This window comes from Sporosarcina sp. FSL W7-1283 (genome assembly GCF_038003105.1).
Lineage (GTDB): Bacteria > Bacillota > Bacilli > Bacillales_A > Planococcaceae > Sporosarcina > Sporosarcina newyorkensis.
The window spans coordinates 1,441,786-2,364,531 of the sequence record NZ_JBBOOL010000001.1; the positions used below are offsets into that span (position 1 = coordinate 1,441,786).

General features: G+C 41.4%; 999 protein-coding genes, 2 tRNA genes, 2 other RNA genes, 11 pseudogenes, 1 CRISPR repeat array, 5 riboswitches and 6 other annotated features (2 of these 1026 cut by a window edge). Of the genes and pseudogenes, 441 read left to right on the top strand and 573 right to left on the bottom strand.

Features of this window, described 5'->3' with window-relative positions:
- The 3 genes in view from xerD to MKY93_RS06795 are tightly spaced (at most 23 nt apart) and all read left to right on the top strand, a layout consistent with a single transcriptional unit that may run on beyond the window.
- Positions 1-99: the final stretch of a site-specific tyrosine recombinase XerD gene (gene xerD / locus MKY93_RS06785; protein WP_221836751.1), read on the top strand. 801 nt of this gene lie to the left of the window's left edge; the window shows 99 of its 900 coding nt (coding positions 802-900); its start codon lies beyond the left edge, outside the window; it ends in the stop codon at positions 97-99.
- A gap of 23 nt (positions 100-122) precedes the next feature.
- Positions 123-1,316 (top strand): phosphopentomutase, encoded by a 1,194-nt coding sequence (gene deoB / locus MKY93_RS06790; RefSeq protein ID WP_078816435.1) that lies wholly within the window; start codon positions 123-125, stop codon positions 1,314-1,316.
- A gap of 8 nt (positions 1,317-1,324) precedes the next feature.
- Entirely contained in the window at positions 1,325-2,620 is a 1,296-nt protein-coding gene (locus MKY93_RS06795; RefSeq protein WP_078816990.1) for a pyrimidine-nucleoside phosphorylase, read from the top strand.
- Between the two features lie 289 nt (positions 2,621-2,909).
- On the opposite strand, the gene MKY93_RS06800 is transcribed toward MKY93_RS06795, so the two are convergent.
- Positions 2,910-3,068 carry a hypothetical protein gene (locus MKY93_RS06800; RefSeq protein ID WP_340758607.1) on the bottom strand — a complete coding sequence of 53 codons (159 nt, stop codon included), beginning with the start codon at positions 3,066-3,068 and terminating at the stop codon, positions 2,910-2,912.
- 427 nt (positions 3,069-3,495) lie between these two features.
- Here MKY93_RS06800 and MKY93_RS06805 point away from each other — a divergent pair, with 427 nt between their 5' ends.
- The 6 genes from MKY93_RS06805 (at position 3,496) to MKY93_RS06830 (ending at position 8,510) form a co-directional block, all read left to right on the top strand.
- Positions 3,496-3,849 carry an STAS domain-containing protein gene (locus MKY93_RS06805; protein ID WP_040758189.1) on the top strand — a complete coding sequence of 118 codons (354 nt, stop codon included), beginning with the start codon at positions 3,496-3,498 and terminating at the stop codon, positions 3,847-3,849.
- Positions 3,839-4,285: an anti-sigma F factor gene (gene spoIIAB / locus MKY93_RS06810; protein WP_009497185.1), complete on the top strand. Its 447-nt coding sequence runs from the start codon at positions 3,839-3,841 to the stop codon at positions 4,283-4,285. Before MKY93_RS06805 ends, spoIIAB begins: the two co-directional genes overlap by 11 nt.
- Before the next feature lie 3 nt (positions 4,286-4,288).
- Positions 4,289-5,077: a SigF/SigG family RNA polymerase sporulation sigma factor gene (locus MKY93_RS06815; protein WP_009497184.1), complete on the top strand. Its 789-nt coding sequence runs from the start codon at positions 4,289-4,291 to the stop codon at positions 5,075-5,077.
- A 1-nt stretch (position 5,078) separates the two neighbouring features.
- Complete coding sequence (locus MKY93_RS06820; RefSeq protein WP_221836753.1) at positions 5,079-6,539, top strand: spore germination protein; 1,461 nt, start codon at positions 5,079-5,081, stop codon at positions 6,537-6,539.
- Positions 6,540-6,628: 89 nt separating this feature from the next.
- A complete protein-coding gene (gene lysA / locus MKY93_RS06825; protein ID WP_009497182.1) occupies positions 6,629-7,957 on the top strand; it encodes a diaminopimelate decarboxylase in 1,329 nt (442 codons plus the stop codon).
- Positions 7,958-8,135: 178 nt separating this feature from the next.
- A complete protein-coding gene (locus MKY93_RS06830) occupies positions 8,136-8,510 on the top strand; it encodes a GNAT family N-acetyltransferase (protein ID WP_009497181.1) in 375 nt (124 codons plus the stop codon).
- Here the strand turns inward: MKY93_RS06830 and MKY93_RS06835 are convergent.
- On the bottom strand, positions 8,507-9,016 hold the full coding sequence (locus MKY93_RS06835; protein WP_340758608.1) for a DUF309 domain-containing protein: 510 nt from the start codon (positions 9,014-9,016) through the stop codon (positions 8,507-8,509). The genes MKY93_RS06830 and MKY93_RS06835 overlap by 4 nt on opposite strands.
- A 37-nt stretch (positions 9,017-9,053) precedes the next feature.
- Between MKY93_RS06835 and MKY93_RS06840 the strand changes: the two genes are divergently transcribed.
- From MKY93_RS06840 to MKY93_RS06905, 14 genes are all read left to right on the top strand, one after another.
- Positions 9,054-9,800, top strand: a complete 747-nt coding sequence (locus tag MKY93_RS06840; protein ID WP_340758609.1) for a segregation/condensation protein A — start codon at positions 9,054-9,056, stop codon at positions 9,798-9,800.
- On the top strand, positions 9,793-10,410 hold the full coding sequence (gene scpB, locus MKY93_RS06845; RefSeq protein ID WP_078816438.1) for an SMC-Scp complex subunit ScpB: 618 nt from the start codon (positions 9,793-9,795) through the stop codon (positions 10,408-10,410). The genes MKY93_RS06840 and scpB overlap by 8 nt, the downstream gene beginning before the upstream one ends.
- A complete protein-coding gene (locus tag MKY93_RS06850; RefSeq protein WP_078816439.1) occupies positions 10,407-11,417 on the top strand; it encodes a D-alanyl-D-alanine carboxypeptidase family protein in 1,011 nt (336 codons plus the stop codon). Before scpB ends, MKY93_RS06850 begins: the two co-directional genes overlap by 4 nt.
- Positions 11,418-11,615: 198 nt before the next feature.
- Entirely contained in the window at positions 11,616-12,347 is a 732-nt protein-coding gene (locus MKY93_RS06855) for a pseudouridine synthase (protein WP_078816440.1), read from the top strand.
- Between the two features lie 104 nt (positions 12,348-12,451).
- Positions 12,452-12,985: a thiol-disulfide oxidoreductase ResA gene (gene resA, locus MKY93_RS06860; protein ID WP_078816441.1), complete on the top strand. Its 534-nt coding sequence runs from the start codon at positions 12,452-12,454 to the stop codon at positions 12,983-12,985.
- A 15-nt stretch (positions 12,986-13,000) separates the two neighbouring features.
- Entirely contained in the window at positions 13,001-14,650 is a 1,650-nt protein-coding gene (gene resB / locus MKY93_RS06865) for a cytochrome c biogenesis protein ResB (RefSeq protein WP_340758610.1), read from the top strand.
- Complete coding sequence (gene ccsB / locus MKY93_RS06870; RefSeq protein ID WP_340758612.1) at positions 14,650-15,834, top strand: c-type cytochrome biogenesis protein CcsB; 1,185 nt, start codon at positions 14,650-14,652, stop codon at positions 15,832-15,834. The genes resB and ccsB overlap by 1 nt, the downstream gene beginning before the upstream one ends.
- A gap of 290 nt (positions 15,835-16,124) precedes the next feature.
- Complete coding sequence (locus MKY93_RS06875) at positions 16,125-16,844, top strand: response regulator transcription factor (protein WP_078816444.1); 720 nt, start codon at positions 16,125-16,127, stop codon at positions 16,842-16,844.
- On the top strand, positions 16,841-18,631 hold the full coding sequence (locus tag MKY93_RS06880) for an ATP-binding protein (RefSeq protein ID WP_078816445.1): 1,791 nt from the start codon (positions 16,841-16,843) through the stop codon (positions 18,629-18,631). The genes MKY93_RS06875 and MKY93_RS06880 overlap by 4 nt, the downstream gene beginning before the upstream one ends.
- A gap of 48 nt (positions 18,632-18,679) precedes the next feature.
- Positions 18,680-19,216 carry a sigma-70 family RNA polymerase sigma factor gene (locus tag MKY93_RS06885; protein ID WP_221836756.1) on the top strand — a complete coding sequence of 179 codons (537 nt, stop codon included), beginning with the start codon at positions 18,680-18,682 and terminating at the stop codon, positions 19,214-19,216.
- Entirely contained in the window at positions 19,209-20,414 is a 1,206-nt protein-coding gene (locus MKY93_RS06890; RefSeq protein WP_340758613.1) for a GerMN domain-containing protein, read from the top strand. Before MKY93_RS06885 ends, MKY93_RS06890 begins: the two co-directional genes overlap by 8 nt.
- Positions 20,415-20,486: 72 nt before the next feature.
- Positions 20,487-20,621, top strand: a riboswitch (FMN riboswitch).
- A 188-nt stretch (positions 20,622-20,809) separates the two neighbouring features.
- The gene (locus MKY93_RS06895) at positions 20,810-21,391 is read left to right on the top strand and encodes an ECF transporter S component (protein WP_340758614.1); all 582 of its coding nucleotides are present in this window, start codon (positions 20,810-20,812) and stop codon (positions 21,389-21,391) included.
- A 252-nt stretch (positions 21,392-21,643) separates the two neighbouring features.
- Positions 21,644-22,849 (top strand): MFS transporter, encoded by a 1,206-nt coding sequence (locus MKY93_RS06900; RefSeq protein WP_340760916.1) that lies wholly within the window; start codon positions 21,644-21,646, stop codon positions 22,847-22,849.
- A 172-nt stretch (positions 22,850-23,021) separates the two neighbouring features.
- Positions 23,022-23,558: a DUF1572 domain-containing protein gene (locus MKY93_RS06905; RefSeq protein ID WP_040758184.1), complete on the top strand. Its 537-nt coding sequence runs from the start codon at positions 23,022-23,024 to the stop codon at positions 23,556-23,558.
- 126 nt (positions 23,559-23,684) lie between these two features.
- Here MKY93_RS06905 and MKY93_RS06910 read toward each other — a convergent pair whose 3' ends face one another.
- A complete protein-coding gene (locus MKY93_RS06910; protein WP_078816451.1) occupies positions 23,685-23,942 on the bottom strand; it encodes a ferredoxin in 258 nt (85 codons plus the stop codon).
- Positions 23,943-24,053: 111 nt separating this feature from the next.
- Between MKY93_RS06910 and MKY93_RS06915 the strand changes: the two genes are divergently transcribed.
- From MKY93_RS06915 to MKY93_RS07105, 39 genes are all read left to right on the top strand, one after another.
- Positions 24,054-25,088 carry a helix-turn-helix domain-containing protein gene (locus MKY93_RS06915; RefSeq protein ID WP_078816452.1) on the top strand — a complete coding sequence of 345 codons (1,035 nt, stop codon included), beginning with the start codon at positions 24,054-24,056 and terminating at the stop codon, positions 25,086-25,088.
- On the top strand, positions 25,088-26,521 hold the full coding sequence (locus MKY93_RS06920; RefSeq protein ID WP_340758615.1) for a RecQ family ATP-dependent DNA helicase: 1,434 nt from the start codon (positions 25,088-25,090) through the stop codon (positions 26,519-26,521). Before MKY93_RS06915 ends, MKY93_RS06920 begins: the two co-directional genes overlap by 1 nt.
- Positions 26,522-26,671: 150 nt before the next feature.
- Positions 26,672-27,373, top strand: coding sequence for a LysM peptidoglycan-binding domain-containing protein (locus MKY93_RS06925; RefSeq protein ID WP_340758616.1), 702 nt, complete (start codon positions 26,672-26,674; stop codon positions 27,371-27,373).
- A gap of 123 nt (positions 27,374-27,496) precedes the next feature.
- Positions 27,497-28,261 (top strand): metallophosphoesterase, encoded by a 765-nt coding sequence (locus tag MKY93_RS06930; protein ID WP_078816455.1) that lies wholly within the window; start codon positions 27,497-27,499, stop codon positions 28,259-28,261.
- A 27-nt stretch (positions 28,262-28,288) separates the two neighbouring features.
- Complete coding sequence (locus MKY93_RS06935; protein ID WP_078816456.1) at positions 28,289-29,254, top strand: YpdA family putative bacillithiol disulfide reductase; 966 nt, start codon at positions 28,289-28,291, stop codon at positions 29,252-29,254.
- Positions 29,255-29,362: 108 nt separating this feature from the next.
- The gene (prsW, locus tag MKY93_RS06940) at positions 29,363-30,058 is read left to right on the top strand and encodes a glutamic-type intramembrane protease PrsW (RefSeq protein ID WP_078816457.1); all 696 of its coding nucleotides are present in this window, start codon (positions 29,363-29,365) and stop codon (positions 30,056-30,058) included.
- 82 nt (positions 30,059-30,140) lie between these two features.
- Positions 30,141-30,926 carry a spore cortex-lytic enzyme gene (gene sleB, locus MKY93_RS06945; RefSeq protein WP_139365914.1) on the top strand — a complete coding sequence of 262 codons (786 nt, stop codon included), beginning with the start codon at positions 30,141-30,143 and terminating at the stop codon, positions 30,924-30,926.
- A 24-nt stretch (positions 30,927-30,950) separates the two neighbouring features.
- Complete coding sequence (locus MKY93_RS06950) at positions 30,951-32,234, top strand: PepSY1/2 domain-containing protein (RefSeq protein WP_340758617.1); 1,284 nt, start codon at positions 30,951-30,953, stop codon at positions 32,232-32,234.
- 69 nt (positions 32,235-32,303) lie between these two features.
- Positions 32,304-32,948 carry a flagellar brake protein gene (locus MKY93_RS06955; RefSeq protein WP_221836772.1) on the top strand — a complete coding sequence of 215 codons (645 nt, stop codon included), beginning with the start codon at positions 32,304-32,306 and terminating at the stop codon, positions 32,946-32,948.
- A gap of 75 nt (positions 32,949-33,023) precedes the next feature.
- Complete coding sequence (gene cmk / locus MKY93_RS06960) at positions 33,024-33,701, top strand: (d)CMP kinase (RefSeq protein WP_078816460.1); 678 nt, start codon at positions 33,024-33,026, stop codon at positions 33,699-33,701.
- A complete protein-coding gene (locus MKY93_RS06965) occupies positions 33,698-34,282 on the top strand; it encodes a lysophospholipid acyltransferase family protein (protein ID WP_078816461.1) in 585 nt (194 codons plus the stop codon). Before cmk ends, MKY93_RS06965 begins: the two co-directional genes overlap by 4 nt.
- An 80-nt stretch (positions 34,283-34,362) precedes the next feature.
- Positions 34,363-35,511 carry a 30S ribosomal protein S1 gene (rpsA, locus tag MKY93_RS06970; RefSeq protein ID WP_078816462.1) on the top strand — a complete coding sequence of 383 codons (1,149 nt, stop codon included), beginning with the start codon at positions 34,363-34,365 and terminating at the stop codon, positions 35,509-35,511.
- 142 nt (positions 35,512-35,653) lie between these two features.
- The gene (der, locus tag MKY93_RS06975) at positions 35,654-36,964 is read left to right on the top strand and encodes a ribosome biogenesis GTPase Der (RefSeq protein WP_340758620.1); all 1,311 of its coding nucleotides are present in this window, start codon (positions 35,654-35,656) and stop codon (positions 36,962-36,964) included.
- A 26-nt stretch (positions 36,965-36,990) separates the two neighbouring features.
- Complete coding sequence (locus MKY93_RS06980; protein WP_340758621.1) at positions 36,991-38,013, top strand: NAD(P)H-dependent glycerol-3-phosphate dehydrogenase; 1,023 nt, start codon at positions 36,991-36,993, stop codon at positions 38,011-38,013.
- 11 nt (positions 38,014-38,024) lie between these two features.
- Positions 38,025-38,237: a DUF2768 domain-containing protein gene (locus MKY93_RS06985; protein ID WP_425441317.1), complete on the top strand. Its 213-nt coding sequence runs from the start codon at positions 38,025-38,027 to the stop codon at positions 38,235-38,237.
- A gap of 3 nt (positions 38,238-38,240) precedes the next feature.
- On the top strand, positions 38,241-38,954 hold the full coding sequence (locus tag MKY93_RS06990; protein WP_078816463.1) for a hypothetical protein: 714 nt from the start codon (positions 38,241-38,243) through the stop codon (positions 38,952-38,954).
- Between the two features lie 385 nt (positions 38,955-39,339).
- Positions 39,340-40,818, top strand: coding sequence for a stage IV sporulation protein A (gene spoIVA / locus MKY93_RS06995; RefSeq protein WP_009497147.1), 1,479 nt, complete (start codon positions 39,340-39,342; stop codon positions 40,816-40,818).
- 433 nt (positions 40,819-41,251) lie between these two features.
- Positions 41,252-41,524: an HU family DNA-binding protein gene (locus tag MKY93_RS07000; protein ID WP_009497146.1), complete on the top strand. Its 273-nt coding sequence runs from the start codon at positions 41,252-41,254 to the stop codon at positions 41,522-41,524.
- A gap of 269 nt (positions 41,525-41,793) precedes the next feature.
- Entirely contained in the window at positions 41,794-42,363 is a 570-nt protein-coding gene (gene folE, locus MKY93_RS07005; RefSeq protein ID WP_221836834.1) for a GTP cyclohydrolase I FolE, read from the top strand.
- Positions 42,364-42,428: 65 nt separating this feature from the next.
- Positions 42,429-42,650 (top strand): trp RNA-binding attenuation protein MtrB, encoded by a 222-nt coding sequence (mtrB, locus tag MKY93_RS07010; RefSeq protein ID WP_009497144.1) that lies wholly within the window; start codon positions 42,429-42,431, stop codon positions 42,648-42,650.
- A gap of 36 nt (positions 42,651-42,686) precedes the next feature.
- Positions 42,687-43,418 carry a heptaprenyl diphosphate synthase component 1 gene (locus MKY93_RS07015; protein ID WP_078816464.1) on the top strand — a complete coding sequence of 244 codons (732 nt, stop codon included), beginning with the start codon at positions 42,687-42,689 and terminating at the stop codon, positions 43,416-43,418.
- 16 nt (positions 43,419-43,434) lie between these two features.
- Positions 43,435-44,130: a demethylmenaquinone methyltransferase gene (locus MKY93_RS07020; protein ID WP_009497142.1), complete on the top strand. Its 696-nt coding sequence runs from the start codon at positions 43,435-43,437 to the stop codon at positions 44,128-44,130.
- A 26-nt stretch (positions 44,131-44,156) separates the two neighbouring features.
- On the top strand, positions 44,157-45,131 hold the full coding sequence (locus MKY93_RS07025; protein WP_445683507.1) for a polyprenyl synthetase family protein: 975 nt from the start codon (positions 44,157-44,159) through the stop codon (positions 45,129-45,131).
- Positions 45,132-45,223: 92 nt separating this feature from the next.
- Entirely contained in the window at positions 45,224-45,670 is a 447-nt protein-coding gene (gene ndk / locus MKY93_RS07030) for a nucleoside-diphosphate kinase (RefSeq protein WP_009497140.1), read from the top strand.
- A 114-nt stretch (positions 45,671-45,784) separates the two neighbouring features.
- Positions 45,785-46,555 carry a CheR family methyltransferase gene (locus tag MKY93_RS07035; protein WP_340758626.1) on the top strand — a complete coding sequence of 257 codons (771 nt, stop codon included), beginning with the start codon at positions 45,785-45,787 and terminating at the stop codon, positions 46,553-46,555.
- 26 nt (positions 46,556-46,581) lie between these two features.
- Positions 46,582-47,763 carry a chorismate synthase gene (aroC, locus tag MKY93_RS07040; protein WP_009497138.1) on the top strand — a complete coding sequence of 394 codons (1,182 nt, stop codon included), beginning with the start codon at positions 46,582-46,584 and terminating at the stop codon, positions 47,761-47,763.
- Between the two features lies 1 nt (position 47,764).
- On the top strand, positions 47,765-48,871 hold the full coding sequence (gene aroB, locus MKY93_RS07045; protein WP_009497137.1) for a 3-dehydroquinate synthase: 1,107 nt from the start codon (positions 47,765-47,767) through the stop codon (positions 48,869-48,871).
- Complete coding sequence (gene aroH / locus MKY93_RS07050) at positions 48,868-49,233, top strand: chorismate mutase (RefSeq protein WP_009497136.1); 366 nt, start codon at positions 48,868-48,870, stop codon at positions 49,231-49,233. The genes aroB and aroH overlap by 4 nt, the downstream gene beginning before the upstream one ends.
- A 25-nt stretch (positions 49,234-49,258) precedes the next feature.
- Positions 49,259-50,350, top strand: a complete 1,092-nt coding sequence (gene hisC / locus MKY93_RS07055; protein ID WP_340758627.1) for a histidinol-phosphate transaminase — start codon at positions 49,259-49,261, stop codon at positions 50,348-50,350.
- Between the two features lie 12 nt (positions 50,351-50,362).
- On the top strand, positions 50,363-51,475 hold the full coding sequence (locus MKY93_RS07060) for a prephenate dehydrogenase (protein WP_078816468.1): 1,113 nt from the start codon (positions 50,363-50,365) through the stop codon (positions 51,473-51,475).
- Positions 51,476-51,508: 33 nt separating this feature from the next.
- Complete coding sequence (gene aroA / locus MKY93_RS07065; RefSeq protein ID WP_078816469.1) at positions 51,509-52,804, top strand: 3-phosphoshikimate 1-carboxyvinyltransferase; 1,296 nt, start codon at positions 51,509-51,511, stop codon at positions 52,802-52,804.
- 27 nt (positions 52,805-52,831) lie between these two features.
- The gene (locus MKY93_RS07070; protein ID WP_340758628.1) at positions 52,832-54,097 is read left to right on the top strand and encodes a tetratricopeptide repeat protein; all 1,266 of its coding nucleotides are present in this window, start codon (positions 52,832-52,834) and stop codon (positions 54,095-54,097) included.
- A gap of 1 nt (position 54,098) precedes the next feature.
- Positions 54,099-54,653, top strand: a complete 555-nt coding sequence (locus MKY93_RS07075) for a ReoY family proteolytic degradation factor (RefSeq protein ID WP_009497131.1) — start codon at positions 54,099-54,101, stop codon at positions 54,651-54,653.
- A gap of 86 nt (positions 54,654-54,739) precedes the next feature.
- A complete protein-coding gene (locus tag MKY93_RS07080) occupies positions 54,740-55,189 on the top strand; it encodes a DUF2487 family protein (RefSeq protein WP_078816995.1) in 450 nt (149 codons plus the stop codon).
- Positions 55,190-55,613: 424 nt separating this feature from the next.
- Positions 55,614-56,117, top strand: coding sequence for a QcrA and Rieske domain-containing protein (locus MKY93_RS07085; protein WP_040758175.1), 504 nt, complete (start codon positions 55,614-55,616; stop codon positions 56,115-56,117).
- Between the two features lie 22 nt (positions 56,118-56,139).
- The gene (gene qcrB / locus MKY93_RS07090) at positions 56,140-56,814 is read left to right on the top strand and encodes a menaquinol-cytochrome c reductase cytochrome b subunit (RefSeq protein ID WP_009497128.1); all 675 of its coding nucleotides are present in this window, start codon (positions 56,140-56,142) and stop codon (positions 56,812-56,814) included.
- Positions 56,815-56,865: 51 nt separating this feature from the next.
- A complete protein-coding gene (locus tag MKY93_RS07095; RefSeq protein WP_009497127.1) occupies positions 56,866-57,633 on the top strand; it encodes a menaquinol-cytochrome c reductase cytochrome b/c subunit in 768 nt (255 codons plus the stop codon).
- Between the two features lie 100 nt (positions 57,634-57,733).
- Positions 57,734-58,345 carry a DUF1405 domain-containing protein gene (locus MKY93_RS07100; RefSeq protein ID WP_009497126.1) on the top strand — a complete coding sequence of 204 codons (612 nt, stop codon included), beginning with the start codon at positions 57,734-57,736 and terminating at the stop codon, positions 58,343-58,345.
- A gap of 44 nt (positions 58,346-58,389) precedes the next feature.
- On the top strand, positions 58,390-59,079 hold the full coding sequence (locus MKY93_RS07105; protein ID WP_427726471.1) for a zinc metallopeptidase: 690 nt from the start codon (positions 58,390-58,392) through the stop codon (positions 59,077-59,079).
- Between the two features lie 63 nt (positions 59,080-59,142).
- On the opposite strand, the gene MKY93_RS07110 is transcribed toward MKY93_RS07105, so the two are convergent.
- Positions 59,143-60,015 carry a YitT family protein gene (locus MKY93_RS07110; RefSeq protein ID WP_078816471.1) on the bottom strand — a complete coding sequence of 291 codons (873 nt, stop codon included), beginning with the start codon at positions 60,013-60,015 and terminating at the stop codon, positions 59,143-59,145.
- A 159-nt stretch (positions 60,016-60,174) separates the two neighbouring features.
- Between MKY93_RS07110 and MKY93_RS07115 the strand changes: the two genes are divergently transcribed.
- The 14 genes from MKY93_RS07115 (at position 60,175) to MKY93_RS07180 (ending at position 74,033) form a co-directional block, all read left to right on the top strand.
- Positions 60,175-60,513 (top strand): nucleotide pyrophosphohydrolase, encoded by a 339-nt coding sequence (locus MKY93_RS07115; protein WP_040758173.1) that lies wholly within the window; start codon positions 60,175-60,177, stop codon positions 60,511-60,513.
- Entirely contained in the window at positions 60,510-61,310 is an 801-nt protein-coding gene (gene dapB, locus MKY93_RS07120; protein WP_221836798.1) for a 4-hydroxy-tetrahydrodipicolinate reductase, read from the top strand. Before MKY93_RS07115 ends, dapB begins: the two co-directional genes overlap by 4 nt.
- A 26-nt stretch (positions 61,311-61,336) precedes the next feature.
- Positions 61,337-62,479: an N-acetyl-alpha-D-glucosaminyl L-malate synthase BshA gene (gene bshA, locus MKY93_RS07125; RefSeq protein ID WP_009497121.1), complete on the top strand. Its 1,143-nt coding sequence runs from the start codon at positions 61,337-61,339 to the stop codon at positions 62,477-62,479.
- On the top strand, positions 62,476-63,666 hold the full coding sequence (locus tag MKY93_RS07130; protein WP_009497120.1) for a CCA tRNA nucleotidyltransferase: 1,191 nt from the start codon (positions 62,476-62,478) through the stop codon (positions 63,664-63,666). The genes bshA and MKY93_RS07130 overlap by 4 nt, the downstream gene beginning before the upstream one ends.
- Positions 63,644-64,627: a biotin--[acetyl-CoA-carboxylase] ligase gene (locus MKY93_RS07135; protein ID WP_340758629.1), complete on the top strand. Its 984-nt coding sequence runs from the start codon at positions 63,644-63,646 to the stop codon at positions 64,625-64,627. Before MKY93_RS07130 ends, MKY93_RS07135 begins: the two co-directional genes overlap by 23 nt.
- A 244-nt stretch (positions 64,628-64,871) precedes the next feature.
- The gene (gene panB, locus MKY93_RS07140; RefSeq protein ID WP_340758630.1) at positions 64,872-65,711 is read left to right on the top strand and encodes a 3-methyl-2-oxobutanoate hydroxymethyltransferase; all 840 of its coding nucleotides are present in this window, start codon (positions 64,872-64,874) and stop codon (positions 65,709-65,711) included.
- Positions 65,708-66,589, top strand: coding sequence for a pantoate--beta-alanine ligase (panC, locus tag MKY93_RS07145; RefSeq protein ID WP_009497117.1), 882 nt, complete (start codon positions 65,708-65,710; stop codon positions 66,587-66,589). The genes panB and panC overlap by 4 nt, the downstream gene beginning before the upstream one ends.
- Complete coding sequence (gene panD / locus MKY93_RS07150) at positions 66,582-66,965, top strand: aspartate 1-decarboxylase (protein ID WP_040758169.1); 384 nt, start codon at positions 66,582-66,584, stop codon at positions 66,963-66,965. Before panC ends, panD begins: the two co-directional genes overlap by 8 nt.
- 133 nt (positions 66,966-67,098) lie before the next feature.
- Positions 67,099-69,873, top strand: coding sequence for an ATP-dependent DNA helicase DinG (dinG, locus tag MKY93_RS07155; RefSeq protein WP_340758631.1), 2,775 nt, complete (start codon positions 67,099-67,101; stop codon positions 69,871-69,873).
- A gap of 685 nt (positions 69,874-70,558) precedes the next feature.
- Positions 70,559-71,038: a cell wall elongation regulator TseB-like domain-containing protein gene (locus MKY93_RS07160; RefSeq protein WP_009497114.1), complete on the top strand. Its 480-nt coding sequence runs from the start codon at positions 70,559-70,561 to the stop codon at positions 71,036-71,038.
- A gap of 37 nt (positions 71,039-71,075) precedes the next feature.
- Positions 71,076-72,269, top strand: a complete 1,194-nt coding sequence (locus tag MKY93_RS07165) for a pyridoxal phosphate-dependent aminotransferase (protein WP_078816473.1) — start codon at positions 71,076-71,078, stop codon at positions 72,267-72,269.
- A 62-nt stretch (positions 72,270-72,331) separates the two neighbouring features.
- Positions 72,332-73,045 (top strand): DnaD domain-containing protein, encoded by a 714-nt coding sequence (locus tag MKY93_RS07170; RefSeq protein ID WP_340758632.1) that lies wholly within the window; start codon positions 72,332-72,334, stop codon positions 73,043-73,045.
- An 8-nt stretch (positions 73,046-73,053) separates the two neighbouring features.
- On the top strand, positions 73,054-73,701 hold the full coding sequence (nth, locus tag MKY93_RS07175) for an endonuclease III (RefSeq protein ID WP_340758633.1): 648 nt from the start codon (positions 73,054-73,056) through the stop codon (positions 73,699-73,701).
- Positions 73,698-74,033 (top strand): YpoC family protein, encoded by a 336-nt coding sequence (locus tag MKY93_RS07180; RefSeq protein WP_340758634.1) that lies wholly within the window; start codon positions 73,698-73,700, stop codon positions 74,031-74,033. The genes nth and MKY93_RS07180 overlap by 4 nt, the downstream gene beginning before the upstream one ends.
- A gap of 221 nt (positions 74,034-74,254) precedes the next feature.
- Here MKY93_RS07180 and MKY93_RS07185 read toward each other — a convergent pair whose 3' ends face one another.
- Together MKY93_RS07185 and recU are read right to left on the bottom strand one after the other, a co-directional pair.
- A complete protein-coding gene (locus MKY93_RS07185) occupies positions 74,255-76,954 on the bottom strand; it encodes a transglycosylase domain-containing protein (protein WP_340758635.1) in 2,700 nt (899 codons plus the stop codon).
- Positions 76,951-77,592: a Holliday junction resolvase RecU gene (recU, locus tag MKY93_RS07190; RefSeq protein ID WP_340758636.1), complete on the bottom strand. Its 642-nt coding sequence runs from the start codon at positions 77,590-77,592 to the stop codon at positions 76,951-76,953. The genes MKY93_RS07185 and recU overlap by 4 nt, the downstream gene beginning before the upstream one ends.
- Positions 77,593-77,777: 185 nt before the next feature.
- Between recU and MKY93_RS07195 the strand changes: the two genes are divergently transcribed.
- Both MKY93_RS07195 and MKY93_RS07200 read left to right on the top strand, forming a co-directional pair.
- Positions 77,778-78,155, top strand: coding sequence for a YppE family protein (locus tag MKY93_RS07195; protein ID WP_221836823.1), 378 nt, complete (start codon positions 77,778-77,780; stop codon positions 78,153-78,155).
- A complete protein-coding gene (locus MKY93_RS07200) occupies positions 78,148-80,415 on the top strand; it encodes a DEAD/DEAH box helicase (RefSeq protein WP_340758637.1) in 2,268 nt (755 codons plus the stop codon). The genes MKY93_RS07195 and MKY93_RS07200 overlap by 8 nt, the downstream gene beginning before the upstream one ends.
- A gap of 18 nt (positions 80,416-80,433) precedes the next feature.
- Here the strand turns inward: MKY93_RS07200 and MKY93_RS07205 are convergent, their stop codons facing one another.
- From MKY93_RS07205 to MKY93_RS07230, 6 genes are all read right to left on the bottom strand, one after another.
- Positions 80,434-82,293 carry a recombinase family protein gene (locus MKY93_RS07205; RefSeq protein ID WP_340758638.1) on the bottom strand — a complete coding sequence of 620 codons (1,860 nt, stop codon included), beginning with the start codon at positions 82,291-82,293 and terminating at the stop codon, positions 80,434-80,436.
- Between the two features lie 71 nt (positions 82,294-82,364).
- Entirely contained in the window at positions 82,365-82,946 is a 582-nt protein-coding gene (locus tag MKY93_RS07210; RefSeq protein WP_340758639.1) for a hypothetical protein, read from the bottom strand.
- A gap of 15 nt (positions 82,947-82,961) precedes the next feature.
- Entirely contained in the window at positions 82,962-83,474 is a 513-nt protein-coding gene (locus MKY93_RS07215; protein ID WP_340758640.1) for a hypothetical protein, read from the bottom strand.
- On the bottom strand, positions 83,431-84,738 hold the full coding sequence (locus MKY93_RS07220; RefSeq protein WP_340758641.1) for a hypothetical protein: 1,308 nt from the start codon (positions 84,736-84,738) through the stop codon (positions 83,431-83,433). The genes MKY93_RS07215 and MKY93_RS07220 overlap by 44 nt, the downstream gene beginning before the upstream one ends.
- A gap of 142 nt (positions 84,739-84,880) precedes the next feature.
- Entirely contained in the window at positions 84,881-85,345 is a 465-nt protein-coding gene (locus MKY93_RS07225; protein ID WP_340758642.1) for an ImmA/IrrE family metallo-endopeptidase, read from the bottom strand.
- 15 nt (positions 85,346-85,360) lie between these two features.
- A complete protein-coding gene (locus tag MKY93_RS07230; RefSeq protein ID WP_340758643.1) occupies positions 85,361-85,771 on the bottom strand; it encodes a helix-turn-helix domain-containing protein in 411 nt (136 codons plus the stop codon).
- A 125-nt stretch (positions 85,772-85,896) separates the two neighbouring features.
- Between MKY93_RS07230 and MKY93_RS07235 the strand changes: the two genes are divergently transcribed.
- Positions 85,897-86,133, top strand: a complete 237-nt coding sequence (locus MKY93_RS07235) for a helix-turn-helix transcriptional regulator (RefSeq protein ID WP_340758644.1) — start codon at positions 85,897-85,899, stop codon at positions 86,131-86,133.
- A gap of 13 nt (positions 86,134-86,146) precedes the next feature.
- Positions 86,147-86,377 (top strand): hypothetical protein, encoded by a 231-nt coding sequence (locus MKY93_RS07240; protein ID WP_340758645.1) that lies wholly within the window; start codon positions 86,147-86,149, stop codon positions 86,375-86,377.
- On the opposite strand, the gene MKY93_RS07245 is transcribed toward MKY93_RS07240, so the two are convergent.
- Positions 86,371-86,610, bottom strand: coding sequence for a DUF1883 domain-containing protein (locus MKY93_RS07245; protein ID WP_340758646.1), 240 nt, complete (start codon positions 86,608-86,610; stop codon positions 86,371-86,373). The two genes, MKY93_RS07240 and MKY93_RS07245, sit on opposite strands and share 7 nt — an antisense overlap.
- Before the next feature lie 102 nt (positions 86,611-86,712).
- On the opposite strand from MKY93_RS07245, the gene MKY93_RS07250 reads away from it, so the two are divergent.
- From MKY93_RS07250 to MKY93_RS07315, 14 genes are all read left to right on the top strand, one after another.
- On the top strand, positions 86,713-86,892 hold the full coding sequence (locus MKY93_RS07250) for a helix-turn-helix domain-containing protein (RefSeq protein ID WP_340760917.1): 180 nt from the start codon (positions 86,713-86,715) through the stop codon (positions 86,890-86,892).
- 528 nt (positions 86,893-87,420) lie between these two features.
- A complete protein-coding gene (locus MKY93_RS07255) occupies positions 87,421-87,711 on the top strand; it encodes a helix-turn-helix domain-containing protein (RefSeq protein WP_340758647.1) in 291 nt (96 codons plus the stop codon).
- A gap of 9 nt (positions 87,712-87,720) precedes the next feature.
- Positions 87,721-87,864, top strand: a complete 144-nt coding sequence (locus MKY93_RS07260; protein ID WP_340758648.1) for a hypothetical protein — start codon at positions 87,721-87,723, stop codon at positions 87,862-87,864.
- Positions 87,865-88,021: 157 nt separating this feature from the next.
- The gene (locus MKY93_RS07265; RefSeq protein ID WP_340758649.1) at positions 88,022-88,444 is read left to right on the top strand and encodes a hypothetical protein; all 423 of its coding nucleotides are present in this window, start codon (positions 88,022-88,024) and stop codon (positions 88,442-88,444) included.
- 65 nt (positions 88,445-88,509) lie between these two features.
- Positions 88,510-89,181, top strand: coding sequence for an ORF6N domain-containing protein (locus MKY93_RS07270; protein ID WP_340758650.1), 672 nt, complete (start codon positions 88,510-88,512; stop codon positions 89,179-89,181).
- Position 89,182: 1 nt separating this feature from the next.
- Positions 89,183-89,989 carry a DnaD domain-containing protein gene (locus MKY93_RS07275; RefSeq protein WP_340758651.1) on the top strand — a complete coding sequence of 269 codons (807 nt, stop codon included), beginning with the start codon at positions 89,183-89,185 and terminating at the stop codon, positions 89,987-89,989.
- Entirely contained in the window at positions 89,919-90,761 is an 843-nt protein-coding gene (locus MKY93_RS07280; protein ID WP_340758652.1) for an ATP-binding protein, read from the top strand. The genes MKY93_RS07275 and MKY93_RS07280 overlap by 71 nt, the downstream gene beginning before the upstream one ends.
- Before the next feature lie 11 nt (positions 90,762-90,772).
- Positions 90,773-90,964, top strand: a complete 192-nt coding sequence (locus tag MKY93_RS07285; RefSeq protein ID WP_340758653.1) for a hypothetical protein — start codon at positions 90,773-90,775, stop codon at positions 90,962-90,964.
- 18 nt (positions 90,965-90,982) lie between these two features.
- A complete protein-coding gene (locus tag MKY93_RS07290) occupies positions 90,983-91,327 on the top strand; it encodes a hypothetical protein (protein ID WP_340758654.1) in 345 nt (114 codons plus the stop codon).
- Positions 91,328-91,380: 53 nt separating this feature from the next.
- Positions 91,381-91,773, top strand: a complete 393-nt coding sequence (locus MKY93_RS07295; protein WP_340758655.1) for a hypothetical protein — start codon at positions 91,381-91,383, stop codon at positions 91,771-91,773.
- A gap of 1 nt (position 91,774) precedes the next feature.
- On the top strand, positions 91,775-91,999 hold the full coding sequence (locus tag MKY93_RS07300) for a hypothetical protein (RefSeq protein ID WP_340758656.1): 225 nt from the start codon (positions 91,775-91,777) through the stop codon (positions 91,997-91,999).
- A gap of 32 nt (positions 92,000-92,031) precedes the next feature.
- Positions 92,032-92,238: a hypothetical protein gene (locus MKY93_RS07305; RefSeq protein WP_340758657.1), complete on the top strand. Its 207-nt coding sequence runs from the start codon at positions 92,032-92,034 to the stop codon at positions 92,236-92,238.
- Between the two features lie 118 nt (positions 92,239-92,356).
- Complete coding sequence (locus MKY93_RS07310; protein ID WP_340758658.1) at positions 92,357-92,599, top strand: hypothetical protein; 243 nt, start codon at positions 92,357-92,359, stop codon at positions 92,597-92,599.
- 19 nt (positions 92,600-92,618) lie between these two features.
- Positions 92,619-92,804: a hypothetical protein gene (locus MKY93_RS07315; protein WP_340758659.1), complete on the top strand. Its 186-nt coding sequence runs from the start codon at positions 92,619-92,621 to the stop codon at positions 92,802-92,804.
- A 210-nt stretch (positions 92,805-93,014) separates the two neighbouring features.
- On the opposite strand, the gene MKY93_RS07320 is transcribed toward MKY93_RS07315, so the two are convergent.
- The gene (locus tag MKY93_RS07320) at positions 93,015-93,545 is read right to left on the bottom strand and encodes a GNAT family N-acetyltransferase (RefSeq protein ID WP_340758660.1); all 531 of its coding nucleotides are present in this window, start codon (positions 93,543-93,545) and stop codon (positions 93,015-93,017) included.
- 391 nt (positions 93,546-93,936) lie between these two features.
- Here MKY93_RS07320 and MKY93_RS07325 point away from each other — a divergent pair, with 391 nt between their 5' ends.
- From MKY93_RS07325 to MKY93_RS07375, 11 genes are all read left to right on the top strand, one after another.
- The gene (locus MKY93_RS07325) at positions 93,937-94,095 is read left to right on the top strand and encodes a hypothetical protein (RefSeq protein WP_340758661.1); all 159 of its coding nucleotides are present in this window, start codon (positions 93,937-93,939) and stop codon (positions 94,093-94,095) included.
- Between the two features lie 38 nt (positions 94,096-94,133).
- Positions 94,134-94,268: a hypothetical protein gene (locus MKY93_RS07330; protein WP_340758662.1), complete on the top strand. Its 135-nt coding sequence runs from the start codon at positions 94,134-94,136 to the stop codon at positions 94,266-94,268.
- A 254-nt stretch (positions 94,269-94,522) separates the two neighbouring features.
- Positions 94,523-95,251: a DUF2786 domain-containing protein gene (locus MKY93_RS07335; protein WP_340758663.1), complete on the top strand. Its 729-nt coding sequence runs from the start codon at positions 94,523-94,525 to the stop codon at positions 95,249-95,251.
- An 89-nt stretch (positions 95,252-95,340) separates the two neighbouring features.
- Complete coding sequence (locus MKY93_RS07340) at positions 95,341-95,508, top strand: hypothetical protein (protein WP_340758664.1); 168 nt, start codon at positions 95,341-95,343, stop codon at positions 95,506-95,508.
- Between the two features lie 95 nt (positions 95,509-95,603).
- The gene (locus MKY93_RS07345) at positions 95,604-95,900 is read left to right on the top strand and encodes a hypothetical protein (protein ID WP_340758665.1); all 297 of its coding nucleotides are present in this window, start codon (positions 95,604-95,606) and stop codon (positions 95,898-95,900) included.
- Positions 95,901-95,912: 12 nt separating this feature from the next.
- Entirely contained in the window at positions 95,913-96,101 is a 189-nt protein-coding gene (locus MKY93_RS07350) for a hypothetical protein (RefSeq protein WP_340758666.1), read from the top strand.
- Between the two features lie 14 nt (positions 96,102-96,115).
- Complete coding sequence (locus MKY93_RS07355; protein ID WP_340758667.1) at positions 96,116-96,580, top strand: ArpU family phage packaging/lysis transcriptional regulator; 465 nt, start codon at positions 96,116-96,118, stop codon at positions 96,578-96,580.
- Positions 96,555-97,109 carry a site-specific integrase gene (locus MKY93_RS07360; protein ID WP_340758668.1) on the top strand — a complete coding sequence of 185 codons (555 nt, stop codon included), beginning with the start codon at positions 96,555-96,557 and terminating at the stop codon, positions 97,107-97,109. The genes MKY93_RS07355 and MKY93_RS07360 overlap by 26 nt, the downstream gene beginning before the upstream one ends.
- 148 nt (positions 97,110-97,257) lie before the next feature.
- Positions 97,258-97,584, top strand: a complete 327-nt coding sequence (locus MKY93_RS07365) for a hypothetical protein (protein WP_340758669.1) — start codon at positions 97,258-97,260, stop codon at positions 97,582-97,584.
- Positions 97,585-97,596: 12 nt separating this feature from the next.
- Positions 97,597-97,719: a hypothetical protein gene (locus MKY93_RS07370; protein ID WP_340758670.1), complete on the top strand. Its 123-nt coding sequence runs from the start codon at positions 97,597-97,599 to the stop codon at positions 97,717-97,719.
- Positions 97,720-97,777: 58 nt separating this feature from the next.
- Positions 97,778-98,518, top strand: a complete 741-nt coding sequence (locus MKY93_RS07375; protein ID WP_340758671.1) for a hypothetical protein — start codon at positions 97,778-97,780, stop codon at positions 98,516-98,518.
- Here the strand turns inward: MKY93_RS07375 and MKY93_RS07380 are convergent.
- Entirely contained in the window at positions 98,508-98,633 is a 126-nt protein-coding gene (locus MKY93_RS07380; RefSeq protein ID WP_340758672.1) for a hypothetical protein, read from the bottom strand. The two genes, MKY93_RS07375 and MKY93_RS07380, sit on opposite strands and share 11 nt — an antisense overlap.
- 174 nt (positions 98,634-98,807) lie before the next feature.
- On the opposite strand from MKY93_RS07380, the gene MKY93_RS07385 reads away from it, so the two are divergent.
- The 24 genes and pseudogenes from MKY93_RS07385 to MKY93_RS07500 all read left to right on the top strand — a co-directional run bounded on the left by MKY93_RS07385 (position 98,808) and on the right by MKY93_RS07500 (position 120,039).
- Entirely contained in the window at positions 98,808-99,452 is a 645-nt protein-coding gene (locus MKY93_RS07385; protein ID WP_340758673.1) for an Ltp family lipoprotein, read from the top strand.
- Between the two features lie 199 nt (positions 99,453-99,651).
- Positions 99,652-100,233, top strand: a complete 582-nt coding sequence (locus MKY93_RS07390; protein ID WP_340758674.1) for an HNH endonuclease — start codon at positions 99,652-99,654, stop codon at positions 100,231-100,233.
- Between the two features lie 205 nt (positions 100,234-100,438).
- The gene (locus MKY93_RS07395) at positions 100,439-101,131 is read left to right on the top strand and encodes a hypothetical protein (RefSeq protein ID WP_340758675.1); all 693 of its coding nucleotides are present in this window, start codon (positions 100,439-100,441) and stop codon (positions 101,129-101,131) included.
- Between the two features lie 587 nt (positions 101,132-101,718).
- Positions 101,719-102,237 (top strand): phage terminase small subunit P27 family, encoded by a 519-nt coding sequence (locus tag MKY93_RS07400; protein ID WP_340758676.1) that lies wholly within the window; start codon positions 101,719-101,721, stop codon positions 102,235-102,237.
- A pseudogene (locus tag MKY93_RS07405) lies at positions 102,234-103,934 on the top strand (terminase large subunit). Before MKY93_RS07400 ends, MKY93_RS07405 begins: the two are co-directional and overlap by 4 nt.
- Positions 103,935-104,186: 252 nt before the next feature.
- On the top strand, positions 104,187-105,392 hold the full coding sequence (locus tag MKY93_RS07410) for a phage portal protein (protein WP_340760918.1): 1,206 nt from the start codon (positions 104,187-104,189) through the stop codon (positions 105,390-105,392).
- Positions 105,367-106,134 (top strand): head maturation protease, ClpP-related, encoded by a 768-nt coding sequence (locus MKY93_RS07415; RefSeq protein WP_340758677.1) that lies wholly within the window; start codon positions 105,367-105,369, stop codon positions 106,132-106,134. Before MKY93_RS07410 ends, MKY93_RS07415 begins: the two co-directional genes overlap by 26 nt.
- A gap of 17 nt (positions 106,135-106,151) precedes the next feature.
- Positions 106,152-107,333 (top strand): phage major capsid protein, encoded by a 1,182-nt coding sequence (locus MKY93_RS07420; RefSeq protein ID WP_445683508.1) that lies wholly within the window; start codon positions 106,152-106,154, stop codon positions 107,331-107,333.
- A 76-nt stretch (positions 107,334-107,409) separates the two neighbouring features.
- Positions 107,410-107,655 (top strand): hypothetical protein, encoded by a 246-nt coding sequence (locus tag MKY93_RS07425; protein ID WP_340758678.1) that lies wholly within the window; start codon positions 107,410-107,412, stop codon positions 107,653-107,655.
- 5 nt (positions 107,656-107,660) lie between these two features.
- Positions 107,661-107,975 (top strand): head-tail connector protein, encoded by a 315-nt coding sequence (locus MKY93_RS07430; protein ID WP_340758679.1) that lies wholly within the window; start codon positions 107,661-107,663, stop codon positions 107,973-107,975.
- The gene (locus MKY93_RS07435) at positions 107,972-108,169 is read left to right on the top strand and encodes a phage head completion protein (protein WP_340758680.1); all 198 of its coding nucleotides are present in this window, start codon (positions 107,972-107,974) and stop codon (positions 108,167-108,169) included. Before MKY93_RS07430 ends, MKY93_RS07435 begins: the two co-directional genes overlap by 4 nt.
- Positions 108,170-108,345: 176 nt before the next feature.
- Positions 108,346-108,681: a phage tail assembly chaperone G gene (gene gpG, locus MKY93_RS07440; RefSeq protein WP_340758681.1), complete on the top strand. Its 336-nt coding sequence runs from the start codon at positions 108,346-108,348 to the stop codon at positions 108,679-108,681.
- A 189-nt stretch (positions 108,682-108,870) separates the two neighbouring features.
- The gene (locus tag MKY93_RS07445) at positions 108,871-109,050 is read left to right on the top strand and encodes a hypothetical protein (protein ID WP_340758682.1); all 180 of its coding nucleotides are present in this window, start codon (positions 108,871-108,873) and stop codon (positions 109,048-109,050) included.
- Positions 109,051-109,073: 23 nt separating this feature from the next.
- A complete protein-coding gene (locus tag MKY93_RS07450) occupies positions 109,074-113,612 on the top strand; it encodes a phage tail tape measure protein (protein ID WP_340758683.1) in 4,539 nt (1,512 codons plus the stop codon).
- Positions 113,613-113,624: 12 nt separating this feature from the next.
- Positions 113,625-114,500, top strand: a complete 876-nt coding sequence (locus tag MKY93_RS07455; protein ID WP_340758684.1) for a phage tail domain-containing protein — start codon at positions 113,625-113,627, stop codon at positions 114,498-114,500.
- Positions 114,501-114,502: 2 nt separating this feature from the next.
- Entirely contained in the window at positions 114,503-115,600 is a 1,098-nt protein-coding gene (locus MKY93_RS07460; protein ID WP_340758685.1) for a siphovirus ReqiPepy6 Gp37-like family protein, read from the top strand.
- Position 115,601: 1 nt separating this feature from the next.
- Positions 115,602-116,456 (top strand): hypothetical protein, encoded by an 855-nt coding sequence (locus MKY93_RS07465; protein WP_340758686.1) that lies wholly within the window; start codon positions 115,602-115,604, stop codon positions 116,454-116,456.
- The gene (locus tag MKY93_RS07470) at positions 116,456-117,046 is read left to right on the top strand and encodes a hypothetical protein (RefSeq protein ID WP_340758687.1); all 591 of its coding nucleotides are present in this window, start codon (positions 116,456-116,458) and stop codon (positions 117,044-117,046) included. The genes MKY93_RS07465 and MKY93_RS07470 overlap by 1 nt, the downstream gene beginning before the upstream one ends.
- A 13-nt stretch (positions 117,047-117,059) precedes the next feature.
- Positions 117,060-117,197, top strand: coding sequence for a hypothetical protein (locus tag MKY93_RS07475; RefSeq protein ID WP_340758688.1), 138 nt, complete (start codon positions 117,060-117,062; stop codon positions 117,195-117,197).
- 286 nt (positions 117,198-117,483) lie between these two features.
- A complete protein-coding gene (locus MKY93_RS07480; protein WP_340758689.1) occupies positions 117,484-117,933 on the top strand; it encodes an AraC family transcriptional regulator in 450 nt (149 codons plus the stop codon).
- A gap of 271 nt (positions 117,934-118,204) precedes the next feature.
- Entirely contained in the window at positions 118,205-118,381 is a 177-nt protein-coding gene (locus tag MKY93_RS07485) for a hypothetical protein (RefSeq protein WP_340758690.1), read from the top strand.
- 98 nt (positions 118,382-118,479) lie between these two features.
- A complete protein-coding gene (locus tag MKY93_RS07490) occupies positions 118,480-118,866 on the top strand; it encodes a hypothetical protein (protein ID WP_340758691.1) in 387 nt (128 codons plus the stop codon).
- Between the two features lie 14 nt (positions 118,867-118,880).
- Positions 118,881-119,147, top strand: a complete 267-nt coding sequence (locus MKY93_RS07495; protein WP_340758692.1) for a phage holin — start codon at positions 118,881-118,883, stop codon at positions 119,145-119,147.
- Positions 119,148-119,265: 118 nt separating this feature from the next.
- Positions 119,266-120,039 carry an N-acetylmuramoyl-L-alanine amidase family protein gene (locus tag MKY93_RS07500; RefSeq protein WP_340758693.1) on the top strand — a complete coding sequence of 258 codons (774 nt, stop codon included), beginning with the start codon at positions 119,266-119,268 and terminating at the stop codon, positions 120,037-120,039.
- A gap of 162 nt (positions 120,040-120,201) precedes the next feature.
- On the opposite strand, the gene MKY93_RS07505 is transcribed toward MKY93_RS07500, so the two are convergent.
- On the bottom strand, positions 120,202-120,930 hold the full coding sequence (locus MKY93_RS07505; RefSeq protein WP_340758694.1) for a hypothetical protein: 729 nt from the start codon (positions 120,928-120,930) through the stop codon (positions 120,202-120,204).
- 97 nt (positions 120,931-121,027) lie between these two features.
- On the opposite strand from MKY93_RS07505, the gene MKY93_RS07510 reads away from it, so the two are divergent.
- Positions 121,028-121,354 carry a DUF3139 domain-containing protein gene (locus MKY93_RS07510; protein ID WP_340758695.1) on the top strand — a complete coding sequence of 109 codons (327 nt, stop codon included), beginning with the start codon at positions 121,028-121,030 and terminating at the stop codon, positions 121,352-121,354.
- Positions 121,355-121,397: 43 nt separating this feature from the next.
- Here the strand turns inward: MKY93_RS07510 and MKY93_RS07515 are convergent, their stop codons facing one another.
- From MKY93_RS07515 to MKY93_RS07530, 4 genes are all read right to left on the bottom strand, one after another.
- Positions 121,398-121,637 carry a DNA-binding protein gene (locus tag MKY93_RS07515; RefSeq protein WP_340758696.1) on the bottom strand — a complete coding sequence of 80 codons (240 nt, stop codon included), beginning with the start codon at positions 121,635-121,637 and terminating at the stop codon, positions 121,398-121,400.
- 255 nt (positions 121,638-121,892) lie between these two features.
- Complete coding sequence (locus tag MKY93_RS07520; protein WP_340758697.1) at positions 121,893-122,039, bottom strand: hypothetical protein; 147 nt, start codon at positions 122,037-122,039, stop codon at positions 121,893-121,895.
- A 131-nt stretch (positions 122,040-122,170) separates the two neighbouring features.
- Positions 122,171-122,506, bottom strand: coding sequence for a YolD-like family protein (locus MKY93_RS07525; protein ID WP_340758698.1), 336 nt, complete (start codon positions 122,504-122,506; stop codon positions 122,171-122,173).
- Positions 122,506-122,727, bottom strand: a complete 222-nt coding sequence (locus MKY93_RS07530) for a transcriptional regulator (RefSeq protein WP_340758699.1) — start codon at positions 122,725-122,727, stop codon at positions 122,506-122,508. The genes MKY93_RS07525 and MKY93_RS07530 overlap by 1 nt, the downstream gene beginning before the upstream one ends.
- 159 nt (positions 122,728-122,886) lie before the next feature.
- Between MKY93_RS07530 and MKY93_RS07535 the strand changes: the two genes are divergently transcribed.
- From MKY93_RS07535 to cas2, 10 genes and pseudogenes are all read left to right on the top strand, one after another.
- Positions 122,887-123,195, top strand: a complete 309-nt coding sequence (locus tag MKY93_RS07535) for a hypothetical protein (RefSeq protein WP_340758700.1) — start codon at positions 122,887-122,889, stop codon at positions 123,193-123,195.
- 18 nt (positions 123,196-123,213) lie between these two features.
- Positions 123,214-123,675 (top strand): annotated as a pseudogene (locus tag MKY93_RS07540) (Zn-binding domain-containing protein); the annotation flags it as partial.
- A gap of 134 nt (positions 123,676-123,809) precedes the next feature.
- Positions 123,810-123,956, top strand: coding sequence for a hypothetical protein (locus tag MKY93_RS07545; RefSeq protein ID WP_340758701.1), 147 nt, complete (start codon positions 123,810-123,812; stop codon positions 123,954-123,956).
- Positions 123,957-124,941: 985 nt separating this feature from the next.
- A complete protein-coding gene (gene cas3 / locus MKY93_RS07550) occupies positions 124,942-127,329 on the top strand; it encodes a CRISPR-associated helicase Cas3' (RefSeq protein ID WP_340758702.1) in 2,388 nt (795 codons plus the stop codon).
- A gap of 13 nt (positions 127,330-127,342) precedes the next feature.
- On the top strand, positions 127,343-128,068 hold the full coding sequence (gene cas5c / locus MKY93_RS07555) for a type I-C CRISPR-associated protein Cas5c (protein WP_340758703.1): 726 nt from the start codon (positions 127,343-127,345) through the stop codon (positions 128,066-128,068).
- Positions 128,065-129,999 carry a type I-C CRISPR-associated protein Cas8c/Csd1 gene (gene cas8c / locus MKY93_RS07560; protein ID WP_340758704.1) on the top strand — a complete coding sequence of 645 codons (1,935 nt, stop codon included), beginning with the start codon at positions 128,065-128,067 and terminating at the stop codon, positions 129,997-129,999. Before cas5c ends, cas8c begins: the two co-directional genes overlap by 4 nt.
- Positions 129,980-130,855, top strand: a complete 876-nt coding sequence (gene cas7c / locus MKY93_RS07565) for a type I-C CRISPR-associated protein Cas7/Csd2 (protein WP_340758705.1) — start codon at positions 129,980-129,982, stop codon at positions 130,853-130,855. Before cas8c ends, cas7c begins: the two co-directional genes overlap by 20 nt.
- Entirely contained in the window at positions 130,842-131,501 is a 660-nt protein-coding gene (gene cas4, locus MKY93_RS07570; RefSeq protein WP_340758706.1) for a CRISPR-associated protein Cas4, read from the top strand. The genes cas7c and cas4 overlap by 14 nt, the downstream gene beginning before the upstream one ends.
- Positions 131,498-132,529 (top strand): type I-C CRISPR-associated endonuclease Cas1c, encoded by a 1,032-nt coding sequence (gene cas1c / locus MKY93_RS07575; RefSeq protein WP_340758707.1) that lies wholly within the window; start codon positions 131,498-131,500, stop codon positions 132,527-132,529. The genes cas4 and cas1c overlap by 4 nt, the downstream gene beginning before the upstream one ends.
- A gap of 10 nt (positions 132,530-132,539) precedes the next feature.
- Positions 132,540-132,830 carry a CRISPR-associated endonuclease Cas2 gene (cas2, locus tag MKY93_RS07580; RefSeq protein WP_340758708.1) on the top strand — a complete coding sequence of 97 codons (291 nt, stop codon included), beginning with the start codon at positions 132,540-132,542 and terminating at the stop codon, positions 132,828-132,830.
- A gap of 168 nt (positions 132,831-132,998) precedes the next feature.
- Positions 132,999-133,438: direct repeats of the CRISPR family, unit length 33 nt; unit sequence GTCGCTCTCTTTATAGAGAGCGTGGATTGAAAT.
- 119 nt (positions 133,439-133,557) lie between these two features.
- Here cas2 and MKY93_RS07585 read toward each other — a convergent pair.
- Positions 133,558-135,231, bottom strand: a complete 1,674-nt coding sequence (locus tag MKY93_RS07585) for a ribonuclease J (RefSeq protein ID WP_340758709.1) — start codon at positions 135,229-135,231, stop codon at positions 133,558-133,560.
- A 209-nt stretch (positions 135,232-135,440) separates the two neighbouring features.
- Between MKY93_RS07585 and tnpB the strand changes: the two genes are divergently transcribed.
- Positions 135,441-136,598: an IS200/IS605 family element RNA-guided endonuclease TnpB gene (gene tnpB, locus MKY93_RS07590; RefSeq protein WP_340758710.1), complete on the top strand. Its 1,158-nt coding sequence runs from the start codon at positions 135,441-135,443 to the stop codon at positions 136,596-136,598.
- 273 nt (positions 136,599-136,871) lie between these two features.
- On the opposite strand, the gene MKY93_RS07595 is transcribed toward tnpB, so the two are convergent.
- Positions 136,872-137,141, bottom strand: coding sequence for a zinc ribbon domain-containing protein (locus tag MKY93_RS07595; RefSeq protein WP_078816488.1), 270 nt, complete (start codon positions 137,139-137,141; stop codon positions 136,872-136,874).
- 11 nt (positions 137,142-137,152) lie between these two features.
- On the bottom strand, positions 137,153-138,334 hold the full coding sequence (gene fmdA, locus MKY93_RS07600; protein WP_340758711.1) for a formamidase: 1,182 nt from the start codon (positions 138,332-138,334) through the stop codon (positions 137,153-137,155).
- A 385-nt stretch (positions 138,335-138,719) separates the two neighbouring features.
- Here fmdA and MKY93_RS07605 point away from each other — a divergent pair, with 385 nt between their 5' ends.
- From MKY93_RS07605 to MKY93_RS07630, 6 genes are all read left to right on the top strand, one after another.
- On the top strand, positions 138,720-139,970 hold the full coding sequence (locus tag MKY93_RS07605; protein ID WP_340758712.1) for a ribonuclease H-like domain-containing protein: 1,251 nt from the start codon (positions 138,720-138,722) through the stop codon (positions 139,968-139,970).
- A gap of 80 nt (positions 139,971-140,050) precedes the next feature.
- Complete coding sequence (gene gpsB / locus MKY93_RS07610; RefSeq protein ID WP_340758713.1) at positions 140,051-140,344, top strand: cell division regulator GpsB; 294 nt, start codon at positions 140,051-140,053, stop codon at positions 140,342-140,344.
- Between the two features lie 85 nt (positions 140,345-140,429).
- An RNA gene (gene rnpB, locus MKY93_RS07615) (RNase P RNA component class B) lies at positions 140,430-140,804 on the top strand.
- 143 nt (positions 140,805-140,947) lie between these two features.
- Complete coding sequence (locus MKY93_RS07620; protein WP_340758714.1) at positions 140,948-142,609, top strand: diguanylate cyclase domain-containing protein; 1,662 nt, start codon at positions 140,948-140,950, stop codon at positions 142,607-142,609.
- Positions 142,610-142,629: 20 nt separating this feature from the next.
- The gene (locus MKY93_RS07625) at positions 142,630-143,757 is read left to right on the top strand and encodes a THUMP domain-containing class I SAM-dependent RNA methyltransferase (RefSeq protein ID WP_340758715.1); all 1,128 of its coding nucleotides are present in this window, start codon (positions 142,630-142,632) and stop codon (positions 143,755-143,757) included.
- A gap of 69 nt (positions 143,758-143,826) precedes the next feature.
- The gene (locus MKY93_RS07630; RefSeq protein WP_340758716.1) at positions 143,827-145,728 is read left to right on the top strand and encodes an ATP-dependent DNA helicase; all 1,902 of its coding nucleotides are present in this window, start codon (positions 143,827-143,829) and stop codon (positions 145,726-145,728) included.
- A gap of 68 nt (positions 145,729-145,796) precedes the next feature.
- On the opposite strand, the gene MKY93_RS07635 is transcribed toward MKY93_RS07630, so the two are convergent.
- Positions 145,797-146,255, bottom strand: a complete 459-nt coding sequence (locus MKY93_RS07635) for a chemotaxis protein CheX (protein ID WP_078816494.1) — start codon at positions 146,253-146,255, stop codon at positions 145,797-145,799.
- Between the two features lie 159 nt (positions 146,256-146,414).
- On the opposite strand from MKY93_RS07635, the gene MKY93_RS07640 reads away from it, so the two are divergent.
- The 3 genes from MKY93_RS07640 to MKY93_RS07650 are packed head-to-tail and all read left to right on the top strand — an operon-like array spanning position 146,415 to position 151,444.
- Positions 146,415-150,008: a dynamin family protein gene (locus tag MKY93_RS07640; RefSeq protein ID WP_340758717.1), complete on the top strand. Its 3,594-nt coding sequence runs from the start codon at positions 146,415-146,417 to the stop codon at positions 150,006-150,008.
- Positions 150,008-150,826, top strand: coding sequence for a sulfurtransferase (locus tag MKY93_RS07645; RefSeq protein ID WP_340758718.1), 819 nt, complete (start codon positions 150,008-150,010; stop codon positions 150,824-150,826). The genes MKY93_RS07640 and MKY93_RS07645 overlap by 1 nt, the downstream gene beginning before the upstream one ends.
- A gap of 9 nt (positions 150,827-150,835) precedes the next feature.
- Positions 150,836-151,444, top strand: a complete 609-nt coding sequence (locus MKY93_RS07650; protein ID WP_340758719.1) for a metallophosphoesterase family protein — start codon at positions 150,836-150,838, stop codon at positions 151,442-151,444.
- 533 nt (positions 151,445-151,977) lie between these two features.
- On the opposite strand, the gene MKY93_RS07655 is transcribed toward MKY93_RS07650, so the two are convergent.
- On the bottom strand, positions 151,978-152,379 hold the full coding sequence (locus tag MKY93_RS07655; RefSeq protein ID WP_340760920.1) for a reverse transcriptase-like protein: 402 nt from the start codon (positions 152,377-152,379) through the stop codon (positions 151,978-151,980).
- Between the two features lie 109 nt (positions 152,380-152,488).
- Between MKY93_RS07655 and MKY93_RS07660 the strand changes: the two genes are divergently transcribed.
- Positions 152,489-152,686: a zinc-finger domain-containing protein gene (locus MKY93_RS07660; protein ID WP_221835064.1), complete on the top strand. Its 198-nt coding sequence runs from the start codon at positions 152,489-152,491 to the stop codon at positions 152,684-152,686.
- A gap of 108 nt (positions 152,687-152,794) precedes the next feature.
- Here MKY93_RS07660 and MKY93_RS07665 read toward each other — a convergent pair whose 3' ends face one another.
- The gene (locus MKY93_RS07665; RefSeq protein WP_078816500.1) at positions 152,795-153,007 is read right to left on the bottom strand and encodes a cold-shock protein; all 213 of its coding nucleotides are present in this window, start codon (positions 153,005-153,007) and stop codon (positions 152,795-152,797) included.
- Between the two features lie 248 nt (positions 153,008-153,255).
- Here MKY93_RS07665 and MKY93_RS07670 point away from each other — a divergent pair, with 248 nt between their 5' ends.
- Positions 153,256-153,633 carry a CidA/LrgA family holin-like protein gene (locus MKY93_RS07670; RefSeq protein ID WP_340758720.1) on the top strand — a complete coding sequence of 126 codons (378 nt, stop codon included), beginning with the start codon at positions 153,256-153,258 and terminating at the stop codon, positions 153,631-153,633.
- Positions 153,630-154,322 (top strand): LrgB family protein, encoded by a 693-nt coding sequence (locus MKY93_RS07675; protein ID WP_340758721.1) that lies wholly within the window; start codon positions 153,630-153,632, stop codon positions 154,320-154,322. The genes MKY93_RS07670 and MKY93_RS07675 overlap by 4 nt, the downstream gene beginning before the upstream one ends.
- Before the next feature lie 12 nt (positions 154,323-154,334).
- Here MKY93_RS07675 and MKY93_RS07680 read toward each other — a convergent pair whose 3' ends face one another.
- Positions 154,335-154,874, bottom strand: coding sequence for a transcription repressor NadR (locus MKY93_RS07680; RefSeq protein WP_078816503.1), 540 nt, complete (start codon positions 154,872-154,874; stop codon positions 154,335-154,337).
- Between the two features lie 15 nt (positions 154,875-154,889).
- Entirely contained in the window at positions 154,890-156,029 is a 1,140-nt protein-coding gene (locus MKY93_RS07685) for an IscS subfamily cysteine desulfurase (protein ID WP_340758722.1), read from the bottom strand.
- Between the two features lie 109 nt (positions 156,030-156,138).
- On the opposite strand from MKY93_RS07685, the gene nadC reads away from it, so the two are divergent.
- The 7 genes from nadC (at position 156,139) to MKY93_RS07720 (ending at position 162,848) form a co-directional block, all read left to right on the top strand.
- Positions 156,139-157,011: a carboxylating nicotinate-nucleotide diphosphorylase gene (gene nadC / locus MKY93_RS07690; RefSeq protein WP_340758723.1), complete on the top strand. Its 873-nt coding sequence runs from the start codon at positions 156,139-156,141 to the stop codon at positions 157,009-157,011.
- On the top strand, positions 156,993-158,111 hold the full coding sequence (gene nadA / locus MKY93_RS07695; RefSeq protein ID WP_340758724.1) for a quinolinate synthase NadA: 1,119 nt from the start codon (positions 156,993-156,995) through the stop codon (positions 158,109-158,111). The genes nadC and nadA overlap by 19 nt, the downstream gene beginning before the upstream one ends.
- Positions 158,112-158,154: 43 nt before the next feature.
- Positions 158,155-158,331: a hypothetical protein gene (locus MKY93_RS07700; protein ID WP_176132460.1), complete on the top strand. Its 177-nt coding sequence runs from the start codon at positions 158,155-158,157 to the stop codon at positions 158,329-158,331.
- Between the two features lie 155 nt (positions 158,332-158,486).
- Entirely contained in the window at positions 158,487-159,584 is a 1,098-nt protein-coding gene (gene proB, locus MKY93_RS07705) for a glutamate 5-kinase (protein WP_340758725.1), read from the top strand.
- Between the two features lie 15 nt (positions 159,585-159,599).
- Entirely contained in the window at positions 159,600-160,844 is a 1,245-nt protein-coding gene (locus MKY93_RS07710) for a glutamate-5-semialdehyde dehydrogenase (protein ID WP_340758726.1), read from the top strand.
- 20 nt (positions 160,845-160,864) lie between these two features.
- Positions 160,865-161,941, top strand: coding sequence for a branched-chain amino acid aminotransferase (locus MKY93_RS07715; RefSeq protein ID WP_340758727.1), 1,077 nt, complete (start codon positions 160,865-160,867; stop codon positions 161,939-161,941).
- A 115-nt stretch (positions 161,942-162,056) separates the two neighbouring features.
- A complete protein-coding gene (locus tag MKY93_RS07720) occupies positions 162,057-162,848 on the top strand; it encodes a DUF6612 family protein (protein ID WP_340758728.1) in 792 nt (263 codons plus the stop codon).
- A gap of 307 nt (positions 162,849-163,155) precedes the next feature.
- Here MKY93_RS07720 and MKY93_RS07725 read toward each other — a convergent pair whose 3' ends face one another.
- Positions 163,156-164,451 (bottom strand): replication-associated recombination protein A, encoded by a 1,296-nt coding sequence (locus tag MKY93_RS07725; RefSeq protein WP_340758729.1) that lies wholly within the window; start codon positions 164,449-164,451, stop codon positions 163,156-163,158.
- Positions 164,452-164,578: 127 nt separating this feature from the next.
- On the opposite strand from MKY93_RS07725, the gene cymR reads away from it, so the two are divergent.
- The 15 genes from cymR to mtnN all read left to right on the top strand — a co-directional run bounded on the left by cymR (position 164,579) and on the right by mtnN (position 179,574).
- A complete protein-coding gene (gene cymR, locus MKY93_RS07730; protein ID WP_009496971.1) occupies positions 164,579-164,998 on the top strand; it encodes a cysteine metabolism transcriptional regulator CymR in 420 nt (139 codons plus the stop codon).
- 13 nt (positions 164,999-165,011) lie between these two features.
- The gene (locus MKY93_RS07735) at positions 165,012-166,160 is read left to right on the top strand and encodes a cysteine desulfurase family protein (protein ID WP_340758730.1); all 1,149 of its coding nucleotides are present in this window, start codon (positions 165,012-165,014) and stop codon (positions 166,158-166,160) included.
- Between the two features lie 22 nt (positions 166,161-166,182).
- Complete coding sequence (gene mnmA / locus MKY93_RS07740; protein WP_340758731.1) at positions 166,183-167,301, top strand: tRNA 2-thiouridine(34) synthase MnmA; 1,119 nt, start codon at positions 166,183-166,185, stop codon at positions 167,299-167,301.
- A 12-nt stretch (positions 167,302-167,313) separates the two neighbouring features.
- Positions 167,314-167,982: a tetratricopeptide repeat protein gene (locus MKY93_RS07745; RefSeq protein ID WP_340758732.1), complete on the top strand. Its 669-nt coding sequence runs from the start codon at positions 167,314-167,316 to the stop codon at positions 167,980-167,982.
- A gap of 24 nt (positions 167,983-168,006) precedes the next feature.
- A complete protein-coding gene (gene recD2, locus MKY93_RS07750) occupies positions 168,007-170,430 on the top strand; it encodes an SF1B family DNA helicase RecD2 (protein WP_340758733.1) in 2,424 nt (807 codons plus the stop codon).
- A gap of 283 nt (positions 170,431-170,713) precedes the next feature.
- A complete protein-coding gene (gene alaS, locus MKY93_RS07755) occupies positions 170,714-173,347 on the top strand; it encodes an alanine--tRNA ligase (RefSeq protein WP_340758734.1) in 2,634 nt (877 codons plus the stop codon).
- Between the two features lie 261 nt (positions 173,348-173,608).
- Positions 173,609-173,881: an IreB family regulatory phosphoprotein gene (locus MKY93_RS07760; RefSeq protein WP_040758807.1), complete on the top strand. Its 273-nt coding sequence runs from the start codon at positions 173,609-173,611 to the stop codon at positions 173,879-173,881.
- Positions 173,878-174,297 (top strand): Holliday junction resolvase RuvX, encoded by a 420-nt coding sequence (ruvX, locus tag MKY93_RS07765; RefSeq protein WP_009496964.1) that lies wholly within the window; start codon positions 173,878-173,880, stop codon positions 174,295-174,297. The genes MKY93_RS07760 and ruvX overlap by 4 nt, the downstream gene beginning before the upstream one ends.
- Before the next feature lie 11 nt (positions 174,298-174,308).
- On the top strand, positions 174,309-174,599 hold the full coding sequence (locus tag MKY93_RS07770) for a DUF1292 domain-containing protein (protein ID WP_009496963.1): 291 nt from the start codon (positions 174,309-174,311) through the stop codon (positions 174,597-174,599).
- A gap of 88 nt (positions 174,600-174,687) precedes the next feature.
- Complete coding sequence (gene mltG, locus MKY93_RS07775; protein WP_340758735.1) at positions 174,688-175,824, top strand: endolytic transglycosylase MltG; 1,137 nt, start codon at positions 174,688-174,690, stop codon at positions 175,822-175,824.
- A 32-nt stretch (positions 175,825-175,856) separates the two neighbouring features.
- Positions 175,857-176,525 (top strand): O-methyltransferase, encoded by a 669-nt coding sequence (locus MKY93_RS07780; RefSeq protein WP_340758736.1) that lies wholly within the window; start codon positions 175,857-175,859, stop codon positions 176,523-176,525.
- Entirely contained in the window at positions 176,522-177,157 is a 636-nt protein-coding gene (gene udk / locus MKY93_RS07785; protein ID WP_009496960.1) for a uridine kinase, read from the top strand. Before MKY93_RS07780 ends, udk begins: the two co-directional genes overlap by 4 nt.
- A gap of 208 nt (positions 177,158-177,365) precedes the next feature.
- Positions 177,366-177,842 carry a transcription elongation factor GreA gene (gene greA / locus MKY93_RS07790; protein ID WP_078816518.1) on the top strand — a complete coding sequence of 159 codons (477 nt, stop codon included), beginning with the start codon at positions 177,366-177,368 and terminating at the stop codon, positions 177,840-177,842.
- Positions 177,843-177,957: 115 nt separating this feature from the next.
- A complete protein-coding gene (locus MKY93_RS07795) occupies positions 177,958-178,620 on the top strand; it encodes a DUF1510 family protein (RefSeq protein WP_340758737.1) in 663 nt (220 codons plus the stop codon).
- Positions 178,621-178,881: 261 nt separating this feature from the next.
- Positions 178,882-179,574, top strand: coding sequence for a 5'-methylthioadenosine/S-adenosylhomocysteine nucleosidase (gene mtnN, locus MKY93_RS07800; protein WP_009496957.1), 693 nt, complete (start codon positions 178,882-178,884; stop codon positions 179,572-179,574).
- A 467-nt stretch (positions 179,575-180,041) separates the two neighbouring features.
- Here the strand turns inward: mtnN and sigK are convergent, their stop codons facing one another.
- Entirely contained in the window at positions 180,042-180,740 is a 699-nt protein-coding gene (gene sigK / locus MKY93_RS07805; protein ID WP_040758142.1) for an RNA polymerase sporulation sigma factor SigK, read from the bottom strand.
- A 135-nt stretch (positions 180,741-180,875) separates the two neighbouring features.
- On the opposite strand from sigK, the gene MKY93_RS07810 reads away from it, so the two are divergent.
- The 11 genes from MKY93_RS07810 to MKY93_RS07860 all read left to right on the top strand — a co-directional run bounded on the left by MKY93_RS07810 (position 180,876) and on the right by MKY93_RS07860 (position 189,487).
- On the top strand, positions 180,876-181,412 hold the full coding sequence (locus MKY93_RS07810; protein ID WP_009496955.1) for a YqeG family HAD IIIA-type phosphatase: 537 nt from the start codon (positions 180,876-180,878) through the stop codon (positions 181,410-181,412).
- Between the two features lie 2 nt (positions 181,413-181,414).
- Positions 181,415-182,515: a ribosome biogenesis GTPase YqeH gene (gene yqeH, locus MKY93_RS07815; protein WP_040758141.1), complete on the top strand. Its 1,101-nt coding sequence runs from the start codon at positions 181,415-181,417 to the stop codon at positions 182,513-182,515.
- Between the two features lie 37 nt (positions 182,516-182,552).
- Complete coding sequence (gene aroE, locus MKY93_RS07820; protein WP_340758738.1) at positions 182,553-183,380, top strand: shikimate dehydrogenase; 828 nt, start codon at positions 182,553-182,555, stop codon at positions 183,378-183,380.
- 2 nt (positions 183,381-183,382) lie between these two features.
- On the top strand, positions 183,383-183,673 hold the full coding sequence (gene yhbY, locus MKY93_RS07825) for a ribosome assembly RNA-binding protein YhbY (RefSeq protein ID WP_009496952.1): 291 nt from the start codon (positions 183,383-183,385) through the stop codon (positions 183,671-183,673).
- 10 nt (positions 183,674-183,683) lie between these two features.
- Entirely contained in the window at positions 183,684-184,268 is a 585-nt protein-coding gene (locus MKY93_RS07830) for a nicotinate-nucleotide adenylyltransferase (RefSeq protein WP_009496951.1), read from the top strand.
- A complete protein-coding gene (gene yqeK, locus MKY93_RS07835) occupies positions 184,243-184,815 on the top strand; it encodes a bis(5'-nucleosyl)-tetraphosphatase (symmetrical) YqeK (protein ID WP_009496950.1) in 573 nt (190 codons plus the stop codon). The genes MKY93_RS07830 and yqeK overlap by 26 nt, the downstream gene beginning before the upstream one ends.
- Positions 184,816-184,818: 3 nt before the next feature.
- The gene (rsfS, locus tag MKY93_RS07840; RefSeq protein WP_009496949.1) at positions 184,819-185,163 is read left to right on the top strand and encodes a ribosome silencing factor; all 345 of its coding nucleotides are present in this window, start codon (positions 184,819-184,821) and stop codon (positions 185,161-185,163) included.
- Positions 185,160-185,900 carry a class I SAM-dependent DNA methyltransferase gene (locus MKY93_RS07845; protein ID WP_340758739.1) on the top strand — a complete coding sequence of 247 codons (741 nt, stop codon included), beginning with the start codon at positions 185,160-185,162 and terminating at the stop codon, positions 185,898-185,900. The genes rsfS and MKY93_RS07845 overlap by 4 nt, the downstream gene beginning before the upstream one ends.
- 107 nt (positions 185,901-186,007) lie before the next feature.
- A complete protein-coding gene (locus MKY93_RS07850) occupies positions 186,008-186,628 on the top strand; it encodes a helix-hairpin-helix domain-containing protein (RefSeq protein WP_009496947.1) in 621 nt (206 codons plus the stop codon).
- 13 nt (positions 186,629-186,641) lie between these two features.
- Entirely contained in the window at positions 186,642-187,205 is a 564-nt protein-coding gene (locus MKY93_RS07855) for a ComE operon protein 2 (protein ID WP_009496946.1), read from the top strand.
- Positions 187,206-187,222: 17 nt separating this feature from the next.
- On the top strand, positions 187,223-189,487 hold the full coding sequence (locus tag MKY93_RS07860) for a DNA internalization-related competence protein ComEC/Rec2 (protein ID WP_340758740.1): 2,265 nt from the start codon (positions 187,223-187,225) through the stop codon (positions 189,485-189,487).
- 65 nt (positions 189,488-189,552) lie between these two features.
- Here the strand turns inward: MKY93_RS07860 and MKY93_RS07865 are convergent, their stop codons facing one another.
- Together MKY93_RS07865 and MKY93_RS07870 are read right to left on the bottom strand one after the other, a co-directional pair.
- The gene (locus MKY93_RS07865; RefSeq protein ID WP_040758137.1) at positions 189,553-189,687 is read right to left on the bottom strand and encodes a YqzM family protein; all 135 of its coding nucleotides are present in this window, start codon (positions 189,685-189,687) and stop codon (positions 189,553-189,555) included.
- Between the two features lie 120 nt (positions 189,688-189,807).
- Entirely contained in the window at positions 189,808-189,975 is a 168-nt protein-coding gene (locus MKY93_RS07870; RefSeq protein ID WP_009496943.1) for a hypothetical protein, read from the bottom strand.
- 124 nt (positions 189,976-190,099) lie between these two features.
- Here MKY93_RS07870 and holA point away from each other — a divergent pair, with 124 nt between their 5' ends.
- A complete protein-coding gene (gene holA / locus MKY93_RS07875) occupies positions 190,100-191,107 on the top strand; it encodes a DNA polymerase III subunit delta (RefSeq protein ID WP_009496942.1) in 1,008 nt (335 codons plus the stop codon).
- 45 nt (positions 191,108-191,152) lie between these two features.
- Here the strand turns inward: holA and rpsT are convergent, their stop codons facing one another.
- Positions 191,153-191,404 (bottom strand): 30S ribosomal protein S20, encoded by a 252-nt coding sequence (gene rpsT, locus MKY93_RS07880; protein WP_009496941.1) that lies wholly within the window; start codon positions 191,402-191,404, stop codon positions 191,153-191,155.
- A 196-nt stretch (positions 191,405-191,600) separates the two neighbouring features.
- Between rpsT and gpr the strand changes: the two genes are divergently transcribed.
- From gpr to lepA, 3 genes are all read left to right on the top strand, one after another.
- A complete protein-coding gene (gene gpr, locus MKY93_RS07885) occupies positions 191,601-192,638 on the top strand; it encodes a GPR endopeptidase (RefSeq protein WP_009496940.1) in 1,038 nt (345 codons plus the stop codon).
- A 53-nt stretch (positions 192,639-192,691) separates the two neighbouring features.
- Positions 192,692-193,492 (top strand): stage II sporulation protein P, encoded by an 801-nt coding sequence (gene spoIIP, locus MKY93_RS07890; protein ID WP_050804626.1) that lies wholly within the window; start codon positions 192,692-192,694, stop codon positions 193,490-193,492.
- Positions 193,493-193,575: 83 nt separating this feature from the next.
- Positions 193,576-195,399 carry a translation elongation factor 4 gene (gene lepA, locus MKY93_RS07895; RefSeq protein WP_009496938.1) on the top strand — a complete coding sequence of 608 codons (1,824 nt, stop codon included), beginning with the start codon at positions 193,576-193,578 and terminating at the stop codon, positions 195,397-195,399.
- A gap of 114 nt (positions 195,400-195,513) precedes the next feature.
- Here lepA and MKY93_RS07900 read toward each other — a convergent pair whose 3' ends face one another.
- Together MKY93_RS07900 and MKY93_RS07905 are read right to left on the bottom strand one after the other, a co-directional pair.
- Positions 195,514-195,729 carry a tyrosine-type recombinase/integrase gene (locus tag MKY93_RS07900; RefSeq protein ID WP_340758741.1) on the bottom strand — a complete coding sequence of 72 codons (216 nt, stop codon included), beginning with the start codon at positions 195,727-195,729 and terminating at the stop codon, positions 195,514-195,516.
- 435 nt (positions 195,730-196,164) lie between these two features.
- Positions 196,165-196,542, bottom strand: a complete 378-nt coding sequence (locus MKY93_RS07905; RefSeq protein ID WP_340758742.1) for a hypothetical protein — start codon at positions 196,540-196,542, stop codon at positions 196,165-196,167.
- A 407-nt stretch (positions 196,543-196,949) separates the two neighbouring features.
- On the opposite strand from MKY93_RS07905, the gene MKY93_RS07910 reads away from it, so the two are divergent.
- From MKY93_RS07910 to MKY93_RS07925, 4 genes are all read left to right on the top strand, one after another.
- Positions 196,950-197,141 carry a DUF6877 family protein gene (locus tag MKY93_RS07910; RefSeq protein WP_340758743.1) on the top strand — a complete coding sequence of 64 codons (192 nt, stop codon included), beginning with the start codon at positions 196,950-196,952 and terminating at the stop codon, positions 197,139-197,141.
- A 25-nt stretch (positions 197,142-197,166) separates the two neighbouring features.
- Entirely contained in the window at positions 197,167-197,427 is a 261-nt protein-coding gene (locus tag MKY93_RS07915; RefSeq protein ID WP_340758744.1) for a hypothetical protein, read from the top strand.
- A gap of 303 nt (positions 197,428-197,730) precedes the next feature.
- A complete protein-coding gene (locus MKY93_RS07920) occupies positions 197,731-198,114 on the top strand; it encodes a hypothetical protein (protein WP_340758745.1) in 384 nt (127 codons plus the stop codon).
- Positions 198,083-198,310: a hypothetical protein gene (locus MKY93_RS07925; protein WP_009496931.1), complete on the top strand. Its 228-nt coding sequence runs from the start codon at positions 198,083-198,085 to the stop codon at positions 198,308-198,310. Before MKY93_RS07920 ends, MKY93_RS07925 begins: the two co-directional genes overlap by 32 nt.
- Here the strand turns inward: MKY93_RS07925 and MKY93_RS07930 are convergent.
- The 3 genes and pseudogenes from MKY93_RS07930 to MKY93_RS07940 all read right to left on the bottom strand — a co-directional run bounded on the left by MKY93_RS07930 (position 198,307) and on the right by MKY93_RS07940 (position 200,269).
- Positions 198,307-199,168: pseudogene (locus tag MKY93_RS07930) on the bottom strand (manganese catalase family protein). The gene MKY93_RS07925 and the pseudogene MKY93_RS07930 overlap by 4 nt on opposite strands.
- Positions 199,169-199,178: 10 nt before the next feature.
- On the bottom strand, positions 199,179-199,598 hold the full coding sequence (locus tag MKY93_RS07935) for a helix-turn-helix domain-containing protein (RefSeq protein WP_340758746.1): 420 nt from the start codon (positions 199,596-199,598) through the stop codon (positions 199,179-199,181).
- 170 nt (positions 199,599-199,768) lie between these two features.
- Positions 199,769-200,269: a YhcN/YlaJ family sporulation lipoprotein gene (locus tag MKY93_RS07940; RefSeq protein ID WP_009496925.1), complete on the bottom strand. Its 501-nt coding sequence runs from the start codon at positions 200,267-200,269 to the stop codon at positions 199,769-199,771.
- A gap of 411 nt (positions 200,270-200,680) precedes the next feature.
- On the opposite strand from MKY93_RS07940, the gene hemW reads away from it, so the two are divergent.
- The 22 genes from hemW to recO all read left to right on the top strand — a co-directional run bounded on the left by hemW (position 200,681) and on the right by recO (position 222,155).
- A complete protein-coding gene (gene hemW / locus MKY93_RS07945) occupies positions 200,681-201,820 on the top strand; it encodes a radical SAM family heme chaperone HemW (protein ID WP_340758747.1) in 1,140 nt (379 codons plus the stop codon).
- Positions 201,821-201,910: 90 nt separating this feature from the next.
- Entirely contained in the window at positions 201,911-202,966 is a 1,056-nt protein-coding gene (gene hrcA / locus MKY93_RS07950; RefSeq protein WP_050804625.1) for a heat-inducible transcriptional repressor HrcA, read from the top strand.
- Positions 202,963-203,541: a nucleotide exchange factor GrpE gene (gene grpE / locus MKY93_RS07955; protein ID WP_009496919.1), complete on the top strand. Its 579-nt coding sequence runs from the start codon at positions 202,963-202,965 to the stop codon at positions 203,539-203,541. Before hrcA ends, grpE begins: the two co-directional genes overlap by 4 nt.
- 45 nt (positions 203,542-203,586) lie before the next feature.
- Complete coding sequence (gene dnaK / locus MKY93_RS07960) at positions 203,587-205,419, top strand: molecular chaperone DnaK (RefSeq protein WP_009496917.1); 1,833 nt, start codon at positions 203,587-203,589, stop codon at positions 205,417-205,419.
- Positions 205,420-205,555: 136 nt separating this feature from the next.
- Positions 205,556-206,677: a molecular chaperone DnaJ gene (dnaJ, locus tag MKY93_RS07965; protein ID WP_009496915.1), complete on the top strand. Its 1,122-nt coding sequence runs from the start codon at positions 205,556-205,558 to the stop codon at positions 206,675-206,677.
- Positions 206,678-206,692: 15 nt separating this feature from the next.
- Complete coding sequence (prmA, locus tag MKY93_RS07970; RefSeq protein ID WP_009496913.1) at positions 206,693-207,637, top strand: 50S ribosomal protein L11 methyltransferase; 945 nt, start codon at positions 206,693-206,695, stop codon at positions 207,635-207,637.
- Positions 207,638-207,639: 2 nt separating this feature from the next.
- Positions 207,640-208,380 (top strand): 16S rRNA (uracil(1498)-N(3))-methyltransferase, encoded by a 741-nt coding sequence (locus MKY93_RS07975; RefSeq protein ID WP_340758748.1) that lies wholly within the window; start codon positions 207,640-207,642, stop codon positions 208,378-208,380.
- Positions 208,381-208,396: 16 nt separating this feature from the next.
- Complete coding sequence (gene mtaB / locus MKY93_RS07980) at positions 208,397-209,737, top strand: tRNA (N(6)-L-threonylcarbamoyladenosine(37)-C(2))-methylthiotransferase MtaB (protein ID WP_340758749.1); 1,341 nt, start codon at positions 208,397-208,399, stop codon at positions 209,735-209,737.
- Positions 209,738-209,829: 92 nt separating this feature from the next.
- Positions 209,830-210,501 (top strand): deoxyribose-phosphate aldolase, encoded by a 672-nt coding sequence (gene deoC, locus MKY93_RS07985; protein WP_221835033.1) that lies wholly within the window; start codon positions 209,830-209,832, stop codon positions 210,499-210,501.
- 186 nt (positions 210,502-210,687) lie between these two features.
- Positions 210,688-210,861 carry a 30S ribosomal protein S21 gene (rpsU, locus tag MKY93_RS07990; RefSeq protein ID WP_009496905.1) on the top strand — a complete coding sequence of 58 codons (174 nt, stop codon included), beginning with the start codon at positions 210,688-210,690 and terminating at the stop codon, positions 210,859-210,861.
- Between the two features lie 489 nt (positions 210,862-211,350).
- Positions 211,351-212,688 carry an NfeD family protein gene (locus MKY93_RS07995; RefSeq protein WP_340758750.1) on the top strand — a complete coding sequence of 446 codons (1,338 nt, stop codon included), beginning with the start codon at positions 211,351-211,353 and terminating at the stop codon, positions 212,686-212,688.
- A complete protein-coding gene (floA, locus tag MKY93_RS08000; RefSeq protein WP_040758796.1) occupies positions 212,688-213,686 on the top strand; it encodes a flotillin-like protein FloA in 999 nt (332 codons plus the stop codon). Before MKY93_RS07995 ends, floA begins: the two co-directional genes overlap by 1 nt.
- 35 nt (positions 213,687-213,721) lie before the next feature.
- The gene (locus MKY93_RS08005) at positions 213,722-214,258 is read left to right on the top strand and encodes a hypothetical protein (RefSeq protein ID WP_340758751.1); all 537 of its coding nucleotides are present in this window, start codon (positions 213,722-213,724) and stop codon (positions 214,256-214,258) included.
- Between the two features lie 47 nt (positions 214,259-214,305).
- Positions 214,306-214,563 (top strand): YabP/YqfC family sporulation protein, encoded by a 258-nt coding sequence (locus tag MKY93_RS08010; RefSeq protein WP_040758131.1) that lies wholly within the window; start codon positions 214,306-214,308, stop codon positions 214,561-214,563.
- Positions 214,553-215,644: a sporulation protein YqfD gene (locus tag MKY93_RS08015; RefSeq protein ID WP_340758752.1), complete on the top strand. Its 1,092-nt coding sequence runs from the start codon at positions 214,553-214,555 to the stop codon at positions 215,642-215,644. Before MKY93_RS08010 ends, MKY93_RS08015 begins: the two co-directional genes overlap by 11 nt.
- A gap of 5 nt (positions 215,645-215,649) precedes the next feature.
- Positions 215,650-216,612 (top strand): PhoH family protein, encoded by a 963-nt coding sequence (locus tag MKY93_RS08020; RefSeq protein WP_009496893.1) that lies wholly within the window; start codon positions 215,650-215,652, stop codon positions 216,610-216,612.
- A gap of 457 nt (positions 216,613-217,069) precedes the next feature.
- Complete coding sequence (locus MKY93_RS08025; RefSeq protein WP_340760921.1) at positions 217,070-219,154, top strand: HD family phosphohydrolase; 2,085 nt, start codon at positions 217,070-217,072, stop codon at positions 219,152-219,154.
- 16 nt (positions 219,155-219,170) lie between these two features.
- A complete protein-coding gene (gene ybeY, locus MKY93_RS08030) occupies positions 219,171-219,644 on the top strand; it encodes an rRNA maturation RNase YbeY (RefSeq protein ID WP_425441319.1) in 474 nt (157 codons plus the stop codon).
- A 4-nt stretch (positions 219,645-219,648) separates the two neighbouring features.
- Complete coding sequence (locus tag MKY93_RS08035; RefSeq protein WP_340758753.1) at positions 219,649-219,999, top strand: diacylglycerol kinase family protein; 351 nt, start codon at positions 219,649-219,651, stop codon at positions 219,997-219,999.
- Positions 220,000-220,023: 24 nt separating this feature from the next.
- Positions 220,024-220,434 (top strand): cytidine deaminase, encoded by a 411-nt coding sequence (locus MKY93_RS08040; RefSeq protein WP_340758754.1) that lies wholly within the window; start codon positions 220,024-220,026, stop codon positions 220,432-220,434.
- Positions 220,418-221,332 carry a GTPase Era gene (gene era / locus MKY93_RS08045; RefSeq protein WP_340758755.1) on the top strand — a complete coding sequence of 305 codons (915 nt, stop codon included), beginning with the start codon at positions 220,418-220,420 and terminating at the stop codon, positions 221,330-221,332. Before MKY93_RS08040 ends, era begins: the two co-directional genes overlap by 17 nt.
- A gap of 40 nt (positions 221,333-221,372) precedes the next feature.
- Positions 221,373-222,155, top strand: a complete 783-nt coding sequence (gene recO / locus MKY93_RS08050; protein WP_340758756.1) for a DNA repair protein RecO — start codon at positions 221,373-221,375, stop codon at positions 222,153-222,155.
- A gap of 23 nt (positions 222,156-222,178) precedes the next feature.
- Here the strand turns inward: recO and MKY93_RS08055 are convergent, their stop codons facing one another.
- Positions 222,179-223,558, bottom strand: a complete 1,380-nt coding sequence (locus MKY93_RS08055) for a glycine--tRNA ligase (RefSeq protein WP_340758757.1) — start codon at positions 223,556-223,558, stop codon at positions 222,179-222,181.
- A gap of 312 nt (positions 223,559-223,870) precedes the next feature.
- Here MKY93_RS08055 and MKY93_RS08060 point away from each other — a divergent pair, with 312 nt between their 5' ends.
- From MKY93_RS08060 to MKY93_RS08100, 9 genes are all read left to right on the top strand, one after another.
- Positions 223,871-224,509, top strand: a complete 639-nt coding sequence (locus MKY93_RS08060; protein ID WP_040758128.1) for a helix-turn-helix transcriptional regulator — start codon at positions 223,871-223,873, stop codon at positions 224,507-224,509.
- Positions 224,510-224,520: 11 nt separating this feature from the next.
- Positions 224,521-225,339: a pyruvate, water dikinase regulatory protein gene (locus MKY93_RS08065; RefSeq protein WP_340758758.1), complete on the top strand. Its 819-nt coding sequence runs from the start codon at positions 224,521-224,523 to the stop codon at positions 225,337-225,339.
- 272 nt (positions 225,340-225,611) lie between these two features.
- Entirely contained in the window at positions 225,612-227,423 is a 1,812-nt protein-coding gene (dnaG, locus tag MKY93_RS08070) for a DNA primase (RefSeq protein WP_340758759.1), read from the top strand.
- Between the two features lie 15 nt (positions 227,424-227,438).
- Positions 227,439-228,608 (top strand): RNA polymerase sigma factor RpoD, encoded by a 1,170-nt coding sequence (rpoD, locus tag MKY93_RS08075; protein ID WP_078816534.1) that lies wholly within the window; start codon positions 227,439-227,441, stop codon positions 228,606-228,608.
- A 91-nt stretch (positions 228,609-228,699) separates the two neighbouring features.
- On the top strand, positions 228,700-229,266 hold the full coding sequence (locus MKY93_RS08080) for a hypothetical protein (protein WP_340758760.1): 567 nt from the start codon (positions 228,700-228,702) through the stop codon (positions 229,264-229,266).
- A 309-nt stretch (positions 229,267-229,575) separates the two neighbouring features.
- The gene (locus tag MKY93_RS08085) at positions 229,576-230,715 is read left to right on the top strand and encodes an acyl-CoA dehydrogenase family protein (protein WP_340758761.1); all 1,140 of its coding nucleotides are present in this window, start codon (positions 229,576-229,578) and stop codon (positions 230,713-230,715) included.
- Between the two features lie 138 nt (positions 230,716-230,853).
- Entirely contained in the window at positions 230,854-231,225 is a 372-nt protein-coding gene (cccA, locus tag MKY93_RS08090) for a cytochrome c550 (protein ID WP_340758762.1), read from the top strand.
- Between the two features lie 126 nt (positions 231,226-231,351).
- The gene (locus MKY93_RS08095; RefSeq protein ID WP_340758763.1) at positions 231,352-232,050 is read left to right on the top strand and encodes a tRNA (adenine(22)-N(1))-methyltransferase; all 699 of its coding nucleotides are present in this window, start codon (positions 231,352-231,354) and stop codon (positions 232,048-232,050) included.
- Positions 232,047-233,168 (top strand): Nif3-like dinuclear metal center hexameric protein, encoded by a 1,122-nt coding sequence (locus MKY93_RS08100; protein ID WP_340758764.1) that lies wholly within the window; start codon positions 232,047-232,049, stop codon positions 233,166-233,168. Before MKY93_RS08095 ends, MKY93_RS08100 begins: the two co-directional genes overlap by 4 nt.
- Positions 233,169-233,217: 49 nt before the next feature.
- On the opposite strand, the gene MKY93_RS08105 is transcribed toward MKY93_RS08100, so the two are convergent.
- On the bottom strand, positions 233,218-234,183 hold the full coding sequence (locus MKY93_RS08105; protein WP_340758765.1) for a 4-hydroxy-3-methylbut-2-enyl diphosphate reductase: 966 nt from the start codon (positions 234,181-234,183) through the stop codon (positions 233,218-233,220).
- 69 nt (positions 234,184-234,252) lie between these two features.
- Entirely contained in the window at positions 234,253-234,702 is a 450-nt protein-coding gene (gene vrrA, locus MKY93_RS08110; protein ID WP_050804624.1) for a VrrA/YqfQ family protein, read from the bottom strand.
- Positions 234,703-234,814: 112 nt separating this feature from the next.
- Here vrrA and MKY93_RS08115 point away from each other — a divergent pair, with 112 nt between their 5' ends.
- Together MKY93_RS08115 and MKY93_RS08120 are read left to right on the top strand one after the other, a co-directional pair.
- Positions 234,815-236,107, top strand: a complete 1,293-nt coding sequence (locus tag MKY93_RS08115) for a DEAD/DEAH box helicase (protein WP_009496858.1) — start codon at positions 234,815-234,817, stop codon at positions 236,105-236,107.
- Positions 236,107-237,009 (top strand): deoxyribonuclease IV, encoded by a 903-nt coding sequence (locus tag MKY93_RS08120; RefSeq protein WP_340758766.1) that lies wholly within the window; start codon positions 236,107-236,109, stop codon positions 237,007-237,009. The genes MKY93_RS08115 and MKY93_RS08120 overlap by 1 nt, the downstream gene beginning before the upstream one ends.
- A 37-nt stretch (positions 237,010-237,046) precedes the next feature.
- Here the strand turns inward: MKY93_RS08120 and MKY93_RS08125 are convergent, their stop codons facing one another.
- Positions 237,047-237,289 carry a hypothetical protein gene (locus MKY93_RS08125; protein ID WP_009496854.1) on the bottom strand — a complete coding sequence of 81 codons (243 nt, stop codon included), beginning with the start codon at positions 237,287-237,289 and terminating at the stop codon, positions 237,047-237,049.
- A 99-nt stretch (positions 237,290-237,388) separates the two neighbouring features.
- Here MKY93_RS08125 and MKY93_RS08130 point away from each other — a divergent pair, with 99 nt between their 5' ends.
- The 3 genes from MKY93_RS08130 to MKY93_RS08140 are packed head-to-tail and all read left to right on the top strand — an operon-like array spanning position 237,389 to position 239,425.
- Entirely contained in the window at positions 237,389-238,159 is a 771-nt protein-coding gene (locus MKY93_RS08130) for a metal ABC transporter ATP-binding protein (RefSeq protein ID WP_040758124.1), read from the top strand.
- Complete coding sequence (locus MKY93_RS08135) at positions 238,156-238,986, top strand: metal ABC transporter permease (RefSeq protein WP_009496850.1); 831 nt, start codon at positions 238,156-238,158, stop codon at positions 238,984-238,986. The genes MKY93_RS08130 and MKY93_RS08135 overlap by 4 nt, the downstream gene beginning before the upstream one ends.
- 25 nt (positions 238,987-239,011) lie before the next feature.
- On the top strand, positions 239,012-239,425 hold the full coding sequence (locus tag MKY93_RS08140; RefSeq protein ID WP_009496848.1) for a Fur family transcriptional regulator: 414 nt from the start codon (positions 239,012-239,014) through the stop codon (positions 239,423-239,425).
- Between the two features lie 62 nt (positions 239,426-239,487).
- Here MKY93_RS08140 and MKY93_RS08145 read toward each other — a convergent pair whose 3' ends face one another.
- Genes MKY93_RS08145 through MKY93_RS08160 form a run of 4 tightly spaced genes read right to left on the bottom strand, consistent with a single transcriptional unit; the run spans position 239,488 to position 242,124 of the window.
- Positions 239,488-240,054, bottom strand: coding sequence for a 5' nucleotidase, NT5C type (locus tag MKY93_RS08145; RefSeq protein WP_078816539.1), 567 nt, complete (start codon positions 240,052-240,054; stop codon positions 239,488-239,490).
- Positions 240,051-241,175 carry a flavodoxin-dependent (E)-4-hydroxy-3-methylbut-2-enyl-diphosphate synthase gene (gene ispG, locus MKY93_RS08150; RefSeq protein ID WP_340760922.1) on the bottom strand — a complete coding sequence of 375 codons (1,125 nt, stop codon included), beginning with the start codon at positions 241,173-241,175 and terminating at the stop codon, positions 240,051-240,053. The genes MKY93_RS08145 and ispG overlap by 4 nt, the downstream gene beginning before the upstream one ends.
- Positions 241,176-241,226: 51 nt before the next feature.
- Positions 241,227-241,571: a hypothetical protein gene (locus MKY93_RS08155; protein ID WP_009496840.1), complete on the bottom strand. Its 345-nt coding sequence runs from the start codon at positions 241,569-241,571 to the stop codon at positions 241,227-241,229.
- Positions 241,572-241,617: 46 nt separating this feature from the next.
- The gene (locus MKY93_RS08160) at positions 241,618-242,124 is read right to left on the bottom strand and encodes a DUF1189 family protein (RefSeq protein ID WP_040758121.1); all 507 of its coding nucleotides are present in this window, start codon (positions 242,122-242,124) and stop codon (positions 241,618-241,620) included.
- Positions 242,125-242,364: 240 nt separating this feature from the next.
- Between MKY93_RS08160 and MKY93_RS08165 the strand changes: the two genes are divergently transcribed.
- The 4 genes from MKY93_RS08165 (at position 242,365) to MKY93_RS08180 (ending at position 247,460) form a co-directional block, all read left to right on the top strand.
- A complete protein-coding gene (locus tag MKY93_RS08165) occupies positions 242,365-243,996 on the top strand; it encodes a Na/Pi cotransporter family protein (RefSeq protein ID WP_340758767.1) in 1,632 nt (543 codons plus the stop codon).
- 20 nt (positions 243,997-244,016) lie between these two features.
- Positions 244,017-244,499 carry a DUF456 domain-containing protein gene (locus MKY93_RS08170; protein WP_009496834.1) on the top strand — a complete coding sequence of 161 codons (483 nt, stop codon included), beginning with the start codon at positions 244,017-244,019 and terminating at the stop codon, positions 244,497-244,499.
- Between the two features lie 86 nt (positions 244,500-244,585).
- On the top strand, positions 244,586-245,194 hold the full coding sequence (locus tag MKY93_RS08175; protein WP_340758768.1) for a superoxide dismutase: 609 nt from the start codon (positions 244,586-244,588) through the stop codon (positions 245,192-245,194).
- A 100-nt stretch (positions 245,195-245,294) separates the two neighbouring features.
- Complete coding sequence (locus tag MKY93_RS08180; protein ID WP_009496830.1) at positions 245,295-247,460, top strand: peptidoglycan D,D-transpeptidase FtsI family protein; 2,166 nt, start codon at positions 245,295-245,297, stop codon at positions 247,458-247,460.
- A gap of 32 nt (positions 247,461-247,492) precedes the next feature.
- Here MKY93_RS08180 and MKY93_RS08185 read toward each other — a convergent pair whose 3' ends face one another.
- Both MKY93_RS08185 and MKY93_RS08190 read right to left on the bottom strand, forming a co-directional pair.
- The gene (locus MKY93_RS08185) at positions 247,493-247,960 is read right to left on the bottom strand and encodes a hypothetical protein (protein WP_340758769.1); all 468 of its coding nucleotides are present in this window, start codon (positions 247,958-247,960) and stop codon (positions 247,493-247,495) included.
- Positions 247,957-248,313: a hypothetical protein gene (locus tag MKY93_RS08190; RefSeq protein ID WP_040758120.1), complete on the bottom strand. Its 357-nt coding sequence runs from the start codon at positions 248,311-248,313 to the stop codon at positions 247,957-247,959. Before MKY93_RS08190 ends, MKY93_RS08185 begins: the two co-directional genes overlap by 4 nt.
- Before the next feature lie 174 nt (positions 248,314-248,487).
- Between MKY93_RS08190 and rpmG the strand changes: the two genes are divergently transcribed.
- The 5 genes from rpmG to MKY93_RS08215 all read left to right on the top strand — a co-directional run bounded on the left by rpmG (position 248,488) and on the right by MKY93_RS08215 (position 252,831).
- Positions 248,488-248,637: a 50S ribosomal protein L33 gene (rpmG, locus tag MKY93_RS08195; protein ID WP_009496827.1), complete on the top strand. Its 150-nt coding sequence runs from the start codon at positions 248,488-248,490 to the stop codon at positions 248,635-248,637.
- 55 nt (positions 248,638-248,692) lie between these two features.
- Entirely contained in the window at positions 248,693-249,277 is a 585-nt protein-coding gene (locus MKY93_RS08200; RefSeq protein ID WP_009496826.1) for a 5-formyltetrahydrofolate cyclo-ligase, read from the top strand.
- Positions 249,270-249,476 carry a YqgQ family protein gene (locus tag MKY93_RS08205; protein ID WP_009496825.1) on the top strand — a complete coding sequence of 69 codons (207 nt, stop codon included), beginning with the start codon at positions 249,270-249,272 and terminating at the stop codon, positions 249,474-249,476. Before MKY93_RS08200 ends, MKY93_RS08205 begins: the two co-directional genes overlap by 8 nt.
- A gap of 306 nt (positions 249,477-249,782) precedes the next feature.
- Positions 249,783-251,675, top strand: coding sequence for an LTA synthase family protein (locus MKY93_RS08210; RefSeq protein WP_221835023.1), 1,893 nt, complete (start codon positions 249,783-249,785; stop codon positions 251,673-251,675).
- 97 nt (positions 251,676-251,772) lie between these two features.
- A complete protein-coding gene (locus tag MKY93_RS08215; RefSeq protein ID WP_340758770.1) occupies positions 251,773-252,831 on the top strand; it encodes a YqgU-like beta propeller domain-containing protein in 1,059 nt (352 codons plus the stop codon).
- Positions 252,832-252,881: 50 nt separating this feature from the next.
- Here MKY93_RS08215 and MKY93_RS08220 read toward each other — a convergent pair whose 3' ends face one another.
- On the bottom strand, positions 252,882-253,064 hold the full coding sequence (locus tag MKY93_RS08220; RefSeq protein ID WP_009496822.1) for a DUF2759 domain-containing protein: 183 nt from the start codon (positions 253,062-253,064) through the stop codon (positions 252,882-252,884).
- Between the two features lie 158 nt (positions 253,065-253,222).
- On the opposite strand from MKY93_RS08220, the gene MKY93_RS08225 reads away from it, so the two are divergent.
- Positions 253,223-253,858, top strand: coding sequence for an MBL fold metallo-hydrolase (locus tag MKY93_RS08225; RefSeq protein ID WP_078816546.1), 636 nt, complete (start codon positions 253,223-253,225; stop codon positions 253,856-253,858).
- Positions 253,859-253,909: 51 nt separating this feature from the next.
- Here MKY93_RS08225 and MKY93_RS08230 read toward each other — a convergent pair whose 3' ends face one another.
- The gene (locus tag MKY93_RS08230) at positions 253,910-254,152 is read right to left on the bottom strand and encodes a DUF2626 domain-containing protein (protein WP_009496820.1); all 243 of its coding nucleotides are present in this window, start codon (positions 254,150-254,152) and stop codon (positions 253,910-253,912) included.
- A gap of 344 nt (positions 254,153-254,496) precedes the next feature.
- Between MKY93_RS08230 and comGA the strand changes: the two genes are divergently transcribed.
- The 11 genes from comGA (at position 254,497) to gcvPB (ending at position 263,030) form a co-directional block, all read left to right on the top strand.
- Complete coding sequence (gene comGA / locus MKY93_RS08235; protein ID WP_340758771.1) at positions 254,497-255,501, top strand: competence type IV pilus ATPase ComGA; 1,005 nt, start codon at positions 254,497-254,499, stop codon at positions 255,499-255,501.
- Complete coding sequence (gene comGB / locus MKY93_RS08240; RefSeq protein ID WP_340758772.1) at positions 255,491-256,543, top strand: competence type IV pilus assembly protein ComGB; 1,053 nt, start codon at positions 255,491-255,493, stop codon at positions 256,541-256,543. The genes comGA and comGB overlap by 11 nt, the downstream gene beginning before the upstream one ends.
- A gap of 17 nt (positions 256,544-256,560) precedes the next feature.
- Positions 256,561-256,884 carry a competence type IV pilus major pilin ComGC gene (gene comGC / locus MKY93_RS08245; RefSeq protein WP_009496817.1) on the top strand — a complete coding sequence of 108 codons (324 nt, stop codon included), beginning with the start codon at positions 256,561-256,563 and terminating at the stop codon, positions 256,882-256,884.
- 7 nt (positions 256,885-256,891) lie between these two features.
- Positions 256,892-257,326 (top strand): competence type IV pilus minor pilin ComGD, encoded by a 435-nt coding sequence (gene comGD / locus MKY93_RS08250; protein WP_340758773.1) that lies wholly within the window; start codon positions 256,892-256,894, stop codon positions 257,324-257,326.
- Positions 257,319-257,618 carry a hypothetical protein gene (locus tag MKY93_RS08255; protein WP_009496815.1) on the top strand — a complete coding sequence of 100 codons (300 nt, stop codon included), beginning with the start codon at positions 257,319-257,321 and terminating at the stop codon, positions 257,616-257,618. The genes comGD and MKY93_RS08255 overlap by 8 nt, the downstream gene beginning before the upstream one ends.
- Entirely contained in the window at positions 257,615-258,049 is a 435-nt protein-coding gene (gene comGF, locus MKY93_RS08260) for a competence type IV pilus minor pilin ComGF (protein ID WP_221835020.1), read from the top strand. Before MKY93_RS08255 ends, comGF begins: the two co-directional genes overlap by 4 nt.
- Entirely contained in the window at positions 258,030-258,209 is a 180-nt protein-coding gene (locus MKY93_RS08265; protein WP_009496813.1) for a hypothetical protein, read from the top strand. Before comGF ends, MKY93_RS08265 begins: the two co-directional genes overlap by 20 nt.
- A 2-nt stretch (positions 258,210-258,211) precedes the next feature.
- A complete protein-coding gene (locus MKY93_RS08270; protein WP_340758774.1) occupies positions 258,212-258,718 on the top strand; it encodes a shikimate kinase in 507 nt (168 codons plus the stop codon).
- A 137-nt stretch (positions 258,719-258,855) separates the two neighbouring features.
- Positions 258,856-258,948, top strand: a riboswitch (glycine riboswitch).
- A 148-nt stretch (positions 258,949-259,096) separates the two neighbouring features.
- Positions 259,097-260,197: a glycine cleavage system aminomethyltransferase GcvT gene (gene gcvT, locus MKY93_RS08275; protein ID WP_078816551.1), complete on the top strand. Its 1,101-nt coding sequence runs from the start codon at positions 259,097-259,099 to the stop codon at positions 260,195-260,197.
- Between the two features lie 21 nt (positions 260,198-260,218).
- The gene (gene gcvPA / locus MKY93_RS08280) at positions 260,219-261,565 is read left to right on the top strand and encodes an aminomethyl-transferring glycine dehydrogenase subunit GcvPA (RefSeq protein WP_340758775.1); all 1,347 of its coding nucleotides are present in this window, start codon (positions 260,219-260,221) and stop codon (positions 261,563-261,565) included.
- A complete protein-coding gene (gene gcvPB, locus MKY93_RS08285; protein ID WP_009496809.1) occupies positions 261,558-263,030 on the top strand; it encodes an aminomethyl-transferring glycine dehydrogenase subunit GcvPB in 1,473 nt (490 codons plus the stop codon). Before gcvPA ends, gcvPB begins: the two co-directional genes overlap by 8 nt.
- A gap of 46 nt (positions 263,031-263,076) precedes the next feature.
- Here the strand turns inward: gcvPB and MKY93_RS08290 are convergent, their stop codons facing one another.
- Positions 263,077-264,342: an ATP-binding protein gene (locus MKY93_RS08290; protein WP_340758776.1), complete on the bottom strand. Its 1,266-nt coding sequence runs from the start codon at positions 264,340-264,342 to the stop codon at positions 263,077-263,079.
- 61 nt (positions 264,343-264,403) lie between these two features.
- Entirely contained in the window at positions 264,404-264,757 is a 354-nt protein-coding gene (locus tag MKY93_RS08295) for a rhodanese-like domain-containing protein (RefSeq protein ID WP_425516826.1), read from the bottom strand.
- 171 nt (positions 264,758-264,928) lie between these two features.
- On the opposite strand from MKY93_RS08295, the gene MKY93_RS08300 reads away from it, so the two are divergent.
- Both MKY93_RS08300 and MKY93_RS08305 read left to right on the top strand, forming a co-directional pair.
- Positions 264,929-265,762 carry a lipoate--protein ligase family protein gene (locus tag MKY93_RS08300; RefSeq protein WP_040758114.1) on the top strand — a complete coding sequence of 278 codons (834 nt, stop codon included), beginning with the start codon at positions 264,929-264,931 and terminating at the stop codon, positions 265,760-265,762.
- Between the two features lie 162 nt (positions 265,763-265,924).
- Entirely contained in the window at positions 265,925-268,486 is a 2,562-nt protein-coding gene (locus tag MKY93_RS08305) for a vitamin B12-dependent ribonucleotide reductase (RefSeq protein WP_009496805.1), read from the top strand.
- Positions 268,487-268,612: 126 nt separating this feature from the next.
- On the opposite strand, the gene MKY93_RS08310 is transcribed toward MKY93_RS08305, so the two are convergent.
- The 3 genes from MKY93_RS08310 to MKY93_RS08320 all read right to left on the bottom strand — a co-directional run bounded on the left by MKY93_RS08310 (position 268,613) and on the right by MKY93_RS08320 (position 270,293).
- A complete protein-coding gene (locus MKY93_RS08310) occupies positions 268,613-269,005 on the bottom strand; it encodes a hypothetical protein (protein WP_340758777.1) in 393 nt (130 codons plus the stop codon).
- 4 nt (positions 269,006-269,009) lie between these two features.
- Complete coding sequence (locus MKY93_RS08315) at positions 269,010-269,156, bottom strand: hypothetical protein (RefSeq protein WP_340758778.1); 147 nt, start codon at positions 269,154-269,156, stop codon at positions 269,010-269,012.
- A 141-nt stretch (positions 269,157-269,297) separates the two neighbouring features.
- Positions 269,298-270,293 carry a DUF1385 domain-containing protein gene (locus MKY93_RS08320; protein WP_009496803.1) on the bottom strand — a complete coding sequence of 332 codons (996 nt, stop codon included), beginning with the start codon at positions 270,291-270,293 and terminating at the stop codon, positions 269,298-269,300.
- Between the two features lie 122 nt (positions 270,294-270,415).
- On the opposite strand from MKY93_RS08320, the gene MKY93_RS08325 reads away from it, so the two are divergent.
- The 26 genes from MKY93_RS08325 to MKY93_RS08450 all read left to right on the top strand — a co-directional run bounded on the left by MKY93_RS08325 (position 270,416) and on the right by MKY93_RS08450 (position 292,968).
- Entirely contained in the window at positions 270,416-270,838 is a 423-nt protein-coding gene (locus MKY93_RS08325; RefSeq protein WP_340758780.1) for a hypothetical protein, read from the top strand.
- Positions 270,839-270,913: 75 nt separating this feature from the next.
- Positions 270,914-271,360 (top strand): type II 3-dehydroquinate dehydratase, encoded by a 447-nt coding sequence (gene aroQ, locus MKY93_RS08330; protein ID WP_340758781.1) that lies wholly within the window; start codon positions 270,914-270,916, stop codon positions 271,358-271,360.
- Positions 271,357-272,415, top strand: coding sequence for a M24 family metallopeptidase (locus tag MKY93_RS08335; protein WP_340758782.1), 1,059 nt, complete (start codon positions 271,357-271,359; stop codon positions 272,413-272,415). The genes aroQ and MKY93_RS08335 overlap by 4 nt, the downstream gene beginning before the upstream one ends.
- Before the next feature lie 22 nt (positions 272,416-272,437).
- Positions 272,438-272,995 carry an elongation factor P gene (efp, locus tag MKY93_RS08340; RefSeq protein ID WP_009496799.1) on the top strand — a complete coding sequence of 186 codons (558 nt, stop codon included), beginning with the start codon at positions 272,438-272,440 and terminating at the stop codon, positions 272,993-272,995.
- Between the two features lie 112 nt (positions 272,996-273,107).
- Positions 273,108-273,317: a hypothetical protein gene (locus MKY93_RS08345; protein WP_009496798.1), complete on the top strand. Its 210-nt coding sequence runs from the start codon at positions 273,108-273,110 to the stop codon at positions 273,315-273,317.
- Complete coding sequence (locus tag MKY93_RS08350; RefSeq protein WP_009496797.1) at positions 273,317-273,694, top strand: SpoIIIAC/SpoIIIAD family protein; 378 nt, start codon at positions 273,317-273,319, stop codon at positions 273,692-273,694. Before MKY93_RS08345 ends, MKY93_RS08350 begins: the two co-directional genes overlap by 1 nt.
- Positions 273,695-273,733: 39 nt before the next feature.
- A complete protein-coding gene (locus tag MKY93_RS08355; protein WP_176132467.1) occupies positions 273,734-274,633 on the top strand; it encodes a stage III sporulation protein AE in 900 nt (299 codons plus the stop codon).
- 15 nt (positions 274,634-274,648) lie between these two features.
- Positions 274,649-274,816, top strand: coding sequence for a hypothetical protein (locus tag MKY93_RS08360; protein ID WP_009496795.1), 168 nt, complete (start codon positions 274,649-274,651; stop codon positions 274,814-274,816).
- Between the two features lie 73 nt (positions 274,817-274,889).
- Positions 274,890-275,315: a stage III sporulation protein AG gene (locus tag MKY93_RS08365; protein ID WP_009496794.1), complete on the top strand. Its 426-nt coding sequence runs from the start codon at positions 274,890-274,892 to the stop codon at positions 275,313-275,315.
- A complete protein-coding gene (locus tag MKY93_RS08370; RefSeq protein WP_009496793.1) occupies positions 275,302-275,853 on the top strand; it encodes a SpoIIIAH-like family protein in 552 nt (183 codons plus the stop codon). The genes MKY93_RS08365 and MKY93_RS08370 overlap by 14 nt, the downstream gene beginning before the upstream one ends.
- A gap of 302 nt (positions 275,854-276,155) precedes the next feature.
- On the top strand, positions 276,156-276,665 hold the full coding sequence (accB, locus tag MKY93_RS08375; RefSeq protein WP_009496792.1) for an acetyl-CoA carboxylase biotin carboxyl carrier protein: 510 nt from the start codon (positions 276,156-276,158) through the stop codon (positions 276,663-276,665).
- A gap of 13 nt (positions 276,666-276,678) precedes the next feature.
- The gene (accC, locus tag MKY93_RS08380) at positions 276,679-278,025 is read left to right on the top strand and encodes an acetyl-CoA carboxylase biotin carboxylase subunit (protein ID WP_221835004.1); all 1,347 of its coding nucleotides are present in this window, start codon (positions 276,679-276,681) and stop codon (positions 278,023-278,025) included.
- 16 nt (positions 278,026-278,041) lie between these two features.
- Positions 278,042-278,428 carry an Asp23/Gls24 family envelope stress response protein gene (locus tag MKY93_RS08385; RefSeq protein ID WP_009496790.1) on the top strand — a complete coding sequence of 129 codons (387 nt, stop codon included), beginning with the start codon at positions 278,042-278,044 and terminating at the stop codon, positions 278,426-278,428.
- Between the two features lie 340 nt (positions 278,429-278,768).
- Positions 278,769-279,143 carry a transcription antitermination factor NusB gene (nusB, locus tag MKY93_RS08390; RefSeq protein ID WP_009496789.1) on the top strand — a complete coding sequence of 125 codons (375 nt, stop codon included), beginning with the start codon at positions 278,769-278,771 and terminating at the stop codon, positions 279,141-279,143.
- A 90-nt stretch (positions 279,144-279,233) separates the two neighbouring features.
- Positions 279,234-280,100, top strand: a complete 867-nt coding sequence (gene folD, locus MKY93_RS08395; protein ID WP_040758111.1) for a bifunctional methylenetetrahydrofolate dehydrogenase/methenyltetrahydrofolate cyclohydrolase FolD — start codon at positions 279,234-279,236, stop codon at positions 280,098-280,100.
- A gap of 137 nt (positions 280,101-280,237) precedes the next feature.
- On the top strand, positions 280,238-281,587 hold the full coding sequence (xseA, locus tag MKY93_RS08400; protein WP_078816561.1) for an exodeoxyribonuclease VII large subunit: 1,350 nt from the start codon (positions 280,238-280,240) through the stop codon (positions 281,585-281,587).
- Positions 281,588-281,589: 2 nt separating this feature from the next.
- Positions 281,590-281,832: an exodeoxyribonuclease VII small subunit gene (locus MKY93_RS08405; protein WP_009496786.1), complete on the top strand. Its 243-nt coding sequence runs from the start codon at positions 281,590-281,592 to the stop codon at positions 281,830-281,832.
- Positions 281,825-282,709, top strand: a complete 885-nt coding sequence (locus MKY93_RS08410; RefSeq protein ID WP_009496785.1) for a polyprenyl synthetase family protein — start codon at positions 281,825-281,827, stop codon at positions 282,707-282,709. The genes MKY93_RS08405 and MKY93_RS08410 overlap by 8 nt, the downstream gene beginning before the upstream one ends.
- Before the next feature lie 186 nt (positions 282,710-282,895).
- Complete coding sequence (dxs, locus tag MKY93_RS08415; protein ID WP_221835002.1) at positions 282,896-284,794, top strand: 1-deoxy-D-xylulose-5-phosphate synthase; 1,899 nt, start codon at positions 282,896-282,898, stop codon at positions 284,792-284,794.
- Positions 284,791-285,612: a TlyA family RNA methyltransferase gene (locus MKY93_RS08420; RefSeq protein WP_340758783.1), complete on the top strand. Its 822-nt coding sequence runs from the start codon at positions 284,791-284,793 to the stop codon at positions 285,610-285,612. Before dxs ends, MKY93_RS08420 begins: the two co-directional genes overlap by 4 nt.
- 477 nt (positions 285,613-286,089) lie before the next feature.
- Positions 286,090-286,539 carry a transcriptional regulator AhrC/ArgR gene (gene ahrC, locus MKY93_RS08425; protein ID WP_009496782.1) on the top strand — a complete coding sequence of 150 codons (450 nt, stop codon included), beginning with the start codon at positions 286,090-286,092 and terminating at the stop codon, positions 286,537-286,539.
- A gap of 17 nt (positions 286,540-286,556) precedes the next feature.
- Entirely contained in the window at positions 286,557-288,263 is a 1,707-nt protein-coding gene (recN, locus tag MKY93_RS08430; RefSeq protein ID WP_040758110.1) for a DNA repair protein RecN, read from the top strand.
- Between the two features lie 109 nt (positions 288,264-288,372).
- Positions 288,373-289,329 carry a SpoIVB peptidase S55 domain-containing protein gene (locus tag MKY93_RS08435; protein WP_221834998.1) on the top strand — a complete coding sequence of 319 codons (957 nt, stop codon included), beginning with the start codon at positions 288,373-288,375 and terminating at the stop codon, positions 289,327-289,329.
- 231 nt (positions 289,330-289,560) lie between these two features.
- The gene (gene spo0A / locus MKY93_RS08440) at positions 289,561-290,355 is read left to right on the top strand and encodes a sporulation transcription factor Spo0A (RefSeq protein WP_221834996.1); all 795 of its coding nucleotides are present in this window, start codon (positions 289,561-289,563) and stop codon (positions 290,353-290,355) included.
- Between the two features lie 338 nt (positions 290,356-290,693).
- Positions 290,694-292,256 (top strand): DUF342 domain-containing protein, encoded by a 1,563-nt coding sequence (locus MKY93_RS08445; protein WP_009496778.1) that lies wholly within the window; start codon positions 290,694-290,696, stop codon positions 292,254-292,256.
- Positions 292,249-292,968 carry a glycerophosphodiester phosphodiesterase family protein gene (locus MKY93_RS08450; RefSeq protein ID WP_340758784.1) on the top strand — a complete coding sequence of 240 codons (720 nt, stop codon included), beginning with the start codon at positions 292,249-292,251 and terminating at the stop codon, positions 292,966-292,968. The genes MKY93_RS08445 and MKY93_RS08450 overlap by 8 nt, the downstream gene beginning before the upstream one ends.
- Before the next feature lie 19 nt (positions 292,969-292,987).
- On the opposite strand, the gene MKY93_RS08455 is transcribed toward MKY93_RS08450, so the two are convergent.
- A complete protein-coding gene (locus MKY93_RS08455) occupies positions 292,988-293,230 on the bottom strand; it encodes a DUF2627 domain-containing protein (RefSeq protein ID WP_078816586.1) in 243 nt (80 codons plus the stop codon).
- Between the two features lie 204 nt (positions 293,231-293,434).
- Between MKY93_RS08455 and MKY93_RS08460 the strand changes: the two genes are divergently transcribed.
- The 9 genes from MKY93_RS08460 to MKY93_RS08500 all read left to right on the top strand — a co-directional run bounded on the left by MKY93_RS08460 (position 293,435) and on the right by MKY93_RS08500 (position 305,028).
- Entirely contained in the window at positions 293,435-294,532 is a 1,098-nt protein-coding gene (locus MKY93_RS08460) for a Leu/Phe/Val dehydrogenase (protein ID WP_445683484.1), read from the top strand.
- A gap of 115 nt (positions 294,533-294,647) precedes the next feature.
- Positions 294,648-296,075, top strand: a complete 1,428-nt coding sequence (gene lpdA, locus MKY93_RS08465) for a dihydrolipoyl dehydrogenase (protein ID WP_340758785.1) — start codon at positions 294,648-294,650, stop codon at positions 296,073-296,075.
- Positions 296,076-296,088: 13 nt separating this feature from the next.
- Complete coding sequence (locus tag MKY93_RS08470; protein ID WP_009496773.1) at positions 296,089-297,093, top strand: thiamine pyrophosphate-dependent dehydrogenase E1 component subunit alpha; 1,005 nt, start codon at positions 296,089-296,091, stop codon at positions 297,091-297,093.
- The gene (locus MKY93_RS08475) at positions 297,093-298,076 is read left to right on the top strand and encodes an alpha-ketoacid dehydrogenase subunit beta (protein ID WP_009496772.1); all 984 of its coding nucleotides are present in this window, start codon (positions 297,093-297,095) and stop codon (positions 298,074-298,076) included. Before MKY93_RS08470 ends, MKY93_RS08475 begins: the two co-directional genes overlap by 1 nt.
- A gap of 18 nt (positions 298,077-298,094) precedes the next feature.
- Positions 298,095-299,420: a dihydrolipoamide acetyltransferase family protein gene (locus MKY93_RS08480; protein WP_009496771.1), complete on the top strand. Its 1,326-nt coding sequence runs from the start codon at positions 298,095-298,097 to the stop codon at positions 299,418-299,420.
- A 167-nt stretch (positions 299,421-299,587) separates the two neighbouring features.
- The gene (locus MKY93_RS08485) at positions 299,588-301,246 is read left to right on the top strand and encodes a methylmalonyl-CoA mutase family protein (RefSeq protein ID WP_340758786.1); all 1,659 of its coding nucleotides are present in this window, start codon (positions 299,588-299,590) and stop codon (positions 301,244-301,246) included.
- The gene (scpA, locus tag MKY93_RS08490; RefSeq protein ID WP_340758787.1) at positions 301,239-303,395 is read left to right on the top strand and encodes a methylmalonyl-CoA mutase; all 2,157 of its coding nucleotides are present in this window, start codon (positions 301,239-301,241) and stop codon (positions 303,393-303,395) included. Before MKY93_RS08485 ends, scpA begins: the two co-directional genes overlap by 8 nt.
- Before the next feature lie 32 nt (positions 303,396-303,427).
- Positions 303,428-304,477: a methylmalonyl Co-A mutase-associated GTPase MeaB gene (gene meaB, locus MKY93_RS08495; protein ID WP_009496768.1), complete on the top strand. Its 1,050-nt coding sequence runs from the start codon at positions 303,428-303,430 to the stop codon at positions 304,475-304,477.
- A 110-nt stretch (positions 304,478-304,587) separates the two neighbouring features.
- Positions 304,588-305,028, top strand: coding sequence for a BrxA/BrxB family bacilliredoxin (locus tag MKY93_RS08500; RefSeq protein WP_009496767.1), 441 nt, complete (start codon positions 304,588-304,590; stop codon positions 305,026-305,028).
- A gap of 102 nt (positions 305,029-305,130) precedes the next feature.
- Here the strand turns inward: MKY93_RS08500 and prli42 are convergent, their stop codons facing one another.
- Positions 305,131-305,226, bottom strand: a complete 96-nt coding sequence (gene prli42, locus MKY93_RS08505) for a stressosome-associated protein Prli42 (RefSeq protein ID WP_150103610.1) — start codon at positions 305,224-305,226, stop codon at positions 305,131-305,133.
- A gap of 126 nt (positions 305,227-305,352) precedes the next feature.
- Here prli42 and mce point away from each other — a divergent pair, with 126 nt between their 5' ends.
- From mce to rnz, 6 genes are all read left to right on the top strand, one after another.
- Entirely contained in the window at positions 305,353-305,760 is a 408-nt protein-coding gene (gene mce, locus MKY93_RS08510) for a methylmalonyl-CoA epimerase (RefSeq protein ID WP_078816591.1), read from the top strand.
- Positions 305,761-305,763: 3 nt separating this feature from the next.
- Positions 305,764-307,311, top strand: coding sequence for an acyl-CoA carboxylase subunit beta (locus tag MKY93_RS08515; RefSeq protein WP_009496765.1), 1,548 nt, complete (start codon positions 305,764-305,766; stop codon positions 307,309-307,311).
- Positions 307,312-307,499: 188 nt separating this feature from the next.
- Positions 307,500-308,627: a M20/M25/M40 family metallo-hydrolase gene (locus MKY93_RS08520; RefSeq protein ID WP_340758788.1), complete on the top strand. Its 1,128-nt coding sequence runs from the start codon at positions 307,500-307,502 to the stop codon at positions 308,625-308,627.
- 47 nt (positions 308,628-308,674) lie between these two features.
- The gene (locus MKY93_RS08525) at positions 308,675-309,148 is read left to right on the top strand and encodes a chemotaxis protein CheW (RefSeq protein ID WP_245799411.1); all 474 of its coding nucleotides are present in this window, start codon (positions 308,675-308,677) and stop codon (positions 309,146-309,148) included.
- 131 nt (positions 309,149-309,279) lie between these two features.
- Positions 309,280-310,470, top strand: a complete 1,191-nt coding sequence (locus MKY93_RS08530) for a DNA polymerase IV (RefSeq protein ID WP_078816593.1) — start codon at positions 309,280-309,282, stop codon at positions 310,468-310,470.
- Between the two features lie 16 nt (positions 310,471-310,486).
- Positions 310,487-311,434, top strand: coding sequence for a ribonuclease Z (gene rnz / locus MKY93_RS08535; protein ID WP_078816594.1), 948 nt, complete (start codon positions 310,487-310,489; stop codon positions 311,432-311,434).
- 41 nt (positions 311,435-311,475) lie between these two features.
- Here rnz and proC read toward each other — a convergent pair whose 3' ends face one another.
- The 3 genes from proC to MKY93_RS08550 form a co-directional block, all read right to left on the bottom strand.
- Entirely contained in the window at positions 311,476-312,285 is an 810-nt protein-coding gene (proC, locus tag MKY93_RS08540; protein ID WP_078816595.1) for a pyrroline-5-carboxylate reductase, read from the bottom strand.
- Positions 312,286-312,375: 90 nt separating this feature from the next.
- Positions 312,376-313,488 (bottom strand): TFIIB-type zinc ribbon-containing protein, encoded by a 1,113-nt coding sequence (locus tag MKY93_RS08545; RefSeq protein ID WP_340758789.1) that lies wholly within the window; start codon positions 313,486-313,488, stop codon positions 312,376-312,378.
- A gap of 7 nt (positions 313,489-313,495) precedes the next feature.
- The gene (locus tag MKY93_RS08550) at positions 313,496-314,638 is read right to left on the bottom strand and encodes an SPFH domain-containing protein (protein WP_009496750.1); all 1,143 of its coding nucleotides are present in this window, start codon (positions 314,636-314,638) and stop codon (positions 313,496-313,498) included.
- A gap of 190 nt (positions 314,639-314,828) precedes the next feature.
- On the opposite strand from MKY93_RS08550, the gene MKY93_RS08555 reads away from it, so the two are divergent.
- The 13 genes from MKY93_RS08555 to MKY93_RS08615 all read left to right on the top strand — a co-directional run bounded on the left by MKY93_RS08555 (position 314,829) and on the right by MKY93_RS08615 (position 326,032).
- On the top strand, positions 314,829-315,773 hold the full coding sequence (locus tag MKY93_RS08555; protein WP_078816598.1) for an MBL fold metallo-hydrolase: 945 nt from the start codon (positions 314,829-314,831) through the stop codon (positions 315,771-315,773).
- Positions 315,760-316,518 (top strand): SDR family NAD(P)-dependent oxidoreductase, encoded by a 759-nt coding sequence (locus tag MKY93_RS08560; protein ID WP_340758790.1) that lies wholly within the window; start codon positions 315,760-315,762, stop codon positions 316,516-316,518. Before MKY93_RS08555 ends, MKY93_RS08560 begins: the two co-directional genes overlap by 14 nt.
- A 281-nt stretch (positions 316,519-316,799) precedes the next feature.
- The gene (locus MKY93_RS08565) at positions 316,800-317,636 is read left to right on the top strand and encodes a squalene/phytoene synthase family protein (RefSeq protein WP_139365923.1); all 837 of its coding nucleotides are present in this window, start codon (positions 316,800-316,802) and stop codon (positions 317,634-317,636) included.
- A gap of 152 nt (positions 317,637-317,788) precedes the next feature.
- Positions 317,789-318,490 carry a LytR/AlgR family response regulator transcription factor gene (locus tag MKY93_RS08570; RefSeq protein WP_009496742.1) on the top strand — a complete coding sequence of 234 codons (702 nt, stop codon included), beginning with the start codon at positions 317,789-317,791 and terminating at the stop codon, positions 318,488-318,490.
- An 11-nt stretch (positions 318,491-318,501) separates the two neighbouring features.
- Entirely contained in the window at positions 318,502-319,761 is a 1,260-nt protein-coding gene (locus tag MKY93_RS08575; RefSeq protein WP_340758791.1) for a sensor histidine kinase, read from the top strand.
- Between the two features lie 117 nt (positions 319,762-319,878).
- A complete protein-coding gene (locus tag MKY93_RS08580) occupies positions 319,879-320,676 on the top strand; it encodes a hypothetical protein (protein ID WP_078816601.1) in 798 nt (265 codons plus the stop codon).
- Positions 320,677-320,684: 8 nt separating this feature from the next.
- Complete coding sequence (locus MKY93_RS08585) at positions 320,685-322,157, top strand: hypothetical protein (protein WP_340758792.1); 1,473 nt, start codon at positions 320,685-320,687, stop codon at positions 322,155-322,157.
- On the top strand, positions 322,154-322,834 hold the full coding sequence (locus MKY93_RS08590) for an ABC transporter ATP-binding protein (protein WP_009496735.1): 681 nt from the start codon (positions 322,154-322,156) through the stop codon (positions 322,832-322,834). Before MKY93_RS08585 ends, MKY93_RS08590 begins: the two co-directional genes overlap by 4 nt.
- A 336-nt stretch (positions 322,835-323,170) precedes the next feature.
- Positions 323,171-323,476 carry a YfzA family protein gene (locus MKY93_RS08595; RefSeq protein ID WP_340758793.1) on the top strand — a complete coding sequence of 102 codons (306 nt, stop codon included), beginning with the start codon at positions 323,171-323,173 and terminating at the stop codon, positions 323,474-323,476.
- A 15-nt stretch (positions 323,477-323,491) separates the two neighbouring features.
- Entirely contained in the window at positions 323,492-323,863 is a 372-nt protein-coding gene (locus tag MKY93_RS08600; RefSeq protein WP_340758794.1) for a GntR family transcriptional regulator, read from the top strand.
- A gap of 5 nt (positions 323,864-323,868) precedes the next feature.
- A complete protein-coding gene (locus tag MKY93_RS08605; protein ID WP_009496723.1) occupies positions 323,869-324,735 on the top strand; it encodes an ABC transporter ATP-binding protein in 867 nt (288 codons plus the stop codon).
- Positions 324,728-325,333 (top strand): ABC-2 transporter permease, encoded by a 606-nt coding sequence (locus MKY93_RS08610; protein ID WP_340758795.1) that lies wholly within the window; start codon positions 324,728-324,730, stop codon positions 325,331-325,333. Before MKY93_RS08605 ends, MKY93_RS08610 begins: the two co-directional genes overlap by 8 nt.
- Positions 325,334-325,573: 240 nt before the next feature.
- Complete coding sequence (locus MKY93_RS08615) at positions 325,574-326,032, top strand: helix-turn-helix transcriptional regulator (RefSeq protein ID WP_340758796.1); 459 nt, start codon at positions 325,574-325,576, stop codon at positions 326,030-326,032.
- A gap of 80 nt (positions 326,033-326,112) precedes the next feature.
- Here the strand turns inward: MKY93_RS08615 and MKY93_RS08620 are convergent, their stop codons facing one another.
- Positions 326,113-326,892 carry an NRDE family protein gene (locus MKY93_RS08620; RefSeq protein WP_340758797.1) on the bottom strand — a complete coding sequence of 260 codons (780 nt, stop codon included), beginning with the start codon at positions 326,890-326,892 and terminating at the stop codon, positions 326,113-326,115.
- A gap of 242 nt (positions 326,893-327,134) precedes the next feature.
- Between MKY93_RS08620 and MKY93_RS08625 the strand changes: the two genes are divergently transcribed.
- From MKY93_RS08625 to MKY93_RS08655, 7 genes are all read left to right on the top strand, one after another.
- Positions 327,135-327,890, top strand: coding sequence for a DUF2087 domain-containing protein (locus tag MKY93_RS08625; protein WP_221834979.1), 756 nt, complete (start codon positions 327,135-327,137; stop codon positions 327,888-327,890).
- Positions 327,891-327,910: 20 nt separating this feature from the next.
- Complete coding sequence (locus MKY93_RS08630) at positions 327,911-328,267, top strand: GIY-YIG nuclease family protein (protein WP_040758765.1); 357 nt, start codon at positions 327,911-327,913, stop codon at positions 328,265-328,267.
- Between the two features lie 110 nt (positions 328,268-328,377).
- Positions 328,378-328,791, top strand: coding sequence for a pyridoxamine 5'-phosphate oxidase family protein (locus MKY93_RS08635; RefSeq protein ID WP_009496716.1), 414 nt, complete (start codon positions 328,378-328,380; stop codon positions 328,789-328,791).
- Positions 328,792-328,949: 158 nt separating this feature from the next.
- The gene (locus MKY93_RS08640) at positions 328,950-330,203 is read left to right on the top strand and encodes a Y-family DNA polymerase (RefSeq protein ID WP_040758104.1); all 1,254 of its coding nucleotides are present in this window, start codon (positions 328,950-328,952) and stop codon (positions 330,201-330,203) included.
- Between the two features lie 262 nt (positions 330,204-330,465).
- Positions 330,466-331,176, top strand: a complete 711-nt coding sequence (locus MKY93_RS08645; protein ID WP_009496714.1) for a cytochrome c biogenesis protein CcdA — start codon at positions 330,466-330,468, stop codon at positions 331,174-331,176.
- A gap of 32 nt (positions 331,177-331,208) precedes the next feature.
- A complete protein-coding gene (locus MKY93_RS08650) occupies positions 331,209-331,541 on the top strand; it encodes a thioredoxin family protein (protein ID WP_340758798.1) in 333 nt (110 codons plus the stop codon).
- Positions 331,534-332,049 carry a CcdC family protein gene (locus MKY93_RS08655; RefSeq protein WP_340758799.1) on the top strand — a complete coding sequence of 172 codons (516 nt, stop codon included), beginning with the start codon at positions 331,534-331,536 and terminating at the stop codon, positions 332,047-332,049. Before MKY93_RS08650 ends, MKY93_RS08655 begins: the two co-directional genes overlap by 8 nt.
- 59 nt (positions 332,050-332,108) lie before the next feature.
- Here MKY93_RS08655 and MKY93_RS08660 read toward each other — a convergent pair whose 3' ends face one another.
- Positions 332,109-332,519, bottom strand: coding sequence for a DUF2621 domain-containing protein (locus MKY93_RS08660; RefSeq protein WP_040758759.1), 411 nt, complete (start codon positions 332,517-332,519; stop codon positions 332,109-332,111).
- 132 nt (positions 332,520-332,651) lie between these two features.
- Between MKY93_RS08660 and MKY93_RS08665 the strand changes: the two genes are divergently transcribed.
- From MKY93_RS08665 to MKY93_RS08685, 5 genes are all read left to right on the top strand, one after another.
- Complete coding sequence (locus MKY93_RS08665; RefSeq protein WP_340758800.1) at positions 332,652-332,876, top strand: DUF1659 domain-containing protein; 225 nt, start codon at positions 332,652-332,654, stop codon at positions 332,874-332,876.
- 23 nt (positions 332,877-332,899) lie between these two features.
- Positions 332,900-333,118 (top strand): DUF2922 domain-containing protein, encoded by a 219-nt coding sequence (locus tag MKY93_RS08670; protein WP_009496707.1) that lies wholly within the window; start codon positions 332,900-332,902, stop codon positions 333,116-333,118.
- A gap of 76 nt (positions 333,119-333,194) precedes the next feature.
- Complete coding sequence (locus tag MKY93_RS08675; protein ID WP_078816612.1) at positions 333,195-333,323, top strand: YvrJ family protein; 129 nt, start codon at positions 333,195-333,197, stop codon at positions 333,321-333,323.
- 120 nt (positions 333,324-333,443) lie between these two features.
- Positions 333,444-334,034, top strand: coding sequence for an SCO family protein (locus MKY93_RS08680; protein ID WP_009496695.1), 591 nt, complete (start codon positions 333,444-333,446; stop codon positions 334,032-334,034).
- A 20-nt stretch (positions 334,035-334,054) separates the two neighbouring features.
- Entirely contained in the window at positions 334,055-334,735 is a 681-nt protein-coding gene (locus MKY93_RS08685) for a lytic transglycosylase domain-containing protein (RefSeq protein WP_009496693.1), read from the top strand.
- 48 nt (positions 334,736-334,783) lie between these two features.
- Here the strand turns inward: MKY93_RS08685 and MKY93_RS08690 are convergent, their stop codons facing one another.
- Positions 334,784-335,038, bottom strand: a complete 255-nt coding sequence (locus MKY93_RS08690) for a GlsB/YeaQ/YmgE family stress response membrane protein (protein ID WP_009496691.1) — start codon at positions 335,036-335,038, stop codon at positions 334,784-334,786.
- A 145-nt stretch (positions 335,039-335,183) separates the two neighbouring features.
- Positions 335,184-335,741, bottom strand: coding sequence for a cysteine hydrolase family protein (locus MKY93_RS08695; protein ID WP_340758801.1), 558 nt, complete (start codon positions 335,739-335,741; stop codon positions 335,184-335,186).
- Positions 335,742-336,252: 511 nt separating this feature from the next.
- On the opposite strand from MKY93_RS08695, the gene acnA reads away from it, so the two are divergent.
- From acnA to MKY93_RS08710, 3 genes are all read left to right on the top strand, one after another.
- A complete protein-coding gene (gene acnA, locus MKY93_RS08700) occupies positions 336,253-338,967 on the top strand; it encodes an aconitate hydratase AcnA (RefSeq protein WP_040758102.1) in 2,715 nt (904 codons plus the stop codon).
- 120 nt (positions 338,968-339,087) lie between these two features.
- A complete protein-coding gene (locus MKY93_RS08705; protein WP_340758802.1) occupies positions 339,088-339,513 on the top strand; it encodes an acyl-CoA thioesterase in 426 nt (141 codons plus the stop codon).
- Positions 339,513-339,827 carry a hypothetical protein gene (locus tag MKY93_RS08710; RefSeq protein ID WP_009496683.1) on the top strand — a complete coding sequence of 105 codons (315 nt, stop codon included), beginning with the start codon at positions 339,513-339,515 and terminating at the stop codon, positions 339,825-339,827. The genes MKY93_RS08705 and MKY93_RS08710 overlap by 1 nt, the downstream gene beginning before the upstream one ends.
- Positions 339,828-339,855: 28 nt before the next feature.
- Here the strand turns inward: MKY93_RS08710 and MKY93_RS08715 are convergent, their stop codons facing one another.
- Together MKY93_RS08715 and plsY are read right to left on the bottom strand one after the other, a co-directional pair.
- A complete protein-coding gene (locus MKY93_RS08715; protein ID WP_040758101.1) occupies positions 339,856-340,152 on the bottom strand; it encodes a HesB/YadR/YfhF family protein in 297 nt (98 codons plus the stop codon).
- Between the two features lie 27 nt (positions 340,153-340,179).
- A complete protein-coding gene (gene plsY / locus MKY93_RS08720) occupies positions 340,180-340,782 on the bottom strand; it encodes a glycerol-3-phosphate 1-O-acyltransferase PlsY (RefSeq protein ID WP_078816614.1) in 603 nt (200 codons plus the stop codon).
- Positions 340,783-341,008: 226 nt separating this feature from the next.
- Between plsY and parE the strand changes: the two genes are divergently transcribed.
- The 4 genes from parE to MKY93_RS08740 all read left to right on the top strand — a co-directional run bounded on the left by parE (position 341,009) and on the right by MKY93_RS08740 (position 346,864).
- Positions 341,009-343,024, top strand: coding sequence for a DNA topoisomerase IV subunit B (gene parE, locus MKY93_RS08725; protein WP_009496677.1), 2,016 nt, complete (start codon positions 341,009-341,011; stop codon positions 343,022-343,024).
- Positions 343,021-345,447, top strand: a complete 2,427-nt coding sequence (gene parC / locus MKY93_RS08730) for a DNA topoisomerase IV subunit A (protein WP_340758803.1) — start codon at positions 343,021-343,023, stop codon at positions 345,445-345,447. Before parE ends, parC begins: the two co-directional genes overlap by 4 nt.
- Before the next feature lie 324 nt (positions 345,448-345,771).
- A complete protein-coding gene (locus tag MKY93_RS08735; protein WP_009496672.1) occupies positions 345,772-346,350 on the top strand; it encodes a cupin domain-containing protein in 579 nt (192 codons plus the stop codon).
- A gap of 133 nt (positions 346,351-346,483) precedes the next feature.
- Positions 346,484-346,864, top strand: a complete 381-nt coding sequence (locus MKY93_RS08740) for a VOC family protein (protein ID WP_009496670.1) — start codon at positions 346,484-346,486, stop codon at positions 346,862-346,864.
- Between the two features lie 100 nt (positions 346,865-346,964).
- Here the strand turns inward: MKY93_RS08740 and MKY93_RS08745 are convergent, their stop codons facing one another.
- On the bottom strand, positions 346,965-347,840 hold the full coding sequence (locus MKY93_RS08745) for a LysR family transcriptional regulator (protein ID WP_009496668.1): 876 nt from the start codon (positions 347,838-347,840) through the stop codon (positions 346,965-346,967).
- 115 nt (positions 347,841-347,955) lie between these two features.
- On the opposite strand from MKY93_RS08745, the gene MKY93_RS08750 reads away from it, so the two are divergent.
- The 15 genes from MKY93_RS08750 to MKY93_RS08820 all read left to right on the top strand — a co-directional run bounded on the left by MKY93_RS08750 (position 347,956) and on the right by MKY93_RS08820 (position 365,177).
- Positions 347,956-348,930, top strand: coding sequence for a cupin domain-containing protein (locus MKY93_RS08750; protein WP_340758804.1), 975 nt, complete (start codon positions 347,956-347,958; stop codon positions 348,928-348,930).
- Positions 348,930-349,193 (top strand): DUF1450 domain-containing protein, encoded by a 264-nt coding sequence (locus MKY93_RS08755; protein ID WP_340758805.1) that lies wholly within the window; start codon positions 348,930-348,932, stop codon positions 349,191-349,193. The genes MKY93_RS08750 and MKY93_RS08755 overlap by 1 nt, the downstream gene beginning before the upstream one ends.
- 388 nt (positions 349,194-349,581) lie before the next feature.
- On the top strand, positions 349,582-350,625 hold the full coding sequence (locus MKY93_RS08760) for a serine hydrolase domain-containing protein (RefSeq protein WP_340758806.1): 1,044 nt from the start codon (positions 349,582-349,584) through the stop codon (positions 350,623-350,625).
- A 312-nt stretch (positions 350,626-350,937) separates the two neighbouring features.
- Positions 350,938-353,169: an acetate--CoA ligase family protein gene (locus MKY93_RS08765; protein WP_340758807.1), complete on the top strand. Its 2,232-nt coding sequence runs from the start codon at positions 350,938-350,940 to the stop codon at positions 353,167-353,169.
- Positions 353,170-353,183: 14 nt separating this feature from the next.
- Entirely contained in the window at positions 353,184-353,627 is a 444-nt protein-coding gene (locus MKY93_RS08770) for an FAS1-like dehydratase domain-containing protein (protein WP_340758808.1), read from the top strand.
- A gap of 15 nt (positions 353,628-353,642) precedes the next feature.
- Positions 353,643-354,068 (top strand): MaoC/PaaZ C-terminal domain-containing protein, encoded by a 426-nt coding sequence (locus tag MKY93_RS08775; protein WP_340758809.1) that lies wholly within the window; start codon positions 353,643-353,645, stop codon positions 354,066-354,068.
- Between the two features lie 28 nt (positions 354,069-354,096).
- The gene (locus MKY93_RS08780) at positions 354,097-355,257 is read left to right on the top strand and encodes a thiolase C-terminal domain-containing protein (protein WP_340758810.1); all 1,161 of its coding nucleotides are present in this window, start codon (positions 354,097-354,099) and stop codon (positions 355,255-355,257) included.
- A gap of 11 nt (positions 355,258-355,268) precedes the next feature.
- The gene (locus MKY93_RS08785) at positions 355,269-355,706 is read left to right on the top strand and encodes a Zn-ribbon domain-containing OB-fold protein (RefSeq protein WP_340758811.1); all 438 of its coding nucleotides are present in this window, start codon (positions 355,269-355,271) and stop codon (positions 355,704-355,706) included.
- 31 nt (positions 355,707-355,737) lie between these two features.
- A complete protein-coding gene (locus tag MKY93_RS08790) occupies positions 355,738-356,934 on the top strand; it encodes an acyl-CoA dehydrogenase family protein (RefSeq protein WP_340758812.1) in 1,197 nt (398 codons plus the stop codon).
- Between the two features lie 20 nt (positions 356,935-356,954).
- Positions 356,955-358,088, top strand: coding sequence for an acyl-CoA dehydrogenase family protein (locus MKY93_RS08795; protein ID WP_340758813.1), 1,134 nt, complete (start codon positions 356,955-356,957; stop codon positions 358,086-358,088).
- A gap of 18 nt (positions 358,089-358,106) precedes the next feature.
- The gene (locus tag MKY93_RS08800; protein ID WP_340758814.1) at positions 358,107-359,594 is read left to right on the top strand and encodes an aldehyde dehydrogenase family protein; all 1,488 of its coding nucleotides are present in this window, start codon (positions 358,107-358,109) and stop codon (positions 359,592-359,594) included.
- Positions 359,595-359,753: 159 nt separating this feature from the next.
- On the top strand, positions 359,754-361,196 hold the full coding sequence (locus MKY93_RS08805; protein WP_340758815.1) for an MFS transporter: 1,443 nt from the start codon (positions 359,754-359,756) through the stop codon (positions 361,194-361,196).
- Positions 361,197-361,230: 34 nt separating this feature from the next.
- Positions 361,231-362,004, top strand: a complete 774-nt coding sequence (locus MKY93_RS08810; RefSeq protein ID WP_340758816.1) for an electron transfer flavoprotein subunit beta/FixA family protein — start codon at positions 361,231-361,233, stop codon at positions 362,002-362,004.
- A gap of 29 nt (positions 362,005-362,033) precedes the next feature.
- The gene (locus tag MKY93_RS08815; RefSeq protein WP_340758817.1) at positions 362,034-363,020 is read left to right on the top strand and encodes an electron transfer flavoprotein subunit alpha/FixB family protein; all 987 of its coding nucleotides are present in this window, start codon (positions 362,034-362,036) and stop codon (positions 363,018-363,020) included.
- Positions 363,021-363,185: 165 nt separating this feature from the next.
- Complete coding sequence (locus MKY93_RS08820; RefSeq protein WP_340758818.1) at positions 363,186-365,177, top strand: helix-turn-helix domain-containing protein; 1,992 nt, start codon at positions 363,186-363,188, stop codon at positions 365,175-365,177.
- Between the two features lie 303 nt (positions 365,178-365,480).
- Here MKY93_RS08820 and MKY93_RS08825 read toward each other — a convergent pair whose 3' ends face one another.
- The 5 genes from MKY93_RS08825 to modA form a co-directional block, all read right to left on the bottom strand.
- Positions 365,481-365,855 (bottom strand): hypothetical protein, encoded by a 375-nt coding sequence (locus MKY93_RS08825; RefSeq protein WP_009496648.1) that lies wholly within the window; start codon positions 365,853-365,855, stop codon positions 365,481-365,483.
- A 45-nt stretch (positions 365,856-365,900) separates the two neighbouring features.
- A complete protein-coding gene (gene fni / locus MKY93_RS08830) occupies positions 365,901-366,932 on the bottom strand; it encodes a type 2 isopentenyl-diphosphate Delta-isomerase (RefSeq protein ID WP_340758819.1) in 1,032 nt (343 codons plus the stop codon).
- Positions 366,933-367,072: 140 nt separating this feature from the next.
- On the bottom strand, positions 367,073-367,741 hold the full coding sequence (locus MKY93_RS08835) for an ATP-binding cassette domain-containing protein (protein WP_340758820.1): 669 nt from the start codon (positions 367,739-367,741) through the stop codon (positions 367,073-367,075).
- A gap of 21 nt (positions 367,742-367,762) precedes the next feature.
- Entirely contained in the window at positions 367,763-368,437 is a 675-nt protein-coding gene (modB, locus tag MKY93_RS08840) for a molybdate ABC transporter permease subunit (RefSeq protein ID WP_425441327.1), read from the bottom strand.
- 28 nt (positions 368,438-368,465) lie between these two features.
- The gene (modA, locus tag MKY93_RS08845) at positions 368,466-369,290 is read right to left on the bottom strand and encodes a molybdate ABC transporter substrate-binding protein (RefSeq protein ID WP_340758821.1); all 825 of its coding nucleotides are present in this window, start codon (positions 369,288-369,290) and stop codon (positions 368,466-368,468) included.
- A gap of 156 nt (positions 369,291-369,446) precedes the next feature.
- On the opposite strand from modA, the gene MKY93_RS08850 reads away from it, so the two are divergent.
- Positions 369,447-370,403: a substrate-binding domain-containing protein gene (locus MKY93_RS08850; protein WP_340758822.1), complete on the top strand. Its 957-nt coding sequence runs from the start codon at positions 369,447-369,449 to the stop codon at positions 370,401-370,403.
- A 24-nt stretch (positions 370,404-370,427) separates the two neighbouring features.
- Here MKY93_RS08850 and MKY93_RS08855 read toward each other — a convergent pair whose 3' ends face one another.
- A complete protein-coding gene (locus MKY93_RS08855) occupies positions 370,428-371,657 on the bottom strand; it encodes an AI-2E family transporter (protein WP_009496642.1) in 1,230 nt (409 codons plus the stop codon).
- A gap of 28 nt (positions 371,658-371,685) precedes the next feature.
- A complete protein-coding gene (locus tag MKY93_RS08860) occupies positions 371,686-372,642 on the bottom strand; it encodes an LCP family protein (protein ID WP_340758823.1) in 957 nt (318 codons plus the stop codon).
- 536 nt (positions 372,643-373,178) lie between these two features.
- Here MKY93_RS08860 and MKY93_RS08865 point away from each other — a divergent pair.
- Both MKY93_RS08865 and MKY93_RS08870 read left to right on the top strand, forming a co-directional pair.
- Positions 373,179-374,777, top strand: a complete 1,599-nt coding sequence (locus MKY93_RS08865) for an ABC-F family ATP-binding cassette domain-containing protein (RefSeq protein ID WP_009496639.1) — start codon at positions 373,179-373,181, stop codon at positions 374,775-374,777.
- A 101-nt stretch (positions 374,778-374,878) separates the two neighbouring features.
- A complete protein-coding gene (locus tag MKY93_RS08870) occupies positions 374,879-375,562 on the top strand; it encodes a hypothetical protein (RefSeq protein WP_009496638.1) in 684 nt (227 codons plus the stop codon).
- A 49-nt stretch (positions 375,563-375,611) separates the two neighbouring features.
- Here the strand turns inward: MKY93_RS08870 and MKY93_RS08875 are convergent, their stop codons facing one another.
- Both MKY93_RS08875 and MKY93_RS08880 read right to left on the bottom strand, forming a co-directional pair.
- Positions 375,612-375,812: a cold-shock protein gene (locus tag MKY93_RS08875; RefSeq protein ID WP_009496637.1), complete on the bottom strand. Its 201-nt coding sequence runs from the start codon at positions 375,810-375,812 to the stop codon at positions 375,612-375,614.
- Between the two features lie 210 nt (positions 375,813-376,022).
- Positions 376,023-376,316: a DUF1033 family protein gene (locus MKY93_RS08880; RefSeq protein ID WP_009496636.1), complete on the bottom strand. Its 294-nt coding sequence runs from the start codon at positions 376,314-376,316 to the stop codon at positions 376,023-376,025.
- Positions 376,317-376,547: 231 nt separating this feature from the next.
- Here MKY93_RS08880 and MKY93_RS08885 point away from each other — a divergent pair, with 231 nt between their 5' ends.
- Positions 376,548-377,207, top strand: a complete 660-nt coding sequence (locus MKY93_RS08885) for a 5-bromo-4-chloroindolyl phosphate hydrolysis family protein (RefSeq protein WP_009496634.1) — start codon at positions 376,548-376,550, stop codon at positions 377,205-377,207.
- The gene (locus MKY93_RS08890) at positions 377,197-378,387 is read left to right on the top strand and encodes a toxic anion resistance protein (protein WP_078816636.1); all 1,191 of its coding nucleotides are present in this window, start codon (positions 377,197-377,199) and stop codon (positions 378,385-378,387) included. The genes MKY93_RS08885 and MKY93_RS08890 overlap by 11 nt, the downstream gene beginning before the upstream one ends.
- 445 nt (positions 378,388-378,832) lie before the next feature.
- Here MKY93_RS08890 and MKY93_RS08895 read toward each other — a convergent pair whose 3' ends face one another.
- Positions 378,833-379,117 (bottom strand): hypothetical protein, encoded by a 285-nt coding sequence (locus tag MKY93_RS08895; protein ID WP_340758825.1) that lies wholly within the window; start codon positions 379,115-379,117, stop codon positions 378,833-378,835.
- A gap of 386 nt (positions 379,118-379,503) precedes the next feature.
- Between MKY93_RS08895 and MKY93_RS08900 the strand changes: the two genes are divergently transcribed.
- Positions 379,504-379,710, top strand: a complete 207-nt coding sequence (locus tag MKY93_RS08900) for a hypothetical protein (protein WP_340758826.1) — start codon at positions 379,504-379,506, stop codon at positions 379,708-379,710.
- A 149-nt stretch (positions 379,711-379,859) separates the two neighbouring features.
- Here the strand turns inward: MKY93_RS08900 and MKY93_RS08905 are convergent, their stop codons facing one another.
- The 4 genes from MKY93_RS08905 to MKY93_RS08920 all read right to left on the bottom strand — a co-directional run bounded on the left by MKY93_RS08905 (position 379,860) and on the right by MKY93_RS08920 (position 385,540).
- Positions 379,860-380,069, bottom strand: a complete 210-nt coding sequence (locus tag MKY93_RS08905) for a DUF6501 family protein (protein WP_078816639.1) — start codon at positions 380,067-380,069, stop codon at positions 379,860-379,862.
- Between the two features lie 82 nt (positions 380,070-380,151).
- The gene (odhB, locus tag MKY93_RS08910) at positions 380,152-381,369 is read right to left on the bottom strand and encodes a 2-oxoglutarate dehydrogenase complex dihydrolipoyllysine-residue succinyltransferase (RefSeq protein WP_221837998.1); all 1,218 of its coding nucleotides are present in this window, start codon (positions 381,367-381,369) and stop codon (positions 380,152-380,154) included.
- 96 nt (positions 381,370-381,465) lie between these two features.
- The gene (locus MKY93_RS08915) at positions 381,466-384,276 is read right to left on the bottom strand and encodes a 2-oxoglutarate dehydrogenase E1 component (RefSeq protein ID WP_340758827.1); all 2,811 of its coding nucleotides are present in this window, start codon (positions 384,274-384,276) and stop codon (positions 381,466-381,468) included.
- Positions 384,277-384,463: 187 nt separating this feature from the next.
- On the bottom strand, positions 384,464-385,540 hold the full coding sequence (locus tag MKY93_RS08920; RefSeq protein WP_340758828.1) for an undecaprenyldiphospho-muramoylpentapeptide beta-N-acetylglucosaminyltransferase: 1,077 nt from the start codon (positions 385,538-385,540) through the stop codon (positions 384,464-384,466).
- A 100-nt stretch (positions 385,541-385,640) separates the two neighbouring features.
- On the opposite strand from MKY93_RS08920, the gene MKY93_RS08925 reads away from it, so the two are divergent.
- Positions 385,641-386,993 (top strand): MATE family efflux transporter, encoded by a 1,353-nt coding sequence (locus tag MKY93_RS08925; RefSeq protein WP_340758829.1) that lies wholly within the window; start codon positions 385,641-385,643, stop codon positions 386,991-386,993.
- 16 nt (positions 386,994-387,009) lie between these two features.
- On the opposite strand, the gene MKY93_RS08930 is transcribed toward MKY93_RS08925, so the two are convergent.
- From MKY93_RS08930 to MKY93_RS08990, 13 genes are all read right to left on the bottom strand, one after another.
- Positions 387,010-388,074, bottom strand: coding sequence for a Ger(x)C family spore germination protein (locus MKY93_RS08930; protein WP_340758830.1), 1,065 nt, complete (start codon positions 388,072-388,074; stop codon positions 387,010-387,012).
- A complete protein-coding gene (locus tag MKY93_RS08935) occupies positions 388,050-389,093 on the bottom strand; it encodes a GerAB/ArcD/ProY family transporter (RefSeq protein ID WP_340758831.1) in 1,044 nt (347 codons plus the stop codon). The genes MKY93_RS08930 and MKY93_RS08935 overlap by 25 nt, the downstream gene beginning before the upstream one ends.
- Positions 389,090-390,508 (bottom strand): spore germination protein, encoded by a 1,419-nt coding sequence (locus MKY93_RS08940; RefSeq protein ID WP_340758832.1) that lies wholly within the window; start codon positions 390,506-390,508, stop codon positions 389,090-389,092. Before MKY93_RS08940 ends, MKY93_RS08935 begins: the two co-directional genes overlap by 4 nt.
- A gap of 88 nt (positions 390,509-390,596) precedes the next feature.
- Complete coding sequence (locus MKY93_RS08945; protein ID WP_340758833.1) at positions 390,597-391,454, bottom strand: CAP domain-containing protein; 858 nt, start codon at positions 391,452-391,454, stop codon at positions 390,597-390,599.
- A gap of 179 nt (positions 391,455-391,633) precedes the next feature.
- Positions 391,634-392,536, bottom strand: coding sequence for a CobW family GTP-binding protein (locus MKY93_RS08950; RefSeq protein ID WP_340758834.1), 903 nt, complete (start codon positions 392,534-392,536; stop codon positions 391,634-391,636).
- A 74-nt stretch (positions 392,537-392,610) separates the two neighbouring features.
- A complete protein-coding gene (locus tag MKY93_RS08955; protein WP_340758835.1) occupies positions 392,611-394,110 on the bottom strand; it encodes a lmo1851 family serine protease in 1,500 nt (499 codons plus the stop codon).
- A 106-nt stretch (positions 394,111-394,216) separates the two neighbouring features.
- Entirely contained in the window at positions 394,217-394,921 is a 705-nt protein-coding gene (deoD, locus tag MKY93_RS08960; RefSeq protein ID WP_009496621.1) for a purine-nucleoside phosphorylase, read from the bottom strand.
- Between the two features lie 78 nt (positions 394,922-394,999).
- On the bottom strand, positions 395,000-395,224 hold the full coding sequence (locus tag MKY93_RS08965) for a YozE family protein (protein ID WP_078816650.1): 225 nt from the start codon (positions 395,222-395,224) through the stop codon (positions 395,000-395,002).
- Complete coding sequence (msrB, locus tag MKY93_RS08970) at positions 395,224-395,649, bottom strand: peptide-methionine (R)-S-oxide reductase MsrB (RefSeq protein ID WP_009499536.1); 426 nt, start codon at positions 395,647-395,649, stop codon at positions 395,224-395,226. Before msrB ends, MKY93_RS08965 begins: the two co-directional genes overlap by 1 nt.
- Positions 395,646-396,176, bottom strand: a complete 531-nt coding sequence (gene msrA, locus MKY93_RS08975; RefSeq protein ID WP_340758836.1) for a peptide-methionine (S)-S-oxide reductase MsrA — start codon at positions 396,174-396,176, stop codon at positions 395,646-395,648. The genes msrB and msrA overlap by 4 nt, the downstream gene beginning before the upstream one ends.
- Before the next feature lie 13 nt (positions 396,177-396,189).
- Positions 396,190-396,762 (bottom strand): YpmS family protein, encoded by a 573-nt coding sequence (locus tag MKY93_RS08980; RefSeq protein WP_340758837.1) that lies wholly within the window; start codon positions 396,760-396,762, stop codon positions 396,190-396,192.
- Between the two features lie 7 nt (positions 396,763-396,769).
- Positions 396,770-397,573 carry an SGNH/GDSL hydrolase family protein gene (locus MKY93_RS08985; RefSeq protein ID WP_040758095.1) on the bottom strand — a complete coding sequence of 268 codons (804 nt, stop codon included), beginning with the start codon at positions 397,571-397,573 and terminating at the stop codon, positions 396,770-396,772.
- A 31-nt stretch (positions 397,574-397,604) separates the two neighbouring features.
- Positions 397,605-398,441 (bottom strand): DegV family protein, encoded by an 837-nt coding sequence (locus tag MKY93_RS08990; protein WP_009496616.1) that lies wholly within the window; start codon positions 398,439-398,441, stop codon positions 397,605-397,607.
- 82 nt (positions 398,442-398,523) lie between these two features.
- On the opposite strand from MKY93_RS08990, the gene trhA reads away from it, so the two are divergent.
- A complete protein-coding gene (gene trhA / locus MKY93_RS08995; RefSeq protein ID WP_009496615.1) occupies positions 398,524-399,159 on the top strand; it encodes a PAQR family membrane homeostasis protein TrhA in 636 nt (211 codons plus the stop codon).
- An 8-nt stretch (positions 399,160-399,167) separates the two neighbouring features.
- On the opposite strand, the gene MKY93_RS09000 is transcribed toward trhA, so the two are convergent.
- The 6 genes from MKY93_RS09000 to MKY93_RS09025 all read right to left on the bottom strand — a co-directional run bounded on the left by MKY93_RS09000 (position 399,168) and on the right by MKY93_RS09025 (position 403,589).
- Positions 399,168-399,650: a dihydrofolate reductase gene (locus MKY93_RS09000; protein WP_340758838.1), complete on the bottom strand. Its 483-nt coding sequence runs from the start codon at positions 399,648-399,650 to the stop codon at positions 399,168-399,170.
- Positions 399,651-399,664: 14 nt separating this feature from the next.
- Complete coding sequence (locus MKY93_RS09005) at positions 399,665-400,606, bottom strand: thymidylate synthase (RefSeq protein ID WP_340758839.1); 942 nt, start codon at positions 400,604-400,606, stop codon at positions 399,665-399,667.
- Positions 400,607-400,870: 264 nt separating this feature from the next.
- Complete coding sequence (locus MKY93_RS09010; protein WP_009496612.1) at positions 400,871-401,008, bottom strand: hypothetical protein; 138 nt, start codon at positions 401,006-401,008, stop codon at positions 400,871-400,873.
- A 135-nt stretch (positions 401,009-401,143) separates the two neighbouring features.
- Positions 401,144-401,740 carry a YpjP family protein gene (locus MKY93_RS09015; RefSeq protein ID WP_078816655.1) on the bottom strand — a complete coding sequence of 199 codons (597 nt, stop codon included), beginning with the start codon at positions 401,738-401,740 and terminating at the stop codon, positions 401,144-401,146.
- Between the two features lie 641 nt (positions 401,741-402,381).
- Positions 402,382-403,161 (bottom strand): class I SAM-dependent methyltransferase, encoded by a 780-nt coding sequence (locus tag MKY93_RS09020; RefSeq protein WP_340758840.1) that lies wholly within the window; start codon positions 403,159-403,161, stop codon positions 402,382-402,384.
- On the bottom strand, positions 403,158-403,589 hold the full coding sequence (locus MKY93_RS09025) for a BrxA/BrxB family bacilliredoxin (protein WP_009496609.1): 432 nt from the start codon (positions 403,587-403,589) through the stop codon (positions 403,158-403,160). Before MKY93_RS09025 ends, MKY93_RS09020 begins: the two co-directional genes overlap by 4 nt.
- Before the next feature lie 245 nt (positions 403,590-403,834).
- Here MKY93_RS09025 and MKY93_RS09030 point away from each other — a divergent pair, with 245 nt between their 5' ends.
- Together MKY93_RS09030 and MKY93_RS09035 are read left to right on the top strand one after the other, a co-directional pair.
- Complete coding sequence (locus MKY93_RS09030) at positions 403,835-403,945, top strand: putative holin-like toxin (RefSeq protein ID WP_245799415.1); 111 nt, start codon at positions 403,835-403,837, stop codon at positions 403,943-403,945.
- A 327-nt stretch (positions 403,946-404,272) separates the two neighbouring features.
- On the top strand, positions 404,273-404,383 hold the full coding sequence (locus MKY93_RS09035; RefSeq protein ID WP_245799416.1) for a putative holin-like toxin: 111 nt from the start codon (positions 404,273-404,275) through the stop codon (positions 404,381-404,383).
- A 252-nt stretch (positions 404,384-404,635) separates the two neighbouring features.
- Here MKY93_RS09035 and MKY93_RS09040 read toward each other — a convergent pair whose 3' ends face one another.
- The 4 genes from MKY93_RS09040 to MKY93_RS09055 form a co-directional block, all read right to left on the bottom strand.
- On the bottom strand, positions 404,636-404,809 hold the full coding sequence (locus MKY93_RS09040; protein WP_340758841.1) for a pilus assembly protein PilO: 174 nt from the start codon (positions 404,807-404,809) through the stop codon (positions 404,636-404,638).
- Positions 404,810-404,820: 11 nt separating this feature from the next.
- A complete protein-coding gene (locus MKY93_RS09045; protein WP_340758842.1) occupies positions 404,821-405,675 on the bottom strand; it encodes an ATP-binding protein in 855 nt (284 codons plus the stop codon).
- Positions 405,676-405,686: 11 nt separating this feature from the next.
- Entirely contained in the window at positions 405,687-406,511 is an 825-nt protein-coding gene (locus MKY93_RS09050; RefSeq protein ID WP_340758843.1) for a DnaD domain-containing protein, read from the bottom strand.
- A 177-nt stretch (positions 406,512-406,688) separates the two neighbouring features.
- Positions 406,689-406,952: a hypothetical protein gene (locus MKY93_RS09055; protein ID WP_009496602.1), complete on the bottom strand. Its 264-nt coding sequence runs from the start codon at positions 406,950-406,952 to the stop codon at positions 406,689-406,691.
- Positions 406,953-407,052: 100 nt separating this feature from the next.
- On the opposite strand from MKY93_RS09055, the gene MKY93_RS09060 reads away from it, so the two are divergent.
- Positions 407,053-408,066 (top strand): DUF1646 family protein, encoded by a 1,014-nt coding sequence (locus MKY93_RS09060; RefSeq protein ID WP_340758844.1) that lies wholly within the window; start codon positions 407,053-407,055, stop codon positions 408,064-408,066.
- A gap of 151 nt (positions 408,067-408,217) precedes the next feature.
- Here MKY93_RS09060 and MKY93_RS09065 read toward each other — a convergent pair whose 3' ends face one another.
- The gene (locus MKY93_RS09065; RefSeq protein ID WP_340758845.1) at positions 408,218-408,661 is read right to left on the bottom strand and encodes a GNAT family N-acetyltransferase; all 444 of its coding nucleotides are present in this window, start codon (positions 408,659-408,661) and stop codon (positions 408,218-408,220) included.
- Positions 408,662-408,824: 163 nt separating this feature from the next.
- Between MKY93_RS09065 and MKY93_RS09070 the strand changes: the two genes are divergently transcribed.
- Complete coding sequence (locus MKY93_RS09070) at positions 408,825-409,286, top strand: Lrp/AsnC family transcriptional regulator (RefSeq protein ID WP_340758846.1); 462 nt, start codon at positions 408,825-408,827, stop codon at positions 409,284-409,286.
- Positions 409,287-409,490: 204 nt separating this feature from the next.
- On the opposite strand, the gene MKY93_RS09075 is transcribed toward MKY93_RS09070, so the two are convergent.
- The 3 genes from MKY93_RS09075 to MKY93_RS09085 form a co-directional block, all read right to left on the bottom strand.
- Positions 409,491-410,177 carry a M23 family metallopeptidase gene (locus tag MKY93_RS09075; protein WP_340758847.1) on the bottom strand — a complete coding sequence of 229 codons (687 nt, stop codon included), beginning with the start codon at positions 410,175-410,177 and terminating at the stop codon, positions 409,491-409,493.
- A 142-nt stretch (positions 410,178-410,319) separates the two neighbouring features.
- Positions 410,320-411,660, bottom strand: a complete 1,341-nt coding sequence (locus tag MKY93_RS09080) for a GMC family oxidoreductase (RefSeq protein WP_340758848.1) — start codon at positions 411,658-411,660, stop codon at positions 410,320-410,322.
- The gene (locus tag MKY93_RS09085; RefSeq protein ID WP_340758849.1) at positions 411,614-411,922 is read right to left on the bottom strand and encodes a hypothetical protein; all 309 of its coding nucleotides are present in this window, start codon (positions 411,920-411,922) and stop codon (positions 411,614-411,616) included. Before MKY93_RS09085 ends, MKY93_RS09080 begins: the two co-directional genes overlap by 47 nt.
- 211 nt (positions 411,923-412,133) lie before the next feature.
- Here MKY93_RS09085 and MKY93_RS09090 point away from each other — a divergent pair, with 211 nt between their 5' ends.
- Positions 412,134-412,229, top strand: coding sequence for a hypothetical protein (locus MKY93_RS09090; RefSeq protein ID WP_340758850.1), 96 nt, complete (start codon positions 412,134-412,136; stop codon positions 412,227-412,229).
- A 151-nt stretch (positions 412,230-412,380) separates the two neighbouring features.
- Here the strand turns inward: MKY93_RS09090 and MKY93_RS09095 are convergent, their stop codons facing one another.
- From MKY93_RS09095 to MKY93_RS09235, 30 genes are all read right to left on the bottom strand, one after another.
- Positions 412,381-413,346 carry a hypothetical protein gene (locus MKY93_RS09095; protein ID WP_340758851.1) on the bottom strand — a complete coding sequence of 322 codons (966 nt, stop codon included), beginning with the start codon at positions 413,344-413,346 and terminating at the stop codon, positions 412,381-412,383.
- Positions 413,347-413,389: 43 nt separating this feature from the next.
- On the bottom strand, positions 413,390-413,785 hold the full coding sequence (locus MKY93_RS09100) for a hypothetical protein (protein ID WP_340758852.1): 396 nt from the start codon (positions 413,783-413,785) through the stop codon (positions 413,390-413,392).
- Positions 413,786-414,201: 416 nt separating this feature from the next.
- Positions 414,202-415,155, bottom strand: coding sequence for a calcium/sodium antiporter (locus MKY93_RS09105; RefSeq protein ID WP_221837955.1), 954 nt, complete (start codon positions 415,153-415,155; stop codon positions 414,202-414,204).
- A 122-nt stretch (positions 415,156-415,277) separates the two neighbouring features.
- A complete protein-coding gene (locus tag MKY93_RS09110) occupies positions 415,278-415,718 on the bottom strand; it encodes an NUDIX domain-containing protein (protein ID WP_340758853.1) in 441 nt (146 codons plus the stop codon).
- A 226-nt stretch (positions 415,719-415,944) separates the two neighbouring features.
- A complete protein-coding gene (locus MKY93_RS09115) occupies positions 415,945-416,208 on the bottom strand; it encodes a hypothetical protein (RefSeq protein WP_340758854.1) in 264 nt (87 codons plus the stop codon).
- 363 nt (positions 416,209-416,571) lie between these two features.
- Positions 416,572-416,907: an SRPBCC family protein gene (locus tag MKY93_RS09120; protein ID WP_445683485.1), complete on the bottom strand. Its 336-nt coding sequence runs from the start codon at positions 416,905-416,907 to the stop codon at positions 416,572-416,574.
- A gap of 101 nt (positions 416,908-417,008) precedes the next feature.
- The gene (locus MKY93_RS09125; protein ID WP_340758856.1) at positions 417,009-417,308 is read right to left on the bottom strand and encodes an ArsR/SmtB family transcription factor; all 300 of its coding nucleotides are present in this window, start codon (positions 417,306-417,308) and stop codon (positions 417,009-417,011) included.
- 427 nt (positions 417,309-417,735) lie between these two features.
- The gene (locus MKY93_RS09130; RefSeq protein WP_340758857.1) at positions 417,736-419,559 is read right to left on the bottom strand and encodes a serine hydrolase domain-containing protein; all 1,824 of its coding nucleotides are present in this window, start codon (positions 419,557-419,559) and stop codon (positions 417,736-417,738) included.
- 204 nt (positions 419,560-419,763) lie between these two features.
- Entirely contained in the window at positions 419,764-420,192 is a 429-nt protein-coding gene (locus MKY93_RS09135; RefSeq protein ID WP_078816669.1) for an RND transporter, read from the bottom strand.
- A gap of 693 nt (positions 420,193-420,885) precedes the next feature.
- On the bottom strand, positions 420,886-421,248 hold the full coding sequence (locus MKY93_RS09140; protein WP_078816670.1) for a VOC family protein: 363 nt from the start codon (positions 421,246-421,248) through the stop codon (positions 420,886-420,888).
- A 75-nt stretch (positions 421,249-421,323) separates the two neighbouring features.
- Positions 421,324-421,743 (bottom strand): DUF4181 domain-containing protein, encoded by a 420-nt coding sequence (locus MKY93_RS09145; protein WP_340758858.1) that lies wholly within the window; start codon positions 421,741-421,743, stop codon positions 421,324-421,326.
- Between the two features lie 121 nt (positions 421,744-421,864).
- The gene (locus MKY93_RS09150) at positions 421,865-422,776 is read right to left on the bottom strand and encodes a DMT family transporter (protein WP_340758859.1); all 912 of its coding nucleotides are present in this window, start codon (positions 422,774-422,776) and stop codon (positions 421,865-421,867) included.
- Positions 422,777-422,812: 36 nt separating this feature from the next.
- Complete coding sequence (locus tag MKY93_RS09155) at positions 422,813-423,418, bottom strand: stage II sporulation protein M (RefSeq protein ID WP_340758860.1); 606 nt, start codon at positions 423,416-423,418, stop codon at positions 422,813-422,815.
- 121 nt (positions 423,419-423,539) lie between these two features.
- The gene (locus MKY93_RS09160) at positions 423,540-423,776 is read right to left on the bottom strand and encodes an ATP-dependent Lon protease (RefSeq protein WP_221837939.1); all 237 of its coding nucleotides are present in this window, start codon (positions 423,774-423,776) and stop codon (positions 423,540-423,542) included.
- A 605-nt stretch (positions 423,777-424,381) separates the two neighbouring features.
- On the bottom strand, positions 424,382-425,032 hold the full coding sequence (locus MKY93_RS09165; RefSeq protein ID WP_340758861.1) for a DUF3885 domain-containing protein: 651 nt from the start codon (positions 425,030-425,032) through the stop codon (positions 424,382-424,384).
- A 143-nt stretch (positions 425,033-425,175) separates the two neighbouring features.
- Positions 425,176-425,745, bottom strand: a complete 570-nt coding sequence (locus MKY93_RS09170; protein ID WP_340758862.1) for a dihydrofolate reductase family protein — start codon at positions 425,743-425,745, stop codon at positions 425,176-425,178.
- Positions 425,745-426,014, bottom strand: coding sequence for a hypothetical protein (locus MKY93_RS09175; RefSeq protein WP_340758863.1), 270 nt, complete (start codon positions 426,012-426,014; stop codon positions 425,745-425,747). Before MKY93_RS09175 ends, MKY93_RS09170 begins: the two co-directional genes overlap by 1 nt.
- A 128-nt stretch (positions 426,015-426,142) precedes the next feature.
- A complete protein-coding gene (locus tag MKY93_RS09180; RefSeq protein ID WP_340758864.1) occupies positions 426,143-426,754 on the bottom strand; it encodes a hypothetical protein in 612 nt (203 codons plus the stop codon).
- A gap of 65 nt (positions 426,755-426,819) precedes the next feature.
- On the bottom strand, positions 426,820-427,254 hold the full coding sequence (locus tag MKY93_RS09185; protein WP_340758865.1) for a hypothetical protein: 435 nt from the start codon (positions 427,252-427,254) through the stop codon (positions 426,820-426,822).
- Between the two features lie 38 nt (positions 427,255-427,292).
- Positions 427,293-427,364: a hypothetical protein gene (locus MKY93_RS20420; RefSeq protein ID WP_354000718.1), complete on the bottom strand. Its 72-nt coding sequence runs from the start codon at positions 427,362-427,364 to the stop codon at positions 427,293-427,295.
- A gap of 11 nt (positions 427,365-427,375) precedes the next feature.
- Positions 427,376-427,774 (bottom strand): disulfide bond formation protein DsbD, encoded by a 399-nt coding sequence (locus MKY93_RS09190; RefSeq protein WP_340758866.1) that lies wholly within the window; start codon positions 427,772-427,774, stop codon positions 427,376-427,378.
- A gap of 140 nt (positions 427,775-427,914) precedes the next feature.
- Positions 427,915-428,088: a hypothetical protein gene (locus MKY93_RS09195; protein WP_176132474.1), complete on the bottom strand. Its 174-nt coding sequence runs from the start codon at positions 428,086-428,088 to the stop codon at positions 427,915-427,917.
- Positions 428,089-428,100: 12 nt separating this feature from the next.
- Complete coding sequence (locus tag MKY93_RS09200; RefSeq protein ID WP_340758867.1) at positions 428,101-428,667, bottom strand: hypothetical protein; 567 nt, start codon at positions 428,665-428,667, stop codon at positions 428,101-428,103.
- A gap of 96 nt (positions 428,668-428,763) precedes the next feature.
- Positions 428,764-429,231 carry a hypothetical protein gene (locus tag MKY93_RS09205; RefSeq protein ID WP_340758868.1) on the bottom strand — a complete coding sequence of 156 codons (468 nt, stop codon included), beginning with the start codon at positions 429,229-429,231 and terminating at the stop codon, positions 428,764-428,766.
- Positions 429,232-430,201: 970 nt separating this feature from the next.
- Complete coding sequence (locus MKY93_RS09210) at positions 430,202-430,552, bottom strand: hypothetical protein (RefSeq protein ID WP_340758869.1); 351 nt, start codon at positions 430,550-430,552, stop codon at positions 430,202-430,204.
- Between the two features lie 186 nt (positions 430,553-430,738).
- Complete coding sequence (locus MKY93_RS09215; RefSeq protein WP_340758870.1) at positions 430,739-431,125, bottom strand: hypothetical protein; 387 nt, start codon at positions 431,123-431,125, stop codon at positions 430,739-430,741.
- 108 nt (positions 431,126-431,233) lie between these two features.
- On the bottom strand, positions 431,234-431,872 hold the full coding sequence (locus MKY93_RS09220; RefSeq protein WP_340758871.1) for a M23 family metallopeptidase: 639 nt from the start codon (positions 431,870-431,872) through the stop codon (positions 431,234-431,236).
- Positions 431,818-432,222: a hypothetical protein gene (locus tag MKY93_RS09225; protein ID WP_340758872.1), complete on the bottom strand. Its 405-nt coding sequence runs from the start codon at positions 432,220-432,222 to the stop codon at positions 431,818-431,820. The genes MKY93_RS09220 and MKY93_RS09225 overlap by 55 nt, the downstream gene beginning before the upstream one ends.
- A gap of 619 nt (positions 432,223-432,841) precedes the next feature.
- A complete protein-coding gene (locus MKY93_RS09230) occupies positions 432,842-434,137 on the bottom strand; it encodes an NCS2 family permease (RefSeq protein ID WP_078816687.1) in 1,296 nt (431 codons plus the stop codon).
- A gap of 150 nt (positions 434,138-434,287) precedes the next feature.
- Positions 434,288-434,387, bottom strand: a riboswitch (purine riboswitch).
- A gap of 290 nt (positions 434,388-434,677) precedes the next feature.
- Positions 434,678-435,064, bottom strand: a complete 387-nt coding sequence (locus MKY93_RS09235) for a hypothetical protein (RefSeq protein WP_340758873.1) — start codon at positions 435,062-435,064, stop codon at positions 434,678-434,680.
- A 356-nt stretch (positions 435,065-435,420) separates the two neighbouring features.
- Here MKY93_RS09235 and murJ point away from each other — a divergent pair, with 356 nt between their 5' ends.
- The gene (murJ, locus tag MKY93_RS09240) at positions 435,421-436,704 is read left to right on the top strand and encodes a murein biosynthesis integral membrane protein MurJ (RefSeq protein WP_340758874.1); all 1,284 of its coding nucleotides are present in this window, start codon (positions 435,421-435,423) and stop codon (positions 436,702-436,704) included.
- A 285-nt stretch (positions 436,705-436,989) separates the two neighbouring features.
- Here the strand turns inward: murJ and MKY93_RS09245 are convergent, their stop codons facing one another.
- Complete coding sequence (locus tag MKY93_RS09245) at positions 436,990-437,391, bottom strand: MutS-related protein (RefSeq protein WP_340760924.1); 402 nt, start codon at positions 437,389-437,391, stop codon at positions 436,990-436,992.
- A 114-nt stretch (positions 437,392-437,505) separates the two neighbouring features.
- On the opposite strand from MKY93_RS09245, the gene MKY93_RS09250 reads away from it, so the two are divergent.
- On the top strand, positions 437,506-437,769 hold the full coding sequence (locus MKY93_RS09250) for a hypothetical protein (protein WP_040758089.1): 264 nt from the start codon (positions 437,506-437,508) through the stop codon (positions 437,767-437,769).
- A 319-nt stretch (positions 437,770-438,088) separates the two neighbouring features.
- Here MKY93_RS09250 and MKY93_RS09255 read toward each other — a convergent pair whose 3' ends face one another.
- From MKY93_RS09255 to MKY93_RS09270, 4 genes are all read right to left on the bottom strand, one after another.
- Positions 438,089-438,883 (bottom strand): MerR family transcriptional regulator, encoded by a 795-nt coding sequence (locus MKY93_RS09255; protein ID WP_078816692.1) that lies wholly within the window; start codon positions 438,881-438,883, stop codon positions 438,089-438,091.
- A gap of 244 nt (positions 438,884-439,127) precedes the next feature.
- The gene (locus MKY93_RS09260) at positions 439,128-439,523 is read right to left on the bottom strand and encodes a VOC family protein (RefSeq protein WP_009496559.1); all 396 of its coding nucleotides are present in this window, start codon (positions 439,521-439,523) and stop codon (positions 439,128-439,130) included.
- 226 nt (positions 439,524-439,749) lie between these two features.
- Entirely contained in the window at positions 439,750-439,965 is a 216-nt protein-coding gene (locus MKY93_RS09265; protein WP_078816694.1) for a hypothetical protein, read from the bottom strand.
- 107 nt (positions 439,966-440,072) lie between these two features.
- Complete coding sequence (locus MKY93_RS09270) at positions 440,073-441,233, bottom strand: VanZ family protein (RefSeq protein WP_340758875.1); 1,161 nt, start codon at positions 441,231-441,233, stop codon at positions 440,073-440,075.
- 743 nt (positions 441,234-441,976) lie between these two features.
- Between MKY93_RS09270 and MKY93_RS09275 the strand changes: the two genes are divergently transcribed.
- On the top strand, positions 441,977-443,878 hold the full coding sequence (locus MKY93_RS09275; protein WP_340758876.1) for an endonuclease MutS2: 1,902 nt from the start codon (positions 441,977-441,979) through the stop codon (positions 443,876-443,878).
- 222 nt (positions 443,879-444,100) lie between these two features.
- Here MKY93_RS09275 and MKY93_RS09280 read toward each other — a convergent pair whose 3' ends face one another.
- The 10 genes and pseudogenes from MKY93_RS09280 to MKY93_RS09325 form a co-directional block, all read right to left on the bottom strand.
- On the bottom strand, positions 444,101-445,096 hold the full coding sequence (locus tag MKY93_RS09280) for a zinc-dependent alcohol dehydrogenase family protein (protein ID WP_340760925.1): 996 nt from the start codon (positions 445,094-445,096) through the stop codon (positions 444,101-444,103).
- 329 nt (positions 445,097-445,425) lie between these two features.
- Positions 445,426-446,475: an alpha/beta fold hydrolase gene (locus MKY93_RS09285; protein ID WP_445683486.1), complete on the bottom strand. Its 1,050-nt coding sequence runs from the start codon at positions 446,473-446,475 to the stop codon at positions 445,426-445,428.
- A 93-nt stretch (positions 446,476-446,568) separates the two neighbouring features.
- Positions 446,569-447,150, bottom strand: coding sequence for a uridine kinase (locus tag MKY93_RS09290; RefSeq protein ID WP_340758878.1), 582 nt, complete (start codon positions 447,148-447,150; stop codon positions 446,569-446,571).
- Positions 447,151-447,641: 491 nt separating this feature from the next.
- Positions 447,642-448,442 (bottom strand): alpha/beta fold hydrolase, encoded by an 801-nt coding sequence (locus MKY93_RS09295; protein WP_340758879.1) that lies wholly within the window; start codon positions 448,440-448,442, stop codon positions 447,642-447,644.
- Positions 448,435-448,575, bottom strand: a complete 141-nt coding sequence (locus MKY93_RS09300) for a hypothetical protein (protein ID WP_340758880.1) — start codon at positions 448,573-448,575, stop codon at positions 448,435-448,437. The genes MKY93_RS09295 and MKY93_RS09300 overlap by 8 nt, the downstream gene beginning before the upstream one ends.
- A gap of 163 nt (positions 448,576-448,738) precedes the next feature.
- The gene (locus tag MKY93_RS09305) at positions 448,739-449,152 is read right to left on the bottom strand and encodes a carboxymuconolactone decarboxylase family protein (protein WP_340758881.1); all 414 of its coding nucleotides are present in this window, start codon (positions 449,150-449,152) and stop codon (positions 448,739-448,741) included.
- Positions 449,153-449,390: 238 nt separating this feature from the next.
- Positions 449,391-449,828 (bottom strand): annotated as a pseudogene (locus tag MKY93_RS09310) (VOC family protein).
- Between the two features lie 480 nt (positions 449,829-450,308).
- A complete protein-coding gene (locus MKY93_RS09315) occupies positions 450,309-452,573 on the bottom strand; it encodes an S-layer homology domain-containing protein (protein ID WP_340758882.1) in 2,265 nt (754 codons plus the stop codon).
- A gap of 378 nt (positions 452,574-452,951) precedes the next feature.
- Positions 452,952-453,926 carry a proline dehydrogenase family protein gene (locus MKY93_RS09320; RefSeq protein WP_340758883.1) on the bottom strand — a complete coding sequence of 325 codons (975 nt, stop codon included), beginning with the start codon at positions 453,924-453,926 and terminating at the stop codon, positions 452,952-452,954.
- An 88-nt stretch (positions 453,927-454,014) separates the two neighbouring features.
- Positions 454,015-454,665 (bottom strand): DUF3298 and DUF4163 domain-containing protein, encoded by a 651-nt coding sequence (locus tag MKY93_RS09325; RefSeq protein WP_340758884.1) that lies wholly within the window; start codon positions 454,663-454,665, stop codon positions 454,015-454,017.
- Between the two features lie 87 nt (positions 454,666-454,752).
- On the opposite strand from MKY93_RS09325, the gene MKY93_RS09330 reads away from it, so the two are divergent.
- Positions 454,753-455,130 (top strand): nucleotide excision repair endonuclease, encoded by a 378-nt coding sequence (locus tag MKY93_RS09330; RefSeq protein WP_340758885.1) that lies wholly within the window; start codon positions 454,753-454,755, stop codon positions 455,128-455,130.
- Between the two features lie 34 nt (positions 455,131-455,164).
- Here the strand turns inward: MKY93_RS09330 and MKY93_RS09335 are convergent, their stop codons facing one another.
- The 5 genes from MKY93_RS09335 to MKY93_RS09355 all read right to left on the bottom strand — a co-directional run bounded on the left by MKY93_RS09335 (position 455,165) and on the right by MKY93_RS09355 (position 459,717).
- A complete protein-coding gene (locus tag MKY93_RS09335; RefSeq protein ID WP_078816711.1) occupies positions 455,165-455,515 on the bottom strand; it encodes a YolD-like family protein in 351 nt (116 codons plus the stop codon).
- A gap of 181 nt (positions 455,516-455,696) precedes the next feature.
- Positions 455,697-455,981, bottom strand: a complete 285-nt coding sequence (locus MKY93_RS09340) for a hypothetical protein (protein WP_340758886.1) — start codon at positions 455,979-455,981, stop codon at positions 455,697-455,699.
- 300 nt (positions 455,982-456,281) lie between these two features.
- On the bottom strand, positions 456,282-457,295 hold the full coding sequence (locus MKY93_RS09345; protein ID WP_340758887.1) for an LCP family protein: 1,014 nt from the start codon (positions 457,293-457,295) through the stop codon (positions 456,282-456,284).
- Complete coding sequence (locus MKY93_RS09350) at positions 457,285-457,812, bottom strand: sigma-70 family RNA polymerase sigma factor (RefSeq protein ID WP_040758077.1); 528 nt, start codon at positions 457,810-457,812, stop codon at positions 457,285-457,287. Before MKY93_RS09350 ends, MKY93_RS09345 begins: the two co-directional genes overlap by 11 nt.
- Positions 457,813-457,998: 186 nt before the next feature.
- Positions 457,999-459,717: a methyl-accepting chemotaxis protein gene (locus MKY93_RS09355; protein ID WP_009496518.1), complete on the bottom strand. Its 1,719-nt coding sequence runs from the start codon at positions 459,715-459,717 to the stop codon at positions 457,999-458,001.
- Between the two features lie 389 nt (positions 459,718-460,106).
- On the opposite strand from MKY93_RS09355, the gene MKY93_RS09360 reads away from it, so the two are divergent.
- Positions 460,107-460,532, top strand: coding sequence for a MarR family winged helix-turn-helix transcriptional regulator (locus MKY93_RS09360; RefSeq protein ID WP_009496516.1), 426 nt, complete (start codon positions 460,107-460,109; stop codon positions 460,530-460,532).
- A 69-nt stretch (positions 460,533-460,601) separates the two neighbouring features.
- On the opposite strand, the gene MKY93_RS09365 is transcribed toward MKY93_RS09360, so the two are convergent.
- A complete protein-coding gene (locus MKY93_RS09365; protein ID WP_078816715.1) occupies positions 460,602-461,354 on the bottom strand; it encodes an SDR family NAD(P)-dependent oxidoreductase in 753 nt (250 codons plus the stop codon).
- Between the two features lie 321 nt (positions 461,355-461,675).
- Here MKY93_RS09365 and MKY93_RS09370 point away from each other — a divergent pair, with 321 nt between their 5' ends.
- A complete protein-coding gene (locus MKY93_RS09370) occupies positions 461,676-462,089 on the top strand; it encodes a DUF948 domain-containing protein (RefSeq protein WP_245799445.1) in 414 nt (137 codons plus the stop codon).
- Positions 462,090-462,094: 5 nt separating this feature from the next.
- Entirely contained in the window at positions 462,095-462,535 is a 441-nt protein-coding gene (locus tag MKY93_RS09375; protein WP_009496513.1) for a DUF948 domain-containing protein, read from the top strand.
- Between the two features lie 105 nt (positions 462,536-462,640).
- On the opposite strand, the gene MKY93_RS09380 is transcribed toward MKY93_RS09375, so the two are convergent.
- The 8 genes from MKY93_RS09380 to yhfH form a co-directional block, all read right to left on the bottom strand.
- The gene (locus MKY93_RS09380) at positions 462,641-463,147 is read right to left on the bottom strand and encodes a GNAT family N-acetyltransferase (RefSeq protein ID WP_078816716.1); all 507 of its coding nucleotides are present in this window, start codon (positions 463,145-463,147) and stop codon (positions 462,641-462,643) included.
- Between the two features lie 155 nt (positions 463,148-463,302).
- The gene (locus MKY93_RS09385; RefSeq protein ID WP_078816717.1) at positions 463,303-463,800 is read right to left on the bottom strand and encodes an AAA family ATPase; all 498 of its coding nucleotides are present in this window, start codon (positions 463,798-463,800) and stop codon (positions 463,303-463,305) included.
- Positions 463,801-463,917: 117 nt separating this feature from the next.
- A complete protein-coding gene (locus tag MKY93_RS09390) occupies positions 463,918-464,349 on the bottom strand; it encodes a WapI family immunity protein (protein WP_340758888.1) in 432 nt (143 codons plus the stop codon).
- A gap of 327 nt (positions 464,350-464,676) precedes the next feature.
- Entirely contained in the window at positions 464,677-465,075 is a 399-nt protein-coding gene (locus MKY93_RS09395) for a hypothetical protein (RefSeq protein ID WP_078816719.1), read from the bottom strand.
- Between the two features lie 29 nt (positions 465,076-465,104).
- Entirely contained in the window at positions 465,105-465,260 is a 156-nt protein-coding gene (locus MKY93_RS09400; protein WP_246602762.1) for a helix-turn-helix transcriptional regulator, read from the bottom strand.
- Positions 465,261-465,623: 363 nt separating this feature from the next.
- Positions 465,624-466,079, bottom strand: coding sequence for a DUF948 domain-containing protein (locus MKY93_RS09405; protein ID WP_340758889.1), 456 nt, complete (start codon positions 466,077-466,079; stop codon positions 465,624-465,626).
- A 15-nt stretch (positions 466,080-466,094) separates the two neighbouring features.
- Positions 466,095-466,520, bottom strand: coding sequence for a DUF948 domain-containing protein (locus tag MKY93_RS09410; RefSeq protein WP_040758073.1), 426 nt, complete (start codon positions 466,518-466,520; stop codon positions 466,095-466,097).
- A gap of 116 nt (positions 466,521-466,636) precedes the next feature.
- Positions 466,637-466,765, bottom strand: coding sequence for a protein YhfH (yhfH, locus tag MKY93_RS09415; protein ID WP_143759236.1), 129 nt, complete (start codon positions 466,763-466,765; stop codon positions 466,637-466,639).
- A 626-nt stretch (positions 466,766-467,391) separates the two neighbouring features.
- Between yhfH and ilvA the strand changes: the two genes are divergently transcribed.
- Together ilvA and MKY93_RS09425 are read left to right on the top strand one after the other, a co-directional pair.
- On the top strand, positions 467,392-468,660 hold the full coding sequence (ilvA, locus tag MKY93_RS09420) for a threonine ammonia-lyase IlvA (protein ID WP_009496504.1): 1,269 nt from the start codon (positions 467,392-467,394) through the stop codon (positions 468,658-468,660).
- A 187-nt stretch (positions 468,661-468,847) separates the two neighbouring features.
- Complete coding sequence (locus MKY93_RS09425; RefSeq protein WP_078816722.1) at positions 468,848-469,390, top strand: GDYXXLXY domain-containing protein; 543 nt, start codon at positions 468,848-468,850, stop codon at positions 469,388-469,390.
- 414 nt (positions 469,391-469,804) lie between these two features.
- On the opposite strand, the gene MKY93_RS09430 is transcribed toward MKY93_RS09425, so the two are convergent.
- From MKY93_RS09430 to MKY93_RS09455, 6 genes are all read right to left on the bottom strand, one after another.
- A complete protein-coding gene (locus MKY93_RS09430; RefSeq protein ID WP_040758071.1) occupies positions 469,805-470,446 on the bottom strand; it encodes an HD domain-containing protein in 642 nt (213 codons plus the stop codon).
- Positions 470,447-470,970: 524 nt separating this feature from the next.
- Positions 470,971-471,195 (bottom strand): hypothetical protein, encoded by a 225-nt coding sequence (locus MKY93_RS09435; RefSeq protein WP_050804617.1) that lies wholly within the window; start codon positions 471,193-471,195, stop codon positions 470,971-470,973.
- Positions 471,196-471,587: 392 nt separating this feature from the next.
- Positions 471,588-471,722: a hypothetical protein gene (locus MKY93_RS09440; protein ID WP_340758890.1), complete on the bottom strand. Its 135-nt coding sequence runs from the start codon at positions 471,720-471,722 to the stop codon at positions 471,588-471,590.
- Between the two features lie 344 nt (positions 471,723-472,066).
- A complete protein-coding gene (locus tag MKY93_RS09445) occupies positions 472,067-472,360 on the bottom strand; it encodes a 3-isopropylmalate dehydrogenase (protein WP_340758891.1) in 294 nt (97 codons plus the stop codon).
- Positions 472,361-472,559: 199 nt separating this feature from the next.
- Entirely contained in the window at positions 472,560-472,760 is a 201-nt protein-coding gene (locus MKY93_RS09450; protein WP_009499533.1) for a hypothetical protein, read from the bottom strand.
- Between the two features lie 81 nt (positions 472,761-472,841).
- Entirely contained in the window at positions 472,842-473,249 is a 408-nt protein-coding gene (locus MKY93_RS09455; protein ID WP_221836647.1) for a hypothetical protein, read from the bottom strand.
- Positions 473,250-474,311: 1,062 nt separating this feature from the next.
- On the opposite strand from MKY93_RS09455, the gene MKY93_RS09460 reads away from it, so the two are divergent.
- Genes MKY93_RS09460 through MKY93_RS09470 form a run of 3 tightly spaced genes read left to right on the top strand, consistent with a single transcriptional unit; the run spans position 474,312 to position 476,135 of the window.
- Positions 474,312-474,827 carry an RNA polymerase sigma factor gene (locus MKY93_RS09460; RefSeq protein WP_340758892.1) on the top strand — a complete coding sequence of 172 codons (516 nt, stop codon included), beginning with the start codon at positions 474,312-474,314 and terminating at the stop codon, positions 474,825-474,827.
- A complete protein-coding gene (locus MKY93_RS09465) occupies positions 474,811-475,755 on the top strand; it encodes an anti sigma factor C-terminal domain-containing protein (RefSeq protein ID WP_340758893.1) in 945 nt (314 codons plus the stop codon). Before MKY93_RS09460 ends, MKY93_RS09465 begins: the two co-directional genes overlap by 17 nt.
- Positions 475,756-475,769: 14 nt before the next feature.
- The gene (locus MKY93_RS09470; RefSeq protein WP_340758894.1) at positions 475,770-476,135 is read left to right on the top strand and encodes a hypothetical protein; all 366 of its coding nucleotides are present in this window, start codon (positions 475,770-475,772) and stop codon (positions 476,133-476,135) included.
- An 851-nt stretch (positions 476,136-476,986) separates the two neighbouring features.
- Here MKY93_RS09470 and MKY93_RS09475 read toward each other — a convergent pair.
- The 9 genes from MKY93_RS09475 to hisS all read right to left on the bottom strand — a co-directional run bounded on the left by MKY93_RS09475 (position 476,987) and on the right by hisS (position 485,864).
- Entirely contained in the window at positions 476,987-477,547 is a 561-nt protein-coding gene (locus MKY93_RS09475; protein WP_340758895.1) for a GNAT family N-acetyltransferase, read from the bottom strand.
- A 502-nt stretch (positions 477,548-478,049) separates the two neighbouring features.
- The gene (locus MKY93_RS09480; RefSeq protein WP_340758896.1) at positions 478,050-478,286 is read right to left on the bottom strand and encodes a hypothetical protein; all 237 of its coding nucleotides are present in this window, start codon (positions 478,284-478,286) and stop codon (positions 478,050-478,052) included.
- A gap of 83 nt (positions 478,287-478,369) precedes the next feature.
- Positions 478,370-478,756 (bottom strand): hypothetical protein, encoded by a 387-nt coding sequence (locus MKY93_RS09485; protein WP_340758897.1) that lies wholly within the window; start codon positions 478,754-478,756, stop codon positions 478,370-478,372.
- A gap of 56 nt (positions 478,757-478,812) precedes the next feature.
- A complete protein-coding gene (locus MKY93_RS09490) occupies positions 478,813-479,040 on the bottom strand; it encodes a hypothetical protein (RefSeq protein WP_340758898.1) in 228 nt (75 codons plus the stop codon).
- A gap of 943 nt (positions 479,041-479,983) precedes the next feature.
- Complete coding sequence (locus tag MKY93_RS09495; RefSeq protein ID WP_340758899.1) at positions 479,984-481,402, bottom strand: NAD-dependent succinate-semialdehyde dehydrogenase; 1,419 nt, start codon at positions 481,400-481,402, stop codon at positions 479,984-479,986.
- Between the two features lie 14 nt (positions 481,403-481,416).
- On the bottom strand, positions 481,417-482,184 hold the full coding sequence (locus MKY93_RS09500) for a tRNA threonylcarbamoyladenosine dehydratase (protein WP_221836635.1): 768 nt from the start codon (positions 482,182-482,184) through the stop codon (positions 481,417-481,419).
- A gap of 131 nt (positions 482,185-482,315) precedes the next feature.
- Positions 482,316-482,496: non-coding RNA, 6S RNA (gene ssrS, locus MKY93_RS09505), on the bottom strand.
- Positions 482,497-482,572: 76 nt separating this feature from the next.
- On the bottom strand, positions 482,573-484,342 hold the full coding sequence (aspS, locus tag MKY93_RS09510) for an aspartate--tRNA ligase (protein ID WP_340760926.1): 1,770 nt from the start codon (positions 484,340-484,342) through the stop codon (positions 482,573-482,575).
- 259 nt (positions 484,343-484,601) lie between these two features.
- Positions 484,602-485,864: a histidine--tRNA ligase gene (gene hisS, locus MKY93_RS09515; protein WP_221836634.1), complete on the bottom strand. Its 1,263-nt coding sequence runs from the start codon at positions 485,862-485,864 to the stop codon at positions 484,602-484,604.
- Between the two features lie 78 nt (positions 485,865-485,942).
- Positions 485,943-486,162 (bottom strand) — a binding site (T-box leader).
- A gap of 116 nt (positions 486,163-486,278) precedes the next feature.
- Between hisS and MKY93_RS09520 the strand changes: the two genes are divergently transcribed.
- A complete protein-coding gene (locus MKY93_RS09520; RefSeq protein WP_340758900.1) occupies positions 486,279-487,823 on the top strand; it encodes an SH3 domain-containing protein in 1,545 nt (514 codons plus the stop codon).
- A 229-nt stretch (positions 487,824-488,052) separates the two neighbouring features.
- On the opposite strand, the gene MKY93_RS09525 is transcribed toward MKY93_RS09520, so the two are convergent.
- The 17 genes and pseudogenes from MKY93_RS09525 to MKY93_RS09605 all read right to left on the bottom strand — a co-directional run bounded on the left by MKY93_RS09525 (position 488,053) and on the right by MKY93_RS09605 (position 505,476).
- Positions 488,053-488,274 (bottom strand): helix-turn-helix domain-containing protein, encoded by a 222-nt coding sequence (locus MKY93_RS09525; protein WP_340758901.1) that lies wholly within the window; start codon positions 488,272-488,274, stop codon positions 488,053-488,055.
- Positions 488,275-488,284: 10 nt separating this feature from the next.
- On the bottom strand, positions 488,285-488,776 hold the full coding sequence (locus MKY93_RS09530; RefSeq protein ID WP_040759186.1) for a DUF2975 domain-containing protein: 492 nt from the start codon (positions 488,774-488,776) through the stop codon (positions 488,285-488,287).
- A gap of 244 nt (positions 488,777-489,020) precedes the next feature.
- Entirely contained in the window at positions 489,021-489,632 is a 612-nt protein-coding gene (gene wrbA / locus MKY93_RS09535; RefSeq protein WP_040759591.1) for an NAD(P)H:quinone oxidoreductase, read from the bottom strand.
- Positions 489,633-489,893: 261 nt separating this feature from the next.
- The gene (locus MKY93_RS09540; RefSeq protein WP_340760927.1) at positions 489,894-490,871 is read right to left on the bottom strand and encodes a ring-cleaving dioxygenase; all 978 of its coding nucleotides are present in this window, start codon (positions 490,869-490,871) and stop codon (positions 489,894-489,896) included.
- Between the two features lie 408 nt (positions 490,872-491,279).
- A complete protein-coding gene (locus MKY93_RS09545) occupies positions 491,280-491,846 on the bottom strand; it encodes an NADPH-dependent FMN reductase (RefSeq protein WP_078816744.1) in 567 nt (188 codons plus the stop codon).
- Between the two features lie 14 nt (positions 491,847-491,860).
- Positions 491,861-492,913, bottom strand: a complete 1,053-nt coding sequence (locus tag MKY93_RS09550; protein ID WP_340758902.1) for an LLM class flavin-dependent oxidoreductase — start codon at positions 492,911-492,913, stop codon at positions 491,861-491,863.
- 2 nt (positions 492,914-492,915) lie between these two features.
- Positions 492,916-493,860, bottom strand: a complete 945-nt coding sequence (locus MKY93_RS09555; protein WP_340758903.1) for a ring-cleaving dioxygenase — start codon at positions 493,858-493,860, stop codon at positions 492,916-492,918.
- Positions 493,861-493,911: 51 nt separating this feature from the next.
- Positions 493,912-494,355 (bottom strand): MarR family winged helix-turn-helix transcriptional regulator, encoded by a 444-nt coding sequence (locus MKY93_RS09560; RefSeq protein ID WP_340758904.1) that lies wholly within the window; start codon positions 494,353-494,355, stop codon positions 493,912-493,914.
- Between the two features lie 564 nt (positions 494,356-494,919).
- Positions 494,920-495,735 (bottom strand): lipid II flippase Amj family protein, encoded by an 816-nt coding sequence (locus MKY93_RS09565; RefSeq protein ID WP_078817013.1) that lies wholly within the window; start codon positions 495,733-495,735, stop codon positions 494,920-494,922.
- A 44-nt stretch (positions 495,736-495,779) separates the two neighbouring features.
- Positions 495,780-496,049, bottom strand: a pseudogene (locus tag MKY93_RS09570) (DUF4260 domain-containing protein); the annotation flags it as partial.
- Positions 496,050-496,554: 505 nt separating this feature from the next.
- Positions 496,555-497,001, bottom strand: a complete 447-nt coding sequence (gene dtd / locus MKY93_RS09575) for a D-aminoacyl-tRNA deacylase (RefSeq protein ID WP_340758905.1) — start codon at positions 496,999-497,001, stop codon at positions 496,555-496,557.
- Between the two features lie 17 nt (positions 497,002-497,018).
- Positions 497,019-499,217, bottom strand: a complete 2,199-nt coding sequence (locus MKY93_RS09580; RefSeq protein WP_221836618.1) for a RelA/SpoT family protein — start codon at positions 499,215-499,217, stop codon at positions 497,019-497,021.
- A gap of 137 nt (positions 499,218-499,354) precedes the next feature.
- A complete protein-coding gene (locus MKY93_RS09585; RefSeq protein ID WP_009497457.1) occupies positions 499,355-499,867 on the bottom strand; it encodes an adenine phosphoribosyltransferase in 513 nt (170 codons plus the stop codon).
- A complete protein-coding gene (gene recJ / locus MKY93_RS09590) occupies positions 499,858-502,203 on the bottom strand; it encodes a single-stranded-DNA-specific exonuclease RecJ (protein WP_078816750.1) in 2,346 nt (781 codons plus the stop codon). The genes MKY93_RS09585 and recJ overlap by 10 nt, the downstream gene beginning before the upstream one ends.
- A 107-nt stretch (positions 502,204-502,310) precedes the next feature.
- Positions 502,311-502,688: a LapA family protein gene (locus tag MKY93_RS09595; protein ID WP_340758907.1), complete on the bottom strand. Its 378-nt coding sequence runs from the start codon at positions 502,686-502,688 to the stop codon at positions 502,311-502,313.
- A gap of 71 nt (positions 502,689-502,759) precedes the next feature.
- On the bottom strand, positions 502,760-505,027 hold the full coding sequence (gene secDF, locus MKY93_RS09600; protein WP_340758908.1) for a protein translocase subunit SecDF: 2,268 nt from the start codon (positions 505,025-505,027) through the stop codon (positions 502,760-502,762).
- 137 nt (positions 505,028-505,164) lie between these two features.
- Positions 505,165-505,476: a post-transcriptional regulator gene (locus tag MKY93_RS09605; RefSeq protein WP_078816753.1), complete on the bottom strand. Its 312-nt coding sequence runs from the start codon at positions 505,474-505,476 to the stop codon at positions 505,165-505,167.
- A gap of 430 nt (positions 505,477-505,906) precedes the next feature.
- Between MKY93_RS09605 and MKY93_RS09610 the strand changes: the two genes are divergently transcribed.
- Positions 505,907-507,424: a putative polysaccharide biosynthesis protein gene (locus MKY93_RS09610; RefSeq protein ID WP_040759189.1), complete on the top strand. Its 1,518-nt coding sequence runs from the start codon at positions 505,907-505,909 to the stop codon at positions 507,422-507,424.
- Positions 507,425-507,524: 100 nt separating this feature from the next.
- Here the strand turns inward: MKY93_RS09610 and MKY93_RS09615 are convergent, their stop codons facing one another.
- The 7 genes from MKY93_RS09615 to MKY93_RS09645 all read right to left on the bottom strand — a co-directional run bounded on the left by MKY93_RS09615 (position 507,525) and on the right by MKY93_RS09645 (position 513,118).
- The gene (locus MKY93_RS09615; protein WP_009497464.1) at positions 507,525-508,160 is read right to left on the bottom strand and encodes a DUF421 domain-containing protein; all 636 of its coding nucleotides are present in this window, start codon (positions 508,158-508,160) and stop codon (positions 507,525-507,527) included.
- Between the two features lie 109 nt (positions 508,161-508,269).
- Positions 508,270-508,539, bottom strand: a complete 270-nt coding sequence (gene yajC, locus MKY93_RS09620; protein ID WP_009497465.1) for a preprotein translocase subunit YajC — start codon at positions 508,537-508,539, stop codon at positions 508,270-508,272.
- 46 nt (positions 508,540-508,585) lie between these two features.
- Positions 508,586-509,725 (bottom strand): tRNA guanosine(34) transglycosylase Tgt, encoded by a 1,140-nt coding sequence (gene tgt, locus MKY93_RS09625; protein ID WP_009497466.1) that lies wholly within the window; start codon positions 509,723-509,725, stop codon positions 508,586-508,588.
- Positions 509,726-510,778, bottom strand: coding sequence for a tRNA preQ1(34) S-adenosylmethionine ribosyltransferase-isomerase QueA (queA, locus tag MKY93_RS09630; RefSeq protein WP_040759190.1), 1,053 nt, complete (start codon positions 510,776-510,778; stop codon positions 509,726-509,728).
- An 18-nt stretch (positions 510,779-510,796) separates the two neighbouring features.
- Complete coding sequence (ruvB, locus tag MKY93_RS09635) at positions 510,797-511,795, bottom strand: Holliday junction branch migration DNA helicase RuvB (protein WP_009497469.1); 999 nt, start codon at positions 511,793-511,795, stop codon at positions 510,797-510,799.
- 19 nt (positions 511,796-511,814) lie between these two features.
- The gene (gene ruvA, locus MKY93_RS09640) at positions 511,815-512,420 is read right to left on the bottom strand and encodes a Holliday junction branch migration protein RuvA (RefSeq protein ID WP_009497470.1); all 606 of its coding nucleotides are present in this window, start codon (positions 512,418-512,420) and stop codon (positions 511,815-511,817) included.
- Positions 512,421-512,551: 131 nt separating this feature from the next.
- A complete protein-coding gene (locus MKY93_RS09645) occupies positions 512,552-513,118 on the bottom strand; it encodes an NADPH-dependent FMN reductase (RefSeq protein ID WP_078816754.1) in 567 nt (188 codons plus the stop codon).
- 153 nt (positions 513,119-513,271) lie between these two features.
- On the opposite strand from MKY93_RS09645, the gene MKY93_RS09650 reads away from it, so the two are divergent.
- Positions 513,272-513,889, top strand: coding sequence for a hypothetical protein (locus MKY93_RS09650; RefSeq protein ID WP_009497472.1), 618 nt, complete (start codon positions 513,272-513,274; stop codon positions 513,887-513,889).
- 45 nt (positions 513,890-513,934) lie between these two features.
- On the opposite strand, the gene MKY93_RS09655 is transcribed toward MKY93_RS09650, so the two are convergent.
- The 18 genes and pseudogenes from MKY93_RS09655 to MKY93_RS09740 form a co-directional block, all read right to left on the bottom strand.
- A complete protein-coding gene (locus MKY93_RS09655) occupies positions 513,935-514,657 on the bottom strand; it encodes a YebC/PmpR family DNA-binding transcriptional regulator (RefSeq protein WP_078816755.1) in 723 nt (240 codons plus the stop codon).
- A gap of 12 nt (positions 514,658-514,669) precedes the next feature.
- Positions 514,670-515,539, bottom strand: coding sequence for a phosphotransferase (locus MKY93_RS09660; RefSeq protein WP_078816756.1), 870 nt, complete (start codon positions 515,537-515,539; stop codon positions 514,670-514,672).
- A 6-nt stretch (positions 515,540-515,545) separates the two neighbouring features.
- The gene (locus MKY93_RS09665; protein WP_340758909.1) at positions 515,546-516,730 is read right to left on the bottom strand and encodes a LysM peptidoglycan-binding domain-containing protein; all 1,185 of its coding nucleotides are present in this window, start codon (positions 516,728-516,730) and stop codon (positions 515,546-515,548) included.
- Between the two features lie 725 nt (positions 516,731-517,455).
- The gene (gene pheA, locus MKY93_RS09670) at positions 517,456-518,340 is read right to left on the bottom strand and encodes a prephenate dehydratase (RefSeq protein WP_078816758.1); all 885 of its coding nucleotides are present in this window, start codon (positions 518,338-518,340) and stop codon (positions 517,456-517,458) included.
- Positions 518,341-518,378: 38 nt separating this feature from the next.
- Complete coding sequence (locus tag MKY93_RS09675; RefSeq protein ID WP_009497478.1) at positions 518,379-518,834, bottom strand: ACT domain-containing protein; 456 nt, start codon at positions 518,832-518,834, stop codon at positions 518,379-518,381.
- Positions 518,835-518,871: 37 nt separating this feature from the next.
- Positions 518,872-520,161: a GTPase ObgE gene (gene obgE / locus MKY93_RS09680; protein WP_009497479.1), complete on the bottom strand. Its 1,290-nt coding sequence runs from the start codon at positions 520,159-520,161 to the stop codon at positions 518,872-518,874.
- 3 nt (positions 520,162-520,164) lie between these two features.
- Positions 520,165-520,698: a Spo0B domain-containing protein gene (locus tag MKY93_RS09685; RefSeq protein WP_221836599.1), complete on the bottom strand. Its 534-nt coding sequence runs from the start codon at positions 520,696-520,698 to the stop codon at positions 520,165-520,167.
- Positions 520,699-520,832: 134 nt separating this feature from the next.
- The gene (gene rpmA / locus MKY93_RS09690; protein ID WP_009497481.1) at positions 520,833-521,123 is read right to left on the bottom strand and encodes a 50S ribosomal protein L27; all 291 of its coding nucleotides are present in this window, start codon (positions 521,121-521,123) and stop codon (positions 520,833-520,835) included.
- 12 nt (positions 521,124-521,135) lie between these two features.
- Positions 521,136-521,462, bottom strand: a complete 327-nt coding sequence (locus tag MKY93_RS09695) for a ribosomal-processing cysteine protease Prp (protein WP_078816760.1) — start codon at positions 521,460-521,462, stop codon at positions 521,136-521,138.
- A gap of 6 nt (positions 521,463-521,468) precedes the next feature.
- Positions 521,469-521,777 (bottom strand): 50S ribosomal protein L21, encoded by a 309-nt coding sequence (gene rplU, locus MKY93_RS09700; RefSeq protein WP_009497483.1) that lies wholly within the window; start codon positions 521,775-521,777, stop codon positions 521,469-521,471.
- 13 nt (positions 521,778-521,790) lie between these two features.
- Positions 521,791-521,866 (bottom strand) — a sequence feature (ribosomal protein L21 leader region).
- Between the two features lie 706 nt (positions 521,867-522,572).
- Complete coding sequence (locus tag MKY93_RS09705; protein WP_078816761.1) at positions 522,573-523,187, bottom strand: M50 family metallopeptidase; 615 nt, start codon at positions 523,185-523,187, stop codon at positions 522,573-522,575.
- Positions 523,184-523,726 (bottom strand): peptidoglycan DD-metalloendopeptidase family protein, encoded by a 543-nt coding sequence (locus MKY93_RS09710; RefSeq protein ID WP_078816762.1) that lies wholly within the window; start codon positions 523,724-523,726, stop codon positions 523,184-523,186. The genes MKY93_RS09705 and MKY93_RS09710 overlap by 4 nt, the downstream gene beginning before the upstream one ends.
- A 108-nt stretch (positions 523,727-523,834) precedes the next feature.
- Positions 523,835-524,635, bottom strand: a complete 801-nt coding sequence (gene minD, locus MKY93_RS09715; RefSeq protein WP_340758910.1) for a septum site-determining protein MinD — start codon at positions 524,633-524,635, stop codon at positions 523,835-523,837.
- A gap of 1 nt (position 524,636) precedes the next feature.
- Positions 524,637-525,314 (bottom strand): septum site-determining protein MinC, encoded by a 678-nt coding sequence (minC, locus tag MKY93_RS09720; RefSeq protein ID WP_078816763.1) that lies wholly within the window; start codon positions 525,312-525,314, stop codon positions 524,637-524,639.
- Between the two features lie 13 nt (positions 525,315-525,327).
- Positions 525,328-525,849, bottom strand: a complete 522-nt coding sequence (mreD, locus tag MKY93_RS09725) for a rod shape-determining protein MreD (protein WP_078816764.1) — start codon at positions 525,847-525,849, stop codon at positions 525,328-525,330.
- Entirely contained in the window at positions 525,846-526,739 is an 894-nt protein-coding gene (gene mreC, locus MKY93_RS09730; protein WP_221836575.1) for a rod shape-determining protein MreC, read from the bottom strand. The genes mreD and mreC overlap by 4 nt, the downstream gene beginning before the upstream one ends.
- An 18-nt stretch (positions 526,740-526,757) precedes the next feature.
- On the bottom strand, positions 526,758-527,774 hold the full coding sequence (locus MKY93_RS09735; RefSeq protein WP_040759197.1) for a rod shape-determining protein: 1,017 nt from the start codon (positions 527,772-527,774) through the stop codon (positions 526,758-526,760).
- Positions 527,775-527,945: 171 nt separating this feature from the next.
- Positions 527,946-528,086: pseudogene (locus MKY93_RS09740) on the bottom strand (JAB domain-containing protein); the annotation flags it as partial.
- A gap of 476 nt (positions 528,087-528,562) precedes the next feature.
- Between MKY93_RS09740 and MKY93_RS09745 the strand changes: the two are divergent.
- From MKY93_RS09745 to pckA, 3 genes are all read left to right on the top strand, one after another.
- Positions 528,563-528,907, top strand: coding sequence for an ArsR/SmtB family transcription factor (locus tag MKY93_RS09745; RefSeq protein ID WP_340758911.1), 345 nt, complete (start codon positions 528,563-528,565; stop codon positions 528,905-528,907).
- A gap of 105 nt (positions 528,908-529,012) precedes the next feature.
- A complete protein-coding gene (locus tag MKY93_RS09750) occupies positions 529,013-530,767 on the top strand; it encodes a SulP family inorganic anion transporter (RefSeq protein WP_340758912.1) in 1,755 nt (584 codons plus the stop codon).
- A 34-nt stretch (positions 530,768-530,801) separates the two neighbouring features.
- Positions 530,802-532,310, top strand: coding sequence for a phosphoenolpyruvate carboxykinase (ATP) (gene pckA, locus MKY93_RS09755; protein WP_340758913.1), 1,509 nt, complete (start codon positions 530,802-530,804; stop codon positions 532,308-532,310).
- A 217-nt stretch (positions 532,311-532,527) separates the two neighbouring features.
- Here pckA and MKY93_RS09760 read toward each other — a convergent pair whose 3' ends face one another.
- The 25 genes and pseudogenes from MKY93_RS09760 to MKY93_RS09880 form a co-directional block, all read right to left on the bottom strand.
- Positions 532,528-532,893 (bottom strand): DUF6262 family protein, encoded by a 366-nt coding sequence (locus MKY93_RS09760; RefSeq protein ID WP_340758914.1) that lies wholly within the window; start codon positions 532,891-532,893, stop codon positions 532,528-532,530.
- Between the two features lies 1 nt (position 532,894).
- Positions 532,895-534,808, bottom strand: a complete 1,914-nt coding sequence (locus tag MKY93_RS09765; protein ID WP_340758915.1) for a tyrosine-type recombinase/integrase — start codon at positions 534,806-534,808, stop codon at positions 532,895-532,897.
- Positions 534,809-534,811: 3 nt separating this feature from the next.
- Entirely contained in the window at positions 534,812-535,897 is a 1,086-nt protein-coding gene (locus tag MKY93_RS09770) for a tyrosine-type recombinase/integrase (RefSeq protein ID WP_340758916.1), read from the bottom strand.
- Positions 535,898-536,031: 134 nt separating this feature from the next.
- Positions 536,032-536,592: pseudogene (gene radC / locus MKY93_RS09775) on the bottom strand (RadC family protein); the annotation flags it as partial.
- Between the two features lies 1 nt (position 536,593).
- Complete coding sequence (locus tag MKY93_RS09780) at positions 536,594-537,196, bottom strand: Maf family protein (RefSeq protein ID WP_176132477.1); 603 nt, start codon at positions 537,194-537,196, stop codon at positions 536,594-536,596.
- Positions 537,197-537,280: 84 nt separating this feature from the next.
- Positions 537,281-537,913 (bottom strand): hypothetical protein, encoded by a 633-nt coding sequence (locus MKY93_RS09785; protein ID WP_340758917.1) that lies wholly within the window; start codon positions 537,911-537,913, stop codon positions 537,281-537,283.
- 92 nt (positions 537,914-538,005) lie between these two features.
- Positions 538,006-538,761, bottom strand: coding sequence for a prepilin peptidase (locus tag MKY93_RS09790; RefSeq protein ID WP_340758918.1), 756 nt, complete (start codon positions 538,759-538,761; stop codon positions 538,006-538,008).
- Between the two features lie 10 nt (positions 538,762-538,771).
- Positions 538,772-539,458: a hypothetical protein gene (locus tag MKY93_RS09795; protein ID WP_078816769.1), complete on the bottom strand. Its 687-nt coding sequence runs from the start codon at positions 539,456-539,458 to the stop codon at positions 538,772-538,774.
- Entirely contained in the window at positions 539,451-540,131 is a 681-nt protein-coding gene (locus MKY93_RS09800) for a PilN domain-containing protein (RefSeq protein WP_340758919.1), read from the bottom strand. Before MKY93_RS09800 ends, MKY93_RS09795 begins: the two co-directional genes overlap by 8 nt.
- 7 nt (positions 540,132-540,138) lie before the next feature.
- The gene (gene pilM / locus MKY93_RS09805; RefSeq protein ID WP_340758920.1) at positions 540,139-541,119 is read right to left on the bottom strand and encodes a type IV pilus biogenesis protein PilM; all 981 of its coding nucleotides are present in this window, start codon (positions 541,117-541,119) and stop codon (positions 540,139-540,141) included.
- Between the two features lie 427 nt (positions 541,120-541,546).
- A complete protein-coding gene (gene mdh, locus MKY93_RS09810) occupies positions 541,547-542,482 on the bottom strand; it encodes a malate dehydrogenase (RefSeq protein WP_340758921.1) in 936 nt (311 codons plus the stop codon).
- A gap of 25 nt (positions 542,483-542,507) precedes the next feature.
- Positions 542,508-542,912: a BMC domain-containing protein gene (locus MKY93_RS09815; protein ID WP_340758922.1), complete on the bottom strand. Its 405-nt coding sequence runs from the start codon at positions 542,910-542,912 to the stop codon at positions 542,508-542,510.
- Positions 542,913-542,938: 26 nt separating this feature from the next.
- Complete coding sequence (locus MKY93_RS09820; RefSeq protein ID WP_340758923.1) at positions 542,939-543,544, bottom strand: hypothetical protein; 606 nt, start codon at positions 543,542-543,544, stop codon at positions 542,939-542,941.
- Positions 543,538-544,188 carry a phosphate propanoyltransferase gene (locus tag MKY93_RS09825; RefSeq protein WP_340758924.1) on the bottom strand — a complete coding sequence of 217 codons (651 nt, stop codon included), beginning with the start codon at positions 544,186-544,188 and terminating at the stop codon, positions 543,538-543,540. Before MKY93_RS09825 ends, MKY93_RS09820 begins: the two co-directional genes overlap by 7 nt.
- Positions 544,189-544,248: 60 nt before the next feature.
- Complete coding sequence (locus tag MKY93_RS09830) at positions 544,249-544,404, bottom strand: hypothetical protein (RefSeq protein WP_340758925.1); 156 nt, start codon at positions 544,402-544,404, stop codon at positions 544,249-544,251.
- Positions 544,401-544,685, bottom strand: a complete 285-nt coding sequence (locus MKY93_RS09835) for a BMC domain-containing protein (RefSeq protein WP_340758926.1) — start codon at positions 544,683-544,685, stop codon at positions 544,401-544,403. The genes MKY93_RS09830 and MKY93_RS09835 overlap by 4 nt, the downstream gene beginning before the upstream one ends.
- The gene (locus MKY93_RS09840; RefSeq protein WP_340758928.1) at positions 544,682-544,963 is read right to left on the bottom strand and encodes a EutN/CcmL family microcompartment protein; all 282 of its coding nucleotides are present in this window, start codon (positions 544,961-544,963) and stop codon (positions 544,682-544,684) included. Before MKY93_RS09840 ends, MKY93_RS09835 begins: the two co-directional genes overlap by 4 nt.
- Before the next feature lie 31 nt (positions 544,964-544,994).
- Positions 544,995-545,282: a BMC domain-containing protein gene (locus MKY93_RS09845; protein ID WP_340758929.1), complete on the bottom strand. Its 288-nt coding sequence runs from the start codon at positions 545,280-545,282 to the stop codon at positions 544,995-544,997.
- A gap of 12 nt (positions 545,283-545,294) precedes the next feature.
- Positions 545,295-546,803: an aldehyde dehydrogenase family protein gene (locus MKY93_RS09850; protein WP_340758930.1), complete on the bottom strand. Its 1,509-nt coding sequence runs from the start codon at positions 546,801-546,803 to the stop codon at positions 545,295-545,297.
- Between the two features lie 53 nt (positions 546,804-546,856).
- Complete coding sequence (locus tag MKY93_RS09855; RefSeq protein ID WP_340758931.1) at positions 546,857-547,147, bottom strand: hypothetical protein; 291 nt, start codon at positions 547,145-547,147, stop codon at positions 546,857-546,859.
- Between the two features lie 12 nt (positions 547,148-547,159).
- Positions 547,160-547,894, bottom strand: a complete 735-nt coding sequence (locus MKY93_RS09860) for an HAD family hydrolase (RefSeq protein WP_340758932.1) — start codon at positions 547,892-547,894, stop codon at positions 547,160-547,162.
- On the bottom strand, positions 547,891-549,291 hold the full coding sequence (eat, locus tag MKY93_RS09865) for an ethanolamine permease (protein ID WP_340758933.1): 1,401 nt from the start codon (positions 549,289-549,291) through the stop codon (positions 547,891-547,893). Before eat ends, MKY93_RS09860 begins: the two co-directional genes overlap by 4 nt.
- A 98-nt stretch (positions 549,292-549,389) precedes the next feature.
- On the bottom strand, positions 549,390-550,412 hold the full coding sequence (locus tag MKY93_RS09870; protein ID WP_340758934.1) for a phosphotransferase enzyme family protein: 1,023 nt from the start codon (positions 550,410-550,412) through the stop codon (positions 549,390-549,392).
- Between the two features lie 41 nt (positions 550,413-550,453).
- Positions 550,454-551,704: a class-III pyridoxal-phosphate-dependent aminotransferase gene (locus tag MKY93_RS09875; protein WP_340758935.1), complete on the bottom strand. Its 1,251-nt coding sequence runs from the start codon at positions 551,702-551,704 to the stop codon at positions 550,454-550,456.
- A 97-nt stretch (positions 551,705-551,801) separates the two neighbouring features.
- On the bottom strand, positions 551,802-552,608 hold the full coding sequence (locus tag MKY93_RS09880) for a DeoR/GlpR family DNA-binding transcription regulator (protein WP_340758936.1): 807 nt from the start codon (positions 552,606-552,608) through the stop codon (positions 551,802-551,804).
- A 475-nt stretch (positions 552,609-553,083) separates the two neighbouring features.
- Between MKY93_RS09880 and fabG the strand changes: the two genes are divergently transcribed.
- Complete coding sequence (gene fabG, locus MKY93_RS09885; protein WP_340758937.1) at positions 553,084-553,845, top strand: 3-oxoacyl-ACP reductase FabG; 762 nt, start codon at positions 553,084-553,086, stop codon at positions 553,843-553,845.
- Positions 553,846-554,441: 596 nt separating this feature from the next.
- On the opposite strand, the gene MKY93_RS09890 is transcribed toward fabG, so the two are convergent.
- The 10 genes from MKY93_RS09890 to MKY93_RS09935 form a co-directional block, all read right to left on the bottom strand.
- On the bottom strand, positions 554,442-554,900 hold the full coding sequence (locus MKY93_RS09890; RefSeq protein WP_340758938.1) for a type II secretion system protein: 459 nt from the start codon (positions 554,898-554,900) through the stop codon (positions 554,442-554,444).
- A gap of 120 nt (positions 554,901-555,020) precedes the next feature.
- Positions 555,021-555,473: a type II secretion system protein gene (locus MKY93_RS09895; RefSeq protein ID WP_340758939.1), complete on the bottom strand. Its 453-nt coding sequence runs from the start codon at positions 555,471-555,473 to the stop codon at positions 555,021-555,023.
- Between the two features lie 117 nt (positions 555,474-555,590).
- Positions 555,591-556,802 (bottom strand): type II secretion system F family protein, encoded by a 1,212-nt coding sequence (locus MKY93_RS09900; protein ID WP_340758940.1) that lies wholly within the window; start codon positions 556,800-556,802, stop codon positions 555,591-555,593.
- Positions 556,803-556,804: 2 nt separating this feature from the next.
- Positions 556,805-557,842 carry a type IV pilus twitching motility protein PilT gene (locus MKY93_RS09905; RefSeq protein ID WP_340758941.1) on the bottom strand — a complete coding sequence of 346 codons (1,038 nt, stop codon included), beginning with the start codon at positions 557,840-557,842 and terminating at the stop codon, positions 556,805-556,807.
- Positions 557,843-557,853: 11 nt separating this feature from the next.
- On the bottom strand, positions 557,854-559,518 hold the full coding sequence (locus MKY93_RS09910; RefSeq protein WP_340758942.1) for a GspE/PulE family protein: 1,665 nt from the start codon (positions 559,516-559,518) through the stop codon (positions 557,854-557,856).
- Between the two features lie 15 nt (positions 559,519-559,533).
- Complete coding sequence (locus MKY93_RS09915) at positions 559,534-560,949, bottom strand: VanW family protein (protein ID WP_340758943.1); 1,416 nt, start codon at positions 560,947-560,949, stop codon at positions 559,534-559,536.
- 32 nt (positions 560,950-560,981) lie between these two features.
- Positions 560,982-562,244 carry a hypothetical protein gene (locus MKY93_RS09920; RefSeq protein WP_340758944.1) on the bottom strand — a complete coding sequence of 421 codons (1,263 nt, stop codon included), beginning with the start codon at positions 562,242-562,244 and terminating at the stop codon, positions 560,982-560,984.
- 70 nt (positions 562,245-562,314) lie between these two features.
- Positions 562,315-562,821, bottom strand: coding sequence for a PilW family protein (locus MKY93_RS09925; protein ID WP_340758945.1), 507 nt, complete (start codon positions 562,819-562,821; stop codon positions 562,315-562,317).
- Positions 562,818-563,276: a type IV pilus modification PilV family protein gene (locus MKY93_RS09930; protein ID WP_340758946.1), complete on the bottom strand. Its 459-nt coding sequence runs from the start codon at positions 563,274-563,276 to the stop codon at positions 562,818-562,820. Before MKY93_RS09930 ends, MKY93_RS09925 begins: the two co-directional genes overlap by 4 nt.
- A gap of 107 nt (positions 563,277-563,383) precedes the next feature.
- Positions 563,384-564,595 (bottom strand): bifunctional folylpolyglutamate synthase/dihydrofolate synthase, encoded by a 1,212-nt coding sequence (locus MKY93_RS09935; protein WP_340758947.1) that lies wholly within the window; start codon positions 564,593-564,595, stop codon positions 563,384-563,386.
- Between the two features lie 61 nt (positions 564,596-564,656).
- Between MKY93_RS09935 and MKY93_RS09940 the strand changes: the two genes are divergently transcribed.
- From MKY93_RS09940 to MKY93_RS09950, 3 genes are read left to right on the top strand one after another with little or no spacing between them, the layout of a single operon-like run.
- Positions 564,657-565,523 carry an ATP-grasp domain-containing protein gene (locus MKY93_RS09940; protein ID WP_340758948.1) on the top strand — a complete coding sequence of 289 codons (867 nt, stop codon included), beginning with the start codon at positions 564,657-564,659 and terminating at the stop codon, positions 565,521-565,523.
- Positions 565,520-566,305: an ATP-grasp domain-containing protein gene (locus tag MKY93_RS09945; protein ID WP_340758949.1), complete on the top strand. Its 786-nt coding sequence runs from the start codon at positions 565,520-565,522 to the stop codon at positions 566,303-566,305. Before MKY93_RS09940 ends, MKY93_RS09945 begins: the two co-directional genes overlap by 4 nt.
- Positions 566,306-566,530: a hypothetical protein gene (locus MKY93_RS09950; RefSeq protein WP_340758950.1), complete on the top strand. Its 225-nt coding sequence runs from the start codon at positions 566,306-566,308 to the stop codon at positions 566,528-566,530.
- Here MKY93_RS09950 and MKY93_RS09955 read toward each other — a convergent pair.
- The 27 genes from MKY93_RS09955 to MKY93_RS10085 form a co-directional block, all read right to left on the bottom strand.
- On the bottom strand, positions 566,527-569,172 hold the full coding sequence (locus MKY93_RS09955) for a valine--tRNA ligase (protein WP_340758951.1): 2,646 nt from the start codon (positions 569,170-569,172) through the stop codon (positions 566,527-566,529). The genes MKY93_RS09950 and MKY93_RS09955 overlap by 4 nt on opposite strands.
- Positions 569,173-569,226: 54 nt before the next feature.
- Positions 569,227-569,445 (bottom strand) — a binding site (T-box leader).
- Between the two features lie 220 nt (positions 569,446-569,665).
- Complete coding sequence (locus MKY93_RS09960) at positions 569,666-570,307, bottom strand: hypothetical protein (RefSeq protein ID WP_340758952.1); 642 nt, start codon at positions 570,305-570,307, stop codon at positions 569,666-569,668.
- Between the two features lie 284 nt (positions 570,308-570,591).
- Complete coding sequence (hemL, locus tag MKY93_RS09965) at positions 570,592-571,884, bottom strand: glutamate-1-semialdehyde 2,1-aminomutase (RefSeq protein WP_340758953.1); 1,293 nt, start codon at positions 571,882-571,884, stop codon at positions 570,592-570,594.
- Positions 571,885-572,865, bottom strand: coding sequence for a porphobilinogen synthase (gene hemB, locus MKY93_RS09970; RefSeq protein WP_009497514.1), 981 nt, complete (start codon positions 572,863-572,865; stop codon positions 571,885-571,887).
- Complete coding sequence (locus MKY93_RS09975) at positions 572,862-573,626, bottom strand: uroporphyrinogen-III synthase (protein WP_009497515.1); 765 nt, start codon at positions 573,624-573,626, stop codon at positions 572,862-572,864. The genes hemB and MKY93_RS09975 overlap by 4 nt, the downstream gene beginning before the upstream one ends.
- A complete protein-coding gene (gene hemC / locus MKY93_RS09980) occupies positions 573,619-574,548 on the bottom strand; it encodes a hydroxymethylbilane synthase (protein WP_078816789.1) in 930 nt (309 codons plus the stop codon). Before hemC ends, MKY93_RS09975 begins: the two co-directional genes overlap by 8 nt.
- Positions 574,549-574,563: 15 nt before the next feature.
- Positions 574,564-575,394, bottom strand: coding sequence for a cytochrome c biogenesis protein (locus MKY93_RS09985; RefSeq protein ID WP_009497517.1), 831 nt, complete (start codon positions 575,392-575,394; stop codon positions 574,564-574,566).
- 410 nt (positions 575,395-575,804) lie between these two features.
- Positions 575,805-577,181 (bottom strand): glutamyl-tRNA reductase, encoded by a 1,377-nt coding sequence (gene hemA / locus MKY93_RS09990; RefSeq protein ID WP_340758954.1) that lies wholly within the window; start codon positions 577,179-577,181, stop codon positions 575,805-575,807.
- Between the two features lie 129 nt (positions 577,182-577,310).
- The gene (gene yihA, locus MKY93_RS09995; protein ID WP_009497519.1) at positions 577,311-577,892 is read right to left on the bottom strand and encodes a ribosome biogenesis GTP-binding protein YihA/YsxC; all 582 of its coding nucleotides are present in this window, start codon (positions 577,890-577,892) and stop codon (positions 577,311-577,313) included.
- The gene (lon, locus tag MKY93_RS10000; RefSeq protein ID WP_009497520.1) at positions 577,889-580,210 is read right to left on the bottom strand and encodes an endopeptidase La; all 2,322 of its coding nucleotides are present in this window, start codon (positions 580,208-580,210) and stop codon (positions 577,889-577,891) included. The genes yihA and lon overlap by 4 nt, the downstream gene beginning before the upstream one ends.
- A gap of 125 nt (positions 580,211-580,335) precedes the next feature.
- Entirely contained in the window at positions 580,336-581,604 is a 1,269-nt protein-coding gene (clpX, locus tag MKY93_RS10005; protein ID WP_078816792.1) for an ATP-dependent protease ATP-binding subunit ClpX, read from the bottom strand.
- A gap of 192 nt (positions 581,605-581,796) precedes the next feature.
- The gene (gene tig, locus MKY93_RS10010; protein ID WP_340758955.1) at positions 581,797-583,083 is read right to left on the bottom strand and encodes a trigger factor; all 1,287 of its coding nucleotides are present in this window, start codon (positions 583,081-583,083) and stop codon (positions 581,797-581,799) included.
- A gap of 257 nt (positions 583,084-583,340) precedes the next feature.
- On the bottom strand, positions 583,341-584,309 hold the full coding sequence (locus MKY93_RS10015; RefSeq protein ID WP_340758956.1) for a hypothetical protein: 969 nt from the start codon (positions 584,307-584,309) through the stop codon (positions 583,341-583,343).
- Between the two features lie 159 nt (positions 584,310-584,468).
- Complete coding sequence (locus tag MKY93_RS10020; RefSeq protein WP_340758957.1) at positions 584,469-585,305, bottom strand: SDR family oxidoreductase; 837 nt, start codon at positions 585,303-585,305, stop codon at positions 584,469-584,471.
- Positions 585,306-585,307: 2 nt separating this feature from the next.
- Entirely contained in the window at positions 585,308-586,378 is a 1,071-nt protein-coding gene (gene uxuA / locus MKY93_RS10025; RefSeq protein WP_078817014.1) for a mannonate dehydratase, read from the bottom strand.
- On the bottom strand, positions 586,378-587,010 hold the full coding sequence (locus MKY93_RS10030; RefSeq protein WP_340758958.1) for a bifunctional 2-keto-4-hydroxyglutarate aldolase/2-keto-3-deoxy-6-phosphogluconate aldolase: 633 nt from the start codon (positions 587,008-587,010) through the stop codon (positions 586,378-586,380). Before MKY93_RS10030 ends, uxuA begins: the two co-directional genes overlap by 1 nt.
- Positions 587,011-587,022: 12 nt before the next feature.
- Positions 587,023-588,042 carry a zinc-binding alcohol dehydrogenase family protein gene (locus tag MKY93_RS10035; RefSeq protein WP_340760928.1) on the bottom strand — a complete coding sequence of 340 codons (1,020 nt, stop codon included), beginning with the start codon at positions 588,040-588,042 and terminating at the stop codon, positions 587,023-587,025.
- 15 nt (positions 588,043-588,057) lie between these two features.
- Entirely contained in the window at positions 588,058-589,332 is a 1,275-nt protein-coding gene (locus tag MKY93_RS10040) for a TRAP transporter large permease (protein WP_078816797.1), read from the bottom strand.
- A complete protein-coding gene (locus MKY93_RS10045) occupies positions 589,329-589,811 on the bottom strand; it encodes a TRAP transporter small permease (RefSeq protein WP_078816798.1) in 483 nt (160 codons plus the stop codon). The genes MKY93_RS10040 and MKY93_RS10045 overlap by 4 nt, the downstream gene beginning before the upstream one ends.
- A gap of 72 nt (positions 589,812-589,883) precedes the next feature.
- Complete coding sequence (locus MKY93_RS10050) at positions 589,884-590,888, bottom strand: TRAP transporter substrate-binding protein (RefSeq protein ID WP_340758960.1); 1,005 nt, start codon at positions 590,886-590,888, stop codon at positions 589,884-589,886.
- 78 nt (positions 590,889-590,966) lie between these two features.
- Entirely contained in the window at positions 590,967-591,923 is a 957-nt protein-coding gene (locus MKY93_RS10055) for a sugar kinase (RefSeq protein ID WP_340758961.1), read from the bottom strand.
- 18 nt (positions 591,924-591,941) lie between these two features.
- Positions 591,942-592,943: a LacI family DNA-binding transcriptional regulator gene (locus tag MKY93_RS10060; protein ID WP_340758962.1), complete on the bottom strand. Its 1,002-nt coding sequence runs from the start codon at positions 592,941-592,943 to the stop codon at positions 591,942-591,944.
- A 238-nt stretch (positions 592,944-593,181) separates the two neighbouring features.
- The gene (locus MKY93_RS10065) at positions 593,182-593,823 is read right to left on the bottom strand and encodes an SIMPL domain-containing protein (RefSeq protein ID WP_340758963.1); all 642 of its coding nucleotides are present in this window, start codon (positions 593,821-593,823) and stop codon (positions 593,182-593,184) included.
- Between the two features lie 135 nt (positions 593,824-593,958).
- The gene (locus MKY93_RS10070; RefSeq protein WP_340758964.1) at positions 593,959-595,956 is read right to left on the bottom strand and encodes an acetoacetate--CoA ligase; all 1,998 of its coding nucleotides are present in this window, start codon (positions 595,954-595,956) and stop codon (positions 593,959-593,961) included.
- Between the two features lie 161 nt (positions 595,957-596,117).
- Positions 596,118-596,963: an MBL fold metallo-hydrolase gene (locus MKY93_RS10075; protein WP_340758965.1), complete on the bottom strand. Its 846-nt coding sequence runs from the start codon at positions 596,961-596,963 to the stop codon at positions 596,118-596,120.
- Between the two features lie 19 nt (positions 596,964-596,982).
- On the bottom strand, positions 596,983-597,159 hold the full coding sequence (locus MKY93_RS10080; RefSeq protein ID WP_009497528.1) for a hypothetical protein: 177 nt from the start codon (positions 597,157-597,159) through the stop codon (positions 596,983-596,985).
- A gap of 21 nt (positions 597,160-597,180) precedes the next feature.
- Entirely contained in the window at positions 597,181-599,139 is a 1,959-nt protein-coding gene (locus MKY93_RS10085; RefSeq protein ID WP_340758966.1) for an aconitate hydratase, read from the bottom strand.
- Positions 599,140-599,353: 214 nt separating this feature from the next.
- Between MKY93_RS10085 and MKY93_RS10090 the strand changes: the two genes are divergently transcribed.
- Positions 599,354-599,593: a hypothetical protein gene (locus MKY93_RS10090; RefSeq protein WP_009497530.1), complete on the top strand. Its 240-nt coding sequence runs from the start codon at positions 599,354-599,356 to the stop codon at positions 599,591-599,593.
- Between the two features lie 102 nt (positions 599,594-599,695).
- Here the strand turns inward: MKY93_RS10090 and MKY93_RS10095 are convergent, their stop codons facing one another.
- Positions 599,696-600,424, bottom strand: a complete 729-nt coding sequence (locus MKY93_RS10095; protein ID WP_340758967.1) for an MOSC domain-containing protein — start codon at positions 600,422-600,424, stop codon at positions 599,696-599,698.
- A gap of 316 nt (positions 600,425-600,740) precedes the next feature.
- The gene (locus MKY93_RS10100; protein WP_009497532.1) at positions 600,741-601,376 is read right to left on the bottom strand and encodes an HD domain-containing protein; all 636 of its coding nucleotides are present in this window, start codon (positions 601,374-601,376) and stop codon (positions 600,741-600,743) included.
- 239 nt (positions 601,377-601,615) lie between these two features.
- On the opposite strand from MKY93_RS10100, the gene MKY93_RS10105 reads away from it, so the two are divergent.
- From MKY93_RS10105 to MKY93_RS10115, 3 genes are read left to right on the top strand one after another with little or no spacing between them, the layout of a single operon-like run.
- On the top strand, positions 601,616-602,248 hold the full coding sequence (locus tag MKY93_RS10105; RefSeq protein ID WP_078816807.1) for a DUF1232 domain-containing protein: 633 nt from the start codon (positions 601,616-601,618) through the stop codon (positions 602,246-602,248).
- 24 nt (positions 602,249-602,272) lie between these two features.
- Entirely contained in the window at positions 602,273-603,274 is a 1,002-nt protein-coding gene (locus MKY93_RS10110) for an LCP family protein (RefSeq protein WP_340758968.1), read from the top strand.
- Positions 603,275-603,309: 35 nt separating this feature from the next.
- Complete coding sequence (locus MKY93_RS10115; RefSeq protein WP_078816809.1) at positions 603,310-603,885, top strand: phosphatase PAP2 family protein; 576 nt, start codon at positions 603,310-603,312, stop codon at positions 603,883-603,885.
- Between the two features lie 341 nt (positions 603,886-604,226).
- Here MKY93_RS10115 and MKY93_RS10120 read toward each other — a convergent pair whose 3' ends face one another.
- The 14 genes from MKY93_RS10120 to MKY93_RS10185 form a co-directional block, all read right to left on the bottom strand.
- Positions 604,227-604,376 (bottom strand): hypothetical protein, encoded by a 150-nt coding sequence (locus MKY93_RS10120; protein WP_176132480.1) that lies wholly within the window; start codon positions 604,374-604,376, stop codon positions 604,227-604,229.
- A 72-nt stretch (positions 604,377-604,448) separates the two neighbouring features.
- A tRNA-Arg gene (locus tag MKY93_RS10125) sits at positions 604,449-604,522 on the bottom strand.
- 56 nt (positions 604,523-604,578) lie between these two features.
- Positions 604,579-604,977 carry an SET domain-containing protein gene (locus tag MKY93_RS10130; protein ID WP_040759608.1) on the bottom strand — a complete coding sequence of 133 codons (399 nt, stop codon included), beginning with the start codon at positions 604,975-604,977 and terminating at the stop codon, positions 604,579-604,581.
- 229 nt (positions 604,978-605,206) lie between these two features.
- Positions 605,207-606,742: a class I adenylate-forming enzyme family protein gene (locus MKY93_RS10135; protein WP_340758969.1), complete on the bottom strand. Its 1,536-nt coding sequence runs from the start codon at positions 606,740-606,742 to the stop codon at positions 605,207-605,209.
- Positions 606,743-606,771: 29 nt separating this feature from the next.
- On the bottom strand, positions 606,772-607,917 hold the full coding sequence (locus MKY93_RS10140) for a CaiB/BaiF CoA transferase family protein (protein WP_340758970.1): 1,146 nt from the start codon (positions 607,915-607,917) through the stop codon (positions 606,772-606,774).
- A 92-nt stretch (positions 607,918-608,009) separates the two neighbouring features.
- Positions 608,010-609,161, bottom strand: a complete 1,152-nt coding sequence (locus MKY93_RS10145; RefSeq protein ID WP_340758971.1) for a thiolase family protein — start codon at positions 609,159-609,161, stop codon at positions 608,010-608,012.
- Between the two features lie 174 nt (positions 609,162-609,335).
- Positions 609,336-610,481 carry an acyl-CoA dehydrogenase family protein gene (locus MKY93_RS10150; RefSeq protein WP_340758972.1) on the bottom strand — a complete coding sequence of 382 codons (1,146 nt, stop codon included), beginning with the start codon at positions 610,479-610,481 and terminating at the stop codon, positions 609,336-609,338.
- Positions 610,482-610,522: 41 nt separating this feature from the next.
- A complete protein-coding gene (locus tag MKY93_RS10155) occupies positions 610,523-611,290 on the bottom strand; it encodes a 3-hydroxyacyl-CoA dehydrogenase (RefSeq protein WP_340758973.1) in 768 nt (255 codons plus the stop codon).
- Positions 611,291-611,316: 26 nt separating this feature from the next.
- Complete coding sequence (locus MKY93_RS10160; protein ID WP_340758974.1) at positions 611,317-611,907, bottom strand: TetR/AcrR family transcriptional regulator; 591 nt, start codon at positions 611,905-611,907, stop codon at positions 611,317-611,319.
- 447 nt (positions 611,908-612,354) lie between these two features.
- A complete protein-coding gene (locus tag MKY93_RS10165) occupies positions 612,355-614,388 on the bottom strand; it encodes a catalase (protein WP_340758975.1) in 2,034 nt (677 codons plus the stop codon).
- Between the two features lie 197 nt (positions 614,389-614,585).
- A complete protein-coding gene (locus MKY93_RS10170) occupies positions 614,586-615,155 on the bottom strand; it encodes a DUF4256 domain-containing protein (protein WP_340758976.1) in 570 nt (189 codons plus the stop codon).
- Between the two features lie 195 nt (positions 615,156-615,350).
- Positions 615,351-616,142 carry a putative hydro-lyase gene (locus tag MKY93_RS10175; RefSeq protein WP_340758977.1) on the bottom strand — a complete coding sequence of 264 codons (792 nt, stop codon included), beginning with the start codon at positions 616,140-616,142 and terminating at the stop codon, positions 615,351-615,353.
- A 36-nt stretch (positions 616,143-616,178) separates the two neighbouring features.
- A complete protein-coding gene (locus MKY93_RS10180; RefSeq protein ID WP_340758978.1) occupies positions 616,179-617,396 on the bottom strand; it encodes an NRAMP family divalent metal transporter in 1,218 nt (405 codons plus the stop codon).
- Between the two features lie 16 nt (positions 617,397-617,412).
- Entirely contained in the window at positions 617,413-618,171 is a 759-nt protein-coding gene (locus MKY93_RS10185; protein ID WP_040759226.1) for a LamB/YcsF family protein, read from the bottom strand.
- A gap of 275 nt (positions 618,172-618,446) precedes the next feature.
- Between MKY93_RS10185 and pxpB the strand changes: the two genes are divergently transcribed.
- Both pxpB and MKY93_RS10195 read left to right on the top strand, forming a co-directional pair.
- Positions 618,447-619,181, top strand: a complete 735-nt coding sequence (gene pxpB / locus MKY93_RS10190; protein ID WP_340758979.1) for a 5-oxoprolinase subunit PxpB — start codon at positions 618,447-618,449, stop codon at positions 619,179-619,181.
- Complete coding sequence (locus MKY93_RS10195) at positions 619,178-620,164, top strand: 5-oxoprolinase subunit C family protein (RefSeq protein ID WP_340758980.1); 987 nt, start codon at positions 619,178-619,180, stop codon at positions 620,162-620,164. The genes pxpB and MKY93_RS10195 overlap by 4 nt, the downstream gene beginning before the upstream one ends.
- Before the next feature lie 113 nt (positions 620,165-620,277).
- On the opposite strand, the gene MKY93_RS10200 is transcribed toward MKY93_RS10195, so the two are convergent.
- The 18 genes from MKY93_RS10200 to MKY93_RS10285 all read right to left on the bottom strand — a co-directional run bounded on the left by MKY93_RS10200 (position 620,278) and on the right by MKY93_RS10285 (position 638,667).
- Entirely contained in the window at positions 620,278-621,033 is a 756-nt protein-coding gene (locus tag MKY93_RS10200; RefSeq protein WP_340758981.1) for an IclR family transcriptional regulator, read from the bottom strand.
- Between the two features lie 272 nt (positions 621,034-621,305).
- Complete coding sequence (gene cdaS, locus MKY93_RS10205; protein ID WP_340758982.1) at positions 621,306-621,926, bottom strand: sporulation-specific diadenylate cyclase CdaS; 621 nt, start codon at positions 621,924-621,926, stop codon at positions 621,306-621,308.
- Between the two features lie 390 nt (positions 621,927-622,316).
- Positions 622,317-622,721 (bottom strand): RidA family protein, encoded by a 405-nt coding sequence (locus MKY93_RS10210; RefSeq protein ID WP_340758983.1) that lies wholly within the window; start codon positions 622,719-622,721, stop codon positions 622,317-622,319.
- A gap of 97 nt (positions 622,722-622,818) precedes the next feature.
- Positions 622,819-624,309 carry an aldehyde dehydrogenase family protein gene (locus MKY93_RS10215; RefSeq protein WP_340758984.1) on the bottom strand — a complete coding sequence of 497 codons (1,491 nt, stop codon included), beginning with the start codon at positions 624,307-624,309 and terminating at the stop codon, positions 622,819-622,821.
- Between the two features lie 82 nt (positions 624,310-624,391).
- On the bottom strand, positions 624,392-625,201 hold the full coding sequence (locus tag MKY93_RS10220; RefSeq protein ID WP_340758985.1) for a cyclase family protein: 810 nt from the start codon (positions 625,199-625,201) through the stop codon (positions 624,392-624,394).
- A 186-nt stretch (positions 625,202-625,387) separates the two neighbouring features.
- Positions 625,388-625,903 (bottom strand): flavin reductase family protein, encoded by a 516-nt coding sequence (locus tag MKY93_RS10225; RefSeq protein ID WP_340758986.1) that lies wholly within the window; start codon positions 625,901-625,903, stop codon positions 625,388-625,390.
- A 114-nt stretch (positions 625,904-626,017) separates the two neighbouring features.
- On the bottom strand, positions 626,018-627,583 hold the full coding sequence (locus MKY93_RS10230; RefSeq protein ID WP_340758987.1) for a phytoene desaturase family protein: 1,566 nt from the start codon (positions 627,581-627,583) through the stop codon (positions 626,018-626,020).
- A 50-nt stretch (positions 627,584-627,633) separates the two neighbouring features.
- Complete coding sequence (locus MKY93_RS10235; RefSeq protein ID WP_340758988.1) at positions 627,634-628,218, bottom strand: UbiX family flavin prenyltransferase; 585 nt, start codon at positions 628,216-628,218, stop codon at positions 627,634-627,636.
- A 42-nt stretch (positions 628,219-628,260) separates the two neighbouring features.
- Positions 628,261-629,697: a UbiD family decarboxylase gene (locus MKY93_RS10240; protein WP_340758989.1), complete on the bottom strand. Its 1,437-nt coding sequence runs from the start codon at positions 629,695-629,697 to the stop codon at positions 628,261-628,263.
- A gap of 89 nt (positions 629,698-629,786) precedes the next feature.
- Complete coding sequence (locus tag MKY93_RS10245; protein ID WP_340758990.1) at positions 629,787-631,076, bottom strand: TRAP transporter large permease; 1,290 nt, start codon at positions 631,074-631,076, stop codon at positions 629,787-629,789.
- Positions 631,073-631,600: a TRAP transporter small permease gene (locus MKY93_RS10250; protein ID WP_340758991.1), complete on the bottom strand. Its 528-nt coding sequence runs from the start codon at positions 631,598-631,600 to the stop codon at positions 631,073-631,075. The genes MKY93_RS10245 and MKY93_RS10250 overlap by 4 nt, the downstream gene beginning before the upstream one ends.
- An 89-nt stretch (positions 631,601-631,689) precedes the next feature.
- Complete coding sequence (locus tag MKY93_RS10255; RefSeq protein ID WP_340758992.1) at positions 631,690-632,742, bottom strand: TRAP transporter substrate-binding protein; 1,053 nt, start codon at positions 632,740-632,742, stop codon at positions 631,690-631,692.
- A 72-nt stretch (positions 632,743-632,814) separates the two neighbouring features.
- Positions 632,815-633,117 carry a hypothetical protein gene (locus MKY93_RS10260; RefSeq protein ID WP_340758993.1) on the bottom strand — a complete coding sequence of 101 codons (303 nt, stop codon included), beginning with the start codon at positions 633,115-633,117 and terminating at the stop codon, positions 632,815-632,817.
- 84 nt (positions 633,118-633,201) lie between these two features.
- The gene (locus MKY93_RS10265; protein WP_340758994.1) at positions 633,202-633,993 is read right to left on the bottom strand and encodes an SDR family NAD(P)-dependent oxidoreductase; all 792 of its coding nucleotides are present in this window, start codon (positions 633,991-633,993) and stop codon (positions 633,202-633,204) included.
- 90 nt (positions 633,994-634,083) lie between these two features.
- Positions 634,084-634,374: a hypothetical protein gene (locus MKY93_RS10270; RefSeq protein ID WP_340758995.1), complete on the bottom strand. Its 291-nt coding sequence runs from the start codon at positions 634,372-634,374 to the stop codon at positions 634,084-634,086.
- Between the two features lie 220 nt (positions 634,375-634,594).
- Positions 634,595-635,839 (bottom strand): acyl-CoA dehydrogenase family protein, encoded by a 1,245-nt coding sequence (locus MKY93_RS10275; RefSeq protein ID WP_340758996.1) that lies wholly within the window; start codon positions 635,837-635,839, stop codon positions 634,595-634,597.
- Between the two features lie 299 nt (positions 635,840-636,138).
- Positions 636,139-637,911 carry a thiamine pyrophosphate-requiring protein gene (locus MKY93_RS10280; protein WP_340758997.1) on the bottom strand — a complete coding sequence of 591 codons (1,773 nt, stop codon included), beginning with the start codon at positions 637,909-637,911 and terminating at the stop codon, positions 636,139-636,141.
- Between the two features lie 153 nt (positions 637,912-638,064).
- The gene (locus MKY93_RS10285) at positions 638,065-638,667 is read right to left on the bottom strand and encodes a Crp/Fnr family transcriptional regulator (protein ID WP_340758998.1); all 603 of its coding nucleotides are present in this window, start codon (positions 638,665-638,667) and stop codon (positions 638,065-638,067) included.
- Positions 638,668-638,919: 252 nt separating this feature from the next.
- Between MKY93_RS10285 and MKY93_RS10290 the strand changes: the two genes are divergently transcribed.
- Complete coding sequence (locus tag MKY93_RS10290; RefSeq protein ID WP_340758999.1) at positions 638,920-639,564, top strand: Crp/Fnr family transcriptional regulator; 645 nt, start codon at positions 638,920-638,922, stop codon at positions 639,562-639,564.
- 209 nt (positions 639,565-639,773) lie between these two features.
- Here MKY93_RS10290 and MKY93_RS10295 read toward each other — a convergent pair whose 3' ends face one another.
- From MKY93_RS10295 to MKY93_RS10355, 13 genes are all read right to left on the bottom strand, one after another.
- Positions 639,774-640,778: an MBL fold metallo-hydrolase gene (locus MKY93_RS10295; protein ID WP_340759000.1), complete on the bottom strand. Its 1,005-nt coding sequence runs from the start codon at positions 640,776-640,778 to the stop codon at positions 639,774-639,776.
- A 261-nt stretch (positions 640,779-641,039) separates the two neighbouring features.
- Complete coding sequence (locus MKY93_RS10300; RefSeq protein WP_340759001.1) at positions 641,040-641,780, bottom strand: SDR family NAD(P)-dependent oxidoreductase; 741 nt, start codon at positions 641,778-641,780, stop codon at positions 641,040-641,042.
- Between the two features lie 377 nt (positions 641,781-642,157).
- Positions 642,158-642,231 (bottom strand) — tRNA-Arg (locus MKY93_RS10305).
- Between the two features lie 68 nt (positions 642,232-642,299).
- Complete coding sequence (locus MKY93_RS10310) at positions 642,300-642,791, bottom strand: metallophosphoesterase (protein ID WP_340759002.1); 492 nt, start codon at positions 642,789-642,791, stop codon at positions 642,300-642,302.
- Positions 642,788-643,402, bottom strand: coding sequence for an XTP/dITP diphosphatase (locus tag MKY93_RS10315; RefSeq protein ID WP_340759003.1), 615 nt, complete (start codon positions 643,400-643,402; stop codon positions 642,788-642,790). The genes MKY93_RS10310 and MKY93_RS10315 overlap by 4 nt, the downstream gene beginning before the upstream one ends.
- Positions 643,399-644,157: a ribonuclease PH gene (gene rph / locus MKY93_RS10320; protein WP_340759004.1), complete on the bottom strand. Its 759-nt coding sequence runs from the start codon at positions 644,155-644,157 to the stop codon at positions 643,399-643,401. The genes MKY93_RS10315 and rph overlap by 4 nt, the downstream gene beginning before the upstream one ends.
- Before the next feature lie 126 nt (positions 644,158-644,283).
- A complete protein-coding gene (gene racE / locus MKY93_RS10325) occupies positions 644,284-645,072 on the bottom strand; it encodes a glutamate racemase (RefSeq protein WP_221836490.1) in 789 nt (262 codons plus the stop codon).
- Between the two features lie 9 nt (positions 645,073-645,081).
- Entirely contained in the window at positions 645,082-645,567 is a 486-nt protein-coding gene (locus MKY93_RS10330) for a MarR family winged helix-turn-helix transcriptional regulator (protein ID WP_445683487.1), read from the bottom strand.
- 115 nt (positions 645,568-645,682) lie between these two features.
- Positions 645,683-645,895: a helix-turn-helix domain-containing protein gene (locus MKY93_RS10335; RefSeq protein WP_040759620.1), complete on the bottom strand. Its 213-nt coding sequence runs from the start codon at positions 645,893-645,895 to the stop codon at positions 645,683-645,685.
- A 75-nt stretch (positions 645,896-645,970) separates the two neighbouring features.
- The gene (locus MKY93_RS10340; RefSeq protein WP_340759005.1) at positions 645,971-646,420 is read right to left on the bottom strand and encodes an acyl-CoA thioesterase; all 450 of its coding nucleotides are present in this window, start codon (positions 646,418-646,420) and stop codon (positions 645,971-645,973) included.
- Between the two features lie 174 nt (positions 646,421-646,594).
- Entirely contained in the window at positions 646,595-647,389 is a 795-nt protein-coding gene (gene sdhB / locus MKY93_RS10345; RefSeq protein ID WP_009497573.1) for a succinate dehydrogenase iron-sulfur subunit, read from the bottom strand.
- Entirely contained in the window at positions 647,386-649,140 is a 1,755-nt protein-coding gene (gene sdhA / locus MKY93_RS10350) for a succinate dehydrogenase flavoprotein subunit (RefSeq protein WP_009497574.1), read from the bottom strand. Before sdhA ends, sdhB begins: the two co-directional genes overlap by 4 nt.
- Before the next feature lie 45 nt (positions 649,141-649,185).
- Positions 649,186-649,794 carry a succinate dehydrogenase cytochrome b558 subunit gene (locus MKY93_RS10355; RefSeq protein ID WP_009497575.1) on the bottom strand — a complete coding sequence of 203 codons (609 nt, stop codon included), beginning with the start codon at positions 649,792-649,794 and terminating at the stop codon, positions 649,186-649,188.
- A gap of 228 nt (positions 649,795-650,022) precedes the next feature.
- Here MKY93_RS10355 and MKY93_RS10360 point away from each other — a divergent pair, with 228 nt between their 5' ends.
- A complete protein-coding gene (locus MKY93_RS10360) occupies positions 650,023-650,430 on the top strand; it encodes a YslB family protein (protein ID WP_009497576.1) in 408 nt (135 codons plus the stop codon).
- A gap of 38 nt (positions 650,431-650,468) precedes the next feature.
- Here the strand turns inward: MKY93_RS10360 and uvrC are convergent, their stop codons facing one another.
- From uvrC to zapA, 12 genes are all read right to left on the bottom strand, one after another.
- A complete protein-coding gene (gene uvrC / locus MKY93_RS10365) occupies positions 650,469-652,244 on the bottom strand; it encodes an excinuclease ABC subunit UvrC (RefSeq protein ID WP_009497577.1) in 1,776 nt (591 codons plus the stop codon).
- Positions 652,245-652,298: 54 nt separating this feature from the next.
- Positions 652,299-652,613, bottom strand: coding sequence for a thioredoxin (gene trxA, locus MKY93_RS10370; protein ID WP_009497578.1), 315 nt, complete (start codon positions 652,611-652,613; stop codon positions 652,299-652,301).
- A gap of 90 nt (positions 652,614-652,703) precedes the next feature.
- Positions 652,704-653,678, bottom strand: coding sequence for an electron transfer flavoprotein subunit alpha/FixB family protein (locus MKY93_RS10375; RefSeq protein ID WP_340759006.1), 975 nt, complete (start codon positions 653,676-653,678; stop codon positions 652,704-652,706).
- Between the two features lie 33 nt (positions 653,679-653,711).
- On the bottom strand, positions 653,712-654,485 hold the full coding sequence (locus tag MKY93_RS10380) for an electron transfer flavoprotein subunit beta/FixA family protein (protein ID WP_009497580.1): 774 nt from the start codon (positions 654,483-654,485) through the stop codon (positions 653,712-653,714).
- A gap of 23 nt (positions 654,486-654,508) precedes the next feature.
- Complete coding sequence (locus MKY93_RS10385) at positions 654,509-655,282, bottom strand: enoyl-CoA hydratase (protein WP_340759007.1); 774 nt, start codon at positions 655,280-655,282, stop codon at positions 654,509-654,511.
- Positions 655,283-655,311: 29 nt separating this feature from the next.
- Complete coding sequence (locus MKY93_RS10390; protein ID WP_040759231.1) at positions 655,312-655,896, bottom strand: TetR/AcrR family transcriptional regulator; 585 nt, start codon at positions 655,894-655,896, stop codon at positions 655,312-655,314.
- A gap of 89 nt (positions 655,897-655,985) precedes the next feature.
- On the bottom strand, positions 655,986-657,689 hold the full coding sequence (locus MKY93_RS10395) for a long-chain-fatty-acid--CoA ligase (protein ID WP_340759008.1): 1,704 nt from the start codon (positions 657,687-657,689) through the stop codon (positions 655,986-655,988).
- An 878-nt stretch (positions 657,690-658,567) separates the two neighbouring features.
- Entirely contained in the window at positions 658,568-658,981 is a 414-nt protein-coding gene (locus tag MKY93_RS10400; RefSeq protein WP_009497584.1) for a DUF350 domain-containing protein, read from the bottom strand.
- A gap of 65 nt (positions 658,982-659,046) precedes the next feature.
- Entirely contained in the window at positions 659,047-661,404 is a 2,358-nt protein-coding gene (locus MKY93_RS10405; protein WP_340759009.1) for an endonuclease MutS2, read from the bottom strand.
- Between the two features lie 16 nt (positions 661,405-661,420).
- The gene (gene polX / locus MKY93_RS10410; RefSeq protein WP_340759010.1) at positions 661,421-663,127 is read right to left on the bottom strand and encodes a DNA polymerase/3'-5' exonuclease PolX; all 1,707 of its coding nucleotides are present in this window, start codon (positions 663,125-663,127) and stop codon (positions 661,421-661,423) included.
- Positions 663,128-663,212: 85 nt separating this feature from the next.
- Positions 663,213-663,752 (bottom strand): CvpA family protein, encoded by a 540-nt coding sequence (locus tag MKY93_RS10415; protein ID WP_340759011.1) that lies wholly within the window; start codon positions 663,750-663,752, stop codon positions 663,213-663,215.
- Between the two features lie 10 nt (positions 663,753-663,762).
- Entirely contained in the window at positions 663,763-664,023 is a 261-nt protein-coding gene (gene zapA, locus MKY93_RS10420) for a cell division protein ZapA (RefSeq protein ID WP_009497588.1), read from the bottom strand.
- Positions 664,024-664,203: 180 nt separating this feature from the next.
- On the opposite strand from zapA, the gene rnhC reads away from it, so the two are divergent.
- Entirely contained in the window at positions 664,204-665,142 is a 939-nt protein-coding gene (gene rnhC, locus MKY93_RS10425; protein WP_340759012.1) for a ribonuclease HIII, read from the top strand.
- A 47-nt stretch (positions 665,143-665,189) separates the two neighbouring features.
- Here rnhC and pheT read toward each other — a convergent pair whose 3' ends face one another.
- The 3 genes from pheT to MKY93_RS10440 form a co-directional block, all read right to left on the bottom strand.
- The gene (gene pheT / locus MKY93_RS10430; protein ID WP_340759013.1) at positions 665,190-667,601 is read right to left on the bottom strand and encodes a phenylalanine--tRNA ligase subunit beta; all 2,412 of its coding nucleotides are present in this window, start codon (positions 667,599-667,601) and stop codon (positions 665,190-665,192) included.
- A gap of 12 nt (positions 667,602-667,613) precedes the next feature.
- On the bottom strand, positions 667,614-668,651 hold the full coding sequence (gene pheS, locus MKY93_RS10435) for a phenylalanine--tRNA ligase subunit alpha (protein ID WP_340759014.1): 1,038 nt from the start codon (positions 668,649-668,651) through the stop codon (positions 667,614-667,616).
- Positions 668,652-668,940: 289 nt separating this feature from the next.
- Positions 668,941-669,178 (bottom strand) — a binding site (T-box leader).
- A gap of 52 nt (positions 669,179-669,230) precedes the next feature.
- Complete coding sequence (locus MKY93_RS10440) at positions 669,231-670,001, bottom strand: TrmH family RNA methyltransferase (protein ID WP_340759015.1); 771 nt, start codon at positions 669,999-670,001, stop codon at positions 669,231-669,233.
- A 79-nt stretch (positions 670,002-670,080) separates the two neighbouring features.
- On the opposite strand from MKY93_RS10440, the gene sspI reads away from it, so the two are divergent.
- On the top strand, positions 670,081-670,296 hold the full coding sequence (gene sspI / locus MKY93_RS10445; protein WP_009497593.1) for a small acid-soluble spore protein SspI: 216 nt from the start codon (positions 670,081-670,083) through the stop codon (positions 670,294-670,296).
- A gap of 61 nt (positions 670,297-670,357) precedes the next feature.
- Here sspI and MKY93_RS10450 read toward each other — a convergent pair whose 3' ends face one another.
- From MKY93_RS10450 to MKY93_RS10470, 5 genes are all read right to left on the bottom strand, one after another.
- Positions 670,358-671,980 (bottom strand): long-chain fatty acid--CoA ligase, encoded by a 1,623-nt coding sequence (locus MKY93_RS10450; RefSeq protein WP_340759016.1) that lies wholly within the window; start codon positions 671,978-671,980, stop codon positions 670,358-670,360.
- 243 nt (positions 671,981-672,223) lie between these two features.
- Positions 672,224-672,682 (bottom strand): small multi-drug export protein, encoded by a 459-nt coding sequence (locus MKY93_RS10455; RefSeq protein WP_340759017.1) that lies wholly within the window; start codon positions 672,680-672,682, stop codon positions 672,224-672,226.
- Positions 672,683-672,802: 120 nt separating this feature from the next.
- The gene (gene argF / locus MKY93_RS10460; RefSeq protein WP_340759018.1) at positions 672,803-673,768 is read right to left on the bottom strand and encodes an ornithine carbamoyltransferase; all 966 of its coding nucleotides are present in this window, start codon (positions 673,766-673,768) and stop codon (positions 672,803-672,805) included.
- Positions 673,769-673,896: 128 nt separating this feature from the next.
- A complete protein-coding gene (locus tag MKY93_RS10465) occupies positions 673,897-674,982 on the bottom strand; it encodes a M42 family metallopeptidase (protein ID WP_340759019.1) in 1,086 nt (361 codons plus the stop codon).
- A gap of 54 nt (positions 674,983-675,036) precedes the next feature.
- Positions 675,037-676,023, bottom strand: a complete 987-nt coding sequence (locus MKY93_RS10470; protein ID WP_009497599.1) for a diaminopimelate dehydrogenase — start codon at positions 676,021-676,023, stop codon at positions 675,037-675,039.
- A 258-nt stretch (positions 676,024-676,281) separates the two neighbouring features.
- Here MKY93_RS10470 and MKY93_RS10475 point away from each other — a divergent pair, with 258 nt between their 5' ends.
- The 3 genes from MKY93_RS10475 to MKY93_RS10485 all read left to right on the top strand — a co-directional run bounded on the left by MKY93_RS10475 (position 676,282) and on the right by MKY93_RS10485 (position 678,815).
- Entirely contained in the window at positions 676,282-677,451 is a 1,170-nt protein-coding gene (locus MKY93_RS10475) for an MFS transporter (protein WP_340759020.1), read from the top strand.
- Between the two features lie 26 nt (positions 677,452-677,477).
- Positions 677,478-677,521: riboswitch (PreQ1 riboswitch) on the top strand.
- A 123-nt stretch (positions 677,522-677,644) separates the two neighbouring features.
- Positions 677,645-678,142, top strand: a complete 498-nt coding sequence (queF, locus tag MKY93_RS10480; RefSeq protein WP_340759021.1) for a preQ(1) synthase — start codon at positions 677,645-677,647, stop codon at positions 678,140-678,142.
- Positions 678,143-678,149: 7 nt separating this feature from the next.
- Positions 678,150-678,815, top strand: a complete 666-nt coding sequence (locus tag MKY93_RS10485; RefSeq protein ID WP_340759022.1) for a queuosine precursor transporter — start codon at positions 678,150-678,152, stop codon at positions 678,813-678,815.
- 227 nt (positions 678,816-679,042) lie between these two features.
- On the opposite strand, the gene recQ is transcribed toward MKY93_RS10485, so the two are convergent.
- From recQ to pssA, 5 genes and pseudogenes are all read right to left on the bottom strand, one after another.
- Positions 679,043-680,815 (bottom strand): DNA helicase RecQ, encoded by a 1,773-nt coding sequence (gene recQ, locus MKY93_RS10490; protein WP_176132493.1) that lies wholly within the window; start codon positions 680,813-680,815, stop codon positions 679,043-679,045.
- Between the two features lie 31 nt (positions 680,816-680,846).
- Positions 680,847-681,263 (bottom strand): hemerythrin domain-containing protein, encoded by a 417-nt coding sequence (locus MKY93_RS10495; protein WP_340759023.1) that lies wholly within the window; start codon positions 681,261-681,263, stop codon positions 680,847-680,849.
- A gap of 181 nt (positions 681,264-681,444) precedes the next feature.
- A pseudogene (locus MKY93_RS10500) lies at positions 681,445-682,013 on the bottom strand (RNA-guided endonuclease InsQ/TnpB family protein); the annotation flags it as partial.
- Positions 681,926-682,248: pseudogene (tnpA, locus tag MKY93_RS10505) on the bottom strand (IS200/IS605 family transposase); the annotation flags it as partial. The pseudogenes MKY93_RS10500 and tnpA, both read right to left, overlap by 88 nt.
- Before the next feature lie 200 nt (positions 682,249-682,448).
- A complete protein-coding gene (gene pssA / locus MKY93_RS10510; RefSeq protein ID WP_009497608.1) occupies positions 682,449-682,982 on the bottom strand; it encodes a CDP-diacylglycerol--serine O-phosphatidyltransferase in 534 nt (177 codons plus the stop codon).
- 56 nt (positions 682,983-683,038) lie between these two features.
- Between pssA and asd the strand changes: the two genes are divergently transcribed.
- Positions 683,039-683,818, top strand: coding sequence for an archaetidylserine decarboxylase (gene asd, locus MKY93_RS10515; RefSeq protein ID WP_009497609.1), 780 nt, complete (start codon positions 683,039-683,041; stop codon positions 683,816-683,818).
- A 17-nt stretch (positions 683,819-683,835) separates the two neighbouring features.
- A complete protein-coding gene (locus MKY93_RS10520; protein WP_009497610.1) occupies positions 683,836-684,324 on the top strand; it encodes a DedA family protein in 489 nt (162 codons plus the stop codon).
- 69 nt (positions 684,325-684,393) lie between these two features.
- Here the strand turns inward: MKY93_RS10520 and MKY93_RS10525 are convergent, their stop codons facing one another.
- The 6 genes from MKY93_RS10525 to MKY93_RS10550 all read right to left on the bottom strand — a co-directional run bounded on the left by MKY93_RS10525 (position 684,394) and on the right by MKY93_RS10550 (position 693,443).
- Positions 684,394-686,382, bottom strand: a complete 1,989-nt coding sequence (locus MKY93_RS10525; RefSeq protein ID WP_340759025.1) for a methyl-accepting chemotaxis protein — start codon at positions 686,380-686,382, stop codon at positions 684,394-684,396.
- A 232-nt stretch (positions 686,383-686,614) separates the two neighbouring features.
- On the bottom strand, positions 686,615-688,342 hold the full coding sequence (gene cydC, locus MKY93_RS10530; RefSeq protein ID WP_340759026.1) for a thiol reductant ABC exporter subunit CydC: 1,728 nt from the start codon (positions 688,340-688,342) through the stop codon (positions 686,615-686,617).
- Positions 688,339-690,060, bottom strand: coding sequence for a thiol reductant ABC exporter subunit CydD (gene cydD / locus MKY93_RS10535; RefSeq protein WP_340759027.1), 1,722 nt, complete (start codon positions 690,058-690,060; stop codon positions 688,339-688,341). Before cydD ends, cydC begins: the two co-directional genes overlap by 4 nt.
- Positions 690,060-691,076, bottom strand: a complete 1,017-nt coding sequence (gene cydB / locus MKY93_RS10540) for a cytochrome d ubiquinol oxidase subunit II (protein WP_340759028.1) — start codon at positions 691,074-691,076, stop codon at positions 690,060-690,062. The genes cydD and cydB overlap by 1 nt, the downstream gene beginning before the upstream one ends.
- The gene (locus MKY93_RS10545; RefSeq protein WP_340759029.1) at positions 691,063-692,466 is read right to left on the bottom strand and encodes a cytochrome ubiquinol oxidase subunit I; all 1,404 of its coding nucleotides are present in this window, start codon (positions 692,464-692,466) and stop codon (positions 691,063-691,065) included. Before MKY93_RS10545 ends, cydB begins: the two co-directional genes overlap by 14 nt.
- A gap of 500 nt (positions 692,467-692,966) precedes the next feature.
- The gene (locus tag MKY93_RS10550) at positions 692,967-693,443 is read right to left on the bottom strand and encodes a hypothetical protein (RefSeq protein ID WP_340759030.1); all 477 of its coding nucleotides are present in this window, start codon (positions 693,441-693,443) and stop codon (positions 692,967-692,969) included.
- A 253-nt stretch (positions 693,444-693,696) separates the two neighbouring features.
- Here MKY93_RS10550 and MKY93_RS10555 point away from each other — a divergent pair, with 253 nt between their 5' ends.
- Positions 693,697-695,196, top strand: a complete 1,500-nt coding sequence (locus MKY93_RS10555; RefSeq protein ID WP_171805924.1) for a catalase — start codon at positions 693,697-693,699, stop codon at positions 695,194-695,196.
- Between the two features lie 56 nt (positions 695,197-695,252).
- On the opposite strand, the gene MKY93_RS10560 is transcribed toward MKY93_RS10555, so the two are convergent.
- Together MKY93_RS10560 and MKY93_RS10565 are read right to left on the bottom strand one after the other, a co-directional pair.
- Entirely contained in the window at positions 695,253-696,065 is an 813-nt protein-coding gene (locus tag MKY93_RS10560) for a DUF368 domain-containing protein (RefSeq protein WP_040759238.1), read from the bottom strand.
- A 193-nt stretch (positions 696,066-696,258) separates the two neighbouring features.
- A complete protein-coding gene (locus tag MKY93_RS10565) occupies positions 696,259-697,629 on the bottom strand; it encodes a polysaccharide deacetylase family protein (RefSeq protein ID WP_340759031.1) in 1,371 nt (456 codons plus the stop codon).
- Between the two features lie 378 nt (positions 697,630-698,007).
- Here MKY93_RS10565 and trhO point away from each other — a divergent pair, with 378 nt between their 5' ends.
- Positions 698,008-698,982, top strand: a complete 975-nt coding sequence (gene trhO, locus MKY93_RS10570; RefSeq protein WP_340759032.1) for an oxygen-dependent tRNA uridine(34) hydroxylase TrhO — start codon at positions 698,008-698,010, stop codon at positions 698,980-698,982.
- A 104-nt stretch (positions 698,983-699,086) separates the two neighbouring features.
- On the opposite strand, the gene MKY93_RS10575 is transcribed toward trhO, so the two are convergent.
- The 7 genes from MKY93_RS10575 to MKY93_RS10605 form a co-directional block, all read right to left on the bottom strand.
- A complete protein-coding gene (locus tag MKY93_RS10575) occupies positions 699,087-699,878 on the bottom strand; it encodes an ABC transporter ATP-binding protein (RefSeq protein WP_340760929.1) in 792 nt (263 codons plus the stop codon).
- Between the two features lie 10 nt (positions 699,879-699,888).
- Positions 699,889-700,647 (bottom strand): alpha/beta hydrolase, encoded by a 759-nt coding sequence (locus tag MKY93_RS10580; RefSeq protein ID WP_340759033.1) that lies wholly within the window; start codon positions 700,645-700,647, stop codon positions 699,889-699,891.
- Positions 700,648-700,671: 24 nt separating this feature from the next.
- Positions 700,672-701,703 carry a FecCD family ABC transporter permease gene (locus MKY93_RS10585; protein WP_340759034.1) on the bottom strand — a complete coding sequence of 344 codons (1,032 nt, stop codon included), beginning with the start codon at positions 701,701-701,703 and terminating at the stop codon, positions 700,672-700,674.
- On the bottom strand, positions 701,696-702,703 hold the full coding sequence (locus MKY93_RS10590) for a FecCD family ABC transporter permease (protein WP_340759035.1): 1,008 nt from the start codon (positions 702,701-702,703) through the stop codon (positions 701,696-701,698). The genes MKY93_RS10585 and MKY93_RS10590 overlap by 8 nt, the downstream gene beginning before the upstream one ends.
- Before the next feature lie 26 nt (positions 702,704-702,729).
- The gene (locus MKY93_RS10595; protein ID WP_340759036.1) at positions 702,730-703,707 is read right to left on the bottom strand and encodes an ABC transporter substrate-binding protein; all 978 of its coding nucleotides are present in this window, start codon (positions 703,705-703,707) and stop codon (positions 702,730-702,732) included.
- A gap of 73 nt (positions 703,708-703,780) precedes the next feature.
- Positions 703,781-704,089, bottom strand: a complete 309-nt coding sequence (locus MKY93_RS10600; RefSeq protein ID WP_340759037.1) for an AraC family transcriptional regulator — start codon at positions 704,087-704,089, stop codon at positions 703,781-703,783.
- On the bottom strand, positions 704,086-704,592 hold the full coding sequence (locus tag MKY93_RS10605; protein ID WP_340759038.1) for a hypothetical protein: 507 nt from the start codon (positions 704,590-704,592) through the stop codon (positions 704,086-704,088). Before MKY93_RS10605 ends, MKY93_RS10600 begins: the two co-directional genes overlap by 4 nt.
- Before the next feature lie 633 nt (positions 704,593-705,225).
- Between MKY93_RS10605 and MKY93_RS10610 the strand changes: the two genes are divergently transcribed.
- Complete coding sequence (locus MKY93_RS10610) at positions 705,226-706,254, top strand: NADP-dependent oxidoreductase (RefSeq protein WP_340759039.1); 1,029 nt, start codon at positions 705,226-705,228, stop codon at positions 706,252-706,254.
- Between the two features lie 74 nt (positions 706,255-706,328).
- On the opposite strand, the gene MKY93_RS10615 is transcribed toward MKY93_RS10610, so the two are convergent.
- The 4 genes from MKY93_RS10615 to MKY93_RS10630 form a co-directional block, all read right to left on the bottom strand.
- Positions 706,329-706,700 (bottom strand): DUF488 domain-containing protein, encoded by a 372-nt coding sequence (locus MKY93_RS10615; protein ID WP_340759040.1) that lies wholly within the window; start codon positions 706,698-706,700, stop codon positions 706,329-706,331.
- Positions 706,701-706,774: 74 nt separating this feature from the next.
- The gene (locus MKY93_RS10620) at positions 706,775-707,269 is read right to left on the bottom strand and encodes an LURP-one-related/scramblase family protein (protein WP_340759041.1); all 495 of its coding nucleotides are present in this window, start codon (positions 707,267-707,269) and stop codon (positions 706,775-706,777) included.
- A gap of 143 nt (positions 707,270-707,412) precedes the next feature.
- On the bottom strand, positions 707,413-708,396 hold the full coding sequence (locus tag MKY93_RS10625) for an NAD(P)/FAD-dependent oxidoreductase (RefSeq protein ID WP_340759042.1): 984 nt from the start codon (positions 708,394-708,396) through the stop codon (positions 707,413-707,415).
- Between the two features lie 107 nt (positions 708,397-708,503).
- Entirely contained in the window at positions 708,504-708,791 is a 288-nt protein-coding gene (locus MKY93_RS10630) for a DUF6509 family protein (protein ID WP_009497635.1), read from the bottom strand.
- Between the two features lie 209 nt (positions 708,792-709,000).
- Here MKY93_RS10630 and MKY93_RS10635 point away from each other — a divergent pair, with 209 nt between their 5' ends.
- Complete coding sequence (locus MKY93_RS10635; RefSeq protein ID WP_340759043.1) at positions 709,001-710,692, top strand: M3 family oligoendopeptidase; 1,692 nt, start codon at positions 709,001-709,003, stop codon at positions 710,690-710,692.
- A 44-nt stretch (positions 710,693-710,736) separates the two neighbouring features.
- Here MKY93_RS10635 and MKY93_RS10640 read toward each other — a convergent pair whose 3' ends face one another.
- The 5 genes from MKY93_RS10640 to MKY93_RS10660 all read right to left on the bottom strand — a co-directional run bounded on the left by MKY93_RS10640 (position 710,737) and on the right by MKY93_RS10660 (position 716,328).
- Positions 710,737-712,215, bottom strand: a complete 1,479-nt coding sequence (locus MKY93_RS10640; protein ID WP_176132483.1) for a GGDEF domain-containing protein — start codon at positions 712,213-712,215, stop codon at positions 710,737-710,739.
- A gap of 173 nt (positions 712,216-712,388) precedes the next feature.
- Complete coding sequence (locus tag MKY93_RS10645) at positions 712,389-714,077, bottom strand: formate--tetrahydrofolate ligase (protein WP_445683488.1); 1,689 nt, start codon at positions 714,075-714,077, stop codon at positions 712,389-712,391.
- A gap of 24 nt (positions 714,078-714,101) precedes the next feature.
- Positions 714,102-715,085: a zinc-binding dehydrogenase gene (locus MKY93_RS10650; RefSeq protein WP_340759044.1), complete on the bottom strand. Its 984-nt coding sequence runs from the start codon at positions 715,083-715,085 to the stop codon at positions 714,102-714,104.
- A 124-nt stretch (positions 715,086-715,209) separates the two neighbouring features.
- Positions 715,210-715,728: a helix-turn-helix domain-containing protein gene (locus MKY93_RS10655; protein ID WP_009497640.1), complete on the bottom strand. Its 519-nt coding sequence runs from the start codon at positions 715,726-715,728 to the stop codon at positions 715,210-715,212.
- 114 nt (positions 715,729-715,842) lie between these two features.
- Complete coding sequence (locus MKY93_RS10660) at positions 715,843-716,328, bottom strand: dUTP diphosphatase (RefSeq protein WP_040759253.1); 486 nt, start codon at positions 716,326-716,328, stop codon at positions 715,843-715,845.
- Between the two features lie 94 nt (positions 716,329-716,422).
- On the opposite strand from MKY93_RS10660, the gene MKY93_RS10665 reads away from it, so the two are divergent.
- A complete protein-coding gene (locus tag MKY93_RS10665; protein WP_340759045.1) occupies positions 716,423-716,803 on the top strand; it encodes a sigma-w pathway protein ysdB in 381 nt (126 codons plus the stop codon).
- Positions 716,804-716,840: 37 nt separating this feature from the next.
- Here MKY93_RS10665 and MKY93_RS10670 read toward each other — a convergent pair whose 3' ends face one another.
- The 20 genes from MKY93_RS10670 to citZ all read right to left on the bottom strand — a co-directional run bounded on the left by MKY93_RS10670 (position 716,841) and on the right by citZ (position 738,942).
- Positions 716,841-717,131: a DUF1294 domain-containing protein gene (locus MKY93_RS10670; protein ID WP_246602670.1), complete on the bottom strand. Its 291-nt coding sequence runs from the start codon at positions 717,129-717,131 to the stop codon at positions 716,841-716,843.
- Between the two features lie 76 nt (positions 717,132-717,207).
- Positions 717,208-717,567, bottom strand: a complete 360-nt coding sequence (rplT, locus tag MKY93_RS10675; RefSeq protein WP_009497644.1) for a 50S ribosomal protein L20 — start codon at positions 717,565-717,567, stop codon at positions 717,208-717,210.
- A 68-nt stretch (positions 717,568-717,635) separates the two neighbouring features.
- Entirely contained in the window at positions 717,636-717,836 is a 201-nt protein-coding gene (gene rpmI / locus MKY93_RS10680) for a 50S ribosomal protein L35 (protein WP_009497645.1), read from the bottom strand.
- Positions 717,837-717,862: 26 nt separating this feature from the next.
- Positions 717,863-718,369 (bottom strand): translation initiation factor IF-3, encoded by a 507-nt coding sequence (infC, locus tag MKY93_RS10685; protein WP_040759255.1) that lies wholly within the window; start codon positions 718,367-718,369, stop codon positions 717,863-717,865.
- Positions 718,370-719,589: 1,220 nt separating this feature from the next.
- Complete coding sequence (gene thrS, locus MKY93_RS10690; protein WP_009497647.1) at positions 719,590-721,524, bottom strand: threonine--tRNA ligase; 1,935 nt, start codon at positions 721,522-721,524, stop codon at positions 719,590-719,592.
- 47 nt (positions 721,525-721,571) lie between these two features.
- Positions 721,572-721,798 (bottom strand) — a binding site (T-box leader).
- Positions 721,799-721,985: 187 nt separating this feature from the next.
- The gene (gene dnaI, locus MKY93_RS10695; RefSeq protein ID WP_340759046.1) at positions 721,986-722,927 is read right to left on the bottom strand and encodes a primosomal protein DnaI; all 942 of its coding nucleotides are present in this window, start codon (positions 722,925-722,927) and stop codon (positions 721,986-721,988) included.
- Entirely contained in the window at positions 722,928-724,289 is a 1,362-nt protein-coding gene (locus tag MKY93_RS10700; protein ID WP_340759047.1) for a replication initiation and membrane attachment family protein, read from the bottom strand.
- Between the two features lie 33 nt (positions 724,290-724,322).
- A complete protein-coding gene (nrdR, locus tag MKY93_RS10705; RefSeq protein WP_009497650.1) occupies positions 724,323-724,790 on the bottom strand; it encodes a transcriptional regulator NrdR in 468 nt (155 codons plus the stop codon).
- Positions 724,791-724,907: 117 nt separating this feature from the next.
- The gene (locus tag MKY93_RS10710; protein ID WP_340759048.1) at positions 724,908-725,930 is read right to left on the bottom strand and encodes a glyceraldehyde-3-phosphate dehydrogenase; all 1,023 of its coding nucleotides are present in this window, start codon (positions 725,928-725,930) and stop codon (positions 724,908-724,910) included.
- A gap of 188 nt (positions 725,931-726,118) precedes the next feature.
- Complete coding sequence (coaE, locus tag MKY93_RS10715) at positions 726,119-726,718, bottom strand: dephospho-CoA kinase (protein WP_340759049.1); 600 nt, start codon at positions 726,716-726,718, stop codon at positions 726,119-726,121.
- A 12-nt stretch (positions 726,719-726,730) separates the two neighbouring features.
- Positions 726,731-727,603, bottom strand: a complete 873-nt coding sequence (gene mutM / locus MKY93_RS10720) for a bifunctional DNA-formamidopyrimidine glycosylase/DNA-(apurinic or apyrimidinic site) lyase (protein ID WP_340759050.1) — start codon at positions 727,601-727,603, stop codon at positions 726,731-726,733.
- Positions 727,604-727,613: 10 nt separating this feature from the next.
- Entirely contained in the window at positions 727,614-730,238 is a 2,625-nt protein-coding gene (gene polA / locus MKY93_RS10725; RefSeq protein WP_221836444.1) for a DNA polymerase I, read from the bottom strand.
- 224 nt (positions 730,239-730,462) lie between these two features.
- Complete coding sequence (gene hflC, locus MKY93_RS10730; protein WP_340759051.1) at positions 730,463-731,485, bottom strand: protease modulator HflC; 1,023 nt, start codon at positions 731,483-731,485, stop codon at positions 730,463-730,465.
- Positions 731,482-732,459, bottom strand: coding sequence for an FtsH protease activity modulator HflK (hflK, locus tag MKY93_RS10735; protein WP_078816873.1), 978 nt, complete (start codon positions 732,457-732,459; stop codon positions 731,482-731,484). Before hflK ends, hflC begins: the two co-directional genes overlap by 4 nt.
- A gap of 80 nt (positions 732,460-732,539) precedes the next feature.
- Entirely contained in the window at positions 732,540-733,958 is a 1,419-nt protein-coding gene (gene pnpS / locus MKY93_RS10740) for a two-component system histidine kinase PnpS (RefSeq protein WP_078816874.1), read from the bottom strand.
- On the bottom strand, positions 733,959-734,666 hold the full coding sequence (locus tag MKY93_RS10745) for a response regulator transcription factor (protein WP_340759052.1): 708 nt from the start codon (positions 734,664-734,666) through the stop codon (positions 733,959-733,961).
- A complete protein-coding gene (locus tag MKY93_RS10750) occupies positions 734,656-735,141 on the bottom strand; it encodes a MaoC/PaaZ C-terminal domain-containing protein (protein ID WP_009497659.1) in 486 nt (161 codons plus the stop codon). The genes MKY93_RS10745 and MKY93_RS10750 overlap by 11 nt, the downstream gene beginning before the upstream one ends.
- Before the next feature lie 149 nt (positions 735,142-735,290).
- A complete protein-coding gene (gene mdh / locus MKY93_RS10755) occupies positions 735,291-736,229 on the bottom strand; it encodes a malate dehydrogenase (protein ID WP_009497660.1) in 939 nt (312 codons plus the stop codon).
- A 256-nt stretch (positions 736,230-736,485) separates the two neighbouring features.
- Entirely contained in the window at positions 736,486-737,754 is a 1,269-nt protein-coding gene (gene icd / locus MKY93_RS10760; RefSeq protein WP_009497661.1) for an NADP-dependent isocitrate dehydrogenase, read from the bottom strand.
- Positions 737,755-737,826: 72 nt separating this feature from the next.
- Positions 737,827-738,942: a citrate synthase gene (gene citZ, locus MKY93_RS10765; protein WP_040759263.1), complete on the bottom strand. Its 1,116-nt coding sequence runs from the start codon at positions 738,940-738,942 to the stop codon at positions 737,827-737,829.
- A gap of 182 nt (positions 738,943-739,124) precedes the next feature.
- Between citZ and MKY93_RS10770 the strand changes: the two genes are divergently transcribed.
- Positions 739,125-740,090, top strand: coding sequence for an AI-2E family transporter (locus MKY93_RS10770; protein WP_009497663.1), 966 nt, complete (start codon positions 739,125-739,127; stop codon positions 740,088-740,090).
- On the opposite strand, the gene MKY93_RS10775 is transcribed toward MKY93_RS10770, so the two are convergent.
- The 8 genes from MKY93_RS10775 to MKY93_RS10810 form a co-directional block, all read right to left on the bottom strand.
- Positions 740,083-740,466 (bottom strand): FxsA family protein, encoded by a 384-nt coding sequence (locus tag MKY93_RS10775; protein WP_340759053.1) that lies wholly within the window; start codon positions 740,464-740,466, stop codon positions 740,083-740,085. The two genes, MKY93_RS10770 and MKY93_RS10775, sit on opposite strands and share 8 nt — an antisense overlap.
- Before the next feature lie 55 nt (positions 740,467-740,521).
- On the bottom strand, positions 740,522-742,282 hold the full coding sequence (pyk, locus tag MKY93_RS10780) for a pyruvate kinase (RefSeq protein ID WP_009497665.1): 1,761 nt from the start codon (positions 742,280-742,282) through the stop codon (positions 740,522-740,524).
- 43 nt (positions 742,283-742,325) lie between these two features.
- A complete protein-coding gene (gene pfkA, locus MKY93_RS10785; protein WP_340759054.1) occupies positions 742,326-743,285 on the bottom strand; it encodes a 6-phosphofructokinase in 960 nt (319 codons plus the stop codon).
- Positions 743,286-743,350: 65 nt separating this feature from the next.
- The gene (gene accA, locus MKY93_RS10790) at positions 743,351-744,304 is read right to left on the bottom strand and encodes an acetyl-CoA carboxylase carboxyl transferase subunit alpha (RefSeq protein ID WP_009497667.1); all 954 of its coding nucleotides are present in this window, start codon (positions 744,302-744,304) and stop codon (positions 743,351-743,353) included.
- Complete coding sequence (accD, locus tag MKY93_RS10795) at positions 744,301-745,173, bottom strand: acetyl-CoA carboxylase, carboxyltransferase subunit beta (protein ID WP_221836428.1); 873 nt, start codon at positions 745,171-745,173, stop codon at positions 744,301-744,303. The genes accA and accD overlap by 4 nt, the downstream gene beginning before the upstream one ends.
- Positions 745,170-745,832, bottom strand: a complete 663-nt coding sequence (locus tag MKY93_RS10800) for a FadR/GntR family transcriptional regulator (RefSeq protein WP_040759265.1) — start codon at positions 745,830-745,832, stop codon at positions 745,170-745,172. Before MKY93_RS10800 ends, accD begins: the two co-directional genes overlap by 4 nt.
- Positions 745,833-746,054: 222 nt before the next feature.
- Positions 746,055-749,126: a DNA polymerase III subunit alpha gene (locus MKY93_RS10805; RefSeq protein ID WP_340759055.1), complete on the bottom strand. Its 3,072-nt coding sequence runs from the start codon at positions 749,124-749,126 to the stop codon at positions 746,055-746,057.
- 19 nt (positions 749,127-749,145) lie between these two features.
- A complete protein-coding gene (locus tag MKY93_RS10810; RefSeq protein ID WP_040759267.1) occupies positions 749,146-750,087 on the bottom strand; it encodes a DHH family phosphoesterase in 942 nt (313 codons plus the stop codon).
- 117 nt (positions 750,088-750,204) lie between these two features.
- Here MKY93_RS10810 and MKY93_RS10815 point away from each other — a divergent pair, with 117 nt between their 5' ends.
- Positions 750,205-750,525: a YtpI family protein gene (locus tag MKY93_RS10815; protein ID WP_009497672.1), complete on the top strand. Its 321-nt coding sequence runs from the start codon at positions 750,205-750,207 to the stop codon at positions 750,523-750,525.
- A 53-nt stretch (positions 750,526-750,578) separates the two neighbouring features.
- Here the strand turns inward: MKY93_RS10815 and MKY93_RS10820 are convergent, their stop codons facing one another.
- Together MKY93_RS10820 and MKY93_RS10825 are read right to left on the bottom strand one after the other, a co-directional pair.
- Positions 750,579-751,886, bottom strand: a complete 1,308-nt coding sequence (locus tag MKY93_RS10820; RefSeq protein ID WP_340759056.1) for a DRTGG domain-containing protein — start codon at positions 751,884-751,886, stop codon at positions 750,579-750,581.
- Positions 751,887-752,015: 129 nt separating this feature from the next.
- Positions 752,016-752,693 carry a metal-dependent hydrolase gene (locus tag MKY93_RS10825; RefSeq protein ID WP_009497675.1) on the bottom strand — a complete coding sequence of 226 codons (678 nt, stop codon included), beginning with the start codon at positions 752,691-752,693 and terminating at the stop codon, positions 752,016-752,018.
- Positions 752,694-752,800: 107 nt separating this feature from the next.
- On the opposite strand from MKY93_RS10825, the gene MKY93_RS10830 reads away from it, so the two are divergent.
- On the top strand, positions 752,801-753,892 hold the full coding sequence (locus MKY93_RS10830) for a M24 family metallopeptidase (protein ID WP_340759057.1): 1,092 nt from the start codon (positions 752,801-752,803) through the stop codon (positions 753,890-753,892).
- Positions 753,893-753,945: 53 nt separating this feature from the next.
- On the opposite strand, the gene ald is transcribed toward MKY93_RS10830, so the two are convergent.
- Positions 753,946-755,067, bottom strand: coding sequence for an alanine dehydrogenase (gene ald / locus MKY93_RS10835; RefSeq protein WP_078816884.1), 1,122 nt, complete (start codon positions 755,065-755,067; stop codon positions 753,946-753,948).
- Between the two features lie 238 nt (positions 755,068-755,305).
- Between ald and MKY93_RS10840 the strand changes: the two genes are divergently transcribed.
- On the top strand, positions 755,306-755,758 hold the full coding sequence (locus tag MKY93_RS10840; protein ID WP_009497678.1) for a universal stress protein: 453 nt from the start codon (positions 755,306-755,308) through the stop codon (positions 755,756-755,758).
- A gap of 46 nt (positions 755,759-755,804) precedes the next feature.
- Here the strand turns inward: MKY93_RS10840 and MKY93_RS10845 are convergent, their stop codons facing one another.
- From MKY93_RS10845 to sppA, 5 genes are all read right to left on the bottom strand, one after another.
- Positions 755,805-757,022 (bottom strand): acetate kinase, encoded by a 1,218-nt coding sequence (locus tag MKY93_RS10845; RefSeq protein WP_340759058.1) that lies wholly within the window; start codon positions 757,020-757,022, stop codon positions 755,805-755,807.
- A 151-nt stretch (positions 757,023-757,173) separates the two neighbouring features.
- Complete coding sequence (locus tag MKY93_RS10850) at positions 757,174-758,094, bottom strand: class I SAM-dependent methyltransferase (RefSeq protein WP_340759059.1); 921 nt, start codon at positions 758,092-758,094, stop codon at positions 757,174-757,176.
- A gap of 48 nt (positions 758,095-758,142) precedes the next feature.
- Positions 758,143-758,646: a thiol peroxidase gene (tpx, locus tag MKY93_RS10855; RefSeq protein ID WP_340759060.1), complete on the bottom strand. Its 504-nt coding sequence runs from the start codon at positions 758,644-758,646 to the stop codon at positions 758,143-758,145.
- A 27-nt stretch (positions 758,647-758,673) separates the two neighbouring features.
- Positions 758,674-759,222, bottom strand: coding sequence for an RDD family protein (locus tag MKY93_RS10860; RefSeq protein WP_340759061.1), 549 nt, complete (start codon positions 759,220-759,222; stop codon positions 758,674-758,676).
- A 17-nt stretch (positions 759,223-759,239) separates the two neighbouring features.
- Entirely contained in the window at positions 759,240-760,244 is a 1,005-nt protein-coding gene (gene sppA / locus MKY93_RS10865) for a signal peptide peptidase SppA (protein ID WP_340759062.1), read from the bottom strand.
- Between the two features lie 105 nt (positions 760,245-760,349).
- On the opposite strand from sppA, the gene MKY93_RS10870 reads away from it, so the two are divergent.
- On the top strand, positions 760,350-761,150 hold the full coding sequence (locus tag MKY93_RS10870; RefSeq protein ID WP_078816889.1) for an NAD kinase: 801 nt from the start codon (positions 760,350-760,352) through the stop codon (positions 761,148-761,150).
- Positions 761,151-761,210: 60 nt separating this feature from the next.
- Here MKY93_RS10870 and mbcS read toward each other — a convergent pair whose 3' ends face one another.
- The 6 genes from mbcS to MKY93_RS10900 all read right to left on the bottom strand — a co-directional run bounded on the left by mbcS (position 761,211) and on the right by MKY93_RS10900 (position 769,521).
- Entirely contained in the window at positions 761,211-762,791 is a 1,581-nt protein-coding gene (gene mbcS / locus MKY93_RS10875; RefSeq protein ID WP_221836417.1) for an acyl-CoA synthetase MbcS, read from the bottom strand.
- 195 nt (positions 762,792-762,986) lie between these two features.
- On the bottom strand, positions 762,987-763,199 hold the full coding sequence (locus MKY93_RS10880; protein WP_078816891.1) for an alpha/beta-type small acid-soluble spore protein: 213 nt from the start codon (positions 763,197-763,199) through the stop codon (positions 762,987-762,989).
- A 79-nt stretch (positions 763,200-763,278) separates the two neighbouring features.
- Entirely contained in the window at positions 763,279-764,481 is a 1,203-nt protein-coding gene (gene thiI / locus MKY93_RS10885; RefSeq protein ID WP_340759063.1) for a tRNA uracil 4-sulfurtransferase ThiI, read from the bottom strand.
- A complete protein-coding gene (locus MKY93_RS10890) occupies positions 764,478-765,611 on the bottom strand; it encodes a cysteine desulfurase family protein (protein ID WP_340759064.1) in 1,134 nt (377 codons plus the stop codon). The genes thiI and MKY93_RS10890 overlap by 4 nt, the downstream gene beginning before the upstream one ends.
- A 76-nt stretch (positions 765,612-765,687) precedes the next feature.
- On the bottom strand, positions 765,688-767,379 hold the full coding sequence (gene ezrA, locus MKY93_RS10895; protein WP_340759065.1) for a septation ring formation regulator EzrA: 1,692 nt from the start codon (positions 767,377-767,379) through the stop codon (positions 765,688-765,690).
- A 204-nt stretch (positions 767,380-767,583) separates the two neighbouring features.
- The gene (locus MKY93_RS10900) at positions 767,584-769,521 is read right to left on the bottom strand and encodes a DUF342 domain-containing protein (protein WP_340759066.1); all 1,938 of its coding nucleotides are present in this window, start codon (positions 769,519-769,521) and stop codon (positions 767,584-767,586) included.
- Between the two features lie 220 nt (positions 769,522-769,741).
- Between MKY93_RS10900 and MKY93_RS10905 the strand changes: the two genes are divergently transcribed.
- Positions 769,742-770,539, top strand: coding sequence for a S1C family serine protease (locus MKY93_RS10905; protein ID WP_340759067.1), 798 nt, complete (start codon positions 769,742-769,744; stop codon positions 770,537-770,539).
- Positions 770,540-770,589: 50 nt separating this feature from the next.
- Here MKY93_RS10905 and MKY93_RS10910 read toward each other — a convergent pair whose 3' ends face one another.
- Positions 770,590-770,907, bottom strand: coding sequence for a general stress protein (locus MKY93_RS10910; protein ID WP_245799438.1), 318 nt, complete (start codon positions 770,905-770,907; stop codon positions 770,590-770,592).
- A gap of 236 nt (positions 770,908-771,143) precedes the next feature.
- Between MKY93_RS10910 and MKY93_RS10915 the strand changes: the two genes are divergently transcribed.
- Positions 771,144-771,521: a carboxymuconolactone decarboxylase family protein gene (locus MKY93_RS10915; protein WP_078816898.1), complete on the top strand. Its 378-nt coding sequence runs from the start codon at positions 771,144-771,146 to the stop codon at positions 771,519-771,521.
- 45 nt (positions 771,522-771,566) lie between these two features.
- Here the strand turns inward: MKY93_RS10915 and MKY93_RS10920 are convergent, their stop codons facing one another.
- On the bottom strand, positions 771,567-772,715 hold the full coding sequence (locus MKY93_RS10920; RefSeq protein ID WP_221836408.1) for a baeRF3 domain-containing protein: 1,149 nt from the start codon (positions 772,713-772,715) through the stop codon (positions 771,567-771,569).
- A gap of 551 nt (positions 772,716-773,266) precedes the next feature.
- Positions 773,267-774,457: a methionine gamma-lyase gene (gene megL / locus MKY93_RS10925; protein ID WP_340759068.1), complete on the bottom strand. Its 1,191-nt coding sequence runs from the start codon at positions 774,455-774,457 to the stop codon at positions 773,267-773,269.
- Positions 774,458-774,806: 349 nt separating this feature from the next.
- On the opposite strand from megL, the gene rpsD reads away from it, so the two are divergent.
- Positions 774,807-775,409 (top strand): 30S ribosomal protein S4, encoded by a 603-nt coding sequence (rpsD, locus tag MKY93_RS10930; protein WP_078816901.1) that lies wholly within the window; start codon positions 774,807-774,809, stop codon positions 775,407-775,409.
- Between the two features lie 117 nt (positions 775,410-775,526).
- Here the strand turns inward: rpsD and MKY93_RS10935 are convergent, their stop codons facing one another.
- Positions 775,527-775,670: a hypothetical protein gene (locus MKY93_RS10935; RefSeq protein WP_176132486.1), complete on the bottom strand. Its 144-nt coding sequence runs from the start codon at positions 775,668-775,670 to the stop codon at positions 775,527-775,529.
- A 455-nt stretch (positions 775,671-776,125) separates the two neighbouring features.
- Between MKY93_RS10935 and MKY93_RS10940 the strand changes: the two genes are divergently transcribed.
- A complete protein-coding gene (locus MKY93_RS10940) occupies positions 776,126-777,229 on the top strand; it encodes a nitric oxide synthase oxygenase (RefSeq protein WP_340759069.1) in 1,104 nt (367 codons plus the stop codon).
- A gap of 433 nt (positions 777,230-777,662) precedes the next feature.
- Complete coding sequence (locus MKY93_RS10945; protein WP_078816915.1) at positions 777,663-777,827, top strand: aspartyl-phosphate phosphatase Spo0E family protein; 165 nt, start codon at positions 777,663-777,665, stop codon at positions 777,825-777,827.
- 208 nt (positions 777,828-778,035) lie between these two features.
- Here MKY93_RS10945 and MKY93_RS10950 read toward each other — a convergent pair whose 3' ends face one another.
- Positions 778,036-778,278 carry a hypothetical protein gene (locus tag MKY93_RS10950; protein WP_221836384.1) on the bottom strand — a complete coding sequence of 81 codons (243 nt, stop codon included), beginning with the start codon at positions 778,276-778,278 and terminating at the stop codon, positions 778,036-778,038.
- A gap of 553 nt (positions 778,279-778,831) precedes the next feature.
- Between MKY93_RS10950 and MKY93_RS10955 the strand changes: the two genes are divergently transcribed.
- Positions 778,832-779,536, top strand: a complete 705-nt coding sequence (locus MKY93_RS10955; RefSeq protein WP_340759070.1) for an excalibur calcium-binding domain-containing protein — start codon at positions 778,832-778,834, stop codon at positions 779,534-779,536.
- Positions 779,537-779,645: 109 nt separating this feature from the next.
- Here the strand turns inward: MKY93_RS10955 and tyrS are convergent, their stop codons facing one another.
- The gene (tyrS, locus tag MKY93_RS10960; RefSeq protein ID WP_340759071.1) at positions 779,646-780,911 is read right to left on the bottom strand and encodes a tyrosine--tRNA ligase; all 1,266 of its coding nucleotides are present in this window, start codon (positions 780,909-780,911) and stop codon (positions 779,646-779,648) included.
- Between the two features lie 372 nt (positions 780,912-781,283).
- On the opposite strand from tyrS, the gene MKY93_RS10965 reads away from it, so the two are divergent.
- The 4 genes from MKY93_RS10965 to MKY93_RS10980 all read left to right on the top strand — a co-directional run bounded on the left by MKY93_RS10965 (position 781,284) and on the right by MKY93_RS10980 (position 786,864).
- Positions 781,284-784,217, top strand: coding sequence for a transglycosylase domain-containing protein (locus tag MKY93_RS10965; RefSeq protein ID WP_340759072.1), 2,934 nt, complete (start codon positions 781,284-781,286; stop codon positions 784,215-784,217).
- A 200-nt stretch (positions 784,218-784,417) separates the two neighbouring features.
- Positions 784,418-785,050: a GNAT family N-acetyltransferase gene (locus tag MKY93_RS10970; protein ID WP_221836379.1), complete on the top strand. Its 633-nt coding sequence runs from the start codon at positions 784,418-784,420 to the stop codon at positions 785,048-785,050.
- Between the two features lie 15 nt (positions 785,051-785,065).
- Positions 785,066-785,710 carry an acetoin utilization AcuB family protein gene (locus tag MKY93_RS10975; protein WP_078816919.1) on the top strand — a complete coding sequence of 215 codons (645 nt, stop codon included), beginning with the start codon at positions 785,066-785,068 and terminating at the stop codon, positions 785,708-785,710.
- The gene (locus tag MKY93_RS10980; RefSeq protein WP_340759073.1) at positions 785,707-786,864 is read left to right on the top strand and encodes an acetoin utilization protein AcuC; all 1,158 of its coding nucleotides are present in this window, start codon (positions 785,707-785,709) and stop codon (positions 786,862-786,864) included. Before MKY93_RS10975 ends, MKY93_RS10980 begins: the two co-directional genes overlap by 4 nt.
- Before the next feature lie 480 nt (positions 786,865-787,344).
- On the opposite strand, the gene ccpA is transcribed toward MKY93_RS10980, so the two are convergent.
- Entirely contained in the window at positions 787,345-788,343 is a 999-nt protein-coding gene (gene ccpA, locus MKY93_RS10985) for a catabolite control protein A (protein WP_078816921.1), read from the bottom strand.
- 253 nt (positions 788,344-788,596) lie between these two features.
- Entirely contained in the window at positions 788,597-789,679 is a 1,083-nt protein-coding gene (locus MKY93_RS10990; protein WP_040759645.1) for a bifunctional 3-deoxy-7-phosphoheptulonate synthase/chorismate mutase, read from the bottom strand.
- Between the two features lie 165 nt (positions 789,680-789,844).
- Between MKY93_RS10990 and MKY93_RS10995 the strand changes: the two genes are divergently transcribed.
- Positions 789,845-791,995: a cell division protein FtsA gene (locus MKY93_RS10995; protein WP_340759074.1), complete on the top strand. Its 2,151-nt coding sequence runs from the start codon at positions 789,845-789,847 to the stop codon at positions 791,993-791,995.
- Positions 791,996-792,053: 58 nt separating this feature from the next.
- On the opposite strand, the gene MKY93_RS11000 is transcribed toward MKY93_RS10995, so the two are convergent.
- The 9 genes from MKY93_RS11000 to MKY93_RS11040 all read right to left on the bottom strand — a co-directional run bounded on the left by MKY93_RS11000 (position 792,054) and on the right by MKY93_RS11040 (position 801,594).
- Positions 792,054-792,713, bottom strand: a complete 660-nt coding sequence (locus MKY93_RS11000; RefSeq protein ID WP_078816922.1) for a YtxH domain-containing protein — start codon at positions 792,711-792,713, stop codon at positions 792,054-792,056.
- Positions 792,714-792,768: 55 nt separating this feature from the next.
- A complete protein-coding gene (locus MKY93_RS11005) occupies positions 792,769-793,221 on the bottom strand; it encodes a DUF948 domain-containing protein (RefSeq protein WP_221836371.1) in 453 nt (150 codons plus the stop codon).
- 356 nt (positions 793,222-793,577) lie between these two features.
- Positions 793,578-794,891 carry a UDP-N-acetylmuramate--L-alanine ligase gene (gene murC, locus MKY93_RS11010; RefSeq protein ID WP_340759075.1) on the bottom strand — a complete coding sequence of 438 codons (1,314 nt, stop codon included), beginning with the start codon at positions 794,889-794,891 and terminating at the stop codon, positions 793,578-793,580.
- Positions 794,892-795,023: 132 nt separating this feature from the next.
- Positions 795,024-797,666, bottom strand: coding sequence for a DNA translocase FtsK (locus tag MKY93_RS11015; RefSeq protein WP_340759076.1), 2,643 nt, complete (start codon positions 797,664-797,666; stop codon positions 795,024-795,026).
- A 246-nt stretch (positions 797,667-797,912) separates the two neighbouring features.
- Positions 797,913-798,518 carry a YtpR family tRNA-binding protein gene (ytpR, locus tag MKY93_RS11020; RefSeq protein WP_340759077.1) on the bottom strand — a complete coding sequence of 202 codons (606 nt, stop codon included), beginning with the start codon at positions 798,516-798,518 and terminating at the stop codon, positions 797,913-797,915.
- Entirely contained in the window at positions 798,515-799,330 is an 816-nt protein-coding gene (locus tag MKY93_RS11025; RefSeq protein WP_009497711.1) for a DUF1444 domain-containing protein, read from the bottom strand. The genes ytpR and MKY93_RS11025 overlap by 4 nt, the downstream gene beginning before the upstream one ends.
- 41 nt (positions 799,331-799,371) lie before the next feature.
- Positions 799,372-799,890 carry a hypothetical protein gene (locus MKY93_RS11030; protein WP_340759078.1) on the bottom strand — a complete coding sequence of 173 codons (519 nt, stop codon included), beginning with the start codon at positions 799,888-799,890 and terminating at the stop codon, positions 799,372-799,374.
- Between the two features lie 77 nt (positions 799,891-799,967).
- Positions 799,968-800,489 (bottom strand): DUF84 family protein, encoded by a 522-nt coding sequence (locus tag MKY93_RS11035; RefSeq protein WP_340759079.1) that lies wholly within the window; start codon positions 800,487-800,489, stop codon positions 799,968-799,970.
- A 31-nt stretch (positions 800,490-800,520) separates the two neighbouring features.
- Positions 800,521-801,594, bottom strand: a complete 1,074-nt coding sequence (locus MKY93_RS11040) for a M42 family metallopeptidase (protein ID WP_009497714.1) — start codon at positions 801,592-801,594, stop codon at positions 800,521-800,523.
- Positions 801,595-801,797: 203 nt separating this feature from the next.
- Between MKY93_RS11040 and MKY93_RS11045 the strand changes: the two genes are divergently transcribed.
- On the top strand, positions 801,798-802,112 hold the full coding sequence (locus MKY93_RS11045; protein ID WP_340759080.1) for a PepSY domain-containing protein: 315 nt from the start codon (positions 801,798-801,800) through the stop codon (positions 802,110-802,112).
- 202 nt (positions 802,113-802,314) lie between these two features.
- On the opposite strand, the gene MKY93_RS11050 is transcribed toward MKY93_RS11045, so the two are convergent.
- From MKY93_RS11050 to dat, 4 genes are all read right to left on the bottom strand, one after another.
- Entirely contained in the window at positions 802,315-803,160 is an 846-nt protein-coding gene (locus MKY93_RS11050; RefSeq protein WP_221836365.1) for a YtnP family quorum-quenching lactonase, read from the bottom strand.
- Between the two features lie 77 nt (positions 803,161-803,237).
- A complete protein-coding gene (gene trmB / locus MKY93_RS11055; protein WP_340759081.1) occupies positions 803,238-803,894 on the bottom strand; it encodes a tRNA (guanosine(46)-N7)-methyltransferase TrmB in 657 nt (218 codons plus the stop codon).
- A 34-nt stretch (positions 803,895-803,928) separates the two neighbouring features.
- Positions 803,929-804,894 carry an NERD domain-containing protein gene (locus MKY93_RS11060; RefSeq protein ID WP_340759082.1) on the bottom strand — a complete coding sequence of 322 codons (966 nt, stop codon included), beginning with the start codon at positions 804,892-804,894 and terminating at the stop codon, positions 803,929-803,931.
- Entirely contained in the window at positions 804,878-805,765 is an 888-nt protein-coding gene (dat, locus tag MKY93_RS11065) for a D-amino-acid transaminase (protein ID WP_340759083.1), read from the bottom strand. Before dat ends, MKY93_RS11060 begins: the two co-directional genes overlap by 17 nt.
- A gap of 314 nt (positions 805,766-806,079) precedes the next feature.
- Between dat and MKY93_RS11070 the strand changes: the two genes are divergently transcribed.
- Positions 806,080-806,301, top strand: coding sequence for a DeoR family transcriptional regulator (locus tag MKY93_RS11070; RefSeq protein ID WP_009497720.1), 222 nt, complete (start codon positions 806,080-806,082; stop codon positions 806,299-806,301).
- A gap of 56 nt (positions 806,302-806,357) precedes the next feature.
- Here the strand turns inward: MKY93_RS11070 and MKY93_RS11075 are convergent, their stop codons facing one another.
- Positions 806,358-807,089 (bottom strand): pseudouridine synthase, encoded by a 732-nt coding sequence (locus tag MKY93_RS11075; RefSeq protein WP_340759084.1) that lies wholly within the window; start codon positions 807,087-807,089, stop codon positions 806,358-806,360.
- A 3-nt stretch (positions 807,090-807,092) separates the two neighbouring features.
- Positions 807,093-808,709 carry a putative polysaccharide biosynthesis protein gene (locus MKY93_RS11080; protein WP_009497722.1) on the bottom strand — a complete coding sequence of 539 codons (1,617 nt, stop codon included), beginning with the start codon at positions 808,707-808,709 and terminating at the stop codon, positions 807,093-807,095.
- Positions 808,710-808,836: 127 nt separating this feature from the next.
- Here MKY93_RS11080 and MKY93_RS11085 point away from each other — a divergent pair, with 127 nt between their 5' ends.
- Positions 808,837-810,090 (top strand): BaiN/RdsA family NAD(P)/FAD-dependent oxidoreductase, encoded by a 1,254-nt coding sequence (locus MKY93_RS11085; protein ID WP_340759085.1) that lies wholly within the window; start codon positions 808,837-808,839, stop codon positions 810,088-810,090.
- A 215-nt stretch (positions 810,091-810,305) separates the two neighbouring features.
- On the opposite strand, the gene leuS is transcribed toward MKY93_RS11085, so the two are convergent.
- Positions 810,306-812,720 carry a leucine--tRNA ligase gene (gene leuS / locus MKY93_RS11090; protein WP_340759086.1) on the bottom strand — a complete coding sequence of 805 codons (2,415 nt, stop codon included), beginning with the start codon at positions 812,718-812,720 and terminating at the stop codon, positions 810,306-810,308.
- Between the two features lie 45 nt (positions 812,721-812,765).
- Positions 812,766-812,983: a binding site (T-box leader), on the bottom strand.
- 136 nt (positions 812,984-813,119) lie between these two features.
- On the opposite strand from leuS, the gene MKY93_RS11095 reads away from it, so the two are divergent.
- Positions 813,120-814,079 (top strand): TIGR01212 family radical SAM protein, encoded by a 960-nt coding sequence (locus MKY93_RS11095; protein WP_078816940.1) that lies wholly within the window; start codon positions 813,120-813,122, stop codon positions 814,077-814,079.
- On the top strand, positions 814,076-814,678 hold the full coding sequence (locus MKY93_RS11100; protein WP_340759087.1) for a tRNA (mnm(5)s(2)U34)-methyltransferase: 603 nt from the start codon (positions 814,076-814,078) through the stop codon (positions 814,676-814,678). The genes MKY93_RS11095 and MKY93_RS11100 overlap by 4 nt, the downstream gene beginning before the upstream one ends.
- Before the next feature lie 57 nt (positions 814,679-814,735).
- Here MKY93_RS11100 and MKY93_RS11105 read toward each other — a convergent pair whose 3' ends face one another.
- From MKY93_RS11105 to MKY93_RS11125, 5 genes are all read right to left on the bottom strand, one after another.
- The gene (locus MKY93_RS11105) at positions 814,736-815,461 is read right to left on the bottom strand and encodes an SDR family NAD(P)-dependent oxidoreductase (protein WP_340759088.1); all 726 of its coding nucleotides are present in this window, start codon (positions 815,459-815,461) and stop codon (positions 814,736-814,738) included.
- 282 nt (positions 815,462-815,743) lie between these two features.
- Positions 815,744-816,409: a 3'-5' exonuclease gene (locus tag MKY93_RS11110; RefSeq protein WP_340759089.1), complete on the bottom strand. Its 666-nt coding sequence runs from the start codon at positions 816,407-816,409 to the stop codon at positions 815,744-815,746.
- 70 nt (positions 816,410-816,479) lie between these two features.
- The gene (locus MKY93_RS11115) at positions 816,480-818,408 is read right to left on the bottom strand and encodes a DUF294 nucleotidyltransferase-like domain-containing protein (RefSeq protein WP_340759090.1); all 1,929 of its coding nucleotides are present in this window, start codon (positions 818,406-818,408) and stop codon (positions 816,480-816,482) included.
- A 136-nt stretch (positions 818,409-818,544) separates the two neighbouring features.
- Entirely contained in the window at positions 818,545-820,092 is a 1,548-nt protein-coding gene (locus MKY93_RS11120) for a solute symporter family protein (protein WP_340760931.1), read from the bottom strand.
- A gap of 19 nt (positions 820,093-820,111) precedes the next feature.
- Positions 820,112-820,429 carry a DUF485 domain-containing protein gene (locus tag MKY93_RS11125; RefSeq protein ID WP_009497736.1) on the bottom strand — a complete coding sequence of 106 codons (318 nt, stop codon included), beginning with the start codon at positions 820,427-820,429 and terminating at the stop codon, positions 820,112-820,114.
- A 462-nt stretch (positions 820,430-820,891) separates the two neighbouring features.
- On the opposite strand from MKY93_RS11125, the gene MKY93_RS11130 reads away from it, so the two are divergent.
- Positions 820,892-821,560, top strand: coding sequence for a GntR family transcriptional regulator (locus MKY93_RS11130; protein ID WP_340759091.1), 669 nt, complete (start codon positions 820,892-820,894; stop codon positions 821,558-821,560).
- A gap of 82 nt (positions 821,561-821,642) precedes the next feature.
- Here MKY93_RS11130 and brnQ read toward each other — a convergent pair whose 3' ends face one another.
- From brnQ to MKY93_RS11180, 10 genes are all read right to left on the bottom strand, one after another.
- Positions 821,643-822,986: a branched-chain amino acid transport system II carrier protein gene (gene brnQ, locus MKY93_RS11135; RefSeq protein ID WP_340759092.1), complete on the bottom strand. Its 1,344-nt coding sequence runs from the start codon at positions 822,984-822,986 to the stop codon at positions 821,643-821,645.
- A gap of 236 nt (positions 822,987-823,222) precedes the next feature.
- The gene (locus MKY93_RS11140) at positions 823,223-826,297 is read right to left on the bottom strand and encodes an SMC family ATPase (RefSeq protein ID WP_340759093.1); all 3,075 of its coding nucleotides are present in this window, start codon (positions 826,295-826,297) and stop codon (positions 823,223-823,225) included.
- Positions 826,294-827,448 (bottom strand): exonuclease SbcCD subunit D, encoded by a 1,155-nt coding sequence (locus MKY93_RS11145; RefSeq protein ID WP_078816948.1) that lies wholly within the window; start codon positions 827,446-827,448, stop codon positions 826,294-826,296. Before MKY93_RS11145 ends, MKY93_RS11140 begins: the two co-directional genes overlap by 4 nt.
- A gap of 43 nt (positions 827,449-827,491) precedes the next feature.
- Positions 827,492-828,208, bottom strand: a complete 717-nt coding sequence (locus MKY93_RS11150; RefSeq protein ID WP_078816949.1) for an NAD-dependent deacylase — start codon at positions 828,206-828,208, stop codon at positions 827,492-827,494.
- A 132-nt stretch (positions 828,209-828,340) separates the two neighbouring features.
- Positions 828,341-829,345, bottom strand: a complete 1,005-nt coding sequence (locus MKY93_RS11155) for an aliphatic sulfonate ABC transporter substrate-binding protein (protein ID WP_078816950.1) — start codon at positions 829,343-829,345, stop codon at positions 828,341-828,343.
- A 29-nt stretch (positions 829,346-829,374) separates the two neighbouring features.
- The gene (locus MKY93_RS11160; protein ID WP_078816951.1) at positions 829,375-830,130 is read right to left on the bottom strand and encodes an ABC transporter permease; all 756 of its coding nucleotides are present in this window, start codon (positions 830,128-830,130) and stop codon (positions 829,375-829,377) included.
- Complete coding sequence (locus MKY93_RS11165) at positions 830,063-830,905, bottom strand: ABC transporter ATP-binding protein (RefSeq protein ID WP_078816952.1); 843 nt, start codon at positions 830,903-830,905, stop codon at positions 830,063-830,065. Before MKY93_RS11165 ends, MKY93_RS11160 begins: the two co-directional genes overlap by 68 nt.
- A 239-nt stretch (positions 830,906-831,144) precedes the next feature.
- Positions 831,145-832,071 carry a cysteine synthase A gene (gene cysK / locus MKY93_RS11170; protein WP_078816953.1) on the bottom strand — a complete coding sequence of 309 codons (927 nt, stop codon included), beginning with the start codon at positions 832,069-832,071 and terminating at the stop codon, positions 831,145-831,147.
- A gap of 89 nt (positions 832,072-832,160) precedes the next feature.
- Positions 832,161-833,375, bottom strand: a complete 1,215-nt coding sequence (locus MKY93_RS11175) for an MFS transporter (protein ID WP_078816954.1) — start codon at positions 833,373-833,375, stop codon at positions 832,161-832,163.
- A 30-nt stretch (positions 833,376-833,405) separates the two neighbouring features.
- Entirely contained in the window at positions 833,406-833,885 is a 480-nt protein-coding gene (locus tag MKY93_RS11180; protein WP_078816955.1) for a PaaI family thioesterase, read from the bottom strand.
- A 167-nt stretch (positions 833,886-834,052) separates the two neighbouring features.
- Here MKY93_RS11180 and MKY93_RS11185 point away from each other — a divergent pair, with 167 nt between their 5' ends.
- The gene (locus MKY93_RS11185) at positions 834,053-834,499 is read left to right on the top strand and encodes a hypothetical protein (protein WP_078816956.1); all 447 of its coding nucleotides are present in this window, start codon (positions 834,053-834,055) and stop codon (positions 834,497-834,499) included.
- An 82-nt stretch (positions 834,500-834,581) separates the two neighbouring features.
- Positions 834,582-836,390: an oligoendopeptidase F gene (pepF, locus tag MKY93_RS11190; protein ID WP_340759094.1), complete on the top strand. Its 1,809-nt coding sequence runs from the start codon at positions 834,582-834,584 to the stop codon at positions 836,388-836,390.
- 62 nt (positions 836,391-836,452) lie between these two features.
- On the opposite strand, the gene MKY93_RS11195 is transcribed toward pepF, so the two are convergent.
- From MKY93_RS11195 to MKY93_RS11215, 5 genes are all read right to left on the bottom strand, one after another.
- Positions 836,453-837,469 (bottom strand): LLM class flavin-dependent oxidoreductase, encoded by a 1,017-nt coding sequence (locus tag MKY93_RS11195; RefSeq protein ID WP_221836312.1) that lies wholly within the window; start codon positions 837,467-837,469, stop codon positions 836,453-836,455.
- Between the two features lie 5 nt (positions 837,470-837,474).
- Complete coding sequence (locus MKY93_RS11200; protein WP_340759095.1) at positions 837,475-837,831, bottom strand: winged helix-turn-helix transcriptional regulator; 357 nt, start codon at positions 837,829-837,831, stop codon at positions 837,475-837,477.
- A 186-nt stretch (positions 837,832-838,017) separates the two neighbouring features.
- Positions 838,018-838,848, bottom strand: a complete 831-nt coding sequence (gene thiD / locus MKY93_RS11205; protein ID WP_078816960.1) for a bifunctional hydroxymethylpyrimidine kinase/phosphomethylpyrimidine kinase — start codon at positions 838,846-838,848, stop codon at positions 838,018-838,020.
- Between the two features lie 178 nt (positions 838,849-839,026).
- The gene (locus MKY93_RS11210; RefSeq protein ID WP_340759096.1) at positions 839,027-840,721 is read right to left on the bottom strand and encodes a methyl-accepting chemotaxis protein; all 1,695 of its coding nucleotides are present in this window, start codon (positions 840,719-840,721) and stop codon (positions 839,027-839,029) included.
- 234 nt (positions 840,722-840,955) lie between these two features.
- Positions 840,956-842,302, bottom strand: a complete 1,347-nt coding sequence (locus MKY93_RS11215; RefSeq protein WP_340759097.1) for a dihydrolipoyl dehydrogenase family protein — start codon at positions 842,300-842,302, stop codon at positions 840,956-840,958.
- A 210-nt stretch (positions 842,303-842,512) separates the two neighbouring features.
- Between MKY93_RS11215 and MKY93_RS11220 the strand changes: the two genes are divergently transcribed.
- Together MKY93_RS11220 and MKY93_RS11225 are read left to right on the top strand one after the other, a co-directional pair.
- A complete protein-coding gene (locus tag MKY93_RS11220) occupies positions 842,513-843,499 on the top strand; it encodes a polysaccharide deacetylase family protein (protein ID WP_340759098.1) in 987 nt (328 codons plus the stop codon).
- A 79-nt stretch (positions 843,500-843,578) separates the two neighbouring features.
- Complete coding sequence (locus MKY93_RS11225) at positions 843,579-844,100, top strand: cupin domain-containing protein (protein ID WP_340759099.1); 522 nt, start codon at positions 843,579-843,581, stop codon at positions 844,098-844,100.
- Between the two features lie 45 nt (positions 844,101-844,145).
- On the opposite strand, the gene MKY93_RS11230 is transcribed toward MKY93_RS11225, so the two are convergent.
- The 10 genes from MKY93_RS11230 to qoxA all read right to left on the bottom strand — a co-directional run bounded on the left by MKY93_RS11230 (position 844,146) and on the right by qoxA (position 853,457).
- Positions 844,146-845,711, bottom strand: a complete 1,566-nt coding sequence (locus tag MKY93_RS11230; RefSeq protein ID WP_340759100.1) for a YndJ family protein — start codon at positions 845,709-845,711, stop codon at positions 844,146-844,148.
- Complete coding sequence (locus tag MKY93_RS11235) at positions 845,704-846,312, bottom strand: DUF4166 domain-containing protein (protein ID WP_340759101.1); 609 nt, start codon at positions 846,310-846,312, stop codon at positions 845,704-845,706. Before MKY93_RS11235 ends, MKY93_RS11230 begins: the two co-directional genes overlap by 8 nt.
- Positions 846,313-846,322: 10 nt before the next feature.
- The gene (locus tag MKY93_RS11240) at positions 846,323-847,222 is read right to left on the bottom strand and encodes a DoxX-like family protein (protein WP_340759102.1); all 900 of its coding nucleotides are present in this window, start codon (positions 847,220-847,222) and stop codon (positions 846,323-846,325) included.
- A gap of 142 nt (positions 847,223-847,364) precedes the next feature.
- Entirely contained in the window at positions 847,365-848,075 is a 711-nt protein-coding gene (locus MKY93_RS11245; RefSeq protein WP_078816967.1) for a hypothetical protein, read from the bottom strand.
- A 235-nt stretch (positions 848,076-848,310) separates the two neighbouring features.
- The gene (locus tag MKY93_RS11250; RefSeq protein ID WP_078816968.1) at positions 848,311-848,679 is read right to left on the bottom strand and encodes a hypothetical protein; all 369 of its coding nucleotides are present in this window, start codon (positions 848,677-848,679) and stop codon (positions 848,311-848,313) included.
- An 80-nt stretch (positions 848,680-848,759) separates the two neighbouring features.
- On the bottom strand, positions 848,760-849,575 hold the full coding sequence (locus tag MKY93_RS11255) for a hypothetical protein (protein WP_078816969.1): 816 nt from the start codon (positions 849,573-849,575) through the stop codon (positions 848,760-848,762).
- 99 nt (positions 849,576-849,674) lie between these two features.
- Complete coding sequence (gene qoxD / locus MKY93_RS11260; RefSeq protein WP_009497765.1) at positions 849,675-849,965, bottom strand: cytochrome aa3 quinol oxidase subunit IV; 291 nt, start codon at positions 849,963-849,965, stop codon at positions 849,675-849,677.
- Position 849,966: 1 nt separating this feature from the next.
- Complete coding sequence (gene qoxC, locus MKY93_RS11265; protein WP_078816970.1) at positions 849,967-850,563, bottom strand: cytochrome aa3 quinol oxidase subunit III; 597 nt, start codon at positions 850,561-850,563, stop codon at positions 849,967-849,969.
- Complete coding sequence (gene qoxB / locus MKY93_RS11270) at positions 850,560-852,506, bottom strand: cytochrome aa3 quinol oxidase subunit I (RefSeq protein ID WP_009497767.1); 1,947 nt, start codon at positions 852,504-852,506, stop codon at positions 850,560-850,562. Before qoxB ends, qoxC begins: the two co-directional genes overlap by 4 nt.
- Before the next feature lie 33 nt (positions 852,507-852,539).
- Positions 852,540-853,457, bottom strand: a complete 918-nt coding sequence (gene qoxA, locus MKY93_RS11275; RefSeq protein WP_078816971.1) for a cytochrome aa3 quinol oxidase subunit II — start codon at positions 853,455-853,457, stop codon at positions 852,540-852,542.
- A 544-nt stretch (positions 853,458-854,001) separates the two neighbouring features.
- On the opposite strand from qoxA, the gene MKY93_RS11280 reads away from it, so the two are divergent.
- Positions 854,002-854,391, top strand: a complete 390-nt coding sequence (locus tag MKY93_RS11280; protein WP_078816972.1) for a hypothetical protein — start codon at positions 854,002-854,004, stop codon at positions 854,389-854,391.
- Between the two features lie 47 nt (positions 854,392-854,438).
- Here MKY93_RS11280 and MKY93_RS11285 read toward each other — a convergent pair whose 3' ends face one another.
- A complete protein-coding gene (locus MKY93_RS11285; protein ID WP_078816973.1) occupies positions 854,439-854,660 on the bottom strand; it encodes a small, acid-soluble spore protein tlp in 222 nt (73 codons plus the stop codon).
- Between the two features lie 148 nt (positions 854,661-854,808).
- Positions 854,809-855,726 carry an SDR family oxidoreductase gene (locus tag MKY93_RS11290; RefSeq protein WP_009497772.1) on the bottom strand — a complete coding sequence of 306 codons (918 nt, stop codon included), beginning with the start codon at positions 855,724-855,726 and terminating at the stop codon, positions 854,809-854,811.
- 126 nt (positions 855,727-855,852) lie between these two features.
- On the opposite strand from MKY93_RS11290, the gene MKY93_RS11295 reads away from it, so the two are divergent.
- On the top strand, positions 855,853-856,023 hold the full coding sequence (locus tag MKY93_RS11295; RefSeq protein WP_340759103.1) for a hypothetical protein: 171 nt from the start codon (positions 855,853-855,855) through the stop codon (positions 856,021-856,023).
- 277 nt (positions 856,024-856,300) lie between these two features.
- On the opposite strand, the gene MKY93_RS11300 is transcribed toward MKY93_RS11295, so the two are convergent.
- The 3 genes from MKY93_RS11300 to MKY93_RS11310 all read right to left on the bottom strand — a co-directional run bounded on the left by MKY93_RS11300 (position 856,301) and on the right by MKY93_RS11310 (position 858,439).
- The gene (locus tag MKY93_RS11300) at positions 856,301-857,182 is read right to left on the bottom strand and encodes a helix-turn-helix transcriptional regulator (protein ID WP_009497775.1); all 882 of its coding nucleotides are present in this window, start codon (positions 857,180-857,182) and stop codon (positions 856,301-856,303) included.
- 133 nt (positions 857,183-857,315) lie between these two features.
- Positions 857,316-857,642 carry a bacillithiol system redox-active protein YtxJ gene (gene ytxJ, locus MKY93_RS11305; protein WP_078816975.1) on the bottom strand — a complete coding sequence of 109 codons (327 nt, stop codon included), beginning with the start codon at positions 857,640-857,642 and terminating at the stop codon, positions 857,316-857,318.
- A 266-nt stretch (positions 857,643-857,908) separates the two neighbouring features.
- The gene (locus MKY93_RS11310; RefSeq protein WP_340759104.1) at positions 857,909-858,439 is read right to left on the bottom strand and encodes a D-glycero-alpha-D-manno-heptose-1,7-bisphosphate 7-phosphatase; all 531 of its coding nucleotides are present in this window, start codon (positions 858,437-858,439) and stop codon (positions 857,909-857,911) included.
- A 190-nt stretch (positions 858,440-858,629) separates the two neighbouring features.
- On the opposite strand from MKY93_RS11310, the gene MKY93_RS11315 reads away from it, so the two are divergent.
- On the top strand, positions 858,630-859,514 hold the full coding sequence (locus MKY93_RS11315) for a fructose bisphosphate aldolase (protein WP_078816977.1): 885 nt from the start codon (positions 858,630-858,632) through the stop codon (positions 859,512-859,514).
- A gap of 227 nt (positions 859,515-859,741) precedes the next feature.
- Positions 859,742-861,148 (top strand): MDR family MFS transporter, encoded by a 1,407-nt coding sequence (locus MKY93_RS11320; protein ID WP_340759105.1) that lies wholly within the window; start codon positions 859,742-859,744, stop codon positions 861,146-861,148.
- 57 nt (positions 861,149-861,205) lie between these two features.
- Here the strand turns inward: MKY93_RS11320 and MKY93_RS11325 are convergent, their stop codons facing one another.
- Positions 861,206-861,652 (bottom strand): GNAT family N-acetyltransferase, encoded by a 447-nt coding sequence (locus tag MKY93_RS11325; RefSeq protein ID WP_340759106.1) that lies wholly within the window; start codon positions 861,650-861,652, stop codon positions 861,206-861,208.
- 173 nt (positions 861,653-861,825) lie between these two features.
- Here MKY93_RS11325 and MKY93_RS11330 point away from each other — a divergent pair, with 173 nt between their 5' ends.
- From MKY93_RS11330 to MKY93_RS11340, 3 genes are read left to right on the top strand one after another with little or no spacing between them, the layout of a single operon-like run.
- Positions 861,826-862,029: a helix-turn-helix transcriptional regulator gene (locus MKY93_RS11330; RefSeq protein WP_445683489.1), complete on the top strand. Its 204-nt coding sequence runs from the start codon at positions 861,826-861,828 to the stop codon at positions 862,027-862,029.
- Positions 862,026-862,511, top strand: coding sequence for a hypothetical protein (locus tag MKY93_RS11335; protein ID WP_221837131.1), 486 nt, complete (start codon positions 862,026-862,028; stop codon positions 862,509-862,511). Before MKY93_RS11330 ends, MKY93_RS11335 begins: the two co-directional genes overlap by 4 nt.
- A 16-nt stretch (positions 862,512-862,527) precedes the next feature.
- Positions 862,528-863,361, top strand: coding sequence for a hypothetical protein (locus tag MKY93_RS11340; protein WP_340759107.1), 834 nt, complete (start codon positions 862,528-862,530; stop codon positions 863,359-863,361).
- Positions 863,362-863,407: 46 nt separating this feature from the next.
- Here the strand turns inward: MKY93_RS11340 and MKY93_RS11345 are convergent, their stop codons facing one another.
- From MKY93_RS11345 to MKY93_RS20425, 12 genes and pseudogenes are all read right to left on the bottom strand, one after another.
- Complete coding sequence (locus tag MKY93_RS11345) at positions 863,408-863,965, bottom strand: GNAT family N-acetyltransferase (protein WP_340759108.1); 558 nt, start codon at positions 863,963-863,965, stop codon at positions 863,408-863,410.
- A gap of 150 nt (positions 863,966-864,115) precedes the next feature.
- Positions 864,116-864,964, bottom strand: coding sequence for a tetratricopeptide repeat protein (locus MKY93_RS11350; protein WP_340759109.1), 849 nt, complete (start codon positions 864,962-864,964; stop codon positions 864,116-864,118).
- A gap of 327 nt (positions 864,965-865,291) precedes the next feature.
- Positions 865,292-866,479, bottom strand: a complete 1,188-nt coding sequence (locus MKY93_RS11355; protein ID WP_340759110.1) for an amidohydrolase — start codon at positions 866,477-866,479, stop codon at positions 865,292-865,294.
- 15 nt (positions 866,480-866,494) lie between these two features.
- A complete protein-coding gene (locus MKY93_RS11360; RefSeq protein ID WP_221838074.1) occupies positions 866,495-867,136 on the bottom strand; it encodes an ABC transporter permease in 642 nt (213 codons plus the stop codon).
- A gap of 11 nt (positions 867,137-867,147) precedes the next feature.
- Positions 867,148-868,065 carry an ABC transporter substrate-binding protein gene (locus MKY93_RS11365; protein WP_340759111.1) on the bottom strand — a complete coding sequence of 306 codons (918 nt, stop codon included), beginning with the start codon at positions 868,063-868,065 and terminating at the stop codon, positions 867,148-867,150.
- Positions 868,065-868,721, bottom strand: a complete 657-nt coding sequence (locus MKY93_RS11370; protein WP_221838070.1) for an ABC transporter permease — start codon at positions 868,719-868,721, stop codon at positions 868,065-868,067. The genes MKY93_RS11365 and MKY93_RS11370 overlap by 1 nt, the downstream gene beginning before the upstream one ends.
- Positions 868,722-869,843: an ABC transporter ATP-binding protein gene (locus MKY93_RS11375; RefSeq protein ID WP_445683490.1), complete on the bottom strand. Its 1,122-nt coding sequence runs from the start codon at positions 869,841-869,843 to the stop codon at positions 868,722-868,724. It abuts the gene before it with no gap.
- A gap of 273 nt (positions 869,844-870,116) precedes the next feature.
- Positions 870,117-870,626 carry a QueT transporter family protein gene (locus MKY93_RS11380; RefSeq protein ID WP_221838067.1) on the bottom strand — a complete coding sequence of 170 codons (510 nt, stop codon included), beginning with the start codon at positions 870,624-870,626 and terminating at the stop codon, positions 870,117-870,119.
- Positions 870,627-870,778: 152 nt separating this feature from the next.
- Entirely contained in the window at positions 870,779-871,534 is a 756-nt protein-coding gene (locus MKY93_RS11385) for a 3-oxoacyl-ACP reductase (protein WP_340759113.1), read from the bottom strand.
- A gap of 55 nt (positions 871,535-871,589) precedes the next feature.
- Positions 871,590-871,811 (bottom strand): DUF2829 domain-containing protein, encoded by a 222-nt coding sequence (locus MKY93_RS11390; RefSeq protein WP_221838065.1) that lies wholly within the window; start codon positions 871,809-871,811, stop codon positions 871,590-871,592.
- Positions 871,812-872,163: 352 nt separating this feature from the next.
- Positions 872,164-873,006 carry an NERD domain-containing protein gene (locus tag MKY93_RS11395; protein WP_340759114.1) on the bottom strand — a complete coding sequence of 281 codons (843 nt, stop codon included), beginning with the start codon at positions 873,004-873,006 and terminating at the stop codon, positions 872,164-872,166.
- Between the two features lie 27 nt (positions 873,007-873,033).
- Positions 873,034-873,192, bottom strand: a pseudogene (locus tag MKY93_RS20425) (Rpn family recombination-promoting nuclease/putative transposase); the annotation flags it as partial.
- Between the two features lie 131 nt (positions 873,193-873,323).
- Positions 873,324-873,424: riboswitch (purine riboswitch) on the top strand.
- 53 nt (positions 873,425-873,477) lie between these two features.
- On the opposite strand from MKY93_RS20425, the gene MKY93_RS11400 reads away from it, so the two are divergent.
- On the top strand, positions 873,478-874,656 hold the full coding sequence (locus tag MKY93_RS11400) for an MFS transporter (protein ID WP_340759115.1): 1,179 nt from the start codon (positions 873,478-873,480) through the stop codon (positions 874,654-874,656).
- A 444-nt stretch (positions 874,657-875,100) separates the two neighbouring features.
- Here MKY93_RS11400 and MKY93_RS11405 read toward each other — a convergent pair whose 3' ends face one another.
- The 3 genes from MKY93_RS11405 to MKY93_RS11415 all read right to left on the bottom strand — a co-directional run bounded on the left by MKY93_RS11405 (position 875,101) and on the right by MKY93_RS11415 (position 878,538).
- Positions 875,101-876,111: a DMT family transporter gene (locus tag MKY93_RS11405; protein ID WP_340759116.1), complete on the bottom strand. Its 1,011-nt coding sequence runs from the start codon at positions 876,109-876,111 to the stop codon at positions 875,101-875,103.
- A 329-nt stretch (positions 876,112-876,440) separates the two neighbouring features.
- Positions 876,441-877,574, bottom strand: a complete 1,134-nt coding sequence (locus tag MKY93_RS11410; RefSeq protein WP_340759117.1) for an FAD-dependent oxidoreductase — start codon at positions 877,572-877,574, stop codon at positions 876,441-876,443.
- A 124-nt stretch (positions 877,575-877,698) separates the two neighbouring features.
- Positions 877,699-878,538, bottom strand: a complete 840-nt coding sequence (locus MKY93_RS11415) for an alpha/beta fold hydrolase (protein WP_221838060.1) — start codon at positions 878,536-878,538, stop codon at positions 877,699-877,701.
- Between the two features lie 328 nt (positions 878,539-878,866).
- Here MKY93_RS11415 and MKY93_RS11420 point away from each other — a divergent pair, with 328 nt between their 5' ends.
- Entirely contained in the window at positions 878,867-879,499 is a 633-nt protein-coding gene (locus MKY93_RS11420) for a Crp/Fnr family transcriptional regulator (protein ID WP_221838059.1), read from the top strand.
- A gap of 20 nt (positions 879,500-879,519) precedes the next feature.
- On the top strand, positions 879,520-880,200 hold the full coding sequence (locus MKY93_RS11425) for a Crp/Fnr family transcriptional regulator (RefSeq protein WP_340759118.1): 681 nt from the start codon (positions 879,520-879,522) through the stop codon (positions 880,198-880,200).
- Between the two features lie 21 nt (positions 880,201-880,221).
- Here the strand turns inward: MKY93_RS11425 and MKY93_RS11430 are convergent, their stop codons facing one another.
- Positions 880,222-881,055, bottom strand: coding sequence for an alpha/beta hydrolase family protein (locus MKY93_RS11430; protein ID WP_340759119.1), 834 nt, complete (start codon positions 881,053-881,055; stop codon positions 880,222-880,224).
- 1,311 nt (positions 881,056-882,366) lie between these two features.
- Between MKY93_RS11430 and MKY93_RS11435 the strand changes: the two genes are divergently transcribed.
- Genes MKY93_RS11435 through MKY93_RS11450 form a run of 4 tightly spaced genes read left to right on the top strand, consistent with a single transcriptional unit; the run spans position 882,367 to position 884,240 of the window.
- Positions 882,367-883,008 carry a CPBP family intramembrane glutamic endopeptidase gene (locus MKY93_RS11435; RefSeq protein WP_340759120.1) on the top strand — a complete coding sequence of 214 codons (642 nt, stop codon included), beginning with the start codon at positions 882,367-882,369 and terminating at the stop codon, positions 883,006-883,008.
- Between the two features lie 56 nt (positions 883,009-883,064).
- A complete protein-coding gene (locus MKY93_RS11440) occupies positions 883,065-883,382 on the top strand; it encodes a DUF3784 domain-containing protein (RefSeq protein WP_340759121.1) in 318 nt (105 codons plus the stop codon).
- Between the two features lie 13 nt (positions 883,383-883,395).
- On the top strand, positions 883,396-883,641 hold the full coding sequence (locus MKY93_RS11445) for a hypothetical protein (protein WP_340759122.1): 246 nt from the start codon (positions 883,396-883,398) through the stop codon (positions 883,639-883,641).
- On the top strand, positions 883,641-884,240 hold the full coding sequence (locus tag MKY93_RS11450; protein WP_340759123.1) for a hypothetical protein: 600 nt from the start codon (positions 883,641-883,643) through the stop codon (positions 884,238-884,240). The genes MKY93_RS11445 and MKY93_RS11450 overlap by 1 nt, the downstream gene beginning before the upstream one ends.
- A gap of 207 nt (positions 884,241-884,447) precedes the next feature.
- Here the strand turns inward: MKY93_RS11450 and MKY93_RS11455 are convergent, their stop codons facing one another.
- Entirely contained in the window at positions 884,448-884,963 is a 516-nt protein-coding gene (locus MKY93_RS11455) for a hypothetical protein (RefSeq protein WP_245799512.1), read from the bottom strand.
- An 84-nt stretch (positions 884,964-885,047) separates the two neighbouring features.
- On the opposite strand from MKY93_RS11455, the gene MKY93_RS11460 reads away from it, so the two are divergent.
- The gene (locus tag MKY93_RS11460; protein WP_281250670.1) at positions 885,048-885,173 is read left to right on the top strand and encodes a hypothetical protein; all 126 of its coding nucleotides are present in this window, start codon (positions 885,048-885,050) and stop codon (positions 885,171-885,173) included.
- 127 nt (positions 885,174-885,300) lie between these two features.
- Complete coding sequence (locus MKY93_RS11465; RefSeq protein ID WP_078818086.1) at positions 885,301-885,993, top strand: CPBP family intramembrane glutamic endopeptidase; 693 nt, start codon at positions 885,301-885,303, stop codon at positions 885,991-885,993.
- Positions 885,994-886,002: 9 nt separating this feature from the next.
- Here the strand turns inward: MKY93_RS11465 and MKY93_RS11470 are convergent, their stop codons facing one another.
- Positions 886,003-886,722 (bottom strand): MerR family transcriptional regulator, encoded by a 720-nt coding sequence (locus tag MKY93_RS11470; RefSeq protein ID WP_340759124.1) that lies wholly within the window; start codon positions 886,720-886,722, stop codon positions 886,003-886,005.
- A gap of 174 nt (positions 886,723-886,896) precedes the next feature.
- On the opposite strand from MKY93_RS11470, the gene MKY93_RS11475 reads away from it, so the two are divergent.
- Together MKY93_RS11475 and yfkAB are read left to right on the top strand one after the other, a co-directional pair.
- Positions 886,897-887,856, top strand: a complete 960-nt coding sequence (locus tag MKY93_RS11475; protein ID WP_340759125.1) for an SEC-C metal-binding domain-containing protein — start codon at positions 886,897-886,899, stop codon at positions 887,854-887,856.
- 19 nt (positions 887,857-887,875) lie between these two features.
- A pseudogene (gene yfkAB, locus MKY93_RS11480) lies at positions 887,876-888,526 on the top strand (radical SAM/CxCxxxxC motif protein YfkAB); the annotation flags it as partial.
- A gap of 44 nt (positions 888,527-888,570) precedes the next feature.
- On the opposite strand, the gene MKY93_RS11485 reads toward yfkAB, so the two are convergent.
- The 43 genes from MKY93_RS11485 to MKY93_RS11695 all read right to left on the bottom strand — a co-directional run bounded on the left by MKY93_RS11485 (position 888,571) and on the right by MKY93_RS11695 (position 910,600).
- Entirely contained in the window at positions 888,571-888,744 is a 174-nt protein-coding gene (locus MKY93_RS11485; RefSeq protein WP_340759126.1) for a hypothetical protein, read from the bottom strand.
- Positions 888,731-889,294 carry a dihydrofolate reductase gene (locus tag MKY93_RS11490; RefSeq protein ID WP_340759127.1) on the bottom strand — a complete coding sequence of 188 codons (564 nt, stop codon included), beginning with the start codon at positions 889,292-889,294 and terminating at the stop codon, positions 888,731-888,733. Before MKY93_RS11490 ends, MKY93_RS11485 begins: the two co-directional genes overlap by 14 nt.
- Before the next feature lie 4 nt (positions 889,295-889,298).
- Positions 889,299-889,874: a metallophosphoesterase gene (locus tag MKY93_RS11495; RefSeq protein ID WP_340759128.1), complete on the bottom strand. Its 576-nt coding sequence runs from the start codon at positions 889,872-889,874 to the stop codon at positions 889,299-889,301.
- Between the two features lie 6 nt (positions 889,875-889,880).
- Positions 889,881-890,393 carry a hypothetical protein gene (locus MKY93_RS11500; RefSeq protein WP_340759129.1) on the bottom strand — a complete coding sequence of 171 codons (513 nt, stop codon included), beginning with the start codon at positions 890,391-890,393 and terminating at the stop codon, positions 889,881-889,883.
- Positions 890,394-890,487: 94 nt separating this feature from the next.
- Positions 890,488-890,640 carry a hypothetical protein gene (locus MKY93_RS11505; protein WP_340759130.1) on the bottom strand — a complete coding sequence of 51 codons (153 nt, stop codon included), beginning with the start codon at positions 890,638-890,640 and terminating at the stop codon, positions 890,488-890,490.
- Between the two features lie 42 nt (positions 890,641-890,682).
- On the bottom strand, positions 890,683-890,925 hold the full coding sequence (locus tag MKY93_RS11510) for a hypothetical protein (protein WP_340759131.1): 243 nt from the start codon (positions 890,923-890,925) through the stop codon (positions 890,683-890,685).
- Positions 890,926-890,963: 38 nt separating this feature from the next.
- Positions 890,964-891,125, bottom strand: coding sequence for a hypothetical protein (locus tag MKY93_RS11515; protein ID WP_340759132.1), 162 nt, complete (start codon positions 891,123-891,125; stop codon positions 890,964-890,966).
- Positions 891,122-891,346: a hypothetical protein gene (locus MKY93_RS11520; RefSeq protein ID WP_340759133.1), complete on the bottom strand. Its 225-nt coding sequence runs from the start codon at positions 891,344-891,346 to the stop codon at positions 891,122-891,124. Before MKY93_RS11520 ends, MKY93_RS11515 begins: the two co-directional genes overlap by 4 nt.
- A gap of 28 nt (positions 891,347-891,374) precedes the next feature.
- Entirely contained in the window at positions 891,375-891,941 is a 567-nt protein-coding gene (locus MKY93_RS11525; protein WP_340759134.1) for a hypothetical protein, read from the bottom strand.
- Between the two features lie 42 nt (positions 891,942-891,983).
- Positions 891,984-892,394, bottom strand: coding sequence for a hypothetical protein (locus tag MKY93_RS11530; RefSeq protein ID WP_340759135.1), 411 nt, complete (start codon positions 892,392-892,394; stop codon positions 891,984-891,986).
- A gap of 50 nt (positions 892,395-892,444) precedes the next feature.
- Positions 892,445-893,662 (bottom strand): hypothetical protein, encoded by a 1,218-nt coding sequence (locus MKY93_RS11535; protein ID WP_340759136.1) that lies wholly within the window; start codon positions 893,660-893,662, stop codon positions 892,445-892,447.
- A 52-nt stretch (positions 893,663-893,714) separates the two neighbouring features.
- Positions 893,715-894,143 carry a hypothetical protein gene (locus MKY93_RS11540; RefSeq protein ID WP_340759137.1) on the bottom strand — a complete coding sequence of 143 codons (429 nt, stop codon included), beginning with the start codon at positions 894,141-894,143 and terminating at the stop codon, positions 893,715-893,717.
- 277 nt (positions 894,144-894,420) lie between these two features.
- Positions 894,421-895,272, bottom strand: a complete 852-nt coding sequence (locus tag MKY93_RS11545; protein WP_340759138.1) for a thymidylate synthase — start codon at positions 895,270-895,272, stop codon at positions 894,421-894,423.
- Positions 895,273-895,334: 62 nt separating this feature from the next.
- Complete coding sequence (locus MKY93_RS11550; RefSeq protein ID WP_340759139.1) at positions 895,335-895,928, bottom strand: sigma-70 family RNA polymerase sigma factor; 594 nt, start codon at positions 895,926-895,928, stop codon at positions 895,335-895,337.
- A gap of 67 nt (positions 895,929-895,995) precedes the next feature.
- Positions 895,996-896,598, bottom strand: coding sequence for a hypothetical protein (locus MKY93_RS11555; protein ID WP_340759140.1), 603 nt, complete (start codon positions 896,596-896,598; stop codon positions 895,996-895,998).
- 62 nt (positions 896,599-896,660) lie between these two features.
- A complete protein-coding gene (locus tag MKY93_RS11560) occupies positions 896,661-898,349 on the bottom strand; it encodes a ribonucleoside-diphosphate reductase subunit alpha (protein WP_340759141.1) in 1,689 nt (562 codons plus the stop codon).
- A gap of 44 nt (positions 898,350-898,393) precedes the next feature.
- Entirely contained in the window at positions 898,394-899,665 is a 1,272-nt protein-coding gene (locus tag MKY93_RS11565) for a ribonucleotide-diphosphate reductase subunit beta (RefSeq protein WP_340759142.1), read from the bottom strand.
- Between the two features lie 60 nt (positions 899,666-899,725).
- A complete protein-coding gene (locus MKY93_RS11570) occupies positions 899,726-899,983 on the bottom strand; it encodes a glutaredoxin family protein (protein ID WP_340759143.1) in 258 nt (85 codons plus the stop codon).
- Between the two features lie 63 nt (positions 899,984-900,046).
- Positions 900,047-900,196, bottom strand: a complete 150-nt coding sequence (locus tag MKY93_RS11575) for a hypothetical protein (RefSeq protein WP_340759144.1) — start codon at positions 900,194-900,196, stop codon at positions 900,047-900,049.
- 254 nt (positions 900,197-900,450) lie between these two features.
- Entirely contained in the window at positions 900,451-901,011 is a 561-nt protein-coding gene (locus MKY93_RS11580; protein ID WP_340759145.1) for a deoxynucleotide monophosphate kinase family protein, read from the bottom strand.
- Complete coding sequence (locus MKY93_RS11585; RefSeq protein WP_340759146.1) at positions 901,008-901,430, bottom strand: hypothetical protein; 423 nt, start codon at positions 901,428-901,430, stop codon at positions 901,008-901,010. The genes MKY93_RS11580 and MKY93_RS11585 overlap by 4 nt, the downstream gene beginning before the upstream one ends.
- A 69-nt stretch (positions 901,431-901,499) precedes the next feature.
- Positions 901,500-901,922 carry a hypothetical protein gene (locus MKY93_RS11590; protein WP_340759147.1) on the bottom strand — a complete coding sequence of 141 codons (423 nt, stop codon included), beginning with the start codon at positions 901,920-901,922 and terminating at the stop codon, positions 901,500-901,502.
- Between the two features lie 66 nt (positions 901,923-901,988).
- Entirely contained in the window at positions 901,989-902,123 is a 135-nt protein-coding gene (locus tag MKY93_RS11595; RefSeq protein ID WP_340759148.1) for a hypothetical protein, read from the bottom strand.
- A gap of 5 nt (positions 902,124-902,128) precedes the next feature.
- On the bottom strand, positions 902,129-902,257 hold the full coding sequence (locus MKY93_RS11600; protein WP_340759149.1) for a hypothetical protein: 129 nt from the start codon (positions 902,255-902,257) through the stop codon (positions 902,129-902,131).
- 94 nt (positions 902,258-902,351) lie between these two features.
- Positions 902,352-902,783 (bottom strand): hypothetical protein, encoded by a 432-nt coding sequence (locus MKY93_RS11605; protein ID WP_340759150.1) that lies wholly within the window; start codon positions 902,781-902,783, stop codon positions 902,352-902,354.
- 54 nt (positions 902,784-902,837) lie between these two features.
- Complete coding sequence (locus MKY93_RS11610; protein ID WP_340759151.1) at positions 902,838-902,963, bottom strand: hypothetical protein; 126 nt, start codon at positions 902,961-902,963, stop codon at positions 902,838-902,840.
- A 58-nt stretch (positions 902,964-903,021) separates the two neighbouring features.
- Positions 903,022-904,287, bottom strand: coding sequence for a hypothetical protein (locus MKY93_RS11615; protein WP_340759152.1), 1,266 nt, complete (start codon positions 904,285-904,287; stop codon positions 903,022-903,024).
- Between the two features lie 4 nt (positions 904,288-904,291).
- Positions 904,292-904,474, bottom strand: coding sequence for a hypothetical protein (locus tag MKY93_RS11620; RefSeq protein WP_340759153.1), 183 nt, complete (start codon positions 904,472-904,474; stop codon positions 904,292-904,294).
- Entirely contained in the window at positions 904,471-904,683 is a 213-nt protein-coding gene (locus MKY93_RS11625; RefSeq protein WP_340759154.1) for a hypothetical protein, read from the bottom strand. Before MKY93_RS11625 ends, MKY93_RS11620 begins: the two co-directional genes overlap by 4 nt.
- A gap of 32 nt (positions 904,684-904,715) precedes the next feature.
- On the bottom strand, positions 904,716-905,507 hold the full coding sequence (locus tag MKY93_RS11630) for a 3D domain-containing protein (protein WP_340759155.1): 792 nt from the start codon (positions 905,505-905,507) through the stop codon (positions 904,716-904,718).
- 222 nt (positions 905,508-905,729) lie between these two features.
- Positions 905,730-905,960 (bottom strand): hypothetical protein, encoded by a 231-nt coding sequence (locus MKY93_RS11635; RefSeq protein ID WP_340759156.1) that lies wholly within the window; start codon positions 905,958-905,960, stop codon positions 905,730-905,732.
- A gap of 41 nt (positions 905,961-906,001) precedes the next feature.
- Positions 906,002-906,202, bottom strand: a complete 201-nt coding sequence (locus MKY93_RS11640; protein WP_340759157.1) for a hypothetical protein — start codon at positions 906,200-906,202, stop codon at positions 906,002-906,004.
- 93 nt (positions 906,203-906,295) lie between these two features.
- Complete coding sequence (locus MKY93_RS11645; RefSeq protein ID WP_340759158.1) at positions 906,296-906,931, bottom strand: hypothetical protein; 636 nt, start codon at positions 906,929-906,931, stop codon at positions 906,296-906,298.
- 44 nt (positions 906,932-906,975) lie between these two features.
- Entirely contained in the window at positions 906,976-907,335 is a 360-nt protein-coding gene (locus MKY93_RS11650) for a hypothetical protein (RefSeq protein ID WP_340759159.1), read from the bottom strand.
- A gap of 68 nt (positions 907,336-907,403) precedes the next feature.
- Positions 907,404-907,769 (bottom strand): hypothetical protein, encoded by a 366-nt coding sequence (locus MKY93_RS11655; protein WP_340759160.1) that lies wholly within the window; start codon positions 907,767-907,769, stop codon positions 907,404-907,406.
- A 54-nt stretch (positions 907,770-907,823) separates the two neighbouring features.
- The gene (locus MKY93_RS11660) at positions 907,824-907,982 is read right to left on the bottom strand and encodes a hypothetical protein (protein ID WP_340759161.1); all 159 of its coding nucleotides are present in this window, start codon (positions 907,980-907,982) and stop codon (positions 907,824-907,826) included.
- A gap of 27 nt (positions 907,983-908,009) precedes the next feature.
- Positions 908,010-908,408 (bottom strand): hypothetical protein, encoded by a 399-nt coding sequence (locus MKY93_RS11665; RefSeq protein ID WP_340759162.1) that lies wholly within the window; start codon positions 908,406-908,408, stop codon positions 908,010-908,012.
- A gap of 49 nt (positions 908,409-908,457) precedes the next feature.
- Complete coding sequence (locus tag MKY93_RS11670; RefSeq protein ID WP_340759163.1) at positions 908,458-908,928, bottom strand: hypothetical protein; 471 nt, start codon at positions 908,926-908,928, stop codon at positions 908,458-908,460.
- A gap of 57 nt (positions 908,929-908,985) precedes the next feature.
- Complete coding sequence (locus MKY93_RS11675) at positions 908,986-909,306, bottom strand: hypothetical protein (RefSeq protein ID WP_340759164.1); 321 nt, start codon at positions 909,304-909,306, stop codon at positions 908,986-908,988.
- Complete coding sequence (locus tag MKY93_RS11680; protein WP_340759165.1) at positions 909,307-909,570, bottom strand: hypothetical protein; 264 nt, start codon at positions 909,568-909,570, stop codon at positions 909,307-909,309. It abuts the gene before it with no gap.
- Between the two features lie 12 nt (positions 909,571-909,582).
- Positions 909,583-909,756, bottom strand: a complete 174-nt coding sequence (locus tag MKY93_RS11685) for a hypothetical protein (RefSeq protein WP_340759166.1) — start codon at positions 909,754-909,756, stop codon at positions 909,583-909,585.
- Between the two features lie 32 nt (positions 909,757-909,788).
- A complete protein-coding gene (locus tag MKY93_RS11690) occupies positions 909,789-910,145 on the bottom strand; it encodes a hypothetical protein (protein WP_340759167.1) in 357 nt (118 codons plus the stop codon).
- Positions 910,142-910,600, bottom strand: coding sequence for a hypothetical protein (locus MKY93_RS11695; RefSeq protein WP_340759168.1), 459 nt, complete (start codon positions 910,598-910,600; stop codon positions 910,142-910,144). The genes MKY93_RS11690 and MKY93_RS11695 overlap by 4 nt, the downstream gene beginning before the upstream one ends.
- A 103-nt stretch (positions 910,601-910,703) precedes the next feature.
- Between MKY93_RS11695 and MKY93_RS11700 the strand changes: the two genes are divergently transcribed.
- Complete coding sequence (locus tag MKY93_RS11700) at positions 910,704-910,922, top strand: hypothetical protein (RefSeq protein ID WP_340759169.1); 219 nt, start codon at positions 910,704-910,706, stop codon at positions 910,920-910,922.
- 127 nt (positions 910,923-911,049) lie between these two features.
- Here the strand turns inward: MKY93_RS11700 and MKY93_RS11705 are convergent, their stop codons facing one another.
- The 28 genes from MKY93_RS11705 to dnaE all read right to left on the bottom strand — a co-directional run.
- The gene (locus MKY93_RS11705; protein ID WP_340759170.1) at positions 911,050-911,268 is read right to left on the bottom strand and encodes a hypothetical protein; all 219 of its coding nucleotides are present in this window, start codon (positions 911,266-911,268) and stop codon (positions 911,050-911,052) included.
- Positions 911,269-911,305: 37 nt separating this feature from the next.
- Positions 911,306-911,467: a hypothetical protein gene (locus MKY93_RS11710; RefSeq protein WP_340759171.1), complete on the bottom strand. Its 162-nt coding sequence runs from the start codon at positions 911,465-911,467 to the stop codon at positions 911,306-911,308.
- 36 nt (positions 911,468-911,503) lie between these two features.
- On the bottom strand, positions 911,504-911,740 hold the full coding sequence (locus MKY93_RS11715; protein ID WP_340759172.1) for a hypothetical protein: 237 nt from the start codon (positions 911,738-911,740) through the stop codon (positions 911,504-911,506).
- Positions 911,741-911,771: 31 nt separating this feature from the next.
- Positions 911,772-912,113, bottom strand: a complete 342-nt coding sequence (locus MKY93_RS11720) for a hypothetical protein (protein WP_340759173.1) — start codon at positions 912,111-912,113, stop codon at positions 911,772-911,774.
- A 71-nt stretch (positions 912,114-912,184) separates the two neighbouring features.
- Complete coding sequence (locus MKY93_RS11725) at positions 912,185-912,373, bottom strand: hypothetical protein (protein WP_340759174.1); 189 nt, start codon at positions 912,371-912,373, stop codon at positions 912,185-912,187.
- Between the two features lie 12 nt (positions 912,374-912,385).
- Entirely contained in the window at positions 912,386-913,918 is a 1,533-nt protein-coding gene (locus MKY93_RS11730; RefSeq protein ID WP_340759175.1) for a DHH family phosphoesterase, read from the bottom strand.
- A gap of 224 nt (positions 913,919-914,142) precedes the next feature.
- On the bottom strand, positions 914,143-914,967 hold the full coding sequence (locus tag MKY93_RS11735) for a prohibitin family protein (protein WP_340759176.1): 825 nt from the start codon (positions 914,965-914,967) through the stop codon (positions 914,143-914,145).
- A gap of 266 nt (positions 914,968-915,233) precedes the next feature.
- A complete protein-coding gene (locus tag MKY93_RS11740) occupies positions 915,234-915,404 on the bottom strand; it encodes a hypothetical protein (RefSeq protein ID WP_340759177.1) in 171 nt (56 codons plus the stop codon).
- Positions 915,405-915,438: 34 nt separating this feature from the next.
- The gene (locus MKY93_RS11745; RefSeq protein WP_340759178.1) at positions 915,439-915,978 is read right to left on the bottom strand and encodes a phage tail tape measure protein; all 540 of its coding nucleotides are present in this window, start codon (positions 915,976-915,978) and stop codon (positions 915,439-915,441) included.
- 74 nt (positions 915,979-916,052) lie between these two features.
- Complete coding sequence (locus MKY93_RS11750; RefSeq protein WP_340759179.1) at positions 916,053-916,217, bottom strand: hypothetical protein; 165 nt, start codon at positions 916,215-916,217, stop codon at positions 916,053-916,055.
- A gap of 21 nt (positions 916,218-916,238) precedes the next feature.
- A complete protein-coding gene (locus tag MKY93_RS11755) occupies positions 916,239-916,502 on the bottom strand; it encodes a hypothetical protein (RefSeq protein WP_340759180.1) in 264 nt (87 codons plus the stop codon).
- Positions 916,492-917,403 carry a hypothetical protein gene (locus tag MKY93_RS11760; RefSeq protein ID WP_340759181.1) on the bottom strand — a complete coding sequence of 304 codons (912 nt, stop codon included), beginning with the start codon at positions 917,401-917,403 and terminating at the stop codon, positions 916,492-916,494. Before MKY93_RS11760 ends, MKY93_RS11755 begins: the two co-directional genes overlap by 11 nt.
- Positions 917,404-917,407: 4 nt before the next feature.
- Positions 917,408-917,692: a hypothetical protein gene (locus tag MKY93_RS11765; protein ID WP_340759182.1), complete on the bottom strand. Its 285-nt coding sequence runs from the start codon at positions 917,690-917,692 to the stop codon at positions 917,408-917,410.
- Entirely contained in the window at positions 917,667-917,915 is a 249-nt protein-coding gene (locus MKY93_RS11770) for a hypothetical protein (protein ID WP_340759183.1), read from the bottom strand. Before MKY93_RS11770 ends, MKY93_RS11765 begins: the two co-directional genes overlap by 26 nt.
- Positions 917,916-917,957: 42 nt before the next feature.
- Positions 917,958-918,155: a hypothetical protein gene (locus MKY93_RS11775; protein WP_340759184.1), complete on the bottom strand. Its 198-nt coding sequence runs from the start codon at positions 918,153-918,155 to the stop codon at positions 917,958-917,960.
- A gap of 33 nt (positions 918,156-918,188) precedes the next feature.
- Complete coding sequence (locus tag MKY93_RS11780) at positions 918,189-918,665, bottom strand: hypothetical protein (protein ID WP_340759185.1); 477 nt, start codon at positions 918,663-918,665, stop codon at positions 918,189-918,191.
- A 33-nt stretch (positions 918,666-918,698) separates the two neighbouring features.
- The gene (locus MKY93_RS11785; protein ID WP_340759187.1) at positions 918,699-918,947 is read right to left on the bottom strand and encodes a hypothetical protein; all 249 of its coding nucleotides are present in this window, start codon (positions 918,945-918,947) and stop codon (positions 918,699-918,701) included.
- Positions 918,948-918,983: 36 nt separating this feature from the next.
- Positions 918,984-919,187, bottom strand: coding sequence for a hypothetical protein (locus tag MKY93_RS11790; protein WP_340759188.1), 204 nt, complete (start codon positions 919,185-919,187; stop codon positions 918,984-918,986).
- Positions 919,188-919,467: 280 nt separating this feature from the next.
- Positions 919,468-919,755: a hypothetical protein gene (locus MKY93_RS11795; RefSeq protein ID WP_340759189.1), complete on the bottom strand. Its 288-nt coding sequence runs from the start codon at positions 919,753-919,755 to the stop codon at positions 919,468-919,470.
- Between the two features lie 73 nt (positions 919,756-919,828).
- Positions 919,829-919,999: a hypothetical protein gene (locus MKY93_RS11800; RefSeq protein ID WP_340759190.1), complete on the bottom strand. Its 171-nt coding sequence runs from the start codon at positions 919,997-919,999 to the stop codon at positions 919,829-919,831.
- A gap of 28 nt (positions 920,000-920,027) precedes the next feature.
- Entirely contained in the window at positions 920,028-920,186 is a 159-nt protein-coding gene (locus tag MKY93_RS11805) for a hypothetical protein (RefSeq protein ID WP_340759191.1), read from the bottom strand.
- Between the two features lie 52 nt (positions 920,187-920,238).
- Positions 920,239-920,409, bottom strand: coding sequence for a hypothetical protein (locus MKY93_RS11810; protein ID WP_340759192.1), 171 nt, complete (start codon positions 920,407-920,409; stop codon positions 920,239-920,241).
- A gap of 31 nt (positions 920,410-920,440) precedes the next feature.
- Positions 920,441-920,779, bottom strand: a complete 339-nt coding sequence (locus tag MKY93_RS11815) for a hypothetical protein (RefSeq protein ID WP_340759193.1) — start codon at positions 920,777-920,779, stop codon at positions 920,441-920,443.
- 143 nt (positions 920,780-920,922) lie between these two features.
- Positions 920,923-921,087 (bottom strand): hypothetical protein, encoded by a 165-nt coding sequence (locus MKY93_RS11820; protein WP_340759194.1) that lies wholly within the window; start codon positions 921,085-921,087, stop codon positions 920,923-920,925.
- Positions 921,088-921,134: 47 nt separating this feature from the next.
- On the bottom strand, positions 921,135-921,506 hold the full coding sequence (locus MKY93_RS11825; RefSeq protein WP_340759195.1) for a ClpP family protease: 372 nt from the start codon (positions 921,504-921,506) through the stop codon (positions 921,135-921,137).
- Positions 921,493-921,714, bottom strand: a complete 222-nt coding sequence (locus MKY93_RS11830) for a hypothetical protein (RefSeq protein ID WP_340759196.1) — start codon at positions 921,712-921,714, stop codon at positions 921,493-921,495. The genes MKY93_RS11825 and MKY93_RS11830 overlap by 14 nt, the downstream gene beginning before the upstream one ends.
- A 17-nt stretch (positions 921,715-921,731) precedes the next feature.
- Positions 921,732-921,971 (bottom strand): hypothetical protein, encoded by a 240-nt coding sequence (locus MKY93_RS11835; RefSeq protein WP_340759197.1) that lies wholly within the window; start codon positions 921,969-921,971, stop codon positions 921,732-921,734.
- A 161-nt stretch (positions 921,972-922,132) separates the two neighbouring features.
- Positions 922,133-922,746: the 3' portion of a DNA polymerase III subunit alpha gene (dnaE, locus tag MKY93_RS11840; RefSeq protein WP_340759198.1), read on the bottom strand. The gene runs 2,569 nt beyond the window's last position; only the last 614 of its 3,183 coding nucleotides appear in the window; the start codon falls outside the window, past its right edge; its stop codon occupies positions 922,133-922,135.

The following is a 922,746-nucleotide window of genomic DNA, read 5'->3' on the forward strand; positions in this document are numbered from 1 at the left end:
ATGCTTGGTCATGCTGATATTTCTACGACACAGCTTTATACGCATGTCAGCAAAAAGCGTTTGAAGGATGTATACAGCATGTATCATCCAAGAGCGTAACCCACTATATTGGAGGTTTTTTTATGAAAAAATTACGTTATAACCGAGTTCATTTAATCGTACTAGATTCAGTAGGCATTGGGGAAGCACCCGATGCCGAGGCTTTCGGGGATGTTGGAGCCAATACTCTTGGACATATCGGGGAAGAAATGGATGGTTTAAAGATGCCGAATCTGGAGCGGCTGGGACTAGCCAATATTGCGCCTGTCAAAGGATTGGTACCTCAAAAAGATGCATTGGGATATTATACAAAGATGGAAGAGGCATCAGTCGGTAAAGATACGATGACAGGGCATTGGGAAATCATGGGCTTACGCATAGATAAGCCGTTCAAAGTGTATCCGAATGGTTTTCCGCCAGAATTGATCGAGGAGCTGGAATTGAAAACGGGCCGTAAAGTGATCGGTAACAAGCCGGCAAGCGGAACGGAAATCATTGAAGAACTCGGTCAAGAACATATGGAAACGGGTGCAATCATTGTTTACACTTCTGCGGATCCCGTTCTTCAAATTGCTGCCCACGAGGAAATCATTCCAATCGAAGAACAATATCGTATTTGTGAAATTGCCAGAGAATTGACGTTGCGTCCGGAGTATCTGGTTGGACGTATTATTGCGCGTCCATTCGTTGGTGAACCGGGTAATTTTAAACGGACGACGAATCGTCATGATTACGCGCTGAAGCCGTTCGGTAAAACAGTTATGAACGAGTTAAAAGATAAAGGATATGACGTTATCGCAATCGGTAAGATTGCAGATATTTATAATGGAGAAGGCGTGACAGAAGCCATTCGTACAAGCGGGAATATGGATGGAGTGGATAAACTGGTCGATGTGATGCAAAAAGAATTCGAAGGAATCAGCTTTATCAATCTAGTCGATTTCGATGCACTTTATGGCCATCGTCGTGATCCGATCGGTTACGGCAAGGCATTGGAGGAATTCGATGCGCGTATGCCGGAAATTATGGCAGCCCTTCAGCCGGACGATTTATTGATCATTACAGCAGATCACGGTAATGATCCAGTTCATGAAGGTACAGACCATACGAGAGAATATGTACCGTTGCTCGTCTATTCACCTGGCAATAAAGGGGCTGGGGAATTGCCGATACGTAAAACATTCTCTGACGTCGGCGCAACCATAGCTGAGAATTTCCAGGTAGACAAACCTGAATACGGAGAGAGCTTTTTATCTTTATTGAATAGGGAGGACTAATCGGCATGCTGCGCATAGTGGATATCATTGAGAAGAAACGAGACGGGGAAGTACTGACAAAAGAAGAAATCGAATTTTTTGTCACTGGCTATACAAATGGATCAATACCGGATTATCAGGCAAGTGCGTTTTTGATGGCTGTCTTTTTTCAGAAGATGACAACGGAAGAGCAAGGCCATTTAACAATGGCTATGGCAGAGTCAGGCGATCAGATAGATTTGTCAGCCATTGAGGGAGTGAAAGTGGATAAGCATTCCACTGGAGGCGTGGGGGATACGACTACGTTGATTTTAGCTCCGTTAGTCGCCGCTTGTGGTGTGCCGGTTGCCAAAATGAGTGGTCGAGGACTTGGCCACACAGGCGGTACGCTTGATAAGCTCGAAGCAATTGAAGGATTCCATGTGGAAATTTCGACGGAGCAGTTCATTCAGCAAGTGAATGAACTAAAAATCGCCGTGATCGGACAAAGCGGAAACTTGACACCTGCCGATAAGAAGTTATACGCGCTGAGAGACGTCACGGCGACAGTGGACAGTATCCCGCTTATCGCAAGCTCCATTATGAGTAAGAAACTTGCGGCGGGTGCAGATGCGATTGTCTTGGATGTCAAGACGGGCGCCGGCGCGTTCATGAAGACATTGGAAGACTCTCGTCAGTTAGCGGACGCGATGGTGGCAATCGGCAATGAAGTAGGACGTAACACGAGTGCCGTCATCTCGGATATGAGTCAACCGTTAGGGCTCGCTATAGGTAACGCGTTAGAAGTAAAAGAAGCGATTGAGACACTGCAAGGTAAAGGACCAGCCGATTTGACGGAACTTTGCTTAGTTCTTGGCAGTAAAATGTTGCTGGCTGCCGGCAAAGCAGCATCCGATGTAGATGCACGGGCTCAGTTGCAAAGCGTCATTAAAAATGGTGAAGCGTTACGCCTATTCGGCGAATTAATCAAAGCACAAGGCGGTAACGCGGAAGTTATAGCAAATCCTGATCTCCTTCCGCACGCACAGTATCAAATCGAAGTACCTGCTAAACAAAGCGGCTATGTAAGCGAGATCGATGCAGACGAGGTAGGAGTAGCAGCAATGCTGTTAGGAGCCGGTCGCGCCACAAAAGAAGATGTCATCGATTTGTCAGTTGGAATTGTCTTATGCAGAAAAATCGGAGACTACGTCAAAGAAGGCGAACCACTCGCCATTCTTCATTCGAATAAGCAGCAAGTGGACGATTCTATCAAGCTGCTGCAGGACCATATATACATCTCCGCCGAAAAAGCAGAAGCACCATCCTTAATTCATTCTTTATAAATAATAAAGCCATATGTCCAGGTGATTCCGCGAAGAAGGAATCTGCCGGGACATATGGCTTTTTTTGTTGTTTATGTGTAAAACAGTTTTTCAATGTACATACTCTTATTTAGCTTGAGATAGTTTAACCAATTGTAAAGCTAAGTGAACTCCAGTGAACTCTTGGCGGGAGGCAATCCCTCAGCGGCGCAGCGGTATCAATGTGCATCCCAGTGTCCCTTATCTTGGACACATTAAAAGTCGAGCGACGAGACAACAAAAGAGTAATGTCGTTGAATACACTTCGGCGCTAGCGGATGGCTCCCGCGATAAGCCAGTCAGGAAGACCGCCTGTCTGTCTCATCACTCCGCCTACCGCTTGTAAGGCGCCTACGTTCAGTAAGAGGAAGAGATAAGGTAACTTCTCCTTGCAAACTGAATTCAGACTACTAAGCAGACACTGAAGCATTGAAAATTTTAAACGCTACGCACCTTATTTTCACCATACCAGCGCAGCCGCAACTGCGGGGTCAGCCGTAGCCATGAGACAGCTAGCATGCTTTTGCTAGTTGGCTCTTGGCGGGAGGCAATCCCCCAGCCGCGCAGCGGTGTCAATGTGCATCCCAGTGTCCCTTATCTCGGACACATTAAAAAGTCGAGGGACGAGACAACAAAAGAGTAACGTTGTTGAACTTACTTCGGCACAAGCGGTAGGCGCCAACGTTCAGTAAAAAGAAAAAGCAGACGCATGATTTTTGCCGTACCAGCGGCGCCGAGACTACTTTTCAATGTCGTAAGTTAAGAAGTTTTAACGTCTCATGACTAGTTTTGTCAAAAGTAAAGGATTCGGGTTCTAAATGTGGAATGATAGCTTCATGAAGGAGGCGTTTGAACACATGGCAACTATTACCCAACTGGAAAATGGCATTGTTTTGATCACGCTGGCAGGTGAACTCGACAACCATGAAGCCAATCAAATTAGAACTGAAGTATCAACCGCAATATTCACAGGAAAAACACGCGCAATCATTTGGGACCTATACAAGCTAGGCTTTATGGACAGCGCAGGCATTGGCCTCATACTTGGCAGAATGCGTGATCTTGCACCCGTCAACGGAGAAACCTTGATACTTAATCCGTCACCAACAATGGAGAAAATCTTTCAATTTTCAGGCCTGAGCGCTGTGATTAGAAAATGTACAGTCGAAGAAGCAATCGACGAAATCGGAGGGGTTGTACATGAAAAATGAGTTGACCTTATCGTTTCTGGCGATCGAAGAAAATGAAGCACTTGCACGCATGGCGATGACTTGCTTCATCACACCGTTAGATCCGACTTTAGAAGAAATTTCCGAATTTAAGACCATCGTATCTGAAGCTGTCACGAATGCGATTATTCATGGCTATGAATGCGATGGAAAAAGTTTGGTAACCATTCATGCGACGATAGAAGACCGCCTCATCAAAATGACTGTAAAGGATGAAGGAATGGGGATTTTTGACGTAGAGCAGGCGATGGAGCCGATGTTTACGACAAAGCCGCAAATGGAGCGTTCAGGCATGGGCTTTACTATTATGGAAAGTTTCGCTGATTGTATCCGTGTAGATTCTACCCTCGGAGCCGGGACTATCGTGACATTCGAAAAGAACTTTTCGCCGGTCACAGAAGTAAGTAGAATGAGGTGACATATGGAAGCATCTGTTGAGAAGCAACACGCTCTACTGTCCCAAGAGAAGATGAGAGAACTCATCAAAGAATCACAAACGGGTGACAAAGAAGCTAGAAGAATGATGGTAGAAGGCAACACGAGACTTGTGTGGTCTATCGTTCAGCGATTCGCTTCGCGTGGTGCGGATTTAGAAGATTTGTTTCAAATTGGCTGTATTGGCTTGATGAAATCAATAGATAAATTCGATCTTTCGTATGAGGTGAAGTTTTCAACGTATGCAGTTCCGATGATCGTAGGAGAAATTCAACGCTATTTGCGTGATGACGGTATGGTGAAAGTAGGCCGGACTATCCGTGAGCTGAGCTATAAGATTCGACATGCGACGGATGATTTCATTAAGAAAAATGGTCGCTCCCCTTCCATCTCGGAAGTAGCGGAATTACTCGAAGTAACGGTGGAAGATGTTATATTAGCGTCTGATGCGTTGCGTGACCCGGCTTCGTTACATGAGCAGTTATATGAAAGTGATGGAGATAGTCTGACCTTAATGGATCAGCTACGTGACGACCGTTCAGAGCGGGTTTTCGATCATATTCCATTGCGAGACATCATTACTCGTTTGAATAAACGGGACCAAACAATTATTTATATGCGCTACTACTTAGATTACACCCAAAGTGACATCGCTGAACGGATCGGTATCTCACAAGTACAAGTTTCCAGATTGGAAAAGAAAATCTTGGCCCAGATGAAAACTTGGATGGGAGCGAATGCCGAAGAGGCACTCGAGAAGGTGAGGAGAAAATAATTTGACCAAGAATCTATTTAAGTCTATAAGAGAAGGGGAAAGGTGGTTCATCAACCAGTTTGGCGAAGACGAAACATATGACGCTACACGTCGGTTGATTCACCTGTGGGATAAAGAGATACTTCTTCTGTATATGAATGGACTAGTAGATGGCGAGGTCTTAACTACCTTACTGACAGAAATGCAATACCGCAATGAATTATTTAAAGATGCTTCTTCCGACGAAGGAACAGATCGTGCGATGATCGATTATTTTCCATATCATGCGCTTGAGGTAGTCGAGGATGAAGATACGCTGGCAAAGGTTATATTAAGCGGATTAGCCGTTTTCGTCATGAGTGATGGATTCACATTCACTTTAGATGTTCGAAATTATCCAGGAAGACAACCAGAAGAGCCGGACACCGAAAAAGTTATTCGCGGTTCAAGGGACGGTTTCACGGAAAATATTTTGACCAACACGTCGTTAATTCGCAGAAGATTGCGTGCTACAGAGCTTCGTTTTGAAATGCATGAAACATCTGTAAAAGGAAAAACGGATATTGCCATTGCTTTTTTGAAGGGCGCAGCGAATGAAGAGCATTTGGATTTCGTGCGAAAACGGCTGGATGATCTAAAAACTGATGGCCTCACGATGACGGACAAATCATTGGAAGAATTCTTATTCAAACAAGGATTCCATCCAATGCCGTTCGTTCGTTATACCGAGCGGGCAGATATTTGCGCGGCTCATTTACTGGAAGGTCATATCGCGATTATTGTAGATACATCACCTTCCGTCATTCTGGTGCCTGTCACACTTGTTCATCATCTGCAGCACGCGGAAGAGTACAGGCAAGCACCCTTGATCGGAACATTTATTCGCGGAGTGCGTTTTATCGGCACATTTTTCAGCTTAGTGATGCTGCCGTTTTGGTATTTACTCTCTACCAAAAGTGAATTCGTTCCGGAAGCCATTAAATATATAGGACCGAATGAATGGGGTGAAGTGCCGTTATTTGTGCAGCTGATCTTGGCGGATGTAGGGATAGAGATTTTACGGATGGCGGCCATCCATACACCGACCCCGCTATCTACTGCGATGGGGTTGGTGGCTGCTATTGTCATCGGACAAGTTGCAATAGACGTGGGACTTTTTTCTTCTGAGGTCGTATTGTATGTCGCTGTCAGTGCAATTTTGACATTCGCGATTCCTTCTTTTGAATTAAGTATAACGACGAAAGTTTTTCGGGTTTTCTTGTTAGTTTCCGTAGCTTTGCTTGGAGCACCTGGATTTTTCCTTGCGTTTGCTTTTATTTATTACTATTTATGTTCTTTGAAACCGATGAATGTGCCGTATTTGTGGCCGTTCACCCCATTCTTCCCGAAAGCCTTGCTTCGTGTATTGATTCGATTCCCGATGACAATCGATGATCCGCGGCCGTTTGTTACAAAATCCCCTAATCGTGACAGGATGTCTTGAATGCTTAGGACCTGTTTGGATCGAACATTGCCTCTTTCCGTATTCTTATGATAAAGTTTATCTAAGAGAATTCGGGAGGGGTATGTAAGATGCATCTTTATGGGACACAAACGGTGGATGAAAAAGGCCATTTAACAATCGGAGGAGTGGAAGTCACCGAGATTGTTTCACAATACGGAACGCCTGTCATGGTATATGACACGGAGTTGTTCAAGGAACGCGCGTCAGGTTTCAAAGAGACATTTGAGAAAAAAGGCATGAAGGCGCAAGTGGCGTATGCGAGTAAAGCTTTTTCTTCCATTGCGATCTATCAATTGGCAGAGCAGCAAGGGCTGTCTCTTGACGTCGTATCGGGTGGAGAATTATATACTGCTGTTGCAGCAGGCTTTCCTCGCGAGCGCATCCACTTCCATGGAAACAATAAAAGCAGAGAAGAGATTACTTATGCATTTGAAGAACAAATCGGCTGTATCGTAATCGATAATTTTTTGGAAATCGACATCATTAAGGAAATCGCTTCTGAGCGCAAGCAGAAAATGAATGTCTTGATTCGCGTTACACCAGGAGTAGAAGCTCATACCCATGATTATATTACGACTGGACAAGAGGATTCGAAGTTTGGTTTTGATTTGAAAAATGGACAAACTGATCAAGCCTTTAACGCGTTGCTCGATCATGAATTCGTTAATTTTCTAGGGATGCATTGCCATATCGGATCACAAATATTCGAAACGGATGCATTTAAATTTGCGGCAGAAGTATTGATGGAGAAAATGATGGAGTGGCGAACAGTTCATCAGTTTATTTGTCCGGTATTGAATTTAGGCGGCGGATTCGGCATTCGTTATACTGAGGAAGACCATCCACTTGAGCCGGCAGTGTATGTGGAAGAAATGGCTGAAGTTGTGAAGTCGATGGCAGGGGAATACGAATATCCGGTTCCTGAAATTTGGATTGAACCTGGCCGGTCTCTTGTCGGCGATGCCGGCACGACGATTTATTCTGCTGGCAGCACGAAAGAAGTGCCTGGTATCCGGACATATGTAGCAGTTGATGGCGGGATGTCTGACAATATTCGCCCGGCATTGTATGATGCGCACTATTCAAGTGCCATCGCCAACCGGATGAATGAGCCGCACGATCAACAGTGGACTGTCGCTGGGAAATGCTGCGAGTCAGGGGACAAATTGATTGAAGAAGCCTTTTTGCCTAGAGTGGAGACTGGTGATCTCCTAGCTGTTTTTTGTACGGGTGCGTATACGTATTCCATGGCCAGCAACTACAATCGTTTGCCTAGGCCAGCTGTTGTATTCGCGGAAAAGGGTCAGCACCAACTAGTGGTGAGACGGGAAACCTATGAAGACATTATTAAATTGGATCTTCCGCTACATCAGCAAGCGAAGGAGATTTCTCAATGAGGAAGAAGAATCTGATCCTTTTCCTAGCGATTCTCGTCATTGGTTTAATTTGGGGAGCTGCCTATTGGTATTTTGTTGTGCCAGTGATTGATCCCCGGTAACTGTAAAGTGATGAGTTGAATATAATGGAATGTTCATGTAAACTGTACAAAGGATTTCTGAAAAGAAGGGGTTACTATTGAAACTTATACGTTTTAAAAAGGCGCATGAGAAAATTGCTATGGGTTTTTTATCGTATATCCCTAGCGAAAAAATGTTGCGTAAACTACAAGAAACCATCCAACTATATCTTTGTGATGAGGATTGGCAGCTATTTCTTTATAAAGAGTCAGAGGATTATATCGGATTGATTGGTGTAGAGGTACATGAACACGATAAAACCTACACCATTCAGCATATTTCGGTCAATCCATCTTTTCGTAGCGAAGGAATTGGCTATGATATGGTAAAAGAACTGGCGCTAATCTATCCCGGCTATCAATGTCAAAGTACTGATTTCACTGAGCAGTTTATAGAAAGATGTAAACGAAAAGAAGAAGGCGCAGATATTTAACTGCTGCCCTTCTTCTTTTCTTCGCGTTGAATGAGAATATCAGACCGATCTCTTTGCATATGTTTATGAATGACAGATGCGCTGTTCTTCGGAAGAAGTGAAATCGTCGGCTTGGCTTTTTCAGACAGTTCCAGAAGTGCTGGTGAAATCGGCAGAATGAATGGAGTAAAGATTGCATCGCCTTCAAGACGGTCCAAGCTGTCTTTCAAGTGGTTGATCAGTTGATTCACTGCTACCTCTTCTTTGTAGACGCTGTATTCAATCGGCATTTGTTGAAAACGATGAAGTGCTTTTGTCAATGTGCGAGCCGCACCTGTTAAGTTGCCTCTGCGCCAATGGTATAATCCAGTAGCCATAAGAATATAGCCGGTCAAGGGATGTTCTTTCGAAAAATCCTCTTGCATTTTCCAATATTCTTCTAGCACTTCGTGGCATTCGAAATAATCTTGATTGTCGTTGAAATACACAATAAAATGTAGAAATAGAGGATGAGAGTAAGGATGCATCCTAAATCATTCCTTTCTGTTAAGGTAGGTAGTTAAAATGGGTTATAGTGTGAAATTAGAAGTTTTTGAAGGGCCGCTAGATTTATTATTGCATTTGATCAATCGATTGGAGATCGACATTTACGATATCCCCATGGCGGAATTGACACACCAGTACATAGAGCATCTATATGCGATGCGCGTTCTCCAATTAGACGAACTAAGTGAGTATCTTGTATTGGCGGCCACTCTCCTGGAAATTAAAAGTAAAATGTTGTTGCCGGTCAATGAAGAGGAAGCATTTGACGATGATTTCGACTATGAGGAAGAGGACCCTCGTGAAGAGCTCATTGCCAGATTGATTGAGTACCGGAAATACAAAGAAGCGGCGAATGTATTGCGAGAATCTGCTGCGGATCGCGATGAGCATTTCACGAAAAAGCCTGAAGATCTATCGGGCTATGGAGAACCGCCAGTTCAGGAATCAGAAGATCCGTTAAACGTCTTTGATTTAATCGGTGCTTTCCAAAAGATGCTTCATAGAAAAAAACTTCGCTTGCCCCTAACAGCGAGTATAACAAAGACAGAGCAATCTGTCGGGGATAAGATGTCTGTCATTATGAGTAAGCTGGAGACTTGTGGCGGTGAATGCGAGTTTCATGCGCTTTTTGAGACCGAAACTACAGCAGAATTGGTGTTGACATTCCTATCACTGCTCGAACTGATGAAACTTCAGGAAGTTACAGTTCGACAAAGCAATAATTTCGAAGAGTTGCTAATCTCATTGATTCAAGGAGATGTATAAATTGGAAATAGAATCACAGCTCTTGAGCATGACGGAGAGTTTTTTATTTGTAGCAGGTGAGGAAGGACTGACTCTTACTCATTTGGCTGCTTTATTGGAACGTAATGAAGATGAGACGCTAAAAATACTAACTGCTTTGCATGAGGACTATGATCAGGACTCGAAGCGAGGCATCACCTTGAAAAGTTATGGCGGCAGCTACCGATTGGTGACGAAAAGTGAATTGGCAGATGAGATCAAGAAGATGTTGGAGAATCCGAAGCCTTCAACATTTACTCAAGCAGCATTGGAAGTTCTTGCGATCATCGCATATAAACAGCCGGTTACAAGGGTTGAAGTAGATGATTTGCGGGGTGTGAAATCTGAACGGGCCCTGCATTCATTGACAGGTAAAGGTTTTGTGGCGGAAGTTGGGCGAATGGAAGGACCGGGAAGACCGATTTTATACGGTACGACGGATTTTTTCCTCGATCGTTTTGGTCTTGCGTCTTTAAAAGAATTGCCGCCACTTTCTTTGGAAGAAGAAAAGGAGCAGGAAGATCCAGACTTATTTATGACAAAGTTTCAGGAAGCATTCTCAATTCAAGACGAAGGAGGAATTGACGCTTGAGAAAGTCTTCAGTCATTGTTTTGTTGTTGTTGGGATTCGTGCTATTCGCTTCACCCCAAGCTGCAAGTGCGGCAGGATCAGCTTGGGCAGTGATCGACGCTGAAAACGGCAGACTGCTAAAAGGAGAGAATGAACATCAACCCTTGCCTATTGCGAGTCTAACGAAGATGTGGACGGCCTATACATTTTTGGAGTCGCAATCGGAAAGTCAGGAAACAATCATTTCAAAAGAAGCGGCGTCTGCAGAAGGTTCATCAATCTACTTGGAATATGGCAGCGCTATGCAAACGGACGATTTACTCTATGGACTGATGCTTCGTTCAGGGAACGATGCTGCTCAAGCACTAGCTGAACATGCGGGCGGGTCTGTAGAAGGCTTCGTTCACTTGATGAATGAAAAAGCGCAAAGCCATGGATTAGAACAAACCTATTTTACAAACCCATCCGGCCTACATGATGATCGACATTTATCTTCAGCGTACGATACGGCTAAAATGCTTTATTATGCGATGGAAAACCCGAAATTCCGGAAGATTGCTACTACGACGAATTATCCATTTGAGACGGAACACGGCAAAAACAGCTGGCAGAATAAGCACCGTTTGCTGCTATCCGAACCTACAGCAATTGCTGGCAAAACGGGCTTTACAAAGGTGGCCGGTCGAACATTAGCTACGTATTTCGAAAAAGATGGTAAGTCCGTTATTGTTGTAACGTTAAATAACGGAGACGACTGGAAAGTACACAAACATTTATCGCAACAAGCGTTTTCCGAATACCAAAACCATACCATCGCAAAAAAAGGACGCTATCAAATCTTCCCTCATATGACCGCAAAACTAGATACTCCCATTAAATTACTCGTATCAAAAGAAGAGAAAAAACACCTATCCAACGTTTTACAAATACCCCAAACCGAAGAAACTCAAAAAAAAGGTTTCTGGTCGATTTACTTGGACACAGAACCGATCAAGACAGTAGCGGTCGATATCGAAACGGAAAAGTGAATTGAATACACACAATTTCGAAGATTGTCCTGTCTAGGTCAGTCTTCTTTTCATTTACCGCAAAGTGTGACATAATTTTTTCAGTATCAATTAAAGTAGAATAAGTTAGGTATGTCGTTTTTTACCGACCTTCATACAGAAGTAACAACGCATCATCTACACGCAGAGTTCTATTTAGGTAACATCAAGGAGGAAACCATGGAAAGATTACAAAAAGTATTGGCGCAGGCCGGCATCGCATCTAGAAGAAAGGCAGAAAAACTCATAGTTGACGGCTTGGTCAAAGTAAATGGCAAAGTCGTGACGGAACTTGGAACAAAAGTTAGCAGAATGGACACAATTGCAGTAGAAGGTGTTCAACTGACAAAAGAATCGCCTGTCTACTACTTACTCTATAAACCACGTGGCTATATTTCCACTGTACAAGATGACAAAGGACGCAAAACAGTAATTGACTTAGTACCGGAAGTTAGCGAACGGATTTTCCCTGTCGGCAGACTGGACTATGACACGTCGGGCGTGTTGTTGCTGACAAATGACGGAGATTTCTCTTATTTGATGACACATCCGAAATTTGAGATTCAAAAAAGGTATGTCGCAAAAGTTAAAGGAATCCCTACGCGAGAAAATCTTAAAAAACTAGAGACAGGCATTGAGCTGGAGGATGGTAAAACAGCGCCTGCTCAGGTGAAAATGACAACTGTCGATAAAAAAACCAACTCTGCGATTGTAGAGATCACCATTCATGAAGGACGCAACAGACAAGTCCGCCGAATGTTCGATGCGATTGGCTGCCCTGTGCAGAAGCTAAAGCGTGAGCAGTTCGCCAATTTGACGACACGCGGGCTGAATGCAGGAGAAGCGCGAGAATTGACGACCCATGAAATTAAACAACTGCGTGTTCTTGCGGAAACCGGGAAGATCGGCTAAGAAAGCCTCAAAAGTTCACAAACCTATCACTAGTGCGACGTCAACTGAATTTGCGTTTTGGTATAATAGCGATTGGAACGTATTTACGACGGGAGGTATTATGATTGGCCAAGAAAAATAAAAAACAGATCAGGCTAATTAGCAGGACAGTCCTTCTATTAATTATGGCAGCCATCATTGTATATGCGATTACTTCAAAAGACAGAGTGAAGGTCTTAGCAGAAGGGGACAAGGCTCCTGACTTCGAGCTTGTAGATCTGGAAGGAAATGCACATCGTCTATCGGATTATAAAGGTGAAGGTGTGTTTTTGAATTTCTGGGGAACTTGGTGTCCGCCATGTAAGAAAGAAATGCCTCATATGGAGGATATGTACAAAGATTTTGAAGCAAAAGGTGTACATATACTGACAGTCAACGTAGGAGAGCCGAAAGTAAAGGTAGAACTCTTCCGAGATGACTTGAACCTCTCATTCCCGATGTTATGGGATAAGAATAAAACAGTAATGGATCTTTACAACATCAAACCGCTGCCTACCACCTTCTTGATTAATCCCGAAGGCAAGATTACGAAGATTATTAAGCAAGGGATGAGTGAACAGCAAATAAGGGAATATTTAGAAAGTATTCAACCAAAGTAAGGAGTTTGTTACTCAATGAGCAATATTAAATGCCAATGCGGTCATGAAAACCCTTATGGTACGGAACTTTGTGAGAAGTGTGGGCGTCCTTTGTCTGAAAAGGCAAAGAAAAGTGACATAGTGGATATGCGATACGAAGGATCTTCCAGAAGATCCCAGACGTATAAAAGTTCGATTGTCGATAAAATATGGAACTTTTTCTCCAGTGTGAAGATTGGTGTCAGTATAATTGTAGCTGTACTGGCTGCTTCAGCGATCGGAACCATTTTTCCGCAGAAATTCTACGTCCCCGCTACAACGGATGCCGAGTATGCGGAATACTACGAACGTCTATATGGTGTGGTAGGAAAGATTTATTATCAGCTCGGCTTTTATGATATGTACAATAGTTGGTGGTTTAAAGTACTGATTGTCATGCTGGCAACTTCAATTATCATTGCGAGTATTGACCGTGTGGTACCTTTATATAAATCACTGAAAAAGCAACGTACACGTCGCCACCCATCCTTCATGAAGCGCCAGCGTATTTATGGAGAAGGGGATGTAGAAAACACGGAAGAGACTCTTGCCAAGGCAGAAGAGAAGTTGAAAGAACTGCGCTATAACGTGAAAACAGAAAATGGTGCTATTTTAGCAGAAAAACATCGTTTCTCACGTTGGGGCCCTTATGTAAATCATACTGGTTTGATCATTTTCTTTGCGGGAGTTCTATTGAGAGGGATTCCTGGCTTCTACGTCGATGAAGCGATGTGGCTGCGTGAAGGGGAAACGCGTAATATTGTAGGAGCGCCTGGCTATGTACTCGAAAACCGAGGATTCATTTTAGAGAATTATACGAAGGACGAAGCTGAAGAAGTTTTCGGTGAGGCTCTAGATAAAGTGGGCTCGATTGTAAAGACGTATCAGACAGATGTCACCCTTTACAAAGAAAAAGAAGGCGCATTACCGGGGAGTGACGACCTCGAAAAAATGCAGGATTATTCTATTGTAGTCAACAAGCCGTTGAAATTTAATGGCTATAATGTTTTCCAGATGGACTATAAGCTGAATGAATTGAGTACCATGACTTTTCATTTGGTGAACAAATCAACGGAAAAATCATTAGGCGAGTTCACAGTTGATTTGAGTAAGCCTGAAAAAGAGTATGATCTTGGGAATGGTTCGTCCGTTAAGATGATTGGATTCTATCCGGATTATGACGGAGTGAAGGACGGTGAACCATACTCTAAATCGCCAGTTCCGAATAATCCAGCGTTCATTTTCCAAATGAAGACACCGGATAAGCCGGAAGGTGAAAGAAGTTTCGTTGCGATTCGCCAAACGCTGGAAGTGGAAGAGAACGATTATGCCGTTAAATTTGCTTCTGCTGAAACACGTAACATATCAGGTTTAACGATCCGAAAAGACAAAACGCTCTATATTTTGCTATTGGGTGGTCTGATCTTCATGATTGGTGTCATCCAAGGATCTTATTGGCAACACCGCCGGATTTGGGTCCAAAAAGATGCGGAAGGTCATATATTGGTTGCGGCCCATACGAATAAAAACTGGTTCTCTTTACGAAAAGATCTGGATAAAGTTCGAGAGTCTGCCGTCTTGCCTGCTTATATAGATCGTCAAGATCCTGAATTGGACAAGCAAGAACAGGAAGGGGACGAAGAGTAATGGATTTAGTTGCTGTCAGTAGTAACTTGTTGTTTGTATCATTTGTTTCTTATTTAGTGGCGACATTATTTTTTGGCGGAGCCATCAAAAAATCGAAAACTGAAAAGGCCTACCATAACAGTAAGTGGGGAACGATTGGATTAGTCATTACAATTATTGGATTCCTTGCTCACTTAGGCTATTTCTTTACGAGATGGGCCGCATCAGGCCACGCACCTCTCAGTAATATGTTTGAGTTCACGACTGCATTCGGGATGATGCTCGTAGGGGCATTTATTCTGTTATATATTATATACCGGACACCTTCGCTTGGGTTATTTGCTTTGCCGATTGCGATTATCATTATTTCATACGCAACGATGTTCCCGAGAGAAGTTACTCCGCTAATCCCTGCATTGCAGAGTAAATGGTTGTTCATCCATGTAATTACAACGGTTATTGGTGAATCAATACTAGCAATCAGTGCTATAGCAGGCCTTGTGTTTTTAGTGAAAAATATAGATATGACAAAGAAATCTAAACAACGTTTTTGGATTGAAGCTGTTATGTATACATTAATACTTGTACTTGGTTTTGTCGTAACATCCACGACATTCAAGGTAATGAATTATGAAGCAGAATTTACGTATATTGATAAAAATCAGGCACCTGCTGAAATTACGTATCATGTTCCTCCGTTATTCGGAATGAATGAATACGAAGCGATGACGCCGGATACTATGACTCCTTGGATTGAGATGCCGCCAATTGTAAACGCACAAAAGTTATCCTCTCTTGTCTGGGCCGTTGCGGTAGGTTCTGTGCTTTATCTGTTATTACGTTTAATTGCACGCAAACCAATCGCCGCAGTATTCCAACCGCTTGCAAAGAAAGCGAACTCTCAGCTGATGGACGAGATCGGCTATCGTTCAGTCTTAATCGGTTTCCCTGTCTTCACGCTCGGTGCATTGATTTTCGCAATGATTTGGGCGCATGAAGCATGGTCACGGTTCTGGGGCTGGGATCCGAAAGAAGTTTGGGCGCTCATCACTTGGTTATTCTACGCTGCATTCCTTCACCTGCGTTTGTCTCGCGGTTGGGAAGGAGAAAAATCAGCATGGCTGGCAGTGATCGGTTTCGTGATCATTATGTTCAACTTGATTGCAGTTAACTTGATTATTGCAGGCTTGCATTCATACGCGTAAGCTTAGACTGCATGGCAAAACTTGTCATGCAGTCTTTTTATCTGAATTCAGATGAAAACTCTCACCTCTATTGTATGTAAGATGTATGTGAATTTATTACTGAGCGGTAGGTATTCAGACGCCTGCTGAGCTCAGTTATAGCTTCCGGCAGATGTCATGGATTTTTAATGGATCATTATGAGTGCGCTCGAAAGAATCCGGACGCAATTACGCCGAGGCGTAATTGATTTCTTTTAAACACTAGAAATTGTACAATGGACATAGAAGATTGTCGAAAGGGGTAATGATTTGTGGAAGAAACAGTGAAATTATTAGTAGTGGATGATGAGGATCGGATTCGCCGACTGCTGAATATGTATCTATCTCGCGAAGGTTATGAAATCGACGAAGCGGTGGATGGAGCAGAAGCTTTGGAGAAAGCGTTTGCTGAACAGTATGATTGCATATTGCTTGATGTCATGATGCCTGAAAAAGATGGGTTGGAAGTGTTGGCAGAACTGCGTGAACATAAGCAAATGACACCTGTCATTCTTTTGACTGCAAAAGGTGAAGAATCCGACCGTGTAGGCGGATTTGAAAGCGGTGCGGATGATTATATCGTCAAGCCATTCAGTCCGAGAGAAGTGGTACTGCGTGTTAAAGCGATGCTTAGAAGGTCGGTTTCTTTCCCGAATGTTTCATCGTCTACCACATCGAAAGATTTAGTCGTATTCCCTCAATTAACAATCGATCACGATGCACACCGTGTAACGGCGGAGGGTAAAGAAGTGAATTTGACGCCGAAAGAATATGAATTGCTCTATTTCTTGGCGAAATCTCCGGATAAAGTGTTCGATCGCGAGCAGTTATTGAAGGAAGTTTGGCACTATGAGTTTTTTGGAGATTTGAGAACGGTAGATACGCACGTCAAACGCCTTCGAGAAAAGTTAAGTCGTGTATCTGAACGGGCAGCCAAAATGATCGTCACCGTCTGGGGCGTCGGTTATAAGTTCGAGGTTCCGAACGAATGATTAGAATATGGAATTCAATTGTCGGGAAGCTATGGGCCACCATATTGCTTCTCGTTTCATTTGTCCTGTTTATCGTGACATTGCTTCTGCTGGAGTTTCTGGATAATTTTCATACGAAACAAGCAGAAGAATCCTTGCAGAGGGAAGCTGCCACCATCAGCAAAATTGTCAATGATCATGAAGGACAAACTACGAGTTCCATGCATTTGATCATAGAAGACATACTGGACACCGAGACCAATGCGATAATAGTGGGTCAAGAAGGGCAAATTCTTTATTCGTTCCATACGGCTGCAAGTAAAGAAGAAATTGAAAAAAAATTGTTATCTGAACGAAGTCTTTTTGAATCACCGGAAGTTGGCGATCAGATTGTAAAGGAAATGATCCTTCCATCTTTAGACGAAGACGAAGTAATGGGGCAATATTTGATTCTTTCTTATCCTTATGAACAATTTTCAGGAGAAAAAGCAAGTGTCCTCATGTACCAAAGTTTGGACGCAGTACACCGCACGACGAAAAGTACAACTAATATTGTATTCTTATCAGCATTCATTGCATTCATACTAACTACATTTTTTGCCTTTTTCTTATCGACACGGATTACGCTGCCGTTACGGAAAATGAAACAAGCTGCATTCGAATTGTCCAAAGGGAATTTTGATACTCATTTGCCAGTTGCACAAAACGATGAAATTGGTCAACTCGCAACAGCATTTAATCAAATGGGACGTCAATTAAAATACAATATGGAGTTAATCAAACAGGAGAAAGAACAATTATCCAGTATTCTAACTTCCATGACAGATGCAGTTGTTACGTTTAATCAGGATTATTCGATATTGCTGAAGAATCCACAAGCCGAGCTGTTATTAAAAAAATGGTATGGCTACAATGAGAAAAAGCATCATCCTCTGCCAAAGGAAGTCTTCCATATGTTGGAGCATGCGATCTCATTTTCGGAGGAAGTGGAAGATGAGCTTGAATTAGGTGGACAGTTCTATGTCATTTCCATCAGTCCTCTCTATAGCGAAAATAATATTCGAGGTGCGGTCGCTGTATTTCGGGATATGACGGAACAGCATAAATTGGATAAATTGCGTTCAGACTTTATTGCCAATGTCTCCCACGAATTACGGACTCCTATTTCAATGTTGCAGGGGTACAGTGAAGCGATTATTGACGATGTGGTCAGCAGTGAGGAAGAACGCATGGAAATGGTTCGAATTATTCATGATGAATCCAAGCGAATGAGTCGCTTGGTGACAGACTTGCTGGACTTGGCAAGAATGGAATCGGGTCATATCCAGTTGCATGAGAACCCATTGCCGATCTTCGAATTTATGAATCGTATGGTAACAAAATTTTCTCAAGTAGCAAAAGACGCGCAAGTGAATCTCACCTTAAATACAGAAGAATCATCAAATCTAGTTATACTTGCCGATGAGGATCGCCTTGAACAAGTATTTACCAATTTGATTGATAATGCGATTCGTCATACACCTAATGGAGGTGAAGTGACACTAGGAATCCATCGATCGAATGGGATGCTTGATCTGTCGGTTTCTGATACAGGCGTAGGGATTCCTGAAAAAGACTTACCATTTGTCTTTGAACGTTTTTATAAAGCAGACAAAGCGAGGACGCGAGGTAAAGGTGGGACAGGTTTAGGTTTGGCTATCGCAAAAAACATCATGGATGCACATCACGGATCAATTTTGGCGAAACATGGAGATGAGAAAGGAACCGTCTTCATTTGCTCACTTCCATTTGATTCTCCAAAGAATTGAAACCTTTCCTCAAATGAATCGACTACTATAATAGAGCGAGGGGATTAAATGGATGATTCCGTTTTCCTGCGATTGTACGAAGAATATAACCGAGATGTATTTAATTTTTTGATCTATTTGACTCGTAATCGAGACATAGCCGAAGATTTAATGCATGAAGTATATGTTCGCGTACTGAAATCATACAGCAACTTCGAAGGAAAAAGTTCAGAGAAAACATGGCTGTTTGCAATTGCGAAAAATGTCTCGATTGATTATTTCCGTAAACAAGCAACCATGAAGAAGCATACAGATCTTCATTTCGATTGGGAAACACAGGAATTGGTTGCACACGATCTCCTGCCTGAGCAACTTATCGAATCGGATGAAGAGAAACGACTAGTTTTGGAAGAATTGCATAACTGTACAGGCGATCAGAAAATGGTCATTTTCATGCGGTTCTTCCAAGACCTCACGATTGCTGAAACTGCAGAAGTTTTGGAATGGACAGAGGGTAAAGTAAAAACTACCCAGCATCGTGCAGTAAAGGCTTTGAAGGAAAAGGTAGAAGCACGTTCGGTGAGAAAGGGGCGATCAAATGAGTAATGATAAGTGGAATGAAGAAAAAATTGAAACTACATTACGCGAAATGCCTACGATTTCAGATCACCGCTCTAAAGAAGATGTACTAGCAAGACTTAAGAAAGATCCGAGAGTAAAAGAAGAACTCCAGCCAAAGAAGAAGCGAATGAAAGCAAAATGGCAGCCGGTTCTTGTGGCCGTTGCAGCGATTTTATTGCTCAGTATTTTAGTGCCGACGTTTCTCAATCCATCGAATCAAGTATCGATGGATAAAGCAGAACCGGTGGATAATGCGGACCCTGCTCCGGCATCACTGGAAGAAAATTCAGAATCAACCGAGTCAAGTCAAGATATGGCGACATTCTCTAGAGCTTTACCGACGGCCCCGCATTATGCCGTCTATCCGTCTGACGTAGCTAAACAGAAGGCTTTTCATATAGGTCTGGCGACGAATCAGGCAACGGTTGTACCTGTGACCTTCCTTATACCGAATGAGTTGGTAGAAAGTGATTTAGGAACGATACAGCCGGATGCTGTTGCACTTTACAATATGTATGCCGGAAAACTAGATGAGGAATCACTCGGCTTCACTGAGTATCACCCGTTTAACGCGGTGATTTCATCGAATGAAAAACAAGTATGGATGAAATTTGCTGCAGATCATTCGTACGACATGGCGAGCGCTACGCTAGAGATGTTGAATCAAGCCGTTCAAGATACGTTTTACGGATTTGATGAAGTCAAATTTCTTCGAGAAGACGGATCGCCTATTGTATTTGATCAGATCGGTGAAGCGAGCAAACCTATTGTGCTGAAAGGCTCTAAATCGCAACAAGCCTATTATCGATTCACTCAAGAAAATGGGGAAGAGTTGCTTTCTTCGAATTTCGGTAAATCCTTTAAATCGCCACAAGAAGCTTTGTTGAGCATGAAGAAAAAGCCGAATGACATTTATTCTAGTGTCGTTCCAGAAGGCGTAGATTTTAAAGTCTCGGAAGACAAGGAAGTGCTCCATGTGGAATTTAGTGATGTATTAGATTTGGATAATATGCAAGTGGAAGAGGCTATGCAATTAATCGAAGGTATTTTATTGACTGCTGCAAGCTTTGATCGACAAGTACAGTTCGATCAAATAATACAAGAGCAATGGCAGGATTTTGATTTTACACAGCCGCTGCCGAAACCAATTGGAGCGAATCCGAAATTCCTTATTCTCAAATAATTCTGTTTTGTAGACTCAAGTAGTTTACAAAACAGTTTTTTTTAGTTACAATAGGAATATAACATAATATTGATTCATCTTCGGGGCAGGGTGTAATTCCCGACCGGCGGAAATAAAATAGTCTTCTATTTTTAGCCCGCGAGCTTAACAGCTGATTCTGGTGAGATTCCGGAGCCGACAGTATAGTCTGGATGGGAGAAGGTGAAGGTGCAGCCATCTTTTTGTGTACGCAAAATGATGCTTGTTTAAACTCGGATAAATCCTTGAAAATTTATCTGTTATTAACAGTGCATTTAACTCTCCCTAAAGCGATTTGCTTTAGGGATTTTTAGCGAAGCAGCAGATGAGCAAGCCTTTCCTCTTTTGAAGTGAATCGCAAAAGGAGAGAGGAACAAATGAAAAACATGAAGTTACGCAAGTTAATTTTGATTGCTGTTTTAGGAAGTATATCCACCGTTTTAATGCAGTTTAACTTTCCATTGCCTGCATTGCCTGGATTTCTGAAGTTTGATTTCAGTGAAGTTCCGGCTGTCGTCGCAATCATGACAATGGGACCAGTTGCTGGGATCGGTGTGGAATTATTGAAGAATATCATGTATTGGTTTTTATCCGGTAGTCCAACGGGTGTTCCTGTAGGTGAAATTGCAAACTTTGCAACAGGTGTCATGTTCATCATGCCGATTTATTGGATCTACATGAAATATCGAACGACAAAAGGGCTGGCGGCAGGTTTGATCGCAGGTACAACAGCAATGGCGATTGGTATGAGTGTATTGAATTACTTTGTGTTTTTCCCGATGTACACTTATTTCCTTGGTATGCCAGCTGTAACAGGTGATGCACTTTATAAAATGGTCATTTTAGGGATCTTGCCATTCAACCTCATTAAAGGTGTCATATTATTGGCGATTTCGTTGATGTTATATAGAAGTATGGAGAAGTGGATTCTCCAGCAACAGAAGAAGTTATTAGTTTAATTAAACAAACGGCAGTTTCTTTTTAAAAAGGGGCTGCTGTTTTATTTTTTGATTTGGTGCTCGTAACATGGTAAACAATGTTGGATTACAAAGTTTAGTTGTTATACCAATAGGTTTTAAATTGTCTAACCAAAAAACGATAAACCTTAATCCCCCGAGGTTTATCTCTAAAGGTAAAGGAGCCAAGGGTATATGAACAGTCCAATTTAAGAATCCCCAGCTTTCTAAGTTAATTAATTTTAATTGGGGGATATACAATTGAATAAAAACTTCATTTTACTCATAACAGGGCAGTCACTTGCAAGTATTGGTGATGTTCTGTATATGGTTGGCATTATAAGCACGATTTTTGCGTTAACAGGATCTGCAACGGCTGCGTCCTTTGTGCCTTTTACAATTACGTCCTCGATGTTTTTATCGAGTCTTTTGACACCTCTAGTAATAGGTAAAGTTAATTTGAAGTGGTTACTGACTGGATCACAATTGGGAAAAACAGGCCTGATCGTAGTACTAGGACTATTTTTAAGTGGGATATCAGGAGCAAATTATTATTTGGTGTTTCTCGTCATCTCTGGCATTGCGTTCCTTGACGGATGTGCTAATCCGATAAAACTAACCATGATACCGCAGTACGTAAAGCCAGAAAGATTAGTTCGAGCGAACGGTGTAGCTGAAACGATATCCCAATTCATTCAAACGGTGATGTGGTTTGTAGGCAGTTTATTTTTGATTTTCATGGATGCACAGCAGTTAATTTGGGTTGTTAGTCTCATGTTTGCACTATCAAGTATCATGATGTATTTATTGGATAATGTAGAACGTCGGAGAGCGAAACAGGAAAGAAAGCTCGATCGGATTAAAGTTGGTTGGAAAACCTTGTTTGATGTCCCTGTATTACGGAAAATAGCATATATGGAAGTCTTGGAAACCGTGGCTGCTACAGTTTGGATTGCCGCTATTTTGTATGTGTTTGTCAGTGATGCACTGCACGTAGACGAAAAATGGTGGGGCTTCATCAACGGCACCTTCTTTTTAGGGCTAATAATCGGAAGCATCTATTGCATAAAATACTCTTCTCTAGTCGAAAGAAAGCTTGCCAAAATAATTTTCATTGGCTCTTTATCTAGCTTTTTTATAACTATATTATTTAGTGCAACCAGCAATCCGATGATTGCTTTATTGTTGGCAGTTGGAATTGGTTTATTCGGGCAGTTAAAGAGCATTCCTCAACAAACAGTAATTCAAACCAGCGTAGCGAAGGAAAAGTTGTCTACTGTATATACATCTTTGGGGGCGATTTCAACAGGGATATTCGGAATATCCTCTCTTGGTATGGGTATTCTGGCAGATTTATTTGGGGTCAGGAGTGTTTTTCTTGTTTCGGGACTAATGCTTGCTATCGTCACGTTGATTGTATATAAGAATAAGCATTTGTTTGTTCGGAACATAATGGAATAGTATTTTAACATGTGGGTTTGTTGTTTTACGAACCCACATTCTCACTTAGTTAATTAATTTAATATCTTCTGCAAAGAGTGCTATAGCTAAATGAAAATTGTGCCATCAGATCATTTATCAACTTACAGATGATAAATTAGTAAGTCACATTATTTTACTAGGAGGAGCTCCCATGAATCTTGGAACTGAATATTTGAAAGTTGTGCAGGAAAGGTTTAGAAGTGTTAAAGATCTTGGAGATAAGACGATAAATCAATTGACAGAAGACGACATTCATTGGAAGTTAAACGAAGCTTCCAATAGTGTTGCGGTTATAGCCAAGCATTTAAGCGGAAATATGATATCTCGATGGTCGGACTTTTTAACTTCGGATGGAGAAAAAACCTATAGGAATCGTGATCAGGAATTTGTGGATCATGTTTTATCGAAACAAGAATTAATAATAGTTTGGGAAAATGGTTGGAATACTCTATTCGGCACATTACAAGATTTAGATGATAAAGATTTAGTAAAGAAGGTAACAATTCGTGGTGAAAGTCATACGGTGCTAGAAGCGATTGAAAGGCAAATGGCTCACTATGCTTATCATATAGGGCAGATAGTTTATATTGGTAAGCAGTTAAAAGGGGACATTTGGGAAAGCCTTAGTATCCCCAAGGGAGCGTCTGAAGAATACTTACAGGAAAAGCTGAAAAGGCAAGAGTCATAAAGTTCTTGATACTTCACGTCATATCCCGGCCACAATCCAATGTACTTTAATTGTTTAGAAACATATTCTTTTTATAACAATCAAAAAACAACACATCCTGCGTTCGGAAGTGTTGTTGTTCATGAATCAATCTTCATATTTTAATGGATCGCCTTCAAAAGGAGCATCCGCAATTTTAATTGAATCAGTTGGACAGCCATCGAACGCATCTTCGAGATCTTCCATCAGTTCTTCTGGAACTTCAGTGTTTCCCATGTTATCATCTAAAATAACAAACGCGATTCCCTCGTCGTCATAATCATAGATATCCGGTGCAGCAGCCCCGCATGCACCGCAAGCTATACATGTATCCTGATCGACAATTGTGTACTTTTTGCTAGACATTGTCTTTCTCCCTTCTTCCATTCACTCAACCTATTTTGCATCTACTCTATTCTAAAGCTGTTTTCATCACTTTTCAACAATAAAACTCTATTTCTTCGGGAGGAAGCGTAATTGGTTTTTATTTCAATCTTATTAACGATGTTTCAGCGCCTTCATGGCGAACGATCTGCACAAGGAGTGTATCATATTCTTCGCGGCAAAAGATCCGGGCAAACATTGCAGGATGTCGAAAACTATCAATTGAAACCATTTTATTCGTTATTTCCAAACCTATCAACCGATGGTTATCGTCGACAAATTGAACGTTTGATAGCAGAAGGTTTAATACGTATTGAAAATCAAGTCGTTTACGTTACAGATAAAGGCCGCAAGAATATGCTGCATGCGCCATGGCGTTTCAATGGGTGGGAATACCGTGGCGGAGAAAGGGAATTCGTTAAGCGGCTGGCACTTACTGTACAAACATTATCGTATATTCGGACCGGGCAGACAATGTTTGCGCCGATACAAAAGGAGTTGCATATACAGCAATTCGTCAAAGAATTCCTTCGCAGACAGACGGTATCGGTGGATGAACTTGCAAAAAGAGTACATAAAGAATTGGTACAGATTCTATCTGAAGCGAATCTGACCGATCTGCAACGAACGATTCTTTCATATAGGTTGACTGGTGTGCAATTGACGGCTTATACATGGGAGCAAATAGCGGAAGCGCTGAATTCGCCTGTCACAAGTGTTCAAATCTATTTCCTGGAAAGCTTACATATCGTACTAGATTTCATTGAAGAACATGAGGACATGCCTTTAGTGAAAAGCTTGGCTGTAGGGTGCAGAGTGGAGAACTATTTGACGCAATCTGCAGAACGATCGCGTAAATTGGTTCAACAAGGGTATTCTATAGAGCAGATTGCTTCGCTGCGCAATCTGAAACTCAGTACAATAGAGGATCATATGGTGGAAATGGCTGCAAATGTAAAAACTTTTCCGTATGAAGAATTTGTCACCGCTGAACAGATCCAGAAAGTTTGGCAGCAAATTGACCGGTTGCAGACAAAACGATTGCGTGTATTAAAAGAGCGGTGTGCGGAACTATCATATTTTCAGCTTCGGTTAATTATCATCCATGGAAAGCGGGTGGACAGTTGATGGACATACAAGACGTTTTACAGCAAAGGTTTGGCTATGTTGCATTTCGGCCCGGACAGGAAGAAGTGATCCGTCATATTGTAGCTGGCAGGGATGCGGTCGCGATTTTTCCCACCGGGATGGGCAAGTCACTTTGTTATCAACTTCCTGCCTACGTAATGGATGGCGCAGTAGTCGTAATCTCCCCACTGGTTGCATTAATGGAAGATCAAGTCGCTAATTTACGTAATCATAAAGAAAAAAGAATTGTTGCGATAAATTCATTTTTATCGAGACAAGAGAAAGAATTGGCTCTGAATACATTGCATCAGTATAAATTCATTTTTCTGTCACCTGAAATGCTTATGCAAACAGCGGTTCAACAATTGATCGAGCAATTGAACGTGGCGTTTTATGTAGTGGATGAAGCACACTGTATATCGGAGTGGGGATTCGATTTTCGTCCGGATTATTTGCGGATGAAAGAAATTTTCGCAGGATCGAAAAGGGCACCTGTTTTAGCTTTAACCGCGACGGCAAGTGAAAAGGTAATAGAAGATATCACGTCTTATCTGCAGCTCAATCAACCGCATATCGAACGTCAGCCGATCGATCGGCCTTCTATATCTTATCGTGTATTGCATTTAGAAAATCAATTGGCGAAAACAGACTGGATCATTGAAAGATTGTACGTTACGATCGGTCCAGGCATTATCTATGTCGCTTCTAGAAAGCGAGCGGATGAATTGGCGGCGGTCCTGCAAGAAAAAGGGATCCGGGTGGCGAGTTATCATGGAGGCAAGGAACAAGATGAACGTTCCATCATTCAAGAACAGTTTGTACAAGGTGACCTAGAGTGGATTTGTGCAACCAATGCGTTTGGGATGGGAATCCATAAAGACGATATCCGTCAAATTATCCACGAGCATTTACCGGCTACTCCATCCGCTTATGTACAAGAGGTAGGCAGGGCGGGACGCGATGGAGAAAAAGCAGCAGCAACACTTCTTTACAGTGAAAGAGATATACAAAAATTGAAATTCATCGTTTTTGAAGACTTGCCTGACGAACAACAAATCCGTTATTATCATTCATTGATGCAGACGGGGGTAAGTGGATCGCTTGCGATTGAACAATCCGGACTGACAGAAGTGGCGGCCCGACTGCTGGATTATTATTTCGAGCAGTTTGACGAGGAAAATGTCATTCGTCAAATTCGTCAAATCTTTCAAGTGAAAGAACGACAAATCGCGGACATGGAGAGATTTGTGAGAAGTGAAGATTGTTTAAGAGAAAAGCTTCTCAGTTATTTCGGTGAAAAATCTGCTACAACTTTCGATTGTTGTTCACAATGTCAGAATATCGCCGATGAATGGCTGGTTAGGACGACAGTTGAACAAAAACGTTCGACTAAATTGGATTGGAAAGAAAGACTGCATCAATTACTAGGCTAAGCCTTCTGTCCTTATTTACTTTTCCGACAAAATTCGGCATAATGGAAGTATGAATACGTTCGGATGATGTCTATTTCTTGATAGTTTTGAGAAATGAATTACATCACATAATTGGAACTGACATTATGAGATGTGAAGGAGAAGTTGCATATGAAAAAAGATGACTATGAACTGGATTTTGAGCAAAATCGTAAAGAGATTACTATAGAAAAAGAGTCTGATAAACTACCTTCTCGTTCAGAAATTCATAGAAAGAAAAAGAAGGAGAATCAGAATCGGACGAAGTTAATTAATATTCTTCTTGCTATATTTACGTTAATACCGATTGTGATTTTAGTATACGTTTTATCCGATTTATATTCGCCTGCCGTCCCGAACCAAGTGCCGGTCGAAAAATCGAAGGTTTCAGTCAGCAATAATTCCGTTGCAGATGGCAATTTGACCGGAGTTGCTAAGGGAAATGAAGAGCAACCGGCAGAAACAAAAAAACCAAATGCGGATGCTGCTAAAAAGCCTGCAGTCGAAGTAAAGCCTGAAAAGCCGGTGGAGAAACATAAGCAGCCAGCCAAGCAACCGGAGCCGAAACCAGAAGCAAAACCAAAACCAAAACCTGAAGCAAAGCCAAAACCAGTGGAAAAGCCAGCACCCAAGCCGGTGGAGAAGCCTGTGGAAAAACCGGCGCAAAATAAACCTGCTACGGGTGTTAGACATCATGTCGTCAAACCGAACGAGACGCTGTACCGTATTTCTGTCAATTATTATGGAAGTGGCGCTCATGTTCAGAAGATTCAACAGGCGAACGGCTTATCGTCCAATAATATAAGTGTGGGGCAGACACTTGTGTTGCCTTAGGTTACGTACAATTGAGCAACATTTTATGACTTTTATCTAAAAATTGATATGATAATGATGGTTTTTTTACTAATATTTTAAAAGCAAAGTGGATGCTTTGCTTTTTTCTATGGGAGCTGTGTGATGAAAAGGTATCAAACGACTTTGTTATCCGTCTTAATGTCTGGCGCTGGCCTGCTGGCATATATGTTTTCACTCGCACATCGGAACAGAGTGTTGACGCACACAGTTGCTTTAGAAGGCGCAACTGCCAAGAAGTTGACGGTTTTTTTTATTTCTGATATTCATAGGCGCCGGCTTTCAAACGGGCTGATAAATAAACTTCGTACTTTTCCTGTTGACGCAGTCATTGTAGGAGGAGATGTGGCTGAAAAAGGAGTGCCGCTTTCTCGTGTAAAACGAAATTTTCAACTGTTGGCCACGGTTGGTCCTCTTTATTATATTTTCGGAAACAATGACCAAGAGGTGGGAACAGAGGAGCTCTTGAAAATCATTGAAGAGTCAGGCGGAGTGACGCTTGTCGATCAAACGATACGTATTCCAGGGCATCCGACATGGGGACTATGCGGATTGGAAGACCCTTCAAATGGTACAGTTGATGTCGATCAGGCAGTTGCCTCGACAATTGGTTTTAAACATCTCATTTTAGCAGCCCACAATCCTTCTCTATTTCGTAAGATTGAAGGGCGTATGAAGCCGGATCTCATGTTGGCTGGCCATACGCATGGGGGACAAATCCGTTTAGGTAAATGGGGATTGCAAGATTTAGGTGTTTTTCAAAAAACAACAAATGGTGCCAAGTTGATTAGTAATGGTTTTGGCACTACGATGGTGCCATTACGGCTTGGTGCCAAACCTGAATGTCATGTAGTGGAAATACATTACTGAGCAGATGGGGTAAGGAGAGTAGATTTCATGTATTCTGTTGACGCAGTAATTGTCGGCGGCGGTCCGTGTGGCTTATCCGCAGCAATCGAATTACAAAAAATAGGGTTGTCCGTAATTGTCATTGAAAAAGGAAATATCGTTCATTCCATTTACAATTATCCGACCCACCAAACATTCTTTAGTTCCAGCAGCAAATTATCGATCGGCGATATTCCATTCATTACGGCGATTGATAAACCAAAGCGAAATGATGCATTGGTGTACTATCGCACGGTGGCTCAACTTAAGAATTTGCGAATCAATAGCCACGAACGAGTAGAAAACGTTCAAAAGCAAGGGAACGGATTCATTGTCCAGACTGATAAAGCGACATATGAAGCTTCCTATGTAGTGGTGGCAACGGGTTATTACGATCAACCGAACAGTCTGAACGTCAAAGGTGAAGAGTTGCCGAACGTTTATCATTACTTTAAGGAGGCCCATCCTTATTTTAATAAAAATGTTGTTGTGATCGGCGGCAAGAATTCAGCCGTTGACGCGGCTTTGGAGTTGCAGCGAGCAGGGGCGCATGTTTCGGTTATTTATAGAAAAGACAGCTATTCAGCGAGTGTAAAACCATGGATTTTACCAGGGTTTGATAGTTTGGTGCGAAATGGACAAATTCAAATGTATTTTAATGCGTGTGTCACGGAGATTACGGAGACGGCTGTAACCGTCACTCAGCAAGGAAAGACGTTTGATTTGGCAAGTGATTACGTCTTTGCGATGATCGGTTATCATCCGGACCATCCTTTTTTACGCAGAATAGGTATACAAGTGGACGAAGCGTCAGGACGTCCGATTTTTAATGAAGAGACGATGGAAACGAATGTGGAAAACCTTTTTATCGCAGGTGTGATAGCTGCGGGCAATAATGCCAATGAAATATTTATCGAGAATGGCCGCTTTCACGGCGGGATGATTGCAGCAGCGATCAAACAACAGAACGAATGAGAAAGCCGCCGGACTGAAAAACGTCCGGCGGTTCTTTAGTAGGAGAACTATAATACTAGAGTGCTGCAAGTAGGTTTTGTGATACACTAGCGTCATGGGGAGGCGCCTATGTTTATTCTACTTACTGTCGCGATTGCGCCAGGGCTAGCACTTTTCAGTTACTTATATCTCCGAAAGCAAATCGCAAAAGAGCCATCGCGAACATTGTTTCATGCGTTTATGTATGGAGCTATTATGACTTTTCCGATTTTGTTCATTCAGCACGTTTTTGAAGAGGAACATGTATTTTCTAATGAATTTTTACGTAACGTTTTATTTACTAGTAGTTTAGAAGAGTTTTTCAAATGGATCATCATTTTTATCCTTGTATACAAAATCATTGATTTTGAGGATGCGTACGACGGAATTTTGTATGGCGCTAGTGTTTCGCTAGGTTTTGCCACCGTTGAAAATATTTTATATCTTCTTTCATTCGGACTGGACACAGCATTTATCCGTGCGTTGCTGCCCGTATCGAGTCATGCTTTATTTGGCGTTGTGATGGGCTATTATTTTGGTAAAGCCAAGTTTTCGACAGAATCCGAAAAAGGCAGATGGGTTTGGATTGCCTTTTTAGCTCCGTTCACGCTCCACGCATTCTATAATGCAATCTTGTTCTTATATGACTATTGGCTATATTTAATGATTCCTTTTATGCTGTTCCTTTGGTGGTTTGGTTTGACTCGTGTGAAATATGCCCATACATTTGCGATGCAACAATTTAGAAAGAAAATAAATGCAAAACCAGAAAATCCGTCTACTTAGGCGGATTTTTTATTTTTTATCATAAAATTTAAAGCATTGGACAAACTAGAACAAAGCAGAAAAATTTGGAGGTGGATGTTACATGAAGCGAGTTGCTGTACGCTTCCTATTTTTACTCATCGCCGGTGTAATGGTTCTTTCATTATTTGTCATTCAAACGGAAGCATTCAGTGCGCGTGACTTGGCAAAAGGTGCTAAAGGCGATGATGTTATTGAATTGCAAGCAAGGCTGCAGTACATCGGATTTTATCATGGTGAAATTGATGGCAACTTTGGTTATGGAACATACTGGGCATTACGGAACTTTCAAGAACAATATGGCATGCCGGTAGACGGTATTGTTGGTAAAAACGTCAAGAAGAAGTTGCAGGGAATCTCCGATTACGATGAGAAGTATGTCAAAGGGCAAATTGCAAAAGGGAATCAATTTACGTATTATGGCGGCCAGCCTTTAGAGGCGCAAGTCAAGAAAGGCAGCAAACCGCAGAAACAAATGCAGACACCTGCGAAATATTCGGATCAGGATATAAAGTTATTGGCCAATGCGGTTTATGGGGAAGCACGGGGGGAGCCTTATGAAGGGCAAGTTGCGGTGGCAGCTGTAATTTTGAATCGGATTGAACATGCTGATTTCCCAGATACCGTCGGGGGAGTTATTTTCCAACCAGGAGCCTTTACCGCTGTATCAGATGGACAAATTTGGCTGACCCCGAATGAAAGGGCAAAAGAAGCTGTCATCGATGCGATCAATGGCTGGGACCCATCTGAAAATGCGATTTATTATTTCAATCCAATTACAGCAACGAGTAAGTGGATCTGGTCACGACCGCAAATTAAGAAAATCGGACTGCACATATTTTGTAATTAAAGGAAAGGAGGGCGAGGCGACGATATGAAAAGAATGCTCTTTATTATGACCTATTCATTCATAGTACTCGGGATTTATGCCTTTGGTAAAACTCAAGAGACCGAGCAATTATCGGTGGCTTTAAATACACAGTATTCAAAAAGTATTTCGGACGCTTCACAAAAGCTAGGCGAACTTGAAGAATCGGTTAAAAAATCATTGCTGTTTGAAGACGAAAAAAGCTCAGCTAAAGAGCGAGAAGATGTTTGGCGACTGTCGTCGGATATCAAAGCTTCAATAGGTGCTCTTCCTGTGAATGAGAGCTTTTCAACTTCTTGGATGAACTATTTAGGCCGTCTCGGGAATTATGCGAAAGAATCTACGGAGCAGGGCAATAAAGATGATTATTATGCTGTCATGAAACGGGCTTCGGATAACTTGGATGAACTCTCAAGTGAGTGGCAAGTGGCTACTTCTGATTTATTATCAGGCGATATGACCATGCAGCATTGGGAGAATAAACTTGGCAGTAACGTCGAGGATGAAGGTAATTGGGGTAAAATGGGGGCATCCATCAAACAATACGGAGAAGCTGTATTTCCTTTGACGGCAAGTGAGTCGGATGCGCAAAAGAAAAAAGAATTACGTAATATTAAAGACCATAAAATTACAGAAGATGAGGCAATCGAACGATTTAAAAAGCTTTTACCTGAAGTCTCGAATGATGTAATTGCTGCAGAGAAAAGCAGAAAAGGAGCACCCTATCCTTTTTATCACATTCGTTTTTCCGAAAATTCATCAATCGGATATATTGACATCACCCAAAAAGGCGGACATATCTTATCGTATTTGGTAGAACGTCGAATGGGAAAACCAACAAAGTCATTTGAGGAATTAAAGAAAATGGCTTCGGAGTTCCTAGATAAGGCGGATTACAAAGACGTTGTATTGGAGGAGTCCAGGGAAAATGATGTGGCATGGCATTTTGTTTTCGTCAGGGTAAATCCAGATAACAATGCAAAAGTATTTTCCGATCCGATCCATATTAAAATGGCGAAGGATAATGGGGAAGTATTAGGTATGGATACATCTGAATATATTCGTAAAGAAACACTAAAGCCGCAACCCATCCGGGACGTGAATTGGAAAGAGTTTTTCCGAACGGGCGTAAAGGTAATGGAAGAAGAGCTTGCATATGTTGAAAATCAGCAATTAGAGCAACGTTTGACTCATTATCTTACAGTCGTTTCCAATGATAAAAAACCAGAGACCTATAAAATTGTAGTGGATACGGACACATTAGAAGTAATTAAAACCGAAAAACAATAAGAAATAGATTGGAAAACTCTTCACCGCGTGACATAATAGTATCAAAAGTAACTATTGGCAGGTGGAGAGATGAAGTTAACAATTGGTACGGTGTTGACGATTGAGAAGGATTACACAGAGGAATCCGAGAAGTTTAAATCCCGTGTTGTAGATATCGAAGAAGATCACACTCATTTTATGATGGACTATCCAATTAGTATGGAGACAGGGAAAACGGCTTTCTTTATTGATGGCACCCAGTTATTGATCACATTTGTTGATGACCTCAAAATGTCCTATGCATTTCGTACCGAAATTCACAGCAGGATGAATCGAACAATTCCGATGTTAAAACTGAAATATCCTGGAGATAAAGAACTGATCAAGATTCAGAGGCGTGAATTTGTCCGGGTCGAGACATCATTGGATGTAGCCTTACAAGCTGATTCAGAATCGTTGCAATTGGTTTCATCCGACTTGAGTGCAGGCGGGTTGGCAGTCAATATGAAAAATCATGAGTATTTCCCCCAACAAACAGAGTTGGATTTGATGATTGTACTTCATTTTTCCAAAAATGAAATCAAATATATTTCCTGCAAGGCGAAGGTCGTAAGAAATTGGGAGCAGGACACTCGCCGGCTAAGCTCTTTAAAGTTTGAAGAAATTGATGAAAAAGATCGCCAGCATATCATTCGGTATTGTTTTGAACGTCAATTAGAGTTGCGTAATTCTTAAGGAAAAGTCTATCTTCAAAAGACTTTTCCTTTTTGCATATGGTACAATAAAGGCGAAAATGGAGGGGTTTTTAGCATGACTGGTGGAATGAGAATTGCAATCGACGGACCTGCGGCAGCCGGTAAAAGTACAATTGCTAAATTAGTGGCGAGAAAATTAGGATACACTTATATCGATACAGGAGCGATGTATCGGGCCATCACGTATAAAGTACTTCAAAATGCCGTGGATCCACATGATGAAGAAGCCATCGCTCAACTTGTGGGACAAGCAGAAATTGAGTTGCAACAAGGTGAGCAAGCGCAAAAGGTAATTTTGGACGGTCGCGATGTGACGGAGGTCATTCGTTCACATGAAGTGACTTCCCAAGTTTCCGCAATTGCGGCACTTACGTCAGTTCGTCAACTTTTAATGAAAAAACAACAGAACTTAGCAAAAGATTCATCTGTCGTAATGGACGGCAGGGATATCGGCACGTCTGTGCTGCCAGATGCGGAATTGAAGATCTTCATGACGGCATCCGTGGAAGAAAGAGCAGAGAGACGTTTATTAGAAGAAAAGCAACGGGGCAATACAGTGGATTATGAAACATTGAAAGGAGAAATATCAGCGCGAGACAAGGCAGATAGCGAACGCGAAATTTCTCCATTAAAAAAAGCGGAAGATGCGATTATAATTGACACAACGGGGAAAACAATAGAAGAAGTGACAAATAGTATCGTTGAATATGCCGAAAAGAGGTTAGCTCGATGAACTTATATCCTTTAGGCAAATTTTTGATCAGTACGATTTGTTATCCACTTTATCGAATTAAAGTAATTGGCAAAGAAAAATTCCCTAAAGAAGGCGGGGTGCTTTTATGCACCAATCATATAGATAATCTTGATCCGCCTGTAGTCGGAATCACTTGCCCGAGAACGGTTCATTTCATGGCGAAAGAAGAACTGTTCAAAAAGCCGATTCTCAAGTCCGTTCTGCCGCAAGTACAAGCGTATCCAGTGAAAAGAGGCATGAGCGACCGTGACGCCTTCCGGACGACGATCAAATTACTTCGTGATGGGAAAGTTGTCGGCCTATTTCCTGAAGGTACAAGAAGCAAGACAGGGGAGCTCGGTAAGGGGTTAGCGGGAGCAGGTTTCTTTGCCTTAAAAGGAGGCGAAGCAAAAGTAGTACCTTGTGCAATCATCGGACCGTATAAAGCTTTTTCACAACTGAAAGTCGTTTATGGCGATGCAATTGATATGACGCCTTTTCGCGAAAGAAAAGCTTCTGCTGAAGAAGTGACAGAAGCGATTATGGCAGAGATCTCCAAGTTGATAGCGCAACACAAATAAAAGAATAAGTGCAATTTTTTGTTTTTAAGTGTAGATTCGAATACTATAGAGATAAGATTCATTATGGAGGAGGACTACATATGACTGAAGAGATGAATATGGATGAAGTAAAAGAATACCGTGAAGGTGATCATGTAACAGGTGTAGTTACAAAGGTTGAAGAAAAATCGGTAACTGTTGAAATCGCAGGCGCTCCATTTGATGGCGTCATTCCGATCAGTGAACTCTCAAGCTTGCATATTGAAAAAGCAGCCGATGCAGTCGAGGTCGGTGATGAATTGAAGTTAGCGATTACAAAAGTTGAGGACGATGCATATGTTTTATCGAAGCGCCAAGTAGACGCGGAAAACGCATGGGATTCATTAAAAGAACAATTTGAGAACGGTGAAATCATCGAAACAGAAGTAAAAGACGTAGTGAAAGGCGGACTTGTCGTAGACTTGGGAGTTCGTGGATTTATCCCGGCTTCACTAGTTGAAGATCATTTCGTTGAATCATTCGAAGATTATAAAGGACGTACGATGACATTTAAAATTGTGGAGATGGATCAAGAAAAAAATCGATTGATTCTATCACATCGCGCGGTCGTCCAAGAACAAAACGATAAGAAAAAAGAAGAAGCACTTTCGTCGATCCAAGAAGGCGATGTTTTAGACGGTACTGTACAACGGATCGCTTCATTCGGAGCTTTTGTTGATATTGGCGGCGTAGATGGCCTTGTCCATATTTCACAAATTTCCCATGGACATATCGAAAGTGTCTCCGATGTCTTGAAAGAAGGAGACGAAATTAAGGTAAGGGTCTTGTCTGTAGATCGCGATGCTGAACGTGTATCTCTATCCATCAAGGACACGCTGCCTGGACCTTGGGAAAATGTCGCTGAAAAAGCACCGATCGGTTCTGTATTAGAAGGAACAGTAAAGCGTCTAGTGGCATATGGTGCATTCGTGGAAATCTTCCCGGGTGTCGAAGGACTTGTCCACATTTCAAGGATTGCACATACGCATATTGGTACACCTCACGAAGTGCTTGAAGAGGGGCAGACGGTTCAGGTGAAAGTACTCGATGTCAATCCAGAAGAGAAACGAATTTCATTAAGCATCAAAGATCTTTTGGAAAAAGAGGACGATCCTCGCGAAGAGAACTTCAGCTATGAAATGCCTGAAGAAACAACCGGCTTTTCATTCGGAGATGTCATCGGCGATCAGCTAAAGAAATTCAAAGAATAATATTATCAGTGATGAGTCGATTGTGATCAACTAACAACAACTTAATTACTATGTATGATGAGAATGATGATGCTTTCATATGCATCATCATTCTTTTTGTGTATAATATTCAAAGATAGGTCGGAAGGGTGTAATGAAACAAATGAAAAAACCAACAGTAGCAATCGTAGGGAGACCGAACGTCGGGAAGTCGACAATTTTCAATCGCATCGTAGGCGAACGGATCTCCATAGTGGAAGATGTGTCCGGCGTGACACGTGATCGCATATACAGCCCGGCGGATTGGCTGAATTATGAATTCAATTTAATCGATACGGGCGGAATTGACATCGGTGACGAACCATTGCTGGAACAGATCCGTGCTCAAGCTGAAATCGCCATCGATGAAGCGGACGTCATCATCTTTTTGACGAACGGGAGAGACGGCGTAACCGATGCGGATGAACAAGTAGCCAGAATGCTTTATAAAACAAAAAAGCCGATTGTCTTGGCAGTTAATAAAGTGGATAATCCGGAAATGAAAGAAATGATTTATGATTTCTACTCACTTGGTTTTGGAGAACCGTATCCGATATCCGGTTCGCACGGGCTAGGTCTGGGTGATTTATTGGACGCGGTCGCTGAAAGCTTTAAGGAAATGGATCTTGAAGAGGAAGATGAAGACACAATCCGTTTTTGCTTGATAGGACGGCCGAATGTCGGAAAATCGTCACTAGTTAACGCGCTTCTCGGCGAAGACCGCGTAATAGTCAGTGATATTGCTGGTACAACAACTGATGCGATCGACTCTGTTAAAGAAGTGGATGGACAACTCTTCAAGATAATCGATACTGCCGGTATGCGTAAAAAAGGTAAAGTGTATGAAAACATGGAGAAATACAGTGTGCTCCGCGCATTGAAGGCTATTGATCGATCTGATGTCGTCTTAATCGTCCTTAACGCGGAAGAAGGAATTCGTGAGCAGGATAAGCGGGTTGCAGGATACGCTGAAGAGGCCGGCAAAGGTGTCTTGTTCGTTGTGAACAAATGGGACACATTGGAGAAAGACGATAAGACGATGAATAATTTTATCGACGATATCAGGGATCAGTTCCGTTTCTTGGATTATGCACCGATTCTTTTTGTGTCAGCTAAAACAAAGCAAAGAGTGCATACATTATTCTCCAATATTCAAATGATTAGTGAAAATCATGCATTGCGCATCCAGTCGAGTGTCTTAAATGAAGTAATCGAAGATGCTGTAGCGAGAAACCCTGCGCCTGCTGATAAAGGGAAACGTTTGCGGATCTATTACGCGACACAAGTTGCCGTCAAGCCGCCGACTTTTGTTGTATTCGTCAACGAACCATCGCTTATGCACTTTTCTTATGAACGTTTCTTGCAAAATAGATTGCGGGAAGCTTTTGGCTTTGAAGGTACGCCGATTCGCTTGATCACGAGAGCAAGAAGCTAAGTACTAGATAAGAAAGGGTTGGGGTAATGGAAAACGTCTCTATAATAGGAGCAGGAAGCTGGGGAACAGCTCTTGGATTCGTACTCGCTGAAAATGGGCATGACAGCTTGATTTGGACAAGACGTGCTGAGCAAGCGGATGAAATCAACCAACAGCATTCGAACAGTCAATATCTGCCTGATGTGAAGCTGCCCGAAAATCTTACATCCACTAGTGAACTGGACAAGGCGGTGCAGCATGCGAATATAATCGTCCTTGCTGTTCCGACAGTTGCCATGCGTCAAACGTGCAAAAAAATTCAAGCTGTACTTAAAACTCCTACAATTTTTGTTCACGTCTCAAAAGGTATTGAACCAGATTCCTTAAAACGGATTTCGGAAATTATTGAAGAAGAAGTGGATGAATCGCTTCGCTCTGCAATTGTCGTATTATCAGGTCCGAGCCATGCGGAGGAAGTAGTGCTCCGTCATCCAACGACTGTGACAGCCGCTTCATCCAATATGGAGGCGGCAGAGCGTGTACAGGATTTATTCATGAACAATTATTTCCGAGTCTATACCAATGCTGACGTAGTGGGTGTTGAGCTTGGCGGTGCGTTGAAGAACGTCATTGCGTTGGCTGCAGGAATATCGGATGGTCTGGGTTATGGCGACAATGCCAAAGCCGCACTTATTACACGAGGCTTGGCTGAAATTACGAGATTGGGTGTTAAGATGGGAGCGGAACAACAAACGTTCTCAGGTTTGACAGGTCTCGGTGATCTTGTCGTAACGTGCACGAGTGTCCACTCACGAAATTGGAAGGCGGGCAATCGCCTTGGCAAGGGACAGTCACTGGAGAAGGTGACGGATGAAATGGGAATGGTGATAGAAGGCGTGCGCACAACAAAAGCTGCCTATCAGCTGGCAGACCATTTCGACACGACCATGCCGTTGACGGAAGCTTTGTACTCGATTTTATTTGGAGGCATTCCACCGAAGCAAGCAGTCGACCAATTGATGAGCCGCGGGAAGAAACAAGAAATCGATATGTTCTTTGGCGGTATATAAATAGTAGGAAGGTGACAATTTTGTCCTCGTTAGATAAAATGTGGCTATCTTTTTACGCGATGGGTTTTATGGCGATTTCAATGGGCTTGATCTATACAAGTCGTTATAAATTGAAAAATCGCGTACTTAAAATCTTGTTTGCCATTATAGCCTATGTATTATTAATTACTTCGTTCTTTGCGATGGTCTATTTAGTATTCAATGGACCTACTGGAGGAGCATAAAATATGAATAGAAAAGTAATCGTATTAACTGTCATGTTGTGTGTTGGATTGCTGTTGTCGGGCTGTATATCACGTACACCTGAAGAAAAACAAGTAAGTGAAACGCCATATCCTGACCAGTTGGAAACAGTTCAAAAAGCAGTGGATAGTTACCAAGAACAAGCAGGTGGTCTATTGCCGATCAAAACGCGAGACATGGAAACCGATCAATATATCAAATATCCAATAGAGTTTTCAAAAATCGTACCGGATTTCACTGAAAAAATTCCATCCAATGCTTTCGAAAACGGTGGAATCTTTCAGTATGTCCTTACAGACGTTGAAGAAAACCCGACTGTGAAACTTGTAGACCTCCGAATAGCAGAGAAATTACGTGATTTGAATTTGCGGAAATTCATCAATGGCGAACTGCCATTTTTAGACCCGGTAGGCGAGTTTGTCTATGAAGTGGACTTTAAGAAAATGGGTTTCAAAGAACCTTTAACTGTAGAAAGCCCATACTCTAACGCTCACCTGCCAATTGTCGTAGCAGGAGACGGCCATTTCTACGTGGACTACTCTATAGATTTGAATAAGATTCTTACGGAAGAAAAACCTGAAGTCGAGCAAGGAACGGACATCCGCTACCTGCTTTCCGAAACCTCAGCCATTCTACCAGCCTACTCATTGCCATATACTGTGAACGAAGACAATGAGCCGGTATTTATGAAGAAATAATTTTTTTGTTTTGCTGGAAGTTGTTCAACTGATCGCAGTGAAAGTTTTGTTTTTGTATCAATTTGCAGAACGGACTATCTAGTTGATTGGAGTGGAGGGCGGCGACTCCTGCGGGATTAGCGTGACAGGTGAGACCCTGGACTGTGCGAAAGCCGTAGCGAAGGACGGCTTTTGCGGGTAAAAGCGAAGCGTTAGGAGCACACGCTCTTAGAAGGAAGCGGCTCACCGCACGTCCCGCGGAAAGCGTCCGCCCTCAACGGAAATCAATGGTGCCCCCACACTCAGTCATAAATAGCTAGATATTGAAAAACGTTTCATGCTTTATTATGCATGAAACGTTTTTCTGTTTCATAAACTACTATGCGGAGAAAAAGGAGGGCGAAAGATGAAAGAAGAATTATATGAAAATCTTGCTAGAAGAACAGACGGTGATATTTATATAGGTGTGGTAGGCCCTGTGCGTGTAGGTAAATCCACCTTTGTCAAACGAGTCATGGAAGAAGTCGTTATTCCGAATATGACCGATGCAAACGACCGTATACGCGCGCAAGACGAGTTGCCTCAGAGTTCCCCTGGCCCGGTGATCATGACGGCAGAACCGAAGTTTGTGCCCGCTCAAGGCACAAACGTATCAATTGGAGAAGGAGAACTGGCATTTCAGATTCGACTAGCGGATTGCGTAGGCTATGTAATCGACGGCGTCAAAGGCTATGAAGACGAGGAAGGACCGAAATATGTTCATACCCCTTGGCACAATGAACCGATCCCGTTCGAAGAGGCGGCAAGGATCGGCACAGACAAAGTCATCCGGGATCATTCAACGATCGGAATATTGCTGACAACGGATGGTACCGTTAATAATATTTCTCGCTCTGCTGCGGAAGTCGCGGAGAATGAAATCGTCTCTAAGCTGCAGGAAATTGGTAAACCGTTCGTCATTGTATTGAACTCAAAAATGCCTGCGCATGAGCGTGCACTGGATTTAAAACAGCAACTGCATGAAAAATATGGCGTTCCTGTCATTGCGATCAGTGCTGATCAATTGAACGCTGCGGAAATTCAGCTGATCTTAAAAGAAGCACTGTATGAGTTTCCGATCACTGATATTGAACTGCAACGTCCGGACTGGATGGAAGAGCTGGGGGATGATCACAAACTGAATGCTCGAATCGACCATGTCATCAATGATGGTTTCCTGGGTGTTTCAAAAATACGTAAAGTACAGGAGATTGCTGAATTATTGCAAGAAGAGGAGTTTGTACGGCAGGCTGACGTCGTAGAAGTCGATGCAGGTAAAGGAAAAGCGATCGTTAATATAGATATGGATGAACGTGCTTATATTGCCGTATGTGAAGAGTTTATGGGTAAAGAGATGCGATCCAAAAAAGATTGGCTCGTCTTCATAAAAGAAGCCGTGAAAGCCAAGAAGTCCTATGATATGTATGCGGAAGCGATTGATACAGCAAAGCAGTCGGGCTATGGTGTTGCCCTCCCTACGATCGCAGACTTCCAGCCGACACCGCCAGAGCTGATCAAACAAGATACATTCTATGGTGTCCGAATGAAAGCGAAGGCGCCTTCGCTGCATATAATACGAATCGATATGGAAGCTGAATTTTCTCCGTTGATCGGTTCGGAATTCCATAGTCATCACTTACTTAAAGAATTGAAAAATGCTTATTTACATGATCGGGATGCTCTATGGGAAACACAGTTGTTTGGAACCCCGCTGCATGAAGTGATGAAAGAAAGTATTCGTTTCAAGACCGCAGCGGTCCCGGACAAAGCTAGAAAACGACTGAGAGAAACAATTGAACAAATGGTGAATGACGGCAATAAAGGCATGATCACATTTATCGTCTAATGAATCAATTACGCCTCAGTGAGGAAGTGTCCAGATTTCGAATCGAACCTGTTCGTATAACTCTTTTCGAAATCTGTGACGTTCAATTCCAAGCGCCCGTCTCTCGGGTCACTTCGGGAAAGTCTCCAGTGCCTGTCAAGACTAATCAGGGCTTTCCACTTTTGACGACATTTGCTGAACAAGGAACTACTCCGAATTCATCCCATCTCCTATTAGAGAAAGAAATAATCTGCTGAATAAAGATAATGTAGAGAAAGATCCGACAAAAGCGGGTCTTTTTTCTATTGTTTTTCCTTTAAAAAGGGAGAAAAGCACAGAAAAACTGTTTATCGCGATAAAGCGCAATAATATTGTTGCACCGCCGTTTTTCTTATGTTACTCTTTTTACAGTGTTAACAGCAATAGCATCCCCTTTTGAGAGGAGGTGAACGGTGTGAATAAAACAGAATTAATTAACTCTGTAGCAGAAGCGGCAGGTCTGACGAAAAAAGACGCGACTAAAGCTGTTGAAGCTGTATTCGATACAATTCAAGCGACTCTTGCGAAGGGTGAGAAAGTTCAATTGATTGGTTTCGGAAACTTTGAAGTTCGTGAACGCGCTGCCCGTAAAGGACGTAATCCACAATCGGGTGAAGAGATCGAAATCGCTGCAAGTAAAGTTCCAGCTTTTAAAGCAGGTAAAGCACTAAAAGACGCAGTAAAATAATTCGAGATTTTACATAGGAGTCCGTCCAGCGAATCTGTCAAACAGATGGCAATGGATGGACTCCTTTACGTTTGTACATAATCAATTACACTCGGTGTAGTGGCGTCCCGGTTTTGAAGTAAGTGTGCTCGGTTCACTCCTTTCAAAAACTGTGAAATCCGCCGGCGTGTCTGTTGGATAAAGAAAAGTACCCTAACTGTACGGAATGTGTAGAATATGCTACTATTTTGGTGAAATAGGTTTTGTTCCTATAAGGAGGACATACTGTGATGAATGAGCAAGATTTAAATAAAATAGAACAAGCAGTCACGATGATCTTGGAAGCCATCGGCGAAGATCCAAGCCGTGAAGGCTTACTTGATACGCCCAAGCGTGTCGCCAAAATGTATCATGAAGTATTTGAAGGATTGAATAAAGATCCAAAAGAATATTTTGAAGTAGTCTTTCATGAAAACCATGATGAAGTCGTACTAGTAAAAGATATTCCATTTTACTCTATGTGCGAACATCATTTGGTCCCGTTCTTCGGAGTTGCCCACGTTGCGTATATTCCGCGTGATGGAGTGGTGGCTGGATTAAGTAAATTAGCTAGAGCCGTGGAGACGACTGCAAAACGCCCGCAGCTGCAGGAACGCATTACATCGACAGTCGCAGATGCGATGATGGAAATGCTGAATCCGATCGGTGTCTATGTCATCATTGAAGCTGAGCATATGTGCATGACGATGAGAGGTATTAAAAAACCTGGTTCTAAGACGATCACAACAGTAGCTAGAGGAATTTATGAACATGACGACGTAAAACGTGCTGAAATTCTATCTCTGCTCAAAACGAACTGAGGCCTTTGCGGAACGCTCGATTTATATGCTATCATTAAGACCATATAGAGACTGGAGATGCAAAGATGACACAACCTGACTATTTAGTTATTAAAGCGAAAAAAGACGGAGTAAATGTCATTGGGTTGACGAGAGGCAACGACACAAAGTTTCACCATACTGAGAAGTTGGATCGAGGAGAGGTCATGATTGCTCAGTTTACAGAGCATACATCTGCCATTAAAATTCGGGGTGAAGCTGAAATCCATACAGCTCATGGAATCGTTTCGAGCGAAGAAAAAGAATGACCGGCAATTTAAGGCTGATGGGAATGGAGTTTACTGATGGATACAAAAGGATTCACTGACCAAGTCGACAATTATATACAAAACTTGCGAAGCGCTATTTATCAACCGATTGTCGAGCGAGATGCGGGACATGCACCAATCGATAGACAAAAGGCATTTTTGCTTTTACTGCCTATGTTGAATGGAGAGTCATGGACGGATGAAATGCATCAAGCGTCTTTAGCAATTGGCGCAATTCACACGGCGTTTGATATTCATGATCAAATCGATAGTACAGATGCTTCATCCAAGGAACAGCAGCTGATGGTGCTTGCTGGTGATCATTTCAGTGGCATTCATTATAAGCTATTGGCATCCATTCCAAACTTCCATCTCATCCGTTCTTTATCTGTTGCGATCGGCAGGATCAATGAATGCAAGACAACTTTGCTGCAAGAACCTCCAAATTCCATTGAGGATCGGTTACAATTGATTGGTGAAGTGGAAAGTGCTTGCATAATAGAGTTTTATCATACGTTCGGTTTTACCCGATATATTTCTATTGTTGAAGTGCTGTTTCCTTTAATTTGGCTGATAGAAAGCGGTCAACAGGACTTGAATCGAATGAAATTTCCGCATTTAGCTCCGAATGCAAGAGATACGGAAAAATGGATTCAGCAATTGCAGGAAAACTTAGATGATAGATTACACAATAACTTTTATTTACATAAACCTTTAGTCGATCAAGTACTGAAGATGGCAAAGCAAGGGGCAAGCAAACTGATTTAGAAAGTAGGGGCAAATCGTGGCGGTCTCAAAAGAAGAAAAAGTTCATAACGTCTTTGAAAAGATTTCAACAGACTATGATAAAATGAATTCCGTAATCAGTTTCAATCAGCATATAAAATGGCGGAACGATATTATGGTTCGGATGAATGTGCAGCCGGGCTCAAAGGCATTGGACGTCTGTTGTGGCACAGCGGATTGGACGGTAGCGTTAGCTAAAGCGGCAGGTCCTGCTGGCGAAGTGACAGGACTTGATTTCAGCGCAAATATGCTGGAATCAGGCAGAGAAAAAGTGGCTCCCTATCCGAATATTGAGTTAGTTCAGGGGAATGCCATGTCACTACCTTTTCCAGATAATTCATTTGATTACGTAACGATCGGATTCGGCTTGCGGAATGTGCCGGATTATCTAACTGTTCTGAAAGAAATGCATCGCGTACTAAAACCAGGTGGAATGGCTGTGTGCCTGGAAACCTCTCAGACTAAAATACCTGTTTATCGTCAGGCTTTTCGATTTTATTTTAAATACATCATGCCGTTATTTGGGAAGCTCTTCGCAAAAAGTTATAAAGAATATTCCTGGCTGCAAGAATCGGCGAATGATTTTCCGGGGATGAAAGAGCTGGCACAGCTTTTTGTCGAAGCGGGCTATCAAGAAGTTTCGTATAAGTCTTACAGTGGCGGGGCTGCGGCGGGACATATCGCATACAAATAATGAGTAAATGGGAGAAGGTAATGGGTTTGGAAAAAATTAAGTTGATGTCACTTTACACGGATTTCCGGAAAGATGTGGCCTGTATTGAAAAAGAGCTTGAACGTTCCGTGCAATCTTCTTCTCCCATTGTTCGTCAAGCTTCTTTACATTTATTAAAAGCTGGCGGGAAAAGAATTCGTCCCATTTTCGTTATTTTGGCTGCACAATTCGGCAACTACTCCCTCGAAAAAGCAGCAAAGGTAGCTGTGTCGCTTGAATTAATTCATATGGCATCTCTTGTACATGATGATGTCATTGATGATTCCGACATGCGACGCGGTTTGGAGACGGTTAAGGCGAAGTGGAATAACCGTGTAGCCATGTATGCCGGTGATTTCATCTTTTCACGTGCGCTGACTTCTATTGGCAGCATTGAAAAAGAAGCGGTACACCGAATTTTGGCGGAGACGATGTTGGAAATATGCAAAGGTGAAATCATTCAAATTGATTTTCAGAGACAAACCGACCAAGGCATGCGGGATTATCTGCAACGTATTAAGCGGAAAACGGCACTATTGCTAGCTTCCAGCTGTGAACTGGGTGCATTGAGTGCGGATGCGGATGCGGAAACTGTAAGGAAACTCAGAAGATATGGCTATTTCACAGGAATGGCTTTTCAGATAGTGGACGATATCCTCGACATCACGTCAACAGACGCGGAGCTTGGTAAGCCAGCGGGCAGTGACTTATTGAATGGTCATATTACGTTACCTATTTTATACATAAAAGACGATGCTGAATTCAGACCGTATATGGAACGTGCATTCGCTGGAAATATGCTGGAGTCCGATCGGCAAAATATGCTACGCTACATCCGGCAGAGCGACGCAATAGACAAAGCACAGCATGTCAGCGATCTTTATTTAGAAAAGGCGCTAAAAGAACTTGATGGTCTCCCGAATGGCAAGTCGAAAAAAGCATTAATCCAAATTGCAGACTTCATCGGGCAACGAAAATATTGACGAATCTTGTTTATAGTTGAAAGAAAAAGACGTCAGTGGTACGATTTAAAAGGGTTATTCCCCGATAGACAGATGAAGGAGTGTTTTGACAGATGGAAAGAACATTTTTAATGGTAAAACCAGACGGCGTACAACGTAACCTGATCGGTGAAATTGTCAGCCGCTTTGAAGACAAAGGGTATCAAATGGTAGGCGGGAAATTAATGAACATTTCCGAAGAGCTTGCACAACAACATTATGGTGAACATAAAGAACGCCCATTCTTTGGTGAACTTGTAGACTTTATCACTTCTGGACCAGTATTCGCAATGGTTTGGGAAGGTGAGAATGTCATCTCAACTGCACGTTTGATGATGGGTGCTACGAATCCAAAAGAATCTGCTCCTGGAACTATCCGTGGAGACTTCGCTGTAACGGTAAGCAAAAATATTATTCATGGTTCAGATTCACCTGAGTCAGCAAGCCGCGAAATCAACTTGTTCTTCAAAGAAGAAGAGCTTGTGACTTATGACAAATCAGTGAACAGCTGGATTAACTAATCGCCAAAAACAGCCGAGCGAATTTCGCGTGGCTGTTTTTCTTATACATACGGCATGCTTTTTCCGTTATAATAGGAACATACATAGAAAGATAGGGCAGTAGGAGGGCTTTGCATGTCTGATTATTCGATATTAATTCAAGGGATTAAAAGGAAGACCGGCATTGATTTATCGTTATATAAAGAAGCCCAGATGAAACGTCGATTGACTTCCTTATATGAGAAGAAGGGCTTCCGGGACTTCAGAGAATATTTTGAAGCGATTCAATCTGACAAAGAGATGTTGGATGAATTCTTGGACCGCATGACGATTAATGTTTCTGAATTTTACCGCAATGCAATCCGGTGGAATGTGCTGGAGAACAAGATACTACCGCAATTATTGGAGAAGAATAAGAGATTGAAAGTGTGGAGTGCTGCTTGTTCCACTGGCGAGGAGCCGTATTCATTGGCAATGGTGATGGCAACGCACATTCCATTGCCAGATATTTCAATTTTGGCTACTGATTTGGACGCTGGCGTCATTAACCGTGCCAAAGTAGGGTTATATGGCGAACGTTCGTTAAAAGAAGTGCCAAAATCAATCGTCAGTAAATACTTCGTCAAAGAAGGGCAATCGTATCAAGTGGTAGAGGAGATCAAGAAAACCGTAACATTCAAACAGCATAATTTGCTGGAAGATCGTTACGATTCGAATTATGATCTCATCGTTTGCCGTAATGTCATGATTTATTTCACAGAAGAAGCAAAAGACCAGATTTATACGAATTTTTCTAAGGCATTAAAGCCAGGGGGCGTTTTATTTGTCGGCAGTACAGAGCAGATATTCAACCCTGAAAAATACAACTTTGAATCAGTGGATACATTCTTTTATAGAAAAAAATAATACGAACATTCAAGGGGGAACTGAACATGCGTTTTATTACAGCTGGAGAATCACATGGTCCACAATTGACAGCTATCATTGAGGGCTTACCTGCACAAATGGAATTGACGGCAGACATGATCAACAAGGAATTAAAGAGAAGACAAGGCGGTCATGGAAGAGGTCGAAGAATGCAGATTGAGAAAGACCGTGTAGAAATTTCTTCAGGTGTACGGCACGGTAAGACAATCGGTTCTCCTGTCACACTAACAGTCGTAAACGATGACTGGAAGCACTGGACGGGGATTATGGGTATCGAACCTTTGGCAGAAGATATGAATCCTGAGGACGTCAAACGTCAAATTACGAGACCGCGCCCAGGCCATGCAGATCTAGTCGGCGGCATGAAATATGGACATCGCGATTTACGGAATGTGTTGGAACGTTCTTCTGCACGTGAAACGACAATGCGGGTTGCAATCGGCGCAGTTGCCAAGCAATTCTTGCGTCAGCTAGGCATAGAAACAGTTGCTCATGTGACAGAAATCGGAGGAATCGAGACGGATCCTTCTACATATGCAAACCTTACGATTGAAGACTTGCGTCAGACTGTCGAGGAAGACCCAGTGTATTGTGCAGACAAAGAAGCTTCGGCCAAAATGACAGAGGCAATTGATGATATTAAAAAGCGGGGCGACACGCTTGGTGGAGTCGTCGAAGTGATTATTGAAGGGTGTCCTCCTGGGATTGGCAGCTATGTACAATTTGATCGGAAAATGGACGGCAAATTGGCTGGCGCGATGATGAGCATCAATGCGTTCAAAGGTGTTGAAATTGGATTAGGCTTTGAGATGGCAAGGATGCCGGGCAGTGAAGTGCACGACGAAATTAGTTGGGATTCAGAGCGGGGGTACTACCGTAAGTCCAATCGCTTAGGCGGACTGGAAGGCGGTATGACGACTGGAATGCCTATCGTTGTACGAGGTGTAATGAAGCCGATTCCAACATTGTACAAGCCGCTTGAGAGTGTTGATATAGATACGAAGGAGCCGTTTACAGCAACAATCGAGCGATCGGACCCTTGTGCAGTGCCTGCAGCGTCTGTCGTGGCAGAGCATGTCATTGCGACAGAAATGGCTAAAGCGATCATGAATGAGTTCCGTTCTGATACAATGGACGGTCTGCAAAAGGACATTGAACAATATAGACAGTATGTAAAGGAGTTTTAAGATGGAAAAGTTAACGGTTTCCGTCAAAGAGCATCAGTACAATGTTTATGTGGGTTCAAAAACGTATGAATTATTTGCTTCAGAATACGCGGACCTGATTAACAGCACGGATAAAATCGGCATTATTGCAGATTCACATGTAGCTGAACTGCATCTTCCGTTATTGAAAAATGCGCTTGCACGCACAGGACGCGAGATTTCGGTCAAAATCGTGCCGGGTGGCGAAAGCTGTAAAAGTTCCGACGTGTATGTTGATTGCCAGTCGTTTCTGCTGACGGAAGGATTCACACGTAATTCGCTTCTCATTGCTTTTGGCGGCGGCGCCTGCGGAGATTTGACTGGTTTTGTTGCAGCAACTTTCATGCGAGGCATTCGCTTTATTCAATGTCCAACAACAGTGCTCGCTCATGACAGCGCGGTTGGAGGAAAAACGGCGATTAATATGCCGGAAGGAAAGAATATGGTAGGAGCTTTTCATCAGCCGGCTGCAGTGTTGTTTGATACAGATGTCTTCAAGACGCTTCCGGCTTCTGAAATGCGTTCAGGGATGGCTGAATTGATTAAGCACGCGTTTATTTCCGATGCGGTCTGGACTGAGCAGCTTCTCGTAGAAGAACAATTTTCCACGCCATCGATCGAGTGGTTAGAAAGTGAATTAATGCAAGGGATACATGTGAAAGCGCAGATTGTCGGAGAAGATGAATTTGAGCATTCCACGCGTAAGTTTTTGAACTTCGGCCATACGTTCGGCCATGCGGTGGAAGCGGCATCGGGATACGGCAAATTGAGCCATGGGGAATGTGTCATGATTGGGATGGGTTATGCGTTTCTTCTTAGTGAAAAACATGGGGATATTTCGGCTGATTTCACGAATCAATACTTACAATTTGCGAAGCAAAACGGCTATACATTTGAACCGGTATTTTCATATAGCTTCGATGAGTTGTTGTCGTATATGCAGAAAGATAAGAAGGCTTCATTCGGAAAGATGAATTTTGTCTTGTTAAAAGAAATCGGACAGCCATTTGTCAAGGAAATTACTACTGAGCAATGCAGGGAAGTGTTTGAAGAGTTTAAGCAGAAACTAGAGAGCGGGGGGATTGTGTGAGTGTCAGAGGTATTCGAGGCGCGACGACTGTAGAAAAAGACGAAGCACAGGAAATATTGAAGGCAACTGAAGAACTTGTGTTGGAAATGGCGAAAGTGAACCGGTTTGATCCAGAAGATATCGCTTCGGTCATCGTGTCTACGACGGTGGATGTCAAAGCGGCATTTCCCGCTAAAGCCATTCGTTCGATAGAAGGTTGGACGTATGTTCCTGTCATGTGTACACATGAAATCGATGTTCCAGGTTCCATGCGTAAATGCATCCGGGTCATGATGAACGTCAATATCGAAACGAAGCAAAGTGATATCCAACACATCTACCAAAATCATGCAGTTCAATTACGACCGGACCTACAAAAATAACTCATTTCTAAAAGGGGGCCCCAAAATGAATTGGAAGCCGATTTTATCAACTATGAAACCATATACTCCAGGCCGTTCAATTGCTGAAGTAAAACGTACATACGGACTGCAGGAAGTAAACAAGCTCGCATCAAATGAAAATCCGTATGGTTCTTCTCCCGCAGTCGCAGAGTATCTACGCTCTAAAGCGGATCAATTTGAAATGTATCCAGATGCGTTCACTGCTGGCTTGCGCACGAAGCTGGCAGAATTTCATCAGGTCGATCCGATGGAAATTTTATTCGGTAACGGTTCCGATGAAATGGTAACGATGATCTCAAGAGCGCTTTTGCAGCCAGGTACAAACACCGTAATGGCTTCCGTTACATTTCCTCAATATGCACATAATGCGAAAATTGAAGGTGCTGAAATCCGTCAAGTGCCTATGCTCGATAATGGGGATCATGATTTAGAAGGGTTTTTGAAGGCAGCGGATGATCATACAGCCATTATTTGGGTATGTAATCCGAATAACCCAACAGGTAACTTGCTATCGAGCAAAAAGATCAAAGATTTCTTAGATCAGGCACCTAAAACGGCTCTTGTGGTTCTTGATGAAGCGTACTTTGAATATGTCACGGATCCTGGACAGGAAGATGCGATGAATTGGATCCATGATTACGACAATTTAATTGTGTTGCGGACGTTCTCCAAGGCGTACGGGCTGGCTAGTTTCCGTCTTGGCTATGGCGTTACGAACAAAGCCAATATGGCAGAATTAAATAAAGTACGCAATCCATTCAATAATAACTCTCTGGCTCTTGCAGCGGCAGAAGTGGCGCTTGGAGACCAGCAGTTTCTTCAAGACTGTGTGAAGAAAAATCACACAGAACGTAAACGGTATGTCGACTATGCAGAGAAAAATTCTATAGCCATCTATCCTTCCGAAACAAACTTTGTATTGATAGAAGTACCGATGGATTCCGATGAAGCTTGTGAAAAACTGTTACAGCATGGGTTTATCGTACGCAGCGGGAATTTGCTCGGTACTCCGGGGTATGTCCGTGTGACGGTAGGGACTGAACAGCAAAATACCGATTTCTTCAAAGCATTTGATCAATTATTAATTACTGAATAAGGATAGATGACGATGAAAACGACTGTAAGTATTATAGGACTGGGATTGATCGGAGGATCACTCGGTCTCGCATTGAAACGAAATCCAGATGTTCACCTAGTTGGTTTCGACCGCTCGTATGCGACTGCTGACGAAGCGTTCCGACGAGGCATCATTGACACAATTGCACCTTCAGCAAAATCAGCCTGTGAGCAGGCTGACTTTGTCATTTTCGCAACGCCTGTCAATACGACAGTGGCGATTTTCGAAGAGGCACTGGAGTGGACATTCAAAGAACATGCGATTGTCACAGATACCGGCAGCACGAAGAAACCAATCATGGATGCAGCTGTCGCCCTACAAGAAAAAGGCATTACTTTCATTGGCGGCCATCCAATGGCGGGTTCCCATAAAAGTGGTGTTTCCGCAGCAATGGAACATCTTTTTGAGAATGCCTATTATATTTTGACTCCAAGTAAAACAACGACTGAACATCAAATTACGCTTCTTGAAACGTTGCTTGAAACAACGAAAGCGAAACTCATCGTGCTGCAGGCTGAAGAGCATGATCGGATGACGGCCATTATCAGTCACTTTCCGCATCTTGTTGCCTCTTCATTGGTCGGCCGGTTGGCTGCACAAGAAGAGCAACAGCCCTTTGTCAAAAGGCTGGCGGCAGGCGGTTTCCGTGACTTAACTCGCATTGCATCTGCAGATCCTGTTATGTGGCGGGACATCACAATCCAAAATAGAGATGAACTGCTCACCCAAGTGGATGGCTGGCTGGACCAAATGAATACTATTCGGTCGATGCTTGTAGAAAATAACCCGGATCAAATTTTCGATTTCTTTTCTCAGGCTAAAACGTATCGGGATAAACTGCCTTCAACGTATGAGGGAGCGGTTCAAGGTGCATTGTATATGACATTTGATTTGCATATTGATATACCTGACCACCCAGGAATCATTTCTGAAATTACAAAAATCCTGGCTGACGCGGATATCAGTTTGACGAATATCCGGATTGTGGAAACACGCACGGACGTCTATGGGATTTTGGTGATCAGCTTCCAATCGGCAGCTGAGCGCAAGCGAGCCCGGCAAGTGCTGGCGCAAGCAACGGATTATTCCATGCATGTTCTTTGATTTATGCATGTATTTTTAAAGGAGGAGAGCGGTATGTCAGAACAAAAGACGGTTTCATTTGAACGACCTGTCCTCCGTGGAACATTGCAAGTGCCAGGAGATAAGTCGATTTCTCATCGTGCAGTCATGCTCGGTTCCATCGCTACAGGAAAGACGACAATCTCAGGTTTTTTGGATGGAGAAGATTGTCTGAGTACAATCGATATGTTTCGAAAACTCGGCGTATCGATTACCCGTGAAGGAACGGATGTTGTAGTGGATAGTCCTGGTATTTCCGCATGGCAAACTCCGACCGAAACATTGGATGCAGGTAATTCAGGAACGACTGCACGTCTTATGCTCGGTATTTTATCCGGATCTCCTGTTACTTCAACGATGTGCGGAGATCAGTATTTATCCAAACGTCCAATGAAACGCGTGACTGGACCACTCGGGTTAATGGGAGCTAACATTACAAGTGATGAACACGATGACTACTTGCCGTTGACAGTACACGGCACAAAGCTTGCGGCAATTGACTACCAAATGCCTGTTGCCAGTGCACAGGTGAAATCCGCTGTGTTGCTGGCAGGTCTTCAGGCAGAAGGTGAAACATCTGTCACTGAAATGGTTGTTTCACGAGATCATACAGAGCGTATGTTAAATCAGTTTGGTGCTGAGCTTACACAAGAAGGAAAGACAATTCGCATTCAGGGCGGGCAGCAATTATCCGGGACGGATGTGGTCGTGCCTGGGGATATTTCATCCGCAGCTTTTTTCATGGTAGCGGCCGCTATGGTAGAAGATAGCGAAGTATCATTCGAAAAGGTTGGATTGAATCCGACGCGTACAGGTATACTTGATGTATTGAAGGCTATGGGCGTGCGTTTGGAGCAGTCACAGGAGCAAGGTTTTTCTGGCGAACGCTACGGTACCGTGAAAATTATGTATTCGAAGTTAAACGCTATGGAAATTGGCGGTGAGCTGATTCCGAGATTGATCGACGAACTTCCTGTGTTGGCTTTATTGGCCACGCAAGCAAAAGGCAGAACAATTATTACGGATGCCGAAGAATTACGTGTCAAAGAAACCGATCGGATAGAAGCTGTCGCAACAGAACTGCGCAAACTTGGTGCGGACATTGAAACAACTCCCGATGGTATGATCATCAACGGACCGACGCCGTTAACTGGTGCTACCCTTCAATCGTATGGCGATCATCGGTTGGGAATGATGGCGGCGATTGCCGGTTTGATCACTTCTGGTCCGGTTCATATTGAAAATCCTTCATGCATCGCAATATCTTATCCGCAATTCTTCGAGGATCTTTCAAATCTCGCGAATGGATGAAGTTCAACAGAAAGTTCAGGTGAAAAAATGAATACATTGCAAGATATGGAGCAGCTCTTATTGGATGGGGACTTGAATGCCCTGAACGATGGAATAGAAAAGCTTCAAGCTACAACGGAATACGATCTTCTGTATGACGTCGCAAATCTTTTGATCGAGTATGGATTTATCGGGCAAGCAGATGGGATTTTCTCTCACTTGCTGCTCGTTTTTCCCGATGAAGCACAGTTGAAAATCGATCGTGCCGCTGCATTGCTTGAATTGGGTGAAGAAGATGAAGCATTGCTCTTATTGACGGAAATTGGACCGGATGAAGAAGAGTATGTGCAGGCACTCCTTGCGCAGGCGGACTATTATCAAATGGTTGGTCTGGCGGAAACAGCGCTTGCCAAGGTCCGTGAAGCGAGTGAGTTGGCTCCGCATGAACCAGTCATCCAGTTGGCCCAGGCAGAGTTGCTGTTGGATTCCGGTCGGTACAGTGAAGCGGTACGGCTCTATAAAAAGCTTCTCGAAACGGCTGAAGAATTGGCAGGCGTCAAATTGACATCTCGCCTTGCGGAAGCCTACAGTGCGGGTGCAGCATACGAAGAAGCGATTCCGTACTATGAAGAGTTGCTCAATCAGGAAACGAATCCTGAAGAGCTGTTTGGACTAGGATTGGCCTATTATCAGACCGAACGTTATGCTGATGCAATTAGTCGATTAAAACGGTTGATTGAAATGGATCCTGATTATTTTTCCGCTTATATGCTTGCGGGTCAAAGTCATGCTCAGTTGAACGAAGATGACAAAGCCTTGGAATTTTATAAAATGGGGATCGAGCGGGATACATTTGATAAGGAGCTACAGCTTGCTGCTGGAAAGTCTGCTTTGAAACTTCAGTTGCCGGAAGAGGCTGAACGCTATCTGAAAGAGGCACTCGTTCTTGATCCGGAATATATCGATGCGCTGGTGACTCTGGCTTCCTTGTATAACCAAAGGGAAGAAGATGAGCTGTTAATCGAATTACTGACATACTCAGAAGCCGATCAGTTGGAGATCCCTCTCCTCCATGCATTCCTTGCGTATGCTTATGAACGGACAGAAGTATATAAAGAGGCATATGAAATGTACCGGAAAGCATATGATGGGATGAATGAAGATGCTGGCTTTTTAGACAGTTATGCGAAATTCTTACTGGAGGAAGGCAAACACGCAGAAGCGCAGCGAGTGATTCGACAACTCGTCAAGATCGCTCCCGATGCAGAAGAGTGGACAGCATACTTAGAAGCGCAATCTGAAGAGGAGGTGTGAAATGAAAGCCATGGTTCCTGTAACCGCTAAAAAAGATTTTTTGAGGTGGTTTTTAAAACGCTACAGATTGAAGCGGCGGGAATGTGTATGGATTTTAAATTATCTTCTTAGCAATGAGCATTTGTTGACCAATGTTCACTTTACAGACGAGGCTCATCACTGTCCGCGGGCAATGATTATCTCCACCACAGAAGTAGACAGTATCCCATTTCGATTTTACAAAGGAAATTTAATGACTGCAGATGCCGAGAAATCATTTCACGATTTGCGGTTGCATCCTGATGAAAAAATGTTCATTCAATTGAACTTCAGGGATAGCAATAAATGTCCGGAGTATGCGAGTGTTGCAGAAGAAAATCCATATCTGCCTGAAGACATTCTGACCAAAAAGAGAGACCAGGAAATAGCCGAACGCCTGCTTGAAGAAAGCGTGACGCTCATGACCAATGAAATGTTATTAAAGAGGATTGATGAAGCGCTTGATAATGGGGACCGGGAGCTCTTTATCAGCTTGACTGCTCTGTTGAACGAAATGAAAAAAGACAAAAACCAATGACTTCACCGAACGCGGTGGAGTCATTGGTTTGCCTTGCTGGAAATTTTGAGCTAAACTCTTATGAAGCAATGACGGGAGGGAAGAAAATGAACTGGGTACCAAAAGATGTGGATACATATATCAGTCAAAAAGATTATATCGATACACTCGTAGTGCCATTGATCTCAATTGATACAAGGCCGGAAACAATGAAAAACAGCGCATCTTCCTCAGAGTTTTTAATGAATCTATCGATGTTCATCGAGAAGCAATTCAAAGGCAGAATGATGTTCCTGCCTCCTGTCTCGTACACGCAGTCAACAGATCTCCAACAACTCGCAGATACGCTGTCGGAAGATCTCAAGCAATCGCCTTTCACACACATCTTCTACTTGACAACCGATTCGAAATGGACGTCTGTGACGTTAGAAGAAAAAGTGATCTGGCTGCCATCCATTCCGTTAGAAACAATGGACAACCATTTGCGTCAAACGATCATGGAAGACCAACTGAGACAAGTCCTTACGCACTTTATGGAAGAGTGGAATGTGCAGTGAGTCAGCTTTAGAACATTAAAAGCTAACGAAGTGAGCGGTCCGGGATTTGCGCTCCAGACGGTACGCTTTCCGGGGGGGCTCACCGCGCGCCCCGCGGAAAGCGTCCACCCAGAGTGAAAGCTGTAACGAAGAACGGCTTTTGCGAGCACATCTTTGGTCTAAATCCCCGGACCGCTAGCTAAAATTTTACTTATACTAGCCCAGTCCAGTTAAGAAAGAATTTCATCCAAACCACCTATTTGAGAAAAATTAAAGAACCTTTCTCGTTTGTCACCAAATCTTAATATTTGTTCACAAACTTAAAGGCCATCTAAAAGCATTATTGAATTTACTTTCATCTTGATATATCATAGATATGTCCTAGTATTACAATTAGCAAAAGAATGTCCGTGGGACTGACTTTGGAGTAAGAGGAGGGAAATTACTGATGAGCAATAAAGTGTCTAGACGCACGTTCCTTAGCTATACACTAATGGGAACTGGTGGGTTCATGGCTTCTGCGATGCTGATGCCGATGATTCGCTTCGCAATTGATCCTGTATTGGCGAGTGCTGGCGGTTCGGATTTTATCCCGACACCACAAAAAGCCGACGAGTTAACTGAAACTCCGGTTCGCGTAGACTATACAATCAAAGATCGACAAGACGCATGGTATACTTCTGACGTATCGAACACGGCTTGGGTCTACAAAGAAGGCGACAAGGTCATAGCACTTTCTCCAGTTTGTAAGCACCTTGGGTGTACAGTGAACTGGGAAGGCGATGAGCATAAAAATGAGTTTTTCTGCCCATGTCACGCAGGACGTTACAAAAAAAATGGTGATAACATTCCAGGAACACCGCCGCTTGGACCGCTTGATGAGTATGAAGTTGAAGTCATCGACGGGTTTGTCAATCTTGGTGGAGTAATACCGAACACATTAGTCTAAAGGGTAAGGGGGTACGACCGTAGTGTTAAATAAAATTTATGATTGGGTGGATGAACGGTTAGATATCACTCCAATTTGGCGAGATATCGCTGACCATGAAGTACCTGAGCACGTAAACCCTGCACATCATTTTTCTGCATTCATCTATTGTTTCGGAGGTTTGACGTTTTTCGTAACGGTGATCCAAATCTTGTCTGGTATGTTCCTGACAATGTATTATACACCGGATATCGAGAACGCATGGAAATCAGTTTTCTACCTTCAAAATGATGTTGCATTCGGTGAACTTGTGCGTGGGATGCACCACTGGGGAGCTTCGTTAGTTATCGTCATGATGTTCCTACATACTTTACGTGTATTCTTTACAGGGTCTTATAAAAAACCTCGTGAATTGAACTGGATCGTCGGCGTTATGATTTTCGGCGTCATGATGGGTCTAGGGTTCACAGGATATCTATTGCCTTGGGATATGAAGGCTCTATTCGCAACAAAAGTTGGGATTGAGATTGCCGCGTCAGTACCTTTCATCGGAGAACAGATTAAAATTCTTCTCGCGGGTGATTCCACGATATTAGGTGCACAGACGTTAACAAGATTCTTCGCGATTCATGTATTTTTCCTACCGGCTGCTTTGCTTGGGTTGCTTGCAGCACACTTTATCATGATCAGAAGACAAGGTATTTCCGGACCACTATAAGAACCAATTTATTGGTTAGGGTCATCTGAAATTTAAGAAGGAGGGAATAACATGCACCGCGGAAAAGGGATGAAATTTGTTGGAGATTCGCGCATCAAAGCTACAAATAAAATGCCGAACACTCCAAAAGATTACTCAGAATATCCGGGTAAAACCGAAGCATTCTGGCCAAACTTTCTATTGAAAGAGTGGATGATCGGAGCGATCTTCTTGATCGGTTACCTAATCGTCACACTTGCACACCCGTCACCGCTTGAGCGTCAAGCGGACCCGACGGATACAATGTATATACCGGTTCCAGACTGGTATTTCCTATTCATGTATCAATTATTGAAATATGAATTCGCATCCGGTCCTTATAACGTGATCGGTGCGATCATCATTCCTGGTTTGGCATTTATGGCATTAATGCTGGTTCCTTTCACGGATACGACGAAAGAGCGACGTCCGTTTAAGCGTCCATTGCCAACAGGCTTCATGATTCTTTCATTCTTGGCGATGTTCTACTTGACTTGGGAGTCCGTTGTGAACCACGACTGGGAAGCAGCAAAAGTTCAAGGTGCGATCGTTGATGAAGTAGAATTTGATGAAACAGCCGAGGGCTATGAGATTTATCAAGGTTCTTCCTGTATTGGCTGTCACGGGGACTCATTCCAGGGTGGTTTGGGATTACCGTTGACGAACACAGGCATGACTGCAGATGAAATTATTGAAATTGCTCATGATGGCCGTGGATCTATGCCTCCTGGTACATGGGAAGGTTCGGATGAAGATCTTCAAGTACTTGCTGAGTTCATTGAAGGTTTGAATACGGATTGATGAAAAAAGAGTCAGGAAACTGACTCTTTTTTTCTATATATCCAGTTTGAATGATGCATAATCATAATACATACAGAATCAGCAATAAAAACGAGGGGGTATGTTTTTGCGCATCCTATTTACGCAACTGTGGTTCATCCTGTCCCATAAATCATTTTTATGGATACTTCTATTCATCAATATATTCGGTACGGTATACGGATATGACTGGTATATGTGGCAGCTGGAAATAACGGAACCAAAATTTTGGATATTTGTTCCCGACAGTCCGACAGCTACTTTGTTTTTCTGTTTGGCGATCATTGGTTGGTTAGTGAAACGAAACTTCAAGTTAATGGAAGCGCTCGCATTGATTACGCTCGTTAAGTATGGCGTCTGGGCAGTCGTAATGAACTTTCTTACATTAGCGGAAACAGGTTCGATCGGTTGGGTAGGCTGGATGCTCATTGGTTCTCATTTTGCGATGGCTGTTCAAGGTGTCCTCTATATACCGAATTATCGATTCACTGGGCGGCACATTGCAATTGCCGCCATCTGGACATTGCATAATGATGTCATCGATTATGTCTTTGGTCAAATGCCGATTTATCACGATTTGATGAAGTTTAGTCCACAAATCGGATACTTCACGTTTTGGTTGTCCATCGCATGTATTGGAATTGCCATGTGGAGCTTCAAAACAAGATTGGACCCGCTGCAAACTAATCGGTAGTTAAAAGTTGCAGTAAGCCGACAAAGATTATAAAATTGAAGAAGATAGAAAGGGGAGAGATTGACGTGTTCTGGCTCTATTTTGGTATGATCATATTGCTGCCTATCTATGCGCAATTTAAAGTGAAAAGCACATATAATAAATACTCAAAAGTACGTTCCACGTCAGGGATGACTGGAGCACAAGTAGCTCGTCTCATTTTGGACCAAAATGGTTTACATGATGTGAAAGTAGTGGAAAGTAAAGGTTTCTTAAGTGACCACTATAACCCGATGACAAAGATTGTTGCATTATCTTCAAGTAACTATCATGAAGCATCGGTTGCAGGTACCGCGGTAGCTGCACACGAAGTGGGCCATGCGATTCAAGATAAGGAAGACTATTCATTCCTGCGTTTCCGTCACAGATTAGCACCAGTTGCGAATCTTACTTCGAATGCATCCTGGGTCTTCATCATGATCGGTTTAATTTTCTCAAGTATGAATTCATTGCTTGGGATCGGAATTTTGCTGATGGCTGTTGGGGTCGTATTCCAAGTTGTTACATTGCCTGTGGAATTTAACGCATCGTCTCGTGCGATGGATCAAATCGTGGAATTAGGGGTTATTCGTAATGACGAAGAACCGTATGCAAAGAAAGTATTGAGCGCAGCTGCGATGACGTATGTTGCTGCTACTGCAGTTGCTGTTCTCGAGCTACTGCGTTTAGTACTGATTTTTGTAAATCGCGACTGATCACTTAAATGAACATGTACGATGAAAATCCGTCCGCTGACATAGTGTCAGCGGACGGATTTTTTAATCTTGAATCGGACGTTTTTGTTCGTCCAATGTAAAGCCTTCTCCCATCACGTCATGAACTTCCATTAACGATACAAAGGCTTCAGGATCGACAGAGTTGATGATGTTTTTCAGTCGGATCATTTCGTTTTTCCCAACTACACAGTAAAGGATTTCACGGTCTTCCTTTGAAAAATGTCCATATCCTTTAAATACCGTCACGCCTCTGCCCATGACAGTGCCAATCATTTCCGCCATTTCATCTGGATAATTCGTGACGATAAATGCCCCTCTCGCCGAGTAAGCACCTTCCTGCACGAAGTCAATGACCCGGGCGCCGACAAATAAAGCGACCAACGTATACATCATGGAACGATAATCCAAATAAACCGCCCAGCTCAGTAAAATAACAACTGCATCAAATGCAAACATCGTTTTTCCCATTGTGATGCCGAACTTCTTATGAGCGAGCCGTGCAATGATGTCCGAGCCGCCAGTCGTACCGCCGCTTCTAAAGATAATACCGAGGCCGACACCGATAAAAACACCGGCGAATAAAGAAACAAGAAACAAATCGCCCTCCATATGAATCTGCATTTGATACTTCATGAAAATTTTGATGAATACCGAAACAGCAACCGTTCCAATTACCGTATATATGAAAGATCTTCTACCCAGCATCTTCCACCCAAGAAAAAACATCGGAATATTTAGCACCAAGTTCATTAGAGCAGGATCCCATTGAAACGCAAATAGCAAAATCAGTGTAATCCCAGTGAATCCACCTTCCGCCAATTCATGCTGAATCGTGAAGTTGACGAGCCCAAAACTAAAAATGGCTGCACCAAGTAAGATTAACAATATATTGCGAATACGGATGCCAGAAAACAACGACAACACTCCTTATGCAGGACCTAAGCACAAATCACGCGCCTGCTCAAATAGTAATCTTTCCCCGCGATTTGACCAATATAGACAGTATGTGCTAAATATTTTATTTTGACAATAGTGAGTAGAATGCATACGATAGAAAGGGGAGTTGATATAGTAATGGAACCATCCAAATCAATGGTACAATTACAACAAGATGTTGATGCATACATAACAAGTTTTAAAGAAGGCTATTTTCCTCCAATGGAACTAATGGCAAGATTGACGGAAGAGCTAGGCGAATTATCTCGTGAAGTTCAAGATCGCTATGGTATGAAGAAGAAAAAATCTTCGGAAGCCGTACGGACACTTGAAGAAGAAACAGGCGACCTATTGTTTGTCCTGATTTGCTTCGCTAACTCGCAAAACATAGATTTAACGGAAGCACTTGAAAATGTACTGACGAAATTCAACACTCGAGATGCGAATCGATGGACGAAAAAGGAGGAAATGGAATGACGATTAAATTAGCGATAGCTGGCGCACGCGGACGAATGGGTGGCACAGCAGTTCTGGCCGCGAATGAAGCAGCTGATATAGAAGTGGTGGCAGCACTCGATTACAAATATGATGGCCAATTTTTACATAATGAAACGGTAACAGAAATGGAAGATGGGATACCGATTTATACATCACTAACTGCATTAAAAGCAGCACATAATCCCGATATCTTGCTCGACGTCACGGATCCAGATGCTGTTTTCGTAAACGCAAGTGAGGCATTAACACTCGGCATGCATGTCGTCATCGGGACGTCTGGCCTGACAGCGGAAATGTTAACGGATTTAGAGAGACTTTCGAAGGAACGGCAGAAAAGCTGTATCATTGCGCCGAACTTTTCGATCGGTGCTGTATTGATGATGAAATTTGCCCAGCAGGCAGCCCGCTATTTAGGCGACATCGAAATACTCGAAATGCATCACGACCGTAAACTGGATTCTCCGTCCGGCACAGCAGTCAAAACAGCCGAGATGATTCGGGAGGTGCGTGCAGCGCATATTCAAGGGCATCCTGAAGAGCAGGAAACGATTCCGGGAGCTAGAGGCGCAGATATAGAAGGAATGAAAATCCATAGTATCCGACTTCCCGGGCTGCTTGCGCATCAAGAAGTATTACTTGGAGGAGAAGGCGAACTGCTGAAGATACGTCATGATTCATTCGATCGGAAATCATTCATGCCAGGGATTTTGCTGGCTATTCGTGAAGCGGTCTCGACAACACAGTTCGTTTACGGACTAGAAAAGATTATCGACTAAACTTCGGCAGTGAGGCGGTTGAACGTATGCAACAACAAAGAAGATTAAAAGTAGGCGTGATTTGTTATCCCTCATTAGGTGGTTCGGGAGTGGTGGCAACAGAACTTGGGAAGAAAATGGCAGATAAAGGTCATGAAATGCACTATATAACATCCAGCAAGCCTTTCCGTTTTCTGGATGCCCATCCGAATATCCAATTTCATGAAGTGAAAATTGAAGGGTATGCTGTGTTTAAGTATCCACCCTATGATATCGCGCTCGCTAACCGCATTGCGCAGGTTATTCAAACTGAAGGGCTTGACTTACTGCACGTTCATTATGCTGTACCACATGCGATTTCCGCAGTTTTGGCTAAAGATATGGCAGACTCGGCGATCGGAATCATCACGACACTTCATGGGACGGATGTCACCATTTTAGGTTATGACCCCGCGCTGAAAAACACATTATCATATGGAATCAATAAATCAGATCGAGTCACAGCAGTTTCAGATTCACTAAAAAACGAAACGATTGAACTGCTGCATCCGACGACAGAAATCGAAACGATCTATAATTTTATCGACGAAGAAAAATATTTTCCGCATGAAACGGTATACCTGCGCGAAGAGCTTGGGATTGCGCCGGATGAAAAAATATTGATTCATATTTCGAACTTCAGGAAAGTGAAGTGTATTCCCGACATCATTGAAAGCTTTGAATTAATCCGCCGGAAGCATAACGTCAAATTGCTGTTAGTTGGCGAGGGACCAGAAAAATTTGAGTTGGAGCAGGATGTGCAGAAGGCTGGACTTCAGGAAGACATTTTATTCTTAGGTAAACGGGACGACCTGCCAGAGCTGCTGTCGGAGAGCGATGTCATGTTGCTGCTATCAGAAAAGGAAGCGTTCGGGCTTGTCTTACTCGAAGCTTTCGCGTGCAGAGTCCCTGCCGTTGCAACGGCAATCGGCGGCATACCGGAAGTGGTGGAAGACGGTTATAATGGTTTTCTTGTCGAATTGGGTGATGTACAAGCGGTTGCGGAGAAAGTTTCTCAGCTTTTAACGGACGATCAGCTGTATAAGCAAATGCAGGAAAACGCGGAACTGACTGTGCAACAACATTTTAGTTCAGAATACATCGTTTCACAATACGAAGCATTATATTATGAAGTGGCGGAGATGAAATGACAACTTCTTTTGGTTCACTTGCGAGTCGTGAAGTGGTTCAGCAATTACAATCGGCGGGCTACGAAGCTGTATTTGTCGGAGGAGCAGTGCGAGATTTTGCGTTAGGCAAGGAGCCTACCGATATCGATATCGCAACGTCTGCTACGCCTGAACAAGTCAAAGAGGTATTTGACCATACAATCGATATAGGCATCGCACATGGAACGGTGTTAGTTCTCATGATGGATGAACCGATTGAAGTCACTACCTTTCGGACGGAAGGTACTTATAGCGACCATCGGAGACCCGACGAAGTCTTTTATGTCACTTCACTGAAAGAAGACTTACAACGTCGTGATTTTACGATTAATGCGCTGGCAATGACGCTGGAAGGTGAAATGGTCGATTTATTCGGAGGGCTTGACGACCTGGAGAAGCGCTTGATCCGCTCTGTAGGTTGTCCGGCTGAACGATTTAGCGAGGATGCATTGAGAATTTTTCGGGCATTACGCTTTTCGTCTGTTTTGGATTTCCGAATCGAGGAAAAGACTTTGGAAGCGATGAAAAAGCTGGCACATGAATTGAGTCATATCGCCATGGAGCGCATCAAAGTAGAAATGGATAAATTATTGCAAGGGAAAAACTCTTCGATCGCTTTCCAATACAGCAGGGAAATCGGATTGCCGACGCTTTTCCCAAAATTATTTTCTTCTTTTGCTCAGCTGGATTCGTTCACACCTTTTTTGAATGCACGTCATGGCTGGGCTGCGATGCTCTTGCTCAGTAATGTTTCGTCGGCAGAGTTCGCGAGGAAATTTAAACTTTCGAACGAAGAGAAACGTTTTCTAAAGCAAATAGAGGAAGCATCTGCCATCCGGGTCGATCATTCGTTCCAAGATCTCGAACTTTATCGATATCCTTTGGAAGTGCTTGACATTGGTGAAAGAATCCATAATGCTCAATTTCCAGATGAAACGACACGGACTCTCGAACAATTAGCCGAACGGAAAAACAATTTACCGATCAAGCAGCGTTCAGAGCTTGCGTTCACCGGCAATGACCTGCTCGTTTGGTTGGGGCGGCGTGGCGGGAAGTGGACGAGCGAATGGATTGGAAAGATTGAGGAAGCAGTTGTGGAAAGAAGAGTTGAAAACGACGCAAAGGCGATAAAGGAATGGTTTTTATATGAAATTTTCCGTGAAGAATGAACTGTTGAAGAGACTGTTTGCTGCGCAGGGAAAACCGGTGTCCGGACAAGATATTGCCGATGAATTCGGTCTTTCTCGCACCGCAATTTGGAAATACATTAAAGAATTAGAAGAAGAGGGCTATGAAATTGGCTCGTTGCGTAAAAAAGGCTATTATTTAATTGAAATTCCTGACATTGTCAATCAGGCCAATATTCACGAGCATTTAGAAACGAAAACATACGGTCAGACGATCCATTATTTTAAAACCTGTCCAACGACCCAGAAAATTGCCCACGAAGAAGCACAAAACGGTGTAGAGGACGGGACGTTGATCATTTCGGAAGAACAGACAGCGGGGAAAGGCCGACTTGCTAGACCTTGGACGTCAAATGCAGGACGAGGCATTTGGATGAGTCTGATCATCCGACCGAATCTTGCGCCTCAACAAGCTCCGCAGCTTACTCTTGTGGCTGCTGTCGCGATTGTGCGTGCGATTGAAGACATAACCGATATCCATCCGGTCATTAAGTGGCCAAATGATATTCTGATCAACAATAAAAAAGTGACGGGCATTTTGACGGAGCTGCAAGCTGACCCAGACCGTATAAAAGCTGTTATTCTTGGCATGGGCATTAACGTTAACCAAGAGCTGACGGATTTCCCGGAAGAGTTGCAATCGATTGCTACTTCATTGAAAATTGAAAAAGGCGAAGAAGTTGATCGGGCAAAACTGGTGGCCAAAATCTTGGAGTACTTGGAGCAATACACATCACTTTATGTGGAGAAAGGTTTTGCTCCTATAAAACTATTGTGGGAAAGCTATGCCTCGATAACAGGCAAGCGTGTCCGGGCCAATATGGTGAACGAAACTGTTGAAGGCGTGGCACTTGGTATTTCGGCAGAAGGAATGTTGGAGCTACAACTGGCTGACGGATCGGTCCGGGGAATTTACTCTGCCGATATTGAAGTGAAAAATTAAAACTATACAGAATCTTACTGTTTTGATATAGTATACATCGAAGGGCGGTATCATTGAAGAGCTGCACCTGTTTTGAAAATGAAATAGTGATGAGATCTGCCTTGATCTGCAAAGACAGGGACGGAGGACGCAATTTATGTACGCTTACGCAACCCTTCTGTCCAAATTTGGATCAGCAGGGTTTTATTTTTGTTTTAAAGATAAATAGCCCCCGCTGAAATTCGTTAAAAGGAGAAGATGAACAGTGAAATCAACAACGGATTTTTCAAAGATGAAAGTCGCTGGTGAAAAGATCAGCATGCTGACGGCTTATGATTTTCCAACAGCACAAATCGCAGAACAAGCGGGGGTCGATGTACTTCTCGTCGGCGATTCTCTTGGGATGGTCGTATTGGGCTATGATTCTACAGCACTTGTGACGTTAGAAGAAATGATTCATCACGGAAAAGCGGTTAGACGAGGCGCTAAAGAAACATTTGTTATTGTCGATATGCCGTTCGGTACGTATCACGGATCGGAGGATACTACACTACAGCATGCACTGCGCTTATTCCAAGAAACAGCTGCGAACGCGCTAAAGGTAGAAGGCAGCGGTGCAGTAGTTGATAAAATCAATTTACTGACGTCTGCTGGAATTCCGGTCTGTGGGCACTTGGGGCTCCTTCCTCAGTCGGCAGGTGTTACTGGCGGATATAGAGTACAGGGCAAGACAGCTGCAGCAGCGAAACAATTGATCGAGGATGCAAAAGCATGTGAAGCGGCTGGTGCGTTCATGATTGTCTTGGAATGCATTCCTTTCCAACTGGCAAAAGAAGTGGCGCAGGCCGTTTCGATTCCGATCATCGGTATCGGGGCCGGTGCAGATACCGATGGACAAGTACTTGTGTTCCATGACATGGTTCGCTATGGTAATCACAAATTGCCGAAGTTTGTAGAAAGCTATGCCGATGTAGGTAAAGATATCGAAGGAGCAATAAAGCTCTATAATATGGCCGTGAAAGAGGGGTCATTCCCTTCCGAAAGCCATCGCTTCACGATGAAAGAAGAAGAACTCGATGCTTTATACGGAGGTAAAAAGTTATGAATGCGGCTGGTACGATGCGAATCGTCCGCACGGTGAATGAGCTGCAAGCTATAGTGAACCCAAAACAGCGCAATGGCCGTACAGTTGGTTTTGTGCCAACGATGGGTTTTCTTCATGAAGGTCATCTGACGCTGGTGGAACATGCGAGAAGAGATCATGATATCGTTGTCATGAGCATTTTCGTCAACCCGGCGCAATTTGGTCCTGGTGAAGATTATGAAGCATATCCACGTAACGAGCAACGTGATGCGGACCTTGCATCTGCAGCGGGCGTCGATTATTTATTTATCCCATCTGTAGAAGAGATGTATCCTAATAAGAGCACGATTCGTATCCTTCCTGGAGAGCAAGCGACGCGTCTATGCGGTGCATCCAGACCCGGCCATTTCGATGGCGTGTTGAAAGTGTTGTTGAAACTATTTAATATCATTGATCCGGATGAATCATATTTCGGAATGAAAGATGCGCAGCAGTTGGCGATCATTGAAACGTTCGTGCGTGATTTTAATTTACGGACGGTGATCTCCCGTGTTCCCACGGTACGGGAAACAGACGGGCTTGCGAAAAGCTCCCGAAATGTTCGTTTGACAGAACAGGAGCGGAGTGAAGCAAGCGCGATTTATAAAGCATTAAGTCTTGGAAAGAAAAGTTACTATGACGGAGTACCATTGCAAGAAGTAGAAAAGATCATTCGGACGGCTATTGAAAAAGACACGTCAGGAACGATCGACTATGTGACCGCGCTAGCTTATCCTTCATTGGATGAAAATTTCAGTGAAGCGGAGGAAGTTATTATCGCGGCAGCTGTGAAATTCACTTCAACACGATTAATAGATAATATTATTATGTCAACCATAAAGGATGAGAAAAATGATTAGAACGATGATGAATGGAAAAATCCACCGCGCAACTGTTACGGAAGCCAATCTGAATTATGTGGGCAGCATTACCATCGATGCAGCATTACTCGAAGCCGCCGGCATGTTGCCGAATGAAAAAGTGCAGATCGTCAATAATAATAATGGTGCACGCTTTGAAACGTATATTATCGAAGGGGAACGAGACAGTGGCGTGATCTGTGTCAACGGAGCGGCAGCGCGTCTCGTGCAGCCGGGAGATATTGTCATCATCTTGAATTATGTCTATTTATCTGATGAAGAAGCACGCGTACATCAGCCGAATGTCCTAATCATGGATGAAAATAATCGCATAAAAGAGCTGATTACCGAGAAGCCTGGCGTCGCTCTTCTCTAGGAATGCAAAAAGGGAACTTATTTGAGAAACTTCAAATGGGTTCTCTTCTTTTTGGGTAGAGGGAAGACGTGAGTAGCTGATCCAAGTATGATACAATTTGCTAGAGAAACCAATACAGGAAGTTGATGATGGTATGTCTACAAGCAAATATGCAGTTGTTGATCTGGAAACAACGGGTCACTCACCTTCAAAAGGCGACCGGATCATTCAAATTGCTATAGTCTTTATTGAAAACAATCAAATTATCGATACATATATGCGTTATGTTCATCCGCAACGCACCATTCCACCATTCATCCATCAACTGACTTCAATCGGTGATGAAGATGTAGCGGACGCGCCTCCTTTTGAAGAGATTGCCGAGGAGGTGGCGTATATGCTTGCGGGGTGTGTGTTTGTTGCACATAATACCGACTTTGATGTTTCCTTCTTACAAAAAGAACTCGTGCGCTGCGGGGTATCGAAGTGGCAGGGTAAGAAAATCGATACGGTGGAGCTTGCGAAGATTTTATATCCGACATTGCCGGGATATCGATTGCAGGATATTGCGGAAGCTCTGAACATACCACTGCACCAAGCACATCGAGCAGACGATGATGCAAAAGCTACTGCAGAATTCTTTTTAAAAGCATTGGCTAAGATCCATGATTTGCCGAAAGAAACGCTCGGTCGGCTGCATGAACGTTCATTTGCAATGAAATCGGATCTGTCGACATTGTTTTATGAAGGACTGCGCTCTGTACAAAGCAAAGAAACTGCTAAAGAGTATTCATTGTTTCGTGGGATTCCTTATCGGAAAGAACAGGAGATGGCACCATGTCCTACTGAGCTGCCGACATTTCCTTCGAGTGACGAAACAAAAGAACAATTTTTACAGAAGATCAATGCCAAGTATCATGTGAGAAGAGGTCAAGCCGAATTAATGGATTTGACATGGCAGGCTTTTGTAGAGAAGAAACAAGTAGCTGTCGAGATTCCGACAGGTGTTGGAAAAACAATGGGCTATTTGATCCCTTCAATTATTCAGGCGTCTGCTACGAAAAAACCGATCGTCATAAGCACCTACACAAACCATTTGGTCGACATGTTAGCGGAGGAAGTGCAGAATCTTGGTAAAGCGTTGCAAATGAACATTCCGACTACTGTTGTCAAAGGAATGGCGAATTACATTTCATTCGGAAAGTTTGAAGAGTTATTACGTTTCAATGATGAGGTCTATGATGACTCCATAACGATCATGCAAGTGCTGGTCTGGCTGACGGAGACGACAACAGGTGATTTGGATGAAGTGAATGTTTCAGGGGGCGGTCAGCTGTTTATAGACCGAATTCGCAAGCGTTCCATGAAGTTGAAACGGGATGAGCGAGTGGTCGATTTTTATTCGCGGACTTTGGAGCGTTGCCGAAATTCGATGCTATTGTTGACGAATCACGCGATGCTGATGAACGACAAAGAGCGACACACGCCCCTGTTCCAGTCGGTGGGAGGACTTGTGATCGATGAGGCACATCAATTGTATCAAGCGGCCATTCGAACGCAGGAGCAAGTTTTCTCCTTTACAAATTGGAAGTACGTGATGAGCCAATTGAATTCATTCAGCAATGGGCAATTGCTTTTTGATATACAAGAGATCCTGACGCGTTTTCATTTCAACCATAGGCATTCCACTGAAAAACTGCAGAGTGCGTATGACGCGTTCATGCTTGCTTTTGATGAGTCAATGCTGATCTTGGCGAACACGAAAATGGAGCAGGAGAACCGTCGGACGACACGTTCAGTGAAAACCCTGAAGAAGCGTTTGCTGCAACATGAAAGCTTCCGTGTGGTGCTGCGGAAATTGAATGAGTTTTTGCATGCCGCAGAAAACTATATCAGACCTGTACAGCAGCACGCGAGTGAACTGACACTTGACGAACAAGCCGCGCTGAATGAATGGCTGTATTGGTTGGATGAAATGAAAATAAAAGCAGGGGATTGGGTAGAGCTTTTTTTGGAGGATACCGAGTCTCATATGACAATTTGGATGGAAAGAGACAGCAGAAGCTTGCCTGGGAGTTTGCAGATTAAAAAGAGCCCGATTCATGCAGCTTCCGTTGTCCGTTCATTCATTGATCAATTTGAAGGGCAGGCGGGGATCGTCTGGACGTCCGGTACGTTAACAGCAGGTCAGGACGAACGATTTGTGTTGGATCAAATGGGTGTGCCTGAAACGGTTCCGATTCATGTATTTGATGCGCCAAGCGATTTTTATGCAGGGGCGAATACGTTTATTGTTGAGGATATGCCGGATATACAGCAAGTTTCAGACGACGAATACATTGCGGCCGTTGCTGATGCCTTGATTCAGACGGCCGTCGCGATTGATGGACGTGTGTTTGCTCTGTTCCTATCCCACGATATGCTGAAGAAAACATACGAAGAAATCGTGGATAGCGAATCGTTACAGGATGAATATACATTAATAGCGCAAGGCGTAAGTTCAGGCAGTCGGCACAAGCTTCTTAAGACATTCAAACAATCAGAGAAAGCGATTCTGTTTGGAACGACAAGTTTCTGGGAAGGCGTTGATGTTCCGAGTGATGAGCTGTCAGCTGTTGTCGTCGTGAGATTGCCGTTCACCTCTCCTGAAGAACCTCTCTTTAAAGCGCGTTCTGCTGCATTGCAGGCAGAGCAAAAAAATGCATTCACACACCTCGGCTTGCCGGAAGCAATCCTTAGATTCCGACAAGGATTCGGCCGACTGATCCGCTCTTCAGATGAACAAGGATTTTTCATCATCCTAGATCGGCGAATCGATACAAAATCATACGGCAAATCATTCTTGAATGCATTACCACAGTCTCATGTAAAAAAAGTATCGCTAGAGAGTCTGGTGAATGAGATAGAAAATTGTTATACTGATTTATGAAAGTGTAAAGCACCGTCTAGCCTCGACAGGCGTTGGAGGGCTTAAAAATAAAGGTGCTTCTTACCTTTATTTTAAGTCCGAAACGACCCGAGAGGCTGGCGCTTGAATTGGATGATGCAAAAGTGTAAAGCGCCGTCTAGCCTCGACAGGCGTTGGAGGGCTTAAAAATAAAGGTGCTTCTTACCTTTATTTTAAGTCCGAAACGACCCGAGAGGCTGGCGCTTGAAACTGGATGATGCAAAAGTGTAAAGCGCCGTCTAGCCTCGACAGGCGTTGGAGGGCTTAAAAATAAAGGTGCTTCTTACCTTTATTTTAAGTCCGAAACGACCCGAGAGGCTGGCGCTTGAAACTGGATGATGCAAAAGTGTAAAGCGCCGTCTAGCCTGGACAGGCGTTGGAGGGCTTGAAAATAAAGGTGTTTTTTACCTTTAATTTAAGTCCGAAACGACCCGAGAGGCTGGCGCTTGAAACTGGATGATGCAAAAGTGTAAAGCGCCGTCTAGCCTGGACAGGCGTTGGAGGGCTTGAAAATAAAGGTGTTTTTTACCTTTAATTTAAGTCCGAAACGACCCGAGAGGCTGGCGCTTAAAGCTAGATGTCTCAAAATTGGTTGTACCAAAATCGAAAGTAGGTTAGAAAATGAATCGAAAAAAATTGGCGGTTCATTCGACAGGAAGGGTTGCTTATGCTCAATTGGATTAAGTTTTTATCCATCTTTTTATTCACCCTTTTTGTAACGATTACGATCATAGTTTTTTATCAAGCTGAAAAGCCATTTGCTTCTACAAGAGATGCAGCGATGGATCTCGTGCTCAGTGAAGGAGCGCTTACGACAGTGGACCGGGCAGATATTTATCATGGCACCGCCGCATTGGTCTCTGTTTATGGTACAGATGAAAAAGGCAAGAACAAAGTAATTTTAGTGGATGAAAAAGCAGGAAAAGTCGTCCGTACGATTACGCCCTCTACAGGCATTACAAAGCAACAAGCCGCAGACATCGTTAAAAAAGAAGATAAGGTCCAAAAGATCCTACACACTTCACTCGGAATGGAAAAAGAAAACCTTTTTTGGGAAGTGACATATCTTGGGGAAGATGACAGTTTGAATTATGTCTATCTTAATTTTAAAGATGGCAAGTGGCAAAAGCGAATTATGCATTTATAGATTACTGTTGAATTAGGATTAAAGGAGAGCGGTCAATTTGAGAAAACAATTAGCATCGAGAGTAAGTACTTTAACACCATCTACAACACTAGCGATTACTGCGAAAGCAAAAGAAATGAAGGCATCCGGCATTGATATCGTCGGACTCGGGGCGGGCGAACCGGACTATAATACGCCTGAAAACATTTTGGAAGCAGCTTATCAATCGATGAAAGATGGCAAGACGAAATATACTCCAGCCGGCGGTCTTCCGGAATTGAAAGATGCGATAATTGGCAAATTGAAAACAGATCAAGGGTTGACGTATGAACGCAATGAAATACTGGTTGGCGTTGGTGCGAAGCATGTACTATTTACCTTGTTTCAAGTATTGCTGGATAAAGGCGATGAAATTATCATCCCATCACCTTATTGGGTGAGCTATCCAGAACAAGTAAAGTTGGCAGAAGGCGTGCCGGTATTTATCGAGGGGACGGCAGCTGAACAATTCAAAGTGACGGCAGCACAAATTAGCGAAGCGATAACGGAGAAAACCAAAGCCGTCATCATCAATTCGCCGGGAAATCCGACAGGCATGATCTACACGAAAGAAGAATTGCAGGCGATCGCGGATGTATGCCGTGAAAAAGACATTTGGATCATTTCGGATGAAATCTATGAAAAACTTGTTTATGATGGCAAGCAGCACGTGTCCATTGCACAATTGACGGAAGACGCAAAAGCGCGTACATTCATCATTAATGGCGTATCGAAGTCCCATTCGATGACGGGCTGGCGCATTGGCTATATCGCGGGTGACGCTAGCGTTGTGGGCGCAATGACGAATTTGGCGAGCCACTCGACTTCAAACCCTGTAACAACATCACAATATGCGGCGATTGAAGCATATAACGGTCCGCAAGATGCAGTCGAAGTCATGCGTACTGCTTTTGAATCCCGTATGAATCAGATTTATCCGAAGCTCTCCGCTATTCCTGGTTTCCATGTATTGAAACCACAAGGCGCATTCTATTTCTTGCCTGACGTAAAGGAAGCACTGGAGCATACCGGCTTTGCGTCCGTCGACGAATTCGCAAAAGCACTGTTGACAGAAGCAAATGTAGCGGTAATTCCTGGGTCCGGTTTTGGATCAGACACGACGATTCGGTTATCCTATGCTACATCGATCGATCAGCTTGAAAAAGGCTTGGAACGTATTGAAAAGTTTGTAAAAGATCACTGGAAGGCTTAACCTTCACCCTTTGGAAAGTACGGAAGCAAATTTTCATTTGCTGATGAGAGGAAGTTTCATACATGCAACAAGATGAGCGGCTGAAAATTTGGATTGAGCAGGGAAATGTCTCTATTTCCCAGCTCTTTTTTCAACATTATAAACAACTGCTGATTTCAGATAGTGACGCCATGGTGATTTTGCATATTATCGCATTTCAAGGAGAAGGAAAACATTTTCCTACTCCGACCGATATTGCGAACCGTATGCAGCAGCAAGAGAAGGATATAACGGACTCTTTACAACGTTTGATGCAAAAAGGAATTTTTTCGATTGTACAAAGTACGGACGAACATCAAGTTTTGCACGAGCGCTTTTCTTTACTGCCTCTATGGGAACGACTACTAGAAATTATCGCGAAAAATCAGGCGCAGATAACAGAGCAACAGCAACAAAATGATGAAGGGGAAATCTTCTCTTTATTCGAGCAAGAATTCGGACGTTTTCTTTCTCCTATGGAGTGTGAAACAATCGGGATGTGGATCGATAAGGATGGCCACTCGGCTGAAATTATCCGCGCCGCATTGAGGGAAGCCGTACTGGCCCAAAAGATGAGCTTACGCTACATCGACCGCATTTTATTTGAATGGAAAAAGAAAAATGTACGAACGATGAAAGATGTTGAAAGGCAAGTTCAATCGTTCCGTCCTGTCGCGGCTGCTACGGTAACACAGCAGACGACAAAAAAATCTATAAAACGTGTACCTTTCTATAATTGGTTGGAAGAACGAGAATAGGGGATACTATGTTAACAAAAACACAATGGCAAGTCTGCCTGCAAGCGTTCGAAGAGATGTTTCCGGATGCTCATTGTGAGCTCGTGCATAAAAATCCGTTCGAGTTACTTATCGCAACGTTATTATCCGCCCAATGCACTGACGTATTGGTGAATCGCGTAACTGCTGATCTATTTCAAAAGTATACGGTCCCGGAAGATTATCTCGGAGTTTCCATTGAGGAATTACAGCAAGACATTCGTTCGATCGGTCTCTACCGCAATAAATCAAAAAATATCCAAGCGCTTAGTGAGATATTGATTGAAGAACATGGCGGGGAAGTGCCGGCGAGTCGCGATGTCATGATGACACTGCCCGGCGTTGGCCGGAAAACTGCAAATGTCGTAGTATCCAACGCGTTCGGCGTCCCAGCCTTAGCGGTGGACACGCATGTGGAACGCGTTGCAAAACGGCTCGGCATGAATCGTTGGAAAGACCGTCCCATCGATGTGGAAGAGAAAATTATGCGTTGGACGCCGATGGAAAAGTGGACGCAGGCGCATCATCAAATCATTTTCTTCGGACGCTATCATTGTAAAGCACAAAATCCAAACTGTCCGGAATGCCCGCTATTGCATTTGTGCAGGGAAGGTCAGAAAAGGATGAAAGCGAAATGAATCATGAAGAACTTAAAGAGTCGGTAAGACAAACACTCGAGTTGTGGAACGAACAGAAGCCGAATCTTGAGAAAGCCTACGCAGTGCGGGATGAAAGCCGCATGCTTTTACTGCAGCCGGCGATTGAACAATTGGAACGGCTAATCGAGCAGAGCGGAACGGAAGAACATCCACATACAAACAGAATTCAGTATGTGTTGGAGCCGAATAATTACACGGAACGCATAGAGTTTATCAAACTTCAAAACACAAGTCATTATGCATTGGTTCAATTGAACATGCTCTACGATGAAGTAAAGAAGAAAGCAGCCCGACTGCGTGTGCGGCGGTAATATATAGGTTCAAAACAAGGAGAAGCTGTCACTGAGGGTCAAAATGACTTTCAGAGACAGCTTTTTTCATTGAATGTAGATACGCACTAAAGTGCCGTTAACGAAACCAACCCGATTTCGTGCCTATATTTCAACACCTTGAAACTGATAAACAGCTTTTCCGACACAAAAAAGAGCCGCCCGAAAAGTCAGGTGAAAATGACTTCTCGGGCGGCTTTTATTTAGTTATTGTTAGATTGTGAAGAATTCGGGGTGGATATAGAAGGGTTGGAATCTTGGCCTTGATTCCCTTGCCCTTGGTTGCCCTGATTCCCCTCGTTCCCTTGATTTCCTTGATTCCCTTGATTCCCTTGGTTGCCTTGATCGTTCGGATTTCCTTGGCCATCTTGATTGCCTTGGTTACCCTGGTTTCCTTGGTTATTTGAGTTGTCTTGGTCGGGATTACCTGGGTTATTTTGATCGGGTTGGCCATCGTTGTCAGAATCACCCTGATCAATGTTTGGATCTTCAAATTCATTGTCTGGATCCTCATCCGGCTCCTCTTCGACGTCCGGCTCATCTGCTCCTTCTAGCAGCAGTTGGGTGGAAGTCGCGCCGCTTGTATAGCCACCCATGCTGGCAGTCACGCTGAATGTATAGGTCTTGCCTAATTCTGCTCCCTGGAAGACTGCTTGGTGATCGGCAGTAGTTGTGATACTTTGCGCTGCGCCTCCGTCAATCGATACGCTAACGTTGAACTCAGGATCTCCAAGATCTTCAAATTCATCTGGAACGTCATAATTCCACTGCAATTCAATGGAATTTGAATCGGCATCAAATTGTGCGGTCAAGTCAGTTGGACTCGGCAATTCAATCTGTTCTGGCACTTCTTGTATGGTAGGAAGTGTTCCCCTGACGAATAATTCCGTCCGCACTAAATTGCTCGGAGTGAACGAACTAGCCAAGGCGAGTGGATTACTGCCTTTGACAATTTTTGCTTCTTCCACTGAGTTTGGCTGTGTGAATCGGTCAGGATTGTTTGCAATGCTGCTCATGACCGTTTTGAATAATTTTTGCGGTACGTGTCGGCCTTTATCATATGTTGTAATTGGCGTTACATAATCCGCATAGCCACCCCATGTGGAGATCGTATACTCCGTCGTGTAGCCTGTGAACCAAGTATCGGGTACGTCTGTGTTTTTCATATTATGCTTTTTCATCGTATCGGCAGAGTAGTTGGTCGTCCCGGTTTTACCTGCGATGTCCATTCCGCTAATTGCAGCGTTTATAGCTGTTCCTTCAGAAGTTAAGACGTCACGCAACATATCTGTAATCATATACGCTGTAGAATCTTTCATCGCCGTCACGGGATCTGGACGAAGATTTTTCTCTGTTTTCCCATCACGTAGCGTGATTTTCGTCACGGCATGTGGTTTCGTGTAAATCCCGCCATTGCCGAATGCAGCATAGGCACCGGCCATTTGCACAGTGGAGAATCCGCCGCCACCGCCCAATGCGTCGCTGGAATTGATCGTGTCATAAGGTAAGCCAAGTGTCTCAGCAAACGCTTTGGCATTTTTTGCTCCGACTTCCTCGAACGTTTTAACGGCAGGAATATTTCTGGAATAGTATAATGCCTCCCGCATTGTCAATGACCCAAGGAATCGTCCGTCTGCATTATTGATGGATTTGTTCGTGCCTTTATATTTATATGGTTCATCTACAACTGTTTGACCTGTAGACCAGCTGAAGTTCTCAATTGCCGGGGCATAAGAGAGAATAGGTTTAATGACTGAACCAGGTTGACGTTTTTGCTCCGCGAAGTTCAAGTTCCGTCCCGCGTACTCACGTCCTCCGCCAACAGCGACAATGGCACCGGTTTTTGTATCCAGCACGGTCATGCCCGCCTGCATTTTTTCCGATTCATAATAACTCGGATCATCGAGGGCGGCTTCTACTGTTTCCTGTACTTTAGGATCGAGTGAGGTTTGTACCGTGATGCCTTCTGCCAATAAATCGGATAGACCAGCTTCCTCTAGCTCATCCAATACGGCGTCTACGTAGGCAGGGTACTTACCATTCGCTTGACGTTCTTCTTCAGGTAATAAAGTGGCTGTGACAGGTATTTTCTTAGCTGCTTCCATCTCTTCTTTTGTGATCTTTTCGTGTCGGTACATAAGTGTCAACACGATGTTTCGGCGCTTCTCCGCACGTTCTGGATGTTTGAACGGATTATAGCCATTCGGATATTGAGGCAATCCTGCAAGCATTGCAGTCTCTTGCAAATCCAATTCATTGAGCTTCTTGCCATAGAAATAGTTTGCTCCTGTACCGAAACCATATCGGTTACCGGACATTAATATTTTATTGAAATACATTTCGAAAATTTCTTCTTTTGAATACTCTCTTTCCAATTTAAACGCAAGCCAAGCTTCTTGAGCTTTTCTTTTTAATGTCTTTTCATCCGTTAAAAATGAGTTTTTGATTACTTGCTGCGTGAGTGTAGAAGCACCTTGGGAACCAAAACCGCTTCGTAAGTTTCCGAGTACTGCTCCGCCTAGACGATAGAAATCCAACCCGTGATGTTTGAAGAAACGGATGTCTTCAGTTGCTAAAATAGCATTTTTCATTTGTTCGGGTATTTCATCATACGGTACATAATCTCGTTTCTCCGCACCAAATTTCAAGAATATATCTCCATCTTTTGTTAGAAAGTTGGACGTGAGCGGATCTTTTAGAAGCTCTTCATCTAAATCAGGTGCTGTACTCGCATAATAGGCGAACAATGAAGCGCCTCCGACTAAGACGGCGAGACCTAGTATGACAACCGCCATTATGATTTTCTTGAACCATCCTTTAGGCGCTTTTTTACGAGGCTTTTTTCTTTGCTTCGCTTCCTCTTGCTTCCTTCTAGCGGTTCTTGAGTTTATATTGTCACTCATGCTTTTTCCTGCCTTTCAATGTCTTGATCTATTCGTTCGCGTTGAAGCCATTGTTCAACGGCTTGTAAGTAATCTAGCCTGGGTTGGTAACCTGTTGTAATCTCAATGGATCGCTCTTCCATTTCCTCCAATGTGATCGACTTTCTTCCGCCGTCTTCCATACGTTTCCATAGAGGGTGAAATTGTTCGAACGGCAATAAGAAGTATCTGTCAAGTGAACTGAAATGAATAATAAAAAAAGCAAGGCCCAATTGATCTATTACGTGCTTCATATGAAGCACTTGATGCGAATGAATATTTTGCAAAGGAAAAGATGTTTTATTCTTTGTCTCTTTCGCTTCGAAATCCACATAGCGGCCTTTAAAGACCCCGTTATAGTCTGTAGTGGAAGGTGTGCGGAAATACGCTTCCGTAATGACTGCCGCGCTTCTAGCTGGATATCGGACATTGACTATTTGAATGGGGACCGGCTTTTTATGGATTACCGCCTTTTCATTAGCCAAATAATATTCATTCGTGTCGTTTAGTTCGTCTTCCAATGATTTACCACGGTTACTGAAGGAGTGGGCAAAGGTTTTCTTTTTTGCTGCTGGTACGGACGGATTATACTTTTTTCCGTTAGGATAACGAATCGCCAATGTGACCACCTCGCGCTCTTAATCATACCATACCCACTACTAGACGAGTTACCAAAAAGAAAGTTTCACAGCAATGTAAAGCTTTGAAAAATAACTTGCGGAATACTTGTTCGTAATAAGTGGAGTAGGGGCTGGCTTTCTGATAAAATATAGATAAGCATAGAGTGATGAAGGAGTTTTATATGATGAGTTTAGTTGAAGAGACAAAGAGCTTGCTTGCCATTTGTGACGAATGTGAGCAGCGTTTTTATACAATGAGAGAAACCGATCATTCACCGGAGTTTTTTGAAGAAGTGAAGCCTTATGCGGACCGCAGCCATCGTGCGATCGCGGATTGGTCTGCGGATATGAAGGTTTGGATCAAGGTTGCTAAACCACGATATGTTCATGAAGTGCAGATCGATTCATTAAAAGATTCGATGACGCAATTTGTCGTCCAATCTTTTTATAAAGAGACCGGGAAGAAGCGTTTTATCTTATCTATCAATGCTGCGCGCTATACATTGCAGACTGTTTTGAATGCAATGGGCAATGAAACCGGAGAGGGCCGTCCGAATGAATAAACAAAATATACCTGAAACCATTCAACGATTATTTGCTGATCCACGTTTTGGGCCGAATATTTCCTATATCGAAACGTTGAAGGAGCAAGAAGCAAAACTTGCTGAATTTCCGCCTGCTTTGCATCCTTCCATTCGACAAGCGTTGGCGGGAAAAGGTATTTCCCAGCTTTATAGCCATCAAAGGCAAGCGTTCGACGCAGTCAGTAAGGGCAACTCGATTACGGCGATCACTCCGACAGCGTCAGGGAAGTCGCTTTGTTATCATCTGCCCGTGCTGCAATCCATCTTGGATAATCCTTCTTCGCGCGCATTGTATTTATTTCCGACCAAAGCATTGGCGCAAGACCAATTGGCGGATTTGCATGAATTGATCGAAGATAGCGGGGAGACGATTTTAAGCCATACGTATGATGGGGATACGGCACCAGGATTACGGGCAAAAGTTCGAAAATCCGGGCATATTATTTTGACCAATCCCGATATGCTGCATTCGGCGATCCTGCCTCACCACACGAAATGGATCTCATTGTTTGAGAACTTGAAATATATTGTGGTGGATGAACTTCACACATATAAAGGAGTGTTCGGCAGTCATGTCGCGCATGTGTTGAGGAGATTGCAGCGCATTTGCCGGTTTTATGGCAGTGATCCAATTTTCATTTGTACCTCTGCTACGATTTCAAACGCGAAAGAATTAGCCGAGAACTTAACGAATCGGGAAATGGTGCTCATCGATCAAAACGGCGCACCACGCGGAAAAAAACACTTCGTTTTCTACAATCCGCCGATTGTCCATGATGTCTTTGGCATACGAAGAAGTGCGGTCCTTGAAGTGCGGGATTTAGGCGCATTTCTTTATCAGCAGCATATTCAGACGATTATCTTCGCACGCAGCCGGGTCCGCGTAGAAATGCTCGTTACGTATATGAAAGAACTGACGAAAAAGAAGTTATTTGATGAGACGGTGATGGGGTACCGCGGAGGCTATCTTCCGACGGAGCGCAGAAAAATTGAAAGCGGACTGAAAAACGGTGATATACGCACGGTCGTCAGCACGAACGCTTTAGAGCTTGGAATCGACATCGGTCAGCTGCAAGCCTGTATCATGACGGGATATCCGGGAAATATAGCAAGTGCCCTGCAGCAGGCAGGACGAGCGGGGAGACGGCAGGAAGATGCGTTGATTATTTATGTAGCGCAGTCTATGCCGCTCGATCAATACATTATTAAACATCCGTCGTATTTGCTGGGTCAACAGCCTGAAGAAATTCATATTCATCCGGATAATATGTTGATTTTAATGGATCACTTGAAATGTGCTTCATTTGAATTGCCGTTTTCTTCAACAGAAACATACGGTGAGTTCGAAGTGCAGGAACTGCTGGCATTTTTGCAGAGCGAAGGCGTGCTAATGCAAACATCGGATAAATGGCACTGGATGACGGATCGTTTTCCAGCAGGAGAAATCAGCTTGCGATCTGCTTCACAGGAAAATGTGGTTATCATCGATCAGTCATTTCCGAAAGAAACCCGGGTCATTGGAGAAATGGATCGTTTCAGCGCGATGACACTTTTGCATGAGGAAGCGATTTATTTGCATCAAGGTACGCAGTATCAAGTGGAGAAATTGGACTGGACAGAGAAAAAGGCATATGTCACGGTCGTAGACGTCGACTATTTCACAGATGCGAATTTAGCGGTGGAATTGAAAGTGATTAGTGAAGATAAGAGGCAGGACGCGGGAGAACGGACGTATGCGTTTGGTGATTTGGCGGTGCTTGCGATCCCGACGATTTTTAAGAAGATTAAGTTTGGAAATAACCACGACAATATCGGTTCGGGTCCAATATCGCTTCCAGCAGAGGAATTGCATACGAATGGTACTTGGCTTGCATTCGATGTACCGGAAGGGTGGGGAAAATCCAATCTGACGGACGCCATGGGTGCGGCAGCCTATGCCATCCAGTCGCTTATACCTTTATTCGTTAAGTGTGATCGAAGCGATATACACGTCGTCCCGCAGGTGAAGGCCACACATACACAAAAGCCGACTTTCTACATTTATGATAGTTACCCAGGGGGCATCGGACTGAGTGAGAATATTTTTAACCGCTGGGATGAGCTGCTAAGCATGACGGCAGAACATATTAATGATTGCCGCTGTGAAATTGGATGTCCGATCTGTATTGGAGCACAGGAAGCTGGGCAGACACAGAATAAGTTGAATGCCGAACAGTTGTTAAGAGATTTGGTCAAATGAAAAGGGGAGTCGAGGCGGTCAACGCTTCGACTCCTCTTCTTCCATTAGTTTATAAATCATCTTCCGGTTAATCCCTGTGCACTTCTCTAGTTGCCGTCCGCTCTGTTCCGGATTTTTTCTCAATTCTTTTTGTAACATGATCACTCGCTGCCTTTTCAAGTCAGGGCATTGTTTGTTAGGTGCTAAATGTTTGAACGGACCGAAACGTTCCTGATCCAACTTCAACGTCGACGACTGGCTGCCAACCATTTTACCTAACGCCTCAAGCGACAATCCCCGATGTTCAGTAAGTATCTTCTGCGCCTTGGCATATCGCTCACGGGCATTCTCCAATACTTCACGCTCCATCGCTTCCTCCATTGATTCAATCCTTATCTTTACATCTACATTCACTTCTTGCGGCAGAAGGGCATGCAGAATCAACAGATTATCCTGTAACGTAGCAGAAGGGAACAGGCTACCGATCAATTTCTGCTGATCAACTGGATCGAGCAGTTCTTCAAAACGGCTGGCCACACCGAAAAACTCTGCAACTGTATCAAAGTTTAACTTATCTTTCTGAATCAAATACTGCTTTCTTTTTCGCTCTTTCAAGTCATTCTGAATTTGCTGTGCCTGTTTCTCCAACAACTTATGACGTTCGTCTAATTTTGCTTTTGACCATTTATCATCTAGATAGAGATCCAGCAGCTTGTCCATCTTGGAATGCACATCAGACTTCATTTTCTCCAATCGCTTTACATCGGCATCCAGACGTACCAGCTCAGCCTCATCGAAATCAGAGTCGATATACTCAGCAATCTTACTAGTATCGGTCAGGATGTCCTTAACGGCTTTCGTGATGCGGTGCTTGATGCGTTTATCATTAATAGTTGGTTTTACCTGACATGCATGATATGTCTCTTGGTTAGTATGGGTCAGTACATATAAGCCGTATCTCTGTGACTTATCTTTATTGTAAGTATATTGTTTCTTCACGCTGATTTCTTTCTGGCAAGAGTCACAAACAATTTTCACATCTCGAAGAAAATGGGGGTCTGCCGGTTTGCGACGGTATCGCCTACTGAGTTCATTCTGGATACGGGCATACATAAGTTCAGTACGAAGTGGGGGATAGACGTTAGGTACAGTAATGGTTTCCCCATTGCTGAAAGACTTCTGCAGCACGCCATGATATGCAGGGTTCTTCAGCTTGCTGAGTACTTGCTGGCTTGTCCATCGCTTGCAATCAGCTGTCTTGCTAATCTTGTTCAGCTCTTTCGCAATGGCAGTAGCGCCAAGCCGTTTCTCAATGTACAGATCATCGATGTAGGGGATCAGCCAAGAACGTTCCTCATTCACCGTGATTTCCTCGGTATCCTTGTTGTAATGGTACTCTTCCGGCTGCTTACCCCATACCTTACCTTCCCGAGTCTTCTGACGTTTTCCACGCATCATCTTACGAAGTAAATCCCGTCTTGACCTTTGAGCGAGAAGGTTTTTCAAATCGGAAATGAATTCATCATCTTCATTCGCTAAATCCACAATGTTTCCTGGCTCTGCAATCTTGACACGGTTCTCACGAAGCACACCTTTTAGGTATTCCCATTTGATTGTATCCAAACGGGAGAGTCGGTCCTGCTCTATGCAGAGGACGACATCGATCTTACCGTCTTCCACCTGATCCAGCATTGCTTCCAGGCCGTCTTTGTCCAGCTTGGTTCCACTGTCTACGTCTTTAAAAATATCGACTATGTGCAGTTTTGTGATTGGGCGTATCGGATTAGCTCGGTTGTCTGAGCGTTTAGGCTGTATCGATCTTCTTGGAGTTTGGTTGATACGCGGATATAGATGGCTGCTCTCAGAGAAATCACCCCTATGATTATTATCGTAAATCAAATTAGAATGTACGTTCTTTTTTATTCTTAAAGAAAACTCACCGGCAGGTGAGTGGTTATAAACAAATTTATTTATATAGACATAATTTTTATATCTTTATCGATTAATTGTATTGTAGAATCTATTGATGAAATTAGATCATTTGTATGCTGTTCTGGAATTGCATTTAATGTCTTTTTATAAGCTTCTAACTTGGTAATGCAACGATGGCAACTGTTAATAGTATCATCTGAAACTTCTATACCTAACTTATCAGAACATCTTATCCAATTATCTAGTGAGATAGATTCTAATGCTGATAGATTATTTCCAATTTCTACATCGCCCTTAAATGTTTCTAATATTTTTTTATTGCTTACAAGTTCTGTTTTAATTAATCGCAGTAAAGAAAAGCTAGAAGAAATAGTTCTCTTTCCATCTAATTCAATATTTTTATTCACTTGGTATGTCGCTACCAAATATGCTACAATACCTCCCATAATTCCTCCTATCACGTTGCCTAAACTACCTATAATAGGAGGTATAACTTCATAATTATTCCGAGAATAATTAAATAAAAATATAATAGACAGAGTTACAGATATGGTTAGTATAGAAATTGCGATAGAAAGTAATATTAAGGAAGACATAGAAAGCTCAAACTTTCTTTTCAAATGTGACACCTCATCTTAATTTAAGCATGAAAATAATTTTCCAATAACTTCGTTGCCGTTGATCTTCTCAATTATTTGGGCTCCTTGTAGGGTTTGTACGTTATCCTTCCCCACACCTACAGGTGGAGAGGTATGAGCTAAAGGGCGTTCTGGGAATTTAAGTAATGAAAAGTAAACATCAAGATGATCAACGACTATATCTTCTGCTAAATTGCTTCCACATTCATAACATTGCTTTGGTATTTTGGACTTGTTTAAGACGTTATTATGTTTTAATAGAACTGTTTGACAAACTGGGCACCTTGCAACGTATCTTACTGAAAACAAGCTAATTGATTCTTCATAAGTGCAATACGAAAATAATTCAAGTGAATAACTACTGTCGATATTGCAGTCAATGCTAAATTGCAAAGGGTTTAAATAATGTCGGGTGTTAGGTTTTCTAGTAGCTAGCCACCAATCAAATATATCAATGTCATGATCGCTAACTTGTCTTTTCTTCAAATTCTTTAATGATGGAAAGTACATAATCCTGAACCTCCTTACTTATCCAGTATTTTTTCAGGAAATTAATAACTACATAGTCTTTATTAACTTCTAATCTTGTAATAATAGTATTGGACTCTTCATCTTCCAATAGGGTAGATTGTTCAGGCTCTTCTTCACTTTCCTCAAGCTCCTCAACTTCAAATAGTTCTAGCTGTTGTTGTACCTGTAAAGCAGAAGATGAAATTATTTGACCTGAGAACCATTTTATCCATACTTTATCCAGCTTTTTAATTTCGTCAATCGTTTCTCTAATATCAAAGTAGATATTGGCAACATCCAACCCGTCACTATCTCCTGATAACACATTTGCAGAGGCACCTGATAAATCTGTCAAAGAAATTCTATCAATTACACCTGCTCTATCAATATGGTATCGTAAATAATTATGTATGTCATTAATGATGAGATTTCTTTCTATCAAACGCATGTACCTATTGGTTATATCATTAATATCTGAGTCACTTGATATTCCAACTGAAGGTAAAAAAGTATCTTGAAATCTAAATATTTCTTCTCTCTTCTGATTAACTATTTGCCTGAAAGGTTCTTCAGCAGCCTCAGTAAACTCTTTAAACATTTTATAAAATACTTCTTTAAAATAAATCATATTTGAGCGTTTTAAGGAAAAAATAGTTTTCAGTCTTTCCAGTATATATTCATAGGTTTTTTTAGAAGTATGGTAATTAGAGACATATTGTTGTGTATGAGGTTTTACTTTAACTATTACGTATTGTTCATTGGTATTAATTTCTACCCAAATGTAATCGGTGAATTTATCTTTATCACCGGTATAATCCTCGGTAGGTTCGACCTCTTTATAAAAACACAGCTCTATTTTTTCTGTTTTACTAGGTTCTTCACTGTTACTCAATATATTTAAGTAAATTAAACTACCATCCTCTAAATCATCCCTAAGTAGGTCATTGAAGTTGTCTGAAGGAAGCTCATTAGCTCTTAGGTTGTTCTTGACTGTGGTTACATCCTTTAATATAGCTAAGCCAGAAATTTCAAAACGAGAGAAAAATATTTGTCTGTTCTTCCCATTACTAATTTCTAATTTAACGAATTCTAGAAAGCTATTATAAAATATATCATCATTAAACATATTTTCAATTCTCTCAACTAATTGTTGCTTATTACCTGAATATCTGTAGCCGTGTGCTTTTAAGTGATTGGAGTATCTATACTTAAAAATGTAATCATCAATACCTTCTGGTATTTGCTCATGCTTTATGTTTCGCAATATATCAACCCCTCTGTAGTTATGAGAAATGTAACAAGGTTTCTTTCTAACTAAAACTCTTAAATAAGACATCGATTTGAGTCAAGCTTATAATTAATAATCAATTTGTCTCGCAACCTTGTGATAGTGAGATATCCCCATATCAACGGTAAAAATTAACACGTTCATTTAAACCGTGTGGATCTATTTTCTTTAGATGTACAATTTCCTCTGGAACGCCGTAGACGGAAGCTAATTCTTGTACGGTCATAGTTCTACTCGTATGTTCATACAAAGATTCGTCAGGCATCAATAACTCAACTGCAAATCGGTTGGCTTCCACTTCGACCTGTTCCACCGCAAAGAAAGTATTCCTCTTCATGAAAGAGGTACTGGCCTTCGGATGAAGGATAGCATGTCCCAGCTCATGAGCGCAGACAAATGTCTGCAGTCTTTCTTCGATCGCATTGTTAATATGTATGAACTGGATCCGTTTATAACTGTTGTAAAAACCCAGGGCGCTTCCCAGCGACTCATACAGCACGGTGATGCCGCGCTGCTCTGCAATCTCGAACGGATTATTCGTTTGGTATTTAGCCATCAACTTGGCAGCCGTTTGTTTCGGCATGGGCATCACTCCCTCTTATCTATATTTTTTCGGGGTGAATTTCTGCATTGCCATGCGTTTCGCTAAACGCAATGAATTTTCCAATGAAGCCTTCAGTAGTTCCCGATCCTCTTCGTCCATGTCCTGCATATCGCGACCATCGAACGCTGCGTACCCATCCTTTGAATCCAAAGCATTCAGCATATTTTCTAAGTCCTTTGCGATATCGCGTTCTTCTTTTGCTGTTAGCTCAGGCAGATTATTGTCTGCTTTACTTGTCTCTACTCGACCTAAAAGATAATCAGTTGAAACATCAAAGAAATCTGGCTGGCGACTACCTTGTTCATAATTAGCAAGCTTCCCTCTTGAAACTCCGAGCCTTTCAGCCATTTCGTATTGACTTAAGCCCTTTTTCTTTCTAAGTTCAGCCAGTTTTTGCCCTAACAAAATTGGTCACCTTCTTCCAGTGTTATAACTACATTATAGGAAACAATAAGTTTCTATTCTACAAATGAAACAAAACGTTTCTGTGTAGTGTTAATTAATTAGAAACAAAACGTTTCTTTAAGGAGGTGAACAGAATGCGGGAGAAGTTAATTGCCATGCGTGGCGAAGATTCACGGCCTTCTGTTGCAGAAGATTTAGGAATTACCCCACAAATGCTTGGAGCAATAGAGAGGGGAGATCGAACACCTTCGCTCCCGTTAGCAAAAAAAATCGCTGATTATTACCAAACTTCTATTGAAGAGATTTTTTTTAAGGGAAATGGAAACGAATCGTGTCTAAAAATAAAAAAAGTAGTTGGATAGAGGGGTGAGGTAAGTGAGCAAAATTGAAAGAAAGGCAGCCACCACGGCAATGATGGCTGATATAAATAATTCAGTCGAAATGGTAGATGTTTTAGAAAGTTTTATCGTCGAAAGGGTTCAATCATTTAATCATAAGACAAGTCCAGAAGAGATTAGCGCTCTTGCTGAACTTGTCCATGCGACAGCCATATGTCCAAGAACTATGCAAGCTGCCGAAGGTTTAGTCTTGCAAAGAGGTCAATAAAACCTATAGCTATATCTGCCACCGCCTTGGACGATCAAGTAGTATCGCCCGATGCCGCTAACAGAAATCCGGACTGGTGATTGAGTGTAGTGGCCGCCGAAGTATCTAAATCTCTGTCCTGTCTGGTATTTTCTATAGTTCGTTTCATCCACCAGGAATACATCTGAAGCATACTGAAGTTCTACTTCTACACTCAATTGCCCATTACTCTGTGCATAAGGAATTCTTGACATATAATCACTCCTTTCGAAAGATACCTACTCTATCTATCAAAATACCACAATATATAGTGGTATTCAACAGGGAGGGAGCACAATATATTGGATTTTAAAGAATTGAGGGTTTCTAAAGGACTTTCGAGATATAGACTCGCAAAGCTAACAGGATTAAGAGAATCGACACTACAGAATATTGAGAAAAGTGAATCCCCAAATCCTACATTTCGAGTCACGTGCGCAATTGCGGATGCGCTGGAAATGTCACTCGATGAATTGAGGAAATATATGAATACGTGAAAAGGAGAGAAAAAAATGATCGCAAAAGAGCTTCTTGAAATGAATGCTTATATGCCGGTGAAGCTTGCAGAGCTGGCTAAGTCTGAGCCTGAGACAGCATTGGAGTTACTTCAGGCGTAGGAAGACGGGACAAAGACGCTCCGGACGTTATGGAAAGAAGTGACCGATGCCCTGGCACCGTATGAAGTGAAATTCAGTTCGTGAATAGGAGGTATGTGACGTGCATGAGGAAAAGCAGCGACTGATCAAGCGGATCAATGAGGGAAATGAAGGCGATCACCAACAGCCCGTCCAGTGAGGTCATGAGGTTCCGTCTTAGGCTGCTGGCGAAGTTCGCCGAGGAGTTGAAAACGGTGAATGATAGAATACGCTGGCATACCTGCCGGGAATTGCGGGGAGCATAACGTGGAGTCGTTGAGGTCTGTACTCTTTGCTACTATTAACAATTTTACCAGCTTCATAGAAAAAAGCTGTTCATTGTTTGAACATGTTCAGATTTTGAACATTTAGGGTTGAGGGGGTGAGTAGATGAACGTTGGACAACTCTTGCGCTCCACACGAAAAAGAGCGGGTTTAACACAAGAGGACATGTCCCCGTTAGTCAATATTTCAAGAAGCACCATATCTAAAGTCGAACGCAACGAAATGACACTGGCAACGGAGGATTTTATCCGATGGCTGCAGACGATCCAAGCGAAACTGGCAGCTAATACAACAACATTAGAGACGAGTTTATATGTGTTCAATGGAGTGGATATCAATCTATTGGTAGACATGCTAACGAAAGTAGTGGGTGGATTTATGAGTTTCTTATTTTAGGAGGCAATCATGAAAACAGAAAGACAATCAGACAAACTCAGAAAAGAACTAGCGCTGTTTGTAGAGAAAATGCAACTAGCCGGTATCGATATTGTGGCAATAAAAAAGCCGATCGACGTTGGAGCGTCAATCAGCTATGTGAAGAATATTTGATTAATTACATTATAACACAAAGACGGAGCTTTGGCTCCTGTCGAGTAGTCCGGGATCATGCCGAAATTTTGCCCCCAAAATTAATGGTAAATACCACTCTGTTCCTGGGCTACTCGATGGGATTCAACCATCAAGAATGAAAAGGGAGAGATTAGATATGGAACATCTACAAGAACTGATTGAATTAGCTCGGCAACTAGATGCAGTTATGGATGATAACAAGGAAGTTTATGGGCTTGATATTAGCGCGTCGGGAGGAGTTAAATTCTTCACTGATCCGAAATACATCATTAAAACATTTAGTAGCTTCGACGTGAAAGAGACTTTTAAGGATGATTATCCGTTCAGGTTATCTACAGAAGTAGAAGGCGTAGTATTCGTGTCACGTACGCATCTTGACGAAGTCCATTTATTAAGAGGGTTCATTCCAGATGAAATAGTAGACAAGTATTCTACGACGGAAAAACCGAAGAAGGTTTTCAAAATTAGAACCGAACGTCAAAATGACGCAAGCCTTTCAACCAATGAAAAAGCCCAATCGCACTGGCATGCGAATGAGCAGGATGTAAACCACTTATAAAACAAACGTTCTCCTATGATTATCGCTGATCATGGAAGAACTGTCAAGAGGAAGGGGAGAGTACGATGCAGCAACCGCAGATAATTGAGCATGAGAAACAGCGCGTGCTCACGACTAGCCAACTGGCTGATTCATTTGCGACCAACAGCAAAGTCATTGCGAGGAACTTCCAACGCAATCAGGAACAGTATGCGGTCGGCACGCATTATTTTGTACTGGCAGGTGAAGACTTGAAAGCATTCAAAGCCTCACGTCAAGGTGACGCGAGCCTGAAATATACGTCAGTCCTATATCTTTGGACGGAGCAAGGCGCTTTTTTACATGCCAAGTCGCTGAATAAACAGGAAGCGTGGCAGGCCTACCATTTGCTGAACGATCAGTATTATCAGCTGTCCAGACGTATCGGTAAAGGTGACGTCAGCATGACGTCAGCCTTGCCGCCTGTTGTTGCTCAGGCCATCGCTCAGGCCATCGCACTTTTGGAAGGTAGGTTGATAGAGTTGGAAACGCATATGAAACAGGTCACGTTACATTCCGGTGAACAGCGGCGTTTGCGTCTAGCTGTTGGTGAGCGGATTTACCAATTATCCAAGCAGGATGCCGGTGCTCGTCCGGTAATGTTTCGGTCGATTTACTCGGAGATCCGGGAGCGTTATCAGGTGGATTCATACCGGGATATTAAGCAAAGTCAATTGCAGGATGCCTTACATTTTGTTTCCGAATGGGGAGTGAATTGACATGAGCACGTACCAAGAAGTCCGGCATATTCTGTCGCAGGTGAGCGGGCATGACCGTATTGTGACGATACCAAAGCTGTATATCGAGCTGACGGGCAGCCTGCCGGAAGCAATCCTGCTGAATCAAATCGTATTTTATTCAGACAAGTCTAGTCGCAAAGACGGATTCTTCTACAAAAAATACGAAGAGTGGGCGGAAGAAATTTGCCTGACTGAACGACAGGTTAGACATGCAACGAAGAAACTGAAAGAGAAGCAACTGATCGAAACGAAACTGCTAAAAGCCAATGGGGCACCAACTGTTCATTACAAATTGCTATTTGACAATCTTGTCAAATGGATTCTGACAAAAGGTAAGAATGGAATCTTACAAAATGTCAGAATGGATTCCGACAAAACGTCAGAAACATTAACAGAGATTACTACAGAGATTACTACAGTTAATAACAACAACAACGACAACGACAACGCGCATAAACCTGTCGAATCGGCATTCAAATTTTTCGAGCAGAATGGATTTGGCATACTTACTCCACATGTCGCTGACAAGATGGGGGCATGGATAGATGACACAAATGAAGGACTAGTAATATACGCTTTGCAAATAGCTGTAGAAAATTCCGCACTTCGTTGGAATTATGCAGAAAGTATTTTACGAGATTGGAGCAATAAGAAATATACCAACGTTGATCAGGTGATGGCAGCCGAATCAAAACGAACAACAGGGAGAGAACGGAATGGCAGAAATGAAAGGTCTGGAAAGCCTACTCAACATCCAAACGGGGATTACGATGGAATTGACTTCTGAAGTTTGTGACAACCATCCACTTCGTGGAGACAAGCCCATTCACTTGATGGTGATTGACGGAGAGAAAGTTTGCCCAGTATGCGAAGGGGAGAAAAGAACTGAAGAGCTTGCTAAAAAGCAAGAGAACCTTCTCAAAGTCGCTGACAGAAAAACTTCGTACAATGTCTTTCAGAAAAAAAGCGTTTTGACAGATATAGGATTGCTAGAGACATCGTTTAAAAACTATGAAGCTGTTGAATCTGAAGAGATTGCAAATAAGGACAAAGCGGTTGAAGTTTTCAGGCGTTATAAAGGCGGGGAAGTTTTCAATACATGGTTTGTTGGCAAGCCTGGGGTCGGGAAGAGTCACTTGTCCATGAGTATCCTTCGAAACCTGAACGAGTGGGGCAATCAAGATCAAAGTTGCTTGTTCGTCAGTGTGGATGAAATGCTTTTACGCATTCGTAATAGTTTCAATGACAAAGAGAGCAAGTATACGGAGTTTTATTTCGTCGATCTTCTTTCCCAAGTAGATTATTTGGTTCTAGATGACTTAGGAGCAGAGACAGGTGGCACAGGAACGGCGAAGCGAGCAACCGACTTTACTATGCGTGTCCTTTACGCCATAGCAAATGGACGTCAGAACAAGCCTTCAATCATCACGAGCAACTTGTCATTGGTTGACCTGGAAAGCATGTATGATGCCAAGCTGGTCTCCAGATTAATGCGTGACACCTGTTTGATAAGATTTCAAAACACCGTAGACAAGAGGATTAGGAATATTAATTTCTAGGAGGATGCGAAGTGATAAAGCATATCACCAATCAATTGATATTGACAGCAGGGGCATGGAATGAGTCAGGTCAAAAGGATAAAGTTCTGGAATGGCAATTCGAGCGTCAATTGTTCGACCTGCAACTGGCTACTGGAACTAACCATGAAGGTGCAATGGAAATACTGTTGGCTACGATTGAAGAAAAGGAACTAGCCGCTTAAACAGAAGGAGGTAACGTCATGGATCAAGTGTTGCTAGACAATGCGGACATCGATTGGAATATTCGTCCGTCTGAGCCAGAGATGTTTAGAGAACTGTGGGAAGAAGGATTCCATATCGATTATATTGCGAAAACATTGAAAAGAACCCAGTTGGAAGTGGCGATTTTTGTTATAGATCAATCTATCGCCGGCTTAATAACGGTGCGAAATAATGGGATATTTGGGGGGGAACATATGCGGGAGGAAGAACGCGGTGTGCTGATCACAGCCATATATCTAAAAAAGAACTACTCATTGGATTATCTAGAAGGCTTGGATAATGAAGAGCTGCAAAAGCTGTATGATCATTTATTTGCAGTTTGAAAAAGCAATTGATTCATCCCTTCACATTAAATTATTTGAGGGGGGTGCAATACATGAACAAAAAAGAACGTATTGCAGTCGTAGAACGCATAGGGGATTTGCTTGATCACTATTGCAAAGTTTGTCCCTATCAGGGCGGAATGATACGCAGCACAGTTTGCTCAACTTGTCCTATTGCGGTGGAACTTGAAAAACAAGGCAACTTACTTTACAAGCGAAAAGTTGTAACAGTGACACCTAAAGAGCTAGGAAAGCCAGACGCAAAAAGATGGACAAAAACAGAAGAAAAAAGATTGAAGGAGCTTCACGGAATCCGTACCATTTCAGAAATCGCATTTGAATTTGAACGGTCTTATTCTTCTGTGTGTAATCGTATTTCTGTATTAAAACAAAGAGGTGAAATAGAAGATGCTTCACATGCAGGAGCAACTAACCATATTTTCTGATTTGGGAGAGGAATCTTCCATTATACGAATTTTCGATAAAGTGATGGTCCGTCCAGCCATTCCTTCAGATGATGTAGAAACGTTTTATTATCTGCAGGACTACGCCGACCGAACGGGTGAGGTTATAAAAAGAACCAGCAAGAGGTTAAATCAGTTCGAGGTTCAATTTCAGGGAATAGAACGTAACGGAATATTTAATGCAGACGAATTGTTGGTGAGCAGTTGACGGATAAAAAAACTATCAAGGAAGTGAATATTATGGATCCAATGTTTTCTGCACAGAAGCTGCTGGAGTATGGAGAGCGAATAAAAAGTTTGTGGGCGATGCTTCCTACTTTCATAGATGAATACGAAATTCACGCCCGTCTAAAACGTGAAAAATTCAACGCTTTAACAAAAGAAGGTTTTACTGAAAGTCAGGCGATGGAGATCATTGTTGCGGGTCAAACTGATATGAGTCTCTAATGAACAGTAGACGGAAAATGCGACGTAGGAAAGGAAGAAAATAACGGGGGCATACTTTGAAACTAAACATGATACTTTTAAACTTACTTTTAAAGAACACGAAGTATTTGAGGGGAAAATGGTAATAGTCGATGAATCAGATACTCCCTTTCTGTGGATTGATAAAGAAACAGGCAAGGTCAGTTTTGGAGGGAAGTACTTTCTCCAGTATAAAGAACAGCGATTGCTAGAAACGTTACTGGAGTTCGTTTATACCACACAATCATTAATGAATAATGTTGATATTGATGAAGTCAAAGAAGAATTTATAAAAAACCTTATTAAATTTGAAGAAATTCAACGTGATTTTGCAATAAAGTAACCGTTCGAGGGGTGAAATTATGTATCCATTTTTCGTGGATGGAGAGAGGATATTTTCATTCTCTTACAAGCCAAGTAAGGGCGTCGTAAAAGACGATGATACCGGCAAATGGTACGAAATAACAAAAGCGCCAGAAGGGCGTAACAGAAAAGTATACGGTAAAAGAACTATCAATTTGGACGGTACTTATTGGCAAACGATGTAACGTCACATTCCGAAGAAAAGAAGGTGAAATAATGGAGTGCAAATATTGCGATATGGGTTTCCCGACAAATTATGAAGGTGATGTCGTTTGTGGTGGTTGCGGCGCTGAATGGGCTGATTGTGCAATTCCTGTAGAAGAAGATTGACGGATACTGTGCAACTACTTATTAAATAAAAAGCCTCTACTTCAGGTGAAATAGAGGCGGAAAAATCAATCTGTTTTTAGTTTAGAGAAAATTTTTATGTCAACAAATTTTCCTTTAGATTTTTCACTTTGTCTTAATGTCCCTTCGAAAGTGAAATTTAACTTTTCAAGGACTTTTATAGAACTTATGTTTTCAGGTTCTACTTTGGCTTCAACTCGATTGAGATTTAGAGAATCAAATGCGTAATTCAATAAAGTAGATACAGCTTCTGTTGCAAAACCATTGCCCCAATACTTTTTTGCTATATCGTATCCAATTTCGGCTTTAGCATTCTCAAAATCTAATGAATTGTATCCGCATGAACCAATCACTTCATTAGTATTTAACTCAACTATGGAGAATCGATTCGCTTTATTATCATTAGCCAGCTTATTAATGTGATTAATCATTTCTTTAGCTTGTTCTTCATCCGTAAAATAATCGACGTTCATGAATCTAACAACATCGGGATCAGACCATATTTTGAATAAGCTAGCTGAATCAGCGGTTGTAATTTTTCTTAAATGTATTCGTTCTGTAAATAAATCTTTAATCAATACTTTTACCTCCCAATTAGTGATTTATGGTGGATTAAAAATACTGACATCTATCTGCGCATAGTTCAGTCCTTTCCATGTTTAGGAACAACCTGATTATAAAATATACTCATAATAATGTAAATGTAAAATAAACGTCTCAGTACGAAGATGATAAGTACAAGACAGATTAGGCGTTATAAAGAAAGGGTGATGAATCTTGAAGTATTAGGAGTTACAGATAATCAAACATGCTTTGCAACGATATATCCTAAGACCAATTGCATCGGAAAAAGATATAGCAGAGGAAAGTCGACTATTAGATAAAATTACGAATGAAATCGGAGAAATGAAAGAAAAATACGGAATCCGTTAATGAACATTTCGAAGATAAAGCGAAGGGGTGATAGGCATGTGGATTGTAGTAAGAGATTGGGGTTACGAAACGTCTGTTGATGTGTTTCGTAACAAAAAAGAAGCATTAGATTATTTTGATGAGTGGGCAGAAATATCTGATGCACAAATTTATTTAGCGAAGGTGGATAAAACATTTAATCTGCCCTCTACTTAATGCACAGCCCGAAGATAATGCGAAGGAGGTTGATATACATGACTGAAGATTTTGGGCTTGGTGATATTGCAGAGTGTCCTCATTGCGGGAAAGAGTTCGAAATGAATAATCTTGATGAGGACGAAATCAATGATTTTGACTTATATTTTGAGCACATTACAACCTGTGGATGATAAGCATTCCGAAGATGAGGAACACCAGACAAAAACACGGTTGAGGAGGGTAAGTCCGGAAATGTTACTTTTAATTATAAAATTATTTATGTCTTTGATGTTTACAGTTATTACTGGGTTAGCGATATGGCATGGGTATACATTGACCATAGGAGTGAGAGTTTCATTCGAGCAATACCCTCTAAAAAGGTTCTTTGTTAAAAAACCATAATCAACAGTACGAAGGTTATGACTAACAGAAAGGGAGGGTTCCGATGGGTGATAGGAATGAGAATATCATCAAAAAAATAAAAGGACTACTCGCTATAGCCAACGATAATAAAAATGATGAAGAGTCACAGACAGCATTCATCATGGCTCAAAAACTTATGGTTAAGTACGATATTTCTTCCGGCGAAGTAGAAGAACGGCAGGAGAGCGATTCCATTCTTGAAGGAAAAGTCACAGTCCATAAAACTTTGTACTGGTGGGAAAGAAAACTTGCACAGATTATTACGAAAAACTTTAAAGTTACATTTTTTTATAACAGCAAAATATTAAAAGGTGAAAGTAAGAAAAAAAGAGCGATTATTTTTCTTGGATTTGAAAATGATGTTGCATTAGCGAAAGAAATGTATTTCCTTGCTTACGATGTATTAACATTTTACGCTAACGATTTTGTGAAAAACCATTATGCAGAAACCGAAGAATGTCGTTCTAGAGGGTACACGATGGATTTGAAAAATTCTTATATGCGCGGATTTTTGGATGGTATAAATGAAAAGTTCGAAATACAAGTAAAAGAAATGAAACAAGAATACGGCTTAATGGTGTTAGTTCCAACTGAAGTGCAACAGGCCTACGATGATATGTTTGAAGGCAAAAAGAGATTAAGTTTTAAAGTGCCTAGAATTGAAGAACTGGCCGCTTATCATCAAGGTCATGAGGACGGTGTTTCAGTAGATTACACAAAATCAACACTAGATGAAGGAGCAATCTTTTAGCGTACAACTTGAACTTTTGGTTAAATAAAAAAAGACAGGATCTCTCCCGTCATCGCTGACATTATTGTAACACACAAGGAGGGGTCTTGGTGGAGAAAACAGTGGTAGTAAGCTTAGAAGAAAACGCAACGTATTTTGTCAAAGAGGGCAAATTGGTTAAGGTGGCAGATCTGCCGAAGGGTTATGGCACACAGACGATTGTCTGGAAAGACGGAAAACCAAAGTGTGTAGATATACAGTTTACGGAAACAGTTTAATAAATTAGTTGCCAAGCGGAAGAACCGGGGCACTGAATGACAGCTTATTTGCTGTTGTTTGGTGTCCTTTTTATATTAAAAAAGGAGTGAGTGGTATGACGGAAAAGCAGAACACATTGCAAGAAGCGCAGAAGAATTTAGCGGAACAGGCACGGAAGTTTGTCGATGCGGCGAAGGTGTGGATCAGGAAATTTGTCGATGTTGTGTCTAGTTGGTTCAAGGTGCAAGTTAAGACATTCATAAGCTTTATGAAGAAGTATGAGCGAGACGTAGCACGTCATAAGCACAATCAGTACACGCGATCTACATGGCATATCAATTGGGATACACGTAAGGGCAATCAATGGATGAATCACAAGCCTGTATTCACGGTGAGAAAGATACTGCGATAAGGGGTGAGGAAAATGAGAACATTGCAAGAACAGCTAACTGAAAAAGGGCTTGCGCAGCCTATCAAACAAGTGGAAGCAAAAAAAGATACTAGCGTTAGGAAGAAAAGAGAAGAGCGATTGACAGACCGAGAGTGGCGCGAACTAATGGGGATGAATCGTGATACTTACCAGCGAGTCGGTGGAGCGTTTAGACGAAGATAACGGAGGGGATATTGATGCAATTACAGTTCAACTTACCAGAAATTGATCGAGACAGAACAAAGGAAGCAGTCGAGCAGGCGTTGGAAAAATACCGTTTATATTCCTTACAAGTGAGTTTGGACCGCCTACCATCTATTACAGCCAGTTATTCATTTACACCACCATCTGCCAAATTGCCATCCTCTTCTACAGAACAGGCCGCAATTGCTAATATTGATTATGAACAAGCTAGACTTAAATACATCAACTGGATAGCGAATGCTGTAAATCGTCTGACCAAAACAGAACGCATGATTATTCATAAGCGTTACCTTCAGGACACGGAGCTGTTTGACTATCAGATTTATACAGAGTTTAATATGTCCGAACGAAATTATTATCGAATGAAAGCACGCATGTTTTATAAGCTGGCCTTTGCATTGAAAATAGAGGTTTTCAAGGAGGGTGAAAAAAATGAAGGTTGTACAGCCGATTCGTGATTTCGAAAAAGTAGAAGAAATCATGAGGATATTAAAGGGACGAAGTGAGCGCAATTATATCTTGCTGATGGTAGGGTTATATACAGCTCTTCGTATTTCTGATATTTTAAGAATACGAGTAGAGGACATCCAGAAAGATTATCTCAATATCCGTGAAAAGAAGACATCGAAGTTTAGGCGCGTTTATTTAAACCCAGATCTACGAAAAGCATTAAGGAGCTATACAGCGGACAAGCAACCGCATGAGTTCCTTATAAAAAGCCGCGAGGGAGGGAATAAGCCAATTTCGCGTGCGATGGCTTATCAGGTTCTTAAAAACGTAGCCGAGGAAGTAGGATTAGACTCTATTGGTACGCACTCATTGAGAAAGACATTTGGCTACTGGGTGTACAAAGATACAAAAGACGTGGCTGCTTTACAAAAGCTATTCAATCACAGTAATCCAGAAGAAACATTGCGCTATATAGGTATTGAACAAGACAGCGTTGACTCCTTAATTCGTAACGTCTACAAGAATGCGAGGAGTTAACTCCTTCTTTTTTAGTTATTAATTAGCTTCAAACGGATGGTGTCAAACTCACTTGTGAGAAGTACTGCTAACCCTTGATAATACAGGGCTTGGGCGTATTGCATGAGTTTGACAAACCCACTTTTGAAGTAAACCGGAGGGGAAGAACTTGAAGATTGATAAAGCCAGGGAACGAATCAAGGATCTGCAGGATTATGTGGATGCTTATGAAGGGTACGAGCCGGGGAATGTGAAGCAGCATGCGGTGAAGTTGTATGCGGAGACGACCAATGTACAGACAGTCGCTACTTCATTGAATGAGCTTGGTTATCGCAGAGAAGGGAAATTGGTTGCTGGTAAGCAGGCGCAGGTGAAGATCATCAGCAATGACGTCACGGAGATGCTGAATGGAAAAGCAGAAGAGGGCGATCAGCTCCATCTATTTGTCCAGAAGATCCTGAACCAGAACCGGAAGCGGAAAGGGATTGTTATTTAGGATGGCAGAAACGTGGCAGACAATTGGCAGGAACACGGCAGAGCATTTGGTGAGAACCGTGTAATAATTGTATTGTTGGTAAATGTACAGGTTGCCACTGTATATCTCTCCTTTCCTTTGCCATCCACTTTGTAGGTGGGTGGTTTTCTTTAAATGAAACTTGGTATAATACAAAGTAAAGGTGGGAGTTAGTATGCAAGAGATTATTACATTGATTATTTTCACTGTTCCAGGATTATTAACATATTTTTGGATAAACCTTTTTGGCATAACTCCAACTACTAAAAGAAATAATAGCGAAGTAACAGCCATTAGTATTTTAATGTGGGTTCCAATAATGTGCATTGTTCTACTAATTTATAACCTACTTGCATTACTATCACGCTTAAATATCCCGAATTTTAGTTATGACATTCCAATTCTGAAAAAAGAATGGAGATATGTTGATAATCTTGGAGATTTGATAACGCTATCAGGTAATGTATGGTTCATTCTTTTTTACACATTGTTAACTGTAGTCGTTAGTTTTTGTTTAGCTCAATTAATCTCAAAGTATGTATATCGAAAAATGATAGAGCAAGTGAATAAAGCCAGAGAAAAGAATCATATTGCTCCTTTAGGGACACATTCAACAGTATGGGATTCAACCTTCCTGAATAATGAGTCGCAAATAGTCGGGTATAAAAGAAATGGAGAGGCGGAGTCAGTAAAGGGATGCTTAATAAGAGTACCTCGAGCTCACGAAGCTGGCAAAGCGATCGTACTCGAGGCTGTAGAACATTGGACTAATGTAATGGAGTATTACGATGTTGAAATTGAACAAACCTATGTAGACATAGACAATGGGATTGTTATTAATGTCTACAATTTAAACAGAGCTCGTGAGGCTGAAGCTTTGTTTAATGAAAGGTTCCCTGATGGAATTATTTCTTAGGTGTTACTGGTCTTGATGGCTTGCTAGTAGAAGATGGCTTATCAGCAGAGTTGGTTCTATCCGGTTGCAATCTGCTAGGTTTTGAAATAGGTTTGCTATCAGGTCTTTTCTCCATTTCGTCACCTCCCTAAGACCTATTTTATTAGAATGGCGCTATTATTACAATTATTCGGTTGTTTCAGAGTACTATGTATAAAAGTCACGTCCATTGCGGGTGTGGCTTTTTACTTATTCAATGGTTTTCTTTTCCTTCCAAATCAATTACAATACTGGTAAGGAGGGGATTAATTTGGATAATTTATTTCTCATATTGTTTTTGGTCAGCTTTGTGCTAACTGCAGTATTCGGAGTTCGTTCGATTTTGGCTGCTGTAAAAAAAGATAAGGTCAAACAAAAAAGCCAGTTAAAATTGACAGGCATTATGGTAGCTGTAATGATTGTTTCTGTCGTTGGGTTTGGTATGACCGTAGACGCGCCGGAAGAGGCGGAAGAAGCTGTAATAGATGAGCCTGATAAGGAAGTTGAGGTAGTGGATGAACCTGATAAAGCAGAGCCTGTGAAAGAAGAGCCGGCAGAGAAAAAGCCAGTGGAAGTTCCGGTAAAAGCTCCTGCAGAAAAGAAAAAGGATGTTCCTCGCGAGCATAAGAACGCTTTGAAAGCTGCAGAGAATTACATAATGATCATGCCGTTCTCAGAAAAAGGATTGTATAATCAGTTGACCTCTAACGCGGGTGATGGATATCCTGCAGACGCTGCACAGTACGCAATCGATAACATTAAAGTGGACTATAACGAGCAGGCACTTAGATCTGCGAAGAGCTATCAGGAAATTATGCCGATGTCCGACCAGGAATTGATGAACCAATTAACGTCAAGTGCTGGAGAACAGTTCACGCAAGAACGGGCAAAGTATGCAATTGATAACTTAGATTAATAAACTACGAGGCATCCGTTTAACGGGTGTCTTTTTCTTTTACATAAATGATTTCGAAATGAAAGGAGACGATCCACATGACGACCGAACCACACACTACTCACTGTAACGAAGGATGCGGCAAGTCGTTCACACTCAACAGGTTCCGCACACGTAAGGTGAAGCACAGCAACGAGAAGTTGTACTTCCTCTGTCCGCATTGCAAACAGGAGTATGTCGCCTATTATGCCAGCAAGGAAACCAAGCGCCTGCAGAAACAGATGCGACAGCTCCATGTGTCTATGCGCGGTGCCAGTCTATCCGACATGGTACAGCTGACACGGCAGGAGATGGAACTGAAGGCGATGATCAAGCAGAGTATGGACGAAGCGCGTGCACAGTCGGAAGGGTAGGTGATGAGGTGAACCAGAAGCCATTGCGGCCATGCAATCAGTACGGTTGCTCTAACTTAACACGCAAAAGATTTTGCGATTCACATTCAGATTCTCAAACTCAGCAGACGAGAGACTATGACCGGTATGGCCGTGATTCGAAAACCAAGGCATTCTACAATTCGACTGCATGGCGTAAGTTACGAGCAATGATTAAGATTCGAGATAACGGATTGTGTCAGATGTGTCTGGTTGATAAACGGATAGTGATCGGTACCATCGTGGACCATATCATTCCCATCAAAGTAGATTGGCAATTACGATTGACAGAAAATAATTTGCAGTTACTTTGTCATAGTTGCCATAACAAGAAGACAGCGGAGGATGAGAAGAGAGTGAAACGGGTATAGCCCCCCTCCCTTACGAACGCATGAGCGAATGCCTCTACACCGACTGCTCGTTTTCATCGCAGAAAAACCCGTTTTTGAAATTATTTTCTTTATACTCTTTACGAAGGAGATGAATATATTTTGAAAAAACATTTTATTTAAATTCCTCGAATTTCCATTTTAATTATGTTAGTCTGTGAGTAATCTTAAAAAAAGGAGAATAAAAATGATTAAAAAAACTATTGCAGCGTTTTGTTGTCTCACATTATTAATTAGTGGATTAACCATGTCTAACACATCTGCTCAATCGGTTACCCCACAAAATGAAGAGGATCTTACATATTTTAACGAGTTAGGAATTGACAAAGATAGTGTATTTTATGATGTATTAATTGCGATTGAAGAATTACCTGAAAATGTGGAAAGCGCGGAAGAAATCGCACAATTACTGTCAATTAAAACAGGTTTGCCAATCACTGCTGAAGGAGAGTATCTAGACTTTGGATTCTTATCTGGGAAAGAATCCAGTGAACCTATTATTTCAACTTATGATTTTACAGTTCCTGGAGCTTTAGCATGTATAGGAGCTTTAGGCGGGCTTGTGCCTGCTACAAAAATACTTAAGATCAATAAAGTCTTAAAAGCTGCCGGTGGCGCTGTAAATGTAATGAAATATGTTCATATGAATTATAAATATTATCGTGTTGAAAAAAAATACTCTAAAAAGAAAGCATTAAACCAAGCTCTCGAAGACTTTTCTGTTAAAGAGAAATTAAGTTCTGGATCGAAAGCTTTATTAAAAGATTTCTTTAACATAAGTGCAATTGGAGGAGCTTGCGCACCTTTATTCACGTACAATGAAAACCTCAAAAATGAAGTTTATTTTCTCAATGAAGATAATGCCAAAATGCTCGCCTAAAGGAGATTTTAAAAATGCGAAGCTATTTAATTTACGTTTTATTACTAATCATAATTCTTGTAGCCTTAATAGACAGCATGGGAAATATAAATAAAACTATCATGTATGGAATTGCAATTGTAAGCATTATCAGTTTAATTATTATGAAATCAAAAGAAAGAAACAAAAAATAAGACAAAAGAGATGGCAGGATCGCCATCTCTTTTTGTCTTGATGAAATAAAAAAGGGGGCATGAAGAATTTTATCACAGCTGGCCGAACACAAAGATGAGGGAAGTTGAAAAGTATTTTTTTAACAATGGTACTCTGCTCGATACTCGGCAAATGACATATGCCTTTTCGACCGTTGGAGACACAATGGGTATAGAGCCTACATGTGGATGACGTGATTATAAGCGAACGCGGTGAAGAGGTTTATGTGATTGTTGAAACCGACAGAATTATAAGCGAAGTATATGCAGGCTGGATGAAGAGATGAAGAAAACCGGTAAACAAATTTGGCTCGAAGAAAATGAAGTTTATCTCAAGCTTAAAGATGTGAATTGGATTAAGTAAATAATCTTTCCTGAGAAAGTGTGGTGATAGAGATGGCAGGCAGAAAAAAACAGCCGCTTGCTGTGATTCAAGGAAAGGGAAAATCTAAACATTTGACCAAAGAAGAAATAGAGTTGCGACAGAATCATGAAGAAAAAATGCGCGGTTCGATTGATAAAGTTGCGGCGCCTTCTTATTTGACAGCCAAGCAGAAAAGGGAATTTGAAGATTTGGCGGATGAATTAATGTCGCTTGGAATTTTCAGTAACTTGGACGTGGATGCCTTGGCCAGATACTTGGATTCGAAATATCAGTACATCCAATTCGTGCGCGATATGAAGAAAATTAAGCCGACAGAAACAATCCAGATGGATGATGGCCGAAAAATCACAGTGGCGAATGACGATTATCCGAAATTATTGCGAGCCAAAAATACGCTGTTCAATGAATGCCGGGCGGCTGCCTCTGATCTCGGTCTGACTATCTCTTCACGTTTGAAACTGGTAATTCCTCAGCCGGATAATAGTCAGCCAAAAAGTGAAGCGGAGCGGCGTTTCCGTGATAGGTTATGATTGCTACAGAAAACAGCGTGATGGATCGTGTTTTTGCTTATTGTGATGATATATTATCCGGCAAAATAAAGGCTTGTAAAAAACATAAATGGGCGGTCAAACGCTTCCTGAAAGATTATTAGGATTGTCAAAATGATGACAGTCCTTTTTATTTTGACGAAGTGGAAGGAGAGGACTTTTACTGGTGGGCAAGGGAATTTCATCACGTGGAGGGTGTGCTTGCTGGTGAACCTGTTGAACTAACTGATTTTCAGTTGTTTATCTCTGTAAATGTCTTTTGCTTCAAGAAGAAACGTAACGGTGCACGACGCTTTAGAAAAGTGTATATTCAGCTTGCTCGTAAAAATGCGAAGTCTCAATTCTTGGCCATTATCGGTTCTTATATTGCATTTCTTGGTGACGAGAAACAGCGTATGTACATTGCAGGATGGCAGAAGGACCAATCGGATGAAGTTTACATTGCAGTTAAGGACGGCATCGGTTCCAGTGAGTTGCTAGACGGGAAATGGAAAGAAGCATACGGAAAGATTGAAATTCACAACAATGGATCGGTTATAGTCCCTCTTTCTCGTGAAACGCGGAAGACAGGGGATGGGAAAAACCCTTCAGTCGGCATTGTGGACGAGTACCACATTCATGAAACATCGGAAATCTATGATGTGCTGCAGTCTGGTATGGTCGCACGGAAAGAACCGTTAATGTTCATTATCACTACTGCTGGATTTGATTTGAGCCGACCTTGTTTTACGGAATATGAATATGTCAGTCGCATATTAGACCCCGACGATCCGATTGAGAATGATGATTACTTTGCCATCATCTGCGAGTTGGAAGAGGGTGACGATATTAAAGATGAATCAAATTGGATCAAAGCCAATCCGATTGTGGCTACATACGAGGAAGGACTGGAATCGATCCGATCCGATTTACGAACAGCTCTCGATGTTCCTGAAAAAATGCGGTCTTTCATGACAAAAACCATGAATATATGGGTGGACATGAAAGAAGGAGGCTATATGCCGTCATCGAAATGGAAAGCATGTACAAATTCTTCCGTCAGTGTGGATGAGCTTGACGTATATATTGGTGTGGACTTGTCGAAAAAGATTGACCTTACCTCTGTTGGTTTCGTCTTCCCGACTGATTACGGCTTCCACGCTAAACAACACTCATTCATGCCAGAAGAAGCACTGAAAGAACGGGAATCGACAGATAAGGTGCCGTATCGTTTGTGGATTGAACAGGGTTATCTTTCTGTCACGCCGGGCGCAGTCGTGGATTATGATTTTGTACAGAATTGGATTATCAACGAAGTGGCGGAAAACGGATGGAGACCTTTGGAGTTATGTTATGACCCTTATGGTGCTACTCAATTTGCGCAAAACATGGAGCGAAAGGGTTTTGTTCCTGTTGAAATTAGGCAAGGTTATCCTACTCTTTCTGAACCGACAAAAGGGTTTAGGGAAGATGTGTATTCGGAGAAGATTACACATGACGGAGATCCGTTGCTTGCCTGGGCGGTAGGGAATGCGATTGCCGACATGGACGACAAGGAAAATATCAAACTATCTAAAAAGAAATCACGAGAACGGATTGACCCGATTGCTGCAGTTATTAATGCGTATGTCCGTGCGCGTTTTGCGCAACCGTCAGATGGCGGTGGCAACATTCGATTTGTGTCTATTCATGATTTGTAGCCAGGAGGAGATTTATTTTGCAATTATTAAAGCGACTCTTTTATGGATTTCTAATTGACCGACACTTGAAATGAAAGATAAAATTAATCCGTCTCACAGATTTTTGCTTACCTATCATTATGAAAAAGCTTGTTACTATTATAAAAAAAGCTTACGGTAATGAGTTTTCGGAATGAATGTGATCGACATCTATTTTAATTGAAAGGCGGTGAGAAATTGAAATGGCATCAACGAATTAGGCTGTCCGCACGGATGGCAGTAAAAGGGGCGGCAGCTGGATGGAAAGGCGCAGGCTTCAACTTCGTCAACTGGATGGGACGAACATTTTGGGGAATTGATAATTCTACATTAGTGACGAATGAAACTATATTTTCTGTGGTCAGTCGTTTGGCAAATAGTGTTTCATCTCTGCCAATTAAGTTGCATCAGAAATTTGACACGGTGACGAACCAGGCGGCCGACGTGTTAATTAACGTACCCAATCAAAATATGAGTGGCTTTGAATTAATGAATCAATTGGAAGTATCTCGTAACGAGGACGGCAACGGCTATGCAATTATCCAGCGTGACATCCGAATGCAACCAGAAAGTATCATTCCGATTAATGCCGCATACGTGACGCCATTCATGAATTCAGATGATGGTGATTTGTGGTATGAAGTACGTGGCGTTAATAACACCGTTTATATTCACAATTTGAATATGATTCATGTTAAACATATTTCGGGAGTATCACGTTTGAAAGGCATACGACCACTTGATGTGCTTTGTAATACGATCAAGTATGACAAGGCGGTTCAAGAATTTTCCCTCTCTGAAATGGAGAAAAAGGACAGTTTCGTGCTTGAATATGGGGCTCATGTCGATAAGGAAACCAGAGATGCTATTGTGGAGGACTTCCGAAGATTTTACCGTGAGAATGGTGGCGTCCTTTTCCAAGAACCTGGTGTTCGTGTTCAAGAGTTAGAAAGAAAATATAATGCGACTGATACGTTGGCATCCGAACGAGTAACGCGTTCACGGGTGGCCAACGTTTTTAATGTCCCTGTATCTTTCCTGAATGACACGGAAAGCCAAAGCTACGGATCCAATGAGCAAATGATGATCCAGTTCGTGCAAATGACGCTTACACCGATTGTTCGGCAATATGAACATGAATTTAATCGAAAACTACTGACAGCTGCAGACCGCAAAAATGGTCTGTATTTTAAATTCAACCTTGGTGGTCTATTACGTGGTGACACGGCTGCACGTACACAGTTTTATCAGACTATGCTTCGATCTGGTGGGATGAAGCCGAATGAAGTCCGGATGCTTGAAGACTTGCCGCCGGAAGAAGGTAAAGCGAATGAGCTTTGGATTTCTGGAGACTTGTATCCAATCGAAATGGACCCGACTGCACGAAAATCTACGAAGGGAGGTGATGGAGAAAATGGGGAAAAAGAAAAAGCCGAATAAGTTTTGGGATATGAAAATGTCGGCTACTGACAATAAATCTGCTGATATTTTTATTTATGGAGAAATCACAAAATACGCCTGGGAAGAGTACGGCGAAGTTTCGTCAATAAGCTTCAAAAATGAGTTGGATGAGCTGGGCGATGTTGCACAGATCAACTTATACATTAATAGTCCAGGGGGCAGCGTTTTTGAAACAATGGCGATTATTGCTATGTTAGAACGCCATCCGGCAGATATTATTTCACACATAGATGGGCTTGCAGCATCTTGTGCTTCTGTCCTGCCGATGATATCGAAACAAGTTATTATGCCTGCAAATGCATTGATGATGATTCACCATGCCTGGACCTATGCGAGCGGAAATGCTGCTGTTCTTAGAAAAATAGCAGATGAAATTGAACGTATCAGTCAGTCCATGTGTCAGTATTATTTGGAGCGTGCAGGAGACAAGTTATCTGCGGATCAACTGAACGAAATGCTCAAAGAAGACACTTGGCTAACGGCCCAACAATGTCTGGAATATGGGTTGGTGGACGTTGTCTCTGAATCCAATCAGGCAGTTGCCTATGCATTTGATGATGAGTGGGCTAAACGGTATGACAATATACCAAAACAGCTGCAACAATCCCAACCGTCACCTACTATGTCAGCGGATGAAATGGTGTTACGCCAAAAAATCAGAGAAGAAGCGGAAGCAAATATTGCTTACCATGACTCAATCTTAGGAGGAATTTTATATTGAAAAAACAACAATTCTTAATGTCTTTAGGAAAGGGCAATTTTCAATTCTTCGGGGGTAGCAAAACTCTGTATGAATTGAAGCAAAATATGGCCACTATTGGTCAACAACTGCAGAAAACAGAAGGGGAACTTTCACAGAAGGCGATTGACCCGACTGCCTCAATGGAAGATATTCAAGCAGCTCAAAAATCACGCGACGATTTGAAGATGCGTTTTGATTTGATTAAAGAACAGCATGATCAAATGGAAGCAGAGCAGAAAGCGAAGTTTGCCGCGAAAGACAACATTCAAAATATCGCTGATCCGAATGAGCAAGTCATGAAGGCAAAAGCAGAGTTGATCAAAGCAACAATTCGCCAGCAGCCGATCCCAGCTGATGTAAAGCAAATCCTTGGTGATCGAAACAATACAGGTGGGGAAAAGCTACTTCCAACTACAATGTCCGATCAATTATTAATGGAGCCACTTGTAAAAAATCCATTGCGTGATATCTCCACATTTACAAATCTCATGAATTTGGAAGTGCCGAAAATTGCATTCCAATTGGACGATGATGACTTTATTGCTGATACAGAAACCGCAAAGGAAATGGAAGTCACTGGCGATGTTGTGAAGTTCGGCCGGAACAAATTTAAAGTGTTCGCTCCTGTTTCTGAAACGGTGTTGCGCGGAACAAATGTAAATCTTGTTCAATCGGTAGAACGTGCGCTTGAATCTGGTTTGGCAGCAAAAGAAAAGAAAGTGGCATTTACGAAATCACCTAAGTCCGACGAAGAACACATGTCTTTCTATCAAACTGGATCCACTGCAATCAAGGTTGTGGAAGGTGCGAACATTTACGAAGCGATTGTCAATGCGCTTGCCGATCTTCATGAAGACTATCGTGAAAATGCTCGGATTGTTATGAACTATGCGGATTACACGAAAGTGGTTTCTTTCTTAAACAATGGCAATTCTACTTATTTCGCTGCACCACCTGAAACAGTTTGGGGAAAAACGGTGAAATTTATTGATGCTGCAACAGATCCAATTGTCGGAGATTTCTCTTACTCTCATTTCAACTACGATTTGGACGTGCTTTTCGAGCGCGACAAAAACGTTCGTACAGGTATTGAGGATTTCGTCTTGACTGCTTATGTGGACCACCAAATCAAATTGAAATCTGCATTCCGTATTGCGAAAGTGATTGATACGCCCTAATGAGCCCCGACCAAAGCCAATCGGGGAAGCCGAAATAGGCAAGAGTTTCATTATTGGATAAGGAGATGATTAAATCATGACAAAAACGAAAGACGAATTGAAAGAAATGTTTAGCACTGGAAAGAAGCCTACTGGTGATGACTTCGCCCAACTGATTGAAGGTGTTGAAGGTCCACAAGGCCCTAAAGGGGATAAAGGGACTGCTGGGAATAAAGGAGATAAAGGTGACAAGGGAGATAAGGGTGCTGATGGATTTGGTACCGAAGCACAATACAACGATATCATCGCGCGTCTTGAAGCTTTAGAAAACCCTGAGGGGTGAATTAAATGAAAATGATGGATGAACTAAAAGAATATTTAAGGATAGACGGCGATGATGAAAATCAGACGCTGTCCCTTTTTTTACAGGCTGCCGAAAACTCTATTTCTATTGCAGGTGTTCCAGTGCCGTCAGATCCGTTTTTAAAGGTGGGCGAGAAAGACATTTACGCAAGTTATCGGTTGGCTGTATTAATGCTTGCTACCCATTATTACGAACAGCGCACAGTTATTACACCATCTATAATTCGTGGCGAATCGGTGCCGTTGCCCTACGGTCTGCAGACTATCATTCTGCAACTGAAGCATGGTGTTAGATTATGAATTATCGCTACGGAAATAATCCAGCTGAAATAAAGCATCGTGTTACCTTCTTGAATCCACCAGGGCAAATTGTTGGCGGCTGGCCGTCTCAGGAATGGACAGAACATGTCACAGTATGGGCAGCCATCGAAACACAAAAAGGCTATCGTATTTTTAATTCTGATGCTACTCAATGGCAGGATAAGATGGTGTAACTGTGACAGCGGATGAATATTTCAAAACCGTCAACGTACCGACTAAGGCTGTTCCTACGCCCTAATGACCCCCAACCAGTGGGGGAAGCCGTATTAGGCAAAAACTTTATTATTGGTTAACGAAAGAGGGGCATAACGCCTCTCTTTTTATTTTTCAAAAAATCGGAGGGAACTACATGGAAAACTCAATTAAAATCACTTTGCGTATTAAAGGAGAAAATAAAACGTTCATCAATGACTTTGTAAGCGCACGGGTATTTAAAAATGCCTTGTCATTAAATAAACACTTTTCGGAAGGAAGAGACCTAGGTGATGTTACAACCTTTGAAAAGATGGTGGAGTTCATATGCATGGCGTTTGACCATAAATTCACAGTGGAAGACGTATGGGATGGTTTATCCGCTGCTCAAATTCAAACAGAACCAGTTCGGATATTTAACGAAGCATTAAGTTTAGGTGGATTGGCTGTTAAAACGCCACCCGAAGAAGGGGGAAACGAGCCAGGGGAGTAATCGATCCATATTTATGGATTAAAGATTTTTACCGAGCACGGTTGAAAGAAAGATACAAGCTACATGAAATCGATGCTATGGACATTAAGTTTTGGATTGAATTAACACAAATAGAAGTAGAACACATCACAGCCGACGATTTGGATTGGCTGTGATTTTTTATGTCTTTGACTGAAAGAAGGTGAGAATATGGCAGAAATCGGATCGTTAGAGGTCAAGTTGTCCCTGAATGCCGATAACTTTAACAATACAGTCTCTCAAGCAAATCGTCACATCAAATCGATGGGTTCTGAATTGCAAGCGGTCAAAGGTAAGGGTGTTGAGTACGAAAAATCAATCAGTGGTCTGACCCAAAAAAAGGCATCCTAACTCGTGCGGTAGAAGCGTCTTCTTTGAAGTTGCAAGAAGAACGCAGGCGCTATGATGAATTGACCGCAAGCGGTAAGGCAACAGAGGCTCAGATTAAGCGGCAAGCGAACGCCGTCAATAAAGCACAAGCCGAATATAATCGGTTATCTACCCAATTATCATCGGTTGATAAAGAGTTAAAAATCCAATCATCTTCATGGACACAACTTGGTGCAAAGATGAAGTCAATCGGTAAAGGTATGACGGATGTAGGGAAAAAGATATCTATGTCGGTCACTGCTCCACTTCTGGCAATGGGCGCAGGTGCGTTTAAAGCGGCAGTAGATTATGAAAGTGCGTTCGCCGGAGTTCGTAAAACAACCGATGCGACAGAAGCAGAATTCGCGGTCTTGTCACAAGGCATCCGTGATATGTCGAAGGAGCTTCCAGCAAGCGCTACGAGTATTGCTGGTGTCGCGGAAGCAGCTGGGCAGCTAGGTATTAAGAAAGAGGACATTCTAGGTTTTACTCGTACCATGGTCGATCTTGGCGAATCTACCAATATGACATCTGAGCAAGCAGCTACCCAATTGGCCCGTTTTGCGAACATCACTGGAATGTCGATGGACAAGATTTCAAACCTTGGTTCCATAATTGTTGATCTAGGAAACAATAGCGCCACTACAGAGGGTGAAATTGTTTCTCTTGGTATGCGTATTGCCGCAGCTGGAACTCAAGCCGGATTGACCGAAGCCGAAATTATGGCTATATCAGCTGCTGCTAGTTCGCTTGGTGTGGAAGCAGAAGCAGGTGGTACTGCTCTATCCATGGCGTTCACTAAGATTACAAACTCTGTGGATGGTGGAGGAAAGAAGCTAGATGCATTTGCAAAAGCGTCTGGTATGTCTGCAAAAGACTTTGCTAAGGCATGGAAAGAAGAACCTACCGTTGCGTTTACCGCGTTACTCAAAGGCTTAAATGAATCATCTGAAGCCGGAGTGAATATGACCGATATATTAGATGATTTAGGCATTAAAGGTATTCGAGAGATCGATGTTATCAAACGTATGTCTGGTGCTCATGAGTTAGTCGTTGAATCTATAGGAATATCAAATAATGCATGGGATGAGAATACTGCCCTCTCTAATGAAGCTGCAGAACGTTATAAGACAACTGAATCTCAAATGAAGATGATGGTTAACCAAATCAAGGACATCGGTATTACTATTGGTGGTATTTTGATACCAATGGCGCGCGATGCGATGAGTGCGGTTCAACCGCTAATTGACAAGTTTGCGGATATGGATGAGAAAACACAGAAGAACATTGTCGCATTTGGTGCATTAGCCGCCGCTGCAGGTCCTGTGTTAGTAGTAGGCGGCATGCTCATGTCTGGCATAGGTGGATTAGTTACCACAGTTGCTACTCTTTCTACAGCTATAGGAACGGCAGGTGGAGCGGCGACAGTGTTTGGTAGCGCATTGACTGTTATCACAGGTCCAATCGTTATTACTGTTGCGGCTGTATCCGCTATGACTGCAGCTGGGGTATTACTTTATAAAAACTGGGATGACCTAGTTGGTAGTTCAAAATTATTGCATGGCGCCATTATGGTACTTGGCGGTCCAATCGGCATGATTGTGGGCGGCATTAAAGCGTACAAGGAAGCAACGTCTGCAGCAATCCCAGAAGTTGAACGGTTTAGTAAGGAAATCGATGGACTTTCAGAACCTACCAGAAAGGCAATGGAAGGCTTTTTTGAGTTATCTGATGGTCTGGCTGTTTCATTGATGGGCGCAAGTGTAGTGACAGAAGAATTTAAAACCGACATGATTGGAAAGTATTCCGAAATGAATACTCAAATTATTGAGGGTATGAATAAACGTCATGATGAAGAAATGACGACATTAAAATCATTATTCATGAACTCATCTGTATTAACTGATGAACATGAAACGGCCATTGTACAACGAGCACAAAAATCTCATGATGAACGTATAGAAGCTCAAAGATTAGCAGAATCCCGCATGAGTGAAATCATTGAAGTCGCTGTCTCTGAAAACCGTAGTCTTCGTGAAAGTGAAAAAGCAGAACTTGATCATATTAGAGAACAGATGAATAAAAATGCTGTTAAATATTTATCTGAAAGCGAAAACGAGCAAAAAGTTATTATGGAACGATTGAAACAGGAAGCTAGTGCAATTACAGCGCACCAAGCGGCTGAAGTCGTTAAAAATTCTATTGAGCAGAAAGAAAAAGTGGTTGCTGAGGCCGAAGCACTCTATAACGAGACAGTCGCGGCTATCATTCGCATGCGAGATGAGACTGGGCATATTACTACCGAAGAAGCGAATAAAATGATCGCTGAAGCAGGGAGAGCAAAAGACGAAACGGTAAAGCATGCTGAAGATATGCATCAGAATGTTGTCAAAGAAGCAAAAGCCCAAGCCGATGAACATGTCAACCATGTGAATTGGGAAACTGGTGAAGTTCTAAAAAAGTGGGAAGTCTTCAAAAATGAAACAAAGTCCAAATTCGAAGAAATTAAGAATGATATAAAACAGAAATGGGAAGAAGCCGGACAAGCAACAATCACAAAGACTGCTGAACTCACTGTAAGTGCTAAGAAGAAGTTTGATGAACTAAAATCTGATACTATCCAAAAGATGTCACAAACCGCTAAGTCGATCAGCGATGGTTGGGAAAATGGAAAGAAGTACACCATTTCCAAAGCTGCTGAAATTGTGATTGTTGCCAAGAATAAATTTGAAGAAAAGCGTGCAGCGATTGATAGGAAAATGACTGAAGTTAAAACAACTATCAGCAATCGATGGAATGAAGCAAAGTCATTCCTAACCAATATCAATTTAATGAGTGTCGGCAGTGATATTATTCAAGGGCTAGTAAATGGAATAAAGTCCAAAATGTCTGCAGTCACCAATGCAATGTCAGATATCGCTACTAATATTAAAAATAAAATAAATTCCGTAATGGATATTCATTCCCCTTCTCGCGTCATGATGGAGATAGGCGGACATATTGGTGAAGGTTTAGCAATCGGAATCTCATCCACACAGGCAACCAATGAAAAGGCAATCGCCGGTGTCGCAAAAGTTATCACGGCAGCTACTAAACAAAATGCCAGTGAAGTGACAAAGATTGCAGATCAACAGGAATATGCGAAGAAACGTATTGAACTAGAACATAAGACATCTCAATCTGTTCAGTCAGCAACCAAAACTTCTAAGAACAAAAAAGGACAGATTGTAAAAACAGGCGCTCAAAAAGTCCACAATATCCGTGCAGACGCTGCAGCTAAACTTCGAAAATTGGAAGAAGACGAGCAAAAGAAACTGGCCAAGATCAATGACAAGGCTTGGACGGATATGCAGAAAGCCGAAGAAAAAGTAAGCAAAGAACGACTTGAAGCCATTAAGTTATATGTAAAGGACAAGCAGAGTGCAGAGGAGCTTTCTTTGTATGCTGAATCTGAAATCTGGCGCAAGTCATTGTCAGTATTTAAAGAGGGTACAAAAGAGCGTGTGGAGGTCCAGACGGCTTATAAAAAAGCTACGGATGCAATTAATAAAGAAGTAGAATCTATCAATAAAGACTACCTTTCAAAAGTCGAGAACCTGAATAAAGAATTCTTAGATGGCGAAAAGAAGTTGAATGATGAATACCAAAAGGCACTCGATGATCGTGCAAGATCCCTTTACACATTTGCTGGCATCTTTGATGAAATTACTTCAAGGGAAGTATTAGGCAGTGCTCTTCTTCAAAATTTGAAAGACCAGGTATCGGCATTTGAAGATTGGCAGAAGAATATTACGGCATTGGCTGCTAAAGGTATTGACGATGGTTTGTTAGCAGAGCTACGTGAGATGGGACCTAAAGCAGGCGCGGAAATAGCTGCACTTAATACATTGACCGATCAGCAGTTACAAGAATATGTAGCTGTATGGCAAGTGAAGAATAAACAGGCTCGTGAACAAGCTGCATCTGAACTTACTGAGCAGAGACAGAACACTGAGAAGCAAATCAATGAATTGCGAATCAAGACAGCTGAACAGTTGCGGATCTATCAAAATGAATGGCGTACAAGCATGATTGCCACGAAAGGTACCGTGAAAAATGAAATGGCTGAAATGCCGAATATTGGTGTATATGCTGTCAGTGGTTTGATTAGCGGTATGCTATCCAAGAAAAGCGAGTTGGAGAATGCAGCGCAATCTTTAGCCGATATCGTGACAAGTACTTTCCAATCTGCATTGGATATTCATTCGCCAAGTCGTGTATTTAAGGATTTTGGTATCAATATCAACGAAGGATTGATAGAAGGAATTAAACAGTCTTATGCGAAAGTCCAGCGCACCATGTTATCTGTCTATGGCAACATGGCAAGAATGGATGGTTTGTCTGCTGCATTATCTGGACCAAGTGGTTCGTCTGTTTCGAGTTCCACTTCTACTCATACAGAAAACCATTATCATATGACGTTCCATTCACCAAAGGCTCTTGATCCGTATGAATCAGCTAGATTAGGCAAAAACGCCATGAAAGAATTATCGTTGCAATTATAAGGTGGTGAGCAAGTGATTTCATTCGGCAGGAAAGAAAAATTAATCTTCCACAATTCAAAAGGGCAGTCACTGGAAATATCGGTGACGAGTCCTTTTTTTCTTGAATCCGCAGAGGGAATTGATTCTTTGGAAAACGATTTTTACAATGTGAAAAATTATAACGAAGATGGAACGAATGTAAAAGGGTCCAGTGTCCGCGAGCGCAATATTGTAGTCGGTGGAAAGATGAAACGGAATGACAAGGAAATTAATCGTCAAAGGTTAATTCGTTTCTTCAATCCGAAAGACCGTTTTACGTTGCAATATACGAATGGCGATATCAGTCGCTTTATCGATTGTCGTGTGGAAAAATCCCCATTGATTTCAAAAGATACTTGGCCGGAGTTTCTGATTTCATTTCTCTGCCCAAATCCGTGGTGGTATACGGAAGAAAAGAAGTATGAAATTGCATTGTGGGTAGGATCGTTTGAATTCGAATTAGAAATTGATGATGCCGGAGATGGGATTGAAATGGGGTACAGGGAGCCGAATAACGTGGTCAATGTATTTAACGATAGTGATACTGCTTCCCCTTTGCGAGTGCAATTCAAAGCGTTAGGAAGTGTTGTTCGTCCACAGATTGAGGTAGTGGATACGGGTTATATTATTATGATTGATGCTACTTTACGAGGTGGCGATATTGTCACAGTCAATACCAAACGCGGTGATGAGTATGTGATATTGGAACGTAATGGACAACAGATCAATTACTTTAACTATCTGTCGCTGGATTCGGACATTCATCTGTCTGTGGATGTCGGTGACAATCTTGTTCGGTATGAAGCGGAAGAATTCGTTTCGAACCTTGAAGTGTCCATTTACTTTACGCCGCAATTTGTGGGGATGTAGTCGTGCTTTATGTATGCAATGAAAACTTTGAACGCCTTGGCATGATCGGGAAGTTCTCGTATCTGTTGTGGAGGAAAAAGTATGGTCCAGGAAGTGAAGCAGAACTGCATGTGGATGTGACACCGAAAAATATTCAGCTTCTGCAGAAAGGAAATATCCTGTATCGCCAAGATGATAACGAAGTCATGTACATTTACTACCGTGGTTTCGATGACAGTAGCGGTGTAGATCAATTGGTCATTAAATGTTTCTCGCTATCTCGCTGGATGGATCGCCGAATCTTATGGGGTCAATATAATTTCTATACAACGTCGGAACAAATTATCCGTAGAGCAATAAATGAAACAATGATTAATCCTTCAGTGAGCGCTCGAAAAATACGACAGGTGCAGATGGCTACCCAGAAGAACATAGGGGCTATAATTGAACAGCAAATTTCCTATAAAGACGTGTATGAAGTGACGGAAAATCTATGCAATACGCATGATATAGGCTTCCGCTGCTTGTTTGATGGCAGACAGTTGTTTTACGACATTTACGAGGGGGCTGATCGGACCATTAATCAGTTTGACAACCCACGTATCATCTTGTCAAAGAGTCGTGCTAATGTGCTAACCCGTGCATATGAGGATGCGAATAATGATCTGAAAAATACAGCGCTGATCGGTGGTGCTGGTGAAGGTCCACTACGGAAATTAGCCAGTATAGGAACAGCGAATAGTGGATTGATTCGAAGAGAAATTTTCATCGATGCCCGCGAGATTGCAGATACAAAAGAGGTTGGGGAGCAACAAGTGGAAATACCTCCTGCAGAATACCAGCAACTGCTTATTGCGAAAGGCTCGGAAAAAATAAAAGAGTATACGGATATTATTGGTTTTGATTGCGAACTGGACGTGACTAAAGAAAACACCAAGTATAATGAAGATTTCTTTTTGGGTGATCTAATCACAATTAAAGATGATGAATTAGGAATTTTAATGAATAGCCGTGTCATGCAAGCAGATGAAGTATTTAAAGAGGACGGCAAATCAATCTTTTGTACGGTTGGCAAGTCGGTTCCTACTCTTCCACAAGCATTAAAAAGGATGGTGAAATAACATGATGAGATTTGGAATGTTTAACTCGGTCAATGGAGATCGGCGGTATAAAGCGGAGGACTTCGCACAATACTTTGCCACATTTATCGGCAATGGTATTTTTGTTCGTCCGTCAGATTGTCTGCAAATACTGGCAAACGGCGATTCGATGAGCGTCATTGTCCGACCAGGCAAAGCTTGGATCAACGGCTACTACTTAATCAATGATGAAGATTATACGCTCTCTCTTGATAAAGGCGATACCACGCTGAACCGGATTGATCGGATTGTAATTCGACTAGATTACACGGAGCGGAAAATGAGTGTACAGGTCAAGAGAGGAACATTGTCTGCTTCGCCAGTTGCACCAATATTGAAGCGTGATGCGGATGCTTATGAGTTGGCACTTGCAGATGTATACGTAGCAAAAGGATCGTTGAATATTTCACAGGCAATCATTACCGATACCCGCCTAAATAATAATTTATGCGGATTGATGCATGCTGTGGTCAATCAAGTAGATACCACAACCATCTTTAATCAGTATCAAGCTTGGTTTGACCATTATTCCAATCTAAAGGCAGATGAATTTAATGCTTGGACGGAGGATCAAAAAACTTCATTCTTATTGTGGAGGGATTTAGAAGAGATTGCTTTCCAAACTTGGAGTGCAGATCAGAGGGCAGCGTTTGATACGTGGTTTGAAACCATCAGAAATATTTTGGACACTAATGCGGCAGGGAACTTACAGTTACAAATCGATCAGCACAAAGAAGATCCTTTACCTCACAAATTTGTCGACGCAGGTGTTGAATATAAGTATGGCTGGAGGGTTGAAGGTGGGAATTTAAAGTTTATTTATGAGGAGGTTGAATAATGCCTGAGATTATATTGCCTACTAAGGCGCAAGTAGATGAGATACTAGATAGTCTTGGTAAGGTTAATGATGCAGCAAATTTAAACGGTTCTGCACACGCTAAACTGCGGTACATTGCGAATACAGTTAACACGGTCAATACTAATGTAAATACGATCAACTCTAATGTCGGCAGTAACGCAAACACTGCATCTGCAACGGGGAGTGTGCACGCCAAGTTAAAAGATATAAAAAACAATTTAAGTGGTAGTGGGACATATAATTATATGGGAAAACATCAAGTATATGTAAAAGGGGTTTCTACAACAACAATATTAAATATTAATGGTGGTGGGAGATTTTCATTATATAATATAAAAGATTATACCGGAACCAATACTGTAACTGTAGTTGTAGATGGTATTATTATATGTCATGGTCATTTCAGCTACAACAGAGGATTGTCAAGGTGGGGAAATATCTACGAACTGTCAAGTGGACGAGATAATTTAGAGTTGATTGAATTCGGGGCGTCTTTATCAATATTAGCTAAAACAAACTCGCCAGGTTGGGAATTTTATTTGGATTATAACTATTGGCTTGAGAAGTGAGGTGAACTACACCATGAATTTAATTAGCGAGGAATTTAATAACGATGTATTGATTAGGGAGTATGAAAGAGAAAATGGAGCAATCACAAGAGTAGAGCAGTTGATTACTCCTGAAATCGATGAAAGGGAAGAAAAGGATTTAACAGAGTAAAAGCAGTTCAAGCAAGCGTTATTTTTTATGCTAAAAGTGGAGATCAGCATGAACACTGTGAAATTAACTGATGACGAGATTTCTTTAATCGCGACTTCATTAGTAACTACCATTGCCAGTATTGAAAAATATATCGAGCGCAACGGCAAGGGCAGTTTAGTTGAATAGTGTTGTTCAACAATCGGGCCAGATTGTGAAGGAACGTCTACGGAATATCCTCTTTTAAAAAAGTGCTTGAATAATATTTTAAATCGTATTACCTTATCCAAAAGGGGAGATTTAAAACATGAAAATCACTATTGAAGAAATACCTGAATCATGGATTGCTTATTTCCGTAACGTTGGAGAGTATGGCGAAAAGCAAAACAAGGAACTAATGGAGTCCTTTAAAAAGTGGGCACAGATGAACGGTGTATTTGATAATTCCACGATTTTAGGAATACCGCAGGATAACCCCCAGGTTACCCCTAAAGAAGAATGTCGTTATGATGTTTGTGTTGTTGTAAATAAGGATTTTAATGTGGCAAGACCAGCTAGAGTTAGTAAATTTACTGGTGGAAAATATGCTGTTTTCGTCCTTGACCATACAAAAGAGGCAGTCGGTGAATTTTGGGACAATATTTTTTCTGAAATAGAAAAAAACAATCTATCAATAAGGGAACAGCCGATTGTAGAAAGATATACCTCACAAATGATTGATAACCATTTATGTGAAATATTAGTCCCAATACAGTAACAAGAGTAAGGTATTTACTCAACAAACGGGCACGATTGTTATATAGCGTCGCTGTTCTTATTAAACTAAACGGGTGCTTTAGTTTAAAAAGTTAAATCAACACTTAGTTGTTTTTTTGTTGCACATCCGGACCCTAATGTGCAACAAGGAGTGTTGGAGTTTAGTTTGCCGAGGTTCGGAATGACATTGTTAGGTAAAAAGTTTTAGGTAAATAGAAGGGTAAAACTCCCTCTCTGTCGTATATTGGTACTACAGAGGGGGAGACGGGGTAATGAAAACAAAACTGACACTGATTGACGGGGAAGAATGCATCGTGGAAGGTCGACCACGGGATTTTATGCAATTGATATATGGGATGGGCATAAGCAAGAACTCTGCATTACAATCCATTACAGGCAAAAAAATCACCATGGCCGACATTTTCATGCTGGAGCAAGTAAAAGAATAGTTCAGGAACGTCCTCATGGGGCGTTCTTTTTTATATCCATTTATAAATAGAAAAGTGTGGTGGGGTGAGATATGGCTCGAACAGAGGAGGAGCTTGAAATGCTTGAAAGACATGACGAATTGATACACCATAATATCTTGCCGCGTCTGGAAGAAGTGGAAAAATCACAGCTTAACGTAAGCGCGCAAGTACAGGAAATTACAAGTCAGGTGAAAGAAATAAAATCTTCGCAAACTAATCTCGAACTAACGATTATGAAGGATGGTCAGGAAACAAGGGGTATTCAAAGTAGATTCATGGAACACTACTTCGAAGTTGATATGCAGAAAATGAAGATGAAATCTGATGTCATCCACAAGGATGAGCGGATCACGCTAAAACGCTTTTCCACGCGTGAGAAAATTGTGTTAGGCATAGTAGGAGCTTTTGCGGGAACAGGTGGAATACTAGCAGGCATAGCGGGCTTGCTTCAAATATTAAAATAATGGAGGTCTATAAGATGAAAATTAACTGGAAAGTACGAGCAAAGAATAAATTGTTTTGGCTGGCCTTGGTGCCGGCTTTTTTATTGGTTGCACAGATTGTAGCGAGTTGGTTTGGGTATGTATTAGCTGCAGACCCAATTGGAGAAGAAGCGGCCAATTTTATTAACGCCTTATTTGCTTTGCTAGTCATTATCGGTGTGGTGGTTGATCCAACTACTGATGGCGTGGATGACAGTAAGCAGGTTATGCGATACAAGAAGCCAAGAAAGGATGATAAGTAATGAGTAATACAATCGAATGCGTTGTGTGTGAAAAAGAGATCCGGCTTTTGGAAAATTACAACGGAGAGCCGATGTGCGAGGAATGCTATGCGGATTCGGAGAATGAGGTGTTTGACTGATGGTAAAAATCTTGATCGATCCAGGACACGGCGGACACGATAGTGGGGCAGGAGGAGCAAGGTCCTACGAAAAAAATAACGTCTTGAAAGTTGCTTTGAGAATGAAAACGCTGCTCCAGCAACATGGTCATACGGTCAATTTAACGCGAGAAACTGATGTCTATTTGACGCTATCGCAAAGAGCAGCTGCGGCGAATAAATGGGGGGCAGACATATTTGTTAGCTTGCATGACAACAGCGCAACCAACAAAACGGCAACCGGCTTTGAGACGTTTATTTTTGATAAGACTTCAAACGCAAAAACAATTAAACTTCAAGGAGCCATTCATAACGCTCTTATCAAAGAGATTGGTTTGCGCGATCGCGGTATGAAGCGTGCAAACTTTGCTGTATTACGTGAGACGAACATGCCGGCCTGTCTGGTGGAGTATGCGTTTATTAGTAACAATAACGATGAGTCGCTACTAATCACTGAAGTGGACAAGCTGGCACGTTTAACTGCAAAGGGCATCAATGACTATTTTGGCATTAAGACAGTAGTAGCAACGCCAAGCAGTTCAAAGGAGGATGACGAATTGAGATTTTCCAGTCCAGCATTAAAAGCTGAAACTGAGCTAACGTTAGGTAGTAAAGCCAGACGCAAGATTATTGTAAATGCAGCTGTAAAAGCTTGCGCTCACGAATCGTGGCAAAAGAAATTAGAAGATGGCCAGATCATAGATGTTGATTTGTTAGGACTAGCAGCTAAGTATATTATCGATACGAATAAATAAATTCTGACGTCCATCCATAAATGGGTTTTACGTTGCTTAATTTGTAGTGGCTCGTCAGCTCTCCAAAATATACTATTTTTAATAGCAAGATAAAAAATATGTATTTAGTTGCAAAATAAAAAAATCTAAACGCTGGAAGAGTTGTGTCCTCCAGCGTTTAGATTAAAAATTAAATTGGTAACTTATATTTGCTGTACTTTTAAAGTACGTCGGTAAACCATAAGGCGTTGCAAGTGGTCCTCCAGGTGCGTTCACTAATGATGTAGAAGGTCCATAATGATATGCTTGCCAAACAATTTTCGAACAATATGTTGGATTAAAAGTATATAACCCGGTCGTTAGACTATAACTAGCTCCCAAATTTTCATATTTTGCAACAGCCCAGTCGGCCGCAGCATTCCTGTGTGTCCAATTACTAATTCGATAAACTTCAGTATTAACTATACCGCCTCTTGGCTTTCCATATTTATTGGTCCACGTACTAAACTTAATAATATTTGTTTTATATCCAGGCCCAGCTATGTGTAGTATTCGATCATTCCCCACTACAATCCCAGCATGCCCAGTTAAACCATAGGAGCTTGATCCATTAGATATTAAAATATCGCCTCTCACTAATGAAGAGGTTGATCCACTCAAAGTTGTAGGAAGAGAAGATAATTCAGCTTCTTCTTTTATAGAATTGCTTCTTTCTTCAGAATTTAATTGAACCCAAACGTCATAAGTAATAGTTTCATCTAAAATACCTGAATCAATTAATTCTAAATAAACTTCATAAGTCAACTCAGGGTTCCCAACTGTATCTTTAGATAAGGTAGTATCTGCTTTCGTAGAAATAGGTGAGATAGTAATTAGTAACGATAAAAATAATAAACTTAGAATTTTCTTCATTTTTGTCTCCCTTAGAAATTTTTTACATTGCAATGTTAATATGATATTATCATAGATGAATAATAAAACAAACTATTTTCCAAATTTGGAGGTTTTTATGAAAAAAGTATTAGTAATTTTATTTATTGTTCTTTTGGTAATTGGTTCGATCTTTTTAACAGTTAAATATTTTGAAAAAAGAACAGTAGAACGCCATTTTGATTCTTATTTAGAGGAACACAGCTATCAAAATGATATATTATCAAGAGAAACCAAGTATGACTTTAAAATAGGTAAATTTTATACGCGCGTATATTTTAAGAAATACCCGGAAAGAACATACGAATACCATTATTTTTCAAAAGAACGTTTCTTCGGTGCCGCTTATGAAAAGGGTGCAGAAATAGAAACGACGGAATATCTGAAAAATGCAAAATACCCATAACATAAGCGACTCTATCCATTGCGGACAGAGTCGCTTTTTTAATTTACTCATCATACGGTCTATATTTTTTACGAAGTGATTCGAGTTCATCTTTTTTCTCCAATACCATACTTTTCAAAAACATTTTCGGTTGTTCTTTGACGGCAATTAATTTGTCATCCTTCACTAATTTTCCGAGCCTTACTTTTGATATATCTAACACCTCGGCTGCTTCTGCTGCAGAAAGTAATTCCTCACTCAGAAATTCCAGAAGTTCCTCTGTAGTTGCAAATTTATATTCCATGATATCACCTTTCCTTTTGAAACATAAACAGTATTAACCTCGCAAGGTGTATTAAAACTGTGACTCCGTATAGCGTTAATAATACATAATCAAATATTTTAGGATTTTGAAAATCAACATATGTCAGTATTATTGCTATACCAACGATCAATAAAGCGATGTTTGTGTAACCAAATTGTTTAAGCATTTTTTTCATACATATAAGTGGATGTGATATAATTGGATTGAGAAGGAGGCGTTAACCTCCTTCTGGTATCACTTGCGACGTTTTCCTTTGCGAGAGGGGCGTCGCTTTTTCTTTTTGCCTTGTGTCATGTCGTAAATGTCTTTCAAGCCTGATGTGAAAGCTTTGAATGCTGTTGCGACAAGTGCGACCGCAGCAAGGACTTTTTTCGAAATCATCCACTCTTGTTCACCTCCTTTCTATAAATTAATTATACCATACCTATTAAATAAATTGAATAGGTTTATGTGAAATAAACGGTAAATTATCAAAAAAATACGACCTTCCGATTACGGAAAGGTCGCCTCTTTTAATTTACACATTGCACGTTGGTAATATCGCTAAATACTATACGCTCAATGCAAAACGGATCTTCCAACATGACACTTTTCGATTGGGCGTTGATTTCTAAGATTTTCCCGCGATAGGGATTAATTTTACCATCCTTCCACGTCTGGATTTGCGTTATGCACTGACGCTTATTAGCAGCTTCCAATGTCTGCTGAATGTTATCCCAATCAAACTGGTCCAGCTCAGGTTTCTCCACGTAATCATCCTCTGCATACCATTCACGTATGAGTTCCAAGTGTTCAGGGATGAATAAGGAAGTCCACTTGATAGCACCACGATCACGATTACCTTCCATTATATAACCACTCTTTCTTTATATCTGACAGGAACAGCTGCTAAAACATTTTCAATAAGAAAAGTTCGTTTAGATCTTCTTAGAAAACAATATGCACGAAATGAAGCATCTCCAACCCACAGCACTTTGATTTTCCTTTTGCTGATTGATCCATCTTTCGCTAAATACATCATTTCCAATACCTCTCCGTAATTTACCGATCTTTCCAATGTTTTTAGCACATGCGTTCCCCTCCTTGTTTTCAGTATATAGAATAAATGTTCGTATGTGAAGTGTAAAAAAGACCCATCCGATTATGGAAGGCCGTTTATTATTTTTTCGATAATTAAAGGAAAATCCAGAACGTTGTCGAATGAAGTCAGGCAAAAGGGGTGCTACATATGAGAGAAATGACTGTTACATATTCAGATGGCCACCAGCAGATTAAAGAACGTAAAGCTTGGCAGATCAATCCTAAATTAATTATGTTGTTGGAGCCAGGGAAATTATTTTTCATGGAGTTTAATCGAAAAGTTACGACGAGCAGAGAAATTACGGATGAGGTTAAGCGGACATATTTCATAGACGCGAATCCATCGGCAATTCAAGCGTTAATTACATTGGAACCGTCGCGTCGACTTGAAATGAAGAACTTTAAGGATATTGAAAAATTTATAACGAATTATATAAGGCAGCATATTAATTTTTAACAAGCGTTGTAATTATGCTTCATTAAGATTAAGTTTGATACACATGACAATATCGGATCAGGACCGATTTCATTGCCATCTGAGGAAATGCACACATCCGGCACTTGGTTGACATTCGATGTGCCGAGTGATTGGGAGAAATCAGATTTGACAGATGCGATGACTTCGGCGGCATACGCGATTCAGTCGTTGATCCCGCTTTTTATCAAGTGTGATCGTAGTGACATCCACGTTGTACCACAAGTGAAAGCTATTCATATGAAACGTCCGACATTTTTCATTTATGATAGCTATCCAGGTGGAATCGGATTGAGCGAGAATATTTATAGCCGATGGAGTGAATTGTTGACGCTGGCGGCCGAACATGTGATGGAGTGTCGGTGTGAGTATGGGTGTCCGGTTTGCATTGGTGCGCAGGAAGCGGGGCAGACGGAGAATAAGAGCCGGGCGGAGAGTCTTTTGAGGGAATTGGTGGGATGAAGCTGTAAGGTGATTTGGCTTAGATTCCTATTTTGATTTAGCTATACTGGTGGGAGCCCCAGAAATATTAAATATTGAATATAAGTTTCTTCGGGTTATTTCCGAGTTATGAAAATAAGGAGGAATGATTCATAATGAATGAAGAAGTGACCAAACTATCAGATCTGTTACTGCAAAGTCTTTATAGTTATCATTTTGCTACTAACGGCGATAGCTACATTCCGCCTAAAGCAATGCGGGGTGCCGATGTATACAGCAATACCGAAGCAGTAAACCTTTAACAGAGAGCGTCCATTTTGGGCGTTCTTTTTTTATGCTGGAGTCCTAGATTCGGTGATGATGTATGAATAGGTTTTGAGTGGTAGAAGCAACTAGACAATCTTTGGGAAGGATAGCATGTGGATGGCTATAGTCTGTTTGGGTTAAGTAATTATTATATTTCAATCCACGCTCTCAATAAAGAGAGCGACCTTGATCATATAATCTCTCATGTAAATTTGGTATTATTTCAATCCACGCTCTCAATAAAGAGAGCGACTAGGTCTCCCGAATTCGCTCTAGGTTTCTTGTATTGATTTCAATCCACGCTCTCAATAAAGAGAGCGACTCATTTTTTTGTGCTGTACTTCATATTCACAAAGTATTTCAATCCACGCTCTCAATAAAGAGAGCGACCGCAAAATATAGGCATTATCATCAACATGACACTATACCTTGTGTTTATTATTCTTTAAATTAATTTTACACTTCTTCTTTATGCCTGTTTGAATAAAAAGAGACATAAAAACATACAAAATATGCGCGAACCTCCCTGAGTTTTCATGTTCACTTAACGTTCGCACATTACAGAATATATTCAATGTATCACAATAATTGGATGGAAACAAAAATTCTAAGTTTTTATTTGCGCATTTATTCTCCAACTACTTCCACTTGAGTTTAGCTGGATCGTTCAAATTCTATCCTTAATTTATTCACTATATAAACGTTTTCATCAACCGATAAACAAGTTAATCTTGAAATACTCTCTACTTAAACGATAGACAGAAGTCAGGAAAAATTACTGAAGGGACCTTCATCTAAATTAATTACACGTAGTTCTAGTGATCGACCGACGTGCTTTCAACTACTTTTTCTAAGAATGATACATAGCCTGACGCCTTTAGTTTATTGGACTTTCCAAAATAAATTTAAATAGTCTTCAATATTTGGATAATTTATGATACATTGGTAATGTTTAATTACGTGAAATAAGTCGTATAGACTATGAGTGGGGTGGATGTATTGTTAATCGCACATATTCGACAGAGTGATTTCGCTGAACAATCTGTTCAAGAGCATTTAGAAGAGGTGGCTGAGCTGGCTCGTCGTTTTGGAGACCTGGTAAATCTCGGGGCTCATGCCGAACTTTCAGGATTCTTGCATGATATGGGGAAGTTTACGGAGCACTTTACTACTTATCTGAAAAATGCAGTGCTTAAAAATAAAATTGTCGGCGAAAAAATCGATCACTCGACAGCAGGTGCAAAGTATTTGTACGAACGATACTATGGCATAGATCCTTTACAAGATTATGTAGTGGAGACAGTAGGAATGGCTGTCTTATCTCACCATTCGGGAATGCAAAATTTTTTGCAACCAGATTTAAAACCTTCCGATTATGTAAGACGTGTGACGAATGAGCAACTCCCTTATTATGACGAAGTAGTATTGAATTTTGAAAGTATAACTGGAAATATAGAAAGAGTTCAGCAACTCATAGACAAAGCAAAACTAGAAATGCAAAAATTTATTCAGCTTGTGAAACCACTTGGAAATGCAAATGTATATTTAACACTAATGCAAAAGTTAGTCTTTAGCTGTCTTATTGATGCGGATCGTACGAATACAAGATGTTTCGAAGAGAATAGCAATACTTCAGAAATGTATGCCGGAGACGTTTTTGAAATAGGATACCAGCATTTGATGGAGAAGGTTACGGAATTTAAACAGAACAACCAAGGTATCAACGCATTGCGCAATGAGATGTCGGAAAGTTGCGATATATTTGCTGGTTATCCATCAGGCATTTATACACTTACCGTTCCTACCGGTGGCGGAAAGACCTTTGCGAGCCTGCGTTATGCTTTAAAACATGCCCTAAAGTACAAAAAATCTCGAATTATATACGTTGTTCCTTATACGACGATTCTTGAACAAAACGCACAAGCTGTCAGGGAGATGATTCAGCAACCAGAAGCTGTACTCGAACATCATGCAAATGTAGTAGATGATGAAGGGATAGATAATGAAACGGATTATTATAATCAGCCTTATCACAAAAATATGCAGCTTGGCAGAGATAATTGGGATTATCCTATTATCTTTACTACCATGGTCCAATTCTTAGATGCTTTTTATCAAAAAGGGACGAGAAAGAGCCGGCGCCTACATAATTTGACAGACGCCATAATTGTTTTCGATGAAGTGCAATCCGTACCTTATCAACATAGGGAACTATTTCATTCGGCTGTCAATTTTCTTCAGGCAATCGGCAATAGCAGCATAATTCTTTGTACAGCCACGCAGCCTGCCAATAACGCGTCGATAAAGCAGATAAAGGTTCCATTGCTTTTAAAAAAGGAATCGGAAATGATTCCGCGATTGGATGAAGTGGTAGATGCGTTCAAGAGGGTCTCCATTTCCTCAGAAGTAGATCCGGACGGCTGGGATGCTGCACAGATTGCAAACTTTACAAAAAAGCTTTTGGAAGATCGTGATTCTGTCTTGGTTATTCTTAATACAAAAACTGCTGTGAAAAAATTGTATCAAGAACTGGTAGTACTACAAGATGTGTATGTTGCCCATTTAAGCACTTCGATGTGCGCGATGCATCGCAAAGAAATACTAGAACGAATCAAAGAAAAGCTAGGGAAAGAGAAAGTGGTCTGTGTCAGTACGCAATTAATCGAAGCAGGTGTAGACATCAGTTTTGAATCGGTTATTCGATCTCTCGCGGGACTGGACTCGATTGCGCAGGCAGCGGGCAGATGTAATCGTAATGGGGAAAGGGATCTAGGGGAGGTGTTTATCATTCGCTCCAAAGATGAAAATTTATCCAAGCTTCCTGAAATTCGGATAGGTGCAGAAGTAACGAGTGATTATATATTAACGAATCCTGCATATATAGATCGCTTACTTCATCCGAAAACCATCGAAACGTATTTTAGTCACTTCCTGGCGCAGGCTGAACGAGAAATTCGGATTGCGCCTCCAGAACTGGACTGTGATTTGTTTACTCTGTTGAACGGTACATCTGCTGCAAAACAGTCGAAGCAAACGAGATCTTCGGGGATGTTCAAAACGATAGAAAAGCACTTTGAAGCGATTCATTCTCCAACTACAGCCGTTTTGGTGCCATTTGGAGAAGGAGAAGAAATTATCGCTAGCTTGAATGAAGATATACGTGATTTTAAGCTATTCAATCAGCTGATCAAAAAAGCACAGCAATATAGCGTAAATCTTTACACACATGAACTAAGGATATTAGATAATGAAGGGTTGATCGAATCCCTTTACGAGGATTCTATCTATTGTTTAACAAAGAAAGCCTATGATCTTGAATATGGCGTGACGTTAAAAGGACAAGCAGGATTGCAATTGGAACTTTATTAGGGAGGTGAATGAAGTGAGAAATCAAATTGAATTTATTGTGCACGGCAAGTATGGACTTTTCACAGATCCAGTAACTCGAATTGGTGGGGAAAAATTTACGTATCAAATACCAACCTATCAGGCATTGAAAGGCATTACAGAATCGATCTACTGGAAACCTACGATCACTTGGTTCATCGATGAAGTACGCGTGATGAACCCGATTCAGACAGAAGTAAAAGCGATTCGTCCGATTAAGTATCAAAGTGACGAGAATGATTTGATGTACTACACCTATTTACGTAACCCGGCTTATCAAGTTCGAGCACATTTTGAATTTAACGAAAATAGACCCGATCTTGCCTATGACCGAAACGAAAACAAGCATCATAATATTGCGAAGCGTTCTGTCGAGAGGGGTGGGAGACGGGATATTTATCTTGGGACAAGAGAAGGTCAAGGGTACGTCGAAGCGTGTACATTTGGTGAAGGAAAAGGCTTCTACGATCAGTACGGCGAGATCGGTTTCGGACAAATGTTTCATGGTTTTACGTATCCGGATGAAGGAGATAAAAAATCGTTTCAAGCGCGCTTATGTGTACCGGTCATGAAAGACGGGATCATTCAATTTAATCGTCCGGAGGAATGCGAAATTATTCGAACGATCCACGAGGAGCCGATGAAATCATTTGAGAAAGGCATAAACTTTACTTCGGTAGATGAAGAATACGGAATGATTTTTGAGGAGGTGGACAAATGAGTTGGATGAAACAGCTGACAGAAGTGTATGATCACAACGTTCATCAAGTGGGAGAGTTCGAAGAAAGAAGAAAGCAACGAATGACACTATTGCCGGTATCGCATGTGATGCAGAGTGCACAGATTGCGGTGTTACTGACACGAGACGGTGAATTTCATAGCGCGAAAGTGATTGAGAAGGAAAATGCTCGCACAATAGTCCCAGCGACTCCTAATTCAGCAAATAGAGCTAACGCAAGTGCACCACATTTTCTCCATGATAAATTGGCTTATGTAGCAGGGGATTACGTGCAGTTTGGTGGAAATCCAAAATATGTAGAGCATCATCAGAATTACAGGAAGCAAATGAAAGAATGGGCAGAATCAAAAGGAGCCCCTTATAAAGTGCAATGTATCTATCACTATATTGCCAAAGGTCATATGATTAAAGATTTGGTCGAAGCTAAAATTCTTTATCTTAATGCCGAGGCTAAGATGTTGGATAAATGGCCGGCTACTGCCGAAGAAGAGAAGCCTGATATTTATAAAGTTATCCCAGCTGAAGCATCATCTGCCTTTGTCCGTTTTGATGTTATGCATGAGAAAGCAAGCGATCCGGTCGTATGGGAAGATAAAAAGATATTTGATAATTTCATTGAGTTCCTAGCTAGTGTTAATAAAATGGAAAGCGGAATATGCTACATCACGGGAGAAGCAACCGCCTTAACGAATCAGCATGGATCGCGTATTCGAAATGCAGGCGATATGTCCAAATTGATTTCTGCTAATGATAGTTCAGGTTTTACATATCGGGGACGTTTCGCAAAACCGACGGAAGCGGTGCAAATTGGCTACGAGACATCTCAAAAAGCGCATCATGCATTAAGGTGGCTGATTCAAAGGCAAAGTACGTACGTAGATTCCCGATATTTTATAACATTTGGGAAAGAACAGCCGGACGTGCCGAATCAGTTTGATGGCACCTTGGATCTATGTAAGAGTAGCATAGAAAGTTTTGAGGATATTTTTGCAGATGAAACCGCAGAATTCTGCCGGAAACTTGCCCATACTGAAGAGTTGGTAGCTGCAGAATTGAACAAAGCTATACATGGTATGCGCCATACGCTCAATCAAGATCATCTGGAAAATATTATTGTGATGGCACTGGACGCAGCCACCAAAGGCCGACTTGCAATTGTCTACTATCAAGAACTAAGTGTCGATTTGTTTCTAGATTCGATTGAGCAATGGCATAGCACTTGCAGATGGCTACAAACACATAAGAATTCCAATACGAATAAGATACAAACTTTCATCGGCACACCTTCTACTTATAGATTGGCCGAAGCTGTTTACGGGAGTAAAGCCGATAGCAGGATTAAAAAAGATTTTTATACAAGGATGCTTCCTTGTATCGTGGAACAGAAGCCCCTGCCAAAAGATATTGTGTCATTGATTTTCAATCGCGTGAAGAATCCATTCAGTTTTAAAGGTACAACAGAGTCATGGGATGCAACGCTGAATATTGCATGTGCATTAATCAGTAAACAGTATGAAAGCGAGGGATATAGCGTGGCTATTCAAGAAGAGAATAATTCTCGAGACTATTTATTTGGGCGTTTGCTTGGAATTGCTGAAGTCATGGAAAGAAGTATTCTGAAAGAGCGTGATGAAAACAGAGCGACAAATGCCACTCGGTACTTCAATGCGTTTTCCCAACATCCTGCCCGTACATGGATGGTGATTCGTAAACAGCTGTCACCTTACTTCGAAAGATCTGGAAGTAATTCAGGGTATTATGCGATGAGATTGCAAAAAGTTGAAGACCGATTAACAGTGGAACAAATGACAGACGCTCCGCTCGGTCCGGTGTTCTTGCTCGGCTATAGCAGTCAAATTCAAGAGATGTATACGAAAAAGGGGGAGAAAGAAAATGTCAGTATTGAAGAATAAAATTGATTTTGCGGTAGCATTTACGGTGAATAAGGCTAACCCGAATGGTGACCCACTAAACGGCAACCGACCACGTCAGGATTTTTTTGGTCACGGTGAGGTATCAGATGTTGCGATCAAACGCAAATTGAGAAATCGGCTTCAAGATGAAGGTGAATCTATTTTGGTTCAATCAGATGAGAGAAGATCCCACGAATACAGAAGCATAAAAGATCGAGTGGAATCGATTGATGAGTTAAAGAAACTATTATCAAAAGCAAAAGCAACAGGAACAGATGAGCAGACTGCAGAAATGCTCGCATGTGGGAATTGGTTTGATGTGCGTGCTTTTGGACAAGTATTCGCTTTTAAAGGCGCGAAGATGTCGATTGGAGTTCGCGGTCCAGTATCTATCCATACAGCAACAAGTATCGAACCTGTCGATGTTACAAGTATGCAAATCACAAAAAGTGTGAACTCAACAACCAATGAAAAGGATCCGAGCCAAAAAACATCGGATACGATGGGTATGAAGCATCGAGTAGACTTTGGCGTTTATGTTTTCTATGGCAGTATCAACCCGCAACTTGCTGAACGTACTGGCTTTACTTGTGAAGATGCAGAAAAATTAAAAGAAGCATTAAAAACGTTATTTGCGAATGACGCTTCATCTGCCAGACCTGATGGCAGCATGGAAGTCAATAAGGTATTTTGGTGGGAACATAATTCAAAACTAGGTCAATATTCCTCGGCTGCAGTGCATCGAACTGTGAAAATAGAAAAAGTGGGCGATGCTATGAAGTCGTCTATTGAAAATTATCAAATTTCTGCGACACTTTTGGAAGGGCTTTCTGTCGAAGAATATGTTGGGATATAACGAGGAAGAGTACCTATTGCTTTCGGGTATCCAGCATTTTGCATTCTGTCGAAGACAGTGGGCGCTCATACATGTAGAACAGGAGTGGGAAGAGAATGTACTGACGATAGAAGGAAATTATTTGCATGAGAAAGTAGATAATCCCTTTACGAGAGAGAAAAGAGGTGACACTCTTTACGTCAGGGCATTACCGATCCATTCACAATATTTGGGCATTAGTGGCATATGCGATATGGTTGAATTTATTCAAGACAGTGGTGGTGTCCAGCTCGATAAAGAAAAAGGTTTGTATCGAGTAAAACCTATTGAATATAAGCGAGGTAAACCTAAGACGCATGATGCCGATATTCTTCAGCTTACAGCTCAAACGATTTGTCTAGAAGAAATGCTTGGAACTCACATTGAGGAAGCGGCGCTCTTTTACCATGAAGTAAAGCGCCGGGAGCCGGTAACAATAACGGAAGAAATGAAGATGCGAGTGAAAGAAATAACAAAGGAAATGCACCATTATTATAAGCGGCGCCATACGCCGCGTGTCAAGACAGGGAAACATTGTTTACACTGTTCCCTTCGTCATCGATGTCTTCCTGAACTACTCGAACGTGAGAAGGTATCAATTTATATGGATAGGATGTTGGCGGAATGAAACAATTGCTAAATACCGTATATGTTTCTGATCCAGAAGTATATCTTGCCCTAAAGGGAAAAAACCTAAATCTATTGAAAGCGGATGAATCTTTAGCGCGTATTCCATTGCATAATATTGAAGCAATCTGTACGTTTGGACATCAAGGAGCTAGTCCGGCTTTAATGAGTGAATGTATGAAGCAGAACATCAACTTAACATTCTTTACAAGCAGCGGTCGGTTTCGGGGACGTGTCACTGGTGAACTGAATGGCAATGTGACTCTCCGAAAAAAACAGTATCGAGTTTCAGAAAATGAAGAGGAGTGTGTCTGTATTGCCAAAAACATGATCATTGGCAAGATTTTCAATAGTGAACAACTTCTGAAACGTACAATAAGAGACCATGCATTAAGGGTAAACGGTGACCGAATCAAAGAGATCATTGTGAGACTACGAGATGCGAGAAAAGTAGCAAGTAAATGTAATGATTTAGATGCACTGCGAGGAATCGAGGGTAACGCGGCAAGTGCATACTTTAGTGTTTTTGAAGAATGTATTTTGCAACAGAAAGATATCTTCTTTTTTAAGGGCCGGAATCGGAGACCACCTTTGGATCCTGTGAATGCTTTACTTTCTTTCACCTATTCACTACTTGCAGCAGAAACAGCGGCAGCGCTTGAAGGAGTTGGATTGGATTCGTACGTAGGATTTCTGCATAGAGATCGGCCTGGGCGTACTTCGCTTGCACTTGATTTGATGGAAGAATTGAGGCCTCTAATCGCTGATCGATTTGTTCTTAAATTAATTAACCGTCAGCAAATAAGCAGTGATGATTTTATTGTGAAGGAAAACAAAGCGGTGATTTTGACGGATGAAGCTCGACGATCGTTTTTACAATTATGGCAAAAGGAAAAACAACAAATGATCACTCATCCATTTTTAAAGGAAAAAGTTTCTTGGGGGCTAATTCCGCATATACAAGCATTATTATTGGCTCGTTTCTTACGCGGTGATCTTGATGCCTATCCTCCTATTCTAATAAGGTAGGTGTTGTAAAATGTTAGTACTTGTTACATACGACGTTCAGACTTACACAAGCAGCGGCAAAAAGCGCTTAAGAAAAATTGCAAAGAAATGTGAAGAATACGGTGTACGTGTGCAAAATTCAGTTTTTGAGTGTATTGTAGACAGCACTCAATTACGTCAATTAGAGATTGCATTAGAAGAAATCATTGACCCCGATGTTGACAGCTTACGTTATTACCGTTTAGGAAATAATCATGATAAAAAAGTAAGACATGTTGGTGCAAAGCCATCAATTAAGGTAGAAGATCCGCTTGTGTTCTAATGTGCGAACCTATAGTGAACATGAAAACCCGGGGAGGTTCGCGCATAATTTGCATGATAATCTATACTTTTTTGTTTTAATAGGTATAAAATGGATAGGGATATTTGAATTATATATGTATAAACACAAGATATAGAGCTAGAGTGTTTCTTGTGTCTATATCTTGCGGTCGCTCTCTTTATAGAGAGCGTGGATTGAAATAGTTATCCGAAAATACTTTTGGCAGAGAGGAAACTGGTCGCTCTCTTTATAGAGAGCGTGGATTGAAATATCCTTAACACTTGTTTGTTTTTTTATAGCGGTGTCGCTCTCTTTATAGAGAGCGTGGATTGAAATAAATGAGCATGAATCTCGTACTTGATCCTAAATGTCGCTCTCTTTATAGAGAGCGTGGATTGAAATCCCATGGAGATATCAGTTCGACCATTCTGACGCCGTCGTCGCTCTCTTTATAGAGAGCGTGGATTGAAATAAAGAATTTTAAGTATTTAAGATATCGGAAGGAGGGTCGCTCTCTTTATAGAGAGCGTGGATTGAAATCGGTTGTGAAATACTCGCTATTTAGGTATGAAAGAGTCGCTCCCTTTATAGGGGGCGAGGATTAAAAAGAGAATAAGAATGTTCAAAGAGCCGGATGAGTAAATGAAAAGGATTAGAAGCCGTTCAAAAGATAGTCCCCTTAATTATGCAGTTTACAAAGTATCGTTTTATAAAAATCCTTTCAAAATCAAATCTCAATCAAAAACGAAAGAATCATCGGTCTTCTTTTCGTTCGCTCAAATAATAAACTCTCCACCGACTTCTTTACACTCTGTCTGATAGCCGTTCGTTTACTGCCGTGTATCGAGCTCAAATTAGTGACCGTGGTTTTAACAATTTCATTGACTTCTTTAATGAGTTCCTTCGCATCGGGTTCATAAACAAAGCCTCGCGAGATGGTATCTGGTTCAGAAATAAGTTGACCATCCGTTTTACTAACCGTAATCACAATGATGAGCATCCCTTCTTCTGACAGGACTCTTCGGTCACGCAGCACAATATTACGCACATCTCCTACACCTAATCCGTCAACAAACACACGGCCAGCATGAACTCTTCGGGTTTGATATGCCTTAGTATGATCGACATCCACGACATCTCCGTTGTTGATTATAAAAATATTTTCTCGGTCCACGCCTACAGATTCGGCCAGTTGTTGATGCTTATAGAGCATTCTATATTCTCCGTGAATGGGAATGAAATACTTCGGTTTCATCAGCGTGAGCATGAGCTTCAGTTCTTCCTGGTTTGCATGGCCGGAAACATGCATACCGGTTGAACCGCCTGAGCCATAAATTACATTCGCTTTCAGAAGATATAAATTATCGATAATCCGTGAAACATTCTTTTCGTTACCCGGGATAGGGGACGAAGCTAAAATAACGGTATCGTCTGGAAGTATTTCTACATGCCTGAAATTGGAACTCGACAACCGCGACAAGGCTGCCATCGGTTCACCTTGACTGCCGGTGCATAAAACGGCGACTTTTTCAGGGTCCATTTTACTTATCTCGTATGGTTCGATCAACATATCGTCAGGGATTCTCAAATGCCCAAGTTCCGTGGCGACGCTTACCACATTTATCATGCTTCTTCCTAGCAGAGCAAGTTTTCTACCCGTTTTTTGTGCTGCATCGACGACTTGCTGAACACGGTGTACATTGGATGCGAACGTAGAGATAAAAACTTTTTTCTGTGCCTTTCTGAATTCTTCTTCAATATGACCTCCGACCGTTATTTCTGAAGGGTTAAACCCAGGACGCTCTGCATTGGTGCTTTCGGAAAGCAATACCAACACACCATTTTTTCCGATTTCCGCCATCTTGTGAATGTCTGGCGCGTCATTATTCACAGGGGTTAAATCAAACTTAAAATCCCCAGTATGAACAACCGCTCCAATAGGTGTATGGAAAACGATTCCTACACAATCGGGAATACTATGATTTGTCCTAAAAAACGAAATGCCCACGTTTCTGAATGATAATTTAGATGCTGCGTGGAAGATTGTTAATTCCGTACGACGAAGCAAACCATGTTCCTTTAATTTAAGGTTTATTAAACCAGCCGTTAATTCCGTTGCATACACGGGTATATTCAGCTGCTTTAAGAAATAGGGGATGCCTCCAATATGATCTTCATGTCCGTGTGTAATGATAAGAGCTCTGACTTTGTCTTTATTTTGTTGTAAGTACGTAATATCTTGGATAATTAAATCAATTCCCAGAAGACTTTCGTCAGGAAACTTTGAGCCGCAATCAATGACAAAGATATCATCTTCATATTGCACTACATACATATTTTTCCCGATTTCATTAATCCCGCCTAAAGCAAAAATCGACAAAGTATTTTCGAGATTGGTCATTAGTAGTCTCTCCCTATATTTCATGAATACCTTAAGTATGTCCGTTCATAGGGAATTTATTACTTTCCGACAGAAGACGCCCACTTCAAGGAATGTGCAGGGCTCAGCCCAATGAGTAAGTGGGTGATGAATGTCGGTTGGCGCTAGCCAAAGAGTATGTCAGTCGGTTATAATGAGAACATACATTCTTTTTGGTGGAGGTGAATTTCATGCTGATCCACAAAGCTTATCGGTTTCAAATTCATCCGAACAAAGAACAACGTATTTTAATCGCAAAAACCATTGGCTGTAGCCGCTTTGTTTTTAACCACTTTTTGGCTAAATGGGACAGCACGTATAAAGAAACAGGGAAAGGACTCTCGTACACTACCTGTTCCGCTGAACTAACTCAGTTAAAAAAGCAAGAAAGTACCATTTGGTTAAACGAAGTGGATAGCATTTCCCTTCAATCTTCCTTAAAAAACTTGGCTGATGCTTATACAAGACTTTTCAAAAAACAAAACAAAGCACCCCGCTTTAAATCAAAAAATCATGATGTTCAATCGTACACAACAAAACAAACAAATGGCAATATCGCAATCGTTGGCAACAAAATTAAACTCCCAAAGTTGGGCATGATAAAATTTTCGCGAAGTCGTGAAGTGAAGGGTCGAATTATGAATGCAACGATTCGACATACTTCTTCGGACAACTATTTCGTTTCGATTCTTGTGGAAACAGAAGTACAAGAAGTACCTAAAACGAATTCCTCCGTGGGTGTTGATGTGGGTTTGAAAGAGTTCGCAGTCTTATCAGATGGCACAGTGTATAACAATCCCAAGTACTTTCGTTCATTAGAGAAGAAGTTAGCGAAAGCGCAACGGATTCTCTCAAGACGGAGAGAACTAGCTATCAAAAGAAAATGTAAGCTAAGTGAAGCGAGAAATTATCAAAAACAACGTGTCAAAGTTGCGCGTATCCAGGAAAGCATTGCGAATAAGCGAAAGGATTACTTGCATAAACTCTCAACCGATATCATCAAAAACCACGATGTAATCGGAATAGAAGACTTGCAAATCACTACTATGCTTAAAAATCAAAAATTGGCTAAATCAATTAGCGAAGTTAGCTGGTCACAATTTCGTACAATGCTTGAATATAAAGCGAAGTGGTACGGCAAACAGATTGTAGTCGTAGGAAAAACATTCCCATCGAGTCAACTTTGTTCGAAGTGTGGAGATCGAAACAAAGACGTTAAGAATCTGGCTTTGCGTGAATGGAGCTGTCTGAAATGTGGAAGTCATTACGACCGAGATCTTAACGCAAGTATAATTCTTGAAAAGGAAGCGAACAGACTTCTAACCGCAGGGGCTGCGGGGATAGCCTAATCAATAACTGGCGGTTACGCCGGTGATCTTAGGAATCTCTCACTTCTAAACGTAGTGAAAGTGGTAGTAGTTCAATAATGGAACAAGTAACATATTCCTCTTAGGCGAATTTGATTCACTGATGAGAGTAGTACCTTTTGTTGCATTTTTGCCTGCAATAGTTTGAGTAATCCCATTTATTCAGTGAAGTCTAATCACATAAAAAAGAGGCTGGTTATGTCCAAGCCTCTTATCTTGTATGCTATTATATTGATTCAAGATTCATGGAGGAGTCTACCCGACTTGCCAAGGACGATTTGCTTTTACCTTTGTTTGCTTCTGTTTTGCACCTAGTTCATCCCGAGTCATTCGTTGCGGTTCCATCCCTTTCTCGATCTTCGAGCTGAGCTTACGAGAAAGGGTGAAGAGGTGAGGCGCAAAATAAACTCTGGCAGCTTCTGATTTACAAGTAGGACATTCTGTATTCTCCCTGTTGCCGGACATGGAATTGAAGAACAGCGTGAATTCTCCACAACCTGGACAACGAAATGTGTAGTTTGGCAAGATTTACCCTCCTATTTTTTCGGCATAATGTCTTGATCAAAGATTTGTGTTGGGATCGCAATCGTGCAACAGGCATTTGGAATATCCACGATGCCGTTAATTCGACCTTCCACAGGTGCTGAGCTTAAAAGCATAAAGGCTTGTTCACCTGTATAGCCGAGCGTTTTTAAATACTCAATGGCATTTAAGCAGGCCTTTTTATAAGCGAGATTAGCATCCAGATAATGTTGTTTTCCTGTACGATCGTCTACGGAAATGCCTTGGAATACTAAGAAATCATTATAATTCGGTTCAACAGGTCCAGGTTGGAATACGGGATTTTCCTTGATCTTATATTTCTCCATACCCCCTTTAATCACATCCACTTTTAATTCGATCCAGCCTGACATTTCGATGCCGCCGCAAAACGTAATCTCTCCATCGCCTTGAGAGAAATGCAGATCGCCGACGGACAGCTTGGCACCGTCCACAAATACAGGGAAGAAGATTCTAGAACCTTTGGAGAGATTCTTAATATCGCAGTTTCCTCCATTTTCACGAGGCGGGACTGTACGCGCGCCTTCTTTTGCGATCCGGTCAAACTCCGCGCCTTCCAAATGCCCTAACACTACACTTTCTTCGGAGGGGGGATTTGCAAGTGCGGGAACTCGATTAGGATCCGTATCAATTAAAGCTTGTTCGCGTTCGTTCCATTTTTGCAAAAGCTCCATTGAGGGAGCGACTCCAATTAAACCTGGATGAATGAGACCTGCAAATTTGACACCAGGCACATGGCGGGACGTCGTATAAATGCCTTCGAAATCCCAAATTGATTTGGCGGCCTCTGGATATTCATCTGTTAAGAAGCTGCCTCCGTTTTCTTTCGCAAAAATCCCATTGAACCCCCATTCTGATTCTTGATGGGCTCCGACATCCAAAATATCAACGACGAGCAAATCACCAGGCTCCACGCCATTGACGTAGACAGGACCGCTTAATACGTGGACACGAGTAAGATTAACGGTGCGAAGGTCTTCTGCACTGTCATTATTATGGATCTGTCCATCGGTCCATTCTTTACAATCCATTCGAAATGCGGTTCCCGGTTCTACTGAAAAAACAGCAGGAATATCAGGGTGCCAACGATTGTGTCCGGGTTGCTCTTGTTGTTCCATAGGTTTGCTTAAATCGAGTCTGTACTTATACTGTGCCATTATCAAATTCCTCCTAATTAAATAAATTGCGCAAGCATTACCATGTCAACATATGTGAAGTTGTCCCACGTTTATGACTGCAATAGTGAGAATGACTGTGGTGGAGGAAATATGCGGCATGCGGTTACTTCGTTTCAATACTTTTCATTCTCATCTGCTATTTATTCCCCAAGAAATACTGGCCTGTATGTTTACGAGTGTGTTTCTATTAATAAGTCCTTCAAGTATAGTATAATTCAATACAAATCATGTAATTGCTTCGAGGGGTGAGGTGTATCGATGTTCTTAAAGATAAATAAGCAATACTATATCCGGGCTGCGGAGCATACGATGGAAAGCCCGCATACAGAAGAGTTGATTTGCCGTGTCTTATGAGAAAAAACTTATGGCCATGAAATCGCTAGTGAAAAAAACGACAGTCGTGCAAGAGTCGGTTGAAACGTTTACGAAACCGCCGGCGCCATCATATGAAAAGAGATGGCTGACGACGGGACTGGAAAAAATCGAAAATGACTTAGGTATCGTTTATAAGCGTGTCATTCATTATCCGCTTACCTATATGCATGGCGATATTTGCTTAGGGGACATACAAGAGAAGTTGACCAATTGGATGGAGACTGGATATGCTCATCCGCTTGCTCCTTCTTCTGATCAGCTGCTCTTTTTCGATACCGAGACAACTGGACTTAAAGGGGCGGGAGCGATAATTTTTTTGATTGGGTTATTGGAACTGAAATCGGATGAATTCGTCATGACACAGTACGTGCTGCCGAATCCAGATCACGAAGCAGCGTTTCTCTATGCATCAAAACTTTGGCAGGAAGGGCTGACGCTTGTCACTTATAATGGAAAGAGTTTTGACTTTCCGCAATTGCAGACACGTTGGTCGCTGCATAGAAAACAGCTCCCTAAGTTGCCGGTTCCAAAGCAAATTGATCTGTTGCATGGTTCGCGGCGTATTTGGAAAGGCGAAATGGACTCTTTCAAACTTACGGAAATCGAGCGCAAACAGCTAGGCTTTCATCGGAAAGATGATATTCCAGGGCATATGGCGCCGATCATCTATCAGGATGCCGTGAAGAATGGGCGGGCTGAAATCTTGATGAAGGTTATGTGGCACAATGAATGGGATATTCTTTCCCTCGTCACGCTGTTCAGTCTTTCTTCTGACATGATTTTGCAGGAGGAGAGTAAACCAACTGCTCAAGTCGCAACGAATATCGCCAAATGGTTCAAGGATCTTGGTTTGACTGAGCGTAGTTTTGCCGAGCTGGAAAGAATCGCAGAAGTGTACGGATCGAGTTATCCGCTGACACATTTTCATTTAGGGTTTCTATTGAAGCGATATAGAGAGTACGATCGTGCGGTCCAATCATTTGAAATCGTAGCTTCGAGTGGAGAAGGCCGGGAACAAATACTTGCCTATGAAGAATTGGCAAAATTATATGAACATAAGCTGAAAGATTTCCCGCTGGCGGTTGATCGAATTAACAAGGGGAAATCTTTGCTCGAACAACAAAATAAACTATCCAAACGCTTTATTGATAGCATGCAGAGCGCCTTTTCCAAGCGGGAAATACGCGTGAAGAAGAAACTATTTCCCGGGCAAGCGCAGAAACCGACAAGAGAGTCTTAAGGACCTTCTCAATTAAGACAAAGAATGACATGATATGCTATAATGACCGTATGGGATCACAGACGGAGGGACGTTTTGTCATGGAAATAAAGTTAGATTCAAAGAAGATTTTAGAGAAAGAATTTAAAACAGCAATGCGCGGATATAAACAAGAAGAAGTGGATTTATTTTTGGACGATGTAATCCAAGATTATGAGACTTTTAAAAAAGAAATCGCGCAACTTACAGAAGAAAACGAACGGTTGAAAGCGTCAGCAAGTACTTCGCAGCATAGAACGTCTGCGCCGACTCCTCAACCAACGAATTTTGATATCTTGCAGCGCCTATCCAACTTGGAAAGACAAGTTTTCGGCAGCAAGCTGTCTGATAACTGATTTTCTTTAAATTGGAAATGACCAGTTTGAACGAAATCATTGATAGCCGGGATGAATTGATGTATACTAAAGAGTACCATAGAGTCTATTCAGGTAATCGCTGCAATTTTATTGTAGAGGAAAGTCCATGCTCACACGGTTCTGAGATGACCGTAGTGTTCGTGCTCGGTGAAAAAATAAGCCGGGGCAATGCTTTTGCATTGATGGCGAGAATAAATCCTAAGTCTTCGGATATGGATGAGATTCTCTGAAAGTGCCACAGTGACGTAGTTGGCATGGAAACATGTCAAGTGGAACGGGTAAACCCCACGAGTGAGAAACCCAAATTATGGTAGGGGCGCTCTTCCGAAAGAATTCAATGGAGGAAGGGACAGGCAATTGTCTGTAGATAGATGATTACCGCTTCAAGTACGAGGTGCAAACCGTTTGAGTACTGAAGAACAAAACATGGCTTACAGAATATTCTATGGTTTACATCACAATTAGCTCTCCTATAGTATTGGGAGAGTTTTTCTTTTGTACAGAAGGTTTGCTAATCGCATTTATTTGACATAATACTGAGAAGAGACCGATTGAAAAGGCGATACATAAGGAGGGAAGGTAATGGTAAATGAGTCTGATTTCTTTCAAATAAACCCTGCCTTCCCGCCAACAATTTATAATACAATTATTGAGGAAATGAAACAAGGCGTTTTCGTTACAGATGAAAGTAAAAACCTGCTTTTTGCTAACTCTGTTTTCTTTACACTGACCCAATACAATAATGAAGATCCGTCCATGCTTCAGCTTTTTCCGGCAACATGGCAACATGATATTTGGGAAGAAGCTGAAAAGACAGGGTATTGGGAAGGCGGTCTGCCGTTTGGTGAAAATGGAGAAGATGGAGACGTCAAATTGTTCTTCCATTTGGATACCACTAATGACCAGGCATATTATTATGGAATTTGCCGACCCGCTTCCATGATAAACCAGCCGACATCAAAAGGCGATGGCTGTACAGATCCTTTGACGAAAATTGGAAATCGTAACTATTTGACGAGTCAAATGGACAAGCTATTCTGTGGTGATCCCGAAAGAAAGAAAATGCACGCTGTGTTATTTTTAGATTTGGATCGTTTCAAACAAGTCAATGACACGATGGGACATTTCGTCGGAGATGAATTATTGAAAGAGTTCACACGAAGAGTGAAGAAAATTCTTAGGAAAAATGATTTGTTTGCCCGGTTAGGCGGCGATGAGTTCGTTATCGTTCAAACAGACATTAAGCATGAAGGGGAAGCAGTGCTCTTAGCGGATCGGATCTTTGAAGCGATTGAGCAGCCCTATCACAGTGCCTCCTATGAAGTCGGGATGTCGACTAGTATCGGAATTAGCTTATATCCGAAAAATGGTACCGACAGAGAGAGCTTAATGAGAAAATCAGATGTCGCCATGTATGAATCCAAGCGAAAAGGCCGTAATCGACAGACGCTGTTTGAGCAAGATTTGGAGGAGCGCATTGCCAAGCTTCAAGAGCTGGAACAAGATTTGATTGGCATGGTCGAAAATAAGGACTTTCAGTTACTGTATGAGCCGAAACTTCATCTTGGGACAGGTGTGTTCCGCGGTGCGGAGATTTCGTTGCGATGTGGCGGATGTAAACAATCGGTTACTACACTGAGGGATTCCTACGAGGAACTGGTAGAGATGGGTCTTGATATTCCGATTACCAACTTGGCCATTGAGAGGATTTGCGAGGACCTTTCCCGTATGCCGGAAGCTGTACGTTTGCGCACAGTGATTGCCGTCGATATTTCGAGCATGTACTTCACGCATCCTCAGTTCATCCAAAATGTTTGTGGAATTCTCGGACAATTTGATGTTAAGCCTGAAAATTTTGAATTAGAATTGGATGAAAAGGTTATTATGCTAGATGAAGAGCAATCCATCCATAAGTTAAGGACCTTGAAAAAGTTGGGGTTTCATCTGCTGATCGATCATTTCGGTTACGGTTATTCATCAATTCCTTTGCTGTCAGATAGCTCTATCGGGCATTTGAAACTAGATCGTAATCTAGTGAAACGGCTATCGACTGAAGAAGATCAATGGAAGATTGCTCAGGCGATTAAAGCGATGGCTGGGGCTTTAGAGATTGACTTGTCTTTTGAGGGTGTAGATGACGTTGGCCAATCTGAGCGGTTGCGCGCGTTAGGCTGCAGCTATGCACAAGGAACATATATAAGTAAACCTCTGGAGTTTGATGAATTTCTTCATCTGATCCAGTAACGGAGAATGGAGTTTTTATTGTGAGTGAATATAAATTGATTGCTACAGCCGCAATGGGGCTGGAGTCGATTGTAGCATCTGAGATAAAAGATCTTGGGTATGATTGCCAGACCGAAAACGGAAAAGTCTTCTTCAATGGAGATGCAGAAACGATTGCCAGAGCCAATATGTGGCTTCGTGTGGGAGATCGGGTTCGCGTGGTGGCTGGTGAATTTAAAGCTTATACATTCGATGAGTTATTTGAGCGGACGAAAGCGATTCCTTGGGAACAGTTCCTGCCGGTTGATGCCGCTTTTCCGGTTTCAGGAAAGTCGGTCAAATCGAAGCTGTTCAGTGTGCCGGACTGCCAAGCGATTGTGAAGAAAGCAATTGTGGAGCGGTTGAAGATCGCGTATAAGCGTATTGGCTTCTTGGATGAATCAGGTCCTCTTTTTAAATTGGAAGTATCAATTTTGAAGGATAAGGTAACAATTACGATCGATACGAGCGGTTCCGGATTGCATAAACGCGGCTATCGATTAGGACAAGGAGATGCGCCTCTTAAAGAGACGATGGCTGCAGCACTTGTGAAATTATCGAAGTGGAGTCCGAGTCGCCCGTTCGTGGATCCGTTTTGCGGTTCGGGAACGATTCCAATTGAAGCGGCGATGATTGGACAGAATCTTGCGCCTGGCTATAATCGTTCATTTTTAAGTGAAGAATGGCCTTGGATGAAAGCGCAAGTATGGGATCGCGTCAGAGAAGAAGTGGAAGACGTAGCGAAGTACGACCAAGAGCTTGACATCCGTGGTTACGACGTCGATGGAAAAATGATTTCAATAGCTCAGCAAAATGCGGTGGAAGCCGGTTTTGCAGATTTGATTTCATGGCAGCAGCAAGACGTCCGGGATTTGCACATTGAAGGACAAAATGGTGTCCTCATTGCCAATCCGCCATATGGAGAGCGACTTGGCGAAACAGAGGAAGCGGAAGATATAGCAGAAATCCTTGGGTCAATTATGGAGCATCACCCATCCTGGTCCGTCTATATTTTATCTTCACTCGAAAACTATGAGACGATGTATGGGAAAAGAGCGACGAAAAAACGTAAACTATTTAACGGCTTCATCCGCACTGATTATTATCAGTTTTGGGGACAGCGCGTATAACCATATCGAAATCGATGGGAAGAGGAAAGCACTCCTCTTCCTTTCGCTTGCATTCAGGGAGGAGTCAGTATGAGTACAAAAATTCCATTTCAATTAGTGAAAGACCAAACGTTCTTTGAATCACTGAATGATTGGTTGGGCGATACATTATATGATGATTTGACGGAAAAAGGGTTCGAATGCCGGGATGAGCAGATTTATATGGCTTTTCAAATCGAACAAGCACTTAAGGACAAAAATGTGTTACTGGCGGAAGCGGGTGTGGGTACAGGGAAGACGATTGCCTATTTGCTTCCAGCCCTTGCATATGCACGCTATACAGGAAAGCCTGCTGTGATTTCTTGTGCAGATGAGACGTTGATCGATCAGTTGATCAAAGAAGAAGGCGACATTCAGAAATTGAGTCAGGCACTCGATTTATCGATCGATGTACGATTGGCCAAAGCGCGAAATCAGTATATTTGCCTAAAGCGTCTAGAAGAGACAAGTAATCGAACAGACGAAGAGTTTGTTGATTTAGTTGAAGATGAGCTGCCTGATTTTATCTATGCCGATCGTTCGTTGCAGTCTGTTTTTCCATATGGAGTGCGTTCCGACTATCCATATTTGAAAGATGAAGAGTGGGAAATGATCAATTACCATCCGATTCAGCAATGTGCGGCGTGTGATATCCGTAATCGTTGCGGACAGACGATTCATCGTAATCACTATAGAGAAGCAGTGGATTTAATCATTTGCTCGCATGATTTTTATATGGAACATCTGTGGACGAAAGAATCGAGAGTGCGTCAAGGACAGTTGCCCTTGCTGCCAGAAGTATCGATGGTGGTCTTTGATGAAGGACACCTGCTTGAGTATTCGGCGCAGCGGGCATTGACTTATGAAGTGCAGGAGCAGACGATTGTCCAATTGCTTGAGCGCATCATGGTCGATGGCATTCGGGAGAAGTCTCTGCAGTTGATGGAGCAATTATTGGATATCCATGAATTGTTCTTTAAGCAATTACGAGAGCGTGCGACGCAAAATGATAATGAGCGTTTGACGATTAACAAGAACGATGAAATGATGAGACTAGCTAAGAAAGCCGTCTCTTTATCGAACGAACTTCTAGAGGAATTCGTCTTTGAGGGTGAATTGTACGTCATTCCGGAATACGATCTGAAAATAGTGGAGGAGTATTTGGAGCAGTATATATATTCGATGGAATTATTTGCTGATCAGAATGACGCTGTAGATTGGTTGGAAAATCGACGTGATGAAAGCACTTTGCTGATCATGCCGCGACTCGTGACGTCTATTTTGAAAGAAAAGTTATTCACTGGCGAAATGCCGATCGTTTTCTCTTCCGCTACGTTATCTGTTGAGAAATCGTTTGATTACTTGGCATACAGTCTCGGAATTGAGTCGTATCAGTCGTTTTCCATTGAATCGCCTTTTGATTATGAGAATGTGATGAAGATCCATTTAGAACAAGGTGTACACGAAGACAACATCGAGCGCTTGTCAAAGCTTCTTTCAGAGGAAGAGCAAACTTTAGTATTGTTTAACTCTAAGCAATCGATGATGGAAGCCTATGAAAAACTGCCGTTAGAGCTTCAAGTACTAGTTGCTTATGAAGGAGAGCGTTCGCTGTCTTCATTGGTGAAAGACTTCCAGCAGCGCAAGGTCCAAGTCTTTTTCTCCTATCATTTATGGGAAGGTTTAGATCTTCCGAATGAATCCCTGACGCGTGTCATCATCTTTGATCTGCCGTTCCCGCCGAAAGACCCGTTGTTTGAAGCGAGAAGACAATACGCGGAAGATGCATTTGATGAAGTGGATCTCCCATTCATGCTGTTGCGGCTTCGTCAAGGAATCGGCCGGCTGATCCGGACGAGTGAGGATGCGGGTTCTATTCATTTATTCGTTGAACCGGAGAGAAGTGAGTTACTGCCTGTGATAGAAAGAGTTTTACCTGTACCATTTTCATGAAGAATAGCAAAAGGCACAGACGTTGAATAATCAATGTCTGTGCCTTTTTTATTTAATTTACGACGCAGTCAGCTCTCGTCATCTATCGTCAGTAAAAGATTCAATACCTCGCCATCTTCAAATTTCACGGGAATTTTAAAGGCTTGTTGGAAGCCATAAAACTTCGTATGCCCGGTTAAAACAGTGGGCGGTGAAATGTCGAGTGTCAATTCATCGTTTTCCAGTATTGTACAGAGATTGCCGGCAATCATATTCCCGAGTTCACCGGTAAAAGACTCGGCCATTTCTCCTTCAATATTCATACCAAACATCGCTAGGCCAATTTTATCAATAATGCCATGGGTAGGTTCTACAATAAGACGCCCTTTCATATCTCCGATCAAACCAATGAGCACGCTGATTTCGCGCTGTTCATAGGGTTGCTTGATCAACGAAGGAGAGAGGACATCGAATTTTATCGGAACGACAGTAGTCAGTGAAGAAATAGTAGCGTTTAAGACTTTTTGCACGTTATTTGCAGTGCTCACGAATAAAGACACCCTTTCAGAAAATAGTAGTAGTTCAATCATATCATTAAAGGGTCGAAAAGCCTACTTAAAAGTTGTAGACTCAAATAAAAGTAAGCTTCTATTTTTTCAATCATTAATGGTATGATAGGGTGAGTTATAAGTGAAAGGACGACGATTATGTCTACAAACCATGTATTTTTACAACAGTCTGCCACCTATGGACAGATTTTCTCTACCAATGAAGATGATGAACGAAAAGGAAAAATCACATTACTCGCAAATAAAATAATTGAGAAAGAATATACAATTGCGTTCGCAGGTCACTTTTCGGCAGGTAAATCATCTACAATCAATGCGTTGACTGGCGATGATCTATTGCCTTCAAGCCCGATCCCTACAAGTGCGAATATTGTAAAGGTACATAAGGCGGATGAAGACTTCGCGATCATCCATCGTGTAGATGGGAGTGCTGTGAAATTCAGCGGGCACGGTTTCTCGGAAGCCGTCAAAGAATTCAGTAAAGATGGAGCGGCTGTTTCACTGGTAGAAATCGGCCATACCGAATCCAAATTGCCGGAAGGAATCACAGTAATGGATACGCCCGGGGTGGATTCTACAGATGATGCACACCGACTATCCACGGAATCTTCTTTGCACTTGGCGGATCTAGTGTTCTATACGATGGACTACAACCACGTACAATCCGAAATGAATTTCCGTTTCACGAAAGAATTGATGCGCTATAACAGCAACGTCTACTTGATCATCAATCAAATCGATAAGCATCGGGAAAGTGAATTGTCTTTTGATGCATTCAAGAAATCAGTAGAGGATTCGTTCAAGCTGTGGGGCGTGGAGCCGAAAGGGATTTTCTATACGTCATTGAAAGAGCTTGATCATCCGCATAATGATTTTGAAAAAGTAAAAGCGATCGTGGATGGCTCAATTGAACACCGCGAGGAGAATTTTGAACAAAATATCGATCAATCCCTTCGTAAGCTGAAAGACGAGCATATGAGTTTCTTGCAGCAACAGCTGGATGACGTTAAAGAAAACAATCGCGATATCGTTATGGACAATGAATGGAATCAATTCGAGGAGCTTAATCGAGAGTTGAAGGAAGCAAAAAAACGGATGGAGCTTCTGTCTGGAGATGAATTCTACGTCAATTTTGAGAAAGAGCGCAATGAATTATTATTAAGCGCCGGACTTGGGCCATTTGAAACAAGAGAATTGCTGAAGGATTACTTGGAATCAAAATCTCCAAAGTTTAAGGTAGGACTTTTATTCGGCGCGAAGAAAACTGCCGAGGAGCGCGAAAAACGCCGTCAAAAATTGAAGGAAAATATCACGGGACTGGCCCATACACAAATTGAAATCTATATGAAGACGTTGATGAAAGACTCTTTGAAGCAAGCGGGAATCTTGACGGATGAACGGTCAATGGAAATCGATTCCATGGATCTGTCATTGCCTTTTGATGAGGTAGATGAGCAGCTTCATGTGGCGGAAGTCATTACAGGAGAGACCATCCTGAATTATACGGAACAAATGAAGCGTGCAATCCATTTAGTTTATAAACGTAAGACCGACGCATGGAAGGAAGAAATGTCCGTCATTGCGAAATCAGCTGGAGGCGAACAGTCTGCACCGCTTGCTCTTGCAATCCGGTCACTTCAGGAAAAAGTCGATGCGATCAACGAAATGAACAAGTGGCAAGAGCGTATGCAGTGGGTGGATAAAGAGATCGGGAATCCGTCTGCACCTACACGCATTGGTAGAGACAAATTGCTGGAAGAATGGGAAAAGCCAAAACAGATTGAGACCATTGACTATGTGGCGGGTTCGGAAAAAGAAGAATCCGTATCGACTGAAGTAGTCGAACAAGAAGAAGAGGAACGCAAATTTGTCGATTCCGAAAAAGCGATCACCTATGCCCAACATATTGCACAATCCGTTCAGACGATTCCAGGCTTTGCGGAAACGGCTCTATACTTGCAGACGAAAGCCGCCCGATTGAAAGGGCAGGAGTTCACCGTTGCGTTATTCGGGGCATTCAGTGCAGGGAAATCTTCATTTTCCAATGCGTTGATCGGGGAAAAAGTATTGCCGGTGTCACCGAATCCAACAACAGCGGCAATCAACCGAATCCGTCCTGTCAGTGAAACGCATCTGCATAATACAGCAGACGTTCATTTGAAAAATGCTGCAACGATGACGGAAGACGTAGCATTGTCATTCGAAGCGTTGGGTATTCATATTTCGACTCTTGAAGAAGCGTTCGCGAAGACGGATGAAGCGTTGAAACAGCCGCTCGAAAATGAAAATTTGCATATCCATAAGTCATTCATCCAAGCGTTCAAGAAAGGCTATCCAGTGTACACATCCGCACTTGGCACGACGTTGACTGTGGAGCGTGAGGAGTTTACGAAGTTTGTAGCACAGGAAGAACGCAGTTGTTTCGTAGAATCGATCGATTTCTTCTACGATTGTCCGCTGACACGCCACGGCATCACACTCGTTGACACACCTGGAGCGGATTCAATCAACGCCCGCCACACCGACGTAGCGTTCGAATATATTCGTAATGCCGACGCGATTTTATTTGTGACGTACTATAATCACGCGTTCGCTCGCGCAGACCGTGAGTTTCTGATCCAGCTCGGACGTGTGAAAGACGCGTTCGAACTCGATAAGATGTTCTTCATCGTCAATGCGATCGACCTGGCGTCGAACGAAGAAGAATCCGAAGAAGTAAAAAGCTTTGTGGCCAATGAACTGCAGAAGTTCGGTATTCGTAACCCGCGTGTTCATGGGATTTCAAGCCTTGAAGCGCTTGAAGGTAAATTGAATAAACAGCCGAATCCTTTAATGCAGCATTTTGAAGAGAAGTTCTATGCATTCCTTGAGCATGATTTGCGTGCGCAAGTCGTTCAGGCACTGGAAGAGGAAACGACGAAGACGATTGACCGTCTCGCCTCATTGATCGACCGGACAATTCAGAACCGTTCACGTAAGGCAGAACGATTGGAAGAGTTGGCAATTGCTGAACAAGCGATCAAGCAACGCTTTGAGAAGAGCGCCAGCGAAGTGTTAGTGAAAGCGACACAGGATGAATTGAGCGAACTCGTCTACTATATTTTACAGCGTGTGTTCTTGCGTTTCGGGGATTTCTTTAAGGAAGGGTACAGCCCATCGACATTCGCTAAGAATTCTTCCGACCGCGCGTTGAAAATCGCGTTGGCGGAAACAGTCGACATGGTTGGGTTTGACTTGACTCAAGAATTGAAAGTGACGAATTTGCGGATTTTGCAATATATGAAGAAGCAATTGCTGGAACGTCAACGTATGGAAGTTCGTTCATTAGCGGACATGGATCAGTCCATCGTACCTTCTCCATATGAGCCGAACGACAAAGAAATGCTATCGTTTGAAACGCCTTATGAGAACCCGACAGTATACAGCGCGGCCAATAAATCATTCAAGAATCAAAAAGCGTTTTTTGAGCGCGGGGACCGGGATATACTGAAAAACAAGCTGGAAGAGGCATTGAAGAACGATGCGTCGAAGTATTTAGGTGAACAGAAAGAACGTATAGAAAAATGGGCGGATCTATGGATTGAAGATGAAGCGGAAGCATTACGTCTTCATCTGTTGCAGGAAAGTCTTGTGCAAATTGAATCGGAACGCACGTTGCTCGACGGTTCGGAGCAACTGGAACACTGGCAAAGTATTTATGAAAAAATACGTTTGGAGGAGCTGGCTCAATAATGCATGTATTCGTATCGGCTAAAGATGTTGACGTGGAGCAAGTGAAATGGATCGATGCACGGTTTTCCCTTCAAAATCCAGACTACGGAATTGATGAATATAATAAAGAGCATATCCAAAATGCCGTTCATTGGGATTTAGCAGAGAAGCTCTCCGCTGAATCTGTCTCCGGCGGTCGGCATCCGTTGCCGGCAAAAGACAAATTGACAGAGCTGTATCGTGCAAGCGGCCTACAGTTAGAAGATACGATTCTGATCTACGATGATGGGGGTAGTCCATTTGCCGCACGTGCTTGGTGGATCTTACAATACGGAGGATTTAAAAATGCCCGTATTTTGCTTGAAGGCTATGACCAGCTGAAGGAGATAGGTTGCGCGGTCGATCGGGAGACGTTTGTATCGCCTGCACAGTCATCTGTTCAGCCGGAATGGCAAGATCATCTATATGCGAGCAGAAGCGATGTAAAACAAGTGGTTGCTAGAGAACAGGACGCAGTGCTGCTGGATGCACGTGCTCCTGAACGGTACCGCGGTGAAAAGGAACCGATTGATCATAAGGCAGGGCATATTCCGACGGCCAGCAATTTTAATTGGGAAGATTTAAAAGAAGATGGCCGTTATGACGTGCAAGCTGCAGAAAAACAGCTCCAGCAAGTGGCAGCGCCTGACGATAAAGTGATTGTCTATTGCGGCAGCGGCGTGACGGCGTCTCCTTTATTCGCTGCACTTACAGAGCTCGGTTATTCGGACGTCCGATTGTACGTAGGCAGTTTCAGTGACTGGATCTCAGAAGATGACGCCCCGATCGAAACGTCGTGAAGATGGGAGTTGACAAAATTGCAGTATGCATTACTAGGTGATATCCATTCATCGATCGAAGACCTGAAAGCCGTGTTAGGACATATTTCAATTGAGGCACCGCATGCTGAGGTCATTGGCTTGGGTGATTTATATGAATGTACAGTTAGCAAGAAAGATCTGCGCGGGCAGATTTATCCGTCTGTAAATGAAGTGATCAAACATCCGGAAGGCTTCGAAAAGTTATTAACTTTCCCGTCTGTCTACGGGAATCAAGAAGAGCGGATTTTGTTGCTTACGGAACATGCGGAGCCGCTGCGTGATTATCTCCATGACCTGTCCGAGACTCTTTCGGCAGGGGAAGCCGTCATCATACACGGGCATCAATGGAACTCAGACGAGAGAAATGCCTGGCTGAACGCGCAAATACCAGACAAAACAATCGTCTTCCACGGGCATACACACCGCGCCGGCTACACGCGAGATCAGCAAGAAATGTTGATTTCAGGACGCGGCAAAATTTCGCTGTCTGGAAAGCGAAATATTGTCAATGTTGGCGCTGTTGTCGGGTCAAGGGAATGGGTACTGTTTAATGCGGAAGAACGTACGGTGCGGTTTATGAGAGCACAAAGAGGATAAGGGGATTAGGCAGTGGAAAAGAATTGGGGGAGTGGTAAAGGCGCCGTTGATCTACGTTCCAGGCGGACGCTTTCCGCGGGGCTTGCGGTGAGCCTCCTCGTCGCTTCGCTCCTGCGGGGTCCCACCTGTCGAGCTAATCCCGCAGGAGTCGCCGCCTTCTACTACGTTCAACTTGCGTATTTTCCTAATGTTAGTGGGTTGCAAGTCCATTTAGAGAGAGGTATAAGGGCAAGAAGTAATATCTCAAAAAGAATGCAAACTTCTTTGTCTATGGTTACAGATACACATACTTTATACAGCGAGCTTTACTATGTGCTAGAACGTACTGTTTTGGGATTTGTACGGAAGACGGGGCGACTTCGAGAGGATCAGCGTGAGTCTTGAGACCCTGGACTGAGCGAAGCGAAGGAAGCGGCTCAAGCCACGCCCTCCGGAAAGCGTCCCCGTCTGGAGCGCAAATCCCAGGACCGCAAGCCCATGTTTCTCCCATGCTAAATCATTCTGATGCTTGTCTTTAAGCTAGGCTAAGGACCTTAACCCTTAGCCTTTTTTTGTTGGAGAATCGCCTGCCGAGCGAGGACATCTGCTGTTTTGTTTGTGTGATCGGGGATCCACTTGATGAAAAAGAAATCAAACTGCTCCGTGAGTTTTATTGCCTTTTTTAAATAAGGAGCGTACTCCTCGTTCTTGATAAACTCCTTTTCCATCGCCTGAACAACGACATTGGAATCCGACCTGACAGACACCATGCCGCTCGTCAGCTTCACTGCTTCTTCCAAACCTCTTAAAAGCGCTTGGAATTCTGCATTGTGATTGTTCGTTGGTTCGATCGGTTCACTGATTTTCACATCGTGTCCTTCGCCTTTAATGTAAACGCCAATTCCGCTCAATCCTGGATTTCCTGCGCTAGCGCCATCTATGTATATTTCTAACACGGTCTTCATCGCTCCTCTCTGGAAATGAATGGGGAAGACTCAGTAAATGGTTGCAACATTCCATAAGCCCACCTAAAATAGAAGAAAGAAAGGTGGGAGTTCTTTTCTAATGAATAAAGTAATGGTCATGAAAGATATCAATCAATTGCTCGATATATATTGTGAAGGATGCTATGTCAAAAGACAACTGATAAAGGAACGTGGAAAGACAGGAGCTCACCAATTTTGCATATCCGAATGTACAATCGGCGACCAACTGAAGTTTTTAGGATCAGAAATCAATAAACTTGGCACATCTTCCAAATGATTAAATAGAAAAAGCATCCCGCATTTTACGCGTGGATGCTTTATTTATCTTCATTCAGCTGAAATTCCATAATGATTGAGTGGAATTGCTCTGCCTGCCGAGCTGTCTTTAAACTTCTTCTTCGAGTGTAGATACATTTGCCGCCTGAGGACCTCGGTTCCCTTCAATTACTTCGAAAGAAACAGTTTGACCTTCAGCAAGTGTCTTAAATCCATCTGTTGCAATTCCTGTGAAATGGACAAACACGTCTTCACCATCATCTGCTTCGATAAATCCATAACCTTTGTCACTGCTGAACCACTTCACTTTACCTTGGTGCATGTAAATTCCTCCTCGGCAATTCAGAAATTCATAGCGGCCATATAAAAGTATTGGAAAGCAAAATAGCCCCAACATACCTATATAGCTCCCTACACTATACATGAACAGTTACATCAGGTCAACGATGTAAAGATAAATTCCGAAGAATTTTCAATCGATTTGTACTATTTGGAACAAGGTATTGGTTTTTAGGCTTTTCAACACTATAATGAATAAGTGTTCATTGACAAGGGAAGGAGAGCAATCAAATGAAAATAGTCAAAACGCTTATTCAAGTGGTCTTTCTATATCTATTTTTCATGCTAGGAAATTTTTTACGTCAGTGGCTGTCGATTCCCCTTCCTGGAAGCATAATTGGATTATTGATTTTATGGGGATTGCTATCATTCCGAATCATTCCGCTTAATTGGGTGGAAAAAGGTGCATACGTTTTTTTATCCACATTGCCGCTCTATTTGATACCTGCAACGGTCGGTGTGATGAATTACGGTCATGTCTTTAAAGGGAAAGGCCTGCTACTTGTTGTCATCACAATCGTCAGCACGTTTATCACAATGGCTGTGGCTAGCCTGGTGAGTCAATCGATGGCGAAACGTAATGAGAAAGATGAGGTGGAGCTGTCATGAATTCATTTTTATTGGCACTCGCGATGATCCTCTTGACGGTGATAATGTATTTCATAATGAATGCATTGTATGTAAGGCTACGATCACCTTTTTTGGTGCCGATCCTAACAACTACCATCGCAGTGATAGTCACTTTAACGATTTTCGATGCTTCCTATAATACATATATGGTTGGAGGAAAGTGGATCGATGCACTTCTCGGACCAGCAATTGTTTCTCTTTGTATTCCATTATTTAAACAGCGTGATTTGATTAAGAAAAATTTATTGCCGATCGCAAGTGGAGTGGTCGTTGGGGGAGTCGTCGGAATGGTGACAGGCGTTTTAGCAGCGCGGCTTGTCGGGTTTTCAAATGAACTTCTCGCTACAATTTTGCCTAAGTCGATCACTTCGCCAATCGCGATGCAAATTGCCGAAGGACTCGGTGGCGTTCCTTCGCTCGCTACGGTTTTTGTCATTATTGCCGGCTTGGCTGGAATCCTAATAGGCCCGCAATTGAATCGACTGTTGAAGATCGATACAGCGCTCGGACAAGGCATCGGTCTTGGTGTGGCAGCGCATGCCATCGGTACTTCTAAAGCTCTCGAATACGGCGAACAGGAAGCTTCTATGAGCTCGGTTGCCATGACGTTATCGGCGATCATCGGTGCGTTGGTGGGTCCGTTGTTTGGTTTCATACTGTTCCCATAAAAAGCGGAATTCCTATTCGACTAGGAATCCCGCTTTTTTCAATGCTTGCTCTGCTTCGATGAGTTGCTCTTCTCGGGGAGCTGAGATAGTATGCAAATGAATGCCACTTTCATCCAAATTCAGTAAATAGGGTGCATTCGCTTGTTGAATCTGCTGGATGAACGCCTTCACTTCCTGGCGATTGGAGACCATGATGGAGGCACGGACATCGCCATATACGAGATGCTCCACACGAACATCTTTCACTGTTACTCCGTGATCTACGAGAATATTCAATTCCTCTTCCGTTGCTTCAGGTTCATGACGGCAGACGATGATCTTTTCATACTCTTCTGCTGTTTCAGGCAGGGCAGTGTAGAGATATCCTTGATTCGTCGCGATGATCGGCTGTTTTTTCGCCTTCAGTAAGTTAACGTCGCTGACAATGACCTGCCGGCTGACATTCGTCAGTTCTCCTAACTCGCGTCCTGTAATAGGACGTCCTGCTTCTTGTAACGTGCGCAAAATGAGTTTTCGACGCTCTTTTCCCAATACTTTTTCTTTATTTTGCAATTAAATCACCTGCTGTCAGTGTTTTTTGTTTTGTTCTTTCGCAATTTCCACCAAGCAATCTGCCAATTGTTGAACAGTTTTTCCGGTGGAAGACTGTCCAAATGAAATACGGACCAATCCTTTCGATAGATGAACTGGAATCTGCATAGCATTCATCGTGGTCGAAGACTGTTGTTTGCCGACCTGGCAAGCACTTCCTGTCGATACCGCAAATCCGCGTCTATTCAATTCTAACATAATCAGCTGGCCTTCCGAATGATTGACACGCAATCCGATAATATGCGGCAACTGTTCTGCAGCTTGATCCGAACCGAAAAAAGTAAAAAATTCTTTATGCGGCAACAACGCATTGAAAAATATAGTCCGGAGTTTTTGGTAATGGGCGAGGTTTCCCGTTTCTTCTGCCAATTGTGCTGCTATCAGGAATGCTGCAATACCGGGAACATTGACCGTCCCCCCTCTGAAGCCTTTTTCTTGGACAGTCCCTGGGAATAGCGGCACAGCACGCAAGCGCGGATTGATATACAGTGCACCAACGCCTTTTGGACCATAGATTTTATGACTGGAAACAGAAAGACTGTCAACATATGGTGTGATGTCCTGCACATTCAACTTGCCGAATGATTGAACGCAGTCACTATGTAAGAGAATCCCTTTTGGCTGCAATGTCTCATAGATGGAGCGGATCGGCTGAATGGTTCCGATCTCCGGGTTGCAATGCTGTACAGAAACGACGATCGTCCGCCCGTTGATGGCGTTTTCCAATGCTTGCAAGTCTATGAAGCCGTCAGCGGTAAAAGGAATGGTCGTAATGTGGAACCCTTGATCTGCAAGATACGCTGCTGCGGAATGAAGAGAAGGATGCTCTGCGGCAGTCAAAATAATATGATTGCCTTTATGCATATTAGCCTGTGCGAGGGAAAGCAGAGCAAGTGAATTACTTTCGGTCCCTCCAGACGTGAAGTACAAACCTTCCGAATGAACACCTAAAATAGCGGCCAGTTGTTTCCGGCACCGTTCCAGTACGTTTTGAGCCATGCCGCCCGCGTCATGGAGACTCGTCGTATTGCCGAACTGATGCTGTGCTGTAGATAAATAAACTGCGGCAGCTTCCTTGTGAAGGGGAGTCGTAGCTGCGTAATCGAAATACTTCAATGTACATACCTCCTAGTTTAATTGTTTTATTCATCTTGTCATAGTTCTGTAAATGTGTAAAGATAGATGTAAAGACACATAAAATTGAAGGTTAGTAGGGAGAATGCGTATGAATAGAATCAAACTGAGATCAATGCTTGAGCAATTTTTCATTGAGGATATAGGGGATGGCGATTTGTCTGTCGAGACGTTGTTTCCTGATACTGCTGTCGGAGAATTGCAGATCATTGCCAAAGAGTCAGGAGTCTTTTGCGGAACCGACATCATAAGAGAAGGATTTTTAGTCATGGATCCTTCCATTGAAGTGATTTGCTTTATTGAGGATGGAGAGAAGATGGAAGAACAGCAGGTTTTGGCTGTTGCTATAGGCTCTGTGAAGAATTTACTGTCAGCAGAGCGTGTTATCTTGAACTGTATACAAAGGATGAGTGCAATATCCACCAAGACTTCCCAACTGACTGCATTTCTGAAGGGTACGAAAGCAAGGGTTTGTGATACGCGGAAAACAGCGCCTGGTTTGCGGATGCTGGATAAATATGCAGTCCGTACTGGTGGCGGATTTAATCACCGCAATGGACTCTACGACACGGTGATGTTGAAGGATAACCACCTTGCCTATGCCGGATCAATTACTGAAGCCGTTAAGCAGCTGCGAAGTCGGCTTGGGCATACTGTGAAAATAGAAGTCGAGATCGAAACGCTTGCGCAACTCAAAGAAGCAGTAAACGCAGCACCGGATATTATCATGTTCGATAATTGTTCGCCCGAGCAAATCAAAGAGTGGCTTCCCGTTGTGCCGAAACAAATCGTGACTGAGGCATCCGGCATGATTTCGGAGGAAACGATCGCTGCGTATGGATCGACAGGCATTCAGTACATATCGGTTGGTGCGCTGACACATTCAGTGAGAGCTGCAGACATCAGCGCAACTATACAAATTAAAAAAGCAGGGGGAATCAGACAATGCCCATACTTGATTTAACGAAAGAGCATGTAGATGTAATGTTGCCTGAAAAATATAAAACACTTTCTGTCAGTGAAATGGAAGACAGAATTCGGAAAATAAAAGAATCTCTCGGGGACAAGTTATTTATTCCAGGCCACCATTATCAAAAAAATGAAGTCATTCAGTTTGCAGATGCAACAGGAGATTCACTGCAATTGGCTCAGATCTGCGCTTCCAATGAACAAGCAGAGCATATTGTGTTTTGTGGAGTGCATTTCATGGCAGAAACCGCTGATATTCTGACCACACCTAACCAAACAGTATATTTGCCGGATATGCGTGCCGGATGTTCGATGGCAGATATGGCAGATGTTTTTCAGACTGAAAGAGCGTGGGAACACTTACAGGAACGTTTTGGCGATACGATACTGCCTTTGACATACGTCAATTCGACTGCCGCGATTAAGGCATTCGTCGGCCGAAATGGCGGAGCTACCGTCACTTCATCGAATGCGAAGGAAATCGTGGAATGGGCATTCGCGCAGAAGAAACGGATCCTTTTCCTGCCGGATCAGCATTTAGGACGCAACACGGCATATGATCTAGGGGTTTCGTTAGATCATATGGCAGTCTGGAATCCGATTGCGGACGTTTTGGAATACTCTGGACCCGATGACGACTGCGAAGCGATTCTTTGGAAAGGCCACTGTTCCGTACATGAAAACTTCACGGTCGAAAATATCCGCCATATCCGTGAAAATGAACCGGAACGACAAATTATCGTTCATCCTGAATGTCCTCATGAAGTCGTGATGCAATCGGATGATAATGGATCGACGAAATATATTATCGACCGAATCACCGCCGCAGCGCCCGGCACAAAATGGGCAATCGGAACGGAAATGAATTTGGTGAATCGATTGAAAGAAGAACATAAAGAGCAAGATATTATTTCTTTGAACCCGCTTATGTGCCCTTGCTTGACGATGAACCGCATCGACTTGCCACACTTGCTTTGGTGTTTGGAAAGTATTGCAGAAGGAGCTGCGCGCAATATCATCGCCGTAGATAGTTCGACTTCTGCGGAAGCAAACATGGCACTCGATCGCATGCTTCATTCTCCTCACAAACATTGAACGCTTGACAATCACCGCCAATATTGTATGATGGGTGAAATGAATGTTGAACGTTGATGAAGGAATAGTAGACAAACAGCGTGTGCAAGAGAGCGGGGTTCATCGGCTGAAAAATCCCGTCACATGGCAGTTGTTGAACCTGCCTTTGGAGTCCTATGAAAACATAGGCGCGTACCTCGGCGTTATGGGGAGAGCGGGATTCATGAACTGGATCCAATGATGGTGGCACCGCGGAAGCAAAGTCCTTTCGTCCTGATAACTTCGGGACGACTGGGCTTTTTTGTATCTAAAGCGGAAAACGCCGTACAGCCTCGACAGGAACTAAATTCACAAAAGATTTAATTATGAATTACAGAAATGGCAGGCGAAATTAAAATGAAGAGACAGCGAATTGTTGTGAAAATAGGCAGTAGCTCTTTAACAAACGACAGCGGGGAAATCGACCAGCTGAAATTGAATGACCATGTCGATGCGTTGGCAATGTTAAAAAATGCCGGTCATGAAGTCATCGTCGTATCGTCTGGAGCCGTAGCTGCAGGATTTGCGCGGCTTGGATACCCATCGCGCCCTGTAACCATCAAAGGAAGACAGGCAGCAGCAGCTGTTGGTCAAAGTCTTTTGATTCAATCGTACATTGAGCGATTCGGTGAGCATGGCGTCGTGCCGGCTCAAATCCTTCTAACCCGTCAAGATTTTTCGAACCGGGATCGTTACCGTAACGCGTTTGCGGCGATGTCGGAATTATTGGAACGAGGCATCGTGCCGATCATCAATGAAAACGACACTGTCTCCATAGATGAATTAACATTTGGCGATAATGATATGTTATCTGCGTTAGTAAGTGGATTTTTACATGCAGATCAATTGATCATTTTGACGGATGTCAATGGAATTTATACAAGCAATCCGAGAAAAGATCCTGACGCTGTTCGTTTGACGGAGCTCGATGAAATTACGGATGAGTTGCTTGGCGGTACAGACGAACTCGGTTCGAAAGTCGGTACAGGCGGCATGCGCTCGAAGTTACTGGCTGCAAAAACTGCACACACTTTGGCAGTACCCGTCTTTATTGGAACAGGCAGCGGCTCTTATAAACTTTTAGAGATTCTGCAAGGGAATGGAGACGGTACATATATTTCAAGTCCGCTCGGCAGTGTCATCAATACGAAGCGCCAATGGATCGCGCTGCATTCAGAATCAACCGGCCGTTTGTATGTCGACAAAGGTGCAGAAGAGGCAATCTTACACAATGGCCGCAGTCTTTTACCGGCTGGTGTTTTTAGAGTAAAAGGAAGTTTTGAAGCAGGGGAAGTCGTGGAAGTGTATGGTATGGATGGTTTGATCGGTAGAGGAGAAGTGACGTATTCATCGGAGCAATTAGAAAAAGTCCTGACCGAAAGAGACAAGAATGACGAAGTGTTAGCACCGATGATCGAAGTGATTCACAGAGATCGTTGGGTACAATTAACTTAAAGGGGAGATTGGGCAATGAGTGAGATCAGACGTAAAGGGAAAGCGGCTAAAGAAGCGAGTTATGCGTTGAACACGGCAACGACGGAAGAGAAGAACGAAGCACTTCGTTTGATTGCGGATCAATTGTTGGAGGAGCAAGAACATCTTCTTGAGGAAAATAAGAAAGATATCGAAGAAGGCCATGCAAACGGTATCGAGGCAGCTGTGCTCGATCGAATCCTATTGACGCCGGACCGTATCGAAGCAATGGCAGAAGGCGTTCGTTTACTGATTGACTTGAAAGATCCAATCGGGGAAACCTTGGAAGAAATCGAAAAGGAAAATGGCTTGCACATCGTTAGAAAGCGTGTGCCTATCGGAGTTGTTGCGATGATTTATGAAGCGCGGCCGAATGTTACAATTGATGCAGCATCTCTCGCTTTGAAGACGGGTAATGCAGTCGTATTACGTGGTAGTTCGTCAGCCAAATATTCAAATCTCGCTCTATGGCATGTCATTCAGCGAGGACTGGAAAAGAGTGCCTTGCCAGTCGATTCCGTGCAGTTGATTGAAGATACGAGCCGCGAAATTGCAAAGGAATTGTTTACGTTAAATGACTATTTGGATGTGTTGATCCCACGTGGCGGCGCAAAATTGATTCAGACAGTTATCCGTGAATCTACTGTTCCGGTTATTGAAACGGGAGCTGGAAACTGTCATTTATACATTGATGAATCAGCGGATTCGCAAATGGCGATCGACCTCGTTGTGAATGCAAAAACTCACCGTCCTTCAGTTTGTAACGCAATTGAGACGGTGATCATTGATCAGAATTGGTTACAGCAACACGGTGAAAAGCTGATCGATAGTTTGCGTGAAAAAGATGTCCAGTTAGTGGGAGACGAGACAATCCATCAATTTGATCCTTCGATTGCTGAAGTGGAACAAGATGACTGGTCGAGCGAATTTTTGGATTTGAAATTGCGGATGAAAAATGTACAGAACTTCCAACAAGCGCTTGATCATATTAGGCAATACAGCACAAAACACTCAGACGGTATCGTTACGCAAAGTGATGAGCATGCGGAACAGTTCTTGAATAGCGTGGATGCGGCGGCTGTCTATGTCAATGCATCGACCCGATTCACAGATGGCTTCGAGTTCGGTTACGGTGCGGAAATTGGGATCAGTACGCAGAAGCTACATGCACGGGGGCCAATGGGATTAGAAGCGTTGACTTCATCCAAATTTGTCATCCGCGGCACTGGCCAAATCAGATAAATATTCAGGAGGGTATAGATATGACAGCGAAGAACAAGATAACAGTCAAAAAAAACGCACAACCGAAAGAAAAGCCGGCAACCGATCAACTGGCTTTTGGCACAGAATTTACGGATCATATGTTTGTAATGGATTATACGGAAGGAACAGGCTGGCATGATGCACGCATTGTACCGTACGAGCCGTTCATGCTTGACCCGGCAGCAATTGTTTTGCATTACGGTCAAACTGTTTTTGAAGGATTAAAAGCCTATGTAACGGACGATAAAGAAGTCGTGCTGTTCCGACCGGATGAAAACATGAAACGCCTGAACCGTTCCAATGAAAGATTATGCATGCCGAACTTTGATGAAGAATTGGTGCTTGATGCATTAAAGGAATTGGTCTCTTTAGATAAAGAATGGATTCCTGATCGGGAAGGCACTTCACTGTATATCCGTCCATTCATTTTTGCGACACAGCCTTATTTAGGTGTTGCGCCTTCGAAGACGTATCGATTGATGATCATTTTATCTCCGGTAGGTGCCTATTACAAAGAAGGTATGAACCCTGTGAAAATTGCGGTAGAATCAGAGTTCGTCCGTGCTGCGGTAGGCGGGACAGGAAGTGCGAAGACCGCAGGGAACTATGCAGGTGCGATGAAAGCGCAAGAAGTAGCAGAAGCTGCGGGTTATTCGCAAGTGCTTTGGTTGGATGCAAAAGAGCATAAATACATTGAAGAAGTCGGCGCGATGAATGTGTTCTTCAAAATCAATGGAGAAGTTATTACGCCAAGTCTGAACGGCAGCATTTTAGAAGGGATCACACGTAAATCCGTCATCGAATTGCTGCAATCATGGGGATTTCCAGTAACGGAACGTAAAGTATCCATCCAAGAAATATTCGATGCCAATGCGGCTGGAACTCTGGAAGAAGCGTTCGGCACAGGAACTGCTGCAGTAATCTCGCCGATGGGTGAATTATCTTGGGGCGGCGAAAAATGTGAAATCAATGGTAATCAAATCGGAGAATTGTCTCTGAAATTATATGAAACAATTACAGGAATTCAGACAGGTAGAGTGGAAGATCCGTTCAATTGGGTTGTCAAAGTAGATTGATCGATCTTCCTCTTATAGGAAGATGGAACGGATATCGAATCATTCGTGACAAGTGCGCTCCCGTGCAGTACACTGTAAATAGTTTTGATTGATTTGATTGAAAGGAAGTTTCTTGATGAACAAACGATATTTCGTTCTTTTCCTGACATTCGTAATATTTACGATGGCAGGATGCGGAAAAACATCTTCGGCACCATCTAGCCCTGAAGATGTGCTGAAGAAAGCAGATGCAGCGATGAAGGAGCTGAAATCTGTACATACGAGCATTGTCTTTGATGAGAGCAGCGTCACTTCTGATCCGGTTGAGCGCGACAGTAAAAAGCTGCATATCCAATCGAATGTCGAACTGGATCCTGTGAAAGTTTCAGAAGAAGTAGTTTTACAGATTCCGAAACAACAGCCAAAAAACCTTCATATTTTCCGACAGGATGATCAATTGGCAGTACAGGAAGAAAAGGGCGACTGGCAAGCGATGACAGAGGAAGAACGCAAAGAATTACTGGATGTATGGGTGCCATTCACTGCTCCTGCTATGGACCTCTCTCTACTGGAGCCTTTCATAGAGAGCGCAGAGTTGGAAAAAATCGATTATGGTTATGCTCTTCAGTTTTCATTAACGCCGGCCGAGTACCGACGATTCATGAAAGAAGTGGCGGTGAACAGTCCGATGCCTGAACAGTTCATACATACCCATACTGGTTTTCCAGTCGTTGAGAAAATGGATCTGGAATTGACGGTGAATGAAAAAACATTTTTCGTTACAGGTATGAAGCTGTCCGCAAATATTACAAGCTATTTCGGTCGCGACTATATTCGCTATAAACAAAAACTAGATGCCAACTACAGTTATTTCAACGACATCGATCCAATTCAAACGCCTGCGGGCTTTGCAGAATTGCTGAACTGAGATAAAAAAATCCACGAAGCCAATAGCTTTCGTGGATTTTCTCATATAGACGAATCCCAAACTAATACAGTTGGGAAGTCAAAGTGTTAAATATAGCAAAAGAAAATAGGTTTGTGGTTCGGGGATTTGCGCTACAGACGGGACACTTTCCATTGAGCACGAATAAGCCGCTTCCTTTACTTCGCTCAGTCCAGAGTCTCATCATTCTCGTTAAACCCAACAGAAAGCGTCCGCCTGGAACGTAGATCAACGGTGCCTTCTCCAATAGCAACTTTTTTCTGCAATTTAAATCCACGAAGCCCTTAAGCTATCGTGGATTTTTTTTGCCTTTAAACGAGAGCAGTCGTTTATAGATGGCGGCCATTCTCGTTTCATCACCTGCTTCAACTGGGGAATAAAACTCTGTGCCTGCTAAGCTGTCGGGCAAGTATTGCTGATCCGTCCAGCCGCCGAATGAGCCGACTGGCGTATCGTGCGGGTAGACATATCCTCCGTGGCCGAGCTGTGCTGCTCCGCCATAATGAGTATCGCGAAGGTGCATTGGGATTTCGCCGGTTGGTTGCTCGTGAAGAACTTTGGTCGCTTGATCGATTGCCCGATAAGCCGAGTTCGATTTCGAAGCCAAACACATCTCCACCGTAACGACCGACAAAGGAATGCGGGCTTCCGGCATACCTAAGCGCAAAGCGGCATCCGTAGCGGCGACGACATGCGCACCGACATCGGGAGCAGCTAAGCCGATATCTTCATAACTCATGACGAGCAATCGTCTCGTGACCGCCGTCAAATCCCCGATTTCGAGAAGTTGTGCCAAGTAGTAAAGCGCCGCATTGACATCGCTGCCTCGCACGCTTTTTTGCAGTGCGGATAACAAATTATAATGATGGGAGCCTTTTTTGTCGCCTAGTAAACTGATTCTTGTGAGCAATTGTTGCAGCAAATCATCTTCAACGATGATCTGTCCGTTTTCTTCATCGCTCGCAGCGAGCAACGACTCGAGGAACGTTAGCGCTTTACGCGCATCTCCATTGACCCCTTTAGCGATTTTCTGAAGCTGTTCAGTCGTTATGACGATGTCTTCCTGTCCAAGGCCTTTCTTTTTGTCTTCTAATGTGCGTTTCAATAAATTTAGCAAATCTTCCGGCTGCAGTCGTTTTAACTGCACGATTTCACCGCATCGAGAGCGTATCGCCGGATTGACGTCATGAAAAGGATTTTCTGTCGTCGCTCCGATCAAAATGATCGATCCGCTTTCTACGTGGGGCAGAAGCGTATCTTGCTGCAATTTATTGAAGCGGTGTATTTCATCTAAAAATAACAATACTTTTCCTGTCATTCTTGCTTCTTTGACGACATCTTCTACATCTTTTTTCCCTGCCACTGTCGCATTCAGCGCAATGAATGGCAATTTGGAAGTTCCTGCGATGGCATAGGCAAGGGAAGTCTTACCTATGCCAGGTTCACCATATAATAAAAGAGATGGGACATGCCCATTTTTGATCATTCGATAAAGGGGGGTCGTCTCCCCGATGACGTGGTCTTGTCCGATGACTTCATCTATCGTTTCAGGCCGCATGCGGAAGGCCAAAGGTTCGTTATGCATGTATATCAATCCTCCGTACATCTGTTCTTTCATTATATCGTAAAATCTGAATGAAGTCATTTCGAAGAACGAACGCTAGAATTATGCTATACTAACGACAGCAATTTTAGTAAAGGACGATGCCAAAATGAAAATTTCCACCAAAGGTCGATACGGCCTCACGGTTATTGTAGAATTAGGACGAAAATTTGGGGAAGGCCCTGTGCCGCTGCGGAAAATTGCAGAAGAGCAAAATCTTTCCGAAGCGTATTTGGAGCAATTAATCCCCCCTTTACGCAACAGTGGACTCGTTAAAAGTGTTCGCGGAGCATACGGAGGTTACAAACTAGCTAAAGATCCCTCACAAATTACAGCGGGGGAGATCATTCGTCTGCTTGAAGGACCGATCCAGCTCGTGGAAGGACTTGAGGATGATGAAATTCCACAGCGCGAATTATGGAAACGAATTGGTGACGCAATCCGCGGAGTACTCGACCATACGACAATTAAAGATCTGATCGAGTATGAAGACACGCCAACACAAGATGAATACATGTTCTATATTTAAAGGAGTTTACCAGATGAAACAAGCCATTTATTTAGATTACGCTGCTACGACTCCTATGCATCCAACAGTCTTGGAACGTTTTACTTCCGCGTTGTCAGATACGTACGGCAATCCGTCGAGCACGCATCAATTCGGCAGGAACGCGAAAAAACTGCTGGAGGAAGCGCGTAAAACGTTAGCTCTCTCAGTCGGTGCTCTGCCGAATGAAATCATCTTCACTTCAGGAGGCACCGAAGCGGATAATTTAGCGATTTTCGGCTCTGTGCAAATAATGCAGCCACAGGGACGTCATATCATCACGACAGAAATCGAACATCACGCGGTGTTAAATCCGTGTAAACGACTGGAGTCACAAGGCTATGAAGTGACGTATTTGCAACCTGACCGAAACGGCCTTATTTCTGTGGAACAAGTTCGGCATGCATTGACAGACGAAACCATTCTTGTCTCGATCATGTATGGAAACAATGAAGTAGGCACGATACAGCCAATTGCCGAAATTGGCAATCTTCTGGAGTCGCATCAAGCGATCTTCCATACAGATGCAGTTCAAGCGTATGGAACTTCCTTGCTCGATGTAAATGAACTACAAGTGGATCTATTGTCGGTCTCTGCACATAAACTGAATGGTCCAAAAGGAATCGGTTTCCTCTATCAGAGAAGCGGAAAATTACTGGATGCTCAATTGCATGGCGGTGAACAAGAGAAAAAACGGCGTGCTGGTACGGAAAATGTTCCGGCGACAGCAGCGTTTGCGCAAGCTGTGTCCATCGCGGAACAAACAAAGGATGAGACCGCCGAAACCTATCAGTCATACAAGCGGACGATGAGTGAAATTTTCAAACGAAATGAAATAGAATTTTTGCCGACAGTACATGAATCAATTCCGGTACTGCCGCATATTTACCATGTTTCGTTCCCGGGGACAGACGTGGAAACATTTTTGATGAGTTTGGATTTAGAAGGAATTGCGGTTTCTAGCGGTTCCGCTTGCACAGCGGGCTCGTTTGAACCGTCGCATGTCGTGACGGCTATGTTCGGTGACGACTCCGATAACGCTCGAAACTCGATACGCATCAGCTTTGGATACGGTCTGGAGCAATCCATGATTGAAGAAGCCGCAGAGAGAATCTCCGCTGTAGTGAAAAGACTAGTGAAATGAATCAGCAAAGGATGAAGTGGAAATGAGAACGAGAAAAGCCCCAGCAGATACACGGGTAGTCATTGGAATGTCTGGCGGAGTGGACTCTTCGGTTGCGGCATTACTTTTGAAAGAACAAGGTTATGAAGTGATTGGAATCTTCATGAAAAACTGGGATGACACAGACGAATCTGGACATTGCACAGCGACAGAAGATTTTGAAGACGTAAGAAGTGTCTGCGATCAAATCGGCATTCCCTACTATTCCGTTAATTTTGAGAAGCAATATTGGGATAAAGTATTCACGTACTTCTTGGATGAATACAAAGCAGGACGCACCCCGAACCCAGACGTAATGTGCAATAAAGAAATAAAATTCAATGCATTTCTAGAGCATGCTAAAAGCTTGGGAGCAGACTTCTTGGCGACAGGTCATTATGCACAAGTCGTAGAACGTGAAGATGGCGTCGCGATGCTTCGTGGAGTTGACAACAATAAAGATCAAACGTATTTCTTGAATCAATTGACACAGGAGCAGCTGCAGCAAGTTATGTTCCCGCTGGGTCACTTGGAAAAATCAAGCGTTCGAGAAATCGCGGAAAAAGCAGGACTGGCGACAGCGAAGAAAAAAGATTCTACAGGCATTTGTTTCATTGGCGAACGGAACTTCAAAGAATTCCTGAGTGAATATTTGCCTGCGATTCCAGGGGAAATGCAAACAATGGACGGTAAAGTCATGGGGAAACATGATGGGTTGATGTATCATACGATCGGCCAGCGCCATGGACTTGGGATCGGTGGTTCAGGGGAGCCTTGGTTCGCGGTTGGTAAGGATCTGGAGCGCAATGTCTTACTGGTGGAGCAAGGGTTTCATCATGATGCCTTGTATTCGACCAGCTTAAAAGCGACAGATATGAATATTTGTACAACAAAAGAATTGCCGAAGACATTTTCTTGTACGGCAAAATTCCGTTACCGTCAGCCGGACACACAAGTGACTGTGGAGTTTTCAGGTGAAGAGGCCATCGTTACATTCGCGGAGCCGGTACGTGCGGTTACCCCGGGGCAAGCGGTCGTCCTGTATGACGGCGAGGAATGCTTGGGCGGCGGAACGATCGATGAAGTGTTTAAAAATGGCAAGAAGCTGACATACGTTGGGTAAGGAGGGTATATGATGTCGTTACAGAATGAAGCAATTCAAGAAATGCAAGAAGGCAATTATGAAAAAGCAGTCGAGTTGTTCATGCAATCCATTGAGGAAAATCCTGAGGATGCAACCGGCTATATTAATATTGGAAATATTTTTGCTTCGCTCGGAGACACAGAGCGTGCGGAACCGTTTTTCCAAAAAGCATTGACTCTTGACGAGAAGGCAGGCACAGCGTTTTATGGCCTCGCCAATTTGTATTACAATCAAGAGCGTTTTGAAGAGGCGGCCAAACTTTATGAGAGAGCCATCCAGACGGGACTGGAAACGGCAGACGTCTATTTTATGTTGGGGAAAAGTATGGAACAGGCAGGCAATGACCGTCTGGCATTGCCTTACTTGCAGCGGGCTGTTGAATTGAACGAAGACGATCAGGAAGTCTTATTGTCTTACGGCATTTTATTGGCAAAACTGGAACTGTTTCAAGAGGCGCAGCCGGTTTTTGAGACCATTTTAGAAAAGGAACCGGCACATGCGGACGCCCATTATAATCTAGGCGTGTTGTTTGCAGTCTCCACGGAGGATAAAAAGCGCGCATTGTCTCACTTGGAACAAGCCTTCACGTCCGAACCGGAGCACACGCAAGCGCGTTATATTTACGATATGATCCAGCTCGGCGACGAACAAAGCGAATAGCAGAGAAAAGGAGGTGAGGGCCTGATGAATGAATCTGAGCAGTATATAATCGGCAGACCGATTGTAACGATCTTTCATAACGCAACGAACTTATTTTCCATAGTGAAAATGAAAGTCACATCGACCAATACAGATTATCGGGATAAAGAGATCGTCATCAAAGGCTCCTTTCCTCCATTGATTGCTGAAGAGGATTATAAGTTTACCGGTCGTATGGTGAACCATCCTGTCCATGGTCAGCAATTTGACGTCCAAACGTTTTCAAAAGAGCTTCCGGCAACCGAAGCCGGGCTCATTCATTATTTATCAGGTGATTTATTTCCTGGCATTGGGAAGAAGACGGCAGGAGAAATCGTAAAGATTTTAGGCAATAACGTCATACAGAAGATTTTGGAAGATCGGTCCGTCCTCGATCAGGTCCCGCGTTTGTCAGAGGAACGAAAAGATACGCTTGTAGCAGTTTTACAAGAAAACTTAGGTCTTGAACGAACCATGGTGCAACTTAATGAATGGGGCTTCGGACCTCAAATCGCCATGAGGATTTATCAGACTTATCAAGACGATGCAATCGACATCTTGACGGAAAATCCTTATCGGCTCATAAAGGAAATCGAGGGGATCGGTTTTCAGCGCGCAGATGATTTGGCGAAACAATTGGGATTAGTAGGCGATCATCCCGCGCGAATAAAAGCTGCTGTTTATTACAGTGTACATAGTGAAGTGCAGTCTTCAGGTCATGTTTATTTGGAATCTGAAGAGATCTTACCGCAAGCGAAGCAATTGCTCGAAGCAAGTCAGCCTCATGACATATCGTATGAATCCATCTCGGAAGCGGTTATCGAATTGGTTGAGGAAGGGACGTTGTCTGCCGAAAAGCAAAGGCTTTATTTACCTTCCCTTTATTATTCGGAAATCGGAATCGCTGCAAAAGTACAACGCATTCTGGACAATGAAGTGGATGAACAGTTCCCTGCTTCTGAGATCAGAAAAGCGATTGGCGAAATTGAAGAACGTTTGGAAGTGGAGTATGCGGAAACGCAAGTGGAAGCAATTGAGCGGGCGCTGCATTCTTCTTTGCTCGTTTTGACGGGAGGACCGGGGACGGGGAAAACAACCGTTATCCGAGGTCTCGTTGAAGTATATGCAGAATTACATGGACTCTCATTGGATCTTGAAGAATACGCACGTAAGAAAGAACCGTTTCCAATTATATTGGCGGCACCTACCGGACGGGCAGCAAAACGTATGTCAGAAGCCACAGGATTGCCCGCTATGACGATTCACCGCCTTCTCGGCTTTACCGGTCAGGAATCGGAAGAAGAGACTGAGCGGGAAGTAGAGGGCAATTTAATCATCATCGATGAAACGTCGATGGTCGATACGTGGCTGATGCATCAATTATTGAAAGCGGTCCGAAATGATGCACAGCTTTTATTCGTCGGTGACCAAGATCAGCTGCCGTCTGTCGGACCAGGCCAAGTACTGCATGATTTTATGCAGTCAGGCAAGATTCCGGTTGTTGAATTGACCGATATTTTCCGTCAAAGTGAAGGCTCTACTATTATCGAAATGGCGCATATGATTAAGCAGAGGACATGGTCGATGGATGTGACGAAGAAGACGTCTGACCGATCATTCATACGGGCTTCCAGTGAGCAAATCCTCCCTGCGGTCAAACAAATCATTCAAAGTGCGACTTCTAAAGGGCATTCGATCAAAGATATCCAAGTGCTAGCACCGATGTATAAAGGTCCGGCTGGCATTGACGGTCTGAATAAAATGATCCAGGAAATCACCAATCCGCCCGCTGCAGGCAGAAAAGAAATGACCTTCGGTGAAACGACATATCGGGTCGGGGATAAGGTGCTGCAACTTGTCAATCAGCCGGAAAGCAATGTTTTTAATGGCGATATGGGAGAAGTTGTAGCCATCATGCTGGCCAAAGAGACGACTGATAAAAAAGCGATGTTGGTCGTTTCGTATGACGGCAATGAAGTGAACTATGAACGCGGCGATCTGAATCAAATCACGCTAGCCTATTGCTGTTCGATCCATAAGTCTCAGGGCAGTGAGTTTCCGATCGTTGTCATGCCGATTGTACGAAGTCAACGTAAAATGCTGAGACGCAATCTCCTCTATACAGGTATCACGAGAGCCAAAAACTTCTTGATACTATGCGGTGAGGCGGAAGAGTTTAAGGCCGGCATCGAACGAACGGATGAAACCGAGCGTCAAACGACATTGAAAGAGCGGATTGCTGGTTTTATTGATATAGAAGAAGCGGAAGAAACAGTTCAGTCGAATGGTTCTGAAAAGGCGGAACAGCCAATCGAGCAGGCTGTGGAAACAACACCCGCAAAGTTGACGATGGACAATTTCAGTATGATTGATCCGATGATTGGAATGTCAGATGTGTCGCCATTCGACTTTCTGGAAGCGGCCGATTGACAAAGCAGTAGAACTTTCCTATAATTCGTTTAGAAATATTGAAAAACGTCGAAGGAACGAGTACTCATGTATTCTGTGTTTAGAAAAGAGCTTCCAGGCTGAAAAAGCTCTCGCAGGACTTGAGGAACGCTATTCCGAAGTTGCAGCTAATCCCTGCCGTCTTTGCTGCGTTAAAGCAACTCGAGATACCGCAACTTGCGGTAATTAGGGTGGTACCGCGATTCTTTAACCTTCGCCCCTTTATACAGGGGTGGAGTTTTTTTAATTTTAGGAGGAGTAAACGATGAAAAAACTAACGGCATCTGAAATTCGCCAACTTTTTTTAGACTATTTTAAAGAGCATGGGCATAAAGTAGAACCATCGGCCGCTTTAGTGCCTGTCGATGACCCATCGCTTCTATGGATCAATAGTGGCGTTGCAACGTTGAAGAAGTATTTTGATGGACGAGTCATACCGGAGAATCCGAGGATTGCCAATGCACAAAAATCGATCCGTACGAATGATATCGAAAATGTTGGCTATACAGCGCGTCATCATACGTTCTTTGAAATGCTCGGAAACTTCTCGATCGGTGATTATTTTAAAGAAGAAGCAATTATTCGTGCGTGGGATTTTCTGACGAACGATAAATGGATCGGCTTTGATCCGGAATTGTTGTCGATCACCGTTCATCCGGAAGACGAAGAAGCATACTCCATTTGGAAAGACAAGATTGGAATCCCTACAGAGCGGATCATTCGTTTGGAAGGGAACTTCTGGGATATCGGAGAAGGCCCAAGCGGACCAAACTCAGAAATTTTCTATGACCGCGGTCCTGCTTATGGAGACGACTTCTCCGATCCTGAATTATATCCGGGAGGAGAAAATGATCGCTACTTGGAAATTTGGAACTTGGTATTCTCTGAGTTCAATCATAATCCGGATCATACGTACACTCCTCTTCCTAAGAAAAATATTGATACAGGGATGGGCCTCGAACGGATGGCTTCAGTCATCCAAGATGTCCCGACGAACTTCGATACAGATCTGTTTTTGCCCATCATCGAAGCAGTAGAAGACGTTTCAGGCAAGAAGTATGGGGAAACAACGGTAGCAGATACTGCATTTAAAGTAATCGCGGACCATATTCGTACTGTTGCCTTCGCGATAGGGGACGGAGCGCTACCTTCCAATGAAGGCCGTGGCTATGTCTTGCGCCGACTACTAAGAAGAGCGGTCCGTTTCGCTAAGCAATTAGGAATTGATAAGCCGTTCATGTACATGCTCGTTCCGATTGTAGGAGATATTATGAAAGACTTTTATCCTGAAGTGCATGAGAAACAAGCGTTTATCATGAAGGTTGTAAAAAATGAAGAAGACCGTTTCCACGAAACATTGCATGACGGAATGGCGATTCTTTCAACAATCATCGAGAAAGCTAAAGCTTCTGAAGTGCCTGTGGTTTCAGGAAGCGACGCATTCAAGTTGTATGACACATACGGCTTCCCGTTCGAATTAACCGAAGAATTCGCACTGGAAGAGAATGTTGCAGTCGACCGTATCGGCTTTGATGAAGAGATGGCAGCACAAAGAAATCGCGCACGCGCTGCGAGAGCGGACGTAGATTCCATGCACATCCAATCCGGTGTGCTGGGTGAAATCCATGTTCCAAGTGAATTTATCGGCTATCAGCAGTTGCAAACGGATGCTTCGGTTACCGTACTTTTAAAAGATGGCCAGCGCATCTCACATGCAGCTGAAGGTGAAACCGTGCAAGTGATCTTAGATCAGACCCCTTTCTACGCAGAAAGTGGCGGACAGATTGCGGATAAAGGGAAATTGACCAATGAGGCATTCATTGCAGAAGTCCAGGATGTCCAAAAAGCACCGAATGGCCAAAACTTGCACACCGTTTTCATCAGTTCCGGAGAAATGAATGGGGGCGCTGCAGTTACTGCCGTGGTCGACGAGCATTCACGTCAGCTGACGGTCAAGAACCATACAGCTACTCACTTGCTGCACCGTGCATTGAAAGATGTCCTTGGAGAGCATGTCAATCAAGCAGGTTCTTATGTAGGACCCGATCGACTGCGATTTGACTTCTCGCATTTCGGCCAAGTGACGAAAGAGGAACTCGAACGTATTGAATATCAAGTGAATGAACAAATTTGGGCAGGAACTCCTGTCAATACATCACTTGCTCCAATTGCAGAAGCTAAAGAAATGGGTGCAATGGCCCTGTTTGGTGAAAAATATGGAGACATCGTCCGAGTGGTGCAAGTAGGCGACTACTCTATCGAACTATGCGGCGGCTGTCACGTAAACAATACATCTGACATCAATGTCTTCAAAATTGTTTCGGAGAGCGGAATCGGAGCAGGAACACGCCGAATCGAAGCTTTGACAGGCGGACAAGCATTCCATTCATTTAAAGAAGACCAAGCCGTCATCGATCAAGTAGCGACGGCGACGAAAGCAACACCGAAAACGGTCGTAACGAAAGTCGAATCTATCTTGGCGGACTATAAAGACTTGCAGCGTGAAAACGAATCATTAGCTGCAAAAATGGGCAACAGCCAATTGACGGACGTCATGGAAACAGCTCGACAAATCGAAGACATCACAGTTATCTCAGCCAATGTAGAGGTAAAAGACAACAATGGCCTTCGCCAGCTGATCGATGAACTGAAACAAAAAACTTCCAAAGGCGTCATTGTATTAGGAACCGTCACAGACGGCAAAGTAATGCTCGCGGCTGGCATCACGAACGATTTAAAAGGCAGCGAGTATCACGCAGGGAAAATCGTCAACCACGTCGCATCCCTATGCGGCGGAAAAGGCGGCGGTCGTCCCGACATGGCAATGGCCGGAGCAAAAGACGCGTCTAAACTTGATGACGCGCTCCAATCCGTGTATGATTATGTAAAATCTGTTTAACCAATTTCAGCAATCGTTCTACTGATATACACTATTGAAATAGGCTTATTATTTCACATCTCTAGTTGATTGGAGCGTAGGGCGGCGACTCCTAGGGGATCAGCGTGTGTCTTGAGACACCGCAGGAGCGAAGCGACGAGGAGGCTCAAGGCACGCCCCCCTGGAAAGCGTCCGTCCGAAGCGGAAATCAACGGTGTCTAGGAAGCGAAAGAACGATTGGTTGGTATACACATAATGGAATCGGAAAGCGGGGTGTCGAGTATGAATTCATCTGATGAAACGATGAAATTCAACTTTCCAGAGGAATCAATGGAGGAAGAAGTCAAAGCAGTCATGCTCCATGTCTACAAAGCATTGGAAGAAAAAGGCTATAATCCGATCAATCAAATCGTCGGCTATTTACTATCCGGGGATCCGGCCTATATTCCGCGCCACGAAGACGCTCGCAGTCTAATACGAAAGTTAGAACGAGATGAAATTCTCGAAGAATTAGTGAAGTTCTACATTCGAGAGAATAGAGGAAAAGCAGAATGAGAATAATGGGATTGGATGTCGGCACGAAAACAGTCGGCATCGCAATTAGTGATGGTCTCGGATGGACTGCTCAAGGCATCGAGACGATCAAAATCAACGAAGAAGAAGGTCTTTTCGGTTTGGAGCGGATCGAAGAACTAACTAAAGAATACGAAGTACATGAATTTGTCGTCGGCTATCCTAAAAATATGAACAATACAATCGGCCCGAGGGGACAAGCCTCTGAACAATACGCCGAAAGTTTACGCGAGAAATTTGGTTTTCCAGTTGTTCTTTGGGATGAGCGGCTGACGACGATGGCTGCCGAACGTGTCTTAATCGAAGCGGATGTAAGCCGTAAAAAGCGGAAATCGGTGATTGATAAAATGGCAGCTGTCATGATACTTCAAGGGTATTTGGATTCAAAAAAAATTTAGAGGTGATTAGAATGGAACACGGACAAGAAACAATGACAATAGTTGACGAGAACGGTGAAGAGCATGTTTGTGAAGTGATCTTGACATTTGATTCGAAAGAATATGAAAGATCGTATGTACTTTACCACATTTTAGACGGTGAAGAAGTGGACGATGACGAAGATGTCGAAATCCACGCATCTGCTTTCATTCCTACGGAGGAAGGCGAAGAAGGCGGAGAATTACTCGAAATCGAATCCGATGAAGAATGGGATATGATTGAAGAAGTATTGAATACTTTCCTTGAAGAAGAAGGCGACTGAGAGTTCTATTCATGTGACGGACGGAATGGTGCGGACCGTTCCGTCTTTTTTAACTTAATTCAGCAGTAGTGAAAAAGAGGTGAGGGTTATGGAAAAAGAGCCCCAAAGAAAAAAGGAAGTTATGTTTCAACGGATGCTTGAACAAAAGGAAGAAGTGAGGACAGTTCGAAAAATCGTGTTTTGGATCGTATCCGTCATTCTCGTGATTGGGATAATTGGCGGTTTCTCTATCTATACATACATAAAAGGTGCATTAAAGCCAGTTGATCCGGACTCTGAAAAAGTCGTAGAAGTGGTCGTACCGATTGGTTCGGGGTTGGATACTATTTCTGAGATTCTGGAAAAAAAGGGCGTTATCAAAAGTGCTCGAGTGTTTAAATACTATGCAAAAGTAAACAATGAAGCAGATTTCCAAGCTGGAACATATGGTCTTACTAAATCTATGACGCCTGATGAATTACTGCAGAGTTTGAAAACAGGTGTGGTGTATCGAACGCCTGCCTTCACGCTGACGATACCGGAAGGCTTGACGCTAGATCAGATCGCAGAAAGGACAAGCGCAAAGGCAGCGTTCACAAAAGAGGAATTTATGGATTTTGTAACGAGTGAAGACGCCGTTTTGCGATATATGACGAAGTATCCCGATATTATTACCGAAGAAATACAAAAAGAAAACATTCGCTATGCTCTAGAAGGCTATTTATTCCCGGCCACGTATCCATTTTATGATGAGTCGCCGTCAGTGGAAGAAGTAGTGGATACGATGGTGGATGCAACGGTGCAAAATATCATTCCGTTCCAAGGCTTTTTAGAAGAGAAAGAAAAGTCCGCGCATTGGCTATTAACGTTTGCTTCCCTGCTTGAAAAAGAAGCAACGAGCAAAGCAGATCGTGAAACCATCGCTAGTGTGTTCATTAACCGAATGGATGAAGGTATGCCTTTGCAAACAGACCCTACTGTTTTGTATGCTTTAGGAGAGCATAAAGACCGTGTATTACTCGAGGATCTAAAAGTGGAAAATGCATACAACACCTATCAAAATAAAGGATTGCCACCGGGTCCTATCGCCAATGCGGGAGCCGCGTCCTTACAAGCAGCTGTCGAACCTTCCAAAACAAAGTATTTATTTTTCTTGGCAGATAAAGATGGTGTGAATCATTTCGCGAAGACTTATGAAGAGCATTTGAAAAACAAAGCTGAGTATATTGATAGTCAGCATAAATAAGAAATAAGAAGGTTCTATAAAGGAGAAATTATATGGCGGATTACAGTGCCTATATTAACGGTTTTGCCAAAGAGAAAAAGCCGCTCATTCTTGAAATGGAGCGCTATGCGGCAGAACACCGCGTACCGATCATGGATGATACAGGTTTGAATACGTTGATTGGACTGCTTCAAATACAGAAGCCAAAAAGAATTCTAGAAATCGGCAGCGCAATTGGCTACTCGGCAATCCGAATAGCTCTAGCGTTTCCTGAGGCGATGATTTATACAATTGAAAGAGACGCGGAACGTTATGCGAAAGCTGTCGAGCATATTGAGCGAAGCGGTTTACAAGAACGTATTCAAATCATCCAGGATGATGCTTTGGAATTTGACGAAAAGAACTTGCCAAAGCAACCATTTGATACCTTGTTCATTGATGCGGCAAAAGGACAATATCAAAAGTTCTTTGAAAAATATAGTCCATTGATCAGCGCAAAAGGTGTAATTTATTGTGATAATATGTTCATGCATGGTATGGTGCTGTTGAAAGATGCAGAAGTACCGAAACGAAATCGCACGATGATTCGCAATCTGCAAAAATTCACTGATTGGGCAATGAACCATGAACGTTATGAGACGTCTCTTCTGCCCATTGGAGATGGAATTTTGATTGCGGTCAGGAAAAACGAATTAGAAAGCAGCAAAGGGGAATCGCTGTGAAGAAAAAGCCTGTTGTGATCGGCATTGCCGGAGGTTCCGGCTCCGGTAAAACGAGTGTCACCAAAAAGATTCATGAAGTGTTTCAAGGTCATTCCGTTGTAGTCATCGAGCAAGATGACTATTACAAAGACCAATCACATTTAGCATTTGAAGAACGGCTGCAAACGAATTATGATCATCCGCTGGCATTCGACACTGATTTATTAATTGAACATATCAACCGGTTATTGGAAAGACAATCGATCCAAGTACCGACATATGATTATACATTGCACACTAGGTCTGCGGAGACGAATTGTGTGGAGTCACAGGACGTGATCATTTTAGAGGGGATTCTCGTGCTCGAGGATGAACGTCTGCGTGATTTAATGGACATTAAATTATTTGTCGATACGGATGCAGATATTCGGATCATCAGAAGATTATTACGCGATATCAATGACCGAGGTCGAAATGTGGATTCGGTCATCGAACAGTACTTATCCGTAGTTAGGCCAATGCATAATCAATTCATTGAACCAACAAAAAAGTATGCCAATATAATCATTCCTGAAGGCGGAGAGAATGCGGTTGCTATCGATTTGATGGTGACTAAAATAAAAACAATTCTTGCTTCTGCAGACGAAGTATAATATGATGATGACATAATTTTAAATTAATTCAACGTAGACCTTGTCGCTATAAGCTATTGGAAGGATGCACGGTCTACTGAAATTCAGTTAGCCTAAACTGAATTGGAGTAAGGTAAACGTAAACAATAATAGTTCCACTATGTCACATACCTGAAGTTGGTGTGGCATAGTATTTTTTATGAACAGAAATTTGAGGAGTGTTGTTTAAATGGTTTCAGAAAAAAAATTCCCTATGACGGTATCGGGTAAACAAAAGTTAGAAGAAGAGCTAGAATATCTTAAGACGGTAAAGCGTAAAGAAGTCGTTGAACGTATCAAAATAGCACGTAGTTATGGCGACCTATCGGAGAATTCCGAGTACGATTCAGCGAAAGAAGACCAAGCATTTGTTGAAGGAAAGATTTCTTCATTGGAATCTATGATTCGCAATGCAGTGATCATCACAGAAGATGAGTTGAACAACGATGAAGTGCAATTAGGCAAAACGGTGACGTTCAAAGAAATTCCAGATGGAGAAGAAGAGACGTACACGATTGTCGGTTCCGCGGAAGCGAATCCTTTGGAAGGACTCATTTCGAATGATTCTCCTATCGCTAAGGGATTGATTGGACGAAAGAAAGATGACAAAGTAAAGATTTTAACTCCCGGCGGCGAAATGTCAGTTGAAATACTCGAGATAAAATGACAAATGTACCGTCTTCTCACTGGCAGAAGACGGTATTGCTTTTTTTGAAACCAATTGGTCGGCTAAAACGTCTGATTGGACAAGAGTATATGCTGTGTTTAAGGAGATGTGATAAATGGCAGATCGAGAACCTAATTTTTCCAGAATGTCACGTAAAAAAGGGAATAAGGCAAATAAGATATTAAACATTTTAATCGGCATCGTTGTATTGCTCATTTTAATTGTCGGCGTCACATTTATTATTGGCGATGACAAGGAAGAAGCAAGCAAAGATCAGAAACAGGAGCCGCAACAGACTAAAGAGGCACCGGATGATAATGTGCTCGTGGAAGAGCAGCCGGATGAAGACGACACAGAAGAAACAAATCCGGATGAAGATACCAATGTGGAGGACGAAGAGGAGGAAGGCGGCAAGATCGTTGACGAATCCGAATCCCTTACCGTCACTCCATCTAATGACAGTGCTGTTAAAGAGACGATAGTGAATTCAAATTGGAAACCAATCGGAACAAAACAAACAGGTGAGCACGTTTCTAAATATGACGGGGAATCTGATGATTGGCACGAGAAAAAAGCAGCGATTTCATACGCCACAGGCCTTCCTGAAGACCAACTGATCTACTGGCGCATCCAAAACGGTGGAAGCCCCCAAAAATCAGAAGGCATCGTCTCAAGTCTGGACAAATCAGAGAAATACAAAGTCTACATAGAATGGGTAGACGGCGAAGGCTGGACACCAGTAAAAATGGATGTTCTGAATACATTGGAGACGAAATAGACCTACACTATTTATTATGAGTGGCTATGGTTTGTTTTTATTTCAATACCAAAAAGCGTTACTAGTTGATTGGAGCGGAGGGCGACTCCAGGGGGATTAACGTGAGCCTTGAGACCCCGCAGGAGTGTAGCGACGAGAGGCTCAAGCCACGCCCCCCGGAAAGCGTCCCGCCCGCAGCGCAAATCAACGATGCCCTGAACATACACAATGTTTTAGGTTTTATTATTTTAATGGAAACAAACTTTCGAAGGAGAGAGAACAATGAAAATAGCTATCGTTGGAGCCATGGAAGAAGAAGTAGAAATACTGCGCCGTGAAATCGGCATTGGGAAAATTACTACTATCGCCAACTGCGAATTCATCGAAGGAAAAGTTGGCAAACATGAAGTCATCGTTACAAAAAGTGGTATTGGTAAAGTAAACGCTGCTATGGCTACGACCATTCTTTTGCAAAACTACAAGCCGGACATCGTACTAAATACAGGTTCAGCAGGCGGTACACATCCCGACCTCGAAGTAGGGACAATTGTAATTTCCGATTACGTCCTTCACCATGACGTAGACGTCACGGCATTTGGCTATGAACTCGGCCAAGTACCTCAACTTCCTGCTACGTTCCCTTCAGATAAGGAATTGATCAATCTGGCAAAGGAAACAGTTACAGAGTTGGATACATACAAGCACGCGGTAGGAACGATTGCGTCTGCTGACGTATTTATGTCTGATGCTGATCGAGTGTTGTCAGTAAAAGAGAAATTTCCGCGAGTCATCGCTGTCGAAATGGAAGCAGCAGCCGTTGCTCAAGTGTGTTATCAATTCAACACAAAATTCGTAGTCATTCGTGCGCTCTCCGATATCGCAGGGAAAGAGTCGTCTATCAGTTTTGATGAATTTTTACCCCTTGCAGCAAAACATTCGTCACAGATTGTTTTACGCGTCATCTCGAAACTTTGATTCGGTTATGGTAAAATTAATTAGTAGACAAAGCATATGATAGTTTCGTCGAAAGGAGGGACAACCGATGGGATTCCTTATGGGTGGTGCATTTGTAGTAACAGCAATTTTGGCGGCAGTAATTTTACGTGAGGTCAAGGCGGACTGACAGCTACCGAAGGCTATATCTTTGTTCAGTGCGTATTTGTACACATGCTGAACAGGATATAAAACCTTATACCTCTCTCTATTTACAGGGCGAGAGGTTCTGCTGAATAAAGATAAACAAAGCGTTTCCGATGTGCAGGGACCCCCGGAACCCCGGGACCCTGGCCAGTGGAAACGCTTTTTAAATTCAAAAGCTGCAAACGCCGTGTAAGAGACGACAGGCATAAGGCTAAACAGCGAAGTGGCGACCTTTGGAACACCCTAGCTGTTTTGACTTATGATCCTAGCCTCTGGCGTTTGCAGCTAGCCGAATCAGAAACTCATTGATACTCATGCTTAAAAGATTGATATAATTTCACAATGGCTCTTTTCTCAATACGAGAAACATAACTACGGGAAATATTCAATTGTTTGGCAATCTCTTTTTGGGTCATTGGTTTGTCGTCGAGCAAGCCATAGCGTCGTTGGATAATCTCCAACTCTCGGGCATCGAGCTTACCCAAATGCTTATACAAGCGCTCTTTTTGCTCGTTCTGTTCAACTGTGGTTTGTGGAGGAATATCATCTGTTTGGAGAAGATCCGCGATTTCTAAGGATTGGCCGTCTTTATCGAGGCCGATGGGTTCATAAAGGGAGACATCTTTCTGGACTTTCTTCTGTGTTCGCAAATACATAAGAATTTCATTTTCGATACAGCGAGCGGCATACGTTGCGAGTTTCGTCTTTCGGTCAGGTGTGAAACTGTTGATTGCTTTCATCAAGCCGATGACGCCTATGGAAATATAATCGTCCAACAACTCATGTTTCGGCTGAAACTTCTTCACGATATGAGCTACTAACCGCATATTGTGTTCAATCAACTCATCGCGCGCACTTTCATCGCCTTCAGCTAATCGTCTCAGGCACTCTGCTTCTTCCTTTTTTGAGAGTGGGCGAAGGAATGCTTGCCCTCTGATATAGCCGAGTAATGCGGGGATCTCTAACCACAATTGCACGACGGCCATGAAAAACCCGCTCATGTGACCACCTCCGATTCTTAATACTTCAACATATGCGAAGATGTAAGGGACTATCACCCGACAAGAAAACCGGGGAATTTAGACATAGGAGTGCGTGTGGAATACGCAACTATGTTATAATCAGACAAGAATTTGATGCAGGGCGGAGAGGATAACGTGTTAAAACATTTTTTACCGAGTGAATATGTCAAATCGGTGTTGCATATCAAGCCGGAAAAGCTTGTGAAACAAGGCATTAAGGGCATCATTACCGATCTGGATAATACACTTGTTGAATGGGACCGTGCAGATGCTACGCAGGATATTATGGCGTGGTTCAAGTCGATGCACGATGCAGGTTTACAAATTACGATTGTTTCCAATAATCATATAGAACGCGTGAGTCATTTTTGTGATCCATTAGGCATTCCGTTTATTTGTGAAGCACGGAAACCACTGAAAAAAGCATTTCATCAAGCAATCGCGACATTAGGATTGCCAAAAGATGAAATTGTGATGATTGGTGACCAGCTGTTGACAGATGTCTTAGGTGCGAACCGGGTCGGTCTGCAGACGATATTGGTCGTTCCTGTAGCAAGCTCTGATGCGCCTATTACGAAATTCAACAGAGCGATTGAACGAAGGATTATGGCAAGGTTTAAAAGAAAAGGATTGATCACGTGGGAGGAGTAAATTTGGAATCGATCAAATGTATTGGATGCGGGATTGCGATCCAGACGACAGATAAAACAGCAGAAGGCTTTGCACCGCCTTCCTCTTTAGAGAAGGAAGATGTCATTTGTCAGCGCTGTTTCAAATTACGAAACTATAATGAATTGCAGCCGGTGTCCTTATCGGGAGATGATTTTTTAGCGATCTTGAACGGTATTGGTGAAAAAGACGGACTGATTGTCAAAGTGGTCGACATCTTCGATTTTAACGGCAGCTGGATCAATGGGCTGCATCGTTTCGTCGGCAAGAAAGACATTTTATTGATTGGCAATAAATCCGATATACTGCCGAAGTCGATCAATCCGAAACGTGTGACCAACTGGATGAAAGCCGAAGCGGCAAAATTAGGATTGAAACCGATCGATGTCCTGCTTGTATCTGCAGTGAAAGGTACAGGGATGTCGGAAGCGCTCGACGCCATCGAGACCTACCGTAAAGGCAAGGACGTCTACGTCGTGGGCTGTACGAATGTCGGGAAGTCCACATTCATCAACCGCATTATAAAAGATGCGACAGGCGTACAGGATGTCATAACAACGTCCTACTTCCCGGGTACAACACTTGATGTTGTGGAGATTCCGTTGGATGACGGCAAGTCCTTAATGGATACACCAGGCATTATTAACGATCATCAAATAGCACATGACCTGGACGCCAAAGACTTGAAACTCATCACACCTAAAAAAGAGTTGAAGCCTAAAGTTTATCAGTTAAATGCTGAGCAAACTTTATTCATTGGTGGTTTGGCTCGCTTTGATTTTATCGCAGGAGATCGTTCGTCATTCAATATCTACGTAGCGAACGGTCTGCCGCTGCATCGGACAAAATTAGAAAATGCGGATGAGCTCTATCTCAATCATTTGGGGGACATGCTGTCTCCGCCGAGTGCGGCTTCACTTGAGAAACTGCCGCCACTCGTTCGTCATGAATTTTCAATTAAAGAAGCGAAGACGGATGTCGTTATTTCAGGTCTTGGCTGGATTACGATTCAGCATGCGGATGTACAGGTAGCTGTGCATGCACCTAAAGGCGTGAATGTGATTATACGACCTTCATTGATTTGAGGTCCGCAAATAGCTTATGAGACGGAAGGGGATAGCAATGAAGAAATGGTATGCTGTTTTAGGCGACCCGATCGCACAATCGATGTCACCGACGATGCATGATCAGTGGTTTGGACAGAGCAATCTGAATGCAACCTATGTGCCGATCCATGTAGAGCCGCAAAATCTTGAGCAGGCGATTCAAAGCTTACGTACGCTCGGCTGCAGTGGATGGAATGTCACGGTGCCGCATAAGCAGGCGATCCTTCCGTTCCTAGATGAAGTGGACGATTCAGCAAAACTCATGGACGCAGTCAACACGGTCTATCAAACAAATGACGGGAAACTGATTGGTACCAACACGGACGGTGCAGGCTTTGTGAGATCGTTGGAAGAGTTTGCGGGAGACGACGGTGTAGATGCACCTGTGCTGATCATAGGAGCTGGAGGTGCGGCGAGAGGAATCGCATTTGCACTGCAATCTGCTGGCTACGGTCCTCTCTATTTTGCAAATCGGACAGCTTCCAAGGCGGCAGAACTGGCTGCACAAATGCGGAATGCGTACGTTTTCTCGATAGAGGAAGCGGAACAACGGCTAGGCAAATTTGGTCTCGTCGTCCAGACGACTTCTGTCGGGATGAATTTTGCGCAGGAAGGTATGCCGTTAAATCCTAAAAACATAGCAAGAGATGCAATAGTGGCGGATATTATTTACAATCCGCTGGAAACAGAATTTCTACAGGCGGCAGAACAAGCAGGCGCGCGTATTATGAACGGTGTCGGGATGTTTGTACACCAAGGTGCCCTCGCTTTTGAAAAATGGACAGGCGTCTATCCCGATACGAAAAAAATGATTGAAACGATTACAATGAAAGTTGGCGGGTAAACATGTTAACAGGTAAACAAAAAAGATTTTTGCGCAGTGAAGCACATCATTTGCAACCATTATTCCAAATTGGGAAAAGTGGTTTGACAGAAGCGATACTGGCGCAAATTGATGAAGCGCTGGAAGCACGTGAACTATTGAAAGTCAGCGTCCTTCAAAATTGTGAGGAGGACAAGAACGAAATAGCAGAACGAATTGGCGCGTTCAAAGGAATCGAAGTAGTGCAAGTCATTGGTAATATCATCGTCTTGTACAGAGAATCGAAAGAGAAGAAACGCATACTACTACCATAAGGAGAGTCGGATGAAACGAATCGGCATTTTAGGTGGAACATTCAACCCGCCTCATACAGGGCATTTGTTGATTGCAAACGAAGTACGGTATGCAGGTGATCTAGACGAAGTGTGGCTGATGCCGACTGCGGTTCCTCCCCATAAAACTGCGGCTGGAGACGCTACAGCGGAGCAACGTTTGCACATGGTAAAATTGGCAGTTGATGAGATAGAAGGATTGCGTGCTTCGTCTTTTGAGATTGAGCGCGGCGGTGTATCTTACACATACGATACGATGTCGCAATTGATCCAAGATGAACCGCAACATGAATTTTATTTCATCATCGGTGGCGATATGATCGATCAGTTGCCGACGTGGTACAAAATTGACGAGCTGCTGCAAATCATCAAGTTTATCGGCGTGAAGCGTCCTGGCGCCGTGAGTGCATCTGATTTTCCGGTCCAAATGGTGGAGACGCCACAGCTTGATTTATCTTCTACTTTGATCCGCCAACGCTTTTTAGAGGGAGGAACAGTTCAATTGCTGCTCCCTCCTGCTGTCGAGGCATACATTCGAGAGGAGAGATTATATGGATCTTCAACAAGTTCGAAATGATCTGAAGCAGCGTTTACCGCAAGAACGCTATGAACATGTCCTGCGTGTAACTGCGACTGCTGTGGAGTTAGCCAAAGAGGTAGGCGTGTCGGTAGAAAAAGCAGAAATCGCCGGACTATTCCATGATTACGCTAAGTTCATGGATAAAGAGGAATTACATGATTTATTGAAACAAGATCAAGAGTATGATTTGTATTCACAATATCATGCCGAGTTATGGCATGCGCCAGTAGGAGCATTGCTTGCAAAAGAGCGATATGGAGTAGAAGATGAGGACGTTCTTCAAGCGATTCGTTTTCATACGACAGGTCGGGCAGGAATGTCACCTTTAGAGAAAGTCATCTATATTGCAGATTTAATCGAACCGGGCAGGAAGTTTCCTGGGATCGAAGACTTACGGAAACGCATCAACGGTCAATCATTAGAAGATCAAATGACGGAGTGTATTCAACATACACTTAAATTTTTAGTTCATCAGTACGCAGTCATTTTCCCTTATTCATTTGATTGCTATAATGAACATGTACGCAGAAGAAAGGAACAGTGAAATATGCCAACTTTATTGGAATTAGCTTATCAAGCAGTAGATAGTAAAAAAGCAGAGGATATTGTCGTGTTGAATATGGAGGGCATTTCATTAATAGCCGACCAATTCATCATTTGCCACGCAAACTCTGAGCGACAAGTACAAGCGATCGCGCGCGAAGTCGTAGATCAGGCAGCAAAAGAAGGTTTTACTGTCAAGCGGATGGAAGGATTTGATTCTGGACGCTGGATATTGGTCGACTTATTGGATGTAGTTGTACACGTATTCCACAAAGAAGAACGCGGCTTCTATAATCTTGAAAAACTTTGGGGAGACGCGCCGTTATTAAACGTGGCAAATGAACAATGAGTTCTTCCTATCAAGAGTTCGCTCATATTTATGACGAATTAATGAATGATATCCCATATGACGCCTACATCGATTTGCTCGATTTGGCGTCTACTGGCGTTGTGGGGAAAAAAGTTTTGGATATTGGCTGCGGTACGGGTTTGTTGTCCGCGATGCTATCAAAAAAGGGTGCGAGTGTCACTGGTGTCGATCTATCCGCAGATATGTTGGAAGTTGCTTCGAACCGTGCCAGGTCGCTTGGGCTCGATATTGAATTCATTCAGCAGCCAATGCAACAACTGGAAGTGGAAGATACATACGATATTGCGGTCATTTCGATTGATTCGTTAAATTATGTCATCTCTCAAACTGATGTAAGAGAAACATTCCGCCGAATTTATAAAGCGCTTGGCAAGGATGGCGTCTTGCTGTTTGACGTTCATTCGATTTTCAAAATGGATGAAATCTTCTTGGAAGGGCCGTTTGTTTTTGATGATCAGCGCATCACATATATGTGGCAAACTGCTCCTGGTGACGAAGAGCATTCTATTTATTCGCAGCTTGCATTTTTTGTCAGACAGGAAAATGGATTGTTCAAACGATTTGACGAAGTACATATGCAGCGCACGTTCTCGGTTACCAAGTATGTTGGGATGCTCAATGATGCCGGCTTCCAGATCGAAAGGATTTTTGCAGATTGGGAAGATGAACCGCCGACGGATGAAAGTGAAAGAGTATTCTTTCAAGTGCGTAAATAACTCTTCCAAAGTTTGAGAAAATCGTTTATAGTTAAGGGGACTCCATACGGTGCTGAAAGAAAGGATGCTGAACTATCCGTTCATTCATTACCGAAAAATGGCGTAAATTGATCATTCCTATTGCAGCACTCGCTGTACTTTCCTTCGTTCTGTTCTTTCCCCGAGAACAAATGGATTCAGTATCCGTAGAACAAGGACAATCCCTTTTTGAAACGTTAGAAGTTGTTGAACCAATTGAAGAAGTCGTACCACCTGTTGAATTAGTGGCAGAAGCAGTGTCTGTTGCGATTTTGGTTGATGTTAAAGGTGCTGTGAAACATCCAGGTCTCTATTCTTTGCAAGAAGGAGATCGTTTGCTTGATGCTGTGCAAAAAGCAGGCGGTTATACGGAGGAAGCAGATACTCGTTTATTGAACCATGCACAGAAATTGTTGGACGAGTCAGTGGTCTATGTACCCGTTGCGGGAGAAGAACCGCCCGCCTATTCGCAGCCCGCGGCAACTGCGGTTTCCGCTACTGGCGGCACACAGACAGCACAGGTGAATATCAATACAGCCAATGAAACGGAATTTCAAACGCTGCCTGGCGTAGGTCCGTCAAAAGCGGCAGCAATCGTCCAATACAGAGAAGAGCATGGTGCTTTTAAGCAATTGGACGATTTGAAAAATGTCTCAGGAATTGGCGATAAAACATTTGAGAAATTAGAATCATCTATAACACTTAATTGATGGAGGCGACCGTATGGAGCGAATTACTTGGGACCAGTTCTTCATGGCGCAAAGTCATTTGCTGGCGATGCGCAGCACATGTACCAGGCTTTCAGTCGGGTCCATCTTGGTGCGCGATCAACGAATTATTGCAGGGGGTTACAACGGATCAATATCTGGTGGTGACCACTGTATTGAGCATGGATGCTATGTGGTAGATAATCATTGTGTGCGGACGATCCACTCTGAGATGAATGCCTTGCTGCAATGTGCGAAATATGGCATACCAGTTGCGGGAGCATCGATCTATGTGACACATTTTCCTTGTTTGCAGTGCAGTAAGGCATTGATTCAAGCGGGGATTCAGCGTGTCAACTATGCAACGGATTATCGCAACAGCGAATATGCCTTGGAGCTATTTGAGCAAGCTGGAGTAGAAATTGAAAAAGTTCCGTTTGATGAACGTTCGATCGACTTCGCGAGTGAAGATAAGTTTGCTTTGTTCAGTGAAATGTTGACAAAAATGCAAGCGCTTGGCGCCGACGATGAAGAATTGGATGCCCTTTCGCAAAGGGTGAATCATTTATTTGGCAACTGATCCGATCGATACGATGGATGTATATAGCGATCCTTATAGCGATTTCTGCATTTGCAGCTGAGCTCTCAGGGTCGCTTTTATTACTGAATTTATTATTCCTCATTCCATTCCTCTTTTTGCGCAGAGATTTTCTGCATCTCATTCTTTGCACTGCCACTGTATTTCTTTCATTTTATTATTTCTCCCATAAGACATCATCTCTTCCAGACCACTCTTCAACTGTTATTTTTCAATGGAAAGATCAAGCGAAAATAGATGGCGGCAAAGTAAAAGGTTTCGCACGTTTGGTAGATGGCACGGTTGTGTATCTGATGTATCCATTTGAGTCAGAACATGAGAAGGAACGTTTCCAGTCGATAAATTTGGCAGCTTACCAATTTACTGCCGCGGTGCAGCAAAAAGATTCGGAACCAGCGGCGCATCCGTATGCGTTTGATATGCAGCGCTATTTACGAATGAATGGGGCTGCAGGTATTCTAGAAGTGACAGAACTTCAATCAGGAGAACGTTTGTCCACTGTCCGCTCAAGATTATCCTATTATCGACATGATATAAAAAAGCATATTGAGATGAATTTTCCACAGTCACTCGTTACAGAAGCGGAAGCTTTGCTGATAGGCGATCGTTCAGGTATGACGGAAGCGGTGCAAAAAGAATATCGGACACTCGGGATCACACATTTATTTGCCATTTCAGGGCTGCATGTAGGATTGCTGACTTTTTTCATCCGGGAAATTTTGCTGCGTCTTGGTTTTCGCAAGGAATGGGTGACGTATTGTCTGTTGATCTTTCTTCCTATCTATGCGTGTATTGCGGGTGGGGCTCCTTCGGTATGGCGTGCAGTGACAGTGACAATGATTCTCTTGCTCGCTGCATCGGGGAGGCTGAAGCTGCGCCTCGATGATGCGCTTGCATTGAGTGCGATGGGTTTTATTTGGTTGCAGCCGTTTATTGTCTTTCAGCCAGGTTTCCAACTTTCTTATTTAGCCGCATTTTCGCTGCTCTATTCATCTAAGATTCTCATAAATGCAAAAAACAGCTTGCATATCTCGTTTTTAGTGACGGTCATCACGCAAGTGGCATTGTATCCTGTGCTCTTATACCATTTTTTCGAACTGTCGATTTCTTCGTTTGTGGCCAATTTACTTTATGTACCGCTGTATTCTGTCGTCATTCTGCCTGCAAATCTCGTTCTGCTTGCTTGCAGCTACTTGTTACCTCCTTTGTCAAACACACTCTTCATTGTGTATGAACCATTTCGCCAATGGATTGGAAGTATGACGTCTTGGTTCGCTTCATTGCCTTGTCAGGTCTGGACTCCCGGACAACCGGACGGAATCGGTGCAGCTTTGGCCGTGGTAGGTATTTTACTGTTTTTGGTCTGTCTTGAAAGGAAGAAATCGATTGTTTTTGGCGTGATTTGCTTGCTCATGCCAGCGGTTTATTTAGAATTCAAGCCGATATTGCATACAGATGTTATTGTTTCGTACGTAGATGTCGGGCAAGGGGACAGCACGATCATTGAAATGCCTTTTCGGAAAGCAGTTTATGTAATCGACACAGGGGGAGTGATTCATTTTGGCGAGAAGAATTGGAAGACGCCTGAACAGTCATTCGAAGTCGGCAGGAACATTGTCGTTGCGTATCTGAAGGCGAAAGGCATCACGACGATCGATAAGTTGATCATTACACATGCAGACCTCGATCATATGGAAGGAGCGGATGAAGTTTTAGAGGAACTACGGGTACGGAAAATTCATATTCCACCCGGGAGCGAGCGAGAGAAAACGATGGATGAAGTGCTGCGATTGGCGAAGCAGAAAAATGTCCCGGTTCAGTTGGTTGGTGAAGGGGCGCATTGGAAACTCGGGACTTATCATTTTCAATACCTTGCACCTGAAGAAAGAGAATATGATGGGAATGATAGCTCGTTAGTGATGATGATGGTAACAGAAGACTTGTCATTTATCTTTCCTGGAGATTTAGAGTCGGATGGAGAGCAGCGATTTTTGCGCAGATATCCAACAACGGATTTTGGTCGAGTAGTTTTAAAAGCCGGGCATCACGGCAGCAAAACATCGAGTACTGAGCCGTTCATTCGTTTCTTAGAACCGGAATTCGTCGTAATTTCTGCAGGTAGAAATAGCCGTTACGGACATCCGCATGCCGAAGTAGTTGAGCGGTTTGATGAACATGGAATTCCATATTGGTCAACAGCGGAGAGAGGTACAATCGAAATTCGAGTGAAAGGTCAGTCATACAGTGTTTCTTCCAGTCGATAGAATCCTTAAAATGCAAATAGACACAGCCGCCAAGAGACGGTTGTGTCTATTTTATCCAATATTGATTAGCGGGCGACGATATCGATGATCGTAGCAACAACAAAAATTGCAGAAAAACCGATAAACGATACTATAAAGCCGATGCCTGAATCAATCGCGTCATTCCGTTTTGATTGGACATCATGTTCAAATTCATTCATTGCTACACCTCCTAATTCCATACTAAGTATAGAGGAAAGTGAAAGAAAAATCCATAAAAATTGCAGTTTAATGGCGGTTCATTGACGGATGACACAATTTGTTCAAAGACTGTATGGCTTTTATCCGTAGTATTTATCCTTTTCAGCAGTTTCTCGATGGTTCGGTGTCATCGGTTCATGTTTTGGCTGTAAGTGACCCAGTTCAGTCAGCTCGTTTGAAATTTCTTCTCTTTCATTCGTTTTAGCTGGTGCACGATGGTCTGTTTTCTTTCGTTTGTTTTCTGTCATCAATAAAACCTCCTTTTGAAGTTAGTATGGAGAACGTATTGATTTTAATGTATAGTGGACAAAGGTTTTTGCGTAAAGCTTTTTACGTTATACTAAAAGATAGTTGTCAATCGAGGTGAAGAACATGGTCACAAAAATATGGAATGAGATTGAAAAAGGTAAGATCCAGTCCGTTTATCTGTTAACCGGGACGGAACAGCATTTGATTGATGAAACAGTGAAAAGGTTAATCCGTGCGGTGCCGGGAATGACTTCTTCTGAAGTGAATCGTTTTGACCTGGAAGAGCTTCCGATTCAGGCGGTGCTCGAAGTAGCGGATGAACTGCCTTTTTTAGTCGAACATAAATTAATTGTTGCGAAGAACTGTTCATTTTTGAAAGCTACCGATAACTCGAAAGAGAAACAACCGCATCAACTGGAATTATTGGAAAAGTGGTTGGAGAATCCATCTCCTACTGCGACGGTCGTCTTTGTGGCGCCTTATGAAAAGCTCGATGCGCGCAAAAAAATCACTAAGAAGATTAAGAAGCATGCCGTTGTAGTGGAAGCGGAGACGCTGCAAGGTCAGGATCTGACCACTTGGATTATGCAGCAAGGAACAGACAAAGGAATTAAAATTGATAAAAAAGAAGCTGCTTTTCTACTTGAAATGGCGGGTACAGATTTGCTGACGTTATCGACGGAAGTGGAGAAATTGGCCGCATACTTGTCTTTTGATGGGATAGTGACGATTGAAATGATCGAACAACTGGTGGCGCGGACTCCTGAAATGGATGTATTTCGTCTGACTGATTCGTTTGTAAATGGCAGAAAATCGGAATCACTATCGGTTTATCACGACTTGCTTCGTAACGGAGAAGAGCCTATTATGCTGGCGTCATTGATTGCAAGCCAAGTCCGTCTAATGATTCATATAGTGAATTTGCGTAAAAAAGGCTATCAGCAACAGCAAATTGCTACTACGCTTCACGTTCATCCGTATCGGGTCAAACTGATGATGCAGAGAAATCTGCCTACTTTGCAGATCCTTTTAAAGGCATTGGATGATTTAGCGACAATCGATCTTCAATTGAAGACGACAAGCGGCAATCGGCAGAGAAGATTGGAATTGTTTTTACTGAACGGATTATAATAAAGAAAAAAAGACTGCCCACATAGGCAGTCTTTTAACAGTTCATTATTGAGCTTTTTTAGTTAAGCGTGATTTTTGACGAGCAGCAGTGTTTTTATGGATAAGACCTTTACGGGCAGCAGTATCCACTTTTTTCACAGCGTCTTTCAAAAGCGCCTGTGCGTTCTCTTCGTTATTAATTAGAGCAGCGTCCGCTTTACGGATTGCTGTACGCATAGCAGCTTTGACATGAGAGTTTTGCTCATTAGCAGCGCTACTTTGTTTCACGCGTTTAATTGCACCTTTAATGTTTGGCATTTCATTCACCTCCAGCTTTCAGGTAAGGCAAGAGTGTTTCCACAATCATCCGGACATCTCTTTACAACAAGCATAATTTTAACAAAGCTTCTGTTAGATTGCAAGAAAAAAAGGTAAAGCTTATTGGCTTTACAGCAATTACTTTTAGAATAAACGTCCGGATTTTGCACAAGCTTCAAGTAAAGAGGTGAAGACAATGGACAAGATCAATTACTATCGGACCGATTTGATCGATGAGAGTGATGAATTTGTCAAGCATCAATCGGATCGTGAAGAAAATAAACTAAAGAAAATGTCAGGCATTAAAGTAGAAGAACAAGTGATCGGAAGGATAAAATCCACCACCGTAAAAGTTACTGCTGAAGGGCAAGAAGAGATTGGGAAAGCAAAAGGAACATACGTTACGCTGACCATTCCAACGCTCGCTGTCCATGAAACGGATGAATTACAAAAGCTCTGCAAACTGGTTGTAGAAAAAATGGACGCTTTGATCAAGGAAAAAGTGCAAGGAAAAGTCGGGAAGCTGTTATTTGTCGGACTAGGCAATCCGGATATCACCCCTGACGCAGTAGGACCAATCACGATGGATTCTGTGAAGGAAATCATTCCGGACTATTATGAAGCGGATGATAGTGGTGTAATGGTTTATGCACCGGGTGTTACGATTCAGACGGGACTCGAAACAGCTTCTTTTGTCAAAGCGATTGTGGACGAAGGGAAACCTGATGTCTTAATTGTCGTGGATGCGCTGGCTGCTAGGAGCAGTTCACGTCTATGCCGTACGATTCAGTTGACAGATACCGGCATCCATCCGGGCTCTGGAGTAGGAAATAGCAGGAAAGAGCTTTCGGAACAAAGTCTTGGGATCCCTGTCATTGCGATCGGTGTCCCGACTGTTGTGGATGGTCCGGTGCTCGTAGCGGACGCAATTGATACAATGTTCGGTTATATTGCTGCGAAAATCGAGGAGGAAGGCATGCCGTCGTCTAAGCTTGCGACTGGTCGTTTTCCACAGCGGTCGACGAAAGATGCAGACCGTACTTCATTGGCACCTATATTTGGAGATTGGTCTTCTTGGACGCATGATGAGCGTATTCAATTATTTGAAGAAGTACTTACGAGTCAAGAACTGTCTACATTTATTTCGCCAAAAGAAATTGACTCGTGGGTAGCGCAATATGCCTCTGCCCTGTCGTCTTCTTTGATGGACTGGGTCCATAAAGTAAAAGCCTAGTCCAGTCATGGTCCTTTTTTCTTCTGCATAGAGTGGAAGATGGAGGGATCATAATGAAAAAAACTTTAAAAATCTGGATGAGCATCATTTTTCTATTGTTCATCTTCCCTGTAGTTCTGCAGTTCCTACCCAAACAGTCCAATATTCCATCCACCCTCTCTTTGAAGGAGCCCAGCATGATTGTCTACGCATCCAATGTGCTAGAGGAAGACATTCAGCCGAAAGCAGAAGGCAATGTCCTCATTTATTCTACCCATTCTCATGAAGCGTACGAACCTATTACTAAAGCGGTCGATGGAAAAGTGGCAGCCTCTCATCATTCAGAAAATATTGTAAAAGTAGGCGGCAAACTGAAAGATAACTTACTTGTTAATGGAGTGACGGCCGAACAGCTGGATATCGATATTGTGAAAATTATGCAACAAAAGAAAATTCCCTATCACCGCTCTTATGCGGCCATCCGTCCCTATGTTGAGGAAAAAGTGAAGAGTAAATCATACGACTTGGTTATTGATCTGCATCGAGATTCTTTAGGACCTTCAAGGACGACAATTACACATAACAACCAACGATATGCAAAGGTCGCGTTTGTTGTCGGAAGGGATCATCCGTTTTTCGAAAAAAACTTAACTAAGGCAAAACAATTAAAAAGTGAAATGGATAAGCGAGTACCCGGAATTACAAGGGAGATTATTGTTAAAGGCGGCCGTGGAGTAGATGGCAAATACAATCAGGATTTGGACACGAGCATGATCTTGGTCGAGCTTGGCGGTGTGGGAAATAACGAAGCAGAGCTAAATCAGACAGTTTCGATTATTGGAGAATCCGTATCTGCTTTACTGACTGTGCAATAATCTTTCAAATATTGAAGTCTGCACGGTTCACTGCTATAATTCAATTAGTCTAAATAGGTTCGTAAACGTAGGAGTGAACAGGGATGAATCAAGAACAAAGATTGGCACGTCAAAAGAATATACGAAATTTTTCTATTATCGCCCATATCGACCACGGGAAATCGACGCTGGCTGATCGGATTTTGGAGAAAACAGAAACAGTAAGCTCACGAAAAATGAAATCACAAACATTGGATTCCATGGACTTGGAACGTGAGCGCGGCATCACGATTAAATTGAATGCCGTCCAATTGACATACAACGCTAAAGATGGAGAAGAATATACCTTTCATCTAATTGACACACCAGGACACGTCGACTTTACCTATGAGGTATCGAGAAGTTTGGCTGCCTGTGAAGGTGCAATCCTAGTAGTGGACTCCGCTCAAGGAATCGAAGCTCAGACATTGGCAAACGTCTATCTGGCACTCGACAATGACTTGGAAATTTTACCCGTTATTAATAAAATCGATCTTCCGGCTGCTGATCCAGAGCGTGTCAAACAAGAGATTGAAGATGTTATCGGACTCGATGCGTCTGAAGCAGTTCTTGCATCAGCAAAAGCTGGTATCGGTATCGAAGAGATCCTTGAGCAAATCGTCGAAAAAGTACCTGCACCACAAGGAGATCCTGATGCTCCATTGAAAGCGCTAATCTTTGACTCTCACTATGATCAATATAAAGGCGTCATCGTCAATATCCGGATTGTTGAAGGAAGAGTAAAGCCTGGCGATAAAATTCGGATGATGGCGACAGGGAAAGAATTTGAAGTCATTGAGACGGGTGTCTTTACGCCCACTATTTCCCCACGAGAAGAATTAACAGTTGGAGACGTCGGGTTTTTATCGGCGTCCATTAAAAATGTAGGGGATACACGCGTAGGGGACACGGTCACAATTGTTGACAATCCTGCAAGTGAGCCGTTGCCAGGTTATCGTCGGATGAATCCGATGGTTTTCTGCGGTCTTTATCCAATTGACACATCAAAATACAATGATTTACGTGAGGCTCTTGAAAAGCTGGAGCTTAATGACTCTGCCCTCGAATATGAAGCGGAGACTTCACAAGCACTTGGATTCGGTTACCGCTGTGGTTTCCTAGGTTTACTGCATATGGAAATCATCCAGGAACGGATCGAGCGCGAATTTAAAATCGACTTGATCACGACGGCACCAAGTGTTATCTATAAAGTCAATTTGACAGATGGTTCTTCCATTAATGTAGATAACCCATCCATGATGCCGAGCGCACAAAAAGTCGACTTCGTAGAAGAGCCATACGTCAAAGCTTCCATTATGGTACCGAATGATTATGTAGGAGCTGTAATGGAATTATGCCAGCACAAGCGCGGCGACTTCATTACGATGGATTATATGGACAGCACTCGCGTCAATGTGATTTATGAGCTTCCATTGGCTGAGATTGTTTATGACTTTTTTGATCAATTAAAATCGAGCACGAAAGGTTATGCATCTCTTGACTACGAGCTAATCGGCTATAAACGTTCGAAACTCGTGAAAATGGATATCCTGTTGAACGGCGAACAAGTCGATGCTTTGAGTTTTATCGTCCATAATGATTTCAGTTATGAACGCGGCAAAGCAATCGTAGAAAAGTTGAAGTCCTTAATTCCAAGACAGCAATTTGAAGTGCCGGTACAGGCAGCGATTGGTCAAAAGATCGTTGCACGTTCGACAATCAAATCAATGGGTAAGAACGTTTTAGCCAAGTGTTACGGTGGAGATATTTCACGTAAACGTAAACTTCTTGAGAAACAAAAAGAAGGTAAGAAGAAGATGAAGCAAGTGGGCTCTGTAGAAGTTCCGCAAGAAGCATTCATGGCGGTACTGAAGATGGATGAGGATTAACTAGCGTAGGTATGCGATTTGTATATTGTGTGGGTTGTTAATATAAATGATTTGCCACCGTGTTGCCATCATATTAAAAATACGGTGGCAGTGCAAAATAGTGAAAACTGTGTTTCATTTTAAAGCTTGCATGAATTGTTCAAAGATATCAATCGTTTCAGTTTGCATCTTTTGCGTTAAGTGTGAATAGGTGCCGATGGTAATGGCTGATCTACTATGACCGAGTCTTGCTTGGATAACTTTCACCTTTGCACTATTTTCCATGAGTATTGTTACATGGGTATGAAGCAGTGTATGGAAGTTGAAATCAATACTTGGAGTATCTTGCATCTCCCGGGTATTATATTTAATGACACTAGCGTGATAATGCTACCACATTTTTTCACTCAGACATGTTTGATTTTGTATAATGGGCACCGTACTTAAGCTGATTTTTCTGAATCCAAGTGCGGTGTTTTTTTAATGTCTGGACGATTATAGTGCTCAATGAAATCTGACGTTCAGATGATATCGTCTTAGTTGTGTCGAATACCCACTGACTGTTTTCGTTGATCATAGCTTGCTCTACATGTAATGACCTCTCGCTAACTCGATATGTCCCCGCAAGCCCACACTTCACTCACCTGCAAACCTGTATGCAGTCCAAGATGGAAAGGAAAGTATAGCGGATGATCTTCTTTCAACTGCTCGCTAATCTTCTTTAAGTCCTCTATCGGTAAAATCTTTAATTCCTTCTCAGAACGCTTTCTTTCGTCATAAGATGGATTAATCTTTGTTTAAGCCCCATGGATGCACAGCGCGTCGTAGTGCGTGGTTAACGACATTTCCAAAGATACTCAATGACTTTTTGGCATAACTTTCTCTATATAAATCATTCGCAAATTGTTGCAAGATAGCGTGAGTCAAAGACCGCAACCGAAACCGGAACTTTCCAATTGCCGACTTAATTTGAAAACGAATAGCCTTTTCAAAGTTCAGCTGCGTATTATCCTTAAGATTCACTTCTGTGTATCCTTTGAACCGGTAATCCATAAAGTCTGCAACGGTCAATGTAGTTGGCTCGAAATACATACCCGTGTTTTCATATTCTGTTATTGCTTGTCTCGATGCTCGCTCTGTTTCTTTCTTGTCAGGCACTACCACGCGTTCTATCCTTTACCGTTTGCCATCCGCCATGCCCAAGTCAAAATAATAGAAACAGTTTTTACCTCTATTACATAGTCATCCATGCATGATTTCCGCTTCCTTAAAATTATTCAAATAAACAAATGATTAAAATTTCTTCCCCGCTTTCAATATTTGTAGGAACAGCAATACATAGTGTTGGACGGGCGTGTCGGCTCACTGGAAGACACCATGCGGATTGATGGTGTTCACCAGGACAAAAGATTAACCATAAAGGGAAACGAAAGGTCATGGAATGTTTACGCTAAAATCTCATGACAAACAGACCGCAAAGCGCGGTCTACACTCACCATTTGGTGTAATTACAGTCTCAGCAAGTAAGGCTATTAATAAACATAGTAAATTTTGGATAACAGGAGAAGAGCATGAGCAAAAATTCGATTTATGAAATCAACAACATGCGGGAGCAGTTGCCGTTAGAGGTGTTTCAAGACATACACATACACATACACATAGATGATTGGCGTGCTAGCGGCGGCAATCATGATGATCAGTATGTTTGGCAACAGTTGAGATATGCGGAAAATATAGTGGGGAGGAATCAGGATGAACAGTGAAGAGTTTTATATGAGGAGGACATACATGAATGTACACCCAAGTCTCTTAAAAAACGTCGTAGTTGTGCACGAGGAAACTACATCGAAACGTCAAGAGTTAGAGTTTCCTTCAAATAGTGAAACGATCATAACCGATAGGGACATGTTGTTGGTACAGATTGACCATGCGTTGGATTTGTGGGGACGCAGATCGTTTTATGCAGCTGACCAATGCGTTAAAAGGAACGAAGGTTTTGGTATGACAACTGAAACGAATGCGGCACGGTTGCAGGAGGTAGTGCGTTAGGTCGAATCGATGAAACTATCGTTAAATGACTTGAGATGGCTCATCCAGCAAGCAGAACGAGCGCAGGATGTGGAAATGCTAAATGAATCCCTGTGGAAGAATCAAGAGGAAACTGTCAAGCGGCTTTAAATTATAAACGGGAAAACGCCTGTCTGCGGGAATTGGTAAAGATATTGAAACTACTTGCTACACATTGCGACACTGATGGAAGAACGATACAACCTTACGAAATCATTGATGTAATAAATGAGTTTATGGCAGGTGAAATAAGTGGTCAGCGTTAGGTATGAGCCATTCTACGTATTGTTAGAGGATGCGACAGTCAAGTGGAAGTGGAAAGTGAGCGAGCTGTTCCGTTTCCGGCAGATGTGGAATGCTGGCGCTGATAACAGTGAGCCGCCGAAGGAATTTAAGACGAATAAGCGCAACATTGCGCTCGTTGTGATGGATCAGGCAGAGCGGGGCAAATTGAGCAGCGGCGGTTTGGGTTGTTTGGAAACTAAAAATCGGGGAGTGATCGGAATGGAAAATGTAAATGTGTATCAATTAGAAGTGCAAGCCGTTTATTGCATTATCGATGGAGTATTAAGACATAAAAAAGACAGGATTTCTCCCATCATGGCTGACATTAGTATAACACATAAGGAGGGGTCCTTTGGGTGTTATTCAAGAAGATGTATACGTTAAGAGAGCAGGCAAGTTTGTAAAAGTGAAAAACGCGGTTTATCGAGTGATGGATAAGTTCATAGATGAGTCGGACAAGCCGGGAGAGGGATTCGGGAAGCAAATCTTCAACTGGCAGGATGATAAGCCGTTGTTTTATGAAGTTAGTTATACAAAAAGATTAAAATCAGTCCCTCGAATAGGGACTGACCTCACTTAATTATTCATGTCTTGTATACCAGGGCTGTGCTCATTAGGCATGTCAGGCATAAGTGGGACCGGGAAGCCAGCTGGTGGAGGGGTTACGTTAAGTTCTTCCTTATTTCTACTAGGAGACTGGCCTTGGAAAACTTCACCGATTCTAGTCGGGTCTAATCTGAAATTGAATTGTGCATTATGATAACCTAATTCAACATATTTTCTACATTCAGGATATTTATTAATATCGTAATTCGGGACTGGGAAAAGCTTGCCCCATTCAACGCCTAGAGTTTCCAACGCTTTAGCGAATGCATTTTGATGTGCATTATCTCTGACAATAAGAAACGCTAAAGTTTCACGGAAAGTTTTATTGGAGCTCATTTCATAAATTCGAGTTTTTTGTAAGACGCCAGTTGATTCCAATACTAGGTTATCAAGCAAATCACCAATCAAATTGCCGTGGCTATAAACCCAAGAACCGTTCCAAGGATTTCCTGCGGCGTCAACGGGAAGAGAAGCTTGAGCGCCCATGATGAAATGATGAGGATTTGCGTGTCTTACCGCATCTTCTAGTGGTGCATGATCTCTTCCGCTATTACCTGGTAAATCGGTATCACCAGAGCCATTTAGTAATTGATTGATTGTATTTTGCACAAGCTCAACATGAGCGATTTCTTCCAATAAATACACCGCGGAGTAAATCTCGATATTGTGTGTCTTTTCCGCGGAAATTAGAACTTTGAAAGAAGTACTGCATCATGGTTCTCATTTCTCCATAATGACCTCCTAGAATTTCCTGCAGTACCTTCGCAGCTGCAGGGTCTGGTTGATCGGGAGGAGTGATAGGGTTAATCAATTCTTCTTTGTAGTAATACAAATTTAGCACCTCATTTATTGTTTGTAATACTCAGTATCAGACAAAATGAAAAAAATATTCTTATTTTATAAAAGTCTACTGGAAAAACCGGGGACAACATTTGATTGCAGCATGGCGCTGCGTCATTTGTTGTCCTCTTTTTTATTTCGCAAAAAGGGAGTGAGGTCATATGAAGTGCTGTTTCATTTAAAGAAATACCTGTCCTTTTCATAAAGCTATGTACATCAAGCTTGAATTGAAAAGAGTAAACTTCCTTACTTTTCTTTCTAAATACTCCTTTAACACCATACTTCTCGTAAGACTTCCCCCAATTTCTAATTTGTATATCAACCTTCACGCCATATTTTTTGGCTAATGTCTTATATCTAGAATTACCATCAAGATATTCATGAATAATTATCCTCTTATAATCATTTCTATACTTAGCCATAATAAAACACCCCAAAAGTTAGGTTTTGAAACTCTAACTTTCGGGGTGTACATCATATCCTTAATTGGACTGACCGCTTTTTTCCAATAATAGAGGCATCTTTATTGTTTAAAGCCGTCTTTATAAAAAGGAATAAAAGTAGTTAATTACTTTTTAATTATGTTGAGATGTTAATGTGCATCAGGGAATACTCGTTTCATTGCTTCTGAAAACTCATCAAAGAATCCTTCTACTGGCTCTCCCGCTCTAACTTTTTCCCTATAATCGGTCATTCTTTCGACGAAATCTGGATTAAGGGAAACGTAGACATTCTCGATAGCAGAATTAGAAGATCGGACTTTTTCTGCAACTTTATCCTCCAGCTCTTTTGTCGCTTCTTCCACTGCCTTATCCTTTAAGACAACAGCAACATAAGCGTTATGATCAGTAACCAGTACAGTGGCATTATCCACCTCTGTCAGTTCAGTGATTTTGTCTGCAGCTTCATCAGCAGTCTCTACCTTGGTCTCGTTAGTACTAGGGGAAGTAGCATCTTCGTCAACGGTATCATTTGATGTTTCATTCGTAGTAGTATTTTTTTCAACGGGAGTTGTGTTATCCTTTTTTGTTCCGCAACCCATCACGACCAGTGCAACCAAAAGAACAATCATTAAAAAACTTGTTTTTTTCATTTACTTTCCTCCTTATAGCGTATTCACATCTAGTGTGTCCATATAGAAGATTTTTAATGTGTCTAATACCAATAAAAAATCGTGAACCTTTAATAAGAGTCATGAAATCACTGCATGGATGCTTGAATAGATTTTTCCTCCTATTGCCATCCAGCCAAGCGAACAGCGAAAATTTCACTAAGCGATCCTAAGTAACTTTGTGTTAAAACAAACCTTGACAAACACGCATGGCTAAAACGTTTGTATAGTATCTCGCGATGCTGTATGATACAGTTTGTTAAGTCTAATCAGCAAGTAGCATTCATGGCGGTTCTGAAGATGGATGAAGATTAACTACGACTTTAAAGAGAGGGCAGAAGCGCCCTCTTTTTGACGTTTACATATTGAATTAAGATAGAAGGAAGTGACCGCATGCGGGGTGTGTATATCCATATACCGTTTTGCCAGCAAATTTGCCATTACTGTGATTTCAATAAAGTTTTCTTAAAGAATCAGCCTGTCGATCAATATATTGAATCGATCGGAAAAGAGTTTCAATTGATGAAGGAGGCAGGTCATTCATTTGAACAAGTGGAAACGGTCTTTTTAGGCGGGGGAACACCGACTGCCCTTTCTGTTCTGCAACTCGATCGATTGTTGACAATAGTCGGGCAGTACATTGATGTCCCGTCGTTGCGCGAATTTACGACAGAAGCAAATCCGGATGATCTATCCGAAGCACAACTCTTTATTTTAAAGGAGAAAGGGGTCAATCGTTTATCGATTGGCGTCCAGTCGTTTAATGAACGCTTATTAAAGCAAATCGGTCGAACGCATTCTGTTGAGGATGTGGAACGCGTGATTACTACTGCCCGATCCATTGGTTTCGAAAACATCAGCTTAGATTTAATGTATGGCTTGCCGAACCAAACAGTTTCAGAGTGGCAAGAAACGCTTGACCGGGCCCTAGCTCTCGACTTACCGCATTACTCTGCTTATTCCTTAATCGTCGAACCGAAAACTGTATTCTACAACCGAATGATCAAAGGAAAGTTGCCGTTGCCTGGAGTAGATACCGAAACAGAAATGTTTGAAATGGTCATTGACCTGATGAATGCAGCAAATAGACAACAGTACGAGATCAGTAATTTTGCCATTCCGGGCTATCCTTCGTTTCATAACTTGATTTATTGGGAAAACTCTCACTATGCAGGTATTGGTGCAGGCGCACATGGCTATTTAGGGACGAAACGTTATGCCAACGTAGGTCCGCTAAAACATTATATCGACCATTTGGAAGAGGGGATATTACCTCTTAAAGAAGTACATGAAGTTACAGCAGGCGAATCGATGGAAGAAGAAATGTTTTTAGGTCTGCGAAAAATCGAAGGTGTTTCCATGGAGCATTTCGCACGGAAATACGGGCGACCGATTCAAGAAGTATTCGGACAATCCATTGAAAAGTTGCAGCAGCAAGGCTTACTGCAAATGAAAGAAGATCGTCTCTGTCTGACGAAAAAAGGTGTCTTTCAAGGAAATACGGTATTTGAACAATTTTTACTTGAAGAGTGAGCTTGATTCATTGACAGGTAAAATATAATTTGATAAATTATGAGTAGTATTAGCACTCGAAGTTAATGAGTGCTAACAGGAGTGATGATCATGTTGACAAACAGACAATTGCTCATACTACAATTGACGGTGAAAGATTTCATCGAGTCTGCTCAACCCGTAGGCTCTAGGCAACTGTCAAAGAAACCGGAGGCGCCGTTTAGTTCGGCCACTATCCGGAACGACATGGCGGACCTCGAGGATTTGGGGTTTCTTGAAAAGACTCACACTTCATCCGGAAGAGTGCCTTCTGAAAAAGGGTATCGATTCTTTGTGGATCATTTATTGCAGCCGCAAACTCTAGGCTTGGAAGACAGTCTGCAGCTGCGAACACTGTTTCAGGAAAAAGTAGGGGAATCTGAAGAGCTAATACGTAAGTCTGCAACGATTTTATCGGAGCTGACGAATTACACTTCGATTCTGCTGGGACCTGATACTTCGACGCACGCCGTCAAAAAGTTTTCAATTGTTCCTTTGGATCAAAAGAAGGCAGTCGCCATTATCGTTACAGATAATGGTCATGTGGAAAATCGGATCTTTGATGTTCCAGAAGGATTGACTGCTTCAGAAATTGAAAAGACGGTCAATATTTTAAATGAACGCCTAATAGGCACCTCGCTTGTACAGCTGCAGCAAAAGCTGTTACAGGAAGCAAAGCATGTTTTTGAACAACATATTCATCATGCCGAGAAACTCTTCAGCTCGCTGCAGCAAGCGGTTGCGGTAGAACCCGAAGAACGTCTTTATTTCGGTGGAAAAATGAATATGTGGAAGCAACCGGAATTCCATGACTTTCAAAAAATGAAGTCCTTCTTTGAGCTGATTGAAAAAGGCAATCCTGCCATGGCTATTTTTCAGAAGAACGAACAAGGTATTCAAGTTCGAATCGGTTCTGAGAACAAAGTGATCGACATGGAAGATTACAGTGTTATCACATCCACATACTCTGCAGGTGAGAATATGGAAGGTTCCATTGCAATTATCGGTCCGAAACGAATGGATTATGGAAGAGTGATCACGCTGCTCGATATTTTAAGCAGTGATTTATCTTCTGCACTTCATAGATTGACGATCGGACAAGACGCAGATAGGAGGCAAGACACGTGACTGAAAAAGAAGAACTCAATGAAAATGAACAACTTGAGAATGGTTCTGAAGAAGAACAAGATGCAGAACATACGACAGATCAGCCAGAAGAACAAGCTGAAGAAGTCACTGAAGAAGACGAACTAAAGAAAAAAATAGATGAATTGACAAAAGCCCTTGAGGAAGAAGAGGGTAAGAAATTGCGTGTATTGGCAGATATGGAAAACGTAAAAAGACGAGCTTCCCTCGACTATCAAGCGTTGCAGACCTATCGTGCACAAAATGTGATGGTCAATATTTTGCCTGTATTGGATAATTTCGAACGCGCTCTATCTGTTGAGGCAACAGAAACAGAAAGTCAGTCGATTTTGACGGGCATGGATATGGTCTACCGCTCATTGGTCGAAGCATTGAAATCCGAAGGTCTGGAAGAAATCGAAGCAATTGATCAGGAGTTTGATCCGAATTTCCATCAAGCAGTTATGACAGGAAATGATGAAGAGAAAGCTTCCGGCATTGTTTTGGAAGAACTTCAAAAAGGGTATAAGCTGAAAGAACGTGTGCTGCGTCCATCCATGGTCAAAGTAAACGAATAAAAACAGACAAAACTAACTTGCGAATAATTAGGAGGCAAATTGAACATGAGTAAAATTATTGGTATTGACTTAGGTACAACAAACTCAGTAGTAGCGGTATATGAAGGCGGAGAAGCGAAAGTTATCCCAAATCCTGAAGGTAACCGTACAACTCCTTCAGTTGTAGCATTCAAAAATGGAGAGCGCCAAGTAGGGGAAGTTGCAAAGCGCCAATCCATCACGAATCCGAATACGATTATGTCCGTGAAAAGACATATGGGAACGGACTTCAAAGTAAAAGTAGAAGACAATGAATATACACCTCAAGAAGTTTCAGCTATGATCCTTCAATATATGAAAGGTTATGCGGAAGACTATCTAGGTGAAAAAGTAACGAAAGCGGTAATTACCGTACCGGCTTACTTTAACGATGCACAGCGTCAAGCTACGAAAGATGCAGGCACAATCGCTGGTCTTGAAGTAGAACGTATCATCAACGAGCCGACAGCAGCGGCACTTGCATACGGTATGGATCAGACGGATGAAGACCAAACGATCCTTGTGTACGACTTAGGTGGCGGTACATTTGACGTTTCTATCCTAGAACTTGGTGACGGTGTATTCCAAGTACGTTCTACAGCGGGTGACAATAAGCTCGGCGGTGACGACTTCGACGACATCATCATCGATTATCTTGTACAAGAATTCCGTAAAGAAAATGCAATCGATCTATCAAAAGATAAAATGGCAATGCAGCGCTTGAAAGATGCAGCTGAGAAAGCGAAGAAAGATTTGTCGGGTGTAACTTCCACTCAGATTTCCTTGCCGTTCATCACTGCTGGAGAGGCTGGTCCACTTCACTTAGAAATCACGTTAACACGTGCTAAGTTCGATGAGTTGACAGCAGATTTAGTAGAGCGTTCCATGGTGCCGACTCGTCAGGCGCTTAAAGATGCTGAACTGTCTCCGTCTGAAATCGATCGTGTTATCCTAGTTGGTGGTTCTACTCGAATTCCAGCTGTACAAGAAGCGATCAAAAAAGCGACTGGGAAAGAGCCGTTTAAAGGCGTTAACCCGGATGAAGTCGTTGCAATGGGTGCAGCAGTTCAAGGTTCGATCTTGACAGGAGACGTAAAAGATGTTGTATTGCTTGACGTTACACCTCTTTCTCTAGGTATCGAAACAATGGGCTCGGTCTTCACGAAATTGATTGAGCGTAACACTACGATCCCGACTAGTAAGTCACAAGTGTTCTCCACTGCAGCGGATAATCAGCCAGCAGTAGACATTCATGTATTGCAAGGTGAGCGTCCAATGGCAACTGACAATAAAACGTTAGGTCGTTTCCAATTGACGGATATTCCACCGGCACCACGCGGTGTACCGCAAATCGAAGTAACATTCGACATCGATAAAAACGGTATCGTTAACGTAAAAGCGAAAGATCTAGGAACACAGAAAGAACAAAACATTACGATCCAATCCTCTTCAGGTCTCTCTGATGAAGAAATCGATCAAATGGTAAAAGACGCAGAAGCACACGCTGAAGATGATAAGAAGCGTAAAGAAGAAGCAGATTTGCGCAACGAAGCAGATCAGCTAGTCTTCATGGCTGAAAAGACACTAAAAGATCTTGAAGGCAAAGTAGATGAAGCTGAAGTGAAAAGCGCAGAAGAAGCATTAGAAGAGTTGAAAACTGCAAATGAATCTGGAGATCTTGATCAGATCCGCGAGAAGAAAGAAAAACTCGACGAACTGGTACAAGCGCTTTCCGTCAAGCTTTATGAACAAGCTGCAGCAGAAGCTCAAGCTGCTCAAGGTGATGGGCAACCAGGTGAAGCAGACGATAATGTAGTCGATGCAGATTTTGAAGAAGTAGACGACAAAGACACGAAATAATTGAATTGAAATAGATGTTGACGGAAAAGTCAAAGTCCGAAATTCCGGCTTTGACTTTTTCGTCTGTTATCATAACAAAAATCATTTCAACATGTTACAATGGACCACAGGTAAAATGCGATGAGGGGTGCAGTGAATGAGTAAACGAGATTATTACGACGTGTTGGGGGTCTCTAAGTCCGCCACAAAGGAAGAGATCCGCAAAGCGTATCGGAAGCTTTCCAAACAATACCATCCAGATTTGAACAAAGAAGCGGATGCTGAAGTGAAATTTAAGGAAGTAACGGAAGCATTTGAAGTGCTAAGCGATGAAAACAAACGTGCCAGCTATGACCAATATGGTCATGAAGGTCCGAGCCAAGGATTTGGCGGTTTTGGCGGCGGCGGTGCTGAAGGCTTCGGTTTCGAAGATATTTTCAGTACATTTTTTGGCGGCAGTGCGAGAAGAAGAGATCCAAACGCTCCTCAAAAAGGAAATGACCTTCAATATACGATGACAGTGGATTTCATGGATGCCATCTTCGGCAAAAAGACTGAAATCGAAATTCCACGTGAAGAAGTGTGTGACACATGCGACGGAACAGGTGCCAAAAAAGGTACAAGTGTCAAAACATGTACAGAATGTAATGGTTCCGGCGAAATTTCAGTGGCGCAAAATACTCCGTTTGGCCAAGTAGTGAACCGCAGAACATGCTCCACTTGTCAAGGAACAGGAAAGATCATTCCTGAAAAATGTGAAACATGTCACGGTAAAGGCCGAGTCACTAAAAAGAAGATTATTGAAGTTTCAATTCCGGCAGGAGTGGACCAAGGCCAGCGTTTACGCGTAGGAGGTCAAGGTGAGGCAGGAATTAACGGAGGACCTCCAGGAGATTTATATATCGTCTTTAACGTCCGTCCACACAAACGTTTTATCCGTGAGGAAGACGATATTATCCTAGAATTGTCCTTAACATTCCCGCAAGCTTCACTCGGCGATGAACTCGAAGTTCCAACCGTACATGGGAAAGTAAAGTTGAAAATCCCGGCTGGTACTCAAAACGGCACGACTTTCCGTTTGCGCGGTAAAGGGGTACCGAACGTACACGGACATGGAGTAGGGGATCAGCACGTCATCGTCAAAGTAATTACTCCGAAAAAGATGACAGAAAAACAAAAAGAGTTGCTGAGAGAATTTGCCTCAATTGAAGGCGAAACACCTGATGAATACTCCAGCTCATTCTTCGACAAAATCAAACGTACTTTCAAAGGCGAATGAAAGGATTGAAAAACTGTGAAATGGTCAGAAGTCTCCGTCCATACCACGCATGAAGCAACCGAAGCCGTGGCCAATATACTGCATGAAGCGGGAGCTAGTGGTGTCATCATAGAAGATTCCACAGAGCCGGATAAAGAACGGATAAACCAATACGGTGAACTCTATGCGCTGGATAAACAAGATTTTCCGGGTGAAGGTGTCATCATCAAAGCCTATTTGCCGGTTAATAGTTTCATCAATGAAACGGTTCAGGAATTAGAATTAGAAATCGAGGGGCTCCGTCAATTTTCTCTCGATCCAGGGCGCTTCACAATTGGAATTACAGAGGTCGACGAAGAAGATTGGGCAAACTCTTGGAAACAGTATTATCATCCGGTAAAAATCTCCAAGCGTTTTACAATTGTGCCTACTTGGGAAGACTATACACCGGTGGAAACGGATGAATTAATCATTGAACTTGATCCGGGGATGGCGTTTGGTACAGGAACTCATCCGACAACAGTTCTTTGCCTGCAGGCACTCGAGAAGTATTTGCTGCCTGATCAAAGTATTGTAGATGTCGGAACAGGCTCGGGCGTTCTGGCGATTGGTGCCGCTCTTCTCGGTGCGAAACATATTACTGCGCTGGATTTAGACGAAGTTGCTGTCCGGGCGGCGCAGGAAAATGTTTCATACAACCATGTGGATGATCGGATTACAGTTTTGGAAGCGAATTTGCTGGATGCGATAGAAGAGCCGCCTGACTTGATTATCGCGAATATACTTGCGGATGTCATCATGTCCTTTTCGAAAGATGCATTTAAGCTGATTAAGCCGGGCGGGCTATTCATCACATCCGGGATCATCCTTCAGAAACGTGATGAAGTACGTGAAGATTTGATCGCGCAAGGTTTTGAAATTGTCGAGACGGTGCTCATGGAAGATTGGGTAGCAATTATTGCGCGCAAAGGGCGTGGATAATTTTGCAACGTTATTTTCTTGAAAAGCCTTTCGATGGAGAACAGCGGGTAGCGATCAGCGGAGACGATCATAAGCATATCGTTAAGGTTATGCGAATGACATCCGGTGAACAGTTACTGACAGTATATAACGGAGTCGTCTCATTGGCGTCTATTGAAGAGATTCTTGATGATGAAGTCATCGTATCTCAGCAAGAGGAACTCGATCAAAACAATGAGATGCCTATACATGTCACGATCGCCTGCGGTCTTCCAAAAGGCGATAAACTGGACTTGATCACGCAAAAAGGGACGGAGCTTGGTATGAAGCGTTTAATTCCTTTGGCGGCTAGTCGATCAGTCGTTAAATGGGACCTTAAAAAAAGCGATAAGCGAGTGGAACGTCTCCAAAAGATTGCAAAAGAAGCGGCGGAGCAATGCCACCGTAATCACATACCCGAGATTCTCCCAGTCCAATCTATTAAGCAACTTGCAGAATATGCGGCTTCCTTTGACGTCAAACTTTTCGCTGATGAAGAGGATGCAAAGAGCGAAGTGCCGCATAAGATTGCAGATCGGCTGAAAAACGTGTATCATAAACAATCGATATTGGTCGTTTTTGGACCCGAAGGCGGCTTAGCCAGGGAAGAAGCGCATTTTTTGAAAGATGCGGGATTCCTTCCGATGGCACTCGGGCCTCGAATCTTACGGACGGAAACGGCCCCTTTATATTTATTGTCCGCTATGTCTTATGAATTTGAATGAAAGAGGTGAGCGACTGATGTCTTCGGTTGCTTTTCATACGTTAGGCTGCAAAGTGAATCATTACGAAACAGAAGCGATTTGGCAGCTGTTTCAGGAGGCAGGCTATGGTCGGGTTGAATTTGAAAAAAACTCAGACGTCTATGTGATCAACACATGTACGGTAACGAATACAGGAGATAAAAAAAGTCGCCAAGTCATACGTCGTGCGATCCGTCAAAATCCGGACGCAGTAATTTGTGTGACAGGCTGTTATGCACAAACTTCTCCTGCTGAAATTATGGCGATAGCTGGCGTGGACATCGTGGTAGGCACGCAAGACCGCACGAAGCTTTTGGGGCTGATTGAACAATTCCGTGAAGAACGGCAGCCGATAAATGCTGTGCGGAATATTATGAAGAACCGTGTCTACGAAGAACTGGATGTACCTTCATTCACGGACCGTACACGCGCTTCATTGAAAATCCAAGAAGGCTGCAACAACTTCTGTACGTTCTGTATCATCCCTTGGGCAAGAGGCTTGATGCGCTCACGTGACCCGCAAGAAGTCATACACCAAGCGCAGCAGCTTGTTGATGCAGGCTACTTGGAGATCGTCTTGACGGGGATTCATACAGGCGGCTATGGTGAAGATTTGAAAGACTATAATCTTGCACGCCTATTGCGGGATCTTGAGAAGAACGTTAAAGGACTCAAACGTCTTCGAATCAGTTCAATCGAAGCGAGCCAATTGACTGACGAAGTAATTGATGTATTGAGAGAATCCAAAATTATCGTCCGTCACTTGCATATTCCAATCCAGTCAGGTTCCAATACAGTCCTGAAACGAATGCGCCGTAAGTATACGATGGAGTTCTTTTCTGAACGTCTCGTCCGCTTGAACGAAGCATTACCGCAGCTTGCGATTACATCAGATGTCATCGTCGGTTTCCCGGGCGAAACGGAAGAGGAATTTATGGAGACATATAATTTCATCCGTGATCATAAATTCTCTGAACTGCATGTGTTCCCTTATTCTAAGCGAACAGGTACACCGGCAGCTCGTATGGAAGATCAAATTGATGAAGGCGTTAAAAACGAGCGTGTACATCGTTTGATTACATTGAACGATCAACTGGCAAAAGACTATGCGGCTCGATTTGAAGGCGAAGTGCTGGAAGTCATCCCGGAAGAGCGCTATAAACTAGACCCTGAAAAAAACTTGTTTGAAGGCTATACAGACAACTATTTGAAAGTGGTCTTGCCGGCAGATGAAACGATGGTCGGCCAAATTGTCCGAGTGAAATTAACGAAAGCCGGGTATCCTTACAATGAAGGCCAGCCGGTACGAATTATTGAAGATCAAGAAATCTTGATCTGATGAAGGCCACCTGTATGGGTGGTCTTTTTCGTGCAAGCAAAATGAAGCTTTGCTATACTAAAAGAAAAGATGTTAAAAAAGGAGCGCTTTCAGTGACGAAAAATTATGCCGCGTATATTGATCATACGCTATTGAAGGCAGATGCTACAAAGCAACAAGTAATTGAGTTATGTGAAGAAGCGAAAAAGTACGAATTCGCTTCTGTTTGTATCAACCCGACATGGGTTAAGACAGCTGCGGAAGCATTAGAGAATACAAATGTCAAAGTTTGTACCGTGATCGGCTTTCCTTTAGGTGCCAGTACGACGGAAACAAAAATCTTCGAAACGAAAGATGCCATCGCAAACGGAGCAGGAGAAATTGATATGGTATTGAACGTCGGTGCTCTTCACAGCGGGTTAATTGAATATGTTCAAAAGGATATAGAAGGTGTTGTTGAAGCGGCAAAAGGAAAAGCGATTGTAAAAGTAATCTTGGAAACGTCATTGCTGGACGCTATGCAAAAACGTACGGCCTGCGAACTGTCAGTACTTGCAGGTGCAGACTTCGTAAAAACTTCCACAGGTTTCTCAACAGGAGGCGCTACTTCTGAAGATGTCAAGCTGATGCGCTCCGTAGTAGGACCGAAAATCGGTGTTAAAGCATCTGGCGGTGTCCGCAGCATCGAAGACGTCAACAAAATGATCGAAGCGGGAGCCACTCGCATCGGAGCAAGTTCAGGCGTCGCAATAATGGAAGGTCTCGAATCTACATCGGACTATTGATCTCAAGAGTGCAAAGCGCAGTCTAGTCTCGACAGGCACTTGTTTGAAATTGGCAGCCAGCGGTAGAAATTCTTATTAATATTCTAATAGTTTTTTATTGACCGATCGGAAATTTTACGTTATAATTTTCTAGTACATGGCAAACAGCTATGTTTCGAAGTGTGCTCGGAGGGAGGGACAAGAGATATGACTAAGACAGTCGTTCGCAAAAATGAATCACTTGAAGACGCTCTTCGCCGCTTCAAACGTACTGTATCCAAAAGTGGTACAATACAAGAGGTAAGAAAGCGCGAGTTCTATGAAAAGCCAAGTGTGAAACGTAAAAAGAAATCAGAAGCTGCTCGTAAGCGTAAATTCTAATTTCTGCCTACATTGAATTTTGAGATTAACTATTAATGTAATTTCGTATAAACCGAAAATCCATCAAAGGATTTTCGGTTTATTTTATTTTTACTCAGCGGGTGCCTTCCGCTCTATAAGCGGCGAGATGAGTGTGGCTTTTTCTTTGTTCAACGGGTGTTTGAAAACTCGCTGAACAATAGAAGTACGCAGGCTAGGATCGCCACAACTTGTGGCAACACCTGCATGACCTACTTCCTGTAGTCCTAAGCCTCCGGCGGATGTCACAAATTTTGAGATGATCTTTAAAAGATGAAGTTAGACAAAAGTCGCCGCTTCCTGCGGCAAAGGGTAACTGACCTGCGTCATGCCGGCCTAAGCTCGATACAAAATCTGGACACAATTACGCCTAGGCGTAATTGATATATTTTTTTTCGATAAAATGAAACCAAAAACGTTTTCAAACGTAAATAGTTAGTATAATAGGCAGTAGAGAGAGGTGAGAAAACAATGACTAAAATGATTAGGTCTATTTTTCTGCTCATTTTATTCATCGGAACAATCGCTTTGCCTTTTATACACACGGCGGATGCAGCTGAAAAGAAAGTATATCGGGTGCCGCTCCATCAAGAGGTAGAGAAGGGACTGCATGCATTCCTGCAACGTTCATTTAAAGAAGCGGCTGACGAAGGTGCAGAGACGATTGTATTGGATATAGATACTCCCGGCGGATTTGTGGATGCTGCGGATCAAATCGCGAAGCTGATGACATCGACTGACGCCAAAATCGTCGCATTCATTAATGATCGGGCATTATCAGCAGGTGCGTTCTTGGCACTCTATGCGGATGAAATCTACATGACGCCAAATGGTTCCATAGGTGCTGCTCAAGTCATCGATGGATCCGGTAATGCAGCAGAAACGAAAGCCAACAGTTACTGGCTTGCACAAATGAAAAATGCTGCACAGCATTCGAAACGTGATAAGGATTATGCACTGGCGATGGCCAATCCGGAAATTGACATGCCGGAGCTTCGTGCCCCTAAAGGTGAACTGTTGACACTCACTGCAGACGAAGCCGAGAAAGTAGGTTATAGTGAGGGGACGGTTGCAACATTTGATGAATTGTTGCAGAAGCTGGACTTGGAAGAGGCAACAGTCATTTCTACGACAGAAACATTTTCGGAAAAAGCGGCTCGGTTCATTACGAATCCGATAGTTGTCCCGATTTTACTTTCTGTTGCGAGTCTTGGACTGATTGTGGAATTGTACTCACCAGGCTTTGGTGTACCGGGAAGTATGGGGCTGACTGCCTTATTCTTATTTTTCTACGGTCATACAGTGGCTGGTCTGGCGGGTTATGAGACCTTGATCTTGTTCCTTTTGGGTGTAGGACTCATCATCGCCGAATTTTTTATTGCAGGTGGGATAGCGGGAATCTTCGGAGTCTTGGCTATCATAGGAAGTATTTTGCTGGCAGGCACAAACTTGGCATTCATGGCGGTTTCAGTGCTGATTGCGATGGCCGTGGCGAGTATAGGAGCGGTGGTTATTATGAAATTCTTCGGAAAAAAACTTCATCTGTTGAATAAAATCATTCTAATGGATACGATGGATACGGAAAACGGTTATGTATCCAACGAGAACCGTACGGATCTATTGCAAAAAGTTGCGACAACGCTTACACCTCTTCGTCCATCCGGTGTCGCTGATTTAGACGGCGAGCGGATTGATGTTGTATCAGAAGGGCGCTATATTGATCGTAATAAAGAAGTAGTGATCGTGGCGGTGGAAGGCTTCAGAATCGTTGTTAGAGAAAAGAAGAATGAGGAGGAACAAGGCTTATGATGGGACTAGGAACAATAGGACTGGTAGCAGCAGTCTTTATCATCATTATCGTATTAGCGATATTCTTTACGTTTGTTCCTGTGACGCTATGGATTTCCGCCATGGCGGCAGGAGTACGAGTAAGTATTTTCACATTAATTGGGATGCGTTTGCGTCGAGTAATCCCGAGCAGAGTCGTTAACCCGCTGATCAAAGCACATAAAGCGGGGTTGACTGTAACGATTAATCAACTGGAAAGCCATTACTTGGCGGGTGGTAACGTAGACCGTGTCGTGAATGCATTAATCGCAGCACAACGAGCGAATATCGCGCTGACATTTGAAAGAGCACAAGCGATTGACTTGGCAGGACGAGATGTGTTGGAAGCAGTCCAAATGTCCGTTAACCCAAAAGTTATTGAAACACCATTCATTGCAGGTGTTGCGATGAACGGTATTGAAGTGAAGGCGAAAGCACGGATTACGGTTCGTGCCAATATTGATCGACTCGTCGGGGGCGCCGGTGAAGAAACGGTTGTTGCCCGTGTCGGCGAAGGGATTGTCAGTACGATTGGTTCTTCCGTCAACCATGCCAAAGTGCTGGAAAATCCAGACATGATTTCTCAGACGGTCCTTACGAAAGGGTTGGATTCCGGAACTGCTTTCGAAATCTTATCCATTGATATTGCGGACGTAGATATCGGTAAAAATATCGGTGCCGAACTTCAAACGGAACAAGCAATGGCAGATAAAAATATCGCCCAAGCGAAAGCTGAAGAACGTCGTGCGATGGCTGTTGCCAATGAGCAAGAGATGAAGGCGAAAACCCAGGAGATGCGCGCGAAAGTGGTGGGTGCGGAATCCGAAGTGCCTTTGGCAATGGCGGAAGCACTGCGTTCAGGAAACATTGGTATTATGGATTATATGAACTACAAGAACATCCAAGCCGATACAGGCATGCGTGACTCCATCAGCAAAGTTGGCGGAGACCAGCAGCCACCGCAACAGAAGAAAGACTAAAGTAAAACAATGAATTCCCGGGAAGGGGATGCATAATGGAACAGCTCATTATTTTGGTAATCATGGCGGCGTTAGGCTCCCTGTTCAGTAAAAAGAAAGAAAAGCCTGAACCGAAGCAAAAGCCTAGCGAGCAAAAACCTGTTCATACGCAGACAGTATATGAGCCGGCGAGAAAGGAACCGCAGCGCGCGAATGCGGAACCGACGAATAAGCCGCGCACATTGAAAGATCTATCAAAAGGTCTTTTCGAAGATATCCAGAAAGAGTTCAAAGAGTTGCAGCAAGAAACTCAGCAACCAGAAGCTCCACAGAAGACTCAGGCGCCGCAAACGGAAATCTTCTACCCGGAGCCTAAGGTTGAAAACAAACGTCCTGAACGAGCTGCAAAGCCGGTTTCTGCACCGAGATCTGAACGTCAATCCGGAAGAGGAAGACTCCAGACGGAACGGCAATCGGTCATTCAGGAAGACCAACGTATCTTACAAGAAGATTTAATTCCGACAACTCCGCAACAGGTTCTGCAGGGAATTGTGTATTCGGAAATTTTAGGACCACCGAAAGCAAAACGGTAATCATGCGACCCCCATCTCCGTCATATGTTGAGATAGGGGGTTTTTTCGTGAAAAAATTATTCGCACTTCATCCATCTATTATTTTAGATGAATTCAATTCATTACGGATTACGGGCTTCTACCAATTGAAGGCGTTAAGCGAACAATCCGTGTCCTTTCAAACCGACGACTTTTTTTTAACGATCCAAGGTGAAGAAGTGACTGTACTTGCATTAACTGAACAAAATGCCCATATTTCCATCATAGAGCTGAAAGATTTATCAATTCGATATAAACCCAATGAGGGGCCGATGTATGAGTCCTAAACGTTTTAAGGTTCAATTGACTGCAGTTGGTGGAACATCTTCATTCCTTGGAAAATTGCAAGTAGAGCAAGTCAAAATAAAAAATTTGTATGTGGCAGGACGTTCCGTGTATTTTGAAACAGACAGTAAAGGGATTCAAACGATTCGTCGTTTCAGAAAAAAGTATCATGTGAAAGTGAAAGTTTCACATATAGGAAACGACACCGTCAATTATCGGCTTTTCTCATCTTTTCTATTTATCATCGGGTGTATGCTACCCCTCTGTGCTTCCTTGTTTTTGTGGAACATTGAAGTCGAGAGTGAGGTTCCTGAATTAGCTGAACGCATGGAGCTGAAAATGGAAAAAGCGAATATTAGGGTTCCATCTCTTCTCTCCAAGTTACCTGAAGAGGATGAGATTCGCCGACTGCTCATGCAAGACGAGTCTTCCTTGTCGTGGATACGCTTTAAGAAAATGGGGACTTCTTTAATTGTTTCACCTATGTTGGCTCCGTTATCTGCTGAAGTGAAAGAAGATAAAAAAGAAAAACCATCTCATTTAGTAGCTAAAACAGGAGGGGTGATCACTCACTTTGCGTTGACGAGAGGTGAGCGTGCGAGTATTGTTCACCAAACTGTAAAAAAGGGAGATATGCTCGCTACAGGTATTCTGGAACAAGGAGAAAAGACGACTGTTGTAGGGGCGGATGGAGAAGTTTTTGCGGATTATTGGTTAGAATATCATTTTGAATTACCGCGAACCGTCAAGTATTCAACGCAAGGCGAAGAACAAGTCAATATTAATTGGAGAACTCCATGGCTTGAAAGTAAAGAAGGGGTTTTTCGTTTCAGAAACCCAATACTTTTCAAAGAGTCACGAGAGGATCCGATTCATACTGTCCGTTTAGAAAAAGGAATGGAGGAGACCGTTATTCTTCCGCTTTTGAAGCACGATCTATTATCAAAGAAGACGAATGAACTTGTAATTAAAGAGGAAAACATTTTACATGTATCGTTCACTAATGATAAAGTTAGTGGGACTCTTTTATTTTTGATTAATGAAAACATTGCTGAAAAACGACCGATAACTCAAGGAGACTGAATATATTGAGCGAACAAATCATTCAACTGCATATTGAAGAACCGAATGAAGCGATTATGCTTCTTGGAATTTCCGATCAAAATATGAATTTAATTGAAGAAGAATTGAATATCTCCATTAGAACAAGAGGAGAAACAATATCGATCAGCGGGGAAATCGAGCAAAGTGAAGCAGCGAAAGCACTGCTGGAACAGTTATTGAAAGTGATTCGTAAAGGCATCAACATCAATTTGCGTGATGTTGCCACTGCGATTGAAATGGCGAAAAACGGTACAATTGAATATTTCTCATCTTTATATGATGAGGAAATCGCACGCAATACTAAAGGTAAAGTGATTCGTGCGAAAACAATTGGCCAACGGGAGTATGTGCAATCGATCCGCTCAAGAGACCTGGTTTTCTGTATTGGCCCGGCTGGAACGGGGAAGACCTATCTTGCAGTCGTCATGGCAGTGCAGGCAATGAAAACAGGCTCAGTGAAACGTATTATTCTGACTCGTCCTGCCGTAGAAGCAGGAGAAAGCCTAGGTTTCCTACCAGGAGATTTAAAAGAAAAAGTGGACCCATACTTACGGCCACTGTACGATGCACTCCACGATATACTGGGGGCAGAGCATACAGAGCGTCTAATTGAGCGAGGCGTGATTGAGATCGCTCCGCTGGCTTATATGCGAGGCAGGACACTCGATGACGCATTCGTTATTTTGGATGAAGCTCAAAATACCACAAAAGCGCAAATGAAAATGTTTTTGACTCGTCTCGGTTTTGGTTCGAAGATGGTGATTACCGGAGATAAAACACAGATTGACCTGCCGCGCGGCGTGGACTCTGGCTTAAATGTAGCGGAACACATATTGAAGAAAGTACAAGACATCGAATTCATTTACTTGGAACAAGGGGATGTTGTACGGCATCCGATTGTAGCAAAAATCATTGATGCATATGACAAAGAACAGAAATCGAACTGATGACTGCTGAATAGCCCTCAAGCCTTTATACTAAAGGCTTGAGGGTTTTCGGTTTATAGTACGGATTGTTTAAGCGACTGCTAAAAAGTAAAGAAAAGTTCATTTGAATTTCTATTCACAGGCTCTCGTAAAGACCAGGATAGCTTGAAATACTTCTAAATTGAGATTTGAATAATGAATAAAGCTAAGCAACCAATAGTTAATCTCATCCTCAGATTTTCAGTGTCAGGAAAATAAATGCAGTTTGACCCTCTAATAAGGTATAATGGCTAACATAGCTGTATTTACTAGTAAAACGTATGATTTTCATTATCGGTCTCCATTCATTAAGCGATCTAAGTCATCCAGTAAATGACTGCTTTTTTATGAATTAAATATATATATACATAAGGCAAGGCGGCAAAAATTGTCGAGGGGGGCAAGAAATTTGGCGGACTTAAAGGGGTTATTTTCACAAATGAGGAAGGTGAAGTTTACATTCCTATTGCTCGTTGTCATTAGTCTTTCCAGTATCCTTTTATTCGTATTGATGTATGGCAACAGTACAAATGAAACCTATGAAATCTCAGCATATGAGATCTCTCCAAAAACGATACGATCGCCTAAGACGATTGAAGATACTGAGAAAACCGAACTTGAACGTGTTCGAGCGGAGCAAGCGGTCCCGGCGTCCTATCGTTTTTCAGAAGATATCATGAAAAATAGACAAGCTATCATCAGCTCGATATTCACAGCTGTCAGTGAAGTGAAAATGGAAGAAAACAAAGAGACTGATATGACGGCCGGTAAGAAACTGAAACTACTCAGGGGAAAGTTGGAAGGATTGGAGAAAGAACAATCTTTTTTACGCTTATCAGATGACCAATTGAAACAATTATTGGCATCCGATCAGACTGAAATAGACAATCTGCATGAACAACTGCTAACGATTATTGGTGAAGAGCTGTCCAAACCTTTCAAGTCTGATCAATTATCCACTCATCGATATGAAGTGGAAAGACAGATTCGTCAATCCAGTACATTACCAAGTGGATTACTGGACGTGGCGTTATCCTTAGGTCGAACGGCTGTCGTAGAAACAGAAGTGATAGATGAAGAACTGACTGAAAAAAATAAAGCCGATGCGCGTGAGTCGATTGAGCCGATTCGTATTCTTCAAGGACAAGTCATTGTACGCGAAGGGCAGCTGATTGATCGTGATATTTATCAACAATTGAAATTATCAGGTGTCCTGACGAATCAGTCATCCATTAAACCAATCTTAGGGATTGGGTTATTCGTACTCTTTATCTCTAGTCTGATAGGGATTCATTTCTCTACATGGTCAGAAAATAATCAGTTCAAAAAGAAAGCTGTATTGATGTTTTACGTCATAATTTTCGCAGTTGTTGTCCTCATGAAGATCATCAGTTATATTGATCATGAATTTGACGTGCAAATTGCGTTTTTATTTCCGACTGCGCTGGCGCCTATGTTGATCAAGCTGCTGATTAATGAGCGAACGGCCATACTATCTGTAATTATTACCGCAGCAACCGCAGGCATTATGCTGCAGGAAGGCATTGCCGCCATCTTGCAGATGGAAGTCGCTTTGTATATTTTATTTGGTGGGATCGTCAGCATATATGTTCTCAGCGCACACGGCAGGCGCTCAACGATTTTACAATCGAGTCTTGCAGTCGCGGCTTCTAACACGATCTTCATCATATTTTATCTGTTAATGACACAAACTAGTTATACATTACCGGAGCTGACTTTTTATGCAGTTGCAGCGATTTCATCAGGAGTACTGTCAGGTGCGTTGACGATCGGACTATTGCCGTTTTTCGAATCTGGCTTTCAATTGCTTTCCAACATGCGGTTGGTCGAGTTGTCGAATCCAAACCATCCGTTACTGAAGAAAATTTTAGTGGAGACGCCAGGAACATATCACCATAGTGTGATGGTCGCGAATTTGGCAGACGCTGCGTGTGAGTCGATAGGAGCGAATGGCTTGCTTGCACGCGTAGGGAGTTATTATCATGATATCGGGAAAACGGTTCACCCTGGTTTCTTTATTGAAAATCAGCATGCCGGACAGAATTTACATGATTCCCTGCCACCTGAGAAAAGTCGTGATATGATTATAGCTCACGCTGAAGATGGTGCGAAAATATTGGAGAAGCATCATATGCCTGCAGAGTTAATAGCGATTGCCAGGCAGCACCACGGAACAAGCTTACTGAAGTTTTTCTATGTAAAAGCGAAAGAACAAGGTTCAGATGTGGCGGAGGATCAATTCAGATATCCGGGTCCAAAGCCGCAAACGAAGGAAATCGCTGTTATTATGATTGCGGATAGTGTAGAAGCAGCGGTACGTTCCATGAAAGAGCCGACACCCGATAAGATTGCGGTACTCGTCGAAGCGATCGTTCGGTCAAAAGTTGAAGATGATCAATTTGAAGAATGCGATTTATCGATGAAAGAAATCAAACAGGTGAAAAAAGTGATATGTGAGACTTTGAATGGAATTTTCCATAATCGAATCGAATATCCGGATTAAAAAAGGAGTATGGGCAATGATAGACTTTTATTTTCAAGATGATACAGATGCAGTTGACGAAACGTCGGAAGTGTTAATTACCGATCTATTGAATCACGCAGCGAAAATGGAAGATTTGGAAGGTTTATACGAGCTTTCAATCACTTTTATGGATGATGATGCGATCCAAGCAGTAAATGCAGAATTTCGAGGCAAGGATAAACCGACCGATGTCATTTCATTTGCCTTAGAAGAACTGTCTGAAGGGGAAGTGGCGATCGTACATGAAGGAGATATGCCAGTTGTGCTTGGTGATATCATCATCTCTATTGAAACGGCGCAACGCCAAGCGGTTGAATACAATCATACCTTTCAACGAGAATTAGGGTTTTTGGCGTTACATGGATTTCTTCATTTACTCGGATATGATCACATTGAAGAGGATGATGAAAAAGAGATGTTCGGAAGACAAACAGAAATCTTAACTTCTTTTGGCTTGGAGCGACAGTGATCAGATGAAAAGATTTTTCAAATCTTTTGTCTATGCGTGGGAAGGGATGAGAGACGGTTTCGTCAATGGACGCAACATGAAATCTCATGCCCTGTCAGCCATCATCGTCATCCTTGCTGGCTGGTTCACTGTTCTTTCTATGACCGAATGGCTGATTGTTCTTTTATTGATCAGCGGAATGCTGGCATTGGAATTGATGAATACTGCTGTTGAGTACGTCGTAGATCTCGTAACAAAGGAATACCATCCACTAGCAAAAAAGGCCAAAGATATCGCGGCTGGGTCGGTACTGATTTTCGCTATCGCCAGTGCAGTCATTGGCTGTTTGATCTTTTTTCCGAAATGGTTTGGCTGAATCAAATGAACTGGAGTGAACTAGATGAAATTTGAACAACTGAAAAACGAAGCAGAATCAGCAATGAAAACTGCATATGTCCCGTACTCTAAGTTTCCGGTGGGTGCTGCCTTAGAAACAGAAGACGGTACGATTTTCCGAGGATGTAATATCGAAAACTCTGCTTACGGACTTACGAATTGTGCAGAGCGGACAGCGATTTTTAAAGCAATCTCTGAAGGCGTTAAATCTTTCAAGTCGCTTACTGTTATCGGGGATACAGAAGGACCGATTGCACCGTGTGGCTCATGCCGTCAAGTGATCGCGGAGTTTTGCGCACCGGGCATGCCGGTCTATCTAACGAATCTTAAAGGGGACGTTCAAGAGATGACCGTTGCAGAACTATTGCCAGGCGCTTTTTCTAAGGAGGATTTAGACTATGCAGAAGAACGATAAACCATTCAAATCAGGCTTTGTTTCAATAATTGGTCGTCCGAATGTCGGGAAATCAACATTCATCAATCGGATGGTCGGTCAAAAAATCGCCATCATGAGTGATAAGCCGCAAACAACGCGAAATAAAGTACAGGGCATTGTGACAAGTGACACATCCCAAATGATTTTCATCGATACGCCAGGCGTCCACAAACCAAAGCACCGTCTAGGCGATTTCATGCTGAAAGTGACGCGCAGTACATTGAGTGAAGTAGATGTCATCATGTTCATGGTGAATGCAGATGAAAAGATCGGTACAGGGGACCGCTTTATTATGGAATGGCTTGAAAAGTCCGAGACTCCTGTATTCCTGGTCATTAATAAAATCGACCTTGTGCATCCCGATCAATTACTCGAGATCATCACGACGTACACAGATGAACTGAAGTTTGCTGAAGTCGTTCCGATTTCAGCTTTAAACGGCAATAATATTGAACGTTTAGTGGAAACGCTGGAAAGTTATTTGCCGGAAGGTCCTCAATATTATGCTGCCGACCAAGTTACCGACCATCCTGAGCGCTTTATCATTTCAGAAATGATTCGGGAAAAGGTGCTGCATACGACACGTGAAGAAATTCCTCACTCCATTGCGGTGGCCATTGAAAGCATTGAACAGGATGCATCTACTGGAAAGACGCATATCCGAGCTACGATTATAGTGGAAAGAGATTCACAAAAAGGGATTGTCATTGGCAAAGGCGGTAAATTGCTAAAAGAAATTGGAACGAAAGCACGAAAAGATATTGAGATGCTGCTTGGAGAAAAAGTATTTCTTGAATTATGGGTAAAAGTTCAGAAAGACTGGCGCAATCGTCCAAGCCGCCTAAAAGAATTTGGATTCAATGAGGAAGATTATTAATTCTTCATCTGTCCAGTATGTTTGATTGGGGGAGAGCACTTTGTTAAACAAAGTGGAAGGATTTATTATAAAGAGCATCCCTTACGGTGAAACAAATAAAATCGTAACGATTTATTCAAAAGAGGCAGGTAAAATCACCGCGATGGCAAGAGGTGCGAAAAAGCCGGCGAGTCGACTAGCTGCCATTACGCAAACGTTCACACATGGTTTTTTTATGATACGGGCAAGCAGGGGAATGGGATCTCTTGAACAAGGTGAGTTGATCAGCAGTGTACGGCATATTCGCGCTGACCTGGAGACAACTGCATATGCGGGACTGGTCGTTGAGTTGATCGATCGCTTAACCGAATCGGAGCAACCGAATGCTGGGATTTTTCGACTGTTGGAAGAGGCGTTCCATGCCATGGAAGAGGGTTATGATGCAGAGGCAATTTCGTTATTTGTTCAATGGAAGATGCTGCCCGTCGCTGGTATTCACCCCATCCTTCATGAATGCGCCAATTGCGGGGCGACGGAAGGGGAGTTTGCTTTTTCATTTCAGCAAATCGGCTTTCTTTGTCATCGTTGTTTTGGAGTGGATCCATACATTATTCGCTTGTCTCCGACTCAGATCAAGTTGATTCGGATGTTTTATAATGTGCCATTGGATCAGATCGGTAAGCTGGAATTAAAGAAACCGACGAAAACCTTTATGCAGAAACTGGTCTCGACGATTTATCATGAACAAGTCGGGATTTACTTGAAATCCAGAAAATTTATCGAGCAGTTGGAACGGACACCAGAATTACAAAAACCAAAAGAAAACCCGGAGAATGAAGGCTAATGCCGATTCTCCGGGTTTTAAAATTAAAATTGTAGATGTTTTTCGATATATGCTTTAACGTCTGCAATCGGCATACGCTCTTGTTCCATAGAATCGCGGTGACGGACAGTCACTTGCTGATCTTCTAATGAATCAAAATCGTATGTGATACAGAAAGGAGTTCCAATTTCATCTTGGCGACGGTAGCGACGGCCGATTGATTGGGAATCGTCATACTGTACTGGGAAATGCTTCGCCAGTTCCGTATACACTTTATCTGCATCGTCTGCAAGCTTTTTAGATAATGGCAAGATCGCAGCTTTAATAGGAGCAAGTGCCGGGTGGAAACGCAACACTGTACGTGTATCGCCGTCTTCCAACTCTTCTTGGTCAAATGCGTCACATAAGAAAGCTAGTGTAACACGATCTGCACCTACAGAAGGCTCGATGCAGTAAGGAACGTATTTTTCATTCGTTACAGGATCTTGATAGTGGAAGTCTTCGCCTGAATATTCCATATGGCGCTTCAAATCGAAGTCCGTACGGTTAGCAATACCCCAAAGCTCTCCCCAGCCAAACGGGAATTTATATTCGATATCTACAGTTCCTTTAGAGTAGTGGGAAAGTTCGTCTTCATTATGCTCGCGAAGACGGATATTCTCTTCTTTCAATCCAAGGTTCAACAATAGGTTCTTGGATTGGTCGCGCCAGTATCCATACCAATGCTCATCTTCACCAGGCTTACAGAAGAATTCCAGTTCCATTTGTTCAAATTCACGCGTACGGAACGTGAAGTTACCCGGCGTGATTTCATTACGGAAACTTTTACCGACTTGCGCAATTCCAAACGGTACTTTCTTTCTCATCGAACGTTGAACGTTTTTAAAGTTGACGAAGATTCCTTGTGCTGTTTCAGGACGAAGGAAAATTTGGTTTGCGGATGAATCCGTCACTCCTTGACTCGTCTTGAACATTAAGTTAAATTGACGGATTTCTGTATAGTCCATCGCACCGCAAGTCGGGCACACGATGTCGTGTTCTTGGATTAGTTCGAACATCTTTTCAAATGGCAAGCCGTCAACTACGAGTTCAATCCCTTTGGCATCTAATGCTTCTTCGATTAATTTATCCGCACGGTGACGCGTCTTACATTTTTTACAGTCGATCATTGGATCATTGAAGTTCCCGATATGACCAGATGCTTCCCAAACTTTCGGGTTCATCAAGATGGCTGAATCCAGCCCTACGTTATAAGGCGATTCCTGAATAAATTTTTGCCACCAAGCACGTTTGATGTTGTTCTTCAACTCAACGCCGAGCGGACCGTAATCCCATGTGTTCGCCAAACCGCCATAGATTTCAGAGCCTGGGAACACAAAACCCCGTTGCTTTGAAAGATTCACTACTTGTTCCATAGATAACATTATAAATCCCTCCAATTAAAATAAGCACTCGTCTCCGGACATAGACATGTCCGGGGACGAGTGCATGATGACCCGCGGTTCCACCCCGATTGGTTTTTCAACCCACTTTCATAATGAATGGTTCAACTCCCGGCTGCCGTCTTCGTGTAGTACAGGCTCTCACTGTCCCTGTTCGCTCATCTTTACACTACTTATTGACCGTTCTTCGCTTACTTCATTCAAAATTAGTTTAGCATGATTCTCCTTTCTTCGCAATAGTGAGCGTCTTGTTATATAATTGGTTAGTAAATACTACTTTGAAGTGTGAAGGCGGTGACATGTTTGGAATTAAATACACGTCAAAATGAAATCCTTGACATCGTCAAAGAAAACGGACCGATTACAGGAGAGCAAATAGCTGAGCGTCTACACTTAGCGCGTGCAACTATCCGACCTGACTTAGCAATTTTGACGATGGCGGGTTATTTGGATGCACGACCGCGTGTGGGTTACTTCTATTCTGGCAAAAAACCTATTCAATCGGTAGCGGACGGTATGGTAGATATGACAGCGGCGGATTTTCAATCAAGACCGGTCGTGATCACGGAGAATCTATCAGTTTATGATGCGATCTGCCAATTGTTTCTGGAGGATGTCGGAACCCTTTTCGTAGTGGATCAGCAATCTTTATTGACAGGTGTACTTTCCAGAAAAGATTTGTTGCGGACAAGTATCGGAAGAACGGAATTAGATAAAATTCCTGTGCATGTCATCATGACAAGAATGCCGAATATTATGTATTGCAGGAAGCAGGATACCCTCATTTCAGTAGCAAAAAAAATGATGGACAGTCAAATTGATTCATTGCCAATCATCAATGAGAAAGAGGGCGGATTGGAAGTGATCGGTCGGATTACAAAGACCAATATAACAGCCGCATTTCTTTCATTAGCGGAAGATCATGACTTATGAGGAGTGACGGTATGCCGAATTTTACATTATTTATCGTCTCTGATTCTGTCGGGGAAACAGCTGGCCTTGTTACGAAGGCGGCTGCTAGTCAATTCCGGCATGATTTGGAGAGCGTTTCCATAAAGAGATTCTCCTATATTGAGGAGAATTCACAGTTAGAGGAAATTGTGTTTTTAGCTAAACAACAGCAAGCTTTGATTGTCTTTACTTTAGTCAAAGAGGCAATGCGCGATCATTTGCGTATTCTTTGTGAAGAATTGGACGTAAAGTCCGTAGATCTGTTAGGACCGCTTATCGACGAAATTGGAAATCAGTTAGGCCTAGAACCCTTTGAGGAACCAGGCTTGGTCAGGCAGTTGGATGCTCATTATTTCAAAAAAATCGAGGCTATTGAGTTTGCAGTAAAATACGACGACGGAAGAGATATGCGCGGTGTATTGGAAGCAGATATTGTACTGCTCGGTGTATCGAGGACATCCAAAACACCGCTGTCACAATTTCTGGCGAATAAAGGATATAAAGTGGCTAATGTGCCGCTTGTTCCTGAAGTCGATCCGCCAGCAGAGATATTCTCAATCGATCCAACTAAATGTTTCGGACTTTATATATCAGTAAATCAATTAAACTCTATTCGAAAAGCGCGTTTGGAAACGTTGGGCTTGAAAGATGACGCAAACTATGCGAAAATAGCACGTATTCAACAAGAAATAGACTATTTTAATGAGATTACGACAAAAGTCGGCTGCGAAGTCATTGATGTGACCAATCGCGCAGTTGAAGAAACAGCCAATACGATTCTCAAAACATTTACAGCAAGGAAGGCCAACTAACGGATGGTTAGGTCTTCTTTTTTCTGTGTCTAGTTGGATAGTAGGCCGAAATGTAGCAACAGAGTATATGAATTGATTATTATTAGCAAACTATAGGGGGAATTGGAAGCAGCTGTTTGGAACAGCGGTCAACTGTGTTGGGAAGTACATGTTTCCTACTTGAATACTCAATTCATGCGAAGTTAAAAGTTTTCGAGGCGAATGATGTCGATAAAAAAGGGTTTTTGAGAAAGTCCTCGAATTTATGTATATAGAGTGGAAATGGTGATAGAATGACAAGAATATCTGACGACACGATTGAGGAAATCCGCTCAGGAACAGACATTGTCGATTTGATCAGTGAATATGTCCAATTGTCAAAAAGGGGAAAGAATTGGTTTGGACTGTGTCCGTTCCATGAAGAAAACAGCCCATCCTTCTCTGTTTCCGAAGACAAGCAACTATTTCACTGCTTCGGATGCGGAGCAAGCGGGAATGCCATCACCTTTATGATGGATATGGAAAACCGTTCGTTCATCGATTCCATTCTGAAACTCGGAAGTCGTATTGGAATGGAGCTAGAAGCTTCAACAAACGATGCGCAAACGACGAAAACCTCTTCTAACCAACAAATGCTTAAAGCGTATACGCTTGCCGCCAATTTTTATAGCCATCTGCTCTTAAACACCATAGAAGGCGAAAAAGCATTAGAATATCTAGAAAATAGAGGGTTTACGCGTGATCAAATCGAACAGTATGAAATAGGATGGTCTCCTGTTCAATCAGATGCTTTGTCTTCATTATTAACTAGGCAGGGCTTTGATCTGAAAGAAATGGAAACCGCAGGACTTTGTTTTCAAAAAGAGGATGGATCGGGATATTTCGACCGCTTCAGGGGAAGAATCATGTTTCCAATTCAGGATGATAATGGCATGACCATTGCCTTCTCTGGAAGAAGATTGGAGGATTCGTCTTCAGACGCTAAATATATCAATAGTCCAGAGACTCCGATATTCGAAAAGAGCAAGGTTTTGTTTAATTTTCATCGGGCACGTCTTAATGTTCGGAAATCGGGTAAAGTAATACTATTCGAAGGTTTTATGGATACGATTGCTGCAGACCGCGGTGGAATCGGGAATACGGTCGCAGTCATGGGTACTGCTTTATCATCACATCATATCGTAAAACTGAAGCGAATGGCAAAGAAAGTGGTCATTTGCTGTGACGGAGATTCTGCTGGCTGGGGGGCCGCCAAACGATTTGCCGACAGTTTGATTGATAGTGGAATGGATGTGCTCGTGGCCACTCTGCCAGATAGAATGGATCCCGATGATTTCATCGCCCAACAGGGAGTCGACGCATTTACAGAGAAAATCTTAGATCAGCCACTTTCGTATATTTCTTTTGTCGCTGCCTATTATAGAAGAGACAAAAACTTATCGATTGATCATGATATTAAGCAGTATGTTCATGAAGTTTTCAATGAACTTGCTCACCGTTGTTCTCCTATTGAAAAGGATTTATTGATTCAACAACTCCATAGTGAAACACATGCTTCCAAAGAGTCACTCGGACAGGAGTTTACAAAGTCTATAGCACGAAAGGCGAAACAGACACGTGTTGCAGATCCAGTGGAAGAAAGCCGATCGGTAAGCTTAACCAGTGCTACAGCGAACAGAACGGAGACAGATCGAGCGGAACAGCTGCTCCTTGCTCACCTATTGATGGACGCCGACTTGTTTGAAGAAAAGCGTGCAGAACTTCAAGATTTATTTGTCAGAGATGACGTCATCAAAATATTTTTCAAGTTGGCCGCGTTTTATGAACAATATGACTTGCCCAACTATCAACGATTTGCTGAAATGTTGGAAGACCGGCAATTGAAGAAAATCGTCATGGAAGCTATTTTGACAGAACGTTCACAAGAGCATACAGGGCAAGAAGTAGAAGATTGTATCCGTCACTTAAAACGCAATCAACTAAAACGTTTGATTGAACAAAAACAACATGAATCAAAAGAAGCAGAAAAAAAGAACGACCTACTAAAAGCAATGGAGTTGGCCACAGAGGTAATCCAACTTGTGAGATCGTTAAAGGTTCTGTAAGGAGGTATAGTCGCTATGACAAAAGAAGAACAAACGGGAGAAGTAGAATTGACTATTGAAGAAGCAAAGGCAGCTATTATAGAGGCTGGTAAAAAAACAGGCGAACTAACACTAGAGGATGTAACAGAAAAACTGGCATCTTTTGAAATGGAACCTGAACAATTTGAAGAGTTTCTCGATCAGATAGAAGCACAAGGTATCGAAATGGATAGAAAAGAAGAAGCAGATGCCAAGAGTGATGCGGAAGAACAATTCGACTTAAATGATTTGAGTGTGCCGCCAGGAGTCCGGATCAACGACCCCGTTCGTATGTATTTGAAAGAAATCGGGCGTGTCGACTTATTGACAGGTAAAGAAGAAGTTGATTTGGCGATTCGGATTCAAGAAGGTATTGAAGCGGAAGCAGAGTTGGCAGAAACAAACGAAATGACACCTAAAATAGATGCAGCTATTATTCGTGGAGAAAATGCCAAAAAGAAATTGGCGGAGGCGAATTTGCGATTGGTTGTCAGTATCGCTAAACGCTATGTCGGCCGTGGTATGTTATTCCTTGACTTGATTCAGGAAGGGAATATGGGTCTGATTAAAGCTGTCGAGAAGTTCGACCATACAAAAGGCTTTAAATTCAGTACGTATGCTACGTGGTGGATCCGCCAAGCAATTACACGTGCGATTGCAGACCAAGCCCGTACAATTCGTATTCCTGTGCATATGGTTGAAACGATCAATAAATTGATTCGCGTACAACGTCAACTCCTGCAAGACTTAGGACGAGAGCCTTCTCCAGAAGAAATCGGAGAGGAAATGGACTTAACTCCTGAAAAAGTACGTGAGATCCTGAAAATCGCACAAGAACCTGTCTCTTTGGAAACACCGATTGGAGAAGAAGATGATTCTCATTTAGGTGACTTCATCGAAGATTCAGAAGCACAATCTCCTTCAGATCATGCGGCGTATGAATTATTAAAAGAGCAGCTCGAAGATGTCTTGGACACATTGACAGACCGGGAAGAAAATGTCTTGCGTCTGCGTTTCGGTCTGGATGATGGCCGTACACGTACGCTGGAAGAAGTAGGTAAAGTCTTCGGCGTAACACGTGAGCGGATTCGCCAGATTGAAGCCAAGGCACTTAGAAAATTGCGTCATCCATCACGCAGCAAACGCTTAAAAGACTTTTTAGAGTAATAGATGCATCGGCTTCAAATTAGCCGATGCTTTTTCTTCTGGATCCATACAAAGAACAATTTTATTGATTGGTATTAATGGGGGAGAAAGGATGACAAAAGAAAAGAAGCAAATAATCATTTCAGAAATCCGCTATTGGAAACAGAATAAACTTCTTCCTGAACACTACTGTGATTTTTTGATTACACTGTACGCGCAAGGAGAAGATCCTGACGAGATGGTCATAAAGGAATCTTCCGCTCTGCACAAAGAGAAAAAACAGTTGCGAACAAAGCAATTGATGATTCTGCTCATCAGTTTGTTGCTGGCAGGCTTGGTATCCGTCGCCATGTTTTTACTGAAAGAATATCCGATAGCCACGTTACTTGCAGCCACGGTCCTTTCGCTGCTTTTTCTCGTGATTTCCTCAGGAAAATTGTTCATCAAGAAAGGTTTTGCTCCTTTCCTATACATATCGATGGCCTTTCTGTTGCTGATGATGTCCTTGAAAATCTGGACAGCATTTTTTAATGGTGAGACTACATTATTAATTGGATTACTTGTTTTGAATTGCAGTCTGTGGCTATTTACAGGCAGACTAATGAACTTACTATACTTTACGATTTCCGGTTCTTTAGGCTTGTTGACGATCGTCGGCTTTTTAATTTTATCATTTTGATTTAAATCAATTACACCGCGGTGTAATTGCTTCCAGATTTTGATTTGTGCTTAGGGGATGTGTGCCGCAGGTCAGTTAGCCTTTGCCGCAGGTTGTGGGGCGATCTTAGCCTGTGTACTTCTATTGTTCAGCGGGCGTTTAAACATCCGCTGAACAGATTAATAAACCGCATTCATCTCACGACCTATAGAGATGGGAGTTGTCTGTTGAATAAAGATAAATAGGATGAAGGATAATATATTCATTGTTATATTTCATCCAATCTCTATATAATGTTATGTAAGGGCTTTCATAGAGAGGATGATCAAAATGAACTTTGATTTAACTCAAGAACAGCAGATGGTTAAGAAGTTAATGAAGGATTTTGCGAATGAAGAAGTCGCTCCTGGCGCGGTTGAACGAGACAGAACGGGTACATTCCCTATCGAAATTTTTAAGAAGCTGTCTCAAATGGGCATGATGGGCTTGCCGTTCCCTGAGAAATACGGAGGGGGAGGTGCAGATACGATCAGTTTCGCCATTGTGACGGAAGAATTGAGCCGTGCGTGTGCATCTACAGGGATAACGTATTCAGCCCACATCTCGCTTGGAGGTGCCCCGTTGCATCTGTTCGGTACAGAACAGCAAAAACAAGCGTATTTGACACCTATTTGCACAGGGGAATCATTTGGAGCATTCGGGCTGACGGAGCCGAATGCCGGGTCAGATGCTGGAGGGACAGAAACGACAGCACGATTAGAAGGCGGAAAGTTCACGATCAATGGTTCCAAGGTTTATATTACAAATGCCAGCTATGCGAAGCACTTAGCTATAACAGCCGTCACAGGTCGCGCGGACGGTCAAAAAGAAATAAGTGCAATTATGGTGCCGACAAATTCAGAAGGCTTTACGGTCATGGATAACTATGAAAAAATGGGTCTTCATGCGTCCAATACGACAGAGTTGGTACTCGATCAGGTTGTCGTTCCGGAAGAGAACTTGCTTGGTGCAAGAGGGAAAGGGTTTCAACAATTTTTAGTGACATTGGACGGTGGACGTATCGGGATCGGCGCAATGGCGGTTGGGATTGCGCAGGCAGCCTATGACCGAGCGTTGCGTTATTCAAAAGAACGTAAGCAATTCGGTAAGACCCTATCTTCATTTCAGATCACCCAATTTAAGCTTGCAGATATGGCTATGAAAATCGAATTGGCGCGGAATATGGTTTATAAGGCAGCTTGGTTGAAAGACCAAGGCAGGAAATTCACGACAGAAGCATCGATGTGTAAATTATACGCATCTGAAATCGCCATGGAAATTGCCAACGAAGCAATTCAGATACACGGCGGTTATGGTTATATGCGTGAATATGAAGTCGAACGATATTTGCGGGATGCGAAGCTGCTCGAGATAGGGGAAGGGACTTCAGAAGTACAGCGTATGGTGATTGCTCGACAAATTGGTTGCTGAATGTTGAATTATGTCCAATCTGTCACAAAAGGTGAAAAGTCGTTCAATAACACTTTCAGTTTTCTCATAGATACAGTACAATGTTAATTGTGTACTGTATCTTTTACAGAATAGATTCTGATGAAGGAGGGTAATCCAATGAATAAAAATCCTGTTGTACCTTATCTTTTGATTTTTGCGCTAGGAATTGGACTGATTTTCTTCATGTCACTTTATGGTTTAGATCAAAAGAAAGAAATTGCTGGACCAGATGAAGAAGAAGCCGCTACTGAAGAAAATGCAAATACCGGCGAATTTGACGCAGAAGCTGTCGCACAACAAAAGTGCGTAAGTTGTCACGGAGATAACTTATCAGGCGGAATGGGACCTGCTCTAAACGGACAAGCATTCCCTGCGGGAGAAATGCATGACGCAATCAAAGATGGCGTTCCAGGAACTGCTATGCCAGCTGGACTTGTTCCGGACGAGAACATAGATGAAATGGTTGAATACATTTTATCGTTAGACTGAGTATCTACTTACTAATAGAGCCATTAAACCTAGAAGGGGACTACTCTTCCTTGGTTTGATGGCTCTTTTGCATTGCATGTACGGTTTGTCAAATATACAATAGAATGGAATGAAAGGCGGGGACTTATGAACACCAACCAATTATCCAAACGCCTTGCAATGGTCGCAAGGTTCGTTCCAAAAAACACTGTGCTCGCTGATATCGGCAGCGATCACGCCTATTTGCCATGCTATTTGATGAATAAAGGCGTTATTCAACGAGCGATTGCAGGGGAAGTCGTGAAAGGTCCATTCGAATCAGCAAAACGCAATGTACAAGCGAATGGTTTTGCCGATCGTATTGAAGTGCGTCTAGCGAATGGTTTGCTGGCCATTGAAAATGCAGATGAAGTAGAAACCGTAACCATCGCGGGCATGGGCGGAACGTTGATCACATCGATTTTAAAGGCAGGAAAAGAACGTCTGCTTCATGTTAAACGAATTATTGCTCAACCGAATTTGCATGCGATTGCCATTCGACAATGGGCGATAGAAAATGGATTTCATCTTGTGGATGAAGAGATTTTAGAAGAAGACGGTAAAATTTATGAAATTCTAGTATTGGAAAGGGGATCAGCAGAGTATTCGCCAACAGACCTTCTGCTGGGACCCATCTTGCGACAAAAATCTTCACCCGTTTTCCGTGCGAAATGGGAGAGGGAAACACGGGAATGGGTACGTGTATTAGAAGCTTTGGATAAAGCAGAACAAACAAACGAAATTCGACTGAAAAAGCAATCAATCCAAACCAATTACGATTTAGTCAGGAAGGTGTTAGCTGAATGAAAAAAGTAAATGGATATCAGATTATTGAGGTTTTTGAAAAGTGGTCACCTAAGAAGCTCGCATTTGAAGGAGACCCGATTGGTCTGCATATTGGTCAACTAAATCGACAAGTGAATAAAGTGCTTGTGACGCTTGATGTTAACGAACAAGTAATTGACGAAGCGATTGAACAAGAAGCTAATCTCATCATCGCGCATCATCCGCCCATTTTCCGGCCTTTGAAAACGATATGGACAGATACACCGCAAGGAAAAATGATAGAAAAGTGCATCAAGCATGATATAGCCGTTTATGCGGCACACACCAATTTAGATATCGCAAAAGGCGGTGTCAATGATATGCTGGCAGACCGTCTCGGCATTACGAATACAGAACCAATCGAGGAAACGAGTTCTGAGTACTTAGTAAAACTGGCTGTATTTTGTCCGCAGACAGATGCAGATCAGCTCCGTAAAGAGTTAGCGGCAGCAGGTGCCGGGGCTATTGGAGACTATGTCGGATGCAGTTTCAGCTCGCATGGAATCGGACGTTTCACCCCGGTTGACGGAGCGAATCCAACAATTGGAGAAGTGGGAGAGCCTACTTCAGTGGATGAAGAACGAATCGAAGTCGTTTTTCCGGAAAGTCTTCAGCCGAAAGTCATTAAAGCCTTGTTTGCAGCGCATCCATATGAAGAGCCGGCATTTGATTTGTTCAAAATGCAACAAAAAATAAATGTGCATGGCATCGGAAGAGTCGGTTGCATGTCCGAAGAGATGACACTAAAACAATTTGCAGAGCATGTCAAAAACGCTTTTAAGGTGCCAGCTTTACGCTTTGTCGGGGACCCAGAAACATCTATTCGCAAAGTAGCGGTGTTAGGCGGCGACGGCAACAAATACATCACAGCAGCTAAGCGTAAGGGCGCGGACGTGCTGGTGACCGGTGATTTATATTACCATGTCGCACAAGATGCACAAAGCTTAGGACTGGCTGTAGTCGACCCTGGACATAACATAGAGAAGATTATGATTGAGGGAGTCGCCCGAAACCTATCCAAACTCTGCAACGAAAAGAAATACGATATAGAATTCATCGAATCAAAAGTGAATACGGAGCCTTTTCAATTTTTATTCTAAAAAACCGGCGAGAGATTTATTCTCTAGCCGGTTTATTCGTACGTTGCGTTTAAGGTTCAATCCGAATGACGGGACTCGGGTTTTTGATTTTCGGTAAGATTTTCTCCAACTTAAATTGCCGTTCTGGTTGATGTGTCGAAGGATCTGCTGCATCAAACTTGTTCAAGTAGGCAATAACTTCTCTAACGATTACAGTAGGCGTCGAAGCACCTGCCGTTACCGCAACTGTCTCGATATCCATCAACCATGCGGGATCGATTTCTGAAACATCGGAGATACGGTAAGATGGCGTATTGGCAATCTCCACAGATACTTGCGTCAGGCGGTTCGAGTTATTACTCTTCGGGTCTCCTACAACGATTAATAAATCCGCTTCTCCAGCCTGTTCCGCGACTGCTTCCTGTCTCACTTGAGTCGCCAAACAAATTTCCTGATGCACTTCAATATGAGGAAACTTGCGCTGCAGTTCTTCCATTAAATGTGCGACATCCCATTGACTCATCGTCGTCTGATTCGTCACCAACAGACGATCATTCTCGACTTCCAAGTTTTCGATATCTTCCAGCTTTTCGATTAAATAAACCGACTCTGGCGCCACACCGATTGCCCCTTCAGGCTCGGGATGGTGTTTTTTTCCGATGTAAAGTATGTCATAGCCTTCTGCCACTTTTTCCTCAATCAAATGATGAGTGACGGAGACATCCGGACACGTAGCGTCAATCGCGACGAGACCTTTTTCTTTTGCCAGTTTACGCACTTCAGGAGAAACGCCGTGTGCTGTATAAATAACGGTACCTTTGTCGACTTTACGCAAAATATCTAAGCGGTTTTCCCCATCCAAGGTGATGATCCCATCTTCTTCAAATGCATCTGTAACGTGTTTATTATGGACGATCATGCCTAATATATAAATGGGTCTCGGCAGGGATGTATCGAGAGCTGCGTTTCTCGCAATGACCATCGCATCAACCACACCATAACAATAACCTCTTGGTGAAATCTTGAGTACTTTCATTTATTCCACTCCACTCCTCTACTAACTTCTCTTTCATTATAGCGGAGATTGGCGGGTGATTCAAAGAGTTCAGAAGGGAGGCTGGAAAATACGCGGTGCGGAAGGCTGGCTGACAGGTGCAGCGCTTGCTCGGGCACTAGGCGCGGGTGAACTACCTGGTTGTGCAGTAGGTGTTGCTGCAGGTGCATTTGGCATAGACTGGAATCCTTTATATAATCTCCACATGGCGGGTAAATTTTGGAGCATAGGTGCAAACTGTTGTACAAGCGGCGCAAATTGCTGAGCGGTATTCAAAAATCGATTGGCAGTCTGCATGTATTGATCTGCTCGTGAAGGCCCGCCAGCCCCACCAGCGCCGGCTTGCTGTCCGCTTGCGCCTGCTTGCGGGAACCCTGAAGTCGGCGGCATGCCGGAAGAAAATGGCTGCCGCATCCCGCCGCCAGTAAATTGCGGGGGAGGAGGACTGGGCCTCATGGCTGACTGTTGATTACTGAACGGATAAAATGATTGATATCTCATCACGAACTCCTTTCTAAACGTTTTGAGTACTTCTCATAGTATCCTATGCGAAAAAAACTACTGATGGCACCGAATCATGGTACAATAAGAAATACGCTAGAGGAGGAACGATATGTCGAAATATACAGATTATCAATTCAAACCATTTTTGAGGGAAGCGATTCAAAAATTGGGTTTTGAAGAACCGACACCCATTCAAAAAGAAATGATCCCGCTTATAATGAAGAACACAAGTGCTATAGGACAAGCACATACAGGTACAGGGAAATCACATAGTTTCCTGATCCCGCTCGTCGAAAAGATCGATACAGCACAAGATGAATTGCAAGTAGTCATCACGGCACCGACCCGTGAATTGGCGACTCAGCTCCATACAGAATTAAAGAAACTAATCGAAGAGACAGATATTAAAAGTGCCATCTTGATTGGTGGGACGGATAAGAAAAGATCAGCAGAGCGCTTGAGAAGTACTCCTCATATTATCGTGGGCACGCCAGGCCGTATTCGAGATATGGCGGAAGTAGGAGCGCTGCCGATTCATACAGCTACTCAGCTTGTAATCGATGAAGCGGATCTCGCTTTTGATATGGGGTTCATTGAGGATATCGATCAATTTGCCTCAAGAATGCCTGATAAGCTTAGCATGTATGTATTTTCAGCGACCATTCCGGAGAAATTGAAACCGTTTTTAGCTAAATATATGAATTCTCCTGTTCATGTGCAGATGGATGATAAAAAACCACTGACGGAGAATATGCATTATTCATTAGTACCAGTCAGAAGTATGGACAAAAAGAAAAAGTTGCTTCACGTTATGGATGCCATTCAACCGTATTTGGCGATCATCTTTACGAATACCAAACAAAATGCAGATGAACTTGCAGATTATTTAGCCGAGCACGGTTATAAGCCGGGCCGGATTCATGGGGATTTGACGCCGCGTGAACGGACAAGAATGATGAAACAAGTGCGTGACCTTGAGTATCAATATATTGTGGCGACAGATCTTGCTGCGAGAGGGATCGATATTCCGGGTGTAAGCCATGTAATCAACTTCGAATTACCGGAGGACCTAGAGTTCTTCATCCACCGTGTAGGGCGGACGGCACGTGCGGGTCTCGGCGGTATGGCCATCACGCTATATGCTCCATCAGACGAAGATCAAATCAACCGTATTGAAAAACTAGGCATTCCATTTGTCCATGAAGACGTGAAAAATGGTGAGTGGATCGAAGTGAAAGAACGACAAGCCCGGAAGAAACGTATAAGAGAAGTCGACGAAATTGATAAGAAGGCTGCATCTATAATCCGTAAGCCGGATAAAGTCAAGCCGGGCTATAAGAAAAAATTAGCTGAAGAACAAGAAAAATTCAAAAAGAGACAAAGGAGAATGAAAAAGAAATAATGACAGCAAATGACATCCTTTTGGGCTCCCACGTATCGATGAGCGGCAAGAAAATGCTTCTCGGCTCAAGTGAAGAAGCATTAGGATATGGAGCGAACACCTTCATGATCTATACTGGAGCACCTCAAAATACGAGACGTAAACCAATCGAAGAATTGAATATAGAAAAAGGAACGGCGCATATGGAAGCTAAAGGCCAATCCAAAATCGTCGTCCATGCACCGTACATCATTAATATTGCGAATACGACGAAGCCTGAAACGTTTCGTCTAGGCGTGGATTTTCTGCAGCAGGAGATAAAGCGGACAGAAGCACTCGGAGCTAATCAAATCGTACTGCATCCAGGAGCACACGTCGGCGCTGGAACGGACACGGGTATAGCAAAAATCATAGAAGGTCTGAATGAAGTGCTCTCTAAAGACGCCAATGTCCGGATTGCCCTGGAAACGATGGCTGGAAAAGGTACAGAATGCGGCAGAAGCTTTGATGAAATTGCGAAAATTATCGACGGTGTGACACACAATGAACGTCTGTCGGTCTGCTTCGACACGTGCCACGTCCATGATGCAGGCTACGACATTGTCAATGACTTCGCAGGTGTACTCGACGAATTCGATAAAATCGTCGGCCTGGATCGAATTTCCGTTATTCACGTCAACGACAGCAAAAATGTCTGCGGCGCCGGAAAAGACCGTCACGAAAACATTGGTTTCGGCCACATCGGTTTCGACCCGCTTGCATACATCGTCCACCACCCAACTTTCAAAGACATTCCAAAAATTTTGGAAACACCTTTCATCGGGACGGACAAAGCAAACAAAAAAGCACCTTATGCAGTTGAAATCGAAATGCTGAAAAATAAAAAATTCACACCTGAGTTACTGCAAGAGTTGAATAACTAACATACCTAATTAGCGCTGCTAGTTTGCAGCGCTTTTTCTATTGCAACTTGTATTGATCTAAATAAAGCATCGTTTGTTCGTATCCGATGACAGAAGATACTTTCTCTAGAAAAACAGATGGAATACCAGTGAACAGCCATGACAACGACACCTCATCCAATAAAGGGCGCAACTGCTGAATTTGCTTCACTGACAACTGCACACCATGACTTGCCGCATACTGTTGCGCCTCATTATCGGACAACTGTTTGATCTCCTGAATCAACTGTAGTAAATCCATTCTCCTCAAATCCTTTCAATTGGTTGTATCCTTTAACATATTCCGCTATAATTTATTAAGTAATCGTAATGATTACGAATTACAGGAAGGGATATGTATATGACAAATTCCATTATCAAATTAGATCATATTACACATAAGTATCACCACTCCGTTGCACTTTCTGATGTCAGTCTAGAAGTGAAACAGGGGGAGTTTTGGGCGTTAATTGGCCCGAATGGTTCCGGTAAATCCACGTTGCTCAGAATCATTCTAGGCTTGCTGAAACCGACGGAAGGTACAATTCAATTATTTGGAGGACCGATAGATTCGTTCAAGCAACAACAGAGAATCGGTTATGTTTCGCAAAAGTCCAATGCCTTTACGACAAGGTTCCCTGCTACGGTCTTGGAAGTCGTGAGAAGCGGCTTGACGAGTAAAAAAGGTCTCTTCAAACGATTTACTAAAGAAGACGAACAACGGGCATTAGATGCGTTACAGGTCGTCAAAATGGCGGACTATCATGGAAAAAGTATTGGTGATCTGTCGGGCGGCCAACAACAGCGTGTGTTTATCGCGAGAGCATTGGTGAGCAAGCCGGATCTTCTTATCATGGATGAGCCGACAGTTGGAATTGACCGTCAAAACGTCGAATCCTTTTATTCTATGCTTAGTGAATTAAATCGTGATTATGGTATTGCGATTTTATTGGTAACACATGAAATTGATCTGGTGACACAGCTTGCGACGCATATAGCTTGTTTAAATCGCACCATTCATTTCCATGGCGTGCATGCAGATTATGAGAAGATGAGTGAGTCGGAGTTGTCCGGCTGGTATGGACATCCAGTTCGCCGGCTTCATCAAAAAGAAACGGAGCGTGCCAGATGATTGAAGCGATTTTCACTTATGAATTTTTACAAAACGCAGTCCTGTCCGGGCTGATCATCGGATTGATCGCGCCCATGCTTGGATTGTTTATCGTCGTTCGGCGCATGGCGATGATATCAGATGCGTTAAGCCATGTTGCTTTGGCTGGGATAGCAGGTAGTTTGTATTTAAGTCAGCAAGTATTGTTCTTTGCAGCATTGAATCCTGTATATTTAGGGATGGGAGCGGCTGTCGTTGGTTCATTGTTGATTGAACGATTGCGCAGAGTATACCGCAGCTTTGAAGAATTGGCGATTCCGATTATCCTGTCTGCCGGTATCGGTTTTGGAGCGATTTTTATTTCGTTGGCAAAAGGCTTCGGTACGGATTTAGTCGGCTATTTGTTTGGCTCAGTCTCAGCTGTTAGTCGCCAGGATTTATATATTGTGCTATTGATTGCAATCATCGTTATAGCGTTCTTATATTTTCTTTACAAAGAGTTGTTTTCATTGGCGTTTGATCCTGAGTATGCGAGAGTATCTGGCATTAATGAGCGGATCATTCAAGCGGCATTCATGGTTATTACAGCGCTTGTCATCGGAGCCTCGATGCGGATCGTCGGGATCTTGCTCGTGTCTTCGCTGATGACACTTCCCGTTGCTGCAGCCATCCAACTTGCAAAAAGTTATAAGGGAGCGCTTGTTTATTCAGTAATCTTCGGTGAAATTGCCGTGATTATCGGACTTATTTCTGCTTATTATTTAGATATCGCACCGGGCGGAACAATAGTAGTGACTTCAGTTTTCATTTTACTGATCGTACTATTTTGGAAAAAGGTTCGCGCGTAAAGAGTGAGAAAGGAGGCGGTTCAGGATGACAATGGACGAAGCGTGGAAAATTCTTTTGAAGCATGATTATAAACGTACGAAAAACCGTGACATCCTGTTGCGTTTTTTTGATCAAGTTGATCGTTATGTTACAGCAATGGAGGTTCGAAATGCAGTTGAACAGGACAATCCAGGTATAAGCTTCGATACGATTTATCGTAATCTGGCGGTCTTCTCTAGATTGGGAATATTGGATGAGACAGAACTGAATGGGGAACGTCTTTTCCGCATGCAGTGTGCTTCAGATAGTCACCATCATCATTTTATTTGCACAACCTGCGGAAATACGAAATCCATTCCTAGTTGTCCGATGGATCAGGTGACAGTAAATTTATCGGATTATGAAATAGAGGGCCATAAGTTTGAAATTTATGGGAGATGTCCGAGGTGTATTGAATAAAAACAGGCAGTCCCAAAAGTCGGGAAAATCGACTTTTGGGACTGCTTTTTTGTGTCGAGGAGTTAAGCAAACAATCGTTGAACTTGCTGATTTGCCTCCTGCCAATCCTTGACTCGGATTACGCCTTTAGGGATCGGATTCCGGTTATAAGGGGTATCAAACAAGAATACCGGTATGTCCAGCTCTTCGTGGATTCCTACCGCATTGTCATGCTTGTCTTCAAAAAAAGCATCAACAGAAAATTTTTTCGCTGTTTCGATTTTATGATGTGTTCCGATCAATTCTACGTGATCAAAAGGAATTTGATGCTCACGGAACCAAGCGGTCGTACATTCCAACACATTTTGCCCGCGGGCAGAAATATAGAACAGCTCATAATTCTTTTGCCAATTCGTTAATATTTCTTTCGCGTACTGCTGTGCAGGAGACGTTTGGTATATCAGTTCCTCTGCTTCCTTATACCAATTTCCGAACTGCACAGGATCTACGTCAAATGCTTTTGTCAGATCGTATTCTTTAATATCGTCAAGCGTCAGGTTTGAGCCAAAGCGCTTATTGATATGGGGCAATAGAGAAGTAGGGCATGTTACAGTTCCATCAATATCGATGCCGAAACGAAGTTGCTTCATTCGGCTGCGCCACCTTGGGCAAGTGCTTTCTCTTGTCGTTTTTTTTCAAAATATTCTTCTGCTAAAATATCGATTTCTTTCTTCAGCTCGTCGACCATTGTTTCTTCCGGAACCTTCCGAACCGTTTTACCGTGCATGAAGAGCAACCCTTCGCCACGAGCTCCTGCAATCCCGATATCTGCTTCTCTAGCTTCTCCGGGACCGTTTACCGCGCATCCCAGTACTGCGACTTTAAGAGGAGCCTTAATAGTGGAGATATATTCTTCCACTTCATTGGCAATTGAAATTAAATCAATTTCGATCCGACCGCATGTCGGGCAAGAAATAAGTGTTGCAGCATTCGAAGAAAGACCGAATACTTTCAGAAGTTCTCTCGCCACTTTAATTTCCTGAACAGGGTCCGCGCTTAATGATACGCGCATCGTGTTGCCGATACCTGCTGATAGCAGCGTACCGAGTCCAGCTGCACTCTTGATGGAGCCTGCAAATAGCGTACCGGATTCCGTGATACCTAAATGCAACGGATAATCAAATGCAGCTGCAGCCAGCTTATACGCTTCGATCGCCAAGTTGACGTCAGATGCTTTCAGCGACACGATAATATCATGGAAATCCAAGTCTTCTAGGATCTTAATATGATGCAAGGCACTTTCTACCATGCCTTCAGCTGTTGGATAACCATACTTTTCAAGGATCTTCTTCTCAAGTGAGCCAGCGTTAACGCCGATTCGGATTGGAATGCCTTTCGCTTTGGCGGCATTGACGACCGCTTCTACTTTGGATTGGCGTCCAATATTTCCGGGATTGATACGGATTTTATCTGCACCTTGTTCGATTGCGATCAAGGCTAGTTTATAGTCAAAATGAATATCTACGACGAGTGGAATATTGATGCGTTTTTTTATTTCGCCAATCGAATACGCTGCACGCTCATCTGGGCATGCTACACGTACAATTTGACATCCTGCTTCTTCCAAACGATTGATTTCAGCGACAGTTGCCTCCACATCGTGAGTTTTCGTAGTCGTCATGCTTTGAATAAATAGTTCATTGCTTCCCCCGATCGTCAAATTACCGACTTTAACGGGACGGGTGTTCGCACGATGAATCATTTCGGTCATTGCTTTTCTCTCCTTCAAATAGATAAATACCATCATAGATGGAATGGTAAATTAACGTTCGTTGCTTTCCTCGCATTCCGTATCCGGCTGTTCGCCAAGCGGCAGTTTGATTTCTTCGCCGGCCAGAAACTGCTGTCGTTCCAGATGAGGATTCAAGGAATAAAATTTCTCCAGCCTCTCTAGAAAATTAAGCGTGGGATCTGGATATAATGCAAATAACGATTCTATTGTATCACCTTCAACGGCCCGAATGACAATTGAATGATTAGCGGTTTCCTCTATACAGGACGATTCTTCGTCGAAAAAGGCTGCAAGAGGGATTGTCCCATCTGTTAAATCCACACGCACAAAATGAACAATGCAAAATACAGCGAGTGCCAACAAAAATATTCTCATAGATCATCCCTCCTGCATCACACTATGCAGGCAAGGACAAGACTATTCATTTTGTGGGCTTTTTTGGATAATAGGTTGCAGCGCGCCAAACATAGAGTAAATGGACAAGTGACGCAACCAAGAGGCCGTAAGATTGCAAGTCCGGCATGAATTCAAAAACCATTGTCAATAAAATAGGCAGCGTGGCAGCAATTGCCGCAGTGCGCCACATAAATCGAAACTCGCCGCGACGGTGCAATAGTTTCAGCAGCAATACTCCTATAATACCAAAAATACTGACCCGAATAAATAAATACGACGTGATAATCACAAGTTGCAAAACGAATGCAAAAGGATATATTAAGATACCGATTGTTTTTCCGATTTCTGCTACTTCAGGTGTCGATTGAAAAAGGGAATGATCACCAAATAAAAAACGGGTAAACGATACAGCAGTGTAAAGAAAGACAAAAATAAATATGTATTGAATGACTTTTCCGATCGGTAGCAAGCGAAATGCAGCCAATTTTTTCGGTTCATGCAAAGAAGCTTTGAATATTTGATGGAATTTCACGAAATAGGCCTCCCTTTCTACTGTATAGTCTATCATTTATGTGAAACCTGCAGGATACGTGAAATTTCGACATTCTTATGACAAATTATTGCGGCTTTGTAAAGGTGATGTAAAGATTTGTGTTCAGTACTTTACAATTGGTGTATGGTCCGAACATAATAGGGTGAAACTTCACATGAATCCATGCGGAGGGGCAACTGTAAGACTATACATAATCGTTTGATGGAGGTTGACAATTAAATGGAAGTGAACTGGCAGGAAGTGCTGTTCCAATTTCTTGGAGGCTTAGGTATTTTCCTATTCGCAATTAAGTATATGGGGGATGGATTGCAAAAAGCTGCAGGGGACAGACTCCGTGCAATCTTAGACCGTTTTACAACTAACCCATTTATGGGCGTTCTTGTCGGTATTATTGTAACTGTTTTAATCCAATCCAGTTCGGGTACTACAGTTATTACTGTAGGACTGGTAAGCGCAGGATTCATGACGCTCCGTCAGGCAATCGGTGTCATTATGGGTGCCAATATCGGTACGACGGTGACTGCGTTTATTATCGGTTTAGATGTTGGAGCTTATGCACTGCCTATCATGGCGATCGGTGCGTTTCTTATTTTCTTCATTAATAAAGCTAAAGTCAAAAACTTGGGAGAAGTTATTTTTGGTTTTGGTGGCTTGTTTTTAGGTTTGGAGTTAATGAGTAACGGAATGAAACCTCTGCGTTCGTTGGAAGCTTTCTCAGACTTCACGCTGGCAATGAGTGAACATTCGTTGTTAGGTGTAGTAGCCGGAACAATCTTCACGTTAATCGTCCAAAGTTCCAGTGCGACTGTCGGGATTTTACAAGGTCTATACGCAGAAGATTTAGTTACAATGAAAGCAGCGTTGCCGATTCTTTTCGGTGATAACATCGGGACAACGATCACGGCTGTTCTCGCTTCAATCGGTGCATCCGTTGCAGCTAGACGTGCGGCTGCTACGCATGTGTTATTCAATATTGTCGGCACAGTTATTTTCATGTTGCTGCTCATTCCGTTTACAGCCTATGTAGAATGGGTGTCTGGCGCATTGAATTTAGAAAGTAAAATGCAAATTGCGTTTGCTCACGGCTCATTTAACATTGCGAACACAGTACTGCAATTTCCTTTCATTGGCGCCTGGGCGTATCTCGTCACCCGTTTGATTCCTGGGGAAGACGTGACGATCGAATACAAACCGAAGCATCTTGACCGGCATTTCATTACCCAGTCGCCGGCAGTTGCGATTGGACAGGCAAAAGAAGAAATTATCCGAATGGGAGATTTCAGTGTGCAAGGACTGCAGCAATCATTCGAGTATTTGAAAACAGGACAGAAAAAACACGCGGAAATGGCTTATCAGATAGAAGATGCCATTAATAATCTCGATCGGAAAATCACAGATTACTTAGTCGAGATTTCAGCTGTAACCGTATCGCCAGCGGAATCCGGCCGTCATGTTATGTTGATGGACAGCGTACGTGATATCGAACGGATCGGTGATCACTTCGAAAACATTATTGAATTAATTGATTTGCGTGAGACGAATAAATTAAAACTAACAGATGGTGCGATCGATGATTTGACAGAGATGTTTACGTTAACGATCGAAACGGTCCAAAAAGCTATTGAATCTTTGGATAAAAATGATACGGGATTAGCACGTACAGTTTCCGAAAAGGAAGATTTGATTGATAATATGGAACGTCGTTTCCGAAAAAATCATATTGTCCGTCTGAATGAAGGGCATTGTAGTGCACAAGCAGGGATGGTATTCGTAGATATCGTTTCGAATTTGGAGCGGATCGGGGACCATGCAGTGAATATTGCGGAAGCGATCTTAGGAAAGCACGCATAATGAAGAAGGAGTGACAGTTTATGATATGGATCGGTTGGATCGTAGCTATTTTGATGTTTTGTATAGCATTCGCCGGACTTATCTATCCGGTCATTCCTTCTGTTGTTTTTATACTGGCCGGTTTCTTGTTGTATGGTGTCATTGTTTCATTCGAAGAGCTTACGTGGCTGTTCTGGGTAATAGAGGGGTTGTTTGTGATCTTGCTGTTCGGAGCAGATACGGTTGCGAATCTCGTAGGCGTCAAACGCTTTGGGGGCAGTAAGGCAGGGATGTGGGGAAGTACGATTGGCTTGCTGATCGGTCCATTTGTCATTCCGGTCGCCGGTATTTTAGCTGGCCCATTTCTTGGGGCGATCGTAGCGGAATTACTCGTTACACGCTCGGGTATCAAACAAGCGTTCAAGACGGGAGTAGGCTCTGTTGTCGGTTTTCTGACATCGGTGGTAGTAAAAGGGACCGTGATGGGAATCATGATTGCTATTTTTCTGTTTTTTCTCCGTTAATAGTCCATTTTCTTTGAATGCTGACTCATATTTTGATAATGTGAATAGGTAGGGCAAAACAGATATAACTAGAGGAGGAATGGAAAATGGCTTACAAATTACCAGAACTACCATACGCTTATGACGCGTTGGAGCCACACATCGACAAAGAAACGATGAACATCCATCACACAAAACATCACAACACGTATGTAACAAACGTGAACAATGCACTAGAAGGTCACGACGAACTTCTTAGCATGTCGGTTGATGAATTGGTTGCAAACTTGGACAAAGTTCCAGAGGACAAGCGTACAGCAGTCCGCAATAATGGCGGTGGGCATTCCAACCACTCATTCTTCTGGCAAATCCTATCTCCAAATGGCGGTGGAAATCCAAAAGGTCAGGTTGCTGAAGCAATCGACAAGAAGTTTGGTAGCTTTGACGCGTTTAAAGAAGAATTCGCAAAAGCTGCAACAACACGCTTCGGTTCAGGTTGGGCTTGGCTCGTTCTGAACAACGGTGAGCTTGAAGTAACTTCTACGCCAAATCAGGATTCTCCTTACATGGAAGGCAAAACACCTTTACTAGGTTTGGATGTTTGGGAGCATGCGTACTACTTAAACTACCAAAACCGTCGTCCTGATTATATTTCAGCATTCTGGAACGTAATCAATTGGGATGAAGTTGAAAAGCGTTACCAAGACAATAAATAATTGAAACCTGACACACATCTGATTCGTCAAGATGTGTGTTCTTTTATGGGTTCATGATATACTGAGGCATACATAAAAAAATATAGAAAGGAGATTCCCGTTGAAAAAGACAACAAGAAAAGCAGATCAGGCGAAAGCCCGGCAACGTAAACATATTGCTTTTCGAATGAACTTTCTTTTCGTGGCAATTTTCGTCCTTTTCTCCTTGCTCATATTCCGGCTAGGTTATCTGCAAATTGTAAAAGGGGAAGATTATACACGGATGCTTGAGCGAACGGAAGAAATTGCCGTCAATACGAGTACGCCGCGAGGAAGAGTTTACGATCGAAATGGTCAAGTACTTGTAGACAATGAACCGAAAAATGCAATTACCTATACGAAAACTTCATCTACTTCTACTGCAGATATGTTGGAGCTCGCAAGGAAGTTATCGAAGTTAATCGATCAAGATACAAAGCGAGTGACAATGGGAGATAAGCGTGATTTCTGGATCTTGCTCAACCCTGAGAAAGCTGCTGAGAAAGTATCAAAAAAAGAACAAAGCAGTATTGGTAAGGACGATAAAAAATCTAAAAAAGATATCCAGAGGGAAATCAACCAATTGACGAGAGATCGGATCACAGACGAAGAAATCAATTCGTTATCGGATGAAGACATCAAGGTCCTGGCAATTTATCGAGAAATGATGGCAGGATATGCCTATTCGCCTCAAATTATTAAGAGTGATGGAGTGACCGATAAAGAATTTGCGGTCGTTTCGGAACGGCTGAATGAATTGCCCGGCGTCAATACGACGACGGATTGGGACCGTGTCAAGAAATCGGATAGCGCAATTCTCGGTTCTACAACGAGTCCAGTAGAAGGGATTCCACGTTCCCATTTAGATTATTTCCTAGCCAGAGGTTACTCTCGTAACGACCGGGTCGGCAGAAGTTATTTGGAAGCTTACTATGAAGATCTATTAAAAGGGCAAAAGACCATCGTAAAAAACATTAAGGACCGCACGGGTAAAGTGATTGAAACTAAAACGGTGAAAGAAGGAGAGCCTGGAAAAGATCTCATCTTGACAACGGATAGTGAACTGCAAAAGGCACTGGAAGAAGTCGTGTCCAATAAATTATTGAAATTGAAGCGGAATGCAAGTGCAGGTGCACTGGAGTCTGCTTTTCTTGTCATGATGGATCCGAATAATGGTGAAATCTTATCGTTGGTGGGCAAGAAAGTCGTAAGAGACGAATCGACTGGCCAATGGGCAATTCAAGATTATACTTTTGGCACGTTCACTTCTGCTTATGAAGCGGGCTCAACTGTAAAATTGGCTACCATGCTAACAGGCTACAGTGAAGGGGCTATCCGAATCGGAGATGTCAAAATTGACGAACCGATCCGAATCGGCCGCACGGTAAAACGATCCCTATTTAATCAGAACGGCCGGGTCGCACTAAATGATATTCAAGCTATTGGGCGTTCGTCTAACGTCTATATGTTCCGGATTTCTTTTGCATTGGGTGGTGCAAGTTATCGACCAGGTCAGGCGCTGCCGATTGACAAAAAAGCGTTTGACACATTCCGTCAAAATTTCGCTTCATTCGGCTTAGGCGTTAAGACGGGTATCGATTTGCCGGGAGAATACACAGGTGTGACGGGTACTGAAACAATCACAGGTAAACTGATGGACTTTGCGATCGGTCAGTTTGACACCTATACGCCGCTGCAACTGGCGCAATATGTTGCCACAATTGCAGCAGACGGTAATCGAATCGCCCCGAAAATTTTAAAAGAAATTCGCGAGCCTTCACCAGACGGAGAGTTTTTTGGAAATTTGGTAGAAGAAACTCCTGTAAAGGTTCTCAATCATATTAACAATACACAAGCTGAAATCGATCAAGTGAAAAAAGGAATGCATTATGTATATTATGGTTCGAATGGAACAGCTTCAGGATTATTAAAAGGGGCTTCCTATGATGGGGCGGGGAAGACGGGAACGGCACAGTCGTTTTATTATACTGGTAATAAATCAAATCCAGTCATTCCGACAATCAATTTATCCCATGTTGGCTATGCACCTGCCGAGAATCCACAAGTTGCTTACTCTGTAATGATTCCATATATTTCAACGAATACAAGACGCTATCCTTCTGCGACTGCCAGTGAAATCGTCCGAGAAGCACTCGATATATATTTTGACCTGGAAAAAGAGAGAAACTCAAAAATCCCCAATTCTTCTCCGGATATCAAAATCAAGAAAGCTCCAGAAGACGAATAAAAAACAACCTCCTGTACTCACAGGAGGTTGTTTCATTTTGTCAATACATCGGCCATCTCTTTAAAACTCATGTCAGAGTTCAATTCAAATGTGCCGATCTGGATTTTTCCGGCATAACCGTTTTCTTTCATATACGTATCGAATTTCGATGCATCTTCTATTAAATGGGCACGTTCGAGCGTCCCGGATAAATCTGCTGAACTGGATCCAGCTTGCACAGCAATTTTCTTTTTGATAACGGTTGTTTCAACTTCTTTCTCGGGCTCTTGCTGTTCAATTGGTTTAGTTTCCGAAGCAGTTTCTTTTTTTGGTTCACCTTCAGACGTCAAGGTTTGGGATATGGCCAATTCTTTCTTAATAACTTCTAATTCTTTTTGAGTTGCCGTCAATTCTTTTTGTAAGGATGCTTCTGATGTTGCCGGCAAATTGTCGACGGTATATAAAATACCGCCTGCCAGCAAACAACCGATACCTACCGAGCGAAATACTTCTTTGATCATGTGCGCACTCCTTTTGAACGGAGTACAGCAGCCACTTCATCTTCCTGCATGGAAGCTCTTTGTGCAATCTCAGACATTGTATAGCCTTGACTGTGCAAAGAAGTGATCTGATTGACGATAATTGCGTGAACAGGTTTTTTCGGGGAAGCCGTGTAACTTTCTGTCATAGGCGGGGCAACCATCAACTCATCTTCGAGCACCCGCACCCTTTTCTTTAGATTACTTGTTTCCTGATGAAGACTGACGGAAACCTTTTCTAATTCATCTTCATATGTACGAGTGGGGTTCCCTACAAAGAAAGAAGCCAAGACAGCCAGCAGCCCGATAATGAGTAAAATTAAGGCGATATCCATTTCGTTTCCCTCCAAAATAACTAGAGTTTCCTTCATAATACCATAGCGACCCGGCGAATGAAATTTCAATCTTTCTGCTGTACAATGAAAGAAAATATGCTATAATTTATAAGTCGTATAAATCATGCTCATATTTAATCTTATATCTATCGCTAATGAGTGGGAGGGACAGTAATGCGCGTAAATATTACACTCGCTTGCACGGAATGTGGAGAGCGCAATTATATTTCAAAGAAAAACAAGCGTAACAATCCAGAGCGTCTTGAAATGAAAAAATATTGCTCACGTGATCAAAAACAAACTTTGCACCGTGAAACGAAATAATTAGTGAAACCAAAACCTGCTTCGGTTTTGGTTTTTTCTTACGGGAGGTAAAGCAGTGGAAAAGCAAAAACTTCGCGAACAGGTTTTAAAGCAATTACATCAATTAAGTCCATCTGATCACGAACAGAAATCTGCTCTGATACAGAAACGCGTTCTTGCTTCGGATGAATTTAAGTATGCCAAGACGATCGGGATCACGCTTTCTAGATTTCCGGAAGTGGCGACGCATCATTTGATTGAATTCGCTTGGCAGTGCGGGAAACGAATTGCTATCCCGAAGTGCATCTCTTCGACGAGGGAAATGGACTTTCGCTTAATCGACTCCTTTGACCAGACTGAAGTCGTCTATATGGATTTAAAAGAACCGTGCGTCGATCTGACGGAATCTGTCCCTCCTGAAGAGATTGACTTGCAAATCGTACCGGGTGTTGTCTATTCACCGGAAGGTTACCGTATTGGTTTCGGTGGCGGCTATTACGATCGGTATTTGGCAGGATATCCATTTCAAACGATATCACTAGCATTTGAACGTCAAATACTGGATAATGTAATTAGGGAGCCGCATGATTTTCCTGTATCATATCTTTATACAGAAGATCGTATCATAGACTGTCAGAAAGCTCGTGAGATGAATGAATAGTTTCTACGATGTCCTCCAATTGTTAAAAAGATTCGGAGTCATTATCTATACAGGCAATAAGAAGCAAGACAGCATACTAATGGAGTCTGAAATAAAAGAGTTATTTGATCATCAATTTATTGATCAGCAAACATATATGCAAGCTGTTTTAGTATTGCGAAAAGAACAAAAAAATGATAGTTTCCCTAACAAATTATAGGAGGATGGACTCATTCCCGGTGGTATTTGAAACTTTTCTTTCAGTCAACCGTCTATCTGTTAGGCAACTATCAATTATGCTTTTGCATAAATGGGACCGGATTATATTCGAGCTTGCCTGAAAAGCTCCTGTAAAAAATCCGTAATGTGCGCCAAAGGCTTTATCTGAGTTCAGCAAGCGTTTGAGCATCCACTGAACAGTAACAAAATTGCATTCACTTCATTACCTATAGAGGTGGGAGTTTTCTGCTGAATTTAGATAAATAACACTACAACTCTTTATTTAGATATGAAAGGAAGAGAAGGAATGAGAAAATTCGAATGGCCAAAGCATTCCGTACTCATTATCGCCGTGATTGCAACTTGGTTGACTACTTATATCGGGTATCTCACCAGTTTTAATATGAAGATCGATAATGCGATGCAACAGTTTATATTATTTATTAATCCACTAACATTCCTGTTGTTTGTGTACGGAATCGCCTTGTTTATCAAAAAAACTAAGACAAGAAATCGATATATAGTAACAGTTAGTTTGCTGACATCGATTATTATGTTCAGTAACGCTGTGTTCTATCGCTTTTTCACAGACTTTATTACACTGCCATTGCTATTCCAAACGAATAACTTTGCAGATTTGACTTCATCAATTACAGAGAACATGAGATTTCTAGATGTGTTCTTCTTCACAGATGTCATCATTGTCTTGCTGGCAATTCGCTTCATACCACAAGAGCCGGTTCAAGTAACAGGGCGAAAAGTGGGGCGTAAAGTCTATTTCGCGGCGGCAGCTACATTGCTGATGTTCAACTTGGCGATGGCAGAAGCACAGCGCCCACAACTTCTGACTCGAAGCTTTGACCGTGAGTTGCTTGTGAAAAACATCGGGACGTATAACTATCATCTCTATGATTTATTTGTCCAATCGAAATCACACGCACAGCGAGCTTTCGCAGATGGAACTGAGTTGACGGAAATAGAGAACTATGTAAAAGCCAATCACGCGCAGCCGGATCCTGAAATGTTCGGCGTGGCAAAGGACCGGAATGTTATCATCGTTTCACTGGAGTCCTTGCAGAACTTTGTGATCAACAATGAAATGGACGGCCACGTGATTACGCCGTTCTTAAACGAATTAACAAAAGACAAAGACACATTTTACTTTAATAACTTCTACCACCAAACAGGGCTTGGTAAAACATCTGACTCTGAGTTTATCGTAGAGAATTCACTATATGGTCGTAACGGAAGTGCAGTATTCTTCACACACAGCGGCAATACGTACGATTCCCTATCCAATCGCTTGGGTGAAAATGGTTATTCCACAAGTGTTATGCACGCGAACAGCAAAAGCTTCTGGAACCGCGATATCATGTACAAAGCAATGGATATTCAAAAGTTCTATGACGTGGAGAGCTACTCAATCGAAGAAGGTCAAGCTGTTAACTGGGGTATGAAAGATATTCCGTTCTTTGATCAATCTGTAGAGTTGATGAAAGATATGAAGAAGCCATTTGCTACACGAATGATTACGTTGACGAACCACCACCCGTTTGACTTGGATGAAGAAGATAAGTTGATTCCTGAATACACTTCGAATTCCAATACATTGAATAAGTACTTCCAAACTGTTCGTTATATGGACGAAGCAGTGAAAGGGTTTTTTGAGGACTTAAAAGAAAATGGCTTGTATGATAATTCCATTATTATCATGTACGGAGACCACTACGGAATCTCCGAAAACCATAACAAAGCGATGGGTATGTACATGGATAAAGAAATTACACCTTTCGATAATGCGGAGCTGCAAAAAGTTCCTATGTTCGTTCACATTCCAGGTTACGGAAAAGGGAAAGTAATGGATGAACTTTCAGGGCAGCTCGACTTGCGTCCTACAATTCTTCACTTATTAGGTATCGACACGAAAGCAGATATGCAATTTGGATCTGACGTGTTTTCACCAGATCACGAACCGTTTGTCATATTCCGTGATGGCCGATTTGTGACAGATAAAAACATCTACACTCAGGAAGTCTGCTATGATATCGAAACAGGAGAGCCGACAGATGAAGCGCAATGTGAGCCGTATGTAGAGCGTGCCACAACTGAGTTAAATTACTCAGATACGGTCATCAATGGCGACTTGCTTCGTTTCAAAGATCAGAAAGATGGCAGTCCGGAGATGAAAGAGAGAGAATAAGTTGATGGAGCTGCGCGGTCGCCTATGCCGCGCAGCTTTTTTCATTTTCATTTAATACATCTTGAAAAGGGGAAACGTTTTGAAGCAGACAATCATAATGATCTTACTAGCTCTTTTTCTGGTGGGCTGTGAGCAAAATGAAATAGAGAAAACGGAAGAAAAGAACCCGCTTGTGGTTGATGAAGAAGTATTGTCTGTTAAAACATTGAAAACATCCGAGGAGAACTTGCGGTTTGTGGCGGGCTGGCTTGACGATATGAATATAGCTTATGTAGATCATCATGATGCAGAAGACCGTCTTCAGGTATTCAACTTAAAGACGGGAGGAATACATACGATCTATACGGATGCTTCGATAATTTCTGAAGTACTGATACATCGATCAAAAAAACAACTGCTTGTCAAAACATCAGATACTTCTACAGAGGCGAATATGACTGTGATAGATACAGAAGGCCAAGTGCTGGATGAATTAACTGTCGATTCGTCGGAACTTGAGATTCAGTGGAACGATGCAGAAGCGTCCAAACTGTTGATTTCTGCTTTTCGAGAAGACTGGAGTTATCAGGTTTTCCTATATGACATGAGTGAAAAATCTTTAGAACCTATCGAATTGACTGATCCATTTCCACAATGGATGGGAGAAGATCAGCTCGTTTACCTAGAAGACACTACTATAGTAAAGGAATCGCTTCAAACGAGTGAGAGAAGTGAGCTAGTCACCGAGGTTAATCGCTTTCATGCTTCATCAGAACAACTAGTTGTGGAGATACCTGACGAAGAACAAACACGCTTTACAGTTCTCGATGCAAATGGGGAAGAGAAGCATTCATGGCAGGCTGAACATCCATCGGAAACAATGGAGGATGTTGAATTCACAGATGACGATAATATTATTATGTCAACTAATCTTTCGTCCGATGATCAAGATGGTATGTCTACAATGGTTCAAGTCATAGATGGGGAAGCGATAAAGCGATATGATCCTGAGGTGGAAGGCGGTCTGCTGAATTGTTCACCAGACGGCGGAACGTGTCTTGTAGGCTACCGTATGGATACACTGATTGATCTAGAGACGGGAGGAACCACACAGTGGTTGCAACTCAATGAAGAGGAACCGGTGATTGAAACAGCAGAAGCAATAACGGAAGAATAAAAAATAAGGACATCCTCCAGTATAGAGGTGTCCTTATTTTTTGGAACTGATTATTTGTGTAGCTGTGGCGGGTATCCTGAATATATAACGGTAGCAATTGTAAAGCCTCCGATAACGACAACAGTTACCACATTGAAAATTATACTTAATACATTCCGCTCTTTAAAAGCTTGGACCGTTCCAAAGACTGCTAAGATTGCAATCAATCCAAAAATGACGACCAATAAGTTCATTGAGTAGACACTCCTTTCAACATTGAAAAAATGAATGCCGTATAGCGATATTCCTCCTCTATTGTACTGTTAAACAAACGTTTTGTCGAGATTAAATAATGACGATTGTTTGAAATATGAGCAAGGTTTCATTAATATTAGAAAAAGAGGTGAGTTAATTGAAGATACATATACATCCATTAGGTCCAATTCAGACAAATTGTTATGTAATTGAAGATGAAGAGAAAAATTGTTTGGTGTTTGATCCGGGTGAAGAAGGCGAGGCATTGCTTTCTGAACTGCAAAAGTTATCACTAAAGCCTGTCGCGATCATGCTGACCCATGCACATTTTGACCATATTGGTGCAATCGAGACGATTCGAAGTGCATACGATATCCCGGTCTACGTGCATGAAGCTGAAAAAGATTGGCTAGGCAACCCGCAGCTGAACGGATCAGGGAAATATCCGATGTTCCCGGACGTGATTTGCAAACCGGCCGATATTTTATTGAAGGATGAAAAAAACCTGCAAGTGGGGCCTTTCACGATGGAGGTCCGCCATACGCCGGGCCATTCGCCTGGAAGCGTGTCCTATGTCTTTGCAGACGAGGGATTCGCCATTGTGGGGGATACGCTATTTAGAGGTAGTATAGGGCGTACCGATCTTCCGGGAGGTCATACAGAAACGCTTTTGTCTTCTATCCACAACGAATTATTATCATTAGATGAAGAATTGATGATTTATCCGGGACACGGCCCGGCGACGACACCTGGTATCGAACAAGATCAGAATCCGTTCCTGCATGGATTTTAAAGCAAAACAAAAAACAGCTCTCGTGATGAGGCTGTTTTTTGTATGTACGGATTAGTGTCCTCCACCTGGTACATGAATAAATATGGAATAGTAACTGAAACCAACCATGAAGATCATTAAGTATGCTCCGAATAAGTACATGTACATACGCTCTGAAAGTTTCAAGTATCCAAGTAGTACGAAGAAGATAGTGCTTGCGACTAGCAGTAAAGAAGCAGGAATCATGTGTCCAACATAGAACATGACCGCAAAAATACCTGTCCAGAATCCGCAAAGTTTGAACATATTATCCATCTACGCGTCCCTCCTTCACAACAATACAATAAGCTCTTATCCATTATAATAGAACGTCAGCCTAAAAGTAAACTCCAATCAATTTCACATTGTGACAAAAAAGTGTACTTGTTTCGGTGACTTAGACATTAGCTATCCTCAGTATAGCAGAACCATCCAATAAAAATAATATGAAAATTCATTTTCTCTGTGATTTTGAGTTCTAAAAATACATTTTGTCCTCTTATTCACGATGATAATTAAATTGTCTTAAATGAATACAATTTTCCAACAATTCATTTCCGATGTATACTCCTGCGTAAGATGAAAAGTGGTCTTTCATCATACGGAGAAAGGGGAGAATTATGGAAATTATAGCGAATCCAATAGAAAAAACGTGTTTTCAGTTACTGGAGAAAGCAATTCATTTAGAGGCTACAGATATCCATTTTGTGCCGACCGCTGAAGGTTATGATGTGACCATTCGCAAGCATGCATTATTCTCGAAAATTGGCCAATTCCCCCATACATTAGGCGGCCGTTTGATTTCGTTTTATAAGTTTTTATCTTCGCTGGATATTAGTGAACAACGCCGGCCTCAAAGTGGCTCCTTTCATCGGTCGTTCTCTGACTACAACTTTTCTTTTCGTATATCAACCATTCCGTCTATTCAATTGCGGGAAAGTGTCGCCATCCGTATCCAGAAACATGACAAGGTTGTACCCCTTCAAGATTTGTGTATAAATCCCCAGTGGAGTAGACAATTATCAGAAGCTGCTGCTCATAAGCAGGGATTATTTCTTGTCACCGGCCCGACTGGTTCAGGCAAAACGACGACATTGTATTCACTGACGGCTCATTGTGTGAACGAGTTAAAGCGCCATGTGATTTCATTAGAGGATCCAGTGGAGAATAAGCACAGTCATTTACTGCAAATCCAAGTGAATGAAAGATCCGGCATTACATATTCTGCCGGATTGAAAGCTATTTTACGGCATTCGCCTGATGTCATCATGATTGGTGAAATACGGGATGCAGAAACAGCCCAAATTGCGGTAGAAGCTGCTTTGACAGGGCATCTCGTACTCAGTACGATCCATGCGAAAGATCCGGTAGGCTGTCTTTATCGATTGCTTGATCTAGGAGTTCACTTAGAAGAACTTAGACAAACGCTCATCGCGATTTCCGCCCAGCGCTTGATTACAAAGCAAACAGGCGAAACAGCCGCCATTTTTGAAATTTTGCAAGACCCATACATCGAACAAGCGGCAGAAGCAATCTCGAAAGGACATCGTTTTTCAATGCCATCTGAACGAAAAATCGATATACAGTCAGCTTTCTATGAAAGAGTGCTAAACAATGGTGTCTAAACTTCTTGGCAGACGTTCGCCTAAGAAAAAGCTGGTGAAGCCTGCAGAGTTTTTGCATAGACTATCTGTTTTGCTGCGGGAAGGTTACACGTTTCATGAAGGACTGATTCTTATCTTGCCTTATCATTCAAAAGAATACGAAAAGAAATTGGCGAAAGTTGAATCCGAATTAAAAATGGGTTTCGGTGTCTCCTATATATTAAAAAGCTTGGGATTCAGCAAAAGTATTATGTTGCCGATTGTCATTGCAGAAGTCGATGGAAATTTAGTTCGCGCTTTGAACGAAGTGGCAATGCGTGTCAACCGTACCGCTGAAAAGCAAAAACAACTACGTAAACTGCTAGCCTATCCCGCTGTTTTATTTTCACTTTTATTCGCGTTGTTGGTTGCTTTTCGCCAGTTTTTCCTGCCGAACTTTGAAGCATTAACTTTGATGCGTGCTAGTCAAGAATCTGGTGTGGTCCGGTATTTACCTCGACTGGTTTCCTCTATACCGGATTTAATTTTGCTCCTGATAACGACAGCAGGTATTGCAATGTTGGGCTTGAGAATCTGGTTGAAGAAACTGACAGCTGAGCAAATGCTGAAGCAGCTTTTACGTGTTCCCGGGCTTGGCCCTTTTTATAGTGCGATGAAGACGAGAGATTTCGCTAACGAGCTAGGCAGTTTACTACAATCCGGTTTGTCGCTGCAAAGCGCACTGAATGTCTTGGTAGAGCAAAAAGAAGATCCAATTTTATCTGCAATATCAGGACAGCTGAGTGCCCACGTCATCTACGGGGAACCATTGCATGAAGCCATTCGGTTAACAGATGGTCTCTCCAGTAGCTTAGCGGATTTTGCGAAACATGGTGCAGACAGTGGATATTTACCGAAGGAGTTACTGATTTACAGCCAGCATACAAGCGAACAGTTAGAAGAGAAGATGAACAAAGGAATTGCTGTTTTGCAACCAGCCTTATTTGGCATACTGGCCGTTTGTATCTTACTATCCTATTTGTCGATCCTACTTCCTGTTTACCGCATGATCGATAGTATTTAAAGAGGAGGAAATAGAAATTGGTAAAAAGATTTTTAAAGAACGAACAAGCTTTCACTCTAATCGAAATGATGATCGTTTTACTTATTATTACTATTTTAGTTCTTATCGCCATACCAAATGTCACAAAACATTCGAAATCAATAGATGAAAAAGGCTGCGGTGCTTATGTGAAAATGGTGGAAGGACAAATACAAGCGTATAAGATGGATGAAAAGAAAACTCCTAGTTTAGCAGATCTCACGTCAAAGGACTATTTACCCGAAACTCCGGTTTGCCCGGATGGCAGCTCATTAGAAATCGATGCGGAAGGTAAAGTGAAGGTTGCAAAGGCAGGAGGATAAACGCATATTGCAAGGAGAACAGGGTTTCACATTCCTGGAGCTTTTACTCGTTCTTTCCATCATCGTTATATTAACTGCGGTCATTCTGCCGTTCAGTGAAAAACGTCTCCTCCAGGTGACTGAAGAAGACGCATTGAAATCGTTTATGGTGGCAGTCCATGAGACGCAGTTGTATGCCATTACGCATCAAGAAGCTACTCGAGTTGAGTTTAGGGATGAAGGAAATGGTTATAGGGCGTATAGTAGTGATAGGACGATATTATTAGAAGGCAAATTTCCAGAAGGAATGATGAAAATCCCGAACGATGGCTTAAGAGATTTGAGTTTTAGTCCTTCCGGGAATATGTCTCCGACAGGCAAAATCAAGATTCGCACAAAAAAATCCGGGCAGAAAACAATCAGTTTTCAGTTTGAAAGGGGAAGGATGATGATCAGTGGATGAAAAAGGACAATCTTGGCCGGAAGCGATGCTGTCCTTAGTAATTATCCTGGTGATTTTTAGCTCGCTCTTGCCTATGGCTACGAAGTTAACATCCTCTGTCCTTATCAAGAAAAACGCCATGATTGCCGCCGAAACAAGCTTTCAGGCTGCCATTCATTTTCGGGCAAACGGCCAGCTTTCAGGCAGCAGAACGCATGAAGGCCGTGACTATCATTGGACGGTGTCTGGCGGAGAAATCTGCGTAACGTACGAAGAAGTACGAGGACTTGGCAGTAAATGTGTGAACCTATGAAGAATCTGGATGAAAAAGGGTTTTCATTATTCGAGAGTATAATTCATTTGATGATTTTTTCTATCCTTATCCAGTTAACGGTTCTTTTCTTTTATTGGAAAGCACCTATTGAAACGAGTTACCAGAATGATTTTCTAGGTGAGTGGGAGTTATTCTCTTTAGAACTCCAGCAATTATTGGAAGAAGTGGAGTTTGTCGCAGTACCTACAAGTACTAGTGTCTCGTTTGCAACGGAGAGGGGGTTGGTTACCATTCAAGTATACCAGCGGCTGATTCGAAAGCTCGTAAATGGACAAGGCCATGTACCTTTATTGATTGGTGTGAAATCATGTGAATTTATAGTGGATGGCAATCGCTTGCACGTATCTGTAGAAAAGGTTGACGGGACCAAGAAAGAAAGGACGTTTGCCATTGGATTATATACAGAATGAAAAAGGAGGGATGTTTGTTTTTGCCATTGTCCTATTATTTTTCGTTAGCCTCTTTCTTTTCTCCCTCGTTTCATGGCATGATAGTCTTTATGGAATATACGATTCTCTCGAACGCTATTATGAGCGAGAAGCAGTCGAATTAATGAAACGGGATGGATGAAAATGAAAAGGATTTACTTAGTAGGATTCATGGGGTGCGGGAAAAGTGCGATTGGTAAAAGACTTCATACGCTTACAGACATTCCATTCTATGATATGGATCATGTCATTGCAGATCAGATGCAATTGACGATACCTGAAATCTTTGATCAATATGGAGAACCATATTTTCGTCAATTAGAAACTGAGTTTTTGCGCTCGTTTCCTGAAGAGTTTTGTATCGTCGCAACAGGTGGGGGCGTGGCAGTAAAAGAAGAAAATATACAGCTTATGAGAGAAACCGGCATGGTGTTTTTCTTAAATGCCTCGTTCCGGGATATTTGGCGAAGAATATCGACTGATGTCAATCGGCCGATTGTTCAACAATCTTCGCGAATGGAGCTAGAGACATTGTACAAGAAACGAAAGCCTAAATATTTGCAGGCCAGCCATTTCACAGTAGAGACGACTGGGAAGTCATTGACAGAAATTGCAGAGTATATTATCTTTCAAATAGAAAGATATCAATAATTATTAAGTTAGAAGGCGAACGATGATTAGAACGTTTTTATTATCATTCGTCTTCTGCGTGCTTTCAGAAATAGATTGCGCTTTCTTATAATTAATGTTAAGATATCAGTGACAAGTAAGTTAATTAAATAATGCGAATGATTGCATGGGGAGAGCGCGCATTGGGCGCCGCCGAAGGAGCAAGTAACGAATGTTATGAATCTCTCAGGTAAAAAAACGCATGCAGGACGCATCTCTGGACAAGACCGAAGAAGTTTTCAGGCAAAAGGACAGGGGTTCTCTTATCACAGGGGACCTCTGTCCTTTTTGATTGAACTATTACATACTGATCGATCATCTTAACATCAGCGTCGATCAGACAATGAAGGAGGAAACAGATTGACGAATCAATTATTGCGCACCCCATTATTTGAAAGTTACAAAAAGTATGGAGGTAAGACAATCGATTTTGGAGGTTGGGAATTACCTGTTCAGTTTTCGAGCATTAAAGCTGAACACGAAGCAGTTCGTACAAAAGCGGGTTTATTTGATGTTTCTCATATGGGTGAAGTGCTGGTCAGCGGAAGCGGAGCTCTGGAGTATTTGCAAATGCTCGTCACAAATGATGTATCGAAACTAGCGATTGGTCAAGCTCAATATACAGTGATGTGTAATGAACAAGGCGGCACCATCGACGATTTTTTAATTTATAAGTTAGCGGAAGATCGCTATTTGTTAATTGTCAATGCTTCCAATATCGATAAAGATGTTGCTTGGATGGAACAGCAGAAAACAGAGGATGTTGTCATTGACAATCAATCCACGGATTATGCATTATTGGCATTGCAGGGTCCGGAGGCTCAGACAGTGCTGCAAAAACTGACAGATCAAGCTTTAGAAGAGATTAAATTTTTCCGATTTAAAGAGCATGTACAAGTGAGCGGAGAAGACGTACTCATTTCACGCACAGGCTATACCGGGGAGAATGGGTTTGAAATCTATGGGGCACCACAAGCCATTCAAGCATTATGGCCGAAGATTTTACAGGCGGGTGAAGCGGAAGGTGTCGTGCCTGCAGGACTTGGCGCCCGGGATACTTTGCGTTTTGAAGCTGGACTTCCATTGTATGGTCAAGAACTGTCGGCTGATATTTCACCTCTGGAAGCCGGACTTGGTTTCGTAGTGAAATTAAACAAAGAGGTTGATTTCATTGGAAAAGATGCATTAAAGATGCAGAAAGAGCACGGCTTGCTTAGGAAGCTTGTGGGACTTGAAATGATTGATAAAGGAATTCCGCGCACAGGTTATAAAGTTTTTTCGGACGGTCTGGAAATCGGTCAGGTGACGACGGGTACTCAATCTCCTACATTAAAGAAAAATATCGGATTTGCATTGCTGGCTATCGATTATACAGAACTTGGAACTGAGGTAGAAGTCGAAGTCCGTGCAAAGCGGTTGAAAGCTAAAGTGGTTGAAACACCTTTCTATAAAAGATCATAAGGGAAAAGGGGCAGAAATATTATGAAGCATCGTTATCTTCCAATGACGGAGCAAGACCAGAAAGATATGCTGAACGTGATCGGAGTCTCTTCAATCGAAGAATTGTTTTCAGCTATTCCTGAAAAAGTCCGATTTACTGGGGAGTATAATATAAAACAAGCCAAATCTGAAACTTCATTGTTAAAAGAACTTAGCCGCTTGGCTGCTAAAAACGTGAATGCACAGGACTATGCTTCTTTCCTGGGGGCGGGTGTCTACGATCACTATAAGCCGATCATTGTCGATCATGTCATTTCGCGTTCAGAGTTTTATACGGCTTATACACCTTACCAGCCGGAGATTTCGCAAGGGGAATTGCAGGCGATCTTTGAATTTCAAACAATGATTTGCGAATTGACGGGTATGGACATTGCGAACTCTTCCATGTATGACGGCGGAACTTCATTGGCTGAAGCGGGAACTCTGGCGGCTGGGTATACACGCAGGAAAAAACTACTCGTTTCTTCCACTGTTCATCCGGAATCTCAAGCTGTCGTCCAATCGTATGCTAACGGGCAATCTATTGAAACTGTGACCATCCCAAATACAGACGGCGTGACAGACATTGAGAAACTTACGGAATTGATTGACGATCAAACGGCTGCTGTGCTCGTTCAATACCCGAATTTTTATGGGCAAGTGGAAGATCTTCAGAAAATGAGTGAAATCGCGCATGCGAACGGTGCTTTGTTCGTTGTATCTGCGAATCCGCTTGCACTCGGAGTTTTAACGCCTCCAGGAGCTCTTGGTGCGGATATTACTGTAGGGGATGCTCAGCCGTTTGGGATTGCAGAATCATTTGGCGGCCCGCATTGCGGCTATTTTGCAGTATCGAAGAAGTTGATGCGTAAAGTGCCGGGCAGATTAGTCGGAGAAACGACGGACGATCAAGGGCGCAGAGGCTATGTATTGACTTTACAAGCACGTGAGCAGCATATCCGCCGCGATAAAGCGACTTCTAATATTTGTTCGAATCAGGCTTTAACAGCACTTGCAGCATCCGTTGCAATGACGGCACTTGGCAAAAAAGGAATTAAAGAAATTGCTTATCAAAATATCGCTAAAACAGCTTATGCCCGTCAGGCGTTTGAACAGGCCGGCTTTAAAGTGAAATTTGGTCCAGCACACTTCAATGAAATCGTCATTGATTGCAAAGCACCTATTAAGGAAGTTAATAAGCATTTGCTCGGATCGGGCATCATTGGCGGGTATGATCTCGGTTTGGTCGATGAAAAATTGGCCAATCATGCGTTAATTGCCGTAACAGAACAACGTACAAAAGAAGAAATCGATGCACTCGTGCAAGAACTGGAGGCTTTCCATGCATAACGAAAATCAACCACTCATTTTTGAAATGTCAAAAGCTGGACGTGTCGGTTACAGTTTACCCGAATTGGATGTACCTGAAGTAGATGTAGCGTCTATTTTGCCGCAGCCACTCATTCGTCAAGTAGACGTTGAACTTCCGGAGGTAGCGGAACTGGACATCATGCGCCACTACACAGCGCTATCCAGACGGAACCACGGAGTAGATTCAGGATTTTATCCGCTCGGTTCTTGTACAATGAAGTACAACCCGAAGATCAATGAAGCCGTCGCACGTTTCCCTGGTTTTGCACGTGTTCATCCACTGCAAGATGAATCAACGGTACAAGGTGCTTTGGAAGTAGCATATGATCTGCAGGAACATCTGGCTGAAATTACAGGTATGCCGGCGGTCACATTACAGCCTGCAGCCGGGGCGCACGGTGAATGGACGGCATTGATGATGATCCGTGCTTTCCATGAAGCAAACGGCGATACGGAGCGGACAAAAGTGCTTGTGCCTGACTCAGCTCACGGTACGAATCCTGCTTCTGCCACAGTGGCTGGTTTTGATACGGTGACAGTGAAGTCGAATGACAACGGACTGGTGGACCTGGAAGATTTAAGGTCTAAAGTAGGCAGCGATACGGCCGCGTTGATGTTGACGAATCCGAATACGCTTGGTCTGTTTGAGGAAGATATTCTAGAAATGGCGGAAATCGTTCACGGAGTGGGCGGCAAACTGTATTACGACGGAGCGAACTTGAACGCTGTTATGTCAAAAGCACGGCCAGGCGATATGGGCTTTGATGCGGTTCATTTGAACTTGCATAAAACATTTACGGGTCCACACGGCGGCGGTGGCCCAGGTTCTGGTCCAGTTGGCGTAACGGAGGAATTGGCCGCGTTCATGCCGAAACCGATTATTGCGAAGAAAGAAGATCGTTATGTTCTTGATTATGATGTACCGCAGTCAATCGGCCGCGTGAAACCATACTACGGTAACTTCGGTATTTATTTACGCGCTTACACATATATCCGTACGATGGGTCCGGATGGCTTGAAAGCCGTGACGGAATACGCTGTGTTGAATGCCAACTATATGATGCGTCGTCTGGAGCCTTATTTCGATTTGCCGTATACACAACATTGTAAACACGAATTTGTGTTGTCGGGTCGTCGTCAAAAGAAATTAGGCGTGCGCACGCTCGATATGGCGAAACGCCTCCTGGATTTCGGTTACCATCCGCCAACGATTTATTTCCCGTTGAATGTTGAAGAGGGCATGATGATTGAGCCGACGGAAACAGAGTCTAAGGAGACACTGGATGCGTTTATTGAGGCAATGATTCAAATTGCTAAAGAGGTAGAAGAGAACCCTGAAATCGTCCAGGAAGCACCGCATACGACAGTAATCGGCCGCTTGGATGAAACAAAGGCAGCTCGCAAGCCGGTATTGCGTTACACGAAGGAGAAGCTTAACCAATAAGAAAAGGAGAGACGGAATGACTCGTCTCTCCTTTTTTACGCGAACATTAAAATCCGATAGAAGAATCGGTATCCCAATCATTTCGAGTGGCTTGCCTATGTTGTTTTTGTAGTTGCCGGATGCGTTCATTATAAATAATAATGCCTTCGTAATGGTAGGTTAGGGCAATCGACATATACAATTCATTTAATTGAGAGATCGATAAGCCTTTTGTTTTTTTAGCTATTTCATTCGTTGCGTTGTCATCCAATAGTTTCTTGCGATCAAGTTTTTCGATATATTGTTTCCGTACTTCTTCAATAGGAGAGACGATTTCATACGTACTATCGAAGCGGCCTGCCCGATTGATTAAAGCAGGGTCAATCCGTTCGGGATAGTTCGTCGTGCCAATGATGAATAAACCGTCTCTGACGTGCACACCGTCTAATATATTCAAAAAAGTACTTCGCATATGTTCTGGCATAGAGTCAATATCCTCAATAACGAGAATTGCAGGCGCCAGCCGTTCCACTGTAGAAAACACTTCCTGTACGGAATGACTCCCTGTGAATTCCGTGATTTGCCAATAAACAACAGGTGCGTCAGTTGTTCCGGTAATCGAGCGAACAAGTGTCGTTTTGCCGTTGCCCGGAGAGCCATAGAGCAAAATTCCTCGTTTATATGGCAATCCGTATTCTTTGAAAAATGCACCGTCGTCATGGAAAAATTCATCGATTGAGCGGTAAAGCTCGTTTTTTAAATGCTCATCCAATAATACGTCGCTTCGTTCAATTTGTTCTCCTAAGCCGTAAGTTTTCTTTTCGATTCCTTCTTCCGTGTCGACTAAATACGTGATATTCGTCTTCATCGACTCGCGTTGCAGATTATTCAATTCTTCAATAAAGTTCTTCACATGCTCTGCCGACGGAGCGAAGACCGTATGTTCCGACCAAGTAGAACCAGTGGCGACATAATAGCTAATATTCGCGATCGCTATTTGATGGTCAGGAAAAAAGATCAACTGATTGTCAATTGTTTCAGCGCTTTGTAAAGCAAAACCACTTGTTGATCCATCTTGCTGAATCTTTTCTGTGGGCAGCGTCTCATAAATGTGGCAAAGTGATTGATAGGGCAATTTTTTACGATGGATCAGTTCAGGGAGCATCGTCTCTGTATACGAAGCGAATTCATCTACTTGGACAATCCGCCAATCCGCAGCGGAGTGCTTGTTAAGTTTATTTATAATGGCCTGGATGATGACGCTGTAATTTTGGTAATGAGGCAATTTTTCATAGTGGTCCGAGCTGAGAGAGATTAAAAATTCCTGTTTCATCGATTGTGTAATTCTCCTTTAGAAATAGTAAATCCTCCCGGTTAAGGAGGATCTAGTATTATTATTTTGTTTTGATCTTGCCTGTCCACTGCTTGAACCCGCCACGTAGTTGATAGATTTCCGTACAACCTTTTTTCTTAAGGAATAAAGCTGCGCGGCCTGTACGGCTAGTGTTTTGGTCGTAAAGATAAATCGGCTTATCAGGACGTATTTCTCTATAGCGCTGGGTAAACTGAGTGAATGGAATATTTCGTGCACCTAAAATATGTCCAGCGTCGAAATCTTTTGGTTCACGGATGTCAATCAGTTGTGCTTTTCGGTATCCTTGAATGAATTCTTCCTGTGTTAAAGTGGTAAGAGCTTTTCCCACCCGAACATATGTAATAACGAAATAAAGAATGATCGCGAGCACAATGGCTCCTAAAATATAATACGTCAAAAAACTTCCCCCTTTTATCAATATCTCTAGTATAAAGATTTTCTAGCATCAGTTCAATCGGAATGATAAAATGTAATGCGTTATTGTTTTTTTCGTTCACGATTTCATATAGCATAAATGCAGTACGATAGACGAAGGAGAATGAATATGACAAAAGCAGTTTGGCATTATGTGGATTCGGGTAAGTGTACACCTTCTTTCAATATGGCGCTGGATGAAGCGCTTCTTGACTTACATAGCCGTGGGGAAATCGGACCGGTTCTGCGTTTTTATGAATGGTCTCCCGCAACATTATCCATCGGTTATTTTCAGCGTATAGAAAAAGATATCGATATGGAAAAGGTAAAAGAACTGGAGTTGGGCTTTGTCCGCAGACCGACGGGTGGCAGAGGCGTTCTGCATGAGCATGAATTGACTTACAGTGTGATTGTCAGTGAGCACTATAAAGGAATGCCGGAATCCGTCACAGAAGCATATCGTGTGATCTCAGGCGGTCTGCTCCAAGGCTTCCGCAACTTAGGTTTGCAGGCGGAGTTCTCCATTCCGGATAAAGACGTGACGGACCAATTAAGGAACCCTAAGAGTGGGGTTTGCTTCGATGCGCCAAGTTGGTATGAATTAGTGGTGGAAGGAAAAAAAGTCGCGGGCAGTGCGCAGACACGTCAAAAAGGAGTGATTCTTCAACACGGTGCCATACTGATGAGTCTAGATGTAGACAAGCTGACGTCTATTTTTAAATATTCATCTCCGGAGTTGAAGGAACGTGTGCGCAGAACATTGCCAGACCGCGCAATTGCAATTGATCGGCTGACAGATCGAGACATCACAGTCGATGAATGCAAAGTGGCCTTTTCGCAAGGCTTTGAAAAGGCATTGGATATTTCATTGGAGCCACTCGAATTAACGGAAGAACAAATGGCATTGGTGCGTCAAATTGAGAATGAAAAATATGCCAATGATGACTGGAATTACAAAAAGTAAAGTTAGTTCTTTTGCTTTATTTTTTTAAAGGAAGGTTGTTGTATCAATCTTTTTAAACTCGAATACAAAATTTGTGGATTGACAAAGTTTCAAGATATAGTAGATTAGGGAATAGAGAGAACACAACATGTTGTGTTCTATGAAGTCGAAGGAGGATGTTATATGGTTACGGTTTCGAAACAAGGCGAGCCATTTCTGGACAAAAAGCAGTTAAATGAGGACATTTCACAATTTCATCAAGTGCACCCGATCACTGAGGATATGAAACTGACGCATAGCGGGGTGTCGCGTCTCGTGATGATCGATCGCTATTCATTTAAAGACACTGAAAAAAAGACGTTGAAGGTAGGAGACTTTGTTGTCTTGACAGTTAGGGAAGATCCGAAATTCCCTGCACGCGGATTGGGATATATTACAAAGTTGGACAAGGCAGAAGGGAAGGCGGAAATTTGGATCGAAGAAGAATACCGCTCTTCCATTGACGATCCTGAGGAACAACACAAAGGAATCATCTCGCGGCCGTTAGATGTGCTAGAGAAACCTCTTGAAGTGTATTACGAACAAATCGCAAAACGGAATGCGACAGGCTTAGCTACTGTAGAGAAAACAGCGGACAGAAGAACGCAATCGTATGAGATGTTCTACGAGCAGTTGAAATCATTAAATTTTGTTCCAGCTGGACGAGTTCTGTACGGAGCAGGTTCGGAAACGGATGTTACATTCTTCAATTGTTACGTCATGCCTTTCGTTCCGGATTCTCGTGAAGGAATTTCAGATCACCGCAAGCAAGTGATGGAAATCATGAGTCGTGGCGGCGGTGTAGGGACGAATGGTTCGACATTGCGACCGCGAAACACACTGGCACGCGGAGTGAACGGAAGATCTTCTGGTTCTGTTTCGTGGCTGGACGATATTGCAAAATTGACACATCTAGTTGAGCAGGGTGGATCAAGACGTGGAGCACAAATGATTATGTTAGCTAACTGGCACCCTGACATTTGTGAATTTATCATCTCCAAGATGCAGAATCCGCGAATTTTGCGTTATTTGATCGAAAACACGGAAGACGAGTTAATTCAGAAACTCGCGAATGAAAAATTGAATTTCAAACCATTGACACCGCAAGAAGAAGCGATGTATCAAGGTATCACGAATTATAAGCAAATTCCTGGCCAAGGCGGCTTCAACGATGCAATCATTCGCGATGCAGAGCTGAAATTGCAGGATGGCGGAACATATACAGTTCATAATCCGGAATTTTTAACAGGTGCGAATATTTCCGTTACATTAACGGATGATTTCATGAAAGCCGTGGAGGAAGACGGCGATTACGATCTTCGTTTCCCGGCAGTTGAAAATTATTCACCTGAAGAAATGGTGCATTACAACGAACAGTGGCATGAAGTCGGTGATGTGCGCGAATGGGAAAGACTTGGTCACGAAGTCCGCGTGTACCGTACGATCAAAGCCCGCGCATTATGGGATCTTATCAATATTTGCGCAACATATTCTGCGGAACCGGGAATTTTCTTTATTGATAATGCGAATGACGAAACGAATGCGAAAGCGTATGGACAGCAAGTTGTAGCGACGAACCCGTGTGGTGAACAACCACTTGCACCATATTCTGTCTGTAATTTGGCAGCTGTCAATCTTGCTGAGATGGCAGATAAAGAAACGAAGACAGTGAACTTCGAGAAATTAAAAGAAACCGTTCGAATCGGTGTGCGCATGCAAGATAACGTCATCGATGCAACCCCATATTTCTTAGAAGAAAATAAAGTACAAGCCCTTGGCGAACGCCGAGTAGGACTGGGCGTCATGGGACTCGCAGATCTTCACATCTATTGCGAAAAAGAATACGGATCGCCTGAAGGCAATCAATTGGTGGATGAAGTATTTGAAGCGATTGCGACTACTGCTTACCGCGAATCAATTGAACTTGCGAAAGAAAAAGGAAGTTTCCCATTCTTGATTGGCAAGACAGATGAAGAAACAAAAGCATTGCGTCAGGCATTTATTGAGACAGGTTATATGAAACGTATGCCTGAAGATATTCGAGAAGCGATTCTAGAGCATGGTATCCGAAACTCCCATTTACTGACAGTTGCTCCGACTGGGTCCACTGGAACAATGGTTGGAGTTTCTACCGGCCTTGAACCATATTTCTCCTTTACGTATTACCGAAGCGGACGTCTCGGTAAATTCATCGAAGTGAAAGCGGAAATCGTAGAAGAGTATTTGCAAAACAATCAAGATGCTGATCCGGAAAATTTACCAAATTGGTTTATTTCATCAATGGAGCTTGCACCTGAAGCGCATGCGGACGTACAATGCATCATCCAGCGCTGGATCGACAGCTCGATATCGAAAACGGTCAACGCGCCGCGTGGCTATACTGTTGAGCAAGTCGAGAGCGTCTATGAAAGATTGTATAAAGGTGGAGCAAAAGGCGGCACAGTATATGTCGACGGCAGCCGTGATTCGCAAGTCTTGACTCTAAAAGCGGAAGAAAATATTCCGGATACAGAAGAGTTAGTAGAAGTCACGGAACAGCCGAAAGTCGTACTCGTCAATACGATTCAAGCATTGCGTTCTACTAACGTCACAATCGGCTCTGAAGTAGGCGATACATGCCCGGTCTGCCGACAAGGTACAGTTGAGGAAATTGGCGGATGCAATACGTGTACGAATTGCCAAGCGCAATTGAAGTGTGGGCTGTAAGGAAGAAACATCTGGTTAATTCGAGTACAATAAAACACAAAGACCGCTAATTCATAATGGATTAGCGGTCTTTACAATGTGTATATACCTAACGTTCAGAAGTGTTGATGTAAGAAGAGATACGACTTATTCAATTGAGTTGGCAATCTCAACCAATGTATCAGCTGTTATTTTAGAAACTCTTTTATCAATTGCGAGCACGTATTGCCAATGATCATGTTCAAAAATCAAAAAATTAAATAACGGATGCTCAATATAAAGGGCTTTTTGTCCATTTGTAAGTGTGTAATCTTTCTGATTGGCATTACTTTTAAAAGTTAATGTATTCTCCAAAGGTAGGATAACAATTTTATAATGGTTTTCTACAATTTCACTATTAATAAACTTGATTTCCAAAGAGTCATTGAGGTTGTATTCGGTGTCTTCGGAAAATCTTCCTAATTGATGAGTGAAAGAAATAGAAGACTTGATCTTTGGCAATTTTAAAACATGGTTAAAATGACTTTCATACTTTTTCACTGTTTCATCCGGGGATGTTATATCCAATTCGAGTGTACACTTCCTCAAGGGAGGGCGGTATATTGGATGAATTCACTTTAGCTGTTCCATAAATCAATACGGAAACTACTACACCAAATAAAACCGGTAGAACCGAAAAAAACTTTTTCAATTTCATCATCCTAAATTAAATTTGAGTATAGTATGTTCCGCATAATTTCAATCATACTTTCACGGTAAAGCTCCGGTTTGCCTAGAATCAAAAACACCCCAAAAGTCAGGATACTACCCGACCTCTGAGGTGCCATTTAACTTATGACAGAATCGTTACAGGTTTCTGTTCATCCACTGCTTCTTTTTCAACCGCCACTTCCGAGTTCAACGCACTGACCCCGTATTGTTCCACTTCCAATAACTTCTCGAAAGAAGCAATCGCTACTTCCACTTGCTTATCGTCCGGCTCTTTTGTTGTCAGTAATTGCAACCAAAGTCCAGGATAGCCTAGATAACGAAGAACAGGTACATTTCGTACAGCATTGGTTAGCTGAAGTACTTCAAAAGAAACCCCCAACACGACAGGAATCAATAAAATCCGGTTGACGACACGCAGCCAAAGCGGGTCGGTTGGAACTAGGAAATAGATGAACATTCCAACGATGACTGTAAACAATATGAAACTGCTGCCGCATCGATAATGCAGTCTGGATTGCGATTGGACATTTTCAACCGTCATCTCCATATGGTTCTCATAGTTGTTGATCACTTTATGTTCCGCACCATGGTATTGGAAAACACGTTTGATGAGCGGGGTCATAGAAATAAGACCGATGTATGTCAGCAGAAGGACTAACTTGAAAAAACTTTCCAGCATAATCTGTGCGGTTTTACCAGGCGCTACCGACTGGAATAATTCAGCCAAGAAGACTGGCACGAGCGTAAAGACGAACTTGCTGAATAAAAATGTCAGCACTCCGACTGCGGCTACACCTAAAACCATTACGAGCTTCGATGTTTCTTCTTCTCCTTGCTGTTCATCTTCTTCTCCTGGCATCACATCATAGCGGTCACTCGCAAATGTTAGATGTTTTGAACCATTCCCAGCAGATTCGATCAACGCAACAATTCCCCGAATTAAAGGGATTTTCTTGAGTTTTTGACGGACGGGATGTTCTTCCCTCGGTACATGAAAATATTCAATCGTATCATCTTTCCTGCGAATGGCGGTTACCGTATCCTTTTTACCGCCAAACATTACACCTTCTATAAGTGCTTGTCCTCCGTATGCAGGAGGAGTTTTAGGTTTACCCATTACATACCCACACTTTCTGTCGTTAGAAACGATATCTATAGTGTACTAAAAAAACTGAAAATGCACCATTGAGATGTTTAAAAACAGCAAAAAAATCCGACAATGAAGCAGGAGGGATTATTATGCGAATAACTGCAACACACTTTTGGACAGCTCTGATGGCTGCTGTCTTATCTATCTTTTCATTAAAATTTCTGCAAGTCTTCAAATTTATCAAATGGTCTCCAGTCGGTTGGTCAGAAAGATTACACATATTCACTACGACTCCGGGCTGGTTCAAGTGGACTTTATTAGGAATTGTCTGCTTCGTACTTTTTTTTCTTTTATATATGATCGCGCTCTTTACATCCAAAATTCCACCTTCAGTATCGTCTCTGATCATCACCATCATTGCGCTGTTTTTCATTGAATGGGCAATCCATGTAAACGCAGAATTAACAATGAAGCAATTTTTGAAAAAACTATCCATCCCATTTGCTTGTCTACTCGCGATGGTCGTCCGATTTGTTATCGGCACATCCGTCTATATGAGAAAAACGTTTTAAAACAGAAATAGAATTAGTTTGTCAGCCTAACTCATTGTGCTAAAATAGGAAGGAAAATGAGTGGGAGGGAATTAGATGGAACTGTTACTGTTAAATGGTCCGAACTTGAATCGTTTGGGCAAGAGAGAGCCTGATATCTACGGGGCGGAGACATTGGCAGATATAGAAGCAAGAATTCAGCGGTTGGCTGACGAATCAGATATAGGACTGTCTTGTTTCCAATCCAACGTAGAAGGAGAACTCATCAATCGGATCCACGATGCAGAAGATGCGGGAATTAACGGAATCATCTTTAATCCAGGTGCGTTCACACATTACAGCATTGCGCTCCGGGATGCCATTGCATCCATATCTGTTCCAGTAATCGAAGTCCATATCTCAAATATACATACCCGCGAAGAGTTTCGTCATACCTCTGTCATTGCGCCGGTTGCGGCAGGGCAGCTTTGCGGATTTGGTACAGCAGGATATGATCTCGCCTTCCATGCATTTCTGCTAAAACGAGAGGGGAGAACGTCTTGAAAATTGAACAACTGCGCAAACTGTTAGAAGAACAAGAATTGGATGCATTACTCATTACGAGCCCTTACAACCGCCGCTATATGACCAACTTTACAGGTTCTGCGGGATCCGTGATCATTTCTCGCAACGACGCCGTTTTCATTACAGATTTTCGTTATATGGATCAAGCGAATACTCAGCTTACAGGCTATCGTATCGTGCAGCATACAGGAACGATGATTCAAGAAGTCGCCCATCAAGTGAAAGAAATGAAAATCAGCAAATTAGGGTTCGAAAAAGAGCATCTTAGCTACAGTCAATTCCAAATGTATGATGAACATGTAGATGCACAACTAGTCCCTGTTGCCGGCCTGGTGGAAAAACTTCGTCTGATTAAGACACCGGAAGAAATTGAAATATTAAAGCAAGCTGCCGCCATTGCGGATGCTGCGTTTGTTTATATTTGCTCCGTCATCAGAGCAGGAAAAACAGAACTGGAAATCGCCAATGAACTGGAGTTTTTCATGCGCAAGCAAGGCGCAACATCCTCTTCATTTGACATCATTGTCGCTTCGGGCGAAAGAGGGGCTTTACCACATGGGGTTGCTTCTGATAAAGTGATTGAGAATGGTGATTTTGTTACAATGGACTATGGTGCGCTCTATAATGGATATATTTCTGATATTACCAGAACAGTATCTGTAGGCCAGCCTTCTGCTAAACTAGTAGAGATTTATGATGTGACATTGACCGCACAGCAATTAGCGGTTGAAAATATCAAGCCTGGCATGACAGGGATTGAAGCAGACGCAATTGCTCGCGGTTACATCAAGTCAAAAGGCTACGGAGATGCATTCGGTCATTCAACGGGTCATGGGATTGGCATGGAAGTCCATGAAGCACCCGCCTTATCGTACCGCTCAGAAACGGTCTTGGTGCCGAATATGGCCGTGACGGTGGAGCCGGGGATTTATTTGCCTGGGATCGGCGGTGTTCGGATCGAGGATGACATTCTGATCACTGAAACGGGCAATGAACGATTGACTAAGTCTACAAAAGAACTGCTTATTTTATAATCGATTAATTGGAGGAATACGAATGATTTCAGTAAACGAGTTTCGTACAGGATTAACAATTGAATTTGACGGTGATATTTGGCGTGTTATGGATTTCCAACACGTAAAGCCAGGGAAAGGCGCAGCATTCGTTCGTTCGAAATTGCGTAATCTTCGTACAGGCAACGTCAATGAAAAGACGTTCCGTGCAGGTGAAAAAGTAGAAAAAGCACAGATCGATAACCGTCGTATGCAATATCTATATGCCAATGGCGATGAGCATGTTTTCATGGACAATGAATCGTATGAACAGCTTGAACTTGCTTCTTCACAGCTTGAATATGAATTGAAATTCTTGAAAGAGAATATGGAAGTGCATGTCATCTCTTATAAAGATGAAGTGCTCGGGGTTGAATTGCCGAGTACTGTAACATTGGAAGTAGCAGAGACTGAGCCTGGTATCAAAGGCGATACAGCGAGCGGTGGTTCCAAGCCGGCTAAAATGGAGACTGGATTAGTTGTACAGGTTCCGTTTTTCGTCAATCAAGGCGATAAGCTGATCATCAATACAGAAGAAGCAGAATACGTTTCACGCGCATAAAGCGATCAAACATACCCGAAACACACGAGAATAGCTCTCGTGTGTTTTTTTGCGTATTGTCATATCGCCCGCACGCTATTCATACAGTGGACCATGGAGGAGGCGTAGCGGGATGGAATTGAACGATTTATTGCGCATCGCCGGCGTCGGATTGGTGATTGGTGTTTTGCATGTGTTTTTTGAGCAGACAGGAAAGAAAGAATTTTCATTTTTTCTATTTTTCCTAGCGTATCTTTATATTTCGATTGAATTGCTGATGTTTCTTCGCGTGTTTTTCACGGAAATTACAGAATTCTTCAGCTGGTTGTCGATGGCGATGTAATGGCGGTCATCTTTCAACTGTTTATTGTCTACATCTTGTTGCTCTTATTATCTTTTGCCGCTCCCGCATTGCATCCGATTCTCTATACGACGCTATTTTTGCTTACGGCAGTGTATGTTCTATTTACATTTTTAGTGCCTTTTGCTACTTCTGTCCTGTCACTAGTCGAGAAGGTGCCGGTCCCTTACACCACCTTATTAGTTGTCAGCGCGGGACTGTACTATATGGGTGAGCTACTGGCACTTCAAATGAAAGATGAGGGATACGGAGCGTTTGCGCGGTTATTTCAGACGGTCATGAAAATCGTGATTCTGACGCTTTGGTTTCCGTCCATTAAACAATTGATTGAAACCATTCACGCTTTGATTCCTTGGTAGGAGGATCGGAAACTACTACAACGAATGGACGAGACGTCTATGCCTGATTTTCTGAATTCCATAATCGCCGAAGTATTAGGACCTTTTTTCCTGCTAATGGTCATGTTACTGATCACGTTACTAGTCGATTTTTTTCTGCCGGCGTTCCAAAAATGGACGAGGTTTGTGCTGCTTCTCCTCGTTTTACTTTTACTGATGGAACCGGCAACCGAAAGCTTTCGACAAATCCAACTCATCACCCACTCGATCGCTTCTTTATTTCTCGGAATGTATCCACTTATCGCAGCAATGATTTTAGCATCAGGCGCTACGTTCAGTGTGGTGAATTTCCAGCCTGCGATGTTGTTGTTTGCTCAAGGTGCTGTAGTCTTTGCGGAAAAGTTTTTGCTGCCGATTTTATCGACGGCGCTGTTACTGGATATCCTTACTCGGTTGATGCCTGAAATCGTTTTTACTAGGATGGCAGATTTACTGAGAACATCGTTGCTTGCGATAGTCTCTGCTATGGTAGCGGCCTATTCGATTTTTATTACAGCTGGCGGTGCGTTGACTTGGACATTGTCCGGTACATTAAATGAACCGATAAAGGAGTTGATCCGCCAGAATATCCCGCTGATCGGTTCACTTTTGACGGATACACTCGGCTCAATCGGCCGCTATTCTTCCGGTGCAACCGCCTATATAAGCATCTGGCTGTTGCTTTCCATTTGGACAGTAGCTTTGTTGCCGGCATTGAAGATATTATGTACTGCTTTCTTATTCAGATGGACTGCGGCGTTAATCGAACCATTTTCTCAAAAAGAAGTATGCGGATTACTTGATGATATAGGACGTACTCTTTTTGTTCTCTGCGCTATATCTTTTCTCATTTCATTTGCGTTCATCTATACGACGATCTTTATCGTAACGTTTATTAAAATGATGACGCTTGGGAAGTGAGGAGGGGGTACTCTGATGCATCTGTTTCTAACCGGTCTTGCAAACCTGGTGTTGCTTGCGTTGATTCTCCAATTGGTAGCATCGGAGGAAATGGAGAAAGCCTTTGTTCCGTTAATTAAATTAGCGATTGGATTGTGGATCTTACAATTTTTTTTACAGGCTGCAGGTCATAAGTTGTTTTAACTCTACATACTATGCAAATGTAGAATCCCATTTGGTAACTGAATGAAAGCCACTATGAGATGGTGATGGAAACATGCAAAAAACAAAGAAAAAATCCCAAATGTTGTTAGTCGGTCTTATGATGATTGTATTTGGCATCTTGTACATCACCAGCACGGAAAGTCTAGGAGGGGAAAACCGAAAAAAAGAAGAGCAGCGTCTGCAATCCACATTAGAAGAAACGCTTGAACAAATGGAGGGACTAGGGAAAGTTACGGTTTACTTTCATTATGACGAGAGAGAAGTCGAGAGTTCATTGGCTGGGTACTTTTCGATCTCCGACACTCAGGCTAAAAATGAATCTAAGTTAAAAGGCCTGCTCGTTGTGGCGGAAGGAGCCGAAGATCAGGCTGTGCGAAACGAACTCTCACAATTACTAGCCAACGTCCTTCAATTGCCTGAACATCGTATTGTTATCGTGGAAATGAAGAAAAGGGGGAATCATCTTGAAAGCAAATAAACGAACAGTTTGGTTTTTAACATTACTCAGTCTTGTAGCAGTCATCTCCATCTACTACGTCAAAAAAGAGGCACCTATGCCGTTTGATGGAATCGCGATCTTCACGAAAGAAACAAAAGATGCGACGAAGTTACTGGAGAAAGAAGGTAAAACGGATGAAGTGAAACCAGTCTTTGCCGAATCGTATATCTTCCAGGATATGCGAATGGAAGTACGAAACGAGCGCAGTGAAATGGTGGAGCAGTTAACCGCAAAAATGACTTCCTCCGACTTTACAGCAGAAGAAAAAAATGAAATCTTTGATGAGATTGCAGAATTGCGCAAAGTAAGCTCCACAGAAGCTTTGATGGAAATGCAAATCAAAGCACTGGGCTACCCGGAAGTATTTGTCCGAGGAGAGGAAGAACGTGTAAACGTTACAGTCCTATCAAATGAAGAGCATTCACCTCAAATGGCGGATGAAATCACTCAATACATCATGTCAAGCTGGGATGGCGCGCAAACTGTCAAAGTGGATTTTGCTGAATCAAAAGAATAAACAGTTCAACCAGGGGCCTCGATGGCTTCTGGTTTTTATCTTTATTCAGCAGAAAACTCTCACTGAACAATAGAATGCAGGATAAGATCGCTACATCCTGCGTCACGCAGACCTAATCACAATTCAAAAACTGAACGCAATAAAGTCACGATGTTATTGATCATTTAGTAAAGTGTATGTTAGAAATAATTGGGACTTTTCTTTGATTAATGAATAAAATACGATTTTACTATTCCAAATTTATAGTAAAACGTCTATCATAGTAGAAGATAGGAAGAATAAAATAGTCAGGAGAATCAGTTATGTTGAAAATTCAAGAAATTCGAGAAATTATCAAACTAATCGATCAATCATCCATCCAAAAGTTCACGTTCGAATCGGACGGTGGAAAAATTAAACTAGAAAAAAGTTCTGGGGAAACGCTTACAGTGGTTTCTGATGCTCCGTTAGCAGCTCCAGCTCCACAGGCAGTACCGCAAGTTGCGGCTCCAGTTGCAGCGCCAGCAGCTCCGGCTCCTGCAGAAACACCAGCACAAGCATCAGCACCTGTTGAAGTAGCAGAAGATGCATCATTGCACAAAATTACTTCGCCAATGGTTGGTACATACTACCAAGCTTCTTCACCTGACGCTGCTCCATATGTTAAAAAAGGCGATAAAGTCACAGCTGAATCCATTGTTTGTATTGTAGAAGCTATGAAACTATTTAATGAAATCGAATCCGAAGTATCCGGGGAAATCGTTGAAGTGTTAGTGCAAGACGGTCAACTTGTAGAATACGGACAACCTTTATTCCTTGTTAAAGAGAATTAAGGGGGACTGACAAATGAAAAAAGTATTAATTGCAAACCGAGGAGAAATCGCAGTACGGATTATCCGTGCTTGTAAAGAACTGGGCATTCAAACAGTGGCAGTTTATTCAGAAGCCGATCAAGAGGCGCTGCATGTCCAACTGGCCGACGAAGCTTACTGCATCGGACCTCGCTTATCAACTGACAGCTACCTGAATTTCTCGAATGTCATCAGTGTAGCGAAAGCAACTGATTGCGACGGGATCCATCCAGGCTATGGGTTTCTCGCGGAAAATGCCAGCTTCGCAGAATTATGTGAAGAAGTGAATATTGAATTCATCGGACCTACATCTGAAGCAATTTCGAAAATGGGTACGAAAGATGTAGCGCGAAACACGATGCAAGAAGCAGGCGTTCCGATTGTTCCTGGTTCTGACGGAATCGTGGATGACGCAGATCACGCTTTAAAAGTTGCAAAAGAAATCGGCTTCCCTGTTATCATCAAAGCTACAGCTGGCGGCGGGGGGAAAGGAATCCGTGTCGCACGCGATGAAGAAGAACTTGTAAAAGGCGTGAACATCACGCAAAAAGAAGCTGCTGCAGCATTCGGTAATCCAGGGGTCTATCTTGAAAAATACATCGAAGTTTTCCGTCATGTAGAAGTACAAGTATTAGCAGATAAATTCGGCAACACGATTCACCTCGGAGAACGTGATTGTTCGATTCAGCGCCGTATGCAAAAGCTAGTCGAAGAAGCGCCATCTCCAGCTTTGACTCCGGAGTTGCGTAAGCAGATGGGGGAAGCTGCTGTCAAAGCTGCTGAAGCCGTCAATTACCGCGGTGCAGGTACAGTAGAATTCATTTTCGACCATATCAATCAAACGTTCTATTTTATGGAAATGAATACGCGCATCCAAGTGGAACATCCTGTTACAGAGATGATTACTGGTGTCGATTTAATCCAACAACAGTTGAAAGTAGCCTCTGGCGAAAAACTATCGATCAAACAGGAAGATATCCAAGTGAACGGCTGGTCGATCGAATGCCGTATAAATGCTGAAAACCCAGAAAAGAATTTCATGCCTTCACCTGGTCAAGTGACTATGTACTTGCCCCCTGGCGGTTTTGGAGTACGTGTGGATTCAGCTGTTTATCCAGGGTATGCGATCCCGCCATTTTATGACTCAATGGTCGCGAAATTGATTGTACATGCCGATACGCGCGAGCAAGCGGTCGCTCGGATGAAACGTGCATTGGATGAATTCGTAGTTGAAGGTGTACATACGACGATTCCATTCCATTCTAAATTAATGGATCATGAAGTATTCCAATCCGGTGACTTTGATACGAAGTTTTTAGAGAAATATGACGTCATGAATTAATTGGAGGAGAAGTGTAATGGCTGATAAAACAAATCCATCGTTTGTCGGAATGACACCGTCTGGAGATGCTGCACTTGGACGTGTCCAACTCGCGCCTGAAGTACTTGAAGTCATCATAGGCATTGCCACGGCGGAAGTCGGTGGTGTTGTTGCCACTCAAGGGAATTTTGCGACAGGAGTTGCGGAAAAACTGGGTAAAGTGATGTATGGTAAGGGTGTGAAGACCGAGTGGGCAGATGAAGGACTGAAGATCGATGTGTATTGCATTATCGAATATGGCCATTCAATTCCTGCAGTTGCGGCAGAAATTCAAAATGAAGTTCGCCAAGCGATCTATCATATGACTTCACTTACTACTCATGAAGTGAATGTTCATATTACGGGCATTCAATTCGATGAATAATCTATAGAAAAGTAAAAGGGGCTATCCTGAAAGAAATATCTTTCAGTGATAGTCTTTTTTATGTGATTCAGAAGAGTAGGTAGCGCAACGCACATTTCCTGACGATATCGACTGTCACGAGTTAGTTGTAAAAAAGCATTTCTTGCAGCCGGAAAATAGCCGTCTGCAAGTCAGGTGAACATATCGGGCAGCCTCTTTTTTCCTTGATCTGCATCTATTCAAAGTTCTTTGTCTCTAAATCGCAATGGTTCGCACAAAATCACAGGATTCTACTAGTTCTTTTCGTGGCTTTTGTGCTATCATTAGGTTTTGAAGATGCGCGGCAGAGGAGATAAGAAATATGAAACGACGAGAAGCACGTGAAAAGGCAATTCAAACGCTGTTTCAGCTGGACAATAGTGAAATGAATGTAGACGAAGCCATCGGATATGTAGTCGATGCGCCTCTTAATACGTTTTACGAACAATTGGTTCGAGGCACAGCGGAAAACTTGACGGAAATTGATAACGAAATCACAAATAAATTGGAAAACTGGTCGATTGACAGACTGCCGAAAATAGAACGTACGGTTCTGAGGCTTGCTGTTTACGAGCTCCTGCACAATAAAGAAGTTCCTGACCGAGTGATCCTAAATGAAGCGATTGAATTGTGTAAAACATTTGGAGACGAAAAGTCCGGTCGTTTTGTCAACGGTGTATTATCTAAATTCAACTGATTTCGGCTCACTTCCCATATGAAGTGAAGTATGCACGTTAGAGCTCGATCAACTTTCAATACAAATAACAAAATGTTTGGTGGGAAAATCATGTCTAGTAAAAAAATTGATGGAAAAGCAATTGGACAAGAAATCCGAGAAGAACTGAAAGAACAAGTGGCTTCTTTAGTGAAACAGGGCTATCAACCTGGACTAGCTGTTATTTTAGTTGGAGAAAATCCGGCATCTCAGACGTATGTTAAAAACAAAGAAAAATCCAGTATCGAAGCAGGCATGAAATCTGAGCTGATCAAATTGCCTGATACGGTTTCTGAAGAAGATCTTTTAAAAGAAGTAGAAAAATTGAATCAAGACGATTCGATCGATGGGATTCTTGTACAACTTCCATTACCGAAGCATATCGACGAAAACAAAGTCATTCGCGCCATCAGTCCTGAAAAAGACGTCGATGGTTTCCATCCGATGAACGTCGGCAAAATGCTGATCGGTCAACAAACGTTTCTGCCATGTACACCATATGGCATCATGCAATTGCTCGAACGCTCAGGAGTAGAAATCGCGGGCAAACACGCTGTCATCATCGGAAGAAGTAATATCGTAGGCAAGCCGATGGGACAGCTGCTGTTGCAAAAAGACGCCACTGTCACCTATTGCCACTCACGCACAAATGATCTTAAAAGCTTCACGAAACAAGCGGACATTTTGATCGTTGCCATCGGCATGGCAAAATTTATCACAGGCGATTACATTAAAGAAGGTGCTGTTGTCATCGACGTCGGCATGAACCGCGACGAAAACGGCAAACTTTGCGGAGACGTAGACTACGCATCTGCAGAACAAGTAGCCAGCGCCATCACTCCAGTCCCAGGCGGAGTAGGCCCGATGACCATCACTATGCTATTGAAGAACACAGTAGAAAGTGCAGAAAACAAATTGAATTCCCGGACTAAGAACTAAGAATCATGTAGTTTTATTGTCTTTTCTTAAATCAAAGGTGCATAATCAAAATAAATCAGCACTCATTTCAGTAACTTTAACCGAGAGACGCCAATCCCAGGCGCCTCTCTATACATAAAAGGGCAGGTGACAACAACATGTCCAATCAAACTTTTTTAACCGTTCAAGCGCTAACAAAATACGTCAAACGCAAATTCGACGCAGATCCACATCTGCGAAACGTCTATGTAAAAGGAGAACTCTCCAACGTCAAGCTCCATCCATCTGGGCATATCTATTTTACGTTAAAGGACGACAAAACGAGAATTCAGGCAGCTATGTTCCGCTCGCGTTCCAATACACTCCAATTCAAACCTGAAAACGGCATGAATGTATTGATAACAGGAGATGTCACGGTCTATGAAACTGCCGGGTCCTACCAATTATACGTTCAAACGATGGAGCCAGATGGGATTGGGGCTCTTTATCTAGCCTTTGAACAGTTGAAAAAGAAGCTGCAGCAAGAAGGACTCTTTGAAGCCAGGTTCAAACAACCCATCCCACAAACCCCTCAGACGATCGGGATAGTCACTGCAGAATCCGGGGCGGCTCTGCGAGATATGTACTCTACGATCACCCGCCGCTTCCCGATGACTAAGATGTACTTGTTTCCTGCATTAGTTCAGGGACGTACTGCAGCGCCATCTATCGTGCAGGCAATCGAACAGGCAAACAGAACAGCGGATATCGATGTATTATTAGTCGGCAGAGGAGGAGGATCCATAGAAGATCTATGGGCCTTTAACGAAGAAGAAGTCGCACGGGCGATCTTCTCCAGCAGAATTCCGATCATCAGTGCGGTAGGACACGAAACAGACACGACAATAGCGGACTATGTCGCAGATCTTCGTGCACCGACGCCGACTGCTGCTGCTGAAATGGCGGTTCCAGATCAATTGCAATTATTTCAGCATCTGAAAAATCAGCAGCGTTCCATGTATCTAGCTGTCCAAACATTACTCAGACAGCAAAACAAGCGTTTAGAAACCGCACGGTCTGCCTATCCTCTACAATATCCTGATCGATTGTATCGGCCATTTATAGAAAAAATGGACAATCTGGAAGAACGACTACGGCGCAGCGGCAACACATTGATCCAGGAAAAGCGTATGGTTTTCGATAATTTATATGCTGGTCTGCAGTACTACACACCTATTCGCCGCATCCAGCTCGAACAACAACAGACAAAACAGTTGGCAATGCGAATGAATCGTGCCGCCGAGCAGAACGTCAAACATCAGCAACAACGTTTTATCTCGCTCACACGCATGATGCAAGCACTAAATCCACTGCAAGTAATGGAAAGGGGATTTTCGATCGCCTATCAGGAAGATGAAGTCGTCAAATCGATTGAAAACCTTTCTGTTGGTGAGAAAATGACCGTACAAATGTCAGATGGGTCAGTTCAAGCTGTTGTAGAAAACATAATTCCGAAGGAGGTCAAGTAGGGATGGCAGAAGAAAAAGAAATGCAATTTGAACAAGCAATGCATCAATTAGAAGAAATTGTGCAAAAGTTAGAGGCTGGGGAGGCTCCCCTGGAAGATACAATTACATTGTATAAGCAAGGGATGGAGCTCTCTGCCTATTGTCAAAAGAAATTGCAAAACGCAGAGAAACAACTGATTCGAATGATTGATCAAGATGGAAAAGAAGCTCCATTTGATCCGACAGAAGGTGAATCGAATGAATGAGAAATTAAAAACATTTATGGATGAAAAAATCCCTGAAATCGAAAGAGAATTGACGAATCAATTGGCAAAGTCGGATATTCCCGATATTTTGCATGAATCGATGACGTATTCCATACAAGCAGGCGGTAAAAGAATTCGGCCTTTACTAGTCCTAGCTGTTTTATCAGACTTACATTTGGATTCTGCAGATGCATTAAAAGTTGCTGCTTCTGTTGAATTGATACATACATACTCATTGATACATGATGACCTGCCTTGCATGGATGACGACGATTTCAGAAGAGGGAAGCCGACCAACCATAAGAAATTCGGAGAAGACGTGGCTACATTGGCAGGCGATGCGATGCAAGCTTTGGCATTCCAAGCATTGGCAGACCTGCGGGAAACACCGCCAGCTGCCGCAATTGAATTGGTCGGTTTATTGGCAAAAGCTTCCGGCGCTCAAGGCATGGTAAAGGGGCAAGTTCTGGATATGAAGGGCGAACAGCAAGTATTGCCTTTAGCTGATTTAGAAGAAGTACATCTGCATAAAACAGGTGCATTGTTGGCATATTGCATCGATGCGGGTGCAGTTTTAGCCGAAGCGACGGCTGACCAAAGATTCCAGTTGGCTCGTTTTTCTCGAAATATCGGTCTTGCCTTCCAAATTCAAGACGATATATTAGATGTCACGGCTACAACTGAACAGCTGGGTAAACCTGCAAACAGTGATATGACGAGTGAGAAATCGACCTATCCATCCTTACTTGGAATCGAAGGCGCACAAACTCAGTTAAAAGCACGTCATGAAGAAGCAATCAATGCCTTGCGTTCGATTGATTTGGAGCATTCTATATTGCATTTGTTGGCGGACTATATTATTGAGCGGAATAAGTAGAACGAGACCATTATATTTGTCACCGGCGATCTTACTGTTATAATGTAGAAAACAAACAGTAAACTCAATGTCTGGGTAAAAAAAGTTCCCTTTTGGAAGTCGCACGCAACACGTATAAGACGGTTCATGCGATTGATTGTGCAGGAATAGAAAGAATTACTTACTTGATGAAGGTGTGTGATCACGATGGATCTTACAACGATTACAAATCCATCTTTTATTAAAGAGCTCGATAAAGAACAATTACAGGGATTGGCGGCAGATATCCGCAGTTTCTTAATTGAAAATTTATCGGTGACAGGCGGTCATATCGGACCCAATCTAGGTGTCGTTGAATTGACGATCGCCTTACATCGGATTTTTGACAGTCCGACTGACAAAATTTTATGGGATGTTGGGCACCAATCATATGTCCATAAAATCTTGACAGGTCGTGCCGGAGAATTCGATACTCTTAGAAAATATAAAGGATTGAGCGGTTTCCCGAAAATGTCGGAAAGCATTCATGATGTGTGGGAAACCGGTCACAGTTCAACATCTTTGTCTGCGGCCATGGGAATGGCTGTTGCGAGAGATATTAAACATGAAAAAAGCTATGTAATTCCGGTCATTGGAGACGGAGCGCTTACCGGTGGTATGGCACTGGAAGCATTGAATCATATCGGTCATGAGAAGACGAATATTACCGTGATTTTAAACGACAATGAAATGTCCATTGCTCCGAACGTTGGTGCGTTGCATTCCATTTTGGGTAAGTTACGTACGGCTGGAAAGTACAACAATGTTAAAGACGAGCTGGAATTTATTTTGCGGAAAATTCCTGCGGTTGGTGGAAGAGTTGCAACAGCTGCAGAGCGTGTAAAAGACAGCTTGAAATATTTGGTCGTCAATGGTGTGTTTTTCGAAGAATTAGGGTTCACCTATTTAGGTCCGATTGACGGACATGACTTTACCGAATTAGAACGTTCACTGCAGTATGCAAAGAAAATGGAAGGACCGGTCCTGCTTCATGTGATTACGAAAAAAGGAAAAGGCTACAGTCCGGCTGAGATGGATAAAATCGGTACTTGGCACGGCACGGGTCCTTATAAGATCGAGACGGGTGATTTCGTAAAGTCTCCGGCGAAAGGTCCAGCATGGAGCGCGTTAGTGTCTGAAACCGTTCGTAAGCTTGCGAGAAAAGATCGACGGATTGTTGCAATTACTCCTGCTATGCCTGTAGGTTCAAAACTTGAGTCTTTTGCGGCAGAATTTCCGGATCGCTTTTTTGATGTCGGAATCGCTGAACAGCACGCGACGACAATGGCGGCTGGACTTGCAGCAACAGGAATGAAGCCGTTCTTGGCTATTTATTCTACGTTCCTGCAACGCTCCTATGATCAGATGCTGCATGATATTACAAGACAAAAATTGAATGTCTTCATCGGAATTGACAGAGCCGGTTTAGTCGGTGCAGATGGTGAAACACATCATGGGGTCTTTGATATCGCATTCTTGCGTCATATGCCGAACTTGGTCATTATGATGCCTAAAGACGAAAACGAAGGTCAGCATATGGTGAAGACGGCGATCGAGCATAATGAAGGTCCAATCGCTATGAGATTCCCTCGTGGAAACGGTTATGGCGTTCCAATGGATGAAGAACTCCACACCATTCCAATCGGTACATGGGAAGTGTTGAAAAAAGGTGAAGACGCGACCATTTTAACATTCGGTACGACAATTCCAATGGCGTTTGCAGCAGCAGAGCAAATGAAACAGCAGGGGAAAAATGTATCGATCGTCAATGCGCGCTTCATTAAACCACTTGATACCGATTTATTGGATGAATTATTTAAACAGGGCAAGCCGATCATCACAATTGAGGAAGCAGTGCTTGCGGGCGGCTTTGGCAGCGCGGTCCTTGAATATGCGGCAGAAGTGAATCACACATCTACGATTATTGAGCGAATTGGTATTCCGGATGAATTCATTGAACATGGAAATGTCGATGACTTATTAATGGAGATCCACATGACGCCGGAACATGTCGCCGAAGTCACGATGGAAGCTATTAAAAAGGCTGCAGAAAGAGAAACCGTATGAACCCTTCGATGAAAAAAGAACGTGTAGACATTTTACTGGTGGAACGCGGCTTGATCGCATCTCGTGAACAAGCAAAACGTTCCATCATGGCAGGTCTCGTCTACTCCGATTTGACAAGAATTGAGAAGGCAGGAGAAAAAATTTCTGTCGATGCGCCTTTGACCGTTAAAGGACCTGTTATCAAATATGTAAGTCGGGGCGGCTTGAAATTAGAAAAGGCATTGGAGTCTTTTCCTATTTCTGTGAAAGGAAAAATCGTTTTGGACATCGGCGCTTCCACTGGCGGTTTCACGGATTGTGCCCTACAGAACGGTGCCGCTCATTGCTATGCTTTGGATGTCGGCTATAACCAGCTTGCTTGGAAAATTCGACAAGATGAACGAGTGACTGTTATGGAACGAACGAACTTCCGCCATGCAACAGTTGATTTATTTTGCGAGGGCTTGCCTGAATTAGCTACCATCGACGTATCGTTTATTTCTTTATCTCTGATTTTGCCTGCGCTAAAGAAAATCATTGTGCCGGGCGGTCAAGTTGTTGCTCTCGTGAAGCCACAATTTGAGGCGGGGAAAGAGAAAGTTGGAAAAAAAGGAATCGTACGTGAAACGGTTACACATCTAGAAGTTCTTGAAAAAATTGCGAATATGGCGGTTGCTGAAGGGTTTTCAGTAAAAGGAGCGACGTTTTCTCCTGTTACGGGTGGAGAAGGGAATATAGAGTTCTTGTTTTATTTAGAAGCAGAAGATCCCTCTACGTCACTTTTTACATCAGAAAACTTCCATCAATTAGTCAAAGAGGCACATAACGAATTAACATAACGCGCAGAGAGTTGCGCGTTTTTTACATGCTATGTATAATTTTAAGTTAGGTCAGGTCAGGCATGTTGGTTAACCAATAATTCACATAGTTATTTTTGAAATATGCATAGTAAATGCAGCAAGTGAGTCCTTTTAACAAGTGAGTACAGCATGGGTGTAGCTGTGGGATTTGCGCTCCAGACGGTACGCTTTCCGGAGGGCGTGGCTTGAGCCTCCTCGTCCGCTGCGCTACCTGCGGGGTCTCAAGGCACACGCTAATCCTCCCGGAGTCGACCGTCTTCCGCTCCAATCCCTAAATTGCATAAGCTAGGCAATATTATTTTCATTTGTAATTAGGAAAAACCTGTTCATATACTTGTCGTGCCTTTTCCAAAACAGCACACGAATTAGTTTGCTGAATTCGAAGTGAAGGGCCTTTAAAATAGTTGATCAACATGTTAGAAGTTAGGTATAGAAGAGAATCGGAGTGATTGAAAATTGAACAAAGGACAGCGCCATCTTCGGATCAGAGAGATTATTACGAATAATGAAATCGAGACGCAGGATCAACTGGTAGACAGTCTGAAACATGCAGGAGTAGATGTGACACAAGCGACTGTATCTAGAGATATAAAAGAATTACATCTAATTAAAGTACCTTCGCCTTCAGGCAATTACAAATATAGTCTCCCGCCTATTCATCGGTACAACACAGAAGAAAAGTTAAAACGAATGCTGGAGGATGCATTTGTCGGTATCGACAGCGCAAGTCATTTTATCACGTTGAAAACGCTTCCCGGCAACGCGCAAGCTGTCGGTTCGTTAATTGATAATTTGGATTGGGAAGAAATGCTTGGGACGATTTGCGGCGATGATACATGTCTGATCATTTGCCGGGAAGAATCGATGACCGATTACGTAAAAGATAAATTATTAGCAATGCTATAAGTGAGGTGAATAGTTCTTTGTTAAGCGAACTTTCGATAAAAAACTTTGCCATTATAGAACAACTTGAAATCACATTTGAAGAAGGCTTGACCGTTCTGACAGGTGAAACAGGTGCCGGAAAGTCAATCATTATTGATGCAGTGCAATTATTGGCAGGTGGGAGAGGCTCGCAGGAGTTTATCCGACATGGGACGACAAAAGCTGAACTTCAAGGGATGTTCACAGTTGATGTCAATCGACAGGCTGTGATGGACAGATTAGAAGAATTCGGTATAGAAGCAGAGGAAGGCGTCGTCATTTTGCGCAGAGACCTGAACGTAAATGGAAAGTCAGTTTGTCGTGTCAACGGCAAATTGGTGACCATAGCAATCTTGCGTGAGATTGGTGGTATGCTTATTGATATTCATGGGCAGCACGAGAATCAGGAATTAATGAATGAACGCCGCCATATTCATTTACTTGATTTTTATATTGGAGAACCAATTGAGCGTGCTCTGTCTACATATACCGAGATTTATGATAAATATAAAAAACTTCAACAGCTCATCGCTGCGAAAACACAGGATGAACAGCAAATCGCTCAGAAAATTGATCTTTATTCATTTCAACTGGAAGAGATCGATGCTGCAAATTTGGTTATTGGAGAAGAAGAGGAATTAGAGGCTGAACGCGTGAAATTGCAGCATTTCCATCGACTCTTTGATCGCTTGAATACTTCCTATGAGGCAATTGCCCTGGAATCTCATGGTTTGGATTGGGTTGGTAATGCGATGAGTGATCTGGAAGAAGCAGCATCGATTGACACGGAATTGGTACCGTTGTCGGAGACTGTGAATTCTTCATTTTATTCACTGCAAGATGTTTCGCATGATTTAAAACGGCTGATCGACAGTATGGAATTTCAGCCAGATCGTTTGAATTTTGTCGAAGAGCGTTTAGCGTTATTTCTGACATTAAAAAGAAAATATGGAAAATCGTTAGAAGAAATTTTGTTGTATCGGGATAAAATTGCCGATGCACTTGATCAATTGGTGAATCGTGACGAAAGATTGCATCAAAACCAAGAATTATTAGCACAATACGTAAAAGACTTGGAAATAGAAGCGAATGAATTATCGATTATTCGAAAAAAAGCTGCGCTTCGTCTTGAAAAAGGAATAGAGGAACAACTGAAACAACTTTATATGGAAAAAGCAACATTCAAAGTGCAAATTCAACAGAAAGAGCCGAAACAATTTGATGCGAACGGTTTTGATGAAGTGGTTTTCATGATCTCCACCAATTTAGGAGAACCGTTAAAACCACTTGTAAGAGTAGCTTCAGGCGGCGAATTATCACGAATGATGCTGGCGTTGAAAACCATATTTTCTCAGCATCAAGGCGTGACGTCCATTATATTTGATGAAGTCGATACGGGTGTAAGCGGAAGAGTAGCACAATCCATCGCAGAAAAAATTGCAATGATTGCCAGTCACTCCCAAGTCCTTTGTATTTCGCATTTACCGCAAGTTGCCGCGATGGCAGATCATCATTATTTAATTAAAAAAGATATCCATGACGGCCGAACAACAACAGCGATTCATGATGTCATGAAGACAGAGCGGACAGAAGAATTATCTCGAATGTTGTCGGGTGCTGAAATCACACCTTTGACACTTCAACATGCAGATGAATTATTGACGTTGGCCAGCCAAAGGAAACAAGCTTTTCGTAAAGATATTTAGTTAAATTATTCCCTAACCAATTCAATTTACACGCATTGTTTATTTTACCCTTTCATACTTTCCGGGCGATCGGACATACCAAAGGTATCTTTCGTTGAGGAGGTGAATCATGGGATGGAATAAATCAATTAAGACTTTTTTGGCCACACTTCTGATGCTCTACATGCTGCCTGTAATTGCCAATGCCGAAGAGGAATTCCTTATTCCGATGGGGGATTCAATCGGAATCGAGATGGATTTAAGTGGGATTTACGTAACAAGCGACATTTTGATTGGTCAGGAACAATGGCTGAAAAAAGGGGATATCATTCAAGAATTGAATGGAGAAGAAATAAAGCAACTCGTCCATTTTGAACGGTCGGTGCAAAAGCATGATGCTGCTACGATGAAGATAAGCATTATGCGTAATGGAGAAAAGCAAACACTCCAGGCAGATTTGCAGCTCATTAAGCGCGTCACGCCTTTTTTGAAAGACCGGACTGAGGGGACAGGTACCCTGACGTATGTGGATCCGAAAACCGACACATACGGAGCGCTAGGCCATCAAATTATCGACAGTACGCTCGAATCGCCTCCTGCTTTTGAAAAAGGCGCGATCTATTTATCGGAAATTAATCAAATCAAGAAAAGTTCGCCGGGTTCCCCAGGTTATAAAATCTCTTCGATTGTAGATCCAAATAATTTGCTTGGGAATATTCGGATCAATAATGTCTATGGGATTTTTGGCAGTTGGAAAAATGCTTACAGTAAAGTGTTGGCAGAACCACTTGAAATTATGCAGCCTCTTGACCTAACGGTAGGTCCTGCAGAAATTTATACGACTGTACAAGGGTCGACCGTAGAAAAATTCACTATCCAAATCACGAAGATAGAAGAAGAACAATTCCAAATCCTGATGACAGACCAAAAGTTGTTGAAAAAGACTGGCGGCATATTACAAGGCATGAGCGGAAGTCCTGTGATCCAGAATGGAAAATTTGTCGGTGCAATCACTCATATGTTTGTCGATGAGCCGGAAAAAGGGGCCGGTTTGTTTCTTAAAACGATGAGAACGAACGAAAAGTGACAAAACTGCCTATGCAAAGTTTTTGCATAGGCAGTTTTCCATCCTATGTGCTGCCTGTTGAAAATAAAAAAGAAAAACGTCGAAATACATAGAAACCATCGTACAGAAGTATCAATTTGAACGAAATTAAAAGTTAAAGTAGAAATTGCCAGAAATTTCACTTACGATGATAAGAGGGATTCAACGAATGCTAGCATTTTTGCTCAGATATTATTTCAGGGGGAATGGATAATGGATAACGTTAAAATTGCGATTGTGGATGATAATAAAGAGTTGGTCAAAACGATGGTGTCTTATTTTGAAAAACATCCGGAGATCGATGTGATTTGGACAGCGAATAATGGACAAATATGCTTATCGATGTTGGAGCAAGAACGCCCGGACATTTTATTATTAGATATTATCATGCCTCACTTAGATGGTATTGGAGTATTGGAAACCATACATGAAACCGGCGGCATGGGGAATATGCAGATTATGATGCTGACTGCTTTTGGTCAGGAGAATGTCATGACGCAAGCAGCTGGATTAGGTGTATCCTACTTCATGCTAAAACCTTTTGAATTTGATAGATTGATTGGACAAATCTTGAAAATTGCTGGAAAACCAAAAACGACTACACCATCATACGTTGTTCAGGAATCAACACAGCCGACAGGAGCAGTCACTCAAAAAGTATTGGACACTGCCATTACATCCATGATTAAAGAAATTGGCGTACCTGCGCATATTAAAGGCTATGCATTTTTACGTGAAGCCATTCAGATGGTATATACCGACGTAGAGCTTTTAGGTTCTGTCACTAAAATCTTATATCCGGATATTGCAAAAAAATACAATACTACCCCTTCTCGAGTGGAACGAGCAATTCGACATGCAATTGAAGTGGCTTGGAATAGAGGGAATTACGATTTAATTTCCAAAACTTTCGGTTACACAGTGCATCATCTAAAAAGTAAACCTACCAACAGTGAATTCATTGCAATGATTGCTGACAAAATCCGTCTGGAGCATATGGTGAGCTAAAACATTGAAATGATAGCGCTTTAATTGGTTGGTAAACTGAAATATTCACAGTAGTATACTGCACTTCAATAGTGAAGCCATAGTCTTATACTTAAAAAGCTGATGAATAGTTACATTCATTGGTTTTTTATGTTCAATGTGAGAAAGAGCAATAAAGACAAAAAGACTCTTCTATTGATAAGACGGGCCATGGGTGAATCGTCAGGTTGAAAATATTTTATTAGAATAAAGATTATGTGAGTGAGTGGAAATGCTTATTTGCAAATAGTTCAAGCAGAAAGACCTTTCCCCCGGTCTGTTAATCTTCTATACTAAGGGAGAGTAGGGGAGGGATTTTGTTGTTAGTAGAAAATGAACATTTTATCCTTTTTGAAGAAAATAATAAAGTCATCATGAGAACAAAAAAAGAAGGCTTTCCTATCAAGTCCTTAGATACAGTAACATCTGGTTTCCCGAGATTGAAATTGCACTCATTCAAAGAATTAATGAAAGCGCTACAAAATGAAGGAGATCATGAAATAGGGCTTTATGCCGCTCCTTGTGAGTTGTATATTTCTCCTAGTAAAATGAAAGTCGAACTGCATATTTATGCGACAAAAGAAGAATTTGCAGAAGGTAAAGAGCATTTCTTGCTTCAGGCAGAGGAACTATTAAAGCAAAATGGAGTGGTATATCAATCTGAACAACTCCGTACAATCCCTTTTGTTCCCGGCAATCCAATGACGGCTGCTGTCGGTCAAGAACCTGTAAAAGGGCAAGATGCCGTTGTCCGCTATATCGAAATGCCGGATCGCAAGCCAATTATCCGGGATGATGGCTCGGCTGATCATTATGAATTAAACTTTGTTACCTCCATTGCGAAGGGTGATTGGATAGGAGAGAAAGAACTTGCACAAGAAGGCATCCCTGGATTTAATGTATTCGGAGAAGTGATTGCCGCTAAAAAAGGCGAAGATGTGAAGTTGTTCTATGATCGCAAGTCCGTCGGCGAGTTTGAAGAGGACGGGAAAGTGATTCTTCGTGCTCTGCACGGCGGGGCATTGGAACAGACGAACGGCGTAATCGGGGTAGGCAAGCAGCTGGTTATACCGGACGATGTCGGGACAAAGACAGGATCCATTACATTTGATGGTTCTGTCCAAATCTATGGAACTGTTTTGGCGGGTTTTTCCGTGAATGCGACCGGTGATATTTCAATCGAGGGCAAAGAGGGGATCACAAACGCTAAAGAAATCCGTTCAGAAGATGGGGATGTCTATATTAAAGGCGGTGTGTTTGGAGCAGGAGAAACGGTTATCGAAGCGAAAAATAACGTATACGTCAAACATGCAAACAACTGCAAAATTTATGGCAAGCAAGTGAATATCGGATTGTATTCATTAGGCTCTGAAATATACGCCGATCACATCAGCATCGACCCTCATAAAGGAAAAGTGATTGGGGGTATTACGGAAGCACTATTTTCGATTGAATGTGCGTTTGCAGGGAATACACACGAACGATTGACAAAACTCACTGTAAAAGGTGTCAATAAAGAGATGGAACTTGAAGAGATTCAGAGATTGGCCGAGCAATTGAAGAACGAACATGAAGATTTAAAGAAAATAGAGCTTACTTTGAAGAAGATGGAAGGAACCAGGGCAAGTTTGACTGGTGAACAACTCAACATGTTGGAGAAGATGAAAACGACCATGCAAGCAAAACAACAACAGATCATGGATCTAGATCAAATGATCAAAACAAAATTGCAGCTCGTACAAACAGCAAGCTCTCCAAAGATCAACATAACGAAAGAAGCTTATCCTGGAGTGAACATCCAAATTGGAAAGATTTCTACGATGTTGAATCGTGTCACAAAAGGGGTTTTTGAACTAACTAGCGAAGGAGTATTGAATGTCTAAAAGTCAGGTGTTTGCACATCGAGGTGCATCTGGGAGTCATTTCGAGAATACGATGAGTGCTTTTCAGGCAGCAGCAAAAAAGGGAGCAGACGGCATTGAATTGGATGTTCAGCAAACAAAGGATGGACAATTGGTCGTCATTCATGATGATAATCTGCTGCGCCTGGCAGGGATTGATCAGCAGGTTGATAACTTAACCGCAGAAGAGCTGGGGCAGATCAGGATAGGGAAAGGTGGAAGTAGATTTCTTTTCGGGCATCCTATCCCGATTTTATTTGACGTAATTTCTTTTTGTCAGCAAAACGGCTTATCATTAAATATCGAGCTGAAGGAAACTGTCTATGGGAAGCCAGCTGTCATCGAACGAATTTTGCATTATATCGAGGGAGTACCAGATGTTCATATATCCTCTTTTGACTATCCAACGCTGCAGCTGGTCAGACAACAAGACCCTTCTGTGGAAACGGCCCTGCTTTTGAAGAAAGCAACAGTGGATTGGGATTGCTTACCTGCATATGATGTGGATGCTTTCCATTTCCATAAGCGTTTATGGAAAGAACCTTATCTGACGCCTTTGTTGGAAAGTCAGAAGACGCTGCGAATGTATGGCGTGACGGGCAAGGAGTCGTTCTTAAGTCAGTCGCCCCAAATAGAGGGATGGATCACTGATTACCCTGCGCGTGTTCAGAGAAAAATAAAAGGATCAAGGTAGTTGAAATACCTTGATCCTTTTATTTCATGTCTTTTTTAAATCGGTCAGCCACTCTGCCGTTTCTCCGATCGCGTCGCAGCAAAAATCCTGCAAAGAATCCTAACCCTGCTGCGAATAATAGAAAACCGCCTAAAAACTGCAGCCAGATGAATGGAAATGGCTGAAAAAGTTGCCCGAACAAAGAATCACGCATTAATTTAATACCGAGCGCTGCTGCAATTCCTGGAATTAAAAGAACGATAAACGCAGCTAGACGTGCCATAAGATTCAACCCCTTATCCTATTTAATTTTACCGTGTAAGGATGGATTGTCAAGGCTTGCGGCATCATGTAGGATGGAGATATAGACATTGTGTTAACAAGCATGAAAAGTATATTGATATTTGTCAAAGTTGCTTTCTTGCGGTAAGAAATCTAAAATTAATTACATACAAATACTATTTTACTAACTTGGAGGGATATACGAATGGAAATGTTTACTTACATGGAAGATCACGACTACGAACAATTGGTGCTTTGCTATGATAAAACATCTGGATTGAAGGCGGTCATCGCGATTCACGACACAACACTTGGGCCTGCATTAGGCGGTGCGCGTATGTGGACGTATGAGAGCGAAGAAGCAGCGATTGAAGATGCGTTACGTCTAGCAAAAGGAATGACATACAAAAACGCGGCGGCCGGTCTAAATCTAGGTGGCGGAAAAACGGTCATTATCGGCGATCCGAAAAAAGATAAAAATGATGAATTATTCCGTGCGCTAGGACGCTACATCGAAGGTTTGAATGGTCGGTACATTACAGCTGAAGACGTAGGAACTACTGAATTCGATATGGACTTGATTCACTTGGAAACAGACTATGTAACAGGCATTTCCTCCGGTCAAGGCACTTCAGGGAATCCATCTCCGGTCACGGCTCTTGGGATTTACAAAGGGATGAAAGCTGCTGCCAAAGAAGCTTTTGGCGATGATTCATTGAAAGGCAAAACGATTGCGGTCCAAGGTGTCGGAAATGTAGCGTATACTTTATGTGAGTATTTACATAATGAAGGTGCTCATCTGATCGTTGCTGATATAAATAAGCAAGCAGTTCAACGCGCAGTAGAAGCATTCGATGCAAAGGCTGTCGAGACGGATGAAATCTATTCTCAGGAAGCAGATATCTTCGCTCCATGTGCACTAGGCGCCGTCATCAATGATGAAACGATCCCGCAATTTAAAGTGAAAGTGATCGCTGGATCAGCCAATAACCAATTGAAAGCACCAGAGCATGGAGATCGCCTGCATGAAATGGGAATCGTTTACGCACCGGATTATGTCATTAATTCTGGCGGCGTCATCAACGTGGCAGACGAACTCATAGGATACAATAAAGAACGCGCATTGAAGCGTGTCGAAGGAATTTACGATACAATCGCCAAGATCTTTGAAATTTCAAAAAGAGACAGCATTCCTTCCTATCAGGCTGCCGATCGTTTAGCAGAAGAACGGATCGCAAGAGTGGGCGCAACGAGAAACACCTTCTTGCGCAACGAAAAGAACATTCTTTCAAATAAAAAATAAATAGTACTACCTAAGTAAAGGAAGCGGCAGACAGCTAGTAAACTGTATGCCGCTGAAATTGCGTGCTTTCTTTACAGTAGGACATTCAAAACATAGATGGAAGGGGTCCTATAATTTGAGCAATGAATACGATTTAGTGATCTTAGGCGGCGGAACTGGCGGGTACGTGGCAGCCATCCGTGCAGCCCAGATCGGCTTAAAAACAGCCATCGTGGAAAAATCAAAGCTAGGCGGAACGTGCTTGCATAATGGATGCATTCCAAGCAAGGCAATGCTGAAAAGTGCAGAAGTATACCGCCTTGCTCGTGAAGAAGCGGACGAATTTGGTGTCAAAACAGGGGAGGTCTCGTTAGATTTCCCTCAAGTGCAAAAAAGAAAGAATAAAATCGTGGATCAATTACATGCAGGCATCCAAAGTTTAATGAAAAAGGGCAAAATTGATGTCTTTCAAGGAAAGGGAAGAATCCTGGGAGCTTCCATTTTCTCTCCTATGCCTGGAACCATTTCAGTAGAGATGGACAATGGTCAAGAAAATGAAATTTTATTATTAAAGAATTTAATCATAGCGACCGGGTCAAAACCGAAAACGCTGCCTGGACTGGACATTGACGAACAACAAGTGTTGACTTCAGACGGTGCACTTGCAATGAAGGACCTCCCAGCTTCGATAACAATCATAGGCGGTGGAGTGATTGGTATTGAATGGGCATCCATGCTGAATGATTTTGGTGTCAAAGTAACAGTTCTTGATCGTTTGAAGCAGATTTTAGCTACTGAGGATCGCGAAGTGGCGCTAACTGTACAAAAAGCATTAGAAAAGCGTGGCGTCACATTTGCATTAGGGGCCGATATCAAGACCGACACTCTCCAGAAAAGCACGGATAGCGTGACGATCTCTTATAAAATAGGGGAAGACGTACAGTCGGTCAGCAGTGAAAAACTGCTTGTTTCTGTTGGACGGTCACCGGTCACAGATGACATCGGGCTTCAGAACACGGATATTAAGGTAGAGAATGGGTTTATTCAGACTGCCAAAACCTATCAAACGAAAGATCAGCATATTTATGCGATCGGCGATGTCATCGGCGGCCTTCAATTAGCGCATGTCGCGGAGCATGAAGGACTATTTGCTGTCGATCATATCGCGGGGATCACGCGAGACTCGATCGATTATGAGTTGGTACCTAGATGTGTCTACTCATTTCCTGAAACGGCTGCTGTAGGTTTGACTGAACAGCAGGCAAAGAACAGCGGCTTAGCAGTGAAAATCGGTAAATTCCCGTTCAAAGCGAATGGAAAAGCTTTGGTAAATGGACATTCGGATGGATTTGTCAAAATTATAGTGGATCAACAATCCAATGATATTTTAGGTGTTCATATGGTAGGTCCGCATGTCACGGACCTCATTTCTGAAGCGGGGCTCGCCATGGTGCTGAATGCGATACCTTGGGAAGTTTCCACGACCATTCATCCCCATCCAACACTGTCAGAAGCATTCAGTGAAGCGGCACTAGCTGTAGAAGGACTCGCCATTCATATGTAAAGGGGGAAGCGAAATGAACAATCGGCACATTGAATTAGGATTGACAGATGAAGCGGTTTTACAAATGTACGAGACCATGTTAATGGCTCGTCGCTTGGATGAACGGATGTGGTTGTTGAATCGTTCAGGAAAAATCCCATTTGTCATCTCGTGTCAAGGGCAGGAAGCGGCTCAAGTTGGCGCTGCATTTGCGCTGAATCATGAGAAAGACTGGATTGCACCTTATTATCGGGACATGGGTGTAGTCTTGCATTTTGGTATGACACCTAAAGAGTTGATGTTGTCAGCTTTTGCAAAAGCCGAAGATCCAAACTCGGGTGGTCGACAAATGCCAGGTCATTTCGGCCAGCGTAAAAATAGGATTTTAACAGGTTCATCTCCTGTTACGACTCAATTACCGCATGCAGTTGGAGTAGCGCTTGCGGCTAAAATGAATAAAGAAGATTTTATCACTTTTGTGACGTTAGGCGAAGGTTCATCGAATCAAGGAGATTTCCATGAAGGGATGAACTTTGCAGGAGTCCATAAATTGCCGACCGTGGTGATGGTTGAAAACAATAAATATGCCATTTCTGTTCCTGCCAGTAAACAACTTGCTTGTGAACATGTTTCGGATCGCGCTGTAGGCTATGGCATGCCAGGCGTAACGATTGACGGTACGGACCCTCTGAATGTCTATGAAGCAGTTAAAAAAGCGGCAGACCGCGCAAGAAGCGGAGAGGGACCAACATTGGTAGAAGCGGTGTGTTATCGTCTAACAGCACATTCATCTGATGATGATCAACGCCTGTACAGAGATGCGGAAGAATTGGAAAACGAAAAGAAGTTGGATCCGTTACTGACATTTATCCACTACTTACAAGAAGCAAATGTATTGACCGAGGAAAAGCACAATGAAATAGAAGAACGGGTCAACCAAATTGTAGATGAGGCCACGGAATATGCGGAATTGGCTCCTTACGCAAAACCTGAACATGCATTGCGCTATGTGTATGATGAAAAGGGAGGCGAAGCCTAATGACCGTTCGTTCATTTATAGATGCCATCAACTTAGCGATGAAAGAAGAAATGGAACGTGATGATCAGGTATTCGTACTAGGGGAAGATGTCGGACGAAAAGGCGGTGTATTTAAAGCGACGACCGGACTCTACGATCAGTTTGGAGAATATCGTTCTCTGGATACGCCTCTTGCGGAATCGGCAATTGCTGGTGTTGCGATCGGTGCAGCGATGTATGGGATGCGTCCAATTGCGGAAATGCAATTTGCAGATTTCATCATGCCTGCAGTCAATCAAATCGTTTCTGAAGCGGCAAAGATTCGATATCGTTCGAACAATGATTGGTCTTGCCCAGTCGTGATACGAGCTCCATTCGGCGGCGGAGTGCACGGTGCGCTCTATCACTCGCAATCGGTTGAATCGATGTTCGCCTCGACGCCGGGATTGAAAATCGTCATCCCATCCACGCCTTATGACGCCAAGGGACTGTTGAAAGCAGCTGTGCGGGATGAAGATCCAGTGCTATTCTTTGAACATAAGCGGGCTTATCGTTTAATCAAAGGGGAAGTTCCGGATGAAGATTATGTTCTTCCAATCGGCAAGGCAGATTGTAAACGTGAGGGGGATGATCTTACCATCATCACCTATGGTCTGTGTGTCCATTTTGCTTTGCAAGCAGCAGAACGATTGGCGGAAGACGGCATTTCAGCCCATATCCTGGATTTGCGTACTGTCTATCCGTTAGACCGTGAAGCAATCATCGAAGCAGCTTCGAAGACGGGGAAAGTGTTGCTAGTGACGGAAGATAATCTCGAAGGCAGCATCATGAGCGAGGTTTCCGCTATCATTGCCGAACATTGCCTATTCGAACTGGATGCTCCGATTAAACGGTTAGCAGCACCTGATGTACCTGCCATGCCTTATGCACCTTCTATGGAGAAGTTCTTCATGATGAATCCGGAAAAAGTAGAGCAGGCGGCGAGGGAATTAGCAGAATTCTAGTTTAAGGAGGCGTGTGTTATGGGGATTGAAAAAATTACCATGCCACAGCTCGGTGAGAGTGTGACAGAAGGTACGATTGAAAAGTGGTTAGTCGGAGTCGGTGATACGGTTAGCAAATATGATGCATTAGCGGAAGTTACAACGGATAAAGTGACAGCCGAAATTCCATCTTCATTTGCTGGTAAAATCACTGAAATTGTCGCACAAGAAGGCGAGACGATAGAAGTTGGCGAAACGGTTTGTCTGATTGAAGCAGAAGAGACCGGCCAAAAACCAGTTGTCGAAGCATCTGTTCAAAAAAATGTCCAGCCAGCTGAAGATCAAAGAGCAGAACAGCCGAAAGAGAAACAACCTGCGAAACCAGCAGCTATAGGGAAAGCGGCTGGAAGATATTCGCCTGCTGTCTTAAAACTGTCGCAAGAACACGATATTGATCTGAAGCAAGTGGTAGGAACAGGTCGTGAAGGCAGAATTACGAGGAAAGATATTCTAGCGTTCATTGATGGCGGAGGAAATTCCGCGTATGAACAGCCGGAAGTTCCTTCCAAACAAGAACAGCCGGCACAGCAAGAATTAGCTTCTTCTAACGATAGACAGTCCGGAATTGAGCAAGACATTACACCAACTATTCAACTCGAAAATGGGGATATCGAGATTCCTGTGACGAGTGTCCGACGTGCTATCGCCAAAAATATGGTTCGTTCAGTAACGGAAGCTCCGCACGCATGGATGATGTTGGAAGTAGATGTAACAGACCTGGTATTGTTGCGAGAAAATGTGAAAGCTGAATTTAAAGAAAAAGAAGGCTTTAATTTAACCTACTTTGCATTCTTCATCAAAGCTGTTTCCCAGGCATTGAAGGAATTCCCTGCCGTTAATTCTATGTGGGCAGGGGATAAGATCATCATGAAAAAAGATGTCAATATCTCGATTGCTGTAGCGACAGATGATGCTTTGTATGTACCGGTCATCAAACAAACAGATGAAAAAACGATCAAGGCACTTGCGCGTGATATACATGAACTGGCAGGGAAAGTCCGCAACGGCAAATTGCAGACGAAAGACATGCAAGGCGGCACATTCACCGTTAACAACACAGGTTCGTTCGGTTCTGTACAGTCTATGGGGATTATAAATTACCCTCAGGCCGCTATTTTGCAAGTGGAGACGATCGTTAAGCGGCCAGTTGTCATGAATAATGGGATGGTAGCTGTGCGTGATATCGTCAATTTATGCTTATCTTTAGATCATCGTGTATTGGATGGTTTAGTATGCGGTCGTTTCCTGGCACGCATAAAAGAGTTATTGGAAAATATGTCAAAAGAAACGACATCACTTTATTGAGAAAAAACAACTTTCAGTCTAACACCTGAAGGTTGTTTTTTAGGAATGATTTAGAAAATCAGGAGAAAACTTCTGATTTTTCTCTTTCTTCATATAGCTCTCTACGGTACACTAGAAACATAGATGGTTTAAAAGAGGGAAGGAGCACCATTATGCCTATACATAAAATGAAAACATTCACATTTACAGCACCTTCTTACGAAGACTGGGAACATACTGCTGTGCAATCATTAAAAGGGAAACCTTTTGAATCGCTACGTACAAAGACGGCAGAAGGAATTGATTTGATGCCCCTGTACACGAAAGAGCATCTGGATCAGCAAAAGGTTTCACGCGTTACGAAGCCTCATTTTGGATGGACGATCGCGCAACCTGTCAGTGCAGAAAATGGGCAGCAGTTTCTGTTGAATTTAAAAGAATCATTGGAAAGAGGCAACCAAGCTATCGTTTACAATGGTTTAACGCCTCTGTTCTGGCGTGAGCAGGATTTGCGGGAGTTGGCGGAGTTGCTGACGAAATATCCGATTCTTTTTACAGAGATTGAAAAAGAGGATCCTATTTTGCAAGCCTTTACATTTGTGGACTTACAGGATCGTGGAAATGTAAAGGGTATCTTTACTAGCAGCATCGGCGTTTTGCCAGAAGGATTTTCTGAAATCAAGACGAAAGGGGCAGATCTCTGGTTAGCGCATCATGAAGGAGCCGATGCGGTTACGGAACTAGCTGTAAGTCTGGCTATTGCCGCTGAACTTGCCGAAGAAGCTGCGACTTTTGAAGAATTTACAAATGGATTTTATGCCCGTTTTGCTACAGATACGCATTTCTTTATGGAAATTGCGAAATTCCGTGCTTTCCGTGTGTTATGGAAATTATTTAATGAAGCGTACGGAGTCGAAGATCCGAAGCAAGTCCCATTACTTGCGATTACTTCCTTGCGCTCTTATTCGAAACTCGACCCATACGTTAATTTATTGCGTGGCGGGAATTCCGCGTTCGCTGCTGTTCTTGGAGGAGCGGATTGGTTGACGGTGCTTCCGCATGACGTGCTGACAGGCACTTCGTCCAGCTCGAATCGCTATGCGCGGAATATCCAGTTGATATTGAAGGAAGAGACGCATATCGATCAAGTACTCGACCCTGCAGGTGGTTCGTATTTTATCGAGACATTGACAGCGGACTTGATTCGCAAAGCGTGGAACAAATTTTTAGCGATAGAAGAGAGCGGCGGCTATCAATCATTTTTGCAGTCTGGCGAACTTAGTGTGTTGTATGCGAATCGGCAAAAAGAGACAGCTAGCGGTAAAAAGTCACTGATCGGAACGAATGTCTATGCGGAATTGACCGAGGCGAATTTTGATCATTCCCCGGCTATTGCGGTTTCCAAACGCTTGGCTGAGCCATTTGAAAATCTACGTGCGAGCCGAAAAGAGGAACTGCCAAAGACCGTTTTACTGAACTTTGGTGCGTTGAAAGATTATAAGCCTCGTGCGGACTTTGTCAGTGGATTTCTGGCAGTTGGAGGAATCGAAGCGATATGGAGCCCTTCTTTTGATTCAATCGACCAAGCGCTCGTTTGGATTCAAAAAGAACGGCCGGATTACGCAGTGATTTGCGCACCTCCAACACAAGTAGAAGATATAGTTGCAGACTTCTTGAAAGAAAAATCAGCCGAATGCATCGTCGATGTTGCTGGAAAATATGATCAAAAAGTTTCCGGTCAGTGGATTGCAAATGGATTGCATGGCTTCATTTTTGCCGGTCAAGATAAAATAGCTAAGCTAAATGAAATTGCAGACATCAAGAAAGGAGGTCATTCAGTTGAGTAAACCAAATTTTCGTAAAGTGGATCTTGAACGATCATTGAATGAGCTGTCACAACAGACGCAGTCTAAAGAAGCTTTTACGACCAATGAAGGAATTGCTGTATCGCCGGTTTATACTTCAAAAGACATTAAATCAACGGAACATTTATCCGATTATCCTGGAATCGCACCGAATACACGCGGTCCCTATCCAACGATGTATGTGGCACGGCCATGGACGGTTAGACAATATGCGGGCTTCTCGACTGCTGAAGAGAGTAATGCTTTTTATCGCCGAAATCTCGCAATGGGACAGAAAGGATTATCTGTCGCTTTTGACTTGGCAACCCACCGAGGTTACGACTCCGACCACCCGCGTGTAACAGGTGATGTGGGAAAAGCAGGTGTTGCGATTGATTCAATTGAAGATATGAAGATTTTGTTTGACGGAATCCCGCTTGATCAAATGTCTGTCTCGATGACAATGAACGGCGCAGTATTACCGATCATGGCATTTTATATCGTAGCGGCAGAGGAGCAAGGCGTCTCTCCTGAAAAACTGTCAGGAACTATCCAAAATGATATTTTAAAGGAATACATGGTGCGGAACACGTATATTTTCCCACCAGCCATGTCCATGCGGATTATCGCAGATATATTCGCTTATACTTCCCAAAACATGCCGAAGTTTAACTCCATCTCTATTTCAGGCTATCATATGCAGGAAGCCGGAGCGACAGCGGATATTGAACTTGCTTATACGCTCGCGGATGGTCTCGAATATGTCCGTACCGGATTGCAGGCAGGAATTGACATTGATTCCTTTGCTCCGCGATTGTCATTTTTCTGGGCGATCGGTATGAACTACTTCATGGAAATAGCGAAAATGAGAGCGGCACGCAAAATTTGGGCGCAGATGATGCAGTCGTTTGATCCGAAAAACCCGAAAACGCTTGCTTTGCGTACTCATTCACAAACTTCCGGTTGGAGTTTGACAGAGCAAGATCCATTCAATAACGTCACACGTACGCTAGTGGAAGCAAATGCAGCAGCGATGGGCCATACTCAGTCCTTGCATACGAATGCGCTGGACGAAGCAATTGCATTGCCGACAGACTTCTCTGCACGAATCGCACGGAATACTCAATTGTTCTTGCAAGAAGAAACGATGATGACAAAAGTAATCGATCCGTGGGGCGGCTCCTATTATGTAGAGAAATTGACGGAAGAATTGATGGAGAAAGCTTGGGACTTAATAGAGGAAATCGAGTCGTTAGGCGGCATGGCAGAAGCAATCGAGACAGGGTTGCCGAAAATGAAGATTGAAGAAGCGGCTGCGAAACGCCAAGCTAAAATTGATTCGCGTGCAGAAACAATCGTAGGCGTAAATAAATACCGACTCGATACGGAAGATGCAATCGATATTTTAGATATCGACAATACGCTTGTGCGCCAAAAGCAAATAGACCGTATTAACGAAATGAAAGAGAGTCGTAATGAACAAGATGTCCAAGCTGCACTGTCGGCGCTTAAGCAATCTGCTGAAAGTGGAGAAGGCAACTTGCTGGCATTGGCAGTCGATGCAGCGAGGGCGCGTGCGACAATCGGTGAAATTTCAGATGCAATTGAATCTGTATCGGGCAGACATAAGGCGGTGATCCGTTCAGTGAGTGGTGTATACAGTTCCAACTTCTCCAATGAAGAAGAGATTCAGGAAGTTAAAGACATGACAGACGAGTTTCTTGAAAATGAAGGGCGCCGTCCGCGGATCTTGATTGCCAAAATGGGGCAGGATGGACATGACCGCGGAGCGAAAGTAATTGCATCTTCATTTGCAGATTTAGGATTCGACGTGGATATCGGACCCTTATTTCAGACTCCGGAAGAAACCGCGCTGCAGGCAGCAGAAAACGATGTTCACGTGATCGGAGTTAGTTCGCTGGCGGCAGGTCATAAGACATTGGTGCCGACATTGCGGGAAGAGTTGAAGAAAATCGGGCGCGAAGATATTTTAGTCGTCGTCGGTGGGGTAATACCTGCGCAAGATTATGATTTCTTGCGTAAGAATGGCGCTTCCGCAATCTTTGGGCCGGGTACGGTGATTCCGGTGGCGGCTCAAAAAGTAATTGAGGAAATCTACCGACAGTTAGGTTATGAGGAAGTGATGGATTGACGAACAGGCAAAACGGACGAGATGATTCAGCAATGCATGTGATGCGCGGAATAGAATCGACACATGATGGGTTTGTTGCCTCTTCACGTAAACGCTTTGTTAAGAAAGATCCCACCGATACAAACCTTGATTCTTTACGCACGGAAATTGAAAATGGTTCACGCTTGCATTTGGCCAAGGGAATTACATTGCTGGAAAGTACAAAACAGAGTGATAAGCGATTAGGACAAGATATTTTGACAAAACTGTTGCCGAAGACTGGTAATTGTATTCGAATTGGCATTACAGGAGTTCCCGGTGCAGGTAAAAGTACATTTATCGAAGCCTTTGGTTTGATGCTTGCCGATATGGGCTATAAAGTCGCAGTGCTCGCGGTTGATCCTAGTTCGACGTTGACCGGCGGTAGCATATTAGGTGATAAAACCCGTATGGAGGAGCTGGCACGTCATCAAAATGCATTTATTCGGCCTTCTCCTTCCGCTGGTACACTTGGCGGGGTGCATAAGAAAACACGTGAAACGATGCTGCTTTGTGAAGCTGCGGGTTATGATGTCATCTTGATTGAAACGGTAGGCGTTGGGCAGGGTGAAACGCTCGTTCGAGGCATGGTCGATTATTTCCTGCTCCTGGTGTTAACAGGCGCAGGAGATGAACTTCAAGGGATGAAAAAAGGGATTATGGAGCTGACAGATGGCATCGTTGTCCATAAAAACGATGGAGGCAATAAGCCGCTTGTGAAGAAGACTGTCAGAGAATACAATCGTATTTTACACATGTTACAGCCGGCTTCTCCTGGCTGGACGTCCACTGCCCAGGCGGTTTCCTCCATTGAGCGAACTGGTTTGAAGGAAGTGTGGGAGACCATTCTGCAGTTTCAACAAGAGATGATCGATACGGATTATTGGCAAACTAGACGCCAACTTCAAACAAGAGATTGGTTCCACTCGATGATAAAAGATCATTTGATTGATTCGTTTTTTGCGGAACAAGGTCGGAAAACTCAAGTTAAAGGGTTGGAAGAAGAATTATTGGAAGGTACAGTCACTGTATCCGGTGCAATCGATCGATTGTTTTCTTCTTGATTACTTCTTGATTTCTAGTCTAATATGCTATGATTGAAGAGGATGGCCAATCGTTGTTTAACGGTTACGGCTATCACAATTATACGTAACAAGAAGGGGGATATTGTAAAATGACAATGAACTTTGATTTTTACATGAATGATATTACAAGCCAAGCGAGATCTGAGATGGAAGCGAGCGGCTATGAGCAATTGCAAACACCTGAACAAGTGGAGGAAGCATTCAATCGTCCAGGAACTACTCTCGTTATGGTGAATTCAGTTTGCGGCTGTGCCGGCGGAATTGCACGCCCGGCAGCTGCACATGCGGTTCATTATGATAAGCGCCCGGACCATTTGGTAACCGTATTTGCAGGGCAAGACAAAGAAGCGACAGCTCAAGCACGTATGCACTTTGGTGAAGACCATATTCCATCCTCACCTTCATTCGCACTATTGAAGGACGGAAAACTCGTCTCTGAAGTAGGTCGTTTCGAAATTGAAGGTCACGATCCAATGTCCGTCGTCGTGAACTTGCAAAGTCAGTTCGAAGAGTATTGTGAAGAACTCTAACAAAAGCGGAATGCGCTGTTTAGCTTCGACAAACGCTGGATGTCCAACAGCTGCAAAATAAAAACAGTTCGCATGTGTATACATGCGAACTGTCATTATAGCTTAAAGTAACATACTGAGGCCCATGACTAGAGTGGAAGCAACCATAGCCGCCACCATAATATAGACAACTACTTTTTGAATTTTTTTATTACTCACGCAACAAGACTCCTTACACGTTGAAATAGGTTTAGCTCTATTTTAACAGAATCATGGATTTTCACAACTAGAATGACTGTTCTATAGAAAGAATCAATTACAAGTTGCCAAGGGGAGAGATGTCCTATGAATAAGGTAGATCATATCGGGATTGCGGTTAAGAATATAGAAGAATCAATGGACTACTACATACATACACTCGGATTGGAAGTCATGGCGATTGAAGAAGTGGCGAGCCAAGGTGTCAAAGTGGCTTTTATCGATGCGCATAATGTGAAAATCGAATTGCTTGAGCCCATGACGGAAAGCAGTCCAATCGCTAAATTTATAGCTAAGCGCGGTGAAGGAGTACATCATATTGCATTTGGCGTCTCGGACATTCGCACTAGAATGAAAGAATTACATGAAAAAGGGGTTCAGCTGCTGCAAGATGAACCGAAACCTGGTGCTGGCGGAGCGGAAGTTGCGTTTTTGCATCCGAAATCATCTTATGGTGTGCTGTATGAATTATGTGAAAAGACAAAGGGGGAGTAAGGGATGGATATTTACGATAAAATTAATGAGTTGTATGACAAAAAGCGAGAAATTGAGCTGGGCGGCGGGGACGAGCGAATCATTAAGCAACATGAAAAAGGCAAGCTGACAGCGCGGGAACGAATTGAACTATTGGTGGACGAAGGATCTTTCGTGGAATTAAACCCATTCGTAGTCCATCGTACACGTGATTTTGGCATGGACAAGCAAGTAGGGCCTGGGGATGGAGTGGTAACAGGATATGCAAAAATCCACGGCCGTCCAATTTACTTGTTCTCACAAGATTTCACAGTGTTCGGTGGAGCTCTTGGAGAAATGCATGCAATGAAAATAGCGAATGTGATGGATTTGGCAGCTAAGAATGGTGCACCGTTCATTGGATTAAACGATTCGGGTGGCGCGCGAATCCAAGAAGGCGTATTATCTCTTGATGGATATGGAGAGATTTTCTATCGTAACTCGATTTATTCCGGCGTGATTCCACAAATCTCTGTTATTTTAGGGCCTTGTGCAGGTGGCGCAGTTTATTCGCCTGCTATTACGGATTTCGTCATTATGACAGATCAAACGAGCCAAATGTTTATCACAGGACCGAAAGTTATTGAAACCGTTACAGGTGAGAAAATTACTTCAGAAGGTCTTGGCGGCGCGAAAGTGCATAACACAATTAGTGGGAATGCACACTTGCGTGGTGAAAACGAGGAAGTCGTACTGAATAAGGTGCGTGATTTACTGTCCTATCTGCCGCAAAATAATAATGAAAAAACACCGGTTCAGCCATATGAAGAGCAGGATGATTACCGCGAGAATTTAGCGGACGTTGTACCTTACGAGACGATCCGTCCATATGACGTGCGTAAAGTACTTGAGCAGGTAGTGGATGAAGGTACGTTCTTTGAAATTCAACCGGAATTCGCAAAAAATGCGGTCGTTGGGTATGCACGTATGAAAGGTGAAACAGTTGGCTTCATTTGTAATCAGCCGAAAGTCATGGCTGGGGGGCTGGATATCGATTCTTCCGATAAAATCGCACGTTTTATTCGCACATGTGATTCATTCAATATTCCGTTGATCACGTTTGAAGATGTGACGGGCTTCTTCCCGGGCATCAAACAGGAACATGGGGGGATTATCCGTCACGGAGCGAAGATTCTTTACGCATATTCTGAAGCAACCGTGCCGAAAATCACATTGATTTTGCGTAAAGCATTCGGCGGTGCCTATGTCGCACTGAACTCCAAGTCCATCGGTGCAGATGTTGTCTATGCTTGGCCAAATGCTGAAGTAGCGGTTATGGGAGCAGAAGGTGCGGCAAATATCATTTTTGCGCGTGATATTGCGAAAAGTGAAGATCCGGAAGCAACTCGTACAGCGAAAATTGAGGAATACCGTGAAAAGTTCGCCAATCCATATGTAGCAGCTTCACATGGTATGATTGATGATGTCATCGATCCTCGTGAAACACGTATTAAATTATTGCAAGCATTGGAAATGATGCGCAATAAAACAGAAGACCGTCCGAAGAAAAAGCACGGCAATATACCTCTATAAATCAATCACGCCTTAGCGTAATTGCTTCCAGATTTTGAATTGTGCAAGCCCAATTCAAAATCTGTGGAGGTATAATCTTTGTTCAGCGGGTGTTTGGACACCCACTGAACAGGAAATATACCAGCATTCATCTCAACAGCTATAGAGGTGTGAGTCTTTTGCTGAATAAAGATAAGGGAGTCTTTCTTTTGAACAAACAACGATTACTAGATGAATTTTTGGAATTAGTGAAAATTGATTCAGAGACGAAAAATGAACGACAAATTGCGGATGTCCTGACGAAGAAGTTGGAAGCGCTCGGTTTTGAAGTGACGGAAGATGATACAAGTGAAAAAACAGGTCATGGCGCAGGAAATTTAATTGCCAATTTGAAAGGCTCTATTCCTGAAGCAGACCCGATTTATTTCACTTGTCATATGGATACGGTCGTACCGGGCCAGCAGATCCAGCCGGTAGTTAAGGATGATGGATACGTCTACAGTGACGGCACAACGATTTTAGGTGCAGATGATAAAGCCGGGATTGCAGCACTTCTTGAAATGGCGAAAGTTCTTCAAGAACAAAACAAACCGCATGGCGATATTCAGTTCATTATTACGGCAGGCGAAGAAAGCGGATTGGTCGGCGCAAAAGAAATGAATCCCGACGCATTAAAAGCAAAATACGGCTTTGCAATTGATAGTGACGGGAAGGTTGGCGGAATTGTTACCGCAGCTCCTTACCAATCAAAACTATGGACAACAATTTACGGCAAAACCGCGCATGCAGGCGTAGCTCCGGAAAAAGGAATCTCTGCAATTTCACTTGCGGCTAAATCCATTGCGGGGATGAAACTTGGACGAATCGATCACGAGACGACAGCGAATATCGGACGATTTGAAGGCGGACAAGCAACGAATATTGTCTGCGAAGAAGCATTCATTCTTTCGGAAGTTCGCTCGATTAATCCTGAAAAAATGCAAAAGCAAATTGATTCCATGACAGAAAAGTTTGCAACGACTGCCAGCTCGTTAGGCGGACAGGCGGAAACGAAGACAGAGCTGATGTATCCGGGCTTTAATTTAACTGAACAGGAACCGGTCGTACAAGTCGCAATGAAGGCGATCCGAAAAATTGGCCGGGAGCCGAACATCATGACGAGCGGCGGCGGAAGTGATGGCAATGTGTTTAACGGAATGGGTGTTCCGACAGTGACGTTATCTGTAGGATATGAAGAGATCCATACGAAAAATGAGCGCATGCCAATCGAAGAACTGAATTTGCTGACGGAATTATTGCTTGAGATTGTCGAGCAAGCGGCTACGACTGCTGAATAACAAAACTACTAAGAACTTACTTCTCCTGTATGAAAGAAGGTGCAGCTATGCAAACTGTTATTGTGCGAACTGGCAATGAAGAGTACGCGCTACCAGTAGAATCGGTCGTCTCTATCGAAAAACTTGAATACATCACACCCATTCCTCATTTACCCGATTATTTACTAGGTCTGATGAAGTCACGTGGGGAATTGGTGCCTATTTTAGATTTCAGTCAAATTCTTTATCACAAGCCAACGGCACGAGATGAAGAATCTCATGTCGTTGTGCTGGCAACTGATCAGCTGGAAGTGGGACTACTCGTGCTGGATGCGAAAGAGATACTGGATCTGCCTGAAGAAAAGTTGACTTCAACGGCTCTCAAAGCCTATTCCAAAACACCTTACTTCACGACAGTCGCGAACTTAGAAAATCGTGTAATTACTGTCATCGCCCCTAATTTATTGGCCAGTTCTCTTGCAGGTATGGATGAAATATCTGCATATGTGAACGAACAGCGCCAATCGTCGGAAACGGATTGATTGAATATCACATGAATAGAATGTCGACATATTAAGAAAAAGCGGCAAGCTAAATTTGGCTTGCCTTTTTTCATTTCTTTGGATGTTTGATATACTATAGGGAGAGAATTCAGTGAAAGTAAGGTGTACATATGACGGATCTGATAGCAGCAAATCCACGAGTCATCATGCATCTTGATATGAATAGCTTTTTTGCTTCGGTGGAACAGGCTGCCAATCCGGCATTAAAGGGAATTCCCCTTGCGGTGGCAGGTAATCCAAAGGAGCGAAGAGGGATTTTAGTGACGTGTTCGTACGAAGCGAGGGCTTTTGGTGTCTATACTACAATGACGATAGGTGAAGCCAAGCGACTCTGTCCTAATTTACATATCGTACCGCCGCGCCATGAACTGTATCGCCAAATGTCCGATTCTGTCTTTGAAGTGCTGCGTAGTTATACAGAATGGGTAGAACCCGTTTCCATTGACGAGGCGTACATCGATACGACAGAAATCGGCGGCTTAACACATGCTTATGAACTCGCCCGCGAAATACAGATGCGTATTTTTCAGGAACTTGACTTGCCGTGCTCAATCGGTATTGCACCCAATAAATTTTTGGCGAAAACAGCTTCCGACATGAAAAAACCAATGGGTATAACCATTTTGCGGAAGCGTGAAGTAGCAAGAAAACTGTGGCCGTTGCCTGTCCTCGAAATGCATGGCATTGGAAAGCGAACTGAAGAAAAGTTGCATAGTGCAGGTATCCATACAATCGGGGAACTTGCGGTCGCTGAAAAATTAAAAATAGAAGCACTTCTAGGAAAGAATGGTATGCGCCTGCAGCAATGTGCAAATGGAGTCGATACACGACCGGTCGATCCGGAACGTGCGGATGAACGCAAAAGTATTGGGAGCTCCACTACATTACCCGTTGACCTCACGGAAATGGAGGACTGCATTCCTATATTCGAAAGACTGGCAGCCAAAGTGGCGACCCGGCTAGCTGTTAAATCACTGGCAGGCGTCACCATCTCAATCCAAATCCGCTATGCGGACTGGCAAAACACCACGAGAAGCCGAACCATTCATCAGCCTGTCTATCTAGCTGAAGACATTACAAAAATCGCTTTGGAGTTATTTCGTAGACATTGGAACAATGAACCTATCCGCCTTCTGGGTGTCACTGTCGGCAATCTCATCGAACGAAATGAGATGGTCGAGCAACTAACCTTCGATAACTTCGAACAGCAAGAAAAGGAATACCAAATGGATCAACTTGTATCCAGCCTAACCGACCGCTTCGGAGAGGGAGTCATTAAAAAAGGTTGGACAAATAAATAGAAAGGAGCCTGACTAAATGGATATTGAATTTTTAGGCACAGGAGCCGGAATGCCTTCCAAACAGCGAAACACTTCCTCACTTGTTCTGGACCTTACAGATGAAAATAGAGAAAACTGGCTATTCGACTGTGGTGAGGCAACCCAGCACCAAATGCTTTACAGCGCAATCAAGCCAAGGAAAATCACGAAAATTTTCATTACCCATTTGCATGGCGACCATATTTTTGGTTTACCAGGATTTCTCAGCTCACGCGCATTTTTAGGTGGTGAAGCCTCGGTCGATTTATACGGTCCGGCTGGGTTAAAAGAATGGCTCCAGCACACCTATCAAATCACCGGCACTCATCTGCCTTACGAGCTAAACATCCATGAAGTAGCAGATGGACTGATTTTTGAAAGCGATCAATTTAAAGTGTATGCAATGGAAGTCCAGCACGTCGTAAAAAGCTACGGGTATCGGATCGAGCAGAAAGATTTGCCGGGCACGTTATTGATTGACCGAGCCATTGAACAAGGGGTTCCAAAAGGTCCGTTGTTGCAGCGCTTGAAAGAAGGTCAGGATATCGAACTGGACAACGGCAAGACAGTGTTCAGCCGAGACGTGACGTCGGAACGGAAAAATGGCTTTATCATTACCGTGATTGGAGACACATCCTATTGTCAATCATCCATCGATCTTGCCCAAAATGCAGACATTCTCATTCATGAGGCCACATTTACAAAGGAATATGCAAAAGGTGCTCGGGAATACGGTCATTCAACGATCGTCGATGCAGCTCAAATTGCAAAAGAAGCACATGTCAAAAATTTGATTGTCAATCATATTAGTGCTCGCTTTATGCCAGGTGAAATGGCCGCATTTTTTGCTGAAGGCGAAGCGGTGTTTCCGCAGTTGTCCATCGCAGAAGATTTCATGCGTTTTCAATGGAAGAACGGCCAGTTGACTTGCCTGACAAAAAAATAAGCATCCATGCCCGCCTTAGGGGATGGATGCTTGTTTTTCTATTAGGTTAATGCACCTAACTCGCGTGATCTTGCCTCCGCGCTGTTGATGCAATCTGCAATCACCGATTTGAATTGACGATCTTCCAGTGCTCGCAATCCGGCAGCTGTCGTGCCGCCTGGACTCGTAACATTCGTGCGTAACGTACTAGGTTCTTCGCCGGTTGTTTTCAGCATAGCCGCAGCACCTTCAAGTGTTTGTACGATTAGTTCACGGGCATCATGAGCTTCCAAACCTCTTGCAACAGCAGCTTCTTCCAATGCCTCGACTAAGTAATAAATATAAGCGGGACCGCTGCCGGAAAGAGCCGTCACCACATGTAGATCATCTTCCTCCACCACTTTGACGATGCCGATCGCACCGAGCAGGCTAAGGATCGACTGCTTCATTTCAATAGAAACTTCGTCATTGAATGCGATGCCGCTAGCCGATTTTCCGATCGTTGCGGAAGTATTCGGCATTGAACGGGCGATGGGGCGTTTACCAAGACCTTGTTCAAATGTGTCAATCGAGGTTCCCGCAATGACTGAAAGAATTGCTGTGCTGTCGGCTAGGAACGGATGTATATCAGCCATGACTTGCTGAATATCTTTTGGTTTCGTTGCCAAAACAACCAAGTCGATTTCTTCCATGAACGAGCGATCTTCGCATACTTTCGTGATGCCGTAACGAGATTCCAAATCACATAGCCTATTCGCATCGGAACGATTCATTACATAGATTTGTTTGCCGGGGAGTACGTCCTGTTCCACGATTCCCGCAATAATTGCTTCCGCCATCGAACCGGCGCCTACAAATAAAACTTTCTCCATTTCTATCCATCCTTACTGCTCGTACGTTTTTATTTTCACTGAATTATGTCATGCACCTAACGAAATGTCAAACAGAGGTCGGATGGGCCGTCAGCTGTCAATAAACAGATAGACGATGAATAAAACAACTAAGACACTGATCGATACTAGAACTACCTTTAAAATACTAATAGGATAGTTTCCTGATACTTTACCTGTTTGCCCATTCACTATAAATTGATAGACCTTTTGATTGAATTGAAACGATGAAATCCATAATGGCAGCAAGACATGTTTATATGTAATATCCGAGTAATCGGTCGAGACATTCACGACCTCGACAATATCACCCGCAATGCTTCCTTCGATTCCATTGATGATCCGCTGTTTCATATAATCCTGTGCTTCCGTGAATCCTTGTTGCAGGGAGACAGAGTAGCGTTCCGCCAAAAATCCAGACATATATTCTACTTTGTAATCCGTTAAGCTGGCCATTTGGAAAGGCTGCACTTTTTGCAGTAATTTAGGTTCTACTCTAGTAGAGGCTTTTATGAGCACATCATCGAAAAATTTTCGATAAATCCCGCTCTCCCTATGCCAGCGGATTTTACGCACTTGCTCCGTCACTTGTTTTGCCTTGCCATCCTCATAAACGGTACGCGTCTCTGTAACGTAATAATAATTTCCTACACGTACAACATAACGGGAACTGGTCTCGCTATCATATGTCCAGTAGGGTAGATAGGCTCCTGAAATTTTTTGAAGACGATAGGACACTTTCAGTTTTGAAGGTGCAAAGAAATGTCCTTTGATCCATTCCTTGAATTTGGCATGTGCTTCATCTTTGGAAATGTGGAAAGGGATCATGAGCCCTGGTTGGATGCCCGCATCTTTTTCAGTTACCGCAATATGCGATGATCCGCAAAATGAACAGAAGTCTGCTATGGCATTTGCATCGAGAACAGACTCAGCACCGCAGCTATCACAGGAAAAGACTCGCTTATCTTCTTGCCATAAGTGATAAAGACTGTCGCCGGCTGCATTAAAGTCCAGCTCGACATTGTGCTTACTCGTAGCTTCAATCGCCATCTCATGACTGCATGAAGGGCATTTCAACCCTCCTGTCTCTGGATCGAACTTTGTATTACTACCGCAAGAAGGACACTTGATATTCTCTGTTTCTTCAACGATTGTGGATGATTGTTCATCTAATGAAGTCAACATTCATCCCTCACTTCGCGTCCAATGTCTCACCGCACTCAGCGCAAAATTTCGCGTTTGGTAGGTTCGCATGTGAGCACGCTGGACAGATCTTTTCGGTAATTTGCGCGGAACCGCATTCATTGCAAAACTTTGCATTTTTCGGAATCTGCGCTTCACATTTGACGCATGAGACTTTTTCAGTTTCAACAGATTTCCCGCATTGACCGCAAAATTTTGCATCTGCATTAATGGTAGCTTGACAATGTGGGCAGGATTTCGTTGCAGGGGCAGTGGTTTGTGTGGGTTGAGTATTCGGTGCCATCGCATTTGCCATAACCTGACCCATTGAAACACCTGCGCCCATTCCCATACCTGCCCCCGCCAAACCGCTGGAATCGTTCTTTGCTACATCCCGAATTGCTTCTGCCGCCTGATACTGCTGGTATTGCTGCATATCGCCAAGGACGCCCATTGTCGTCCGTTTATCCATCGCCTGTTCGACCTCTTTAGGAAGTGAAAGGTTTTCAATATAAAGGGACGTGATGTCAAATCCGAATGAAGAGAAACGCGGCATCATCTTTTGCTTGCCTTGTTCGCTTAGTTCATCGTAATGCATCGCTAAATCGAGTGCCGGTATTTGGGACTCTGCAAATAAGTCGGATAGCCCCGAAATAATCATTTTCTTCAACTGACCTTCAACAGAATTCGTATCATAGGAGCTGTTCGTACCGAATAATTCGCGTAAGAACACAACTGGCTCAGATACCCGATATGAATAAATTCCATAGCCGCGAAGACGGATCATACCGAAATCCGGGTCACGCATCATAATCGGATTGGACGTACCCCATTTCTGGTTAATAAATTGCTTCGTATTGATAAAGTACACTTCTGCTTTAAAAGGTGAATCAAAGCCATATTTCCAAGACTTTAACTTCGTCAGGATCGGCATGTTTTGTGTATAGAGAATATGTCTGCCAGGAGTGAATACGTCCGCAATTTCACCTTCATTCACCATAATTGCGACTTGTGATTCCCGGACTGTCAGTTCTGCGCCCATTTTGATTTCATTATTGTGAACTGGAAACTGATAAACTAGTGTATTGGCATCTTGATCCTGCCATTCGATTACTTCAATAAATTGGTTTTTGAAAAAGTTGAAAATCCCCATTGAAACCCCTCCATTTAGACAGCATATTGCAAATACCGCTATTTCTTGTAGTATACCATACGAAGAATAAACGATTTGGTTTCAACTACATGTAAATATTTCAAAAATAACGAGAATGGATACGTGACGCATAGGAAAATAAAGAGTACAATGTACTGAACAGTCATTCATTTCAAGGGGGAACTTTCTTATGATAGAAAAGATTATAACACCTACTCCATTTGCAGTCGGAGATGTGAATTGTTTCTTACTAAAAGGCGATACACTGACTTTAGTCGATGCAGGGACGAAGACACCAGAGGCATACGAAGCACTGCAACATAGATTACGAGAAATCGGTTACTCATTCAAGGACATAGAACAAGTTTTCGTTACCCATCATCATCCCGATCATTGCGGGTGGATTGAAGCATTCGATCGTGCAGAAGTACTCGGCCATCCCTACCTCAATTATTGGCTGACGCGCGATCAAGATTTTCTGGATCGACATGATCGATTTTATGAAAATTCTCTTCATGAAGAAGGCGTGCCTGAAGAATATTCTAAATGGATAAAAAGATTTCGTCGCTCTGTCGATTTTATGGGTAATCGTCCTGTCGATCGGATGGTGAATGAAGGGGATGATTTGCCGGGCCATCCGGGCTGGAAAGTGCAAGAATCATTAGGTCATGCACAGAGTCATTTATCGCTTTGGAATGAACAAGAGGGAATCTTAATCGGTGGCGATCTTTTATTGGAAAAGGTTTCGTCCAATCCGCTGATCGAACCACCTTTTAGAAAAGAAGAAGACCGGCCTCGGGCGTTGCTTCAATATAACGCATCACTTGAACGTTTACTCGATTTGCCCGTCAACATTGTTTATGGAGGGCATGCCGGAGAAGTCCATAACGCACATTCGCTTATCAAGGAACGCTTGGAGAAGCAGAATGATCGGGCGATGAAAGTGCTCGGCATGCTGCGTGAACAGCCACAGACCGTTTTTGAAGTGACCAAACGCTTGTTTCCGGCAGTGTATGAAAAAGAGCTTGGATTAACATTGTCCGAAACGATTGGTCAGCTTGATTATTTGATTTCCAAGGAATTGATTAGGGAAACGGCAGATGAGTCGGGAGTTCATCAATATGCCAGCTGTTAAATCCATCTTAATTACCGGTGCAACGAGCGGGGTCGGTTTTGAACTGGCCAGGCGACTGGCATCGGTAAAAGGGATGCGCGTAATGGCTACTGGTCGCAATACGAAAGCGCTGCAAGAACTGCAGCAAGTAGGGGTGGAAGGTTTTTGTGCTGATTTGCGGGATGCCAAACAACTGGACTGGCTCGTGTCACGTATAGGCGAAGTGCCGGATGTAATCGTTTATTCAGCAGGAGTTGGCAGATTTAATTTCGCTCATGAAGCATCCGACGAAGAGATGGCAGAAATGCTTGAAACGAACGTGCTTGTTCCGATGCAACTGACGAAACGTTTGCTGCCTGCTATGATGGAACGAAAAAGCGGACACTTGCTGTTCATCGGTTCGCAGGCGGGGAAAGTCGCAACACCCAAAACATCGGTCTATGCGGCGACGAAACATGCACTTATTGGCTATACGAATGCATTAAGAATGGAAGCGGCTCCGTATCATTTGGATGTATCAGTCATTCATCCTGGACCGATAGATACACCGTTTATCGAATTAGCGGATCAAACAGGAAAGTATAAGCAAGCTATGGGGTCCCAACTGCTCTCCATCGATACGGTAGTGCGTGCTGTCATACAGACGATTCGTGAACCGAGGCGAGAAGTAAACTTACCTAAAGTTATGGGTCTGACCAGTAAACTATATGCTCTTGCTCCTTCTTTAGTAGAAGTTATTGGACGTCCTTTTTTCTATAAGAAGTAACTGGATAGTTAGAAAGTGAAGAAAATGCTTACGTTGTTATTATGTAAGCATTTTTTGTGCATAATAATATTATGTAAACTAGCATTGTCTCGATGGAGAAACCATCTGCAAAATGATATCGTCATAAAGGCTGGGTGCTGAAGGGCGCATCCGGCTTTTTGTTTGGATTTTGACAATCCATTATAAACGTCTTAATGTTACAATGAATGATATAATGAAGGAATCATATTCAATTGAGAATATTTTTTGACAGCCATGATTATTGATGGAGGGATCCCAAAGTGAAAACTGATACAAAACTACAAAAAGATGCGATGAAAGTATTGAAAGAAACAAGCCGCACATTTTTTATTCCAATTAAACTTCTTGAACCTGAAGTAAGAGAAGCTGTAGCATCCGCTTATTTGTGCATGCGGGCCATCGATGAAATTGAAGATCATGAACAAATGGGTGTTGCGGATGTCGTAACGTTACTGAACAAAGTCAGCGAACTACTGGAAAATAAAATCGCAACAGGCGCACCCATTGCGGAAGCGCTGGACAAGCTATTTGCTCCTTATCAATCGCAATTGCCGGAAGTGACATTGCGCCTTGCCGATTGGGTGGAATTTTGCCCTGACACGGTCACCGATAAAGTACTTGAATCGACTGCGATTATGGGCAGAGGCATGGCGAAGTGGGCAGAAAAAGATTGGGTGATCCATACGCGTGAAGACTTAGAAGATTATACATACTACGTTGCGGGATTGGTAGGTGTCATGCTGACGGATATTTGGAGTTGGTACGATGGAACCGAAACAGATCGTGATTTGGCAATTGGCTTTGGAAGAGGCTTACAGTCTGTCAATATCCTGCGTAACTATAAAGAAGACGCGGAGCGCGATGTGAACTTCTTCCCGGACGGTTGGAAACTGGATGAAATGTTCCGCTTTGCAGAAGAGAACTTGGCGTTAGCGGATGAATATATTCAAGACATCGAGACGAAAACGATCCTGAACTTCTGTAAGATACCGTTAGCTTTGGCGCACGGTACATTGGATGCGCTGAAAGAAGGTCGGGAGAAAATGTCTCGGACTGAAGTGATGGTTGTCGTGAATCAAGCGATGCGTTCTAAATAAGACGAATGATACGAGTAAAGTGGAGATGGCGATGCTGGATTTATTCATTAGTAAATACGAATGAGTCGACAAGATCCTAGCTTTCGCTTTCTTGCTGACTCGTTTTTGTTTTTTTGACAAACAGCACTTATCACATTAGAGGGGTGTTTGTAATGAATGTATTAATCGTTGAAGATGATCAAGCTATCCAAAAGTTTTTACAAAATGCATTAGAAACGTTACCACAAGTATTTAATGTTTATCTTACAGACAGCGCGGCAAAAGCTATGAATTTGGCACAAGATATTAAAATAGATTTCTTTATTGTGGATATTCAGCTAGTTGATTACAAGGGAACGGACTTAGTCAAACAGTTACGCACCATGCCCGCTTATATGTATACTCCTATTGTTTTTGAAACGGCTGTTTTAACGGAAGAATTGTATGCATACCGAGAGCTTAAATGTTTTTATTATTTAGTGAAGCCGTTTACTCAGTTAGAATGCCAAAAGGTGATCCAAGATGTCTTGCAGTATTTGTCACACTTTGAGATGGATGAGGGAAAGATCCGTATTGAACAGAAAGGATTCATTTTTGAGTACCTATTAAAAGATTTGTTTTATATCGAATCTTTTGGTAAGAAAATTTGTTTACATATAAAACGTGATGGAATCTTACTGAATGAAATGATCTCAAGTTATTCATTAAAGGCTAGCATGGAATTACTAGATGATCGGTTTGTGCAAGTACATAAAAGCTTTATTATCAATCAAGACATGGTAGAACAAATAGATAAAGTGGGGCAAACAATCCGTTTACGAGGCGTAGATACCCTTATTCCAATTGGCTTAAAATATCGTCAGTATATCTTATAGGAGGAAATAGTATGAGCATTCTATCAGATATTCTGGCTCTTTGGCTTATTACCTGTTTGTTTTTCCGTGAACCCATCAAATTTAAATGGGCACACGTATTCTGGGTGAGCATCATTTCATTATTTTGTTTGCTAAGTGATACCGATGAGCGAGGGTTAATCATGACGCTTAAGGGGCTTGGAGTTTTACCTGTGCAATATGTACCTGGTCTGATTGGTTTTTGTTTTCTTACACTCGTAGCGAATAGTTATCTATTTAAGCGTAGTCACTTAACCATTCTTTTGATCACAATGCTCAGTTTAATGGTCTGGATGATGGTCCGAATGCAAGCAGTCTTGTTGACGATGCTTTTACCGCTAGAAATCGATTGGAATCATTTGATTTGCTTAGCTGTGGTACTAGGTCTTGTTTTCTTCATTCGCAGACATTTTGCCTATACAGAATTCGAACAAATGACATTGATGCAACAGCTATTCATGAGTATAATCTTTTTTTCCTTTTTGGGTATGTATCTGTTCCAAACAACAGAAATTACTCAATTGGGTAGCTGGCTTATGCTGTTAGGATCGATCTTTGTCTTTTTATTACTAACGTGGTTATTTTTTGAACAAAAGAAACAACACGCGTTGAAAGCCCGAATCTTAGCTACAGAAAAATATTTACCGATTATTGACGAGCTAGTACTAGAGGTTCGTGCGAGACAGCATGAATTTTCTAATAAAATGTTGGCTATTTCAAGTATTCTTGAAACGGCTAATACGTTAGAAGAGGCAAAGCATGAAATTACTCGTTACACTGGAAATGTAAAAATGCTTTCTCATCAACAACAACTGTTAACGATGGATCATAAAATTGTTGCTGGTTTTTTATATACAAAAGTAAAAAGAGCCGAACAAATGGGGATTCAGGTAGTGATAGATAATTCCATCTCGCTTCATGAAATGGCTTGTGAAGACGTGGATTTAATTGAGGTGCTCGGCATTTTACTTGATAATGCCTTTGATGCTAGTCAAAGTGGAGACACTGTATATGTCACGCTTAAGCAAGAAGAAAATCAATATATGTTACAAGTAAGCAATCCATCACCTTATATTTCAAACGATCATTTCCTAAAGATGTTCGATATTGGATTTTCAACGAAAAAAGGCATGCGAGGTTTTGGGTTGCACAATGTCCAACAAATTGCCAAACAATATAAGGCTCATATTCTTTTGAAAAATGAGCAGAGGACAGGAAACTATGTCACAATTGGTTTACGTTTTCAGGAATAAACGAAGGTTTTACGGGAATGAAAATATTTTCATTCCCGTAAAACCTTTCTTTGTTCTATAACCATTGTAGCCAGTAAACGGCTTCGTTATAGTGAGGGCAGGAAGGAGGAATAAAGCTTGAAGCGATTAATTAGGAATGAATGGCGGAAAGTAAGAGTGGCAGTCGGTTTCACAGCCGTACTTGCTATGCTAGCCGCTATAATCTGTACATTAATTATTTACAAAAATTATGCATTAGAGGCACAACTGGAAGTGTATGAGGTGGGTTTTGAGATCTTTAATCTAATTTTCCCGTTGCTTGCAGTCATTCCCACAGGTTGGCTTATGTATTTTGAGCGCAAAAATGGATTTATTAACTATACGCTACCACGTGTGAATAAAAAGAACTATGTATTTTCGAAATGGATCGTAAGTGCAGGAAGCGGATACTTAGTTGTTTTCTGCGTTTCGATGATAAGTGTACTTGTTGCATTATATGTTGTCCCACCCATTACGGTCCAATTGTCATTGGTTAATCCTGAAACAGGTGAGTTGATGGGAAAAATTGTACAAACTCATATTTATGGAGAGCAATTTTTGGAGCAGCCTTTCCTATATGGTCTGCTATTAAGTTTATGGAAAGGCATTATAGGTGCATTGGTTGCAACACTAGGGTTTGTATTTAGTTTATATAGCCAAAACTTATTTGTTATTTTAACAGGACCTTTTGTTTATGTATTACTAGAGAATTTTTGTTGGTCTGTTTTTGGACTTGAGAAGTATCGTTTGGTTACGGCTTTTGAACCGTCACTTGTGTGGGTAGAAGCTATTTCATGGACCAGTTTTGTCACGGGACCTGTTTTGCTTTTATTAGTTATTCTCGGATATCTTGTGTACAAACGAAAAATAGTAAATGCACGCATTTATGAATTGTAGGTGAACATATGAAAATGCTCATTCAGCAGCATTTGAAATTAGTAATGACGAAATCTCTTTTGCTTGTAGTGATCATTTTCGCATTGACTGCAGTAGCAGACCGCAAAACTTACGAAGGAAATTTCAGTTTGTTTGTTCTTCATCTCATGACGAATCACTATATCATAATTTTTATTATGACGCCGGTTTTCTTCCTGTGCGTATCAAAATTATATACAATGCCACGTATGTTTGAATTAATCCGTATGAAAAAGTTTTATCGTTTTATGTTTATGAGATGGGTAACAATCACGCTGTTTTCTACTGTATTTGTAGGGATTATTGGTATGATTTCACTAGTGGTCTCAATTGGATTGCCTATGAGAAATGACTGGCATAGCTCGCTGGATGCAGATATGATGCAGTACTATATGGGTACATTTAGTAGCCCGTTACAAGGTATTCTTTATACCGTGTTATTTTTAGTCACGGGTTACAGTTTCATTGGCTGTACATTTGTAACTATGGCACACTTTTTCTCAAGAAAAGCTACTTATTTTTGTATCGTATTTTTATACATCCTTATGATATTATCTATCAAAGTGCCCTGGGTCGAAAAGATACCTTTCATCACAATCAATCGTTATATTGTGTTACATCATAACTATTCTGGGGATTACCCGCTTTGGTGGACACTTATAGCGATAGTCATACTAAGTCTCTTGCAAATTTTTTGCATTGTACAGTTTTGGCACTGGACACCAGCATATCCTAAAAAGTTAAAAAAGGGATTGTTCTATTATTACACTCGTATCTTCTGGATACCTAGATTAGTGCTGGTTTGGTGTGCAAGTTTAGTTATTTTAGCAGTGACAAAGGCAATATTTAGTGAGGAAACATTGAATGAGTATGTAATACGTTTCTTTTACGGATTACCCCTAGGTTCTATACATGTCATGACATGGTTGGAACAAATGATTTATATCGGAACACCGATTTATATGTTCAGTATATTTTTGCAGTCATGGTGTCATCCAAGAAATATGGCATTGTTTATACGTATACGAAAGAAATCCATATGGGGAACAACTGTTTTAGGTCATATACTATTAGTAGCAGTTGTCTATGTTGTATTGTCAGTCGCCATTTTGTTACTTATTGGTATATCTTTTGATAAAATTTTGATGATCGATTGGCATTTACTGACATATGTTATCCTTATTAAAATACTAGAATTATGTTGCATGCTGACGTTAGTATTCTTGTTATTTATTGTAACCAATCGAGTGACATGGTCATTTCTAGCTAGCATGAGTTTGTATCTATTGAATGTGTTTCCAGTAAGTTGGTTGTCGTACAATGTGGCAGGGATTGGTCAATTAGCACGTATAGAGGAAATGGGAAGAACGATGTTAGACATGTCGAGTAGTGGTTTTATTGCCCTCATCTGTATGATTGGCATTATAAAATGGAAAACGTATAAATATTTTGAGAGAGGGTGAAATGGGTGGTATATGCAATTGAATTACAAGATATATCAAAACAATTTTCAGGTCACGAAGTATTAAAAAATATTCAATTAAAGATTGGACAAGGTCAAACGGTTGGGATTGTCGGTGGGAATGGTAGCGGTAAATCAGTTCTATTTAAATTGATATGTGGATTTGTTGTGCCGACTAGTGGGCAAATAAAAATACGACAGCAAGTTCTAGGAGAACAAATCGATTTTCCGGAAGGTGTAGGCGTCTTTATCAACGAACCTGGCTACATCGAACTTTTTAGTGGCTTTAAAAATCTACAATACTTGGCTGCCATTACGAATCGTATTACCGATAAGCAGATCGAGAAGGCGATGCAATTAGTTGGCTTAAACCCTAAAAATAAGGCAAAAGTAAAGGATTACTCCCTGGGTATGAAACAAAAGTTAGGAATTGCACAAGCTATTATGGAAAATCAAGATATTTTAATTTTAGATGAACCTTTCAACGCACTGGATTATAAGACATATCAAGACGTAAAAGAAATTATTAAACACTTAAAAGAACAGCAGAAGACCATATTACTGACAAGTCACCATTTTGCTGATATTGAAGAGTTATGTGATGAAATATTTGTTATCGAAGATGGTGAATTGATCCCTTTAACAGATCATTATAAAAAACAATTTATGAAAAAATAGGTTTTATGAATTTGAGCGGATGTAAATTAGTACAATTAGAAGTTGGAAGTAGGCGGATTTTTTAAAGGACTTTTACTTAATAGGAGCATGTTTTGGGGGAAAACCTCAAAACGTGCTTTTTTTGTTTGCTTCTTAAACAAATGGAGTTGAGATCCAATATATTTCAGCTTGCCTTATTTCATGCTGTTTTAGTCTTACCGTGCTTCTGATCTATTCTTTTTAAATTAGTTGAATAATGTTTCCTGTTTGTATATAGTGTATATATAGAACATATACATTGTGCAGTTCGAATTTAAAAAACGATCAAATATTGAAGTAGAGAGGAGATGGGTCCAATTGTTAGGCACAGTAAAAACATTTCCTACTAAGCGAGCGAAACGCTGGATGCTCACCATTGGAATATTTTTAATTGTTCAGTTGGTCTTTATTGCTGTGGATGGCACGTTCCTTGAACCAAACATAAACGATAGCGGCAACTTGTTCGCCAGGACAGGAAGGTGGATTTTGAACTTAAAAATCTTTACAGAATGGATCACTCTGTATTCCTATCCATTTTTTAATATGTTTACAATCGTCCATATTCTGGCGATATTCATTCAAGCGATACAGGACATTCATTCTATTATATTTTCAAAAAAATAGTGAAGAGGGATTGGCATGCAAATAATCATTTCCAATAGTTCAAAGGAGCCGATTTATGAACAAATCACGAATCAAATTAAATCGTCTATTTTAGCAGGAGAACTGAAGGAGGGGGATGTGATACCTTCCATGCGAAAACTCGCAAAGGATTTACACATCAGTGTAATAACGACGAAACGGGCCTATGAGGAATTGGAGAAGGCAGGTTTTATCTATTCGATTGTCGGAAAGGGATCTTTTGTCGCTGAGCAAAATTTAGAGATGATACGAGAGAAGAAGTTAAAGGTCATTGAGGAGCAACTTAGTATGGTCATAGCGAATAGCAGGGAGATTGGCATGTCGACTGAGGAGCTGCAACAATTATTGAACATTTTATCCGAGGAGTGAAATGAATGGAAAATGTGGTTGAATTAAAAAATGTCACGAAGAAATTCAAAGGTTTTTCCGTAGAAAATATTGATTTGCAGGTAAAGAAAGGTTTTGTAACGGGATTCATTGGAGCCAATGGAGCTGGTAAGTCGACAACGATAAAAATGATCATGAATCTACTAAAACCGGATACCGGGGAAATTAAAATTTTCGGGTTGGACTATCAGACACATGAGAAGGAGATCAAGGAGCGTATTGGATTTGTCTACGATGGCAATGTATTTTTTGAAGGACTGAATTTAAAAGATATAAAACGCATCGTTGCGCCGGCTTACAAACATTGGGATGATACGTTGTTTGAGCAATTTGTGGACCAATTTGAACTACCGCTTAATAAAGCAATAAAAACATTCTCAAAAGGGATGCAAATGAAGGCTTCATTAGCGATCGCGCTCTCACATCATGCAGAGCTGATTATTATGGATGAACCGACAGCAGGCTTAGATCCCATTTTCAGACGCGAGTTGCTGAATCTTTTACAGGAATTCATGGTGGACGGCAATCGGACGATTTTTTTCTCTACTCATATTACAACTGATTTAGACCGCATCGCAGATTATATAGCTTTCCTGCAGAGAGGCGAATTAGTATTTAATCAATCGATACACGATGTAGCTGAAAACTATGCGCTCGTTAAGGGAAGGGTGGAACTGCTGGATCGAGATACAGAAAAGGCCTTCGTTCATATACATCGTGCGCCGACAGGATTTGAGGCATTAACGAATAATGTGAATGCGGTGAATAATACGTTCGGGAATTCGGTTGTCATTGAACGGGCATCATTGGAAGATATCATGTATTACATGAAAGGAAGAGAGAGCTATGTTTAATTTGATCAGACGAGATGTCATACTTCAGAAAAGGCTGCTGTTAACCTTTATTCCTTTTATCGCATTCTTTATTATTATGGACTCACATCCAGCCCTGATTTTTCTCGTTGCCAGTATTTTCATTCCCTTTAATGCGTATGGTTATGATGAAAAAGCGGAGACGAATATACTATTAAATTCTTTACCTTACACGCGCAGGGAAATTATCGCGTCACGCTATCTTGGCGCTATCATCTATATGATATTAGCTATTGGGGTGACGAGTCTGGCACTATTTGCTTTGGATAAATCATTTACGATGACTGATATTGCGATTGGTGGCGGCTTATTCTTATTATTTTCCGCGTTTACCTTTCCGTTATTCCATATATTTAAACCGGGTAATATTACAACGGTTGTTCTTATTGGCTTTATCCTTTTGTCAGGTGTCGTACCGCCTATTGTGATGTTTTTTGCTGAACATTTAACAGCGATCACTGATTTTATTGTCAACGTACCCACTACATATTTATATTGGGGCGCTGCAGCTATTATCCTGGTAGCTTATACTGTATCTTGGGGAGTTACCACTACCATTTACCAACGAAAAGCATTCTAATTGAATTTTTTATTTTAGAAATCTGCTGAGTGAATTAGCCTCCGCAGGTTTCTTTTCTTTGTGAATTAAACATTTTTGAGAATGCTAAAATTAAAGATATTTCGATAAATACTGCATGCCTATGGTAGACTAGCAATAAGATATTCAACTAAATTACAATATTTATTACTATACTCTCTAAAAGTAACTAAATACTTTAAAAGTGTATTAATACACTTTTAGTGTAAAAGGGGTGTTTAGATGAATAAACAAACGGTAATTGATCTAGTGTTACCTAGGCTGAAGTTGATTCGTACAGAACTGGATTATACGCAAGATCAGATGGCGGATATATTAGGGATTTCGAAGAAGACTCTTGTGCAACTGGAGAAAGGTCGTCAAGAGTTGAGTTGGACGGTTGCTGTGGCGATTTGCGCGTTGTTTAGGGAAAGTGCCTTGCTGCGCTCTGTCCTAGGGGATGATCCGGTAGAGTTGGCCGAGATTGCTGTACATCCAGAGGTCCATATACGTGAGCTCGCAACAAGTGGAACTGTCAATTGGTGGACGGAGATCGGGCAATGGCAGCATTATAAGCTCCAACAACATACGACGGGCGGCCATTACCGGATTATTGGGGAAGAGGATAGGCGGCTCTTCAGCACTGCGGATCGAGAAAAAGCGTTAACGGAATTTAAGAAATATATGGATATAACATCTTAGTTATTTCGATATAATTACGAAATTGATTATATGAAAATAGTTTATTTGTTTTATTGGAATAATAAAACCGGCTACCTGTGTTATGAGGTTGCCGGTTCTTCTATTTCAAATGAAAATTTTTGTGTGGTGGTAAATTCACCATTCTTGAATGTTCGCTCTTCAAAATATACGCGGTCGTCTGAATCTATTAAAACTACGGTTGTGCAACGAGTCCCGTACCCTTCAGAAGTAATGAATATGGAGGATAGCAAACTTTCCAACTCTTCCCCCACCCCTGTATCAGGCAGTTGTTCAAGTGGAAAGCCTTCCGCCCGCTGCATCATTTCGAACAAGATATCGACATCGATTTTATCTGCAGTTTTCGTATAATCGCTCAAAAGCCTTTTCGTTTCTTCGACTTTTGGCCAAGGTGTATCGAGCAATGCGTTGCTAAGTCCGTATGTGCCTGTTGTTAGATACCTGATTGACTGTTCCATATTTGAGTAATAAAACAGTTCTTCGCTTGACCCGGCCAATACATTGAAACCAGTGTACTCGTCATGATTTGCATGCAGTTGTTCCATAAATTCACGTGGCGGAGTCTGTGATTGTAAATAGGAAGAGACAATATGCCCTCGTGATTGTATTCCTTTGATCGGAAGTGAGAAGTCACGAAAATTGGTCAACGCAGCAATTTTTCCTTGTTTATTGACGCCCAGCCAAGTTCCCATTTGTTCTAAGTCTCGCCCCGCTAAGATATCCGGATGGTCTTGCCAAAATTCGGCGGGAGCTGTCGGGCGATCATACGCTTCGTCTCGATTTGCCATGAGGATGAGCTTGTATTTTGGATGGCTCTGTAATTGGAAAGCTAGTAGACACATTCTATCGAACCTCGCCTTTTATGTAGTTTTGGTTAGTGTACCATGTAAACGCTGGCTAGATAAATTTTCTTGTTTTGTTAACAGACATTCATTCGTTTCGTTTGGATATTTTAAAACGCAGAATGAAAATGTTTGTTTTTTTATTGACACACTGATATGTTGAAGCTATTATAATCAATATAATGCAAACGAATCTTGAATGTGTTTGCTTAAAAATCAACTTTAATTGGATGTGTTTAGTAATGGATCTGTCTGAACTTTTTTGGAATGCCACGATGCCAGAATTAAAACAAGGCTATATTTTGGAAAAAGACTGTTACATTTGCTTGCTGTGTGGCAAGGAAGTTGAGAAGGGAATTATTTACCCTTCTGAAAATATCCTCTATGAAGCGGAGAGATATATGAGGCTGCATATTGAACGTACTCACGGATCGGTATTTGATTATTTGATCGGTTTGGATAAGAAATTGACTGGTCTTACAAGTCATCAAAGCCAGCTTCTTCATCTCTTTTATCAAGGCAGGAATGATAAAGACGTACAGCAGACGTTAGGGATCGGCAGTACGTCTACTGTACGGCATCATCGCTTTGTCTTGAAAGAGAAGGAACGTCAAGCGAAGACGTTTTTAGCGATGATGGAATTACTGAAAGAAAAGGACGAATATGCACCAGCTTTCATACCGCCTCATAAGACGGCTAAAATGGTCGATGACCGATACGCTGTGACGGAAAAAGAAAAACAGGAGACCATTAAGAAGTTTTTCCCTGATGGAACGACTGGACGGTTAGAGAAATTCCCACCAAAAGAAAAACAGCGCCTAATTGTTCTGCGGGAGCTTACGAAGCGGTTTGACAATGAAGTCACTTACAGTGAACAGGAAACAAATTATATTTTAGAAGAAGTTTATGAAGATTATGTGCTGATCAGAAGGTATTTAATCGAGTATGGATTACTGGACCGTACGTCAGATGGGAGTCAATATTGGCTGAAATCATAATGAGGAAGCAGGAGATGCAAATGGATCGAAAAAAAGAATTGAAACAGTTATATAAAGAGACGAAGATCGAGGCGGGTGTATATCAAATTAAAAACACCGTAAATCAAAAATTGTTTATTGGCAGTACACCGAATTTCAAAACATTAAATGGGGTGAAATTCAGTCTGAATACAGGTGTGTATATGAATAAAGCGCTGCAAGAAGAGTGGAACACATTTGGAAAAGAAGCGTTTCAAATAGACATCCTGGAAACCCTTAAAAAGAAGGAAGGTCCATTTTACAATGCAAAAGAAGCGCTGATGGAACTGGAGGATAAGTGGTTGGGCTGTCTTCAGCCTTATGATGAGCAAGGATATAATGTCAAGAAGCCTTCTTGATCTTGGAATTCGTGGTTTGTCCGGTCACTCGAATGGATTGCTTCTCTCTCAAAGTTTAGAAAATGATCATTTGGGAAGAGTAGAAGTAATCGTGAAAGGAGCGATCGTTGATGAATGCGATGGATACAGTGAAGAAAATTTTAGATGAAAGTTTTATTGGTACGATGGCGACGGTTGATAATAATAAGCCGTATAGTCGGTATATGACGTTTGTGAATGATGGCTTGTCGCTCTACACACCTACGAGCAACCAGACGGATAAGGTGGAGGATCTAGAAGATAATCCGTATACCCATATTCTAATCGGTTATGAGGGAGAGGGATTTGGTGATGCGTATGTCGAATACGCAGGGCGTGTATCCATTTCTTCAGATGAACAGATCAAGAAGAAAATTTGGAATAATCAAATGAAAAAATGGTTTGATGGTCCCGAGGATCCGAAATTGGTGATTTTGAAAATTGAACCTGAAGCCATTCGTCTAATGAATAAATCCGGAGAACCGCCACAGGATATTTCTCTTTAAATAAGGACAAAAACAGCCTATTGTTTGGCTGTTTTTTTGTTCAAAAAACCTACTACGCCCAATTTTATGCCATTTATCCGCCAACTCCCATTGATTGAACTCTGTGTGAGTGGGTAATATAGGGTTGAGGAACATTCGTTCTCATGGGGGTGAAGGTCATGACAGAGCACTTGCCACACAGACAGATCGCTTGTTTAGATATGCGCAGTTTCTACGCCAGCTGTGCTGCTGCGATGGAAGGGTTGGATGTGATGAAGGTGCCAATTGCGATTATCGGCGATATTGAGCGTAAAGGCGGGGTTGTCCTTGCTGCGTCTCCGCCGCTCAAAAAACAGTTCGGCATCAAGACAGGTATGCGGCTATATGAGATTCCAAACGATGCAAGTATTCATTTGATTGAGCCGAAAATGCAATTTTTTATTGATGTTTCGATGGAACTGACGAAGTTATTGAATCGCTATGTTCCGAAAGAAGCAATCCATGTATACAGCATTGATGAAAGTTTCGTCGATTTCACAGGGACGGAAAAGTTATGGGGCCCCTTGGATGACATCATCTACCGGATACAGGATGAGTTGTATCGGCAGTTTCAACTTCATTCCGCTTGCGGGGTTGGTCCGAATATGCTGTTAGCTAAGCTGGCGCTTGATTTGGAGGCGAAGAAAACAGGTGTGGCATACTGGACATACGAAGATGTGCCGAAGAAGCTTTGGCCAGTATCACCTCTTCGGAATATGTGGGGAATCGGCAGAAGAATGGAACGCACATTGGAAGATATGGGGATTTATTCTGTAGGCGACCTGGCAAGAACACCGCTTGAGCGTCTGGAAAAGAAATTTGGCGTCATGGGAAACCAGTTATATTATCATGCGCACGGAATTGATTATTCAACGCTCGGATCGGTTTTGATCAAAGGACAAATCAGTTACGGCAAAGGTCAGACCTTGCTGCGAGATTACATAAAGATGAATGAGATTTTAACCGTTCTCCTGGAGATGTGTGAGGACACTGCTATGCGCGCACGATTGGCAGGCAAGAAAGGTCGCACTGTGCAACTGTCATTCGGCTATTCCAAACATGCCTTAGGTGGCGGATTTCAACGCAGAAAAACGCTGGCGGAAGCAACGAATGAAACCTTGGTCATCTACCACACATGTGTAGAACTGCTTGAGACTTACCACGATGGCCGACCCGTCCGCCACATTTCCGTCACCCTTACCAATTTAGAAACTGAACACGGCATCCAGCTCGACTTGTTCAAACCAACCAACTGGAAACAACAGCGGATCGGTCATGTAATGGATGAACTCCGCCTAAAATACGGCTCCACAGCCATACTCCGCGCCGTCTCCATCACTTCCGGCGGGACTGCTTACAGGCGAAACAAGCTAATTGGCGGGCATTATAAATAAAAGCGGAAGACACCGTTTAGCCTCGACCGGCGTTAGGAACTCACCAGAAATTACTTGAGCAAAAAGGATGGTACTATACAATTCACAATGTATGAACTTCAGAACAGCATACAGGAGAATGGCTGAGAGGTTGTCAAAAAGATTTCACAAACAAATGGGGCGTAATCTATACGCGGTTTTGTTACGATAGGGTGGGAGAGTTGGCGGGATAAAATATGTCTGCCGTCTATCTACTATTGCTTAGCGTGAAGGAGGAAATAGTTTGGGAACGGATGTGAATATATTTTTTGCGTTCGGAGCGGGTTTTCTAAGTTTCATTTCTCCGTGCGTCTTGCCGTTATACCCAGCCTTTATATCGTACATCACCGGAATGTCGTTGGATGATCTGGGAGATAAGTCAAAAGGTATGAACCGTACCGGTATTTTACATACGTTATTCTTTTTACTCGGATTTTCCGTTGTGTTTGTCTTTCTGGGATTCAGTACATCGTTTATCGGAGCAATATTTTTACAGTATCAAGATTTAATCCGTCAAATTGGTGCGATCTTCATTGTCCTTTTTGGTTTGATGACCATTGGATTATTCAAACCTGAATTTCTGATGAAGGAGAAAAAGCTGCAATTCAAGAATCGGCCGGCCGGTTATCTCGGCACTGCTTTAATCGGGTTAGCGTTTTCCGCTGGCTGGCAGCCTTGTATGGGGCCAATAATTGGAGCGATCATTTATTTGGCGGCTACAAATCCGGCTTCTAGTATGTTGTATATGATGTTGTATGTTCTTGGCTTTGCGATTCCGTTCTTCTTCTTGTCTTTCTTCATCACAAGAATTGGTTGGATTCGAAAGCACAGCATGAAAATTACCAAAGCGGGCGGATATCTCATGATTGCATTTGGGATTTTGCTGTTCTTTAATGGAATGGTGTACCTGACTAGTTTGCTCAGCCCAATCTTTGGTGATTTCCAAGGTTTCTAATTAAAGGTCATGAAACAGAAAAGAGGTGTACTATGCAGGAACTTACTTCTTTTGAAGAATGGCAACACGTATTGAACGAATCCAAGCAATTACTATTGTTCGTCAAGACCCATCATTGTTCTGTTTGTGAAGGGCTATACCCTCAAGTGGCGGCACTTGAAAGTCGTTATCCTTTTCCTTTTTACAGAGTCAATGCAGCGGAAGTTCCTGAACTGGCTGGCCAGCTGGCACTCTTTACAGCACCTGTCGTATTGCTGTTTCATCAGAAGAAAGAACTGGCTCGTTTTGCTCGAATTGTCCCGATGAATGACTTGACGAAACGGATGGATGAACTGGTTGAGTGGGGGAACATAGAGGATGCTTAAGTTACAAGAGTGGGTAGATTATATTTTCACAAGCATTCCGCCGGTTTATTTGATTATTGGCTCTACCGTGATTTTTATTGTCATGACGACATTTGTCTATACAATGCGTGCAAGAGCCGCGAGTAAACCCATTCAGGCGAAGAAGATCATTCTGCCGCCGTTGTTCATGTCTACTGGAATGCTGATGTTCTTGTTCGATGAATTTCAAGTGCCATGGATACAAGTGCTGGAAGCAAGCCTCGTGGGATTGGTTTTCTCTGCTGTTCTCATTAAAACCACAATGTTTGAAATGAAGGAAGACGGAATTTACTTGAAGAAATCGAAAGCTTTCCTCGTGATCCTATTCAGCTTGTTGATTTTACGGATGGTCGGCAAGCTCGTGCTCAGCAGTTCGATAGATGTAGGAGAATTAGGTGGCATGTTTTTCATATTGGCATTCTCGATGATTTTGCCATGGAGAGTCGGCATGCTTGTGAAATTTAAAAAGCTTGAAAAGAGCGCAAACTAAAAGCAATCTGTCCATTGATCACTTTTGATCGTTTGGACAGATTGCTTTTTTATCATTTATTAGCCGAATAAATGTTCATACGGCTGCATGTCGACTTCCATCTCATTCAGCTTTTTACGCAGAAAATTATGGTCTCGTTTGGGTGTCGCAAGAATATAGCCTTTAATAATATGGTCGAATTCAATTGTTTTTGCTCGGTCTTCTAGCGCAATTTGGCCAATTTTAGAAGCGATCTTTTGTTTTGCTACATCCCGGAATAGTTCAGGAACCGGTGTAACCAATTCATTCAACATACCCTTTGCTTCCGTATTCCATAAATGCAGGGATTCATTGACATAATGCTCTTCCCAATCGAGCGTCGATTTGCCGTCTTCTTTCGGAAAGACTTTAAGAAACTTTCGGAACATAAAGAATCCGCCGATACCGAATAAGCCAATTAGTACAACGCCCCAAAATAGGATAAACCACATAAATAGGTCTTGCACTGTTTTTCACCTCTTCCATTCTACTATCCATTATAAAAGCATTTCGAAAATATTTCACTAACAAAGTATCTTTTTTGTTCTTTCGTTCTATGTAAGGGATGAAAGGAGGTGAGACATATGGCAGCTTCACTAGAATTCAATCAGGCAGTAGGCAAGATTCACTTCAATGCAGGGACGAATGAAAAGGGCAACATCATTCGTAAGGTAAAGACGTATAAACACATTACAAGAGAGTCTTCTGCAACGGACTTGAATGTAGCATTCACGCAATTAGCGTCACTTTCTAGCTATTTGATGATGAAGGCGGAGAAAGTGGTAACGGAAGAAGTACAGAAAGACTAAAAAACAAAAGGAGGAATTCACACATGGCAAAAGTATTAGAATTGACATTTCTGACTGCAGTAGAAACACCGGTCAAACTAACGGTCGATGAGCCGCGAGAGGACATCACGGAAGAGCAAGTTGAGTCGGTCATGCAGCGAGTGATCGAAAGTGGCGTCTTTGTGGCAGATGACTCTCAACTCGCGTCTATTAAAAGTGCACGGATCGTTGAGCGGGATGCGCGCACCATATTGACTCGTTAGTAATGAAAGAAAACCGGCATTCAGTTCTCTACTGGACGCCGGTTTTTTTACTTTGAAAAGAGAGGAGGAGTGGACTATGGAGCAATGGCTGCAACTGATCCAGGATATCGGGTTTCCGGTCTTTGTATCGTTTTACCTGTTACATCGTTTGGAAGTAAAGCTGGAAGCGATCCATGAAGTTCTCTCAGATATTAAAAACCGCTGAACTTCATCAGAACTTCATGAAACCGTCAATGTTTAGCCAAATAGGAACAGAGCTCCGCCTTGTTTGGCAAACGAACTTTCGATATGATAAAGTGACTATCAGAAGCTGGAGGAATTGATTATGAAGAAAAAGTTTTTTGTACCGCTGATGCTTATTTTTGTACTCATGCTTAGTGCGTGTGGCGGCGGATTCAAAGCGGACCATAAGTATAAGGTGGAACCATTTGAATTTACCAATCAAAATCATGAAAAAGTATCGAATGAAGACTTGAAAGGTGATGTGTGGTTGGCACAGTTCATTTTTACGGTCTGTACGTCTGCCTGTCCTCCAATGATGAATAATATGGTGGAGTTGCAGGAAAATTTACAAGCAGAAGGTGTGGAGGATTACAAAATCGTATCCTTCAGCATTGACCCTGATGTCGATACACCGGAAGCTTTGAAGGAGTATATGCAAGCATTTGGCCCTCCTGATGAAAGTAAATGGGAGATGCTAACGGGATATGATATGAAAACAATTGAGAAGCTAGCGGCCAGTTCATTTAAGACTGCTGTAAAAGACATCCCAAATAGTGATCAAGTTTTACACGGTACTGCTTTTGGCTTAGTTAACCAAAAAGGCGAGGTTGTAAAACTATATGATGGGTATAGCGACGTACCATATGATACAATCGTCAAAGACATGAAAGAATTGATTAAAGAAGGTAACTAATTTTAGAAAGAGGTGGGGCAATGAAGAAAAAGAAGGTCAGCCGGTCGATCCGCATCAAAGTCGCCTTCTTGATCTTATTAATTCCCGTTGCCGTCACCGTCTTCACGATTGCTGCGATACTTTGGACGAGCATTGAGAAAAGCGATGTCATTCGCAAGTCTGCTTCCACGCTTTTGAGTATCCAGGATCGACAGACAGGAACCGTGATACCTGAAGAGTACATCCCCATCTATATAGCTGCAGCTGAAAAATATGATATCCCATGGACGCTTCTCGCTGCACATCATCGGATCGAGACGAGGTTTTCTACAATGAATACCGATGTTTCACCCGCCGGAGCCGAAGGACCAATGCAGTTCATGCCGTGCACGTTTGTAGGATGGGGTTATCCTGGCTGTAAAGACCTTGGGAAAGGTGATATTCCTCAAAAGGATAAAACGAATCCCGATGTGATAAAGAAATATGGCGGCTATGGTGTAGATGCAAATGGTGACGGTATTGCCGACCCGTTTGATATCGAAGATGCGATATTCAGCGCAGCGAATTATCTCTCCAAAAGTGGAGCAGCAGACGGAGATATAGAAAAAGCGATTTTTCATTACAATCACAGTGAAACCTATGTAGAAGACGTTCTCTGGTATTTTAAGGAATTTGAAGACCAACGCAAGGAAAAAGAATCAAAAATACAAGCAGCTAAATAAAATGTGGAGCCACCGTTAAAGGTAGCTCCACATTTTTTAGCGTCTAATTTAAGATGCTTTGCGCATACTCTTCATAATCAGACTTACGATGAAGACAAGAACAATCGCACCGATTAATGCCGGCAAGAAGTAGAAACTGGAAATCTGAGGACCCCATTCACCCAGCAGCGCACCACCAATCCATGCACCCACGATACCTGCAATAATGTTACCGATAATACCGCCTGGAATATCTCTACCTACGATAAGGCCAGCTAACCAACCGATAATCCCTCCGATAATTAAGAACCAAATAAAACTCATGCTGTTCATCTCCTTTAAAATTTTGTATCTAGTACGTGCTTATTATTTGTATTACCGTCTTTTTAATACATGAAACATCTTTTATTCTGTTTGGCGAAATAAAAAAGTTCAGACAGAGTAATTTCTGTTGAATTTTAAGGGGAAATTAATTAGAGATCACTGTTGCACCAAGCGTGTTTTGGAAATGAGACAATGCCCAGTCATGGCCCGCGGGATTGAAACTTGCGACGCCGCCTTCATGAATAAAAACTTTATAGCCTAGATTGTAAGCGTCTATCGCAGTATGTAAAATGCAGATATCTGTACAGACACCAGTCAAATGGATTTCCCTGATGTCTCGTGCGCGCAATTGGATGTCCAAGTCGGTTCCTGCAAATGCGCTGTATCTGGTTTTATCCATCCAAATGATTTCATCCGAATGTTCACTATATAGATCGTGCATCTTACCATAAAGATTCCGACCGAATGTGCCGCGGATGTTATGGGCGGGGAACAGAGCATTTTCAGGATGATACGGATCGTCTTTTTCATGAAGATCATTAATGACAAAAACAGGCTGCTGCTGTGCAAGAAAATCTTTTGTTAACTGTACGATATGATTCTCCAACGCGATACCGGGTTCACCGCATGTTAAGGCTCCGTCTATAGCCACAAAATCAACTGTATAATCCACGACAAGCAATGCTTTCTTCAATTCCATCATCTCCTTTCTGTTAGTTTGCCATAGTGGCGGTTGAATATCTAGACATATGTAAAGACAACGCGGTGAGAAATTTCTCTTTTCCCAAGGAGAACACCATGAAACTCACTACTCACAAGGCAAATATTAATGCCTTACCAAAGGGGATGTGCCCAGAAAGCGTCCCTGCCTGGAGGGCAAATCCCGAGGAATACACCCGTTCCTCTCTGTGTGTTTCCTTTCCAAATTAGGATATCCATTTTTAAGTGAAAGACTATGAGAGAACTATAAAATGGATTTTCACGAATCTGCCATAATGTAACAAAAAAGCACATTAAAGTAGGAAAAAGTGGTCTATTTGAGAATTGAAAAGACTAATTGAGAATTCTTAATGAAATTTGATTTAGTCATTACCTTTTCTTATGGAGCCCTATAAATTATATGTATTTTACTAATCTCCTTTGCTATACTATGATGGAGTAGAGGAAAGATGTGCATTTATAATCTTTCAGTACATAAAGGAGGAAACCAAATCATGGCAAAAAGCAATTTACACAATAGCCGAAAGTCTTTCGAAGTAAATGGAAAGACGTATAACTACTACCATTTAAAAGCTTTAGAAGAAGCAGGTCTTACAAACGTTTCGAAACTTCCTTATTCAGTGAGAGTATTACTGGAATCTGTTCTTCGTCAACACGACGGATATGTGATCAAAGATGAGCACGTTGAAGACTTGGCGAAATGGGGCTCTGTAGTAAATGCAGATGCTGAAGTGCCATTCAAACCTTCACGCGTAATCCTTCAAGACTTCACAGGAGTACCTGTTGTAGTTGACCTTGCATCTTTACGTTCTGCAATGGATGAATTAGGCGGAGATCCAAACAAGATCAACCCTGAAATTCCAGTAGATTTAGTAATTGACCACTCCGTACAAGTAGACAGCTATGGTACGCCACAAGCTCTTCAAATGAACATGGAGCTTGAATTCGAGCGTAATGCTGAGCGTTACCAATTCTTAAGCTGGGCACAAAAAGCATACGATAACTACCGCGCAGTACCACCTGCAACAGGTATCGTTCACCAAGTAAACCTTGAGTATCTTGCTAACGTTGTCCATGCGGTTGAAAATGAAGATGGATCTTTCGAAACATACCCGGATACACTTGTCGGAACAGACTCCCACACTACAATGATCAACGGTATCGGCGTACTTGGATGGGGTGTTGGCGGTATCGAAGCGGAAGCAGGAATGCTTGGACAACCTTCATACTTCCCGATTCCTGAAGTAGTTGGTGTCAAGTTGGTTGGAGTACTTCCTGAAGGAACTACTGCAACAGACCTAGCACTTAAAGTAACTGAAACGCTTCGTGCACAAGGTGTAGTAGGAAAATTCGTAGAATTCTTCGGTCCTGGCGTATCGAACTTGCCATTGGCTGACCGTGCGACAATCGCAAACATGGCGCCTGAATACGGTGCTACATGTGGATTCTTCCCGGTTGACGAAGAGTCACTGAACTATATGCGCTTAACAGGCCGCGATGAGAACCATATCGAAGTAGTGAAACAATACTTGATCGAAAACGATATGTTCTTCACTCCTGAAAAGGAAGAGCCGAACTTCACAAATGTGGTTGAAATCGATCTAAGTAAAATCGAAGCGAATCTTTCTGGTCCTAAGCGTCCACAAGACTTGATTCCTCTATCTGAAATGCAACAGTCTTTCAAAGACGCAGTAGTTGCACCAGAAGGAACACAAGGCTTTGGTCTTACACCGAAAGAGCTTGAAAAGTCTGGAACGATCAAATTCGAAGATGGACGTAAAGTAGAACTGAAAACTGGTGATGTTGCGATCGCAGCAATTACTTCTTGTACAAACACTTCCAACCCTTACGTTATGTTAGGCGCGGGACTTGTTGCGAAGAAAGCTGTCGAAAAAGGACTTGTTCCTCCAGCATACGTCAAAACTTCATTGGCACCAGGTTCAAAAGTTGTTACTGGCTACTTGAATGATTCCGGCCTATCCGAGTACTTGGACAAAATCGGATTCAACACAGTTGGTTACGGATGTACAACATGTATCGGTAACTCCGGTCCATTGCTTCCTGAAATCGAAAAAACAATCGGTGACGAAGATCTACTCGTGACTTCTGTTCTTTCCGGTAACCGTAACTTCGAAGGACGCGTACACCCATTTGTTAAAGCGAACTACTTGGCTTCACCTCCACTAGTTGTTGCATATGCACTAGCTGGAACAGTGAACATTGATTTCGCAAAAGACCCAATCGGTCAAGACAAAGACGGCAACGATGTATTCTTCAAAGACATCTGGCCTTCCACTCAAGAAATTCAGGATGTAGTGAAAGCTACTGTAACGCCTGAATTGTTCCGTAAAGAATATGCGCGCGTATTCACGGAAAACGAAGCATGGAATGCAATCGAAACTACTGATGATTCTCTTTATGATTTTGATGAGTCATCTACTTATATCCAAAACCCTCCATTCTTCGAAAACCTTTCGAAAGAACCGGAAGATATCCAAACACTTGCAGGCTTGCGTGTTATCGGTAAGTTCGGTGATTCCATCACGACTGACCACATTTCACCAGCTGGAGCAATCGGTCTAAATACACCTGCGGGAATCTACTTGCGTGAAAACGGCGTAGAGCCTCGTAACTTCAACTCATACGGATCACGCCGTGGTAACCACGAAGTGATGATGCGCGGTACGTTTGCGAACATTCGTATTCGTAACCAAATCGCTAAAGGTACAGAAGGCGGGTTCACTACGTACTGGCCAACTAAAGAAGTTATGCCGATCTATGATGCAGCTATGAAGTATCAAGAAGATGGCACAGGACTAGTCGTTCTAGGCGGTAAAGACTACGGAATGGGCTCTTCACGTGACTGGGCTGCTAAGGGAACAAACTTGCTTGGAATCAGAGCAGTTATCGTAGAAAGCTTCGAGCGTATTCACCGTTCGAACCTAGTGATGATGGGTGTACTTCCACTTCAATTCATCAATGGCGAGAACATTGAATCTCTTGGCTTAACAGGCGAAGAAGAAATCGCGATCAACATCGCAGAAGGTGTTAAGCCGCGTTCAATCCTGAAAGTCGTAGCGAAAGCTCCAGACGGCAAGGAAACTGAATTTGAAGTACTTGCACGTTTCGATTCTGAAGTTGAAATCGACTACTATCGTCACGGAGGAATCCTGCAAATGGTTCTACGTGATAAGTTGAAATCAAACTAAGTATATGATTTAAGAAAAAGATGTCCGACTTTGTTGGGCATCTTTTTTCGTGTCGTTTGGAATGTTATTGCAAGCAATGTTTTTTTGCGTTCGTTATACTAGAGGATGAGGTGAGTTTGGATGTTTTACAGTGAAAAAGAAATTGAAGTTCGCTATGCGGAAACAGATCAGATGGGTGTCGTGTATCATGCCAATTATTTGATTTGGATGGAGGTTGGACGTACATCGCTCATTCAGGACCTAGGCTTTCATTATGCACAGCTGGAGAAGGATGGCTATTTATCGCCGGTTACCGAGCTGTCAGTGAAGTACAAGACATCCATTACATACGGAGAGACCGTAACCGTCCGGACATGGGTGGAATCGCATGGTAAACTGCGTACCGTCTATGGCTATGAAATCTTGCATGCAGATGGAACGGTTGCTGCAACTGCTGTCTCTGAGCACGTAGTAGTAAAAAAAGACAATTTCCGCCCTGTTTCATTACGGAGAATTCATCCGCAATGGGATGCAAAATATACGAAAGTTCAGCGTGGAGAAGGCTGATGGCTTTCGGAATTAAGCGACAGGAACTGTATGCTTGGAAAAGAGCAGTAGAACAAGGGGAGATTGCTTTTTTAACGCATTATTGGCTAGACGATCGGTTTCCGGATACGAACACAGTCACAAAAGTCGGGTGCAGCGACCTGAAGAAGCTTATCAATTGGGGGAAGCAGTATGGTTTGCGCCAAGAGTGGATTCATGCAAGAGACGAGTACCCGCACTTTGATTTGATGGGTGAACGACAAGTGGAGATTTTGAAACAGGAAAATTGTTTAGATCAATTGACGCGATTAAAAAATGGTAAGAATAACATGTGAGTTATTCTTACCATTTTATGTAGTGATTTTAAGATGCCTTCTCATAGTGAAAAGCAAGTTCTCCATGATTTACATCTGTATCCACATGTAAATCATGACCATCGAAAAACCAAAGATCCCGTTCTTCAATATAGTAATGTATACCATCTATGACCGTTTCCACAGCCAATTCATCGGGAGTTTCTTTCGTTATTCCCATCGAAAAACCGTCGTGCAATGGGCTAGATCCTCCATACCGTGCAAAAAACTTTACATAATCGCCTGAAGAGGCTTCCATTTCATCTTTGAACCAATGAACTGCCTTTTCGGATATATTGATATTCATGATGGGTACGTCCTTTCTTTTCATGATTTACAGCCATTTGATCTTAGGTTCTGTTCCTGCTTTGATGCGGCTGATATTGTCTCGGTGTCGGTAAAAAATGAAGAAGCCCATTAACGCAACGACTAAGAATAAGTATAGGTCTCCTGTCATCAGATAATAGATGAGGCAATAGATGGGTCCGAGAATTGAAACAATGATTGAAGTTAAGGATACCATTTTTGTTAGTTTCAATGCGATCAAAAACGTAATGATGACCAAAAGAAAAATCGGCCAATTGTATCCTAGCAGGACACCGCCTGAGGTGGCCACAGCTTTCCCGCCTTTAAGGTTCGCAAAAAGAGGGAATATATGTCCGAGCACGGCTGCAACCCCGAGCAACAATGGATGCACCGCAGTATCATGAAAGTACGGTAATAAAGGCAATAAAACGGCTGCAGTTCCTTTTAAGATATCGAGCAAGGTGACAACGATCCCTGCTTTTTTTCCGAGAACCCGGAAAGTGTTCGTAGCACCCATATTTCCGCTGCCATGCTGCCTGACGTCCGTTTGATAAAAAATCTTCCCGATCCACAAAGCGGAAGGAATCGACCCAAGCAGATAGGCTGCCAGAATGATCATATAATTTTCCATAATGAACCCCTTTTGCGTGATTAAATGTTTGCATTAAGTTTAGCAGAAGAGTAAGTTCTGGACAATGACTGATTTGTGCAGGTTGAGAACGCTTTTAAAAAATATCTGTCGGAAGATGTCGTTCATTAGGTTGTCACCTTTTCCGCGTTGCAATCCTAAGATTTCTTCTATACAATAGGTTGAGCTGAAACAAAACGTTGATTTGACAAGGTTTATCAGAAGATGTATGATAAAATTAAGAGAACATTTGTTTGACGGGGGTTTCATTTTGACGAAACAGAAAATACAAAATACGTATGATGATAGTTCCATTCAAATTTTAGAAGGCTTAGAAGCTGTTCGAAAAAGACCGGGAATGTACATTGGTTCCACGGATACTCGAGGGCTTCATCATTTAGTTTACGAGATAGTCGACAACTCGGTAGACGAAGCGTTAGCAGGGTTCGGAGCAGAGATTGATGTGACGATTCACTCTGATGGCAGTGTCAGTGTTCGAGATTATGGACGAGGCATGCCAACAGGTTTGCATCAGTCCGGGAAGCCTACAGCGGAAGTCATTTTAACTGTACTGCATGCAGGCGGTAAATTCGGACAAGGCGGCTATAAGACAAGCGGCGGATTGCATGGTGTAGGCGCATCCGTGGTTAACGCCTTATCTGAATGGTTGGAAGTGACGATCTTTCGGGAAGGCAAAAAGTTCCGTCAGCGTTTTGAAAACGGCGGACATCCTGCTACTACGCTAGAGCAAATCGGCACGACAAAAGAAACGGGCACGATCATTCATTTCAAACCGGACAAAAAAATCTTTTCAACGATCAAATATCAATATGACACACTAGCTGAGAGATTACGTGAGTCAGCTTTTTTATTGAAAGGATTAAAGATTGTCCTGCAAGAAGAAGGTACCGATAAAAAAGATGTTTTTCATTACGAATCAGGTATTGAAGCGTTTATCGAGTATTTGAATGAAGAGAAGGATGTTCTGCATGACGTTGCATATCTAGAAGGTGAAGTGGAAGGCATTGAAGTCGAATTCGCCTTCCAGTTTAGCGATGGCTATGCGGAAACTATTCTTTCGTTCGTCAATAATGTCCGGACGAAAGACGGAGGGACACATGAAACAGGCGCTAAAGCAGCGATGACACGTGTTGTTAATGAGTATGCACGCAAGACCGGTTTGCTGAAGGAAAAGGATAAGAACCTGGACGGCGCGGATATCCGAGAAGGGATTGCAGCGATTGTCTCTGTTCGTATCCCGGAAGAAATTCTGCAGTTTGAAGGCCAGACGAAAGGCAAGCTCGGAACGAGTGAAGCCCGTACCGCGACGGACGCAGTAGTGTCTCAAAAGTTACTCTACTTCTTGGAAGAAAATGCTGAATTAAGTGCGAATCTTGTGCGTAAAGCGATCCGTGCACATCAAGCCCGCGAAGCAGCAAGAAAAGCGAGAGAAGATGCACGTTCCGGCAAAAAACGCAGAAAATCCGATACATTATTATCAGGAAAACTGACACCTGCCCAGTCCCGTAATGCAGCTAAAAATGAATTATATCTAGTGGAAGGTGACTCTGCAGGCGGTTCTGCAAAACAAGGACGTGATCGTACGTTCCAAGCGATTCTGCCGCTGCGTGGTAAAGTCATCAATACGGAAAAAGCCAAGCTCGAAGACATCATGAAAAATGAAGAGATCAACACAATTATTCATGCGATCGGTGCAGGAGTCGGAGCAGATTTTCAAATCGAAAACGCTGCATACGACAAAATCATTATTATGACGGATGCCGATACAGACGGCGCCCATATCCAAGTATTATTGCTGACATTCTTTTACCGCTATATGAAACCTTTGATCGAAGCAGGGAAAGTGTATATCGCACTGCCGCCATTGTTCAAAGTGTTCAAAGGGTCAGGCAAGAGCGAGAAGCTGGAGTATGCGTGGACAGAAGACGATCTGGATGAAGCGATGAAGAAGATCGGTAAAGGCTATATGCTCCAGCGCTATAAAGGGCTTGGAGAAATGAATGCTGACCAATTATGGGAGACGACGATGAATCCGGAAACACGGACACTCATACGTGTGACGATTGAAGACGGTGCGAAATCCGAACGTCGTGTCACGACATTAATGGGTGATAAAGTGGAGCCGCGTCGAAAATGGATCGAAGAAAATGTCGATTTCGGCTTAATTGAAGAACATAATATATTAGATAATGCATTTATACATGTTGAGGGGGATATGGAATGACCCATTCAGAAACTTTTCAAGATCTTCCCTTAGAAGAAGTGATTGGCGACCGATTTGGGCGTTACAGTAAATACATCATTCAAGACCGTGCGATTCCCGATGCCAGAGATGGTTTAAAACCAGTTCAGCGTCGGATTTTATATGCGATGTATCATGAAGGAAATACCCATGATAAAGCATTTCGTAAATCGGCAAAAACAGTCGGTAATGTCATTGGTAACTACCATCCGCACGGTGACACATCTGTTTACGATGCGATGGTACGGATGAGTCAACACTGGAAGCTGCGCCATGAAATGATTGATATGCACGGAAATAACGGATCTGTTGACGGCGATTCAGCTGCGGCAATGCGTTATACGGAAGCAAGACTATCTGCCATTGCCAGTGAAATGTTGCGCGATATCCGTAAAGAAACGGTTGATTTCGCTCCAAACTTTGATGATACGGAACTTGAGCCGACGGTCTTGCCGGGACGCTTTCCTAATCTACTTGTCAACGGAGCGACAGGTATTTCAGCAGGCTATGCGACAGACATTCCGCCTCATGCTTTGCATGAAGTCATCGATGCGGTCTTTATGCGACTAAAAAATCCCGAAGCTAGCGTTGAAGACTTAATGACCGTGCTTCCAGGACCGGATTTTCCAACAGGCGCCATTATTCAAGGAACCGACGGCATACGCAATGCGTACAAGACAGGCAAAGGACGCTTTGTTATCCGCGCTACGTGGGAAATCGAGCAGTTGAAAGCCGGTAAATCACAAATTGTCGTTACGGAAATACCGTATGACGTCAATAAAGCGAACTTAGTGAAAAAAATGGATGAATTGCGCCATGACCGCAAATTGGATGGAATTGCAGAAATTCGTGATGAATCCGACCGGACCGGATTGCGAATTGTGGTGGAACTGAAGAAGGATATGGACGGCAATGCCATCATGCAATATTTATTGAAACATACCGATCTGCAGATCACGTACAACTTCAATATGATTGCGATTGCCGGAAGACGTCCTATGCTCATGTCGCTTCCAATGCTGCTCGATGCGTATATCGATCACCAAAAAGAAGTCATTACAAGACGCTCCACATATGATATTCGAAAGGCAAAAGACCGTTTGCATATCGTGGATGGCTTAATGAAAGCCTTGTCTATACTGGATGAGGTCATTAAGACCATTCGTGCGTCAAAAGATAAAAAAGATGCGAAACGAAACTTGATCGATGCATATCAATTTACGGAAGTCCAAGCCGAAGCAATTGTTTCTTTGCAGTTATATCGTCTGACGAATACGGATATCACCGAATTGAAAGAGGAAAAAGAAGAACTGCGCATGTTGATTAATGAACTGGAAGAAATTCTTGCAAGTGAGAAGAAACTTGTAGCTGTTCTGGTGAAAGAACTGAAGGCTATTCGCAAACAGTTCTCTGAACCGCGACGTTCTGTAATTGAAGAAAAAATAGAAGAGTTGAAAGTGGACTTGGATATTTTAGTGCCAAGCGAGGAAGTCATGGTGTCTGTAACGAAAGGCGGCTATATTAAGCGCACTAGCATGCGCTCGTATTCGGCGTCGAATGGTACAGGCCAGGAGATGAAGGAATCCGATTATAATTTATTGGAAGCTGCGATGAATACACAGCATCATCTCTTATTGTTCACGTCATCCGGGAATTATATCTATCAGCCTGTCCACGAGCTCCCTGATATCCGCTGGCGCGACTTAGGGCAGCATCTATCAAGTGTTGTCGGACTTGAGCCGAATGAAGAGCTGGTGGACGTTATCGGGCTCGAAACGTTTGATGAAAACTTGAGTATATTAACTGCAGCTTCAAACGGCAATGTGAAATTATCTAAACTGACCGACTTCCAGGTACAGCGCTATAATCGTTCATTCAAAGCAATGAATGTGAAAAAAGGCGAGACACTCGTAGGTGCGCAGGTGGTCACAGGTCAAGAAGACGTGTTATTAGTAAGCAAGCAAGCATATGCATTGCGATTCTCTTTATCTGAATTGGCCATCACTGGCATACGTACAGGAGGCGTCAGAGGGCTTCATTTGAAGGCAGAAGACGAGCTGGTAGCATTTGAAGTGATTACAGAGCAAGTCAAGAATATTTTCGTTGCGACTCAGCGCGGGTCGGTGAAAAGAATGAACATTTCAGAGTTCGAAGTGGCTTCACGAGCACTTAGAGGCGTAACGGTACTAAAAGAGTTGAAATCCAATCCATATCGGGTTGTGGATATGAAGGCAGTGAAGGAAGACGAACAATTTGTATTATTGACGACAAAAGACCAAAAAATTGAGATTGATCCGATGTCATTGAAGAATACGAATCGACAATCCACTGGTAGTTCTATTGTGGACGAAGCGAAAGAAGGAAAGATTGTCCAAGTGGCTGTAATAAAGAAGGAAGATAAATAAAAACAGAAACCCGCCCTTTCATCGTCAGATCAAGTAAATGTGCAGCGGGCATTTGGCAAGGATCTTCTCATTGTCTTTCTTAGATATCTGGTAGCATTGGCACAAGATATGGAAATTTGGAATATGCAGTACAATTATGCTGATAAAAGATTTTTTTCACGGAGCGTAATTACAGAAAACACTAAATTCTTACATGCTTTATAAGTTGAATGGAAAACTAAGTCAGTAGGCTGTCGAAGCCAAATATCAGTATCGATAATAACAACCTAACTACCTAGTGCATATGCTAAGTTTATGATCATATGGATTAGGAGGTATATTACAGTGAATAACCCTTATTTTATGTATCCTTGTCTAAACCTTTGTTACAGTTATGTACCAATGTGTAACTGTAATACTATTTGGAATTACGGCTATTGGAATATTTCAGATGCAGCGGACACTCCGAACCATTCTTTAACGTATCCAAATAATTTTAGAAATACAAGCGATCTCGTGTTAAAAGATCATGGAGAAAACCCTTTTGTAGTAAACATCAGTCAGGCTGCCAAGCAAAATAATACCTATCGTGACGCTATCTGGACCGGAAAACACCTACAAGTTACCTTAATGAGTATTAACGTTGGGGAAGATATAGGATTGGAGATTCATCCAGACGTTGACCAATTCCTGCGCATAGAGGAAGGCCAAGGACTTGTCCAGATGGGAAAAAGCAAGAATAACCTAAACTATGTAAGAAACGTCGGTAATGATTCTGCCATTATGATACCCGCTGGTATATGGCATAATGTAACCAATACGGGTAATTCTCCGTTAAAGCTTTATTCAATCTATGCACCGCCGCACCACCCATTCGGTACCGTTCAAGAAACGAAAGCTGATGCAGAAGCCGAGGAACATTAAGACGTGAATGAATGATCAATTTCGTTGTACTTTGACGGAATTGATCATTTTTAATTTTGCTGTTATACTTGAAAGTTTTAAGAATCGATCATTGAAAACGGGTAAACAATAAAAGGTAAAAGGAGAAACGTGAATGATTACTAAAATCGGTCAAATTATGCTTTATGTAACTAATCAACAAGAAGCAGTTGATTTCTGGACGAAAAAAGTAGGCTTTATTATCGTTGCGGAAGAAAATGGACAAGGAATGAGATGGATTGAAATAGCTCCCTCAAAGGATGCGGAGACCAGCATCGTATTACACAATAAAGAAGTAATTGCTAAGATGTCTCCTGAGTTAAATCTTAGTACTCCATCTTTGATGTTTACAACAGAAAACCTCGATAAATTATATAACGACTTAGCAAATCAACGTGTTACTGTCGGAGAGATTATGGAAATGCCGACTGGTAGGGTGTTTAACTTTGCCGATAGTGAACAAAATTATTTTGCAGTTGTGGAAAAAAGTAACTAACATTTTCAAGTTTCAAGAAATGATGCCAGATCCTAAACAACTTCGAATTGTTTAGGATCTGGCATTTTTTCGAGAATAGGCCTCTGCATCTCTGAGGATTCTACACAACACTCCGAGCCACCCGATCTGCAATCTCACAAAAAGTTTTCACAAGAATGGATTGGTCACTGCGCCGATACGTAATGCCCATCGAGACGAGAGGCAATTGTTGAATGGACTCAATGTAGACGACTTCTTGTGTATGAAGGTTCATGGTCGATTGAGGAACAATGGTGATGCCGATTCCTGCGGCAACTAAACCGATGACTGTTTGAAATTCGAGCGCTTCTTGTTGGATGACGGGATTACATATGCCTAGGATTTCGGTGTAGAGGCCGGGCCATGTTCTAGGTGATAATAATACGAACGGGTATGGCTTTAAATCGTCCAGGGTGACTGCTTTTAATTCGAGTAAGGGATGCTGTTTCGGGACCGCGAGTACGCAAGGATCAATGGAGACGATTTCGGTGTGGAGTGTGTCATCGAGGACAGGGGGTCTTAGGACACCGACGTCGATTTCGTTCTGTCGCAGTGCTTCGAGTTGGTCAGGTGTCGATAATTCAGAAAGGTGAACTTGGACGTCGGGGAATTGGTGTCGGAATTCCCGTAACACAGCAGGGAGAATGTCATAGGTAGCAGAACCAACGAATCCGACGCGCAAAGACCCAAGTTTTCCAAGATGAATCCGTTTTGCATTTTCAATTGAACCTTCTAGGGAATCGATAATTTTGACGATATCCTGATAGAATTGTTGTCCTGCCTCTGTTAATTCCACGCTTCGGTTCGTTCTAGAAAAAAGTAGAATATCCAATTCTTTTTCCAAGTTTTGAATTTGCATACTTAATGGTGGTTGTGTAATATGTAATCGTTTTGCCGCGCGACTGAAATTTAATTCTTCCGCCACAGCTATAAAATAGCGGAGCTGTCTTAATTCCATTGTTGCGTCACCAACTTTCTAACTATTCGAAAAACGTATCGTTGTTATATGAATTATATACTTCACGAATGATGACTAGCAAGCTAAACTTACAGATAACAAATGAATGGAGGAGATGTCATTGTCAACAAATGCACAGGCTGGAAAATTTGCTATTGGGGAAGCGGTGGAAAATTGGACGGGGGACGCGCGGTTTTTGGAGTATACCAATGCGGCGGATCCAATTGGAAGCGGTATCATCAGTCCGATACCCGCCAAAGAATTTGGTCCGGAGCTTTATCATGCTGGTGAAACGAGAATCGTCACATTAGACCTGAGTAGAGAATTAAAAACCGATTATTTGGCGACAAGTCCTTCGCTGCTTGCGCAATTTATGCGCATCAATGCGGGGGATTCCATTCAAACGGAACCGAATGCGACGAGTGAACTTTACTATATTATTTCAGGTGCAGGGCACACGGAAGTGAATGGGGAAACCATTGACTGGAAACAAGGAGATTTTGTCACAATGCCATCTGGATCGAATAGTATTCATACGGCGAAAGAAGATACAACGATTTATTATATTGTAGATACGCCTCTTCTTGATTATTTAGGCGTAAAGGCGACAGAGGCCCGTTTCAAACCGACGGTATATACAGCGGAAATGGCGAAAAAGCATTTGGAAGAAGTGGCGAATGCTCCGGATGCGCATTTGAAAAATCGAATCTCCATTTTGTTGAACAATGAAAAGTTTGATCAAACCTTGACGATTACGCATGTGTTGTGGGCGATGCTCGGCATTGTACCGGTCGGATCCAATCAGGCTCCCCATAGCCACAAATCGGTTGCTCTCGATTTTGTTGCGTATGCGGCACCTGGCACGTATACACTGGTTGGCGATCAAATTGATCCGAAGACCAATGAAATCATTGATCCAATTCGCATCGACTGGGTGACAGGCAAGGCATTCGTTACACCGCCGGGGCTTTGGCATTCTCATCATAACGAATCGGACGAAGCAGCTTATATCATACCTATTCAAGATGCCGGCCTGCAAACCTATCTGCGCACACTCGATATTCAATTCACGCATTATGATGAAGCTTAATGCGCGCTGTTAAATTTTGTGAAAACAATCTTCGCAGAACCGCATCTGAACAGGCTAAGGAAACCCTTGAAAAGGAGTATTCAGAACTTGTGAACGTCTATGAAACGGGATGCTTCAGACGCTGTCTGCGCTGTAGAGTCAAACCGTTTTGCCAGATTCAATTGCAAACCATTGAAGCGGAGAATGCAGAGGCATTGGTGGAGAAGGTCATTCGATATGTGAACGAGAAATCGTGCAGATTGAGTATTGACGAGGTGAATTGATAGGCTGTATTAAATCCTGACAGTCGGATGCATGACCGATGCAGCATATCGTGAAGAAACAAAGCGGAGATCGAAACCCACTCGAAATGTCAGGATTATCTGATAATTCGAGTGGGTTTTGTTTTTGTGCGAGCAAAACGATTGCTCTCTCTAACGTTGGATTGAGTAAATGTGCGGTGGAGGGCTAGTTTGGATCATTCTGTGGGTAGTTTGGTGCGGTGCAAAGATACATTGCCACGGTCGGCGGACTTGCCTTTTATGTCCTGCATGTTGTAACAAAAATTTTTCAGTAGCGGCTCCGGATTGTGGCATATTGGGTAGTAAATAGACGTAGTTTTAAAAAGATTTAATTGTCTCCAATACGACCGGGGAGGATCAAGATTTTATTATGGAAAGAACTAAACAAAAAATCGACAGGATCTTTGAACGAACGACAAAAACTAATCAAATACATGAAGCCGTGCTCTTCGTGGAAAACATGGATGGCGACTTTTCTTACGGCACTGGATACGGTGGAAAGAATATCGATACACCATTCCTTATGGCAAGCATCACAAAGCTATTTACTACTGCTTGTATTTTAATTTTGAAAGAGCAGGGAAAACTGTCGCTCGATGATGAAGTAGCAAAATATTTAGCAAAGGATACGCTGAGCCAACTTCATATGTACAAAAGACAGGACTATTCCACGGGGCTGATCCTATCTAATTTATTATTTCAAACTAGTGGATTGCCTGATATTTTTGAAGAAGGCAGTAACAAGGCAAAAAAACGTGCGATCTACGAAGATCGGCAATTTAATTTTGATGATAAGATCGCTATGACTAAGCAACTGAAACCACATTTCGTGCCTGGTACGGGAAAAAGGGCTCACTATTCGAATATAAACTTTGATTTACTTGGAGAGATTATCGAAACTGTCACGGACTCGACATTGGAAGATGTGTATCAACAATTTATTTTTGACCCATTAGAACTCAGAAAAACCTGTCTCCTGAAAAGTGATGACGATGTCGTTCCCGCTGTTTATTATAAGGATATCGTCTTGTATCGTCCAAAATTCATAAGAAGCAGCCGTGCCAGTGGTGGTGGTATTTCTACGGCACGTGAATTAATGATATTCCTCAAGTCATTCTTTGGAGGAAAGTTATTTAATCAAACCATTTTCAATGAATTGAAAACAATGAACAAGTTGCAAGTCAGCATGTATCCTATTCAATATGGCGCTGGATTTATGATAGTACCCCTAAGTGGTCTCGCTACTCTGTTTACGGGTAAAGGGGAGCTGGTAGGGCATTCCGGCTCAACGGGTTCGTTTGCCTTTTATCAACCTATGCAGGACATGCTTTTTGTTGGGGATGTAAATCAAATGGCGAATCCGGCACTTCCTATACGGTTGGCGATGCGGCTTGCTGTTTCTGTGGGATCATAACTTTTGGCATCTTCGAAATATACCGATTTGTGATGAGGAAAGAAGTTAAATAGAGATAAAAAACGGTTTGCGACCCTATTGCAAAGCGTTTTTTTGATTTGATTACTAGACTTTCAGCTGTAGAGTGAATGGTATGGAAAAGCGCTTGTCCCGCTCCATTGTCGCGGTGATCGTTCACGAGAGTCGGGGGCACGCATACTGATTGAAAAATTGAAAAATTTAAAAACTCTTTACTGTCGAGTGTCCGCCACTCCATTTACTATTTTTCCAGACCTAATAAAATTAATTACTTAATTCAAAAAAGAAAAAGTAATGGAAAAACCACTTTGCTATGATTCTATTCAAGCAAGTAAAAAGAAAAAGTTGATAAGAAAGGGTAGAGGTGAAGAGATGATGAAAATGATGAATGAAGTACTACCGTCGAATATTGAGCTGGATCCCTTATTCAACCCAAAAAGAGTTGCCGTACTAGGTGCTTCGGAAAACACGAATAAAATTGGTTACTTGCAATTGAAAGCGCTATTAGACGCAGGATTTGAAGGCGAGATCTACCCCATCCATCCTACATCGAAAGAAATTGGAGAATTGCCTTGTTACGCAAGCGTAGGCGATACACCGGAACAAGTCGATTTAGCTATTCTCTGTGTCGGTATTAATCAAGTAGAGAAATGTTTGATCGATTGTGGTGAAAGCGGTGTCAAGGCGGCGATTGTCTTTGCATCCGGCTACTCGGAGATCGGAGAAGAAGGAATTGTTGCACAAAACCGCCTGAAAGAAATCGCGGAACAATACCATATGCGATTGATCGGACCGAACTGTGTAGGTCTTCTCAATACAACAAATGGCTTGATGGGGACATTCTCTCCAGGACTCACGAATGTGCCGCTTGGCAAGAAACGTGAAGTGGGATTTGTTACGCAAAGTGGCGCGTTTGGCGTGTTGACGTATATTGCGGCAGCTCAACATGGTTTGACGTTTAATTACTTTGTCAGTGTCGGCAATGAAGTCGATGTGAGCTTCTCCGATGTCATTGAATACATGTTGCATGACTCAAAAACAAAAGTAGCAAGCGGCTATTTGGAAGGCGAGAAAAACGCAGCCAAGTTACGGAAACTAGCGAAATTCGCGCTTCAAATCAATAAACCGATCGTCATCATGAAGTCCGGACGAAGCAACGCAGGCAGTCGTGCAGCGGCATCACATACCGGCTCATTGGCTGGTGCTGATAAAGTATATGACGGATTCTTCAAGCAAGCAGGCATTGTGCGTGCGGACGATTACGATGATATTCTTTCATTCTCTAAATTATTCTTGGCCAATAAACTCCCGACAGGCAAAAATACAGTTATCGTCACGAGTTCAGGCGGCAGAGGAATCAACGAAGCGGATCGTTGTGAGTCGTACGGATTAAACATCCATGCACTAAGCGATAAAGTACGAAAAGAAATTGAAAAAAACATTCCTGATTTTGCAAGCGCTTCCAACCCGGTTGATTTAACTGCAGCCGCATCGATTACCAATCCAGAATTGTATCTCGCACCATTAAAAGTACTAGTCAATGATCCGGATACGGACATCATCTTATTCCCTGAGTTCCCTATTCACTGGGATGAAAACACATCGCTCCTTCAGGAATTCGTTGAGATATGCAAGAACTCGGATAAGTTCGTGATGATATCGAACTTCCCGCTAAAAGGCATGTCTATTCCAAAAGGCGTCCAGTATCTCGAGGACAACGGTATCCCGTTCATTCTCGGTGACATGAATCCTATCCGCTCGTTGGCAAAATTAGTGGATTATGCAGAGGCTTACAGAAAGGCGCACAAAATCAGCGATGAGCCGGCAAGAACAGAACTGGACGTATCGAACATCCGGCACTTGTTACCCGCAAACCAAACGTTGAGCGAATCGCAGTCGAGCGAAATTCTCTCCGCGTACGGTATCCGCACAGCGAAGCGAATCACTGCTAAGACGGAGGATGCTGCAGTACAAGCTGCTAATAACATGGGGTATCCGGTTGTCATGAAAATCGATTCGCCTGATATTCCGCATAAGACAGAAGTCAACGGCATTCGGCTGAATGTCCAGAACGGGCAGGAAGTGCGCCAGGCGTTCAAGGGAATCTACGGCAGTGCAAAAGAACATTGCCCGACAGCGGATCTTCACGGCATATCCGTCCAGGAAATGTTGCCGGAAGGTGTGGAAGTCATCGTCGGTGTAACAAGTGATCCGACATTCGGTCCTGTCATTATGTTTGGTCTCGGCGGTGTCTTTGTAGAAGTCTTCAAAGATGTATCTTTCCGTGTCGCACCGATCACAAGACAAGATGCTATCGATAAGATGGAAAGCTTGAAGGGCTATCAAATCCTACAAGGCGTACGCAATAAAAAGCCCGTCGATCAAGAAGCAATCATCGACGTGTTATTGAAGGTTTCTAGATTAATTGAAGACTACTCGGATATTATTCAGGAAATAGACATTAACCCGTTAATCGTTTACGAAGACGGAATTGTAGCGGCAGATGCATTGATCATCACCAAATAAGAGGAGGATGGAAAATGGACTTGGATAAAAGTGTTATAGGCTTAATGAGCGACGAATACGTGTTTGAAGTCGAAAGTCGGCATGTCGGCCAATTCGCCACTGCCATCGGAGACGACAATCCACTCTATACAGATGACAGATATGCGAAGGAGTCGGCATACGAAGGGCTAATTGTCCCGCCCACATTCCCGATTGCGATGAACGACAGCAAAGTAGAAATGCCCTTACAACTTGACCACCGGCGGATGTTGCACGGTGAGCAAGAATTCCTCTACTACAAACCGATCCGCATAGGAGATCAACTACGTTGCCAGATCAAAGTAAGTGATCTGTATGACAAAGAAGGAAAGAGCGGAAAAATGCAGTTCTTGAAGCTTGATACGGAAATGAAAGATCTAACAGGCGAACTGGTCTGTATTAGCCGAATGAATATCGTCTATCGCGCAGCGAGAAACTAATGGGAGGGACTTCGTATGATAAAAGATTGGGTGTTGGAAGAATTGACTGTGGATCAGAAACTTGAACCGATGGTGAAGCCGCCGATTACGAAAGTGCAACTAGCACAATATGCAGGTGCTTCCGGGGATTTTAATCCGTTGCATCTGGACGATGGTTTTGCGCAGAAAATCGGAATGGATGGCGTCATAGCGCACGGCATGCTCGTAATGGGTTTCCTTGGGGAATATGTGATGAAAATTGCTGGCAAGGAAGCACGCGTTGCAAATTTTAAGATGCGTTTCGGCAAAATGACGGTACCGGGCGATGAAATAAGCTGCACGGGTGTTGTCAAACGAACATATGAAGAAGATGGCAAGCGATGGATCGCACTGGATCTGACGGCCGAGAAAGTATTGGGAGAAGTAGTAGGATCAGGCAGCGCCATCTTACAACTGACATAAACAGACGTGAAATGGGAGGAATATATCTATGGGAACTATTAAGGACCGCTATGCCATTGTAGGCGTAGGAGAGAGCGAACGCTCAAGAAAATCGGGAAAAACGCCTCTGCATTTGGCGCTCGATGCGGCCAACGCAGCAATCAAAGATGCGGGCTTGAAAGCGACGGACATCGACGGATTCATGAACTATAACGAAGGGGATTCCTGTACGTCCCACCAATTAGCAACCTATCTTGGTGTACGACCGAAGTATGTTAAGGATATCCAGGGCGGCGGAGCGAGTACGGAAATGCTCATTGCGGATGCAGTGGCGCTCATTGAAGCCGGCCAGCTGAACACGGTATTGATCTATCGTTCCATGAACGGTAGCTCGGGAACTCGTGTAGGTCGCGGATATGATCCCGATATGCTGCAGAGAGCGCTCATAGGCGGAAGCTTTGTGATTCCGTACGGATCGGCAAGCCCATCGCAATGGTTCGGCATGTATGCGACACGTCATATGCATGAAACGGGCATTACGAAAGAACATCTCGGGCACGTGTGCTTGAGCTTCTATGAGCATGCGCAACGAAATCCAAAAGCGTTCCTGCATGGTAAGCCGTTAACGATGGAAAACTATCTCGCTACACCGGATATTAGTTCTCCATTCAATATTCATGATTCGTGCCTGGAACTCGATGAAGGTAATGCGATCATCGTAACGTCTGCTGAAAAAGCAAAAGACTGCGCGTCAAAACCGGTCTATATCATGGGAATGGCGGCAAGACAATGTCATCCGCACGCTCACTACTGGAACGATATCGACCAGGTTGCTTCTGATTACGTAGCGGAAGAGCTCTATGAAAACGCGGGTGTGACACCGGACGATATCGATGTTGCCTCCATCTATGACTGTTTCAGCTGGGTTGTTATGCGACAGCTTGAAGCATACGGATTTGCGAAAAGTGGAGAAGTGGGAGATTTCGTTGCAGAAGGCAACTTGAAGATCGGCGGTAAACTACCAACCAATACAGCGGGCGGCATGCTATCCGAAGGTTACACACACGGAATGAACAATGCCATTGAAATCGTCAGACAGCTGCGCCATGACTACAAAGGAACCGACCGCCAAGTAGAAGATTGCAAGATCGGTATTTGTACCGGTTGGGCTGGACCGGATATCGCAGGCGCCATGATCTTACGAAACTAGGAGGAATAACTATGACACAAGCAAAGACTGCTTACCAAAAACCCATTCCATTGAAAGATATAGATAATGCTCCGTACTGGGATGCAGCGGACAAACACCGACTAGCTCTGCAAAAATGTGATGACTGTAATGCGTACTCACAACCGCCGGGCCCTACGTGCGCAAAATGCGGAAGTGAAAACGTCAGCTGGGAACAGTTCGGCGACGATATTAAAGCCACAGTCTATTCGTATGTGGTTTCCTACCGTCCGTTCTTACCAGGTTTCCAGGATGAGTTACCGACGATTATCGCACTCGCACAGCTTGACAAAGTGCCAGAAGTGAAAATTATGGGCAACATCTTGAATTGCGAAGAAAAAGATTTGGAAATCGGTATGCCGATCCAAATGACATGGGTGGATATTACGGAAGACCGTGCATTGCCACAATGGATTCCGGCTACAAATTGATCGATAAATGAGATAGAAAGGATGAGCGAGTGTGAATTTCTCTTTTACAAAAAAAGAAGAAAAATTTAGAATCGAACTACGAACATGGCTTGAAGCAAACCTTCCTGAAGGCTGGCTAGAAGGCAAGCGCGACTTGCCGGAAGACCTGGATGAATACTCACGTGTGTTACGTGCATGGCAAAATAAATTGTATGAAGGCGGATGGGCAGCCATCGCCTGGCCGAAAGAATATGGCGGCCGCAACGCCAGCTTGATGGAAGAAATCATCTACCACCAAGAAATGGTACGCGTCAAAGCGCCGCCACTCATCAACTATATCGGGATCCATATGGTAGGTCCTACATTGATCGACATTGGGACGGATGAACAAAAAGAGAGATACTTGAAAAAAATCCTAACAGGTGAAGAAATATGGTGCCAAGGCTATTCAGAGCCGGGCGCAGGGTCGGATTTAACAGGCCTGAAAACACGTGCAGTAAAAGACGGTGACCGCTGGCTCATCAATGGTCAGAAAGTCTGGACAAGTTTTGGCCACGTGGCGGATAAATGCTTTCTTCTGACAAGAACGAGTACGCACCCAGAAAAGAAGCACCGTGGTATTACGGTGTTCATGATGGATATGCATCAACCAGGAGTCGAAACGTATCCGATCGTGCAGATGGACGGACACAAAGACTTTAACGAAGTGTATATGACAGACGCTGTAGCGACAGATGCAGATATCGTCGGACAAGTAGACTCGGGCTGGCATGTTTTGATTGCCTTGATGCTCCATGAGCGTACGGGGATCGGTGCAGAACTCTTCACACTCGAAAAGCAATTCAACGATACAGTGGAACTGGCACAGCAGTATAAAGTAAATGGCAAACCATTGATTGAAAATCCTTTAGTGAGACAAAAATTGGCGAATTTTTATGCCCGCGTGCGTGGATCGCTCTTGAATTACTATAAAAACCTGACCACTACGATCAAAAACGGTCAACCAGGAGCGGAAACATCCATCGATAAATTGGTGGTAACTGAATTGAACCAGGCACTCTCTGCATTTGCAGTGGAGATTCAAGGACACCAAGGCGTGCTATTTGATAAGGATGCCGCAGCGGATCCGAAGTGGCAACATTTATTCCTCGCATCATTCGGACAGACAATCGGTGGCGGTACGAGTGAAGTACAACGCAATACGATTGGCGAGCGCGTACTAGGCTTGCCGAAAGACATGGGACGTTAATTGACTTGGAGGGATAAAATATGGACTTTTCACTGACAGAAGAGCAAGAAATGTTCCGTGGACATATCCGCAAAATGTTGGATAAATTCGGCGGTACACAGTTGGCTCGAGAAATGATTGACAATAATCCGGAAAATCTGAAGAAGGTGTACACGACATTAGCTGAACTTGGATGCAGTGGCATCAACATTCCTGAAGAATACGATGGTATGGATCTGGATGCACTCGATCTCGTTCCGACGTTCGAAGAGATGGGACGTTCACTAGTACCCGGCTTATTCATGGAAACTTCAGCGTTGGTAGTACCGACGCTGAAGAAATACGCCACAGAGGAGCAGAAGCAACAGTATCTGCCAGCGGTTGCCTCAGGAGAGAAACTGGTTTCATTCGCAGCACTGGAGCCTTTCAACGACTTCTCCTCAGCAGGTATCCAATGTACATTAGTACAGCAGGATGGACAGTATGTGCTTAACGGCACGAAGACGCTTGTACCGGAAGCGGAACTTGCGGATGCATTCCTCATATTGGTACGCACAAACCAGGAGGATCAAGAGGACGGATTATCTCTTGTGTTGATCGACAAGACAGAAGGGATGAACATCGAGAAACTATCTTCCTTTGACGAATCAAAACATGTAGCGAAAATCGAATTCAATAATCTAGTCATCAAAGAAGATCAAATTATAGGTGAAGTAGACAAGGGATGGATGCAGCTTCAAGAAGGTCTGTTGTACTTCAACGCTGCGCTTAGTTCATACATCGTCGGCGCAATGGAAAGTGTTGTTAATATGGCGACGGAATATGCGAAGATTCGGGAGCAGTTCGGCCAAGCGATCGGACGTTTCCAGGCGATCAAACACAGTATCGTCAACATGAAAGTGAATTTGGAAATTGCCCGTTCACTGAGTCATTATGCCAACTGGGTAGTAGATACGGACGAATTCGATCGAGAAGCAGCAGTATACAGCGCCCGTACATATGCGACGGAGAAATTCATCGAAGTTTCGGCACATAATATCCAGATTCACGGCGGAATCGGAATCACGGAAGAAATCGATTGTCATCTATTTGTAAAGCGCGCTCGCTATTATGATCAGTATTTAGGTTCCACCCCTTTCTATCAAGAAAAAGTAGTCTCTTCACTAGGCTGGTAATTTGAAGGAGGAAAATATATGACGAACGTATCCGAGAAATCCAAATTGACGACTTACGGCAATATCATCAACGGCAAGATCGTACAAGCGAAGGACGGGGCCGTAGCCGACAGTATCGACCCGTCAACAGGCGAAGTGTGGGCAAAGATCCCGTCAAGTAAGAAAGAAGATGCAGAACTCGTGATCCAGGCGGCACGCGGAGCATTTGAAGGCTGGGCTGACCTACCGGCACGTACACGCGGCGATTATATGCGCAAGATCGGGGATATGATACCCAAGTACGCTGCAGAGCTGCTTGAACTTGAGACGCGTAACAACGGCTGGGTACTGGATGAATATGGCTATCTCGCGGAAGTATTGAAGCAAGTCTGGTACGATGCAGCGAGTGCGGCAACATTAGTAGGCGGACAAGGGCGCACTGTACAGATGGGTGCAGGAGATTTCGGTTTCACTGTACGCAAGCCGTACGGAGTAGTAGTCGGAATATTACCTTGGAACGCACCATTGTTTACATTTACGATCAAAGCTGCTTATGCGCTCGCAGCAGGCAATACAGTAGTGATCAAGCCGGCTGAAAGTGGAGCGGTTGGATCTTTGCGCTACGGTGAATTGATTTCACAAATCCTGCCTCCTGGCGTACTCAATGTCATTTCTGGTTCCGGTCGCGAAATTGGAGATTATCTTGTCAGTCACGAAGAAGTGAATAAAGTGAGTTTGACAGGTTCAAAGGCAACAGCGGAACGCATCACAAAAGCAACTGCCCATTCACCGAAGTCACTGATTTTTGAACTGGGTGGCAAGTCACCGAATATCGTTTTTGAAGATGCAAATATCGAGCAGGCGGTACATGGATTGATCAACGGAATCTTTACTCCGAACTCCGGCCAGATTTGTGTGGGTGGTTCACGCATGTTGATCCAGCGCTCTATTTACGATGAAGTGATAGGTCGCTTAAAAGAGTTGATGACGGACAAGGAATTTGTCAAGCACGGTAACACACTAGATTCTACTAATACAATGGGGCCTATCGCAAATGAAGCGCAATTCAAGTCGGTTTGCAGGTATATCGACGAAGCGTCAAAAGACGAGTATGAGGTAGTGTTCGGCGGAAAATACGGTGGACAGGAGGTTCTGCCGGGTCAACCGGAATTCGCGGACGGGTACTGGGTACAGCCTACACTCGTGAAAGTAGCGGACAACAGAACGAAACTAGCTCGTGAAGAAATTTTCGGTCCTGTGGCGGTTGCTATTCCGTTTGATACGGAAGAAGAAGCCATTCAAATTGCCAATGACACGAACTTCGGTCTGGCAGCGGGTGTATGGACGCAAAATCTCGGTCTTGCACATCGTATGATTGATAAGCTTCAAGCGGGTAATGTATGGGTCAATACGTACGCTAGAGTAGGAGCGGACCTGCCGTTTAGTGGTGTGAAGGAAAGTGGTTACGGTACGGACTCGATTTTGGATTATTCACAGGAAAAAGCTTGTGTCATTAATATCGGCTAAATAGCCAGTAACACTCTGATCTGTGGCGGGAGAGCTTCGGTTTTGCTCTGAGCAGACTGAAACTCCTTCTGCGGATTTACTTTTTTAGACCACAGCTAGATTTGACATAATAACCAAAGCTTGAAAACCATTCCATCATCGATAAAGGGAGGCCACTATATGAGTGAAATGGCATTGAAAGATAAATCGATTAATAGAGGTTTTTTATTCATAAGTTTCGGAGCATTCTTTATTATGTTAAGTTTAGCAACCCATCTTCCCGCATACCCGCATATGATTGCCGAATTTAATCTGACGCCGGGATACGCAGTCTGGATGCAACTGGGTCTGGCTGTTGGTTTAACAGGATTCCAGCCACTACTTGGATGGATTGGAGATTCGTTCGGATTGAAGATCGTCATCCTAATTGGCGGTATTTTCATGGTAATCGGATCATTGCTCGTAGCATTCTCGTTTTCTTTCTGGGTGCTCGTTCTCGGTTTATTCTTTAAAGGTATTTCGGGCGCGGCGATTGCGCCATCGGGGATTGCCTATGCCGGTAAATTCATGGTCGGGACACAGCGGGGGAAGGCGATTGGAACGTTTGCGGCGTTTATTACAATCGGTGCGGTATTTGGTCCGGTCATCAGCGGTATGATCGTCGATACGATGAACTGGCAGGCAAGCTTTATATTCACTGCTGTTCTTGGTGGTTTAGGCATTGCACTCTTTGCTTTTGTTCCACACGTCAAAGCACAAGCAAGTAAGAAGTTGGATGTTCTTGGTTTGATTTTCGTTATCGCTCTATTGCTCGGTTTGCTGACGATTCCAACATTCATTAACAGCTTCGGAATCGAATCTGGAATGTGGGTTCCATCATTGCTAGTATTCGTCACTGCGTTGATCATCTTGATCGTTGTAGAGAAAAAACAAAAAGCACCGTTGCTCGATTTAGAGTATGTTGCGAATCGGAACTTCTGGGTACCTACGACGATTGCTGTATTCATCCTTATTGGATACGCAGGTGTGATGTACTTGCTGACATTCTTTGTACAAAACGTACAAGGAAAAGACGCTACGACTGTAGGTTTCCTGCAGATGGCAGTGTTCCTCGGGACGTCGGTCGCAGCATATTGCAGTGGAAGAGTTTTAAAGAAATTTTCGGCCCGGACCATTATGGGATCGGGAATTCTCATCTTTTCTTCCGGGATCATCATGTTGAGTTTCGTTAATCTTACTACATCGTTTGCTTATTTGTTCACGGCGATGAGTCTGGTGGGGGTTGGAGCTGGTCTCAAAACGCCTGTCGTCAAAGCATTGGTCGTTTCTAAAGCTTCCGTGCAACGGATGAATGTCGTGACGTTTACAAACACGGTAATAGAAAACCTTGCACAGAGAATGGGTGCTTCGTTTGCGTTGGTCGCGTTCTCAATCTTCTCTGCAAGCGGTAATAACGTCGGCGCGGTAGTGAATACATCTTTCGTCATCATGGGTTTCATCGTCATTGCACTATTATTCTTGCCGTTAATTCCTAAAACAATTCACGGGATCCATACAAGTGAAGAGGATTTAGTTGGTACGAAAATATTGCCGAAACCTTTAAACACTGAAGAAATCAAATAATGGTAACTCTAGAGTACAAGGAGGAGACTTATACATGAATATTTATGTCTTACTGAAAAAAACATTCGACACGGAAGAAGCAATTTCCGTGTCAGGCAATCAAATAGATGAAAGTGGTGCGGAGTTCATTATTAATCCGTACGACGAATACGCAGTCGAAGAAGCGATCCAGCAACGTGACAAGCACGGCGGAACGGTGACTGTTGTGACGATTGGTGATGAGGACTCGGAGAAGCAATTGCGTACGGCACTTGCGATGGGCGCAGATGACGCGGTACTCATCGATACGAGTGACGACCTTGATGAAGGTGATCAATTCACGACAGCGAAGATTCTTGAGACATTTTTTGAAGGAAAAGAAGCGGATTTGATCCTCGCAGGCAATGTGGCAATTGACGAGGCGAGCGGACAAGTAGGACCCCGTCTAGCGGAGCGCCTAAATATGCCTTTTATTACGACGATCGTCAAGCTGGATATTGAAGACGGCACGGCGAAAATTGAGAAGGACGTCGAAGGGGATCTCGAGAAAATTGAAGTATCCTTGCCGGTGCTCATAACGTGCCAGCAAGGACTGAATGAGCCAAGATATACGTCCCTTCCTGGTATCATGAAGGCGAAGAAAAAGCCACTTGAGCAACTTGAGCTCGATGATTTGGATCTCGATGAAGACGACTTGGAAGCGAAGACGGCAACGATTTCTATTTTCTTGCCTCCTAAAAAGCAGGCAGGGCGCATTTTGGTAGGTGAGACAGGAGAGCAAGTCAAAGAACTGGTCAGCTTATTATCCAATGAAGCGAAAGTAATCTAAGCAATCTACGAAACGAAAGGAGTTTTACTATGAGTGAAAAGATACTAGTAATCGGGGAATTGCAGCAAGGGGTTCTTCGTAAAGTAAGTTATGAGACGATCGCAGCGGCAAAACAAATAAACGAAAACGTAGAAATTCTGGCATTGGTACTAGGTGACGGAGACTTGCAGCAACCGGCTGAAGAAATGATTCACTATGGTGCAGATCGTGTCATTACCGTCTCACATGCTAACTTGAGCAATTATACATCGGAAGGCTACGGACAGGTCATCATGGAAGTGATGGAGGATGAGAAACCATCTAGTATCATCATGGGCCATACGTCAGTCGGTAAAGATGTGACACCTAAAATCGCAAGTCGTCTGGAGCTTGGATTGATCTCGGATGCGGTGGCAATTGAAAAAGAAGACGATCAAGTAGTCTTCACTAGACCGATCTACTCCGGTAAAGCGTTTGAAAAGAAAGTGATGAAAGACGATGGACTGCTATTCGCCACGATCCGTCCAAATAATATTTCCGCATTGGAGCCTGACGCTAGCCGAACGGGTGACGTCATAGCAAAAGAAGTGGATGTCAAAGACTTGCGTACGATCGTCAAAGAAGTTATCCGCAAGAAAACGGAAGGCGTAGATTTATCGGAAGCGAAAATCGTTATTGCTGGCGGACGCGGCGTCAAGAGCGCCGAAGGATTCAATGCATTGTATGAGCTAGCGGACTTGCTAGGCGGCGCTGTAGGGGCTTCTCGAGGTGCCTGTGATGCAGATTACTGCGATTACTCGCTGCAAATCGGTCAAACAGGAAAAGTGGTTACGCCCGATCTCTATATCGCGGTAGGTATTTCCGGAGCAATCCAGCATATGGCAGGCATGTCGAACTCCAAAGTGATTGTCGCAATCAACAGCGATGAAGAAGCGAATATCTTTAAGATGGCAGATTACGGTATTGTTGGAGATCTGTTCGAAGTTCTTCCGTTACTCATCAAAGAAATAAAATTAGAAGGTGCGCTCGTATCATAAGTGCCTGTTAACCATAAAAAGCTCGTACAGTTCAATTTATGAACTGTACGAGCTTTTTTGGCTTAGTCTATAACGCGACTAACTTTTTTACCGCGAAAGCGAATAGATAATTCTGTAAATTCATGATATACTACTTGAAACTTACGGTTTATCGGGGGGACTATTTTGAACAATTACGATTTACTGTTAAATGACACGAACTGTGAACTGACCCATCATCAAAACATCGCAAATAAAATCGACCACTTCCAAGTGATCATTATACACGATCACCGGCATAACTTCTTTGACTATAACTACTTAATTAATTTTCCATCTGAAAACGTACGAAAAAAAGTGGATGCCAACCGTATTTTCCCGAGGGGGAAAAACGAGACATTCATCGTCCGTCAGCAAGACTACGAAAACAATATTGATTTATTTTTCAAGATTCGTGTTGATGCGAGACGCGAAGTGCTCGCGAAATCGACAGAGTTCATGGTCGCTAAATTTTTTAGTACTTATGAAGGTCATCTTGCACCGTTGTTTGTGAATAAGCCAACACTCAAATGGGAAATCCTAAATAAATTATATGCTAAATACGATAAAATGGTACGTGCACATACACGTCTAAATGATGAGAATTCTTGGAATGTATTCAGCACGTGGTATAGGACGTATTTAATGAACCATACCGTCAGTGAGATGATGAAAAAGCATGGATACGATACTCTGAACGCTCTTGAAAGAGAAATATTGAATGTATTATTCCTCGAAGAAATGAGGATGAATTTCGCTTCCAACGATAGCTTTCTGAATAAATTTACCGCTGACGTCAACGTTTACATCGAAAAAATGCTTTCGGAAATACTTGCGGTGTTTGAATTAGAAAAAAATTCAATGGAACAGATCAATGAATTACTCGGAGTCGGCGAGCAGGTTTCCGTACATCAGCCTATTGAATCAACAGCAAAAACGAATAATCTTGTTGTCATGAGCAATGCTATCTATCAATTCATTACGGAAGCGATTTCTAACCAAAACTTTGTCTGCGAGCTCGGTCAATGGCCACGAGCAACTATTCAAGGTGCTAGATTAGCAGGTTCTTTACAGCTACTTCCGCGTGAAGAGGATCGAACAGCAAGTCGTATGAATCAACTGCATAATGATGCTCAGATGTTATCAGAAGTCGATGTGGACGTATTAGATTCTCTATGCCATTTGTATTTGGCGCAATTAGGTGACCGCGTAGAAATCCGCTTCGATGATCTACTGACAATCCGTGGACTGAAGACAAAACTTGGAGGAACAGGTAGGCGCGGTGGTTATGAAAAAGAACAACGTATCCAAGTGTTGAAAGCGCTTTCAAATATACAGTCACTATGGATGGAGCTTGAGACGGTCTTAGTATATGAACAAGGTAAACCTGTCAACAAGAAGATGCAAGGGCGTGCGTTCATTTTTTCGAATGTAGACGGCAGTCCATGCGAATTAAATGAAGAGTCACTACCCGAACGTCTATATGTAACGATTGGGGAAGTTTTTGAGCCTTTCTTGCAAGGTGCTGCCAGACAAGTAAAGTTATTACCGAATCAAGCGATTGAATTCAATCCGTATCAAAGGAAATGGGAGAAGAAACTCATCCGTTATGTAAGCTGGCGTTGGCGTACTCAGGCACGAAAAGCAAGCTATTTGCAGCCGCATAAAATCAGTACATTACTCGAAAAAATCGGTATACAAATAGATTCACAAGCACCTTCACGTATTCGGGACCGACTGGAGAAAGCCCTTGACCTATTGGAAGAAGAAGGCGTAATCACATTTTGGCAGTACAATCATTGGAACGAGGAAGGTATGTCGAAAAAAGGATGGCTACGTATCTGGTTAGATGCTACGATCATCATCGCGCCACCTGACGAGATTGTTAGCTATTATGAGCCGATTGAGAGAAAGAAATCAATCAAGACACCAAACAATTTTTCCTTAGCACAAACTAAAGAAGAAGTTTGCAAGAACATTGGTAGTATTTTTAAGGAATGCCGCATCAAACGTGGTTTAACACTGAAACAAGTATCCGACGAATTGAATATTTCGACATCCTATATAAGCAATATTGAACGAGGTGGATCATTTCCGTCACAAACCGTCTATAAAAAGATGAAGGACTGGACAACGTAAGTCGGAATGACTTAATATGTGTCAGCTTCACTCAAATACGTAGTTAATGTTTAAAAACCGAACGTACAGGCACTAAAATAGTGTGATACTAAGCAAAGCTCATTTTTTGTCGAGCTTTGCATTTTTATATGTACAATTCGCAATTATTATTAATAAGTCGAGTGTAAAATTTACCTTAAAAAACCGCTAATATCTCAATATCATAAGTATACTTATAACTGAAACTTAACTTCCTATAATTTATATTATGTTCGGGGCGTTCAACGCGCTCTATATTTTACGCACTCTCTAATACCTTCCACGCTACTCTTCTAAGCGGTTTTTATGTTCTTTTGTTTTCAAATCGCTAAAATCAATATGATCCACACAATACTCAATGACATCATTGACGAACAGCTTTTGTTCTTTTGCCAGCTGTTTGACGGTTTCCAATAATTCTTTGTCATATGTAGTTTTATATTGAATTCGATCTTTCGGGCGTAAATTTTTATCATACTGAATCACATCGTGCGTTATAATATTTCGTAAACCGTTTTCCAATAAATAATTGCTGTATGTATTGTATTCCTCGGATAAATCGTCTAGTCGCTGTAAAATCTCTTTGCTGATGTTCGTACGAAATTTCACACGCGTCTCATCGGTTGTTTGAATCATTTTTCCGTTCACTAATTTCCACATGATAATTCCTCCTTTTAATATATAAAACAAACCGTGACCAAAAATTCACGGAGTTGTTTTTTGAAGTCGTTCTGTTTGCTGCAGTTCAGTAAGGTTTTGTGCGCCGACTGCAAACATTGCCATCCGTAATTCGAGTTCTCTAATTTCCATTGTTTGTAAAACGCTTTCTACAGAGACGGTTGCTTCCTCTAAAATCGATCTTCCAAAACCGACAAAATCTGCACCTAATGCGAAACACTTTGCAGCATCTACGCCAGTGTGCAACCCACCACTTGCAATTAATATTTTTTCATCCATAGTCGGTTTCACTAACTCCACAGAGCTCGCAGTAGGTATGCCCCACTCACTGAATGCGGCGGCAGCTTGTTGCTTAACTGGGTCCGTCCGAAATCTTTCAACTTGGCTCCATGATGTGCCTCCTGCTCCTGCAACATCGATAAAAGAAATACCGACATCTAGCAGTTTTTCAGCAGTGGACCGATCAATTCCCCATCCCACTTCTTTAATACCAACTGGAATGGACAAATCAGTACATAGTTTTTCTATTTTTGGCAGTAAACTGCTGAAATTTGTGTTTCCTTCCGGCTGAATGACTTCCTGAAGAATATTAAGATGAAGGACAAGCGCATCTGCGTCTGTATAATCAATGATTTTTCGGCATTCTGTTGCAGCAAAGCCGTAATTCAACTGAACTGCGCCCAAGTTTGCGATGATCGGAATGGTGGGAGCATACTCTCTCAGATCAAAAGATTGTCTATATGCTTCACTTTCGATTAAAGCACGCGTCGAGCCAAGTGCAAGGGCCCAGCCTCTTTGCTCTGCGGCCAGTGCCAAGTTTCGGTTGATCGTTTCAGCAAAATTAGCACCTCCTGTCATGGAACTGATTAAAAATGGAGTCTTGCATAATTTCGTGAAAAAAGCCTGTTCTATATCAATATCGTCAAATGCCAGTTCAGGCAGTGCATTATGTATAAAATGATAGTGCTCTAAGCCCGTTGTAATCGTGTTTCCTGTCACTTGTTCTTCTAAGACGATTTGGATATGTTCTGCTTTGCGGTCATTTAGCTGTTTGCTCACAGGATTGGCCCCTCTTCAATGGATTGATACCTACTAGTATGGCGATATTTTGTTTTAAATACAAGCCATGTCTAGGTCCAGCAAGACATAGAAAAAGCTCTGATCCATTGAATCGGAGCTTCGTTGATTGGTTCGTTACCTCAATAAGCGGTTACCAAATGTTTAATTCGCTTTTCATCTGCGATATGACCTTGATCTAAATAAAGTATACGATCACCTAGCTTCTCGGCTTCCTCCAGATCATGCGTCACTATAATGAAAGGAATTTGCCAAATTTCATGTAGGCGAAGCAGTTCTTCTTGACATTGTTGCCTGGTTTCTTTATCAAGTGCAGACAATGGCTCGTCCAGTAATAAAACAGATGGACGCGTGGCGAGCGCTCTCGCTAGCCCAACTCTTTGCTTTTCACCGCCTGACACTTGATGGGGATACTTTTGCAGCAAATGTTCAATACCGAGCACGTGCAGAAGTTGCTTAATTGTATCCTGTTCCTCTTTGTAGTGCTTTTTCTTGACGCCATACCAAATATTCTTTTCGACTGTCATATGCGGAAACAGAGCATAATCTTGAAATAAATAACCAATTTGACGCTCTCTCGCTGGTACTGGTTTTTCACCACTCTTGTAAAATGACCGATCTTTCAATGCGATCAATCCACTATCAGGATGCACAAGTCCTGCAACACAGTTTAACACTGTAGTTTTTCCTGAACCGGATGGACCGGCCAACACGAGGATTTCTGCTCCCACATCGAATTGAATAGCCATTTCATAATGCGCGAGCCGTTTAGTTAGTTGTACGCTCAGCATCCGCTTCCCCCATTTCTTCATTCACATCCTGCTAAATCGACGAATATTACGCTTGCTCCACCAGTTCACCCACAAAATCAGACTGAATCCGAATGTAATGATGATGACGACCCAAAATGTCGCCTTTTCCATTTGACCGGACTCCACTGCAAAATAAATAGCCATTGGGATCGTATCCGTTTTGCCTGGTATGTATCCCGCAAGCATCAATGTTGCTCCAAATTCTCCTAGACCTCTTGCGAACGATAAAACCAATCCTGCCAGCAAGCCTGGCCAGGCAAGTGGAAAAACCACAGTCCAAAATACACGCCATTCGGAAGCGCCCATCGTTCGTGCTGCATTTGAAAGCCTTTCATCCAAACTCTCAAACGCAGCTGCAGCACTCTGGTACATTAACGGAAATGACACGACAATCGAAGCAATAACCGCTCCAATCCACGTAAAAACAATTTGAAAATCAAACCATTCCAATAGCCAACTACCGATCCACCCTTTTTTCCCGAATAAAATGAGCAGAGCAAACCCCACTACAGTAGGCGGCAATACGAGAGGTAACAAAAACAAAGCTTCCAATATACTTTTACCAAAAAAATCTCGTTTTGACAGTAAATAAGCTATGAAAACTCCTGCTAAAAACACGAAAAAAGTGGAGATGACAGCTACTTTCAACGATAAAATCAAAGGTGAATAATCCATTTCAAGCAAGCCTACTCCCCCCTTCCTCTTACTTAAATCCAAATTCCTGCAATGTTTCTTTTCCTTTATCACTCGTCAAATAATCCAAAAATTGCTGTGCAGCCTCCTGATGTTTGGAATCTTTTACGACTGCTCCGGGATAAACAATTGGCGCATGCCATTCAGGATCTGATTCAGCCAATACTTTTACATCATTCGAAATATATGCGTCACTTGAATAAACCACGCCATAATCTGCATTACCCATCTCCACATGTGTCAACACTTGACGAACATCTGAACCTAACACTAGTTTATCTTGCAAAGGCTCCCATAAATCTAGAGTTTCAAATGTTTCTTTCGTATAGCGTCCTACTGGAACGGATTCAGGTTCACCTACTGCAAAGTGATCGAGAGCAGCTGGATCGATATCTTCAAACGAGTCAATCGTACTGTCCGAATCTTTATGTGTGATTAATACAAGTACATTTAATGTGAAATTTTCTCTAGATTCATTGTTGATTAATCCTTTTTCCTCCATATCATTCATATCTTTTGAGCTTGCAGATAAGAAAACGTCAGATGGTGCTCCGTTTTCAATGTTTTTAGCTAATTTTCCAGAACTACCGAAATTGTAAGTCAGCTTAATTTCTTCGTGCTCTTCTTCAAAAGTCGATTTTAAATCTTCTAATGCGTCTGTCAAGCTGGCTGCAGCAGAAATTAATAACGCCACTTCTTCATCAGGTTGCTGTTTTGACTCAGGCGTTTCCCGATCTACGGTCGCATCTGTTTTTTCTGGCTCATTGTTATTCGAACATCCGAACAATAGGACAGACAGCACGGCGAATGTAACCGAAAGTAAAAAACGTTTCACTGTTATTCCTCCTTTTCTCTTGAATAAAACTAACTATAACTAGTTATATTTAATTATATTTAAAATTATCTTAATATGGTTTGCTATACTTGTCAATTTTGCATTTTTCATAGAAATGACGGAAGATAGAATGAATGTGCATTGGAGGATGAAGAAATGAGCAATCTAGATAACAGTGTATCGTATACAACAGAAGAAATTGCCCAACTACTGAAAGTTTCAAAACTTACGGTCTATGATTTAATTAAGAAAGGTGAAATACGTGCCTATCGTGTGGGAAGGCAAATGCGTGTAGATGCAGTGGATTTATCGGCTTATAAAGAGCGGTTAAAAAGCGGAGGTGACTTTCCTACAAGACAGCCAGTCCAAGCAATTTCGGAAGAACAGGCACCTGGATTATCTAGAGCTTCCTCGATTATTATTAGCGGGCAAGATTTGAGCCTTGATATTTTAGCCAATACGATTGAAGATGCCGGACTAGGCGTTCGTCCATTACGTTCATTTACAGGCAGTCTCAATAGCTTAATTAAAATGGTTCAAGGAGAAGCAGATATTGTCAGTACGCATTTGTTTGACGGTGAAACGAAACAGTATAATTTGCCGTATATTACACGTTTACTTACTGGCCAATCTTATTTGGTCGTTAATTTACTCGGTAGAACAGCTGGAATGTATGTACAAAAAGGCAACCCGAAAGAGTTTAGTACCTGGTCTGATATAGGACAGCCCGGCATTCGCCTGATCAATCGTGAGAAAGGCTCGGGTGCACGCGTCCTGCTAGATGAACAGCTGCGTCTTGCAGGTATTGCCCCGTCTGCTATAAAAGGTTATGAGGACGAAGAGTTGAATCATATGGCCGTAGCGGCGCGCATTGCCTCGGGTCAGGCAGATGTGGGAGTAGGAATTGAAAAGGCCTCGCGTCTCATTGATGTGGAGTTCGTTCCGTTGATTCAAGAGCAGTATGATCTTGTATTGCTGAAAACACAGGACAATGAAAGACTGCGTGATCTGGTTTTGGAAACTTTAAATTCTCAAAATTTCCAAGAGAAAATCTCTGCAATCGGCGGCTATGATTTATCAAATACAGGTTCCATTTTATACGAAACACCATAAAAATAACCCGCCGTACATGGCGGGTTATTCTATGTCCTCATAGTTTTCCAAAGTATCATAATACATCTCTTCCTCGGTTTCGAAGCGATTATAGCGCAGTGTGAATAAATGAAAGGCATGTGTCGCTACTACCTTCAGCAATGCATACGAAGGGATTCCAAGAATGACACCGGCTACGCCAAATAACGATCCGGCGGTCAACAAGACAAAAATAATTGTAATCGGGTGGATATGTAGGGATTTGCCCATGATTTGCGGCGAAATAAATTTACCTTCCACGACTTGTACAATGGTCCAGACAATCGCCAGCTTGACCAACATGAAAGGTGACGTCACAATGGCGATAATAACCGCAGGCGTAATGGCGATGACAGGTCCTAAATAAGGCACAATGCTTGTAAACATTGCCAGAACACCGAGCAAAAGTGCATATTTCATTTTAATGATTAGGAATCCAATTGAAACCATAATACCGATCGCAATTGCCACTAAAATCTGTCCTTGAATATAGGCGCTGATCTGTTTGTCCGCATCTCTGAAAATGGTTGATGCGTCGTCACGCAAACGAGGCGGCAACATACGCAAAATCATCTGTGGCAGCTTCTCGCCCTCTTTTAGCAAGTAGAACAATATTAATGGAACCGTAAACAAACTTAAAATAATACCCGTCAATGCGGAAATAAAGGACGTGACACCGGAAGCGATCCCTCCAATTGTTTCGGTGAAGAATTTTCCGATGCTCTCAAATCCTGAATCCAAAAAGCTGTTGACATTGAAATTAAATCCTTCATAAACAGGAGCGAATATGGAAGTTCTAAAAAATAAGTCCATATCCAAAATCAGCTGTTTGAAATACGAAGGAAATTCATCGAATAAATTGATCGTCTGCTCACGCAGAAATGGCAGCACGAGGAAAATGACTAATGTGAGCAATCCGGCTGCAGCTAGGAATAAGATCAATATCCCATAAACCCGTGGTATCTTCAGTCGTACTTCCAAAAAACGCAGAATGGGTCTCATTAAATAATACAAAATGGTTGCCAGCACCATGGGCAGGACAACTGTTGAGAAAAACACACGGATCGGATAAAAAATAAATGAAACTTGAGTGAATATCAAAATGATCAATCCAATAAGCAATAAACAAAGCAGCACAAACAATGTAGATTGACCACCAAGAAATCCAACGATCGGTGACGCTGAACGAATAGACCAAAAATCCCGTAAAGAATTCTTTTTTGGTGGCTGTCTCAAGATCCTCTTCCCCCTTCTGTACGACCCTTTATTGTGCGGCTAAAAAAGAATGAATCGCTTCCCTATTTTTATCTAGATCGATTTCTATAACAGAACCTGCATGCCGGTAAGAGGTGAACGAATAACTATCCTCTACTGGTATCCTCAATGTTTCGAGATCCAATTTTCTTTTCGCCAAAACGGTCACGACTTTGGTCAATTCTTCTTTCGAAGTGAGATCGGTTTGGATATAGTTATCAAGTGCGCCTGCTACTTTAGGTGCCTGCAAAATAGTAGATAAACTAAATAATTCATTCTTAACAGCTGAAATAACTTCCTGTTGCCTGTTTACTCGGCCAAAATCTCCTTCGTTGTCCGCTCGATAGCGGGCATAACCTAATAATTCTTTGCCGTTAAGCTTCTGTACCCCCGGAGTTAACGTAACGCCTATTTTTTCAGACATTTCCTTTTTCACATCCATCTCCAAGCCCTTTGGAAACATAATATCCATAATTGATTCAAAGTTTTCGAAATCGACGACCGCGTAATGATGAATTGGAATATTAAACATTCCTGAGATGGTTTCTTTTGCGGTTTGTACACCGCCTAAGTAGTATGCCGTATTTAATTTATAGGATTGATAACCCGGTATCTGAGCATAAATATCTCTCATGAATGAAATCAACTTGGCGTTTCCGTGTGTTTGATCCCAAGAAAGTACCATCATCGTATCCGTACGGTATTTACCAGAACCATCATTATCAATTCCAAGCAACAAATAATTTTCCGTTGTGGGGTCTTGGGGATCTAGTAAATCGCCTTGAAAGTCTCCAGGGTCAATCTCATTTCCCGCAGTCATCGCTTTACCTTGCTTGTATTGAAAATAACAATACGCTGCAACTGTGATCGTACCAAGCAATAAAAGGGTAATAAAAACCCTGCCGATCCGAAGCTTGCGTTTCTTTTTTCTGCGACGCGGCAGTTGTTCTTCCAAGTGTTCTTCCATTTAACCTTCATTCCTCCAATAACCCTGTAGTCCTTTAATCAATTACGCCTCGGCGTAATTGCGTCCAGATTTTGAATTGTGCTTAGGCCTACGTGATGCAGGTCAGTTAACCTATGCCGCAGGACGCGGCGATCTTTGGTTAACTTCATCTCTCAAAATCTGTGACATCCGCCGGAGGCTTTATCTTTGTTCAGCGGGCGTTTAAACACCCATCGAACAGGAAATAAGACCCCATTCATCTCACCACCTGTAGAGGTGGGAGTCTCCTGCTGAATATAGATAATGACGTTTTTGCCTCCGGTGGGTTGCGTCTGGATTATACGTTTCAAATTGATTCGCGATTTTACAATGTCAGTATAAGCATAGCCGAAAATAAAAGTGGAAATACAAATAATAAGGCTTGATGATTTGCTGTGTCAGCAAACTCCTGCTTCTCTTATCGTAAACCCAAAATGCAAACAGTTCCAGCCCAAACATTCCATTCCATCGTTTTTTCATGTATAATAGGAGCATTGTGAATTTAGGAGGATTTAATTATGTTAGCAGTCAGTAATGTGAGTCTTCGCTTCGGCGACCGCAAGCTATTCGAAGACGTCAATATACAATTCAATCCAGGCAATTGTTATGGATTAATTGGAGCGAATGGTGCGGGAAAATCAACTTTTATCAAAATCGTTTCAGGTGAACTTGAACCTCAAACAGGTAATGTCATCCTAGGTAAAGACGAGCGCTTAGCTGTATTGAAGCAAAACCACTTCGAATATGAAGAATTTGAAGTAATGGAAACGGTTATCATGGGACATAAGCGTCTATATGAGGTTATGAAAGAAAAAGATGCCATCTATATGAAAGAAGATTTCTCAGATGAAGATGGTATGCGTGCAGCTGAATTAGAAGGCGAATTCGCTGAAATGAATGGATGGGAAGCAGAATCAGAAGCTTCTGTTCTTCTTCAAGGACTGGGCGTCTCTGAAAGTATGCACCATGTTAAAATGTCCGAATTAACTGGATCGGATAAAGTTAAAGTATTGCTAGCCCAAGCTTTATTCGGCAAGCCGGATGTATTGCTTCTCGATGAGCCGACCAACCACTTGGACTTGAAAGCCATCCAATGGCTGGAAGAATTCTTGATCAATTTTGAAAATACTGTCGTTGTTGTTTCCCACGACCGTCATTTCCTGAATAAAGTCTGTACGCATATTGCGGATCTTGATTTCAGTAAAATTCAAATCTACGCTGGGAACTATGATTTCTGGTACGAATCCAGCCAACTTGCGTTAAAGCTTTCTCAAGAGCAGAATAAGAAAAAAGAAGAAAAAGTTAAAGAACTCCAAGCGTTCATTGCGCGTTTCAGTGCGAATGCTTCGAAGTCCAAACAAGCAACTTCCCGTAAAAAGACACTCGACAAAATCGAATTAGACGATATCAAACCATCGTCCCGCCGTTACCCTTTTGTGAACTTCACAATGGGCCGCGAAATCGGGAATGATGTATTATCGATCAAAGACGTTACGAAAACAGTAGATGGTAAAACCTTCTTGAAAGATGCTACGTTCACACTTGGCAAAGAAGATAAAGTCGTTTTACTAGGTAATCCGCTTGCTAAATCTGCATTGCTCGATTTGCTTGCAGAAGAAACTGAGCCGGATACAGGATCGATTAAATGGGGTGTTACAACGACACGTGCGTACTTCCCTATTGATAACTCGAAATACTTTGAAGGATCTGAGCAGACATTGGTCGAATGGCTGCGTCAATATTCTCCAGAAGATGAAACGGAAACTTTCCTGCGTGGATTCCTGGGCCGTATGCTCTTCTCGGGTGAAGAAGTAAAGAAAAAACCAAGTGTATTATCAGGTGGAGAAAAAGTACGTTGCATGCTCTCTAAAATGATGCTGACAAGTGCTAACGTTCTTTTACTTGATGAGCCGACCAACCACTTGGACTTGGAGTCGATCCAAGCATTGAACAATGGTTTAATTGCGTTTAAAGGCGCAATGGTCTTCACATCTCATGACCACCAGTTCATTCAGACAATCGCCAACCGTATTATCGAAATCAATGAAGATGGAACAATTTTCGATAAAATGATGTCGTATGATGAGTATTTGGAATGGAAAGGTCAAAAAGCATAATTGTTTCATGGCCGCTTTCTCTTTGAGAAAGCGGGCTTTTTAATTTTCATGAATAGTTGGTTTCATTGAGGGTATACCACAGAATAAAGGAGGTTTTTTACATGAAACGCAATTCAATCGTTCTTGTATTTGCGCTTCTGCTTGTAATGGCCGGTTGTTCTTCTAAGCCCGCTACATCATTGGATGGCAGTGGCAGCACAAATGATAAGCCGACTAAGGATGAACAAACAAATGAGAGCCAAACAGATCATCAGGATGCAGAAAAAACAGAAGTGCAATTACTCGACTATTTTCTTCCTGATGGATCAAGTGCCCATTATAAAGGTGAAGGAAATGAGTTTGCTGAATTGGATATCACAGTGAATTCCCCTATTGAGGATTATATTGTAATCCATGAAAATAACGGTGGGTCTTTCATTCAGAAAGTATACAAGCTTCAAGGAGATGAAATCCAGGTTCTTCAGGAAGAGCCGGTCGAATTGAATGCCGACGTTCCTTCTAAAGAAGAGTTGGAGGCATTGCAGCCGATCCGCGTCTATTTAAAGGGACCGATCGAAAAAGGCACAACGTTTGATGATTGGACTATTGTAAAAATGGATGCTTCTGTAGAAACACCTTATCAGCAATTTGAGGATGCGATCGTCATCGAAAAAGAGGATAAAGACATTATCAATCGCATCTATTTAGTGAAAGGATTCGGCGAAGTAAAACGAGAGTCGATCATGACATCAGAAGAAGATTTTGTAGTAACTTCTCTGCTGGAAACAGTAACACAACCTGAATGATTTATCCCACATAAAAAGGCGCCTCTATAGGCGCCTTTCTGCAAGTGGATTATAATTTCACAACGTTAGCTGCTTGTAAACCACGGTTTCCTTCGACAACTTCAAATTCAACTTGTTGACCTTCGTCAAGTGACTTGAATCCGTCGCCTTGGATTGCTGAGAAGTGTACGAAAATATCGTCTTCTCCATCAACTTCGATAAAACCAAAGCCTTTTTCAGAATTGAACCACTTTACTGTACCTTGTTTCATTCGATAACCTCCAAAAATGTATAAGTACTTGTTAATACATGAACTTTCGCATAAAAAAATTCACATATTACAAAAGGTGCCGACGTCGCCGATCCCTTTTGTAATAGGTGAATCAATTAGCATACGATCGTTCGATTAATTTACTTAGAGCAAGTATATCATAATTGGATGGATTGTCAATAAAAAGCATACCGAACTTACAGAATCTTTTTACGATATATCTGGCTGATCATTCACCAATACAATAAGTCCATGATAAATTTGCAAATCGCCTTCACAGCCGTCGCAATAATGCTTTTCAGATGGCGACCAAAATGCATGAAAACAGCCTTTGCGTGTCTCATAGTGCTCGTAACGCGTTTTCATATCGATAACCATAGCACTCACATATTCTTGCATTTCAATTTTATTTGGAAATGTTTTCGCAGAGATTGTAAAGTCTCTCCACTCTTCAAACATCCACCATGGTTCAAAATCAGCTTTCATATAGACCACTTCATACATTAGTATGCACCCCTTTATCCGCTCTATGCATGAATGACACTTATTCTAGCAAATCTATTCCCTATAGCAAAGTAAAAAGATTGGCGCGACGAAATATATGAGTTTTTATCCGATTTCAGCTATAATTAGGATAGGATGGATTATGGTCAACATCCCCATTGGGCCGAATGAAACTTTTTCGTTGTTAATCCGTAAGTAATGTATATAGAATGGAAGGTGGCCTGACAAATTATGAATAAAATAAAAAACTTTTTTACGCGACACGCAATTATGGCTCCTGCTAGTTTCCTGACTTGGTTCACTCTGATCGGAGCTACGAGTCTGAATTTCTTTGTGAGTTCTGCGATTGGTATCGCGTTGTATGCAGGTGGAAATGTGGCCATCAAAGAAGTACAATTACGTTCCAACCTGAAACAACTTGGAATGACGCGTACTGAATATAAGCATATCGAACACCAACTCACCCAATCCAAGCAAAAATTGAAACGTTTGGCCAATATGTATGGACAAGTGCGTTCTATCCAAGCGTTTAGACAAGTATATGATATGTCTTCGATGGCTAGAAGGATCATTAAAATTGTTCAAACGAATCCACGTAAATTTTATCAGGTGGAGACGTTTTTCTACGCACATCTAGATTCTGCAGTAGAATTGACTTCTAAGTATGGCCTATTAGTTAACCAACCGCTAAAAGATAGAGAAATCAAAGTAGCTCTTCAGCATACACGGGAGACGTTATCTGATTTAAGTCAAGAGATGGAAAGAGATTTACGAAATGCAGTTGCGACAGATTTAGAGCAACTACAAATGGAAATTGATTTTGTTGATGTTACAATTAATAAAGATAAACCGTTGCTCGAATCGAAAGGAGAACATTCTAATGACAGATAAAAATGCACAAGAGGAAACCACAATTGATGACTTACTCGGCAATCCATTCGACATGGATGCCAGCCTATTACCGCAAGAAATGGAGACTACCCTTGCGGAAAGCGGCGCGTCTACTAAGCTCGTAGACCGCCTATCAAAAGAAGAACAAGACAAAGCGAAACAGTTGGCTTCGCAAATTCCCGTAGGCAATTACGAAGCAATTATTACGTATGGTGCCAATGCTCAAAACGAACTGTCGCGCTTTTCCCATAAAATGCTGGATCATGTACAAAGTAAAGATATAGGACCTGTTGGCGATGTGCTCAATGAACTGATGAATAAACTATCCGAAATCGACCCGGATGACTTATCGGAGAAAAAGAAATCTGGCCTAAGCCGCCTATTTGGTAAAGCAACACGCTCTGTTCAGGAAATGATGACGAGATATCAAAAATTAGGTACCCAGATTGATAAAATCGGGGTGCAATTGGAACATTCAAAACGCGGTTTAATGGAAGATGTGCGCATGCTTGATAATCTATATGAGCAGAACAAGACTTATTTCCAAGCACTTAACGTCTACATTGCGGCCGCAGAACTGAAAGTCGAGGAAATCAACAATACGATTATTCCTGAATTGCACAGAAAAGCAGAGCTTGCGGATGATCAAATGATGGTTCAAGAAGTCAATGATATGGCACAGTTTGTCGATCGCCTGGAGAAACGTCTCTACGACCTGCAACTGTCACGACAAATTACGATTCAAAGTGCTCCGCAAATCCGGATGATTCAGCAAACCAATCAGACGTTGGCAGAAAAGATCCAAGCATCCATTATGACGGCGATTCCATTATGGAAAAACCAAATTGCAATCGCATTGACATTGAATCGTCAGCAAAAAGCTGTAGAATCTCAAAAGCTTGTAACAAAGACTACGAATGATCTGTTACTGCGTAATTCGGAGATGCTGAAAACGAACAGTATTGAAACGGCCAAAGAGAATGAAAAAGGCATAATTGAAATCGATACTCTGAAAAAGACACAAGAGAACTTAATCCAAACGATTGAAGAAACACTTGTCATCCAAGCTGATGGCCGAGCGAAACGTAAAGCCGCGGAACACGAGATCGCGCGTATGGAAGAAGATCTTAAAACTCGTTTGCTTTCTGTATATGAAGAATCAAAAAACCGTCCTTCGTAAAGTGCGAAGTTCGGTTGAAAGGAACTAGTACTATAAGTATTATTCTAATTAGTATGCAGTTCACTAGTAAAACGACAAAACACATAGCAAATAAAAACGCTCAGATTTGATTCTGAGCGTTTTTGCAGTTCAATAGTTTACAGACGTTGGGAGTTGTTTGTCCGATAATCGTGCCTTTTAATTGAACTATGAATTTAACCTGACTAACGGGTTACAGCCTGGCAGCCGTTGAATTCCGTTGCAGGCGGACGCGTTCCGCAGGGCGGGCGTTGAACCACACTGCTCGCTTCGCTCACCTAGGTGTTTCACCTGTCCCGCTAATCCTGCCGGAGTCGCCGCCTTCCACTCCAATCAATTAAGGAGGTCTGTTTGAAATTTTTATTCCGCAATTGCGCCCGTTACCTGAGTAAATCCAATGTTAAAACCACAAAAATAATATTCAAAATTATAATTTCATTTCTTTGTAAACTGCAATAGGTTCTACTGAAATGTCCGGATAAGCAACCGTTGAAAACATATCGTTTATTTTGCTAAACTCTTTTACAATTTCATTAATAAACGGACCTAAAGATTTAGCTTTGCTAATCCCTAGTGTATTAATTCCTTTTCCTAAATCCTTAACAAATGATTCTATATCTTCACTACTTCTTCCTGGGATATTCGTTATTTGACAAATCAATAGGAAATAGGTGGATACTTTATCAGAGAAGAAATAGTCAACCTTAGACAAAAAGAAAGCCACTCTGCGCCGTAAGAAGCAAAAGGGTGGTTCTTGAGATAAAAAGGAATTTTAAATTGACAACCACTCACCTGGATGGCTAAGATTGCGGGAGAGTTCAAGATCTTCTATCTTTTACTATCTGCCCCCATTCTAACGTAAAAAGTATGCATGATTCAAGGAAGGGTTTCTAATCTTGAGTCATAGAGGAGAATGGTTACTTTTTTCTATTGATGAATAGTGCAATCATCCCTTAAAAAAGGAATTGAAATTTGTTTAATGAACTGGCTATTTAGTGTTGCAAGTATGAAACTCGTAATGAATTTAATCCGTCTTATATTACAAAGATTTCGAGAAGGGGTTCGATAGGAACAACTTTAATCAAAATCTAAAATGGAATGGGTGATTTTATGGGGTTCTGGTACTTACTTTTACTTCTGACAGGTGTTGTCGTTTTTATTGTGGGGTTAGTTAAAATAAAGACAGCTGGAGGAATTAAAGCGTTTGTTCCACTAGTTACAGGAGGACTATTTGTAATCTTATCCGTTTTCTTATTAACGCCTAATAGCTCAGAAATTATTACAGACCTTTTAAATTTGCAATAGTAAATAGCTTTTCAAAGCGAATGGTCGCGATCGTGGAAAAAACATTATGGATACCTTCTATTCGTAAAATAGTATAAAAAAAACGCTCAGAAATCTGAGCGTTTTTTCATGTCAATCGAACTTGTTACCTCATAAGGACATTTTTGCAGTTAGATCTGTTCGTTTGCAAAGTACGTTTTGTAATAGCCGCCGACTTTTCCAGAATTGTCGACGATGAATAAAAATTCATCTGTTTCATTTTTTACTTCGTACGTATTCCCTGCTGTCAACATATGATTGACGACATATTTTTCCGCGTCGGTGTGTGTGCACGTGACAGTTTTCAAAGTAGGTGCCTCTAACCAGTTCAGATAAGACATAGTTTCATCTCCCCTCTCATATTTCATAAAGGAAAGCGACCCGCGAATTGAAACGCGGGTCGCTTTATTTTGAATCAGACGATCAAGAACCTAGTAGAAGGTCTTCAGGGTTTTCAAGCAACTCTTTAACCATCTTCAAGAATCCAACTGAATCCTTTCCATCAATTACACGGTGGTCGTAAGAAAGTGCTACATACATCATTGGACGGATTTCGATGTTGTCGCCAACAGCTACTGGACGTTTTTGGATAGTATGCATACCTAGGATACCTACTTGTGTACCGTTTAGGATTGGAGTAGATAGTAATGAACCGAATACTCCACCATTCGTAATTGTGAATGAACCGCCTGTCATATCGGCAATTGTCAATTTATTGTCGCGTGCTTTTTTCGCAAGCTCTCCGATAGAAGCTTCAATTTCAGCAAAGTTTTTACGGTCTGCGTCCACAACGTTTGGTACAACCAATCCGCCTTCAGTGGAAACTGCGATACCGATATCAAAATAGTTTTTCAATAAAATTTCATCGCCATCAATTTCCGCGTTGACATAAGGATACTTCTTCAATGCCGCAACGACTGCTTTCGTGAAGAATGACATGAAGCCAAGGCGCACATCGTTTTGCTCGAAGAACTGATCTTTCTTGCGTGAACGAAGAGCCATCACGTTTGTCATATCAATTTCGTTGAACGTAGTAAGCATTGCAGTCGATTGCTTCACTTCAAGAAGACGCTTTGCAATCGTTTGACGGCGGCGAGTCATTTTTTCGCGTGTGATGCGGCCGTCATCTTTAGCTTCAGTTACAGCCGGTTTAGCTTGTGGCTGTGCTTTAGGAGCGTTTGTATGAGCGGATACGTCTTGTGCACGTACGCGACCCATTGGATCTACAGGTGAAACCGCTGCTAGATCGATTCCTTTTTCACGTGCCATCTTACGTGCTGCCGGGCTTGCAATTGTACGGTCTGTAGAAGTTGCTTGCTCAACTGCAGCTTCTTGTTTTGGAGCTGGAGCTGCTGCCGGAGCCGCTGCTTCTGTTGCTTGTGGAGCTTGCTGTGCCGGTGCACCTGAACCTTCGCCTACAATCGCGATTACTTGGCCAACCTCAACTGTGTCGCCTTCCGCAGCCAGTAGTTCAGATACCACACCTGCTTCTTCTGAAATGACTTCGACGTTCACTTTGTCTGTTTCCAATTCAACGATGAATTCACCTTTATCTACGTTTTCACCGGGTTGTTTCAACCATTTTGCAATTGTGCCTTCTGTAATCGATTCTGCTAGTTCAGGTACTATGATCTCTGCCACAATAAATTCCTCCTCGTAGGTGTACCGTTTTCACGGATAGCTACTTTTGTATAAGTAGTTTTTGACTGTTTTTGAAAAGCTTCCTTATTTGTTATATCACTTTTTTAATGCTTCTTCAATAATTCGATTTTGTTCAACTTTATGAGAAGCTCCGTCGCCTTCTGACGGGCTGGAACGGTGAATACGACCAACATATGAAATGTCCTTGCCATCTGCCAACTCTTCCAAGTATGGATATGCAAACGACCAAGTACCCATATTTTTAGGTTCTTCTTGTACCCATACCAAGTCTTTCACTTTCGGGAAGCGAGCAAGGATTTCTTTGATTTTGTCGGATGGGAATGGGTAGAGTTGCTCTACGCGAATGACGTGCAAGTAGTCAAATCCTTCGCCATCTTTAATTTTCTCTGCAAGATCGATTGCTACCTTACCGCTTGCAAATAAAATTTTCTTAACTTTTTCAGGCTTCGTACCCGTACCCGGCTGTTCAAGCACTGTTTTAAAGTGACCTTCCACTAAGTCATTGACGTCTGCCCCAACTAGTGGATGACGCAATAACGACTTAGGCGTCGCAATAACTAACGGACGCTCTGCTTCACTTCCAAGAATCTTCGATTGACGACGCAATACGTGGAAGTAATTAGCTGCACTTGAGATGTTCGCAACTGTCCAGTTATTTTCTGCACACAGTTGTAAATATCTTTCGATACGAGCGCTGGAGTGCTCAGGTCCTTGTCCTTCGAATGCGTGTGGCAATAACAAGACAAGTCCTGATTGCTGACCCCACTTGGAGAAGCTGGAAGATACGAACTGATCAAACATAACTTGTGCCATGTTCGAGAAGTCACCGTATTGTGCTTCCCAGATGGACATCGTTTTGTCTTCTTCCAAGTTGTAGCCGAATTCATAACCGACGATTCCCGCTTCCGTTAATGGGCTGTTGTATGCTACGAACGAAGCGTTGGAGCCACCAATATGATGCAACGGAACGAATTCTTCACCTGTTTTTTCATCATGGAGAACTAGGTGACGTTGAGCAAATGTACCGCGCTGGATATCTTGACCAGACATACGGATTGGTTTGCCGTCCTGTAAAATAGAACCGAATGCGAGTTGCTCAGCGTGCGCCCAGTCGATTTTACCTTTTCCGTTAAACGGTTCTTCACGTCTTTTAAGGATTTTATCCAGTTTGCTAAATACCGTGAATTCAGATGGATAAGTCAATAGATCTTCATTCATTTTACGAAGACGATCTTCTGCAACACCTGTTTCAAGATCACGCGGTAGTCCAGCAAGTACCCCTTCTGGTGTGGCATTCGAAATTTTTGGAGCGTCTGCAGAATCTTCCTTCACACGGTCGTAAGCTTCTTGCATAGACGCGATGACGGATCGGTCCATCTGCTGCACTTCTTCGTCTGTCATGATTTTCTGTTCCACCAGACGCTGTCCGTAGATTTGGCGAACTGTTGGATGCTTATGAATCTCATGATACATCACTGGGTTTGTTACAAGCGGCTCGTCCATTTCATTGTGTCCGTAACGGCGGTAACCGATCAGGTCAATTAGGACGTCTTTACCGAACTTTTGACGGTATTCAAATGCTAACTTCGCTACAGCAAGAACTTCTTCCGGATGGTCTGCATTCACGTGGAATATAGGTACCTCAAAGCCTTTTGCTGGATCGGACGCATAATGCGTAGAACGAGAATCATAGTATTCAGTCGTAAAGCCAATAGTATTATTGGCGATTACATGAATAGATCCGCCTGTTCTGAAGCCGCGTACACGACTGTAGTTGAATGATTCAGGTACAATACCTTGTCCTGGGAATGCTGCGTCACCGTGTACAAGTACCGCATACGCTGCATTTGTATCTTGTTTTGGAATCCCTGGCTGATCTGTGTTCTCCTGTGCAGCCCGAGTTTGTCCTGTAATAACTGGATTCACAACTTCTAAATGTGAAGGGTTATAGGCTAAGAAACGGTTTAGACCGGATTCACCTTTGTAAAGAGCACCCATATGGTATTTTACGTCGCCAAACCAACCGCGCGTAACTTCCAATGAGCCGTCTTTTGGTAAGAATGGGGATGCCGGTACGCCTGCAAATTCTGCAAACATCATTTCATATGGTTTATTTAGATTATGTGTCAACACGTTCAAACGTCCGCGGTGAGCCATGCCAATCAACATTTTTTGTACTTTCGCTTCTTCAGAACGGCGAACCAATTCATCGATCAATACGACAAGAGTGTCCACTCCTTCTATAGAGAAGCGCTTGGCTCCGACGAATGTACGGTGAATAAATTTCTCGAAACCTTCAATTTTCGTCAAGCGTTCGAGAAGTTCCTTTTTCTCATCGCCTTGCAAGCTTGACTGCACGTCGCCGTTTTCAATTTTAGTTTGAATCCAGTTACGCTCAGTTTCGTCGATTAAGTGTGAAAACTCATATGCGATGGAACCTGTATATAAAGATTTCAGGTAATTCATTGCATCCAATCCGTTTTCCACTGTTGGTGGAACATTTTTCAAGAACAAAGATGCTGGCAATCCGACCAGATCGCTGTCTGTCAATCCGTGATATGACAATTCTAGACGTGATGTATCCTTTGGTCGATCGTTTAATGGATAAATGTCTGCTGCAAGATGCCCATACGAGCGAATGGCTTCTAGTAAAGAATAGACGGCAAGTACTTTGCGCAGATCTGTTTGTGAACCTTGCGCTACAACTGCTACTTCGCCGGACTCATCGATCTGAGGCGCACCAAAATTCCTGAATAGCTCTGCTAACTCAGGATCAACTGCATCTGGATCTGTTTTAAACAGATCATACATTTCCATTACATACCCAAGGTTTGGACCCGAAAAAGCAGAGTACGGGGAACGATGGGAATCCACAATGTTCGACATGTAATATTACCTCCACATTTGCCTATTGGCTTGTTGTGATTATTTTATATACTTCCATACAATAATAGCACGCAAATCTTAGAACTGAAAGGGATTAATACAAAGTTGTGAACTTTTCTATAAAGGACACGAAAAAAACATGAAAATCGCGACAAAGTCTTTGACAAAGGTGTATTGCTATTGTTTTTTATTTCTGAAAAGACAAAATCATTTCAGCCATTTTCTCAGGGGTTTTTGGTTCTGTCGTTTTTTCAATATTCGACAGCAGTCGAGTTTTTTCTTGCTCCAGATATTTGAAGAGTTCATCCATCGGCTGATCTGCAAGATGTTCTTCCTCTACTTTAAGCGCTAATCCTTTTGATTCGAAATAAGATGCATTCAGTAGTTGATCTCCCCTACTTTTGGATGCAGCGAGCGGAACGAGTAGCATAGGTTTATGGATAGCGAGCAGCTCGAAAATTGCATTGGAGCCGGCGCGTGAGATCGCGTAATCGGAAGCCGCCAACAAATGAGGCAATTCCCCTGTTACATACTCAAATTGAACGTAGCCTGCTAAGTCGTTTAACTCATGAACTGCATTTCCTTTCCCGCATAAATGAATGATCTGATACTTCTTCAATAGTTGAGGCAATTCACCGCGTATCGCTTCATTCAATACGGCTGAGCCTTGGCTTCCGCCCATGACGATGAATATTGGACGGTCGGATTTTAACCCCGCTATGTGCAAACCTTCTTCTTTGCTGCCGTTAAAAAGTTCAGGACGGATAATAGGACCCGTGCAAGTAGATTTTCCAGCCGGCACATATTGCAAAGTTTGCTCAAACACGGTGAAAATCTGCGAAGAAAACGGCAATGCGAGTTTATTTGCTAATCCTGGCGTGACATCGGATTCGTGGACTACAACGGGCACATTGGCCAGCTTAGCCGCCATCACAACAGGAACCGAAACGAACCCACCTTTAGAGAAAATGATTTCTGGCTTGAGCTTTCTTATAATAGACAATGCCTGAAAGGTACCTGCTCCCACGCGAAATGGATCGGTAAAGTTTTTCATGGAAAAATAACGCCGCAACTTCCCACTTTGTATAGAGTGATAGACCACTTCAGGATGTCCATCACCGATTAACTCTCTTTCTATCCCTTCATGTGAACCAATGTAGTGCACACTATATCCTTTACCCAATAAAACCGGGATTAAAGCTTGATTGACGGATACATGCCCAGCCGTACCGCCACCTGTTAATACAATTACCGGTCGCTTCATTCTTCCCATCCTTCCTTGTAAATCTTATGTAATGTAATTTTCGCTTTGTTTTTCATGATACAATAGCCATTGAAAAATAATTATAGAGGAAATGAAAACTATGTCTATTGCTGAGAACACATTAAAACAGAAAAGCTCGTTATTCATTAAAATCATGCTGCCGATTTTAATTACTCAAGTTGCACTCTACTTGATGTCTTTCTTCGATATCCTGATGACCGGACGCTATGATACCTATCATTTAGCAGGCGTCACGATCGGTTCTTCTTTCTGGATTCCTGTTTACACAGGGCTATCTGGTATCTTGATGGGTCTTACCCCTATTATTGCACAGCAAATCGGCTCGAAGAATAAAAGTGCGATCCGGCCTACTGTCCAGCAAGCATTATACGTTTCCCTCACTCTTTCGGCAATCATTTTTGTATTGATCAAGTGGGGAATCTTGCCTGCGATCACCAAAATGCCGCTCGATGATCTAGTTGTGGAAGTTGCTACGAATTACTTGACCGGTATGAGTGTCGGCTTGGTACCGCTGATGGCCTATACCGTGTTGCGTTCTTTTTTCGATGCCTTAGGTGCAACTCGAGTGTCCATGTTCATTATTTTATTATCTGCTCCGATTAATATTGTCTTAAACTACTTATTGATTTTCGGGAATTTTGGTTTTCCTGAATTAGGCGGCGCAGGTGCGGGCTATGCTTCTGGAATTACATATTGGTTAGTATTCTTCATAGCCACGTTAATCGCTTGGTCATCTAAGCACTTTAAAGAATTTGCTCTGTTCCAAGAATGGCAACCTGTATCGTTTACGAAGTGGAAAGAGATATTATTGGTCGGTGTGCCGATTGGACTTTCGATTTTCGTGGAAACGAGTATTTTCTCAGTTGTAACGTTACTCATGAGCGGCTATACTGCCCAGGTGATTTCTGCGCACCAGATCGCTTTGAATTTTACTTCTTTACTTTATATGGTGCCGCTAAGCGTATCGATGGGTACGACGATTTTGGTTGGTCAATCAATTGGCGGCAATCGGCCAAAAGATGCCCGGGAGTTTACGTATCTCGGAATTGGATTTGCTGTATTGTTCAGTTTCCTATCCATATTCATCTTACTGACGTTCCGTGAAGCCATCGCTTCTATGTATACGCCGGATCCAGCAATTATTACACTCGCCATTCACTTTTTTGTCTATGCTGCGTTCTTCCAACTGTCCGATGCAGTGCAAGCACCTATTCAAGGCGCTCTGCGAGGGTATAAAGACGTAACGATGACGTTTTTGGTTGGTGTCATTTCATTTTGGGTGATTGGTTTGCCGGTAGGGTACGTTTTGGCTGGTTATACGAGTTTAGGGGCGTATGGCTATTGGGTCGGACTCATCACAGGATTGACAGTTGGTGCCGTCATTCTTTCTTTTCGCTTACGTTATATCCAAAAAAGACAAAGCCAGCAGTGATATTCTGCTGGCCTTTTTATTCTAGAATGCCTAAATCACGGAATGTCAGCTCTGCTTCTACCGTAATCGGCAGCTCAGAAAAAGTGTCCTGCCATTTTCCACGCTTCCAAAGCTCAGGATGAAATGCTCGCACTTTACGACCGAGACCGATCATATCGCTTTTTGCTTCCTGCATTTTGCCGACCACATCATTGAAGTCTTTCGTTAACTTTTCCGATAGTTGTTTCTCCACTGCTTGTGTATTGTGGTGATACTCAGGAAATGCCTCCATGGTCGCTTTCAGTTTCATGCGGATTATTATACGATCGTTCAAAATATCCCAACTATCTTTTACTTTCAAAACGTTAAATGTCAGTTCGTTTTCTTTTTCATCATTCTCTAGTTTGTAGCTGATGCGAGTGAATTTTCCTTTCTCCCCACTTAAGAGCGTAGCGAGCATTGCTTCTCTACTCTGTAGAACATGACCTGTAAAATCCCTCCCCGAAAACAGTCCCACGCCTACCAATTGAGGTAGCCCTTCTTCATCTATTCTTAGATAAGGCAATGCGAGGTCTTGTGTGTTATCAAATAACAAGGTACCTGCACGCTGCAGGTTTGCAGGGGGGAAATATGTGTAAATCTTTCCGGTTAATAAGAGTTCTGTATAGTAATTGGATACTTCTCCTTGTAAATCACCAGGAGGATTAAAATAAGTTTGAATATCGCCTTCTACTAAAGCCATGTAACTTTGCAGACGGTTTCTGGGCGCTCTATAGACGTTATCTAAATACTGATATAAATCATCTCGAGCCATCTCTTCAGAGACAAGAAGAACTTCCATTTTAGATAAATTCAGTACTTCCTTCGTACTGTAATTGGCGTTGATTTGAGCCTCCTTCATGGAATTCCCTTTCCCTTTGGATGTTGAAAACGTAATCTGATTACCGTCAAAAACTGGAAAAGCAAAGGTCATGTGAACATCGTCATCGCCTCCTTCCATTCCCGCCAGCGGAACGATGGTCACATCTTTAAATAAAAGCTCATCCCAGCAACCGCTGAGCAGTAGAGAGGACAGTATTAAGACGAGGAGTCTTTTATCCATTTATTCAGTCCTTTCTTTAAAAGAATGAGAATGATCGGCAAGACGATACCTATTGCTAAGTGGAGATAATTCACTATTTCCCGAATCCATTCATTTCTTTCCTTTGAAACGAAAAAACCAATGACTGCCAATAAAAATAGGTGGATAACTATATTTTGCCGTCTTCGTTTGCTCTCATTGTCGGCTGGCCAAATCATCACAACGAAGAAAATGTATAAAATGACGGTGACAATACTCCATATGATCCATGCAATCATGTAAAACAAGTCCGCCCGTTCAATGAAAGACAATGTTAGAGATTTCATCATGTACAAAGTGGGCTGTGGGATGGTCTTGATTTCCTCTATCCCAAAGAATAATTGGTTGATCAGGATAGCTGCCAAATAAAAAAGCGTCCAACACAGTTGATAGGAGAATAACGGCCAGCCCGCCAATGATCTTACTTCTTTAACAGAGGGTCGTAAAAATAAATAAAACTCCAAGCCAATCATCGGTGCTGTCGCGACTAAAAACGCTCTTGCCATTTTCACCACATTAAAATCTATTTGGGGAGCCATCCTGTACCAATCCAAATGAGGGATGGCTAATAGCCAAGTGGATACGATAAAAATGACTACAGGAATTGCGATCGTCCAAATGTTTAATACAGCAGTTACCTTTCCGTAGTTCGCATAATACGAAACAAAAAGAATGATAGCCGATGTCACAATAATTGGGGTGTTTGGTAATGTCCATAACGTCAATAAATAGACGATAAAACTGAGTCCGCTAATGATGACGAACAACCAATAAATTTTGAATATCCATTGGATGAAGGTGGGTACGCGCAACCCATGATAAGTCTTTTCAAAGAGTAGAAACAGCAAGTACTGTATGAGAGCGATCACTAAAAAAACCAACCAGCTATTTTGTTTTGCATCTTGAATTAAGTAATGCTGAAACGACATAAAGACGCCGCCTGTCTGTATGAAAAACAATATACAGAAGAATTGAGTTTTGGATAGTTCAAACATCATCATTTCCTACCTCTCCGAAAAAACGAAAATGTCTTTTGCTGTGGATGATGACGGAAAAAAGGCAGCCTTAAAAAAACAACCCATAGACGAGACGCATCAAATGGTATTAATGGAGAAAAATAAGGCTGCTTTAATGATGAAAGATTAAGTAGATGGATATACAAAAGCAATGCCATGATACACATTCCGAAAAAGCCAAATAACGTGGCCATAATCATAAAAGGAAAACGAATAATTCGGATACTCATATTCATTTCTGGTGAAGGAATGACGTAACTCGAAATAGCTGTAATGGCTACCACAACAATCATGACATTCGATACAAGTCCTGCGTTTACGACCGCGTCTCCTATTACCAATCCACCCACGATCCCAATTGTCGGACCGATAGGAGTGGGCAATCGAAGACTGGCTTCCCGAATCAGTTCAATGAAGAGTTCTAAAAATAACGCTTCGAAAATAGGTCGGTATGGGAGATCATTTACCGTAAGCTTTACTTGTTGACTAATATCATTCGGTAAAATTTCAAAATGATAACTCACTACGGCTATATAGAATGCTGGCAGTAAAACAGCCATTACCAAGCCGCCTAAACGCAATAGTCTATAAAACGTACCGACAATAGGGCGGGCATTGTAATCATCGGGGGATTGGAAAAACGAAAAAAACGTGACCGGCCCAATTAATACGGTAGGTGAATGATCGATTAAAAAAGCAATTTTACCTTCCAATAAATTTTCCACTACTCGATCCGGTCGTTCTGTATTTAATAGCTGAGGAAACGGAGAGTATACCGTGTCTTCAAGATAGTCTTCCATTTGTCCAGAGCCCAATGCATATTCGCCTGGGATATTCTTAAGTCGGTTTGCCGCCTCAAGAACCACATCCGGGTCTGCAAGAGAATCAATATAAATGTATGTTGCGTTAGAATTATTTTCTTTACCCATCTTGACCGTACGAATTACTAAATCAGGGATGGCAAGCCTTTTTCGAATCATGTATAGGTTTTGCTCCAAAGACTCTACAAAACCTTCGTGTGAGCCGCGGACGGTTGTTTCTCCAATTGGTTCATCGGGAGAACGGGCTGTGAAGTGTTGGGTTGATAATTGTATTTGAATGTTCATCTCAGGGAAGATCAGTAGGGTCATGCCTGAACAAATGCTTTCGATTAACTGCTCTTGATTGAAAGCCTGAACGGTTGAAATAGCTGTCGTGCCCCAGTTTTTCAACGCTTGTTCAGAGCGCGAACGCATCAACTCAATTTGTTTAGCCGTTTCAACAGTATCTACTAGGGTTGTGAAATAACAAACGAAACCTTTCCCTATCGTCCATTGTACTTCCTGGATAACTAAATCAGATGATCCATAAAACAAGTCTTCCAAAAAATATTTATCTATCGTTGATGCGGGGTTCTTCATGAAACTCACCTCTATGCAAGTCAGTATGCATAAAATTCATCTTTTATATGCAAAAAGGACGATGGAATATTCTCCATCGTCCTACCGCTTATTTTTGAATGAATTGTTGTGTCCAGTAATTTCCGTTCGCATCATAACCGATTCCAATATGAGTAAACTCAGGTGTCAAGATATTTTGTCTGTGACCTGCAGAGTTCATCCAAGCTGTTACGACTTCTTGTGCGTTCCGTTGACCTTGTGCAATATTCTCAGCTGCCTTACGGTATGTAATGCCATTCATCTTCATTTGATCAAATGGAGAGCCATATGTAGGGCTTGTGTGTGAGAAATAATTGTTTTTGGCCATGTCTGCTGATTTTTGTTTAGCAGACTTCTGAAGAGTTGCGTCAAATTGCAATGGTTTCAGACCTGCTTTTGCTCGTTCAGCATTTGTTAGATCTAGTACTGCTTGTTCTTCAGCAGACACATTTGCAGACGGCTGTTGTTGTTCTGGCTTTTCAGCTGTTGGTGGTGTGCTCGGCTGCTGTGGTGTTTCAGCCGGTGTGCTTGGCTGTTGTGGTGTTTCTACTGGTTGACTCGGTTGTTCCGGCTTCTCTACTGGTTTACTAGGCTGCTCTGGCTTTTCAACTGGTTTGCTCGGTTGTTCCGGTTTCTCTACTGGTTTACTAGGCTGCTCTGGCTTTTCCACTGGTTTGCTCGGCTGTTCTGGTTTCTCTACTGGTTTACTAGGCTGCTCTGGCTTTTCTACCGGATTCTTAAGCTCGTTGTTCAAGATGCTATAATACTTATCCCAGAAATTAGAGAATATCCCCTTATCTTGTCCTTGAAGTATATTCCACGTGTACGTTTGGCTGATGTGGACAGTTTTGATCGTGCTTGCCTCCGCTGAATGGTTAGGCAATAAAATAGCTGAGCTTAATAAGATGATTGTCAATGGTTTTTTCATCTTCATACCTCCTCTTCTACGAAACTTATCATAACGTTTTAGAAAAGAAGAAAATATGACGGAAATTGCCAACTCGCCCAATACAATCTACAAACCTATGAGACAAGAGCCTCAGCTTCCTTATAATTGGCAGATATGCCCTTCCATGAAGACTATTGGCAGCGAAAAGCTATTGACAACTACTTTTCAGGCGGATATTCGATGCTTGAAAGCTGCTCACCTATGAGGACAAGTTTTGAAGGAATTTGCATATATTCAGGTATCCAATTGACCATTCCATACGCATATTGGAACAAGTGTGAGTACCTGGAGCCTTCTAATTGGATATAGCCCTTCATCCGATATACGGTGTCTGGCAAGGAACGCACCCAATCTTCAAAATGCTCTTGATTAATCGGTTTCTCAAAAGACAGTACCTTCGAAGCGAGTGGAAGGCCGCTGCCTGTACTGACGGCATGTTTCGGAGCAGAGGCGGCATCCACCATCTTCTCGATATAGCTAAAATCGATTTTCGCATTCGTTGTTTGTACGAGAGGAGCAAAGCTATTGAATTGTGTCACTTGCATCGTTACAGATGTCAATTGATCCGCTGTTAGTAAATCTGCTTTATTCAGCAGCATGAAATGAGCATGTCGGACCTGTTCCAAGAATAATGCGAGCATACGCGGAGAAAGCTTATCACGATCCAGCCAGCGCATGGCGTCTACAACCGTGATAATACCTTTCACATCTAATTGGTCGGCGAATAAGGGTGAATAGACGGCATCTAACGACTCTACCGGATGGGCAGCGCCTGTCGTCTCAATGAACAGCACGTCAACGTTTGGATAGTCAGTCAATAGACTTTGCAGTTGGGCTTCCGTCGATTCAGCACCTGTACAGCAAATACAGCCATTCAGCAACTCTTTTAACGGCACTTCCTCTTTCTCTTCAACGATTTGACTGTCTATATTCAATTCGCCGAATTCATTCATCAGAACAGCGGGCTGCCTCCCTTGTTTGTTTACTTGGTCAATCAATTGAACAAGCAAGGAAGTTTTTCCACTGCCAAGAAATCCACTCAATAAATATACATCGATCATAAACCTCTATCCCTTCTATAGAAGAAACGCATCCAAACAAGGCTGGACGCGTTTTCTTGTCCGTATTAAACGGATTATGATTTTACTTTCTTCAGGACGACTTCTTTTGCCTTTTGCAATTGAGGATCGTCTTCTTTCATCTTATCCCGCAATTTTTGCATTAAACCAATCGTCGAATCGCCAGTCAGTATGCCTGTTTGTTCGAGTGAAAGGTCTTTTTGCAATGATTTAACGGCCTGTGCAGTGTTTGCGTCATACAACCCGTCCGTTTCCCCAGGATGGTATCCTACTACTTCAAGCATTTCTTCAGCAGCTTGAACCGCAGGAGATACCATGCCTTCCTTCATTTCTTCAGAGGCATCTAGGAACGGAAGTGATGCATAAGGAGGGTATGGCACTTTAACATCAGGCTCAATCCCTTTTTTATGAATCCAATTGCCGTCCGGCGTCAACCATTTGGCTGTCGTCAACTTTAGATTGGAACCATCTTGCAGCTGTGTCGGTGTCTGCACAGTCCCTTTACCGAACGTCTTGATACCGACAATCGGAATATGAGCGGATTCTTTCAGCGCACCTGCTAAAATTTCAGATGCCGACGCACTTCCATCGTCTACGATCAATGCAACAGGCACGTTAATTTTCTGACCGTCTGACGCAGGGAAAATCTCTGCCGGCCGACCCTTTTCTTGTGTCTGGAATAAAGCTTTCCCTTCTTCTACAAATAGATCAGAAATATCGATAGCGGCACTCAACACACCACCTGGATTTTGACGTACGTCGATCAGGACACCTTTCATCCCTTTTTCCGTCATTTCATTTAAAGATTCCAGTAATTCTTGATACGTATTTTCAGAGAAGGACGTAATGTTAATATGTGCAATATTGTCATCCAGCATTTCGGCATATACCGTATGAACGGGGATGACATCTCGTACGATTTTCACCTCGAACGGCTCTGCGGCTGTCCCACGTCGGACCGATAATGTGACCGTTGACCCTTTTTCCCCGCGAATTAACAGTACAGCTTCCGAAGAGGACATACCTTGGATACTTTTTCCGTCTACCGAAAGGATGGTATCATTCGGCAATAGCCCGACTTTTTCTGCAGGCGAATTCTTAATAGGAGATACAATGCTGATATAGCCATTGGACTCTTGAATTTCTGCGCCGATTCCTTCAAAACTGGATGATATACTTTCATTCAGCTGCTTCGCTTCCTTTTCGTTCAAGTAGTCCGAATAAGGATCTCCTAACGCATCGACCATACCGTTGATTGCTCCGTCCAGTATGACTTGTTCGTCGACATCATCGAAATAACTTTGTTTCAGTTGATCATACGCATCGAAAAGCTTTTTAAATTCTTTTCGTTCACTTCCCACTTGTTGGGGTTTGACGACCTCTACGACTTTATCATCACCGACTGTTAATGCGAAGAATGTAACCGCTGCTGTCGCCAGTACAAGGGCAAAGATGAGCATGATCAGCGAAAACGGCTTAATCCGGATATACCGGCTAGGTTCGGGTTTCTTTTCCGGCTCTACCTCTCCGTTTTCTTTTGAATCGTTCTCGTTCATCGTCTTCCCTACTTTCTAAACTCCCATGAAAAGAACCGCTGTCTAGAGCGGTCTTTGTTCAAAGGTTCTTTATGTGCAGCCATTCCGCTGTTTAAAATACTGTGTATTATTCAGCGATTGCTGCTTCTAGTGCTACTTCGATCATGTCATTGAATGTTAATTGGCGTTCTTCAGGCGTAGTGATTTCGCCTGTAAGGATATGATCACTAACCGTAAGCACAGCAAGCGCTTGACGGCCAAAGCGAGCAGCTAGCGTGTAAAGTGCAGCAGCTTCCATTTCTACAGCCAATACACCATGACGTGCTAATTTTTCATGCTGTGCGTCTTCATTATAAAAGAAGTCTTCTGTGAAAACATTCCCCACTTGCAAATGAAGGCCTTTTTCTTTCCCTGCATGAAATGCTTTCAATAAAAGATCGAAATTTGCGATCGGAGCATAACGGATGGGACCGAACGTTGTATCGTTTAACGATGAGTTCGTTGTCGCAGCCTGTGCTAAAATCACATCGCGAACTTTTACGTCCTTTTGGATGGCACCGCATGTACCCACACGAATTAATTTCTGCACGTCAAACTCCTGCATTAACTCTGTTGCGTAAATAGAAATAGAAGGAACGCCCATACCTGTTCCCTGCACTGAAACGCGTTTTCCTTTGTATGTACCCGTATACCCGAACATGTTTCGTACTTCATTGTACTGAACAACATCTTCTAAAAACGTTTCCGCAATATACTTTGCACGCAGTGGATCTCCCGGAAGAAGAATCGTGTCGGCGATATCGCCTTTTTTCGCATTAATATGTATGCTCATGTCTTTTTCAGCCTCATTTCGCTATTTTAATTTTATCATACAGTGAATAAAGGCGAGATGCAATGAAGACCTCGCCATTTATCTGCTGCATACGTCTTGATAGATTGCGTACAGTTCATCAAAGGTAGTGGAGCTTAAATCGTGATCGGCTTGATCCTCGACATAACGTGACAACGTATCGAATTCCTCTTCATTTTTTGGAAAACTCGGATCACGAAACATCTTTTCTGCAAACATCGCCTTCACATCGTCTTTTCCACCGCCACGATACCTCAACGCAAAATGATAAAAGGATCGATCCATCACGTAAATAGCCCTTTATACTCTCCGTAGCCCTCTTTCTCCAAATCGGAGACAGGAACGAAACGCATAGCTGCAGAATTGATGCAATAGCGCAGTCCGCCTTGATCAGCTGGACCATCCGGGAAGACATGTCCCAAGTGAGAATCTGCCGTTTTGCTGCGGACCTCTGTACGGCGCATCCCATGAGTGGTATCAAAGTGCTCCGTCACTTCAGACGCTTCAATTGGCTTCGAAAAGCTTGGCCAACCACAGCCCGCATCGAATTTATCATGGGAACTGAACAACGGTTTGCCTGAAACGACATCCACGTATAGACCTTCTTCATAATGTGCATCAAATTCATTTTGGAAGGGCGGCTCTGTCCCGCTTTCCTGCGTTACATAATACTGCATATCCGTCAATCGGTTTCTCAAGTCCTCTTTCATGATGGATCCCCCCAATGCTTTTCAATAAACCCTGCTCGTCCTGATCCTACGGTGTAACTTTCATAATGCCCAGGGTTCTTTTCATAATATTGCTGATGATATTCCTCAGCTGGGTAAAATGGATGCGCCGGTAAAATGTCTGTGACAATTGGCAAGTCAAACTTCCCACTCGCCTGAAGCTCTGTTTTAGATTCTTCAGCCTCTTTTTGCTGTTCAGCTGAATGTGTATAGATTGCAGATTTATAGGACTCGCCACGGTCGTAAAATTGTCCGCCTGCATCAGTAGGATCAATCACTTGCCAGAAAATATTCAATAATTCGTTATACGAGATGATGTCATCATCAAATTCAATCTTCACTGCTTCGCGGTGTCCCGTCGTGTTCGAACAGACTTCTTCATACGTCGGATTGACTGTATGTCCTCCTGTATAGCCTGAAGTAACAGAATGTACGCCTTCGTATAGGTCGAACGGTTTGACCATGCACCAAAAACAACCACCTGCAAATGTTGCGTATTGTGTCGCCATCTATGTTGCCTCCTTAATTTTTCGGAATCAATACTTCCAATATAATCTCATCTTTAGCTAAATTCACTTCTTTTGCTTTCACTTTAACGTCACCGGAGATCGGCAAATCTTGCAAATCAATGAAAATTTCTTCTTCTTTCGGCCGAACGATCATCCATGGAGGGAATTCGACAGAGTTTTTCAATAGCTTTAATACAGTCGAAGGAGGAATATTCAAATCCCCTAATTCCATAGACGATTGCTTCAGGATTAAGTTTCCATCTTCCCGCACGATCGGGTCAAAGTGCATGGCAAGTGGCAACGTATAGGAAAACACGGTTAGTTCTGACGTCAGGAGTACATCATCACGCATTTCCAACTCAACAGGTAATGCGCCTTTGACCGCTTTCCGAATGTACGTATTCGCAATGCCTTCGAAATTTTCCTTCGTCGTATTTAATTCCAGCGAATATCCTGCCTTCGAGGAAGCGTTTGATTCAGGAAGAGGAGGTGAAGATGCGGTATTGCCGATTACTATGATCAGCCCGACGATCGATGCTGCGATTAATCCTGCAAGGCTGAAGAATGCTATTTTCCAATAATTCATTAGTTGCTCACTCCACTTCCAAATCAATTGCTGAACATTTCTTCATTTCATCCACAAATCGTTTTCCCATCAAATCATAGCCTTTACTGTTTGGATGGAAGAAGTCTGTATGATAAACCATATTTGTATTCGAATTAAATAAATCTTTAACAGGAATGAAACAAGCTGCTCCGTCTTTCCGTACTTGTTCTTCCAATGAAGCATTCCAATCATCGACAATCTCCTCAAATTCCTGCACTTCATCCGTAACGACAGAAAATGGATTGTATAGACCGGCTACAATGATCGGTGCATTTGGATTGAGCAAACGGATCAACTGAAATAACTCTTCCATTCTATTTTCAAATTTACCAAGTTCCTTATAAAAATCGGAAAGCTTCATTTTCATGAAATTCCCTTTGACTACTTTCATCAAATCATTGCCGCCAATTGTAAAAACGATATAGTCGGCTTGCACGATTGCTTCTTGCACGTCGGTATCTTCCAGCTGATCTAACAGCTGATCGCTTCTCTTTCCTCGCTTTGCTAAATTCACAGCATCTACTTCCATTATCCCTTTCCATTGTTCCATCTCTGTTGTTAAGCGTCCGAAATAACCGCCTTCTTTACGTTCATCCCCTACCCCTTGTGTCAATGAATCTCCTAAACCGAGTACGTTGACCCGCTTTGGAACAAAATATTCCGGTATTGAGAAAGGTTCGAAGAGAACTGGTTCTCTTTCTGGCAAAGCCGTTTCTTTTTGGCTAAATGGTGCTTGGCACCCGGATAAAAACAATGAGAAGACGAACAGGAATAAAACCATTCTTCTCATAAACTCTATCTTCCCCTTTGTTTTGATAGTGTTACTCTGTGTAAAACATAAAACCAATCGCGCCTTCGCCCGTGTGGGTACTGACAATTGGCGTTGTAAATGTAAGCTTTACTTGAATACCCATTTCTTCAATCGTTTTTTTCAAAGGTTCGGCCATCAATAGTCCATTCGCATGGGCGATGCCAACGCTACGAATTACTTTCCCCGCAGTCTCTTTTTTAAACTCATTCAATAAATATGTGACGACTTGTTTGTGACTGCGTACTTTCGCGACAGGGGTATAAACGCCATCTTTCAATGTAGCGATCGGTTTAATGTTCATTAATGATCCGAACATCGCTTTCCCCTTGCCGATCCGGCCGCCTTTTACTAGATTATCCAGTACGTCCACCACTACATATAGTGAAGAACGTTTACGAACGCTGTCAAGCCCGTTCACAATTTCTTGGACAGATTTCCCTTCTTCCACCATACGGCATGCTTCGAGTACTTGAAACGTTAGGGCATGTGAAATGTACATGGAATCAATGACCGTAACGTCTGCAGAAGAAGCCTGGGCCGCCGCTTGGGCAGATTTCACTGTGCCGCTCATCCCGCCCGTCATGTGGATCGAGATAATTTGAGAGCCGTCCGCTCCTAGTTCATCGTATAATTTTTGAAAGACACCGACAGCGGGTTGTGAACTCTTTGGAAGTTCTTTTGACTCTCGCATGAGGTCTAAAAATTGGTCGGGCTGAAGTTCTACTCCATCCACAAAAGATTGATCGTTAATTTGGATAGTCAAAGGTACAACGTGAATTTCGTGTTTTTCTATGAGTTCTTTAGTGAGATCAGCGGTAGAATCCGTGACGATGTGTATTTTTTTCATGTTTATGGTCTCCTTCGCGTACTGTGAAATGCGATTTTCTGTTCATTTTTTGCTATAGTGAGGTTTGAGGAGTTGTTGCTTTTTGTCAGATGCATTTGATTTCAAGAATTTTTCGGAAGAACGTTGGAATGCGATTACCCACGCAATCGGTTTCTTGCTCAGCATACCTGCGCTGGTCTTTCTGATATTGGCAGGTATAGAGCGCGGAACCGCGATAGCCGTTGTCAGTTTCACGATTTTCGGGGTCTCTATGCTGTTGCTTTTCTTAATGAGCACATTACTACATAGTATGCCCATTAAAGTGAAAGAGTTTTTCTCGATTTTGGATCACTCCGCCATTTATGTCTTAATCGCGGGAACATATACACCCTTCTTGCTCGTAACATTAAAAGGGGCTCTCGGCTGGACATTGTTCGGCATTATCTGGGGACTTACGATACTAGGGATCTTGTTCAAAATCTTTTTCATTCACCGTTTTGAGAAAGCCTCACTGGCGCTTTATATCGTCATGGGCTGGCTGATCATTATTGCAATCAAGCCATTGTATGAACAACTTCCGCCCGCAGGCTTTTGGCTGCTCGTAATTGGGGGAGTTCTCTACACATTCGGTTCTGTTTTTTATGCGTGGCGGCGCTTGCCGTACAATCATGCAATTTGGCATTTATTCGTCATTGCCGGCAGCGCAGCCATGTATTTTAGCGTCCTTCTGTATGTATAAGAAGGGCGCTATTCTTTTTTGTCCCAAATTTGATAGACATATGCTGTGCGGTCTTCTGCATATTGTACGTCGGACTCACTAGTCAGCTGCCAGCCATCTTTATATTCAGGGAAGAACGTGTCGCCTGGATAGGAATTTTCAATAACGGTGATATACAGTCGATCCGCCAAGTCCATTGCCATATCAAAAATCTGTGCTCCTCCAATGATGACTACTTCTTCGGAGTATTCTTTAGCTTTTTGGATGGCTGTTTGCAGATCATGCACGACCGTTATACCTTCTGCTTCATATGATTCATTCCGAGTGACAATAATATTCAAGCGCCCAGGCAACGGACGCCCGATCGATTCAAATGTTTTACGCCCCATAACGATCGCTTTACCCATCGTCATCTTTTTAAAATAAGCCAATTCTTCAGGAATATGCCAGGGCATTTGGTTGTCTTTTCCTATTACGCGCTGTACGTCATGTGCAACTAGTAGTGAAATCAAAATTTTTCTCCTCCTTACACAGCAATCGGTGCAGTGATTTTCGGGTGCGGATCGTAGCCTTCTATCGTAATGTCTTCTACGTTTAAGTCGAAGATGGAACGACCTGCGTAATTGATGTTTAGTTTCGGCAAGTCTCTAGGCTCTCTCGATAGCTGCTCCTGTACTTGCGTCAGATGGTTTTGATAGATGTGTGCGTCTCCGAGTGTGTGAACGAACTCACCCACTTCCAGACCGCATTCATGGGCAATCAAATGAATCAATAACGCATATGAAGCAATATTGAAAGGTACACCTAGGAAGACATCTGCACTTCGTTGATAGAGCTGGCAAGATAATTTTCCGTCCGCCACGTAAAATTGAAACAGTAGGTGGCAAGGAGGCAACGCCATCTCATCCACTTCCGCCGGATTCCAAGCCGTGACGATATGGCGACGTGAATCAGGATTGGTTTTGATACTTTCGATGACTTGAGCCAATTGGTCAATGACACCGTGGTCTGTATCCCACGCCCGCCATTGTTTGCCATAGACAGGACCTAAGTCGCCATACTTCCTTGCAAAATCTTCATCTGTGAGAATCTTTTCTTTGAATGCAGCAAGTTCAGCTTTGTACGTTTTCGCAAATTGTTCATCTTCCACTACACGATGCCCGAAATCCGTCATATCCGGCCCTGTATATGCATCGCTCTCTACATATCGTTCAAACGCCCATTCATCCCAAATTCCATTGCGGTCTTGGATAAGCGTCCGAATATTCGTATCGCCTTTCAAAAACCATAATAACTCGGAGACGATCAGACGAAATGCTGTTCGTTTGGTCGTCAATAAAGGAAAGCCTTTGGCTAAATCGAAGCGCATTTGGTAACCGAAAACGCTGTATGTCCCCGTACCGGTCCGATCTCCTTTTTTCGTTCCTGTTTCCAGAATATGTTGACAAAGATTTAAATATTGCTTCATTTTCAGACTCCTTTTTTCAAGCAACTGCTTCTAAATTACATACAGTATAGCATTATTTTAGTCATGACCCTACCAATGACATTTTTAAAATCGAGAACAAAAAAACACCTCTTTAGATGGCGAATTACGAAAGCCATTTTGGAGGTGTGTTTTTGGACTGAATTTTGGTGGTGTTTATACTGTTTGGTTGTATATAAACACAATATTTGTACGCTCACATCAAGTGGATCGCGTTGACTCCGCTTTTTATTTACTTCTTTCTTGTCACGTACCTACATCATTTTCTCCGTTGTCCTCTGTCAGCGGATCTTCTACTTTGAAATTATCCTTGTCATTGTCTTCTCCACAAGCACTCAACAACAATACTGCCGCCAATGGCAATGCTAAAAATTTCCCTTTCATTTTGGCACCTCCAATGATTTATAGTACGTAGAGTTATTATCATCTCTCCGGAATAGTAATTTATTCATTGTTTTTGTTGCCGTAAAATAACAAAATAAAAAAACACCCGTTTTCATAACGAGTGTTTCAACATTTTTAAGACAACCATTTCGGCGGTGTGTTTTTGGACCAATAAATGTCGCCCAATGTATGATGAGCTGTGAACCCATCGTCAGCCGTATGATAATGGAAATTGTAAAAGTACCCATCAAGAGGACGTTTCTCGGTGCGAACGTGGAAACGAATAACGTCCTGTCCCGCCATTTTATCATGCACATGGAAAATCTTTTCTGCGTAATCGCCGGAGGGCTGTTCTGTGATCGCAAGACGACGTTCTGCTGCATTATGTATAGTGGTCTGTATCACTGCTTCGATTCTAGGGAAAATCTCCGAATCAAATTCATCTTGAATCACCGGACCGATGCGCTGACCGAATTTTTCATAAGACAGCGAACGCGCGAGATCGAGCAGTTGGTCTTCTTCTGAATGAATCGGATAATCAGGTGTAGATAAAAATTCCGTAGGCGAGTCGTCGAGTTCAATTGAATAGTGCGAATCTCCAGTTGTAGAATCCATTTCATTTGGCTCGTCCTTCGACTGAAAGTTCGACCAAATTTCATGATTGGACGTAATGGCCCCAAGCGTCAAGACTGCGACCGATGCGATCATAAATCGCTGCAACCATTGTTTCATGCTACCACTCCCTTCAACATTTCGTCATACATCCTAGTAACTCATACGAAAAAGCCGACAAAAGGTTTCTTCTTTCTCCAATTCATTGTACAATAAAGTCAAACTTCAATCATTCTTTTCACAAAAAGTTCGTTGATTGCAAGTTAAGCGGAATTCAACCAACCAACACGCAGGATAAAGGAGGTCGCACGAATGGACGTTAACTTCCTACTAGGAATCGGAATGCTCGTTTTGACATTATACTTAAGTTCCTTAAACTTCACTCACTGATCTAAAGCGGAAGGCGCCGTCTAGTCTCGACAGGTACTGGAGGGCTTAAAAATAAAGGCGCTCTTTGCCTTTATCTTTAAGACCGAAGTGTCCCGAGAGACTGGCGCCTGCAGCTGGATGGTACAAAAGTGAAAGACGCCGTCTAGTCTCGACAGGCGAAACGCAAAAAAGACTGTACAAGCCAAGAATTCGGCCTGTGCAGTCTTTTTTTATGGAAAGAAGTTGTTACGCTCGCACTACGGTTGTTTTGGTGCGGTGTGGTGCGAGTTACGAGCGTTTGTGGTAGACTTTCGCTCGGTACAAAGCAGTTTGGTGCGGCTCTGTCTTGGATTGGTGCGGTGCGGACGAGTTTTCGTTCGGTTCTCCGTCACTCACTTCTCCAGCACGCCATAATGCACTTTCGTATGCAGACGAATTTGCTGAGTGAAGCCAAAACGTTCGAACATTGGTGACTGGTAATGGTCTTTCAATACCACGCGTCGCTTGCACACTCTTAAAGCCTCAGCTACCCACTCTTCCGACAAACGATACATAGCACCTATTTCACGCAAACTCTCAAAATTGGAAGATTCCTCAATGGGTGTTGTAAACATCGGATCTAAAAACACCACGTCACGCGAACTTGTCGGACACTGCTTCAAAAACTGAACAGCTTCCGAATGAATGACTTCAATCCGTTCCATTGATTCCTTCAACAAAGGAAAATCAATCGGAAAATTGCGTAATCCAGTCGCAGCCAAAAAAGCGATTACCTTATCTGCTTCGATTCCTTCGACTATCCCATTCGGACCTACGCTACTAGCCGCGATGATGGCATCCGATCCAAGACCCAACGTACAATCCAAAAAAGAATCTCCCGCCATTAACTCTGCTGCTTCAATTAAAGGATCTAGTTCACCTTTCAACAGACGCTTCAATCGATACGTAGCAGAATTCGGATGAAAAAAGAATGGCTCCGACATCCCGCGTCTGTAAAACGAATAACGGTCCTTCCCAGCCACCAAGACGTCCGATTGATAGACGTCTTGCAACTTGGACACGGACCGCTTTTTTCGTTCGACAACAGGAGCACCCAAACAATCCTCGGCATATTTCAATAAAGCAGCAGATTGTTCATCAGGTCGGCCGGCAGTCGTAATAATCACGTTCACTGACTAACAACATTCGTCAACACATCGACGAGGTGATCTTTGATTTGTTCTTTTTGAAAGTTCTCAATTTGTTCACGTGGAATGAAGTATGCTAATTTCCCATCATTCCAGATCGCGACAGATGGTGAACTTGGCGGCACTTCAGGGAAATGCGAACGCATAGCTTCCGTCGCTTCTTTATCCTGTCCAGCAAATACGGTCAATAAATGATCCGGTTTTACTTCCGCAACTGCTTCGCGAACCGCGGGACGCGCTAAACCTGCTGCACAACCGCAGACCGAGTTGATCACAATGACTGCAGAACCTTTTAAGTCCTGTAATGTATGTTCCACATCTTCAGCTGTCGTTAATTCCGTAAAGCCCGATTGTACTAACTCTTCGCGCATGGGCTGTACAATGCCCCTCATGTACTCATCGTATGCGTTCATTAAAAATCTCCGCCTCTCTTTAATCGATTACGTTTCTATCTTATCGTGTTCAGTGGAGATTTTCATCTTATCTACTCTTTTGTTGCTTTTATAGTAAATTAAATTCGGAATGGTTTCTTAATCAACAGAAGGCGAACATATGGTCTATTTGTGTTTCTTTTCACTCTTAGGAATGGTATAATTGAATGGTAGACGACAAATAGCGGATGGGCGGTTGGCACTCCCTTGAGAAAGGGGGTGTTAAAATGGTGACATACGAAGCAATGAACATGCTATTCCAATTTGGAATGTTTCTCGCAGCAATAGTAACAGCAGTTGTAGCGATGATTGCTCTATTCATCAACAGAAAAAAGTAACCACCCTCCGCTTATGACTAGGAAAGCTGAGTGGTTACTTTTTGTAACACCTTAAGACTTTTACTGGCCAACCGCACTTCATGCGGATGTCAGCTGCATTGACCGGGTGTAAGCGCACCTGGTCTTTTTTAGTATATGTTCAGTTTACCATACTTATACGAACTCTACACCTGATTTAGCATAGAAATTCAGAACTAGTAATGACGAGCATGAAATAGGCAGCAATATGAACAGTATGTCATTTCATCCGCTAGAATGGTATAATTAATAGGTAGACGACATATAGCGGATGGGCGGTTGGCACTCCCTTTGAAAGGGGGTGCTTACATGGTGACATACGATGCAATGAACATGTTATTCCAATTTGGAATGTTTCTCGCGGCAATGGCAACAGCAGTTGTAGCGATGATTGCACTATTCATCAACAGAAAAAAGTAACCACCCTCCGCTAACTGTCCAGAAAGCTGAGTGGTTACTCTCTTTGTAACACCTTATAACTTTTACTGGCCAACCGCACTTCATGCGGATGTCAGCTGCATTGACTGGGTGTAGTCGCACCTAGTCTTTTTTAGTATATGGTTATCTTACCACATTAATACGATCTCTACACCTAGGTATGCTTAAGAAAGTTAAGTTAAGACACCTGCCTCCAGTACAATTTAAATAAAATCCGAACTGCCCTTGAACCATTTACTGACCGGATACCTTTTCAAATACCGCCAACCCCCTTCGTGCAACCATTGCCGCTTCCGCAATTTGCAGACGCTTTTCCAAGGCATCCATGTCCGCTTTGATTTGTTGCTTGTTAACCTCAGCAACGGGCCACACCGTGTAAATCCCTTTGTTGTTTATCCAATTAGTCATTTCCAACACCCCTAATATAATAATCGATCTCTATAATCATGATCCGGAGTAAATAATTCGATGGTTTCTGAATTCTCACCTATCCGAGAAACAGAACGAGCGCCGATCACCGCTTTTAGCGATTCCTTGTCGAAGTTTGTTGTGTATACGGTTGATTTACCGCGTCGCAAATCAATTAGTTTTACCCATTCACGGCTAGACCAGGAGAGTTCGTCGGCCGCTTTATTTGTTTCAACTCCGACATCATCTAACACGACTAGATCAAAGTCAGCAAATTGTTTTTCAAAACGCTCTTGCGCCACCCGATTGCCAAACGTATTTTTGATATTGTCGAAGAGCTTTCGAGATTCGATGAACGCCACTTTTCTGCCCTTATGTTTGAGTGTCCGCGCAATCGCCTTAGCGAGATGCGTTTTGCCTGTACCTGGCGTTCCTGATATCCGTAAATTCCGGATCTTACCTTCTAACAAATCATTGATATAGTCGGTAGCTTTTCCTTTCGCCGCCGTCAATTCAGAATTCAGTTCTTCAAAATTCTTAAAGCCTGCTTTGTCATCGCTATTGATGTAATACCAATCACCATCCACGATATCCTGGCGCTTCTGAATCAATTTAGCCCCCACTTGAAGGGTATAAAATTGTTTCTGACATTCATGACAAATCGACCAAACGTCTTCTTGAAGCCGGTCACCGTCAAAGCAATATACCCATGCTTGTTTTGTATGCTGTTGACAAGCTGGACATTGAACATATTCCATACGCACTTCCGATACACTTTGCACATAATCCGGATGGATCTTAAAAAATAAATCCTCTACTTTGCTGACGTTCAGCTTCTCAAATACACTTTCAAATGCATGAACCAATACAATCCCTCCTAGAATGGCAAGTTCGAGTAATCGATTTCTTTCGGTTTGTAGTTCTCCACTGTTTTTCTTTGTCGCTCAAGGGTTTCCGACGAGGCATCGAATAACGACCGAACCTTGGCTTTTGGTTGCCCTTTGCGTGCTTTTTGCTTTTCGTCATTTTCCACGTCAGTGATCGTTGTAAAATTTTGCGACCTCCAGTTGCGTATGATGCCGAACGAATAATTAATTTTATGCGTCGCGTTTGCCAATACAGCCTTCTTTAAAGCGAGTAATGCAAGTTCGGAATTTAGTTCGTCGCACATTTCGCCGAGAACCTGTCCAATTTGTGGGGTAAGCGGCGCGATATTGGTTTCATAAAAATTGGCGATTTCTGCAAAACCAGCGTCCACAACAGCCGAGCTTTTTTCTCTAGTCGATTTAATTCGTTCATCCGAAAGACTTGGCTGTTGTCTAACGATTTGTTTTATTTCATTTTGTTTAGGTTTACTTAATGTGGTTACGTCGTGTTCGTTTCGTGTCCGTACGGTGCTCGCTTTGTGACCTTCCTGTGTATCAAAACGTACCAACGCATAACTACCAGCTTGATTGGCCCGACCGGATTTTGTGTAGACGATTCGTCCTGCGTTCATTAATTGCGTTCTGGATCTGTCTAGTTGTTGTCGGGATAAACCACATTTTGCTTGTAATGTTAAGTTTGCGACCGTAAACTCATCCGACCAGACAGTTTTATTGTTGATCGCCATCAGTGTGTGCCATAAAGCAATCGCCCCGCTCGATAGAGGGTTTGTGTCCAGCCAGTCATGAAACGAAACAAGTTCTTTTAAGTAGTTCATTATTTCACCACCTTTTATTGAACAGAGGGTACCTCTTTATCTGTCATATAGAATCTTTTTTGGAAAAGGATACACTGTTGTTGAAATTATTTTTTGTTTTTTGAAAATGAACAATAAAATAGAGTCGAAGCTTTTTGCCTCCACTCTCGTAATTACTATTCGCCTAGTTTGCCCATCTTATTTTCCATTGCCATCTTCCTCGCAATCCTTCCGCTTCACCATCGTCTTACTTCCAGAATACAACCCGCTCGCGGACAATCCCATAATCAGCCCGCTTAACACACCGGACTTCCAATCATTCGGGAACAAATAGAACATGCCTCCGCCGATACCTAGGGCCAGTGAGAAAATGGGCATCAATTTTTTAGGCAAACCATATAATTTCAGCAGCTCAATCAAGCCGATAATGACGGGAATTAATACGATATCTGTCGCTTCCATGTTCCGTCTCTCCTTTTTTTCTATCGTATGGACATTCTATGCAAAATGAGGCGGCACTTTGCATAGAGTAGTAGGAAATAATGAAAGAAAGGAGTAGCTTATGGTTGCTGGCTTGATAGTGATTCTAATGCTTGTATTGTTGTTGCCTTTTACCGTTACTCGTATAGAACGAAACTTGGAAATTTTTCTGTTTTTCATGGGCTGTGCTGCCGCATATATTAGCGGAGTGCTTCAACCCGAATTAATCATGCAGGCGCTTCATGACCCGCTCCATATTACAATAGCAGTCGTCGCAGCCGGCATTGTATTCCGTTGGGTGCGTGTGCCGTTTGAAAAAGCCATTCTATACGGCAGCCGGCTTATCCCTTTTCGTCTGTATTTAGCTTGTATTATTATGATTTTAGGTCTCGTTTCCAGTATCATCACCGCAATTATCGCGGCACTCGTCCTCGTTGCGATTGCTTCGGTACTCCAAATGGACCGCCGCTCGGAAATTCGCTTCGTCATTTTGGCATGTTATGCGATCGGCATGGGGGCAGTGCTTACCCCCATCGGAGAGCCGCTTTCAACGATTGCAACCAATAAACTGAATGAAGATTTCTATTATCTGATGAATTTGCTCGGAACGGATATCATAGCAGGGGTCTTTGTCTTCGGACTGTTGGCACTGTTCATCATCCGTCCTCGCTTAACCGTCCGCAAATCATCCGGACAAGCGGTGGAATCTTATTGGAGTATTTTCGTGAGAGGCATGAAAGTGTATGTTTTTGTCCTTGCTTTGACACTTCTCGGCGCCGGATTCGAACCGTTGATTCGTCTTTACTTACTCGATCTTCATCCACTGACGCTGTATTGGATCAATATGATTTCTGCCGTTCTCGATAATGCGACACTGGCTGCAGCGGAAATTAGTCCTTCTATGGACGAAGCGACGATTCAGGCGATTTTGCTTGGATTGCTCATTAGTGGAGGGATGCTGATACCGGGGAATATCCCGAATATCATCGCGGCAGGTAAATTGAATATACGCAGTGGTGAATGGGCGCGAGTCGGTGTGCCGCTAGGTTTTCTTGCGATGGTTGTGTATTTTGTGATTTTGCTGGCTAGGCAATGAAAAAAGACCGCTCAGTTGGCGGTCTTTTCTCTATTTGCATGCAATTAGACGAAGTCACTCCGAAGTGTTTGGTTGGGAAATGGATTACATGGAATTATTGAATTTGTTTCTCAGACAAGTACTCTATACAAATAATACATTTGAAGTTTTATTAGGACAAACCTAATTCGTATTGGTAAAAATGTGAGTCTCGAACGTACCCGTTTCTTTCATATAGTCTTTGTGCAGAATAATTATCCGGTGCCGTACTTAAACTAATACTTTTTGCCCCTGTCTCAGCAGCAAACTCTTTAGCTTTGTCTAAGAGCATTTCTCCTACCCCTTGGTTTCTAGCTTCTGCATCCACATATAAGTCATTTAATATCCATACTCTTTTCATCGATATTGATGAAAATGTTGGATAGAGTTGAGTAAATCCAACGTATCCTTGCTTATCTTTAACAACTAATATAACAGAATCCCTGCTTGCTAAACGTTTTTTTATGTAAGTCTTAGCCCCTTCTAAATCCGATGGTTGTTGATAAAACATGCGATACAAATTAAATAATTTTGAAACTCCTTCTAAATCTTCAATGATAGCATGATATATTTTCATTTAAATTCCTTTCCCCTTCCTATTTAATATAATTTTTTCTTAATCACAATTATATATGGTATATTATTCTGAATACATAACCATTTTAAGGTTTATTTTAAAGATACCTAATTTAAAACTTTAATAGTATATATGTACTTAAAATTTTAAGGAGGAAAAAAACTTGGACGAGATTGATCATAGCATTCTTATACAACTTCAAAAAAACGCTCGAATATCAATGACAGAATTAGGAAAGGAAATTGGTCTTTCAACGCCTGCAACAAATGAAAGAGTAAAAAAACTTGAAGATAAAGAAGTTATAAAAGGGTATCGTGCTATCCTTGATCCTGAAAAACTAAATAAAAATATAACAGCTTTTATCTTATTCGATACAAAACAAGGGGAAAAATTCAAAGATTTTTGCAAAGAACAACCTATAGTAGTAGAGTGCCATCGTTTAGCTGGCCAGTTTAGTTACTTAGTAAAGGTTGTAACGGAATCAGTGAAAATACTTGAAGAATTTATTGATGCTACTTTATCTTTCGGAGAACCGACTACCTTAATAAAATTATCTTCAGTTGTAGACTATAAACCATTTACTAATGACATGGTTGTTTTAGATAGACAAAGGCATCCTGAATAGATCTATTCAGGATGCCTTTGTCATATTTAAGCTCTTTTGAGCAATGAGGAGACTATTTATATCTTTTCTTTGCATAAAACCATTGAGTTTGTTTAAACTTACGCGATTAATGAAATAATCAAGACTATTGAAACCTCCCTGTTAGTTTCTCACACAGGTACATTCTACGAGCCTATTTTCATTTATTCCCGTTCATCAGAATTTTTAAAATCTTATTCTATCCTTATTTGTTGGAATCCCATTATTTACTTTTTCCCATAGGCCATTTTTAAATATTTCGTATTGTTCAAAAGCAAAAGGCAATCCATTTGCGGTAGCTATGTCACTACTATCCATAAGTTGAAGATGCAAATGCGGAGCAAAGGAGTTGCCCGAGTGACCAACTCTACCAATAACTTCACCTTTTTGTACACGCTGACCAACTGAAACCTGAATTGACCCTGTTTGAAGATGGACTAATCCAGCATATATATTGTCGGCACATTCTATAATGATGTAGTTGCCAGCCACTGATTGTATATCGTCTTTTTTTAGGTCGAAATAATGAGCATTTTTATAAGCGTTAGACATATCTGAAAGCAATTTTGTTCTTGCTCGTTCTTTATAACCGTCCTTTGCTTGGACAATGATTCCTTCACAAGGAGCAAATACTTCTTGCCCCCAACAATAATAATCATCTAAGGGAACCCCGAAAAGTAAATATTGCGCCAAACTAGTGCGATAGGCGGGCCAACCCATTCTTTCCCAATCCACTTGAATAAAGTCATAAGCATATCTTGATCCTAATTGGTTTGTGCCGTGACTAGGAATTTTTGTCCCTGGCGTGTTTGGAGAGTACCATTCTCCTCTTAAAGGAAACTCTACAATTATCGGCTCGCGTGCTTCAATCATCTCATATCCCTCCTTCGTCGATTCTTTGGTTGAGGTACCTGTGCACGAAACTATTGAGTTTGTTTAAACAATCGTGAATATCGAAAATCTCAAGATTTTTCACATTAGGTACCTTGTATTATAGCAGCCACTGTCACCTCGTTTAATGACCCGCAAGGAGATGATCCGCAATGTTTGCTCCAATGAAGAATGCAGGCGCCGAGGTGTTACCGTCCGAAACGAACGGTGCAATCGAATCATCTGCAACTATCAAATCCTGTACGCCAAAAACGTGTCCCCTGGCATCTACAACCCCACTCTTTTCATTGGGTGCCATTCGAAGCGTACCTTGTACATGATGTGTGGGGGCAAGGTTGTTCTTTATATACATTTCAAGCTTGCTATTGTCGTTAATAGTATCAAGTGTGGGCGAAACAAGTTGATACTTTGAGTCAATCTTTAATAGCTCCGCCGCAATATTTCTAATATAGATTTTGTAAACTGTTTTAAGGGATTCCAGGTCGGCTGGGTTATTCAGAAACCCCTCGTCCGCAAGCACAATCTTTAATGGATCATAGTTTTGGATTTTAACAGAACCACGGCTTTTTGGTTCTAACAGGAAAAAGACAATGTTTAACATTCCATTGGAATCAATTTGGCCAATAATTTGTACCCCACGACGGTTTGGATCAGATCCAGGCGTTGGGTCCGGTAAAAAGGCTCCACCTGTATAAAGTGCAAATGGATCATTGGCTGGCAGTGCTTTGTCGTTTGGATTCGTTGTAAAAGTAGCTATATTGGCGGAGTGGGTGGTTAGGTTCATTCCGACATTGGGATTATGAAACACAATGGGGATTCCGACTTTATCCAGGATGTCTGACGATCCAATTCCAGAAAGCATTAACAGCTGAGGACTATTGATTCCAGCGGATACAATGACCTTTCTGCGAACGTACGCACGGACACACTTCCCTGCTCTAAGGAACTCGACGCCAATTGCGCGTTTTTCATTATCAAAAATCACACGAAGAGCTGTTGAATTATAATATACTGTTAGCTTTCTCTCATTTACGCCTTGACCACTCACAGTCATAACATCGGGCGATAGAAAGGCGGTATTCGCACTCTCTCGTTGACCGTCAGGCATCTGATAAAGTTGCCATCTCGTAAAGGGACCAAGTGGTGTATTCGGGTCATTATAGTCAAGAATTCTTGAAAGACCAGTGGCCCGTTCCATAGCTGAAACCATCTTTTCTGCCATGTCAGTTGGGTACGCGGGGGTCTGTCTGATATTCAACCGCCCACCGTATCCTCGAGCATATGGATTATAAGTTGAGCCGTTATAGTTCTCAAGCTTGGTAAATTGATAGGTTTCCTGTTCCGGCGACCAAAGCTGACCCAGGCTCTTCTCCCATTGTTTTATATTCACTTGCGAAGGTCGTACATATTGTTCATTATTAACTGAGGAACTGCCGCCTAGAGTCCCGTCCACCCGTCCACTCAAAGGAACGGCTATTTACGTTTTTCTGTGGGACACCCTTTCCCTGCCAAAAATATTCAGGCAAATAGTTATCTGTTAGAATGAATGGCGGGGCAAAAAGCGAATTCCTTATTGGCTGCTCCCCACTGTTATGATCCCCCGCCTCCAAAACAAGCAAGGATGTTTTTTTATCATCTGTCAGCTTTTTCGAAATGACTGATCCAGCTGGTCCAGTACCAATTACGATATAATCAAACGTTAAATTCCCACTATGAACTTTACCCACCCCAGCACCCCCATATTAGCCTTTGCATGTTTATAAATTAGCATATGCATCCCTATATAAAGGTGCCCATTTCCAATGATAGACTTATCAATACCTTATATTACGCAACTTAAGATAATGAGTATTATTCCTCCCAGCTACAAGACTCGAAAGATTTAGGCGATTTTGTTTTGATTGCTCATTAGTGGCGGGATGTTGAATCCCCGGCAAATTGAATATACACAGCGTCGAGTGGGCCCGCGTCGGTTTAATACTTGGCTTGCTTGCGATGTTTTTGTATTTTGTGATTTTGCTGGCCAACCAATGAAAAAGACCCTGACTAGGCGGTATTCAAATAGTATTGCGTGCTAAATTGTATGAGTTCTTATCAATTGCTCATTAAAACACCCCCATTTCTATTAATAAAACGCCCAATACAAAATATTCTTTTGTAAGAATTTGAGAGGCAAGTTAATTGCCTAACTCTCTTGTTGTATATGTATAATCATATAATTTGTAAAATAGCTCTTTACTTTTTCTAGATTCAGCGCGCTGTATAGGACAATCCCTTGTGCATCATGATCGAAAGTTAAAACGACTTTATCACTTGATTTGAAAATTCGGTTACGGCCAGTTCGGATTTCCAGCTTATTTTGAGATACAATGAACGTGTCGTTTTGATATGCTAAGTAAAATAATTTTTCGAACACAATATTTAATTTATCGGTGTTCTTTACTGTTAAAAAGAAGCCGGGGACTTCCGCATGATACATCCCTTTTGAAGAGAGGGTCAACACACGCTGCCCAGAGTCTATATATTCTACATCATACTCCGCCCAATCCTTCTGCATTTGACGTTGCTCTCCGTCGTGCGTTTCAATATAGATAGACAATGGATAAAAATAAAGATTTTCAATTGTTTCAAAAGCAAATTTCTCCATACAATCATAGTCCGTATTGATATAATACGATTTAGCCTGTTCTTGTAAATCTACATCACGTTCTCTATCTTTATCGGGAATATAAATTTCCAGTTGAAATGGCAGCTCTTTCACTGGCAACACACCACATGGCAAAGGCACTTGTTCATAAAACGATACATGTCTATTAAAATCGGCAATCACTTTGTCATGTTTATCATATATAACGCTCGTACATTCACTGATATTATTTGCTGTAATCCAACTCCTGGCAGCGTCATCTAAAAAGAATTTGTAGCATTTACCATGATGATCTGTTTTTACTCGTTGGTTTTTAAAAAGCTTCTTCATCTGCTTTAGTATCTTCTCTTCAGTTAACCTTTTGTACATCAATATATCCACAGTACAGGCTTTCATAATAAAATAATCAAAAAGCATTTTCCGCTGATTTTTCACTTCGTTATTTCGCACATCGAACTCAGGTGAATCGATATCCAATTCATTCGTTTGGTCTAAAATATACACAACTTCACCTCTAGTTCCGTTTTTAAAAACTTCACTTTCCAGATTATAGCCTATAGGATTTAATTTCTTTAACTTTTCCAGACCTCGAACTATTACTAAATGTATATACATCACAGAAGTCAATTTCTGTACCACTTATTAATGAAATCACACCATTTATAGAAGCAAATTTCCCGTGAGTTATCACTTGGTGAATTTCAAGGCAGGAAACAAGGTTTTTAACTTCATCTTGCAAGGTAGTAACAAATGAACCTATACCTTCTATTTTTTTATGATCTTTTAATTGATACCATATAATTGATTCAACTGCATACTCCTTAATGATTTCATGTTGCAGCTTAACTATAGCTACTGTAAAGTCAATGACTATTTGTTTTCTTGGAGCATTATCACATCCTTTTGGAATGATAAGTTTCATTTTATTTGGGGAACTACTCACTCATTTTGACCTCCTAAAAAATCTAATTATATTTGTTATACTTTATTTTAAAAAGGCAGTTTGGTAAAGAAAATTTCCACCTGAATCAAGTTCTTATTCTATTCGTTCCACTATGAACGCGACGGCAGGATGTTAGTTCCATCAGTCTCTTCAACAGTTCCTTAAACCTTATAAAAAATAATATACTTTAACATTCGAAGCCGACTCTCTCCTTATGTAAAAAACGCAATTTTTAAAAGGACCTGGCTCTATCATCTTTCCGTCATATAGAAAAGAAGATAACACAAGGTCAATTTCATCAACCGTTTCATCTTCTTTGGTCATACCGCGACTTCTTTCACCAAGTCTCATCACCAAATGTGAAACTTGTTATAGCCCGGGGTTTCATACAGCACCCCAGGGCATATCGATTCCCATTAATTCCGTATTATAATATATACCAAATAAACAATATAGGCGGCAGCAAGCACTGATCCTTCCCGCTTCCCAATCTTGAAATTGGTCCTTGAGAAAATCATTAACACAACAGTTAGGACGATCATGAACACCACATCAATAAACACCTTATCATTCACGGCTAATGGAGAGATTGCAGCCGAAGCACCAAGTACAAATAAAATGTTGAAAATATTACTCCCTACAATATTCCCCAGTGCTATTTCACTTTCTTTTTTCAGTGCCGCCGAAATAGATGTGACAAGTTCAGGAAGAGATGTTCCAATTGCAATAATTGTGAGTCCCACCAATGTTTCACTCATGCCAAGAGAGTAGGCGATTTTTGTACCATTATCTACTACTAAATCCCCTCCAAATATAATAGCAGCCAAGCCTAATATGGTAATTAATATATTTTTACCCCAGCTAATATTCTCAGGTACGGGTTCATTCGCAGCATTTTTTCGGCTTTTTAGTCCAATCTCGATAACGTAATACATGAAAATGGATAGGAACAATAAGAAGATGAATCCATCACCACGTGTAATCATGTTGCTGCTGAACCCTTGCAATGCCATGTCACTCATAAGAATAAGCAATGCCACACTTGCGAGTAAGGTAAATGGAATTTCTTTTCTAATAGTCTCACTTTCAACCTTCAAAGGATATAGAAAAGCAGCCACTCCTACGACGAGAGTAATGTTAAAAATATTGCTTCCAACTACGTTTCCTACTGCAACCTCAGCACTTCCTTCCAGTGCTGCAATAATACTGACCGTCGCTTCCGGTGAACTTGTCCCAAAAGCTACAATTGTTAATCCGATTAAAATAGGCGGAACCTGAAGCAGTCTCGCGATATTGGAAGCCCCGTCAACAAAATAGCCAGCTCCTTTTATTAACAATGCAAATCCAATAATTAATATTATATATGCCATTGGTTTGTTTTCCTCCTATTCATTCACGTATTTTTACTATTCTTTTCTGTTTACCTTCAATACATACCCTATTATTACGGAATATAAAAATGGATAACGTAAAAACGATTCCAGAATATTGGTCAGCGAATAAATGCTGCTTCCTTTTTTGAAAGAGCATCCTCTAACCATTGAGGGTGCATTGTTAACAGATCTTCTGGTAAATTATCCTGGCCGAAAAATTTAATTTCAAGCGATTCGTCTGAATTACATTTCAATTCTCCACCTGTAATTTCAGCAAGAAAACAAGTCGTTATAAAATGAACTGTCTTGCCATTTGGATAATTGAAAACTTGTGAATTAGGATCGGAATAAACACCAATTAGCTTTTCAATTCTTACATCTAAATTCGTCTCTTCTTTTACTTCTCTTACAACTGCTTCAGACACGGTTTCACCAATTTCCACATGTCCTGAAGGGATACCCCACAGGCCCACATCCGCTCTTTTTTGCAATAGAACTTGATTCTCTTGGTTCAAAATAATTACAGCAACCCCGGCTTTTAATGCATCAATTTTTTTCAAATTAAAACTCCTTTCTTCTAGAAAATGGTCTGGTTGTGTGTGTTAATTTTTAATTTCCGAAAAAGGCATCTTTTTTGATATTTTGTTTTGAAATATTATTGTTTGTTAGGGATATTGAAATTGTATCTACCATTGGCTTCGGTCCCGCAATATAGTATTTACTACCATTCTTATATACATTGGTAAACTTGTCTATTTCCTGATGTAATTCATCTCTTGAATCAAGTTAAGTTACACTTATTGAAGTATTTTCGGCAATTCCATCAAGTTCATCTTTAAATATAAATGCTTTATTGCTATCTAAATAAAGCAGATGTAAATTATTCTGTCCAATCTCTTCAGTCTTCAATTGTGTTATTATCGACCGAAATGGTGTTATTCCGATCCCGCCTGCAATTAGAAGGGAAGGACTGTTATTTTGGAGATAACCCGCCCCCCCGCCTAATGGTCCATTCATTTTAAGTTTCATGTCTTGTTTTAACTCTAACATGGCTTTCTTAAAATCGCTTGGTTGTTACTAATACGCATTGTGAGTCTAATCACATTCTCGGTTGGAGCAAATGCAATAGAAAATGGCCGTATCGGTTTTTTTGTCTTCCTATGTATAATCATAAACAGACCATGTTGTCCTGCTTTCCAGGTTAAACCCTGTTCTTTTTAGAATAGAAAGGAATATACCCCTTCAGACTCTTTTTTGCTTTCTATTAATAACAATTCTCTCTTTTTGAATATTGATAAGGTATCTTGAATAAAGCTCATCATCCTGTTCTCCTTAAAACGAAAAACAGATCATTTTAGTGATCTGTTTAACATGATCTATTTTATCCATTCATTTAATTAAAGCAAAATACGATTATTGTTCCAACACTTTTTTAAGTTGCTCACCAAAGTTCGTCCAACTATATTTAGCTCCTTCAATAGCTCCTTTGGTTGCTTTTGTTTCCTCACTGAAACCTGTTTGTTCAAAATGCAAATGTGTAGCAGCGTCCGCACCTGTTTTCAATGTCCATGTAATCGTAGTGGTTTCTCCAGCGCTTGCCCAAGTGTAAGACAATATATGAGGTTCCTCAACTTTGAGTACCTCTCCATTAACAATTCCATCCCACCATTCATTTGGCTCAGAACGGAATTGGAATTTTTCTCCGACAGCTGGTTTAAAGTCATTGTTCCATATCCATTTTGCCAACATATCTGAATCTGTTAATGCCTTCCACACTTGTTCAATAGAACTTGTAAATTGAAAATCTAATGTTACGTCTGCCTTAGTTTATTCCTCCGATAGTAATTTTTTTAAATGCGACACTTTTCCACCCAAAAGTTCTCATAAAAGGATACCCAGTCTTTAATTTCCTGCAAGGGGGCCGCATTTATTCGATACCTTGTTTCCCTTCCAACTTTACGAACGGTAACCAAACCCGCTTCTCTCAGGATAGCCAAATGTTTAGAAACTGCAGTACGCCCTATTTGGAATGGGGCAGTTAGTTCGTACAAAGGTAACTCCCCTGCATCTGCCAATATACGTAGCAATTTACGTCTCGTTGGGTCTGCGACGGCTTCATAAACATCACGACCTTCTTTTTTCTCGTTCAAAACCTCCCCCCCTCACAAATAGGATACCATTCAGTGTCTTTACAATAGGTCACTAAATGGTGTCTCTTCAATGTTTATTATTGGTATAACTGGCATAGATTTATTCTCTTGTTATTAAGTAAATTCTTGAACTGAACCAACCTTCTGAGTTGGACAGTAATTAAATCAATATTATTTCATTATTTCTCCTTAGGTGAGGTAAAGAACCTTTAAATTCTTATTCCCCTAATATGGGAATGACAACTTTTTTCAAGGTATTCTCCACCATTTCCTTTTAATCAATGATATTTTCTTCTACTTCCCTTAGCTATTTTATTCAACTAAATGGCCTGGTTGTTATACAATCTATTTTTAAAATTGTCGTTCTATTTTGGTTGTATCTATACTTGGTATCTCAAATTATTTTCTCATTATCGACATGAAATATTTAATAATAAAACGCCCAATACAAAATATTTACGCACAAAATAACTGTAAAAATAATTGTCATAATCCAAACGATTTTCTTATATTTAGATAGTATTTTACCTTTTATTTTAACAATTATAAACCCACTATTGATAAGAGTGATCACTATATAAACAAAATTTAAAGTTAAAAATGGCTTAAGAAATGAATAACTTACCATAGATGAGGCCTTATAAACTATCCAAAGAATATTAGTAAAAACAAGTAGATTTAAAATATGTTGAGTAAATAGTAATAAGTGCAGATGTTTTTCATTCCATATTCTTCTGAAAATCGTGACTATACTACAGAGTAAAGAAAACAGTATAGCGAATAATCCTAGAATAATACCTCCCCACTCTAGGAAGTGTTTATAGTAAGGGACGTAAAGTAAATCTGAATACATATTAGATAACATTTTTTTAGTTTGCGGATGATGTGAATAAAGGTCCAGACTGTGTATACTGAATCCATCTTCTGTTCTGTAGATGCCTGGTTCTAGCTGTGAATACTTCAAGTCGTTTACCATTAAATCGTGTGACCCATTTTGCTTCGTCTTGCTTCTTAAAAATAACCCGTACACTCTACTAAATCCGTGTCGTGGTAACCGGGCCGGCTCATAAATACCTTTCCACTGAGATGAATTTTCTACTTTTTCTTCATTTTCTCCATGTTCATATTCTCCAAAAATGATTTCAGGAATCCCCGCTGTGAACGTACTTTCATCTTTAATGTTTGTCAACACTAAAACTCCGATACGTTCTTTTCTATCTACATAAAATGAGGAGCTAAAAGCCTTAGAATTCCCACTGTGACCATAAACATGCTGACTTTTCGAAGGTAAATAAAATAAACCGTTTGCAACCCTTGGGATATTAATTTCTGGGTAATATAATGTTGGCTCAAACATTATATTAATCGTTTTTTTATCTTTAAATAAGGGGGCTCCATCCTCTGCTAATAACGCTTGTAACAGCTTTTGCAAATCTGTAGCTGTTCCCATAGCACTACCTACTGGATACATAGGAATCGAGTAAAAATTAGGTTCGATTAATTGCAGCGTATTCGAATATCCCTGCACTTCTTTCCGCCGTTCTTTCACCCATTTGTTATCGTCTTGTTCAGGATCTATTGCGGTTTTCGTCATTTGAAGTGGTTCTAAAATATTCTTCTGTACGTATTCCCGATAGTCTAGACCACTCACTTCCTCAACAATATAGGCAGCGAGACCACTACTGTAATTTGAATAAGCAACGACTTCATCAGGAGGAAATATTTGTTTAATATCGGCCTCTTCAAGTACTTCTCGTAAGGAGCTCTTTTTTGTTGGACGATGAATCATTAAATCTGTATAACTATCATCAAATCCCGCTGTATGATGCATTAAGTACTGCATCGTGATCGGATCCTCAAATTTTGTTTTGGAGCGGAAATTATTTGGCAAGTAAGTCTCAATATCTGTTTCTAAATCAAGCATTCCTGACTCTACTAATTGCAAAACACTGATCCAAATTAGAATTTTAGAAACGGATGCCCATTCAAAAACCGTATTTTCATTAACTAGGTGTTGTTCTTCTATATTTGAATAACCTTTCATTTTGTAAATGATTTCACCTTGGTCAATTACAATCGTTGCTAATCCAGCAACATTTCCCTCGTGTTCTAGCATATAATTCTCTAATTTATTTTCTAAATCAATATGTTCATTCGCAGAAAACGTTGACTGAGGGTTATATCCAAATAGGATCCAAAGGAGTAGAAAACAAATGAAAGTATTAAAGAACTTATTATTGTGATTACTCACTTTGTCCCCCCCTTTTTCTATCAATTGAACTGGATGTATAACTTTCTGATACATTTTATTGCTCGCGAAAGCCCTTATCTCTGACAAGGCTAATAACTATCAAACAACCGTCCGAATGGGTTCCTAAAATTGCTACTTTACTCCTCACTAGACTTCAATCGACGTATTAGATTTTCCTATAATAATTGCAGAAAAAAGTGGTGGCTACGTATTATTAGATGACCTTTTCCGTTTTTCATTCAATAAATAAACGGAATACACTATTATTAATATCATTCCTACCACGATAGCAATGGCTAAGCCAAGTAGTCCCACCATGCCTACCCAGCCAACTGTAAACGTTAAAAAAAATAGCGAATACAATAATCCTGCTATGATCAAAGCAATGGGAACATTGAAAGGAAACAGTCGCTTCCAACCTAATCCCAAAAAGGTCAAAAGAAGAATTAATACTACCGAGAAAGCTGTGTGTATTGAACTCCAACGAAACTCAGCGCGAGATTGATCAGCATCAAAAGAATGTGATGTACTATTTATATCTAAAAATGCAAAAACTGCTGTAATAACCCCTATCAAAACAAGGGATATGAACACAAACCAATTAATTGTTTTTAAAATACGCTTATTAATCATTTTACCCCTCCACACAGACGATCTTTTCCCAAACAAATTACACCCCTCATAATTACTCAATGAGATATTACTATATTTTATTCTGTAATCTGGATCCGATTCAGGCACAGTGTTCTTCGTAGACTAAACCCATTAATTTTTACACTATCAGTCTTACACGGTTTTCCGGTTTTCTGAAGAGTCAGAAGAGAAGGACTACCCCGATAACGATTAAAACACTTGCAACAATAACAAAATAAGTCGTTTTAAAGGTCCAACTAAGTGAATTCAAATTGAACACGAGAGAGCTGCCTAAACTGACAAACAAACTACCGATGCTACTAATAATCTACTCTTCATTGGCATTTTCCCTTTCTGAACTCAATTCACAAATCAGCTCCAATTATGAAGAATGAGCGCTGATCTTTTTTCAAGAACAGCGCCCATTAGGTGAATTAGCATCCTTTTGTTGATAAATCATACGATATACCTTCAGAGTCCTTATCACTTATCTAACTTATCGGCAATATTCTGCAGTATGTCATTTCTGCGGTCCTGTATTTTAATGAATTTCACTAGAAACCAAACAATGAATATAGCCGGAACCATATAAAATAACAAACCTAAAATGGGAAGAAAAGCAAAAAATATACTACCATCCATGGTCTAACATCCTCTCTTTTCCGGTTCACCTCAAGCTTCTGAATCTCAACCTCATACTTCCTGGATCATCTCCACTCGGTTACCAAAAGGATCTCTGAATTCAAATCGTTCGAAACCTGGGATGGGAACTCCTTCAATCACTTGAATGTTATGCTGTTTTAACACGCTTCGCCAATATGAAATATCCTGTACCTGATAAGCTAAGTGAGCTTTTGTTGTGACTCTGTCAAACCCATCTTCTGTCCCCACGTGAACGTCTCGATCTCCGACTTCTAACCAAAATCCCCCACGTCCTTTTAAGGAATCTGGCTTTTCTCTCTCCGTTAAACCAAGAATTTCGCAATAAAATTTTTTCCCCTCTTCTTCAGCCCCAGTGGGAATTGTAATCTGTGCATGGTGTAAACCGATAATCATAATATAACTCTCCCTTTAATTAACTGATAAAGCATCTCTAATCATAAAATTTGTATAAATCGCGCCTAATTAAGGTTATCCAAATAAGCCGAAAAAATCAGTTATAAATAACGAAAATAAAAGTATTGAGAAAACTACCATTTGAATAATCGTGAAAATATAATTATTCCCATTTTCAGCATATCGTTTTTCCATAACAGCTCTAACTGTTTCAGATACAATCATAAAGGCGAATAAAATGAAATACGTCTCCAAAAACCAAATACGCTCTGTAGGTACGCGTGTAATGTTAACGGAATAACCAATTAACAGCAAAACAGTGGAAGCAATTCTAATTGTCCAATCAATCTTTTTATGTTTGGCATTTACATGGTCATACGAAAAAGGCTTTTTCTTTTCCACGTTCAGCCATTTCCTAAGAATCTTATTAAGAAAAAAGACGAAAAGACTGAAAACAGATATCATTAGAATTAACTTTACAAAAATACTCCCCATGACCGATCCACCATCTTCCAATTAATTTTTTATTAACGTTTCTTTAGGATCGTTGCAATCTATTGGGAAAATTAAGCTAGAGAAAGCGAATCACCAAAATAGGACAGTTCGATATTGGGAGTTAAGCTTTCCTTTCCACATACACACTCGAAATTCCTAGCCCGAATAACAGCAATACCCCTACTAGAGTTAAATTCGACCATTGCAGTCTCGAATCAAACAACTGCAAGAAAAAGGTAATAACAGGTATGAAACATAAAGACATCATAACCAAAAAAGTTTCACAGTACTGTATTCCTTTTTGCAGTAAGTACATGGGGATGAGAACACCTGTAAATGTTATTACCAAAATCCATCCAATATTCTCTAGCGTATAATCAAAAATCAGATCATATGTAAAAAAGAATGATAGTAAAATAATACCGTAAAATCGTTTTGATAATATCATTGAACTCGTCCAGCCTTCATTGCTTAACTGCTTGGAATAAATAGTACATAACACTGCGCCTAAACCACATGCCACGCTCGCAAAAATACCAAGAAGAACATTCACATCCCATTGTATTGCGGTAGCGGATTGTCCCGTGAAAACTGCATAAATTAGCAAAAAAGTCGTAAGCAAAGTTCCAACTGCTATTCCCCATTTTTCTAGTGTAACGGCTTTTCTTTGAAAAAGGGCAATCAAGATGACAAACAAAGGGCCAATCCCCATCTCCAATGAACTGACAATGGCTGGCTCAATATACTTTAACGCATAGTAAAAACCCATGAACGTTAACGCGGATGAAAGATTCAACTTTACTAATGGAGAAATGGCTTTCCGCCAATAATAAGGCAGCCTTTGCTTACGTGCAAACCATTGAAAATAACAAGTCGTAATAAAAAAACTAATGCCGGTGAATAAAAAAGGATGAACAGATTGTACCCGATTTCCATAATAAACCTGACTTAGCGCAGTGAGGATTGCCGATAATATGAGAGCCGCTACCCCGATCATATATTTGCTTTGAGTCCTGTCTGCAGCATATTCCATGACGCTCCGCTCCTTTTAAAAAGTTTTTTCTATCAATTAAAATAAATTGTATAGGAAATCGGCTATGTACGTTTCCAGTAATGCGGCTAAAATAATGATGGGTAAAACAAAAAAAGCGTACGTCCTTATAGTTGCTAAAAATGGCTTAATAAATGATAATCCCAATCTATCTTTCTTAAATATACTTTTTATATTCGCTCTAATCACTCGGTTCAATTCAAATAGAGCCGCTGCAAGTAAGCATAACGCAAAAACCTCAAAAACATAGTGAGGAAGAGAAGAAAGTATAATTTCACAGCCTTTTCCAAAATCACTTTGCAACGCAACTCCAAAAAGAATTCCTGGCAAGGAGACTGTTGTAATGATATTGAGAAAATACAAAAATTGTATTGGAATCAAGGCTAGGATAAACATCTGAAAAGGTACCATGAAACCGTTATTTACAATATATGACCATACTTTATCCACACCAGTAGCTTCTTTAACTTGTTCGGACGCCCTACTGTCTATTCCTTTCATTACCTCTTTTAAATCCGGATTGATTATGTACGTTATGATTGCGGCAAGTATTGTTATGGATGCTGCAAATATGAAAAACTTAATAGCTCTTTTAAATAAAGCCTTATCGATTATGTTTGGCATAGTAGACGTTACGATTTGGAATCATACTCCTTTTTTAAACATTCACGATTGTTTCAATAGGCTGGACTATTGGAACTTCGCGATCATTTTTTATACAGATACTCTCTATGATACAAGAACATCATACATTAGTTTCCCGTTCTCTTTCTTCCCTCTCTTTTATGTATCTTTCATAAACATCTTTCGATCTGTCATTGCTATTGATCGGTACTACCTGTTTATGTATCTCATTAATTAAGATAAATAACCTGAAAATGACTCCAACAATAATTGCACATAAAATATATATTCCAATAGGACCGAGGAAAACCAAGGTGCCTAAAAACCCTGCTAAGAGAACGGATAACAACAACTTCATTAAAACCCTCCTTAATTTACCTATTTGTAATCAGTTAAATGAACTTTTACTGGCACAACGTTGTACGGCTTTTTCCTCCAGACAAATCACCGGCAACGTTGCTATTTGATAATCTTTTTATTAGTGCCAATATGAAATAGTGAATAACTCCACCGACCATGCCGAAAATAAGCATAGACAAAATTGGAAATAAATCATATAGAACTACGCTCCCCAAAAGACCTGCCAAACTGCCGAAACCCGCATATAAAAACGTCTTTATCCATTTCGAACAATTTTTAATTCTAGCGGAAAAATCGATGTACAATGAAACTGGGAAAGCCTCAAACATAAAAAACGGAAATGAATAAAGGATCACTACCAGTATTGTTGGACCGAAATTCCAAGAATCATGTAAATATGTTATTGAATAGATTGCTAAGAGAACCCAAAAAGTACGGTGGAAATCAAGATCGCTAAAAAATAGAGAGAAAAGCGATTAAATGTCTCATTATAGCTCATGTCATTTATAATCCCTTCTTATTCTTTCCTACCACTTAAGAAAAATTTGGTCATATGTTGCTTTAAAGTCTGACTCGATTCTGACATATGATTGTTCGAGTAATTCAGTGGCTCTTCTTAAAGATGTTATCAATCTCGTCTCGGTCGTAATCTAATATCCATTCATTGTATTCTTCAAAATTACCTCGAATTGTATCTAGTGAGTTAGCTAGCAAATCACAACCACGATCATCATATATGTGAAAGATCGTGTTTTTACTGACATTGATAAAATATATTCTGTGAAAAATACTTGGCCTTACTCCCATGTCTTGGTTGCAAATTGCTTTAAGTATAGGAGAGTAGTTAAAATCAGATACTTTACATTTTAAACTGAATCTATGTGTGCTATATGTTCCTTCCTCGTCATCTTCTGGAAAAATGTAAGGAATTATATGGTGTTGTAACTTAAATAGGATTGCTTTTTCCTTTACATACTTAGTAAAGATGTTTAATTTTCTCTTGTAAGCTTTGTGCTCCCCAAAGTCATTCACATCCACTACGATGTAAACATCATCGTTCGACGAATGGATAGATTTAAATAAAGTACTAGCTCTTTTATAAACCTCCTCTAAATAAGAATGGCTTTCATGGATATTTTCTAATTCGTAATTCACTCCTAATTCATAGCGAATACCAATACTCCAATTATAAAATAGTGGTGGTCTAAGTTTTAAGTTAGGAAACTTTTCTTGCATATATTGATCTACTGACATATTCCATCCTCATTTCTTTTAACAGGACAATCCTCTTTTAACAATTTGGCTCTATTTCTGAACAAACGAAAATTCTCGTTCAAGAATTGCACACGATTGTTGTAAAATTTACTAACAAATATTGCCTAATGACATTTTTGTATTTAATTTCTATCCAAATGGTAGATTAATTGAACAACGCCGGAAGAATAAGTTGTGGTGTTAATCAATTTCAAATTCAACCTCTGTCTTATATCAATAAACAGTGGTCTCCCTTCCCCCAAAACCACAGGGTGAACAGATAATCTAAATTCATCAACAAGCCCTAAATCCATAAAAGTGGTGATGAGGCTTGCCCCACCGTATAACCAGATGTCTTTACCAGGCTTACTCTTTAATTTTTTTACTTCTTCGGATATATTTTTATTCACAAATAGTGCTTTATTGTTAGACCCTTTTTGCGTTCTGGAAAATACATATTTCTCCTTACTGTGAATCAACTCCCACATTTCTTTTTCATCATCAGCAGCTTTGATTGTGGGGGTATATTGTCCCCATAAATCATAACTTTTTCTTCCATATAAAATTGTATCGATTTGATGTAGGAAATTAGTAAACTCCATTTCAGGGTCCATTATGCACCAATCAACTTCCCCATTTTTTCCTTCAATAAATCCATCTAGAGTAACGGCTAAATCTAAAATTATTTTTCTTGATTTTACTTTATTGGACATTACTTTTCCTCCTTGTTCTTCTTGGCCATTTCAAAAGAAATAGCTGCAAAACTAATTAAAAAGAAAGCAAGAAATCCGTAAGCTGCCCCTTCGAATCCCTTAATGTTTACAAAACCAATGTAAAACAGAACAATCGCCGTTATAGCTGTTAAGATTCCGGGTAATGTCTGAACAAACAAAGAAAAGTGCATCTTCTTAAACCACCAAGTAATCAACAATATAGTACTCCCCAATATAACAGCTGTTAAAAAAGGTGCTAAAATCATCATATTACTCAAGCCCTTCTGTGTTTTTGTTCATCATATATACCTAGCAATAGACAGCCACGGCTATTTATTTCGCTAAATGGCCCGATTGTTGGAATGATAATACTTCTGATGCTTACGCATTAAAACAATTATTCATTTGCCGTTAATTCTTCAGAAAAACCATTGTCATCCACATATTCAAACTTACCGATTTTCCCTTTTTCCTTTGTAGAAAAGAGAACGACACCTGATACCTCAGCAGATTTTTCTTTCTCTCCATCTTTCTGATATCCGACTGTTGCTGAGAATGTATAGCGATTGGAAGCTTCCTTCGATTTCTCAATAACCGCATCTTTTAATCTCAACTTATTTCCTGAGTTATAAGCTGTAACTGGATAATTCAATCCAATAGTGTTAAGAAAGGTTTCGACATATAACTCTGTAAAGTAAGGACCATATACTTCTTGTACATACTTATCCAACTCAGAGTTCACTCCATAACCTTCTACAACGGTCGTATACGTAGGATCATGAATAAGTGCCATAAATTTCTCGTCTGGACCATTGAATTGAAGTTCCAAAACATTTTTTATAACTCCTACATTTACATCTTCTGCGCCCGCCTTTGAGCAAGCAGCTAATAAAACTCCAGATAGCACGAGCATTAAGCTTATAAAACTCCAGATAGCACGAGCATTAAGCTTATAAACGATAATTTGATTACTTGTTTCTTCTTTTTCATCAAAATAAGCCCTCCTCACTATCTACTTATACAATTAGAAAACTTTCCAATGTTTTTGGTGATAACCTTCTCAAAGTTCGAAAACTAAAAATCACTACGTAAATTTATCCTTACAATCAATTCAACTATAGGTGAAAGAAAAGTATCCGGTATCATTGATGAATGCAAGTTTCCTGTTAAATTTGTTAAGCCAAAAAATGCTCCATCTATTTCGATCCAATCCAATTCACTCACATCCTGAATCTCCCCCATAAAATGATAATCGGCTACATAATAATATGTTCCATCCCCATTTTCAGCAGCTCTCCATACCTCTGCTTCCTTTCTTGGGTCAATACCAAGCTGATCAAAAAACTGCTTAATATCAGGTGTTGTTTGCATAATCGCCCTGGCGTAATATGAACACTCAGGACATCCACAATGGGCTTTTTCTGAAACAAGTGGAAGTTCCTTATATAACTCCTTTGTTTTCCTTTTATCCACCTTGACAATGTATCCATTTATTTTAAGATGCTCCAACCTCTGATCCCCACCAATATTTTTAATTAGACGCTAAATTACTTTTCAAGTCTACCAATATAAGCCCTATTAAAAGCATCACTAAAATTACCTGTTGGAGTTCTCTTCAATTCCTCTAGCCTTAATTTTTGGAATTTAATTCTTCATTCACTTTATAAATTATACTGCCAAACATAAATTTTACAGGGTATAACACAAGAATGACTGCAATTATTTGACTAAAGGTTTTATGCGATCCGTGAAGATGCAAAACATCCCTGATCAAGTAATTAGCTAGTTGAATAAGGAAATATGCCACCATTACAAACAAAATAAACGAAAAGACAAGCTGTAAATATTGAGATACGGATAGCTTTTTCATCTTCTTTAATCTCTTGATACGACCATCGCTAATGGCAAAACAGAGATACGTCACGGGGAGCCATAATAAGTAGATATCCAAATAACCAAACCAGATCCACGAACCACCCAACCCTATAAGCAATACCCAACCGAATATGTTGAATACTTTTTTATTCACTTTATCACCGCCAGATTTGATTTGTATCTTCTTGCTATGTATTTATTGAAATCTTATTAAAGGTTTATTGTCTCTCTCTATTTAGGGAACATAACCATTTCTTTATAAATATAAGTACTAAAAAATGGGACATAGTTCTTTCATTCTTTATTTGGAAATAATTTATTTCCTATCAAACCACCGACTAAAGCTGATAACCCAGCAATTATTACTCGGATAATCCTAGTAGTAGGAATTAAAAATTCAAACAACAGCATTATGAGCATAACAAATATACAAGTAAATATTATCATTCCAACGCTTCCCTTTTTCACAGCATTCCCCCCTCAGTGAATCAAGAATCCAGGAGACCTTTGGCCGACAAATGACCAGGAAAGAGCCCAATTCTTCATTCGATTCCGCCCTAATGAGCTTAAAGTAAATAGTGATAAACAACTAATGATCAACAATATCGTCCCAATATGTTGAATCGGCTTCGTTGCTGAAAAGATGCCAGAAAATAATAGCAGTAAAACTAAAACAGGTGCACATAAGCCAAATACAATAGTAGGATATTTTAACTCCACTCTAAATTTCTCTTGTTCCCCTTTTTCCAATTTTAGGTAGATGACAAACGAAAATACAAATACCATACGTACACCTACATTGTCGACAAACATGCTAACTGTCATAAATGTTAAAAAGAGGATAACCGTGAGCGCAAGAAACTTGTTCAAACGAATCCTAAAGTCTGAGAATTTAGGTTCAATTTTACACTTCGATCTACCGAACAACAACAGACTTTCTTTTGGAAAAATATAGACTAAAATTAAAATGCCATATACAGTGACAAGAAAAAATCCATAAAGAATAGTCTCTCCCAGAAGGATTCCCCCTAGTTTAGTAATGAACATACTATTTTTGAATTTCAACAAATGCTCCAATGATAAAAACAGACACTTCTTAATGCTAATAAAAGGTCGGAATATGGAAAAAAAGCATCTTGTTTTCTAGGTCTTAATTTTTCTGATTTTAATATCAGAGCAATGTATAAGTATTTTCGTTTGTGAAAATAAAAATATTTCATGTTGTAATTTTTTTTTACTCAACGGTAGAATTTCATCATAACCCCAATCATCAAGACCTTTTCTTCCGCCGAAGACAATTTCATTGGGCTTATTACCGTAAACATTTCGTGTTATATCAAAATCCATCAAAAACTTACGGACGTTTAACCATTGTATTTCAAATATCCCCGCACCCTCTTCATATTGCTCAATGACCATTTTAATGGTGGTAGGGTCCTTTGTTTGACCGTTTTCCTGATTTACAGCCGTAATGGAAACGACCTTTCCATCATGGAATGAGTGTTTTTTCAAAAAAATTGAGGTCTGTTTATTAAATCTAGGTAAGATCTTTTTTAATTCCTCTACGTAGCCCAATAGATCCCAATGGTCATCATCTACAAAATATTTCATTCCAAATCTTCTCCCTAAATTATTCAATTTGCCAATCGAATTTCTTCTTAGAAAATGGTCCGATCTAAGTATCAACTGACTAGTAATAGAAAATAATAATTTTTTGTGACTAGCAACATAATACCTGCTACTGTGCCCATGATTGGTAGCACTATATTGGTTATTTTCAACATAGCCCTCCTGGTACTAGACATTTTCACAATCCGGTTAAAATGTAGCATTTATTTGTTCAGCTCTCATGCCCATTTGACACAAACACTTTTATGACTTTTTTTCTGATAATACAAGAAATAAAATGTAAACTGCTAATCCAATGAGAAGCCCATAAAAAAGTGAAGGTAAGATAAACAATAGTGCAAAACTATAGCTTAATAGTAAGGACACTACGCCTCCCAATATATAACTAAGTTTTTTAGGAAACAGAAACTTATTGCTTAATTTATAAAAAATAAAACCGCCAACTGAACTCACAAATGCTGATAACGTAAATAAATACAATTGAGTGAAGTACATAGGAATGCCACCGATCTTTTTCTGTTTTATTAATTGGCATGAAAATGAAAGTTATACCTCTTTGTTTTTCGCACTAAATCTACTGATATACGTGACGAAAAGTATAATTAAAAATAATAATGCCACAGCAGACATGAGAACTCCCACGCCGGGTAAAATCCCTTTTTCAAAAATGCTCGTGATATTTCGCGGGTTGAAAATAAGAGCATTTAAAGACAATATTATACAAAAGATAACGGTATAAAACGCAGTCTGTTTATAAATCTTCAACCTCACCAATCCTTTCCTTCCAACTATTGGTACGGAAAACATCAAGTGAAAGTTTCATAATTTAATTTGATATTGAAAACCGTACGCTCCTTAATCCTATAAAAATGCCCTTAGCGGGAGTTGCTTTGATAGATATCATGTGCGAACAGTTATGTGTTTTGCATGCAAAATATAAAAAATCATGCGTTTATAACACATGATCTTTTTTGACTTTTTGTGTTTTTCTTGTGAAATTATAAATACTTACTATGACCCCTATAACAAACACAATAATCGAATGTAATCCAAGGACTACTGCTATAAATCCTCCGGCAAAAGCTACCCCTTCACCTGTGTCATCCGGTTCAAGCCCAACGATGTTATTATAACTAACCCCAACAGACACAAAGGAAAAGACGATTACCGGAACTAAAAGTGCCATACCAATTGCAGAAAGCCATAAAGGGAATCTCTTTTGTTTGTATAAATACACTGCTACATAATCACAGATTACAATAGACAGAAATAAAACAATCCAAACCAGAGCATCTCCGTTCATTTTAATTTCACTCCTTTAATTTAATGGAGACATAACTTGAATTTCTGTGAGCTAAGGGTTTCAGTTGGGTTATCCGGCTCACGGTTTGACGTGAAAAGTTACAATGCATTGTTCCAGCAATATCGTCTTTATCTATAGCATTGGCGCTATTCCCTACGTCAGATTAGCGCCCGAGAAGGACTATAGTTATTTTTTAAAACTATCTAGCAACGTGTACCCGAAAACGATTCCTGCTACTGTTACGAGGGTTTGACTGCCGATTAATAGTAAAAGTACAACAGGCACGATTGCTAAGTAAGATAAAATATACAGAACTACTATTAATAGAGCCGGCAATGCAACTGCAAGAAATTTAGTCCAATCGAACGTCCATTTTTTATTTTCCTTTATTTTAATAATCAGTTGTGGTAACCGGAATAGCATCCCTAGTACAATAGGGAAAATTGCAGAAAACGGAACAACCGGAAGGATATTAAAATTCATGCTTGCCGTTTCTTTTAACTGGAACTCCCACTTCATTCCTAATAGACCAATCCCAATGGTCCAAGCAAAATAGTAAAAGAAACGTTTCATTAAAATCGCCTCCCTTTGTTTTTTAGAATAAAGCTTAATTGATGGGTCTCGTCGCTTTTGATACGAGAATAATTTCCTTCCAATCAAACTATCAACCAAGGTTACTGTTCACGACTTGAAATAAGAAACGATTAGGCGAGGTATGAAAAGTAAAATATCCGACAAGGTGAAGGCCATCTCGGCTTTATCCAAACTGTCCAGCTTCTGTTCTTTTATAGCAGCCGAAAAATTCACGAGATCTCCTTGGATGGGCTCTTTGCCGTTATGATATTTCATGCGAATCGACTGCCCTTTTGAAATAGAAGCATTGTCCATTACCTGGAAGTGGATATGAGGTTCCGAAGAATTTCCCGAGTTGCCGCACAGTCCAATCAATTCACCGGTTTTAACATTTGCACCTTCTTGTACAGTAATACTATACCTTTTCAAGTGCGCGATTAGACTATATTCATTTACGTCATGCTTAATAATTACATAATTACCTATAAAGGCCTCTTCATTCATCTCTCCCGGAATATTATCACGTATGGTATTCTCGATTTTTATAACTTTTCCATCATTAGGAGCATACACACTCTTTGAAAATGCATGGAAGTTTTCATTTTTCAGTCGATTGTTGCTGAAAGTTTCTCCATTGTGAGTAATAACCAAATCATAGGCATATCTCTGATTTTCATATACATAATGATAGTTCAAGAATTCATTGGCGCCTCCCCAAAAGACCGTCCACTCTTCTTTAACCGGCATCGTATAAGTTTGCTTCGAATAAACTGCATCGGTTTGAGGTACTTTGCATACGGTTTAATTAGCAATCTGTGGATTTGGTTTTCCTCATCAAAATATACAGATATAGCTTTACGTTCAGCAGCATCCACCCAAATATAATGTGTGAGCGGGCCAAATTGAGCAGTGAATTTCACTGAATAACTTGTCACATTTTCATTAAAGCTAGTGATTAGTTCCTCAAATTGATCGGCTGTAGTCAGTCTTTGAAAGTCTTTTATACATTGTTTGTAAATCAACTCGCTGTCACCATTAAGAAATAAAAGACCAAAATTAGTAGGCGTTACACAATCAACACTAGATTTCTCAACCAATAAACTCATTTCCTTCCTGGCAATTTTTTCTTAGACGATCCAATCATTTTAATGAAGCGTTTACATTTCAGTTAGTGTACTTGTTTACTTAATATAGATCATTGAATAACCTTCAATAATTCCCCAATCACTCCTTGATCGCTTTCATATCTTTTATTGAAATTCTGAAAATCGTCTCTTCCTTTTTCAATCTTAATTTACTGATATACGTAACTAAAAGTATAACCAAGAATAGCAAAGCCACGTGTTTTTTAAAACTTTTATCCTAACTGACCCATTCCTACCTACTAGTGATACGGGAAACACCGAGTAAAGGTTTCCTAATCTTATCCGTTAGTTGAACTATCACCACATTGGCCGTTAACTTAATTGAATCAAACTGATGCAAACGACAAGAAATATCCCTGTAAAAACTATTGAAATAAAATTATTTAATAATCTTACTTACAATAGGATTTCTAAGTTATCTATGAGGTAAAAAAAGCCATAGATTAGCTGAACTAACCTATGTCTTCTATGGTTGAAATCCATTAATTTCGTTGCCTAAAAAGAATGGAGGTCATTATGTTCCTTCAGGCGTCGCTCTCTATCTCCCCGCAACTGCATTCTCCTTGTACTCCTACACGATAAAAGCAAAGTATAAAAGGAATAACAGGCAGAGCACATACATCATTGGATGCACTTGTTTAGAACGCTTTTGTGCGACTAAACAAATTGGATACAGAACAAAACCTAACCCAATTCCGATGACCACACTGGAAGTTAGCGGCATCATAATAATTGTTAAAAATGACGGGATCACGATTTCTAACTTTGTCCAGTTGATTCTACGGATTTCCATGGCCATTAGTGCACCTACAATAATTAATGCAGCTGATGTCACTTCCACTGAAATAACGTGAACAAGTGGTGAGAAGAATAAAGCAACGACAAAACAAGCAGCAATCACGACAGAGGTAAAGCCGGTTTTTCCTCCGACAGCAATACCAGCTGAAGATTCAACGCTGGTCGCAGGTGTTGATGTACCTAAAACAGCGCCAATTACACCCGCAGCCGAATCGGCAAGCAAGCCTTTACCGATATTCGGAATCCTATTGTCTTTCATCATGCCTGCTTGACTCGTTAAGCCAATTAATGCACCCGCTGTATCAAAAAAGGCTACAATTAAGAACGTGAAAATAACTGTCAGGAGCTCTGGCGTGAAAATCTCATCTAAATGGCCAAACACAACACCAAATGTTGGTTCCATGCTCGGGATACTGCCAACCATCGATGCAGGCACTTCGATTAATCCGAAAATCATACCAACAATCGTTGTAATAACCATACCGTAGAAAATACCGCCATTAATGCCGCGTACTAACATAATAATCGTCAGAATAAGACCTAGAACAGCTAGTAGTGTCATCGGTGACGTTAAATCGCCAATCGACACAATTGTATCTGGATTACCGACCACAATGCCACCATTTTTTAACCCGACAAATGTGATAAAGAATCCAATACCCGAAGCGATCGCATATTTCAAATCGATTGGGATGATATTAATAATCTTCTCTCGGATTTTAAATAAACTTAATAGCATAAAAATAATGCCGGCAACAAAAACCCCCGTTAAAGTGACTTGCCAATCAATGCCCATTCCAATACATACTGAGAAAGTAAAGAATGAGTTTAATCCCATACTCGGTGCAATGGCGATCGGGAAGTTCGCAAGTACCCCCATCAGCAGTGTGCCGATAATTGCAGTAAGCGCAGTTGCGGTGAATACAGCCCCATGATCCATTCCAGATTGACTAAGGATAATCGGATTGACGATCAAAATATAGGCAATCGATAAGAAGGTCGTAATCCCTGCGAGTGTTTCCGTTTTATAGGAAGTACCCCGTTCTGCAAATTTAAAAAAGTTTTTCATATTGGAATCTCCTATTTGCTAAATTAAAGATTGAACGGGAATGTGCCTACCTGTCATTTTAGAAATAATTCATTTATTTCCCTATAATCTAAAAAAAGCTTCGACCACTAGTTGGCCAAAGCTTTTCTACATAAAGGAAGTAAAATATACCAGTATTTTCCCATTCCTTGTAGTCAGCTAATATCGGTAGCTGGTAGAAACTTTCAAGCCATCTTCTTGAATTTATACAAGGTATATCTTTTGTTTTAAAAACAATAGGAAAATAATATCAAGTTTCATGTGAATCGTCAATGGCATAAATTGGAATTGATTTATGCCATTGACGAAGAAAAATATTCGAAACGAAACAAAAATTGATCAGATACTAGATCTACAAAAAAACTACAGTAAAACAACTGAGCACAAAAGCTGGGGAAATCTATATTACTACCCAAGCATCTAGTTATAACGTGGGTGCTTTAGCATCGGTAAGTTATTTAAAGCGATCGATTGCAGTATTATCTTCACCCTTTCTAAAACCAACATGCCATAAAAACGTATTTATGGAGTTAAATTCGATTGAGCATTTTTCATTTTCCTATACTGCCTGATATCTTCAACAACAGTAAACATAAGAACAATCCATAGAACAGGATTGGACAAAGATATTCCTACTTGGGAATCGCCCCCAAGCAATATAAATACTATAATTAAAATGAACAAATACGATGTAAGTGTAACTTGCCATGCCAAATTGAATGGCAAGGAAGATTCATTTTTAATACGATTTAAATAGAATCCAGAAAGTAAGATCATTAGAAATAGTCCAATGAAAATTGGTGTTGATAGTCGTAAAAATTTGTTTAACTCAGGAAAGAAATCATAAATCAGTAACATTGTTATAGAAAGTAGAGTGAATACAGAAAATATCCAAGCTTTATTTATCATCTCAATACTCCCCTTTAGCTTATATACGAAGGCTTGGAAGCTCTGGTTTCAACTTCGGTTTACCCATTTACCAAAACTCTAATTCATATATATATTACCAGAAATAGTTCCCTTTCTCTCTCACTTATTGGAAATAAATAGATGGCTACCAGACTTAATAAAAATTCAGCTAACAACTTTCTGATGTCAACTACAAATTTCCCCAACTTTACGAAAGGAAAAAGATGGGCATGCAAGACAATTCTGATATAATCTATGGAACAGCTGTGTAAATGAAAGTCGCACAGTATTTGCATGACGATACATAGGAGACTTGCCGTTAATTTTGTCCCTTCAAGAAAGGCTAGGTTGTGTCAATGAGTAAAATAATGAAAGTTGTTGGGGCCGTTGCTATCATAAATATACTGGCCAGGTTGCTTGGTTTTTATAGGGAAATTGTGATAACGAATCAGTATGGAACGTCGAACACAGCGGATGCCATTGCAACAGCGTATACGATTCCAAATTTTATTTATCTTGTGGTGGGTGGTGGATTGACGACAGCATTTATATCTGTCTATCATTCAACGACATCTGATAAAGCCTTGTATGTTCGAAAGTCGCTTACAACTGTTCTTGCAACTGCAATTTCCGTAACTGCTGTATTAATCATCTTTGTAGATCCGACTTTGAAACTGTTCTTCAAAAACCGGGGTCCTGAAGAATATGCATTGTTACGCACCCTATATCTCTGGATGATGCCGTCCTCAATTATTTTAGTCCTATCCACGTGGATGAGCGGGGTACTGAACGTAAACGGGAAATACAGCCTGTCGAGTATTGCGGTTCTTCTATACAATACAGCCTTTGTCGGAATTGCTGTCTTATTAACCAGTTATTTCGGCCCTGAATCATTTGGGATTGGTGCATTATGTGGTGCACTGTTGATGGGCGGATTTCTTTATACAGGACTTCGGAGATCAAAACTCTATTCGTTGAAACCATCTTTTGGTATGACGGAAGATATGAAGAGGTTATGGGTGATCGCTTTGCCGATACTGTTTGGCGGAGCTTCGTTACAATTCTATATTCTCATTTATCGGATTGTATCTGAGCGTTTTGGAGAAGGAGTGATTACTTCAGTTAACATTGCTTCGAAGTCGACCGGTTTACCGCAAGCGATCTTGATGACTGCGGTGACAACCGTCATCTATCCTCTTCTTAGTAAAAAAGAGGGAGAAGGCAACATCGAGACAATCCGTGCACTTTATAAAAAAGGAATGATTTATCTATTTGCATTACTTGTTCCGGCAACAGTTGTCGCTTACGTCTTTGCAGAACCGCTAATAAGTCTCGTTTTTGAACGTAGAGAATTCACAAGAGAATCCGTCTTATTGACAGTACCTATATTTCGTGCATTTTCTCTGTCAATGTTTTTCCTTGCAGCCAATACCTTCATCACTCGATTCTACTATGCAAAAGCCAGTTCGATGGTGCCGGTACTATTTAGCGTGATTAGCGTCTTCGGCATTAATGTAGCAGTTATTTATTTGATGATGGACTCATTTGGTGCGTCGTCAATTGCTTATGGTACGGTTATTAGTGCTGCGGCAAACTTCGTGATGCTCGTTGTATATGCGAGGGTAAAGTGGAAATTATAATTGGAGAGATTCTTTTTTGTTTTCTAATAGATGAATAAAGTAATTTGCAGTGTACACTCATTTACTTGATAAGGGATACAATGGAACGACCCACAGGCTGTTCCATTGTGGTTTTCTCAAAGATACTCTTTAATTCTTCCCCCTTAATCTTCTGATATATGTAATTAAAAGTATAACTAAGAATAGAAATGCCACAGTAGACACGATCCCATGTCTGATATAATTCTTTTTACAAAAACATCGAGTGAAGATTTCATAATCGTTGAACTGCCACCATTCTACTTGTTAACTCAATTGAGTTAATCTGTTACTGATCTTTTCCCATTCATGCACATCAGTGAAATGCCGTGCCATCTCATTTGCCTGAGTAGTTACACTTTCAGGGGAATCTAGAACCTCCAGCAGTTTGATGGCATTCCTAGTTGTGGAAGGTCCGTCGTGAACTTTATAGTCAAATAATACTTTACCGTCTTCAATCGATTCTCTGAAATGGTAATTGCAATACAACTCCCCTGCAATTTCTGTTAACTCACTATCATGCGATGCGATGACAGCCATTCCTTGGTTTACAGATAGCCATTCCATGATTGCAGCCGATGCGGAGATTCTTTCAATCGTATTTGTTCCTTTTAAAATCTCGTCAATAAATAAAATGATTGGTTTCTGTTCTTTACTAAGCTTATTGATTCTTTTAAGTGCTCAAAAAACAATCTCTCTAGTTTTCTTCTTTATCGCTGTTAGTGCACATCTGTTTGTGTTACGATTTTTATACGATAAAAAGATGAGAAAAAGGTGAATAGAGTGGATATATTAGTTCCAATTGGGATTGGTTTTGGTAGTAACCTGATTATTTACCTTATAGTTTTGGGCATTTTAAAGGATAAAAAAAGAGCAACTAGTTCAACAGTCATTTCAACGATCTTATTAATTGTCGCTTCTTTTATAATTGGCAGATGGCTTGGAATGGGATTGCTTGTGATAAGTTTTGGAATGTTAATAGCCGCATTTTTTTTCCGCGTGATAAACTCACTAACGGATTCAGAGAATAACGCAAAAAAGAGTTAGTCTTGTTTAGGAATTAAAAATAAAAATAAAGCACAATATAAAGTGCTTCACTTGTATCTACTGGTATGAATAGTTTATTCCATATCCAAGAACATAGGTTTGTGTATATTTGCTTGAATAAAGAAAGTATGTGCTCTATAATCTATTTTACCACTTAAGAAGTCAGAATAAATCCAATATTAATATTTAATATACAGCTATCACAATTACATATACGAAAAGAGTAAATAGACGCTACTCTTTAGTAAAGAATAGCGTCTTTTTACTTTGGAAGGAATCAATTTAGAATTTCTTGAATGAAGGATTGCACGTGTGCCTATTATTCTTGGTCAACATTTTCACCATATAACGCTTTAATCGACTTTGCTATTGCTTCCAAAAAGGCTTCCTCTTCCTGTGTCAGAATGGTAGGAAACGTAAAATTCACACTATCAGCTTTCATTGATTCTTGTGCTTTCTGCATTTGTTTTGCCAATTCCTCTTTGTCACCTACATGTTTCATTGCAATCTCGGATAATTTTACGGCCACTTCAAACGCTTCAGGTGAATGTGGAGATACCCCATCCCTCATCAATTGCTTGATTGTCGATAACCAATCTAGCATTTCAATATCCATTTGAGCTCGCTGCTCTTTCGGAAGGGAAACAAATTGTTCAGCCACGTCTTCTGGATAGTATTCTTTCACCCATTCTAGTTGATCTTGTTCATTTTCCATCTTAAAAAGAAGGGAACTTAACACTTTCCATGTAATGGGCTTTCCTTCTTTCAAAAGAAATTGTACATGCTCAACTGCTTCGATGGATCGATTTAACTCATCTCTCTTTTCCGTTAGGAGTGCATGCTGCCAGGGCAATGACTTTTCAAGTTGTTGAGATGTGTCTGAGTCGTTATCAATTAAGTTTTTGATTTCCTGTAACGAGTATCCTAAAAACTTCAAGGACTGGATTTGCTGCAGTTTCGTTAACTCTTTAAACCCATACAACTTGTGACCAGAGGCATTTTGCTTTGTTGGTATCAGTAATTCTAATTTCTCGTAAAATCTTAACGTTCTAACCGTTGTTGTGGTACGCTTTCCAAATTCACTAATTGTGAAAGCATATTCTTCAGTATCCATAAAACTATCCCTCCATTACTATTGGTGTAACTTTAGTTTAACGTGTGACGTAAGGGAAGGGGCAAGCTAAAAATAATTAGAATTAAAAAATCCCCCCTGTGATGTGAAGAGTTCAGGAGGGATTTCGTCATAATTAGATGAAAGATCTTTTAAATTTCGTTCTTTGACTTTATTTACATGTTGAAAATTTCTTAACAAACATCATGACTGATTGTCCAATGTATTTTAAACACAAGTAAATTGTCTACTTTGTAAAGTTAAGTTCCCACGTTATCCCATTTCTATCTGTGACAATAGCGTGTTTCGCCCCCCAGAATGTGTCTTGGAGCTCCATTTTAATTTCTCCATCCTTGGCCAACTCTTCATAGACGTTGGTAATTTCCTCTTCACTTTCAAGATCAGGACCAAGCAAAATGCTAGTACCTTGTACGGTTTCCTCACCAAAAACGTCAGCCATATACAAAATACAATTTTCGTTAATATGTAATTCAGCATGAATGTACTTACCTTCATACCCCTTGAACATTTCAATGCCATCCGATAACTGGGTGTTTTTTATTTCTCCGCCAAAAACTTTTTTATAGTACTCAATTTCTTCTTTACAATTTTTAATCCTTAAATGTGGTACAATTCTTTTCATTTTAATTCCTCCCTATTTTTGTTTGGTACCTATGCAAGTTTCGTTTATAACAATTCAACTACACTTGTGCTTGATGCTTAACTACAAGGTGTCATCTCTGTCGATTACACGCCTATGTCAAGTCTGTTTGCCCACGGCAAGAAAAATAACATGATCAAATTACTGTCTTAATTCAGGTAGCTGTAAAAAAACTCCTTCTATAAGTACTGTCGAACCAGGCAGAATTTCAATTTCTTTCCGTATAGCCATCCGTTTCCTTATTATGTAGCTCGATTATCCGCTTCAACTTTCCGCCTTTTCTTAGTAGTTCCTGTAGCTCGTTGATCAAATCAATATACACCTTTGGCAACTTCACTTTTAACTTCTGATCTGGAGCTATATTCTGACTAATACTTTTAGCTCCAGTTTCAATGGCAAAATCTTTTGCTTTCTGTAAGGGCAATTCCCCTAGTTTTGATACGCTATTCAGATCTTCAATTGTAGCATTAACATGTAGGATGTCTGTGCGTCAAACTATTATGTTTGTTTTTTACACAGGCACCCTATAAATTAGATGTATTTATTCCTTTCGCCATCCATTCTCTTCCCCATCCGCTCAACCATAACACCGGCATAGCGGTTATAAAACGGCATGTCATCTTTTTTCCCCCACCTGACGAGGAGATGCCCGATAAACACTAGCCAGACAAGCAAGGAAAATCCAGCCAGCCCAAAAGCAGCTAGGTTTAGAATGATGTCATCTTTCATTTCTGAAGTCAAGACTCTACTGGTTGCGGAAAATAAAAACGGCATATACAAAATCCAAAATCGTCGATTGTATCTCCTAAATTGACTTCCTTTTATTGCTATAAGCCGGGCACGAATGATTTTTCCGCCGATTGTCTGTCCCCTCCAAACTGCCGGAAGGATAACGATCAAGAAATAAAAGGCAACGGCAAAAATGAGGGCCTTGCCCAATGTACTCGTCGGCGCAAACAATGGACTTATGAGATTAGCGAGCAGTTTAGCTACCATCACATTTAACAGCACTTCAAACAACTGCGCGCCAAATGTCGCCTGCTGCTGTCCATCGTAAAACTGTTCTTGCCTGTCCAAGGCATCTTTCGACGGAATGAACATCAGAAAAAGCGGGGCAATCAAGAAACCCAGAACGGCGCCGGCTGTATTCGCCAGTAAATCATCAACATCAAACACACGATAAGGGCAGGCAAACAGGTCGAATACAGCGGTTCGCTGAGTGATTTCAAAAAACAGCGAAACGCCTAACCCCATCAATGCAGCGTATTGCCACTTTTCCCTATTCTTAAAGAAGTACCGTATATAGACACCTAACGGAAATAGCAGAAGAACATTGAAAAATCGGACATAAAAAGAAGGTGCCGACAGCAAATTAGCATACGTAGAAGGAACAATCCAATAGAAATTAACTTCCCGCTGAATATCCCGGATAAATTGGAACGGACGCGTTTGGACAAGAATCTTGCCGGGCGGAACTTCTCCGCAGTTTTGAAAACTGAAAGGCATCGGAAAAATGACTAAAAAGTACGCACTTAAGCTGTAAAAAATAAAACTGACAAGAAGTGCCGTTTTCCAAAAGCTGAAATACCCGTACTTGCGGTATTGAAAAATGGAAAATGGCAATGTCAGCAATACGGCAAGGAACACAAAAACGACGCCGGCAATGAAAATAGGCATTAGATAGGATTGCATTGTTTATCCCTCTTTTATTTGTAGTGTGAACGCCAAGAACAGCTTATTAAGTACATACCCTTTTTCATTTAAGAAACGCAATGGTTGGTAGAATGATTTTAAATTCATTGCAAGCCATATTATTAATGTTGTAAACAATACTGGCGCATCCTTCAAAGCCTTCGGGTATATAAAATGCTTCGTCAAATGGCCTTGATACCCACCAATCTTCGTTGTAAGGTTGAAATGTATTTAATAAATCTTCTGTGTTTTCATACCGGAAAGCATTTATTACAGAACTTGTCGTGCGCGCCCGTTTGTGTAAGAACGTTTACGAAATATTTGACATTCTTTACATATCGCTTTCGACTAAGTATAATAGACCTGTAAAGTCGATTTCAATGAGCATTTCAATTATATACAAGAGGTGAATTTTGTGAGTGCGGTAGTTTCTAAATAAGAAAACATTATAGGAAATAAGGAAGTATTAACAACAGGGGATTTCAGTTAGTTTCACGCCCCTTATTTTGTTGTAGACTTATTTCCACTTATGAAGATACCTACCATACTTTACAAAAAAGTGCATCACTTCATGATTAGAACTATCGTTATTGATGGTTTTATTTATGTATTTTATTTTTGCATTGTAAACGTAAGCTGCGGTGGATACTGCAGCTTTTTTATATTTATATTCAACTCATTGAAATTTCCTGCTAGGTTTCTTCATTGCTGATCTATTCATCACATGGAGGAGAATGAAAAACATGAATGAAAGTACTTTTGAAAAATTACAGTATAACGAACTAAAAGAGATCATAAAATCTTATTGTGTTAGCGGACTAGGCAAACAACTATTTGATAAATTAATTCCAAGTTCTAACTTAAAAGTAGTCAAACATCGATTAAATGAAACATCTGAAGCACGTGCCATTCTGGATGCAGGTGGTAACGTACCTCTCATGGGTGTTTCCAACATTGAACATACAATTGACAAATTGGAAAAGGGCATAATTTTAACTCCATCAGAGCTTTTAAGTATTTCCGATTTTTTAAGAGGTTGCCGAAAAATAAAAGTTTTCATGTCCAGTAAAGAATTTTTTGCTCCGACATTATCGTCCTATGTCAATTCCATGACAGAATTCATGTCGGTAGAAGAGGATATTAACTTTTCTATAAAAAATAATCAGATTGACTCGGATGCCAGTAAAGAACTCAAACGTGTTCGTCATCATATCCAAACAACCGAACAAAAAATAAAGGAACGATTAAATAAATTTCTCAACAGTAGCACAAACAGAAATTATATTCAGGAATTTATAATAAGTATCAAGAATGGTCACTATACCATACCAATTAAATCCTCCTACAAAAATCAAATACAGGGAACTATCATTGAAATATCATCCAAAGGTTTGACAGTCTTTATGGAACCTAGTGTGGTGGGAAAATTAAGTGTTGAATTAGCAACATTAAAATCCGAAGAGGCCATGTTGGAATATCAAATACTAGCTACTTTAACAGGGTTAGTGACTGAAAACCTTCAAGCCATTCATATTAATATTGAGCTTATATCCCAGTATGATATGATTTTTGCTAAAGCTAAATACAGCAAACATGTGGATGGAATTGAGCCAAACATAAACGATTATGGGAATATAAAATTAATAAATTGCAAGCATCCATTACTATCGGGTCATGTTATACCGCTACAGTTTCAGATTGGGAGCGATTATCGCAGCTTAATCATAACTGGACCTAATGCCGGTGGAAAAACAATCGTGCTGAAGACAATTGGCCTTGTTACTTTGGCAACTATGTCTGGGTTCCATATTACCGCTTCGAAAGAAACCGAAATTGCAGTATTTGAGCGTATGTTTGTCGATATCGGTGACAATCAGAGTTTAGAAAATGCACTTAGCACGTTCTCTTCTCACATGAAGAACTTATCAGAGATACTTCGATCAGTAAATAACAATACCCTGTTACTATTTGACGAGATCGGCAGCGGAACAGAACCAAATGAAGGAGCAGCATTAGCAATCTCCCTCTTAGAAGAGTTTTATCTTAAAGGATGTATTACCGTTGCAACAACGCATTATGGAGAAATAAAACGTTTTTCCGAAATGCATAGTGACTTTATGAACGCCGCTATGCAATTTAATAATGAAACATTGAATCCATTATTTAAACTTCTCATCGGGCAGTCTGGGGATAGTAATGCTTTATGGATCTCTAGAAAAATGAATGTTCCTGAAAATGTTCTAAAAAGAGCAGAGGATTATATGAAAAATAAAGAATATAGCTTGGAACGATTAAATGAAAGCAAAATTCTAAAGCCAAAAACAGAGGTTGAGAAAGTTAAAAATAATATCGACTATCAAAAAGGAGACCGGGTAAAACTGCTTGACCACGATGACTTTGGAATAGTGTATAAAGAAAAGGACAACTATTCTAACGTTACTGTGTATTATCAAAATCAATTTATTGAAGTAAACGGAAAACGCTTGGTATTAGAATTAAAAGCTGAAGAGTTATATCCAGAGGGCTATGACTTAGACACTTTATTCATTGACTACAATACTAGAAAACTAAATCATGATATAGAGCGAGGATCGAAAAAAGCACTTCGTAAAATCCAGAAAGAAATTCGAAATAATAATAAGTAAACAAAAGATTCCCACTTTTATACGAAGGTGGGAATCTTTTGTACGTTAACACGCCTGCCGATTAACCACATATTGGAAGCTCTCATCCCCATCTTTCTCTAAATGTTTTTTCTCAATACTTCCATCGGTATAGATACCATTACTGTTTCCCCTATCTTATTGTTCTTTTGGGTTTTATTTAGTTTTTTAAACTCTTTAAAAGTATCGTTGTTTTTTATAAAATTACGTCCTATTTGTTAAAAAGACCTTGCCTTTACCTTTTTCGGAAGTTTCTACGACACGAACCGCTTCTTTTACTTTTACTAAATCATAGTGAGAGTCCATTTCCGTCAGTCTTAATTGGTTATCATTTAGTAATGTCAGTAAATGATTGAATGTTTCTTGCCACGTATCCGTTGAAACATTTTTATTCCAATGCCGCAAGTGAAAAATGTTCGCGTGTACTTTTGCTTTTTTTACAATATCTGCCCAGTTTACTTGGATTCCTGATAACAGGCCAATCGTTAAAAACTTTCCATTAGGACGTACACAAAAAGCCAATTCGTTTCCAGATGATCCGCCTACAGAGTCAACAGCAGCATCTGCACCGCATCCGTTGGTCAGCTCCATCACCATCTTTTGTAGAGGGGTTTCTGCTGTATTGATGACATCAGTAGCGCCCAGATCAAGTAGTTGTTCTGTATAGACGTTATTTCGCGTCACCGCAATCAAACGAAAACCCAAGACCTTCGATAATTGAGCAAAAATATGCCCGATGGAAGAACCGCATGCATTCACCAATAACGTATCATTCGGTTTTAATTGTAAAACTTCTGTACTCACAATCCACGCGGTAAGTGGATTGATGTACATCTGCGCAGCCGTAAAATTATCGATAGAATCAGGGATAGGCACTGCCCATTCCGCTGCTGTTTTGACGTATTCCTGCCAAGTACCTTCCCCGCGCAAAGGTAACACGCGCTTGCCAATAAGATGTTGAGAAACGGAAGCGCCTACATCTTCCACAATGCCGACACCTTCATACCCCGGTATATTAGGTAAAGAAATTCGATGAGCATACGCTCCTCTAATTGGGATTAAGTCAGATGGGTTAATAGGACGTGCTAACATCCGAACAAACACTTCATGGTCCTTCGGCGGTTCGATCCTTTTATGTTCAATTTTCAATACGTCTAAAGGACTTCCAAACTCGTGAAATGTAATACATTTTGCATCCAATTCAATGAGACCTCCTTCATTTACGGTACTTAGCGCGCTGAAGATGATCTGAAAATTACCTACATTAGTTTCGATCAAGTCTCTCTTTTGTAGCTACTGAAATAAATTGAATAAGAAATCAGCTATGTATGTTTCCAGTAATGCGGCTAGCAGAATGATCGGTAAAACAAAATAAACATATGTTTTTCCAGTGGTCAAGAGTCTTTTTTCTAAGCGATATACTGATCTTATCCTTACAGATCAGAATGATTCTCCTTCACGTGTGCACAGATCATAGAACGATTCGATTGCGGCATGGATAATGATTTTGCTAAGGATTGTTAAGCTTATTACTTAGTTTCATTAATAAATGTATCAGACATCCATTCATGAAATTTCTCTTTTTCTTCAAGATGCGGGTAATGAGCTGATTTCTCAAAAGGGACAAAATACTTGGATTCGGCTTCTATCGTATCGAAATACTTTTTTGCTGCATTTGATGTAGTCATATAATCATCTGTACCCATGACGAAATAGAAAGGGATTTCAAGTTTTGTCACAATTTCCGGCAATGGATTTTCCAGCATATGGCCTACTAACTTCTCTTGAGAGTACCCCATTCCCATATTGTAGCGAATAACATCCAACAAATTATATTCATTGCTAAATAAAACTCTAATATTATTGCCATCAGGATGATCAATTTGTTTTGTGGATCCGCCATATTTCATCACGTATTCTCTCGGAGTGACCATTTCGCCATTTTCAATTTGCTCTGTTATCCCTTGTAAATACTCCACATCATCAAGATTTCCCGCTTTTTCAGCTTGCGCGATACAGTAAGCCAAACTTTCTTTCTCACTTTCGAGTGTATCACCCATCTGCCCAATCCCAATATACGCTTTATATTTCTCAGGAGATTTATTGGCTGCTTGCATGCCAATGTATGTACCTGACGAATGAGCCGCAAGGATGACTTTTTCTTTCCCAAGACGTTCTGCTATATAGTCTGTCAACGCTAATAGGTCATTAACCAATAAATCCGTGGATAAATTGGAATAGTCCTCAAAAAAATGATACGACTTCCCGCTTGCTCTCTGGTCGTAATTCACCACAGTAAAATTTGTTTCCAATAAATCTTCATATTGAACAGCGTACGGTGTTTCAGGTGATCCAGGTCCGCCATGTACAAGAATCATAACAGGGTTATCTTTATTCGCTCCACGTATCATAATTTCATGTTCCACCCCATTTATTTCCACTTGTTCTAGTGTACTGATACTCGCATCACCTTTTATAGTGGATGTCCAGGTGGGAAAGAAAAGCGTTATCGCGAGTAATGCTGCGCTGGTGAGGGCACTATACATAAGGTATTTCATAATTTTCCTTTTACGCTTCATATCATTTTTTATTCCTTCCCGATTCAATTAATAAGTTCGGTTCTGGTACAGCCTTGTATCATCAGTTCGCCAGCAGGCAGAAATCGCTCAACCTCATCTATCAATATAGTGAGCAGATGCCAGAGGCTTACACAACTTCATATACATCTCCTCTGCTGGAAAATACCTGCGTTCGTACTTGCTAATAATCTCTTCCTTCGTGCCGATATAGACATCTCTGTCGATTACACGCTTGAGTCTCGTCTGTTTGTCGACATTAAGAAAAATGACATGATCCACATACGGTCTTATTTCAGGACGCTGCAGAAAAACCCCTTCGATAAGTACGATCGAGCCAGACGGAATGTCAATTTCTTGTTCGATATAACCATCTGTTTCCTTGTCATAGAGCTCGATTGTCCGCCTCACTTCACCCTCATTTTTTAAGGGGGCTAACAGCTCATTGATCAAATATTCATAGCGCCATTGCAAATAATAATAGCCATACCACTCTTCATACTCTTCGTTGTAACGGATCTTTTTAGGATGAATGAAATCATCCAGATGAAAAAGGTGCACGCCTTTTATCGCCTGCTGAAGATCCCGCGCATATGTCGATTTTCCTGAACCTCCCAAGCCGTCGATTCCGATCACGACGGTGCGGCCGGTATGTAAGTTGGGTAAATTTGCTGACACGTTAGAAATACCTCCTTGCAAATTCTTTTTACGACGTAGCCCTTAGTCTGCTGATATACGTGACGAAAAGTATAAGTAGAAATAACAAAGCCACAGCAGACAATAGTACTCCCATATCAGTTGAAATTCCTTTTTTAAAAATGAGAGTATTTAAAAACAAAATGCCAAAAAAGATCATGGCATGAAACACAGTATTCTTAGAAATTCTCATCTTCCCGTATCCTTCCCTTCCAACTAATGGTACGGAAAACACCAAGTGAAGGTTTCATTTTCAATCTGGTTGTGGAATTGCCATCATTCTGTTCATCAGCTTCCATTATGATCTTGGAATACTTTTGCGCGTTCTCTCAAAGAGCTGTAATATGAACCCCCCCGTGTGCGGTAAAGAATTCAGGAAGGATTACGTAGTACTTAGATAAAAGAGCTGATTTATAAATACCCCCTCGATAATGAATCGATTCAGCAAAAGTGCCCGTCCGTTGAATAGTCTTTTATAATATGGATTGAACAAAGGTATCCAGTAATTCATTAAATTCTTCATAGTTATCATAATTTGCATTGTGAGAAGCATTACGAATTACTTTTAATGGATAACCCCTTTTTACCGCCCAGTTATTACAATACTTTTTTATATAGCCTGTTTTATCGTACTCTCCATAGGTGATGAGGACTTGACAGTTAAACTGGACTTCATCTTCTACTTTTAAAAATTCGTCATAAACCGCCCCAGTTGCCGTTAGCATGTCTTGTTTGCCTAAATGAAGCAGCGTATTGTACATACTTTTCCTTGCTTCTTCTGTTATCGTAATGGCTTTTGCTCCTGCTTTACAGTAGTAACTAAAAGGGTACAGTCTAGCAATGGTAGAATAATGTTTAATCCAAAAGAGTTCTGGACTTCTGTAATAACCTTTACCAAAAGGCGTTGTGCCTATTCCTATAAATCCTGTTACTTTGTCTTCGTGATCCCGGATGAATGACTGGGCAATATACCCTCCTGCTGATTGTCCCACTAAGACGATTTTATTTATGTTTTCTTGTTCAATTATGGTCAATAGCTCCGCGTTAACATTCGAGAAAGAAAAATTAGTATAAGGTCTTGATTTTCCATGCAGAGGCCAATCCCAAGTTATCAACTTATACTTATCAGATAAATACTGGACTTGCTTGTCAAAAAGTGTGTGATCTGCTGTTAGTCCGTGGCAAAAAACAATTGCAAATTCATTGCGCAGGTCCAATTCATTTGTCCAGTAATAAACTGTTCCCTCTGATGATTGTATCTTTTTCTCAATCATTGGCGAGACCCCCATATTCATGTGCAGCTCGTGTGCAATAGGCATATCCAAACAATTCAACATCTGGAAAATAGCCTCCATCTCTAATAAGTACCATAATTCCTTTAGTTGTTTCCTTCACATGTAACTCCATACAACAACCCTTTTTAGCATGTACATTTAGAAGTGTGCTTCCTGTCAAAAATGGTTCTAACCCACCTGAAAAAATGCGGATTAGAACCATTTTATTTTTCGAACAGTTGAAAACCAATTATCCGTTTCTGTTGATCTTTCATTCAACTATCTTAGTAAAGAATCTAGTTATCGTCCGGTAATGTAACCGATACACCGCGTTCTGCAAATACTTTCTTTGCGACGGTTAAAGCATTTAAAACACTCGGGAATCCCGTATATGGGATCAGGTGCATGATGCAGCCTACAATTTCATCCGGTGTCAAGCCAACGTTCAACCCGGTCTTGATATGCATCTCAATCTGCGGCTTTCCCTGTGCAACAAGTGCTGTAATGGTGGTAAGGACTTTCTGCTTGTTATCCAATCCCGGACGTGAGTAGATTTCTCCAAAAGCGAATTCCACAACGTATTTGCTTAAATCGGGCGCAATGTCTTTAAATCCTTCCCCAATGTCCATCTCGCCGGTTGGATTTTCATCACCTGATAACGTAAGCTCCTTTAATTTCTCTAAACCTTGCTGGTAACGATCTTCTGTCATGTACATAACCTCCCTGATACGATCATTCGCCATTTTTAAAGCGCTTCATGCCTCACACTTTCGTTGGTGTGGACCAGTGGCAATGGCTTTATCCATTGTAACAAAGATTTCGAAAAATCCAACTTTCATTTTTAGAAATCGATTGTATCTTTTTCACTTTGAGAACATGAAGATTAGATGAAAGAAAAAAGCATTAGAATCACGAGTGATTGATGGGGAGAAAACCGCCAACCAAAATTTAATTGATTTTCTCCGCCAATTCCAAAACAATCCCTTCCGGCCCACGAACGTAACATAATTTAAAAACATTTTCGTAGTTTTGTATCTCACCTAAAAGTTCTGAGCCACTTTTTTTCAACTTGGCAACAATGGCTTCAATATTTTCGACAGCTAATGCAATATGACAGACACCCAAAGTTGGTGGAAAATAGTGTTGAAAATCTTTACTATCTGAAAGTGTGTGGAATTTGACTAGCTCCAATTTTTTCTCACCGTCCGGCATACCTAACATTACAACCGTCTTTCTAAGGTCAGTTAATCCAATTTCGAGTTCAATCCACTCACCTTCTACTTATGCTTCTCCCAGCACTTCAAGCCCGAAATCGAGAAAAAATTCTTTAGCAGCAGTGAGGTCATTTACGATTATACCTACATGATCAATTTTACGAATTTTGATATCTGTACCTCCTTGTCCCTGTTATTTTGCAACGTCCTGCATTCATATTAAGTTTGTTTCAGCTCTATTAGTTTCGGCATTCCATAGCCGAAAGAGTTTATTGAGAAAAGAAGGTATCGAAATGAAGCCAAGCATAAATTTGAAACAAATATCTTGGCCATCTCCCTGCAGATTAATTTCAACATCTCCTGATCCAAAATTCATAACAAAGCGACTTGTATATTGATTTTCCATAAAACCAGTCCTTTAATTAATCTCTTAACTCATTTAGCCTCATTCTAAACTTTCCAATTTCGCTTTCCTAGTTAAATCCCTATTCATTAGTTTTAAGTCATTCACAAAACCTCTTGTCCCCTTCTTTACCCCCTTCAACCAATTAAGGTATGTAATGTTCATTTCAACACATTTTTTCGCATGTGCAGTCTTATTTCAGAACGAATCCGCTAATTTACTACAAAGGCATCTACACACCATTTTACTTTACAAAGCATCTGTATGCTCGATTCCATTAGGTAATAAGTTAGACATATCGATCCGTTTCAGCCCCTCTTTAATTTTAGTTGTATACCCTTTCTTATTTTTATCTAAATAGCCTGCTTTTGACTCGATCATCCGCTTAAACACAGGCGTTTTTGCTTCGTCTACAGCAAGCCAGTTCTCATAGGAATCAATCAAATCTTCCAATGTCAGATGGGTATAGTCCCTTCCTGCAAACTCTCCATCGGGTGTCCGCTTATACCATATATCCCCATCATCCCGGATCCAGCTTTTTTCTTCCAGCGCGATCGCTTTTTCAATCGCACTTGCTGTTTCTAGATAAACAGTATCCCCAAACTCTTGATAGGCCAATAAAAGAATGTTCATCCCGCCAAGCTGGTGATTCATGGACGTATGCGTAACCACCTTCTGCCTCACTGGGAAATAATCTGGAATATAATAAGCATCTGGCTTCAAACCACTGATATTCCCTTTTTCCTGCTGAGCGACAAGCAAATCAGCATAGTTGCGCAGGCCTTCGCTCGCATCCGGATGTTCAAAAGCATTGCCGGCTTTATTTAAGAACAAGGCAATTTGTTCATTAAAACGCGTATCAATAAACGGAGCCGTAAAGCCGTACAAGTCTTTCAGGTAGGTACTGGTCACTTCTGTTTCCCAATACTGTTCCTCTCCTTTGAACAACTGTAAATTGACAAATGCATTATGCAACAGGTCTTCATAGAACCGCTCTTGCGTCTGTTGGTACAGTTCCATGGCACGGTCTTCTTTCATCATCAGCAAATTACGGCCATACGCATGTCCGGAAGCAGCAATCGGTTCCACGGTCTCGGCCATTTTACTGTAAGCTCCTTTGGCAGTATACCATTGATTGCGTTTTTTACTATGGAGGGCAAATTCATGCATCCAGTTATCCCTTTGTTCATCTGTAGAGAACAACTTGGTTCCGGATGAAAGAAGCCATTGATCTGTAACATCATCACCATGCGATTGCAATACAAATACAGACACACGCGTGCCGCCCATCACTATGCTGCTGTATACATCTTCTTCTGCCAGAAATTCGCGGGTACGGCTGCTCCCCTGCGCATAGTTTATTTCCAATTCACGGGAACGATACGATTTTCCGATCAGCTCCTGACTGATTTTGTCATCCGTCACCGTCTCCAGTAGACCAACAGGAAATGTCGTCACATCTTCGCCGACTAGTTTCTTCACTTCTTTTTTCGCAGAAAACTTGCTGAACGGTTCGAGTGCATTTGATTTAATTTCGTCTTCAGTCTGTACAAGATCTATACGGATCGGGGTCGTCTCGGGATTCCGTAACTCTGTAAATAAGAAATAGTCACTGTTTGGCAACTGGCGCTTGACCACGGTCATAGTTACAGAATCCTGCCCGTTCACACTGTACGTATACATTTGATCGGTTGCATGACCGTGAGCCTGCGTCCGTTTTTCAATCAACTGCAATTGCTGATCGGACCGCAGAAATACTTTACACTCCTCACCCAATGGTAATTCAATAAATTGCTCCGAATGAGGGACGGCTTCAAATGGTCCGATTGTTTCCGGTTCAGTGAGCTTTACAGCTGCCCGTTCTTTCAATGCGCCCGACTGAATCATCGTCCTATGTAAGAATACTGCGAAGGTCGCTCTTGTGACAGGTGATTTCGGATCAAACGAGCCGTCTTCTTTCCCTGTCGTAATACCATATTGTTTCAGCACGTTTACACTTTGTTTATGAGATATGCCGATTTCATTTTCATCCGTGAACCCACTTGCCGTCCCTGTGTTTTTTAAATTGAACGCGCTGACGATTGCGCTGGCCATCTGTTCTCTTGTTAAGGGGTCACTGACGCCGAACGCGCCGTCCGGTTTTCCGGCAAATATCTTTTCCTGGTATGTCGCCATCGCTCCACGTAAAAAGGATGACTCCTGACTGACATCTGTAAATATCGGTTCATATGGCGTATCGGGTAGTTGTAATGCACTTGCTAATAAATTGGCCGCCTGACCACGTGTTATAACAGCACTCGGTCTAAATTGAAAATCCGGATACCCGGCAATAATCCCTTCATCCGCCAGCTGCATCACTTCATCTTTGGCCCAGAATGTATTGTCTATATCCGAAAATCGCTGGTCCTGCACCGCAGCACCGAAATGGGAAAAAGACAGGCTGGCCAGGGTAATTAAAACAAATAACAAACTAATGAAAAGAACGACCTTTATTTTTCCGAACAATTTTCTCACTATATATTCACTCCGCTATCTGTTATTTTATTTAGAACCCTACAGACGGAGATTTTCTATAAAAGTTTCAAATCATTTGATAAAATAAGTGTATTTCTACTAAATGAAGCTTTATTTAGTAGAATCATAAGAAAAATAACACCTGGCAATTCGGCGTATGAGCGAGAATACTCCCTTTATGATCGCGGGGAGAAGACATATGAGCGAGTTTCGAGTCCGTATGAGCGGCAAACGGATGGATATGAGCGCCCGGCCGAAAATATGATCGCCGACGGGCATCTTATGAGTGTGAGGGTCCTAAAGAAACACTTGATATAAAAAAGGGCTATCCAAGAAATCGTCTAACGACTTCCCGGATAGCCCTATTCAATGATTTCGTCATTTCCCAAGCTTCGACAACCGCCCAAGCAAAAATGCACCTGCCGCCAAACCTATTACTGTATTGGTCTTCTTATTAAACACTTGCTTCACCATCAAATTCATATTTTGCGGACGTTCCGCCAATCTGCGCATGAAGTACCCATACCAATCTTCACCGAATGGTACATATGTACAGAAACGGTAGCCTTCCTTCGCTAACGCCAGCTGCAAGTCTTTGCGGAGTCCGTACAGCATCTGGAATTCGAATTGATCACGCTCGATGTCATGTTCTGCTGCAAAGCGTTTGACATGATCGATGATCCTATCATCATGCGTGGCAATTGAAGTGAACTTTCCATGAAGCAGATGCCACTCGATGATTCGGATGAAGTTCTCATCAATTTCTTGCTTTTTTTGATAGGCAACAGCAGGCGATTCTTTATATGCACCTTTCACCAGACGCATTCGCATGTCACGATAGGCACGCGTGTCTTTCAGTGCGCGATGAAAATATGCCTGAATGACGGTTCCAATGTTCGTATACCCTTCTTCTGATAATTCATTAACCAGACGGAAGGTAGGTTCAAGCCGCGGATAATTCTCCATATCCAAATTCACGAAGATGTCGTCGCGGCTTGCCTTTTCTGCTATCTCTTTTATTTGCTCTCTACAAAACTCATAATCGATGTCGAGGCCGAGCTGAGATGGTTTCAAGGAGATATGTGCATCCGCTTGCTGCTCGTGGATCGCCTTCACTACTGCTAAGATCTGTTCTTTCGCCCTGATAGCCTCGCTTTTGTCGTAAACAAATTCACCTAAATTATCAATGGTACACGCAATCCCTGCTTGATTCAGTTCTTTTACGCTGTCCATCATTTCTGTAATATTTGTTCCAGCCACTACCTGCTGTGCTCCAAGCTGTAAGCCATAGTTCCGAGCGGCGCGGTTCAACAATTGATTTTCGGATAAACCGATAAAGAGATCTCTTAGCATACATTCCACCTCATTTGTATAGTCTGTATATTCAAATTATAGCATTAATACTTCATATATTCCTACATATCTTCCACATGAAACTTTGTTAAACTCCGATAAATGGCAGCATTCTATCTGCAGGACTTCCTGGCTTGATGAGGTCTTCCAGGTCGAGTAGCGGAATCGGGAAATATGGGAAACCGGCTACGTAAGGTGAGATTTCATAGAGCTGGAAATAGACGACGAGGGAAGTATCTGCGATGTAGAAATCTTGGTCGGGTCGGATCTGTTTAAACGGCTCCAATACAGGCGTTTTCCATTTTTCAATATGTCGGCGGACATATTCAGAAATCCGCTGCACATATGGGCTGCCTGGCTTAAAGAGATCGGGCAAGCTATAGCTTCTGCCTGTACGTGTGTCGAACGTCAGTGACTTACAGACTGTCATCCCATGCGCCCCGCCAGTGAAGGAATAGACAATAAGATTTAAACTGAGGATCCCTCGTTGGTTGTTTTTTATTTCAAAATCAGCTACTAATTCGACCAAACTGGGTTCGTAATAATTTTGTTCCACAAGCAGTTTATTCATCTCCGTGAAAATCACTTGATTGAGCTGCTGCTGAATTTTCGGGTCCTCCAGCTGAATGATGACAGGATAATAAATATTCACTTTGGGTTTCGTATGCGACACATGATACGCTTGTATAACAGCAGGCAATTTCATGGATTCATCCTCTCCAAGGCATTTGTCTACCATATGCAAGGAACACACGGAAAGTTTCTCGCTTTTTCCCCTGCCATATGGTAGGATGGACACTTAATCATATGAGGATGTGAAGTAAAATTGATTACGATTCAATTACCAGAACCAGCTGTGACAATCATTCGCAGAAAGCAGGAACTGACGCCGGATACGACGCCAATCAAGCCGATCTTCGGTTTTATTGATTTCCATGAAATTCCCCGGGATAAAGGCGGTCTGTTGTTGTTTTACAACCAAAGTGACGAGCTATTATTCGTAGGGAAAGCAAGAAAGTTGCGCCCGCGTCTAAAAAAGCATTTTGAAGACCAAGTATCTCCATTGCGCAATCACCGTGAAGAAGTAGCGAAAATAGCTGCTATTCTTGTGGATGATCCAATGGAGCGCGAGATTTATGAAACGTATGTGATCAATACGGAACGCGCAAAGTACAATACAGAAAAAGCATTTTACAGAGACTAAACTGTCTGCATTCGCAGACAGTTTTTATTTTCGTTTATGCGCCATCTGTACCTTTTGCCAGTTGTACGTCGATAATGTCGGCAACAGGGATTCTTTCCGTACCGAAAGGATCGCCAAGCAGAATTGCGGAATTAGCAGAATCAAGCGCTTCGATCTCTCCCTGATGATAACGCACTTCACCGTCATGCCATGTCTTGATCAACAGTTCACACTTGCTTCGCCAGCCATGTTCCAGCGTCAGCTGCATCGATTGCAGCTCCCAGTCCGTCAGCTCTGATCGTTCCGTGTACTGATCTTCCTGCTGCCAGTCGCGTAGACGTTCTAAATGTTCAGGAAGCATCAGAGAAGTCCATTTGATATTTCCTCGGTCACGATTTCGCTCCATATAATGCTCCTTCCAAAACCGTATATATGTTCGTGATTATACAGAACATATATTCTGAATGCAATGTAAAAAAAGACCATCACAATTGATGATCTCTTTTTGTTCAATTTCATGATTCGGTGACGCAATGTCCTTATCAACAATTGCGCCCTTTAATTGCACAAAAAAGTTAACGCAAGAGTTATTTTCTATTTTTTAACTCTAAAAGTGTGGGAGTTATATTTAATAAAATCGCTATACTCGTTAAAATCCAAAACGCTTTTTCCATCGTAGGCACTACGTCTGATAAAGCAGCCCAATCTTCCGCCTTTACCCAATTGGAGACCATACTATAATCTGCAACAAGGGTTAGAGCAGTAAAAGATAACCCCATCGCCATTGCTAATTTATAATCTTTGCCTGTTCCATACATATATATATTTATAAAAGTTGCAGTTATTGCTAGGAGTCCGAATATTAGCCACAAAATTACACATCCTCCATTCATACTGAAAGTTCTTATTAATTAAGACGAAACGAGATAGTGAGCAGTTTCATAATTTCAGCATAATGACCCAATCCTGGTATATTGCTATGCCACAAACTCGTCTTGATACTTGAGGACCCAGTTTCATTTAATTTTTCATTAAATAGATAACGCTATCATTTCTTTCAACTTGATTGGATCAGTTCTTTTACTTATATAGTCAGACAAGCAATAGAACCATCGACGTGTTCCCCAAATCGGACTCAAATCAAAGATGTTTACCTTATTTTAAAACTCTTATCAGTTAAATGTAGTTAACTCTTCTAAAACTGAATTTAAAAATTTCTTCTCAAATTTAATATAGTATGACTCATTCATCATGGAACCTATCATTCCATCGGTTAAAGATACTAATTGTATCGGGGGAAGTTCCAATGGATTCTCCAATAATTGTTCAATTGGAAAATCACCTTCTATTTCAGTTGCAAATTGTTCTAATTGCGTTTGTGGTAACACGTTTATTGTTTGATTTATAACCGCATTAATGAGGTTTAATTGGTCTTTTTCACCCAATTCATTTCCCACTGTAGCATCCATCAGTAATGCCAAAACCTCTTCTCCATTCAAACGATGCGTTCCCTTTTTGAATTCAAATGCTACTTTGGATATTGCTCGGACTCGAATATCTTCTTGCAAGTCGTAATCTATACCATTCACTGAATCAATCATCTTTGAAAAAGCTTCTACATCCATCACAGCATAATAATCAATTGGTAAATCAAATAAATTAGAAATGGTTGTTCGTACATCTTCAATCCCTCCCGAACCATTTACATAAGCGTGCGACAATTTATCATATGGAGTAGTTTTTTCATTATCCAATATCGGAGCATAGGTATCACGAGGAATCGATAGAATCTTCATCATATTTTTATCTTTACTATAAGTAAATAAAAGGTTAATTGGTATTCTATTATTCTCATCTTTCACCGTTAATAAAGTAGTTGAAACTTCATTTTCTTGTACCACTGATTTGCTTGTATTTGCATTACCGTCAATATTTCCGTTGCTTTGGTTGGCAATATCTCTAGGTAGGATTGATGGAATAAACAAAATTATACACAAGCCCGCTACTACTAAAGATGCTGCAAGTGGGGTGAACTTTTTTGAAGAAAAAATAATGGATTTCTTTTTTGTATTATGCTTCTCCAGTTTATGAATTTTTTCAAATACCTCATTACGGTCTTCTTTCGTAAATCGTAGTTCTTGGTCATCCGCATTATAAAATTTTTCTCTTAATCGTTTATCTCCCATTCAGCTCTGCCTCCCTTATCATTAACTCTAATCTTTGTTTCGCTCTTCTTAATCGGGTTTTCACTGTATTGACCGGTATATCCAACACTTCGGCAATTTCCTCCATGTTTAGTGAATCATAGTAATATAGATAAACTACTTCCCGATACACTTTTGGAAGAGAAAAGACAGTATCCTTTATTTTTTTATTCCTGTATTTCTCGATAACTGTTTTTTCTGTTGATGGCAATATGGATTTTGCTGTTTCATTTATAAAGCTTTTTACTTGTACCATTTTGTAATTCCAGCTTTTTAAATGATCTTTACATTCGTTGATTGTTATGCGATATAGCCAGGTTTTGATTTGTGAGTCATAACGAAATGAATCAAGGTTTTTATAGCATTTGATAAACGAATTTTGAACCATGTCCTTAGCAGTCTCTGTGTCTTTCACGTAAGAGAATGCAAGCCGCATCAACTCATTACCGTATTTAATCATCACTCTCTCTAGTTCGAAATCTTTTTCTTCTTTGTTCAATCGACTATCCTCCCCTTCAAACCACTTCAAATTCAGCAATTAGACGATTATCAAATCATATTAGGTTCAATTTTTATAAAAATTAATTTAAGCACAAGTATAGCTTAAATAAAAAAGCCTGTATCCTGATTACAAGGTAATCAAAGATACAGGCTTTTCAGTTATTATTCTTTCTCAATAGATCGTCTAATTTTGTTCTGGCAATCGGAAGGAACCGACAAACACTTCGAGATCCTGTGCCATTTGATTCGTCTGCGTTGAGCGATCAGCAATTTCCTCGATACTTGCGGTCGTCTGCTCTGCAGCTGCAGCAATATTATTCGTCATATCTTCAATATCTCGAACCGAGTGCGTCAGATTCTCGATTAATTGCACGACTTCACCCGACTTTTCTGATTCTGAAGTCATCAGGCGTGAAATGTTTTTAATTTCTTCAACAGTTTCTGCCACAGCGGAAGAAATATTGCTCAATGACTGAGAGGTGAGTCGTACAGTTTCTGTACCTTTGGTAATATGCTTCGTATTTTCTGATGTGGAAGTGATGACTTGCTGAATTCGTTCTGAAATATCCTGAACCAATTTCTCCACTTCCAGCACTTCTTGATTGGACTGCTCCGCCAATTTTCGTACTTCTTCGGCAACTACCGCAAATCCTTTACCATGTTCGCCGGCACGAGCGGCTTCAATGGATGCGTTCAGGGCGAGCAAGTTCGTTTGTGCCGCAATTCCGGCAATCGACCCTGTAATATCTTGAATTTTCGTTGTGGATTCCACCAAGTTTTGAATGGTATCTCCAACTTCTTGTGACCCGGTTCGAATCAATTCCATGTCTCTGCTGATTTCGTTAGCCCGCTGTGCGCCTTCGAGCGCAATGTTCATCGTTTCATTGGAATTGACGAGCATAGCATCTGCATCTTCTTTCGTACTGCGTAAGTCGTTGGCCAAATTCGTTAAGATTTCCGTTGCACTTTCGGCGGTAGTTGTTCCATCTGTCACCGCTGTTGCCACTTCTTCAATGCTATTCGCAACCATAGAGACAGCTTCTCGCATTTCATTCAACGAACTAGAAGTTTCATTTGAATTCTCAGATAACTGATGCGATGTAGTGTTCATCGTCCCGATCATTTCTTGCAGGTTCACTGTCATGCGATTCAACGTGCGTGCCAAGTCCCCTACTTCATCGTTCGAGTGGACGGTTGTGGTTTCCACTGCCAAATCTCCATCCGCAATTTTCTTCGCTTGGACAATCAAGCTGGAAATCGGCTTCGTTTTTCGACGAATGAGGAAGCCTGTTACAATGGAAGCTAGCAGCATCGGAATAATGCTGATCAAAATGCCGTCGCGCACAACATCCCACGTACGATTTTTCACGATATCGGCATCAAAATCAATGACACTGACCGCAATAATTTCCTTGCTTGGATCATGGTCTTTATGGATAGGCGCATAACCGGATAATCTCTTCATGCCACCAAACTCATAAGGTTCGGAATAGGAAGGATGGGCGTGTGCCAGCAAATCGTCCACTGCTTTCTTATCCATGTGGAACGCATCTCCAGGCTTAAACCCTTTACTTTTCAGATTGTCATCCAATGCAATCAAATTACCATCCAAATCCAAAATATATTGCGTTTCAAATATATCTTTGTGATCAGTTGTCCAATTCAATGTTTTTCCAATTTCATCCTGCGTCTGAAGATCACCAGCCATCGCCTTTTCCATTTCATCCGGACGAATCAGACCGGTTGTAATATTGGCACAGCCATATGCTTCAATTCCAGCTGCGTCATATAATTTATCATATGCTGTTTTGTACGTGGCAATCGATGTGATCGCTAGCATTACTACTAAGATCCCGGCAATAATCGTTCCTAGTTGAAATGTTAGTGAATCTCTAAATTTCATCAATCTTTTTGCCCACCTTTCTCTTTCTAATCATCTAGTTCATTCGTTGTCTTAATAATACGCTATCAATCTGTAATTAAAAAGTAGAAATTGTAAATCTCTTTATTTTCGATAGCAAAGTAAAGTAGTTCATGGCGAATTTGTCATAGAAATGTTGTAAATACTCAAATTGCTGTATAATGAATAGTATATGAACATAAGGTTTATCTTTATTCAGCAGAAAACCCCCGCCTTTATGGCTGGTGAGAGGAATACGGTTTTCTTTCCTGTTCAACGGATTTCCAGAACAAAGATAAAGCTTCCGGCAGAGGTCACAAACTTTAAATCCAAAATTTGGGCGCAATACCGCCGGGACATAATTGATCATAAAAGAAAGGCAGGTGTCCCATTTGAAAGATGAACAAACCTTCTTCAATTTGCTCCATACGATGGATCAAGTAACGAATAAAATGCTCATTCGCTTCCAGCGTGAGTCTGAGTTGTCACTTGGCATTTCTCACATCCTAGTGCTGTTAGAACTACATAACAACGGGGAACTGCGTCCATCCGATCTGGCAGAGACTCTCGGCTATACGCCGGCCTCTCTTACTCATTTATCGACCAAACTCATCAAAAATGAATATATTACGCTGCGAAATGATAAAGAAGATCGACGTACGAAGTATTGGAATATCACACCTCTTGGCTTGGAGGTCTTGAATGAAGCTAAACGATACGGTCAACAAGTACGAACCGAATTTTTTAGCCATCTATCTGCCGCCGAGCAGAGCCAATTGTTAAAGATTTATACGAAGTTGAATGAGACATTCATCTGATTTTTAATGCGTCAAAAAAGGCTGTCACTGAAAGAAAATTCTTTCAGTGACAGCCTTTTGCATGCGTTATTATCGAAGTTTGATGGAACCGCCGTCCACCATCAATGTCTGACCTGTTATATAATCCGAGTCTTCGCTAGCCAGAAAAACAGCAGTCCGACCAATGTCTTTTTCAGGATCTCCAAGTCGACCTAAAGGATTCTTGCTGAGCATGGCTTTATAGAAATCAGGATGTTCTTCTGCCCACTGTTCAATCCCCGGAGTTTTCGCAATCGGGGAAATCAAGTTGCATGTAATACCATATTGTCCCCATTCGTTTGCAGCTACCCGAGTAACCGCACGGATCGCTTCTTTTGCAGCTGCATAGGAAACTTGATTGACGTCCCCGTTAATTCCTGCGCCTGATGCAAAATTCACGACTTTTCCCTTTGTCTCTTTTAAATGTGGAAGCGCTGCCTGCATCAAATAAAAAGTAGGGTAGAATCCCGTGCCGAATGAAAGGTCTAGGTCTTCTTTAGTTGTTTCCTCGAATGGCTTCATACGTGAAGCGTGCGCATTGTTGACCAAGATATCCAATTTCCCAAAGGTCTGGACTACTTTTTCCACAATAGATGGTAAGGTCAAATGATCGGATAGATCCGCCTGAATGAATATGGACTGAGGAGAGATTTCTTTCAGTTTTTCTATCGCTACCTCACCTGCTTGTTGATTGAAGTCGACAATGGCAACGATTGCACCTTCTTTTACATAGGCTGTTGCAATTCCAAAGCCGATGCCGCCTGCTCCCCCGGTAATGATGGCAACTTTGTTTTCTAGTTTCATAATCAACAACTCCTTCATGCAGTTAGTTTAACATTAAACAATAAGCGCAGTAAATGATTTCAACTCACAAAAAGGGCAGAAAAGTATTCCCTTTTGGCGCAACGAAATTTTTTTCGAAAATGAGATAGATACAAAGTGGATAAATCCTGTTTTTATGATATGTTAAGCATATCAAATAGAAGCCACAAGCAAGCTGGGGTTTAGATTCTCTTCATTTGTGGAAAGACAAGGGTATGGAACGTCAACCCGCAATTGCATTTCGGCAGACGTTTTGTATAAAATAGTTCATGTTTTTATTATGTGGAGGTGACGAGATTGAAGGTGCTCTTGTATATTAGTGCCATAGTCGCCGTAGCGGCCTTAGTAGTCATTGCAATTGCTATTATCAAAACGGCCAAAACGGTCAAAGAAGCAATGAAAGACGTAACGGACACGATGAAACGCGTAGAATTAAAAGTGGGTGGCATTACAGATAAGACGGATCAGCTGATGAATCAGACGAATCGAATTGCGGAAGATGCGAATGCCAAATTACAATCTGTTGATGGATTGGCGGCTTCGGCAAAGGAACTTCGTGATTCTACAGAGTATGTACAGCATTCCTTAACGAAAATAGCCGATCAAGTAGCTGCGCCCCCAGGAAAATACGCAAAACTGATGCAACAAACAACTGTTTTATCTGAAGCAGCAGCGCGTATGTATTACAGCGCGAAGCAACAGAAAGGAAAGAGGTGAATTTGATGGATTGGGTACTAGGCATAGGCGTCTTACTAATTGGCATTGCACTTATTATAGTAGCCGTCATTCTGATCAAACCGCTTGGGAAGTTAACCGAGGTGTTGGAAAGCGTTAAAAAGACGACAGATACCCTGCCGTCAACGGTAGCGGATTTAACGGGACAGACACAGCAAATACTTCACACAAGCAATGAAACGATCAGCAATGTAAACAAGCAAATTACAGAAGTAACGCCTGTTTTCGAAATCGTCGGCGATGTTGGTGAAGCGTCACGTGAGGTAACAACAGCTGCGCTCGATCGTTCCGTACGATTGAAAGAGCGTGTCGGAAATGCAAGTGACTTTGTGAAAGAGAAAGAATACAAAGGATTATACGGGTTAGTGACAATCGTGTTTTATTTGTTGCAACAGCGTAAAGAACTGAAGAAACTTCAAAAACTATAAGACATGATTGCCCTCCTGTAGTATGTTGCAGGAGGGCATTTTGCATGCAAACTACATTTAACAGGGTGGATGCCCCATTTGTGGAACAACTTCATCTTGCGGAACTCAAGAAAGACCTTTATTTGTATTCATTTCAATATAAAAAGGAATAATATCGACATAATGACCGTTTTTCTGTCTAAATCCTCCTGGAATTAAACCTAGCGGGGTAAATCCTAGTTTTTTGTATAGGTGAATCGCCCCTTCGTTCGTAGCCAGCACCGCATTAAATTGCATGATTCGAAAACCCAGTGATTTTGCTCTTTCCAATGAATCAACCACTAGCCTTTCGCCAATACGTTTACCTCTTTGTCCAGCTTTGACACCATAGGAAGCGTTGGCAATATGTCCGCAACGCCCTACATTATTCGGGTGTACAATATAAAGACCCACTATCTCACCGTTGTCGACGGCCACACCTGTATAGGATTGTTCTGCAAAAAAAGAACGTGCTTCCTCAATTGTCAATGGCTCCTCTTCTGGGAAAGCCATACCTTCTTCCACAATATCATTCCATATTGTGATCATGTGTGGTAAGTCCGCGTCTTCATATTTCCTAATAATTACTGCCACTCCAATTCCCCCTTTATAACAAATACTATTATTTCGCAAGCCATGATGCGTTAATGAAAAAAATGCCCTATGGCAGGCTCAATCAGAAATCATTTACCATTTAAGAAGAGCTCCCTTTTGTTGAAAGCTACCCCAATGTTGTGTTGAACTCCTTATTATTCTTTTCCACTAAACTCTAAAATATTTAAACCCTCGAATGCCTCTGGTGCTTCAAAAAAGTTAGTAACATGAGTAAACACCGCTTCCGTGTCAAAATCCGCTCTTTCAGGTTGTTCGTTACGCCTTTGTGCAATTTGACGTAAGCATTGCTCATTATTAAGATTAAGGAAAATTAATTGATGGCTTGCATTGACATCTAACACCATATCCAAAAACCATTTTCGTTGCTTTTGAGTGTTAGCTGGAAAATCCATCACTACATCTGTACCGACGCTTAATATATTTTGGACATGCTTTTTCACCAACGGCTTGATCTGCGCCGAAAATTTTAGATAATCCTCAAATGATCCGATTTGATTGGGATAAAGAGATGAAAGCCATTCATCCTCAGATAACAGTACCGCATGTTTATCTATTGCCATTTGTTTTGATTTAGTTGATTTTCCTGCGCCCATTTTTCCACAGAAAAAGTATAGCGTCCCTGATGGTTTCATATTTTTAAACCTCCAAGTTTATTTTAGTGGTGTTGCCCCACCTTGTAAAACATGTCATTCAACAATTGGGACCGATTATAGTATATGTTTTTAAACCGTCACGCCCATAATTGAAGACTACGGCTTACCTATTACTGGATATACATAGGTTATATCCTCTAACTCTTTAATAACCTCTTCTAAATAGGATTGATTTGATACAAATTCAAAGGTTAGTACCGCACCGCTTCCTGCTGGATAACATGTCTCTCCAGACCAATCTATATGACCCCGCTTATCCATTTCACCTTCAAGATGTATATAGTTTTCTAAACTTGTCAATTTCGCTTTCCCAGATAAATTCCTATGCATTAACTTTACGTCATTCAAAAAATCTCTAATTTCATCTGCTCTTAAACTTGCACTAAAGTCAACTGTATACCCTGGAATTTCAATTTTCACATTTGAACTAAGCCAGTTTCCGTCCCAATAATCAGAACTGTTCGGATACATACGAGCTAAGACATCTATTTCTAATACAGTTTTCTCTCCTAACAGATGGAACTTCATTTTAACACCTCACTCTATCGCTTATTCCATTAAGCCCACCCGATTGCCGACACTATATATAGGCTACTCTCCAATGCTTTTAACCTTTTCAAAAAGATAAAGTAGCACAATCGCCCCTAAAATAACCATAGCTAAGATGTAAAAATTTGATTTGAAAGCATGACTTAGGGAATCCATGCTACTTATAGCTACACCTCCTACAATAAAAGATTATATTACCATGGACAATACCCTGTCCTTCATATTAATCCCTCCAAAATTTGGCCCGATAATAAAAAATCCACGTTTCTTTATGCCGTTAAAGCGCACAAAATCACAGCCCTTAAATTACTTTTGAATCGACTGTACAACTTGAGCTATGGCAAATACTACTACACTTGCAGTGACTGCAAGAATCATGTAAGCAACAGGATCTAAGGATAAATTCTCTGTGTAATAGGCAATAATACCAACGGTTAAGAAAAGCAGGATAAAAATAAAAGAGATGAAACATGATACGAGTCGAACATTCCAAGTCCGTTCATCCTCCACAATTTCAGTTGAAGACCAACCTTCCTTAACCCCCTTTACAAAAAGAGTAATAGTGGTAAATCCATATAGGATAGAGATTAGCCCCCATAACCACCAAATCATCGCCCCATTGGAATATGATGAAATACTTACATATGCAAATGCCGCACACAATAACATATTGAATATCAACAATCCCCACTTTGGTAAACGCATACTGAATTCTCCTTTCTTGTTAATAAGTTTTAATCGTCAATCCAAAAAAGCTCGTCTAATGGTTTTTCTAAAAACCGTGCGATTAGAAGACATATTCGAATGGAAGGATTATATTTTTGTGCTTCAATTAAATTCATCGTCTGTCGGGTAACTCCGACCAAGTTGGCTAATTCTATTTGGGTCATCTTTCCCTTTTCAATCCGAGTAATTTTTACTTTATTTTTAACTGAGATTTCTTTCAAAAACCTTCACCTCAATTCCCTACTTTGATTGTAATATATAGTATCCAAATGTCAATTATAAATTACAAGATACATAAAACAATTCTGCACCTTTATTTAGATGCAGGCAATACAGTTAAGTTGGTTATGAGTTCTACATTCGTGCAGTAAATTCCTTGAAACTGTGTACATCAATAAAAACGGGGATACCAATTCATATACGAATGGTGTCCCCGTTAAGCTGTTATATATTATTTTCTATCCAAGGACCGAATTCACCAGCTTTCAGTAACCGGTGTTTTCAGGTGATGGTAACTTTTTCAAGGGTTAATCTTGCGCTACTCTTGAATGGGTTGATCCTGTAGAAGATTCTTTACGCTTTTTCAAGAAATAGTAACCTAACATCGCCGAGCCGTAAATATTACCAAGTCGTTTATTTTGCTCGGATTTATTAGCATGCTCACCTTTTTGCTGTACCGATGAAGTTACATCCACTAGAGAAGAAGTCAAACCTTGTGTGGTTTCACCGAGATCTCCAACTACTTGAAACAGCGGAGTCAAATTTTCTAATTTCGTATTCATATCCGCTAACGTGTTATTACTGTTTTGAATCAAATTTCCCGTTTCATCTAAAATGCCATTCAGTTGGCGAGGTAACTCCCCTACCGTCTTATCTACGTCCTGCAAGATATTCCCTACCTGCTGCAAGACTTTAGAGAAATAAATGGCTAAAATTATAAAGGCGATACCAATCAATACGACGCCAATTCCTACGAGATCCATCTTCATACCTCATTTCTATCGACTATTTTCCGTACTTTGTTTTCCTCGTTTCCATGAACGTAAGAGTTCGGAGCCAAATTCCCCATATTGAATCGCTTGAACGAATGGTTTCGTTCCTGGAAGTGATCCATCTTCTTCAAATTGCTTCGTTCGTTTCGTCAATTCTTCACTCAAGTACTGACTAGAACGTCCGACGTTTTCAATTGACGAGAAAAGCGGCGTCGTCGCATCCAATTTCACTTGAACATCTGTTGCCAACTCTTCCGTTTCGTTTAGTAAACCATTCACATATTCCAAGCTCTGATCCAAGTTCTCTTCCACTCGCTTCGCTGTTTTGGTGACCGTCAGTAACAAATGGGACGACTTCACAAGCAACATGGAGAGGTAGATGGCTACGATCAAAAACGCAATGGCTATAAATAGCACGCCAAGATACGCCATACATCCTTCCTCCTTTCCACAGACTGTATACATCTTATCATTCTATACCACTCAGGGTTTTTCTAAAACATTAAAAATCCTATGCTCCACAATGGAAGCATAGGATACAGTTGCTTTTACTCTTCATGACGGCCGATGCAGCGTTCGCACTCCACCAATACCGATTCGTGTTTTTCCGTGAACTTATCTCCACACTCCGGGCAAACCTTTTCAACCTTTTGTCTTTGCTCATTATTCATTTTCATCCTTAATTCCTCCATTCATTTTCTGTGATACACTGTACTGATACAGCAACTTTTATTGGTACTAATATATAACAGGTTGAATAGATTTGTCACTGCTTTTGGATAAAAGCTAGTATTCCGCGATAGAATGCAAAAGAGCTGGATGAATGAATAAATATTTAGAATTGAATAAAAATTTAGAGCGCTGATTACTCGGCGCTCCGAATTTTTGACTCCTACATCATTAAGCCGTACACAATTACGGCTGCGATAATAACGAGAGTGACCACAAAAACTGTCCACTGCGCGTTATCCGGCTTCTCGGGCCTGCTGTCCCATTTTTGCATACAGTAACGCTCCCTTTCTTATTTAAGCTGGCTGCCTCTTCTCTGAGTAGTTTTCCCCTCGCTTTTTAAATTAAACACTAACTGTATTAGATCTAGCAATCGCCAACGAAGAATAGTACTAAAAATATTAAATTCTTGTCCCATTAATCTCCATTGAAACCCCTTCAAACCAAGTAAACGCTTACATATTGAGGTGTCGTTAAAATAAACGAACAATTTGGAACTTTCTTATGTTCATTCGGATTTTTTCATGTTATTATGAGTAAACGTTGAATTGTTACGGAGGTTAGATGATTAATTATGAAGGTGAAAACTATGGAGTCGAAAAGTATTCAAGTGGAAGATATCTTAATTGCCAACCAGCTGCTGAAAGATGTAGTAGCCCATACGCCGCTGCAAAAGAATGAGCGTCTATCGGAAAAATATGACTGTCATGTGTATATTAAACGTGAAGACTTGCAACATGTCCGTTCCTTTAAACTGCGCGGTGCGTACTACAAGATGAAACGTATAGAAACGGAAGCACGGAAGTCAGGTATCGTTTGTGCCAGCGCTGGAAATCATGCGCAAGGCGTTGCGTATGCGTGTGCTCACCTCGATATTGACGGCAAAATCTTCATGCCTCAGACAACACCTAAACAAAAAGTGAATATGGTGAAAATGTTTGGACGCGACCGTATCGAAATCATATTGGTCGGAGACACATTTGATGATTGCTTCGAACAGGCAATTGAATTGGTAGAGAAAGAGAAACGAATCTTCATTCATCCATTCAATGATCGGGACATCGTGGCCGGACAAGGAACCGTCGCGGTAGAAATTATGAACGATATTGAAGAACCCATTGATTATGTCTTTGCAAGCATCGGAGGCGGCGGTCTCATGTCGGGCATCAGCACATACATCAAAAACTTATCTCCACATACACGAATGATTGGAGCAGAACCTGCTGGTGCTTTAAGTATGAAAACTTCCATTGACGCACAGAAAGTGGTGCCGTTGCAAACGATCGATAAGTTTGTCGATGGAGCTGCTGTTAAATGTGTCGGTGACCTCAACTTTGATATTTGCATGAGTTACGTAGACAATATTGTCAGCGTGCCTGAAGGTAAAGTATGCACGGCCATTTTGGATTTATACAATGAACACGCCATCATCGCGGAACCAGCAGGCGCTTTGCCAATTGCCGCACTAGATTTCTATAAAAATGAAATCAAAGGAAAATGCGTCGTCTGTGTCATCAGCGGCGGTAATAATGACATTGGACGAATGCAGGAAATCAAAGAGAAGTCGATGATTTATGAAGGCTTGCTCTATTATTTCCTCGTCGACTTTCCACAGCGTGCAGGAGCTCTCCGTCAATTCCTTGACACCGTGCTCGGTCCTGACGATGATATCACGATGTTTGAATACACGAAGAAAAACAACAAAGAAAGCGGTCCTGGACTGGTTGGTATAGAGATTAAACGCAAAGAAGACTACAAAGGTCTAATTGCACGAATGGAACAGAATGGATTTCCTTATAAAGAAGTGAACAAAGACAGCTCTTTATTCGGACTGCTGATCTAATTTATATACACCGAAAAAGCCTGATGCTTACCACATTAGGCTTTTTTTGTGCTTGAAATTCCAATTTCAAAATGTTTCCTGGATAAAATTAATGGGTAAATTACTACTAAAACCATCCATTTATGCACATGCTCTACATACATAAGAAGTATTTTTATGAAATCTACCGAAAGGCGGCGACCCGGCTTTGAGCAATCGGCATAGAAAAATAAGTGTTGCACTTCTCTTTGTCATTCCTCTGCTTCTACTGGCAAGTCTCGCAGTTCCTCATTTTAAAACACTTCAAACGGGGGCTGATGTCTATTTGCAAACCGAACCGATCACGAAAGAGGACGCAAATGAAAACTACATCGTCCTACGTTATGAAATTGAAAAGGTCCTCAAAGAACAGATGACGGACAGTTTAGTGGAAACATTGAAACAACCGTCCGAATTGGGGATGACAAAAGTCTTCGGCGTATTGGAAAAGCAAGATGGAATAGATCAGCTGGTCACTTTAAGCGAGAAGGAACCCACAGACGGTGTCTATTTAGAGGGCTGGTTGCCTCAAACAACTGAACGGGAATACCGGGAAAGCGAACACTATATCGTGAACTTCGGCTTGGATCCTTTTTATGTCCCGAAAAAAGGACATCGTGTAGCAGCGCAAGGGCTTCAGGACGGAATCACTACTGCACATTTTAAAGTGCGAGATGGTCATGGCATTTTACGGGAGATTGAAACGAAGTAAAAAGAAGCAGAATCGGGAGAGTAAAAATATAAATAGCATCAAAAACCGATCAGAAATCTGAACGTTTTTTGATGCACTATCTTATTCCAAAGAGTGGCGTTCTCCGCACAACACTCATGTCTGTTAATCGAACTTAGACTAGCTGTTCACTTGTCTGTAGGAGACGCCACCTTCCTTTTTAATCACCTAGGAGAACGTTTGGAGTTTTTATCCAGAAATCGCGTTCGATAATTGAATATCAAAGATCATTGATATAGATTATAGACCCATTTTGATATCAATAGAGATTTCTTCGTCATTCACTAAAATACGGATGTTATAGTACTTTCGATCCGTCGTTACATAATATATCTTGGACCGATTATAGGATCAAGTTAGTCACCTAAATCCAAACAAGACAGTGCTGGATGTCTTTTACTTCTTGCATTCGCCAATTATCCACATCGTAATGTCCGTCAGCTCATCATGCTCAGTAAATTGTTCACTAAGCATATCTGTAAGTATATTTTCCATGAAGTATTCCACACAGCTCATATCTTGAAACAGCAGGATGGTCCGCAATGCTTCTTCGTAGATTTCCAAAAATAACGGCTCCGGATTGCCCTTTTGAATCTCACCAAATGATTCGTAAAGCAAATCAATTTTATCAGCAATTGCCAAAATACGTCCTTCCAGTGTTTCATCTTTCCCTTCTTTGAACCGTTCCAAATAAATGTCCTGATACTCAGCCGGAATTTCTTTTTCCACAAAATTTCTTGTCATTTCTTCTTCTACTTCACTGAACAGCTGCTTCAACTCTTTTGAAGCATATTTTACGGGTGTCTTGATATCTCCTGTGAAAAGTTCCGCATAGTCATGGTTCAATGCCTTTTCATACAAGGTTTTCCAGTCTACTTCCTGTCCAGATCTTTCTTCGACCGTCCCAAGAAATTGAGCAATTTTTGCTACCTTAAATGAATGACTGGCCACTGAATGCTCTTGATATTTAAACTTTCCTGGACAACGGATAATTTGTTCCAAATCTGACAAGCTTTTAAAATAGTGATGCACGCCCATCTTATTCATCTCCTTTCTGTAGTTCCTGAAACTGTCATATGTATATTTCCCTGTTTTGACTAAAATATGCCGATGAAGGATACCTGTGTACGAAACTATTTCTTTTGTTTAACCGTCCTATTAAATTAAATAATCATGAATGTGTTTCACACGGGCAGTTGTATAATGATATGGCCACAATTTGTAATTCCATTTCAACACAATGATTTTTAAAATACCAAACATTGTCGATTCTTATCGGTACTATTGTTTTGTAAATAGGAGAAGCTACTGAACTAGCCTAGATTATACATTCACTTTTAGCACGACAAACAAACCGGTAATAGAAAGTCATCTTAAATAATATACATATTAAACCGATCACTATACTATATGATCAAATATATGTCCCCCCTTTGCACAACCAAGAAGGATGAACGCAAAGCTTAAATTAAAAAGTATCCAAAACCAGTTTTTAATGTCAATCACCTTCTCCTACATAACTGTTGCCATCCCTGATTGCCAAAACCCAAAATATTAATTCTTCATCGCATCATCTGATTATAAATATAAAAACCATATAAAACAGGCAACAACAATCCGAGTGCCAAACAAGTAACTGCTGCTAACTTTGACTGTTTAGCAAGACGTTCATTATTCGATCTTAAACTTTGGAAAAATGTAAGAGTAAAATAAAAACAAATAATGATTAAAATTGTTGAGAGCATACCAATCCAATTTCCTGCTCCCATAAAAATCATATCGTTCATCCTGTCTATCACCTCTTTCAGCAATCTGGCCTGAGTGATGAATGGGCGCAAATCCTTAGTGCGGAAGCGCATCCGCTTCTGAAAATCTTTTTAAGAGTTATATCCAAAGGAAACTGCAAATACCAATGCAAATATTGATAAAAAGATTATAACTGTACAAATTGTAGTTATTATTAAGGTTAAGATTTTAGGTATGTCAGAGCGTCTTTTCCAAGTAGCTAAAAGTAAAAATAAACATACAAGAAGAATTATTAGAAGAATTGAAAAAAGCATGTAACGATCTTTAATTATATACCATAAGCCCATGTAATCTGCTCCCTTCCAACGAGTTAGTACTTAACAAAATGGCCAGTTTGCGGCACAATCCTTGTAAAGCAACTGCGCCCGTTAATTTAATAACTCCCCACTTCTTGATTATCCATTTCTAATTGTTGATTCAGATCATCAACTTTTTTCAATTCTTTCAAGTTGATTTTTTGTCTATTAATAGAAGGGAATAATAGTATAATCGAAACGACGATTGGCACTGATCTTTATTGAAGAAAAGCGCCTGAGTGCAAAACAGTACAATTCAATTATAATTTCCTTTCCGATTCCTTGTGTATAATGCTCGAAATGAATTCAACTGCAAAGAAAACAAATAGACCGTTCCAAAAAATCAAACTAGGAGAAAATAAAGTACTTACTGTAAATAAATAATAAAAATAGTATATAGCTGAAACAAGTAGGTCAGCGTAAAAACCAAAAATCCCCCATTCTTTGCATTAAAAGAAAATACTATTCTATTATTTTTAATAAGTAACTCTCCTTGCACGTTTGGCTCACTCTCCTGTTAAGCAATCGCGCCGAGTTAGTTAAATATAATCATGATTTAAATTTTACTGTTGTTATATTTTCTTATCACAGTTACCAAAATTGCAATAATAAAAACGATGACACTATTTGCCAATAAATACTGTCCCACTTGCATGCCATAAAATATTGCAAAAGGATCACGAATAATAACTATTGCTAATGCACCACCAATTGCACTAAATAAAACTGCTAGTAGTAATATTGTAAATGCAGCAAAATATAGGTTTTTCTTTTTTTTGTAGTATATAAATCCAATAATATTTGCAATAACGATAAAGAAACCCCTAAGTATTAAGAAGAAATCAACCATTTAATCCCCCATTCCAAACCTACCTTTAACCAATATACAAACAAATGTAATTAAGATTGTGGATATATAAGGTTAAACCGGCAAACCTTCATAATATCCACTTCACTTTAAAATTGTTATTAAACAGATTGGTCTGTTTATGAAAACAGTGTAATCGCGGAAACACCACTGTCGTCTCCAATTCTCATCGTTTAAATTTTTACCTAACCGCTTCTGGTTCCTTCATAAACCAAGAAATATAGGAACATTGTCTGCAAATCAATATAGTCGCATCGCGGTTTGCCCAGTCAAGGCCAAACAGCGTTGCTCCCCTTGTGTTGAGTTGTCTATAGTCTTTATCGAAAGTATCATTTTGACAGCAAGGGCAAACAAGTTGAACGTTTCCTACTCTATATTTCATGATTTCTCCTCCTCAAATTGACGCATGAAATTTCCACATAAGCTATTAAACAATATTGGTCCGATTGAACAATAAGGTAATTCACTGCCGCTGCAAGTGGGAACTTTCATAAAAGGTCGTTGCAAAAATATTAAAGTTGCTTCTGAAAGTATTACGTAAATTACCAAATAAAATATTCAGTTCACTTCTCGAAAAATTATTCCCATCTTTTATATACCTGATTTCTTCTTCCAGCCTTAAAAAATTATTTATTGTATCAACCAAGTACACTTTAACTTCACTTGAATAATCTTTCTTAGTAATCAAGCTCAATAATGTGTCTCTGCTCTGTTTTACATCGACAAGCATCTCATCTAATTTATGTTGATCCATCGATACTGGATCTGTACCGATTAGCCAGTCCTGTTCAAAAATCGGCAGAATATATTGGGTCTGCATTACGGTTACGTCCTGATCACGGTTACTATATTTTTCAATTCCTTTAGCCAAGTTCTTCTCGTATGATTCAGTGAATTTATTGAGAATATCTTCATATGTTTTATCGTTATGGTATAAAACCTCAGTCGGTTTGTATGTAAAAATTTTATATATACTGAAGTGAAAAAATGGTTAAAACCAAGACATGAAAAGTATGAATAGCACTGCGACTGTACCCAGCCCCCAAAAATCCGTATACTTTTTATAGCCATTTAATTCCTCTCGTTGAGATAAGCATACTTCAGAAAACCGCTTAAAATGTAAGAAATGATTATTCCTACCGATGCAATTTCTAAAAGCAATAGTAGAATGAAATAATAAATACCTTCGCTACGATAGCCTTTATTTTTGACGTTCAAGTAGTAAAGAAACAAAAATATAATATCTATTCACAATAACGTTGGAATAAACCATTTATATTCAAGAAAAAAGTTTTGCTGAAGTTACCGACTAAACTGGTTAAAGATATCAGCAAAAACAGCGCTAAATTAAATGCTATTCTTGCGCCCGTTAAATGTTCGTCTGTATTATAGTCCTTCTTCAAAAGACAAACCTGCACATCATACAACCTATAACGCTTTACAATTCACGGATTTATTAAGGTTTAATTTAAAGAGCATTACAACAAAACGGCTTTGTTTGTTGAATAAGACATTTATTTATAATCCATTTTAACACAATATCACTATTTTCTTTCAAATCATCCATAAACTATTAATAAAAACAGCAAAAACGCTAAGAAAAATGAGCGTTTTTTTGACGTAAGTTTACTATACTTATTTCACCAACCACCGCCGTTATTTTAAGTAGATTTCTTTACAAATTACAAACAAAAAAGCCCTAAAACTCTGAATGCCTCGATACTTTTAAGATATGGTTGAAAGAACTCGATCCGCCCCGCTTTGCTCTACTTTTCGTAAATCAGTGTTTCAGCAATGACTTAGTGTAGATTAATTAAATTTGGCAGGACAACTGGCAGTGAAATATTTCTTTAACGAAAATAAATAAAAACATGTATACTTTTTTCAAACCTCTGCGTCTGATGTATGTTAACAACATAAAGTAGGTGGCCACTTGCAAATCCAAACGATTGAGGACCTGTACCGGGAAAAGTCTCGTGTCATATTCCGTTACCTAATAAAAATTGGATGTCCGAAAGAGGATGCTGAAGATATCGTACAAACCACGTTTTCTAAAGCATTTGAGCATATGATTCATCTGAATGTGGACAATCCTTCTGCGTGGCTCTTTAGGGTATCTATAAACAATTATTACGATTTATGCAGGAAACAAAAACGATACCCGTATGCGCAAATAGATGAAAGTTTCTTTGAGAATATGTACCAGATGGATGAGGACGGGGAACAAATTGTGCTGAAGAAAGAACATAAAAATGAAGTTGAAACAGTTTTGAATCAATTATCGCCTACACAATCGAACTTGCTACTCTTGAAATATGAGCTCGATTTATCGTACGAAGAAATAAGTGTCCTACTAAATATGAAAGTTGACACAATCCGAACGACACTATATCGCTCACGGAATACTTTTAAACAGAAATGGAGTGAGTTTGTTGAAAGACAATCATGAATTGGACGATCTTTTCAGTTTTGAGAAAAACGAAAAAAACCTCATTACGAAAGCAAAACAAAAAAGTACAATCCGTATGATCTTTATTAGTGGATTAGTCTCTCTGTTGGGACTGACACTCATCATATTAGTGAAACTGCAAGTGACACCTTGGTTTTTGAACAAGGAATTGATAGCCCAAGAAACGTACTATGAAGTGCACGGTGCCAATTCGTTTGTTGGTCCTTGGGAAGAGTCAATTCAGATTATTGGAAGCAAAGCGACAGCTCCTCAATATAAATTATTGGACGGGCGACCTGTATACCTTGGAGAAATCTCGAATAATTCCGATAAAATCGAAGTGCATCTCACGCCGAACGAATACGAAACGTACAGTTACCTTGGCGGAAAAGTGATGAATTTTATTCACCCAGAAGTGAAATTAAACCACGTCCCGAACGAACTAAAGAATATCGATATGTTTCAGGATCATCAATTAATTGAAATGGGACTTTCATTTGATAAAGCTTATTCATTGAATGAAGTGAAAGCAATGTTACCAAAAGATATAGCCTTACAATGGGCGTGGGTTGATGTTTATTCCGTCGAAGAAGTTAACTCGTTACAAACTTCAGAGCCTCCCGCAAATATATTTACGGAAAACGAAGTCTTCGGGTTTTCATTGGTAGACAAAACAGGCATCAGATTAAAGGATCCTGTTAAGGAATTCATGGATTCTGTGGTGTATGGGAAAAATCACATGGGGCGCTATAAAAGAGATATGGCAACGTTCTACGAAACACTGACCGAGCAAGGTGAGGTTGATGAAACAAATATTAAAGTCATCGGGTCGGTTGTGGTCGGAAAAAAAGTAGCACTTAAACAATTACAGAACGAATCCGGCGTCCGTGCATCGAGCATAGGTGCAGTCGTCGATTCAATCAAATAAAAGGAGATAATACAATGAATAAACCAGTACAATGGATCATTTGGGTAGTGGCATTGGTTGCCATTAACATTCCCACAATTTTGATAGCCTCATTTTCACTCTTTGGCACAGCAGAAGGAACAAGCATTTTTTCAGTCGATTACTTGATTGCGGCAGGTATCTTACTTTTAGGTAATATCATTATACTCCAACTATTTCTTGCTATTCGTAAAAACCGTTACCAAGCATTTGTCTATGGTTTAAGCGTGACAGTCGCGCAGGCTATTGGTTTTTACTTGATCGGCATGTTTTATTTTAAAGTCGGACCAATCATTTTGGGGGCAAGTATCCTTTTGGCAATCAGTTTGTTAATTAAGGAAATAAAATATCGATCACATTAAAAAGGATGGGAGCAGATTTAATTTCTGCACCATCCTTTTTTATGAATGAAGTTCATTTAATTCTTCCATCCGATCCTTCGTTGGAATCCTATGTTCAATGGTAAGTATCGACATTCACATCTTAGTTAATTGCAAATGTAGTTTTGCCAAATGACCTTGTATGCGCTTTACACCTCTACATCGTTAAGCAATCGATTCTCTAACGACGTTGGGAATCGACGTATCCATTAATTTAACACCTTTAAAAGTGTCTTCTATACCTTATTCCTCCAAAATCCATAATTTCTTTTTTTATATAACTTCTCCATTGACTGCTTACTTTCCCTCGCAATCTGGCCAGTTAATTGCAAACTAATACGCACGCACTCCCAGTCCCCTTTTATCTTGCCTAAATAACACCTTGAATGTAATCAATAATAAAGCCATAGATTAGCCATACGAAAAGGTGCACCAAAAAGCCTGGAAAAAGAATTTTAGAATGTTCGCTATCATACAGAAAATCATGAATGTTAAGCATCCAACATATTTTTCGGACAAGGGATCAAGAGCAAATAAGATGTCTTTAACTGGGTTTGCCAACAATTAAAATATGTATTGAATGACTGACATTACAGGTAGCCAAAAGGAAAACCTTTTTAACGGCAACTTGAATTCCCCCTCAACATCTTGCTTAGTTTGCTCTGTTGTAAATAAACCAATTTTCTAAGCACTAGTACAATTCACTCCACAAAGAAAGAGACAGTTTACGAAAAATGAGCACTGATCTTCCTCCAAGAAAAGCGCTCGATTATCGTAGGAATAATATTAAAAAAAGCAAACCAGCTTACTGATTTGCTCACTCATTTATTTGTTTAAACTAATGTCTTTTCCCAATCTTTTCTTATCAAACCCATAACAAGAATATCATGATACTTGCCAAATCTAAAAAGTTCTTCTCTAAGTGTGCCTTCCAATTGAAAACCACATTTCTCATATGAGCCAATAGCTCTTCTGTTATAACCAAATACTTGAAGTTTCACCTTATTTAAATTCATATAATTAAAAATAAAGTTAAGCAAAACTATCATTGCATCTGTTCCATAACCTTTTCCTTGAGAGTCAGGTGCAATAGAGATTCCAACATGACAAGTACCATTGTTCCAGTTAACCAAGTAAACAGAGATAGTTCCGATGAATACTTTTTCATCTTTAAGTTCAATAGCAAACATGTATTCATCTTTGTCAGAACTGATCTCGCTAAGAAACTTCTCATGTTCTGCATCAGTTGGTGGGAATGGTATACTATCGTTCATTAGTAGACGACTTTCCATTACCTCCTCAACATTAGAAAAACTCTCGTAATCCTCTTTTGTAATTTTGCGTAGAATTACTTTATCTCCTGTTAAAAAACTTTGAACATATTTCTTAATCAATTTAGATTCCCCCATTTTTCCAGGGGTCGCAGTAAAGGGCTTATTATTACTGTACCCCTGTAACGTTTTGTTCTTTTGTGTCTGTAAAAACGTTTACTGCAATGCTCGATAACATAGGCTAATCTCCCTTTTTTATGATAATTTAAAAATATACTAAGTTAGTGTTATTAATCAACTTCTATCAGTTTCTTTACACTACAATATGGCTCGATTGATGAATGGGCGCAAATCTTTATTACTAGAATCTAGTCCGTTTACTGAACTATTTAGTTGAAAGCCCTTCTACAGTTGACGTTGATATAGTTTGTTCTCTTATTTCTCCGTTTACACTGCAATGGATTTTCATCTGCCTATTATTCTTTTTATTTACGTTGCTTAATTTAACTTTCAGAATAAGAGTTCCTTCCTATTTGATTTCATATCCTTGGATATCTTGTTTGCCACCTATAGTATCTCCGGGATAAACTCCAATAGGTTTATTTGGACGTCCACCATAAAACTCTTAAGAAATACCCTCTGTATCTTCTATCGCTGTGTCGCCAATCACTATCTTAATGGAGTCAATAACGGCAGGTTGGCTTCCAGACCAATCAATAGGCACGACCAAAAAGTAGGTGTTATCTGGAAGGAAATCGTCGGTAGACATATTGCCAACTGTAAACCTACCTTCGTCTTTATCCGAACATCCACTTAACACGATTAATATACAAATTGATAGAACAACAATAACTTTTTTCACCGTAACCCTTCCTCGCCTAAAAAGAATCTAACCTTTTCCCGGTATATTTCTATACGACAAAAGCGCCCTATGATTGAACAAGGTTAGACATTAAAACTACCGGTTTCAATAAGGATTCCTTCCTTACCAAGCCTTTTGTGATTGTAAGAAATATGGCTTAATTTCTCATAATTTTCCTTCCAAATTATATATATGAAATGAGATGGTTCTTTAAGAAAACTGTCAGGAGACAGGTTCTCAAAACGATAACGTTCGTCAGGGTATGGTTCGCCGAGCCTAAATAATTCAAGAACATCTTCATCGATTGCGATGCCACCGATTTTAAATTCATAAACGGAATAGAGCTCTTTGAGAAAACTAACAAATCCTCCAAATTCCTCTTTTTTTATACCGATTTGATCCCATTCAGGTTCATCAAATTTATCCCCATAAAACCAAAAATTAACCATTAGTGCATTTGTAGAAACCATTTCTATTTGTAATATCGCCTTTCGCTTCCTTGATAAATAAACATATAATCTTAATCTTAATGAGTGCAAATTTGAGGATTTTGGATCTTCTTCATCATAGGGATGACCTCTATCAAAAAACCAATAATTTCATCAACGTTTTTATCAACGATTTCAACTTTATTTGTGACCCTTGATAACTTATTAATAATTTCTTGTATTGTTTTCGTTTTTTCTTCTTTAAGTTCCAACAAGAAACTCACTTCAAGGAAAGGACCACCTTGCAACCATTGAGACCATTCCATCTGAAAATCCTCCTAAATCTATAATTTTAATAATACTCAATTTTCTTCTAAACAAATCTGTTCTTTAGTTTAGTGTACTTCTTCAAAATATCCAATAGAGTCACTAAACAATCTGGCCGGATAGTTGAACTTTCCAAATAAGCATATAAAATTAATGCCATAAAAGTGATGAAAAATTATTGAAGGCATTTACTATATCATTACGTGAAAATTTTTAGTAAGTACTCGTCTATATAAGCTTTCTCTTCTTTAGAAAAACCACCACCGGAAATCGCTAGAATATTTCTTTCCACGTATGCTATCATCCTTACACGTTTATTTTTCTAATAGTTCTATTACCGAAAATCATTAGAGTTAATTCTTACATGTTAATACAAATAAAATAAAGCTAAAAACGCTACTATACATAGAACTACTATAATCACACGTTTTTGCTTTTATTTTAACTTAATAGCTTTTTTTCTTTCAACCACCCTGAATTGTAATCTCCAATAATAACTGGTTCCTCCACATTGTTTCCCTTATCACCTTACAAACTATATCTCCCACTATCGCCCGGTATATTAATATCCTTATTCTGTAAAACGGCCAGTTTGTTGAAGAAAAAACCCTCTCTTAATTCCCCGCACAGACCCTTTCTAATATTTTAACTTATTTTACCACAACCTTTTTCTAAACCCTACAAGAAACCTATTTATTCTCATAATAAGCAAACCGCTACCTAAGATGTATACAATTTGTAATCATTTCCATCATGCCAATTAACACCATAGCGTTAATTTAAATGTGCAACGTCTCGTTGATTCGTATATTAAACACCACACAAAAATTTAGCTTTCAATAAAAAAGGGAAACCAATTCATACGCGAATTAGTTCCCCAAAAATATTGTTAGATATTGTTTTCTTCTCATCGATCAAACCCGTGCCTGCACCTTTATTTCATTAAAGACCCAGTGAAATATACTTCACTTCCAAATATTCATCGATCCCATGATGCCCGCCTTCTCGTCCAAGCCCACTTTGTTTAAACCCGCCAAACGGTGCTTGCGGGGCAGATGGCAGACCGTCATTCAGACCGACGATACCGTACTCCAAGGCTTCACAAATTCGGATTCCCTCTGAAATGTTTTCAGTGAAGACGTAGGCAGCCAACCCATAGATGGAGTCATTGGCACGCTGAATCACTTCTTCTTCCGTTTCAAACAACGTGATCGGAAGCACCGGGCCAAATGTTTCTTCCTTCATGCAGAGCATTTCATCCGTTACATCTGAAAGCACAGTAGGTGAATAGAATAATCCATCGATCTGCTCTCCTCCAGCCACGATAGTCGCTCCTTTGGTTTTTGCATCCGTAACGTGTTCCAACACCTTTTCAATCGCAGCCTCATCGATTAAAGGACCGATCTCCACGCCTTCTTCTACTCCATTCCCAACCTTCAGCTCCTTCGTTTTCTCACCGATGCGCCGAGTAAATTCCTCAGCTACTGACGAATGGACGTAAATTCGGTTGGCACAGACACAAGTCTGGCCTGCATTACGGAATTTCGCAGCGATAATCCCTTCTACTGCTTTATCAAGGTCGCTATTAGCCATCACGATTGCCGGAGCATGTCCACCGAGTTCCAATGAAATTTTCTTCACTGTATCGGCAGCCCCTTTCATCAGCGTTTTTCCCACTTCAGTAGAACCGGTGAACGTCAGCTTGCGCACACGCCCATCCTCTTGCCAGGCACCCGCAATCTCACTGGCACTCCCGGTTACGATATTGACGACACCTTCTGGAATGCCCGCTTGGTGTGCCAACTCGACTAAACGAAGAGCTGTCAATGGTGTTTGAGAAGCCGGCTTCAACACGACCGTACAGCCAGCGGCAAGAGCAGGTCCAACTTTCCGTGTAATCATCGCAGCCGGAAAGTTCCAAGGTGTGATGGCTGCAATTACGCCAACGGGTTGCTTATGGACAAAGAGCCGCTTTGTTGAGTGGGTTGCAGGGATCATTTTACCGTAAATTCTCTTCCCTTCTTCCGCATACCAGCTAATAAAACCATTCGCATAGCGCATTTCACCCAATGCTTCTGACAAGGGCTTTCCTTGTTCCATCGTCATCGTCGTGGCTAAGCTCTCTTCATTTTCCGAGATCAATGCGTGCCATTTCATCAAAAACGCACTGCGTTCATATGCAGACAGTGCAGACCACTCTTTTAGCGCAGCAGAAGCTGCGTCCACTGCCTGCACCGCTTCCTTTGCTCCGCCACGCGGTACCATTGCAATCTTTTCGCCCGTCGCAGGATTGGTCACATCCATTTGCGGTAAATTTGAGCCGATTAGCTTTCCATTAATGATCATTTCAACTGCATCCATCGAACATCTCTCCTTTATTTTGAATCGTTTACGCGTTCAACAGGAATATCCGCCACTATATCATTTAATACCCAGCTGGCCAAAATCAAACCAGCAACAGAAGGACAAAAAGCATTGGAGGCTGGAGGCATCTGTGCTTTTCGAATGGAAGCATCAGGATTTCCGACGGTCTCTACGACATCTTCCCGAATAACGATCGGACTTTCATCAGAGAACACGACGGGCACTCCTTTGGCAATGCCTAGCTTTCTCAAACGAAGGCGAATGACCTTTGCAAGCGGGTCGGTATGAGTTTTTGAAATATCTGCGATTCGGAAGCGAGTCGGATCCGTTTTATTTGCAGCCCCCATGCTGGAGATTACTTTCACTCCTCGTTTTAGGCATTCTTGGATCAGATGAATTTTGTAACTGATCGTATCCGACGCATCGATGACGTAATCCGGTTTATAAGAGAAAAATTCCTCTGCTGTTTCTTCCGTATAAAACATATGTAGCGAGATGACTTCACACTCTTTATTAATATCCTCAATCCGTTCTTTCATGACGCCAGCCTTCGATTTTCCGACAGTCGAAAGGTAAGCGACCAATTGACGGTTAATGTTCGTAATGTCAACTGTATCCTTGTCCACCAAAATAATGCGTCCAACCCCTGTCCGGGCACATGCTTCCGCCGCAAAGGAACCTACGCCTCCTACACCGAGGATCGCAACGGTCTTCCCTTTCATCCGCTCGACGCCTTCCTTGCCGATTGCTAACTCATTTCTTGAAAATTGATGTAACATAGATACCCATCCTTTAAAGTAATTTGTCTTATTCCCTATGTTAATGCAGTCATAGCCCACAGTGCAACTAACTTAATTGAAGCGCAAAAAAACCTCCTGCAGATGCAAGAGGTTGGAAGTTTGCAAGAAAGTAAAATCCCGACTGTGCCGTCTTTGGATATCGCTTTGAACCCGCATGTAGCAGGTGGGTGTCTTATCCAGCTCTTTTGACGTCCCGATTAAAGGCATGCCATCCAAGTTGGAACAGCAGACTCCCGACGATAATATGTTGGGTCAAAACTGATTGGCAAATGACGAACACTTCAGGATTTTTACTATCTTTATCCTATCATATACTATTTCATAATTCAATCAATTTGAATACAGTCTTTCAAAAATAGTAGATTCCTCACTTTTTTGCTGGTTCAGCTACCACTTTAATCCCTAGTTCTTTTAATTGTGCATCATCTACGGAACTTGGCGCTTCCGTCAACAAATCACTTGCGCTTGCTGTTTTCGGGAATGCGATAGTGTCACGCAAGTTTGTGGAGCCCGCAAGCAACATGACAATCCGGTCTAGACCGAATGCAATTCCGCCGTGTGGAGGTGTTCCATATTCAAATGCATCCATTAAGAAACCGAATTGTTCGCGAGCGGATTCCTCAGTGAAGCCAAGTGCCTTGAACATTTCTTCCTGTACTTCACGTTGGTAAATACGCAATGATCCTCCGCCGAGTTCGTAGCCGTTTAACACTAAGTCATATGCTTGCGCTTTTACCGACTCAGGATGAGTTTTTAACTGCTCAACATCAGCAGGCATAGTGAATGGATGGTGCGCTGCGTAGTAGCGGCCGTCTTCTTCATCGTACTCGAAAAGTGGCCAGTCTGTAACCCATAGGAAATTATACAGAGACTGATCGATCAAATCCAAGTCTTTTCCTAATTTTAAACGCAATGCTCCTAACGAATCCGCAACAACGGATTTCTTATCCGCACCGAAAAGGAATAAGTCACCCACTTGTCCTTCTCCTGCAGCTTTAAGAGCTTCGCCAATTTCTCCGTCGAAGAATTTCGCTATAGGTCCGTTAAAGCCGTCTTCTGTTACTTTCAACCAAGCTAGTCCTTTTGCTCCGTACACTTTTGCATACTCGCCAAGCGCATCAATATCTTTACGGGAATATTTCTCTGCTGCCCCTTTGACGTTGATTAATTTCACCTGTCCACCCGATTCGACTGCTCCGGCAAATACTTTGAATGAAGAGTCTTTGACGATTTCCGATACATCCGTCAATTCCATTCCAAAACGAGTATCCGGCTTGTCTGAACCGTAGCGGCTCATCGCCTCATCATAAGGAAGTCGCTTGAATGGTGTTTCGACGTCGACCCCTTTTACATCTTTCATGACTTTCTTCATTAAACGTTCATTCATCTCTAAAATATCTTCAATCGACATAAAGCTCATTTCCATATCGATTTGAGTAAATTCAGGTTGGCGGTCTGCACGTAAATCTTCGTCACGGAAGCAGCGTGCAATTTGGTAGTACCGGTCGAAGCCAGATACCATCAATAATTGCTTGAATAGTTGCGGTGACTGCGGTAGTGCGTAGAATTCCCCTTCATGCACACGGCTTGGAACCAAATAGTCTCGCGCGCCTTCAGGTGTTGATTTCGTAAGGATTGGCGTCTCAACTTCCAAGAAGCCTTCATCGTCCAAGAAATTGCGGACCGTTTTCGTGATGTCTGAGCGCATTTTGAAAATACGTGCAAGTTCAGGACGGCGAAGGTCTAAGTAACGGTATTTCAAACGCGTTTCTTCCCCTACGTCGGTGTTGTCTTCAATTGTGAATGGCGGATTTTTTGCTTCATTGACGACTTTGACGTCGCTTACTTGGACTTCGATCGCGCCTGTTTTCAGGTTCGGATTTTTTGTTTTTTCCGCGCGTTCGATGACGTGTCCTTTGATTTCGACGACGTATTCGTTACGCAGTGTTTCGGCAATCTCCAGTGCTTCTTTAGAAATATCCGGGTTGAAGACAGTTTGGACGATTCCTGCACGGTCACGGACGTCGATGAAGATGAGTCCTCCCAGGTCGCGGCGTTTTTGTACCCAGCCTTGGAGGGTGACTTCTTGTCCGATTTGTTGTTCTGTTAGGTTTCCACAATAATGTGTGCGTTGCATGACGACTACACTACCTTTCAATTCTTTGTTGTTGGTTTTAATTGCATTTGCATTAGCGTTTAAAACTGGTACATCATATCCACCCACCGTTGATTTCCGTTGCAGGCGGATGCTTTCCGCGGGGCGGGCGGTGAGCCTCCTCGGTCGCTACGCTCCCTGTGGGGTCTCACCTGTCCCGCTAATCCCGCAGGAGTCGCCGCCTTCCACTACAATCAACTAAAGTCTTGGAAGATAAATAAAAACACCGATCCTAATTATATTACTTCTTCAGTTCTTCCAATAAATCATCCATGGATACTTTTTTCTGCTGTCCGTCTGCCATGTTTTTTAGTTGGACGGTGTTTTCGTTTACTTCATCTTCGCCGATGACGATGACGTAGTTTGCTTGCAGGCGGTCAGCGGATTTCATTTGGGCTTTCATTTTGCGGTCCATGTAATCCATTTCGCTGCGAAGGCCGTTTTCTCTAAGTTTTCCGATGAGTTCGAAGCCTTTTGTTCGGGCTGCGTCGCCTAATGTGACGAGATAGACGTCTAGTGACGGTTCATCTGTCCAGGATTTTTCTTCTGCTTCTAGTGCGAGCAGGAGGCGTTCAATACTCATAGCAAAGCCGATACCAGGTGCTGGTGGTCCGCCGATTTCTTCTGCTAGGCCGTTGTAGCGACCGCCGCCGCAAAGCGTGGTGATGGCGCCGAAGCCTTTTGATGTGCTCATGATCTCAAATGCAGTGTGATTATAATAATCGAGTCCGCGGACTAAGTTTGGATCGTATTCGTATTCGATTCCTGCTATATCCAAGTACTGTTTTACTTTTTCGAAATAAGCCGATGAGCTTTCATTCAAATAGTCTGCTAAAGATGGAGCAGTTTCCATCAACGGATGCTCTCTGTCCACTTTACAGTCTAGTATGCGCAGCGGGTTTTTCTCCAGACGGTTTTGGCAGTCTTGGCAGAATTCTCCGATGTGCGGAGTGAAGTGTGCGATGAGTGCTTCCCGGTGTGAGTTTCTGGATTCCTTATCACCGAGTGAGTTCAAGACGAGTTTGATGTCTGACAATCCTGCGCGCTTATAGACGGTCATTGCTAACTCAATCACTTCAGCGTCAATAGCCGGATCATCACTCCCGATTGCTTCTACGCCAAATTGTACAAACTGACGATAGCGTCCCGCTTGTTGACGTTCGTAACGAAACATCGGTCCTGTATAAAATAATTTTACAGGTTGATCTGCATAGCCGAACATTTTATTCTCAACGAATGAACGAACGACTGCCGCTGTGCCTTCAGGACGCAATGTCATCGAGCGATTGCCTTTGTCTGTGAATGTGTACATTTCTTTTTGTACGATATCGGTCGTATCACCGACTGTGCGTTGGAATAATTCGGTTTGTTCAAAAATAGGTGTGCGAATTTCTTTGTAATTGTAAACATCACAAACAGATTGGATGATGTTTTCGACACGTTGCCATTTCCAAGAAACATCAGGCAAGATGTCCTGTGTACCCCGAGGAACTTTGAAATTCATGTTCATAACCCCTTTCAATGACCTAATAGTTGCGGGTGTCCTTTTCAGAAAACATAAAAAAGCTCCCATCCCTAAAAACATAGGGACGAGAGCTTGTAGCTTCCGCGGTTCCACCCAAATTGACACATACTGTGCCCACTCGAATCCGGATAACGGCCGGTTCCGTTCATGCCTACTAATTTCAGCACAAAACCTCCATGGTGTTGTTCGCCTTACTGTTCTGTCAAGGAATTTCAGCCAAGTTCCCTGTTCTCTTTCCAGCCGTTCGTAAAGTTACTTTCCATCTCATCGGTATGTAGTTCGATTCGATTATTTCCTATGTTAATCACTTCTACTCAAACTGTCAACTTTTTTATCTAATTGTGGCGTTTACTGCGGCTTGTTCGGTACAATACGAAGTAAGGAGGTGAAGACATGAGAAAATATCGCTTTGGTTTAATAATGTCTCTAGCACTCTTATTATTTTTCAGTAGTCTCCCAAGCGGCTTAGCGGAAACCGTTGAAGTAGATTCGCCGACCCTTAATGTACGCAGCGGGCCTGGGCTCACCTATCCTGTTGTCGGTCAATTAAAAGATCAAGATCGCTTAACTATTTTAGAGACCGATGGAGATTGGCTGAAAATCCAGTTTGGAGAGGAACAAGGATGGGTTGCAAAGTGGCTGACGCGCTCTGCTGAAACGAGCGAACAGTCAAAGGAAGTCGTATCGAAAGTCGATTCACTTAATATCCGTTCCAGTCCTTCCGTTCAATCTGCGGTCATCGGAAAAATGCGTGCAGGTGCGATTGCGACAGCTACCGGTCAAGAAGGTGATTGGATTTCAATCATACTGGACGGAAGAGAAGGCTGGGTTTCTGCTGAGTATGTGTCGGAAGCGAAGGAATCTTCATTCGCAGCGTCGGGTGAAGAGGATGAAATCGAACAGCCTGCCGTATCTAAAGAAGTAACTGATCCCGATGAATTTACAGTGGCGGTTGAAAAGCTCAATGTTCGTAAAAAAGCGACACTGCAGTCAAAAAAACTAACGCAGATTAACAAAGGCGATACGTTCCCTGTAGTGGCAACTGATGGCAATTGGGTGCAAGTCCAATTGGATAAGAAAAAGACAGGTTGGGTCTATTCATTCCACGGGCATCTTTCGTCGAATCAAACAAAAGTAGCATCGACTGATGAGACCGACCAAGGAATCGTTACCATCCTGACAGATGGAACGAATTTACGTGAAGAGCCTTCTACTTCATCGCCGGTCGTTTTCCGAGTGAACGCAGGTGAGAACTATCCAATTATCGACAAGCAGGACGATTGGTATAAAATTTCATTGCCAAACGGCCAGCAAGCATTTGTAGCGGAATGGGTAGTGACCACAACGGATTCTTCTTCCCCAACTGGGCAAAAGCAGACAAAACAAGCTCGGGTCAAAGGGACGCTGAAAGGGTTGACGATTGTGGTGGACCCGGGACATGGTGGACATGACCGAGGGACAACAGGCGCCCATGGTTCGATCGAGAAAGATTTGACGCTTATAACAGCAGAGCTGCTTGCAACGAAGCTTCAAAAAGCAGGGGCTGAAGTAGTATTAACACGGAATTCGGATACATATGTATTGCTTGGAGCGCGTGCTTCCATTGCACAGTACCATGATGCGGATGCGTTCGTCAGTATTCATTATGACGCGCATGTAGACCCATCGATTTCAGGATTCACGAGTTATTACACGCGATCTGAACAACAGCCGCTCGCAGAAGCTATCAATAAAGGGTTAGCTTCTACGATCACGTTACGAGACCGCGGTACGCAATTCGGAGATTTTCATGTGTTGCGCGAAAATAACCGAATTGGCGTGCTGGTAGAACTAGGATACTTATCGAATTACAATGAAGAACGCCAAATCACGACCAATCATTTCCGTGAACAGGCTACACACGGTATTTATCAAGGATTGTTGGATTATTTTAATTGAGTTGAATTGAAGATTACGAGATGTTGAACAGATAGTCAGCACATCCAACTTAAAACCCCAGCAAACTTCACATAGGAAGATTGCTGGGGTTTACATCTAGTAGATCCAGTTCGTAAAGTATTATTCGGATTTGCTAATTAAAAGGTGACAGCGCAGAATGTTAGACGAGAACCACCAAGTCAAAAGTGCCGTACTCTTAGTAGAAGGTTGCACTAAATATATACCTTCATCATTCTTGAGCGTTTTCATCACTTTTGTATTCTAAAATATCGCCTGGCTGACAATCCAAAGCCTTACAAATTGCCTCCAAAGTTGATAATCGAACCGCTTTTGCCTTGCCATTTTTCAATATAGAAAGATTGGCCATCGTGATACCAACTCTTTGTGAAAGCTCCGTTACGCTCATTTTCCTTTTAGCCAACATCACATCAATATTAATTATAATCGCCATATTATTCACCTCAGACCGTCAAATCATTTTCGGATTTAATATCGATCGCATCTTTTAAAAGCTTTTGAAGAACAGCAGCAAAGACCGCGATCACCATGGATGCACCGACCATGACCAGCCCAATTAATATGAGACCCGGTGCGTCATCCCACTCCGCGATGATATAAACCAATGGCAGCGCGATCACATACAAACCGCTGATTGAGAGGGCATAAGTTTTAATTTTTTTCAGTGCCCCTACTGACAATTCCGAAAAGGCTTGGTTCTTGTCAATATACGTTAATAGTCTAAATGCCTGATACAATGCAAAGTAAAACGGGAGCACCGATACATACATAACTACTAAAAGGCCTACTATCACATAACCCAACTTTGCACCTTTCACGGCCTCTGCAATCGCTACACTCGCGAGTTGGGGCAGCGCAAAGATGCACAAAGCAAGAACAGGAAGGCCAATAAAAATAACAGCTATCTTTAAAAATAATGTTGAACCATGTTTCACAAAAAGCACCTCGCATATTTAGTTTCTATTTGAGAATAATACAACATTTATCGAATTGCAATAAATCTTTATCGATTTCCATACATTGTTGTGAAGCTCTTTGAATTTCAGCCAAAGGTAAATAGCATTCCTCATTGCAAAAGAAATGCTGATCACTGTAAACAATTCAATTTGACCTTTACGATAATACTTCACAACGTAAAAAAAGCTGACCGAATAAATATCGGTCAGCCTTTGTATTTTCTTATTGATTTCCTTTTTTAACCCATTCCGCAACTTGCACTGTACGCTTCGCTTGATGTTTGACAGCCGCTTGGACATCTTCAATCATTTTTCCATCCTGTCCTACAGTTACGCTAGTTCCATACGGGTTTCCACCTGCTCCAAATAGGACTTGGTCTGTATAACCAGGAGTTGCGATAATAGCTCCCCAGTGCATCATGGAAGTATATAATGATAAAAGAGTCGCTTCCTGACCACCGTGTGGGTTTTGCGCGGAAGTCATTGCGCTTACCACTTTATTCACTGTTTTTCCACCAGCCCAAAGCCCGCCTTGAATATCAAGGAACTGCTTCATTTGTGATGGCATGTTTCCAAATCGAGTCGGAGCGCTAAAGATGATTGCATCTGCCCATTCAAGATCTTCTGATGTTGCAACTGGAACGTCTTTCGTTGCTTCAACAGTAGCTTTCCATCCTTCGTTCCCATCGATAACGGATTGCGGTGCCAATTCTTGTACTTTTAGTAATTTTACTTCTGCTCCAGCTTCTTTGGCTCCTTCTTCTGCCCATTTTGATAGTTGATAATTTGTTCCACCCATGCTATAAAAAACTACTGCTAATTTGACGTTTGACATATCTTTATTCTCCTTTGTTCTCCCGAATATTTTATTTAAAATTCCCATATATGATTTCCTCTTTTCGTTTAGTTATAACCACCTCCTTTGAATATATTTGATATTCAATATTTTGCCCTGCAACATAATTCAAGTACAAAATAGTTGAGAGGATGTGTATTCTAAGTTGTTTTACTGTAAACCTTGCTAGAGCCGCAAAAATTCATCCATTCGTTTGAAAACCAAAATTACTAGTGAAAGTTTGTGTTCCAGCCTCTGGTTTTATTCTTTAATGAATTCCTTCGTGCTTCTTACTGTATCAATCGGACGAACCAATTTTTCTATTTCTTCACGTTTAGGCTCCAGGAATGGAGGTAAAGATAATTTTTCCCCAAGCGTTTCATAAGGTTCATCTCCCATAAAACCAGGACCATCTGTCGCGAACTCAAATAAGATTTGTGGTGCAACCCTTGAATACAATGACTCAAAGAAATGGCGATTTATATAACCAGATGTCTGAAATCCAAAACTATTCATCCGGTCAATCCATCCCTCAAGTACTGAACGATCCTCTACGCGGAAAGCCGTATGGTGTACTGTACCAAAGCCTTGGCGGCCCTCAGGAAGAAGCGTATTATGTTCCACGATGACTGAGGCACCATTTCCGCCTTCACCTACTTCAAATAAATGAAATGACTCTTCTTGAGCTGTCTCTTTAAATAATAAAACTTTTTCCAGCATTTCTTTAAAGTAATCAAAATTCGCAATCCGGATAAAAACAGGTCCTAAACCAGTAATTGCATATTCAAGTGGGATTGGACCCTTTTGCCAAGGCGTACCGGAATCAATCCCTTTGTTGATTTCATCTGAAATCAATTGATACTGTTGATCATCAAAATCAACGAAAGAGAGAATTTTCTTGCCAAACTGTTCATTGATCCCTGTATGATTGACTTCTAAACGTTCAAAACGTTTTACCCAATAATCCAATGCAGCGTCACTCGGCACTCGGAATGATGTTTTTGAAATCTCGTTTGTACCATGCACTCCCTTTGGAATGCCGGGAAAGTCAAAGAAGGTCATGTCTGTGCCTGCACTGCCTTTATCATCGGCAAAGAATAAATGATACGTTTGAATATCGTCTTGATTCACCGTTTTTTTAACTAAACGCATGCCTAAAACATAAGTGAAAAACTCATAGTTTTTTTCTGCGCTGCTAGTGATCGCTGTAACGTGATGTATTCCTTTGATTTCCATTATATATCCCTCATTTTTCTCTTATCTAAATAAGTAATTTTTTCTTTTTCATCATGGGTTAGTTTGGGTTAGCTACAAGAAAAAACACGTGTATTTTCTTGAATTGATAAAGATCAGCTAAAAAAAGCGTCTTTTTCAATTTTTAATGCAGCCACTTCATATGTCTCGTATTAGAGATATTGGACAAAAAATAAAATCCATTCGTTAACTCTGTTTCACTTTACCAATCAATCGATTGGAAATCAAATTAAACGTCTCGAAAACGAGAATTACTTTTTAAATCTAATTATTACTGAGAAATAAGATTTCTATTATTAGTTTTTAATTTCAACCGAATAATCCATACCTATCCAAAAAATGATTAACAGAACAGCCCATATAAATTTTTGTTAATGATCATATGCGCTCCTTTTAAAAATCATATTCTTCGTCTTTTTTCCTACGAATGGCTTCGAATGCTTCTACTGTTAGTACTGTATCCTCAACCAATCGTTCTAAACGGAATAGGATATCATCATTCACAATTTCTTTACGTAAGAAGTCCTTTTCTTCTATGAATACATATGTTGGAACGATGTGTGCTTTCATATACGCCAAGATTGGCTTTAATTGCTGTTCCACCATTAAATAATGCTTCGCTGTACCAGCTGTCACGATACTACTAACGACTTTGTCTCGAAAAGCGTTAACAGGGAGTAAGTCGAAGATGTTTTTAAGTGTTGCGGGAATCGATGCCTGGAATGTCGGCGTTCCAATAATCATGGCATCTGCTGCCATGATGGTCTCTGTAATGTATTTCGTATCTCCTTCATATTCAAAGTAATTACGTCCATCACTAAACTCTACTGTATATTCTGCTAAATCTATGAGCATGACTTCATGCTGAGGGTAGTTTTGTTTAAGGATTTCCACTGTTTTCAGCATAGCGGTTTTTGTCTTTGAACCGACGATTGATCCAGCAAGTACTACGATTTTCATGTTATTACCTCCCGTTATTTTGCTGTATATTTTTTAATGGCTGGAATAATATCGTTCCCGATGATCTCGATGTTTTTCATAATCTTCTCAAAAGGTACGCCGCCAAAGTCAATCTGCGCCATAAAACGCTGCATATCATAGAGTTCATATTGGAACAGCATTTTTTCAATAATTTGTTGTGTACTGCCAACCATTAGTGCATCGCGTGTATCAGGTGCTTGTGCAAATTGCTGCTTAGGATAGCCGCCGCGAATTGCCAGGAATCCGCCGTTGATATGAGGGTACATACCTTGCAAAGCCTCTTTTGTAGTCTCAGCTACATAGAACAAGCTGGTTGTCGCAATCGGTAATGTTTTTGGATCATATCCGCTTTGTTCAGCTGCCTCGCGATATGCATCAACAGAAGGTTTAAAGTTGCTTGCTGGTCCGCCTAATGTAGTCAGCATCATTGGAATTCCCATTACACCCGCTTTAATGGCACTTGCAGGCGGGCCACCGACCGCACGCCAAATTGGTAGTGAACCATTTTTGGGTTGAGGAAGTATATTTGCATTTTTTAATGGGGCACGGTATTCTCCTTGCCATGTCACATACTCTTCTTCATTTAGCTTTTTAAGGAGTTCCAACTTCTCTTCAAAGATTTCTTCATAATCCTGTAAATCGACGCCTAGTAATTGATAGGCCCCTACACGGGAGCCACGTCCAGCAACAATTTCTGCACGGCCGTCGGATATTAAATCGATTGTGGAAAAATCTTCATACACACGTACAGGGTCTGATACGCTTAATACGGTTGCAGAACTTGTGATTTTAATTTTACTTGTTGCTTGTGCGATCGCACCAAGGACAACGGTATGAGCTTGAGTGGTAAAATATGTTTGATGACTTTCACCAACGCCAAAGACATCAATTCCAGCTTGTTCCGCTAGTTTGCTTGCCTCAATTAATTCATTGATTCGTTGTTGGGCCGACATCCTCTCACCTGTTAGTGGGTTCGGCATATGATCTCCTAATGAGTACAATCCAAATTCCATCCCTTTTGACGGGTCGATACGATAGTTTTTCATAATTAGTCCTCCTCAATAGGTTGTAGTTTTTCTTCAATTTCCGCACGTCGGCCTTCTAAAAACGGTGGCAAATCTAATTTTTCGCCCAGTGTTTCGATATCTCCATCGATTGTAAAACCTGGTCCGTCTGTTGCAATTTCAAATAAAACACCATTTGATTCGCGAAAGTATAAGCTCTTGAAGTAGAAACGGTCTACAATCCCCGATGAGTGAAAACCATTTGCTCGTACTTGTTCATCCCAGTAAGCAAGCTCTGCATCGTCTTTCACACGAATCGCTAAGTGATGAATACTGCCGCGCCCTGGTTTTTCACTAGGTCCATCTATAGATTTCACAACGATCTCACCGAATACTTGACCTTCTATCGATTGAAATATCGCTTCATCTTCTGTACGTGAAATTTGTGTATAGCCAAATATTTCCGTAAGCGTACGCGCTAGTTTATCGAGTCGGCGCACCGTAATTTCCACAGCGCCCATCCCTTGAATTTGATGTTCTTCAGGCACATTTGATCTTTCCCATGTTTCCCAGTGATCCACTTTCTCTCCATTCGACACAAGAAGCACCATGCGAAGGCCTTCGGAATCTTCATAGTGAAGAGCAGTTTTATTGGCATAGGTTGTGATGTCACTGTGTTGTATGCCGAATTCCTCAAAACGTTCTTTCCAGTAAATTAAGCTCGCTTCTGACGGTACAAGCAAGCCGATTCGAGTGATCGCATTTGTGCCTCGATGCGTCCGGCCAGCCATCGGTATCTCAAAAAATGATAACTCCGTACCAGGGCTTCCTGTTCTATCGCCGTAAAATAAGTGATACATTGATGGTTCGTCTTGATTTACCGTCTTTTTCACACGCCGTAAACCCAGTATGTCACGGTAAAAACAGTTATTTTGTTTTGCGTTTTTTGTAATCATTGAAATATGATGATGTCCCGGAATTGTATTCATAAGTTTTCCTCCTGTTTTTCATTTGATTAATCAAGTGATGTGGTAAAAAAATTATCTGTTTGACAATTTCTTGTTTTCGCTATTTTTTTGCACGCGTGATATGAGCGAATACAACGTCTTTTGTTCCTCTTCAGATAAAGACTCATCAAAGAATGAAGATTGAAACTCCAGCTGAGCTTCAAACGCATTGTCCAGTTTGTCCTGCCCTTTCTTTGTTAAGGAAATCGTTTTTGTTTTCCAATCTTGCTTACGTTCAATAAGCCCTTCTTTTTCAAGGCGAGCGAGCATACGCGAAATACCACCCTGCGTTACGGTTACTTTCTCAGCCAGTTCACTTTGTGTTAATGGTTGGTATGTTGAAATTTGCATTAACACATCAAATTGTGCAGTTGTTAAATCAAATTGCTTTAAAAAGTCATTTGAAAGTAAGTTACTTTGATGTGTAAATCGAGCGAGTCGCAGCCAGATTAATGATCCACGAGTATTCTTTTTCATATTGTCCAGCACTCCCTTGTGTCATCTTCACTTTACTACTCAATTGATAAATGTGCAAGAGAAACATCTCGGATTCGTGATGATGTTACTAAATTGAAGGATGTGTATTCATTCTGGCTTATTGCTTCAATTGAGAGGAGCATCCCCTACCGATTAGCAAGTATTTGTTAATAATTATCTTTGCCCCCTTCTGATGATGCTTTATTGATAATATCTGCTATTTCATCCTTTGTACCATAAGTGATTTTTTCTAGTATTTCTATACTATCTATATTTAAATCTTTCACATCGTAGTAGGCGTTCTAGTAATCATGAAATGCACTCGTTAAGAAAGTTTACAACAAAGAGAAAAAATTCTAAAATCTAGAATACTGTCTTAGTTTTTAGTGAAATATATTTGGTGAAACAAAAAAGCTACTCTCCCTATCGAAGAATAGCACACTATTTTAAATCAATAATTTAAAATCATTCAGTAATTTGCAATATAGCCTATTACGGCTGCAGTATTTCATATAAAAACAGGCGCTCCATAATGCGGTTAAAACGCCCGCTTGACGAAGAATGTTACACGATAAATTGAGTAAACCAAGCAATATATTTTGCTCCTGGAATAAAAAATAATTGTGCCAACAACGTTCCCAATAACCTTGACGAAACCATCATCAAGGAGAGATTTTTAAGCTTTTGATAACTCCCTCTTCCATTTACAACCTCATCAGCAACAACAGAAACTTTTGGGTCAACAAAAATAACTAGCAGTATGGTAGCCATTCCATTTATTAAGCCAGATGCCATAATAGCTGTCGATGCCCGTTCAGGTGCGAGCAGGGCTGCATACAACGCAGATAACACACCAATGGTATAGATCGCTGTTATTACCATATTGACGAAAAATAATCGTATTGGAATATCTTTCATTTTTGTATCTTTTAGATACGAAAATTTAGGCAAATTGAAATGAGTTACACCGCGTTTTATATACTGTAAGGAAAATAACCTTTTAACTAAAGATGGAACAGATCCCTTTTCTTCAGATAAATGAATAATCGCTCTTGAAAATAGGGCGATAAAAGTAGGTAGTAACAACATGCCAAAAATTGTTCCAACTGTTGATGCACCTATAAGAAATCGAAATTGCGTTGCTACGAACTCCTGTGCATGACTACCTGGTGCAGTGTCAATTAAACTTCCCGTAAAGGGTTGTTGCATCATATTTGCCAATCTTGAAAACATCACCATGATATTAAAAAGGGATAAAGCGGAAGCAATCATCTTTACCCTGGCACCTGATAATCTCACGGCATAAGCGAGTGTCTCGATTGAGTGAATGATAAAAATAAATATGGCAATATACATTAATTTTGCAGTAATTATATCCAACACATACTACCTTCTTACCTAAATAAATTTTGTTAGTATAGCGCTCAAACACGATTAAGATGAGAATCTTGAAATTTTGTTGGATATTTCAATCCATATCCAAACATTCTATCCATCCCGATATGAGCAATCCAGATTAAGCTAACCTTTAAAGCATGATGGTGGTCTATCAATAAACCGCAGATCATTTGTATAGCTGGAATGGTATAGGTATGAACTAAATTATACAGAACTGAAGCTATCTTAACGCTTTTTAAGTACCCAAGTGCTGATAAATCCGGCGCCAACAATAAAACCAGAAACACCACCCAACTAAATTGTAGATGTAATCATTAATACTTTTTCAAAACTTCTCGTTTTATATTGAATTATATGTAGTTAACTCTTCTGAAATTGAATTTAAAAGTCTTTCTCAAAGGTAATATAGTAAGCCGCATCTATCATTTCATCTTTCATTCCATCCCTAGTGTAATTTCACACTGTAGCAGCCATCATTAATAATACAACGTCTTCGCCTTGCAAAGATTCATTCCCTTATTAAATACAAATGACACTCTATTTACCTCTTACTTGAATATCTTCTTGCAAGTTGTAACCAATTCCGGTTTTAGACGATTAGCAAATCACAATTTGTTCATTTTTAAAGTAATTATCAAACTTAGAATGTTGATCATCCTTAGCGGCAGCAATTCATCTCCATTAAATCTCTACATAAAAAAAGCATCATTTAAGATGCTTTCCTTTGCCAAGCTTCAATAACATTACTAGAACTAAAACTACTATGCCCGCAGATAATTAAATAAAAATCTTACGCCGAAGTTACGCCTTAGGCGATTCCACCAACAACGTCACAGGTCCATCATTGCTCAATTGAACATCCATCATGGCTCCGAATTGTCCGGTTTCAACATGAAGTCCTTCGTTGCGGAGCTGTTCGTTAAAGTACTCCCATAATGGTTCAGCTTGCTCTGGTCTTGCGGCGCCAATAAAACTCGGTCGTCTGCCTTTTTGAACATTGCCGTATAAAGTGAATTGAGATACCGATAAAATGGCACCTTCCACTTCTTCAATGGAGCGATTCATTTTACCTTCGTCATCCTCGTAAATTCGCAACCCCGCTATTTTCTTAGCCAAGTAGGCCGCATCCTTTTCGCTGTCTTCGTGCGTAATCCCGACCAGTAACACATAACCTTTAGCAATGGAGCCGACAATTTCTCCATCCACTGTCACAGACGCATCTTTCGCCCGCTGCAATAGCACGCGCATAAGTCAGCCCCTCCTTTTTAATTCATGACTCGTTCTACTGAATAAACATCTTTAATCTGTTTAATTTTCTCGACGGTGCGTTGTAAATGAGTAATATTCTGAATCTTTATTGACATATGGATATGCGCAATACTGTCTTTATCCGCTTTGCCGCTGACTGCAATAATTGGTGTCGACATATCCGCTACAACCATCATTACTTCATTCAGCAAACCTTGACGATCGAATGCAGAAATCTCAATGTCGACTTGGAATTCTTTGCGCATTTTCTCGTCAGGCAATGCCCATTTCACGTCAATCAATCGTTCACTTTGACCATCTTCCGATAAAATATTGGTACAATCCGTTCTATGCACGGAGACTCCCCGACCTCTCGTAATGAAGCCGACGATGTCATCCCCAGGCACCGGATTGCAGCATTTTGAGATTCGGATCAACATATTGTCGACATCTTTGACGATGACTCCTGATTCCGTCTGTTTCTCAGGCTGAGGCGTTTTCATATCCGAAACGATTTTATCGATGGTCTCTTTTTGCTCGCGTTCTTTGCGCATACGTTCAGCCAACCGGTTGACGACTTGCTGAGCGGTAATGCCACCAGATCCAACCGCTGCGTACATATCTTCTTCGGAAGTGAAACTGAACTTATCGATCGTCCGTTGAATATTCGCATGGCTTAACGCCTCTTTAGCGTCGTATTCCTGGGATTTCAATTCCTTTTCGACGAGTTCGCTGCCTTTAATAATATTTTCATCTCGCAATTGTTTCTTAAAGTATTGCCGGATTTTGTTTTTCGCCTGGGAAGTATGGGCAAGCTTCAGCCAATCCCGGCTTGGACCGAATGATTGTTTCGATGTAAGGATTTCTACAATATCCCCGGTTTCAAGAGAAGAATCCAGCGGAACAATTTTCCCATTCACTTTAGCGCCAGTCGTCCGATTTCCAACTTCCGAATGTACTCGGTAAGCAAAGTCGATCGGCACAGATCCTTGCGGCAATTCGACGACATCCCCATTCGGCGTGAAAACGTAGACCATGTCGGAAAACAGGTCGAACTTTAACGACTCCATGAACTCCTGTGCATTGGAAGATTCGTTTTGGATCTCCAATATTTCACGGAACCAAGTTAATTTTGAATCAATATCATTGGAAGATTTTGCGACGGATTTGCCTTCTTTATATGCCCAATGAGCAGCCACTCCAAATTCGGAGATACGGTGCATCTCTTCCGTACGGATCTGTACTTCCAGTGGATCTCCCGCTGGACCAACAACCGTCGTATGGAGAGATTGGTAAAGATTTTGTTTCGGCATGGCAATATAGTCTTTGAATCGGCCTGGCATTGGCTTCCATAAAGTATGGATAATACCGAGCGCTGCGTAACAATCTTTAATACTCTTGACCACGATTCGAACAGCCAATAGATCGTATATTTCATTGAATTCTTTCTTTTGAATGACCATTTTTTGATAGATCGAATATAAATGCTTCGGTCTTCCATGCATTTCGGAAGCGATTCCCATATTATCAAGCTCTACCCGCATTTGCTCCATTACATCCTGCAAATACTTTTCTCGTTCGACACGTTTTTGTTTCATTAAATTCACGATACGATAATATTGTTGGGGATTGGAATAACGTAATGCAATATCTTCGAGTTCCCATTTGATTGTGGAGATTCCTAGACGATGCGCTAGCGGAGAGAAGATTTCCAGTGTTTCCTCGGAGACTCGACGTTGTTTCGCAGCGGGCACATGTTTCAAAGTTCGCATATTGTGAAGGCGATCTGCCAACTTGATTAAAATGACTCGGATGTCTTGGGCCATTGCAATAAACATTTTACGATGGTTTTCCGCTTGCTTTTCTTCATTTGACTTAAACTTCAATTTATCAAGTTTCGTCACACCATCTACGAGCATCGCCACTTCATCCCCGAACTCGCGGATAATGTCTTCACGGCTGACTTCAGTATCTTCCACCACATCATGCAAGAAACCGGCTGCTACCGTTTCAGGGTCCATTTGAAGTTCTGCTAAAATCCCAGCCACTTGAATCGGATGGTTGATGTATGGCTCACCTGAACTTCTAAACTGCCCTTCATGTGCAGCTTTTGCCACGACGAACGCCTTCTTGATAAAGTCGACATGTTCTTCGTTCATGTATTTGGCGACAAGCTCAAAAATATCTTGTTCTGTCATGTCTTGATTCTTCGCCATTCTCTTACCCCTTTCAACCTATTCCGAAATTTAATTATATTATTATATGTATAGTATCACTTAAATGTAAAACGAATCAATTACAGCGCTTGGTAAATATAGTAAGAATCCTCCGCAATATGCGAAGGATTCTTAAATTAATACGTAATCAATGCCCGAATGTCATGATTGGTCAATTTTTCTCGACCATTCAAATAGGAAAGTTCGATTAAAAAGGCACAACCTGCTACAACGCCGCCAAGTTTTTCGACTAGTTCAACTGTAGCACCAACTGTTCCGCCTGTTGCGAGCAAATCATCTACGATCAACACACGCTGGCCGGGTTTAATGGCATCTTTATGAATGGTCAATTCATCTTGACCATATTCTAAATCGTAGAAAACGGAGATCGTTTCACGCGGCAGTTTTCCAGGTTTTCGAACAGGTGCGAAACCAACTTGCAGCGCATATGCCACGGGACAACCGATAATGAAGCCGCGAGCTTCCGGTCCGACGATGATATCAACGTCCAGATCCTGCGCATACTCCACGATTTGATCGGTAGCGTATTTGTATGCTTCGCCGTTGTCCATAATCGTTGTAATATCTTTAAAGCTTACTCCTGGTTTTGGATAGTCATCGACAATCGTTACAAACTTTTTTAAATCCACAGTTTTTCCTCCTCAACAGCTTCAATCTTGCGTAATGAGTTGAACACCTTCTTCAAATCCTGATACGGCGCATAAAGAAGTAACTCTTCCAATTTGATCTGCTGTTGGCGTTTTTTATAAGATGGCGCTTCTGCCAAATCACGTTTCTCGGCAGGTTCCATCATAGTGATTTCACCATTCTCTAGTGTAACAAATTCTAGCTCATAAAACACTTTTGTCATGAATTTAATCGTACTTTTTTTCCAACCCTTATGTTTCGAGAGCATATCCATCTGATCTCGCAGGTGAAAAGACCCTCTCTTCTTCAAAAAGCTGTAATACCAGCCAAATTGTTGGCGGTCAGGCATTTTCTCGAAATACATCGAATCATGGACATATAAATGCAAATAGATTCGATTGGCCTGCGATGATCCGATCGCTGATTTAAGCTGTTCTTCGTCCTGCGGTAAGTCGATTAACACGATTGAATCCACCGGTGAAAGTGTGTCTCTTCCGATTAACTGAATCGGCACATCCTTGAGAAACGGAGTGAAATGATGGATTGCCTCTTCCGTAAACGCCACAAATGCAGCCTGTTCCGGTATAAGCGGCAGCCATCTTGCCGGGTCCCGCACTCCCCGATAATCAAATAGTTGCCATTCGTCGCATTTAATATCTTCCACTAGCATTTGCGGTTTCTTTCGTCCGTTCCATTCATTGATCTGCAGATCGCCCGTTAGACTTAATTTGATGGTGGGCGCCATTTCATCCGCTAATGCGCCCGCACCAAAATGAATGGCATCCAATCGCTCGTCTCCGTCTGCCATCTCCAATTTCAGATGATCTTTTGACGCTCCAATTTTTCGAACGGAAGCCGTCTCCAGCTGTTCGAGCAGAAAGACAGGCTTCGGAAATCCAACACCAAACGGCCGAATCAATTCGAGCGCTTCGATGGCTGCAATATCAATTTCATGAAGTGAAAGTGGAACGTCAATCGACAACTTAGGTTGCAGCAATTCATCCGTCAATAGTTCTTTTGCCTGCTCATTTAAATTGCTCCGCAGCAATTCGACGTCTGCTATTTCTAACGACATGCCGGCAGCCATTGCGTGGCCTCCAAAATGCGGCAGAATGGAAGCATTCTTTGAAAGTTCCTTATACAGATCAAATCCTTCAATGCTTCGTGCAGACCCCTTTGCTAAACCTGTCTCATGATCGATTGATAACACAATAGCAGGACGATAGAATTTCTCTGTCAATCGGGATGCGACAATTCCGACCACCCCCGGGTTCCAACCTTCTCCTTCAATGACCAAGACGTACGGCACCTGATTACCGTAGCGAATTTGGATTTGCTCTTCTGCTTCTTTTGCAATTTCTTTCACCAAATGCTGTCGCTCTTTATTGAGTTCATTTAGTTCCTCGGCGATCCCCATCGCTTGCTGCTCGTCTTTTGATTTTAGTAAATGAACAGCAGGATCTGCATCTCCCAGACGTCCTGGTGCATTCAAACGAGGCCCAATCGTAAAGCCGATGGTCTCTTCCGATAAAGCCTCTTGTTCGTGCCCGCTCACTTGCATCAATGCTTTAATAGCAGGTCGCTTAGAACGCCGCAATCTGCGTATTCCCTCTTTGACGGCATAGCGATTTTCATCCTCTAACGGAACAAGATCAGCTACGGTGCCGATTGCAACAAACTCCAGCAGATCGAGTGGCGGCTCGCCTAATAATGCAGAAGCTAGTTTAAATGCTACCCCTACTCCAGCCAATTCGCCAAATGGATACTCGCCCTTCGGATGGCGCGGATGAATGACCGCGTCAGCTTCGGGTAATTGTTCGCCCATCTCATGGTGATCCGTGACGATGACGGTCATGCCGAGCGACTTAGCAAATGCGATCTCTTCGATCCCTGATATGCCATTGTCTACTGTAACGAGAACTTCGGTACCTTCTGTATGTAATTGCTCAAAATAGTCTTTATTCGGCCCATAGCCGTGCTCAAAACGATTCGGTATAGCGAAGTTTACATTTGCTCCGAGACGTTCTAGTGCAGTCGTGAGGACAGTTACGCTAGTCACTCCGTCGGCATCATAGTCGCCATATACCGTAATTTGCTTTTGTTCTTTGATTGCTTGCTTCAAACATTCGACCGTTTCTGTCATACCATATAATAAAAAAGGATCGTGCAAATTGGTTTCATCCATATGCAAGTACGCTGTTGCTTGCTCACTGGTCGTGACGCCCCGTGCAACAAGAATTTTCGCAAGCATCGTAGAGAGTTGCAGATCATTCGCTAACTGTTCAACGAGCTGTTCGTCTGGACGTTCAATTTGCCATCTTTTTTTGGATTGTATCATTACGTTCACATCCTCATCTCGTATTATATCGAATCTTGGCGGAGACGGAAAGGAAACCACATGAAAAAAGCGGTCAGGCGAGAAACACAGCCCATTCCGCTCTTGCATCACATTTGTTTTGGAGGAAGAATTTCTGCTTCCACAACCGGCACTTCTGCCATCAGCGTATCGATCTGTTCTTCCATCTCTTGCATTTGTCGTTGTTGCCTTGTCAGTTCCTCTTCTTTCGCTTGCAGCTTCTTCTCTAGCTCCTTTATGCGTCGGCTGCCTATATACGATTTGAAGATGGCGAAAAATCCACTAAATAAGGCACCTAGCAATGCCGAGCCGAGGATGACCAGCACGAGAGGAATCATTTCCGTGCCGAATAGATAATTAACAGGTACCGAATCGACATTGAAAACTGCGAAAACTGCAATAATGACCGCAAACAATAAACTTAACAACACAGTCCACTGAAAATTCTTTCCACTTTCACTACTCATTCCACTCATTCCTCCAATCAAAAAACAGGATATACCGGAGTATACCCTGTTTTTGATAGGCTGCAAACGTCTTAAACGACTGGTTCGTCGGAGCCCCATTGTTTTTTCTCTTTTTCTACTTTCAAACCGTTACCCTTGTTGATCTGCTTCTTCTTCAGATCAAACCAAAGTTGAGCGGAAATGAAGATGGAAGAATACGTACCCGCAATCAAACCGATCAGCAATGCAATCGAGAATGGACGGATGGATTCTGCACCTAACGCCATTAATGCAACAACTACGAAGATTACAGTCAAGACTGTATTGACTGAGCGTCCAAGTGTCTGACGTAAGGATTTATTGACAATCGTTGCCAATTCATCTTCACTGTCAATGTGCTTCATGTGATGAAGGTTTTCACGGATCCGGTCAAATGTAACGATCGTATCGTTGATGGAATACCCAACAATCGTCAGAACGGCCGCTATGAATGTGATATCGACTTCTAAACGTAGAATACTGAAGACCGCAATCATGAAGAATGCATCATGCAATAAACCGACGATTGAAGCCAATCCCATCCGCCATTCAAAACGGAAGGCAACATAGATAATGATACCGAGTGCAGCGACAGCCAATGCTTTGATCGCATTTTGCACGAGCTCTTTACCGACAGTATCGGAAACCGTTGAAACATTCGGTTCTGAGCCGTAGACACCATTCAGCTCTTTTTTAATCTTATTCACTTCTTCTTGCGCGAAGTCTTCCTTATATCGAGCAACGGCAATATTCTTCTCATCACCGGATATGACGACATCAGATGACGGATGACCGATCGCTTCTAGTTCTTTTTCAACTTCCGTTTGATCCAATGCCTGTTCAGCAAGGATTTCTACACGCGTACCGCCGGAGAAATCGATCCCTAGATTCAGCTTGAAGACTCCAAGCATAATGGCACCGACAATCAGCAGGACAATTGAGAGCGTATAGAAACGTTTTCTCGTGCCAACGAAATCAAAACGGTCAAATTTCGTTGTAAGGTCCAATGTTTCAAGTCCTTCATCCGCCGAATGGACTTGTTTCTTGGAAAGACCGAACCAACCGGTTTTTCCATCCAGGCTGCCACTGTGGACAAGCAGTCCAAGCAATAGGCGGGATCCCCAGACAGCGGTGATAAAGCTGACTAAAATACTGATGATCAGCATGGTCGCAAACCCTTTAACAGAGCTTGTCCCGAATATGAACAATACAACCGCTGCTAAAAGAGTGGTAATATTCGCATCCAATATTGCGGTGAATGATGACTTGGCACCAGCTGTAAAGGATGACTTAACAGATTTTCCGACACGTAATTCTTCTTTAACCCGCTCATAGGTAAGAATATTGGCATCTACTGCCATCCCGACCCCGAGCATCAATGCAGCGATCCCTGGAAGTGTCAGTACTCCATTGATCAGTGTAAACACCAACAAGATCAAGTAGATATAAACGGACAGAGTGATAACCGCAACAATCCCTGGCAAACGATAATAGAATGCCATAAAGATGAAGATTAAGCTGATACCAACTATTCCGGCAAATATCGTTTTATCAAGTGCCTGTTCACCAAATTGTGCGCCAACTGATGTGGAGTAAATTTCCTCAAGATCAACCGGTAACGCACCCGCGTTCAAAATACCCGCAAGGTTCTTCGTCTCTTCTACCGTAAAGTTCCCCGAAATTTCAACATTGGATGAGTTAATCGTCTGGGACACCATCGGAGCAGAGATGAATGCCGGTTTAGGCTTAGTGACTTCTTCTTTATAAGAATCCACGCCTTCTTCAAAATCCAACCAAATTACCAGCACATTGTCCGGCTTCTTCTGCAGGATTTGAGTTGTAACCTCTCCAAACTTATTTGGATCTTTCATTTCTAACGTGACGACTGGACTGTTGTTTTCATTGAAATTGGCTTTTGCTTTGCCTTCTTTCAAGTCATTCCCGTCAAGCATCAAATTATCATCCGCATCACGGAATGAAAGATTCGCTTGAGTGGACAACAATTTCCGGGCAGATTCCTGATCTTCTACCCCGGCAAGCTGTACACGAATCCGGTTGTTCGACTCGATTTGGATGCTTGGTTCACTGACACCCAAAACGTCGACCCGATTCGTCAATGCCCGTGCAGTATCCGCTACCGTGGACTCCGTAATCTTCTGTCCTTCTTTCAGCGGATTCACTTGGTACAGAACTTCAAAACCGCCTTGCAAGTCAAGGCCTAGCTTGACGTTTTTTAAAATCGGATTTGTCGTTGAAAAGATCGTTGATGCAAATATCACAATCAGCAGCAAAAACGCGACAATCCTGCCTCTGTTTTTCATATTTCCTTTTCCCCCTCATATACTAGAGCGGCACAGCACTTGTTATGTACTTCGTACTTCGTTCTCTCATTGTACAACATACCAATTATGAAACAGTCGGAAGTCTGTGTCAAATAGTTCATGATGTCAAATGCCAATCAATTTGATTTCCTCGGGGAAAATAGAATGGCCCGCTCTTCTTCACTAAGCTCTGGAAACGCGCTGCTATTGCGCTGAGCCTCTGTCTGTGTATACGTCATAAATTGAGCAGGAGATAATTTGAATAAATCTTGAACAATTTCATAAGGGCGCATATTGGAGATATCTTTTCTACGCCACTTCTTTTGTACAAGATAGTCCCACAGTCCTTTTTCTGTAACTACGGTGTAACCATATAGATGAAATTCGTTCTTTTTGCTTTCTAGTGCCGGCAATACATGTGTGTACAGTTCGTCTAATTTCTGATTCATTGGCGCTTCCCCCTTCTGCTTTGCCTCGTCTGTTTTGCGGAATATTTCGGATGCTAGTACATACACTTAACTAGATAAACTGAAATAAATAACTTACACACAAAGTAAAACGTAGAAACCGGTGATTTCCGTTCCAAGCGGACGCTTTCCGGGGGGCGTGGCTTGAGCCTCCTCGTCCGCTTCGCTACCTGCGAGGTCTCAAGATGCACGTTGATCTCCCAGGAAAAGCCGTAACGAAGAACGGCTTTTGCGAGCACAAGCGAAGCGTTGGGAGCATATCTTTGCCTTTCGCCGCCTTTCACTTCAATCAACTAAGTGTCCATTACTGCATAAATTCATGTTTAAACTATAATTCAACATATATTTGGAATTTAAAATACGTATTCATAGTGTAACTGAAAAGTCTGGAATTGAGAAGGAGTTGTTTGAGGTGTCTTCATTTATCCGCGGGACAGTTTTTTTGATGGCCGCTGTATTTCTATCGAAGTTGCTTGGTTTCGTGTACCGAATTCAGTTCATGCGGGTAGCTGGAGAAGAAACAGTTGGAATTTATATGACAGCATATCCTGCTTTTGTATTTTTTCTTTCCCTTGTACAGTTGGGCGTGCCGATTGCGATGGCGAAAGTAATTGCTGAACTGAAGGCGCAAGGTGGAAATGTGCAGTTGCGTCAAGTGATGAAGACGTCGGCGTTCATTACGATTTTATCAGGAGCGGTTTTCATCCCGGCCTGTATTTTATTCGTGCCTTATTTGGCGGGAAATCTGCTTGGTAATGAAGCAACCTCATCCGCTCTCTATGTAGCCATTGCGATTGTGCCGATTGCGGCGATTGGAGGTTTAATAAGAGGTTATTTTCAAGGGATTGCACGGATAGAAGAAACGGCGTGGGCTCAGGTCATTGAACAAATCTTCCGAATCCTTCTTATTACATGGATGCTGCCTTATATTCTGGCGCCAAACGATCCGATGATCAATGCTGCCTATGCGATGGTCGTCACATTTTTGGCAGAAGTGTTGTCGGTACTCTATCTCCTTTACAAATACAAACAACATCAGCGCAAACAGCCGAAGAAACGTAAAAAAGAGCCGCGTTATCCGATGGGACCCATCCTTTCCGTCGCGCTTCCTTCGTCGGGTAGTCGACTATTCGGTACTTTCACTTGGTTTTTGGAGCCGATCATATTTTTACGTGCACTAAGTATGGCAGGTGTCGGAGCTGTAGCCGCCACCTCTTTGTACGGAGTCATATCAGGTGTATTGATTCCTTTGTTATTGTTTCCTGCATTCATTCCGTATGCATTATCTGTCGTGCTTGTACCGGCTGTCAGTGGGGCTGCCGCATCGAGCAATGTAAAGAAGCTGCAGGAACGCATTCATTTAGCACTCCGCTTATCTGCTTTAACTGGAGCTTTTGCAGCGACGGTATTTTATATTCATGGTCAAGAACTAGCCGAAAAGCTGTTCCATGTAGTAGAAGGGGCCAGTTATATGACAATTTTGGCACCCGTCTTTTTCTTTTATTATATTCAAAGTCCATTGTATTCCATCTTGCAGGCTACCGGTGACGCAAAAGCTGGTATGATGAATTCGGTGTACGGAGGAATTGCTAAACTCGCGGTCATGTTCATTCTTGCATCGCAACCTGGTCTACAGGAAACAGGGGCGGTCCTAGCGATCGGTTTCGGCGTATTGGTCACTTCGTTTTTACATATCGCGACAATCCGGCAAAACAAAGCCACGGCAACCGGCTTCTCAATGTTCGCCATGACCTATGCTGCTTTCCTTTTAACCGCGATCATGCGGCCTATCTTCATCCCGGTTGGTTCCTATCATTTATTTACAGAATGTGTCATCACATCCGCTGTATTATTAGCCCTTTTATTGCTGACAGGGCAAATAAAAAAGTCAGATTGGATTATGCTTCGTAATTTAGTCAAACGGTATTAATGAACGTGTGGATTAGCTAATTTGTGTGCCATTATGGATCCTCGAGATTTGCCCTCCAGGCGGGGACGCATTCTAGAGGTCGCGCTTTGAGCCTGCTGTATTAACTTTCTTTCATCTGAATCTTTAGATCGCCTTGTTCCCATGAGCAATAAAAAACAGTCGAGACATCCGAAATATTTTGGTCTTGCAACTGTTTCAATAACCACTCTTCTGTTTTTCCGACTAAGCGGAGATGTTCTTCTTGAATTTCTCCATCAAGAACAAGACCTACTATGGGAAGATCGCCATCTCGTGTAAACACTGATAAATTACCGGAAGGCTCTAGGTACGCATAGGTGACGTTATGGATCGAGCCGATTTGATTTTCACGCAGCTGTTGAAATAAATCATCTAAATTATACCGTTGTTTTCGCATTTCTTGTTCTTGAATCTGTCCATCTTTAATAATTAAGGTCGGATTGCCGTCTACGACATCCCTGAATTTCTTGCTTTTCAGAGAAATTAATGAAGAAATATATTGGATTACGAGCAACAGAAGAATAGGGAGAACCCCTACAATGATTGGTTTGTCAGGAGTTTCTACAATCATTGCCGCCACTTCAGCCATAATAATGAAGACCACAATATCGATGACACCCAGTTCTCCCACTTCTCTTTTGCCCATAATTCGTAAAATGACCAATAAAAAGACATATAAAAAAATCGTCCGCAATCCGATAATCACATACTCATGCATCCCAAATCTGCCTCCTTAAACAACTAGTGTTCCTTCAGGCATTTGTTCTATACGCATGCAAACAAAAAAGCGGCAATCTATGGACATTCCAGTAGATAACCGCTTTTTATTAAGCTGATGTGTTCGTTACAACTCTTCCAACTGCCTGCTTGTCGAAACGCAAGACTGTCGTGTCAGCTACACGCAAGAAGATAGATGTTTCATCCACCGCATCTACCGTTCCATGTAAACCGCCAATTGTTACTACTTCGTCTCCACGCTGCAAACTGTTTTGCATCTCTTTCGCTGCTTTTTGTCTTTTTTGTGCAGGTCGAATAAGTAAAAACCACATTATAGCGACCATAAGCACCATAGTCAAAATTCCACCATATTGTTCCATAATCTAATTCCCCCTTCCTGAAGCACCAAGATTTATTATACAAGATTTAAAAGTTTTTTGCATTCGGTTTGTTGAAGCCATATTGCTCAAAAAATTCTTCGCGGAAATCTCCGAGCCGGTCTTCACGAATGGCTTGTCGTACTTGCTCCATCAAATTCAATAAAAAGTGGAGATTATGATAAGACGTTAAACGAATACCAAAAGTTTCTCCTGCACGAATCAAGTGACGAATATAGGCACGACTATAATTTTTGCATGCATAACAATCACAATTCGGATCAAGCGGACCGAAATCTCGTTCGTATTTTGCATTTTTCACAACAAGACGACCTTCACTTGTCATTAACGTACCGTTTCGTGCAATACGTGTTGGCAATACACAGTCGAACATATCGATTCCACGGATTGCTCCATCGATTAAGGAGTCAGGAGATCCGACACCCATCAAATAACGCGGTTTATTTTCGGGCAATAAAGGTGTCGTGAATTCAAGCGCACGATTCATGACATCTTTTGGCTCTCCGACAGATAAGCCACCGATTGCATAGCCTGGGAAATCTAAAGACACCAAATCTTTTGCGCTTTGTTTTCGGAGATCCTCATACTCTCCCCCCTGTACAATACCAAACAAGCCTTGGTCTCCCGAACGCTGATGTGCTTCCAAACAACGTTCCGCCCATCTAGAAGTCCGCTCGACACTCGCTTTCATATACTCGTGTGTCGCCGGAAACGGAGGACACTCATCAAACGCCATCATAATATCCGAGCCGAGTGCATTTTGTATCTCCATCGCTTTCTCCGGACTCAAAAATAACTTATCACCATTTATATGATTACGGAAATGAACGCCTTCTTCTTTAATATCCCGAAATTTACTCAATGAAAACACTTGGAAACCACCGGAGTCTGTCAAAATCGGGCGATCCCAGTTCATGAATTTATGAAGTCCGCCAGCTTCTTTGACGATCTCGTGACCTGGACGCAGCCAAAGATGATACGTATTGCTTAAGATGATTCCTGCACCCATTTCTTTCAGTTCTTCAGGAGCCATCGTTTTGACGGAGGCTTGCGTTCCGACCGGCATAAAGGCAGGCGTCTCAAAAGAACCGTGCGGTGTGTGAACGATTCCAAGGCGCGCGCCTGTTTGTTTACAAGTTTTTATATGTTCATACGTAATAGCTGCCAATTAATCTCGTTCCTTTCTTTTAGCGGGGCGAATAAACATCGCGTCCCCAAAACTGAAAAAGCGGTATTGCTCTTTCACGGCTTCTTCATATGCTGCGAGTATCGGTTCGCGCCCTGCAAAAGCCGACAATAGCATCAACAATGTCGATTTCGGCAAATGAAAATTCGTCACCAAACCGTCAATCGCCTTAAACGCATATCCTGGAAAGATAAAAATCGAAGTCCAACCACTTGCAGCTACAACGTTTCCGCCATTCTCTGAAGCAATCGTCTCCAACGTCCGTGTAGACGTCGTGCCGACCGCAATTACTCGGCCGCCAGTTGCTTTCGTCTTTCTCACTAGTGCTGCCGTTTCTTCCGTCATCACATAATACTCGGCATGCATCGTATGATCTTCAATCGAATCCACGCTCACCGGGCGGAATGTGCCGAGCCCGACATGCAGTGTAATGAATGCAATTTTCACACCTTTATCTCGCAATGCATCCAAGATTTCATCTGTAAAATGCAAACCTGCTGTCGGTGCGGCAGCCGATCCTCGTTCTTTCGCAAAGACCGTCTGATAACGTGATTGATCTTCAAGTGACTCCGTAATGTAAGGCGGCAACGGCATTTGACCTAGCTGATCGAGCAGTTCATAGAAAATACCGTCATACATAAACGCAAATTCTCGCCCGCCTTGTTCACCAATAGCGGTACATTTCGCCTGCAGGCGCCCGTCTCCAAACGTCACAACCGTTCCCACTTTCACACGCTTCGCTGGTTTGACCAAAGTCTCCCATCGATCCTCACCAATCTCTTTCAATAACAATACTTCAATCGTCGCACCCGTATCTTCCTTCGTTCCGATCAAACGAGCTGGAAGGACTTTCGTGTCGTTCAAAACGAGCAGGTCTCCGGCTTCCAGTTCATCGACAAGGTCGCGAAAATGTCGATGTGACACTTCCCCATTCTGACGATCCATCACAAGCAACCGACTAGCTGTGCGGTCGAGAAGCGGCGTCTGAGCAATCAAATGCTCGGGTAAGTCAAAATCAAAATCATGTACATCCATCATTGTAACTCCTATCTGTCACTGCGGGAGTGGATAACCGAAATGCGCGTACGCTTTTTCTGTCGCCATCCGTCCTCTCGCTGTGCGTTGAATAAATCCAATTTGCAATAAATATGGTTCATATACATCTTCTATCGTCACTGATTCTTCACCTATACTTGCGGCGAGTGTATCTATACCGACGGGACCGCCGCGAAACCGCTCCATCATGCTTTGCAACAGCTGGTGGTCAATTTGATCGAGTCCATGATGATCCACTTGCAGCATATCGAGTGCTTCCTGGGCAATGGCGAGCGTAATCGTTCCATTGCCTCGTACTTGCGCATAATCCCGTACTCGACGCAACAGTCGATTGGCAATACGCGGTGTACCTCTCGATCGTTTCGCGAGTTCCACGGCCGCCTGCGGATCAATCTGTACTTCGAATAAGCCTGCACTTCGGATCACGATTTCAGTCAGCGGCTCCACTTCATAATACTCAAGCCGCAGCGGCACGCCGAATCGGTCACGCAACGGAGCAGACAATGAACCTGCCCGTGTTGTAGCGCCGATCAAAGTGAAAGGCGGCAAATCCAGACGGACTGAACGCGCGGTCGGTCCTTTTCCTACCATGATGTCTAGGCAAAAGTCTTCCATCGCCGGATATAGAACTTCTTCAATCGCACGGTTCAGCCGATGGATTTCATCGATGAATAGCACATCTCCCGGCTCCAAGGAAGAAACAACGGCAGCCAAATCACCTGGACGTTCAATGGCGGGGCCGCTCGTCATCCGCACGTTCACACCCATCTCATTGCCGATGACGGTAGCTAATGTCGTCTTCCCGAGCCCGGGCGGACCATACAATAAGACGTGATCCAGACTTTCCTCACGCCCTTTTGCCGCCTCAATAAAAATCGATAAATTGTCCTTCGCCTGCTGTTGACCGATGTATTGCTGCAGCAATTGAGGTCGTAATGATTGTTCGAAGCTATCGTCAAAATGGGTTGCTTCATTCGTTAATATGCGTTCTTCCATTGGAACCACCTCCGTCGTTTTAGCCTTGTTTCAATAATAACTGCAAAGCGAGACGCATATAGCCTTCTGTATCGAGATCAACATCCGCCAGTTTCGGCTTCACTTTCTTCAATTCACGCTCAGAATAGCCAAGCGCAGATAAAGCAAGCAGTGCCTCGTCCAGCGCATCACTTTCGGCAAGCGTCAACAGTGTATCTTCCGAATCCGGCATATCGATTTCCGTAAACAGATCATGCAGCTTGCCTTTTAAATCCAGGATCATTTGGCGGGCTGTTTTCTTGCCGACCCCCGGGAATTGCACGAGGAATCCTTCATCCTCACGTTCAATTGCGCTGACTACCTGAGAAGGCAGACCGTTCGCCAAAATAGCGAGCGCTCCTTTAGGACCAATTCCCGAGACGGTGATCAGCTTACGAAACAATTCGCGCTGTTCAAGTGTCTTAAAACCAATCAGTAATTGGGCGTCTTCCCTCACATGCAGATATGTATATACTTGCTGCAACTCTTCCGTGACATGAAAAGCAAACGGATTTGGCGTCATCACTTGCCAGCCGATTCCTTGCTGCTCCAAGACAATATATTCCGGTGTCACTCTTGTGACAAGTCCTTTTATGTAATCGTACAATACATTCTCCCCCTAAGTATACCTGTTATTATAGCATACGAACGAGTTTTCTACTTGTCAGACCTCTAAAATTCATCAGAAAAAATGGACACGTTAACATCGTGTCCATTCGGTCCGTTCGTTATAAGAATTTATGCTAATGAGACCGCTTTTTGCTTCTTATAAAATGCGATGAAATTTTGTACGACTGTATCTAAGAACTGAATCGTCGCTTCATCGGTCAAGTCGCCTTCTTCATTCATCTTTGTATGGACCGCCCCGATAAACACATCGTTTCCGGGCAATAAAGTAGGTGCCAACGCAGGGTTGGATAAGATTTCGCGCAAGTGTATTTGTGCTCTCACTGTACCAAGTACACCCATCGAGGCGCCGACGATGAAGCCGGTTTTTCCTTGCAACGTGAAATCTCCTCCACGAGATAGCCAATCTATTGCATTTTTCATTGCACCTGGAATTGAGTAGTTGTATTCCGGCGCTGCGAACAATACAGCATCGGAATCTTTGACGTCCTCTTTGAATGCGCGGACTGCAGGAGATGGATCGCTTTCGATATCAATAGAAAACATTTCCAAATCGTTAATGAGCACAGGAACAATCTCCAATTCGTCTTGATAGCGTTTTGCCATGTAGTTGACCAGCTTCAAATTATACGAAGTAGAACTTGTGCTGCCGATGATTGCTTTTACTTTAATTGTCATAAAGAATGGCCCCTTTTTTGTGTGTTTAAATTCTACTTATTATCATAGCGCTTGTAGTTTCAAATCACGAATCATTTGCTTATATTCTGTAACATTTCGGGTTTCTTATCCGTCTGATTGAATAGTTAGAATTTAAATTGAGGAGGAAAGTATATGCGCAAAGTTTTATATTCCGGCGTGATCGCATCCATCCTATTAGTCAGCTGTGATTCTACAAACCAAGCAGATCCGCCTAAAGAAACAATGGAAGAAACACCATCGGGTTCTTCTGCCACTGCTGCCCCAACAGAGCGCAAACCTACGAAAGACGTTGTGTTTTCAGTAGAAGGACAGGATGAGACGATTAAAATGGATTTAATGGAAGGCAGAGAATCGCTTTATTCCTTTTACGTGGATAAAGAGCGCTATCAATTTGAGAGGCTTGAAAATTTTGATGTGTTGACTCCTGTCGAGCCATTACCTGATTCATATCCCGAAGTGAAAATGGAAATTCGATACATTCACAATCAATCTCCAGATGAAGTAAAGGAAGAAGTAAAAAAGGATCTTAGTTTTACAGTAGAAGAAGAAACTGTTACATCCCCTGTCCAAGCCACTTCGCTTCACGGTACTTCTGGCATTGAGCCGGACAGTCAAGTTTTTATGGCTTATTTGATGGATGCTGGAGAAGCCGGCACTTTGCTCATTACTGAAGCCTATTCACTTGAAGCACAGGAAGGTCATGGTGCCCGATTTTTTCAAATGCTGGAAACGCTTGAAATCCAACAATGACAAATCAAAAAACCCGACAAAGACTTCTCCTGTCGGGTTGAGTTTTTAGTTGTCTGCATTATGATAAACATTTTGCACATCGTCGTCATCTTCAAGCGTATCGATCATTTTTTCGAATTGCTCTTCTTGTTCATCCGACAATTCAGCATACACAGATGGTACCATATCGACTTCCGCTGAAACAAACGTAAACGCCTCTGCTTCCAGTGCTTCTTTCACTGTCAGGAACTCAGACGGCTCCGTGAGGATTTCAAATCCGTCTTCAGTAGAGAGTATATCTTCCGCACCTGCTTCTAAAGCCAACAGCATGATCGCATCTTCATCAATCTCTGCTGTACGTTCGATAAAAAGTCGTCCCTTTCGTTCGAACAAATAATTGACAGAGCCGGATTCCCCTAAACTACCGCCATTTTTATTGAAAGCAACTCGGATATTCGGACCTGTACGATTACGATTTTCTGTCAGGCAATAGACGAGCACAGCTACTCCGCCCGGTCCATAGCCTTCATAAATAACTTCCTCGTAATTTTCATCCGCACCAGCCCCTGTTGCTTTATCAATCGCCCGCTGAATTACATCATTCGGGACGTTCGCGCTTTTCGATTTATCGATTGCTAGACGTAGAGCGGGATTCGTGTCTGGATCGTCTCCGCCAGACTTTGCCGCGACGTAAATCTCTCGTGACATCTTCTGAAAGATCTTTCCTCGTTTTGCATCCTGTGCGCCTTTTCTGTTCTGGATATTTTTCCATTTGGAATGGCCAGCCATGGATCAAACCTCCTACTTCATCATTCGCTCTACATCATACCATAATCTCGGCCATTGCGAGAGTGCGGTCTCCGTAAAGAGGAGGAGTTTGCTGACCATACGTTGTTGCTGAGCTGCCGGAAGCGACAGTAAATGCAGCCATTCACGCAGCATTTCATTGGGATACAGTAATTTTGCCAACGCTTGGTTGGACAAGTGCTGCAATGCGGGATGCTCGCCCATTAAAAAAGAAGGATTGTACGTAATCTGCGGTAACACACGATGCATCCACAATACAAGCTCATCTTCCTCAGCTCCGAGACACGCTAAATCAAAATCAATGAAACGAATTAGGCCGGATCCATCACGCAAAATATTATGATGGACGACATCACCATGTAACAAGGTCAATGAATTATTTGATGAAGGCTGTTTCTTGCTGATTTTCAAGGCTTCTTTGCCATAAACAAGCAACTCTTCATACATTTTCGGAGAGAGAAATTGCTGGCAAATTTCTCGAAGCTCCATGAACCTGGCCAGTCGGACCTCCCATTTCTCCAGCATATGATAATGAGGGAGAAATGACATCGACGGCCAATCAATATACGAATTTGTATCATGCAATGCCTGCAGCGCATTGAAAGAATCGATCCGGTCAATCCTTCGTTTGAAATTGACGGCTTTCGCTCCTTCAAGCCATGGCTGCATGATGAGTAATGGGTCCTTTTCTTCTAACACTGACACGATATGCGGGAAATGATGTACATTAAGTAATTGATGAAGTTGTCGAACTTTCACAGCTTGTGCAAGGGATGCATACTTCTTTACAGAATATACCCGTCCGCCGGCTTCCATTTTCCATACATTCTTTTTTATCTTTGTAAATCGTTGTTCAGCTGCCATATCCCATTATTGGTTTCTATACCAATCATCCTGAATGGGCATCGGATAATGCGATTCGTTCTGCTGTCCGAATGGCGGGTGCATCTGCTGTGGGTATGGACCTGGATACGGCAGCGGCATCATCGACGCTGGCGGGTAACACGCCATTGGATACCATTGCATTGGCGGCTGCGACGGCATGCATTCCGTATTCATCGGCCATTGCGGCTGAATCGGCCACTGCGGCGAGCAGTAATCCTGATTAGACGGACACCATGAGGCAGGTGTACAAGCTTTCGGCGGAATGGACGGCTGATTTGGCATCGGCATCGGCATTGGCTGCTCTACTTTTGGTGGAATTGGCTTAGGTTGCGTAACAGGTGGTTTGGGCTGCATGACGGGCGGTTTCGGTGTCGGAAGCGGCTTAATTGGCATGTGCAGAGAACTGGACTCGAGCAACTGCCAGCCGTCCGGCATAGGTGCAGGTTTATGATGATGCGGCGACTCATCATGACAATCTATCGGTGCTTTTGGCGGCAACGGCTTAATCGGCGCTTGCATAGGCGGATGTATCGGTTGTTGCGGCATATGTGGGTGGCAGTCTGCATCGAAAATCGGCATCCATCCACAAATCGGGAAAACTGCTTGCCACATTGGTACGCTCGGCATATTCGGCATCATCGGCATCTGAGGTGCCGGCGGTGTTTGTGGCTCCAATGGCTGTTGCGGATATTGCGGCGTTTGCGGTGTCTGTGGTGTCTGTGGCTTCTGCGGCAGTTGCGGCTTCTGTGGCGGCGGTGTATGCGGCTTCTGAGGTGTCTGTGGCATCTGCGGTGTCTGTGGCATCTGCGGTGTCTGTGGCATCTGCGGCATCTGTGGCATCTGCGGCATCTGTGGCAGTGGCGGTACCTGCTGTGCTGGAGGATGCGGTTTTTCAGGTTTTGGCGTTGGCTTCGGTGCCGGCGTCGGCGGTTTCATCTCTGGTTGACTTGGTTTTGCTGGCTTTTGTGGTGTCTTATCATGCGGTTTGGATGATTCACCTTTATGAGTCGGCTTTTTCTTATCCATCGGTAAAAATATTTTCATCCCAGGCACAATATAATCCGGATTGGCCAAATGCGCATTCACTCGCTTCAATTCTTCAAATGGAATATTGTATTGCCTCGCAATTTTCCATAATGTATCACCTTTAACGACAATATGAACTTCCACTAACATTTCCCCCTTCCATCAATCCATCGTATGAACGGACGCCTAGATTGGTGACTCTTATTTAGGCTTCCTCTCTTGTTATGTATATTCGGCAGGGAATTCTTTATTACAAAAAAAGATCCACCCTCACATGGAGGTGGATCGCAAAATGTAGATAACTATTAAAGTTATAAAGATAGAAATGCAAGAAAAGAATATGAGGCTTGTGGTCCGGGGATTTGCGCTCCAGATGGGACGCTTTCCGTGGGGCGCGGATGAGCCGCTTCCCTCGCTTCGCTCAGTCCAGGGTCTCATCATTCGCACTAAGTCCCACAGGAGTCGCCCATCTTCCGCTCCAATCCCTATAAAGTGAACTGTAGTACATAGCGAACTCACTGTATGTAGTGTAAGTTATCGCTTCCTTCGACAGAAAAACATCTGTACTTTCCCGGGCTATTACTTACTGCACTTCGTATTTTCCCGGGATAGACAGTCAACTCACTAATTTCAGTAAAATATGGTAGTTGATCGCAGTGGAAGGCAAAACAGACTTCTTGAGGGATCACCGTAAGCCTTGAGACCCCGCAGGTAGCGAAAGCCGTAACGCTTCGCTTTTGCGAGTAAAAGCGAAGCGTTAGGAGCGAGGTGGCTCAAGCCACGCCCCCGGAAAGCGCCCGCCTGAAACGAAGATCAACGTTACCATTAGCCACTTGTCAATTCTTTCGTCCAAAAGCACAGATCCTCCCTCACTCAGAGGATGGATCTGTTTCATAGACGTAATAGGAGCCGAATGATCGAGCGGTGCAACCGAGCGCAGCCAACTCTTCCATGGCGCCTTTCATCATCGGATGATCTTCAGATTCATTAACATCGATAATAAAGAAATAATGACCGAGTCCAGTCTTAAGTGGTCTCGATTCAATTTTGCTTAAGTTTAGGCGTCGCCATGAAAATACAGATAAAATCTGATGGAGCATACCTGCTTTGTCATCTTCCGGCAGCTTGACCATAAGCGTAGTCTTTTTTGATGCCGCATGATTTTTATGATCGAGTATTTCTTTCCTTAACGATAGCACGACAAACCGCGTATGATTGAAATGAAAGTCATGAATATTTTCTTCTACTATATGTAAGCCGTACGTTTCTGCCGCAAGCTGATTGCCGATTGCTGCAATATGCAGTGCGGGTTGCTCAGAAATATATTTTGCTGCTGCCGCTGTGGATGTCGTCTGAATCAAAGGAATCTTGCGATAACGATATTGCAAGAACTTATGACATTGCGCAAGCGCATGAGGATGCGATTGAATGGACTCCAATTGATCCGTAAAGTCTTTCTGTGCTTTATTCACCATTAGATGCTGTCCGATCGGCGTGGAAATTTCAGCTGTGATGAATAATTCTCCGCCATGGAATAAGTAATCAATTGTCAACGGCACCGAGCCTTCCAGCGCATTCTCTAAAGGTACGACAGCATAGGCTACATGACCTTCCGTCACTGCTTCGATACAATCTGGAATGGTCGGACGGGGCGTCAAGCCTTTGTGGCCGAATAACTCAGCTGCTGCAATATGAGTAAAAGATGCTTCCGGCCCTAAATATGCAACAGATGGTGTGTAATTAGTATCATTCAATGTATTTTCATCTCCTAACTAGTTCGTCTTGCCTTATTTCAGAAGACACCTGAACTGATTAAATCAACGGAATCAATGAATCGGGGAGCTTTCAGTCGTTGTAGAAAAGCTTCCACTTTAATTTCCATCTCCGTTACATCGAGCGATAGCGTGATATTGGCACGCCCCTGTACAGGAATCGTCTGGTGGATCGTCAACACATTGCATTTTGCCTCTGAAATAATTTCCAGCAGCACGGCCAATGACCCCTTTAAATCTTCCAATTGAATAAAAATCGTCAAGATGCGGTCCCGCGCGATCGATTCGAACGGGAACACGGCATCACGATATTTGTAAAAGGCGCTACGTGACAAACCGACCCGCTTTGTAGCTTCTTGGATCGTTGTCACTTCGCCTCTTGCCAACATTCTCTTTGCTTCCAGCATTTTTTGCATGGATTCTGTCAAAACATCTTCACGGACCAAGTAAAACTGGCCTTCCCCTATTTGTTCCATTTGGCTCCCCCCACAACGAGCAATTACATTTGACGACTTATTCTAAGAACTCGAACTCATAGTTCAAGATTCGTACGATATCGCCGTCTTGTGCACCTCGTTCACGCAATGCATCGTCGATACCCATACCGCGCATCTGTCGTGCAAACTTCCGCACAGATTGATCGAAATTGAAATCCGTCATCTTGAACAAGCGCTCCAATGTGTAACCGGACAATACATACGCGCCATCGTCATCTCTAGAAATAACAAAGTCAGGACCAGTTGCCTCATGTTTGTACAAGACAGAATTCGCTTCCTCTTCTTCCTCTTCCAACATTGGGAATTCAGGCGTTGTTTCCAATAAATCCAGAATTGCATACAGCAATGGATCCAATCCTGTTCTGGTCAATGCCGAAATCGGGAATATTTGTATATCTTCGTCTCCCAGCGCTTTTTTGAATTCCGCTAAATTCTCTTCCGCATCCGGCATGTCCATTTTATTGGCTACTACAATCTGCGGCCGTTCGGTCAGACGCATATTATATTGCTCAAGCTCCGCATTGATGGTCTGATAGTCTTCGAAAGGTTCGCGCCCTTCGAGTCCAGACATGTCAATGACGTGGACGATAACACGCGTCCGTTCAATATGTCGCAAAAACTGATGGCCGAGGCCGATTCCTTCATGCGCTCCTTCGATCAGGCCAGGCAAATCCGCCATAACAAATGTACGGTGGTCATCCGTTTCCACCATCCCTAAGTTCGGTACAAGCGTAGTGAAGTGATAATCGGCGATCTTCGGCTTGGCTGCCGAAACGACAGATAACAAGGTGGATTTTCCGACACTCGGGAAACCTACCAATCCAACATCAGCCAATACTTTCAATTCCAGTATGATATCACGGCTGACACCTGGCTCACCTTTTTCCGATAGCTCAGGAGCTGTGTTCTGAGGTGTCGCAAAACGGCTATTGCCGCGTCCTCCACGTCCCCCGCGAGCGATGACAGCTTGCTGGCCGTCTTCTACAAGGTCTGCAATGACTGTGCCAGTTTCCGCATCTTTTACGACGGTGCCGGGCGGAACTTTCACGACTAAATTCGCGCCACCGCGTCCATGCATATTCTTACTTCCTCCGTGCTCTCCACGCGGTGCTTTAAAATGACGCTGATAACGGAAATCCATTAACGTACGTAGACCTTCGTCAACGACAAAGATTACATCCGCGCCTTTTCCGCCATCCCCTCCAGCAGGGCCGCCATATGCAATATACTTTTCTCGGCGAAACGCGACCATACCGTCGCCTCCGTCGCCACCTTTAACAAATACTTTTACGTGATCCACAAACATTATTTATAATCCTCCTAATTGTCCACTGATGATAAACGTCCATTGACCCTCTTCAGCGCAGACTTCAACCGTAAGCAGAGATGAATTCTCGCTTATGTTCATTTGCTTTGCATGTATTTCTGAAAACGTCATTTGAATACTCCACCCTGCTGCATCTGTCCTGACTGTGATTTCCACTGGACATTCTGCATATTGGTCGATCTTCGGTATGACGTCCTGTACAAGACGTTCCAAGTAATCCACAAGTACTTCGTCAATCTGTTGCACTTCTATTTTCGATGCGATGTCGCAATGCAGGTGGCTTTTAAAGACTGGGTATCTCCAGTCCAATGTAGTCAACCACTCTTCCGTTAGCGGCATACAAAGTTTCTGAAGCATTGCAAGTTGCTGCATTTCTGCTGTTTTGTCCAGGATGCATTTTCTGGCTTCCTTATACTTGCCCATGTCCAAATACATGAGCAATAATTGCAGGTCATTCATATGGTCATGCCGACTGTATCTCATGGTGTCGGACACATTTAATTCGATATTTCCCATTGTTTTCACCGCCAGCTGAATTCGTACTTCTTAGTATAGCATTTACGTACGGAAATCACTAAAATAATCAACAAAGAAATAGAAAAAGGACTGCATCAAGTGCAGTCCTTTTTCTATTTCGTCATGCTATCCAATTATGCTTCTTGCACTTCTGGGTAGACGCTGACTTTCTTTTTGTCGCGGCCAAGGCGTTCGAAACGAACGATGCCGTCAACTTTTGCGAAAAGAGTATCATCTCCACCGCGACCAACGTTTTCACCTGGGTGAATTTTTGTTCCGCGTTGGCGATAAAGGATTGAACCACCGGAAACGAATTGTCCGTCTGCACGCTTAGCGCCAAGACGTTTCGATTCGGAGTCACGACCGTTCTTTGTAGAACCTACTCCTTTTTTGGATGCGAAAAACTGAAGATCCAAACGTAACATAGCTGCCACCTCCTACTTGGTAAAGGATAATTGTATATATTGCCCATAGTCTAATTCAATCGTTTGTAAAGAAACGATCATTGCTTGCACGATCAGTTGGACTTCCGTGTCCCGCTCCGTTTCCGGAAACGACACTTGCAAGTATCCACCGTCCGCTCCTTGCTCGATCATAGGTGTAGTTCCAGTAAGTTCAGCGATTGCATTGACCGCCCCGAAGGATACGGCTGAAGCGCCTGCACATACTAAATCTTTACCGTGTTCTGCAAATTCAGCATGACCGTCCATCTCAAAAGCTGAGATGCGCCCAGAAGGCTCTTTTGTAATTCGGACATGTATCATACCGAATTATAGATTGATTCCGTCGATCACGATTTTCGTGTATGGCTGACGGTGACCTTGTTTTTTGTGGTAGTTCTTTTTCGGCTTGTATTTGAAAACCGTAATTTTCTTTCCACGGCCTTGCTTGACAACTTTACCTGTTACAGTAGCGCCTTCTACGAAAGGAGCACCTACTTTCAGGTCATCCCCACCTACTAAAAGGACTTTGTCAAATGTTACAACCTCGTCAGCTTCACCAGCAACTTTCTCGATGAAGATTTCTTGGCCCGCTTCAACTTTGATTTGTTTTCCACCAGTTTCAATAATTGCGTACATACTTGCACCTCCTCTATTTACTCAGACTCGCCTTCACAGGTGATTCGCTCTCGAATGCTTGTACCTGATCAGTGCGGTTGTAGCACGGGTGCTACAAACAATAACAGTAAAATATTATCACATAGAAATCTCTTGGTCAAGGGATATATTTATTGAGTGAAAGAATAATTTGAAAGTGATCCGGGATTTGTCCTCCAGGCAGGTACGCTTTCGGGAGGGCGCGCGGTGAGCCAGCCGTCGCGAGCTCCTTGGCTGTCTCACCTGTCAGAGCAAAGATGTGTTCCTTTTCGCTTCGCTTCACTCGCAAAAGCTATTCTTCGTTACGGCTCTCGCTGATCCTCCCCGAGTCGACCTGCCTTCCGGGCAAATCCTACTTCAATTATGGAAAAATATGGTAACACTACTGCGGTTATTTAAGATCTAAGAAAAGCGTACATACTCTAATCGCAAAAATATCAGCTTTCATTGTCTGAATAATAATGAAAGAGATAGCCAACTAGATCTTTATATCTTGAATTAAAGTTTTTATATGAGTTTGTTTAGAACAGGACACTCAGTTGATTGGAGTGGAAGGCGGCGAAAAGCAAAAATGTGCTCCCAACGCTTCGCTTATGCTCGCAAAAGCCGTTCTACGTTACAGCTTTTCCTGCGGGGGATAGCGCGAGTAGCGAGACCCCGCAGAAGCAAAGCGACGAGGAGGCTCGCCCGCGCCCCACGGAAAGCGTCCGCCTGGAACGGAAATCAACGGGTTCTACGTTTTACTTTGAGTGCAAGTCATCTATTTCAGTTTATATATTATGAACGCCGTCTTGCTGAAGAAATTTGTTCAAATACTTGCTCGTACTTTCGGAAACGATAGGAGATGATGTTTTGAACCGCTAGGAAAGCAGCTACAATTGTGTAAGGAAGGCTTTCTGGCAGATACATGCTTAAAAATAAAAACAAGGCAATTGACGCGATGATGGAATAGAGCGTGAATATCGAGCGTGAGGAGTATTTATCGTCTTTACTCTCCAGTAATACGGAGAGTGCTTGTCCACCGTCTAGAGGCAGGATGGGTAACAAATTGACGGCCAGCAATATGAGTTGAATTTGAATAAGCTGAGCGCTTCCCGGGAATGAGACGAGTAAAGCAATGAGTAACAGAACGGCTGTCGCGAGCGGTCCGCCAAGTGCTACGATCAGCCGTTGCTGTTTTGTTGCCAACTGACGATTGACGATTTGCAATTCCCCTCCGTACGGCAAGATTGTGCAGCTGCGAACATTCATCCCTGCTTGTTTGGCAGCCCATATGTGTCCAACCTCATGGAATAATAGTGAAAATAAGATCATGGCATACAATGAGACGCCTCCGACAATCATAAAAAATAAAAAAATCGGCAATAAAATTGGATGAATGCGAAATTTCATTCGAGGTCGCCTGTCATATAGGTTGCGAGTACTGTAGGCTCCAATGGAATACCATTGCGTTTCACACGTATATACACAGCGTCTTCATCCATCATGGCGATTTCATCCCCTCGTCTGACGGTTGTATAGGGCAACGTCGAAAAAGAACCGACAAATCCGTACGTCACCTCGTCTCCATTGTCATACTGTATCGTCACCGTTTTGCCTGACTGGCGGGTATAGCCTGTAAATACAACGAGTCCGTTTCCTTGTGACGTTATCGATAATGGTTGAGTGTACGAAATAATCGCACCATCTTGGTAAGGCTGAAACGATTCATATTTGGCGAATGGGTCGAATGCTGCTTCAGCTGATACTGTGATGGATTCATCATCCGCAATCCAGGAGGAAACCCATTTTTTCATGACTACAAAATCTTTACCTGTTGTGACGTATTGCGTTATAGGTATGTTGACGAGTTGGCGTTCTTCCATTTTTGACAAAGCGACTACAGACACAGTCAAAAGAAAAGCGATTATCCATTTGGTTTTCCACTTCACCACTTCCCCTCCCTTACCTGCAGTGTATGAAAGAACGGCTCTAGAAATGCGGGTGGAAAATAGACGCAAAAAAACTCAGTACCTTAATGGCACTGAGTTTCATTTCAATTATTTACCAAACAATGATTTCAATTTACCGAAAAATCCTGTTTTCCCTGTATCCATGGACATCAACGGCACAGATTCACCCAAAATGCGGCGTGCAATATTACGATAGCCTACAGCAGCCGGATTGGAAGGGTCCATCACGACAGGCTCGCCTTTATTGGAAGAAGAAATCACGTTTTCATCGTCTAAGACGATCCCTAGCAAGTCAATCGACAAATGTGTTGTGATTTCATTGACGTCAAGCGCATCTCCACTTTCCATCAAACGGCCTTTTATTCGGTTGATGATCAATTTTGGTGGTTCTATATCTTTTTCTGATTCTAGTAGTCCGATGATCCGATCTGCATCACGAACGGCAGAAATTTCCGGAGTCGTGACAACAATTGCCCGATCCGCTCCGGCAATGGCATTTTTATATCCTTGCTCGATGCCTGCAGGACAGTCGATCAAAATATAATCGTAATCCATTTTTAATTCTGTGGTGAGTTTTTTCATCTGCTCTGGAGACACGGCGCTTTTATCCGTCGTCTGAGCAGCCGGCAATAAAAACAGACGATCATCGAAGCGCTTGTCTTTTACAAGGGCTTGATGTATCTTACAACGGCCTTCGACGACATCGACAAGGTCGTAAATAATCCGGTTTTCCAAGCCGAGAATAACGTCTAAATTTCGCAAACCGATATCAGTATCAATTAAACAAACTTTTTTTCCTTGTAATGCAAGGGCGGTGCCGAGATTGGCGGACGTAGTTGTTTTACCGACGCCACCCTTACCAGAAGTAATAACAATTGCTTCTCCCAAATTATATACCTCCTTTAAATGTAGCAAGGCCCGGACGTAAATGTCGGAGTTCTTGGAGGCGGTCAATCGCAATCTGCCCATTATCATGGATGTACGCACATTCCATTTCAGGATGTTCGGAAAGGATCGTCAATTCATCCGTCATCGTCTCCATTTTATCCGCAATTTTCAAATGCGTAGCCTCCAGCCAAGAAGCAGCTATTACGGCTTCTAAATTACCTTTGGCTCCCGCATGCGCTATGCCTTTCAGCCTACCCAAAATGTAAATACTCCCACCCGCAATAACTTGGGCATTTGGATTCACATCGCCAATAATGACTAAATCGCCAGCCGCCTTTACGATTTGTCCTGATCGAACAATCCCAATATAGGTTTCGGATTGCTTCTCGATCAGCTTTTGCTGACATTCTTCCAACGATATGACATCACTCTGAACCTTTGAAACTCGTAAATGAGGAGAATGATGAATGACCGAGAGAATGCTTTTCATGTCTTGTTCGTCACAATAACGGTGCCCTGTATGCAACTGCACTTCTGCAACGCCTTCGAGTCCGGTGCCCTGTACTTTTTCCTCCAGCTCTTCCAGCAGCTCGGAAAACGAACAATGGTCGTCCAGCCGAAGCACCAAGCCGTCTTTTGTTCCTTTTATGGTTACCATTTGTGATTTTGTCACCCACATCACCTCGCAATACTTAAAAACCAGCTTGTTTTTGAGAAAATCGTTTTAATGTAATTTGCTTAAACGTCCAGCCAAACATAACAATGAATATTGAATTGGCAATCACCGTCGGCACGAGTCGACTCGTCAAGAATTCATTGAAATCGATCGACGTGAGCGCGATCACGCTAGCAAAAAAGTACGAAAGAATTTCAAGCAAGACAATCATCACTAATGATAATACCATGACCGTCAATGTGTGCCGCTGAATTTGGCGGATCACCAACGTAGATAAATAACAAATGAGCGGGTACATAAAAGTGTATAGTCCAATAATATCAATGTGATACATATCATACAAGAGTCCGAGTATTAAACCATATAAAATGGCCCGCTGACGACTGTAATAAGCCGCAATGAAAATCAAGTAAACAATCAAAAATCTCGGAACGAATACAAATAATTCTCCGTTCTGTTCAATTGGCGAGAACAGACTAAAAATCGGCTCCAAGAAAAACAATACAACTGCAATGAGAGGGATGACGAACCGAGTCATGATTCATCGTCCCCCTCTGTGTCAGCAGAGCTGCCTCCATCCGTGCCATCCACGATAGTCGATGAACGTTTGGCAATCATCACGTGATCCAGCATGGAAAAATTAGCTGCTGGTCGAATGTACGCAAGCTTCGTAAGACCATAGTCATCCGTTGACACTTCCGTTATTTCGCCAATTAAAATACCTTTAGGGAAAATCCCGCCTAGACCAGAAGACGTGACCTGCATGCCTTTTTTCACGTCAAAGCTAGAGTCGATTCGCTTCATGATCAATTGACGTGATTGTCGGTCAAATCCTTCAATCAGACCGAAGATCTCTTCTTCTCCTGCAATCATTGCAGCTACGCGGAAATTGATATTTTCAGTTGATAGCAATTCCACTGTAGATGTGAATGGATTGGAAAGCACAACTTTCCCGATCAATCCTTGAGAAGTAATGACGGCCATATTGACTTCCACACCGTCCGTCGTTCCTTTATCGACAATCAGCTTATCTTCCCATTGATCTGGATTCCGTGAAATCACCGTTGATTGGATCGGCTCGTACGCTCGTAAATCATCCAGCTTATTGACGATCTCCCGCAATTTCACATTATCCGATTTCACATCGACCAGCTCGGCTTGCGTAGCCGCATACGCATCCAGTCGTTCCTTCAATCGTTTGTTTTCTTCGTATGTATTAAGCATCGTATCAATATTTTCAATAATCCCCGTAACAAAATGAGCCGGTTTCGTGAACATTGACTGCCCGAAACCGACAACATCCTTCACTACTTGCTCCGGTAAATTTGAATGATCCCGGTCACGAAGTGAGAATGCAATTAATGCCACAAGGACGATTACTCCTACTAATAAAATGATTAATCGTTTATTGGAAAAAAAACGTGGCATTGCCTACATCTCCTCCAATTATTTTACTTGCATTTTTTTGATAACTTCTAAGTTATCTAATGCTTTTCCGGTACCCATAGCCACACAGTCCAATGGATCTTCTGCGATAAACACAGGCATATTCGTTTCATCCGAAATAACCTTGTCCAAATTGCGAAGCATCGCGCCCCCGCCTGTCAAGACGATTCCGCGTTCCATCACGTCTGAAGATAATTCAGGCGGAGTAGTTTCCAGTGTCTTTTTTACACCTTCAATAATCTGCAAAATAGATTCGCGCAAAGCTTCGACAATTTCTTCTGAAGAAATTTCCAATGTTTTCGGCAGACCCGTCAATAGGTCACGACCGCGAATATCCATCTTTTCCGCTTTCACTGCATCTTTAGCGGAACCGATCTCAATTTTGATCGCCTCTGCCGTACGCTCACCGATCGTTAAGTTGTACGTCTTGCGAATATAGCTGATAATCGCTAAATCCATCGTATCCCCACCGACGCGGATTGATTCGCTCGTTACAATACCGCCAAGTGAAATGACTGCGACTTCTGTCGTACCGCCACCTATATCGACGACCATACTGCCCGTTGGTTCCCAAACCGGCAAATTTGCTCCGATTGCTGCCGCAAAAGGCTCTTCAATCGTGAATGCATCTTTTGCTCCTGCTTGACGTGCCGCATCAATGACTGCACGTTGCTCGACGGAAGTAATTCCGTATGGCACACAAATCATGACATTCGGCTTCTTCCATGAACCGCCGGAAGCCTTTGTTGCCTCTTTCATATAATGCTCAATCATTGCAGTTGTTGTTTCAAAATCCGCAATGACCCCGTCTTTCATCGGGCGAGTCGCCACGATGGAGCCTGGCGTACGTCCAATCATATTTTTAGCAGCACTACCGACTGCTACGATTTCATTTGTCACAGTGTTTTTAGCTACTACGGAAGGTTCCCGCAGCACAATACCTTTTCCTTTGATAAAGACCAATGTATTGGCTGTACCCAGGTCGATTCCTACATCTTTAGTTCCGATTCCAAACAAATTAGTTCTTCCTTTCTGCATAACCGTCAACGGCCTTCTTAAAAGCATACACCACATTATAACGGAAAGGTAACTAAATTTACAGTGGGGTCTCACTAGAATGCAAAAAACACGAAAAAAGAGACCGATTTCCCCAGTCTCTTGCATGCATCTAACAGTCTATCATCCCTCTTAAATATATCCCTTATCCTTAAGGCTGGTGAACTTTTGGTCGCCGATAATGATGTGATCAAGGATGTCTATTCCCATGATCGCCCCCGCTTCCATTAGTCGTTTCGTCACTTCGATATCCTCCCTGGATGGCGTAGGGTTATATCAATAGTAAAGTGGGAGAAATATTATGAAAGCAATCTCTTGGCTTTGACTACATGTCTTCAGAGTTAGCATAACTAAATTATAAAATTACCTTTTTTATGAAAGAATTAGTCAAAAAAGATAAGAAAAACTGTTTAACTTTATGGGGGCACTTCAAATGAGTGGTCGCCTTTTTATTTCGTTTACCCCTGTAAATTTAGTTTTCGGTGGGGATCATGTCGTTTTGCCTTTATTAGAACAGGAACTTGTACCAACTGGATGGATAAACGAAGTCTGGTCGTTCGCTGTAAAGATACTTCGCACTAGGAATTGTTGATTAACTAATTAATTTAGGTATTAACGATAGAAAACTACATTTCTGTATTTTTAACTTAAAATGATTTGTAAATCAAAAGAACTGGAGGTATAATTCGATTATACATATTCAAACATTTGAATATGTATAATCGAATTTGTCAAAGGAGGAAAATTGATTGTGGACAGATATACAACAATTTAAAGCTGATTTTTTTAAAGCCTTGGCACATCCACTAAGAATACGGATTCTTGAATTACTGTCAGAAGGAGAAAAGAGCGTTACAGAAATTCAAAGCACTCTTAATAGTGAAGGTTCCGCAGTTTCCCAACAACTAAGTGTATTACGCTCTAAAAATATTGTAGTTGGTATCAAAAATGGTAAACGAGTTGTTTATTCACTTCGCGACCCATCCATTATAAAACTTTTAATAGTTACACGAGAAATCTTCAATAATCATTTAATTGATACCCTTTCTATGTTAGAAGAATTAGATGAAGAAGATACACTTTCTAAATCATAGAATCGGAGTAATCAATGGAAATTTAAATAGATATAACTCCCTAAACAATCAATAATATACAATCAATTTACTATTTTAATCATTCATAGAAAAAGAAGGGGTATAATGAAAAGCTTTTTTACAGGAAGATTTGATGACTATTCAATACGGCATTTCCAAAAAGATCTTCTTTCAGGCGTTATTGTAGGGGTAATTGCTATACCATTAGCTATGGCATTTGCTATTGCATCAGGTGTGAAACCAGAATACGGGATTTACACAGCATGTATTGCTGGTATCTTAATTTCTTTATTTGGTGGATCGAAATATCAAATTGGAGGACCTACTGGTGCTTTCGTACCTATTCTTTTTGGGATTGTCATAGCTTATGGATATACAGATTTATTACTTGCTGGTTTTTTAGCCGGTATTATCTTGTGTTTAATGGCGATTTTTAAAATAGGTTCTTTGATTAAATTCATCCCTCGTCCTGTCACAATTGGTTTTACTTCAGGGATTGCCATTATTATTTTCACAGGGCAAATTGAAAATTTCTTTGGACTGACAGGGCTTGAAAAACATGAGAAGTTCATTGACAACATGAAGGAAATTATCTTTCATATTGATACAATGAATTTTTATAGTATAGGAATTGCCATATTGTGTCTTTTCGTCATTTTACTCACACCGAAATTATTGCCGAAAGTTCCTGGATCACTAATTGGTTTAATCGTAACAACAATAATAGCAACAGTATTCTTTTCAGGCAATATTTCAACTATAGGCTCCACCTTTGGAGAAATTCCAAGCCAACTCCCTCATTTTCGCTTTCCCGATATAACATGGGAAAGAATACAGCGTTTAATAGTACCTGCATTTGTAATTGCTATATTGGGAGGAATTGAATCTCTCTTATCCGCTGTAGTAGCAGATGGGATGACGAATAGTAAACACAATAGTAATCGTGAATTAATGGGCCAAGGAATTGCAAATATCATTACTCCTTTATTTGGAGGAATTCCAGCTACAGGTGCAATTGCACGAACAGCGACAAATATTAAATCTGGTGCTACTTCTCCTATGTCAGGGATTATTCATGGGATTTTTGTTTTATTAACCCTCTTAATATTAGCACCCTATGCTTCACTTATTCCGTTAGCTAGTATGGCGCCTGTTTTAATGATAGTGGCTTGGAATATGAGTGAAAGAAAACAGTTTCTTCATGTGTTGAAAATGAAAAGTGGCGATTCTCTTATTTTATTGGTTACATTTCTTTTAACTGTCTTCACCAGTATTACGATAGCAGTTATGGTTGGTCTCATCTTAGCTGTCGTTTTATTCGCAAAACGCATGAGTAATATGTTGGTTGTTTCCAAAGTGTTACCAGACCACACTCATAAGAATGAAATTGTTCAATCCCATGTAGTTAACGAAGCTCATAACTGCCCACAAATTAGCATTTATACAATTGAAGGGCCACTTTTTTTTGGTGCTGCACAAGTGTTTGAACAACGCATAATGGATACAATTCATTATGAACCTACTGTCTTGATTTTACGTATGGGGAAAGTACCGTTCATCGATTCGACAGGTGAAGCGAATTTGAAGAATATTGTCAATTATTATAAAAAACAAGGTGGAATTCTTGTGCTTTCAGGTATAGTTGATGATTTGAAAAAGTCATTGAAAAAGTCTGGTCTTTATGATGAAATTGGTGAAAAGTATATATTTAGTCGTACAGGCGAAGCCATTGACTATTCCATCTCAGAAATTAACCATAATAAATGTTTAGGATGTAAGCATTTCGCTTTTCATGAATGCAATCAACTTTCACATACAGGAAATCTCGATAAAAAGGAGTCTAAATTACTAGAAATATAAAAAATAAAAGATAACTAAAAAGGATGGATATAAAATGGGACTAAACAACGCACTCAAATTACATTTTAATATAACACCTAGTCAACTAATAAAAATCGCTATCAAGCGTAAAGAGGTTCAACTTTCTTCTGGTGGCGCGATAGTAGCGAAAACAGGTAAATATACAGGCCGTTCACCTAAAGATAAATTTATTGTTAAAGAACTTGCCTCTGAACTTGCAATTGATTGGAAAACAAATCAACAAATGACGTCAGCAAATTTTGATCTTCTTTTAAAGGATGTTTCTAATTATCTAGAAGAAAAAGAACTATTTGTATTTGATGGGTTCGCTGGAGCCGATCAAGCATATCGTCTACCTATTCGAATCATTAACGAGTATGCTTGGCATAATTTATTTGCTCATCAATTATTTATTCGTCCAACAAAAGAAGAGTTAGCTGTACACAAAGAAGATTTCACTGTAATCTGCGTTCCTAATTTTGAAGCTACACCTTCCATTCATGGAACAAATTCCGAAACTTTTATTGTGATTAATTTCGATAAAAAAATCGTATTGATTGGAGGAACACAGTACGCAGGAGAGATTAAAAAATCGATTTTTACTATAATGAATTATCTTTTACCAATTAATGATGTTCTTTCTATGCATTGTTCTGCAAATAAAGGATTAAATGAAGATGTTGCTTTATTTTTTGGTTTATCAGGTACGGGAAAGACCACTCTCTCAGCAGATGCTAATCGTATGTTAATTGGTGATGATGAACATGGTTGGTCAGACAAAGGTGTATTTAATATTGAAGGTGGTTGTTACGCAAAATGCATCAACTTATCAGAGGAAAAAGAACCAGAAATATTTCGCGCGATTACTTATGGATCTGTTTTAGAAAATGTCATAATCGATCCTCATACACATTTGGCAGATTATAATGATTGTAGTTTAACAGAAAACACACGAGCAGCTTATCCGATCCATAACATTCCGCATGCTCTTAATCCGAGTACGGCAGGACATCCAAATGTTATTTTCTTTTTAACAGCAGATGCGTTCGGTGTTTTACCACCCATTTCTAAATTATCAAAAGAACATGCCATGTATTATTTTCTTTCAGGTTATACCAGTAAATTAGCTGGAACTGAAAGGGGCATAACAGAACCAGAAGCAACATTTTCAACCTGTTTTGGTGCACCATTCTTGCCATTATCACCTAGAGTTTATGCTGAAATGCTTCGAGAGAAAATTCGGAAACATGACGTGGATGTTTATTTAATTAATACAGGTTGGTCAGGAGGCCCTTATGGAATAGGCGAACGTATTTCCCTTTCCCATACTCGAGCGATGGTTACAGCAGCTATTGAAGGTCAATTAGCACATACAGAATTTGAAATGGAACGGAGTTTTGGTCTTAACATACCTAAAAGTTGTCCTAATGTACCATCTGAAATTCTTAACCCCCGCAATACATGGAAAGATAAAGAGGCTTATGATATCCAAGCAACAAAATTAACAAATCTATTTCGGGAAAATTTCGAGAAGTTTTTATAAAAATCATAAAATAAAGGGTAAGTGGAGAAAAACGAGTCGTTTTTCTCCACTTACTTTTGTATATTTTGATTTTTCCCCAAGGGAATGTTATCTATCCAGTAACATTAGCTGTAGTCTAACCATAGAAGATCTTCGGGAATGCCTTGCTCCATATTTAACAGAGTGCTTTTCTTGTTTTAATTTGCAATGTACTATTTTATCTTATTCAACAAGACCTCTAAAACAACTTGCCATGTAATTTTTGAACTTGATCCCTTAATTGTTTGTTTTCTTCTTCTAGTGCCTTTATTCGGATTTTTAATGTCTTAATTAAACTATCTTCTGAACGAAGGTTTTTACTCTGTTTACGGGGAACTAATTCACTTATTTGCATCCCTCTTAATGTCTCTATTCTAGTTCTAATGTCTTTTTGTTTGTACAGCCATGACTTTGAAACACTTGCTTTTTGTGCAACGGAATTAAAATTAATCTTCTCTTTTTTCAGTGCCATCTCTGAAATTGTCTTTTCAACCCTAATTCTTGTCTTCTCCGACTTTTCTTTGGATAGTTGAATTATGGCAGTTGTGTTACTCTTTCTAGTCATCTTAATTCGTCTCCTTTAACGAATGAATAATTTGCTCTAATCTATTTTTAACACGTTCGTTAGTTTCAACCTGACGCTGCCATTGGTTCTGTTTAGCCCTATTTAATATTTCTTTAGTTCGGTCTAAGTGCTCTTCATGTTCATTTAGAAATTGTTTACTTGTACAGAAGTTCGTACAATCTAAACAAGCATTTGCGTGAGGACACGGTCCCGCAATTACTGGTAAACGACAATAGCCATTAGGAAGTGCTTGTGCATTGATATTTTTTTTAAACCATTGAAGATCTGTATTGTCAGCTTCAGTATTTTCTTCGGTTAAATCCAGAATGCTACCGCTATTCGTCACCAAAGTTTCCTTAAACTTTATGAACTCTTTCTTTAGAGTTTCATCAAAAATATGGGCATATCTTGCAGTCATTTCTGGTGATTCATGCCCTAAGAATTTTTGAACAATATGCTGTGGCACTCCGTTGTTTATCATTCTAGTGCCAACTGTATGCCGAAAGGCATGAGCATGAAATCGGAAAATCTCTCCTTTATTATCCGTTATCTTTTCTTCATAAGCTAATTTATTTAATTTAACTCTAAAGGTATCTTGCTTCAATGGAGAACCATCTTTCCGTGGAAATACATATACACATCCATCGTCAAGTTCATAAGCCACTCTTTGCTCTTGAACCAATATCAATGCAGCAATTTCTTTAGAAATAGGAATGGTATGTTCTTTCTTCATTTTCCACTGATAATACTTTAAAAAGCAATCCCCTTCTTTATCTGTTATGACACTCCCTTTTTTCAATGTACAAAGTTCACCGATACGCATTCCGCATTCTTGAAGTACCATAACCATTGCAGCCATATAAGGTTCCAATTTATCCAATTTAACATTTAATTGTTCAAGGACATGTTCATCTATATAACGTGGTTGTGCCTTCGGCACTTTAGGATAATCTTCTCGAAAGATAAGGATTTGGGAAGGCGAATCCTTCCAATCAAACCTTTGAAGTGTAGAGAAAAAAACTTCTAAAGTAGATATTCGTCCAGTCGCAGTACTAGGTTTTAAACCTTTTAAATTAATTTCATTTAAATATTGCTCAACTTCATTCCTAGTTAATTGATGAATCCTTCGTATGCCTTCACAATTTGTATTTATAAAATTAAAAAACTCTCTTAATTTTGACGCCATATCAACTACATGGGAAAAGCTACGTGTATTTAACATTAACTTACAATATCGCTTGACGATTTCTTTAAAATAATCATTTTCAAAACCCTTGAAATTGATTGTATATTCGTAGGACGTTGGATTTATCTTATCTTCCGGCAATGAAAGTTTTCTTAGATCCCAAACATCTTTATCCCATTCTTCACCATCAAAATAGAAATCCTCATAGAACTCCATAAACTGTTTTAAATTAGTAACGTAGTAGGAGTTCGCTTGCACAGAAATTTTATTTTGATTTATATCAAGCTTGTAATTTTTAGTCGTAGATTTTATTCCTTGTTCTACTAAGTAAGTTCGGTATTCCGTCAAAGCTTTTACTATAGGTACTTCAGTTATAGAGGTAATATCGGGATATTTTAAATTTAAAAACCCCAACATTCGACTTATCACTGTTCCTTTTCTAATCCAAACAGTTTTTGCACTCCAAGTTCCATTATTTAAGAGAACATAATAAAAGTATTTTAATTCTGTTTTTAACCAGATGTTTTCTACTTTATCAAAATTTACCCAACGATTTCTTAACGAAGGATTCTTACTTAACTCTATCGCACTAGGATGTGGGCAAATTCTTATATCCCATCTATCTGCTGCCCAAAACCCTTGTAAGACACTAGTCATATCCGCTATTTTTTTATTAATCTCTGTGTTAGTGACGAGCTTTCGATTTGTTGCAACGCTTGGAAATTTCATTTTTTATGTTTCTCTCCCTTGGAGATACGCTTTATATTCATTTTTCATATCTTGATCAGAAAGATGAACGTATGTATCAAGTGTTGTTTGTACATGTGCATGACCTAACCTTTTTTGTACGTAAGCAGCATCCCATCCACTTCTAATGAGTTCTGTGGCATGCGTATGACGCAACATATGGGCAGTGAAGGTAATCCCTGTCCGTTTCACCAATCGCCTTATAAGATCTAATACACTTTGATATTTTAGAGGTTTCCCAAAATAAGATTCTTTGAGATTTATAAATATATAATCATGCTCCAAATCTTCCCCATATTCATGAACTAAATAATCGGTGTATAAAGCCATTAATTCCTTGCTAACATCGATTGTTCGTTCTTTTCTAAGCTTAATATAAGCCCCATTTTCGTTGTGATCTCTTGGCATGATATTAATCTGATTATCCCAAGTAGAAATATCTTCGATACGAAGGGATAATACCTCTCCTACCCGAAGTCCTCCTTCATACATAAGCATAATAAGTAACTTATCCCTTTTTGTATGACACGCATCGATTATTGCTTTAACTTGTTCGTGTTCTAATACTTGTACAAGTTTCTTTTTGACCCTAAGCTTTAAAATATTTTTTTGATAAGATTTACCTTTAGAAATATGGTGAAGAAACCCCTTGAAATTTCTTCCCCTCGCTTCTTTAGTCATATCTATAGCTTTAAAATCTCCTGTACGATTTAAATACTCTAAGAAACTAGTTACAGCATTAAGTATGGCATTAACAGATGTTTCTTCTCTTTTAGCCTTCTTTGGTTGTAAATCTATTACCTTTACCTCCCCCGTTGGATTTCTTAACCATCCCACAAAGTTTGACATTTCCTCGAATTTCAAATCTTCTAATCTAATTCCTCTTTGGCTCATAAATTCATAAAACAGCTTGAGATGATAACAATATGTTTTAATCGTATTTGGCGCTTTCCCCGTATTATCCAAGTACTTTATATATCTCTTAACCGGTTCTACCACTTCAAAATTTTTGTCTAATAGTATGTATAATGGATATGATTTTTCCTCAACAACTACTTTTTGAACTTTCATTTCTCCACCACCTTTAAATACCTTAACTCCTATAAATAATACCTATATTTATTCATTAGTTAAAGTATTGAATTAAAAAAATCCTAAACTTTAAGTACTTAGAGTACTCTAGTTTAGGATACTATGTTTATCGTGTCGCCACTTGGGTGGTTATGGCTGATTATCATCGAAGCAGCCGAGCGTTTGAATGCTTCGCGGAACACCTCGCGCGGATGAACGATACTGGAGTTCAAACTGCCGATAAAAATCGTCTGCTTATGTAGCACTTCATTTTTGACATTTAAAAATAACGCGACAAAATGTTCCTGATTCAGTGAAGACATGTCCGTCATCAAATAATTGGCTGCATCCTCAGGTGAACGGATTTTATAACGGTCTTGCGGTGCTGTACGATATAAACGTTTGCCAAGTTCGGCCGCAGCCAAGAGCTGTACGGCCTTCGCCTCGCCAATCCCTTTTATCTCCGTCATTTCCTCCACCGTCAGCTCTTTCAAATCCTGTAACCGGTCCAGTGTCGACAATACCCGATTAGCGAGCACTAAAACTGACTCAGAGCGCGTTCCGCTACGCAATAAAATCGCCATGAGCTCTTGATTGGAAAGACTTCCTGCCCCTTCCCGGATCAAACGTTCACGAGGCCTGTCCGCTAAATGAACATCACGGATCATCATTTGTGGTGCTAAATCAAGCGGCATTTCAGGCGTCACCTTCTTCTAAAAACAACCAATCTTCTTCTCGTAGACGCTCAACCAATTTTCCAATTGGCAGCCCGACGATATTTTGATAATCTCCGGCGATGATTTCCACAAACAGCATTCCTTCTGTTTGAATTCCGTAGGCGCCTGCTTTATCCGCAGCATCCCCTGACCGCACATATGCGTGAACCAGTTCCAAACCTAGCCGCCTGAACTTCACTTGTGACAAACTTGCGAACTGCAGCTTACGATTTTTCTCCAATACTGTTACGCCAGTAATTACTTCATGCGTCTGACCGGAAAGTTCCATCAGGAAATCGACCGCTTGCGCATCATTGGCGGGTTTCGGATACTGCCTGCCGTTCATCACGACAACCGTATCTGCTGCGATGATAATCGAGTCCGGTTCTTCTTCAAAAACTGCTTGCGCCTTTTGCTCAGATAAGCGAATCGCATAGAGATCCGGTTCTTCCGGGGTAAATGGTAAATCTTCTGCTACATGGCTCGGCTTCACCTCAAAATCGATTCCTGCAAGTTTTAACAGTTCTTTACGCCTTGGTGAAGAGGATGCGAGGATAATTGGTCTTGTACTTGTAAATTTCATTGGGAAAACCTCCTTTCCCATAGTGTACGCTATTGCACCCTTTTTGAAAAAGCAGCAAAATTGAATTTCGATCTGGATATTCGATCAAAATTGAATTTTGAAGCATGGGTCCTGACTCGAGTAGTGTGACAGCAAATGAAGTCGGGCAATGGAAGAATCCTTGGTGAATGCTGTGATAGCGGTCAATTTCTTCTCAAAATCCGACTCTTTTTTGGCATCGTCTTTCGCTTTGGATAATTTAATTTTCGATAAATCCTCCGCAAGTAACGCCTTTTTCACTTCATTGATGTCCGCCGTCTTGCACGTTCCGGGGGTAACTTGGATTTTCTTCTTAAATGCATCTTCTCCATCTTTCAGAACCACTTGGCTTTCCTTCAGCCAGACAGCTCCCCAGATGTAGAACTGATCGCCTACTTGTATAATAGCCGTATTTGCCAAGGCGGGATTAGACGTGATAAATTCAGTCGCCGTCTCCTCACTTGAAAATACGCCATGCTGCTTAACGTACATTGGAATCGCCGTTCCATCCGCAGGTTTTTCTTCAGTCTCCTCTGTATTCGGGCCGGATGTGGCAACAGTTTTAGACGGCTTTGCATCTTTCCCTCCAGTACTGAAAATTGTCAAACCAATGACTAAGACGGCCGCAAGACCAATTGCCACACCTTGCACCATCGCCCGAATCACTGTGAATTTTGAATAGGATTTGCGAAAATTCATTCTGCACTCACTCCACTTTTTTCTTCACTTTACCAAAGCAGACGCGAAAAAGGACAAGACTCTTGTCGTCTTGTCCTAGAACATTTTCTGATTCAGCTCAACAAACCCGTATACCATCCGACAAGTTGCGTGCCGTAAAAATAGGCAATGAGTGCAGCAACTGCAATTGACGGCCCAAAAGGTACCGGCGTCTTGCGGCCCTGCTTGGTCTTTTTAAGAAAGATCATACCGACAATCGCGCCGATCAATGAAGCCAAAAAAAGCGTTAACAAGGTCTGCAACGTCCCTAGAACCAATCCAATCACTAGGAACAGTTTAATGTCCCCGCCTCCCATGCCGCCTTTCGACACGATCGCAATGAACAATAACAGACCAAAACCGACAATCGCGCCTAGCAAGCTATCCCACCAAGGTGTCAGCGGACTGAAAATGCGCATGATAAAAATCGCTACGCCGAAAGGCAAAAGGATTCTGTTCGGAATCAGCATGTATTTCAAATCAGATACCGTCAAAATGACCAGCAGCGAAATAAATAAAAGTGCCACGATCAGTTCGCGCTCAAAACCAAAGTGTAAATAGGCGAAGACGAACAATACCCCCGTCAGCAACTCCATGAGTGGATAAATCGCACTGATACGCTCTCCACAACCACGGCAATTGCCTTTAAGAAAGACGTAGGAAAATACCGGCACCAGGTCGGCAAGTGTCAAGCGGCGTTCACATGTCGTGCAATGAGAAGGCGGTGATACAATGGATTCCTTCATCGGCACACGCAAGCCAACCACGTTGAAAAATGAGCCGAACGTGATGCCGTAGAGGAAGAAAAACACGCTAATTAGTAGTTCCATAGACAGCCTCCTACTCCACGTTCTCGTCGCCGGTCATTTTATTGAGCGTTGTCGGATCTTCCTTTAATGCAGCAGGCGGAGCATCTATTTTCGGCGCTTCATTCTGTAGGTTGATTAGGTCTGGACGGAAGAAAGCATTAAAGGAGATAACCAACTCCATGGGTCCTGTTGCAACCTCTTCTTCAGTCTTTTCTGCTGTCGCTTTAAATTGAATGGATTCTACATTGAGAATCCTCTTCATCTCTTCGACTTCGTAAATGAACGTCTCCACTTGGTCGTATGTATCCGCAACCAATTCTACTTCCATTAGAACTCTCTCTACATTCTGCATTTCTTCCGGCATGTCTTGAAATTCCGGCACTTCTTTAGAAAATACGATTCCGTGTACTCTGCTTCCTGATTTCACTTCTGCTTTTTCAATTTGCAGAAGAAGAGCATCTTCCAGCGGTATGACGGGTACTTTCTGCTGAAGAGGCCGGGAAGTGAAGGTTTTATCTGGATCCTTATTCGCCAACTGTTTTCGCAAAGCAAACAATGTATCCCGCTCTGTAGATAATTGCAGCGCAGCTTGATCACGTTGTTCTTTTGTCGGCAAATAGAGCGTATATACGGAATAGAATGCGAGCGCGATAAAGAAAATGGAAGCTAAAACGACAAGCCCGATCTCCATCTGTCGTTTTGTAAAGTATTTACTCAACTACGCCGCCTCCTTCCGTTTCTTCGTTCTCCGAAGGCTCCGCTTCATCTAGAGGCAGTTCTTCCGACTGATCAATTGCATCATCCGGTTCAACTATGGCGTCCGTCTCCGTCTGAGCTCGTTCATCGAGGAATTGAACGAAATATCTAGCGACGTAGCGCGGCAGCACATCTGCGCTCAATTCTTCCTCTGTCAGCTCTACTGTCTCTACTAATTCAAAGGTCGCTCCATTGATCAATGAAGAAGCTTTCATTCTCGTCAAATAATGAGCAGCTTCCGACACATCATCGAACTGCACATCGAAGGTCGCTTCATTCGGTGAGGTGAACGTGAACTCCGAAAAGAATCCTCGCTCAGGTAATGCGTGTACAAGCTCCTGAAGAAGCGGAACTGTTTTATACTGATACCCTTCAAGCCACTCTACCGTTGCGGCGAGCTGAGCTTTCTCCTGGCCAAATGAAGAAGGCCGAAGCTGTGAGGTGACATCTTCTTGTTGTTTCTGCACTTCAAACGCTTGCTGTTGAAGTGATTGGGCTTCATCGTCATTTTTTTGCGCAAGCCAAAAAAGAACAGCCCAGCTGATAAGTGCGGCTGCGAGAATTGTTATCGCCACCCATAACCATGTGGACCGTTCTTTTAACTTCTCTGGCAGCAAATTTATATCGACTAACATACTTCACCTACACCTCTTCCTTCAGCGCAAGACCGATCGTCCGATGAAACTCTGCAGAAACCGCAGAACCGTCCACGCATGTAATCGGCTCCTTCACTAAAGGAAGCGTTTCGATCGCCAGACGCTCCCGCACCATCTGCAGCAACTCGTCCTGTTGTCCATATGATCCGTTCCACAGGAGATGCGTGATCGACACTTCATTTTCCGCCAAATTAAAACGATAGAAATTCGCCAGTTTTTCAAGTTCCATAACAATAGTTAACGGCTCAACGCGGTGTTCATTCATTTCTTCACCTGTTGTCATACTAAGAGGCACTTCCAATTCCATCGACCGGATGAACAAAGGAAAATGGCTGAAGAATATGGACACCGTCAAACTGCGGCCTCGTAAATCTGCAAGTAGAATATGCTCTTCACCTGAAAACCGATGCGAATGAAACGCCAGCCGATACAACGAAAGCGGCGCGATGTCCGCCACTACCGGCACGAGTTTTACCGCTTCGAGAACATCCTCATAGGTCTGCATGACACTTTCCTTCGAGGCAATCAAAATGGCTTCATGCTGGGCAGTATTTGCTTTATAAGGCACAACATCGAATACCGGATCATCAAATGGTAAATAAATGGTGGAACCAATTTCAATGAAGAAATGTCCTTTCAATTCCTCGTCTTCTACTGTTTCGGGATAAGCCACTCGTCGGATGATGACGTATGCATCAGGCGCAAGGAACGCCACGTCTCGCTTTGTCAGGTTCCAATCTTTCACTGCCTCAGACAATATTTGTTCAAGCGCAGGATGATCCGCAATCCGGCCTTCTTCCATGACATCCGGCGGCATAGGAAGTTCTTGTGCCATTTCCAGCACGAGCGGATCTCGAGACTTAATACGCACATGACGGATTGCGTCTTCATCAATTGTTAAAGATGCCGTACGTTTTTTACGACCGAATAATGAAATGGGACGCGAAAGTTTTTCAAGAATAGACATAGGCGGCTCCTTCCGGACAAGCAATAGCAAGCATTCAACTATCAATGATTTTTACTGCTGTTTAGTTAGGCTAAGTATAGCAAATGGACTGCGAGAAGGAAAGATTCATAGCGAAATATGCTTATTTATCGCACTTATTTATTAATTAGCATTTTACAATGGTTCCATATCTCCACATTGTTCTTTTCCAACCTTTAATTCTGTACCGCTGTTCTCTATCATTTCACTTGTTGCTTTACGGAATTCTAATCTGAATTCGTCTTTACAAAAGGTTGAAAAAATAAAAAAACAAGCAGAAAATGAATTTCTCGCTTGCATAATTTTGCAACTTATTAGCAACTCTCTAAATGAATTTAAACAGCACTATATGAAATCTAATCTATACACCTCCCTCGTAATAGGCAGAGAGCGATAGCACAACGTCATCTTATAATTTCTGCAAGACCTCCCGTACCGATTCCGCTGAGATATCCAATGCAGCTTTCTCCTTCTCAGTCAGCGGCAGTTCAATAATACTTTCTATACCATTTCCTCCGAGTACAGTCGGCACGCTAAAATAAATATCAAAATATCCATACTCACCTTCCAAATAGGCAATTGAGGGCAAAATCCGTTTCTTATCAAATAGAATCGCTTCGGTCATTTGTACGAGTGCAGCAGCAGGAGCAAAGTATGCACTACCATTTCCTAGCATGCCGACAATTTCGCCACCACCTTTCCGGGTTCTCTCCACAATCGCCTCAAGCCGAGCCGCCGAAATTAATCTTTCCAAAGGAATACCGCCCGCATAAGAGTAACGGATCAGCGGTACCATATCATCTCCGTGCCCCCCCAATACGAAGCCTGATATATCTTCAACCGATAAATTCAACTCTTGGGCGATAAATGTATTAAATCGGGCTGTATCCAGCACGCCCGATTGGCCAATAACTCGGTTCTTCGGAAAACCAGTCACCTGATAGCAGATATATGTCATAGCATCAACCGGGTTGCTCAACACGAGTACATAACTATCTGGTGCATAACGCGCTACTTGTTCGGCAACATCTCTCATGATTTTCGTATTGGTAGCTACAAGGTCCTCACGGTTCATGCCAGGTTTCCTTGCGACACCGGCAGTAATAATAACGAAATCAGCATTCAGGATCTCTTCATACTGGGAGGTACCAATAATTTGTGAGTTGAATTGCAAAATAGGACCAGCCTGCAGCATATCCAAGGCTTTTCCTTTAGTCGGACTTGAAAGTGCTGGAATATCAACCACAACAATGTCTCCCAATTCTTTTTGAGCTAACATTAAAGCTACTGTCATCCCTGTATATCCTGCTCCAACGACGGCAATTTTTCTTCGACGGAACGCCACTAGATTTCCTCCTTTCCCTACAAAATTATTCTGCTTTTTTCGGCTTTGTTGCTTTTGTTTTCTCAGACGCACGACTATTACTTTCTTTTACAACCGTTTCTTTTCCCTCCACTAAATGCCCTTTAGAAGATGTCCGTTTTATTTCCTGTTTTTTCGACTCGTTCCGCTTTGCTAGTTTAATCATGCCGGGATCGGGATTGGGTATGACAAGAGTGGAAATCAGTTCACCTACCCGCGCTGCCGCCATAGCTCCAGTTTCAACTGCCGCCTGTACTGCACTTACATCACCTTCGACTACCACCGTAACGAGTGCAGCGTCTATCTGCTCCTGTTTCACTAATCGTACATCCGCCGCTTTTAACATTGAGTCTGCCGCTTCAATCGAAGCGATCAATCCGCGCGTCTCTATCATTCCAAGTGCTTTAGCCATTCTATTCACCTCTCTTTTGTAACTATTTATTCATTCCACTTGATGGTCTTACCAAGTTCTCTCGCGGTATCGCGCGCTAACGGCGTGACAATTGTTGATTTTTCAATCCATATAGTCTCGTCTGTATATTTCCGTACCTCTTGATCCGTCAACAGCTCACAAAAGGATTGTTGATTCTTCTCCAATCCACTGCTAATAAACATCTCTAACGTAGTAAAGGTGACGCCAAAACTCTCCAATTTCTTTTTATAGGTTACTAACTGATCATGATACTTTGTTCTTAATCTTTCGGGAGAAAATACCCATTCTAAAGTCAGGACGGGTATCATAGTGATTTGTTTACCTTGTAGTAAAAGCTCGGATAGCAATTGACTATCCGGATCATCTGTCAAACCGAGTGCGCCTTTTGCGAGGATATTTTGAGACACTTCCAAGAAGATGACGTTCGGGATTTCTGTAATAGGTTCGCAAATTACTTTCCAATTTTCCTCTAACCTGCTGATTGTTCTCTCGTCTGCATTATGGACAAACAATGACGGCTTTGATACCTCCCCAGGCATCTGAGGTTTTATATCCAACTGCATGATTACATTACGGACAATCTTCTCTATGAGTTTAGAATCGTTTACCATACTTCATCTTCCTTGCTCACTGTTCCTCGCTGCCCAGTCTTCACGAGCCCCGAATTGGCCTCATCTGTATCGATGTGCATGTCGACTATGTAATCAGGCGACACTCGTATGAGCACTTTATCGAACGTAATCGGACGTTCATTCTCAACCTTGACTCTCACATATTCCCCATTGGAGACATTCAATTTCATTGCCTCCTGTGGACTCATATGAATATGTGCCTTTGCAACGATTAATCCTTCTACCAGATAAAGGCTCCCTTTCGGCCCGAGAAGTGTGATGGGCGCCGATCCCTTGATATCCCCCGATTCGCGAAGCGGCGGATCTACGCCGAGTTTGATACTATCCGTTTTACTAATCTCAACTTGCGATTGGTTTCGTAATGGTCCTAAAATGCGGACTGATTCAATGCTGCCGCGCGGACCAATCAATGTCACCGTCTCATTCGCTGCAAATTGACCAGGCTGGGAAAGTTCATTTTTTTTCGATAATTCATAGCCTTTACCGAATAGACTTTCAAGATCTGTATGTTTTAGATGGCAATGTCTGGCCGACACAGAAATGGGGACTTCATTTGGTGCAGTATGCTGAACCAGTTCTATCAAAACATCTTCCACGATCGCTTGTATCGTTTTTCCGTTCATTGAAAGGCACCTTCCTCTTCTGATTAATTTATGATCCCCAATTAAATGCTTTCAAACTCATTAGGTAGATACAGAATCCGGCGGATAGATTACAGCAACACATACTTTTACAAAAACTATTACGATATCGGCACCGACCTGTACTTTTCCAATAACTTTCACCGTCCTAGTCATCGTCTCTACCACTTGATCTTGTTCATTAACCCTTTTTCTCAATCACTTTGGGCTTTAATTGGCATTATATGCTTCATATCATCAACTGGCCTTGGAATGGTTTTGAAAGCAATCAAAGCATTCCCTAGGTTTGCTATTTCAGCACCATAATCAATCGCCAGCTGAACCGCACTTATCTCACCTTCAATGATAATCGTATAATATATTTCGCTAACATCTTCCCGTGCCAGTACTCGAATATCCGACATTTTCAGCATTTCATCGGCAACGAGAAGAGAATGTGCCAAACCAAACGTTTCTATTATTCCTACTGCATTAGTCATAACCAATCACGTTCTATTACCGAATCGACAATGCCAATCACCAGAGCATCAATAGGTATTTTCTTGTCAGAATCGATAAAGGACGCAGGGGATCCTTGCGTTACGATAACTCGATCCCCTATTCCTGCTCCTATTCGATCAACAGCTACAAGTGGTGTTCTTGCTATTACGCCTTCCAGGTTTGACTCCAACGGTTGGATGACTAGTAAGGTCAACCCTGTAAGTCCTTCCTCTTTGCGAGTCGCCCATATATTCTCAATTACTGTGCCAACTAGCATCTAGTATCGTCACCCTTCTCTGGATCATTTATCATCCATTTGCCTGTGGCAAAATACTGATCAGTTCATTGTGTGGACGTGGAATGACATGCACAGACAGTAGTTCACCTACCCGCTGTGCCGCCGCGCTTCCCGAGTCTGTCGCTGCTTTGACTGCACCGACATCGCCTGTTACAAGAACCGTTACAATACCGCCGCCAACATGTGTTTTCCCTAGAATTTGCACGTTTGCCGCCTTGACCATTGCATCCGCCGCTTCCAATGCCGCCACCAATCCTTTAGTTTCTATCATTCCAAGTGCACCATTAATTTCCGCCATTTGAATTCCTCCTTATAATGTTTTGTTGATTTGCTGTATGATGTGTCGAACTGTGTCTGGCACATCCGTCAAGTCTATCGTGCTTTTACTTCCCTGTATTTCTCGCAGCGCTTGATTAACAATCAGCTCAATTTTCGTCTCTTCGCTTCGTTCTTTCATCAACTCAACCGGCTTATATTGAGCAGGCATCATTTTTGGGAGCTTCATGTCTTTAATTCCAAAGGCAATTCGCTTCGTGTTATATAAATGACGAGCTGTAATATTATCCGAAGAAATATTACCGCCATATGATCCGCATCCTAGCGTCAATGATGGCATTAGCGCAGTTGTCACACCAGCCGCTCCAATTGAAGCCATCGTATTCACCATAACTCGAGATACTGGCATCACATCCCCATAGCGATGTGCAAGCCCTTCATCGGTTGTATGGATCGAGCAGCTATGTCCACGACCAATAAAATTTAAGAGTCCTTGGCAAATTCGGAATGCTTCTTCATCACTTTCTGCGGTGTAGAAAGGAAAGATTGGAGCCAGCTTCTCTAAAGAGAATGGGACATCCATTCCAATTCGTGTCTCTTCGGCAATCAATACACGAGTCCCTATCGGCACATCTATGTCTGCCATTTCAGCAATCACCTCTGCGGAACGGCCAACAATTTTAGCGTTCAACTGTCCCTCCCTGGGAGCAATGATCTTACCTAACCTCCGCTTTTCTTGTTCATTCAGGAAATAAGCACCATTATTGCGTAACTCCCTCATGGCCATTTCCCTTACATTACGATGAACGACAATAGATTGCTCCGTAGAACAAAGTGTACCGTTATCGAACGTCTTACTGTCTACAATCAGCTGTGCCGCTTTTTTCACATTTGCAGATTTTTCTATATATACCGGGCCATTGCCAGGGCCAACTCCATATGCAGGTTTGCCCGAACTATACGCTGCCTTGACCAAACCACTGCCACCTGTTGCCAAGATCAAGTCAATATCAGGATGATGCATTAATCGATTTGTCGCTTCCATAGATGGATTCATTATCCAGCCGATCAATCCGTCCGGAGCCCCTGCTTCCACTGCTGCATCCGCACAAATTTTCAAAGCTTCTACTGTACATTTAGCCGCTGTTGGGTGTGGACTTACAACAAGGGCGTTTTGTGCTTTCAATGCAATTAAGGTTTTGAAGATGGCGGTTGATGTCGGGTTCGTTGTCGGACAAACAGCCCCTATGACTCCGAATGGATAAGCAACTTCTGTCAGTTTCAATTGATGATCTCTACGGATGACACCTACTGTTTTTTCATCCTTAATTGATTTATAAACACCCATTGACCCAAGTTCATTCTTAATTTTCTTATGTTCTATGACACCCATTCCAGTTTCTTTGACAGCCATTTTAGCAAGAGTTTCAGCTTGCGCGTAAGCGGTTTCTGCAATATGCTTAATGATTGAGTCAGTTTTCTCCTGATCAAAAGTACTGAATTTTTCTTGGGCCGCCTTGGCCTGGCGAATGGTTTTTTCCATCTCTTCTACTGCGTTGATAGGAAACCCTCCTTTCTATAAGTAATAAGGAGCATTTAGGTATGCGAATGAAACCTCACTTGATTAGCTTCTTCCACGGACTGCGAGACCACAATGCTAAAATGATTTGTTATTGTATTCCACTTTTGAATTTCATGTGTTGTCAAAGATTGCATTCCTTGATTCATCTCGCCGTTGGTCTTGCCATCCTTTGTCAGTATAGATTCACTAATTTTGTCCCAACGACTTAATTCAGCATTGGTCAAAGACTCACTGTGGTTCGCCCCTTCCTCTCCTATTCTTTCTAGCACCATCTTCGTGATTTTTGCTATTAATTCGGGGTTCATCTTGTCACCTCCTTATTCACTTCCGAGCAATTCGCTATAACTACGTATAATATAATCTGCTTCCTGTAAATGCTCTGCTTTTCCTTCCGTATAGCTCGCAATACCAATTGTCATCTTGAGACTAGAAAGCTTGCCTAATTGAATATCCGCGCTTGTATCTCCGATTATGGCAGCTCTCTCCAAATTAACCATATAAACATCGCGGGCAAGATAGGCCATATCTGGAAAAGGCTTTCCCTTTTCCACCAGATCACTACCGATTATAAAATCAAAGTAGCTTGCCAACTGTAAAATTTCCAGTTGCTTCCTTGCTTTGTCTGTGTCATCTGCAGTCAACACCCCAAGCTTTAGACCTCTGCCTCGCATCTCAGCAAGCAGATTAGATATTCCATCTACGATCTTTAGATCTTTCGAACAGTTCTGTCTCTCATCGGCATATGCGATGCTCTCTCCCGAATAAATAATTGCCTTATCCCAAGCCACCCCCTTTTGAAAGAGAAGAAATGCAAAAATAATGATACTTTCTTGAATAGAAGCGATCGCAAGGGGACTTTTCGGATCGACGCCTCCATCCGAAAGGTTCACCCCAACCGCACGCTTCGCTTCATCAATTGATATATCCATTTGCATCCGTTGCAAGTAGCGAACTGTATCTTCAACCCAGGGAATCCAGATCGAAGGTAGGTCGATCAATGTACCGTCTTTGTCAAATAGTACGGTATCTATTCCTTGTTCCCAGATGTTCATCGGATAATTTCCTTTCCTAACCCTGGTTCAGGCAATGGAATTTCTAAATCTTCCACACTAGAGAACTGTTCTTCTGGCGCGTCTGCATTGATATTATGACGAGCCCAGACGAAATAATAAATAATAGCAAAAACAAACACAGTAATACTAATGAAGAAGAAAGGCAGATTCGCGAAGAAGCTCGCAAATAAAGCGATGCATGCCAAGATCATTGATACTATTGGCATAAATGGAAATAATGGCGCTTTATAAGGGCGTACCAAGTTCGGCTCTTTTTTCCGTAATATAATAAGAGAAAGATTCATCGAAATGTAGGATATCAAAGCCCCAAAAGTTGCGATCAAAATCAAATCATCTGGATTAAAGGATGCTACTAATGCCAATCCAATAAATCCAGGAATGATGATCGCCATGTATGGAGTACGTCGAGTCCGGTGTAGCCTTGAAAAGATTTCTGGCAGATACCCTGCGCGTGATAAGGAAAAGACTTGCCTAGAATATGCCAGGATGACTCCAGAGAAACTAGCGATTAATCCGACGAGACCAATAGACGCAAGCATTTGAGCCAACCAATACGTATTTCCGAACGCTGCAGCAATGGCCGCCGGCAAAGGATCTTCTGCTGTACTCAATTGATTGAAACCACTTATTCCAATTGCCACTGTAGTTGTCAAAACAGACAAGATAACAAGCGTGAACATGCCAGATAAAATCCCTTTAGGCATATCCTTTTTCGGATCTCGGGTCTCCTCTGATAACATTGGCAACATTTCGATTGCTAAGAATAGCCACATGGCAAACGGCAGTGCTGCCCAAATCCCTTTAATGCCTCCCGGAATCATTGCTTGCCCTTCGCTACCAAACAAGTTCTCCACACGAATTTGAGGTAAACCCACAAAATACATTAGCACTAATAGAGCAAGAGCAATGAACACTAGAATCGCTTCAAGCCTAGCGTATTCTTTCACTCCAATTATATGGATGATCATGAAGAAAACGTACATAACGGCTGCAGAGACAATTGGATTGACCATTGGGAACAGGAAGTTGATGTAAGCCCCGATTCCGATAGCGATAACTGGTGCTGCGATTACATATTGCAAGACTACACCCACGCCGGTAATGAATCCGACAAATGGTCCCATTGCCCGCCTGGCGAAAGAGTAAGGGCCGCCGGCATATGGTAAAGCTGTCGAAAGCTCAGATATTCCGAACGCCATGAACGTATACATGACTGCCATGACCCCAACTGCAATTAACATGCCCACATAGCCCGAAGTACTTAAACCGAAGTTCCATCCGAAATAGTTACCTGAAATAACGATTCCAACACCGATCACCCATAAGTTAAAGGGAGTAAGCGTCTTTTTCAGTTCCAAGTTCTCTTTTTCATTCATGGCAATGCTCCTCTTCGCGTTATTTAATTTTGTTTTCATCAACTTCCGTTAATCCATTTTTTTGATAACACCCAATTGAAAGCGCTTACTTTTTATTCTTAATTAAATTTTTCGAGATAGTCCTTTGCCATTTGATCCGTCTGTTCTGAATACTCTGCTCCTAGCTCTGCTGCCGTTTCATTGTCACGACTGCCAATCCAGGCAATAAGCTGCATTCTTCTCATCATGATAAATGTTGGAATCTCGTTCACTTCTTCTTCAGATAACTTTCGTACAGACTGATAGCCTTCGAGCCATGCCTCGATTAACTTAGGTACATAGCTACGATGCTCTATGAAAGTCAAGGATGCAGCGAAATCATACAAATACCAGCCAAAACCACTATCGTCAAAATCAATAACCTGCACAAGCTTCTTTTCATTATCTATCAGGAGATTCGCATGACGTAAATCCGCATGGATTAACCCGAAACGTTCCCGGCCTTTTCCAAATTTCTCTAACCGTTTCTCAATGACGGTCGATACACGATTTAATAGCTCTTCGCGCTCAGGGCTGATACCTTTACCGTCTTGCCATCTCCCCCATTTCGGATTATCCCCTATTAAACTTTCATAGTTCCAAATGGGTCGTTTGATTTGGTTGAATCGTTCCCAATTCCGAATAGAATGTTTATGAAAACAGGCTGTTGTTTTCCCAATCTCCTTAAATACTCGAACCAATTTATCTTCATTATCTACATCAGGGGTTTCTCCTTCCAAAAAAGTGAAAAGAACGCAGTGGTATTCACGGTTATTTTCATCCAATGTAACAGATTGTAAGTATTCGCCATTGGAACCTGGTATAGGCTTCGAAACAACTACTTCTGTATCAGCATCAATTAATTGCAGCCATTTAACTTCACTTTCAATTTCTTCCTTCGAATGATAATCGGGACGACAGACTCGTAATATTCGCTTTTCATTAGCTTCTAAATTTTTTACCAAATACGTCGCATTTTCCGAATAGTCTAGAAGTTCAACAGTGAAATCATCAAGCCCATCATATAATTCCTTCGCCCTCTGTGAAACCAGATTAAAAAACTCTACAGGCGACTCCCATGTGTTAACGCCAGTATTGCTCATACCAAAACTCCTCCTTTTCACATTTTGTATTGCCTTGGATACTATATATTACGTACAACTTGAGCTATACTTGTTTCTACCCGATCCAGCAAGTCATCACAATAGCGTTGGTCTAGTAAAATACCAGGTTTAAATTGAAGGACTTTTGTGTCCAGCATCGAGTAAATTGCCCATACACCATTATCATAAAGTGCGCGCATAACATCTTTTGCTCCATCAGGTTTGCTAAATTCGAGTCCGAGAATGACTCCTCTTTGGCGGATACCTGTAAAATAATCTGCATGCTGGTTTTTGATTCTTTCTAACCCGGCTTGTAGATAACGGGCAACGTATCCCACGTTTTCCACAACTTCGGGTCGCTGTGAAATTTCCAATACTTTCATAGCGACGACACAACCAAGTTCGGAACCACCAAACGTAGATATATGAGCAAAACCATCTTCATTCATCCATTGCCCAACCTTTTCACTGACAACTGTAGCTGCAATCGGATAAATCCCACCACTGAGGCCTTTAGCGGTTACCATAATATCTGGTTTAATTCCATGATATTCAAATCCCCATAACCTTCCTGTACGGAGCAAGCCAGTTTGAACTTCATCTGCAATGTAAAGAGAACCGTATTTCTCACATAGGCGTTTCGTGCCTTCTAAATAGCCAGGTTCAGGAAGAGGAAAGCCATATGTAGCTGGAATGGTCTCGATGATTACCCCTGCAACATCTTCCCATGACAACACTCTTTCCATTGCTTCCAAGTCATTGAAGATAACATTGACGACTTCATCCGCATTCCCCTCGCTCAGAAAGGGTTTAGAATAACGTTCATTTCCTAAAGAGACGGCAATACCTGTGTGCCCATGGTAAGCATATTTGACAGAAACTATTTTTTTTCGCTTCGTAGCATAGCGAGCACTTTTAATTGCTACGTCTATCGCTTCGCCACCCCCGCTTGAAAAGATGGAATATTGCAGATTATCTGGTGTACATTGATTAAATTTTTCAGCCAACTGTGCTCTTGCAATAGAAGGAAAGTGATGATTCCCAATGTCGAACTGATCCATCGCATTTTTAAGTGTAGAAATGATCTCGTGGTTTCGATGGCCAAGATTATAGGTCCCTCCATTCAGATGTAAATCCATCAATTGTTTACCATCCATGTCATACAGATAGTAACCTTCCCGTTTGCCAATAACCAAATCTACTCCGTCACGTTGCCACTGCTTCGTTTTACCAGGATTCCAATACTGTATTGATTTATCAAGCACAGATGATTTACTAATATTTTCGACCATTTTCTCTACCTCCATCTTTTGTCAGAATTAATCCTTCCTTCTGCACAGCTGCCATGATCCCTGAAACGCTGATGTGAAAATCCATCGGGTTAAAATATCAGCATATTTCTCGATTAAAATCCAGCACTTGCTTCGCCTCTTCTGCTATAACCAATTCAATCTCATTCTCGGTAAGGACGTTCTTCCATTCCTCTGAACATTGCTTATCTGTAATAATCATCGAAATAACTGACAACGGACAAATATGAGCAAACGTTGTTTTACCGAATTTTGTGTGGTCTGCCAGAATAATCGCCTCGTCTGTACGATTCATCATTTGCTTGGAACTGCTAGCCCCTTGCAAGTCATAATCCGACATGCCGTCATTGATGGATAATCCACCCGCTGCAATGAATGACTTATTCGCCTTCAATTGGCCGAGGACTGATTCTGAGAGAGGACCACTAGTAAACTTCTGATCCGCTTCATATTCCCCGCCAATGAAGATGACTTTCCCATGAAAATGATCCATCGCCAGCAACAAGACAGGTATGGAAGGCGTAATGACAGTTACGTTTTTCTTATTTGCTAAATACCGAACAATTCCTACGGGTGTAGTTCCATGTCCAATAATAATGCTGTCTCCGTCCTCTACCAAATCCGCTGCCGCTTTGCATATTGCTTGCTTTTCAAATGCCATAATATCCGTCTTCAAGTCAAACGAGAGTTCCAAAGACGACTTTTCTTTGACAGCTCCTCCATATACTTTTTTCAGGACGCCCTCTTTTTCCAATCTATCTAGATCGCGCCGAATTGTTTCTCCAGAAACTCCTAACTCATTCGACAGATTACGAACATATACTTTTTCATCTCGTGTTAGAGTTTTAACAATTACTTTTTTTCGCTCTTCAAATGTTAAAGACATCTACATTATCTCCTATCTATTTTTCTCTAATACACACCTCGCAATTCCCAGTGTAATCGTCTTATCCTAAAGAATCGACTATAACTCTCAACACAAGATGTGCTTTGTTGTTGAATCTTTGTGGATTTAAACCATAATATCATCTAGTATTTTCTAAGTCAACTAAATTTTCAAACTATTCTAATTGATATAAAGTAACATTATTAAGAGTATCAATTTCTATAAATACTATTTTCGAAGAAGTATTATACATCTTTTATTAATTATAGTTGATTACCAACTATTTTTTACTCTTTTTCTACTCAATCTAGTTTTAATTAAATTGTCAGAATACATAAAATATATTGTTGACTACACATGATAAGAGTGCTAGCATATAAGAAATCAACATAATTCAACATATATAATATAGGTTGAAAGTTAAATCATAAGAAATTCTTTTGAAATATAAATTATAAAGAGGAGTGGTTGTTAAATGAGAAAATTTGAAGGGAAAACTGTAGTAGTGACAGGTGGCAGCAAAGGGATTGGGAAAGGAATCGCAAAGGTATTCTCCCATTTAGGAGCCAATGTAGCGGTCCTTGCTCGGCATTTGGATGAAGCAACTAATGTTGCGGATAAGTTGCAAAATGATCATAATTATGTAAAGGCTTACAAGTCTGATGTAACTTCACTGAACTCATTAGAAAAGACCGCAAAAGCAATTTCCGATGACTTCGGAAACATAGATATTGTTTGTGCAAATGCCGGTATATTCCCCTCATCTTCGATAGAAGAGTTAACTGAAGAACAATGGGATTACGTCCAAGACGTGAATTCAAGAGGAACTTTCTTTACAGTCAAGGCATTTCTTCCGTATGTAAAGAAGGCAGAGGCTGGTCGTTTCATTATTACCTCCTCAATCACCGGACCTATTACGGGATATTCAGGTTGGTCACATTACGGCGCAAGTAAGGCAGCTCAACTCGGTTTCATGCGAACAGCTGCTCTTGAACTTGCCAAAGATGATATAACAATCAACGCTGTCTCACCTGGTAATATTATAACTGAAGGCTTAGACGGGTTAGGCGAGGACTATCTCAGCGCTATGGCGGCAGCCATTCCGTTCAAACGTTTAGGAACAGTTGAGGATATTGGGTATGCTGCAGCATTTTTCGCTTCAAAAGAGGCAGGATTCGTGACAGGCCAGACCTTGGTTGTTGATGGCGGACAGATCCTCCCTGAGAGTATTGAATAGAACGAATAGAGCGGGAGGATCGACCTACTCTCGTCTACTCACACCATCGTAGTCATCGGAATTTATATAAACATTATACCACGATAACAATCGCGGATTTCAGTATATACAGACTTATATAGCGTTTAATCTATTCTACCTTAACTCTTCAAAGACACATCTGTCGTATTCGTAGCGCAAATTAGCCGAACATCAAAAAGACCGACTACCTTGCGAGCCGGTCTTTCTATTTATTATTAGGAAACCACAATACGCTAACAGTCTGCATATCGTTCTTTCACTTACTTCAACCGTCACTTTTTATTATAAGAATAACATCTGAGCTTGGTTCAAGCTGATCATTTCCATCCGCAAGACTTTTAGCGCTCAATCAGCGTCTCGACAAATGTTATGTTCAATATAATTGTGTGAAGATATGTTATGCATTTTCATCTAAATTTTCACTAAAATGTGTGGTGCACAGAAATTTTTAGTAAGATTCGAAAGAAAGGACATGTTATAGACTCTCCTACCAACAGCAGAAAGTTATGAAATTTAGGTAACATTGTTTATAACAAATTGCAATAATGAAAGTAACCAAAGTTAGATAGTTACTTTTACTTTATCGGTGGCGTGAGCAAAGGATCTCCACAAGCTTCATTACCTACGTGTAGATCATTATTGCTGTTTACAATTTCTTCTGCTGTTGCATTATAGAAAGTAACCTTACTTCTTCCTTCGGTTCGCGCACATATTTTTGCAGGCGTAACATTTGTTATATAAGAAGTATTGTTTAAATAGCCTCCCCCACTCATATATCCTTCATTTATCAAGTTAGGGATAGTTGCAGCTTGATACTCACGACCATAATCAACTGGCGTTTCAGCAAAGTAGAGTTGGGCTGCCTCTAGAGCAATTATTGCTTCACTTTTCGCCGCTTTAATCCGGTTATTTTCGACGATTTTTCCTATTGCGGGAACAGCGATTGCTGCTATGATACTTAGTATGACGATAACAGCGAGAAGCTCAATCATAGTTAAGCCTTCTTCCCGAAAAAGTAAACGTTTGCTCTTCATGATAAGGATCACTCACTTTCACAAAATCATATAAAAAAAGAGGAGGAAGAACGTCTACTAGACAGGACTTCCCCCATTTTTAAATAACGAGATATTATATTTTCTTTATATGGATTCTCATTAGGATGCAGGCAGTGTTTTATTACCAGACTTACTTCCTTTTTGTTCATCAGAGTTAATATCATCTAAAGTAGCTGTATTAAATGTTACTGTTTTTCCTCCAGCATATTCTTCTGATGTACCGTTAATAGTTACTTTCTTTTCAGACGATTTAGCAATAGTCATAGCAACGGTTAATTTTCCTTTGTTTTCTAGATAACCATCCTCTACAAGCGTTTCAACTGTTATGCCAGCCTCTGGTGTTTTCGTATTTTCCGAGTAGTACATATTTGCTGCATTTAAGGCATTTATTGCATCAGCTTTCACTGCATTATACTTAGTATTCTCAATAATATTCCCAATAGCCGGCACCGCAATCGCAGCAATAATCCCCAAAATAACAATTACCGCAAGTAACTCAACTAACGTCAAACCTTTTTCATTTTTCAATTTCTTTTGTAGAAACTTTTTCATGTAGTTTCCTCCTCTTTTTTCACTTACTCTATGAATATAGTATAGCAGACGAATTAGGAAATTAACACTAGTAATATCTAAAAAATACACATTTCACAAAAAAAATCATAATATCCATTACAAACTATCTATTTGTTCAAACATACTAAACATCGGAATCATAATTGCCAAGACGATAGTCCCTACTATTGCAGCCAGAATAACAATCATAATCGGCTCTATGAGCGCCTTTAATCGGTCTGTTGCTGCTTCTACTTCCTTCTCATAAAAGTCCGCAACTTTCGCTAACATAGAGTCTAAAGAACCAGTTTCTTCACCTATCGCAATCATATGCGGAATTAACGGAGGAAATGCCCAGTGATTCATCATCGGCTCTGTTAATGATCCTCCGCGTTCCATTGATTGTCTGGATTGACCAACCACTCTTGAGATCACTTCGTTTCCTATGACTCGCTCCGTCATGGTAAGCGCCTGTAGAATCGGTACCGAGCTCGAAAACATCGAACTGAGTGTACGTGTCATCATTGCCAGTGAGGATTTTTTGACGATATTTCCGAATATAGGCATCCTCAATAAAAAAGAATCTAACATATATTTTCCTTGCGGATTGTTTCGCAACAATAGAACACCCACTACACTAGCTGCCACCAGCAACACCAACAAGTACCAATAGTTTTGCATCCAATCACTTGCCGCCAGCACTAAAAGTGTCAACCAAGGCAATTCCCCTCCGATACTATCGAACATATCGACAAACATCGGAACAACGAATGACAACAGAAAAATCACAACACCGAGCGCCAAAATGCCTACAACAACTGGATAAGCCATAGCAGACGTTACTTTCTGTCTAGTTCGGTAAGCTTTCTCGAAATGATCTGCCAACTGATCGAGCGATTCATCGACTGTCCCGGAAACCTCCCCTGCACCAACCATATTCAAAATCAATGGTTCAAACGCTTTCGGATGCTTTGCCAATGCGTCTGATAATGGTGTTCCGGTGCGCAAGTCCTCCTGCACGGCGTTTAGGATCTTCCTAAATGCAGGCTGTTCGACTTGCATGGCCAAAATTCGAACAGCGTCCACAATCGTTACGCCAGCCTGCAACAAAGTAGAAAACTGACGCAAGAACATGATCAATTGTTCTCGTTTGACAGGACTACCGATTGTGATGTCTTTTGTCAAAACAGTTTCTTTCTGCTCCACAATACTGACGACTCGAATGCCTTGATTCTTCAATTTTACCGCCGCATCCCGTTTATTTGTCGCCGTGATCGTGCCGCGACGGATCGATTTCGCGTCACGTCCTTCATATGTAAAACGCGCCACGGTCAATCATCTCCTTGCAAGTATGGTATCGCGACCTCATACGAGATGATGCCTTGCTCCATGAGGCTTTTGACCGAATGATCCATCATATGCATACCGAGCGCACGATTCGTTTGGATGACGTTCGGAATCTGATGTACTTTTTCAGAACGAATCAAATTTGAAACAGCTGGATTGTTGATCATAATTTCTGTAGCGGCACGTCGACCGTCTTTATCCATCGTTTGAAATAAACGCTGCGAAATCACCGCTGCCAACACACCCGCCAGCTGAACACGAATCTGTGCCTGTTGTCCATGCGGGAACACATCGATAATCCGGTCGATTGTAGAAGCTGCACTCCAAGTATGCAAGGTTGCAAGCACCAAGTGACCGGTCTCCGCCGCAGTAATCGCTGTGGAGATCGTCTCCAAATCCCGCATTTCACCAACTAGAATGACATCTGGATCTTGACGCAATGCTGCACGCAATCCATCCGCAAACGAAAGTGTATCAAAGCCAACTTCACGCTGGTCAATAATCGATGCACCGTGATCATGCATATACTCAATCGGATCTTCCAACGTAATAATATGCTTTCTCATCGTTTCATTCATATAGCGTATCATTGCGGCAAGTGTTGTAGATTTCCCTGAACCTGTGGGACCTGTCACTAAAATAAGTCCTTGCGCTGTACCCGAAAGATTCTTTAACGTCTCTGGCATCTGCAGATCGTCGATAGTCGGAATTTTCGTCGGAATGGTCCGGAATGCCAATGATATCGCTCCGCGTTGCTGGAACGCATTGACCCTGAAACGTGACACATCTGAAATTTCATACGAGTAGTCGATCTGACCCGCCTCTTTAAAGTCTGGAACCACTTTTTCAGGAATTGTTTGATAAGCGATCTCTCGTGTATCTTCTTCCGTCAATGGAGTTTCACCATAACGTTTTAAATCTCCATGAACACGAAAGACTGGAGGTACGCCAACAGTCAAATGAATATCAGAAGCCTTCATTTGAAATGCTTCAGTTAATAATTGATCAATACGTATCGGCATCACACACACCCCTATTCAATCAAGGCCACTCGCAACACTTCCTCAGTAGTTGTAATGCCCTGCTTTACTTTATCTAAACCATCATCAATCAAGAAAATCGTATCGCTTTTTTCAGCAATATCCCGCAATACACTTGGCGAGGCATTGCGATTGATTGCATCGCGCATCTCGGCATTGATGATCAACACTTCATGAATCGCAATTCGTCCTCTGTATCCCGTCATATTACACGCCGCACAGCCAGCTCCTCGATTGATTTCCTCAATCTCCATGCCACGCCGAGCAAAAATCTCTTTCTCACGAGTTGTAGCTGGCTGACGTGCCCCACAATCTCGACACACTCTCCGAATCAAACGTTGTGCGACTATCGCATTTAATGAAGCCGTCAACAAGAATGGCTCTACCCCCATATCAAGCAACCTCGAAATGGAAGCCACAGAATCATTTGTATGAATCGTACTGAGCACTAAATGCCCTGTCAACGAAGCGCGAATCGCAATTTCTACAGTCTCTTTATCACGGATTTCACCAACCATGACGATATCCGGATCTTGCCGCAAAATGGAACGTAAGCCGGCCGCAAAAGACAAGCCCACTTTAGGATTCACTTGGATTTGATTGATGCCTTCGAGCTGATACTCAACCGGATCTTCTATCGTGATAATATTGACCTCTTCATTATTCAGACGATTCAGCGAAGCATACAATGTGGAAGACTTACCCGAACCCGTCGGACCTGAAATCAAAATAATGCCGTTAGGCTTTTCGATTTCTTCTAAAAAGCGCTGTAAATTCGTATGGCCAAAACCTAGCTTGGCCAAGTCGTTCAGCGAGCTGCTTAAATCCAATATCCTCATAACAATTTTTTCACCAAAGACGGTAGGTAAAGTAGATAAACGGATGTCGATCGGTCTAAAATCGATGGTTACTTTAATACGGCCGTCTTGGGGAATACGTGATTCGGTAATATTCAAATTGCCCATGATCTTAATCCGCGCAATGAGTGTGGACTGCAAATGTTTCGGCAAGACGCGTTCTGTCTGCAATTTCCCATCGATACGGAAACGAATGACCACTTGGTGTTCTTGTGGATCGATATGAATATCACTTGCTTTCATTGAAACAGCACTCGAAATGATTTGATTGACGAGACGGACTATTGGCGAGTCGTTGTCAACCAATTCTTCCTGCTGTTGTTGCTGTTGCTGATCTTCTGGTTCTTCAAAAGTCAGATCTTCGAAAAGTTCATCATCATAGTATCGAGTGATCGTTCGAGTAATATCGTCTTTTGAAGCGATCGCTGTTTCGATATGGAAACCAGTCGAGAGACGTAAATCTTCAATTGTATTGTAATCCATCGGGTCCGCCATCGCGACGAATAATTTATCGCCATCTTTCTTTAGCGGCACAATCATTTTCTGCTTAGCCAATCCTTTTGGCACGATATTGAAGAGTTTCGGGTCAAACGGATACCTGTATAAATTGACGTGCGGGATTCCAAGCTGGAACTCCAACACTTCAATCAGCTGTTGCTCAGTAATGTATCCACGCTGCAATAACGCATCACCAAGTCGTTGTTCTCGCGGTTTGTCTTTCAACGTACTCATTAGCTGTTCATCAGACAATAAACCCGATTCTATTAATAAATCCCCGAGACGTTTTCTAGTACCAGCCATCTAAATCCTCCTTCATCAATCGATCGGATTCCCGTTTTCATCGAACTTTATAATATTTCCGCCTTTGTCGTAAATGATTTTATCGTCTTCTTTACCGCTAGCGGAGCCTTCTGAAGCATTAGAGTTTCCAGAAGGTTTTCCTGAAGATGTCCCGGTTCCTGTAGTATTACTTTCAGAATTGCTTGGGTTCTTACTTGTATTGTCCGATCCCGAACTGTCTGGATTTGCGCTGTTTGATCCCGAGCTACTATTCCCATCCTGATTTGTGCTGTCAGAGGGATTCTCAGCCTGAACCAAATGATGGCGTTCAATTCTTGGTTGAGGCACGTAGAAATCAACAGACACGTCTTCATACTCTTCAAGCGAACCGTTCAGCAACACTTTTCGTTTTACTGTTGCTTCCAATCCCTTTTTTCCGACCTCCAACGTTTCCACACTACCTGGAGAAACAAATGCACTGTAGCGAATGACCGTTTTGGGCTCATATGTGGTCAATTTCTCCACTTCCGGTTCGTATGTACGGACAAAAGGTAGCCCTTCTATCGTCAACTCCAATTGAGAGTTTGTCCACTTCGTATGAATGGTAAAAATAGTTTGATTCGGATTCGAAAACATAAAATCCAAACCAAGCTGACGATTAATCGCCGCTTCAAACCCTGGCTGGACTTCAGCTGTCAGTTCACTGCTGATGTTGCGTTCATCAATAATCCAGTTCGTTTGAAGGGCCGCCGTGTATAACATCGAGGCCATGATCGTCAACTGTTCATCACTCGCACCGGCCGATTCTTTTCCTTCCAAAATCTCCATAAAAGAAAAAGTGGTATTTGGTTGAATTTCCGTACCATTCAGATCTTCCATAATCAGGCGTAACCCTTTTGGTAGTTCATTGATTGAATAGGTGGAAGAAGCCAAAGTTTGCGTTTGTGAATATAAATTCGGTACATACTCCGGCAAATGAATACGCTGCGGCATAATCCCGCTGCGCACATATTCTTCTATTTTAGTAGCGACTGTATCTACTTCATCTTCAGAGAATGCCAGCGAATCAAAATTCTGCTTCAAGACCGTTCGCAAACCATCTCGCGATACACTCGCAATTAACGAATTATCCTGCCCTGAAGCAGCCTGACTTAACGTGGAATCGACATCAAACGTAACGACTTCTGAAGGTACCTCCACGGACTCATCCTGCACAAGCAATTCCACTGAAAGATTCTGTTCTAGATCAGTGAAATCTGCTACCAGCTTTTCTTTCGCCTTTTTGTGACTCTGTCTAGAAATATCAAAAGGTCCGACGTATGTGTGTTTGCCGAAACGTTTGATATTCGAGAAGAAGCCATCGCCTGCGTAGGTGTCTTGGACGAATAGAGTGGATAGGGCTAGGAGGGCGGCTGCCCATAGTAGACTTATTGTGTATAGTTTTCTTTTCATTGGGTAGTCACCTTTTCTAAATATCATTTCTATTACGATACATAATCCACATTGACTTCTGGCGGTGGCCAATTCGAATCAAGAATAGGACTATTTGGACCCGTTTGATTGTCACCAACACATTTTCCAACTAATTCTTCGACACTATTTACTCTAATAATATCTGACTCGTTGATTCCTTGTACCGTTCCCCAAACATAAACTTTACTTGAAGCATCCTTTGTCAAAGATTTTACAACATGGATACTACCAGCTACACACATCTTAGAATTATTACTTAGCGTTAGATGATCATTAATTTTGATTGCACCACGTTGCACAATAGAAGAATTGTTCATTTTTACTTGGTCAAATTCAGAGCTATTATTTATGAATAAATCCGAGTTTTGCAAACCCTGGCCATTCATATTTTTTGCGCTAAATGCTCCATCAGTATATATAGTAATATTATTTAAACTATTAATGTTTTTAAAGGTTATTGTATCTTTACTATAAATAACTGAGTTCTTTAAATTAAGATTATTTTCATTCTCAGAAGTGTGTCCATTGGGAAGGTACAAATTTGTTTTATCCATTTCACTTAACCTAGTTGAATTGTCACCCACACAAGTTTTATTCTTTAAATTATTATCGCATTTAGGATGCACGACGTCAGCAGGGTACAATTGATACAAATTGATTTTACCTTGCTGCCCACTTGACGAACCTGAATTCCCGTCATTTGTACCATCAGATGGATTTAGACTAGGGAGTTGAAAAATCATTTGTATCTCCATTTTATTTTCATGCAAATTCCCTTCATTAGCACCTTTCTTAATTCCAATAACTATCCCGTTCACTTTTACTAATTTTGCTCCGGCATCTATAGCTCTGATACTTATATTCTCATAATAAATATCACTTTCAATCTTATTTTTTTGTTTCTGTTCAACAATACCTTTATTTAATTCATTAATAAACTGTTGCTTAAATGAATTGTAAATAGCATTTTCTTGGTTTTTCAATTGAGTCGAAGTGAGGTTATCACTATTTTGATATAGTTTATCAATTTCACTTTGAGCGCTATTTATCAGCTCATCTTTCTTTCCATAGAACGCATTTAAAACAGCAGATTTATAAAGATCTACTCCCATTTCTGAGGCAACGACTGCTAAATGATTAGAGTCTACAATCTTCTCTTGCTTAGCGTTACTTAGCGCTCCTCTCATGAAAACAGCACTAACGATCATAATAAATACAATTAGGAACAAAACTAAAACCAATGCGTATCCTTCCTGACTTTTCAACTTTCTCATAGCCAGCACCGCCTTTAGAGAGACTTTATCACTCAACTATCTAGTTAATGAAAATTTATATTGACATTCGCTAATCAGTTTTATACCGAGTAATCAATGTAGGAACATCTACATATCGCTTTGTATTTAGGGGATCTTGCACAATAAAATGCAGGAAATTCAAATCAGTTCCCGTCGGAATGACTTCATTATCAGTAATACCTTCAAAGTCTTTGAAACCTGAAGCTATTAATCCCCCTAGTTCTTCATCTGACACTTCAGTAAATGTTGCAAAATAACGAAATTCGGAACTTATTATTCCGTTATACGCTTCTTGATTATCATTTGACGTACATTTTCGGATTTCTATTTTTCCCTTCGCTATCGTTAACTCATAAGAAGGACAGTGACGATGCACTTGTTGTAGCTCCGAAATAATATAATTCGCTTCCTTTTGTAAACGCAAAACAGACATTTCCTTAACGTTTGATTTTGAAGCAATGAAGTAAGTAGTCCAAATTATTCCAACTATCAAAGATAAAAGTACGAGAGTGGCTAGCACTTCCACTAAAATCATACCTTTTTCTTTTTTTCTCATTTTATGCCCCCTAAATGCACATAACCAAATGTCTCGCTTATTTCTCTATTATTTTTCTCTATTGTTATGTGTAGTTTATAGAGCTCCGACAGAGAATGGTCTTCATTATCTAATCTATCCGTAATCAAATCCGAATTTGTAAAATACTTTACTTTATAATGGTAATTCGGTGTACTCACTCGATCGTATTCATACACAGTAAACTCTGAATTGCTTTTATCAGGCAATAAAACATTTATTAACTCTTCATCTTCCATTAAGGGAAGTGGGTTGTTTTTCCAAAAATTCAACTCTTTTTTCACCAGATTCATTGTTTCTAATTTCGCTTCTGTTTTAGAGTTAAAGTTACTCATCTGAGGGAAAATAGTCATGAAACCAACAAACACAATGCCCAAAATTACAAGAGCCGCCAACACTTCTACAAGTGTCATGCCCTTCTCATCTTTCGCTCTCATGATACACCTCCCTCAGAAACTTTTCATATATTGCAAATCTACTATGAACATTAATCCTAAATACCTTAATCACCTAAAATAATAATAAAAAACGCATTCTATTAAGCCTATTGTCTCACTAAACCACTCAACAAGTAAAGTGACCCAACAACAAACTTTTTGTACTTTTCATTACATTTGAAATCAATCTCCTCGAATGAAACAATCGTACTGTCTCCAAACGGACACACCGCCTGCAAATCCTCCGCTCTCGCAGCTTGCGGGTGCGGAAAATCAACAAACGTAAAGCTATTAGCAAGTGGCGCTAAAATCTTTAAAGTCTCTTCATAATCCTTCGTCTTCAGCATCCCCACTACCCAGTCCACCTTCTCACCAGGTAACTCTTCCTCTATCGTTCGAACTAGCATACGAGCAGCTGCCGGGTTATGTGCGCCATCTATGAACACGCCTTCCCTAATTTCTTGGAAACGAAACGGCAACTGTACATTCTGAATGGCTGTGGCTACATTTTCCTGTTCTAAGGAAACTCCTGCTTGCAGTAAAGCTTCCAATGCCACTGCATGATTAAACGCCTGATGCGGCCCTTTCATTCTTCTAATCGGAAGATCAAAATTCTGCATACCTTTAAAAGTTTCAATTTCTTCGTTGGCCATTCTAAAATCTCGTCCATAGACAACTAACGGACTTCCTTTTTGATTGGCTTCAAATTCGACTATTTCTTTCGCGTCTTTCGGCAACTTGCCAATTACTACCGGCACACCCGGCTTAATGATACCCGCCTTATGCGAAGCGATTTCTGCTACTGTATTACCGAGAAACCCTGTATGGTCAAGCGCAATTGAAGTAATAACAGAGACTAATGGAGTTGCAACGTTCGTACTATCTAGCCTTCCACCCATTCCCGTCTCGAGCAATACATAGTCTGGTGCAGCATTTCGAAAAGCCAGAAACGCCGCCACTGTCAATAATTCAAAGTCCGTTAATGTCCCACTTAGACCGGCACTGTTCATTTCCTCAAACACAACGGACAGTTCCTCAGATGAAATCTGCACGCCATTCAACCGAATCTGATCATGCAAATCGACAATAGCAGGTGAAGAAAACACACCGGTCGTGAATCCATGCTCTTTCAACACGGCTTCCATCAACGCGATCGTCGAGCCTTTACCGTTCGTGCCTGCGACATGAATAATCTTCAAATCTTTTTCAGGATGACCAACTTTCGCAAGTGCCTCTTCCACCGCCTCAAGTCCCGGTTTAATCGCGTCATCGCTCTTTAATTCAAATTGTTTTTTATATTCATCAAGTTTTGGAATCAAAGGAATTCCTCCTGTGCTAATATTAATATATAACTTTATTATAGCAAAGGTGGCGTAGGGATTGAAAAGTTGTTGGGTGATCTATAACGGCAGTTTGACGAGCGATAAATTTGCCGATCAAGCGCATTTGATACAAGAAGCGGCAGAACGCGCAGGGGTGCAGGCTACGATACTGAAAAACTATGAACTTCCAATGAATTTGCAAAAACCGATTCAAAATCCTCCTGACTTCGTCGTGTTTCTCGATAAAGATACGCTGCTCGCAAGTTACCTGAAGCAAGCGGGCATCCCAATATTTAACGATCCAGATGTGATCGAGACATGCGACAATAAAGCAAAGCAGTATTTAGAACTCGCAAACACGGGGATTCCAATGCCAAAGACCATCATCGCACCGAAAGTGTATGCGAACTTCACCATCCGTGACAGCGGCTATTATGAGCGAGTGCTTGACGAACTCGGCTTGCCGATGATCATCAAGGAAGGTCATGGTTCATTCGGCATGAAGGTTTATTTGATCGAGTCAGAAGAAAGTTTTTATGAAAAAGTCGATGATTTGCGCGGAGTGGATTACGTATTCCAAGAGTTCATTGAAACGAGCAGAGGACGAGATTTGCGTGTTAATATCGTGGGAGATACGATCGTCGCTGCGATGTATCGGTATTCAGAGACCGATTTCCGTGCGAATATCACGAATGGCGGGATAGCCGAAGTCGTGGATCTGACAGCCGAGCAGGAATCGCTGGCCTTACGCGCAGCAAAAGCTGTCGGTGCAGAGTTTGCGGGCGTCGATTTACTGTATGGGGCAAATGATGAACCGCTCGTCTGTGAAGTGAATGCCGCAGCGCACATCCGTAATATCTATACGGTTACAGGCATCAATGTGGCAGATGCGATGATTGAATACATATTGGAGGAAATTCAATGAAAGGCGCAGTCTATTACAGCGTGGCTGAGGCTGAGCGAAATCATGCGTTTATTAAGGACTTACAAAAAGAAGCGGAAAATCTTGGAATCTATCTTGAATTGCTGACAAAATATCCAGCCGAACCGCTTGATTTCATTTTATTCCGAGACCGCAATCCACTAGTGGCAAGCGAATTGGAACAGGCCGGCTATCGCCTATTCAACAGATCCACTGTACAAGAAATTGCAAATGATAAATTAAGAACATTCGAATTGGCTACCGTTCTCGGTATACCCGTAGTGCCGACTTTTCGGGCAGATCAACAACTTCCAAAAGTGCCGCTAGTACTTAAAACACGAGGGGGGCATGGTGGCAGCGAGGTATTCCTCTGCCATTCCCAAAAAGAAATAGCGGAGTTGTTTAGCCGCTTTGATCAGCAAAAACTAATCGCCCAGCCCTTTATCGATTCCGATGCACAAGACATCCGTGTGTTTATGCTTGGTGAAGAAGTGCTTGGAGCTGTAAAACGAACAGGTCCAGTAGATTCATTCAAATCCAATTTTACGCTCGGTGGGACAGTGGTAAAGTATTCGCTCGACACAGCACAGAAGAAACAAGTTCAGACCATTTCACGTGCTATTCGCAGCGATTATATAGGAATCGATTTCCTGCTGCCTACTGAAGGCGGCTGGTTGCTCAATGAAATTGAAGATCCTGTTGGGGCACGTTCTCTGTATGCGACACATGATTTTTCAGTTGCAGAAAAGCTGTTGCATTACATAAAAGAGCGATTAGAAGTGTAAATGCTTTATGAGCGCCAGCCAGGTGGTTATGAGCGCGGTGACAGAGTTTATGATCGCAAACCGGGTGGCTATGAGCGCGACGACACGTTTTATGATCGCAAACAAGCGGCCTATGAGCGCAAAGACGTGCTCTATGAGCGTCCGCACATTATCCATGAAAAAAAGGCTGTCCTGAAAGTCATATTCAATGACCAACAGGACAGCCTAAGTTTTATTCTAAATTAAATCTCTTTCAACTCCGCAATACGTCGTTCAACCGCCGCGCGTTTCTCCAAGTAGTCCTGTTCTTTCGCACGTTCTTCTTCAACAACTGCTGCAGGAGCTTTCGCTGTAAAGCGTTCATTGGACAATTTCCCTTGAACCCGCTTCACTTCACCTTCCCATTTGCCGAGTTCTTTTGTCAAACGAGCCAATTCTTCGTCGATATCGATCAAACCTTCAAGCGGCAAGTAAAGCTCGGCGCCTGTGACGACAGCCGACATCGTTTTGCCTGGTGCATTTACTTCCACACCGATCGTCAAGGTTTCCGGATTACAGAAGCGCTCGATATACGCACGATTGTCTTCCAACACTGCGACCGTCGCTTCGTCTTTTGCAGAAATATACAAATCGACTTTACGGCTCATCGGTGTATTTACTTCCGCGCGGATATTGCGCACTGCATGGATGATGTCCATCAATAATTTCATATGTGTTGCACGAGATACATCAGTCAATGCCGAATTCACTTCCGGCCATTTTGCTACCGTGATCGACTCCCCTTCATGCGGAAGGTTTTGCCAGATTTCCTCTGTGATAAATGGCATCAATGGGTGCAATAACCGCATTGTATTATCGAGTACATATGCGAGAACCGAACGCGTTGTTTTCTTCGCTGCTTCGTCTTCACCATACAATGGAAGCTTCGCCATTTCGATATACCAGTCACAGAAATCATCCCAAATGAAGTTGTACAACGCACGGCCCATCTCACCGAACTCATAACGATCTGCAAGGCCTGTCACTTGTTCGATCGTTTCATTCAGACGAGTTAAGATCCACGCATCTGCGACAGATTTTTCCCCTGTCAGGTCGATTTCTTCGTATTTCATTCCATCCATATTCATCAATGCGAATCGAGATGCGTTCCAAATCTTATTGGCAAAATTCCAGATTGCTTCGACTTTTTCAGTGGAGTAACGTAAATCCTGTCCTGGTGAAGAACCCGTCGCCAAGAAATAGCGCAATGCATCTGCACCGTATTGATCGATAACGTCCATTGGATCGACGCCGTTACCAAGGGATTTAGACATTTTCCGTCCATCTTCCGCACGTACGAGTCCATGGATCAAAACATCCTTGAATGGACGTTCTCCCGTGAATTCTAGAGCTTGGAAAATCATGCGAGACACCCAAAAGAAGATAATATCATATCCTGTAACAAGGGCAGCGTTCGGGTAATATTTCTTGAACTCTTCGCTGTCGACGTCCGGCCACCCCATTGTCGAGAACGGCCATAGAGCGGAGGAGAACCAAGTATCGAGCACATCGTTGTCCTGTGTCCAATTGTCCGCATCAGCCGGCGCTTCCTGACCAACGTATACTTCACCTGTCGTCTTATGATACCAAGCCGGAATTCGATGTCCCCACCAAAGCTGACGTGAAATACACCAGTCGTGGATGTTTTCCATCCAGTTCAAATAGGTCTTTTCAAAACGTTCCGGAACAAATTGAACTTTTTCTTCTTCATTTTTCTGTAATTTGACCGCTTCTTCTGCTAGCGGCTGCATCTTGACGAACCATTGTGTCGATAAATACGGCTCTACGACCGCTCCACTTCGCTCAGAATGTCCAACCGAATGCATATGATCTTCTATTTTGAATAAAACTTCCATCTCCTGCAAATCCTTGACGATTTGCTTGCGGCACTCAAAGCGATCCATGCCTTCATACTTGCCCGCCAGTTTATTCATCGTACCGTCTTCGTTCATCACAAGCACTCTTGGCAAGTTATGACGATTCCCCACTTCGAAGTCGTTCGGATCATGGGCCGGTGTAATTTTCACCGCACCGCTTCCAAAGTCCATTTCGACATAGTCGTCCGCTACGATCGGAATTTCACGGTCAACAATTGGCAACTTGACCATTTTCCCGATCAAATGCTGATAACGCTCATCATCTGGATGGACCGCAACCGCCGTATCTCCAAGCATCGTTTCAGGACGCGTTGTTGCGATTTCGATATGTCCTGTGCCATCCGTCAATGGGTAACGCATATGATAGAATGCGCCCTGAACGTCTTTATGGATAACTTCAATATCAGATAACGCAGTTTTAGTGGCAGGATCCCAGTTGATAATATACTCCCCGCGATAAATCAATCCTTTTTTATACAGCTTGACGAACACTTCACGAACAGCTTTAGAAAGCCCTTCATCTAATGTGAATCGCTCACGTGAATAATCCAGTGCCAGTCCAAGCTTTGCCCATTGTGCACGGATGTGGTCGGCGTATTCTTCCTTCCACTTCCATGTTTCCTGTACGAACTTTTCACGCCCTAGATCATAGCGCGATACACCTTCTGAACGAAGCTTTTCTTCCACTTTCGCTTGCGTCGCGATGCCTGCGTGGTCCATTCCAGGCAACCATAACGCATCATAGCCTTGCATACGCTTCATCCGGATGAGCATATCCTGTAACGTCGTATCCCAAGCGTGACCCAAATGAAGTCTGCCTGTTACATTCGGCGGCGGTATGACAATCGTGTACGGTTCTTTCTTGCTTGTCACATCGGCTTCAAAGTAGTTTCCTTTCAGCCACCAGTCGTAGCGTCCGTCTTCCACTGCTTGTGGATCGTATTTTGTCGGCATCGTTAGTTCATCTGTCATTTCAGTTCCTCCTTAAGGTAAAAAAAGGGATACAAAAAGCCCCGTCCATCCCGGTTAAAGGACGAAGGAGCTCGTGGTACCACCTTTATTTATGAACGCTAAAAAGCATGCATCTTAATGAATCAGTAACGGCTTTCACCGGTTCCTGCTACTCGTTTTTCACAGAAACTGCTCATAGGGGACTTTCCATCTGTAGTTTACAGGTACGTTCCACCTATCGTACCCTCTCTAGAGAAAACTTTGCACATGTACTTTCCTATTCTTCGCATCTTTATCCTTATCACCCATTATTATATGGGAAGGATGCCATAACCGTCAAGTTTTACTTTAGACAAACAAGAAAGGAGGGTGTGCATTGCGAAAAGGATATAATCCATATTTGCTGCCACCTTGGCTTCGGAAGACAAGGTTTTATTGCAAAGGATTCATATTTCCGCTCACTGTGTTTCAATTGATCCGTTTGCTGATCGTGCCAACGACCGGAGATTTTTTACTATTCTGTCTCCTCGCTGGCCTGTCGTTCTGCTTCTACAAAAATATTATTTGAATGGAAGATCTTTCTCGTCACATCGTCATCCAACTCGGCGATGTATAAGAGAAAGTCTTCCATTTCTTTTTCGACGTTTTCAACTGCTTTGTCCGCGTTGGCTAAAAACTCTAAATGGGAAGTTGATTCAATTGCTGTTTGTACAGGCTTCTTCGATTCAACCGCTACCTCTTCTACAATCTCCTCTGGTGCCTCAGCTATTTCCTGTAAATTTACAGACCATTCCAAACGCAGACCTCCGTCTTCAAGCTGCGCAGCCCGCACTCCTTCCACATTCAATTCAAGAGGGCCCGCAATATCGCCGGGTAAGTCCACATTTAACGGCACTGCATATTCAAAGTAACCTGCACCGTTCTCCACTTCTACATCATCAATTACCAATCGATCCTCAGCAGACAATTCCACAAGCTTGTCTTGGTCAAATGTAACATTCGCTGCAATATGATAGATCCCTTGCAATCGGATCGCTTCCTCCGTACGGTCTTCCGTATAGCCAGGTGTTACCTTCACTTCAACTGCTTCCGAAAAAGCACCATATTCAGTAGGAAAATAAAACGTTTCATTCAACGTCCATTGATGATTAGTCAATCCGCTTCACTCCTTTTCTTAACTCAGGCTACTATATGAAGCAAACGAAAAGAATAGAAGTACTACCAACGAAAAAAGTAGTATAAATCATTGAGAACGCACCAAACATAGTGAGAACCGAACCAATTCACCACCGTATAGCACCAAAGCCGCAGACAACTGAACCAAAGCCCAATCAATCCGAGCGAAAATCCTAACACACTTCACCAATCCCACTTCGCCTCACAGAAAAAACGCTGAGCGGATGATCTATGCTAAAACAGATCATCTCTCAGCGCTATCTTTTATCGTTTCAACTTAGCAAACACGGTGTGGAATGCCTCCACTGTCTTCGCAATATGCTCTTCTGTATGAGCAGCAGATAAGAACATTCCTTCAAACTGGGACGGCGGCAAGAAAATGCCTTCTTCTGCCATCAGTCGATAATATTCAGCAAACAACTGCAAATCAGAAGTTTTAGCCTGATCATAATTATAGACACGTTCATTAGTAAAGAAGAATCCGATCATCGAACCCGCACGATTCACCGTATGCGGTATTCCATTTTCCGACGCAGCTTTACGGAAACCTTCTTCCAATTGATCCCCTAACTGAATAAAACGGTCATAAGATTGAGGTGTCAATTTCTTTAATGTTTCTGAACCCGCTGTCATCGCAAGTGGATTTCCAGACAATGTACCAGCCTGATAAACCGTTCCTGCCGGCGCAATATGTTCCATGATTTCACGTTTACCACCGTATGCTCCGACCGGTAACCCACCGCCGATTACTTTGCCCAGGCAAGTCAGATCAGGAGTAATACCGAAATAACCTTGCGCACAATTATAACCGACACGGAAACCTGTCATAACTTCATCAAAAATTAACAATGTGCCATTGGCATCCGTCAACTCACGTAATCCTTCAAGGAAACCAGGCTCAGGTGGGACAACTCCCATATTCCCCGCAACCGGCTCTACGATGACTCCTGCCAAATCATCGCCATATTGTTCGAAAGCCGCTTTAACACTTTCCAAGTCATTGTAAGCAACTGTAATCGTATTTTTAGCAATCGATTCTGGTACTCCCGGGCTGTCTGGCAAGCCTAATGTCGCAACGCCTGATCCTGCTTTAATCAGCAAAGAGTCGCCGTGGCCATGATAGCAGCCTTCAAACTTCAAGATTTTATTGCGGCCTGTATAACCACGTGCCAGCCGCAATGCACTCATCGTCGCTTCTGTGCCTGAAGACACCATGCGCACCATTTCAATAGACGGCACTCGGTCGATAATGAGTTCAGCCACTTCATTTTCAATTAAAGAAGGAGCACCGAAGCTCGTCCCTGTCTCGGCTACTCTCTGAATCGCCGCGACCACATCCGGGTCTGTATGCCCTAAAATCAAGGGTCCCCATGATAGGACATAATCGATGTATTCATTGCCATCAATGTCTTTAATGATCGCGCCTTTTCCGCTTTCCATGAAAATCGGATCCATATTGACAGACTTAAATGCACGGACAGGAGAGTTCACTCCCCCTGGCAATAAATCTACAGCTTTTTTGAATGCTTGTTCAGACTTTGTATATGATCTACCCAATTATTTCTCCTCCAGCCAGCGAGCAGCGTCTTTTGCATGATACGTCATAATAATGTCTGCGCCTGCACGCTTCATACTTGTCAACGTTTCTAATACGATTTTTTTCTCATCTACCCAGCCGTTCTGAGCAGCTGCCTTCACCATTGCGTACTCACCACTGACGTTATACGCGACGACAGGCAATAACACATGGTTTTTCACATCTCGAATAATGTCTAAATAAGATAATGCCGGTTTGACAATCAAGAAGTCTGCTCCTTCAAGAATATCCGATTCCGCTTCACGCATTGCTTCCATACGGTTCGCCGGATCCATCTGATAGGTCTTACGGTCACCGAATTGCGGAGTTGATTGGGCCGCCTCACGAAACGGGCCATAATATGCGGAAGCATATTTCACTGCATACGACATAATCGGGATTTGCTTAAATCCAGCTTCATCCAGCGCTTGACGAATCACCGCAACGAAACCGTCCATCATATTCGAAGGTGCAATAATGTCTGCCCCCGCTTTCGCTTGGCTCACAGCTGTTTTCGCAAGCAATTCCAAGCTTGCGTCATTATCAACATCTGTTCCGTGAATCACACCACAATGACCGTGATCGGTATACTCACATAAACACGTATCTGCAAGCACAACCAATTCCGGGTGACGTTCCTTCACTGCACGTGTTGCACGCTGAATGATGCCTTCATCGTCATATGCTTCCGAACCGACTGCATCCTTGCTGGAAGGAATTCCGAATAAAATGATCGATGAAATACCGAGTTCCACTACTTCATCTGTTTCTTTCAGCAATAAATCAATCGAAAACTGATCGACCCCAGGCATCGAGGCAATCGGATTGCGAACATTCTCACCTTCCGTTACAAATAGTGGATAAATGAAGTCCGCTGCTTTGATCGATGTCTCTCTAACCATTGCACGCACTGTCGGATGCGTGCGAAGTCGGCGATGACGCTTAAATTCTATTGGATTCATTTAAAATCTCCCTTTCGTTTAGCTAATGCATGAACTAACTCGGTTAACGTATACGTTTCGGGTTTGACATGAACACGTGCCCCTGCTTTCAGTAACGCACGTTCTGTAACATGCCCAATCGCACAAACTGTAAAACCGTTCCACGTTGTCTTCGGGACTACGCGTGAAGCAAAAACTTCTACCGCTGACGGACTAGCGAACAGTACAGAAACCTGATTTTTCTGCATAATCTGTTTACATAATTTATCTATGGAACTCGTAGCGCTTTTCGTTTCGTAAACTGTCCATTCTGTAACATGAAACGGCAATTCTTCACGAATTAAGTTGCCTGCGAGCGAACCTTTTAAGAATACAACACGTAATTGCTCGGACTCTTTTGGCTTAAATTGCTGAACGAAGACATCCGCACTGAAAACAGTTGGAATGAACGAAACCGTAAAACCAAGCTGGTCAAGTGCAGCTGCCGTTCGTGTTCCTACCGCGGCTACCTTTCCTGCATACGAATCTGCAGTCAAACGATGGCGTTCCATCTTCGAACGAAATGCTCCGACTGCGGATTGACTCGTGAAAATGAGCCAATCCGCTTGCAACGCTTCTTCTAACTTTTGCAGATCTTTTTTGTCCTTCATTTCTTCCACTTCAATAAGTGGAATTGAAATAGGTGTGCCGCCGTACTCTTTAACGAGTTCTGCTGCCTCTTTTGCTTTAGGGGTACCTGTGAAAATGACTGTTTCCCCTGTTAATGGTAACGCATTACGCATCCATGTCCGCCTTCACTTTCTCAATTACTTCGGCGGCACCTTGCTCGCGAAGAATTTTACTCACTTCTTTACCAACAGAGACAGGATCAGTTCCTTTCACCGTTTCACGGAAGACTTCAATCGCGTCAGGTGACGCAATAAAACCAGTCAGTTCCACTTCATTTCCATCATACTTCGCAAATCCAGCGATCGGAACTTGACAAGAGCCATCCATTTCGTTGAGGAATGTCCGTTCAGCTTGCAGTTCGATCCATGTTTTTTGGTCCGTCAGTTTTGCTAATTCATCCAAAAGTTCCGTATCGTCTTGTCGGCATTCAATAGCCAGTGCGCCTTGGCCAACCGCAGGGATGCAGTCGTCAAGTGCCAAGTATTCCGTGACAGTGCTATCATCCCAGCCCATACGCTTCATACCCGCTGCTGCAAGTATAATTGCGTCATATTCACCGTCTCGCAACTTGCGTATACGCGTATCGATATTGCCTCGAATCCACTTAATCTCAAGGTCAGGACGCAACATCAATAGTTGAGAACTGCGGCGTAAACTGGATGTCCCGACAATCGCGCCGATCGGCAAGTCCATGAAACGGACGTGGTCATTGGCAATATACGCATCACGCGGATCGACACGTTCAGGAATACAACCTACCGTTAAACCATTTGGAATGACAGCAGGCATATCTTTCATGCTATGTACCGCAAAGTCGATTTCCTTATCAAATAGCGCCTGTTGGATTTCTTTCACGAACAGACCTTTACCGCCGACTTTCGACAGCATGACATCTAGAATCTGATCGCCTTTTGTTACGATTTCCTTGATTTCGAATTCAAATGGTGCACCTGCTTGTTTCATTTGCTCAATGAACCATTTTGTTTGTGTTAATGCCAAATTACTTCTACGAGAACCTACAATGATTTTTCTCACAATACTCTTCCTTCCTTATATCCATAAATGAAACTCAGACAATGTACTGCCCAAAAAGAAATTTACAACCGTTAAGAGAAATGCAAAAACTGTCATCCAGGCAAATTCCATCGATTGAAGCTTACCTTTGTGTTGGAAATACATTACCCCTGTATAGATCAAGAGCACTGCAAACGAGCCCATGATCTTCACATCCCAAATCGACCAATCTACAAGCGCCACATATGCCCATTGCACTCCAAAGATTAGACTGACGAACAAAATCGGAATCCCTGTGTAAATCGACATCTTCATCCCCATCATCGTTTGATGCAGATTCGGAAGATTGGAAAATTGCTTCGACCACTTTTTCTTCTTCAATACTTTATAGACAATCAAATACAATACCGCAAAAACAAAAGCTAATGCAAACACGGCATACGAGAGGATCGCAGTCGTAATATGAATGAATAATACTTCCGAAATGAGCGAATCACCGACTGTAGACGCCGTATATTTCAAGTTGGAAAACACGTGAATCATTAAGAAAATAAATCCGATGATGTTTGTAAAAAAGACCATAAAATTCACTTTGTAAATCAATTGAAATACTATCGACAGGGTTACCAATAACCAGACGTAAAAATAAATTCCTTCGACAAGTGAGAGTACCGGAAACCGTTTCATCTCGATAATATACAGCAGCAGAATTGCGGTTTGTGTCACCCACACCGTAACAATCAGCCAGAAGGCAATTTGTTGCAATGTTTTTTGCTTTTTAAAGTAGTCAATTAAATAAAAGACAAGACCAAGGGCATATAGGACGATCATGAATTCCTGAAGTCTTGCCATAGTCAAATCCACCATATGCTATTCTCTGCCTTTCAAGCGAAGACCTCTCTTTGTATTCAGAAGTATTCTACCTTCATTCTCTCAAATGAGAGGGCATTTCTGCAAATGATTGCATCTGCATTACCTTCCTCGCACCGTTGATTTCCGTTGCGGACGGACGCTTTCCGGAGAGCGTGTCTTGAGCCGCTTCCCTCGCTTCACTCGGTCTAGAGTCTCAAGACACACGCCCGATCCTCCCGGAGTCGATTTTGCCGCGGGCTCACACGATGTTAGTCATGCAGCCGTTGCCGCAGGACGCGGCGAACTTAGGCTGCCCTCCACTCCTATCAACTATTAAATGAAAAAGCATTATACTCACTAACCCGCATAAAAAAAGTGGCCTGTATCGTTCTTGTGAAAGAGCTAGATACAGAACCACCAGTGTATTAGTACAAATAATTTAATTTGGTTGAGTCGATTGTGTTACTTTTCTCGTTTGCACGTTTTTGCAGGCGTTCTTTCGCTTGAATAGCCTGTTGTTCTTTTTCTGCCACGACATCATCTGAAATTCCGAAGATCTGCTCAAATAAAGCCAGTTTCTCTTCAGCTTTTTTATCTATAGAAAGTTCCTTTGCCTGTAAGATCGGTTCTTTCAGAAGTTGGTTGATGATGGATTTTGTATGCTTGTTCAGCACTTTCTTTTCACGTTCTGTTAAATCAGGCATTTTATTTTCAATACTTTGCATCGTTTCACTTTGGATGCGGCTTGCTTTTTTACGCAATGCTGAAATCATTGGAACTACGCCGAGAGTCAAAAGCCATTCTTTAAATAAGACGACTTCTCTTTCGATCATAATGCCAATTTCATCTGCAGCACGCTTACGTTCTGCGAGATTTGCTTCCACGATTCCTTGCAGGTCGTCAATATCATATAAGAACATATTCGCTAAATCGCCTATTTTCGGATCCAAGTCACGTGGAACTGCGATATCCACCAAGAATAACGGTTTTCCCTTACGTAATTTCTCAACGAACTCCATCAACTCATAATCAATTACATAATCGGTCGAGCCTGTGGAGCTGATCAGAATATCGGCTTCCAATAATAAACATTGTAACTCCTGCATGGACTTCGCTTCTCCATCGAACTTGGCAGCTAATAATTCTGCTTTTGAGAATGTACGGTTGATCACTGTGATCTTCCCGACACCGCTGCCCTGCAAGTTCTTGACAGCCAATTCGCCCATCTTACCTGCACCCAGAATTGCAATATGTTTATTTTTCAGTGAACCAAAAATTTTCTTTCCTAGTTCCACGGCAGCGTAAGAGACCGAAACAGCATTTTCGCCGATTGCTGTTTCAGAATGGGCTTTTTTCGCAGTTGTTAGAGCTTGTTTGAATAATTCATTAAAGATCGTTCCGGTAGTACCGATTTCCTGTGCAGAAAGAAAACTGCTTCGAACTTGCCCTAAAATTTGTGTTTCGCCGAGTACCATGGAGTCAATACCTGCTGCAACACGCAATAAATGTTCTACCGCGCCATCTTCTTCAAAGATGATTAAGTGGCTTGAGAATTCCTCAATCGGAATTGAAAACCAATCAGCGAGGAACCGTTTTATATAATATCGTCCAGTATGAAGCTGATCTACAACCGCATAGATTTCTGTACGGTTACAAGTGGAAATAATGATGTTTTCCAAGATGCTTTTTTGCTGTTGCAATGTTTGCATCGCTTGCGGCAGTTCAGCTTCAACGAATGATAATTTTTCCCTAATTTCGACAGGGGCAGTTCGGTGATTAACACCGACGACAACTGTATGCATTAGGTGCTCACACCTTTCGAGATCTTTTCGTAACTACATTATAACATACATAGTGTTCTGGTCGGAATGCGATTTGTGAACAACATTTGACGTCGTTTTTTAGCAGTGTTCAGTTAAAATCGCTTATTTTCACATCCGACTTTCAATTTCGCGCCACGCTTCTTCAATTCCCATTCCCTTTTCGGATGAAAACAATAATAGTGGATGATGCTTCTCCATATTCAACGTTGTACGTACGACCTTTTTATGCTTTTCCCACTTACCTTTTGGAATTTTATCTGCCTTCGTCGCCACTACGATGGTCGGTACATTATAATGTGCCAAAAAGTCATACATCATGCAGTCGTCTTCAGTGGGCGGGTGACGCAAATCGACGATGAGCAAAACCGCACGCAATTCTTCACGCGCTGTAATATAGCGCTCAATCATCTTCCCCCATGCTTCTCGTTCCGTTTTAGAAACTTTTGCGTAACCGTAACCAGGAACATCGACGAAAAATAATTGCTCTTCGATTTTATAAAAATTCAGAGTTTGGGTCTTCCCTGGCTTTGATGAAGTCCGGGCTAAGCTTTTACGTCCGATCATCTTATTGATAAACGAAGATTTACCTACATTTGACCGGCCTGCTAAAGCAAATTCCGGATAGCCTTCCGTAGGGTATTGTTCAGGTTTCACCGCACTCATGATCATTTCGACATTATGGACTTTCATTTCTTTTCCTCCAAAGCGATATCGAGTACTTCCTGAGCATCCGACACGAGTTTAAATGTTAATTCTTCACGTACACTTTCTGGTATATCATCAAGATCGCGTTCATTGTCTTTCGGTATAATAATTGTTCGCAAACCAGCGCGATGGGCACTTAACGATTTTTCCTTCAGCCCACCGATAGGCAGTACACGTCCGCGCAAAGTCACTTCTCCCGTCATGCCGACTTCACGGCGAACAGGATGTTCTGTCAAAGCGGAGACTAAAGCTGTCACAATCGTAATTCCAGCCGAAGGGCCGTCTTTCGGCGTAGCACCTTCAGGGACGTGAATATGAATATCCCATTTTTCATGGAACTCGGGATCAATCGCGAAATCGACTGCTTTTGAACGGACATAGGACAACGCTGTTTGAGCAGACTCTTTCATGACATCGCCAAGCTTCCCAGTTAACAATAGCTTACCTTTTCCGGGTGATAATGAAACTTCAATTTGAAGAGTATCGCCCCCGACAGTAGTATAAGCAAGGCCCGTAGCCATACCAACCTGATTGACTGTTTCCGCCTGTCCAAACCGAAATAGTTTTTTCCCTAGTAAGACTTGTAATGTTTTCGGGCTGATCGTCAAGCTTTTCTTGTCACCTGCAAGTATTTGACGAGCGGCTTTACGGCAGATGCTCGCGATTTTCCGCTCCAATGAACGAACGCCGGCTTCTCGTGTATAATAGCGCACAAGCTCTAAAATCGCCTGACTTTGGAAACGGACCTGAGATTTCGTCAGTCCATGTTCTTTCAATTGTTTTGGAATCAAATAATTTACAGCAATTGATTGTTTTTCTTGTTCTGTATAACCAGGAATCGAAATGACTTCCATGCGGTCGCGTAAAGGTCCTGGAATCGCACCTAAATCATTTGACGTCGCAATGAATAAGACATTCGATAAATCATATGGTTCTTCGATATAATGATCGCTGAACGTACTATTTTGTTCTGGATCGAGTACTTCAAGCATTGCGGATGAAGGATCTCCACGAAAATCATTCGACATTTTATCGATCTCATCCAATAAAAAGACAGGGTTGATCGTTTCTGCTTTCTTCATACCTTGAATGATTCTGCCTGGCATCGCACCGACATACGTTCTGCGGTGACCCCGAATTTCAGACTCGTCCCTGACACCGCCGAGCGATAAACGTACAAATTTTCGGCCAAGGGACTCTGCAATCGAACGAGCCAATGACGTTTTCCCTACACCGGGAGGACCGTCGAGACAAAGAATCGGTCCGCGCAGCGAATTGGTCATTTGTCGCACTGCTAAATATTCCAATATACGTTCTTTGACATTTTCTAAACCTTCATGGTCTCTATTCAATATAGCTTCTGATTTAGCCAAATCAAGCTGGTCCACCGTTGCATGAGACCATGGCAGAGCGATCAGCCAATCGAGGTAATTGCGAATAATGCCACTTTCCGCGGAAACCGAAGGAATCTTTTCATACCGATCCAGTTCTCGTTCTGCCGCTTCTAGGACTCCTTCCGGCATATCGGCCTCTTTAATCTTCTGCCTGAGCTCCGCGATTTCGATGCCTTTGCCGTCTTTATCCCCAAGTTCTGTTTGAATTGCTCTAAGCTGTTCACGCAAATAGAACTCTTTTTGTGTCCGCTCCATCGCTTCTTTTACTCGCTCGTTTATTTTGCGTTCCAGCTCCATGATTTCCTGTTCGTTGTACATCCTGCTAATTAGCCATTCCAAACGATCTTGGACATCTGTCATTTCAAGTACTTCTTGCTTGGCAGACAACTTCAAAGGAAGGTTCGAGGCGATCATATCTGCTAATCTTCCTGCTTCTTGAATCCCTTCCACTGTTTCCACTGTCTCATCTGAAATCCGATTGCTATTTTTAGCATAACGCTTGAACTGTGCAATCAAAGTCCGCATAAGGGCTTCGGTTTCAGCGTCTTTCTCTTGCTCTTCTTCATAGCCTTGAACATTTACGACGGGATAAAGATCGGCTTCTTGATAAGCAGACCAGTGTGCGCGCTGCACCCCTTCGATTAACACCCGATATGTACCGTTCGGTAATTGAGTCATTGATTTGATGGTCGCAAGCGTACCTAATCTGTGTAAGTCTTCTTTTTCAGGGTTTTCCAGTCCTAAGTCCATCTGTGTTGCAAGAAAAACTTGATGATCATTAGCTAAAGCGTGTTCGATCGCAAAAACCGAACGCTCTCTGCCTACATCGATATGTAAAAGCATCGTTGGATAAACTATCACTCCGCGAAGTGGCAATAAAGGGATGTTCTTCTTTTGATTACTCGGCATTACAAGCCACCTCCATTAAGTTATGTATATGTAAGAAAGATAAACTGCAAAATCATATGTAAGAAAAAGCCGACTACCTAGCGTGAAAACGCATAGGTTGAGCCGGCTTTTTGCCAATATCGGCGTTATGCCGTATTTTTTTCTTGATCGATGTCAAATACGGTTCCATCAGCTTTATATAAAATTGGAGAAGCTTTTCCTAGGACGGAATCCTTTGTAATGAGACATTCCTTCACTTCATCAAGTGAAGGCAACTCATACATGACATCAAGCATAATATTCTCGATAATCGAACGCAATCCACGAGCACCTGTTTTACGTGCAATGGCTTCTTTAGCGATCTCACGTAAAGCTTCTTCTTCGAAACGAAGCTCTACTTCATCAAGTTCTACCATCTTTTGGTATTGTTTGACGATTGCATTTTTTGGAACAGTGAGGATTTGATAGAGCGTGTCTACATCCAGTGCGTCCAATGTAGCGATAACAGGCAAACGACCGATGAATTCCGGAATTAAGCCGTATTGCTGCAAGTCTTCTGGAATCAATCTAGACAACAAGCTCTCATCTTCACTAATTTCTTTGTTCGGGTTGGAACCAAAGCCAATGACTTTACGTCCAATTCTACGCTTGACGATATCTTCAATGCCGTCAAACGCACCGCCGACTACGAACAGAATATTCGTCGTATCGATTTGTAGGAACTCTTGGTGTGGATGCTTACGTCCGCCTTGTGGTGGCACGCTCGCGACAGTTCCTTCCAAGATTTTCAGCAATGCTTGTTGAACACCTTCACCCGATACATCACGTGTGATGGAAGCATTCTCAGACTTACGAGCTACTTTATCGATTTCATCGATATAAATAATTCCTTTTTCAGCTTTTTCAATATCGAAGTCCGCCGCTTGAATCAATTTCAAAAGGATATTCTCTACGTCTTCACCAACATAACCTGCTTCTGTCAGAGAAGTCGCATCCGCAATCGCGAATGGAACGTCCAAGATTCGAGCCAATGTTTGAGCAAGTAACGTTTTACCGCTACCCGTTGGTCCGATTAATACAATATTCGATTTTGCCAGTTCGACATCATCGATTTTACTTCCTGAATTTACACGTTTGTAGTGATTGTATACAGCTACAGCGAGTGATTTCTTTGCGCGATCTTGCCCGATGATATATTCATCGAGAATGCTTTGGATCTCTCTTGGTTTTGGAACGTCTTTCAGTTCGAAGTCTTCTTCAAGACCAACTTCCTCTTCCACGATTTCCGCACAAAGTTCAACGCATTCATCACAAATATAAACACCTTGACCTGCCACTAATTTACGGACTTGATCTTGTGATTTACCGCAAAAAGAACAGCTTAGGTTATCGTTTTCATCATTAAATTTGAACATTATGCTCACCCCTATTCAAGTGAATATACTACAAGATTACCATGACTTAATCAACTATTTAGAACTCCAAGACAAATATGTATTCGGTTTCCTTGATAGCTTATGGATATTTGTGAAGACTATGCATACCTACCTTTATTTACGAAAAACAAGGCACGGTAAACCGTACCTTGTTTTAGTTTTATGGCTGGATTAGTCAACGATTTTTGCGTTGTCTACAAGCAATTGAACTGTTTTGTTGAAACGAAGGTCATTTTCAAGTACAGAAGTGCCACCAAGAGTTGCCTTGATTTGTTCTACTTCCATGCCGAATTGCTCTGACATTTTATCAAGTTCTGCATTGACTTCTTCTTCTGTTACTTCCACTTTTTCTGCTTCACCAATTGCTTCAAGTGTCAATGAAACGCGAACGCGGCTTAATGCGTCGTCTTTCATTTGGTCGCGAAGAGTTTGCTCGTCTTGACCAGAGAATTGGAAGTAAAGCTCAAGATTCATGCCTTGCATTTGTAAACGTTGTTCGAAATCTTGCATCATACGATCTGTTTCAGAATCGATCATTGCTTGTGGAATTTCCATTTCTGCATTGCTTGCTGCCTGCTCAACTAGATCGTCGCGAAGCGCAGTTTCAGAATCGTTCTTTTTCACTTCTTCTGCTTCTTCTTTAAGCTTCGTGCGCAGTTCTTCTACTGAAGAAACGCTCTCGTCGATTTCTTTTGCTAGTTCATCGTCAAGCTCAGGAACTTCTTTCGCTTTGATTTCATGAACTTTCACTTTGAATGTAGCAGGTTGTCCAGCTAATTCAGCTGCATGGTACTCTTCAGGGAAAGTGATTTCGATATCTTTTTCTTCTCCTGCTTTCAAACCGACCACTTGCTCTTCAAATCCTGGAATGAAAGATCCAGATCCGATTTCAAGATCATAGTTCTCAGATTTTCCGCCTTCAAACGCTTCACCATTTGCAAAGCCTTCGAAATCGATTGTAGCCGTGTCGCCGTTTTCTGCAGCGCCATCTTCTTTAACTACCATTTCCGCAAGTCCTTCACGGCGTTGTTGTAGTTGAGCGTCTACCTCTTCATCTGTAACTTCAGTAGATTGACGAGTCACTTCAAGTCCTTTATATTCACCCAATTTCACTTCTGGTTTCAAAGCGATAACTGCTGTGAAAATAACCGGCTCGCCTTTTTCTAGCTTTTCAATATCAATTTCAGGAGCTGCGATTGGCTCAACGTCAGCTTCTTCAACTGCTTTTGAATATGCTTCAGGTAGCACGATATCAATTGCATCGTTGTAAAGTGCTTCTTCACCATACATTTTATCAAACATCTTACGTGGCATTTTTCCTTTACGGAAACCTGGTGCTTGTACTTTCTTTACTACTTTTTTAAACGCTTCGTCCATTCCTTGGTTGAAACGTTCGACAGAAACTTCAAACGTAAGTTTCCCTTCACTGCCTTCTAATTTTTCCCATTTAACTGTCATATGTCTGACCTCCAAATCATTTACACAACTTTTATTTCTTTTATTTTAATCAATTATACCTCCGCGTGATTGCGTCCGAAACTTTTTCAGTAGCACTTGAAAAAACTCTGTGACACCGTTCGAAGGCTTTATCTGGACACCACCAATAGATTGTTCCCCGCCATGCTATTTAGCGAGAATTACAGTGGAGACAGATAAGCAGTTGACAACCATTTTAGTATAACATAGTCTAATCATCTTTCAACAAAATTTCCTCATCAGCCGTCCATTTCTTCATCGACAGAGCGGATGAATTGGAGCAGGGAAGTTTCATCTACCGTTTTTCCATACAATAAATGTTTGGTGTAGGCGACATATGCCTCTGCCACTTCTTCTGCTGTATAAGGACCCCAATGAAAGGGATAAAGCATAATACCGTACTTCAATATTAAATTCATCGCCAACTCGCTGGCCGTCGGATCTTTTTCAAATCGTGATTTCGCAATAAACTGTACTTCATTGATAAATAAATCATCCTCAGGCGACACAAGCCTTGTCGGAATCGTCTCTGTCTCAAAATGATACTTCCTTATATATAGTCTTTCTTCCACACCATTTTGCTGCAGCAAAAGAAGCGCATAGGTCTTTACAACGGGAAGACTGTCTTCATACTGAACAAGTTCAACCAACAAAGGCACAAACGGTTTCAGTTGTTGATTCTGCAAGGACAAAAGAAAATCTTGCTGTTCATGAGCTGTCATTTGAAGAAAATCGTCAAGCTCCATGGCAGGTTCTTCAAGCGTAGAATCTTCTATATAACGATTAGCCAATCGATTATTTAATTCCCGCAAATATTGAAATTTCCTTATGCTGTCTTGTGGAATCATCTGTTTTTCCATTAAACCTTGTATCGTCAACTCAACTTCTTCATACTGCCGCAGTTGAATTGAAATCGATAAATACAATTCCAATATTTCTATGTAATCACCCGATTGATTTTGCATAGCAAGAAGCGCATATTCCTTAGCACGTTCAAAATCCTTCGTCTCGTATAACGAAATGGCCAGCAAGTCAAGAATGGAAGTTTCTTCGGGATCAATATCAAGGAGCGCCTCAAAGTGCTCGATAGCTTCGTCATGAAGATCCCGCTCCATCGCTTCTTTTCCTTCTCTATGCAATCGTTCCAAGGTGCCTGGGAATACTACGACATTCCCCTTCTGGATTACTCGTTTAGGTTTTTTCCGCAATCCATTCACCTGCCTTTTAACTTTACTATAGCACAGGGGCAGATTAGGATTCCAGTTGGGGGCTGTCATATATGTCCTCTTGAATCCACCTGTTTAGTTCTAAACCCAAATAACGCAAAGAAGAACAATTCTCCTCTCTTTGCGTTATTTATCCTATATTTAGACACCTGAATACGCCATAAAGCCACCATCAACTGGTACTGTAATGCCTGTAACGAAGCTTGAATACGACTCGTCAACTAACCATAACATCGTGCCGAGAAGATCCTTTGGTATTCCGAAACGTTTCATCGGTGTGTTGTTTAATATTTTCTGGGATCGTGCTGTGTGATTTCCTTCTGCGTCAATCAATAAATCGTGATTCTGATTCGTCAAGAAGAATCCAGGTGCGATTGCATTAACACGTAAATTGGATTCAGCAAAATGCACTGCCATCCACATCGTGAAATTATTGATCGCTGACTTTGCTGCACTATAAGCGGGCACTTTCGTCATTGGAGAGAAAGCACTCATCGATGATACATTCAAAATTACTGGAGACTTCTGTTCCAACAAAGCCTTTCCAAATACTTGGCTGGTCAAAAAGGTGCCTGTAAAATTGCTTGCAAATACGTTAGAGAAACCCGACTCATCTAATTCAAAGAAAGACTGATCTACTTCTTTCCCGCTATATGTCTCTTCCGAAGTTATAGCATCAGGATGATTACCACCTGCTCCATTAATTAGTATGTCTACTTTAGAAAAGTGTGCAAGAATTTGCTCTCTCGCTTTTTCCAAAGAAGCTCGGTTTAGTACATCCCCTTCAACAGCTATAGCCTGTCCGCCTGCTTCTTGAATTTGGTCCGCAATGAGCTGACCGTTCTTAAGAGTCCGGTTGACAATCGCAATTTTCACGCCTTGTCTCGCGAGCTCAAATGCCATCGCTGAACAAAGCACTCCGCTTCCACCTGTCACTACCGCAACTTTATCGTGTAATTTGTGGTGAATATTGTGCACAGTTACTTCACCCCATTTTTCATATGATATGCATCCCACAGCCCAAGCAAATACATTATTCCGAGTGCACGGTCATATAATCCATATCCAGGTCGGCAATCCTCATTCCATAAATGCCTACCATGATCAGGACGTATATATCCTGTATACTGTTGATCAGCTAAAGTTTGGACCACGCCTGCAATATCGATTGAACCATCTTCTGTGAGATGAGAAGTCTCGATAAAATCACCATTTTCAAAGATTTTCACATTACGAACATGAGCAAATGGAGAATATTTTGCATACTTCTCTGCCAACTTCACCATATTGTTTTCTGGATTGGCTCCAAGAGAACCAGTACAGAAAGTAATACGATTTGAAGGAGAGTCTGAGATCGCCAACAGTTTTTCCAAGCTATCTCCGCCTGTCATAATACGTGGCAGACCGAAAATAGACCATGGCGGATCATCCGGATGAATCGCCATCTGAATATCACACTCTTCGGCAATCGGCAAAATTGCACGCAAAAAGTATGCTAGGTTTTTCCACAACTTATTGTCATCGACTTCTTTATAGGCTGCAAATAAATCGGTAATCTTCGCAAGTCGTTCCGGTTCCCAACCAGGCATTGTTAAAGTAGAAGATTCGGATATAGATTTCACAAGCTCTGCCGGATCGATCCCTTCTACTTTCGCTTTTTCATAAAACAGTGCAGTTGAACCGTCCGGAAGCGGATGGTGCAGGTCGGAACGCGTCCAGTCAAAAACTGGCATAAAATTATAACAGATTACTTTGACACCTACTTTTGATAAGTTCCGAATCGTTTGCTTGTAGATTTCTATGAATTGATCTCGTTCAGGCAATCCTAGTTTAATTGACTCATGAACATTAACGCTTTCTACTACATCTGCATGAAAACCATGTGAATGGATGTAAGCAACTTCATTTTGAATCTCTTCTTCTGTCCATAATTCGCCAGCTTGTTTATTGTGCAATGCCCAAACAATACCTTTGGTCCCAGGTATTTGCTTTATTTGTTCTAATGAAACGGTATCGTTATTGCGGCCATACCAACGAAAGGTGATATTCATCATGACTTACCCCCCTTTGATTTTTCAATATATTTTTCAGCAAGCTTGCGTACTGCTTCTTCTCCACCAGTTGCATAAGCTTTTGTAAGATCACTTCCAATACCGACTGCTACAGCTCCTGCATCTAGCCATTCTTCTAAATTATTTAAAGAAATACCACCTGTAGGCATGAAGTTTGTATATGGCAACGGACCTTTAAACGCTGATATAATAGAAGGTTGGAATTGATTCGCCGGAAATAACTTCAGAATATCGCAACCGCCTTCCATTGCATTATTCATCTCCTTAATTGTCATGCATCCTGGTAAATAAGGAATGGCATAGCGATTACACATTTTCGCAATTTGTTCATCATAATGTGGGCTCACAACAAATTTAGCGCCCAACAAAATCGCGATACGAGCTGTTTCAGCATCTAAGACCGTTCCAGCTCCAATCACTGCCTGTTCAGCTGATAATCCCTTGAAAACATTCTCGACAGATGGTGTCGTAAAAGTTAATTCAATCGCTGTGATTCCTCCAGAAATGGCAGCTTTCGAAATTTCAATCGCTTCTTCAGCATGAGAAGCACGAATGACTGCCACTACTTTTTGTTCTAGTAAATGTTGGATCACTTGATGTTTTGGAAGCATTTTCTCATCTCCTCAGTCAAAAATAATACATGCTTTACGAACTTGATCTAGATTCTTCTCAATAAAGTCAAAGGCCTCTTGAACATCTGCCAAGTTGAACTTGTGTGTGATCAATCCATTATGTGTAAGTTTTCCTTCATTTAATAACGTAATGATTTTTTCAAATTGATTTGTCTGTAAACGCGAACCCACTACTGTTAATTCTTTTTTCGTAATTGGCAGCTGTGAAACTGAACTTGGTCGCTCATCAAAACCTAGAACGACAACAGTTCCTGCCGGTGAAGCAACCTGGATACCTAGTTCAAAAGTTGATGGTAAACATACTGCATCAATTACAACATTTACGCCTTCATCTTCAGTGATTCTCATGACTTCATCCTCAATTGAAACATTACCAGCGTTTAAAATATAGTCTGCACCATTTTCTTTCGCGAATTGCAGTCTCTTTTCATCTAAATCCGTCATCATGACAATGGCACCCGCTATTTTTGCTAACTTTAAGATACAAATACCTATCGGGCCACAACCTTGGATTAAAACCGTATCACCCGCCTCAACTTTACCGCGCCAGACAGCCTGAGCACCAATCGTGTAAGGCTCAGCCAAAACAATTTCATCCCAATCTAAGTCTTTGCTAACTTGATGGACTTGACATTCAGGTAGCACAACTACTTCCTGCATTCCACCGTCTTCATGTACTCCGAAAACAGATAAATGTTTACATACGTTTTGACGACCTTTTCTACATGCATAACATTTCCCGCAAAATGAGATCGGCTCGATCACTACATGATCTCCTACCTGAACAGTTTTAACGGAGTCACCGATCGCCATCACTTCTCCAGCTACTTCATGACCTACCACGCGTGGATACGTTGCAAGAGGATTGGTGCCGTGGAAAATATGCATGTCCGTTCCGCAAATTCCAACTCGCTTCACTTTCACTTGTACGTCAAAACTATCCTTAATTTTTGGACATTCTTTTTCGATAATCACTAATTTATGTGCTTCTGGTACTTGAACTGCTTTCACTTTCAATTCCTTCACCTACTTAAATAGACTTGGTAAATACAATGTAATCTGAGGCACAAATGACACTAATAATAAGATGACTAAACTGACCCCTAGGAATGGCAGCAACTCTTTCGTAGTTTTTCCAATAGAAACTTTTCCGATTTGTGAAGCGACGAACAAACATACCCCTACTGGTGGTGTAGTCAACCCGATTACTAAGTTCAATACCATCATGACACCGAATTGCACTGGATCCATTCCGACTTCCATAGCGACAGGAAGCAATACAGGGAAGAGAATTACGAGTGCGGCAATCGTCTCCATAAAAGTACCGACAAATAGAAGCAAAACATTGATTAAGATAATCACGACGATCGGATTGCTCGAGATCCCTAGAATCGTACTCGCAACCAATTGCGGGATTTGTTCACTCACCATAATCCAACCAAACAAGTTTGCAAACCCTACTAGTAACATAATAGATGCTGTGCTAGTCATAGAAGATAACATGATTTCTGGTATTTTCTTAATAGGAAGTTCTTTATAAACAAAGATTCCAATGACAAGTGCATATAAAACGGCAATGATAGAAGCTTCAGTTGGAGTGAAGAAACCGCCTAATATTCCAACTAAGATAATAACCGTCATAAATAACGCCCAAAAAGCACCCAAGAAACTATTCGTTATTTCTTTGAATGATTTCCGTTCACCTTTAGGATAATTTCTCTTGACCGAAATAATGTAGGTTGGAATCATCAAGCCCAGACCTAAGAGAATACCTGGCAGTGCACCTGCTAGAAAAAGGTCCCCAATCGAGACAGATGCAAGTGTACCTACAATAATCATAGGTAAGGATGGAGGAATAATTGGACCGACCGTTGAAGATGACGCAGTAACAGCTGCAGAGAAGCCTGCTCCATATCCCTCTTTTTTCATAGCCGGTATCATTACTGCACCAATACTTGCAGTATCCGCTAGAGCCGTTCCTGAGATACCCGCAAAGCCCATTGAAGACCCTACATTAGCAAGTCCAAGACCACCTCGGATATGACCAAAACAGTTATTCGCAAACTGAATGATCCGGTCTGTAATGCCACCCGCGTTCATCAAGTTCCCCGCTAAAATGAAGCCAGGAATACAAAGTAAGACGAATGAATTTAGCCCGCCAAACATTCTTTGAGGGATGATCGAAAATGACATATCATTAAGGAATAAATATAATAATGAAGATAAACCTAAACTAAAAGCGACAGGCACTCCTATAAATATCAAAACTAGGAAAGATAGGAATAAAACTAGTGCCATCATTCTTCTTCACTCCCATCTACGTAAGGCTCTTTATTCTGTATTAATTTAACAATTTTTATGACTGAAAATATTGAAATGAACAGACCCATGAAAAAGATTGACGCATGTACAACTGACATCTGAATTGGTAGTGTTGCTGCTTGTTGATTGTGTCCTAGTAACATAAATTTGTACCCTTCATTCGCAATCACAAGAGTTAAAATTAAAATAACGATATAGATTCCTATATCATAAAACTTTCTGACACTGCCTTTCATTTTATTAATCAACAAATCAACATTAATATATTCATTGCGCATCAAAGCTAAAGGTGTTCCGAAACTAATTGCAAATAAGAATAAGTAACGTGTCAATTCTTCTGTCCAGACATAAGAAAACGGCAGAAATCTTGACAGAATTTGAACTGTCACTACAATGATAACGCCAGTAAAGCTCAAAATTGAAAGTGTGCCTAATATGCGTTCCACTAACTTCAACATGGCTGTGATTCCTTCCTTTCTTAAGGAAAGGCACAACTAGGTATGGACTAGTCGTACCTTTTGGTTTCTGTATTACTTCGCGTCAAGAATTTTGTCTAGTACTTCATTTTGCTCGTCAGATAATGACTTTTTAACTGCTGGTAACATCGCATCACTAAATTCCTGACGATCTACATCAACAAACTCCATTCCTTTTTCCTTTAAATCTTGCTCAATTGATTCAATTGATTCATCATATAATGAATCACCGAATTCTTGTGCTTCAGCTGCAGCGTCTTTTACGGCTTTTTGTTGTTCTTCAGTTAATGCATTAAATTGATCGTTTCCAACCAATACATAAATCCAAGAATACACGTGTTCAGTACGATTGACATATTTCTGTACTTCATATAGACCGCCACTTTGGATTAAGTCTACTGGATTTTCTTGACCCATGATGACACCTTGCTGCAAACCTGTAAATACTTCGTTAAAGTCGATAACTTGGGGTTTTGCTCCTGCTGCTTCCCACACTTTTAAGAATAGAGGGACATTTGGCACACGCATTGTGAAACCTTTTAGATCAGCTAATGATTCGATCTTTTTATCTGATGTTAGATTACGTGGCGCTCTCAGATGATTATAAAGAGGTGTTAATTTTGCCTTATCCATAATCTGCTCTTCAATTTCTTTTCCTATATCGCCTTCAACCACTTTTTTCACATGATCAATACCGTCAAACGCATAAGGGACAGCCATTAAAGCAGCTTTTGGAGCCCAGTTTTGCAGTGTTTCCCCTGAAACAACCATATCGGCAGATCCAGCTTGAATCGAGTTGATCGTATCTGTTTCTCCACCCAAAGAGTTGTTCGGGTAAATTACAATTTCTATTTGTCCGTCTGTTTTTTCTTTTACGGACTCTGCAAATTTCTCTGCGGTTTTATGCCAAATATGATTTTCGTCTGCTAAGTGACCTAGTTTCCATTTAATAACCTTCTCACTTTTACCACCTGCTGTTTCTTCTGCATTATCTGATCCACAAGCCGCTAACATCAAAATTGAGATTATTAAACCTGCAATCCATTTAAATTTTCTCATGTTTTTCTCTCCTTTAGAGTTGTAATCTACTTCCGACATACCTAGCATTATTTCCTCAATCACCCCTTTCAGTAGTCTCTATCTCTCAATTTCTTTTTCTCCTTGAATGAATGACTGCACTTCACTCAAATATGGAAGACCTTCATTATCTCCTGAAACGGTTACAACAAGTGCACCAACGCCATTAGCAAATCGCAAAGCCTGCTCTGGTTCAGTGTTATGTAAGTAGCTGTACACGTATCCTGCATCAAAACCATCTCCCGCACCCACTGTGTCGACAACGGGAACATTAAATGCTGGTGCTGAGAACCATTGACCACTTCGATACAACCTAGAACCAGAAGCTCCATCCTTAATAACCAAGTCTGAAATTCCGTACTTTTCCGCAAATTTGGTCAATGATACTTCTGAACTTCCATCTAAAAGGGTGTCAATTTCATCTAAACCAGTTAATAAGATGTCAATATATGGGAACAGTTCAAAATACACTTTTTTCGCTTCTTCTATTGTCCAAAGCTTCAAACGAATATTGGGATCAAAAGAAACCGGAATACTTTTTTTGTTCGCTAATGAGATAAGTTTTTTTGTAATTACTAGATTTTGTGGATCGATTGCTAGGAATACTCCTGTAATATGTACTAGATCAACAGAATCCAAGCATCCGTCATTAATATCTTCAGGCTTCAGTGTTAGAATAGGTGACTGATGACGATAATAAAATGTCTTTCCATCTCCACTTTCTCTAATCTCTTTAAAGTTAACGGACGTTGGATAACCTTCTACAAAATCAACTTCTGATACATCAATACCTTCACCTCGCGCAAAATTGTAAATCACTCGTCCAAATTCATCTTCTCCCAAACGGCTAATCCATTTACTCTTCATACCAAGTCTTGCACATCCAATAGCGAAGTTTAGCTCTGCGCCGCCGACTTTCCGCTCAAAAGTAGAGACGAATCGCATAGGGCCTGTGGTAAAAGGATTCATCGTTATCATTGAATCCCCTATCGTTAATACATTAAAATTTTTAGACATATTCCCAACTCCTTATTTCTAAACAGACTCCCTTTTTAATAAACGAGGTATGTGTCTTATAACCTCATAATCATCCTCAATATCTTTCGCCTGAATAATTTTTAGCAATAGTTGCGCTGCTTCTTTACCCATTTGAAAAGTCGGCTGCGTGATAACGGTAATGGGGGGTGTAAAAACTTCCAAGAAAGGAGAGTCATCCAAACCAATCACAGCAACATCCTGAGGAATAGTTAAGCTGTTTTTCTTAATGAATTTCATTAATTCCATGAGAGCTAAGTCGTTAATCGCATAAAAAGCATTTGGTCTTTCATCTGCCAACCATAGTCTGTCAAGATCTTCTACTATTTTTGTCCGTTCAGTTGCAACGATCCAGGATTCTTCATATGCCAAGTTAAGCTCTTTCATTCGTCGCTTATATCCTTCAATTCGTTCGATCCGAGGGACTACTTTTCGTTTAATAGAAGTTGAAACAATAGCTATTTTCATCTTGCCTGCTTTCACACATTGATTAATTGCAATTTCCGAAGCTTTGTGGTTGTCCAACATGATCGTAGGGTAATAAGCTCCTTCTGTCTTTCTATCCAAAAATACGATCGGAAAATTGGACTTACGTAAACTTGCGTAGACATCTTCATTTCCTACTGTTGGAAAAATGATTAGACCGTCTACTTGTTTCGCCTGTAGCATTTTAATATACGAACGTTCTTTCTTAGGATCATCATCCGCGTTGCAAACAAATACATGAACCCCTTGTTCTTCACATACATCCTCTATCGCACGAATGATTTCATTCGAAAACGTGTGCAAGATATTTGCAACAATGATACCAATAGTGTTAGATTCTTTCTTTTTCAAACTTCGCGCCATATTGTTCGGTATGTAACCCAGCTCTTCAATAGATTCCTCGATTTTTACTTTGGTCGCTTCCGCCATAAATTCAAATCTATTGTTAATAAATTGTGAAACAGTACTTTTGGAGACGCCTGCTTTTTTTGCGACATCAGCCATAGTCACTTTCATTTCACTTCACCTTTTTCTTTTTACTAAACCGGTTTAGTAAACCGATTTAGTAAAAGTATAAATGCAAACGTTTTCAAAATCAATAGTTATTATTCATATTATTAAAATATTTAAAAACGAATATTAACTTGCCTAACTAATACCGAAAGACAGACAAGTTTATATTCGTAAATATTGGCTTTTAACTTTTATTTATAAACAGTAGTTATTATGCATGTATTGCTTCCTATTCCCATGATCAAACCATTTGATATCTAACCTTCAAACTAGCACTCACCGTAATCGTTCCCGACTCAATCGGCGTCCCCCCTGCTTCCGCCATCGTAACTGCACGAAAGGCAACCGGCTGTGCGACATGTTGTTCTTCAATTTTAACTGGAATTGGTCGATTGGGCAGCTTTAGCGAAGAACCGATCGTCACCATCTTTATTTCGGCGTCTTGCAGTGCCTGCGCAAGAGCTTTTTGATAGTATTCGCTTTGATCTTGGATCGTAAATTGGATTGAGCCAATTTGGTTCACACCACTCGAAACAGCAGTGTCCACCACTTCACCTACACGTGAAATTTCACTGATTGTAACGCGTATTGTATTGACGACTTCATAACCTTTGAAGATTTGTACGCCATCCACGTAATCATAGACAGGATGAATCTGATAATCGATCGTTTGGATAGAGGATTCCGGGACGCCCATAGCGACCAATGAGCTGATGACATTGTTCATCCGATCCGCATTTTCTTGCTGAATTTCATTTAATTCATTTCCTCTCGAATTGACCATCATAATAATATGAACGGTGTCGGGAGTTACCTTCACCGCCCCTTCCCCCCAAACAGTTATGGAACGGCTTTGCTGATCATGATAAGACGCATTATACATTTCCATCACTCTCCTTTTCTATTAATACATTGCTATGCGTCAGCTAGTCCCTTTCATACTAAGCAAATCGTGAAAACAGCTTTTAATCATATAGAAAAGAGCCGAAATCATAAAGACTTCAGCTCTTTTATCGGTTCATCCTTCAACTGGTGCGTTCAAGGTTTCAGAGAAGCGAACGAAATAATCAAGCGCCCCTGGATTCGCCATAGCATCCGGATTTGTTGCTTGCTCTACTGGAATCCCCGTAATTATTTTTCGTAGAGGCACTTCCATCTTTTTTCCGGTAAGTGTATAAGGTACTTGCTGGATTGGAAAAATAGCGTCCGGTACGTGCTTCGGCGAAACATCTTCTCTTATCTTTTTATTAATTCTCGACTTTAATTCTTCGTCGAATAAAACCCCTTCTTTTACCACGATAAATAATGGCATATACGATCGGCTATCCGGTAAATCTAAATTCACAATAATGCTATCTTGGATTCCTTCGAGTGACTCTACCGACGCGTAAATTTCACTTGTCCCCATCCTGACCCCGTTGCGGTTTAATACAGAGTCGGACCGACCGTAAATTACGCAAGTACCCCGCGAAGTTATCTTCAAATTATCTCCTTGCCGCCAAATTCCCTCATACGTGTCAAAGTAGCTTTCCAGAAGCCGCTCATTTTGTTCATCATTCCAAAAATAAATCGGCATGGACGGCATCGGCTGCAGTACAACTAATTCCCCAACTTCATCCACGACAGAAACTCCTGCTTCGGAGAATGCGTGGACATCTACGCCAAGGCCGCGGACTTGCATTTCTCCCGCGTATACCGGCTCTGTCGGTACACCCGACACGAACCCCGAACAAATATCGGTACCCCCACTTTGAGAGGAAAGCCATAAATCGTCTTTCACATTCTGATAAATCCACTCAAAGACATCTGGGCTTGCCGGCGCGCCGCTTAATATAATGGAATCAATAGCCGAAATATCATATTGCTCTTTTGGCGTTAGGCCTGCTTTCTTCATTAAATTAATGTACATCGGGCTGGCACCAAAGACAGTAGCTTTCGTCTTTTCTGCTAACTCCCACAACTTTCCGTTCGATGGATAAGCCGGATTCCCATCATACAGGATGATAGACGAACCTGTAAGCAATCCACTCGTTAATATATTGAACATCATCCACCCTGTCGTTGTATAAAAGAGCAAGCGGCTATCCGGAGTCAAGTTTGCATGGAAGGTTAAAATCTTATATGATTCCAATAAAATTCCGCCATGACTATGCACAATCGCTTTTGGAATTCCTGTCGTGCCGGATGAGTACATAATTTGCAGAGGGTGGTCAAATGGCACTTTTTCAAATGTAAATTGGGCTACCGAGACTGCTGCGGGCTCATTGATCACATCATTCCAGATTAACGCATCTTTCGTAGGTCCTACCTGTTCTTCTGCATATAAATATGGTACATGAATCACATGCTGAACACTTGGCAAACGCTTTACAATGTCACGAATCTCTTCACGCCGATCAAAGGTTTTACCAGCATACTGATACCCATCGATCGTCAACAATAGCTTCGGTTCGATTTGCTGAAGGCGATCCAGCACACTTCTGCTGCCAAAATCCGGTGAACAACTTGACCAGATCGCACCGATGCTCATTGTAGCCATCATTGCTACAACGGTTTCCGGTATATTCGGCAAGTAGGCAGCTACACAATCTCCAGGTTTGACCCCAATCTCTCGTAATTTCGTCGCTAAGGTCACGACTTGCTCTTTAAATGTCCCCCATGACATTTCTCCGAGCGGACGAATTTCAGATTCATGAAAAATCGCAGTTTTCTCATTAGCGCCCTGTCGGAAAATATGCTCCACGTAATTTAGTGTTGATCCCGAAAACCAGTTAGCGCCCGGCATTCTCTTCCTGTCTAGTACTTGTTTATAAGGAGAAGCTGAATCAATAGCGAAGTAGTTCCATATCGATTCCCAAAAATCCTCTAGTTCATTTACAGACCATTGCCATAGTGAGTTATAGTCAGAGACCTCTAATCCTCTCTCTTCCTTCAACCAATTCATATAGTGTGTAATGTTCGCTTGTTCTTTGTAGGATTCACTTGGTTTCCAAAGTATTGTTCCTTCTATCGCCATCCCGATTCCTCCCTCTGTAGCTTATCTATATACAAACTGAATGTATTCGCTTTCATTAACTATACTACTGTTGTTTTAATAGTTCGTCAATTCGATATTATTTTGTTTTAAAACCAAAAAGCTTATCTGCAGTACATCCTGTCTGCAGATAAGCTTTTCAATTATTCATCAACAAATTTACCATAATCGGGCACAGCTACATTTTTAAACCGATTGGCTAAGTTGTCTAATTCTGTTTGCAGCCATGAAGCATCCGTAACCGGTACGCCATGACCTGTAATCGCAATTTCTGGTTTGAGAGCAGCCAATGACTTGACTGATTGTTCTGCACTTTCCCAATCGGGAGTCAAATAGCGTGGTGGACCGTTCATCTCCAGTTCTTGGGTAAACACTTTGTAAAGTGAATCCTGTTTCACTGTAACGAATGCATCTCCTGCAATCAGCGCATGATCTGATTCTCTAAATAGTGATACATGTCCTGTTGAGTGACCCGGCGTATGGATCCATTTCCATCCCGGCATGAACGGTACAGAATGATCAGTTGGTAAGACATGTGCCCGTTCTCCAATATCTATAGCTTCGATTGGAAACATAAAAGACATTTTGGCTACCATGCCACCTTCTACCAAAGTATCAGGTTGTGGATAGTCTTGCATACCCGTAATATAAGGCATTTCAAGCTCGTGGGCGTAAACCGGGACGTCTTTCCATTCCTCCAATACATCAATCAATCCACCCACATGGTCGAAATGTGCATGTGTCATGATAATCGCTTTTGGAGGTCGGTGAGAACCAAACCTTGCAACTGCGGCTTCCACAATTTTTTTCCCGGATTTAGGCATTCCTGCGTCAATCAGGACCCAATCTCCCTCGTCAGGTTTACCATAAAAGATGATGTTCACAATTTGTATCGTATGACAATACAGGTCAGGCGTTACCTCTACACCTTGATTACTCTTTTCTGAAGTAACCGGTTGAAAACGCTCAGTTGATGAACTTCTTTCCATTATTGTAGCCTCCTGTCCATTAATCTAACAATCGGTTGTTGTGGTCTACTTCCATGACTTTTGCTTCCTCTGCAGAAACAGCAGAGTGAAGAATTCCTTTACCTCGGCAGACACTGCAGGCATATTGCCAACCTTCGTCGTCCGCTAACATTCCTGCACCTTCACATGCCTTACATGTACTTTCTCGATCAACCATTTTATAATACCCCCTCTTTAATTAAACATGCGTCTCATCTTGTCGAGCTTTTGCCCAATTAATCATACCACCTTCGAGCATGACATCAATTTGCCTCTCCGACATGCTATGTCGAACTAGATTTTGACGATTTTTCCCTTTTATAGAAATCGGAAATTCTTTTGCACTCTTCACCGCTTCACGTAAATTACTAAGTTGAAGAACGTCTCCATTTTCTAACAACTTATAATCATCTGGATCGACAAAGGTTAATGGAAGTACACCAAAATTAACTAGGTTTTGCCAATGTATGCGGGCAAAGTCTTTTACTAATGATACCCGTAGACCAAGATATCTTGGTGCTAGAGCGGCATGTTCCCGACTCGAGCCCTGCCCATAGTTAGAACCTGCGACAATGGCATGTCCGCCTTCCAAAGTACTTGCTTTGGCTCGCGAGTAATAGGTACGGTCGATTATCTCAAATGCAAATTTACTGATTTCAGGAAGATTACTCCGATAAGGCAAGACACGCGCTCCTCCTGCGAGGATTTCATCGGTTGAAATATTATCATTCATCTTTAGCAATATTGGAATTTCAAGTTCGTCTTTTAATTCATCCATCTCCGGAATCAACGCGATATTCGGTCCCTTGTATAGTTCCACTTTTCGAGCTTCCTCATATGGCAATGGTTCTGTCAATAGTTTCGTATCCACGGTAGGCGTTTCCGGGTCTTTTACTAGCGGATACGGCATACCCAAAGTTCTTGGATCTGTAATTTTTCCATTCAGAACAGAGGCTGCAGCCGTTTCAGGACTACACAAAAACACGCTATCCTCGAGTGTGCCCGATCTGCCCGGGAAGTTCCGCGGTGTTGTCCGTAAGCTATTGCGCCCAGTCGCCGGGGCTTGTCCCATACCGATACAGCCATTACAGCCTGCTTGGTGCAACCGTGCGTCCGCTTGAAGCAGATTGGCGATATGCCCTTCTTTAACTAAATCTGTCAGGAGTTGTCTTGATGTGGGGTTGACATCGAAGGAAACACCTTGTTTTGCCCTTTTCCCTTTAACAATTTCAGATACGATAGCGAAATCACGATAACTCGGATTTGCCGAGGAGCCAAGATAGGATTGATAAATAGGTGTTCCTGCGACTTCAGATACAGGAACAACATTTCCGGGGCTTGAAGGCTTTGCGATCAAGGGAACGAGTTCTGATAAATTAATTTCTTCATTCAAGTCATAAGTTGCGCCTTCATCCGCTGTAAGTTCTGTCCAATCTTCTTCTCTCCCCTGGGTCTTTAGAAAGTGTTTTATCTCTTCATCTGATGGGAAGACCGTCGTGGTGGCACCTAATTCAGCTCCCATATTGGCAATCACATGCCGATCCATGGCACTTAGATGGTTCAACCCAGGACCATAATATTCAATGATCTTACCTACGCCGCCTTTGACATCATGACGCCTTAACATTTCCAGAATGACATCTTTGGCACTTACCCAATCAGGTAACTCACCAGTCAATTTCACACCCCATACTTGGGGCATTTTAATATAAATCGGTTTGCCGGCGATCGCCAGCGCGACATCCAAACCGCCTGCACCCATCGCCAGCATCCCCATACAACCGTTCGCGCAAGTGTGACTATCCGAACCCAGCAAGGTCTTCCCAGGTTTTGCAAGCCGTTGCATGTGTACAGGGTGGCTAACTCCATTGCCAGGTCGGCTATAATACAATCCAAATCGCTGTGTGGCGCTCTGCAAAAATAAGTGATCATCCGCATTCTTGTTGTCTACTTGAATGACATTGTGGTCTACATATTGGGCGGATGCTTCTGTCTGTGCACGCTTTACACCCATTGCCTCCAGCTCTAACATCACCATTGTACCGGTTGCATCTTGTGTAAGTGTCTGGTCAATCTTCAATCCAATCTCTTCTCCGTGTTTCATTTCCCCGGAAATTAAATGTGATTTAATTAGCTTTTGTGTAACATTTAAAGCCACTATACTCCGCCCTTTCAAAGAGTCATACTATTTAAAACGTATACCCAAAATCTGCTTTCTAAACACCCGAACAACGGACATGCAAAAAGCCTGCCCTTTCAAGTCGAGTTTTATGCAGTTTCAGCATAACTAGTATGTACTATAGCACTTCTATTTCGAACTCAATTAGCTGGCTTTTCATATAATAGATAAAAGGATAAGGGAGGTTGTTTGGGTGGATAATGACTTCTTTCAAAACGAGGGTGTTAGCGATAAACAAATTGCGGAAATCGCTTTTCTTGGTGAAGCTTTCGGGTTTCTTGGCGATGCACTGACCACGTTTTCCGCCTACTTAGCATTACAGCAAATTTCAAAAGGACCTGAATCAGCGAATGATCCGGATAAATTGGAGATGCAACAGCAAATTGAATATTTGATGAAAGAAGTAGAACGGTTAAAAAAACAGCAACGTTAAATCCATTGCAACAAAAAATAAGCTGAACACAAAAAAGTTTTCAGCTTGGATTGCTTACTATATTGAACTGTTGTAGATTATGCAAAGTAAATACGAGGAATATCACTCGACATTAGGACCGAACACTCGATTATGAATATCCTCAGCCTTTCTCATTTCAATTCGATTCAGCAACGTCTTTTTCCAATTGGTCGCAAGCTCAGAAACTGCTGCAAGTGCAGCTGCTTTTTCGAAGTTTTCTCGCTCTATATGCATGACCTGATTACATTTTTCAATTGTCCATTCTGGGGCGACACGATCTCTCAGTTGAAATGTCTGACCCGCCTCGACAAAGCCCTCCTGAAGAACACGATAATACCAACCCGTGCGGCCTGAGTTTTGCAGAAGTATAGCCAGATTTTGTATTTGGAATCTACGGGCAGGCTTCCAGCATGGCTGACGCGGTTGGGACACCTGTATCACGGCTTCCCCAACTTCATATATATCACCAATCGCAACGTCAGATTCCTGCAAATTAATAGTAGAGAAATTTTCTCCCATGCCGCCCGGCTTGATTTCCGAATTTCCGAGCTTATTTTGCCAATAATGATAATGCTCGGACGGAAAGGAAAACACAGCTTTTTCAGGACCCCCGTGGTGTTTTAGATCCGCCTGCTCATCCCCTTCCAGATTGGTCATCCCTAAAAAGATCTGTCCGTCAAAAGGCTCTTTAAAGATGGAGGTTTTCCATTCACGTTCCATCGGATGATCTGCATTTTGCTGCCCTATCACTTTTGGTTTCCCAACAAAAATAGACGCTATTTCTGCAGGCTGTTTTTGATATATATTCATCTGATTCCCTCCTTCCTTAATTGAGTATTTCGTTTATATCTTTCATGATGTCAAAATAACTTAAAAAGCCCTTGGTCGATGAACTGACCATAGGACTCTAAAGAATGAAACAAGACACTTAAAATGTAATAAAACCTTTTTGCATTGCAAAACCACCCAATGTAAAGAGTACAATTGCAATTAATGTAATAATAAATAATCTATTATTTTTATCCAAGTACTCACCTTTTTCTTCACAGGATAGAACAAAATAAGCTGTTTTCTTTATTCTACCAAATGAAGACCAGAAAAGGAATTGAATTTCAAACTATTCTTTTTACTCAATCTCCTTCTTCAATTCATTTAAAAATAAAACCATAAAATCATGTCGTTCCTTCGCCAGTCTGATTCCTTCTTCTGTTACCATCAAATCCTTAAGCAATAGCAACTTTTCATGAAAATGCGTAACAGAAGCTGTTTCTTTTGAACGGTACTCAGAAGCCGACATACTCCTGCGAGCTTCTTCCTCTAAGTCGTATAACTTTCTGCCCCGCGCCCCTCCAAAAGCAAATGCCCTCGCAATACCGATTGCTCCGATTGCATCCAGCCGATCCGCATCTCTGACAATAGCCCCTTCAATAGAAGTAATCTCTTTCGAATGCCCTCCGTTAAATGACACACTTTCAATTGCAGACATTACGTTCGCAGATAAGTCCTCTGAAGCACCAATTTGCTTGAGCATCTCTACCGTTGTAGCCTCATGCAATGATTCATATTTCGCATCTTCTATGTCATGCAAAAGAACAGCTAAGCGAACGACGAGCTCATCAGCAGTTGGTTCAGTAAGCAAGATCTTCTCTGCATTTTTCATCACGCGATCAATATGATCTAGATCGTGACTCGCATCATATTTATTATAAATAATTTCAACCATCTGTCTGCATTTCGCTATCATTTCTTTCAAATTATCCATTCCTTTCTATACAGTTCTATATCCTATGTTGTAGCGTACCAGAAAAAACATTTGACATCTCATGAAAAGAAATCTTACTGCAAAATAACAAGTGAATTTCAATTGCATTTTCCAACAAACTGCAATATTTTTCTACACATGTTGACAAATTGTCAACACTACTTTAAAATTCTTTACAATGTAAGCCGTTAGGTGATCATTTAATTTCTTCCAGTTTTTCTGTAAAGGAGATTGGTTTTATGTCAAATGAATTTGAAACACTGTCGATCGGGCATTTATTACGAAATACTTTAAAAAAACATTCATTGTCCATGCGCAAACTAAGTGAACGTACGGACATTGACACAGCTACGATTTCTCGAATCATCAACAACAAACGTAAAGCGACTCTTGATCATCTAGAGAAGTTTTCATCTGTTTTGGATATCCCGTTGTCGAAACTATTGGAAGCTGCAGGCTATTCTATAGAAAACAAAAAAGAATCAACGTTTGCTGACGATAAAACCATACAACACCTCTTGGATATATCTGATCAACTCTCCGCCACTATTTCCATTTCTAATGTAGAAAAACAACTGGCAGAGTACAAAGACGATTCACAAACGACAGAAGGCAAGAATCGTATTCTGAATGATTTTGAGGAGAAACTCCAAAGCACCGGCGGAACGGGACCATTCATGGATCAGCTAAAATACTTATTCGGCAGGTTCAAAGCTCAAAATGGAAGTAAACGAGAAATTGCTATTATTGGCAGTGCATTATTATATTTCATTGCCCCGATCGATGCCATACCGGATTATTTATTCGCAATTGGCTATATCGATGATGCGATCGCTGTTCAGATTGCTTCCAGCACAGTAAATAAGAATTAATAACCAAGTTAGCAGGTGATAAGGATGGAGACGAGAAGCAAGAGAAGGAGGAAGAAAAGCAAGGGTCGGAGGAACTTTTTCCTGATTTTTGCGTTCATACTACTAGCAGGTGCTATCTACTTTGTGAATCAATATACTAGTGGAGTATCTTTGGCAAATGGGGATACGACGAGCAACGTCCACACTGAACTTAATAGCAATTCGAGCGGCAATGGGGATTTGAATACGAAGTTCGAACCGTTTGAAGGCGCGGATCCTCAGTTTGGTGAAATAAACGTACTGCTAATCGGTAACGATGCCAGAGCGGATGAGGAAGATGCACGATCAGATGCCCTGATGATCGGCCATTACGATCAACATACGAATAAAGTAAAGCTAGTCTCCCTTATGAGAGATACATATGTCGAGGTTCCTGAATATGGAATGCAGAAAATAAATGCAGCATTTTTCCTTGGTGGTCCTGAATTAGTCCGCAAAACCATCAAGCAAAATTTCGACATAGATGTTCAAAATTATGCAATCGTCGATTTCGAGGGTTTTACGAAGATTGTAGATGTGATTGCACCTGACGGCATACATGTCGATATCCCCTATCCAATGTCGCACGGTATCGGTATGACACTGGAACCAGGCGAACAACATCTTAATGGTGAACAGCTGCTTGCGTATGTCCGTTTCCGACATGACATCCATAGCGATTTTGGCCGGGTAGAGCGTCAGCAAGAAGCATTGTCTAAACTAAAAGAACAGGCCATCAGTGTCCACACCCTCTTAAATTTACCAAAACTACTTGGCGTGGTCGATTCCTATCTCGATACGAATATAGATAGTAAAATATTGTTTGCAATCGGCAAAGGTATGGTGACAGGTGGGAAATCCAAAGAAATGGAGACGCTGCGCATACCTGTAGAAGGCTCCTACACCGATAAACGTGTAAATGTAGGCGCTGTATTGGATATTAATCTCGAAGAAAATAAAGAAATCCTAAAAGACTTTTTAGCGTCAAATAAAAATGATGAAGAATGATGATTTATCGAAACAGAACGTGAGGATTAAAACAAATGAATTTAGACTTTAAGATTTTTGAAGCAATCAATCAATTTGCCGGTCACAATAATATACTGGATCAATCCGTTGTATTTTTCACGAAATACGGTCCGCTTTTATTCGGATTGTTTTTCGTCTGGCTATGGTTCACGAAACACGGAAACCGTGCAGAAAACCGAAAAATCGTGCTGTTTGCTTTTACGATTGCCGTGGTCACAATCGGGATTGATAAGGTCATTGAGATGTCGTTTTTCCGCTCACGACCTTTCGTCAACCATGATGTCACCATGTTAGTAGACAAATTGGATTCCGACCCTTCATTTCCAAGTAATCACACTGCCGGTTCCTTTGCCCTAGCCCTTGCCCTCTTCTGGAAACGCAGAAAAATGGGCGCTGTGCTTCTAGTGTTTGCAGGACTGATGGCATTGTCACGAATATTCGTTGGTGTCCATTATCCTACCGATGTATTGACGGGCGCTTTCATTGCACTTGTAGTTGCATTTTTGATTATTTGGCAACGTCGTTTGATCGAGCCTTTATTTAATTGGATTATTCGGTTGTTTACACGCAGAGGATCGCATGCTGTATAATGGTAAATGGTATACAAAAAGAACGCTGAGTGGATCAGCGTTCTTTTTTGTATTATTTGACTTCTCAGAAGGGATTCGTTCAAATTTAGGAACACTCAACGGATGTTCTCAAATGGCAATTTCAGTTTTGACAATACAAATAAAAAAACGAGATAAACACTTAGTTTACTCGCCTCATTGCTGCTCTTATTCTCTTGCTTCTCAACCGCATGAATCTGCTCTATACACTCTTTTAAATTATAATATATTAAATACTTAAACAAGTGTTATACCGTCACTAATTCTAAAATAGCCTTTTGCCGTTGGTCTATTTTTGATAATTTTGAAGATGTTTCTTCCTTTTATTTATCCGTTTGTTTTTGCTTCTTTTCCAAATACTCCGCACGTATTTTTTCAAGTTGCTGCTTTTTATCAAATTTGGCAGGCTTGTGTTTTTCATGATACTTTGTCACAGCTGCCTGACCTTTAGCATCCAATTGATATTTCCCCACTTTGTTCACCTACTCTCTTCTTTTAAAGAAAATTTATTCAACAACTAAAATGTTCGCGACTAATTTAAATTACGTCCCAGGAGGGATTTGAACCCCCGACCTACACCTTAGGAGGGTGTTGCTCTATCCAGCTGAGCTACTAGGACACAGTAATAAAAATGATTAACAACTTCGATTCAGGTATAGAATCGAAGTTTCAATATTAATCATTTGCTGTTCCATCGTAATCTTCATTGAACCATAATTGTTCTTGATCATCCACATCGCCGTTATAGTTGATGAGAATTTCTTCACCTGCTTTGATGTCTTTGTGTGCAAAGAAATCAAAGGTATGATGATCAAAGTTAATGTCGTACGTTGCATTCGGTTCATATGAATGGTTGAATAACATTCCATAACCTAAAAGGATTGCCGTATGATTCATTCCGTATTCGAAAGCGTAGTCGGCAAGTATGGTTTTTTCAATATGTTGGTGTTGTTCATTCGGGTACGCAATGACAGGCGCCTCATGTAAGAGCTGGCCTTTTTTGATGTCGCATGTTGCGAATACTCCTCTGTTGAATTCTCCGTCACTGACAGGAGACCGTTTCACTTCTATTATATCGCTCACCTACTCGCTTGTAAATTATACTTTGTAAGTATAGCATTAATTCAGCCGTATTGCTCTTTTCTTATTTGTATTATTAAGTATAACTTTTCAACGATTTGCTAACATAAATCAAGGCCGGTAAGAAACACGTAGAACCGGCTAAGGGGGGTCCCTTAACCGGTTCTATAGACGCTAGCGTTAGCCGCTTATGCATCATTTATATTACCCTTCTTACTCTGATTCAATTATTGACCGGTTTACCATTCGAAAGCGCTTCCCGGATTCGATATTTCAATACCTTACCTGATGCATTACGTGGAATCTGTTTTTCCACAAAAATTTGGGTGGGAACTTTATACTTTGCGAGATGTTGCCCGCAAAAAGTTTTTATTTCCTCCTCATCCACTACTTCTCCTTCATTCGGAACAACGATTGCCACAACCTTTTCTCCCCACAGCTCATCTGGCAAGCCAATAATTGCTGCATCCAATAATTTTGGATGTTTATATAGAATCTGTTCTACCTCAGTAGAATAAACATTTTCGCCACCAGAGATAATCATGTCCTTCTTACGGTCTACCAGTGTAATATAGCCTTCTTCATCTATTAACGCAAGATCTCCGGTATACAGCCAGCCATCCCGAAGCGCTTTTCTTGTTTCCTCAGGGTTTTTATAATACCCCTTCATCACCATCTCACTTTTGATAATGAATTCTCCTACTTGACCCGGCAGTACATCATCACCTGTATCGCTTACTACCCTTGCTTCTGTATTCAGCATGGCTTTTCCGCCTGCACCTATTTTATCCTTATGTTTTTCAGGCGGTAATATAATACCTCCCGGACCCGCCTCGGTTAAGCCGCACATGTTATGAAACTGATCATTCTTAAACATGGCAATAGACTTTTCCAACAGGGCAACCGGCATGGGTGCTGCACCATACCCGCATCTCTTTACGGATGTTAGGTCAAAACGCTCTCTATCAGGAACTAAAAGCAAATAATTGTACATGGTTGGAACGGCGAAGAAAATGTTAATTTTATATTTTTCGATTGATTGGAGTACGTGACGCGGGTCGAATTCCTGATGAATTACCTGAGTACTTCCTAAAAACGTCCCAGTAATCATAAATAAGTTGAGTTGAGCTGAGTGGAAAAGTGGCGCTACGTGTAGCAGATTATCATCAGGACTAATTTTCATCATAATCGCGGTAGAAAACGCTACATGAAGAACCCGATGATGATCGAATAAAGCTCCTTTTGGACGTCCGGTCGTGCCAGAGGTGTATAAAATTTCTGCATCGTCGGATTCATCCACTTCAATAGGCGGGTCCGCGTCATTTTTTGTCAGTATTTCTGCCATTTTGATTTGTTCACCTACTGCTTTTTCTCCGACAGAAACCTGAAATTTAACTTTTTGGTTATCCGCAGCAGCCTGATTGACTAACATCGCATACTCTTCATCAAAGAATACAGCGGACGCATCGGAGTCGTCCAGAATATAACGAACTTCCTCTTGGGTCAATCGGAAATTAATTGGAACAGCTACACCTCCGACTTTCATAACTGCATAAAATGCAATTACGAACATGTCGGAATTTTTCATCAAAAGTGCAACTTTGTCTCCTTTTTCAATTCCTCTTGCAATCAATCCATGTGCAAGTTTATTTACTTCCCGATTCAATCGACCATATGTGTATACGTGATCCTTAAAATAAATTGCTTCTTTATCCGGCGTCCGACGTGCGTTCCTCGCTAAAGTAGTCCCAATATCCATGAACATTCCTCCAGAAAAATATAATGTACTTATACTTTTTTTCGAGCGGCATTTACTTCCTTCAAGATTTCTTCTGTATGTTCACCCAGTTTTGGTGCTATGAAACGAATTACACCAGGTGTCTCAGACAGTTTAATGGGAATACCAATTTGTTTTATCGTTCCTAAAGTTTCGTGTTTCATGGATTGAATCATTTCACGCGCCATTATTTGAGGATCGCTTGTCATTTCTTCCAGTGTTAACACTGGAGTGACACAGGCTTCTTTATTCTCAAATATCTCCATCCACTCAGCCAGCGTTTTTTGATAGATTATCGTTTGTATTTCGTATTTAAGGCGATGTTGCTTGTGGGGCGGTGCCAATATACGAGGGATAAAATCACTTCTTCCTATCCCATGACAAAACGTCTGCCAAAATTTTTCCTCGAGTGCCCCTACAGAAAGGAAGCGCGCGTCCTTTGTTTCATAAATGCTGTAAGCCGCAAGTCCGCCGGACAACATTTGTTCTCCTCGGTTAGTCGTCACAGAGTCGGCTAAATAATTCGGGAGGATCGTCTGCAACCAGGAAATCACGCCATCCAACATGGAGATGTCGACAAACTGCCCTTTCCCTGATTTTTCCCTCTCAAATAAAGCTAATAAAATACCTACTACTGCCGGCAAGGCCCCACCGCCAATATCGGCTATTTGTGTGGCAGGAACAATCGGTTTCCCATCCTTTTCTCCCATCAAATCGAGCAGGCCGGCAAAACTCAAGTAATTAATATCATGTCCAGGCAGGTCTTTATAGGGACCTGTTTGCCCGTAACCTGTCACCGCACAATAAATAAGGCGTGGGTTTACTAGTTTCAACGTTTGATAATCCAAACCGAGTCGTTCCATAACCCCCGGACGAAATGACTCTACCACTACATCTGCGTTCTCGACCATTTTTATAAAATTGTGTTTTCCTTCTTCTGTTTTTAAATCAAGGCAAACACTTTTCTTATTTCTATTGAGCGAATGAAAAAGTGCACTGTCCTCGTCTAATTTAGGTTCGTACATTCTTGCATAATCACCGATTTTTGGGTCCTCTATTTTTATCACTTCTGCGCCGAAATCTGCAAGTAACATCGTACAATACGGTCCCGGCAACAGGCGGGTTAAATCGAGAACACGAATAGACGTTAATACCACACGAACACCTCCAGACAAAGTTAATTGTGCGAATATTATAAGGTAACTGTCACTCTAGAAAAATGATAAAACGACAGGCAACTTACAATTTACTAATCAAGTCGCTCTACAATGGTCGCATTTGCCATCCCATGGCCTTCACACATGGTCTGCAGTCCATACCGTCCATTGCTTCTCTCCAATTCATACAGCATGGTGGTCATCAGACGTCCGCCACTAGCACCAAGAGGGTGGCCTAACGCAATCGCACCGCCATTTGGATTCAGTTTTGCCGGATCGACATCAAATTCCTTTAGCCAGGCGAGCGGCACCGATGCGAACGCTTCATTGACTTCGAAAATGTCGATATCTCCAAGCGTCAATCCCGCTTTTTGCAGTACCTTTTCCGTTGCAGGAATGGGTCCAGTCAACATGAGTGTCGGATCGGATCCTACAACAGTTCGCGCAATCACACGAAATCTCGGCTTTAAACCAAGTTCAACGGCCTTCTCTCGCGACATCATTAATATCGCAACAGCACCATCACTGATTTGGCTGGAATTACCCGCTGTTACGCCGCCGTCCTCCCGAAAAGCTGGCTTAATCCCGCTAAGTTTTTCGAGATTTGTATTTTCTCTAGGACCTTCATCATCTTTCATCACAGTCATTGTCCCATCTGGAAGTGTTACCTCTAACGGCATGATTTCTTCTACAAAACGTCCTTCCTTACGAGCCTTAATTGCCTTTCTATGGCTTTCCAATGAGAATTCATCCATTTCTTCACGGGTTATGTTCCATTTATCCGCGACTCGCTCGGCGGATATACCTTGATTAATGATCTCGTACTTTGAAGTTAATGCTTCACTAAGCTGTACGCCTTGCATATTGGATCCCATTGGCACACGTGACATACTTTCAATTCCGCCTGCAATCACAACATCCATATCTCCGCTAATAATCGCTTGTGAAGCAAAATGAACCGCTTGCTGACTCGAACCACACTGCCGATCAATTGTTGTGCCCGGAACATCCACTGGAAAACCGGCAATCAACGCTGCTTGTCTAGCAATATCAAAAGCCTGCTCTCCAACTTGCGATACACAGCCGAAAATAACATCTTCCACCAATTCTGCAGAAATACCTGCCCGTTTCAATACTTCCTCTAAAGGCTTTGCAGCCAATTCCTCTGCCCGTATTCCGCTTAACAATCCGTTTCTTCTGCCAACCGGCGTCCTGACTGCCTCAATAATTACTGCTTCACGCATAACTATCTTCCTTTCCATCAAACTTTTTTGTAAGCCCTTACATTTAAACCTGCACATATACATTTGTACTGCAAGTTAATACTTCCTCATCCTGCCGATGTAAAATAATGACTTCCAACGTCAGAAGTCCTCGTTTTCCATTGGAATCTTTCTTTTAGTTGCTGCAGTCAGCCTCTATAATCCCATGTTTTTTGCAATGATCACTTTCATGATTTCATTTGAACCTGCATAAATAGATGAAACTGCCACATCACGATATCTTCTTGCGATATCGTACTCTTCCATGTAACCATAGCCGCCATGCAGCTGCATACATTCATTTGCCACTTTCTTTGCGAGATCAGTCGTCCACCATTTCGCCATCGATACTTCGGTCACGACATCTTTTCCTGCAACATGGTCAACAATCAGTCGGTCAATAAATGTCCTGCCGATCTGAATTTCAGTCTTCAGTTCCGCAAGCTTAAACTGCGTATTTTGGAACTGACTGATACTGCGGCCAAAAGCTTTTCGTTGTTTAACATAATCAATGGTTGAATCCAGCATAATTTCCGATGCTGCTATACTTTGAATGGCAACCATCAAACGTTCCTGCTGCAACTTTTCCATTAAATAATAAAAACCTTTCCCCTCTTCACCCAGTAAATTGCTGGCTGGAACACGTGCGTCTTCGAAAATTAATTCACATGTATCATTAGCATGCTGTCCGACTTTCCGTAGCTTTTTACCTTTTGTAAATCCTGGTGTCCCGGCTTCGACTACAATCAGACTGATGCCCTTGTGAGCAGGCTGAGCTTTAGGATTTGTTTTACAAACGACAACAACTAAATCGGCACTGTGCCCATTCGTAATAAACGATTTTTCCCCATTTAAGATATACTCATCACCATCTTTAATTGCAGTCGTTTTGACTGCGGCCAAGTCCGATCCAGTACCCGGTTCCGTCATAGCAATAGCGGAAATCAAATCCCCGGTGATTGCGCCAGGCATCCAAGCTGCTTTTTGTGCATCTGTCCCATAAGACGCGATATACGGCATCACAATATCATTATGGAGACCTACACCGACCATTCCGGTTCCGACACGTTCAAATTCCTCACTAAGCACAACAGTATAACCAAAATCAGCTTGAAACGCCCCGTGTTTTTCATCAGCCCAAGGACAAAGAAAGCCTTGTGCCCCCGCCTTTTTCCAAAAAGATCTGGGAACTTGTTTCTCACTCTCCCATTGCTCATAGTATGGAAAAGCTTCCTTCTCAAGAAACCTTCTCAATGAACTACGGAAAATTTCATGTTCTTCATGTAAAAAAGTTCTTTCCATCAAATATCCTCCTTTACATCATCTATCCTTCAGGGCTGGTCTTACCGTGGCTGCATTCTTATCGCGCCATCAAGACGAATGGTTTCACCGTTTAGCATTGGATTTTCCATAATACTGCTTACCAAAAGTGCATACTCAGCAGGAAAACCTAAACGGGATGGAAACGGTGTCATTTTGCCCAATGCTAATTTTGCCTCTTCCGGCAATGAAGCAAATAATGGAGTATCGAATAATCCAGGTGCCACTGTCATTACCCGAATACCAAGCGGAGCAAGGTCTCGTGCAATCGGTAATGTCATTCCTACAATCCCACCCTTCGAAGCACTGTAGGCAACCTGACCAATTTGCCCATCGAAGGCAGCAACAGATGCCGTATTAACGATTACTCCACGCTCACCGTCCTCATTCGGTTCGTTTTTAGCCATTATTTCTGATGTCAGTCGAATGACATTAAATGTACCAATCAAATTCACTTGGATAACTTTTGCAAAACGAGATAAACTATGTACCCCTTTTTTGCCGATCGTCTTCTCTGCTATGCCAATACCTGCACAATTTACGAGCGCATTAACTTTTCCATACTTTTCAACTGCCTGGTCCAGAGCCTGCTGTACACTGGTCTCGTCGGTTACATCGGTTTGTACATAATACATACTTTCCCCTAATTCCTCTTTCAGATGAAGAGCTTTTTCCTCAGATAGATCGAGGATAACAGCTTTGCCTCCCTTGGAAACGATTTGCCTTACTGTAGCTTCTCCAAGACCTGAAGCTCCACCTGTAACTACTACGACGGCATTTTCTACTTTCATTTGTTTCCCTCCAATAATGATGTAGTTTATTTTTTTACCAGAATACGTGTTAAATAGCCAGAAACCGTTTCAGCAATTTCTATCGGGTCTTTTTTTCCTTCTGGCGAGTACCATTGAGTCACCCAGTTCATGGCACCTAATATTGTGTTCCTTACTATTGTGATTTCTACAGCTTCAAACACTTCTTCATTGATACCTTCTAGGATTAGTTGGTCAAAACACTTCTCGTAATCATTTCGCAATTGAAAAATCTCTTCAAGTTGTTCAGTTGAAAAAATCTGTTCAAGCTTTACCATCATCTCAAACCCTGATTTTTCATCTAGTAAATAGGTGATATGAGCTACCATAGCCTTTTTAAATCTGTCCTCCACCGGTAAATTCTCCTGCTGTATTGTTTTAATATTTACCAGACTTTGCTGTAAGAGCATTAGCTGACTTTGATAAAGCAGATCCTGTTTGTCTTTGAAATAATAATAGACAGATCCTTTTGTCATCAATAAACTAGAGGCAATCTCTTCCATTGTCGTCCCCTGATAGCCCTTTCCTGCGAGAATACTAACCGCAGTCCGTAAAATGTCTTCTTTTTTCTTAGTTATCTTCTTCTGGCGCAACGACACAGCAATTCACCTCCCTGTTAATTGATTAATTTTTATTCTACACATTCATTTTTTAAATATCAAGTTAATTTTCTGAAAATTTAATAACTATTTTCCAGACTACAAATTTCTTATTTATTTGTAGTCATTTTGAAAGTGAAGAATAATGAGCTGATTTGTTTCTATCAATGCTACTGCCTGATTTCTTTAATTTTCATTCTCATCCGTTTGCAATATTTATATAAAAACTCTCGATATTCACAGGTCCCGCTAGTTATTGCGTCACTTTATTTTTTCCAAGTTATTCTCTTCGAAAACTAAACAAATATAAAAATAGTAAAAACAAAAATAGGCGCGGTACCTTCACCATTGCATGGTGTGGAGTACGACGCCAATATTTTAATTTGTTGGTTTTATTGTCTTAACCTCTTATTAGTCAGGGAATATTGGACCGCCCCCCATTGAAAACTACCTATCCCAGTGACGATGTTGTGCAACAGCTTCTACAAACCGATTTGCAAAATTAGGGATATTTTCATCTGTAATAACACCTGGTTTATTGATGAAATTATTGACATTTAACCATTGTACGCCTTGACCAGTAGCCCCAATTGTCTTTTTGTGACGAAAAGCCTCATCAAGGAAATTTGCGATTTTTTGGTTAAAAGCCATATCATCACTACTTCCCCGCACCATATAGACCGCATCGTATAACACTGAATCGGCAGTATATACATTTTGTGTCGCTTCTAACTGAACGTTCTTCGTACCTTGAACTTTTCCTTGGTCCTCACTTATGATTTCCGGAACAAGCCCTTTCGATTTCCAATATTCAAGTACTGACTTTACTAAAAGACCATTAAACCCATCCGATACAATTATCGCTACTTTACGAGTTTTCGCAGACATAGGCATATTTAATTGACTCAATGCCGGGGAAGATTTTGTTACAGTCGATCCTCCACTCGTTGGTGGAGAAACCCCAATATTTCTTGCTATTGTTTCAGCCAGTTCAAGGTCAACATTTGCAAATAAATCCACATTTTGTTGTCGTACCGATTTATTTTTTACTTTTCCTAGTTCAAAACTAAATGCATCGATTATATGTTTCCTCTCGGGTCCACTCATGCTATTCCAAAACATAGTTGCTTGAGAAAAGAAATCCGTGAAACTTTTACTTCTTGCTCTTATTGTCCGACCCTCAACTTTTTCTTCATAATGCTTATAACCACCCTCTTCAGGCGGTACGGGAGCCGGTGTATTCCCTGCTAAGGAGTTGCGATGATAGTTCACACGACCAACATTGATCGTCATTCTATGATAACCTTCACGCTGGTTATTATAGAAGGGACAAATCGGACGGTTGATCGGTATCTCATGAAAGTTTGGTCCACCTAAACGTATTAATTGTGTGTCAATATAGGAGAATAATCTCGCCTGGAGCAATGGATCATTCGTAAAGTCAATACCTGGTACCACATTCCCCGGATGAAACGCCACTTGCTCAGTCTCAGCAAAGAAGTTATCAACGTTCTTCGTTAATGTCATCTTTCCAATGATTTTCACCGGAACGTCTTCCTCGGGTATTAGCTTAGTTGCGTCTAATAAATCAAAATCAAACGTAAATTCATCTTTTTCATTTACAATTTGTACACCTAACTCAAACTCTGGATAATCCCCTCGTTCAATCGCATTCCATAAATCATTGCGATGGAAATCAGGGTCAACTCCCATTAGCTTCTGGGCCTCCTCCCAAGTTAAAGAGTGGGCGCCGAGTTTTGGTTTCCAATGAAATTTAACAAAGAATGCTTCCCCCGCAGCGTTAACAAAACGAAATGTATTTACACCAAATCCTTCCATCATTCGAAAACTTCTTGGAATCGCTCGATCGGACATAATCCACATCACCATATGCGCATTTTCCGGATTATTGGCAACAAAGTCCCAAAAGTTATCATGAGCTGTAGATGCTTGAGGAATGTCATTATGAGGTTCTGGTTTGAATGCGTGAACAACATCTGGAAATTTTATTCCATCTTGAATAAAGAAAACAGGGATGTTATTGGCTACGAGGTCATAGTTTCCTTGCTCAGTGTAAAACTTTGTTGCAAATCCGCGAGCATCTCTTGCCGTATCTCCTGAACCCCTTGCCCCATTAACAGTGGAGAACCGTACAAATACTGGTGTTTTTATAGATGTATCAGTAAATATTTTCGCTTTTGTATAACGCGACATATCTTGGTACAACTCAAATTCACCGTGAGCTGCAAAGCCCCTAGCATGGACAACCCGTTCTGGTATTCGTTCATTATCAAAATGTGTTAATTTCTCCCGGAAATGAAAGTCCTCCATTAAGGTTGGACCACGGACACCGGCAGTCAAGGAAAGTTCATCCTCGGAAACCTTTAACCCTTGATTTGTTGTCATATATTTTCCCTTATCATTCACACGAAAACTCTCAAGTTGCTCATCTTTTTCGTTATCTTTCTGTTTATCTGTCATTTCATATACCTCCCCATTCATTGATATGAATTGTAAACGAAATTTATCCATCTGATGGGTATGTAAAAAAATAATGAACCGCACATCTATTTTTCACAGACGTGTGGTTCATTATTTATGGTGTTGCCTTAATGATGTCTGAATTAGAATCCTAACAACTCAATTTAGATATCTCCTTAAATAACGACTTCCCCTGTTCAGACAAGGAGACATCCACGAAATCCTCTGCTGGCATAATAAGATTCCGCTCCATTATGATATATGAAGACATGTCCGAATCGCCGGTCGCAAAAAAGGGCTCCGCCGAGTTTCCTAATGTCAGAGGGGGTTTGGACCCAACTAGATGTCTTCAAATCGAAATCCCCAAGTTCCTGTAGTGCACGGAACTGATTTTCCGTTAACAGTTCAATGCCCATAGTAGTTGCCATCTCCATAGCGCTATTCTCTGGTTTATGTTTCTTCCTCGACTCTAGCGCTTCATGATCGTAACACACACTTCTGCGCCCTTTAGGACTTTCTGCTGAGCAATCATAAAAAGCATAACTATCTGCCTTTTCATAATACTCTACGACATCCGGTTCACCCCCAGTCAATTCCATTTCATTGAGTGACCAAAGTTTTTCGGGATTTGCTTCGAGCTTCGCTTGTATCACCGTCCATACCAGTCCTTCATGACGGTTCATGTTTTTTTCGAAACGTGCTTTCAAAATTGATAGTAGTTCTTCTTGTTGTTCGGGTGATAACTCTTTTTTATTACTCATTGTCATAATCGTTCACTCCTTATTATTTACTAAAATCGGGTTTAGTTCGGAGTATAACCTAATAATACTCTGACCAATCACCCTAGCCTGCTCTTCACTTTACCTACTATGAAAAATTTTGTCTAGCCATCCTACTGCAAAAAAGATCGGACACACGTTCATGTCCAATCTTTCATGCATTTGAATTAGTTTTCTACAGTGTTAAAAAATACTAAGCGTTGTATCTTTAATATCGCCAATAAACATGCAGCCTGGGGCATGTGTAATCATGATAGAAGGTTTGCTTTGCATCGCAACTGCCTGTGGCGTAACACCACATGGCCAGAACACCGGAATTTCTCCATCCTTTATCGTGACTGAATCCCCAAAGTCTGGTTTGTCAATATCTTGAATGCCGATTTGGCTTGGGTCTCCGATATGAATAGGCGTCCCGTGGACAGCAGGTAAAGGAGTGGTGATTTGTACAGCTCGTATGGCATTTTCATAAGTCATAGGCCGCATACTCACTACCATTGGTCCTTCAAAGACGCCCGCTTTCTCACATGCAATCGACGTTTTGTACATAGGCACATTGCATTTTTCTTCGATATGACGTATCGGTATATCGGCTGCCAAGAGTGGCGTTTCAAATGTGAAACTGCAACCTATCAGAAAGCAGACCATGTCCTCTTCCCAATAGTCAGAAGCGTCCAGCACTTCCTCCGTAAATACACCATCTTTATAAATCCGATATTTGGGTACATCAGTTAAAATGTTTGCATTCGTCGCTATTTTGTTGGGCTTGAACGAACCGACCTCCGTCACATCCAATAAAGGACATGACTTCGGGTTCCGCTGGCAAAATAATAAAAAATCGTACGCATGCTCTTTTTTTAGAATCACCAAATTCGCTTGTGCAAATCCTTTTGACATACCTGCAGTAGGACCTGTAATCATCTGTTTGCGGATCAGTTCCCTAACTTTTGCAGGAGACATCTCTTCATAGTTCTCCATTATGTATTCTCCTCCTCTGTGTATACTTGCCTTTCCTTAAAACAGTAATGGAATCTGCTCAATTAAAGTCATAATACTTAACACACCCATAGCCACCACGACAATTCCTCCTGTAATGGTTAACCAAAGCGGATGCTTATAATTTCCGATGATCTCCTTCTTATAAGCCGCCACTAAAATAGTACCGAGTCCAAGAGGCAAGATTAATGCATTTAAGGCACCAACAAGGATCAGAACATTTACAGGTTTACCGACGATGGCAAATGTCAGTGTTGAAATCAAAATAAATAAGATGATGACCCAGTTATGATACTTTTCGATAGCAGGATGAAAGGTTCGTATGAAAGAAACGGATGTGTATGCAGCTCCAACAACTGATGTAATGGCTGCTGCCCACATAATCACACCAAACATTCGGTATCCTACCTCTCCTGCTGCCAGCTTGAAAACCGAAGCAGGTGGATTGGCAGGATCGATCGCCAGACCCATCGATACAACGCCCAAAACTGCCAAGAACAAAGCTACACGCATAACACCTGTTACCGCAATTCCCATAACAGAGCTTTTCGTAACGTCCGGTAATGAGTCAATCCCTTTCACACCAGCGTCTAATAAACGGTGACCTCCGGCAAATGTAATGTATCCGCCTACAGATCCCCCAACAATTGTGATAATCGCAAAGATGCTAAGCTGCTCAGGTTTAAAAGTATTCACAATCGCTTCTCCTACCGGTGGTGAAGTAGTAAATGCAACGTAAAGCATCAAGAGGATCATGACACCGCCTGCAGCTTGTGCAACTTTATCCATTGCCTTACCGGCTTCTTTAAAAAGAAAGATAAAGATTGCAAAAGCAGCGCTCAAAACTGCTCCATAAACGGGATCCATACCGAGCATGGCGTTAAGTCCAAGCCCAGCGCCAGCAACGTTCCCAATATTAAAGGCAAGTCCTCCAATGACAATTAAAACAGCCAGCACGACTCCGAGACCGGGAAGCACTTTATTCGCTATTTCTTGTCCTCTTAAACCAGATACTGCAATAATTCTCCAAATATTTATTTGTACAAAGACATCTAGCAGCAAGGAAATTAAAATCACAAACCCGAAACTTGCCGCTAATTGTTGCGTAAATACCGTCGTCTGCGTTAGGAATCCAGGACCGATCGAAGAAGTAGCCATTAAAAAGGCCGCTCCGAATAAAACACTTTTACTTACTTTCTCACTCTTCGGTGTATGCACCACATTCTTGTCTTTCATACGAACCCTCCACTTCTTACGACATTGCCGCAACTTTTATCTTGTTTTGCAGTAGCTGTTCTTTTAAGTATTTTGCAAAATCCAACGCATGCTCTCCATCGCCATGGATGCAAATGGAATGCGCCTTGACAGGGACTTCTATTCCTTGCTGCGTTAACACTTTTCCTTCTGTCACCATTTTGATCACTTGTGCAGCAGATTGTTCTTTATCAACAATCATCGCTTCAGCCTGGGAGCGGGAAGTTAAAGAACCATCGTCCTGATAGGTCCGATCTGCAAATACTTCATGTACTGTTTGTAAACCGATTCGTTCACCAGCTTTTGTTAATTCACTTCCCGCCAGACCAAATAAGATAAGATCGGCAGAAATGTCATATACAGCTTGCGCAATAGCTTCTGCAAGTTTTTCATCTTGTGCAGCCATATTGTACAGCGCGCCATGTGGTTTCACATGTTGCATAGACGTTTGGCAAGCAGTTAAGAACCCTTGCAGTGCGCCTATTTGGTAAATGACCATATCATATGCTTCCTGTGGAGTGATTTTCATTTCGCGGCGGCCAAAACCATTCAAATCTGGTAGACCTGGATGGGCACCGATTTTCACATTATGATCTACAGCAAGTCTGACGGTCTCTCTCATCACACGCGGATCACCTGCATGAAACCCGCATGCTATATTTGCAGATGTGACATATTTTAATATTTCTTTCTGTTCACCTAACATATAGCGTCCAAAACTCTCACCCAAATCACAGTTCAAATCAACTTGATACATCATAATCCCTCCAAAAATAAAATGAAATGCATTATCGTAAACGCTTACAAATCGTTTAGTTCCGATAATCGAAACTCTAGTTTTGAATTACAAATCCACTTTATCATAAAGTTTTGAAATTGAATAGATTTTATTTTAAAAAAGTTTGTGATAAGGTATCGAAACCTTTTTATTGTTTAGACGACTTGAAATTTGTTTTCTGTCTATTATAATAACTATATGATCCAATATTTAAAACCAGTGTACCGAATTTCGGAACTTTAGGAGTTGTGATAATGAAGAAAGAAACGAATAACGCACTTATTAAACCATTGGGAGATTCGGCCCTGATTGTCCAGTTAGGTGAAGGGATCGACCCTTCCATTCACAAATTAGTAGGCGAGTTGACTAGATTGCTGGAGATTCATCCATTTAACGGCTATATCGAGTCCGTTCCTGCGTACACCAGTTTAACTGTTTACTATAATCCTTACATTGTGCATCAGTCGATTACTGATGGATTGCCAAAAAGTCCATTTCGATATGTTAGCGTTTACATGGAAAACTTAGTTCAGAAAATCGGTAAACAACCAGGTTCCGAAGAAAAACTCGTCACGATTCCTGTTGTTTACGGCGGTGAGTATGGACCAGACTTAGAATATGTTGCGAGCCATCATGGGCTGAGTCCCGATGAAGTAATCGAAATTCACTCAAAAAATGAATATTTAGTATATATGATTGGATTTGCTCCTGGTTTTCCTTTCTTGGGCGGCATGGATGAGCGAATTGCCACTCCGCGCAAGGAAACACCCAGAACTTCTATTCCTGCGGGTTCTGTAGGAATCGCAGGGTTGCAAACAGGAGTTTATCCTTTAGAAACGCCTGGGGGTTGGCAAATTATCGGCCGGACTCCTGTCGATCTTTTCCTTCCCGATCAGCAACCTCCGACATATCTGCAGGCAGGATATAAAATACGCTTCAAGTCTATTTCCGTTAGGGAGTACACTAGAATAAAGGAGTTGAAATCATGAGTTTCCAAGTAGTTCATCCCGGTCTTTTGACGACTATACAAGACTTGGGAAGATACGGTTCACAAAAATACGGTGTCATCGTGGGCGGCGCAATGGACAGCTATTCGCTTCGCATCGCAAACTTACTCGTAGGAAATGATGAAGGTGAAGGCACTCTGGAAATGACATTGGTAGGCTGCACGCTTCTCTTCGAAAGGGATCTTCTAATAGCAATTACTGGCGGTGATTTAATGCCGGCTGTAGATGACAAAGAAGTACCAATGTGGCGTCCTGTATTAGTCCGAAAAGGCTCCTTGCTCTCCTTTAAATCGGCAAGAAAAGGATGCCGTGCATATATTGCGTTTGCTGGTGGTTTAGTTGTCCCTAAAGTTATGGGGAGTAAAAGTACATATGTCCGAGCTGGGATTGGTGGCTTCTTAGGAAGAGCATTGAAAAAAGGGGACAGCCTATCCTGCGGTGAACTAAATGCAACGAGCCGATCATTTGTGCAACAATTATCTAAGTTGCAACGCCACTTTGCATGGAGCGTTAACCATGAAACAATCATTCGTCTTGGTCAAGCGCAAACTATTCGTATCACGGAAGGCGCAGAGTATGATCAATTTGAAGAAATGAGTAAACAAAGGCTAATTGAGGAACTATTTGTATTGACAAATTCATCCGATCGAATGGGATATCGCTTGGAAGGTCCGCCCCTTGCATTAAGTGAAAAAACCGAGCTTTTGTCTGAAGGTGTCACTTATGGAACGATACAAATCCCTCCTAACGGACAGCCCATTATTTTAATGGCAGATCGGCAAACGACTGGTGGTTATCCGAAGATCGCACAAATTATTTCGGTCGATTTACCGAGTTTAGCGCAACTGCGGCCACGAGGGACCATCCAGTTTGAAGTGATTTCAATTGAGGAAGCAGAAAATGAACTATGGAAAAACGAACAAATTATCGCAAGCCTCAAAATAGGGATTCAGTTAAAGGTTTGACAGGGTCAAGTGCAACGTTACTTTGGCTCGATTCACCGCTTCTCTCACCTTTCATATGAGTAAAAGCTGCCATTGAAAGTTTTTCTAACATTCAAGGCAGCTCCTTCAAGGCACTAGCCATCGTGGCCTAATTGCATTGATATTTTTTTTGCCGCTTCTAGCGTTTTTTCCGCAAAATATTGAATCTTTTCTCCTTGATAATTTGCTTCGATCCCTGCAACACTGATTCCCGCAATGACATCTCCTTTATGGTCAAAGATAGGAGCTGCGATCGCGGATGTATGGTTTTCCAATTCAGAATGACTGACAGTATACCCATCTATTCTTGCTTGATTAATCGTTTCTCGAAGTTGTGTTTCATCTGTAATAGAGCCCCTGCCAAAAGATGTCAGCTCAATTGAATCAAGATAGTCATCAATTTCCGTATCAGGTAAGAATGAAAGAATGGCACGAGAACAGGCTCCGGCGTATAAAGGACTTCTTCTTCCTATCGCTGTGTAAAGCCGAACTTTCTGGTGTGTATCAATTTTTTCTATGTAAATGGCTTCATCATTTTGTTTTATGATAAGATTCACCGCTTCATTCACTTCTTGATGAAGAGCCTGCATGATCGGATACGCGATGGCACGAATATTCATCCTAGAAGAGACCAAATGACCGAACTTCAGAAATATAAGTCCCAATCGATATTTTGAATCCTCCCCCTTCACGAGAAAACCCATTTCCTCAAGTGACCGAAGCATGCGGTAAACAGATGTTTTTGGGATACCCGAGTAATCTATGATTTCTTGAAATGTCAGTTCAGCATGGTTAATGAATAGGTTTAAGACATCCATTGATCGAACCACTGTTTTGTTTTTATTATCCAATACAATTCCTCCGATGTTCTTACATAGTTTATTAGGTATTAGTTAATATCTTAATCTTTTAGTGTCTATCCTTTACTTTAATTTGTATTTTGCAAATGAGCAACAATGAAATTTGTCCGATAAGAAGGCTGAAGAGGTTTCACCTTGTTGGTGCACATCAAAAAACCCTTTTCTTCTAGATAGAAAGAAAGGGCTGGAAATTCTGTTTTATGATTTTTAAAAAATGTTAATTTTATTCCAACATACAAGAAATTGTGTCTTGCATGTTATGTTTATAGAGCTCCATGAGAAGTTATAGGATGGAGTTGTCCATTAATAGCAAATGAAACTCTTCCCGTTTCTTCAGATACTACAAGTACAAGCGCGTCGCTTCGTTCGGATAATCCTAAAGCAGCACGATGTCGGGTACCCAGCTTTTTGTCACCTGTAAATCTGTCTGATAACGGCAGAACATTTGTCGCTGAAACGATGTGATTAAAGTTCACCATCACAGCTCCATCATGAAGTGGATTACCGGGGAAAAAAATTGATTCCAATAAAGTGTGAGTTAATTCTGCGCCTATCGGTATTCCTGATGTCACCAAAGATTCAAGAGGATCTTCACGCTGAATTACAATTAATCCGCCATGTCTTCGCTTAGACATATTTTGAATGCACTGTGATATCTCCGGATACTTTTCTGTAAACGAAGACAAATAACAGTTCAAATAAAAAGTAGCCGCTCTCATTTCAATGCTTAAAAAAGCCTCTTTAATTTCCTCGAAATCTCCAAGTACACAGAAATTTTCATCGTTCATTACTTCGACATTCTTTTGTAGTGCCGTAATAACTTGGCGAATATCTTCGGTTAATGTTCTCTTCATCGGTGTAAAATCACAATTCAAATTATCCATGGAGACACACCTCCCCTTTATTCCCAATAGCGTACGTAAAGTTTGTCCAGATAAAAAATTTTTATTCATTGAATCAGGTAAAGTCTTTACGAATAAAGGAATGGTTATTGTCGCCTACATCAAAGCATGCTTCGCACCGTGTTGATCTAAATCGAAACAGTATTGGGTATCTATAATGTTAAATAGATAAAAGAATATAGTTTTTTAATAATTCATACGTGTTTCAGCAAACATGAGTATGTAAACTTTCTCACAGGCCCTCTTCATTTTTCAGCCGCGAGAAAGCACCTCTTTGATACGTTGATCGTACCAAAGAGGTGCTGCGTTCGATTATGCATTATTTGATTGGGGATTTTCCTTTTCCCAACATTATTAACTTAGCACTATTTTTTATTCCTCCATTACTACAGTTGCTTCAATCTCTATTAAAAATTCCGGAAGCGCCAGTCCCGTCACACCAACTATTGTTTGGGAGGGCGGAGGGGTATCTCCAAAGTACTTTGCGGTTACGCTTCCTATTATCTCGTATTCATTCGGCTGGGTGGTAAAGATTGTTGTCTTCGCAATATGATCCCAAGTTGCTCCTATTTCATGTAATGCTTGTTCAATATTTTGATAGACCATATCTGTTTGTTTCGTTAGATCACCCACTTCCACCACTTGCAAATTTTTATCCCATGCTACTTGACCGGCAATAAACACAATTTTATTCCCTTTAGGGATCGTGACATGCGTATATCCAATTGGAGCGTGGATCGAACTTGGATTAATAATTTCGCGTTGCAAACTTTGCATTGGGCTCCCCCTCTGTCATTGTCAGGTAGTAGTACATGAAATTATTATGAACACTTAAACATTTAAGTCACACAAGGACCCTTCAAATACAAACGACTTATTTAAAAAAACCAGCCGGCGGTAAGTTGAAATTCGCCGCTATTGTCTTTGTTTGCGTATATTCACTTAAGGCTTCCTTGCCATATTCTCTTCCTACGCCACTGTCTTTGTAACCTCCAAAAGGGGCTCCTGTTTGGAAGTTAAAATATTGATTAATCCAGACACTTCCAGCCTGCATTTTTTGTGCAGTATCCAATGCGGCCTTAAAATCATTCGTCATAATACCCGCCGCCAAACCGTACTCCACATCATTTGCTTCTTTAATGACCGCATCCACATCATTCCAACGCATAACAGTAATCACAGGCCCGAAAATCTCTTCTTGTGAAATTCTCATCTCATTCGTTGCTTCAAAAATCGTCGGTTCTATGAAGTAACCGTGTTCATTATTAGGAATAGTCACGCGGTTACCTCCCGCTAAAAGTTTTGCCCCTTCTTCTTTAGCGATATCAATATAGCCTAGTACACGTTTTCCCTGCTTTTCATTAATAAGCGCACTGACTCGAGTAGATGGATCTGTTGGATCGCCCACTTTAACTTCTTTTGCTCTTGCAACTAACTTCTCAACAAATTCATCATAAATATCATCATGGACAAATAAACGAGAACCTAGAATACAACTTTGTCCATTAAATAAGCAGTAACCTAGAGTAGTGTTTTCTACAGCATCGTCAATATTGACGTCTGGGAAGACGATATGCGGAGACTTTCCACCCAATTCAAGAGTTACCGGCAGCAGTCTTTCACCAGCTATCTTACCAACTAACCGGCCTACGCCTACACTGCCCGTAAAAGAAAGTTTATGAACATCCTTATGGTTAATAAGCGCATCTCCGGCCTCAATACCGTAACCTGTAACAAAGTTCACGACGCCTTTCGGTAGAATATCTTTAAGGATTTTAGCAAATTCCAAAGTAGATAAACTCGCATCTTCAGCGGGCTTCATGACAATTGTGTTACCTGCTGCAAGAGCAGGTGCCAGTTTGAAAGAAACCATTATCATCGGAACATTCCATGGAATAATTTGTGCACAAACACCTAAAGGATCTTTCTGTACAATCAACTGACCATTAGGAAGTGGTCTTGAAGTACCTTCATAAGTTAAAATCGCAGAAGCGAAGTATCGGAATTGTTTTACTGCAATATCATAATCTAGCCCAAATTCATTTATAGGACGGCCTGTATCTAAGCATTCAATCATAGACAATCGTGCTGTGTTTTCTTCTAGTGCGTCCGCAACTTTGTGAAGATATGCTGCACGTTCTTCCACTGATAGAGTTGACCATGTTTTAAATGCTTCATTTGCAGCCTTTACTGCAAGGTCCACATCTTCTTTATTCCCTCTAGCTATTTTGGACAGTACGGCACCGGTTGCTGGATTAATTGCATCAATATAACCATTTGCCGACTCAACAAATTCACCATTAATAAAAGAACCGTATTGGCTATCTAATGTGATTTCGTTTGTGTTTGCTTTAATTGTTTGCATATAAATCTCCTCCATTAATATAAAATCAACAATTTATTCTGGGGTTTATCTATTTTTTATCGGGTTTAAATTTAGCACTGTATTAAACTAAAGCAATGGCTCTAATTGGGCTTCCACTCCCATTTTCTATTTTTAACGGGGCCGCAATTAGGACCGCTCCTTTAGGCGGAAGCTTATCAACGTTCGTCAACTGTGCTAAACCATATTTATTTGCTTGGTGCATAATATGATGGCTTGGAAATGGAGGATCGAAAGTATGGGCAATCCCCGCATCAGTGCCTACTGTCTCTACACCTACTCCTAAAATATCGCGTTCGACAAGAAAACGGGATGCTTCCGGTGTAAATCCAGGCGTATGTGACAAACCATCTCTATCTGTATTGAAATATTTTTCACTGTTTAGATACTCCGCCCAACCCGTATATAGCAATACCCAGGAATGCTTAGGTATTTGTCCGAATTCTGCTTCGTATTCTTCTATATCTTCAACTGTTAAACAATAATCCGGGTTCTCTATACACTTTTTTTTAATATTAATGACTCGTGCTTCTCCAATCAGATTTTTTACTGGGATCTTATCTACACTTGCATTTTCTCTGCCTGTTACCCAATGATTCGGTGCATCGAAATGTGTACCACAGTGCTCACCTGCGACAAAATCATTCCAATAGCATACAGGCCCTGTTTCATCGTATTTAGAAAGCTGTTTAAACTGAAAACCGCCCGTGTTCTTAAATGGTTCTGGAAGTTGAATTACTGGTGTATCTTCGTTCAATACTTGCGTCATATCTACGACTTCAATTGAATCATTTACAATACTTCCTAGTAATTGGCTTAATACGTGTGATTGATCATGCGATGTTTTGTGTAATACTTGCGATTGAACATCCATCCTATTACCCCCGTATCTTCCATTTAATATTTATTGCTTACTTCATTTTACATCTTATTGATTGTACAAGTCGTTAACCTGTTAACATTTTTGCAATTTTCAGCAAGATATTACTTTATTATTTTAGATGAATTGTAATGTCTTTTCCCTTAATTTTCTGACAGTCAACTTTTGAACTGTCTAGAATTAAGACACCGTTATTTCTGAGTTGTAAAAGTCTGTAGGAATTGGACCAAATACTCTGCGATGATAAAGCATTGGATCTTTTTCTTTTGATACTTTGAGATCGAGAACTTCTCCAATTAATACAATATGATCTCCCGCTTCAATTGCTTTAAATGTCTTACATTCAAACACGCCGAATACATCTTCAATTACAGGTAACCCATTTTCCGATAAACTCCACTTACATGTACTGAAACGATCTGCGTGCTTGCTGGCGAATACTTTACAAAGTTCTTGTTGCTCTCCGGCTAATACATGCACTGCGAATTTCCCGCCTTCTGTAAATTCTTTAAGCGAAGAAACGCCACGGTCAATCGACCAAAGAAGCATTAGGGGATCTAATGATACGGAAGCAAATGAATTTACCGTCAGTCCAACTGGCGTTCCATCCTCTGACACAGTCGTCAAAATTGTTACTCCTGTTGGATAATTGCCCATGATTTTTTTGAATATATCTTGTTTCCGCTCTTTCGCCATATCATTTCTCTCCTTTTTTTGTCAATAGAATAATTAGCATTTCGAATATAAAGCTTATAGTCTAAAACTATTAATGATATGTTATTCATTAGGTTTTAATTCAAGAAAATTAATTCATTTTATATGATGAGCTGCCAAATAACCAGACGTTCCTCCAAGACCAGGTCCCGGGTGAGTTGATGCGCCAATATGGTACAGATTCTTCACAGGTGTATCATGTTTTGTGTATTTTGAAGAAGGTCTCCATAACAGTAATTGATCTATAGAAGCGACGCCAGAATAGGGATCTCCCCCAACTAAATTTCGATTAGCCGATTCTAACTGTACTGGCGATATAATTTTCCTATTTATTATTGCTTCTTTGAAATTTGGAGCATGTTGCACAATACGCTTCTCGATACGATCCACATAGGCTTCTAAAACCTCTTTCGTATATCCATTAGTTGTGACGATCTCTCCTAATGCATCTCCTTTTAGGACGTGTGGCATTTCTAGCAACTGAATCCACAAAGTGTGTTTTCCATCTGGGGCACGACTCGGATCAAATGCAGTATGCTGACCGACCGCTATCGTTCCTTCTTTCGGCAGCAGTCCATTGTAAGCTTCATTTACTGATTGACTTACCCCTTCAACGCCGCTTGTTAAATTGATCATTGCGACCTTATTTAGCTCGGGATTTTCCCAATTTAAAGATGTATCTAAAGCATAATGAATTTGCATTGCTGCATTGCCATAATCATAATTTCTCACATCTGATTGTAAAGACTTAGGTAATGGCGTATCTTGTAACAGTTCTTGATACAATTGATGAGGCGTGACATTTGCTAGAACATATTTGGATTTATACTCCTTTTCCTCTGTTTTAGCCCCTTTTATCACGCCGTTTTCGACTATTAAATTTTTGACATCGGCATTGGTGATGAATTTCCCATTATTATTTTCTACTATCTTCATTAGTGCCTTGACCAGCTGATCTCCTCCCCCTTTAGGGATTGGCATTCCTGCAGCCTCCAGAGAGAATACGAGTACTTGCATCATAATATTTCCTGCTGCATCATTCGGACCCAAGCCTGTATGCAAAATCCAAGGAGCGAAAAGAGCTTTAATTAAATCACTCTCAAAATACTGATCAAGTAACTTATCAGCAGACTTTATCATCGAACCAACTTCCCTTTTAAATTCCTTGAGCCCCTTTTTTCTTGCCGTTTTTACTAAAGTCCGAATAGAAGACCAAGATAAAGGCTCATTTGACAACATATGAAATACAAATTCAGAATTACCCTCAAAATTACTCATCAATTCAGCGTATCGATCGCCATCCCCAGCTGCCAATTGATTAAGGGTCTGTATATTCTTTTTTCGATCAGTATATAAGACAGCACTTTGATTATTAGGTAAAATTACCCCAGTTGGAACATCTGTATTGACATATTCAAGCCCATATTTCTCCAAGTCTTCCTTAAGCTCTGCATAAGCAGGACCAGTTACAAACAATGGATGCCATCCCGAAAATACATCTGTCTTAAAACCAGGCGCTATCAGTTCTTCGGTCTTAATACAACCGCCAATCCAATCATTTCTTTCTAATACAACAACTTTATGCCCCTTTTTGGACAATATAGCTGCTGCAGTCAATGAGTTGATACCACTGCCTATAATTATTGAATCAAAACTTTCCACCTGAATCACTCCTACTATTCACACGATATTTTCTATCAAATGGAACAATTTTATACTTTCTTCTTTTTCGGTGCTACTCCCCAACGCTTAATCCAATTTGGTGTGAGATCGAATTGGTCTAAAACACGGCCAATCGTTTGATCAACAATGTCATCTATTGTTTGAGGTTTATTATAAAATGCAGGTACAGGCGGAAAAATAACTGCTCCCGCAAGTGCTGCTGTTTCCATATTTCGAATATGAATTAAATTTAATGGAGATTCTCTAGCCAAAAGAATCAATTTTTTTCTCTCTTTTAAAATCACATCCGCTGATCTTGTAATCAAATTAGAGGTCATACCTGTTGCGATTTCTGCTAATGACTTCATACTACAAGGGGCAATGATCATTCCATCAACGCGAAATGAACCGGACGATATGGATGCAGCAAGATTATCATTTTCATAATGAACCGTCGCTATTTTTTTTACGTCATCCAAATGATAAGAAGTCTCTACTTGCATTGTCTTTTCTCCCCATTTACTAATAATTAAATGAGTTTCTACATCCAATTCTTTTAATTTTTCTAACATACGTATGCCGTATATTGCACCAGAACCCCCAGTAATTCCAATAACAATGCGCTTTTCTTCCATTTTATCTCCTCTTTTTCACAATTTTTTCACAATAATATTTCTTTATTCTTCGATATCGTAATTTTCTAGCATAACCTCTTTCATATCAAGGCGCTGAAATTCCCAAGGGCGTGGGTATGGGGCCGTAGCATCAATGCCAATTTTCGTGCCTATTCCGTCATTTGTTATTGGATTCAATTCATGTCCGCGGGCATCAGGTATAAGGATCATATCTCTTTCTGGATCATGACGTGTAGCTAAAGCCCACTCTATATCTTCGGGATCATAAATATTTACATCCTCATCTACTATGGTCACCCGACGCAATGGTGGAAACGCAGCGAACGTGGCCATAATTGCATTTTTTTGTACCCCTTCACTACTTTTTTTAATTTGAACATTTGCATGATAAAATCCGCAGCCGCCATATGATAAATACACGTCTATAACGTCAGGGACCATACTAGAAACTTTTTGATATACGCTCGCTTCAGCCATTAAACCGACAGCATTATAAACTTCCTTACCAGGCATAATCGTATGAAAAATTGGTTGTTTTCTGCGAGTTACAGCTTTGACATTAACAACCCATCGATCGTCCGCTGCAGCATAATATCCAGTAACTTCGGCAGCAGGTCCTTCGTTTTCTCGAATATGAGGCAGGATTTCTGCCTCAATTACATACTGCGCATCCGCTACACCTTCTACATTAACAGTTTGGGAACGAAGCAATCTTAACGGCTCCCCCAATAATTGTGAGGCAACCCCTAGTTCATCGGCATCAATAGGTGCGGCACTACTTGGCGTAGTAGATGCAAAGTGAACAGGAAGACCTACTCCATTATTAATCGTAATTTCCAAAGGTTTATTCATTTTTTCAGCTCGCTCATAGTAATCTCGTAAATGTCTTCCCATATCCATCAGCATCGTCATCCTATTTGGTCCTGTGACCATCAAACGTTGTATGGATGCGTTCCGTACTCCCGTTTCCGGGTCCTTTGCAATAAGTACACAGGAATCTAAATAGGGACCACCATCCTGAAGGCCATGGGTTGGGATTGGGATATCTTTTAATAAATTTTCTTTATTTTTAATGATTACTTCATTTGCTGGTCCGTTCTCAACGACTATTGGTTCAATCGGGTTTTTACTCCACTTCTCTATTGAATCTGCAGTCAAGAAAGGTAAGTCTTTTTCTTTAACGTTGAAAATTTCTGCTAGCACCTCTCGATTCCAGTACAAACCTGTCAATAATGAAACATCTGTGTTCTTAAGTTTTTCAAATAAAACAGCTTTTCCACCATCAAACCTTGTCGCAATACCTGCCATTTCATGTTTAATATCTACTGGAGATTTCACACGAACAAGCATTTTCTTTTCCTTTAGTAACTGGACAACGCCTTGTAAATCAGCAACATTTCTTTTCGCAAGATTAGAATTGTAGGTAGGAGTGGTTATTTTACCCGCTAATTCCACATTCTCTTCTACAGTTTTCGTCATTTCTTCCACCTCTTATATTTTTTATCAATTCAGTAGTGATCTAGTTAAATATTTTCATGTTTTTACGAAAGTTCATGTAAGCGATTTAGCTACAAAACGAATAATACAATTTCAGGAAACATTGTTAATATGGCTATACAAAGTACATAAGCAATTACAAATGGAACAATCCCAATAAATATCTTTTCTATCGGAACGTCTGCCCTCAATCCTTTAACAACAAAAACGTTTACTCCAACCGGTGGTGTTATTGCCCCCATACTTGTCACCATACATAAAACAACAGCAAACCAAACCGGATCATATCCTAGACTCATTGCTACAGGAAAAAAGATCGGAATAGAGATGATCAAGAATCCCATTGCATCCATTAGGGCACCACCGATTAGATAGATTAGCAGGATAGCTATCAGTATCAATACTGGTGCCACATTCAATGATCCAACCCAAGCAGCTACATCATAAGGCAAACGCGTTAAAGTAAGAAAGCGTCCAAAAACCATAGCACCTACAACTAACATCAGGACCATTGCCGAGGAACGTAATGAGCTCGATGTAGCGATGACCAATTTCTCCCAAGTTAGTTTCCGCATGACTAAAGACAATATGAGTGCTCCAAACGCTCCAATTGCACCCGATTCAGTTGGTGTAAACCAACCAAAAAACAAACCACCTATAACAAAGACAAACAATAAGAATATTGGAATAACACCTATCAAGGAATGAAATCTTTCACCCATTGCAGCTTTGGGTCCTGCTGGTCCAAGATCTGGATTTCGCTGACAAATATAAATAATCATTAATAGAAATAAAACCGTTAGCGTAATTCCAGGTATGAGGCTTGCAAAAAATAGGTCCTTAATTGATTGCTCTGTCTGGAGGGCGATGATAATTAAAACGGTACTAGGAGGGATTATGATCCCTAACGTACCGCCACCAGCAACACTTCCTGTACTCAACTTGTCATCGTAATTATATTTTTTCAATTCTGGGAATGCCATTGTACCCATCGTGGCTGCCGTCGCTGAATTAGAACCCGAGATCGCAGCAAATCCAGCACTTGCAAGTATTGTTGTAGAAGCCATTCCACCTTTATAATGTCCAACCCATTTGTAGGCTGATTGAAATAACTTTTCGGTTATGCCCGTTCGGAAGACGAGTTCTCCCATTAAGATAAATAACGGAATAACACTTAGGCTATAACTAGAAAGTTGATTCCATAAGTCTGCCGTCAATATTCCAAACGCTGCGGTCGGTGTTGACATAACAAGCAGACCCAAAAACCCAACAATAAACATTGAAAAACTAATTGGCATTTTTAAAAGCATAAGTAAAAAGAGAACTATGATCCCTAAAACTGCAATTAATGTGGGACTCATTGATGAGACCCCCTTTTCAAATCACGTATTAAATCAGTAACTAAGGCGAATAATAATCCGAAAAAACCTATCGCTAACAAGGTAACTAGTGGATAATAAGCTAATACTAATGTTTCAGAGACATTACCATTTCTTTTTAAATCCAACGAGTATAAGAATAATTGATAAAATACGACTGCGAAAAATACAATATTGACTATACTAATTATAATATTTACTAGTTTTTGTATAACGCTTGGTAATCTATCCATTACTAGGTCTAAAACAACGTGACCTTTGTATCGCTGGGTATGCCCTAAAGCAAAGGCTGTTGTAAGGGCGGCGAGCCACCCTACAACTTCTGTAGTTCCCATAAATGGAACAGAAAAGTTTCTTATAATTGAATTTCCTACAATCAGAAACATCATGGAAAATAATGAAATACCCGCCATTACAGCTAAAAAATTATTTAAATACACATTTGACTTATCTAACTTTTCTGTTAACTCCAGTCCTTTTGATGGTGTTTTAGCAATTACCTCCACTTATAAACACTCCTTTGTTAAAGTACTGATTACTGTATTTTTTTGGTTCTTTTAGCGCGTTTTTGGTCTGTGTTTAACCTGGTAAATAATTATTCATTACTGTATTTTTCTATCAACTCATACAGTCTCTCTTTGTACTCCTTGGCAGGTAATCCTTCCTTTTCTATTTTTTCAACATATTCATCCTGGATTGGTTCAATAATTTTATCCCATTTTTTTCTTTCTTCTTCTGACAAAGTGCTGGTTTCTGTTCCGTGTTCTTTATTACTCCATTCAATCGATTCTTGAATATTCTTATCATGGTACTCACCAGTGAAGATCGCCATCTCTTCTCCTAATTCATCAATGACTGATTTTACATCTTCAGGAAGTGAACTCCATTTATCTTTATTCATTACAGCGACAAATGTAGTAATATGCAAAGGGTAATCAGTAATATACTTTATATTTTCCGCCAAATGAAAATCTTTTAAGGTCTCGCGTGATGTAACAAAACCATCGATATTTCCTGTTTGCAATGCTTCTGGTACCTCGGCTTGAGACAGCCCAACAGGCGCTGCACCCAATTTTGAAGCTATTTCACTTATCGATCCGGCAATTCGTAACTTTTGACCACGCAGATCATCAGTCGTTTCAATTTTTTTTGCCGTTTGAATATAGGCTGGTTCAGTAGTGAATGCTGCAATAATTTTAAAATCATTGAACGCTTCTGGTGGAAACTCTTGAATTAGATCATAAACAGTTCGACTTGCGACATAGGCATTCGGATAATTAGAAGGTAAATCAGAGATTGTTAGCAACGGAAATTGGTTTGGTTCATAAGATGTTGCCGACAAGCCTATATCAGCTATCCCTTTTCTTACTCCATCATACGTATTGGATGCCTCTAATAAAGTGCCTCCTGGAAAAAGGTCTACTTTCACCTTTCCGTCAGTACGTTCAGACAATTCTTGTGCCCATTTTTCCATTTGTTTTGCTGGAAACGAGTTTTCTGAAGCAAAAAAAGAATAACTTAACGTGATCGCATCCGATGGGCCTTTAGTTTTCCCATTACTTCCCGAAGCATCTGTTTCATTTACGCATCCTGAAATAATTAAACCTACAATAGAAACAATAAATATTAAACTAATAATTCTTTTCAATAGTTAGCCACCTCATGTTTTAGATTTAATCAAATTTCTCTTCATTTGTTCTATTTATCTAGTTTCCTATTGCTATAACATCTCGAAAGCATAAGCATTCACTTTTTTTACTCCAGTATGAATACATGAGTGCACTTCTTTCCAAATTGGAATTCGCTCTTCAAAGCGTTCCGTTTTAAGTAGTTTGAATTGCTCGTAATTCAACACAGTAAAATCTTCAACAAATAAATTAGGTTGTTCAATTCCTTCGTATATTGAAAAACCATTCACTTGAAGACTTTGATAACGAGCTATAATCTTTTCGGTTAGTTCAATATATTGATTTCTTTTTTCAGGAATAACTTTGTATTCTATGAAAACCTTAATCTTATTCAATTAAATCCTCCTAAATCAAAAAGGAAGGAAATTGATCATCTTCAGCTAAGAAAATTTTCACCCTTCCTAGAATTCCATTTTTTCTTAACGTGCTAAATATCCTCCATCAACCGCTAATGAGGTTCCTGTAACAAATGAGGATTCATCTGATGCCAAAAACAAGATGGCATTTGCAATTTCTGAAGGATCTGCAGCCCTTAACATCGGTTGTGCTTCTCCTGCTCCATCCCAAAAGTCTTCAAGACTCACTATACCTTGGGTATGCTCTTCTGTAATTTGGTCTGTTTTTGTCGCACCCGGACATACAGCGTTTACACGTATACCTTCTGCTGCATAGCGTGTGGCTAGTGATTTTGCCATTTGGACTGCACCGGCTTTAGTAATATTATATAAAAACGTGCTCTTCCCCATCATTTCTTGACCAACGAAAGAGGAAATAGAACCAAGGTTTACAATTGACCCTTTTTCTTGTTTAACCATATGCGGGATCACTGCTCTAGCACATAAGTACATACTCTTTAAATTAATAGAAACACAACGATCAAAGTCATCTGGTGTCACATCTGTTATGTCTTCAATATAATGGATACCGGCATTATTGATGAGAATATCAATTTTGCCGTGCTTTTCTATCGCCATTTCACTTAATTGATTCGCGGTTTCTTCTTTTGATATATCTCCTTCGACAATAATATGGTCCTCACTATTATGAATCTCTTTTAATAATTCATTTAAGCGTTTTTTATTAATATCATTCAATATTAGCTTTGCACCATGATTGGCAAAATTTATAGCGGTTGCTTTACCAATCCCACTTCCAGCTCCGGTAATAATTGCTACCTTTTCTTGTAAACGTGTATTTAAATCGTTTGCCATTATTATCACTCCATTTGGGATATTTACCACTTCTACATACTTCTGATACTATAAAGCCCACTTAATATTAATAAAAAATTCTAGTTTAATTTACATTAAAACTTTTTGCTGTTTCCAAAACTGTACTAAGAAATTTGTAAGTTCACCTTTTCCAAATTTTAAACTACTTCCATTTCTTTCTTTGTTAATTGAACTCATAAGAAACATGAGGAATTCTAGTACTTGTTGACGACGCATTTCGACACTTTCTAGACTTTGTCTATAAAACCATTCATCGATGATATTATAGACACCTCTGTTCAATCCATAAGTTTCTTTACAATACTTAGCAAATAACAAGTCGGGAAGGTTCACAACAGATTGTTGTTTACGAACAGTCATAAATCTCACCTCTTTAAAGCAAAGTATTTATCATCTTAGAATGTACATTATTAGATAGGAATCTAAAAACACGACTTAAATTTCAGAAAGTATCGTTAAGAAATTTCATCGTAAATGTTTTAAAAAAGCCAGGTCTCAAAACCGAGACCTGTGTTCAAGATTAATAACGTGAATTTTTAACCATAGCGGTTTAGATTTCATTACTTGTCCTAAATGAAAATTAGCTAGTCGTCACAGGGGCAATTAACTTTTGTTTTGCCTGCAGAGGTGGTAGCGCATCTGCAGGATTGAGTCCCATAGTTAATAGTCCCACTTGATCAGCTGCAGCATCGATGTTCGGAGGCATTATTGGTGCTGTAGCGGCATCCCGAATCATTCTTTCTAAAGGTACTTTCTTCATTAAACTGGATGCTCCGCAGGCTATGGTCGCTGACTTTGCAGTATTAGATACAGCTTGTCCAATACTATTTTTTGCTTTAATAAACTCATAAAATGTTTCAATTCCCGCTCCGTAAGTATCGCTATGCCAGGCCGCATATTTTATAGCCAATTCTGATGCATGTAATTCAGATGCAATATTCCCAATTCGTCTCCTAATATCAGGATGATAAGCTTGTGACTGTGCATACCCTTTCGCCACTCGATTCTTCAAAAAACCTGAGGCAAAGTTTAATATACCAACGCCAATACCTAGGTAAACGGCAGCAAAACCACCGAATGACCAATTTGCACCCCGAATAATAAAGTCGTTTAAAAATTCATCTGTTTTATGCAATAGCAGCTCATCAGGGACAAATGTTCCATCATATTCAACAGTGTTACTTCTTGTAGCTCTCATCCCATGCATATCCCATACGTCGTGGATGGTTACGCCTTGCGCGTTTCCTTTATCAATAGGTACTAAAAAACCAATACTTGCCTGGAGATTTTCATCTCCTTCAGGATGAGCATATAAGTAAACATAATCACTAGATTCGACCATTGAACAAAATGCTTTTTTTCCGTGAAGTGTATACCCTCCTTCTACCTTTCTAGCTTCTAGTGAAGGTGTATAGGCACTTGCTAATAGACTTGAGGAATCTGGCTCTGACACTGATGTACACATAAGCTTTCCTTTTTCTATCGCTAATTTAGCCACCTTTCTTTTAACATTTTCAGGAATATCAGGATGTTGCAAAATAGATCCAGTTGCATTTGCATGCATATTAAACGAGTTTGCTGTTGAAGCACATCCTTGCGCCAGTTCGATAACGAAGGCTGTATATCCTAAGAACCCAACTCCTAATCCACCGTACTCTTTTGGAATAGCAACACCAAACAGTCCCGCTTCCTGCAATTTTTTATAGTTTTCTTCTGGAGCAGATCTATCTCTGTCATGTTCAGCAGCTCTTGTTGCGAAATCCTTAGCCAACTCCTTACCTAGATTTGCTACTCTTTTCTGTTCTTCATTAAGTTGTATACTCATAATTTTTCCTCCTTAGATTTCGACTGAGTAAATCAGTCATTAAATTTATTATTTGAGGTATGGGGCATTATTGATCCATTTCTAATAATTAAAGAAGATCATTGAAAGCGCTATCATTTATTCTTTTATTAATTAATTTCTTTGCAAACGCACTTGCTAATTTCAAGTTTATAAATATTAGAAAGATAGCACCTCCTTTAATTCCCTTGTGAGTTAATATTAACCTGATTTGTTTTTACAGACTATTAACTCATTAACATATTTGGCTAAATTTATCGTTATTTAGTTCTCATTGTCATTTAAACTGTGGGAATCCTCACGTCGACAACAGCAGTACGACCTTCCTTCACTATTTTAAAAGCTTCTTTTAATGCAGCTTTTAGCCCAGAAGGTTTCGTCACAGTTAAAGCAAACGCGTTACCCGCAGCTTCCGCTATTTTTGCTAAATCAGCAGGTGGATCAAAATTCACCCCAAACTGATCCATTGCATTTGCAATTCCGTCAGGATGTACGCCTAGTGTCGATAGTTTTGGAGATTTCCATCCAGTGTTGTTATAAATTACGGTTAGGAAAGGAGTGTCGTACTTTCTGGCCATCCAATGAACGACAGATGGAATACTAAACAGGTAAGACCCATCGCCCGTTAGGCTTACGACTGTTTTATCTGGGTTAGCCAATTTCATCCCAATAGCCGCTCCCCCGTTCCAACCTAATGATCCCGCCCCACTTCCATGGATGGTACCAGGTTGTCTAGGTCCAATATGTGTACAAATCGTTTTATAATTTGAAATACCTTCATTTAATACTATTGTGTCTTCATCGATAATTTCTCGGACACATGCAGTAAGATATTCCGGCGTAATTACATCTTCCATCGCTTCTTCCAAACGAAGATTCTCCGCTTTTTTCTCCTCATGAATATGGGTGATTTTTCTCTTGCGCTCTTGAATCGTTTCTTCACATATCTGCACACTAATTAAATGTTCATTTAGTTGTTGAAGCGCTACTTGTGTGTCAGCTTTAAAGAAACGTTTGGAAGGGATATACCATAAAGGCATTTCTTCCTTTAACGGATCCATATCAATATAATAAATTATCGCTTCTTCTGAAGGTTTATTTTTCAGAGGAATCCACGGCACATCGCTATCTAATACAAGAACCAGATCAGCTTCTGCAAGCATTTCATTCTGCTCTGCAGTATTCCATTGATGACCGCAATGCATCGGATGATCTGCCGGGAAATTCATTGCATTGGATACGGATTCAATTACAGGTATCGCTAAACGGTCGCTCAATAGCACAAGACCTTCTACTGCTTCTGGATTTCTTCCTAAATAGGATGTGATAATAAGTGGCCTTTTGGCCTTCGTTAAATCCTCTGCTATTTCCGCTATACCTTTCGGTGGAATTGCACTTGGAGATATTGGTTCCCAAAGATCTTTATTAATCGTTACAGGTTCAGTTTCCTCTTCCATCGCTTCACGCGGACCCATCAAATAAACTGGACCCCTAGGCTCACTTTTTGCGAATTGCAAAGCACGATGAACGAGTTGTTTAACATTTTTACCCGTGCGAATTTCGTTGTCATACTTCGAATAACCACGCATAATTCCACGTTGATCGAAGACGTCTTGAATCCAATGAATAAACTCATTTCTACTTCCTAGTAATTCGTTTTCTTGTGTATATGGAGATGCACCTGCAAAGACGAGAACAGGTATTCTTCCTTTGAATGCGTTATGAATTGCACCTCCAATGTTTTGCGTTCCACATTCCACATGAACTATCACGGCTTGTGGCTCTCCCGTTAACTGTGCATAGCCATGTGCTGCACTCATTGCCACCATTTCGTGAGGGCAAGTTATCAATTTAGGCAGTTCTCTATTTTCTTTTTGTGCTTGTGCTAAACCTTCAATCAATGCTGGGTGATCACTTCCCAAGTTGGCAAAAATGTATGATACCCCGGCCTCTTGCAATGATTCTAAAAATGCGGTACTTGTTGTATATTTGCTTCGTTGCCCATCCTTTTGGTTGTCCTGACTCTTTAAGGTTGTTGTGCTCTTTGTAGTCATCAAATAAACCCCTCTCTTTTTATGATTTTGTCCCTTATGCGTTAATTGTAACGTCACATGCTCTTAATTTCCGTTAACCTATTAACACCTTTTAACTTTTCAACTGATGCTAATTGTTATTATTCTGCAAAAAATAAAAACGCTCTCTATTACTTAGAGAGCGCTTACATATTCTTGTAAACTTTCTGGGCATCTGATGAATAGTTTTCCTTCTTTTTTCAAAATCAGATTTTTTTCATTCCATTCCTTTGTAACTTTGTAAATAGTTATACGTGTTAAACCCGTAAATTGGGAAAGTTGTTGTTGATTAAGAGGAATTTCATAACTATTATTTTCATGACAAATTCCAATTAATAAATATGCTAATTGCTCTTCTACAGGAAGTGATTTATATTGAATAATATCACCAAGTCTTTTTAATTTATTGATTACAGTATTGCAAATCATATCCCGAACATTTTTATTCTTCATAATCAACTCCTGATTTTTTTTATATTCCAAGTAGTAAATAACTGAGTTTTCCATAGCAATGGCAGATGAAAAGTAGCATTTATGATCCATTGATAGTTCACCAAATGTTTTTCCTTTCTCAATAATTTCAAGTATCCTTTCTTTTCCCTCAAATACTCTCATGCTCATTTTAACCAAACCATCAGCTACATAGTAAAATCCATCACCAATTGTTCCTTGTTCATAAATCACTGTATTTTTTTTCACAAACATTCTTTGACCCTCTTTAAGATATGAATCAAACATACAATCCCTCCTAGAAGAAATAGCATCAAAATTGTTTATTATTTACTATACATAAGAAAATAAAAATCTCAATACTTATTTTTGAATACTACAATTATTCAAATTATTTTATACATTTTATAATTGTCATAGTCAGTATTATTTGATAAATTTAAAGAAGCAGATCAGCTTTTTTATGTTAATTTGTTAACTAAATCAATTTAGAACAAGTTTGAGTAGGTATTCCTTAATATTTAAAAGAGGTGATAATTTATGGATAATCAACAATATACTTGGGATAATATTATTTCATGTGAATATGGTCAGAAGATTAATGCTAAAAAAAACACCATCTTATTTCGACAAGGGGAAATAGGACAAGGTTTTTATTTTCTTAAAAAGGGTGAAGTTAAAATTAGCCTATTATCGAATCAAGGAATTGAAAGAGATATCGATTATGTGATGCCTGGAAACTTACTAGGCGAACACGGGTTTAATCACCATCCTTACTTTACAACCGCATCAATTTCTGCTCCTTCAACACTATACTTTTTTTCAAAAAAAGACTTTGATCAACTTTGTTTAGATATTCCAGAAGCCTCAAATTTGTTTATGCAGTCATTAATTCTAAAGGTTCGATTATTGGCCGAAACCACAGCTATTCTAAATGCACCCGCTGATTATAGACTTGCTCATTTTTTATACAAACTCCATTTACGGGATTATGAATTGAGAATAAAATTGAGTCAAGTCTCATTAGCTCGCTATATCGGTACATCCCGGGTTACCGTCTATAAGATAATCAATCAATGGAAAGCAGAAGAAATGATTGATTATGACCAGGGCTACATTCATTTTCTAGATATTACTAAGCTTAAGTATTTTTTAGATAACGCTCTTTATAGTGCGTCGAAATAAAAATAATCAATATAGCTTTTAGACTTTGTGTCAGTATAATTGATAGGTTCACCGCGTTACTGTCTTTATAGTTTTGCAATTTCGTGGATGAATAGTTTTCATAAGGTCTCCAAAAAGCATTCTACCTTCCATCCAAATCGCTAATTACTTGCTTTCCTCTACAAAAGAATCTTCCATTCAGCTGAATTGGAAGATAATTTCGTGTCTATTTATAGGTAAACATGCTGGGAAAGATTACGATCCGAAGTAGTTTTAGTTCTCGCATGGACTAATGTCTCTCCGTGCTGTAGCAATTGCAATCGATCACTAGGCAGTTTTTTTTGATCCCACTCTGCCAGCAGGCGATTCAGTGCTTCTTCTGTCGTATCGTCCGCTAAACGAAAAGCCCCATAATGCATCGGTATAAATATCTTTGCGTCTACATCAAGAAAAGCCTGCACTGCTTCTTCAGGCGTTACGTGCTGTGTACCCATAAACCATACTGGTTCGTACGCTCCAATCGGCATAAGGGCATAGGTGATATCCGGGAATCTCTCTCCAACTTCACGGAAGCCTTGAAAATATCCACTGTCTCCTGCAAAGTAGATCGCATCGTTCTTTTGCATACCTTCGGCTAAAGCCGTTTCAGAACGTTTGATTACCCACCCTCCCCAATGGGACGAATTCGTGTCAGACAGCGTGCGACGAGTCCAGTGCTGAGCAGGCACAAAGTGGAATTCAACGGAATCAATCTTGACATATCCCCACCACGGCAGCTCATGTACAATTTTTCCAGGCATTATCTTTTGCATTTTACGACCGAAACCTTCTGGTACGAGAACGGTTGGCGAGCCTTTAAGTTTTTTCAACGAGGGAACATGCAGATGATCATAATGCGCATGTGAAAGTAAAATAACATTTATGGACGGCAATTCTTCCAAAGCAATGCCCGGTTCTTCAAGTCTTGGACTGAATCCCATTTTTTTTGCCCATACAGGATCTGTTACAATCGTCAGCCCAGCGATTTGCAGCAGGAATGTCGAATGACCAATCCACGTAAGCGTTGTTTCGTTTTTATTACTTCTCAAAAATTCCTGTTGTTTACATTCTGCCTGGCCGATCCGATAGCTTTGATCTTTTTTCTTTCCCATTCGCTCTTTTTGCCAACGTATAACATCTTTCAGCGAACTGATTGTTGCTGTTGGATCTGAATTTTGATATTTTTTTCGAGCCACTAATAATCACTCCTTCTTATCCTTAATTTTGTAGGACAAGTGTTTAAACTATATATAAAAAAGAACGTCGATTTCTTAACGTTCTTTCATCGTTCGTATTACATCTCCGGTGGACCTACGCGAAACCTTATGTGTCAATATATACAGTATTGTTTGTATACCTAAATAAAAATCTTTAAAAAAATAATCTAAGTCCGTGTCTTCCCAGCTGCTCTATACATGTTTCAAATGGATCTTTATGGTTAATTAACAAGCATAATATTAAATATCTGTTCCTAGCGTCAAACCTCCATCAACAACAATTTCAGTTCCATTACAATAAGCGCTCTGATCGGAAGCAAGAAAAGCAATTACATTGGCAATATCATTCGCCTTTCCCATTCTCCCTAAAGGGATGGCATCACGATCTAAATTTAATGTATTGTTACTGACCATATCTGTCTCAATAACACCTGGATGGACTACATTTACTCTAATTCCCTTTCTGCCTAATTCTATTGCAGCTGATTTCGAAAGGTTGGAAACTGCTGCCTTTGTAGCGGCATAAGCTGCGGATTGATTAATTGGTGCAAAAGAAGATATGGAAACATTATTGATAATTGACCCATTTTGTTGTTTTTGCATAAATGGAGCAACTGCCTTTATTCCTCTAAAAACCCCCAACTGATTCACATTGATTAATTCTTGAAAGTCTTCAACGGTAGTATCTAATATTGGTTTTTTCATAAAAACTCCAGCATTATTAACAAGTACATCCACCTTTTTATAAGTAGAAATAATAGAGTTCACAGCAGATATCCAATCTTCTTCCTTCGTTACATCTAATTGTAGCGGAAGGCATTTATCCTCTCCAATTTCTATTGAGAGAGCCTTCACTTTTTCTATATCCCTTGCGCCTAAGGCAACTTTTGCTCCAAGTGATGCTAAATGTTTCGCTATGTCCCTTCCCTGCCCCCTATTTGCTCCAGTTACTAACACAACTTTTCCTGTTAAATTAGGCATAACTATTTCCCCTTTACAGTAAAATACATTTTAATTTATCAAAAACTTATATTAATATTCGCAGCATCTTAACAAAGAGATTAACTATTTCCATACTAACATAAGTTCATAGAATAAAAGGATACCGCACGTAAGATATTCATGATGACAATAATTCAGTATCTCATTACTACAACAGTAAACGAGTGGAAAAGTTTCCGGTGTTATGTAGATGATATACACGATAATTTATTGAAACAAACAAGTGAGGATTTTTAAAATATAACTATGTATTTACAGAACGTATATCTCAAAAATCAAAAATGACCACAAACGCTATTATATAAACGTTTGTGGTCATCTTCGGATTTCTTATCGTATTTCGTTTTACTCAAAAACGTCCCAGGAGGGATTCGAACCCCCGACCGACGCCTTAGAAGGGCGTTGCTCTATCCAGCTGAGCTACTGAGACAAACACCTGAATAACTCAGGCACAAGAACTATTATAGGCATGACTTAAATAAATGTCAACACTATATTTTATTTTTCTAAAACTATTTGATCTACTAGATGATTTTGCATAGTATAAAAGTTGACTGTGTACTTTTCTCCTGTCTCAATCACCGCATATGTTGCTTCCCTGCCGCCGCGTGGCTGTGTTGTGCTGCCGGGATTGACGAATAAAATACCGTTGATCAGTTCCGCTCCATATAAATGAGAATGGCCGAATAACGCGACGGTCGCTTGCTGTTCGGCTGCCGCATAAGAAAGTGTCAGTAAAGAGCGCTTCACGTCATGTTCATGGCCGTGTACAGCAAATACTGATTCATCCCCTATTTTCACTAACAGAGAGGCTGGTAAACGGCTGTCGAGGTCGCAGTTGCCTCGAACACAATGTAAACCTGCAAGCAAGGGATGATCTGCTGCTAATTCGCTATCTCCACAATGAAACATAGCATCTGCAGGCAAAGCGGCAATCTGTTGAACAGTTGCCGTATCGCCATGTGAATCACTTAATACAATAATTTTCATTCATTATCACCTAAACTTTTAAGGAATTCTGGAAGTTGTTCTTTTAACTGGGCTAACGCCGCACCCCGATGAGAGATTGCGCTTTTTTCTTCGGCTGTCAACTGAGCCATCGTCTTCTCTTTTTTTGGCACATAAAATACAGGATCATAGCCAAAGCCGTTTATACCTTGTCTTTCTGCCGTAATAACACCCTCGCAGCTACCTGAGAAAGTCGTTGTCTCTACACCAGGCCCAGCAATCGCCAACACACATCTAAAACGCGCCTGACGATGGGCTGTAGGTACATCAGAAAGGTTCGCTAGCAACTTATCGATATTCGCTTCATCGTCTGACGGTTCGCCCGCATAGCGTGCAGAGTAGACGCCTGGCTCTCCTTTTAGGGCATCTACCTCCAATCCACTGTCGTCTGCTATGACCACCTTATCGAGCATGTTCGCTACCGTTTCGGCCTTCAAAATCGCATTCTCCGCAAACGTTGTGCCCGTCTCTTCCACATCGATTGAATCGTCTAGATCATGCAAAGTAAGAACCTTAATTCCAAGAGGGCTAAACAGCACTTCAAAATCCTTCGCCTTCCCGCGGTTATTTGTCGCAATCAATACTTCTTTCATTGTGCATCGCCTGCCCGCTGTCCGACTTTGTCCGCTAGCTCCCCTAACGTTTCTTTTTGAATCTTGATCAACCGTTCGATTCCCTGTTCTGCAAGTGTTAATAGGTCATTCATCTCTGCTCGTGAGAATGTAGCTTCTTCCCCTGTACCTTGGAGTTCGACAAATTGTCCTTCTCCTGTCATCACAACGTTCATATCGACGTCTGCCGATGAATCCTCTACATAGTCAAGATCCGTAATAAGTTGTCCGTCCGCAAGCTTACCAACACTTGTAGCCGCTAGAAAATCACGAACCGGGAAAGTCGGCAATTGTTTTTCGATCTGCAATTTATTCGCGGCAATTACTAACGCGACAAACGCGCCTGTAATGGAAGAAGTCCGTGTTCCGCCATCAGCTTGAATCACGTCACAATCAATCCAAATCGTCCGTTCACCGATTGCATCCAAATCTACAACCGCACGTAAAGCACGACCGATCAAACGTTGGATTTCCATTGTGCGACCGCCTACCTTACCGCGAGACGATTCACGAATCGTCCGCTGTCCTGTAGCCCGTGGAAGCATGGAATACTCCGCTGATATCCAGCCTTTACCGCTGCCTCGTAAAAATGGCGGTACCCGATCTTCAATCGTTGCCGTACAAATCACTTTCGTATTTCCAACTGAGATCAACACCGAGCCTTCCGGGTGGATTAAATAATCTTTCTCTATCGTCACTGTACGAATATCTTCTGTTGTTCTGCCATCATGTCGCATGCTATTTCCTCCGTTATGTACCTTTTTTATTATTTTGTCCATATAAATAAACATTCAACCTATCTTACCATAAGAACAGTAAAAACCCGAAAACGAGTAACTGTTTTCGGGTGAATTCCGCTATTCTCAAAACTGTATCGTGCGTACATCCGGTTTCTGAATGCTCAGCCAATCTTCAACGATTGACTGAAACTTTTCTTTTAAACCGGTCGTATAGAAAATCGGTTCTACTGCGGAGACAGACAACATCTGCTGCTTACGTAAAATACTTTCAACGTCCGCAACGGTTTCCACAGCAGAAGAAATAATACGCTTCTGCTGTTGGAAATGCTCTTCGATATGTTCTTGCAGTAACGGGTAATGCGTACAGCCAAGTATGACCGTATCAAACGACTCTTTGTGCAATGGCTGTAAGGTTTGATCCACAATTACTTTGGCTGCTGGAGAGCGATACTCCCCATTTTCAACGATCGGAACAAACTCAGGACAAGCCAATGAATGGACCGTTGCGTCAGGCTGCTGCATATGAATTGCTTGATCATACGCCTTACTTTTCACTGTGCCAAGAGTACCTAATACTGCAATCTCGCTAGTTTGAGACGCCTTTAAAGCCGCTCTTGCTCCTGGCTGAATAACGCCGATCACCGGAAAGTCGAATTGATGTCGGACTTCCTCTAAAGCAATCGCAGTCGCTGTATTACATGCTATCACTAACATTTTAATGCCCATATCTGCCAAACTCTTCACCATATCCATGGTAAATTCCAACACTTCCTCTGATGGTCTTGGCCCATATGGACAACGTGCATCATCGCCAATGTAAATAATGGGTTCATTCGGTAAAAACTTTCGCAACTCTCGTACGACCGTTAAACCGCCGACACCCGAATCAATAACTCCAATAGGTGCATTCACTATAATCCCTCAATCTCTAGTCATCTCTTCATGTAATTTAGCTAGCAGAGCAGAAAATTGTTCAATTTCCTGCTTATCATGATTTTTGAGTACTTCCTGCAAATACTGCTGCCTTTTTTCTATGACTTCCTCAATGATTCGTTCTCCTTCTGGTAACAAATGAACCCGAACAACCCGTCGATCTTTGTCATCGCGTACTCGTTTCACCAACTGACTGCTTTCCATTCGGTCCACCAAGTCCGTTGTCGTACTGAATGCCAAAAACATTTTATTGGATAAGTCACCGATCGTCATATCTCCGTGCTCCAGCAGCCATTGAAGAGCGCTAAATTGAGGAGGCGTTATCGTATAATTTTTTAAGATTTTACGTCCTTGCTCTTTGATGATCGCTGCAACATGCCGCAGATCTTTTTCCATCAATGCGATCCCATGCAACAGGCTTTTCTGTTCGTTCGTCAAAAAATCAGCTCCCTGAAATGATTCCTGTCTTTTCATTGTACCTTTTTCAATGATGAACGCAACAGTTTTTCATGCAATCTACCAGCAGAGAGGGATTTGTGGACACCTATTGATCAAAAATACGCCAAATTTCATACGCTTTCAATAAAAATTAGTTCAAACGCAATTCACCCAACCGAAGTAATTCTACAATTGCTTGCGCCCGGCCCGATACACCAAGCTTTTGAATTGTATTCGAAATGTGATTCCGGACAGTTTTTTCACTGATCGTCAACTGCCCTGCAATTTCTTTTGTGGTAAAGTCTTCAACGAGTAAAGTAAATATTTGTCGTTCTCGATTCGTCAATAAAGAACGGTTTTGCATTTCATCCAAGATGCGCCCCTCCTCTTTACGCTTTCCACATAAGATATGTGAGCGCGGGCGCGACTGTGTAGGCTTTTACGAGTTTTGCAAGTATACTTCCAGTTCTTCTTCCGACCATGTCACAGGCTGTCCGGACTTTCGGTTGATTTGCACGACTGTCCCCCTGCCCGTAAAGACGATTTCATCGTGTTCATTTTTCCCCATATAATGCAGATCCATTGAGCTATTTCCCATCCTCTGGGTTTTCACAAAGACCCTAAGCTTTTCGTCAAAGAAGACTTGTTTCCTGTAATCACATTGCAAATCAGCAACGATCGGAATTGTCTCCCCTTTCGGATTCATCCACTTCTCCATACAGTTTAAAGACTTAAAATATTCTATGCGTGCATATTCAAAGTACGTAAAAACTGACGTATTATTCAAATGTCCGTACATATCCGTCTCAGAGAAACGCACCGATACTTCTGAAAAGAACTGAAAATCCTCTTTCCATTTATCCAAATCCTCAATATAGCTTGCTTTCATATCAAAATACCCCCTTATAGAAGTGAATGAATATTCATTCTTTTATTATATCAAAAAAATGGTAGACGTCAACCAACTTGGCTGCGAGTGGTTGGCACTGCCTTACCTTTAATCAATCATTTTAGGACAAATAAAAGACGACTTACCTATTAGGCAAGTCGTCTTGTTTTGATATTAGTCTACTTGATGGTCACTTCCGAAGAAGTTCTTGAACATCTGAATTGTTGTTGCTCTACCGATTGCACCGATAGATGTAGTCAATGGAATACCTTTAGGGCAAGCAACTACACAGTTTTGTGAGTTACCACACTCTGTGATTCCACCGTCTGACATGACTGTTGCCAAACGCTCGTCTTTGTTCATCGCACCTGTTGGGTGAGAGTTGAATAGACGAACCTGTGACATCAAAGCAGGTCCCATGAAATTCGTCTTGTCGTTTACGTTCGGACAAGCTTCCAGACATACACCGCATGTCATACACTTAGATAACTCATACGCCCATTGACGTTTACGCTCAGGCATACGTGGACCTTCACCTAAATCATACGTACCGTCGATTGGTACCCACGCTTTAATTCGCTTCAATGAATCAAACATGAATTCACGGTCCACGATCAAGTCACGGACAACTGGGAATGTACGCATTGGCTCTAGTTTAATTGGCTGTGTCAACTGATCGACTAGCGCTGTACAAGATTGACGCGGGCGACCGTTGATTACCATGGAACATGCACCACATACTTCTTCCAAACAGTTCATATCCCAGTTAACAGGTGTTGTTTTTTCACCTTTTGCGTTCACTGGATTCCGTCTGATTTCCATTAGCGCCGAAATAACGTTCATATTCGGACGGTAAGGAATCTCAAACTTTTCCATGTATGGCGTTGAAGTAGCAGTGTCCTGACGCTGAATCTCAAACACGACTGTCTTAGTTGCAGTTGCTGTTTGTTGTTCACTCACTTTGGTCAATCTCCTTTCTTCGCTGAATAATCGCGTTTACGTGGAGGAATTAGGGAAACATCTACATCTTCATACGTTATGATCGGTGCAGATACTCCGTCAAATTTCGCCATTGTTGTCTTCAAGAAGTTCTCGTCATCACGATTCGGGAACTCAGGCTTATAATGTGCACCACGGCTTTCATCTCGGTTCAATGCGCCTAATGTGATAACACGAGCTAGGTATAGCATGTTTTTCAACTGACGAGTAAACATTGCGCCTTGGTTAGACCACTGTTGTGTATCCGTCATGCTGATATTTTCATAGCGCTTAAGTAACTCGACAATCTTCTCGTCAGTTTCTTTTAACTTATCATTAAAACGAACAACTGTTACATTATCAGTCATCAATTCGCCAAGCTCTCTGTGGATGACATACGCATTTTCCGTACCATCCATTTTGAGCAAGTCTTCCCATTTTTGCTGCTCTTCTTTGACTGCTTCATCATAAATAGTTTCAGGCAGTTCGTCAGCTGTACGCTTCAAGTGCTTCATATAATCGATAGCGTTTGGTCCTGCGACCATCCCGCCATAGATTGCAGATAGCAATGAGTTCGCACCTAGGCGGTTTGCTCCGTGCTGAGAATAATCACACTCCCCAGCAGCAAATAGTCCTGGAATGTTCGTCTGCTGATGATCGTCAACCCATAGTCCACCCATTGAATAGTGAACAGCCGGGAAGATTTTCATTGGCAATTTACGAGGGTCGTCCCCTGTGAATTTCTCATAAATCTCGATGATCCCACCAAGTTTGATATCCAATTCTTTAGGGTCCTTGTGAGAAAGGTCCAAATACACCATGTTCTCTCCATTGATACCTAATTTTTGGTTTACGCAGACATCAAAAATCTCACGTGTCGCGATATCACGTGGAACCAAGTTACCGTAATCGGGATACTTTTCCTCTAGGAAGTACCACGGCTTACCATCTTTATAAGTCCAAACTCGTCCACCTTCACCACGTGCGGATTCACTCATTAGACGAAGTTTGTCATCGCCAGGAATCGCAGTCGGGTGAATTTGGATGAATTCTCCGTTTGCATAATATGCACCTTGCTGATAGACGATTGAAGCTGCAGAACCTGTATTGATTACAGAGTTTGTTGATTTACCGAAAATAATTCCAGGTCCGCCTGTCGCCATGATAACAGCATCCGCTTTAAATGCTTGGATTTCCATGGTCTTTAAGTCTTGCGCTCTAATCCCACGGCAAATTCCCTCTTCGTCAGTGATGATTCCAAGGAATTCCCAGTGTTCATACTTTTTCACTAACCCTGCTACCTCGTGTGAACGAACTTGTTCGTCAAGAGCATACAGTAATTGTTGTCCTGTTGTAGCACCTGCATAAGCTGTACGGTGGTGAAGTGTACCACCGAAACGACGGAAATCCAAAAGACCTTCTGGAGTACGGTTGAACATAACGCCCATACGGTCTAATAAATGGATGATCCCAGGAGCTGCTGCCGTCATTGCTTGCACTGGTTTTTGATTCGCTAGGAAGTCTCCGCCGTAAACCGTATCATCAAAGTGAATATCGACTGAGTCGCCTTCACCTTTCGTGTTAACAGCACCGTTAATGCCACCTTGGGCACATACGGAGTGGGAACGTTTCACTGGAACTAGCGAGAACAAGTCAACCGGTGTGCCAGCTTCTGCTGCTTTGATGGTAGCCATTAAACCAGCTAACCCTCCACCGACGACAATCAATCTGCCTTTTGCCATTATTGTTTCACTCCTCAATTATACATGTTTTCATAAGTTAGTTGATTAAACGAAAGCTAAAAGTGCTTGAATTCCGATTACTGAAAGTACTAAGAATACGATCATTGTAATATAAGAAACGATTTTTTGTGAATTTGGTGATTGAGCGATACCCCAAGTGACACAGAAAGACCAAAGTCCGTTTGCCAAGTGGAAAGTCGCAGATAGGATTCCAACAATATAGAATACAAGCATAAGTGGATTCGATAAGATATCCGCCATCATGTTATAGTCTACTGTTGCACCAAGAGCTTTTTGGATACGTGTTTCATACACGTGCCATGCGATGAAGATCACTAGGAATACGCCAGTAAAACGTTGCAGCGTAAACATCCAGTTACGGAATGTGCCGTAATGGTTCACGTTATATTTCGCAGAAAAAGCTATGTACACTCCATAAAAAGCGTGGAACATTAATGGAATATAGATGATGAACCATTCCAAGAATGTAACAAATGGCAAGTTGCCCATAAAGTTAGATGCAGTGTTGAATGCTTCTTCACCGCGCGTTGCAAAGTGGTTGATGACTAAGTGTTGGGCAACAAATAGTCCGACTGGAATAACACCTAACAACGAATGTAGTCGGCGCAAGAAAAAATCTGATTCTTTCGACAAGTCTTTTACCCTCCCTTATTTCTGAGATTTCCCTGACAAGAATTGCAGATTCTCTATTTAGCTGCACTTCCTCGGTATCTCTCTTCGTGGTACAATATGATAACATGTACATTGTACTCCTCTGTATGTGGCAGGTCAAGATGCTGTCTACTTTTTATAATTTATTGCGATTTTTCCGAAAACTGCTCTGATCCTGTTCATATCTATTTCCGAAAGGATTGTAAACTATTGAATACTCAACAAACACCAGCCACAAACTTTGGCTACAATCTGCTGCGGGATCATTTACTGCCCACGTTACTAGGCAAGCACGAAGACGACATATTGTATTGGCTTGGTAAAGACATGGCCAGAAAGTTCCCTATCTTGTCGCTCGATGAGTTACCCGCCTTTTTCGCAGAAGCCGGTTGGGGACAATTGGCAATTGAAAAGACTGTTAAGCAAGAAACACATTATACATTACATAATAGTAGCTTACTTGAACTTTCAGGTGGTTCTTGCTCGCTCGAGGCAGGTTTTCTGGCCGAACAGCATCAAAAGGTCAACGGCTATTTGACCGAATGTTACGGTCAGAAAATGCCCAAAGAAGATCATATTCATTTCATCGTGAAAGGTGATCCTAAATCACCCGTATAATAAGGAAGGGGCCACTTAGATTACGTGGCCACTTTTTATCATTGTTGTTGAAAATGCGCGATGAGTCCTTCTGCTACTTTTGCAGGGAGACCAGCTTCTTTTAACTGTTCAGCTGTTGCTTCGCGAATGGCTTTTACTGTTTTAAAGTGCTTAAGCAGCTGCTGTTTGCGTTTCGGTCCTACTCCCTCTATGCCATCCAACGAAGAGGTTAGTGAAGAAGCCCCTCTACGCTGTCGGTGGAAAGTAATCGCGAAACGGTGGACCTCATCTTGAATTCGTTGCAGCAGATAAAATGCCTCACTCGTTTTCTTCAGCGGTACAATCTCAGGCGGACTGCCATACAGCAATTGTGCCGTATTGTGCTTATCATCTTTCGCAAGACCTGCAATCGGAATAAACAAGCCAAGTTCATCCTCTAAAACTTCCCTAGCAATCTCCATTTGCCCTTTTCCGCCATCAATGACGATCAAGTCGGGAAGCGGGAGATGATCTTTCAGTACCCGGGTATAGCGTCTTCTAATTACTTCACGCATCGCACCGTAGTCGTCATGAGCGGCAGCTGTCTTCGTCTTATACTTTCTATAATCCTTGCGATTCGGTCTACCATCTATAAATGAAATCATTGCAGACACTGGTTCTACACCGTGAGTATGCGAGTTATCAAATGCTTCGATCCGCAATGGCGTGCTTATGGCCATAGCTTCACCTAATTCTTCACAAGCCCCGATTGTTCGTTCTTCCTGCCGTTCAATCAATTGAAACTTTGCACGCAATGCAATCGATGCATTTTTTTCAGCCAACTTCACAAGATCTTTCTTTTTCCCACGCTGCGGCACATAGACATTTGTGTTAAGCAATTGTTCAGCAAGCGTTATATCTACCGTTTCAGGCAGGAGAACTTCTTTTGGCAGCAAATGTTGTGTTTCCCCATAAAATCGGCCGAGGAACGTCAATAATTCATCTTCGGCGTCTTTATAAGCGGGAAAGATTGAAACATCGCGCTCGATCAATTTTCCTTGACGTACGAAAAATACTTGAACACACATCCACCCTTTATCCACTGCATAGCCGAAAATGTCACGGTCTGTGAAGTCATTTGTATTCACATTCTGTTTTTCCATGACGGCTTCGATATTCGTGATCTGATCGCGGTATTCTTTTGCCCGCTCAAATTCCAACTCTAAAGAAGCTTCATTCATCTTCTCCTGAAGTTCTTTTTTCATTTCTTTGTAGCCACCATTCAGGAAACGTGTAATGTCATTGACCATCTCATGATAGGCTTCTGCAGGAACTTCTTTGATGCACGGCGCCAAGCACTGGCCGATGTGGTAATATAGGCAAGCCCGAGTCGGGATATTTTGGCACTTTCGGTAGGGATAGAGGCGATCCAAGAGCTTTTTCGTCTCATGGGCTGCTGTTGCGTTTGGATAGGGACCGAAGTACTTGCCCGATTTCTTATTCACTTTGCGTGTGATGATAAGTTTCGGATGCCGTTCATTCGTTATCTTCAAATAAGGATAGGTCTTGTCATCTTTTAGCATGATATTGTACTTCGGGTCATGCTTTTTGATTAAGTTCAATTCAAGGACGAGTGCCTCGATTTCCGTATTGGTAATAATATATTCAAAGTCCTCTATTTCTCCGACCAGGCGCTGCGTTTTGCCGTCATGTGAGCCCGTGAAGTAACTACGAACACGATTTTTCAGCACTTTGGCTTTTCCGACATAGATAATGGTCCCTTGCCGATCCTTCATTAAATAGCAGCCAGGGAGATCAGGGAGGATCGATAGTTTATGTTCAATTATTTCATTCATCATTTTCACCTACTAAAAGACCGGGTGGCTGAAGTAGCTCCCGGTCTCTTGTATTTACGCGTGTTTTTCAACTAGTTGTGCAAGTGCTTCCTTCGGTTGGAATCCTACAACCTTCTCCGCTACTTCTCCATCTTTAAATAGAAGGAGAGTTGGAATGGACATAATTCCAAACTGGCTTGCTGTTGCTTGGTTATCGTCCACGTTAACTTTAACGATATTCGCTTTACCTTCAACTTCACCTGAAAGTTCTTCTAGCACTGGAGCGATCATTTTACAAGGACCACACCAAGGTGCCCAAAAGTCTACAAGTACTACGCCTTCTTTAACATTTTCAGCAAAATTCGCATCTGTTGCATTAATAATTGCCATCTGTTATTGCCTCCTTTTAAATACGACTATATTCGCATTATATCATGGAGGTTTCATAGGGGCTAAACAAATGCTTACAACGCCTTTTGATTAGCTAGCTTTTAATTTCTTTATTTCTTCAATCATGATTGGAATGATTTCAAAAATATCTCCTACAATACCATAGTCTGCAATTTTGAAAATATTCGCTTCTGGATCTTTATTGATCGCGACAATAACTTTTGAGTTCGACATCCCGGCAACGTGCTGGATTGCACCTGAAATACCCGCTGCGATATATAGATCTGGAGTGACGACCTTACCTGTTTGACCAATTTGCAACGAATAATCACAGTAATCCGCATCACACGCACCACGTGAAGCACCAACTGCCCCTCCAAGGAGGTTAGCCAACTCTTTCAACGGCTCGAATCCTTCTGTTCCTTTTACGCCGCGTCCACCTGCTACAATGACTTTCGCTTCTGACAAATCCACACCTTCTGTAGACTTTCGAACAACGTCTTTGATCACTGAACGTAAATTGGTAATTTCGACACTTTTCGCAGATACGTCGCCTGTACGGCTTGCATCGTGTTCAAGTGGCTCGATGTTGTTCGTACGTATACTGATGAACAACAAACCTTCTTTAATTTCCACTTTTTCAAACGCTTTACCGGAGTAAATTGGGCGGATGAATTCTGCATCATCGCCTTCTCCTTCGATTTTTGTCACGTCTGAAATCAATCCAGATGCTAGTTTACTAGCGATTTTGGGAGATAAGTCTTTCCCCATTGCCGTGTGACCAAAGACAATCCCCTCTGGTGATTCATCTTCATATACAGCCATGAATGCCTGTCCGTATCCATCAGATGTATAATGCTTCAAATGTGGGTGCTCCACCGTAACCACACGGTCCGCTCCATAATGAATCATTTCTTCCCCTAATGACTGGACTTGGTCTCCTATTAAAACAGCGACAACTTCCCCGCCGCCTGATATTTTCTTTGCTGCAGCAACCGTCTCAAATGACACGTTACGCAGTTCGCCATCGCGTGCTTCACCTAAAACCAAAATTTTCTTTGACATAATGTAGTCCCTCCTAATACAGTTCTATGAGAATTAAATTACTTTCGCTTCAGAATGCAATAATTTCACGAGCTCAGCTGCTTGATCTGCTGGTTCACCTTCAAGGATACGTCCTGCCGCTTTTTCAGGCGGTAAGAAAACGTCTTTTGTTTCTGTCTTCGCTTCCACATCGTCTTCTTCCAAGTCTAAATCATCGAACTCCAACTCTTCTAATGGTTTCTTCTTTGCTTTCATAATTCCTGGCAGAGAAGGGTAACGAGGTTCGTTGAGTCCTTGCTGAGCTGTTACAAGAAGTGGCAAAGAAGTTTCAATTGTTTCAGAATCCCCTTCTACGTCACGTACAACTGTTACATTGGTGCCATCCACCGTTAGTTCTGTAATTGTCGTTACATAATTAATACCTAATAATTCCGCTACACGTGGACCAACTTGTCCTGAACCGCCGTCAATTGCTACGTTACCTGCAAGAATGATATCTGCATCCTTATCTTTCAAGTAATCTGCAATTATTTTAGCAGAAGTAAATTCATCCACTTCATCGATGTCATCTTCAACGTTGATCAAGACCGCTTTGTCTGCGCCCATAGCTAATGCAGTACGCAATTGCTTCTCAGCATCTTCTTCACCGATTGAAATGACCGTTACTTCACCGCCATGTTCGTCGCGGAGTTGAATCGCTTCTTCCACAGCGTACTCATCGTATGGATTGATGATGAATTCTGCGCCGTCTTCTGAAATAGCACCGTTTGAAATCGAGATTTTTTCTTCCGTATCAAATGTTCTTTTTACTAATGCATAAATGTTCATTAATAGAACCTCCTATTCAATAATTACTTTCCAGTAAATGCAGGTTGACGCTTTTCAATAAATGCTTGAATACCTTCTTTTGCATCTTCTGATACAAACACTTCGCCGAATGATTTAGCTTCTGCTTCCACTCCATCATAGAAGGACTGGTCTTTTGAATACGTTAGCATCTGCAAAGCATGCTTTACTGCAATCGGGCTTTTCAGTGAAATTTTCTTTGCCAATTTCAATGTCTTGCTTGAAAGTTCTTCATCGGAGTACGCATGATTGGCAAGCCCCCACTTAACAGCTTCTTCACCTGAAATAGGATCACTTGTCAGCATGATTTCTGCTGCTTTTGCGACACCGACCAATCGGGGCAGCCGTTGGGTCCCTGCGAAACCGGGAATAAGCCCTAACTGAAGCTCAGGCAAACCAAGCTTCGCACTTTTTGTAACCAACCGGATATGGCATGCCATAGCTAATTCTAAACCGCCGCCTAGAGCCGCTCCATGTATGGAAGCGATTACAGGTTTCGGAAAATTTTCTAAGCGTTCAAACACTTGCTGTCCTTTGCCAGCAAGCTTAGCGAACGCTTCGCCTGATTCCACTGTCGTAAACTCTTTAATGTCCGCACCTGCGGAGAAAAACCGACCTTCTCCGTAGAGAACGACCACTCGTACATCGGGGTCATTCTCTACTTCGGTTAACAGTTGATCCACTTCTTCAATTATTTTAGAAGATAGTGCATTCGCTGGTGGGTGGTCGATTTTTGCTAATGCAACATGTCCGTCTTTTTCCAATTTAATCAACGCCATCTAGTACATCTCCTTCAAAAAATGTTCTTTTACCGTTGTTGATAACCGCGCAATAACATATTACTCACTTTGGGTGCCAGACTGATCAAATCGTACTTTTGTTCATTCATTACCCAAGAAGTAATGGTCTCATCCATTGTACCGAAGAGCATTTGCCGAGCTAGACGTAAATCGAGTTCAGAAGACAACTCATTTTTCTCTACCCCTTCTTCCAGCAGCTGATCCAGCAAGATCATGTACTCTTTCAATACATTGTTGATCTGGAATCGTAGATCTTTGTTTGACTGTCTTAGTTCCAGCTGTGTGACAATCGCCAGATGAGGATCGTTTTGTAATACCCTAAAATGGTTTTCTACTACTTGAAGTAATTTTTCACTGATAGAAAGATCTTTTGTAAGTATCTCGTTGATGTTTTCTACAAAAATCGCCATTTTTTCTCTGAAGACAGAGATGAGGATATCTTCCTTATTTTTAAAATAAAGATAGATGGTTCCGTCTGCTACTCCGGCTTCCTTCGCAATTTTCGAGACTTGCGCTTGGTGGTATCCATTTTCTGCAATTACGATCACTGCAGCATCTACAATTTGTTTATATTTAGGTTTTGTTCGTTTAATTTTGTTTCACCACCAAAAAAGAAAATATGAATGATGATTCATTCATATTTTCATAATAATAAACTTTTCAGTTAGAGTCAAGCTTTTTGTTATGAACTTTTTAAAGTGTCTTGGACTTCTGTTTGTTTTTTTCTTTCTTCTTCTACTAATGAACGACGTAAAATTTTGCCAACTGCAGTTTTCGGCAAATCATCCCGGAATTCATATTTCTTAGGAACTTTGAATGCGGCAAGTTGTTTCCTACAATACGTATCCAAATCTTTTTCTGTAACCGATTGACCATCCTTCAAGACAATATACGCCTTCACTGTTTCGCCACGATATGGATCTGGCACGCCAGCTACGATACATTCTTGAATGGCAGGGTGTTCATAGAGCACTTCTTCGATTTCACGTGGATAGATATTGAAACCACTTGCGATAATCATATCCTTTTTGCGGTCTACAATATAGAAGTATCCGTCCTCATCCATATACCCTAAATCACCTGTCAAAAACCAGCCGTCACGGAAAGCTTCAGCCGTATCATCCGGTCTATTCCAGTAACCAGTCATTACTTGTGGACCTTTTACCGCGATTTCTCCAATCTCTCCGACAGGCAATGATTCCGAAGAGCCAGGACCTAAAATGCAAGCATCGGTATCCGGCCAAGGCACACCAATGGAGCCTCTTTTCTCTAGCCCATCCCAAACAAAATTCGCTAAAGCAACCGGTGAAGTCTCCGTCAGTCCGTAACCTTCTACCAGCTTTCCGCCTGTCACCTGTTCGAATTTCTCTTTCACTTCGATAGGCAAGGAGGCTGAACCACTAATACATGCTTTGATTGATGACAAATCATATTTTGACAAATCCGGATGATTTAAAAGACCGATATAAATCGTCGGAGCGCCTGGGAAAAGTGTCGGCTTTTGTTTATCAATTTCTTTCAAAGCCGTTTTAAAATCGAATTTAGGTACCAATACCATCCGATGGCCCTTCATAACCGCAAAGATTAAGACGGTCGTCATACCATAGACATGGAAGAACGGCAAAATTCCCATGATCGTTTCTTTTCCTTCTTCTGTTTCGTACAGCCAGGCGTTACACATCTCTGTATTACTGATCAAATTAGCATGCGTCAGCTCTACGCCTTTCGGTGGCCCTGTTGTTCCTCCAGTATATTGCAATAATGCAATATCATCTTTTTCAAAAGTAACATGAATCGGATCAGCTTTCGTCGATTTCATTATTTCTGTATAAAGATGATGGATCCCCCGATGTTCCACCTTAACGGAAAGACCATGTTCTTTCTTCTGGATGAATGGGTAGATGACATTTTTAGGGAAGGGTAAATAGTCTTTGATACCTGTCACGATGATGTGTTCTAAAGAAGTGTCTTTCCTAATTTTCGAGATTCGTGGAAACAAAATGTCAAGCGAGATAATAACCTTTGCTCCCGAATCTGCCATTTGGTAGGTTAATTCACGCTCAGTATACAACGGGTTTGTCTGAACGACAATACCACCTGCATAGAGTATACCATAATACGCCACGGCACCTTGCGGACAGTTAGGCAACATAATCGCCACCCGATCTCCTTTTGCAACCCCAAGCTTCTGCAAATACGTCGCAAACTTCAAAGCAGACTCATGAAACTCTTGAAATGAAACATCTTTCCCCATAAAGTGGATTGCCGTTTTATTGGGATATTTCTTACTGGACCTAGTAAGATAGTCTTGCAATGGAATTTGTTCATATTCCAAAGTCGTCGGAATTTCAGGGGGATAAGCGGACAACCAAGGTTTTTGTGTCATCTTCACAACTCCTCTACATGTAGTTAATTGTTTGAATATTCCTTGTTCATTAGTATATCGATAAATCTTTTAGTTTACAAGATAAATATGAAAGCGCTTTACTCTCCTGTTGAATTAAGAGCTATTTTAAATGGTTTGTCTACGTTAATTGCGAATTATGACTAGACAGACAAGAGCCCTTGCTTTTCATTCTATTAGGTGCAAGTGGTTTTTATGACTAACTTTACTACTTGGAGGGACTATCTGATAAGTTGATTAATTAATAGTTCACATGTTTTTTGTAATTTTTATTTTAAATGCAACAAAAATAAAACGAATGCAACCGATGGGTTCTTTTGGCCAAGTGAGTGCGGCATGAGTGTATCCATGGGGATTTGCGCTCCAGACGGTACGCTTTCCGGAGGGCGTTGCTTGAGCCTCCCGGAGTCGACCGTCTTCCGCTCCAATCCCTACATTGAGTAGGCTAGATAATTTGATTTTCGTTTGAAATTAATAAAAACCAAAAGGTATCGTTTTTGTACTAGAATTTCTTTTTTTAAGAGCAACCACTATTCCACTCGCTACTCACCAGAAAAAATTCAGTGCCTTCCGGATAAAAAGTTGGGGATTTGCCCGGAAGGCGGGGCGACTCTGGGAGGCTCACCGCGCGCCCTCCAGAACGCGTCCCCGTCTGGAGAGCAATTCCCGAGCAACACACCTTTTCCTCCACATTTTCGTTCTTTTTGCAAAACAGGACATGAATTATTTGGAGTGAAGCAAAAACACGCCAAGACAACTGTCAAGGCGTGTTTTTGAAGAGCCAATATACCCCTATTAGAACGAAAAGTATACAGACCGCGAATAAAATTTTAATCAATCTTTCCATAATACGCTATCTCCTAAGATATACTGGCTCCTATAACAAAGGACAGACCAACCGAAATACAAAGGGAAATGAAGCCGACCGAACGATTATCTGCTTGAATTTCTTCATCCACTTTGAATTTTGGCGTCAGGAACTCGAACAAAAGGTAGGCAAAGATGAGCAATGTAAAGCCATACAACCCCCAGCCCATCATTTGCGGCAAGCTATTATGCTGCTCAATGGAATAGCGAAAAATATTAGCCACTCCAAAGATTTTCCCGCCCGTTGCCATAGCAACCGACAGATTACCTTTTCGAATTTCTTCCCAGTTTTTATATTTTGTTACGATTTCAAATAAAACCATGGAGACGATCAGACATAGAACGACGACACTGAAGTAACCTGCAGTCTCTACTAATGGATGACCCCAAAAACCAGTATTATTCATGTATTCGGCACCTTCTTTATGTTCTCTTGCATGTCATACGGTTCAGGCAGCCGAAAAGTTTCATTTTATTTTAATTCTACGATTGTAACACCGTGACCGCCTTCTCCCGCCTCGCCAAAGCGATAGGAATTGACGCGGGAATGTTTTTTCAAATACTGTTGGACACCTTTTTGCAGTGCGCCTGTCCCTTTTCCATGAATGATTGAGACTTGATGATAATTGGACAACAATGCATCATCAATATATTTTTCCGTTCGTGCAATCGCATCTTCATAACGCTCCCCGCGCAGATCCAGTTCCAGCTTTACATGACCTGAACGCCCCCGGACAGCTGCAGCGGTCACTTGTTTCTTTTCTTTCTCAGGTTTTACATATTCCAAACCTGATTCCGGCAACTTCATTTTCAAGATACCTATTTCGACGACCCATTCTTTATCTGAAACTTTCTCAACGAGCGTACCCTTTTGTCCATATGCCAGCACTTTTACCTCATCGCCCTTTTGCAATGGACGAGGAGCGGCTTTTGCCTTGATGGCTTTCTTTTTCTTTTCAGCAGGCGCAGCACTTTCAAGCCGTTTTCTCGCTTCAATTAGTTCGTGTTCTTTCACACTTGCCCCTGCATTCATTCGTAACGCACGTAAGTCAGAAATAACGGCTTCAGATTCGGATTTTGCTTGTTCCACGATCTTTTTCGCCCGTTCTTTGGCAGCTTCCGTCAAGCGCTCTTTTTGTTCTTCAAATTCTGCCAGCTTCGCATTCAATTCCTTCTTTAATTGCTCTGTTTCAAGAAGTAAATCATGCGTGCGTTCAGCATCTTTTTCAGACTGCACCCGACTGGTCTCTAGAGAAGCGATCATCGAATCCACTTCGCCGCGATCCTCACCGGTAAACCCTTTTGCCCTGTCAATAATATGATTATGCAAACCGAGTCGTTTCGATATTTCGAACGCATTGCTTCGACCTGGAACGCCGATCAGCAGGCGATACGTAGGGCTTAATGTATCGATATCGAATTCCACGCTGGCATTTGCGACACCCGGACGATTATAGCCATACGCCTTGAGTTCAGGATAGTGAGTCGTTGCCATTACACGCGCGCCGCTGCCATGCACTTCATCCAAAATCGAAATGGCCAGTGCTGCTCCTTCTTGAGGATCTGTCCCTGAGCCTAGTTCGTCAAATAATAGTAATGACCGGACATCGAACTTCTTTAAAATGTCTACAATATTGACCATATGAGAAGAAAATGTACTCAAACTTTGCTCGATAGACTGCTCGTCTCCAATATCGGCGTAAATCGAATCAAAGACCGCAATTTCAGAACCGTCCAATACAGGGATTGGCAGGCCAGATTGGGCCATCAGTGTACATAAGCCCACGGTTTTTAGTGTAACTGTCTTACCACCTGTATTTGGTCCTGTGATGACGATTGTCGTGATATCTTGGCCGAATTCAATCGTATTGGCAACCGCTTCTTCAATTGGCAACAGCGGATGACGCGCTTTTGTAAGACGCATATACCCGTCTGCGTTTACAGCAGGTTTGGTACATTTATTCGCCGTTCCATACTTCGCTTTTGCCAAGATCAAATCAATTTCCGCCAATAGCTGCACTAACGTAAAGAGGTCATGTGCCACTTCCTGGACACTGGCGGATAATGCGAGCAAGATCTTCTCGATTTCTTCCTGCTCTTTCACTTTTAAACTGCGGATTTCATTATTCGCTTGAACGACAGCGTCCGGCTCGATAAATAAAGTCTGACCTGAAGAAGACATGTCGTGAATAACACCGCCATAATGCGAGCGATATTCTGCCTTGACAGGGATAACATACCGATCGTTACGGATTGTTACGATTGCATCGGACAGCATTTTCGCTGCATTCTTCCCTCTCGTATAACTTTCAAGCCGTTCGCGCACTCGACTTTCTTGCACGCGTAAACTTTGACGAATCGATCGCAATGCCGAAGAAGCACTATCAACTACTCGTCCATTATCATCAATCGCGGCATTGATCTCATGCTCAACACCCGTCAAAATCGGCATTGCTTCTTTGCGGGCAATTAAATGAGGAATGTGAATTTCTCCTTCTGCAGTTACAGCCTCCAAGAACTGGCGTAAGATTCGGCTTGCACGTATGGTATCCGCAATTTCCACAAGCTCCATAGCACTCAGCATTCCGCCGATTTGTGCACGTTTCGCATGTGGTCGGATGTCATGAATTCCCCCCATCGGGACATTCCCTCGAATACGTAACAAAGCAAGTCCCTCATCCGTTTCTTCCAATAAACGCTGAACATCTTCCAGTTCACGTGAAGGCGTAAGTTGTTCTACGTGTGCTCTTCCCGCTACTGATGTACAGTGCGTCGCGACTTGCTGGATTATTTTATTAAACTCAAGTGTTTTTAAGACACGTTTTTCCAACGTCTCACACTTCCTTTCATCTGCGAATCACGTTCTTGATGAATGTTTCAAGCGGCCAAGTATTGACAATCATTTCAGCTGGAAGCCATGCTTTTTGAGCATACTCCACACCGATCGGCATATACTTAAGCTGGTCGGTCGCATGTGCATCTGTATTAATTGCAATGTTTACGCCCGCTTCTTTCGCTTGAATCAAATGTTCTGTGCGTAAATCCAAACGATAGGGACTCGCGTTCAATTCTAATATTTTACCGTACTCACTCGCCCATTTGATCAATTGATCCATATCGGGATTATAACCTTCCCGCTGACCAATGATCCTGCCTGTCGGGTGCGCAATCATATGAACAAATGGGTTTTTGCATGCGGAATGCAGGCGCTCCATGATTTGCTCTTGCGGCTGATTGAAACTCGAATGGATTGAGGCAATGACAAAATCCAATTGCTCCAGAATTTCATCTTCAAAATCCAACGTTCCATCTGGAAGAATATCCATTTCCGTTCCGCAAAACACTTCAATATCATCATGTTTTGCACTCACTTCACGGATTTCTTCTATCTGTTTCAGCAATCGTTCTGGCGTCAGACCATTTGCTACCTTTAAATAATGAGAATGATCGGTGATGACCATATGGGAATAGCCCTTTGCCCGACATGCCTCCACCATTTCTTCTATTGAATAGCCGCCGTCTGACCACGTCGTATGCATATGCAGATCCGAACGAATTTGGTCAGGCGTGACAAGTTTTGAAATTTCATCGGCGCGCTCAATCTCTGTACCGTCTTTTCGAATACTCGGCGGAATAAAAGGTAAGTCGAAATGTGCGAAAAATTCTTTCTCGCTTTTGAAAGTCTGAACATTTCCTGCCTCATCTTCTACTCCATATTCACTGATTTTCAGCTTTTTACTTTTCGCGAGCTGCCGCATCCGAACATTATGTGCTGCAGAACCAGTGAAATGATGGAGTGCAGTGGCAAATTGGGCTTCTGTAACAAAACGGAAATCCGCATCAATCGGTTTTTCTGTGTCGAGTGAAATAGAAAGCTTAGCATCACCTGCTGCGATGAGCTTTTCAATCGGCAATACGGAAAGAATTTTTTCACGCACTGTTTCCGGTTTTTCCGTCACGATGATCCAATCCACGTCAGAACTTTCTTCTTCACGTCTGCGGTAACTGCCGGCAACTTGAAACTTATCGACTTCTTTAATCAGTTCCAATTCCGCTTCAACAATATTTACGACTTTTTCTACTTGCCAAATCGGCGTCTTTCCGGAGCGTTCCGCAAGCAATTCGATTTCACGTAATAGGTTTTCTTCTGTCTTCTTGCCAAAACCAGGCACTGTACTCACCTGTTTTTCTTCGCATGCTTTCCGAAGCGATTCCATCGAATCAATATTCAACGCCTCTCTTAATTTGGCGATCTTTTTCCCACCAAGTCCCGGTATGTTCAGCAAAGGAATTAACCCTTTTGGCACTTGGTCTTCCAATTCTTTTAGCACTTCGGATGTGCCGTTTTCCATCAAATCGGTAATGACCGCACCTGTTCCTTTTCCGATTCCTTTCAATGACAGGATATCGTCCATTTCGGATAAACTTCTTGTATCTAATTCAAGTACAGAAGCCGCCTTTCGGAAAGCCGCTACTTTAAAGTGGTTTTCTCCAAGCAACTCCATATAGAGTGCAATTTTTTCAAACGTGCGAATGATTGTCTTTTTATTCAAATCGTTACCCTCCCTACTCTGTTAAAAAAGCTTCCACGCTAACGGGAAGCTGTCAGTTCATATGTACACTGCTTACAGACGGGCGTTAACCCATATACACAAACCACCAATTTTTGATGGCCGATGAGATGACCGGCGTATGTTCGAACATCGCTTTTGCCAGCAAGGAATGGCGCAAGGAATTTTGAATGACCTCAATTGGTAAAATCGCCAAAACGGATAAAAAGAAAAAGATAATGAAATAAAATTCAATAAATCCGAGACCAGCGCCAAGTAAACGTGCACCGAAACCAAGAACAGGCAAATGCTTCAAAAAGTCCAACATCGAGCCAATTAACTGTAATACCAGCTTGACTGCGACAAAAATGAATATAAATGCGATGAGCCGATAAAACGTCATATCCAAGTCTAAGTGATCAAATGTCCAACTAAGTTTCGAATCAGCCGTAGCCCCAGGATACGGAATCCACAAGATGAGCTTCTCCGCTAATTGTTTGTAATACATATACGCAACGATAATCGACACGATCAGTCCAAGCATATGGATCAGCTGGACGATCAACCCACGTCTGAAGCCCGTGATCAAACCGCCGACTAACAAGAAAATCATCAGTAAATCAACCATTTTTCGCCTCTCAACCCTTCAACTTTTTCACTTCTTCTTCTAATTGCTGTACGGTTTCTTCCAGTTTTAAATAGTCATGCACACTATTAACAGCAGTCAAAACAGCTATTTTTGTACTGTCCAAGTAAGGATTGCGTTTACTGATTTCCCGCATTCTCTCATCAACGAGCGAGGCAACATGACGTACATGATTAGACGTTTCCGTGCCAACGATTGTATAGGTTTGTCCATAGATTCCAACTGCCACTCTTGTCTTTTCTTTGTCCGCCACTATTCCGCCCTCCTCTGAAAAACCCTGTTAATAATCATACCATGAATAACAATTGGTTGTGAATCAATTATGCCTCATATCTACATTCTCTCAACTATTTTAAATGGTTCTGTTCATTATGCACTAGCTTTTCAGGTATACTAAGTAGAAAATCCTTTCAGGAAGTGAGTGAACGATTTAGTGAGTAACCAAGTCATCGTCCTTAATGAAAATGAAATGCCTAAAGTTCTGAATTTCTACGAGCAAAATAAAATTACACGCAATGCACCAGGCGTGATTTTCGCTGCAAAGACAGCTGATACTTCCATCACAGCATATAGATCCGGCAAAGTGCTGTTTCAAGGGGCTGGTGCCGATCGAGAAGCTGCACGCTGGTCCCCTTCCCTAACTCCATCAACGGCTGCTAAAACAAAAAGTTCTGCAGCAAAAGGTGATGTCTTGCCCGAGAATTTCGCTACTTTGTCTGTAATAGGTTCAGACGAGACTGGAACAGGCGACTTTTTCGGTCCAATTACGGTAGCTGCCTGTTTTGTCAGCCGTGATAAAATAGAACTGGTCCGCGAACTAGGAGTGAAAGATTCGAAACAGCTGACGGATGTCTATATGCAACAAATCGCAGAGGACTTGAAACAGGTTGTCCCACATTGTGTGCTGACCCTCGATAATGACAAATACAATGAAATCCAAAAAAAAGGCTGGTCACAAGGAAAAATCAAAGCCGTACTACACAACCAAGCGATTCAACAAGTTCTCGAACAAATGCAGCCTGAGTTGCCCGAATATATTTTAATCGACCAATTTGCCGAACGAAGAATTTACTACAATCATTTAAAAAATGAGTCGACAATCATTCGTAACAAAGTGTTATTTTCGACAAAAGCAGAGAATTTGCATGTATCCGTAGCAACGGCATCCATTCTAGCACGTGTGGCTTTCTTGGAAGAAATGGATCGGCTGAGTGCCAAGGCAGGAGTTACACTGCCAAAAGGTGCCGGTCCGAAAGTCGACCAAATCGCTTGTCAGATCATACGTAAAAAAGGCGAACCGTTTTTACATTCCATCACGAAAGTGCATTTCGCCAATACACAAAAAGCATTGAAACTTGCATATAAGAAATAAGGTAAAAACACCGCAGTCCTCGTAAGAGAACTGCGGTTCATTTTTTATTAAGATCTCAATTGCGCATTAGCTTGTACTGTCAGTGCATCCAGCACTTTCTTGTGCGCATTGACTACTTCTTCATCTGTCAAAGTACGTTCAGGATCAAAGTACGTTAACGAGAAGGCCAAGGATTTCTTGCCCTCTTCAACATTTTTTCCTTCGTACAGATCGAACAACTGAACGGTCTTCAGCAGCTTGCCGCCCGCCTGCAAAATAATAGCCTGCAAGTTCGCAGCAGATGTGTCGCGATCAACGACTAATGCGATATCACGGGAGATCGATGGATAGCGAGGTACTGGCTCGTAGAAGAGCTCCTCCGCCGCCGTTTCCATGATCATGCGTAAATTCATTTCCATTACGTACGTTTCCTGCAAATCGCGTTGATTTTGTACAGTCGGGTGTACTTGGCCCAGCATACCTACCGCTTGGTCACCTAGCCATACAGTTGCAGTTCGGCCAGGGTGCATGCCTTCTACCGTAGCTTTAGTAAATTGGATGCGCTCGAGCAATCCTAATTGTTCAAACAGCCCTTCCACAATCCCTTTCATGACGAAGAAATCTACTTTTTTCGTCTCACCTTGCCACGCATGGTGAACCCACTTGCCAGTTAATACGGCTGCCACATGCTCGACTTCTTTCGGCAATCCATCTTCTTCGATGCCAAGGAACACGGAACCTGTTTCATATAACGCAACCGATTCGTTGCGACGTGCCGTATTGTACGTAGCTGCATCGAGTAAATGGGGGATCAAACTTTGGCGAAGTACGCTGCGCTCTTCACTCATCGGCATAAGAAGCTCTGTGACGGGAGCTGTCTCCAGTGCAAAAGCTTGTGCATCTTTTGGTGAAGCCAATGAATATGTCAATGCCTGCGAAAGACCCGCTGCTTCTAAAAATCTGCGGACGATGCGCCGCTTTGCTTGATATGGAGTTAATCCACCTGGTGTACTTTCCACAACCGGCAAAGTTTTCGGTATCTCATCATAGCCGTAAAGACGAGCAATTTCCTCAATTATATCTTCTTTGATTCGCAAGTCTTGTCGTCTCGTCGGAATATCCATCACGAGCTGACCATTGATCGCTTCCGTAGGAATTTGCAGACGGTCCATGATCGACTTCATTTCGTCCATCGGAATCTTCATACCTAGACGATTGTTAACGTAATCTGGAGACAGAATGATTCTCTCGGCAGTTTTATCCAACTCATCAAATTGAACTGAACCTTCAAGGACTTCCCCGCCAGCAAGTTCAGCCATCAGTTGTGCTGCACGTTCTGCTGCTTCAGCCACCCGATTTGGATCTACACCCTTTTCAAATCGTGTACTCGCATCGCTACGCAGTCCGACTTCTTTTGATGTCCGACGTACAGAACTTGGTGCGAAATAAGCCGATTCGATGACGACAGTCGCAGTTCCCTCGTGCACTTCCGAGTTTGCTCCGCCCATCACACCTGCAAGCGCAACCGGCTCCATGCCGTTCGTGATAACGAGCTGATGGCCATTCAATGTACGTTCTGCCTGATCGAGCGTCACAATTTTTTCACCTTCACGAGCATGACGCACAACGATTTCTTTTGTTTCCAGGCGATCGTAATCGAACGCGTGCAATGGCTGACCATATTCCATCAGCACATAGTTCGTGATATCGACGATATTATTATGCGGACGAATCCCAGCAGACATCAATGTATTTTGTAGCCACTGTGGAGATTCCGCCACTTTAACGTTCTTCACAACTTTTGCGACGTACATCGGATTGTCTTCCGGAGCTTCTACCGCCAACTTTAAATAATCCTTTGCTTTTTCTGAAGTCTCTTCAAAAGAAATAGCCGGCAATTTGATGTCTTTTGACAGGATTGCTCCTACTTCATATGCAACCCCTAGCATACTGAGTGCATCCGAACGGTTCGGTGTTAAGTCAAATTCCATTACTTGATCGTATAATCCAAGATGAGTCAACGCACTCTCTCCAGCTTGTACATCACTCGGTAAAACATAAATTCCTTCTGCATAGGTTTTCGGAACTACTTTCCCTTCAATACCCAGCTCTTGTAATGAACAAATCATACCGTTTGACTCTTCGCCGCGAAGTTTCGCTTTTTTGATCTTCATTCCACCCGGCAACATAGCTCCCGGACGTGCAACGATGACTTTTTGACCTGCCGCAATATTCGGCGCGCCGCAAATGATTTGAGTGATTTCTCCACCCACATCCACTTGACAAATATGTAATTTGTCCGCTTCTGGATGTTTTACGCAGTCCGTTACGTATCCGATCACTATATTGTCCATACCGAATGAACGATCAATGATACCGTCTACTTCAATCCCAGCACGAGTAATTTTTTCGGCTAGTTCTTCTACGCTGAGTTCATTCCAATCTACATACTTACTTAACCAATTTGTTGATACTAACATCAGTACGCCTCCTTACGCCTCTGCCCGGTGGAATTGTGAAATAAACCGAATGTCATTTGTATAGAAATGACGAATATCTTCCACTCCGTATTTTAACATCGCGATTCGTTCAGGCCCCATGCCGAACGCAAAGCCAGTCACTTCATCCGGATTATAGCCCGCCATTTTCAGCACATTAGGATGCACCATGCCGGCTCCCAGAATTTCGATCCAACCTGTTTTCTTACAAACGTTGCATCCTGATCCGCCACATTTGAAGCAAGAGATATCCATCTCTACAGATGGTTCAGTGAATGGGAAGAAACTTGGGCGCAAACGGATTTCACGATCTGCTCCAAATAATTTCTTCGCCAATAAATCAAGAGTACCTTTCAAGTCACTCATGCGAATGTTTTCGCCAACGACCAATCCTTCAATCTGAGTAAATTGGTGGGAGTGTGTTGCGTCATCTGAGTCACGTCGATACACTTTTCCTGGGCAGATGATCTTAATGGCAGCACCATCTTTCGCTTCCATCGTCCGTGCCTGCACGGGAGACGTGTGGGTACGCAGTAAAATATCTTCCGTAATATAGAAGGAGTCCTGCATGTCGCGAGCTGGGTGTCCTTTTGGAAGATTGAGTGCCTCGAAGTTGTAGTAGTCTTTTTCCACTTCAGGTCCTTCCGCGATTTCATATCCCATGCTGATAAAGAAGTCTTCGATTTCTTCTACAACTCGGGTTAGCGGATGGTGGTTGCCAAGCTCTACTGGGCGACCAGGCAGTGTCACGTCAATGGATTCTTTTTCGAGTTGCTCTTGGATGGCTTGCTGTTCAAGTGTTTCTTTGCGCTCTTCCAGAATTCCAGTTACACTTTCGCGGATTTCGTTGACGAGCGCGCCCATTTTTGGTCGTTCTTCTGCAGGAAGTTTACCCATTCCTTTTAGCAGGTCTGTGATGGGTCCTTTTTTCCCCAGGTAGGCCACGCGTACGTCGTTGAGTTCTTTCATGGTTTGGGATTCTTTGATTTTTGCAATGACTTGTTCTTTCAGTTCATGCAGTTGTTCTTTCATGTTCATAGCTCCTCTCTTGAGTTCAATAGTGGTTTAAAACTATGTAAGATGGATTGGCTGCTAAGCACCGTTGATTTCCGTTCCAGACGGACGCTTTCCGCGGGGCGGGCGGTGAGCCTCCTCGGTCGCTCTGCTCCCTGTGGGGTCTCACCTGTCCCGCTAATCCCGCTGGAGTCGCCGTCTTCCACTACAATCAACTAGATATTCTTCAAATCAAGAAAAACTATCTAAAGAATAAAAAAACAAATCAACTTGTATAGTTTCCGAAAAACAAAAAACTCGCCCCTGTAAAAGGGACGAGGTCGAGTTCGCGGTACCACCCTGATTAGTTTGCATCTTGAAAAATGTGATGCAAAATCACTTGATTTGGAATAACGGTCCTTTGCCGGCACGCTTTTACATTGCTGGTCCTAGCGTGCAGCTCGCAGGGTGAATTCGATGGGGCGACGTTTTTCACATTTTCAGTCGAGGTGTGAAATCCCTAAGAACGTGCTGTGCCATGTACTTTTCCCGGTCGTTGCTGTTTGTATGATTCATCTTGTAGTATACCGTAAAAGACAATTGCCTTCAACAGTCAACTCAATGATCGCGGAGCGTGTATAGCAAAATGCCTGTTGCGACGGCTACGTTCAATGATTCCGCCTGCCCATAGAGCGGGATTTTTACTACTTGATTGGCTTTTGAAAGAAGGTCCGGGTCTACGCCGCTACCTTCATTGCCAACAAGTAAGGCGAATTCTGATTGTGCAGTGATTTCATTAAGAGAGACTGCTTCCTGCAAACCGGTACCGATGATTGGAATATTATTCGATTTCAGACGTTCCAGCCATGGCATTAATTCACCACGCACGACAGGAATATGGAAGTGTGACCCTTGTGCAGAGCGCACAGTCTTCGGATTAAACGGATCGGCGCAGCCCTTGCCAAGAACTACGGCATCGAGGCCGCCTGCGTCTGCAGTGCGGATCATTGTTCCGATATTGCCAGGGTCTTGCACAGCGTCTATCAATAAAAGCCGTTTCCATTCATGCTGGTCTGCTTCGTCATATTGCGGTTGTTTGCAATAGGCAAAGACACCTTGTGTTTGTTCGGTCTCCGAAATTTCCTTGGAGACTGCGGCCGTCAATTCGATGATCGGTACATCCCAATGAGCAGGAATATCAAAATCTTCTCTCACAAGCAATTGAATGACTAAATCCTTGTGTTTTAATGCTTCTTCGACGAGATGGAACCCCTCTACGAGAAACTCATTTGTTTGATCTCGTTCTTTCCGTGTCGTCACTAATTTCTTCCAATGTTTCACTAATGAATTTTGTGTGGATTCTATACGTTTATTCAAGAGGCTGTACATCCTTTTTTCTTTTTAGTGTACCAAACGCGCGTATATTTAGCGACTGTTGTGGAAAAGATGAAGGTAGGAGGTTGATGAAATGAATTTTCAAATACGCGATGCAATTGCCGCAAATATGACGAATAATAGTTCACAGGATGTACGCAGTGTAATCGATGATGCAATTCAGCGGGGCGAAGAACATTTGTTACCAGGCCTCGGCGTTTTTTTCGAACAGCTTTGGCAGCGTGCCGATGATAAGGAAAAAGATGCGATGACAAATGAGTTGTCTCAAGCATTCGCTAAAGCGCAATAAATCGAACAACAGCTAAAAATCCTCCACTTTGAAAAAAGCGGAGGATTTTTTACTGTGCTGTTTAATTGACTGAATACTGTTCTCGTAATTGATCGCGCAATGCTGCTTTTAGGAACTTCCCTACCGAAGTCTTCGGGATTTCTTTAACGAAGAGAACTTCATCCGGTACCCACCAGCTGGCGAACTGACCTTTTAAATAGTCTCTCAGTTCTTCTTTCTTGCTGTCATCTTCCGTGACACCTTCATTCAATACTACACAGGCAAGCGGGCGTTCCATCCATTTTTCATGAGGCACCGCGACGACGGCTGCTTCATAAACCGATTCATGAGTCATAAGGGCGTTCTCCAGATCTACAGAAGAAATCCATTCACCACCGCTCTTTATCAAGTCTTTTGTTCGATCCATTAACTTCAGATAGCCATCTTCGGTCATGATCGCAATATCCCCTGTGTAGAGCCAGCCGTTCTTAAATGCTTCCTCTGTTCGTTCATCTTTATAGTATTCACTTGCAATCCATGGTCCTTTGACCGTCAACTCGCCCATCGTTTTGCCATCCCACGGCACTTCACCTTCTTCGTTGACTACTCGTATATCCAGTCCCGGCATGACCAACCCTTGTAAAGCACGGATTTCAATTCGCTCGTCCATTGTCAAATCCTTCATCGATGAAGTGAGGACAGATAAACTGACAAGCGGACTTGTCTCCGTCATTCCGTAACCAACTATAAACGGGATATTATATTTTTCCTCAAATGCACGGATTAGTCCCTTTGGTGAAGCCGAACCACCACAGACAATGACACGCAACGAAGAGAGGTCGCGTGGATTTTGTTGCAATTCTTTCAGTGCAGCGAGCCAGATGGTCGGCACACCGGCAGTAATCGTTACTTTTTCTGCCTCAATCAGGTCTAAGAGAACCGCCGGATTAAAGCCTGGTCCCGGCAGCACTTGCGTTGTTCCAAAAAAGACGCCTGCGAATGGAAGGCCCCAGGCATTTGCATGAAACATCGGTACAACGGACATAGCGATATCGCGCTCGCAAAGCCCCATTGCATCCGCTAGGCCAAGCGCGTAACTATGCAACACCAATCCGCGATGCGTGTATATTACACCTTTTGGATTCCCTGTCGTCGCAGATGTATAGCATAATCCCGCAGGTGTATTTTCATCCAAGTCTTCAGGATAGTCGTATTCATCGGAAGCAGCTTCGAGCAGTGCTTCGTAAGAATGGACATTTTCAAGTGATGTTTCGGGCAAATCTTTGCTGTCACTCATTACGACAATATGTTTCACGGATTTCAACATGGGTGCCATTTTTTCAAAATGAGGGAGAAAATCTTCATCGACGAGAAGGATTTCATCTTCTGCATGATTGATGACGTAGACAATATGTTCGGGTGATAATCGAATATTGATCATATGAAGGATCGCACCTGTACAAGGCACGCCAAAATATGCCTCCAAATGACGGTGATGGTTCCACGCAAAGGTACCAACCCTTGTTCCTTTTTCCATTCCTAGCTGCGTTAAGGCATTCGATAATTTGCGTGTCCTCTTTGCCCATTCTCGGTATGTAAACCGCTGAATTGTTTGTTCTCCTGTACGTGAGATAACCATCTTTTCTGGAAAAAATCGTTCTGCCCTTTTAATAAATGATGACAAAATTAGTGGTGTCTGCATCATATCCATCCGCTCCTCTTAATTTAGAAGTGAAAATCATTATCCATCGCCTTACCAACTGAACATCTGCTTGTCCAATCGTCTAAAATGAAAAGCATCTATGCGCAATGGGATGGAGTTTGTTTCCCCGGATGTACTCTATGCGCCGATGAGGTCTACTATGAATTCCTGCAATGACACTTTAAGTTTACTTTATGGACATAGTATACACATTATCAAACTATTCTGTCTACCATTATTTGAATATTAAATGAATTTTTGCCTCATCCAAGAGAATATGTCTACACCAAGCACCGACAGGATCCCAAATATAATTGCCCAAACAGCTAGACTGATTAACATCCAGAAAGCAGTTTGTTTTTTTGTCGAGCCAAGTGCCAATGCCAAGAATGTAGCAAGATGAGAGCCGATTAAAATTGGACCAAGTAAGGAAAGACCCGGAATCCCGTAATGTCTCCAAATATTCTCAGCACGAACAGTACGTTTGGAAGGCATCGAAACATCTTTTTTCTTTTTGCTTTCCCACCATTCTTTCAACTTTTGGAATACAATGATCTCTAGTAAAATGGTTGCAGCATTACCAGCAAAACCAATGATTACAGCTAAAACTGGCGGGATACCGCGCAAGATACCTAACGGGACAGCCACCAACACTTCAAATCCAGGAACAGCTGCTATCAAAAATACGAGTAAATAGGTCAACAAAGCTTTTCCTCCTCGATTTCAATTGATCGTATTATAACAAAATAATGTTCATCTAAACATCACGACAAAAAAACCACTCTCCCGATCAACAGGGAAAGCAGTCCGGTTTTCTTTATATTCTTATAATAAAGAAGCTAAAATCGCTTTTTGTGCATGCAAACGATTGCCCGCTTGTTGGAAGACGTATGAGTTCGGTCCATCGATTACAGACGTTGCAACTTCTTCTTCTCGGTGTGCCGGCAGACAGTGCAAGAATACATAATCTTTGTGTGCATGGCCCACTAGCTGATCATTTATCTGGAAATCTTTAAAATCGATCAAACGTTTTGCAGCTTCTTCTTCTTGCCCCATACTCGTCCAGACGTCTGTATAGATCGCGTCTGACTCAGAAGCAGCTTCGACTGGATCATACGTTGAAATAACGCTGCCGCCATTCTTCTCTGCAATCTTTTTCGCCTTTTCCAGAAGGCCGGCATTGTATTCATAGCCTTCCGGCGTAGCAACTGCCACATGCATACCCATATGCGCTCCTGCAATGACCAATGAATGCGCAACATTATTGCCATCACCGATGTAGGAAAGCTTTAAACCTTTCAAATCACCTTTCACTTCTTTAATTGTCAATAAATCCGCCATCGCTTGACAAGGATGGAATATATCTGTCAATCCATTGATTACTGGTACAGACGTATGCTCTGCCAACTCTTCCACCATTTTATGGGATTTCGCACGAATCATAACGCCGTCCAAAAATTCAGACAGCACATGCCCCGTATCATAAACAGACTCCCCACGGCCAATTTGCAAATCACGCGCGTTCATAAATATTCCATGTCCGCCTAAATGAATCATGCCGACTTCGAATGAAATACGAGTTCGTGTTGAATGTTTTTCGAAAATCATGCCAAGCGTCTTGCCTGCCAGGACAGGAGGCATAGTTCCAGCCAATGTGTCTTGCTTCATATCATACGCTTGTTGCAATAAATAGGCGATTTCTTCACTGGAATAATCCAATAATGTCAAGAAGTCGCGTCCCTTTAACGTTTCTTTTTCTATCATCGCTTTTGTTTGATTATTAGTCGCCATTTTCCGATCCCCTACCATCCATTTAAAGTATTATGCATTAGTATACATATGTATAATTATGAAGTCAAATGAATTTTTATTAATAAAACAGCGATACCTGAAAAGGCATCGCTGTCGTCTAGAAAGTATTATTCAAATGTAATTTTTTGAACCATTTCGGAGTCCAAGCGCTTCATTAATTCAACCAATAGTTTTACTGTATTTTCGAAGTCTGCTCGATGCAGCATAGCCGCATGTGAATGAATATAACGAGTTGGAATACAGATTGCCAGTGTCGGTATTCCAGTCCCGCTTACATGAATGGATCCAGCATCTGTTCCGCCGCCCGACATTGTCGCGAATTGGTATGGGACGCCGATTTCCTCTGCTGTCTCTACGACAAAATTACGTAAGCCTGTATGCGACACCATAGAAGCATCATATAACAGAATTTGAGGTCCTTCTCCCATATTTCCAACAGCTTCCTTATCAGAAACTCCAGGTGTATCACCAGCAATTCCTACATCGACTGCGAAACCGATGTCAGGCTGGATTTTATTGGTCGCGGTTTTAGCTCCGCGCAAGCCGACTTCTTCTTGAATAACGCCAACGCCATAGACTTGGTTTGGATGCTTTTCATCTTTTAATCGCTTCATTACTTCAATCGCGATTGCGCAGCCAATTCGATTGTCCCAGGCTTTTGCCAATAGGAAATTTTCGTTTTTCATGACTGTGAATTCGAAGTATGGCACTGCCATATCTCCAGGAAGGACGCCCCATGAAAGGACTTCTTCTTTCGATACAGCGCCAACATCAATGAACATGTCTTTAATGTCGACTGGCTTTTTGCGTGCTTCCGGTGTTAGGATGTGCGGCGGTTTTGAACCTATGATGCCCGTGATCGTTTCTCCTGACCGAGTTACGATGGATACACGTTGTGCAAGCATGACTTGTGACCACCAGCCACCTACTGTTTGGAAGTAAATGAAACCTTTGTCGTCAATCCGTGTAATCATGAAACCTACTTCATCTAAGTGACCCGCTATCATGATTTTCGGGCCGTTTACGTCACCTGTCTTACTCGCGATCAGCGATCCAAGTCCGTCATGATCGATTTCGTCTGCGTACGGTTCGATATGTTTTTTCATAGCGTCCCGTGCTTCCCGTTCGTTTCCTGGAATGCCTCGTGCATCCGTCAGGTCTTTCATCATTTCTAACGTTTCATCTAGTTTCATAAAAGGCTCTTCCTCCTAGTTCTTAAATTTCTAAAGTGTCCTGAATAGGTGTATTTACAGCAATTCCTTACGAATCTCCGCTGGCGACTTGGGAGAAAGAAGGCCCGGTGCTATGTCATAAACAGTTTTCGCGCCTGTGTCGCCTTTTTGCTGTAGTTTGTGAGCTGCGCGTGCGTAGGCTACTAATACGCTTGACGTGAATTCAGGGTTGCTGTCTAATTTCAGGGAAAATTCTATTACTTGGTCTGTACTTTCACCTGTTTTCCCGCTTCGGATGACAAATCCGCCGTGCGGCATTTTCGCGTGATCACGGCGCAATTCTTCCTCGGTAATGAAGTTGACCGTTGTATTATAGTCCGCGAAGTAATCCGGCATCGTGACGATCGTTTCGCGAACTTGTTCTTCGCTAGCCCCCTCTTCTAAGACCACATAACATTCGCGTGTGTGTTTTTCTTTTGTGGACAGTTCAGGAAGTTCACCATTGCGTACACGATTCATTGCGTCTTCAGCCGGTAATGTGTATTGAACGCCTGCTTTGACTCCGTCTACTCGTCTCACCGCATCCGAATGTCCTTGACTAAGCCCCTTGCCCCAGAACGTATACGTTTCGCCTTCTGGCAAAATCGCTTCGCCCATCATACGGTTAATCGAGAACAAGCCCGGGTCCCAGCCGACTGAAATGATGGCCGTTGTTCCTGCAGCTTGTGCGACTTCATCGACGGAAGCAAAATATTCTGGAATTTTGGCATGCGTGTCGTAACTATCGACTGTTGTGAAGTGTTTGGCCAATGCAGGTCCTTGTTCTGGCAAATCGTTTTTAGAGCCGCCACAAAGGATCAGCACATCGATATCGTCTTTGAATGATTCAATTTCGTCCAATTTATGAACAGGCACTTGATCAGACAGCAATTGCACGTCCACTGGCTCTCTCCGTGTAAATACACCAACCAACGTCATATCTTCATTTTGACTAATCGCGGACTCTACGCCGCGTCCCAGATTTCCGTATCCAGCGATTCCTACTCGTATTTTGTTATTCAAGAATACACATCCCCTTCTACTTTCTTGTTTACCTTTCTCATTTTACCGTGAAGGTTGATAGATTGCGAATATTTTTCCGAATTAAGATAAGCGTATGTCGACAGCCGCAGTTTTCGAAAAAGGGATCGTGCTAGCGCAATTCAAAATCTGGATGCAATTACGCCAAGACGTCAGTGATTGTTGAGCTGTTTCGTTCATTTCATAGAGATTCATGGTAAAATAGGGGCAGTTGAATTATTTGAAAAGTAGGGGTTCATAATGCGCTTTTTTGTTTATTTAATTGTCTTCTTCTCGTTTTTCGATTTATTTTCACAGCTCCCTGTTATTAGTCCATTTGCGACTTCGCTGGGCGCTTCTTCATTTATTGTTGGTTTGTCAGTCGGAATCTATTCATTTTCGAATGTTTTCGGAAATATTATCTCGGGGATTTTGACCGATCGAAAGGGTCCATTCTACATATTGCTGTTTGGATTGCTCACTTCTGCCTTATCTTTATTTTCTTATGCGCTGATTGAAGGCTCCGCGACATTGATCGGTGTCCGTTTCCTGCATGGTTTGACAGAAGGTTTGATCGTTCCGGCAGCATTCACTTTTCTTGCGAACGGTTCTGAGCGCTCAAAAAGAGGACGCAATGCAGCGATTTCAGGTGCTTTTGTTGGGTTGGCAGCCATTTTCGGACCTGCTTACAGCGGTATCGTTTCTGTCCATACAAGTGTCGTGACGATCATGGCAATTAACGGGACCTTCATGGTTCTGTTGACGATAGGAGCTTTCCTATTTTTACGCTCGTTTACATATGTTAGGAAGGTGAAAAAGGAAACACAAAAAGCAGTGAAGCCATTGGCATTCTTTCGCCACCCAGGAATTATCCGTGCATTTCTCGGTGCTTTCTTCTTGATGTTCTCTCAAGGCGTTTTAGCATTGGTCCTTCCGTTAAAAGTTGAGTTTCTACAGTATGATGCCAAAACGACCGGTATGCTGCTAAGCGTTTTCGGTTTTGTTGCCGTGCTGATTTTCCTTTTGCCGGTCAACCGAATTTTTGACTTTGCGCGACCGATGTTGACATTGGCGATCGGGTTATTTCTAATGAGCGCCAGTATGCTGTTTTTATCGCAAGTGGATCAATTGTCCCTAATGCTGACAGCCATGATTGTTTACGGCATGGGTTTTGCTTTATTATTCCCTTCCATCAATTCATTGCTGATTGATTCTACTAAACCTAAAACCAGAGGGAAGGCATATGGCTTTTTCTATGCATTCTTTTCATTTGGAGTCGTAGTAGGATCCAGTGCAATCGGTATTCTGGACTTAGGGTCTCAGCATGCGTTTATGCTCGCAAGTGGCATTTTGTTCCTAGCGGGAGTTTTTACGGTTATTGGTCTACGAAAAGATATACAGCCTGTTGACAAAACGACGACAATCCAGTAATGTCTTGATAGAAATGAATAACCCGTCTGGGAGAGGTTCATAGCGACCCTCTATAAAAAACTATGGATGATGAATTTTCGCCATGTCCATTGACATGGCTTTTTTTATTTTAGCAGCATTTTTGCAGAAATAAATAAGTAAATTCACCTCGTCTATGAACCTCCCTGACCACTTACACAGGAGGTTTTTTTAAATGGCAGGAAGAGATGAATCAACTTTGCATGACTTAACATTACTAGGAAATCAGAATACGGTCTATGATTATTCCTACAATCCAAATTTACTGGAATCCATCGATAATTTACACCAGGGACGTGATTACTTCGTAAAATTTAATTGCCCTGAATTCACTTCACTATGTCCTCAAACCGGTCAACCCGATTTTGCGACAATCTATATCAGCTTCATTCCCGATTCGAAACTTGTCGAAAGTAAGTCACTGAAACTCTATTTATTCAGTTTCCGAAATCACGGTGATTTCCATGAGGACTGCGTCAATTCAATCATGATGGATTTGGTCAACTTACTTGAACCTCGTTATATTGAAGTATGGGGTAAGTTCACACCGCGCGGTGGTTTATCGATCGATCCGTATTGTAATTACGGCAAGCCTGGCACAAAGTTCGAACAGATGGCGGAGCAGCGCTTGTTCCAACACGATTTGTATCCTGAGAAAGTGGATAATCGGTGATGGAACAATGAGATACTATTTAAGCGGAACATTTGTCGGTCTACTCATTCTTTCAAATATTTTGGCGGTCAAATTAGTCAGTTTCGGAAGCTGGATCGTGTTGCCGGCAGCGGCCATTGTCTATGTTTGTACATATCCTATTTTGGATGTCTTAACAGAAACATACGGTAAGGAAGTCGCGCGTCAAACTGTGCTCACTGGTTTATTTGCCCAGCTTTTATCCAGTATGTTCATCTGGCTTGCGATCAATTTGCCTGCCGCGCCGGTATATCAGGACCAAGAAGCTTTCCAAACGATTTTTTCGGCAGGTTTTCGTGTAACGCTCGCGAGTTTGACTGCCTATATTGTTAGTCAAAATCTAGACGTCACGATTTTCCATAAACTTAAAGAAAAACACGGTGAGAAGAAACTATGGATCCGTAATAATGCGTCTACCATGGCTAGTCAATTGGTCGACACCGTAATCTTCATCACGATTGCATTCTACGGTATTATGCCGATTAGCGCTTTACTTGTACTGATTGGCACGCAATATATTTTCAAATTCGTTGTTGCTTTAGTCGATACACCGATTGTCTACTTATTGGTCGCTATATGTCGTCGAATCGAAGCGAGAAAAGAAAAAAACTCTCGCCTATTAACTAATTCGGACGCAGTGATTTCAAATCAATAATTTATCTTTATTCAGTAGAAACCTCTCGCCACTATAGTAGATGAAACGAATATGGTGTTATTTCCTGTTCTTCGGGTATTCAAATGCTCGCTGAACAATAGGAGTACGCAGGCTAAGAACGCCACGTCCTGTGGCAACGCCTGCATGAGCTACATCCTGCTGGCCCAAGCACAATTCAAAACTAAAAGAAGCCGATCCAATCAAAAATTGATTGAATCGGCTCTTTTTTATGCTTGTTGAGCTGAAAAGGATAGGATGGCTTCTAGGAACACGTCGCCGTAGCGTTCTAACTTCGTTTCACCGACACCTTGTACCGTCAGCAATTCATCGTCGGTTGCCGGCATTTTGGCCACCATATCACGCAGCGTCTTATCCGAGAAAATAACAAATGGCGGTACTCCTGCTTCCTGTGCCAATTTCAGGCGAAGCGCACGCAACTCATTGAATAATGGATCGTCTTTAGCCACAACGGTCGTGACCATCTCGCCTTTACGCCACACTTTCACTTTCCCGAGAAGTACATCCTTCCCTTCTTCACTCACAAAAATGATCGGAAAAGGACCACTTTCCACTTGCAAATAATTCTCCGAAATCAAAAACTCAATGAAATCCGCAACGTCTTTGGCACTTCGTTCTTTCATCAGGCCATACGTCGTCAGCTGATCAAAATTAAATTCCATCAGTTTTTTATTTTTCGAACCTGTCAATACTTGTGCGACCATAGTTTTTCCGAATCGCTGTCCCATCCGGATCACGCAAGAGAGAACTTTTTGCGTGTCGACTGTGACATCAAATTGCTCTCGCGTATCAGTACAATTTCCGCATCGTTTACAGTCTTCTGCATCGTTTTCACCAAAATATGTGATGATATGCTTTTGAAGACACCCTTCAGTATGGCAATAATCGACCATCACCTGCATCTTCTTGATTTCATTCGAAACACGTGTGGGATCAGGTGATTGTTCGATCAGGAAACGCTGCGTCTGCACATCTTGCGAAGAGAATAAGAGGTAACAATCACTATCGAGCCCATCCCGGCCTGCTCTTCCGGCTTCTTGATAATAACTTTCCATGTTTTTTGGCATTTGGTAATGAATAACGTATCTTATATTGGACTTATCAATACCCATTCCAAACGCATTTGTCGCCACCATGACGCGCGCTTCTTCCATTATGAAACGATCTTGTTGATGCTGTCGTTCCTGATCCGGCAAGCCTGCATGATATTTTGCAACCGCAATACCATTTTTCTCTAACGTCGAGTATACTTGCTCCACTGCTTTTCGCGTAGCTGCATAGATGATACCCGATTCACTTTTGTTCTTCTGCGTATAATCTTTGACAAATTGATCCCGGTTTTGTCCTTTGACTACTGAAAACACTAAGTTGCTCCGTTCGAATCCTGTTACGACGCGGCTGACAGGCGGGATGTGGAGTTGCTGGCAAATGTCATCCTGAACTTCCGGTGTCGCTGTTGCAGTCAAAGCAAGAATAATCGGCCGCCTGTTTAAATAGTCTAGAATACGGTGGATATTTCGATAGCTTGGACGAAAATCATGTCCCCATTGCGAAATACAATGCGCTTCATCGATCGCAATCAACGGAATATTCATTTTCTGCAATTGATTCAGGAACGATTCAGACTCCAAACGCTCAGGAGCAACGTATAAAAGCTTATACATGCCTGCTGTTGCATTATCCATCGTACCGAAATACTCTTCTGTCGATAATGTGCTGTTTATATAGGCCGCAGGGATACCTAATTGGTGCAGTGCATCGACTTGGTCCTTCATCAATGAAATGAGCGGCGAAATAACGAGCACTGTGCCCTCCATCGCAAGAGCAGGCACTTGGTAACAAATGGACTTTCCGCCGCCTGTAGGCATGACGCAAAGCGTATCATCGCCCTGTAACACTTGATCGATGACCCGCTGTTGGCCTTCCCGGAACTCTGAATATCCAAAATGCTTAGCTAATATGTCTAATGGATCGTGAATGATCGCCGCCTCCTTCCCGAATTGCTATTTTGTTTCATTGAAATAATAACCGTTCTTCTTCCCGACTATGTAATTCGTTGATTACCATCAAGCCATAAAACTTCTGCATGATTTCCGGTGTCACTTGCGGATCCTTCTCACGCAATGCTTCGATATCTTGTACTACTAAACGCATCAAATCATGATCACGTGTCAATTGGATAATTTCTCGTTCGAGCTCTGGATTCTCAGCTAAAATTTGCTTATAGAAACCTTCCTCTTCGGCATCTGCATGGCTGATCACTCTCGTTTTCCAGTAATCTATTAAATCATCGCACGCTTGATTGACCATTTCCTGCTCACCTTGCTCTAGAAAACCCACCAAATCTTCCGTCTTCATCGCGGCACCTGATAGGCCACCTTCATGGATTGCTCGATGTGAATGCAGCTGTCTTAAAGCGGGTCCTGACATATCAACCACTCCTTCATCGTTTCCCTAATCATAACAGAATTGCAGAGACACGTGAACTCCCCACCACTTAACACCCTTTCAGGTTGTTTGAAGTGGGGACTTCTCGACTTATCGCTGCTTTTACTAGCCAACGAAAACTGACCGAGCTACCCCTCTTGTTCCAAGAGTTTTTGTTTTGATTTCACGGTAATGCTACCATCAATTTCCCTTCATTTCGACTGTTGATGGCGGCGTTCCAATCTCTATCAGATTCGAACCCGCACGCACAGGAGTAGAGTCGTTCAGAAAGGGCAACCTTTTTTACATGTCCGCAATTTGAGCAGGTTTTAGTTGAAGGAACCACTTGTTGATTTTGATAAGGTGCTTTCCTTGTTTCACCAACTTATAGTGCAGAAACGTGGTGAACATTCCCCATCCGTTGTCCGCAACACTTTTACCGAAGTGAAGGGATTGCGACATCCCTTTCATGTTGAGGGCTTCGATGACGACACAATCATATTTGTTTGCCAACTGACGAGATTTCTTGTGTAAGAAGTCCTTTCGTTGATTCGCCACCTGCTCATGTAGTGCAGCGACTTTGATTCGCTGTTTTTTGTATCAAGCGGAACCTTTCGTTCTGCGTGAAAGGACTTTCTGTTCCTTTGAAAGTTTTTCTTGTATCTGCCGATAGAAGCGAGAGTGATTGGACTTCTCGACCAAAGAAACTCTTTCCAAAGCCTCTTCTTCATTTCTGGAAATTCTTTTTTGATACGTCTCGAACTCGCACCCTTGTAAGCATTGATAAATTTCGAGGGTTCAGTGTTTGGGTGAGCCTTGAAAAATATGTGGACATGATTCTGATCATGATTCCATTCGACTAAAGAAATCATGTAATTTTTGCATAATCCGAGATCACATCGTCCATCGCTTTTCGGCGGTATTTGACGGCCATCATGAGATGATAATACAGTAAGAACAATGAATGATTGTTGCTATCCAAATTCATTGATACATCATTCCCTCTATCACCAGCCGACATTCTTCCCCCCTTACCGTTGGGCTTCGCCTTGCACACGCTTGAAGAGGGAGACTTCTTTCGGGGAATGTTAAATAAAGACAGAAAGATGAGTGAAACATTGGTTAATCAACACACATAATATTACCAAATAAAAAAAGCCTTGCAGAAAACTCCCTGCAAGACGTCTTTCAGACTTTCGCGACTCGGATTCGGCTCACCATCAGCCATGCGAGCAATCCCATGAAGATCACAAAATATGGCGGTTGAATATACGGTACTGCAAAATAACTCAAAGTCAGCAGCACACCGGCAGCCGTAATCGGTAAGCCGAAGAACGTGCCGTCAAACTCTTCGACATTATATCGAGCTAATCGCACAGCACCGGCTAAAATATAAAACAGCACTGCAGATAAACCAATCCATAATGTTTGTGACAAAGCAGCGTCATAGATGAGAATAGCCGGTGCTACCCCGAATGAAACTAAATCGCTTAGTGAATCAAGTTCTTTACCGAATAAAGACTCCATATTGTAGTGTCTTGCAACCATCCCATCGAATCGATCAAAAATAGCTGCAAAGAATATGAACATCAAACTCATATGCCCATGTCCTTTTAACACAAGTAATATTGCTATAATTCCTAAACTTAAATTGAAAAGTGTAATAATATTCGCCAATTGTGATTTGAGTTTAGTATAATCAAAATATCTGAATGAAAACATTTCATTGCCTCCTCACTGACTAATCCATTATAATCCTTTACAGAAGGGATGAAAAGATGAAAAAACATATTTTTAAAACATTTGTCGAGTTGACGGGGCATCCGATCAGTTCTTCAATTATAAAAAACTTCACTGCCTCCGCAATCAGTAAGCCATTGATCAAGCCATTTTCTTCATTCTATCGTATTCAGCAACAGGAAGCAGAATTCCCAATGAATGAATATAAAAGTTTGAATGCCTTTTTCACGAGGTCTCTGAAAGCCGGCAGCCGGCCAATTGATAACGATCCGAACACATTGATTTCACCAGTTGACGGGGTCTTGAGCTACTCAGGTCCTGTCAATGAACAACAGCAGTTTGTAGTGAAGGACAAAAACTACAGTATTACGGACCTTTTCGGCGATACAAGTAAAGCAGAACCTTATCAAAATGGTTATTATTATTTGTTTTACCTATCCCCTCAGCATTACCATCATTTCCACTACCCTGTTTCTGGAAAGTTGGTCAGCCGCTATGCATTAGGAACGACTTCCTATCCTGTAAACGATTTAGGAATTCGAATGAAAGATGAGCTGTTCTCCTCAAACTATCGGATTATTTCAGAGTTGGAAACTGCATGTGGCCGGGTTGCGATCGTTAAGGTCGGTGCGTTGAATGTCAATAGTATTCGTATTGCAGATTCTTCTAAGGACTGTGTGAAGGGTGAAGATTTTGGTCACTTTGCATTCGGTTCTACCGTGATTCTATTCATTGAAAACAAAAACTCTCTCGCTCCGCTAAATCTACCTTTTACAGAAGTGCAGGTCGGTGATAAAATCGGAGAGTGGCAATATTAAATAGATGAGGTTTTCTAATGGAACAGATTCAAGAATATATAGCGCAGTATGGATATCTCTCCATTTTTTTCTTTTTGGCGCTAGGTATTTTCGGTTTACCGCTGCCAGATGAATTGCTCGTAACATTTGCTGGTTATTTAGCATCTGCCGGGACATTTCATTTCGTATTTGCAATGGTTTTCACGATTTCCGGTGTAATGGTCGGAACATTGTTCACATATATGATCGGAAGGAAGATTGGCAAGCCGCTCGTTCATCGTTTCGGCCGCTATTTATTCCTCTCGCCCCATCGTATGCAAAAGGTGGAGCAATGGTTTATGGCATACGGTTCTTGGGCAGTAACGATTGGTTATTTCTTACCGGGTATGCGCCATTTTGTTTGTTATGTTTCAGGAATGAGCGGGATGAGCGTAAGACGTTATATTTTATTCGCAATTCCAGGTGTGATCGTGTCGACAATGATTTGCATCCTTCTCGGCTATTTCATTCGACTGCCTTTTTTCTAAATCTTTACTGTAAAAAAATAAAGCGTATTCGAGAGTGGGGTCTCGAATACGCTTTTTCCAGCTGGAGTATTAAATTGTAAATCTATCGATAGAGGATCGTAAATCTTCCGCCAATGAAAGCAAGCGGTTCGTGTACTGATCCATCTCTTCAACTGTGACGAGCTGTCGATTGGCTGCATTCGTCACTTCGCCGATATAATCGGATGCATCTCTTGCAGTAGCCGCCATTTCTTCCATCGCCGCACTGACTTCTTCTGAACTTGCTGACATCTCCTCAGAAACGGCACTCATTTCCCCAATATCATTGCTGATTTGTGCAATGGAACGAACGATTTCCTCAAAGCGATCGCCTAGTTGGTTGATCACATCCAATCCTTTTATGACGTTAGCATCCCCTTGTTCAGCAGCTTTCACTGCGTCTCCCGTATGAGATTGTACGCTATCGATCAGACGATTAATTTGTGAAGCAGAATCTGCTGTCTGCTCGGACAGTTTACGTACTTCACTCGCAACGACAGCAAATCCTTTCCCGGCATCTCCAGCTCGTGCAGCTTCAATCGAAGCATTCAATGCAAGTAAATTGGTCTGTTCCGAAATATCCGTTATCATTTTAGATATTTGTCCGATCTCCAATGCTTCGTCTGCCAATTGTCGGATAGCGTTGGTGGATTGGGCAGTTGTCGCTTGTATACTATTCATTTGTTGTACGGAAGTTTGGACCGCTACATGCCCCTCACTCACACGCTCTGTAATATAATCGGAGTTGCCCGCAATATTAGCCGCAATTTCTGCCACATTTTGAATACCTGTAGACATTTCCTCCATCGCTCGTGCGCTATCTTCGGACATTTGCACTTGCATTTCGGAACCGTGATCCACTTGTTCAATCGCAGATGAAATGTCATTTGACATCTTGGTCACTTCCTCGGATTTTCGGTCGAGCAATTGTGAAGAGTCCGCTAGATTTTCAGCCCCGTTGCGCACGTTATCGATCATATCTTTCATATTGTCCGTCATCCTCACTAGCGTATGAGACAGTGAGCCGATTTCATCATTTCTCCGTAAGTATCGTGCAGGTATTTCATAAGAAAAACTCCCTTCTGCAATTTGCTCACCTATGCTTTTCACCACTTGAATTGGCTTACTGATCGATCTGGCCATGAAATAGGCAATTATAATCCCTAAAAGAATAATAACCACTACTACTATAAAGAAGTCTTTTTTTAATTGCGTCATTCCGCTTAGCATATCTTCCATTGGAGAAGCAATAACCACTTTCCACCCATTTTCCATTGTGTCAAATCCAACGTAGCGATCCTTCTCTTTATAATAGTAGTTGATCAAACCATGATTCAGGGTCAGTATCTCTTTTATTCTGCTCCCTTTATCAGACTGTTTCTTTGACTCTTCTACTAAATTTAAAAAGTTGATTTCATCTTTCACCAATGTTCTATCCGGGTGACCAATGAATTTGCCGTTTTCATCTAAAATATAGGCATACCCATTCTTTCCGAATGTAACTCCTTCTACGATAGAGCTTAAATAATTTCCATCAATACGCCCTAATAAAAGTGCGGGTTCACTGCCCTCTGTTAAAATGGGTGTCGCCATCATGAAAACCGGCTCTTCTGTTACACGGCTAATAATCGAGCTGGATAAAGATGTTTTCCCGTTAAATGCCTCAATCACATATGGACGGTCACTTAAATCCGCTGACGTTCCATCAAGATAATACGAAATTCCATCGGCTGTTACGATTGCAAAAGTTAGATAATCTGATTGACTGTCCAATTGTTTTGCCAAATATTCTGATTGTATTTTAAAATCCATACTTCTTACTTCCTGACTCTTTGCAAGCGCTTCAATTTCTAAGTATTTTCTCTTGAAATGTTCATCGATATAATCTGAAGTGTCTTTAGATTTTTCAGTCAATGTAATTTCAGACTGATACAACAGAGCTTTCGAGCTGTTTTGTGCAGTAAAAAAGCCAAGCAACACACTTCCCCCAACTACTAGTAACACAATTGACAAAATAAGCTTAGAACCAATCGTTCTCATACAGCACCCCTAGATTCATTTTTCTTTTGCATGCTGATTGCACTAGTTGAATTAGTCTATTTCTCCTACTTTATATTATAGTTTTATTGGAAAGAAAAAACAATAACAAATATTTAGTAAACTACTACTATATATATTTGACCGTTATTTACGCTAAACATCCAACCACATCATGATATGAGAAAAAACGCCTAGCAATATGCCGGACGTTTGTTACCAATTTAGTTGTTCTTCATAATCCTTGATCCATTGTATACAGCTGGCAATACCGTTCATTCGTAGCAAGCAATTCTTCATGCGTTCCTCGCATGATGATTTCCCCGTCCTCCATGAAAAGGATTGTATCCATTTTCTCCATACCCATCAAATGATGGGTAATCCATATGACTGTCTTGTCTTGCAAAGATTGATGGAGCGTCTCAACCAAAGAATATTCTGTCACCGGATCTAACCCTACAGTCGGTTCATCCAAAATAACGACTGGTGTTTCCTTTAGGAGTATTCTTGCAAGCGCAATTCTCTGGCGTTCACCGCCAGAGAAACGCTGCCCTGTTTCCTCCATCTGAGTTTTCAATCCTGCAGGAAGAGACTGTAAATATTCGTGCAAACCTACTTGTTCAGCTACTCGGTTGACGTCTTCAAGGACAGCTTGAGAATCACCCAATTTCATATTATTTTCTACAGTCGTAGCGAATAGATACGGTTTTTGATTCAACACACTCATTACGTCATACACCGAATCTCCATACTGACTAACTGGTTGACCATTGACATGGACGTCGCCTTCTGTCGGCTCGAGTGTGCCAAGCAATAATTGGATCAGTGTAGATTTTCCAGCCCCGCTCTTACCTAGCACTGCAACTTTTTCACCAGGTCGAATGGAAAGGTTAATGTTCTTTACTGCATCCGCTGGTTGATTTTCATAACGATAACAAACATTTTGGAGTTCAATCGTAACATCAAGATGTTCATTCGGCATTTCAAGCGGCTGCACATATTCGGGACTCTGCCGATGTATGCGATCGATACGTTGTAAGGATGCATCATAGGCAGGCATGCGCTCAACTGCATGCGAAACTGGAATCAATCCTTCCAAAATTGGCAATGTCACCAAAGTGAAGGCTGCAATATACGTAGGGAGCAATAATCCATCCGCTGCTTGTTGACCAGCCCACATACCAACTACCAATACAAGAATACCTGAGAAAATCTGAAGTTGTACGGTTCGAGATTGTTGCCAATAAGCAATTTTCTTATCGATTTCGTGACTTGCATGGCTCTCTTTTTGGAAAGCTGATAAGAATTGTTCTTTGCGCCCACTGATAATCCAATCGCGCAGACCGAAGATTCCTTCGGTCATTGTGTTGTACAATTGACTATGCAGCTTTTTAGATTGTTGCTGGTTTTTCTTCATTAAATAAAGAGAAGCCATCGGATAGATGAAGACCACAACTGCAAGACAAAGTGCCATAACGAGTGCGAATTTCCAATCATATACCGCCAGCACGATCACCGAAAAGCTATAGAGGAATAAACCGATGACTGTCGGAAATAGCGTTCGAATATAGACGTCTTGCAAATGTTCGATGTCATCCGCAAGTGTACCGAGTAAATCACCGGTCTGAAAGCGTGAGCGAATGAACAATGCTTGCGGCTCCAACACATGGTAAAGACGAACACGCATATCAGCAATAATCTTCAAAACCGCATTGTGGCCAAGCAACCGTTCCACATAGCGAAGAGCAGCACGCGAAATTCCAAACGTCCGAACCGCTACGATTGGAATATAGACAAGCAAAATTGTTTCGGGACGTTCAGATGTCCTCGAAATCAAATAACCTGAAGTGAATGTTAACATCGCCGCAGACAAGATCGTCAATGCGCCTAAAATGATTGTGGACCACAATGTCTTCTTATATTTACGGACATACGGAAAAATATGATGTTGGTAAAGATTCATACTGCATGCCCCTTTCCGCGTGCTTCCAGCAGTCGACAATAGGCTCCGTCCGCGCCTATAAGCTCTTCATGAGAACCCGTCTCTACAACCTTGCCATTTTCCAGCACAATGATCGTATCCATATCTTGCATCCAATGTATTCGATGCGTCGCAAACACAACGAGTTTATCTTCAAGTAAGGGTAATAACATCTGCTTCAATTCATGCTCTGTCTCCACATCCAAATGTGCTGTCGGTTCGTCAAACAATAAAATTTGGCGACGTTGGAGCAAAGAACGCGCGACTGCAATCCGTTGCTCTTCTCCCCCGCTTAATGAACGTCCGCCTGCGCCAATCCGTTCATCGTAACCATTCGGTAAAGTCGTGATCAACTGATCAAGGCCAACTCTTTTCGCGGCTTCCGTCACTTCTTCTAACGATGCATCGGGCTCATAAAAGCGAATATTATTGATTACTGAATCTGGAAATATCGTTGGGTGTTGCGGAATATAGGCGACTTGATCTTGCCATTCCGCAGTCGACAAGTGAGGCAGCTCTTGCCCATCCAGCAAGCAAGCCCCACCGGTCGGCACTGTGAAACCCGATAATACATCGATCAATGTGGATTTCCCTGCGCCTGAATGGCCAATTACCCCCACTTTTCCGTAACCCTGCATTTTCATAGTAAGACCTTTAAATATAGTCTGTTCTTCCATCTTGACCTCTAGATTTTTCAGCTCTAATGAAGATTCAGCATTCCAGCGTCGAATTGTTTTTTCTAAAACAAGCGATTCTGGCTCAGCCTCTTCTAAAATAGCGTGAATTTGCATACTTGCATCTTTACCGTCAGCGGTTGCGTGAAAATCATTTCCAAGCTCCCGTACAGGAGAAAAATATTCAGGCGCTAAAATCAAAATTGCTAAAGATGGTTCAAGCAACACCTGGCCATTGATCAAACGCAATCCGAGCTCCACCGCTACAACAGCCACCGATAGGCTTGCAAAGAAATCCAATGAAAAAGACGATAGAAATGCGTAGCGCAACGAACGATTGGTCGCGATACGATACTTATTACTGACCGTTGCGATAGACTGCTCATGAGCACGGCTGCGGCCTAAATACTTTAACGTGACGATACCGCGCAATGAATCAACAAAATGTCGTGATAGCAATCGATACGTATCCATCTGGTCATCAATCTTTTTCTGAGAGACCATTCCAATCAGAATTAAAAAAATGATCAAGATCGGCAAAACGATAAGCAATGTGATCGCGGACATTTTATCAAGTGTAAAAAAATAGACCAAAATCACAAATGGAACAATCGCCATTGAGAGAGAACGCGGTAAAAGTAACTCCAAATACTTACGGAACTTTGGAACCCCCTCTAGCCCAAGTGTCACCAGATGACCTGAACCATACTTTCCGACAGCTTGAGGACCGATCGTAAAAATCTTGCGCAGCAATTGCTGTTCGTAATCCTTCGCTGTTCGATCGGCAAATCTATATGCAATTCGCTCCTTCCCCCATTGAATGAGGTGGCGAATGCTGTTGGCAACGATAAAAATCACAAATGACCGAAGTGCAATACTTCCTTCGGCACCTTGGAACAATTGTGTAATGGCTTTCGCCAAGTAAATTGCTTGGAAAACGATGGCAATTGACTGAACTACAGTTAGTAGTCCAATCAACGCCAACACTTGTTTACTTCCTTTATATTGAAGCAAGTATTTATCCATTAGTATTCTAGATGCTCCTTATCACCTGTCAATCGTTTACGGAACACATAATAACTCCAGATTGTATACGCCAAAACGATTGGCACCATAGTAAATGCTACGATCGTCATGATTTTCAGTGAATACTCTCCTGAAGCCGCTTCTGCGATCGATATATTAAATGCCGGATCCATTGTACTGATCATGACGTTCGGGAACAAAGCAATGAAGAAGCTAGCCATGACAATCACTAAGATTAATCCTGTCATGGTGAAACTTAGGCCTTCCCGCTTTGTTTTCAGGAAGAAAAATAATAAACCATACAATACTAGGGCCACGCTGTACAACGGGACTAGAATCGTTCCCCGATCTGAAAATGCACCAGTATCTATATAGGTGAAAACCATGAACAGTACGACAACCACCCCTGTAAGCCCATACACCTTAAGAGCTGCGGAATTGGCTCGCTCCCGCAAGCTGCCTACTGTTTTCAAACCGATGAATAAAAGCCCGTGCAAGTACGACAACATAACAAAAGTGACACCGCCGATTACTGTATAGACATTAATGAAGTCAGTGAATCCTGCATACATATTCATTTCACTGTCAATCGGTAATCCTTGTATCAAACTCGTGAAAAATACACCGAATAGGAAAGGCGGCAGCAAACTTCCAAAGAAAATCGCCCAATCCCAAGTTTTGACCCAAGCTTCCGAGTCACCTTTTCCACGGAACTCAAATGCTACTCCCCTGACGATCAGCGCCAGCAATAGAACAACGAAAGGCAGGTAGTATCCACTGAAGACTGTTGCATACCAATGAGGAAATGCCGCAAACATGGCGCCTCCAGCGGTGATCAGCCATACTTCATTGGCATCCCAGACAGGGCCGATCGTATTGATGATGATCCGTTTATCGGTATCATCTTTCGCCAAAAACTTCGTACTCATCCCGACACCGAAGTCAAAGCCTTCCAAGAATATGAACCCAATAAACAGGACAGCTATCAATATGAACCAAATATCACTTAACGGCATGTCCGGCACCTCCTGTATCAAACGGATCTGTTGCGGAAACATCCGCTTCTGGTTTCTCTTCCGGTCCTCGCTGGATAAACTTTACGAACAACACAACCATGATAATACCTAGGATTGTATAGATTGTAGAGAATGATATGAGCGAAAATAGAATCTGTCCGGCCGAAACGTTCGGTGAAATGCCATCTGCTGTTTTCATCAAGCCATTCACTACCCACGGCTGACGACCCATTTCCGACATAATCCATCCGAACGAGTTACCAATAAACGGCAGGAATATCCCCGCGATCAGTAAACGCAAGAACCAAACCGACTCGGCAATCTTTTTTCGATACATGAGAAACAGTCCTACTGTACCTAGTCCGAGGAGCACGCCGCCCATCACGACCATGATACGAAAACTCCAGAATGTCGTTTTTACAGGAGGAATATAACTGCCTTCTCCGTGCTTTTCAATCATTTTCGCTTCCAGTGCATTCATACCTTCGACTTTTCCTTTGAATTCACTGTACGTCAAGTAGCTCAACATATATGGAATGTCAATGCGGCTAGTCGTTTCACGATTTTCCACATCAATATTCGCAAACAATGTCCACGCAGCAGGGTCTCCACTATCTTCCCATAATCCTTCTGCAGCTGCCATTTTCATTGGCTGTGCATGCATTAGGTATTGTGCTTGAGAGTGTCCGGAGAATGCAATTCCCACGCCAGACAACATGCCGATGACCAATGAAATGGTCAGTGACTTTTTAAAGAAGTCCACTTTACGTTTCTTAATCAAATACCATGCGCTGACCCCTGCTACGAAAAATGCACCGGTTGCGAAACTGCCGAAAACCGTATGTGGAAATGCAACCCATAACTTCTCGTTCAACAGAACGGCCATAATATCATTCATTTCCGCCCGCCCATTTTGCAATACATAGCCTGTTGGGTTTTGCATGAACGAGTTGGCCGCCAATATCCAAAACGCAGACATAACTGTGCCGATTGAAACAAGCCAAATACAAGCTAAATGTAATTTTTTCGGTAACTTATTCCATCCGAAAATCCAAATTCCGATAAAGGTGGATTCCAGGAAAAATGCCAATAATGCTTCAACTGCCAGTGGGGCGCCAAATATATCCCCTACAAATCTAGAATAAGCAGACCAGTTCATGCCAAATTGAAATTCTTGAATGATCCCGGTCACCACTCCGATGGCGAAATTAATGAGAAAGAACACACTCCAAAATTTGGTCATTTTTAAATAGATTTCGTCTTTTTTCACCACATACATCGTTTGCATGATCGCAATAACCAATGCCAAGCCAATAGACAGTGGTACGAAAATAAAATGGAATAGTGTGGTGGATGCAAATTGTATTCTTGCTAATAGAACTTCCTCCATTTTCCATGATCTCCTTTCGATCTTTGTTTCTATTACCTACAATAACGTAGTTCGAAAAAGAGTTCGTGAACAATCTGCGTAGTTCCTGTTACAAAGCTGCAAACTTATGTCCGAATTGTACAGAAGTTATGGCGGCTTTGTAACAACAAGTTCAGACCTTGCGAATTCCTTAAAACGGCTACCTTTATCAGGAAATCAAGGCAAAAAAGTCATATGAATTCGAGTATTGCGTGGCTCTGGTTTTTGTATAACGAAAGAATGTTGTTCTTTGAGACAATTACTTAAGGGAAGGTAATTTGGATGTGCGGCTGGAGTGATTCTTTCGGTGGTGGTTTAGAACGGTATGTTTTTTGGTTCAGACTGGAGGCATTTTAGTGCGATTCAACAAAACTCTGTTCCTTTCTCCAGCTTCCATTGCTCAATAACAAAAGAAAAGGCTGTCACTGAAAGACAATTGCAACTTTCAGTGACAGCCTTATGGGATAATATTTCTCTATAGATTACAACTCGTCCAACACTTCCATCACTTTCTCGTAATCCGGATGGCCTTTATGCAGATATATAATGAAGTGATCTTTTCGTTTGGCTGCTAGGCGTTCATGTTTTGTTTCAGTTGTCACCTCTAAATAGCCCGTTTTGTCGAGTTCTGATAAACGTTCATCTGAAGGTGATAATTTGTAAAGATTAAGGGGCATCAAGGTTTCTTTATTCACTATAAGTGTAATGCCGCTTACTGCTCCGAATAGTTCCACATCTGCTTCCATCGGTTCCCTCACTTCAAAACCTGCTGTTTCTAATTTCTTATGTACCTGCTCAAAAAAAGCTTCATCTGTTAATGCTGGGATTACCACATTTTCCTCCTGCGGCTTATTCACTTCAGGTTTTTCTTCTGATTCATTCTTTTCATCATTGCATGCACTAAGCAATAAGCTGGTAAGTACGGTAAGCAAAACGAACAATCTACTCGTTGATTTCATCGATTAACATCCTTTCTTTCAAACTATTTCTTTTGTTATTATACCTCATTGCAACTTTTTTCGTTAGCCGATACCTTTTTCTAGACAAACAGCAAGCTAAAAATTAAGATATAATATATATCATTTAATAACTTATATCTAACAATAATAGTTATCAGATGATAATTATTATAAATAACTCTTTTCTTTTAATAAATGCTCTGCTATAATGGTAATTGTAGATAACAAAAGAACTGATTGGGAGGAATTTTATATGTCAATTAACGAGAACGATTCTCAAAGAAGAAAGCTTACTACAGCAGCTGGTGCTCCTGTAGTTGATAACCAAAACTCTATGTCTGCAGGTTCAAGAGGTCCGCTTTTGCTGCAGGACGTTTGGTTATTGGAAAAGTTAGCACATTTTGACCGCGAAGTTATTCCTGAGCGACGCATGCACGCGAAAGGTTCAGGAGCTTACGGTACATTTACTGTCACGCATGATATTACGCAATATACGAAAGCTAAGCTGTTTTCAGAGATTGGAAAACAGACTGAGATGTTCGCACGTTTTTCAACTGTTGCTGGTGAACGCGGAGCAGCGGATGCGGAGAGAGATATTCGAGGATTTGCATTAAAATTCTATACGGAGGAAGGTAACTGGGATTTAGTCGGCAATAATACACCGGTATTCTTTTTCCGTGACCCATTGCAATTCCCAGATTTGAACCACGCCGTTAAACGAGACCCGCGGACGAATCTAAGAAGCCCGAAAAACAACTGGGATTTCTGGACTTCCCTGCCTGAAGCGCTTCACCAAATCACTATCATCATGAGCGACCGTGGTATACCAAGATCGTATCGTGAAATGCATGGTTTCGGCAGCCACACATACAGCATGATTAATGCGAACAATGAACGTCATTGGGTGAAGTTTCATTTCCGTTCCCAACAAGGGATTGCAAACTTAACTGATGAAGAGTCTGCTGCAACAATTGCTACTGACCGTGAGAGTGCTCAGCGTGACTTACTGTCCAATATCGATAATGGAAACTTCCCGAAATGGAAAATGTATATCCAGGTCATGACGGAAGAGCAAGCGATGGAAATGCCATACAACCCTTTCGATTTGACAAAAGTTTGGTATAAAAAGGACTTCCCTTTAATTGAAGTTGGAGAATTTGAGCTAAACCGTAACCCAGATAACTATTTTGCGGAAGTGGAACAAGCCGCGTTCACACCAGCTGCGATCGTACCAGGCATCGGTTTCTCTCCTGACAAAATGTTGCAAGGCCGCCTATTCTCTTATGGTGACGCGCAGCGCTACCGTCTAGGCGTCAATCATCATCAAATTCCAGTCAACGCACCAAAATGTCCATTCCATAGTTTCCATCGCGACGGCGCAATGCGTGTTGACGGGAACCACGGTGCTACAATGCATTATGAACCAAACAGCTACGGCGAGTGGCAAGAACAACCTGATTTCAAAGAACCACCACTTAAAATTCATGGCGATGCAGATCATTGGAATTTCCGTGAGGATGACGATGACTACTTCACACAGCCAGGAAAATTATTCAATCTATTAAGCAGTGAAGAACAAGAACGCTTATTCAACAATACTGCTCGTAATATGGGAGATGCTCCTAAAGAAATCAAAATCAAGCATATCCGCCACTGTTATTTAGCAGATCCGAGATATGGTGAAGGTGTCGCAAAAGCATTGGACATTCCAATGGCAGATGTAGACATTGAAAATACTACAACACTCGTCTAAGAATAAAACATATAAAAGCGCTTGGAGTTCATTCTCCAAGCGCTTTTGTCTGAACATTATTTTTCTCCTACGCCATTCAAAATATTAGCGATGATTAATCCTGTAATAATGGCGACCACACTCATGACAAATGGCGTGCCACTTTCAGGGATTCCCGGGAAAATAACAAAAATGGAACCAATAATGAGACCTAGGATGACCGCAAACATTCCGGTATGGAAATGAGTCAACAACATGCGAATAAGTTTACTGCTCACCACAAATCCAACAGCGATTCCGACACCTGTAACTAAAATAATCGGAATATTAAAGTCTGAAATTGCTGTAATAACAGTCGTGTAGACGCCAAGCAGCAATAGCACAAAAGATCCGCTCACACCTGGCAACAACATGGCCATACTTCCTGCCCATCCAGAAAAAAATAATATAACCGCTGTCTTTCCTGTCAGATGTGTGATGAGACTAGGATCCGCCGGCTTAATAAATATGGTAGAGGCAAGTCCTGCTGCCACAACTAACATTAATATTATATGGTGAAACTTAAAACTTTTTCTCAATCCTGCCTGCTTGGAAACAAACGGAATTACGCCTACGATCAACCCTAAGAAGAAATATTGAGTAGGTTCATGATAATGCTTCAATAAATAAGAAATTACTTTACTGAATAAGATAATGGTCGCACCCATCCCAATGCCAAGTGGAAGCAAGAATCCAATATGCTTTTTCCACTCTCTGCTGAAAAATCCGCTTATCGAGATAAGCAATCGATCATATATTCCTAATATGAAAGCAATTGTTCCACCACTCACACCTGGGATCAAATCACTGATTCCCATTAAAAACCCTCGATATAAATTTTTCCACTCCATGCGTATTGTTCCTCCAATAAAATTCATTCCATACAGTATATCACGCAGTCAACTGTTAATAACATGACACCATTTTTCTTTAATGCTCATTTGGACTGATATTCTTACTGTATGTCCATCCTCTACTAAATAGGACTAGTACAAAACAAAAGTTGTTCCATTGTTAGAAGTAAAACAATGAAACAACTTTAAATTAGTAATTTTCTAATTCAGAAACGGTTACAAATGAATAACCTTGAGATTGCAAGTAAGCCATAACGGATTCCAAACCATCTGCTGTTGCTTTATGGATGTCGTGCATCAAAATAATGCTCCCATCACGGGTATGAGCTTTCACTATTGCTAATAGTTTTTGAGGATTGTGATGTTTCCAGTCCAAGGTGTCAACATCCCACATTACTACAGGTAAATTTGTAATAGCTCGCACACGATCATCGACTGCGCCATATGGTGGTCTGAAAACAGTTGCGGGTTGTCCGATTACTTCTTGAATGATATCCGTAGTCCCCTGTACTTCGTCATAGAGCTTTTTATCCGGTACTTTTGTTAACGAAGGATGGTTCCATGAATGGTTGCCTAGTTCGTGACCAGCTTCGGCAACCTGCTGTGCAATTTCCGGATAATATTCAACGCGGCTTCCTAACATGAAAAACGTCGCTTTTGCATCGTATTTCTTCAGTGTCTCAAGAATTCTTACAGTGGATTTCGGATCAGGACCGTCGTCAAATGTGAGTGCGACTTTTTTGCCCTCAGACTTTTCAGCGACCTCCACTTGATACTCTTCAGCTAAAAATGGATTTAACTTTTCTAAGGGGACTTCCACAATTGCCGGGCCTGCTGACTCTTCCGTAACAACGCCTGCATCATAATAAAAAATGATTTTGTCGTCAGTCAAAGAAAAATTACGATAATTTTTCCATAAAGGTTCCGTCGGCGTCCAGACATTTTCCGCTAGGAGTATGTCTTTGAATTCAGGATTTTGATAAATATGATCACGAACTACTTTAGCAATCCGTTTTAGTTTTTCAACGTCTCCACCAACCAAGTCCGTCATCTTAATTCCTTTACCTGTTTCTGGCTTGATATGGAATGTACGAATCTCTGTCTGGCTATCACTTTCACTCGTTGAAATTGTTGTCAGCATAACGAATGAGTAGTTCCCTGACTTATGCTGTACTGTTTCAAATGAAATATTCAATTCTTTTGGTGTTGTACTGTTTTTATCCGAATCAGATTTCAAATAACGAGTTTTCCATTGATCTATGTACTCCAATATCTCGTCATTAAAATCTGTAAACTCGGTTTGAGGGTACTGGATTGCAAACGGATTATTTGGATCATTGGTAGTTTCAGTGACAATTTTTACGCCTGGAAAATTTGAGTCGCTTGAGTCGACCAATATTTCCGGCTTCGTCTCTTTTTTTGATTTATTTGGAGATGCATTTGTCGACCGGTCAGATGTGTTAAATATTAACAGTAATGCAATGGCTGTCATTGCCATGATTGCACTTGAAAACGCAACATCGATCCATAGCGAACGGCGTTTTCTCTTTTTGAACTTCATAGAAAGACTCCTTTTTTCGATATTTCTTAATCTTTGAAACTACCTAAAATTGCTTTATTCAGTTTGATCGGACAAATCTCTTCTGTATACAGTCAGCTATGGTAGATTTATAGCGAAAACTAAAAAAATATGTCTATTTATTAGTATACAATAAATTTATAACTAAACAAGAATTTGATAGAATCTCTCAATATTTTTTCATTAAGTAGATTGGGCAATCCCCTGAAGATATACTTTTCCTGAAATCGGATTTATGGTATAATATCCAAGGCCCGAATCTTGCAAATCCGGGTGTAAGGGGAACTTACCCTCTCCTTTGATACACACCGATCTCGGCTGTTATCTATTGCAAAGAGAAAACAGAAGGCGGTAATTAAAATGGAAAAGAATGAATATCGAGTATTGTTGTTTTACAAGTACGTCCACGTGGAAAATCCTGAGGAATTCGCTGCTGAACATCTGGCATTCTGTAAGGAAACTGGACTAAAGGGACGAATCCTAGTTGGTGAAGAAGGTATTAACGGAACATGTTCAGGAACAATTGAACAAACTGACGCGTACATGGAACATATGAAAGCTGATCCGCGTTTCGCTGATATTTGGTTCAAAATCGATGAAACAGACGGTCACGCATTCAAAAAAATGCACGTACGACACCGACCGGAAATCGTTAACCTCAGCTTACCTGATGATGTCAATCCTTTAGAGTTAACTGGTGAATATTTGGAGCCTGAACAATTTTTAGAGCAGATGCAAGACGAAAACACAGTTGTTCTGGATGCCCGTAACGATTACGAGTATGACTTAGGCCATTTTCGCGGAGCAATCCGTCCAGATATCGAAAACTTCCGTGATTTACCTGAGTGGGTTCTAGAAAATAAAGAGCAATTGGAAGGTAAGAAAATATTAGCTTATTGTACAGGTGGTATCCGATGCGAGAAATTTACTGGTTGGTTGAAGCGCGAGGGCTTTGAAGACGTGGCGCATTTACATGGCGGTATCGTTTCGTACGGTAAGGACCCTGTTGCAAAAGGACAGCTTTGGGATGGCCAGTGTTATGTATTTGATGAGCGTATCGCAGTTCCGATCAATCAAGTGGAGCATGTGGTTGTCGGCCGTGATCATTTTGACGGCACGCCATGCGAACGCTATGTGAATTGTGCGAACCCGGAGTGTAATGCGAAAATCTTATGTTCTGAAGAGAATGAACATTTCTATATGCGCAGCTGTTCGGATGAATGTCGTGTACATCCACGCAATCGTTATTTTGTGGAACACGATTTAACGGTTGATGAGTTTAACGATCGCTTAGCTAAAATTGAAGCGTTACGTTCAGAAGAGACAATTTCATGATTGATTGAATAGACAACAGCCAACTTCCTAAAGTGGAGTTGGCTGTTTTTCTATTAACCACGACTTTTTCAACAATTTCTTCTTTCCATTTTACTCCTTGGAACTTAACCTACCTTTGCCTTTTCATAAGAAAGGCATATTGGATTTCCGCTTATAGGGCATTTCGCGAAAAATGGGTGAATATCAAAAATTTCATTTAAGTAGTGGGCAGTCATGACTTCTGAGACTGTTCCTTCTGTTACAACTTTTCCATCTCGCATAGCAATCAAAAACTGCGAAAACCTTGAGGCGTGATTTACATCATGAAGGACCATCACGATCGTTTTATTTTCTTCGCTATTTAATTCTTTTAATAGCTCCAATACATCTAACTGATGCGCCATATCTAAATATGTGGTCGGTTCGTCTAAGATTAAGATATCTGTATCTTGTGCCAACGCCATCGCAATCCACACTCTTTGCCTTTGACCTCCAGACAATGCTTCAATCGGACGATCAGCAAGCTGCTCTAAATTAGTGCTTTTTAATGCCCATTCCACCATCTTTTTATCTTCAGACGTAGTCTTTGCAAAATAGTTTTGGTGCGGAAACCTCCCATATGTAATTAACTCCTGAACTGTCAAACCTCCTGGCGCTGCAGCTGTTTGTGGCAAAACCGCCAACTTCTTCGCTATTTCTTTGGAAGGCGTTTCGTGTACGGATTTCCCATCGATATAAATTGCTCCTTGTTGTACTTTTAAAACCCGGGAAATCGTCTTAAGCAAGGTAGATTTCCCACAGCCATTTGGTCCAATAATTGTAGTGATTTCTCCACTAGGTATGTTGACACTAAGATCGCTGATGATTAATTGCTCGCCATACCCTACTCGAATGTGGTCGATCCCTATCATTTTTATCACCTCTATGTTATTTATAAAAAAAGCGCATTGCTTCGCTGAATATCGCGGGAACTATGGACATATGGTTTTCTCCAACTGGAGAGGTAAAAGAAACAAAATCAGGATGATGAGCTTTTAATCTCTGATAAAGCATTAGGCTATTTTCGAACATATCCCCTTTTTCTACCTTTTCCGCTGCAATGTACAATTTTTTATTTGGAAAAAGACAGGTTTTTCGTTCATGAATTAAAATTTCTCGATCATTCCACCAGATAGACGGACTGCAACATAAATAATTTCTAAACAGTTCAGGTCGTTCAAATAGCGCATATAAAACAAACAACCCGCCTAATGAATGGCCGAATAAAATTTGGTTATTTAAATCAACAGGTACCTGCTTGGTAACAAATGGTTGAATCTCTTCTTCCAATAAATCTAAAAATTCTTTTGCTCCGCCATGTGCCGGCCATGAAGTACCATCTGGTTTATCAGGCAATGAACTAGCGGGATAAGAAGGAGTAAAATCGTATACACGCAAGGCGGGAAATACTTCGTCTAGCTCATATCCAATGCTCACGATAATCATTGGAGAAATATAGGTTTTTTCAGCCCTCCGCCACTGCAGCTTCAATATTTCTTCGCACATAGTTCCATAAGCATTGCCATCTAGAATATACAATACCGGAAAGCCTGTTGCAGGCACTTCTTCATTTGGAACCGACACAGTTATTTTATAAAAATGTCCCGCTAAAGGGTGCCGAAATATCTTTTGAATATTTCCTTGCATCCCCATCACCTCCTTATCAATTCACTACATCGATCTCGTTGAACGCATCAATAAATATACAAAGTATGGAACTCCGATTATGGAAATGACAATACCTACAGGCAACTCTGCAGGCGAGAAAATCGTTCGCCCTATCCAATCCCCAATTACTACTAACAGAACTCCGACCACCCCACTGATCGGCATGACATATTGATAATGGATGCCTACCAAGCGTCTTGATATATGAGGTGCAATCAAGCCAACAAAGCTAATACTCCCTGAAACGATGACACTGGAACTGATTAAACCTACTGCCCCCAAAAGAAGAAGGAGCCGAACTCTATTTGCCCGTAATCCAAGACCAACCATTGATATTTCATCTAATTGCAGCAAATTCAATGTACGCGAATTCCATATGAGAAAAGGTACCACGATGAGCAACCATGGGATGATTGAATAGATCTGTTCCCATGATGCGCTGTAAATACTTCCTGACAGCCAGACCGTAGCCATTTCAAAATCTTGTGGGTTCATCTTTAATGAAACGAAAAGTGTAAGTGCACCAAATCCAGCATTTATGGCAATTCCTACCAATATCAAACTTTTTGGATCGAGCTCTCCACGGTTTCTAGAGAACATAAAGAGGAATATAGCAGCGAGAACCCCGCCCAGCCAACCAAATAACGACATACTGAAGATAGACTGCCCGCTCATGCCGACTACATTACTTTGTACAATAAACATATAGCAAACTACTGAAAAACCGACAGCAGCTTGTATCCCTAAAATACCGGGATCCGCTAATTGATTTTTTGTAAGACCTTGCAAGACAGCACCGACTATACCTAAAGCGCAACCTACAAAGGCAGCAATAATAATACGCGGGATGCGAAATTCATAAATCACAAGTTGATCATCCGGATTTTCATTTAGTCCAAACAGAGTGCGGATGATCTCAAAATGAGTCAATTGGATAATTCCAGTTGCCAAGCTCATGTACATGACCAGTAGCACTAACACTAAACCAAGAAAGAAAACAGTGGTAAAACGTCTTGATGCCGCGCGTCTACGCATGTTGTTTCCCTCCCTTTATTCGTATTAGATAAAGGAAGAAAGGAACACCGACTAAAGCAGTCATCACACCTACAGGGGTTTCGAAAGGCGGGTTGATCAATCTGCTGGCAATATCTGCCCAAGCTAAGAAAAATGCGCCTAAAACTCCAGCGAAAAAAATAATTCGCTTATAATCTTCGCCGACTAAAAATCGAGCGATATGCGGAATGATTAAACCGATGAATGTAATTTTCCCAACCATCGCTACGGAGATTCCAGTTAAGAGCGCAACACTCAATATGGTCAGAAGTTTAATTTTAAGAAGATCGATTCCCAATCCTTGTGCGACTTCATCTCCTAAGGAAATAGCCGTGATGGATTTACTGACAATCCATGCGATGATGAGTCCAATGAGTGCAAACGGTATTGACCATTTAATAATAATTGGATCGATTTCATGCAGGCGAGAATTGTACCAATAACTAATATTTTGTGAGACTTGAAAATATGTAGCGAGCGCTTGCGACACTCCGTTTAGGAACATGCCAAGAATTGTACCGATAATCGCTAAGGAAATCGGTGATAACCCATTTGGAATCAAACTAGCGACACTGAATACAAATAGAAGCCCTAGAATAGATCCGACAAATGAATAGAGGATCAATGTTAACGGCGTGGCATTCGGCATAAATATCATACTTAACGTAATCACGAAGATAGACCCATCTGAAACGCCCATAATGCTAGGAGATGCAAGAAAGTTCCTTGTCATCCCCTGCATTAACGCTCCCGAGATAGCAATAAATAACCCTACAAGGAGTGCACCCACCACTCTTGGAATTCGAGAATTTCGTATGATCAGATGATCCATGTTTGAAAAATCTGCATGGAACATAGCTCTCCAAACAGTTGATACGTCATAATTTGTCGCCCCATACATAACAGAACAAATCATTGTAACGATTAAGGCAGGCGGTATGACGATCAGTAATAGGGTAGGTTTATTTCTTATCTTCGACATACATATAGCTCCTATTTTCATTAGAATTAATAGTTTTTCTGTAATTCATTCACAAATGCATTCTTACTAAAAACAGTTCCTCCTTCAAGGAGCGAATCAACGACGTTTACGTAGACTTGATCTTCTTTAAACGCTTTAATATTTTGGATAATCGGATTTTCTTTCAAATGTTCGAAGGCTTGTTCATTCTCTTGCGTTCCAGTTTGTTGTACTTGCATGAAAATATGATCTGGATTCATTTCTGCAAGTTGTTCAACTGATAGTTCCTCTTGTGCTTTAGCTTTCTTAATCGTCTCAGGAATCTCCAATCCTAGTTCTTCATACAAAACAGGATTGAAAAAGACATCTTCTGGATAGACGAACATTTTGCCCCCGCGAACACGCATAGCCACAACTGTTTGGTCTTTGAAATCCTCAGCTAAAGAAGGCTTTATTGTTTTGACACTTTCCTTATAGTCACTTAATAGCGTTTGAGCTTTTTCCTCTTTTCCACTCAACTCCCCCATCAACATGAGATTGTCTTCCCAACTGGAGGAAATATGTGAAACTAAGATAGTCGGTGCAATTTGCTCTAACTTACTTACTACTTCTTCAGAAAATTTAGTTGACCCTAAAATAACATCTGGCTTTAATTGGACGATTTTTTCGAAATTGGGCTGCTGTTTTTCTCCAATTGACTCAGCTTGGCCCATTGCCGTTTTAAACATTTCCGGGAACTCACCAGCAATCGTTATGGCTCCAACAGGTTCTACTTCTAAAGCTGTTGCGTCTTCCATCGCTTCCATTGCACCCGTAATTACAAGACGCTCCACTTTACTGGGAACCGTATAAATTTCTCCTAAATATGTAATAGCACGCGTCTCCGATTCACTAGTATTCGCCTCACTTGTTGCTGTTTTTGCTTCCTTTGTTGTATCTGCCTCAACTTTCTCTTGGGTGCTACAAGCAGCTAACGCGAACAATGCTACTAGTGATAAGATAAATAGTTGTACTTTGGTTTTCATTATGCAAATTCTCCTTTTTCCTATTTTTGATGTAAGACCTTCATAATTATCATTAATATTGTGAAATTCATCCTCAACCCATTTGCTTTCTATAACCAGTTGGTGAAAAACCCGTCTCTTTTTTAAAGACTCTACTGAAATAAAAATGGTCTTTATAGCCCGTATTCTCAGCAACTTCAGCTATTGGCAAATCAGAGGTACGCAATAATAATTTTGCTTGTTGAATTCTCAAATCTGTTAAATAACTTGTGGGACTCACCCCTATTTGTTTGAAAAATAAGGACGACAGCTTTCTTCTCTCTGTATTGAAATGATTTGCAATATCCAATACGCTGATCCCCTGCTCATAAAACTGATGCATATATTCGATGATGGCACTCATATCGTCGATCCTGTCTGAGCGTTTTTTTCACTTATTATGATGAGCTCTTCTAAGATCTTCAAAAACAACACTTTAGACTGTAAATAGGACAAAGCCCCTGGAATCAAAAAGTTTTGCTGAAGTTGTTGAACTTTCTTAGCTAGTTTTATACTTTCACTCGTCTGGAGCAGGAAATGTTTATAAAAAAGTGGGAATTGGTCTGATTTGTCGCATAAAAGTTTGAAGTGAATTACTGCATACTCAAAAGGACGATCGCTTGTTATTTGGCTTTCTATCGCTAAACCGGGTCCTACATGCAAGATTTTCCCTCTCTCCAACATATACTCTACATTTTCAATCGCAAAAACAGCTGATCCTTCTATAGGAAATAGCAGTCCCCCTGCTCCGACATTCGAAGTAAAGGATCGAATTGAATCTTTCTCCGTCATTTTTTGAGTAACAATATCTAAAAATGTGAGCGGAGCAGTTCCATATAGTGCTACCAAATGTTCAGAATTTATCATCTAACCCCTTCTTATTAGAAAGGACGAATTCATATAGGATGTAAGTTATTGATCTCGTCCCTTTTCAATTTTTTATACTATTACTCTATCTTCTAAACGAATGTTATTATCATTGTAATGTTAATTCCTCCCACTCACTTGATACTGATAATCATTATCAATTAATATGATAACAAATTTCGAATTAATGTAAATGGAATAACAAGAAGAGTTTTTGTATTATTTAATCCATCGTATGTAAAAAGTCCATTTATTTTAATAAACATAAAAAAACAAAAGCCATCCGTAAAGTCAGGTGAAAATGACTCGGATGGCTCCTTATTTTCTTATTAAAAATCAGTAGATTAAAAAATATCTTATACACTATGAATGCAGACAACAAGAATACGATTAGCAGTATTTCGGCTTAATATTTCTCTTCTGGCTCCCCAATTTTCCTGTTAGTTAATCAAATGAAGCACCTCCCTGTATTTCAACTGCTAACTTACAGGCGATATTCACAGAAAACTGCCTTATAATTGACATGAATACTTACTAATAGTAAGGTTGAATATAAACTTACTATTAGTAAGTTTATTAACAGGGTATAGTATGTTTAATACCTATAACCGAACATAATGGGAGGACTTATTAATGACTCAAGCAGCACAACAAGAAATTTACTTAGCAAAACGTCCAACTGGTTTGCCTACTATGGAAGACTTTAATTTTGTAGAGCGTCCTATTCCTACACTTAAAGATAAAGAAATACTGATCCGAACTTTATATGTATCGGTAGATCCATACATGCGGGGACGGATGCAAGATGCAAAATCGTATATCCCGCCTTTTAAGCTCGGTGAGGTGATTGTTGGCGGTGTGGTAGGTGAAGTGTCGAAGTCGAATTCAGATGCTTTCCAACCAGGTGATGTTGTTGTAGGCAATCTAAACTGGGCGGAGTACACTGCAGCAATGGAGAAAGATATACGAAAAATAGATCCATCCATTGCCCCAATCACTACACATTTGGGAATCCTTGGCATGCCTGGCCTTACAGCGTATTTTGGATTATTAGATATCGGAAAGCCGCAAAAAGGTGAAACCGTTGTTGTGTCAGGTGCTGCAGGAGCAGTTGGTTCCATCGTTGGTCAAATCGCCAAAATGAAAGGAGCCAAAGTAGTGGGGATCGCAGGTTCGGATGAGAAGGTTGATTATCTGAAAAGTGAACTTGGTTTCGACGAGGCAGTGAATTATAAAAATGACAGTTTTCAACAAGACTTGGAAAATGCTGCTTCCGATGGCGTAGATATTTATTTTGATAATGTAGGCGGCGAAGTAACAGACGTGGTATTTCGTTTGTTGAATAAACATGCGCGTATCCCTTTATGCGGAGCGATTTCGTCTTATAATAAAGAAGGTCAGGACGTCGGCCCTCGCCTTCAATCAGCTATGATCAAAACAAGTGCATTAATGAAAGGGTTCACTGTCGGGGATTATTCAGCAGACTTTGGAACTGCTGCTGCTGATTTAGGTAAATGGCTTGCGGAAGGAAAATTGAAATATAACGAAACGATCGTTGAGGGTTTTAAAAATATCCCAAATGCGTTCTTAGGTCTTTTCGAAGGAACAAACCTTGGGAAACAACTTGTAAAAGTTGCAGATCCTGAAATAACAAAGCTTTAATACTATATGGTTAACGAATACCCTGTATGGAGTTTTCTCCAAGCAGGGTATTCAGACTGCTTTTAACGTATTTTTCATGCATTACATTGGTGGTCCAATAGTTCTTTAAGAACGATTGCCTGGTTATGTTTTTCATCCTTCGACCCAAATACAAGCGTCAATTGTTCATCATGCTCCTTGCTCCAGTTGATCAATTTGTTCAATTCTTCTGTTTGGACTTTATTATTTTTCAACTCTTCTTTGTATTTCCTTTTGAATTCATCAAACTTTTCAGGATCATGGCCAAACCACTCACGAAGTTCTTTGCTCGGTCCCACTTCTTTTAACCAGTCATCCAGCTTAGCATCCTCTTTGCTGACTCCCCGCGGCCATAGACGATCTACCAAAACCCGTATCCCATCCGCTTTTTCAGCCTTATCATATACTCGTTTTATCTGAACAGACATATTTTCTCCTCCCATTTTCCAATTTCCATGGTGGTCCGGAAATGCAACATCTGAGTATGAAGAAAACCTTGAACTCAAACACTCCCACTGGAAGCAGCTGCCTGATCAGCTTTAGCACAATCAATAGCTATGACAAGACCAACGAGTAGGATTTCCATTTCTTCCTTCATAATTTCTATTTGATAGCTATCCCCCCACGTGAACCATTCCTTATCTACAGCACCAATAACTTCCCCATTTTGCAAAACCTCAAAATTCATATCCCACCAGTTTCCCCGCACTTCAAGTCCTGCCGCATCAATAGTATATTTTGCTTTCAAGAATGTGAATTGCTTCTTGATCGTTACCATTTCTCGATTCTCAGTCTCAACAAAAAAAGTCGGCATGAAACTGAATGTTTTTTTCGTAATCAGTGCTACCTCATTCATTTCAGAATTTTTGATTGAATAAGTCTTAGGGACCTTCATAAAACTGCCTTCTACATAATAGACATCTTTCTCGGTCTGATCCTTTACTGTAAACTTGCCGCTCATACTGAACACCTTTTGTTTAATGTATAGTTGTTTCATTTAACTCTCCCTCCTATTTAAATGCACCTTCACATACGCAAATTTTTCAAAAAAAGTTTCATTTGAATCTATGCACGAACAATAAAATACCCTATAGAAAGCCCGGTTGAGGCTTCCTATAGGGTATGAATTTTATTTTCAGATCAACCAAATACACTAGTACTGTGTAATGGCTGCAGCTTAGCTTTCGGATCGATAAAAGCTTTCGCGTGGCTGATAGCAACTGGTGCTTCACCCATACCGACAGCAATCAATTTCACTTTGCCGTCATACGTTGTAACATCTCCGGCTGCATAGATACCTTCAATATTTGTTTCCATTCGAGAGTTGACTACGATCGAGTTGCGCTCCATCTCCAAGCCCCACTCCTTCAATGGCCCAAGTGAAGAAATATTACCATAGTTGACGACCACATGATCCACTTCGAATTCTTTCGTGTCGCCGCCTTTTTCTGTTAAGGTCAACTTCTCGATTTTATCGCCATCACCATGAATTTCACTTACCGTATGGGATGTCAAAACATTCACCGTTGAATTGCGCAGCTGATTAACACTTGTTTCATGCGCCGTAAATCGCTCTCTTCGGTGAACGAGCGTGACTTGGCTTGCGATATTTTCCAGCATCAACGCCCAGTCAAGTGCAGAGTCTCCTCCCCCACATACAAGGATGTTCTGGTCCTTGAACATGGAAAGGTCCTTAATGCCGTAGTGCAATGTTTTGCCTTCAAAAAGAGCTTCTTCCTTCAAACCGATTTTACGCGGTTGGAATGCACCGATTCCGGCAGTTAATAAAATCGTACGTGTCAGATGCTGTCCTTTATCTGTAGTCAGAACAAAATGATCGTCTTTTTTCTCTACAGACAATGCAGCCTCACCTAATAAAACTTCCGGATTCGCATGATGCGCTTGTGTGACTAAGTTCGCCACTAAATCCTTTGCCAAGATTTTAGGGAAGCCGCCGACGTCGTAAATATATTTATCAGGATATAGCTCGATCAATTGTCCGCCCAGCTGCGGCAGGCTATCGATAATTTTCACAGACATTTCACGCATACCTGCATAGAACGATGAAAACAATCCAGTCGGTCCTCCGCCGATAATCGTAATATCTACTATTTCTTGATTCATGAAAAACACTCCTATAAACAATTCTTTAGTATAATACTCTTGAGATCTACAACACGTATTCCTACTATATTATCTACTATTTCTTAAAGAGTTACATCTATTTTGTTTTACATTTCAGGAAAATGAGCCAGGCAATACTGTTCTGCTGCTGCTTGTTCTTCTTCGTCCCATTCTACGTCAAATGGAATTTCGGTAGCCAGTTCATAAAATTGATATGTTAACATTTTGCGTTGATCGTCTTTTACAGAATATAGAATACGCAGTCCCGTGCCATTCTCATTGTATAGCTCATCTTCTTCATCCAATTTGACCGTCAAAAGGAACTCAAACCTCTGTCCTTCTATAATGCCTGTCGGATCCACCAATTCTTCTACCTTGCCGTTTACTATGTTCATACAACTTCTCCTTCTTCCCGCTCTTTAAAGTATCGCCAACCACTTGGGGCATTTCAGCGCTGTTCACTTTAGTGCTTCCTCTATCCTACATCATTTTACATGTAGGGGGCAATTTAAGACCATGAATTCTGATAAAAAGTTTGCTTTTCATGAATAGTTGCTCGAAAATGAATGGATAGACTGCGTTAAGACGAATTAGGAGGAATTATATGCTTACCTTTGAAGATTATAAGTATACCCGACCAGACATGAATGAACTTTCGAAGCAATTCCATGCACTTCTTGAAAATTTTCAACAAGCCTCTTCATTCGAAGATCAATCCGCCATTATTGAGCAGATTAATACGATCACAAGGAACTATAGTACACAGGAAAACATCATGTATATTCGCTCTTCCATCGATACGAACGACTCTTTTTATCAGCAAGAGCGAGATGTTTTTGATGAAATCGGACCTCAATTCCAAGCGTTGCAGAGCGAGTATTATAAAGCATTGCTCACTACACCATTCCGTGGAGATCTCGAGGCTAAATGGGGACCCCAATTGTTCGCTTTAGCAGAAAATGCAATCCGCTCATACTCCGATGAGGTACAGCCTTTCTTGCAACAAGAAAATAAACTGATCTCTGAGTACGCGAAGCTTGTCGCTTCAGCGCAAATAGAATTTCAAGGCGAGACGTTAACTCTCGCTCAGCTCGGACCTTATAAAGAGTCGCTCGACCGTTCGATAAGAAAAGACGCTATGCAGGCGTCAGCCGATTTCTTCGCTGCACATGCGGATCAATTCGATGACCTTTTCGATCAGCTCGTTGCAGTGCGTCATAAAATAGCAACGACGCTTGGTTACAAGAATTTCACAGAGCTTGGTTACGTCCGGATGGATCGGATAGGCTACGATGCAAAGATGGTAGAAGGTTTCAGAAAGCAAATTAGAGAGGCAATTGTTCCCTTAGCTGCAGAAATTCGTCATGGGCAAGCAAATCGAATCCATGTACCTAAATTAAAGTTCTATGATGAACCGTTACACTTTCCTGAAGGCAATCCGCAGCCAAGCGGATCGCCGGAGTGGATTATTGAAAATGGGCAAAAGATGTATCAAGAACTTTCTCGCGAGACAGGACGCTTTTTTGATTATATGAAACGAAAAAATCTGCTGGATCTTGTGGCGAAGAAAGGAAAAGAGGCCGGCGGCTATTGTACCTTCATCGATAACTACGACTCTCCTTTTATCTTTTCCAACTTCAATGGTACTTCCGGTGATATCGACGTCTTAACTCATGAAGCAGGCCATGCATTCCAAGTTTATTCCAGTCGAAATATTGGAATCCCCGAATATATTTGGCCCACGAGTGAAGGCGCTGAGATACATTCGATGAGTATGGAGTTTTTCACTTGGTTTTGGATGGATCTTTTCTTTGAAAAGGACGCCGACCTCTATCGTTATACCCATTTACTTGAAGGTGTCTTATTTTTACCATACGGAGTAGCTGTGGATGAATTTCAGCACCGGATCTATGATCAGCCTGATCTGACGCCTGGTGAACGAAAATCCGTGTGGAAAGAGTTAGAAAATATCTATTTACCGACTCGTGACTATGATGGACATCCGTATTTAGAACAAGGAGGCTTCTGGCAGCGACAAGGTCATATTTATGAAGTGCCGTTTTATTATATCGATTATACGCTTGCTCAAATCTGCGCATTTCAATTCTGGCAACGTTCCATCGAAGATTTCGATTCTGCGTGGAAAGATTATGTACATCTTTGCCAACTTGGTGGTTCAAAATCCTTTTTGGAGCTCATCAAAGAAGCACACTTGCAGTCTCCATTTGAAGAAGACACCGTACAATCTATTGCCGATTCAATCAGAAATTGGTTAGCTGTAAACGATCTTAATTGATTCCAATCAAACCGGTCATCCCACTTTGAGATGACCGGTTTTGATTATTCTGCGGAATTATATAGCGAATACTGATCCTTTCCTTTTTTCTTTGATTGGTATAAAGCGAGGTCCGCTTTATGATAGAGGGTATGCATGGTATCTTTCTCATCAGCGATTGCAATCCCAATACTGATTGACAAGGGTATTTCTTCTTTTTGCAAGTAACTAAAGGATTGACGCATTGTCTTTAACATATTTTCCGCTCGCTCCCTCACTTGCTCTTCTGTTAGCCGAGAAAACAGTACGACAAATTCGTCGCCGCCAATCCGAGCTGCCAAGTGATCTTTCCCACTTTCTTTTCCAATAATTTCTGCAGCTTGAATTAGAATCTTGTCTCCTTCTCCGTGGCCAAGTGAATCATTCACCAATTTAAAGTTATCCAAATCGATAATCATAAATTGCAAAGGTCCCTTTTTTTGGCGTAACCATTCTACAGCCGTATCTTCGAACGCTGCGCGATTCTTTAATCCAGTCAACACATCATGGAAGGCTAAATATACTGGTCTTGAAATCATTCGAGCTAGTACAATCGAGAGAATAATGGTAATGATTGTAATCGCGATAATTTGAAAGATAAATTGATTTCTGTATGATGCGAGTACACTGGCGAAAGGGACGTCATAGTATGCTATTTCCACTACACGGTTAGTTGAAAGTCCTTTCGCTTTCTCTGCTTTATAGGGTATGTAACGATAAGTTAACGTCTGCCCATTTTCCTCGACAGTTAGTTCTCTTTTCTCGAACTTCTTAAAAGCTTCTTTGAAGACTTCTTCACGAGATGCAGCCACCCTTACATCCCTATCCGTTCTCCTGTCACCTAACAGTAAACCGAAAGATGTGTAGACGTTGATCGATTTAATTTGCTCATTTTCCTGCTCCAACCGCTCCGTGGTATCATTGAAATTAAATTCTTGGAATTCCAGTTTATCCTCTAAGTAATATGCCAGCTCAATTAAGAATTTTCCATCGGGAGTCGGCATATAGCTAAATTTCTTGAATTCGCCTGTTTTTTGTTGAATATCCAGAGCATCATGAGAAAAAACTCCAAGCTTACGCCGTTCTGTCAATAACGTACTAAAGTTTTTGCAGCATTCATTAAAGTTGAGACCGATATCTTCTATGTAACTGCTCTCAATCACTTCATTTGAAGAATTAATAATAAAAATATCCATTCCACTTTCTTTTTCCATTGCCTCAAGATCCCACGTTGAAAAATCCGAATTTTCTTCATACAGATCCAGCAGTTTAAGTGAATACGCTTCCATATTCGCAGCACGATCCACGTCTAGTATGTTATAGACTTTATCAATAGTGGAAAGACTTGTGATAATTTCATCTTCCGCCTTCTGAATTTTCGTCTCCAGATTTGCTTGCACATTCTTTTTCAGCTTCTGATAATCGGCCACAACGATAATGAGTGAAAGAAACAGCATGAATGAAAAGAGGATGACTGTTAATTTCCCGCGAAAATTCTTATCCAATCCATCACCTCTCATCCTCAACAATAGTTATAAACTTCTATAAATATTATATCATTAAAATAGTCCATTGGGACCTTATTTTGGTTTTTTTCAGTCTTTTGTCACAATACATGCATTACTTTACAAAAAAAAGAGCAAAGAGCCTAATTAGACTCCTTGCATTCTAAGTATGTTCACATTAAGCCTTTTGCCTTGCCATCTTCATCTATATCCATTTTCAGCGCAGCTGGCTGTTTTGGAAGACCAGGCATTGTCATGATGTCACCTGTTAAACAAACGAGGAATCCAGCACCAAGCTTCGGCAAAATACTGCGTATTGTGATCATGAAATCAGTAGGCCGACCAAGTTTTTTGGGATCATCCGAAAAGGAATACTGTGTCTTCGCCATGCAGACAGGCAGTAAATCCCAGCCGTTTTTCTGAATTTCAGCCAAATCTTTTAGTGCTTGGTCGGTAAATAAAACACCTAATCCTCCATATACTTTCTGGACGATTGCGGTCACCTTCTCTTCGACCGATTGTTCCACATCATAAATCGGGGCAAATTCATTTGGCTCATCTAATGCTTTGAGAACTTCTTTCGCTAATTCCTCTCCACCAGCCCCGCCGTCTTGCCAGACATTAGTTAAAGCTATCTTTACGGCATTTGTCTTGCACCATTGTTGAACTTTTTGAAGTTCGCTTTCAGAATCTCCAATGAAATGATTCAACGCAACAACTGGCTGAACACCGAATGCACGAATCGTTTCCACATGCTTCTCTAAGTTGACTAAACCTAGCTCAACCGCAGAACTATTTTCCGATTTCAATTCCTGCTTGGCTACGCCGCCTTGCATTTTTAACGCACGGATTGTCGTCACCAAGACTACTGCATCCGGCTGAAAATTCCCTTTCCGCGCTTTGATATCCATGAACTTCTCCGCACCTAAGTCCGAACCGAACCCTGCTTCCGTCACCACAAAGTCTGCAAGATTACGGGCAGTGTTTGTCGCGATTAATGAATTACAACCGTGTGCAATATTTGCAAAAGGGCCTCCATGAATCAATGCTGGCGTACCTTCTATCGTTTGGACAAGATTGGGTTTAAATGCATCTTTCAATAATAAAGTAAGTGCGCCTTCTACCCCTAAGTCCCTTACTGTTATAGCTTCTTTTTCATACGTGTAGCCAATGACAATCTGTGCCAATCTCTCCTTGAGATCTGACAAATCTGTCGCCAAACAGAACACAGCCATAATTTCAGAAGCAACCGTAATATCAAACCCTTCTTCCCGTGGTACTCCTTGAGCGGGTCCGCCGAGTCCAATAGTTATATGGCGAAGAGCCCGGTCATTCATATCCATAACACGTTTCCATGTTATACGACGCGGATCAATATTTAACAAATTTCCTTGATGCAGATGATTATCAATCATCGCACTCAGTGCATTATTCACAGTTGTGATTGCATGAAGATCTCCCGTAAAATGAAGGTTGATGTCTTCCATCGGCACTACTTGTGAGAAGCCGCCACCAGTGGCACCTCCTTTGACACCCATTACAGGACCTAATGAAGGTTCACGTAAAGCAACCATCGTTTTCTTACCTAAGCGGGAAAGCGCATCACCAAGACCAACCGTCACTGTCGATTTCCCTTCTCCTGCCGGCGTAGGACTCGTGGCTGTGACTAAGACCACCTTTGCTTGATTTGTTTCTTTTGGTATTAAATCCACATTGATTTTCGCTTTGAACTTCCCATATAACTCAAGAGCATCTATAGGTATTCCTGCTTTTTCCGCTATTTTTTCAATTGGCTGCATTTTTGCTTTTGAAGCAATTTCTAAATCCGTCAGCGTTTTCACCTGTTCCGCCACTGCCCCCACTGCCTTTCTATTTCTCGGATAGTCTCATTGCATAATTTGTAAAACGATTTTACCGAATTGTACACTGTCGTCTAGCTTGGCAAATGCATCATTTGTTTCTGCGAGCGGAAGAACTGAATCAATAACTGGATGAATTTGATGCGCTTCAATAAATGATAACATCTTACGTAATTCCTCACGACTGCCCATCGTCGTTCCAAGCAATGTGTACTGACCATAAAAGAACTCCCGCAAATTAAGATCGACTGTATCCTCTGTCGTAGCTCCGAATACAACGATCCGGCCGCCTTGTTTCAAGACATCAAGGGAACGATTAAATGTCGCTCTTCCCACACTTTCTATTACTAAATCCACACATTCATCTTGCAGTTCAGCTTGCCAGTCACTATTTGTATTAATCGCCAGATCTGCACCTATTTCAGTTGCCTGACGTCTTTTCTCTTCGCTTCGAGAAGAGACAATTACACGCGCTCCAAGCTTCTTAGCGAACTGAATTAAAAATGTTGCGACGCCGCTACCCGCGCCAGGAATAAATACGGTCTGTCCCTTTTGTATTTGTCCTTTCGTCACCAGTGCGCGGTAACCTGTCAAGCCGGCAAGTGCGATAACAGCAGACTCCTCCCAAGTTAAATAAGAAGGTTTCTTTTCTAACTGGTCTGCTGGAAGACAAATTTTTTCAGCAAATGTACCGTGATCCGGCATACCTAGAATATCGAACTCCTTTGAAGGCGCATCACTTTTTTCAAACCAACGAAGCGATGGGTTGATGATTACTTTATCGCCGACACTCCAATTTGTTACACCTTCACCTATTGACTCAATGATACCCGCCCCATCAGAACCTAGCACTAGAGGTTCTTTGGCATCTCCCCGCCGAATTGGAATTTTCGTGTCGCGGCGGTTCAGACCAGCAGTTTTCAATGCGACTACCACTTCTCCTTTACTTGCCATAGGTTCTGCGATATTAGTAAACTGCAATTTGCCATTCTCATGTACAAAAGCTTTCATTCAACTCATCCTTCCCACATTTATATACGCTTCTATCATAACGTATTATTAAATGTTTTCATATACTTCACTCTATTCCATATTTCAGACACAAAAAAACACAATGAACAATCGAGTCATTGTGTTAGATGTTACGTCTTTTATATTTAGCTAATTCTAATAGTTCAAGTACATCTTTTTTAGGCAGTCTGATAACCAGTTCCATTAATTCTTTTTCGGCTAAGCGTCGGCCTTTCCCACTGCGGTATCGTTCTTTATTAGTTGAATCGATTTCCGCATACATCTCATCGCTTTCGGATGGCCATTTTCCAGAGGATTCTGCATTCATTGTTTCGCGAAGTCGATCATACAGCGATTCGACGGTGTTTCCTGTCGTTTTTATATAAGGAGTAAAGGTTACTTCACCCATGATCAATTCATCTGTAGACACCGAAAAACGTTCTGAAATTTTGGCAATCCAGGCAGCGGATGGGGCATTTTTCCCGCGCTCCCAATCTTTTATTCGACTAGCAGATGTTCCGATTGCGGCACCAAATGCCATCATCGAAAGCCCTCGTCGCTCTCTAAGTGCTTTCAAACGCAATCCAAAGTCATCTTTACTCCATTCGTTCAACGAAATACCCCCCATTTGAGCTCTACTCATTTATTTTATTGATAAAAAGGTCTTTTTGTCAATTGATTTTATATGAAATTCATATAAGGCTCGAAAGAATCGTATCATCTGAACCGCGATATATCAAATACATAGCAGTAGAGCTCAATAGCCATTTCTTTGACGTGCATAATTTTCTTCATTTTTGTCAATATAAGCTTGAATGATCTGCTGTTCTGTAAAGCCCAATGTTTTGGCCAATGCCCCATACCGCATCCAAACATCTTTGTAATTGTCAAACGTCAAGTCATCCAAAAACTTGTAGATGGACTGTCCTGTTTGTAAAAATAATTGAGTTAGATCCCGTTCTAGTTCATCACTCGTAGGCCATTCATCCAAGTCGTCAAACCCTTTTTCAATTCCTAACGAAAGAAGGAAGTGAATAGAGTCCACGTACTCTTCAAGAACGACTTCATCCGCGGAAGGACCTTTCGTGCTCCAAAATTTAAAACATCTCGTTTCATTCGCTAACTCCGACAATTCCACCAATAACGCCAATCCTCTTTCATTGAATGTTTCGGCTTGTTGGTGGTTTGCTTGTATGTATGCATCCAATGCTTTCTGCATTTCGAATAATTGGTGTAATTTCATTTCAAAATCCCCCCGAAAGTTTGCTGTAGAATGAAACCTTATATCCTGTTCATCCGTATAGTAAAGTATTATATAGTGTTCAGGAGTTGATTTCATGGTTTTATTGATTCGCGTGTTCATTATAGCTCTTGTCATTTACTTATTTTATGTAGGTATTCGCTATTTGACGGATGCTAAGCGGAAACTGGATGAAGCGCATGAAAAAGAGCAATACTATTTTTATGATGATGTGAAAAATATCCGAAAAAATTTCTTCATCACGTATAAAGGTGCATTATTTGAAGGCGAGAAGTATTTAGGCACGACAACAGATTCATTCGATGTCATATCCATTTTCATCTGGGTAAAGGACGAGTCTAAACTGCAAGGGATGTCAAAGGAGGACTTCTATTTTTTAGAATCCGAGGTCAAAACTAATTATCCACACGCCGAGATCAATTGGAAGAATCCTATCGAGCAGTTAATGAAATCATAATTCTTTAAAGGAATAGCGCATATGGGCTATTCCTTTTTTAAAAGGTAATAGAAGTCGGCAATTTAACACCTGACGCGGCAAGCAGGATTACAACGTCTAACATTGCGAATAACAAAAAACCGATTCGAAAAGCAGTCTTTCTCGTTTTATGACGAAATATTTGCATGCCGAAGTAGGCACCGACACCGCCGCCTAGTAGTGCGAGTAACCAAAGATTCCTTTCTGGAATACGCTTTTTTTTCTTTTGTGCTTGTTTTTTATCAAATCCCATAGCTGCAAATGCCCATATAGAAAGGATTGCCATATAAATCATCAGGGTTTGTGCCAACTTACCCACTCCTTCACATAGAAAAACCGCTCCGTTTCCATATAAGAATGAAAACGAAAGCGGCTTTTAGTTCATCTTATTTTGCAACCGATTTTTTTGCAGTTTCTGCAAGCTGTGCAAATGCTTGTGCATCTGTAACAGCAAGATCTGCAAGCATTTTACGGTTAACATCGATGCCAGCTACTTTCAAGCCGTGCATTAATGTGCTGTATGAAAGGCCATTCATACGTGCAGCCGCATTGATACGTGTGATCCATAGTTTACGGAAGTCACGTTTCTTTTGACGACGGTCACGGTATGCATAGTTATAAGATTTCATTACCTGTTGGTTAGCAACCTTATAAAGTCTATGTTTTGAACCAAAGTAGCCTTTTGCTAATTTCAATACTCGTTTATGACGCTTGCGCGTGACTGTTCCACCTTTTACGCGTGGCATAGTGCATTACCTCCTGCTTATCCTGTAAGTGTGTGTTGTTAGAATTCATCCAGCGAGTTCTACCTGTATTACTTCATGTTTGTTAGCATTTCACGAATTCGCTTGTAATCGCCTGAAGAAACTAGTGCAGATTTACGAAGGTGACGTTTTGCCTTCGTTGACTTGTTTGCAAAAAGGTGACTTGTATACGCACGGCCGCGTTTTAATTTACCAGATCCAGTTTTTTTGAAACGTTTCGCGGAACCGCGGTGAGTTTTCATTTTTGGCATGTTCTGTTCCTCCTAAATTGTTCGTGTTACTTTTTTTCGGCAAGCGGTGCAAGTATTAAGAACATGCTCCGGCCTTCCATTTTTGGTTTTACTTCAACAGTTGCGACTTCTTTGCAAGCTTCTGCAAAGCGATCGAGCACACGTTGGCCAATTTCTTTGTGCGTGATCGCACGGCCACGGAAACGAATCGAAGCTTTTACCTTGTCCCCATTTTCGAGGAACTTGATTCCGTTACGAAGTTTCGTTTGGAAATCATGCTCATCAATTGTCGGGCTTAGCCGAACTTCTTTCAAATTGATGATCTTTTGATTTTTACGAACTTCACGCTCTTTCTTTTGCTGTTCGAACTTGAACTTTCCATAGTCCATAACACGAGCTACTGGGGGCTTCGCTTGTGGAGCGACAAGAACAAGGTCCAGGTTCACTCGAGCAGCAATATCCAAAGCTTCATTACGTGTTTTGATACCGAGTTGCTCACCATTGTGATCAATTAAGCGTAGTTCACGTGCTCGGATACCGTCATTTACGTACATGTCTTTGCTAATAGTAATCCACCTCCGAATGTTGTCTCGTGAATACACGTATTGGGTATGTCGAATAATCCGATCCCACAGGTCCATTCATTTTACGAAATAAAAAAAGTAGACAAATGTTATTTGTCTACCCGCGTAAGTAATCTATGCAATGCATGCATAGAAATTCACTCATGTGCCAACCTGTCAACAACTTTATTGCGTCGATCAGGTGAGAAGCGGGTAGCCTCTTCTTATACCACAAACTGTATTCATTTAACCTTATTTACTTTATCATGTTTTGGATAACGTGTCAACAACTAGGTTTGAAACTTGTTATCGAATGCACATTTTAGATTCAAAAGAATTCAACTTTCATAGTATAGCTCACTCGTGAATATTTGGCAACTATTATTTTCTTAAGCAAAAAACAGCAAAAATAAGTAACGTTATTGAAATCACTTCGGCGCTTGCGGATGGCTCCCGCGATGAGCCAGTCAGGAAGTGCACCTGTCTGTCCCATCACTCCGCCTACCGCTGGTAAGGCGCCTTCGTTTAGTGAGTGAAGGCCCTAGGTATATATTTTTGCACATTGGCTTCTGACTACTAAATCGGTTGCCGAAGTTTCCCCAACTTTAAACACTTTTCTCACTAGTTTTACCACACTAGCGAAGCCGCAACTGCGGGGTCAGCCGAAGCCAGGAGACAGCTAGCGCTTTTTGCTAGTTGGCTCTTGGCGGGAGGCAATTCCCCAGCGGCGTAGCGGTGCCAAAGCACAACATGTACTCTGTCTAGGACACACTGGTATTCGAGCAACGGAACAAAAAATGAGTAACGTCATTGAAACTACTTCGGCGCTTGCGGATGGCTCCCGCGACGAGCCAGTCAGGAAAAGCGCCTGTCTGTCTCATCACTCCGCCTACCGCTTGTAAGGCGCCTTCGTTGAGTAAGTGAAAGCCCCGGGTATATATTTTCGCTCATGGGCTTCTGACTACTAAACCAGGTGCCGGAGCTTTCTTAGTTTTAAACAATACACTTATTAGCTTCATCACACCAGCAAAGCCGCAACTGCGGGGTCGGCCGAAGCCAAGAGACAGCTAGCGTCCTTTGCTAGTTGGCTCTTAGCGGGAGGCAATCCCCCATGCCAAAGCACAACATGTACTTCGTCCCGGACACACTATAAGTCGAACGACGGCACAAAACTAATTGTCCAGTTAGAGAAAGCAAACCCCTAAAAAGATTTAGTCTTTCTTCACGTCTTCCTGAATCAATTCCAAGAACGCTTCGAAAGACATGCTTTCGGATTTTTGTTCACCATACTTCCGGACATTGACCTCACCGGACTCGACCTCTTTATCTCCAAGGACGAGCATATAAGGTACTTTTTGAACTTGCGCTTCACGGATTTTGTAACCGATCTTCTCATCACGGCTGTCTACATCGACGCGGAATCCAGCTGCTGTCAATTGCTCTTTCACTTGATTTGCATAGTCGAAATGCACTTCAGGCGAGACCGGGATCACTTCTACTTGAACAGGTGCAAGCCAAGTTGGGAAGGCTCCTTTATACTCTTCAATTAAGAATGCAACGAAACGTTCCATTGTGGATACGACACCACGGTGGATGACGACTGGACGATGTTGTTTCCCGTCTTCGCCAATGTACGTTAAGTCGAAGCGTTCAGGCTGAAGGAAATCGAGTTGTGCCGTAGAAAGTGTTTCTTCCATGCCGATAGCTGTTTTCACTTGAACATCCAGTTTCGGACCATAGAATGCGGCTTCGCCTTCTTCTTCTGTATAAGGAAGCTCTAACTCATCCATTGCTTCTTTCAGCATGGACTGTGCGCGTTCCCACATTTCATCATCATCAAAGTATTTCTTTGTATCCGCGGGATCACGATATGACAGACGGAACGTATAATCTTTAATATTAAAGTCTTTATACACTTCGATAATTAATAAAATTACATTTTTCAATTCTTCTTTAATTTGATCAGGACGAACAAAGATATGCGCATCGTTTAACGTCATTCCGCGTACCCTTTGCAAACCGGAAAGTGCCCCAGACATTTCATAACGATGCATTGTTCCAAGTTCAGCAATTCGAACAGGTAAGTTCCTGTAAGAGTGAATACCATTCTTATAGACCATCATATGATGAGGACAGTTCATCGGGCGCAGGATCAGGCTTTCATTATCCATTTCCATCACCGGGAAGATGCTGTCTTGATAGTGGTCCCAGTGTCCGGATGTCTTGTATAAATCTACACTTCCCAAAACAGGTGTATAGACGTGATCGTAACCCAGTCTTTCCTCTTTATCTACAATATACCGTTCGATGACTCGACGAATTGTAGCGCCTTTTGGCAGCCATAGCGGCAAACCTTGTCCTACTTTTTGAGAGTTCGTAAAAAGGTTCAGTTCTTTACCGATTTTACGGTGGTCACGCTCTTTCGCTTCTTCCAATAAACGCAAATGCTCTTTCAGTTCATCTTTTTTGAAGAAAGCTGTTCCGTAAATACGTTGAAGCATTTTATTGTCAGAGTTCCCTCTCCAATAAGCGCCCGCAATGCTGAGCAATTTGAACTCTTTTAGTTTACCGGTAGACGGTACGTGAATTCCACGGCAAAGGTCGAAAAACTCGCCTTGTTCATAGATTGAGACTTGTTCACCCTCGGGAATTGCTTCAAGAAGTTCCAATTTATATTCATCATCAATTTCTTTGAAACGTTTTTCTGCTTCTTCTCGTGAAACATCATGACGCACAATAGGAAGATTTTCACCAATGATCCGTTTCATTTCTTTTTCTAATTCTGGTAGATCCTCTGCTGTGATCGGCGTCGGTGAATCGATATCATAGTAAAATCCGTTTTCAATAACCGGACCGATTCCAAGCTTCGCGTCAGGAAACTTACGTTTGACAGCTTGTGCTAAAAGGTGAGCAGTACTATGACGTAAGATTTCCAATGCTTCGTCTGAAGTTGGTGTCACGATACTGATTTCCCCATCTTCATGGATCGGAGTTTTCAAATCGATTAGCTGATCTCCAATTTTCCCTGCCAATGCACTTTTTCGCAATCCAGGACTGATAGACCCCGCAACATCTTCTGTTGTTGTACCATTTTCAAATTCCTTTACTGCTCCATCCGGAAATGTTAAATGAATGTTTTCTGCCATTTTGCCATACTCCCTTTCTTTTTTTGAACACAAAAAAGCCTCATCCCTAAAGGGACGAGGCTTGAGCTCGTGGTTCCACCCTTCTTCCTTCTGTTCGCATTTGCGAATAGATGAAGCTTTCGATCGGCTAACGGGCCGTTACCGTCATCAGCTACTATATTCACTGATGCTGCTTGGAGGTGGTAAATTATTTTTCCTGCCTGCAAGGGTTTCAGCCATGCCCCTACTCTCTGAAAGGTGAAAAAGTAACTGTTGTCCTCTTCGATGCATTTTGACAAATTATTTATATTGAACTGAGTAATAGTATAAAAAAGTCTGAGCGGAATTGCAAGTTTATTTTCTTATTTCCTTAATTTCATAACCAAAATCCGATGAAATGGCATAAGTAAAGTTTAGCGGCGACACGAGATTTATGCTGCAGACGGGACGCTTTAAGCCTTAATAAAAAACATTATATAACATCAATCCCGCCAGTTTTTACCGCCCAGTTTGAGCGGAGTGCTGACCATGCGAATTCTTTCCATGAGCCGGCCTGCTTTCATCGGTTCCTTTTCACCGCGCTGAGATGTGGTCAAATGATGTTCGAGCACATCGTAATCGAAATTGGATGTGAAGAAGACAGGCAATTTTTCGGCCATTCGATATTGCAAGATGGTACCGAGCACTTCATCTCTGGTCCAGCTTGACATCGTTTCAGCACCGATATCATCCAACATTAATATCGGAGCTTTTTTGACGAATTCCACTTTTTCATCCAATGTCTGGTTTTGGATAGATTGCTTCATTTCACGTAAAAACTCTGGGACGTATACAACGACTGTTTGAATTTTACGTGTTGCCAGTTCATTCGCCAAAGCGCCTAATATGAAGGACTTCCCAACTCCATAATCTCCATACAAATACAAACCGCGTTCAGGAATCTCACCTGTGGAGTCAATCGTGTTCAAAAAATTCTTCGCAACCCGCATGATTTGGACACGGCTGTCTTCAGTTTTAAAATCGACATTTGACAGTCGAGCTTCCATCACATCTTTTGGCATATACATGCTATTGACCATTTTCGATACATTTCGACGTTCATCGTCAAGTTGCTTGGTCGGACAGACGACGTAGTCCAGGTCGATGAGACGCTGTGCGATTACCAGTTTGGGTTCGAATCCTTTCATGACATTGACGCAGCCTTCTAGGTTTGGACAGCGTTCACAAGCATGCGAGGCGGTTGAGAACTCATACAGTTTCCCTAAACTGCGATTCACTACTTCTGTATTGATTTCGTCTGAATGTTCACTGATGAATTGCTGGACAGCAATGTCTTCTAGCACTTCTTGCCGAAGTTCCTCGTATTTTGCAGCCAATGAAGGAGCATTGACCACCCGCTTCATAGCATCTCCGATTCGTTCCAATTATTTCACCTCTGTTTCTTGAATCCCCAGTTCCTTCATTAATTTCCGTCGTTCTTCCTCTACGTTAAAATCAGAAGGCGTTTCTGCTTTTTTCGATTTATTGGTACGTTTGGTAAACCATTCAGGCACTTTCTCTTCTCGAATTGGTTTTCGTGTACCTGTATTCGGCTGTTTTCCTTCTTTTAGCCACTTCATATATTTATCATGTTCTTTTCGTGCAAGCTCAAGCGCTGTCTTGACATCCTCTACTTTTTTACTTGCCCAATGAGAGGCAATGCGTTCTGCAAAGCCTTTCGTAATTTTCATATCGTTACGCAACATGATGTATTGGAACAACGCATTTACAACACCAATTGGAAACTCGTGAGTCAGAATAAGTTCTTCTGCTAAATTAATATCGACTGATAATGGTTCTTTGTCAGTAATCTGCCTTAGCATATCAATTGTAGAAATATTTTCTAAATAATAAACCAACTCTTCTTCCCGACTCAAGTCTTCTGGCATTGGCTCATCATTTACCGGTAAAGCGAATGCTTTCTTTAAACGAGGCGGCACTTTCGAGCGGTTCATCTTATAAAATTCAGCGGCGGCTTTTCGCGCCCGCTCCTCTGTAACTTGATGGTTTTCGTCCATTGCAATCATCACAACTTTTTGCATATCCAAAGGCGTCAATGTATATAAAAAAGAAAGTTTTGCTATCATTTCCTGGGAAATACTGCGAAGTGAAGACTTCGGAATCATTTGTTCAGACAGTCCGCTATAAAATAACTCGAAGTTGAAATCTGACATATAAAAAGGGATTCCAGGGGCAACTGTTTTCCCTTGAAACTCCAAGCCATATGTTAACTCCATAGCCTGATCCCCTCTTGCAGGCTGAAATACATCTAAAAAAGTACGGGAAATGTCTTGATACATTTCTTCATTGATTGATTCTTGAAGAAACCGGCTGCGTAGTTGGCGATATGGCTGTTCACCTATTTTACTGAATAAAAAAGTGGATAATAACGGATCGTGAAAGAAAGAAGGCGCATCTAGCGGCGGCAGTAACTCGTATAGAAAAGAGCGGTTCTCCATCTCAACTGTTTTTTTATAAGTCCGAAGCAATCCAATCGCCTCTAATGAAATTCTCGCTTCAAAAATTCTTTGAAGTGGGAATGATAAGATATTCATTAAATAGTAATGAGTATGCTCTTGGGCCTCCATATTTTCAGCATCCGTCCAAAGTGTCAAAAACAAACTGACAGCCTCTGAACCGATGAGTGGCTGATAAAACAAAGTGATCATCTGCCGGTCATAAACGGAAAAAGGATGCGCTAGTTTTACTTGGAAGGAATCGACAGGCTGTAGTTCTGTATAAAGCATTATGACAATCTCCTCCTCCTCTGGTTAAACAATTTACTCTTGTTGGTCTTTCCTGCTTTGTAAATGCTGTAATTCATCTATGAACACGGTGATATCTTTGTATTGCCGATAAACAGAAGCGAAGCGGACGTATGCAACTTCGTCTACGTCAATCAACCGTTCCATCACCATTTCACCTACTTGATCGGAGTCTATTTCTACGATCCCTGCACTTCGCAGCTCTTTTTCAATCGAGATAACAATACCTTTCAATTTTTCTATAGGGACGGCTCGCTTTTCACAGGCACGAATTAAACCTCTAAGCAATTTTTCACTGCTGAACTCCTCGCGCGTTGCGTCTTTTTTGACGACAATGAGCGGGGTATGTTCTACTTTTTCAAAAGTCGTGAAACGATAACTACATTTTTCGCATTCACGTCTTCTACGAATTGAGCGATTTTCTTCTGCCGGACGCGAATCGATAACGCGTGTTCCATTGTAATGGCAAGCTGGACATAACATAGTCGGTTCCTCCGCATTTTTAATTGGTACCTTTCATTATAACAGAAACTGCCGGTACAACAACAGAAGGGTAATGAAAAACACTTCACCGATTATGGTGAAGTGTTCGCTCTGCCATTATGAAATTACTTTATTGTCCAAAGCAGCTGCTACTTTTTTAGTTAATTGGACTACGCGTGCTGAATAGCCCCACTCATTGTCATACCAAGCAAGTACTTTTATCTTACGATCCCCCATTACCATCGTGGAAAGACCGTCAATCGTTGCAGATTCTGTTGTCGTGTTGAAGTCGATAGAAACAAGCGGTTCCGTCGTGAAACGCATGATACCTTTCAATGGTCCATTTGCTGCTTTTAGAAATGCATTATTCACTTCTTCAACAGTCACATCTTTTTCTACGTCTACAACTAAGTCTACAAGTGATACGTTCGGTGTTGGAATACGTAATGCCAAGCCATGAATTTTCCCTTCAAGTTCAGGAAGGACTAAAGATAATGCTTTCGCTGCTCCAGTTGAAGTTGGGATAATTGACTCGCCGCAAGAGCGAGCACGACGTAAATCTTTATGTGGATTATCCAAATTTTTCTGGTCATTCGTGTAAGCATGTACCGTTGTCATTAAGCCATTCACAATACCGAATTCATCGTTCAATACTTTTGCTACTGGCGCCAAACAGTTGGTCGTACAGCTGGCATTCGAAATAACGCTGTGTTTTTCAACGTCCAATTTGTCATCGTTAACACCAAGTACTACTGTGACATCTTCATTTTTACCAGGAGCCGTCAAGATTACTTTCTTTGCTCCAGACCCTAAGTGAAGTGCTGCTTTTTCACGCGAATTAAATACACCTGTTGATTCGATCACGATGTCTACGCCGAGTTCTTTCCACGGCAGCTTTGATGGGTCGCGTTCAGAAATGAGTTGTACACGTTTGCCGTCTACAATGATGGCATTTTCTTCAGTTTGAATGTCACCGTCAAACACACCGTGAGTGGAATCATATTTTAATAGGTGAGCAATCGTTTCTGCTGGATATGTCGCGTTTACGGCAACTAAATTAACATCTTCTTCCTTGATGATTTGACGGAATACCATCCGTCCAATACGGCCGAGTCCGTTAATTGCAATTGTAGTAGTCATGAAAGGGATCCTCCTGCATGTATGTTATACTTATTATCTTTTATCGTTAATTAGTATAACACATATTACGATTTAGCCAACACTATTAGATGTTTATTTTAAAAAATAAATTTTCTAAATATACGAAAGAAATACTACTTACAAACACGAACGAACTACGGATATTATGCGGTACCGTCGGGTACTCCTTATAAAGGCGTCGCTTGCCAGTCAGCTAGTATCTTTTCTAACTGTTTTTCAGTTTCTTCTATCGTGCCATTATTATGGATGACTGCGTCAGCACTTGATTCTTTGATGTCCATGTCAAGCTGGGAGGCGATTCGTGCATCTGCCTCTTGTTCTGACAATTCATTACGTGCGATTAGACGCTGTTTTTGCAGTTCTTTAGTGACAGAGACGACTAGAATCTTTTCTACATAGGAATGCAATTTGCTTTCAAAAAGCAATGGGATGTCCATAATGACAGTTTGATAGCCTTGCTGCAGATATTGTTCCTTCTGGCTTACCATTTCCCCTCTAATTGCCGGGTGCATGAGTTCGTTTAATTGGACGCGTTTATTTTCATCATGAAAAATTAGTGCACCTAGTTGTTCGCGATTGAGTGATCCGTCTTTTTGAATAACATCACTGCCAAATGCATGTTGAATTTCATTCAAAAGAGGACTTCCTGGTTCAACTACTTGGCGGGCGATGACGTCTGCGTCGACAATAGGGTAACCTTTTTCACGCAGCATGTTGGCCACTGTGCTTTTGCCGCTGGCGATACTACCTGTCAATCCAATGATCACTTCTATCACTCCTCATTTTTGACAAGCAGGACAATAGACGGAAGTCCTTCCGGCAATCTGCTTGCTTTTCGTAGGCGTTTCGCACGTACTGCACACTTTCTTTCCGTACATATGCAATCGATTTTGCATTGTTCCCGCATTGCCGTTGACAGAACGATAATCCGAAATCGTGCTGCCCCCTGCATCTATGCTCTCTTGCAGCACGCGGACAATTTCATTGAACAGCAGAATTTTGCGTTTTCTGCTAATTCTTTCCGCGGCTCGCGCTGGATGAATATTCATATGAAACAATGCTTCTGTTGCATAAATATTGCCACAGCCTGAGATCACTTTGCCATCCATGATCACTTCTTTGATCGCTTTACTTTTATATTTTGTGGATTCCGCCATTTCGAGAAAATGATCTAGCGCTTCCTCTGAAAATGGCTCTGGTGCCATATCTAGGAGAGGCGGAAAATCTTCTTCTGATTGTAAAAGACGCATCTCTCCGAATCTGCGGATATCCGAATAAATAAGTAAACTGCCATCTTCCATCTCCAAAAAGATATGAGCATGTTTACGAAACTTCTCTTCTGCAATTCCATTTAAAGAGTCGACGACAAACCAAGCACCCGTCATCCCTAAATGGCTGACGAGTAGATACGACTGCTCTTGCTTCTTCAGATGAAAATAAATATATTTACTGCGCCGGACGATCTTCTGAATGTGCATAAGTTCCATATCTTGAAGAAAGTCCTCTACAGTTTTTCCTTTAATAATCGTTTCTTTACCAGCTGATTTTGAAGTTACGACCGTATCGGACACGGAAAGCCCTTTGATCGTCCGTCCTTCAACAAGCGGCGCGAGATCTCGCACCACTCCTTCTACTTCGGGTAGTTCCGGCATGTATATCCTCTCACTTCGTTTCGTACCAGGACTTGCCATGATTCCAATCGACTTTTAATGGAACATCAAGCTGAAGTGTTTGTTCCATGACTTCCGGTACGATTTCTTTTAGTCTTTCTAATTCTTCCACAGGGGCTTCAAAAATCAATTCATCATGTACTTGCAGCAGCATACGTGTTTGCAATTGTTCTTTTTCAAGTCGTGCGTCCATATCAATCATCGCTTTTTTAATGATATCCGCCGCAGTCCCTTGAATCGGTGTATTCATTGCAGTCCGTTCTGCAAAGCTGCGCAAATTAAAGTTAGAGCTCGTAATATCCGGCAAGTATCGGCGTCTATTAAGCAAAGTCGTCACATATCCCTTTTGCTTGGCATCGGCAATACTGTCATCCATATATTGTTTTACACCCGGGAAACTAGCCAAATACGTATCGATAAATTCCCCTGCCTCTTTACGCGTAATATTCAAGCTTTGCGACAATCCATAATCGCTTATGCCGTAGACAATTCCGAAGTTGACAGCTTTGGCTGCACGGCGCATATTGCTGTCGACATCCTCTTCACTTACGCCGAATACATCCATCGCAGTTTTCGTATGAATATCCGCGCCTTGCTTGAAGGCCTCGATCAATTTCTCATCCTGCGAGATATGAGCTAATACACGCAACTCAATTTGTGAATAGTCTGCAGCAAACATAATCCATTCAGGTTCGGAAGGAATAAATGCTGCCCGTATTTTGCGGCCTTCTTCCAAACGAATCGGGATATTTTGCAAGTTCGGATTGATTGAGCTTAAGCGACCTGTCTGCGTCAGGGCTTGCTGGAAGCGCGTATGAATTTTTCCATCTTCGTGAATCTCTTTTGAAAGTCCATCAATATAAGTCGAATTCAACTTACCAAGCTGACGATACAGTAGGATATGCTGAATGATTTCATGCTCATTCTCTAGCTTCTCCAAAACATCGGCTGCTGTCGAGTAGCCTGTTTTCGTCTTCTTAATCGGTGTCAGGCCAATTTTCTCAAAAAGAATTACACCGAGTTGCTTTGGCGAATTAATATTGAATTTCTCTCCCGCCATTTCATAGATGTCCTTCTCAATCAATGCTAGGCGTTCGGACAATTGTTGACCAATTGTTTGGAGTACGTCCAAATCGGTCTTAACTCCAGTCACTTCCATCTTACCTAGAATTTTCGCTAATGGCAGTTCAAGCTCATGAAATAATTCTTGTTGCTCATTTTCTTCCAACTGCTTGGATACGACTGGGTACAGCTCCCACACAGCATGCGCTTTTCTTGCGACATGCTCTGCAAGTTGTTCTGCAGCAGGAAGTGATCTTTTTGCACCTTTGCCAAAAACCGCTTCATCGCTTTTAACTCCGTGGTATCCGAATGAACGCGCAATCTCTGCTACTTCTCCTGTCGAAAAAGAAGGATTAACGATATATGCTGCCAGCATGAGATCAAAGTCCGTGCCGTTCAGCTCCATGCCAAGCCTCGCTATCGCCGCATAGGCTGACTTGGAATCAGAAGCATATTTCAATGTCGCATGGTCTTCCAGCCATTCTTTAAGCACAGCCGAAGATGCCGCTACATTAGTCGGAACGAAATAGGTATTGGTTTCATTCGACAGGCCAATCCCTAAAATAGACGCTGATAAATAATTGTCTCCATCGATTTCCACATGGATAGACATTGTATCCGTCAACATATCGGCAGTCACTTCATCGACAGTTTGAATTTCTATTTCTTCAAGGTGTTGCACTTCAACTGGCGCATCCAATTTTTCGAGAAGCGAATTAAATTGCAGCTCTTTGTAAAGCTGGATGACTTCCTCTTCATTTCGACCTGCAAAATCTAGATCTGCTAAAGATACTTCGATTGGCGCATGCACTTCGATCGTTGCCAATTCTTTACTCATGAACGCCTGCTCTTTATTCGTCACTAAGTTTTCTTTCATTTTTTTGGCGGTAATTTGATCGATTGATTGGTAAACATTCTCTACTGAACCATACTCTTTCAAAAGCTTTAGCGCAGTTTTCTCCCCAATTCCCGGAACACCTGGAATATTGTCGGACGCATCGCCCATCAAGCCTTTCATATCGATGATCTGCAATGGCTCAATGCCATATTTTTCTTCAATATGCTGAGGAGTGTATTTTTCAAGATCCGTAATCCCTTTTCTCGTAATACACACCGTTGTCTGTTCGTTTGCCAGTTGGGTCAAGTCCTTGTCTCCAGAAATGATGACCACTTCTGCTTTCGCTTCACTACACTCCCTGCTCAATGTACCAATGATGTCATCCGCCTCATAAAGATCGAGTTCATATTGCTCGATGCCAAATGCCTCAATCAATTTACGGATATAGGGAAATTGTTCGGAAAGCTCGGGCGGCGTCTTTTGTCGGCCTCCTTTATATTCTGTAAAAGTGCTGTGCCGGAACGTTGTTTTACCCGCATCCCAGGCCACCAAGACATGTGTCGGCTTTTCATTGTCCAGAATCGTTTCGAGCATCATCGTGAAGCCATATACAGCATTCGTGTGGATCCCTTTATCATTCGTCAGTAAGGGTAAAGCAAAAAAAGCTCGATACGCCAAGCTGTTGCCGTCCAGTAAGACTATTTTCTTTTTCGTCAAAATCTATCCCACTCCTTTAAGTATCTTCACAATTAATCATCCAGCTGCAAGCGCCAGCCTCTCGGGACACTTCAGTCTTAAAGATAAAGGCAAAAAGCGCCTTTATTTTAAAGCTTCCAGTGCCTGTCGAGGCTAGACGGCGCTTTCCGCTTTTGAATTAAAAACACGTCATTTTCATTTAGTTTACCATTCGGCAACTGTAAATGAAAATGACGCACTTATTATTATTGTAAATATCCAGTTAATAGCTTCGCATATGGTGAATCGGATGGAAGGATGATTACCGTTTCGTCATTCACGATTTTCGAATAAGATTGAAGCGTTCGATAAAGCTTGTAGAATTCAGGATCTTTCGAGAAAGCTTGGTTATAGATTTTTGCAGCTTCTGCTTCCCCTTGTGCTGTCACAATGGCTGCTTCTTTTTTTGCTTTCGCCAACATTTCCTGTACTTCTCGATCCGTTTCTGCTTCGATTTTACGTTTTTCCGCGTCCCCTTCCGACAAATAGGATTGTGCGGTCGATTGACGTTCTGAAATCATGCGTGTGTATATGGATTGCTCGTTCTCTTCAGGTAAGTCGATGCGTTTCATTCGGACATCGACGACTTCGATTCCAAAGTTTCCTTCAGCTAGGAAGTCATTGACCTTCTCTGTAACGCGGTCGTTTAAACTTCCGCGTCCTGAGTTTTCGTCATTGACGACATCCACGTAATCCAGGCGCCCCATTTCATTTCGGACTACTGAATAAATGAATTCCTCCATCCGTGCTTCCGCGTTAACGATGTTCCGGGCGTTTGAAATCATCTTTGCAGGATCTGTGATGTGCCAGACTGCATAGTTGTCGATGATGATCCGCTTTTTATCCTTAGTAGTGATTTCTGCTTCCTGCACGTTATACGTCATTTGGTTTTTAGGCAAAGTCGAGACACTTTGAATAAATGGTATTTTCATATTAATACCCGGGTCTTTGACGATCCTGGTAATTTCACCGAACTGACGAACGACCCGGTATTCATTCTCTTTGACGATGAACAAATTGGAAAGCAGGATGACCAGCACAGCAAATGCGGCGGTCAGCATTACGATTAATTTCGTATAACGTTTGATATTGACTGTTTTTTTCGGTTTGATAACTTTTACTTTAGGATCAGTTGCCGGTCTTTTCTGATCGGTTTTATTTTTCTCATTTTCACTCATTTTCTTCATCGCTTCTTCTATTTTTTTGAAAGGATTTTGCTCGTTACTCATGATGCTTTCTCTCCTTTCTCAGCTTGCTGCTCCGACTCTTTAGTCTCTACAGGCGGGGCTTGCGGCAACTGTTGAATAGGCAAATACTTCATTGTTTCTCCGCTATCGTTCATGATATAAAGATTTGCTTTAGGTAAGACTTGTTCAAGCGTTTCGAGGATCAGACGCTCTCGCGTAATTGCTTTGCTTTTCGCATACTCGGTATATAGATCACTGAATACCGCTACATCCCCTCGTGCTTGTTCAATACGTGCGGTCTTCTTACCTTGTGCTTCGGATTTGATCGCGTCACGTTCACCGATCGCTTCTTTTGTTTTCTGGTTTTCATATTTCTTTGCTTCGTTAATTTTCGTATTCTTCGTTTCCCTTGCATCAGTCACGGCCGTAAATGCAGCACGTACTTCAGCATTTGGCAGTTCTACATCTTGCAGTTTTACGCCTTGAACGGCAATTCCAATGTCATAACTTTCCACCAGGTTCGTTAATAAATCGCGTGTTTTAGCCTCTATTTCTGCCTTTCCATCCGTTAATGCTGCATCGATAGTCGAACTGCCGATGACGGAGCGAATGGAAGCAGAAGCTGCATCCCGCAAAATTTCAATTGGCTCTTCAGCATTGAAAATATATTTTTTGGGATCGACAATTCGCCATTGAACGGTTAGATCGGTGAGTACTATGTATTCATCACCTGTAATCATTTTCGTTTCCTTATCGACAATCTCACCACTTTTGTCTTGTTTGTAGCCAAAGTGGATACTATACGTTTCTTTAGATAAAATTTCAGCCCGTTGAATCGGCCACGGTAGTTTGAAGTGCAAGCCAGACTCCACGACTGGTTCACCCGCTTGACCAAATGAAATCACGACGGCTTGTTCGGATTCGTCAACGGTATACCATGTCGTAAATACGATTAATAAAAGCAATAATCCGGTGATGACTAAGCCCAGTGTCACGAGGATTCGTTTTGTGCCCATAATTGTTCCTCCCTTTTCTCTGTATGGTTACTTTACGGAACAACCGGCAATTTAGTTTCAATGAAATAGAGAATTGTCTATCATTGTTTAGATTCACTTACTGGAAGCTGTACTTTAAAGGTGGTGCCGATCCCTATTTCACTATCAACCGTAACAGATCCGTTATGTGCTTCTACTATGTGTTTAACAATTGCCAAACCAAGTCCCGTACCGCCCGATTCCCTGCTTCTCGCACGATCGATACGGTAGAAGCGCTCAAACAAGCGTGGCAGCTCAGAAGATGTGATGCCCATTCCTTCGTCACTGACATCAATATTGACAAAGTCAGATACTTCCTGAACCGATACAGTAATCGTAGTTTCCTCTCGTGAATAGGCAATAGCGTTATTCAGCAAATTGACCATCACTTGTACAAGACGGTCGTGATCCGCAGGGATTATTAATTGTTGCGGCATATTTAATACAACTTCCATATCTTTTTTCTGCAACTTGGTTTGAACAATTTGGATAGATTGCTTAATAACTTCAATCATATTTACAGGTTTACTCGTAATTTCAAAACTTCCGCGTTCCATACTCGACAAACGAAGTAAATCCTCAATTAGCAATTGGAGCCGATTACTTTCTTTGTAGATGATTTCAAGAAATTCTTTTTTAAGCGCAGAGTCTTCAAGTTCCCCATCCAATAGCATCTCAGAAAATCCTTTAATTGATGTGACAGGGGTTTTCAATTCATGAGAGACATTTGCAACAAAATCTTTACGTATTTGTTCAAGGTGAATCAACTCCGTAATGTCATGCATGATGACAACGATCCCTAGCCAATTCCCATTTTCCCCAATAACTGGAGCGCCGTACACTTCCAAATGAACTATATCGCCTTCCAAACGAATTTTTGATTGGAATGAGCGTACTTCTTCCGTTAAAAAAATCGCTTCAATTTCCTTCTCAATATCTTCTGGTAATCCGATATCTTTATAAGTCTTCCCCATTAGATCTTCGCCAGTTCGATGAAATGTTTCTTCAAACACACGGTTTACAAGATTGACAGCGCCTTGCCGACCAAATACAAGAAGACTGCTGCCGATACTGCTGATCAATGTCTTAAGTCGTTCTTGTTCCATTGCACGCAGAATCGAATTCTCTTGCAGATTCCTGGCTATCTGATTGATTGTGATCGTCAACTGCTGATTCATATGACCATCCTCCACTTGAGCTCTCGCTAAGTAGTTACCTGAAGCCAGCTGATGAGCGATATCCGTAAAATGGTCGATGGGTTGAACGTATTGCTGGAGTAATTTTGCCATCACAAACATCATGACGATGAATACTAATACAAGTGTAAGTAAAAGAAAGACCCAATACGTTTGTTGAATGATTGGGTCTACATCTTCTGCGAATAAGTGAAAAAATTGACCTAGGATAATTCCAAGTACAATTAATAAGATGGATAAAATTATCGCAGACGCAGCGAGCAGGCTCGAATAATAGTTCTTCATTTAAATTTGCTCTCCGAATTTATAGCCTACCCCTCTCATCGTTTTGATGTAACGAGGCTTTCTTGTATTTTCTTCGATTTTATCGCGCAGATGGCTGACATGGACGTCCACGATTCTCGTATCGCCCGCAAAATCATAATTCCAGACAGCTTGAAGAAGCTGATCACGTGTGAGTACACGGTTGGTATGACGCATGAAATAGACGAGCAGCTCAAATTCCTTAGGTGTGAAATCTAATTGTTTTTTATCGAGATAGACTTCAAAACGCTCAGGATAGACGACTAATTGTCCTGCTTCTAGAACTTCTTCTTTTGTTTTTTGGACCCTTTTTTCGCCGGTACGCCGAAGAACCGCCTTTACCCGAGCTGCCACTTCGCGTGGACTGAAAGGTTTTGTCATATAATCATCTGCCCCCATCTCAAGACCGATGATTTTGTCCATCTCTTCGCCTTTTGCGGTCAGCATTATGATCGGAGTTTCAATATCTTGCTTTCTCAGCATTCTGCACACTTCTATGCCCTCAATTTTAGGAAGCATCAAATCTAAAATAATCAAATCGGGCTCTTCATCTAAAACGAGTGATAGAGCTTGTTCACCGTCACTGGCCAAGATTGTGTGATAATTCGCTTGCTTAAGAGTAAATTCTAATAGTTTTTGAATCGATTGTTCATCTTCTACGATCAATACCTTCTGTTGTTTAGTTTCCATTAATAACTCCTTTTTTCGACAATTGTTCGGTGTTTGTTTTTTCAGGCGTCTTGACGACTACTTCCCCACTCATGACACACTCTCCCTCGTCATCGATCGCATCTACTGAAATCGTTACTTGATTTGTTGCGAGCTCCAACTTAGTAATTTCCAAGAAAAACTCGACAATCGCATAGTGATATACCGGCTTTGGAAAATGTAGTTGTTGACGGATGATGTGCGCGCCCGGGCCAGGCAAGTGCTTTGAAACTGCAGCTGTCACGATACCCGTCAACATAATCGGCGGCACAATCGGCTGTCCATAAATGGTCTCAGCTGCATAGTCATGCTGAATATACAGCGGATTCGCATCATTTGTCAGCCCTAAATAGAGCATTAAGTCTTTATCCTCAATTTTCTCAGTAAGGCTTAGCCTCTCTCCAACTTCCAACTCGGCCATTTCTTTCCCAATCGTTATACGTTTACCTTTCAACAAAGAAATCCCCCCTAGTATGCTTCCGGATTATTCAGTAAAGCGAACGAAGATCTATTCAATTAGTTAAAGTATAGCAATCTCTTTGCGAAAAATCGAGTTACATAAAAAAACGAGCAGCTTCATTCGCTGCTCGTTTCTTCAGACATTCATTATGCCAGAACATTCATTACCGCACGCACAGAGTCAGCTGATTTCTCAAGACCCGCTTTTTCATCGTCCGTTAATTCCAGTTCTATAATTTTTTCGATACCGCCTGCACCTAACACAGTCGGCACACCTAAGTATATACCGTCCATGCCATACTCTCCTTCAAGAAATGCAATAGATGGCAAGACACGTTTTTGATCTTTAAGGATTGCTTCTGTCATCTCCACTAATGAAGCGGCAGGTGCATAGTATGCAGAACCATTACCTAAAAGATTGACGATCTCAGCTCCACCTTTGCGCGTCCGATCTACGATTTCTTCCAGACGGCCTGCAGAAATCAAGTTTTCCAACGGTACACCACCTGCTGTTGAATAACGCACTAACGGAACCATATCATCCCCGTGACCGCCCAATACAAAACCAGTCACATCTTTTACGGAAAGATTTAATTCTTGTGCGACAAATGTACGGAAACGAGCAGTATCTAAAACTCCAGACTGACCGATTACGCGTTCTTTCGGAAAGCCAGATTCCCTATAAACGGTATACGTCATCGCATCAACTGGATTGGTTAACACTAGAATCGTCGTATTTGGTGAATATTTCACAATCTCAGCTGTTACTGATTTCATTACTTTTTGGTTGGTCTGAACTAAGTCGTCACGGCTCATTCCTGGTTTACGTGCAATACCTGCAGTGATGACAACGACATCTGAATCCTTTGTATCTTCATAATTAGAAGTCCCTATGATATTTGCGTCGAAACCTTGAACCGGACCAGCCTCCAACATGTCCAATGCTTTACCCTTTGTTGGATTTTCCATCTGAGGAATATCCACAATTACGACATCACAAAGTTCTTTTTGAGCCAAAAGAAATGCAGTTGTTGCTCCGGTAAAACCAGATCCGATAACCGATACTTTTTTACGCTTCAATGACATGTAAAACTCCCCTTTTCAGAACAATTTACTATCAATTACGCCTCGGTGTAATTGCGTCTAGATTTTGAATCGAGCAAGCTCGATTAACTCCTTTCAAAACCTGTGACATCCGCCGGAGGCTCCGTCTTTATTCAGCAGGCGTTTGAACACCGCTAAATAGTAAATATAAAGCTTTCTTCCCGCCACCTATAGAGGTGAAAGTCTGTTGCTGAATGTAGATAAAGAGGGAGAATGAATTCCCCCTCTTAATTATTTCTTATAGATTTTTGATTAATTCATCAGCGAAACCAGATGTGCTGACTTCAGTTGCGTTGTCCATTAGACGTGCGAAATCATACGTCACGACTTTAGACGCAATTGTGCTTTCGATAGAAGCTGTGATTAAATTAGCTGCTTCATTCCAACCAAGGTGTTCTAGCATCATAACGCCTGAAAGAAGTACGGATGAAGGGTTAACTTTATCCAATCCAGCGTATTTAGGTGCAGTACCGTGAGTTGCTTCGAAGATTGCATGTCCAGTTACATAGTTGATGTTCGCTCCTGGAGCGATACCAATTCCGCCAACTTGTGCAGCTAGTGCATCTGAGATGTAGTCACCGTTCAAGTTCATTGTAGCAACTACGTCGAATTCTTTAGGACGAGTCAAGATTTGTTGCAAGAAGATATCTGCAATCGCATCTTTTACGATGATTTTACCAGCAGCTTCTGCGTCAGATTGTGCTTTGTTCGCTGCTTCAGTGCCGTCAGCTTCTTTGATACGGTCATATTCTTTCCACGTGAATACTTTGTCGCCGAATTCTTCTTCAGCCACTTCATATCCCCAGCTTGCGAATGCGCCTTCTGTGAACTTCATGATGTTACCTTTGTGAACAAGTGTCAATGATTTACGGCCTTCATTGATCGTATAGTTCAACGCAGCACGGACAAGACGTTTCGTTCCTTCTTCAGAAATCGGCTTGATTCCAAGACCGGAAGTTTCAGGGAAACGGATCTTATCAACACCTAGCTCAGTTTGAAGGAAGTTAACTAATTTTTTCGCATCGTCAGAACCTTTTTGGTACTCGATCCCCGCGTAGATATCTTCTGTGTTCTCACGGAAAATAACCATGTCACAATCCTCAGGACGTTTCACGGGTGAAGGTACTCCTTCGAAATAACGAACTGGACGCAAGCAAGTGTATAGATCAAGTTCTTGACGCAAAGCTACGTTCAATGAACGGAATCCTCCACCGATTGGTGTTGTGAGCGGTCCTTTAATCGCGATAAGATATTCGTCAATTGTGTCGAGAGTTTCTTTCGGAAGCCAATCACCAGTTTGATTAAATGCTTTTTCCCCTGCAAGAACTTCTAACCAATTAATCTTCTTTTTACCGTCATAAGCCTTCTCAACAGCCGCTTCAATTACGCGTGATGCTGCGTTCCAAATATCTGGACCCGTACCGTCGCCTATAATGAAAGGAATCGTTGCGTGATCTGGGACGTTTAAAACACCGTTAGTTACTGTAATCTTTCCATCATTAGCCATTATTGATATCCTCCTGAGTTCAAAATCAGTGGGCCGGTATACGAGATACCGCCCCACGAAATTTACTAGTTTTTATCGTTCATTGATTGGAACATATTTCTGCATGCCTGGTCCTACGTATTCTGCACGTGGGCGGATCAAGCGATTGTTTTCGTATTGCTCCAGGATATGTGCAATCCATCCTGAAAAACGAGAAACGGCAAAAATAGGTGTGAAAATATCATGATCGATGTCTAATGAATGATATACCGAAGCGGAGTAGAAATCAACATTTGGAGGCAAATTCTTTTCGCCTGTTACAATTGATTCGATTTTCTCAGACATGTTATACCATTTTTCTTCACCGCGAAGAGCAGTTAATTTCTTAGACATTTCACGTAAATGCTTCGCACGTGGATCACCTTTGCGGTAGACACGGTGACCGAAGCCCATGATTTTTTCCTTGTTTGCTAGCTTTTCACGAATATATGGCTCGACTTTTTCCTCATCGCCAATTTCCATTAGCATATTCATAACCGCTTCGTTAGCTCCGCCGTGTAGCGGCCCTTTAAGAGCGCCAATTGCAGCAGTTACACCAGAATACATATCAGAAAGAGTTGCGACACATACACGCGCTGTGAACGTAGATGCGTTCAATTCATGGTCTGCATGTAACACAAGTGCTTTGTTGAATGCTTCTTCCGCGATATCAGCAGGCTCTTCCCCAGAAAGCATGTAAAGGAAGTTTGCCGCATAGCTAAGGCCCTTTTTAGGCGCTACTGGCTCTTGTCCTTTACGGATACGCGCGAAAGCAGTAACAACAGTTGCAACTTTTGCTTGAAGTTTAATCGCCTTTTTGTAATTTTCTTCAGGTGACATATCTTCAGCTTTATCATCGTATAATCCAAGAAGTGAGATTGCTGTGCGTAGTGCTGCCATCGGATGCACTTTGTCGATTGGATAAGTTTTAAAGTGGTCGATTACTCCTTGTGGTATTTCCGCATGCTCTTCTAGTTGCTGTTTTAACTCAGCAAGCTCGTCTGCACTTGGCAGGCGCTTATGCCAAAGGAGGTAAACTACTTCTTCAAAACTAGCGTTCTCTGCTAGATCGTCAATGCCATACCCTACATACGTAAGTGTGTCATCGATAATGGAGCTGATTTGAGTTTGTGCCGCAATGATACCTTCCAATCCTTTTGTTGCTGTCATGATATTCTCTCCTTCTTCCCAGTCTGGCCATCCCCCGGATGCGGAGTGCAGAATGACGGCCATCTGCTAATTATATTTTTATCTAAAACGCTTACAATGTCCATTATAAGCAACTTTTACAGTTTTGTGAATGGTAAAGATGTTTTTTGTTTATAATTATTCGAAAGGAGCGGGCAGAAATTATGATATCGATCGACTCTAAACGCCTACAAACGTACTCACGGCAATGGTTACCCGCTTTATTCATTGTCCTGTTTGTAGTGATCATCCCGCCTATTGGCTTCGCAATAATTTTAGCTTTTTTCACTGCCCCGCTTGTGAACTCTTTAATATCTTTAACTAAATTACCAGCTTTTTTAGCTACCTTAATCATTATGTTCATCCTTGCGCTTTTAATGTACGCATTTGTTTTCTTTTCGGTGAACGGCTTTATTTCAGTTCTTTGGACAGTTGAAGATCAGTTGGTCTTAGTCTTGGAGATGATTGACAGCAAAGGGCTGGATTTTCACGCAGTATCAGAGAACTTTATACAGTCCAGTCATGAAGCAATGGAAGGAATTTTAAGTTTTTTCCAAAAGTTATTCCAACAATTGTTTAGCATCTTCATGTTCGTTATTGCTTATTTCTTTGCATTACGAGAAAGTGCGAAGAATCGCTTTTGGTTTTTAGTTTATTTCCCCAAAAAATTCCGCCCCGCTGCGACACGTATTTTTTCAAAAGCCAGCAGCCTGATGGGGCATTTCTTTTCTGTTCAAATCCGGCTTTTTTTCATTACCTTTTCACTCATGAGTATCGGTTTTTGGTTGCTCGGTTTCGACTCTTTTTTGACAAAAGCATTTTTAATTTCCATGGTTGACAGTATTCCTTTTTTAGGAATTGGATTAGTCTTTTTACCAATGATTGCATTTGCGTTTTACATAGATCACGTACAATTAGCAATCGGTTTGCTCATTCTATATATCGTTTTGCTCATCACAAGGCAGATGACTGAATCTTTTTTATGGGCTCATACTTTCAAATTAAGAACCGTTCATTCGTTTCTCATTACTGCATGTGCAGTCTATTTATTTGGCATTTACGGCATTATATTTTTACCATTCTTTTTATTTTTAGCTTTGAAAGTAAAAGAACATCCTACCTTCACATAACGCGAATTTGCCCGTTTTTCATCTTGTTGTATATCCACTTCACAATAAATGGATATATAATTTTACGCGGCCAGCTAAATAGCAATATAAATCCTAGGATGTCTGTCAAAAATCCAGGCATCAACAACAATAGTCCGCCGAAAAATATACAAACACTATCTACCAAGGCTTTTCCAGGTGTTTCCCTATTCGCCAAGCGATATTGAAGATCTCGCCAAGCCCGAAAACCTTGTTTTTTCGCTAGATAGGCACCTCCGAACCCCGTCACAAGTATGATTAAGATTGTCGGAAGCACTCCTAGTGTTTTACCGGAAACTATCAATAAAGCCAACTCTGCAGTTGGAACAATGATGAATAGACCTACTAACCATTTCATATATTAACCTCCGAAAAGACCGCCTTCTCATAATGAGAACAGCGGTCTGAATGAATTACAATACTTTCGCGTGACCGTTGTAGATAACACCGCTCGCTGCATCCATTGTAATGTCGCTTCCATTTTTAATTATTGATGTTACATTTTCAACACCGACGATAACAGGAACACCTAGACTTAAACCAACTACTGCTGCATGGCTCGTCAGCCCGCTAGTTTCTGTGATAATACCTGCACATCTCTCAAGCGCTGCATACATATCACGATCAGTTGATTTCGTCACGATGATGTCGCCTTCAGCTATTTGAGTCAGTGCTTCCCTTGCCGAATTGATGACTTTCGCTTTTCCAAACGCCACATTTTTACCGATACCTTGCCCGCGTGCGATTAAATCACCGATCACATGCAATTTCATTAGGTTGGTAGTACCTGCTTCTCCAACTGGAACACCCGCAGTGATGATGACGACATCGCCATGTGTGACGTATTGATGCTTGACACTTTCTTCAACAGATTCTTGGAGGATCCCATCAATATCCAACGCTTTTTTGCCGACGATAGGATATACCCCCCACACGAGTGTCAGTTTATTAGAAACAGATTCAGAACGTGTCACTGCGATAATCGGAACACCTGGGCGGTATTTCGCAATCATCTCAGCAGTTTGACCACTTTCTGTCGGTGCCAAAATTACTTTTACATTAAGATTTAGAGCTGTATAGGCAGCCGCTTGTCCAATCGCTTCTGTAAGGTTTCCTTCTTTTCCTCTTGTTCTGGAGGAAACAACCGAGTGGAAGTCCATGGAGTCTTCTGTAGAAACTGCAATCTTATCCATTATTTTAACAGACTCTACTGGATACATCCCTGCTGCCGTTTCGCCCGATAGCATGACCGCATCAGAGCCATCCAAGATGGCATTCGCCACGTCGCTTGCTTCCGCTCTCGTTGGGCGCGGATTTCTCTGCATGGAATCAAGCATTTGAGTCGCCGTAATAACCGGCTTTCCATACTGGTTACATTTCTTAATCATCATCTTCTGAACCAAAGGAACTTCTTCAGCCGGTATTTCGACGCCTAAGTCTCCGCGAGCTACCATTAATCCATCTGATAATTGAAGTATTGCATCCAAATTGTCGACGCCTTCTTGATTTTCGATCTTCGGCACAATATGGATCTGTCCGCCATTATTGTTTTCAAGCAATTCGCGAATCTCTATCACATCTGCTGCGCGTCGAACAAAGGAAGCTGCAATGAAATCGACTCCTTGCTCAATACCAAACAGAATATCTTCTTTGTCTTTATCCGTAATCCCCGGAAGCTGTACAGAAACATTTGGTACGTTAACACCTTTATTGTTTTTCAATGGACCTGCGTTGATCACTTTAGTATGAATCAACCCTTTGTCATTATCTTTGCCGGTAACTTCCAGCTCAATCAGTCCATCATCCAAAAGTACGAATGAACCGCGATCTACATCATTGATCAGCTCTTTATACGTGACTGAAAAAACTTCTTCAGTCCCAAGCACTTCCTCCATCGAAATATCGATTGCTTGTCCTCTGACTAGCTCGATTTGGTCGTCCTTCATTTTATGTGTTCTGATTTCAGGACCCTTCGTATCCAGTAAAATCCCGACGACTTTTCCTCTTTCTTTAGCCGCCTTACGAATTCTTTCGATACGTACTTTATGTTCTTCTTGGGTGCCATGGGAGAAGTTCAGACGTGCCACGTTCATCCCTGCGTCAATCAGCTTATTCAGTGATTCATACGATTCACTTGCTGGACCGATTGTACACACAATTTTTGTCTTCCTCACTAACTATCGCTCCTCTGTGTCATGTAGACTCTGGTGATAACAATTAAATGGATAAAGTTTCAGCTAAATCCAATAATGACAGATCTAACTTTTCTCGCTTCGTAAAGACTTCCTCTAAATTATAGTCTACCACTTTATGATTTCTCATACCAATAGCAGCACTTCTTTTTCCTTCCATCAGAGCTTCAACCGCACGTGCGCCATATTGGCTGGCAATGACGCGGTCTCGTGCAGATGGTGAACCCCCCCGCTGAATATGCCCCAAAACAGAAACACGCGTATCGACATTAGCTTCTTTTTTTAGAATCTCCGCCAATTCATTTGCAGGCATCATCCCTTCAGCCAAAACGATAATACTGTGTTTTTTTCCACGATCAGCACTTTTCTTTATACGGTTGACGACTGAAGTCACGTCAAACTCCTTTTCAGGAAGTAGAATGGACTCCGCTCCGCCGCCAAGGCCGGCCCATAACGCCAGGTCACCTGCATCCCGCCCCATGACCTCTATGATAAATGAACGTTCATGTGAGGTGGCAGTGTCTCGGATTTTATCAATCGCTTCAATTACCGTGTTGAGCGCAGTATCAAAACCAATCGTAAACTCTGTGCCATTGATATCATTGTCAATCGTAGCCGGTACACAAGCACACGGTATATTCAGCTTGACGAGTTCATTAGCTCCGCGGAAAGAACCGTCACCACCGATGATCACGATACCTTCTATACCGTGAAGCTTAATCTGTCGCAATGCTTTTTGGCGGCCTTCTTCTGTCATGAATTCAGGACATCTGGCTGAACGTAAAACAGTTCCGCCCCTTTGAATGATATCGCCTACCGACCCAAGTTGGAACTGTTCAATTTTCCCATCAATCAACCCTTGATAACCATTGAATACACCTGCGACTTCCAAACCTTCAAATATCGCCTTCCGGACAACCGAACGAATCGCCGCATTCATTCCAGGCGCGTCGCCTCCGCTCGTCAACACTGCAATTTTCCTCATTCTCCACACTCCTTTCACATCAAATTAGTATGTAAGGATGAAAAGATGCGGTTATTCCGCACCTTTCATTCAGAAAACACGCCGATATTACGGAATTTCTCATAGCGTGCATCGATTAACGCTTCCGATGACAACTCGCACAGCGTTTTCAGTGATCTGCGCAATACATCGCGAATCTCGATCGCTTGCTGATTTGCATCTCGATGGGCGCCGCCTAGAACTTCAGGAATGATTTCATCAATGATGTTCATTTCTTTAAGATCTGGAGCCGTTATTTTCATCGCTTCCGCTGCCTGCTTCGCAAGTTTTGGATCTTTCCATAGAATCGAAGCGGCCCCTTCTGGTGAAATGACAGAGTACGTAGAGTTCTCAAGCATATGGATATGGTTGGCCACGCCTAATGCCAGCGCCCCGCCACTTCCGCCTTCACCGATGACAATCGAAATTACAGGCACTTTCAATCCTGCCATTTCCACCAAGTTCCGTGCAATTGCTTCACTTTGGCCACGCTCTTCAGCGGCTTTCCCGGGGTAAGCTCCTTTTGTGTCAATGAAGCATATAATTGGGCGATTGAATTTTTCGGCTTGCTTCATTAAACGAAGCGCTTTGCGATATCCTTCCGGGTGAGGCATTCCGAAGTTTCTTCTGACATTCTCTTTCGTATCCTTCCCTCGCTGATGGCCAATGACTGTGATCGGCATTTGGTCAAATGATGCAATGCCTCCTACAATCGCTTCGTCATCACCGAAGTTCCGATCGCCATGAAGCTCTATGAAGTCTTCGAAAAGATACTGGATATAGTCAGTAGTTGTCGGTCTCATAGGGTGTCGAGCGACTTGTACACGATCCCACGGCTCCATATTCTCATAAATATCTTTTTCCAATTTCGCCAAACGGCTTTTCAAATTCACGATTTCCGTTGAAAGGTCAACATCATTTACTGTCGTATACTCTTCTAATTCACTAATTTTTTCACGCAGTTTCACGATGGGTTCTTCAAAAGCTAATGTTTTACTCATGCACGATCCGTCTCCTTCCCTGCGTGAAGCTTAATAATTCTATCCATTACATCCACCATATCGCATCGATGAACGACAGCATCAACTTGTCCGTGACTAAGTAAGAACTCTGCCGTTTGGAAGTCTTCCGGCAATTTCTCCCTGACTGTCTGTTCAATGACACGACGTCCAGCAAAACCGATAAGTGCCTTTGGTTCCGCCAGATTGATATCTCCAACAGAAGCAAAGCTTGCTGAGACTCCGCCTGTTGTCGGATAAGTCATAATCGATACAAAAAGCAAGCCCTTGTTGGCATGACGTTTAAGAGCAACACTTACTTTCGCCATTTGCATCAAACTAAGGACTCCTTCTTGCATCCTCGCCCCACCGCTTGCGGAAAAGATCAACATCGGAATTCCTAGTTGCGTTGCTTTTTCTACAGTTCTTGTGATTTTCTCGCCTACGACAGAACCCATTGAACCCATTCTGAAATGCGCATCCATAATAGCAACCGCAACTTGCTTACCTTGAATAGTGCCGACTCCTGTTAACACTGCTTCATTTAACCCTGTCGCTTCTGAATCTGCCTGGACTTTCTCCGTATAGGAAGGAAAATCTAGAGGGTTTTCTGTTTTCAGGTGATCATCCATTGATTCAAAGCTCTCAGCATCCAATAAATGCTCGATTCTTTCCTGTGCAGTCATCTTGTAATGATGTTGACATTCCGGGCAAACTTTGGCGTTTTTCATCAGGTCTTTTGTCAATATTACAAACTTACATTCAGGACATTTAGTCATGATGCCTTCTGGTACGTCATTTTTGCTTTTCATTGATGGAATCGTGTGGTTTTCTTCTTTTGACTTCTTTTTAAATAACTCTCGGATACTCATTCCATTTCCCTTCTTTCTCCCTCGACTCGGTTCATCCATTGTGCATAATAGGCTATGGCCTGCTGTGTATTGCCTGCCATCATTTCTTCTAACAGAGCGCCCACTACCTCTATTTCTTCTGGGGCAATGATCGCCACATCAAAAGAGACTCCGCTATATTGTTTCAATAAAAACCAAATTTTTAAGGAAAGTCGATTTTCCGTCGCGATAATCGTTTCACGTATCACGTCTTCTCTTAAGAAAACAGCTTCTTCTTCATTTAATTTAACTTGCATGCCCTTCCAAACAGGCAATGCGCGCAGTTCCTCATTTTCAGTTACAGTGGTGATGGCTGCACGTTCGTGAATCATTCGAGTTTCCACAACGTCTTGGACAGATCGAGCTTGTTGCATGATAAACGTGGAGAGGACCTCAACCAATTGGTGTTTTTTAAAATCAGATAAAAAAGTTCCTTCTCCGCGTCTCGTTTCAATCAAGCCAAGCAATTCCATACTGCGCAACGCTTCTCGGACTGCTGTCCTGCTAACCTGCAACTGCTCGGCAAGATGTCGCTCAGAGGGCAATTTATCGCCATATTGGATACCTTGCTCTTTGATCAGCGATTGCAGCTCTCCGATAATATCCAAAAATCTCTTGGATGACGATTGTGAATTTTGCATAAAAGAACTCCTTTTTCGTTCTGCCGGCAAAGTGGTCAGACCACCTTGCTTACTAGCATACAAAAAAGATTCCTCTCCGTAAAGCATAAATGGGAAAGTTTCGATAGTTTTTTTTCGTCAAATTTCGCACTGACTGAACGCTCGCTTTGTAATAGTACAGCGCACAGCCAGCAATGACGCGTCTTGTGTCATGTCTGGCTAACGCTTTTTTTCTGTTCTATTTCATTCTTTTTCATGAGTCGGCAAGGGAGTCATTTGGTCAATGATTACCTGAACAGATTGATTTCGATAATCAATCGTTCCTGCTAATTGAACAAATTGGTTTTCATTCAAGTGAACACTAATTTGCGCATAAAGCTTAGGAAATACTGTACAAGAAACTTCTTCCGTCTCATCTTGCAGAGTTAGAAAAGCCATTGCTTCTCCTTTTTTCGTTCGGATTCGCTTAATCGATAAAATAATGCCCATACATTTGACTTTGGCACCTGGCCTCAAATCAAGCAGAGATGAAATCGGCTGAATAAGATCGGCGGTATTGCGTTTTAACTCTTCTATAGGATGTTCAGATAAATAAAATCCTAAGGTATCGCGTTCAAAGGCCAGCACCGTTAAACGATTCATCGTTCCGCCTGGATTGTATTTCGGATGTGAATTGAATTTGAATTGTTCACTTAGCGCGTCATCCCCTATATACAATGCATGCGATTGTGCCGCATCGATAGAGGCCAATAGAATTGCTCGTGTCTCTCCGAACCCATCTAGGGCACCTGCTTTGATCAGTGGAATCAATGTCTTTTCAGTGAAATGATCAGCACCCAAAGCAATAGCCATATCAAACATCGACGACCATTGTTGATTCTCTCTAGCAATAGCTAATTGCTGATAGAACGCGAAAGTCACTCCTTTAATCGCCCCAAGGCCCAAACGAATAGCGTTTCCTTCCACAGTATGCGAATAGCGGCTTTTCGTCACGGAAGGCGGATGAATTTCTATTCCTTTCGCTTTAATTTCTCGAATTAGCTCCATCATTTTATCTTTGCTGCCTGTCAGCGAGGATAGATAAGCCGCATAAAAATATGTCGGTTCATTTGCCTTAAAGAAAGCCAGGCGATAGGAAATTAACGTATACGCAACGGCATGACTTTTCGGAAAACCATAGTCCGCGAACTTGACGATTAGATTATAGACGTTATTCGCCTTGGCATGATCAAACCCTTTTTTTGTTGCACCTGCAATAAAATGCTGCCGTTCTTTTTCTAGTACTTGCTGATTCTTTTTACTGATGGCCCGTCGTAATAAATCCGCTTCAGCTAAAGTGAACCCAGCGATTTCAACAGCGATTTTCATGATTTGCTCTTGATAGATGATGATCCCGTATGTTTCTGCTAAAATCGGCTGCAATTCCGGTATCTCATATGTTGTCGGCTCCTGTCTGTTTTTACGGCGACTATAGAGAGGTATGAATTCCATCGGTCCCGGTCGATACAAAGCATTTACTGAGTATAGATCATTGAAATTATCCGGATGAATGGTTTGCAATGCTCGCCGCATGCCAGGGGATTCAAATTGAAAAATCCCTGTCGTATCCCCTGTTTTGAACAAATTGTACGTTGCCCGATCATCCAGCGGAATACTTTCAAAATTAATCTCCTGTTTCTTATTGTACTGGACCATAGAACGAATCCTATCGAGTAACGTTAAATTTCTCAGACCTAAAAAGTCCATTTTCAACAAGCCGGCCTCTTCGACATCTTTCATAGCCCACTGCGTTAAAAACACTTCTTCTGTTCCAATTTGCAATGGCACAAAATTGACGAGTGGGTCGGTCGACAGTACAACACCCGCCGCGTGCGTAGACGCGTTCCTAGGCAAGTCTTCCAGTCTTTCCGCAGATTGCTGCCAAAGGGCTCTGCGAGGATCAACCGAAATCCAATCCTGCAGTTTTCGGGACTGTTGGACCGTGTCTTTGAATGAACGTCCACTGCTTAATTCGTTGGACATAAAACGAACTTCTTCCGGAGTGAAATCCAGAGCTCTCGCTATGTTCCTTGCGACAGCTTTCGTTGACAATGTTCCGAACGTGATGATTTGTGCCGCGTGTTGCTTGCCGTATGTATCGGCCACATAATTAACCACTTCCGTTCGGCGATTATCGGCGAAATCGATGTCGATATCCGGCATCGTCACACGTTCCGGATTCAAAAATCGTTCAAATAGCAGCCCATAATGAATAGGATCTACTTCTGTGATACCTAAAGCAAAGGCAACTAAAGATCCTGCAGATGAACCCCGCCCGGGACCAACGAGTATTTTCTCATTTTTGGCATAGCGGACATAATCTTCAACAATCAAGAAATAATCAGTGAACCCCATCTGCTCAATGATCTCCAATTCATAGTTCAAACGTTTTGCATACTCAGCAGGTAGTTGCTGAAAACGACACTGGAGACCTTTCTGGCATTTTTCTGTTAGTACGGAAATAGCGGTTCGTCCCACAGGAACCGGAAATGTAGGAAGTTGAAAATCTTCATTTGATATGTTCACTTGGCATGCACTAAGAATTTCTGTAGTCAGTTGCAGCCATTCGGGATGATCATGGAACCATTCAGACAGTTCATGCGCCTGTGGTAAATACGCTTGGCGAAAACGATTCGGAGGTTTTTGAGGGTCATTTAATTTATAGCCTTTACGAATCGCGGTTGCCACTTCATAGGAAGGAAAATCTTCCGCATGCAGAAAACGAGTTTCATGGCATGCAGCAATTTGCAGTTCACATTCTCCAGCCAGTTCGATTATGTGATCTTCTTCGGCGTGTTTTGCTCCGCCTGGTCGACCAATCCCAATAAACGTCGACTGATCCGCTTGTGCTTCCACTAAATGTTGCACCATCTCAGCGGTCCTGTGAGCAGCCCATGAAGAATCCGTTAACGCACAAATGACCCAGCAACCTTCCCGATATGCATGCAACCAAGAAAGCGGTAGGTTTTCCTCTTCACGTGTCGATATGGCACTGCTCATTTTCATTAGATTCGAAAAACCTAATTGATTTTTTGCATACACATATAGAAGAAGATCTTTGTCCTCAATCGACACTTTGACTGATAGACCGATCACTGGACGTATGCCGTATTTTGACAACATCTTACTGAATGATCGTACACCGTACAGTTTACTATTTACGATTGCAGCCGAACTAGCTCCCCTTTGTTGTAAAAGAGGAGCCAATTCATCTAACTTTACGATTCCGCGCAATAAGTCTGCGCCAGTAACGATTTGCGGATACATCAGGTTCATTTCAATCCCTCAGCTCTGCTTAGTAATTTCTACAAATTTCTGCTAGCTTCACAATGACTTCATTTGCTTCATCCCACGAATAGACCGATGCTCCGGATGCAAGTGGATGCCCGCCTCCGTTATATTGCATCGCCAAGGTGTTAATCACAGGACCTTTTGAGCGTAAGCGAACACGGATTTGATCGTCTTCTTCAACGAAAATAATCCACGCACAGATCCCTTCGACATTCCCTAATGAACCGACCAGCTGTGAAGTTTCAGAAACTGTCACATCAAATTGATCAAGTATCTCACGGGTCAATTTAATATACGCGGCTCCATGTTCATCAATTGTGAAGTTTTGATAAATATAACCTTGGAGGTGCAAGATTTTACGCTCTACTTCATACATTCCTGCAAATAATTTCGTTCGATCAAAAGGCTGTTTGATAAGTGAACTCGCAATTTCAAATGTTTTTTCTGTAGTGCTTTGGAACATAAAACGTCCAGTATCTCCCACAATCCCAGCGAATAAAAAACGAGCTGCTTCAGTTGAAATTTCCCAGCCATACGATGCTTGACCTTCTTCAAAAAGAGTATAGATCATCTCCGAACAAGAGCTGGCTTCCGTATTCACCCATCGCTCATCACCGTATGGATCTTCGTTCGGATGGTGGTCAATCTTCAATAAAAAAGATCCTTGTTTGAAGAATTCGCCATCTATCCGATCTGTATTGGCTGTGTCTGTAACAATGACGAGTGCGCCTTCGTAATCTGCTTCAGTAACCTGATCGGGTTTCCCTAAATAAGTGAGAAGTTCATCATGTGTTCCTGCAGCCAGTACTTCTTTATCAGGATAATTTTTTTTGATTAATTCTTTAAGCCCCATTTGAGAGCCATATGCGTCCGGGTCTGGACGGACATGTCGATGGATAATGATTTTTTGATAGCGTTCAATTGTGTCAATGATTTGTCTTTTCATGCGGATTCCCCCAAGTTCTTGTTCTTGTATTCGCAATTCCTGTTAAAAGCCGCTACAATGTATTATGATCTAAAGGTTTAAACCTATAGATTATTTTCATGTAATGGAGGCTTTTTAATGGGAACGGTCAATTTTTTATTCGTTTTTGGTATCGTCGCTTCCGGCGTTTTTTATTTCGTTTTTAAGACTCGTCAATTTCGAACCAGCCATATGTTTCCGATCCGGAAAAAGATGTATGCAAGCATGGCAGGATCTGCTCTTGGTGCCCTTTTGATCTTTTTTGGGCTCAATCAAATACTGTTTTTCGAAGGTATTCTAACCTATGTGGTGGCAGGTATATTCATAGTATTTGGCGGCTATGTCGCGATCTTTAATCTTAAAGCGAAGAAACATTATAAGCAGTTCGTTGAAGAAGAGCGAGCATTGAACGAAAACTGATGTCCAAACGGCATCAGTTTTTTATTTTTAATCACGGTTAGAAGCCAGCCAAGTTACTTCTCAAAAAGTTGGAACATCCCCATTGCTTTTGCCACGATACTGTCATTCGAGAAGAGCTCTATTTCCAATTTGATGAATCTGCGACTCGTGTGCAAGATTTTCGGCACAACTGTGACTGCAGCACCTAGCTGAACTTGTTTAATGAAATAAATCGTGACGTTTTCAGGAACGCTCTCTCCGCGTTTTTGAAGACGAATCGCTCGGCTGCCTGCTTCGTTCAAGATTGTGAGCATAGCGCCATAAGATAGAGAGCCGAATTGATTGGTCATTTGAGGGACAACAGAGAATTCTATTTTTTCAGGCGCGTTTGGAATGACCTTCATTTGATTCTTTACAATATCATCGATTGTTTCACCTTGCTGCGGTTGACGCTGGGTCATTTGCAGTGCCTTTAAGACATCTTGACGGCTTATGATCCCTTCGAGTATTCCCGCATCGGAAACAACTGGCATTAAATCAATGCCTTCCCAAATCATGCTGTGACCTGCCGAAGCCACGCTCATTTTCCCATTGACGGTAATGGGATCCGGGGTCATGACTTTTCCGACAGTATCCATATCCGGTTTACTGACGACGTCACGAGACGTGATGATCCCAACCAACTTTCCATTGGACTCCACGACGGGATAAGCCGAGTGTGCCGTCTGATGATTGACTTCGAAAAACTGATCAACCGAGTCTTCCGGGGCCAAAGTTACCGTACGGGCGAGCGGAGTCAATATGTCTTCTACTAATAAAATTTCTTTTTCGATTAACTGATCATAAATGGCGCGATTGAGCATGGTAGCCACTGTGAATGTATCATAGCTCGTGGAAATGACAGGTAAGTTCATTTCATCCGCTAGATGCTTCACTTCTTCCGTCGCATCAAATCCGCCTGTTACAAGCACCGCCGCTCCCGCTTTTATAGCGATTTCATGGGCTTTCAAACGGTTTCCGACAATTAGCAGGCTGCCCGCATCGATGTATCGTATCATATCCTCAAGCTGCATAGCTCCAACGACAAATTTCGTTAATGTTTTATGTAATCCATCGCGACCACCTAATACCACGCCATCTACGATATTGATGACTTCAGCAAATGTCAGGCGTTCAATATTTTCTTTTTTCTTTTTTTCTATACGAATGGTACCTACACGTTCAATTGTATTGACGAGCTTCTGATTTTCAGCTTCTTTAATCGCACGGTATGCAGTACCATCACTTACTTCTAGCGCTTTAGCTACTTGGCGTACAGAAATCTTCTCCCCTACTGCCAAACTTTCAATGTAGCGCAAGATTTGTTCGTGTTTTGTTGACATGGATTCACCTTTTTCTCCGACCTAGTTTGAACGGTTTAGGCTTTTAGCTAATCATACCATAATTCAATCAAAAAAACGGTCTAAGACGATAACAAAGCGCCTCGACCGCCACTGCCCTATTTTGGATTGTTAGATCTCAATCACGTCTCCAGCCGCCATAATTTTCACTTCATGTGACGTTACAAGTGATTTGAAACCTTCAGGATTCTGTTCGATTGGCGGAAACGTATTGAAATGGACAGGCACAGTTAATTTCGGCTTCAGAATCTCAACAGCCTTCGCTGCGTCGCGCGGCCCCATTGTAAAGTTATCGCCAATCGGAAGGAAAGCAATATCAATCGGATCTTCGGCATACAATTTCATATCACTGAACAGCGCCGTGTCTCCCGCGTGATAAATGATTTTATCTTCAATGGTCAGTAACAGACCTGCTGGCATGCCTGTGTATATGATTTCATTATTTTCTGTTGTGTAAGAAGAACTGTGGAATGCTTGTGTATATTTGACTGTCCCAAAATCGAACTTTTTTGAACCGCCTATATTCATGCCGTGTGTCCGCAATCCTTGAAAACCTAAATAAACCGCCAATTCATTGGGCGCAACGACGAGAATATCTTCCCTTTTCGCAATTTCCATCGTATCTCCTACATGGTCGTTATGACCGTGCGTCAGTAAGATCACATCCGGTTTTTCATCTGCCGCTTTCAGATCTGTCAGCTTATTGCCCGTAATGAATGGGTCAATCAGTATGGTCTTTCCGCTAGTTTCAATTTTCACGATCGAATGGCCGTGATATGAGATTTTCACAAAAATCACTCTCCTAATTTTAATGAATCTGTACTCTATACCTTCTGCAAAACAGCGCAAAACCCTCTTTTTTTGTTATACTAACAAAAACAAAGGAGGCTACATAAATGTCTAATATTAAAAAAGTCCAAGATTTCCTCATCGAACACGCTATAGATGCTGCTCTTATTACGAATCCCGATAACATCTTCTATCTAACCAATTTTCGAAGTGAGCCACATGAACGTTTACTAGGTGTGGTTATTTTTAAAGAAGAAGAACCATTTATTATATGTCCAGCCATGGAAGTGGCGGATGTAAAAGCAATCGGCTGGTCCCATGGCGTTGTCGGCTATAAAGACACTGATAACGCGTTTGAATTCTTGGATAACGCCATCCAAGATCGCATCTCTGAATTGACACTACTGGCAATAGAAAAAGAACATATAACAGTAGACCGGTTCGAAATTTTACAAGAACGGTTCCCCGCCCTCCAATTCGCTAAGCTGGATGGAGAAATCACAAATTATCGGTTAATTAAAAATGAAACTGAATTGGACTGCTTGAGAAAAGCTGCTGAATTGGCAGACTACGCAATCAAAGTCGGTTGCAGTGAAATTAAAGAAGGTAAAACCGAACTGGAGATTGTCCAAGCTGTTGAACAAGCAGTCAAACAAAAGGGTGCCGAAAAGATGTCCTTTGACACAATTGTCATTTCAGGTAAAAAAACCGCTTCCCCTCACGGTATACCCGGTGACCGCGCGATTAAAAATGGAGATTTCATCCTTTTTGATCTGGGTGTTGTATATAAAGGATATTGTTCAGATATTACCCGAACGATTGCACTTGGCGAGCCGACAGACGAACAACGAAAAATCTATGAAACAGTTAAAAAAGCACAGCAAGCAGCAATTGATGTGGTTCGTCCCGGTACACTGGCAAAAGAAGTGGATCTGGCTGCTCGTTCTGTGATTGAAGAAGCGGGCTATGGTGAACTTTTCTCACACCGAATAGGTCATGGCCTTGGTATATCCGTACATGAGTACCCTTCTCTGACAGCAGCGAATGAACTCCCTTTAGAAGAAGGGATGGTTTTCACAATCGAGCCGGGTATTTACGATCCAACGATTACAGGCGTACGAATTGAAGACGATGTACTGGTAACAAAGGACGGCGTTGAGGTCTTGACGAAGTTCCCTAAAGACTTGAAGATTATTTAACTAGTTTATGAACATAAAAAAGCAGCCGCACAAAGCGCGGACTGCTTTTTCAATTATATGCTTTGCAAAACGTCTTCCACGCGAGTATGCTCGAGCTCTTGAGCTTCTGCTACTGCTTGGTATGTTATGCTTCCAGCCATTGTATTAATACCTTTGCGCAGTGCTTCGTTATCCAAGCATGCCTGTTTTACACCTTTGTTTGCGATTTGAAGGGCGTATGGAATCGTTACATTCGTTAATGCAACGGTAGATGTTTGAGGAACAGCACCCGGCATATTCGCTACCGCGTAATGAACGATATCATGTTTTACATAGGTTGGTTCATCATGAGTCGTTACACGATCGGATGTTTCAAAAATACCGCCTTGGTCAATTGCGATATCAATCAATACGGAGCCCGGCTTCATGGATTTAACCATTTCTTCCGTTACCAAAGTCGGTGCTTTTGCGCCCGGGATAAGCACACAGCCAATTACCAAGTCCGCATCTTTCACTGCATTCGCAATATTGTATGGGTTGGAAACTAGCGTTTGAATATCCTTTCCGAACAACTCGTCCAACTGGCGGACTCTCTCTACGGATAAATCTAAAATCGTCACATGTGCACCAATCCCGATCGCTACACGAGCCGCATTCGTACCCGCCTGACCACCACCGATGATTGTTATCTTACCGCGTGAAACACCTGGAACTCCTGCTAACAGGATTCCTTTACCACCCTTTGTTTTTTCTAAATATTGCGCACCGATCTGAGTCGCCATTCGTCCAGCCACTTCACTCATCGGAGCCAATAAAGGCAAGGCACCGTTTGGCAATTGGACTGTTTCATATGCAATCGCAGTAACTTTATGTTCAAGCAATGCTTGCGTCAGATTCAGTTCTGGAGCCAAATGCAAATAGGTGAATAAAATCAATCCTTCACGGAAGTATTGAAATTCTGAAGCAGCTGGTTCCTTTACTTTCAGCACCATATCTGCACCCCAGGCTTCAGCAGCAGTTGCCACAATCGTAGCTCCAGCTTCTTTATACTCTTCGTCTAAAAAGCTGGAGCCAAGTCCTGCCCCTGTTTCAATTAAAACTTCATGTCCAGCAGTTTTTAAAGTCAGTACACTTGCAGGGGCAATTGCCACTCGGTTTTCATTGTTTTTAACTTCTCTTGGAACACCTATACGCATGCGAAATCCTCCTAAATTGAAAGTTACGTTAATCGCCTATTTCATCTTGCCGATTAATATAAATTTAATCTTATCAGAAAATATAAGTTTTTACCTCTGTTTTTTAAAACCTTTCCGTATACTTTTCAGTTTGCATTGCTTAGGGTAAATATTTCGACAAAAAAAGAAGGATATTCGCAAGCTATGAAGAAGATAGTAGATGTAGATACAATCTAACTTTAAGGATGGAGTGGTAATTATGGCACTTAAGTACAAAGACATCATCGTAGCCGTAGATGGATCAGATGAGGCAAAATGGGCTTTCAAAAAAGCAATCGCTATTGCAGACCGTAACGAAGCAACTTTACACTTAATCAACATCATTGATACGCGTTCTTATGCAGCAGTCGAGGCATATGATCGTTCCATCGCAGAACGAGCTCAAAAGTATGCGGAAGATCTATTGACTGAATATCAGGCCGAGGCTGCCGCAGTGGGTATGAACAACGTACAGATCCACGTTGAATACGGTTCTCCCAAAACATTGATCCCTCGTGATATTGCTAAAAAATTAAATGCAGATCTCATTATTTGTGGAGCTACAGGGTTAAACCGTGTGGAGCGTTTCCTGATCGGCAGCGTTTCCGAGAACATCGTCCGTTCCGCGAAATGTGATGTGCTTGTAGTACGTACACCTGAAACTCAAGAATAACAAAAAAGCTCGTTCTCCCTAGGTATTCTAGGAAGAACGAGTTTTTTTATTTCGATACTTGTAAAGATTCCACTGAAATACCGCCAACTCGCACCGTATCACGTGCCAACATGATCTCTTCGTTCGTTGGAATGATCAATACTTTTACAGGCGAATGAGGGAAACTAATATACGCTTCTTCTCCTCTGACATTATTCAAGCTCGGATCAAAATAGACCCCCATGAATTCTAGTCCTCGCATCACTTTTTCACGCACAATGGCGCTGTTTTCTCCGATTCCCGCTGTGAATATGATGGCATCGACTCCACCCATTCCAGCAGCATATTGACCAATATGCTGATGAATCCGATCTGTGAAAACATCCAAAGCTAATTGAGCACGTTCATTACCTTGTTCCGCAGCTTCTGTAATATCACGTAAATCACTAGAAAAACCACTCAGGCCAAGCAAGCCTGATTTTTTATTTAGTACATTCACTACCTCTTCAGCAGACTGCCCCGTGCGGTCCATCATGTAAGGAATAAGCGCCGGGTCGATATTTCCTGAACGAGTACCCATAATCACCCCTGCTAAAGGAGTGAAGCCCATGGACGTGTCTACTGATTTGCCGCCTTTGACAGCGGCAATACTTGCACCGTTACCTAAGTGACATGAAATGAGACGCGTATCTTCAAGCGGACGATTTAATATCTTCGCAGCCCGTTCTGTAACATATTTATGGCTCGTACCATGGAAACCGTACTTCCGTATACCATATTTTTCATAATACTCATACGGCAGTGCATATAAAAATGCTTTTTCAGGCATCGTTTGATGAAACGCAGTATCGAAAATTGCTACCGCTGGCAAGTTAGGCAGAGCTTCCTTAAAAGATTTGATACCGACAATATTTGCGGGATTATGCAGCGGTGCAAATCCTGAAATTTCTTCGAGTTTTTCAATTACTTCTTCAGTGATCAGCACTGAATCACTAAATACCTCGCCTCCGTGGACGACCCGATGTCCGATTCCATCAATCTCATCGTAGGACGATACAACACCTTCGCTTAGCAAATGCTCAAGCAACATACTAACAGCCTGTGAGTGGTCCGCAATATCCAGTACTTTTTCGATCTTCTTGTCATTTGTTGTCATGGAGAAAATTGAATTATCCATTCCTACTCTTTCGAATAATCCTTTGGTAATCTCTTCTTCCGTTGCCATCTCAATCAACTGGAATTTCAAAGATGAACTTCCCGCATTCACTGATAAAATTTTTGGCAATTTATACTCAACCCCTTAGTAATCTTTTACGTTGGTAGACGTTCAAGTTATTATAATACCTAACTATTTGAAACGCAATTAATAAAATGATATTTGAGCTATTTTTCTGTAAAATTTTTCTTTAAAAGAAAAAGAGAGGAAGAGCGAGTGCTCAGTCACTCTCCCCTTCCTCCATCCAAAGACTTACTTTACCAAAAAAGTTTTGTAATGCCAAAGCGTTTCCAAGCTCTGGAATCTTCGCAAGCAATACCTCAGGCATGACAATCCGATCAGTTGGCGGTTGTTGCAGCAGCAAAATACTTTTCGCAAAACGTTGATCCTTGAATAAAGAAGCAGGTAGTTCAAACATTCCTCTTAACAGCTGATGTTCTTTCACAAATGATAAGATCGGCTCTGCTCCATCCGCCGTCAGTAATTTTGATGGGACGACGAAGAAACCATATCCACCCGGCTTTACATAGCGCATCGATTGCTCAATATAAAGATAATGCGAAAATGCATGTCCTTCTGAAGCCATGAGTTCATAATCCATCGCCACTTCGTCATCCGGATAGTAACCAACCGGAAGATCACTGACCACCGCGTCTACCAAATCAATGGGCAGGGGCCGCAGAGCATCTTGTAAATAAAACGATACCGGCAATTGCAGTAAATTTGCCGTAGCCGCTGCAATTTGAATAAGTACATCATCGATTTCCACCGCACTTGCAGATGCTTTGCCTTCAAATTGATTCAGCACTGTAAATAGCAGATTTCCTGTACCGGCAGCCGGATCCAAAAATATAACTGCTTGTTTAGGATTTATCAATTTATTGACTAAGTAGCCAATCAAATAGCCGATTGAATCGGGAGTCATTTGGTGATGAGCTTGTGCAGATTGCTTCATTCCTTTTAACAGAGCAAGTTGAACACCTTTACGGATTTCTTCTGGTTGGACAGGATCCTCCAACTCTACTGCTGAAGGTTTGTCCAGCCAATGTTCACTAGCCTCAAGCACTGCATCCAAATACAAACCATCCGTTGATTGTGCATATTCATCATAATAAGTAAACACTTTTTCCATATTGTTCATGCTATTTCCTCCATGAAGAAACCCACCTCTTAATAGGTGGGTTTTAGTTTAATTCAATTCTTTCACGGCTTTGATTGCCGCATCATAGTCCGGGTGATCTGTTGCTTCGCTGACATATTCCACATAGGACACGTTATCATTACGGTCGATAACGAAAATTGAACGAGTCAGCAAACGCAGTTCTTTAATGGCAGTTCCATATGCCGTACCAAATGAAAGATCTTTGTGATCGGAATATAGATTCAAATTCTCCACACCTTCAGCATCTTTCCATCTAGCTTGTGCGAAAGGTAAATCTACCGAAATTGTTAACACTTCCACGTCGCCCCCAAGAGAAGTAGCTTCATCATTGAAACGTTTTGTCTGCAGAGAACAAACACCTGTATCTACAGAAGGTACGACACTGATCAAACGAACCTTACCTTTTGAATCTGCTAATGTAACAGGCTGCAAGTCATTAGATAGAACTGTAAAGTCTGGAGCACGTTCCCCTACTTTCACTTCTGTTCCCTCTAGATGTATTGGATTGTTTTTAAATGTAACATTTACCATGCCAATCACTCCTTTTAACATAGTGTACTAAACGGTAGGGCCTTCATGCAACTTATGTTGTTCGGTTGGACTCAACTCATGTACTTTCTTTTTCTCATATACCTGCTCATGAATCACGGCCGTATCTGCGAATATATCATGCAGCGCGGACTTCTTGGGTGTAAACAGAACGAGTATATAAGGGATCCACAGCATTTGTGAAATGAATCGTCCAATTCCTTCTCTAAACAAAACTGTGCTCCAATCCAATTTCTGCCCATTTAATTTCACTACACGAATCCCCATGATCATTTTCCCTACTGTCTGCCCAGCCAATTTTGTCATTAAAATAAAATATAGAAGCAATAATAGTAATGCCGCTACTTTATATGGGCTGAATAAAAAGGCAAACGGTTTATTGATCGCCATATCCATCAGACGGAAAATCGGTTTGACAAAGATTCCACTAATGGACGAGATGAGCAGCAGGTCAATTAAAAATGCCCACAGCCTGACCCAAAACCCTGCAAATTTCGGTTGGAAAAGCGAATGTTCCGTGGGTGTGGATCGCTGTGTGTTCAGCAGTTCATTCGTCATCATCGATTTCCCCCTTCTCACTCACCATATAAATACATCATCCGAGGTGCTTGGTTATCTGTCAGTAACTTCTTCATAATTTGGGACTCCATATCTCCACCAAATACATCGTGCGCTTTCATGGATAACAATGAAGCCAAATTGTCTGGCGCTCCATATTCAAAGACAGCAGCCTTTTCTAAATGGTAGTCTTCTTTCATTGCCGAAACGACTGTCGGTAATTTTCCGTAATCATCTGCAAGTCCGGCTTCGATCGCTTGTCGGCCATTCATTACACGACCATCCGCAACTTTGCGTACATCACTTTCTGACATGCCGCGCCCTTCTGCAATGATGTTTACAAATCGTTTATACGAATCATCGATCATTTCCTGTAGCATTTTGCGCTCTTCAGGTTTCATCTCTCTCGTACTGCTCATCATGTCCTTGTAAGGACCTGACTTGATGGTAGGAAAATCTACTCCATATTTTTCTGCCAGTTTGCCATAGTTGATCGACTGCATAATGACTCCAATCGATCCAGTCAATGTTTCAGGGTGGACGAAAATCTTTTCAGCAGGGGCAGAGATATAGTAACCGCCCGAAGCTGCCATTCCACCCATGGCCACATAGATCGGAATTTCCTTTGTCGCTTGAATTTCTGTAAACGCATCGTAAATATCCGATGATTCCAATACACCGCCACCCGGCGAATTGACAGATAATACGATTCCTTTAACTGTTGGGTCGTTCATGACTTCATTCAATTGTGCCATAAACTGCCGATGATTGTACTCTTCCCCACTAAACAGAGAAGCTGCGCCCGTATCTTGGATGACACCATCCACTTTCAGTACGGCAATCCGTTCACTCAGACTCCCGTCTTCGACTATTGTTTCTTGCAGATCTTGGTCGATAGCTGTGATTTCAGTGATTAGATCATTCCAATCTCTTGTGAAAAACCAGGACATCGTATTGATGCCGATCGACACGAACACCAATATCGCTGCGACTGCAATTGCAATCACTCTTTTTGCTGTCATTCTTAAAATTCCTCCTTTGTTTACATCTTACTGTACGTTACCAATCGTCCAAATGTTTCATTCATGCTACACTTAATCTATTAAATAGAGGAGGAGAGATTTCCGATGGTTAATCAGCACACTATTTATCTCTTTAGCCGGCTTGACGAAGATACCGTTCATAAAAAGACATTTGTTGAAGAACAATTGCTGAAAGAAGGATTCTCGCTTACTGATGACCATACAGAGGCGACCGTTGTCATAAGTATAGGAAGTGATGGCACATTTCTTCAAGCTGTCCGCAAAACAGATTTCCGCCAAGACTGTCTCTATCTTGGCATCTCCATAAAGGGCGCTCATGGAGTTTATTGCGACTTCAAATACGATGAAATTGGGACATTGGTATACGCATTGAACCAACCCAGCCTTGCAGAGCGTCACTATCCGATACTCGAAGTAACAATCAACCAACATAAACCATTCTATTGCTTAAATGAGTTCAGCATTCGTTCCACCATTATACGAACATTCGTCATGGATATTTCCATTGACGAATTATTATTTGAGACATTTTTAGGAGACGGTTTGATCATTTCCACACCGACTGGCAGCACAGCCTACAATAAATCGGTACGCGGCGCTGTCATTGATCCATTATTGCCTTGCTTCCAAGTGTCTGAACTTGCTTCCGTAAATAACAATCGCTACCGCACTTTGGGAACTTCATTTATTTTAAGCGGCAATAGGAAACTCACTTTGAATGTTCATCAAGAAGGCAATGAGTTCCCTTCGACCGCGGCAGACAATGAGGCGCTCGGAATCAAGCAGGTTGAAAAAGTCGAAGCTAAACTGAGTAACCGGGTCATTCGGACTGCCAAACTTTCGGATAATTCATTTTTCGAGAAAGTGCAACGTACTTTCTTTTAATTACAAAACTAAAGGCTGTTCAAAAGTCGGAGCAAACGACTTTGGACAGCCTTTTTTCTATTAACTTTCTAAACTATGTTCCTTTTTACGTAACTCAACGCGCATAATTTTACCCGATGCTGTCTTTGGCAATTCTTCCAAAAATTCAATTTTACGCGGATATTTATACGGCGCTGTCAATTGCTTGACATGTTCTTGCAACTCTTTAACCAAATCATCTGAGTGAGCGTTCGCTCTATCACGCAACACAACAAATGCTTTCACCACATTGCCGCGCTCTGCATCAGGACTGGCTACCACAGCACATTCCCGCACAGCTGGATGTTTAATCAACGCATCTTCCACTTCAAAAGGTCCGATCGTATAGCCGGAGCTTATAATAATGTCATCTCCGCGTCCTTCAAACCAGAAATAGCCATCTGCATCTTTTTTTGCACGATCTCCTGTAATGTAGTAATCGCCCCTGAATTGCATTTTAGTTCGCTCAGGATCATTCAAATACTCTCGGAACAGAGCCGGTGTCAATTTATGAACTGCAATATCTCCCACTTCATCCACTGCAGCAATTGTTCCTTCATCCGTAATGATCTCCACTTGATTTCCTGGTGTCGGTTTACCCATGGAGCCCGGCTTCGCTTCCATTCCGATCATCGTTCCAACCAGTAAAGTGTTTTCGGTCTGTCCATAACCATCTCGTACAGAGAGTGAGAATTGTTTTTCAAAAATATCAATGACTTCACGATTTAACGGTTCGCCCGCTGAAACAGCACTTCTAACAGAGGTAAGTGTATAGTCGCTGAGATTTTCTGCTTTTGCCATGAAGCGGTATTCTGTCGGTGTACAGCACAACACATTGATTTGGTACTCGTCTAAGAAATTGAGGTATTTATCAACATTAAATTTACCATTAAAAACAAATCCTGTGGCACCGCTTCCAAGAACCGATAAAAACGGCGTCCAAATCCATTTTTGCCAACCAGGCGCGGCGGTCGCCCAAACTATGTCTCCTTCTTTTATACCAAGCCAGTTCGGTGCTGTCGTACGTAAATGCGCATAACCCCAAGCATGCGTATGTACTGCACCTTTTGGTTTGCCTGTTGTGCCCGATGTGTAAGATAAAAATGCAGTGTCTGTGCTTGCCGTATCACAAGCTGTAAAATCAGAGGATGCGTTTTTTTCTTGTTCCGTTAAAGACACTTCACCTTCCCTTGCCTGACCGATAATACAAACTTTCACTTTGTCTATATTGCCAACGTGCTCTAATTGGTCGGTGAAGGCATCAAATGCAATGATCGCTTTTGCACCACTATGCTCAATCCGGTATTCAATATCAGAGGAACGCAGCATTTCTGAACTCGGTATGACGACAAGCCCTGCCTTGAGCGCACCAATGTATGTAACATAGGCTTCGATCATGCGAGGTACCATGACCAATACGACATCACCTTTTCGCAGACCATTTGCAGTCAATACATTGGCCGTTCTGTTTGCCGCTTTCATAAGTTCATCATATGTCACTTCTTGCTGTTGGTTTTGTGAGTCTACGTAAATTAACGCTTTTTTGCCATCACCTGTTGCATACTTTTCGAATTCTGAGACGATGTTATACTTAGACGGTGCTAACAATTCTTCACGGTTCATTTTCATTCCTCCTTTTACATAATAGTATAAGTATACAAATACAATGCGTACTTTTCAAAACTTTTTATATTAATCGTAATTTTAAGTTATGAAATTTAACTACAGCAGCCTGATCTCTATGTATAAATTCCACTTTTACATACAAACTAAAAAGACCGTTCTGCATATGCAGAACGGTCCTCTTTGGACCAATGCTTATTTTTGGAAACCGTTCATTTGTTGTTGAGCCTGACGCACTAATCGCTTAGTAATTTCTCCGCCGACGGAACCGTTGGCACGCGATGAAGCATCTGGTCCAAGTTGTACTCCAAATTCAGAAGCAATTTCTTCTTTCATTTGGTTAAGTGCTTGTTGTACTCCTGGTACTAAAAGCTGGTTTGAGTTGTTGCCGTTGCTGTTGTTTGTCATGTCGTTGTCACCTCCTTGTGACTATAGAATGGTCACTTTTCGAAATTTCATGCAGGAGATTCGACAGGAAATATTTTCTTTAAAGCAAATCATTGAATTCCTCTTCGTTCTGTTCACTTGGAATGATCGTGATACGCTTGTTAACCGCTTCTTCCACCATAGCTTCAAAATTCTCGAAGCTTTCGTAATAACGTACTTTTTCTAATTGCGGTTTCGTTTTGGCGCTGGACGGCGCAAATATGGTACAGCAGTCTTCGTATGGACGGATTGATATCGGATACGTTCCGATTGTCTCTGCTATTTGAATAATCTCGAGCTTATCCATTGCAACGAGTGGACGCAACACCGGTGTAGACGTTACTTCATTAATAGCCGTTAAACTTTCTAATGTTTGACTGGCTACTTGACCAAGGCTTTCACCTGTAATCAGTCCAAGTGCATGTATTTCTTCGCGGACACGATCTGCAATTTGCATCATCATCCGTCTTGTCGTTGTCATCGATAAATTACTCGGTACTTGCTTAACAATCGCTTGCTGCAATTCTGTAAATGGAATAATATGCAAGCGGATAGTAGCTCCGAACTTCGTCAACTGACGTACAATATCTTCTACCTTTTGTTTTGCCAAGTCACTTGTGAATGGAGGGCTCGCAAAATGTATCGCGTCAAACGATACACCTCTTTTCATCATAAGATAGCCTGCAACCGGACTATCGATTCCGCCGGATAGCAATAAAAGCGAATGACCATTTGAACCGACCGGCATTCCTCCCGCTCCCTTATAAATATGAGAAGAGATATAAGCTGCACCGCGTTGTATTTCCACGTATAATAAAATTTCAGGTTTCTTCATTTTTACGATCAATTCAGGAAACGCGCGAAGTACATGTCCACCGAGTTCTTGTTGCAATTCTCCTGTGACGAGCGGGAAAGTTTTATCTGTTCGTTTCACTTCAACTTTAAACGTTTTACCCTCTGTTTCAGTATTGCCGATCACATCTAGTGATGTCTGCTTAATCGCTTCAAGTGTCGGTTCGCAAATCGCAATTGGACTGAAGGATTGGATTCCAAACACTGTTGGCAAAATCTCAATCGCTCGGATTAACTCCTCAGGACGCTCCGTATAAAGAAACATGCGATCTCGTTCTGCGCGCATTGTCAATGTCGTAAGTTCTTGCAAGGCAGCTTTAATATTTTCTTTTAATTTGCGGACGAATTTACTTTTATTCTTCCCTTTTAGAGACATTTCACCATATCTGATTAAAATGGTATTCCAATTCATTTTCCAATTCCCCTTTTCAGCAGCTGCATCAATTGACGTACAGCTTCCATTATCTGATGAATTTCATCTATTGTCTGATCTTTTCCGAAGCTGATACGTATTACACCCTTCTCGAAGCCTTTCGGCAAACGGATTGCCTCAATTACATGGCTCACGTCCGAATTTTTGGAAGAGCAGGCACTTGACGTTGAGACGATGATGTCTCGTTCTTGTAAAAAATTAACGACTACTTCTCCAGTAATATTTCTAAAAGCAACCGATAGTATATAGGGTACGCTCGAATTTGGCGCTAATACTTTGCAATCATCAAACTCTGCAAAGAATTGTTGCAATTCATTTTTCCACCGTCTAAATTTTTCCAAATCCACTTCTTCCGCTTGCAAACGTGCGGCTTTTGCGAATGCGGCTGCATGCGGTACGGAAACTGTACCATTTCGCAAGGTCGCCTCTTGTCCACCACCAAATGAAATCGGCTGAAGCCTCAAATTTTTTCGAAAAGCTAAAAATCCACTGCCTTTAATTCCATAAATTTTGTGAGCGGAAACTGTAATGAGATCTGGTCCATCCTGAAAATCAGCCGGCAATAACTTTCCGAAACTTTGGACACAGTCCGAATGAAAGACTGCACGCGATGTACTATGGATGATCCTAGCACTTTCCTCTATTGGTTGAATTGTACCAATTTCATTATTGACATGCATGATACTGACCATAATTGTATCATTTCGTAAAGTAGACTCGAGTTCTTTCAGTGAGATTCTTCCTTCTTCATCGACTTGTAAATAGTCGACAGTAAAGCCCTGTTCTTCTAAGTACTGAAATGTACGGAACACGGATGGATGTTCTACTACTGTTGTGATCAAATGTCTGCCTTTATGCTGATTCGCTAAAACATATCCGACAATAGCAAGATTATTTGCTTCCGTTCCTCCCGATGTAAAAACTCCTTCTGTAAGTCCTGTCCCAATGGTATCCAATAATTGTTTTCTTGCACGTTCCAGCAGCTTTTCTGTTTGTTTCCCTGCAGCATGCAAAGATGCTGGGTTTGCAAAATAATTTGTAGAAACCTCTATAAATGTGCGCAGTACCCTTTCATCCGTTTTTGTCGTCGCACTGTGATCAAAATACACATTTCAAACCTTCCTTCTTAATCAGAATGAGCGAAACAAAGCCACCGGGCAAACCGGTGGCTTTGTCGGAATATAGTTACACTTTATGATGAAGCATTTCTTGAATTTTCTTCATGGCGCCCGGTTCGACGTCTTCAACAGCGGTAGCTGCCTCTTCCAAAGCTTTCATGTAGCGGAATTGCATAAAAGAATCTTCCGCTTGTACTAATTTCTGATGCACTTCTGGATGAGAAGCGCGATATCGATTGCCGTACTGAATAATTCGTTCGACTAACATCGCATTTTCAATCAAATCTTCCGCTTTTTTGCATACATCATCGACAACAGTCGTTGCTTTTTGAATATACGACTCCACTAAAGCCATATTAAGCGGGACATCTTCCAAACTTTGTTTGACAAGAAAAATTTGTTCATCTGCTTCTTCCAACTGGATTTCCATTTCATCCGGAATACCAGGGATATTCGCACGATGCAAATTGCGATCCGCAGCCTGAAGTTGTTGCGACAATGCCAAAAGACGCGAACGTACTTGATTTTCATCGATTCTAAGATTTTTTATACGATTCGTAAATCTCTCTTGTTCTTCCGCCAACAGATCTAGTTCTTCTGCTATTTCCTGCAATTCTGTCTGTAGGCCGGAATAAGCGGATACATGATTATCCTGGCGTTCAATGAATACCTCGATACGTTTTGCCAACGCATTCAACTTTTTCATAGCATTTTGCGGAACTTGAGCTTCTTTTTCATCTAAACGATAACTTTGCTGTACAAAATTCACTTCACGTATCGTATCTTGAATCGTTCCTTGCAGCTCTTCAAATAAATCCAACACCGCTTCCCATCGGTCCTCAACATAATGTCGGGAACTCACTTCTTCCTCCAAGACATCATAGAAGGAGTCAATCCGATCGTGAAGCGCCGATACTTCTTGCCCAACTTCTTTCACTTGCAACTCAACAAGCTGTTGTCGAAGTTCGGTAAGGCGCTGTTCAATTTCATCAAACTGCGAAGTTAGGTTGAGATGTCCCAAATAATAGGCTTGTTCTTCCATTTCTAAAATCCCAATGCGTAGTTCGCGTAATGCAGCAGGTATTTTTGATTGTAACTCCGTCAGTAACGAAGGAATTTCATGGATAATATGAGATAGCCTATCTCCTTTAGATGCCAATGAAATAACGATTTCTCGGGCTTGTAGATAGTTCCCATTTGCGATCAAGGCATCGTATTCATCAAATCTCGGATTAAACGACTCCCATTTCTTCTCAAGTGGTTCAACGGCAGGCCCGTATGAGTGTTGATGTGCTAAGATTGCTTTTCTTGCCGCATAATGCTGCTCTTTAATCGTTTCCATTTCAATGCGGTTTTTCTCTTCGCTGCCGATTAACTCATTCAGTTCCTCAAGGATGGCATGCATTTCCTTTTCGCACTGAGACAAGATTTCTTGTATATGCTTTTCTGTTTCTGTTGCTTTTTTGAAATGGAATCGATCCACGTGATCTTCCACATCAAATAATAATGAATCCACTTTTGGAATACGATCATCAACGACTTCCGTCCAAGTGCTTCTCCAACGCTCGAACATCTCTTCCGTTTGGCCTGTCATATTCAATTGTTTCACTTTCGTCATTTCTTCAAATATCGGTTTATGTTGAATTTGTAATTTTTCTTGTTCCAATCTTCCAATTTCTTGTATATGCTTTCGCCTAAACAGAAATGCGATTACTGTCAGAACGATGACAATAATTAATGGAATGATGAAATATTTCATCGCATTATGATCCCCCTATCCCACACTTCGCGCATAAAGTCATTACTCTAGATATTATAGTATATCGTAACATGTTTAAAGCTTTTTCGTCTTGAATTAACATGTTTTTTGAGAAATAACAGATATTTTATCAATTAGACGCGGTTTTTAGAGGGAAATTCGATAACTTTACTCTTCCTACTCTATGCATCTCGGTGTAATGGATCAGGTAATCGTCAAAAATCCTTCGGAGTTCAGCATTGCGGTAACATGATGCCTGAGAGCGAAAAACTCATATCGCTGATTTCCAATTTGAATGACAGTTCCTGGATGTGCTGTTCCAATCCGAATTTCTCCAACCTCATCAGTTTGGATATTCGTCTTCACGCCAGCAGCAGAACCTGTTTCATCTAGGTCAATATGTCTTCTGCCAATTACTTCGCCGCCACGACAAACACCTTTGATGGCAATGTCATGTAATGCAGTAATTGAACAGTTGTAGACACCTTTCGACATAATATGGATTTTCCCGTTGCTATATAATATGCTATTCAGCGCAAAGGAGGCTTGCAATACCGATTCAGGCCGACTCTCTTCATTATATATTTGAAGCAACACGTCCGCATCATCTATTAATTGTCGCAAATAAGAGATGGTTGTTTGTTCTTCTCTCAGCGGATCGGCAAATAATAGATACAGCCGCTCGGAAAGTTCCAGCCATTCTTTCTCCAATCGTCTCGAATGGTTCTTGACAACTTGAATAAACTGTTTGTTTAATTGCATGAAATCACTATATTTCTGTTTTAATAAAAGTTGAATCGCTTGTTTCAAAATAAATGGCGCTATTTCTTCCGCTTTCTCGCCACGTAATGTAAATATTTGAACAAGCGCCAATTCGATATTACGTAAATAGGAAAGAACTTCTTCAAGATCTTTCAACAACATCGAAATCACTTTTTCCTGTATCCCAACCGTAACAGTGGAAGAAAAAATACTTCCTTTAATAAATACTGATTTTGTTCCTCGTATGGAAGCCTTCGTGCTGTTTTTTATGATCGTAATCGACCCAGACGCTGCGACAAACATTGAGGGATGTATACTGCCGCCAATCCAGACATCCCCATCAAAATAAATATTTCCGCTCTCCAAATTAACGTCAGCAGAATGTCTATATTCTCGATTAACATCTATTTTCACCAATTTCCCGCGCCATTCTATTACGGGTCTTCCATCAATTTTTGCATAAACTTTATTTTGAAAAACTTTCACATGCCGACCCGATCGCATTATGATTTCCTGCGGCGGTTTTACCGGCCTTTCTTCATCAAATAAACTCTTCCCCGCGATTCCTTCCACCGGTGGACTATATGTTGCGATCAACTGACCAGCTTGAACAGTAGGGATGGGATCTTGCTCCCGATAATCTACTCGTTCATGCTCCTCTGCTTGTTCTTTATCAAATTTTAAATGAATAACCAGCGCAGCATTTTTACTTTCAATTGGCGCAGTCCCTTTTGCCACGACGAATTCTTTAACTTCCAATGAATTTGCCGCTTCTTTTATAGCATCCATACATAAACCGTTCTCAATCCCCATTTTTCTCAGTTCATCCACAAAGCTCTCTGTTTTTAATTCGTTAAAGTTTTGCGTTTCTTCTGTTACTTGGATATTCAGAACCGTTTCCCACTGTGTATCCATCAATGTACGTGTAATCGTTTTTCCCGGTGTCACGATAGCCTTTGCGATCATGTCGTCATCCTTTAATTGAATGACGAACTGAGGATCTAGCTTTTCTGCTTTTGCTTTGCAAACGATTTGATCTGTGGGTAAAAGAATTGTACGCCGTGCCACAATATCATCGTTAATTCTTAATTCGGTCCCAGCGGACGGAATAATCATCGGATATTTCTGATCTTCAAAGTGCGCTTCCAGTTGTCCGTTGTGAATTCGTACGACAGATTGGTTTTCCATAATTTTTTCTTTCTTTTCTTCCACTTCTGTAACTGAGACTTCTGCTAAAACTTTTTTCAGTCTGAACATGGATGTTCCAGCAGGTCGATTTACTCGAACAGACACTTCATCCAATGTGAGCCCCAATACCTGAAGCGCTTGCTCTAACGCCTGCTCTACAGTCTCTGCTTGGATCGTAACAGACCTTTTCACACTCTCACCTCCAAATCAATAGTCCTTTATCTCCATTTCTATTATATCATAAAAAGAAGCTTTTCTACTAATATTATCTCAAATTTCTGATTAATCGACTTTCAAAGACAAGAAATCAAACAGAATCACTCTTCCTCGTTCACATTATTAGGTCAGAGGTGCGGTACAGTATTTTTCATTCAGTTTCTGGTAAACTACTTAGTAGAAAGAGGTGGAATGAGTGGATTCTAAAGATCCTTTGCATGAAGACTTGGATGATGAAGAGCTACAAGAACTAGTGCTGGAAGCGCAACGTGAAGCGCTTGAAAAAGCAGCTACTGAAAAGAACGAACGCCGCGTATACCGCCCATTTCCAAAATGGATGTTTTGGATCATGGCGACAACATTGGCAGTCAGCACATTCGCTATTGTATTTCAAATTTTTTCGATACCAGCAATTGAATTTTTAAAGACCTCATCTGAACTCTCAAGAAACCCGCAAGTTGCTGCATATAAAGAAGCTGTTGTTGTCGTCTCAACCGGGGATGGTAAAGGGACTGGATTTTCTATTAGTGATAAAGGTACAATCCTTACAAATTATCACGTGATCGAAGGGAATGAATCGGTTATGGTCTTTTTCCCTGAGGGACAGCGATATTCCGCCACAGTCACTCGTACTTTCCCAGACATTGACCTCGCTATTTTAGAAGTGCGGGGAGAGGATCTTCCCTATTTAGTGTTGGCCGAACAAACCCATTTTGATGAACATGAAGCTATCACATTCATTGGCAACCCTTTAAGTTTTTCAGGCATAGCCAATAAAGGGTATATACTTGATTATATTCAATTGCCTGATTGGGACCGCCCTGTCGTGATGATCCGTGCCCCAGTTTATCGCGGCAATAGTGGTAGTCCGGTGATCAATAATGAAGATGAAGTAATCGGTATTATTTTTGCTACTTTAAACGAAGACAACCATGGAAAAGTGGGGCTTTTCATTCCGATTGACGCCTACTATGAAGCATTGGATAATTTATGAGTATAAAAAAAGTCGGCAAAGGACTTGTCCTTCACCGACTTTTTATTTTTTTATCGTTTTGCTACGAGTAAAAGTCTGCCTTTATCAAGCTCGCTTTCGCCTTCTTGCGCTTCAGCTTCAGTCAATCCAACTGATTGCATTTCACTGCGTAATGTATCTCCACGAGAAGTAAACATATTCTTCATTTTATTAAGGAAGCCCATCTCCCCCATTCCAACTTGTTCAGAATCTAACGCATCTGCGATTTTGTCTTCGCGATCCTGATTGTGTGCGAATATATAAATATCGTCATGTGTGTAGCCTTGAGTCACTAGCTCTTCAATCTTCTTTTTTGCTTGTACTGCATTTTCTAAGAAAAACTTTTCCATTTGTAAAACCTCCAAATAATTGTTTTCCGCTCTATTCATCTATACCTATTCAGCCTGCCTTTCAAACTTCCTCTACACACTTCGCGACTTTGTGCCCACTATCTTTTCACCTAACTAATATAAACTGCTCACTTCCTTTATAAGCAAAAAATCTCCATTTGTTTAGAGTACATTCGGACTATGCTATACTAACTCTATAATTTATTAGAAAATAATAGAAAAAGGATGGGAACATTATGTCGACAGATCGTTTGGAACAAGGTTTACGCAAAATCAAAGAATATGTTAGCGAGGAAGAAGCAGAACGGATGATGACGTCCGATACATTAAAAGATCTAGCACCTGATTTACGAAAGTACATCGTAGAGTTTGGTTATGGAGAAATCTATTCTAGGCCTGGATTAGATAGTAAACAGCGACAGTTGGTGACGCTTGCTTCTCTTGTGACGCAAGGTACAGAACCACAGATTAAGACACATGTAAAACGAGCATTGACGGTTGGTTTGACTAAAACAGAAATCGTCGAATGCATTATGCAACTAATACCTTACGTCGGCTTTCCGCGTGTTCAAAATGCTTTGTCTGCCGCAAAAGAACTTTTAGAAAATGAATAATTCTACAAAATGCCGGTCGAGAACATTTTCCCAACCGGCTTTTCATTACCATCTATAAATTGCCGCTATTCCGGTATCGACAGGCATTCGCTCTTCTGGCAAGACGACTACTTCCCCGCCGCTTTTAAAAACAATTTCAGCCAAGTCGTCCATCACATCATCAACAGCTGTATTCTTCAGGTTTTCTGTCTGAATTTCTCCTGTATCCAAATTAATTCTACCTGGGTACAAACGACCGTCTTCTAACATAAGACGACTAATCCGATCTTCACTGGCGGCTTGAACAACTTGCTCTATTTTTTCAGAGCCTTGACCATTAGACCTTGCGTTCTCAAAACTATCTACTAGTTTCTTTGTTTTTTCTAAATAATTTGGTTCAATGCATTCCCATGCGGTTTTTCGTAATTGTTCTAAACTCAGTGCTTCAAAATCAGATTTGATTCCGATTTGCTGCAAGTGCGGGTTGTGGCTCAGTTCTTTAAAAGGCGTATGGTACTCTGTCAACGTGACCAAATATAAAGGCAATCCACTTGGTTTGGAGTAATGCTCTGCAACCGTTCGGTCGACATAGCGGAAATAACGCTCAATATCTATATCGATTTCGTCTTTTTTACTTCCATGCCCATGCATCATTGCGGTTCCGGCAGCTCCACTTGAATCACCTGCACCTAAGTATGATTCGGTCACTTGATCACCGATTGCTTCCGCTTTAGTTTTTGCCAATCCTTCAGGTATTTCCACTTCTTCTACACCGTAGCGATTTCCTTCAAACAATTTAAACTGTTGTCGATTGACTCCTAATAAATGATAGCGATCTGCCGATTGGAATACTCGGATGAGAGGCTTGATATGGAAGCTTTTTGAAACGATTGCCAATTCAGGAACGGGCCGTTGGAGTCTATAGGCAATACAACGATCTTTCGTCGCAAATAACGCTAGTCCATCTCCTGCATGAGCCCAGAATGGCCTCTCGCCTACTAGCTTTTCAAGTGGCTCAAGTAAGCCCTTCACTTCATTCGCAGGATATTCTTTTTCTAGTTCTTCATGTACTTTTTGTAATAAATTTTTAAATCGTATTGGATCTTGCTGATTTTCAGGACGATAACGGTGGGTCGGTTGATAGATTGAGATACATAGCTCCGCTTGCTCCCTCAAAAATTCATGTGGAAATTCATTAACAATTTCTACGTTCATCCTAATCCCTCCAGTTCAAATTTTCCTGCCTTTTAACAGCGCAGGCTCTAATTTATTTGTTCCCCTTTCATCTAAATGTAAACTCCGTCCATCTTGACTATTTACAATTCGGTTGACATGTAATGATATATGGTATATAATAAGTATTTGGTATTGATAACTGATCTGACACAATAAATGGCGTTCTGCAGATGTTTTTCGGAACACTTATTCATCACTGGCGCGACTATAGGGTCGCAAGGACGCAAAAGTAGGTAGGGTTTGCGTTGCTTAAGTAAAACAACCAGTAGAACAACAACCGCGGCAAATACGGTTTATTCAGATTCTACATGATGTATAGAAACCAACACACTTATGATATAGAGAGATCCAACATAATAAACTGGTAAGTTATCAAAAGTAAGGGCTGCTTCCAAAAGAGGCAGCCCTTCCACAATTTTATACAGTAAACAGAACCGCCCGAAAATTTTTTTTCACTTCGGGCGTTTTTTTGTGTAACGAAAAGGTTGCCACGGAAAGACCTTCCACGGCAACCTCTCTTCATTTCTTCATTAAATAGAGTGTAATGCTTGTTCGAGATCAGCTATCACATCATCCATATGTTCTAGTCCTACAGATAACCGAAGCAAGGAGTCCGTAACGCCCATTTTTTCTCGTTCTGCTTTTGGTATTCCTGAATGTGTCATTGTCGCGGGATGTTGCATCAATGTTTCCGCATCACCTAAACTAACGGCCAATTTCACAAGCTCCAGTTTATTCAGCAACTGCTGTGCTTCCTTTTTACCACCTTTAATCGTAAAGGAAATCAATCCTCCACCCATTTTCATTTGCTTCTTCGCAATCTCATACTGTGAATGTCGATCATCAAATGGATAAAAGACTTCTTCTACTTTCGGTTGTTTTTTCAGATAATCAAAGAGAATCTTGGCGTTGGCAGAATGTCTGTCCATACGCACAGGCAACGTTTTGATTCCCCGCAGCAATAACCAAGCATCAAATGGCGAAATCACGCCACCATAATCTTTTTGAACAGTACTGCGAATAGTCGCTATTTCTTCTTGATCTTTCCCTACCAATAATCCTGCGATTACATCCCCATGACCATTCAAATATTTCGTTGCACTATGCAACACAAAGTCTGCCCCGAATGTCAGAGGTGTTTGGATATAAGGCGAACAGAATGTATTGTCTACGATCACTTTCAAGCCATGACGTTTGGCAACATTGACGACAGCCTGCAAATCCACCAGCTCCATCGTCGGATTAATTGGAGTTTCTACATATATACATACCGTTTCAGGCGTTACCGCTTTTTCAATTTCTTCTTCTGTCGCCATGGAAATTAGATTATGTGTGATACTGTATTTTTCCTGCATTATTTTTAATAAACCAAAGGTGCATCCATAAATTCCGCGAGAACAAAGCACATGATCATTCGCCTTTGTAACATGGACGAGCACTGCACTAACAGCTGCCATTCCCGATGTAAAAGCCAGTCCCGCTGAACCTTCTTCCATTCTAGCAATCCGTTCCTCCAGTACACCAACAGTCGGGTTTCCTAAACGTGAATAAATATTACCACTCTCTTCACCTGCAAATCGCCTCTCACCTTGCTCGGCCGAATCAAATACATAGGTTGCCGTTTGATATAAAGGTACAGCGAGACTACCTTGATGCTCTTTACTATTATACCCTTCATGAATCATTGCCGTTTCTTTATGCCAGTTGTTATTCTTTTGCATGTTGATTCCTCCTTCTACTACCTTATTCAATTAATCATATGAAAGCGTATTTTCGTTATACTATTTTCAGTGTAACGCGAATTCTCGAAAAGTGAAAGAATCGTTTCTCTAAACTTCCTCCATATGTATAAAGCTTGACCTAGGACTAATTAATTGGTATGCTATTCTTTGTGTAAAATAGTTGCAGCAGTTATGTGTTCCATTGTGTCCAGTCTATTCCTTTATAAAGGTGTATCGCGTAACCTCGGGGCTGCAGAGGCGAAGATGCAAGATAATAGAATGGCAAATGGATTGAACATATCTGGTCTTATTTTACAACAAAATAAAACCAACAGAGGAGGAGTCTCTCATGGCTCGATATACAGGTCCATCATGGAAACTGTCACGCCGTCTTGGTATCTCACTAACCGGCACAGGTAAAGAAATTGAAAAGCGTCCATACGCACCAGGACAACACGGTCCTAACCAACGTAAAAAACTTTCCGAATACGGAATGCAATTACAAGAAAAACAAAAACTACGTTTCATGTACGGTGTAAACGAACGTCAATTCCGCACGCTTTTCAACAAAGCAGGTAAAATGCAGGGAATTCACGGTGAAAACTTCATGATTCTTCTTGAAACTCGTTTAGATAACGTTGTATACCGCATGGGTCTTGCTCGCACTCGTCGCGCAGCTCGCCAATTGGTCAACCACGGTCACGTACTAGTAGACGGCAAACGCGTAGATATCCCATCTTTCGCTGTAAAACCTGGTTCTGAAATCTCTCTTCGCGAGAAATCTCAAAACTTAACTGCTGTTGAAGAAGCGCTAGAAGTGAGCAGCTTTGTTCCTGACTATGTGACTTTCGACAAAGATTCTAAAAAAGGCACGTTCGTTCGCCTTCCAGAGCGCAGCGAATTGGCTGCTGAAATCAACGAAGCATTGATCGTTGAATTCTACTCTCGTTGATTAGAACATTTAGTAAAAACCCTGAAACTGCCTAGTGGCATTGTTTCAGGGTTTTTTCTATTTCGGAGTAGTTTGTTTAGGCATAGAAAAAGCACCGCCTAAACGGTGCCACATACTTTACTGGTTATTCTCATCTTGACGCTGTTCCGAAGGTTCCTCTGTCGGATCCGGTTCGTTTTCATCTACTCCATTGCAGCCAAATAAAAATCCAGCAGATAAAATAACCGACATAAGTGGAATAATATACTTTTTCTCTTTCAAGTTAATCTCTCCAATCTAAGTATGCTTGTATCATTTTGCCCTTACTTTGATTTATTATTCGTAGTTTGTAAAATATATGGAGAAAAACATTCACATAAACACTATAATAGTGGCCTGCTATATATTCTGTTACCTGCATTCTTATGCTCGTTTGCACATCCTCCAAGATGTAGACAGCGATATCATGCCGCCTGATGCCCGCATCTCCTGTCACCATGCAGAAGAGCTTACCGTCAATGTCATAGGTTTCAACCCGATAGATGATCAGGCATCCCTTAGGGATTTTTGGTTCATTTCTTCGTCTACTCCTCTTTTCTTCGAAATGTGTATCAAATTCGTTTAACCCTCATGTTTCATTCACATCTTTCCAAATTGAACAATTCAATGAATCTACAAATTGTTTAGTCATCCCCCTCTTATATTCGTGTTAAGCTCAATGTAAGGAGTTGATGCTAATGGTTCAATCTACTAAAACAAATAAATTGCTAATGGAAGCAACACAATTTATTAATCATTGTTACGATGAACTCAATATATCTAAAGAAAATCAATTGAAGCGAATTGAAGAAATTAAAAATGAAATAAATACTACCGGAACATATTCACATAAGACTTTTGAGTTAACGCACGGAGCAAAAATGGCTTGGCGCAATAGCAATCGTTGTATTGGTCGATTACTCTGGAACACATTGCATATTTTTGATGCTCGAGATGCACTTACAGCAGAAGATGCATATGAAAAATTAGTTAATCATATTGATTTTGCTACAAACGGTGGGAAAATCCGATCTACCATTACGATTTTTGCACCTCGAAAAAATGGAGAAGATCCTATTAGAATTTGGAACCATCAATTACTACGTTATGCCGGATACAAAGAGGGCGATAAAGTAATTGGTGATTCAACATCTATCAAATTGACAAAAATGTGCCAAAGAATGGGATGGAAAGGGGATAATACCCACTTTGATATCCTCCCTCTAGTCATTCAGGAAATAGGAAAAAAACCTAAATTATTTGAAGTCCCCCATGAAATTATTAAAGAAGTGCCGATAACTCATCCGCAGCTTGATGATTTTAATAAGCTGGGTGTAAAATGGTATGCCGTTCCAATCATCTCAAACATGCGTTTGGAAATAGGCGGCGTTGATTATCCTATGGCCCCATTTAATGGTTGGTATATGGGCACAGAAATTGGAGCAAGAAACTTAGCCGATCAAGACCGTTATAATTTACTGCCAAAAGTTGCCGAAATAATGGAATTAGACACTAAGTCAAACAGCTCGCTGTGGATCGACAAAGCTTTAATTGAATTAAATATCGCAGTAATACATTCTTATCAAAAAGAACACGTAACGCTTGTCGACCATCATACAGCTGCAAAACAATTTAAGATTTTTGAAGAAAACGAAAGAAAAAATGGTCGACTTATCACAGGTAATTGGGCATGGCTTATTCCACCACTATCACCAGCAACAACTGACATTTACCATAAACCATATAGCAATGACATTTTAACTCCTAACTACTTTATTCAAGCAGACCCTCCAGAAAATTAAATGGACAGTTCCAAATAGCTCATTATTATTTTTTAAATTTTTAGGCTAAAAAAATATTACAAAGAAGAGATCAATGAGATTGGTCTCTTCTTTCATATATAAAATAGTTAATTCCACTACATATTTTGTGTCACTTCCGTCGTTTTGTCTGCAAATTGCGTAACATTATTAGATGAAAGCCTATCCCCCAACTTAATCAAAAACCTTCATTCTCCATCTTCGAAATCAAAAACTAAAGGGTTGATAAAAGTCAAGACAAAATCGGTTTATTTTACACAAAACTCATTGTTTATGACATTATTATGAAATCACTTTTTTACGCATAAATCGACACTCTTTACATTATGGGTAGGCTAATATAGAAAAGGTTGTTTCATCTCAATCAAACGCCCCAGATGAAGAAAGCTAAAAATATTGGATGAGAGGGATTATAATGATAAGTTTCTTGTTAAAGAAAATATTAAAACGTAAAATTGAAGTAAAAAGAAAGGACATGTATAAAAAAGCTGAAAATTTAGGGTTCACACATCCGCTAGTAGTAAAATGCAGTCAAGAATTAGATGTATTGCTTAATAGTTACTTTGATCAAGCTGCTTAATTAGAGGGAGGAATATTTATTAATCAAAATCTCAGATCTTTATAAAGCCAGTCAGAACAAATAAAAATTCGATTTGATTGGCTTTATTGTTTTGAAATCACTTCTTTAAGCAATAAACACTGTCCCCTACTGCTATCCATCCCCGCCCACTTCTCTCTTTTTAAATAAAATAAATAGAACGCCCAAGACGGACGCCCCTATTAATCGCTTATTTGCTCTTTACATATTCCATACCTTTCGGCGTTATGGACAAAACTAAATTATCCGACCCTTTCCCACTATCTACGGCATATTCATTTTCGATAAGATAGTCAATAGCCAGTTTACTATTCGCATCGGCATTCAGCATTGCTTTTGGCAAAGTGTAGCTTCCTCCATTATTCGCAAAATGATAATCATAAAGGCTTTGTAACAGCATATCTGATAGTTTAGTTACTTCTTCGTTTGTCATGATTAATCCCTCCCTCTTTATTTAATACGATAAGTGAAAGAAAAAACCTTCATTTAATACCTTCACCAAAATACACTTTTAAACGTTCTTTAGCAAACGTCGCTGTACCTCCCTCTGTAATTATCAATAATAATCCTTTTTTATAAGGCCCCAATGCTCGTCTCGTAAACTTCCGTCCTCATTTATAACACAGTCGTTCTTATGTTTGATGCATTATACTTTTTATTGATTACTCAGGGGAAATAGTTCTTCTCCTCACGAGTTTCTGCTTAATAATATTATTAACCCTCGATATACATTCTTTAAAGAACACCTACTACGTTAAATATAACTTCAGAAACTTTTCAGAAGTCACTTAAAGAAACAGATAGGATAACGATATATAACAAGGATGGTGGATACATAGACAAGTTTCATATAAGTTGGAAAGAGTTTGGAGTGAAAAAGGGTCGCCAACAAATTTAATTTTTCGCTTAGAGTAATTCAATCTATGTTTGAGATAAATGTAACGACTTCATCAGTCCTCTATTAAATATTATATTGAGGTGGGAACATGCTGGCAATTGCAGCGGTAGGTTTACTTATATTTTTTGGTTCATTGATTTATCTGGCTTATCATTTCGTAAGGAAAATTAAGAATAGTAATCGTATATTACCGAAGAAGCCTTTCTACTCCGCTTTAATCGGAGGTCTTTTATTATTTATCGTTGGGGCTTTCAATGTGGATACAAGCGTACAAGTTGCGTTCGAGAAAGCTCAGGAAGAGAATATCGAGTTGATTGCAAAGAACGAAGAGATGCAAACCTTACACAATAAACTTATAGAAGAAAATTCGAAGTTGCTAGAAGAGAACAAGAATGCGAATAAAGAAATTGACGAGTTAGTGGTGAAGCTAGATGATTCCAATAAATTAACAAAAGAGTTAACGGAAAAACAAACTGCTCACGAAGAGAACAACAAAGCTTTTGAACAGGAAATTACTGATCTCACAGCGAAGAACACAGCTTTGACAAGTGAAGTTAGCAACCTAAAAGGCCAGGTAGCAAGCATGAATACAAACGCCACTGTAAATGCTGCTAGTAATAAATCAGATTCATCATCTGGCAGCAGTGTATCAAAGCCGAGCCAACAGAGCTCTACTGCTTATTATAAAAATTGTACTGCTGCAAGAGCTGCAGGGGCAGCGCCTGTATATCGAGGAGATCCGGGATACGGAAAGCACCTAGACCGTGATGGCGATGGAGTCGGATGTGAATAACCTGTTTCTGACCAAATGCTGAACACGCTTTCCAATCCACTTTAAAAATAAAACAAGTGACTGTAAACCAATTCGTTTACGGTCACTTGCTTTTCAATTCAGCTACCTATTACACAAACTTCACCATACTATATTTCTTCTTACCACGTCTCACAATCGTAAAGGCATCTTCTAAACGCTGATCTGCCCCCACTGTGAAATCTGTATCCGTAATGCGTTCCCCATTAAATGAAATCGCACCGTTTGTCACATCTTCACGCGCTTGGCGTTTCGACGGTGACACGCCTGCCTGAACGATGAAATCGACGATGTTCTGATCCGCCTTCTCCATTTCAACAGTCGGCACATCTTTAAATGCATCTTTGATTTCAGAGGCAGTCAACGCTTTCAAGTCGCCGCTGAATAGAGCAGCTGAAATACGGATGGCTTGCTCGAGTGCCGCTTCTCCATGAATGAGGCGTGTCATTTCTTCTGCCAATGTTTTTTGTGCTTTACGTAAATGTGGCTCTTCTTGAACTGAAGTTTCGAGTGCTTCGATTTCTTCACGGCTCAAGAAAGTGAAGATTTTCAAGTATTTCACGACATCTGCATCCGCTGCGTTGATCCAAAATTGGTAGAACTCATAAGGAGAAGTTTTCTTAGCATCTAGCCAAACCGCGCCGCCCGCTGTTTTTCCGAATTTCGTTCCATCTGACTTTGTCACGAGCGGAATTGTAAATCCGTATGCCTTTACTTCTTCGTCATGCATTTTACGTATGACTTCAAGACCTGTCGTGATATTCCCCCACTGATCCGATCCACCAATTTGCACACGGCAGTTATGATGGTCATATAGATGATTGAAGTCCGCACCTTGCATGAGCATGTACGAGAATTCCGTATAGGAGATTCCTTGATCTAAACGAGATGCGACATTATCTTTCGCTAACATGTAATTGACACTCAATAATTTACCGTAATCACGCAGAAATTCGATCAATGACATTGAGCCGATCCAGTCATTGTTATTAACTAGCTTCGCACCATTATCTGATTGGAAATCAAAAATCATTTCCAATTGCTTTTTGATTCCGCGCACATTATCTTCCACTTGTTCCGTCGTTTGCAGCTGGCGTTCTTCAGAGCGTCCAGATGGATCTCCAATCATTCCTGTTGCCCCGCCGATCAATAAAATCGGCTGATGTCCGTGCAATTGGAAGCGTCGCAATGTCAATAACGGAACGATATGACCAATATGCATACTATTTGCGGTTGGATCCACACCACAGTATAGAGCAATCTTTTCATCCGTCAGTAATTTTTCCAAGCCCTCTTCATTCGTCTGTTGGTATAGCAGGCCTCTCCATCTCAAATCTTCCATTAATTCATTCGCCATTTTCCATTTCCTCCTCAGCTCAACACAAAAAGTCCCCACACAATCAATAAATGATCATGCAGGGACGCTAGTTGAGTAAATTAAACATAACGCGGTACCACCCGGCTTGAGAGAAACTCTCCGGCTTTAAGGCGCTGATAACGTTGCGCAAAACGTACACTCCAAAACTGTAATTCATGTATAGCGCACCGAGCAGCTTGCACCAACCGCTGCCTCTCTAATACGGACCATCGCTAACATTACTTCGGTTTTTTCGACATGTAATTTCGTATGTCTTTCATTTTAACCAAGTTCCAATGAAAGTCAACATTAATTGCTTATTTAATGTTGAATCTATGATATAATGAGTAAGATTTTTAGGGGGAGAATGATTTGGATAAAGAGAAAAATAATCGGATCCAACAACTAGAAAGTAAATTCGAACAGCTCAAAAAAGAACCGTGGGCCAAAAAAGTTCGAATCGGTTCAGGTGTTGTTTGGAACTTATTCATATTGTTACTGATATTCGGTGTAATCGGCGCGGTTTTCGCCACATCTGTCGGTGCCGGATATTTCGCTTCACTAGTTGCGAAAGAACCTTTGCGTTCTAAAGAAGAACTGCGCAATGCGGTTTTCACCTATGAAGAAACATCGGAAATGTATTTTGCCGACAATGTATATTTAGGGAAAATCAATTCGGACATCGAGCGCAGGCAGATCACTTTGGACAAGGTGTCACAATATGCATTGGATGCTGTTCTCGCAACAGAGGATGAGTATTTTAATGAGCACACAGGGATTGTGCCGAAAGCGATTTTTCGCGGTGTATTCCAAGATGTCACCAATTCTGCTAGTCAAACGGGCGGCTCGACTTTGACCCAGCAGCTCGTGAAAAACCAAATTTTAACGAATGAAGTATCTTATGAACGTAAGGCGAAAGAGATTTTACTTGCTATGCGTTTAGAGCACTTCATGACTAAAGATGAAATATTAGAAGCGTACCTGAACATCATTCCATACGGCAGAGATGTCTTAGGTCAAAATATTGCGGGAATTGAAACAGCAGCACGCGGGATTTTCGGTATTAAGGCAAGCGAGCTGAATTTGCCACAAGCTGCATACATAGCAGGCATACCGCAAGCCCCCTTCTCTTACACACCTTTCTATAGTAAGAATCAGGGGATGAAAGAACCAGAAAAACTGCAACCCGGAATTAATCGAATGAAGACGGTATTATTCCGCATGAGGGATACTGGCTACATTACAGAAGCAGAATATCAGGAAGCGCTTGCCTATGATATCGTTAAAGATTTCAGACAGCCTGCAAGACGCGCAACTGACCGCTACCCTTACGTTACACAAGAAATCCAGAATCGGACAGTCGAAATACTTGCGAAGGTCTTAGCAGAAAAAGATGGTATTGAAGCTAGTCGATTTGAAGAAGATTCCAAAATACAGGAAAAGTATGAGATTATTGCAGATCGATCCATGCGCACAGACGGCTACCGAATTTATTCTACAATTGATAAAGATCTATATGACAAGATGAATGAAGTAGCGAAGAATTTCCAACACTACGGTTTTACTTATACTACTGAGAAAACGGATGAAGATTCCGGTAAAAGTTATATCGTAGAAAACCCAGTACAAGTCGGTGCTTCAATGATCGAAAACCATACGGGAAGAATTCTATCATTTATCGGTGGACGCGATCACGAAATTGAAGCGTTGAATCACTCAACTCAAGCATTTAGACAGAACGGATCTTCCATCAAACCTTTACTTGTCTATGCGCCCGCCATTGAATATGGCGTTATCGGGGCAGGTAGTCCAGTTGTTGATGTGAAGTTCAACTGGCACGGTTGGAAACCTGCCAATTACTATGATCGCGAAATGGGCATCATCTCAGCCCGCGAGTCATTAGCACGGTCTCAAAACTTATCCACCGCACGTCTTTACAATCAAATTATCGATAGACAACCGATTGATTTTCTACGGAAAATGAATTTTTCTCAAATTATTGAAGAAGATGGCCATAACCCATCCGCTTCACTCGGAGGTTTAAAATACGGCGTCACAGTTGAGGAAAATACCAATGCCTTTGCAACATTCGCCAACGGCGGTCAATTCATTGAATCCTATATGATTGAGCGCATTGAAGATATGAAAGGCAATATTGTTTACGAACATAAAGCGGAGCCAGTCGAAGTATTCAGTCCAGAGACCGCATATATCGTCACCGATATGATGAGAGATGTATTAAAAGGCTTTGGTACTGGGGCGAGAGTTCCTGGATTCATGAATTTCCGTCCAGACTTAGCCGCCAAAACCGGTACATCTCAGCATTATGCTGATGCTTGGCTCGTTGGCTACAATCCGAATGTATCTCTCGGTGTTTGGCTTGGATATAAAAATCAGAAAACAACATTATACAATGGCAGTCCTAGTCAAATGCACCCTTCTGAACGGACTGCACGATTATTCGGTCAGCTGATGAATACAGCCAACAGCGTACGACCTGACATTGTCAAGGCGTCCGACACATTTAAACGTCCAAGTGGCGTTGTAACTCGTTCATTCTGTTCGATTTCGGGCATGGCTCCTTCTGCTGCCTGCTCAGCTGCAGGGCTTGTGCGCGCTGATTTGTTTAATTCTAAAGTGATGGTCCCATCGAAAGCGGATGACAGCATCATTTCATCTGCCGGAGTACGAGTGAAAGGTCAAATGTATCAGGCATTGCCTTCCACACCACGTGAATTCGTGACATCTGGCGGCGTTGGCTTGAACTCTGAATTTATTAAACGTATGCTTGGCAGACTTGGTGGAGACGGATCGAAATTATTCTCCGGACAAAGCGGATATTCAAGCAGTGTAGTTTCCGGCTCCGTCTTCCCTGCAGACAATGTACCGCCAGCTTCAGTTTCAGCAAGTCAAAATGGTTCTGTCCTTACTTGGTCAGCTTCACCTTCTAATGATGTAATCGGCTATTACATTTATCAAAATGGCGTTCGCGTCGGTATAGTCCGAGATGGCGAATCACTTTCCTATCCGGCTGGCGCTGGGTCGTACTATGTAAGAGCTGTTGATATTACAGGATTATTATCAGGTGCTTCCAATACAGTGACTGCTGCGCCGGAGCCCGAGCCTGAACCAGAACCAACACCTGATCCGGATTCAACTACACCGGAAACCAAACCTGAAGAAAATGGTGGTTCTCCCGCTCCTGAAACAGATGGAAACGTTAATGGCGGTTCTAACAACAATGAAAACAAAGATGATCCGAAAAAACCGGAACCTGAGAAACAGGAACCACCAAAGACAGATTGAATATGAAACCGAATTACAATTATTCTTTTGTAATTCGGTTTTTTCTGTGAAAAAATAACATTGACAATTTCATGATATTCTGAAAACTACACGCATTTTTCCAACATAAATTGTATACTTGAAGTAGAGTAGCACATATTGGGCTCACAGCGATTACCTGCCAACTTTAAGGGTAAATTGAAAAGGAAGGAGTGAACTGCGTGGAACATAGAAAAACGTATTTTTCAAGATCGTTTCCTCACGAAGAAGGTGAATTAATTATTGAAGGACCTATTTCATCTGAGCAATTGTCTGCGCTTAATTTCCATGAAGGACTGAAAGCATTTCGTCCACCTAAACAGCAACAAGAAGCATTAGTAAAAATTGCTTCATTTCCAGAAGGACGCATCAATATCGCGAGAATCGGAGACATGATCGTCGGCTACGTGACCTTTCTCTATCCTGATCCACTTGAAAGATGGTATGAAGCAAAATTATCCAACTTAATTGAGCTTGGTGCTGTCGAAGTAGCTGCAGCTTATCGGGGTGCTCATATCGGAAAGTCATTGCTGGAGTTATCGATGATCGACGATGCAATGGAAGATTATATCGTGATCACGACGGAGTATTATTGGCATTGGGATCTAAAAGGAACCGGATTGACAGTTTGGGAATACCGAAAAGTCATGGAAAAAATGATGCGTGCTGGCGGAATGGAGTTTTTCTCAACGGACGATCCGGAGGTATGCTCACACCCAGCCAATTGTTTGATGGCACGGATAGGAAAAAGAGTCGACGAAGAATCGATCCTACAATTTGATCGAGTTCGTTTCAAAAACCGGGTAAACTACTGAAAGTGAGGAATGACGATGCTCGTACAAGACATTATGAAGAATGACGTTATTACGTTGAATTCCACGCATACGATCGCAGAAGCTGTCCATTTGATGCAAAAGAAAAAGATCAGACATATACCGATCATAGAAAATGACCGCTTAATTGGATTGGTAACGGATCGTGATGTCAAAGAAGCCGCCCCTTCCAGCCTCTCCGATGAGTTAGAAACATTACTCTATGAAACACCTCTTTCTAAAATTATGAAAACTGATTTGATCATTGGTCATCCAAGAGATTTTATAGAAGAAGCTGCTTTGCTATTTTACACATATGAAATCGGTTGTTTACCTATCGTATCAAATTATCAACTCGTCGGTATACTGACCAAAACAGATCTGCTCTACAATTATATTGAATTGACAGGTGCGAACCAGCCAAGTTCTCATATTCAAATTAGAGTCCCAAATCAACCAGGCATTCTTTTTGAAGTATCAAAAGTATTTCATCACCATAATACCAATGTGCTGAGTGTTCTTGTCTATCCTTATCAAGATGACGAATCATATAAAATTCTAGCTGTCAGAATCAAACGGATGAATCCCCTTTCCATCATCGAAGATTTAAAAATGGAAGGGTTTCAGGTTCTTTGGCCGAGCGAACCGGAGATGAACTTATGAAAAAACAAGCAAGTTTTATATTTTCACCCGACCAATTAAATTATGAGTTTTCGGAGACACACCCATTCAATCAAAAACGAATTATCTTAACTAAAGATTTACTGGAAGAAATCCATGCGATCCAGCCAGATGAAATTGTCGTGCCAAGATCGGCAACCGATGAAGAACTACTGTTGGCTCACGACGCGAAGTATATTGAAATTGTGAAAAAAGCAAGTAAAGGTGAAGTAAGTGAAAATATTGGCAGTATATATGGAATCGGAACAGAAGATACTCCCTTCTTCCCTAATATGCATGAAGCCAGTGCACTACTAGTCGGCGGAACGCTCACTGCGATTGAGGAAGTGATGGAAGGTCGTTCAAGATTTGCTCTGAATCTAGGCGGAGGCTTACACCATGGTTTTCAGGGCAAAGCATCAGGGTTTTGTATCTATAATGACAGCTCTGTTGCAATAAAATATTTGCAGGAAAAGTACGGTGCCCGTGTGCTTTACGTCGATACGGATGCACATCATGGAGATGGTGTGCAATGGACATTCTATGACGATCCAAGTGTTTGTACATTTTCTATCCATGAAACCGGCCGTTATTTATTCCCAGGAACCGGGAACGTAACGGAGCGTGGGAACGGTAAAGGATATGGCACTTCGTTCAATTTCCCTGTGGATGCATTCACGGAAGACGAATCGTTCTTACACATTTATCGTACAGCATTGCGGGAAGTTGCAGAGTTTTTTAAACCTGATGTGATACTGACACAAAACGGTGCGGACGCACATTATTTTGATCCGCTAACCCATTTGTATGGAACGATGAAGATTTACGAAGAGATTCCAAAGGTTGCCAAAGAACTGGCAGAAGAATATTGTGATGGACGTTGGATTGCAATAGGCGGAGGTGGTTATGATATATGGCGCGTCGTTCCACGCGCTTGGTCTCACTTATGGTTAACTATGAAAGCGATTCCAGCTCCAACCGGCGCTCTGCCTGAAGAATGGTTGAAAAAATGGCAGCCGGAATCCCCTGTTTCCCTGATTGAAACATGGGAAGACCCCCCCAATTTGTACGAGCCTGTGCCACGTAAAAAAGATATCAATGAAAAGAATGAGCAAATGCTAACGAGAGCTCTCCATGTCATTCGCAATGGTTCGTAATCTATTTATAAAAAACAAGCAACTTATCTCAGTGATAAGTTGCTTGACTATGTAGCCTACATAGAATAAAGGCGAATATATGATAGTGTAATTAAATGATGTAAGATCGTCTGTGCTTGCATACCGAAGATTTTATACATAGTGGGAACTCTGTGGAAATTTTGCCATTTTCTTCCTTGAAAAAAATATTTCTATTCTTTAACTCGAATGTTATTTCCTATATCCATCATCCTCAGGATATTACGCCAGTTGATCGTGGTGGAAGGCGGCGAAAGGCGAAAATATGCTCTCAACGCTACGCTTTTGTTCGCAAAAGCCGTTTTTCGTTCCGGCTTTTCCTGTGGGATTAGCCCGACAGGTGAAACCCCGCAGGAGCCACGCGGAAAGCAACCGCCCGGAATGCAGGTCAACGGTGCCTCACCCACTAGTTTCTTAATCTACACAAACAAGCAACTTATCCAAATGATAAGTTGCTCGTTTTTACTTTACAGACTGGCGCTCTTCTAGATGATACGGTAAGATAACCTCTGTTTCTTCTACCTCTTCTTCATTGATCAACTTTGTCAGCAAACGCATGGATACTGCACCGAGGTCATACAAAGGAACGACAATAGCCGACAGTTGTGGACGGACGATTCTTGCGAGAATGGAGTGTTGGAAACAAATGATTTCTACATCATCTGGTATACTCAGACCTTCATCACGTACGCCATTCATAATTCCAACCGCCACCTCATCGCTGCTAGTCATAACAGCTGTTGGATGATCTGCCAATTTCCCTAATACATTCCAACTTTCATAGGCATCATCATACGTATTATCTGTCTCGACAATCAATGATTCATCAATCGGCATACCGGCTTCTTCTAGAGCCCGGATATAACCTACCCGTTTACACACACGGTTAATATCACGTGTGAACGGGCCTGATACGAAGGCAATTCGCTTATGCCCATTATCAATTAATTTCTTAACGACATCATAAGCGGCTTGTTCATGATCAATATTCACCGAGGGTAAATTGGTTTCAAAATCCAATGTACCCGCCAAAACAATCGGTACATTGGCAGTCTTCATTTCTGCCCGCACTTCTGGAGAGATCGAATCACTCATGAAAATTAAGCCGTCCACTTGTTTTCCTAAATGATCTTCAAAAAGTTCGACTTCCCGTGAAGTGCTCTTGTCTGAGTTGGAGATGATGATATTGTATTCATACATCGTCGCCACATCTGCAATTCCTCTAGATAATTCTGCATAATAGCTTTTGGACATGTCAGGAACAATGACACCAATCGTTGTTGTCCTTTTGCTAGCCAACCCTCTAGCGACTGCGTTCGGTCTGTATCCTAACCTCTCAATACAATCCAATACTTTTTTTCGAGTAGCAGGCTTGACATTTTGATTTCCATTAACTACTCGTGAAACCGTTGCCATAGATACGTTTGCTTCTCTTGCTACATCGTAAATGGTGATAGCCATTTCCAATCCTCCCAACGATCCTTATTCTATACTAGTATACAGTGTTGCCCATCTTTATAGGGTTTTTTCTTTATTTTAAAATTTCTAATTATGTACATACGATGAATTAAAGAAATGAACGGTCTCAACCGTCACTTTCCGTTCCAGGAAGATGCCTTCCACTCCAAGCAACTTAGTGTGAATAAGTAAAAAATCAGTTGTTCAACTTATATAGAAGGCACCGATCCTCATTACTGGGATCGGTGCCTGATTGTCAGATTGTTTGGTGTGTCTTCATGAAGCGATTCATTTCTTCATAGAACGTATCAAACTGCTCTAGGTTCATTTGTTGTGCTGAATCCGACAGTGCTACTGCAGGATCCGGATGAACTTCTGCCATGACACCATCTGCTCCTACTGCAATCGCTGCTTTCGCTGTTGGAAGCAATAGGTCTTTGCGTCCTGTAGAGTGCGTCACGTCGACGAATACCGGCAAATGCGTTTCTTGCTTCAAAATTGGAACCGCTGAAATATCGAGTGTATTTCGTGTAGCCGTTTCGTATGTACGGATTCCACGCTCACATAGCATAATTTCAGTATTTCCTTTAGAGATAATATATTCAGCTGCGTTAACAAACTCAGAAATCGTAGCAGACATTCCGCGCTTCAGAAGTACCGGCTTATCAACCATGCCCGCTTCTTTCAGCAATTCGAAGTTCTGCATATTACGAGCACCAATTTGGATTACATCGATATACTCGAGTGCTTCCTCCAAATGTGCTGGTGTGATGATTTCAGTGACAATGGAAAGTCCTGTCTCATCCGCAACTCTTTTTAAAATTTTCAGTCCTTCCAGACCAAGCCCTTGGAAGTCATATGGAGATGTACGCGGCTTGTAAGCTCCACCACGAATCATCGTTAAGCCTTTTGCTTTGATAGATTGTGCAACAGCCAATACTTGCTCGTAAGATTCTACTGCGCAAGGACCATAAATGAAAGTAGGTTCCCCACCTCCGATTTTCTGGCCGTTCACATTTACAATTGTATCTTCAGCTTTCCGTGCACGGGATACGAGCAATGCGTTCTTCTGCTCATCTTGCTGCACCTCAAGCGCTGACATGAAAATCGATTTGAACACTTGCTCCAGGATTCCGTCTGGTAATGGACCGTTATTCGCATCCTTTAAGACGTTTAGCATCTCCCGTTCGCGGATTGGATCATATCTATTCACACCTTGCTTTTCCTTAAGTTTACCAATTTCTTGTACAATGGCGGTACGCTCATTGATCAAATCCAAAATATTATTGTTTAACTGATCAATGCGACCTCTTAACTCACCTAAATCTTGCTTGCTCATCATTCTGTCTCCTCCCCGCACATATCATCCTTTTCTAAGTCCGGAATCTATGTTACATTTTTATATAATAGACCAAGTATAATGACTTATCTTTGAAAAGTCACGCAATTTCACCGAATTAATACATTTTCACTATTTTCACATAGAATAAAGCTTGAAAAGAGGTTGAAAATCCTGGTTAACACATTATTTGCACTCGACATCGGAACGCGTTCTGTAGTCGGTATTGTGCTGGAAGAATATGATGATTCGTTTCATATCATCGATTTAATTTCGAAAGAACATAAGGAACGCTCGATGATTGACGGACAAATACATAATATTTTAAGCGTGGCGTCTATCATTCAAGAGATTAAACAAGAGCTAGAACAGCATCATGGTAAGTTGCAGCATGTCAGCGTGGCAGCGGCAGGTCGCTCTCTGAAGACAGCAGAAGGCTCCATAACGATTGATATCTCGGAACGACCATTGATTTCGACTGAGGATATTAACCGCTTGGAATTATCAGCGGTTCAGAATGCACAGCAAACTTTGCTCACTTCGGATGAACTGAAAGAGGACGATCATTATTACTGTGTTGGCTATTCCGTACTTCACTATAAATTAAATGGCGAGGAAATCGGCAGTCTGATCGACCAGAAAGGAAAAGAAGCAACAGTCGAAGTTATCGCTACATTCTTACCGCGTGTTGTCGTTGAATCATTACTCGCGGCGTTAAAACGGGCAGATTTAGAGATGGAAGCATTAACCCTTGAACCGATTGCCGCGATTAATGTCCTCATCCCGCCTTCCATGAGAAGGTTGAATATTGCATTAGTCGATATTGGCGCCGGTACATCGGATATTGCGATCGCGAATGAAAATACCGTAACAGCGTATGGCATGGTCCCGGTAGCAGGTGATGAAGTAACGGAAACTTTGAGCAGTCATTACTTGCTCGACTTCCCGCTTGCCGAACAAATGAAACGTCAAATAGCTTCGCAGGAAACGCTCACCGTTCACGATATTTTGGGGTTCGAACAAGAAATTCCAGCGGAGGAAGTTATTGACGTCATTCGTCCTGCTGTAAAACGCTTGGCTATTTCGATCAGCGAAGAGATTAGAAGATTAAATAACGGGACCTCTCCGCAGGCTGTTATGATTGTTGGAGGCGGAAGTTTGACGCCCACATTATCAAAAGAGTTAAGCGTCCAACTGGAGCTGCCTGAGAACCGGGTGGCGATTCGAAGCTTGGATGCATTGACAGGCGTCACTCTTAACGACACGATTGAAGCTTCCCCTGCACTCGTCACGCCGATTGGAATTGCCATTGCTGCGAAGAGAGCACCGATTCACTACATGTCCATCACAGTCAACGAGCAGGATATTCGTCTTTTCGAACTAAAAGAAATGACAGTCGGCGACGCATTACTTGCAGCGCATGTCACTGCTCGTCAATTATACGGAAAGCCCGGACTCGCTTTGACAGTGAAAGTAAACGGGCGCTGGGTAACAATTCCTGGCGAACACGGGTCTTCCACCACGATTTTATTAAATGGCAGAGAAGCCAGCACGAAAGATCGTATTCGTAATCAAGATGTAATTGAACTAGATTTCGGAATGGACGGCAAAGACGCGGAAGCTGCAGTTAAAGATTTAGTAGATGGCCCTGCATCGATCCATTTTCACTTAGATGGTTTGGCTGTAACAGTTGACAGCGAGGTATTACTGAACGGACAAGTTGCCTCTATAGACACTATGGTCTCAGATCGTGATGAATTGATTGTACGGCAAGCAAACACATTAGGTGCGGCTATTGAAAAAGTGTACAGCATACAACATCCGAAAGTATCTGCAGAATCGTTTTCCGTAAAGTGGAACGGGAGCAATCATATCCTGAAACATCGTCCGTCTAAATATCTCGTAGATGGTAGAGAGATTACTCATCAATATATAATCCAAGACGGCGATATCATTGAGACCAGATCTCCTGAGCCTTTATCTATTAAAGAAATTGCGGACGAATTGGAGATTATCTTGGAAGCTCGTGCAGATGTTATGTTCAATACTGAACCTGTCAGTATCAAGAAACAACGCACTGCCGTATTCATCAACGGTCAGCTGGCGGACCATGCTTATCAGGTTCAACCCGAAGATCAAGTAGAATTTAAGTCCGTCTCAGATGCACCTATCATTTTCAGCGACATTTTTTCATTCACAGATTTCTCGCTGCCTACTAACTCCGCTTCTGCTTATCTTTTGCTGCGTAACGGAGAATCCATTCGTTTCAATGAACCTATTTTTGGCGGAGACCGACTGGAAATTCAATTTGAATAAAGCGTAAAGAGGCTGTCATTCTCATATAGAAAATGACAGCCTCTTAATTTATTGAGCATTATTTTTTGCTTGCACTCACAGTTTTATTCGGGTTTACATTTTTATGCGGCTTCTCTTTTTCATTTTGGTCTACAGATTGATCCGCTTTCTTGATCTTGCCAGACTCTTCTTTGCTTTCCTTCATGCTTTTATATTCTGTTGCCTCTTCACCTTCTGAAGACACTGTTCCATCATCCATTGGAATATTTGTCTTGCCTGCAACGGATTTCACTTTATCCACTAACTGACCAGATTGCTCTTGGATTGTTTGAGAAAGTTCCGATGATTTGTCTTTTGCAGCGGAAGTGAATGCAGCTGTTTTCTCTTTGGCAACGTCCGTCCAATCCGCCGTTTTATCTTTTGCTGTACTTGATAATTCTATTGCTTTATCTTTTGCAGTTGAGCTAAGTTCAATGCTTTTATCTTTCAGTTGTGCTGCTTGTGTTGTGAAATCTTCACGCATCTCACGTCCTGTTTTCGGTGCCAAGAAAAGTGCAGTGGCTGCGCCGATGACACCTCCGATAATTGCTCCGGCCAGGAAGCTTCCTGTTCCGCTGTTATCTTCTTCATATAAATCGTTTGTAGAACGGTACGTGTAATTTGCCGGGTATTGTGGTTCACCGTACGTGTTTGCGTAGGTACCTTGGTTTGTATTGTAGTTCGGTTTGTTTTCTGTCATTTTACTTCCTCCTGTGTGTTGAATGTTTGGTATGCTGCTAAGGAAAATGCTTGAACTAGGAGCGGGCCTTATATAGTGTCCAGCCAGTGGACTTTGCCGGTTTCCGTTCTTTCACTTGATCGTAGAGACCAACTGCCACGGTTCCCCACTGCAAGACTTGGGCTATTTTTTCACTGTTTTGTTCAGCCTGTGTAGTAACAGAGCTGGAAATACGGTGCACGGATTGATTCAAGTTGTTTACCGAATCACCTACTCCTTTTACTGCATCCACTACAGTGGTCAGCTTTTCCGCCTTACTTTGTAAGTCCTCAGCCAGCTGATTAGTTTTGTGAAGGAGTTGTGTACTTTCTGTTGTGACTCCCTCCAGTTGTTTAGTCATGTCGTCCATTGTATGCGAGACGCTTTTTAAAGTAGTCTTTAAAGACCCGAGCGTCATGGCAAGACTGACACAAAGAATAAGAAATGCGATCGCAGCCACAACTGCTGCGACATAAAGTAAATTAACCACCGACGTTATCCCCCTAGAGCATATTCTTACGAAAACTTTACCCTTCTTAAAGAGCTTTTAAACTTTTCGCCTTATAGCTATTCTTCGACAAAACTAAGCGATATCCTTTTACAATCTCCAATTAATTGTTTCATTTTATCGATTACTCCTTGGAATAATTGCGCCTGAAATTTGAATTGTGCTTAGTTCTGCGTGATGCAGGTCAGTAAACTTTGATGCAGGACGGAGGCATTAACCTGTGTTCTCCTGCCGTTCAGCGAGCGTTTGAACATCCCTCAAACACGCAATAAAAACTACTTCATCTCATCATTTAAGTCTCCCGTTGAATAAGATAAAAAAACAGCCTCCCCATATGGTTAGGCTGTCTCTTCTTTGGAAATATTGGATTTGAATTGTTCTAAGTATTGTTGGATATCTCCTGCACCCATGAATAGGATGACCGCGTTTTGATGTCGCGAAAGTTCGGATGTATCATCTATTGTTAAATGGCGAGAACTCGGAATTTTATTGACTAAATCCTGAATTGTTAAATTTCCTGCCTGTTCTCTAGCTGAACCAAATATATCGCACAGGTACACTTGATCGGCATCGGACAAACTGTCTGCAAACTGATCTAGAAGCGCAGCCGTACGCGTGAAAGTGTGCGGCTGAAATACCGCCACTACTTCCCGATCCGGGTATTTTTGACGTGCAGAATCCAACGTTGCACGAATTTCAGTCGGATGATGCGCATAGTCGTCCACGATCACTCTGCCTTCGAATTCCATGACAGAAAAACGTCTTTTCACACCTGGAAACGTAGCGAACCGAGCATCGATTACTTCAGCCGGTATATTCTCATAATGGCATAGGGTGATGACACCAAGCGCATTTTTGATTGCGTGATCGCCAGTTAAAGGAACCGTGAATCGATGATAGAATTCATTGCGAATAAACACGTCGAAGGAACAGCCGACTCTGTCCTTTTCGATGTTGGTCGCATAGAAATCATTTGAGGAATCGAGTCCATAATAAACGATTGGCACTTGTGTCTGTAGACGCTGAAGATTTTCATCATCACCGCAAGCAATCAATGCTTTCTTCACCTGACTTGCCATTTGACTAAATGCATCCAAAATATCGTCCAAGCTCTTAAAATAATCCGGATGGTCAAAATCAATATTCGTCATAATGGCATAGTCTGGATGGTACGCCAAAAAATGCCGTTTATATTCGCACGCTTCGAATACAAAGTACTCGCTATTCTCTACGCCTTTACCAGTTCCATCGCCAATTAAGTACGATGTCGGTGCGAAACCGCCCAATACATGGGAAAGTAAGCCAGTCGTGGACGTCTTTCCATGAGTGCCAGTTACGCCAATTGAAGTGAATTGTTCCATATAAGATCCAAGGAAATCATGATAGCGAATCACTTCTACTCCAAGTTCGTCTGCTCTTTTTAATTCGGCATGATCGTCTTTAAAAGCATTGCCTGCGATAACTTTCATACCAGGTTGGATATTGCTTTCGTCAAATGGTAGGACTTTTATATTTCGTTCATGTAAAGGATCTTCCGTGAAAAAATATTTCTCTACGTCAGAACCTTGGATTTTATAAGAAGAATCATGCAGCAACTGGGCAAGCGAGCTCATTCCCGATCCTTTTATGCCTGTAAAGTGTAACAATGTCATATTGAAACCTCCCGGGAATTCTTTCATCCCACTTTTTATCTTCAGCTAAAAATATTTACGCTTGAAGATTATATCTTGTCATAGTATAGCATGTGTTTAAGAAAAAAATTAGCGACTGAATTACTGATTTCTTCAGTTTAGGAAGTTTTCTAATGCTTGATGTGTCAAAAATACATCTCTCGGTTTACTTCCTTTTTGCTCAGAAATAAACTGATTCGCTTCCATACGATCCATCAGTTTGGCCGCACGGTTATATCCGATGCTGAAATGTCTTTGTAGCATCGAGGTGGACGCACTCCCCTGCTCAATGATGAAGGAACATGCCTGTTGGAATAATGGATCCATTTCCTCTTCCTGAATAGCTGTGGCCAGCAAGTCTTCTTGACCGAAGAGATAGTCAGGTTCAGCTTCGTTACGAACGTGTTCTATTATACGCTCAATTTCATCATCCGTGACAAATGTCCCTTGTAGACGAATAGAAGCTGACTGTCCATTGCCTAAGTACAGCATATCCCCTTTTCCGAGCAGCCTCTCTGCGCCAACCGAATCCAATATCGTCCGTGAATCGACTTGTGACGAGACCGCGAATGCAATACGTGTCGGAATATTTGCTTTGATCGTTCCCGTAATCACATCGACGGATGGTCTTTGTGTCGCGATAATCAAGTGAATGCCGCAAGCTCTGGCTTTTTGGGTGATTCGGCTAATGGAAATTTCCACGTCTGCCGGCGCCATCATCATCAAATCCGCCAACTCATCAATAACGATCAGCATGTATGGCATCTTCAAGGAGAAGCGGCGCGATTCCATGACCATTTCATTATAGCGCTCAATATTTCGTACACCGGAATGGGCAAACAGCTCGTACCGTCTTTCCATTTCTTCAACAGCCCATTTTAGAGCAGCAGTAGCAGCTTTGACATCTGTAATGACCGGGCTCAATAAATGCGGAATGCCATTATAAGGAGCAAGCTCAACCATCTTCGGATCGATCAACAGTAGTTTCAGATCATGGTAGGATGCTTTATACAATAAACTGATCAGCAATGAATTTATACAGACTGATTTACCGGAGCCAGTTGCACCAGCAATCATTCCATGCGGCATTTTGCGCAGGTCGATCGTTTGCGGTTCACCTGTTAAACTGAGTCCAAGAACAGCTTCTAGAGGTGAGTCCGAGTTTTTAAAGGGCTCACTTTCTATCACTTCTGAAATACGGACTGCTCTCGTTTGACGATTCGGTATTTCTACTCCGATCAAACTGGTTCCTGGAATAGGAGCTTGAATACGAATATCCCGCGCTGCCAAAGCAAGTTTCAAGTCGTCCGTCAGATTGCGGATTTTGCTTACTTTTACCCCTTGTTCCACCGTCAACTCAAACATCGTCACAGCAGGACCTTGAACAGCTTGCATGACGGTCGCTTGAATGGAGAAATATGACAGTGCCTCTTCTAACTTCGCTGACTGAGACTCGAGCCACTCCTCATCCTTCACCTCTTCTTCCGGCGGTGCCAAGAAATTCAGGGGTGGGAATGCATACGAAGGAAGTGGTTCTTCGTCCACTTCATCTTCCATGCTCTTAATAGGCTGTACTGCTTGCGCAACTGAGGGTTTAATGACCGTTTTCTCAACTAAAGGTTGTTTTTCTTGTACGGCTTCTTGCACGTTTTTATCTTCCAATGAAGATTGTGCATGTTTCATCGCCAATTTTTCTTTGTCCGATTGGAGCATCAATACATTAAAAGGTATGATTTTTTCTTTCTTTTGTGATTCAGCATCTTCTTCAATCGTTTGAACAGGATCAATTTCCTCGTCCACTTCTCCTAATTCAGATTCTTCTGCATCAAACTCATCAGTTTCAGATTCTTCCACTTCCAATTGCTCGATTTCACGGACTGCCACCATTGGTGCTTCGGAAATCGCAGTCGTGTCTTCCTCTTCATCTGAAATGGCAGATATCGTCGATGTATCTGACATAGAAAGGGGCAATTCTGACTGTGAGTCTGTTTCTGTTTCTACTTCTTGTACTCCATCCTCTATTTCCTCAGTTTCTTGCTCTTCCATAACAAAAGATTCAGCTACAGCAACTTCATTGCTCCCACTCTCAAACTCCTCTACGGCTAAAGGCTGTGTGAGTTCTTCGATTGAACCACTATCAGAAGTCATTTCTGCAGGTACTTCTTCGATTTCTGTCACAACATCTACCGATTCAGCCTGTTGCAGGTCCAGATCATCTATAGCTTGGGTTTCCTCTAGTTCTTCCGTTTGCATTGCATCTTTTTGCTTTCTTCTTAACTTAGCTTCTTCCATAGCAGATAAGACAGGCGTGCTCTTAACATAGCCATAGATAGGAGACGGTACTTCAGATGGCGAGAACGGTCTTCTAGGTACCTTTGACAGAGCTTCCTTAACAGGTGTGCTTTTCACTTGTGCTGCCTTGGGGCGAATCTTAGCAATCGTCGATGGCTTTGGAGATTCAGATTTTGGTTCGGATCTATAAACCTTACCTTCTTGTTCAAATCTGCCAGGCCAGCGTGCATTTTGATAAAGCGGAATCTTTTCATATTCTTCTTCTAGTTCTTGTTGTAAATAATCTTTTGTATATTCATTGTGCTCGATTTCTTTTTCCCATCCATAAATTTCATGATCTGAAACAATCGGAAATCTAAAGTTTACTTTTTTATTACCTTCCATATCATCATTGGTGATAGAATTTTCATAGGATTCATTTATTTTTTCTCCGTCTTCTTCCATTTGTTGAAGACGCCTTTTCATATTTCGTAACCAACTCAAATGTATCACTCTTTTCATGTCAATCAATCTATTTTAACAGGTTCACTATGTGGAAATCAAACAGATCTATGTATGTTGAAAATAAAAAGAATATTGCAAGAGTCAGCCTATCCAAATGCAACAAGATTCTCGGACCTCTTATACGACTGAAGTCATAAAAAAAGCTTTTGCAGCGAGCTGGACTTAGCCTCGTACAAAAGCTGATCGACTTAGATAATTATAATAACCTTATAGTTGGAAAGCTTCTCCAACTTCTCTTTGCTCGTCCAGCACAAGAATTCCCTTTTCTTCAGGAGAATCCTTCAGGTTAAGTTCTTTAGCAGAGCAGATCATTCCAGATGACGCTACGCCACGTAGTTCAGCATCACGAATAACCATCCCAGAAGGCATAACTGCACCGACTTTCGCTACGACTACTTTTTGTCCAGCTTCAACATTCGGTGCGCCGCAAACGATTTGCAATGTATCTTCGCCCACGTCAACTTGACAAATATTCAATTTATCTGCGTTTGGATGCTTCTCTTTTTCTTTCACATACCCTACAACGAATTTCGGACTGAAGTCGACATCAAGTTCAAATTCCACTTCATTCTTCCTAAGCGCTTCTTGAAGTTGTTCAACAAGTTCTTCTGTTAATTCCACTTGTCCGTCTGCAGCAAGCGGGAAGTAACTCGACACGTCAAACAAATTGAATCCGATGATATCACCAGTTTTCGCTTCTTTGAGGATCGCTACATCATTTTTACGCTCGCATACTACTTCAGTTGGTCGTTCAGTTGTCAACTGGACGAATAAAACATCGCCTACACCTGCGGCATTATAAAATAAGTTCATTTTTTCTTGTCCCTTCTAGCCAATCGATTTTTTGCCATAATAAAAATAGGCTCTAGTTTGCCATCTTCATAAATAAACGACAGCGATGTAACAGGCACCGCGCCTGTTGTGAAAAATTGCATTGCCATTTGTGCAATGACATCATAGCCTGTGTCATTCCGGATATCTCCGATGATCAACACGTCTTGATGCGGTACCGACACAACCATATGACCTTCAATCTTCTGTTCCATTTCCTTCAAAAACGGCTGATTCAATATTCGGCTCGCATCATAGCCATCATTATTATTAATGAAATAAAATACATTATCGGATACTTCATCACGTTTCCAGGCAGTTGGCAATGTCTTCACTGTGAACATAGCAACTTCCTGTACTTCCTGAGCCGTCATTCCCATCTCAGTAAGCATGCCTTCATCAATCAAACGATAAGTCGTACCTAAATCCAGCGCATAAAAAATACGTGTTTCCGCTGTATGATCCTTCGTCAGAAACGGTTGCCCCGCTGCACTTTCAGTCGGGAACGATGTCGAACGAATAACAGGATAAATAGTTGTTTCACCAACAAATCCTTTTTCATGCTCCTGCTCCATCGCATGGAACGTTTCTTGGATTGTGTAGACTACTTCATCGATTGCTCGCTCTTTTTTTAACTCATACTTCGCCAAAATCTCCGGCAATGAAATATCCATCCCTCTATGAAGTGTATGATGGACGATTCGCAGCTTGTCAGCCTTACGATCGAACTGCCAATCAAACTTCTCTTTAGGTAAACGATTTTTCAGTTCTTCTACTAAATCTTTAGCTTCCATTCCAGACACTCTCCTTCTCAACAATCGTTCGTCCTATTTCATCACTTCTCGTCTTGCTGAACAGAACGCGCAATTTGCATCATTTTTCCCAAATGAGAGTCGATATTCTTTTCATCTGTTACGGTCTCCACTTTCACTCCACCTACACTAGCAATCAATTCCACTAACTTCTCACTTTTTTGTATGACCGCAACAAAGCCAAACACCTCGTCCTTTGCGAATGTCTGCGCTCCTACTAAGTTTTCAGGTTCATCTGTCATCAGCAAATCATAATAGACACGGCTATTTTTCTTTTCGTTTGGATTGACAGTCAAATAAAATGAATCATTTCGTTTCGTTAGGACAATTGTTTGAGAAGTGGATTGCTTGTCCACTTCCATCGTTGTCGGCTTGTAAAAATGGATGTCACCAGCCGCCTCATTGGTTTTTTTAGCATTTGCCTCAAATGCTTCCCTTGCAGCGACAAAGCCCTCATCAGTCAGTCCTTCGACTTTCTGAGTGCATCCTACGAGGACTACGGCCAGAAGCAGCAGCAAGACAACCTTTCCATTTCGGAACATCTAGGTTCCCCCCTTCTCTACTCCGTACAATTTTCTATCAGTCCTATTCTAATCGCATGCCGTCTCTATTGCAATATTCAACTGCTAGCCTTGCTGTATAGGAATTGGCCAATCAACAGCTGCATGATGTGCTCGAACAATACATCCCTCGGAACCGTTTGGGCTGTAAGCATTCCCATGGCTCCTTCTGAAAGGCGAATTTGTTGTTTCTTAAAATAGTGATCGACCGCATCTCCCAGTTCCTTACCGTTCTTAATTTCGGCAGCCAAGTCTTCCGGAAGCGGAATTTGCGCACCTGCAGCTGTAAACACCTGACCATCCGGTGTGGCAAGTGCGCCCCAATTGCATAAATACATCGTCCTTCCGATTATCCGGACGCCGCCTTCCAATCCGATTCCATATGTATCCTCTTGCAACGCACTCGCCGCGACCGCTCTATTAATCGCACCTTGTCTCGTTTCTTCGTCACTCATTGGCTGTGGACTCACACCAGAAGCGACGGATGCTGAAGATATGTCCCTGTTGCCAAGGTAGCGTTCAATCATCCGCGTCACCGCACGCATTTTCGCTTGATTTTCAGAACCTGTTATAAATTTCATTCAGCACCCTCCTTCCTCTCTCGATATCCGCTTAACTGTTTTGTTTAATCGTTTCGACAGTCGTTTTGTCGCAAGCTTTCACTAAATGAACGAGCAATTCTTTTGCTGCCGCATAATCGTCCGTATGAATAATCGAAGCCGCCGTGTGAATGTATCGAGAACAAATTCCGATGACGGCACTTGGCACGCCCTCATTGGATAAATGGACTTGCCCGGCATCCGTTCCGCCTTGGGAAACAAAATATTGATAGGGCACGTTGTGAGTTTCCGCCATATCCAAAATGAATTCACGCATTCCGCGATGTGTCACCATCGTACGGTCGAAAATACGCAACAACGTTCCCTTTCCCAACTGGCCAAATTCGTTTTTATTGCCACTCGCATCATTCGCAGGACTTGCATCCAACGCAAAGAACAAGTCGGGATTGATCATGCGGGCAGCGGTCTGTGCACCGCGCAAACCAACTTCTTCCATGACAGTTGCACCGGAATAAAGAGTATTCGGCAGCGTGTCGTTTTTCACTTCCTGCAGCAATTCCACCGCTAGCCCGCAGCCGTATCGATTATCCCAGGCTTTCGCCATAATTTTTTTCGGATTTGCCATTGGTGTGAACGGACAAATCGGCAAAATCTGCTGTCCAGGACGGATTCCAAAACTTTCTGCATCTGCCTTATCATCTGCACCGACATCGATTAGCATATTTTTAATATCCATTGGTTTTGCTCGTGCTTCATCACTCAATAAATGTGGAGGGATTGAACCAATGACACCTGTTACAGTATCTTTGGTCGTAATAATTTGCACTCGTTGCGCAAGCAGCACTTGATTCCACCAGCCGCCTAATGGCTGAAAACGAAGCATTCCGTTGTCCGTGATGCCTGTCACCATGAAGCCGACTTCATCCATATGTCCGGCTACCATGATTTTCGGCTGCCCCTCTTTACCGTTTCGGACACCAAACACGCCGCCCAGACCGTCTTGAATGATCTCGTCTGAATTTGTTTTAAGTTGTTCACGCATAAAAGCCCGGACGCGATGTTCATTTCCTGGAGCGCCGGGAAGTTCTGTCAATGTGCGAAATAAATCCAAAGTTTCTTTTTTCATGCAAATCCCTCACTTTTTTTACGATCTACCTGCATTATATCGAGATGGCAAACAGATGAAAACTATTTAGGTTCCTCATTTTCTTTAATTAGATGATTAAAAATATGCTGAATGGATAAAAAGGAAAGACATTTGAATCGCCATGCTCTTTTAATCTATGGTACACTATAAGAAAAGATTTGCGAAGGAGGCTGCAATTGGCCATGAGAGTAAAAGAATTTTTAGCTGGCATTTTAACTGGTGTTGCTGCAGGAGTAGTAGTAAATGAAGCATTCAACAAATTAAATGAAGAAGTACCTGCTGACAACGTTCTTAAAATAGTGAAAGAAGCTTTTAAAGAGGAAGGTCCAATTGACGGTTCTTGGATCGTAATGAAACCAGAACCTTATACAAATCACGTAATTTCTATGGAGGTCTACCGTGGAGGAGTTTCTCGTATGAAAGACGGAAGACTGGAACAATATGAATTTGCTGCGGATGCGAAGACAGGTACTGTCGTGGAATTAGTTCGCCAATAATCTATATACAAATAACAGGTAAGGACACGGAGACTGAGTAACTCATCTTACGTGTCCTTTTTCATTTCTTGTTTTATGTCGATATTGTATGTTAGGTGCAGCGAGACTTTAGTGAGTTCCAATTCTTTTCTCGCTTGACCACACGAGAAAAAGCTGTCACCGAAAGTGATTTCTACTTTCAGGACAGCTTCATTTTTTCATTTTATCGAGTACGCGGAACGCTCTCTACGATTTGCTTTCCATCCTCGCTGAACTTTGCCATACGGAACACAGCATCGTGATAGAAAATAAATCCATAGTTATTTGGAAGCGCTTCCTTCATGAGGCGCTCTTTTGCGAAAATGGAGTCCATCGGGTAGTCATCATAAGCAAGTACCCACAGTGGATTAGAATGCGCATGTGTCGGCATGATATCCGCCATGTGAATAAGTGTTTCGCCTTGCTGTTCCAACTTGATCACACTATGGCCGTCACTATGACCGCCTGTATGGATCATTTTAATACCTGGTAATACTTCCAGCTCATCTTCAAATGTCTCCACTTGATCTTGGATCGGCTCCCAGTTCTCCGGCCAATACGTGTTGCGTGAACGAATATTCGGCTCTCTCATTTCGTCCCATTCCACTTTAGATGTGTAGATTGTAGCATTCGAGAACACAGAGACGAGTCGGTCGCCTTTCCATTGTGTCAGGCCTGCCGCATGGTCGTTGTGTAAATGCGTCATCAGCACGATGTCGATATCCTCCGGTGTCAAGCCGAGCTCTTCTAAGCTTTCTTCTACTCTAGTTTCAGCACGGACACCCAAGTTTCTTTTCTTCTTTTCATCCAGTTTCCCCTTGCCGATCCCTGAATCAATCAATAAATTCTTGCCTTGGTACTGTATTAAGATCGGATCCGTCCGCAATTCGATTAAGTTGTTTTCATCGGGTTCGTAGCGTCTTGACCACAATGCTTTCGGTACGACACCGAACATCGCACCTCCATCCAAATAGTTCACTCCACCGTCTAACCATGTTAGTTTCATGTCATGAAAAGTTAATTGATCCATAATAATTCCTCCCTACCTTCCGAATTAACATCCCGCCCACCATCATGGATTTCCGCGAGGAGACCTCGCGGAATAGCCTATATTTTCTTTCTGATTGGATACTCGGCTTCCAAGCGATAGATCGGTTGTCCTTTGCTTGAGAACTTTTCTTCGTACTCCGTTAATATATTGTCTTCCGGCATGTTCGCGTGTAAATCTAAGGAAACAGACAGTAATTTCATGCCGTAATCTGTCATGGACACTAAAGAGTATTCGAAGAGCGAACGATTATCTGTCTTAAAGTGAATTTCTCCACCCGGCTTCAGAATACCTTCATATTTTTGTAAAAACTTCGCATGAGTCAGCCGACGCTTCTCATGGCGTGTTTTCGGCCATGGATCGGAAAAATTTAAATACACTCGATCGATTTCAGCATCCGCAAAAATATTTTCTAAATCTTCACCATTGGCACGTAATAAACGCAGATTGGACGGTTTGCCTGCCTCGATTGCTTTCTCCAATGCCGAAACGATGACATTATCAAAATGTTCGATGCCGATATAGTTGATGGAAGGATTGGCAAGCGCCATGCCAATGATAAATTGACCTTTTCCTGTCCCTACTTCAATATGGATCGGCTCCGAGTTTCCGAACTCCTCCGCCCAATGACTTTTCTTGCCTTCAGAATCCATGATCAACATCTCAGGATGCTCTGCCATAAAATCTTTCGCCCATGGTTTGTTTCGTAAACGCATAATCAGTACACTCTCACTTTTTCTTTAAATTCTTTTATTCTTCGCCTGGCTCTTCCGGATCAAATAACCGGCTCATTGCAGTCGTTTGTGCATGTTCCAAAATCGCTTGTGCCGCCTTGAATTGTGTATGCTTCATCGGACTTGGGTTGTTACTGAGTCGCTCCAGCCACTCATCGTATGTTTTTTTATCTATTGACATGATTTCATTCGGGTTTCCAGGATAATCGATATAGCCATTTCTCGTGAGGATTAATTTCTTGATAGGCAACTCCACATTCGCAGCCGTGAAAAATGATGAAACAACTTTCTCCATCCGATTCAGTGCAATGGTTGGATTCAACACTTTTACTTCCTTCTCACCGAACTTCTTCAGCCAGAATCGATCACCGCTGCTGATATAAGCAGCCATCCGCTCATCTTCCAGTGCCGTGATGCAATAGCAGGCAGTTGGTGTCAGCAATAAAATATCCAGTTCAATTGGAGCTTTATTCACTTTGACGATCGGATAATAGAACAGCAAAAAACTATCAGGTAAGCGCTGTGTCAACTCTTTCAATAAGGGATCTGAGAAAAACCTCGGATCTACTCGTGAACGATCATACAGTGTGGAACTCGCCCATTTTAATTGGAACTGAAATAATTGATTCGTATACGATTTTTTCAGTTGTTCAATAGTAGAAGGCCGGTCGGAGATAGCGGCCTGGAATGCCAAATCCGTTTCCGTACCTTCTTCTTTCCCAACGTTCGGTTCTTCCTCTTCAAATTCCTCATCTCGCCGCTTCCGCCATTTCTTGAAGAGAAGAGAATACCATTTCGCATCTTCTCGTGGATCCTCTTCAATCGTAGCGGCCTGTTCTTCAAAAAGATTAAAACCATGTTCCCATTGGTTTTTAATCCGTTTCCATTGATAACGCTTTAGACGGATGAATTGTGTCGGATAGCGTGTCAAATCATTCTCATAGCGCGAAACATAGTCGACTAGCTTAACTAGTTGAGCCATTTGAATCCCTTTCCGAAGCATGTCCAGCAGCTACTAATGCAGGTATCTGCTCATCGAATAATTTCTGCAACTGTCGAGTGAGCGGGCCTGGTATACCTTCGCCGATTGGCTGACGATCAATGGTCACGACCGGTGTGATTTCTGCGTTCGTAGATGTAAAGAAAAATTCGTCCATTGCCAAAGCTTCAGCTAATGTAAATTCCTTCTCTTGGACAGGTATTGAAAGATCGGACGCTAACTGAAGAACAACACGACGAGTAATGCCATTCAGTATAAAGTTATTGGCCGGGTGCGTATGTAGGATACCGTCTTTAATGCCGAATACATTAGAAGCTGAACCTTCCCGGACAATTCCGTCGCGCACAAACAATGCTTCCTGACAACCTTGTTCCACCGCTTCTTGCTTAGCCAAAACATTACCGAGTAAATTCAAGCTCTTTATATCACAACGAAGCCAGCGCATGTCTTCCACTGACTTCATGGCAGCCCCCTTGTCCAGCTGTTCAAGCGGTCGTGGATTTTCAACTGTATAGCCTGTTAAGACAGGAGACACGCTATGATCTGGAAATTGATGGACGCGTGGAGCTACCCCGCGTGTCACTTGCAAATAAATATGACCTACCGATAACTCATTTTCTTGCAACAATCGTTCTGCAATTCCAACCAGCTGTTCCATAGTGTACGGTAAGGCCAAACGAATTTTAGCAGCACTTTCAAGCAGACGCTCCATATGTTCCTCTGCTGTATACAGTACGCCATCATACACTTTTATCACTTCGTAAACGCCGTCGCCAAAAACATAGCCACGATCATTCATTGATAGATTCATCTGTTCTTCCTGCAGGTATTCCCCATCTTTAAAGTAGATCATACGTCCGTCACCTCTTCTATTATAGAACCTAAAACAACCACGATAGGCTGCCGTTTCCTCTGACTCTATTTTCCCACGTTTAGTGAATAAAATAAAGGGAAACTATCTTATTGGAGTTTGTTAAAGAGTGAAGCAACAATATGTGCGATTTATGAAAAAATACGTTATAATCATATTGTCAGAACATTTTACATACTATTCTGGCATAACTACTCAAAAGGAGCGGATCAGGACAGGTAATTTCAGAGAATACCCAACAGTCTTCGTTTGCTATGTTGGTGTGAAAATATGAAGATGAAGGAGTGGTTTCTTCGATGAACCCAGCTACCGATCGCATGTTAATTCGTATCAAAGATGTCTATTTGTTCATTCGGGATAACGGTACAGTAACGACTGAAGATGTGGCGGAGGAATTCAATATTTCCTCACGTACGGCTCAGCGAGACCTTAACGTTTTGGAGTACAACGAATTGATCAAGAACTCAGTCCGCGGCGAATGGACGACGACGTCCAAGAAAGTGAAATTAACTTCCTGATTCAGCATCCTATATACAGTTGTCTATACAGCGGAAAAGGCTGACGCATTCTTGCATCAGCCTTTTCGCTTGGAACTATCCAATTTCAGCAATTCCTGCAGCTCCACGTCTGTCAGCTCCCGGTATTCCCCTAACTGCAAATTGCCGTCTAACTTTAAGGGACCCATCGTCAGCCGTTTGAGATATACTACTTTTTTTCCTACCGACTCAAACATCCGCTTTACTTGATGAAACTTCCCTTCCGTAATCGTAAGTTCAATTTCGGAAATTTCGCCGGAATGAAGTATATTCAAAAATCCCGGCTTTGTTTCATACCCATCATCGAGCACGACACCTTTAGAAAATTCATTTACATCCTCTTCTGTGACACATCCCGATACTTTGGCAAAATACGTCTTCGGCACTTCTTTTTTTGGTGCCAGTAAACTATGTGCCAACTGTCCGTCATTGGTCAGCAATAACAAACCTTCTGTGTCTTTATCCAATCGACCGACAGGAAACGGCTGAAAATGCCGTTCTTCAGCTCCTAGTAAATCCACTACAGTGCGATCACGGGAATCTTCCGTTGCAGATAGTACACCAGGCGGTTTATTTAACATCAGATAAATGAATTCCTTGTAAACAACTTCCTCGCCAAGTAATGAAACCGCATCTTTATCGGGATCCACATGCTGGGCAGGATCTTTCATCACCGCCCCGTTCACGCGAATCATGCCTTTTTTCAATAACTGACGTACTTCTTTCCGAGAACCATACCCCGTATTCGATAATAATTTATCAAGCCTCATTCGTCACCCTCCAAATCCAATGCGCTGCGCAATCCGCGTCAGCCGATCACCGAATAATCGTTGTGCAAGTCCTGACTTGAATGACAGGAACCCGTAAATCGCCATACCGACCCCTGTTCCGATCAGTACATAAAGCAATGCCTGCCAGCGACCTACTGGCACATGCAATGCGTTCAGCCCTTTAGTAGTCAGCCATACGCCGGCAAACATGATCGCATTAAAGATTAAGATAAGAACCAATCTTCTGATGACCATCTGCGACTTATAATTCAACGCCTTCTTAATGACCAGTAAATTGATGCCAACCGCTACTGAATAACCAATTGCAGTAGCGAGAATCGCACCATTTGTTTCAAACAGTTTAATTAGCGGTATGTTGATGATCATTTTCACAAGTAAACCAAGTAAAGACGTAAAGACAATCCATTTATGATGATCGATACCTTGTAAAATTGCCGCTGTTACCGTGAACATTGCAAACAGGATGGCGACTGGAGCGTAAGACGCCAGTACACCTGCACCTGCTGCGTCCTGTTCATATAAAAACTGATAAACTTCATTGTTCAAAACGATCAGCCCGATAACCATCGGGATCGTTAGAAATAACATGATTTGATAGGTTTGGTCCAATGACCGGCTTACTCCTTGCTGATCATTCTTTGTGTAATAGCTCGTGATAATGGAAATGAGCGCCATCGAAAACCCAGTCGCCACCATGACAGGAATCATCACAACTTTATGCGTCAAGAAGTTCAGCTTCGTCAAATACAAATCTGACACGCTTGCCAGCCCAATCGATTTCATTGCATCATTGAACGTGACCATATCGACAAATTGATAAATCGGATTAATGGTGCCGACAAGAACAAACGGCAAAACGTAAGCGAATACTTCTGTATAGATTTGACGGAGTGATACAGAACTCGCCGGAGGACTGTTAGTCAATAAATAATTGAATTCATCACGATACTTTTTCCAGTAATGATACAAACTCCACAAACCCGCAAGCGCACCAATAAACGCGGCAAAGACCGCAAATTGGACAGCTATCCTAGGAGATAATCCCAGTACGTTCACAACAATAAAAGCACCTGCAAGTACAACAACAATCCGGACGATCTGTTCAATTAATTGAGATACAGAAGTTGGTTCGAACTTTTGATAGCCTTGCAAAAATCCGCGCCCAATACTGAGTAACGGAACGGCAAGCAATGCAAAGCTGACCCAGCGGATGACTGAGGCGATATCTTGCACCGTGAAAATTTGTTCATCATCTCTTATCACGAGGCCAGCGATAGGATTCGCTAAGGCGAACAAAGCGAGAAACGACAGTAAACCTGTCAAAGACATGACGAGCATGCCTGACTTCATCAACTTTCGCCCTGTCGCATAATCCCCGAGCGCGTTATATTTCGAAACGAACTTCGAGATTGCAAGCGGTGCCCCCGAAACTGCCACCGCAAGTGCTAGGTTATAAGGTATGTATGCATATTGATAGAGACCGACACTTTTTTCACCGACTATTGCATAAAATGGGATAACATAAAGCAGCCCAAGTGCCTTTGACAAAAATAAGCCAATCGTTAAAATGGCTGTGCCTTTAATTAAATTCGATGCCATGATTGATTCCTTCCATTTCTCAAGAGATACTTATATAGTTTACCCCTCGGCACGTGTTTGTACAATCTTTAACTGCAAGCGACATGGTGTATAATGAATTCAAAACGAATGAAAGCGTGGTTCTACTATGTATGATGTAATTGTGATCGGCGGCGGCCCTTCTGGCTTAATGGCTTCTATTGCAGCTGCCGAACAAAACAAACGTGTATTGTTGCTTGAAAAGGGGCGTAAGCTCGGTAATAAACTGGCCATTTCTGGAGGTGGCCGCTGCAACGTCACTAACCGCCTATCTCAAGAAGAAATAATCAAGCACATCCCGGGTAACGGAAAATTTCTCTACGGACCATTCTCCGTCTTTAATAACCAAGACATCATCCAGTATTTCGAAGGTTTAGGTGTGCCTTTGAAAGAAGAAGATCACGGTCGTATGTTCCCTGTTTCCAATAAAGCGAAAGATGTCGTCAATGCCTTATTGAATCAAATGGATAAATTTGAAGTGGAAGTGCGTTTAGAATGCCGTGTTCAGAAATTGCTGATGAATGACGAAAAGATTCTTGGTGTCCGATTGGATGATGGCGAAGAACTGCAGGCCAACGCAGTCGTCGTAGCAGTCGGTGGCAAAGCAGTTCCCCAAACAGGCAGTACAGGAGATGGCTATCCTTGGGCTGAACGCGCCGGACATACTGTAACAGAACTTTACCCGACAGAAGTTCCTTTATTGTCAAAAGAACCATTCATCGTCTCAAAGGAATTGCAAGGTCTCGCGCTGCGTGATGTCAATGTGTCGGTGCTGAATAAAAAAGGTAAAACGCGTGTTTCGCATCAAATGGACATGCTTTACACCCATTTCGGATTGAGCGGGCCTGCGATATTGCGCTGTAGCCAATTTGTCGTCAAGGAACAAATGAAAAACGGCAAACAACCGGTGTTGCTACAAATCGACTCTATACCCGATCAGCATGAGGAACAGCTCATGCAATCCATTACAAAGGTTTTGAAGGATGAGTCTAAAAAGCAAGTGAAGACTTCTTTAAAAGGGCTTGTACCTGAGCGCTGGCTTTTATTTTTACTACAAAAAGCTGAGATCGCTGAAACTGAAATCGGCGCAGATATTCCCAAGGAAGCTATTCGCAAGCTCGCTCATTTGCTCAAGACATTTCCTGTTCACGTTACCGGGACACAACCTATCGAGAAAGCATTCGTCACAGGCGGCGGTGTGTCTGTGAAAGAAATCGAACCAAAGACGATGGCTTCACGAAAAAAGTCCGGTCTCTTTTTCTGCGGAGAGATTCTTGATATACACGGTTATACGGGCGGATATAATATTACCGCTGCGCTTGTTACAGGCAGATTAGCTGGTATAAATGCAGGGATGCTGTGAAAACATTGTGTTGTATGAGCGCGGAGTGAAGGTTTATGAGCGGTAAAAAACTTTTATGAGCGTGAATCGAAGAGGTATGATCATGTATCGATGCAGTATGAGCGACTTTCCCAAAAGTATGAGCGCTTGCCCACAATTTATGATCGCGACCATCTTTTCAATCAAAATAAGCCGGTCAGAGAAAAATATTCTCTGACCGGCTTTTAAACATTTTATTAACCAGCGACTATATTTACTAGACGTCCAGGAATTGCAATAATTTTTTTCAATTCCTTACCTTCCATCCACTGTTTTACATCTTCGTTCGCTAGTGCAACTTGCTCTAGCTCTTCTTTCGTACTATCCTTCGACACATTGATTTTCGCACGGATTTTACCGTTGATCTGTACCGCTACTTCTACCGTGTCATCAGACAATTTCGTTTCATCATACGTCGGCCATTGTGCATAAGCTACTGTCTCCGTATGACCGAGTTTCACCCATAGCTCTTCTGCCAAATGCGGCGTAATCGGTGAAATCAATAAAACGAATCCTTCGATATACGCTTTCGGTAATTTATCCGCTTTATAGCACTCATTGATGAAGACCATCATCTGAGAAATCGCCGTATTATTGCGCATGCCTTCGAAATCTTCGGTTACTTTCTTGACTGTCTGATTGTATACTTTCTCAAGCGGTCCGCCTGTTTCTTCCGTAAGCTTATCCGTCAACGTATCATCTTCATTGACCAGTAAGCGCCAAATTCGGTCTAGGAAACGACGGGATCCGTCCAAACCGTTTGTCGACCATTCCTTCGAAGCATCAAGAGGTCCCATGAACATTTCATAAAGACGCAGCGTATCTGCACCGTGAGAATGAACGATATCATCCGGGTTGATGACGTTACCTAAAGACTTGGACATTTTCACATGACCTTCCCCTAGTATCATCCCTTGGTTGAAGAGTTTTTGGAACGGCTCTTTCGTCTGAACCACGCCGATATCATACAGCACTTTATGCCAGAAACGCGCGTACAATAAATGCAGAACCGCGTGCTCTGCTCCTCCTACGTAAATATCCACCGGCAGCCAGCGCTCTGCTAATTCCGGATCAATAATCATTTCATCATTGTTCGGATCGATATAACGCAAGTAGTACCAGCAGCTACCTGCCCATTGCGGCATCGTATTCGTTTCACGACGACCTTTCATACCTGTTTTTGGATCTACCACATTGACCCATTCTTCAATATTCGCTAGTGGCGACTCGCCAGTGCCGCTCGGCTTGATATTCTGTGTAACTGGAAGCATCAATGGCAATTCCGACTCATCCACTGTCGTCATCGTGCCGTCTTCCCAATGAATGACAGGAATCGGCTCGCCCCAGTAGCGTTGACGAGAGAACAACCAGTCACGCAGACGATACGTAATTTTGCGTTCGCCAGTTCCTTGCTTTTCGAACCATTCAATCGACTTTGCAATCGCTTCTTCTTTTCCTAAACCATTCAAGAAATCAGAATTGACATGCTCACCTTCACCTGCATAGGCTTCTTCTTCAATATTCCCGCCTGCTACAACTTCGACAATCGGTAAATCAAATGTTTTTGCGAATTCGTAATCCCGCTCGTCGTGCGCTGGAACCGCCATGATTGCACCTGTTCCGTACGTCGCCAAAACGTAATCCGCAATCCAGATTGGCATTTTCTCGCCACTTGCCGGATTAATCGCATACGCACCTGTGAAGACGCCTGTTTTATCTTTCGCTAAATCCGTACGCTCCAGATCACTCTTTGATTTCACATTGTCGATGTACTGTTCCACTGCCTCACGCTGCGCATCCGTCGTAATCTCTTGTACTAATTTATGCTCAGGTGCCAAAACTGCATACGTTGCACCAAAAATCGTATCCGGACGTGTTGTGAACGCATCAAATGAATGTTCCGTGTCGGCAATTTGGAATGTTAACTGTGCACCTTCTGAACGACCGATCCAGTTGCGCTGCATATCTTTCAGGCTTTCAGGCCAATCAAGGTCATCTAAATCTTCAAGAAGACGATCCGCATATTCAGTAATACGCAAAACCCACTGGCGCATCGGACGGCGTTCAACCGGGTGATTTCCTCGTTCGGACAGTCCATCGATGACTTCTTCATTTGCAAGCACAGTTCCTAAAGCAGGACACCAGTTGACCGGAACTTCATCGATATACGCAAGGCCTCGCTTATACAGCTGAATGAAAATCCATTGTGTCCATTTGTAATAGCTCGGGTCCGTTGTATTGATTTCACGGTCCCAGTCATAAGAAAATCCAAGTTCTTGCATTTGACGCTTGAATGTCGCAATATTTTTCGCAGTGAATTCCGCAGGGTCATTTCCTGTATCGATCGCATATTGCTCCGCAGGCAAACCGAACGCATCCCAGCCCATTGGGTGTAATACATTGTAGCCTTGCTTACGTTTAAATGCGCTCAAAATATCTGTCGCAATATAGCCTAGCGGATGCCCGACATGCAACCCCGCGCCGGACGGATACGGAAACATATCCAATGCGTAAAATTTCGGCTTGGATGGATCATTGATCATTTTATACGTCTTGTTGTCATCCCAATACTTCTGCCATTTTTCTTCGATTTGCACGTGATTATAACTCATCTGAAAATTCCTCCAATTCAAATAGAAAAGGCTCTCGTCCCTTTGCACAGGGACGAGAGCCTATATAGCTTCCCGCGGTACCACCCAAATTAACGGATTTCTCCGTCCAACTTGATTCCTTAACGCGGATCACGGTATCAGTTACATCTCTTCACTAATACAGACTCCTAGGCGAGTTCGATCTACGTTACTACAGACTTGCACCTGCCGTCTGCTCTCTTAAAATAAGCGGTAGAACTACTATTCCTGATCAAAGCCATCATTATTTTCTTCAGTTTACCCGAAACCCTGATTGAATACAAGCCTTCCCTGTTGCTTTTTGTCGTATACATGCAGATTGTTGTATGATTTATTCGCTTGCTACGTGGTACAATGTCTGTTGTAAAGGAGCTGGATACGATGAACCAACCAACTTTTCCGTTCCCGAGTGAAGGGAAACGGTATCATACATGGTCTCGACATTTAAAAGATACATTTGGATGTAAAATTGCTAAAGTAGCACTGGATGCGGGGTTTGACTGTCCGAACCGCGATGGAACTGTCGCGCATGGAGGCTGTACATTTTGCAGCGTTGCAGGTTCTGGTGATTTCGCCGGAGACCGCGTCGATCCAATCGAAGTGCAATTTAAAGAAATCAAGGAACGCTCGCAAAGAAAATGGAAAGACGCAAAATATATGGCGTATTTCCAAGCGTATACGAACACCCACGCTCCCCTTCCTGTATTGAAAGAGAAATTTGAAGCTGCCCTCGCACAAGAAGGAGTCGTTGCGCTTTCCATCGCAACTCGTCCGGATTGCCTCCCCGATGACGTAGTTGAATATTTGGCGGAACTCAATCAGCGTACCTATTTATGGGTCGAACTCGGTTTACAGACGGTTCATGAATCCACTGCAAAACTAGTCAATCGGGCGCATGATTTCGAGTGCTATAAAGAAGGCGTCGATAAACTTCGGAAACATGGCATCCGCATTTGCAGCCATATTATTAACGGCTTGCCGGGTGAAACGGAAGAAATGATGATGGAAACTGCGCAGGCAGTTGCAAAGCTTGACGTTCAGGGAATTAAAATTCATTTGCTTCATTTGTTGAAAGGTACTCCTATGGTCAAACAATATGAAAAAGGCAAATTGGAATTCCTGACAAAAGAAGCGTATATAAACCTTGTCGCAGATCAGCTGGAAATCATGCCTCCTGAGATGATTGTACATCGGATTACTGGAGACGGACCGATTGATTTATTGATTGGACCGATGTGGAGCGTAACCAAATGGGAAGTGCTGAATGGCATTGACGCGGAATTGGAAAGACGGAACAGCTGGCAAGGGAAAAAGTATGTGCAAGAGGTGAACTTGAAGTGACGGACATTATTTTGCATCGTGTCCTGCCTGTAGCAAAGCGGCTCATTTCAGAACGCGTGCAACCGGGCGAAATGGTGGTCGACGCAACAGCAGGCAACGGAAACGATACACTGTTTCTGGCTGAGCTTGTCGGAGACTCCGGAAAGGTATTTGCGTTTGATATCCAACAGCAGGCACTGGATACGACGCGTCAACATCTTGGCGATTTAGCAGGCCGGACTTCTTTAGTTCTCGATAGTCACGCGAACGTCCGCCAGTATGTAAGCGGCGAAATCGGCGGTGCCATGTTTAATTTAGGCTATCTGCCTTATAGTGAAGACCAAAGCATCATTACAAAGCCTTCTTCAACCATTGCAGCGCTGGATGCTTTGCTTGGCTTACTAAAAAAAACGGGCATCATCACGATTACCGTGTATGACGGACATGAAGGTGGCAGCGAAGAACGCGATGCGCTGCTCGAATATGTCAAGACGCTGCATCAAGGAGATGTCCATGCCATCCGCTACGAATTGCTGAATCAACGCAGAAACCCACCTTTTTTGATTGCGCTGGAAAAAATGAAGGATTTTAAAGAGGTTCGCAAAGTAGCTATAGAATGAAGTTGAAACCCCGCTGCAGCTTGGATTCTTCAAGTTGCCGTGGGATTTCTTTTCTAATTAGTTGAAGTGACGAATATCTGCAATTGTTTCTGTTTCAATGAAATTCGTTTTTTTAATAAACTTCAATAATTTACTCGCAGTCTCTGCCGCAGTACTTAGTTGTCCTTGTTCTTTATACGCAATGAATTTCTCTAAATGAGGAAATTGTTCTTCTGAAGAAGATCGGATGGTCTCTTGCATGCCCGTATCAATAATTCCAGGCGCGATCGATACAATACCTACTGGGTTCTCTGACTGCTGTTGTTCTAATGCAACGACTCGCGAGAAGTGATCAAGCCCCGCTTTCGTTGTGCAATAAATGCTCCACCCTTCATAAGCATTGCGACCAGCGCCAGATGAAATATTCAAGACCTTTTTCTCTCCCGAAAAATCTACTAAAGTGGCGATAAATGTATTGATCAAATGAATAGGAGCAGTCAGATTTACTTTCACTGCTTTCTCAATTTCTTCCGAATCCAATGAACCAACCATATCAATCGGATCAATCACACCCGCGTTATTGATTAAGGTGAAAGATTTAGCTTCGTCCATATGGCGATGGATGATTGTTTTCACTATGTTTGACGTTTTCCCAAAATCCGTAATATCCACTTCCTCCATACGTTGCAAGCGGTCTGGATTCGTGCGTGCTAGACCGTAAACCATTGCACCGGATTCAGTAAATTGTTTATACAGTTCTTGTCCAATTCCTTTTGATGCACCTGTAATAATGATAATTTCCACTTTTCCTACCTCTTTCCAAATTATTTCTCTGCAGATCAATGTGCGATACTCTTCAATTTGCCCTTATAAAGTTTTATCGGGCAGTTCAAAAAACAGAATCCAACAATAGAGTAAAACAGCTGCGATGATGAGGATCAGTAAAATCATCTGACGTTTATTCATTCTGTCACGCCCCTTAATTAATTCAACTAACTAATTGTATCTTCAATATAACACATTGAATCGACTGACAAAAACAGCCCGTCACTCAAGGTTCGCTTGAATGCGGGCTATTCGGATTGATCAAGTATGGGATACAAACTTATGTGCTCCGCCATTCTTAATGCGCAATAAATCAGCTAGCGTCTTAATTCCTTGGCGGTCGAGTTTCTTTAGCAGTTCAGTGAACACATGCGCTGTCGTTAAGGCATCGCCTAGTGCGCGATGCCGTTCAAAAATTTCTGTACCAAAAATCCGCGCATAATCTGCCAAATCTTGCTGCTCGCTTGCTGGATCTAAAAAGCGGATGAGATGCATCGTATCGAACGACGTAGGCGTTTCAAAGGTACATTTCTGTCTGCTTAATTCTTTTTTTATGACCATTTCATCAAAACTAACATGGTGACCTACCCAGCCACCACTTTTATTCTCTTCGATGAATGTGAAATATTTTTCAATGGCCGGTAAAGGCAAAGGAGCTTCATCCACTTGTGCTTGCTGTATATTGGTTAATTTTTTGATTGCAGTCGGAATCTCTCTTGAAGGATTGACGAATGTTTGAAATACTCGATCCGTCACATGAAACCCCTCCACTTGAACCGCGCCGATTTCTATCATCCTGTCGTCTGCTCCTATCGCAAAGCCAGTTGTTTCGGTGTCGAATACTGTAAAGCTCATATCTTGTAAAGGCGTGTTTAAGTGAAGAGATTGCTGTAGCTCATAGGTTAATTTTTTCTTTTTCCAGAACATGATCTTGCCTCCCCTCCCTATATAGTACATTACGCACGTGTTTAGTACAGGGATCTTCATCTAAATCATCTTATAATTTTGATAATAAGTGCGATTGAAGAGCTCTTACAGTATCTAAGGTGGTTCGTAATTCATTCAGTTCCCAACGGCGTAACTTTCGCAAATCAATTTCTGTGGAGATTTTCTCATTTCGTAAATGTTTTTCCCATGACATCGAAATACGAATGCTCAATGAAATTTCATAAGCATGGCGCACTTCTTCTGCAAAATCTTTTGTGATTTTTTTCTTTTTATGCAAAGCTGAAATAATTTCTAAAGGCGTAGCGTTAATGATACCGTTGTTGACACCTAAAATCTGCAAACAATGATGCAGAGGAAACAACGCATGCTTTTTAATATCAATAATATCTGCCTTGCTGCGCCCTTTAAAAATCGTCAGGAAATTCTGATGGAGCTGAGGAATCGGTTTTTCTCTCTCCTGCTGAGCCATGTAATAGATGAACGTGGAAGACTTCCTCAATTGTTCTTTCACCATTAGAACAAAACGGTCATTCACCGATGACTCTCCATATAGGAAACGGAATGATAGAAAGTTATAACCCAATAAAATTTGTTCAGGCGTCGACTGCAAAGCCCATTTTCGCAGACGCTCTCTCCAATCATTCATCGTACCGCGCCATTGAGTCTCGCTCGCCATCATAAACCCTTTACATCTAGTATACCCGGCTTGTTCCAAATGAACGACAATCTCATTCCCTAGAATTTCAAAATAACTTTCGACTCGCTGTGCTTCAGTTGAAGAAACATCTTCATATACTAAAAAATGATCCTGATCGGTGAGCATGAACTGTTCTCCCCGTGCCCCGCTCCCCATTTGATACCAAGCAAACGGCACTGGCGGTGAACCTTTCCCCTGGTCTTCCAGTGATTTAACAGCTAGCATTACACAATGTTTAGCTAAACGATCATAGAATTTCGTGATGATTTCTAAAGTATGAATGGTAGAAATTTCATCGTGAATCAAATTCGAAAGAACATCATAAATCGCCGCTTTCACGATTGGCAAATTTTCAAATGAAGATTCTTCAATCGTACGCAAAATATTCATGGAATTACGGTCACGTTTCGTGATTAACGTAGCAAACGTAACGATTCCTACAGGCTTTCCAGCTTTCACAACCGGCAAATGCTTGATTCCGTGTTTGTAGAACTTTGTCAATGCCTCATAATAATAATCTGTCAAACGAACAGTGTGAGGTTTCTTCGTCATAATATCTTTGGCTGCTAGATCCATCGGAGAGCCTCCACCCGCTATTACCCGTTCCACTAGATCTTTTTCAGTAACGATGCCGATGAGTTTGCCTATTTGATCTACCACAATAATTGAGCTGATGGAGTTATTAATCATCAGCTCCGCAATTTCCTTCGTTCTTGCATCAGCACCAATCGTAATGACAGGACTGCTCATGAAGTCCTGAACACGGCGCACATAAGGCTCACTTTCACCATACTCATCAGCTAAACGAACCTGCTCTCCTAGGGAGGTATATACGTTGGCTAGACGCAATGACATCTTACGCAGAACGAAATCGCGTACGTTCTGATCATCCATTCGCTGTTTTATTACTTCATACGGAATTTGAAGACAGATTGCATTTTCCGCCACTTCCATATCAATATGATGTTTATCCAGCGGTCGAGCCATTTCACCTAAGTAGTAAGCAAAATTAGAAAAACCGATTATCTCGTCTTCTTGAATCACTTCCAACAGGACAGAGCTTCCATCTTGTCCTTCAATATGAACTTCTGCAGTTCCTTGCAAAATGATCAAAAGGCCTTCTTGTGGTGTTTTAAAGTAGTTCTCTTTCTCGGCATTTTCATATATTTTTAGTTTACACTCTAGCAATAACTTGTCGAATTCTTCTTCTGTTGTGTTTTCAAATAATGGGCTCTGATGGATTTTTTCATATAACGCACGATCTTTTATCGTCTGCAGCACTACAAAACCTCCTTCTCAAATGAACGGTTCATGAACAACTTATTATTCCGGTTTTCCTTTTAGTACATAAAAATAGCCTCCCCTTCTGAGTAACTAATAGAAGGGGAAGCATTTCTAAGAACAAGTCTACAGATAATTAATTATCAAGCTCTCTGTAGCCGGTTTCTGCTTTGAAACGGACTTCTGCATAAGAAACTTCTAGTTCTTCGTGACGCTTAGCACTTAGAACCGTACCTAGCCATGCACCAATGAAACCTGCTGGAACAGAGAAAATCGTAGGAAGTGGATACGGGAAGATTGGCTCTCCTGTAAACAATGCAGCCCCTTCAACCGGATTCCAAACACTCGGGCTCATTGCCACAAGTACCAATGCTACGATAAGCCCTGATAACATGGATACAACAGCACCCGTTGTATTAAAACGCTTCCAATAGATTGTCAAAAGAATTGTCGGCACGTTGGCAGAGGCCGCTATACAGAATGCCAGTGATACTAAGAATGCAACATTCAGTTTTTCAGCGCCTAGTGCTAGAATGATAGAGAATACACCGATCGCGATGGAAGCCCAACGCGCAGCGTTAACTTGCTCTTTCTCTGTCACTTTACCATTTTTGAAAATTTGACCATACAGATCATGAGCGATTGCAGATGCACCTGAAAGAACGAGACCTGCAACTACCGCTAGAATTGTTGCAAACGCAACTGCTGCAACAAAGGATTCAAGGGCATTACCACCAAGAACTCCGGCGAGCATAGGCGCTGCCATATTTCCGGCGGCATTTTCCGCGATGATCGCATCTGCCCCAACGAACTTGGCAGCTCCGAAGCCAAGGAAAATTGTAAGTATATAGAAAAGACCGATAATCCAAACTGAATAAATAACAGAAGAACGCGCTGTTTTCGCATCTTTAACTGTAAAGAAACGCATAAGGATATGTGGAAGACCCGCTGTACCTAAAACAAGGGCCATTAATACAGATATTAGACCGATTGTATCCTTATAGACAACCCCTGAGTGAAGGAATGCTTCCCCATGTGGCGTTGCATTTCTCATTGCATCAAACATACCAATGAAGTTGAAGTTGAACTTCATAAGTACAAGGAACGAGATAATAATTGTACCTGCCATTAGTAGCATCGCTTTAACAATCTGTACCCAGCTTGTTGCAGTCATTCCGCCGAATAAAACGTAAATCAACATCATCGTTCCAACAAGTAGAACTGATCCCGCATATGGGATACCAAAAAGTAATTTAATAAGAGCTCCAGCACCAACTAATTGTGCAAGCATGTAAAACATAACAATTGTAATTGTATTTAATGCAGCCGCTCCACGAACTTTTTTAGCACCGAAGCGAGCACCGATCATATCGGCCATTGTAAACTTACCTAAGTTTCGTAGTGGTTCTGCGATTAGAAATAGTACAACTAGGTAGGCTGTCAGCCAACCAATACTATAGTAGAAGCCATCGAAGCCGTTAAGTGAAATCGCACCCGCGATACCAAGGAAAGAGGCTGCTGATAAGTAGTCACCGGCAATTGCCATACCATTTTGCCAACCAGTCAATGATCCGCCGGCTGTGTAAAAGTCACTCGCTGTGGTCGTTTGCTTTGCCGCCCACCATGTAATAAAAAGTGTCAGTGCAATGACTGAGAAGAATATTAGTGCAGAAATAAAATCCATTTTCATCAACAGAACCCCCTTATTTTAAGACGTTTTTCTCTATTATCTTATCTACTTCAACGTCAAAGTGTTTCGCTTTTGTCATATAAATAGATGTGAATATCCATACCATGAAAAACATAGAAAACGCATACACCCATGTCCATGTCATATAGCCTATTGCTCTTGTTTCTAGGATCGTAGTATAACCAGTTAAGAGTGGAAGAAGGAAGGTCGCTGCAAAGAAGGCTACGACATAAGGAGTTGCAAAGTTCTTTTTCCTTCTCACCAAACCTTTAAAGTCTTCAGTTTGGACAAGTCGCTCATAGTCTAATGTAGTTTTCGATTGATTACTCATTTGTTAATCCCCTTTCTATTTTTCTATTTTATCTAGCAAAGTGAAGCGATTTAACCAATCTCCTCCGTTCCTCCGAAACCGCTTTCATCATTAGCCTGTCTAGTTAATATGTCACAGCGGAATAAACAGGTTATTTGTTATAGTACACATGTAAACAATACCAAACATTTACTTAATTTGCAATACTTTTTTTCGAAGATTTGTAAAATTAAATCTACTGAGATAAGCAAGTTAATATACTCATTAATCTATCAAATGCAAGTGAAAGTTACAAGAACATTTTTTATTACTCGCTATTTTTTAAGTTTTCTAAATAAACGTGCCCTTTTTTCGATTTTATTCAACCTTAACAAGTTTTCTCTGTTAAATAACAGCTAAAAGATGTAGTATATTGTATATCATCTCCATTTAGATTGCGATTCGTCAAAATAGACTAAAAAAAGAGAAAGATGGTGTGAGAAATTGCCTATACCAACTAATCATGAACAACCTATCCGTAAGACAGCAAAGGAAAACGCTTTTAGTCAATTACAAAAGTGGATTATCGATGGAACTCTCCAGCCCGGTGAAAAACTGAATGATGTTGAACTTGCAGAAGCACTCGGTGTCAGCCGTACGCCGATCCGTGAATCACTGCAACTTTTAGAGGTCCGGGGATTCGTACAAATGTTTCCTGGAAAAGCGACGCAAGTAACCGAGGTAGATCGCGAGACCATCTCAGACTTATTGCCTCCGCTCGCTGCTTTACAAGCTTTATCAGCTGAACTTTCGATACCGAATCTCACTGACAATGTCATTAAGAAACTGCGGGATACGAATAAACGTTTTGCACGGGCAGTAGAAAAGGAAGATTATTTTCAGGCATTGAAAATCGATGAAAAATTCCATCAAATCATTGTGGATACGGCTGAAAACCCATATATTTCTTCAATGCTTGTCTCCTTACAGGCCCATGTACGAAGACTATTTTTCCATAACTCCATCATATTAACTTCCCAATCAATTACGGAACACGAACAAATAATTGATCTGATGAGTGCACGAGACGGAGAACAAGTAACAAAAGTTATGCGAGAAAATTGGCTACGCGCAATCGAAGAGTTTCATTCTGTTAAGAGAGTCAATTCATAAAGTAATACTATTTCCAATCAAATATTTTTTAGTTCTTCAAAAAACAGGACCCGAGATAAGTTCGGATCCTGTTTTAATTTTATTATTTTTTGTTGGTAATAAAGACCATAGTCCCGGTAATGACCGCTACGATCAATACGGGCACTAGCCAACCAATCCCCTGCTCATAATATGGGATGTATTTTATATACGCATCATTAATTACTTCTAGCCACATAGGCATCTGTTTCTCAACCAGTGAATAGAATTTCACGAGCGCTTCCACAAAGCTGACCAGAAAAGCTGTAACTGTGGCGATCCGGTATACTATCTTGGCTTGTCGGAATAAAGGCCCTGTAAAAGTCAGCAAGATCAGTACCATAGCCAGTGGGTAAAGCAATACGAGCACAGGTAGTGAGTAATTGATAATGTTTTCTAAACCAAAATTCGCAACGACTAAACAAAATGTCGAAAAGAAAATCACAAATGATTTATAGCTAATCGCCGGGATAATTGAATGAAAGTATTCACCACATGCTGTTATTAATCCGATCGCTGTAGTCAAACATGCAAGCATGATTACTACACCGAGCAACACCAGACCAATCGAACCGAAGAAATGAGACGCCGTCTTACTCAAGACCGGTCCCCCCCCATTCAGTTGGCCGAATAATTCGACCGACGTAGCACCAAGGTAAGCGATACCGAGATAAATAATAGCCAAAAATCCAGCTGCCACAAAGCCGGTCTTCATAGTGGAAGTCAGGATTTGTTTTTTATTCGTTATACCCATCGCATGCAACGCTTTAATCACAATAATTCCAAAAACAAGCGACGCCAATGCATCCATCGTATTGTATCCTTCGAGGAAACCTTTAAAGAACGGAGACTCTATGTATGGATCTTGAGGAGCTTGGATTGTTCCCATCGGCTTGATGAAAGTCATCGCAATTAAACCAATCAACAATATAATGATAAGAGGTGATAGATATTTACCGACCCTATCAACGATTTTTGCAGGATTCATTGATAACCACATGCTAATGCCGAAAAATGCCAAAGTAAATAGCAATCTGGCCAAATCAATAGAAAATCCACCCAAAAACGGAGCAACTCCGATATCAAATGCTACTGCTCCAGTACGTGGTGCAGCAAAAAACGGACCGATGGTTAAGTACAATATTGAAGTGAATAGTACCGCGTAGATAGGGTGAATCCGGCTTGCCAAGTCCTGTAAATCTTTCTTCCCTGAAAAACCTATCGCTAATATTCCTAAAAAAGGTAAACCAACACCTGTAAATAAAAAGCCCAGCATTGCTTTCCATGTGTGAGTTCCTGAAAGCTGACCAAGTTCAGCGGGGAAAATTAAATTGCCTGCCCCAAAAAATAAAGCGAACAGCATAACCCCGATAACGAGACTTGATGAAAATGATAATTTTTTCTCCATTTGAATAAAAATCCTCCTACTAACGACAGTACTTTTCTGTATGCAATATATTACTCTTCCTAAACCAGAAAATCAACAGAGTGATAAATCGTTTAATTATTGAATTTATTGCTAACTCACTGACTATTTAGTTGTATCCGTGATATACCTGCCTTCTTCTATTTAATATACTTTTTCAAAACAAAAAAACTGACCATATAAGCGATCAGTTCTATCCTTTCCTTATCACCATCTATTTAGCTCAGCACAAACTTCGTCTTACTATATCCCTCTTTCAATTTTGTAACTTGCAATGTCGCTGGAATCGCTTCTTTCATTTCGTCAATATGTGAAATAACTCCAATCATTCTTCCGGATTGTTGCAAAGCGATCAATGTATCGATCGCTTTCTGAATGGCTTCCTCATCCAGTGCACCGAACCCTTCATCTATAAACATTGTCTCCATCCGTACAGCACCTTGGAAACTTTGGATAACATCCGCCATGCCAAGTGCCAGACAAAGAGACGCATTGAACTTCTCGCCGCCTGACAACGTCTTTACATCTCGCGTCTGGCCTGTATATGCGTCATGGACATCAATACCCAGCCCGCTTTGCTTCCCTCTCGTTTCCTGACGATCGCTGCGGACTAATTCATACTGCCCATTCGACAGATCTCGTAAACGGATATTCGCCGCTTGGATAATCCGTTCCAAATATTCAATTTGAATATATCGTTCGAATGAAATTTTTAACCGATTTTGACCACGTACAATATCGTAAAGGTCTGTGTACTTACCATGTGTTTTCTCTAATCCCACTTCACGTGATTTACTGCTTTCCAGCTGTTCACACAATTCTTCTGAAGACTTTCTCCATCCTTCTGACTGATTGAAATGTGCAAATGCCTTCTCATATTGTTCTTTCAAAGATTCTACTTGCTGTTCCAGTGTCTCGAGATCAATCAGTTTTTTGCCTTCAACCGATTGTTTCAGTTCATCGACAGAAGCTCTTAAAGTATGGAGCGTTTGATTGTACGATTGTAAACGATGTCTAATTTCTTGACGATCGCTCGAGGATAATTTTACTTTCAGATAACTTTCCTCCGACGTAAAACCTTCCTCTGCCAATCGCTTTTTAAATGCTAGCGTACTACGATTCAATTTCTCCTTCATTTCCGCCACAGATTGCTTTTCCATCTGTTCACGCGATTCCATTTGTGTTCGCAAGATATTCGCTTCTTGCAATTGCATTTGAATTTTTCCCCATGCATCTTCTAACTGCTGACTAACGGCTTCTTTCATTCGTATCTGTTCATTTAAAGCAGCAAACTCTCTTACTTCTTCAGGGACAGATGCGATTGTATGGTCATACACGGCTCGCTTCGTTTCCAATTCACTTTTTGTTTCATTACGCTGCTGTTCCATTTTTTTGGTTTCAGCCATCTGTTTGTCCATAGCAATTTTAACTTGAGTTTCGGCATCTCTTTTCTGCTTTAAAACATCTCGATTCTTTCGAAGCACAGCCACTTTGTTTTCGAGATTCGTCTGTTCAGCTTTGTAATCACGCCCGAAATCGACGTCCTGTTCATCCAGTTCGTGTTTGATTGTTTCTAAATTTTGCTGAAGCTGCCGAGTTTCAGCAGATTTCGTATGAAAGACTTGCTCCTTCGATGCCAACTCTTGCTTTGCCTCGTCCAATTGCTGTTTTGTTACATTCTGTTCTTCTGAACCTGTTGCTTTTGCAGGATGGTGAGCGCTGCCGCAAACAGGACAATCTTCTCCTTCTTTTAAGGAAGCTGCCAGCAGCACTGCTTGATTACCAATCCAACGATCTTCCAGCAAACGATAAGCCGAGGCATACTCTTCGTATTCTTCTTTAGCAGCTTCATATTGAAGATGAAGCTGCTGAAGTTCGTGAACTCTTTCTTGATAGAATTTCAATTGTTTCGCAATGGCAGTTAAAGCGGCTAGCTCGTCCAGATGCAGTTCGTAATCTTCCAATGTACCTTCCAGTTCCTCGATTTCTATTTTCCGGGAAATAATAGTGGCTTGCTGTTGCTCAACCGCTTGATAATTTTGCTGTAGTTGCGTCTCAAGCTGGTCCGTTTTCTTTTGAAGCTGATCAAGCTGCTGACGCTGAGCCGCCAGTCCAGTGACCGTCGGAAGAAGTCCGTTCAATCTTAGTAATTCTTCCTTCGCTGCTATCCGGTCTGATTCCTTCACTTTCTCCTGTTCATATGAAGCCTTAGTATTCGCAAGTTGTTCATTAGCATTCGCGAGCAAGTGAACCACTTCTTGATAACTGCGGTCTTTCTTGTCCTGTTCTAATTTATTCGATTTCACTTGTTGTTCCAGATCTTCCAAGCCGGCAGCGCGTTCGGCTGCTTGCAATTGTTGCTCCAGAGAAGTCATTTCATCTTGCTGCGCGTACAATCGCTGAAGATCTTCCTGACGCTTCTGCAGTTTCTCAAACAGTTCATTAGTAGTGCGAGCAGAGTACAATTCTTTTTGTTTATCATTATGGAAGGTATAAAAACGGGTATAGTCTTCATGTTTTTCCACGGATTGTGTTTGGTAATACTGTTGTTCTTCTTGCAACCCTAAAATTAGCTGATGAAAATTAGGGTACTCCGATTCCAGTTCAGTGAAGAGCAATGCATCACGCACAGGCAATTTCGCTGGAATTTGATGTAGAATAGCATCGCTAAGCTGTTTCTGTCGTAGATATTCCATTTTCGCTTCATCTTTTTTCGCCTTTAACCGGTCAACGATTTTCTGATAAGGTTCCGTTTTAAAGATCTTGCGCATGATTGCTTCCTTATTTCCTGTATCGGACGTAAGGAATTTACGGAACTCCCCTTGGGGAAGCATCATGATTTGACTAAATTGCGCGTGTGTAAATCCTAATAACTGCTCGATTTTCTCATTCACTTCAGTGACAATTTGCCGATCGACTACAGGAATGTTTTGCTCATCCTTCACCTCATACAGTTCACAGCGCGCAGATGTTTCGGATTTATTGCCTCGTTTTCTGTAAGGAATCTGCCGCAAAACACGGTATCTTCGTTGATGAATATCAAATAGTAATTCCACCGTCGTCTGAACAGAGTCATCTGCGAATTGACTGCGTAATGCTTTTGAATCTGTTCGGTCTTCCCCGCTCGCCAGCCCATAAAGTGCAAAACAAATGCCATCGAATATCGTCGTTTTTCCTGCACCTGTCTTACCTGAAATGACGAATAAGCGATGCTCTTTCAAATCACGAAAATCTACGGTCTCTGTATCTTTATACGGGCCGAATGCAGTCATGTTTAATGTGATTGGCTTCATGCTCTGTCCTCCTCATTCATGACATCCCATAAAACTTCTTCAAATAACTTCGCTGTTTCTGCATCAGCTTCTTCACCTTGCAGCTCTTTGTAGAACGATAAAAACATCGCACGATCGTCTTCCCGCTTTTTTACGTCTACTGCAGCACTTAATCCTTCAGACGACGATGTGAGGAGCTTTCTTTCGATGTGCATAGCATTCGGGTAGACAGAACGAATTTTTTCCATCGGCTGGATGATCGGCACAGTATCCGATAGCTTCACAAAAACATAGTCTTCATTCGGCTGGTGTGCAAGCAAGTCTTCCATAGTTCCTTCGACAGTCCGGACGTCATGACGCGGAGTCAGTGATCGTTTCTCCACATCCACTTTTCCGTCTTTTTGCAGATTAATGATGAGATAGCCTTTTTGATGATTCTCTTCTGAAATGGAATATTTCAAAGGCGAACCTGAATACCGAATCGTTTCATTCCCAACAAAATGAGCTCTATGCAAATGCCCAAGTGCTGTATAATGGAAAGGCTCGAACAAATTTGAGGAGACATATTCTGCTCCCCCGATTGATAAGGGTCTCTCTGCGTCGCTCGTATTCTCTTCTTTTTCACCAATTGGTGTGATGAATGCGTGCCCCACAAAAATATGTCTTGCGTTTGGTTCCATCGATAATCGTAAATGATCGATGACTTTTTGCATCGCTTGTTGGTGGCTGCTGATGGTGTCGTCTTCAAATAGGCTTCTAACAATAGATGGATCAGCGTATGGTATGAGGTGAAAATGTACGTCTCCAAATTCATCTTTCAAGACTACTGGCGGTAAATCGGCAGATAGTTCTCCTGTTATGTAGAGCCCTCGTTCTTTCATAAATGAACTGCCAAAGTGAAGTCGACTTGGGCTGTCATGGTTTCCGGCGATTGCGATGACCGGTGTTTGCAAGTCTATAACGATTTCCTGCAGGACTTCATTTAGCAGTCCGACAGCTTCGGTTGGCGGGATGGCACGGTCGTATAGGTCGCCTGCGATGATGACGACGTCCGGTCTTTCTTGTTTGATATCTTCGATAAAGGCTTGCAGGATGAAGCGCTGGTCTTCCGTCATGTAAACGCCTTGAACCAGTTTGCCAAGATGCCAGTCCGCTGTGTGGAATATTTTCAAATGTATTCTCCTCTCGGGGTATATAAAAATGGCCAGTAACCTTTTATCGCAACAATTCCTCATCCGCTTCCTTTAAAACTTCTCCAATTTTCCGCCCGTTGATGACCAAATCTGCGATGTCGTCCATTTCAGTTGCTTCCAAATTGACGATGACTACTTTTGCACCTTGTTCTTTTGCCATCGTCGGGAATTGATTGGCTGGGGAGACGGTTAATGAAGAGCCTAGGACGATAAATAAATCGGCTTTTTCACTTTCGAATATAGCCTGGAGAAAAGCTTCCTCAGGTAGCATTTCCCCGAAAAGAACAACGGATGGTCGAAGTTTGCCACCGCATTCGCAGTAGAATTCGTCCTGTGCGTAGCGTTCATTACTGTAGTCTTTTCCGCAGCTTTCACAATGAACCTTACGGAGCGTACCGTGCAGCTCCATCACGTTTTTCGACCCGGCCATTGTATGGAAACCGTCGACGTTCTGCGTAATGATACCGCTGATCAAGCCTTGCTGTTCCCACTTCGCCAAGATGCGGTGTCCGGCGTGCGGTCCAGTTTCCTTCGTGGCCAGTACGCGTTGTTTGTAGAATTGGAAAAATTGCTCGACCTGTTCGTTGAGAGCGGTCACACTCGCCACTTTTGATGGATCTTCCATTTCCCACATTCCTGTTTTGGCCGAACGAAAATCCGGCAATCCGCTTTCCGTCGACATTCCCGCCCCTGTATAGACGATTGTCCTCTTTGATTTCTTCAATAAATCTGCCAGCATACATTCTCATCCTTTCATAATAGCGAAATTACGTTCTCTCTTTATAGTAGCATATTTTGTTTTCATCCGGATTGACAAAACTCCAACGACATAGGAAAAGCGAGCATCCTATTTTGGACACTCGCTTTCATTTTATTTGGCGGTAATTTCCTTAATCACATTCAAATCAATCAAACCGTCAATATCATTCGTTTTAATATAATCTGCTTCCTGACTGATATCCGCCATTTCTTGTAAGACGTCTTCATTCACTTCCGTCGTCACTTCGATCCGGCTGAATGCCGCTTCAAGCTCTGCTTTGTCTAATTCTTTGCCTGTCAGCCCTTTAATATGCTTCACGACAAGTGCTTGTGCTTCTTCCGGCTCATCACGCACAAACTGCACCGCTCTGGCATGGGCTTTTAAATATGCTGTCACAAGCTCTTTATTTTGCAAAAATCCATCGCTTGTCGCTACAACAGTATTTGTTGACTCTTTGCCCCATGCAAAGTCTTCCCAATCCAATAACAGTTTTCCGCCTGCTTGGTTTTGCAAAATATAGCCCCATGGTTCTTGAGTCGCCGCGGCATCAACTGATTTTTGTATGAATAATGTAGCGGTATCTGCAGGAGCAGCTGCGAATAAGTCTACTGTTCCGCCATTTGTTTTTGCTTTCAAGTTTACGTCTTGCAATGCTTTACGCAACATGACGTCCTGCGTGCTGCCGATAACAGGAATCGCGACTTTTTTTCCATCTAAGTCCGCCAATTCATCGATGCCGCTATGACCACTTGCCACCAATACTGCGCCACCATTCACCGCACCTGAAACGATATGATATTTTGGGTCCTTGACAAAATAGTTGATGACCGGTCCCGGACCAACAGTTCCAATATCGATTGAATTTGTAGCCATTGCTTCCATGAAAAGACCGCCGTTGCTCACTGTCTTCGTAGAAATTTTGATATCTTCACCAAATTCTTCTGCAAAGTAGTTATTTTCCAGACCAATGATCGTTGCAATATGTGTTAAGTTCGGGAAATAGCCTATCTTCACTTCATTTTTATCAGCTTCTGCTGCATCTTTTTTACCGCACCCAGATAAAATCCCAACGAGTGCCACTATAGAAATCAACACACCCAGTAACTTTTTATTCATCTCATTCTCCCCTTTTCCAATTGGATTCGTTACGTCCGAATTCCCCATTTTCGTTCTACGTTTCGTTCCAAACGTAAGAATAATACATTATCCATAATCGTTCCGATCACTCCTATGATGATCATGACCGAAATTACGAGATCCATCTGACCGAGCGCACGGCCTGCTTCCAGCAATTGACCGAGCCCGACACCAGCACCAAGCAACTCACCTGCCATCAGGGCGCGCCATGAGAAAGCCCAGGCAATACGTAAACCGGAAATCAGCTGCGGAACGGACGCTGGCAAGATTACGGTCCTTAAAAAATGAATTCCACTGGATCCAAGAGACTTAGCAACTCGTTGGTAAAGTATGGGTACATTTTTGAACCCACTCGTCGCATTGACTATCATTGTCCAAGTAGCCCCTAATGTAACGATAAATAAAATAGCGAAGTCATTTAGACCAAACCAAATGATCGCCAATGGAAACCAGACGATACTGGGAATCGACTGCAAAGCCGTCACAAGAAAACCAAGCGTATCTTCCACCAATTTATAGCGCCATATCAAATAACCAAGCACAAGACCGAGAATCGATGCAATGGTGAAACCGATGAGCAGGCGACTTAGACTAGCTCCAATTGCGACTAGAATCTGGCCGGATATGAGCCCGGAAAATAACGTTGCCATCACTTGCGTAAAACTCGGAAACATGAAATCGGGTAAATCCGATAATCTAGATGTGACTTCCCATATCGCCACTAGCATCCCGAGAAACGCTATTCGTCTTAAAGCTGTAGTCATCGCCCATCTCCTCCTTCAGCACCTTCTCTATTTCGTCTTGCAGTTCTGCTAAAATTTGCTTTTCCAATTGCAGTGTCACGTCACTTGGTACAACGCCATCTTTTGAATCCTTAGATGTGAAGACCGCTTTAATTTTTCCAGGACGAGTAGCGAATACTACAATCTTTTGGGAAAGCAGCACTGCTTCTCGGATGTTATGGGTAATAAAGAAAATCGTGACTTTTGTTTTCCTCCAAATATCCAGTAACTCTTTATGCAACACCATGCGCGTCTGCTCATCCAGTGCTGCGAACGGTTCATCCATCAATAAAATATCAGGCTCCATCACGAGTGCACGTGCTATAGATACTCGCTGCTTCATCCCCCCCGACAACTGATGCGGATACGAATGAATATAATTTCCTAAATGAACCATTTTCAGCATCTCAATCGCTTTCTGTTCCGCTTCTTTTTTCGGTATCTTTTTCAGCAGCAAGCCATACGTCACATTATCCAGGACAGTCAGCCATGGAAATAATCCCGCTTCCTGAAAGACGACAACGCGGTCTGAACCCGATCCAGTCACTGTCTTTCCGTTAATGCTGATCGTTCCTTGATCCGCTTTTTCAAGTCCTGCAATTAAGTACAGCATGGTGGATTTTCCACATCCGGATGGACCGACAATCGAGACGAACTGACCTTTCTCCACCTCAAGGTCAATCTTATCCAATACTTTGACCGTTCCTCTTTCTTTATGGGGAAAGCTCTTTTCAATCCCTTTAATTGATAAATACATGTCGATTCCCCCTATTGCTCATTTTGTTTTCTATCTAAAACTTTTAATTCCTACTATCTTTATATGTTTAACCATGTATATAATCTACCATTCCTATAGGATTTGTCAACACTATTTTAAAAATTCTTTTTTAAAGTTGCAATTAATTTTTTAAACTGCAGGAAAACGGTGGAATCAAATTGTTCACAAATCAAAAAACCTCCTCTGCTATGCAGAAAGAGGTTAATAAATAGATTTTGTTAGTGAAACAAGTCACTTGATAGATATCGTTCACCGGAGTCAGGTGCAATACAGACAACCGTGTCCTCAGGTGTCAGCCGTTTGGCCACTTGCAAAGCAGCATAGAGTGAAGCACCGCCAGAAGGGCCAAGCAACACACCTTCTTGTTTCGCAAATTGCCGAACTGTCGTATAGGCATCATCATCTTCGATTCGGAAAATCTCATCATAGACATCGGTGTTCAATACTGGAGGAATAAAACCAGGACTCGTACCCACAAGCTTATGTTTTCCCGGCTGACCACCCGATAAGACCGGTGATCCGGCAGGCTCCACTACATGGACCGTAATTGTTGGATCGTGCTGTTTCAGTGCCTCTCCAGTACCTGTTACTGTTCCTCCAGTACCGGAAGTACAGACAAAGGCCGTCAGCTTACGGTCGATCGAAGCGATTGACTCAATAATTTCAATAGCAGTTGTATGCCGATGGCTGTCCGGGTTCGCTTCGTTCTCGAATTGCATCGGAATGAAACTGTGATCAATCGATGCAGCAATTTCATTCGCTTTTGCAATCGCACCCGGCATGCGCTCCGAACTTGGTGTAAGAACCACTTCTGCTCCATAAGCCTTCATCAAATTGATCCGCTCAATCGTCGAGTTGTCGGGCATGACGAAGATGGCACGATAACCTTTCGCCGCCGCATTCATCGCCAAGCCGATTCCAGTATTGCCGGAAGTCGGCTCAATGATCGTAGCGCCAGGCTTCAAGACTCCGCTTTTCTCTGCTTCCACAAGCATTTGATAAGCAGCTCGGTCTTTGACACTGCGGCTCGGATTGAAATACTCCAGCTTGACATAAACAGCAGCACCACTCGGGCTTCCTAGCGTACGTACTTTTACTAAAGGCGTTTCTCCAATCAACTCCGCCATATTATTTACAACTAACATTCTCGTTCACCTTCTTTTTTAATGGTGAACCTAGTATAACAAACTAAAAGCTTTAAATCATAGTAATTTGATATAAATTATAAGTTATTTCAATTCATCGCTTGAACTTTCTGGTCACGCGGCAATCCCAAGCCAACCAGACCAATGAAAGGTAAGAACGATGTAATAATCATTGTTTGATACACTCCTAACGAATCCATCAGACCACCAATCGCTACCGCGCCGATAGCACCCATTCCGAATGCCAATCCTACCGTAAGACCTGCCATCGTACCGATTTTGGACGGCACCAATTCCTGTGCGTAGATTACCGTCACCGAAAAGCTCAGCATAATGAAGAATCCGATGACAAGCAAAAGCAATATGACCGCCCATAACGGAGCGTACGGCAACAACAGGCAGAGCGGCAAAGGCACGACCAGAGACAAGACAATGACTTTCTTTCGTCCGATCCGATCTGCCGCTGGTCCGCCAAAAAACGTTCCGACTGCGCCCAGCGCTAAAAACAAGAAGATATAGAGCTGGCCATGCTGGATCGTCAATCCGTAGTTATCTATCAAATGAAAGATATAAAAACTCGTAATATTCGTCACGTAAAATGATCGGGCGAAAATAACGATCATTAAAAGAATTAATGCGATGGTAATTTGTTTTTTCGACAGATTCTCCATCGTGGACAAAATAGCCTTTTTTCTTTTGCCCAGACGTTCCTCATTTAACTGTTTCTTATACCAAACCGAAATACGGTACAACAGCGCAATTCCTGCCGCTGCCACCAAAACAAAAACTGCTGCTCCGATCTGTCCGAGCGGAACGAGAACAAATGCACTAATTAACGGGGCAAGCGCTTGGCCTGAGTTTCCGCCTACTTGAAAGATAGATTGCGAAAGTCCTCGTTTATTACCGGCAGATAAAAAAGAAACACGGGAACCTTCCGGATGAAATACCGCTGACCCAAAACCTAGAAATAGCACCGATACAATAATCAGCCAGTAACTAGGCGCTAGCGCAAGGCCTGCCATCCCGACTAACGAAAACGTCATACCAATCGGCAAAGCGAAAGGCTTCGGCTTGCGATCACTGAAATAACCGATGACCGGCTGTAGCAAAGAAGCCACGATATTCAGCGCAAATACAATGAAACCTAATTGCTTGAACGAAAACTGATGTTCTTTCTCAAGAATCGGCAACATGGCCGGGATCACCGCCTGCAACGTATCATTAAATAAATGACAGACACCGATTGCAATCATGATTGGAAATACAGGATTTGCAGCCGTTGCAGCCTGTGGAGAATTCTTCATTATCTGTTCACACCTTATCTAGTTGCCGTTTTATTCAGTAAATGTAGAGGGCATCACGACACCGACTACTTCTCCTTTGGCGCATAATTCCTCTCCCGCAAAGATTTTCACATCCACCTTCCACTTTTTCGGATGGATTTCCGTGACTTGCCCAACCGCCTTCAGCACTTGACCTTGAGGCGTCGGCTTGTTGTATGTAATTTGCAAGGAAGCCGTAACGAAACGAGGTGGAATTGCTCCGTCGCCGGGTTCGTGACCATTTTTACGATGCAACGCAAGCGAGCAAGAGCCCGTGCCATGACAGTCCAAGAACGACGCCAGAAATCCGCCATAGACAAATCCCGGGATCGCAGTATAGGTTTCTGACGGCAAAGTATACGTCACCGTTTCCTCACCTTCCCATCCAGTACGAAAATGATTACCTGCTTCATTTAATCGGCCACAGCCATAGCACCACGAAAAATCATCTGGATATTCATCTTGAATTGCATGGGTAATAAATTCTTTCACGACAGCTCCTCCTTCTAAATGAATTCTCTCTATTATACATTCCGAATATTGAAATATCGAGTGTAAATTAATATCGGTACAGCCGAGTCTATAATTCAGTGCGTATAGTAATAGAAGTATTCATATACTATGAAGAAACACAGAGTATGTAAAAGGAGTGAGTTTCAATGAAAATACGTGCTGTTTTACTGGCCTTATTAGTTTCAGCAGGTTTCTATGTGATGGTCCAGACAATCAAGGAAACTACTTTCCAGCCCACTGAATGGTTATATGCAGATCAGGATGGAACGCCCTATTCCTCTATCATCTTCCGACAACCCGGCTTACATGAACAACCGTCCGTCACATGGAAAGTAGATCAAGTGGATGAAGTCAATCGCCTGCTTCATTTTTTGCAAGCTTATGAGTTTGAACGGGTTGATCCGGATACTTTGCAATTATTTGACGATCAGCCTCTCTTCACTATCGACCTTCACGATGATTCAGGAAACCGTATGACAATCTTAATAGAAGAAGGGATTTTGATTCAAAACGATCAATTATACTACGAAGTCGTCAACGGACCTTTACAAGTTGACTGGTTGATGGAATTTATCATTTCCAATAAACCGTAATTTTGTACTCTCGCTAGTATCTGTACTATACTATTAAATAATTCGGAAATCGAATAATCGAAGCAAAGGAGCGATCCACATAGTGAAAAGCTTACCTAAACGTGAACAAGTTAAAGTAGAGGAAACATGGAACTTAAAAACTTTATTTGAAAATGACAGCGCTTATCAGCAGGCTCTACAAGAGGCTGAAGCAGATTCCACCACATTCGCAAAGCACTATCAGGGAACGATTAAAGACACAGCTTCAGCAATCAAGGCATTGGATGCATACCGCAGTTTGCAAGAGAAAATGACCAAGATTGGCAGTTATGCAGAGTTGTCTGCCAGCGTCGATTTGACAGATGATGAGGCACAAATGAGAGAAAGTCAATACGGATCGATCGCTGCTAAAATTGGCAGTCAAACTTCATTTGTCATGAGCGAACTATCGGAACTGCCTGAAGAAGTTTTACAGCAGGCAAGTGAGCAATCAGAAGATTATGCAGTGACATTCGAGAAGATCATACGCAAAAAGCCATATCAGCTGCACCCCGAAGTAGAGAAAACACTCGCTGCATTCTCTTCGACTTTCCAAGCGCCATATACTTTGTACAATACGACCAAGATGGCAGATATCAATTTTCCTAATTTCACTGTAAACGGAGTGGATTATCCACTTAGTTATGTTTCATTTGAAGGTGTTTGGGAATCCGAGCCGGATACTGCCAAAAGACGCGCCGCATTCCAGACTTTCTCGGGCAAGTTAAGAGAGTATCAGCATACAACAGCAAAAACGTATGACATGCATGTCCAAATGGAGAAAACTACAGCCGATTTACGTGGCTATAAATCCGTTATCGACTACTTGTTGATGGATCAGGACGTGGATCGTTCGATGTACAATCGACAGATCGATGTCATTATGGAAGAGTTGGCTCCGCATATGCGAAAATATGCGAAACTTCTTCAGAAAATCTATGGTTTGGAAGAGATGACATTTGCAGATCTCAAAATGCCAATCGACCCATTATACGAGCCTTCCATTACTGTTGAAGAATCAAAAACCTATATGAACGATGCACTCGCCGTCATGGGAGAAGACTATCTTGACATGGTAAACCGGGCTTTCTCGGAGCGCTGGATTGATTTTGCGCAAAACGAGGGGAAATCAACGGGTGCATTTTGTGCAAGCCCTTATCGCGGCGGTTCATTTATCCTGATCTCCTGGACGGGCAGCATGGAAGACGTCTTTGTGTTGGCACACGAACTCGGTCATGCGGGACACTTCTACCATGCCAACCAGGAGCAGAATTTATTTAACTACGAAGCATCCCTTTATTTCATCGAGGCACCTTCGACGATGAATGAAATGCTGATGGCCAACCATTTGCTTAAGAACTCAGAAGACCCGAAATTCAAACGATGGGTACTCTCTTCTATTGTTTCTCGGACATACTACCACAACTTCGTCACCCATTTATTGGAGGCGGCATTCCAGCGTAAAGTGTATGAACGGGTAGATGCTGGCGGCAATGTCAATGCAACCATATTGAATGAGTTAAAACGCGGTGTATTGGAAGAATTCTGGGGTGATACTGTCACGTTGAATGAAGGAGCCGAACTAACATGGATGCGCCAGCCTCATTATTATATGGGCTTATATCCTTACACATATAGTGCGGGGTTGACAGTCTCCACTGAAATGGCACAGCGCGTTCTAAAAGAAGGCGACCCAGCTGTCAAGGATTGGCTGAATGTCCTACGTGCAGGCGGATCCAAAAATCCAGCCGAACTTGCGAACATGGCAGGCATTGACATCACGACAGACAAACCGTTACGCGACACGATTGCTTACATCGGCGACTTAATCGAACAGATAGAGAAGCTGACAGAAGAAATTGAAGCTCAATAAAACGAACGTAAAAAAGCATCGGCTGTTCAGGATTCCCCTGCACAGCTGATGCTTTTCATCTTTCAGTCCATCAATTCACTTAAGATTTCATACGAACGGAGTCGGTCCTCGTGATAGAATATACCGGAACTAATGATCAGTTCATCCGCTTTTGTCATTTCCACAAATTCTTCAAGCTGACGGCGTACGGTTTCAGGTCCGCCTATAATGACGGACGGCGCATCCGCTTGCTGAGTGACCGCAGCCTGTTCATACGGTGACCATGTTGCATTGATGTCCTCAATCGGCGGTCTAAATTGTTTCGAGATACCTTGGCGAATATCCAAAAATTGCTGTTGCATCGAGGTCGCCAAGTACTGTGCTTTTTCATCTGTATCTGCCGCAATCAAGTTAACCCCTAACATTGCATGTGGCTTTTGAAGGTCTTTAGAAGGGCGGAAATTTTGATGATACAACTGTAATGCCTGCATCATATACGCCGGCGCAAAATGGCTAGCAAAAGAAAACGGCAATCCAAGTTGAGCTGCCAACTGTGCGCTGAAACCGCTTGAACCAAGCAACCAGATCGGAATGTCCTGCCCTGCTCCAGGAAATGCTCGAACTCGGGCAGTTGAGTCAGATGAGAAATAAGACCGCAATTCCTCCAATTGTTGAGGGAACTCTTCCCCACTGCTGTGCAATGTTCGACGAAGTGCATAAGCCGTCGCTTGGTCACTGCCCGGCGCACGCCCGAGGCCCAGATCGATTCGACCCGGATACATCGCATCGAGCGTTCCGAACTGCTCGGCAATAACAAGCGGCGCATGGTTAGGCAGCATAATACCACCCGAACCTACTCGAATCGTCTTCGTTTCCCCGGCAACATGTCCAATAATGACTGACGTTGCTGAACTCGCGACACCCGGCATATTATGGTGCTCTGCCAGCCAATAGCGGTTAAACCCCCAATCTTCCGCATGTTGGGCAAGGTCGACACTGTTCTTGAAAGACTGTCCCGCGTCGCTGCCTTCATTAATCATTGCTAAATCCAATATAGACAATGGTATTCCTTTGTATCTTTTAGCTTTTTCACTGATCACATCATTCACTCCTTATAACTACAGCCATTTTTCTTCACCCACTCAAAAATAGCATGAATTATTTTTTCTAATTCTTTACCTTTACCCGTCAGCTCATATTCAACTTTCCTGGCTGCTGGATCTGATTTCTTTTTAACGACCAATTTATGAGCTTCCAATTCACGCAGCCGCTCGGTTAAAAGACGATCCGAAATCCCTTCGATTTCAGACACCAGCTCGTGATATCGTTTTGGTCCGTCCAATAACTGATAGATAATAATTCCCGTCCATCGTTTGCCGATAAATTCGATCGTTCCATGGAAACTATCACATGTTTGTTGCCCTTTAGGGTTTACCGATTGAACGAACTCTTCATTATTCATGATTCGCACTACCCCAATCGTTTAGTACTATATTCGAGGTCTTCAGAAGCAACCAAATTAAGCTTACTAATAGTAACCTTAACAATTTTTTATCGATAAGTAAAACCATACGAACTCAATGAACATTCGAAAAAACCATCTTCCGCACTTCATTTACGGAAGATGGTGACTCACCCATTCACATATTTACAGCTGTTCCACTGTCACACGACAGCTTGTTTCATCATATTTGCCATAAGCTGCATGGTATGTAGGTCCTACTCCTTGCTTAAATGTTAACGAATGACGAATAGCTGCCGTAATGAATTTTTTTGCCTCAATCACAGCTTCAGGTACAGTTTGCCCTTTTGCAAGTCCTGCCGTTATCGCTGCCGAATAACTACAGCCCGCTCCATTTGTATGAATCGTATCGATGCGCGGTGCCTCAATTAAATAAAATTGTTTTCCGTCGCATAATACGTCTACTGCTGGACCAGTTAATCGGCCGCCTTTTACGAGCACAAATTTCGGACCTAAATCAATTAGACGACGTGCTGCTTCCTTCAGATCCACAACTGAGTTTAGTTCCATTCCATTCAGTAAATATGTTGCTTCCGGCATATTCGGTGTGATAATCGTTGCGAGCGGCAGTAGTTCGTTTTTCATTACTTCCATGGCATCTTCTTTCAATAAAGCAGAGCCCATTTTACCGATCATGACCGGATCCACTACAATATTATCTGCCTCCGACTGTCGGATCCACTGTGCTACGTTGACAATAATATCTTTAGTGAACAGCATACCCGTCTTTAACGCATCGACTCCTATATCCTCTTCAATCGTCACCAATTGCGCTTCAATCGCTTCCCAAGATTGCGGGAATACTCCTGTTCCGGTTCTTGGATTCTTCGCAACAATCGCTGTAACTGCTGTCATGCCGAATACATCGAACTCTTGGAAAGTTTTTAAATCTGCCTGGATGCCTGCTCCACCCCGCGCTGCAGATCCAGCAATGGTTAGTGCTCGTTTTATGTTCATTGTGACATCTCCTTAGTAATGGATAACTGCGCTATTGTAACGAAACATATGACGTTATTTAAAGAGTCAATTTCCATCATTCCAACAAGTTCAATTGACTCAAGCGCCTGCCGTTATGGAAAACAGGTACTCCTACCATTCCCGACGAAACGGTATATGCCAGAGTACCTGTCATGTATTATATTTTGAACTGTTGAATCATCTCTTGCAAATCAATTGCCTTATTGCTGAGATCGTTAGCCACTGCATTAATTTCTTGAACAGTTGCCATCTGTTCTTCCATCGCTGCAGATGTTTGTCCTGTTTGTTCCGAAGCTACCTCTGCCAGTGAAGCGATATCTGTGACAGACGCAGATACTTCTTCCGCACTTGCCGAAATCTCTTCAGTCGCAGCAGATATTTCTTCAATTTCGTCATTCATTTTTTGAACCGCTTCTACGATTGTCATAAAAGAATGTGCAGCGTCCTCAATCACTTCTACACCTTGAGTCGCATTGGATAAGCTATCTTGTACCGACACTTCAACATTTCTCGTATCATGCTGAATAGCAGAGGTTAAGCTGGCAATCTGACTTGCCGATGCTTTCGATTCTTCCGCTAATTTTCGAACTTCATCCGCAACGACTGCGAATCCTTTGCCGTGCTCACCTGCACGCGCGGCTTCGATTGCTGCGTTAAGCGCCAGCAAATTGGTTTGTTCTGTGATGCTCGTAATGACATTTGTAAATTTCTCTATTTCAGCGGATTGCTGGCTTAATCGTTTGATCATCTCATTCGTTTCTGAAGATGAAGTATGAATAAGCGCCATCTGTTCTTTGGCAAACTGCATCGTTCTTTCACATTCCATACCCAGCTTCATGGCATTTTCTGCACGGTCATGCAGGCTGACTGTTGACTCTGCAATCCGTTGTACCCCTGTAGCCGTCTCTTCCATAGCTTTTGAACTCTCTCGGGCAGAGACAGCAGATCCCCGTGCACCGTTTGAAATGCTTTCCACGGCCTTTGAGAAGTCTTCAGAGGAATCCGCCACTTCATTCGTACTCGCTGAAAGTTCTTCGGCAGAGGCTGTCAAATGAAGTGCATTGTCATGGACATCACCAATTACTTTGCGGAGATTATGCTTCATTTGATTGAATGAGTCCGCCAATTCGCGAAGTTCATCCTTGGAATTGAGTTCTACATCTTCACGAGTCAAATCTCCTGAAGCGATGATTGCTGACTCTGCAGTTACTCGCCGCAAAGGACGGGTGATAATTCGGGTGATATAGATGGAAATAACTAGCGCCAATATCAAGGCAATTATGCCTGCAAAAATCAATCCCCATTTTGCAGAGTTAGCAGCTTGTTCGACTTCACTCATCTGGGTTTCAAGATTTTCATATTGCACCGCAATCATTCCATCCATTGATTCACGTATTTGAGTATCGAGCGGGCGCATTGTCTCTTCTAATACAATGCCTGCCTGGCTCGTTTGGCCCGCCTTCTTCAAATCAATCACACGGGATGCAGCTTCCGAAAAGTCCTTTGACATTATAGCGATGCCATTAATAAAGTCTTTGGTCTCTTGAAAATTCTCACTCTCCACCATATTTTGCAATATACCTATACCTTGTCGTGCTTTTTCTTCATATTCGATAAACTTCTCTACATCCTCAGACTCTCCTCGCAGAATAAACGAACGGATGTATGATCCTGACAATGCGAGTTCAGTTTTTACGGCTTGTGCTTGCATCGTCAATGCGACACTGCCCTGCATCATCTCATCATAACTACTTTCAATTTCATTCAACTCATAATGATTCCAAGCCGAGGATAATAAAATCACTACTAAGATTGCCCCGAAACCCGTATATAGCTTTTTTCCGATTGACATTTTTGATTTCCCCCATCTACATGTTCATGCTAAAGATCATTCAATCTCTGCATAAAACTTTCCTTGCCCTTTGAATACTTTATGCATAGCCACCTACTTTATCGTCAACTTTTCTTTATTTATAACAACTATGACTAATGTTCATTTTTTCAAAAAAGAAAGACAAAGGGAATGTCCACCCTTTGTCTATTCGTTCAGATGATTAAAACCCCATGGAACTATTTCCACCTAATACTAGATCATATAAGAAATATCCGAAGCTGAAGTTGGATATGCAAACGGCATGTCTTTTAATTCCTGAAGAGAGAGTTTAAACCGGATAGCCAAAGCGAAAAGGTTTATAAGCTCATCTGCTTCTTCGCTAAGTAAATGAGCTCCCAGTACCACGCCTTCTTCCTGATCTGTAATCACTTTAAAAGCTGCGGACGATTCGTTCGTCCTTTTATACGTGAACCAGTCAGTCGTGTTTTGATACTCCACGTGGAAGCCCAGTCCCGATTTTTTCGCCTGTTGTTCACTCATCCCTACCGATGCCAGCTTGGGGACTGTAAAAACGACTGATGGAATGACAGGATATTTTGCTTTCTCAAAGTTCCCCTCCAATAAATTGGCCGCTACCAAGAGCGATTCGGCCTTAGCAATAGGTGTTAAGGGCGGCCCATCCGTTGAAGCTGCATCTCCCGCTGCGTAGACGTAAGGATTGCTGACACTCTGCATGTATTCATTCACACATACCCCTTTCTTGTCGCGCTCCACATTCCCTCGGTCCAACTCCATATCGAGCGCCGCCGTCCGTCCTGCCCCATGCACAACTAAGTCGGTTTCCCACTCTAGTTCTTTCTCGTTTTGCTTTCCCTTTACAACAAATGAATCTCCACGCTTCTCAATCGCATCCACACTTACTTCCAAATGAACCTGAATACCAACTTCTTTTGATAGTTCCATCAGTAAATCAACTAAATCTGGATCAAAATGCTTCAGTACACGTTCACTCCTATGCACAATATGAACTTCCGAACCTGCTCTAGCTGCAATATGCGCAAACTCAAATGAAATAAACCCGCCCCCGACAAAAACGATGCGTTTTGGGAGTTCCTCCAATTCCAAAAATTCATCACTTGCCCTCAAATATTCTTCTCCCCCAATTCCCATCTCTATAGGTTCTGCTCCGGTCGCAATTAGGATATACTTACCTTTCAAGAGCTCTGAACCAACTTTCAGTTCATTCTCACTATAAAAAACTGCTTTCCCATGATACGAATCCACACCCAACTTCTTAAATTTCTCTTCCGTATTTTGGGGAATTGTTGCCGTAAATGTGCGTTTGAATTCCATCAGATTTCGCCAATCAAACCGAGCCGCCGTCCGCACCCCTTTGCCATACATCCGCTCATTCCAATCGGTCAGCTCAGCAATTCCTACCAACACCTTCTTCGGGTCACAGCCGCGCTGAGAACATGTACCGCCAAATGGGCGGTCATCTATAATTGCCACACTCCAACCGGCTTCCTTACATTTACTAGCTGCAATTGATCCGCCAGTTCCCGTTCCAATTACAAGCAAATCATACTCCTTCACCATATCCAATCTCCTCCTTTAGCCATTACCTATTAAAAAATTTGCTTTCCTAATCTAGGAGCACGCAAATCGCTTATTATGTAATGAAATACCCTGAATTCAAATTGTCACACTTCTAATACTTTACAGTTCATTTATCAAAAGCATAGTTCCCTATGTTTAGGAAATACTTATTAGTAAAACCATTTACGTAACAAAAAGGAGTTGAAAACAGTGAAGAACTTAAGCATACTTTCTCTTCTCATATGTATCGGAATCTTGTGCTGGGGTGTTTCCACGAAGTATTTAGGCATCGATTCACGTCCAAATAGTAAGGCTTCTGCTTCGAAGCTCAACCAAGATGAGCTTTATAAGGAATTGGAAGCATTCAGTAAAGAACATAAGATACCTGCAGTTGATGCAAAAGTAGATCGAGTTTGGAAAGCAATCCCTGGATACAATGGTCTCGAAGTGAATATAAAAGCCAGCTATGAAAAAATGAAAGTCAGTGGCAAATTGAATCCCTCGGAAGTCATCTACCAAGAAATTTCTCCTAGCGTTCATTTGGAAGATTTGAATCCTCCACAACCCATATTCAGAGGTAATCCCGAAAAACCAATGATAGCTTTTATAATTAATGTTGCCTGGGGCAATGAATATATTCCAGACATTTTGGACGCATTGAAAAAACATCAAATAAAGGTATCTTTTTTCTTTGACGGGAGCTGGGTAAGCAAAAACGCGGATATAGCGAAATTAATTTTCGAGGAAGGTCATGAAATCGGAAACCATGCATACAGTCATCCAGATTTGCAGCAGAAATCCGAAGCGGAAACGGTCGAAGAGTTAAGGAAAACGAATGAAATCATTTCGAAAACATTGGGAATTGATCCGCCAAAATGGTTTGGACCGCCAAGCGGAAGTTTCAATCAGCAAACTGTCGAGGTCGCCGATCAGCTTGGAATGCATACGGTTTTATGGACAGTAGACACGGTGGATTGGAAAAAACCAGCAACAACGGTGATGGTGAACAGAGTAGTATCCCATGTCGAAAACGGCTCCATGGTATTGATGCACCCTACATCGCCTGTTGCAGAAGGTTTAGAGGATATGATTATGCAGATTAAAGAGCAAGGATATAGGCTCGGCACTGTCAGTGAGCTGATGAGTGAAAAACACTTGAATGGTGCGGTTAGGGATATTGAGAAGACAGTAAATTGAAGTCAATCATAGTTTAACGCAATTTCCTCTGTTGAGAAGCATACAGTAAAAAGATATGGTCAATAGTATAGAGGAAAGGTTGATTTTACTGATTTCAAATCACGATCAGTACGCTGCAAATGTTAATAAAAGTACATTCTTCAAGAAAGACGAACAAAACTTCATTAATATTCTTAGCATTCAGCAATTGAATACACTAAACGATATTTCGATGCTCGATATCTTCCTTAGCAAAAACAGTATTATCGAGCCCCATTACCATCCCAATGCATCCGAACTGACCTATTGCGTATCCGGTTCCGCCACCATTTCATTAATGAATCCTAACACGAAAAAATTTCAACATTATCAGATCACCCCAGGACAGGTGGTCAATATTCCTCAAGGTTGGTGGCATTATCAAATCGCAAATACTGATGATACCCACTTACAAGGAATCTTTAATACCGATACACCCGAAGTGATTTTAGGTTCAGACATTCTAACAGCAACGCCAGCTGACGTTTTCGCCTATACGTATGGTCTGGATGAAAATCAATGGATAGCGGCGACTGCCAATATCCAGCCTTCGATTTTGATTGGTCCTCCAATGGATGAATAAAAGCAAAAAAGCGACAGCTGCTAAAAACTGTCGCTTTTTTCCTACTTAACATCGATTAATCGAATATTCAATCGTCAGGAATGGCAGCGCAAAAATCCTCATAGTATGCGTTGCTTTTAAATACCCATTCCCCACATCTTGAATTAAAAAGTCTTCTTGCAAAGGCAACTTGAATAACCCCTCACTGCCTATCGATACATACACACCTGCATCTGAAGATGGTTCGGACCGATTGCTCGTCAACCGCAAGTCTTCTCCTGCTGAACACAACTCCAGTATGCCCGTCATTGTTGTAAAAGGCAAAGGCAGCGCGATATTCATATACATCCGACCATTCGTTTGATGTTGCGAATAAAGAGCCGTGAATATTGTTTCATTGCCGACTTTCCGTTCCCACGCACGAACATTTTCTCTTCCATCCAACCCGTCATACAGAGTATAAATACTTCCAGTCATCTCAACTTCTTTATTGCTAAAAGGCAAATTTATTTGCTGTGTTCGCTTACTGATGAATGAATACAGAAATGCAAATGGCTTGAACCAAGCATGCCAATTGACGGAAGCTCTGAGTCTGTAATCCGTTGTATTTTCATAAAAGTCAATAATATGTGCAGAGAGATTCACTGACTCTAATTTATAAACGCTTAAATCATCAGAAAGACCGCGGTATCTCCCGACATCCCCGATTTTCTCTGCAAACTGCCTTCCACGGATCTGACTAATGGGAAAAGAATGCGGTTGGAAACGCGTTGCCGGAATAGCAAAAGACCAACCACAGATACCTAGTAAAGCAAAGAAGACGCAGTTCAAAACACCATGAAAACGAAGCATAAAGTCGATCGTGACAGAAAACAGCCCAAATCCATTGCTAAGTACATAGAGTACGGAAAATGAAATTGTCACAGCGAGTGCAGTAAATGAAATCCGAATTAGCCATTTTTGCAGTGAATTCGAAAAAGGTAACTTCCAGGCAATCAAAATGATTCCAGCCAAGCCATAGATATATAAAAGAACTGAACCGACTTCAATCCATCGCGAAAACGTAATGCCGATCGCCACAACTATCGGTGCAACGACTAATGCAGCAGTAGAACTTCTATACAAACGCGAAGTATGAAGACGCCCTATCAATCCTGAAAAAACCGGTAAAAGGAACGCCGAGTAATGGAAATGAATGGCCGTCAACCAAGTCAGCAACGGACTGAAACCTAAATCAATTCCGGCAATAAAAGCAAAATACCAAACTCCACCCATCGCCAAGTAAATCAATCCTATATCGATCGCAAACTCTTCCAGGTTCGTAAACCCTCGATGAAGAAATCGGAATATCCCATAAAGCGCAATGTATAGCGTAAACAAAAGGTAGATCGCCGCCAACAAAATATCCCAGTCAGACGAAGTAATTTGTTCAATTACAACCGCCGCATAAGCCGGTACCGCAAAATACGGATAGACTCGGAAAAACCAATCGCGTTCCTTACATAGAAGCCACAGCATAATCGGAATATAGACAAGTTGCGCAACGGACAGCAAGATATATGGCCAAGGATTTACATTAAAAACAGCAGTGAGAAAGAATAACAGCACATGAACCAAAATGAAATTAGGCATCGACTGTAAACTCTCCTTCATATGAGAACACATTTCCTATTAAAGGGTTCTTTACAACAACAGAAATTCGAAAGACTTCAGATTGATCATCATATGTTTCCACAATTGTCGCCAACCCCTGAAAAAATCGAGGCAATGGGATTTCTATTTTGCCAAGCACTAGCCGCTGATCCATTGAATTGATCTCCAATGCTCCTTCATCCGAGACAGTGAATTGCAAGTCCGAGTAAAGTAAATGCGGCTCTCCCAAATAATCTTTCACAACCATTCGTTTTTCATCTAAACTCATCAACGCATTGAAATAGCGTATTTTCTTCGGAAAGAAAAACTTGCGTTCCCAATGTATTTGCTGTTCTTCTTCTGAATTGACAAAAGATGAATTAATGATTGTGAAGGGGATATCTTGTCCTCGCTCGGGAAAAAGCAATTTCCATCTCACGCCTAATTTAAATAGTGGATAAAGCCATCTGGGTCCACCTTGTATAGAGTCCATTCTTCCTGAAGCTCTAAAGACAGAACCTTTTTCAAAATCATATCTTTTTTGAAGTTCAGGATGAAGACGCAAAAAATCTGCCTGTAAAACCTTTTGATATATGGTCATCTTCATCACCTCATTTCTTCCTTTTACAAGATGTAGCAGTTGGAATGTCTTTGCTCATTAGCAATCCAATCCCAGTCAACATCATCAAGGACAGATTGAAAGTTACCGGATTAAACGGTTGGATCGCAGTTTCAGGAGAAGCGATCAGGGCGGCAATTGTTAGAAGAGGAAAGAAGACGATCTGCATTATAAAAAGATGTCGCTTCTCTTTATAGATCAACCAAAATAAACCAAATAAAACTTCCACTATCCCGACAACCATTACTGCGTATGTCGCCTGGGCACTTGATAAAGACAAGCCGCTTGCGATCATGGATTTTTCCTGCGGATGCATCGCGACCAGTTTAGGCATCAAGCCTTGATAAACCCATAAGAAAGCAAAGAATACAGTCAGGAGTTGCGTTGTAAAAAAACGTCTGTATTGTGATGCCGGCGCTTCACCTTTTTCCAACCATCTCTTTAACACATCAAAACTCAAAGCCGTTGCATACCCCATTAGCGGTCTGAAAAACAAATCAAAGAAGCGACCGATTTCCCCAAAATTCGCAGTATAATCATACTGCGTTAAAAACCTAGTCCCATTCTCTATCGGCTCGTACTTCCAATAACCTCGTCCTTCCCGTATAGGCGATACTTTCTGATCCGTTCCGAAATGAAGTGCCGAGCTTCGTGACCCGTTCTTTAATTGCTGCGAACCACTGCTTTTCCCCCAACCTTCCACCGTCAAAAACGGACCTGCCTTTCGTGTGTAGGTGAAAAATTGAGGCTCTTCTTCATTTTTAGGAAGATAGCTAATCGAAGAAAAACGCAAATCCCATTGCGCATGCAAGTCAGGCTCTTGAGATGCATCCCATACTCGCTGAATAGGGACTTGAATCGGTATTTCTACGTAAATAGGTTTTGTCTTCATTTTAAACACCTCTAGAATGTCTGGAATGATTTACTAACTATATTCATATTAGTTTAGCATAGTTTAGTGCATGACAATAAAGGGCCCCTAGCCAATTTGGTCGAGGCCCTGCGTCAAATGTATATCCCTACTAACTACTCATTCATTTCTTCCTGATGAGATTATGATTCACAACCCAGCCCAACATCTTTTGTTCCATCCTTCTCATTAACTCTCTAAACCCTGTTGCCAGTGCATTGATTTTACTTTCATGTGTACGCACAATTTCATGAAGGTCTTCAGTTTCCTCCTGTAATGCCGTAAACTTCTGATCAATTCCATGTAAATGAAGTTTCTGTTGGCTAACTTCATTTCCGACTTCTTGCATAAGTTTTCCATTTTGGTCCACACGTCTTTTCACATCTTGTAGTATGGCTAGTTCATTCCCCAATTCCTTGAACTGCTGACGTTGATATTCTTCCCTTTGATTTTGCATTACAGCTGCTTCTGCCAATTGATTTTCAACATCATGAATTTTCATTTGTTGGTCATGAGCGGTGGCTCCCAACCTTTGGACTTCTTGATTTATTCGCAGTTTTTCGTTCAACAGCAATTGATCTCGATCGTCTTGTTTTTCAACCAAACTCTCTACATGCTTCAGCATTTTTTTCTGCTTATGAAGCATACTGGTGCGCTGATTTTGTAACTGTTTTCTTAGATCTCGATTTTGTTCTTTCATTATTTCGATTTTCTTTTCAAGTGCTTGTGTTTTCACTTGATTTTCCGCTATTCCTTCCTGCAGTTGCTGAGTCTCCTCACAATAAAGACTACGGGAGACCAATTGTTGATTCTCCGGTGGGGGAGGAAAAATCATATGGTAAACCTCCTCTAATTATCAATGCTCTATATTCGTACACTATGCATGTGTAACTTGAAGGGTGTTATTTTACTTCCTAATAGATACATATCCTTCTTCACCGCCAAAATATTTAACTACAGTTATGCCCTCTATATTAAGCATTACCGTCTAGAAAGCGCTAAATAAAATGGCCGCATATCGATTAAACAATCGACATGCGGCCGTTTTCAGTGAAACTAGAAAGTGATTCTCATCTTCCCTTTACAATAGATAACAACCCCAAAACTCCGCCTACTACAACTGTCAAAGCAGTAAGTCTTTTTACATCCAGTGTAGATTGAAACTTCACCTGATCCGGTGTGATGATGTATACCCCCACCGGTTTTACTTTAAAAGAGCCTCCACCACCTTCTCCACCGTTTCCGTCCCCACCGCCACCAACTGCATACTTGATTTTTGCTACAGGAACCACTTTTTGCAAGCCCAGTTCAATAGGTTCTCCATAGACTAAGGATACATCTCTTTGATTAGCAAACTTCTTGAAAATGGTCTTAACAGGTGTTTCAATATACCCTTTTGGCAAGGCATTCGTGTTTACTTGTTCAGCTCCACTACTCATGGTCATTCCTCCCTTATCCTACTCTTTCGCTCTGCATCTAAATTTCCCTTTTATCTATATGAAGCAATCTCTCTAGACAGTCATTCAAAACTCACAATTGTCTCCAATAAATTCTGCGCTGACGATACTTCAGTAACTTCAACGACCACTCTTCCTTTTGTCCAAATGGCATAATGACTGTCTCCTGTAGCATCCAAGCGAATTAGCCCATACATTTTTGGTATCGGCAATGTATGTTCTTCTAAGTACTTAACACTTTGTTTAGCTAAATCAACTCCTTGTTCAGGCTGCTGAATCGAAGTATGCGTAGCCAACGCCCATCTGCCTTCATTCCAACTCGTCCATAAATTGCCGACACCTGCATCTTGATAGCCTGTGATTTCAAATCCCAGGTCTACTTTCTGACCCCCTACTTTAGAATAGTCTTCAAACTCAATGGTCTCATCGGCTTCTTTTTCAGATGAATAGATTTCGACTTTGAGGTTTGCTATTTTCTTGATATCTGGACGTTCTTCTTTTAGTATTTCATTATTAATAGGAATCAGATCTTTGGTTGAATAAAAGTCGATGAAATATTCGTTCTGTCGGGATTCTGTTTTCGCCGTAAGATGCTGTCCTTTTTCCAGAGGCAGATGATTTGGCAATATTTTCTCCACATTTGTTTGCAATTCATCTGCAATTGCGCTCAGTACTTCTTGTTGCGTCAAAGGTTCCGCTTTTCTATCTTCTATTTTATCTCCAGTCGTTTTATCATCAGGTTTTGTCTTCACTTCTCCCTGATCTGCTGAAGTTTCTGCATCAATTTGAGACTCTTTGACTGGTTCATGATCCGCAGAACATGCACTCAATACTACTAGCAGAAAAATCAATAGGCTACCGTAAACTCGCTTTTTCATTCGCTTCATTCCTTTCAATTAATCTACTATATCATTTCCCTCTTACAACATGCGGTAAGCATAAAAAAGACATCATGCATTCGCATGATGCCCTTTCTTTCATAACATCTGATAGCCCCACATCATCGCAAATAATGTGCCGAAGATGGTGACCAGTCCTACAAATAATGCGTAGCCAATATTGGTCAACAGTGCAGTTTTGTTTTCATTCTCCCCGACATGCATGAAAAGAAACAACTGTAAGCACGCTTGAATGATAGCTGTCACTCCCAATATGGTCATACCCATGCCAAACGATAGATCAAACTTAATGACGACGAGTGCGATAAGTGAAAGGAGCAATGAAGAAACAAAACCGATCACATGCGGTACCGGAAACAGTTCTTTCAACTTACATCATCCCTTTCATATAGACAAAACTGAAAATAAAGATCCAGACAACGTCTAGGAAGTGCCAATACAAGGAGAAAATAAAGGATTTATTTGCCGTCTCCGGTGTAAAACCACGTTTTTTCACTTGCAACAAAATCGCACCGCCCCACAGCAAGCCGAATGTCACGTGAGCTCCATGGGTTCCAAGCAATGTAAAGAGCGCGGAAAGGAATGCACTCGTTTGCATTGTCGCACCTTCATGTACATACGTGAAAAACTCCATAATTTCCACGCCCAAGAATCCGAGGCCCAGAAATAACGTAATACCAAAGAAGGTCATCATCGCTTTTTTATTGCCTAATCTCATGGCGTGAATGCCAAGACCGATGGTGAAACTGCTCGACAGCAATACAATTGTTTCGATCATCACAGGCGTGAGTTCAAAAATATGACTGCCGCCCGGTCCATTCCCTATATTATTTTGCAATGTAAAATAGACAGCAAAAAGAGTCGAGAACAATACGATTTCCGCGCCAAGAAACACCCAAAATCCAAGTATTTTCAGCTTATTTTCCTCTGTACTATATTCCAATGGCAACGAGTGATCTATTTTCATTTTTTCTCACCTCTCAATGCATTTTCTGTCCGTTCAATTTCTTCGACAGTAACATAATGTCCATGATCTTGTTCAAATGTTCGATATGCCATCGTACCTAAGATAAACATTCCGGCAATAATCGCAGGAAGCCACCAGCTGAAGACCATGAAGAAACCGAAGAAGAAAAATGCCACGCCCATGATGAACGGCTGACCGTTGTTGTTCGGCATATGAATCGGTTCATAATCCCCTTCTTCAGTCAACGATTTGCCTTCTTTTTTCGCAAACCAGAAAGCATCCAATTTATCGACAACCGGTGTCTTCGCAAAGTTATACTCTGGAACAGGACTTGGTGTACTCCACTCCAATGAGCGCGCATCCCAAGGGTCTCCCGTTACTTCACGCGGCTGATAACGTGTACTCCAATAAATATTGTAGACTAGCAGGATGAAACCGATCGTCAAGCCCACAGCGCCAACCATGGAGAGCATATTTAACGGGCCGTATCCTGTGCTTTCAGAATAGGTATACATTCTACGCGTCATACCATTCAATCCCAGGATAAAGAGTGGGAAGAATGTAATGTTGAATGAAATCGCGATAAACCAGAACGCCCATTTCCCCAGTCTTTCATTCAATTTAAAACCGAACACTTTCGGGAACCAATAATGGAAGCCGGCGATGACGCCAAATACAGTACCCGGAATCAATACGTAGTGGAAGTGCGCAACCAAGAACATTGTATTGTGATATTGATAGTCGGCACTCGCCATCGCTAACATGACGCCTGTTACCCCTCCGATTGTAAAAATCGGAATGAACGCGAGTGCATAGAGCATCGGGGTCGTAAAACTTATTTTCCCTCGCCGCAAAGTAAAGAGCCAGTTAAATATTTTCACACCAGTCGGTACTGAAATGGCCATTGTTGTAATGGAGAAAACACTGTTGACCATGACACCATGCCCCATTGTATAGAAATGGTGGACCCATACTAGGAATGACAGCAAGGAAATGACGACCATACTATAGACCATTGATTTATAGCCATACAAGTTTTTCCGGGCAAACGTAGCAATGATCTCGCTGTAAATACCGAATGCCGGCAAGATAACAATGTATACTTCCGGATGACCCCATACCCAGAACAAGTTCGCCCAGAGCATGTCCATTCCGCCGTTTTGCATCGCAAAGAACTGCGTGCCGAATTGGCGGTCGAGCATCATTAACGCAAGTGCTACTGTCAATACAGGGAAAGCGAAAATAATAATGACACTTGTTATCAAAATGGACCATGTAAACATCGGCATTTTCATTAATTTCATACCAGGTGCCCGCATTTTAAGTATCGTCACGAGGAAATTGATCCCCGTCATAAGCGTCCCGATTCCTGCAATCTGCAATGCAAGGGAGTAGTAGTTATTTCCGACAGTCGGGCTGAACTCCAAACTGGCAAGCGGGAAATATGCAGACCAACCTGCATCAGGCGATCCTCCGATGACAAAGGAAATATTCAACAGCATCGCTCCGAAGAAAAAGAGCCAGAAGCTGACTGCGTTTAAACGCGGGAATGCTACGTCCCGTGCTCCAATTTGAAGCGGAACGACCACATTCATTAAACCAATAATGAAAGGCATTGCCATGAAGAGAATCATGATAATCCCGTGAGTTGTGAAAATTTCATTGTAATGCTGTCCGTCAAGCAAACCATTATTTGGTACAGCCGTTTGCGCTCTCATTAAAAGTGCATCGACTCCTCCGCGGAACAACATGAGTAAAGCGGCAATAATATACATGACACCAATCTTTTTATGGTCAACCGTGGTCAGCCATTCACGCCAAAGATATCCCCACTTTTTAAAATATGTAAGACCAGCCGGAATCGCGATGGAGACAAGCACAATACTGACCATCGCCGCGTAAATCATCGGTTCACCGGTGACAAAAAATTCATCCCATTTCATAGATGTAAACTCCTTTCGAGGTTTGGGTTGAAACTAGTTATTCTGATGTTCACCGTGTATAGTTGAATCATTTTCATGCATCGTTCCCATGTCCATGTCCGCATTTTTCTCGTGTTGATGGCCTGCATGCTCACCTTCAGGGGCCGGAATGAATCCTAAATGCGTAGACCTATAAGTTTTACGGCCCAAAATACCAGGCTCAAGCAAGTGATTGAACTCTGCTTCTGTTAACATAGGCGCTGTTTCTTTCACATCCTGCACCCATTCGTCATACTGTTTTGCAGTCAGGACTTGTGCTTCAAACTCCATATGTGCAAAGTCTTTCCCGCTAAAGTTGGAGTTTTTTCCTATATACGATCCTGGCGTATCAGCAGCCAAATGAATCGTCGTCACCATATCACTCATTGCATATTTTTGGCCTGCCAACTGAGGAATCCAAAAGCTTGTGATCGGACCGTATGAATAAAGTTTGAATTCAATCGGACGATCTTCGGGAATATTAACGTAATTCACTGTTTCAATGCCTTCTTCAGGATAACTGAAATGCCATTTCCAGTTGGATGAAGAGGCATAGACAATGAGTGGTTTTTCATTTGCATATGCTTTTGGTGTATTTTCCACGTCTACCGTAGAGCGTACAGTGACGACAGATAAAATCACTACTATGATGATCGGAATGGAGATCCACGTTATTTCCAACCATTTGCTTCCTTCTTCATGCGGCGGCTCATAATCAGCAGCCAATTTAGACGATCGATACTTCACTAACATAAAAGCAAAGAGAACATACACAACGAATAAAATTCCCGCCATCATTAGGATAGAAAAGAGAATTGTATCCGATATCGTTTGAGCCTGTGGACCTTTTGGGTCGAATATAAGCAACGGGTTATCACAACCGGATAAAATCATGAGTAGAAAACTCGAAATTAATAACCACTTTTTCTTCAATGGGGCTCCCCTCTTCCTTCTGTATTTAAAGCGCTCATATTCCATTAACTATATTTAAATATCAATAAAAGCTAATATTTATTACATTTAAAGTAAAATAGCACTTTTGTGAAATCTATATTATGCCTTTCATAAATGAAAAACAATAGATAACAATCGTTGTCACAAAAGGTTCTTATATATATTTTTATATATTTGCAACTCATTAAAATGTTAGAAGTTAATACAAATTAAAGGAAAATTGGATTGTGAAATTATTGTGAAAAACTATATATTATAAACCGTTTCACTTGACTATTTTACATAAAAAGTATTTTCCACTGCGAAAATGCAATACAAAAACCTCATGGAAAAGAGCCAATTACCTTGTGATTGGCTCTTTTCCATGAGGGGAACCCTGTACCTATTCTCAACCTATCTTGCATATAATAGAACAAACTTAACAGAAATGACGAAAAATCAACATGTTTATTATAAAGAATAGTTATGAAGTGAATGGTAGCACATATCTAAATTCTCCAAGATTGAAAGGAGGTGAATAAACATGGGAGCGAAATGGATTAAAGCGGCTGTTATTTATTTTTTAATCGGAGTAGGTTTTGGACTTTATATGCACGCGACAATCGAACTTCAGTGGGGGGCAACACACGCACATATAAATGTTGTTGGGTGGTTGACGACTGCTGCAATCGGTATTATTTATTCAGTATATCCGAAAGCCGGAAACAGTGCGTTAGGAAAAGCACAATTTTGGCTCTATAACATCGGATTGCCGATCTTATTGCTAGGTATGTTGATCATCCAGCCAGCTATCGGTGCCCCATTGATGCTCATACAAATTTGTGTTTGGGGCGGAGGTATCGCTTTAGCTTTCTCTATTCTTCTATTTATCGTAAATGTGTATAAAAATGTAGAGGCGCCGGCGAGAGTATAAACAAAGATAACTGGGCAACATAGAGTAAGTTCGTTGCCCAGTTATCTTTAAATATATCCATTAATTCGCGATTTGTCTTCTTCATGTATTTCACTCTTTAAGTCTTTAATGCTTTCTTCCCTACGGTCATTTTTTTCTTTGATTTTGGCACGTTCTTCACCTTCTGCGAAGTGCATTGCTTCCTTCGCGGCTTCCATATTGCTGATTGTTTTGTTCAATCTTTCCTTGTTATCAGCTGGATCATTCGGCTTGGGAAAGTTTTTATCCATTTTCCATCCTCCTTCCTTCGCTTTTCCTTCCAAATTAGCTTTCCCATATTTCTTAATATTATTTACACCGTTTTAGTCTAAGAATACAAAGAACTTTTTGAAACATTGTGCCATAATTGCCGAAAATAACTTCACGCTTATAAAATCTTCAAGCGAACACTTGACCACCGTTTACATGCAATACTTGCCCGGTTACGAAGCGAGAATCATCAGAGGCAAGGTAAACAAAAGTCGGTGCTACTTCAAATGGCTGCCCTTGCCGATCCATCGGGTTACCCGCCAAAACTACTTGGTCTGCTGAAAAGCTTGCAGGAATCAATGGAGTCCAAATTCTACCTGGTGCAATAGCGTTGACACGGATTCCTTTGCTGACCAAATTTCTAGCCAATGCCCGTGTCAAACCCACAATTGCCGCTTTTGTTGCTGTATAATCCATTAATTGCTCATTGCCTTCAAAAGCAACAACGGAAGCTGTATTAATAATGGAACTACCCTTTTTTAAATAGTTCATCGCGGCTCGTGTAGTATAAAAATGGGAATAAACATTTAGTTTAAACGTCTCATCAAATTGGTCATCGCTAATATCTACAATGCTCAATTGCTGGAACTGAATGCCGACATGGTTACAAAGGATATGAAGTGAACCGAATGTATTGACCGTTTTTTCGACGATCTCCACACATTGCTTTTTATGGCGCAGATCACCGGGCAACAGAAGGCAGCGCTGGCCAAGTTCTTCAATTCTGTCTTTAGTCCGTTTGGCATCCTCATGCTCATGTAGATAGGCAATGGCTACGTCGGCTCCCTCCTTTGCAAAAGCAATGGCAGTCGCAGCTCCTATACCGCTGTCACCTCCTGTAATAAGTGCTGTTTTTCCTTTCAACTTGCCACTTCCCAAATAATTTGGGTTTTCGATGATAGGCCGCGGCACCATTAATGCTTCCCTTCCCGGCTGATGGTATTGTCTTTGCTCAGGTACCGTCAGTGCCACTTCTTCATAACGGGTTATTTTCCCGTAATTCGGATAAAGAGGATAGTCTTCGCTCCCTGAATGATCATGTGTCAATTCTTTCTCCTCCTGACTTCATGCTAATCAGGCTACTTTATGTTTAAAAACAGTTTGTTATACTTCACATACTTGAAACTAGAAGAATATAGTGTATTGTAAAGTAAAATTTAGGAGGCACACTTTATGGAATCTTACTTTTCTCCTTATGTGCATTACTTGCTGCTCCCGTACTCTGAGCAGACATCTGTTTTAATCTATGGAAATCAGTTTTTGCAAGTGGAAGTTCCTCAAATCGGTCCCAGACCGCCCTTTTATTCTCATCCAGTCTATGATTCATATTTGCCAGTCATTTGAGAGATTAAAGAGCCCCCTGCCAACTGGTTGAGAAATAATAAACTATTTGTGGAATTAATTAAGCCCACCTAATAACAAGGTGAGCTAAAATACTACATATCGATAAGAAGCCAATTTACCACAATCTATCCATCGCACACTTTAAAAAATCGAATTAAACATATCTCTAATTATAGGAAAAAGGAGATTGCCTGCAGCAAATTTCATAGCCATAATGCTTGCGATAATCAGAACAAAAATCATTATACTGATAAATTGTTTTTTAGTAGACATCTGATCATTCCTCAAACGACAAGTTCATTGGTTCATTTAGAAGTTCAAATGTAATATCCAGGTTGGTAGTCGCCACCCGGTGGTCTACCTCTTCAAAACGTAATTCATCAATCCATACTTGCCCTTTACCTGACAAAAGAACTCCAAAAGAAATAGTCGATCCGTTTTCAGGGACATCCAAGACTATAGAATAATAATTCCATTCGGTATCTCCCTTAATTTGTCGATTGCTCATATTATCAAATTGCAAAACGTCACCCAGTGTATTGTCGACTCTCATCCAAAAACCACAAAATCCTTCGACGCTCGATGCCTTTAAAAATCCTGAGAACTTCATTCTTTTCCCAAGGTATTTTTCGGCTTTAAATTGTTGCATCATTGTAGCAAATTCATCTGTAGACTGCACAAGTACAGATTGTAAAAAACCTGAAGACTTCCCTTTATGCACTGTTTCTTGATCAATACCCATCTGGTAAAGATTCGGATTACTTCCGCTTAAGATCCATCCTTTTACAGCATGTTCTTCATTCACAGTTGTTTCCTCCTTTTGCTTAGTTAAATTACCCATTAGTTTCCGATAGTGGCCTGGGGGCAAATGATAATACTTTTTGAAAGCTCGTGAAAATGCTTCTTGTGATTCAAAACCATAATTCATCGCAATATCAATGATTTTTGCATTGGTATAGATAAGCACCTGAGCAGACTCGGTAATTCTCCTGTATCTCACATACTCCGTAACAGAGACGCCGGTTTCATTCTGAAATATACGGTGAAAATGAAACTTAGAAAAACCAGCATTTGCTGATACGTCTTCAAGAGACAATTCCTCATTCAAATTTTTTTCAATAAAGTTAATGGTGCTTTGAATAACGGGACTATAGCTCATCTCCTCACCTCTCTAACGTTAATATACCAGAAGTATTTACGGTCTTTTTGACTTTAATTGCTTTCATTTAGCTCGTAGATGGAATTTTAAAAACCCCTAATTAAAATTAGAGGTTCATTACGAGAAATATTGCCTACACATACTCTTCAATCGCATCCAGAACAATTGATTGTTTTATATGATAATGCGTCGCTTGCCAAATTCCTCTTCCGTCTTTTAAAATCAACAGCTGCGGAGATTCATGTTTCACGCCAAGATCCTCTTCGACTGCCTTCGAAACTTTTCTGTCCAGCTGCACAATCACTACGTATATAGGAAGTTCTGTCTGCAACTTCTGCAATTCTTTTTTCGCCGCCACGCTACTTATACACGTCATACTCAATTTGAATAAAAGAAAAGGCTGTTCGTCTGATTTCTTCAATAGCGTCTTCCATGCTTCTACCGATTTAATTCGTTTCATACTAGATTCTCCCCCTAATTTCCTTTCAATCCTATCGTATAGTGTACACAGCACGGGGTAAAGAAAGCTGTTTTACATGAAAAAGGAGTCAAAGCCTCGAATACCAGCTTCAACTCCTCTTTTTATTATGCTTATTGTTATGAACCCATTTTCAGCTCCTATTCCTTTATGCATAATAATAGGTATGTAACGTGCGCACGTATCCTACACTTGTTCCCTGGACATATAAATTCTCCATATAGCTTTATAGTCGTGCAGCTCACCTGTCAACTTCGATTTGCATCCTCAATAATCCACGCAGCCGCACTAAGAAGATCAGGAAACACAGCATCTGCAAGTGGGTCTGCTGTACCAAGAAAGACTCCTTTCGTCCCTGCATTTTTACCGGCGATAATATCCGTATCAGTATCCCCAACCATATACGACGAGGAAACGTCTACATGATACTTCCTCGCCAAATCTTCAATCATTTTGCTGTTCGGCTTTCGACAAGCGCATCCTGCCTTTGGTTTATGCGGACAGTACGCAACCTCTTGAATAAACGCGCCTTCCTTTGCCAGTTCGGCCATCATATGTTTATGAATCGCCTTCAACTGGGACTCCTTCATAAACCCAAGTCCGACACCACCTTGATTGGTCACAACGAAGATGTAATCAAACACCGTATTCAATTGCTTAATCGCTTTCGCAACACCCGGCAAAAAGAACAGCTGTTGAGGCTCATTTACAAATTTCACCCGGTCGGTGAGCACTTCATTTATCACACCATCGCGATCTAGAAACACTGCTTTTTTCAATAGTGACACACTCCTTGCCAGATTAACGTCTTATCGTAAGGATTTCCTGTATATAGGCTTTTATACAAAATCGGAAAGGACATGTCGCCTAAAGCTCTACATAATTACGAGCGAGCTGTTTCGCACACACCCGAACTCTATTCCATGTTAAACTATCAGATATATCACACACTTACAAGGAGTGAAGTAAATGAATGAAAAACAATTTGACAAAATTAAAAATGGTAAAGGATTTATTGCCGCACTGGATCAAAGTGGCGGAAGTACACCAAAAGCGTTGGCAGCTTATGGCGTACAAGAAGATGCTTACGCCAATGAAGACGAGATGTTCAATTTAGTGCACGACATGCGGACACGGATCATTACATCTCCTGCCTTTGATTCAAAATATATACTCGGAGCGATTCTCTTTGAACAGACAATGGATCGTGAAATTGAGGGCATGTACACTGCGGATTACTTAGCAGAAAAGAAAGAAATCGTACCTTTCCTAAAAGTGGATAAAGGGCTTGCGGAAGAAGCAAACGGGGTTCAATTGATGAAACCAATCACTAATTTGGATGAACTATTGAAGCGGGCAAACGAACGTCATATTTTCGGTACCAAAATGCGTTCCGTCATCAAAGAGCCAAACGAAGAAGGCATCCGGGCAATCGTCGATCAACAATTTGAGGTTGGTAAACAAATTATTGCGGCGGGTCTCATTCCGATCATCGAACCTGAAGTCGATATCAACAGTTCAGGTAAAAAAGAATGTGAACAGCTGCTGAAAAAAGAAATTCTAAAGCATCTAGATCAGTTGCAAGACACTGAGAACGTTATGCTGAAATTGACGATCCCGACAGAAGCGAACGTATATAAAGAGCTTATCGATCACCCTCGTGTAGTGAGAGTAGTCGCACTGTCAGGGGGATATTCAACAGTTATCGCGAATGAAAAGCTCAAAGAAAACGAAGGACTGATTGCAAGTTTTTCACGTGCACTGAGCCAAGACTTAAATGCCAATCAGACAGATGAAGAATTTAATGACACACTTGAAAAAGCCGTGCAATCCATTTATGAAGCGTCTATTTAAATTGATTCAGCCAGTACTCGAGACAGAATTGTTTCGAGTACTGGCTTTTTAGAATCCGAAGCGTTTCGTTAATAAGTGACGCCAGTTCAATTATCGAAAAACTGTATGTAGTTAGGCAATATAATTGAGGTCCAGTCAAATAACCACTAACATGTGAGATGTGTCCAATTCATGTCGTATTCTGATTTTTTCATGAATACGACTTTTAAAATGGGTGGTTATTATTTATGGTAAACTCGCAAACATTTGATTTTAAAAAGAATATTCCACTGATGGTCGTTTTATTATCAGGTGCATTTATCACGATCCTAAATCAAACCCTTCTCGCGACAGCATTGCCGCCGATCATGGTTGATCTACATATCACGGAGAGCACGGTTCAGTGGTTGCAATCGATTTTTATGCTCGTCAATGGGATCATGATTCCGATCACTGCCTTTTTAATCGGAAAATTTACTACGAGAAGACTATTCCTTACTGCTATGAGTATATTTGCTTTCGGTACACTAATCGCTGCCGTTGCTCCCAGCTTTTCTTTTTTATTGCTAGGAAGAGTTTTACAAGGAGCCGGTGCGGGGATTATGATGCCGCTCTTGCAAACTATTATGTTCCTTCTCTTCCCTATCGAAAAACGAGGAAAAGCAATGGGAATGTACGGGCTCGTTATTGCGTTTGCACCTGCCATCGGACCAAGTTTATCAGGATATCTCGTTGACCAATTCCCTTGGCGAAGTGTCTTTTATGTCGTACTGCCATTTGCTTTATTGAACATCATTGCGGCATATTTCTTACTGAAAAACGTGACGAAACAAACCAATCCTAAAATGGACAGTTTATCGATCATTCTTTCCACATTCGGATTCGGCGGACTTCTTTACGGATTCAGTATCGCGGGTACAGCGGATTGGCTCAGTGCGGAAGTCGGTCTATCCATTGCTATCGGAGCAATTTCGTTAATTTTATTCATACGAAGGCAATTGAAGCTGGAACAGCCGATTCTTGAATTCAGGGTATTTAAATACAAAATCTTCACCATTGCTACTGGACTCGGCATGATCGTGTTCTCATCCATGATCGCAACAACTGTGATTTTACCTCTCTTCATGCAGACGATGCTTGGATTCAATGCTTTCCATTCAGGCCTTATGCTATTACCAGGTGCGATTATTATGGGCATCATGAATCCGGTGACCGGTGCATTGTTCGATAAATACGGGGCAAGATGGCTGCTGCTAACCGGTTTCACCATCCTGACGATTACAACGTTCATGTTCGCGAATTTATCCGCAGGAACTAGCTTTACATATTTAGCTATCTTGAATGCAGTTCGGATGACAGGCATAGCCATGGTCATGATGCCCTCTACGACACTTGGCCTGAATCAATTACCGAACCACTTGATTTCGCATGGGACCGCCATGAACAACACCTTCCGCCAGATTTCCGGCTCGGTCGGGACCGCTGTTTTAGTGACGATTATGGTAACAGCTGAAATAGATGACGGTACGGTATCCGGTCAAATTCATGGAGTCAATATTGCATTTCTCGTTGCAGGATACATCTCAATTGTCGGGCTCGTCTTGTCTTTTCTGATTAAGGATTCGAAGCCGAAAAGAAGTTCTGTGAAAGCATAACGTGAAAAATCTCCCTTACACTGAGTGTGGGAGATTTTTCATATTCGGTTTCCGCAGTCATCTAACTGTTGCTGAAAGTTCTTTCTCCATCACAATATGCGGAATACCCTCCTCCATAAATACCTCTGAAGCCGTCTTATATCCAAGCTTATGATAGAATTTCTCGGCATGTGTCTGGCCATGTAACTTCACTCGACCAATTCCTTGTTCTTGTGCAATCTCTTCCAATGCACTGACAATCACTTTCCCAAAACCTAACTGCCGATGAGAAGGTAGGATACAGATCCGTTCCAACTTCCCTACACCATCAACATCTCTAATTCTACCTGTGCCGACAGCTTGTTCTTCATCTACTACTAAAATATGTTCACATATGCCTTTTTGAGCATCGAACTCATCAAATTCATTTTCTTCGGGCACGTTTTGTTCTTCTACGAATACTGCTTTACGAATTTCAAATGCTTGTTTCAGATCCTCATCGTTAATTATTCTTCTGACTTGCATTGTTCCATCATCCTTTTTTATAAAATTAAATTATCTCTTATAGTATAACGTTTGGAACACCTTCACTGCACGCTTCATTTTAGTATGGCAGTAATTCATTTTAAATTTGTATGGTTGACTATACATAATGTATAGTTTAGTATACATTATGTATAAATGAGGTGAGGATGCGCGTGATTAAAAATCGAGTGAAGGAGCTGCGGGCACGATTTGATTTGACTCAAGGTGTGCTTGCAGAACGAGTAGGCGTAACACGGCAGACGATTGTCGCGTTGGAAAAAGGAAGCTATACGCCTTCCCTTTTGTTAGCAATGAATATTGCAGAAGTATTTAAGATGCCGATTGAGGATATTTTTTTCAAGGAGGATGCTAAATGAAGAATGTGTTTCTGGCTGTCAGTTTACGAATTTTATTATTTGTAGCGCTTGCAGTGATGGTGTTTGATTTTTTAAGAGTGGAACAATTATTTATCCAAATGGATAGAGGTCTTCTTGATGGATTCTCTGTAGACATTTCCAATTGGCCGGGATATATGCTTTTAGGGATTTTATTTCTTTTCATTATTGCCAATCTACTACATTTTTGGCGTTTGCGGAAACAGACGAATACAGATATACGGGACTTCTTTACTTTTGAGTATGATGCCACCGATGAACGAGCCATTGATCATACAAGAAAAGCAGTAAGTTACGCATTTTCCGGTCTACTTATTTATTCTTTTTTCGTAATTGGTTCATTTATGTTTATACCGAATTATTTTTTAGATCATATTTGGTTTCCAGTATTTGCTGTTGCTTCAATTCCTATCAGTGGTTTGCTCATTTACGCAGTGTCTTTTACGGTATTGCAACGTACATAGAGAAAGGATGATCCATATGGAACTGCAAGAGCTTTTGTATAAGAAGTACACTGGCTATGATACCCCCGCTGATTATGTGCGGTGGGCAGAGGAAATAATTTATTTAGATATGGATGAAGTGAAGATGTTGGCAAGTATGCGGCCGCCCCTCCAACCTTTTGAAATAAATGAGATGTTTGAGAAAGCAGTTCGCGCAATAGGTTGGGAGCTTCCTTCAGAAAGAGAATGCGCATTATTCCATATAAATCTGTTGCATCAACATTTACTTTTTAATTCTGATGAAGTGTTTGCTAACGTCAAAGAAATTTATAACTGTTCGATTCAATATGATTTAGAAGAAAAACAGCTTCAGTGGCATGAACCCAGTGAATGGGTTGATCAATTTCAATATGACAAAGCATTTGTTTTATCAAAAGAAGAAGTAATCGAAAAAATCATCGCATATGCACGCGAACTTTGGTATTCAGAAAAAAGCAAGTATACCTTTTCTACATTACTTGGCCAGCGGATATTGGATGTCGATGTGCAAGCAGCTCCTCGATTTATCGTGCAGTTTGAAAACGGCCGCCTAATGATTGAGTGCGCTTGGAGAATTCGCAACACAGAAACCATTTTATTCGGCCATGCTGATATGGATGTGAATGGTATGAGTTGGAAAGACCTTCAAGATTTATTGATCAACAAGACCATCCAAGATGTGCAGCTTTGGGAAAACTGCCCTTTCCTCATGGTGCAGTTGGATGATTTATTTATCGATGTATTTCACAGCAGCACTCTTTTTGAGGGCTGGTCCATAACCGAGGATGGTGATCATTACTTGCTTTCGGATCACGGAGGGCAGATATATTAATTAATAAAAGGTGCTAGATTCTCTTTTCAGGGATCCGGCACCACTTTTAAGCATTTAAAAACTCTTCCTTTAATAAAGAATACATATAAAGGTCATCAAACTTCCCTAACGTACACTCATAACTCCTTAACAAACCTTCTCGAACGAAACTGTGATTTTCAACTAAACGCTTGGATGATTCATTCGGCGGTTCAATCAATGCTTCAATCCGTTGCAGGTTCATCTGCTTGAACCCATAAGCAAGCACTATTTCGAGAGCTTCGTTCGCTATGCCTTTCCCCCAGAAACTTCTACTTAACTCAAAACCAATTTCCGAACGATAATGCTTTGGAATCCAATTCAGAAATCCACAGCTACCTATGATGACATCGTCTTCCTTAAGGGCAATTCCCCATCTGATCCCGCTTCCCTCGTCAAATATGGAACGATACCAAGAAATTTCATTTATTGCATCATCGATAGACAGAAAGGGTTCGAAACCCATGTGCTTAACTACAGTAGGATCAGATAAATAAGCTAGCAAGCTACCAGCGTCCTCTTCAGTCACTTGACGCAGTATCAATCTATCGGTTTCCAGTATGGGGAATTTATTATCATTTTGCATCAGTAACCACTCCTCCAACATGAACTTATTCTGTGAATCGATTTCCGATAACTTAATCGCGCAAGGGGCTAGAACTTACTCTTACTAATTATTATATTCTTCATGCATATGTTGCTGACAACCGAATAAGTAACAGCCGCCTGTCCGGTCCTATTCAATCTCTATGGGAGGACGATACCCTGATTGCAGTTTAGCAAACAATTGAAGAAGTTCATTTAATTCCTGATGAAGTTCTTCAATTCTCTCTTTTTTATCCAGCTCTGACCAATGTTCATCACATTCTTCTCGTTTCTCTTCTTCAATTTCAACACGCTTTTTTTCAATTTCTTGCTCTATCAGGTCATGACATGTTTGTAACTCATTTAACTGGAATAAAGTATAAGCATACCTGCTAATGATGTAAGACGTGACAGCATACTCGTCCCATTCCCTCTTGAACATGTCTCGAGCTTTTTCAAAACAGTCGATTTCTACATAAGCATCTGCCGCTTCAATCGCCCCTGCATAATCATCTGACTGAGCGTTCCATTGATCAAGAATAGACTGAGCGACATCATAGTCTTTATTTTGAATGCGTGCCAATACTTCATACCAGCGAATGACATCAGAATCCTTGGCAATTTGATGAAAACTGGTCGCCGCCATTTCATAATCCTCTAGATTGTAATGAGCGACTGCCACATTATGTATTGCTTCTATAGAAGGATGAAAGTCGATGGATTTTTGCAGGTAATTCTTCGCATCAAGCCATTGTTTTTCTTGTATTGCAATTTCTCCAAGCATGCTAAAAGGGAAATGTGACTGCGGTTTTTTTAAAATAACTTCTTCAAGGAGTGGTTTTGCCCGATTTACATCCTCTTCTTCGTATAAATACATGAACGCCAAATTATTTAGCGACTGAACCGTTCGTTCTGCTTTCACCACATTTTCCAACAGTAAGATTGCTTCATCGTATTGATTGTTTTCAAACAATTGAAGTGCTTTTTTATTCAATGACATTTGTATCCTTCTTTCAAAAAATTCACTGATCCAGCTTTTTCTATACTTACTCACAATCTATTATTAGTTAATTATTGGATTGTAATTCACTGAATATGATAATCTAACTATATCAAATTTCAGGAGATGGTACAGTTGACCAATTTTCTTTTGTGTACTCAGCCAGGACTTCAATTTAAATCAGACGGATGATGATTTTAATGAATCATTAGAGATTGTTATGCAATCTATTTACAATGCATCAATTTAGTAGTAAACACCCCATAATGAAAAACACCTCTTCTAGCCATCTTAAAATGGTAAGAGGAGGTGTATATATATCAAGCATTAGCCCTTATTATAGGTTTTCCAATAGTCAACCATACTAGAAGCAAGTACTTTTGCACCGTTTAGTAATGCTTTTTCATCAATGTCAAATTTGGGATGATGATAGGGATAGATCAAACCTTTTTCTTCATTGGCAGAACCTATGAAGAAGTAGGTTCCTGACACTTGCTGTAGGAAGTACGAGAAATCTTCTGCACCCATATTTGGCTTTACCTCTTGGATGTTTTCAGCCGGCAGAACTTCTTCCGCTGCGTTCACCATCAGCTTTGTAATCGTTGGATCGTTTTTTGTTGCTGGATAGCCAAACATATAGTCCATTTCATACGTTGCACCAAATGCCTGACAAGTATGAGAAGTGATTGTTTGCACCCACTTATGCATCTCTTGGCGAACTCCCTCGTCAAACGTACGGACGGTCCCTTTGAGTTGGGCCTTTTCCGGTATGACATTTGCTGCTTCCCCCGCATGGAAGGCACCTATTGATAACACAGCCGATTGTAGTGGATCTACTTTTCTGCTAGTAATTTGATGTAAGTTACTTATTAGCTGAGCACCTACTGCAATGACATCTACCGTGTCTTGCGGAAATGCACCGTGTCCGCCAAAACCTAGAATATCAATCGTAAAATCATCGCATGCACCTAATATATAGTTCTCATTGTACAGGAGATGATCTACCGGAATATAATTTTCCATATGTGTCGCAAAAATCACATCAACACCAGACAAGGCCCCTGATTCAATCATGGATTTCGCGCCGCCTGGATCTTCTTCCTCAGCGTGCTGGTGGATAAACACAACATTTCCAGTAAGCTGTTCTTTCATCTCAACCAGTGCTTTAGATAACCCCAATGCGATCGCCGTATGTGCGTCATGTCCGCATGCATGCATAACTCCAGGATTTTTCGATTTATAAGGTACGTCATTCTCTTCCCATATCGGAAGCGCATCAAAATCAGCACGGATCGCTATCGTCTTTCCTGGATGTTTTCCGCGTAGCGTGGCAACGACTCCATTCCCTCCGACATCTGTTTGCACTTCTAGTCCCAGCTTCCTTTGGTAGTCAGCGATTTTTTTTGCCGTATTCACCTCTTGGAAGGACAGCTCGGGATACATATGAAACTCACGACGCAACTCGATCATTTCTTCGTAGCCATCCTCCAGGCGAGTAAATAATTCTTCCTTCAAACGAATTCCACCTTTTTAAGCCGTTCTTTTCTTCGTATATTTTTCCACAAATCCTAGGAGATAATCTGCGAGAATTGCTAATAAAGCTGCGGGTATCGCACCGGCTAGTATTTTGATATCAGAACGCTGTGCAATTCCTGAGACAATTTCCTTCCCTAATCCACCGCCACCGATATAAGGCGCGATCGAAGCTACTCCGACTGCAATAACTGCAGCAACCCGTAATCCCGCCACGATAAATGGTAAAGAAAGAGGGATTTGGACCTTTGTCAGCAACTGAAACGAATTCATGCCGACACCTTTGCCCGCATCTAGCAGACTGCCACTCACTTCCTGCAATCCTACATACGTGTTACGAATGATTGGCAGTAATGAGTAAAAGAACAATCCGATAATCACTGCAGTATTCCCTAATCCGAAATACAGCATGAGAATCGCCAACATCGCGAGACTCGGGACATTTTGCAAAATGTTCGCGACCGACAATATAACCGGTGCCAACCGCGGAATTTTAACCGCCAAAATTGCCAATGGAACCCCGACAATAAACGCTAAGACCACTCCATAAATGACTAACAGGATATGCTCAACCGTTAAAGCTAGCAGCTCCGACTGGTTATTCATTATATACTGCATTAACTCTGTCAGTAACTCCATTTACATTCTCCTTATTTCAACAGACCTTTTTCAATTAAGAATTTTTTTGCTACATCTTTCGGTTCTTGCTTTTCAATATCTACTTCATAAATCATTTGCGTCATTTCTTCTTCATTAATTTGATCTGTCAATGAATTTATAATTTCTTCTAATTCAGGATAATCTTTCAGCGTATCTTCTCTTGCCACTAGGGAAGCAGTTGATGGAGGGAAGAAACCTTTATCATCCTCCAAGACTCTTAAGTTTAATTCTTTAATTTCTGGATCCACTGAATACGCAGTAATCGCATCCAACTCCCCTAATTTCAAGCCTTCATACATCAAAGAAATTTCCAAACCATTCGCCTTCTTGAATGAATAGTCGTAGTGTTCCTGGAATGCACGGTATCCGTCATCTCCGCGTTCAATCCAAGCGGAGTCCGTACCAATCGTCAAATCTTTCGCATACTTTCCAAGATCCGTCATTGTTTCGATGTTTTTCTTTTTCGCCAAGTCTTCAGTAATGGCAATCGTATACTTATTTTCAAAGCCTAGCGAGTCAAACCATTTCAAGTTGAATTTTTCATCGAATAACTTTTGAGCCTGTTCAAGAGTTTTGTCAGGATCTGTTGTATATTCTACTTGATCATCATCAAAATGATTGTTATATACTTCTCCGGAATAAAGAGTCGCCAAATCAAAGTCGCCTTTATCCATTGCAGTGATAATTAATGGGCTCGCTTGGATATTTTCTGTGACATTCACTTCGTGGTCTGTTTGGTCTTCTACAAGCTCTTTCACCATATATGCGATAATTTTAGGGTCGGTGTAATCTTGTGTCCCCATTTCAAAAAAAGTTCCACCAGCAGCCGTTTCTTTATCTTTCCCACCACACGCTGTTAAAACCACTAACAGCAATAAGGATGTACATAATAATGTAAGTTTCTTCATTAGATTGTCTTCCTCCTAGTTCGATTTCTTGATTTTTCAAAACGTGCAAAAAGCAAATCTGTTGCTACTGCCAACACAATCGCCAGAAGCGTACCCGTGAAAATCAAGTTTTTATCATTAAATCCAATGCCGGAAATGATCAAACCTCCCAGCCCCCCAGCTCCTATCACTGCAGCCATCGTGACCCAGCTAATGATGTACACAGAAGTCACGCGAATCCCCGACATAATATAAGGCATCGCTAAAGGAAGTTCGACTTTAATCAAACTTTGAAAAGAGTTATAGCCCATTCCTTTTGCTGCATCTACAATACCTGAATCGATAGACTGGATACCTGCATAGGTGTTTCGAAGTAAAGGCAGGAGTGAGTATAAAAACATTGCTGTAACCGCCGGCTTCATACCGATCCCGAGGATAGGAATCATCAGCGCTAACATTGCAATGGTAGGAACTGTCTGAAATACGTTTGCGATGTTAAAAACGAGGCTTTTTAGAAAGTTACGTTTCAAACGAGTTAATAATATAGCAAGGGGAATCGTCACAAGTATTCCGATTACCAAACTAAGGGCAGACATAATCAAATGTTGTACTGCATATTCCAAAATGGACGGATATCGATCCCTCCAAAATTCAAAATAGTTTCGTATAAACTCCATTTAATTTCCACCACGTTTCCCATAGACAGAACGAACCGATCGAAACAGTTCCTTCATGTCGATCATTCCTACGAACATATTCTCGTTGTCAACAACTGGTAGACTGTGATGCTTATGTTTTTCTAAGTATTCTAAAACATCCTCAATATCTTGATCAGTTGTTAACGCTTGCACAGATGGATCGACAAAATCCTCTAAATGAACAGATGACTCATTCATAATCTTTTGCAATGAAAGCTGTCCAAGGAATTGATTAGTCTCATCGACTAGCGGGTATGTAAAACATTGTTGTTCCATCAATTTCTTAATTACCGATTCTTTGGATTCGGATAAGTGGATTGCTTGTATCGTAGGATCGATGAAATTACTTAATGAAGGCAATGGTTCTGCAGTTTTCAATCGTTCCTCCCCGATAAACTCTCTGACAAAATCATTCGCTGGATTCGTCAATATTTCACGCGGTGTTCCTTTTTGGACCACCCTTCCATCTTTCATCAAAATAATCTGATCGGCAATTTTCAACGCTTCGTCCATATCATGTGTTACAAAGATAATCGTTTTCTGAATGTCCTCTTGCAGACGAACCAATTCATTTTGCAGCTGATCTCGACTGATCGGATCCAACGCACTGAACGGTTCATCCATCAGGATCGTTGCCGGTTCAGCTGCCAGCGCTCTAGCCACACCGATCCGTTGCTGTTGTCCGCCACTCAATTCTGACGGGTATCGTTTTTTATATTGCTCAGGGTTTAAATTAACCAGCTCCAGCAGTTCATTCACACGCTTGTCGATTTTAGACTTATCCCATTTCAATAAGCGCGGCACTGTTGCCACATTATCGTAGATCGTCATATGCGGAAACAGCCCAATACTTTGAATTACATACCCCATATGACGACGTAACTCAATCGGATTGAAATCCCCAATACTCTTCTCATCAATGAAAATCTCGCCGCCTGTATGCTCGGTCAACCGATTCAGCAGTCGCATTGTGGTCGTTTTTCCGCATCCACTTGGTCCGATCAAAACATTAATTTTACCGCTTTCAAACAGGAGATCGATGTCTTTCAATACATGAGTACCGTCCTCATAAACTTTATTCACTTTTCGAAGTTCTATCATATTTCCTCTCACTTTCTTGAAGTTACGGGTGAAACGCCTAAGATTCATTTCAATTTATTTTTTGACACTCCATTATGTTAACAGATTTCTGATAGTGTTTACAATACTTTTTACGGTATAATCTTTTTGTACGGTAAAAACCGTTTGATTTGTAAATGATTCAATTAACAGAAAACCCTTTGAAATCTTTGATAGTGAGCTAGAGTCTCAAGCCTGAGCATTCGTTTAGTTAAACGCAAAAAAGCACACTCGCAACTAGCGAATGTGCCTTTTTTATTTAGATAAGTCTATTTTTTTATTCAACGTATATATAATCATTCCGCCAACTGTCATAGACAATAATTCACCGATTCCAACTGTAACCCAAGTCGCCCAAAACGGCAGACCTAGAATAATTGTCAATTGACCAGCGATTGTAAACATCGACAATGCGAAGATAATGGCAGTAATCGCCATTTTCACAATATCATTCTGAATATTCTTCGTCACTACCCGGCAAAGAAGTAACGCAAGGAATGTAGCTATAGTACCCACTGGAACATCCAACAGCCAAGTCGGCGACATAAAGTTCGCGAACATCACACCTAACGTTACAGCTACCACATAACGTTTATTGTACAATGCAAGATAGTTGAACATCTCTGATAGACGCAGCTGAACTGCTCCAAAACTAATGACTGAAAACATTACCGTAACTGTCACATATAAAGCCGCAACAAGCGCTGTTTTCGTCAGCTCACTCACTGCACTCTTTTGTGAATCTTTTACAAAAGACATACTCATTTTATTTTCTCCTTTGTGAAATAGCATATGCTATTCCAGTAATAACTACGGCCAAAGGAAGAATGAGCCTTTCGCTCAATCAAAAGTGCCGCAGTGCAAGCAGGATTTGCTTGCATGCATAGTATAGCAGAAAGTCATATATGAAAAAAGAATTATTTGGCTGTCCATCCTCCGTCAATCGGAATGACGGTACCATGAATATAGTCAGCAGTTTGACTGGCTAAATATAGCGTTAGGTCAGCGACTTCACTTGGTTGCGCCCAGCGTCCAGCCGGTGTCTCCTCTGCCACCCACTTCGCCATTTCGCCCTCGCCCTCAAAATCCGCTTTGTTCATCGGCGACTGAATCGCTCCCGGCGCAATTGCATTGACACGGATTCCTTCACGGCAATAATCCAAGTCCACCTGTTTTGTATAACCTACAATCGCATGTTTTGAAGCTGTATACGCCGCACCACCACCGCCTCCAACAAGCCCCGCGATAGATGCCATATTGACAATAACACCCGATTTCCGAGCGATCATATGAGGTAAAACAGCATTGGTCATAAAATATGTCCCTTTAACATTCGTATCCATAATCCGATCCCAAAGCACTTCATCCGTATCAAGCGTTTTAGCAAAGCCATCCAGAAGCCCAGCCGTATTCAATAAAATATCAATTTGACCAAATGTCGCAAGTGCCTCCGCAACGGTATGCGTCACGTCTTCATTTGAACTTATACTACCAATTGAATACGCAAACTGTACAGGGTATGCCCGCTTCATATTCAGAAGCTCGTCCTCATTTATATCCAACGCAAATACATTCGCTCCATTCTCCAAAAACGCAAGCGATTGTGCCTTTCCAATTCCCGATGCAGCACCTGTTACAACAACTGTCTTCCCCACATATTCTTCAAATTTCATAACTTCCTCCTATTAAAAAAGCCCATGATTGCTCATGAGCTTTGATTCATCCGTCTTATTTTACAATAATCCAATCTTCCGCTAACAAATCACAAACTGTAGGAGTAAACATGGTGTAACCCTCACCTGTCACATTAATCAAGAAATAAGGATTCAACTTCTTTCCATCATGCTCACTTTCTCCTACTAGCTTTACATACAACTCAGCTCCGCCCCAACCGCTGCGAATCACTTTCTCGCCAGTCTTTAAACGCGGCAACACTTCTTCAAATGTCATATATATCCATCCTTTATCGTCCATTTAGTAGCACAGTTTATCAGGGAATTATACTTGATAACGTCTCGCTTGACAACTGAAAAGAGTTTTGAATCGGGTACCTATGCAAGCAACTGTTACCTTCATCGTATAACGATTCAATCCATTAAAGAACACAGATAAACTATATCCCTCCCCTCCATAACATGAGATGATAGATCATTTGGAAAATGGGAGGATATCCATGCAGTATTATTACTATCAGTAAATGCCTTGATGAGTATCCAATTTCAGCAGGTGCAATCACATACTCTTGTAATTCGGTTTTGTCTTTAAATACTTGTACTTAGACTTAGCAACAACTTTATACTTTTCACAAAATCACTTCTGTTGTATAGCGACATTTTGGAAATTGATTACAACCAATGAATGAACCGTTTTTCCCGTTGCGAACTACTAGATGTCCATTACAACGCGGGCATATTCCCTTTTTGCTTTCTGGTTCAATAGCTGAAGATTCCGCAGCTACTCTTACATTTTTTCCACTCTCTCGCTGTTTTCCTGCTACCTGTTTAACATGCTCTTTTTGAATCCGTCTTTTTTCTTTAGGATCAGCTAGTACCAATCGATCTATTTCTAGTTGTATTTTCTGCAATTTCTCTGCGTTGACGACAGGTATACTCTGTTCCTTAATGACAGTTATGAGCTCATTAAAATGAACAACTTTCGCCGTCTTAAAAGGCTCTTTGAATTTGAATTCAACACTGGGCGAAAAAGCAATAATAGAATATGTATTCAATTCATTGTCTCGCAAATAGTTTTTAATCGCTTGGACATGTCCATAATTCTGTCGAATGGGATTATACATTCTCTGTTTCTTCTTATAGATTACTTGTGTCCAATACTTTTGACGTTCGGACCCAAAAATCCAGCCGCTATAGTGTTTTGTCTCAATGACATGCAAGCCATATGGAGATACGACCAGATGATCGATCTGTGTCATACCATATTCTTTATTCCAAACATACACATCATGCCACACTTTATACTCAGGACCTAATTGGGTTAGCAATCGATTTACCTGTCGCTCTCCCCAACTACCCCGCCACTTTGGCATTTGGCGATTAGACCATACACTAAGAATCATTAGGAAAATTAAAATCCAAAATATTGGTGTTTTCAAGAAAGTGAAAAAGGGTTCTATAAATATTGACATGCTTATCCCTCCTAAGCACCTGTATAAATCATGATTAATGAAACTATCTTTTTGCAGTTCTAAAGTGTTCAAGTCTATTGCTCCCATCACAGTATGGGGCAAATAACTATATAGAAGGTCTTTCGCTATTCCTACATGCGATAATGTTACTCTGAAAAACTCATCATGCGGATTTTGAGAATACATATTTCATCAATCTCCGCTCAGCTACATCTCATTACCTATATTATACAGAATCTTCATATCGTTTACTTTTCACAAATGGGGTCCCCAGCCTTGCCAACTCCCCAAATCCATGATAAATTGATCAATAGAAAATTTCATTATGGGAATCAACATGTATAACCCCGATAATATGGTTCGGGGGTCTCTACCAGGAACCGTCAATCTCCTGATTACAAAAGTTATTTTTGTAATCGGGATTTTTCTATTCAACATAGAATGTTTGCAACTTAAGCGGGAGGTATTATAGTGGATTTCAGAGTATTTTTATTAGCAGTGTCTGCCATTACAGTGGGTCTGGTGGAGCTCGTTGTAGGCGGGATTTTGCCTGTCGTTGCGGACGATTTGAATGTTTCGATCGCGACAGCGGGACAATTAATTACAGTTTTCGCTCTTGTGTATGCTATCGCAGGTCCTGTGTTGCTGTCACTGACGGCGAAAGTGGAACGCAAAAAATTGTACTTGATTGGGCTCGGAGTTTTCTTCATTGGAAATGTCCTGACGTATTTCAGCCCTTCATTCGGTTTGATGATGGCAGCACGTGTTTTGACGGCCGCGAGTGCGGCGCTAGTCATTGTGCTTTCGTTGACGATTACGGCGCGTCTAGTGGAGCCTAAGTACCGGGCGAAAGCGCTTGGTTATATTTATATGGGAATCAGTTCATCGCTCGTGCTCGGTGTGCCGATTGGAATCGTGGTCACGAATGCGTTTGGATGGCGTTCTGTATTTTTAGGGATTGCGATTTTGACCATCGGTTCGATTCTGTTGATCGCAAAATTCTTGGAAACCATCCCAACTGGTGAAGTGCAGCCTCTTTCAGCTCAAATTAAAGCCCTTGCCAATAAAAAGATTTTCTTTGCACATTTGGCAACGATGTTTATGCTTGCTGGACATTATACGGTGTATGCATACTTCACTCCGTTCCTTGAGACAACAATGCAATTGAGTCCTTATTGGATCAGTGTATTCTACTTTTTGTTTGGACTCGCCGCAGTTGGCGGCGGTGCTTTTGGCGGAGGACTCGCTTCACGATTGGGCTCGAAGAAAAGTATTTTGGTCATTTTGGGAGCATTCGCGATCAGTTTGTTCGCACTTCCCTATTCTACATTCTCGATTCCGCTTTTCATTGTGTTTATGATGGTTTGGGGCGCACTCAGCTGGGCGTTGGCACCTGCACAGCAGGATTACATTATTACAAGTGATCCGGTCTCATCGGATATTCATCAAAGCTTTAACAATTCCGCTTTACAAGTCGGAATTGCGCTTGGCTCCGGTGTAGGCGGAATGGTTTTCAGTCAGACAGGCAGTGTAACGAGTATGCCGGCAGTTGGTGGGAGTATTGTCATTATCGCGTTTATTTGCGCGGTGATTTCACTTTCTATGTCTGCTAAGAGAAATAATAATCATCAGGAACAAACCGCTTCTTGATTGTTTAAAGCTAGGTCGACTCTTAAAGATGGAGTCGGCCTCATTTGGTTTCATTAGAAGATGAAGGTTGACCGTAACTAGAGATATTGTGAATTTAATGGTATTGATTATTTTCTTGATTTCCGCTAATTTTCTTCCGCTTATTATGTGACCTCCAATGATTTCTCTCAAATATAATAATTTATTTATTGTTTTTGTGGCCATAAAGCTGAAACAGATGCAATAGTATATCCACACGGACATACTGTCCGGAAGATAAATCTACATTTACTTTCCCTTTTCAACTTCCTCCCTAAATATTTCTTAGCCAGAAATCAAAAAAGAACGCCCCGGTTGGACGTTCCTCTGTTAATCGCTTAATGCATTAAGTTATTTTTCATTTGGTAATTTATCGCCAACTCTACTATTGGGAAATGGTAATCATAATGACATTGGAATTAAATTTCATTCAACTTTCTGAATACCAATGGCGGGAACTGATAATGGCTCAACGCTCGATTCTTTCGTTTTACGCTGAAGGATATATGCAGCGCAAATAATCAAAATTCCACCAACAATTTGAATGGAATAGATCTGTTGCCCAAGAAAGATAGCTGCAAAAACTGCGGCAACGACCGGTTCAAATATTTGCATGGTTGAAGCTCGTGAAGCCCCAATCATCCGAATACTCGTTATCATTAACATCGTTGGAATTGCAGCTCCGGCTAACCCGGCAAATACGAGAATAAACCACACGTATGCAGACGAATCGACAAATGGCGCAATCAATGTAGCACCCTCTCCAAAGACTACTCCGCAAATGGCAAATACAATAGTCCCGGCTGCTAAGAAGAACGTTGTAGCATAAGTGGGTGGTAAACTTTGGTAGCCGCTCCTACCAATCATATAAAATACAGACATGCCTAGCGCAGCGCCAAGTGCAAGGACAATTCCAAGGGTACTTATTTGGACGCTTTGTCCAAGCAACTGCCCAAAAACAGCTAAAGCACCACCAATCAGGGAGAGGATCAACGCAATCACTTTGGGTGAGTTTAATCGTTCTACACCGGTAATTGCACAAAGTATTGTAACAATTGCTGGAAAGGTATAGAATAATAGCATCGCTAGAGCTACGGACAATTCAACAAAAGCATAGAACATGGCCAAGCTATAGGCTGAAAAAGCAAGAGACGCAATCACCAGGTTACGGATTTGATTTCTAGGGATTTTCGATAAAGATATCCGATCTGCCTTGGTTGTTTTTCCTAAACCGAATGCGAGTAAAATGATTAAGGAAATGGTTCCAAGTAATTCACGCCACATTGCAAACGCAACAGGACTTAGTCCTGCCTGGACGGCAAGGTTTGTCAAAGTTCCTAATGTACCAAAAAGGGTAGCAGCAATCAGCATAATGATAATTCCTAAAAGTAGCTTTTTTCTATCTCCAGTGTTCTGGATCTCCAGATTATTATTCATACAAAATTCCTCCTTTTCCCAAAAAATACTAATGAAATCAATGACAATATCGGAGTAATATGGTGAAAGATTGATGAATCAGCTTTCATAGCTCTTTAAATCCGTCCAAGTAGATATACCTTCATACCTTTATTTGAGGCATTCATTTTGCAAGGTATTTTTTGTGTTTTATCCATTCTGTGAATGCGCTTACAAAACCTTTAAGTAATCAACATAACTAGCCTAAGATGTAAGAGCCATTTCAAACTTATGTTTCTGAATGACTAGTCGACTTGCGTCCTTCTAAGTTTCCATATCCTGGGCAGATAGCGTTTCTACCCAACACTTTTTTAAATGAATACCGACGCATTTAAACCGGTGACATATCTCGCTGCCGTGCTCATCATTAAATCAATATTGTCAGATCCCATTGATTTGCTTACAATTTCGGGGCGAATTCCTAATAACTCTTTTGGCCAATTGGATGCGGCTGCGCCATAGATTCTAGAAAACATTTGAGTTGTGTCCGCCGCAGGCTTCATTATCTTCTCCCAGCTATCAAGAGCATCTTCAATATCATACCGTTCCAATTGTATCGCAAGCTCTAACGCACTCGTAATACTGACTCCGGCCCCCTGTCCGAGATTCGGTTCCATTCCGTGGGCAGCATCCCCAAGCAAAGCGACTCTTCCTCTTTTCCATGAATTCAAATAAATATAATAAAAGTTTTTGTCCAGTCTGCAATCATCGATCCTCTCCAGGACGGATTCCAGATGAGGGAAAGAGGATAACCATGCCTCTTTGTTAAACGGCTCCGAAAGTGCTTCTTTATCCGAAGTCATCCCGGTTAAGTATACATAACGATATTTGTCTGTTGATGGTGCGATTCCAATTCGGCGGTAGTCATTCCAATGTTCTTCTGCAATCCCCTTTTTATCTTCATCAATTCTTGGAATCAAAGCACGCCATGCCCCATTGCCTATGACTTCCTTTCTTCCAATATTCAGTGAATTACGAACGTTAGAATGAACTCCATCAGCACCAATAATTAAATCTGCCTTATATTTTCTTCCATCTCGTAATTGAATGACTCCAGAAGGATCGACTGATACGGTCTCAGCGTTTGTTTCGATCTTTACTCCTGCACGTTTGCAGGCATTTACTAATGCTTTATAGACATCTCGGCGTGGAATTACACAAAAGCGGCTTTCATTCGTGAATTTAGTGGAATGCATCAGCCCGTACGTATTATCAATCATATCGAGGTTCGTAATAAATTCTATATTTTGTGATGCCTCATTAAAAACATCAATGGACTCCAACACTTTTAACCCATTTTCCCATGTATACAGCCCAGCTCCAACTTCTCTCAATTCTGAGGATCTTTCAAAGATTTGAACATCCCAACCACGTTGAGCAAGTGCTGTAGCAAAAGTTAAACCTGACAATCCTGCTCCCGCTATAATCACTTTTTTCTTTGCCACGATAACGTCCTCCTGTCTAAGTAAAGTTTTGATGTCTATCATATCAATAGTATGCTTTTTCTATCGTCATTTTTATTTACAAGGTATTATGTGTTTTTACATAATACCTTTTCTATCAGCTCGATTACTTACTTACTAATGAGTGCGCAGCCACAAATTCATTAATACGATCAACAACTGCATCCGGAGACTCCAATGTAGGGAAGTGAGTATCCCCTTTGATGACTTTAAAGTCAAACCACGGATTTTCGTCTGCGAATTTTTGCTGGATATCCTCATAACCTTCTACTGCAGCTTGAGAATAAATATGCACAATTGGGCGCTTCTCTTCCAGGGCCTTCATTCGCTTTAGCGGAGAGCTCCAGTAGTTATAGGCTTCCTCAATCCGTCGGCAGGAACGCTCCCACATGTCAAATCCCCAGCTTGCCATTTCGATATCCAAATGATCTTTCACATCTTTGTTGTCACTAATACCAATCCAATGATTGAAAAGATCACGGCGTGCTTGGAACCATGTATTGGGATTTCGGATATCCTGCAAACTCTTCACGAATTCCCCTGTCGCTTCTATCATGATCCAGTCAATGACTATGGTTTGTGGTATCCGCTCTATACCAAGTCGATCCGTGATTTCCATGTTTGCCCAACCACCGTGAGAAGTGGATACTGGGATCACTTGCTTAATATTCAGCGCATCTAGCACCCCGATAATATCGTCTGCTTGATCAGATGGACCGAAATCTTCTGGGAATGTTAATGGGTCCGTGTGCCCGCGATAATTCATGCGAAGTACTTTGTGCCGTTTGCTTAAAGGCTCGACAATATGCTTAAATAAACGGTGGTCTTGTGCCCAACCCGATAATAATAAAATTACCGGTCCATCTGCATCACCGTGTATATCGAATGTAATCTCTTGACCGTTCATTTCAATCGAATTTAATGTGTTTTTTTCTTGAATATTCATGTCGCCATCCCCTTTATTATTTTTCCGTTGCATGCAAATGAAAGCATGTTCAAACAAATCTACAGAAACATCTTATACTTTATTCTTCACTCTTTTTAATGCTAGAAACACCCTCCTTTACATATTGAATGGATAATTGACTTTCCCATCACCGTATATTAATCTTAATATATATTGAGTGAAAACGGTGTAACCCACTTAACTTTTATAAGTAAATATTTCTGAAGATTCCAAAATGATCGAATGTTATTTATTCAAATTTCATTATAGCTTTGGAATCTTTTCATACTAAATTTTCCCTGTATTTAATATAAAGGAGCTGAAAACTATGACTTTACTTAATGAATTTAATATTAATTGGGAGGAGTTCGTAAAGTATGGCAGTCGTCAGTTTCTGGAAAAGAATTCCGTAATTTATAAACAGGGGGAAATTGGTGATGGTTTTTACTATCTTAAAAAAGGGTTGGTTAAAGTTATGACAACGACTGCGGGTCGTAGTGACTTACTGCTCAAAATAGTCTTGCCTACCCAGTTAGTAGGTATACAAGCCATGGATCAACTTGTCCATTATACGACGGCAAAGACTATTGAGGATTCGGTTCTCTACTTTTTCCCCTATAATACAATTGAAGAAATAATGCTTCAGAAACCTACAATAAATCAACTCTTTCTGCAATCGGTCATTAACGAGATGAATACGTTTGCCTCAAAAATTAATGCAGAAAGGTTACCGGCAGAACAAAAATTAGCAATACTGCTTTTAAATATTTATGATGAATTTAGCCAGTATGATATCCCTTTACTTCAAAAAGATATAGCCAGCAGCACGGGGCTTACACGAATTACAATTTATAAGATCTTCAAAGAGTGGAGTGAAAATGGATATATTGAAAACACAGGAAAGTCCTTTTCCATCAAAAATCCAACCGTTCTAAAAAAATACGCTGAAGGACTCTATTAATAAGGGAGAGAAAAGGTCTAGTGCAACTACGTTATTCTTGGCAACCATACCTCGATTTTGGTCAACAGTTGGATCTTGATCAGGGGGTCTTTGTCTATCAACAGCATGAGGAAGGGAAAGGGTTCTATTATTTAAATAATGGATTAATCATGAATTCAATCATTTCTACCGATGGTAACGAACACGTAATAAACTATATCACGGAAGGCATGCTATTCGGCGAACCAGGCATATTTCATGAACCCTATATCACCAACGCAAGAGCAGTGCGCTCCTCTGTAGTGTATTATTTTTCCGACCTTGCCTATAATGAAGTATGCGACGCATTTCCAGAGGCTAGACTCGTTTTTACAAAAGCTCTTCTGTTCAAACTCCGAACCATGGCAGAAATTGTTACTTTCATGAATGGCAACATTGAACAAAAAATAGCTCATTTTACAATAAAGTTAGACAGTGAAATCGGAGAAGTGATCCCGTTTACACAGACTAACTTTGCCGAATTCCTTGGAATTTCTCGAAAAAGTGTCAATCAGGTCATCAATAAGTGGCGAAAAGAAGGAATTATTGATGTAGTCGGCGATGTACTTGAAATCAAAGATAGACAGCGACTTAAAGAAATCCGAACATTAAATACAAATTTCGATTACAATGTGGATTATCTTTTATCCTTACATCAAGTATTCTCCAAAAAAAGGTTATGAGTAAAAAATCTCATAACCTTTCTAATGTTTATTTCCTAATAATGTATTAGCTGATTCTAATAAAACTAACCATGATTCTGTCTCTGGTAGAATTAATTTGAAATGCTCTGCCGTCGGAATGATTTTCAGGGTAATCGAATCCCCTTCCTTGATGGCCTCCTTCTCAAAGTGTTCACTTAAACCTATAGGGACATTGACATCTAGGCTTCCATGAATGAGAACGAGTGGTATTCCAATCGGCAAAAGCTCATATGGCGATCCTTCCTTGTACCGATTTGCCTGTTCATTCGGCTTCCCGCCTAATAAGTCACGAGTCGGATTATCGACAATACCGAACAACGTCTCTGTCCATTGATGAATATCATGCATCATCTCCAAATCGTTCGCTCCTGCAAGACTGATGACTCCTTTTAAAGGCAAAGGATGTTCAGATGTTTGTAACATACTATTTGCAGGAAGTTTATGTCTAGCTGCCAGCCATAGAGCAAGATGGCCTCCTGCCGAATGGCCGATCGTAATCACTCGATTTACGTCAAGCGGATACGATTTTGTAAGAACCCGAATATGATCGACTGCTGCCGCGTTGTCTAAAAATGTCCCCGGCCAGCCTCCTCCTTCCTGGCCAACTCGTCGATATTCTACATTCCAAGTCGCGATGCCCTTCGCAGTGAATGCTTCGGCCATTTTATTCATTTGCTCTAGATCAAACCTTTCTCTCCAGAAACCACCGTGAATAATCATCGCTACTGGAAACGGACCTTTTCCATCTGGAATTCGTAAATCCCCAAACTGGTTTTCATTTGTACCGTAAGCAATCCGTATTACGTTATTTTTTTCTGTTGTATTGATACCCAACACTCCCTAACATAGATGAAATGTTTAATTCCTGGTCTTTCTCTAAATCTTGATTTATACTTGGGGAACTTTATTTCATGCATAGGCTTAATGATTCGTTCAATTAATTTCGTTGAATTAATCAACTTCCATTTTTTCATCCCCTATATTAATTGATATAACGTCTTTACCCTCAACAATCTCACCTGAGTATGTCTATTTCTTTCTTCCTATTAGTTCAGCATTTTCTAAATTAAAACCACCAAGCAGAACAAGGTGTGTGTTTACGGCCAACTTCAGCTTTGTTTAGGTTAATACTTTTCCTACATCTTCCGGGAAAGTATCGCTTAGACATAATAAGTTGTAATTCTTTCAATGATTCTAGTTTATCCGGGGGAACGACACCAACTTCGTGAATAATGATATCTGCCCCCTTAGCATGTACTATTAAATTGTTGTCATAAGTACACCTTATAATCGATACGGTAGCCATAAACAGCACGTCAGGTATGCAAACGATAGGATCTGAATGCAAATGGGTTAGAATCAATTGATGAATTCCTCTTAGCAAGACTCCAGATTGATATAGCCATACAGCCGCGCCATGCCCATCATCAAACTCACCCAATATAATTAACTAATAAATGGAGGTCATACAACCTGAACAATAAATACGCAATTAATTGGAATTGGCAGGGAACTGCAAAAGTGAAGAATTTACCGATTACCATCTTTACAAATTGCTCCAAAACTCGCTGATCAATTGAAATTCATTGTCCCAGAATAAACAATCTACTGTATATTATAAAAAGAAAAATACCGCAACATCGCAGGTAAAGTATTAGATCAATTACTTTACTCTACACACTTTACATGATTAAAACACCACCTTTTATCTATTATGGAATGATTGACCTTTACTTTGCTATATATAAATCTTAATATATAGCGAATAAAAGTGTTGTAACCCATTTAACTTTTACAATCACTTTCATACCAGGATAAAGAACTTCAATCCTAGTGAATCTAAGACATGCTTGACGTTCTTTATCATCCTTGACTTCAAAATTAACTATAAAGTTCATCTCATCTATGGTAAGTTGAATTTTTTTAAAAATGGAGTCAACTAACTCGTAGTGAAAGCACTATGCATTTAGTCGGCTACTTTTTTATTAGTGCATAATGTTTCTAAAAGCAAGACGAAGGCATAGAGTTATTTACTACCAATAAATGAAACTTATAATACAGCAAAACGTATCCTTATTATGACCGTGGTTGGGTTAATCAATGAGAAAAATTTATAACATTCTATAGGCAAGGAGTTAGATGATTATGTCCGAGAATAAAGATTTTTATTTAGTTGCCATGTCTGCTATGGTGATTGTTTCCTTTGCCAACTTTTTCGGATTAACTATTGGCGGTATATCTGTTATTCTTGGTATTACTTTTTTTATTATCAGTAGAGTAGCAGATAAAACTACCTCTCCTGATACTAGTCTTAGCTTGAAAACAATTGGACCGAATTTCAAAAACAAATCACTATGGTTCTGGATCTTTTCGCCCTTACTCATGAACCTATTTTGTATTATTTTAGCAACACTATTCCTGCCCGAATTCATAGAACATCTTATCGGTAGAACAGGTACCATGATTTCATTAGATACGCTATTCGCACTTATCCTTCAACTGGCCATTTTAGCATTGGGCGAAGAAATTGCATGGCGCGGTTTTTTCCAAAAGCAATTAAGCACACGGCTGCCCATCCTTCCCGCCTTAATTTTAACTTCTTTCCTATTCTCCATCGCTCATTATACTGTAGGTAACTTTGCTGTTATCAGTTACGATATGTTCTTTATTTTCATTAATAGTATGTTGTATGGTATCGTATTTCACAAAACAACTAATATTTGGATCAGTGCTATATCGCATTTCACTGCGAATCTTTTTATTATTATCATTTTTTCCTTTATGTAGAAAAGTGATCTACTTGTTAAACTATCGGATTAAATGTTGGGAAATGAGGGTCGGCCATGACAGGAGCTATGATCGATATTGTACTAATGATCGCCTTTTTGATCTTCGCTTTCTATCTCTCTCAAGGAAAAGGTGCATTTCTTCTTTCGGGTTATAATACGATGCCTGAAGAGAAAAAAGCGATGATTGATGAACTTTCATTATGTAAATTCATGTCAAAAATTATGTATGGATTGAGTTTTTGCATAGGTTTGTTTGCATTGAGTGAATTGCTCAATCAGCAAATTTTATTTGTAGTAGGGCTTGCTCTCTTTGTCCTGCTTGTTGTTTTCGCCGTTGTGTATTCGAATACAGGAAACCGTTTCAAAAAATGAGGGAGGTGCGGGTTTGGTCAGAAGACGCGGGATTTACGAAGTGGAAATTCTAGGTAAACAGCTATGTTGTACATTATGCGATGGTAAAATGTTCCATCATCGTGAAGTCTATTTGGATTTGGAATTGCCAAAGAAGATAGATCGAGAGCAACTGACTTTGCAATCCTTGATGTGCAAGGTTTGCAGTACGACTCAACTTGTGCAAGAGAAAACAGACGATACAAAAACGAATATTGTTTACATCGAGGTGAAAACGTGATGGTAGACGAGTTGATTTGCGATGAAAGCAGGGTTTGGATTCTCGGCCAGCCGCTCATTTGCCGCTTTTGCGCAAATGATGTGTTTTTGCCCTATCACACGTATAAAAACGTAGAAAAGCCAGGGATTGATGTGTTTTTTGTGGACTATACCGCGATTTGTTTGAAATGTGGCTGTGCGACACAGTTTGGCGACCCGAGCGGACCCAGCCCAGATGGTACGGATTATATTTGGGCATTAGAGCAGGTTTTGCTTAATCCGCCTGAACCCGAGCCACCGATAATTCGGACAGTCGATGACAAAACATTACGGGCACAGAAAAGTTGCTTGAGTCTAGCACTTCTATTGCTTGTTCAAGAAGGTATTATTGAAAATGCCGTCTTGCCACTGGTCGAAGAAGAACAGAATGAGAACTTGCTGCATCTTTTGGAACCGGGTGTATATGTATCATCTGAAGAAATACCTGCCGAAAAATGTTTAGTTTTGGCACTGAGTCAAATAGTTAAACACCGACTCTTAGATAATGATAAATTACACTTTATAATTGAACATGAGAGCTATCCTGGTATCGAGTCTTTTTTACGGAAGCATATAGAATAAGAAGGCAGTTCGTGAAGTCATTTCTATCCGACTTCTCAGACCGTCTTTTTTTGTCGGAGAAATGCTTTTTGTACATTCTAGATAGTTGTCATGACGGCGAGAATATGTGCAATGGGACTTTGGTATATTCACCTGATTTTCTTGCTTGTTCCTAAGGGAAACAGCTGTCACTAAAAGCATTTTTCTACATTCAGGACAGCTGTGTTTTTATATTTCACTTATTCGAACAAGCATCTCCAGCACATGCTGCAAAAACTCTCCAATCTCTCCCATATGCTCTTCCGTCAATTTCGGTTTAAAGTCGATTTCTACCGTGTTTAGAAAACCAGGCTCTGTCTGTCCATAATGAAAACTCAGCGTCTGCCTATATTCGATATCATTTTCCCAGATCGTCTGAATAATGTTTTCGACCTGCTCACATTGTGTATCCATGTCCTGCACATTTATAAGGACGCGCAAAGACAATAAGCAGCCTGGCTCTGTTCCTTTCGCTTCTAGTATTTCATCCGCCAATTCTTGAAGCGATGAATTCAGCGCAATCTCCACGCTCACAGCGGGATGGCTTACTAATGAAAATTGTATAGAGAATTTTCTTGACATGACTGCTAAATCTAACTGATCGGTACGGTTCAAGATGGAAATCGTACGTTCTAGATTATCCAAATCATAGACATGATTTTCGAATGCTACTTTAAGGTTTTCAAAAACAGTTGGGTCGTACATGATGCTGCCTCCTAATTTATATTCGTTTGTATAATCTGTCCTCATTCAGCCACCTTATGTACAAATTCAGAAAGGAAGATGTATATGGCAAAGATTGAAGCACCAATTGCAAAGTTGGGAGAAGAGGAACTTCATGCACTAAATCGTTTGGAGAATGAATTAGGTGTGACACTCGTCGCATATGAGAATACTTCTACAAGTACTGCATGACAAAGTTAAACTGCTGATGCTTTCTATTTTGGAAAGCATCTTTTTTATTTTTATTGAAACTATCTCTTGCAGGTTACGTAGCGTCACCTCATACACTTAAATTAACACCGTATGAGGAGGAAATACTATGCTTTCATTTTTCAAAACTTCGCCTTGGGGCAAAAAGGAATTGTTTCAACTTTTATTTCTTGTGTTAGTGCTCATTCCCTTTTTCATCGAATACCTTTTGATGAACTACCTAACCGACCTATTTCAAAACGATTTATATTCCGGCACACTCATTGGCTTAATCATGTCTATTATTTTCATGACGGGACTTTATGTAGTGGCATTACGTCCAAAGCAGCTCGGATGGAGAGATGTTGGATTAAATCGTTTTTCTCGTTCGTATTGGGGATCGATTATTGGATGGACTGTTGTGTTGATCATTGGCAGTATCCTAATGGTTTTCTTAATGTCATTTGTCGGGATTGGTGTAGATAACAGTAAAACGGAAAGTGTACAAACTCATCTTTCACCACTCACATTCTTCATTGCATTTGTTTCAGCCAGCATTATTTCTCCAGTGTATGAGGAAATTTTTTACCGTGGCTTTCTGTATCGCTGGTTTAGATGCCGTTACGGTCTAGCTTTGGGAATGATGGGGAGTTCCTTCATCTTTATGTTGGTCCATATTCCTACTTATAATGTATTACCTATCACATTTGTCTCTGGACTCCTCTTCTCATGGACCTATGAAAAGACAGGATCCGTTTTTCCAGGCATGATAATTCACGGCACATTTAATGCCATAGCCTTGTTTCTAACCGCTTTCGCTTAATGGATTGAGTTAGACTGATAACGCTTGCTCAATGAAATCAATGATTTCTTGCCGAATTGGGTACAGTCGAAGTTCAGCAGAAGCTTCTCCAGATTTTCTCACTTCCCAAAACTTATCCATGAGCTCCTGGTCACCATTAAACGTCTCATCGGAAAGAATATTCATATCATCCATAATAATTTGCGCTTCTTCCGACTTTGGAGAAGCGCCATTCTTAATACATAGCTCGATCCGTTTAATCAAATTCATCCATTTTTTCGTGGAAATGTCTTGGCTCTCTAAAGAAGGCAGCTGCATTTCAAGCAGTTGTTGCTCTTCATCAGTAAAATAGAAAGCCCAATTCTTTTCTTTCTTGCGGTCCACTACTAAAGTTAATAAGTCTTGCCATTTTATTTCCCCCTCGAGCTCTAGCACATGAATGAGCGAGGTAGTATGCCGTATTGACTCATCCAATGTTTCTACTTGTTCAGTTAAAGATGATCTGTGTGCCGATAAGATTGACGCCATCGATTGCTCCTGAATAATTTGCTTACTGTCTTCGAGAGATAATGATAGGTCCTTCAGTATGAGGATCTTCTCTAACGTAAAAATATCGTCCTCAGTATATAAACGCTTACCTCCGTTGCCTCTTTCAGTAGGTTGAACCAAGCCAATTTGATCATAGTAACGTAATGTTCGGACCGATACTTCCAGACGCTTTGCTAGTTCGCCAGTAGACAGATATGTCACTCTATTCCCTCCCCCTGTTGCCTTACTCTTTTACTATTCAGTAGCGTATCATTTCGCCGACTGTTTGTATATTCAGAGTTATTCATTTTAATCCTCGCCATACAAATCCAATGCCATCTCATCTATCGTTTGGTACACTAGACTATGTGTTAATTTATCAAAGGAAGTGTATGTATGGTAGGACGAAACGAACCATGCCCTTGTGGCAGTGGAAAGAAATATAAAAAGTGTTGCGAATCAAAGCAGGCGGTATCTGTTGAAGAAGTACAAACCGAAGAAATGGAACGCTTATTGCAGACGTTCTATGATACGTATCCTGAACGTAAGGATGTATCAGAGTTCATTGACTTCGCGGATTCCTGGAAATCCTCTTTGCGTGAATATTTACCTGAAGAAATGATTGAAGCGATTGCGTTGGATGAATTTTTCTTCCATCAACGTTCGGATATATGGGAAAGTTATATTGAAAAGCAAAAGAAGAAACAAGTACGGCCTTCAATTTTAGGTTTGCTGGATCAATGGGCGCATCCACGCGTTTTCATCGGCAAAGTGACAGCTGTAGATGAGACGTATATGACCGCCGCAAGCATCATCGGTGATGAAACGATTCAGTTGTGGAAAGAAAGCGAAAAACCGGTTCCAGCTGGCGTTCATTTTTATTGTTTCTTGCTGCCAGACGGAACAGAAGAGGGTAATTATTTAGCTGTATCCAGTTTGATTTTCTTCCCTACCGATCATTCGGAAGCTATCAAACAATTTGCGAATTCGATTGATCAGGTAAAAGAACATACAATGTCGTTTTGGGTGAAGCTTGGAGAAAACGGTTATGCAGGAGACGAGTTCACTGAATTCGAGTCTGGCGTTCTGCAAGCGGCTGCGGAGTTCTTAGAGATGAGTGAACGACAATCTGATGCATTGCTTGAACTCATTGAAGACTTTTTAGTAGAACAGCAGCCGAATGCACGGAAAGAAGTGGCGATTGCAGCAGGTGCCATCCGTTACGGACAAGAAAACGAGTTGTTTGAGCCACTCACGATGACATGGAAGGACATCGCAGAACATTTTGACGTCTCTCCTTCTTCCATGAATAAGTATGCAAAAGAGATTACCGAATATGTTCTGCAACAGAACTAACAAGTTAGGAGTTTGAATAATGGTACTATCCACTCCCCATTTATCAGATGCTTGGGAAGCCTATAATGACGTGGACACACATGGAAAACAAGTGCTGTCCAGTATTGAATTTACTACGACATATCTATGTAATATGCGCTGTGAGCATTGTGCAGTCGGTTATATGCTTCAACCGAAAGATCCGGACGCGTTGCCGATTGAATTACTACTTCAGAAACTGGATGAAATTCCCCATTTGCGGACAATCAGTTTAACTGGCGGTGAGCCGATGTTTTCGAAGAAATCTGTCGAGCAATACGTCCTACCTCTATTGCAATATGCACATTCACGCCAAATTAAGACGCAAGTGAATTCGAATTTAACGATGCCATTTGATCGCTATGAACTGATTGCTCCTTATTTGGACGTGTTACATATTTCGCATAACTGGGGTACAGTCGATGATTTCATTGATGGCGGCTTTGCCAGAATGGAACGACAACCGCCCCGTGACCGACGCGCGGCCCAGTTTGCACGCATGATTGAAAACAGTAAAGCTTTATCGGAAATGGGTGTCATGGTATCCGCCGAGACGATGCTGAATCGTCGAACTTTGCCTCATTTGAAAACCATTCATGAGCAAATTGTCAATGAAATGAAATGTGGACGTCATGAAGTTCACCCTATGTATGGAATGTTCCTTATCTTGCATCTTAAATGAAACAAAAGAAAACGCTAACTCATTTGAGCTAACGCTATCTTGGCTAATCTTTTTAAATTAGGTTGACCAACTTTATATAATACAGAACCGTCATCACAAACCTTTTTTTCGATGTTTTCTGGGATGCTATTTCCGTGAATCAAATACAGAAGCTCGTCAAAAAGGTTTGCTTGCTTATTTTCCACCATCATTTTCCTCACCTATTTCTTCGGCTACGGGTGGTTTATCATATCGAGTGAATTTATAGGAGCAATTGTATTTATCACTATGATATTCTTCTTCTTCTGTCTTAATGAATCCTAAATTCTCTTGCAATCCCATTGGATATTCCGCATCAAAATCAAAAACATATTTATTTACGTGAGTAAGATACACATTGTCTGCATGAGGTAAGAAAGCTTCAAAAACAGATTGACCACCTAATATCCATACACTCTTGTCGCACTCCCCCATAGTCTTGCAATGCTTCAGTATCTTATCTACGGAATTGAATACATACTCGCCATATTTAGATGTATAATTTTCATCTCGCGATAACACAACATTTGTCCTTCCATTTCCTAAAGGCTTGTTGTTGCGTTCTATGATAGATTCAAAAGTGGATCGTCCCATTACAACAATTTGATTCTTAGTGAGATGCTGAAAACGTTTAAGATCTTCTTTTATTTCAAATAGAAGTTCTTTCCTATAACCAATGGCGTTATTGTTACTCAAACAACAAATTATATTAATACTCATTTATTCAATCAAAACCTCTTTCTTTTAGGAACACTTGTTCAATTTCAGGTAAAACGTGATCCATATAATTTAATAACTCATCTAAATGAATTGGCTGTCCAAATTCACGTCCAAAATTTAAAGGAGAATCTACTCCTACATTGATCTGATTCTTCATTTTGTTGGGTGCAGAATGGATGTGTCCAGACAGACTCCAAAGCCTTGCTCGATTCCCCAACTCCATTGGATAATGAGTTAAATGCATGACTTGCTTATGAGTTTTCATGTAATATCCGACTGGGTAATACTCTTCAATATGTCCATTCTTCTTTAACTTCTTCAGTGTCTCTAAGCTGTCATGATTTCCTTTTATAAAGTGCTTCTCACCGTTTAACTGTTTGATTATTTCAACCCACTTCTCATAGCTGCCAAAGCAGAAGTCTCCGAGGTGAAAGATTTTATCCTTCTTTTTTACTGTCTTATTCCAAACTTTAATAAGTTCGCTGTTCATCTCTTCTACTTTCTTAAACGGACGCTCCTCAAACTCTAAGATATTCTTATGACAAAGATGTAAGTCACTTGTAAAATAAATATCGCTCAAAAATATTCACCCCTTTTCAAACTTCTTCTTTAGTCTTAAATATTGTACGTAGTCCAATTCATCTTGCTTTTTATTTATTATCAAATTTTCTTTTTGTTGTAACTCTTCCTGTAAACGATTAGCTGTCTGCCGAGTAATAATTCCCCAATTAACTAATTCGTCTCCATAGTGTTCATAAATATCTTCTATACTATCCATAATCTTCGTCTTAACTACATTTACACCCATTGATCTACTGGTATACTTATATTCAACTAGCAAACAGTTATCATCAGTAAAATAGAGAGTGTAAGACTCAATCATCTCGTCATGGTCGATTAAAATGAGGATCTTATCTTCTAGTTCCTTAATATCTGTTAGAATGCACGGTAAACCTTCGGTGGACTGCTGTAAATGTTTTACTGTTTCTTTGTTGTAATCTACTGTTTGATTGGTTAGAGATTCTCTGTTAGTTTTATACAGTTTCTTTTCTGGTTGATCAGGTCGTTCAGGCAGAGAATAATATTTTTTACGCTCCATACTAACAACTCATCTCTCTATTTAATTTTATTTATCATTAAAAAGTTCCTTTTAATGATAATGTATGATATCTTATACGACTTGCAGAGTCTTTCTATCTACTATCTTTCTTATCTATGTCAACAGCAAGCTTAATTATCTTGATAACCTCTTCAGGTGGTAAAGGATTTAACACTATTTCTTTTTCATGTAGAATGTTAACACGTGCAATCAGTTTACCGTTTTCATCATGTTCATAACACTTCATTAATATCACTTCCTTTCTTCAACTCCCTATAAAAGGTGGATATTATTCGATTTTACCGTCCCACTCTTCAAACTCAAATCGTGAACTCTCTTCGTAAGAGTAGATAGCATTATTTACCGCTTTTATAAAACTATCAGGGAATCCAACATAATGAGCATGGACTGTTAAAAATATTTTACCAACCCATCTTCTCCTTAGATGTACATAATATCCGAAACTCTTGTACGGTCTGATTAAAACTAAATACTCATTGCCTTTCTTGCTAACTACAGGATATTTTTTCATACTTTCGCCTTTCTTTCAGCCAAATATATTTTCTAATCTTATCCTAAATCTTCAAGGCTTCTCATAACATCCCAATACTTACCTGCCATTATATGACCTAAAGTTGGTTTAGATTTTCCAATGCTAACACCTATTGCTACTGTAACATCATTGCCTATGTCACTTATAATATCGAAGTACCATTTAACCTTTATATTCATAATTCTAACTCTATATTGTTTTCTATTTCAGAAATGACTACTTTGTATTTTTTATCCATTCCTGTGTTTCTCATAAACTTTGCAACAGATTCATTTAAGTCTTCGACCATAGTATACTGGCTTATAGTCAAAACAAGTTTTCCATCGATTACTTCTTGTTTTTGTTCATTCTCATAGCTCCCCCATGAACGTTTTTGATTTTTCTTAAATAGGTTAAACACTCTGATCGCATCCTAACGAAAGATATTTTTATAAGCTTAAGATTTTTTCAGTAATCTCTCTTTTTACATTTAGAAAATAATATGGCATTCCAGTACTTTCATCAAATTTTGTGGCAACCTTCATCGCTTCCAACATTTTACCTTTTATTGTCATTGAAGAATCATTTAATAGAACCTCAATTGCTCCTAAAGCCAGCTCTGATCCACTGCCAGTGCAAAAATACTCATTATTGATATGCGTCAAAGAGCCCAACAAAGAGGAGGTGTGAAAAATACCTTGAGTGCCGACAAATAGCAAGTAACAGTCGTCATGCTCCAACTCTTGCTCTTTAAATAGTTTCAGAATCCTTGGTAAAAGCTCAAAATTTAAATATCCTAAATCAAGTCTACACCCTTGTTCTAACTCTTTTATTTTATGGTTAATAAGATTAAATCCTTTAGCGCTTCCTGATACACATGCGTAAAATACTTCTTCTCCATTAAACTTGATAAATTTAGGTATGCCAGAGTCGAAATGACCTCCTCTTCTTGACACTCTTCCATCACTTAGAATATATGATCCGTTTTCACTTACATGTACAATAACTGTTGTCATCAATACATCTCCTTATAAAATACATATTTGAATCAGAATGGCTTAGCTAAAATAACCCATTTCCATCCATTCTATATCTTCAATATTTTTTATTCCTAACTCTTTAGCATATAACTTTGCAACCACATCCAAATCTTTTAATTTGGTGTCAGGGTACAGTTTAGCAATGTGCTTGTGATTAAAGGTTAAATAATGATCTCCGTCATAGCCATAATCTAGATTAATCAAATGATCTATACTTTCTAGATGTTCAGTTATCAGGCTGTAATCTTCATCATCTACAGCTTCTTTCATTCTCCCAACAAACTCTTTCCATGTAGGTGTCCAACTATAATGCTCATTTACACGCTCATCTAACTTGTCTTTATATTTCTCTTCTAAATATGCTAAATCCCACTCAATTTCACTGACATCTGCTCCATACCCATACAAATAACTTGCGTCTACTCCCACTCTTAATTCCTCCTTATATTGTTTATTATTATTATTTATCGACAGCTACATCAAAATGGAACATCACTTTGATCCTCTTTCTTGTTTTCAGCCTTCTGAGTCCATTGCTTCCACTCGTCTTCAGGCACTTCTCTAACTACATAACACTTCTTAACTGCAATTTTTTCGTTTCTAACAAATATAATATCGTCTGGGTTTATCAGCACTTCTAGCACTGCTTTATCACTTCGCTCGTTATAAGTCGCTACTGCTAAACCATTTTTCTCAACAAAGTACAAACGTCCATCATTTCTGCCTTCACTACTTGCTGCAATTTGATTACATAATTTATATTCAAATGAATTGTCGTAGAAGCTCGTATATTTGCCATCGTGTTTTTTGACATATTTGTATAATTTGTTATTGCTAAAGTATTCTTCTGCATCAACCTTGATATGATTCTCTGGCTCCTCATCGACCTCTTCGAGTTCTCCAAAGTAGTTAATGATCAACTTCTTATTGTTAGTCTCAATGAAGGTTATTGGTTCCTTGGAGATGTTTTTAATAATCTCTTCTATTTCATATTCTTTTGATTCAGGCATTTTAAAGTAGTCTTCACTGAGAGCCAAATCTGCCAGTTTATTAATAGCTGTTCCAAGGTCAAAGTCTTCATCTTCTACATCTTTAAACAGCTTATCAAAGTTTTCTCCATACATTCCTCCCATATGATCCTTCAATTCCTCATAAGAGTTAATCTCCAAATTCATACAAGATAGCACGACACGGACAAACTCAGGTTTAGACACCTTATAACCTTTATCTTCATACTTCTGAATTCTTAACATGGAGACAATAGGATAAGCAGTCTTAGGATTGTATTTGAGAATACGTTGTGAATTATGTTTCAGGAAGTCGTCATGCAGGATGTATTCCTCTTTATTGAAATCAAATGCACCCATACAGACCGTATAGTCAAACGTATTGAATAAGTCTTCCACTGTCTCAAAATAATCAAAATGGATAACTTGAACATTCTTCTCATCATACATTAGTTGAGTAGCTTTCTTGGTATGTGATACAACCCATGCACCATCTTCGATTAGATGCGATAGAAATCCAATTGCCTTCTTCTCATTAGGAAAATACACATCAACATCATTAATTTCTCTACTGCTAAATAGCGATGTGACGGTTCCTCCTGCAACATAGGCGTTATACTGTTTCATGAAATTTACTAGATGCTTTCCTAGATAGGCATATAATTTATTCTTTTCAAATGTATAATTCATCAATTTCACTCCTTTTTATTTATCCTATAAAATGTAGTTTTTATAACTTTCTTTAAGTCCACATACGCTCCAAGTTCTCACAAAACCAATTAGCAAATGTATAATCACACTCTACAGATAATATTCCTTCGTATACAGGATAGTTGTAATCCAATTCTTTAGATTGCTCAATTAGAGCTTTAAGAAAATTATTCATATCTGCTCTCATTTGTCTATCTTTAAATTCTGCTTTAGAATAATCAATATTAAACCGAATATATTGTTTAACCTTTTCTGCTAATACTTCTTCTTCATCATCGATATTGAATTTAACTCTCATGCCGTTGATAAGATGTGTTACTTCTATCTCCTCAGGAAGATTCCAACTATCGTCTTCGTTATTTAATTGCTTAGCCCATTTAGGTGGTTTGGCGATTACTTCAACTCCCCATTTCTGAGCGAGTTCCGACCAGTCATGACCCTTGAATTTATATTCTGACAAAATCATTCACCTCTACATTTCATTGAAATAGAAATCCATTAAATCTATTACACCACCAAAGCTTAATTCCTTGTACGTCCGTATTAGTACATCATGAGCTTCTTTATTAAAGGGTTCATCAGGTCTATTTATACAATAGGCACATTCATTCCAATCACACTTATCTTCACTCCATGAGTTGCATAGAGCACAGAAATAGGAGTCCCATTTTTCATAGTGGAAAGTTTGGTGGTTGCAGTCGTTACATTTATATGATCTCACTCGTTCATCTTCCTCCTTAAATTCCAAGCTCAAATTTTAATTGTGAGTACTCACATTCAAAGTCTACTAGCTCAAAGTCTTCTAATTTCACATCATAAAAATTAGTACCAACAGGGACGTTAAGCTTCAAGTACGGTTGCTTAGTAGAAGGTGTACGATTTAGCAATTCATCTACCTGTTCTTCATGTCGTAAATAGTAATGCATATTAGATGTAAAGACACTAAACTTTCCAAGCCTAAAGCCAAAATGATTCGCAATCATCATCTGTAATGCAACATATTGCAAACGATTTATCGTCCCCGCTACACCATAGTCCGAACTACGACTTGTGAGATGCAAGTCTAGATAAATTTCACCATCATACACCTCTCTAACCTCCCAATTAGTAGCATAGAAGCATGGAATTAACCCTTCTTTTTCATCCTCAAACTCTTGCTCTTGGTATAGATTCATGATCTTACGTCTACTAAACATATCGTTTTCAAGCTTATCTAGTAGCTTGTTCAACAAGTCATAACGTTTAACTGTATGTCCATAACGCCCTCCGATTGTGTTAGTTTCTCCTACTTCCCAGTCACGCCACCATCCGAGGTTATACTTGTCCTCCATAACTTCTAAACTATTTGTTTGATCCTGATAGAAAGCTAACATCTCACCAATTGCTGACTTTACTGCTACTGGTCTAAGCGTAGGAATAGGGAATTCTCCCTTAGATAAATCATACTCTTCATGTACAAACGTGATATACTTGGTATGTGCAGGTTGTCCATCCTTATATTTGGGACGTACATTCCCATTAACATCCGATACACCTTCATGTTTAATTTTACTTAAGTTCTCCAAGAAATATTTGTCTGCCTTATTCAAACAAAAACCCTCTTTCATCATTTTATTATTTAACTTTACTTTACATTGAATCTAGCATTAAATCAAGCTAGTTGCTCTTGCATGATTGCAGCAACCTTATCTTCGACTCTTTCTATCGCCCTCTCTACTGCTTGGCGTGATACTCCATACATTTTTGCAATTTCAATGTTGTTATATCCGCTCATTCTCAATTCAATATAGCTAGCTGTATTTTCAGGAATAATTTTCTTAATCTTACTCCATAGCATTTCAACTTCTGACTCACTATACCCCTCTTCAAATACTTCTACAAAATCATATAGTGTTGATGGTTCATCATCAATACCAACTGAATAAGTTATCTCTCTATCTAAACTTGTGCGATCGATTAGATTAAGTAGATACTTTTGATCGCATCCTAATGTATTACGCTTAGTTTCTACTTGGATAGCCCATTTAATATTGGTAATAGCAAAGTTTCTAAGTGAAGGATTTTTAGTTTCATCATATTCTTCACATGCTTTATACAATCCCAGTCGACCGAATTGAGTTAAGTCATCCACTGTAATAGAATGCATGTCTAGGAATTTAGGCTTCATATAATTCCTATTGATAGTTTGGAAAATTAGGTGTTCATATTGCTCATATAGTTCCATGATTTCTTCTTGTGATTTCATAAGTTCAACTCCTAATGCAAGTTTATATAGAAAAAGAGAAAGGGATCGCTCCCTCCCTCTATGGCTGTTATTTATTATTTAGTTGACGCTCAATTTCTTCTTTTAATTTTGATTCAGGAGCACACTTCTCCTCCCAATCATCAGGCTTCTTAACTTTCCCATCCTCTTTATAAACAGGAGTAAGTTTACCGTCAATATTGTGAAGCTTGCCCATATTAGCTTTCTGCACAATCTCTAATAGCTTGTCTGGCTTCACGCCTAGCTCGACCAAATCTCCTAATGCGAAATACAATTTATCAATAGCGGCATCTACTTGATCTTCCAGTGTTTCAGCTTCGAATAGCTCATCACACTCCTCTTCCATCCAGCTGTTGCGTGTCTCAATTCGCTCCTTAGACAACATAGTAGGGTTCTCTGGCGCTGGATGATTGAAGGCTAATTGGAATGCACGAACCCAAGACCACCACTTATCAGGGTCAGCGGTACCTTGTTCTTCTGTTACCTTTACTAAATCGAATAGCTTAGATACCATAATCTCATTAGTACCGATGCCATCTAATTTAACAACTGCTTTATTAAATGAGTGATCAATACTTGTAACGGTACCTACTTTTGAGTTAGAGCGGTCTAATACTTTGTCATTTTCTTGGATTAATGTGAATTGTGTCATATGATGATTAATCTCCTTTTAGTCTTTTTATCATTTAATTTTACTTTAGTTTAGCTGTGCGATTATGCTTCACACATCATGCACATCTTATCCTTGCTGAATTGCTGTGCAGCATTTGTTCCATGTTGATAATATAAACTCTTAATTCCATTTCTCCAAGCGAATAGGTATAAATCATTAATTTCTTTTGCCGATACGTTTGGATTAATCATAAGATTTAATGATTGGCTTTGATCAATAAATTGTTGACGCATAGCCGCTTGATCCAAAATAACGTATTGATCAATTTCACTGAACGTTTTAAATACTTCTTTTTCGTGCTCAGATAAGAAATCTAGATGTTGCACAGATCCGTCATAGTCTCGGATACTATTCCATGTATCTCGTGTGTCTTTATTATATTTCTTTAAAACTTCTTTTAATTGCGGATTACGAATTGTTACTTTAGCTTTGGCAACGTCCTTCACGTAAGTGTTACTCCAGATAGGCTCAATAGATTGGCTGACTTGTCCAAGAATAAAGGCTGAAGATGTTGTTGGTGCTACCGCAAGTGTAGTTGTGTTACGTCTTCCATAACCTTTTAGTACTTCAGGCTCGCCAAACATCTCTGCTAATTCTTTGGATGCTTTCAATGACTTCTTTTGCAAGTCTCGGAAAATACGAATATTTAACTGAGATGCCTCTACGCTTTCAAAGGGGATCATTTTAGATTGTAGATAAGAATGGTATCCTAAAACTCCAAGTCCTAATGCACGATGGTCTTTAGCAAATTGATAAGCACGTTTCATGAAGTAAAAAGCTTGCTCTTTTTCATATTCTCCTGAGTCACGCATAGATTCTAAGTCTTTAACAAATTCTGAGATTACAGCGTCTAGAAAGTATGTCATTGTCTCTACAGCATCTGTATCTTTCCATTCGTCATAATACAATGCATTCATAGATGACAGACAGCACACAAATGACCACTCATTATTATTTGGCAATGCTATTTCACTGCATAAATTTGAGTGATTAATTTTCATTCCTTTATCCTTATATGCATCAACAGTATTATTGTTCACCGTATCAGTAAAGAAAATGTAAGGATAACCCATTTCAACTCGACTTTGAATTACCTTAGCCCAAATGGATCTTTTCTCTTCATCTCCATCAACCATTTCCTTCATCCATTTATCTGTAACAGTAACTCCGTGAGTTAACTTTTGAATTGGATTTCCCTCTGTTCCAATTTTCAAGAACTCTTCAATATCAGGATGTTCTACTGGAAGGTACGGTGAAAATGCCCCTCTTCGCGTACTTCCTTGTGAGACTGTATCAATTATAGATTCAAATAGTTGCATAAAATGCACAGCACCTGAAGATTCTCCATTATTTTTAATTGACGCTCCTCGATGTCTTACATTTGAAAAGTGTCCAGAAGTACCACCTCCATATTTAGACATCATACCTACTTCTCCTTGTGTATAGAGAATGTTTCCCATATTATCGTCTATATTGCTTCCAAAGCAGGAAATGCTGAGTCCTCTATCTGTACCAAAGTTAGACCAAACAGGCGAAGAAAGAGAGTAATATCCCTTCTCCATATACTTATAAAATTTATCTGCAAACCCTCTAATTCCTAGGATAGATTCTGCTGTATCTGCAATATCTTTAATTCGTTGTTCTGGTGTATCTCCTTCTTTTAGATAGCCTCCATTTAAAAAGTTTCTACTATTTTCATTTAGCCATTTCATGTATTTATCGTCTCCCATTTCTTTTTTATTGTGATAAATCACTCTATTATTTCCACTTGAAATTAGAACAAGTCGTCAGCTGAGATTGCACGACTACGCTTCGTATAGTTGACACTACGTTTAACAAAAAAGTCTACATGTTTTGTGGCAAGAAGCTCTGTGTCGAACCAATCAGTTTGTTCTAGTAAGTCTTCATCTACTTCAAACATCTCATTAAATCCTGTATCTCTCAATGATTTATTCATGCGATTTTTAATAAATTCTTTGACAACCTTTTTAGGTAAGAAATCCAGATCCCCTTCTTCATAAATCCAATCAATAACTTCCATTTCAGACTCAAAAGTATTCTTACAAGCTTCATAGACTTTGTTGCTCATCTCTTCATCGAACCACTCAGGATGCTCCTCACGGATAATATTCACTAACTCAATTCCAAAGAGTCCATGAATCTGCTCTTCTTTAGAAGTAGCCTCAATCACGTTTGACATGCCTTTAAATACATTTCTATACTTGTTGAACGACATGATAATCAGAAACTGTGAGAAAAGGGAGACGTGCTCAATGAATAGAGAAAACAAGATTAGCGACAATGTAAAATCTTTATTACTCTCAGTTTTAGAGTGTTTTACCGCTTGAGTTAGACTATTAACGCGCTTGGCTAATGCAGGAATTTCTTGAATACGTTCAAACTCTTCATTTAATCCTAAGATATCAAGTAAATGAGCATACGCATCGTGATGAATAACTTCGTTCGCACTAAACGTTGCACCTACTGCTTCGATTTCAGGCTTCGGCATACGATTGCCTAAGTCTCCCCAGAACTTTTTTACAGCCACTTCCACTTGTGCAATAGCTAACATAGCGTTTTTGATAGCATGTCGCTCTTTTTCACTAATTGCAGACATATAATCGTGGATGTCGCTTGTGAAATTGAATTCTGTGTGCAACCAGTAAGAGTGTTGGATTGCTTCTTTATATTTATCTAAATGAGGATATTCATAAGGCTTTAAATTTAAACGGTGTTTAAAAATATCTGGTTTACGTTCTTGGTTACGTTTTTCGCGGTAAAGAATATACGCCTTGGCTGTTGTTTTATATCGAGAATTAAGAAGCGCTAGTTCTACCGAATCTTGAATACACTCAACCGTCAAATCCTTTTTGCTATCCTCTTCTTTATCCAAGAGTTCTAGTACGTCTTGTGCGAGCGCCACAGCTTCTTTATCACCAAACTCTTCTGTTTCTTTCCCTGCTCTACTGATAGCTCTAGTGATCTTTTCTAGTTTAAACTCAACAACTGAGCTATCTCTCTTCTTTATTGTTTTTGATAATGTCAAATAAATTTCCTCCTTGATTTATATATCTATTGATAATTTATTCTTAAATTAAACTATTACTCAATCTTCAAGAAATTCCTTAATTACTTCTACTGGCTGAACCCCATTAAGCTTAATAGTCTTTCCACCGTTATCAATCAGAAGTACTGGTACACTTGAGAGATCGTACTTTTCGATTGCTTCTGGCTCCTTTGCAATATCAATCGTATTGAACGGAATGTTTGCATCCTCTAATGCGAGTTGCATTGTGATACATTGTGGACATGTAGGTGCTGACCGTTTAATTAGTGTTAATTTATTCGTAGTTGAATTTGACATATTTTCATTCTCCCTTTATAAGTACTATTTAACTTTACTTTAGATTCTAACTAATCTTACAAACTAAATCTCATCCAACTGAATAGCAATTTTATCTGCTAACATGCTCAACTTACTCCAGTCTTCTCTTTTTAACTCTACTTCATCTAACATATTAGATAATTTCTCCACCGTTCCTTTTGCATCTCCAATCTTGCCATAAACCACCTCCATTGAATATTCATATAGCTCTTTTGCTCTATCTTCCAAATAAATCACCTCACATCACAAAGATGTTGTATATAATAATCAGTGTAGCAATTAACACTGTTACAATTGAGTAGGTTACGGATTTTGCCTCATGTTGATCAATGTCATGACTACTTATATTGAAGTTGTTGCGTTTTATATAGTATAATAAAGTGTGAAATAGCCACTTAGACGCAGAAAACAGAAGTAAAACTCTTAATAAAATCACGCCTTTATGTTTAACTTTCTTTATGCTTCATAGCGTTAAATACTCGATCAACTTCTGATTTTAGTTCATCTTCTGTTTCATTATTTTCAATCACATAATCACACTCGAATGTATCGTAGAAGCTCTCTGTATGATGTTTCAAGTCATCATCAGTGAAGATGTCTCCTCTATCAATCATACGTTGCTTACGTACATCCTCATCAGCAACAATACGAATAAAAGTGTAACCCGCTTTCTTTAATGCTTCGTACTCATTAGGTAAGCGACAATCAGTTACGACAATAACCTCTTGAGCATATCCACCTTTATAGTTTAATTCTTTTACACTATCAATCTTCCTAAACAATGTCTTAATCCAAACTTCGGGATCAATTTCTCTCATCTTAGTTCCAATCTCTTGTAACAGTTTCCTATCCTTGATAATCTCATTATACTTATCAGGGAATAGTCTAGCAGCTACTTCTTTAACCTCGTCCGCAAATGCGTATCTAGTATAACCATATAGATTTGTAAGAATATCAGACGTAAAATCTTTACCTGACGCCGCTTCAGAAACCAAAACAATATTCATTTTAACCTCACCTCTGCCTTATTATGAATCTTCTGGAAGGTTGATTGAAGATCTGAGCGAACACGAGGGTGATAACCACGTTTCTCTTTCTTTTGTTCATCTTCTTTTAACTTTTTATCCATCTGCGAGACATGGGCTTCTAATTTAGAATTGTTATTACACACTTTTCTGAGTTCTAGCAACGCCTCTAGCTCGTCCTTATACGCCCTACGCTTCAATCTTACTTTCTTAATTTGTCTAGCTATGTCGTATCCCTGTGAGGCACTGAATACATCCAATTCAGCCAAATGAAGTAAATCTTGTTGCTCCCATTCAGTTTGTTGTATTAAATCCTGAAGTTTTTTAATGCGTTGTGGAGTCTGGGATACTACTTGTTGTAACTGCTCAGTAGCGTTCCTATAAACCTCTACCATATCCATATTAACCACTCCTCCTTTAACTCACTTTTTTATTATATAACTTTCTTTATGATTAAGCAAAACATATGCTCAGTTAATACTTGACAAAGACTGTACTTCTCTAGCTAAGTCTTCTAAATAAGCTAATTTCTCTTCTAATCCAACAGTCAGCTCTCCAAACTTGCTCTTATAAGTAAGAATCTTACCCATTTCATCCAAGATGTCATCCATTTTAATATATTCTGTAATATCAGATGGAGCTTTCCCTGTCTTGTCTACGTATTTTAGATACTCATTAGCATATTTCTTTCTGCATACTAGAGTGATCTCATTGTATCTTGCGCTAATTTTAATATGACCTACAACTGGAGCGAGAGTGTAAGCAATTTCCAGGCTTTCTCCATCTGCTTTTGTGTAGTATGGAACTTCTTTAACCTCTTCTACTTTAAATACCTTATTCCCGTACCTGCTAATAACAACTAAATCACCTTTATAATAGATGTATTCTTCCATTTTACATTCTCCTATCCTACATTTTAATATGCTCCTTTGCCTGCGTAGTAACGTCTATGATGAAGTTTACTTCTCCTCGATGAATTCTCTGTTCAATAAATCATAAATGCAAACTTGTCCATCGATATTGCGAAATTCTAACCCATAGTATTCACATAGTTCCTGATATTTTTGCAAGAATTCAATGATATGATTCTCCATTAGATTCACTCCTCTACCCATTCAAAATCCTTAGCTTCTAAGATTTGCTCAAAGCCTAATTCATCTGCAAAAACATAAAATCTATCTTCACCTTCCTGTTCATTAATTTCATCTTCCATGCTAATGAAATACACAGTGTTGTATAGTTCGAAAAATGATCTCCTGCATCTGCCTCAATGATTTTAGCTTTTTTCTTAAACTCTGGAAAGTTCTCCATGTCTTCACTCCCTAATTCTCTTTAATAGGTAATCCGATAGCCCATTTATATAGTTCACGATTAATATCAAATAGCTGATTCAAGCGTTTCAAATTATTGGGTCTGCTTGAGCTGTTAAACTTTTTAGATTTGTAATAGATAGCATCGTCTCTGAAATCGAAATTATCTGGAATAGTAGGAGGTGTATTCTTGAAATAAATATAAGTGTCAATATAGGTGTTGTACAGATGACCACTACAACAAAACTTGGTAATCCACCCTTTCTTATTTAGCTCGATAATGGTAGGCAGGATCATTTCATCTACTTTTACCACTCTCCCTGTACAGGAAATACTAGAACAGTCAGCTTCTTCGTATATGACTTCTACATCATCTGAGTTAATATAGGAAGGATTAATGTCGTATTGGTCGAACACTTTGAGGCATTCCTTGCATAAATACATATGCCACCTCCTCTAAAAGAGTTATTATATTGCAAGTTATCTTCGGAATGTGCGTCAATCCACTTCACCGTGTTCTTCTTGAAAACATTCCATGCAAAGGTTTTCCGTTTTCGTAACCTCTCCATTTACACTTGTCTGGACTAGTACTTCATCTTCTTTCTTTCCGCATTTATCGCACAAAATATCTCGCTCCTTCACATTTTCCGTCTAATATTCAGTTAAAACTTGAATTTTATCATCATTCGTGTGCGTAATTTACTTCATTTTTATCAAATCTCCATTGAATAAACGCTGGATATTCAACAGATAGTCCACCTTTTTCATTAGTAGACTGCTGCTCATGCTCTACTTCTGCAATAACTCCTAAATACTTATCTTGATTATTCCAAATTTCCAGCCTCTGTTCGTCAGACATGCCACTACATCCAAGTTCATAGCCTTTATAGTCTAAAACTAGAGCGCCTAGCTTACCTTTGTACTTTCCATTTCCTTCAATGAAACCAATAACCTTTAGATCACTCGTATATTTCTTCTTTACTTTTAGAATGTTAGCTGTACGCTTATTTTCATATACTTTATCTTGATAATACATCAATCCTTCTCGTCCACGGACATCCACTAATTCATCTAATAGACTATCAATTACATTCATATCATTGCCTCGATACAGCTCAGGAATAGCTTTTACACTATCAAAATTAGTACTATTAACTGGATTAGAGTCACGTCTGTCAAAGTACTTCTTGGTGGACTTACCAGCCTTAAACTCATCTTCGGATAAATAGTCAAAAATCCAATAGTCTACAACTTTATTTTCGTCATCACTATTGACAATTTTCATTGTTTCCTGTAAAACTTCACGGAGGCGATACTTTTCTGAATTTTTTACGACTAATTCTCCTTCATATACACCATCAGGGAGCTGGATAATCTCTTTGTTAATATCGTTTAAGCCTACAATCACTTTATTCTGTCGAGTCTTGTTAACGATAACTCCATCTTTCTTAGTTGTGATGCATCGAATACCATTAAGTTTCTCACTGACACTGAACTCACCTTTAAGTTTATCTTTGTAATCATGAAAAGATTTAGCTCGCATAACTTCAAATTGCTCAATGAGATCAGGAAACACTTTTGCAACAGTCTTGTCAATGCCCATTCGTAACTTCTTTGTGATTGCCTTGATGTAAAAATCTCTTAAATCTTCAGGCTCATTATTAATAAATGATGCAACTAGCTCTACTGTGCGATCATTGCCCGTGCTATTTTCAAGAAGGTGTTCAAATAATTGAAATAAATTATCAAAATGAGAATTACTATATTCCTTCTTTAATGCTTTGTTTAGCTTTTTATCTTGAACACCATAGACAAGTGATTTATCTAGCGTGTATTTAAGAAATTGCTGAAACTCTTTATTGTCTTTATACTTCCTGAGAATAGCTTCTTTATCCAACTTGCCAGACACTCCTTGCAACTCAGCAACAATGCTCATAATTTCCTTCAAATTATCACTCCTCCTCCAAATCAAATTCCACTTTTATTGGCTTGACTAAATTAAATGAATTTAATTGTAGCCATTTTGTTAACGATTGCTTAGCCTCTTCAATTAATTCAGTTGTTTCCTCTTCAGATAATGCATTAATATTATCTTCTACTTTTTCTGCTATTTCAATGTGATAACTTAAAATCAATAAGACTCTGCCTCCTCATAGTTATCTACTAATCCATGCAAGAATTCTAAAGTATGATTTAGTAGCAACTCGAACTCTGGTGTAATAGTTTTCATATTATATAGCGAATCGTCTAGTTGTAGTGCATAACTTTCAAGTGAATCCATTCCTAGTTGCTTACTTTTTGAGATCAATGAATTAATATCGTACATGTAATCATGGTTCGTCATTTTTATTTTCCCCTTTTATGTTTAATTATATTTTAGTTTATTTCTTTCCCCCATCTTAATACTGTTACATTAAGGTGTTGTCTTCCGTATTCATTTGACTTAGCTTCTGATGAAGTTAACAAATCTAAACGTTTGTTTTTGATGGCTCCGCCTCGATCCAATACAATGTATCTTCCGTATCCTTGTACTTCAATAATGCTGTAAGGCGGCAACACGTTCCAATCAGCTGCTGCAACCCCGTATCCATTGTATGTGATGCTTTTATTCACCCATACACCACTTGAAGTTTGACCAGAGCAGCCCACACAATCTGATCCGTACCATGAAACATTAAAGACCCCTAAGTCTTGATTGACGCCTTTGTACTCTCCACTACGACTTACAGATATGTCTTTACTATTGCTATTTACATTGGCAACTTGCTTCTGACTCTGTTTTCTCATCTCTTGCTGCTTTCTGGCTTTAGCTTTTTCTAACGCTTCCTTACGTCTACGTTCAGCTAACTTCCTAGCCCTCTCTTCTGCTACTCTCTGCTCTCTAAGCTTGTCCATTTTAGCTACTCGTTGAGCTTGTGCTTCTTTAATCTTATTAGCTTTATATTCTTCCTTCTTGCTATCTAAGGCAATTATGGTAGAATTAAATGATTCATAGCTGTGTGGATTTTTCTCTGAGCAGTTAAGATAACACACCATTTCAAACTCTTCAAGGCTTATTTTATTTTCTTTATGTTCTTTTTTATCCTTATTCTGAAAGCTAAGTAAGACTGCTAATGCAACCCCTGTAATTAAAATCGTACCAGCTAACCCTTTTAAAATATCATTCATTATTACACTTATTAACTCACAATGCCTCATTAGGAGCCAATGACATGCTTGTGAACATGTGTACTCCGCTTGCAAGCCTAAGCTGTTCCCCTTTCGATTTTAGATTTTAAATAAATAAAGATGCAACAAATTAATCGGTCAATTAACTGCTACATCTTTATTATATAACTTTCTTTTAGTTTTGTCTACTGATATGTTTTAGTGATAAAATCTCACTTATATTTATGACTGATTTCTATTTGACCAAAACATGTACTGATACGCCATTGCCATCTTCTCACTAGCTTCTAGAATATCTATTGAATATATAATTTGCGCTCTTTTAACTATCAGTGCTTCACATTTCTCTTCACTTGAGTGTTTTGTGGTATTTAAGATATCTAGTTCATCTACCACTTTTGATAGCTCTTCCTCTAAAATTGATATTACGAATGATTTTTCTTTGTTCCCCATCTTAATTCCTCCTCTAATATAGGGCATTACCTAATTCTTTCTTATTTGTCTAGTTCCCACGGTAATTTCAATCCAAACATGCTTACCAACCCTTCAAACTCTTCAATCCACTCTAAGAACTCTCGCATATCTTCTTTGTAATAAATGTAGTACCTCTTTGTTTCTTCTTCTGTCGTAGGAATATGGTCGAGTTTGTTGAATATCTCAATAAATTTTTCTTCCATTGGATGTTTTTCTCTCATTACTTTAACAACCTTTCTTCTTGTAAGTATTGATCAATCATACAGCTCAAAACGCTCTTTCGTATTAAAAGTCCAGTTGTATCGGATAATTCATTAAAAATATTTTACATTCTTATCTTTTGCGAACGTCGATACTATTGACATCTTCTCTGAGTCTAGATTTCTGTCAACGTGTACCTCGTCAAATCTTCTGCCACGGTAATTGTCACTGTATTTTCTTGCTAAATATAAAAATGACTTAGTGATAATGGATAACTCATTAGGATGGTAATCACGTCTCTCTAGAATTTTTTCGTCAGATTTATCCATTAGAATGTTCAATTGCTCGAAAGCACTGTTCACGTCTTGTCCAATTATTGCAATATGTTTACGATGCATTGGATAGATATGCCTATTCAGTAAATTCTCAATGTCAGAAATAGAATCTCCTAATTTAGTAGTCGTCGTAGTAAGGTGGTTCACACTAACATACTCTTCATTTGACAATAATTCGGGAATAGACTGTGCTTCCAAATACCTTTTTAGATTAGCTATCTTTTTATGTTGATATTCTAGCTCATTCATATCTTTAACACTTTCCACTGCCTTCGTGTTCGCAAATAATTGACGTAATAGAGTTTGATATGAATTTGACAGTGTCTTCAATGCTGCATAATTAGCAGTATCACTTTGTTTATTCATCTCTAAAATAATAAGCTTCATGTTTTGTACTGTCTGATTGTTTCTCATTATAGTTTCCCCTTTGACGATTAGCCGTCACCTGTTAATTTTATTTATTGCTCTACTGAATTCCTAATGATTCCTACTGCTGTATTTGGCGCGATTCCCATTTTGTCATACATTAGAAGCAATTCAGCAAACTTTAGAGATTTTTCTAGTTGCTCATCTGTCATAGTCCAAGAATCTTTCTTATGCTCAATAGGGACTTTAAAGCGTCGCAAAAATGCAGTGCCATCCTCTTCTTTAGTAGTCAAACATTCATGCTCGACATCTCCACTAGTAATAACATTAAATTCAATCCCACCCAATTGGTCATCACCAATGATCTCTAAGTGAGCGTCAATAGGCAATCTCATAGCTTCTAAAATATCACCTTTGTTCATATATAGCTTGCCGTATTTAAGTTTACTCATAATATTATTCTCCTTTTGTGTTTTGTTTTTGTAAGAGTAACTAGTTCAGTCACTGTAGCGAGAGAAAATCAAAAAACATCTTCATCCCGCATCGCATTAATGAGAGTTACTTTACCAGAAATCAACATATTACCATTGTCAAGAAATGTAATTCCTTTTTTAATAACTGTTCCTGTTTTTGGATTAAAGGATAAACCTTTTTTATCAAAGATGCTATCTAAGCTATCTACTAAGGACATTCCCACTCCATTGGCATCTACATAAATTTTATCAAATTTGTCGTTGGTAAAACGGTCATAAATCCTTTGAGCTAACTCGCCAAAAGAGAAAGTTTCCACATCATAATGCTTAACTCTATTCCTCTTAGAACCGTCAACTGTTGTGATCTGTGTTCTATTATAAGATGCAAAAACAACCATAATTTTTTCTGTCATTTTTATTCTCCTTTGATGTCGGTCATCACCTAATATTTTAGTTTTTTATGTGGTTTATTTAATACGTTTCTCAACAATTAGTGATTTTTCTCTTAATAATTCTTGCTCTTTATACAGTGTCTCAAGATATTCAGAAGATCCTAGAGCCACTCTTTCTAATAGGCTTTGGCAATTTACAATCTGTTTATCTAATTCAATAATAGATTCTTTCATACTTTCACCTCCTTTAAAAATTCTCTTTTAGTTTAAATTTTTAAATGCTTTATTTAGTAGTTTAATCATATCTTTCGTAAACTTATCTACATCTGTGTCGGAAGGAGTATTCATGGTAATGTTAAATATATTGCTGATTAAGTCTTTCGGAATTACACACTCCCCTTCATGCAGTTCTGCTTCTTCACCAGTCTCTTCAGATACATTAGAATCATTAGTCAAAGATGCTTCGAGATCGCTGAAGAAACTAGAAATTTTCTCCTCTAAGTCTGTATCAATCTCCATAGTTCCAGTGGCTTTTAAACCTGTAGGTGTTGTCTCTTCGTATTCAATTTGATAAACAGGAGCCGAGAAGCCGATAGGAACATGCCTTTTACTCTCCTGAATTCTTTGAGCATTTGTTAATTTAATTGATTTAATTTTCATTTTAATTCCTCCATTTAATTGTTAGGTTGCATTTTTCTATTGCTAAGGATTAAAGCTCTGGAAAGTTTAAGATAATTTTATCACCGGCAATTTTTACTCCATTTTTAGTGAGCTCAAGCCTGCTTCCATTTACATTCTCGATTTTAATTCCTTCTGGAAGTTTGATTTTACCACTATTATGGATTTCTATTTCTACATCTTCGCTCATATTTAGAAGACTCTCAGGTAACCCTTCTGTGATTTCTCTCTCCCTAACCTCTTTATTTATTTGTTCTTTTGCTTGTTTGACCATCTTTTCTATTCCCTTATCCAGTGCATCATACATTTCCTCTCTCTTACTTTTTTCCTTTTCAACAGAGCCAAATAACATTTTCGAAGGTAACAATCCTTTCTGCACAGTCACTTTATATTTTACAGAGTCTAAATTTTCATGATGAATATATGTTGTTGTATCTTCTTTAAATTCAACCCCAACTGTAATTTGGTAGCCTTTGTACCCTTCACTCTTAATTGTCTTCATATCTAATTCCTCCATTTATTGTTTAACTATATTTTACGTTCCCATAAAACCAATTTATCATCGTATGCTTACACTGCCGCCAGCATCTACATTTCCATCAACAGAACCACATGTGATTGATCCTCCGGCATCGACTGAGCCATTCACGTTTCCACAGGTAACACTCCCACCCACGTCTACATTACCGTGAATATTTCCTTTAACATTAACACTGCCGTCTACTTTCAAGTTCGCCAAATCTCCCGTGAATGAGATTTCTACGTAACCAGATAGACCTTCTTCAACTAACTTTCCATCCACATAAACTTTATTGCCTATCACACTAACATTATTTCCCTGTACTGAAATGGACTTTCCGTTAATATTGATAGTATTCATTCACTGCGTACCACCCTTCTTATTTGTTACTTTTAGTTGCTTGTAATAATCCAACATTTCATCATACAGTGTCTCTTGTTTAATTCTTAAGTCTTGTTGCTTCTTTGCTTCCTGATTGAGTTCAATAATATTGGCATCATGTTGTCTATTTCTTTCCAATGTATTGAATACAGAGAACGTACTAACAGCAACAAAGAGAATCAGGATAGCCAAACTAATACACACTCTATACACATACTCATTTTCCTTAAAGTATTTATTCAAATTTAACCCTCCTTATATTAAATCTTCGTATTCAAATGGCTCATAACAATAGCTAAAGACAGGTTTCTTCAATTCGTTGACCCACTTAATAACATCTTCATTAACCTTATCTCCGTACATACAGGCAACTAATTCTCCTATTACTGTGTTCACTTCTGTTTCTCTCAAAGCTCCATTGACTCTCATTCCAGAAATAAAATAATCTACTGTATTCTGTCTCATCCATAATACGCAAGGATCAAATTGATAATAAACAACACTGCGAATACAAGCGTGTTACCAATTACAATAAAGAGAATATTTTCTAATCTAGTAGAGAAACTTAATTTCTTATTCTCTTCTTCTGTAATTTTTATGTTGTTGTATTTTCTGCTTGGCAATAGGATAACTCTTAGAATAAATGCTCCAAGAAACATTTCCCAATATGAGACTACAAATAGATAGTCTGCGATAAACCAATTCCATATCGTCTGATAAATAAATGTGAAATATAACACTGCAACAACATTCAGAAAGAATAAGAACCCTCTCTCTCCTGCTGTACATGTATTTTTATTTTCTTTTACTTCTGTCAATTATTAACGCCCTCCTCTAATGAGTACTGTTCATTCAAATGCCAAGCTCTAAATGAATCTTTATAATTCTGACTTTCATCATTATAAGTTTCTTCTTCATAATTATTGGGATTTACCCAAGTACCATGTAGCATAGCGCTCTCTGGATGTGTATCGTCATCTGTCATTACAACCTTATCAATTCTAAAATGAGCAGGTTGATAAGGAGAAGAATATACTTGTCCTACTTTGACTAACCATCCATCTGTCTCTATCTCTTTTACTCCTTCGGGATCAATTGAGATATTTATCTTGAAGCCGGGAATTTCTACTTCATTGACTATAATTTGTAGGTAATCGTCTTCATAATACTGCTCCTTGAATCGCTCTTTTACGCTTTCTGGGTCACTGTCAACCATATATTGAGTATTTGAGTGTCCGTCATAATCTAGTGTAGCAATTTCGTATAGTTTCATCTAATCTCTCCTTTATTTGATTCATAAATCGATGTTTGGTAATTATTTTATATTGCATAACCTTCTCTTATTATGGATAATATATAGAAGGAGGTGTTCAATCTTGATCAACAAATATTCCCGCCTAATTGCAGTGTGTTTGGTGACGCTGGCTACGTCCTTGTTTACTTTGGTAGCGATGGAAGGTATGTCTCCAAAACAAATAATTACAGTATCAATTTCCTTACTTTTTGTTTATATTGCAGGCATAGTGATAACTTTTAGCGACCGTAGAAAATCACAAAATAAGCATTCAACTCAGGAAATTCAAGATACTTTCTAATCATATCTCCGTCTTACTCCTTAGATTAATTTCTAAGGAGTTTTTATCATCCAGTAAAAGCAACTTTTGATTGGGTAATTAATCTACATATGGTATGAAGACTGTCACATCACCCACTACATGTAGATTAAAACACACTATCTAAATCCTCTGGACAGTTTCCGCATACTTCTAAGCATTCCTCTGAGATTTCTACGATTTTAATACTCTCAAACACCTTATATTCATTTATTAAATCAACAAAATCATCGTGATTAATTGAATGCCCTTCTGTACGTAACATGCCATTGACATATAATCCTTCCCAATCATCGTAGGTGGCAATAACAACTTTTACTGCCTCCATTGACATAACTCCTTTCCCGATAAACGAAGCGTTTAATTTAAGTCACAGCTTCTAATACTACAGCAACCAGCAATCCTATCCAGAATAGCGATGTTCCAGTCATATTACTGTTGAAACAAATATTCAATCCTTCTACAAACTGAGGAGTTTTATCTGTCAAATTAATAATTAAAGCAACTACTAAATATATAAATGTCATTCTGTTATCACCTCAAAATTCTTATAATTACTCAAATCAATCTACGACTTCGTACTCTACAAATCTTTTCCAAGCACTTGCTTCATCGCCATCATATTCTAGATCGCTCTCTAAGAATCTTTCTACTGTTTCATGTAATTCTTCATATCTATCCATATCTAGCAAGTCTGAGATAAATACTCTATCCTGATATGCTCCATCTATAAACAATTGTTTAAAAGTTTCACTTGGTTTTTTGTTGTTCAGCTTGCACATTAATTCATAAACTTTCATTTGTTCAACTCCTTCCGATAAATGAAGTCATTTAACGCCTCATACTCACACTTCCGCCAGCGTCAACATTTCCACCAACAGTCCCACAGCTTATTGATCCGCCTGCATCCACTGAACCTTTTACGTCACCACAGTCGACGCTACCTCCCGCATCAACGTCTCCTTGTACATCTCCTCTAACAGTTGTGCTACCATCGGTTTCTAAACTGGCTAAGTCACCTACAAAGGAAACTTCCACTGTCCCAGAAAGCCCTTCCTCTACTAACTTCCCATCTACGTATACTTTATTATTAATTACTGAGATGTTATTGCCTTGAACTGAAATTGTTTTGCCGTTGATTACAATCTGATTAGTATTTTTCCTGTTAAACATCGTAACATCTCCAAATCAAATATCTATCTTATCTTCGTATTACTATTAATATTATATAACTTTACTTATGATTAGTCGAATGATTTGTCTAGTTCTAGCTCAAGTTCAGCAATTGCATGCTCAACCTTCCATAACTCATCCTTTTCATCGTTGAGATTACGGATTAATCTTGCCATATTTTCATGGATTTCTAGCCGTGTATCATAAAGAGATTTCAGAAACTTCTTATTGCATTGTTTAGGATAGTTTTCATCTGCCACGTAATTTCCTCCTTAGAATTCGAATCCTCCGAATGATGATTTATTTACTGATTCAATCCGTACATCCTCTATTATTATCTGCGGTTTCTTATTTCCTAACCACACATTAACTCCAGTTTTGCCAACAACAGTGAGTGTTAATGTACCACCAGCTTCTTTGATTTCTACTAGCTTTGGATCAGCAGAGAATTGAACATATTCAATATTACCTTTATTAAACTTCAGTACATTTTGAGCTTTGCCGATGAGCTGAATATCTTCTGCTCTTACTTCTATATCTGTAATAGCGTATAAAGGCTGTTCCAGTCCACGCCCAAAGACGTTCGAGCAACTCTCCATCTCATAGATGAAACTTTCTGTCATAGAGGCAGAAGGCATTGTAAAGTCCACCCAATGAGTCTCATCTAGCTCTATATCTACCAGAGCTTCTCCAATTTTATCGTCAAGTTGAAATCTCATCTCAGGTTGTAATTGGACTCCGCAAGCATTTTGATGTCCTCGTGCCCAGTCAAACAGTTGTAGGCTATTTAAGAAATCTCTTGTTTCTGTCATAAATGGATCATATCCACGCAAACTGCCTACTAATTTGCCATCATTATTCCTTCGCAAGATGATAGTGGGGCGCTTATACTTATTTACGATTGGCATAGCAACATACCCACTCATGTTCATTTCAAACTCACCTTCCACTTCCACAACAATAAAATGGTTCTCATAGAGCTTATCCCGTTCAATTTTCATCTCAATTTCTTCTAGAATTTTATCACGTAATTTCCGTTGACGTGAGTAAGTGTTATTACATATTCTTGTCATTCTACGTGCCCAAGTCTCAGATTTATCTTCTCGTCTCAGTCTAGGATTGATTGTGACTTCTTGATGGTTTAGAAACGCCTTCATTAGACCATCAAGCTCTTCTGCTGTTCCTACTCTAATCAGAGAGTTGATTTTAGGGTTAATCTTGAAGGCAATGACAGTAGGTGTCAATTCCACTCCACTTTCCACATTCTCCTTGATGAGTTCTTTGAATAGCTCACTCTTGATATTGGATAATCCTTTTTCAACAATCCATTTCGTTTCCTTGTTATTGAGTAACATTGCGTCTCCGATTAGACCTAGCGAACAAATGTCATAAAACTCTTCAGAATAATTTAATCCTAATACCTTGTCCACGTACTGTGTAAATTTTAGAACGATTGCTGCCCCACTCAGTTGTTTGTTAGGATAATCATCCAACTGATTGTTGATTACAATAGCATGGGTAGAATACTCAGAAACTGGGTGATGGTCGAGAATTAGCACATCAATACCCTTATCGTGTAATTCTTTATGAATTACAAATTCACCACTACCAGCATCTGGCACGATTAAAAGTTTAGTCTCAGGAGGAATCAAGTTTACGTCTATGCCGTGCTTTACTTCTGGAGTATGATTAGACCATGTGATGATCGCTTCGGGCTTTGCTAACTTAAGGTAGTTGATTAGAATTGCGCTAGAACACACACCGTCAAAGATCCTTATCAACTTGAACATGAATTTGATTGCCATTTTTAATATGAGTTAATAAGGAACGGACACCCCCTTCCATATTTCGAAGTAGATCAGGTTTATATTCATATGGGGTAGGTTTCAGAAACCATTCAATATCCTCTACAGGAACGTTACGATTCTTAAATATCTGTTCTAATGGATTAAAGAAAAAGTTATTCTCACCTTTTAATTTATACACGCAATCTTCCTTTCTACTGCATAATTATGTTTAACTCTGCTTATCATTTACTCTCCACCAGAGGAGTCACTTCACCTTGAATAGTAATCCACCCAAATTTATTTCTTGCCTTCATCTCTTCCATCTTCAAAATTTCAGGTGTTATTGATTTTGCTAATAGAGCGTTAGCTTCTGCTTCTGCTCTAGCCGCAATCAACTTCTTCTGAGCTTCACCTTCAGCGACAACCTTCTTCTTTTCTGCTTCAATTTGTTCATTTTGTAATTCTTGCTTCTTTAATTCCAATTCCTGTGCGCTTTGAACTCTAGCATTAATAGCTTTCTCAGTATTTTCATCAAGTTGTGGAGTTCCTAGTGTAACGTTTGTAACAATAAATCCTAAATCTGATACATCTTTTGCCATCTGTTCTGAAATTTCAGCTGAAGCCTCAGTAGTTTTAGTTCCATAAATATCTAACACTGTATATCCTGACACTACTGAGCGTGATGCCCGGAATAATTTCTGATACATGTATCCTTCTTGAATCTGTTTTACGTCTTGTGATCCTAATTCCTTAAAAATGTTTATTACTTTGTCTGATGATACTTTATATTCAAACGAAACTGGCATAGAAATTGATTTTCCATCCTTAGTTGTTACAGTAACCTTATCTTTGATAATAGTAATACGTGTCGGGTATTTTGTAGTTTTCTCAAACAGTCCGATTACACTCCATCCCGGACTTAATACTTTCTTAGCTCCACCACTTGGACTATAAACTACAGCTACTTGTCCTTCTGGAACACGCTCTACAAATACAAATGCACCGACAATTAAAGCCAATACCATTACTCCTGTTCCTACTAAACCTAAAATACCTTTTACACTCATTTATTTTCCTCTTTTCTTTTGATAAATTTAGTTTTTGTATCTGGATTAAATACTTCATCAATTCTCTTGCCTTCCGATCTCACAAATCCCTTAATAAAGTTTACTAATGGAATAATTACATACGTGATAATTATCGTTAAAATTATTATCGATAATAAAAATCTGATCATATCCTCACCTATTCTCTTTATTTAATCTTCCTTTTCATCTTAGTAAAAGACCCATCTACTATAAATCCTAATAACATGCCCCATTTAAGAATAAAATTAATAATCTCTTTCATTTTCTTCCTCCAGTTCTCGTTCAATATCATAGTTTTTAGCGTTCTCTTCAACAATAACTAATGGTGAAATCTTCTTATTGAATCCATACTGAACAATAAGTAATCCAAAATATGATCCAAGTAGAATTCCGATCAACGAACTAATCATAAGCACAATATCATCAACTCCCTTTAAAACTGTAGTGTTATCAGGCTTTAGACAGTTGATCAAATAAGATCATAAAACGAGCCATATTAAATCTTCCTGCCACTTTAACTGCGACATCACGTTTCTTCTTTGCATCTAAAATCTTCCACTTTTCAACTAACTCGTCTACTACTTTATTAGTCTTTGAGAAATCTTCTATGCCCACTTCTTTTAATGCTTCTTTTGCTTCTGCTACATTCGACATGCGACTAAGAAAAGACTTCAGCGCATTCCCAATAATACCTCCAGTTTCTCTTGTAATATTTGCTGAACAGGCTGCGTATAAAGCAACCTTCTCTGGGCTAATATCTTCTGAACTTGCTAAGCTGGAAGCCTTTGATAACGCTAATAGGAGTTGATCTACTGTAACTGCATTTTTATTAGAAAGCTCATTTAGAGAGTTAATTAAATCTCCCACTTCTACTTCTTTGGTTAACTCAAAATCTGAGATAACTGTCGCTAAGAGCTTTTCTGCTTCCTCTGTACTCATTTCCGAGATACTGCTAACAACTTTTGAATACTGTTTAATAATATTTTTCATATTAATTACCCCCATTCTTTTTTTTATTATATTGCTTTACTTATATCTCCCAATCAAATTGCACTTTCATTCGATTATTTCAAGTTCTCCAAGTAATTTATAAACTCGAGAATCTTATTCAGTTCTGTTTCCGTTGCAAAAGTCATATAGAAAACTTCATCTAGTTTCGACGTATCCTTATCCTCGAGACTGCTCAATCTTCGTGCAATATAGCTTTTTATGTGCTTTAGCTCATCCATAGAGTGTCACTTCCTGCATGATTATTTCTTTATCCACTTTTTAACCTTTATCTCTTTTAATTCAACCTCAGAACACTCCACTAAATCTTCATGTTCCCATGGTGCTTCGCATTGATTTTCAGTGGCTCCTTCGCTGTAATACGTCTCCCAGAACTTGCCTTGATATGCGAATATAATTCGATGATGAACAGACCATCGTGAAGTGTCTGTAATTTCATCTAAAATTGCGTTCTCAGGTAAATTTAACTCATCGATCATATATTCTTTTTTAAGATTAATCTCCATTCATTACCACTCCTTTTCCTTTGCAACATTCACACTCTACTAATGGCTCATTAATCTTTTTCATTAGCTCATCTAGAAATTTATCGACGTTCTTCTTTAGATCATCTGCATTTTTTCCAGTGAAACTTTCTACTGTTGGATACCCTTGATACCCTTCAGGAGAAGTTTTATATATTTCTACACTTCTGCTTCTGTTAAATCTTTTTTCATACTTAGGCTTACGACGTGAGTAAGCTGCGTTGATATTTATTGTATATTCTTCTGGTTCAATTTCAATTTTCTTTTTAACAGTTAAACAAAAGTCATAATCACTTGTAATCTCTGCATACTTAGGATCAATATTTCTCTTGATATGTTCTCGAATAATGCTATAAGACTGTTTCTTGCTTAGTTCGCAAGGTTTATTTGCAAGTAGAACTGGGTGAGTGGTAATTCGATCTAGTAGGGAGTGCTTTAAATCATAATCTTGTTGTTTAATTTCAAAATTCCCATCGATTTCTTCAATGACGTTTAGCTCAAAAGGGACATCCTCAAAAGTCTCTTCTTCTAAATCGTATTTTCTAGAGTAAAGCCCATAAACTTCTTCAAATTCATTATCGATTTGTTGAGCTGTTAAAATTTTAGGTGTTAAATCTGTTACTTGGAATCCTTCTTTCAATTCGTATCGAATATTAATTTGTTTTTGAGGTTTCTTTTCTGTGATCTTTTTAGGAATAGATTTTACTTGATACCAGTCACCTCTATATGTTTCTTTCGCTAGTTCTCCATCAAAGTAGAAGCCGCCCAATGATCTGTAAGAACTGTAATAATTCTCTCCTTTAATATTAGATGATAAAAATACTGCATTATTCGCTACAATACCGATTAGCTTCAAAGGTCCACTGCCTTCATTCTTATACATTTAATCACTCTTCCTTTTTAAAGTATTCTTCAAAATCTTCAACAGTTGCTTTCACAAGATTGATTTTTAAATCATCTTCCCATTCAAATTCTTTAGATACTTCTAGTTTAGTCAGTTTCATAGTTGCATCCATTCTTTGCAACACATACTCTAGATGATTCTTAAATTGTTCAGCGTCCCTGAACTCACCGTTAGCATCTGTCAGATACATCTCTACTTTATATAATCTAGCTATCTTATTCACTTCCTTTAATATGTTCGTTTTATTCAAAGCAAATAGTTTTCTCAATGATAAAGCTATCAAGCTCACCCTGTTGCTTTGATGTTAATGTTTGTCCATTTTGAAGAGCTTGCAACAAATCATCACTCATAAATCGTTCTGTTGCAAAGTATGAAAAGTCTTGAACATATTCTTCTTTTTCGTTGTTTTTGTACCGTAACCGAGTCACAACTGTTTCAGCCGTAGCGTTTTTATTCATCTCTTTAAGATAAGTGATCATTACATCCTTCATTTTCAACACCCTTTCATATTTTAATCCAATAAAAAGTTCATTTTATTTTATTCCATTATCCCAAGTACTCTCATATTCCATTTTAAATTTCTTTTTTACATCGCCTAAGCTTGGATAGTTTTCACCAAGTTTAGCTATTAAGCCTTTTGCTATTCTATTATCTGGGCTATATTTTATGATGTTTTCGACTTGCACATGTAGAAAATACCACTCCCTATTTGTCAGTTGTATATTTATCAATGTAACCACCTCTTTGAAAACTTAGATTCAATATTATCCTTCAAATTTTTGAAAGAATTCTGCCTTGGTTAGACCATTGATATCTGCTAAGCTATGTGCAAAATAAGCAAGGTTTACTTCTTTACTTAAGCTCATATATTCATTAAACCATTCACTAAATGTCGAATATGACGGAATTTCTTCTCCCTCTTCTTCAAGCTCAGAAAGGTACTCTTCACTGTGATAATAATGAAATTCATTTTTAAACCCAATCATCTTATTTTCGTTAACATTAAACTCAAATGTGCCATCTTTAGAATGATTGCATCCACCATTTCTCCACCAACCATATCCATCTTTCCAATCATAGTCTTCAGTCAACTGGAGTTTCTCATATTCAATTTCAGCTAATTCCCAAACTTGATACTTGCTACCAAATTCATTTTCTTTAGATTCATACACTTTACTAGCTTTGATAGATAATTCTTTGAAAGCTACATCTAAGTTCTGTCCGATAATTTGTATTAACAATACTACTTCCTCCTTTAATTCGAAAATTAGATTTTATAATAACTCGTTCTTAATCAAGTCAACGTTGCCATCCATATCGCCATACCAAGAGTGTTCTGCTTTGAACTTTCCGACTTTATTAAAATTACCTATCGAATACTCTACTGTATCTATATCATCCTCACACTCTTCAAGCAACACTGAGCATTGCTCAATTGAATAAGGCAGGAGATAGTAGTTGTGGTTATAGGATGATTTATTAATCAAATGGTATTTTTCATTTACATTGAATTGTATTTTCATATTTTCCAGTTCTCCCTATACGTTAAAAGGCTTATTTTAATCGTAAACTGGCTCAATCGTAATTTTATACTTGTTTTCAAACAGCTTCCCATCGCTATCAATCTCAGTGAAATTAACATGTACGATATTATCATTTTCTGTTTCATAGTCTACCATTAAAAAATCTTCCCATTTTTCAGACGCTTCAAAGTCATTTAAGTCGCTTACTATAATATCTCTTAATTCGTAAGTTTTTAGCAATGTTGCACATCCTCATAAAAGTTATTTATCTTTTAACAATTCGAAACAAGATTCACATACGTCTTCAGTGCCGAACCCGTGAGCCATAAGATGATATTTCTTTGATTTGAATATATGAATCACTCTACTACACTGCCAGCACTCTCTAAATCCTAAGCAGATAAATACTAGTAGGATTGGAATTGAAACCAACAAAAGAACAGGCTTTGCAATCCATTCTTTTATGAAGTTCATCATTTGCACGACCTCTCCCCACATAAAAGCTACATTTTATAGCGCTTTAAATATTCCTCTGTGCTAAGTCGGTCAATAGGAAGCTATTCACTAAATTTAAGGCAACGTACACCTCTTCTGAACTATATAAGCCTACGTTAATAGATTTAACAGTGACCGAACCTGTATAGTCCTTCTCCTCTGTTCTTGGATCGAACCAAAGAAGAGGATTCGAAAACTCTCTTTTACCTACAGATATCATATCTTTATTTACGTCCCAGCACAGAACTAATCTAAACTTGCTTAAGGCTTTGCCAAGATCGTCAAACGTCATGTTTTTATAGTATTCTTTCAATATAATCTCTCCTCATCTTTTTGCTACTTCCCAATCAAAACTTAATTATATTGGTTTATGGTCGAACAGTTTATCAATCTTCTTCATAAGTCCAAGTATTTACCCTTATTGTCTTTTCAATTTTGAAATTATACATCTTACCGCAGCTATCGCATTTGTCCTCAGATACTAAACAGTCATCAAGTATAATAAAGTCTGTGATATCGTTTTCGTAGTCACAATAGGGGCAAACTAAATCATTCATTTCTCTCACTCCCTTTAATAGTTGAAATTTATTCGAAATGCTCCTTGAAATACTGCTCTCTCTTCTTCGATTGGAGCATCTGTAAACATTCTTTACAATACTCTTGCTCACTTTTTGTTGATGAATAACACTCTACTGCATATTCTTTTTCACATATTTTGCACGTACAGGCGTACCACATACTCATTTTTGAATACCTCCTTATCATCGGATAAAAAACTTCTTTGATTGGATTGTAACTATTTAACAAGAACAACCTTGTTAACATTCTGCATATTTATTGTTATTTCATTATGAGGTGTTTTAAATGTTTGTTGACCTCTTTTGAACATGTCAGAAACATATACAAAATCATCTGTCTCCATAAACTCTACATCACCATTGATGAAATGAAATTCATATTTATTCATTTTCTCAGCTCCCAATAATAGACTTGTTTTATTAAATAAAAAACACTAATGACATTGTTATAATTGAAGCAATACTGTCTTTCAATAGTACGTCAGAACTCAATCTCTTTTTGTAAATCAGCATTAAAACTATTAGAATTGCCGACACAAACCAATAAGGTGTGAAAAGCAGAATTACAATATAAAGTAGATATGCCACCTCAACTATGAAAAGTATCATGTGACTAGACTTAAACGCTTTTCTAGCTTCTTCTTTAGATGTAACCTCTACATCTTTAGGCATTGATTTAAACAAGCGAATATAACTTTCTGGCATCAGTAGTTTCGTAATCTCGTAGATAATAAATAGCATAGTTACTGTTTGAAGCATTCAATCAACCCCTAATAATATTTTTATATTATTTTCTTTTATTCTTCTTTTTCTTCTTGTTTGATATAATTGTGTGCCAAAATGAAACTACAGCACTAATAAAGTCTGTTAACATTTCACTATCCTCCAATCAAATATCGCTTTTACTCTACTCTTTCCATACAGATACTCTCAAACTCTTCGTCAAAAATATCATCATCGAACTTTTCTACTAACAGAGTTGTCATATAGTTTAAGCAGTCCAAATTATCCTCACTTTCGAACAAAGTTTTATCATTTCGGTTGTCATATACTCGATATTTAGTCATTTTTTCTCCCATAAATTACTCCTTTTACAACTTTAATTAATCATTTGTTATTTAACTTTCCTTTTAGATTCAATTAACTCATCAATCAATCCTAACTCTAGAGCTTCTTCTCCTGTAAAATACCAGTCTTGTTTCTTTTCTCTGATTTCTTTCAGTTTCTTTTTAGTAATTTTAGTATTTTCTAAATATATTTCTTCAAGCATGTCTTGTAACTTTACTTTTTGTTCAACATTTTCCACTAAATCCTGAATCATACCGTACGCTCCACTTGCTAGAGAATGAATCATAAAAGTAGCTCGTTTGTGAGCAAAGCGCCTATGCGCTACGGCGGTAAGAATTGTCCCGAACGATGCAGATATTCCATATACATAAGCATGTACAGGCGTCTCACTTGTTTCTATAGTGTTAGCTAAAGCCATTCCTGTGTATATTTCCCCCACCATAAGTGTCCAATACTAACTTAATTGGCTTGCGTGTAAACTCAACTTTATTTTCACTGTCCTTATCATCAAGTCTGTTTATTTCATGAATACCTAAAACGACTTCCTCAACTGATTTAGCATTTATGTTTTCATTGAGAAGAAATGTTCTGTTCTTAACATCAATTTTATTTACAGATTCGCTCATTTAATTACCTCCTTGATTTAATTTAAAATTTCAAACAGATATTCAGTGTTTTTAGTCGTTACTCTAATATTTTTCTCAAAGATGCCGACTTGTTCAATTGTAGAGGTAGTCATAAATTTATCTTTTTCTCCAAACAATGAGAAGACACCACTTGATCCAACTGTTACAGAATGTAACCTTAGCTGTGTTCCGATCCTTGCATTATCTTCTATTGTGTTTCCATTATTACGTTTAATATTTTCCAGCCTAACTATCATATTACACAACTCCTAATTATTTAATTTTATTTATAGTTGTTTAAAACCAATATTTTACTGAGTATTATTCAGCTTAAACACGTCAATACTGCTTCTACCATCAAAGAATGGTGAGTGTGTTACTGTCTATCCTAAGTGGTAGACAGTTTCTTTTTATGTTTTTAAATATCTACAATCTGCCAAGAATTAAGCCACATCTGAATTACGTCAGTGGGCAACCACTTACCTTCAACCCTTTGCATTTTAGGCTTCCTATCTACTTTTGTAATTTTAATCATATCTCCCAATTTGAGTAATGGATTTTTATTTTCATCGTAGAAAATATTCTTCTGCATTCGAAGATCAAGTTCCATACCGTTATTAACTAAATATATTTTAATGTTAGGTGAAAACTTAGTGTCAATATTTGTAACTACAGCATAAGACTTGTCATATCTACTATCTGTTGATATCGAATATCCTAGATTTTCTTTTTCAAACATGACATCCTCACTGATGTGGTATTCTGCATTCTTATCTAAATCGGAAATAGCCTCTTTAACCTCTATGAGCCTCTTCTCTTTCGTTTTATCTACGTGAGTCTTCTTGTATCTACTAGAGAATATTTCATTGATATTCGATAAATACTTTGTACCACCAAACTCTTCAAAATAATTTAGACGTATAAGAATATTTAATTGCCTAGTGTTTACTTTCGTTTCATTGGTAATATCCACAAGTAAATCAATAAAGTTTTCATATGAATTATCTTGTGATAGCTGATATAATTGCTCAG

What these genes read in the sequence shown, in the direction of transcription:
- deoB (WP_078816435.1), top strand. Translation starts at nt 123, where the DNA reads ATGAAAAAATTACGTTATAACCGAGTTCATTTAATCGTACTAGATTCA.
- MKY93_RS06800 (WP_340758607.1), bottom strand. Translation starts at nt 3,068, where the DNA reads ATGCTTCAGTGTCTGCTTAGTAGTCTGAATTCAGTTTGCAAGGAGAAG.
- MKY93_RS06805 (WP_040758189.1), top strand. Translation starts at nt 3,496, where the DNA reads ATGGCAACTATTACCCAACTGGAAAATGGCATTGTTTTGATCACGCTG.
- spoIIAB (WP_009497185.1), top strand. Translation starts at nt 3,839, where the DNA reads ATGAAAAATGAGTTGACCTTATCGTTTCTGGCGATCGAAGAAAATGAA.
- MKY93_RS06815 (WP_009497184.1), top strand. Translation starts at nt 4,289, where the DNA reads ATGGAAGCATCTGTTGAGAAGCAACACGCTCTACTGTCCCAAGAGAAG.
- lysA (WP_009497182.1), top strand. Translation starts at nt 6,629, where the DNA reads ATGCATCTTTATGGGACACAAACGGTGGATGAAAAAGGCCATTTAACA.
- MKY93_RS06835 (WP_340758608.1), bottom strand. Translation starts at nt 9,016, where the DNA reads ATGCATCCTTACTCTCATCCTCTATTTCTACATTTTATTGTGTATTTC.
- MKY93_RS06840 (WP_340758609.1), top strand. Translation starts at nt 9,054, where the DNA reads ATGGGTTATAGTGTGAAATTAGAAGTTTTTGAAGGGCCGCTAGATTTA.
- scpB (WP_078816438.1), top strand. Translation starts at nt 9,793, where the DNA reads ATGTATAAATTGGAAATAGAATCACAGCTCTTGAGCATGACGGAGAGT.
- MKY93_RS06855 (WP_078816440.1), top strand. Translation starts at nt 11,616, where the DNA reads ATGGAAAGATTACAAAAAGTATTGGCGCAGGCCGGCATCGCATCTAGA.
- resB (WP_340758610.1), top strand. Translation starts at nt 13,001, where the DNA reads ATGAGCAATATTAAATGCCAATGCGGTCATGAAAACCCTTATGGTACG.
- ccsB (WP_340758612.1), top strand. Translation starts at nt 14,650, where the DNA reads ATGGATTTAGTTGCTGTCAGTAGTAACTTGTTGTTTGTATCATTTGTT.
- MKY93_RS06880 (WP_078816445.1), top strand. Translation starts at nt 16,841, where the DNA reads ATGATTAGAATATGGAATTCAATTGTCGGGAAGCTATGGGCCACCATA.
- MKY93_RS06885 (WP_221836756.1), top strand. Translation starts at nt 18,680, where the DNA reads ATGGATGATTCCGTTTTCCTGCGATTGTACGAAGAATATAACCGAGAT.
- MKY93_RS06890 (WP_340758613.1), top strand. Translation starts at nt 19,209, where the DNA reads ATGAGTAATGATAAGTGGAATGAAGAAAAAATTGAAACTACATTACGC.
- MKY93_RS06895 (WP_340758614.1), top strand. Translation starts at nt 20,810, where the DNA reads ATGAAAAACATGAAGTTACGCAAGTTAATTTTGATTGCTGTTTTAGGA.
- MKY93_RS06905 (WP_040758184.1), top strand. Translation starts at nt 23,022, where the DNA reads ATGAATCTTGGAACTGAATATTTGAAAGTTGTGCAGGAAAGGTTTAGA.
- MKY93_RS06910 (WP_078816451.1), bottom strand. Translation starts at nt 23,942, where the DNA reads ATGTCTAGCAAAAAGTACACAATTGTCGATCAGGATACATGTATAGCT.
- MKY93_RS06920 (WP_340758615.1), top strand. Translation starts at nt 25,088, where the DNA reads ATGGACATACAAGACGTTTTACAGCAAAGGTTTGGCTATGTTGCATTT.
- MKY93_RS06925 (WP_340758616.1), top strand. Translation starts at nt 26,672, where the DNA reads ATGAAAAAAGATGACTATGAACTGGATTTTGAGCAAAATCGTAAAGAG.
- MKY93_RS06930 (WP_078816455.1), top strand. Translation starts at nt 27,497, where the DNA reads ATGAAAAGGTATCAAACGACTTTGTTATCCGTCTTAATGTCTGGCGCT.
- MKY93_RS06935 (WP_078816456.1), top strand. Translation starts at nt 28,289, where the DNA reads ATGTATTCTGTTGACGCAGTAATTGTCGGCGGCGGTCCGTGTGGCTTA.
- prsW (WP_078816457.1), top strand. Translation starts at nt 29,363, where the DNA reads ATGTTTATTCTACTTACTGTCGCGATTGCGCCAGGGCTAGCACTTTTC.
- sleB (WP_139365914.1), top strand. Translation starts at nt 30,141, where the DNA reads ATGAAGCGAGTTGCTGTACGCTTCCTATTTTTACTCATCGCCGGTGTA.
- MKY93_RS06950 (WP_340758617.1), top strand. Translation starts at nt 30,951, where the DNA reads ATGAAAAGAATGCTCTTTATTATGACCTATTCATTCATAGTACTCGGG.
- MKY93_RS06955 (WP_221836772.1), top strand. Translation starts at nt 32,304, where the DNA reads ATGAAGTTAACAATTGGTACGGTGTTGACGATTGAGAAGGATTACACA.
- cmk (WP_078816460.1), top strand. Translation starts at nt 33,024, where the DNA reads ATGACTGGTGGAATGAGAATTGCAATCGACGGACCTGCGGCAGCCGGT.
- MKY93_RS06965 (WP_078816461.1), top strand. Translation starts at nt 33,698, where the DNA reads ATGAACTTATATCCTTTAGGCAAATTTTTGATCAGTACGATTTGTTAT.
- rpsA (WP_078816462.1), top strand. Translation starts at nt 34,363, where the DNA reads ATGACTGAAGAGATGAATATGGATGAAGTAAAAGAATACCGTGAAGGT.
- der (WP_340758620.1), top strand. Translation starts at nt 35,654, where the DNA reads ATGAAAAAACCAACAGTAGCAATCGTAGGGAGACCGAACGTCGGGAAG.
- MKY93_RS06980 (WP_340758621.1), top strand. Translation starts at nt 36,991, where the DNA reads ATGGAAAACGTCTCTATAATAGGAGCAGGAAGCTGGGGAACAGCTCTT.
- MKY93_RS06990 (WP_078816463.1), top strand. Translation starts at nt 38,241, where the DNA reads ATGAATAGAAAAGTAATCGTATTAACTGTCATGTTGTGTGTTGGATTG.
- spoIVA (WP_009497147.1), top strand. Translation starts at nt 39,340, where the DNA reads ATGAAAGAAGAATTATATGAAAATCTTGCTAGAAGAACAGACGGTGAT.
- folE (WP_221836834.1), top strand. Translation starts at nt 41,794, where the DNA reads ATGAATGAGCAAGATTTAAATAAAATAGAACAAGCAGTCACGATGATC.
- mtrB (WP_009497144.1), top strand. Translation starts at nt 42,429, where the DNA reads ATGACACAACCTGACTATTTAGTTATTAAAGCGAAAAAAGACGGAGTA.
- MKY93_RS07015 (WP_078816464.1), top strand. Translation starts at nt 42,687, where the DNA reads ATGGATACAAAAGGATTCACTGACCAAGTCGACAATTATATACAAAAC.
- ndk (WP_009497140.1), top strand. Translation starts at nt 45,224, where the DNA reads ATGGAAAGAACATTTTTAATGGTAAAACCAGACGGCGTACAACGTAAC.
- MKY93_RS07035 (WP_340758626.1), top strand. Translation starts at nt 45,785, where the DNA reads ATGTCTGATTATTCGATATTAATTCAAGGGATTAAAAGGAAGACCGGC.
- aroC (WP_009497138.1), top strand. Translation starts at nt 46,582, where the DNA reads ATGCGTTTTATTACAGCTGGAGAATCACATGGTCCACAATTGACAGCT.
- aroB (WP_009497137.1), top strand. Translation starts at nt 47,765, where the DNA reads ATGGAAAAGTTAACGGTTTCCGTCAAAGAGCATCAGTACAATGTTTAT.
- hisC (WP_340758627.1), top strand. Translation starts at nt 49,259, where the DNA reads ATGAATTGGAAGCCGATTTTATCAACTATGAAACCATATACTCCAGGC.
- MKY93_RS07060 (WP_078816468.1), top strand. Translation starts at nt 50,363, where the DNA reads ATGAAAACGACTGTAAGTATTATAGGACTGGGATTGATCGGAGGATCA.
- aroA (WP_078816469.1), top strand. Translation starts at nt 51,509, where the DNA reads ATGTCAGAACAAAAGACGGTTTCATTTGAACGACCTGTCCTCCGTGGA.
- MKY93_RS07070 (WP_340758628.1), top strand. Translation starts at nt 52,832, where the DNA reads ATGAATACATTGCAAGATATGGAGCAGCTCTTATTGGATGGGGACTTG.
- MKY93_RS07075 (WP_009497131.1), top strand. Translation starts at nt 54,099, where the DNA reads ATGAAAGCCATGGTTCCTGTAACCGCTAAAAAAGATTTTTTGAGGTGG.
- MKY93_RS07080 (WP_078816995.1), top strand. Translation starts at nt 54,740, where the DNA reads ATGAACTGGGTACCAAAAGATGTGGATACATATATCAGTCAAAAAGAT.
- MKY93_RS07095 (WP_009497127.1), top strand. Translation starts at nt 56,866, where the DNA reads ATGCACCGCGGAAAAGGGATGAAATTTGTTGGAGATTCGCGCATCAAA.
- MKY93_RS07100 (WP_009497126.1), top strand. Translation starts at nt 57,734, where the DNA reads ATGTTTTTGCGCATCCTATTTACGCAACTGTGGTTCATCCTGTCCCAT.
- MKY93_RS07115 (WP_040758173.1), top strand. Translation starts at nt 60,175, where the DNA reads ATGGAACCATCCAAATCAATGGTACAATTACAACAAGATGTTGATGCA.
- dapB (WP_221836798.1), top strand. Translation starts at nt 60,510, where the DNA reads ATGACGATTAAATTAGCGATAGCTGGCGCACGCGGACGAATGGGTGGC.
- bshA (WP_009497121.1), top strand. Translation starts at nt 61,337, where the DNA reads ATGCAACAACAAAGAAGATTAAAAGTAGGCGTGATTTGTTATCCCTCA.
- MKY93_RS07130 (WP_009497120.1), top strand. Translation starts at nt 62,476, where the DNA reads ATGACAACTTCTTTTGGTTCACTTGCGAGTCGTGAAGTGGTTCAGCAA.
- MKY93_RS07135 (WP_340758629.1), top strand. Translation starts at nt 63,644, where the DNA reads ATGAAATTTTCCGTGAAGAATGAACTGTTGAAGAGACTGTTTGCTGCG.
- panC (WP_009497117.1), top strand. Translation starts at nt 65,708, where the DNA reads ATGAATGCGGCTGGTACGATGCGAATCGTCCGCACGGTGAATGAGCTG.
- panD (WP_040758169.1), top strand. Translation starts at nt 66,582, where the DNA reads ATGATTAGAACGATGATGAATGGAAAAATCCACCGCGCAACTGTTACG.
- dinG (WP_340758631.1), top strand. Translation starts at nt 67,099, where the DNA reads ATGTCTACAAGCAAATATGCAGTTGTTGATCTGGAAACAACGGGTCAC.
- MKY93_RS07160 (WP_009497114.1), top strand. Translation starts at nt 70,559, where the DNA reads ATGCTCAATTGGATTAAGTTTTTATCCATCTTTTTATTCACCCTTTTT.
- MKY93_RS07170 (WP_340758632.1), top strand. Translation starts at nt 72,332, where the DNA reads ATGCAACAAGATGAGCGGCTGAAAATTTGGATTGAGCAGGGAAATGTC.
- nth (WP_340758633.1), top strand. Translation starts at nt 73,054, where the DNA reads ATGTTAACAAAAACACAATGGCAAGTCTGCCTGCAAGCGTTCGAAGAG.
- MKY93_RS07180 (WP_340758634.1), top strand. Translation starts at nt 73,698, where the DNA reads ATGAATCATGAAGAACTTAAAGAGTCGGTAAGACAAACACTCGAGTTG.
- MKY93_RS07185 (WP_340758635.1), bottom strand. Translation starts at nt 76,954, where the DNA reads ATGAGTGACAATATAAACTCAAGAACCGCTAGAAGGAAGCAAGAGGAA.
- MKY93_RS07195 (WP_221836823.1), top strand. Translation starts at nt 77,778, where the DNA reads ATGAGTTTAGTTGAAGAGACAAAGAGCTTGCTTGCCATTTGTGACGAA.
- MKY93_RS07200 (WP_340758637.1), top strand. Translation starts at nt 78,148, where the DNA reads ATGAATAAACAAAATATACCTGAAACCATTCAACGATTATTTGCTGAT.
- MKY93_RS07215 (WP_340758640.1), bottom strand. Translation starts at nt 83,474, where the DNA reads ATGTACTTTCCATCATTAAAGAATTTGAAGAAAAGACAAGTTAGCGAT.
- MKY93_RS07225 (WP_340758642.1), bottom strand. Translation starts at nt 85,345, where the DNA reads ATGCCGAAACAAACGGCTGCCAAGTTGATGGCTAAATACCAAACGAAT.
- MKY93_RS07245 (WP_340758646.1), bottom strand. Translation starts at nt 86,610, where the DNA reads ATGTCAAGAATTCCTTATGCACAGAGTAATGGGCAATTGAGTGTAGAA.
- MKY93_RS07255 (WP_340758647.1), top strand. Translation starts at nt 87,421, where the DNA reads ATGAACGTTGGACAACTCTTGCGCTCCACACGAAAAAGAGCGGGTTTA.
- MKY93_RS07260 (WP_340758648.1), top strand. Translation starts at nt 87,721, where the DNA reads ATGAAAACAGAAAGACAATCAGACAAACTCAGAAAAGAACTAGCGCTG.
- MKY93_RS07265 (WP_340758649.1), top strand. Translation starts at nt 88,022, where the DNA reads ATGGAACATCTACAAGAACTGATTGAATTAGCTCGGCAACTAGATGCA.
- MKY93_RS07270 (WP_340758650.1), top strand. Translation starts at nt 88,510, where the DNA reads ATGCAGCAACCGCAGATAATTGAGCATGAGAAACAGCGCGTGCTCACG.
- MKY93_RS07275 (WP_340758651.1), top strand. Translation starts at nt 89,183, where the DNA reads ATGAGCACGTACCAAGAAGTCCGGCATATTCTGTCGCAGGTGAGCGGG.
- MKY93_RS07280 (WP_340758652.1), top strand. Translation starts at nt 89,919, where the DNA reads ATGGCAGAAATGAAAGGTCTGGAAAGCCTACTCAACATCCAAACGGGG.
- MKY93_RS07290 (WP_340758654.1), top strand. Translation starts at nt 90,983, where the DNA reads ATGGATCAAGTGTTGCTAGACAATGCGGACATCGATTGGAATATTCGT.
- MKY93_RS07295 (WP_340758655.1), top strand. Translation starts at nt 91,381, where the DNA reads ATGAACAAAAAAGAACGTATTGCAGTCGTAGAACGCATAGGGGATTTG.
- MKY93_RS07305 (WP_340758657.1), top strand. Translation starts at nt 92,032, where the DNA reads ATGGATCCAATGTTTTCTGCACAGAAGCTGCTGGAGTATGGAGAGCGA.
- MKY93_RS07310 (WP_340758658.1), top strand. Translation starts at nt 92,357, where the DNA reads ATGGTAATAGTCGATGAATCAGATACTCCCTTTCTGTGGATTGATAAA.
- MKY93_RS07315 (WP_340758659.1), top strand. Translation starts at nt 92,619, where the DNA reads ATGTATCCATTTTTCGTGGATGGAGAGAGGATATTTTCATTCTCTTAC.
- MKY93_RS07325 (WP_340758661.1), top strand. Translation starts at nt 93,937, where the DNA reads ATGTGGATTGTAGTAAGAGATTGGGGTTACGAAACGTCTGTTGATGTG.
- MKY93_RS07330 (WP_340758662.1), top strand. Translation starts at nt 94,134, where the DNA reads ATGACTGAAGATTTTGGGCTTGGTGATATTGCAGAGTGTCCTCATTGC.
- MKY93_RS07335 (WP_340758663.1), top strand. Translation starts at nt 94,523, where the DNA reads ATGGGTGATAGGAATGAGAATATCATCAAAAAAATAAAAGGACTACTC.
- MKY93_RS07345 (WP_340758665.1), top strand. Translation starts at nt 95,604, where the DNA reads ATGACGGAAAAGCAGAACACATTGCAAGAAGCGCAGAAGAATTTAGCG.
- MKY93_RS07350 (WP_340758666.1), top strand. Translation starts at nt 95,913, where the DNA reads ATGAGAACATTGCAAGAACAGCTAACTGAAAAAGGGCTTGCGCAGCCT.
- MKY93_RS07355 (WP_340758667.1), top strand. Translation starts at nt 96,116, where the DNA reads ATGCAATTACAGTTCAACTTACCAGAAATTGATCGAGACAGAACAAAG.
- MKY93_RS07360 (WP_340758668.1), top strand. Translation starts at nt 96,555, where the DNA reads ATGAAGGTTGTACAGCCGATTCGTGATTTCGAAAAAGTAGAAGAAATC.
- MKY93_RS07375 (WP_340758671.1), top strand. Translation starts at nt 97,778, where the DNA reads ATGCAAGAGATTATTACATTGATTATTTTCACTGTTCCAGGATTATTA.
- MKY93_RS07380 (WP_340758672.1), bottom strand. Translation starts at nt 98,633, where the DNA reads ATGGAGAAAAGACCTGATAGCAAACCTATTTCAAAACCTAGCAGATTG.
- MKY93_RS07395 (WP_340758675.1), top strand. Translation starts at nt 100,439, where the DNA reads ATGATTAAAAAAACTATTGCAGCGTTTTGTTGTCTCACATTATTAATT.
- MKY93_RS07400 (WP_340758676.1), top strand. Translation starts at nt 101,719, where the DNA reads ATGGCAGGCAGAAAAAAACAGCCGCTTGCTGTGATTCAAGGAAAGGGA.
- MKY93_RS07410 (WP_340760918.1), top strand. Translation starts at nt 104,187, where the DNA reads ATGGCAGTAAAAGGGGCGGCAGCTGGATGGAAAGGCGCAGGCTTCAAC.
- MKY93_RS07415 (WP_340758677.1), top strand. Translation starts at nt 105,367, where the DNA reads ATGGGGAAAAAGAAAAAGCCGAATAAGTTTTGGGATATGAAAATGTCG.
- MKY93_RS07420 (WP_445683508.1), top strand. Translation starts at nt 106,152, where the DNA reads ATGTCTTTAGGAAAGGGCAATTTTCAATTCTTCGGGGGTAGCAAAACT.
- MKY93_RS07425 (WP_340758678.1), top strand. Translation starts at nt 107,410, where the DNA reads ATGACAAAAACGAAAGACGAATTGAAAGAAATGTTTAGCACTGGAAAG.
- MKY93_RS07430 (WP_340758679.1), top strand. Translation starts at nt 107,661, where the DNA reads ATGAAAATGATGGATGAACTAAAAGAATATTTAAGGATAGACGGCGAT.
- MKY93_RS07435 (WP_340758680.1), top strand. Translation starts at nt 107,972, where the DNA reads ATGAATTATCGCTACGGAAATAATCCAGCTGAAATAAAGCATCGTGTT.
- gpG (WP_340758681.1), top strand. Translation starts at nt 108,346, where the DNA reads ATGGAAAACTCAATTAAAATCACTTTGCGTATTAAAGGAGAAAATAAA.
- MKY93_RS07445 (WP_340758682.1), top strand. Translation starts at nt 108,871, where the DNA reads ATGGCAGAAATCGGATCGTTAGAGGTCAAGTTGTCCCTGAATGCCGAT.
- MKY93_RS07465 (WP_340758686.1), top strand. Translation starts at nt 115,602, where the DNA reads ATGATGAGATTTGGAATGTTTAACTCGGTCAATGGAGATCGGCGGTAT.
- MKY93_RS07470 (WP_340758687.1), top strand. Translation starts at nt 116,456, where the DNA reads ATGCCTGAGATTATATTGCCTACTAAGGCGCAAGTAGATGAGATACTA.
- MKY93_RS07475 (WP_340758688.1), top strand. Translation starts at nt 117,060, where the DNA reads ATGAATTTAATTAGCGAGGAATTTAATAACGATGTATTGATTAGGGAG.
- MKY93_RS07480 (WP_340758689.1), top strand. Translation starts at nt 117,484, where the DNA reads ATGAAAATCACTATTGAAGAAATACCTGAATCATGGATTGCTTATTTC.
- MKY93_RS07485 (WP_340758690.1), top strand. Translation starts at nt 118,205, where the DNA reads ATGAAAACAAAACTGACACTGATTGACGGGGAAGAATGCATCGTGGAA.
- MKY93_RS07490 (WP_340758691.1), top strand. Translation starts at nt 118,480, where the DNA reads ATGCTTGAAAGACATGACGAATTGATACACCATAATATCTTGCCGCGT.
- MKY93_RS07495 (WP_340758692.1), top strand. Translation starts at nt 118,881, where the DNA reads ATGAAAATTAACTGGAAAGTACGAGCAAAGAATAAATTGTTTTGGCTG.
- MKY93_RS07500 (WP_340758693.1), top strand. Translation starts at nt 119,266, where the DNA reads ATGGTAAAAATCTTGATCGATCCAGGACACGGCGGACACGATAGTGGG.
- MKY93_RS07505 (WP_340758694.1), bottom strand. Translation starts at nt 120,930, where the DNA reads ATGAAGAAAATTCTAAGTTTATTATTTTTATCGTTACTAATTACTATC.
- MKY93_RS07510 (WP_340758695.1), top strand. Translation starts at nt 121,028, where the DNA reads ATGAAAAAAGTATTAGTAATTTTATTTATTGTTCTTTTGGTAATTGGT.
- MKY93_RS07515 (WP_340758696.1), bottom strand. Translation starts at nt 121,637, where the DNA reads ATGGAATATAAATTTGCAACTACAGAGGAACTTCTGGAATTTCTGAGT.
- MKY93_RS07520 (WP_340758697.1), bottom strand. Translation starts at nt 122,039, where the DNA reads ATGATTTCGAAAAAAGTCCTTGCTGCGGTCGCACTTGTCGCAACAGCA.
- MKY93_RS07525 (WP_340758698.1), bottom strand. Translation starts at nt 122,506, where the DNA reads ATGGAAGGTAATCGTGATCGTGGTGCTATCAAGTGGACTTCCTTATTC.
- MKY93_RS07535 (WP_340758700.1), top strand. Translation starts at nt 122,887, where the DNA reads ATGAGAGAAATGACTGTTACATATTCAGATGGCCACCAGCAGATTAAA.
- MKY93_RS07545 (WP_340758701.1), top strand. Translation starts at nt 123,810, where the DNA reads ATGAATGAAGAAGTGACCAAACTATCAGATCTGTTACTGCAAAGTCTT.
- cas3 (WP_340758702.1), top strand. Translation starts at nt 124,942, where the DNA reads ATGAGTGGGGTGGATGTATTGTTAATCGCACATATTCGACAGAGTGAT.
- cas8c (WP_340758704.1), top strand. Translation starts at nt 128,065, where the DNA reads ATGAGTTGGATGAAACAGCTGACAGAAGTGTATGATCACAACGTTCAT.
- cas7c (WP_340758705.1), top strand. Translation starts at nt 129,980, where the DNA reads ATGTCAGTATTGAAGAATAAAATTGATTTTGCGGTAGCATTTACGGTG.
- cas4 (WP_340758706.1), top strand. Translation starts at nt 130,842, where the DNA reads ATGTTGGGATATAACGAGGAAGAGTACCTATTGCTTTCGGGTATCCAG.
- cas1c (WP_340758707.1), top strand. Translation starts at nt 131,498, where the DNA reads ATGAAACAATTGCTAAATACCGTATATGTTTCTGATCCAGAAGTATAT.
- cas2 (WP_340758708.1), top strand. Translation starts at nt 132,540, where the DNA reads ATGTTAGTACTTGTTACATACGACGTTCAGACTTACACAAGCAGCGGC.
- MKY93_RS07585 (WP_340758709.1), bottom strand. Translation starts at nt 135,231, where the DNA reads ATGACCAATCTCGAAAATACTTTGTCGATTTTTGCTTTAGGCGGGATT.
- tnpB (WP_340758710.1), top strand. Translation starts at nt 135,441, where the DNA reads ATGCTGATCCACAAAGCTTATCGGTTTCAAATTCATCCGAACAAAGAA.
- fmdA (WP_340758711.1), bottom strand. Translation starts at nt 138,334, where the DNA reads ATGGCACAGTATAAGTACAGACTCGATTTAAGCAAACCTATGGAACAA.
- MKY93_RS07605 (WP_340758712.1), top strand. Translation starts at nt 138,720, where the DNA reads ATGGCCATGAAATCGCTAGTGAAAAAAACGACAGTCGTGCAAGAGTCG.
- gpsB (WP_340758713.1), top strand. Translation starts at nt 140,051, where the DNA reads ATGGAAATAAAGTTAGATTCAAAGAAGATTTTAGAGAAAGAATTTAAA.
- MKY93_RS07620 (WP_340758714.1), top strand. Translation starts at nt 140,948, where the DNA reads ATGGTAAATGAGTCTGATTTCTTTCAAATAAACCCTGCCTTCCCGCCA.
- MKY93_RS07630 (WP_340758716.1), top strand. Translation starts at nt 143,827, where the DNA reads ATGAGTACAAAAATTCCATTTCAATTAGTGAAAGACCAAACGTTCTTT.
- MKY93_RS07640 (WP_340758717.1), top strand. Translation starts at nt 146,415, where the DNA reads ATGTCTACAAACCATGTATTTTTACAACAGTCTGCCACCTATGGACAG.
- MKY93_RS07645 (WP_340758718.1), top strand. Translation starts at nt 150,008, where the DNA reads ATGCATGTATTCGTATCGGCTAAAGATGTTGACGTGGAGCAAGTGAAA.
- MKY93_RS07660 (WP_221835064.1), top strand. Translation starts at nt 152,489, where the DNA reads ATGAATAAAGTAATGGTCATGAAAGATATCAATCAATTGCTCGATATA.
- MKY93_RS07665 (WP_078816500.1), bottom strand. Translation starts at nt 153,007, where the DNA reads ATGCACCAAGGTAAAGTGAAGTGGTTCAGCAGTGACAAAGGTTATGGA.
- MKY93_RS07670 (WP_340758720.1), top strand. Translation starts at nt 153,256, where the DNA reads ATGAAAATAGTCAAAACGCTTATTCAAGTGGTCTTTCTATATCTATTT.
- MKY93_RS07675 (WP_340758721.1), top strand. Translation starts at nt 153,630, where the DNA reads ATGAATTCATTTTTATTGGCACTCGCGATGATCCTCTTGACGGTGATA.
- nadC (WP_340758723.1), top strand. Translation starts at nt 156,139, where the DNA reads ATGAATAGAATCAAACTGAGATCAATGCTTGAGCAATTTTTCATTGAG.
- nadA (WP_340758724.1), top strand. Translation starts at nt 156,993, where the DNA reads ATGCCCATACTTGATTTAACGAAAGAGCATGTAGATGTAATGTTGCCT.
- MKY93_RS07700 (WP_176132460.1), top strand. Translation starts at nt 158,155, where the DNA reads ATGTTGAACGTTGATGAAGGAATAGTAGACAAACAGCGTGTGCAAGAG.
- proB (WP_340758725.1), top strand. Translation starts at nt 158,487, where the DNA reads ATGAAGAGACAGCGAATTGTTGTGAAAATAGGCAGTAGCTCTTTAACA.
- MKY93_RS07710 (WP_340758726.1), top strand. Translation starts at nt 159,600, where the DNA reads ATGAGTGAGATCAGACGTAAAGGGAAAGCGGCTAAAGAAGCGAGTTAT.
- MKY93_RS07715 (WP_340758727.1), top strand. Translation starts at nt 160,865, where the DNA reads ATGACAGCGAAGAACAAGATAACAGTCAAAAAAAACGCACAACCGAAA.
- MKY93_RS07720 (WP_340758728.1), top strand. Translation starts at nt 162,057, where the DNA reads ATGAACAAACGATATTTCGTTCTTTTCCTGACATTCGTAATATTTACG.
- MKY93_RS07725 (WP_340758729.1), bottom strand. Translation starts at nt 164,451, where the DNA reads ATGCATAACGAACCTTTGGCCTTCCGCATGCGGCCTGAAACGATAGAT.
- cymR (WP_009496971.1), top strand. Translation starts at nt 164,579, where the DNA reads ATGAAAATTTCCACCAAAGGTCGATACGGCCTCACGGTTATTGTAGAA.
- MKY93_RS07735 (WP_340758730.1), top strand. Translation starts at nt 165,012, where the DNA reads ATGAAACAAGCCATTTATTTAGATTACGCTGCTACGACTCCTATGCAT.
- mnmA (WP_340758731.1), top strand. Translation starts at nt 166,183, where the DNA reads ATGAGAACGAGAAAAGCCCCAGCAGATACACGGGTAGTCATTGGAATG.
- MKY93_RS07745 (WP_340758732.1), top strand. Translation starts at nt 167,314, where the DNA reads ATGTCGTTACAGAATGAAGCAATTCAAGAAATGCAAGAAGGCAATTAT.
- recD2 (WP_340758733.1), top strand. Translation starts at nt 168,007, where the DNA reads ATGAATGAATCTGAGCAGTATATAATCGGCAGACCGATTGTAACGATC.
- alaS (WP_340758734.1), top strand. Translation starts at nt 170,714, where the DNA reads ATGAAAAAACTAACGGCATCTGAAATTCGCCAACTTTTTTTAGACTAT.
- MKY93_RS07760 (WP_040758807.1), top strand. Translation starts at nt 173,609, where the DNA reads ATGAATTCATCTGATGAAACGATGAAATTCAACTTTCCAGAGGAATCA.
- ruvX (WP_009496964.1), top strand. Translation starts at nt 173,878, where the DNA reads ATGAGAATAATGGGATTGGATGTCGGCACGAAAACAGTCGGCATCGCA.
- MKY93_RS07770 (WP_009496963.1), top strand. Translation starts at nt 174,309, where the DNA reads ATGGAACACGGACAAGAAACAATGACAATAGTTGACGAGAACGGTGAA.
- mltG (WP_340758735.1), top strand. Translation starts at nt 174,688, where the DNA reads ATGGAAAAAGAGCCCCAAAGAAAAAAGGAAGTTATGTTTCAACGGATG.
- MKY93_RS07780 (WP_340758736.1), top strand. Translation starts at nt 175,857, where the DNA reads ATGGCGGATTACAGTGCCTATATTAACGGTTTTGCCAAAGAGAAAAAG.
- greA (WP_078816518.1), top strand. Translation starts at nt 177,366, where the DNA reads ATGGTTTCAGAAAAAAAATTCCCTATGACGGTATCGGGTAAACAAAAG.
- MKY93_RS07795 (WP_340758737.1), top strand. Translation starts at nt 177,958, where the DNA reads ATGGCAGATCGAGAACCTAATTTTTCCAGAATGTCACGTAAAAAAGGG.
- mtnN (WP_009496957.1), top strand. Translation starts at nt 178,882, where the DNA reads ATGAAAATAGCTATCGTTGGAGCCATGGAAGAAGAAGTAGAAATACTG.
- sigK (WP_040758142.1), bottom strand. Translation starts at nt 180,740, where the DNA reads ATGAGCGGGTTTTTCATGGCCGTCGTGCAATTGTGGTTAGAGATCCCC.
- MKY93_RS07810 (WP_009496955.1), top strand. Translation starts at nt 180,876, where the DNA reads ATGCAGGGCGGAGAGGATAACGTGTTAAAACATTTTTTACCGAGTGAA.
- aroE (WP_340758738.1), top strand. Translation starts at nt 182,553, where the DNA reads ATGAAGAAATGGTATGCTGTTTTAGGCGACCCGATCGCACAATCGATG.
- yhbY (WP_009496952.1), top strand. Translation starts at nt 183,383, where the DNA reads ATGTTAACAGGTAAACAAAAAAGATTTTTGCGCAGTGAAGCACATCAT.
- MKY93_RS07830 (WP_009496951.1), top strand. Translation starts at nt 183,684, where the DNA reads ATGAAACGAATCGGCATTTTAGGTGGAACATTCAACCCGCCTCATACA.
- yqeK (WP_009496950.1), top strand. Translation starts at nt 184,243, where the DNA reads ATGGATCTTCAACAAGTTCGAAATGATCTGAAGCAGCGTTTACCGCAA.
- rsfS (WP_009496949.1), top strand. Translation starts at nt 184,819, where the DNA reads ATGCCAACTTTATTGGAATTAGCTTATCAAGCAGTAGATAGTAAAAAA.
- MKY93_RS07845 (WP_340758739.1), top strand. Translation starts at nt 185,160, where the DNA reads ATGAGTTCTTCCTATCAAGAGTTCGCTCATATTTATGACGAATTAATG.
- MKY93_RS07855 (WP_009496946.1), top strand. Translation starts at nt 186,642, where the DNA reads ATGGAGCGAATTACTTGGGACCAGTTCTTCATGGCGCAAAGTCATTTG.
- MKY93_RS07860 (WP_340758740.1), top strand. Translation starts at nt 187,223, where the DNA reads ATGTATATAGCGATCCTTATAGCGATTTCTGCATTTGCAGCTGAGCTC.
- MKY93_RS07865 (WP_040758137.1), bottom strand. Translation starts at nt 189,687, where the DNA reads ATGAATGAATTTGAACATGATGTCCAATCAAAACGGAATGACGCGATT.
- MKY93_RS07870 (WP_009496943.1), bottom strand. Translation starts at nt 189,975, where the DNA reads ATGACAGAAAACAAACGAAAGAAAACAGACCATCGTGCACCAGCTAAA.
- holA (WP_009496942.1), top strand. Translation starts at nt 190,100, where the DNA reads ATGGTCACAAAAATATGGAATGAGATTGAAAAAGGTAAGATCCAGTCC.
- rpsT (WP_009496941.1), bottom strand. Translation starts at nt 191,404, where the DNA reads ATGCCAAACATTAAAGGTGCAATTAAACGCGTGAAACAAAGTAGCGCT.
- gpr (WP_009496940.1), top strand. Translation starts at nt 191,601, where the DNA reads ATGGACAAGATCAATTACTATCGGACCGATTTGATCGATGAGAGTGAT.
- spoIIP (WP_050804626.1), top strand. Translation starts at nt 192,692, where the DNA reads ATGAAAAAAACTTTAAAAATCTGGATGAGCATCATTTTTCTATTGTTC.
- lepA (WP_009496938.1), top strand. Translation starts at nt 193,576, where the DNA reads ATGAATCAAGAACAAAGATTGGCACGTCAAAAGAATATACGAAATTTT.
- MKY93_RS07900 (WP_340758741.1), bottom strand. Translation starts at nt 195,729, where the DNA reads ATGCAAGATACTCCAAGTATTGATTTCAACTTCCATACACTGCTTCAT.
- MKY93_RS07910 (WP_340758743.1), top strand. Translation starts at nt 196,950, where the DNA reads ATGAGCAAAAATTCGATTTATGAAATCAACAACATGCGGGAGCAGTTG.
- MKY93_RS07915 (WP_340758744.1), top strand. Translation starts at nt 197,167, where the DNA reads ATGAATGTACACCCAAGTCTCTTAAAAAACGTCGTAGTTGTGCACGAG.
- MKY93_RS07935 (WP_340758746.1), bottom strand. Translation starts at nt 199,598, where the DNA reads ATGGCTAAGTATAGAAATGATTATAAGAGGATAATTATTCATGAATAT.
- MKY93_RS07940 (WP_009496925.1), bottom strand. Translation starts at nt 200,269, where the DNA reads ATGAAAAAAACAAGTTTTTTAATGATTGTTCTTTTGGTTGCACTGGTC.
- hemW (WP_340758747.1), top strand. Translation starts at nt 200,681, where the DNA reads ATGCGGGGTGTGTATATCCATATACCGTTTTGCCAGCAAATTTGCCAT.
- hrcA (WP_050804625.1), top strand. Translation starts at nt 201,911, where the DNA reads ATGTTGACAAACAGACAATTGCTCATACTACAATTGACGGTGAAAGAT.
- dnaK (WP_009496917.1), top strand. Translation starts at nt 203,587, where the DNA reads ATGAGTAAAATTATTGGTATTGACTTAGGTACAACAAACTCAGTAGTA.
- dnaJ (WP_009496915.1), top strand. Translation starts at nt 205,556, where the DNA reads ATGAGTAAACGAGATTATTACGACGTGTTGGGGGTCTCTAAGTCCGCC.
- mtaB (WP_340758749.1), top strand. Translation starts at nt 208,397, where the DNA reads ATGTCTTCGGTTGCTTTTCATACGTTAGGCTGCAAAGTGAATCATTAC.
- rpsU (WP_009496905.1), top strand. Translation starts at nt 210,688, where the DNA reads ATGACTAAGACAGTCGTTCGCAAAAATGAATCACTTGAAGACGCTCTT.
- MKY93_RS07995 (WP_340758750.1), top strand. Translation starts at nt 211,351, where the DNA reads ATGACTAAAATGATTAGGTCTATTTTTCTGCTCATTTTATTCATCGGA.
- floA (WP_040758796.1), top strand. Translation starts at nt 212,688, where the DNA reads ATGGGACTAGGAACAATAGGACTGGTAGCAGCAGTCTTTATCATCATT.
- MKY93_RS08005 (WP_340758751.1), top strand. Translation starts at nt 213,722, where the DNA reads ATGGAACAGCTCATTATTTTGGTAATCATGGCGGCGTTAGGCTCCCTG.
- MKY93_RS08015 (WP_340758752.1), top strand. Translation starts at nt 214,553, where the DNA reads ATGAGTCCTAAACGTTTTAAGGTTCAATTGACTGCAGTTGGTGGAACA.
- MKY93_RS08025 (WP_340760921.1), top strand. Translation starts at nt 217,070, where the DNA reads ATGAGGAAGGTGAAGTTTACATTCCTATTGCTCGTTGTCATTAGTCTT.
- ybeY (WP_425441319.1), top strand. Translation starts at nt 219,171, where the DNA reads ATGATAGACTTTTATTTTCAAGATGATACAGATGCAGTTGACGAAACG.
- MKY93_RS08035 (WP_340758753.1), top strand. Translation starts at nt 219,649, where the DNA reads ATGAAAAGATTTTTCAAATCTTTTGTCTATGCGTGGGAAGGGATGAGA.
- MKY93_RS08040 (WP_340758754.1), top strand. Translation starts at nt 220,024, where the DNA reads ATGAAATTTGAACAACTGAAAAACGAAGCAGAATCAGCAATGAAAACT.
- era (WP_340758755.1), top strand. Translation starts at nt 220,418, where the DNA reads ATGCAGAAGAACGATAAACCATTCAAATCAGGCTTTGTTTCAATAATT.
- MKY93_RS08055 (WP_340758757.1), bottom strand. Translation starts at nt 223,558, where the DNA reads ATGTTATCTATGGAACAAGTAGTGAATCTTTCAAAGCAACGGGGTTTT.
- MKY93_RS08065 (WP_340758758.1), top strand. Translation starts at nt 224,521, where the DNA reads ATGCCGAATTTTACATTATTTATCGTCTCTGATTCTGTCGGGGAAACA.
- dnaG (WP_340758759.1), top strand. Translation starts at nt 225,612, where the DNA reads ATGACAAGAATATCTGACGACACGATTGAGGAAATCCGCTCAGGAACA.
- rpoD (WP_078816534.1), top strand. Translation starts at nt 227,439, where the DNA reads ATGACAAAAGAAGAACAAACGGGAGAAGTAGAATTGACTATTGAAGAA.
- MKY93_RS08080 (WP_340758760.1), top strand. Translation starts at nt 228,700, where the DNA reads ATGACAAAAGAAAAGAAGCAAATAATCATTTCAGAAATCCGCTATTGG.
- MKY93_RS08085 (WP_340758761.1), top strand. Translation starts at nt 229,576, where the DNA reads ATGAACTTTGATTTAACTCAAGAACAGCAGATGGTTAAGAAGTTAATG.
- cccA (WP_340758762.1), top strand. Translation starts at nt 230,854, where the DNA reads ATGAATAAAAATCCTGTTGTACCTTATCTTTTGATTTTTGCGCTAGGA.
- MKY93_RS08095 (WP_340758763.1), top strand. Translation starts at nt 231,352, where the DNA reads ATGAACACCAACCAATTATCCAAACGCCTTGCAATGGTCGCAAGGTTC.
- MKY93_RS08100 (WP_340758764.1), top strand. Translation starts at nt 232,047, where the DNA reads ATGAAAAAAGTAAATGGATATCAGATTATTGAGGTTTTTGAAAAGTGG.
- MKY93_RS08105 (WP_340758765.1), bottom strand. Translation starts at nt 234,183, where the DNA reads ATGAAAGTACTCAAGATTTCACCAAGAGGTTATTGTTATGGTGTGGTT.
- vrrA (WP_050804624.1), bottom strand. Translation starts at nt 234,702, where the DNA reads ATGAGATATCAATCATTTTATCCGTTCAGTAATCAACAGTCAGCCATG.
- MKY93_RS08115 (WP_009496858.1), top strand. Translation starts at nt 234,815, where the DNA reads ATGTCGAAATATACAGATTATCAATTCAAACCATTTTTGAGGGAAGCG.
- MKY93_RS08120 (WP_340758766.1), top strand. Translation starts at nt 236,107, where the DNA reads ATGACAGCAAATGACATCCTTTTGGGCTCCCACGTATCGATGAGCGGC.
- MKY93_RS08125 (WP_009496854.1), bottom strand. Translation starts at nt 237,289, where the DNA reads ATGGATTTACTACAGTTGATTCAGGAGATCAAACAGTTGTCCGATAAT.
- MKY93_RS08130 (WP_040758124.1), top strand. Translation starts at nt 237,389, where the DNA reads ATGACAAATTCCATTATCAAATTAGATCATATTACACATAAGTATCAC.
- MKY93_RS08135 (WP_009496850.1), top strand. Translation starts at nt 238,156, where the DNA reads ATGATTGAAGCGATTTTCACTTATGAATTTTTACAAAACGCAGTCCTG.
- MKY93_RS08140 (WP_009496848.1), top strand. Translation starts at nt 239,012, where the DNA reads ATGACAATGGACGAAGCGTGGAAAATTCTTTTGAAGCATGATTATAAA.
- MKY93_RS08145 (WP_078816539.1), bottom strand. Translation starts at nt 240,054, where the DNA reads ATGAAGCAACTTCGTTTCGGCATCGATATTGATGGAACTGTAACATGC.
- ispG (WP_340760922.1), bottom strand. Translation starts at nt 241,175, where the DNA reads ATGACCGAAATGATTCATCGTGCGAACACCCGTCCCGTTAAAGTCGGT.
- MKY93_RS08155 (WP_009496840.1), bottom strand. Translation starts at nt 241,571, where the DNA reads ATGAGAATATTTTTGTTGGCACTCGCTGTATTTTGCATTGTTCATTTT.
- MKY93_RS08165 (WP_340758767.1), top strand. Translation starts at nt 242,365, where the DNA reads ATGGAAGTGAACTGGCAGGAAGTGCTGTTCCAATTTCTTGGAGGCTTA.
- MKY93_RS08170 (WP_009496834.1), top strand. Translation starts at nt 244,017, where the DNA reads ATGATATGGATCGGTTGGATCGTAGCTATTTTGATGTTTTGTATAGCA.
- MKY93_RS08175 (WP_340758768.1), top strand. Translation starts at nt 244,586, where the DNA reads ATGGCTTACAAATTACCAGAACTACCATACGCTTATGACGCGTTGGAG.
- MKY93_RS08185 (WP_340758769.1), bottom strand. Translation starts at nt 247,960, where the DNA reads ATGATCAAAGAAGTATTTCGCTCGGTAGGTATCGGTTGTTTGCTGGCA.
- MKY93_RS08190 (WP_040758120.1), bottom strand. Translation starts at nt 248,313, where the DNA reads ATGGATATCGCCTTAATTTTACTCATTATCGGGCTGCTGGCTGTCTTG.
- rpmG (WP_009496827.1), top strand. Translation starts at nt 248,488, where the DNA reads ATGCGCGTAAATATTACACTCGCTTGCACGGAATGTGGAGAGCGCAAT.
- MKY93_RS08205 (WP_009496825.1), top strand. Translation starts at nt 249,270, where the DNA reads ATGAATAGTTTCTACGATGTCCTCCAATTGTTAAAAAGATTCGGAGTC.
- MKY93_RS08210 (WP_221835023.1), top strand. Translation starts at nt 249,783, where the DNA reads ATGAGAAAATTCGAATGGCCAAAGCATTCCGTACTCATTATCGCCGTG.
- MKY93_RS08215 (WP_340758770.1), top strand. Translation starts at nt 251,773, where the DNA reads ATGATCTTACTAGCTCTTTTTCTGGTGGGCTGTGAGCAAAATGAAATA.
- MKY93_RS08220 (WP_009496822.1), bottom strand. Translation starts at nt 253,064, where the DNA reads ATGAACTTATTGGTCGTCATTTTTGGATTGATTGCAATCTTAGCAGTC.
- MKY93_RS08230 (WP_009496820.1), bottom strand. Translation starts at nt 254,152, where the DNA reads ATGGATAATATGTTCAAACTTTGCGGATTCTGGACAGGTATTTTTGCG.
- comGA (WP_340758771.1), top strand. Translation starts at nt 254,497, where the DNA reads ATGGAAATTATAGCGAATCCAATAGAAAAAACGTGTTTTCAGTTACTG.
- comGB (WP_340758772.1), top strand. Translation starts at nt 255,491, where the DNA reads ATGGTGTCTAAACTTCTTGGCAGACGTTCGCCTAAGAAAAAGCTGGTG.
- comGF (WP_221835020.1), top strand. Translation starts at nt 257,615, where the DNA reads ATGAAGAATCTGGATGAAAAAGGGTTTTCATTATTCGAGAGTATAATT.
- MKY93_RS08270 (WP_340758774.1), top strand. Translation starts at nt 258,212, where the DNA reads ATGAAAAGGATTTACTTAGTAGGATTCATGGGGTGCGGGAAAAGTGCG.
- gcvPA (WP_340758775.1), top strand. Translation starts at nt 260,219, where the DNA reads ATGAAGCATCGTTATCTTCCAATGACGGAGCAAGACCAGAAAGATATG.
- gcvPB (WP_009496809.1), top strand. Translation starts at nt 261,558, where the DNA reads ATGCATAACGAAAATCAACCACTCATTTTTGAAATGTCAAAAGCTGGA.
- MKY93_RS08290 (WP_340758776.1), bottom strand. Translation starts at nt 264,342, where the DNA reads ATGAAACAGGAATTTTTAATCTCTCTCAGCTCGGACCACTATGAAAAA.
- MKY93_RS08300 (WP_040758114.1), top strand. Translation starts at nt 264,929, where the DNA reads ATGACAAAAGCAGTTTGGCATTATGTGGATTCGGGTAAGTGTACACCT.
- MKY93_RS08305 (WP_009496805.1), top strand. Translation starts at nt 265,925, where the DNA reads ATGGTTACGGTTTCGAAACAAGGCGAGCCATTTCTGGACAAAAAGCAG.
- MKY93_RS08320 (WP_009496803.1), bottom strand. Translation starts at nt 270,293, where the DNA reads ATGGGTAAACCTAAAACTCCTCCTGCATACGGAGGACAAGCACTTATA.
- MKY93_RS08325 (WP_340758780.1), top strand. Translation starts at nt 270,416, where the DNA reads ATGCGAATAACTGCAACACACTTTTGGACAGCTCTGATGGCTGCTGTC.
- aroQ (WP_340758781.1), top strand. Translation starts at nt 270,914, where the DNA reads ATGGAACTGTTACTGTTAAATGGTCCGAACTTGAATCGTTTGGGCAAG.
- efp (WP_009496799.1), top strand. Translation starts at nt 272,438, where the DNA reads ATGATTTCAGTAAACGAGTTTCGTACAGGATTAACAATTGAATTTGAC.
- MKY93_RS08345 (WP_009496798.1), top strand. Translation starts at nt 273,108, where the DNA reads ATGGAATTGAACGATTTATTGCGCATCGCCGGCGTCGGATTGGTGATT.
- MKY93_RS08350 (WP_009496797.1), top strand. Translation starts at nt 273,317, where the DNA reads ATGGCGGTCATCTTTCAACTGTTTATTGTCTACATCTTGTTGCTCTTA.
- MKY93_RS08355 (WP_176132467.1), top strand. Translation starts at nt 273,734, where the DNA reads ATGCCTGATTTTCTGAATTCCATAATCGCCGAAGTATTAGGACCTTTT.
- MKY93_RS08360 (WP_009496795.1), top strand. Translation starts at nt 274,649, where the DNA reads ATGCATCTGTTTCTAACCGGTCTTGCAAACCTGGTGTTGCTTGCGTTG.
- MKY93_RS08365 (WP_009496794.1), top strand. Translation starts at nt 274,890, where the DNA reads ATGCAAAAAACAAAGAAAAAATCCCAAATGTTGTTAGTCGGTCTTATG.
- accB (WP_009496792.1), top strand. Translation starts at nt 276,156, where the DNA reads ATGTTGAAAATTCAAGAAATTCGAGAAATTATCAAACTAATCGATCAA.
- accC (WP_221835004.1), top strand. Translation starts at nt 276,679, where the DNA reads ATGAAAAAAGTATTAATTGCAAACCGAGGAGAAATCGCAGTACGGATT.
- MKY93_RS08385 (WP_009496790.1), top strand. Translation starts at nt 278,042, where the DNA reads ATGGCTGATAAAACAAATCCATCGTTTGTCGGAATGACACCGTCTGGA.
- nusB (WP_009496789.1), top strand. Translation starts at nt 278,769, where the DNA reads ATGAAACGACGAGAAGCACGTGAAAAGGCAATTCAAACGCTGTTTCAG.
- folD (WP_040758111.1), top strand. Translation starts at nt 279,234, where the DNA reads ATGTCTAGTAAAAAAATTGATGGAAAAGCAATTGGACAAGAAATCCGA.
- xseA (WP_078816561.1), top strand. Translation starts at nt 280,238, where the DNA reads ATGTCCAATCAAACTTTTTTAACCGTTCAAGCGCTAACAAAATACGTC.
- MKY93_RS08405 (WP_009496786.1), top strand. Translation starts at nt 281,590, where the DNA reads ATGGCAGAAGAAAAAGAAATGCAATTTGAACAAGCAATGCATCAATTA.
- MKY93_RS08410 (WP_009496785.1), top strand. Translation starts at nt 281,825, where the DNA reads ATGAATGAGAAATTAAAAACATTTATGGATGAAAAAATCCCTGAAATC.
- dxs (WP_221835002.1), top strand. Translation starts at nt 282,896, where the DNA reads ATGGATCTTACAACGATTACAAATCCATCTTTTATTAAAGAGCTCGAT.
- MKY93_RS08420 (WP_340758783.1), top strand. Translation starts at nt 284,791, where the DNA reads ATGAACCCTTCGATGAAAAAAGAACGTGTAGACATTTTACTGGTGGAA.
- MKY93_RS08435 (WP_221834998.1), top strand. Translation starts at nt 288,373, where the DNA reads ATGGGATGGAATAAATCAATTAAGACTTTTTTGGCCACACTTCTGATG.
- spo0A (WP_221834996.1), top strand. Translation starts at nt 289,561, where the DNA reads ATGGATAACGTTAAAATTGCGATTGTGGATGATAATAAAGAGTTGGTC.
- MKY93_RS08450 (WP_340758784.1), top strand. Translation starts at nt 292,249, where the DNA reads ATGTCTAAAAGTCAGGTGTTTGCACATCGAGGTGCATCTGGGAGTCAT.
- MKY93_RS08455 (WP_078816586.1), bottom strand. Translation starts at nt 293,230, where the DNA reads ATGGCACGTCTAGCTGCGTTTATCGTTCTTTTAATTCCAGGAATTGCA.
- MKY93_RS08460 (WP_445683484.1), top strand. Translation starts at nt 293,435, where the DNA reads ATGGAAATGTTTACTTACATGGAAGATCACGACTACGAACAATTGGTG.
- MKY93_RS08470 (WP_009496773.1), top strand. Translation starts at nt 296,089, where the DNA reads ATGAACAATCGGCACATTGAATTAGGATTGACAGATGAAGCGGTTTTA.
- MKY93_RS08475 (WP_009496772.1), top strand. Translation starts at nt 297,093, where the DNA reads ATGACCGTTCGTTCATTTATAGATGCCATCAACTTAGCGATGAAAGAA.
- MKY93_RS08480 (WP_009496771.1), top strand. Translation starts at nt 298,095, where the DNA reads ATGGGGATTGAAAAAATTACCATGCCACAGCTCGGTGAGAGTGTGACA.
- MKY93_RS08485 (WP_340758786.1), top strand. Translation starts at nt 299,588, where the DNA reads ATGAAAACATTCACATTTACAGCACCTTCTTACGAAGACTGGGAACAT.
- meaB (WP_009496768.1), top strand. Translation starts at nt 303,428, where the DNA reads ATGCATGTGATGCGCGGAATAGAATCGACACATGATGGGTTTGTTGCC.
- MKY93_RS08500 (WP_009496767.1), top strand. Translation starts at nt 304,588, where the DNA reads ATGACAATGAACTTTGATTTTTACATGAATGATATTACAAGCCAAGCG.
- mce (WP_078816591.1), top strand. Translation starts at nt 305,353, where the DNA reads ATGAATAAGGTAGATCATATCGGGATTGCGGTTAAGAATATAGAAGAA.
- MKY93_RS08515 (WP_009496765.1), top strand. Translation starts at nt 305,764, where the DNA reads ATGGATATTTACGATAAAATTAATGAGTTGTATGACAAAAAGCGAGAA.
- MKY93_RS08525 (WP_245799411.1), top strand. Translation starts at nt 308,675, where the DNA reads ATGCAAACTGTTATTGTGCGAACTGGCAATGAAGAGTACGCGCTACCA.
- MKY93_RS08530 (WP_078816593.1), top strand. Translation starts at nt 309,280, where the DNA reads ATGACGGATCTGATAGCAGCAAATCCACGAGTCATCATGCATCTTGAT.
- rnz (WP_078816594.1), top strand. Translation starts at nt 310,487, where the DNA reads ATGGATATTGAATTTTTAGGCACAGGAGCCGGAATGCCTTCCAAACAG.
- proC (WP_078816595.1), bottom strand. Translation starts at nt 312,285, where the DNA reads ATGGAGAAAGTTTTATTTGTAGGCGCCGGTTCGATGGCGGAAGCAATT.
- MKY93_RS08545 (WP_340758789.1), bottom strand. Translation starts at nt 313,488, where the DNA reads ATGTTGACTTCATTAGATGAACAATCATCCACAATCGTTGAAGAAACA.
- MKY93_RS08550 (WP_009496750.1), bottom strand. Translation starts at nt 314,638, where the DNA reads ATGGGGATTTTCAACTTTTTCAAAAACCAATTTATTGAAGTAATCGAA.
- MKY93_RS08555 (WP_078816598.1), top strand. Translation starts at nt 314,829, where the DNA reads ATGATAGAAAAGATTATAACACCTACTCCATTTGCAGTCGGAGATGTG.
- MKY93_RS08560 (WP_340758790.1), top strand. Translation starts at nt 315,760, where the DNA reads ATGCCAGCTGTTAAATCCATCTTAATTACCGGTGCAACGAGCGGGGTC.
- MKY93_RS08570 (WP_009496742.1), top strand. Translation starts at nt 317,789, where the DNA reads ATGAATGTATTAATCGTTGAAGATGATCAAGCTATCCAAAAGTTTTTA.
- MKY93_RS08575 (WP_340758791.1), top strand. Translation starts at nt 318,502, where the DNA reads ATGAGCATTCTATCAGATATTCTGGCTCTTTGGCTTATTACCTGTTTG.
- MKY93_RS08585 (WP_340758792.1), top strand. Translation starts at nt 320,685, where the DNA reads ATGAAAATGCTCATTCAGCAGCATTTGAAATTAGTAATGACGAAATCT.
- MKY93_RS08600 (WP_340758794.1), top strand. Translation starts at nt 323,492, where the DNA reads ATGCAAATAATCATTTCCAATAGTTCAAAGGAGCCGATTTATGAACAA.
- MKY93_RS08605 (WP_009496723.1), top strand. Translation starts at nt 323,869, where the DNA reads ATGGAAAATGTGGTTGAATTAAAAAATGTCACGAAGAAATTCAAAGGT.
- MKY93_RS08610 (WP_340758795.1), top strand. Translation starts at nt 324,728, where the DNA reads ATGTTTAATTTGATCAGACGAGATGTCATACTTCAGAAAAGGCTGCTG.
- MKY93_RS08615 (WP_340758796.1), top strand. Translation starts at nt 325,574, where the DNA reads ATGAATAAACAAACGGTAATTGATCTAGTGTTACCTAGGCTGAAGTTG.
- MKY93_RS08620 (WP_340758797.1), bottom strand. Translation starts at nt 326,892, where the DNA reads ATGTGTCTACTAGCTTTCCAATTACAGAGCCATCCAAAATACAAGCTC.
- MKY93_RS08625 (WP_221834979.1), top strand. Translation starts at nt 327,135, where the DNA reads ATGGATCTGTCTGAACTTTTTTGGAATGCCACGATGCCAGAATTAAAA.
- MKY93_RS08630 (WP_040758765.1), top strand. Translation starts at nt 327,911, where the DNA reads ATGGATCGAAAAAAAGAATTGAAACAGTTATATAAAGAGACGAAGATC.
- MKY93_RS08635 (WP_009496716.1), top strand. Translation starts at nt 328,378, where the DNA reads ATGAATGCGATGGATACAGTGAAGAAAATTTTAGATGAAAGTTTTATT.
- MKY93_RS08640 (WP_040758104.1), top strand. Translation starts at nt 328,950, where the DNA reads ATGACAGAGCACTTGCCACACAGACAGATCGCTTGTTTAGATATGCGC.
- MKY93_RS08650 (WP_340758798.1), top strand. Translation starts at nt 331,209, where the DNA reads ATGCAGGAACTTACTTCTTTTGAAGAATGGCAACACGTATTGAACGAA.
- MKY93_RS08655 (WP_340758799.1), top strand. Translation starts at nt 331,534, where the DNA reads ATGCTTAAGTTACAAGAGTGGGTAGATTATATTTTCACAAGCATTCCG.
- MKY93_RS08660 (WP_040758759.1), bottom strand. Translation starts at nt 332,519, where the DNA reads ATGTGGTTTATCCTATTTTGGGGCGTTGTACTAATTGGCTTATTCGGT.
- MKY93_RS08665 (WP_340758800.1), top strand. Translation starts at nt 332,652, where the DNA reads ATGGCAGCTTCACTAGAATTCAATCAGGCAGTAGGCAAGATTCACTTC.
- MKY93_RS08670 (WP_009496707.1), top strand. Translation starts at nt 332,900, where the DNA reads ATGGCAAAAGTATTAGAATTGACATTTCTGACTGCAGTAGAAACACCG.
- MKY93_RS08675 (WP_078816612.1), top strand. Translation starts at nt 333,195, where the DNA reads ATGGAGCAATGGCTGCAACTGATCCAGGATATCGGGTTTCCGGTCTTT.
- MKY93_RS08680 (WP_009496695.1), top strand. Translation starts at nt 333,444, where the DNA reads ATGAAGAAAAAGTTTTTTGTACCGCTGATGCTTATTTTTGTACTCATG.
- MKY93_RS08685 (WP_009496693.1), top strand. Translation starts at nt 334,055, where the DNA reads ATGAAGAAAAAGAAGGTCAGCCGGTCGATCCGCATCAAAGTCGCCTTC.
- MKY93_RS08690 (WP_009496691.1), bottom strand. Translation starts at nt 335,038, where the DNA reads ATGAGTTTTATTTGGTTCTTAATTATCGGAGGGATTATCGGTTGGTTA.
- MKY93_RS08695 (WP_340758801.1), bottom strand. Translation starts at nt 335,741, where the DNA reads ATGATGGAATTGAAGAAAGCATTGCTTGTCGTGGATTATACAGTTGAT.
- acnA (WP_040758102.1), top strand. Translation starts at nt 336,253, where the DNA reads ATGGCAAAAAGCAATTTACACAATAGCCGAAAGTCTTTCGAAGTAAAT.
- MKY93_RS08705 (WP_340758802.1), top strand. Translation starts at nt 339,088, where the DNA reads ATGTTTTACAGTGAAAAAGAAATTGAAGTTCGCTATGCGGAAACAGAT.
- MKY93_RS08710 (WP_009496683.1), top strand. Translation starts at nt 339,513, where the DNA reads ATGGCTTTCGGAATTAAGCGACAGGAACTGTATGCTTGGAAAAGAGCA.
- MKY93_RS08715 (WP_040758101.1), bottom strand. Translation starts at nt 340,152, where the DNA reads ATGAATATCAATATATCCGAAAAGGCAGTTCATTGGTTCAAAGATGAA.
- plsY (WP_078816614.1), bottom strand. Translation starts at nt 340,782, where the DNA reads ATGGAAAATTATATGATCATTCTGGCAGCCTATCTGCTTGGGTCGATT.
- parE (WP_009496677.1), top strand. Translation starts at nt 341,009, where the DNA reads ATGATAAAATTAAGAGAACATTTGTTTGACGGGGGTTTCATTTTGACG.
- parC (WP_340758803.1), top strand. Translation starts at nt 343,021, where the DNA reads ATGACCCATTCAGAAACTTTTCAAGATCTTCCCTTAGAAGAAGTGATT.
- MKY93_RS08740 (WP_009496670.1), top strand. Translation starts at nt 346,484, where the DNA reads ATGATTACTAAAATCGGTCAAATTATGCTTTATGTAACTAATCAACAA.
- MKY93_RS08745 (WP_009496668.1), bottom strand. Translation starts at nt 347,840, where the DNA reads ATGGAATTAAGACAGCTCCGCTATTTTATAGCTGTGGCGGAAGAATTA.
- MKY93_RS08750 (WP_340758804.1), top strand. Translation starts at nt 347,956, where the DNA reads ATGTCATTGTCAACAAATGCACAGGCTGGAAAATTTGCTATTGGGGAA.
- MKY93_RS08755 (WP_340758805.1), top strand. Translation starts at nt 348,930, where the DNA reads ATGCGCGCTGTTAAATTTTGTGAAAACAATCTTCGCAGAACCGCATCT.
- MKY93_RS08760 (WP_340758806.1), top strand. Translation starts at nt 349,582, where the DNA reads ATGGAAAGAACTAAACAAAAAATCGACAGGATCTTTGAACGAACGACA.
- MKY93_RS08765 (WP_340758807.1), top strand. Translation starts at nt 350,938, where the DNA reads ATGGAAAAACCACTTTGCTATGATTCTATTCAAGCAAGTAAAAAGAAA.
- MKY93_RS08770 (WP_340758808.1), top strand. Translation starts at nt 353,184, where the DNA reads ATGGACTTGGATAAAAGTGTTATAGGCTTAATGAGCGACGAATACGTG.
- MKY93_RS08775 (WP_340758809.1), top strand. Translation starts at nt 353,643, where the DNA reads ATGATAAAAGATTGGGTGTTGGAAGAATTGACTGTGGATCAGAAACTT.
- MKY93_RS08780 (WP_340758810.1), top strand. Translation starts at nt 354,097, where the DNA reads ATGGGAACTATTAAGGACCGCTATGCCATTGTAGGCGTAGGAGAGAGC.
- MKY93_RS08785 (WP_340758811.1), top strand. Translation starts at nt 355,269, where the DNA reads ATGACACAAGCAAAGACTGCTTACCAAAAACCCATTCCATTGAAAGAT.
- MKY93_RS08795 (WP_340758813.1), top strand. Translation starts at nt 356,955, where the DNA reads ATGGACTTTTCACTGACAGAAGAGCAAGAAATGTTCCGTGGACATATC.
- MKY93_RS08800 (WP_340758814.1), top strand. Translation starts at nt 358,107, where the DNA reads ATGACGAACGTATCCGAGAAATCCAAATTGACGACTTACGGCAATATC.
- MKY93_RS08805 (WP_340758815.1), top strand. Translation starts at nt 359,754, where the DNA reads ATGAGTGAAATGGCATTGAAAGATAAATCGATTAATAGAGGTTTTTTA.
- MKY93_RS08810 (WP_340758816.1), top strand. Translation starts at nt 361,231, where the DNA reads ATGAATATTTATGTCTTACTGAAAAAAACATTCGACACGGAAGAAGCA.
- MKY93_RS08815 (WP_340758817.1), top strand. Translation starts at nt 362,034, where the DNA reads ATGAGTGAAAAGATACTAGTAATCGGGGAATTGCAGCAAGGGGTTCTT.
- MKY93_RS08825 (WP_009496648.1), bottom strand. Translation starts at nt 365,855, where the DNA reads ATGTGGAAATTAGTGAACGGAAAAATGATTCAAACAACCGATGAGACG.
- MKY93_RS08835 (WP_340758820.1), bottom strand. Translation starts at nt 367,741, where the DNA reads ATGCTGAGCGTACAACTAACTAAACGGCTCGCGCATTATGAAATGGCT.
- modB (WP_425441327.1), bottom strand. Translation starts at nt 368,437, where the DNA reads ATGGATTATTCACCTTTGATTTTATCGTTGAAAGTAGCTGTCATCTCC.
- MKY93_RS08850 (WP_340758822.1), top strand. Translation starts at nt 369,447, where the DNA reads ATGAGCAATCTAGATAACAGTGTATCGTATACAACAGAAGAAATTGCC.
- MKY93_RS08860 (WP_340758823.1), bottom strand. Translation starts at nt 372,642, where the DNA reads ATGGAAGAACACTTGGAAGAACAACTGCCGCGTCGCAGAAAAAAGAAA.
- MKY93_RS08865 (WP_009496639.1), top strand. Translation starts at nt 373,179, where the DNA reads ATGTTAGCAGTCAGTAATGTGAGTCTTCGCTTCGGCGACCGCAAGCTA.
- MKY93_RS08870 (WP_009496638.1), top strand. Translation starts at nt 374,879, where the DNA reads ATGAAACGCAATTCAATCGTTCTTGTATTTGCGCTTCTGCTTGTAATG.
- MKY93_RS08875 (WP_009496637.1), bottom strand. Translation starts at nt 375,812, where the DNA reads ATGAAACAAGGTACAGTAAAGTGGTTCAATTCTGAAAAAGGCTTTGGT.
- MKY93_RS08880 (WP_009496636.1), bottom strand. Translation starts at nt 376,316, where the DNA reads ATGTATGAAGTGGTCTATATGAAAGCTGATTTTGAACCATGGTGGATG.
- MKY93_RS08885 (WP_009496634.1), top strand. Translation starts at nt 376,548, where the DNA reads ATGAATAAAATAAAAAACTTTTTTACGCGACACGCAATTATGGCTCCT.
- MKY93_RS08890 (WP_078816636.1), top strand. Translation starts at nt 377,197, where the DNA reads ATGACAGATAAAAATGCACAAGAGGAAACCACAATTGATGACTTACTC.
- MKY93_RS08900 (WP_340758826.1), top strand. Translation starts at nt 379,504, where the DNA reads ATGGGTGATTTTATGGGGTTCTGGTACTTACTTTTACTTCTGACAGGT.
- MKY93_RS08905 (WP_078816639.1), bottom strand. Translation starts at nt 380,069, where the DNA reads ATGTCTTATCTGAACTGGTTAGAGGCACCTACTTTGAAAACTGTCACG.
- MKY93_RS08915 (WP_340758827.1), bottom strand. Translation starts at nt 384,276, where the DNA reads ATGTCGAACATTGTGGATTCCCATCGTTCCCCGTACTCTGCTTTTTCG.
- MKY93_RS08920 (WP_340758828.1), bottom strand. Translation starts at nt 385,540, where the DNA reads ATGAAGCGACCGGTAATTGTATTAACAGGTGGCGGTACGGCTGGGCAT.
- MKY93_RS08925 (WP_340758829.1), top strand. Translation starts at nt 385,641, where the DNA reads ATGTCTATTGCTGAGAACACATTAAAACAGAAAAGCTCGTTATTCATT.
- MKY93_RS08930 (WP_340758830.1), bottom strand. Translation starts at nt 388,074, where the DNA reads ATGGATAAAAGACTCCTCGTCTTAATACTGTCCTCTCTACTGCTCAGC.
- MKY93_RS08935 (WP_340758831.1), bottom strand. Translation starts at nt 389,093, where the DNA reads ATGATGATGTTTGAACTATCCAAAACTCAATTCTTCTGTATATTGTTT.
- MKY93_RS08940 (WP_340758832.1), bottom strand. Translation starts at nt 390,508, where the DNA reads ATGAAGAACCCCGCATCAACGATAGATAAATATTTTTTGGAAGACTTG.
- MKY93_RS08945 (WP_340758833.1), bottom strand. Translation starts at nt 391,454, where the DNA reads ATGAAAAAACCATTGACAATCATCTTATTAAGCTCAGCTATTTTATTG.
- MKY93_RS08950 (WP_340758834.1), bottom strand. Translation starts at nt 392,536, where the DNA reads ATGATCGATGTATATTTATTGAGTGGATTTCTTGGCAGTGGAAAAACT.
- MKY93_RS08955 (WP_340758835.1), bottom strand. Translation starts at nt 394,110, where the DNA reads ATGAACGAGAACGATTCAAAAGAAAACGGAGAGGTAGAGCCGGAAAAG.
- deoD (WP_009496621.1), bottom strand. Translation starts at nt 394,921, where the DNA reads ATGAGCATACATATTAATGCGAAAAAAGGCGATATCGCCGACACGATT.
- MKY93_RS08965 (WP_078816650.1), bottom strand. Translation starts at nt 395,224, where the DNA reads ATGGATCGATCCTTTTATCATTTTGCGTTGAGGTATCGTGGCGGTGGA.
- msrB (WP_009499536.1), bottom strand. Translation starts at nt 395,649, where the DNA reads ATGAAAGAGGACTTGAGAAACCGATTGACGGATATGCAGTATTATGTA.
- msrA (WP_340758836.1), bottom strand. Translation starts at nt 396,176, where the DNA reads ATGGCGACACAATACGCAACATTTGCAGGTGGTTGTTTTTGGTGCATG.
- MKY93_RS08980 (WP_340758837.1), bottom strand. Translation starts at nt 396,762, where the DNA reads ATGAATTATTGGAAAATAGCATTCTTCAGCCTTGCAGGATTAATCGCA.
- MKY93_RS08985 (WP_040758095.1), bottom strand. Translation starts at nt 397,573, where the DNA reads ATGAGAAGAATGGTTTTATTCCTGTTCGTCTTCTCATTGTTTTTATCC.
- MKY93_RS08990 (WP_009496616.1), bottom strand. Translation starts at nt 398,441, where the DNA reads ATGAAAAAAATACACATCGTCACGGATTCTACCGCTGATCTCACTAAA.
- MKY93_RS09005 (WP_340758839.1), bottom strand. Translation starts at nt 400,606, where the DNA reads ATGAAGCAATATTTAAATCTTTGTCAACATATTCTGGAAACAGGAACG.
- MKY93_RS09010 (WP_009496612.1), bottom strand. Translation starts at nt 401,008, where the DNA reads ATGAAAGGGAAATTTTTAGCATTGCCATTGGCGGCAGTATTGTTGTTG.
- MKY93_RS09015 (WP_078816655.1), bottom strand. Translation starts at nt 401,740, where the DNA reads ATGAAACAATGGTTGCAGCGATTTATGATCGCATCGGTCGCAGTCTTG.
- MKY93_RS09025 (WP_009496609.1), bottom strand. Translation starts at nt 403,589, where the DNA reads ATGAACGCATACGATGAGTACATGAGGGGCATTGTACAGCCCATGCGC.
- MKY93_RS09030 (WP_245799415.1), top strand. Translation starts at nt 403,835, where the DNA reads ATGGTGACATACGAAGCAATGAACATGCTATTCCAATTTGGAATGTTT.
- MKY93_RS09035 (WP_245799416.1), top strand. Translation starts at nt 404,273, where the DNA reads ATGGTGACATACGATGCAATGAACATGTTATTCCAATTTGGAATGTTT.
- MKY93_RS09040 (WP_340758841.1), bottom strand. Translation starts at nt 404,809, where the DNA reads ATGACTAATTGGATAAACAACAAAGGGATTTACACGGTGTGGCCCGTT.
- MKY93_RS09050 (WP_340758843.1), bottom strand. Translation starts at nt 406,511, where the DNA reads ATGAACTACTTAAAAGAACTTGTTTCGTTTCATGACTGGCTGGACACA.
- MKY93_RS09055 (WP_009496602.1), bottom strand. Translation starts at nt 406,952, where the DNA reads ATGGAAGCGACAGATATCGTATTAATTCCCGTCATTATCGGCTTGATT.
- MKY93_RS09060 (WP_340758844.1), top strand. Translation starts at nt 407,053, where the DNA reads ATGGTTGCTGGCTTGATAGTGATTCTAATGCTTGTATTGTTGTTGCCT.
- MKY93_RS09065 (WP_340758845.1), bottom strand. Translation starts at nt 408,661, where the DNA reads ATGAAAATATATCATGCTATCATTGAAGATTTAGAAGGAGTTTCAAAA.
- MKY93_RS09075 (WP_340758847.1), bottom strand. Translation starts at nt 410,177, where the DNA reads ATGATTGAAGCACGCGAGCCGATAATTGTAGAGTTTCCTTTAAGAGGA.
- MKY93_RS09105 (WP_221837955.1), bottom strand. Translation starts at nt 415,155, where the DNA reads ATGGCATATATAATATTAATTATTGGATTTGCATTGTTAATAAAAGGA.
- MKY93_RS09115 (WP_340758854.1), bottom strand. Translation starts at nt 416,208, where the DNA reads ATGTTAGAGTTAAAACAAGACATGAAACTTAAAATGAATGGACCATTA.
- MKY93_RS09120 (WP_445683485.1), bottom strand. Translation starts at nt 416,907, where the DNA reads ATGTTGGCAAAATGGATATGGAACAATGACTTTAAACCAGCTGTCGGA.
- MKY93_RS09135 (WP_078816669.1), bottom strand. Translation starts at nt 420,192, where the DNA reads ATGATTAATAAGCGTATTTTAAAAACAATTAATTGGTTTGTGTTCATA.
- MKY93_RS09140 (WP_078816670.1), bottom strand. Translation starts at nt 421,248, where the DNA reads ATGATTATCGGTTTACACCATGCACAGATTACAATTCCCACTGGGGCT.
- MKY93_RS09145 (WP_340758858.1), bottom strand. Translation starts at nt 421,743, where the DNA reads ATGGGGAGTATTTTTGTAAAGTTAATTCTAATGATATCTGTTTTCAGT.
- MKY93_RS09150 (WP_340758859.1), bottom strand. Translation starts at nt 422,776, where the DNA reads ATGGAATATGCTGCAGACAGGACTCAAAGCAAATATATGATCGGGGTA.
- MKY93_RS09155 (WP_340758860.1), bottom strand. Translation starts at nt 423,418, where the DNA reads ATGCCAAACATAATCGATAAGGCTTTATTTAAAAGAGCTATTAAGTTT.
- MKY93_RS09160 (WP_221837939.1), bottom strand. Translation starts at nt 423,776, where the DNA reads ATGAAGTTGTTGTTATCCGTTCTCTTAGCAGGGTTTTTAGGCACCTTG.
- MKY93_RS09165 (WP_340758861.1), bottom strand. Translation starts at nt 425,032, where the DNA reads ATGTCAGTAGATCAATATATGCAAGAAAAGTTTCCTAACTTAAAACTT.
- MKY93_RS09170 (WP_340758862.1), bottom strand. Translation starts at nt 425,745, where the DNA reads ATGTCCAATAAAGTAAAATCAAGAAAAATAATTTTAGATTTAGCCGTT.
- MKY93_RS09175 (WP_340758863.1), bottom strand. Translation starts at nt 426,014, where the DNA reads ATGATGATTTTAGCACCTTTTTTAACAGCTGTTATATTGGGGAGTACT.
- MKY93_RS09200 (WP_340758867.1), bottom strand. Translation starts at nt 428,667, where the DNA reads ATGTTCATTACTAAACTAGGGGGAATCCTTCTGGGAGAGACTATTCTT.
- MKY93_RS09205 (WP_340758868.1), bottom strand. Translation starts at nt 429,231, where the DNA reads ATGAAATATTTTGTAGATGATGACCATTGGGATCTATTGGGCTACGTA.
- MKY93_RS09210 (WP_340758869.1), bottom strand. Translation starts at nt 430,552, where the DNA reads ATGAACGGAGATGCTCTGGTTTGGATTGTTTTATTTCTGTCTATTGTA.
- MKY93_RS09215 (WP_340758870.1), bottom strand. Translation starts at nt 431,125, where the DNA reads ATGAAACGTTTCTTTTACTATTTTGCTTGGACCATTGGGATTGGTCTA.
- MKY93_RS09220 (WP_340758871.1), bottom strand. Translation starts at nt 431,872, where the DNA reads ATGCCGGTTAAAGAAGAGTGGACGGTCTTTTGGGGAGGCGCCAATGAA.
- MKY93_RS09230 (WP_078816687.1), bottom strand. Translation starts at nt 434,137, where the DNA reads ATGAAAAACTTTTTTAAATTTGCAGAACGGGGTACTTCCTATAAAACG.
- MKY93_RS09235 (WP_340758873.1), bottom strand. Translation starts at nt 435,064, where the DNA reads ATGATAAATAAAGCTTGGATATTTTCTGTATTCACTCTACTTTCTATA.
- murJ (WP_340758874.1), top strand. Translation starts at nt 435,421, where the DNA reads ATGAGTAAAATAATGAAAGTTGTTGGGGCCGTTGCTATCATAAATATA.
- MKY93_RS09255 (WP_078816692.1), bottom strand. Translation starts at nt 438,883, where the DNA reads ATGGATACTGAAGAATATGCTTTCACAATTAGTGAATTTGGAAAGCGT.
- MKY93_RS09260 (WP_009496559.1), bottom strand. Translation starts at nt 439,523, where the DNA reads ATGAAAAGAATTGTACCACATTTAAGGATTAAAAATTGTAAAGAAGAA.
- MKY93_RS09270 (WP_340758875.1), bottom strand. Translation starts at nt 441,233, where the DNA reads ATGCAATCCTATCTAATGCCTATTTTCATTGCCGGCGTCGTTTTTGTG.
- MKY93_RS09275 (WP_340758876.1), top strand. Translation starts at nt 441,977, where the DNA reads ATGAATGAAAGTACTTTTGAAAAATTACAGTATAACGAACTAAAAGAG.
- MKY93_RS09285 (WP_445683486.1), bottom strand. Translation starts at nt 446,475, where the DNA reads ATGAAGCGTAAAAGGAAAATTATGAAATACCTTATGTATAGTGCCCTC.
- MKY93_RS09295 (WP_340758879.1), bottom strand. Translation starts at nt 448,442, where the DNA reads ATGATTGAGAAAAAGATACAATCATCAGAGGGAACAGTTTATTACTGG.
- MKY93_RS09300 (WP_340758880.1), bottom strand. Translation starts at nt 448,575, where the DNA reads ATGGAGTTACATGTGAAGGAAACAACTAAAGGAATTATGGTACTTATT.
- MKY93_RS09305 (WP_340758881.1), bottom strand. Translation starts at nt 449,152, where the DNA reads ATGACAGAAGATCGTTACCAGCAAGGTTTAGAGAAATTAAAGGAGCTT.
- MKY93_RS09320 (WP_340758883.1), bottom strand. Translation starts at nt 453,926, where the DNA reads ATGCTAAGAGATCTCTTTATCGGTTTATCCGAAAATCAATTGTTGAAC.
- MKY93_RS09325 (WP_340758884.1), bottom strand. Translation starts at nt 454,665, where the DNA reads ATGGTAGACAAATGCCTTGGAGAGGATGAATCCATGAAATTGCCTGCT.
- MKY93_RS09335 (WP_078816711.1), bottom strand. Translation starts at nt 455,515, where the DNA reads ATGGAGCGAAATCGTGACCGAGGAAATATCAAATGGACTTCTCTGATG.
- MKY93_RS09345 (WP_340758887.1), bottom strand. Translation starts at nt 457,295, where the DNA reads ATGGGAGATAAACGATTAAGAGAAAAATTTTATAATGCGGATGACCAA.
- MKY93_RS09355 (WP_009496518.1), bottom strand. Translation starts at nt 459,717, where the DNA reads ATGAAATTTAGAGATTCACTAACATTTCAACTAGGAACGATTATTGCC.
- MKY93_RS09365 (WP_078816715.1), bottom strand. Translation starts at nt 461,354, where the DNA reads ATGAAACTAGAAAACAAAGTTGCCATCATTACCGGGGGAGCAGGCGGC.
- MKY93_RS09375 (WP_009496513.1), top strand. Translation starts at nt 462,095, where the DNA reads ATGGATTGGGTACTAGGCATAGGCGTCTTACTAATTGGCATTGCACTT.
- MKY93_RS09385 (WP_078816717.1), bottom strand. Translation starts at nt 463,800, where the DNA reads ATGAAACCATCAGGGACGCTATACTTTTTCTGTGGAAAAATGGGCGCA.
- MKY93_RS09390 (WP_340758888.1), bottom strand. Translation starts at nt 464,349, where the DNA reads ATGAAGTTCCATCTGTTAGGAGAGAAAACTGTATTAGAAATAGATGTC.
- MKY93_RS09395 (WP_078816719.1), bottom strand. Translation starts at nt 465,075, where the DNA reads ATGCGTTTACCAAAGTGGGGATTGTTGATATTCAATATGTTATTGTGT.
- MKY93_RS09400 (WP_246602762.1), bottom strand. Translation starts at nt 465,260, where the DNA reads ATGACCCAAATAGAATTAGCCAACTTGGTCGGAGTTACCCGACAGACG.
- MKY93_RS09405 (WP_340758889.1), bottom strand. Translation starts at nt 466,079, where the DNA reads ATGGATCTCGTAGGAATTGGCGTCGTATTGATTGGTATCGCCTTTATA.
- MKY93_RS09410 (WP_040758073.1), bottom strand. Translation starts at nt 466,520, where the DNA reads ATGGCGTATCTTGGCGTGCTATTTATAGCCATTGCGTTTTTGATCGTA.
- yhfH (WP_143759236.1), bottom strand. Translation starts at nt 466,765, where the DNA reads ATGAAAATGAATAATGAGCAAAGACAAAAGGTTGAAAAGGTTTGCCCG.
- ilvA (WP_009496504.1), top strand. Translation starts at nt 467,392, where the DNA reads ATGAAGGTGAAAACTATGGAGTCGAAAAGTATTCAAGTGGAAGATATC.
- MKY93_RS09430 (WP_040758071.1), bottom strand. Translation starts at nt 470,446, where the DNA reads ATGGGCGTGCATCACTATTTTAAAAGCTTGTCAGATTTGGAACAAATT.
- MKY93_RS09435 (WP_050804617.1), bottom strand. Translation starts at nt 471,195, where the DNA reads ATGAACGATATGATTTTTATGGGAGCAGGAAATTGGATTGGTATGCTC.
- MKY93_RS09445 (WP_340758891.1), bottom strand. Translation starts at nt 472,360, where the DNA reads ATGGTTGATTTCTTCTTAATACTTAGGGGTTTCTTTATCGTTATTGCA.
- MKY93_RS09450 (WP_009499533.1), bottom strand. Translation starts at nt 472,760, where the DNA reads ATGAAATATAGAGTAGGAAACGTTCAACTTGTTTGCCCTTGCTGTCAA.
- MKY93_RS09470 (WP_340758894.1), top strand. Translation starts at nt 475,770, where the DNA reads ATGAATAAACCAGTACAATGGATCATTTGGGTAGTGGCATTGGTTGCC.
- MKY93_RS09485 (WP_340758897.1), bottom strand. Translation starts at nt 478,756, where the DNA reads ATGGTTTCTACAAATGCACTAATGGTTAATTTTTGGTTTTATGGGGAT.
- MKY93_RS09490 (WP_340758898.1), bottom strand. Translation starts at nt 479,040, where the DNA reads ATGGAATGGTCTCAATGGTTGCAAGGTGGTCCTTTCCTTGAAGTGAGT.
- MKY93_RS09495 (WP_340758899.1), bottom strand. Translation starts at nt 481,402, where the DNA reads ATGGATGCAGTTGAAATGATCATTAATGGAAAGCTAATCGGCTCAAAT.
- MKY93_RS09500 (WP_221836635.1), bottom strand. Translation starts at nt 482,184, where the DNA reads ATGTTACATCAATTTTCAAGAAATGAGTTAGCAATCGGCAAGGAAGGC.
- aspS (WP_340760926.1), bottom strand. Translation starts at nt 484,342, where the DNA reads ATGCAACGCACACATTATTGTGGAAACCTAACAGAACAACAAATCGGA.
- hisS (WP_221836634.1), bottom strand. Translation starts at nt 485,864, where the DNA reads ATGAATTTCAAAGTTCCTCGGGGTACACAGGACATCTTGCCTGATGTT.
- MKY93_RS09520 (WP_340758900.1), top strand. Translation starts at nt 486,279, where the DNA reads ATGAGAAAATATCGCTTTGGTTTAATAATGTCTCTAGCACTCTTATTA.
- MKY93_RS09525 (WP_340758901.1), bottom strand. Translation starts at nt 488,274, where the DNA reads ATGGCGATTATAATTAATATTGATGTGATGTTGGCTAAAAGGAAAATG.
- wrbA (WP_040759591.1), bottom strand. Translation starts at nt 489,632, where the DNA reads ATGTCAAACGTCAAATTAGCAGTAGTTTTTTATAGCATGGGTGGAACA.
- MKY93_RS09545 (WP_078816744.1), bottom strand. Translation starts at nt 491,846, where the DNA reads ATGAAAATCGTAGTACTTGCTGGATCAATCGTCGGTTCAAAGACAAAA.
- MKY93_RS09550 (WP_340758902.1), bottom strand. Translation starts at nt 492,913, where the DNA reads ATGAAAAACTATCGTATCGACCCGTCAAAAGGGATGGAATTTGGATTG.
- MKY93_RS09555 (WP_340758903.1), bottom strand. Translation starts at nt 493,860, where the DNA reads ATGAATACAATTCCGGGACATCATCATATTTCAATGATTACAAAAAAC.
- MKY93_RS09560 (WP_340758904.1), bottom strand. Translation starts at nt 494,355, where the DNA reads ATGAAAAAGAATACTCGTGGATCATTAATCTGGCTGCGACTCGCTCGA.
- dtd (WP_340758905.1), bottom strand. Translation starts at nt 497,001, where the DNA reads ATGCGCGTGCTATTGCAGCGGGCGAAAGATGCGTCTGTGACAGTGGAT.
- MKY93_RS09580 (WP_221836618.1), bottom strand. Translation starts at nt 499,217, where the DNA reads ATGGCGAAGAATCAAGACATGACAGAACAAGATATTTTTGAGCTTGTC.
- recJ (WP_078816750.1), bottom strand. Translation starts at nt 502,203, where the DNA reads ATGATACAATCCAAAAAAAGATGGCAAATTGAACGTCCAGACGAACAG.
- MKY93_RS09595 (WP_340758907.1), bottom strand. Translation starts at nt 502,688, where the DNA reads ATGAGTAGTGAAAGTGGAAAGAATTTTCAGTGGACTGTGTTGTTAAGT.
- secDF (WP_340758908.1), bottom strand. Translation starts at nt 505,027, where the DNA reads ATGAAAAACAGAGGCAGGATTGTCGCGTTTTTGCTGCTGATTGTGATA.
- MKY93_RS09605 (WP_078816753.1), bottom strand. Translation starts at nt 505,476, where the DNA reads ATGAATCAGAAATTAGACGAACTGTACACACATGTATTGCCGGCACTA.
- MKY93_RS09615 (WP_009497464.1), bottom strand. Translation starts at nt 508,160, where the DNA reads ATGCATGAGTATGTGATTATCGGATTGCGGACGATTTTTTTATATGTC.
- yajC (WP_009497465.1), bottom strand. Translation starts at nt 508,539, where the DNA reads ATGGAACAATATGGTGGAATTTTGACTATGGTGCTTATGGTCGCTATA.
- queA (WP_040759190.1), bottom strand. Translation starts at nt 510,778, where the DNA reads ATGGATGTACATGATTTTGATTTTGACTTACCCGAGCATTTGATTGCT.
- ruvB (WP_009497469.1), bottom strand. Translation starts at nt 511,795, where the DNA reads ATGGAAGAACGCATATTAACGAATGAAGCAACCCATTTTGACGATAGC.
- MKY93_RS09645 (WP_078816754.1), bottom strand. Translation starts at nt 513,118, where the DNA reads ATGACAATTAAAGTAAAAGCAATCATCGGCAGCACAAGTTCTACTTCG.
- MKY93_RS09650 (WP_009497472.1), top strand. Translation starts at nt 513,272, where the DNA reads ATGCGCAAAGTTTTATATTCCGGCGTGATCGCATCCATCCTATTAGTC.
- MKY93_RS09655 (WP_078816755.1), bottom strand. Translation starts at nt 514,657, where the DNA reads ATGGCTGGCCATTCCAAATGGAAAAATATCCAGAACAGAAAAGGCGCA.
- MKY93_RS09660 (WP_078816756.1), bottom strand. Translation starts at nt 515,539, where the DNA reads ATGGCAGCTGAACAACGATTTACAAAGATAAAAAAGAATGTATGGAAA.
- MKY93_RS09675 (WP_009497478.1), bottom strand. Translation starts at nt 518,834, where the DNA reads ATGGAACAAATAGGGGAAGGCCAGTTTTACTTGGTCCGTGAAGATGTT.
- obgE (WP_009497479.1), bottom strand. Translation starts at nt 520,161, where the DNA reads ATGTTTGTGGATCACGTAAAAGTATTTGTTAAAGGTGGCGACGGAGGC.
- MKY93_RS09685 (WP_221836599.1), bottom strand. Translation starts at nt 520,698, where the DNA reads ATGGGAAATATCGAATTAAATGTGTCCGACACCATGAGATACAGTCGG.
- rpmA (WP_009497481.1), bottom strand. Translation starts at nt 521,123, where the DNA reads ATGTTACGTTTGGATCTTCAGTTTTTCGCATCCAAAAAAGGAGTAGGT.
- MKY93_RS09695 (WP_078816760.1), bottom strand. Translation starts at nt 521,462, where the DNA reads ATGATACATGTCCGAATTACAAAAGAGCCTTCTGGGCGCATCTCAGCT.
- rplU (WP_009497483.1), bottom strand. Translation starts at nt 521,777, where the DNA reads ATGTACGCAATTATTGAAACTGGTGGAAAACAAATCAAAGTTGAAGCG.
- MKY93_RS09705 (WP_078816761.1), bottom strand. Translation starts at nt 523,187, where the DNA reads ATGAAATTTCGCATTCATCCAATTTTATTGCCGATTTTTTTATTTTTT.
- minC (WP_078816763.1), bottom strand. Translation starts at nt 525,314, where the DNA reads ATGTGGGTGACAAAATCACAAATGGTAACCATAAAAGGAACAAAAGAC.
- mreD (WP_078816764.1), bottom strand. Translation starts at nt 525,849, where the DNA reads ATGACTCGGTTCGTCATCCCTCTCATTGCAGTTGTATTGTTTTTCTTG.
- mreC (WP_221836575.1), bottom strand. Translation starts at nt 526,739, where the DNA reads ATGCCACGTTTTTTTTCCAATAAACGATTAATCATTTTATTAGTAGGA.
- MKY93_RS09750 (WP_340758912.1), top strand. Translation starts at nt 529,013, where the DNA reads ATGAAAAGCTTTTTTACAGGAAGATTTGATGACTATTCAATACGGCAT.
- pckA (WP_340758913.1), top strand. Translation starts at nt 530,802, where the DNA reads ATGGGACTAAACAACGCACTCAAATTACATTTTAATATAACACCTAGT.
- MKY93_RS09760 (WP_340758914.1), bottom strand. Translation starts at nt 532,893, where the DNA reads ATGACTAGAAAGAGTAACACAACTGCCATAATTCAACTATCCAAAGAA.
- MKY93_RS09765 (WP_340758915.1), bottom strand. Translation starts at nt 534,808, where the DNA reads ATGAAATTTCCAAGCGTTGCAACAAATCGAAAGCTCGTCACTAACACA.
- MKY93_RS09770 (WP_340758916.1), bottom strand. Translation starts at nt 535,897, where the DNA reads ATGAAAGTTCAAAAAGTAGTTGTTGAGGAAAAATCATATCCATTATAC.
- MKY93_RS09780 (WP_176132477.1), bottom strand. Translation starts at nt 537,196, where the DNA reads ATGAAATTTACAAGTACAAGACCAATTATCCTCGCATCCTCTTCACCA.
- MKY93_RS09785 (WP_340758917.1), bottom strand. Translation starts at nt 537,913, where the DNA reads ATGAATTTTCGCAAATCCTATTCAAAATTCACAGTGATTCGGGCGATG.
- MKY93_RS09790 (WP_340758918.1), bottom strand. Translation starts at nt 538,761, where the DNA reads ATGGAACTACTAATTAGCGTGTTTTTCTTCCTCTACGGCATCACGTTC.
- MKY93_RS09800 (WP_340758919.1), bottom strand. Translation starts at nt 540,131, where the DNA reads ATGTTAGTCGATATAAATTTGCTGCCAGAGAAGTTAAAAGAACGGTCC.
- pilM (WP_340758920.1), bottom strand. Translation starts at nt 541,119, where the DNA reads ATGTCTATTCTTGAAAAACTTTCGCGTCCCATTTCATTATTCGGTCGT.
- MKY93_RS09815 (WP_340758922.1), bottom strand. Translation starts at nt 542,912, where the DNA reads ATGGCTAAAGCACTTGGAATGATAGAGACGCGCGGATTGATCGCTTCG.
- MKY93_RS09820 (WP_340758923.1), bottom strand. Translation starts at nt 543,544, where the DNA reads ATGGTAAACGATTCTAAACTCATAGAGAAGATTGTCCGTAATGTAATC.
- MKY93_RS09825 (WP_340758924.1), bottom strand. Translation starts at nt 544,188, where the DNA reads ATGAACGGAAAAACGATACAAGCGATCGTGGAAGATGTTTTGATAGAA.
- MKY93_RS09835 (WP_340758926.1), bottom strand. Translation starts at nt 544,685, where the DNA reads ATGACTAATGCAGTAGGAATAATAGAAACGTTTGGTTTGGCACATTCT.
- MKY93_RS09840 (WP_340758928.1), bottom strand. Translation starts at nt 544,963, where the DNA reads ATGCTAGTTGGCACAGTAATTGAGAATATATGGGCGACTCGCAAAGAG.
- MKY93_RS09845 (WP_340758929.1), bottom strand. Translation starts at nt 545,282, where the DNA reads ATGGCGGAAATTAATGGTGCACTTGGAATGATAGAAACTAAAGGATTG.
- MKY93_RS09850 (WP_340758930.1), bottom strand. Translation starts at nt 546,803, where the DNA reads ATGGAAAAAACCATTCGCCAGGCCAAGGCGGCCCAAGAAAAATTCAGT.
- MKY93_RS09855 (WP_340758931.1), bottom strand. Translation starts at nt 547,147, where the DNA reads ATGAACCCCGAATTAATAGCAAAAATCACGAAGATGGTGCTAGAAAGA.
- MKY93_RS09860 (WP_340758932.1), bottom strand. Translation starts at nt 547,894, where the DNA reads ATGAACATCTGGGAACAAGGAATAGATACCGTACTATTTGACAAAGAC.
- eat (WP_340758933.1), bottom strand. Translation starts at nt 549,291, where the DNA reads ATGAATGAAAAAGAGAACTTGGAACTGAAAAAGACGCTTACTCCCTTT.
- MKY93_RS09870 (WP_340758934.1), bottom strand. Translation starts at nt 550,412, where the DNA reads ATGAGCAATACTGGCGTTAACACATGGGAGTCGCCTGTAGAGTTTTTT.
- MKY93_RS09875 (WP_340758935.1), bottom strand. Translation starts at nt 551,704, where the DNA reads ATGGTCGAAAATATTAGTAAATCATCTGTGCTTGATAAATCAATACAG.
- MKY93_RS09880 (WP_340758936.1), bottom strand. Translation starts at nt 552,608, where the DNA reads ATGTCTTTAACATTTGAAGAGCGAAAAAAAGTAATTGTTAAAACTCTA.
- fabG (WP_340758937.1), top strand. Translation starts at nt 553,084, where the DNA reads ATGAGAAAATTTGAAGGGAAAACTGTAGTAGTGACAGGTGGCAGCAAA.
- MKY93_RS09890 (WP_340758938.1), bottom strand. Translation starts at nt 554,900, where the DNA reads ATGAAGAGCAAACGTTTACTTTTTCGGGAAGAAGGCTTAACTATGATT.
- MKY93_RS09895 (WP_340758939.1), bottom strand. Translation starts at nt 555,473, where the DNA reads ATGAAAAAGTTTCTACAAAAGAAATTGAAAAATGAAAAAGGTTTGACG.
- MKY93_RS09905 (WP_340758941.1), bottom strand. Translation starts at nt 557,842, where the DNA reads ATGCCGATACGTATTGATCAATTATTAACTGAAGCATTTCAAATGAAG.
- MKY93_RS09910 (WP_340758942.1), bottom strand. Translation starts at nt 559,518, where the DNA reads ATGGCTGGTACTAGAAAACGTCTCGGGGATTTATTAATAGAATCGGGT.
- MKY93_RS09915 (WP_340758943.1), bottom strand. Translation starts at nt 560,949, where the DNA reads ATGAAAAGAAAACTATACACAATAAGTCTACTATGGGCAGCCGCCCTC.
- MKY93_RS09920 (WP_340758944.1), bottom strand. Translation starts at nt 562,244, where the DNA reads ATGAGAAAGTTGAAAAGTCAGGAAGGATACGCATTGGTTTTAGTTTTG.
- MKY93_RS09925 (WP_340758945.1), bottom strand. Translation starts at nt 562,821, where the DNA reads ATGAGAAAAAAAGAAAAAGGTATGATTTTAGTGGAAGTGCTAGCCACT.
- MKY93_RS09930 (WP_340758946.1), bottom strand. Translation starts at nt 563,276, where the DNA reads ATGAGAGCGAAAGATGAGAAGGGCATGACACTTGTAGAAGTGTTGGCG.
- MKY93_RS09945 (WP_340758949.1), top strand. Translation starts at nt 565,520, where the DNA reads ATGAAAGGCGCAGTCTATTACAGCGTGGCTGAGGCTGAGCGAAATCAT.
- MKY93_RS09950 (WP_340758950.1), top strand. Translation starts at nt 566,306, where the DNA reads ATGCTTTATGAGCGCCAGCCAGGTGGTTATGAGCGCGGTGACAGAGTT.
- MKY93_RS09955 (WP_340758951.1), bottom strand. Translation starts at nt 569,172, where the DNA reads ATGACAGATGAACTAACGATGCCGACAAAATACGATCCACAAGCAGTG.
- hemB (WP_009497514.1), bottom strand. Translation starts at nt 572,865, where the DNA reads ATGAATCCAATAGAATTTAAGCGTCATCGCCGACTTCGCACGCATCCG.
- MKY93_RS09975 (WP_009497515.1), bottom strand. Translation starts at nt 573,626, where the DNA reads ATGCGTAATGCGTTACCATTAACAGGGGAAACAGTCATTTTCACAGGT.
- MKY93_RS09985 (WP_009497517.1), bottom strand. Translation starts at nt 575,394, where the DNA reads ATGGTGGATTTGACTATGGCAAGACTTCAGGAATTCATGATCGTCCTA.
- hemA (WP_340758954.1), bottom strand. Translation starts at nt 577,181, where the DNA reads ATGCATACAGTTGTCGTCGGTGTTAATCACCGAACTGCCCCTGTCGAA.
- yihA (WP_009497519.1), bottom strand. Translation starts at nt 577,892, where the DNA reads ATGAAAGTCCATAATGTCGAAATGATCATGAGTGCGGTGAAACCTGAA.
- lon (WP_009497520.1), bottom strand. Translation starts at nt 580,210, where the DNA reads ATGCCGAGTAATCAAAAGAAGAACATCCCTTTATTGCCACTTCGCGGA.
- clpX (WP_078816792.1), bottom strand. Translation starts at nt 581,604, where the DNA reads ATGTTCAAATTTAATGATGAAAACGATAACCTAAGCTGTTCTTTTTGC.
- tig (WP_340758955.1), bottom strand. Translation starts at nt 583,083, where the DNA reads ATGACAGTTAAATGGGAAAAATTAGAAGGCAGTGAAGGGAAACTTACG.
- uxuA (WP_078817014.1), bottom strand. Translation starts at nt 586,378, where the DNA reads ATGAATATCACCTTTCGTTGGTATGGCCGCAATAACGATACCGTTTCA.
- MKY93_RS10030 (WP_340758958.1), bottom strand. Translation starts at nt 587,010, where the DNA reads ATGCTTCCAAAACATCAAGTGATCCAACATTTACTAGAACAAAAAGTA.
- MKY93_RS10040 (WP_078816797.1), bottom strand. Translation starts at nt 589,332, where the DNA reads ATGATGGCACTAGTTTTATTCCTATCTTTCCTAGTTTTGATATTTATA.
- MKY93_RS10045 (WP_078816798.1), bottom strand. Translation starts at nt 589,811, where the DNA reads ATGTTGAAGTTAGTGGAACGCATATTAGGCACACTTTCAATTTTGAGC.
- MKY93_RS10050 (WP_340758960.1), bottom strand. Translation starts at nt 590,888, where the DNA reads ATGAGAAAATTTAAATGGATTGCAGGTTTAATAATCTCAATTTTGATG.
- MKY93_RS10055 (WP_340758961.1), bottom strand. Translation starts at nt 591,923, where the DNA reads ATGTCTAAAAATTTTAATGTATTAACGATAGGGGATTCAATGATAACG.
- MKY93_RS10060 (WP_340758962.1), bottom strand. Translation starts at nt 592,943, where the DNA reads ATGAAAGTGACTATGGCTGATGTCGCAAAAAAAGCAGGCGTCTCCAAA.
- MKY93_RS10065 (WP_340758963.1), bottom strand. Translation starts at nt 593,823, where the DNA reads ATGTATAATGCGTCTTATCATGATCAGCAAAGCCGTTCCATAACTGTT.
- MKY93_RS10070 (WP_340758964.1), bottom strand. Translation starts at nt 595,956, where the DNA reads ATGGCGATAGAAGGAACAATACTTTGGAAACCAAGTGAATCCTACAAA.
- MKY93_RS10075 (WP_340758965.1), bottom strand. Translation starts at nt 596,963, where the DNA reads ATGGAAAGAAGTTCATCAACTGAGCGTTTTCAACCGGTTACTTCAGAA.
- MKY93_RS10080 (WP_009497528.1), bottom strand. Translation starts at nt 597,159, where the DNA reads ATGGTTGATCGAGAAAGTACATGTAAGGCATGTGAAGGTGCAGGAATG.
- MKY93_RS10095 (WP_340758967.1), bottom strand. Translation starts at nt 600,424, where the DNA reads ATGAATATATATCAAAAACAGCCTGCAGAAATAGCGTCTATTTTTGTT.
- MKY93_RS10100 (WP_009497532.1), bottom strand. Translation starts at nt 601,376, where the DNA reads ATGGATAATTTGAAAGAAATGATAGCGAAATGCAGACAGATGGTTGAA.
- MKY93_RS10105 (WP_078816807.1), top strand. Translation starts at nt 601,616, where the DNA reads ATGTCAAATGAATTTGAAACACTGTCGATCGGGCATTTATTACGAAAT.
- MKY93_RS10110 (WP_340758968.1), top strand. Translation starts at nt 602,273, where the DNA reads ATGGAGACGAGAAGCAAGAGAAGGAGGAAGAAAAGCAAGGGTCGGAGG.
- MKY93_RS10115 (WP_078816809.1), top strand. Translation starts at nt 603,310, where the DNA reads ATGAATTTAGACTTTAAGATTTTTGAAGCAATCAATCAATTTGCCGGT.
- MKY93_RS10135 (WP_340758969.1), bottom strand. Translation starts at nt 606,742, where the DNA reads ATGGATATTGGGACTACTTTAGCGAGGAACGCACGTCGGACGCCGGAT.
- MKY93_RS10145 (WP_340758971.1), bottom strand. Translation starts at nt 609,161, where the DNA reads ATGCGTGAAGCAGTAATTATTGAGGCAGTCAGGACGCCGGTTGGCAGA.
- MKY93_RS10150 (WP_340758972.1), bottom strand. Translation starts at nt 610,481, where the DNA reads ATGGAAAGAACTTTTTTACATGAAGAACATGAAATTTTCCGTAGTTCA.
- MKY93_RS10155 (WP_340758973.1), bottom strand. Translation starts at nt 611,290, where the DNA reads ATGAAAGTAGAAAATGCCGTCGTAGTAGTTACAGGTGGAGCTTCAGGT.
- MKY93_RS10165 (WP_340758975.1), bottom strand. Translation starts at nt 614,388, where the DNA reads ATGACAGATAAACAGAAAGATAACGAAAAAGATGAGCAACTTGAGAGT.
- MKY93_RS10170 (WP_340758976.1), bottom strand. Translation starts at nt 615,155, where the DNA reads ATGACAATGAGTAATAAAAAAGAGTTATCACCCGAACAACAAGAAGAA.
- MKY93_RS10175 (WP_340758977.1), bottom strand. Translation starts at nt 616,142, where the DNA reads ATGGAGAACTATGAAGAGATGTCTCCTGCAAAAGTTAGGGAACTGATC.
- MKY93_RS10180 (WP_340758978.1), bottom strand. Translation starts at nt 617,396, where the DNA reads ATGAAAGACAAGAATGTGGTGCATACACCGAAGAGTGAGAAAGTAAGT.
- MKY93_RS10185 (WP_040759226.1), bottom strand. Translation starts at nt 618,171, where the DNA reads ATGTATCAAGTTGATTTGAACTGTGATTTGGGTGAGAGTTTTGGACGC.
- pxpB (WP_340758979.1), top strand. Translation starts at nt 618,447, where the DNA reads ATGAAGAAAGAAACGAATAACGCACTTATTAAACCATTGGGAGATTCG.
- MKY93_RS10195 (WP_340758980.1), top strand. Translation starts at nt 619,178, where the DNA reads ATGAGTTTCCAAGTAGTTCATCCCGGTCTTTTGACGACTATACAAGAC.
- cdaS (WP_340758982.1), bottom strand. Translation starts at nt 621,926, where the DNA reads ATGGATAATTTGAATTGTGATTTTACACCGATGAAGAGAACATTAACC.
- MKY93_RS10210 (WP_340758983.1), bottom strand. Translation starts at nt 622,721, where the DNA reads ATGCAAAGTTTGCAACGCGAAATTATTAATCCAAGTTCGATCCACGCT.
- MKY93_RS10215 (WP_340758984.1), bottom strand. Translation starts at nt 624,309, where the DNA reads ATGCAAACAATTAAAGCAAACACAAACGAAATCACATTAGATAGCCAA.
- MKY93_RS10220 (WP_340758985.1), bottom strand. Translation starts at nt 625,201, where the DNA reads ATGGATGTTCAATCGCAAGTATTACACAAAACATCGCATGATCAATCA.
- MKY93_RS10225 (WP_340758986.1), bottom strand. Translation starts at nt 625,903, where the DNA reads ATGGCGAAAGAGCGGAAACAAGATATATTCAAAAAAATCATGGGCAAT.
- MKY93_RS10235 (WP_340758988.1), bottom strand. Translation starts at nt 628,218, where the DNA reads ATGGAAGAAAAGCGCATTGTTATTGGAATTACTGGGGGTTCTGGTGCA.
- MKY93_RS10240 (WP_340758989.1), bottom strand. Translation starts at nt 629,697, where the DNA reads ATGACGAAAACTGTAGAAGAGAATGTGGAATTAGCGGGTAAAATAACC.
- MKY93_RS10245 (WP_340758990.1), bottom strand. Translation starts at nt 631,076, where the DNA reads ATGAGTCCCACATTAATTGCAGTTTTAGGGATCATAGTTCTCTTTTTA.
- MKY93_RS10265 (WP_340758994.1), bottom strand. Translation starts at nt 633,993, where the DNA reads ATGGCAAACGATTTAAATACACGTTTACAAGAAAAGGTAGCAATTATT.
- MKY93_RS10270 (WP_340758995.1), bottom strand. Translation starts at nt 634,374, where the DNA reads ATGACTGTTCGTAAACAACAATCTGTTGTGAACCTTCCCGACTTGTTA.
- MKY93_RS10275 (WP_340758996.1), bottom strand. Translation starts at nt 635,839, where the DNA reads ATGAGTATACAACTTAATGAAGAACAGAAAAGAGTAGCAAATCTAGGT.
- MKY93_RS10280 (WP_340758997.1), bottom strand. Translation starts at nt 637,911, where the DNA reads ATGACTACAAAGAGCACAACAACCTTAAAGAGTCAGGACAACCAAAAG.
- MKY93_RS10285 (WP_340758998.1), bottom strand. Translation starts at nt 638,667, where the DNA reads ATGTTTGATTCATATCTTAAAGAGGGTCAAAGAATGTTTGTGAAAAAA.
- MKY93_RS10290 (WP_340758999.1), top strand. Translation starts at nt 638,920, where the DNA reads ATGGATAATCAACAATATACTTGGGATAATATTATTTCATGTGAATAT.
- MKY93_RS10300 (WP_340759001.1), bottom strand. Translation starts at nt 641,780, where the DNA reads ATGCCTAATTTAACAGGAAAAGTTGTGTTAGTAACTGGAGCAAATAGG.
- MKY93_RS10310 (WP_340759002.1), bottom strand. Translation starts at nt 642,791, where the DNA reads ATGAAAATTATTGTATTAAGTGATTCACATGGCGATACGGCAACTGTT.
- MKY93_RS10315 (WP_340759003.1), bottom strand. Translation starts at nt 643,402, where the DNA reads ATGAAAGAAGTATTGATTGCGACAAATAACCGCGGGAAGGCGAAGGAT.
- rph (WP_340759004.1), bottom strand. Translation starts at nt 644,157, where the DNA reads ATGCGACATGATGGCAGAACAACAGAAGATATTCGTACAGTGACGATA.
- MKY93_RS10330 (WP_445683487.1), bottom strand. Translation starts at nt 645,567, where the DNA reads ATGAAAAGACAGGAATCATTTCAGGGAGCTGATTTTTTGACGAACGAA.
- MKY93_RS10335 (WP_040759620.1), bottom strand. Translation starts at nt 645,895, where the DNA reads ATGCAAAACCGTTCTTTATTGACGAATCGAGAACGACAAATATTTACT.
- MKY93_RS10340 (WP_340759005.1), bottom strand. Translation starts at nt 646,420, where the DNA reads ATGAAAGCAAGCTATATTGAGGATTTGGATAAATGGAAAGAGGATTTT.
- sdhA (WP_009497574.1), bottom strand. Translation starts at nt 649,140, where the DNA reads ATGGCAAAAGGCAGATTGATTGTCGTCGGTGGAGGGTTAGCTGGTTTA.
- uvrC (WP_009497577.1), bottom strand. Translation starts at nt 652,244, where the DNA reads ATGAATGAAATAATTGAACATAAACTATCGATCCTCCCTGATCTCCCT.
- trxA (WP_009497578.1), bottom strand. Translation starts at nt 652,613, where the DNA reads ATGGCAATTATTAATGCAACAGATGCGAATTTTGCTGAAAATGTTAAA.
- MKY93_RS10375 (WP_340759006.1), bottom strand. Translation starts at nt 653,678, where the DNA reads ATGTCAAAGAAAATTTTGGTTTTAGGTGAAGCACGCGATGGCGAACTG.
- MKY93_RS10380 (WP_009497580.1), bottom strand. Translation starts at nt 654,485, where the DNA reads ATGAACATTTATGCATTAGTAAAAAGAACATTTGATACGGAAGAAAAA.
- MKY93_RS10385 (WP_340759007.1), bottom strand. Translation starts at nt 655,282, where the DNA reads ATGGCGTTGATTAAATTGGAAAAAGACGGACATGTTGCATTAGCAAAA.
- MKY93_RS10395 (WP_340759008.1), bottom strand. Translation starts at nt 657,689, where the DNA reads ATGACACAAAAACCTTGGTTGTCCGCTTATCCCCCTGAAATTCCGACG.
- MKY93_RS10400 (WP_009497584.1), bottom strand. Translation starts at nt 658,981, where the DNA reads ATGAATAATACTGGTTTTTGGGGTCATCCATTAGTAGAGACTGCAGGT.
- MKY93_RS10415 (WP_340759011.1), bottom strand. Translation starts at nt 663,752, where the DNA reads ATGGTTGATTTACTGATGATTTTCTTGTTAGTCGGCGGTTTGATCACG.
- pheT (WP_340759013.1), bottom strand. Translation starts at nt 667,601, where the DNA reads ATGTTAGTATCAACAAATTGGTTAAGTAAGTATGTAGATTGGAATGAA.
- pheS (WP_340759014.1), bottom strand. Translation starts at nt 668,651, where the DNA reads ATGAAAGAACAACTGCATGAACTGAAAGAACAAGTCATTGCAAAAATC.
- MKY93_RS10440 (WP_340759015.1), bottom strand. Translation starts at nt 670,001, where the DNA reads ATGTACAGCCTCTTGAATAAACGTATAGAATCCACACAAAATTCATTA.
- sspI (WP_009497593.1), top strand. Translation starts at nt 670,081, where the DNA reads ATGAATTTTCAAATACGCGATGCAATTGCCGCAAATATGACGAATAAT.
- MKY93_RS10450 (WP_340759016.1), bottom strand. Translation starts at nt 671,980, where the DNA reads ATGATGCAGACACCACTAATTTTGTCATCATTTATTAAAAGGGCAGAA.
- argF (WP_340759018.1), bottom strand. Translation starts at nt 673,768, where the DNA reads ATGGCGACTAATAATCAAACAAAAGCGATGATAGAAAAAGAAACGTTA.
- MKY93_RS10465 (WP_340759019.1), bottom strand. Translation starts at nt 674,982, where the DNA reads ATGAAACTAGATGAAACGTTAGAAATGATGAAAGACCTGACGGATGCA.
- MKY93_RS10475 (WP_340759020.1), top strand. Translation starts at nt 676,282, where the DNA reads ATGCGCTTTTTTGTTTATTTAATTGTCTTCTTCTCGTTTTTCGATTTA.
- queF (WP_340759021.1), top strand. Translation starts at nt 677,645, where the DNA reads ATGGCAGGAAGAGATGAATCAACTTTGCATGACTTAACATTACTAGGA.
- MKY93_RS10485 (WP_340759022.1), top strand. Translation starts at nt 678,150, where the DNA reads ATGAGATACTATTTAAGCGGAACATTTGTCGGTCTACTCATTCTTTCA.
- MKY93_RS10495 (WP_340759023.1), bottom strand. Translation starts at nt 681,263, where the DNA reads ATGTCAGGACCCGCTTTAAGACAGCTGCATTCACATCGAGCAATCCAT.
- pssA (WP_009497608.1), bottom strand. Translation starts at nt 682,982, where the DNA reads ATGTTTTCATTCAGATATTTTGATTATACTAAACTCAAATCACAATTG.
- asd (WP_009497609.1), top strand. Translation starts at nt 683,039, where the DNA reads ATGAAAAAACATATTTTTAAAACATTTGTCGAGTTGACGGGGCATCCG.
- MKY93_RS10520 (WP_009497610.1), top strand. Translation starts at nt 683,836, where the DNA reads ATGGAACAGATTCAAGAATATATAGCGCAGTATGGATATCTCTCCATT.
- MKY93_RS10525 (WP_340759025.1), bottom strand. Translation starts at nt 686,382, where the DNA reads ATGAGAACGATTGGTTCTAAGCTTATTTTGTCAATTGTGTTACTAGTA.
- cydC (WP_340759026.1), bottom strand. Translation starts at nt 688,342, where the DNA reads ATGAATCTTTACCAACATCATATTTTTCCGTATGTCCGTAAATATAAG.
- cydD (WP_340759027.1), bottom strand. Translation starts at nt 690,060, where the DNA reads ATGGATAAATACTTGCTTCAATATAAAGGAAGTAAACAAGTGTTGGCG.
- cydB (WP_340759028.1), bottom strand. Translation starts at nt 691,076, where the DNA reads ATGCCGTTAAGTGATATTTGGTTCATATTGATAGCTGTCCTGTTTATT.
- MKY93_RS10545 (WP_340759029.1), bottom strand. Translation starts at nt 692,466, where the DNA reads ATGGAGGAAGTTCTATTAGCAAGAATACAATTTGCATCCACCACACTA.
- MKY93_RS10550 (WP_340759030.1), bottom strand. Translation starts at nt 693,443, where the DNA reads ATGAAATCAACGAGTAGATTGTTCGTTTTGCTTACCGTACTTACCAGC.
- MKY93_RS10555 (WP_171805924.1), top strand. Translation starts at nt 693,697, where the DNA reads ATGTCAATTAACGAGAACGATTCTCAAAGAAGAAAGCTTACTACAGCA.
- MKY93_RS10560 (WP_040759238.1), bottom strand. Translation starts at nt 696,065, where the DNA reads ATGGAGTGGAAAAATTTATATCGAGGGTTTTTAATGGGAATCAGTGAT.
- MKY93_RS10565 (WP_340759031.1), bottom strand. Translation starts at nt 697,629, where the DNA reads ATGAAGTTCAAAAAGAGAAAACGCCGTTCGCTATGGATCGATGTTGCG.
- trhO (WP_340759032.1), top strand. Translation starts at nt 698,008, where the DNA reads ATGGAAAAGAATGAATATCGAGTATTGTTGTTTTACAAGTACGTCCAC.
- MKY93_RS10580 (WP_340759033.1), bottom strand. Translation starts at nt 700,647, where the DNA reads ATGCAAGGAAATATTCAAAAGATATTTCGGCACCCTTTAGCGGGACAT.
- MKY93_RS10585 (WP_340759034.1), bottom strand. Translation starts at nt 701,703, where the DNA reads ATGCGTAGACGCGCGGCATCAAGACGTTTTACCACTGTTTTCTTTCTT.
- MKY93_RS10590 (WP_340759035.1), bottom strand. Translation starts at nt 702,703, where the DNA reads ATGTCGAAGATAAGAAATAAACCTACCCTATTACTGATCGTCATACCG.
- MKY93_RS10595 (WP_340759036.1), bottom strand. Translation starts at nt 703,707, where the DNA reads ATGAAAACCAAAGTACAACTATTTATCTTATCACTAGTAGCATTGTTC.
- MKY93_RS10600 (WP_340759037.1), bottom strand. Translation starts at nt 704,089, where the DNA reads ATGAGTGCCATCATCGAATATATGCATCAGTTTTATGAGCAGGGGATC.
- MKY93_RS10605 (WP_340759038.1), bottom strand. Translation starts at nt 704,592, where the DNA reads ATGATAAATTCTGAACATTTGGTAGCACTATATGGAACTGCTCCGCTC.
- MKY93_RS10610 (WP_340759039.1), top strand. Translation starts at nt 705,226, where the DNA reads ATGACTCAAGCAGCACAACAAGAAATTTACTTAGCAAAACGTCCAACT.
- MKY93_RS10615 (WP_340759040.1), bottom strand. Translation starts at nt 706,700, where the DNA reads ATGTCTGTTCAGATAAAACGAGTATATGATAAGGCTGAAAAAGCGGAT.
- MKY93_RS10620 (WP_340759041.1), bottom strand. Translation starts at nt 707,269, where the DNA reads ATGAAACAACTATACATTAAACAAAAGGTGTTCAGTATGAGCGGCAAG.
- MKY93_RS10625 (WP_340759042.1), bottom strand. Translation starts at nt 708,396, where the DNA reads ATGAATCAAGAAATAGTAGATATTACGATTATCGGCGGAGGACCGACT.
- MKY93_RS10630 (WP_009497635.1), bottom strand. Translation starts at nt 708,791, where the DNA reads ATGAACATAGTAAACGGCAAGGTAGAAGAATTGGTGGATCCGACAGGC.
- MKY93_RS10635 (WP_340759043.1), top strand. Translation starts at nt 709,001, where the DNA reads ATGCTTACCTTTGAAGATTATAAGTATACCCGACCAGACATGAATGAA.
- MKY93_RS10650 (WP_340759044.1), bottom strand. Translation starts at nt 715,085, where the DNA reads ATGAAAGCTTTTGTACATGAGAATGGCAAATTGCAGTTTACTAATATC.
- MKY93_RS10655 (WP_009497640.1), bottom strand. Translation starts at nt 715,728, where the DNA reads ATGAGTAGAGCTCAAATGGGGGGTATTTCGTTGAACGAATGGAGTAAA.
- MKY93_RS10660 (WP_040759253.1), bottom strand. Translation starts at nt 716,328, where the DNA reads ATGAAATTACACCAATTATTCGAAATGCAGAAAGCATTGGATGCATAC.
- MKY93_RS10665 (WP_340759045.1), top strand. Translation starts at nt 716,423, where the DNA reads ATGGTTTTATTGATTCGCGTGTTCATTATAGCTCTTGTCATTTACTTA.
- rplT (WP_009497644.1), bottom strand. Translation starts at nt 717,567, where the DNA reads ATGCCACGCGTAAAAGGTGGAACAGTCACGCGCAAGCGTCATAAACGA.
- rpmI (WP_009497645.1), bottom strand. Translation starts at nt 717,836, where the DNA reads ATGCCAAAAATGAAAACTCACCGCGGTTCCGCGAAACGTTTCAAAAAA.
- infC (WP_040759255.1), bottom strand. Translation starts at nt 718,369, where the DNA reads ATGTACGTAAATGACGGTATCCGAGCACGTGAACTACGCTTAATTGAT.
- thrS (WP_009497647.1), bottom strand. Translation starts at nt 721,524, where the DNA reads ATGGCAGAAAACATTCATTTAACATTTCCGGATGGAGCAGTAAAGGAA.
- MKY93_RS10700 (WP_340759047.1), bottom strand. Translation starts at nt 724,289, where the DNA reads ATGCTTTATACAGAACTACAGCCTGTCGATTCCTTCCAAGTAAAACTA.
- nrdR (WP_009497650.1), bottom strand. Translation starts at nt 724,790, where the DNA reads ATGTTATGTCCAGCTTGCCATTACAATGGAACACGCGTTATCGATTCG.
- MKY93_RS10710 (WP_340759048.1), bottom strand. Translation starts at nt 725,930, where the DNA reads ATGACTACTACAATTGCAATTAACGGACTCGGCCGTATTGGACGGATG.
- mutM (WP_340759050.1), bottom strand. Translation starts at nt 727,603, where the DNA reads ATGCCGGAACTACCCGAAGTAGAAGGAGTGGTGCGAGATCTCGCGCCG.
- hflC (WP_340759051.1), bottom strand. Translation starts at nt 731,485, where the DNA reads ATGAGTAACGAGCAAAATCCTTTCAAAAAAATAGAAGAAGCGATGAAG.
- hflK (WP_078816873.1), bottom strand. Translation starts at nt 732,459, where the DNA reads ATGGGCACAAAACGAATCCTCGTGACACTGGGCTTAGTCATCACCGGA.
- pnpS (WP_078816874.1), bottom strand. Translation starts at nt 733,958, where the DNA reads ATGAAGAACTATTATTCGAGCCTGCTCGCTGCGTCTGCGATAATTTTA.
- MKY93_RS10745 (WP_340759052.1), bottom strand. Translation starts at nt 734,666, where the DNA reads ATGGAAACTAAACAACAGAAGGTATTGATCGTAGAAGATGAACAATCG.
- mdh (WP_009497660.1), bottom strand. Translation starts at nt 736,229, where the DNA reads ATGTCATTGAAGCGTAAAAAAGTATCGGTTATCGGATCTGGTTTTACC.
- icd (WP_009497661.1), bottom strand. Translation starts at nt 737,754, where the DNA reads ATGGCTAATGATGGAAAGATTACAGTAACTAACGGTGTTTTAAACGTC.
- citZ (WP_040759263.1), bottom strand. Translation starts at nt 738,942, where the DNA reads ATGACAGCAACAAAAGGATTGGAAGGTATCATTGCGGCACAAACTCAA.
- MKY93_RS10770 (WP_009497663.1), top strand. Translation starts at nt 739,125, where the DNA reads ATGATATCGATCGACTCTAAACGCCTACAAACGTACTCACGGCAATGG.
- MKY93_RS10775 (WP_340759053.1), bottom strand. Translation starts at nt 740,466, where the DNA reads ATGAAATGGTTAGTAGGTCTATTCATCATTGTTCCAACTGCAGAGTTG.
- pfkA (WP_340759054.1), bottom strand. Translation starts at nt 743,285, where the DNA reads ATGAGGAAAATTGCAGTGTTGACGAGCGGAGGCGACGCGCCTGGAATG.
- accA (WP_009497667.1), bottom strand. Translation starts at nt 744,304, where the DNA reads ATGAGTAAAACATTAGCTTTTGAAGAACCCATCGTGAAACTGCGTGAA.
- accD (WP_221836428.1), bottom strand. Translation starts at nt 745,173, where the DNA reads ATGAGTATCCGAGAGTTATTTAAAAAGAAGTCAAAAGAAGAAAACCAC.
- MKY93_RS10800 (WP_040759265.1), bottom strand. Translation starts at nt 745,832, where the DNA reads ATGCAAAATTCACAATCGTCATCCAAGAGATTTTTGGATATTATCGGA.
- MKY93_RS10805 (WP_340759055.1), bottom strand. Translation starts at nt 749,126, where the DNA reads ATGAACCTGATGTATCCGCAAATCGTTACTGGCGCAGACTTATTGCGC.
- MKY93_RS10810 (WP_040759267.1), bottom strand. Translation starts at nt 750,087, where the DNA reads ATGAAAAGACAAATCATTGACACAATTGAACGCTATCAAAAAATCATT.
- MKY93_RS10815 (WP_009497672.1), top strand. Translation starts at nt 750,205, where the DNA reads ATGGGAACGGTCAATTTTTTATTCGTTTTTGGTATCGTCGCTTCCGGC.
- MKY93_RS10820 (WP_340759056.1), bottom strand. Translation starts at nt 751,886, where the DNA reads ATGTCAACAAAACACGAACAAATCTTGCGCTACATTGAAAGTTTGGCA.
- MKY93_RS10830 (WP_340759057.1), top strand. Translation starts at nt 752,801, where the DNA reads ATGTCTAATATTAAAAAAGTCCAAGATTTCCTCATCGAACACGCTATA.
- ald (WP_078816884.1), bottom strand. Translation starts at nt 755,067, where the DNA reads ATGCGTATAGGTGTTCCAAGAGAAGTTAAAAACAATGAAAACCGAGTG.
- MKY93_RS10840 (WP_009497678.1), top strand. Translation starts at nt 755,306, where the DNA reads ATGGCACTTAAGTACAAAGACATCATCGTAGCCGTAGATGGATCAGAT.
- MKY93_RS10850 (WP_340759059.1), bottom strand. Translation starts at nt 758,094, where the DNA reads ATGAACAATATGGAAAAAGTGTTTACTTATTATGATGAATATGCACAA.
- tpx (WP_340759060.1), bottom strand. Translation starts at nt 758,646, where the DNA reads ATGGTAAATGTTACATTTAAAAACAATCCAATACATCTAGAGGGAACA.
- MKY93_RS10860 (WP_340759061.1), bottom strand. Translation starts at nt 759,222, where the DNA reads ATGACGAATGAACTGCTGAACACACAGCGATCCACACCCACGGAACAT.
- sppA (WP_340759062.1), bottom strand. Translation starts at nt 760,244, where the DNA reads ATGACAGCAAAAAGAGTGATTGCAATTGCAGTCGCAGCGATATTGGTG.
- MKY93_RS10870 (WP_078816889.1), top strand. Translation starts at nt 760,350, where the DNA reads ATGGTTAATCAGCACACTATTTATCTCTTTAGCCGGCTTGACGAAGAT.
- mbcS (WP_221836417.1), bottom strand. Translation starts at nt 762,791, where the DNA reads ATGAACCGTGAAGAATTGTTAGCACCGTCTAAGTATAACATCGTCTCA.
- MKY93_RS10880 (WP_078816891.1), bottom strand. Translation starts at nt 763,199, where the DNA reads ATGACAAACAACAGCAACGGCAACAACTCAAACCAGCTTTTAGTACCA.
- thiI (WP_340759063.1), bottom strand. Translation starts at nt 764,481, where the DNA reads ATGAATTGGAATACCATTTTAATCAGATATGGTGAAATGTCTCTAAAA.
- ezrA (WP_340759065.1), bottom strand. Translation starts at nt 767,379, where the DNA reads ATGAAATATTTCATCATTCCATTAATTATTGTCATCGTTCTGACAGTA.
- MKY93_RS10910 (WP_245799438.1), bottom strand. Translation starts at nt 770,907, where the DNA reads ATGGAAAAGTTTTTCTTAGAAAATGCAGTACAAGCAAAAAAGAAGATT.
- MKY93_RS10915 (WP_078816898.1), top strand. Translation starts at nt 771,144, where the DNA reads ATGTCGACAGATCGTTTGGAACAAGGTTTACGCAAAATCAAAGAATAT.
- MKY93_RS10920 (WP_221836408.1), bottom strand. Translation starts at nt 772,715, where the DNA reads ATGAACGTAGAAATTGTTAATGAATTTCCACATGAATTTTTGAGGGAG.
- megL (WP_340759068.1), bottom strand. Translation starts at nt 774,457, where the DNA reads ATGCAAAAGAATAACAACTGGCATAAAGAAACGGCAATGATTCATGAA.
- rpsD (WP_078816901.1), top strand. Translation starts at nt 774,807, where the DNA reads ATGGCTCGATATACAGGTCCATCATGGAAACTGTCACGCCGTCTTGGT.
- MKY93_RS10940 (WP_340759069.1), top strand. Translation starts at nt 776,126, where the DNA reads ATGGTTCAATCTACTAAAACAAATAAATTGCTAATGGAAGCAACACAA.
- MKY93_RS10945 (WP_078816915.1), top strand. Translation starts at nt 777,663, where the DNA reads ATGATAAGTTTCTTGTTAAAGAAAATATTAAAACGTAAAATTGAAGTA.
- MKY93_RS10950 (WP_221836384.1), bottom strand. Translation starts at nt 778,278, where the DNA reads ATGACAAACGAAGAAGTAACTAAACTATCAGATATGCTGTTACAAAGC.
- MKY93_RS10955 (WP_340759070.1), top strand. Translation starts at nt 778,832, where the DNA reads ATGCTGGCAATTGCAGCGGTAGGTTTACTTATATTTTTTGGTTCATTG.
- tyrS (WP_340759071.1), bottom strand. Translation starts at nt 780,911, where the DNA reads ATGGCGAATGAATTAATGGAAGATTTGAGATGGAGAGGCCTGCTATAC.
- MKY93_RS10975 (WP_078816919.1), top strand. Translation starts at nt 785,066, where the DNA reads ATGCTCGTACAAGACATTATGAAGAATGACGTTATTACGTTGAATTCC.
- MKY93_RS10980 (WP_340759073.1), top strand. Translation starts at nt 785,707, where the DNA reads ATGAAAAAACAAGCAAGTTTTATATTTTCACCCGACCAATTAAATTAT.
- ccpA (WP_078816921.1), bottom strand. Translation starts at nt 788,343, where the DNA reads ATGGCTATCACCATTTACGATGTAGCAAGAGAAGCAAACGTATCTATG.
- MKY93_RS10990 (WP_040759645.1), bottom strand. Translation starts at nt 789,679, where the DNA reads ATGAGCAAGCAAGATTTAGGTGAGTTAAGAGGTCGCATTGATCAGTTA.
- MKY93_RS11000 (WP_078816922.1), bottom strand. Translation starts at nt 792,713, where the DNA reads ATGACAGAAAACAAACCGAACTACAATACAAACCAAGGTACCTACGCA.
- murC (WP_340759075.1), bottom strand. Translation starts at nt 794,891, where the DNA reads ATGACATTGTTACACTTTACAGGCATAAAAGGATCGGGAATGAGCTCG.
- MKY93_RS11015 (WP_340759076.1), bottom strand. Translation starts at nt 797,666, where the DNA reads ATGAAAAGGCGTCTTCAACAAATGGAAGAAGACGGAGAAAAAATAAAT.
- ytpR (WP_340759077.1), bottom strand. Translation starts at nt 798,518, where the DNA reads ATGAACTTATTTTATAATGCCGCAGGTGTAGGCGATGTTTTATTCGTC.
- MKY93_RS11025 (WP_009497711.1), bottom strand. Translation starts at nt 799,330, where the DNA reads ATGGAAGCTAAAGATTTAGTAGAAGAACTGAAAAATCGTTTACCTAAA.
- MKY93_RS11030 (WP_340759078.1), bottom strand. Translation starts at nt 799,890, where the DNA reads ATGTTCCGAAATGGAAAGGTTGTCTTGCTGCTGCTTCTGGCCGTAGTC.
- MKY93_RS11035 (WP_340759079.1), bottom strand. Translation starts at nt 800,489, where the DNA reads ATGAAATTTATAACAGGTTCTGAAAATCAAGCGAAAATGCGTGCGGTG.
- MKY93_RS11040 (WP_009497714.1), bottom strand. Translation starts at nt 801,594, where the DNA reads ATGAAAAAAGAAACTTTGGATTTATTTCGCACATTGACAGAACTTCCC.
- MKY93_RS11045 (WP_340759080.1), top strand. Translation starts at nt 801,798, where the DNA reads ATGAGAGTAAAAGAATTTTTAGCTGGCATTTTAACTGGTGTTGCTGCA.
- MKY93_RS11050 (WP_221836365.1), bottom strand. Translation starts at nt 803,160, where the DNA reads ATGGATCAATTAACTTTTCATGACATGAAACTAACATGGTTAGACGGT.
- trmB (WP_340759081.1), bottom strand. Translation starts at nt 803,894, where the DNA reads ATGCGTTTACGAAACAAACCATGGGCGAAAGATTTTATGGCAGAGCAT.
- MKY93_RS11060 (WP_340759082.1), bottom strand. Translation starts at nt 804,894, where the DNA reads ATGGCTCAACTAGTTAAGCTAGTCGACTATGTTTCGCGCTATGAGAAT.
- dat (WP_340759083.1), bottom strand. Translation starts at nt 805,765, where the DNA reads ATGATCTACTTTAAAGATGGGGAATACCTGCAGGAAGAACAGATGAAT.
- MKY93_RS11070 (WP_009497720.1), top strand. Translation starts at nt 806,080, where the DNA reads ATGAACCCAGCTACCGATCGCATGTTAATTCGTATCAAAGATGTCTAT.
- MKY93_RS11075 (WP_340759084.1), bottom strand. Translation starts at nt 807,089, where the DNA reads ATGAGGCTTGATAAATTATTATCGAATACGGGGTATGGTTCTCGGAAA.
- MKY93_RS11080 (WP_009497722.1), bottom strand. Translation starts at nt 808,709, where the DNA reads ATGGCATCGAATTTAATTAAAGGCACAGCCATTTTAACGATTGGCTTA.
- MKY93_RS11085 (WP_340759085.1), top strand. Translation starts at nt 808,837, where the DNA reads ATGTATGATGTAATTGTGATCGGCGGCGGCCCTTCTGGCTTAATGGCT.
- leuS (WP_340759086.1), bottom strand. Translation starts at nt 812,720, where the DNA reads ATGAGTTATAATCACGTGCAAATCGAAGAAAAATGGCAGAAGTATTGG.
- MKY93_RS11095 (WP_078816940.1), top strand. Translation starts at nt 813,120, where the DNA reads ATGAACCAACCAACTTTTCCGTTCCCGAGTGAAGGGAAACGGTATCAT.
- MKY93_RS11110 (WP_340759089.1), bottom strand. Translation starts at nt 816,409, where the DNA reads ATGTTCTGGAAAAAGAAAAAATTAACCTATGAGCTACAGCAATCTCTT.
- MKY93_RS11120 (WP_340760931.1), bottom strand. Translation starts at nt 820,092, where the DNA reads ATGGATTTTATTTCTGCACTAATATTCTTCTCAGTCATTGCACTGACA.
- MKY93_RS11125 (WP_009497736.1), bottom strand. Translation starts at nt 820,429, where the DNA reads ATGAGTAATCAATCGAAAACTACATTAGACTATGAGCGACTTGTCCAA.
- brnQ (WP_340759092.1), bottom strand. Translation starts at nt 822,986, where the DNA reads ATGGAGAAAAAATTATCATTTTCATCAAGTCTCGTTATCGGGGTTATG.
- MKY93_RS11140 (WP_340759093.1), bottom strand. Translation starts at nt 826,297, where the DNA reads ATGAAGCCAATCACATTAAACATGACTGCATTCGGCCCGTATAAAGAT.
- MKY93_RS11150 (WP_078816949.1), bottom strand. Translation starts at nt 828,208, where the DNA reads ATGCTGGCAGATTTATTGAAGAAATCAAAGAGGACAATCGTCTATACA.
- MKY93_RS11155 (WP_078816950.1), bottom strand. Translation starts at nt 829,345, where the DNA reads ATGAATAAAAAGTTACTGGGTGTGTTGATTTCTATAGTGGCACTCGTT.
- MKY93_RS11160 (WP_078816951.1), bottom strand. Translation starts at nt 830,130, where the DNA reads ATGACTACAGCTTTAAGACGAATAGCGTTTCTCGGGATGCTAGTGGCG.
- MKY93_RS11165 (WP_078816952.1), bottom strand. Translation starts at nt 830,905, where the DNA reads ATGTATTTATCAATTAAAGGGATTGAAAAGAGCTTTCCCCATAAAGAA.
- cysK (WP_078816953.1), bottom strand. Translation starts at nt 832,071, where the DNA reads ATGTTAGTTGTAAATAATATGGCGGAGTTGATTGGAGAAACGCCTTTA.
- MKY93_RS11175 (WP_078816954.1), bottom strand. Translation starts at nt 833,375, where the DNA reads ATGAAGAATTCTCCACAGGCTGCAACGGCTGCAAATCCTGTATTTCCA.
- MKY93_RS11185 (WP_078816956.1), top strand. Translation starts at nt 834,053, where the DNA reads ATGAAAATACGTGCTGTTTTACTGGCCTTATTAGTTTCAGCAGGTTTC.
- MKY93_RS11200 (WP_340759095.1), bottom strand. Translation starts at nt 837,831, where the DNA reads ATGAATAATGAAGAGTTCGTTCAATCGGTAAACCCTAAAGGGCAACAA.
- thiD (WP_078816960.1), bottom strand. Translation starts at nt 838,848, where the DNA reads ATGAACATAAAACGAGCACTAACCATTGCTGGATCTGCAGCGCGGGGT.
- MKY93_RS11210 (WP_340759096.1), bottom strand. Translation starts at nt 840,721, where the DNA reads ATGTCAATCGGAAAAAAGCTATATACGGGTTTCGGGGCAATCTTAGTA.
- MKY93_RS11215 (WP_340759097.1), bottom strand. Translation starts at nt 842,302, where the DNA reads ATGGTGAAGGAGTATGATTTGCTTGTAATTGGAACGGGAACTGGCGGA.
- MKY93_RS11230 (WP_340759100.1), bottom strand. Translation starts at nt 845,711, where the DNA reads ATGCCTAATTTCATTTTGGTTCATGTGCTGTTATTCTTTCTCACTGCT.
- MKY93_RS11235 (WP_340759101.1), bottom strand. Translation starts at nt 846,312, where the DNA reads ATGACCATATATCAAAAGGTTTTACAGGCAGATTTTTTGCGTCTTCAT.
- MKY93_RS11240 (WP_340759102.1), bottom strand. Translation starts at nt 847,222, where the DNA reads ATGAAGACAAAACCTATTTACGTAGAAATACCGATTCAAGTCCCTATT.
- MKY93_RS11245 (WP_078816967.1), bottom strand. Translation starts at nt 848,075, where the DNA reads ATGATTTTTCCTCCCCCACCGGAGAATCAACAATTGGTCTCCCGTAGT.
- MKY93_RS11250 (WP_078816968.1), bottom strand. Translation starts at nt 848,679, where the DNA reads ATGAGTAGTGGAGCTGAACAAGTAAACACGAATGCCTTGCCAAAAGGG.
- MKY93_RS11255 (WP_078816969.1), bottom strand. Translation starts at nt 849,575, where the DNA reads ATGAAAAAGCGAGTTTACGGTAGCCTATTGATTTTTCTGCTAGTAGTA.
- qoxC (WP_078816970.1), bottom strand. Translation starts at nt 850,563, where the DNA reads ATGAAAATAGATCACTCGTTGCCATTGGAATATAGTACAGAGGAAAAT.
- qoxB (WP_009497767.1), bottom strand. Translation starts at nt 852,506, where the DNA reads ATGAAATGGGATGAATTTTTTGTCACCGGTGAACCGATGATTTACGCG.
- MKY93_RS11280 (WP_078816972.1), top strand. Translation starts at nt 854,002, where the DNA reads ATGGGAGCGAAATGGATTAAAGCGGCTGTTATTTATTTTTTAATCGGA.
- MKY93_RS11285 (WP_078816973.1), bottom strand. Translation starts at nt 854,660, where the DNA reads ATGGATAAAAACTTTCCCAAGCCGAATGATCCAGCTGATAACAAGGAA.
- MKY93_RS11295 (WP_340759103.1), top strand. Translation starts at nt 855,853, where the DNA reads ATGGAATCTTACTTTTCTCCTTATGTGCATTACTTGCTGCTCCCGTAC.
- MKY93_RS11300 (WP_009497775.1), bottom strand. Translation starts at nt 857,182, where the DNA reads ATGAGCTATAGTCCCGTTATTCAAAGCACCATTAACTTTATTGAAAAA.
- ytxJ (WP_078816975.1), bottom strand. Translation starts at nt 857,642, where the DNA reads ATGAAACGAATTAAATCGGTAGAAGCATGGAAGACGCTATTGAAGAAA.
- MKY93_RS11315 (WP_078816977.1), top strand. Translation starts at nt 858,630, where the DNA reads ATGAATGAAAAACAATTTGACAAAATTAAAAATGGTAAAGGATTTATT.
- MKY93_RS11320 (WP_340759105.1), top strand. Translation starts at nt 859,742, where the DNA reads ATGGTAAACTCGCAAACATTTGATTTTAAAAAGAATATTCCACTGATG.
- MKY93_RS11325 (WP_340759106.1), bottom strand. Translation starts at nt 861,652, where the DNA reads ATGCAAGTCAGAAGAATAATTAACGATGAGGATCTGAAACAAGCATTT.
- MKY93_RS11335 (WP_221837131.1), top strand. Translation starts at nt 862,026, where the DNA reads ATGAAGAATGTGTTTCTGGCTGTCAGTTTACGAATTTTATTATTTGTA.
- MKY93_RS11340 (WP_340759107.1), top strand. Translation starts at nt 862,528, where the DNA reads ATGGAACTGCAAGAGCTTTTGTATAAGAAGTACACTGGCTATGATACC.
- MKY93_RS11345 (WP_340759108.1), bottom strand. Translation starts at nt 863,965, where the DNA reads ATGCAAAATGATAATAAATTCCCCATACTGGAAACCGATAGATTGATA.
- MKY93_RS11350 (WP_340759109.1), bottom strand. Translation starts at nt 864,964, where the DNA reads ATGTCATTGAATAAAAAAGCACTTCAATTGTTTGAAAACAATCAATAC.
- MKY93_RS11360 (WP_221838074.1), bottom strand. Translation starts at nt 867,136, where the DNA reads ATGGAGTTACTGACAGAGTTAATGCAGTATATAATGAATAACCAGTCG.
- MKY93_RS11365 (WP_340759111.1), bottom strand. Translation starts at nt 868,065, where the DNA reads ATGAAGAAACTTACATTATTATGTACATCCTTATTGCTGTTAGTGGTT.
- MKY93_RS11370 (WP_221838070.1), bottom strand. Translation starts at nt 868,721, where the DNA reads ATGGAGTTTATACGAAACTATTTTGAATTTTGGAGGGATCGATATCCG.
- MKY93_RS11375 (WP_445683490.1), bottom strand. Translation starts at nt 869,843, where the DNA reads ATGATAGAACTTCGAAAAGTGAATAAAGTTTATGAGGACGGTACTCAT.
- MKY93_RS11380 (WP_221838067.1), bottom strand. Translation starts at nt 870,626, where the DNA reads ATGAGTATGTCTTTTGTAAAAGATTCACAAAAGAGTGCAGTGAGTGAG.
- MKY93_RS11385 (WP_340759113.1), bottom strand. Translation starts at nt 871,534, where the DNA reads ATGAAATTTGAAGAATATGTGGGGAAGACAGTTGTTGTAACAGGTGCT.
- MKY93_RS11390 (WP_221838065.1), bottom strand. Translation starts at nt 871,811, where the DNA reads ATGACATTTGAAGAAGTGTTGCCGCGTTTAAAGACTGGCGAGAAAGTG.
- MKY93_RS11395 (WP_340759114.1), bottom strand. Translation starts at nt 873,006, where the DNA reads ATGTCAATATTTATAGAACCCTTTTTCACTTTCTTGAAAACACCAATA.
- MKY93_RS11405 (WP_340759116.1), bottom strand. Translation starts at nt 876,111, where the DNA reads ATGAATAATAATCTGGAGATCCAGAACACTGGAGATAGAAAAAAGCTA.
- MKY93_RS11415 (WP_221838060.1), bottom strand. Translation starts at nt 878,538, where the DNA reads ATGAATATTCAAGAAAAAAACACATTAAATTCGATTGAAATGAACGGT.
- MKY93_RS11420 (WP_221838059.1), top strand. Translation starts at nt 878,867, where the DNA reads ATGACTTTACTTAATGAATTTAATATTAATTGGGAGGAGTTCGTAAAG.
- MKY93_RS11435 (WP_340759120.1), top strand. Translation starts at nt 882,367, where the DNA reads ATGTCCGAGAATAAAGATTTTTATTTAGTTGCCATGTCTGCTATGGTG.
- MKY93_RS11440 (WP_340759121.1), top strand. Translation starts at nt 883,065, where the DNA reads ATGACAGGAGCTATGATCGATATTGTACTAATGATCGCCTTTTTGATC.
- MKY93_RS11450 (WP_340759123.1), top strand. Translation starts at nt 883,641, where the DNA reads ATGGTAGACGAGTTGATTTGCGATGAAAGCAGGGTTTGGATTCTCGGC.
- MKY93_RS11455 (WP_245799512.1), bottom strand. Translation starts at nt 884,963, where the DNA reads ATGTACGACCCAACTGTTTTTGAAAACCTTAAAGTAGCATTCGAAAAT.
- MKY93_RS11460 (WP_281250670.1), top strand. Translation starts at nt 885,048, where the DNA reads ATGGCAAAGATTGAAGCACCAATTGCAAAGTTGGGAGAAGAGGAACTT.
- MKY93_RS11465 (WP_078818086.1), top strand. Translation starts at nt 885,301, where the DNA reads ATGCTTTCATTTTTCAAAACTTCGCCTTGGGGCAAAAAGGAATTGTTT.
- MKY93_RS11475 (WP_340759125.1), top strand. Translation starts at nt 886,897, where the DNA reads ATGGTAGGACGAAACGAACCATGCCCTTGTGGCAGTGGAAAGAAATAT.
- MKY93_RS11485 (WP_340759126.1), bottom strand. Translation starts at nt 888,744, where the DNA reads ATGGTGGAAAATAAGCAAGCAAACCTTTTTGACGAGCTTCTGTATTTG.
- MKY93_RS11490 (WP_340759127.1), bottom strand. Translation starts at nt 889,294, where the DNA reads ATGAGTATTAATATAATTTGTTGTTTGAGTAACAATAACGCCATTGGT.
- MKY93_RS11500 (WP_340759129.1), bottom strand. Translation starts at nt 890,393, where the DNA reads ATGGAGCGTAAAAAATATTATTCTCTGCCTGAACGACCTGATCAACCA.
- MKY93_RS11505 (WP_340759130.1), bottom strand. Translation starts at nt 890,640, where the DNA reads ATGAAGTGTTATGAACATGATGAAAACGGTAAACTGATTGCACGTGTT.
- MKY93_RS11510 (WP_340759131.1), bottom strand. Translation starts at nt 890,925, where the DNA reads ATGAAAAAATATCCTGTAGTTAGCAAGAAAGGCAATGAGTATTTAGTT.
- MKY93_RS11515 (WP_340759132.1), bottom strand. Translation starts at nt 891,125, where the DNA reads ATGAATATAAAGGTTAAATGGTACTTCGATATTATAAGTGACATAGGC.
- MKY93_RS11525 (WP_340759134.1), bottom strand. Translation starts at nt 891,941, where the DNA reads ATGACAACAGTTATTGTACATGTAAGTGAAAACGGATCATATATTCTA.
- MKY93_RS11535 (WP_340759136.1), bottom strand. Translation starts at nt 893,662, where the DNA reads ATGAATTATACATTTGAAAAGAATAAATTATATGCCTATCTAGGAAAG.
- MKY93_RS11550 (WP_340759139.1), bottom strand. Translation starts at nt 895,928, where the DNA reads ATGAAATCACAAGAAGAAATCATGGAACTATATGAGCAATATGAACAC.
- MKY93_RS11555 (WP_340759140.1), bottom strand. Translation starts at nt 896,598, where the DNA reads ATGACACAATTCACATTAATCCAAGAAAATGACAAAGTATTAGACCGC.
- MKY93_RS11560 (WP_340759141.1), bottom strand. Translation starts at nt 898,349, where the DNA reads ATGGGAGACGATAAATACATGAAATGGCTAAATGAAAATAGTAGAAAC.
- MKY93_RS11570 (WP_340759143.1), bottom strand. Translation starts at nt 899,983, where the DNA reads ATGTCAAATTCAACTACGAATAAATTAACACTAATTAAACGGTCAGCA.
- MKY93_RS11575 (WP_340759144.1), bottom strand. Translation starts at nt 900,196, where the DNA reads ATGGAGGTGGTTTATGGCAAGATTGGAGATGCAAAAGGAACGGTGGAG.
- MKY93_RS11580 (WP_340759145.1), bottom strand. Translation starts at nt 901,011, where the DNA reads ATGAATATTGTTTTGGTTTCTGAAGCGGCGTCAGGTAAAGATTTTACG.
- MKY93_RS11585 (WP_340759146.1), bottom strand. Translation starts at nt 901,430, where the DNA reads ATGGATATGGTAGAGGTTTATAGGAACGCTACTGAGCAGTTACAACAA.
- MKY93_RS11590 (WP_340759147.1), bottom strand. Translation starts at nt 901,922, where the DNA reads ATGGAAGAATACATCTATTATAAAGGTGATTTAGTTGTTATTAGCAGG.
- MKY93_RS11595 (WP_340759148.1), bottom strand. Translation starts at nt 902,123, where the DNA reads ATGGAGAATCATATCATTGAATTCTTGCAAAAATATCAGGAACTATGT.
- MKY93_RS11605 (WP_340759150.1), bottom strand. Translation starts at nt 902,783, where the DNA reads ATGTATTTATGCAAGGAATGCCTCAAAGTGTTCGACCAATACGACATT.
- MKY93_RS11625 (WP_340759154.1), bottom strand. Translation starts at nt 904,683, where the DNA reads ATGACGAACCATGATTACATGTACGATATTAATTCATTGATCTCAAAA.
- MKY93_RS11630 (WP_340759155.1), bottom strand. Translation starts at nt 905,507, where the DNA reads ATGAATGATATTTTAAAAGGGTTAGCTGGTACGATTTTAATTACAGGG.
- MKY93_RS11635 (WP_340759156.1), bottom strand. Translation starts at nt 905,960, where the DNA reads ATGGGGAACAAAGAAAAATCATTCGTAATATCAATTTTAGAGGAAGAG.
- MKY93_RS11640 (WP_340759157.1), bottom strand. Translation starts at nt 906,202, where the DNA reads ATGAGAGAAAAACATCCAATGGAAGAAAAATTTATTGAGATATTCAAC.
- MKY93_RS11645 (WP_340759158.1), bottom strand. Translation starts at nt 906,931, where the DNA reads ATGAGAAACAATCAGACAGTACAAAACATGAAGCTTATTATTTTAGAG.
- MKY93_RS11650 (WP_340759159.1), bottom strand. Translation starts at nt 907,335, where the DNA reads ATGAGTAAACTTAAATACGGCAAGCTATATATGAACAAAGGTGATATT.
- MKY93_RS11655 (WP_340759160.1), bottom strand. Translation starts at nt 907,769, where the DNA reads ATGACAGAAAAAATTATGGTTGTTTTTGCATCTTATAATAGAACACAG.
- MKY93_RS11660 (WP_340759161.1), bottom strand. Translation starts at nt 907,982, where the DNA reads ATGAAAGAATCTATTATTGAATTAGATAAACAGATTGTAAATTGCCAA.
- MKY93_RS11665 (WP_340759162.1), bottom strand. Translation starts at nt 908,408, where the DNA reads ATGAAAATTAAATCAATTAAATTAACAAATGCTCAAAGAATTCAGGAG.
- MKY93_RS11670 (WP_340759163.1), bottom strand. Translation starts at nt 908,928, where the DNA reads ATGAAGACAATTAAGAGTGAAGGGTACAAAGGCTACCAAATTACAGTT.
- MKY93_RS11675 (WP_340759164.1), bottom strand. Translation starts at nt 909,306, where the DNA reads ATGAATACTATCAATATTAACGGAAAGTCCATTTCAGTACAGGGAAAT.
- MKY93_RS11685 (WP_340759166.1), bottom strand. Translation starts at nt 909,756, where the DNA reads ATGAGAGTCAATGGAGCTTTGAGAGAAACAGAAGTGAACACAGTAATA.
- MKY93_RS11695 (WP_340759168.1), bottom strand. Translation starts at nt 910,600, where the DNA reads ATGAAACTATACGAAATTGCTACACTAGATTATGACGGACACTCAAAT.
- MKY93_RS11705 (WP_340759170.1), bottom strand. Translation starts at nt 911,268, where the DNA reads ATGGAGGCAGTAAAAGTTGTTATTGCCACCTACGATGATTGGGAAGGA.
- MKY93_RS11710 (WP_340759171.1), bottom strand. Translation starts at nt 911,467, where the DNA reads ATGACATTTATATATTTAGTAGTTGCTTTAATTATTAATTTGACAGAT.
- MKY93_RS11715 (WP_340759172.1), bottom strand. Translation starts at nt 911,740, where the DNA reads ATGAAAGTTTATGAATTAATGTGCAAGCTGAACAACAAAAAACCAAGT.
- MKY93_RS11720 (WP_340759173.1), bottom strand. Translation starts at nt 912,113, where the DNA reads ATGTTTAACAGGAAAAATACTAATCAGATTGTAATCAACGGCAAAACA.
- MKY93_RS11730 (WP_340759175.1), bottom strand. Translation starts at nt 913,918, where the DNA reads ATGGCAATCAAATTCATGTTCAAGTTGATAAGGATCTTTGACGGTGTG.
- MKY93_RS11735 (WP_340759176.1), bottom strand. Translation starts at nt 914,967, where the DNA reads ATGAGTGTAAAAGGTATTTTAGGTTTAGTAGGAACAGGAGTAATGGTA.
- MKY93_RS11745 (WP_340759178.1), bottom strand. Translation starts at nt 915,978, where the DNA reads ATGAAAAATATTATTAAACAGTATTCAAAAGTTGTTAGCAGTATCTCG.
- MKY93_RS11750 (WP_340759179.1), bottom strand. Translation starts at nt 916,217, where the DNA reads ATGGATGAGCTAAAGCACATAAAAAGCTATATTGCACGAAGATTGAGC.
- MKY93_RS11755 (WP_340759180.1), bottom strand. Translation starts at nt 916,502, where the DNA reads ATGGAGATTAATCTTAAAAAAGAATATATGATCGATGAGTTAAATTTA.
- MKY93_RS11760 (WP_340759181.1), bottom strand. Translation starts at nt 917,403, where the DNA reads ATGTATAAGAATGAAGGCAGTGGACCTTTGAAGCTAATCGGTATTGTA.
- MKY93_RS11770 (WP_340759183.1), bottom strand. Translation starts at nt 917,915, where the DNA reads ATGAAGGATGTAATGATCACTTATCTTAAAGAGATGAATAAAAACGCT.
- MKY93_RS11785 (WP_340759187.1), bottom strand. Translation starts at nt 918,947, where the DNA reads ATGAAAATACAATTCAATGTAAATGAAAAATACCATTTGATTAATAAA.
- MKY93_RS11800 (WP_340759190.1), bottom strand. Translation starts at nt 919,999, where the DNA reads ATGAATGATTTAGTTTGCCCCTATTGTGACTACGAAAACGATATCACA.
- MKY93_RS11805 (WP_340759191.1), bottom strand. Translation starts at nt 920,186, where the DNA reads ATGAGTATGTGGTACGCCTGTACGTGCAAAATATGTGAAAAAGAATAT.
- MKY93_RS11810 (WP_340759192.1), bottom strand. Translation starts at nt 920,409, where the DNA reads ATGAATAAATATGAATTTCATTTCATCAATGGTGATGTAGAGTTTATG.
- MKY93_RS11815 (WP_340759193.1), bottom strand. Translation starts at nt 920,779, where the DNA reads ATGCTTCAAACAGTAACTATGCTATTTATTATCTACGAGATTACGAAA.
- MKY93_RS11820 (WP_340759194.1), bottom strand. Translation starts at nt 921,087, where the DNA reads ATGACTAAATATCGAGTATATGACAACCGAAATGATAAAACTTTGTTC.
- MKY93_RS11825 (WP_340759195.1), bottom strand. Translation starts at nt 921,506, where the DNA reads ATGGCTTTAGCTAACACTATAGAAACAAGTGAGACGCCTGTACATGCT.
- MKY93_RS11830 (WP_340759196.1), bottom strand. Translation starts at nt 921,714, where the DNA reads ATGAGCGAATCTGTAAATAAAATTGATGTTAAGAACAGAACATTTCTT.
- MKY93_RS11835 (WP_340759197.1), bottom strand. Translation starts at nt 921,971, where the DNA reads ATGATAGTTAGGCTGGAAAATATTAAACGTAATAATGGAAACACAATA.